This is a genomic window from Limnothrix sp. HT2024, from assembly GCF_059138625.1.
This window is the reverse complement of record NZ_CM181121.1, coordinates 1,268,772-2,152,500: the sequence shown is the minus strand read 5'-3', so window position 1 is coordinate 2,152,500 and position 883,729 is coordinate 1,268,772. Positions and strand designations below refer to the sequence as shown.

Annotated in this window: 682 protein-coding genes, 6 tRNA genes, 2 other RNA genes, 6 pseudogenes, 1 CRISPR repeat array and 1 riboswitch (2 of these 698 only partly in view); of the genes and pseudogenes, 397 read left to right on the top strand and 299 right to left on the bottom strand. The window is 55.8% G+C overall.

All coding sequences use genetic code 11. The annotated features are described in order from the left end of the window. Both AC2IAX_RS08540 and AC2IAX_RS08535 read right to left on the bottom strand, forming a co-directional pair. Nucleotides 1-5, bottom strand: the beginning of a protein-coding gene (locus tag AC2IAX_RS08540) for a DUF975 family protein (protein WP_494390171.1). Its footprint begins 742 nt before the window's first position; only the first 5 of its 747 coding nucleotides appear in the window; its start codon is at nt 3-5; the stop codon falls past the left edge of the window. Nucleotides 6-196: 191 nt separating this feature from the next. Beyond that, a complete protein-coding gene (locus AC2IAX_RS08535) occupies nt 197-1,891 on the bottom strand; it encodes a CPBP family intramembrane glutamic endopeptidase (RefSeq protein ID WP_494390170.1) in 1,695 nt (564 codons plus the stop codon). 607 nt (nt 1,892-2,498) lie between these two features. Between AC2IAX_RS08535 and AC2IAX_RS08530 the strand changes: the two genes are divergently transcribed. The 3 genes from AC2IAX_RS08530 to AC2IAX_RS08520 all read left to right on the top strand — a co-directional run bounded on the left by AC2IAX_RS08530 (nt 2,499) and on the right by AC2IAX_RS08520 (nt 5,539). Continuing rightward, entirely contained in the window at nt 2,499-3,224 is a 726-nt protein-coding gene (locus tag AC2IAX_RS08530; protein WP_494390169.1) for an alternative oxidase, read from the top strand. A 200-nt stretch (nt 3,225-3,424) separates the two neighbouring features. Then, nucleotides 3,425-4,963: a 16S rRNA (cytosine(967)-C(5))-methyltransferase RsmB gene (gene rsmB / locus AC2IAX_RS08525; RefSeq protein WP_494390168.1), complete on the top strand. Its 1,539-nt coding sequence runs from the start codon at nt 3,425-3,427 to the stop codon at nt 4,961-4,963. Between the two features lie 354 nt (nt 4,964-5,317). Further along, the gene (locus AC2IAX_RS08520; RefSeq protein ID WP_494390167.1) at nt 5,318-5,539 is read left to right on the top strand and encodes a hypothetical protein; all 222 of its coding nucleotides are present in this window, start codon (nt 5,318-5,320) and stop codon (nt 5,537-5,539) included. A 487-nt stretch (nt 5,540-6,026) separates the two neighbouring features. Here the strand turns inward: AC2IAX_RS08520 and AC2IAX_RS08515 are convergent. Continuing rightward, nucleotides 6,027-6,098 (bottom strand) — tRNA-Val (locus AC2IAX_RS08515). Between the two features lie 135 nt (nt 6,099-6,233). On the opposite strand from AC2IAX_RS08515, the gene AC2IAX_RS08510 reads away from it, so the two are divergent. Continuing rightward, a complete protein-coding gene (locus tag AC2IAX_RS08510; RefSeq protein ID WP_494390166.1) occupies nt 6,234-6,734 on the top strand; it encodes a hypothetical protein in 501 nt (166 codons plus the stop codon). 235 nt (nt 6,735-6,969) lie between these two features. Here the strand turns inward: AC2IAX_RS08510 and AC2IAX_RS08505 are convergent, their stop codons facing one another. Continuing rightward, a complete protein-coding gene (locus tag AC2IAX_RS08505; protein WP_099534869.1) occupies nt 6,970-7,164 on the bottom strand; it encodes a hypothetical protein in 195 nt (64 codons plus the stop codon). Between the two features lie 268 nt (nt 7,165-7,432). Between AC2IAX_RS08505 and AC2IAX_RS08500 the strand changes: the two genes are divergently transcribed. The 3 genes from AC2IAX_RS08500 (at nt 7,433) to AC2IAX_RS08490 (ending at nt 13,868) form a co-directional block, all read left to right on the top strand. Next, nucleotides 7,433-10,090 (top strand): TIGR03960 family B12-binding radical SAM protein, encoded by a 2,658-nt coding sequence (locus tag AC2IAX_RS08500; RefSeq protein ID WP_494390165.1) that lies wholly within the window; start codon nt 7,433-7,435, stop codon nt 10,088-10,090. Between the two features lie 996 nt (nt 10,091-11,086). Next, the gene (gene rne / locus AC2IAX_RS08495; protein ID WP_494390164.1) at nt 11,087-13,168 is read left to right on the top strand and encodes a ribonuclease E; all 2,082 of its coding nucleotides are present in this window, start codon (nt 11,087-11,089) and stop codon (nt 13,166-13,168) included. Nucleotides 13,169-13,172: 4 nt separating this feature from the next. Further along, nucleotides 13,173-13,868, top strand: coding sequence for a ribonuclease HII (locus AC2IAX_RS08490; RefSeq protein ID WP_494390163.1), 696 nt, complete (start codon nt 13,173-13,175; stop codon nt 13,866-13,868). On the opposite strand, the gene AC2IAX_RS08485 is transcribed toward AC2IAX_RS08490, so the two are convergent. From AC2IAX_RS08485 to AC2IAX_RS08470, 4 genes are all read right to left on the bottom strand, one after another. Next, nucleotides 13,849-14,427, bottom strand: coding sequence for a Uma2 family endonuclease (locus AC2IAX_RS08485; RefSeq protein ID WP_494390162.1), 579 nt, complete (start codon nt 14,425-14,427; stop codon nt 13,849-13,851). The genes AC2IAX_RS08490 and AC2IAX_RS08485 overlap by 20 nt on opposite strands. A 51-nt stretch (nt 14,428-14,478) precedes the next feature. Continuing rightward, nucleotides 14,479-15,708 carry an ABC transporter ATP-binding protein gene (locus AC2IAX_RS08480; RefSeq protein WP_494390161.1) on the bottom strand — a complete coding sequence of 410 codons (1,230 nt, stop codon included), beginning with the start codon at nt 15,706-15,708 and terminating at the stop codon, nt 14,479-14,481. Between the two features lie 70 nt (nt 15,709-15,778). Next, nucleotides 15,779-16,357, bottom strand: coding sequence for a Uma2 family endonuclease (locus AC2IAX_RS08475; protein WP_494390160.1), 579 nt, complete (start codon nt 16,355-16,357; stop codon nt 15,779-15,781). A gap of 7 nt (nt 16,358-16,364) precedes the next feature. Then, nucleotides 16,365-16,988 carry a hypothetical protein gene (locus tag AC2IAX_RS08470; RefSeq protein WP_494390159.1) on the bottom strand — a complete coding sequence of 208 codons (624 nt, stop codon included), beginning with the start codon at nt 16,986-16,988 and terminating at the stop codon, nt 16,365-16,367. 336 nt (nt 16,989-17,324) lie between these two features. Between AC2IAX_RS08470 and crtD the strand changes: the two genes are divergently transcribed. Continuing rightward, nucleotides 17,325-18,878, top strand: a complete 1,554-nt coding sequence (gene crtD, locus AC2IAX_RS08465) for a C-3',4' desaturase CrtD (RefSeq protein ID WP_494390158.1) — start codon at nt 17,325-17,327, stop codon at nt 18,876-18,878. A 143-nt stretch (nt 18,879-19,021) separates the two neighbouring features. On the opposite strand, the gene AC2IAX_RS08460 is transcribed toward crtD, so the two are convergent. Continuing rightward, a complete protein-coding gene (locus tag AC2IAX_RS08460) occupies nt 19,022-23,227 on the bottom strand; it encodes an NACHT domain-containing protein (protein WP_494390157.1) in 4,206 nt (1,401 codons plus the stop codon). Nucleotides 23,228-23,791: 564 nt separating this feature from the next. On the opposite strand from AC2IAX_RS08460, the gene AC2IAX_RS08455 reads away from it, so the two are divergent. Beyond that, nucleotides 23,792-24,262: a DUF309 domain-containing protein gene (locus AC2IAX_RS08455; protein ID WP_494390330.1), complete on the top strand. Its 471-nt coding sequence runs from the start codon at nt 23,792-23,794 to the stop codon at nt 24,260-24,262. Between the two features lie 234 nt (nt 24,263-24,496). After that, nucleotides 24,497-27,211: a chloride channel protein gene (locus AC2IAX_RS08450; protein WP_494390156.1), complete on the top strand. Its 2,715-nt coding sequence runs from the start codon at nt 24,497-24,499 to the stop codon at nt 27,209-27,211. Nucleotides 27,212-27,226: 15 nt separating this feature from the next. Here AC2IAX_RS08450 and AC2IAX_RS08445 read toward each other — a convergent pair whose 3' ends face one another. From AC2IAX_RS08445 to coaE, 3 genes are read right to left on the bottom strand one after another with little or no spacing between them, the layout of a single operon-like run. After that, complete coding sequence (locus AC2IAX_RS08445; RefSeq protein WP_494390155.1) at nt 27,227-27,676, bottom strand: DUF3531 family protein; 450 nt, start codon at nt 27,674-27,676, stop codon at nt 27,227-27,229. Between the two features lie 54 nt (nt 27,677-27,730). Continuing rightward, nucleotides 27,731-28,735 (bottom strand): arsenosugar biosynthesis radical SAM (seleno)protein ArsS, encoded by a 1,005-nt coding sequence (gene arsS, locus AC2IAX_RS08440; RefSeq protein ID WP_494390154.1) that lies wholly within the window; start codon nt 28,733-28,735, stop codon nt 27,731-27,733. 54 nt (nt 28,736-28,789) lie between these two features. Next, a complete protein-coding gene (gene coaE, locus AC2IAX_RS08435; RefSeq protein ID WP_494390153.1) occupies nt 28,790-29,377 on the bottom strand; it encodes a dephospho-CoA kinase in 588 nt (195 codons plus the stop codon). A 124-nt stretch (nt 29,378-29,501) separates the two neighbouring features. Between coaE and AC2IAX_RS08430 the strand changes: the two genes are divergently transcribed. Further along, entirely contained in the window at nt 29,502-30,035 is a 534-nt protein-coding gene (locus AC2IAX_RS08430) for a pentapeptide repeat-containing protein (protein WP_494390152.1), read from the top strand. 84 nt (nt 30,036-30,119) lie between these two features. Here AC2IAX_RS08430 and AC2IAX_RS08425 read toward each other — a convergent pair whose 3' ends face one another. The 3 genes from AC2IAX_RS08425 to AC2IAX_RS08415 form a co-directional block, all read right to left on the bottom strand. Next, nucleotides 30,120-30,461 carry a hypothetical protein gene (locus AC2IAX_RS08425; protein ID WP_494390151.1) on the bottom strand — a complete coding sequence of 114 codons (342 nt, stop codon included), beginning with the start codon at nt 30,459-30,461 and terminating at the stop codon, nt 30,120-30,122. 501 nt (nt 30,462-30,962) lie between these two features. After that, a complete protein-coding gene (locus AC2IAX_RS08420; protein WP_494390150.1) occupies nt 30,963-32,243 on the bottom strand; it encodes an HhoA/HhoB/HtrA family serine endopeptidase in 1,281 nt (426 codons plus the stop codon). A 282-nt stretch (nt 32,244-32,525) separates the two neighbouring features. Continuing rightward, complete coding sequence (locus AC2IAX_RS08415) at nt 32,526-33,092, bottom strand: DUF2808 domain-containing protein (RefSeq protein WP_494390149.1); 567 nt, start codon at nt 33,090-33,092, stop codon at nt 32,526-32,528. Between the two features lie 299 nt (nt 33,093-33,391). Between AC2IAX_RS08415 and AC2IAX_RS08410 the strand changes: the two genes are divergently transcribed. From AC2IAX_RS08410 to AC2IAX_RS08380, 7 genes are all read left to right on the top strand, one after another. Further along, nucleotides 33,392-33,535: a hypothetical protein gene (locus AC2IAX_RS08410; RefSeq protein WP_494390148.1), complete on the top strand. Its 144-nt coding sequence runs from the start codon at nt 33,392-33,394 to the stop codon at nt 33,533-33,535. 139 nt (nt 33,536-33,674) lie between these two features. Then, nucleotides 33,675-34,154 carry a CRR6 family NdhI maturation factor gene (locus AC2IAX_RS08405; protein WP_494390147.1) on the top strand — a complete coding sequence of 160 codons (480 nt, stop codon included), beginning with the start codon at nt 33,675-33,677 and terminating at the stop codon, nt 34,152-34,154. A 209-nt stretch (nt 34,155-34,363) separates the two neighbouring features. Continuing rightward, nucleotides 34,364-35,374: a DNA-methyltransferase gene (locus AC2IAX_RS08400; RefSeq protein ID WP_494390146.1), complete on the top strand. Its 1,011-nt coding sequence runs from the start codon at nt 34,364-34,366 to the stop codon at nt 35,372-35,374. 33 nt (nt 35,375-35,407) lie between these two features. After that, nucleotides 35,408-36,094 carry a PaeR7I family type II restriction endonuclease gene (locus tag AC2IAX_RS08395; protein ID WP_494390145.1) on the top strand — a complete coding sequence of 229 codons (687 nt, stop codon included), beginning with the start codon at nt 35,408-35,410 and terminating at the stop codon, nt 36,092-36,094. Nucleotides 36,095-36,144: 50 nt separating this feature from the next. Then, complete coding sequence (gene dtd / locus AC2IAX_RS08390; protein ID WP_494390144.1) at nt 36,145-36,591, top strand: D-aminoacyl-tRNA deacylase; 447 nt, start codon at nt 36,145-36,147, stop codon at nt 36,589-36,591. 172 nt (nt 36,592-36,763) lie between these two features. Then, on the top strand, nt 36,764-37,567 hold the full coding sequence (trhO, locus tag AC2IAX_RS08385) for an oxygen-dependent tRNA uridine(34) hydroxylase TrhO (RefSeq protein WP_494390143.1): 804 nt from the start codon (nt 36,764-36,766) through the stop codon (nt 37,565-37,567). Beyond that, complete coding sequence (locus tag AC2IAX_RS08380; protein WP_494390142.1) at nt 37,564-38,058, top strand: MEKHLA domain-containing protein; 495 nt, start codon at nt 37,564-37,566, stop codon at nt 38,056-38,058. Before trhO ends, AC2IAX_RS08380 begins: the two co-directional genes overlap by 4 nt. Nucleotides 38,059-38,289: 231 nt before the next feature. Here AC2IAX_RS08380 and AC2IAX_RS08375 read toward each other — a convergent pair whose 3' ends face one another. The 3 genes from AC2IAX_RS08375 to AC2IAX_RS08365 are packed head-to-tail and all read right to left on the bottom strand — an operon-like array spanning nt 38,290 to nt 39,352. Beyond that, nucleotides 38,290-38,649 (bottom strand): nuclear transport factor 2 family protein, encoded by a 360-nt coding sequence (locus tag AC2IAX_RS08375; RefSeq protein WP_494390141.1) that lies wholly within the window; start codon nt 38,647-38,649, stop codon nt 38,290-38,292. 45 nt (nt 38,650-38,694) lie between these two features. After that, on the bottom strand, nt 38,695-39,165 hold the full coding sequence (locus AC2IAX_RS08370; RefSeq protein WP_494390140.1) for a cupin domain-containing protein: 471 nt from the start codon (nt 39,163-39,165) through the stop codon (nt 38,695-38,697). A 58-nt stretch (nt 39,166-39,223) separates the two neighbouring features. Then, nucleotides 39,224-39,352, bottom strand: a complete 129-nt coding sequence (locus tag AC2IAX_RS08365; RefSeq protein ID WP_494390139.1) for a hypothetical protein — start codon at nt 39,350-39,352, stop codon at nt 39,224-39,226. 1 nt (nt 39,353) lies between these two features. On the opposite strand from AC2IAX_RS08365, the gene AC2IAX_RS08360 reads away from it, so the two are divergent. The 4 genes from AC2IAX_RS08360 to AC2IAX_RS08345 all read left to right on the top strand — a co-directional run bounded on the left by AC2IAX_RS08360 (nt 39,354) and on the right by AC2IAX_RS08345 (nt 42,972). Then, nucleotides 39,354-40,304: a lipid kinase gene (locus AC2IAX_RS08360; RefSeq protein WP_494390138.1), complete on the top strand. Its 951-nt coding sequence runs from the start codon at nt 39,354-39,356 to the stop codon at nt 40,302-40,304. Nucleotides 40,305-40,331: 27 nt separating this feature from the next. Next, complete coding sequence (locus AC2IAX_RS08355) at nt 40,332-40,988, top strand: HAD-IA family hydrolase (RefSeq protein WP_494390137.1); 657 nt, start codon at nt 40,332-40,334, stop codon at nt 40,986-40,988. Nucleotides 40,989-41,056: 68 nt separating this feature from the next. After that, nucleotides 41,057-41,971 (top strand): homoserine kinase, encoded by a 915-nt coding sequence (thrB, locus tag AC2IAX_RS08350; RefSeq protein WP_494390329.1) that lies wholly within the window; start codon nt 41,057-41,059, stop codon nt 41,969-41,971. A 62-nt stretch (nt 41,972-42,033) separates the two neighbouring features. Then, complete coding sequence (locus AC2IAX_RS08345) at nt 42,034-42,972, top strand: ribokinase (protein ID WP_494390136.1); 939 nt, start codon at nt 42,034-42,036, stop codon at nt 42,970-42,972. 395 nt (nt 42,973-43,367) lie between these two features. On the opposite strand, the pseudogene AC2IAX_RS08340 reads toward AC2IAX_RS08345, so the two are convergent. Beyond that, a pseudogene (locus AC2IAX_RS08340) lies at nt 43,368-43,739 on the bottom strand (Fur family transcriptional regulator); the annotation flags it as partial. A gap of 256 nt (nt 43,740-43,995) precedes the next feature. Here AC2IAX_RS08340 and purS point away from each other — a divergent pair. The 3 genes from purS to AC2IAX_RS08325 all read left to right on the top strand — a co-directional run bounded on the left by purS (nt 43,996) and on the right by AC2IAX_RS08325 (nt 48,032). Continuing rightward, nucleotides 43,996-44,250, top strand: coding sequence for a phosphoribosylformylglycinamidine synthase subunit PurS (gene purS, locus AC2IAX_RS08335; protein WP_494390135.1), 255 nt, complete (start codon nt 43,996-43,998; stop codon nt 44,248-44,250). A gap of 24 nt (nt 44,251-44,274) precedes the next feature. Beyond that, a complete protein-coding gene (locus tag AC2IAX_RS08330; protein ID WP_494390134.1) occupies nt 44,275-45,150 on the top strand; it encodes a 4-hydroxybenzoate solanesyltransferase in 876 nt (291 codons plus the stop codon). 83 nt (nt 45,151-45,233) lie between these two features. Next, nucleotides 45,234-48,032, top strand: a complete 2,799-nt coding sequence (locus AC2IAX_RS08325; protein ID WP_494390133.1) for a CHAT domain-containing protein — start codon at nt 45,234-45,236, stop codon at nt 48,030-48,032. 20 nt (nt 48,033-48,052) lie between these two features. Here AC2IAX_RS08325 and AC2IAX_RS08320 read toward each other — a convergent pair whose 3' ends face one another. Together AC2IAX_RS08320 and lepA are read right to left on the bottom strand one after the other, a co-directional pair. Beyond that, nucleotides 48,053-51,484, bottom strand: coding sequence for a response regulator (locus AC2IAX_RS08320; RefSeq protein ID WP_494390328.1), 3,432 nt, complete (start codon nt 51,482-51,484; stop codon nt 48,053-48,055). A gap of 612 nt (nt 51,485-52,096) precedes the next feature. Then, a complete protein-coding gene (gene lepA, locus AC2IAX_RS08315; RefSeq protein WP_494390327.1) occupies nt 52,097-53,908 on the bottom strand; it encodes a translation elongation factor 4 in 1,812 nt (603 codons plus the stop codon). 78 nt (nt 53,909-53,986) lie between these two features. On the opposite strand from lepA, the gene AC2IAX_RS08310 reads away from it, so the two are divergent. The 14 genes from AC2IAX_RS08310 to AC2IAX_RS08245 all read left to right on the top strand — a co-directional run bounded on the left by AC2IAX_RS08310 (nt 53,987) and on the right by AC2IAX_RS08245 (nt 120,603). Continuing rightward, nucleotides 53,987-54,121, top strand: coding sequence for a hypothetical protein (locus AC2IAX_RS08310; protein WP_494390132.1), 135 nt, complete (start codon nt 53,987-53,989; stop codon nt 54,119-54,121). 192 nt (nt 54,122-54,313) lie between these two features. Beyond that, a CRISPR array of direct repeats spans nt 54,314-55,293; the repeat unit is 36 nt; unit sequence GTGATCAAACCTCTGATGCCGTAAGGCGTTGAGCAC. A gap of 761 nt (nt 55,294-56,054) precedes the next feature. Beyond that, entirely contained in the window at nt 56,055-56,261 is a 207-nt protein-coding gene (locus AC2IAX_RS08305; RefSeq protein ID WP_099532229.1) for a DUF6200 domain-containing protein, read from the top strand. Between the two features lie 116 nt (nt 56,262-56,377). Next, complete coding sequence (locus AC2IAX_RS08300) at nt 56,378-58,102, top strand: ABC1 kinase family protein (protein ID WP_494390131.1); 1,725 nt, start codon at nt 56,378-56,380, stop codon at nt 58,100-58,102. Between the two features lie 239 nt (nt 58,103-58,341). Next, nucleotides 58,342-59,280, top strand: coding sequence for a LamG domain-containing protein (locus tag AC2IAX_RS08295; RefSeq protein WP_494390130.1), 939 nt, complete (start codon nt 58,342-58,344; stop codon nt 59,278-59,280). A gap of 166 nt (nt 59,281-59,446) precedes the next feature. Then, nucleotides 59,447-60,340 (top strand): patatin-like phospholipase family protein, encoded by an 894-nt coding sequence (locus tag AC2IAX_RS08290; RefSeq protein ID WP_494390129.1) that lies wholly within the window; start codon nt 59,447-59,449, stop codon nt 60,338-60,340. Between the two features lie 842 nt (nt 60,341-61,182). Then, nucleotides 61,183-61,488, top strand: a complete 306-nt coding sequence (locus AC2IAX_RS08285; protein ID WP_099532233.1) for a hypothetical protein — start codon at nt 61,183-61,185, stop codon at nt 61,486-61,488. Between the two features lie 348 nt (nt 61,489-61,836). Beyond that, on the top strand, nt 61,837-63,135 hold the full coding sequence (locus AC2IAX_RS08280; protein ID WP_494390128.1) for a condensation domain-containing protein: 1,299 nt from the start codon (nt 61,837-61,839) through the stop codon (nt 63,133-63,135). 257 nt (nt 63,136-63,392) lie between these two features. Beyond that, nucleotides 63,393-64,265, top strand: coding sequence for an ACP S-malonyltransferase (gene fabD, locus AC2IAX_RS08275; protein WP_494390127.1), 873 nt, complete (start codon nt 63,393-63,395; stop codon nt 64,263-64,265). 54 nt (nt 64,266-64,319) lie between these two features. After that, a complete protein-coding gene (locus AC2IAX_RS08270) occupies nt 64,320-65,309 on the top strand; it encodes an acyltransferase domain-containing protein (RefSeq protein ID WP_494390126.1) in 990 nt (329 codons plus the stop codon). Between the two features lie 617 nt (nt 65,310-65,926). After that, a complete protein-coding gene (locus tag AC2IAX_RS08265; RefSeq protein ID WP_494390125.1) occupies nt 65,927-66,646 on the top strand; it encodes a 4'-phosphopantetheinyl transferase family protein in 720 nt (239 codons plus the stop codon). A gap of 84 nt (nt 66,647-66,730) precedes the next feature. Beyond that, on the top strand, nt 66,731-75,388 hold the full coding sequence (locus tag AC2IAX_RS08260) for an SDR family NAD(P)-dependent oxidoreductase (RefSeq protein ID WP_494390124.1): 8,658 nt from the start codon (nt 66,731-66,733) through the stop codon (nt 75,386-75,388). Between the two features lie 1,664 nt (nt 75,389-77,052). Further along, entirely contained in the window at nt 77,053-90,765 is a 13,713-nt protein-coding gene (locus tag AC2IAX_RS08255) for an SDR family NAD(P)-dependent oxidoreductase (protein ID WP_494390123.1), read from the top strand. Between the two features lie 2 nt (nt 90,766-90,767). Next, nucleotides 90,768-119,558 (top strand): SAM-dependent methyltransferase, encoded by a 28,791-nt coding sequence (locus AC2IAX_RS08250; RefSeq protein WP_494390122.1) that lies wholly within the window; start codon nt 90,768-90,770, stop codon nt 119,556-119,558. 202 nt (nt 119,559-119,760) lie between these two features. Beyond that, nucleotides 119,761-120,603: an FkbM family methyltransferase gene (locus AC2IAX_RS08245; RefSeq protein ID WP_494390121.1), complete on the top strand. Its 843-nt coding sequence runs from the start codon at nt 119,761-119,763 to the stop codon at nt 120,601-120,603. On the opposite strand, the pseudogene cbiT (AC2IAX_RS08240) reads toward AC2IAX_RS08245, so the two are convergent. The 3 genes and pseudogenes from cbiT (AC2IAX_RS08240) to AC2IAX_RS08230 all read right to left on the bottom strand — a co-directional run. After that, nucleotides 120,590-121,102 (bottom strand): annotated as a pseudogene (gene cbiT / locus AC2IAX_RS08240) (precorrin-6Y C5,15-methyltransferase (decarboxylating) subunit CbiT); the annotation flags it as partial. The gene AC2IAX_RS08245 and the pseudogene cbiT (AC2IAX_RS08240) sit on opposite strands and share 14 nt — an antisense overlap. 21 nt (nt 121,103-121,123) lie before the next feature. Beyond that, a complete protein-coding gene (locus AC2IAX_RS08235) occupies nt 121,124-122,044 on the bottom strand; it encodes an SWIM zinc finger family protein (RefSeq protein ID WP_494390326.1) in 921 nt (306 codons plus the stop codon). A gap of 92 nt (nt 122,045-122,136) precedes the next feature. Beyond that, nucleotides 122,137-122,949: a Uma2 family endonuclease gene (locus AC2IAX_RS08230; RefSeq protein ID WP_494390120.1), complete on the bottom strand. Its 813-nt coding sequence runs from the start codon at nt 122,947-122,949 to the stop codon at nt 122,137-122,139. 107 nt (nt 122,950-123,056) lie between these two features. Here AC2IAX_RS08230 and AC2IAX_RS08225 point away from each other — a divergent pair, with 107 nt between their 5' ends. The 4 genes from AC2IAX_RS08225 (at nt 123,057) to AC2IAX_RS08210 (ending at nt 125,395) form a co-directional block, all read left to right on the top strand. Further along, nucleotides 123,057-123,788, top strand: a complete 732-nt coding sequence (locus tag AC2IAX_RS08225; protein ID WP_494390119.1) for a TrmH family RNA methyltransferase — start codon at nt 123,057-123,059, stop codon at nt 123,786-123,788. 133 nt (nt 123,789-123,921) lie between these two features. Next, on the top strand, nt 123,922-124,098 hold the full coding sequence (locus tag AC2IAX_RS08220) for a DUF3285 domain-containing protein (protein WP_494390325.1): 177 nt from the start codon (nt 123,922-123,924) through the stop codon (nt 124,096-124,098). Between the two features lie 26 nt (nt 124,099-124,124). Then, nucleotides 124,125-124,760 carry an rRNA maturation RNase YbeY gene (gene ybeY / locus AC2IAX_RS08215; protein ID WP_494390118.1) on the top strand — a complete coding sequence of 212 codons (636 nt, stop codon included), beginning with the start codon at nt 124,125-124,127 and terminating at the stop codon, nt 124,758-124,760. Nucleotides 124,761-124,951: 191 nt separating this feature from the next. After that, entirely contained in the window at nt 124,952-125,395 is a 444-nt protein-coding gene (locus AC2IAX_RS08210) for a diacylglycerol kinase family protein (RefSeq protein ID WP_494390117.1), read from the top strand. 135 nt (nt 125,396-125,530) lie between these two features. Here AC2IAX_RS08210 and AC2IAX_RS08205 read toward each other — a convergent pair whose 3' ends face one another. The 4 genes from AC2IAX_RS08205 to AC2IAX_RS08190 all read right to left on the bottom strand — a co-directional run bounded on the left by AC2IAX_RS08205 (nt 125,531) and on the right by AC2IAX_RS08190 (nt 129,385). After that, complete coding sequence (locus tag AC2IAX_RS08205) at nt 125,531-125,824, bottom strand: DUF7734 family protein (RefSeq protein ID WP_099534049.1); 294 nt, start codon at nt 125,822-125,824, stop codon at nt 125,531-125,533. Nucleotides 125,825-125,963: 139 nt separating this feature from the next. After that, nucleotides 125,964-127,475 carry a site-2 protease family protein gene (locus tag AC2IAX_RS08200; RefSeq protein ID WP_494390116.1) on the bottom strand — a complete coding sequence of 504 codons (1,512 nt, stop codon included), beginning with the start codon at nt 127,473-127,475 and terminating at the stop codon, nt 125,964-125,966. A gap of 85 nt (nt 127,476-127,560) precedes the next feature. After that, complete coding sequence (murQ, locus tag AC2IAX_RS08195) at nt 127,561-128,502, bottom strand: N-acetylmuramic acid 6-phosphate etherase (RefSeq protein WP_494390115.1); 942 nt, start codon at nt 128,500-128,502, stop codon at nt 127,561-127,563. 73 nt (nt 128,503-128,575) lie between these two features. Continuing rightward, nucleotides 128,576-129,385 (bottom strand): 16S rRNA (uracil(1498)-N(3))-methyltransferase, encoded by an 810-nt coding sequence (locus AC2IAX_RS08190; protein ID WP_494390114.1) that lies wholly within the window; start codon nt 129,383-129,385, stop codon nt 128,576-128,578. A 322-nt stretch (nt 129,386-129,707) separates the two neighbouring features. Here AC2IAX_RS08190 and glmS point away from each other — a divergent pair, with 322 nt between their 5' ends. From glmS to AC2IAX_RS08175, 3 genes are all read left to right on the top strand, one after another. Next, nucleotides 129,708-131,621, top strand: a complete 1,914-nt coding sequence (glmS, locus tag AC2IAX_RS08185; protein WP_494390113.1) for a glutamine--fructose-6-phosphate transaminase (isomerizing) — start codon at nt 129,708-129,710, stop codon at nt 131,619-131,621. Nucleotides 131,622-132,156: 535 nt separating this feature from the next. Continuing rightward, nucleotides 132,157-134,937, top strand: coding sequence for a response regulator (locus AC2IAX_RS08180; protein ID WP_494390112.1), 2,781 nt, complete (start codon nt 132,157-132,159; stop codon nt 134,935-134,937). 335 nt (nt 134,938-135,272) lie between these two features. Beyond that, nucleotides 135,273-136,553 (top strand): sensor histidine kinase, encoded by a 1,281-nt coding sequence (locus AC2IAX_RS08175; protein WP_494390111.1) that lies wholly within the window; start codon nt 135,273-135,275, stop codon nt 136,551-136,553. 90 nt (nt 136,554-136,643) lie between these two features. Here the strand turns inward: AC2IAX_RS08175 and AC2IAX_RS08170 are convergent, their stop codons facing one another. The 7 genes from AC2IAX_RS08170 to AC2IAX_RS08140 all read right to left on the bottom strand — a co-directional run bounded on the left by AC2IAX_RS08170 (nt 136,644) and on the right by AC2IAX_RS08140 (nt 142,859). Next, nucleotides 136,644-137,336, bottom strand: a complete 693-nt coding sequence (locus AC2IAX_RS08170) for a response regulator transcription factor (RefSeq protein WP_494390110.1) — start codon at nt 137,334-137,336, stop codon at nt 136,644-136,646. Nucleotides 137,337-137,432: 96 nt separating this feature from the next. Then, nucleotides 137,433-138,356, bottom strand: coding sequence for a peptidoglycan-binding protein (locus AC2IAX_RS08165; protein WP_494390109.1), 924 nt, complete (start codon nt 138,354-138,356; stop codon nt 137,433-137,435). Between the two features lie 36 nt (nt 138,357-138,392). Further along, nucleotides 138,393-139,358 carry an NAD-dependent epimerase/dehydratase family protein gene (locus tag AC2IAX_RS08160; RefSeq protein ID WP_494390108.1) on the bottom strand — a complete coding sequence of 322 codons (966 nt, stop codon included), beginning with the start codon at nt 139,356-139,358 and terminating at the stop codon, nt 138,393-138,395. Between the two features lie 102 nt (nt 139,359-139,460). Next, nucleotides 139,461-140,084 (bottom strand): ferritin-like domain-containing protein, encoded by a 624-nt coding sequence (locus tag AC2IAX_RS08155; RefSeq protein ID WP_494390107.1) that lies wholly within the window; start codon nt 140,082-140,084, stop codon nt 139,461-139,463. A 126-nt stretch (nt 140,085-140,210) separates the two neighbouring features. After that, nucleotides 140,211-140,441, bottom strand: a complete 231-nt coding sequence (locus AC2IAX_RS08150; RefSeq protein ID WP_494390106.1) for a FeoA family protein — start codon at nt 140,439-140,441, stop codon at nt 140,211-140,213. A 265-nt stretch (nt 140,442-140,706) separates the two neighbouring features. Further along, nucleotides 140,707-142,161 (bottom strand): nucleoside recognition domain-containing protein, encoded by a 1,455-nt coding sequence (locus tag AC2IAX_RS08145; RefSeq protein ID WP_494390105.1) that lies wholly within the window; start codon nt 142,159-142,161, stop codon nt 140,707-140,709. A 68-nt stretch (nt 142,162-142,229) separates the two neighbouring features. Further along, nucleotides 142,230-142,859: a FeoB small GTPase domain-containing protein gene (locus AC2IAX_RS08140; RefSeq protein ID WP_494390104.1), complete on the bottom strand. Its 630-nt coding sequence runs from the start codon at nt 142,857-142,859 to the stop codon at nt 142,230-142,232. Nucleotides 142,860-143,545: 686 nt separating this feature from the next. Between AC2IAX_RS08140 and AC2IAX_RS08135 the strand changes: the two genes are divergently transcribed. From AC2IAX_RS08135 to AC2IAX_RS08125, 3 genes are all read left to right on the top strand, one after another. Further along, on the top strand, nt 143,546-144,418 hold the full coding sequence (locus AC2IAX_RS08135) for an HMA2 domain-containing protein (protein WP_494390103.1): 873 nt from the start codon (nt 143,546-143,548) through the stop codon (nt 144,416-144,418). 28 nt (nt 144,419-144,446) lie between these two features. Then, a complete protein-coding gene (locus AC2IAX_RS08130; protein WP_494390102.1) occupies nt 144,447-146,723 on the top strand; it encodes a heavy metal translocating P-type ATPase in 2,277 nt (758 codons plus the stop codon). A gap of 95 nt (nt 146,724-146,818) precedes the next feature. Next, nucleotides 146,819-147,151 (top strand): hypothetical protein, encoded by a 333-nt coding sequence (locus AC2IAX_RS08125; RefSeq protein WP_494390101.1) that lies wholly within the window; start codon nt 146,819-146,821, stop codon nt 147,149-147,151. 169 nt (nt 147,152-147,320) lie between these two features. On the opposite strand, the gene AC2IAX_RS08120 is transcribed toward AC2IAX_RS08125, so the two are convergent. After that, nucleotides 147,321-147,629, bottom strand: a complete 309-nt coding sequence (locus AC2IAX_RS08120) for a DUF5132 domain-containing protein (protein WP_494390100.1) — start codon at nt 147,627-147,629, stop codon at nt 147,321-147,323. A gap of 466 nt (nt 147,630-148,095) precedes the next feature. Continuing rightward, the gene (hemE, locus tag AC2IAX_RS08115; RefSeq protein ID WP_494390099.1) at nt 148,096-149,160 is read right to left on the bottom strand and encodes a uroporphyrinogen decarboxylase; all 1,065 of its coding nucleotides are present in this window, start codon (nt 149,158-149,160) and stop codon (nt 148,096-148,098) included. Nucleotides 149,161-149,737: 577 nt separating this feature from the next. On the opposite strand from hemE, the gene AC2IAX_RS08110 reads away from it, so the two are divergent. Next, nucleotides 149,738-149,968 carry a hypothetical protein gene (locus tag AC2IAX_RS08110; RefSeq protein WP_099532358.1) on the top strand — a complete coding sequence of 77 codons (231 nt, stop codon included), beginning with the start codon at nt 149,738-149,740 and terminating at the stop codon, nt 149,966-149,968. A 487-nt stretch (nt 149,969-150,455) separates the two neighbouring features. Beyond that, nucleotides 150,456-152,243 carry a GAF domain-containing sensor histidine kinase gene (locus tag AC2IAX_RS08105; protein ID WP_494390324.1) on the top strand — a complete coding sequence of 596 codons (1,788 nt, stop codon included), beginning with the start codon at nt 150,456-150,458 and terminating at the stop codon, nt 152,241-152,243. Nucleotides 152,244-152,256: 13 nt separating this feature from the next. On the opposite strand, the gene AC2IAX_RS08100 is transcribed toward AC2IAX_RS08105, so the two are convergent. Continuing rightward, nucleotides 152,257-153,780, bottom strand: a complete 1,524-nt coding sequence (locus AC2IAX_RS08100; RefSeq protein ID WP_494390098.1) for a SagB/ThcOx family dehydrogenase — start codon at nt 153,778-153,780, stop codon at nt 152,257-152,259. Between the two features lie 1,063 nt (nt 153,781-154,843). On the opposite strand from AC2IAX_RS08100, the gene AC2IAX_RS08095 reads away from it, so the two are divergent. Beyond that, nucleotides 154,844-155,278, top strand: coding sequence for a pentapeptide repeat-containing protein (locus AC2IAX_RS08095; RefSeq protein ID WP_494390097.1), 435 nt, complete (start codon nt 154,844-154,846; stop codon nt 155,276-155,278). A gap of 86 nt (nt 155,279-155,364) precedes the next feature. Next, on the top strand, nt 155,365-155,853 hold the full coding sequence (locus AC2IAX_RS08090; protein ID WP_494390096.1) for a DUF4168 domain-containing protein: 489 nt from the start codon (nt 155,365-155,367) through the stop codon (nt 155,851-155,853). A gap of 222 nt (nt 155,854-156,075) precedes the next feature. Here AC2IAX_RS08090 and AC2IAX_RS08085 read toward each other — a convergent pair whose 3' ends face one another. Continuing rightward, nucleotides 156,076-157,662, bottom strand: coding sequence for an iron uptake porin (locus tag AC2IAX_RS08085; RefSeq protein ID WP_494390095.1), 1,587 nt, complete (start codon nt 157,660-157,662; stop codon nt 156,076-156,078). A gap of 396 nt (nt 157,663-158,058) precedes the next feature. Here AC2IAX_RS08085 and urtA point away from each other — a divergent pair, with 396 nt between their 5' ends. The 6 genes from urtA (at nt 158,059) to trmB (ending at nt 164,353) form a co-directional block, all read left to right on the top strand. Continuing rightward, nucleotides 158,059-159,381 (top strand): urea ABC transporter substrate-binding protein, encoded by a 1,323-nt coding sequence (gene urtA, locus AC2IAX_RS08080; protein ID WP_494390094.1) that lies wholly within the window; start codon nt 158,059-158,061, stop codon nt 159,379-159,381. A 170-nt stretch (nt 159,382-159,551) separates the two neighbouring features. Then, the gene (locus AC2IAX_RS08075) at nt 159,552-160,700 is read left to right on the top strand and encodes an ABC transporter permease subunit (protein WP_494390093.1); all 1,149 of its coding nucleotides are present in this window, start codon (nt 159,552-159,554) and stop codon (nt 160,698-160,700) included. A gap of 145 nt (nt 160,701-160,845) precedes the next feature. After that, nucleotides 160,846-162,015, top strand: coding sequence for an urea ABC transporter permease subunit UrtC (gene urtC / locus AC2IAX_RS08070; protein WP_494390092.1), 1,170 nt, complete (start codon nt 160,846-160,848; stop codon nt 162,013-162,015). Then, nucleotides 162,012-162,791: an urea ABC transporter ATP-binding protein UrtD gene (gene urtD / locus AC2IAX_RS08065; protein WP_099532335.1), complete on the top strand. Its 780-nt coding sequence runs from the start codon at nt 162,012-162,014 to the stop codon at nt 162,789-162,791. Before urtC ends, urtD begins: the two co-directional genes overlap by 4 nt. Nucleotides 162,792-162,846: 55 nt before the next feature. Beyond that, nucleotides 162,847-163,563 carry an urea ABC transporter ATP-binding subunit UrtE gene (gene urtE / locus AC2IAX_RS08060; RefSeq protein WP_494390091.1) on the top strand — a complete coding sequence of 239 codons (717 nt, stop codon included), beginning with the start codon at nt 162,847-162,849 and terminating at the stop codon, nt 163,561-163,563. A gap of 154 nt (nt 163,564-163,717) precedes the next feature. Further along, a complete protein-coding gene (trmB, locus tag AC2IAX_RS08055; protein WP_494390323.1) occupies nt 163,718-164,353 on the top strand; it encodes a tRNA (guanosine(46)-N7)-methyltransferase TrmB in 636 nt (211 codons plus the stop codon). A 161-nt stretch (nt 164,354-164,514) separates the two neighbouring features. On the opposite strand, the gene fabF is transcribed toward trmB, so the two are convergent. Then, nucleotides 164,515-165,825 carry a beta-ketoacyl-ACP synthase II gene (fabF, locus tag AC2IAX_RS08050; RefSeq protein WP_494390090.1) on the bottom strand — a complete coding sequence of 437 codons (1,311 nt, stop codon included), beginning with the start codon at nt 165,823-165,825 and terminating at the stop codon, nt 164,515-164,517. A 77-nt stretch (nt 165,826-165,902) separates the two neighbouring features. Further along, on the bottom strand, nt 165,903-166,145 hold the full coding sequence (gene acpP / locus AC2IAX_RS08045) for an acyl carrier protein (protein ID WP_494390322.1): 243 nt from the start codon (nt 166,143-166,145) through the stop codon (nt 165,903-165,905). Nucleotides 166,146-166,843: 698 nt separating this feature from the next. On the opposite strand from acpP, the gene AC2IAX_RS08040 reads away from it, so the two are divergent. The 4 genes from AC2IAX_RS08040 to AC2IAX_RS08025 all read left to right on the top strand — a co-directional run bounded on the left by AC2IAX_RS08040 (nt 166,844) and on the right by AC2IAX_RS08025 (nt 172,621). After that, the gene (locus AC2IAX_RS08040) at nt 166,844-167,827 is read left to right on the top strand and encodes a CoB--CoM heterodisulfide reductase iron-sulfur subunit B family protein (RefSeq protein ID WP_494390089.1); all 984 of its coding nucleotides are present in this window, start codon (nt 166,844-166,846) and stop codon (nt 167,825-167,827) included. A 224-nt stretch (nt 167,828-168,051) separates the two neighbouring features. Next, the gene (gene psaC / locus AC2IAX_RS08035; protein WP_190354628.1) at nt 168,052-168,297 is read left to right on the top strand and encodes a photosystem I iron-sulfur center protein PsaC; all 246 of its coding nucleotides are present in this window, start codon (nt 168,052-168,054) and stop codon (nt 168,295-168,297) included. Between the two features lie 326 nt (nt 168,298-168,623). After that, entirely contained in the window at nt 168,624-172,310 is a 3,687-nt protein-coding gene (locus AC2IAX_RS08030) for a HEAT repeat domain-containing protein (RefSeq protein WP_494390088.1), read from the top strand. Further along, complete coding sequence (locus tag AC2IAX_RS08025; RefSeq protein ID WP_494390321.1) at nt 172,307-172,621, top strand: HigA family addiction module antitoxin; 315 nt, start codon at nt 172,307-172,309, stop codon at nt 172,619-172,621. The genes AC2IAX_RS08030 and AC2IAX_RS08025 overlap by 4 nt, the downstream gene beginning before the upstream one ends. A 52-nt stretch (nt 172,622-172,673) precedes the next feature. On the opposite strand, the gene AC2IAX_RS08020 is transcribed toward AC2IAX_RS08025, so the two are convergent. The 4 genes from AC2IAX_RS08020 to AC2IAX_RS08005 all read right to left on the bottom strand — a co-directional run bounded on the left by AC2IAX_RS08020 (nt 172,674) and on the right by AC2IAX_RS08005 (nt 175,971). Further along, nucleotides 172,674-172,991, bottom strand: a complete 318-nt coding sequence (locus AC2IAX_RS08020; RefSeq protein WP_494390087.1) for an RNA-binding protein — start codon at nt 172,989-172,991, stop codon at nt 172,674-172,676. A 5-nt stretch (nt 172,992-172,996) separates the two neighbouring features. Then, on the bottom strand, nt 172,997-173,371 hold the full coding sequence (locus AC2IAX_RS08015; RefSeq protein WP_494390086.1) for a hypothetical protein: 375 nt from the start codon (nt 173,369-173,371) through the stop codon (nt 172,997-172,999). Between the two features lie 219 nt (nt 173,372-173,590). Beyond that, nucleotides 173,591-174,784: an aspartate aminotransferase gene (locus tag AC2IAX_RS08010; protein ID WP_494390085.1), complete on the bottom strand. Its 1,194-nt coding sequence runs from the start codon at nt 174,782-174,784 to the stop codon at nt 173,591-173,593. Then, nucleotides 174,781-175,971, bottom strand: coding sequence for an iron-containing alcohol dehydrogenase family protein (locus tag AC2IAX_RS08005; RefSeq protein ID WP_494390084.1), 1,191 nt, complete (start codon nt 175,969-175,971; stop codon nt 174,781-174,783). Before AC2IAX_RS08005 ends, AC2IAX_RS08010 begins: the two co-directional genes overlap by 4 nt. 130 nt (nt 175,972-176,101) lie before the next feature. Here AC2IAX_RS08005 and AC2IAX_RS08000 point away from each other — a divergent pair, with 130 nt between their 5' ends. Beyond that, nucleotides 176,102-177,319: a hypothetical protein gene (locus AC2IAX_RS08000; RefSeq protein WP_494390083.1), complete on the top strand. Its 1,218-nt coding sequence runs from the start codon at nt 176,102-176,104 to the stop codon at nt 177,317-177,319. Nucleotides 177,320-177,466: 147 nt separating this feature from the next. Further along, nucleotides 177,467-180,820, top strand: a complete 3,354-nt coding sequence (locus AC2IAX_RS07995) for an alpha-mannosidase (protein ID WP_494390082.1) — start codon at nt 177,467-177,469, stop codon at nt 180,818-180,820. 59 nt (nt 180,821-180,879) lie between these two features. Here AC2IAX_RS07995 and patR read toward each other — a convergent pair whose 3' ends face one another. After that, nucleotides 180,880-181,950, bottom strand: a complete 1,071-nt coding sequence (patR, locus tag AC2IAX_RS07990) for a heterocyst master regulator PatR (protein WP_494390081.1) — start codon at nt 181,948-181,950, stop codon at nt 180,880-180,882. Nucleotides 181,951-182,669: 719 nt separating this feature from the next. Here patR and AC2IAX_RS07985 point away from each other — a divergent pair. Further along, on the top strand, nt 182,670-183,521 hold the full coding sequence (locus AC2IAX_RS07985) for a tetratricopeptide repeat protein (RefSeq protein WP_494390080.1): 852 nt from the start codon (nt 182,670-182,672) through the stop codon (nt 183,519-183,521). Nucleotides 183,522-183,921: 400 nt separating this feature from the next. Here AC2IAX_RS07985 and AC2IAX_RS07980 read toward each other — a convergent pair whose 3' ends face one another. The 7 genes from AC2IAX_RS07980 to AC2IAX_RS07950 all read right to left on the bottom strand — a co-directional run bounded on the left by AC2IAX_RS07980 (nt 183,922) and on the right by AC2IAX_RS07950 (nt 193,480). Beyond that, nucleotides 183,922-184,845, bottom strand: a complete 924-nt coding sequence (locus AC2IAX_RS07980; RefSeq protein ID WP_494390079.1) for an SPFH domain-containing protein — start codon at nt 184,843-184,845, stop codon at nt 183,922-183,924. A gap of 265 nt (nt 184,846-185,110) precedes the next feature. Beyond that, nucleotides 185,111-185,638 (bottom strand): transcriptional regulator NrdR, encoded by a 528-nt coding sequence (nrdR, locus tag AC2IAX_RS07975; RefSeq protein ID WP_494390078.1) that lies wholly within the window; start codon nt 185,636-185,638, stop codon nt 185,111-185,113. A gap of 283 nt (nt 185,639-185,921) precedes the next feature. After that, nucleotides 185,922-186,017, bottom strand: a complete 96-nt coding sequence (locus AC2IAX_RS07970) for a photosystem II reaction center protein T (RefSeq protein WP_037216787.1) — start codon at nt 186,015-186,017, stop codon at nt 185,922-185,924. Nucleotides 186,018-186,330: 313 nt separating this feature from the next. Then, nucleotides 186,331-187,851, bottom strand: coding sequence for a photosystem II chlorophyll-binding protein CP47 (gene psbB, locus AC2IAX_RS07965; RefSeq protein ID WP_190532308.1), 1,521 nt, complete (start codon nt 187,849-187,851; stop codon nt 186,331-186,333). A 252-nt stretch (nt 187,852-188,103) separates the two neighbouring features. Next, the gene (locus tag AC2IAX_RS07960) at nt 188,104-188,454 is read right to left on the bottom strand and encodes a hypothetical protein (protein ID WP_494390077.1); all 351 of its coding nucleotides are present in this window, start codon (nt 188,452-188,454) and stop codon (nt 188,104-188,106) included. Between the two features lie 50 nt (nt 188,455-188,504). After that, complete coding sequence (locus tag AC2IAX_RS07955) at nt 188,505-190,880, bottom strand: protein phosphatase 2C domain-containing protein (protein ID WP_494390076.1); 2,376 nt, start codon at nt 190,878-190,880, stop codon at nt 188,505-188,507. Nucleotides 190,881-190,900: 20 nt separating this feature from the next. Further along, the gene (locus tag AC2IAX_RS07950) at nt 190,901-193,480 is read right to left on the bottom strand and encodes a GH116 family glycosyl hydrolase (RefSeq protein WP_494390075.1); all 2,580 of its coding nucleotides are present in this window, start codon (nt 193,478-193,480) and stop codon (nt 190,901-190,903) included. 329 nt (nt 193,481-193,809) lie between these two features. Between AC2IAX_RS07950 and AC2IAX_RS07945 the strand changes: the two genes are divergently transcribed. Together AC2IAX_RS07945 and AC2IAX_RS07940 are read left to right on the top strand one after the other, a co-directional pair. Beyond that, nucleotides 193,810-195,009 (top strand): peptidoglycan-binding domain-containing protein, encoded by a 1,200-nt coding sequence (locus tag AC2IAX_RS07945; protein ID WP_494390074.1) that lies wholly within the window; start codon nt 193,810-193,812, stop codon nt 195,007-195,009. A gap of 96 nt (nt 195,010-195,105) precedes the next feature. Next, entirely contained in the window at nt 195,106-195,711 is a 606-nt protein-coding gene (locus AC2IAX_RS07940) for a peptidoglycan-binding domain-containing protein (RefSeq protein WP_494390073.1), read from the top strand. A gap of 14 nt (nt 195,712-195,725) precedes the next feature. On the opposite strand, the gene AC2IAX_RS07935 is transcribed toward AC2IAX_RS07940, so the two are convergent. From AC2IAX_RS07935 to AC2IAX_RS07920, 4 genes are all read right to left on the bottom strand, one after another. Continuing rightward, the gene (locus tag AC2IAX_RS07935) at nt 195,726-196,136 is read right to left on the bottom strand and encodes a hypothetical protein (protein WP_494390072.1); all 411 of its coding nucleotides are present in this window, start codon (nt 196,134-196,136) and stop codon (nt 195,726-195,728) included. Nucleotides 196,137-196,352: 216 nt separating this feature from the next. Next, a complete protein-coding gene (locus AC2IAX_RS07930) occupies nt 196,353-197,183 on the bottom strand; it encodes an MOSC domain-containing protein (protein ID WP_494390071.1) in 831 nt (276 codons plus the stop codon). Between the two features lie 36 nt (nt 197,184-197,219). Further along, nucleotides 197,220-197,597: a Fur family transcriptional regulator gene (locus AC2IAX_RS07925; protein WP_494390320.1), complete on the bottom strand. Its 378-nt coding sequence runs from the start codon at nt 197,595-197,597 to the stop codon at nt 197,220-197,222. A gap of 566 nt (nt 197,598-198,163) precedes the next feature. Then, nucleotides 198,164-199,411, bottom strand: a complete 1,248-nt coding sequence (locus tag AC2IAX_RS07920; RefSeq protein ID WP_494390319.1) for a methionine gamma-lyase family protein — start codon at nt 199,409-199,411, stop codon at nt 198,164-198,166. 515 nt (nt 199,412-199,926) lie between these two features. On the opposite strand from AC2IAX_RS07920, the gene AC2IAX_RS07915 reads away from it, so the two are divergent. Then, nucleotides 199,927-200,751, top strand: coding sequence for an acyl-CoA desaturase (locus tag AC2IAX_RS07915; protein WP_494390070.1), 825 nt, complete (start codon nt 199,927-199,929; stop codon nt 200,749-200,751). A gap of 829 nt (nt 200,752-201,580) precedes the next feature. Here AC2IAX_RS07915 and groL (AC2IAX_RS07910) read toward each other — a convergent pair. Together groL (AC2IAX_RS07910) and groES are read right to left on the bottom strand one after the other, a co-directional pair. Next, nucleotides 201,581-203,221 (bottom strand): chaperonin GroEL, encoded by a 1,641-nt coding sequence (gene groL / locus AC2IAX_RS07910; RefSeq protein WP_099533724.1) that lies wholly within the window; start codon nt 203,219-203,221, stop codon nt 201,581-201,583. Nucleotides 203,222-203,388: 167 nt separating this feature from the next. Continuing rightward, on the bottom strand, nt 203,389-203,700 hold the full coding sequence (gene groES, locus AC2IAX_RS07905) for a co-chaperone GroES (RefSeq protein WP_099533722.1): 312 nt from the start codon (nt 203,698-203,700) through the stop codon (nt 203,389-203,391). A gap of 307 nt (nt 203,701-204,007) precedes the next feature. Here groES and AC2IAX_RS07900 point away from each other — a divergent pair, with 307 nt between their 5' ends. Both AC2IAX_RS07900 and AC2IAX_RS07895 read left to right on the top strand, forming a co-directional pair. Continuing rightward, nucleotides 204,008-204,526 carry a (2Fe-2S) ferredoxin domain-containing protein gene (locus tag AC2IAX_RS07900; protein ID WP_494390069.1) on the top strand — a complete coding sequence of 173 codons (519 nt, stop codon included), beginning with the start codon at nt 204,008-204,010 and terminating at the stop codon, nt 204,524-204,526. Between the two features lie 469 nt (nt 204,527-204,995). Next, the gene (locus tag AC2IAX_RS07895) at nt 204,996-205,643 is read left to right on the top strand and encodes a response regulator transcription factor (protein ID WP_099533721.1); all 648 of its coding nucleotides are present in this window, start codon (nt 204,996-204,998) and stop codon (nt 205,641-205,643) included. Nucleotides 205,644-206,075: 432 nt separating this feature from the next. On the opposite strand, the gene rpe is transcribed toward AC2IAX_RS07895, so the two are convergent. Then, nucleotides 206,076-206,774 carry a ribulose-phosphate 3-epimerase gene (rpe, locus tag AC2IAX_RS07890; RefSeq protein WP_099533719.1) on the bottom strand — a complete coding sequence of 233 codons (699 nt, stop codon included), beginning with the start codon at nt 206,772-206,774 and terminating at the stop codon, nt 206,076-206,078. 259 nt (nt 206,775-207,033) lie between these two features. Here rpe and AC2IAX_RS07885 point away from each other — a divergent pair, with 259 nt between their 5' ends. The 3 genes from AC2IAX_RS07885 (at nt 207,034) to AC2IAX_RS07875 (ending at nt 210,397) form a co-directional block, all read left to right on the top strand. Beyond that, nucleotides 207,034-208,710, top strand: coding sequence for a S8 family serine peptidase (locus AC2IAX_RS07885; RefSeq protein WP_494390068.1), 1,677 nt, complete (start codon nt 207,034-207,036; stop codon nt 208,708-208,710). Further along, a complete protein-coding gene (locus AC2IAX_RS07880; RefSeq protein ID WP_494390067.1) occupies nt 208,670-209,788 on the top strand; it encodes a glycosyltransferase family 2 protein in 1,119 nt (372 codons plus the stop codon). Before AC2IAX_RS07885 ends, AC2IAX_RS07880 begins: the two co-directional genes overlap by 41 nt. Nucleotides 209,789-209,986: 198 nt before the next feature. Beyond that, nucleotides 209,987-210,397 (top strand): hypothetical protein, encoded by a 411-nt coding sequence (locus AC2IAX_RS07875; RefSeq protein WP_494390066.1) that lies wholly within the window; start codon nt 209,987-209,989, stop codon nt 210,395-210,397. Nucleotides 210,398-210,401: 4 nt separating this feature from the next. Here AC2IAX_RS07875 and AC2IAX_RS07870 read toward each other — a convergent pair whose 3' ends face one another. The 5 genes from AC2IAX_RS07870 to AC2IAX_RS07850 all read right to left on the bottom strand — a co-directional run bounded on the left by AC2IAX_RS07870 (nt 210,402) and on the right by AC2IAX_RS07850 (nt 216,825). Next, nucleotides 210,402-211,466: a hypothetical protein gene (locus AC2IAX_RS07870; RefSeq protein WP_494390065.1), complete on the bottom strand. Its 1,065-nt coding sequence runs from the start codon at nt 211,464-211,466 to the stop codon at nt 210,402-210,404. Between the two features lie 180 nt (nt 211,467-211,646). Continuing rightward, entirely contained in the window at nt 211,647-212,438 is a 792-nt protein-coding gene (locus AC2IAX_RS07865) for a hypothetical protein (RefSeq protein ID WP_494390064.1), read from the bottom strand. 15 nt (nt 212,439-212,453) lie between these two features. Further along, the gene (locus AC2IAX_RS07860; RefSeq protein ID WP_494390063.1) at nt 212,454-214,193 is read right to left on the bottom strand and encodes a tetratricopeptide repeat protein; all 1,740 of its coding nucleotides are present in this window, start codon (nt 214,191-214,193) and stop codon (nt 212,454-212,456) included. A gap of 193 nt (nt 214,194-214,386) precedes the next feature. Further along, a complete protein-coding gene (locus tag AC2IAX_RS07855) occupies nt 214,387-215,163 on the bottom strand; it encodes a hypothetical protein (protein WP_494390062.1) in 777 nt (258 codons plus the stop codon). Nucleotides 215,164-215,178: 15 nt separating this feature from the next. Continuing rightward, nucleotides 215,179-216,825 carry a tetratricopeptide repeat protein gene (locus AC2IAX_RS07850; protein ID WP_494390061.1) on the bottom strand — a complete coding sequence of 549 codons (1,647 nt, stop codon included), beginning with the start codon at nt 216,823-216,825 and terminating at the stop codon, nt 215,179-215,181. 20 nt (nt 216,826-216,845) lie between these two features. On the opposite strand from AC2IAX_RS07850, the gene AC2IAX_RS07845 reads away from it, so the two are divergent. The 7 genes from AC2IAX_RS07845 (at nt 216,846) to AC2IAX_RS07815 (ending at nt 222,247) form a co-directional block, all read left to right on the top strand. Next, entirely contained in the window at nt 216,846-217,544 is a 699-nt protein-coding gene (locus AC2IAX_RS07845) for a response regulator transcription factor (RefSeq protein WP_494390060.1), read from the top strand. A gap of 199 nt (nt 217,545-217,743) precedes the next feature. Further along, on the top strand, nt 217,744-219,411 hold the full coding sequence (locus AC2IAX_RS07840) for a sensor histidine kinase (RefSeq protein WP_494390059.1): 1,668 nt from the start codon (nt 217,744-217,746) through the stop codon (nt 219,409-219,411). 416 nt (nt 219,412-219,827) lie between these two features. Continuing rightward, nucleotides 219,828-220,334 carry a hypothetical protein gene (locus tag AC2IAX_RS07835; protein ID WP_494390058.1) on the top strand — a complete coding sequence of 169 codons (507 nt, stop codon included), beginning with the start codon at nt 219,828-219,830 and terminating at the stop codon, nt 220,332-220,334. A 145-nt stretch (nt 220,335-220,479) separates the two neighbouring features. Next, nucleotides 220,480-220,950 carry a DUF4363 domain-containing protein gene (locus tag AC2IAX_RS07830; RefSeq protein ID WP_494390057.1) on the top strand — a complete coding sequence of 157 codons (471 nt, stop codon included), beginning with the start codon at nt 220,480-220,482 and terminating at the stop codon, nt 220,948-220,950. A gap of 267 nt (nt 220,951-221,217) precedes the next feature. Then, nucleotides 221,218-221,520 (top strand): peptidase, encoded by a 303-nt coding sequence (locus tag AC2IAX_RS07825; protein WP_494390056.1) that lies wholly within the window; start codon nt 221,218-221,220, stop codon nt 221,518-221,520. A 4-nt stretch (nt 221,521-221,524) separates the two neighbouring features. After that, nucleotides 221,525-221,737: a hypothetical protein gene (locus AC2IAX_RS07820; RefSeq protein ID WP_494390055.1), complete on the top strand. Its 213-nt coding sequence runs from the start codon at nt 221,525-221,527 to the stop codon at nt 221,735-221,737. A 126-nt stretch (nt 221,738-221,863) separates the two neighbouring features. Continuing rightward, a complete protein-coding gene (locus AC2IAX_RS07815) occupies nt 221,864-222,247 on the top strand; it encodes a hypothetical protein (protein WP_494390054.1) in 384 nt (127 codons plus the stop codon). A 26-nt stretch (nt 222,248-222,273) separates the two neighbouring features. Here the strand turns inward: AC2IAX_RS07815 and AC2IAX_RS07810 are convergent, their stop codons facing one another. The 4 genes from AC2IAX_RS07810 to bchL form a co-directional block, all read right to left on the bottom strand. After that, a complete protein-coding gene (locus tag AC2IAX_RS07810; RefSeq protein WP_494390053.1) occupies nt 222,274-223,521 on the bottom strand; it encodes an FIST signal transduction protein in 1,248 nt (415 codons plus the stop codon). Nucleotides 223,522-223,710: 189 nt separating this feature from the next. Further along, nucleotides 223,711-225,120, bottom strand: a complete 1,410-nt coding sequence (locus tag AC2IAX_RS07805) for a ferredoxin:protochlorophyllide reductase (ATP-dependent) subunit N (RefSeq protein ID WP_494390052.1) — start codon at nt 225,118-225,120, stop codon at nt 223,711-223,713. A 122-nt stretch (nt 225,121-225,242) separates the two neighbouring features. Further along, nucleotides 225,243-225,689, bottom strand: coding sequence for a DUF5331 domain-containing protein (locus tag AC2IAX_RS07800; RefSeq protein WP_190354603.1), 447 nt, complete (start codon nt 225,687-225,689; stop codon nt 225,243-225,245). A gap of 304 nt (nt 225,690-225,993) precedes the next feature. Further along, entirely contained in the window at nt 225,994-226,854 is an 861-nt protein-coding gene (bchL, locus tag AC2IAX_RS07795; protein WP_494390051.1) for a ferredoxin:protochlorophyllide reductase (ATP-dependent) iron-sulfur ATP-binding protein, read from the bottom strand. 633 nt (nt 226,855-227,487) lie between these two features. Between bchL and AC2IAX_RS07790 the strand changes: the two genes are divergently transcribed. The 3 genes from AC2IAX_RS07790 to AC2IAX_RS07780 all read left to right on the top strand — a co-directional run bounded on the left by AC2IAX_RS07790 (nt 227,488) and on the right by AC2IAX_RS07780 (nt 229,016). After that, a complete protein-coding gene (locus AC2IAX_RS07790) occupies nt 227,488-227,766 on the top strand; it encodes a hypothetical protein (RefSeq protein WP_494390050.1) in 279 nt (92 codons plus the stop codon). A 61-nt stretch (nt 227,767-227,827) separates the two neighbouring features. Further along, nucleotides 227,828-228,259: a hypothetical protein gene (locus AC2IAX_RS07785; protein WP_494390049.1), complete on the top strand. Its 432-nt coding sequence runs from the start codon at nt 227,828-227,830 to the stop codon at nt 228,257-228,259. 286 nt (nt 228,260-228,545) lie between these two features. After that, nucleotides 228,546-229,016, top strand: coding sequence for a hypothetical protein (locus AC2IAX_RS07780; RefSeq protein WP_494390048.1), 471 nt, complete (start codon nt 228,546-228,548; stop codon nt 229,014-229,016). A gap of 122 nt (nt 229,017-229,138) precedes the next feature. Here AC2IAX_RS07780 and dnaK read toward each other — a convergent pair whose 3' ends face one another. Then, a complete protein-coding gene (gene dnaK, locus AC2IAX_RS07775; protein WP_494390047.1) occupies nt 229,139-231,394 on the bottom strand; it encodes a molecular chaperone DnaK in 2,256 nt (751 codons plus the stop codon). A gap of 18 nt (nt 231,395-231,412) precedes the next feature. Here dnaK and AC2IAX_RS07770 point away from each other — a divergent pair, with 18 nt between their 5' ends. After that, nucleotides 231,413-231,694, top strand: a complete 282-nt coding sequence (locus AC2IAX_RS07770) for a hypothetical protein (RefSeq protein WP_494390046.1) — start codon at nt 231,413-231,415, stop codon at nt 231,692-231,694. Between the two features lie 112 nt (nt 231,695-231,806). On the opposite strand, the gene AC2IAX_RS07765 is transcribed toward AC2IAX_RS07770, so the two are convergent. After that, nucleotides 231,807-232,412: a hypothetical protein gene (locus AC2IAX_RS07765; RefSeq protein ID WP_494390045.1), complete on the bottom strand. Its 606-nt coding sequence runs from the start codon at nt 232,410-232,412 to the stop codon at nt 231,807-231,809. Between the two features lie 338 nt (nt 232,413-232,750). After that, nucleotides 232,751-234,664 carry an SUMF1/EgtB/PvdO family nonheme iron enzyme gene (locus AC2IAX_RS07760; protein WP_494390044.1) on the bottom strand — a complete coding sequence of 638 codons (1,914 nt, stop codon included), beginning with the start codon at nt 234,662-234,664 and terminating at the stop codon, nt 232,751-232,753. A gap of 350 nt (nt 234,665-235,014) precedes the next feature. On the opposite strand from AC2IAX_RS07760, the gene AC2IAX_RS07755 reads away from it, so the two are divergent. Next, the gene (locus AC2IAX_RS07755) at nt 235,015-235,764 is read left to right on the top strand and encodes a Uma2 family endonuclease (RefSeq protein WP_494390043.1); all 750 of its coding nucleotides are present in this window, start codon (nt 235,015-235,017) and stop codon (nt 235,762-235,764) included. 91 nt (nt 235,765-235,855) lie between these two features. Then, complete coding sequence (locus AC2IAX_RS07750; protein WP_494390042.1) at nt 235,856-236,422, top strand: hypothetical protein; 567 nt, start codon at nt 235,856-235,858, stop codon at nt 236,420-236,422. Nucleotides 236,423-236,553: 131 nt separating this feature from the next. Here the strand turns inward: AC2IAX_RS07750 and gshA are convergent, their stop codons facing one another. Next, nucleotides 236,554-237,708 (bottom strand): glutamate--cysteine ligase, encoded by a 1,155-nt coding sequence (gshA, locus tag AC2IAX_RS07745; protein ID WP_494390041.1) that lies wholly within the window; start codon nt 237,706-237,708, stop codon nt 236,554-236,556. A gap of 54 nt (nt 237,709-237,762) precedes the next feature. On the opposite strand from gshA, the gene AC2IAX_RS07740 reads away from it, so the two are divergent. Next, entirely contained in the window at nt 237,763-237,972 is a 210-nt protein-coding gene (locus tag AC2IAX_RS07740) for a hypothetical protein (protein ID WP_494390040.1), read from the top strand. On the opposite strand, the gene AC2IAX_RS07735 is transcribed toward AC2IAX_RS07740, so the two are convergent. Continuing rightward, nucleotides 237,960-238,877, bottom strand: a complete 918-nt coding sequence (locus tag AC2IAX_RS07735) for a histone deacetylase family protein (RefSeq protein WP_494390039.1) — start codon at nt 238,875-238,877, stop codon at nt 237,960-237,962. The genes AC2IAX_RS07740 and AC2IAX_RS07735 overlap by 13 nt on opposite strands. A gap of 352 nt (nt 238,878-239,229) precedes the next feature. On the opposite strand from AC2IAX_RS07735, the gene AC2IAX_RS07730 reads away from it, so the two are divergent. The 8 genes from AC2IAX_RS07730 to rph all read left to right on the top strand — a co-directional run bounded on the left by AC2IAX_RS07730 (nt 239,230) and on the right by rph (nt 245,184). After that, nucleotides 239,230-239,748: a hypothetical protein gene (locus tag AC2IAX_RS07730; protein WP_494390038.1), complete on the top strand. Its 519-nt coding sequence runs from the start codon at nt 239,230-239,232 to the stop codon at nt 239,746-239,748. Between the two features lie 39 nt (nt 239,749-239,787). Beyond that, nucleotides 239,788-240,327 carry a TolB family protein gene (locus AC2IAX_RS07725; RefSeq protein ID WP_494390037.1) on the top strand — a complete coding sequence of 180 codons (540 nt, stop codon included), beginning with the start codon at nt 239,788-239,790 and terminating at the stop codon, nt 240,325-240,327. Between the two features lie 661 nt (nt 240,328-240,988). Further along, complete coding sequence (locus AC2IAX_RS07720; RefSeq protein ID WP_494390036.1) at nt 240,989-241,522, top strand: phage tail protein; 534 nt, start codon at nt 240,989-240,991, stop codon at nt 241,520-241,522. Nucleotides 241,523-241,574: 52 nt separating this feature from the next. Beyond that, complete coding sequence (locus tag AC2IAX_RS07715; RefSeq protein WP_494390035.1) at nt 241,575-242,102, top strand: phage tail protein; 528 nt, start codon at nt 241,575-241,577, stop codon at nt 242,100-242,102. A 183-nt stretch (nt 242,103-242,285) separates the two neighbouring features. After that, nucleotides 242,286-242,804 carry a phage tail protein gene (locus AC2IAX_RS07710; RefSeq protein WP_494390034.1) on the top strand — a complete coding sequence of 173 codons (519 nt, stop codon included), beginning with the start codon at nt 242,286-242,288 and terminating at the stop codon, nt 242,802-242,804. Between the two features lie 48 nt (nt 242,805-242,852). Then, the gene (locus AC2IAX_RS07705) at nt 242,853-243,080 is read left to right on the top strand and encodes an MbtH family protein (RefSeq protein WP_494390033.1); all 228 of its coding nucleotides are present in this window, start codon (nt 242,853-242,855) and stop codon (nt 243,078-243,080) included. A gap of 252 nt (nt 243,081-243,332) precedes the next feature. Further along, entirely contained in the window at nt 243,333-244,427 is a 1,095-nt protein-coding gene (gene prfA / locus AC2IAX_RS07700) for a peptide chain release factor 1 (RefSeq protein WP_494390032.1), read from the top strand. Nucleotides 244,428-244,455: 28 nt separating this feature from the next. Continuing rightward, nucleotides 244,456-245,184, top strand: coding sequence for a ribonuclease PH (rph, locus tag AC2IAX_RS07695; RefSeq protein ID WP_494390031.1), 729 nt, complete (start codon nt 244,456-244,458; stop codon nt 245,182-245,184). 12 nt (nt 245,185-245,196) lie between these two features. On the opposite strand, the gene AC2IAX_RS07690 is transcribed toward rph, so the two are convergent. Both AC2IAX_RS07690 and AC2IAX_RS07685 read right to left on the bottom strand, forming a co-directional pair. Beyond that, nucleotides 245,197-245,553, bottom strand: a complete 357-nt coding sequence (locus AC2IAX_RS07690) for a XisI protein (protein WP_494390030.1) — start codon at nt 245,551-245,553, stop codon at nt 245,197-245,199. Nucleotides 245,554-245,614: 61 nt separating this feature from the next. Beyond that, the gene (locus AC2IAX_RS07685) at nt 245,615-245,950 is read right to left on the bottom strand and encodes a XisI protein (protein WP_494390029.1); all 336 of its coding nucleotides are present in this window, start codon (nt 245,948-245,950) and stop codon (nt 245,615-245,617) included. Nucleotides 245,951-246,131: 181 nt separating this feature from the next. Here AC2IAX_RS07685 and surE point away from each other — a divergent pair, with 181 nt between their 5' ends. Then, nucleotides 246,132-246,824 (top strand): 5'/3'-nucleotidase SurE, encoded by a 693-nt coding sequence (surE, locus tag AC2IAX_RS07680; protein WP_494390028.1) that lies wholly within the window; start codon nt 246,132-246,134, stop codon nt 246,822-246,824. A 60-nt stretch (nt 246,825-246,884) separates the two neighbouring features. Continuing rightward, nucleotides 246,885-247,454 (top strand): Uma2 family endonuclease, encoded by a 570-nt coding sequence (locus tag AC2IAX_RS07675; RefSeq protein WP_494390027.1) that lies wholly within the window; start codon nt 246,885-246,887, stop codon nt 247,452-247,454. Between the two features lie 94 nt (nt 247,455-247,548). On the opposite strand, the gene AC2IAX_RS07670 is transcribed toward AC2IAX_RS07675, so the two are convergent. After that, nucleotides 247,549-247,875 (bottom strand): DUF1825 family protein, encoded by a 327-nt coding sequence (locus AC2IAX_RS07670; RefSeq protein ID WP_393010755.1) that lies wholly within the window; start codon nt 247,873-247,875, stop codon nt 247,549-247,551. A 454-nt stretch (nt 247,876-248,329) separates the two neighbouring features. Here AC2IAX_RS07670 and AC2IAX_RS07665 point away from each other — a divergent pair, with 454 nt between their 5' ends. The 3 genes from AC2IAX_RS07665 (at nt 248,330) to nfi (ending at nt 250,699) form a co-directional block, all read left to right on the top strand. Further along, nucleotides 248,330-248,734 carry an NINE protein gene (locus AC2IAX_RS07665; RefSeq protein ID WP_494390026.1) on the top strand — a complete coding sequence of 135 codons (405 nt, stop codon included), beginning with the start codon at nt 248,330-248,332 and terminating at the stop codon, nt 248,732-248,734. A 649-nt stretch (nt 248,735-249,383) separates the two neighbouring features. Continuing rightward, nucleotides 249,384-249,812: a ComEA family DNA-binding protein gene (locus tag AC2IAX_RS07660; protein ID WP_494390025.1), complete on the top strand. Its 429-nt coding sequence runs from the start codon at nt 249,384-249,386 to the stop codon at nt 249,810-249,812. Between the two features lie 170 nt (nt 249,813-249,982). After that, entirely contained in the window at nt 249,983-250,699 is a 717-nt protein-coding gene (gene nfi / locus AC2IAX_RS07655; protein ID WP_494390024.1) for a deoxyribonuclease V, read from the top strand. 141 nt (nt 250,700-250,840) lie between these two features. On the opposite strand, the gene AC2IAX_RS07650 is transcribed toward nfi, so the two are convergent. Further along, nucleotides 250,841-252,037, bottom strand: a complete 1,197-nt coding sequence (locus tag AC2IAX_RS07650) for a glycosyltransferase family 2 protein (RefSeq protein ID WP_494390023.1) — start codon at nt 252,035-252,037, stop codon at nt 250,841-250,843. Nucleotides 252,038-252,361: 324 nt separating this feature from the next. On the opposite strand from AC2IAX_RS07650, the gene AC2IAX_RS07645 reads away from it, so the two are divergent. The 5 genes from AC2IAX_RS07645 to AC2IAX_RS07625 all read left to right on the top strand — a co-directional run bounded on the left by AC2IAX_RS07645 (nt 252,362) and on the right by AC2IAX_RS07625 (nt 259,565). After that, nucleotides 252,362-254,140, top strand: a complete 1,779-nt coding sequence (locus AC2IAX_RS07645; protein WP_494390022.1) for a helicase HerA domain-containing protein — start codon at nt 252,362-252,364, stop codon at nt 254,138-254,140. A gap of 1,129 nt (nt 254,141-255,269) precedes the next feature. Continuing rightward, nucleotides 255,270-256,262, top strand: a complete 993-nt coding sequence (locus AC2IAX_RS07640) for an RNA polymerase sigma factor, RpoD/SigA family (RefSeq protein WP_494390021.1) — start codon at nt 255,270-255,272, stop codon at nt 256,260-256,262. 381 nt (nt 256,263-256,643) lie between these two features. Continuing rightward, a complete protein-coding gene (locus AC2IAX_RS07635; RefSeq protein ID WP_494390020.1) occupies nt 256,644-257,213 on the top strand; it encodes a M67 family metallopeptidase in 570 nt (189 codons plus the stop codon). Nucleotides 257,214-257,385: 172 nt separating this feature from the next. Continuing rightward, the gene (gene moeB / locus AC2IAX_RS07630) at nt 257,386-258,549 is read left to right on the top strand and encodes a molybdopterin-synthase adenylyltransferase MoeB (RefSeq protein ID WP_494390019.1); all 1,164 of its coding nucleotides are present in this window, start codon (nt 257,386-257,388) and stop codon (nt 258,547-258,549) included. A 446-nt stretch (nt 258,550-258,995) separates the two neighbouring features. Beyond that, nucleotides 258,996-259,565: an ATP-binding protein gene (locus tag AC2IAX_RS07625; RefSeq protein ID WP_494390018.1), complete on the top strand. Its 570-nt coding sequence runs from the start codon at nt 258,996-258,998 to the stop codon at nt 259,563-259,565. On the opposite strand, the gene AC2IAX_RS07620 is transcribed toward AC2IAX_RS07625, so the two are convergent. The 3 genes from AC2IAX_RS07620 to AC2IAX_RS07610 all read right to left on the bottom strand — a co-directional run bounded on the left by AC2IAX_RS07620 (nt 259,562) and on the right by AC2IAX_RS07610 (nt 262,860). Next, the gene (locus AC2IAX_RS07620) at nt 259,562-259,858 is read right to left on the bottom strand and encodes a DUF6439 family protein (protein WP_494390017.1); all 297 of its coding nucleotides are present in this window, start codon (nt 259,856-259,858) and stop codon (nt 259,562-259,564) included. The two genes, AC2IAX_RS07625 and AC2IAX_RS07620, sit on opposite strands and share 4 nt — an antisense overlap. 592 nt (nt 259,859-260,450) lie before the next feature. Continuing rightward, on the bottom strand, nt 260,451-260,678 hold the full coding sequence (locus AC2IAX_RS07615) for a ferredoxin-thioredoxin reductase variable chain (protein ID WP_099535277.1): 228 nt from the start codon (nt 260,676-260,678) through the stop codon (nt 260,451-260,453). Nucleotides 260,679-260,865: 187 nt separating this feature from the next. Further along, nucleotides 260,866-262,860, bottom strand: coding sequence for a PP2C family protein-serine/threonine phosphatase (locus AC2IAX_RS07610; RefSeq protein ID WP_494390016.1), 1,995 nt, complete (start codon nt 262,858-262,860; stop codon nt 260,866-260,868). Nucleotides 262,861-263,108: 248 nt separating this feature from the next. Here AC2IAX_RS07610 and AC2IAX_RS07605 point away from each other — a divergent pair, with 248 nt between their 5' ends. The 3 genes from AC2IAX_RS07605 (at nt 263,109) to AC2IAX_RS07595 (ending at nt 265,742) form a co-directional block, all read left to right on the top strand. Then, the gene (locus AC2IAX_RS07605) at nt 263,109-263,552 is read left to right on the top strand and encodes an NfeD family protein (RefSeq protein WP_494390015.1); all 444 of its coding nucleotides are present in this window, start codon (nt 263,109-263,111) and stop codon (nt 263,550-263,552) included. Further along, nucleotides 263,553-264,491 (top strand): SPFH domain-containing protein, encoded by a 939-nt coding sequence (locus AC2IAX_RS07600; protein ID WP_199291484.1) that lies wholly within the window; start codon nt 263,553-263,555, stop codon nt 264,489-264,491. 312 nt (nt 264,492-264,803) lie between these two features. Next, complete coding sequence (locus AC2IAX_RS07595) at nt 264,804-265,742, top strand: N-acetylmuramoyl-L-alanine amidase (protein ID WP_494390014.1); 939 nt, start codon at nt 264,804-264,806, stop codon at nt 265,740-265,742. A gap of 564 nt (nt 265,743-266,306) precedes the next feature. Here AC2IAX_RS07595 and map read toward each other — a convergent pair. Then, nucleotides 266,307-267,149: a type I methionyl aminopeptidase gene (map, locus tag AC2IAX_RS07590; RefSeq protein WP_494390013.1), complete on the bottom strand. Its 843-nt coding sequence runs from the start codon at nt 267,147-267,149 to the stop codon at nt 266,307-266,309. 981 nt (nt 267,150-268,130) lie between these two features. On the opposite strand from map, the gene AC2IAX_RS07585 reads away from it, so the two are divergent. Continuing rightward, nucleotides 268,131-269,090 (top strand): histone H3 family protein, encoded by a 960-nt coding sequence (locus AC2IAX_RS07585; RefSeq protein ID WP_494390012.1) that lies wholly within the window; start codon nt 268,131-268,133, stop codon nt 269,088-269,090. A 95-nt stretch (nt 269,091-269,185) separates the two neighbouring features. Next, nucleotides 269,186-270,190, top strand: coding sequence for a pentapeptide repeat-containing protein (locus tag AC2IAX_RS07580; RefSeq protein ID WP_099535257.1), 1,005 nt, complete (start codon nt 269,186-269,188; stop codon nt 270,188-270,190). Nucleotides 270,191-270,541: 351 nt separating this feature from the next. Here the strand turns inward: AC2IAX_RS07580 and hisG are convergent, their stop codons facing one another. The 4 genes from hisG to AC2IAX_RS07560 form a co-directional block, all read right to left on the bottom strand. Further along, nucleotides 270,542-271,186, bottom strand: a complete 645-nt coding sequence (gene hisG, locus AC2IAX_RS07575; RefSeq protein WP_494390011.1) for an ATP phosphoribosyltransferase — start codon at nt 271,184-271,186, stop codon at nt 270,542-270,544. Between the two features lie 125 nt (nt 271,187-271,311). After that, a complete protein-coding gene (locus AC2IAX_RS07570) occupies nt 271,312-271,539 on the bottom strand; it encodes a DUF1049 domain-containing protein (protein ID WP_494390010.1) in 228 nt (75 codons plus the stop codon). Between the two features lie 111 nt (nt 271,540-271,650). Continuing rightward, entirely contained in the window at nt 271,651-272,118 is a 468-nt protein-coding gene (locus AC2IAX_RS07565) for a CYTH domain-containing protein (RefSeq protein ID WP_494390009.1), read from the bottom strand. Nucleotides 272,119-272,317: 199 nt separating this feature from the next. Next, nucleotides 272,318-272,390: transfer RNA gene (locus tag AC2IAX_RS07560), tRNA-Ala, on the bottom strand. Nucleotides 272,391-272,640: 250 nt separating this feature from the next. Between AC2IAX_RS07560 and AC2IAX_RS07555 the strand changes: the two genes are divergently transcribed. From AC2IAX_RS07555 to AC2IAX_RS07545, 3 genes are read left to right on the top strand one after another with little or no spacing between them, the layout of a single operon-like run. After that, a complete protein-coding gene (locus AC2IAX_RS07555; RefSeq protein ID WP_494390008.1) occupies nt 272,641-274,191 on the top strand; it encodes an efflux RND transporter periplasmic adaptor subunit in 1,551 nt (516 codons plus the stop codon). A gap of 5 nt (nt 274,192-274,196) precedes the next feature. Beyond that, entirely contained in the window at nt 274,197-277,493 is a 3,297-nt protein-coding gene (locus tag AC2IAX_RS07550; RefSeq protein WP_494390007.1) for an efflux RND transporter permease subunit, read from the top strand. Nucleotides 277,494-277,542: 49 nt separating this feature from the next. Continuing rightward, the gene (locus AC2IAX_RS07545; RefSeq protein WP_494390006.1) at nt 277,543-279,303 is read left to right on the top strand and encodes a SpoIIE family protein phosphatase; all 1,761 of its coding nucleotides are present in this window, start codon (nt 277,543-277,545) and stop codon (nt 279,301-279,303) included. Between the two features lie 35 nt (nt 279,304-279,338). Here AC2IAX_RS07545 and AC2IAX_RS07540 read toward each other — a convergent pair whose 3' ends face one another. Beyond that, the gene (locus AC2IAX_RS07540; RefSeq protein WP_099535242.1) at nt 279,339-280,484 is read right to left on the bottom strand and encodes a cob(I)yrinic acid a,c-diamide adenosyltransferase; all 1,146 of its coding nucleotides are present in this window, start codon (nt 280,482-280,484) and stop codon (nt 279,339-279,341) included. 486 nt (nt 280,485-280,970) lie between these two features. Here AC2IAX_RS07540 and fraC point away from each other — a divergent pair, with 486 nt between their 5' ends. From fraC to cysW, 5 genes are all read left to right on the top strand, one after another. Continuing rightward, entirely contained in the window at nt 280,971-281,552 is a 582-nt protein-coding gene (gene fraC / locus AC2IAX_RS07535) for a filament integrity protein FraC (protein WP_494390005.1), read from the top strand. Between the two features lie 63 nt (nt 281,553-281,615). Next, a complete protein-coding gene (locus tag AC2IAX_RS07530; RefSeq protein ID WP_494390004.1) occupies nt 281,616-282,212 on the top strand; it encodes a DUF5357 family protein in 597 nt (198 codons plus the stop codon). Nucleotides 282,213-282,468: 256 nt separating this feature from the next. Then, nucleotides 282,469-283,287 (top strand): ABC transporter permease, encoded by an 819-nt coding sequence (locus AC2IAX_RS07525; protein WP_494390003.1) that lies wholly within the window; start codon nt 282,469-282,471, stop codon nt 283,285-283,287. A 316-nt stretch (nt 283,288-283,603) separates the two neighbouring features. Next, nucleotides 283,604-284,449, top strand: a complete 846-nt coding sequence (cysT, locus tag AC2IAX_RS07520; protein ID WP_494390002.1) for a sulfate ABC transporter permease subunit CysT — start codon at nt 283,604-283,606, stop codon at nt 284,447-284,449. A 146-nt stretch (nt 284,450-284,595) separates the two neighbouring features. Further along, nucleotides 284,596-285,462, top strand: coding sequence for a sulfate ABC transporter permease subunit CysW (cysW, locus tag AC2IAX_RS07515; protein ID WP_494390001.1), 867 nt, complete (start codon nt 284,596-284,598; stop codon nt 285,460-285,462). Between the two features lie 53 nt (nt 285,463-285,515). On the opposite strand, the gene AC2IAX_RS07510 is transcribed toward cysW, so the two are convergent. Together AC2IAX_RS07510 and AC2IAX_RS07505 are read right to left on the bottom strand one after the other, a co-directional pair. Next, the gene (locus tag AC2IAX_RS07510; RefSeq protein WP_099535229.1) at nt 285,516-285,671 is read right to left on the bottom strand and encodes a PCP reductase family protein; all 156 of its coding nucleotides are present in this window, start codon (nt 285,669-285,671) and stop codon (nt 285,516-285,518) included. Between the two features lie 139 nt (nt 285,672-285,810). Continuing rightward, nucleotides 285,811-287,022 (bottom strand): site-2 protease family protein, encoded by a 1,212-nt coding sequence (locus AC2IAX_RS07505; protein WP_494390000.1) that lies wholly within the window; start codon nt 287,020-287,022, stop codon nt 285,811-285,813. Nucleotides 287,023-287,170: 148 nt separating this feature from the next. On the opposite strand from AC2IAX_RS07505, the pseudogene AC2IAX_RS07500 reads away from it, so the two are divergent. Continuing rightward, nucleotides 287,171-288,058, top strand: a pseudogene (locus AC2IAX_RS07500) (alpha/beta fold hydrolase); the annotation flags it as partial. A gap of 430 nt (nt 288,059-288,488) precedes the next feature. Beyond that, a complete protein-coding gene (locus AC2IAX_RS07495; protein WP_494390318.1) occupies nt 288,489-289,700 on the top strand; it encodes a 4-hydroxy-3-methylbut-2-enyl diphosphate reductase in 1,212 nt (403 codons plus the stop codon). 531 nt (nt 289,701-290,231) lie between these two features. Here the strand turns inward: AC2IAX_RS07495 and AC2IAX_RS07490 are convergent. Next, complete coding sequence (locus AC2IAX_RS07490) at nt 290,232-290,531, bottom strand: hypothetical protein (RefSeq protein ID WP_494389999.1); 300 nt, start codon at nt 290,529-290,531, stop codon at nt 290,232-290,234. 679 nt (nt 290,532-291,210) lie between these two features. On the opposite strand from AC2IAX_RS07490, the gene sds reads away from it, so the two are divergent. After that, nucleotides 291,211-292,182 (top strand): solanesyl diphosphate synthase, encoded by a 972-nt coding sequence (gene sds, locus AC2IAX_RS07485; RefSeq protein ID WP_099535223.1) that lies wholly within the window; start codon nt 291,211-291,213, stop codon nt 292,180-292,182. Nucleotides 292,183-292,353: 171 nt separating this feature from the next. On the opposite strand, the gene AC2IAX_RS07480 is transcribed toward sds, so the two are convergent. The 5 genes from AC2IAX_RS07480 to pilM all read right to left on the bottom strand — a co-directional run bounded on the left by AC2IAX_RS07480 (nt 292,354) and on the right by pilM (nt 299,034). Next, complete coding sequence (locus AC2IAX_RS07480; protein ID WP_494389998.1) at nt 292,354-293,286, bottom strand: Npun_R2821/Npun_R2822 family protein; 933 nt, start codon at nt 293,284-293,286, stop codon at nt 292,354-292,356. Between the two features lie 319 nt (nt 293,287-293,605). Next, nucleotides 293,606-295,810, bottom strand: coding sequence for a secretin GspD/PilQ domain-containing protein (locus tag AC2IAX_RS07475; RefSeq protein WP_494389997.1), 2,205 nt, complete (start codon nt 295,808-295,810; stop codon nt 293,606-293,608). A gap of 128 nt (nt 295,811-295,938) precedes the next feature. Then, nucleotides 295,939-296,715, bottom strand: coding sequence for a hypothetical protein (locus tag AC2IAX_RS07470; protein WP_494389996.1), 777 nt, complete (start codon nt 296,713-296,715; stop codon nt 295,939-295,941). Continuing rightward, the gene (locus AC2IAX_RS07465; protein WP_494389995.1) at nt 296,705-297,661 is read right to left on the bottom strand and encodes a PilN domain-containing protein; all 957 of its coding nucleotides are present in this window, start codon (nt 297,659-297,661) and stop codon (nt 296,705-296,707) included. The genes AC2IAX_RS07470 and AC2IAX_RS07465 overlap by 11 nt, the downstream gene beginning before the upstream one ends. A gap of 221 nt (nt 297,662-297,882) precedes the next feature. Beyond that, nucleotides 297,883-299,034, bottom strand: a complete 1,152-nt coding sequence (gene pilM, locus AC2IAX_RS07460; RefSeq protein WP_494389994.1) for a type IV pilus assembly protein PilM — start codon at nt 299,032-299,034, stop codon at nt 297,883-297,885. A gap of 299 nt (nt 299,035-299,333) precedes the next feature. Here pilM and AC2IAX_RS07455 point away from each other — a divergent pair, with 299 nt between their 5' ends. After that, nucleotides 299,334-300,647 (top strand): ABC transporter substrate-binding protein, encoded by a 1,314-nt coding sequence (locus AC2IAX_RS07455; RefSeq protein WP_494389993.1) that lies wholly within the window; start codon nt 299,334-299,336, stop codon nt 300,645-300,647. Nucleotides 300,648-300,663: 16 nt separating this feature from the next. Here AC2IAX_RS07455 and AC2IAX_RS07450 read toward each other — a convergent pair whose 3' ends face one another. Both AC2IAX_RS07450 and AC2IAX_RS07445 read right to left on the bottom strand, forming a co-directional pair. Further along, on the bottom strand, nt 300,664-300,825 hold the full coding sequence (locus AC2IAX_RS07450) for a hypothetical protein (protein WP_494389992.1): 162 nt from the start codon (nt 300,823-300,825) through the stop codon (nt 300,664-300,666). Nucleotides 300,826-300,839: 14 nt separating this feature from the next. Further along, complete coding sequence (locus AC2IAX_RS07445; protein ID WP_494389991.1) at nt 300,840-301,259, bottom strand: CAAD domain-containing protein; 420 nt, start codon at nt 301,257-301,259, stop codon at nt 300,840-300,842. Nucleotides 301,260-301,333: 74 nt separating this feature from the next. On the opposite strand from AC2IAX_RS07445, the gene AC2IAX_RS07440 reads away from it, so the two are divergent. The 8 genes from AC2IAX_RS07440 (at nt 301,334) to AC2IAX_RS07405 (ending at nt 309,545) form a co-directional block, all read left to right on the top strand. Continuing rightward, the gene (locus AC2IAX_RS07440; RefSeq protein ID WP_255508950.1) at nt 301,334-301,459 is read left to right on the top strand and encodes a hypothetical protein; all 126 of its coding nucleotides are present in this window, start codon (nt 301,334-301,336) and stop codon (nt 301,457-301,459) included. A 131-nt stretch (nt 301,460-301,590) separates the two neighbouring features. Next, on the top strand, nt 301,591-302,640 hold the full coding sequence (locus tag AC2IAX_RS07435) for a thiamine phosphate synthase (protein ID WP_494390317.1): 1,050 nt from the start codon (nt 301,591-301,593) through the stop codon (nt 302,638-302,640). Nucleotides 302,641-302,793: 153 nt separating this feature from the next. After that, nucleotides 302,794-303,018, top strand: a complete 225-nt coding sequence (gene thiS, locus AC2IAX_RS07430; RefSeq protein WP_494389990.1) for a sulfur carrier protein ThiS — start codon at nt 302,794-302,796, stop codon at nt 303,016-303,018. Nucleotides 303,019-303,560: 542 nt separating this feature from the next. Beyond that, on the top strand, nt 303,561-305,894 hold the full coding sequence (locus AC2IAX_RS07425; protein WP_494389989.1) for a CHAT domain-containing protein: 2,334 nt from the start codon (nt 303,561-303,563) through the stop codon (nt 305,892-305,894). A 526-nt stretch (nt 305,895-306,420) separates the two neighbouring features. Then, nucleotides 306,421-307,845, top strand: coding sequence for a form I ribulose bisphosphate carboxylase large subunit (locus AC2IAX_RS07420; protein ID WP_099534321.1), 1,425 nt, complete (start codon nt 306,421-306,423; stop codon nt 307,843-307,845). 134 nt (nt 307,846-307,979) lie between these two features. Then, nucleotides 307,980-308,387 (top strand): RuBisCO chaperone RbcX, encoded by a 408-nt coding sequence (gene rcbX, locus AC2IAX_RS07415; RefSeq protein WP_494389988.1) that lies wholly within the window; start codon nt 307,980-307,982, stop codon nt 308,385-308,387. A gap of 94 nt (nt 308,388-308,481) precedes the next feature. Further along, nucleotides 308,482-308,817, top strand: a complete 336-nt coding sequence (locus AC2IAX_RS07410) for a ribulose bisphosphate carboxylase small subunit (RefSeq protein WP_099534326.1) — start codon at nt 308,482-308,484, stop codon at nt 308,815-308,817. A 206-nt stretch (nt 308,818-309,023) separates the two neighbouring features. Then, entirely contained in the window at nt 309,024-309,545 is a 522-nt protein-coding gene (locus AC2IAX_RS07405; protein WP_494390316.1) for a bifunctional nuclease family protein, read from the top strand. Here the strand turns inward: AC2IAX_RS07405 and AC2IAX_RS07400 are convergent. After that, nucleotides 309,526-310,701, bottom strand: a complete 1,176-nt coding sequence (locus AC2IAX_RS07400; protein ID WP_494389987.1) for a tetratricopeptide repeat protein — start codon at nt 310,699-310,701, stop codon at nt 309,526-309,528. The genes AC2IAX_RS07405 and AC2IAX_RS07400 overlap by 20 nt on opposite strands. Before the next feature lie 172 nt (nt 310,702-310,873). On the opposite strand from AC2IAX_RS07400, the gene AC2IAX_RS07395 reads away from it, so the two are divergent. Continuing rightward, on the top strand, nt 310,874-311,476 hold the full coding sequence (locus tag AC2IAX_RS07395) for a Cif family virulence factor (RefSeq protein ID WP_494389986.1): 603 nt from the start codon (nt 310,874-310,876) through the stop codon (nt 311,474-311,476). A 99-nt stretch (nt 311,477-311,575) separates the two neighbouring features. Here AC2IAX_RS07395 and AC2IAX_RS07390 read toward each other — a convergent pair whose 3' ends face one another. Together AC2IAX_RS07390 and AC2IAX_RS07385 are read right to left on the bottom strand one after the other, a co-directional pair. Continuing rightward, nucleotides 311,576-312,691, bottom strand: a complete 1,116-nt coding sequence (locus AC2IAX_RS07390; protein ID WP_494389985.1) for a universal stress protein — start codon at nt 312,689-312,691, stop codon at nt 311,576-311,578. Nucleotides 312,692-312,742: 51 nt separating this feature from the next. Beyond that, complete coding sequence (locus tag AC2IAX_RS07385; protein WP_494389984.1) at nt 312,743-314,242, bottom strand: HlyD family secretion protein; 1,500 nt, start codon at nt 314,240-314,242, stop codon at nt 312,743-312,745. Nucleotides 314,243-314,501: 259 nt separating this feature from the next. Between AC2IAX_RS07385 and AC2IAX_RS07380 the strand changes: the two genes are divergently transcribed. From AC2IAX_RS07380 to AC2IAX_RS07365, 4 genes are all read left to right on the top strand, one after another. Beyond that, nucleotides 314,502-314,586: transfer RNA gene (locus AC2IAX_RS07380), tRNA-Tyr, on the top strand. A 4-nt stretch (nt 314,587-314,590) separates the two neighbouring features. Next, nucleotides 314,591-314,662 (top strand) — tRNA-Thr (locus AC2IAX_RS07375). Nucleotides 314,663-314,743: 81 nt separating this feature from the next. Continuing rightward, on the top strand, nt 314,744-315,952 hold the full coding sequence (gene tyrS, locus AC2IAX_RS07370) for a tyrosine--tRNA ligase (RefSeq protein ID WP_494389983.1): 1,209 nt from the start codon (nt 314,744-314,746) through the stop codon (nt 315,950-315,952). A 491-nt stretch (nt 315,953-316,443) separates the two neighbouring features. Then, a complete protein-coding gene (locus AC2IAX_RS07365) occupies nt 316,444-317,055 on the top strand; it encodes a PH domain-containing protein (RefSeq protein WP_494389982.1) in 612 nt (203 codons plus the stop codon). Nucleotides 317,056-317,219: 164 nt separating this feature from the next. Here AC2IAX_RS07365 and era read toward each other — a convergent pair whose 3' ends face one another. Further along, nucleotides 317,220-318,149, bottom strand: coding sequence for a GTPase Era (era, locus tag AC2IAX_RS07360; RefSeq protein WP_494390315.1), 930 nt, complete (start codon nt 318,147-318,149; stop codon nt 317,220-317,222). A 437-nt stretch (nt 318,150-318,586) separates the two neighbouring features. Here era and AC2IAX_RS07355 point away from each other — a divergent pair, with 437 nt between their 5' ends. The 3 genes from AC2IAX_RS07355 (at nt 318,587) to AC2IAX_RS07345 (ending at nt 322,472) form a co-directional block, all read left to right on the top strand. After that, nucleotides 318,587-319,942 (top strand): class I SAM-dependent methyltransferase, encoded by a 1,356-nt coding sequence (locus AC2IAX_RS07355; RefSeq protein ID WP_494389981.1) that lies wholly within the window; start codon nt 318,587-318,589, stop codon nt 319,940-319,942. 212 nt (nt 319,943-320,154) lie between these two features. Next, complete coding sequence (locus AC2IAX_RS07350; protein WP_494389980.1) at nt 320,155-321,501, top strand: class I SAM-dependent methyltransferase; 1,347 nt, start codon at nt 320,155-320,157, stop codon at nt 321,499-321,501. A gap of 482 nt (nt 321,502-321,983) precedes the next feature. Continuing rightward, nucleotides 321,984-322,472, top strand: a complete 489-nt coding sequence (locus AC2IAX_RS07345) for a type IV pilin-like G/H family protein (protein WP_190354557.1) — start codon at nt 321,984-321,986, stop codon at nt 322,470-322,472. A 115-nt stretch (nt 322,473-322,587) separates the two neighbouring features. Here AC2IAX_RS07345 and AC2IAX_RS07340 read toward each other — a convergent pair whose 3' ends face one another. After that, nucleotides 322,588-324,078 carry an aminotransferase class I/II-fold pyridoxal phosphate-dependent enzyme gene (locus AC2IAX_RS07340; protein WP_494389979.1) on the bottom strand — a complete coding sequence of 497 codons (1,491 nt, stop codon included), beginning with the start codon at nt 324,076-324,078 and terminating at the stop codon, nt 322,588-322,590. Nucleotides 324,079-324,146: 68 nt separating this feature from the next. On the opposite strand from AC2IAX_RS07340, the gene AC2IAX_RS07335 reads away from it, so the two are divergent. From AC2IAX_RS07335 to AC2IAX_RS07325, 3 genes are all read left to right on the top strand, one after another. Next, on the top strand, nt 324,147-324,398 hold the full coding sequence (locus AC2IAX_RS07335; protein WP_494389978.1) for a YiaA/YiaB family inner membrane protein: 252 nt from the start codon (nt 324,147-324,149) through the stop codon (nt 324,396-324,398). 423 nt (nt 324,399-324,821) lie between these two features. After that, entirely contained in the window at nt 324,822-325,856 is a 1,035-nt protein-coding gene (pdhA, locus tag AC2IAX_RS07330) for a pyruvate dehydrogenase (acetyl-transferring) E1 component subunit alpha (RefSeq protein WP_494390314.1), read from the top strand. A 510-nt stretch (nt 325,857-326,366) separates the two neighbouring features. After that, nucleotides 326,367-327,896 carry an ABC transporter substrate-binding protein gene (locus AC2IAX_RS07325; RefSeq protein ID WP_494389977.1) on the top strand — a complete coding sequence of 510 codons (1,530 nt, stop codon included), beginning with the start codon at nt 326,367-326,369 and terminating at the stop codon, nt 327,894-327,896. Nucleotides 327,897-327,906: 10 nt separating this feature from the next. On the opposite strand, the gene AC2IAX_RS07320 is transcribed toward AC2IAX_RS07325, so the two are convergent. Together AC2IAX_RS07320 and AC2IAX_RS07315 are read right to left on the bottom strand one after the other, a co-directional pair. After that, nucleotides 327,907-328,818 carry a metal ABC transporter permease gene (locus AC2IAX_RS07320; RefSeq protein WP_494390313.1) on the bottom strand — a complete coding sequence of 304 codons (912 nt, stop codon included), beginning with the start codon at nt 328,816-328,818 and terminating at the stop codon, nt 327,907-327,909. Nucleotides 328,819-328,826: 8 nt separating this feature from the next. Further along, nucleotides 328,827-329,585, bottom strand: coding sequence for a metal ABC transporter ATP-binding protein (locus AC2IAX_RS07315; protein WP_494389976.1), 759 nt, complete (start codon nt 329,583-329,585; stop codon nt 328,827-328,829). A 263-nt stretch (nt 329,586-329,848) separates the two neighbouring features. Here AC2IAX_RS07315 and AC2IAX_RS07310 point away from each other — a divergent pair, with 263 nt between their 5' ends. Further along, nucleotides 329,849-330,964 carry a metal ABC transporter solute-binding protein, Zn/Mn family gene (locus AC2IAX_RS07310; protein WP_494390312.1) on the top strand — a complete coding sequence of 372 codons (1,116 nt, stop codon included), beginning with the start codon at nt 329,849-329,851 and terminating at the stop codon, nt 330,962-330,964. A 40-nt stretch (nt 330,965-331,004) separates the two neighbouring features. Here AC2IAX_RS07310 and AC2IAX_RS07305 read toward each other — a convergent pair whose 3' ends face one another. Together AC2IAX_RS07305 and AC2IAX_RS07300 are read right to left on the bottom strand one after the other, a co-directional pair. Further along, nucleotides 331,005-333,473 carry an ATP-binding protein gene (locus tag AC2IAX_RS07305; protein WP_494389975.1) on the bottom strand — a complete coding sequence of 823 codons (2,469 nt, stop codon included), beginning with the start codon at nt 333,471-333,473 and terminating at the stop codon, nt 331,005-331,007. A gap of 657 nt (nt 333,474-334,130) precedes the next feature. Further along, a complete protein-coding gene (locus AC2IAX_RS07300; protein ID WP_494389974.1) occupies nt 334,131-336,416 on the bottom strand; it encodes an HAD-IIB family hydrolase in 2,286 nt (761 codons plus the stop codon). A gap of 267 nt (nt 336,417-336,683) precedes the next feature. Between AC2IAX_RS07300 and AC2IAX_RS07295 the strand changes: the two genes are divergently transcribed. The 5 genes from AC2IAX_RS07295 (at nt 336,684) to AC2IAX_RS07275 (ending at nt 341,998) form a co-directional block, all read left to right on the top strand. Further along, nucleotides 336,684-338,219, top strand: coding sequence for a glycoside hydrolase 100 family protein (locus AC2IAX_RS07295; protein ID WP_494389973.1), 1,536 nt, complete (start codon nt 336,684-336,686; stop codon nt 338,217-338,219). Nucleotides 338,220-338,246: 27 nt separating this feature from the next. Further along, the gene (locus tag AC2IAX_RS07290; RefSeq protein ID WP_494389972.1) at nt 338,247-338,399 is read left to right on the top strand and encodes a hypothetical protein; all 153 of its coding nucleotides are present in this window, start codon (nt 338,247-338,249) and stop codon (nt 338,397-338,399) included. Nucleotides 338,400-338,531: 132 nt separating this feature from the next. Beyond that, nucleotides 338,532-339,590, top strand: coding sequence for a photosystem II D2 protein (photosystem q(a) protein) (gene psbD / locus AC2IAX_RS07285; RefSeq protein ID WP_463182408.1), 1,059 nt, complete (start codon nt 338,532-338,534; stop codon nt 339,588-339,590). Nucleotides 339,591-339,951: 361 nt separating this feature from the next. Then, nucleotides 339,952-340,650 carry a rubrerythrin family protein gene (locus tag AC2IAX_RS07280; protein ID WP_190530170.1) on the top strand — a complete coding sequence of 233 codons (699 nt, stop codon included), beginning with the start codon at nt 339,952-339,954 and terminating at the stop codon, nt 340,648-340,650. A 319-nt stretch (nt 340,651-340,969) separates the two neighbouring features. After that, nucleotides 340,970-341,998, top strand: coding sequence for a sulfate/molybdate ABC transporter ATP-binding protein (locus AC2IAX_RS07275; protein ID WP_494389971.1), 1,029 nt, complete (start codon nt 340,970-340,972; stop codon nt 341,996-341,998). Nucleotides 341,999-342,250: 252 nt separating this feature from the next. Here AC2IAX_RS07275 and AC2IAX_RS07270 read toward each other — a convergent pair whose 3' ends face one another. From AC2IAX_RS07270 to AC2IAX_RS07240, 7 genes are all read right to left on the bottom strand, one after another. Next, nucleotides 342,251-342,739 (bottom strand): DUF1634 domain-containing protein, encoded by a 489-nt coding sequence (locus AC2IAX_RS07270; RefSeq protein WP_494389970.1) that lies wholly within the window; start codon nt 342,737-342,739, stop codon nt 342,251-342,253. Nucleotides 342,740-342,821: 82 nt separating this feature from the next. Continuing rightward, complete coding sequence (locus tag AC2IAX_RS07265; RefSeq protein ID WP_494389969.1) at nt 342,822-343,658, bottom strand: sulfite exporter TauE/SafE family protein; 837 nt, start codon at nt 343,656-343,658, stop codon at nt 342,822-342,824. Between the two features lie 289 nt (nt 343,659-343,947). Further along, complete coding sequence (locus AC2IAX_RS07260; RefSeq protein WP_494389968.1) at nt 343,948-344,691, bottom strand: phosphatase PAP2 family protein; 744 nt, start codon at nt 344,689-344,691, stop codon at nt 343,948-343,950. A 14-nt stretch (nt 344,692-344,705) separates the two neighbouring features. Continuing rightward, the gene (locus tag AC2IAX_RS07255) at nt 344,706-345,455 is read right to left on the bottom strand and encodes a hypothetical protein (RefSeq protein ID WP_494389967.1); all 750 of its coding nucleotides are present in this window, start codon (nt 345,453-345,455) and stop codon (nt 344,706-344,708) included. 566 nt (nt 345,456-346,021) lie between these two features. Next, nucleotides 346,022-346,750 (bottom strand): cadmium resistance transporter, encoded by a 729-nt coding sequence (locus AC2IAX_RS07250; RefSeq protein ID WP_494389966.1) that lies wholly within the window; start codon nt 346,748-346,750, stop codon nt 346,022-346,024. A 65-nt stretch (nt 346,751-346,815) separates the two neighbouring features. Continuing rightward, on the bottom strand, nt 346,816-347,532 hold the full coding sequence (locus AC2IAX_RS07245; RefSeq protein WP_494389965.1) for a cadmium resistance transporter: 717 nt from the start codon (nt 347,530-347,532) through the stop codon (nt 346,816-346,818). Nucleotides 347,533-347,600: 68 nt separating this feature from the next. Further along, nucleotides 347,601-349,061, bottom strand: coding sequence for an APC family permease (locus tag AC2IAX_RS07240; protein WP_494389964.1), 1,461 nt, complete (start codon nt 349,059-349,061; stop codon nt 347,601-347,603). A gap of 377 nt (nt 349,062-349,438) precedes the next feature. Between AC2IAX_RS07240 and AC2IAX_RS07235 the strand changes: the two genes are divergently transcribed. From AC2IAX_RS07235 to AC2IAX_RS07220, 4 genes are all read left to right on the top strand, one after another. Beyond that, nucleotides 349,439-350,362, top strand: a complete 924-nt coding sequence (locus tag AC2IAX_RS07235) for a LysR substrate-binding domain-containing protein (RefSeq protein WP_494389963.1) — start codon at nt 349,439-349,441, stop codon at nt 350,360-350,362. 198 nt (nt 350,363-350,560) lie between these two features. Then, nucleotides 350,561-351,517 (top strand): ParB/RepB/Spo0J family partition protein, encoded by a 957-nt coding sequence (locus tag AC2IAX_RS07230; protein WP_494389962.1) that lies wholly within the window; start codon nt 350,561-350,563, stop codon nt 351,515-351,517. A 288-nt stretch (nt 351,518-351,805) separates the two neighbouring features. Next, nucleotides 351,806-353,587: an SLC13 family permease gene (locus AC2IAX_RS07225; protein ID WP_494389961.1), complete on the top strand. Its 1,782-nt coding sequence runs from the start codon at nt 351,806-351,808 to the stop codon at nt 353,585-353,587. Nucleotides 353,588-353,697: 110 nt separating this feature from the next. Further along, nucleotides 353,698-354,231, top strand: coding sequence for a DUF7980 family protein (locus tag AC2IAX_RS07220; RefSeq protein ID WP_494389960.1), 534 nt, complete (start codon nt 353,698-353,700; stop codon nt 354,229-354,231). An 11-nt stretch (nt 354,232-354,242) separates the two neighbouring features. Here AC2IAX_RS07220 and AC2IAX_RS07215 read toward each other — a convergent pair whose 3' ends face one another. The 3 genes from AC2IAX_RS07215 to AC2IAX_RS07205 all read right to left on the bottom strand — a co-directional run bounded on the left by AC2IAX_RS07215 (nt 354,243) and on the right by AC2IAX_RS07205 (nt 358,877). Continuing rightward, complete coding sequence (locus tag AC2IAX_RS07215) at nt 354,243-355,079, bottom strand: prohibitin family protein (protein WP_494389959.1); 837 nt, start codon at nt 355,077-355,079, stop codon at nt 354,243-354,245. A gap of 244 nt (nt 355,080-355,323) precedes the next feature. Beyond that, nucleotides 355,324-357,054: a DNA mismatch repair endonuclease MutL gene (gene mutL, locus AC2IAX_RS07210; RefSeq protein WP_494389958.1), complete on the bottom strand. Its 1,731-nt coding sequence runs from the start codon at nt 357,052-357,054 to the stop codon at nt 355,324-355,326. A 404-nt stretch (nt 357,055-357,458) separates the two neighbouring features. Beyond that, nucleotides 357,459-358,877 (bottom strand): hypothetical protein, encoded by a 1,419-nt coding sequence (locus tag AC2IAX_RS07205; RefSeq protein ID WP_494389957.1) that lies wholly within the window; start codon nt 358,875-358,877, stop codon nt 357,459-357,461. Nucleotides 358,878-358,993: 116 nt separating this feature from the next. On the opposite strand from AC2IAX_RS07205, the gene AC2IAX_RS07200 reads away from it, so the two are divergent. Then, nucleotides 358,994-360,295 carry an acyltransferase family protein gene (locus AC2IAX_RS07200; RefSeq protein ID WP_494389956.1) on the top strand — a complete coding sequence of 434 codons (1,302 nt, stop codon included), beginning with the start codon at nt 358,994-358,996 and terminating at the stop codon, nt 360,293-360,295. On the opposite strand, the gene AC2IAX_RS07195 is transcribed toward AC2IAX_RS07200, so the two are convergent. After that, entirely contained in the window at nt 360,276-362,792 is a 2,517-nt protein-coding gene (locus AC2IAX_RS07195) for an HAD-IC family P-type ATPase (RefSeq protein WP_494389955.1), read from the bottom strand. The two genes, AC2IAX_RS07200 and AC2IAX_RS07195, sit on opposite strands and share 20 nt — an antisense overlap. Before the next feature lie 273 nt (nt 362,793-363,065). Between AC2IAX_RS07195 and AC2IAX_RS07190 the strand changes: the two genes are divergently transcribed. From AC2IAX_RS07190 to gyrA, 3 genes are all read left to right on the top strand, one after another. Then, a complete protein-coding gene (locus AC2IAX_RS07190; RefSeq protein ID WP_494389954.1) occupies nt 363,066-364,085 on the top strand; it encodes a HEAT repeat domain-containing protein in 1,020 nt (339 codons plus the stop codon). A 1,100-nt stretch (nt 364,086-365,185) separates the two neighbouring features. Continuing rightward, a complete protein-coding gene (locus AC2IAX_RS07185; RefSeq protein ID WP_494389953.1) occupies nt 365,186-366,763 on the top strand; it encodes a M10 family metallopeptidase in 1,578 nt (525 codons plus the stop codon). Between the two features lie 496 nt (nt 366,764-367,259). Beyond that, the gene (gene gyrA, locus AC2IAX_RS07180) at nt 367,260-369,881 is read left to right on the top strand and encodes a DNA topoisomerase (ATP-hydrolyzing) subunit A (RefSeq protein ID WP_494389952.1); all 2,622 of its coding nucleotides are present in this window, start codon (nt 367,260-367,262) and stop codon (nt 369,879-369,881) included. A gap of 613 nt (nt 369,882-370,494) precedes the next feature. Here gyrA and AC2IAX_RS07175 read toward each other — a convergent pair. Further along, nucleotides 370,495-370,977 carry a hypothetical protein gene (locus AC2IAX_RS07175; protein WP_190355651.1) on the bottom strand — a complete coding sequence of 161 codons (483 nt, stop codon included), beginning with the start codon at nt 370,975-370,977 and terminating at the stop codon, nt 370,495-370,497. 629 nt (nt 370,978-371,606) lie between these two features. On the opposite strand from AC2IAX_RS07175, the gene uvrB reads away from it, so the two are divergent. Further along, entirely contained in the window at nt 371,607-373,610 is a 2,004-nt protein-coding gene (gene uvrB / locus AC2IAX_RS07170; protein ID WP_494389951.1) for an excinuclease ABC subunit UvrB, read from the top strand. Nucleotides 373,611-373,619: 9 nt separating this feature from the next. On the opposite strand, the gene AC2IAX_RS07165 is transcribed toward uvrB, so the two are convergent. From AC2IAX_RS07165 to AC2IAX_RS07155, 3 genes are read right to left on the bottom strand one after another with little or no spacing between them, the layout of a single operon-like run. Next, entirely contained in the window at nt 373,620-374,825 is a 1,206-nt protein-coding gene (locus tag AC2IAX_RS07165) for a 5-(carboxyamino)imidazole ribonucleotide synthase (RefSeq protein WP_494389950.1), read from the bottom strand. Between the two features lie 47 nt (nt 374,826-374,872). Beyond that, the gene (locus AC2IAX_RS07160) at nt 374,873-375,517 is read right to left on the bottom strand and encodes a pentapeptide repeat-containing protein (protein WP_494389949.1); all 645 of its coding nucleotides are present in this window, start codon (nt 375,515-375,517) and stop codon (nt 374,873-374,875) included. A 41-nt stretch (nt 375,518-375,558) separates the two neighbouring features. Next, nucleotides 375,559-375,708, bottom strand: coding sequence for a hypothetical protein (locus AC2IAX_RS07155; protein ID WP_494389948.1), 150 nt, complete (start codon nt 375,706-375,708; stop codon nt 375,559-375,561). A gap of 3 nt (nt 375,709-375,711) precedes the next feature. Here AC2IAX_RS07155 and AC2IAX_RS07150 point away from each other — a divergent pair, with 3 nt between their 5' ends. Together AC2IAX_RS07150 and AC2IAX_RS07145 are read left to right on the top strand one after the other, a co-directional pair. Continuing rightward, complete coding sequence (locus AC2IAX_RS07150; RefSeq protein WP_099532886.1) at nt 375,712-376,077, top strand: phage holin family protein; 366 nt, start codon at nt 375,712-375,714, stop codon at nt 376,075-376,077. A 450-nt stretch (nt 376,078-376,527) separates the two neighbouring features. Continuing rightward, complete coding sequence (locus AC2IAX_RS07145) at nt 376,528-378,198, top strand: diguanylate cyclase domain-containing protein (RefSeq protein ID WP_494389947.1); 1,671 nt, start codon at nt 376,528-376,530, stop codon at nt 378,196-378,198. 98 nt (nt 378,199-378,296) lie between these two features. On the opposite strand, the gene csaB is transcribed toward AC2IAX_RS07145, so the two are convergent. Continuing rightward, nucleotides 378,297-379,406, bottom strand: coding sequence for a polysaccharide pyruvyl transferase CsaB (csaB, locus tag AC2IAX_RS07140; protein ID WP_494389946.1), 1,110 nt, complete (start codon nt 379,404-379,406; stop codon nt 378,297-378,299). Between the two features lie 664 nt (nt 379,407-380,070). Here csaB and AC2IAX_RS07135 point away from each other — a divergent pair. From AC2IAX_RS07135 to rimP, 4 genes are all read left to right on the top strand, one after another. Then, nucleotides 380,071-380,970, top strand: coding sequence for an XDD3 family exosortase-dependent surface protein (locus AC2IAX_RS07135; protein ID WP_494389945.1), 900 nt, complete (start codon nt 380,071-380,073; stop codon nt 380,968-380,970). A gap of 431 nt (nt 380,971-381,401) precedes the next feature. After that, nucleotides 381,402-382,310 (top strand): XDD3 family exosortase-dependent surface protein, encoded by a 909-nt coding sequence (locus tag AC2IAX_RS07130; RefSeq protein WP_494389944.1) that lies wholly within the window; start codon nt 381,402-381,404, stop codon nt 382,308-382,310. A gap of 304 nt (nt 382,311-382,614) precedes the next feature. Beyond that, nucleotides 382,615-384,144 carry an anthranilate synthase component I gene (locus AC2IAX_RS07125; RefSeq protein ID WP_494389943.1) on the top strand — a complete coding sequence of 510 codons (1,530 nt, stop codon included), beginning with the start codon at nt 382,615-382,617 and terminating at the stop codon, nt 384,142-384,144. 706 nt (nt 384,145-384,850) lie between these two features. Beyond that, complete coding sequence (gene rimP / locus AC2IAX_RS07120; RefSeq protein WP_099532892.1) at nt 384,851-385,315, top strand: ribosome maturation factor RimP; 465 nt, start codon at nt 384,851-384,853, stop codon at nt 385,313-385,315. A 1-nt stretch (nt 385,316) separates the two neighbouring features. Here rimP and AC2IAX_RS07115 read toward each other — a convergent pair whose 3' ends face one another. Beyond that, nucleotides 385,317-385,439 carry a hypothetical protein gene (locus AC2IAX_RS07115; RefSeq protein WP_494389942.1) on the bottom strand — a complete coding sequence of 41 codons (123 nt, stop codon included), beginning with the start codon at nt 385,437-385,439 and terminating at the stop codon, nt 385,317-385,319. Between AC2IAX_RS07115 and nusA the strand changes: the two genes are divergently transcribed. From nusA to AC2IAX_RS07090, 5 genes are all read left to right on the top strand, one after another. After that, nucleotides 385,432-386,961, top strand: coding sequence for a transcription termination factor NusA (gene nusA / locus AC2IAX_RS07110; protein ID WP_494389941.1), 1,530 nt, complete (start codon nt 385,432-385,434; stop codon nt 386,959-386,961). The genes AC2IAX_RS07115 and nusA overlap by 8 nt on opposite strands. 4 nt (nt 386,962-386,965) lie before the next feature. Beyond that, the gene (locus AC2IAX_RS07105; protein WP_494389940.1) at nt 386,966-387,259 is read left to right on the top strand and encodes a YlxR family protein; all 294 of its coding nucleotides are present in this window, start codon (nt 386,966-386,968) and stop codon (nt 387,257-387,259) included. A 109-nt stretch (nt 387,260-387,368) separates the two neighbouring features. Beyond that, nucleotides 387,369-390,524: a translation initiation factor IF-2 gene (infB, locus tag AC2IAX_RS07100; RefSeq protein WP_494389939.1), complete on the top strand. Its 3,156-nt coding sequence runs from the start codon at nt 387,369-387,371 to the stop codon at nt 390,522-390,524. A gap of 305 nt (nt 390,525-390,829) precedes the next feature. Beyond that, nucleotides 390,830-391,657, top strand: a complete 828-nt coding sequence (locus tag AC2IAX_RS07095; RefSeq protein WP_494389938.1) for a glutathione S-transferase family protein — start codon at nt 390,830-390,832, stop codon at nt 391,655-391,657. A 136-nt stretch (nt 391,658-391,793) separates the two neighbouring features. Continuing rightward, on the top strand, nt 391,794-392,846 hold the full coding sequence (locus tag AC2IAX_RS07090) for a low-complexity tail membrane protein (protein ID WP_494389937.1): 1,053 nt from the start codon (nt 391,794-391,796) through the stop codon (nt 392,844-392,846). Nucleotides 392,847-393,131: 285 nt separating this feature from the next. Here AC2IAX_RS07090 and ssrA read toward each other — a convergent pair. From ssrA to AC2IAX_RS07070, 4 genes are all read right to left on the bottom strand, one after another. Then, nucleotides 393,132-393,530: a transfer-messenger RNA gene (ssrA, locus tag AC2IAX_RS07085) on the bottom strand. A gap of 277 nt (nt 393,531-393,807) precedes the next feature. Then, complete coding sequence (locus AC2IAX_RS07080) at nt 393,808-394,194, bottom strand: DUF423 domain-containing protein (RefSeq protein WP_494389936.1); 387 nt, start codon at nt 394,192-394,194, stop codon at nt 393,808-393,810. Between the two features lie 68 nt (nt 394,195-394,262). Beyond that, nucleotides 394,263-394,625 (bottom strand): putative quinol monooxygenase, encoded by a 363-nt coding sequence (locus AC2IAX_RS07075; protein ID WP_494389935.1) that lies wholly within the window; start codon nt 394,623-394,625, stop codon nt 394,263-394,265. Between the two features lie 108 nt (nt 394,626-394,733). Beyond that, on the bottom strand, nt 394,734-396,206 hold the full coding sequence (locus AC2IAX_RS07070) for a flavin monoamine oxidase family protein (protein ID WP_494389934.1): 1,473 nt from the start codon (nt 396,204-396,206) through the stop codon (nt 394,734-394,736). A 211-nt stretch (nt 396,207-396,417) separates the two neighbouring features. On the opposite strand from AC2IAX_RS07070, the gene AC2IAX_RS07065 reads away from it, so the two are divergent. After that, nucleotides 396,418-397,254 carry a 5-formyltetrahydrofolate cyclo-ligase gene (locus AC2IAX_RS07065; RefSeq protein WP_494389933.1) on the top strand — a complete coding sequence of 279 codons (837 nt, stop codon included), beginning with the start codon at nt 396,418-396,420 and terminating at the stop codon, nt 397,252-397,254. Between the two features lie 283 nt (nt 397,255-397,537). On the opposite strand, the gene AC2IAX_RS07060 is transcribed toward AC2IAX_RS07065, so the two are convergent. The 3 genes from AC2IAX_RS07060 to cobN all read right to left on the bottom strand — a co-directional run bounded on the left by AC2IAX_RS07060 (nt 397,538) and on the right by cobN (nt 404,087). Continuing rightward, nucleotides 397,538-398,392: an MBL fold metallo-hydrolase gene (locus tag AC2IAX_RS07060; protein WP_494389932.1), complete on the bottom strand. Its 855-nt coding sequence runs from the start codon at nt 398,390-398,392 to the stop codon at nt 397,538-397,540. A 560-nt stretch (nt 398,393-398,952) separates the two neighbouring features. Beyond that, complete coding sequence (locus AC2IAX_RS07055; protein ID WP_494389931.1) at nt 398,953-399,474, bottom strand: universal stress protein; 522 nt, start codon at nt 399,472-399,474, stop codon at nt 398,953-398,955. Between the two features lie 707 nt (nt 399,475-400,181). Next, a complete protein-coding gene (gene cobN / locus AC2IAX_RS07050) occupies nt 400,182-404,087 on the bottom strand; it encodes a cobaltochelatase subunit CobN (RefSeq protein ID WP_494389930.1) in 3,906 nt (1,301 codons plus the stop codon). A gap of 201 nt (nt 404,088-404,288) precedes the next feature. Here cobN and AC2IAX_RS07045 point away from each other — a divergent pair, with 201 nt between their 5' ends. Next, nucleotides 404,289-405,071, top strand: a complete 783-nt coding sequence (locus tag AC2IAX_RS07045; protein ID WP_494389929.1) for a YebC/PmpR family DNA-binding transcriptional regulator — start codon at nt 404,289-404,291, stop codon at nt 405,069-405,071. A gap of 148 nt (nt 405,072-405,219) precedes the next feature. Here the strand turns inward: AC2IAX_RS07045 and AC2IAX_RS07040 are convergent, their stop codons facing one another. From AC2IAX_RS07040 to rsmH, 3 genes are all read right to left on the bottom strand, one after another. Next, complete coding sequence (locus tag AC2IAX_RS07040; RefSeq protein WP_494389928.1) at nt 405,220-405,660, bottom strand: ATP-binding protein; 441 nt, start codon at nt 405,658-405,660, stop codon at nt 405,220-405,222. A 4-nt stretch (nt 405,661-405,664) separates the two neighbouring features. Beyond that, nucleotides 405,665-407,389 carry a SpoIIE family protein phosphatase gene (locus tag AC2IAX_RS07035; RefSeq protein ID WP_494389927.1) on the bottom strand — a complete coding sequence of 575 codons (1,725 nt, stop codon included), beginning with the start codon at nt 407,387-407,389 and terminating at the stop codon, nt 405,665-405,667. A 593-nt stretch (nt 407,390-407,982) separates the two neighbouring features. Next, nucleotides 407,983-408,891 carry a 16S rRNA (cytosine(1402)-N(4))-methyltransferase RsmH gene (gene rsmH / locus AC2IAX_RS07030; protein ID WP_494390311.1) on the bottom strand — a complete coding sequence of 303 codons (909 nt, stop codon included), beginning with the start codon at nt 408,889-408,891 and terminating at the stop codon, nt 407,983-407,985. Nucleotides 408,892-409,301: 410 nt separating this feature from the next. On the opposite strand from rsmH, the gene AC2IAX_RS07025 reads away from it, so the two are divergent. The 4 genes from AC2IAX_RS07025 (at nt 409,302) to AC2IAX_RS07010 (ending at nt 412,566) form a co-directional block, all read left to right on the top strand. After that, nucleotides 409,302-410,567: an aspartate aminotransferase family protein gene (locus AC2IAX_RS07025; protein WP_494389926.1), complete on the top strand. Its 1,266-nt coding sequence runs from the start codon at nt 409,302-409,304 to the stop codon at nt 410,565-410,567. A 458-nt stretch (nt 410,568-411,025) separates the two neighbouring features. Continuing rightward, nucleotides 411,026-411,481, top strand: a complete 456-nt coding sequence (locus AC2IAX_RS07020) for a hypothetical protein (protein WP_099534553.1) — start codon at nt 411,026-411,028, stop codon at nt 411,479-411,481. Between the two features lie 316 nt (nt 411,482-411,797). After that, on the top strand, nt 411,798-412,133 hold the full coding sequence (cutA, locus tag AC2IAX_RS07015; protein WP_494389925.1) for a divalent-cation tolerance protein CutA: 336 nt from the start codon (nt 411,798-411,800) through the stop codon (nt 412,131-412,133). 88 nt (nt 412,134-412,221) lie between these two features. Beyond that, nucleotides 412,222-412,566 carry an SH3 domain-containing protein gene (locus tag AC2IAX_RS07010; RefSeq protein ID WP_494389924.1) on the top strand — a complete coding sequence of 115 codons (345 nt, stop codon included), beginning with the start codon at nt 412,222-412,224 and terminating at the stop codon, nt 412,564-412,566. On the opposite strand, the gene AC2IAX_RS07005 is transcribed toward AC2IAX_RS07010, so the two are convergent. After that, nucleotides 412,563-414,407: a penicillin-binding transpeptidase domain-containing protein gene (locus tag AC2IAX_RS07005; RefSeq protein WP_494389923.1), complete on the bottom strand. Its 1,845-nt coding sequence runs from the start codon at nt 414,405-414,407 to the stop codon at nt 412,563-412,565. The genes AC2IAX_RS07010 and AC2IAX_RS07005 overlap by 4 nt on opposite strands. A 330-nt stretch (nt 414,408-414,737) precedes the next feature. On the opposite strand from AC2IAX_RS07005, the gene AC2IAX_RS07000 reads away from it, so the two are divergent. The 5 genes from AC2IAX_RS07000 to AC2IAX_RS06980 all read left to right on the top strand — a co-directional run bounded on the left by AC2IAX_RS07000 (nt 414,738) and on the right by AC2IAX_RS06980 (nt 420,010). Next, complete coding sequence (locus AC2IAX_RS07000; RefSeq protein ID WP_494389922.1) at nt 414,738-415,868, top strand: ABC transporter ATP-binding protein; 1,131 nt, start codon at nt 414,738-414,740, stop codon at nt 415,866-415,868. 105 nt (nt 415,869-415,973) lie between these two features. Then, nucleotides 415,974-417,089 carry a polyamine ABC transporter substrate-binding protein gene (locus tag AC2IAX_RS06995; protein WP_494389921.1) on the top strand — a complete coding sequence of 372 codons (1,116 nt, stop codon included), beginning with the start codon at nt 415,974-415,976 and terminating at the stop codon, nt 417,087-417,089. A 105-nt stretch (nt 417,090-417,194) separates the two neighbouring features. Continuing rightward, the gene (locus AC2IAX_RS06990; RefSeq protein ID WP_494389920.1) at nt 417,195-418,088 is read left to right on the top strand and encodes an ABC transporter permease; all 894 of its coding nucleotides are present in this window, start codon (nt 417,195-417,197) and stop codon (nt 418,086-418,088) included. 133 nt (nt 418,089-418,221) lie between these two features. Continuing rightward, the gene (locus AC2IAX_RS06985) at nt 418,222-419,019 is read left to right on the top strand and encodes an ABC transporter permease (protein ID WP_494390310.1); all 798 of its coding nucleotides are present in this window, start codon (nt 418,222-418,224) and stop codon (nt 419,017-419,019) included. Between the two features lie 388 nt (nt 419,020-419,407). After that, the gene (locus tag AC2IAX_RS06980; protein WP_494389919.1) at nt 419,408-420,010 is read left to right on the top strand and encodes an IS110 family transposase; all 603 of its coding nucleotides are present in this window, start codon (nt 419,408-419,410) and stop codon (nt 420,008-420,010) included. Nucleotides 420,011-420,048: 38 nt separating this feature from the next. Here the strand turns inward: AC2IAX_RS06980 and AC2IAX_RS06975 are convergent. Further along, nucleotides 420,049-420,949 (bottom strand): IS630 family transposase gene (locus tag AC2IAX_RS06975; protein ID WP_494389918.1). Its coding sequence is split into 2 segments (ribosomal slippage): nt 420,049-420,610 and nt 420,609-420,949, totalling 903 coding nucleotides; the frame shifts between segments, so codons are not numbered across the junction. Between the two features lie 111 nt (nt 420,950-421,060). Here AC2IAX_RS06975 and AC2IAX_RS06970 point away from each other — a divergent pair. From AC2IAX_RS06970 to AC2IAX_RS06950, 5 genes are all read left to right on the top strand, one after another. Continuing rightward, nucleotides 421,061-421,783 (top strand): IS1 family transposase, encoded by a 723-nt coding sequence (locus AC2IAX_RS06970; RefSeq protein ID WP_494390309.1) that lies wholly within the window; start codon nt 421,061-421,063, stop codon nt 421,781-421,783. Between the two features lie 108 nt (nt 421,784-421,891). Continuing rightward, on the top strand, nt 421,892-422,974 hold the full coding sequence (locus AC2IAX_RS06965) for a formylglycine-generating enzyme family protein (protein ID WP_494389917.1): 1,083 nt from the start codon (nt 421,892-421,894) through the stop codon (nt 422,972-422,974). A 151-nt stretch (nt 422,975-423,125) separates the two neighbouring features. After that, on the top strand, nt 423,126-424,019 hold the full coding sequence (locus tag AC2IAX_RS06960; RefSeq protein ID WP_494389916.1) for a formylglycine-generating enzyme family protein: 894 nt from the start codon (nt 423,126-423,128) through the stop codon (nt 424,017-424,019). 175 nt (nt 424,020-424,194) lie between these two features. Continuing rightward, nucleotides 424,195-424,608, top strand: coding sequence for a transposase family protein (locus tag AC2IAX_RS06955; protein ID WP_494387685.1), 414 nt, complete (start codon nt 424,195-424,197; stop codon nt 424,606-424,608). Beyond that, nucleotides 424,568-425,023, top strand: coding sequence for a transposase family protein (locus AC2IAX_RS06950; protein WP_494389915.1), 456 nt, complete (start codon nt 424,568-424,570; stop codon nt 425,021-425,023). Before AC2IAX_RS06955 ends, AC2IAX_RS06950 begins: the two co-directional genes overlap by 41 nt. Nucleotides 425,024-425,110: 87 nt before the next feature. Here the strand turns inward: AC2IAX_RS06950 and AC2IAX_RS06945 are convergent, their stop codons facing one another. The 3 genes from AC2IAX_RS06945 to AC2IAX_RS06935 form a co-directional block, all read right to left on the bottom strand. Then, nucleotides 425,111-427,075, bottom strand: coding sequence for a GAF domain-containing sensor histidine kinase (locus AC2IAX_RS06945; protein ID WP_494389914.1), 1,965 nt, complete (start codon nt 427,073-427,075; stop codon nt 425,111-425,113). A gap of 612 nt (nt 427,076-427,687) precedes the next feature. Continuing rightward, a complete protein-coding gene (locus AC2IAX_RS06940; RefSeq protein WP_494389913.1) occupies nt 427,688-431,419 on the bottom strand; it encodes a GAF domain-containing protein in 3,732 nt (1,243 codons plus the stop codon). Nucleotides 431,420-432,182: 763 nt separating this feature from the next. Beyond that, nucleotides 432,183-432,920, bottom strand: a complete 738-nt coding sequence (locus AC2IAX_RS06935) for a DUF554 domain-containing protein (RefSeq protein ID WP_494389912.1) — start codon at nt 432,918-432,920, stop codon at nt 432,183-432,185. Nucleotides 432,921-433,407: 487 nt separating this feature from the next. On the opposite strand from AC2IAX_RS06935, the gene psb32 reads away from it, so the two are divergent. From psb32 to AC2IAX_RS06890, 9 genes are all read left to right on the top strand, one after another. After that, nucleotides 433,408-434,136 carry a photosystem II repair protein Psb32 gene (psb32, locus tag AC2IAX_RS06930; RefSeq protein ID WP_494389911.1) on the top strand — a complete coding sequence of 243 codons (729 nt, stop codon included), beginning with the start codon at nt 433,408-433,410 and terminating at the stop codon, nt 434,134-434,136. 655 nt (nt 434,137-434,791) lie between these two features. After that, a complete protein-coding gene (locus AC2IAX_RS06925) occupies nt 434,792-435,493 on the top strand; it encodes an aldehyde oxygenase (deformylating) (protein ID WP_494389910.1) in 702 nt (233 codons plus the stop codon). Between the two features lie 386 nt (nt 435,494-435,879). Beyond that, a complete protein-coding gene (locus AC2IAX_RS06920) occupies nt 435,880-436,911 on the top strand; it encodes a long-chain acyl-[acyl-carrier-protein] reductase (RefSeq protein WP_494389909.1) in 1,032 nt (343 codons plus the stop codon). Between the two features lie 97 nt (nt 436,912-437,008). After that, nucleotides 437,009-438,013: an acetyl-CoA carboxylase carboxyltransferase subunit alpha gene (locus tag AC2IAX_RS06915; RefSeq protein ID WP_494389908.1), complete on the top strand. Its 1,005-nt coding sequence runs from the start codon at nt 437,009-437,011 to the stop codon at nt 438,011-438,013. Between the two features lie 131 nt (nt 438,014-438,144). After that, nucleotides 438,145-438,540, top strand: a complete 396-nt coding sequence (gene psb28, locus AC2IAX_RS06910; RefSeq protein ID WP_494389907.1) for a photosystem II reaction center protein Psb28 — start codon at nt 438,145-438,147, stop codon at nt 438,538-438,540. Nucleotides 438,541-438,771: 231 nt separating this feature from the next. After that, a complete protein-coding gene (thyD, locus tag AC2IAX_RS06905) occupies nt 438,772-439,689 on the top strand; it encodes a thylakoid membrane protein ThyD (RefSeq protein ID WP_494389906.1) in 918 nt (305 codons plus the stop codon). 86 nt (nt 439,690-439,775) lie between these two features. Further along, nucleotides 439,776-440,459, top strand: coding sequence for a class I SAM-dependent methyltransferase (locus tag AC2IAX_RS06900; RefSeq protein ID WP_494389905.1), 684 nt, complete (start codon nt 439,776-439,778; stop codon nt 440,457-440,459). 84 nt (nt 440,460-440,543) lie between these two features. Next, complete coding sequence (locus AC2IAX_RS06895) at nt 440,544-441,536, top strand: methyltransferase domain-containing protein (protein ID WP_494389904.1); 993 nt, start codon at nt 440,544-440,546, stop codon at nt 441,534-441,536. Between the two features lie 89 nt (nt 441,537-441,625). Next, nucleotides 441,626-443,059 (top strand): cytochrome P450, encoded by a 1,434-nt coding sequence (locus tag AC2IAX_RS06890; RefSeq protein WP_494389903.1) that lies wholly within the window; start codon nt 441,626-441,628, stop codon nt 443,057-443,059. Here the strand turns inward: AC2IAX_RS06890 and AC2IAX_RS06885 are convergent. Next, nucleotides 443,056-444,453, bottom strand: a complete 1,398-nt coding sequence (locus AC2IAX_RS06885) for an FGGY-family carbohydrate kinase (RefSeq protein WP_494389902.1) — start codon at nt 444,451-444,453, stop codon at nt 443,056-443,058. The genes AC2IAX_RS06890 and AC2IAX_RS06885 overlap by 4 nt on opposite strands. A 77-nt stretch (nt 444,454-444,530) precedes the next feature. Between AC2IAX_RS06885 and AC2IAX_RS06880 the strand changes: the two genes are divergently transcribed. The 7 genes from AC2IAX_RS06880 to AC2IAX_RS06850 all read left to right on the top strand — a co-directional run bounded on the left by AC2IAX_RS06880 (nt 444,531) and on the right by AC2IAX_RS06850 (nt 455,273). After that, complete coding sequence (locus AC2IAX_RS06880; RefSeq protein ID WP_494389901.1) at nt 444,531-445,931, top strand: aldehyde dehydrogenase family protein; 1,401 nt, start codon at nt 444,531-444,533, stop codon at nt 445,929-445,931. A gap of 219 nt (nt 445,932-446,150) precedes the next feature. Next, the gene (gene serA, locus AC2IAX_RS06875) at nt 446,151-447,731 is read left to right on the top strand and encodes a phosphoglycerate dehydrogenase (RefSeq protein ID WP_494389900.1); all 1,581 of its coding nucleotides are present in this window, start codon (nt 446,151-446,153) and stop codon (nt 447,729-447,731) included. Between the two features lie 827 nt (nt 447,732-448,558). After that, on the top strand, nt 448,559-450,289 hold the full coding sequence (locus AC2IAX_RS06870; RefSeq protein ID WP_494389899.1) for an ABC transporter ATP-binding protein: 1,731 nt from the start codon (nt 448,559-448,561) through the stop codon (nt 450,287-450,289). Nucleotides 450,290-450,396: 107 nt separating this feature from the next. Next, nucleotides 450,397-451,995 carry a 2,3-bisphosphoglycerate-independent phosphoglycerate mutase gene (gpmI, locus tag AC2IAX_RS06865; protein ID WP_494389898.1) on the top strand — a complete coding sequence of 533 codons (1,599 nt, stop codon included), beginning with the start codon at nt 450,397-450,399 and terminating at the stop codon, nt 451,993-451,995. Between the two features lie 81 nt (nt 451,996-452,076). Beyond that, nucleotides 452,077-452,307 carry a preprotein translocase subunit SecG gene (gene secG / locus AC2IAX_RS06860; RefSeq protein WP_099534985.1) on the top strand — a complete coding sequence of 77 codons (231 nt, stop codon included), beginning with the start codon at nt 452,077-452,079 and terminating at the stop codon, nt 452,305-452,307. 13 nt (nt 452,308-452,320) lie between these two features. Then, nucleotides 452,321-453,181, top strand: coding sequence for a matrixin family metalloprotease (locus AC2IAX_RS06855; RefSeq protein WP_494389897.1), 861 nt, complete (start codon nt 452,321-452,323; stop codon nt 453,179-453,181). A 4-nt stretch (nt 453,182-453,185) separates the two neighbouring features. Then, entirely contained in the window at nt 453,186-455,273 is a 2,088-nt protein-coding gene (locus tag AC2IAX_RS06850) for a thioredoxin domain-containing protein (RefSeq protein WP_494389896.1), read from the top strand. Nucleotides 455,274-455,547: 274 nt separating this feature from the next. On the opposite strand, the gene AC2IAX_RS06845 is transcribed toward AC2IAX_RS06850, so the two are convergent. The 5 genes from AC2IAX_RS06845 to AC2IAX_RS06825 all read right to left on the bottom strand — a co-directional run bounded on the left by AC2IAX_RS06845 (nt 455,548) and on the right by AC2IAX_RS06825 (nt 458,064). Continuing rightward, nucleotides 455,548-456,045 (bottom strand): hypothetical protein, encoded by a 498-nt coding sequence (locus tag AC2IAX_RS06845; protein WP_494389895.1) that lies wholly within the window; start codon nt 456,043-456,045, stop codon nt 455,548-455,550. A 160-nt stretch (nt 456,046-456,205) separates the two neighbouring features. Further along, nucleotides 456,206-456,724 (bottom strand): tetratricopeptide repeat protein, encoded by a 519-nt coding sequence (locus AC2IAX_RS06840; protein WP_099534981.1) that lies wholly within the window; start codon nt 456,722-456,724, stop codon nt 456,206-456,208. Between the two features lie 265 nt (nt 456,725-456,989). Beyond that, complete coding sequence (gene rplT, locus AC2IAX_RS06835) at nt 456,990-457,349, bottom strand: 50S ribosomal protein L20 (RefSeq protein WP_099534980.1); 360 nt, start codon at nt 457,347-457,349, stop codon at nt 456,990-456,992. 126 nt (nt 457,350-457,475) lie between these two features. Then, entirely contained in the window at nt 457,476-457,673 is a 198-nt protein-coding gene (gene rpmI, locus AC2IAX_RS06830) for a 50S ribosomal protein L35 (RefSeq protein ID WP_494389894.1), read from the bottom strand. Nucleotides 457,674-457,830: 157 nt separating this feature from the next. Beyond that, complete coding sequence (locus AC2IAX_RS06825; RefSeq protein ID WP_234407086.1) at nt 457,831-458,064, bottom strand: DUF3134 domain-containing protein; 234 nt, start codon at nt 458,062-458,064, stop codon at nt 457,831-457,833. 152 nt (nt 458,065-458,216) lie between these two features. On the opposite strand from AC2IAX_RS06825, the gene AC2IAX_RS06820 reads away from it, so the two are divergent. After that, the gene (locus AC2IAX_RS06820; protein WP_494390308.1) at nt 458,217-458,804 is read left to right on the top strand and encodes a PAP/fibrillin family protein; all 588 of its coding nucleotides are present in this window, start codon (nt 458,217-458,219) and stop codon (nt 458,802-458,804) included. A 28-nt stretch (nt 458,805-458,832) separates the two neighbouring features. Here the strand turns inward: AC2IAX_RS06820 and AC2IAX_RS06815 are convergent, their stop codons facing one another. Further along, a complete protein-coding gene (locus AC2IAX_RS06815) occupies nt 458,833-459,918 on the bottom strand; it encodes an ABC transporter permease (RefSeq protein ID WP_494389893.1) in 1,086 nt (361 codons plus the stop codon). Nucleotides 459,919-460,054: 136 nt separating this feature from the next. On the opposite strand from AC2IAX_RS06815, the gene tatC reads away from it, so the two are divergent. Further along, nucleotides 460,055-460,852 (top strand): twin-arginine translocase subunit TatC, encoded by a 798-nt coding sequence (gene tatC, locus AC2IAX_RS06810; protein ID WP_494389892.1) that lies wholly within the window; start codon nt 460,055-460,057, stop codon nt 460,850-460,852. A gap of 120 nt (nt 460,853-460,972) precedes the next feature. On the opposite strand, the gene AC2IAX_RS06805 is transcribed toward tatC, so the two are convergent. From AC2IAX_RS06805 to AC2IAX_RS06790, 4 genes are all read right to left on the bottom strand, one after another. After that, nucleotides 460,973-461,512, bottom strand: a complete 540-nt coding sequence (locus tag AC2IAX_RS06805) for a COP23 domain-containing protein (protein ID WP_099534975.1) — start codon at nt 461,510-461,512, stop codon at nt 460,973-460,975. Nucleotides 461,513-462,085: 573 nt separating this feature from the next. Then, complete coding sequence (locus AC2IAX_RS06800; RefSeq protein WP_190355620.1) at nt 462,086-462,733, bottom strand: anti-sigma factor family protein; 648 nt, start codon at nt 462,731-462,733, stop codon at nt 462,086-462,088. A gap of 384 nt (nt 462,734-463,117) precedes the next feature. After that, complete coding sequence (locus tag AC2IAX_RS06795) at nt 463,118-463,774, bottom strand: sigma-70 family RNA polymerase sigma factor (RefSeq protein WP_099534973.1); 657 nt, start codon at nt 463,772-463,774, stop codon at nt 463,118-463,120. A 193-nt stretch (nt 463,775-463,967) separates the two neighbouring features. Further along, complete coding sequence (locus AC2IAX_RS06790; RefSeq protein WP_099534972.1) at nt 463,968-464,522, bottom strand: late competence development ComFB family protein; 555 nt, start codon at nt 464,520-464,522, stop codon at nt 463,968-463,970. Nucleotides 464,523-465,130: 608 nt separating this feature from the next. On the opposite strand from AC2IAX_RS06790, the gene ftsH2 reads away from it, so the two are divergent. Beyond that, nucleotides 465,131-467,023 (top strand): ATP-dependent zinc metalloprotease FtsH2, encoded by a 1,893-nt coding sequence (ftsH2, locus tag AC2IAX_RS06785; RefSeq protein WP_494389891.1) that lies wholly within the window; start codon nt 465,131-465,133, stop codon nt 467,021-467,023. Here ftsH2 and AC2IAX_RS06780 read toward each other — a convergent pair. Beyond that, entirely contained in the window at nt 467,020-467,163 is a 144-nt protein-coding gene (locus AC2IAX_RS06780; RefSeq protein WP_494389890.1) for a hypothetical protein, read from the bottom strand. The two genes, ftsH2 and AC2IAX_RS06780, sit on opposite strands and share 4 nt — an antisense overlap. Before the next feature lie 440 nt (nt 467,164-467,603). Here AC2IAX_RS06780 and mraY point away from each other — a divergent pair, with 440 nt between their 5' ends. Continuing rightward, nucleotides 467,604-468,719, top strand: a complete 1,116-nt coding sequence (gene mraY / locus AC2IAX_RS06775; RefSeq protein WP_494389889.1) for a phospho-N-acetylmuramoyl-pentapeptide-transferase — start codon at nt 467,604-467,606, stop codon at nt 468,717-468,719. 350 nt (nt 468,720-469,069) lie between these two features. Beyond that, complete coding sequence (locus AC2IAX_RS06770) at nt 469,070-470,032, top strand: glycosyltransferase family 2 protein (RefSeq protein ID WP_494390307.1); 963 nt, start codon at nt 469,070-469,072, stop codon at nt 470,030-470,032. A 298-nt stretch (nt 470,033-470,330) separates the two neighbouring features. Here AC2IAX_RS06770 and argS read toward each other — a convergent pair whose 3' ends face one another. Both argS and AC2IAX_RS06760 read right to left on the bottom strand, forming a co-directional pair. Continuing rightward, nucleotides 470,331-472,085 carry an arginine--tRNA ligase gene (gene argS, locus AC2IAX_RS06765; RefSeq protein ID WP_494389888.1) on the bottom strand — a complete coding sequence of 585 codons (1,755 nt, stop codon included), beginning with the start codon at nt 472,083-472,085 and terminating at the stop codon, nt 470,331-470,333. Between the two features lie 219 nt (nt 472,086-472,304). Continuing rightward, nucleotides 472,305-472,835: a pentapeptide repeat-containing protein gene (locus AC2IAX_RS06760; RefSeq protein WP_494389887.1), complete on the bottom strand. Its 531-nt coding sequence runs from the start codon at nt 472,833-472,835 to the stop codon at nt 472,305-472,307. 460 nt (nt 472,836-473,295) lie between these two features. Here AC2IAX_RS06760 and AC2IAX_RS06755 point away from each other — a divergent pair, with 460 nt between their 5' ends. After that, entirely contained in the window at nt 473,296-474,102 is an 807-nt protein-coding gene (locus AC2IAX_RS06755; RefSeq protein ID WP_494389886.1) for a tetratricopeptide repeat protein, read from the top strand. A 222-nt stretch (nt 474,103-474,324) separates the two neighbouring features. Here the strand turns inward: AC2IAX_RS06755 and AC2IAX_RS06750 are convergent, their stop codons facing one another. The 5 genes from AC2IAX_RS06750 to AC2IAX_RS06730 form a co-directional block, all read right to left on the bottom strand. Continuing rightward, entirely contained in the window at nt 474,325-475,221 is an 897-nt protein-coding gene (locus AC2IAX_RS06750) for a tetratricopeptide repeat protein (RefSeq protein WP_494389885.1), read from the bottom strand. A 220-nt stretch (nt 475,222-475,441) separates the two neighbouring features. Beyond that, entirely contained in the window at nt 475,442-475,804 is a 363-nt protein-coding gene (locus AC2IAX_RS06745; protein ID WP_099534967.1) for a response regulator transcription factor, read from the bottom strand. A 59-nt stretch (nt 475,805-475,863) separates the two neighbouring features. Beyond that, nucleotides 475,864-476,343 carry a secondary thiamine-phosphate synthase enzyme YjbQ gene (locus AC2IAX_RS06740; protein ID WP_494389884.1) on the bottom strand — a complete coding sequence of 160 codons (480 nt, stop codon included), beginning with the start codon at nt 476,341-476,343 and terminating at the stop codon, nt 475,864-475,866. Nucleotides 476,344-476,890: 547 nt separating this feature from the next. Then, nucleotides 476,891-478,576, bottom strand: a complete 1,686-nt coding sequence (locus AC2IAX_RS06735) for a ShlB/FhaC/HecB family hemolysin secretion/activation protein (protein ID WP_494389883.1) — start codon at nt 478,574-478,576, stop codon at nt 476,891-476,893. Between the two features lie 385 nt (nt 478,577-478,961). Continuing rightward, nucleotides 478,962-479,423: a hypothetical protein gene (locus AC2IAX_RS06730; RefSeq protein WP_494389882.1), complete on the bottom strand. Its 462-nt coding sequence runs from the start codon at nt 479,421-479,423 to the stop codon at nt 478,962-478,964. Between the two features lie 292 nt (nt 479,424-479,715). Here AC2IAX_RS06730 and AC2IAX_RS06725 point away from each other — a divergent pair, with 292 nt between their 5' ends. The 5 genes and pseudogenes from AC2IAX_RS06725 to miaA all read left to right on the top strand — a co-directional run bounded on the left by AC2IAX_RS06725 (nt 479,716) and on the right by miaA (nt 485,607). Then, nucleotides 479,716-480,804, top strand: a complete 1,089-nt coding sequence (locus AC2IAX_RS06725) for an isochorismatase (protein ID WP_494389881.1) — start codon at nt 479,716-479,718, stop codon at nt 480,802-480,804. 152 nt (nt 480,805-480,956) lie between these two features. Next, nucleotides 480,957-481,385 (top strand): annotated as a pseudogene (locus tag AC2IAX_RS06720) (SufE family protein); the annotation flags it as partial. A gap of 192 nt (nt 481,386-481,577) precedes the next feature. Next, nucleotides 481,578-482,906, top strand: coding sequence for a recombinase family protein (locus tag AC2IAX_RS06715; protein ID WP_494389880.1), 1,329 nt, complete (start codon nt 481,578-481,580; stop codon nt 482,904-482,906). Between the two features lie 478 nt (nt 482,907-483,384). After that, a complete protein-coding gene (locus AC2IAX_RS06710) occupies nt 483,385-484,266 on the top strand; it encodes a prohibitin family protein (RefSeq protein ID WP_494389879.1) in 882 nt (293 codons plus the stop codon). A 186-nt stretch (nt 484,267-484,452) separates the two neighbouring features. Then, nucleotides 484,453-485,607, top strand: a complete 1,155-nt coding sequence (miaA, locus tag AC2IAX_RS06705) for a tRNA (adenosine(37)-N6)-dimethylallyltransferase MiaA (protein WP_494390306.1) — start codon at nt 484,453-484,455, stop codon at nt 485,605-485,607. 130 nt (nt 485,608-485,737) lie between these two features. Here miaA and AC2IAX_RS06700 read toward each other — a convergent pair whose 3' ends face one another. After that, complete coding sequence (locus AC2IAX_RS06700; RefSeq protein ID WP_494389878.1) at nt 485,738-487,468, bottom strand: sensor histidine kinase; 1,731 nt, start codon at nt 487,466-487,468, stop codon at nt 485,738-485,740. A gap of 1,447 nt (nt 487,469-488,915) precedes the next feature. Between AC2IAX_RS06700 and AC2IAX_RS06695 the strand changes: the two genes are divergently transcribed. The 6 genes from AC2IAX_RS06695 to AC2IAX_RS06670 all read left to right on the top strand — a co-directional run bounded on the left by AC2IAX_RS06695 (nt 488,916) and on the right by AC2IAX_RS06670 (nt 497,443). Beyond that, the gene (locus AC2IAX_RS06695; RefSeq protein ID WP_494389877.1) at nt 488,916-490,148 is read left to right on the top strand and encodes a putative bifunctional diguanylate cyclase/phosphodiesterase; all 1,233 of its coding nucleotides are present in this window, start codon (nt 488,916-488,918) and stop codon (nt 490,146-490,148) included. Between the two features lie 1,056 nt (nt 490,149-491,204). Then, nucleotides 491,205-492,488, top strand: a complete 1,284-nt coding sequence (locus tag AC2IAX_RS06690) for a response regulator (RefSeq protein WP_494389876.1) — start codon at nt 491,205-491,207, stop codon at nt 492,486-492,488. Nucleotides 492,489-492,780: 292 nt separating this feature from the next. Continuing rightward, nucleotides 492,781-493,083, top strand: coding sequence for a glutaredoxin family protein (locus AC2IAX_RS06685; RefSeq protein ID WP_494389875.1), 303 nt, complete (start codon nt 492,781-492,783; stop codon nt 493,081-493,083). Between the two features lie 24 nt (nt 493,084-493,107). Beyond that, nucleotides 493,108-494,634 (top strand): UDP-N-acetylmuramoyl-L-alanyl-D-glutamate--2,6-diaminopimelate ligase, encoded by a 1,527-nt coding sequence (locus AC2IAX_RS06680; protein WP_494390305.1) that lies wholly within the window; start codon nt 493,108-493,110, stop codon nt 494,632-494,634. Between the two features lie 208 nt (nt 494,635-494,842). Then, on the top strand, nt 494,843-496,768 hold the full coding sequence (locus AC2IAX_RS06675) for a response regulator (RefSeq protein ID WP_494389874.1): 1,926 nt from the start codon (nt 494,843-494,845) through the stop codon (nt 496,766-496,768). A 297-nt stretch (nt 496,769-497,065) separates the two neighbouring features. Continuing rightward, the gene (locus AC2IAX_RS06670; protein ID WP_494389873.1) at nt 497,066-497,443 is read left to right on the top strand and encodes a response regulator; all 378 of its coding nucleotides are present in this window, start codon (nt 497,066-497,068) and stop codon (nt 497,441-497,443) included. Nucleotides 497,444-497,554: 111 nt separating this feature from the next. Here AC2IAX_RS06670 and AC2IAX_RS06665 read toward each other — a convergent pair whose 3' ends face one another. The 3 genes from AC2IAX_RS06665 to AC2IAX_RS06655 all read right to left on the bottom strand — a co-directional run bounded on the left by AC2IAX_RS06665 (nt 497,555) and on the right by AC2IAX_RS06655 (nt 500,960). Then, nucleotides 497,555-498,424: a transglutaminase family protein gene (locus tag AC2IAX_RS06665; protein ID WP_494389872.1), complete on the bottom strand. Its 870-nt coding sequence runs from the start codon at nt 498,422-498,424 to the stop codon at nt 497,555-497,557. 78 nt (nt 498,425-498,502) lie between these two features. After that, complete coding sequence (locus tag AC2IAX_RS06660) at nt 498,503-499,171, bottom strand: pseudouridine synthase (protein ID WP_494389871.1); 669 nt, start codon at nt 499,169-499,171, stop codon at nt 498,503-498,505. A 52-nt stretch (nt 499,172-499,223) separates the two neighbouring features. Further along, on the bottom strand, nt 499,224-500,960 hold the full coding sequence (locus AC2IAX_RS06655) for a diflavin flavoprotein (protein ID WP_494389870.1): 1,737 nt from the start codon (nt 500,958-500,960) through the stop codon (nt 499,224-499,226). Nucleotides 500,961-501,212: 252 nt separating this feature from the next. Between AC2IAX_RS06655 and AC2IAX_RS06650 the strand changes: the two genes are divergently transcribed. Then, nucleotides 501,213-501,536 (top strand): YnfA family protein, encoded by a 324-nt coding sequence (locus tag AC2IAX_RS06650; protein ID WP_494389869.1) that lies wholly within the window; start codon nt 501,213-501,215, stop codon nt 501,534-501,536. Nucleotides 501,537-501,752: 216 nt separating this feature from the next. Here the strand turns inward: AC2IAX_RS06650 and AC2IAX_RS06645 are convergent, their stop codons facing one another. The 4 genes from AC2IAX_RS06645 to AC2IAX_RS06630 form a co-directional block, all read right to left on the bottom strand. Next, the gene (locus AC2IAX_RS06645; RefSeq protein ID WP_494389868.1) at nt 501,753-503,168 is read right to left on the bottom strand and encodes an aldehyde dehydrogenase; all 1,416 of its coding nucleotides are present in this window, start codon (nt 503,166-503,168) and stop codon (nt 501,753-501,755) included. Nucleotides 503,169-503,607: 439 nt separating this feature from the next. After that, the gene (locus tag AC2IAX_RS06640) at nt 503,608-504,654 is read right to left on the bottom strand and encodes an ABC transporter substrate-binding protein (protein WP_494389867.1); all 1,047 of its coding nucleotides are present in this window, start codon (nt 504,652-504,654) and stop codon (nt 503,608-503,610) included. A gap of 374 nt (nt 504,655-505,028) precedes the next feature. Further along, nucleotides 505,029-505,577 (bottom strand): DUF4214 domain-containing protein, encoded by a 549-nt coding sequence (locus AC2IAX_RS06635; protein WP_494389866.1) that lies wholly within the window; start codon nt 505,575-505,577, stop codon nt 505,029-505,031. A gap of 259 nt (nt 505,578-505,836) precedes the next feature. Next, entirely contained in the window at nt 505,837-508,995 is a 3,159-nt protein-coding gene (locus tag AC2IAX_RS06630; RefSeq protein ID WP_494389865.1) for an AAA family ATPase, read from the bottom strand. A 282-nt stretch (nt 508,996-509,277) separates the two neighbouring features. On the opposite strand from AC2IAX_RS06630, the gene AC2IAX_RS06625 reads away from it, so the two are divergent. Further along, nucleotides 509,278-510,408: a C1 family peptidase gene (locus tag AC2IAX_RS06625; protein ID WP_494389864.1), complete on the top strand. Its 1,131-nt coding sequence runs from the start codon at nt 509,278-509,280 to the stop codon at nt 510,406-510,408. A 61-nt stretch (nt 510,409-510,469) separates the two neighbouring features. Here AC2IAX_RS06625 and AC2IAX_RS06620 read toward each other — a convergent pair whose 3' ends face one another. After that, nucleotides 510,470-510,652, bottom strand: coding sequence for a hypothetical protein (locus AC2IAX_RS06620; RefSeq protein WP_494389863.1), 183 nt, complete (start codon nt 510,650-510,652; stop codon nt 510,470-510,472). Between the two features lie 27 nt (nt 510,653-510,679). Here AC2IAX_RS06620 and fni point away from each other — a divergent pair, with 27 nt between their 5' ends. The 5 genes from fni (at nt 510,680) to AC2IAX_RS06595 (ending at nt 515,353) form a co-directional block, all read left to right on the top strand. Continuing rightward, nucleotides 510,680-511,759, top strand: a complete 1,080-nt coding sequence (fni, locus tag AC2IAX_RS06615; RefSeq protein ID WP_494389862.1) for a type 2 isopentenyl-diphosphate Delta-isomerase — start codon at nt 510,680-510,682, stop codon at nt 511,757-511,759. 570 nt (nt 511,760-512,329) lie between these two features. After that, nucleotides 512,330-513,379: a diguanylate cyclase gene (locus tag AC2IAX_RS06610; RefSeq protein ID WP_494389861.1), complete on the top strand. Its 1,050-nt coding sequence runs from the start codon at nt 512,330-512,332 to the stop codon at nt 513,377-513,379. Between the two features lie 111 nt (nt 513,380-513,490). Continuing rightward, nucleotides 513,491-513,661, top strand: a complete 171-nt coding sequence (locus AC2IAX_RS06605; protein WP_099534942.1) for a chlorophyll a/b-binding protein — start codon at nt 513,491-513,493, stop codon at nt 513,659-513,661. Between the two features lie 342 nt (nt 513,662-514,003). After that, on the top strand, nt 514,004-514,357 hold the full coding sequence (locus AC2IAX_RS06600; RefSeq protein ID WP_494389860.1) for a hypothetical protein: 354 nt from the start codon (nt 514,004-514,006) through the stop codon (nt 514,355-514,357). Nucleotides 514,358-514,444: 87 nt separating this feature from the next. Then, on the top strand, nt 514,445-515,353 hold the full coding sequence (locus AC2IAX_RS06595; protein WP_494389859.1) for a 6-carboxytetrahydropterin synthase: 909 nt from the start codon (nt 514,445-514,447) through the stop codon (nt 515,351-515,353). Between the two features lie 15 nt (nt 515,354-515,368). Here AC2IAX_RS06595 and AC2IAX_RS06590 read toward each other — a convergent pair whose 3' ends face one another. After that, nucleotides 515,369-515,695 carry a heavy metal-binding domain-containing protein gene (locus AC2IAX_RS06590; RefSeq protein ID WP_494389858.1) on the bottom strand — a complete coding sequence of 109 codons (327 nt, stop codon included), beginning with the start codon at nt 515,693-515,695 and terminating at the stop codon, nt 515,369-515,371. A gap of 228 nt (nt 515,696-515,923) precedes the next feature. On the opposite strand from AC2IAX_RS06590, the gene AC2IAX_RS06585 reads away from it, so the two are divergent. The 8 genes from AC2IAX_RS06585 to AC2IAX_RS06550 all read left to right on the top strand — a co-directional run bounded on the left by AC2IAX_RS06585 (nt 515,924) and on the right by AC2IAX_RS06550 (nt 523,983). Then, on the top strand, nt 515,924-516,295 hold the full coding sequence (locus AC2IAX_RS06585) for a cupin domain-containing protein (RefSeq protein WP_494389857.1): 372 nt from the start codon (nt 515,924-515,926) through the stop codon (nt 516,293-516,295). Between the two features lie 571 nt (nt 516,296-516,866). After that, nucleotides 516,867-518,252: a nicotinate phosphoribosyltransferase gene (locus AC2IAX_RS06580; RefSeq protein WP_494389856.1), complete on the top strand. Its 1,386-nt coding sequence runs from the start codon at nt 516,867-516,869 to the stop codon at nt 518,250-518,252. 127 nt (nt 518,253-518,379) lie between these two features. After that, entirely contained in the window at nt 518,380-518,958 is a 579-nt protein-coding gene (locus AC2IAX_RS06575) for a nicotinate-nucleotide adenylyltransferase (RefSeq protein WP_494389855.1), read from the top strand. Continuing rightward, nucleotides 518,940-519,779: an NUDIX hydrolase gene (locus AC2IAX_RS06570; protein ID WP_494389854.1), complete on the top strand. Its 840-nt coding sequence runs from the start codon at nt 518,940-518,942 to the stop codon at nt 519,777-519,779. The genes AC2IAX_RS06575 and AC2IAX_RS06570 overlap by 19 nt, the downstream gene beginning before the upstream one ends. A gap of 75 nt (nt 519,780-519,854) precedes the next feature. Then, nucleotides 519,855-520,556 carry a DUF2834 domain-containing protein gene (locus AC2IAX_RS06565; RefSeq protein WP_494389853.1) on the top strand — a complete coding sequence of 234 codons (702 nt, stop codon included), beginning with the start codon at nt 519,855-519,857 and terminating at the stop codon, nt 520,554-520,556. A 293-nt stretch (nt 520,557-520,849) separates the two neighbouring features. Then, nucleotides 520,850-521,956, top strand: a complete 1,107-nt coding sequence (locus tag AC2IAX_RS06560; RefSeq protein ID WP_494389852.1) for a TRAP transporter substrate-binding protein — start codon at nt 520,850-520,852, stop codon at nt 521,954-521,956. A gap of 42 nt (nt 521,957-521,998) precedes the next feature. Further along, nucleotides 521,999-522,640: a TRAP transporter small permease subunit gene (locus AC2IAX_RS06555; protein WP_494389851.1), complete on the top strand. Its 642-nt coding sequence runs from the start codon at nt 521,999-522,001 to the stop codon at nt 522,638-522,640. Then, entirely contained in the window at nt 522,640-523,983 is a 1,344-nt protein-coding gene (locus AC2IAX_RS06550; RefSeq protein ID WP_494389850.1) for a TRAP transporter large permease, read from the top strand. The genes AC2IAX_RS06555 and AC2IAX_RS06550 overlap by 1 nt, the downstream gene beginning before the upstream one ends. A gap of 202 nt (nt 523,984-524,185) precedes the next feature. Here the strand turns inward: AC2IAX_RS06550 and hpsN are convergent, their stop codons facing one another. Continuing rightward, nucleotides 524,186-525,199, bottom strand: coding sequence for a hormogonium polysaccharide biosynthesis glycosyltransferase HpsN (gene hpsN, locus AC2IAX_RS06545; RefSeq protein ID WP_494389849.1), 1,014 nt, complete (start codon nt 525,197-525,199; stop codon nt 524,186-524,188). A 98-nt stretch (nt 525,200-525,297) separates the two neighbouring features. After that, entirely contained in the window at nt 525,298-525,855 is a 558-nt protein-coding gene (locus AC2IAX_RS06540) for a rhomboid family intramembrane serine protease (RefSeq protein ID WP_494389848.1), read from the bottom strand. 943 nt (nt 525,856-526,798) lie between these two features. Between AC2IAX_RS06540 and AC2IAX_RS06535 the strand changes: the two are divergent. The 7 genes and pseudogenes from AC2IAX_RS06535 to AC2IAX_RS06505 all read left to right on the top strand — a co-directional run. Further along, nucleotides 526,799-527,164 (top strand): annotated as a pseudogene (locus AC2IAX_RS06535) (L,D-transpeptidase); the annotation flags it as partial. Between the two features lie 424 nt (nt 527,165-527,588). Then, on the top strand, nt 527,589-529,100 hold the full coding sequence (locus AC2IAX_RS06530) for a UbiD family decarboxylase (RefSeq protein WP_494389847.1): 1,512 nt from the start codon (nt 527,589-527,591) through the stop codon (nt 529,098-529,100). Nucleotides 529,101-529,106: 6 nt separating this feature from the next. Next, entirely contained in the window at nt 529,107-529,466 is a 360-nt protein-coding gene (locus AC2IAX_RS06525) for a VOC family protein (RefSeq protein WP_494389846.1), read from the top strand. A 134-nt stretch (nt 529,467-529,600) separates the two neighbouring features. After that, entirely contained in the window at nt 529,601-529,957 is a 357-nt protein-coding gene (locus AC2IAX_RS06520; RefSeq protein WP_494389845.1) for a nucleotidyltransferase family protein, read from the top strand. Continuing rightward, nucleotides 529,944-530,300, top strand: coding sequence for a HepT-like ribonuclease domain-containing protein (locus tag AC2IAX_RS06515; RefSeq protein ID WP_494389844.1), 357 nt, complete (start codon nt 529,944-529,946; stop codon nt 530,298-530,300). The genes AC2IAX_RS06520 and AC2IAX_RS06515 overlap by 14 nt, the downstream gene beginning before the upstream one ends. A gap of 59 nt (nt 530,301-530,359) precedes the next feature. Next, nucleotides 530,360-530,716 (top strand): nucleotidyltransferase family protein, encoded by a 357-nt coding sequence (locus tag AC2IAX_RS06510; protein WP_494389843.1) that lies wholly within the window; start codon nt 530,360-530,362, stop codon nt 530,714-530,716. Next, nucleotides 530,703-531,041: a HepT-like ribonuclease domain-containing protein gene (locus AC2IAX_RS06505; protein WP_494389842.1), complete on the top strand. Its 339-nt coding sequence runs from the start codon at nt 530,703-530,705 to the stop codon at nt 531,039-531,041. The genes AC2IAX_RS06510 and AC2IAX_RS06505 overlap by 14 nt, the downstream gene beginning before the upstream one ends. A 256-nt stretch (nt 531,042-531,297) precedes the next feature. Here the strand turns inward: AC2IAX_RS06505 and AC2IAX_RS06500 are convergent, their stop codons facing one another. Continuing rightward, nucleotides 531,298-532,659, bottom strand: coding sequence for an ArsB/NhaD family transporter (locus AC2IAX_RS06500; protein ID WP_494389841.1), 1,362 nt, complete (start codon nt 532,657-532,659; stop codon nt 531,298-531,300). A 3-nt stretch (nt 532,660-532,662) separates the two neighbouring features. Next, nucleotides 532,663-532,801: riboswitch (cyclic di-AMP (ydaO/yuaA leader) on the bottom strand. Nucleotides 532,802-533,496: 695 nt separating this feature from the next. Here AC2IAX_RS06500 and AC2IAX_RS06495 point away from each other — a divergent pair. The 4 genes from AC2IAX_RS06495 (at nt 533,497) to recJ (AC2IAX_RS06480) (ending at nt 538,496) form a co-directional block, all read left to right on the top strand. After that, on the top strand, nt 533,497-534,474 hold the full coding sequence (locus tag AC2IAX_RS06495) for a cysteine synthase A (RefSeq protein WP_494389840.1): 978 nt from the start codon (nt 533,497-533,499) through the stop codon (nt 534,472-534,474). Nucleotides 534,475-534,650: 176 nt separating this feature from the next. Next, on the top strand, nt 534,651-535,253 hold the full coding sequence (gene pyrE, locus AC2IAX_RS06490; RefSeq protein ID WP_494389839.1) for an orotate phosphoribosyltransferase: 603 nt from the start codon (nt 534,651-534,653) through the stop codon (nt 535,251-535,253). A 204-nt stretch (nt 535,254-535,457) separates the two neighbouring features. Then, a complete protein-coding gene (fabG, locus tag AC2IAX_RS06485) occupies nt 535,458-536,207 on the top strand; it encodes a 3-oxoacyl-[acyl-carrier-protein] reductase (RefSeq protein WP_494389838.1) in 750 nt (249 codons plus the stop codon). A 105-nt stretch (nt 536,208-536,312) separates the two neighbouring features. Continuing rightward, entirely contained in the window at nt 536,313-538,496 is a 2,184-nt protein-coding gene (gene recJ / locus AC2IAX_RS06480; RefSeq protein ID WP_494389837.1) for a single-stranded-DNA-specific exonuclease RecJ, read from the top strand. Here recJ (AC2IAX_RS06480) and AC2IAX_RS06475 read toward each other — a convergent pair. Next, nucleotides 538,468-541,491, bottom strand: a complete 3,024-nt coding sequence (locus tag AC2IAX_RS06475) for a putative bifunctional diguanylate cyclase/phosphodiesterase (protein ID WP_494389836.1) — start codon at nt 541,489-541,491, stop codon at nt 538,468-538,470. The genes recJ (AC2IAX_RS06480) and AC2IAX_RS06475 overlap by 29 nt on opposite strands. 506 nt (nt 541,492-541,997) lie before the next feature. Between AC2IAX_RS06475 and AC2IAX_RS06470 the strand changes: the two genes are divergently transcribed. Then, complete coding sequence (locus tag AC2IAX_RS06470) at nt 541,998-542,240, top strand: hypothetical protein (RefSeq protein WP_494389835.1); 243 nt, start codon at nt 541,998-542,000, stop codon at nt 542,238-542,240. Nucleotides 542,241-542,562: 322 nt separating this feature from the next. Here the strand turns inward: AC2IAX_RS06470 and AC2IAX_RS06465 are convergent, their stop codons facing one another. Further along, nucleotides 542,563-544,569 carry a CHASE2 domain-containing protein gene (locus tag AC2IAX_RS06465; RefSeq protein ID WP_494389834.1) on the bottom strand — a complete coding sequence of 669 codons (2,007 nt, stop codon included), beginning with the start codon at nt 544,567-544,569 and terminating at the stop codon, nt 542,563-542,565. Between the two features lie 573 nt (nt 544,570-545,142). On the opposite strand from AC2IAX_RS06465, the gene AC2IAX_RS06460 reads away from it, so the two are divergent. Beyond that, entirely contained in the window at nt 545,143-546,117 is a 975-nt protein-coding gene (locus AC2IAX_RS06460; protein ID WP_494389833.1) for an isoaspartyl peptidase/L-asparaginase, read from the top strand. 217 nt (nt 546,118-546,334) lie between these two features. On the opposite strand, the gene mnmE is transcribed toward AC2IAX_RS06460, so the two are convergent. The 9 genes from mnmE to AC2IAX_RS06415 form a co-directional block, all read right to left on the bottom strand. After that, nucleotides 546,335-547,744 carry a tRNA uridine-5-carboxymethylaminomethyl(34) synthesis GTPase MnmE gene (mnmE, locus tag AC2IAX_RS06455; RefSeq protein WP_494389832.1) on the bottom strand — a complete coding sequence of 470 codons (1,410 nt, stop codon included), beginning with the start codon at nt 547,742-547,744 and terminating at the stop codon, nt 546,335-546,337. Nucleotides 547,745-548,181: 437 nt separating this feature from the next. Continuing rightward, nucleotides 548,182-548,823, bottom strand: coding sequence for a DUF1499 domain-containing protein (locus AC2IAX_RS06450; protein WP_494389831.1), 642 nt, complete (start codon nt 548,821-548,823; stop codon nt 548,182-548,184). A gap of 412 nt (nt 548,824-549,235) precedes the next feature. After that, on the bottom strand, nt 549,236-549,574 hold the full coding sequence (gene rpsF, locus AC2IAX_RS06445) for a 30S ribosomal protein S6 (protein ID WP_099532772.1): 339 nt from the start codon (nt 549,572-549,574) through the stop codon (nt 549,236-549,238). Nucleotides 549,575-549,747: 173 nt separating this feature from the next. Then, the gene (locus AC2IAX_RS06440) at nt 549,748-550,230 is read right to left on the bottom strand and encodes a Tic20 family protein (protein WP_494389830.1); all 483 of its coding nucleotides are present in this window, start codon (nt 550,228-550,230) and stop codon (nt 549,748-549,750) included. Nucleotides 550,231-550,496: 266 nt separating this feature from the next. After that, on the bottom strand, nt 550,497-551,648 hold the full coding sequence (gene tgt / locus AC2IAX_RS06435; RefSeq protein WP_494389829.1) for a tRNA guanosine(34) transglycosylase Tgt: 1,152 nt from the start codon (nt 551,646-551,648) through the stop codon (nt 550,497-550,499). A 288-nt stretch (nt 551,649-551,936) separates the two neighbouring features. Beyond that, nucleotides 551,937-553,058, bottom strand: coding sequence for an LptF/LptG family permease (locus AC2IAX_RS06430; protein ID WP_494390304.1), 1,122 nt, complete (start codon nt 553,056-553,058; stop codon nt 551,937-551,939). 153 nt (nt 553,059-553,211) lie between these two features. Beyond that, the gene (gene lptB, locus AC2IAX_RS06425) at nt 553,212-553,940 is read right to left on the bottom strand and encodes an LPS export ABC transporter ATP-binding protein (RefSeq protein WP_099532773.1); all 729 of its coding nucleotides are present in this window, start codon (nt 553,938-553,940) and stop codon (nt 553,212-553,214) included. A 58-nt stretch (nt 553,941-553,998) separates the two neighbouring features. Further along, entirely contained in the window at nt 553,999-554,484 is a 486-nt protein-coding gene (locus AC2IAX_RS06420; protein WP_494390303.1) for an LptA/OstA family protein, read from the bottom strand. Nucleotides 554,485-555,389: 905 nt separating this feature from the next. Beyond that, on the bottom strand, nt 555,390-555,617 hold the full coding sequence (locus tag AC2IAX_RS06415; protein WP_494389828.1) for a DUF3493 domain-containing protein: 228 nt from the start codon (nt 555,615-555,617) through the stop codon (nt 555,390-555,392). Between the two features lie 1,047 nt (nt 555,618-556,664). On the opposite strand from AC2IAX_RS06415, the gene AC2IAX_RS06410 reads away from it, so the two are divergent. Together AC2IAX_RS06410 and AC2IAX_RS06405 are read left to right on the top strand one after the other, a co-directional pair. Beyond that, the gene (locus AC2IAX_RS06410; RefSeq protein WP_494389827.1) at nt 556,665-557,180 is read left to right on the top strand and encodes a pentapeptide repeat-containing protein; all 516 of its coding nucleotides are present in this window, start codon (nt 556,665-556,667) and stop codon (nt 557,178-557,180) included. Next, nucleotides 557,177-558,184, top strand: coding sequence for a hypothetical protein (locus tag AC2IAX_RS06405; protein ID WP_494389826.1), 1,008 nt, complete (start codon nt 557,177-557,179; stop codon nt 558,182-558,184). The genes AC2IAX_RS06410 and AC2IAX_RS06405 overlap by 4 nt, the downstream gene beginning before the upstream one ends. A 478-nt stretch (nt 558,185-558,662) precedes the next feature. Here AC2IAX_RS06405 and AC2IAX_RS06400 read toward each other — a convergent pair whose 3' ends face one another. From AC2IAX_RS06400 to AC2IAX_RS06380, 5 genes are all read right to left on the bottom strand, one after another. Continuing rightward, entirely contained in the window at nt 558,663-559,721 is a 1,059-nt protein-coding gene (locus tag AC2IAX_RS06400; protein WP_494389825.1) for a Fe(3+) ABC transporter substrate-binding protein, read from the bottom strand. Between the two features lie 317 nt (nt 559,722-560,038). Next, nucleotides 560,039-562,084 (bottom strand): elongation factor G, encoded by a 2,046-nt coding sequence (locus AC2IAX_RS06395; protein ID WP_494389824.1) that lies wholly within the window; start codon nt 562,082-562,084, stop codon nt 560,039-560,041. Nucleotides 562,085-562,926: 842 nt separating this feature from the next. Further along, a complete protein-coding gene (locus AC2IAX_RS06390; protein ID WP_494389823.1) occupies nt 562,927-564,468 on the bottom strand; it encodes a TAXI family TRAP transporter solute-binding subunit in 1,542 nt (513 codons plus the stop codon). Nucleotides 564,469-564,673: 205 nt separating this feature from the next. After that, the gene (locus AC2IAX_RS06385) at nt 564,674-565,552 is read right to left on the bottom strand and encodes a hypothetical protein (protein ID WP_494389822.1); all 879 of its coding nucleotides are present in this window, start codon (nt 565,550-565,552) and stop codon (nt 564,674-564,676) included. Nucleotides 565,553-565,834: 282 nt separating this feature from the next. Then, nucleotides 565,835-566,419: a hypothetical protein gene (locus tag AC2IAX_RS06380; protein ID WP_494389821.1), complete on the bottom strand. Its 585-nt coding sequence runs from the start codon at nt 566,417-566,419 to the stop codon at nt 565,835-565,837. A gap of 502 nt (nt 566,420-566,921) precedes the next feature. Here AC2IAX_RS06380 and AC2IAX_RS06375 point away from each other — a divergent pair. The 4 genes from AC2IAX_RS06375 (at nt 566,922) to AC2IAX_RS06360 (ending at nt 572,734) form a co-directional block, all read left to right on the top strand. Next, nucleotides 566,922-568,220, top strand: coding sequence for an FAD-binding oxidoreductase (locus AC2IAX_RS06375; RefSeq protein ID WP_494390302.1), 1,299 nt, complete (start codon nt 566,922-566,924; stop codon nt 568,218-568,220). Between the two features lie 158 nt (nt 568,221-568,378). Then, complete coding sequence (locus AC2IAX_RS06370) at nt 568,379-569,782, top strand: (Fe-S)-binding protein (protein ID WP_494389820.1); 1,404 nt, start codon at nt 568,379-568,381, stop codon at nt 569,780-569,782. 201 nt (nt 569,783-569,983) lie between these two features. Next, nucleotides 569,984-570,619 carry a Uma2 family endonuclease gene (locus tag AC2IAX_RS06365; RefSeq protein ID WP_494389819.1) on the top strand — a complete coding sequence of 212 codons (636 nt, stop codon included), beginning with the start codon at nt 569,984-569,986 and terminating at the stop codon, nt 570,617-570,619. 48 nt (nt 570,620-570,667) lie between these two features. Continuing rightward, nucleotides 570,668-572,734 carry an NAD-binding protein gene (locus AC2IAX_RS06360; protein WP_494389818.1) on the top strand — a complete coding sequence of 689 codons (2,067 nt, stop codon included), beginning with the start codon at nt 570,668-570,670 and terminating at the stop codon, nt 572,732-572,734. A gap of 22 nt (nt 572,735-572,756) precedes the next feature. On the opposite strand, the gene AC2IAX_RS06355 is transcribed toward AC2IAX_RS06360, so the two are convergent. The 6 genes from AC2IAX_RS06355 to AC2IAX_RS06330 form a co-directional block, all read right to left on the bottom strand. Continuing rightward, on the bottom strand, nt 572,757-573,377 hold the full coding sequence (locus AC2IAX_RS06355) for a Uma2 family endonuclease (protein WP_494389817.1): 621 nt from the start codon (nt 573,375-573,377) through the stop codon (nt 572,757-572,759). A 138-nt stretch (nt 573,378-573,515) separates the two neighbouring features. Next, entirely contained in the window at nt 573,516-575,957 is a 2,442-nt protein-coding gene (locus AC2IAX_RS06350) for a hypothetical protein (RefSeq protein WP_494389816.1), read from the bottom strand. Then, nucleotides 575,935-576,321, bottom strand: coding sequence for a DUF4346 domain-containing protein (locus AC2IAX_RS06345; protein WP_494389815.1), 387 nt, complete (start codon nt 576,319-576,321; stop codon nt 575,935-575,937). Before AC2IAX_RS06345 ends, AC2IAX_RS06350 begins: the two co-directional genes overlap by 23 nt. A 57-nt stretch (nt 576,322-576,378) precedes the next feature. Further along, nucleotides 576,379-577,503: a CO2 hydration protein gene (locus AC2IAX_RS06340; protein ID WP_494389814.1), complete on the bottom strand. Its 1,125-nt coding sequence runs from the start codon at nt 577,501-577,503 to the stop codon at nt 576,379-576,381. Between the two features lie 353 nt (nt 577,504-577,856). Further along, on the bottom strand, nt 577,857-579,368 hold the full coding sequence (locus AC2IAX_RS06335; RefSeq protein WP_494390301.1) for an NADH-quinone oxidoreductase subunit M: 1,512 nt from the start codon (nt 579,366-579,368) through the stop codon (nt 577,857-577,859). A 104-nt stretch (nt 579,369-579,472) separates the two neighbouring features. Beyond that, the gene (locus tag AC2IAX_RS06330; protein ID WP_494390300.1) at nt 579,473-581,326 is read right to left on the bottom strand and encodes an NAD(P)H-quinone oxidoreductase subunit F; all 1,854 of its coding nucleotides are present in this window, start codon (nt 581,324-581,326) and stop codon (nt 579,473-579,475) included. Nucleotides 581,327-582,437: 1,111 nt separating this feature from the next. Here AC2IAX_RS06330 and AC2IAX_RS06325 point away from each other — a divergent pair. The 5 genes from AC2IAX_RS06325 (at nt 582,438) to ccmO (ending at nt 587,750) form a co-directional block, all read left to right on the top strand. Beyond that, nucleotides 582,438-582,746 (top strand): carbon dioxide-concentrating mechanism protein CcmK, encoded by a 309-nt coding sequence (locus AC2IAX_RS06325; protein WP_099533298.1) that lies wholly within the window; start codon nt 582,438-582,440, stop codon nt 582,744-582,746. Between the two features lie 469 nt (nt 582,747-583,215). After that, the gene (gene ccmL, locus AC2IAX_RS06320; RefSeq protein ID WP_099533297.1) at nt 583,216-583,551 is read left to right on the top strand and encodes a beta-carboxysome shell vertex protein CcmL; all 336 of its coding nucleotides are present in this window, start codon (nt 583,216-583,218) and stop codon (nt 583,549-583,551) included. A 329-nt stretch (nt 583,552-583,880) separates the two neighbouring features. After that, on the top strand, nt 583,881-585,803 hold the full coding sequence (locus tag AC2IAX_RS06315; RefSeq protein ID WP_494389813.1) for a RuBisCO small subunit-like domain-containing protein: 1,923 nt from the start codon (nt 583,881-583,883) through the stop codon (nt 585,801-585,803). 36 nt (nt 585,804-585,839) lie between these two features. After that, on the top strand, nt 585,840-586,853 hold the full coding sequence (gene ccmN, locus AC2IAX_RS06310) for a beta-carboxysome scaffolding protein CcmN (RefSeq protein ID WP_494389812.1): 1,014 nt from the start codon (nt 585,840-585,842) through the stop codon (nt 586,851-586,853). 120 nt (nt 586,854-586,973) lie between these two features. Further along, complete coding sequence (ccmO, locus tag AC2IAX_RS06305) at nt 586,974-587,750, top strand: beta-carboxysome assembly protein CcmO (protein WP_494389811.1); 777 nt, start codon at nt 586,974-586,976, stop codon at nt 587,748-587,750. Between the two features lie 119 nt (nt 587,751-587,869). Here the strand turns inward: ccmO and ctpA are convergent, their stop codons facing one another. Next, nucleotides 587,870-589,150, bottom strand: a complete 1,281-nt coding sequence (gene ctpA / locus AC2IAX_RS06300; RefSeq protein WP_494390299.1) for a carboxyl-terminal processing protease CtpA — start codon at nt 589,148-589,150, stop codon at nt 587,870-587,872. Between the two features lie 314 nt (nt 589,151-589,464). Here ctpA and petB point away from each other — a divergent pair, with 314 nt between their 5' ends. The 7 genes from petB (at nt 589,465) to AC2IAX_RS06265 (ending at nt 595,957) form a co-directional block, all read left to right on the top strand. After that, a complete protein-coding gene (gene petB / locus AC2IAX_RS06295) occupies nt 589,465-590,112 on the top strand; it encodes a cytochrome b6 (protein ID WP_393010422.1) in 648 nt (215 codons plus the stop codon). A 203-nt stretch (nt 590,113-590,315) separates the two neighbouring features. After that, complete coding sequence (gene petD, locus AC2IAX_RS06290; RefSeq protein ID WP_099533292.1) at nt 590,316-590,798, top strand: cytochrome b6-f complex subunit IV; 483 nt, start codon at nt 590,316-590,318, stop codon at nt 590,796-590,798. 429 nt (nt 590,799-591,227) lie between these two features. Continuing rightward, nucleotides 591,228-592,382 carry a sulfate ABC transporter substrate-binding protein gene (locus tag AC2IAX_RS06285; RefSeq protein WP_494389810.1) on the top strand — a complete coding sequence of 385 codons (1,155 nt, stop codon included), beginning with the start codon at nt 591,228-591,230 and terminating at the stop codon, nt 592,380-592,382. Nucleotides 592,383-592,653: 271 nt separating this feature from the next. Further along, nucleotides 592,654-593,838: a hypothetical protein gene (locus AC2IAX_RS06280; RefSeq protein WP_494389809.1), complete on the top strand. Its 1,185-nt coding sequence runs from the start codon at nt 592,654-592,656 to the stop codon at nt 593,836-593,838. A gap of 129 nt (nt 593,839-593,967) precedes the next feature. Continuing rightward, a complete protein-coding gene (locus AC2IAX_RS06275; protein ID WP_494389808.1) occupies nt 593,968-594,696 on the top strand; it encodes a MotA/TolQ/ExbB proton channel family protein in 729 nt (242 codons plus the stop codon). 73 nt (nt 594,697-594,769) lie between these two features. Continuing rightward, a complete protein-coding gene (locus AC2IAX_RS06270; protein ID WP_494389807.1) occupies nt 594,770-595,195 on the top strand; it encodes an ExbD/TolR family protein in 426 nt (141 codons plus the stop codon). A 66-nt stretch (nt 595,196-595,261) separates the two neighbouring features. Next, entirely contained in the window at nt 595,262-595,957 is a 696-nt protein-coding gene (locus AC2IAX_RS06265) for a DUF4333 domain-containing protein (protein WP_494389806.1), read from the top strand. 33 nt (nt 595,958-595,990) lie between these two features. Here AC2IAX_RS06265 and obgE read toward each other — a convergent pair whose 3' ends face one another. From obgE to AC2IAX_RS06250, 3 genes are all read right to left on the bottom strand, one after another. Next, complete coding sequence (gene obgE / locus AC2IAX_RS06260; protein WP_494389805.1) at nt 595,991-597,127, bottom strand: GTPase ObgE; 1,137 nt, start codon at nt 597,125-597,127, stop codon at nt 595,991-595,993. A 152-nt stretch (nt 597,128-597,279) separates the two neighbouring features. Then, nucleotides 597,280-597,930 (bottom strand): Mo-dependent nitrogenase C-terminal domain-containing protein, encoded by a 651-nt coding sequence (locus AC2IAX_RS06255; protein WP_494389804.1) that lies wholly within the window; start codon nt 597,928-597,930, stop codon nt 597,280-597,282. 197 nt (nt 597,931-598,127) lie between these two features. Beyond that, the gene (locus AC2IAX_RS06250; RefSeq protein WP_494389803.1) at nt 598,128-599,225 is read right to left on the bottom strand and encodes a DUF389 domain-containing protein; all 1,098 of its coding nucleotides are present in this window, start codon (nt 599,223-599,225) and stop codon (nt 598,128-598,130) included. Nucleotides 599,226-599,603: 378 nt separating this feature from the next. Here AC2IAX_RS06250 and AC2IAX_RS06245 point away from each other — a divergent pair, with 378 nt between their 5' ends. From AC2IAX_RS06245 to AC2IAX_RS06235, 3 genes are all read left to right on the top strand, one after another. Then, nucleotides 599,604-601,079 carry an efflux RND transporter periplasmic adaptor subunit gene (locus tag AC2IAX_RS06245; RefSeq protein ID WP_494389802.1) on the top strand — a complete coding sequence of 492 codons (1,476 nt, stop codon included), beginning with the start codon at nt 599,604-599,606 and terminating at the stop codon, nt 601,077-601,079. A 132-nt stretch (nt 601,080-601,211) separates the two neighbouring features. Then, nucleotides 601,212-604,298 carry an efflux RND transporter permease subunit gene (locus tag AC2IAX_RS06240; protein ID WP_494389801.1) on the top strand — a complete coding sequence of 1,029 codons (3,087 nt, stop codon included), beginning with the start codon at nt 601,212-601,214 and terminating at the stop codon, nt 604,296-604,298. A gap of 78 nt (nt 604,299-604,376) precedes the next feature. After that, nucleotides 604,377-604,586, top strand: a complete 210-nt coding sequence (locus AC2IAX_RS06235; protein WP_494389800.1) for a hypothetical protein — start codon at nt 604,377-604,379, stop codon at nt 604,584-604,586. Nucleotides 604,587-604,962: 376 nt separating this feature from the next. On the opposite strand, the gene AC2IAX_RS06230 is transcribed toward AC2IAX_RS06235, so the two are convergent. Further along, entirely contained in the window at nt 604,963-605,145 is a 183-nt protein-coding gene (locus tag AC2IAX_RS06230; protein ID WP_494389799.1) for a hypothetical protein, read from the bottom strand. Between the two features lie 805 nt (nt 605,146-605,950). Here AC2IAX_RS06230 and hoxE point away from each other — a divergent pair. The 9 genes from hoxE to AC2IAX_RS06185 all read left to right on the top strand — a co-directional run bounded on the left by hoxE (nt 605,951) and on the right by AC2IAX_RS06185 (nt 617,410). Further along, entirely contained in the window at nt 605,951-606,508 is a 558-nt protein-coding gene (gene hoxE, locus AC2IAX_RS06225) for a bidirectional hydrogenase complex protein HoxE (protein ID WP_494389798.1), read from the top strand. Between the two features lie 169 nt (nt 606,509-606,677). After that, nucleotides 606,678-608,309 (top strand): NuoF family protein, encoded by a 1,632-nt coding sequence (locus tag AC2IAX_RS06220; RefSeq protein ID WP_494389797.1) that lies wholly within the window; start codon nt 606,678-606,680, stop codon nt 608,307-608,309. 127 nt (nt 608,310-608,436) lie between these two features. After that, the gene (gene hoxU, locus AC2IAX_RS06215; RefSeq protein ID WP_190355508.1) at nt 608,437-609,153 is read left to right on the top strand and encodes a bidirectional hydrogenase complex protein HoxU; all 717 of its coding nucleotides are present in this window, start codon (nt 608,437-608,439) and stop codon (nt 609,151-609,153) included. Beyond that, nucleotides 609,141-609,737, top strand: coding sequence for an NADH-quinone oxidoreductase subunit B family protein (locus AC2IAX_RS06210; RefSeq protein ID WP_494389796.1), 597 nt, complete (start codon nt 609,141-609,143; stop codon nt 609,735-609,737). The genes hoxU and AC2IAX_RS06210 overlap by 13 nt, the downstream gene beginning before the upstream one ends. A gap of 15 nt (nt 609,738-609,752) precedes the next feature. Continuing rightward, nucleotides 609,753-610,115, top strand: coding sequence for a 7(1) septoil knot domain-containing protein (locus tag AC2IAX_RS06205; protein ID WP_494389795.1), 363 nt, complete (start codon nt 609,753-609,755; stop codon nt 610,113-610,115). A 297-nt stretch (nt 610,116-610,412) separates the two neighbouring features. Next, the gene (locus tag AC2IAX_RS06200; RefSeq protein ID WP_494389794.1) at nt 610,413-611,852 is read left to right on the top strand and encodes a Ni/Fe hydrogenase subunit alpha; all 1,440 of its coding nucleotides are present in this window, start codon (nt 610,413-610,415) and stop codon (nt 611,850-611,852) included. 156 nt (nt 611,853-612,008) lie between these two features. Continuing rightward, nucleotides 612,009-612,593: a hydrogenase maturation protease gene (locus AC2IAX_RS06195; RefSeq protein ID WP_494389793.1), complete on the top strand. Its 585-nt coding sequence runs from the start codon at nt 612,009-612,011 to the stop codon at nt 612,591-612,593. A gap of 48 nt (nt 612,594-612,641) precedes the next feature. Then, on the top strand, nt 612,642-616,259 hold the full coding sequence (gene nifJ / locus AC2IAX_RS06190) for a pyruvate:ferredoxin (flavodoxin) oxidoreductase (protein ID WP_494390298.1): 3,618 nt from the start codon (nt 612,642-612,644) through the stop codon (nt 616,257-616,259). A gap of 98 nt (nt 616,260-616,357) precedes the next feature. After that, nucleotides 616,358-617,410, top strand: coding sequence for a dihydroorotate dehydrogenase-like protein (locus AC2IAX_RS06185; RefSeq protein WP_494389792.1), 1,053 nt, complete (start codon nt 616,358-616,360; stop codon nt 617,408-617,410). A gap of 72 nt (nt 617,411-617,482) precedes the next feature. Here the strand turns inward: AC2IAX_RS06185 and hemH are convergent, their stop codons facing one another. Continuing rightward, the gene (gene hemH / locus AC2IAX_RS06180; protein ID WP_494389791.1) at nt 617,483-618,646 is read right to left on the bottom strand and encodes a ferrochelatase; all 1,164 of its coding nucleotides are present in this window, start codon (nt 618,644-618,646) and stop codon (nt 617,483-617,485) included. A gap of 245 nt (nt 618,647-618,891) precedes the next feature. Between hemH and AC2IAX_RS06175 the strand changes: the two genes are divergently transcribed. After that, nucleotides 618,892-619,521, top strand: a complete 630-nt coding sequence (locus tag AC2IAX_RS06175; protein ID WP_494389790.1) for a class I SAM-dependent methyltransferase — start codon at nt 618,892-618,894, stop codon at nt 619,519-619,521. A gap of 184 nt (nt 619,522-619,705) precedes the next feature. Here the strand turns inward: AC2IAX_RS06175 and AC2IAX_RS06170 are convergent, their stop codons facing one another. Then, nucleotides 619,706-620,776: a YdcF family protein gene (locus tag AC2IAX_RS06170; protein WP_494389789.1), complete on the bottom strand. Its 1,071-nt coding sequence runs from the start codon at nt 620,774-620,776 to the stop codon at nt 619,706-619,708. Between the two features lie 198 nt (nt 620,777-620,974). Here AC2IAX_RS06170 and AC2IAX_RS06165 point away from each other — a divergent pair, with 198 nt between their 5' ends. The 3 genes from AC2IAX_RS06165 to AC2IAX_RS06155 all read left to right on the top strand — a co-directional run bounded on the left by AC2IAX_RS06165 (nt 620,975) and on the right by AC2IAX_RS06155 (nt 623,589). Then, on the top strand, nt 620,975-621,172 hold the full coding sequence (locus AC2IAX_RS06165) for a hypothetical protein (RefSeq protein WP_494389788.1): 198 nt from the start codon (nt 620,975-620,977) through the stop codon (nt 621,170-621,172). A gap of 556 nt (nt 621,173-621,728) precedes the next feature. Further along, nucleotides 621,729-621,968, top strand: a complete 240-nt coding sequence (locus tag AC2IAX_RS06160) for a hypothetical protein (RefSeq protein ID WP_099535049.1) — start codon at nt 621,729-621,731, stop codon at nt 621,966-621,968. 535 nt (nt 621,969-622,503) lie between these two features. Then, complete coding sequence (locus AC2IAX_RS06155) at nt 622,504-623,589, top strand: DUF8738 domain-containing protein (RefSeq protein ID WP_494389787.1); 1,086 nt, start codon at nt 622,504-622,506, stop codon at nt 623,587-623,589. 32 nt (nt 623,590-623,621) lie between these two features. On the opposite strand, the gene AC2IAX_RS06150 is transcribed toward AC2IAX_RS06155, so the two are convergent. Then, nucleotides 623,622-625,184 (bottom strand): serine/threonine-protein kinase, encoded by a 1,563-nt coding sequence (locus AC2IAX_RS06150; protein ID WP_494389786.1) that lies wholly within the window; start codon nt 625,182-625,184, stop codon nt 623,622-623,624. Between the two features lie 1,050 nt (nt 625,185-626,234). Between AC2IAX_RS06150 and AC2IAX_RS06145 the strand changes: the two genes are divergently transcribed. The 5 genes from AC2IAX_RS06145 to AC2IAX_RS06125 all read left to right on the top strand — a co-directional run bounded on the left by AC2IAX_RS06145 (nt 626,235) and on the right by AC2IAX_RS06125 (nt 632,358). Further along, nucleotides 626,235-627,308 (top strand): mannose-1-phosphate guanylyltransferase, encoded by a 1,074-nt coding sequence (locus tag AC2IAX_RS06145; protein WP_494389785.1) that lies wholly within the window; start codon nt 626,235-626,237, stop codon nt 627,306-627,308. Nucleotides 627,309-627,594: 286 nt separating this feature from the next. Continuing rightward, nucleotides 627,595-628,086, top strand: a complete 492-nt coding sequence (locus AC2IAX_RS06140; protein ID WP_494389784.1) for an EVE domain-containing protein — start codon at nt 627,595-627,597, stop codon at nt 628,084-628,086. Nucleotides 628,087-628,278: 192 nt separating this feature from the next. Further along, the gene (locus AC2IAX_RS06135; RefSeq protein WP_099535054.1) at nt 628,279-628,512 is read left to right on the top strand and encodes a hypothetical protein; all 234 of its coding nucleotides are present in this window, start codon (nt 628,279-628,281) and stop codon (nt 628,510-628,512) included. Further along, the gene (gene ppk1 / locus AC2IAX_RS06130) at nt 628,512-630,740 is read left to right on the top strand and encodes a polyphosphate kinase 1 (RefSeq protein WP_494389783.1); all 2,229 of its coding nucleotides are present in this window, start codon (nt 628,512-628,514) and stop codon (nt 630,738-630,740) included. Before AC2IAX_RS06135 ends, ppk1 begins: the two co-directional genes overlap by 1 nt. 34 nt (nt 630,741-630,774) lie before the next feature. Then, nucleotides 630,775-632,358, top strand: coding sequence for a glycosyltransferase family 61 protein (locus AC2IAX_RS06125; protein ID WP_494389782.1), 1,584 nt, complete (start codon nt 630,775-630,777; stop codon nt 632,356-632,358). A gap of 39 nt (nt 632,359-632,397) precedes the next feature. On the opposite strand, the gene AC2IAX_RS06120 is transcribed toward AC2IAX_RS06125, so the two are convergent. The 3 genes from AC2IAX_RS06120 to AC2IAX_RS06110 form a co-directional block, all read right to left on the bottom strand. Then, on the bottom strand, nt 632,398-635,454 hold the full coding sequence (locus AC2IAX_RS06120; RefSeq protein WP_494389781.1) for a DUF4347 domain-containing protein: 3,057 nt from the start codon (nt 635,452-635,454) through the stop codon (nt 632,398-632,400). 676 nt (nt 635,455-636,130) lie between these two features. Then, nucleotides 636,131-638,212 (bottom strand): calcium-binding protein, encoded by a 2,082-nt coding sequence (locus AC2IAX_RS06115; protein ID WP_494389780.1) that lies wholly within the window; start codon nt 638,210-638,212, stop codon nt 636,131-636,133. A gap of 400 nt (nt 638,213-638,612) precedes the next feature. Then, nucleotides 638,613-641,330 carry a phycobilisome rod-core linker polypeptide gene (locus AC2IAX_RS06110; RefSeq protein ID WP_494389779.1) on the bottom strand — a complete coding sequence of 906 codons (2,718 nt, stop codon included), beginning with the start codon at nt 641,328-641,330 and terminating at the stop codon, nt 638,613-638,615. A 373-nt stretch (nt 641,331-641,703) separates the two neighbouring features. Here AC2IAX_RS06110 and AC2IAX_RS06105 point away from each other — a divergent pair, with 373 nt between their 5' ends. The 15 genes from AC2IAX_RS06105 (at nt 641,704) to AC2IAX_RS06035 (ending at nt 657,083) form a co-directional block, all read left to right on the top strand. Further along, complete coding sequence (locus AC2IAX_RS06105) at nt 641,704-642,948, top strand: class I SAM-dependent methyltransferase (RefSeq protein WP_494389778.1); 1,245 nt, start codon at nt 641,704-641,706, stop codon at nt 642,946-642,948. A gap of 163 nt (nt 642,949-643,111) precedes the next feature. Continuing rightward, nucleotides 643,112-643,549: an ATP synthase subunit I gene (locus tag AC2IAX_RS06100; protein WP_494389777.1), complete on the top strand. Its 438-nt coding sequence runs from the start codon at nt 643,112-643,114 to the stop codon at nt 643,547-643,549. A gap of 32 nt (nt 643,550-643,581) precedes the next feature. After that, entirely contained in the window at nt 643,582-644,349 is a 768-nt protein-coding gene (gene atpB, locus AC2IAX_RS06095) for a F0F1 ATP synthase subunit A (protein ID WP_234406579.1), read from the top strand. 108 nt (nt 644,350-644,457) lie between these two features. Continuing rightward, nucleotides 644,458-644,706 (top strand): ATP synthase F0 subunit C, encoded by a 249-nt coding sequence (gene atpE, locus AC2IAX_RS06090; protein ID WP_099532136.1) that lies wholly within the window; start codon nt 644,458-644,460, stop codon nt 644,704-644,706. Between the two features lie 128 nt (nt 644,707-644,834). Then, nucleotides 644,835-645,314 carry a F0F1 ATP synthase subunit B' gene (locus AC2IAX_RS06085; protein WP_494389776.1) on the top strand — a complete coding sequence of 160 codons (480 nt, stop codon included), beginning with the start codon at nt 644,835-644,837 and terminating at the stop codon, nt 645,312-645,314. Between the two features lie 7 nt (nt 645,315-645,321). Beyond that, complete coding sequence (locus AC2IAX_RS06080; protein WP_494389775.1) at nt 645,322-645,864, top strand: F0F1 ATP synthase subunit B; 543 nt, start codon at nt 645,322-645,324, stop codon at nt 645,862-645,864. Nucleotides 645,865-645,866: 2 nt separating this feature from the next. After that, the gene (gene atpH / locus AC2IAX_RS06075) at nt 645,867-646,421 is read left to right on the top strand and encodes an ATP synthase F1 subunit delta (RefSeq protein WP_494389774.1); all 555 of its coding nucleotides are present in this window, start codon (nt 645,867-645,869) and stop codon (nt 646,419-646,421) included. 88 nt (nt 646,422-646,509) lie between these two features. Continuing rightward, nucleotides 646,510-648,027 carry a F0F1 ATP synthase subunit alpha gene (gene atpA / locus AC2IAX_RS06070; protein ID WP_494389773.1) on the top strand — a complete coding sequence of 506 codons (1,518 nt, stop codon included), beginning with the start codon at nt 646,510-646,512 and terminating at the stop codon, nt 648,025-648,027. 89 nt (nt 648,028-648,116) lie between these two features. Then, a complete protein-coding gene (locus tag AC2IAX_RS06065; RefSeq protein ID WP_494389772.1) occupies nt 648,117-649,067 on the top strand; it encodes a F0F1 ATP synthase subunit gamma in 951 nt (316 codons plus the stop codon). Nucleotides 649,068-649,096: 29 nt separating this feature from the next. Then, nucleotides 649,097-649,420, top strand: coding sequence for a 2Fe-2S iron-sulfur cluster-binding protein (locus AC2IAX_RS06060; RefSeq protein ID WP_099532141.1), 324 nt, complete (start codon nt 649,097-649,099; stop codon nt 649,418-649,420). Nucleotides 649,421-649,871: 451 nt separating this feature from the next. Next, nucleotides 649,872-650,357, top strand: coding sequence for an allophycocyanin subunit alpha (apcA, locus tag AC2IAX_RS06055; RefSeq protein WP_099532201.1), 486 nt, complete (start codon nt 649,872-649,874; stop codon nt 650,355-650,357). 86 nt (nt 650,358-650,443) lie between these two features. Then, nucleotides 650,444-650,929, top strand: a complete 486-nt coding sequence (apcB, locus tag AC2IAX_RS06050) for an allophycocyanin subunit beta (protein WP_099532143.1) — start codon at nt 650,444-650,446, stop codon at nt 650,927-650,929. Between the two features lie 239 nt (nt 650,930-651,168). Beyond that, entirely contained in the window at nt 651,169-651,372 is a 204-nt protein-coding gene (locus AC2IAX_RS06045; protein WP_099532144.1) for a phycobilisome linker polypeptide, read from the top strand. 292 nt (nt 651,373-651,664) lie between these two features. Further along, a complete protein-coding gene (locus AC2IAX_RS06040; protein WP_494389771.1) occupies nt 651,665-652,864 on the top strand; it encodes an FtsW/RodA/SpoVE family cell cycle protein in 1,200 nt (399 codons plus the stop codon). A 571-nt stretch (nt 652,865-653,435) separates the two neighbouring features. Then, nucleotides 653,436-657,083 (top strand): response regulator, encoded by a 3,648-nt coding sequence (locus AC2IAX_RS06035; protein ID WP_494389770.1) that lies wholly within the window; start codon nt 653,436-653,438, stop codon nt 657,081-657,083. Nucleotides 657,084-657,171: 88 nt separating this feature from the next. Here AC2IAX_RS06035 and AC2IAX_RS06030 read toward each other — a convergent pair whose 3' ends face one another. The 8 genes from AC2IAX_RS06030 to AC2IAX_RS05995 form a co-directional block, all read right to left on the bottom strand. Next, nucleotides 657,172-657,903 (bottom strand): SIMPL domain-containing protein, encoded by a 732-nt coding sequence (locus AC2IAX_RS06030; RefSeq protein ID WP_494389769.1) that lies wholly within the window; start codon nt 657,901-657,903, stop codon nt 657,172-657,174. An 18-nt stretch (nt 657,904-657,921) separates the two neighbouring features. After that, nucleotides 657,922-658,419, bottom strand: coding sequence for a pentapeptide repeat-containing protein (locus AC2IAX_RS06025; protein WP_494389768.1), 498 nt, complete (start codon nt 658,417-658,419; stop codon nt 657,922-657,924). Between the two features lie 169 nt (nt 658,420-658,588). Continuing rightward, a complete protein-coding gene (locus AC2IAX_RS06020; protein ID WP_494389767.1) occupies nt 658,589-660,007 on the bottom strand; it encodes a cytochrome c biogenesis protein in 1,419 nt (472 codons plus the stop codon). Between the two features lie 149 nt (nt 660,008-660,156). After that, nucleotides 660,157-660,918: a cytochrome c biogenesis protein CcdA gene (locus tag AC2IAX_RS06015; RefSeq protein WP_494390297.1), complete on the bottom strand. Its 762-nt coding sequence runs from the start codon at nt 660,916-660,918 to the stop codon at nt 660,157-660,159. Nucleotides 660,919-661,068: 150 nt separating this feature from the next. Then, nucleotides 661,069-661,512 carry a hypothetical protein gene (locus AC2IAX_RS06010; RefSeq protein ID WP_494389766.1) on the bottom strand — a complete coding sequence of 148 codons (444 nt, stop codon included), beginning with the start codon at nt 661,510-661,512 and terminating at the stop codon, nt 661,069-661,071. 183 nt (nt 661,513-661,695) lie between these two features. Beyond that, nucleotides 661,696-662,046 (bottom strand): DUF1257 domain-containing protein, encoded by a 351-nt coding sequence (locus AC2IAX_RS06005; RefSeq protein ID WP_099532151.1) that lies wholly within the window; start codon nt 662,044-662,046, stop codon nt 661,696-661,698. A 187-nt stretch (nt 662,047-662,233) separates the two neighbouring features. Next, complete coding sequence (gene ycf46, locus AC2IAX_RS06000; protein WP_099532152.1) at nt 662,234-663,745, bottom strand: stress-responsive protein Ycf46; 1,512 nt, start codon at nt 663,743-663,745, stop codon at nt 662,234-662,236. Between the two features lie 178 nt (nt 663,746-663,923). Next, nucleotides 663,924-664,322 (bottom strand): slr0373 family blue light stress response protein, encoded by a 399-nt coding sequence (locus tag AC2IAX_RS05995; protein ID WP_494389765.1) that lies wholly within the window; start codon nt 664,320-664,322, stop codon nt 663,924-663,926. Nucleotides 664,323-664,597: 275 nt separating this feature from the next. Between AC2IAX_RS05995 and AC2IAX_RS05990 the strand changes: the two genes are divergently transcribed. Both AC2IAX_RS05990 and recJ (AC2IAX_RS05985) read left to right on the top strand, forming a co-directional pair. Beyond that, nucleotides 664,598-665,086 carry a flavin reductase family protein gene (locus AC2IAX_RS05990; protein ID WP_494389764.1) on the top strand — a complete coding sequence of 163 codons (489 nt, stop codon included), beginning with the start codon at nt 664,598-664,600 and terminating at the stop codon, nt 665,084-665,086. Nucleotides 665,087-665,176: 90 nt separating this feature from the next. Next, nucleotides 665,177-667,546, top strand: a complete 2,370-nt coding sequence (gene recJ / locus AC2IAX_RS05985) for a single-stranded-DNA-specific exonuclease RecJ (RefSeq protein WP_494389763.1) — start codon at nt 665,177-665,179, stop codon at nt 667,544-667,546. Nucleotides 667,547-667,741: 195 nt separating this feature from the next. Here the strand turns inward: recJ (AC2IAX_RS05985) and AC2IAX_RS05980 are convergent, their stop codons facing one another. Together AC2IAX_RS05980 and AC2IAX_RS05975 are read right to left on the bottom strand one after the other, a co-directional pair. Beyond that, nucleotides 667,742-669,265, bottom strand: coding sequence for a DnaJ domain-containing protein (locus tag AC2IAX_RS05980; protein WP_494389762.1), 1,524 nt, complete (start codon nt 669,263-669,265; stop codon nt 667,742-667,744). Between the two features lie 462 nt (nt 669,266-669,727). Then, nucleotides 669,728-670,987: a sensor histidine kinase gene (locus tag AC2IAX_RS05975; protein WP_494389761.1), complete on the bottom strand. Its 1,260-nt coding sequence runs from the start codon at nt 670,985-670,987 to the stop codon at nt 669,728-669,730. A gap of 151 nt (nt 670,988-671,138) precedes the next feature. Here AC2IAX_RS05975 and AC2IAX_RS05970 point away from each other — a divergent pair, with 151 nt between their 5' ends. Continuing rightward, a complete protein-coding gene (locus AC2IAX_RS05970) occupies nt 671,139-671,333 on the top strand; it encodes a hypothetical protein (protein WP_494389760.1) in 195 nt (64 codons plus the stop codon). A 237-nt stretch (nt 671,334-671,570) separates the two neighbouring features. Here the strand turns inward: AC2IAX_RS05970 and AC2IAX_RS05965 are convergent, their stop codons facing one another. From AC2IAX_RS05965 to AC2IAX_RS05955, 3 genes are all read right to left on the bottom strand, one after another. After that, on the bottom strand, nt 671,571-672,230 hold the full coding sequence (locus AC2IAX_RS05965) for a Maf family protein (RefSeq protein ID WP_494389759.1): 660 nt from the start codon (nt 672,228-672,230) through the stop codon (nt 671,571-671,573). Nucleotides 672,231-672,649: 419 nt separating this feature from the next. Further along, complete coding sequence (gene psbP, locus AC2IAX_RS05960) at nt 672,650-673,216, bottom strand: photosystem II reaction center PsbP (protein ID WP_190356022.1); 567 nt, start codon at nt 673,214-673,216, stop codon at nt 672,650-672,652. 187 nt (nt 673,217-673,403) lie between these two features. Next, on the bottom strand, nt 673,404-673,574 hold the full coding sequence (locus AC2IAX_RS05955; RefSeq protein ID WP_494389758.1) for a hypothetical protein: 171 nt from the start codon (nt 673,572-673,574) through the stop codon (nt 673,404-673,406). Nucleotides 673,575-673,860: 286 nt separating this feature from the next. Between AC2IAX_RS05955 and cphA the strand changes: the two genes are divergently transcribed. Both cphA and AC2IAX_RS05945 read left to right on the top strand, forming a co-directional pair. Further along, the gene (cphA, locus tag AC2IAX_RS05950; RefSeq protein WP_494389757.1) at nt 673,861-676,584 is read left to right on the top strand and encodes a cyanophycin synthetase; all 2,724 of its coding nucleotides are present in this window, start codon (nt 673,861-673,863) and stop codon (nt 676,582-676,584) included. Nucleotides 676,585-676,630: 46 nt separating this feature from the next. Then, nucleotides 676,631-677,950, top strand: coding sequence for a M16 family metallopeptidase (locus tag AC2IAX_RS05945; protein ID WP_494389756.1), 1,320 nt, complete (start codon nt 676,631-676,633; stop codon nt 677,948-677,950). A gap of 100 nt (nt 677,951-678,050) precedes the next feature. Here AC2IAX_RS05945 and hisA read toward each other — a convergent pair whose 3' ends face one another. Both hisA and AC2IAX_RS05935 read right to left on the bottom strand, forming a co-directional pair. Beyond that, nucleotides 678,051-678,833, bottom strand: coding sequence for a 1-(5-phosphoribosyl)-5-[(5-phosphoribosylamino)methylideneamino]imidazole-4-carboxamide isomerase (gene hisA / locus AC2IAX_RS05940; RefSeq protein WP_494389755.1), 783 nt, complete (start codon nt 678,831-678,833; stop codon nt 678,051-678,053). A 436-nt stretch (nt 678,834-679,269) separates the two neighbouring features. Beyond that, a complete protein-coding gene (locus AC2IAX_RS05935; RefSeq protein ID WP_190356020.1) occupies nt 679,270-680,292 on the bottom strand; it encodes a ribose-phosphate pyrophosphokinase in 1,023 nt (340 codons plus the stop codon). Nucleotides 680,293-681,184: 892 nt separating this feature from the next. On the opposite strand from AC2IAX_RS05935, the gene AC2IAX_RS05930 reads away from it, so the two are divergent. From AC2IAX_RS05930 to bioD, 8 genes are all read left to right on the top strand, one after another. Then, nucleotides 681,185-683,122, top strand: a complete 1,938-nt coding sequence (locus AC2IAX_RS05930) for a protein kinase domain-containing protein (protein ID WP_494389754.1) — start codon at nt 681,185-681,187, stop codon at nt 683,120-683,122. Between the two features lie 188 nt (nt 683,123-683,310). Further along, on the top strand, nt 683,311-685,731 hold the full coding sequence (locus AC2IAX_RS05925; RefSeq protein ID WP_494389753.1) for a type I restriction-modification system subunit M: 2,421 nt from the start codon (nt 683,311-683,313) through the stop codon (nt 685,729-685,731). A 94-nt stretch (nt 685,732-685,825) separates the two neighbouring features. After that, complete coding sequence (locus tag AC2IAX_RS05920; RefSeq protein ID WP_494389752.1) at nt 685,826-687,097, top strand: restriction endonuclease subunit S; 1,272 nt, start codon at nt 685,826-685,828, stop codon at nt 687,095-687,097. A 79-nt stretch (nt 687,098-687,176) separates the two neighbouring features. Next, nucleotides 687,177-687,377 carry a type II toxin-antitoxin system VapB family antitoxin gene (locus AC2IAX_RS05915; protein WP_494389751.1) on the top strand — a complete coding sequence of 67 codons (201 nt, stop codon included), beginning with the start codon at nt 687,177-687,179 and terminating at the stop codon, nt 687,375-687,377. Between the two features lie 28 nt (nt 687,378-687,405). Further along, nucleotides 687,406-687,807, top strand: coding sequence for a type II toxin-antitoxin system VapC family toxin (gene vapC / locus AC2IAX_RS05910; RefSeq protein ID WP_494389750.1), 402 nt, complete (start codon nt 687,406-687,408; stop codon nt 687,805-687,807). A gap of 36 nt (nt 687,808-687,843) precedes the next feature. After that, the gene (locus AC2IAX_RS05905; RefSeq protein WP_494389749.1) at nt 687,844-691,011 is read left to right on the top strand and encodes a type I restriction endonuclease subunit R; all 3,168 of its coding nucleotides are present in this window, start codon (nt 687,844-687,846) and stop codon (nt 691,009-691,011) included. A 5-nt stretch (nt 691,012-691,016) separates the two neighbouring features. Further along, nucleotides 691,017-691,742 carry a M48 family metallopeptidase gene (locus AC2IAX_RS05900; protein WP_494390296.1) on the top strand — a complete coding sequence of 242 codons (726 nt, stop codon included), beginning with the start codon at nt 691,017-691,019 and terminating at the stop codon, nt 691,740-691,742. A 148-nt stretch (nt 691,743-691,890) separates the two neighbouring features. Further along, nucleotides 691,891-692,598 (top strand): dethiobiotin synthase, encoded by a 708-nt coding sequence (bioD, locus tag AC2IAX_RS05895; protein WP_494389748.1) that lies wholly within the window; start codon nt 691,891-691,893, stop codon nt 692,596-692,598. A 13-nt stretch (nt 692,599-692,611) separates the two neighbouring features. Here bioD and AC2IAX_RS05890 read toward each other — a convergent pair whose 3' ends face one another. Then, entirely contained in the window at nt 692,612-694,579 is a 1,968-nt protein-coding gene (locus tag AC2IAX_RS05890; protein WP_494389747.1) for a sensor histidine kinase, read from the bottom strand. Between the two features lie 694 nt (nt 694,580-695,273). On the opposite strand from AC2IAX_RS05890, the gene AC2IAX_RS05885 reads away from it, so the two are divergent. Next, the gene (locus tag AC2IAX_RS05885) at nt 695,274-695,963 is read left to right on the top strand and encodes a metal-binding protein (RefSeq protein ID WP_494389746.1); all 690 of its coding nucleotides are present in this window, start codon (nt 695,274-695,276) and stop codon (nt 695,961-695,963) included. 25 nt (nt 695,964-695,988) lie between these two features. Here the strand turns inward: AC2IAX_RS05885 and AC2IAX_RS05880 are convergent, their stop codons facing one another. Continuing rightward, nucleotides 695,989-697,236 (bottom strand): competence/damage-inducible protein A, encoded by a 1,248-nt coding sequence (locus AC2IAX_RS05880; RefSeq protein WP_494389745.1) that lies wholly within the window; start codon nt 697,234-697,236, stop codon nt 695,989-695,991. Between the two features lie 757 nt (nt 697,237-697,993). Here AC2IAX_RS05880 and trxA point away from each other — a divergent pair. The 9 genes from trxA to AC2IAX_RS05835 all read left to right on the top strand — a co-directional run bounded on the left by trxA (nt 697,994) and on the right by AC2IAX_RS05835 (nt 708,185). Next, on the top strand, nt 697,994-698,314 hold the full coding sequence (trxA, locus tag AC2IAX_RS05875; RefSeq protein ID WP_494389744.1) for a thioredoxin: 321 nt from the start codon (nt 697,994-697,996) through the stop codon (nt 698,312-698,314). A 55-nt stretch (nt 698,315-698,369) separates the two neighbouring features. After that, nucleotides 698,370-701,180: a CBS domain-containing protein gene (locus AC2IAX_RS05870; protein ID WP_494389743.1), complete on the top strand. Its 2,811-nt coding sequence runs from the start codon at nt 698,370-698,372 to the stop codon at nt 701,178-701,180. A gap of 129 nt (nt 701,181-701,309) precedes the next feature. Beyond that, complete coding sequence (locus AC2IAX_RS05865) at nt 701,310-702,146, top strand: hypothetical protein (RefSeq protein ID WP_494389742.1); 837 nt, start codon at nt 701,310-701,312, stop codon at nt 702,144-702,146. Nucleotides 702,147-702,412: 266 nt separating this feature from the next. After that, nucleotides 702,413-702,733 (top strand): DUF6825 family protein, encoded by a 321-nt coding sequence (locus AC2IAX_RS05860; RefSeq protein WP_494389741.1) that lies wholly within the window; start codon nt 702,413-702,415, stop codon nt 702,731-702,733. Further along, nucleotides 702,660-704,444 (top strand): ABC1 kinase family protein, encoded by a 1,785-nt coding sequence (locus AC2IAX_RS05855; RefSeq protein ID WP_494390295.1) that lies wholly within the window; start codon nt 702,660-702,662, stop codon nt 704,442-704,444. Before AC2IAX_RS05860 ends, AC2IAX_RS05855 begins: the two co-directional genes overlap by 74 nt. 152 nt (nt 704,445-704,596) lie before the next feature. Next, nucleotides 704,597-705,472, top strand: coding sequence for a PP2C family protein-serine/threonine phosphatase (locus tag AC2IAX_RS05850; RefSeq protein ID WP_494389740.1), 876 nt, complete (start codon nt 704,597-704,599; stop codon nt 705,470-705,472). A 687-nt stretch (nt 705,473-706,159) separates the two neighbouring features. Further along, nucleotides 706,160-706,636: a pentapeptide repeat-containing protein gene (locus AC2IAX_RS05845; protein WP_494390294.1), complete on the top strand. Its 477-nt coding sequence runs from the start codon at nt 706,160-706,162 to the stop codon at nt 706,634-706,636. 83 nt (nt 706,637-706,719) lie between these two features. Then, on the top strand, nt 706,720-706,959 hold the full coding sequence (locus AC2IAX_RS05840; RefSeq protein ID WP_099532175.1) for a Nif11-like leader peptide family natural product precursor: 240 nt from the start codon (nt 706,720-706,722) through the stop codon (nt 706,957-706,959). Nucleotides 706,960-707,072: 113 nt separating this feature from the next. Beyond that, on the top strand, nt 707,073-708,185 hold the full coding sequence (locus AC2IAX_RS05835; RefSeq protein ID WP_494389739.1) for an N-acetyltransferase DgcN family protein: 1,113 nt from the start codon (nt 707,073-707,075) through the stop codon (nt 708,183-708,185). Between the two features lie 78 nt (nt 708,186-708,263). Here AC2IAX_RS05835 and hpsU read toward each other — a convergent pair whose 3' ends face one another. The 7 genes from hpsU to kaiC form a co-directional block, all read right to left on the bottom strand. Further along, on the bottom strand, nt 708,264-708,929 hold the full coding sequence (gene hpsU, locus AC2IAX_RS05830) for a hormogonium polysaccharide biosynthesis acetyltransferase HpsU (protein ID WP_494389738.1): 666 nt from the start codon (nt 708,927-708,929) through the stop codon (nt 708,264-708,266). Nucleotides 708,930-708,939: 10 nt separating this feature from the next. Then, nucleotides 708,940-709,905, bottom strand: a complete 966-nt coding sequence (locus AC2IAX_RS05825) for a glycosyltransferase family 2 protein (RefSeq protein ID WP_494389737.1) — start codon at nt 709,903-709,905, stop codon at nt 708,940-708,942. Between the two features lie 128 nt (nt 709,906-710,033). After that, complete coding sequence (locus AC2IAX_RS05820; RefSeq protein WP_494389736.1) at nt 710,034-711,116, bottom strand: glycosyltransferase family 2 protein; 1,083 nt, start codon at nt 711,114-711,116, stop codon at nt 710,034-710,036. 182 nt (nt 711,117-711,298) lie between these two features. After that, a complete protein-coding gene (locus tag AC2IAX_RS05815) occupies nt 711,299-712,504 on the bottom strand; it encodes a glycosyltransferase (protein WP_494389735.1) in 1,206 nt (401 codons plus the stop codon). Nucleotides 712,505-712,994: 490 nt separating this feature from the next. Next, nucleotides 712,995-714,749, bottom strand: coding sequence for an iron uptake porin (locus tag AC2IAX_RS05810; RefSeq protein WP_494389734.1), 1,755 nt, complete (start codon nt 714,747-714,749; stop codon nt 712,995-712,997). A gap of 148 nt (nt 714,750-714,897) precedes the next feature. Then, the gene (locus AC2IAX_RS05805) at nt 714,898-715,983 is read right to left on the bottom strand and encodes a S1 family peptidase (RefSeq protein ID WP_494389733.1); all 1,086 of its coding nucleotides are present in this window, start codon (nt 715,981-715,983) and stop codon (nt 714,898-714,900) included. Between the two features lie 98 nt (nt 715,984-716,081). Continuing rightward, nucleotides 716,082-717,596, bottom strand: coding sequence for a circadian clock protein KaiC (kaiC, locus tag AC2IAX_RS05800; protein ID WP_099532182.1), 1,515 nt, complete (start codon nt 717,594-717,596; stop codon nt 716,082-716,084). Between the two features lie 263 nt (nt 717,597-717,859). On the opposite strand from kaiC, the gene AC2IAX_RS05795 reads away from it, so the two are divergent. Continuing rightward, nucleotides 717,860-717,997, top strand: coding sequence for a hypothetical protein (locus AC2IAX_RS05795; RefSeq protein WP_494389732.1), 138 nt, complete (start codon nt 717,860-717,862; stop codon nt 717,995-717,997). 37 nt (nt 717,998-718,034) lie between these two features. Here AC2IAX_RS05795 and kaiB read toward each other — a convergent pair whose 3' ends face one another. The 4 genes from kaiB to AC2IAX_RS05775 all read right to left on the bottom strand — a co-directional run bounded on the left by kaiB (nt 718,035) and on the right by AC2IAX_RS05775 (nt 723,066). After that, complete coding sequence (gene kaiB / locus AC2IAX_RS05790; protein ID WP_099532183.1) at nt 718,035-718,349, bottom strand: circadian clock protein KaiB; 315 nt, start codon at nt 718,347-718,349, stop codon at nt 718,035-718,037. An 871-nt stretch (nt 718,350-719,220) separates the two neighbouring features. Further along, nucleotides 719,221-720,072, bottom strand: a complete 852-nt coding sequence (locus AC2IAX_RS05785; RefSeq protein ID WP_494389731.1) for a circadian clock protein KaiA — start codon at nt 720,070-720,072, stop codon at nt 719,221-719,223. Between the two features lie 671 nt (nt 720,073-720,743). Continuing rightward, a tRNA-Pro gene (locus AC2IAX_RS05780) sits at nt 720,744-720,817 on the bottom strand. Nucleotides 720,818-721,035: 218 nt separating this feature from the next. Beyond that, a complete protein-coding gene (locus AC2IAX_RS05775) occupies nt 721,036-723,066 on the bottom strand; it encodes a ribonuclease catalytic domain-containing protein (protein ID WP_494389730.1) in 2,031 nt (676 codons plus the stop codon). A gap of 254 nt (nt 723,067-723,320) precedes the next feature. Here AC2IAX_RS05775 and AC2IAX_RS05770 point away from each other — a divergent pair, with 254 nt between their 5' ends. From AC2IAX_RS05770 to AC2IAX_RS05750, 5 genes are all read left to right on the top strand, one after another. Further along, nucleotides 723,321-724,154, top strand: a complete 834-nt coding sequence (locus AC2IAX_RS05770; protein WP_494389729.1) for a class I SAM-dependent methyltransferase — start codon at nt 723,321-723,323, stop codon at nt 724,152-724,154. Between the two features lie 170 nt (nt 724,155-724,324). Next, nucleotides 724,325-725,206 (top strand): shikimate dehydrogenase, encoded by an 882-nt coding sequence (locus tag AC2IAX_RS05765; RefSeq protein WP_494390293.1) that lies wholly within the window; start codon nt 724,325-724,327, stop codon nt 725,204-725,206. Nucleotides 725,207-725,433: 227 nt separating this feature from the next. Next, nucleotides 725,434-727,341 (top strand): ATP-binding protein, encoded by a 1,908-nt coding sequence (locus tag AC2IAX_RS05760; protein WP_494389728.1) that lies wholly within the window; start codon nt 725,434-725,436, stop codon nt 727,339-727,341. 476 nt (nt 727,342-727,817) lie between these two features. Then, nucleotides 727,818-730,070: a GAF domain-containing protein gene (locus AC2IAX_RS05755; protein WP_494389727.1), complete on the top strand. Its 2,253-nt coding sequence runs from the start codon at nt 727,818-727,820 to the stop codon at nt 730,068-730,070. 278 nt (nt 730,071-730,348) lie between these two features. After that, entirely contained in the window at nt 730,349-731,869 is a 1,521-nt protein-coding gene (locus AC2IAX_RS05750; protein ID WP_494389726.1) for a class I SAM-dependent methyltransferase, read from the top strand. 168 nt (nt 731,870-732,037) lie between these two features. Here AC2IAX_RS05750 and AC2IAX_RS05745 read toward each other — a convergent pair whose 3' ends face one another. From AC2IAX_RS05745 to AC2IAX_RS05730, 4 genes are all read right to left on the bottom strand, one after another. Beyond that, complete coding sequence (locus tag AC2IAX_RS05745; protein ID WP_494389725.1) at nt 732,038-732,913, bottom strand: DUF4230 domain-containing protein; 876 nt, start codon at nt 732,911-732,913, stop codon at nt 732,038-732,040. A 133-nt stretch (nt 732,914-733,046) separates the two neighbouring features. Continuing rightward, nucleotides 733,047-735,137 carry an NAD-dependent DNA ligase LigA gene (gene ligA / locus AC2IAX_RS05740; RefSeq protein ID WP_494389724.1) on the bottom strand — a complete coding sequence of 697 codons (2,091 nt, stop codon included), beginning with the start codon at nt 735,135-735,137 and terminating at the stop codon, nt 733,047-733,049. Between the two features lie 177 nt (nt 735,138-735,314). Continuing rightward, nucleotides 735,315-736,436 carry a DNA methyltransferase gene (locus tag AC2IAX_RS05735; RefSeq protein ID WP_494389723.1) on the bottom strand — a complete coding sequence of 374 codons (1,122 nt, stop codon included), beginning with the start codon at nt 736,434-736,436 and terminating at the stop codon, nt 735,315-735,317. Continuing rightward, a complete protein-coding gene (locus AC2IAX_RS05730; RefSeq protein ID WP_494389722.1) occupies nt 736,436-737,383 on the bottom strand; it encodes a DNA adenine methylase in 948 nt (315 codons plus the stop codon). Before AC2IAX_RS05730 ends, AC2IAX_RS05735 begins: the two co-directional genes overlap by 1 nt. Nucleotides 737,384-737,502: 119 nt before the next feature. Between AC2IAX_RS05730 and AC2IAX_RS05725 the strand changes: the two genes are divergently transcribed. Then, entirely contained in the window at nt 737,503-737,682 is a 180-nt protein-coding gene (locus AC2IAX_RS05725; protein WP_494389721.1) for a DUF29 family protein, read from the top strand. A gap of 40 nt (nt 737,683-737,722) precedes the next feature. Here AC2IAX_RS05725 and rsmG read toward each other — a convergent pair whose 3' ends face one another. Further along, nucleotides 737,723-738,427, bottom strand: coding sequence for a 16S rRNA (guanine(527)-N(7))-methyltransferase RsmG (gene rsmG, locus AC2IAX_RS05720; protein WP_494389720.1), 705 nt, complete (start codon nt 738,425-738,427; stop codon nt 737,723-737,725). Between the two features lie 78 nt (nt 738,428-738,505). Between rsmG and AC2IAX_RS05715 the strand changes: the two genes are divergently transcribed. Beyond that, nucleotides 738,506-739,885, top strand: coding sequence for a cobyrinic acid a,c-diamide synthase CobB (locus AC2IAX_RS05715; RefSeq protein ID WP_494389719.1), 1,380 nt, complete (start codon nt 738,506-738,508; stop codon nt 739,883-739,885). A 403-nt stretch (nt 739,886-740,288) separates the two neighbouring features. On the opposite strand, the gene AC2IAX_RS05710 is transcribed toward AC2IAX_RS05715, so the two are convergent. The 5 genes from AC2IAX_RS05710 to nagA form a co-directional block, all read right to left on the bottom strand. Then, nucleotides 740,289-740,777: a hypothetical protein gene (locus AC2IAX_RS05710; protein WP_494389718.1), complete on the bottom strand. Its 489-nt coding sequence runs from the start codon at nt 740,775-740,777 to the stop codon at nt 740,289-740,291. A 634-nt stretch (nt 740,778-741,411) separates the two neighbouring features. Next, on the bottom strand, nt 741,412-742,512 hold the full coding sequence (locus tag AC2IAX_RS05705; protein ID WP_494389717.1) for a GUN4 domain-containing protein: 1,101 nt from the start codon (nt 742,510-742,512) through the stop codon (nt 741,412-741,414). Nucleotides 742,513-742,624: 112 nt separating this feature from the next. Beyond that, on the bottom strand, nt 742,625-743,899 hold the full coding sequence (locus AC2IAX_RS05700; RefSeq protein ID WP_494389716.1) for a serine hydrolase: 1,275 nt from the start codon (nt 743,897-743,899) through the stop codon (nt 742,625-742,627). 35 nt (nt 743,900-743,934) lie between these two features. Continuing rightward, nucleotides 743,935-744,672 carry an RNA methyltransferase gene (locus AC2IAX_RS05695; protein ID WP_494389715.1) on the bottom strand — a complete coding sequence of 246 codons (738 nt, stop codon included), beginning with the start codon at nt 744,670-744,672 and terminating at the stop codon, nt 743,935-743,937. Between the two features lie 103 nt (nt 744,673-744,775). Beyond that, complete coding sequence (gene nagA / locus AC2IAX_RS05690) at nt 744,776-745,987, bottom strand: N-acetylglucosamine-6-phosphate deacetylase (protein WP_494389714.1); 1,212 nt, start codon at nt 745,985-745,987, stop codon at nt 744,776-744,778. A 360-nt stretch (nt 745,988-746,347) separates the two neighbouring features. Between nagA and purE the strand changes: the two genes are divergently transcribed. Further along, nucleotides 746,348-746,875 (top strand): 5-(carboxyamino)imidazole ribonucleotide mutase, encoded by a 528-nt coding sequence (purE, locus tag AC2IAX_RS05685; RefSeq protein ID WP_494389713.1) that lies wholly within the window; start codon nt 746,348-746,350, stop codon nt 746,873-746,875. 1,510 nt (nt 746,876-748,385) lie between these two features. Beyond that, nucleotides 748,386-753,500 carry a WD40 repeat domain-containing protein gene (locus AC2IAX_RS05680; RefSeq protein WP_494389712.1) on the top strand — a complete coding sequence of 1,705 codons (5,115 nt, stop codon included), beginning with the start codon at nt 748,386-748,388 and terminating at the stop codon, nt 753,498-753,500. Between the two features lie 126 nt (nt 753,501-753,626). Here the strand turns inward: AC2IAX_RS05680 and AC2IAX_RS05675 are convergent, their stop codons facing one another. Both AC2IAX_RS05675 and psb30 read right to left on the bottom strand, forming a co-directional pair. After that, a complete protein-coding gene (locus AC2IAX_RS05675; RefSeq protein ID WP_494389711.1) occupies nt 753,627-754,508 on the bottom strand; it encodes a sigma-70 family RNA polymerase sigma factor in 882 nt (293 codons plus the stop codon). A gap of 671 nt (nt 754,509-755,179) precedes the next feature. Next, nucleotides 755,180-755,311 (bottom strand): photosystem II reaction center protein Ycf12/Psb30, encoded by a 132-nt coding sequence (gene psb30, locus AC2IAX_RS05670; protein ID WP_099532928.1) that lies wholly within the window; start codon nt 755,309-755,311, stop codon nt 755,180-755,182. Between the two features lie 420 nt (nt 755,312-755,731). Here psb30 and psbZ point away from each other — a divergent pair, with 420 nt between their 5' ends. Together psbZ and ribH are read left to right on the top strand one after the other, a co-directional pair. Beyond that, nucleotides 755,732-755,920, top strand: coding sequence for a photosystem II reaction center protein PsbZ (gene psbZ, locus AC2IAX_RS05665; protein ID WP_099532929.1), 189 nt, complete (start codon nt 755,732-755,734; stop codon nt 755,918-755,920). A 187-nt stretch (nt 755,921-756,107) separates the two neighbouring features. After that, nucleotides 756,108-756,653, top strand: coding sequence for a 6,7-dimethyl-8-ribityllumazine synthase (ribH, locus tag AC2IAX_RS05660; RefSeq protein ID WP_494389710.1), 546 nt, complete (start codon nt 756,108-756,110; stop codon nt 756,651-756,653). A 351-nt stretch (nt 756,654-757,004) separates the two neighbouring features. On the opposite strand, the gene AC2IAX_RS05655 is transcribed toward ribH, so the two are convergent. The 4 genes from AC2IAX_RS05655 to AC2IAX_RS05640 form a co-directional block, all read right to left on the bottom strand. Continuing rightward, nucleotides 757,005-757,274, bottom strand: a complete 270-nt coding sequence (locus tag AC2IAX_RS05655; RefSeq protein ID WP_242027903.1) for a DUF2103 domain-containing protein — start codon at nt 757,272-757,274, stop codon at nt 757,005-757,007. Nucleotides 757,275-757,417: 143 nt separating this feature from the next. Then, nucleotides 757,418-757,750: an ATP-dependent Clp protease adapter ClpS gene (clpS, locus tag AC2IAX_RS05650; protein WP_494389709.1), complete on the bottom strand. Its 333-nt coding sequence runs from the start codon at nt 757,748-757,750 to the stop codon at nt 757,418-757,420. A 122-nt stretch (nt 757,751-757,872) separates the two neighbouring features. Then, complete coding sequence (locus tag AC2IAX_RS05645) at nt 757,873-759,117, bottom strand: lipid-A-disaccharide synthase-related protein (RefSeq protein ID WP_494389708.1); 1,245 nt, start codon at nt 759,115-759,117, stop codon at nt 757,873-757,875. 108 nt (nt 759,118-759,225) lie between these two features. Continuing rightward, a tRNA-Gly gene (locus AC2IAX_RS05640) sits at nt 759,226-759,296 on the bottom strand. 242 nt (nt 759,297-759,538) lie between these two features. On the opposite strand from AC2IAX_RS05640, the gene AC2IAX_RS05635 reads away from it, so the two are divergent. Next, nucleotides 759,539-760,843, top strand: coding sequence for a hypothetical protein (locus AC2IAX_RS05635; RefSeq protein WP_494389707.1), 1,305 nt, complete (start codon nt 759,539-759,541; stop codon nt 760,841-760,843). A gap of 155 nt (nt 760,844-760,998) precedes the next feature. After that, a complete protein-coding gene (locus tag AC2IAX_RS05630) occupies nt 760,999-762,117 on the top strand; it encodes a hypothetical protein (RefSeq protein ID WP_494389706.1) in 1,119 nt (372 codons plus the stop codon). Here AC2IAX_RS05630 and AC2IAX_RS05625 read toward each other — a convergent pair. Both AC2IAX_RS05625 and AC2IAX_RS05620 read right to left on the bottom strand, forming a co-directional pair. Beyond that, a complete protein-coding gene (locus AC2IAX_RS05625) occupies nt 762,114-762,485 on the bottom strand; it encodes a nucleotidyltransferase family protein (RefSeq protein WP_494389705.1) in 372 nt (123 codons plus the stop codon). The two genes, AC2IAX_RS05630 and AC2IAX_RS05625, sit on opposite strands and share 4 nt — an antisense overlap. Nucleotides 762,486-762,535: 50 nt before the next feature. Further along, a complete protein-coding gene (locus AC2IAX_RS05620) occupies nt 762,536-762,829 on the bottom strand; it encodes a nucleotidyltransferase family protein (protein WP_494389704.1) in 294 nt (97 codons plus the stop codon). A 93-nt stretch (nt 762,830-762,922) separates the two neighbouring features. On the opposite strand from AC2IAX_RS05620, the gene AC2IAX_RS05615 reads away from it, so the two are divergent. The 4 genes from AC2IAX_RS05615 to AC2IAX_RS05600 all read left to right on the top strand — a co-directional run bounded on the left by AC2IAX_RS05615 (nt 762,923) and on the right by AC2IAX_RS05600 (nt 764,840). Continuing rightward, nucleotides 762,923-763,741: a Uma2 family endonuclease gene (locus AC2IAX_RS05615; RefSeq protein ID WP_494389703.1), complete on the top strand. Its 819-nt coding sequence runs from the start codon at nt 762,923-762,925 to the stop codon at nt 763,739-763,741. A gap of 42 nt (nt 763,742-763,783) precedes the next feature. Then, on the top strand, nt 763,784-764,032 hold the full coding sequence (locus tag AC2IAX_RS05610) for a hypothetical protein (protein ID WP_494389702.1): 249 nt from the start codon (nt 763,784-763,786) through the stop codon (nt 764,030-764,032). After that, nucleotides 764,029-764,484, top strand: coding sequence for a type II toxin-antitoxin system VapC family toxin (locus AC2IAX_RS05605; protein ID WP_494389701.1), 456 nt, complete (start codon nt 764,029-764,031; stop codon nt 764,482-764,484). Before AC2IAX_RS05610 ends, AC2IAX_RS05605 begins: the two co-directional genes overlap by 4 nt. 110 nt (nt 764,485-764,594) lie before the next feature. Continuing rightward, a complete protein-coding gene (locus AC2IAX_RS05600; RefSeq protein ID WP_494389700.1) occupies nt 764,595-764,840 on the top strand; it encodes a CHAT domain-containing protein in 246 nt (81 codons plus the stop codon). Nucleotides 764,841-764,857: 17 nt separating this feature from the next. Here AC2IAX_RS05600 and AC2IAX_RS05595 read toward each other — a convergent pair whose 3' ends face one another. Then, the gene (locus AC2IAX_RS05595; protein ID WP_494389699.1) at nt 764,858-765,847 is read right to left on the bottom strand and encodes an aldo/keto reductase; all 990 of its coding nucleotides are present in this window, start codon (nt 765,845-765,847) and stop codon (nt 764,858-764,860) included. Nucleotides 765,848-766,868: 1,021 nt separating this feature from the next. Between AC2IAX_RS05595 and AC2IAX_RS05590 the strand changes: the two genes are divergently transcribed. The 4 genes from AC2IAX_RS05590 to AC2IAX_RS05575 all read left to right on the top strand — a co-directional run bounded on the left by AC2IAX_RS05590 (nt 766,869) and on the right by AC2IAX_RS05575 (nt 775,387). Next, nucleotides 766,869-770,633, top strand: coding sequence for a GAF domain-containing protein (locus AC2IAX_RS05590; protein WP_494389698.1), 3,765 nt, complete (start codon nt 766,869-766,871; stop codon nt 770,631-770,633). A gap of 51 nt (nt 770,634-770,684) precedes the next feature. Next, complete coding sequence (locus tag AC2IAX_RS05585) at nt 770,685-771,881, top strand: hybrid sensor histidine kinase/response regulator (RefSeq protein WP_494389697.1); 1,197 nt, start codon at nt 770,685-770,687, stop codon at nt 771,879-771,881. 135 nt (nt 771,882-772,016) lie between these two features. Continuing rightward, the gene (locus tag AC2IAX_RS05580; protein ID WP_494389696.1) at nt 772,017-774,791 is read left to right on the top strand and encodes an EAL domain-containing protein; all 2,775 of its coding nucleotides are present in this window, start codon (nt 772,017-772,019) and stop codon (nt 774,789-774,791) included. Nucleotides 774,792-774,979: 188 nt separating this feature from the next. Further along, nucleotides 774,980-775,387, top strand: a complete 408-nt coding sequence (locus AC2IAX_RS05575) for a DUF3110 domain-containing protein (protein ID WP_494389695.1) — start codon at nt 774,980-774,982, stop codon at nt 775,385-775,387. 46 nt (nt 775,388-775,433) lie between these two features. Here the strand turns inward: AC2IAX_RS05575 and cobT are convergent, their stop codons facing one another. The 4 genes from cobT to AC2IAX_RS05555 form a co-directional block, all read right to left on the bottom strand. After that, nucleotides 775,434-776,609, bottom strand: coding sequence for a nicotinate mononucleotide-dependent phosphoribosyltransferase CobT (gene cobT / locus AC2IAX_RS05570; protein ID WP_494390292.1), 1,176 nt, complete (start codon nt 776,607-776,609; stop codon nt 775,434-775,436). Between the two features lie 99 nt (nt 776,610-776,708). Beyond that, nucleotides 776,709-777,407, bottom strand: coding sequence for a DUF2232 domain-containing protein (locus AC2IAX_RS05565; protein WP_494389694.1), 699 nt, complete (start codon nt 777,405-777,407; stop codon nt 776,709-776,711). Nucleotides 777,408-777,450: 43 nt separating this feature from the next. Next, a complete protein-coding gene (locus tag AC2IAX_RS05560) occupies nt 777,451-778,803 on the bottom strand; it encodes a hypothetical protein (RefSeq protein ID WP_494389693.1) in 1,353 nt (450 codons plus the stop codon). After that, nucleotides 778,800-783,911, bottom strand: coding sequence for a hypothetical protein (locus AC2IAX_RS05555; protein ID WP_494389692.1), 5,112 nt, complete (start codon nt 783,909-783,911; stop codon nt 778,800-778,802). The genes AC2IAX_RS05560 and AC2IAX_RS05555 overlap by 4 nt, the downstream gene beginning before the upstream one ends. Before the next feature lie 779 nt (nt 783,912-784,690). Between AC2IAX_RS05555 and AC2IAX_RS05550 the strand changes: the two genes are divergently transcribed. Next, the gene (locus AC2IAX_RS05550; RefSeq protein ID WP_494389691.1) at nt 784,691-785,152 is read left to right on the top strand and encodes a single-stranded DNA-binding protein; all 462 of its coding nucleotides are present in this window, start codon (nt 784,691-784,693) and stop codon (nt 785,150-785,152) included. A 41-nt stretch (nt 785,153-785,193) separates the two neighbouring features. Here the strand turns inward: AC2IAX_RS05550 and recF are convergent, their stop codons facing one another. The 5 genes from recF to cbiT (AC2IAX_RS05525) form a co-directional block, all read right to left on the bottom strand. After that, nucleotides 785,194-786,348, bottom strand: coding sequence for a DNA replication/repair protein RecF (gene recF / locus AC2IAX_RS05545; RefSeq protein ID WP_494390291.1), 1,155 nt, complete (start codon nt 786,346-786,348; stop codon nt 785,194-785,196). 189 nt (nt 786,349-786,537) lie between these two features. Beyond that, nucleotides 786,538-787,062 carry a hypothetical protein gene (locus AC2IAX_RS05540; protein ID WP_494389690.1) on the bottom strand — a complete coding sequence of 175 codons (525 nt, stop codon included), beginning with the start codon at nt 787,060-787,062 and terminating at the stop codon, nt 786,538-786,540. A gap of 9 nt (nt 787,063-787,071) precedes the next feature. Further along, the gene (locus AC2IAX_RS05535) at nt 787,072-787,686 is read right to left on the bottom strand and encodes a GNAT family N-acetyltransferase (RefSeq protein WP_494389689.1); all 615 of its coding nucleotides are present in this window, start codon (nt 787,684-787,686) and stop codon (nt 787,072-787,074) included. Between the two features lie 1,072 nt (nt 787,687-788,758). Continuing rightward, nucleotides 788,759-790,597 (bottom strand): glycoside hydrolase family 10-like protein, encoded by a 1,839-nt coding sequence (locus AC2IAX_RS05530; protein ID WP_494389688.1) that lies wholly within the window; start codon nt 790,595-790,597, stop codon nt 788,759-788,761. A gap of 131 nt (nt 790,598-790,728) precedes the next feature. Next, nucleotides 790,729-791,334, bottom strand: a complete 606-nt coding sequence (gene cbiT / locus AC2IAX_RS05525) for a precorrin-6Y C5,15-methyltransferase subunit CbiT (protein WP_494389687.1) — start codon at nt 791,332-791,334, stop codon at nt 790,729-790,731. 897 nt (nt 791,335-792,231) lie between these two features. Here cbiT (AC2IAX_RS05525) and psbA point away from each other — a divergent pair. Beyond that, nucleotides 792,232-793,359, top strand: coding sequence for a photosystem II q(b) protein (gene psbA / locus AC2IAX_RS05520; protein ID WP_494389686.1), 1,128 nt, complete (start codon nt 792,232-792,234; stop codon nt 793,357-793,359). A gap of 236 nt (nt 793,360-793,595) precedes the next feature. Further along, on the top strand, nt 793,596-794,447 hold the full coding sequence (locus AC2IAX_RS05515; protein ID WP_494389685.1) for an acyl-CoA desaturase: 852 nt from the start codon (nt 793,596-793,598) through the stop codon (nt 794,445-794,447). A gap of 398 nt (nt 794,448-794,845) precedes the next feature. Here AC2IAX_RS05515 and AC2IAX_RS05510 read toward each other — a convergent pair whose 3' ends face one another. Beyond that, the gene (locus AC2IAX_RS05510; protein WP_255508960.1) at nt 794,846-794,977 is read right to left on the bottom strand and encodes a hypothetical protein; all 132 of its coding nucleotides are present in this window, start codon (nt 794,975-794,977) and stop codon (nt 794,846-794,848) included. Here AC2IAX_RS05510 and AC2IAX_RS05505 point away from each other — a divergent pair. The 14 genes and pseudogenes from AC2IAX_RS05505 to purU all read left to right on the top strand — a co-directional run bounded on the left by AC2IAX_RS05505 (nt 794,976) and on the right by purU (nt 806,442). Further along, nucleotides 794,976-796,085: an ABC transporter ATP-binding protein gene (locus AC2IAX_RS05505; protein ID WP_494389684.1), complete on the top strand. Its 1,110-nt coding sequence runs from the start codon at nt 794,976-794,978 to the stop codon at nt 796,083-796,085. The two genes, AC2IAX_RS05510 and AC2IAX_RS05505, sit on opposite strands and share 2 nt — an antisense overlap. Nucleotides 796,086-796,367: 282 nt before the next feature. Continuing rightward, nucleotides 796,368-797,204, top strand: coding sequence for an ABC transporter permease (locus tag AC2IAX_RS05500; protein WP_494389683.1), 837 nt, complete (start codon nt 796,368-796,370; stop codon nt 797,202-797,204). Nucleotides 797,205-797,410: 206 nt separating this feature from the next. Continuing rightward, entirely contained in the window at nt 797,411-799,174 is a 1,764-nt protein-coding gene (locus tag AC2IAX_RS05495) for a GldG family protein (protein WP_494389682.1), read from the top strand. A 13-nt stretch (nt 799,175-799,187) separates the two neighbouring features. Then, the gene (locus AC2IAX_RS05490; RefSeq protein WP_494389681.1) at nt 799,188-799,868 is read left to right on the top strand and encodes a DUF4340 domain-containing protein; all 681 of its coding nucleotides are present in this window, start codon (nt 799,188-799,190) and stop codon (nt 799,866-799,868) included. 24 nt (nt 799,869-799,892) lie between these two features. Then, nucleotides 799,893-800,015 carry a hypothetical protein gene (locus tag AC2IAX_RS05485; protein ID WP_494389680.1) on the top strand — a complete coding sequence of 41 codons (123 nt, stop codon included), beginning with the start codon at nt 799,893-799,895 and terminating at the stop codon, nt 800,013-800,015. Nucleotides 800,016-800,086: 71 nt separating this feature from the next. Next, nucleotides 800,087-800,494 (top strand): hypothetical protein, encoded by a 408-nt coding sequence (locus AC2IAX_RS05480; RefSeq protein WP_494389679.1) that lies wholly within the window; start codon nt 800,087-800,089, stop codon nt 800,492-800,494. 19 nt (nt 800,495-800,513) lie between these two features. Further along, complete coding sequence (locus AC2IAX_RS05475; protein WP_494389678.1) at nt 800,514-800,972, top strand: DUF29 domain-containing protein; 459 nt, start codon at nt 800,514-800,516, stop codon at nt 800,970-800,972. Next, on the top strand, nt 800,969-803,722 hold the full coding sequence (locus AC2IAX_RS05470) for a tetratricopeptide repeat protein (RefSeq protein ID WP_494389677.1): 2,754 nt from the start codon (nt 800,969-800,971) through the stop codon (nt 803,720-803,722). The genes AC2IAX_RS05475 and AC2IAX_RS05470 overlap by 4 nt, the downstream gene beginning before the upstream one ends. Before the next feature lie 18 nt (nt 803,723-803,740). Continuing rightward, a complete protein-coding gene (locus AC2IAX_RS05465; protein ID WP_494389676.1) occupies nt 803,741-804,067 on the top strand; it encodes a hypothetical protein in 327 nt (108 codons plus the stop codon). Then, on the top strand, nt 804,052-804,291 hold the full coding sequence (locus AC2IAX_RS05460) for a DUF2283 domain-containing protein (protein ID WP_494389675.1): 240 nt from the start codon (nt 804,052-804,054) through the stop codon (nt 804,289-804,291). Before AC2IAX_RS05465 ends, AC2IAX_RS05460 begins: the two co-directional genes overlap by 16 nt. Nucleotides 804,292-804,386: 95 nt before the next feature. Continuing rightward, nucleotides 804,387-804,611 (top strand): DUF2283 domain-containing protein, encoded by a 225-nt coding sequence (locus AC2IAX_RS05455; protein WP_494389674.1) that lies wholly within the window; start codon nt 804,387-804,389, stop codon nt 804,609-804,611. Nucleotides 804,612-804,754: 143 nt separating this feature from the next. Further along, nucleotides 804,755-804,895: pseudogene (locus AC2IAX_RS05450) on the top strand (element excision factor XisH family protein); the annotation flags it as partial. A gap of 32 nt (nt 804,896-804,927) precedes the next feature. Beyond that, complete coding sequence (locus AC2IAX_RS05445; protein WP_494389673.1) at nt 804,928-805,266, top strand: element excision factor XisI family protein; 339 nt, start codon at nt 804,928-804,930, stop codon at nt 805,264-805,266. 321 nt (nt 805,267-805,587) lie between these two features. Beyond that, nucleotides 805,588-806,442: a formyltetrahydrofolate deformylase gene (gene purU / locus AC2IAX_RS05440; protein ID WP_494390290.1), complete on the top strand. Its 855-nt coding sequence runs from the start codon at nt 805,588-805,590 to the stop codon at nt 806,440-806,442. A gap of 87 nt (nt 806,443-806,529) precedes the next feature. On the opposite strand, the gene folK is transcribed toward purU, so the two are convergent. From folK to pheS, 4 genes are all read right to left on the bottom strand, one after another. Next, complete coding sequence (gene folK, locus AC2IAX_RS05435; protein ID WP_494389672.1) at nt 806,530-806,940, bottom strand: 2-amino-4-hydroxy-6-hydroxymethyldihydropteridine diphosphokinase; 411 nt, start codon at nt 806,938-806,940, stop codon at nt 806,530-806,532. A gap of 96 nt (nt 806,941-807,036) precedes the next feature. Beyond that, nucleotides 807,037-807,810 (bottom strand): SDR family oxidoreductase, encoded by a 774-nt coding sequence (locus AC2IAX_RS05430; protein WP_494389671.1) that lies wholly within the window; start codon nt 807,808-807,810, stop codon nt 807,037-807,039. 373 nt (nt 807,811-808,183) lie between these two features. Beyond that, entirely contained in the window at nt 808,184-808,921 is a 738-nt protein-coding gene (locus tag AC2IAX_RS05425) for a pantothenate kinase (RefSeq protein ID WP_494389670.1), read from the bottom strand. Between the two features lie 36 nt (nt 808,922-808,957). Further along, complete coding sequence (gene pheS, locus AC2IAX_RS05420; RefSeq protein ID WP_494389669.1) at nt 808,958-809,962, bottom strand: phenylalanine--tRNA ligase subunit alpha; 1,005 nt, start codon at nt 809,960-809,962, stop codon at nt 808,958-808,960. A 178-nt stretch (nt 809,963-810,140) separates the two neighbouring features. Between pheS and AC2IAX_RS05415 the strand changes: the two genes are divergently transcribed. Continuing rightward, nucleotides 810,141-810,749, top strand: a complete 609-nt coding sequence (locus AC2IAX_RS05415; RefSeq protein ID WP_494389668.1) for a hypothetical protein — start codon at nt 810,141-810,143, stop codon at nt 810,747-810,749. Nucleotides 810,750-811,014: 265 nt separating this feature from the next. Here AC2IAX_RS05415 and AC2IAX_RS05410 read toward each other — a convergent pair whose 3' ends face one another. Beyond that, nucleotides 811,015-811,488, bottom strand: coding sequence for a VOC family protein (locus AC2IAX_RS05410; RefSeq protein ID WP_494389667.1), 474 nt, complete (start codon nt 811,486-811,488; stop codon nt 811,015-811,017). A gap of 175 nt (nt 811,489-811,663) precedes the next feature. On the opposite strand from AC2IAX_RS05410, the gene AC2IAX_RS05405 reads away from it, so the two are divergent. Then, the gene (locus AC2IAX_RS05405) at nt 811,664-812,440 is read left to right on the top strand and encodes a TIGR00297 family protein (RefSeq protein WP_494390289.1); all 777 of its coding nucleotides are present in this window, start codon (nt 811,664-811,666) and stop codon (nt 812,438-812,440) included. Next, nucleotides 812,350-813,375 (top strand): CHAD domain-containing protein, encoded by a 1,026-nt coding sequence (locus AC2IAX_RS05400; protein ID WP_494389666.1) that lies wholly within the window; start codon nt 812,350-812,352, stop codon nt 813,373-813,375. The genes AC2IAX_RS05405 and AC2IAX_RS05400 overlap by 91 nt, the downstream gene beginning before the upstream one ends. A gap of 175 nt (nt 813,376-813,550) precedes the next feature. On the opposite strand, the gene AC2IAX_RS05395 is transcribed toward AC2IAX_RS05400, so the two are convergent. Further along, nucleotides 813,551-814,090 carry a hypothetical protein gene (locus AC2IAX_RS05395; RefSeq protein WP_494389665.1) on the bottom strand — a complete coding sequence of 180 codons (540 nt, stop codon included), beginning with the start codon at nt 814,088-814,090 and terminating at the stop codon, nt 813,551-813,553. Between the two features lie 398 nt (nt 814,091-814,488). Here AC2IAX_RS05395 and AC2IAX_RS05390 point away from each other — a divergent pair, with 398 nt between their 5' ends. After that, nucleotides 814,489-815,739, top strand: coding sequence for a ferrochelatase (locus tag AC2IAX_RS05390; RefSeq protein WP_494390288.1), 1,251 nt, complete (start codon nt 814,489-814,491; stop codon nt 815,737-815,739). A gap of 10 nt (nt 815,740-815,749) precedes the next feature. On the opposite strand, the gene AC2IAX_RS05385 is transcribed toward AC2IAX_RS05390, so the two are convergent. After that, nucleotides 815,750-816,553 (bottom strand): RecB family exonuclease, encoded by an 804-nt coding sequence (locus AC2IAX_RS05385; RefSeq protein WP_494389664.1) that lies wholly within the window; start codon nt 816,551-816,553, stop codon nt 815,750-815,752. A gap of 150 nt (nt 816,554-816,703) precedes the next feature. Here AC2IAX_RS05385 and AC2IAX_RS05380 point away from each other — a divergent pair, with 150 nt between their 5' ends. From AC2IAX_RS05380 to AC2IAX_RS05360, 5 genes are all read left to right on the top strand, one after another. Then, the gene (locus tag AC2IAX_RS05380; protein WP_494389663.1) at nt 816,704-817,894 is read left to right on the top strand and encodes an anhydro-N-acetylmuramic acid kinase; all 1,191 of its coding nucleotides are present in this window, start codon (nt 816,704-816,706) and stop codon (nt 817,892-817,894) included. A gap of 62 nt (nt 817,895-817,956) precedes the next feature. Further along, nucleotides 817,957-818,397 (top strand): HHL1-like protein, encoded by a 441-nt coding sequence (locus AC2IAX_RS05375; RefSeq protein WP_494389662.1) that lies wholly within the window; start codon nt 817,957-817,959, stop codon nt 818,395-818,397. A gap of 406 nt (nt 818,398-818,803) precedes the next feature. After that, nucleotides 818,804-819,160, top strand: coding sequence for a DUF8822 family protein (locus tag AC2IAX_RS05370; RefSeq protein ID WP_494389661.1), 357 nt, complete (start codon nt 818,804-818,806; stop codon nt 819,158-819,160). 138 nt (nt 819,161-819,298) lie between these two features. Beyond that, on the top strand, nt 819,299-819,862 hold the full coding sequence (gene def, locus AC2IAX_RS05365; RefSeq protein ID WP_099532536.1) for a peptide deformylase: 564 nt from the start codon (nt 819,299-819,301) through the stop codon (nt 819,860-819,862). A gap of 214 nt (nt 819,863-820,076) precedes the next feature. After that, the gene (locus AC2IAX_RS05360) at nt 820,077-820,271 is read left to right on the top strand and encodes a hypothetical protein (protein WP_099532535.1); all 195 of its coding nucleotides are present in this window, start codon (nt 820,077-820,079) and stop codon (nt 820,269-820,271) included. A gap of 33 nt (nt 820,272-820,304) precedes the next feature. On the opposite strand, the gene AC2IAX_RS05355 is transcribed toward AC2IAX_RS05360, so the two are convergent. Further along, nucleotides 820,305-821,042: an HAD family hydrolase gene (locus AC2IAX_RS05355; protein ID WP_494389660.1), complete on the bottom strand. Its 738-nt coding sequence runs from the start codon at nt 821,040-821,042 to the stop codon at nt 820,305-820,307. 1,174 nt (nt 821,043-822,216) lie between these two features. Here AC2IAX_RS05355 and AC2IAX_RS05350 point away from each other — a divergent pair. Then, the gene (locus AC2IAX_RS05350) at nt 822,217-822,477 is read left to right on the top strand and encodes a Mo-dependent nitrogenase C-terminal domain-containing protein (RefSeq protein ID WP_099532533.1); all 261 of its coding nucleotides are present in this window, start codon (nt 822,217-822,219) and stop codon (nt 822,475-822,477) included. A 46-nt stretch (nt 822,478-822,523) separates the two neighbouring features. On the opposite strand, the gene AC2IAX_RS05345 is transcribed toward AC2IAX_RS05350, so the two are convergent. The 4 genes from AC2IAX_RS05345 to glgA form a co-directional block, all read right to left on the bottom strand. Then, complete coding sequence (locus AC2IAX_RS05345) at nt 822,524-823,225, bottom strand: diacylglycerol/polyprenol kinase family protein (protein WP_494389659.1); 702 nt, start codon at nt 823,223-823,225, stop codon at nt 822,524-822,526. A gap of 117 nt (nt 823,226-823,342) precedes the next feature. Next, nucleotides 823,343-824,347, bottom strand: coding sequence for a hypothetical protein (locus AC2IAX_RS05340; protein ID WP_494389658.1), 1,005 nt, complete (start codon nt 824,345-824,347; stop codon nt 823,343-823,345). Between the two features lie 276 nt (nt 824,348-824,623). Beyond that, complete coding sequence (locus AC2IAX_RS05335) at nt 824,624-824,860, bottom strand: photosystem II protein, Psb35-related (protein WP_494389657.1); 237 nt, start codon at nt 824,858-824,860, stop codon at nt 824,624-824,626. Nucleotides 824,861-825,195: 335 nt separating this feature from the next. Beyond that, on the bottom strand, nt 825,196-826,647 hold the full coding sequence (gene glgA, locus AC2IAX_RS05330; protein WP_494389656.1) for a glycogen synthase GlgA: 1,452 nt from the start codon (nt 826,645-826,647) through the stop codon (nt 825,196-825,198). A gap of 477 nt (nt 826,648-827,124) precedes the next feature. Here glgA and AC2IAX_RS05325 point away from each other — a divergent pair, with 477 nt between their 5' ends. The 9 genes from AC2IAX_RS05325 to AC2IAX_RS05285 all read left to right on the top strand — a co-directional run bounded on the left by AC2IAX_RS05325 (nt 827,125) and on the right by AC2IAX_RS05285 (nt 835,307). Further along, on the top strand, nt 827,125-828,081 hold the full coding sequence (locus AC2IAX_RS05325) for an RNA polymerase sigma factor, RpoD/SigA family (RefSeq protein ID WP_393014011.1): 957 nt from the start codon (nt 827,125-827,127) through the stop codon (nt 828,079-828,081). 326 nt (nt 828,082-828,407) lie between these two features. Beyond that, nucleotides 828,408-829,370, top strand: a complete 963-nt coding sequence (locus AC2IAX_RS05320) for a glycosyltransferase family 2 protein (RefSeq protein ID WP_494389655.1) — start codon at nt 828,408-828,410, stop codon at nt 829,368-829,370. Between the two features lie 764 nt (nt 829,371-830,134). Beyond that, nucleotides 830,135-831,016, top strand: coding sequence for a CPBP family intramembrane glutamic endopeptidase (locus AC2IAX_RS05315; protein WP_494390287.1), 882 nt, complete (start codon nt 830,135-830,137; stop codon nt 831,014-831,016). A 163-nt stretch (nt 831,017-831,179) separates the two neighbouring features. Next, nucleotides 831,180-833,111: a tRNA uridine-5-carboxymethylaminomethyl(34) synthesis enzyme MnmG gene (gene mnmG, locus AC2IAX_RS05310; protein ID WP_494389654.1), complete on the top strand. Its 1,932-nt coding sequence runs from the start codon at nt 831,180-831,182 to the stop codon at nt 833,109-833,111. A gap of 258 nt (nt 833,112-833,369) precedes the next feature. Further along, nucleotides 833,370-833,711 carry a hypothetical protein gene (locus tag AC2IAX_RS05305; RefSeq protein ID WP_494389653.1) on the top strand — a complete coding sequence of 114 codons (342 nt, stop codon included), beginning with the start codon at nt 833,370-833,372 and terminating at the stop codon, nt 833,709-833,711. Nucleotides 833,712-833,883: 172 nt separating this feature from the next. Next, the gene (locus AC2IAX_RS05300; RefSeq protein ID WP_494389652.1) at nt 833,884-834,300 is read left to right on the top strand and encodes an element excision factor XisH family protein; all 417 of its coding nucleotides are present in this window, start codon (nt 833,884-833,886) and stop codon (nt 834,298-834,300) included. Then, entirely contained in the window at nt 834,288-834,641 is a 354-nt protein-coding gene (locus AC2IAX_RS05295) for a XisI protein (protein WP_494389651.1), read from the top strand. The genes AC2IAX_RS05300 and AC2IAX_RS05295 overlap by 13 nt, the downstream gene beginning before the upstream one ends. 58 nt (nt 834,642-834,699) lie before the next feature. Next, nucleotides 834,700-835,035 (top strand): nucleotidyltransferase family protein, encoded by a 336-nt coding sequence (locus AC2IAX_RS05290; RefSeq protein ID WP_494389650.1) that lies wholly within the window; start codon nt 834,700-834,702, stop codon nt 835,033-835,035. 77 nt (nt 835,036-835,112) lie between these two features. Next, nucleotides 835,113-835,307 carry a HepT-like ribonuclease domain-containing protein gene (locus tag AC2IAX_RS05285; protein ID WP_494389649.1) on the top strand — a complete coding sequence of 65 codons (195 nt, stop codon included), beginning with the start codon at nt 835,113-835,115 and terminating at the stop codon, nt 835,305-835,307. 94 nt (nt 835,308-835,401) lie between these two features. Here the strand turns inward: AC2IAX_RS05285 and AC2IAX_RS05280 are convergent, their stop codons facing one another. Continuing rightward, nucleotides 835,402-835,659, bottom strand: coding sequence for a hypothetical protein (locus AC2IAX_RS05280; RefSeq protein ID WP_494389648.1), 258 nt, complete (start codon nt 835,657-835,659; stop codon nt 835,402-835,404). A gap of 114 nt (nt 835,660-835,773) precedes the next feature. On the opposite strand from AC2IAX_RS05280, the gene AC2IAX_RS05275 reads away from it, so the two are divergent. Next, nucleotides 835,774-836,292, top strand: coding sequence for a DUF2199 domain-containing protein (locus AC2IAX_RS05275; RefSeq protein ID WP_494389647.1), 519 nt, complete (start codon nt 835,774-835,776; stop codon nt 836,290-836,292). Nucleotides 836,293-836,333: 41 nt separating this feature from the next. Here the strand turns inward: AC2IAX_RS05275 and AC2IAX_RS05270 are convergent, their stop codons facing one another. The 7 genes from AC2IAX_RS05270 to AC2IAX_RS05240 form a co-directional block, all read right to left on the bottom strand. Beyond that, entirely contained in the window at nt 836,334-837,002 is a 669-nt protein-coding gene (locus tag AC2IAX_RS05270; RefSeq protein ID WP_494389646.1) for a Uma2 family endonuclease, read from the bottom strand. A gap of 90 nt (nt 837,003-837,092) precedes the next feature. Continuing rightward, nucleotides 837,093-837,704: a PIN domain-containing protein gene (locus tag AC2IAX_RS05265; RefSeq protein WP_494389645.1), complete on the bottom strand. Its 612-nt coding sequence runs from the start codon at nt 837,702-837,704 to the stop codon at nt 837,093-837,095. Next, nucleotides 837,701-838,156 (bottom strand): hypothetical protein, encoded by a 456-nt coding sequence (locus tag AC2IAX_RS05260; RefSeq protein ID WP_494389644.1) that lies wholly within the window; start codon nt 838,154-838,156, stop codon nt 837,701-837,703. The genes AC2IAX_RS05265 and AC2IAX_RS05260 overlap by 4 nt, the downstream gene beginning before the upstream one ends. Before the next feature lie 157 nt (nt 838,157-838,313). Further along, nucleotides 838,314-840,950: an alanine--tRNA ligase gene (gene alaS, locus AC2IAX_RS05255; RefSeq protein ID WP_494389643.1), complete on the bottom strand. Its 2,637-nt coding sequence runs from the start codon at nt 840,948-840,950 to the stop codon at nt 838,314-838,316. A 65-nt stretch (nt 840,951-841,015) separates the two neighbouring features. Continuing rightward, on the bottom strand, nt 841,016-841,969 hold the full coding sequence (locus AC2IAX_RS05250; RefSeq protein WP_494389642.1) for a glycosyltransferase family protein: 954 nt from the start codon (nt 841,967-841,969) through the stop codon (nt 841,016-841,018). Between the two features lie 64 nt (nt 841,970-842,033). Further along, the gene (locus AC2IAX_RS05245) at nt 842,034-844,172 is read right to left on the bottom strand and encodes an alpha/beta hydrolase (RefSeq protein ID WP_494389641.1); all 2,139 of its coding nucleotides are present in this window, start codon (nt 844,170-844,172) and stop codon (nt 842,034-842,036) included. Between the two features lie 157 nt (nt 844,173-844,329). Next, entirely contained in the window at nt 844,330-845,475 is a 1,146-nt protein-coding gene (locus tag AC2IAX_RS05240; protein WP_494389640.1) for a pyridoxal-phosphate-dependent aminotransferase family protein, read from the bottom strand. 8 nt (nt 845,476-845,483) lie between these two features. Here AC2IAX_RS05240 and AC2IAX_RS05235 point away from each other — a divergent pair, with 8 nt between their 5' ends. Then, nucleotides 845,484-845,654: a hypothetical protein gene (locus AC2IAX_RS05235; RefSeq protein WP_494389639.1), complete on the top strand. Its 171-nt coding sequence runs from the start codon at nt 845,484-845,486 to the stop codon at nt 845,652-845,654. 432 nt (nt 845,655-846,086) lie between these two features. Here AC2IAX_RS05235 and psbM read toward each other — a convergent pair whose 3' ends face one another. Together psbM and AC2IAX_RS05225 are read right to left on the bottom strand one after the other, a co-directional pair. After that, the gene (gene psbM, locus AC2IAX_RS05230; RefSeq protein WP_099532510.1) at nt 846,087-846,200 is read right to left on the bottom strand and encodes a photosystem II reaction center protein PsbM; all 114 of its coding nucleotides are present in this window, start codon (nt 846,198-846,200) and stop codon (nt 846,087-846,089) included. A gap of 96 nt (nt 846,201-846,296) precedes the next feature. Then, entirely contained in the window at nt 846,297-846,518 is a 222-nt protein-coding gene (locus AC2IAX_RS05225; protein WP_494389638.1) for a hypothetical protein, read from the bottom strand. A 1,305-nt stretch (nt 846,519-847,823) separates the two neighbouring features. Here AC2IAX_RS05225 and AC2IAX_RS05220 point away from each other — a divergent pair. The 4 genes from AC2IAX_RS05220 to AC2IAX_RS05205 all read left to right on the top strand — a co-directional run bounded on the left by AC2IAX_RS05220 (nt 847,824) and on the right by AC2IAX_RS05205 (nt 850,573). Beyond that, the gene (locus AC2IAX_RS05220) at nt 847,824-848,237 is read left to right on the top strand and encodes a slr1601 family putative cell division protein (RefSeq protein WP_494389637.1); all 414 of its coding nucleotides are present in this window, start codon (nt 847,824-847,826) and stop codon (nt 848,235-848,237) included. Between the two features lie 118 nt (nt 848,238-848,355). After that, nucleotides 848,356-848,811 (top strand): peroxiredoxin, encoded by a 456-nt coding sequence (locus AC2IAX_RS05215; RefSeq protein WP_494389636.1) that lies wholly within the window; start codon nt 848,356-848,358, stop codon nt 848,809-848,811. Between the two features lie 85 nt (nt 848,812-848,896). After that, nucleotides 848,897-849,382 carry a glutathione peroxidase gene (locus AC2IAX_RS05210; protein WP_494390286.1) on the top strand — a complete coding sequence of 162 codons (486 nt, stop codon included), beginning with the start codon at nt 848,897-848,899 and terminating at the stop codon, nt 849,380-849,382. 531 nt (nt 849,383-849,913) lie between these two features. Further along, nucleotides 849,914-850,573, top strand: a complete 660-nt coding sequence (locus AC2IAX_RS05205) for a DUF3747 domain-containing protein (protein WP_494389635.1) — start codon at nt 849,914-849,916, stop codon at nt 850,571-850,573. A gap of 78 nt (nt 850,574-850,651) precedes the next feature. Here AC2IAX_RS05205 and AC2IAX_RS05200 read toward each other — a convergent pair whose 3' ends face one another. Together AC2IAX_RS05200 and AC2IAX_RS05195 are read right to left on the bottom strand one after the other, a co-directional pair. Further along, the gene (locus AC2IAX_RS05200) at nt 850,652-851,032 is read right to left on the bottom strand and encodes a hypothetical protein (RefSeq protein ID WP_494389634.1); all 381 of its coding nucleotides are present in this window, start codon (nt 851,030-851,032) and stop codon (nt 850,652-850,654) included. A 186-nt stretch (nt 851,033-851,218) separates the two neighbouring features. Next, on the bottom strand, nt 851,219-852,796 hold the full coding sequence (locus tag AC2IAX_RS05195; RefSeq protein ID WP_494390285.1) for a photosystem II high light acclimation radical SAM protein: 1,578 nt from the start codon (nt 852,794-852,796) through the stop codon (nt 851,219-851,221). 680 nt (nt 852,797-853,476) lie between these two features. Here AC2IAX_RS05195 and AC2IAX_RS05190 point away from each other — a divergent pair. Beyond that, the gene (locus AC2IAX_RS05190) at nt 853,477-853,836 is read left to right on the top strand and encodes a DUF1830 domain-containing protein (protein ID WP_494389633.1); all 360 of its coding nucleotides are present in this window, start codon (nt 853,477-853,479) and stop codon (nt 853,834-853,836) included. A 298-nt stretch (nt 853,837-854,134) separates the two neighbouring features. Continuing rightward, nucleotides 854,135-854,602 carry a DUF4079 domain-containing protein gene (locus AC2IAX_RS05185; protein ID WP_494389632.1) on the top strand — a complete coding sequence of 156 codons (468 nt, stop codon included), beginning with the start codon at nt 854,135-854,137 and terminating at the stop codon, nt 854,600-854,602. 7 nt (nt 854,603-854,609) lie between these two features. Here AC2IAX_RS05185 and argH read toward each other — a convergent pair whose 3' ends face one another. The 8 genes from argH to pgl all read right to left on the bottom strand — a co-directional run bounded on the left by argH (nt 854,610) and on the right by pgl (nt 863,635). Next, entirely contained in the window at nt 854,610-856,025 is a 1,416-nt protein-coding gene (gene argH / locus AC2IAX_RS05180) for an argininosuccinate lyase (protein ID WP_494389631.1), read from the bottom strand. 145 nt (nt 856,026-856,170) lie between these two features. Then, nucleotides 856,171-856,350: a hypothetical protein gene (locus AC2IAX_RS05175; protein WP_494390284.1), complete on the bottom strand. Its 180-nt coding sequence runs from the start codon at nt 856,348-856,350 to the stop codon at nt 856,171-856,173. A gap of 249 nt (nt 856,351-856,599) precedes the next feature. Further along, nucleotides 856,600-858,108 (bottom strand): PP2C family protein-serine/threonine phosphatase, encoded by a 1,509-nt coding sequence (locus AC2IAX_RS05170; protein ID WP_494389630.1) that lies wholly within the window; start codon nt 858,106-858,108, stop codon nt 856,600-856,602. 173 nt (nt 858,109-858,281) lie between these two features. After that, entirely contained in the window at nt 858,282-860,006 is a 1,725-nt protein-coding gene (gene ftsY / locus AC2IAX_RS05165) for a signal recognition particle-docking protein FtsY (RefSeq protein WP_494389629.1), read from the bottom strand. A 75-nt stretch (nt 860,007-860,081) separates the two neighbouring features. Further along, complete coding sequence (nusB, locus tag AC2IAX_RS05160; protein WP_190355305.1) at nt 860,082-860,720, bottom strand: transcription antitermination factor NusB; 639 nt, start codon at nt 860,718-860,720, stop codon at nt 860,082-860,084. 287 nt (nt 860,721-861,007) lie between these two features. Beyond that, nucleotides 861,008-861,385 carry a single-stranded DNA-binding protein gene (locus AC2IAX_RS05155; protein WP_494389628.1) on the bottom strand — a complete coding sequence of 126 codons (378 nt, stop codon included), beginning with the start codon at nt 861,383-861,385 and terminating at the stop codon, nt 861,008-861,010. 484 nt (nt 861,386-861,869) lie between these two features. After that, nucleotides 861,870-862,616: a double zinc ribbon and FHA domain-containing protein gene (locus AC2IAX_RS05150; protein WP_494389627.1), complete on the bottom strand. Its 747-nt coding sequence runs from the start codon at nt 862,614-862,616 to the stop codon at nt 861,870-861,872. A 137-nt stretch (nt 862,617-862,753) separates the two neighbouring features. Beyond that, complete coding sequence (gene pgl / locus AC2IAX_RS05145; RefSeq protein WP_494389626.1) at nt 862,754-863,635, bottom strand: 6-phosphogluconolactonase; 882 nt, start codon at nt 863,633-863,635, stop codon at nt 862,754-862,756. Between the two features lie 445 nt (nt 863,636-864,080). Between pgl and AC2IAX_RS05140 the strand changes: the two genes are divergently transcribed. The 3 genes from AC2IAX_RS05140 (at nt 864,081) to AC2IAX_RS05130 (ending at nt 866,984) form a co-directional block, all read left to right on the top strand. Continuing rightward, nucleotides 864,081-864,893 (top strand): HpsJ family protein, encoded by an 813-nt coding sequence (locus tag AC2IAX_RS05140; RefSeq protein WP_494389625.1) that lies wholly within the window; start codon nt 864,081-864,083, stop codon nt 864,891-864,893. A gap of 132 nt (nt 864,894-865,025) precedes the next feature. Then, the gene (locus AC2IAX_RS05135; RefSeq protein ID WP_494389624.1) at nt 865,026-865,799 is read left to right on the top strand and encodes an HpsJ family protein; all 774 of its coding nucleotides are present in this window, start codon (nt 865,026-865,028) and stop codon (nt 865,797-865,799) included. A 321-nt stretch (nt 865,800-866,120) separates the two neighbouring features. Next, entirely contained in the window at nt 866,121-866,984 is an 864-nt protein-coding gene (locus AC2IAX_RS05130; RefSeq protein WP_494390283.1) for a glycosyltransferase family 2 protein, read from the top strand. A 91-nt stretch (nt 866,985-867,075) separates the two neighbouring features. Here the strand turns inward: AC2IAX_RS05130 and AC2IAX_RS05125 are convergent, their stop codons facing one another. After that, nucleotides 867,076-867,201 carry a hypothetical protein gene (locus AC2IAX_RS05125; RefSeq protein ID WP_393013964.1) on the bottom strand — a complete coding sequence of 42 codons (126 nt, stop codon included), beginning with the start codon at nt 867,199-867,201 and terminating at the stop codon, nt 867,076-867,078. Nucleotides 867,202-867,283: 82 nt separating this feature from the next. Between AC2IAX_RS05125 and AC2IAX_RS05120 the strand changes: the two genes are divergently transcribed. Then, nucleotides 867,284-869,248 (top strand): DICT sensory domain-containing protein, encoded by a 1,965-nt coding sequence (locus AC2IAX_RS05120; RefSeq protein ID WP_494390282.1) that lies wholly within the window; start codon nt 867,284-867,286, stop codon nt 869,246-869,248. A 230-nt stretch (nt 869,249-869,478) separates the two neighbouring features. Here AC2IAX_RS05120 and AC2IAX_RS05115 read toward each other — a convergent pair whose 3' ends face one another. Next, nucleotides 869,479-870,867, bottom strand: coding sequence for an LCP family protein (locus tag AC2IAX_RS05115; RefSeq protein WP_494389623.1), 1,389 nt, complete (start codon nt 870,865-870,867; stop codon nt 869,479-869,481). Between the two features lie 273 nt (nt 870,868-871,140). Then, on the bottom strand, nt 871,141-872,184 hold the full coding sequence (locus AC2IAX_RS05110) for a hypothetical protein (protein ID WP_494389622.1): 1,044 nt from the start codon (nt 872,182-872,184) through the stop codon (nt 871,141-871,143). 305 nt (nt 872,185-872,489) lie between these two features. On the opposite strand from AC2IAX_RS05110, the gene AC2IAX_RS05105 reads away from it, so the two are divergent. Together AC2IAX_RS05105 and AC2IAX_RS05100 are read left to right on the top strand one after the other, a co-directional pair. Further along, nucleotides 872,490-873,107: a phycobiliprotein lyase gene (locus tag AC2IAX_RS05105; RefSeq protein ID WP_494389621.1), complete on the top strand. Its 618-nt coding sequence runs from the start codon at nt 872,490-872,492 to the stop codon at nt 873,105-873,107. Between the two features lie 453 nt (nt 873,108-873,560). After that, entirely contained in the window at nt 873,561-874,322 is a 762-nt protein-coding gene (locus tag AC2IAX_RS05100) for a phycobilisome rod-core linker polypeptide (protein ID WP_494389620.1), read from the top strand. A gap of 455 nt (nt 874,323-874,777) precedes the next feature. Here AC2IAX_RS05100 and groL (AC2IAX_RS05095) read toward each other — a convergent pair whose 3' ends face one another. Beyond that, complete coding sequence (groL, locus tag AC2IAX_RS05095) at nt 874,778-876,493, bottom strand: chaperonin GroEL (protein ID WP_494389619.1); 1,716 nt, start codon at nt 876,491-876,493, stop codon at nt 874,778-874,780. A gap of 440 nt (nt 876,494-876,933) precedes the next feature. On the opposite strand from groL (AC2IAX_RS05095), the gene ftsH reads away from it, so the two are divergent. Continuing rightward, on the top strand, nt 876,934-879,027 hold the full coding sequence (gene ftsH / locus AC2IAX_RS05090) for an ATP-dependent zinc metalloprotease FtsH (protein WP_494389618.1): 2,094 nt from the start codon (nt 876,934-876,936) through the stop codon (nt 879,025-879,027). A 256-nt stretch (nt 879,028-879,283) separates the two neighbouring features. After that, nucleotides 879,284-879,598, top strand: coding sequence for a hypothetical protein (locus AC2IAX_RS05085; RefSeq protein ID WP_494389617.1), 315 nt, complete (start codon nt 879,284-879,286; stop codon nt 879,596-879,598). A 27-nt stretch (nt 879,599-879,625) separates the two neighbouring features. On the opposite strand, the gene AC2IAX_RS05080 is transcribed toward AC2IAX_RS05085, so the two are convergent. The 3 genes from AC2IAX_RS05080 to AC2IAX_RS05070 all read right to left on the bottom strand — a co-directional run bounded on the left by AC2IAX_RS05080 (nt 879,626) and on the right by AC2IAX_RS05070 (nt 882,484). Then, nucleotides 879,626-880,132 carry a hypothetical protein gene (locus AC2IAX_RS05080; protein WP_494389616.1) on the bottom strand — a complete coding sequence of 169 codons (507 nt, stop codon included), beginning with the start codon at nt 880,130-880,132 and terminating at the stop codon, nt 879,626-879,628. Nucleotides 880,133-880,516: 384 nt separating this feature from the next. Further along, an RNA gene (gene ffs, locus AC2IAX_RS05075) (signal recognition particle sRNA small type) lies at nt 880,517-880,613 on the bottom strand. 83 nt (nt 880,614-880,696) lie between these two features. Further along, nucleotides 880,697-882,484 carry a peptide ABC transporter substrate-binding protein gene (locus AC2IAX_RS05070; RefSeq protein WP_494389615.1) on the bottom strand — a complete coding sequence of 596 codons (1,788 nt, stop codon included), beginning with the start codon at nt 882,482-882,484 and terminating at the stop codon, nt 880,697-880,699. Nucleotides 882,485-883,004: 520 nt separating this feature from the next. On the opposite strand from AC2IAX_RS05070, the gene AC2IAX_RS05065 reads away from it, so the two are divergent. Beyond that, on the top strand, nt 883,005-883,729 hold the 5' portion of the coding sequence (locus AC2IAX_RS05065) for a sensor histidine kinase (protein ID WP_494389614.1). The gene runs 1,294 nt beyond the window's last position; 725 of the gene's 2,019 nt are visible here — the first part of the coding sequence; the start codon lies at nt 883,005-883,007; its stop codon lies beyond the right edge, outside the window.

Below are 883,729 nucleotides of genomic sequence, written 5' to 3'. Positions count from 1 at the left end.
TGCATGGTGATAGACTCCACGACGTTGAAACCAAGCACCCTGAGCCGTCGCTAGATCTTGTAAATCTTGATGACACAAGGGTTTGGCCACAAGCTAGCACCGGACTCCTCAGGGGTCGTCCGATTGAATGAATTTTTAATGAATGGTTGAGAGCCTGAAGACTAGGGCTGGAGGCTAGATTGGCCGAGGGCCGTGGTTAACGACTGGAGAGCAGAATCAGGCTGGCGAGAGTGCCGCTGTTCCATAAACCGTGCAGCAGGATTGAGGACAGAAGATTGCGCGATCGGGCATAGACCACGCCAAGAACAATGCCCAAGGTTGTGAGCGGCAGGACTTCCGAGAGACTGAGGTGGGCGAGGGCAAAGATCAAGCTGCTGAGGCCAATGGCTCCCCATGGGGGTAGGTAGCGAGTCAGGGAAGGTAGCAGGAAGCCACGAAAGAGGGTTTCTTCAAACAGGGGAGCCGCGATCGAGGCGGTTAGGAAAAAGCAGGTGATGGCGACGGGGTCGCGGTTTTCGAGGACGATCGAGAGGATGGGATTGCTGCCCCCTTGTCCTTGCCAAATCTGCTGATTCGCCAGGGAAACAAGAATCACGATCGGGAGTGCAACACAGTAACCACCGATGCCCCAGGCCAGCCAGCGGCCATTTTGCCAGTTGAACTGAAACCAGCCTTCCGGTAGCGGGAGATAGGATTTGACGGCGTAGCGCAGGGTTAGAACGCTCCCGGCGGCCATGAGTCCGTAGCTGAAGAGGATGATGCCGGCTTGGGTTCCGCCCGTGAGGGTGTTGGGCTGGATGCCAAGGAGTTGCAGCCCGATCGAGCGGATCAAGGGAACAACAATCTGTCCGATCGCGAAAAAGCCAAGAATGAACACTTCCCAGATGGTTTCCCCCGTCCAGGGAACTGTCCATTGAACGGAGGCGAGGGACAGCAGTGAGTTAGATCCCTTCAGGAAGCGTTGCACCAGCAAGACGATCAGGCTAATGATGCCGCAAAGAAGGGCTAGGCTGGGGATGAGGTTAACGGCGGCCAGTTTCAACAGCAGAGACTCGGCTTGCAGGTTGGTTTCGGCAGCCAGGAGGCTGAGTTCAGCTGGTCGCTGTTGCAGGCGGTACAGTCTGGCCAAGCTGGCATTACGGAACCACCCCCCCAAAAATTGTCGAATATTGTCTTCAATGCCTTGGGCGATGGCGGGTGGCAACGCTGGGGCATTTGGGTTGGTGACTTGGTTGGTGATTTGGTTGCGATTTCCCCACAGCAAAGCCAGATTTTCCCGAATTTTGTCAAAATCACTCAGGAAGCTTTGGGGATCGATCGAGTCGGGCAAGGAAGATGAGAGGCGGGCAAGCTGCTGCCAAGTGGTCAATGCGGCGGCGGACTCTCCCAACCGGGCCTGGAGCAGGCCCAATCGCAGGTCTACGGCGGCCAGCTCGCGCAATTGTTGGGCTAGCCGATCGAAGTCAGAGTCTGGCCCCGCTGTGGCTAAATCACTGGCCTCAGAACTCACTTCAGAATTTGCCGATCGAGTGTTCGCCGGAGTGGTTAATTCGCGGATGAACTTTTCTGCATTTAAGGCTGCTTTTTCGCGAAAGGCTTGGTATTGCTGGCGAGCATCGGCAAAGGTGCGATCGCCCAACAGTTGCTGTCGCAGGACGGCGATCGGGTCGTCGGTCTCGGCCGGGCGATCGGGCGGTAAGTCCAGTTCTCCCGTGGCCCGCAACATCAGATTGATTTGATATAGCTCTAGACGGCTTTGGATCTGGGTTTGGGTGAAGCTGCCCACCAAGGACAACCCAGAAACCGACAAGGCCAACACGGTCAGCACCACTAAAACCAATCGCTTGAAATTTCCGCTTCCAGTTATTCCCGTCACAATGTTGCTGCCCACCGTTCAAATGCTGCTTTAAAGGCTGGCCAACTCGATCAATTCGACAAATTCGATGGCTTTGATCGCTCGATCGCCCGATCGAGACGATCCATGCAGAACTGCATAGCCAAATGTCATGGAATTTGGGAAATAATCAAAATTGTCCAGCCAAAGGTAATGAAACCCTTAACAGCTTACCTGGCCCTTACAAACTTATAAACCACGTTGCGGAAGCTAGTAATCCGATAAGTTCTGATAAATTCCGAAATCTTACTGAATTTATTTGTATCAGTTTTGTAATTTGTTAGGGTTTTTCGGAATTTCTTTAGCAATGCTCGATCGGGTGACTTGACAACTCTTTGGCCGGGGCGAGATTGCCTGAGTTTGCCTAACTCAGCCCTTTCATCCCTTCACCGCTCAGCTATTTCCCACAGCGGTCGTTAGGATCAAACCAGCTTAGGTCAAAGGCTGGCACGGCGTGACCATGGTGAGCGATCGAAACCCAAAACCAGCACTCAAAAATAGCACTGGTTCCTGAACAAGGTTGCTCGATCAAAATCTTCAACCACAGCTTCCTAATTCTCCCGTGCCGTAGCGCCTTGGCCTGCAACCTTCCTGGAGCAGCACCATGATTCGTTTGCTAGTTGGCATTCTTGTTTGGGTGATCAATGTTTTGTATAAAGATCGCCCCTATCCCCGGTTTTACGTGTTGGAAACCGTGGCCCGCGTTCCCTACTTTGCTTACATGTCCGTGTTGCACCTTTACGAAACCCTGGGTTGGTGGCGCAAGGCGGACTGGCTGAAGGTGCATTTCGCGGAATCTTGGAATGAATTGCACCACCTGCTGATCATGGAAGCCTTGGGGGGAAATCGGGTTTGGAGCGATCGCCTGATCGCTAAGTCTGCGGCCCTGGTTTACTACTGGATCATTGTGGGGGTGTATTTGGTGTCTCCCCAATCTGCCTACCATTTCATGGAACTGGTGGAAAAACACGCCTACGCGTCCTACAACAAGTTTTTGCATCAAGCGGAAGCCATGCTGAAGGCGGAACCTGCGCCGGAAATTGCCCAGCGCTACTACCGCGATGGAGATTTGTATCTGTTTGATGAGTTCCAAACGGCCCAAGTGCCCGAAAGTCGCCGCCCAATCATTGACAACCTCTACGATGTGTTTGTGGCCATCCGCGATGACGAAATGGAGCATGTGAAAACGATGCTGGCCTGTCAGCAGCCCCAAGATCAGGCCTGCTTGAGTCCCCATGAGGCGGGGAGTTTGACTGGCAAGGCCGCTGATTCGGTTGATTCGATCGCGTCGTCTTTGGAGATGACTCCCGATCGCCCGCAAATGGGTTAGTCATGGGTCAATCAGCGGTTATCGAATCGCGAATCATTGTGGGCTTGTGGGCCCGAACTATGACTGATCGCCACCGGTCGCCATTGGCTACTCATTAAATTCCCATCAACTTTCCCAGGCGGATCGGGTTTGCCCGGTTCGCCTGTATTCTGGACAATTCCCCTGTTCTCTACCTTTGCTCCCGTTGTTGGGTGTTTGTCATGGCTATGCAAGGTGCAACGCTTCCTAAAAATCGCGCCCTGGTGGCTCGCCACGCGGCTTTCACGGCCTTGGGGATGATTGAAGCGGGGGCCTATGCAGATGCGGCGCTCGATCGGGTCATGCGTCAGTATGGGGATTTGGACGGGCGCGATCGCCGGTTGGTGACAGAGTTGGTCTATGGTTGCACCCGACAGTTGCGGGCCCTGGACGGCTGGATCGATTGCCTGGCCACCCGTTCCGCCCAGGAACAGCCACCAACCCTCCGTAATTTGTTGCGATTGGGGTTATATCAGCTTATTTATCTCGATCGAATCCCAGATTCGGCCGCCGTGGACACCACCGTGGAATTGGCAAAATTCTGCGGTTTAAAGGGGTTGAGTGGGTTTGTCAATGGCTTGCTGCGGGGATACTTACGCCAAAAAGCTAAAAACCCGAACCCGCTGACCTCGGTGGCGGGTCTTGAGCCGGTGGAGCGGTTGGCCCAAACCTACAGTTATCCAAACTGGATTGTGCAAACCTGGCTTGATCGCCTGGGGGAAGCGGAAACGGAACAGTTATGCCAATGGTTTGACCAGCCCCCAACGATCGACTTGCGGGTTAACACCTTGGTGACCGATCGAGAAACGGTGATGGCGGCCTTAACGGCGGCCGGTGTGGCCGTCACCCCGATCGACCACCTGCCCAATGCTCTGCGGTTAACGGCCCAACGGGGTCATGGGGATGACCCTCTTGCAGAGACCAGCGGCACCGAGCCAGATTCCCGATCGGCCAATGCGCCGGACAATGGCCGGGCCTGGATCGCCACCCTTCCGGGCTATGGAGCCGGTTGGTGGACGGTGCAGGATGCCAGCGCCCAGTTAGTGGCTCTGTTGTTGGATCCGCAACCGGGCGAAACGGTGATTGATGCCTGTGCTGCGCCGGGCGGAAAAACAGCCCATATTGCGGCTCTGATGCGAGATCAGGGTCAAATTTGGGCGATCGATCGCGCTGGATCTCGCCTGCGGAAGGTGCAGGACACGGTACGGCGGTTGGGATTGCGATCGATTCGGACGGTGGAAGCGGACAGCACCGGAGGCAAAGCGCCCCTGGTCACCGCTGCCCGCAAGCGCGATCGATCTCGATCGAAATCGGAACAGCTCAGCGGTTTAGAGGAAGTGCCCACCCAGTGCGATCGCCTCTTGCTTGATGTGCCCTGTTCTGGCTTGGGGACGTTGCATCGTCGGGCCGATGCCCGTTGGCGACAGACTCCGGAAACCGTGGCCCAGTTGGTGCAAATTCAGCGAGATTTGCTCGATCGGGCCGAGGCTTGGGTGCGGCCCGGCGGCGTAGCCGTTTATGCCACCTGCACCGTGCATGAGCCGGAAAACGGAGCCATTGTCCGCGACTTTTTGCAGCGCCATCCCCACTGGGCGATCGAACCGCCCACCCCTGACTCCCCCTTGGCTCCCTTTGTGACCGCCGCCGGTTGGCTGGAACTGTGGCCCCACCATTGGCAAATGGACGGCTTTTTCATGGCCAAACTCCGGCGACAGCCATGAGATCCGTGAGATTTGCGAGCGGCGGCCACTATGTTTCAATGGATAGACGAACAAAATGATGGTCGCCGAAATTACTCATTATTAATTTTTGATTATTAATGGCAATTGTTGCGTTTTAGACGGGAATTTTAAGAATTGACTACTGATGAATTGACTGCAATTCCAGAACCAGTCAGGCTTTGAGCCAAAATTAGGGTGTCAGAGAGATCAGGGCAGGATCGAGCCAAGTGTAACGCTGTGAATCGATTTGTTGCATGACCTCGCGCAACAGCTATCGTCTTGTATCATTCCCTGCGGTTGGCGACTGTGCCGGTTATCTTATCAACATAAAGAAAACCTTAAGGAGGGTCTCTCATGAAACCTCTACTGATGCGGCAACTGTGGTCGGTGGTTGAATCGATCCAAACCAGCACCCTTTTGTCCTTGGATGATGACGGTCTGGTGAACTTTTTGGCCGATCGCCTCATGACCGGTTGCCCCGGAATCGATCGCAGCGATCGGGCCGAGCTGGATGGTTACCTGCAAGCCAAAGTTTCCCTAATTCGCGATTTAGCCAACGGGCGCTCAGTGGCTTAGGTGGCTTGCTCGATCGTGGTTCCTGAATCCATCACCCAGCATCTGCTCAAACTAAGCACATGCTCAGCAATCGAACAGCCGAACAATCGGCACAGCGATCGCTCCATGAACCAATCGCTCAATCATTGCTCAATCAATCTCTAACCTGCCAAGGTAGTGTTCAGGGCAGCGTTCAGAGTGGTCTGTGAATCTGGCTAAAACTGAATCTAGCTAAAACTGGCTCAAGCCTAGTCTGGTTCAGCATTAACTTGACTTAGCGGAATGGGGTATGACGCAATTACGAATTTCCAACAGCCGCCCATCAGCAATCATGCTCCAATGATGGACGGCTCAAGTACGGGGCTGGCAGTAACAGTACCGATCTTGAGTATAAAAATCTAAAGTCAGAATTTCCTAGAAAGCGCGACTGAGCAGCGCCATTCAACCTAGTGCTAGTGAATTAACTAAAGCACTGGTCTGAATAGCTGTTTTAAAGGTCTAAGAAAAATGGGCGGTATAGGATTTGAACCTATGACAGCCTGCTTGTAAGGCAGGAGCTCTACCGCTGAGCTAACCGCCCCTGAGGGGTTTGAGTCATTGTCAAGAACTTTGACCTCTGACCGGATAACAATATACCAGAGATTTGGAATTTTGCTACGGTTTAGATCGCTGAGATTGCAAAATTGTCCTTTCTGATTGATTCTGCCTGGCTCCAATGGATGGTCTGCCATTGCCCGCTTTGCCCGCTGCGCCGTTGCTTGCCCCGATCGCGATCGAGATTGAATCGGAACCTGGGCCGACGGTGGATAATTCTGGGAACTCACCGACCCCGCCCCTGACTGCAAGGCCGGTGCTCTGTTTGGAGCACGATCGGTGGCAATTGTTGGCGGAGGCGATCGACCAAAATTTGGAACGTCAAACCACCTGGGTGCGACCGATCGTGCTGGCGGAATACGCCGATCAACTAGCCCGGGAAGCTAGCGATCGTCCCCAAACGATCTATTCAGAAGAATATGCTGTGGATTTGGTGTTGCCGAGTGCCCTGTTCCGGGCGGCATTCGATCTGGAACTGCTGAACTTGCTGGCCCTGAAGCCCCATTGCTTGCCCAGCATTGAACCGGCGGCGGGCCGCATGGTTTTCCAAAAATTTGTGCGACTACTGTTCGCCCGCAAGCTCCCACCGATGCGGATCAGTGGGCCCCCGGAAGTCCGTTGATTAACCCTCACTGAGGTGTTGGACAAGGGGCGATCGGGCCCAAGGGTCAAGAATCGTATCGCGGTGGCTTTGATCAAGCTTGATCAAGATCGACGATCAAGGGCCTTTGAGATCCAAGAACTTGATCAACTCAATCCAGCGGATCGGTTCGACCAGAGATCCGATCAAAAAGTTTTGATCAGGTAGTTGCCATGAAGCTTAAGAGGAGCTTAAGATTTAGGCATCAATCTTTTGACTAAACGCTTGGAACCAGTTGGATGCGACCTTCATCCATCTCGCTCATGAGAAGTTCCAGCGCTTCATAGTCCGCATCTGAAACATAACCCTGGCGGGTTAACTCATAATTGATCTCGTTCTCGATATCGGGAGTCAGTTGGCGGAGATAGAGGGCCTTTTCCACCAACCGCCGGATTGCATGGGTTGCTTTCACGGTCAGCTCCTGTTAATTACGAACAGTTGGCTATTGGTTATTGTCGGTTGTTGGTGCGGGAGCTGATGCGATCGCGCCGCTTTTGTCTGCGTGATCTTTATCACCATCGCACGGATGCCCACTGACGATTGGAATTAGCCTATTCAACAAGCGACTTCCTTGGAATTGATCGCTGTGCCACTGTTTTGTCCGGATTGAGTTTGGCTGAATTTTGCCGAATTTGGAAATTTGCTCGGTACGATCAAACTGAGTCCACTGGAGAATGCCTGTGACCGTTGCTGTAGACCAACTGATCACGACTGAGATTAATCGCCCTGCCCGCTATCTGGGGAACGAACTGGGATCTGTCCACAAACCCTGGGAGTCGGCGACGGTGCGTTGGGTGCTGACCTACCCGGAAATTTATGAGGTGGGCGCGTCGAATCTGGGCCATGTGATCCTCTACAACATCATCAACGCCCAGCCCCGCCAACTGTGCGATCGGGCCTATTTGCCCGCCCAGGACTTGGCCGACAAGCTGCGAGCCAGCCAAACGCCGCTGTTTGCCGTCGAAAGTCGCCGGCCCCTGAGTGATTACGACATTTTGGGCTTTAGCCTCAGCTACGAGCTAGGCGCGACCAATATTTTGGAAATGCTGGACTTAGCCGGGTTGCCCCTGACTTGGGCCGATCGAGCCGATCGCCCGATCGCCGACTGTCCCTTAATCTTCGCGGGTGGGCAAACGGCTACCTCCAACCCGGAACCCTACGCGGATTTCTTCGATTTTGTGGCCCTGGGCGACGGTGAAGAACTGCTGCCGGAAATTGGCCTAGTAATTCAAGAGGGTAAAGACGCGGGCCTGAGTCGTCAGGAAATCTTGCTGGACTTGGCCCAAGTACCGGGGGTCTATGTGCCCCAGTTTTACGACATGGCGGCCGATGGGTCGGTGCATCCAGCCCGGTCCGATGTGCCGGCCCGGGTGTTGCGACGGGTCGCCACCCCCATGCCCCACTACTCGATCGGGCTGGTTCCCTACGTGGAAACGGTGCACGATCGGCTCACGGTGGAAATTCGCCGGGGCTGCACGCGGGGCTGTCGGTTCTGCCAACCGGGAATGCTGACCCGCCCGGCCCGCGATGTGGATCCCGAAGAAGTGATCGACGCGGTGGCCGACGGGATGCGAGCCACGGGCTTCAACGAGTTTTCCTTGCTGTCCCTCAGTTGCTCCGACTATTTGGCTTTGCCGGCCGTGGGCTTGGAGATTAAAAACCGGCTCCAGGGCGAAAATATTACCCTATCGTTGCCTAGCCAACGGGTCGATCGCTTTGATGAAAACATCGCCAACATCCTCGGCGGCACACGCCAAAGCAGCTTGACCTTTGCCCCGGAAGCGGGAACCCAGCGGCTGCGGGACATCATTAATAAGGGCTTGACCAATGAGGAACTGCTGCGAGGCGTAAAAACCGCATGGGAACAGGGTTGGGACAAAATCAAGCTCTATTTCATGATTGGGTTGCCGGGGGAAACCGATGCGGATGTGTTGGGGATTGCGGAAACCGTGCGCTGGCTCCAACGGGAATGCGGCAACCGGGGCCGTAAACGAATTCAGTTCACCCTGACGATCTCGAACTTCACACCCAAGCCCCACACGCCGTTCCAGTGGCATACGGTGTCAACAGCGGAGTTTTTACGCAAACAGGATCTCTTACGCCAGGAATTTCGGACGATTCGCGGCCTGAAGGCGAATTTCACCGATGTGCGCATTTCGGCCATGGAGGATTTTGTGGGCCGGGGCGATCGCCGGTTGGGGCCGGTGGTGCGCCGGGCTTGGGAGTTGGGTGCGGGGATGGATTCCTGGTGGGAAAGCCTCGATCGGGCCTTTGGGGCTTGGCAACAGGCGATCGAGGAAGCGGGCCTGCATTGGAAATATCGTCAGGTGGAAGCGGGCGAGTGGAACGCCTTTGGGGCAGGGGACGCGGCATCGGAGGCGATCGACCCGGCCACCCTGCTCGATCGCCCCTTGCCTTGGGATCACCTGGACAGCGGCGTGGATAAAAAATGGCTGAAAGAGGACTTGCAACGGGCCTTGGAAGCGGCCACGGTTCCCGACTGCTCCTTTGAGGGCTGTTCCCATTGCGGCGTTTGTGGCTATGACTTTGGTAATAACGTGGTGGTGCCGCCGCCCGTGATTCCCCAGTTTCAGGGGCACTTCAAACCCAACCAAACCCGTGCTCAACGGGTACGGCTGCGGTTTGCCAAGCGGGGAGAAATGGCCCTGCTGAGTCATTTGGATTTGATGCGCCTGCTCGATCGGGCGGTACGTCGGGCGGCGATTCCGGTGTCCTTTACGGGGGGGTTCCATCCCTCGCCCCGGATTGTGCCGGCCCATGCGCTCTCCTTGGGGGTGACCAGTGAGGGAGAAATTCTCGATCTGGAGCTAACCGAAGTGCGATCGTTAGCCCAGATCCAAGGGGAACTGGCGGCCCAGCTCCCGGCGGATTTGCCCCTGCTGGCGATCGAGGAAGTGCCCCTGAAAGATCCAGCGGCCAACCAACTGCTCGATCGCGCGGAATACGAAATCACCGTCACTGCCACCGATGGCGGGGCGATCGACTGGGCCGCAGCCTTGACCACCGTGCTCGATCGGGCCGAATGGCTCTGGGAAAAAACCACCAAATCCGGCAAAACCACCCAAGTGAACCTGCGCGATTGGCTCGATCAGGTGCAACTCATCGACCCCACCGAGCAACCCAAGGGCGAATCCGTCACCCTGCAATTTCGGGGCCTCTGCCGCAACGATGGGCAACAACTGCGGCCCGAGCATCTGGTCTGGCTACTGGAGCAGGCCACGGGCCAGGCCATTAGCCTAGTGCGATCGCACCGGTTGCAACTGCTGCTGGCGGCGACGGTGCGATCGGCCGAAGCCCCCGATTTGGCACTGGTTTAGGGCGGGGGCCCATCCATCGGGAGCCTTGTCCCCGGATGGCCGATTTACGCCAAAACCATCAACAAGTCTCGCAAATCATTGCAATTCGTAACAATTTGCGAGAAGAGTCGCATGATTCTAGTGAACCCCCCAGTTCTGTGCTAGCCACCTGCTACACTGGAGGGGACTGCTAGGCCATTGTCCCGGTGCGCGACACCACCAAAGACAAAGCCTCAGCAGCCGATCGCCTTCAAAATCAATCGAGCCAGGCATTTACCCAGAACGCGCTTAGTGCCCGTCCTCGATCGAGCGCCTGTGCAGCAGCGAAAATATCCCGAGCCACCGCCAATCCTCAGGAATTGCCTCGGCGATTGAATGCCGCCCACGAATCTAACCCTTTGCGGGCAACCACACCTCGGAGCCAAATTTGCTCTTGATGATGTCGGAAACTCGCAAGATGCAGGGTCAAGCTCGTAACATCTGCTCTGGCCAATCCCTGTTAACAAGTCGCCGGTTCCAGACTGAGTGAGAGTTGCTCAAGCTGTGCTGGATAGGGGGTTTTTAACAGGCCAACACATCCAACGTGCTTTGATCGAATTGTGTCTGGATCAAGTTGTCGATCGTCATTCAGTCGCAACCCTTTTGGGTCACAGGTCTCGATCAAAGCCCCATACCGGGGTCTCTTTGATTGATCGCGAGTTTGTTCGTTGGTTGGGTCATTCGCAGTTTGCCTCAGCCTTGACTCCTGCTTCTGGGCAATTCCCCGGTCGAGGTGAATGTCTCCGGTATTTTGAGCTGCTCGATTGAACCGAGAAATCAATCGATGCTGTGCTGCTCCTTGATGGATGCAGCCGCACCCCCTGTTTGCTTTTCTCGATCGAACCTGCATGAAGCGGTTGGTCAGCGAGCCTTCGATTAATTACTGTCTTATCCCCGGCGACGGTCGCCCCCTGCATCCTCTCGGCGGTGCAGTAGACCGCATGTGGCGATCGCCCGTGAGTTCCCAGAGGAATCTGCATGCCCAAACAAATCATCATCGCCGAACAGCACCGCATTGCTGCCGTTTTTAGCGAAGATCGCGTTCAAGAACTGATCGTGGCCACCGGCAGTCACCAGGTGGGCGACATTTACCTCGGGGTGGTGGAGAACGTGCTGCCCGGCATTGACGCGGCCTTTGTCAATATTGGGGACTCCGAACGCAACGGGTTCATCCACGTTTCCGACTTGGGCCCACTGCGGTTGCGTAAAACCGCCGGTTCGATTACTGAACTCCTCGCGCCGCAGCAAAAAGTCTTGGTGCAGGTGATGAAAGAACCGACGGGCAATAAGGGCCCTCGGTTGACCGGCAAAGTTAGTTTGCCCGGTCGCTATTTAGTGCTGATGCCCTTTGGGTCGGGGGTGAACCTGTCCCGACGGATTGAGCGCGAGAACGAGCGCCACCGACTCCGGGCCTTGGCAATTTTGATCAAGCCTGCGGGCATGGGGTTGTTGGTGCGCACGGAGGCCGAGGGCGTGGCCGAAGAGGCGATCATGGAAGATCTTGAAGCCCTGCAACGCCGTTGGGAATCGATCCAACAGGAGGCGGCTTCAACCCGTGCGCCGGCCCTGTTGGAGCGGGACGATGATTTTATTCAACGGGTGTTGCGAGAAGCTTATACCCAAGAAGTGAACCGGGTGGTGGTGGATTCCCACTCGGGGATGAAGCGGATTAAGCAGCAGGTGACCCTCTGGGCGGGCAGCAAAACCCTACCGGGCGTGTCGATCGACCATCACCGGGAGCGATCGTCAATTCTGGAATATTTCCGGGTGAATGCGGCGATTCGCGAAGCCCTGAAACCACGGGTCGATTTACCCTCGGGTGGCTACATCATCATTGAACCCACCGAAGCCCTGACGGTGATTGATGTGAACTCCGGGTCGTTTACCCGATCGGCTACGGCGCGGGAAACGGTGCTTTGGACGAACTGCGAGGCGGCCACGGAAATTGCCCGTCAGTTACGCCTGCGAAATTTGGCGGGGGTGATTGTGGTGGACTTCATTGATATGGAATCCCACCGCGATCGCCTGCAAGTGTTGGAGCATTTCAGCAAGGCCCTGAAGTCCGACAAGGCCCGCCCCCAAATTGCCCAGCTTTCCGAGTTGGGTTTGGTGGAACTGACCCGGAAGCGCCAGGGCCAAAACATCTACGAGTTGTTTGGTCGCGCTTGCCCCACCTGTGGCGGTTTGGGCATGTTGGCCCACCTGCCCGATGAGGCGGAGGATGCGGAACCGGTCAGCCTGTTGCCCAATGTGGAGAGTGGCGATCGCCGCAGTATTCCGATGCTGCAAAAGAGTCGATCGAGTGTTGGTAGCCGTCGCTCGGTTTCCCGATCGCGCGAACTCCCCCCGGCCGCTGCGATCGTCAGCCTCCCCAGCTTGGAAGATCCCTTACCTAACTTGCAAGATTTGGATCTGAGCAACCACCCCAACTATCAAGAGTCCCTGAATGGCAGCAACAGCCGTCGCCGTCGCCGCCGTCGTGGAGGGAATGATGAGCCGGTGAGTCGGCGTGGGGCGGCCAGTTTGCCGGTGGCGGCCGAACCGGAGGTGGATGAAGCACCTTTAGATCCGCCCACGGTGACCGCCGCTGCTGCCCAACCCAGCCCAGCCCCCGCCGCCCAAGGCCGCAATGGCCGACCGGAACGGAGCCGAGGGCGTAGTGCTCGGACTGCGGAACCTCGGGAAGCGGTGGCCGTGACCATGACTTCGGAGGAGCAAGAAGTTTATGCCTGGATGGGGGTGTCGCCGCTGCTGTTGAGTGATCGGCAGCCGGAAAACCCGGAAAGCGCGATCGTCTCGGTGCTGTTGCCAGGTCAAACGGCTCCGCCCGTTCCGGCTCCACAACCGGTGGCTGACTCGATCGAGCTGGCCGAAAAGGATAGCCCTGCCCCAGCCGCTGCGGAACCGGTTCCCACGGAATCGCTGCCTTTGAATATCTCCAATGGGCACGGGGCAGAGGATCCGCCCAGTGGCTTGCCGGAAATTGTGTCCGTCACGCCCGGCGGGGATGCCAACGGCCGACCGCGCCGCCGTCGCCGCCGATCGAGCACTCGCGCTTAGCCCCATGGGGAGTAAAGCGGTGCGGTCTAGGGATGAGGCGATCGGGACGGAATCGTTGCCCGATCGCCCCCTGACCGACTCCATTCCTCCGGCTCCCGATCAATCCCCATGGACTGCGGGGGTGGATGAGGTGGGCCGCGGAGCACTGTTTGGGCCCGTGGTAGCGGCGGCTGTGATTTTGACAGCCGAGGCGGAAAGCGACTTGCGGACTTTGGGCGTGCGGGATAGCAAGCAACTCTCGGCTCGCCAACGCCAAGCCCTGGTGGAACCGATTCGCGATCGGGCGGTGGCCTGGGCGATCGCGGAAGCCTCCGTGGCCGAAATTGATCAACTCAACATTTTGCAAGCCACTTTGCTGGCCATGCGGCGGGCCCTGGAGCAATTGCATCCTCGCCCCGATCGCTGCCTAGTGGACGGCAATCGACCCATTCCCAACTTGTTTTGCCCCCAAGAAACGCTCATTCAGGGCGATCGACAATCGATCGCGATCGCCGCCGCCAGCATTTTGGCGAAAGTTCACCGCGATCAACAGATCATTGACTGCGCGGCACAATACCCGGGCTATGACCTAGCTGCCAACAAGGGCTATGGCACGGCGGCCCATCGGGCAGCCTTACAAACCCTTGGCCCCACGCCGCTCCATCGACGTTCTTTCGCACCCTGTCAGTTGACCCTAAATCTCAGTGAGCTTCCGAGATAGGGTCAGGATCTGCAAAAGCAATCTGGCGATAAATCGTTTTCACGGATAGGGTTAGATCGATCGCCCCTAGATTGATCGCGTCGTCTAGGCCATAGTCCGACAATACCCACTGGCCCCGATCGTTCCGTTCAAACACTTCAATGGCCGGGCGATCGACCTGCACCAAAACGTAGGTTTGCAGGGTGTCTAAACGGCGGTAGGCGGCAAACTTTGCCCCGCGATCGAAGGATTCCGTAGAGGGTGATAGGACTTCGACAATCAAGGATGGAAATTGGATGAAGCGCTCATCTTGGTCGCGATCGTCGCAGGTCACCACCAGATCGGGATAGAAATACTTGCGCCCTGGAACTGCCTGCACTTTGATATCGGAAATATAGACCTCACAGGGGCGATCGGCGAGGGCTGCGAAAATGTTACCGGCGATGCGATTGTGCGATCGGGTGCTGCCGCTCATGGCGATCGGTTCGCCGTCCCAAAATTCGTGGCGTTCCGCTTGGATGGTTTCCCAGGCAAAGTATTCCTCAGCCGTCAGTAGCGGGCGATCGGGTAAGGCAACCATGGGCAGCGATCGGGCGCGATCAGACCAACATCTAACTTCAGGATACAAAACCTAGGGATAGAGAGCCGTACCAGTGCTGGGGTCGAATAGATAGAGTTGGTCGCTGGGAATCGATAGCCACAATTCATCACCCAGGGCGATCGGCCGATCGGGCGGCAGGCGCACCTGCAACGGTTTGGCCGGGGCCTCTTCCAAGGTGCGCACTAATCCCCGGTCGATCGGTTCCACCAGCGCATAGGTTTCCGACCCCAGCGCCTCCACCTGCAACACGCGCACCGGCAAATTCTTCGGCGCAGGCAAACCGTCGCTCCAGTGCTCTGGCCGCACTCCCAGCCACAACGCCCGGCCGTCGTAGGGTTCTAGGGTTTTGTCCCAAATTTCCGGCAGGGTCATCCGAAATTCGCCATTGGTCAGCAGCGCTGGCCGCTTCACCCACACGGGCAAAAAATTCATGGTAGGTGAGCCGATGAACTCCGCCACAAACCGATTAGCCGGCTGGCGATAGAGTTCCAGCGGGGCGGCGATTTGCTGAATTTGCCCACCGTTGAGCACCGCAATTCGATCGCCCATGGTCATCGCTTCCACCTGGTCGTGGGTGACATAGACCGTAGTGGTTTTCAGCTTGCGTTGGAGTTGCACAATTTGCGATCGGGTCTCCGTGCGCAACTTCGCATCCAAATTACTCAGCGGCTCATCCATCAAAAACACTTGCGGGTTCCGAGCGATCGCCCGACCCAGAGCCACCCGCTGCTTTTGGCCGCCGGACAATTCCTTGGGCAGGCGATCAAGCAAATGATCAATTTGCAGCATTTCCGCCACGTGCCGCACCTGCTGGGCGATCGATCGCTCCTGCTCCGACTCGTAGCGCCACGGTTTGGGGAGTCGCCGCGTCAGCCCCACCGCCAGCGGTTCCCATTTTTGCCAACCTTCGGCGGCGGGAGGATTCAACCGCCGTAGACCGAAAGCGATGTTGTCATAGACATTCAGGTGTGGATAGAGCGCATAGCTTTGGAACACCATGGCCACGTCTCGCGCCTTGGGGGGCAAGGGATCGACGCGCCGATCGCCCACCCAAATTTCGCCGCCCGTCACAGCTTCCAGACCCGCAATCGATCGCAGCAGGGTGCTTTTGCCGCAACCGGACGGCCCCACCAGCACCAAAAATTCACCGTCCTCGATCGTCAGGCTAATCCGCCGCAGCACGGCCGTGGGACTGCCACCGGGCGCGCGATCGCGGGGCGGATAGCTTTTGTAGACGTTATCCAAAACGACACGAGCCACGGCAATTCAACTAGAGCGCAGGTCTCGACCATTATATGGATTGGGATATGGATTGATCTGTGGGGATTGGTTATTGGGATTCGCTAAACACGACGCGGCGATAAATTTGGGCGATCGGCAGGGTGACGGGCAAGGTTTTGAGGGCGATCGCACCCAGGCGATCGCTGTAGTCACAAAATTGCCAATTCGAGTCATCCAGCTTCCAAAAATGGGTGATGAAGGATTCATCTTGCCGAACCAACAGATATTCCGCAAACTCAGGAATCGATCGATAAAATCGAAACTTGTCAGCACGATCAAACAGTTCCGTAGAGGGCGACAACACCTCAACTAAAAAACAGGGATTCAGCACCTCATCATCCCGATCGTCATGCCGTTGCGGTGGCCCAGCAATCACCATCACATCGGGATAAGTTCCCCGTTGATAGGTCGGAATCCAGAGCCGTAGATCGCTGTTAAAAACCTCAAATTGGGTTTGATCCAGTTGGCTAATCAATAAACTGCAAATCTCCGTTGCAATTCGGCTGTGATTAATTGACCCTCCCGGCATTTCCCAGATGACTCCATTGGCATATTCGTGACGTTGTTCTGACCTTTCCTCAAGCGATCGATACTCAGCCAAGGAGTAGCGCTGTTCAACCGCTAGCATGATGTTTTTACCCCTCTAGATGATCGATAGTCTTCAAGATCACTTGAAAAATCCCTAGAATCGTTTGGATTTCTTTGAAATAATATTCATCTCGATCAATATAAACCGTGCGATCGCACAGCTTCAGAAACTTCCAAGTTGTACCCGTGGTCACTACCCCATAAACCCAAGGCAGAGGACGATTTTCCCGTTCATTAAATAACCAAGCGGCGTACATTGTGGCGATGCATTGACCTAAACCCGCGACGATATCTTCTTTTTTCGCTTCCACAATGGCGATCGCGGGAGCAGCAATATACAGTTGCTCAGGACTCAGGCTCAAGAGGTAGTCACACTGACCGTATAGACCTCGCTTGCGATCGACCGTGAAACTCCGTCCTGAAAACAAGCTGACTTGGGCATCAACTTGCTTACGTACCTCGGTCAAAATAGGCGCAATGATCCATTCTGATCGGGATTTTTCAGTATTAATGGCTAGCGCGATCGATGTTCCTTCCGCCAAGGTTAGTTCCAAGTAGGGACTGATGGTCACGGATGGAATTTGGCTGAGATCAAAGAGCGATTGATCTTCAACTAAGGTGATGCCAAATGTTTCCTTAACGGTCTTAAGAGAAAACCTGCTGTAGACCATTTTGAAACGCTGGCTGTCCGCAATTTTGTTGAAGATTGGGCAAGTTCAGACGTACTGAGAAAATCCTGCTCCACCCAAGCTGCGACACAGTGACTGAGGCTAGGGGCTGTCCCCTAATTCTTGTGTTGCGAGATCTCGGGGGCAAGGGGCTTAAGCCCCTTGTCTAGAGCGGTTGCAATCAGCACATTAGTTATCCAGTGTTGATCGATCCAATTTGATGGCGTGTCCTAACCCTGGCTAAACCTGATTATGGCACTCCCGGACGATCGGCTCGGAGATGAGTGATAATTTACAAAAGTTTACAAATTTATAATTCATCCCTGATCGCTCTGTCCTATGACCCAAACCACCGCAACCGATGCAAACCGCCCGATCGTGGTGATTGGGGCGGGAATTGGCGGCCTGACCACGGCGGCCCTGCTGGCGCGACGGGGGCGATCGGTCAAGGTGTTTGATTTGGCGATCGTGCCGGGGGGCTGTGCATCCACCTTTCGGCGGCGGGGCTTCACCTTTGAGGTGGGCGCGACCCAGGTGGCGGGGTTGGAACCGGGCGGCATCCATCACCGGATTTTTGGCGAATTGGGCATCGAGCTGCCGGCCGCACAGCCCTGCGATCCGGCCTGTGCGGTGTTTTTGCCGGGGGAAACGGAGCCGATTTCCGTGTGGCGCGACCCCGATCGCTGGCGGGCAGAGCGATCGCGGCAATTTCCCGGGAGCGAACCCTTTTGGCGGCTGTTGGCGGATTTATTTCGCTATAGCTGGGAGTTTCAGGCGGGCGATCCGGTATTGCCGCCGGGCAATGCTTGGGATGTGGCGCAACTGCTAAAGGCGGTGAAACCTAGCACCCTGCTGACGGCTCCCCATGCTTTTTCGACGGTGGGCGACCTGTTGCGGCGGCTGGGCTTGGCGGGCGATCGCCGCTTGAAAACCTTTTTGGATATGCAACTGAAGCTCTATTCCCAGGTGGGGGCGGACGAAACGGCCCTGCTCTACGCGGCGACGGCGTTGGGGTTGTCCCAGGAACCCTTTGGGCTGTACCACCTGGAGGGCAGTATGCAGGTATTGAGCGATCGCCTGTTGGAATCGTTAACCCGGGACGGCGGCCAGCTCCAGATGCGCCATCGAGTTGAGCGGATCATCACTGAAAACGGCCAAACGACGGGTGTACTGGTTCGGAACCTGAAAACCGATGAGACTTGGATTGAACCGGCGGCGGCGGTGGTGGCCAATGTGCCGATCCAGAACTTGACGGAGATGGTCGATTGGCCGAGCGATCGCCCCTGGTTTGATCGCCTGACCACGGATTTCTATCGATCGCGCGCCGAGAAACTGCCGGAACCCTCGGGCGCATTCGTGGTCTATTTGGGGGTCGATCGCGCCGCCCTACCCGCCGACTGCCCACCTCACCTGCAATTCCTCTACGACTGGGACGGCCCCGTGGGCGAAAACAACTCGCTGTTTGTGTCTGTCAGCCGCGAGGGCGATGGACGTGCCCCGGCCGGGATGGCGACGATCACGGCTTCTTCCTTTGTGGATCCGCAGCCTTGGTATCGTTGCCGCGATCGGGCGGAGTACGAAGCCCTGAAAACCCGCTACACCGAAGAGGCGATCGAGAAGCTGGGCCGTTATTTCCAGCTTGATGCCGGGGCGATCGTCCATTGCGAAGCCGCCACCCCCCGCACCTTTGAAGACTTCACGGGCCGCAAGTTCGGCTACGTGGGCGGCGTGGGAATGCGCGTTTCGACCTTTGGCCCCTTCGCGATCGGGAATCGCACGCCGGTTCCGGGTCTTTGGCTGGTGGGCGACTCCACTCACCCGGGCGAAGGCACAGCGGGCACGAGCTATTCCGCCCTCACCACCGTCCGCCAAATGACCGCCGCCGGGTTTTGAGAACCAACGCCCTAGAATCGGACATTTTCGTATAAATCAGACAGGGCACATTCCACGGGAATTGATGAGAGCACCAGGCGATCGTGCGGACTTTCGTAATGCGATCTTCGTAGCTTATGCTAGACATTGATTTTGAAAGTTAATCATCTTAGTGCTGCATTCAAAACAAATGCGCGAACTCTTGAATTTTCTGAAATCAAGTCTTGAGCTTGATCATGAAGTCTTGCTTTTACTGTATCTAAATTGAACTTTTTTGATTGTTGGTATCTTGAATCCTTAGAATCCCATTGCTGACAGTTGAACCAGCCTACTAAATATAATCCATATGCATGAGGATTATCGGACAGGTAACGCCCAACTAGTTGAGATTGCATGGCGCTAAAGAGTTCTTTATGCCAACAGCCTTTAACCTCAATGATCACAGTTGCTGAACCAATTTTAGTGCCATCTTCATTTTGCAAGACAGCGTTAACATGAATATCCGTGCGTTCTCCCAAATTGCCTCCTAAATTACTACGTATTTCAACTTCACGATTGACAACAATTGCTCGATGCCTTAAGTCATCTTCCAAAAAGCGCTTGATGTAATCAGATAGGCCATTTTCGCTGCGAGGTCTATAAATCTTCTTATCAACTTCATTCCATAGATCTTGCACAGCAGAGGTTTCTCCTTGCAATTTAGATTCAAGGCGACCTAGGGATTCAAGCAATATATCCAGCAAATGATTGCTATCTTGAATTAGTCTCTTTTCTGTGCTGGCAATGAGTTGCTTAATATGCTCTAATTCAAGAGGTCGCCATGTCTTGCGACGCATATTGGCTTGGGTATCAACCAAAACTCTCTTAAGCCAGCCTAGGTTCGGCAGTTCTTGAACAAGCCTCTGAATTGCTATACAGGCTTCTTGCGTCCCTCGATTGATGAGTTGATCTATTATTTTTCTTCTTAACTCATTGATATAGTCTTTGGGTCTTATAAGCATAAGAATTGTTTCTTTTTTTTCTTCATAAGGGTATTGATTGATTAGCCAAATATAAAAATCAGCTAATTGCATCTCAGTTAAGTTTAACTGAATTCCGTCAAAATATCTTTTGGTTGCCGTTTCAATGACCTCGCGACCAAATAATTCATCCCTTTGAAAGAGTGACCATATAAGCGACCAGCTAATTGGATCGCAGTCTCTTAGCAAAACAGCCGAAACTATTAGAGTTTTTTCTCGCTGCTCCTGATCTAAACTAACCGATAAAGATAGTATATCTCTAGCGATTTTTCTGGCTTCATTCGATCCCTTTTCAATCAGTTCTTTGAGTAGGCCTCCATAAAGTTTTGGTGTTAGTTTTGGATCTTTTAGCTTTTCTAAAATTGTCAACTCTAGACTAGAGTCCCAACATTGGTCAAAAAGTCTAATTACGAGTATGGAATCATATTTTTGAATCTCTTGCTCAAGAACAATCAAGAACGTATCAACACACTCTTGAGGAGCATGGGTATAGGCATGAGCAACTAAGACTTGATATGAACTGCCATACACATCGTTACCAGGCATTGCAACCATGACCGATGCCCATCGCTTCCATATATCTGATGACAAAGACTGTATAAAATCCGGTTCTTGCTTGAGTAGCAACAGTAGGGCACGGCAACCTGCTATTGATTGACGGTCATAGCTATCAGTGCCAATCCATCCACTGACTGAATCTTGTTGGTGCTGGATGTAGTATCTAGCACCTTGAACAATACGGTTACGGATATTTTCGGTAGAATCTTGCCAGCCTGGAAGAGCTGTTAAGTCCAATCCAAAATCACTGCCATAAAATTTGCTATCAGGCCGCAGCGTCATTTCTAAATTGAGCTGCAACCAAGCATCTATTTCTCCCGACTCTAGTTGATTGAGGCACTGAAAAATTCTATCTTGGGGTGATGGATCTAAAGGTTTCGGCTTGAACTGATATTTCTGGCATTCCATGTACTCTTGGTATGTGCTTCGTTGATTTTTTTCCTCATCTGAATTGAAAGCGACTGACTTAAAGTAATCGACAAAGATCTTGCTTAAAATATTGTTGAATTGACACTTAACAAGAATTGCATCTATTTGTCTTGCATCTTGACGATCAAAGCTGCGTTCAATCATCTTAGACCAAAGATTCTGAATTTTTGCAGAATTTGATTGCTCAAGATTGTCTAGCATCCAATAAATATCTTCAGATATTAAGATGTTTTTATCCAAAAAAGTTTGCAGAAAATACGTCTCAACTCCCAATTCTGCCATGATTGGTATTGCTGATTGAATTAGAAAGCGCCTTTTTGAGAAATCACTTAGAAGTTGTGAAGCCATTTCATCTTCTATTTCACGGTTGCTGACAACACGTTGGTATTCTTGGTGCTGTAGCAGGGCAACCCTTATAAAGCTCTCTACCATTCCTGGATATTCAAAATTTTCCCATGCTTTCTTGAGAAAACTATCTCCCACTCGTTCAAAAGGATGCCCGAGGTATCTAATTCCTTGTTGATATAGCCAGTTAAGAGCAATGACTAGATCGCAAGGTTGAATTTCCTGAACTAGGTGAAAGTCCACAAATCGCCAATATGATCCATGCCAATTTGGACTTTTGGGTGATGTAAGAGCCTTAAACAACTCATCGCTTGATATTAATTTTGGCCAGAGTGTATGCAGCGCGTAACCTTTGAGTTGATCTTGCTGATCTTCCGGTAGAAATTCCGTAGCTAAAGGCTTTAATTTTAGTTTGGTACTGTCATCTGCGATTGCAGATAAGCAATCAACTGCTTCTTCCCTCAAATCAATTGACTGTGAAGAATCTAAAGCAAGGTTCAGTAAGTCTTCTTGAAGATCAGATAAATCACAAGCTTTAGCGATAAAAATTGCCAGCCCCCTTGCTTCAACTTGTTGATTAGTGTTTTGAATGTATGACCGAAGTTGGGAAGCAAGGCTCGGATGCTTGAGCTTCTTGTAATTGTTGATTTCGACTAATGAGTAAGAATATAATTCACCTTTTTCATATTTAAGCAATAGCTTGCCTACAATTTCCTTCCGTAGACATTCATCCATGGGAATATCGCTCTTTAGGACTATATCTGGATCACTTTTAATAACTTCTTGAAGAACGTCTAATCTCATGCTTGCCAGCCATGCCACAGTTCCATGAAGCTGAGGAACAACTCGATTTTCACACTCGTTAGAGATAAAAATGAGTTCCTTGATCTGAGCCAGCGGCAAACTATGTTGAACTAAGTACCAAGCTGCTAAAAATTCAGCATAAGTTTTGTGTGCCCATCCTATTTGGTGCGGCCCATAAGCTGAAAACAACCCTGTTTCTAAAACATCTCTAAGAGCTTTTTGAGTGACCTCAAACTTTCTACTACTAGCTATTTCATAACCATAAGATAGCTTGGTTAATTTAATATCCTCGGATGGCATATCTCCTTGATCTAAGCTCGTCCATATAGATGAGCGATTGGTAAAAATAGTGACGGCTGCAATCCGAGCTGCTATGATTAATCGCTGCTCACTCTCTAGTTCATATTCATGAGAAATCCGATTGACTTCTATGCAAAGTTGCTCGCAGCCATCACGATACAATTCATGCACTTTTTCGTGATAGCATAATTTCCTGTTATTTTTTGAATAAGTATTCAACAGAAAATTTAAGGTAAGAGGGTTTAGTGCCAATGAAACTAGGTCATTGCGACTAACTTCTTCTAAAAAAAGATCAGCAGAGAGGTTCTTTTGATTTGCTGCTTCAGCAACATCTACTCGACGAAGTGGAGCTAGCTCATAAATACCTATAGAATTTTGAGACCAAAGATTCTGTAGATCTTTTTCTGAAATTGCTGGCCAAGCTCCTGTTCGGCAAGCAATGCGCAAATATAAGCGGTGAAGCTGATTCTTATGAATCTTGAATTCATCAATCAAAATAGCTGCGAGTTTCTTAATATTAAGTAGACACTCATCAAAACTATCGAGAAAAATATGAAGCTTATGGCTTCCAGCTTGCCAAGAGCGGAATTTACTACTCTCAAATAAATTACGGACTAGTCTACTTTCATCACCATATGATCGAAGATTGAGAAAATATTCTTCATCTCCGTTACTTCTAATTTGATTAGAAATTCTTTCGTACCCTGTTTCTAGAACTTTAGATTTGCCAATTCCCGCTTCACCTAAAAGGATTAAGCACGGGAAAGAGAGTATTTCGTCAAGAGATACTAGATTAGGGTTATATGCTTTACCATACTTCTCATCTGGATCGTATAGATATCCACCATCGGCCAAGCTAATGCGCTCGGCACGAGGATACCAAAATCGTTTCCAACGGTAAACTGGCTCTGACACTCTAGATAGCGGGAGTGATACTGCTTCTTCTCAGCATAACTTGCTGAGACAAAATTTGTGTTCTGAAACTCACTGGACAGGATACAGCCTTTACCTAAAATTCTAGGCACATTATAACGAGGGACACCTAAAGACTGTAACTGGTTTACCAAGTGCGGTAACTGTACTTAATAAACGAGGTAAAAGCTGTATGTCTAATGATTCAGAACAATATTATTTGTACAAGCTCACTTGAGAATTGCTGCCCCTTGACGCTCCCAGAACGATCAATGTTTAGTTCCTTGTACTCGTCACTATGCCCTGTAATACCCCAATGGTTGATGCTGGCCCGGTCTACGGTGGGATAGTGGCTATGAATGAGTAAGGTGTGGAACCGGGTCGGCCAAGCTAGATCTGCGCTGCTCTTAGGAACTATCTTTTAAATGGAAAAAATTTGTGCAATTCTCGTTGGGGAAGCTGGCGAACTTGCGGCATCCAAAGATCAGCCTGAAACGATCCTGAGACGATGACGATCGCCCTGTGGATCGATCGCGCCTTTTTAACCCTGAACCGTTACCCAGCGCCATGATTGAGGAATCACAACCCAACACTCCGTTTTGGCAAGGAATTGAGCAATTTAACCGTGGGGAGTTTTATGCTTGCCATGACACGATCGAGGCGTTGTGGGTGGTGGCAAATGAGCCGGAGCGCACGTTTTATCAAGGGGTTTTGCAAGTGGCGGTGGCGCTCCATCACCTCAGCAATTTGAATTGGCGCGGAGCGGCTATTTTGTTGGGTGAAGGGTTAAGCCGCTTGAATAAATATGACGACCACTACAGTGGAATTGATGTAAACCAGTTCATTGCTCAGGTGGCGGATGTTTTGCACTTCGTGCAAGTGATGGGGCCCGATCGGGTAGAAACTGCCGCGATCGCCTTGGGATTACGAACTGGGTCGCTTCCTGTGGAGTTGGGAAGTTTGGAATCATTTCCTCAGCAATCTTTGCCGCGTATCCTGCCGGCCGCCCAAGCCTGCTCGGGAGAAGAAACCCCGTAAGAAAAGGGCCGGGGCAGCAAGATTCTGTCCACAATTCTCTAAATTTGTCCGATTGATCGGTAAGATTCAAAAACATCCCCATTGAATTTCAATCGGGCGAAATAGCAATTCAGTAGGACTTGAATAGCCCTTAAATGATCGTCGGCTGGCAGTGAGGCCATTGGCACCCGCCTTCTGACTGATCGGATCGTTCGGCGCGATCATGCTGCGTGATCGTTTTCAGGAAGCGCGTTTGTGGCAAACGATTGGTATCGCCGCTATAACCCCTTTGGCGAGCAATGGCATCCCCTGCGGTGGGTACGGCCATTCATGCGTCCCAAGACCTTGGCCCTGCTGGAGTCTTGCACGATCGGGCTAATTGCTGGGCTGGCTGCTGTGTTGATGAAGTGGGGGGCGGCTTGGGTGGGAACCCAGCGGATCGCGATCGCCACCCGTAGCCCTGTGCCGGCCCTGGCGTTGGCGGCGGTGGGGGTGGTGGGCTGTTGGCTGGCTGGCTGGTTGGTGCAGCGCTTTTCGCCGGATGCTGGGGGCAGCGGCATTCCGCAGGTCAAGGCCAAGCTAGCCTTTGGGCCGATCCTGCTGGATTGGCGGGCTGTCTGGGTCAAGTTATTGGCCACCACGCTCACCTTGGGGTCTGGGTTAACCCTGGGTCGCCAGGGGCCCACGGTGCATGTGGGCGCTTCCATTGCGGCCCAACTCAGTCGCTGGATTCCCACTTCACCGGCCTATCGCCGCCAAACGATTGCCGCCGGGGCTGCCGCTGGTTTGGCGGCTGGGTTTAATGCCCCGATCGCGGGTGTGCTGTTTGCGGTGGAAGAGCTGCTGCATGATGTGTCGGGTTTGACCCTGGGACCGGCTCTGTTGGCGGCCTTTGTGGGCGCGGTGGTGGCGCAGTCCTTGGGCGGTGATATTTTGCCCGTCAGCTTGAACCTATCGCGGGTGGCCACGGAATTTACGGCACGGGATATTCCGGCCTATCTGTTGTTGGGGTTGCTGGCCGGTTGGTTAGGAGCCAATTTCAATCGGGGGGTGATTGCCAGTTTGGGTCTCTATCGCCGGTTGCAGTGGGGGTTGCCGGAGCGGATGGCCCTGGCCGGTGGGATTACGGGACTGGGCATGGCCATGCTACCGCCAGCGTTTTGGAACTATAGCTGGCTGCGGGAAGATTTGGTGTTGGGGGGAACGGCTTGGCAAGGGGCCGCGATCGCCTTTGGGGCCCATTTCCTGTTGACCTTGGTGGCCTTTGGTTCCGGTGCGCCGGGGGGCTTGTTTGGCCCTTCGCTGATTTTGGGGGCCGCCTTGGGCAGTGTGGTGGGGGCCTTGGTGGGGGCCCCCTCGATCGCCACCTACGCTCTAGCCGGGATGGGGGCATTTTTTGCGGCGGTGTCACGGGTGCCAATCACCGCGATCGCGATTGTGTTTGAAATGGCGGCAGATTTTAACTTGGTGTTGCCGCTCACCATTGGCTCCACGGTGGCCTATTTGGTGGCCGATCGCCTGGATTCTGGTTCCTTATACGATCGACTGTTGGCCCTCAAGGGATTGGAATCGGAACCGATTCCCGATGTGGATTTGCTAGCGGATTTAACGGCCAAGGATGTGATGAATCATCCGGTGGAAACCCTGCGGGCCAGCCAAACCCTGGAAACGGCCCGCCAACGGTTTGCCGATTCCCACCATCGCGGCTTTCCGGTGGTGGACGATCGGGGAAATTTGGTGGGCATTTTGACCCAATCGGACATCACGGACTTGGATGCCCAGGATTTGGCCGCTACCGATCGGGTGACGGCGGCCATGACTCCCCAGCCGATCGCGGTGCAAATTGACGATCGGCTGTCGGATATTCGCTTTTTGCTCAGTCGCTACAAACTGGGACGACTGCCCGTTTTGGAAGGACAACGGCTGGTGGGCATTGTCACACGCAGCGATCTGTTGCGGGTTGAATCTAAACGGCTGGGGGGAGAAATTAATCCCCAGCAGCCGCGCCGGCCCGCCTATGCCATCTATAAAACTCGGGGCCCCAACACGGGGCGATCGCGCATTTTGGTGCCGATCGCCAATCCAGCGGCGGCCTTGGGGCTGTTGCGGCTGGCGCTGGCCATCGCGCGCGATCGACAGGCGGAGGTGGAATGCTTGCATGTGATGTTGGTTCCTGTGGGGCAGTCTCCGGCGGAAACCTCGATCGATCCGGCGCTGGTGGCCCCCATGCGCAAACTGTTTGAACGGGCAACCCGTGCCGGTCGCCAATGGCGCATCCCCATCCATAGCCAAATTTGCTTGGCCCGGGATCCGGCCGAGGCCATTTTGGAAGTGATTCAACGGCGGCGAATCGACTTGGTGATTATGGGCTGGCAAGGGGCGATCGCCCGGCCGGGATTGCCGGTTTTTGGCGACTCGATCGCGCGGCTGTTGAACGATGCCCCCTGCGAAATCATGTTGGTGAAATGGGGAGAAGACCTGTTCAAACGGCCGCGAATCCGTCAGCAGGAGGCGGTGCAAGCCATGCTCAGTCTTGATCGCTGGTTAGTGCCGATTAGTGGTGGGCCCAATGTGGAGCGGGCCCTAAACCTGTTGCCGCCGCTGTTGGGCCTGACCCGATCGGCCGCCGTCACCCTCTGCCAAGTCGTGCCCAAGGTGGCCACCAGCGAGGAACCGGACTTCAACGAATCGGCGGCGCAACCCTGGACAACCGATCTGTTGGATCAGGCCACCGCTCGCCTCATAAAAACCAGCCCCACTTCAGTCACGGCGCTGGCTCTCTGTGCAGATCAGGTGGCTGAGACCATTTTGCACTTGGCCGAAAGTCTAGATAGCCAAGTAATTGTGTTAGGAGCTAGCCGAGAAAGCCTACTCAAACAGGTAATTCATGGCAATTTGCCGGCCACGATCGCCCAGCAATTTCAAGGCACAATCCTAGTGGTTCGCGGCCCATTGGCTGGTAATGATTAAGGACTCGATCTGGAACTAGTTAAAATCTGCGCTGGTTTGGCGTTTGCTTTCGTCAATGGGCCAATCTTCATCTTCACCACCGACGCTAATTCGACGAATTGATAGAAATTCTCGACTTAGTTGAGCAAAGGCATTAATCAACACATCCAGGGCGATCGCATCACTGGTTCCTAAATCAAACCAACAACGGGCGCGGGTTCCTTCAAACTCTACTTCGCCCATGTTGTGCATCAAAGCCATCATCGATTGATCCAGCACTTCGCTGTCATATTCCATATAGCTCAAGTCCAAGCCCACTTCTTGAACCTGTGCATTTTCGGCATTGAATCCGCCCAATTTCCCCAGAAAAAACCAGGAATCAAAAACCTCTTCAATATATTGCTGTTCCATGCGTCCCGGAACGGTTTCCAGTTCTAGCCAAATCCAAACATTAAAGGGGTCAAACTCGCGAAACTGGATGTCCATGAAGAAGAGATGGGAAAGGAATGAATCACAAATTACTGAATCAGGGAAGGCGACCTAAAGCAACGCGCCGCCACAACTGGAACCAGCCCCGGCCGTGCATCCGTAGCAGTGGCGATCGGTCTGAACCGTTTGGATTAAATCCAGAGAACCGGCTGCCAACAGATCCGCCAGGGTCAGCATTTTACCATCGGGCGATCGGGCTGGGATCTCTTCCATTTGGTTAAAATCGCAGTCGTAGAGATAGCCTCGATAGTCCACCGATAGCTGATCGCGACACATCAACCCTTCCACGGTGTCGGCATTGAAATTTTGAGCTAAAAACTGACAATAATCGGCTTCCAGTTGGCGAGCTTGCAGGGCTAATTTAGTCCGCCCGATCGGGAGATTGGTAATGGTCAGCAAATGATTGAAATCAATGTTGTGATCGGCTTTTAGACGCTGACGATAGGCCACTTCCAGGCCCGCTTGGGCCGGCGGCAGTGAAAAATTAGCTCCCGTGGGAACCGGTGGATTATAAACCAAATCGATTTGCAGTTTTGGATCTCGCCCGTAGCCCCGCTGATTTAAGAGCTTGAGAGCGGCAATGGAGCGATCGAACACACCGCGTCCCCGTTGCCGATCGACATTTTCTGACAAATAACAAGGCAACGAAGCCACAACCCGTACATGATAGTTTTGGAAAAAGTCCGGCAAATCTTCAAATCCATCCTCAAAAAAGATGGTTAAATTTGAACGAACAATCACTTCCTTTTTGGCAGCGGCTGCCGCTTGCACCAAAATCCGAAAGCCGTCGTGCATTTCTGGTGCGCCACCCGTTAAATCCACCGTTTGAATCTGTGGAAATTGCCGAATGACAGCAATTAACTGTTCGCAGACCTCTGGGCTAATGGCTTCAGTGCGTTTTGGCCCCGCTTCCACATGGCAATGGGTGCAAGCCAGGTTGCAACGTTTGCCAAGGTTGATTTGCAACACACGAATGGTGCGCTTGGTTAAGCCAGTGCCAAGGGCTTCGGAAAAAGGACGCGGAGAATCAACGGCGGCAATCACAGGACTATGCATGAAATCTCTAGAACTTCCTAGCGATAAAACTTGAACCTTCAACCTTGAAACTGGTCAATAATTTTCCCAGGCGTGATCCACTTGCTGAAATAGCTCTGGTACAGTTCCCTTGTTGTGCAAAACCACGTCGGCCCGTGCCACTTTTTGCGCCAATGGCCATTGGCTGTTGATGCGAGCTTGGGCCTGCTCAACTGTCAAATGATTGCGGGCCATTAGCCGGTGCAATTGCTGGGTGGGTTCACAGCTAACCACCCAAATTTCCGTGACTAAATCGGTCATTTGGGCTTCAAACAGCAGAGGAATAGCTAAGACAATGCTGTTCGATCGCCCTTGATGGGCCGCAATTCCAGCCAGCAGTTGGGCCCGCACGATCGGGTGGATTTGCGCTTCTAGCCATTGGCGCTCGGCCGGTTGCTGAAACACAATTTCGCCTAAACGGGGTCGATCGAGCGAACCATCAGTCCCAATCACATCAGCACCGAAGCGCTGGGCGATCGCCGGCAAAAGGGGTGACCCCGGTTCCACAGCCGATCGCGCCAACTGATCCGCATCCAGCACCGGCAATCCATAGCTTGCTGCTAAATAGTCTGACACCGTGGTTTTGCCCGTGGCAATGCCGCCCGTAAGTCCAATGATGCGCACCTGGGCCCCCTGATTGATTCCGGGACTGAACTCCTACAATAATCGTAGGCATGGCATCCCGGTTCTTTGGGGACTGTCGGCTTTGTCCCCTGTCTTCATCCCTTGCCCTATTTTTTGCACCCCCATGTTGAAGGTTCACCGCGCGATCGGCATTGTTCTTGTGGGCGCTTGGTTGAGTAGCCTGGCCCTGCCGGTGCGGGCCTTCTCGGAAAATGACCTGCTGCGATTGCGGCGCACCAATGAGTGCAGCGGTTGCGACCTCAGTGAAGCCGACCTGTCGGGCAACAGCTTCATTGGGGCGCGGTTGGTGGGGGTGAATCTCTCGAAAGCGAAGTTGGCGAATACGGATTGGTCGGGGGCTGACTTCACTGGCGCAAATTTGGAAGGGGTTGACCTGTCGGGGGCTCGGTTGTTTGAGGCCAAGTTTCAGGCGACGAATCTGATTGGTGCAACCCTTTCCGGGGCTGATTTGACCAATGCCAATCTATTCCAGGCGTTTTTGCGTGGGGCCAAGCTCGATCGCGCCGTGTTGTTTTATGCCAACCTCAGCAACGCTGACCTGACCAACGCGGACTTAACCGGCGCAGATTTGACCCTGGCGGAACTGAACGGGGCCAAGTTGAGCGGGGCCCAACTGCCACCGGGTTTTCGACTTTAGGCCTGGGGTGAGCCAAGGCCCCGAGGCTGCCTTGGAACCTTGGCACAAGCTGACCAGCTTTGGCTCCAGTTAGCTCCAGTTGGCTTAACTCAGCAGTGCCTCAAATTCCTGGCGCAACCCATCCGCATTGCCCAACCGCGACACCATTAAGCTGCCTTGGCCTGCATCCGCAAGGCGATGTTTCCAAAAGGCGATCGCCTCAGCATTTTGCATCCAAAAATCCACCACCGTGGCGGAAATATCGTCCCAAGACCAGTCATGCCGCCAAATCACCGGTTCGATCGATTCCAAGGTGGCATCCAGCGTGCATTGAAAACTGCCGATATATTCCACAGGGGGAGCGGGCGATCGCTCAATTAACTGTTGTTGCTCATGAAAAAAGTGCAGCATTGGAGACACACCCACAATTTCAAATGTGTAATCCATGGCAAACTCCCACAAATTTCAAAGGGCACTTCTGAACAATGGATCCGCAATCTTCTCCGAGAGCATGTCTGAAAGACTGAGAGTGTGATTGCAGGTAATGAACGTCATGAAATTGAATGAAAAGGAATTTGTTCTGATTCGTTCTGAGTTATGAATGGGGTTGTGAATTGATTCTTGACTTTATGTATTAGCGCAACTCTTTTGTTCCTGGCAATGATTTTGGAGATTTTTGGGTAAATGCAACAACCTTGTAAAAATCTCAAGTTATAAAAGACTCAATTGATACAAAAAAATCGTTTCACTGACTGCAATCTATTAGCACTCTCGGCTTTTTAGTGCTAATTTCTGACGGCTGATGGGATGTTTGTTCGCTTGCCAGCTTGTCGAAAACTGGGAGCCATAAAAAGCCAGGGATCGATCGACCCCTGGCAATTCGTTTCTTGAATTGGAACGGACAATCAATTGGTGCAGAAGATGGATGGCAACAATTGGGTTTGCATCCTAGCGATCGTCCGCAAAATCCTGCATTTGTCCAGTGCGTACCGAGAGCTGTTGATTGCCACCCCGATCGCCCCGTCGCACGGTCATGGCCAGGGCTTGACCCACGCGGCTGCGTTCCACCAGTCCTTGCAATTGTTCCGCGCTGGTGACCACCGCGCCATCAATTTGCACAATCACATCACCCCGCCGCAGGCCACCCCGGGCCGCAGGCGAATCGGGAATCACATTCACCACCAACACTCCCGACACTTCCGGCAGCATGATGGCGGCGTTGGGGTCACTGTTGTTTTTGCGGGCCAAGTCGGGAGTCAAGGTGCGCATCTGAATGCCCAGGAACGGATGGGGCACGGCCTGACCCTTTGACAGCAGGGGCAAAATGCTCTTCACCTTGTTGATGGGAATGGCGAACCCAATCCCCATCGCGTCGGCGCGGATGGCGGTGTTGATGCCAATTACCTCGCCCCGATCGTTCAGCAGCGGGCCGCCGGAGTTTCCGGGGTTGATGGCCGCGTCGGTTTGGATGAAGTCTAGGCGCTTGTCGGGAATGCCCACCTGCACGCTCGATCGCTTCAGAGTGCTGACAATGCCCAGGGTGACCGTGTTGTCCAGCCCCAAGGGGTTCCCCACCGCGATCGCCCAGTCGCCCACTTGCACCAAATCCGAATCGCCCAGGGGAGCCACCGGCAACCGTTCATTGCCGGGGCTGATTTTCACCACTGCCAAATCGGTGACCTCATCGGCCCCCAGCACGCGCCCATCAAACTCCCGCCCATCCTTGAGGGTCACGGTTACCCGATCGGCCCGATTCACCACATGGGCATTGGTCAACAACAGACCGTCACTTTCAATGATGAAGCCGGAGCCTTGACCCGCAATCCGTTGGCGCTGTTCCCGGGGCATTTGTCGAAAAAACTCATCCCCAAAGAAACGTTCAAACAGCGGATCGTTAAAAAACGGGTCAACCCGCCGGGTCACGGTGCGTTCCGTGTCAATGCGCACCACAGCCGCGCCCACCCGGTTCACGGCCGCCGTCACAAAACTGTTGCTGCGGGGAGCCGCCACCTCCGCCGGGCGCTGAGCCGTGGCGTTGTCCTCCACCAGGGCAACGGCGGGGGCCATTGGGCCCACCAGGGCGATCGCCCAGAGCAGCACCGCCAGCCCGATCGCCCCGATCGTCCGTTGCCATGACGAGGGTTGCGTTGCCGGTTTCAAGTCTTTCAGTGGTTGTTTCAGTGGGTTTTGTTGATGATTGGCCCCAAGTCCCATAACGCTAAATTCCATTGCGGTTGTTTGGTTCCAAATGTTCCAGATTTTCCAGACGTTCCAAAGGTTCTGGACGCTTTGGGCGTTCCAGGTTTCTTGGCTTCCGGGTTTCTAGGGGTTTTGAGCACAAGCCCCTTGCGAACTGAATGCCAGCCCATACTGAATGCCAGCCCATATAGACATCAAGACATCAGGGGAGCCAGAAAGCGAAATCCGAAACAGACTCGCGCCCGCTTCGGATTCAAAATGGCTGGCAAGGGCGGGGCGCTTGGTTCCCCAGAACCATACCGGAGCCGAACGTTAGGTAATTTGAATCAGCCAGGTGCCGATGTAACGCAGCAAGGGCGTGTCACCGGGGGTCAAAATCCGGCAGTTGAAGTAATACATGCCGCCCATGTCCGGGTTGCGCACATTGCTGAGCACCACCTCAAGCTGCTTACCCGAGGGAATCGGTTCCTTAGGATAAATCTCGATCGTGTAGTTTTCTGGATTCCAAACCACCCGATCTAGCTCAATCTTCTCGCCACCGTTCTTGTACCGCACATCAATGCGATCGGTGTCAAACCGTCCCTTGTAATAGTCGGGATAGTCGATCGCGATTTGGGCGATCGCCAGGTTCTGAGCCGGAATCCGCAGCCGGTAGCGATCCCAGGAGCTTTCACGGCCCCGATCGAGCCGGAAGCTCAGTTGACTTTCGCGACGGGGGCCACCAAAGAGCGTGAATCCCGGCAACTCCTGCGCCACCACCGCCGGCACAACTGCCAGACTGCAACTCAGTGCGGCCAAGGCTGCCAAACCGCGCCGCACCCAACGCTGCGACGGGGTGCGCGGCTGACTCGAAGCCAGGGCAAAAGACTTAAAGGGCATGGATGGTGTCTCCCAATTGGAGCCAAACAAATGGAGCAATGAAGCGGCGATAAACCTTGGACATCGGGAGCCTTCACCGTGAAAAGCTCACCGAGGCAACTCATCGAAAGTCTTCAATCCGGAAGACTCACCGCAGAGGTTGGCCGAGGGAATTGACCGGTGAAACGCTGTCGATCGCTGATGGTGATTGGGACTTGGGCCCCATTTCCACGGGCATCGTTGATGATCACTAAGGCAGCACAAAAATGGCCAAGATTTACCAATTTTCTAAACAAAGCGTATCAAAACTTTGACTGATTGTGGGAGGCGCGATCGCCCTAACCCAGACAGCCCATCAACTGCCCACCATGCCGCCCACCCCCAGTTTTCACTGCCGCCCCGCCGCTGCCCCACCGCTGCCCGCCAGCCCATGGGCCATCAGCTTCTGTTGGGCCAACGATTAGCAGTCCTGTCGCTCCGGTTTGCCAAAAGGGCCCACCCCCACGCGACACTAACGAAAGGCAAATTGCACCAGGGTTGGGCCTCAGTCCGCAACGCTTGCTGTGATTTGACCCCCAGAATTTGCACCGGGAGCCAGATGACATGACCATCACCATTTCGATCGCAGCGGATCATCTCCAAAATCTAGACCTCAGCCCCATCCAACGGGCGATCGAGCCGTTCTTGGCCAGTGGCATTGCCGCCGCCGAACAACAAGTGCAACTCACCATTGATCTGCCCCGCGACCCCACCGATCCCCGCGAGCTGTCGGAAATTCCCGAAGTGCGGCTTTGGTTCCTGCGCACCGATGCGGTTTATCCTTGGTTGCCCTTTGTTTTGGACTGGAAAGCAGGCGAACTGGGTCGCTATGCCGCCATGCTGGTTCCCCACCAATTCCATCCCACCGATGGCATTCAGTTCAACCCCGAAGCCTTGGAACTGTTTGTGATGGGCAAGATTTTTGTATTAGCCGATTGGCTGAAAACCCAAGGAATTGGCACGCGATCGCGGCTTCAGGGCATGGCGCAAATGCTGGGTTATGACCTAGACGAGTCCTTCTTCGACTTGCTGGAATTGAGCTAGGTGTCAATGATGAAAGACCCTAAATTCCTATCCAGACTTCACTGATGAATGAATTAACCAACCCATTCATCATCGAGAAGTAAAGAGTTGAGATTCGTTGAGGTTCATGGAAGCTAATAACAGCCAAATTGAATCCTCATCGAACCCATCTATGCTGTAGCTATTCCGATCGGTTGGATGCCCTTTCATGCCTCATACCCAATTCAGCCATGATCTCTGCTTTGGTCACCAGTCCCTTTAACGCTTTACAAGAGCAACCAGAATTAAATAGCACCTTGCTATCAGCCCTTGGAGACCTGAGTAATATTCAAACTGCTGTTCCCAGAATTGCCAAAAATGCTAGGCTCATGAATCTCATTCAGGAGCAGGTTGCTGACTTGCCCAGCGAGCATCATCTTCATCTGGGTGATGCCAGAACAAGCCTGAACCTTTTACCTGAAAGTGTCCACTTAATCCTAACTTCTCCTCCCTATTGGAACCTAAAGTCCTACAACTCAATTCAAGGACAAATGGGAGAAATCGACGACTATGATCAATTTATTCATGAACTCAATTTAGTTTGGAAACAGTGCTTTCAACTACTCGCCCCCGGGGGGCGATTAATTTGTGTTGTGGGTGATGTTTGCTTATCCCGACGGAAAAATAATGGCCGCCATTCTGTATTTCCTCTTCATGCTTCTATTCAAGAAAGTTGCAGAGCGATTGGCTTCGATAATCTTTCTCCAATTATTTGGCATAAAATTGCTAATGCTTCCCTAGAATCAAAAGGAAACGGCGCGGTTTTTATGGGTAAGCCCTATGAACCTAACGGAATTATCAAGAATGATATTGAATTTATTTTGATGCAGCGTAAGCCAGGGGGATATCGAAAAGTGAACTTAACAACTAAATTGCTGAGTATTATTCCAGAAACAGATCACCGCACTTGGTTTCAACAGATCTGGAGTGACATTCCAGGTGCATCAACACGTCATCATCCTGCTCCCTATCCCCTAGAATTAGCCACAAGACTAATTAAAATGTTCTCGTTTGTGGGTGATGTGGTGCTTGATCCTTTCTCCGGTACAGGAACAACGTCCCTCGCAGCGGCCCAGTGTGGACGCAATAGCATTGGCTATGAAATTGACCCCACATACTTACAACTGTCCTATGACCGTTTAACCCAGCAGTTAACGAGTCTGTTTAGCAAAACTACAGTCATGATGCATTCCGATAGTTAATTACTGAAATCTGAGTGCTCAAAAATAATTGAAATGCAAAATGTACTCGAAGGTCTGGATACCAAACTGGCTGCTGCTGTTCAACGATTCTGGCAAATACGCTCTGAGTCTGCTCAGGCAGTTCGGTCAGGAAAGCACCTTGATGATTTTCGTGAATTAGTTGCTGGCCTTTTAATTGAGGCTGGGGTGGATCAAAGTTGCATTTACTGGAAACAAGATACTGAGCTGCCAGGGTGGTTTCGGGCTGAAAAAAGTTGGGACTTATTAGTGATTATTAATCATCGGCTAGTTGCTGCAATTGAATTTAAATCCCAGGTTGGGTCTTTGGGTAATAACTTTAATAACCGAGCTGAAGAAGCCTTGGGTAGTGCAACTGACCTATGGAATGCTTACGAAAAAGGGGCATTCTATCCTTCACCCCGTCCCTGGTTAGGCTATTTTCTCTTGCTTGAAGATGCTGAAGCTGCGCATCGGAAAATCTCAATCAAGGAACCGCATTTTTCAGTTTTTGAGGAATTTCAAAATGCTTCCTATATTACTCGATATCAGCAACTACTCATCAAGCTGATTCGTTCTCGATTGTATGATTCCGCTTGCTTTTTAACTGCTTCTCAAATGGGAGCAGAAGCAAAAATCTATGATCAGCCAGAGCCTGAATTGACGTTTCGAGGGTTTATGGTTTCGCTACTGGGACGAGTCATTGCAGCACTGGAAACTTAATTTTCATAAGTTTTCAATTCCAGATTTATGAGTTTTGAGATGTGGGCACAATGCGGGTTGTAATTCAGCGGGTGACGGCTTCTAGGGTGGCGATCGGGGGGGAAACCGTTGGGCAAATTGGCCGAGGTTTGAACTTGTTGGTGGCGATCGCCGCGACCGATACGGAGGCGGAGTTGCAGTGGATGGCGCGTAAATGTTTGGATTTGCGGTTGTTTCCCGATCCGGCGGCGGCCAATCCTCGGTTTGATTTGTCGGTCACTGAGATTGGCGGCGAACTGCTGGTGATCAGTCAGTTCACCCTCTATGGCGATGGGCGCAAGGGGCGGCGACCCAGTTTCGATCGCTCTGCTGCGCCCGATCGGGCCGAGGCCCTGTACGATCGCTTTGTGGAATTGTTGCGGGCCAGTGGATTGCGCGTGGAAACCGGCCGGTTTGGCGCAATGATGCAAGTCCACATCGAGAACGATGGCCCGGTGACCTTGATTTTGGATGCTTAGGGGATGTTGTCAAATCGCATGAAGCCCTGATTTTCCCGTTACGTGATCGTTGGGCAGCAAGGGGCTTAAGCCCCTTGTTACAACGGTTGAGGGATGAACAATCAACCATTTCAGCTTCACGCTAGGTAATGACAACAGGTATTAGATCCTGGATTCCTGACGGAGAGAGAAGATGACGGTGGTGGTAGCCGCGCTCTATCAGTTTGTGGCGGTGGATGATTGGGCCGATTGGCGATCGCAGTGGCTCGATCGGGCCGAAACCCTGGGCATTCGCGGCACGTTGCTGCTGGCCCAAGAGGGAATTAACGGCACGATCGCGGGTACTCGCGAGGCGATCGACCAAATGTTGGCGACCCTGCGATCGCACCCGGCCCTCACGGATTTGAGCGCCCGCGAGTCGATCGCTCCGGCCATGCCTTTCCAGCGGCTGAAAATCAAACTGAAGCGGGAAATCGTCACCTTCAACCAACCGGTGGCCCCCACGGAGCGGACGGGAACCCGCGTGGCTCCGAGCGACTGGAACGCGCTGATCGCCGATCCAGAGGTGAAGCTGATCGATACGCGCAACCAGTTTGAAGTGGCGATCGGTTCGTTTCAGGGGGCGATCGACCCGGAAACCCAGACCTTCACGGAATTTCCCGAGGCGGTGGAACGGCTGCTGGATCCCCAGCGCGATCGCAAGGTGGCTATGTTCTGCACGGGCGGCATCCGCTGCGAAAAGGCTTCGGCTTACCTGTTGGCCCAAGGGTTCGAGCAGGTTTATCAACTGGAGGGTGGCATTCTCAATTACTTAGCCACCGTTGACCCGGCGGAAAGCGCCTGGCAGGGCGAATGCTTCGTATTTGACGAGCGGGTGGCGCTGCAACATGGCTTGCAACCGGGGACGTATCAAATGTGCCGCGCTTGTGGTCGGCCGGTCGATCGCGATCTCGACACCTGCCCCCACTGCCAATCCAGTTTGGGAGCGGCCTCGTGAGCGATCGGGCGACTGAAATGATTGAAATTTGGCAAGATCCGGCGGTGGTGCGCCATGTCGATCGCCTCTCGGTGAGTTTTCAGCAGGTAATGGGGCGATCGCTGGGGGATTTACCGGCGGATCTCGACCCGATCGAGCGATCGCGCCGGATTTTTCATGCACCTTTTGTGGTGGTGTCCCACGGCACGGAAGCTGACCCGATTTTTAACTATGCCAACCAACGGGCGATCGAGTTGTGGGAGCTGAGTTGGGCTGAGTTTGTGCAGTTGCCTTCTCGGTTGAGCGCTGAGCCGATCGCCCGAGAAGAGCGCGCCAAAATGTTAGCAGAAGCAGCCGATCGGGGTTACATCAGTAACTATCAAGGGGTGCGAATTTCTAAAACGGGTCGCCGGTTTCGGATCCTCGATGGGCTGATTTGGAACCTAGTCGATGAGGCCGGTCAACCCTACGGTCAAGCTGCCACCTTTGAACAAATTACCCCGATCAATTAATCCAATTTGATCATTCACCATCATGCGAACATTGTAAGGGCAGGTTTCAAGCTATTGGCTCCAACTTAAGACCAAGAGAATATCCGGGTAGGGGCGTACGGCCGTACGCCCCTACAGGGTTGACGGGTTTCAATCGACATTGACTGGGATGATTTTGAACATACTAACTGTTAAGTTGAGGCACATGGTTTGAAACCTACCTCTACCGGGATTATTGATAGTTAGGATGATTCAATTGTTGTAATGGGCGATCACTTGGGTAACTTTGCCCCTGTTATTGAGCTTCATAAACTCGCCCGACTGCGTGCCCTGTTGGTTGATGTAGTAAAGCACCAGGCTTTCAATGCCCCACATCACATCCAACAGCTCAAACTGGAGATTGGGATAGACCTCTAATCCCTTTTGGAAATAGCGACGAAGGGCCGCTTTTCCTTGCACCGTTCCCGTCGGGTCACCCAAGAGCCGAGCCGCGATCGGGGAAATCAACACCACCTCTTCCGCGTAGTGGCTCAAAATGCGATCGAGATCGTGGCTATTCCAAGCCGCCACCCACTCTTGCGCAAATTCCTGGGCCTGGGATTGAGTCAGCATCGGGTTTTTCCTCATTGAGTCGATCGCCTGGAATTTTAGGGGATCTCAATAGGGTTGACCATCTCGATGATAGATAGCCCAAGCACCATCTGCTTGTTGACAAACTTTCAAATCATCGTTCGGATAGGTCACCTCATCACCCGCCGTGCGATCGCCCACTTCCAAATAAACTGCGTCCTCAGTCGATCGATTAATCAGTTGATGGGCGATGCCAGTTCCAGCCTTGAAGCCATAGCAATCGCCAGAATGCAATTCAAATTCCCGATCGCCCACAATCAGGGTGAGCGTTCCCGCCAAAACAAAAATAAATTCATCTTGTTTGGAGTGACAATGGGCAAGAGCCGACGCGGAACCGGGCGCAAGTTCGGTTAAATTCACCCCAAAGTTTGACAATTGAAAATAATCGCCCAATTTTCGCTTTAATCGACCCTTAACCACCGCGTCATAGGGTGATGGATAGATGGTTTGGCCGCGCTGGGCGGGCACATTGTTGGCCGTAATCGGGTTAGGTTCCATGAAGTTGCTGGGCGCGATCGCGCAAGGGATGTGAATCGATCGATTCTCCAGTTTTAGCCTAGAAGTTTAGCGGCCCTTGCTTCACAAAAAATGCCCGATCGCGATCGCCCGGCCCAAACAGTGGGGGCGGCAATGGCACAATAGAAACCGTTAGAAACCGTTTTCCTTTTTTAGATCGCGGGTGCATTATGGACTCCGTTGCTCCTCAGCGGGCCTTGCTGCTAGTGAATTCCAAATCGCGCCGAGGGCGGCAACTGCTCGGCCGGGCGATCGCCATTTTGGATGAAATGGGGTTTGAGCTAATTTTTCGCAGCACTAAGCGATCGAGCGATTTTCGCGATCTAATTCGGCAATATGCCAGCCGGATCGATTGTGTGATTATTGGCGGCGGTGACGGAACCCTGAATGCAGCGCTGCCCGCCTTGATCGAAACCCGGTTGCCCCTCGGCATTTTGCCCCTGGGAACCGCCAACGACCTGGCGCGCACGTTGGCGATTCCGGCAGATTTGAAACAGGCCTGCGCGGTGGTCGCCCAAGGCGTAACCAAGGCGATCGACGTGGGGCAAGTGAACGATCGCTATTTTTTCAATGTGGCCAGTCTGGGGCTAAGTGTCAGCATCACGCGCCAATTGAGCGGGGAAATCAAAAAGCGGTGGGGTGTGTTGGCCTACGCGATCACGGCAATCCAAGCCCTTTGGAAATCGCGTCCTTTTACCGCGAAAATTGAAGTAAACGGCGAACTGCTGACGGTCAAAACCGTGCAAATTGCTGTGGGGAATGGACGCTATTATGGCGGTGGTTTGAGCGTGGCTTGGGATGCATCTATTGATGATCAACGGTTGGATTTATACAGCCTGGAAATTGCCCATTGGTGGCAAATGTTGCCGCTTTTACCTGCGATGCACGCCGGTCGCCTCAATGATTGTGTGAATGTGCGAACGATTGAGGCCACATCCTTAAAAATCACCACCAGTCGCCCCCGATCCATCAACACCGACGGTGAGCTATCGACCACCACACCCGCTGAATTTCGAGTGCTGCCCGCTCAACTGAAGGTTTTTGTGCCAGCGGCGCGATCGAGCAGTACCCAGGCGAATAGTACCCAATCGAATAATGCCCGATCGAACAACTTAGAATGAGAATTCATTCAAGCTGGAGTGAAGCTCATGAATCAAAAAAACTATCCTCGGGTGATTTTTCTCGATGCCGTGGGCACACTATTTGGCGTGGCGGAAAGCGTGGGTCAGCAATATGCCCAAATGGCGAGTCAGCTCTTTGGGTTGCAGTTAGATGATCAAGTCTTAGATCAAGCTTTTTATGATTGCTTTAAGGCAGCGGATCCTTGTGTTTTTCCAGGGGTTGATCGCGATCAATTACCCCACCTGGAATATCAATGGTGGGAAAATCTAGCAGAACAAACGTTTACGCAGGCTGGATTATTTTCCGAAATTCCGGATTTCGCGACCTATTTCGCAGCCCTTTATGATCGCTTTGCCACGGCGGCCCCTTGGTCTGTGTATCCGGAAGTGCATGACACCTTAGCCAATTGGCAGCGGCTGGGCATTGAGCTGGGAATTCTCTCAAATTTCGATACGCGGCTTTATCGCGTGTTGGATGTGTTGGATTTGACGCGCTATTTCAAGAGTTTTACCCTTTCGACGGAAGTGGGAGCCGCCAAGCCCGATCGCGCTGTGTTTGCCGCAGCCTTGGCCCAGCATGGCTGTGAACCGGCGGCCGCTTGGCACATTGGCGACAGCCTGGAGGATGACTACCAAGGGGCCACAGCGGCGGGGCTGCGGGCCCTGTGGCTAAACCGGCGGTAAAGTGTAGTGGCTCTGGGCGCGATCGACCGCAGCCGCGATCGTCGCCCGCCGATTGCCATTCTTTAGCCATGACCTCCTTGAACGCCGTTACCGTCACCGTTCCTGCCACCACCGCCAACTTGGGCCCCGGCTTCGACTGTTTGGGGGCTTCGTTGGCGTTGTACAACGAATTTCGCTTCACCCGAATTGAGTCGGGCCTAGAAATTATCCCCACCGGCACGGAGGCGGATCGCGTCTCGCGGGATGAAACCAACCTGGTTTACCGTTCCTATGCCAAGGTGTTTGAACTGGCGCAGGAAACGCCCTATCCGGTGCGGATTGAGATTGGCTTGGGTGTGCCCTTGGCCCGGGGACTGGGCAGCTCGGCCACGGCAATCGCGGCGGGCATTGCTGGCGCAAACTATTTGTTAGGGGGGGCGCTGTCACCGGCCCAGGTGTTGGCCCTGGCGATCGAAACGGAGGGCCATCCCGATAACATTGTGCCGGCCCTGTTGGGGGGCTGTCGCTTGGCGGCCGATCGCGAAGGGATTTGGACCCAATGCGAAGTGCCCTGGCATTCCTCAATTCAACCGGTGATCGCGGTTCCCAACTTTGAGCTATCCACCGAAGCGGCTCGCAGCGTGTTGCCCCCCAGCTATTCCCGGGCCGATGCCATTTTCAATGCGGCTCACTTAGGTCTCTTGTTGCGGGGCATCAACGAAGGGCGCGGCGATTGGCTGACCACCGCCATGCAGGATCGGATCCACCAACCCTATCGGATGACCCTGATTCCCGGTTTTGAGGCGGTACGGCAGGCGGCGATCGAGGCGGGAGCCTATGAATTAGTGATTAGTGGTGCGGGGCCAACCCTGCTGGCCCTGGCCCACCGAGACAAGGCGGCGGCCGTGGGTGAAGCCATGCAAACGGCTTGGACGGCGACGGGCATTGGAGCCGTAGCGGGGCCGGTGGAGTTGGATGTGTATGGAACCCGAGTCCAGCCGTAAACTGGCCCCAAATCGGGGGAATTTGCCCATGGAATTTCCCGGTTATCCATCAGGGGCAGACTATGGCACAGGTTTGGGTTTTGGGGAGCATCAATGCCGATCGCACGGTGACAGTGGCCCAGTTGCCACGGCCGGGAGAAACGGTGCTGGCGGGGGCGATCGGGGAGGCCAGCGGCGGCAAAGGGGCAAATCAGGCCGTTGCGGCGGCCAAGTTGGGGGTGGCCACGGCCCTGATTGGCCGCGTGGGTGAAGACGCGATCGGGGAAATCCTGTTACAAGATCTGCAAACCAGCGGGGTTGATATCAGTCGGGTGGCGATCGACTCCTTGGCCCCCACAGGCCAGGCCTGGATTGCGGTGGATGGCCGGGGCCAAAACCAAATCATCGTGCTGCCCGGGGCGAACCAGGCGGTGGGCGGCGCTGAGGTCGATCGCCTCCAACGCTCCTTGGGCAGTGCCCCACGCCCGATCGCCCTGTTGCTGCAACTGGAAGTGCCCTTGGCGGCCGTGGTGGCCGCGGCCCAAGCGGGCCAAGCGGCCGGGGCGATCGTCCTTTTGGATCCGGCCCCGGCTCCCGAGCACCTCCCCCCGGAACTGTGGGCCGCGATCGATTGGATCACCCCCAACGCCACGGAAGCGGCCCAACTGGTGGGCTTCCCGGTGCAAACCCCCGAGGATGCGGCCCGCGCGGCTACCAGGCTCCAGGAGTTGGGAGCCAAGGGGGCCATTGTGACCTTGGGCGAGCAGGGGGCTTGGGTGGCTGGGCCGACGGATTGTTTTTGGCAACCGGCCTTCCCGGTCAGGGCGATCGACGCTGTGGCGGCGGGGGATGGGTTCAATGGAGCGCTGGCGGCGGCGTTGGTGGCGGGGCAACCCCTCCCGGAGGCCGTGCGGCGGGCGGCGGCGGCGGGCGCACTCACAACCACCCGATCGGGGGCCCAATCCGCCCTGCCCAATGCCGGAGAGCTGACGGCTTTTCTGGCCCAAAACGCATCAAATTAATTCCGGTTAATTCCGAGCATCTAGACCTGAGAAGCTGTCTCCACGACCAAAACTGCTATGCAACTGGCCCGATCGATCCACGAAGCCAAGGGGCTTCAGCCCCTTGCCCCAACGACGATGGGTGCTTGACCTGTGCCAAAAAGTCCTTTTTCGGCATCCGCTCAGCCCCGCGCTTAGCCGGCCCCAAGATCGAAGCGATCGCCCAAAGAACTGAGTCGCACCGAGCTAGGTTCGTCTGTCAAGGAAGTGGGATGGCAGGCACAATCCACCGTGGGCAAGTTTGGTTCTGGGTGACTTTCTGGGTGACCTTCTGGGCGATTCTCTGGGTGATTGGTGCGATCGCCATGGGCCGAATCACCACTAACTCGATCGCCCGTTCCCTCCTCCCGCGCACTACAGCGATCGCACAGGCCGTAAAACTCCAACGTGTGATAAAACACCCGAAACCGATGCTCCCTGCTCAATCGCTGGGTCAAATCCTGCACGGGACATTCATGGATCGGTTGCGATCGCCCACATTGGATGCAGTTCAAGTGGTGGCGATCTTTTTTGATAAAGCTGTAGAGCGATTCACCGCTGGCCAACATCCGCACCTGCACCGCCCCATTCAGCTTCAGGGTTTCCAGGGCCCGATAAACCGTGGCTAGCCCCATGCCTTGCCCCACATCGCGCAGTTTGATGTAGAGCGCCTGGGCGGAAATTTCGCCTTCAATGGTTTGCAGCACCTGCAAAACACGCTCTTGGTTTCGGGTCAGGGGTCGTTTCATGGCGATCTCAGACCCCGAAGAATGCTGGCTCGATCGGGGTGGTTCTGTTCCTATTCAATCAGGTTTTTCAGCCGGTTCCTGGCGGAATCTGGCTCCCGGGGGAACTCCCAGCGCCGGGCCGCTGGAACCGGCCCCCCTCGCCTTAAGATAGTGTCTTGATCGTTGGATTGCCGTGGTTGCTCAATCCCAACCCAAACGTTAGCATCACCCTTGGTTCCCCAACTCGATCGTCGCCATCCCAGAGGTTTCTAGCCCCGTGAGTACCCAGCAATATCGCGCCAAAATCCACGTTACCTTGCGTCCCTCGGTGCTCGATCCGGCCGGTGTGGCGGTGCAGTCCGGCCTGAAGCAGTTGGGCTATGAAGGGGTGGATTCCGTGCGCATTGGCAAATACATTGAGCTGACCGTGGCGGCGACGGATCCAGATGCGGCCCGCAGCCAAGTGGATGAAATGTGCGATCGCCTGTTGGCCAACCCCACCATCGAAAACTACTCGATCGAAATTGCCTAAACGCACCCATCCCCACATTCACCCATGGGCAACCTTCAGCAAACAGGGCGGGCGATCGTGCGGTTGCTGCGCTGGGACAAACCGGCGGGGCGGCTGATTCTGCTGATTCCGGCCCTGTGGGCTTTGGTGTTGGCCAGTGATGGCCGGCCCCATCCCCTGTTGGTGCTGGTGGTGGTGGTGGGTACGATCGCCACCAGTGCCGCCGGTTGTGTGGTGAATGACCTGTGGGATCGCAACATTGACCCCAAGGTGGAACGCACCAAACAACGGCCCCTGGCCGCCCGATCGCTCTCGGTGAAAGTGGGTGTGGGGGTGATGTTGGTGGCGGCCCTCTGTGCGGCCGGGCTGTTGCCCTTTTTGAATGGTTTAAGCGTGCTGCTTTGCGTGGCGGCCGTGCCGGTAATTGCGCTCTATCCGGCGGCCAAGCGGGTGTTTCCGGTTCCGCAACTGGTGCTGGCGATCGCCTGGGGGTTTGCGGTGCTGATTCCTTGGAGCGCGGCGATCAACCCGCCCAGTTTGGACTTGCCGGCCTGGTTGCTCTGGGGCGCGGTGGTGCTCTGGACGCTGGGCTTTGATACGGTCTATGCCTTGGCCGATCGGGAGGATGATCGCCGGTTGGGCATCCATTCCAGCGCCCTCTTCTTTGGCGATTTGGCTCCCCAGGCGATCGGGGCATTTTATGCGGGCACGGCTCTGTTGTTGGCCTACACGGCTTTGGCTCTGGAGCTAAACATTGGGTTTTGGCTCACCCTGTTCGGGGCGATCGGCCTTTGGGTGCGGCAATACCTGCGCCTGAGCGATCGACAACTATCCCGGGCGGCCTACGGCAAAATGTTCGCGGAAAACGTGACGATCGGCTTTGTGCTGTTGGCCGGAATGCTGGTCGGCTGCTGGTTCTAAACATTTCCCGTCGTTTACAGGCTGGGTGGGATGTCAAACAGCCCTGCCGGATGGCGTTCCAGACGAGGCGATCTAGATTGGAAATGCTGGTTGGGAAAAACACCATGGGCGATCGCGCGAGATGGGGACTGCTGGCGGTGCTGGTGGGCTGCGGGCTGGGGATGGCGATCGAACCGGCGATCGCCCAGGACTATCGATCTTCCCAAGGGCTAGTGAATTTTGCCGATTGGTGTCGGCAGCGCGATCGACTGGATCCGGCGGCGCGGCATACGGTGGGAGCTTTGTTGCGGGTGGCTAAAACCCAGGATTGTGAGCAGGCTTGGCGAAATTTGGCGGCCCTGCCGGTGTTGGATTTGTCCAACCAAAATATTCAGGATGTCAGCCCGATCGCGGCCTTCAACCATTGGCGGGCCCTGTCGCTGCCGGGGAACCAAATTCGGGATTTGCGACCCTTGGCGGGGATGTCGTCCTTGCGCCAATTGATTTTGGGGTTTAACCAGGTGCAGGATCTCTCGCCCCTGAAAGACCTGAACCAGTTGGAAATGTTGGATCTGACCCGCAATCAGATCACCGCTTTGCCCCAGGAGCCGGGGTTGGCGCGGTTGCGATCGCTGATTTTGTTGGGTAACCCCCTGCGGCAACATACCTGCCCCTTTCGGCCGATTACGATTTGTCTGTTTGATGATCCGGGGGCCCCGTTGACGGCGCGGGCCCAGGCGGCGATCGACCAGGGCAATTGGCCCGAGGCGATCGCCCAGCTACAGCAGGCCCGCGACCAATATCAGGCACTGGGCGATCGCTCGCGGCTCGCCAAAACCCAAGTGCAGTTGGGCAATGTGTATTTGCAATTGGGGGAATTTGCCCGGGCTTTGGAGGTGCAGCAGGCGGCCCATGGGGTGATTGCGGAAACGGGCGATCGGCCCACGATCGGGCTGGTGATGGCGAGTTTGACGGAAACCTATGAGCGTTTGGGCCAATATCACCAGGCGGAGGCTTGGCTCGATCGGGCGATCGCCAATGCGGCTGAACAGGCCACCGCCGCGATTCCCCTGGATGGGGGGCTGTATGAACTGCCCAAACAACAGGGCTATTTAGCGGCTTGGTTATCCCAAGTGCAGTTGCGCCAGGGCAAGGCGGCCCAAGCGGTGGTTATCGCCCAGCAAGGGGTGCAATTTTATAACCTGCTACCGGAGGATTATCCCGGCAAAGCAGTGGGGATGACCAAGGCTCAGTTGATGTTGGGAGAGGCGTTGCGGGCGGTGGGTCGCCGCGCGGAGGCCCGCAACGCCCTGGAGCAGGTGCGACAGTTGGCCCAAACCCACGGCGATCGGCCCGGTGAGGCCCAGGCTTGGGAACAGTTGGCCCTGTTGGCCAATGATGCGGGCGATCGCGAGCAAGCAAGGGCTAATTTCGAGGCCGCCTTGGCCATCCATCGCGCCACGGGGGCCCGGGCCGAGGAGGGGCGGTTGTTAACCCGTTTGGGAGAGTTTTATTTGGGGCAGGGGGCGGCTCCTCGGGCGATCGACCATCTGTTTCAGGCGATCGAGCGGTGGGAATCGGTGCGGCCAGGCCTGAGCGATGACAACAAAATTGCCCTCGCCGACACCCAAGCCCAAACCTATCGCCTGTTGCAAGAGGCCTTGATTGCCCAAGGTCAGGCGGGGCAAGCCTTGGAGGTGGCGGAACGGGCCCGGGCCCGGGCCTTTGTGGAGCTGTTGGCTGCCCGATCGGGCCATTTGGCGAACCAACCCAACCCAGCGGCTAGCCCACCGCCCACCCTCAGCCAAATTCAGCAGTTAGCGCGCGATCGCCGCTTAACCTTGGTGGAATACACGATCGGCCAGCGATCGCTCCACATTTGGGTGGTGAATCCCCAAGGAGATGTGACCCTCCGCACGGTGTCTGTGGCGGGAGCCTCGGCCGAAGCCACCCTGGCCGCCCAAATTCAAGAGCTGCGGCGAACCCTGCCCCAAGGGCAACTGTTGGCGGCAGAGTTGCGCCGTCAACTGAACGGGTTGCATCGGCAATTGATCGCCCCGATCGCGGACTTGTTGCCCACGGATCCCCAGGAACCGGTGGCGATCGTGCCCCAAGGGCTGCTGTTTTTAGTGCCCTTTGCCGCCCTGCAAGCGGACGATGGGCAGATGCTCATCGATCGCCACAGTTTGTTTCTCACCCCCGCGATCGATGTGTTGCGGTTGCAATTTGCGGAAAATCCGCCCGATCGCCCCCTAGTTTCCGATGTGGTGGTGGGGATCGATCGCGCGGCCCTGGTGGTGGGCAATCCGGTGATGCCCGCCGTGCCCCCCGTTTGGGGAGCGGCCCCCAGCCCCCTGAGCAACTTACCCGGGGCCGAATCGGAAGCGCGCCAAGTGGCCCAACTGCTTCAGGTCAAGCCGCTGTTGGGGGCCCAGGCCACCAAGGGCGAGATTCTGAATCGAATTACCCAGGCGCGTCGAATTCACCTAGCCACCCATGGGTTATTAGATGACTTGGGTAATTCGGGAATGCCGGGGGCGATCGCCCTTGCACCGGCTGCCGGTGATGACGGCCTGCTCAGTGCCGGTGAAATTATGGAATTGCGGTTGGCGGCGGAGCTGGTGGTGCTCAGTGCCTGTGATACGGGCCGCGGCCGGATTACCGGTGATGGGGTGTTGGGGTTGTCCCGTTCTTTCTTGGCGGCGGGAGCTGATCGGGTGGTGGTGACCCTTTGGAAAATTCCTGATCAACCCACCGCGATCCTGATGGGCTATTTTTACGCAGCCCTTCAGCAGGGTCGTTCGCCCGTGGCGGCCCTGCGCCAAGCCATGATCCAAACCCGCGATCGCTACCCCAACCCGTTCCAGTGGGCTGCTTTCACGGCCGTGGGTCGGCCCGACTGAGGATTGAGAATGGGCCCGCCCTAGCCTTCCAGGTTGAGATTGACCGAGAAGGTCAACACCGTTTCATCAACGCCCTTCAGTTCCAGGGGCCCCACTTTTTCGATGTCGTTTTCATCCAAATAGTCCGCCACGGCCGCCGACACCAAAACCGTGCCCGGTCGGGCCGCCTGCTGAATTCGGGAAGCGATGTTCACGCAGGGGCCAATGGCCGTGTAGTCCGATCGCTCCGCACTGCCGAACATGCCCACCACGGCCGTGCCCTGATGAATGCCGCAGCGGAACCGAACGGGGGGAATGGCCTGCTCGCCCCAAACCTGATTCAGTTGGTGCAGTCGTTCGGACATTTGGCGCGCGGTACGCACGGCCCGCTGCACCTGCTCGTTGGGGGTGGCTTCCTCGGGCGCACCGAACAGCACCAAAATCGCATCGCCCATGAACTTGTCGATCGTGCCGCCGTTGGCAAAGGCAATGTGGGTCATTTCCGACAGGTATTCATTCAGCAGCTCGGCCACCTTGCGCGATCGCACCGTGTTCGAGAGCTGCGTGAAGCCCACAATATCGCTGAACAGCACCGTAATCAGCCGAGGCTCCGGTTGCAGATCCAACATCAACTCGCCCGCGGCCGCCTTGGTAACCAACGATCCCGGCAAAAAGCGCCGCAACACCGATTCGGTCAGGTAGGCGTTGAGTTCCGAAACCTTGCGCTCATTGGCCTTCAAGGCGATCAGATTATGGACTTCCGCCAACAATTCCCGATCGTCAAAGGGCTTGGCCAGATAAGCATCTGCGCCGATTTCCACCCCTTCAACCCGGGTGTCGGCATCGGCTTTGGCCGTCAACAAGATAATGGGCGTGCCTTGGAGGGCTTTGTCTTGGCGGACTTGCCGAATTAGGTCTAACCCGGAAACCCCCGGCATCATCAGATCGGTCAGGATCAGATGGGGCTGGTATTGTTCGGCGGCGGCGATCCCTTCGGCTCCGTTGCGGGCCACAATCACCCCGTATTGATTCCGGCGCAAAATGCTGCTGACATAGCTCCGCAGATCGGGGTTGTCGTCCACCACCAGCACCAACGGTCGATCGCCCAAGTCCTGCGGTTCTGGATCCGGCAAGGGATCGTTGGCGTGGGTGGCGGCATCATGCTCCAGCAATTCGGCGGCCAGGTCTGCCAGCTCGATCGCGGCGCGGCTGCCTTCGATCGCCACCGGTTGCTCGATCGTCCGATCGGGCGGCAAGTGGGTGGAACCCCGGTCTAACCAAACGGAGAACGTTGCCCCCTGGCCATAGTCCGACTCCACCGTCACCCGCCCGCCATGGAGTTCCACCAACTCCTTCACCAGGGCCAGGCCCAGACCCGTGCCCTCGTAACCCCGACTCACGGAACCTTCGGCCTGGCGGAACCGTTCAAAGAGGTGGGGAATTTGGTCGGCCCGAATCCCGATTCCCGTGTCGCTCACTTGCAGCAGATAATGCTGCCCCGTGGCTTCCACCGTGACCGTAATCGTTCCGCCGCGCGGCGTGAACTTCATGGCATTGGAGAGCAGGTTATAGAGCACCTTATCGAAGCGCTCGCTGTCCAAATAGGTATCGGGGCAGGGGGTGAGGTTGGCCACCAGGGCGATCCCCTTGCGATCGCAGTAGGGGCGGAAGGATTCCAAAATGTAGCGGGCAAACTCCGCCAAATCGCAGGGGCGGAAGGTGGGCTGCATTCGGCCCGCATCCACCCGCTGCAAGTCCAGCAGTTGATTCACCAACCGCAACAGCCGCCGCGAGTTCCGTAGGGCCACATCGGCCTGCTCGTAGGGCAAGCCTTGTTTTTGATTCACCGCCGCTTCCAGGGGCCCAATCATCAGGGTCAGGGGCGTGCGGAACTCGTGGGAGATGTTTTGGAAAAATTCGGTCTTTTGCCGATCGAGCGCCAGCAGTTGTTCCGCCTGTTGGCGAGTGGTTTGGTATAGGCGCGACTGTTGCACCGCGATCGCCGCTTGGACGGCCACCGCCTGCACCAGCTTGATTTCCGTCCGTTTCCAGGGGCGGGGGCTGGCCTGGCGCAGGGAAATGCTGCCGATGATGTTCCCTTCTGAGAGCAGGGGAACCACCAACAGGGCCCGGGCCTGCTGTTTCAGGGGCAAGCTGGCGGAGAGGCTGCTTTCGTGCAGATCATCAAGGGCGATCGGCTGTTGGGTGTCGATCAGTTGTTGCAGAACGGGGTTGCTGACGATCGGGGCGATCGAGCGGGGCAGGGGTTCATGTTGCCGGGCCGCCGCCACCGGATCCACCTGCTGGGGACTCCAGGACCAATCGTGATGATCGCCGCCCAAGGGCGAGGCCTCATCAAACCCCACACACTGCACATACTCATCGTCCTTGGTCCAAAGGGAGAGGGCGCAACCGTCGGATTTCAGGGCCTGGCGTAGCTGCTGGGTGATGGTGGCAAAGATGGTTTTCGGTTCCAGGCTTGATCGAATGGCCGTGGCGATCGCGTTCACCAGGGCTTCGCGATCGGCCAGGGCCCGCACCCGATCGTAGGCCCGCGCCTGGGCCAGGGCCAAAGCCGCCTGATCCGCCACGGCCACGGCCAACTGCAGATCTTCCTCGCTCCAGGGCTGCACCGTTTCGCAGCGATGGAGGGCCATCACGGCCAGGGCTTCCCCGCGATAGACCATGGGCACGATCGCGCTCGATCGAATGCCCAACCGCTCAAAGGCCGATTGCCGCCCTTGCCAAACCGGTTCCGAAGTTTGCAGCCGCTGATCCGTGGCCGCATCGTCCACCGACGTGGCCGACTCCACCAGCCAAACCGTTTCCCGCAAACTTTCAAAAATCGTTTCGATCGACTGCTGAGTCACCACCGTGGGATCGCTCGACCAATGGACAAACTGTTCATGGGTCAGGTGGCCATCTTCCACGGGCCGCAACAAACAGCAGTTTGACTGCAAGGCCTGGCCCACCGCCTCCACGATCGTTTGCAGCATTGTGCGCGAGTCCAGGACACTGCGCACCGTGGTGGAGACCTCGTTCAGCAACGACTCCCGCCGCAGGGCCTGGCGCAACTCCCAGGTGCGCGATCGCAACACATTGTGGGTTTCCACCGCCTTGCGCACCGAGGCTTTCAAATCCTCGTCGTCCCAAGGCTTCGTGACGTACTTGAACACCTTGCCGGAGTTGATGGCCTCCACCAGGTCATCCACATCCGTGTAGCCGGTGACAATAATCCGCATCACGTCCGGATATTGCTCGGCCGTCAAACTCAAAAATTCCGTCCCACTCATCAGCGGCATTCGCTGATCCGAGATGATGACGGCCACGTTGGGATCTTTGGCTAAGATGTCCAGGGCTTCTGGGCCATTGTTGGCCCGCAAAACCTGGAACTCTCGATGCAGTGTTCGGTAGAGCAAATCGAGAATATCGGCTTCGTCGTCAATGACCAGAACTGTGGGCTTGGTCATCATGGGGCTTGCCCCCCAGCCCCGATCGGGTTGCAACCCAGGCTGTGGTGCTGGAGAAACTGCGGGCCAAGTTGCCGTTGGGAGTGAAGAAGCATCCATTGTGGGAGCAAAGAGCCGGCCATAGCGCCCTAGCGCGGGATGATGGGGAGTTGAAATGCCAAAGGGCAACGAACAACTGGTCGATCGCTTCAGCCAACGAATGGTAAGGGTTTAGGGCATTGGCGACTGCGAATTTTCAGAACAGGTTACCCAGGGACTGATGCCGGATGGAGTAGGACTCAGACCACCGATCAGGCCCTTGGCGAATTTTGATGACCTATTGTAGTTCGGAGCGCCGCTGACTGGCTTCCTTCCCACTCGGCCTCGATCGGCTTTGTTCCGTTACCCAGTAAGGACTCAATGTTCCTTACGCCCTTTGCGGAACGAACTCCGGATGCGACTGTGGGAGGTTCACCGGGCGCAGGGAGATGGTGAGTCCCGATCGCCCTTCAAAAGTCCCCGAAAACAGCCCTTAACCCCCACTGATCCGAAAGTTACGCCGGAATGCACCCTAAATTCTCAAGCTTTGAACCATCTTGCAAGGGGTTGGCTCCCATGGGCCCCGGGTCGATCGCCCTATTCCCGATCGATTTTTAACACGGCCATGAACGCCGACTGGGGCACATCCACCGTGCCGATCGCCTTCATCCGCTTTTTCCCTTCCGCTTGCTTCTTCAGCAATTTCTTCTTCCGGGAAATATCACCGCCATAGCACTTGGCCAACACATCCTTGCGCAGGGCAGGGATCGCTTCACTGGCCACGACCCGTGAGCCGATCGTAGCTTGAATCGGCACTTTGAACTGATGGCGCGGGATCAGCTCCTTCAGCTTTTCCACCAGGGCCCGGCCCACGTAGTAGGCCTTATCCCGGTGGACGATCGCGGAGAGGGAATCCACCCGATCGCCATTAATCAGCACATCCAGCCGCACCAGCGGATTTTCCCGGTAGCCAATCAGCGAATATTCCATGCTGGCATAACCGCGCGATCGGGACTTCATTTGATCAAAAAAGTCTGTTACTACCTCCGCCAGCGGAATTTCATAGATCAACGTTGTCCGGCCCTGGGTCAGGTAGCGCATATCCACAAACACCCCGCGCCGCGTTTGCGATAGCTCCATCAACGTCCCGACAAAGCTTTCGGGCGTGATCATCTCCACCTTTACGTAGGGTTCTTCGATGGTTTCGCGATATTGCGGCTCCGGCAACTCGCTGGGATTGTCAATCATCACCACCTCACCATCAATCTTGGTGACGCGGTAAACCACCGAAGGCGCGGTGGCGATCAAGTCCAGGTTATATTCCCGCTCCAGCCGCTCTTGCACAATTTCCATGTGCAGCAGCCCCAGGAAGCCACAGCGGAAGCCAAACCCCATGGCGCTGGAGGTTTCTGGCTCGTAGCTGAGGGCCGCATCGTTCAAACGCAGGCGATCGAGCGCTTCTCGCAGTTCCCCAAACTGGTCGGAATCCGTCGGAAACAGCCCACAAAACACCATCGGCTTGGCTTCCGTGTAGCCGGGCCAAGGTTCCGTCGCCGGTTTGCTGACCAGGGTGATCGTGTCGCCGACCCGCGCATCGCCCACGGCCTTAATCGAAGCGGCCAAGTAGCCCACTTCGCCCGCGTGCAGCTCACCGATCGGGCATTGATTGGGAGCCAACACGCCCAATTCATCAATTTCGTACTCTTTCCCGGAGGCCATCAGGCGCACTTTGTCGCCTTTTTTCACCCGGCCATCCATGACGCGGAAATACACAATCACACCCCGATAGCTGTCGTAATAGCTATCAAAAATCAACGCCCGCAGGGGTTTGTCTACGGTGTCCGCTGGCGGGGGCACTTTTTGGACGATCGCTTCCAAAATCTCGCGGATGCCGATCCCTTCCTTGGCTGAAGCGTGAATCGCATCGCTGCAATCGAGGCCGATCGTGTCTTCAATTTCGCCGGCCACCCGATCGGGTTCTGCGCCGGGCAGGTCGATCTTGTTCAAGACCGGCACAATTTCCAAATTATTTTCCAAGGCCAAATAAACGTTGGCCAAGGTTTGGGCTTCCACCCCTTGGGACGCATCCACCACCAGCAGGGCCCCTTCGCAAGCGGCCAAGCTGCGGGACACTTCATAGGAAAAGTCCACGTGACCGGGTGTATCGATCAGGTTGATCACGTAGTCGTTGCCGTCTTTGGCCCGGTAGTTCATCCGCGCCGCTTGCAATTTGATGGTGATTCCCCGTTCCCGTTCTAGTTCCATGTTGTCGAGGAACTGTTCTTTCATGTCGCGCGCGGCCACTGTGCCCGTATCTTGCAGCAGGCGATCGGCCAGGGTCGATTTACCGTGGTCAATGTGCGCCACGATCGAGAAGTTACGGATGCGCGAAACGGGAACGTCGGTCATAGGAGCGGAACGGTAGGGCAAACGGGGAAAGGAAGCCAACCGCATTGTAACGAATTCCATAGCGCCTAATTCGCCTGGGTGCTCTGGATTGTTTGGGGCCAATGGGGCGATCGCCTTTTGGGGATGGGTGGCGATCGGGTGGGGGCGTTGCCCAAAAACAAGCACCTGGGGCGGGGGCGGCGGGGCGAGGGTCTGCAAGGGCGAAAAGGCTGATGGGGGCTTGGTTTGGTGATTTTTGGGGGATTTGGAGATGCTTGTAAGTGGCTGAAAGGGAGATGGGGCAAGGGTTGGGCGATCGGCAAACGGTTGATCGGGGGTGATTTTTTGGCAGATGCGGGGCGATCGGCTAAGATGCTTGTAAGGTTCCATTTCGGCGCTTGTCCCGTAAGGGTTTCAGGCGGCGGGGTGATCAAACCTCTGATGCCGTAAGGCGTTGAGCACAACGCAGAGCAGATCCGAGCAACGTTGTTGCGGGCCGGTGATCAAACCTCTGATGCCGTAAGGCGTTGAGCACTTAAGGGATTCAGTCAGGAAGATCAGGACATCCTATTAGTGATCAAACCTCTGATGCCGTAAGGCGTTGAGCACAATGGAGGCAGCAAATCCCCGCCGTGCATCTAAAGTGATCAAACCTCTGATGCCGTAAGGCGTTGAGCACATCCAGGTAGAACTTGTTTAATTTCTCGATGTCAAGTGATCAAACCTCTGATGCCGTAAGGCGTTGAGCACGCGTAACCGTCCCAACAATCCCAACAATCCCCATGTGATCAAACCTCTGATGCCGTAAGGCGTTGAGCACGCGGGCCCGTCGTAGGGGCTTTCCGAAACCACAAGTGATCAAACCTCTGATGCCGTAAGGCGTTGAGCACGGTTAAAACGGTTGGCTGTCCAGCACCACCAACTACACGTGATCAAACCTCTGATGCCGTAAGGCGTTGAGCACTTTGTTGCCAACGGGGGCAATTGGATCGCGCAAGGGTGATCAAACCTCTGATGCCGTAAGGCGTTGAGCACCAGGGCGTGATTCCGCTGTTGCAGGCGGCGGGCGTGGTGATGTGATCAAACCTCTGATGCCGTAAGGCGTTGAGCACCGTTTACGGCGCGATCTCAAATGCGATCGCCCTAGTCAGTGATCAAACCTCTGATGCCGTAAGGCGTTGAGCACGAATTTATTCGGGCTTGTGCAACCGACCTGTTGAATGTGATCAAACCTCTGATGCCGTAAGGCGTTGAGCACGGTCACCGTGACTGGCAATTGCTCCAGGCTCAACAGCGGTGATCAAACCTCTGATGCCGTAAGGCGTTGAGCACGACGTGTCCAGCCCCTCGTCGGGCAAATCAGCCGCCCAGTGATCAAACCTCTGATGCCGTAAGGCGTTGAGCACAGCACAGCAAAACACTCGTTTCAGTCCTGTTCCAAACCTTCCAATCCCGTGAGGTGGTGAGTCTGTCATCAGATTCGCCACCTCACCTTTTTAATTGCCTCCACCTCCTTCAAATCCTTTCGCATCAGTAGAAACCCGTACTCCCCAAAATCGGAGCTTTAACCCGCCGATTCATACCTGGCTTACTCTCCGCCGCTCTCCGCCTCCGCTTCGTCACCCCCCGATCGCCTGTGATCTGTCACCACGTCACCAATTGACTCAGAGAACGCCCATCTTTCGCGTTCATTAGAGAGCGGAAATCAGCCGAAAGATTATCTTTGTATTTTTGTCTATTCCTCAATTCTGAAGCCTATTCCGTAACCTTCATCTGGAAAGCCTTGTCCCAATCGATCGACGGCGGTTGGCTGTCTCTTGGGTTTAATGAAACTAATTAGGAAAGCTTGCGGCAATCATAGGTTGCTGAAATATTTGATTGCTTTGCATTCATATTGTTTTTATGTGCTTAACGATACCTAAAGACAGGAAAATCGAGATTTTTCAAGTATAAAAACATTCATCAAACGCTAAGAACGATCAAATGTGCAAAGACTGAAAAATTGTATATTTGAATACGGTTTAAGATAAAATTAAAGAATTTCAAAAACTTGTAAAAAAATAATTCATGGTGACTTTTCCAAAAAAATTGGAGTACACTACCTGGGGAGTGCAGGCGTGCAAATACAGAGCGTCGCCGACCGTTAGCAACGTAAACAGTGACAGTCATGGGAAATAGCACAAAGTCCTCGAAATTTCCGATTGTTATTGAAATGGAGCCACAGGCAAACTCTGACATCGAAGAATTGGTGAACTCCGGCAAAGGTCTCATTTGTGACAACGTGTCCGTTGCCCTAGAACAACTGAAAGCCCAAGGAATTTTGCCCGAAAGCGTCATCCCCGTATTTGTTGTTGTTGCATCCTCCGACGACTAGTGAAGAACTGATGTGCAATCATCCCCAAAGGCCGCTGAGCTGAAGCTTGAGCTGAAGTTTTGGGGACAGATTTCGCAAGTGTCCGATCGTCCCGTGTAAGCATCAGCACAAATTTAATGATTCAGCCCGATCTGATCCCGATCCCACTGGAATTGCCGCCAGAGCAAAGACTGCTCCCGGTTAATGACTTAAGCTTCCTGAAGAACCGAATCGTTTTGGTGTTGTACGAGGTTTCTCGGCTAACCCTCAAGTACTCCCTCAAGAGCGCGATGGGGGCGGCCAACCTTAAAACAGAGCTGGCTCGGGATATTCGGTTCTCCATCGAAAAGCTGGGGGGATTGCTGATTAAGGTGGGTCAGCTCCTGTCGCTTCGTCTGGATCTCTTCCCCGCCGAAATTTGTCAAGAACTCTCCAAGCTTCAGGATCGATCCTATGGGTTTTCCCTGGACTATGTTCGGCAAATTATCCAAGAGGAATTAGGTCTCCCTCTGGAAAGGATATTCGTTGAGTTTGAAGAGCGGCCCTTTGCGGCTGCGTCAATCTCGCAAGTCCACAGGGCCCGAATCCCGTCCTTTCCTGGTGTGGTTGCCGTTAAGGTTCAGCGCCCGGATGTCGAAGAAAAGTTTGGTCAAGATCTACAACTCATCCGCTTCTTGCTCTCCCTCATCAAGAAGCTGAAGCTACAGAGCTATGTGGATTGGGACAACATCAGCCTAGAGCTTGATCAAATGATTCAGGAGGAAATTGATTATCGCTACGAAGCATCCAATCTGGAGCGGATGACGGTGACACTTAGGGAACACAACATCTATGTTCCCGCTGTGATTGGTGAATACAGCACCAAAAAAGTCCTGACCATGGAATATATTCCCGGCATCTTGATGTCAGATTATATCCGTGCCGCCAGCACTGATCCCGAATATCTGGAAAAGATTCTTCGCCTCAACAATATTGACCCGAAGTTGGTGGGAAAGCGCCTTTTTGAAAGTTTCTTCCGCCAAATGCTGGAAGATAACCTGTTCCATGGGGACTTGCATCCTGGCAACGTCATGCTGTTGCGAGATAGCCACATTTGCCTCATTGATTTGGGGGCGATCGGCAGTCTCGATTCCCACTTTCTGCGCTACTACCGGCGCAGTATGCAGGCCCTTGGAGAACGGGACTACGATCGCGCACTGGATTACAGCTTGATGTTGTGCGATTCCCTGCCCACAGGAGACATTGAAAACGTCAAAGCGCAACTGATCCAGTGCTATCGCCAGTGGGATGCCAAAATGAGCATCCGCAGCCTCTCATACCATGAGAAATCGATCAGCTCGATCGGTGTTCAAATTGGATCGGTCATGCGCAGAAACCGCGTTTCCTCCAGTTGGCAACTGCTGCGAGTTTTCCGCACCTGGGGATTGATGGATGCATCCTTGAACTACCTAATTCCCAACGCAGATTATATGAGTCTCGTTGGTGGATATTTTCGAGGGGCCGTTAAGCGCAGTCAGCTTCAGCTTAAGCAACTCGGCATCACTGAAATTGTGATGCAACTCACAGAGAAAGTTGCCGAATTTTCCGATCTGACAACGATCGAGCTTCGTGGTAAGGCAGTTCGTAAGAGAATCGTTGCTGAGCAAAAAACCTCGTCAAAGCTCGCTGACAAAGCCAAAAAACTACTCTGGCTTGGGATCATCGTTCTGGCTTGGATTTTTCTGCACCAACACCTCGAAACGGCCGTGAGCTGGCTACCACCGAATCAATACTCAGCTTGGGCTAAGAGTGTCCCAAATCTTGCCATTGAAGTTTGGGCCGGGATCCTAATTTTCTGGATCTACTTACTCAAAATTCTCTAGCTTTGATGACATTTTTTCTGGAGGTTAATTGGGTTCATGTAGAATATTAAGAAAGCCGAATATGCCTATTCGGTTATCAGGAAATATTCTAGAATTTGCGAGAGATGGTTGTTTTGTGAATTAAATTCAGGCTGATGTTGATACTTCAGTATTTGATACTCCAGTATTAATAAGCACGTCTGTTTTTATTCAATAGTTTGGTTTGGAAATGACACCAATCATCCAAGGTTCTAATCACCATGACTTCAGTACTTCATTTTGATGGCCAGTCGAATTACATCCGAATTCCCCATCAAGAGTCCCTCTCCCCCGTTAATAACTTCACCTTTGAAGCTTGGCTGAATGCTGGGCAAATTGGTGGCTACCTACGCTTATTTTCTAAATTTCCAGGCTTTGGCTTTGGCCTCATCAACGAAGCGCTACTTTTTACGGAATATTGGATTGTTGACTATTCAGCCTCTGTTTCGATCGAGGCGGGATCTTGGTATCACGTCGCCATTGTCTTCAACGCTGACAACGATGTGTTTTTCTACCTCGATGGAGAGCTAGTTCAAACCATCCTGGGCGACACCCCCGCCTCCATCAGTCAAGGCCCCCTCGAAATTGGCCGCAAAGCAGAGGGCCATGGCGAATATTTCCAAGGCGATTTGACCGAAGTTCGGTTCTGGGGCACTGCGCGCACTCAAGAGCAAATTCAAGCCTACAAGTCCTATCGACTGCTCGGATCCGAAGAGAATCTGTTGGGCTATTGGCCTTTGAACGAAGGCAGCGGAGATGTCATCCACGACAAGAGCACCGCTGCTAACCATGGCACCTTGCAAGGCTCCCCCATTTGGAAGAGTGCTGCACTGGAACTCCCAGAAATTCTCCCCAACATCCCGCTGCCCGCTGAGGTTCAAGAAGCCGAAGCCGCCGCCGCCGAAGCCGCCGCCGCAACCGACACCATCCCCAGCCCTGGTTCCTTCCCCATCATTGTTGAACTGGAATCCGATGAAGCAACGCCCGATGGTTGCTTTGAAGAGTTGCTGACCAGAGGAGATGGCGCGATTTACGACGGAGTCACCCAAACCCTCTTTGCCATGCGGGAACAGGGGCAAATCACCCAAGCAACAACCCCCGTTTTTGTCATTGTTCGGCGCACTCCTGAATCTAAGAGCCTGCTGCCATTTGCTCTGTAGCATTCCCGAGAGCCAAGGCTAGTGATCCAAGCAAAGGGCCGAATAGTTCAAAAGCCCTGAGTCTACGTTTCTATGCCGCTCATTGCCTCGCCCCAGAGCTTTTCGGAACGAGTTTCACAGGTCAACCCATTCCAGTCACAAGTTTTACCTACAAGGAGTTTGATTCATGAGCAGCGGTAACTACAAAAACCTGGCACTGCAAGCAGGAGGCGTGTTAGGAACAGCCTATGTAGGGGTTGTGCAATCCCTGAACGAGCGCGGCCTCCTCTCCAAATTTGAGCGCGTTGCTGGGTCTTCTGCGGGAGCCATCATGGGAACCTTAATTGCTCTGAGGTTTTCAGCAGCAGAGATCGAAGACATCATGATGAACCTGAACATGGGGGAGTTCACCGATCCCACCAGCCCGATTAACCTCGTCCAGAATTATGGTTATTATGCCGGGGATGTTTTCTATCAGTGGATCCAAGACATCATCGCGCGCAAACTAACGAAGAATGCCACCTTTGAAGATCTCTTAGATGCTGGATTTGCAGATCTTTATGTCTTCGGGACAGACTTAACCGCTCGAGGATTGCGGGAGTTTTCCTGCCGTGCGACTCCTGACGCGCCAATTGCAGGCGCAGTGCGCGCTTCCATGTCCATTCCTTTCTTCTTCCAAGCTTGGCGATTCCCCGGCGGCATTCCCGACAATCACTACTATGTTGATGGTGGCTTGATCTTGCCCTACCCCCTGTGGACTTTCGATTATGCGCCCTTCACCAGCGAAGAGGGCTACAACGAAGAAACCTTGGGCGTGAGCTTAAGAACCGGTTTCAGCCCCTCTGGTCTAGAGAAAGGCTTTGATCTGAAGGAGTATTTTGAAAGCCTATTTGAGGCTACGTCCTCCATTCGGATTAGCGCCAGAAACAAGGCGCGGACGATCACCATTGACACCTTGAAGCTCTCGCCCACTGATTTCAACATGAGCCACGAGGACAAGCTGCGGCTGGTGAAGAGTGGTTATGAGGCCACGACGGAGTTCTTTAAACTCAAGGACGAATTAGCAACGATTGCTGCTTAAGCAAATCATGAATTCATGGGAGCAACGTCATTTTCCTACCTGAGTTGGCCATGGCATGGTGTTGACTAATTCGCACATCCATTCCCAATTCTGGCAAGCGTAATCAGTGCTAACAAGGGCGATCTGTGCTGAACCTTTTCTTAATTGGTCAGTTAGCTCTTCTCTGACTTGCGAAAAAGAAATGATTGCTCCCGTGAAGTTTTGAATTATCTGCTCTTTTGTCCCAAAACATTTCTACGGGATGATGAGCATTGGCAGGAACCAGAAAGGCCTAGCCACTCCGTTTATCCCTTAGGAATCGGACATCTTGAACCCTACACTCAAACAGGAGGGAGTGGTCTAATTCAGATTGGGAAAGAACAGTTTTCCACTGGATCTTGAGACCAATATCGCGACCTCATTCACAATGTGGCAGCGTTAATATACTTGAATCAGTCTTTAACCTCCCCTTGATTTCTGCTTTTCGTTAATCAGAGATAAACTGAAGCAATAAGCTCAATTAACTAGTAGAAAATAATTCAGTTGGGCTAAATCGACTGATAATTGCAGACCAATTTCTTCGCTATAGTTTTCTCGACATCACCATCTTCTAATTACTTCAATTTATTCATTAATCAGTTATTTTCGAGAAAAATAACTCCATTTAAAGTCATTGTTCAAATAATTTCTGTCTTGAAAAGGCAATCTTTTGATGGTTAAACTTGGTCTTTGATTTTTCAAAAAATGACCTTTTAAAAGATTTTTAGAAAATCATTTAATACTTCAATTTGACTTGACATTCAATGAGAGAATACATTAATCTGAATGAGGATTGAGTTTGATTTTGAGGAATACCAAAAGCCATGCGAACCCCTATCCAGGTTGGATCAGAAATCAAGCGAATCATCACATTTGAGGCTAACTCAATTGGTGAAGCCATGCCGGTTGTGATTTACAAGAAGAAGGTTGTTGACCCTGCTGCTCAACCAGGCGCGATCGAGGCTGCTCCAGTTTCTGCCAAGGGAATTTTGGAAAAGATTGTCGATTCGCAAATCCAGGCTGCCAGTGAATTCAAGACTCTCAATGAGCAATCAGGGGAGAAGTGGCTCAAAGACCTGGCCAAGAATATCTCACTTGCCCTTGTTAAAGGCGGAGATGCACTTACTTAAACAGCGATTTCGGAGTTGGATTAAGCAAGGGTGCTGGCTTGTTTGGCATCCTTGTTTGACCGTAACTTCGACCTTTAGAAAACTCAAATTGACAAGAAATCTAGACATTGCGCCAAATTGCTTCGGCCTTTTGTCTTAAGAGAGAGTCTTTTTGAAAAAATTTTCCTGAGAGGTTTTGATTGAAAGACCAGCTCAGGAACTAAGAGTATTTTTGTCGAAAATTTGTCGAAGTTTGTCAAAAAAAGATTGTTGACAAAATTGTTGATCAGTCAATTCAAAAAATTCCTAAGGCTAGCAATAGCTATGGTTAGCGCTTGAAGCGGCAAAGGACAAAGTAAGGATAAGGCTATGTTTTCATCTTCAGAATTTCCTGCCTCGGCCCAAGATAAAATTCAATACATTAGTTTGGCAACCTGCAATGGTGTTGTTCAATGCGTTTTTACGCTCGATAGTTGCCTGAATGAAGATCTATTTTTTAAGAGCTTCGACTTGGTTTTAGATTCAGAGGTGATTCTGCAATGTCAGTGGGTGAACAATAGTGTATCGCCCTACTGGTTGCGATCTGAAGAAAAACATAAAGACCGATTCAAGTTGCTTGAAGTCGTCGATGTGCAACAGGCTGTTGAAGAATTTATATCTAGCTCGATCGATCCAACAGTAGATAGTTTGGTGCAACTGAGAATTTTTCGACATCAAGGCGAAAACACACTTCAAGATACGTTTTGCCTCAAGATGTCGCACGTTGTTTCTGATGGCAGTGGACTGCGATGTTTTCTTCAGTCCCTTGCTGAAACCTATGGGGTACTGCAAAACGGTCAGGAGCATACCCCGGGTTCTGTAACCGTTCGGCGTGATGGATGGCAAGTTCTTGACAAGTTGCCTGCCAAAAAGAGATGGCAATTGCTGCAAAAGGGCAAGAAAAACTTTTTGAAGCCAGGTCAATTAAAAGTTCCATTTAACAATTGCACTCATGAAAATCAAATATACATAACCTATAAATTGGATCGAGAGCAGATTGAGAATTTAATGCAGTACGCGAAAGATCGCGGAGCAACGCTAAATCAAGTGATGTTGACCGGGTTTGCCCGCGCTCTGCGTCGGTTCACGAATGCGGGGCCTGATGTATTACTTCCGATTATCAACACCCTCGATGTTCGCCATTATCTCCGACATGGAGACATGCCTAAAATTTGCAATCTTTCGGTTCCATTGATTTCTAACATTCATGTTAATCAAGAAGACTCCTTTGCAGACACCTTGTCTTTCGTAAAATCTGATTTAATCAGTCAAAAAAGAGCCATGCCTGGTGTTTTGCCAGCGATCGCTATGGAAATTCTTTTTCTCATTCCCTTCGCTTGGGTAGACTGGCTACTGACCCAGGCTTTTGACCAAGCTGCTGAATCAGGAATTGGCACACCCCTGTTTTCAGATGTTGGCAATACTGACATTCCCATCCCAGGGCATCAAGTGGTTTATTCCTACGGCGTGGGTCCCGTTGCTTATGCCCCAGCTTTTATGATGACGGCTTCTACTTTTAGGAACACTGTCACGCTTGCTGTGGGCTTCTGCGAGTCTTCAATTAGCCGTAGCGACATGGGCAAAATGTTTGATCTGATGGTTGAGGAATTTTCAAACTGCACTGCCTGATTGCAACTTTCAATCCTAAAAACTTGAATTTAAAAATCAATGCTGTTGGTGGTTGAGTTGAGTCTCAATTCTGTGATTTTGACAGGATGAGAATGGCTGAGTTTTTTTAATTCCCAACTTTAGGGGCTTGTTGTTAAAGACTTGTTTCTTGAAGATGATCGCTAAAAGCCTGTTTTGAAGTTCACGCTGCTAAATTGGCTTTGCTGAATTTCCTCCATATTATTTAAACACCCTGCTTAGCGCACCGAAGGAGCGGCATGATGAATTTAAATGTTGTTCTCTTTCCGGGTCAAGGATCCCAATTTTGCGGAATGGGGAGTGAACTATTTCCTCATTATCCGCAGCTTTTGCAGCAGGCAGACAATGTTCTTGGCTTTTCAGTGAAAGAGTTGTGCTTGCATGATCCCGATGGTGATTTGAGCCGGACAGAATTTACCCAAATTGCTTTATTTGTTGTGAATGCCTTGGCTTGGCAGTTTCATATTGATTCGGGTGGATTTTGGCCTAGCGCGGCTTGCGGGCATTCTCTGGGCGAATATAATGCATTGTTTGCGGCGGGAGTGTTTGATTTTGAAACGGGGCTAAATTTAATTCGATATCGAGGGCAATTGATGGGCCGTCAGCAGGGCGGTGGCATGGCGGCAGTGATTGGCAGCAATGCGGAGAAAATTCGCAAAATTCTAGATGATTTTGCATTTGATACGGTTGATATTGCGAACTATAATTCGCCTCGGCAAGTGGTCATTTCAGGGCCCAAGCGCGATATTGATGATTTGGCGGCTGTGTTTGAGGAAATCCCAGACACGAGATATGTGGTGTTGAATGTTAGCGGGGCTTTTCACTCGCGTTACATGCAAGAAGCGGCGCGGGAGTTTGGAGAATTTATCCGAACCATGAATTTTCGTGCTCCGCGATTTTCGGTGATTGCTAACACTTCAGCGCAGCCGTATACGCTGGAGAATGTGGTTGAGAATTTAACGCAACAAATTGCGAGTCCGGTGCGCTGGACAGAGACGATCGCCCATTTGTGCGATCGGGGAAAATGCACGTTTCAAGAATTAGGAGTGGGCAACACACTAACCCGATTGCTATATCAAATCTCTCCAGATTTGGTTCCCGAAAAGGTTTAAGAGAAATTTAAAAGCGCAAGTTGCAAGCTCAGTTGAAGACTAGGAGTTGAAGCCATGGCTGCGAAGGTTGTCTTCATGTTTCCTGGTCAAGGATCGCAGTATATGGAAATGGGACAGGAGCTATATCGCTGTAATCCTGTTTTTCGGAACTGCATGAATGAATTTTCTGAAGCAGCGTTGCCGCTTTTGGGCATTCATTTGGCTACTGAGCTGTTTGCTGACTCGCAAACGGCGCTGACAGAAGATTCAAAACTACTTTTGTATACGCGATACAGTAATCCCCTGCTATTTACGTTTAACTATGCGGTGGCAGCGACGATCGAGTCGATGGGTGTCATTCCTGACTTGGTTTTGGGATATAGCCTCGGAGAGTTGACGGCAGCAGCCTACAGTGGTGCGGTGGATCGCTTTCAATTGTTGGTTACTTTAATTCGCGCGTCCTTCGCCTTTGAATCCTACACACCGGTTGGGGGAATGCTAGCCATTTTGGATGGGTTAAATCTCTGGCATCAACATCCCGATTGGTTTCAAGATACTGCTTTGGCCAGTATTAATTGCAGCCAAAGTTTTGTGGTCAGCGGTCGATCGAGCAGCCTCGATCGGCTAGAGCAAATTTTGCAGAGTCAATCGGTGTTGTTTCAGCGCTTGCCGGTGATCCAAGCATTTCATTCCCCTTGGATTGATTCAGCCCAAGAGATTATTTCTCGAGAGTTCGATCGCTTACCCCAGCTCCAAACCGGTCGCTTTTGGCGTTATGGGTGTGGCGATCGCGCTGATGATCCGCAACCAGCTCAGTCGGTGCGTACTTTCTGGGAGGCATTCCGTAATCCCATTAACTTTGAAAAGGCGTTGCGAGGCTTGGAATCAATGGGAACCAATCTTTATCTAGATGTGGGATCAAATGGCACTTTGGCTGGGTTTGTGCGGGTAATTTTGAACTCATCTTCTCCCTCAAAAGGTGTTGCAGTGATGGATCGCTTTGGACAAAATGTGCAATCGCTTGAGCGAGCCATAAATTTAGCGAAAAAATGGCATTCAGATTAAGTGCTCAATTGGTCTTTAATTAGGCTTTGAAATTCAGGACTCTAAATCCAACATCAAATTCAGCACCTCGATCAAGCTCTCCGGTTCAATCAAATTCTCAAGTTGATTGTTCTAAGTTAAGCTTCCAAGTTGAACTACCAAATTAGGTTTCTAATTTCAAATTAAATCAATGGGCAAACGGAATCCAGAAATCAGGTTAGAGAATGTCTAAAAAGCGAGAACTACTGACTTTTGGGTTACACCGATCAACAAAGACAAGGGGCTTAGGGCTTGTCGTCGTTGAACCCGAAACCCTAGATCTGCCGTTAGCGGATCGTGGGGGACAAGGGGCTTGAGCATCTTGTTACGACGATTAGGGTACGGAAGATCAGCCGTTTCAGTATCACCTCGAAAAATGACGACACCCCCTAAGCCCCTCGCCCCTAAGCCTCTCGCCCCTAAGGCTACTAGCACCTTTTCAACTAGCCCAAGTTACTTTTTAAGTATCTTCTTAGGTCAATCAAATTAGATCAATCGAAATAATTTCATGAAAATTCTGGGCAAACGAAACGCTGAATCAAAGCCGAATTAAAACAGGGGCTGACACTATGCGATCGATTACTTGCCGATTTGAGTGTGTGAACATTGCCAACTACGTTGACGTTGCACCCTATCGATCGCAACTGCTCTCGCCTGCGGAGTTGGACTATTTTGAAAAGCTGCCTGTTTTGAGGCGGCGGATGTCGTACTTGATGGGGCGAATGGCGGCCAAAGGGGCTTTGGTTCAATTAATTGGGGATTGTGACTATCGATCGATCTCCATCGAACCAGGTAGCTTTGGGCAGCCGGTGGTGCGGTATGGAGGGCAGGAGCCGTTTGAAGTGAGCATCGCCCACGATTCTGGCCAGGCCGTCGCGGTGGCTTTTGAGGCGGGCTACCCCGTGGGCATTGATGTGGAGACCTTTAATCCCGCGCTTTATCAAACTTTGATTGATGCGGTTCCAGATTCCGAAAAAAGCTGGTGTGACAGAACCTTTCATCAATATCCTCAATATCCCCAGCGGCTATTGGCCCTTTGGACTTTAAAAGAAGCCCTATCAAAAGTGTTGCGCTGCGGCATGACTGTGCCGATGGAGCTGTTGTCGATCGCGGATTTGCAATGCATTTTCCCCAATCACTATCGAGCCAGCTTTCGGCACTTTGCCCAATATCAAGCTCACCTGTGGATTGCTGATCAAACCGTGCTTTCGGTGGTCTTTCCGCGACAAACGGAAATTAATTTTGATCCTTTTCAACAATCATGGTTTAGCCAAAATGCTCTCCATCCAATGGTTGACTCATTCGACTTGGCGGGATGAGTTGGCAGCCTCATCCCAATCGCCCTAATCGCTTCAGTAATGACTGCCTCACGAAAAATTAAAGCTGATTTGAGATACCCCACCATGACTCAAGATATCGCTGTAATTGGCTTAGCTGGTCGCTTTCCTGGGGCGGCGGATATTGATGAATTTTGGGGCAATTTGGCGGCGGGTGTGAACTCGATCGGGGAAATTCCGCCCGATCGCTGGGATCACCAAGCCTACCGCGAACAAACGGGCAATAAATGGGGCGGTTTCCTAAAGGATTGGCGATCGTTTGATGCGGGATTTTTTGCCATTTCCCCCCGAGAAGCCAAGTATATGGATCCTCAACAGCGGTTGCTATTGGAGGTGGCTTGGCATTGCGTGGAAGAAGCCGGCCTGTCCTTAGCCTCGCTCCGTCAGCAGCCAACAGGGGTCTATCTGGGCGCGATGACCATGGACTATTGGCAAGTCACGACGGATCCCCAGGTGGAAATTGATGGGTTTTCGGGGCTAGGCAGCTACAGTTGCATTCTGTCGAATCGGCTGTCCCATGTGTTGGGTCTCAGCGGCCCGAGCTTGACCCTGGACACGGCCTGTTCTTCGTCTTTGGTGGCCATCCATTTGGCTCGGCAGGCGTTGCTATCGGGTGAATGTGAATTGGCCTTTGCGGGTGGGGTGACCCTCAACCATCGTCCTTGGAAGCATCTGTCATTTTCCCGCGCAAGGATGCTGAGTCCAACGGGTCAATGCCGCACGTTTGATGCTCAGGCCGATGGCTATGTGCCCGGCGAAGGCTGTGGGGTGCTGTTGCTTCAGCCCCTGGAGCAGGCGATCGCCCAGAATCGGCGGATCTTTGGGGTGATTCGGGGCAGCGCCGTGAACCATTCGGCGGTGGGTGAGTCGATCACAGCCCCCAATGTGGGACGACAGGCCCGACTGTTGAAGGCGGCCTATGCCGATGCCCAGGTGGATCCGGCCACGGTGACCTATGTGGAAGCCCATGGCACGGGAACTTCCCTGGGTGACCCGATCGAGATGGAGGCCCTGTCCCAGGCCTTCCGCACCACGGCCAAGGCGATCGGCTATTGCCAGGTGGGTTCCGTGAAAACCAACATCGGCCATTTGGAAGCGGCGGCGGGAATTGCCGGGGTGATCAAGGTCTTGATGATGTTGCAGCATCGTCAGATTCCCGCCAGCTTGAACTTAACGACTCCCAACCCGCTCATTGACTTCACCACCTCTCCCTTTGTGCCAGCGGTGGCGCTTGGTTCCTGGGAACCGGCGGCGGCGGATTTGCCGTTGCGAGCGGGGGTGAGTTCCTTTGGCTTTGGGGGCAGCAATGCCCATTTGGTGTTGGAAGAGCCGCCCCGGTTGCCCGTCGTTGCCGAGGGAGTTGGATCGCCGTTGGCGTTGGCGACAGGGGATCCGGGTCAAGGGGCCCCGGAGCAGGGCGATCGGGCAACGGCCGTGATTCCCTTCCTGTTGTCTGCCAAATCAGCACGTAGCTTGGCCGCCTTGGTGGCTCAGTGGGGCCAGGAAGGGGCGCAACGGGTGGCCGCAGCCGACTTGGGGACGATCGCGGCGAACCTGGCCCTGGGGCGCGAGAGTTTGCCTTGGCGATTTGGTTGTTTGGCCAGCAGTTGGGCCGATGTGCAGCGGGCTTTGGCGCAATTTGAGCTGCCTTCGCAACCCGTGGCGGCGACGGTGGAAACGCCTTCGGAGGCGCGATCGACCTTGGGCCGGCTGGTGCAAGATCCCGAGGCGTTCAAGGCCCTTTGGGCATCGGTGGCGTTGCCGGAGGCCGATTGGGAATCGGTTTTGCAGGTGGCCCGCACCCTGTGGCGACGGCAAATGACCTTTACGCGCTTTGTGGAAACCTGGCGGCAACCGTTGGCGCAGGCGGGCATTGACCTTGATTCAGTGTTGCAAGCTCCATTGCAATCAGAATCCTCATCCCCATTGCGATCGGCGGTACTGCAATCGGACTCACTGCGATCGAACGCACCTCACCCAGAGCATCGAATTTTGGTGTTTGTGGCAATTCGCAGCAGCTTGGCTCGCCTGTGCCAAAAGTGGGATTTGACCGATCGCTATCCCACGGGGTCGGCGGCCTTGGCGGAATTGGTGCGGGCCTTCACGGTGGGGGTGCTGGATCCGGCCATGGATTGGCCGGTTTTGCTGTCGGGATTGCTGCCCGATCGCCCGCGTCCGGCGGCCGAACTGCCCGAGGTGCTGGCTTCCGAGGATGGGGGAAGTTCGGTGCAGTCGTCCCTGGCGGCCTGGCTGGCGGGCCGCCAGGTGGATTGGTCAGCCCATTTCCCGGCCACCTATCCCAAATTGTCCCTGCCGCGCTATCCCTTCGATCGCCAGTTGTATTGGCTCTTTCCCAAAACATCCGAGGGCGATCGGCCGGCTCCGTTGCCCGCTGCCACGGCGGCCCGTGAGGTGCTGCCCTCCTCCGGGGCCTCGTCGGAGCGCTGGGAACAGGTGTTTCCCGAAACAGATTTGGTGCTGCGATCGCACTTTTTAAATGGGCGCTGGATTTTGCCCGCCGCCAGCTTCATTGGCTTGGCCTGGGATGCGGTGACCCGATCGCTGGGGCGATTGCCCGGATTGCTAACAGAGATTACCTTGCACCAGGCGGTGGCCTTGGGGGTGGGGGATGCGGAGGCCGTGACCTTGGGGGCCCAGGTGGAGTTGCCGAATCGGGTTCAGGTTTGGCAGCGCGATCGACTGATTTTGAGCGCCACCTTTACGGATTCATCCTCAGGGTCACCCCTCGATCAAGTGGCCGGGCGATCGCCGGATTCCCACGCGGTGGGCCGTGATGGGGTGGGCGAGATTTCGGGAACGGCCATTTATGCCGCCTTGCGATCGCGCGGCTATCAGTATGGAAGAGCCTTGCAGGTGATCCATCAGGCCCAAATCACCGATGAAGTAGCTACCTTCCAACTGCAAGCCCCCAATCGCACCGCCTTCTTGGATGGGATTTTGCAAGCGGCCGTGTATTTACACCAGCAATGGTTTGCGGAACGGGGCGGCGATCCTCGAGATTTTGTTGTGCCGGGGCAAGTGGCGGGCTGTTGGTGGGGATCCCAGTTGCAAGCCCAGTGGGAATCGTCATCCGCTTCAGCAATTTCCCCCACAGCATCGCCCGATCGATCCGCCGATCTGGAGACTGGCGAGCCTTCATCCTGGGTCACCGTGCGGTTTGAGCGCCAACAATGCCGGGCCCAGGCCACCGAAAGCCAGTTTTCGGCGATCGCGATCGGGACGGATGGCCGCCCCCTGGCCATGATTCGGGAGTTAACCCTGGCGGCGGCCCCCTTGCTTGCGCCGGAGGTGTCCTACTTTGAAACCGACTGGACTGTTTTGCCCGCCGCCACTGCATCCCCAACTCAGGCCACCGCCGCGCCGACGATCATCTTTGCCCAGGGGGCTGCTTGGGGCTTGGCCTTACGCCAACGGCTGCGATCGCAGGGAATTGAGGCTCAGTTGTGCCTAGCCGGTTCAACCTTTGAGGTTTTGGGCGATCGGGTTTGCCAGTGGGATTGGACGGATCCAGACCAAGTGCGCCAGGGCCTGACGCATCTGTTGGCTCCCGAGCAATTCCGGGCGATCGCAGGGGCCGACGCGATCGGCTCGCCTCTTTCTCCAACCCTGGTCTATTGGGTCACGGCTCCCCCGGCGGCGGGGTCAGGCCATGGGCCCCGGGGCGATCGGGATTGGGTCACCCAAGCCGAAGCCGATTTGAACCAGGGTGTGCGTGGTTGTTTTCTGGTCTTGCAGCAGTGGGCGAAAGTGCGCCCCGCCGATCCGCTCCAGCTTTTGGCCGTGACCTTTGATGCCCAAGCTGTGACCCCGAGCGATCGGGTTTTGGGATTTGCCACGGCGGGGATTGATGCCTTGGGGCGCACGGTGGCCCTGGAGTTGCCCCAAATCCGCCTGAAATCCGTGGACTTGGCGTTGGGACTAACCGTTGGGGAAGCCAGCGCCATGATCGCGGCGGAAGCGGCGACCCCTTGGGAGCACGATCGCGTGGCCTATCGCGGGGGCGATCGCTATGGGGCCGAGTTGCGGGCAGTGGCCCCCGGATCTGCGCCGCCCTTGCCGGTTTCAGTCCTGGAGCCGGGATCTTGCATTTTGATCACTGGTGGGAGTGGGGCCTTGGCCGCAGAGGTGGCCGAGGCGATCGCGCTGCAAACGGCCGTTCATTTTCTGCTGGTGGGTCGATCGCCCCGCCGGGCCCAAACCGACCAACTGATCGCCCTGCTGGAATCCTTGGGATCCACGGCGGATTATTTGCAAGTAGACCTGTGCCAAGAAGCCGACCTCGATCGACTCACAGAGACCCTGAAAACCACCCACCGCGCCATTCACGGCGTAATTCATACGGCTGGGCAATTAGACGATCGGCTGTTCCATGCCCAAACCCTCGCCTCCCTCGATCGGCTGATTGCTCCCAAGTTCCTTGGGGCCTTGCGCTTGGAACAACAGTTGCAGGATCAGCCCGTGGCCTTTTGGTTGGGATTTTCCTCAATCACCGTGGCGGCCGGCAACCCTGGACAGGCGAACTACGTGGTGGCGAATCGGCTGCTGGAAGCCTTTTGTGATTACCGCGATCGCCATTGGCCCGGACGCGCCGGGGCGATTCAGTGGGGCCTGTGGCGATCGCGCGGCATGGGAGCCACCGACATGCTGGCCGAGCGGTTCCAGCGATCGGGCATGGAACCCTTTAGCGCGGCGGCCGGTCGGTTTGCCTTCCTTGATGTGCTGACCAGCGATCGCCCTCAGCCCGTCCTGGTCACCGGTAAAGGCACGGACGCAACCATCTTTGAGCGCTTCTCCCGATCGCGCCCCGCTCCGAATGTGGCCCCAGCCTTGCCTGCTCCCCTGACCCCGGCGGCGATCGCCCCATCTGCTCCGCCGCCCCAGCCCACCCCCTCGATCGCCACCATCGAGCAAGAATTGGCCGCCCTGGTTGCCCGCACCCTGAACACCGATCCCCAATCCGTGCCCCGTCAGGAAGGGTTTTTCAGCCTGGGTCTGGAGTCCTTGATGATTGAGGAAATTGTGGCAACCCTCGAAAAGCAATATTCCGGCCTGCGGCCCACCGTCCTGTTTGACTATCCGAACATCAAAGTGCTGGCCACCCACCTGGCCCAGCTAACCGCACCTGCTGGATCCACCACCGCGCCGGCCACTCCATCTCCGGCGGCCCCATCTCCATTGGCCTCAGTTCCTAGCCCGGTCGCGCCAGCCCCAACCCAGGTCACCCGATCGCCCAATCCTGTACCCTTCCCGGGGCCGCAAGCTTTGGCCGCCAAAGCTCCCGATCTCAAGACTTCCGATATTCAAGCTCCTGAGGTGAAGGCCCCTGAGGCGAAGGTTCCTGACACCGGAGCCACCAACACTCAGGCCCCCATCCCCCAAACCCAGAGCCTGGAGTTGCCCGATCGGCAGCGGCCCCCCGGTGGCTATGACATCGCGATTATTGGGATCGATGGTTGCTATCCCCAGTCTCCTGACCTGGAGACCTTTTGGCAAAACCTGTATCAAGGGCGATCGTGCGTCACGGAAGTGCCCGCCAACCGTTGGGATTACCAGCCGTACTTTGCGGAAACCAAACAGCCCAATCGCACCTATGGCAAGTGGGGCGGCTTTATCCCGGGGGTTGAAGAATTTGACCCGCTGTTTTTTAACATTGCGCCCAAGGAAGCCAAGCAAATTGACCCCCAAGCGCGGCTGTTTCTCCAGTCGGTTTGGCACACGATGGAAAATGCGGGCTATGGCAGCCGTCAATCGCGCCGGGGAGAACGGGTTGGCCTCTTTGTTGGGGCCATGTGGCACGACTATTCCCATGTGGCGCGGGATTTAAGTTGGAGTGCCGATCAGCCCAGTGGTGCTGGGGCCTTGTTTTGGATCATTGCCAACCGGGTTTCCCATTTCCTGGATTTCACGGGGCCCAGTTTGGCGATCGATACCGCTTGTTCTTCTTCCCTGACGGCGATTCACCTGGCTTGCCAAAGTCTGCTGGCCGGCGACTGCACGATGGCGGTGGCCGGGGGCGTGAGCCTCACCTTGCACCCATTCCGCTATCTCTACCTCAGTCAATGGGGCTTTTTATCCCGCGATGGCCGTTGCCGCAGTTTTGGGGAGGGAGGCGATGGCTATGTGCCGGGTGAGGGCGTGGGGGCCGTGTTGCTCAAGCCCTTGGCCCAGGCCCGGGCAGATGGTGACTTCATTTGGGGCGTAATCCGGGGCAGTGGCATTAACCACGGCGGCCGGGTGAATGGCTTTACGGTTCCCAGCGGGCCGGCCCAAACGGAGTCGATCGAGCGATCGCTGGCGGCGGCGGGCATCCAGTTTGGGGACTTGCAGTATGTGGAATGTCACGGCACGGGCACGGCCCTGGGCGATCCGATCGAAGTGGGTGGGCTGGCCACCGTGGCTCAACGGCAGGGATATCAGGGCGATCAAATTCCCCTGGGTTCCGTCAAGTCCAACATTGGGCATTTGGAAGCCGCGTCGGGTATCGCGGGCCTAACCAAGGTTTTGCTGGCCATGCGCCATGACACCATCCCCGGCACGCTGCACTGCAACCCGCCGAATCCCAATATTGCCTTTTCGGAACTGCCTTTTCGGGTTCTGGCCCAAGCACAACCTTGGCCCAAGGGCGATCGCCCCCGGTTTTCCTGCGTGAATAGCTTTGGAGCCGGTGGATCCAATGCCCATTTAATTGTGGAAGATTGGCCAACCCTACAGCCAAAACCCAGCAGCGCCGGCCCCTGGTTAATTGTCCTGAGTGCCCGCACGGCCAATCAACTCACGCAACAGGCCAGCCAACTGCATCGCCATCTGCGCACCGAGCGGCCGAACCTGGATGATGTGGCTTGGACGCTGCAAGGGGGGCGCGAACCCCTCGCGGAACGCCTGGCCCTGGTGGCCGATCGGCTGGACACCCTGTTAGAGCAGCTTGCAACGTTTCGCCAAGGCCAGCTCCCCGCTGGCGGATGGCGAGGCCAGGTGCTGGCGGGGGCCGACCCCATTCCCGCGCCCGTCCTGCCCGAATCTGGGATGCCCACGGCTGCCACGCTGGCATTGCTCGCCCAGGCCTGGACTCAGGGGGCTGAAATTGACTGGCAACGGCTGCGATCGCCTGGGAGTCAACGGATTCCCCTGCCGGGCTATCCCTTTGCCAAGGATGCCTATTGGCTCACCAGCGCCGCGCCGCCGCCGTTCCCCCCGCAAGGGTCATCCCCAGTTCAATCCCCAGTTCAGTCCCAAGTTCAAGCCCAAACTGCGTCCCCAACCAACTCGCAGCCCATGCCCCGATCGGCAGCGCTTTCGCCTACCGGGCGATCGACCGTTTCCGGCGATGATGGGGCGATCGCGATTATTGGCATGGGCTGCCACTTTCCCAACGCCCAAAACCCCGCCGAATTTTGGGCCAACCTGCTAGCGGGCCGCAGCAGCATTGAGGAATTGCCGCCCGATTTTTGGCATCGGCCCGCATCATCAGAAATGTCATCGTTTTCTGACTTGCAAGGCGCGATCGATCCCAACGCCACCGGCACGCCCCCGCGCTGGGCGGGCCGGATCACCCCCCGTTCCCCTTCTCAGTTTTCGGATCTCTGGCCCGATGGTATGACCCAGACTTTGGATCCGGGCAGCGCGGAGCTGCTCAGTATTTTTGCGGAGACGCTCCAGGATGCTGGCTATGGCGTGGGAGATTGGCGGGGCGAGTCCGTGGGTTTATTTGTGAGCACAGGGGTCACTTTTGCTCCCGGTTTGACCGCCCAATTGTTGGGTTGGCGCGGCCCCAGTCTGGTATTGAACGCTACGGATTCCGCATCCCTTGGGGCCTTGCATCTCGCCTGTCAAAGCCTGCGCAGCGGAGAATGCCACGTCGCCATGGTGGCCGGTTTGCATCTGCTGGAATCGGGCCAGCTCCCTGCCAGTTGGGCGGCGGCCAAGCTTCTGTCCCTTGATGGCCAACATCGGGCCTTTGATGCAGCGGCCAAGGGCGCGGTGCTCGGAGAAGGAGGCGGGGCCCTGTTGCTCCGGCCCCTGAGCCAGGCGATCGCGGAGGGCGATCGAATCTATGCGGTCATTGAAAGTTCTGCGATCGCCCAAGATAGCCCTCCCTTTGGACTGCCCCTGCCCACTGTCACCGGCCAGCAACGGGTGATTGAACAGGCTTGGGCCCGATCGGGTCTGGATCCGGCCGCCTTGGGTTATCTCGAAGCGCACGGTTTGGCCACCCCCCTAAGCGACCCCGTGGAACTGAAGGCCCTTTCCCAGGCTATTCGCCAACACACCGCCGCTACCCAGTTCTGTGCGGTCGGCTGCGTGAAAAGCAATATTGGCCATCTGCTCAGCGCGGCGGGTATTGCCAGCCTGATCAAAACCGCCCTGATTTTGCATCACGGCCAAATTCCACCCACCTTGCACTGTGACCAACCTCACCCGCGCCTGAACCTGGAACAATCTCCATTCTTTTTGGCGCGTCAGGCTCAGCCCTGGCCATCTCAGCACCCCATCCGTCGAGCAGCGGTTAGCTCCTTTGGCCTGGATGGCAGCAATAGCCACGCCATCCTGCGGGACTTTTCCCCCATGGCCGCCATGGCTTCCGAATTCCGAACTCCCCAGGAATCCCAGTCCCGATCGGCCCCAGTGGCCGCCGGGCGATCGGCCGCCTCGCCTTCCTATCCTGCCCTGCTGAGTTTTCAGGAACTAACCGTCAGCAAGGCTTGAGCGATCGGGACAGCATCTCCGGCCATGCCGATCTGATCGTGGGGCGATGTTTAACCGCAGATCGGTAGGGGCCAGAATTCGCCAGCAGCGGGCCCGCATCTCCGGCCATGCCGATCCGATCGTGCTCGCCAGGCCGCAGCCATTCAAGTTGGGGCTTGGAAGATGGCTATTCAGACCCTCCAAAGGTCTCCATTCAAACAGGATCACAAATAGCCCTCCACTTTTTCCTCCTTTAAACATTCTTGCGATCGCAAAATTAGGCCCCAAGAAATCCGGTGAGCCTCCCTTGAACCTCCTTGCCATCTTGGAGCCATCCAGATTCTGAAGGAGATTGTATTGAAATTAACAAATCAAGGAACCCCAACGCCCAATGAAAATATTTGAGACTCATCCTATGTAACTTTCAATACTTGCTATTTCCTTGGAGTTGCTCTTTAAAAATTCAAGTTAAGAACCGTAAACAAAACTAAGTTTTAGAGATGCTGAAATCCTGTAAAGCGAGCAATGCTTAGGTTTTGTCCTTTACTTCCGCATAGTCAACCAAGGAGTATCATCTCCATAAACCGATCCATAAACATAATTTTATTATTGGATATTTTGTTGCCAGGATTTCCTTGGCAACCCTATCATCGGAATTAGGGGCTGATGATATACTCGACAAAGGGGGTAACCACAGGTTAACGTTTGAAGTGCCACCAAGCTTTTACCGAAATTTCGTCCGATAGGTTCCTCATCGAAAATTTCGGTTATAGAACGTCTTAACCTTTTGTGGAAAATGCATTTTGGTTCTCAGGTGAACTAATTTGGTATTCACTACTAATGACCAATCAAGGGCAATCAATCTTGATCCAGAAAAGTTCGCTGCCGAAAAACTGTATAACATCGAACCAAATTCAAAAATTCTACCCAAAGAATCAAAATTGCTTTTGCTTATCTGTCAAAAACTAACATCAATTAAGTTTTGATTGATTTGCTCTTTTTCTCAAAAATTAATAATCTTTCATCGTTTTCAGGCGTTTTTCGTGCTTTCAAGCTCTGCTTTTGGCAGGATGAGTTTGCTTTAACTTGATTTTGACTAGCGAATTGATTCCGAATTGGCACAATTTCCGCTACTTGTACGATTGCCGATCAATTGTGACCCAGTTGTTAAAACTAGCCGATGTCAGAGCTTCTATAACGATCTTGGGCCTGGTCAATATTCCTGAAAGATTGAGATTCAAAATCCTTCATGACCAATGAATGACCTTAATCAAAGTGCTGAACAAAGTTATCAAGTTGATGTTCAGCTCCAAGACCCTGTTATTCGTGACTATTGCGTTTTTGAGCAACCAACACTGCCGTTTAGTTGCTTACTAGATCTGATCCTTCGGATTGCAATGAGTCGCAATGCAAGACTAAACGAGGATCAAACAGAATTAGTCATTAATCATTTGCACTATATTCGTCCAATCGTTTTCAGGGGGTCTCAGAAGCATCATTTACGAGTGGTATTTCAGCCCATGGAATCGGAGGCGCGAATTACCAGAACTCGAATCACAGTGGCAGGCGCTGAGGCGGCTCAAGGTTCGGGAGACCAAGGCCACTGGCAACTTTATTTGCATTGCCAACTTGAAACAAAAAAGTTAGCAACAGAGGGGCCTGCTCGATCGCCTCTGCCTTTATCTTTGCTGCGTCATTTAGATAGCCATGAGCCTAGTGATGGTTGGCCGCATCGGATCGCAGAATTGCAAGAATTGGGCTTGCAGTTAGGCGAGTTTTATCAAGGCCAAGGCGCTTTGTGGCGAACTGAAGAATGGCTTGTGACCCGGTGGCAACTCAGCTCACTGGCAGCGGGATATGGTCACAGTTTTCTGCTGCACCCGGCTTGGCTCACGGCGGCGTTGCTGATGCCGGTAGGCGAGGCGGCGATGGTGCGGCGCGGGATTCCGCTGGTGTCGGAGGTGGCTTCCTGTCGGGTTTGGCGGCCGGGGGTGGCGATCGACTATGCGGCAATACCGTTGCCCGGGTCGCAAGACCGTTTCGATCTGCTGTTGTTGGCGGCTGATGGTCAATTGGTGGCATCGCTGGAGGGGTGTGTTGTGTCTTGGGTGCAGAATGGGGCTGATTTCCTGGGCCGATCGGGGCCGGCGGCGGTGGGGCCCGGCCTCGATCGGCTGTCTGACTCACTGGGGGCTGGCTTCTCGCGGCCGGTCACCTTCACTTCGGCGGATCCGATGCTGCGAGATCATCGGGTGCGATCGCTTGGGGTGGTTCCGGGGGGCTATTTCTTAACGATGTTGTTGGCGGCTGGGGCCGCCGGAGCGCCTGCCAGATCCCGATCGCAGTGGCGCGATGTGCGGTTTTTGGCCCCGGCGGTGGTCGATCGCGACCCACTGACCGTAATGTTGCAGACCGGCGGCCAAGGGGCCGAAGGGGAAATTTTCCAAATTGTGGACTCGGCGGGACAGGTGTTTTGTCGGGCCACCCACGGTGACCCGGCCAAGCCAGCTCCGGCCCTGTTGGAGCAAGCACCGGAGTTAACCGCCCAGACAATGGCGGCGGCAACGGTTTACGACGCGATCGCCCTGCGGCAATTTTTCCTGGCCCGGGGTTTGGACTATGGCTTCAGTTGCCAATGCCTAACCCAAGTGACGGTTTTGCAGGACTGGGCTTGGGGAGAGGTTCGGGAAACGGGGGGCGAAGACTGGGCGATCGTGGATGCGGCATTTCAGGTGGCGGCCGCGTTGCTGGCGAATGGGGCTAACCCGGTGGGTGCATTACCCCAACCGGCCGATTCCTTGAATTCCCGTGACCTCCAACGGGAACCAAAACCCGAGCCGCCCTTGGAGCCGTTATTAGTGCCCTACGGCATTGATGCCTGCTGGTTAGATGGCTCGCTGGTGGCTGTGCGGCGGATTGGGGTGCGCTGTACCCATCGCCGATCGCGCGGTGGGCAATTTGATCTGATGGGCTTGGATCGCCACGGCAATCGAGTGTTTCTGATTCAAGGGGGGCGGTTGCAAATGGCCCAATGGCAACCCGCGCAAGGGCAGCAACCGGCTGCACCCGAGTCTGCTAAGCCCGATCGGGAACCCCCCTCAGAGCCGATCGACCAGGAGCCGTTGCGATGGTTCCAGCCCCAATGGCAACCGTGCCCCGCCCCGAACCTGGCCAGCGAAACGGTGTTGGAAGAGGCGGGTTGGGGGTTGCTTTGCTCCGCTCAGGGGCCGATTCCGGCGGTGATTCGTGAGGCGGCGATGCTGGCCCACCGGGGACAGGTGCTTGAGCAATGGCCCGATCGCCCTGACTCTGCCCCAACCATCACCACGGTTTGGTATTGGCCCGCGATCGGGGAGGAAGGGCCGATCTTGCTATGGCGGTTCTTGAAGAGGCTTCAGGAGCGATTCCCCTCCCCAACGCCCTTAGCGCTACGGGTGATCACAACGGGGGCGGCGGCGGTGGAACCCACCGAAACCCCGCAACCGGATGCGGCGGCGATCGTGGGCTTGCTGCACAGCTTGGCGGCGGAGTCTCCCCATTGGCAGGTGGGCCGTGTGGATGTGGATGAGACCTGGCTGGCTAACGGCCAAGCGTCCTCCCTGCTGGCAGCTTTGACGATTAATCTGTCGGCGACCTCCCAGCGTTGTGAGCTGGCACTGCGATCGAGCGGTCTCTATCGGCGTGACCTGGTTGCCATCCCAGTTCCCCCCACGCCTGCAACCCCATCGCCCTTGCCCCTCAGACCCGGCGGGGTTTACGTCATTGCGGGTGGCGCAGGAGGCATTGGAGCCGCCCTGGCCCAGCGATGGGCCGCCAGGATCCCGGGGCTGCAGCTGGTGTTGTTGGGGCGGCGGCCGTTGGACGCAGCGATTCAAGAACTCCTGCAAGCCTTGACCACAGCCGGAGCCACGGCCATCTATGAGGCGGTGGATATTACAGATGCGGCCGCGATCGAGTCCCTGTTTGCCACCCTGCGATCGCGCTATGGCGCAATCCATGGCGTGATTCATTCCGCCCTGGTGCTGCGGGATGGCCTGTTGGCACAAATGAGCGAGGCCGACTTTCAGGTGGCTTTTGGGGTCAAGGCCGCAGGCATCCGGGCCTTGGCCCAAGCCACGGTTCTCGATCGGCTGGACTTTTTCGCCTGTTTTTCGTCCTTGAATTCCTTCCTTGGCAATGCGGGCCAGGGGAATTACGTGGCCGGCTGTGCCTACCAAGATGCCTACATGACCCAGATGCAGCGGCAACGCCCGGCGGTTCACTGGGTGGTCTGTAACTGGGGCTATTGGGGCGAAAGCGGCCGAGTCACTGCGCCCATGTATCGCAAGCGGCTTCAGCGGCTAGGGATTGGGGCCATTGGCACGGAAGAAGGCCTGGCCGCCTTTGAACAACTCCTGGCCAGCCATGCGACCCAAGTGGCCATCTTCCGAGGCACTGATGCCCTCTGCGATCGGCTCGGTTGTATTGCCCGATCGCCTGAGACCAGCGAGTCAGACCCGCCCGTCACCATGGCAGCACCCCCAGCTCCCGATCGCCCGGAGATTGCTAGCGCCTTGAGTTCCCCGATCGCACCATCCACCGCCAATCCCGTCACCCAACCCGCTGTCAACATCAGCGCTTTGGAAGTCCAAATTCGGGGCTTGGTGGCGGATTGTTTGGAAGTTGCCCCCGAGGAAATTGAAGCGGAAGGGCGGTTTGCGGACTATGGCTTGGACTCGATCAGCGCTGTGGATCTGATTCGATCGGTCAATCAGGCCTTTGGGTTAGAGTTGCGCACCACCGTGCTGTTTGACTATCCCACGGCCCGCAGCTTGGCCCAACACTTGCAAACCCTGCCCAACTTGCAGGCTCCGTTGGAGTTGCCTCCCGCCGCCGTTGCGCCACCGAATTTGGCAATCTCCAACCCCCTCGCCGCTCCCACGGCTTCGGTTTCCCCTGTGGCCCCCACTCTCCCCAGCCTGGATGGGTTGGAAACCCAGGTGCGGGGCTTGGTGGCGGATTGTTTGGAAATTGCCCCCGAGGAAATTGAAGCGGAGGGGCGGTTTGCGGACTATGGACTGGACTCGATCAGCGCTGTGGATCTGATTCGATCGGTCAATCAAGCCTTTGGGTTAGAGTTGCGCACCACCGTGCTGTTTGACTATCCCACGGTGCGCAGCTTAGCCCAGCACTTGCAAGCGTTGCTGCCAATGGCTGTTGCGCCAACGGCTGATCCGGTTGCTAGTCAGTCCAATTTCACTCAGTCCAATTTCACGCAGCCTAATCCAGAGACTCGCCCGGCCGCTGGTTCCCCGATCGCCCCGCCCCGCCCTGACAACGGCCCGCCGATCAGCGTTCCCAGCCCCACCCCCGATCGGCCCCGAACTGCCCGATCGACCGCAGCAGCCATTCCCGACGTTGATTTCTCATCCCTGACCTTCCCCAGAGCCGTTTGGTTAACGCAACCCGGCTCCGTGGCCCAAGTGCAGTGGCGATCGCAGCCCATCACCCCTCCGGCGGCGGATCAGGTGCAAATTGCCGTGCGAGCCGCCGCCCTCAACTTTGGTGATTTGCTTTGCATCAAAGGTCTCTATCCCACGATGCCGTCCTATCCCATGACTCCGGGGTTTGAGGTGTCGGGGGAAATCATTGCCCTGGGGGCCAATGTCCAAAACTTCCAAGTGGGCGACCAGGTGATGGCGCTGCTGGGGGAATCCTTGGGCGGACTGGCGGAAATTGTGAACGCCGATGCGGTGCTGGCGGTGCGCAAACCCGCCACCGTCAGCCACGAAACCGCTGCGGCCTTCCCCGTCACTTGGCTGACGGCCCACCAAGCCATTGAGCGGGCCCGGCTCCAACCGGGAGAGCGCATTTTGATCCAAACGGCGGCGGGGGCCACGGGGCTTCATGCGGTGCGTATGGCCTTGGCGATCGGGGCGGAAGTGTTTGCCACCGCTGGCAGTGCCCATAAGCTGGACTATTTGCGCCAAATCGGGGTGCATCACGCCATTGCCTATCGGGAATTGGACTTTCAGACGGAAGTCATGCGCCTGAGCGAAGGGCGCGGGGTGGATGTGGTGATTAACACCCTGGCGGGGGATGCGATTCCCAAGGGCTTGCGGTGTTTGGCTCCCGGTGGGCGCTATGTGGAACTGGCCATGACGGCCTGGAAAACGTCGGCCGCCCTGGATCTGTCCACGTTGGTAGATAACCAATCGGTTTTGAGCTTGGACTTGCGGCGGTGGTTCCTGCGCCGATCGCCCGAAGTGCCCTTGGCTTTGGAGGACATGGCCCAGGCCTTGGCCCAAGGGGCCGGCGAAGGCATGGTCGATCGCACCTTTTCGCTGGCGGAGGTGCGATCGGCCCTCGCCTACCTGGAAAGTCGGCAAAGCATCGGCAAGGTGGTGATTACGATGCCAACACCCCCGGCCCCCAGCACCCGCAACCCGCGCCGAGGTGCTGAAAGTGCCGCCCTGGCAGGGGTGATTGAGGGGGCCGATCGCGCTATTCCCGAGCCGATCGCGATCGTGGGCATGAGCGGCCGTTTTCCCGATGCGCCGACCCTCAACGACTTTTGGCAAAACCTGCAACGGGGGGTCGGATCCTGCGGCCCGGTTCCGCCCGATCGTTGGGATCCCGAAGCCTTAGCCACCCAAACGGGCGATCCGGACTACCGGCACTATTGCCGATTCGGAGCCTTCTTGGATCGGGTTCACGATTGGGATCCGCTCTTTTTCCGGATCACCGGGGTGGAAGCGCAACTCATGAGTCCCGAGCAGCGGTTGTTCTTGACCGAAGCTTGGCAGGCCTTGGAGGATGCGGGCATTCCCGATCGACAGCTCAACGGCAGTGATTGCGGCATCTTTGTGGCCGCCGGAACCGGGGACTATGACCGCTGGTTGGAACAGGGGGGCGTGAACCCCGATGGCCATGTGTTGATTGGCAACAATGTGGCCATTTTGGGTGCTCGACTCGCTTACTTCTTGAACTTGCAGGGGCCCTGCTTAACGGTGAATACGGCCTGCTCCTCGTCCCTGGTGGCGATCGATCTAGCCTGTCAGTCCCTGCGATCGGGCCGCTGCCAAACCGCGATCGCCGGGGGAACCTTCATCATGCACACCCCCCAAATCCATCTGCTGTGTGGTAAGGCGGGAATGGTGTCGCCCTCGGGGCAGTTGCGGGCCTTTGCGGCCGGAGCCGATGGCTTTGTGCCCGGCGAAGGAGTGGCCGTGGTGGTGCTGAAACGGTTGCGGGATGCCTTGGCCGAGGGCGATCGAATTCATGGGGTGATTCGGAGCATTAGTGTCAACCAAGATGGCTTAAGCAATGGCATCACCGCCCCCAACAGCCAAAGCCAAAGCGCCCTGCAACGTCGGGTCTATGCGGCAGCCGACATTGACCCGACCACCATTACCTATGTGGAAGCCCATGGCACGGGCACAGCCCTGGGGGATTCCATTGAGTTTGAAGCCATCACGCGCGCCTTTCGAGACAAGACGGCAGCCAACGAGTTTTGCGCCCTTGGCTTCGGCAAAACCAACATCGGTCACACCATCTATACCGCCGGTCTCGCGAGCTTGCTGAAAGTGCTGTTGGCCTTCAAACACCAGCAAATTCCCCCGTCCTTAAACTTCGAGACCCCCAACCCGGACATTCGCTTGGCGGACAGTCCGTTCTATGTGAACCGGGAACTGCGCCCCTGGCAACCGCCGGCCGGAATTCCGCGCCGAGCCGCCGTCAGTTCCTTTGGCTTCAGTGGCACGAATTGCCATCTGGTGTTGGATGAGCCGCCGGCCGTGGCCCCGGCCCGCCTCAATCCGGCCGGGCACGCCCCGATCGCGGAGTTGTTTCTGGTTTCGGCCAAGTCAGAAGCTGCCCTGCAACGGCGGTGTCAGGACTTGGCGGATTTCCTGGCGGCTAACCCGCAATTGTCGCTCCGGCGGTTGGCGGCCAATTTGGCCACGCGCCGCAGCCACTTCCGCTACCGCGTGGCTTGGGTTGCCGATCAACCGGCCACGCTTCAGACCTATCTTCTGGCCCAGGCGACGGCCCCTTGCGCAGACATTGAAGTGTTGGCGGCCCCCAGCACGGCGGCGAGTCTGTTGGCAGGAGCCGCGATCGCCACGGGAGCCGGCCGCTGGGAAGCATTGGAGTCCTTGGGCGAACTCTATCGATCGGGCCATGACCTGGATTGGGAACGGCTCTATTCCAAGGCGGTGGCCTATCCCCTGGATTTGCCAGCCTATCCCTGGCTACCGGTGCGCTGTTCGCCGCAATTGGCCCAGGCCAGTTCCTTGCCGGTGGCCCCTGGAGCTGAGGATGGGACAAGCGATCGATCGCCCGATCGCCCCGTCGATCCGCCAATTAATCCAGCGGTTCATCAACCAGTTGCTCAACTCGTCGATCCGCCAGCGAATTCGCCCACCAATTCGCCAGTCGATCGCCCCTCCCCAGAACAAGACACCGCCTACATTGCAGCCCTGGCTCAAGTGCGGCAATTGCTCGCCACAACCTTGGCCATTCCTCCCGATCGCCTCACCCGCTTTGAGCCTTGGAATCGCTTTGGTCTGGACTCGCTGCTGATCAAAAAACTCAACGCCCGGTTGAGCCAAGTCTTTGGCCCAGTGCCCCCGAGCCTGTTTTTTGAGCAGCGGAATCTGCACGAACTCACCCTGTTTTTGCAGCAGACCTATCCTGAACACTTTGCCGAATCCGTGGCCGAGTCTGGGTTGCCCGATTTAACTGAATCATCGGAACTGCCCAAGAACCAGGAACCCCGGAACCCGTCCCAGGCGACCCAAGGCATGGGAATACAGACCAAGGGTGCGCAGGAGGCCAATGGAACCCATACCAACGGACTGCCCGAGACCAACGGAACCCATACCAACGGAATCCATGAAACCAATGGGACTCACGCCCCGGCGATCGATCCCACCGGAATCAAACCCCAAGTGGAACCCGCCCCCCGATCGCTAGAGATTGCTGTGATTGGCATGGCGGGGCGCTATCCCGGCGCGTCAACGATCCAGGATTTTTGGCAACAGTTGGCGGCGGGCCAAGAAGCGATCCAAGAAGTGCCGTCCGATCGCTGGAACCATGACCTCATCTACGACCCGGATCCCCACAACCCCACCACCAGCTACACCCGTTGGGGCAGTTTTTTGGATCAGGTCGATCGCTTCGATGCCCTGTTCTTCGGCATTTCCCCCAAGGAAGCCGAGGCCATGGATCCCCAAGAGCGACTGTTCCTGGAAGTCTGTTGGCATGCCTTGGAAGATGCGGCCTACGCGCCCTCTCGATTGATGGACAGCCAAGGCCAGGGGCCCAAGGGCGGGGTCTTTGCGGGGGTGATTTGGGGCAGCTATCAACTGCTGGCCGCAGAAGCTTGGGCCCAAGGGCGGGTGGTTGCCGTTGGCCCTTCCCACTGGGGCGTGGCCAATCGTGTTTCCCATGTGCTGAACTGGCATGGCCCGAGCTTGACCGTCGATACGGCTTGTTCGTCGTCCTTGGTGGCGGTGCATTTGGCCTGTGAAGCCATCCGACGCGGGGAATGCGACTTGGCCTTGGCGGGGGGCGTGAATCTTTATTTGCACCCTTCCAAGTTTGTGGCCATGAGCCAACTGCAGTTTGCCTCCCGAGATGGCCGCTGCCACAGCTTTGGAGCCGGGGGTGATGGCTACGGGGCCGGCGAAGGGGTCGGGGCGGTGGTTTTGAAGCCGTTGGCCCAGGCGCGAGCGGATGGCGATCGAATCTACGGCATCATTCAGGGTTCCAGCGTCACCCACGGGGGGCGCACCCATGGCTACACCGTGCCCAACCCACTGGCCCAGTCGGCGGCGATCGCCCAAGCGCTGGATCAATCGGGGTTTGCTCCCGAAACCGTCAGCTACATCGAGGCCCATGGCACGGGCACGGAATTGGGCGATCCGGTGGAAATGGCGGCCCTCAGTCGCGTGTTGGGGGGCAACCGACCCACCCCCTGCGCGATCGGCTCTGTGAAGTCCAACATTGGCCATTCGGAATCCGCTGCGGGCATTGCGGGTCTGATCAAGGTGCTGTTGCAGATGCAGCATGGGCAGTTGGTTCCGTCCCTCCATGCGGATCCTCCCAATCCCGCGATCGCCTTTGCGGAGATGGGTTTTCGGGTGCAGCGGCAACTTGCGCCTTGGACTCCCGTGGCCGGTGTGCGGCGGGCGGGCGTGAGTTCTTTTGGCGCAGGTGGAGTCAATGCCCATCTGCTCTTGGAATCGGTGACGGATGTCCAAGGCCAGCCCTCGGGCCCAGCCCCGACGGATCAGACTGCCCCAGTGCTAATTCCCCTGTCGGCGGCTAATCCTGATCGATTGCGAGTTTTGGTGACAGATCTGGAAGCGGACTTGGCGGCCCATCCCGATCGACCCCTGAGGGCGATCGCGGCCACCCTGCAACGGGGTCGTGAACCCTTGGGAACGCGCTTGGCCGTTGTGGCCGATTCCGTCGAACGGTTACGGCAATCCCTGCGATCGTGGTTAGCTGGTCAACCCGATCAATGGACGTTTAGTGGACAACTACCCAGTCAGCGGATTCAGGCTCCTCCCGCTTTGATGCACGATCACTGTTCCGTGACGCAAACGTTGCTGGAGCAGGGGAATTGGCTGGCCGTTGCGCCCCGATGGGTGGCCGGAAACGAGGTGTTCTGGCCGGCCATGGGCGAAATCATTTCCCTTCCTGGTTACCCATTCGCCCCGGAGCGGCACTGGTTGTCCGCCGGGGAGCCAATGCGCCGCCCCCAACGACCGGAGTCACCGCCCGTGGAAGGGGCTGTCCTGGCCCAACGGGTTTGGCGCAATGATGTTGATGCTCTAGGGAGCGCTGGCCGAGGAGCGATCGTCCCCTCCGAGCCAATCACCCTGGTGCTGAGTTGCCCCGAGGAGCAGGCGGCGGCTTGGGCCCAAACCCTGCGGCAGCGGTATCCCGCCGCGATCGTCATCCAAAATCCAGCGCCCAGCCAGCCCCTGCCCCCGGGCCCCCTCCAGGGCTGGTATGTGGGGAATGGTGATGAAACCGAGAGCCTGTTGGGCCTCCTGCGGTTCAGCCAGACCTTCAGCCAAAAATTAATGGACGATCGCCCCTTGACCCTGGTGGCGATCGCCCCTAACCCTACCGCCGCCATGCAGGCCGCCTTCTTGCGCACCCTGGTGGCGGAATATCCCCACTGGGCTGCGGCCTCCCTGGCGATCGCGCAACTGCCCACCGAGCCGGCCTTGGCTTGGCCCCTGGAAGTTGCCCTGCCCCTGCCCCATCCCGGCCAGGCGCGGGAACTGGCTTTGCGCAACGGTCACTGGCAAGAATGCCGGCTGGTGGAAATTACCCTTGATCCTTCGGCCCCATCAGACAGCCGATCGCCCGGGCCCGGTTGGCGCAAAGGGGGTGTTTATTTGATCACCGGAGGCTTTGGCGGTCTGGGTCAGCTCCTGGCGCGATATTTGGCTCGGGAGTTTCAAGCTCACTTGATCCTGCTGGGTCGCCATCGGCTCGATCGGGAACGGGTGCGCTTCATCCAAGAGATCCAATCCTTGGGGGGCGAGGCCATTTACCTGAGTGCTGACCTCACCTGTTCCGAGTCCCTGGATGAAGCCCTGCGCCGGGCCCGCCAACGCTTTGGCCCCCTGCAAGGGGTGATTCATGGAGCCGGGGTTTTGGCCGATCAGGCCATTGCCCTGAAGGATGAAGCCTCATTCCGACAGGTGTTGGCTCCCAAGGTGATGGGAACGCGTCTGTTGGCGGCGGCTACCGCCACGGATCCCCTGGACTTTTTCTTACTGTTTTCATCGTTGGTCAGCGTTTTGGGCAACCCCGGCCAGGGAGACTACGCGGCAGCCAATGCATTTTTGAATGAGTTTGCGGCCCAGGATCCGCGCCGCTGGGTGATTGGGTTGCCCTTGTGGCAGGACGGCGGAATGCAGATTCCCGCCGAGCACCTGCATCACCTGCGGCAAACCACGGGGCTGGCTCCGATGCCGACGGAGGCGGGGTTGGCGCTGTTGACGGACTGGCTGGCGGCGGGCCCAGCGGCGTTGGTGGCGGCCTGGGGCGATCGGGCGTTGTTGCGCCGGTTTTTGGGTCTGGAATCGCAACCGGAATCGCCATCAGCACTGCAATCCACGGCTCGATCGGGTCTGGCAGCCAGCCCTCAGCCAGTCCAAACCCCAAATCATGCCCCAAACCATAGCTTGGGATCCCATCTGGAGATGGTGGCAGCCCAAGAGCAATTGCAAACGGAGCTACGAACCCTGTTTGGTCGGGAGCTGAAAATCGCCCCCGATCGGCTGGATCCGGAAGCGGGGTTGGATATCTACGGGCTGGATTCCGTGGCGGTGCGGCGATTAACGGCGCAGCTTGAAACGCGCTTTGGCCCCCTGCCCAAAACCTTGCTCTTTCATCACAGAACCCTCCGATCGCTGGCGGAACACCTACAAACACGATCGCCCCAACCCGCGATCGCCCCGGCGGACTCCAGTGCCAACCCCGACCCGCTGACCTTGGCGGCCGCTCCCGTTGATCGGGAAGCCACCCCGGAGCCGATCGCCATCATTGGTTGCCATGGCCGTTTTCCCGGTGCAGAAACCCTTGATCACCTTTGGACATTGCTGGCCCAAGGGGGCGAGTCCATTACGGATGTGCCGCCCGATCGCTGGGATCACGCCCTGTTTTATGACCCCCAACCGGGACAACTGGGCAAAACCTATGCCCGCTGGGGAGGCTTTTTGGAGCAGGTGGATCAATTTGACCCGCTCTTTTTTGGCATCACCCCTAAGGATGCTGAGTTGATCGATCCCCAGGAGCGACTGTTCCTCGAATCCGCCTGGTTAGCCCTCGAAAATGCCGGTTATCGCCCGGATGCCCTCGATTCGGACGATCCCGATCGCCCCCATGCCACAGGCGTTTTTGCCGGGGTGACCTGGGGCAGCTATCACCTGTTGGCCTTGGATGCTTGGCGGGCGGGGGTGCCCAGTTTCCCCAACTCATCCTTTTGGTCGGTGGCGAATCGGGTGTCCTATACCCTGAACCTGCAAGGGCCCAGTATGCCCGTGGATACCGCTTGCTCTGCGTCCCTCAGCGCGATTCATTTGGCCTGTGAAAGCTTGCGGCGGGGGGAATGTCAACTGGCGATCGCTGGAGGCGTGAATCTCTATCTCCACCCCGTGAAATATGTGCAAATGGCCCATCTGCGGTTTGCCTCCACCGATGGGAAATGCCGCAGCTTTGGGGCCGGTGGCGATGGCTATGTGCCCGGCGAAGGGGTGGGCACGGTGATTCTGAAGCCTTTGGCGGCGGCCCTGCGCGATCGAGACCCGATCCAAGCCGTGATTCGGGGCAGCGCCATGAATCACGGGGGCAAAACCAACGGCTACACCGTTCCCAATCCCCAAGCCCAAGCCCAAGTGGTGCGCCTGGCGTTGGAGCGGGCCCAGCTCGCGGCCCATGACCTGTCCTACCTGGAAGCCCATGGCACAGGCACTTCCCTGGGCGACCCAATTGAAATGGACGGCTTGCAACTGACCTTTGCGCGGGATCCCCAGGTGCAGCCCGGCCATTGCGCGATCGGGTCGATCAAATCCAACATTGGCCACCTGGAATCGGCGGCGGGCATTGCGGGGCTGTGCAAAATCCTGCTGCAACTGAAGCATCGCCAATTGGTGCCCAGTTTGCATTCCGATCGGCCCAATCCGGCGATCGACTTTGAGCACAGTGCTTTCCGGTTGCAGAGAACCCGATCGCCTTGGGCAGGGCCCGCCCCGCTTCGTGCGGGTCTCAGCAGCTTTGGTGCAGGTGGAAGCAATGCCCATGTGATTGTGGAGGAAGCCCCCTCCCATGTTCGATCGGGGCCAGAGTTGCCGCGATTGACACAGCCGGAACTGATCATTCTGTCGGCCCGCACGCCGCAACTGTTGCGGATCACGGCCCGGAACCTTGCGAACTTCCTCCAGAACGATTCCACGGCCAACCTGGCCGATCTGGCCTTCACCTTACAGGTGGGCCGGCGACCCGCGGCCCAGCGGTTGGCGGTCGTGGTTGATTCGATCGCCCAATTGCAGCGGGTTTTAACAGCCTATGGTCAAGGTCAAAACCCGGGCGATGGGACAAGCAACCTGTGGTTGGGTGAAGTGCAGCCCGGTCAACCCGTTCCGCCCCCGCTAGCTGCCGCTGATCTCGCGGATCGATCCGCCCTATCCGCCCTATCCACCCTTGCCCAGCATTGGATCCAAGGCGGCTCCGTGGATTGGACTGCCCTGCCGCGGCCCGTTCCGCCTGTGCGCCTGGCCCTGCCTGGATCGCCGTTCGATCGACGACGCTGCTGGATTCCCCTCCCCGAGACGGTTGCGCCGCCATTGGCCCCCGAGTCGCTCCCGGTGTCGTCCGCGACCACGAATGGGGAAACAGCCCCCGCGCCCGATCGCCCCTGGAGCGTGAGCTACACCATTGACTCCCATAACCCGATCGCCCAAGAGCACCAGGTGAGCGGCCGCCCCACCTTGCCGGGATCTGCCTTGCTGGATCTGGTGGCCGAGACCATTCGCCAAGGGAACGGAGCCGCCACTTGGGGAACCGTCGGCGGGTTTGCGGAGGTTACCTGGATGCGCCGGGCCGAAGTGCCAAACCAGGGCCTGACGCTGCGAGTTGCCTTGACCGCCAGCGCCGACCGGATCCGCTTCACCGTGGAGAATGCCCAAGGAATCGCCTATGCCTCGGGTCAGGCCCTCCGGGCGATCGAGCGGCCCCCTGCCCTCCCCGCCGAGTTTGTGGATTTGTTGGGAGCCAAGGGGCAACCGCTATCGATTCAGGCGTTCTACGAAATCTTTGACCAAACGGGTGTGGCCTATGGGGCCAACTTCCGGGGTGTTCAGCAAGTTGAGTGGCTCCCGGGCGGCACGCGGGCCCAACTGGCGATCCCGCCGCTGACCGCGCCGGTTTTCAGCCCCATGGGTCAACGGCTGGATATGGTTTGGCAAACGGTACAGGCGGAATTGCAACGCCAGACCGCTCACCATCAGCTCTGGCTGCCGTTCATGGTCGAGTCGGTGCAGTGGTTTGGCCCTTGGCCCGCTGCGGGCACGGTGCTGGTTCGATCGAGTCCCCTCGGCTCAGCTTCGGCCACGGCGGCCGATGAACAGGCCCTACGGCGATTCCACTTGGCCCTGCTGGATCCCCAAGGGCAGTTAGTGGCGATCATCCGCAACTTCTGTGTCAAGGCCGTGAAGGCCAGCAGTGCCGTTCAGCCGGTGCAAGCGGTGGTTCCGTCGGCCCTGCCACCCCCCAACCTGGAGCGGGAATTGCTCACGGTGCTAGCGGAACTGGCCCAAGGAGAGCAATCCCTAGAAGAAACCGATCGCCAACTGGCAACCCTTTTGAGTCGTGCAGTCAAGATAGAGCCGTAACCATGAACCGGGTTGAGATTTTAAGACAAGTCCAAATGGGACAACTGTCCCCCCAGGAGGCAGCTCGTCGCCTGGCTGTTGGGGAGACGCAGGCTGAGGTTCAACCCCAGGGCGCTCCGCAATTACCCTTGACGGATTGTGATCTAACCGGTGTGCTCTATCGTCCGGCTTGGCATTTGCTTCCGGCTCCGACGATGCCGCCGGCCACCGCAACGGCTACCCCGGTCTGGATCTATGGAACGACGGTTGAGGCGGCTCAGGGGAGTTCGGGCGATCGCCCCTCGATCAACGGGGCCAAGCCGGATGCCCAGCGCTCCGACCCCAATTCCCGCGACCTACAGCACCAATGGATTCAGCAGCTCGCGACGGTGCTGGGCCCCTCGGCTCAGTTGCGATCGTGGGCCACTGATTCAGCGTCAGAAGCGGCCTTGATGGCGGATCTGCAAGGGGCGATCGAGCCGCTCACCATTCTTTGGGTTGATCGTGAGCCGAGCACCGATTGGCAGTCACCCGCTCCGGCTTTGGCAACCCTCCAAACGGAAACCATTCCCGCCCTGCTGCGCCTCATTCGGGCCATCCATCACCAGGGCAAAGCCGCCAACCTCACCCTGAAGCTGATCACCTTCAAAACCCACCGGGTGCTGGATTCGGAACAGGCCTCGCCCCCCACCTTGCCCATGGGAGCCGTCCTGGCGGGGATCGTCAAAGTCCTGCGGCGGGAATATCCCAAACTGCGGGTCGCCGGTTTTGACCTTGATCTTCACGATCCCCATTGGCAGGATGCCACCACGGCCGCCGCTGGCTTCCAGCAACTGCTGGCGGATCCGGGGGATCCCTGGGGCCGTGCGATCGCCTGGCGACGGGGCCGGCGGTTTGTGCAAACTCTGATCCAACTCGCTGGCCCCAGCCCCACCCAGGACGGCTCCCAGCCCAGCCCCATGCTGATTCCTCGGGGGGTGGTGGTCATTGCGGGCGGCACGGGCGGCATTGGTCGCACTGTGGGCCACTGGTTGGCGAAACAGTGCCAATCCCGGTTGGTGTTGCTGGGACGGCGGGCCCCGGACGAGGCCATTCAACAGCAACTCACCCAAATTCAACAGGCGGGCGGCGAGGCGATCTATCTCCAAGCGGATATGACCGATCCGCAGCAACTGCATCAGGCTTTTCAAACTGCGTTCGATCGCTTTGGCCAAATCGATGCGGTCATCCACTCAGCTCTGATTCTGGAAGATAGCGCTCTCCATCGGTTGACGGAGGCGGCTATGGCCCGTGTGTTGGCTCCCAAGGTGGCGGGATCCCTGTATTTGTCTCAGGCGGCGATCGACTTCGGGGCCAGGCTGTTGGTTTTCTTCTCCTCGGCCAATGTGTTCTATGGCACGCCGGGCCAAGCCAACTACGTGGCCGGTGGCACGTTCAAGGATGCCTGGGCGGGTCAGTTGGCCGGCTCCGGTTTGATTCAAGTGCAGTGCCTGAATTGGGGGTTTTGGGAAGAGGTGGGCATTGTGGCCTCCCCCGACTACCGGGCCCGGATGGCGCAACTGGAAGTGGCAGGCATTGACTGCGCCCTTGGGTTAGCGGGGTTTGCTTGGATGCTGGGCAGTGGTCTGCGTCAGGCCCTGGTTTTGCGCTGTGGGGCGGCGATGCAACGGGAGTTGGGGTTAGTGGGCGATCGCCCTGTGCAATGTCAACTGCCCGGTGAAGGAGCTTACCTATCGGCGGCCCTGACCCGCATGGGCGATCGGACGGATCCGGTGGTGGATCAGTCCCTGGCCGAATCCTTGGCGGTTTTGGAGGAAGTAAGTCAGTTGGCGTTGTTGGCGGCTTTTCCCCAGCGCTCTGACCTGGCCACCACCCACGAAGGGGCCCGGGCCCTCAGTTTGGCCCTGTTTCCCCTGTGGGAAGCGGCGGCGGCCCGACCCGGGTGGCGCGAACGGGCCTCGCAGTGGGAATCGGTGCGCGATCGGGTGGCCCAGCAGTTCCCCGAACTGACTCCCCATCTCCAGTTGCTGTCCGCCTGTGTGGCGCAATATCCCCGGCTGTGGCGGGGTGAAGTGGCGGGCCATGAAATTCTGTTTCCCCAGGGTTCCAGTGAGCTGGTGGCTCCGGTCTATGCCAGTGGGTCTTTGGCCGAGCGAATGAATGCCACGGTGGTGGCGGTGTTGGCGGCCTGGCAAGCGGAACGGGGCCCCGATCGCCCCCTGCGGATTCTGGAAATTGGAGCAGGCACGGGAGCCACGGCCGCCGTCGTGTTGGCGGCCCTCCAAGATCACCCGCAACTCAGCTATGTTTTCACCGATATTTCTCCCGCCTTGGTGCGCCGAGCCACCGATCGCCTGGGTCACTATCGCGGCTGCCAGTTCCAAACCTTGAACATTGAACAGGATCCGATCGCCCAGGGATTCACCCCGGGGAGTTTCGATGTGGTCTTGGCGGCCAATGTGCTCCATGCCACGGCCAATATGGATGCCACCCTGAGTCGGGCGAAGTTGCTGCTGGGCAGCCATGGCCTGCTGATCTTGGCGGAAGCCACCTCCAGCCAGCTTTTCTCCACCATGACCTTTGGGGTCACCAAGGGCTGGTGGGCCCATGACCCGGATCAACAACGCCTGCCCGGGGGCCCCCTGTTGGATCCCCAAGGTTGGGAAGCCCATTTGGTTAGCACAGGGTTTCAGGGGGTTCGAGCGATCGCCCTCGGATCCCCGGCGGCCAGCGCGATCGGCCCGGTCAGTGCGCCCTATCACGTGATTGTGGCGGAAAGTGACGGTTGGATCCCCGAAACGGCCTTGCTCCCGATCGCTCCCGGGGTGACTGCCCATCGGGGGGCAAACTCGCGCAGCCATGCAGAGAGCGCCAGCACCAACACAGATGCCCCGTCTGGCCGAGAACCCGGGCGATCGCCCCAACCGGTCACCAGCCATCGGGCAACCCTGAAGGGAATTTTTGCCCAAGTTTTGAAAATGGATCCCGCCGAGCTGGCCACCGAGGCCACCTTTGAGGCGATGGGGGTGGATTCGCTGACGGTGTTGCAGTTAACCGAAGCCCTGGAGCGTCACTACGGGGCCCTGTCCAAAACCTTGCTCTATGAATACCCCACCCTCAGCCGTTTAGGGGCTTATTTCGATCAAAACCATGCCAGTTCCTTGCCCTCGACCCCCAGTCCCGCGTTAACAAGTCCAACGCACCCTCACTCACCGTCCAGCCATTCGGTGCCAACCCCTTCGATCGCGATCGACTCCCCGGCGACTGGTTTCCCGGTGTCCGAAACGCCCGCGATCGACCCGGTGGCTCCCGATGCTCCCAGCGCGGCCCCCTTCACCCCTGAGGAACCCGATCGCCCTCCGGTGGCCCCCGAGGCAGCGGCCCTTTTGTCCCTGAATTCCCTACCCGCCGACGGTGACCAACCCTTGGCGATCGTGGGGCTGGCGGGTCGCTATCCCCAGGGCGAAACCTTGGCAGCCTTTTGGCAAACCCTGGCCGAAGGTCGCAGCGCCATTCAAGAAGTGCCCGCCGATCGCTTCGATTGGCAGCAGATTTTTGACCCCGAGGGGGGCGATCGCCAGAGCTACAGCCGCTGGGGTGGGTTCATTCAGGATGCGGATAAATTTGACGCGGCCTTCTTTGGCATCTCCCCCCGGGAAGCGCGGGATATGGATCCCCAAGAACGGGTGTTTTTGGAAACCGTTTGGGCCTGTTTGGAAGATGCGGGCTATCCGCCCCAGCGCCTGAAAGCGGCTGTTCGCCGGGCCAAGGCCGAGGGCGATCGGGCGGCGGGTCGGCGGTTGCCGGGGAATCGCAATGATGTGGGGGTCTTTGCGGGAATTACCTACAGCAACTACCAGCTCTACGCGATCGAGCAGTGGCAACGGGGGCAACGGGCCGGGGCCCATGCGGCCTTTTGGTCTGTTGCCAATCGCACCTCCTGGCTGTTTGACTTTCAAGGGCCCAGCGTGAGTGTGGATACGGCCTGCTCTTCCTCGTTGGCGGCGATTCACTTGGCCTGTGAAAGCATTCGGCGGGGGGAATGTCGAGCCGCGATCGCGGGAGGGGTGAACCTGATTTTGCATCCCCTGCATCTGGTGAACCTTAGCCAGTTGCGAATGCTGTCGCCCGATGACCAATGCCGGGCCTTTGGGGCGGGGGCTAACGGGTTTGTGGATGGTGAAGGGGCGGGGGCAATTCTGATTCGTCCCTTGGCCGATGCCCTGGCGGCGGGCGATCGAATCCGGGGCGTAATTTTGGGATCGGCCATGAACTCCGCCGGCCGCACCCAGGGCTATACCGTGCCCAATCCCCTGGCCCAAGCGGATTTGATTTTGGATGCCTTGGAACGGGCGAAGGTTGATCCCGCCACGATTCAATATGTGGAAGCCCATGGCACAGGAACCGCCCTCGGGGATCCGATCGAGATTCGGGGCCTAACGGAGGCCTGGCGCAAACACACCGAAGCCAACCAAATTTGTGCGATCGGCTCTGTCAAGTCCAACATTGGCCACCTGGAATCGGCGGCGGGCATTGCCGGTTTAACCAAAATTCTCTTGCAGTTCCAGCACCGCGAACTGGTGCCTTCTCGCCACAGCGAAACGCCGAACCCACTGATTCCGTTTGCGGAAACTCCGTTCTACTTGCAAACCGATCGCACCCCTTGGCCCACCGAAACTCACCGCCCAAGGCGGGCGGCCCTCAGCAGCTTTGGGGCTGGGGGAGCCAATGTGCATCTGATTGTGCAAGAGGGGCCGGAGTCTGTCCGGCGGGAGCTGTCGCCGGCCACCGGTTCAGCAGCTCCTATCCCCGCAGGCGATCGAGCCGTTGACGGGGCAACCGATGCCGGAACAGACGCAACCAAAACAACCGAGGAAATCGCTGAGGAAATCATCGTTGTTTCAGCCAAATCCGCCGCCGCCTTGCGGGCCCAGGTGGAGCAATTGCTGCAATATCTGCGGGATTTATCCCCCGATGGCGATGCTTGGCGCGATTTTGCTTGGACGTTGCAGGTGGGCCGGGCCGCCATGCCCCATCGCTTGGCCCTGGTGGCGGCCTCGGCGGCGGACTGCTGTGAACAGTGGCGGGCCTTTTTAGCCGAAGCGGCCCTGCCTCAGGGGTGGGTGAACCGTGTCACGCCCCAAAGCCAGGAGGCCGCCGAGGCCGAGGCTCCCACCTTGCCCGACCTTTGGGCCGCGCGGCGCTACGCCAAAATTGCCCGGTGGTGGGTTCAAGGGGGAGATCCCGATTGGGAAGCCTTGCCCCGATCGCAGCCCCGCCGTCTGTTGACCCTGCCCACCTATCCCTTTGAACGAGTGCGCTACTGGCCCGTGGAGGCGGATGAAGAGTTGATGTTTTCTCCCTCTGGATCGTCTGCTGGATCGTCCGCTGCCCCTCAGCCGATCGATCAGTTTATTGAACAGCCCACAGATCAAGAAGACTTTCGCCTGTTGGTGCCGCGTTGGTTTGCGGCTCCTCTTCCCGTGGCCCCGTCCCAACGTTCAGGGCTGCATTTGATTGTTCAGCGATCGCCCTCCCCTTGGGCAGAAGCCCTAGCCCAGCACTATCGCAGCTTGGGGGAAACCAGCCAGGTGCTGACCCTCAATCCCTTGGCGGGAGAAACCCTGTGGCGCAATTGGCTGGCCCAGACGACCCCGATCGCCAGCATTGACTTTTTGGGGATGATTGATGCCTGCGACTGGCAGGACGCGGTGGATGATTCCTGGGCGTTCTTGCAAGGCATTCAAGTCTTGGCTCACCGTCACGATCCGCTGCCCCTGTTGCGAATTGTGACCCAAAGGGCCCAATCGGTGGTTCCGGGCGATCGACTCATGCAGCCTTGGGCCGCACCGGCGATCGGGTTAGGCCGGGCCTGCCGCGCTGAATGTCCCAGCCTGCCCGTGGTTTGCGTTGATTTAGAGGCAACGGATCCCGCCCAAGCGGCGGCCCAAATTGTCGGGGAACTGGGGAGCGATGGGGCCCTGGAGGTGGCCTGGCGATCGGGTGAGCGTTGGGTGCGAGGCATGGCCGAGGCGGAACCGACCCCGGCAACTGCGAATCCCGAGCCGACCCTGCGGGATCGGGGTGTTTACCTGATTGTGGGCGGTGCATCCGGGGTCGGGCTGGAGGTGGCCCAATGGCTGGCGGATCAGGTGCGGGCCCGGTTGGTGTTGCTCGGGCGATCGCCCCAAGGAGAGCGCCAAACCCAGGCGATCGCCCAAATTCGCCAACGGGGCGGCGATGCCCTGTATCTACAGGCGGATGTGAGCGATCGGGCGGCGTTGCGGGCGGCCCTGACCCAGGCCCGACAACAGTTTGGCCCCATCACCGGGGCGATCCATTCCGCCATGGTTTTGGATAATCATCCCCTGACCGCCATGCCGGCCAAGGCCTATCGCACTGTGCTCGCCCCCAAGGTGGCCGGCAGCGTGGCCCTGATCGAAGCCCTGCGCGAAGATCCCCTCGACTTCGTTCTATTCTTCTCCTCCCTGGCTTCCTTTGCGCCCACGCCGGGCAGCGCCAACTATGTGGCCGCCTGTGCCTTTGAAGATGCCTTTGCAACCTATCTCCAAGACGTGCAAGGCCTATCCTCCTCGGTAATCAATTGGGGATTTTGGGGAGATGTGGGCCAATTGTCCACGGAAGTCGGCCGGGCCCGCCTCGCCCAATGGGGGGTGCAGGCCATGGGGCGCGCCCTGGGCCTGCGATCGTTCGCCATGGTTTGGCAACGGGGCCTGCGTCAGGCCCTTCCCCTGCGGGCTTCCGCCAAGGTGCTGGATCTGCTGGGATTCCGCCCGGTGGATGTTTTGGCGACCGCCGGGGCCGACTCGGGGCCGACGGCGGCCGATCCGGGCCGATCGGCCTGGGTGGCGGCCCAGGACTACGCGGCGCGATCGACCCTGGATGTGCCCCGCTATATCCAATCCCTTGAGGAACTCGACGACCTCAGCCGCTGGTATCTGATTCGGGTTTGGGTGGAGTTTGATCTGTTTCCGGCCCCGGGAGAGTGGCGGACGCTGGAGCAGTTGCGACAACGGCTCTATCGATCGCCCAAATACGATCGCCTCCTGAAGGCCCACTGCAACTTGCTAGCGGCCCAGCAAGTGCTGGAAATGCGGAGCGATGGGGAAGCGGTTCGATCGGGCCCAGCCCTGCCGGCCATCCGGGCCGCCCTCACGACCTTGACCGATCGCCACCGGGATTTTGTGCAGCGCTACCCGGATATGGTGGGCTTCACTCGGGTGCTGGAGGCCTGTTTGACCGTGGCGGACTACGGGGCCGTTTTGCAGGGGCAGAAATTGGCCACGGAAGTCCTGTTCCCAGGCTCATCTCTGGATTTGGTGACGGGGATGTATCGCAATAATCCCTGGGTGGATCACTTTAACCAGGTGCTGGCGGCGGCCTTGGGCGGCGGGCTGGCGGCCCAACCGGGGCGGCCCCTGCGGGTCTTGGAAGTGGGCGCGGGAACCGGTTCCACCACGCAATTTACGCTACCGGCCGTGGCCGCCTTGGCCGATCGGCTGGTGTATGACTTCACCGACGTATCCCAAAGCTTTTTGCAAGCGGGTAAGGCGGCCTTTGGCCAGACCTATCCTTTCATGCAGTTCCGGCTGTTTGATCTCGATCAGCCCCCCGAAACCCAAGGCTTTGAATTGGGGGTCTACGATGCGATCGTTGCGACCAATGTGGTTCACGCCACATGCCAAATTCAGCGATCGCTCAGTCACCTGGCCAAATTGCTCAAACCCGGTGGCCTGCTGCTGCTGAATGAGTTAACCCGCAAATCGGACTGCCAAACCATCACCGTTGCGCTGCTGGATGGGTGGTGGGCCTTTGAGGATCCGGCGGTGCGTTGGGAACATTCCCCCCTGCTGCCTCCCCAAAACTGGGTGCAACTGCTGGCGGCGGCCGGACTAGTGGTTGGCTCCTCATCCGGCGCACCGGCAGCATCGGGCCTGGGCAATGCCTATCAACAGCTCTTTATTGCGGCCCGAACTGCGGCGGCCAGCCCTCCGGCGGCGGCTCCTGTCCCGGTTGGCCCCGCCGCCGATTCCCCCGCCCCGATCGCCCCTGACGATCGCCCCTCTCCCGCGCGCATTTTGGCCATTAGTCAGGAGTTGGGGCAAATGATCGCGGCGGTGCTGGAGATGGATCGCCAGCCGGATCCTGAGCAAACGTTTTCGGATTTGGGGGTGGACTCGATCCTGTCTTCCCAAATTGCCCGGCGCATCAATGCCCGGTTTGGCAGCGAGATCGCCCCCACGGATTTTTATCGCTATGCCACGCCCCTGGAGATGGCCACCTATTTGGAATCCCAGGGGGCGGCAACCCCGGCCCCGGCAGCACCGGCCCCGCCGCCAGTGGTGGATCCGGTGATCAGTCCAGCCCGGATCAATCCATCGCTGGGTTCAGGGGCGGCGGCGGAACTGACTTCAGCCGCTCCGGTGAGTATGGCTTCCGGGACTCCCCAGGTCGCCACGCCGCAAACCCCGGCCGGAACCGCTCCCGATCGCACCGGGACGGAGGCGATCGCCGTGATTGGCCTCTCCTGCCGGTTCCCCGGGGCCCGCAATGCGGATGAATTTTGGGACGTGCTGCGATCGGGACAAACTCCCTTCTCAGATCTGGCCGAGCGGTGGGGAATTGCAAGCGATCGGCCCCTGCAAGGGGGGTTACTGCCCGATGCCCTGGCCTTTGATCCGCTCTTTTTCCGGCTGTCTCCTCGGGAAGCGGCCCAAATGGATCCCCAACAGCGGGTGTTCCTAGAAGAGGCTTGGAAGGCGATCGAGGATGCCGGGTATGCTCCCGAATCCCTCGCAGACACACGCTGTGGCGTTTACGTGGGGGCCGCCCACAACTTCTATGGCCTCGATAGCCAGGACACCAGCGACCAGCATGGCTCCGCCAACCACCAACCCAACGCCATGGCCGCCTTGGGGGCATCCATGGCCATTTTGCCTGCGCGGATTGCCTATCATCTGAACCTCAAGGGCCCGGCAATTCCCGTTGATACCGCCTGTTCTTCCTCCCTGGTGGCCTTGCATTTGGCCTGTCAGGGATTGCTGCAAGGGGATTGTGATTTGGCCCTGGCGGGCGGGGTGGCCCTGCTGTTGCTTTCGCCCAGGGTGCATCAATTTTTGGACTACAGCGGAATGCTGTCGGCCACGAATCAATGTCGGCCCTTTGACCAGTCTGCCAATGGGTTTGTGCCGGCCGAAGGTTGCGGGGTGGTGATGTTGAAGCGCCTCAGCGAGGCCCAGCGGGACGGCGACGCAATCTATGGGGTAATTCGGGCTTCGGGCATGAACCAGGATGGGCGCTCCAATGGGATTACGGCTCCCAATGTCCAAGCCCAATCCGAACTGGAACAGGCCCTCTACACCAAGGGGCAAATTGACCCCAGCACCCTGAGCTATGTGGAAGCCCATGGTACGGGCACAAAACTGGGCGACCCGATCGAGCTGCAAGCCCTGACGAAGGCGTTTCGGCATTGGACCGATGCTAAGCAGTTCTGTGCGATCGGCTCGGTGAAGGGCAACATTGGCCATGCCATGGCGGCGGCAGGGATGGCGGGCTTCATCAAAGTGCTCCTCAGCTTGAAGCATGAGGCCTTGCCCGCTTCGTTACATGTGCAAACACCCAATCCGGCCTTTGATTGGGATCAATCTCCGTTTTATGTGCCCACGCAGCCTCAGCCCTGGCCGCGCCAGGGGGATCATCCCCGGCGGGCGGCCTTGAGTGCCTTTGGCTTCAGCGGCACGAATGCCCATTTGGTGATTGAGGAAGGCCCCGCCCGGGAACCCTTGCCCACCAGCTCGTTTAGCTTGCCTTGGCGGGTGATTCCGGTGTCGGCCCAATCTCGATCGGCCCTGGAGCGTAATTTGGCCCAGTTGGCCGCCTGGGCCGATCGCCATTCGGCTGCTTCCTTGGCGGATGTGGCCTGGACGTTGACCTTTGGCCGGCAGCATTTCGACTGTCGGGCGGTGTTGGTGGTGCAGTGGACGGCGGATTTGGTGACGGCCTCGCCCCTGCGGGATCCGGCCGCCGTGCCCGCGTCCTTGCCCCATGCGACCCAGATCCGGGAGTTTCTGTCGGGGGCGGCGATCGCCTGGTCTGAAGTTTGGGAGGGGCCGCCCGGTCGGCGAATTTCCTTGCCGACCTATGCCTTTGAGCGAGATATTTGCGCCCTCACGCCCCCGGTGGCTCCGGCCCTGGCCACCCCAGTAACCCCAGCGGCCCCGATCGAACCCACGGAGCCGGCCCCCCTTGCGCCAGCGCCACCGATTGAGGATTGGCTCGATCGCACCTTGCACCGGGTGGAGGCCCAAGCCAGTCAGCAGGGAGACCCGCTCGCCGGTTGGGAAATGGTGTTTGAGCGTCTGGATAATTTGGGTGCGTTGGGGGTGTTGGCCACCTTCCAACAGGCGGGGGCCCTGCGAGAAGCCCACCGCCCGATCGCCCCCGCAGCCTTGCAAACCTTAATTCAGCTCTCCCCAGACCATCAAGCGCTGTTTGCGGGCCTGTTGGCGATTCTCCAAAACACCGGATGGCTGGTGGCGGTGGCGGGGGAACTGGCGCTGAATCCCGATCGCCCCGAAGGCGGCGCTTCCCAGTTGGCCGCCACGCGATCGCGCCTGGAAGCGGAGCTGCGCAGCCAATGCCCCGCCTGCCGCCCCTATCTCGATCTGCTGCAACTGTGCCTGAATCATTACCCGGATTTGTTGGCCGGGCGCTTGGCCGTCACGGATTTGCTCTACACCCCCGAGGTTTTGCCCTGGGTGGAAGCGATTAACCGTGAAACTCCCCTCGCGACTCACTTCAATGGGTTGGTGGCGACGGCGGTGGCCACGGCCGTGCGCGATCGGGTGGCCCAGCCCGGATCAGCACCGATCCAAATTCTGGAAATTGGTGCGGGAACCGGAGCCACCACCGCTGCGGTGTTGCAAGCCTTGGCTCCCCTCGGTTCCCAGGTGACCTATCACTTTACGGATTTGTCGCCGGCCTTTGTCCAACGGGGGCGCAATCGCTGGGGCGAGCAGTTTCCCTTCACCCGCTATGCTCCGCTGGACATTGAAGCGGATTTGGCCAGCCAAGGATTTACCGCCGGCCAATTTGCCATTATTTGCGCGGCCAACGTGCTCCATGCCACACGCCGCATTGATCACACCCTGGCCCAAGTGCATCAGCTCCTGGCCCCTGGCGGGTTGGTGATTCTCAGTGAAGTTTGTCACTTCGAGGTGTTTGCGACCCTCACCTTTGGCTTAACCCGGGGCTGGTGGTTGTTTGAGGATGCCCCCAACCGCATTCCCCACTCGCCGTTGTTGACCTCGTTGAATTGGCGGCGTTGCCTGGCGGCCCAAGGCTTTCCCCGGGTGCGCACCTTGGGGGTGCGCCATCCCCAATCGCCCGAGACTTACCTGCAAAGTTTGATTGTGGCCCAGCGCAGTCCGCAGTCTGCGTCCCATAGGGTTTCCCCTTCGCCCGATCGAGTGACTCATCAGGTGTCGGATCCATTACCCAGCCCAGCACCTGACCAACTTCCCAATCAATTGCCTCAGCCATCCTTCCAGCCTGCACCTGCGGTGATGACTCCGCCGATCGCCCCGCCCGTGCCCGCCGTGCCTGTTTCGGCCCAGGGTGGCCCCGATCGCTGTGAGCAACGGGTTGTGGCATTGTTGGCAAATTATTTGAACGTGCCAGCCGATCGCCTGGATCCCAAGCGTCCCTTTTCCGATTTGGGGGTTGATTCGATCGTGGCGATCGAGCTAGCCAAGTTGCTCAATGCTGAACTGGCCATTGAGTTGCGATCGACGGATCTGTTCAACTACTCCACCGGGCAGCAATTGGCCCGCCACATTGAGCAAGCCTTTCCCCATTGGCGACGGCCCGCCGCACCGCCGATCGTGACGGCTCCCGCTCCGGAGGCCGCGCCTCCGGTGTCGTCACCTGTGACCAAGCCCCCCGGTCGTCAAATCGCGATCATTGGCATGGCCGGCCAGTTCCCCGGGGCCCGGAATTTGGCGGAATTTTGGCAGGTGATCCAGCGAGGGCAGCCGGTGGTGAGCGAAGTGCCGCCCGATCGCTGGGATTGGCGGGCCATCTATGACCCCGATCGACTGGCTCCCCACAAAACCCCCAGCCGCCACGGGGGCTTCCTCGACGATGTGGGGGCGTTTGATCCGGCCCTGTTCCAAATTTCGCCCCGGGAAGCGGAGTTTATGGATCCGCAGCAGCGCCTGTTGCTGATGGAAACCTGGGCCGCCCTGGAGGATGCGGGCTATCCGCAGCAGCGCTTGGATGGCAGCCGCACGGGCGTGTTCGTGGGCGCATCGAGCGGCGACTATTGGGAACTGTTGCTGGAATCGGGGCTGCCGGTGGATGGCTATACCTTCACGGGTAACGCGGGGGCCATGTTGCCAGCACGCATTGCCTACTGGTTGAACCTGAAGGGGCCCACCCTGGCGATCGACTCGGCCTGTTCTTCGTCCCTGATTGCGGTGCATACCGCCTGCGAAAGTATCGAGCAGGGCCATTGCGACTTGGCGATCGCGGGCGGGGTGAGCGTGTTGGCCACACCTCGGTTGCACCTGCTGCTGGGCAAGGTGGGAATGCTGTCGCCCACGGGAACCTGCAAACCCTTTGACCACAGTGCCGATGGCATTGTGATCAGCGAAGGGGTGGGGGTTGTGATTTTGAAGCCCCTGGATCGAGCCTTAGCCGATGGCGATCGGATCCATGCGGTGATTCAAGGATCAGGCACCAATCAGGATGGCAAAACCAGCAGCCTCACGGCCCCCAGCGGCCCGGCCCAAACCACCCTCATTCAGGAGGTCTATCAGCGGTTTGGCCTGGATCCCCGATCGATCGGCTATGTGGAAACCCATGGCACGGGCACGCCCCTGGGCGATCCGATCGAACTCCATGCCCTGAGCGATGCCCTCCGCGCCGCTGCCCTGCCCCCCGCTTCGATCCCGATCGGCTCCGTGAAAGGGGTGATTGGTCATTCCCTGACCGCCGCCGGGATTGCTTCCCTGTTGAAGGTGGTGTTGGCCCTGAAGCATCGATCGCTACCCCCTTGCCCCCTCTCCACCGGTCTGAATGGCCATATCCAATTGGATGCCAGCCCCCTGCGGTTGGATCCCTACGGCAGCCCTTGGACTCAGACCCCGCGCCTAGCCGCCATCAGCTCCTTTGGGGCGAATGGGGCGAACTGCCACATGGTTTTGGCGGCGGCTCCCGAGGTGGCCGCGCCGGCCCCGCCCGCCCGCCCGGAATATCTGTTGGTGCTGTCGGCGCGCGATCGGGCCCAATTGCGACAACGGGTGGCGGATTTGCTCCAGCACCTGACCAGCCAAGCGCCGCTGCCCCTGGCTGATTTGGCCGTGACCCTGGCCACCAAGCGCAGCCATTTGGCGGTGCGGGCGGCTTGGGTGGCCAGCAGTTGGGATGAACAACTGGCCAACCTGCGGCAGATTCACCAGTCCCTGTTGGTGATCACGCCTCGGGCGATCGCCCCGGAAGCCACCCCGGCTCAGTCCTGGTTGATCACCCCGTCGGACGATCCGATCCTCACCCCCGATGGTGCAATGGGCGACACCCAGCGGGCCCAGGTGGCTCAACTGCTCCAAAGTGGCCGGAGCGATCGCCCCTTCCTGTTGTCTTTGGCGGCGGATTTTGTGGCGGGAACCCTGTCGGATTTGACGGCGCTTTACCCGGAACCGGGCCGGTTGGTGGATCTGCCGCGCTATCCGTTCGATCGCACCCGCTATTGGGTGCAACGGTCGCCCCAGCTCACACCCCCGCCCCTATCCCCCACCCCCGCCCGAGATCTCACCTTTTGGATGAGTCAGCATCATGTGCAGGGCACAGCCGTCTTACCCGGTGCGGCGATTTTGCAACAGATGCTGGAAGCCGGCCAGGCGGCGGGCCACCCGATCGGGGAACTGCGAGATATCGGTTGGTTGCACCCGGTGCAGACGGGCATGGCCTTGGTTCCCCAATGGCAAACCCAGGATTCGCGGTTGCTGCTGCAATTGCAAGCCAGGATGGAGCCGGATCCCAGCGGGGCCACGGCATCGCTCGATCGCCCCTGTGCCACCGCCGTTTGGATCTCTACCCCCAGCGCTCGATCGTCCTCGGAAACTCCCAACTTCGATCCGGTCGCCGTGCAACGACGCTGTGGCAGCACCTGGACGCAAAAGGCGTTCTACGACCTGGTGGATGGCCGCGATGTGGTTCATGGCCCGCTGTATCGCACCGTTGAGCAATTGTGGGCCGGCCCCTTTGAGGCCCTGGGCAAACTGAAAGCGCCCGCCTCAGAATTGGCCTGGCTGCCTCGGATGGCGCTGCACCCCTCGTTGCTGGATGGGGCTTTGCAATGCGTGATGGGCCTGCTGGCTCCTCGGGCGGCCGATTTGCCCCTGCTGCTGCCGGCCTCGATCGCCACCTTGCAGATCCTGCAACCCCTCACGGAGGATTGCTGGGTTTATGTGCGGCCTTCGCAAGCGCCGATCTCGGAATATTCCTTTGATTTGCGGATCACGAACCTGGCGGGTGAGGACTTGATCCGCATCAACACCTTTACCCTCCGCCCCTTGCGCACGGAAGGCAGTCTGCTGGGCACGTCGCCCAATGGCCATCCTGGAATTCCGCCTTTGGTTCCGGGGGGCAATGGTCAGGGCCTGTCCCGATCGGGGCTGCCCGTGGGGGCTGGGCCGGTTCCTGCCCACAACGGCGCACCTGTGGCCCTCGGCTCAGAGGGGGCGATCGCCCCGACCGGTTTTTCGGCGGCGGCCCCAGCCAGTGCCATTGAAGCCGTGCCCTGCTACCGGCCCGTTTGGCAAGAAACCCCTTGGCCAGAGCCGATCGCTCCCGAATCCGGGGCGGTGTTAATGGTTTATGCACCGGGCGATCGGCCCTTAGCAGCGGCCCTGCAAGCACAGCACCCTTCGGCTCCGATCTATCAAGTGCAGCTTGCGGGATCCCGCCAATCCCTGGGCCCAAACCATTGGCAAGTGGGCGCAGCGGCCAGCGATTGGGAGCCGATTTGGTCACAACTCCCCCCCTTGGAAACCATCTATTTTCTGGCGGCGGGGAGTCGGAGCGCGCCCGCCAGCCTGGCGGAACTGACGGCGCTGCAAGATCAAGGGGTGGTCAGCCTGTTTCACCTGATCCAAGGCCTCGATCGGCATCGACTGTGGCGATCGGGAGCGCGGCTGCGGGTCATCACCCAAGAGGCCCAAGCCGTGGGAGTCGGGCCGATTCAGCCCTGGCAAGCCACGGTGATTGGCTTCACCAAGGCCCTGTCCCGGGAATTCACGGATTTGGCAGTGACCTGCTTGGATCTCAGCCGGGTGGATCTGGAACTGGTTGAGCCAATCGATCGCCTTGATCTCACTGATCTAACCAACCCATTCGCCCACCTGGCCCGCCGAATTGCCACGGAACCAGCGGCGGAACCGGGGTTGGAACTGGCCTATCGGGGAACACGTCGGTTGCGGCGGGCCATTCAGCCCATGGCCTTGCCGCCGGATCCGCGGCCCCTACCGATTGATCCCGATGGCTGCTACCTAATCGTGGGTGGCATGACCGGCATTGGCTACGAAGCGGCCAAATGTCTGGCGGCGATTACCGGGGTCAAATTGATTTTGACGGGCCGCCGCCCCCTCACTGAAGTGCGAGCCGCCCAACTGCGGGAACTCACGGCTTTGGGGGCGATCGCCCAATACCGAGCGATCGATGTGGCGGATCCCGTCGCCATGGCCGGTCTGATCCAAGAAATTCAGCAAACTTGGGGGCCCCTGCGAGGGGTGATTCATTCCGCCCTGGTGCTGCAAGATGCCAGCCTGCGCACCATGACCCTGGCGGCCCTGCAAGCGGCCCTGGCTCCCAAGGTGGCGGGCAGTTGGCTGCTGGTGGAACTGACTCGCCAACAACCCCTGGATTTTCTGATCTTCTTCTCGTCGGCCAATGCCTTGATGGGCAATGCGGGGCAAAGTAACTACGCGGCCGGTTGCACCTTCCAGGATGCCTTTGCCTTGGCGTTGCCTCCCACGGGGCCTCGGATCCAGATCATTAACTGGGGCTACTGGCGCGAAACGGGCATTGTGGCCACCGAGTTCTATAGTCGACGCATTGAAAAGCAGGGCATTTTGGGCATCAACACCGCCGAAGGGGTGGAAACCCTGGAACGGCTGTTGCGCTGGGAAGTGCGCCAATGTTTGCCCATGCTGGTCGCGCCGGAAATTTTGGCCCAGTTGCAGCTAACGGGCTGGACCACGGAACCGGCAGGGGCGATCGCCTCGCCCATGCTCCCGGCGGCGGCGGCCCAGGCCATGGCTCGGTTTGTGCAGGAACGCCCGATCGCGCCTGAGTCGATCGAGGCTTTCCAACAGCTTGAGGCCTATGCCCATGGGCGACTGCTGGCCACCCTGCGCCAACTGGGGTTGCTGCGATCGTCCGCCGATCGCTGGTCCGTGCGATCGGTGATGACGCAACTGGCGGTGCAGCCCCGTTATGAGCGCCTGATTTGGGCCTTGGGTGATTTGCTGACCCGAGCCGGATTCTTGGCGGAACAGGGCGATGGGCTGGGGTTAACGCCCCTGTGCCTCACGCCGGAAATGGATCGCCGGATTGCCAACAGCCCCGCCGAGGCCGATCGACTGCGATCACGCTATGTAGGCATTGATCCTTGCTTAACCCTGCTCGATCGCTGCTTAGAACGCTATGGCGATATTTTGCGCGGGGCCTGCGATCCCCTAGAGATTCTCTTTCCTCGGGGATCCGCCGCCCAAGTGGAAGGGATCTATCGTGGCAATCCCCTGATGGATTACTACAACGACTTGACCGCCGCCACGGTGGCCGCAGCGGTGGTGGCCGCCCAACCCACACCCCAACAGCCCTTCCGAATTTTGGAGATTGGTGGCGGCACGGGGGGAACCAGTTTTGCGGTGCTGAAAGCCTTGGATGCCTATGCAGCCAGTGTTCATTACACCTTCACTGATATTTCGCCCACCCTGGTATACCAAGCCCAGCAGACCTTGGATCAAGGCCGCTCCTTCTGTGAATTTCGGGTGTTGAACATTGCCCAAGATGTGGCGGCCCAGTCCTTTGCGCCCGGTAGCTATGACCTGGTGTTGGCGGCCAATGTGCTCCATGCCACGGAGAGTGTGACCGCTTCCGTGCGCGAGGCGAAACGGCTCTTGAAGCGCCACGGCCTGTTGGTGCTCAACGAAGGAACCCGGGTTCAGGACTTTGCCACCCTGACCTTTGGACTCACGGAGGGATGGTGGCTGTTTGGGGATGGGGATTGGCGCTTGCCCCATGCGCCGCTCCTGAGTCCCGCCCAGTGGGAAGCTCTGTTCCGGGCGGCCGGGTTCCAATCCATTCACCTGGCGAGTCCTGCCCGGCCAGATGCGGGATTCCCGATCGAGACGATCATTCTGGGGGCGAGCGATGGTTGGATTGAGTGCCCCACGGCGGCGGCTCCCCAAGGGGCCCCTGTTGTGCCCGATCGTCCGGTTTCTCCATCGGCTCCGTCCGCTGCATCCTCATCGTCGGCGGCTCCGGCCCTGGCTGAAGGGGATTCCCGAGCGGTGGTACTGGCCCATTTACGGCAGGTGTTTGGGCAAGTGTTGCGCCTGGAGGGAACAACCCTATCGCGCCAAGCCAACTTCGAGACCTACGGGGTGGACTCGTTGGTGACCTTGGAATTGATTCGCGCCTTGGAGCAAACCTTTGGCCTGCTGCCCCAAACGCTGCTGTTCCAATGCCCTTCGCTGGATGCGCTGACCCAATGGCTGGAGGCGAATAAGCCTGAGGCGATCGCTGCTTTGGTGGCGGCGGCTCGTTCGGCGGTTCCGTCGACTGTGGTTGCCCCTGCGTCTTCTGGGGAGCTGTCACCGCCCTCCCCGGGGTTGCCGCCCGCACCGGTTCCCGCACCGCTCCCAGCACCGCTGACATCTGCGCCCCGATCGACCACTTCAGCCTCAGCCTCAATAACCTCAGCCCCAACAACCTCGCTTACGCCCACAACGCCCGCACCGGAATTGGCGGGCGGTGGCCAGCCGGTTGCGGAGCCGATCGCCCCAGTTCCCACGGGCCGATCGAGCCAGGGCCCCAGCCAAGCTCGATCGATCCCCTCGACGAGCCGGGCTGTGGAGGATGGGGCGATCGCCATTGTGGGGTTAGCGGGTCGCTACCCGGGCGGTGCGGACTTGGCGGCCTTTTGGGAAACCCTGATCACCGGGCGTGATGTGATTAGTGAACCGCCGTCCGGTCGTCAATTTGAGTCCCCTGAATTTGAATTGGCCGAGCATCCCACGGCGCGGCGGGCGGGCTGGTTAGGGGCGATCGATACCTTTGACCCACGCTTTTTCGGCATTTCGCCCGTGGAAGCAACGGGGATTGATCCCCAAGAGCGGCTGTTTATGGAAGTGGCCTGGGCCGCGCTGGAAGACGCGGGCTTAACCCCCAATACCCTGGTGCGATCGCCCGATCCAGCCGCCAAGCGAGCCGTTGGGGTGTTTGCAGGGGTGATGTATGGCGAATATCAGCTCCTGGCCGCCGAGGCTGCGTTGCAAGGCGATTTTGTGCTGACCGGTGCTTCTCCTTCCTCGATCGCCAATCGCTTGTCCTATTTTTGCAACTTCCAAGGCCCTAGCTTGGCGGTGGATACGGCTTGCTCTTCCTCCCTGGTGGCCATTCATCTGGCGGTGCAAAGTCTGCGGCGGGGAGAATGTCGAGCGGCCTTGGCCGGTGGGGTGAATCTGATTTTGCATCCTCGGCATTTGCTGGCCCTGCATCGGCTGAAGATGTTGGCGAACGATGGGGTTTGCCGGCCCTTTGGGGCCGGGGCCTCGGGTATGGTTCCCGGCGAAGGGGTGGGCGTGGTGGTGCTCAAACCCTTGGCCGACGCAGAGCGGGATGGCGATCGGATCTGGGGAGTCATTCGCGGTTCGGCGGTCAACAGTGGCGGCAAGGTGTCGGGCTACACCGTGCCCAACCCCACGGCCCAGGCGGCGGTGATTCGATCGGCCCTTCAGGATGCGATGGTGGATCCGCACAGCTTGTCCTACATCGAAGCCCACGGCACGGGCACGACGTTGGGAGACCCGATCGAGGTGGCGGGGCTAACCGAAGCCCTCGGTGTCCATGACCAGCCCTACTGTGCGATCGGGTCGTTGAAGGCCAACATCGGCCACCTGGAGGCGGCGGCGGGCATTGCGGGACTCACCAAAGTGCTCCTGCAAATGCGCCATGGCCAGTTGGCTCCCTCGTTGTATGCCGCCGATCCCAATCCGCACATTGCCTTTGACCAAGCCCCGGTGCGGGTGCAAACCCAGGCCATGCCCTGGCAAACCCAGCCCGGCGTGCCTCGGCGGGCGGGCATCAGCTCCTTTGGGGCGGGCGGGGTGAATGCGCACCTGATTGTGGAGGAATATCGATCGGAGTCGGGGCGATCGGGACTTGATCCCGACCCGGCCAGGGCCCAAACCCCGTGGGATCGCCCAGGGATTGATCGCAACGGATCGAGTGCGGGAGACCTACATCCCGGGGGGACTGAACGCAACGGCTTCGATCGCCTCGTGCTTGATCCGGCGGCAGCCCCGGTCACTGTGAGCGGGCTGATGGTGCCAGAGGGGGAATACGTAGTGCCGGTTTCGGCCCTTGATCGGGAACGACTCCAAGTTTGGGTGCGCCAACTGCGATCGGTGCTGATCCAACCCCAAAATTCCTCCCAGTCAGGCTTTATCACCGACCCAGCCCCAGGAACCCCCGCAACGGAAGCCCCGATCGATTGGGTGGCACTGGTTTGGACATTGCAAACCGGGCGCGTTGCCCTCCCCTATCGCTTGGCCGTGGTGGCCAAAAATCTCAATGACCTGTTGAGCCAATGGGAGGCCTTTTTAGCCGACGGGCCGATCGCCCAAGGATTGGTGGGGCGTTGTGGGCCAGACGATCGGGTGATTCGCACCCGGCCCGATTCCCCCCTTGCCCTGGCCACCGCCTGGGTTCAAGGGGCCGAGGTGGATTGGGAAGCCCTGTGGCTGGGGCCCAAACCATCCCGCGTCACCCTGCCGTCCTATCCGTTTGAGTTGCGCCCCTGTTGGTTTCCCCGGCCGGCTCAACCCGTGACCGCCTGGATCAACACCGGCCGAGCGGAGCCGCTCCCGGCGAGTTCCCCAGCCAGTTCTCCCGATTTACCCTCGGCAAAAAAGCCGCCCTCGTCCCCGGGAGCGGTAGGGGTTTTGATTCCCGATTGGCAAGCGATCGCCCCTGAAGCCGCTTCGGGAGCTGCGGTCGATCCTGTGGTAGGTGAGGTGCTCCTCTGGATTGGCCCCGAAGCCGAGGGAGCGGCCATGGCCGCAGCGGTGCAAGCCCATCCCGATTGCTGCCGGTTCCGGCGGGTGATTCAGGTGATTCCGGGCCTGGCCTTTGAACCGCTACCGGGCGATCGCTACCGATTGAACAGCTCGCGGGAATCGGATTTTGGCGAACTGCTGGCTCACCTCGCTGATCAAGGCCTCGCACCCACCCATGTGCTCTTTCGGAGCCTGGCAACGGCGGCCCCGGATGATGCACCGCCGCAGGCGATCCGCCAGGGCCTGACCCAAACGCTCTATCCCCTGTTCTATGGATTGCGGGCCCTGTTGCGATCGCCCGCCATCAGCCCTAGCCCGGTGTCCTGGATTTATTTGGGAGAGGATCCGGCTGCTCCCTGGACGGCGGCGGCGGCGGCCTTCTGTACCGCCGTGGGCCAGGAGAGCACCCGATTGCGGCCGGCGGTGCTGTCGGGGGTGACGGAGCTGAACCAACCTTCCCGAGAGCTGTTGCGGGCGATCGCCCTGCTGTGGCAGCGTCCAGAGCTGAACCATCTTCAGTTCCAAGCAACGGGATCCCGGGTGCGTACCTGGCAGTTGTTGGATCCCGCGATCGACCCAGGAAACCCGGCCCCGTCCGGTCTCTGGCAAGGGGGCGGTTGCTATATCCTCACCGGCGGTTTGGGGGCTATTGGTCAACAGTTGGTGGAAAACGCGATCGGCTCGGCTCCGGTGTCGTTGGTGCTGGTGGGTCGATCGCCCCTAGATGATCGCAAAACCGCGCGTCTGGAAGCCTGGCGGGCCCAAGGGGCCCAAATCACCTACGTGGCGGCCGATGTGGGCGACTGGGACGGGGCGATCGCCGTGGTCAACGCCGCCCGCCAAACGGGCCGGCCCCTGCGCGGCGTGATCCATGCCGCCGGCCTGATTGAAGACGCGCTGCTGATCCACAAAGACCGGCCCACCTTCGGGCGAGTCTTGCGGCCCAAGGTGCAAGGAACCGTTTATCTCGATTACCTCACGCGCCAGGATCCGCTGGACTTTTTCCTGTGCCTGTCTTCCCTCAGTGCCCTGATGGGGGCCCCGGGCCAGGGCGATTATGCCGCCGCCAATGCTTTCTTGGATGCTTGGATTCAGCAACGGGAAACCCAGCGGCAATTACAGCAGCGATCGGGTGTGAGCCGCACCCTGAATTTGCCCTTCTGGCAAGGGGGCGGCATGGCCTTGACGGAGGTTTCCCAGGCTTGGATGGCGGACATGGCGGGACTGCAACCCCTAACCCCCGCCCAGGGTCTGGAACTGATCCATTGGGCCATTCGCCAACCCCATCCCCAAGTGGCGATCGCCCCGGGAGAGCCGGAAAAATTCCAAGCATTTCTTCAGGGCCGCTTTCAAGGCCACTCCGCAACGCCCGCTCAGTCGGATCGACCCTTGGCCGCCAATCCGATGCCTGCGGCTCCTGTGGCTGCTCAGGCCACGGCTTCGGATACCTTGCCCGTTTTGCGATCGATCATTTCCGACCTGCTGGGTTTGCGGCCCGAAGAAATTGACCCCCAAGCCCGACTGGGAGAATTAGGGTTTGATTCGCTGCAATTGGCGCGCCTGGGTGAAGCCATTCAAAAACAGCCCTCGGATCGGGCTTTCAACTCAGCCCTGCTGTTTGAAAATCCCACCGTGGCCGCCCTGACTCCGTATTTGCGATCGGATCAACCGGCGGAACCCCCAGAACCGGCCCCCCAGCCAATCGGTTCTCCGGTGTCCCCCTTGGGGCTGACGGCAGTTCCCGAAGGGCAATCCCCCCGAGCTGAAACCTCGACGGGGGAACCAACCTTCGCCCCATCCATGCCCGATCGCCCGGGAGAGTTAGCCCAAACCACCCGATCGCGCCGTTTCAACCCCCAGGAACCGATCGCCATCATTGGCATGGCCGGACGCTTCCCCGGAGCCAACACCCTGGAGGACTTTTGGGACAACCTGGCGGCGGGCGCAGATTGCATTACCGAAGTGCCCGCCAGCCGCTGGAATCCTGACCAATACGCCAGCCAATGCGTCTGCCGTTGGGGGGGCTTTCTGGATGGGGTTGATCAATTTGATCCCCTGTTTTTCCGGATTTCCCCCCGGGAAGCGGTTTCCATGGATCCCCAAGAGCGGCTGTTTCTGCAAACCGCCTGGCACACCCTGGAAAATGCGGGCTACACCCCCGATCGCCTGCGTCAAGCGGCCGATGGCTCCCCGCGTCGGGTGGGCGTTTTTGTGGGCATCACCTGGGGCAGTTATCAGTTGCTCTCGGCCCAAGAATGGTTGCGGAGTAACCAAATTCTCGGATCCTCATCCTATTGGTCCGTGGCCAACCGGGTGTCCTGGTTTTTAGACTGCAAGGGCCCCAGTTTGGCGGTGGATACGGCCTGCTCCTCGTCCTTGGCGGCCATTCACTTGGCTGTGCAGTCCTTGCGGCGGGGTGAATGTGCCGTTGCGATCGCGGGCGGAGTGAACCTGCTGTTGCATCCTTGCAAATACGTCGCCCTGAGCGGTTTGGGCTTCTTGGCGGCCGATGGTCGCTGCCATAGCTTTGGCCAGGGGGCCAATGGGTTTGTGCCCGGTGAAGGGGTGGGCGCGGTGTTGCTGAAGCCCCTGTCGTTGGCGGAGGCCGACGGCGATCGAATTGAGGCGGTGATCCTCGGCAGCGCCATCAATCAAGATGGCCTGACCACGGGCTACACGGTTCCCAATCCCGAGGCCCAAGCGGAGCTGATTGAGCTGGCCCTCCAGGACGCGGGCATTTCTCCCGCCACCTTGAGCTATGTGGAAGCCCATGGTACGGGAACGACCGTGGGAGATCCGTTGGAATTGCGGGGGCTAGACAAGGCCTTTCGCCGCTACACGGATCAATCGCATTTCTGTGCGCTGGGATCGGTGAAGTCCAACATTGGTCATTTGGAAGCCGCTGCGGGGGTGGCGGGGGTGATCAAAGTGGCGTTGCAGATGCGTCACCAAACCCTCGTGCCCACGCTCCATTGCACACCGCCTAACCCAGTTTTGGATTTCAGCCACAGTCCCTTTGTGTTGCAAACGGCGCGATCGCCCTGGGTGGGCGAGCGTCGGGCGGGGATCAGTTCCTTTGGAGCGGGGGGCACGAATGTGCATGTGATTTTGGCCAGTTACGAGCCAACCCCCGCCACCGTGGTTCCTGCCTCGGGCGATCGGCCCCAGGTTCCCTTGCTGTTGCCCCTGTCGGCTCGTCATCCTGCCGCCTTGGAACGGCAAGTGCGGAACCTGGCTCAGTATCTGGAAACCCATGGCGCAACGTTGGCCTTGGCGGATGTGGCGGCCACGCTCCACCGGGGTCGTGTGCCCATGGAGTGCCGAGCGGCGGTCATGGCCGATTCGGTGCCAGCGGCAATCCAGGCCCTGAAGCGCTGGTCGATCGGTGCGCTGGCCAATGCCCTGCCCGCCGCTGCCCAAGCTTGGTTGGCGGGCGGCCCGCTGCCCCCTTGGGCGGGATCTGGATCCCCCGTTCCCTTACCGGGCTATGCCTTCGAGCCGGAGCGCTACTGGTTGGCTCTCACGTCGGAGCCGACCACCGCGCCCTTGCCCCCGCTGCCCCCCCGGTTCTATCCCATTTGGCGATCGGCTCCCCTGGAACGTTGTGTCTCGGCGGCGGCGGTGCTGTTCTTTGCCCCCAATCCAGAGGTGTTGCAGACGGTGCGCGATCGCCTGGCTCCCCGACTGGTGATTGGGGTGTTGCCAGGGACAGGATCTTTTGAGCTGTTGGCTGCCGACCCATTGCCCATGGATTTTCGGATCGATCCCCATGCGGCCGAGCACTATAGCCGGCTGTTGGCGGCCTGTCCGCCCGTGCAATGCCTGATCCAAGCCTGGGATCTAACGGAGTTGGCTGCGGACTCCCGATCGAACCGGGATTTACAGCACACGCCGTTGCACCGCATGTTTTTGCTCAGTCAGGCCCTGCTGCAAACCCAATCTGAACCCTTGGATATTCACTATGTGTTTTCCGGGTCGGGGGGCGATGTGCCGGGCCGCGTGGCGGTGGCTGGTTTCCGGCGATCGCTCACGGCCGCCTGTGCTCGCCTGCGGTTGCGCACCATTCGGGTGGAAGCGGAGGCCAAGGCTTGGGCCGGGATTCTGACCGATGAGGTGCAGACCCCCTGGATGGATGCGGATATTCTCTATCGCCTGGGAAAACGCTACGGCGAAGACTGGGTGGCCTGGGAGGCTGCCGCTGTGCCTGCGGTGACTTTGCGCCCTCGCAGCGTCATTTTGGTGACCGGCGGGGCCGGGGCCTTGGGATCTCAGGTGGCGCTGTATTTAGCCAGACACCATCAGGCGCGGTTGGTGCTGACCGGGCGATCGCCCCTGTCTCCGGCGATCGAGGCGCAGTTGGCCGCCATTCGTCGAACCGGCGGTGAAGCACGCTACTACGCGGTGGATCTCACGGATCGGATCAGCATGGAAGTGATGGTGGCCCATGTGACCACGGAATGGGGGGCGATCGAGGGCTTAGTTCACTGTGCGGGTCTTCAGGGGCAGGCGGCCTTGGGATCCCTCAGTTGGTCGGAGTTTGCGGCGGTGCTGCGTCCCAAAATTCTGGGTGTTCAGGTGCTCCAGACCGTTCTGGATTGGTCGTCGCTTTCGTTGCGAATCCTGTTTTCATCTTTGGCAGCCGTAGCGGGAGACTTGGGCAGTTGTAACTATGCCTGTGCCAATCGCTATCTTGATGCAGTCGCCGAGGCCAGCGGCGGCGTGGCGATCGCCTGGCCCCTTTGGGCCGAAGGGGGCATGTCTCTGGATGCCCAGGCCCAAGATCTTTACCTCGCGGCCACGGGGCTGCGGCTCCTGCAAACATCCGCTGCCCTGCAAGTCTTGGCGGGGTTATTTGCCTCGGAACATGCCCGGGTGGTGATTTGCGATGGGGAGCCGCCCGCCCTGGAACGGTTGTTGCGCCCTTGGCTGTCCGGAGCGGTTCCGGCGGCCACTACCCCGCCCCCGATCGCGGCGACGATCCCCGAGCAGACCGCCCCGGCGATCGCTCCACCCATCGCCGCCCGGCTCACCCGTGATTTGACCGATCCATTAACCACCGACCCATTAACCAACGAATTGGCCGAGATGGCGGGAGCCGTGTTGGCGATCGCCCCCCACAAACTCCAGCCCCAGACTCCCTTCAGTGAATACGGGTTTGACTCGATGTTGCTGCGCGAATTTGCCACGCGCATTAACCGGCGCTATGCGATCGATCTGAGTCCTGCCCTCTTCTTCCGGGTGGGAACCTTGGCTGCCTTGGCTGAACATCTGCAAACGGACTATGCCAGCGCGATCGCGGCGGTGTTGGTTCCCCCTGCGGTCGATGGGGCGGAGCTGAATGATGGAACCGTGGTCGCCATGCCCCAATCGCCCACCTTGCCCTTGGCTCCGGTCTGGCCCGATCAAGATTCCGGCGTGGCGATCATTGGCATCAGTGGCCTGTTTCCCGGTTCTCCCAGCCTGCAAGACTTTTGGCAAAACCTGGTAGCGGGAACGGATTTGATTGTGGAAACCCCGCCGGAGCGGTGGGATTGGCGGGACTGCGCTGCCCAACTGGCCGGCACGGGTCGGGAAGAGGCCGCCCGCTGGGGTGGGTTCCTAACGGAGGTGGCCACCTTCGACCCGCTATTTTTCGGGATTTCCCCTCGGGAAGCGGAGCAGATGGATCCCCAACATCGGCTGTTTTTGCAGCAGGCCTGGCACGCCTTGGAAGATGCGGGCATTCGGCCCTCTTCCCTGGCCGGCAGCCGCACCGCCGTGTTTGTGGGGGTGCAGATGAATGAATACGTGGAGCGCTTTGGCCCCGACGCGGGCCCCCAGGTGGCCACGGGCAACGCCCACGCCATGATTGCCAACCGGCTGTCCTACCTGCTCGATCTGCGTGGCCCCAGCGAAATTATTGACACCGCTTGCTCTAGCTCCTTGGTGGCCGTCCATCGGGCAGCGCAGGCCATCCGCTCCGGTGAGGCCACCTTGGCGATCGCGGGGGGTGTGCATTTGCTCCTGTCTCCCACGGCTGTGATGATGGCGGCGCGGATGGGGGTTTTGTCGCCGGATGGCCGCTGCTACACTTTTGACGCACGGGCCAATGGTTATGTGAAGGGCGAAGGCGTGGGCGTGGTTTGCCTCAAATCCTTAGCCCAGGCCCGGGCCGATCGCGACCATATTTATGGCGTGATTCGGGCTTCTGGGGTGAACCATGGTGGCCATGGCATGTCCCTGACGGCTCCCAACCCTCAGGCCCAGGCTGACTTGATTGCCCAGGTGTATCAGCAAGCGGCGGTGGATCCGGCTTCCATTACCTTGATTGAAACCCACGGCACGGGGACGGCCCTTGGAGACCCGATCGAGGTGGATGCTCTTACGGAGGCCTTTGGTCGGCTGACGGGCCCGGCCACGCCCGAGGGAGCCGATCGACCCGCGCCCCGCCGTTGGTTGGGATCGGTCAAGACCAATATTGGCCACCTGGAGCCGGCTTCCGGCATTGCAGGTTTGCTGAAAGTGTTGCTGGCGATGCAACACCGCCAAATTCCGCCCACGCTCCATCAACAATCCCTGAATCCGTTGCTGCACCTGGAACGGGGCGGGTTCCAAATTGCGACCACCCCGCAGCCCTGGGAACCGGCGATCGACCCCTCCGGGCAAGCGGTGTTGCGGGCTGGGGTCAGTAGCTTCGGCTTTGGCGGCGCAAATTGCCATCTGTTGCTAGAGCGCGTCTTGGATTCGGCGGCCACCCCCCCGCCGGCCTTGGCCAAGCCGCAGCCGGAAGTGATTCCCCTGTCTGCCAAAACGCCCCAAGCCCTGCGCAGCGCCGTGGTGGCCCTGCGCGATGCCTTGCAAACCGAAGGCGATCGCCCTGCTTTGGCGGATGTTGCCCATACGCTGCAAACCGGCCGGGAAGCGTTGACCCAGCGAGTTGCCTTTGTGGCCCCCGATTACCCGACCCTGTTTCAGCAGATGCAAACCTGGCTGGAACAGGGGCAATGGCCGATCGGGGAGCTGATTGAAACATCGCCTCTCGCGCAATTGGCCCAAGCCTGGCAAGCCGGTCAGGTGGAACTCAGCGCGATTGCCCAGGCCAGCGATCGCCCCATTCCTCCCCAAAAAGTCCCCCTGCCCGGTTATCCCTTTAGCCAAACCCGCCATTGGATTCCCCGATCGACCAGTGTGGTCGCGGCAACGGGGCCTGAGGCAGTTTCCGAGGCAGTTTCCGAGATGGTCTCAGCAGCGGTTTCCACGGCGGTTTCCGCTGGACTGGTGACCCCTGCCGGTTTGGCCACGCCCGATCCTACTGCTTCCACTGCCATGGCCACCCTTCGATCGCTCCTCAGCCAAACCCTGGGCCTAGATTCAGCGTTGCTCACCGAAGACACCGATCTGAGCACCGTGGGGGTCGATTCCTTGGTGCAAGCGGATTTGCGGCGATCCCTCGAACGGCTATGGGGGCGATCGCTGCCCGCCAATTTGTTCTTGGCGCACCCCACCCTGGCGCAACTGCAAGGGGCCCTTGGCCCCCTACCTGCGCCGGCCGCGCCCGCCGGAACCAGTCCCCTAATGGTGTTCCACGACCAAGGATCCCAGCCCGCTTCCTTCTGGATTCACGGTGCGCCGGGAGATACCAACTGGCTTCAGTCCCTCAGCCAATACCTGGGGCCAGACTTCCCCCTGATGGGCATTGAAGCCAATGAATCCGTTGCCCAAGACAGCATCACGGCGCTGGCTGAACATTACCTGTCGCTGGTTGAAACCTTTCACCCCGCGATCGACTATCGCTTGGGGGGATACTCCTTCGGTGGAACGGTGGCCGTGGAAATGTGTCGCCTGCTGGAGCAGCGGGGCCAATCCGTGACCGATCTGATCCTGCTGGATACCTATGCGCCCGGTTCCGAAGACTTGCGATCGATCAAGGAGCACCCCGCGATCACCGATCCGGCCTTTGCTCCCCTGCTGATCACCAACCTGCTGGTTTACCGTTGGCGCGGTTCTCGCCCCCTGAGTCTCGACGATTTCCAAACTGTCGCCCCGGCGGACTACGCCAGCCTGATGACCGATCACCTGGCGGCCTGTTCCCCCCTGCGCCCAGAGCAACTGCGGCGACTTTTGGATAAAAATCTGCAATTGGCCGCTCGGCACGATCGCCTACTCAGCGCCTATCACCCGGAACCCTTTGCCTGTCGTGCTCGGGTCACCCTGTTCCGCAGCACCTTGGGGTTCACAGCGGCCGACAATCCCCTCGCCTTGCCGGCCATTCAGGTAGACCTGGCCGACTCCCCCGCCACCTGGCAAACCCTGCTCCAAACCCCCATCACCACCCACAACATCGCCAGCGATCACTTCGGGTTGCTCGCGGGTGCGGCTGGGCAATCGGTGGCTAATCAGCTTAAAACCCTGCTCGTCCACCGCTCGATCTCCACGGGTTTTGCGGAAACCGCGCTGCCAAAATCCAGCTAAAACATCAACACTGAAAAACAACCACTGAAAAACAAACTGAAATGCTTGTCATCCGTGAAACCGGCAATTAGCGCTTAACTCGCCAGGTTCCTATCTCCCGATCGCCCGATCGCATTGCAGTGACGAAGGTAGGGATCGTGATTGGCTAGATTGGGCAACACTTGCAACCAAATGAATCCATAAACCCGTTGATCAACCAGCCATGACAGCAGTGATGAAAATCGCGACGGCGACCCTGCCAAATCAGGTGCAATTGCAGTGTCCGAATGCGGCAGAAGCCCTGGCTATTTATGAAGATTGCCAATGGTATTTCAAGCATGGAATTAAGCTAGAACCGGGTTCAACGGTGGTGGATGTTGGCGCACATGTGGGCATTTTTACGAGCATTGCCGCTGAACTTTGCCAACGAAATATGACTGCCTATGTCTTTGAACCCATTCCGCAAATTGCCGCATTACTGGAGCAAAATATGGCTCAGTTGGAGCCAGTGAAGGTGCATGTTTATAACTGCGCTTTGGGAAATGTGGCAGGAACGGCGGAATTTGCCTTTCATCCCGAAACGCCCATGTTGTCCAGTGCTTTTCCTGACGAAACCGATCGGGAATATCTCGACTTTCGGGAAACCTTGATTCGTAATTCCAGCGGTTCCGATGTACCGGAGCGATTGCAGGCACTCAGCAAAATTCCTCGGTTCCTGCGGGGCTTTTTGCTCGACCAAACGCTTAAAAAGCATTTCCGCCATGAACGCTTAAGTTGTTCTGTTGATCGCCTAGATCAAATTCCTGAAATGCAGTCCATTCCTAGGATTGACCTCCTCAAAATCAATGCGGAAAAGTCAGAGGAACTGATTTTTCAGGGGTTGGAGCAACTTTGGAGTGTGATTCAACAGGTGGTGGTGGAAGTGCATGATTTGGACGGGCGACTAGACCGACTGCGCGACCACCTCACATCCCAGGGGTTTGCGCATGTTGATTGTGATCAGATGGATATCCTGAAAGGGTCTCGGGTTCACCTGCTTTACGCGACTCGATCTAGCGCGGCGTAATGGTGGCCAAGATCACCGGGTTCAGGGGCGACCAGCGACAGAGCGGCCCGATCGGGACGGCTTGGGCGAGGCTGACCAAAAGCCAGCGCACTTGCCAACCGGTTTGGTGCGACACCCAATCGAGGAGGGTGGCTTGGTTGTCGAGGGTGGCCAGGGCCACCACCATGCGCCCGTTAACGGCCATGCGGGGAGCGCACCAGTCCAGAATTGAACCAAGGCGGCCGTCGCTGCCCCCGATGAAGACCCGATCGGGATCGGGCAGGGGCCGCAGGGCTTCCGGGGCTTTGCCTTTGATGGCGGTGAGGTTGCTGGTTTGGAACCGTTCAATGTTGCGCTCAATGAGGCTGATGCCGGCGGGGGTTTACTCGATCGCGTAGATGCGGGAGTTGGGGCAAAGCCGCGCCATTTCGATCGACACGGAACCGGTTCCCGCGCCGATGTCCCAAACGGTTTGGTTCGGTTGCAGGGCCAATTCCGCCAAAATTTGCACCCGCACTTCTCGCTTGGCGAGGGCAGAGGGTTAGGACAGGGCCGCCACGGTGGCCGCCTGGCCTGCCGTCCGATACACATCTTCCAGGTATTGGGTCACCACTTTTTGGGTCGATCGATTGTCCGTGGTGCCGTCCGTCGGTAAGGGCAAGGGCCCCAAGAGGCTGAGGGGGGTGTCACCGTCGGCCGGCGGCGTAATTACCACCAGGGAGGGTTCCAAAGGTTGGTCATAGTCCCAAAACTGCTGGAGGTTCACGGGGACGGTGGCCGGGGCGATCGGGGTTTGCGGGTCGATCGGCTCCAGGGCGATCGGCTCACTGGCGACAACGGGTTCCGGCAGTTCCGCCACCAGGCGCGATCGCGCCTCCCGCAATGCTTCGAGCAACTGTTGCTGAGTGCGGCCCCGCAATTGAAACAACACAAAGGGATCATCACTGAACCGATCGCCCAGCAGGTAATACACCGCGCCGATGTGTTTGCAGGGGTTCGCCTTGTCTGGACAGGTGCATTGGCTGTGAATGTCGCCCAAGGCAAAGGGAAACAGGGACAGGCCGTTGGTGGCAAAGGCCCGCTCGATCGACTGGGGCATTTCACCCGCCAGCAGCTTGGCCGCAAAACCCGCCTGTTGGGCTAGGGTTTCCGCCACCGCCGCCCAATCCTCATCGGTGAATGGGTCGATCGACAGGGACACGCGATAGGGTTCCGGTTCCGTGCCCTGAACGCGGGCAATCACCTTGGCATTTTTAAAATCAATACTCAGCACATGGCCTTGGCGAGCATAGTCCCGGGCCCGTTCCAGCCGCTTCTTGAAGCGATAGCCATTGAGCAGATCCAGCCAACGTTCCACCCACCATTCCCGGGCGATCGAGGAGTCCGCCTCGGTGGTGAGGCTGGCCGGCGCAGCGCTGAAGTGACGGCCGGCTGAGTCGCGCTCAAAATCCTTCAAGGGCATAGCAAACAAGGAGCAAGGAAGGCTGTCCGATGGTATCACCATCGGCCCATATATCCTTTGAGAATGCCCGTCGATTTATCACGGGGGGTATGTCAAAGCTGGTCGGGGTCGATTCCTTGGACCCTCAGCAGGGCCGCCAGGCGATCGGCCCGCTGGCGTTCCTGTTCTGCCCGCTGGCGTTCCTGTTCTGCCCGTTGGCGCTCCTGTTCTGCCCGTTGGCGCTCTTGGCTGGCCAAGTCCACCGCCGCCTGTCGCTCCTGGTCAAGTTCCACAAAACTCAAAAAGGGTCGGCCATCGGGGCGAATCAAAGCCAATTGATCGGCGCTCAGGTGGAATTGCACCGCAGTGCGGGGACTCGTCCAGGTTTGCCCAAACTCCACTTCCGCCAGTTGGCTGGTTTCGGGCGATCGCACCCAAACGGTTAACTCATTGCGGCCATAGTCGTAGAGGTAATATTCCTCAACGCCAAAGCGATCGTAAAACTGAAATTTCTTGAGCATTTCGCCAAACCGATTGCCCGGCGACAGAATTTCCACCACCACCTGCGGCGCAATTCCCTCTTCTCGCCATTGCAAATAGGAACCGCGCGGGCCCTTGGGCCGCCCAAACACAACCATGGTGTCGGGGGCTTGGCGCTGTTTGGGGTCGCCTTCCACGGGATACCAGAGCAAGTCGCCGGCCACAAACACCTGTGGATCTTGCGCAAACAGCAGTTCTAGGTTGGCTTTGAACTTGGCAATCCAGTCAAAATGCTCCGTGTTTTCGGCCATAGGCTGTCCATCGCAGGAAGGGTACTGCTGTTCGATCGCTCGGTGCTCGGCGGAGCTTGGGTTGAAGGGTGGATCTGGGCGATCGCCCGGCCGATGAGCGGGAGAAGCCTGGGAAACCTCAGTGCTGATAACCATGCTGATGGCAACCTCTGGGAGATAGGCACAGATTGACTTCATTTTAGCGAGGGGCGAAGCCAGGGGCGATCGCCTTATGATGGGCAGGTTCTGCCGATCGCTTGCCCATGCCCGCTGCTGCCATTGATCTTGACCGTTTGACCCCGACCGATCGCCAGGCTTTGGTCGATCATCTTTGCACCTTTGTCACGCCCGATCGCTGGGGGCGAATTCAGTCGGTCATTGCCCAGCGCACCCGCCAAATTACCGTGGTGCTGGAGGATCTTTATCAACCTCACAACGCCAGCGCCGTGCTGCGCAGTTGCGATGGCTTTGGCATTCAAGACGTGCATGTGATTGAAACGCGCAATCAGTTTGCACCGAACCGGGGGGTGAGCATTGGGGCCGATCGCTGGTTAACCCTGCGGCACTACCGAGAAGCCGCGCCAACGCCTGGCCCCTCGAACACAGCCCGCTGTTTACAGGATCTCAAAGCCAGGGGCTATACCCTGGTGGCCACCACACCCCACGAACGCAGCACCACCATTCAGGCCGTGCCCATCGATCGCCCCCTGGCCATTTTGTTTGGCACAGAGCTAACGGGCCTCACGCCGGAAGCCTTGGAACTGGCGGATCACTACGCGGTGATTCCGATGTTTGGCTTCAGCGAAAGTTTCAATATTTCCGTGAGTGTGGCCCTGTGCCTCTATGACCTGACCACACGGTTGCGGGCCGATCGCCCTGATTGGTCCTTGGATGCGGCAGCCCAGGCCCAATTACAACTGGATTGGCTCGTGAAGTCCCTGAAGGCGGGCGATCAATTGGTGATGCAATTTGGGCGCGATCGGGGATGGATTTAGGGGAGGTCGATCGGTTGTGGCCAATCTTGCTCCTGTACCATTGACGATCGAGCGGGGCGGTGACCCCAAGACCACCCGCAACGCCACTCGATTCAATATTTTCCCAATCCGCAAGCTTTTCCAGAGTTTTTCCATGGCTCCCGAAACCGAAACGCCCCCCAACCTTTCCCCCTCAGAACCACCGCCCAGCTACGTGAAGTTGGCCATGCGGAACATGGTGCGCAAGGGGAGCAAATCTCTCCAGCACTTTGCCCTCACCACGATCGTCCTGCTGGGGGCGTTGGTGGGCTTGGCTTATCTCACCCGTTAGGATCCGCTCTCCCGAGGCCCAAAACCATGCGCGAATTTGAAATGGAGCTGGCGGAAGTGGACGAGGACACACCGATTTATGTCTGTGTGCAGGATCAGCCAACGGGCTACAGTCCCCTAACCGTGGCGATCGCGGACAGCACTTGGCAAGGTTGGTTTGAAACCTGGTTGGCTCAGTTGGATGCCCGATCGCCCCAGGACATGCCCTATCTGGCGGATCAGGCGGATGAGGCAGGCCAACTGCCGCCGCTGGAACTGAGCTTGCGGCTAACGGGAGATCGGGAAATCCATCAACTGAATTCCGAGTTTCGCCAGGTCGATCGGCCCACGGATGTGCTGGCCTTTGCGGCCCTGGAGTGGGAAGCGCCCGAAGTGGATTTCGCCGATCTCGAAGAGGTAGACGACGCGGAATTGGGAGACTGGGCGATCGAGCTGGGCGATGTGGTGATTTCCGTGGAAACGGCCCAACGCCAAGCCACCGAAGCGGGCCATGACCTGACCACGGAGTTAGCCTGGTTGGCGGCCCATGGATTCTTGCACCTGTTGGGTTGGGATCACCCCACGGAAACGGAACTCAACCAAATGCTCGATCGGCAAACGGCCCTGCTCCAGGCGGTTGGATTGACCCCACAGGTCGATCGCGCCAAGCTATTGGCCGGATAAAAACCTATGCGTCGAGGCCCGGACGGATTGTGCCGCCGGATTGGCCGCTGGGTTGATCACCGCCCGGTTGAGCTTTTTAATTTTTGATGTTGTTGAGATTCCGCCGACTCCTGTTGTCTGTCTTCCGCCGCGCCGCCTTGGATGTTCCGCCGCGTGCCCGTCGGTTTCCCCGTCATCCGTCGTCAGCCTTGATGAACGATTCACAGAAACCCCAAAAACCTTCACCATCCGCCACCCGTCGCGACCAAGCTTGGAAAATTGCCCCCAATTTGCTGATTAGCTTTCGCTATGCCGGTGCGGGGTTGGTGCATACGTTTTTGACCCAACGCAATTTCCGCCTCCATACGGTGGTGGCGGTGGTGGTGATCGGGCTGGGAGTGGGGTTGCAGCGGCCCCCGGTTGAGCTGGCCTTGGTGGGTTTAACGATCGGGCTGGTGTTGGCGCTGGAGTTGTTGAATACGGCGATCGAGTCGGTGGTGGATCTGACGGTGGGCAAGAACTACCACGACCTGGCCAAGGTCGCCAAGGACTGTGCAGCGGCGGCCGTGTTGATGGCGGCGATTGTGGCGGTGTTGGTGGGAGTGGTGTTGCTGGTGCCGCCGCTGCTGGTCACCTTGGGCTGGTGGGGAGTCTGAGGGGAGTCTGAAAACAAGTCTCACGCTCAAAGCGCCACGATCAGACTATGAAATTCAGAGTCTGAATTTCATAGTCTGAATTTCCAAAACCAGTAATTCCCACAATCAGCGGCTAACCAATCGCTGGCCGAACAACTAACAATCGGCCGCCGCCAGCAGTGCATCCACATGGTCGATCGAGAGGCCCTGGTCAAGATAGCGCGGCTCCGTGGGCTTGAAAGGGGCCATGGCCCGATCGACCGCTGTAATCGTGGCATCGGGCGGCAAAACCGGCACATCCGGATCAAAGGCCGTGGGACGCATCAGCGAGCTGGAAAAGCCCTTAAACACCATCACCTGATCCGGCTCGCCATCCACGATCGCATGGACAATCCAAACTTCGGTCGATCGCCCTTGGGTGTAGCGTTCCAGTCGTTGCAACAGGGTCATAGGGGGGTCTCCTGGGGATGGATCTTCTGGAGAAGCATTTCGAGACCGGCAACCAGTATCAGCAATCAGCAATCAATGAATTGCTTGTGAAGTGCTCGAACCCATGAAGTCTTGAGATTGGGAAGTTTTGAGACTGGCCCTAGCCGCCAATGCCCAACCGCCCGGCCAGGCTGGGGGTGAGGGGCAACAGGGTCGCCACCATCAAAAACAACATCAACAGCCCCAACGCCGCGCGGGCATCGTCCGGCTCCGACAGTTCTTCCAAGGCGGGCCGCTCCAAGTCGCGCACCAAAAAGGCAATCACCAAAGCCCAATAGAGCGCCAACGGTGTGGCCAACGAAGCCAAAGCCAACACCACCACTGTCCCGATCGTGGTGCGGCGGGCGGTTTTGCGGCCGTAGATCGCTTGGACAATGCGGCCCCCGTCCAATTGACCGGCGGGCATCAGGTTAATGGCCGTAATCACCAACCCTAACCACCCGATCGCCACGAGGGGGTGAATATCCACCAAGGAAGCCTGGAGCTTGGTGCCCAGCACCAATTTGGCCAGGGTTCCCACCAAAATGGAGCCTTGGAAAAATTCCGAGGGAATTTGGAAGGGGCTGCCCGGCCCCGACAGCTCCAACCCCACCAACAACAGCAACAGGGACAGGGCCCCACCCGCCACTGGCCCCGCCAAGGCAATATCACAAAGGCTTTGGCGGTTGGGCAGCAAAGATTCAAACCGGTTAAAGGCCCCAAAGGAGCCAATCTGCCAAACGGGGAGAAAGTAGGGCAAGCTGAGTTTGACGTTTAGTTTGCGGGCCAGGATTTGGTGACCCAGTTCATGAACGCCCAAAATTGACAGCAGCCCCAGGGCGATCGGGAGGCTATCCATCACCCGATCGGGCGTAGAGAACAGGTCAAATCCTTGCAGCAACCCGGCCGATTCCAAACAGGTGGCGATCGTGGCGATCATCAGGGCCACCGCAAACAGCTTTTGCCCCAGGGAAGCGGGTTTGGGATCCGTGCTGCTGGGCAACACAACGAAGGTGGGTCGCTCGTCGGGCCCTTCCACTAAAAACAGCCGGTAGCGATCGCCCAGGCGCTCTTCCAGTTTTTGGCGCAAGTTGGCATGGACTTTCGCCGGTTCCCCGCGTAGGTTGCCCTTCAGGATTGCGCCTTCCTGGTAGGGCACGGTTTCGGTGATGAAAAATGTGTCAATGCCAAAGATGCCTTGAATGGTTTTCAGGTCTTCGGCGGGAATGGGAACCACCTCCGGCATTCCGGGCAGGGGTGGTGCGGGTGGTTTGGGGGCGGCGGCCCCTTCGATCGCAGCCGATTCCGCATCGGGGGTGGTTTCCGGATGGGCCAAGGCCGATCGGTTCGGGGGCGGCAACTCCTTCGCCGCGGCCCGCAGTCGGTTGCCCAGGAAGATATATAACCCCGTGGACAGGGCCAACACCAGCAAAATGCCCGCCAGGTTGAGATAAACGCCGGCCGCAAACAACGCAAAGAAGGCCAACCAGGGCAACATCAGCGCCACCGATTGCAGCCAAGCCAGAATGCCCAGTTTGCCGAAGGGGCGGGCCCGGTAAAGCCCCCAGCCGAGAATGACAAGGGCGGCGAGGGCGATCGCGCTGGTTGCCAAATTTTCGGAGGCAAGGGGCATGGCGGTTTCCGGTCTCAGTTCAGGAATGCAGTACGCCCCATCCTATCGCAGTTGCTTGGCCGGGGCGATCGGGATTGCCGAACCGTTACGCGGGGCTGCTGGCGCTTTGGGCTAAGGTCAAGGCCTGCCGCAGTTGGCCGCCCCCTTGGGCTAGGAGCTGTTCTGCCTGGGGGCGATCGACTTCGGCCCAATGCATCAACAGGGCGGTTTTGACGCGGTTGCCCGATCGATCCAGCAGGTCTTCTGCTTCGGTGCGGCTCAAGTTCGCCAAGTCGCGCACCATGCGCACCGCCCGATCGCGGAGCTTGCTGTTGGTGACGGATACATCCACCATCCGATTGCCATAGACCTTGCCCAGCTTGACCATCACTCCGGTAGAGAGGATATTCAGGGCCATTTTGGTTACGGTTCCCGATTTCAGCCGGGTGGAGCCGGCCAAGATTTCTGGCCCCACCAGCAATCGCAAATCCACATCCACCGAACCACCGGGCGGCGGCACTTGGTCGATCGGGACGCAGGCTAAAAAGACTGTTTTCGCCCCTCGGCGGGCCGCCTCGATCAACGCGCCTTGGACGTAGGGGGTTGTGCCGCCGGCCGTGATGCCCACCACCAAATCCCGATCGCCCACCAATCGCTCGGCCATGGCCGCGGCTCCATCTTCTGCCCGATCTTCCAAGGCTTCGGAACTGCGCAACAGGGCTGGCGGCCCCCCGGCAATGATGCCCTGCACCAATTCAGGATCTGTGCAAAAGGTGGGCGGACATTCCGACGCATCCAGCACTCCCAGACGGCCGCTGGTGCCTGCGCCGATATAAAACAGTCGCCCGCCCTGGGCCAAGGCCGCTGCCGCGAGGTCGATCGCCCGGGCCAGGGGTTCCCGCGCTTGGGCGATCGCTGCCAGGGTTTTGGCATCTTCCTGATTAAACAAATCCACCAGTTCCAGGGAAGACAGTTGATCCAGTGCCTCGCTGTTGGGGTTGGCCTGTTCCGTCAGCAAATGGCCTCGGTCGATCGCAGCAGCACACATGGCAAATTTCCACCCAAGTCTAGATATCCCGCAATGATATGAAGCGAGCGACCCAGCGGGGAATGATCAGGGGTTAATCAACGGCTGAGGGGGCCAGCTCATGGGCGATCGTTTCGCCCCAAGCATTCACAATCGCCAGGGCCGCCAACGGAGCCGTCACGGCCCGCAAAACCCGCCCACCCAAGGAAACCACCTGCCAACCGGCCGCTAAGGCCTGGTCTACCTCCGCTGGAGTCCAGCCCCCTTCTGGCCCCACCGCCAGGGCGATCGCCCGTGGAGACTGGGATTGAGCTGAAGTGGAGGCTGAAGTTGGGCTGGGCACAGAATCAGCCAGCAATTGCAAAGCCTGCCAAAGGTGCGGAGCCGATTGCCTGGCCACACAAATAAACCGCCCGTCATGGCCGGCCACCTGGGCGATCGCGGCGGGCCAAGCCAGTGGATCGGTCACCGTGGGGATGGTGGCCCGTTCGGATTGCTCGGCGGCTTCCCGGGCAATGCGTCGCCACCGCTCCAGCCGGTTGCCATTGGGCTGCATCAGGGTACGATCGCTCAACACTGGCACAATCTCCGTTACGCCCAACTCCGTCGCCTGTCGCACCACCTCATCAAACCCCGATCCCTTGGGCAAAGCTGCCAACAGCGTGAGGGTTTGGATCGGCTCGATCGGCTCCGGCAAGGGTTTCAGGGCCGTCGCTCCCGTGGGCCCAAGACCAACCAACCACCAGCGGCTTTCCCCGATCGGCTCCGGCAGCAGGGCCACCAGTCGATCGCCCGGTTCCAACCGCAACACCCGCCGCAGATAGCGGTCTTGGTCGGCGGTGAACTGAATTTCGCCCTCATGCCATTGGGCCGGGTTGATCGCCAAGCGTTGGAGTTCCTTCATGCTGAAAAGGGGTTGATTGGGCGTTGATTGGGTGTTGGTTGAACGTTGATTGTGCGTCGGTTGGATCTTGGTTGTCAGGGAATTGAAAAGAGATTGAATTACCAGAAAATGCTTGAAAAGGAGTTCATTAAAAAGGGATCGATCAAAAAGGGATTGAAAATGATTTGCGACGCAACCCTGGCCTGACCCCAGCGGCCGATCGGGGAACGGTTATGGCTCAACTCGTCGCGCTATTATGCCCAACATCGCCTCAACCCACTGTCTGATCCAGCTAGAACTGTCCCGCTAAGATTTCCTGTTGGTCTTTTAAGGAGTAGCAACCGTGTGCGGTATTGTCGGCTATATCGGAACCCAACCTGCGGTCAGCATTCTGCTTGAAGGGCTGCGCAAACTGGAATATCGCGGCTACGATTCGGCGGGAATTGCCACCGTTTGGGAAGGGCAACTACACACCGTTCGGGCCCAGGGCAAACTCTACAACCTCCAGGCCAAGCTTGAGGGCTGGGAAATGCCCGCCCGCTTGGGCATTGGGCACACGCGCTGGGCCACCCATGGCAAGCCCGAAGAGCGCAACGCCCATCCGCACATGGATCCGACCCAAACCATTGCGGTGGTGCAGAACGGAATTATTGAAAACTACCGTGAACTGCAAGAGTTGCTGATTGCTGAAGGGGCCAGCTTCAGTTCCGAGACGGACACGGAAGTGGTTCCCCATCTGATCGCCCGTTGTTGGCGGGAGTTGGCCCAGGAGTCGGCCAGTGGTTGGTTGAGTGGGTCGCGCCTGATGGAGGCCACGCGCCGGGCGATCGGGCAGTTGAAAGGGGCTTTTGCGCTGGCGATTGTGGCGGCCGATGCGCCCGATGAGTTGATTGTGGTGCGGCAACAGGCTCCCATCTCGATCGGGTTTGGCCAGGGGGAATTTTTCTGTGCATCGGATACCCCGGCGATCGTGCCCTACACCCGCGCTGTGTTGCATTTGGACAATGGCGAAATTGCCCGTTTGACTCCGCTAGGGGTTGAAATTTACGGCTTTGAGGGCGATCGCCGGGTGAAATATCCCCATTTGCTCAACTGGAGTTCCACCCAAGTCGAAAAAGGCGGCTATCGCCACTACATGCTCAAGGAAATCTTTGAGCAACCGGGCGTGGTCCGCGATTGTCTCGCAGCTTATTTTGGCGGTATTACTCCCACCCCGAACTGTTCCGCCGATGGATCGCCGGTCACCTTGGGGCTGCCCGCAGAATGGCTGCAGGATGTGCAGCAAATTCAAATCCTGGCCTGTGGCACCAGTTGGCACGCCAGCTTGGTGGGTAAGTATCTGTTGGAAGGGTTGGCCGGTGTGCCCACCTCGGTGCAATATGCCTCGGAGTTTCGATCGGCCCCATCCCCAGCGGGCCCTTGCACCCTGACGATCGGGGTGACCCAATCGGGCGAAACGGCCGACACCTTGGCAGCCCTGGAGGTCGATCGCGAGCGTCGGGCCCCGTTGGCCCCAGAATTCCAGGCGCGATTGATTGGGATCAGCAACCGACCGGAAAACACGATCGGGCGGATTGCCGATTACGTAATCCCAACCCACGCGGGCATTGAAATCGGTGTGGCCGCCACCAAAACCTTTGTTACGCAGTTGCTCGCCTTCTATGCCCTGGCCATTGATTTAGGCGTTCGGCGAGGAACCCTGACCCTCGATCGCGCCAATACCCTCATCGAAGGACTGCACCAACTGCCCCGCCATATTGAGCATATCCTGGACAAACAAAACGCCAAAATTGAAGCCCTGGCCCACGAATTCAGCGAAACCCGCGACTTTATCTTCATTGGGCGCGGTCTCAACTTCCCGATCGCCCTGGAAGGGGCCCTCAAGCTCAAGGAAATCAGCTATATCCACGCGGAAGGCTACCCGGCCGGCGAGCTGAAACACGGCCCGATCGCCCTGTTGGATGACAAAGTGCCCGTCGTGGCGATCGCCACCCCTGGCAAGGTTTACGACAAAGTGATATCCAACGCCCAAGAGGCCCGGGCCCGCGATGCTCGGCTCATTGGCGTAGTGGCGGAGGGGGATGCCCTCGGGGCCGATCTGTTCAACCCAGCCATCTCAGTTCCCGTCACCGATGAGTGGCTGTTCCCGGTCTTAAACGTTGTGCCCCTGCAACTGTTGTCCTACTACATCGCCGCCCGTCGGGGGTTGGATGTGGATCAACCGCGCAATTTGGCCAAATCCGTCACCGTGGAATAGTCCCGATCGCCTCGTTGCCCGCCCGATCGACTAATTAGCCCCCAAATCCCATCAGGGCGCATCGCCATGCGCCCTCCGGCAAGCGAGACCTCCGCAAACCAATTAATTCATGCCCAGCGATCGACCCTGGCAGAGGGTGTCCAGCGGTCATGTGCTTCAACTTAACGGTTAACGTGTTCAAAATCATCCCAGTCAACATTGATCGAAACCCATCAACTCTTGTAGGGGCGTACGGCCGTACGCCCCTACCCGGATCTTCTCGGTCTTAAGTTGAAGCCAATAGTAGCGGTGCGCTCCTACCCAATTACCTGTGATGCAGATCGATGGTGCATGGAAAACAAACCAAGTGACACTCATCGAATGTAAAAACAGTCCTACAAAAAATCCTACAATTTCTGACTGATCTAAACTTCCAAATTGTTATTACGAGTTTTTACTCATTTTTCTGCATTATATCTTCCTACATGACTAGGACTGAAGGATCAAAAACTTGAGCTTGCGATTGCCACTGCGAGTCATTTTAGTTGTGCCATTTGTGCTGCAAATTCTGACGGCCGTGGGACTCGTTGCTTTCTTTTCCTTTAAAAATGGTCAGCAAGCAGTACGAAACTTAGCCAGTCAGCTCATGGATAGCACCACCCAGCGAGTTGACTCAGAACTCAAGTCTTATCTGAAACTGCCTAAGCAATTGTTGGATGCCACTGCCAAAGCCGTCCTGACCAATCAATTAGATCTGTCTAATCCACGAGCAAGGGAACTCTATTTTTGGCGGCAGTCCTCCGCATTTGAATCTATTAGCTATATTGGCTACTTGTTGCCAGACGGTTCAGCGGCTGGGGCTGGAAGATGGATTAATCCCAAGGAGGTTACTCTGTATGAGTATCATGCCAAAAACAATCTATCTCAAGAATATAGTAGCGATCAGTATGGTCGCCGTTCTCAAGAATTGCAGCGTTATTTTGCCGACCCTCTTGATATTAATCAATCTTATGCAGAAGTTAAATATAGACGGGGATTCTCTTGGGGAACAGTTTATGAATATGCAGGAAAAAACTTGACTATTAATCCGAATTTATCTTCTGAGGCTGCTCAGGCGATCACTGATTCTAATTATTACGTTGCTCTTGGTGCAATTTATCCACTATTTGATAAAAACAATAAAATCTCAGGAATGTTGTCAGTTGACCTGCAATTAGATCATATCAGTAAATTTTTGCAGAATCTAAAAATCAGTCCATCTGGTTATATTTTCATTGTTGAACGCAATGGCCAATTAATTGCTAGCTCTGGTCGGCAACTGGTCTTTGCAAAATTAGGCGATCAAAAAACACTTCGCTATAGCGTTAACAATATCCCTGACGCAACAATTCAGAACACGGCTCGAAAAGTTCAACAACAACTCGGCAACTTCCAAGAAATTCATCAGGGTCATACATTCATGACCTCAATTAATCAGCGCCAGCAATTTGTGCAAGTAACCCCCTGGCAGGATCCGGATGGCATCGATTGGCTCATCATTATCACAGTGCCAGAGTCAGATTTTATGGAGGCCATTGATGCCAACACACGCATGAGCCTATGGCTCTGTTTTGGGACGGCTGTAATCGTCACGGTCTTGAGCATCTGCACGGCAAATTGGATCACCAATCCTGTTTTTAGCTTGCAGAGGGCAAGTAACGCGATCGCTAGTGGCAATCTTAATTTACTGATTAAGGAGAGTAATATTGTTGAGCTTCAAGGCTTGGCGAAATCTTTTAATCAAATGGCAACTCAGCTAAAGCATTCCTTTGAAGTTTTAGAGGATCGCGTGGCGGAAAGAACTGCGGAATTAGAAGCTGCAAAAATTGCGGCCGATGCAGCCAATCATGCCAAGAGTGAATTTCTGGCAAATATGAGCCATGAACTGCGAACGCCACTGAATGGCATCTTAGGCTATGCCCAAATTTTGGCGCGATCAAAAGTGCTCACTGATAAAGATCTACATGGCATTGATGTTATTTATCAATGTGGTTCTCATTTGCTGACTCTCATTGAGGACATTCTGGATCTGGCTAAAATTGAAGCTCGAAAGCTAGAACTTGACCCAAAACCAGTTCACCTGGAAACTTTCCTCCAGGGGGTGATTGAAATTTGTCGCGTTCGTGCAGATCAAAAAAATATCGAATTTTACTATCAACCAGACCCTAATCTACCAATAGGAATTTTAGTAGATGAAAAACGCTTAAGACAGGTACTCATTAATCTAATTGGTAATGCTATTAAATTTACTGATCATGGTTCCGTTACCTTAATGATTAATCGAGTGGTTTCTGACTCATCCCATCAGTCTCAGCTTGATTTAATCACTCAAGATCACTGCTGTTTGGAATTTAAGATTATTGATACAGGAATTGGTATTGCACCAAAAGATATCCAGAAATTATTCCGATCCTTTGAGCAAGTGGGTGAATCAGGGCGAAAAACAGCAGGCACCGGTTTGGGCCTGGCGATTAGCCAAAAAATCGTCTCCCTGATGGGTGGAATGATTCAAATTAAGAGCCAACTGGGCGCAGGAAGTCAGTTTTTCTTTCAACTGAATGTTCCCCTGGCGACAGATTGGTTGCAGGAGTCGGTGCAATCCATGGGTGAAGTGGTGGGTTATCAAGGTCTGCAACGCTCCATTTTGATTGTTGATGACATTCCAGACAATCGAGCTGTTTTGCGGAATTTGTTGGAGCCAGTTGGCTTTGTAATCATAGAAGCGGATCAAGGACAACAGGCTTTACAGGAATTGGAACGTCAACCACCCGATTTGATCATTACGGATTTGTCAATGCCTGTAATGGATGGGTTTGAACTGATTCGACAGATCCGTCGTCATCAACAATGGGCTAGCTTAAAGGTCATTGTTTCGTCGGCCTCCGTGTCCCAGCTCGATCGACAAATGAGTTTAGATGTTGGTGGTGATGATTTTCTGGAAAAGCCCGTCAAGGCCGATCGCCTCTTTAGTCTTCTGGCTCAACATTTGGATGTGATTTGGCAACTGAAAAAGCAGGATTCAGCGCAGCCTGTGCCACTCGATAGCTCACAAGACCGAATCGCGCCCCCTCTCACGGAATTACAATCCTGGTTGTATTTGGTGCAGGTCGGTCGTCTTCAAAAGTTGGTCACGGCGGTGGAATCACTGCTGCAAAAATCTACCACAACCCAAGATGAGCACCTGAATTCCGGTTCCTATGAGCCTTTTGCGCGAGATGTGCTGCATTTAGCTGAGCGGTTTAAATTAGAAGAGCTTGAGGAAATGATTCAGAATGCGATTGTTAATGCCCAGGATTGATCCCCCGATCGCTACTATTCATAGGGACTAATGGGAATTTTGAACCAAGGCTTTGAAAGCCTCAAAATATCATTGATGAGTAACAATCCGTTAATTGATCAAAAGCTTCGAGGAATTGAAGCTATGATCAATGAGCCAAAAATCCATGCATTGACATTTGATGTATCAAAGATAACGTTCAATGTCAAAAATTATACCTGGCTAAATGTGAGTTTGATCAAATTAAAACTTAATTAAAGAAATATAAATTGTAAATTAGGCGCAAATTGACGCTTTGATTAATTATTTTTGATTGAAAGATCACTGTTGACTGGCTGGGTTGCCTGATGCTAACTATGACGGATCTTGTGTTGATTGTTGATGACACCCCTACTAATTTAGATGTGTTGTCTTTGACCTTGAGTAATTCAGGATTTGAGGTGGCGATCGCAACGAGTGGTGAACGTGCTTTGCAGCAAGTTGCCAGGTGTTTGCCCAGCCTGATTCTGTTAGATGTCATGATGCCGGGACTGGATGGATTTGAAACCTGTCTGCGGTTAAAAGAAAATCCTGAAACTGCTCAAGTGCCGGTTATTTTTATGACCGCGCTCACGGATATTAAAAGCAAGATGCGTGGGCTGGAAGTTGGAGCCGTTGACTATATTACAAAACCGTTTCACACCAAAGAAGTACTGGCTCGAATTAGAACCCATTTAAGGCTTTATCATTTAACAGAAAAGTTAGCCCAAGAAGTTGAAAACGCGACCGCTGAGCTACGAGCCTCGCAGATGCAGCTTGTGCAGAGTGAGAAAATGTCTGCACTGGGAAGCCTCATTGCTGGTGTGGCCCATGAAATCAATAATCCTGTGGGCTGCATTCTCGGAAATATTCAGTTGGCAGAAGATGCGCTAAATGATTTATTCAAAGTGATTAGAGGCTATCAACAGGAGCTGAAGGAACCGAGTCTTGAGCTATCGAAATTGCTGGCTCAGATCGATTTGGATTATTTACAGGAAGATTTGCCAAAGTTGCTGAATTCGATTAAAGGCAGTGGTGAAAGAATTACGACAATTAGTCGTAGTCTGCGAACTTTTTCTAGAATGGGAAGCGATCGCCCGCAGCTTTTCAATGTGCATGATGGTATTGACAGTACATTGATGATTTTGCGCCATCGACTAATTTATAAGAAAGGCCGTCCGGTCATCGAAGTGGTGACAGATTATGGCGAAATCCCAGATATTTTGTGTTTTCCAGATCAGTTAAATCAAGTTTTTATGAATATTTTAGCGAATGCCATTGACGCGCTGGATGAAATGGTCAGTGATTGGCAAGAGGCTAATTCGCTACCAGATGTACTGAAAATTACAATTAGGACTCGGGTTGATGGCGAGTTTTTGTCTATTAAGATTAGTGATAACGGCAAGGGAATTCCGGAGAAAATTAAGCCCCGAATCTTTGAGCATTTGTTTACGACGAAGCAAATTGGCAAAGGAACGGGTTTGGGACTGGCGATCGCCCATCAAATTGTGACCGAAAAGCACCTGGGCACTTTGACGGTGGAGTCTCAAGTGGGGCAAGGTACTGAGTTTGAAATTCGCTTGCCCACTCAGCTAGACGTTGAACCTGAGCCTGCTTAATGGCTGGGCTGCTGGGAATTTTAGGAATTGTTGAGCACCAGATGCGTGGCTTGGGTGGTTCCCTCATGCATAGGCAGCCGGTGCTCAGATTTAGCTTTTGGTGAGACCATGCTCCAGGGCAAAGCGAACTAATTCGGTGCGGCTGTTAGTGCCGGTTTTGCTGAATAGGCGGCTGACGTACTTTTCCACATTGCGCACGCTGGTATCTAACCGGCGGGCAATTTCCTTGTTCATTAGCCCCTCGGCTACCAAATTCAAAACGCTTTGTTCCCGAGGGGTCAAGTCCACGGCGATCGGGGGCGGGGTGGGGGTGATGCCGCCGCGTTGGGTCAAGATGGCTTTGATTTCCGCAATTTGCCGAGCCAAATCAGCAATGTCATGCTCACCATCGCCGGTTGGGGCGGTCACTTCGTCCCGTCGGCGCAGCAGGTTTTCGACGATCGCCACCAGTTCATCGGGGTCAAAGGGTTTGGATAAATAGGCATCGCAACCGGCGCTATAGCCTTGGATGCGATCGCCCGTCATCCCCTTGGCGGTCAAGAAAACCACGGGAATCGATCGAAACCGGGCATCATCCCGCAACTGCTGCAAAAACTGGTAGCCATCCACCTTGGGCATCATCACATCGGAAATGACGAGATCCGGGGCAAATTGCTGCACCATTTCCCATCCTTCGGTGGCATCGCGGGCAACGCGCACCGTGAAACCACTGTCCTCTAGGTAGGCTTGCACCGCTTCCCGGAGGCTGGGTTCATCATCAACTAACAGCAATTGAGCAGACATGGGACTGAGAAAAAAGGAAGGAGGAACGGAAAAAGCGGGACAACGGGGACAACCACTAGCCCAGGGGCCGATCGAGTCGGTTGGGAATCCTGAATCCTAGCCTAGCGGTTGTGGGTGCAGGGCTATCGATCGCGTGGTGGCGTTCGTGGCTGGGTTGCGCTGGGCCAGGGCGGCCCAGGTGGGCGCATCTGCCAGTCCGGTGGGGGCCAAACCCCGATCGCCCTGGAACTGATGCAGGGCGGTGGCGGTGGTTGCGTCAAAGTGGCCTGTGATGCGGTGGTCAAAGTAGCCTCGGCAGCGGAGGCGGGCTTGCAGTTCGGCCACCCAAGGCCCCCGATCGCCCGTTTGCAGGGGCCGATCGGGCCGGATCGGCGCAACAGTTGGTCTGGGGGGTGGGCTGGGCCGTTGGGGGTTGCCTTCCACCCAACGCCAAACCCTGGCATCGGCAATGCCGGTGATCGACACACCCCAGGCCCGCTGTAACTTGCGAACGGCTCGATCGGTCAAGGGGCCGTAATAACCCGGTTGATAGGGCGCGCGCAACAGGCCCTGGCGCTGGAGGGCGGCTTGCAGAATGGCCACGCGATCGCCCCGCTGACCGGGATAGAGGGTCGATCGGCTGGGGGGCGCTTGTCCTTGGGGCCAAGGGTCGGCCGGCAAAGGACGCGCGGGAGTTGCTTGCCGATCGCGGCTAATAGTTTTGGCCAGGCGATCGACGGCGTGATTGGCGCTGGTGGGTGTTGTGTCCGGTGGCAAGGGGCGATCGTAGCCGGGCCCGTAGGCCAAGCCGCGATATTTCAGCACCACCGATCGGGGCCAGGGCCAAGCCGCCAACCCTGCCGCCAGCATTGAGCGCCCCGCTTGCAGCACAAACTCACAGCCTCGGTATTTGCCGAAATATTGGCCGATCGTCGCGGAATCACTGACCCTAGATGGCAGTATCGAGGGGCGATCGGGTTTGTCCGGGGCAATGCTGGGGGCCGGGCGTTGATAGGCCAGACCGCGATATTTCAACTCCATGCCTTGATTTAATCCGATGGCGAAACGGGATGCCAATTACCGATTGGCTCCGCTGATTCCTGGCCGGCCGTACTGGCGCAAAATATCCGCCAGGGTGGGATAGGCCGTTTCCAGGCCAAAGCTGGCCGGCGACCAAACTTGGTCATAGGTAAAGTGCCGGTAGGCCATGCAGAACCGATCCCAAGGGCCCATCTGAATGTTGAACCAGTCAATTAGCCGATCGGCCAAGCCCACCGACAGGGGAATTTTTAGCCTTGCCGGTCGCCCCTTCAGCACCGTGGAGGCAATGTCCACCAGTTCATTGGCGGTCAGGGCCGGCTGACCCAAAACAAAATGGCGCGGCCCCGGTTCCGTCGGTGGATTGAGGGCCAAATGGGCCACCACCCGGGCAATATCCGCCGCATGGACAAAGTGAAAACTACCGTCCACCTGTAGCCGCCGGATTAAGCTGATGTAGCGCAGGGCTTCCGGCAGGCCTTTGGTGGGTTCCGAGTAGGGTTTATCGCGATCGCCCCCGAGCACGATCGTCGGATAAACGGCGGTGATTCGATCGGCCAGCGCGCGATCGGTCAATTGCTGGGTGCATTCCGCCTTGCTGCGAATGTAGTCCGTGCCGAGTTGCAGGGCTTCCGAGAGCAAATGCCCGTCGCGCCCAAGCACGCTAGCCGTGGAGAAATACAAAACCTGATCGCAGCGATCGGGATCCAGCCCATCCATCAGCGCTTGGTTTTGACCCACGTTCACCGCAAAGGTTTCGGGCCCGCCCCAGCAGGTGGCCGCCAGGATTGCCGTTTGCACCTGTTTCAGGCGATCGGCAAAGCGATCAAGCTCCCGCAAATCCCCTGCCAGCACCTCAATTTGTGGGTGATTTTGCCAATCAAATTGCAACTTTTCGGGACTGCGCACCAACAACCACAGGGGGCGATCGGTCAATTGCAACAGGCGATCAACCAAGTAATGGCCCACACAGCCGCTCGCCCCCGTGATCAAAATCGGCCCCATATGGCTTGGTTGCTCCCCGCCCCGATCGGCTTGTGCTGAATCAGATCAAGCAATCTTAACAGACCGCTGTAAATCCCTCACAATCGCGACGACACAAGGGCTTCAGCAGCCGCAGCGATCGCCCCGCTGGCCCCACCGTTGCCCCCGCCCGGAACCGTGACCCCGGCGATAGCGACCTTGGCCACAGCCGCCACCCGCAACGGCCACCATTTCCGCCGATTCTGGCCAATGTTCGGCAGGGCTGGAAGGGGCTAGGTCGATCGTGATCCAGGCGGTTTCTGGGGTAACGGCGATCGATGGGGATGATTGAACCGGCCCACCCGAAGCCGAGCGATCGGCACAACGCTGGAAAGCTCGCAGGTGATTTTGTTGGGAAGCCCGCTGCAAATTCAAAAACACCCGCTGCACGTCGGGATAGTTGCACGTGGCCGCCAGCAACCGCCGATACATTTCAGCATTTTCAATTTCGCCCGCAACCCCCGCTTGGCAGGCCGCCGCGATCGATTCTGGGGAAGTGACCCGTTGGGGCCATTCATCCACAGGAACAGGAATGTTGTATTTCCAGAACAACGGCAGTAGGGCCCGAATATGTCGTTCTTCGGAAGCCAAAATGTTAACAAAAGGACGGATCGGGCCAAATTTCTGAATGACCAGTCGATAGGTGGCTCGGGCCTTAAATTCATCATTCAAAGCTTCAATTAATGCCGCAGCCAATACCGCTTGCATTGCAATCTCCATTGATAAAAATTGTTAAATGAATCACCGACATTTTGTAGAAACAAACCTACCCAGAAACTGGGCAGGTTCAGAGGAAGGCGAATAGGAGTGGGTGCTAAAAATTAGCGATGGGAGTTAAGCAGTTTGTTCTGGCGTGACAAAAATGCATTGCACCGTTTCCCGATCGAGGGCGGCCCGGGTGCGACCAATGCTGACGATATAGGACGGAAACCGCTGCTCGATCGCAATTTGATTTCCCGGCAAAATGCCCAGCGCTGTGAGTTTGCGGAGCATGGCATCATCCTGGGTTTCCAAATGGGCAATCCAATGGGGATCGCTCGATCGAATCGTGGACAAAGCATTCATGGCAATCAGTCTCCAGAGGTGAAAAACAGGTTAGGACGAATAGGATTGCTCAGGGTTGAAAAGGTTGATTTTCCCTAGACTAATCGTCCCAGACAAGGGGCTTAAGCCCCTTGCTTCCCACGAGCCGCTAACGGCAGATCCAGGGCTTCGGTCTATAACGACGACAGGCCCTAAGCCCCTTGCCCCCCGAGATCTTGCAATGGCAAGATGCAAGCCTCGGGGATTGGATCATAACCCCTACACCCAGCGTTCAAACATCACTGCCCTAGAGCGCAATATGAAATAGGTTTAAACCCCAATTCAAAACATAGCCAACCGCCAAAGCGAAGGGGAAAATAAACAACACCATGAGCGTTGCAGTTTTGACTCCTCGCTCCTTGATGATCATCTGCAATTGGGCAATGCAGGGCAAAAACAGCGTCAGCACCACCGCCGAAATCAGCAGTTGATCGCCCGTGAGCTGGCCGCCTTGCTGCAAATCAAACAAACCCGCAGCACCATAATCCCGCCGGAAGAATCCATAGAGCAAAATGGGTGCGGTTTCTTTAGGCAAACCCAAGCCTAGGGCGATCGGTTCAATGCCGCTAATCAGCCAATCAAAAATCCCCGTTAAGCGACCCACCCAAATAATGGCCGAAGCCCAAATAAACAGCGGCAGAACTTCCCAGAAATACCACTTCATCCGCACCCAGGTTTTGGTGATCACGTTGCGGATTTTGGGCAAGCGCAAAGGGGGCAGTTCAATATAAAACTGAGCGGCAGAACCGGGCAGGAATTTATCAATTAAAAAGCCGGCCAGCAGGAAAATACCCACAATCAACCCAGCCCAGGCGACCAAGGCCGCCGGGCGCTGGGCCAATAGTCCCAAAATCACGCCCCATTGGGCTGCGCAGGGAATAGCCAAGGACAGCAAGAAGGTGGCGATCAGTCGTTCCCGCTTGGTTTCCAGGGTGCGGGTGACGATCGTGGCCATGGTGTCGCACCCCAGCCCCAGCACGATCGGGATCACGGCTCGGCCCGAGAGACCGATCGCCTTAAATAGTCGATCGAGCATCAGGGATAAACGAGGCAAATAGCCGCTATCTTCCAGCAAGGAAAACATTAGGAAATAGGTCGCCACCACCGGCAACACGATCGCCGTGGCATAGCGAATCCCGAGGGTAATAATCCCGTACTCATGGGCAAAGAGATCCTGCAACGCAGTCCAGGGAATCACTTGCTCCGTGACATGGTTCACAACGGGGTTGATTTGTTCCTCAAAGAAGGTTTCGATCCGATCGACCAGTTCCCCGGCTCCGAATTCCCCAACGAATTTATAAACCCCCCAATAGAGCACCAACACCAAAATGGGGAAGCCCGAAATGGGGTTCACCGTTAGCTTGTGAATCCATTCGCCCCAACGGCGCTGGCTGGGGTTCGGTTCTGCTAAGGTGTTTTGTTCGATTACCTGGGCAAATCCTTGGCGGGTCTGGGCAATTTCCAGCGAAAGCGGTCGGTTGAGTTGGGCTTGGGTTGTGGCGATTAATTGCTCTAGATCCTGTTGTCGATCGCCCGGTAATTGCTCCCACAAATTGGGGTCTTTTTGCAGCAACAACAGGGCAAAGCTGCGGGATGACAAATGGCGATCGGCAAAGTCTTGGCCCCAGCCCGATCGCCACCAAGTTTCAATTTGGGCGATCGCCGCTTCGATCGGCTCTAAATATTGGATTGTTAGACTCATTTCTGTTTTCTATTGGCCTGCTCCTGGGCGGCCTTGATAGTTCAGCAATCGTTCAGCGATGGCATGTCCTAGCCCACCGCGGCCAAAACTGGAGCTGGGGCGCTGGCTAGGCGATCGGCCAGGGCTTCTCGCAATTGATCCACGCCCCAATTGCGGGCCGCCGCCATTAGCACCACCGGCACGCCCAACTTTTCGATTAGGGCTTCCCGATCGATGGTCAGGCCCCAACGCTGGGCCTCGTCCATCATGTTCACCGCCACAATCACGGGCAGCTCTGCTTCTAGCAACTGCACCGTTAGCGCCAACATCCGCCCTAAATTCTTGGCATCCAGCACATGGACGATCGCCCCAAAGGGTTCCGACATCAGTAAGTCCCGCGCTACCCGTTCCTCTTCACTGATCGGCAGCAGGGAATACATCCCCGGCGTATCAATCACGCTGACGGCGCGATCGTCCAGGGTCATGGCCCCGCGAGTCACTTCCACCGTTGTGCCGGGATAGTTAGACACCGTGACGTAAGTGCCAGTCAGGGCGTGGAACAGGACGGATTTGCCCACATTCGGCATTCCCACCAGGGCAATTTGTGGCCCGCTTGGTTCGATCGGGGGCCGGTTGAAGTTTTCACCAAAAGGCAACCACCGTAGCGATCGCTGAGATCCACAACTTCCGTTGTTTTGATGGCACTGATGACAATCCATGACCCAACTCTCCCTGGCAATCTTGCCGGGCAACGTAATTTCAAGACGCTCTTTCAAGACGCTATCCCAAAGTGCTCAAACCCAAGTGCTCAAACACCTGCAAGCAGCCAATGCCAACGCCAGCCCCGGCCTGAGAGCATTCTGAGACGGTCGCTCTCATTTTAGGAGTGGCAGGATAGCTTACTGGAAATCTGCAAGACTTTCTCAATAATCCTGATTGTAGTTCTTGAGCGATTTAGAGTCTAGAGAACTGGTGCTGGGGTGGGCCGATCTGCCCTGATCTGTGCTGAAATTTGGGGAGCGGCCGGGCCAATCTGGAAAGTGCAAGCCGGAATCGACAAGCTCAAGAAATTCAGAATTTTCAATAATTGCAGCGATTGGGTGGGTATTGGAAATAGTGGAAATTTCACCCGTTGCAAACAAACCATGGGGGGGTAAATTCTGTGATTTTGGCAATTAGCCTCTGGGGAGCAATGCCACTCTATTAAGAAAAATCAGCAATTTTATTGAAAATATCCGTCTATTGCACTTACACTGCTAATGAGTTTGGACAATTCTGTCCCTCCAAAAGCTTTTCCCCTAAGATCCTTGAAGCCGCTGCGCCCCTGGGGGCTTGTCCCGCTGGGTCGTGGGCCACTGGCTGGGATTGTTTGTGCCCCCCATCCTTGTTATGGGGAACTAAAGCCATGAGTCATTCCTCAAACCCCAATCGCGAGCCATCCGCAACCCCTGAGCCACAACCATTGGCTAATTCAGGGTTGGACTCGGCCGCTGAGGTCTCTCCAATCGCCCCAGCCTTCCAGGAGCAGCCCCCCGAGTCCGATCGACTGGCGATCAATACTTCCTCTGCCCCTCCTCAATCCCAACCTGTGAACTCTGATTCTGATCTGGCCGAAACGGCAACGGGTGCTTTAGCGCAATCCACCCCATCCGGCGCGATCGAGCCGGGCCCTGACTCTGCGTTAAGCAACCTCACCCTGTCCGCCCAACTGGGGCAATGGTTGCAGGAATACGGGGAAATTACGACGATTCTGCCGGTGTTGGCGGGCCTGTTTGTCACAACCCGGTTTCAACTGCGCGGTTCGCGGGCCCTGTTGACCAACCTGGCGATCGCGGCGGTGGTGCGCCAAGTCATTCTGTACTTCAAACAGCAGGCCAATAGCTCGGCGGGAACGTTGGCGATGGTGACTGCGGGGGCGGCTTTGGCTACGGTGGCCACAACGTCGGCCCCCAACAACCAATCCGCAGCTTCTGCCCAAACAAGTCCCATTTCCCTCACTGAACTGGGCAGTAATTTGGGCATTGGTTTGGGTTGCGAAGATTGCACGATCGTCCATTCCGTGCCAGGGCGGATCCGGTTGCGGATCGATCGCCTCCGCACCGATCGCGCCTATGGCAAGCGGCTGGAAACCTTGCTGAAGGATGAACCGATCGTGTTGGGCACGCGAATTAATCAGGCGGCGGCCTCCTTGGCGATTCAATACGACTCCACGGGCCTCTCGGATCTGGAGTTGGGGCTGCGATTGTTGCAGGTGTTGAATCGCGCCAACCAGGATTAGCCACCATCAGGATTTCAGCGAAAAGGGCATGGCAATGGCAAACATGGGGCAGACCGTGGCGGACGATCGCACCTGGCGCTGGGAACGACCGGCGGCCTGGACCCATTGGGAATTGATCCATTGGCAGCCAGGCCGGGTGCGGGTGCGTTGGTGGCCGGCGCGGTCTTCGGCCTTGGCGGTGGAACGGTTAGAAGCGGCCCTAGCGGCGCGATCGGACGTGGCGGCGGTGCGGGTGGTGCGGGCGGCCGCTTCGGTGACGATTGTGTATCACGATCGCCAATTACCGATGGCCGGCCTGCGATTGCGCTTGGATGACTGGTTGGCCCTGGCTTGGCCCGATCGGGCCCTGCTGTTGCAACCGGCCCCAGACCTGCCAGCTCCTGCCACGGTCGGGGCCCCGGCGGAAACGGCGGAGGACGAGGATGAGGACGAGGAAGAAGCCTCCTTGCCCCAAACCCTAACGGCCTTGGCCTTGGCGGGCTTGGCCCGGTGGCGGCCCCTGTTGCCGTTGCGGGTGTTGGCGACGGTGGCCCTGTTGCGGGCCGTTTGGCCCGTGGCCCAGCGGGCCTGGCAAAGCGTGACGGTCGATCGCCGCTTGAATATTGACTGCATGGATCTGTTGGCGATCGGCCTCAGCAGCAGCGGCGGATCCTTGGTGGTTCCGTCCATGGTGTTGACCCTGCACGCCTTGGGGGATGCGATTCGCGATCGCACCGCTCGGGCCACGGCTCTGCGAACGGCTAACCTGTCCGACGCGATCGGGCGGTTTGCTTGGGTAAAAATGAACGACGGGCCGCCCCAACGAATTCCCAGTGACCAGCTCCAGGTGGGCGATTTGGTGGTGGTTTATCCCGGTGAGCAAATTCCCGCCGATGGGCCGGTGCTGTCTGGGGAAGCCACGATCGATGAAAAAAGCCTGACCGGGGAACCCTTGCCGGTGGCCGCCAGTGCGGGCCGTTGGGTTCATGCTTCAACCTTGGTGCGATCGGGGCAAATTTACCTGCGTGCGGAACGGGTGGGCAACCAAACTCGCGCCGCCGCCAGCTTGGCCCTGTTGGAACAGGCCCCGGTCTATGACACCCGGATGGCCAACTATGCCGAACGGCTGGCCGACCGGGCGATCGGCCCGGCCTTGATTTTGGCCCTGGTGGTGCTGATTGCCACCCGCGATCCGGCCCGGGCGGCGGCGATTCTGACCCTGGACTTTGTGACCGGCATTCGGCTATCGATTCCCACGGCGTTCCTGGGAGCCTTGAACCACACCACCCGTCACGGCGTGTTGGTGCGCAGTGGGCGAACCCTGGAACAGTTGGCGGCGATCGATACGGTGGTGTTCGACAAAACGGGCACCCTGACCCAGGGCGACATCGTTTTAGAGCAGGTGTTGCCGGCCCAACCGGACATCACCCCCGATCAGCTCCTGCAATTGGCCGCTTCGGCGGAGCAGCGGCTCACCCATCCGGTGGCCGAGGCGATCGTGCGGGCAGCGGCCGATCGGGGCCTGACCCTGAGCGATCGGGGCGAATGGAACTATGAAGTGGGCTTGGGGGTGCGGGCCCAAGTGGCGGCCAGCGATGTGCTGGTGGGCAGTGCGCGGTTTTTGATCCAACAGGGTGTGACGGGGCTGGGCGAATGGCTGACCACCCTGGATCAACAGGCCAGCAGCCAACCCTCGATCGCCCAGCCTTCAATCTATGTGGCCGTGGATGGCCGGTTCATGGGGGAACTGCGCTACACCGACCCCCTGCGACCCGAAAGCGCCGCCCTGGTGCAAACCCTGCAAACGGAATTGGGGCTGGATGTGCGGCTGTTGACCGGCGACACGCCCGCCCGCGCGGCCCAGGTGGCGCGGGCCCTGGAAATTCCCACCGATCGGGTCTATGCGGAAGCCTTTCCCGATCGCAAAGCCACGATCATTCGCGACCTGCGGCGATCGGGGCGCACCGTGGCCTTTGTGGGCGATGGCCTCAACGACTCCGTGGCCCTGGCCTATGCGGATGTGTCCATTTCCTTTGAGCAGGGATCGGAAATTGCCCGCGAAACCGCCGATGTGGTGTTGATGAATAACCATTTGCTGGATCTGCTGGAGGTGTTAACCATCGCCCGCCAAACCCAAGGATTGATTGAACAAAATACCGCTTTGGTGGTGTTGCCAAACTTGATTGCTTTGGGCCTGGCCACCACCCGCGGCCTCAGCCCCCCGATCGCCACCGCCATCCACAACGGCTCCGCGATCGCCGCCGGCCTCAACAGTTTGCGCCCCCTGATTCAGCACCACTTTTTTGAGCGGCCCCGCGATCGCTAGCCTTCCCTGGCTGCCCACCGCTCGCCCCTGTTCACCCCGCCGTTCACCCCGTTTTCACTGCCTCGATTTGCAAACCCCTCACCCCCTTCAGACCCATGGCTTGGATTCATCTGGATAAATCCGTTGTCACCTTTCACATCAAGGAAATGATTGAGGATGGCTGTCAGCAGGATTTGCTCTCGCTGGTGGGCTTGGGAGCCGTGCTGGTGGGGCCCGTGGTGGTGCGATCGCTCCTGCAATCCTTGCACCAGCGCCAACGCCCGATCTCCCTGAGCGATTGGATTACCCAAGCCCAACAAACGGCCCCCGCTCCCACCTTGCGCCTGGCTCCCGCGGCCCAAAACCAACGCCCCAACCGCGCAATGGCAATTGGGGCTTCTCAGCAGGATTCAGTTCAGGGCACAGCACAAACCAACAACGCCGCTTAGGAGAGCGTTAACCGCTCGATCGGACTCGGCAGGAACACCAAGGAGCTTATTTCCGGGTGTTGTATTTCTGAGCGCTCATTGAAAGTGCTCATTCTCTGATGACATCGGGACGGAATTGGGCAGTGAGTGGATCGGCTGGCGCATCCAGCCCGATCGCTCACCCTTCCCATTAGACCAGCCGGTGTTCTTCTTCCGGCGAAGTTGCATTCAACGCCGGGGGCACTTCCGATCCGGGCGCGCTGGCCGTTAAACCCAACGGCACCCGGGCCTCCGCGAGGGCTTCAGCACGGGCCTCCGCCGCAATATCCGCGATCATTTCGCCGGTTTCCGCGATCGCGGCTTTTGTCTTTTCAAACAACACAACCCCAGTTTTCAACCCTGCCTTGAGCGCTGGTTTCAACAGAGGCAAAATAATCGGGGCAACCACCACCGTTGCCACACCGGCCAAGGCCACCTTAGCCGCAGGTTCTTGAGCCAAACCGATAATGCGCGATCTCAGACGAAGTTCGCCAAGATTCATCATGGGAGTTACTCGCCACCGACGATACATGCCCTAATTCTATCAAGTCTTTCCAAAAGGATTGGATTAAAACAATCTAGATTTCAGGACAACATCAGTCAGCTTGTTGAATATTTTTTAGAGGATTGTGATCGGAATTTTCAGCTTCAAAATAATTGAAAAATTACCCAAAGCAGCCCTGGGATTCGTTTATGAATCCAGATTCCTATAGAGAATTTCTGTCAATTTTCATCCCAACTGATATCCCAATTGTGCTCAGAGAACCAAATTTTTTGGCTCCGAGGAGGTTTGCAAAGCCGCAGTTTGCGTGATCAATCAATGGGTCTTGTTGGCTCCCGCTCGTTCTGATCGTGAAAAAACGAGGGTGATCGATTCCCGATCGCCCTCGTTATAGCTATGCCGAATGAATGGCTGTGCCGAAGTCTTACCGTGCGCCCACCAGCAACTTGTCAGCATTCTTCGCCGTTTCAAAGAAGAAGGCGGCGTTTTCTTCCGGCGTGGTGGACAGGATGCCGTGACCCAGGTTCAGGACGTGGCCCTTGCGGCCGGCCTTGTTGATCGTGTCGATGATGCGATCGCGGATGAATGCCTTGGAGCCAAACAGCACACCGGGATCAATGTTCCCTTGCACCATGATGTCCGGGCCCAGGCGGCGACGCGCATCGGCCATATCCACCGTCCAATCCACACTGACCACATTCGCGCCCGATTGGCCCATCCGCTCCAGGATGCCAGCGCTGCCGCTGATGTAGAGCACCAGGGGCACATCAGGGTAGCGATCGCGCACCTTCTTAAAGGCCCGTTGTTGGTAGGGCAGGGCAAAGGTGTCGTAATCCTGGGGCGACAGTTGACCCGCCCAGGAGTCGAACATTTGCACCATTTGCGCGCCGCATTCGATTTGGTGACACATGTAATCTGCCACCATGTCCGACAGCTTTTCGAGGAAAGCGTGCAGCACGGCTGGCTCCGAGAAGGCCATCCGCTTAATCACGGCGTATTCCTTGGAGCTTTTGCCCTCGATCGCGTAGGCCGCCAATGTCCAGGGCGCGCCCACAAATCCCAATACGGCCGCTTTGTTGCCCACTTCCTGGCGAAGGGTGGTCAAGATGGTGCGGATGTAGGGCATGGCCGCATCGGGATCCAGGCGAGTCAGGGCCTGAACTTGCTCCATCGTCCGAATCGGCGACTCAATCACGGGGCCGCGGCTTTCGATGATGTCGAAGGGGATGCCGATCCCGGTCAGGGGTGTGAGAATGTCCGAAAACATGATCACGCCATCGGGTTGGAAGGCGCGGAAGGGTTGCAGGGAAATTTCGATCGCTAAGTCAGCAATTTCCGAGCGATCGCGGAAGGACGGATATTTTTCGCGCAAATCCCGATAAACCTTCATGTAACGCCCTGCTTGGCGCATCATCCACACGGGCGGGCGAGGCAGTTCTTCGCCCCGCAGCGCTCGCAACAAGTAAGGCGTATCGTTTGCGCTGGTCATCGTCGCCGCTTCCTTCTTACAAAAACCGGTTTGTTAAATCGAGTGCCTTGACAGCTTACCACCCGTGCGAGCAAGGGCGACTCTCTTACTTCGTAACGGTTTGCAACGATTTTCGAGCAGCAATTTGGGCAGCAATTTAAGCAGTCATGGGACGGAGATTTGAGCCAGGAAAAATTTCGAGACCCAAATTTCGAGACCACTCGCATCGGATTGCTTCAAGAGTCACGCCCCACTCAAGCAATTCTCGCAATTGTGCCAATAACCTAGCCAAACTACATCCGCCCCGGTCAAATCTCAACCGGGTAAAATAAAGATAAAACTCATTGAGCTATCTGCATGGATGGCGATCCCTTCTGGGAGGATTCTTAATCCGGATCATCGATGAACCGTGGGCAATGGGGCAAAGGCACAGGTGCATCTGCCACCAAGCCGGAAAATCTAGCGCTGAGAAAATCCAGCGCTCAAAAATGCTAGGACGGCGGGTAATCAATCCGCTATGCTGCTGGCAATTCCCCCTCCATGCCGAGTCTGACCGTTAGCCTTATCTAACCCCCCCAAACACATGGAACCCTCCACCATGGGCGATCGCGCCGCCAGCCCCCGCCCGGAACGCGAAAAAGTTGAGCTTTCGATTCGTCTCGATCCGGACTTGCTCGATCGAGTCAATCACCTGACCGACGACCCGAGCAAAATTATCGAAGCCGCCGTGCGCCAATGGTTGCGGGGTGGCCCGGCCCGCGAGGATGATCTCTCGCGGTTGTTGCCGCGCAATCCCGTTGTGCCGCCCCGTGGGGAATGGAACGATTAGCCGAGCGGCCTTGGATGGCGTTGCCAGTTGTGTTGAATCGCGGAAATTGTGGTGAACTGGGCCTCAGGATTGAAGCTCAGAGATGTTACCACTGAGGTTATTGAGCGGTTATGGCCCTGTAAGCGAGCGCGTAATGTCTGGATCCCCTTCGTCTTCGGATTTTTCGCCATCTACGTTGACCTCCCCGGACAACTCCGCAATGGATCCGACTGTCTTCCCGCATCGCCCTGGTGATCATCGGGATCTGACGACATATCCAGCGCCGCTTGGGTCTCTTGGTGTGGGTTCATCTTCAGTTAGTGTTCCCCCAGAATCGATCGCCTCGGGATCGATCGCGCCGGGAGCCGTCGTGTCTGGTTCTGTGCCATCTGATTCTGGGTCGCCAGGAGTGGTTGCGCCCGGATCTGGTGCGCCTGAATCTAGCCTGTCGGAGGCAACCGCGAACCCCAAGCCACCGACCGCCCCCCCCTCGCCAGGGCGATCGGGCATGACCATTGATGAACCCCTCGCGTTGCAACACTTGGGCGCTGAGTTGGCCTATATCCAAGACAACGACGGTCATTATCGGGCTTTCCACTGGCGAGAAGCCGCCGCTCTGGGCCTCGATCCCCAACTGATTTGCGCGGCTCCGCCCGAAGAACCCCTCTTTGGGCCAATCAGTTTGCCTGAGTATTTTGAGATTTTGAATCGGGTCATCTTGCAGGGTGCTCCAGAACGTTTAACTTGTCGCCTGGCCTGGGCGAATCAGTCGCGTACTTTTGATTTAGTGCTCAGTCCGATGCTGGGGGACGATGGGCGGGCCGATCGGGTGTTGGTCATGGGGCGATCGATTTCAACGCGATCGCACGAGCCAATGACTCCGGCAAATCTCCCTTCTGCCCTGGATGCTCATCAAAAGCTCCTGAGCAAAATTGCCACCAGCATTCGGCGCACCCTGCCCCTCAGTTCGGCTCTCTATCAAATTCTCTTGACCAAGATTGCGCGCAACATTCGCAAAACGCTTGATCTCGACACCATTTGGCAACAAACGGTCTGTGGCCTCGTCCAAGCCCTCAGTGTTTGTCGGGCCGTTGTTTGTGCCTACCCGGGCCCCCAGGAGGGGGTGGTGCGAGTTGTGGCGGAACATACCCGCAGCCCTAGCCCCCATCCGATGCTGGGCGCTGATCTTTCCGTGGCCCATGACACACCCATGGGGGAGGCGCTGATTAGCCTGGAACCCGTGGTGATGGATCGGCTGAATCAGGATCCCTTTGGGAATCAGTCGGCAATTATTGTGGCGGCTCGTCACCAGGGCAAGGTGAATGGGTTGATTGCGCTCTATCAGTACGATCGCACCCGTCACTGGACGACGGCCGAAGCGGAACTGATGCGAGAGTTGGCCGACCAAGTGGGCACGGCGATCGCCCATGCCACCCTCTTTGCGGAAAGCCAAGCCCTGACCCACGAGCTGCAAGAGAAAAACATTCACCTGATTCAAAAACAGCAGGAATTAGAGGAAGCCCGCGAACAGGCGGAAGAAGTCTCGCGGCTCAAGAGTGAATTCTTGGCCAACACGTCCCACGAAATTCGCACGCCCCTGAACGGGGTGATTGGCTTTCTGAAGCTGATTTTGGATGGGATGGTGGACGATCCCGAAGAGCAGCAGGACTTTTTGCAGGAGGCTTACAACAGCGCCGTTCACCTGCTGAATATCCTGAACGACATTTTGGATATTGCCCGCATTGAGGCCGATCGCCTGGAATTGCATCTGGTGCCGGTGAACCTGCGGGAACTCTGTCGCCATGCTTCGGATTTCACCCTAGCCCAAATGCAGCAAAAGGGCTTGCGCTATGACTTGCAGCTCCCGGATACCCATGACGATGTGTTGATGTATGGGGACGATCAACGGTTGCTTCAGGTGTTGCTGAATCTGATTGGCAATGCCATCAAATTCACCCACGAAGGCGGCATCACCGTCAGTGCCGATCTGATTTGGCAACCGGTGGTGGTGCAAAATCGTGAGCTACCGGGGTTGGTGCGAATTCGGGTGGCGGATACGGGCATTGGGGTCTCGTTGGATAAACAAGACCGGCTGTTCCAATCCTTCAGCCAGGTGGATGGGGCCCGCACCCGACGCTATGGGGGCACGGGGTTGGGTCTAGTGATTTCCCGGCGATTGGTGGAAGCGATGGGGGGGGATATGAACTTCTACAGCCTGGGTGAAGGGTTGGGTTCCACGGTGACCTTCACGGTTCCCCTCTATCAGGAACCGGTGATGCGATTGGTGGAAACTTAGGGGCGATCGCCCGCTAGCGACGACGGATCCGACCGAGGGTGGTGATATACAAAACCGCTTCGGCCGGGGGAATACCCAACACCTCGTTCACCTGGTTGTCAAAGAATCCGGCGATGCCGCTGGCCCCTAAACCGAGGCGGATGGCCGCCAAATTCAGCCGCTGGCCCAGGTGGCCGCTGTCTAGATGTAAGTAGCGATAGGCGCGATCGCCATAGCGCTCGATCGCCGCGTCTAGGTCTGCCGTTTGGAACACCACCGCCGCCGCATCTCGCCCCAGTTCCTGGCCCAAGCAGAGGAAGTGCAACTCTTCTCGGAAATTCTTGAAGCGAATTTGCCGCAACTCGTTGGCCTGGGGCGCGTAGTAGTAGCAACCGGCTTCGAGACCTTCCACATCGGACACGGCCACAAAACTGTTGATCAAGTAGGGGTCGAAGTAGTCTGGGTTCGGATCGAGACCCTGCTCGGTGTAGTTGCGGGGTTGGTAAGCAAAGGTCAGGATGCTGGATAGGTCACTGAGGCTGAGGCTATCACCGCTGTAGGCCCGGGTTGAGCGGCGGTGCAAGATCGTGCGCTCCAACTCCTGAAGTTGCTGACCCCAATGGATTGGCGGTGCGGCGATCGGGACTTTGAGACCAAAGGGCAGATTGTACTTGTCGGCGGCGACCAAGCGGTTGTCCTGGGTGAGCAAGCTGGGATCGATCGCGGCGGATTGGGAGGTGATCCGCGTGGCCTGGTGCAGATAGCGCAGCAGTTGACCATCGGGTAAGTCGGGATAGGCGCGATCGGCCCGCGAAGGCAGGGCGCTGGGGGCTGGTAGGTGGGGGCGATCGGGCCCCGTTCCTTCGGTGAGGGCCACCACCGCCGTCACACCCTCCTGTTCTGGTTCCAGAAACAGCAGCCGCTCCAGTTGTTCATCGTCAAACCCACCGATCAGCGTGGCTTGATAGTCCACCAGGGAACAGGCCAGCGTGGCATTGGCCAACAAATGCCCCGTATCCAGACAAATGCGGCGATAGGCGCGATCGCCATAACGCCAGGCCGAGCGCTGAAAAACCGCCGTGGTCACCAAGGCCAAGGAAGCGTCGGTTAACGCAGGGTGCTGAAAGCAGGCCGCTTGCAGATCGGGCCAAAGGGCGCTATCCCACACCTGAACCAAACCATGGGTTTTCACTTGGTAGTGATACAGCCCCGCCGCCAAGGGGCCATTGCCCGGCGACAACAGATAAACCTCCGCTGGGTACAGCCCCCCCGCCGAAGGAGCCGAACGGAGCGCCACGCCCATTTGCGGCAACCGAGCCGTGATCCCATAGGCGCAATAGAGCAATTTGGACAGTCGCCGCCACCAGGTCGCGATCGGGCTGTCTAAAACATCGATCGCGCTGGGCTTGAGATCCAGCACTGTGCCAAATCGATAATCCTTGTATAGTTCCGGGCGATCGTCCCAATTCAGCGGTCGAGATTGACGCTCGATCGTTTCAGGATCATACTTAGTGCGCTCGTGATAGTACTGAGCGATAGACAACTCTACCTCGGGCATGGCTTCCAATTGAACGAGGAACGATCGCGCAATCAATATCCAACAACAACGGGGACAAATCAATCCACTCGCGGTAAACATCATCCCCTAATCACACCCCCGATCGTCCCACCCCGGGAGCAAGATCAAACATCAGCGCCGTGGGTTACATCGCCCCATTCCGAATCAACGACGTGGCAACCTGGGAGAACTTTTGAAAATGGCTTAATGATGATTTTTTTAAATCAACTGATAATTATTATTGATTAATAAATTTGCCCTCCATCCAATTCTGAATCGGCTGCTGATCCCGCTTCCATCGCGAGCCTATGCAGACGCTCCTGCTCCTGGGGGCGTGAATTTGGCCGGTGGCTCCAGCTCGCAATTTACACCACTGCCGGAGTTGGGATCTCTCAGAAAGCCTAGGGGTCTTCAAAGCGATCAGGGGATCGTGATGTCTATGAATTTAATTATTTTTTGGCAATTTTAAATATGTTTTCCTGGTTTGTGATTCTCTCGGTTATTTTCTGATGCAACCTCCCGATCGCCGCTGGGATTGCTGAAGAAGCAAATTCACAAACTGACAAAATTGATACCTAATCACGGACTGGAAAGACAGTAACCCCAGAAATTGAATCTAAAAAAAATCTTAGGTCTGCAAAAATATCCGAAAAATTCTGATAGAAAACGATTGAATTTTAGAAAAATTCTGACTTCTTCCTGAGACCTACAGTCAGCCAATATTCAGCCAATATTAGTTAATTAAGCTTTCGTCGATGGTTTAGGAATGCAGCCCAAAATTTGCCCAGTCAGTCATCACCCCAAGGGTTTACCCCGGCAGTAGAATAAGCTCCCGCCACCACTTTGGGCAGAAATTGAGCCGAAACTGACCTGTCACCGTCGCTCCCGCCGTCGCCCGGGAGCCTGTTGTATCGTCGTCGATGGTATGCAAAAACTGACCGTAGCAGAGCTTCAAGCTGCATATCAGCAAGGTCAACGCAATTTTCAAAAAAGTGATCTTCAGGGAGTGGATCTGTTCGCAGCCTCATTACCAGACATTGACCTGCAACAGAGTTGTTTGGTCATGGCCTATCTGCCCTATGCCAACTTGAGCCAAGCGCAACTGACACAAGTTCAAGGACAACGGATGGAACTGGGGAACGCCCAGCTCTACCAGGCCAACTTGGCGGGTGCGAATTTGCAGGAGTCCCAATGTGTGCGCAGCAACTTTCGCTATGCCAATCTGCGATCGGCCGATTTGCGTCATGCCAACCTCTGTGGGGCAGATCTATATAGTGCAGATCTGCGGGAGGCGGATTTGCGAGGGGCCGATTTGACCAGTGCCAACCTGAAGTCAGCGCACTTGGAAGGGGCTAAACTCCAGCGGGCTAATCTGTTTCGGGCGAAGGATCCGGATCTTTCCCAAGCATTTTATGACCATACAACGCTGCTCCCCGATGGCTACCGAGCCATGGAAAACGATCGCCAATCGCCAACCGGTCAGCAGTCTTTGGATTAGTTAGATTAGACAGTGCTCTGGATTGACGGGGCAATTCAACTCGCCCCTACAATGGCGGTTGATGCTCGGAAAGCGTAGATGGGGTCATGGCACAGGAACAGCGCATTGATGGAAAAGTCACGGTGACCCCAAAAGAGGGCCGATCGCCCCGAAAGCCAGCGTTGCAGTCCTGGGGCTGGCTGTCTTTGGGGGTGTTGGGCTTGGGGATGTTCGGGGCTTGGCAAGCGCAGGCCCAAACTCAGCCGTCGGGCGCTGCGGCGATCGCCCAATATGCCGATGCGGTGTTGGCGATCGAGCCGGTGCGTCAGGCTGCGGCGAGCCAACTGAAAACCGTGATGGGCGATCGGCCCTTGCCGGTGGTGATTTGCTCTCAGGGCGATACGGTGAAATCGCTGTCGCGGGAGGCGCGGGAAATTGCCGTTTCCTTCTGCAACCAAACCAAGGGCATTATTGAGGGAACGGGCCTCTCGATCGCCCAGTTTAATCAAATGACTCAAACCCACGCGATCGATCCTGCCCTGCGCCAACGGATCCAAGAGGAGTTGGTGAAGCTACAGGCTCCCTCGCAGCCCTAATTTTTTGCAGCACTCAGGACAACAAAAAGCACCCCAGCGTTCATATCGCGGGGTGCTCAATTTGGTATCGGATTGAGAAAACGCTTGCAGTTGAGACTTGGCATCAAGGCAACCCATCCATATAGACCGATTGCCTTGAACTTCCCAGCCTGTTCGGATTGCAACCACGCCTGATCACGCCATCGGCAGAGCTGGCAGTGGCAGCAACGATTCCGGCCAGTTCTAGAACTTGAACTCGGTGCGCAGTACACCCATCACAGCCGTATCACCGTTGTCGTTGGCATCAAACACAGCCACCACACCCGGAGTCAGGTAGATGTTGTCATTGAGCGCGAACTTGTACATGGCTTCCACCAGAATCGGCGTGTTGTCGTCTTCTTCAACGCCGTCGGCATTCACCACCGTCGGCGGTTGACCCACCGTCAGTGCGCCCATGCTGCCTTCCTTGCCCAGGTCGGGGAAGGTGAAGCCCACACCCCAGGTCAGAATGTCAGCATTTGCATCATCGTTGTTCAGGCTGTCGGCCCAGGTGTAGCCAAAGAAGCCATGCATCCCGAAGTGCTCCGAGAAGCGGTATTGGGTTTGGAAGCCAATGTTGTCGCTGTCGAAGGAGTCGCCGTTAAACAGGTTGAAGGTGTTCTTCGTGCCCGAGCCGCCCAGGACGTTGAAGGGGCGATCGACCCGAGAGTAGTAGGAGTGGGCGTAAAGCAGACCGGCCGAGAAGCGATCGTCCGAGCTGGAGTAGTTCAAGCTGACGCTGGCGCTGTAGCTGCCGTCAAACAAACCGCGACCTTCATCGGGGCTGGCGGAGTTGCCGGCCGAGTAGAGCGCGGCCACCGTGAAGTTGTCGCTGGGTTTCCAACGAATCCCCGCACCGCCGTAGCTGGGCTGACGGAAGATCGGGTTCAGGTCGGCAAAGCTAGTGATTGCGCCGTTCCCGTTGCCGTAGATCGGGTTATGCACCGGGTGGGCATCTTCCAGGATCAAATCTTGACCCACGATCGCCGTGGCGCGATCGCTCAGGGGGAACTCATAGGCCAAGAAGGTCAGGCGGAAGTTCGTATCGGAACCGTTGCCGTAGCTGAGGTTGGTTAGCCCCGTCACATCGTTCAGCGGGCTGCGAACGCTGTTGGATTCCAAACGGGTGAACAGCTTGTCCTTGCCGGTGAAGCTTGTGACCAACAGCAACCGCGTCCGTTGGCTGAAGGTAACGTTTTCTGCGCCGCTGTCGTCGCTGTCGTCGCCCGTGAGCGTGCCACCCTGCATTCCGAAGATCACCTGACCGGACAGCTTGGTGGTGGTTGAAAACTGGTTGGCTTCCAGTTCCGAAGTGCGTGCTTCCAGGGAATCAACCCGGCCGCGCAGGGCTGCCAACTCAGCGGCAAATTCTTCTTGCAGCTTTTGCAGCTTCCGCAAATCTTCCTTGGTGGCCAGCGGGTCGGTGGCGGCCTTGATCAGGTCATTGATCCGATCGAGGCAAGCATTCAAACCAGCGGCGAACTCGTAGCGGCTGAGGGGGCGGTTGCCCTTGAAGGTGCCATCGGGATAGCCCGCAATACAGCCGTAGCGCTCCACCAGGGACTGCAATGCCTGGAAGGCCCAATCGGTGGGCTGCACATCAGACAGTTGCGAGACGGAAGTTACTTGATCCAGCGCCATTTCCGAGTCGATCGACCCGAGCAGCGTCGCTTCCGTGGAGGCGTTCACCCCAACCGGACTTTCAGCAGCCGCGCGATCGGCCGTGCCCAACATTGCCCCACCCGAAATAGCCAAGGCGGCCATCAGGATTCCATAGCGACTTTTCAACACGATCTATCCTCACACCAAAACTTTAGAAAATCCTCGTTCAGCTCATCACCCTTGCAAACAACGGCGAACAAGCTAATCCTGATAGTAAATAATCAGTAAGGATTTGGTTAAGTATCGGTTATAACTTTTTTTTCAAAACAGCACAACACCCAAGTTATCGAATAGCGACAATCAGAATCTGTAATGGTGGCCACCGTTGAAACTCGTCCCCATCAGGACTTTCAGAAAAACGGGAAAATTTTTTTCTGTATCCTCAGATACAACGACCTATATTTCAGCGCCCTAGGATGACGCTAAAATCGGGACAAGCCAGGGCTTTTTTGAGTCCTTTATCCAGGCAATAAGCGGGGTTTGTAACTGATTTTTACGCAAAGCTGAGGAGTGTAAAACAATACAATGTCCGGTCAATTTAATCGCCGTAAATTTCTGTTTTACGGCTCCGCTGCCCTGAGTGCCAGTGTTTTACTCAAGGCCTGTGGCCAAGCCCCGGAAAGCGCTCCATCGCCGGGTAGCCCTAGCCCCGGGGCTAGTCCCGCCGGATCTCCCGCTGCTAGTGGTGACACGATCAAAGTCGGTGTTCTGCATTCCCAGAGCGGCACGATGGCGATCAGCGAAAAGAGCGTGATCGATGCTGAACTGCTGGCGATCGAGGAGATCAACAAGGCCGGCGGTGTCCTGGGCAAGCAAATCGAGCCGGTTGTGGAAGATGGAGCCTCTGACTGGCCCACCTTCGCAGAAAAGGCGAAAAAGCTGATCGACCAAGACAAGGTGGTCACCATTTTTGGTTGCTGGACCTCTGCCAGCCGCAAAGCAGTGCTGCCGGTCTTCGAGGAGAAGAAGCACATGCTTTGGTATCCCGTGCAGTATGAGGGGCAGGAATGTTCCCAAAACATCTTCTACACGGGCGCTGCGCCGAACCAACAGATTGAACCGGCCGTTGAGTGGCTGTTCAAAAACAAAGGTAAAGAATTCTTCCTGGTCGGTTCTGACTACGTTTTCCCGAGAACGGCCAACACGATCATCAAAGCCCAAGTGGAGAAGCTGGGCGGCAAAATCGTTGGTGAAGACTACATTCCCCTGGGCGGCACGGAAGTTACGCCCATCATCACCAAGATTCGCAGCGCTCTGCCGAACGGTGGCGTAATCTTCAACTCCTTGAACGGCGACAGTAACGTTGCTTTCTTCAAGCAGTTGCAAGGGGCTGGTTTGGGCCCTGATAAATATCCTTCGATGTCCGTGAGTATTGCGGAAGAAGAAGTGAAGGCGATCGGGGTGGAATACCTGGAAGGTCACTACGCCGCTTGGAACTACTTCATGTCGGTGGATTCTCCGGCGAACAAGAAATTCGTGGATGCGTTCAAGGCGAAATATGGCCCCGATCGCGTGACGAATGACCCCATGGAAGCGGCCTACATTGCCGTTTATCTGTGGAAGCAAGCCGTTGAAAAGGCGAAGACCGCCGATGATCTGGAGAAAGTGCGGGCGGCTGCCTATGGCCAAACCTTCGATGCCCCAGAAGGAATGGTGACCATGAATGCGAACCATCACCTGTCGAAGGTGGTGCGGATTGGCGAAATCGAAAAGAGCGGTCAATTCAAGGTCGTGTTTTCAACGGATAAGGCGATCGAGCCGGTGCCCTGGAACCAATTTGTGGCTGAAACCAAGGGCTTCGCTTGCGACTGGTCGGATCCGAAGAAGGGCGGCAAGTACAAGATCTAAGCCATTTGATCTTTGTAACCCTGATGATGCTTGGCGGGCAATAGCCACTGCATAGGCATCGGTTCTACAGCAGCCAAGGGGCAGTCGGCCAAGTCGTCACTGCCCCTTTGTTGTTGAAGGGCCATGGTAACGAGGTTTATTTCACCCGCACACTCAACCCAGTTCTTGAGATGCTTGATGCCATTTTTAGCGGAATTAGCATTGGCTCCGTGTTGCTGATTGCAGCATTAGGCCTGGCGATTGTGTTTGGGCTAATGGGTGTGATTAATATGGCCCACGGCGAGCTGATGATGCTCGGAGCCTACACAACGTTTTTGGTTCAGAATCTGTTCAAATCCTTCGGTGAGGGGGCGTTTGAAATTTATATTTTCCCAGCGCTGATTGCTGCTTTCATTGTCACAGCGATCGCGGGGGTGATTTTGGAGCGAGGGGTGGTGCGATTTCTCTACGGTCGCCCCCTGGAAACCCTGTTGGCCACCTGGGGGGTGAGCCTGATGTTGCAGCAATTTGTCCGCAGCATTAATTGGGTGATGGCGATCGGGCTGGTGCTGTTTTGCGCCCTCTTTTTTGGGGCTTGGGGGTTGTTGGGGAAACGGGCCAATTGGGTGGCGATCAAAACTCAGGCCCTGAGCATTTTGTTGCCGGTGTCGGCGGGGATTTCGATCGCTGTGGGCAGCCTGTTAGCTCAACAATTCAAGTTAACGGTCACCAAGCCCTGGTTCGGGGCCCAAAACGTGGATGTGACGGCTCCCCGCTGGCTGCGGGGTGGAATTCCGATCGGGGATTCGCAACTCCCGTCCACCCGCTTGTTCATCATTGCCCTGACGATTCTGTGCCTCTTTGGTCTGTATTGGTTCCTGAATCGATCGCTCTGGGGCCTGCGCATCCGTGCCGTCACCCAAAATCGCAGCATGAGCGCCTGCTTGGGCATTGCCACCAACACCGTGGATTCTTTGACCTTTGCACTGGGTTCCGGACTGGCAGGAATTGCGGGCAGCGCGATCGCCCTGTTGGGTTCCGTGGGCCCCAACACTGGCCAAAACTACATCGTTGATACCTTCATGGTGGTAGTGGTGGGCGGCGTTGGCAAACTGGTTGGCTCGATCGTCGCCGCATTGGCCATTGGGACTGCGAGTTTCCTGATTGGTTCCGGTACTTTGGCCGCCGTGTTTGCAACGGTTCCGCCCCTGGCGGAGTTCTTTAACTTCTTTGCCACCGCCAGCATGGCCAAGGTGATGGTTTTTGCCGCCATCATCGTCTTTTTGCAAGTGCGTCCGGGCGGTCTTTTTCCCCAAAAGGGACGGACGGTTGAGTCCTAAACCGTGATCTGGAAGCCTTGTTCTATCGTTCCGATCGCTCTAAATTGCACATCTTTCCAGTTTCGATGCTTCAGTTTCGATTCTCAAATTCCAATTCGAGAATTGCAGCAATTGCTAACGACAATCCTCATTGCGGGATGTGAGTATGGGATCTTTACCTTCAACCCGAAAACAGCGATCAATTCCCCTCAGTTCGGAGGATTGGGCAGCCATTGTTCTCCTCATTGTGGCGCTTCTGATCCCACTGTTGCTGTCGGATTTTCGCTTGAATCTTCTGGGGCGCTATCTATCCCTGGCGATCGTGGCCCTAGGTATTGATTTAATCTGGGGCTACACGGGTCTGCTCAGTTTGGGTCATGGGGTGTTTTTTACCCTGGGTGGCTATGCCTTGGCTATGCACCTGAAGCTGGTGCAAATTCCGCCCGATGCCACGGTGAAATTGCCGGAATTCATGTCTTTGTATGGGGTGACAGAACTGCCTTGGTTTTGGCAACCGTTTTATAACTTTCCGGTGACCTTGGTGGGCATGGTTGCTGTGCCCATGGTTGCCGCCAGTATTCTCGGTTACCTGGTGTTTCGGAACCGGATTCGAGGTGTGTATTTCTCTATCCTGACCCAAGCGGCGACCATTGTTTTCTTCAACTTTTTCAATGGCCAGCAAAAGTTAATTAACGGTACTAATGGGCTAACCAATTTTGGGCAATTTTTGGGCTTTGATATTTCATCCCCAGGAACCCAAAAAATCATCTATTTCATCACGCTTGGTGGATTAGTGGTTGCCTATTTGGTTTGTCGCTGGCTCATTTCTGGCCGCTTTGGGCGACTCCTGATCGCCATTCGGGATGATGAACCTCGGGTTCGTTTTTCGGGCTATAACCCCACGGGTTTTAAGGTGGTGGTGTTTGCGGTTTCAGCGGCCCTAGCGGGCTTGGCCGGGGCATTATTTACCCTGCAATCGGGAATTGTGTCGCCCAAAACCATGGATATTCCCTTCTCGATCGAGATGGTGATTTGGGTGGCCGTTGGCGGGCGTGCCACGCTCCTGGGCGCAATTGTGGGCGCGGTGTTGGTGAACTTTGCCAAGAGCCTTTTGAGCGAACAATTCTCGGCGATTTGGCTCTTTTTCCAAGGGGGCTTGTTCCTGCTGGTGGTGATGGTGTTGCCCGACGGCATTGTTGGTTGGCTCAAGACCTCCGGTATGGATTTAATCAATCGACTGATCGGTCGATCGCCCCAGCCGGTTGCCACCTATCCCAGCTTGGAAACCGATCCCGAAGTTCAATTTGAGCGCGAAGAATTGCAGGATAAATCATGACCCATTCTTTGGATCTGCCGACGGCGGCGGCTCAGCCCATCCTCGCCATTCAAAACCTGACCGTCAACTTTGATGGATTCAAGGCCCTGAATAACCTAACCTTCAGCATGGCCCCCGGTGAATTGCGGGTGGTGATTGGCCCCAATGGTGCAGGGAAAACCACGTTTTTGGACACGATCACGGGCAAAGTGAAACCCACCCAAGGGGATGTGTTGTTCAAGGGCCGCAGCCTGAAAGGGCGTAGTGAATACGAAATTGCGCGCTTAGGCATTGGTCGCAAATTCCAAACGCCTCGGGTTTATCAAAACCTGACCGTGGCCCAAAATTTGGAACTGTCGGGCAATCCCCAAAAAGGCGTGCTCCATAGTTTGTTTCGGAAACCCCTGCGATCGGAACGACAGTCCGTGGCCCAGCTATTGGAAACTCTGGGACTCACAAGCAAAGCCCAACTACCGGCGGCCCTGCTCTCCCATGGAGAAAAGCAACGACTAGAAATTGGCATGTTGGTGGCTCAATCGCCGGATTTGTTATTGGTGGATGAACCGGCGGCCGGCTTAACCGATGAAGAAACTTACCAACTGGGGGAATTGTTGATTTCTTTGGCGGAAGTGCATTCCATCATTGTGATTGAGCATGATATGGAATTTGTCCGGCAAATTGCCCGCACCGTGACGGTTTTGCATGAGGGATCATTGCTGTTTGAAGGCACGATGGATGAAGTGCAAAGCGATGAACGGGTGATCGAAGTCTATTTGGGCAAAGAAGACGAGGACTAGGGATTTGGAAATTGCCCCTAGAAAAGACCCAAGTAATTGAGATGGAGGACTAGGGATGTTGAAGGTTTCGGGCTTAAATGTTTATTACGGCGAAAGTCATATTCTGCGCGATGTGGATATGACTGTTCGCGAAGGGGAAATGACTTGCTTAATTGGTCGAAATGGGGTCGGAAAAACGACGCTCCTGAAAACTATTGTCGGCCTGTTGCCACCTCGTAGCGGGGCGATCGCCCTGGCCGATTCCCCGATCGCCCATTTGTCTCCCGATCGCCGGGCTAAGTTGGGCATTGGCTATGTGCCCCAAGGTCGCGATATCATTCCCCGGCTGACGGTGCGAGAAAACCTACTGTTGGGTTTGGAAGCTTGCCGAGGAACCGATCGCGCCGGAGCCAATGCGAAGGATTTGACGATTCCCGAAGAAATTTTTGACCTCTTCCCGGTGTTGAAAACCATGCTGAATCGGATGGGGGGCGACCTGTCCGGTGGTCAACAACAGCAACTGGCGATCGGGCGGGCTTTGATGGGCAAACCGAAGCTTTTGGTGTTGGATGAACCCACGGAAGGGATTCAACCCTCGATCGTGTTGCAGATTGAAGAAGCGGTGCAACATATTATTCGATCGACCGGGATTGCGGTGTTGTTGGTGGAACAGCACTTGCACTTTGTGCGCAAGGCGAATCACTACTACGCCATGCAAAAGGGTTCAATGGTGGCCTCTGGCAACACGAGCGAACTCAGCAATGAAACGATTCAACAATTCCTGGCGGTTTAGGGAATTGGCTTAGGGCGTGAACGCTGGTTTTCGCCAGTCCCATTGCGTTCTCATGGCGGGGACTTCCCTCAACTTTCCAAAATCTTGCTCCCGATCGCGATCGCATTCAATTGAAGCGGTAGGATCGGGAGGTTTTGAGTTGAGGAACCCTCCCGTGGCCTTGGTGCGTGTTCGTGAGCATGTTAATCCCCTCAGTCGCCATTATGATCGGGCGATCGAACCCCCCAATTGGTCGCAACTGTTTCACCAACTCGATCGACCCCTTCATCTCGATATCGGCTGTGCCAAGGGGCATTTCATCTTAGCCATGGGGGCCCAAGAGCCAACCTGGAACTTTTTGGGCCTCGAAATTCGTGAACCCTTGGTGCATCAAGCCAACCGCTGGGCCGAAGAGCGCGGCCTTGAGAACGTGCGGTATTTGCCTTGCAATGCCAATCGATCAATCCGCCCGCTGTTGGCATCCTTACCCCCAGGAATCGTGCAGCGGGTAACGATTCAATTTCCCGATCCTTGGTTCAAAAAACGCCACCAAAAGCGCCGGGTCGTGCAACCCAGCTTGGTCAAGGATTTGGCAGAATTTTTACCCTTGGGGGCGCAGGTTTTTGTGCAATCAGACATCGAAGAAGTGGCGATCGAAATGCGCGATCGCTTCTGCGAACATGCGGCTTTTCGGCTCACCCATGCCCTGCCTTGGTTGGTGCAAAACCCGTTACCGATCCCCACCGAACGGGAAAAATCAGTTTTGGATCAAGGCTTCCCGGTTTATCGGGCCCTGTTCGATCGAATTTGACAGAATGAATTGATAGCTACTGTCGCCAAATCCACAGGCTCACCGCCCCCTAATCAATAGGGGCAGGTTCCCAGAACCCACCCCTACGGATTTCACCTCATTCAGCGCCAAGTTGAGTTTTAACTCTCTTGAATGCCAGTCGATCGCAATTTCAAGAAATCCTAGCCGCGATATTTACGGAAGGCGAGCGTCACATTGTGGCCGCCAAACCCAAAGGAATTCGACAGGGCCACTTCCACCGGCATTTCCCGCGCTTCATTGGGCACATAGTCCAAATCACAAGCCGGATCCGGATCTTCCAGGTTAATGGTCGGTGGCACCTTGTCATGGACGAGCGCCATCACTGTCGCTACTGCTTCAATGCCACCGGAACCACCCAATAGGTGTCCCGTCATGGACTTGGTGGAGCTAATGGCCACCCTGGGAGCCACATCTTCACCCAAAGCCGCCTTGATGGCCGCTGTTTCAGTGGAATCGTTGGCGGGGGTGCTGGTTCCGTGGGCGTTGATGTAGTTCACTTGGTTAGGAGTGATACCTGCATCCTTCATGGCCAAGCGAATGGCTCGGGCTGCGCCTTCCCCGCCAGGAACCGGAGCCGTCATGTGGTGTGCATCGCAGGTCATCCCGTAGCCAATGATTTCTGCGTAAATTTTGGCTCCCCGGCTAAGGGCGTGATCCAGTTCTTCAAGCAACAGAATCCCGGCTCCTTCGCCCATGACGAAGCCGTCGCGTCCTTGGTCAAAGGGACGGCTGGCGCGGGCGGGATCATCATTGCGGGTGGACATGGCCTTCATGGCTGCGAAGCCGGCCATCCCCAGCGGTGTGATGGCTGCTTCTGAGCCGCCGCACACGATCGCCTGGGCATAGCCTCGCTGCACGAGCCGGAATGCGTCCCCGATTGAGTTGGATCCCGCCGCGCAAGCTGTCACCGTGCAAGAATTTGGTCCCTTGGCCCCCAGTTGGATTGCCGTCAGGCCAGCGGCCATGTTGGCAATCATGGTGGGGATCATGAAGGGGCTGCATCGATCGGGCCCACGATGGAGTAGCACTTCCACCTGGTCTTCGAGAACCTTCAGTCCCCCAATACCGGTTCCGATTAACACCCCAACCTGCTCAGCGTTCAGGTCGTTGATCACGAACTGGGCATCTGCAACGGCTTGCTTACTAGCACAAACCGCGATTTGCGTGAACCGATCCATTCGCTTGGCATCTTTGCGATCGATGTATTGCAGTGGATCAAAGTCCTTCAGTTCGCCGGCAATTCGGCAGTCGTGGCGTGAGGCATCAAACAGCGTAACCGGCCCAATGCCGTTACGCCCCGCCATTAGCCCATCCCAATATTCACTGAGGGTGTTGCCAATGGGGGTAATTGCGCCCAGACCGGTGACGACAACGCGCCGACGGGGTTCGTCAGCGGGGGCCGCACCGGCAGCGCTTGCCACAGGGGTGTCAACGCGGTTGGAACTGGTCATGGTGATAACAGTCTGGAGGTCTGCAAACCCAGCACGAGAGGTCTACGAGCCGTCAGTGGGCGATCGGGCTGCAATAACTAAGATTGTTGAGCAAGAATATAGTCAACCGCTTCTTGCACGGTGGTGATTTTCTCAGCCGCTTCGTCAGGAATTTCGATATCAAATTCTTCTTCGAGGGCCATGACTAACTCAACGGTGTCCAGGGAGTCTGCACCCAGGTCGTTGCTAAAGCTAGCTGCCGGTACGACTTTCTCAACTTCAACGCTGAGCTGATCGGCTACGATTTTTTTAACTTTTTCGAAAATTTGATCCTGCATGATGACTCCTATTGGACAGCCCCCCAAGCCGCCCAGGTTCTAGTCTGACGGGGTGAGGGTTATCGTCGCACAACGGGGGTGCAATGATCGATCCGACAACAGATCTGAGCTATTGAAAACTCTAAAAATGCTGCGATCGAGAAGGTGAGCGGGCGGGCCGTGCATCCGGCTCAGTCGGCTTGCGTCTGAATAGACCGCAGCAAGGCAGTCGGCTGGCTCGAAGATGACGATAACCAGACCGCGACCAAGGGTCATCGAGACGGGTCACCGATGAGGGCGCATCTAAGCATTCCTTCATCTTATCGGAAAGCGGCCGTTGCGGGTGAGATTCTACGGGCGATTGCTCCCCACAGCTCAATGCGAGGCGGTGGGCGGCCTGGATTGACTTGGCGGGGCAGGAGTTCTGGAGCGGGATCAAGGCGCAGATGCTGAAACCAAGCGACTGGCTCAGAATGGAACAGAATCCAAAAGATTTGCCCAAAATCCCAGTCGCGCCCTTTAAACTCAGAACCATCAACGCCATAACAGCGCCATGACTTAGTTGCCACGATTCGGTTGCCATGCCTTAGTTGCCACGATTCGGTTGCCACGATTCGGTTGCCACGCATCGATGGCTCATGATTCGGCAGTGGACATGATCGGCAATGACCACGATTGGCAATGAATGGGCGCTTGATTAACCCTTGGGAGTAATTTGAACGATGGTTGTTGCCCAAAGTGGAACACCGACGACATCGCGATCGACCGGTTCTTTTCCCGATCGCCAGCCGCTACAGGGTCGATCGGGCAAGTTGAAATACGCCTACTACCCGGGCTGTGTGGCCAAGGGGGCCTGTGGCGAACTGCACCAATCCACCACCGCGATCGCCCGTGCTTTGGGCATTGAACTGGTGGAATTGACGGCGGCCGCCTGTTGTGGGTCAGGCACGTTCAAGGAAGAATCCCAACTGCTCGAAGATACGGTCAATGCCCGCAACATTGCCCTGGCCGAGGCCTTGGACTTACCGATGCTGACCCATTGCAGCACCTGCCAAGGGGTGATCGGTCATGTGGATGAGCGACTCAAAACCGCCCGCGATCGACAACCGGACTATTTCCAGCAGGTGAATGGCCTGCTGTCGGATCAGGGCTGCTTGCCCTACCGAGGTTCCACGGAGGTGAAGCATTTGCTCTGGGCCCTGGTGGCCGATTACGGCATTGAGGCGATCGCCCAGCGCGTGACCCGCCGCCTGGCCGGCCTCAACTGCGCCGCCTTCTATGGTTGCTATCTGCTGCGGGCCCAGTCGTTTAATCGTTACGACAATGCCGACAACCCCCGATCGATGGAGCAAATTTTTGCGGCCCTGGGCGCAGGGGCGATCGACTACCGTGGGCGCACCCAATGCTGCGGTTGGCCCCTGGCCAGCTATGCCACCGATGCGTCCTTCCAGTTGGCGGGAACCCACCTTGCAGAGGCGATCGCCGCAGGAGCTGACTGCCTGGTCACGCCCTGTCCCCTGTGTCATCTCAACCTCGATTCCCGACAACCGGAAGTGGCAAAAGTGACCGGGCGATCGCTCAACATCCCCGTGCTGCATCTGCCGCAACTAATTGGCCTGGCATTGGGTCTGGCCCCGCGTGATTTGGGCCTCGATCGCCACATTGTTTCCACGCGCCCAATGCTCCAAAAGCTGGGTCTGGCTTAGGCATCAGCCCCCTGAGACGAGCGATCGACCCCGGCGGGAACCGCCCCCCAAACGACCCACAATGACCGGCCCCCGCCGTCAAGCTTGGTTTACTAACTTTAAATTTTTGCAACCTTCAAGGAAGCCACCAAAACTCGCAAGATACACTGAACGGTGATTTCAACGGATTCTCGGCACGATCGCCGTTTACTTCAAACCAAGGAATCGAAGGGAGTATTGCTTCAATGTCTCATTCGGTAAAAATTTACGATACCTGCATTGGCTGCACCCAATGCGTGCGCGCTTGCCCCACCGACGTGCTGGAGATGGTTCCCTGGGATGGCTGCAAAGCCGCTCAGATTGCTTCCTCGCCCCGCACTGAGGATTGCGTGGGTTGCAAGCGTTGCGAAACCGCTTGCCCCACCGACTTCTTGAGCATCCGTGTTTATCTGGGCGGCGAAACCACCCGCAGCATGGGCTTGGGTTACTAAGCCAGGGCTACTGATGTTGGTTGAAGTTGGCTTGGTTCAATTGGCGTTTCTTTGCTGGTTGGCTAAGTCGTCTTGCCGGGAGTCTCGATCGCATCTCCCCTTTGGGTGGTGAATTTGGGACAACGTTGCAGGAATTTTTGAGATGATTTTAAGAGTACGCACCCTTTGCGTGCTCTTTATTTTGATGATTTTTATTGATGACTTTCATTTTGATAATTGCTAGTGCTTTGCTAATTTTGAGCCATAGCCAACCGAATCGGCCGTGGCGGAGGTGAGAGGGTTGGCCAGGTCATTCAACCACCCATAATCGAGCAAGGCAGTGAGCCATGATGATTGAGCTGTGGGGATTGGTTCATGTAGTCACCAGTCCGGCCATGAAGCCTTTGTGGGAATGGCTCGGCAGCTTTTCCCAAGACATTGCTCAAGATCTGCTGAAGGATTTCGTCAAGGATGACTTGATCATCAGCAATTGGCAGCGGTTGCCGTTCACCGCTCAAGGGCGCACCGTGATCCGATCGCTCAAGTCTTTTGTGGCGGCCATGGAGCAAGAATTTGATCGCCTGGGTTGTGCTCCCGATGCTTACGTTAATCCCCTTAAAACCTTCATCAGAAGTCGCGAGGGGTCGGCCCTGCTGGGAACGGCGCTGAACTTGCGGCAGGAAACCCCCGACCCGATCGCCCTGGCGGAGTTGTGGGATGAGCTGGGGGTGCGATCGCTGCCGGAGGGGTTCGACTGGTCGGCGGTGGCGGCGGCATATCGATCGGCGGTGCAAGCGATCGTCCGCGAGTCGGCTGAGTTGCGGGCGATCGCTCAATTTGAGCTGACGGCCCAACTGCTGGAGGGGCAACAGGCCACGGCGGATTTGCTGGCCGATCGACTCGGGCCGGCGGTGGGCTGCGACTTGGCCGCCTATGCCGAGCGACTGCGCGATCGCTACAGCCATCTGAACCTGACTTCCCTGGACGATCGGGCCTATGAGGACGATCGGTTGCGGCTCTGGTCGGTGTTTGTGGAGCCGTCGGCGCGGGAATGTCGGGACTATTTGCCCCAGCAGGCGGAGCTACCCAAGGAATGGCTGGCGGCCCTGGGTGAGGAGGAACCCGATCGCGATCTCCAGCGCCTCGAACGCTTGCGCCAGAGCTATTTAGACCAAACGCCGCGCCCGGTTCTGGAACGGATTCGCAGCGATCGCCCGGACGATCGGCATTTGGTGATTTTGGGCGATCCGGGGGCGGGCAAGTCTACCCTGTTGCGTTACCTGGCGTTGGATTGGGCTGAAGAAGAGGTCTTTGAGCAGGGCTTCACCCGATCGCCCGCTGAGTTGGACGGGGCGATCGTGCCGTTATTGGTGGAGTTGCAGCAATATGCCAGCGATCGGCAGGATGGCCGCTGCGGCACGTTGTTGGACTTCATGGAAACCGGCAGTTTTTGTGCCCATTTGTCGCGATCGGCGATCGATCAGCGGCTGAAAACGGGCCGTGCTTGGCTGTTTTTGGATGGTTTGGATGAGGTTTTTGAACCGGCTGAACGACAGGCGATCACGGTGGAAATTGCTCGCCTCGCGGAACAATATCCCCAAGCCAAAATCGTCGTTACTTCCCGCGTGATCGGCTACAAACCCTACGATCTCAGCGGTGCAGAATTTCGCCATTTCTTGTTGCAAGATTTGGACGAAACCCAAATCAATCAATTCATTGGCCAGTGGCATCAACTGGTGAAACGCAAGGACGAGCAATTTTTGCAATTGCGGCGCGATCGCCTGACTCGTGCGGTTCAACAATCGAAGCAAATCCGCGAGTTAGCCGGGAATCCATTGTTGCTGACGATGATGGCGATCTTGAATTTGCATCAGGAATTGCCGCGCGATCGCTTTTTGTTATATGAGCAAGCGGCGCGGGTTTTGTTGCATCAATGGGATGTGGAACGGGCGCTCGAAAGCGATCCCGAACTGGCGACGGCGGCCCTAGATTTTCGGGATAAGCAAGCGATGTTGCGGCGGGTGGCGCGGGTGATGCAAGACAGCCCGGATGGATTGCGCGGCAACCTGATTCGCGAGGAAGATTTGGAGCGGGAATTTCGCGATTATTTGAAAACTAATGATCGGGACAATGCGGGGGCGATCGCCAAGCGCCTGATCCGCCAACTGCGGGAGCGCAATTTCATTCTTTGTTTGGTGGGGCCGGGTCTCTATGCCTTTGTGCATCGCACCTTTTTGGAATATTTCTGTGCGGCTTCGTTTCTTTGGGATTTTAAGGAAACACAAACTCTGACGATTGAGGCGTTAATTGCGGAGACGTTTGGCAAGCATTGGGCGGAGGAGTCGTGGCATGAGGTGTTACGGCTGATTGCGTCGGAGTTAGATCAAAAATTTGTGGAGCAAATCATCGAGTTTTTGCTGTCTGTAAAGGTTGATCGGCAGCAATGCTTAAAAGATGAGCGCTTAACCAAAGAAGCCATTGTCAACCTACTGTTGGCTGCTGATTGCTTAATCGAAATTCGCAAACCAAATCTCAATGAGCCTGTTTTTGTAAATCTGTTGCACTGCTTGCAAGCCGAAACGAACGAACGAAATGATCAACGCTTTCAGCGGGAAGCAGCCGAAGGTTTACTGAGTCGAATTGCAGAAGGTTGGCAACATACTGATGATCTCCGACCTTGGTTTGAATCGCTCATAGAGTTAACCAATCGATCCTATTTTCCTATCTTTGCAGTGGTGATCGTTGCCCAGAGATGGAAAGACGACCCCGACACCTTGCCCATGCTCAAAGACCGCGCGCGATCGGATGAGAACTGGGCTGTGCGGGTAGCAGCGGTGGCGGCGTTGGCACAGGGCTGGAAAGACGACCCCGACACCTTGCCCATGCTCAAAGACCGCGCGCGATCGGATGAGAACTGGGCTGTGCGGGTAGCAGCGGTGGAGGCGTTAGCACAGGGCTGGAAAGACGACCCCGACACCTTGCCCATGCTCAAAGACCGCGCGCGATCGGATGAGGACAATGATGTGCGGCGAGCAGCGGTGGAGGCGTTGGCACAGGGCTGGAAAGACGACCCGGCCACCTTGCCCTTGCTCAAAGACCGCGCGCGATCGGATGAGGACGGGGCTGTGCGGCGAGCAGTGGTGTGGGCGTTGGCTCAGGGCTGGAAAGACGACCCTGACACCTTGCCCTGGCTCAAAGACCGCGCGCGATCGGATGAGAACTTGTTTGTACGGCAAGCAGCGGTGGAGGCGTTGGCTCAGGGCTGGAAAGACGACCCCGACACCTTGCCCTGGCTCAAAGACCGCGCGCGATCGGATGAGGACAATGATGTGCGGCAAGCAGCGGTGGAGGCGTTGGCTCAGGGCTGGAAAGACCACCCCGACACCTTGCCCTGGCTCAAAGACCGCGCGCGATCGGATGAGGACAATGATGTGCGGCGAGCAGCGGCGGAGGCGTTGGCTCAGGGCTGGAAAGACGACCCCGACACCTTGCCCTTGCTCAAAGACCGCGCGCGATCGGATGAGAACTGGGCTGTGCGGCAAGCAGCGGTGGAGGCGTTGGCTCAGGGCTGGAAAGACGACCCCGACACCTTGCCCTTGCTCAAAGACCGCGCGCGATCGGATGAGGACAATGATGTGCGGCAAGCAGCGGTGGAGGCGTTGGCTCAGGGCTGGAAAGACGACCCCGACACCTTGCCCTTGCTCAAAGACCGCGCGCGATCAGATGAGAGCGAGTATGTGCGGCAAGCAGCGGTGCAGGCGTTGGCTCAGGGCTGGAAAGACGACCCGGACACATTCAACTTGCTTTGCGAAATCACCACCCAAGATCCGTTTCAGCGTTCAGATAGCGAACATCGGAAATATGAAAGAAACCCGCGTCAAACAGCCCTTGAAGGATTGTTAGAAATTGCGCCTAAGAATCCGCAGGTGATTGATCTGTTACGCGATCGTGCTGCCAACGACCCCGACGATCTCTTGCGCGAATGGGCAACCGAACAGCTCGCCAAAATTGATTCGCAGTCGCACGAGACCTGATGGAAATTGATCAACAAAGCCCCATTCATCCCGGCGAAATTTTGCTAGCGGAATTTTTGCGACCACTGAAGATTTCCTATACCAAGCTGGCTGCGGAAACGGGGATTTCGGTGCGGATGATTGGGGCGATCGTACGGGGGAAGCGATCGATTTCGCCCGAAGTGGGTCTGCGATTGTCGCGCTACTTTGGTCTTTCCGAACGGTTTTGGCTGAACCTCCAAATTCACTACGATCTGGAGATCCTGAAACAAACCCTACGCGATCGCCTCGAAACCGAAGTGAAAAGATTCGCTCCAATTTCCGGAAGCTAGCCATCTCATCATTCCCATGCTCTGCGTGGGAATGATGGTTGCGATTGCCTCGCTACTTTAGATTGAGCGGGACAAGGGCTTGATGGAGCACTGTAGGGCGAGCACTTAGATAAACTTCACGTTGGTTGCTCTCGTTGTAGCCTACGACGATCGCTCCAACTTTTGCGCCAATGGGTGGATACATGGCGGGCTTCATGATGCCTTGATCGAGAAAATCAGGCAGTTTAATTAAGCCTTTAGCAGTAGGATGATTAATGTTTAGAAAAATACCGAAGGGAGCGTGGTGCTCAACAGTACCAATGACCAGTTGACCTAGGGGGTAGCGATCGCTGAGGGCTTCTGATGGCTCGATCGAGGTAGTGGTAGTCATGAAACTTACTCCGGCTTTAACTGACGTGGAAATTGGTTCAGCCAAGGGAATAATCGCTGAGGAACAACAACTTCGATGCGATCCTGTCCCTCTATTTCATCGTATCGACACTCTAGCGGTTTGAGGGTTTGTTGATAACTCTGTTCGTCGAGTGTGACTTCTAAAATACCTTCCTGGTAGCTTTGGTGAAATTCTTCAGCAATGCTGCGATCGTTCGGCCCAGCAAAGTAGCAACAACCATCTGCATAAGGGGGATTCTCTGGGAAATCAATATCAGTGAAGCCAATCTTGAGGAGGCGATCGCCCTTTCCTGGTTGTGGGGCTTTGTAAATTGTGATATCAGCTACCATATTGACGGTTTGATGGATCGAAAAACTCATACCCGGCGATAGTGCAGCGCCAGATTCAGCTGATCGCCTCGTGAACTACGGTTTTTCCCATCGTTCCCACATTCAACGTGGGAACGATAAAAACTGGTCAGTGCAGTATCTACTAGCACTCGCCATTCCCCAATCGTCGTAACAAGGGGCTTAAGCCCCTTGCTGCCCAACGATCTGCTAACAGTGGGATCCGGGTTTCCGGTGATTAGACGATCGCCCCTAGACCGTCGCGGCCGCCATGTCGTAGTGGATACCAGCCGCAGCCAGGCGATCGAGCGCTTCACCCAACCGGGGCAAATCACAAATCAAGCTCACCCGCACATAGCCCTCACCCCCGGGGCCGAAGGCATTCCCCGGCGTAAACACCACGCCCGTTTGCTCCAACACCGACAGCGCAAAATCCGTGGAAGTCAATCCCGGCGGGCAGGGAACCCACAAATACATCGTGGCGCGGGTGGGTTTGAGCGACCAACCCAACTGGTTAAACCGCTCCACCAGGAAATCCCGGCGCGATCGATAGCGGGTTTGCACCTCCGTCAGGTAGCTGTCGGGCATCGACAGGGCCGTTTCCGCCGCCTTTTGCAGCGCCGCAAAGATGCCGTAGTCCAGGTTGGTTTTCAGGGTGCGTAGACCCTGCACAATCTCCGAGTTGCCCACCACAAAGCCGACCCGCCAGCCCGCCATGTTGTAGGTCTTCGAGAGGGTGTGGAATTCCACGCCAATCTCCTTCGCGCCGGGAATTTCCAGCAGGCTGGTGGGCTGGTAGCCATCGAAGGCCAGTTCCGCATAACAGAGATCGTGAACTAGCAAAATCTCGTGCTTGCGGGCAAAGGCCACCGCCTCTTCGTAAAACTCGCGCGGAGCCGTGGCGGCGGTGGGGTTGCTGGGATAGTTGAAGTAGAGGATCTTGGCGCGATCGGCCACGTCTTCGGGAATCGAACCAAAGTCAATCAGCCAGTCTTGCTCGGCCTTCAGGACGATCGTGTGTAGGTTCGCTCCGGCCAGCAGCGGCCCCCGGAAGTGGGGCGGATAGGCGGGGCTGGGCACGAGGATCGTATCGCCGGGGTTGATGTAGGCCAGCGCCAAGTGGGTGAGTCCTTCTTTGGAACCCAGCAGGGGCAGAGCTTCGCTGTCGGAACTGAGCTTCACGCCATAGCGCCGCTCATACCAAGTCGTGATCGCTTCCCGAAAGCTGGCTTTGCCCTCAAAGGGTGGGTAGCCGTGGCCGTTGGGATCGTCGAGGGCTTCCTTGGCGGCGGCAATCACCGGGGCGGGGGCGGGCCCGTCGGGGTTGCCCATGCCCAGATCGATCAGGTCGAGGCCCTGTTGGCGGGCGTTGGCTTTCAGTTCGTCCAGGCGGGCAAAAACGTATTGCGGCAAAACACGCAGGCGATCGGCGGGTTGAATTTTCATGGCTGAGTGACCTCCTCTCCGTGGTAGATGGGGGCCGCGGCGATCGGCCCGCCATCGGGGCTGAAGCTGCTGCGGCAGGGGGCGAGGGTTGACACCAGGGCCGCCATCACTTGGTCGGCACTCACGGGGAAGGGCAGGTGATGAATATCCGATCGCTCATGGCAGGCCAGCTCTGCGGCCTGTTTCAAATCCTGAAGCGTCATTTGTCCAAGGCCCAGGTCTTCCAGGCAACGCGGCAACCCGATCGCCTCATAAAAACTCAGCAACTGGGCCCGGGCAGCGGCGGCCAGTTGGCTGCCTTGGATCATTTCTTCGAGCCGCAGTTGGGCCAAAATCCCGAGGGCGACCTTTTCGCCATGCAGCGTGCCGTGACTGGCGTGAATGTGGGTGAGGCCGTTGTGGATCGCGTGGGCGGCCACGGTGCGACATTGGGCCCCGCCCAAACCGCCAATCACGCCGGCCATCAGCACGGACGCATCGACGACCTCTTGCCAGAGGGGGCCACCGGGTTGGGCGATCGCCTCAGCGGATTTTTGCAGCAACAAATCCCGCAGCACTCGGGCCGATTGGACGGCGGCGACGATCGTGGTTTGCTCGGAGCGACCGCTGCTGATGGCGGCTTCGTACCACTTGGCGATCGCGTCACCAATACCCGCCACCAGGGTGCGAGTCGGGGCCGTCAGCACCAGTTGATAATCCAAAATCAGCAAATCGGGGCAGCGATCAAGCGTCACATCGTAGAGAAACGCCCCCGTTTCCGAATAAACATTGGAGAGGGCTGTCCAGGCGGCGCAAGTGGCCCCGGAACTGGGAATCGTGGCGATCGGGATTTTCAGTTGGTGGGCCACCAGTTTGGCCGCATCCAGGGCCTTGCCGCCGCCGGTGCCGATGATGTAGTCCGCTCGATGGGCCTTGGCCGCCACACGCAGGCGTTCCAGGCTGCTTTCACAGCAATCGGGCAAATAATTGGCGCTGGTCGATTTGGCCCCGATTTGCTCCAGGATCGGTTGCAAAGGGGGGAGCAGGGCCGCAAGGGAGCGATCGCCCCCGATGATCAGGGGGCGCTTGCCCAACCGGGCCAGTTCTGCTCCTGCCTGGGCGATCGCACCCCAACCGCGTGTCACCCTGGCCGGGGCGATCGTTAAGGCTGGAATTGGCACGGTCACGGCAATAGGAGCAGTCGGCATGGCAGTCACCCACTACGATTAGGAATTGACCAGAAAGTACACTTTACTCTATGGCGGGAATAGACAGCGCACGATCATTTTGGAGCTGTCGTTGGCTGTTGTTGGCTGTCGCCAATGGTGACCTTATCGAATGTTGTTGCGATCCAATTTTCAACTCTGGCGGTGGCGGGCGATCGCGGCGCGCTGCTCAAGCCTTGGCCTGCTCTCTCTACTCTTAGGTTGCGCCAGTGACTTGCCCAAGGCACAGTTACCGAGCGTTACAGAACTGCCCAACGATCGGGACACCCTGATCGTGACCACGGACATTAACAATCAAGGCCCCGACCCATCACGGTTGGCGTTTTATACGGCCGATTTACAAACGGGTGTGGTGGCTCGCTGGCTGCTGCAAAACGACGTGGAGATTGAGCAGCCCAATAAAAATCAAGCCCTCATTGAAAATGGCCCGCCCGTTTTGTTGCGCGATGGCAGCGGGTTGATCTATCAAGGCGTATTTTCCGGGCGATCGAGTCCCTTTGTGATTACGCCCCAAGGGGGAGTGCGATCGCTCACCGTTCCCCCCGCTGCCCAAAGCTCCAATGGGCGGCGGGCCTGGAGTGCCGATGGCCGTTGGTTGGCCTATGAACGAATTGAGCCGCGTGGTGAAGCCACCTTTTCGGAAATTTACTTACTCGATCGGCAAACGGGCCAACAGCGCCTCTGGCTCGCGAATGATGATGCCGATCGGGAAATTCGTTGGATGAGCTGGTCTCCCGATAGTCAGCGCCTGGCCGTTGCCCGCTATCAATTGGGACAAGAAGCGGTGGATCTGACCCTGCTGGATCTGCAAAAGCCGCCCCAGGTGCTGATTCGGGAAGGGGAAACCACGCCTTTTCAAGTGCCCGAAGTCGCCATGTATGACTTCCAGTGGTTACCGGATAGTCAGCGGCTGAGTTTTTTAAATCACCGCAACCCGGCCGTGCGCGGCAACGACGATCCGCTTGATGAATTCTTGAGTTTTCAGTGGCTTTTTCCCCAATCATCCGGGGTGAAATCCCAGTCCTCGATTTGGATTTTAGATATCCGAACGCGCCAATTTCAGGAATTGCCGCTGCTGACCCAAGGGGAGCGCCTGGGGGACTTGTCGGCCTACACCTGGTCACCGGATGGCCAACAACTGGCTCTGGTGGCCGGCTTTGCGGGCCCCTGTCGGCGGCTGGTGACCGCTGGTCAGATCACCTGCAGTGACCATATCTATGTGGCGAGTGCGGATGGTCGGCGGCTGCGGCAGTTAACCCAGGTGGAGCAGTGGCCGAGCTATCGGGTGTTGTGGTTTTCTCCCCAACGTCCTGCGGGGCCATCATTCTGACGGCAACTGATTGGAGCCTGATTGGAGCTTGAGTTGTGTCTTAGTGGCCTCAAATTCCACGGGAGTGAACGAGCCAGCGAAAGAGCGACGGGAGAATGGCCTTTAAATTGGAGAAAGTATACATACACCGAGCGAGCCTAGCTTCCCGTGACTCCGCAGAATTCTGAGCCTTGGCAGTTCTCGATTGATCGGCTGCGTTCCCTCACTCGATATCGCTGCCAAACCGCTTGGCAGGGGTGGCGAGGTGAATTGCGTCTAGATTGGGCCTTGGATCCCGATCGGTGGTCGCGTTGGCCGCAAATGGCGGCGAATGACAAGGGCCACATCCCCGTGGTGGCGGGCCGATCGACCCTGTGGTTAGCCCAACGGATTGTGATTCCGGAATATTTGGCAGAACCCTACCCGATCGCGGGGCTGACATTGCGGCTGGCCTTGGGGTGGTGGGCGGAAGTGGCGGAAATTTATCTGAATGGGCAATTTGTCCAGGCGGGAGATCTCTTCGATCCGGCCTGTCGGCGGTTGCTGAGCACGGCGGCGGAGCCGGGCATGGCGTTTGATTTGGCGATTCGATTGGTGTCACCCGGCCATGATCAAGGGGCGTTGGTGAAGGCGGAGCTGATTTTTGAGGCGGCTTCTTTGGTCGATCGCCTGGATCCGGGAACGCTGGCCGATGAGTTGGCGGTGGTGGCTCAGTTTGCCACGTTGGAATCGCCCGATCGCCCCGATCGCACCAGTTTGGATCAGGCGATCGGGCAAATTCACTGGGCGGCCATCGCCGATCGGGTGGCCTTTGAAGCCTCCCTGCAACGGGCCCGCCAAACCCTGGTGGCTGCCGGTTGGGCCGATTGGCTCAAGCGGCGGCAAATCCACGCCGTGGGCCATGCTCACTTGGACATGGCTTGGCTCTGGCCCGTGGCGGATACCTGGGATGCGGCCGATCGCACCTTTCGATCGGTCTTGCAGTTGCAAACGGAATTTCCTGACCTGACCTTCACCCATTCCAGCCCGGCCCTGTTTGAGTGGCTGGCAACCGATCGCCCGGCCCTGATGGCCCAAGTGCGCGATCGCGCCGTGGAAGGGCGGTGGGAACTGGCGGCGGGCCTCTGGATTGAGCCGGACTTGAACTGCATCAGCGGCGAATCGATCGCCCGCCAAATTCTCTACGGTCAACAATTTGCCCTCAACCATCAAGGCCAGTGGGTGGCGGATCAACCGGCCCGAATTGCCTGGTTGCCCGATACCTTTGGGTTTTGCTGGCAATTGCCGCAACTGTTGCGGTTAGGGGGCATTGATATTTTTGCCACCCAAAAACTGCGCTGGAACGACACCACCCGCTTTCCCCACGAGGCCATCACCTGGGAAAGTCCCGATGGGTCGCAAGTGTTGGGTTGGATGTTGCCGCCCATTGGCACGGACGCGGATCCCCTGGCGATCGCTCGGTATGCCGTCGATTGGGAACAGGCCACCGGCCAAACCACCAGCCTTTGGTTACCGGGGCTGGGCGATCGAGGCGGCGGCCCCACCCGGGAAATGCTGGAGCAGTGGCAGCGCTGGTCAGCCTCTCCCCTGTTCCCGAAGCTAGGGTTTGGACGGGTGACCGATTTGGGCGCAAAACTCGCCGCGATCGACACCTGGCCCCGCTGGCGCGATGAACTGTATCTGGAGTTCCATCGCGGTTGCTACACCACCCACTTGGATCAAAAGCTGGCCAACCGCCGCTGTGAGGGACTGTTGTATGAAGCGGAACTTTGGTGGTCTTTGGCGGAAATGGCGGGGTTGGTGACTCCCGAGTTGGCCACCGCCACTTTCGCAGACCTGGAGCAGGCCTGGAAACGGGTGCTGTTTAACCAGTTCCATGACATTTTGCCCGGCACTTCGATTCCAGAAGTCTATGAAACGGTGAATGGGGATTGGCAGGTGGCGGAAGCCGGAGCCTTGGCCGGGCGCGATCGCGCATTAAGTCATTGGTGCGCGGCGATCGACCTATCCCAACCACCTGTAGCCGGAGCTTCCCCCGTGGCGATTTTTAACAGCCTCAGTTGGGAGCGATCGGGCGTGGTGGAACTGGGGCTGCCCCCGGGATCTTGGCGGGCGGTGAGTGGCGATGGGCAACCGTTGTTAACTCAGCGATCGGGGCCCCGGGGCGATCGGCTGCTGGTGCAGGTGAATGACTGCCCCGGTGTGGGTTATCAATGCCTGTGGTTAGTGCCCGATGCCGAACCCACGATGGTGGATTTGCAACATTTACCCAGCGAGCCGCCGATTCTGCAAAATCCCTGGTTACGGGTCACGATCGATCCGATCACCGGCAACATCAGCAGTTTGTTTGACATCATCCAAAATTGTGAAATCCTGTCCGGCCCCGGCAACGAGCTGCAAGCCTTTCGGGACGCGGGGCAATATTGGGATGCTTGGAATATTGATCCCGCCTACGAAACCAATGCGCTGCCCCCAGCTCAACTGTTGGATTGGCGGTGGGAAGAGTCGGGCCCCGTGCGCCAAGTGCTGCGAGTGCGGCGACAGGTGGGGCAATCGGTGATCACTCAAGATTACGTGCTGGAGTCCCGATCGCCCCTGTTGCAAATTCGCACCACCGCCCAATGGCAAGAAACCCAAGTCCTGTTAAAAGCCGCTTTTCCTCTCAGCGATGAGCCGGATCTCGCCACCTACGAAATGCCTTGCGGGGCAATTGTCCGCCCCACCCGACCCAGCACCGCCGCCGAACAAGCCAAGTGGGAAGTGCCCGCCCTGCGCTGGGCTGACTTGGCCGCCCGCTTAATTGCGGATCATCCTGGGCCTGGGCGATCGACCCCCGATGCGGCCATCGATGCGACCCCCGATACGACCCCCGATACGACCCCCGATCGAACTCCCCAAATTGCGGATCCCACCCCGCAGGATGTGGCGGCCTGGGGGGTGAGTTTGTTAACCACGGGGCCCCATGGGTTTGATGCCAAGCCGGGTCAGTTGCGTTTGAGTTTGTTGCGATCGCCCTGTTGGCCCGATCCCCACAGCGATCGGGGTACCTGGGAATTCACCTACGCGATCTATCCCCACTTGGGCGGCTGGCAAGGGGCCCAGACGGTGCAGCGATCGGCCGAGTTGCAATCACCACTCTTAGCCTGCTGGGTTCCTGTGCCCGCCACTGAGGATCCGCCATTAGCCAAAGTTGCGGCCGATTCGGCGATCGCGCCCCAGTTGCCCACCCAAGCCACCTTGCTCAACTTGGACTGTGACCATGCCCAACTGATGGCCCTCACCCGCCATCCCCAACGGGCCGATCGCTGGGTGTTGCGGCTTTATGAAAGTGTCGGCCGATCGGGGCAGTTGCACCTAACCAGTGATTTGCCCTTGACCTGGGGCGATCGGGTCAACTTGTTGGGCGATCCCCTGCCGGATTCTGCCCCAACGCCCACAGCACCAACCCCAGCAGACCCCGCCAGCACAAAGGCGATCAAGCCCTGGCAAATTTGTTGCCTGGAACTTGATCGCCTCAACTAATCGCTCCCAATTGAACTTATTTCCCAGACTGGCTGGAAACCACGGTCTCCGTTAGCTGCCTAGGATTCCCTTGAAGATTCGTGAGCCTCGCCCTCCGGAGCCGCGCTGCGTGGCCGCGGTTTCGATGGCTTTTGGTCTCCGTTTCGTTGGGGCCGTGGTGTGGCGGGCCGAGTCCCTTCGGGCCGATCCCCGGGCGGGCGATCGTTCCGATTAAACCGGCGACCGCCGCCGCCGCCCCGAGGCTTGTGGTTACCCGTCGGTTTGCGAGGCTTGCGGGGGGGCATTCGTCGAATGGATGTGCCCTTCACGATCGTCAGCACATCCCCTTCCCGCTTCACCTCCACATCCCAGAAATGGCCCACGGCTCGCTCACCCAGCACGCCCTTCAAGTGAATCTTGAACGCCTTCGCCTTGTCATCGGGGCGACGCGGCGCTTGCTGGATGCGCATGGTTACCGCTTCTTGGTCGGCCCGATGGAACATCACCTCGCCTCGGATCGAGAAAAATTCTTGATCTACCACGGCTGGTTCTAAAACCGGCTCATCGGATCCTTCCGGCGGCTTGCGGTGCAGGGTTTCCGGTTCCCAAACGCCCACCACTTGCAAATGCAGGTGATTTTCGCGGGTGCGCGGATAAACCACCCACAGATGTTCCGTTTCAAGATCGATGTGGTTTTTGACAAGGCTCATGACCCGGCCCAGCAACACCGCATCGATCTGGATATCGTTTTCCACCACCAAAGCACCCTTGGTTAGGCGCTCTTCGGAAGGCAGATAGCGGCCTCGCACCAGCCCGATCGCCCGGTATTGCATCGGGTCACTCGGCGGCGGAATGGGATGCAGTCGCAAACCCAGGGTGCTGTCCTCTTCCGGGGCGGGATCGGGTTCCTCCGTGGCCACGGGTTCCGGCGCTGCGGTCGGTTCGGGGGTGGCGGGTGGGTCTCGCCGCACGGGCTTGGAAATACTAACGATTTTGGCGGACTCTTTTTCCGATTTAGCGGCTTCCTTACGAGGGGCTTCTTCGGATTGAGCGGCGGGTGGATTGGGACGGACGGGGGGCGGGTTTGGCCGCTTGGGCCCGTTGTTCGGTGTGGATGACTCGGCCGCAGGCGGCTCAGACGGGGGACACATAAGACCTCCTTGCAGGGGACGGAGACAGGAGCGAGGAACAGAGATCAGTTCGGCGATCGGTCAGCCCGGCGATCGGTGCATCACGGTGCGCATGACGATGTGTATGACACTGCATCAGCGCGAATCAGAAATGCAAATCAGAAATGTAAATCAGGGCGATCGCCTCACAGCCATTGAAGATCATTTGGCAAAGATCATTCAGGGCCGGGTTTAAGCCAGTTTCCCGAGCTGAGCCGAGAAATGGGCCAAGAGACCTGAGGCAAAACCGATTCGGAACTGATATTGAACGAGGACGGACATTGACGGGGCCAGCCCAGGACTCACCCACCTCCCTGGAATGGCATTTTCCAGAGACCAATCACCCCCTGGGCCCACGGGGAAACTGGAGGTGACGGCTCAAGGGCCAAGACCTGGGGGCTGTCAATCTGCCTATTCTACTGAATGCATGGATAGCCCAAGGGAGTCAGAAGATTTTTCTGATTTTTTGGGAGTTCGGGGAAGTGCTGCCGATTTGGACTTAACCTCAAACCCTGATGTCATCATCATTTGAGCGACATTAGGGATCGATCGCCGCATGGGGTTCGCTCGGTTGCCGGAGGGATCGGATCCAAGAATTTCTGTTGGTTTAGAGCGCGTGGATGTCAAAATGTCGGGTTACGGCCCCCAAGAGACTTCCCCGCATGGGGCTGCTCTTCCGTCAGGCAAACGAGGCAAAAACTGTGACGAATCAGAAGCAAAACCGTTGGCTCACGAGCGCTGTGCTGTTTTTGGCGCTACTCGCTTTTGTTGGACTGTCGGTGTTGCCCCTGTTGGGAGGACTGCGCCAAACCCCCAATTCTGCCGCCAGCCCGGGGGCCAGCCCGGCCAGCTCGGAGCGCGATCGACTCATGAACGAGGCCAAGGGCTATGAGTTGGTTCTGCAACGGGAACCGGACAATCAAACGGCCCTGCGGGGGCTGTTGGAAGCCAAGCTGAAAATGGGCGATCGCAAGGGGGCGATCGCGCCGTTGGCCAAACTGGCGGAGCTGAACCCTTCCGAACCGGACTACGGCATTCTGTTAGCCCAAGCCCAAAAAGAGGCGGGAGACTTGGAAGCGGCGGCAGCCACCTACCGCACCCTGCTCGATCGCCAGCCCAACAGCCTCAAGGCCCTGCAAGGATTGGCCACCCTGTTGGTGGAACAGCAGCGCCCCCAAGCGGCCGTGGGTTTGGTGCAGGAGTCATTGGATCAGGCGATCGCGGCCAATAAAAGCAAGCCCAACAGCGCCGATGTGGTGTCGATTCGGCTGCTCTTGGGCGAGGTTTACGTCAAGTTGGAGCGGTATGACGATGCGATCGCTGCGTTTGACAAGGCCCTAGAGGGCAATCCCAAGGATTTTCGACCGGTTTTGGCCAAGGCGATCGTGTTGCGAAATCAGGGCAAGACTCAACAGGCTGAGGAATTGTTTGCAACGGCTGCGGGGTTAGCGCCCGATCGATTCAAGGATCAAATCCGCAAGCTGGCGGCCACAGAACCCGGCGCTGAGCCAACCCCCGCCGCCAGCCCCAGTCCATCGCCCGCACAGCCCTAGGCTCTGGTCGTCATTGCCTGGAGTCCAGTGAAGATGGTCGATCAGCCATACCCTAACCGCCCCAGACAAGGGGCTTAAGCCCCTTGTCCCCCACGATCCGCTAACGGCAGATCTAGGGTTTCGTGCTCAACGACGACAGACTCTAGGGCCTGTCGTCAAATCATCTGAAACCCTGATGACCTCGTTCTTCAAACCAATCAATCGTAGGGGCGGGGTCTCCCCGCCCAGTTCCCGCGATCCTTGGGTGTTCCCAAGGGTGGACAGGGTTGTAGCGATCTCCCAGGTTAGGGTTGGGAGACCCAACCCCTACGGCGATGGAAATGACGACAGACCCTAAGCCCCTTGCCTACGTCGATCCCTGAGGCGTACAGATTAGCAATTTTGGCTTTTCAGACATCCTCTAAGCGCCGCCGGGGCCATCCAAGTCGGCAAAGTCAACCTTGCCATGTACGTGGTGATGGCGAGCGGGGGTTGATTCATCGCCTTCCATGATGCCGTTGACGGTTTCCGTGAGCGCTTTGGGATCCATAAAGATCACCTTGGAGTTGGGGCTTTCGCTAATGCGCTGGCTGGCATCCACATAGCGCTGAGCCACCAGGAATTTCACCATTTGCTCCAAAACCCCCTTGTTTTGGGGACGATCCTGCATGGCGGCCGAAATGAGCTGCACCGCTTGCACAATCCCTTCAGCCTCAGAAACGGCGGCCCGCTTGCGCCCTTCCGCTTCGGCAATGGCTGCGTCGCGCTTGCCTTCAGCCTCAGAAACGGCGGCTTGGCGTTCCCGTTCAGCAATTCGGGTTCGCTCCATGGCGCGATCGATCTCTTCCGGGCGCTTGACGTTTTGGATCGCCACCCGCAACACCTTAATGCCCCACTCAGTGGTGATGGTATCGAGGCGCTCCAGCAGATAATTATTCAGTTCTTCAATTTTGGAGAAGGTTTCTTCTAGATCAATTTGACCGAATCGGGCGCGTAATTCCGTCAAAACCAAGTTTCTGAGGGAATCATCCAGATTATCAACGTTGTAGTAGGCGGCCTTCAAGTTAACGATGCGCCAAGAAACGAGGGCATCCACCTCGATCGCCAAGCCGTCTTTGGTGATGACTTGCTGGGGGGCGATATCCAGGTCGCGTTCCCGCATGGTTTCGACAATCAGCGAATCCACGAACGGAATCACAAAGTTCAATCCCGGATCGAGCGTGCGTTGATAGCGACCGAGGCGCTCAACCAATGCTTTATTTCCCTGTTCAATCACCCGAGCGGAGCTGGCAAAGTAGCCCAAGCCCACGGCGAGAGAAACGAGTAGCCCCAACACTGCATCCACTTTGATTCACTCCATGCTTAGGTGCGACTGTTGGTTGACGCTGCAACCAATGCCGATATTTGGTCTTGCCACTTTGGTTTTGCCACTCTTAGGAGCATTTGACAAGCGGCCGGGCCCCCTGTGTGGTTGAGGGATGACAGCGATCGCCCCAGAAATGTCCTGGGAGGATCAAAAAATGAATGCAAGATAACCCAAAAAAGATAGCCCAAACAAGAGGGTTAAAAAATAATCAAAATCGTTGACTGTATGGCTTTTCAATCCTTTCTCAGGGATTGTGATCACTGCCAAGAGCAATATCCTCCAGGAGAGGGGCAGTCGCTGGCCAAATATGCGCTTCAGCCCGCTCGGCTCGCAATCGATCGAGGGTTTCCACAAAATCCCGAATGCCCTGAAACTGCTGATACACCGAGGCAAAGCGCACGTAGGCCACTTCGCTGAGCAATCGCAACCGATCGAGCACCAGTTCGCCTAATTCATTGGTTTTCACTTCCCGAATCGATCGCTGTTGGACTTCCGCTTCAATTTCGTCCACGATCGATTCCAACTGCTCCACGCCAATGCCAGTTTTTTCACAGGCGCGGATTAACCCCCGCAGCAGCTTGGAGCGATCGAACGATTCCCGCCGCCCGTCTCGCTTGACCACCGCGATCGGCACAAATTCCACCCGTTCGTAGGTTGTGAAGCGCCGCAAACAAGCCAAACACTCGCGCCGCCGCCGAATGCTTTGTCCGCCTTCCGCCGCCCGCGATTCAAGCACCCGACTATCCGTGTGATGGCAGAACGGACACCGCACAGGCATCACCCCTCATAACAGAACCCGAGTGACAAACCGTGCGATCGAGTTGCCCCACAGACCCTCCATCCAAACGATTCATCACTCGGGTTGAACGGCGATCATGGTCGATCGAGCCACCGAAGGGCTAGCTCCCAACCCTAGATTGGGCGATCGGGCCAACGATCCAAATATCAATACAGCCAATGGAGCCAATGGAGCCAATGGAGCCAATGGAGCCAATGCAGACAAGCTCAATCTAATTAAGCTCAGTTGGATCAAGCTCAATCTGTCCAAGCCTTGCCTACTTGCCAATCCGAGGAGGCTCGCGGAAGGCAATTGCAAAAAACAACGTCCCGATCGCCAACGCCAAAATCAAAATGTAGGCAACGCTTTCCATCGTTCATTTCCTAACAACTTTTCCTCAGTCTATCAAGCCAGGGTCGAAAACGTTCAGTTTCCAAAATCCCGTCAAGTCAGGATTTACAACCTGCAACAATCTTCTGAAAAGGAACTTCCGAAAAAGAACTTCCAAAAAAATATTGAGCTGGCACTGAAGACAGTCTGCTCAGGGCGATCGGCCCCACCGCCCAACACCCCCAAAACACAGCGGGAGAGCCTGGAATTCCAGACTCTCCCGTTAATTTGTGGGCTACCAAGGGGTCAGAGTCTGACCCTTAGCACCCCAAAGCTAGAGTGACCAAAGCCAAGCCCTAGACCGACTCCTTGCGGGTGGTCAAGTCGCCCAGTTTTTGGAACGCACCAAACTCGATTTGTTCGCCCAGGTCAGCTTCAATCCCAGCAAACACGTCGCGGAACAGCGTCCGAGCACCGTGCCAGATGTGACCAAAGAAGAACAGCAGCGCAAACGAAGCATGGGCGAATGTGAACCAACCGCGAGGGCTGGTGCGGAACACGCCATCTGCATCGGTGGTGTCGAACTCAAACGGTTCGCCCAACTGCGAACGGCGAGCCAGCCGCTTCACATCCGCCGGGTTGGTGAAGGTTTGGCCGCCCAGCGCACCGCCGTAGACCTTAGCCGTGACACCGCTTTGCTCAACACTCAGCCTCGATTCTGCACGACGGAACGGAATGTCCGCACGCACCACACCATCCGCATCGGTCATCACAACCGGGAAGGTCTCGAAGAAGTTCGGCAGACGACGCACGTTCAGCTCGCGCCCTTCAGCATCGGTGAACACTGCGTGGCCCAGCCACTTCTTGGCCATGCCGTCGCCGCTGTTCATCTTGCCCACGCGGAACAGACCGCCCTTGGCGGGGCTGTTGCCCACATAGTCATAGAAAGCCAGCTTTTCGGGAATTGCCGACCAAGCTTCATCCAAGCTCTTGCCAGCCGCCACATCGGTTTGAACGCGACGTTGAATTTCCTGTTGGAAATAGCCGCTATCCCACTGATAACGGGTGGGGCCAAACAGTTCGATCGGGGTGGTGGCGTTGCCGTACCACATGGTGCCAGCAACCACGAAAGCCGAGAAGAACACCGCAGCGATACTGCTCGACAGCACGGTTTCGATGTTCCCCATCCGCAGGGCCTTGTACAGGCGCTCGGGCGGACGGACGCTCAGGTGGAACAGACCGGCAATAATCCCGACAATCCCCGCAGCGATGTGGTGGGCCACAATCCCGCCGGGGTTAAAGGGGTTAAAGCCATCGGGCCCCCACTCGGGCGCAACGGGCTGGACATGGCCAGTGATGCCATAGGGGTCAGACACCCACATCCCTGGTCCAAACAGACCCGTGAGGTGGAATGCACCGAAACCAAAGCAGAGAAGACCAGACAAGAACAGGTGGATGCCGAACATCTTCGGCAGGTCGAGGGCGGGTTCGCCCGTGCGGGGATCGGTGAACAGTTCCAAATCCCAGAACACCCAGTGCCAAACGGCTGCCAAGAACAGCAGACCCGAAAGGACGATGTGGGCGGTTGCTACGCCTTCAAAGCTCCAGAAGCCGACGTTGGTGGCAGTTTCACCCGTGACGCTCCAGCCGCCCCACGATTCGGTCACGCCCAAACGCGCCATGAAGGGCAGCACAAACATGCCTTGCCGCCACATGGGGTTCAGAACGGGATCGCTCGGATCGAAGTTGGATAGCTCAAACAGCGCCATGGAACCGGCCCAGCCGGCCACGAGCGCTGTGTGCATTAGGTGTACGGCAATCAGTCGGCCTGGGTCATTCAGGACGACTGTATGCACTCGATACCAGGGTAGTCCCATTGACTACGGCCTCCTCAATCGTTGGTGATACAGCAGTGCAGTAAATCGATCGCCTGTTATGGAAGTCGCGATGCAGTTTCTCGAAAGAATCCGTTAAGGCAGTTATCTAAAAAAGTGTATAGAGTCCACATACCGATCGCAAGCAAACGGGGAGGCCGATCGCCCTGTGATGGCGGCAATGGGTCATCGGCAGGGGAATGCGCCGGCCGCCGTTGACGGTTGGGGATCGAGACCGTGATGATCGGGGCAACCCTAGAACTGGCCGGCTTTTTGGGTTTGAAAGTGGGCTTGGGCCAGGCTCAGACGCTCGATCACCTGGTCGGCGCTGATTAAACGGGTCAGCAGCACTTGCCCGATCGGCTGATTGAAGTTGCCGTCACCGGTGGTGGTCGGTTCGGGCTTAACCTCGATGGTGACGATGCTGGACTCGACCCGATACAGCCAGAGCACTTCGTCCTGCTGGGTGATGGAGAGGTGGGTGCGTTCAATGCGGGGCCCGCGTCGCCAAGCGATGGTGCTCCAGGGGCCATCGGTGCTCCAAACGCGCCCAACAACCCACCCGTCCGCAAGAAAGAAATATTTCCAAGATTCAGTGCTGTTCATGGCTGTCCCCGGGGAGGCGATCGCAAGTCCGCGCTCAACTTATCACCAATTCACGGCGGGTTGTTGACGGCATCGGGAGTGATTGTCGCGGTCTGGCAGCCGTTGGGCAAGGGGAGGGGAGCGGCGGCCACAACGCGATCGCCCAAGTCCGCTTGGCGGGCCCAAAGAGTTGCGCCGCTGGCGAGAGAACTGTTCGGATTGCTGCGGCCCAGGGTACAGATTTTGAGTTCCACCCAGGTTAGGCCAGGTGGCGGCCCAGAGGGGCGATCGCCGGTTGGTGGATTGGCGATCGGGGTGGCCGTTGGGGTGGCGGGGGCGATCGGCAAGGAAATGCGCAGAATTTGAATGGTGCTGTTGGGGGGCAACCAACCAACCAGCGTGGTTCGATCGGGCCCGTATAACCCCAGGGCGGCAGCTTGGGGCTTGATTTGCAGCACCTCGCCCACATTCAGAGCCATCAGGCTGGGTACGGGGCTGGGTGTGGCGTTGATCCCACTGGGTGAGGCGATCGGGGAGGGGCTAGGAGCCGGGGGATTGGGAGCATTGGCATCGACTAGTTGCCGCACCAGGGGCATGATCACCAGGGCCAACAGCCCACCGCCAAAAATGACCAGGGCCAACAGACTGAACCAGCGGCCAACCCAAGGCGATCGAGCCAGGGGCGATCGCCCTTCCGGGGGAATTGGCGAGGGTTCCGCCGAAGGGGTCACCAGTTCCGTTTGGGGCATTTTGGCCACCACCGAGGGCAACAGGTCATCCCCTTGGAAACTATTGGGGTTATTGGGGTTGGCAGCGGGCGAAACCTCCAATTCCCGATCGAGCGGTGGACTCGGAACCATTACGGGGCGGCGCAGGCGGGCTGGATCCGGCAAGAGCTGGCGCGTGGCTCCAATTTGCACCAGGCTAATGGTGGCGTTGTCGTGGCCATTGTGCTGATTGGCGAGGGCAATCATTTGGGCCACGGTTTGGCCGGGATCCCCTTGGCCCCAACGCACCGGGAACTGGTCACGCCACGATCGCTCGATCAGGTCAAAATCGCTCACCCCATCGGAGCAGAGGACGATCGCGCAATCCTCGTCCAACACCATTCGGCGCACACTGGGATAAAGTTGCTCAGAATTGCCCATGCCCAAGGCCTGTACCAGGGCCCCGGCGGCGCTGATTTGCAACAAATCCCGATAGAACCCGAGACCCAAACGGGTTTCGCGGGTAGCCAGGTCATCATCCAAGGTCAAGGCATAGCAGCCCGTGGGTGTGATTTGGTAGGCGCGGCTATCACCCACATGGGCAATATAAAGCCATCGATCGATCACCAGGGCCAAAACCACCGTGGTGCCCATCCGTTGGCGCTCGGATCGCCCCTCTTGCACATTGCGCTGGGTAATGACGGCATTGGCCAGCCCGATCGCCCGCAGCAGGGTGGCATTCACCAACTCAGGGCTAGGGGGGGCTTGGGCGGCGGCCTCGACAAAGGGCACTAACTCGGTGGTGAGCTGGTCGATCGCCCAACGGGAAGCCACATCCCCGCCCTCATGGCCCCCCAACCCATCGCAGACGATCGCCAAGCTCAACCGTTGCCCTCGGGTCTGATCTTGGCTGAAGGGATAGCAAGCATCTTCATTGCGCGATCGGCTCGGCCCCGGATCGCTCAGGCTGGCCACGGCCAGATCCACGGGCGCATCCTGGGCCGCCACTTGGGTGATGAGCTGCTCCAAATTTGCCACCAGCGTCGGCGGATCGCAATTACCCAACGCCACCTGCTGCAAGAGGGGCGACACCAAAGATTCCAAGGCCGGATGGGGCCGCAACCGTTGCACCCACCAGCGCCCCCACTCGGTCCAACTGGGCGATCGCCCCGCATTGTCCTTCAGGGCCAGTAACCGCACCCAGCCGCTCCCCACCCGCAACCGCTCCGGCTCCAACAGGGTGGCCGTGACCCCCGCGTCTTGCAAGGGTTCCCAGAGCCGCGCCACCTGCCACAGCCAATTCAGTTGGCGCAGGGGTGTGGCCTTGGCCCATTGGTCAACCAACTTTGGCAGCAGGGATCCATCGGGGCCGATCGGGGCCCCTTCAAGCAACAAAATGGCTTCCCGGCTAAAGTTCGACTGCTTGACAACGCCGTAAATTTGGGGCACTTGGGGCCGATGTTCCACCAGCCGCAAATAGCTAAGAAGCAGGCGAGTGACTTCCCCAGGTACTTCGGGCACTTGGCCTGGCTTGCTGTCCAAAAAGCACCGATCGCCCAAATAGTAGTAGCGATTGGCGAGCCAAGTGCCGGGAGCCAGCGATCGCAGGTCAGATCCAATCCCGTAGAGGTATAGATGCAGCAGCGGAGCACCACAGGCAGCACAAATCCTGGCCGAGGCGGGATTCCCGTGACCGCAGTGAGAATTACTGCATTCGATCGACCCGATCGGCACCGTCATAGCTCCTAAATTGCTGCTCCCTAACGGGCCGTCAAGGGCGCAAACTCCGTCAGAATGCCATACATTGCCCAAATGGCCATCGGTCGCAAGTAGGTACTGGCCCGGAAGGTGTTTTGAGCGGTGATAGCCTCCGGCGTTCGGAATTGCAAGCCCCCGCCATAGATTTGATGCACAACGGCGGCGGCCACTTCCATAGCTTCCTGCTGATAGCCCATTTGCAACCAAAAGGCCGCTAGCCCAAAGTTAATCCCTGTCCAGACTTCCAGGGGATGGGTGGCCTTCGGGTTTTCCGGGGAACCATCGGGCAACACACCGTTGGCCACCCCCAGGTTGGGCAGGTCGTGAGGGATGTTCCACCCCAGTTCCCGGGCCCGATCACTCCGACAGAAGGCGTTGAACTTGACGAAACAGGAATCATAAATCGTTTCGATCGTCCTGCGAACGGCGGCACTGTCCACCACATCCGGCAGTCCCAGCAACCGAGCATAGAACTGTCCGCAAAGTTGATCCGCCATCACCACGTCAGAACCGCTGCCGGTGTCGAGGCGATAGGATTGCCCGTTCCAGAGGGCCAGGTGATAAACCGATCGGGCTTGGGTGAGCCAGTCCTGGTAGGTGGCCAGGGTGGCCGCCAAGCTGGAACGATCGAGAGCGGCGCGGGCCCGGTCTGATTCATAGGTTAAATCATCCAAATCCGCTGCCAACAGCACTTGCCCGATCGCGATCGCCGCCTCCAGGGCCGCAATCCACAGGCCACCACAATAGGCACTCACGCCCACCAAGCACCAGTCATCAAAGGTTTGATCCGGTGCGCCGGAGTTTTCGGGAATGCCGTCGCCGTCTTGGTCAAAGGTTTTTAGGTAAGCGAGCGATCGCTCCACCGAATCCCAGCAGTCCACCAAGAATTGTTGATCGTTCGCTCCCGTAAGCTGATAGTCCCGGTAGACCTGCAACACGAAATCGCAGGGTAAATCCTTCCACAGGTTGCAGTCTTGATAGCTGGTGTAGTTGGTGGCTTCCCAGGGATGTTCGTTCGGCGCGCCCAAATCGTGAGGGGTGGCATCGGCAATTTTCCGAACCGCCGCCGCCCGGTTATAGCCAATGATCCGAGGGGTGGCATCGGCCGTGGGAATTGCCCGCGCAAAGGCCCGCATCACGGCTTTTTCCAGCTCGGGCCACAGCAACAGCAGCCCAAAGGAACCATAGAGCCGCACATCTAAACTTTCATACCAGCGGTAATCCAGACATTCGGCCACGGCGAACTGGCCCTTGGGATCTCGCTCATCGGCGGCACTCCAAACGGTGGCCCCGGCCGTCAGGTCATATAGCTCATTGAGGAGACCCATTTTGAACCAGTCGGGCCAATCCGGGCGATCGAGCACGGGTTTTTGCCAGGCCATGATCCCCTCGCGCCAGGCATCGTAATGCTTCAGGGCGGTGCGGGCGATCGACCAAGCCCCCTGGCCATTGCGCCCGAAAAAGTCCGTGTAGCGCCGGTAATAGGTCACACCCGCTTTAAATTCTGTGGTGGGAAAGTCCCAAGCCAGGATGAAGGGAATTTTGCGGGTTTTGCCGGGTCGGAGGGTGAAGCGAACGGCGATCGCCGCGCCGATTCGTTCACCGGCCTTGGCGGGTCGATCGTCGCTCTCGTCGGATAGGTCACCCGATCGGGAAAAATCGTGCCACAGATCCGACCCATCGCCGGCCGGGTTCCAGCGGGTGTGGTGAAACACCTCCACCGCCGGGTTTTGCACCGTCATTAGGGCCCATTGGCCCATGCCTTCGGCCAAGGGGCGATCGCCCGGATCAATCAAGCCTTCCAAGTTCAGGAGCGTGCAGCCCACCCGCGAGAAATCTTCAATCCAGCGGTTAAAGTTCCCCTCGCTTTCGCCCCAACGGGGTTGATATTCATACTCGGGGCTGCCGTCGTCCCGTACCGTAATTTCGGGATTCTTGAGGGCGTTGGTGAACCAGCCCACCGTGTTTTCCCAACTGAGCAGAATGCTGACCGTGATTGGGCGATCGGTGGGGTTGTGGGCCGTCCACTCAAACACCGCCACCGGGTAGCTGGTTTCCTGGTAGTTGCCCGCCAAAATCGGTGAAAACTGTTCGCAGGTGAGGTGGGTCTGCAACACGTTTTCATAGGTGAACCAACTGCGCGGGTAGAGCGCTGAGTAAGTGCCCGTTGAGCGCTCGGCCGTGGAAGCGGGATACCAATCCCAATTGCCCAGGCTGCCATCGGCGGGTGGTTCAGTGCTGAGGGCATAGGCCAGGGGCGAGTCGCCGTCCGCTTGCTCAAAAACCGCAAACTGACAGCCGGGCAGGTTCGCAAACACATGCTCCCCGCCGTCCATGTGCCAAAAGTTAAATTCACCCCGGGGCGATCGACCCAAGGAGCCGGCCCCAAACCCACCCAAGGGCGCACCATGCCAGGGGCCATCATCCAAATTGCTGGCATAGCGGACGGTGTAAGGATGGTCCCAACCCAGGCCGATCGGGCGGCTCCAAGCGCATGAAGGGATTGAGCCGGCGGAGGGGTGACCGGCGAGGGGCGCGATCGGGGTCGCGGGGGAATTGTTTGTGGGATTTGCCTGAACCATGCCCAGAATTCTAAGGTCTTTTGTTCGATCGCGCCTAGAACTTTAGCTGGAGATTCGAGGGTTAATCAGCGTCTGAAGAGAAGATCACCCCGATCCCCACCATAATGCCCGATCGCCCGGTGGCTCCCACCTTGTGTCTGAGGTCTGTTCTCCAGTACAACGGGGATGGATGATTCTGAAACCAACGTTCACCCATTCCCGATCGCCGTTCAACCAATCGCTGTTCAACCGATCGCCGTTGAATGACAAGAAAAATTCGAGTCGTTTAGCACTCCAGTCAGAGTCAAGAATTCAGTTTAGGAACTCAATCCACTTTTGATGGGCTTGTTATGGAAAGCTGGGCCTATTTGCACTATGCCCTGGCGTTAGAGGCGCTGGATGCCCCGGAACACCCGGAAGACCAAGAGCAGGGAACTGATCCGGTGACCGATCGGGCAACGGGGCAGCTTAATCGAATCACCTCGGGCCGAATGCTCTTGGGGGCGATCGCCCTTGGGGTGTTGTCTTGGCCGCTGCTGGCCGAAGGGGCCCAGGCCTATAACAGCTTGCGATTCGGCGATCGGGGCTTAGCGGTTCAAAATCTCCAGCAACTGCTCAAGGGGGCCGGGCTGGAAGTGCCGATTACCGCTGAGTTTGACAGCGCCACGGAATTGGCCCTGCGCAATTACCAACGGCGCACCGGCAAGCTCACTCCCACGGGCGTGCTCGATCGCACCAGCACCATGATGTTGATGGCGGCCAACGGCGCGCCCGCCCGCCAAGCACCCACCCCCTATTTGGTGCGTGGAGACCAGGGCCCTTCGGTGCAAGTCCTGCAATGGCGGCTGCGACAGGCCAGCACCTTTAATCTGCCCCTGTTGGTGACCGGAACCTTTGACGAAGCTACCCGTACCGCCCTGTTGACCTATCAGGCTCAGCACCGATTGCCGAGAACCGGTGTGTTGGATTTGGAAACCCAAGCCAAACTCGATGCGGAAACGGTGGAGCCGCGCAATCCTTGGCGATCGGACGGCCGAGGCGACACGGGCAACACGAACGATCGGGGAAATCAGCCGGGCGGTTGGCAGCCGGTGATTAACCGGCCGCGCCCCGTGGCTCCGGTGGTGTTGCCGCCAAGCGCTCGCCCCAGTTCCGAGGTGAACACAGGAAGTTATGGAACCCTGACCGCGCCGATCTATGGGGGCGAAACGAGCGATCGCGTGGCCACCCTCCAAGGCAAACTCCGCACCCTGGGTTTCCAAAAATCGCGCACCAATACGGGCCACTTCGGCAAAGTCACCCAAACGGCCCTGGTTGCCTTCCAGCGATCGCGCCGGCTTCCCGCCACCGGTTATGTGGATGCAACCACGGTCAATGCCTTGGCCACCGTGCCCGTTTCCGGCCGCCGAGGGTCACCCTACCTGCCCGTGAAACGCCATGTGCGCCGGGCCCGAAACTGGGTACGGCCCGCGACCGATTCCAGTTGGCAGCCTGTTTATAATCCCTGTTGCGTGCGGATCTGTGGCCCTGGCTCCGGTGGCTGGCAGTGATTGAGTTTGCAAATGAGCCTGTAATTGGCTCTGTGCCCCCGGTTGCGGATGTTTTGGATTTTTTAGGTTTGGATTCTTAGGTTTGGCAAATTATCTATGGAAAGTCTTGGCTATCCCCACCTGGCAGCGGCCTACCGGTCTGATGTTTTGGAACTCCCGTCCCTAGAAGCGGCCCTCAGTCGGGCGATCGCCTGGGAGCGCCTGTCGTCCCAAGGTTGGTTGCGCTTTTTGTCATTGTTGTTGACCGTCAGTATTTTGGGCGCGGCGATCGGCCCGGCCTTGGCTGCCGAGCGGGCGGGCGAAACCCTCCGCAGTGGCGGCGGCGGTGGCGGCGTGGGCGATGGCCCCGCCTTCGTCAATCCCGATCGGCCGGTCACCAAGCCCCTGCCCCCTATCACCGTTCGTCCCTGCCCCACCTTCAAAACCATCAGCAGCTACGTTTACCGCCCCCCTTATCTCCGCAATAACGGTGGATGGGGCGCGGGAGCCGGCCCCTGCTATAGCTGCGTGGGCGGTCGCAATGTCAACACCAGTCGTTTGCAACAGCGGCTGAAAGATTTGGGCTATTTCCGTTTCCGGGTCACGGGGTATTACGGCCCGATCACGGAAGCGGCGGTCAAGCGCTTCCAACGGGACTCTGGCTTAGTTCCTGATGGGGTGGCCGGGCCGCGCACCAAGGCCGCTCTCGGTTTACTGGGTTAATGAACCCGATCGCCCTAACCCAAATCCCGCTCTAGGGCGATCGCCCATTGGGCTGCGATGTCAATTTGGGTGAAGGGAATTTTCATCGGTGGGCCGCTGTCTTTGCGCACCAACTCCAAAATCACCTGCTTGGCTTGAGTGGGATATTTCTCGGGGTTGATCGCCTGGCCATCGGCCATGAGCACCACGCCTTGCACTTGCTCTAGGGAAAGCCGTTGCACCTCGATCGGACCCTTGCGGTTGGGAATGCCCCAAACCAATTCACGACCCTTTTGGCCCAGGACAGCGTAAATGTCGTATTTGGCGCGATCGAACCCTTTTGCCCAAATTTTGTAAGCCTCTAGCCGTTGATATTCATTCCAACCGGCATAGGCGAGACCGATAAACAGCCCCAGAAGGGGCAGCCACATCAAACCATGTTCCATAGGGCCGTTGCGGGGGTGGGACTTGGATAATTGGGGAGAAGATCTTGCTGATTTTACGGGTCTTGTGGGTCTTGCAGATCACCTAGGGTTGAGCACCTCATGATTTCGATTCAAGATTGGGTAGCGCCTGTGAGGTGATGATTTTTGTTGAAAGATTACTGATGTAGCAAGGCTTTCACCTGTTCATCATTACTGAATTACGGCACGACCCCACCATCAATCAATGGAGTCCGATGCGAGCGTTAACCGATCGCCCACCTGCAACATCCTAGATTCGTCGTTGGCGGCGGGAGAATTGGGGTCGATCGCCGGAACTTGGGTATTGATGGCCAATCGGTAAAAGTGATTAAAACGCGATCGCTCGGCCCAAGGTGGCAGGGTCGTTTGGCGCTGGGCCATGAAAGTTTTTTGAAACTGCGCTGTGGGTTCGCCGGTTTGACTGTTGCGGGTGGGGACAATGCAGCGTTGACAGGGATTGGTGCCCAGAAACGGCACTGCGCCAATTTGAAACGTGACCCCGCTGCTAGCGGTGCTGTAGAGCCGCTCTTCCCAAAAAGGCTCCACTTCATCAATTTCCAGGTTGGTTCGCAGCCGATCGCGCAGTTCCGCCACGGTCAAATCGGGAAACCAACTGGCCACCGTTGCGATCGACCCTGTGCTAATCAGGGTGGGGCCCCAGGCGGCCGGATCATCGGGAAAGCCAGCCTCGCGGTTTTGGGCAATGGTGACCGGTTGCTGAAAATAGTCACTGAACCAGGCGGTCAATGCTGCCCGATCGTGATCTAAATGGAAGGTGGTGGCGGGCTGGGAATCTGCCTGTAAACGCAGGGTGACGAAGCGTTGGGCTAAGTCAAAGGTTGCGCGAATTTTGTGAATGGCGGCGTTGCGCTTGCCGTTAATGAACTTGCCTTGGGCATCCAGCAGGGCAAATTCCCGATCGCCTGCCAAGGATCCCGCTGCCGTCAGGGCGGCTCGATCGACCGCCACACCATCCAAGGACTTAATCGGAAACAGGGTGATGCGGGCCAGCCTCGGATGGGTGGACATGGGGGAGTAGAGAGGTGATCGATGGGGAAACCGGCACTAGCTGGCCTGGGCAGACTGTTGATCGTAGCCGTAAAAATCGATCCGATAGTCCGCGATCTTGACCCCCGTTTGGGCCTCGATTTGGGCAATCAACTCCGGCGGCAGGGTCACATGCACATCCACAATTCGGCCGCTGTCGAGGCAGTTGATGTGGCTGTGGGGGTCGCTAATGTTGCCGTACAGACGACCATCAGCCCGATCGATACATTCCACAATGCCGTTACGGGCCAGAGCTTCCAGGTTTTGATAAACCGAGGTGTGGCCAATATCTTTGCCCCGCCGATTCAAACGGTCATAAATTTCCCGTGCGGATAGGTGTTCCCGATCGTCCCATAGCAGTTCCAAGATGAAGCGGCGCTGGCGACTGACGCGCATTCCCAGGGTTTGGCAGCGTTCTAGGGCATCATCAAGCGATCGAATGGGTTTCACGGGCAGCTTCTCAGCAGAACGGGTTAGACAATTGGGTTAGCGGGCAGGTTTGGGGACGGGCTAGAGAGCAGACGGTTTCTTGACAGCGGCGGGCCATTCGGTGCGGGTGGTTGACCGTGGGGATTGTAAACCGCTGGGGGATGGGCGATCGGGGCTTGCGTTATTGCAGTCCTCTACCACATCAGGGGGCTATCTCATACCCGGACTGATTTGATTTTAGCGCACCTCTTGGAAACAATGGTTTGGCGCGAATGGAACGACCCCATGAACACCGATTTCGTTGTTGCGAATATTGACTTTTGCTGACTTTGTGGGTGATTTGATCGTGCTACCGATCTAAATCGCCCATTGAGTCAAGTCACTGGTGGCTAGGGCCTGTCGTCATTTCCTGAGATCAGACAACAACGGTTGATTTTCCATGCCCCAATCGTCGTAACAAGGGGCTTAAGCCCCTTGTTACCCACGATCTGCTAACGGTGGAATCAGGGTTTCAGGCGATTTGACAACACGCCCTAAGACTCCAGGGCACTGCCTGCGGGCCCGATCGCCGCCACGGCCGTTTCCAGGGCGATCGCCGCGTGGGTCCAGTGGGTTCCCCCTTGGAAATAGGCCACATAGGGCGCGCGCAGGGGCCCATCGGCCGACAGCTCCGAGGTGCTGCCTTCAATGAACGTGCCCCCCGCCATCACCACTTGATCCTCATAGCCGGGCATCACGGCCGGTACAGGATCGACATAGGAATCGATCGGGGAAGCCTGTTGCACCGCCCGGCAAAGGGCGATTACCTTTTCGGCGCTGCCCAACTTAATGGCCTGGATGATGTCGCTTTGGGATGCGTCGGGTGCTGGATTCACCGGATAGCCCAGGTTGGAAAACACCCGCGCCGCCAAATAATTACACTTGAGCGCTTCCCCCACCATTTGGGGAGCCAAGAACAGACCCTGATAGAGCAGTCGGTGTTGGTCGAAGGCTGCACCGCCCTCGGAACCAATGCCGGGAGCCGTTAACCGACAGGCCGCTTGCTCCACGAGGTCAGCCCGGCCGGCCACATAGCCGCCAGCGGTGACGATCGTGCCGCCGGGGTTTTTGATTAAGGAACCGGCCATCAGATCCGCGCCCACGGCGGTCGGCTCGTTGTCCTCCACAAATTCGCCGTAGCAATTGTCTACAAAGCAGATTGTGTTGGGGTTTTGAGCCTTAACCAGCGCCACAATTCGGCCAATGTCAGCAATGGACAGGCTGGGTCGCCAATCATAACCACACGATCGCTGAATCGTGACCATCTTGGTTTCCGGGCGAATTGCTTGGGCCAGGGCTTCCCAATCGATCGTCCCGGCCGGAGTCAAATCCAATTCTCGGTAGGTGACCCCAAAATCCATCAGGGATCCCTGACCGCTACCCCGTTTGCCAATCACCTCTTCTAGGGTGTCGTAGGGTTTGCCGGCCACGGACAGCAACTCATCGCCGGGCCGCAGCACCCCAAAGAGGGCACAGGCGATCGCGTGGGTTCCTGAAACGATTTGCACCCGCACGATCGCGGCTTCGGCCTGAAGGGCCCGGGCCATGACCCGATCGAGCGTGTCTCGGCCCAAATCATCATGGCCATAGCCCGAAACCCCTGCGAAATGGTGGGCCCCCACCCGTTCCGCCCGAAACGCATCCAGCACGCGCTTCAGCTTGGCCTGCACCGCGCGATCGATTTGCCCGAATCGGGGGCCCAACTCTTCCACCGCTTGTTGCACCACCGCCGCTGCATCCACCGCGACATTGCCCAAGGTGGCCTGATCCATCTGAATCCCCATAACCGAACTAACCCCAAACGGCTTGAATTTTCGTAATTACGCCCAAAAAATTGCCAAAATTAGGCAAGTTTTCCAAAATACCGCCCCATTGCTCGATCAAGATCACCAATAACCCAGCATCGAGGGGCAAAGATGCGCTGATTAAGGTCAAAACACATCCAAATCTGAGCGGGATCTGAGCGGGTCGATCGACTTTGATCCCCAACTTCTGCAATGTCTTCAGGGATCCCTGACTAATGCTAGTGTTGATCCCCAGGGCGATCATGATCAAAAGGTCTCGCGATCCCAAAAATTCCCTAAACCCCCGATCGCGATCAATCTGCCCTTCTGCTCCTGCTGCCAATTCCTTAATTTCGCAGCGCCAACCCACACCACCGCTGAATTTCGGTCAAACTGGATGCTCAGTCCATTGTGAAGAAATTCAAATAGGAAATGATACGCTGATTTAGCGCATCGATGACATAGGTAATTGAATGACTGCCGCAACGTCCGCACAGAACTTGCGCCCAGACTGGGGCGTAATTATCTTTATGACGGCGATGCACATCGCAGCCGTCGTGGCATTTCTGCCGCAAAACTTTAGCTGGGCAGCCGTTGGCCTGATGATCTTCCTCCACTGGGTGACGGGCGGCCTCGGAATTACCCTTGGGTGGCATCGCCTCGTCACCCACCGCAGTTTCGAGGTTCCCAAGTGGTTGGAGTACTTCTTTGTGTTCTGTGGAACACTCTCTTGCCAAGGCGGCCCCATCTGGTGGGTTGGTTTGCACCGCCACCACCACCTGCATTCGGACACCGACCCGGATCATCATGATTCGACCAAGGGTTTCCTCTGGAGCCACATCGGTTGGATGATGTACGAAGTGCCCGCCGAAAGCGAAATTCCCCGCTTCACCAAAGATATCGGCGACGATCCTTTCTATAAATTCCTCGATCGCTACTTCCTGCTGCTGCAAATCCCCCTCGCCGCTATCCTTTACCTGATGGGTGGATGGTCGTTCGTGCTCTGGGGCATCTGTGTGCGGATGGTTTCCCTGTGGCATTGCACTTGGCTGGTGAACAGCGCCACCCACAAGTTTGGTTATCGCACCTTTGAAGACTCGGGCGATCGCTCCACCAACTGCTGGTGGGTGGCTCTCCTGACCTATGGCGAAGGTTGGCACAACAACCACCACGCTCACCAATACTCAGCGCGCCATGGTCTGCAATGGTGGGAAATTGATGCCACTTGGATGACGATCCAACTGTTGCAGCTCTTGGGTTTGGCGAAGAACGTCAAGTTGGTGAAGGCGGAATCGTAACTGGGGGTGAGCGGCCGTTCAGCCCCGATCGCTTGACAACGGTTTGAGGAAAATTCTGATTCAATCCCAGCTTTGCCAAAAAAGCCTCAAAGCTTGATTCAAGGATTGTCTTTAGTCGTTTCAATGCAACGATCTTTAAAACCAGTTGATTAGCTCTCTTTCGCTGTACGGTTGAAAATCCCTACCATTCAATTGCAAATTGATCGACGGGTTAGCTCAGGTCTGGCTTGAGCACTTTGAATGTTCCGAATGTCCTGAATATCTTGTAGATTTCGGTTGTTCTGGGCTGGTTAGTGCCTTGAGCCATTCTTGAAAGTCCAACCCGCGATTAAGCTTTCAGTCTTAAAGCAGTGCCCATGGGAGTGCTGCTTTTTTTGTTGCCCATTATTTGTTGCCCATTAATTGGGTTGATCGGTTGTTCGATCGATGGGTTGATCGGTTGTTCGATCGATGGGTTGATCGGTTGTTCGATCGATGGGTTGATCGGTTGTTATGGGCGAGACTCCATTTCCTAGTCCAAATCGGGCGAGCCAAGCCCACTGCTTCCGACCCATGAACCAAGGCCCATGAACCAAGGCCCAAAAGCTCCTTGGATGGTTGCCGGAGGGCGACTGCTGGCGAATTGGGTGTCATGACCATGCAGATGTCATGACTTGCTGACCAAGGGATTGGTAATCACCGTTAACGAAAAATCGGCTGGAAACTGCCTTGGGCATAGCTTCCAACCGATCGGGTTTTGAGTTTGCTTGAGTGATCAAGGGATCGCTACACCCGCAGTCGGGGTAACGATTCCCTCAACAATGCCCGGGGCAAGGGTTTTGGGCGAGACTTAGTAGTCGAAGTCGCCGCCGCCCATGCCAGCGCCAGCGCCAGCAGCTTCCTTGGGTTCGGGCTTGTCAACCACAATGCACTCGGTGGTCAGCACCATTGCCGCGATCGAGGCAGCGTTTTGCAGGGCCGAACGGGTCACCTTAGCGGGGTCAACGATCCCAGCTTCAAACATGTCTACGTATTCGCCGCTCGAAGCGTTGTAGCCCACGTTGAAGTCTTTTTCCATCACGCGCTCAGCGATCACTGCGCCGTTTTGGCCAGCGTTTTCAGCAATCCGCTTCAGGGGAGCCGTCAGGGCGCGAGCCACGATCAGCGCGCCGGTCAGCTCTTCGTCCTTCAGGTTGGCATTTGCCCAGTCGGTCAGGCTAGGAGCCAAGTGTGCCAGGGTCGTACCACCGCCGGGAACGATACCTTCTTCAACGGCCGCCTTGGTGGCGTTGATGGCATCTTCCAGGCGCAGCTTGCGATCCTTCATTTCGGTTTCGGTGGCCGCGCCAACCTTCACCACTGCCACACCGCCAGCCAGCTTGGCCAGACGCTCTTGCAGCTTTTCCTTGTCGTAGGACGACTCGGTTTCTTCCATCTGACGACGGATTTGCTCGCAACGGGCCTTCACTTCGGCTTCGTTGCCATCGGCGACGATCGTGGTGGTGTCCTTGGTGATCGTGATCCGGCGGGCTTGACCCAGTTGCTCCAGCTTGGTGCTGTCGATCTTCAGACCGGCATCTTCGGTGATCAGTTGACCGCCGGTGAGGATGGCGATGTCTTCGAGCATGGCCTTGCGGCGATCGCCAAAGCCAGGAGCCTTCACAGCGGCCACGTTCAGCACGCCGCGCAGACGGTTCACCACCAAGGTCGCCAGGGCTTCCTTCTCGATGTCTTCAGCGATGATCAGCAGGGGCTTGCCAGCGCGAGCGGCTTGCTCCAGGATCGGCACCAGGTCTTGCACCAGGGTGATCTTCTTGTCGGTCAGCAGGATGAAGGGGTTATCCAACACTGCTTCCATCCGCTCGGTGTCGGTGGCGAAGTAGGGCGAGATATAACCCTTGTCGAAGCGCATCCCTTCGGTGACTTCCAGCTCAGTCGTCATCGACTTGCCTTCTTCCAGGGAGATCACGCCTTCTTTGCCAACCTTGCTCATGGCATCGGCAATCATTTGGCCGACTTCTTCGTCGTTACCAGCGGAGATGGCTGCCACTTGCGAGATAGCCTTGGAGTCGTTTTCGGGCACTTGGCGAGCGTGGGCCTTGATTTGATCCACCAAGTAAGCCACGGCTTTTTCAGTACCGCGCTTCAGGGTGATGGCGTTAGCGCCAGCGGCCACGTTGCGCAGACCTTCTTTAACGATCGCATGGGCCAACACGGTGGCGGTGGTGGTGCCGTCGCCCGCTGCGTCGTTGGTTTTGGAAGCGGCTTGGCGAATCAGGGCCACGCCGGTGTTTTCCACGTGATCTTCCAGTTCAATTTCTTTGGCGATCGTCACACCATCGTTGATGATTTGGGGTGCGCCAAATTTCTTTTCGAGCACCACGTTGCGACCCTTGGGGCCCAAGGTGACGGCGACGGCTTCCGCCAGGATGTCCATACCGCGCTCGAGGGCACGACGGGCGTTTTCGTTGTAGATAATCTTCTTAGCCATGATCTGCCTGTGAGGATTGAGAATGGGGTTAAAAGGGTTGCGGCACGCCAGAGTTGCATGTCGGGGCCGCGGGCGATCGAGCCGTGCTGGGCGAATCGACTCCCGACAAACCGTTTAGAAGCGTCGGTTCAATCGGGGTTCGATCGAGACGGCTCCGGTGGGGCTAATTAGCCAACAACCGCCAGGATGTCTTTTTCAGAGAGCAGGACGTAATCTTCGCCACCCAGCTTGATATCCGTGCCAGCGTACTTGGAATAGAGCACTTTGTTGCCCGTGCTGACTTCGGGAGCTTGGCGGCTACCATCATCGTTGCGCTTGCCAGGGCCCACAGCGACGACTTCGCCAACTTGGGGCTTTTCTTTGGCGTTATCGGGCAGGAGAATACCGCCAGCGGTCTTTTCTTCAGCGGCGGCGACTTTGACCAATACGCGATCGCCCAAAGGAGTCACGGTCGATACGCTCAACGATACGGCTGCCATACAGAGTCTGTCTCCAGAGGTTTGAAGTGAAAAGCTAGACCAATGGTGAAGCGGATAGGCGAAAGGCTGAAAATTCGTTGTTACGCAGTGTTGACTGCGCGGTGCTGACAGGGTGTCTGTCGCAGCCTGACCAACGGCTTTTAGCACTCTCTCCATCCGAGTGCTAATTTACTGGAGACCATGGGGCCTGACAACAGACCCCTCTGTACGGGTTTCCGAACTGGCAACCAGGGCGTAACTTGGAAAGATCTCGATCGCCCCGCCCGGCATACCCCGCCAACCACCCTCAGCCCCACTGCATTGCCCCATGGCAACCCCATTGCATTCTTCCCTTCCGAACCCAGAGGCCGATCGACCCGATCCCGATGCCTCAACCCCTGGCCCCGTCGATGCCCAAACCAATTCCCCAGCCGAGGAGGCGCGATCGCTTCTCCCCGTGGTGCGAACCTTGGGAATCGATCGCATTGAACGTCACGTTTTCATTTGCGCCGACCAAACCAAGCCCCTTTGCTGCCCCAAGGAGGCCAGCCTGGAATCCTGGGACTATCTGAAGCGGCGATTGCGAGAATTGGGTCTTGATGGAACCGGCCCAGGCCACCCCTCCGGTTCAGAATCCCCCCTGCCCTCCGTGGTTTTTCGGACAAAAGCCAACTGTCTCCGGGTTTGTACGGAAGGGCCAATTCTGCTGGTTTATCCCGAAGGCGTGTGGTATCGACGCGCCACCCCGGAAGCGATTGAGCAGATTATTCAGGAACATCTCATAGGTGGGCGCGTTGTGCAGTCCCTGGCTTTCTTTGAGCGATCTTTGCCCCAAATGGCTCCCTGAGCGCTGGAACTGGGCAGCCTCTGCGCTTGGGAATTAGGACTGCCTAGCAAAATTACTGGTAGCACTCAACACCAGCATTGCCCTAAACTAGGAGACAGGTTAAAAAAATACCCATCAATCCTGTCCGTAGCTGGTTAACTTGCCCAGCCGTGGTTGGTTTTTCGGATTTCCTGCCCGTGGCCCAGCGACCACGAACCTAAGTTCATCCTAGTCGTATGATTGCGGCGCATTCCTGCGGCGGATTGCGACAAAGTTTCGGTGCAGTGGCAGTGAAGTGGTCGTGAACAATTGCGGTGAATTTAATTTCCCCCTTAAATTCCCGAACCGTAGGCTATGCAGTTCCTTGGGCTATGCAGCTCCTTGAGCAGCTCATTCAACGGGACTGAAATTAACCTGAGTGATTAAAAAGGTAGGCGATCGCATTCGATCGCGCTAGCTTCTGCTCTTCCTAAAGATCTTTTCGCTTCCTATGAGAAGAAGCAATCTTGGTATTCAAAAACGAATCTTACTCATCGATGACGATCCAAATCTGATTTTGCTCGTCAAAGATTATTTGGAATTTCACGGATATGTGGTGATTCCGGCTAGTAACGGTCGCGAGGCCCTAGAACAGCTTGAGCAAGATTTGCCGGATATGATCATCTGCGATGTGATGATGCCGGAAATGGATGGCTACAGCCTGGTGAAATCCGTGCGCCAAGACCCACGAACGAACTGGATTCCAGTGTTGTTGCTGTCGGCAAAGGGCCAAAGTCAGGATCGTATTAAGGGGCTGACCACGGGGGCTGATATCTACATGACCAAGCCCTTTGAACCGGAAGAATTGGTGGCCCAAGTCGAGTCTTCTTTGAAACAGGCTTCCCGGTTAATTCGTTACCAAGCGAAGGGAGATCGATCGCCCAAATTCAAAGTACCCAAAGACGTGGAACTGACCCCCACGGAGTCGCGGGTGGTGCAGTTGGTGGCGCGGGGTATGGCGAATCGGGAAATTGCAGAATTGATGAGCGTCAGTCAACGGACGATCGAAAGCCACGTTAGCAATATGCTAGGCAAAACGGGACTCAGCAACCGCACAGAACTGGCACGCTGGGCGATCGAAACTCGAATGGCGTTGTAACCAAAAACTTCAGGAAAAAACTAAGCAAAAAATAAATCAGCGATAGACAAAATGCTTAAGCAAAAAATAAGTGAACAGCTTAAGCAAACAACTCAAAAGCAAAACCTCAAACAAAACCTCAATAAAAAAATGAGCGATCGCCTGAATTGGCTAAGATCGCTCATCGAAATTGATATTGATTGAGTGGTGAGTGATGGTCTAGCTACTAGCTCGACAGGCTTAATGCATTGGGTCAAAGTTGCGGAGCCAGTCGTGGTAACAAGGGGCTTGAGCATCTTGCTGCTTAACGATCAGGTGACGGTAACAGCCATGTCATTTAACCCAGCGGATTAAGGCAGCCACGCTACTACAGCAATCTTGATCGGCTGCTTTGGGCGGGCGGTCAATCTGCAATGATCGAAAATCGCCAGCCCGTTGACCACCCGAAAAATCCTAGACCGCAGCCAGCTCGCGAGTGGCGGGGTTTTTGCTGTTGCGAATTCCTTCGATCGCGGTGGCATAATCCGGCGCGTTGAACACCGCCGAACCGGCCACAATCGCGTTCGCACCCGCTTCGAGCACTTGCCAGGTGTTATCCACCTTCAGGCCACCATCCACCTCAATCCAAGGATCCAGACCGCGCTCATCGCACATTTGACGCAGCTTGCGAATCTTCGGCAACACACCGGGGATGAACTTCTGGCCGCCAAAACCGGGGTTGACGCTCATGATCAACACCAGGTCGCACAGTTCCAGTGTGTATTCAATCAATTCCAGCGGGGTCGAAGGATTCAACACCACACCAGCCTTGGCACCGGCTTCCTTGATTTGGGCGAGGGTGCGGTGCAGGTGGGGCGAGGCGTTGTGCTCTGCGTGGACGGTGATGTGGTCAGCGCCGGCCTTGGCGAACGCATCCACATATTTTTCCGGCTCGACGATCATCAGGTGGACATCGAGGGGCTTTTGGGTGTGAGGACGCACGGCTTCAACGATCAGCGGGCCGATCGTGATGTTCGGCACGAAGCGACCATCCATGACATCAACGTGGATCCAATCAGCACCGGCAGCATCCACGGCCCGAATTTCTTCACCCAGGCGGCTGAAATCGGCAGATAGAATGGAAGGGGCGACGACGATGGGCTTTTGGCTCATGGTGGGTGCGTCCTCTGGGGGCGGGCAAGGGTAGAAATTGTATTTGTTTTAACAGAATATGAACAATATTTGTTAAAACTTGCAGGTTTTTCAGGGTTTCTTGACGAGCGATCGCGCTACAACCCAAACAGCATCCACGATTTATCCACGATCAAGACAGGATCAGGATCTGTTCGCCCAAGATTTGCCCAAGATCTGTTCATCGCCCCAATTGAGTGAGTAATTCGGTCAGCTTTCAATAGCTATTCAGTGAGGAGTTATGGGTCGATCGCGCCATTTGTTTTCCCTCCGATTCGATCGCCTCGGCCAAGCCCTGATTCGGACTGGGCGCTTGGTGTTGTTAGGGGCGATCAGCTGCTCGATCGCCACGACCGCCAGCGCCACTTTGCCCGCCGTGCTGTTGCCGCTGTCCACAGGGCCCGATGGCATCGATTCCGATCGACTGCATCAAGCGCCCTACAACATCACCGGCCGCAAAATTGGCATTGGCCAAGTGGAAATTGGTCGGCCCGGCCGCTTTGGTTATGACAAGCAGGCGGGGAACGCGGACGATTTTCGGCCCGCTGGCCTGTTGGTGATCGAAGAGCGACCAGGCCCCGATGAATATGTGGATGGCCATGCCCACAGCGTGGCGGGGGTGATGATTGGGCGATCGGGAAAATTGGCTCGGGGCGTGGCTCCTGGGGCCATGCTCTATTCCGCAGCCACGGGCCCATCCGAAGGCAATGGCCAAATTGGAGAATGTTTAGCCAGCCAGTCCGTGGCCCTGCAAAACCATGGCGATGTGCGGGCCATTAACTTCAGTTTTGGCGAACCCCTCAGCCAGGATCAGCGACTGAACGCCATGTTGGATGGCAATTCCCTGCTCACCCTTTGCGTGGATTGGTCGGCGCGGGCCCATGAGGTGCTGTACCTAATTGCGGGCAACCAGGGCGACGGGGGCATTTCCATTCCCACGGACACCTTTAACGGCATCAATGTGGCCTTTACCCGGCGGTTCCGGGGGCAGTTTTCTAAGTTGGATTTTGCCAACCTGGGGAATGTGGTGACCGGGGTGGGTCGGCATTTGGTGGGCTTAGAAAGTAATGCGGGGTTGCGGCGGTCGATCGGGCTGGTGGCTCCGGGGGCCGATGTGGGGCTGTATGAACTGGGCGGCCAGGTGATTTATGCCAGTGGCACGAGCTTCGCCACCCCCCATGTCACGGCCACGGTGGCCCTGCTTCAGGAATGGGCTGAACGGCAAATTTCTGGAAACCAAGCCCGCTGGAGTAAAGATGCCCGTCGCCACCAGGTGATGAAAGCCGTGTTGATGAATTCCGCAGACAAGGCCAAAGATGCAGGAGATGGCAACCGGCTGGGGATGACGCGGGATGTGTGGCGCGAAGACGAAAAAACCTGGCTGGATTCTGATGCCTTGAGCGATCCGACAATTCCGCTCGATGAACAAATCGGTGCGGGGCAACTGAACGCCTACCGGGCCTATCAACAGTTTGCGCCGGGTCAATGGCAGCCGGGCGAGGCTGTGCCCTTGGTGGGCTGGGCGTTCCAGTCCTTAGCCTTGAAGGATGACCAACCCGCCGTTCACGACTACCCGATCGCCCAACCGCTCCAGGGCGGCAGTTTTGCGGCCCTGACCCTGACTTGGAGCCGCCATGTGGAATTGCTCGATCGCAATAACAATGGCCGGTTCGATCGGGGCGAAGGTTTTGTGAATAAAGGTCTGAGCGATTTTGATCTGTACCTGATTCCGGAAGGGGAAACCGTAGCCACCACCACTAATCCCTGTCGATCGATCAGTTCTGCGGACAGCGTGGAGCATGTGTTCTGCGAAGTGCCCAAAACCGGTCGCTATCGGGTGCGCGTGGCCCTGAAGGAAGCGGCCGTGGGCCAAAGCGATGAGTATGCCCTCGCTTGGTGGACGAAGGGAGCTAAATAGCGCGATCGCCCCCATCCTCAATTCAGCAGCATCCCGGTCTGATCTGGTCACGTCCGCTGCTGAATTGCTCAACTACCCAATTCGCTGCTTCAGTTCACGAATTGCTACCCTGCGCATGAACGATCGCCCTTTTTTATCAATCGTTACGGCTACGACGGGTAAATTTAGTCAGGCTTGGCTGACTCGCCTCCTGACTGTGCAGGGGCCGGTCGAATTTGTGATGGTTTATCCACCAGGGGTACAGCCCCGTGCAACCGATGACCGGCGCGTGCGCGCCTTAATCAGTCCATTTCGAGGGGAGGTTTTACAGCGGTTCACAGGGCTTTTGAATGCAACCGGAAACTACACCATTGCGCTGGATGATGATGATTTTATTCATCCAGATATCTGTGCTTTAGTTCAGCAATTTTCTCAACTATTTCCTGATGACTGGGTATTACGGCTATCGATTCAAAATATTCCACGCCAACACCAATCAGAAATCGAAGCACCTTGGCTTCCTATACCCAATCTAGAGACGATCACCCACACTTCTAACCACCAATCATCTGAACAGCACTCAACAGCTCATTCCTTGCGACCAATCCCAATTGCCCCTCTTCAGAATCCAATTAACTGGATGTTAGCCATTTTTCCCTTTGCACAGCGTCGAGATCATTATGGACGACATATAGAAAACTTTAACAATAGGGTTTGGAAAACAGACCTTTTAAAAGTCCCGCTGAGTGATTGGTCTCGTGTTATGAAAATATATGGCAACTTGTATTGGTTGCCCTCTTGGAGCCTTGATCGAGCGCTAGGGTTATTCGTACAAGCGTTTCATTTTAACCCGAATATCAGGTGGATTGGTTATAGCATTCAAGGCCCAGAGCAAGTTCGATATATCGTCGGTAATACTAATCCTGAAACTCAAGTCAAAAAGATTAACTATCGCTTTCATTTTTCTGCGGATTTATTACTGGCAAAACGATTCCCGAAATATGGATATTTTTGGAATCTATTCTTTAATGGTTTCTACACAGCCATTAAGCAATACATCAAGTTATTGTATGCAAAGTTGCTATCACTCAGGCGCTAAAACTTGATCATCAAATCGTTCAATACCAACAACTCAGCACTGGCCATAGACTGCTAGGGTCTGTCGTTGTTTTCTGAGTTCAGCAAACCCATACATGGAAACTCCAGACTGATCGATATATTGCTTTTCTGCATCGCCTGACAGATTACTCGCCACAATAACCGTCCATTTTTTGCCCGGCATCCTGAACCTCGGTCTATGGATAAGCGCAACGCTGACTTGCTGCCACAAGAGCTTGATCGCCCCGAGTTGGGATTGCGAGATCGGGACATTGACCCGATCGGCTCCCGGCTGCGGCTGTATCTCTACTACGCGCCGATCATCGGTTGGCTTCCGGCCCTGTTGGCGCTGGGGCGATCGCACTCGTTGGATGAGCGGGAATTTGTGGCGGCCAAGCGATCGGTGCAGTTGGCGATCGGCTGGGCGATCGGGTTGGCCTTGGGCAGCGCGGTGGGCGAGCGATTGCCCGATCCGACCCTGACCTTTTTGCTGTTGCAAAGTGCCTGGACGAGCACCTATTGCCTGATTTGTGTGGGGTTGATGGTGTCGGTGTGGCGGCGGCGCTCCTGGGCGATCGGGCCGGGCCGGGGGCGATCGAACTCCGGTTAACGGGCTAGTCATCATCCTCCAACAGGCGACCGAACAGCGTTGCAAAAACGCCGGAACACAACCCAATGAGTAAGTTAATCACCTCATCGGACATGATGCCTTGGAGCAATTTTGGGTCGATCGTTTGGGTGGGAACTTTGGGATTGAGACCGGCGGACAGTTCCTTCGCCTCGCCAGAGACAAAGAGTTGCAGTCCAGTCCTTTTGAGCGCAATTTGCAAGCGTTCTAGACGCTGAATACCCGGGGAGTTGTCGCCAAATCCCAAGTATTGGCCAGCTTGGAGTTTGAGGGTTTTGTCTTTAAGGCGTGCTTCACCCTCAATCAGGGTGGATTGGGTGTAGCGATCGCGGGCGTTTTGACCCAGATCGGCCTGGCGATCGAGCTGCACATCGCGGATCGTCAAGCCGCCGCTGAAAAGGTCGCGGGCGGCTTCGGCAGTGGCAGGCAGGTCAAGGCTCAGAGTTTTGAGTGCGCTGAAGGTTAAGACCTGCTCGGAATTGCCAGCGGGGATGAATTCCAGGTTTGGTCGCCGCAGGTTAGGGAGTTCGGTAATGGCGATCGCGCTGCCGTTGAGCTTGAGAGGACTGCTTCCCAACCGGAAGCGAATTTGGCAGGGGCGATTTTGGTTAGGCGTGCAGTGACTCAGCTTGAGGTCAAGGCGGGCGGGCCGATCCTTCTCAGCGGGATCATAGGCCAGGCGATCGAGGCGGGTGTTGGGCTGGAGCAGCAAGCCACTGAAGGCGATCGCGCCCTTGGGGTTGGTGGCAAATTCCAGCAGACTGTCGCGATCGGCGAGGGACAAGGTGAGGCTTTGGGGCTTGAGTTGGTCGAGTTGGGCTTGCTGGTTGCGATCGGGGCTGGTGAAGCGGCCGCGCAGGATCAGGGTTTGGGTGGTTGCGCCCGTTGGAGCTTGGTGGCCGCCGAGGACAAGACGGGGCGTGTTGATCGCGTTCAGGAAGGTGCGCTCGTCGTTGTTGGCATAGGTGAAGCGCAGTTCGCTGACTTCCAGGGTGGCATCAAAGCCAAATTGACCAGGAGCAAAATAGGCCGACCACACCAATGCTCCCAACCCCGCACCTGAGATGAGAAAGAGGCCGCGATCGCCCAGTCTGAATTTTTTCCATTTTTGCCATCGCCGTTGTAGCCATCCCCCTGCCTTGGTGTTTACCACGCGCTGTTTCAACCACGCGAGACTGTTGGCGGGTTGTTCTGAAGGAGAGGACGGTGGCGAAGGAGACATCAAAAACCTTTACTGAAACCAGGCGGGATCGTACTGGAAATCAAACTGCATGGGGTCGCCACTCGCGAGGGTAATCACTAAGGAATAGGTTCCGGCGGGGTCGGCTGCCTGGGGAGTCCAGGTGTGTTCTAGCAGTTGATCGGGGGTGATTTCCAGGGTGGGGCCGGGGATGCTTTGCAAGGGTGTGTTCTGGCCTTGGCGGCGGATTTCCTGGCGCTTGACGGTGACGGAGTTGCCCAATTTGATTTTGAACTGGTAGGTGCGATCGCGCGGCTGACCGAGGATCACGGGCAAATTGACCGGTTGGTTTTGGATCTCTTGTTCGGCGCGGGCGGTGAGGTCGGCGGGTTCCACGCCCGAGGCTTGGGCTTTTTTGAGCCAGGTGGTGGGTTGGGCAAACCGCAGGCCATCGGGGCCAAAGCCAGTGGCAAAGCGATCGATCAGGTAACCACTGCTGGGAAACTCCAGCTCAATGCGATCGCTCGGTTTCGCTTGGGGAACGTGCAGAGCAATGGAGTCCCCTGGCCAGTCTGGCGGCAGGTTGCCAACGATCAGGGATTTGAGTTGCGCCCCGGCAGCGCTGACGTTGCCCGGTTCTAGTCCTTCGCAGCGGTTGCCATCGCGTTGTTGATAGCTGGTAAGTGTGGGAGCCTTCCCAGGTTCAGGGCAGGTCAGAGTAACAGTCGAGCTGCTAGTTGGGCTAGCACTCGGACTAACCGGCGGTGCAGTCGGGCTGCCACAACCGGTTAAGAGCAGGGGCAACAAAAGAGCGTAGGCAATTTGGCGGTTGTGACTGAGCATGGCTTGGGGGAAGTGCTACAAAATGCCCCACTGTTTGAGTTGGGTTTGCACGGTGTTCAAATCATAGGCGTAGCCAATGTTGCGAGCACCTTGGCTTTGGAGAACGATGCCAATTACTTGGTTGGTGTCTTTGTGCAAGAGAGGCCCGCCGGAGTTGCCTTGGGAAATGGTCATGTTGAGACCGATGCGATCGCCATTTCGCCCCGCCACTTCCCCAGAAAGCGCTTGCCAGGGGCCGGCCTGGGCCAGGATGTCGGGATGGCCGATGGTGTAGACCGGCGCGAGCAGGGGAATTGAGCCAGGCCCCATCGCCAGTGGGCGAATATCGGCGGGGGCATTTTCTACTTTCAACACAGCCAAGTCTAGGCCGCCGCTAGGGGCCAGTTGCACCACGGTGGCGGCTCGGGAGGCGCGTTTTTCTGCGGGCAGGTTAGGGTTGGGGTTGTAAAACTGGACTTGGATGGCTTGGGACTGCTCATTACGTTCATTGCGAAACAGGTGAGCGCAAGTAACCAACCAGAGAGTTGATCCTTGACGCTTCACGACCCAAGCTGCGCCACGTTCGGTATCTTCAGGCTGTGAGAACTGGGCAATGGCCAGCACCGTGGCCCGCAGCAGGGGCAAGCGAGGTTCATCCTTGGGCAACTGCTGGGAATCATCGATATTTTCTAAAGCCGCTAGCTTACTCTTAGCTGCAACCAAGTTATTTTGGGCAAAGACCTGGTTGGGGTTGATTTGCAGCGCCAGTTCATATTCAGCAATTGCTTCTTTGAGTTGCCCCTTTTTTTCGAGAGCTTGGCCCAAACTGCCCTGAGCAAGAGCATGAGTGCTAGCCAAAACACCAATTCTTGCGTCTCTATTATCAGGCAGGGAAAGAGATTTTTGGTATTTGGTAATCGCTCCGTCCCAATCGCCTTTACTAGCAAGCGCTAGACCCCAATTGTAATAAGCATTGCCACTAGTGTCATTGTCAGGATTCAGTTTGATCACTTGTTTATATTTGGCAATCGCCCCGTCTAGGTCACCTTTGGCAAACAGCGCTACACCCCAATTGTGGTAAGCACTAGCAGAAAGAGGACTCAGTTCGATCGCCTGTTTATATTTGGCAATCGCCCCGTCTAGGTCACCTTTGTTATACAGTGCTAGACCCCAGTCGAGGTAAGGAAGGGGAGCAAGAGGATCCAGTTCGATTGCCCGTTGAAATTTGGCGACTGCCCCATCCCAATCGCCTTTGTCAGCCAGCACTCGACCCCAATTACAGAAAGAAAGATTATCAGGCTTTATTTTGATCGCTTGTTGATATTTGGTGATCGCCCCGTCTAAGTCACCTTTACGATACAGCGCCAATCCCCACTCATTGTAAATATCAGGATAGTTAGGATGCAGTTCGACCACCCGCTGGAACTTGGTGATTGCCTTATCCCAGTCGCCTTTATGAGCCAGCGCTATACCCCAAAGGAAGTAAGCATCCGGATCATCAGGCTTCAGTTCAGTCCACCGTTGGAACTTGGTGATTGCCCCATCCCAGTCATCTTGGGCTGTTAGCGCTAGACCCCAACCAAAGTAAGCGTCAGTATTATTTGGGTCGAGTTCCAAGGCCTTTGAGTAAAGCGCACATGCTTCTTCGGTTTTTTCCCGACTGATAGTATTCGCTTGGTCCACCAATGCAGCCGCTTCCTTGCTGCGGTTTGGGAGCGGCAACGCACAAGCCGCAACCCCCACCGCAAGGATCAGCGCCACTGCTCCTTGCTTCACACGCTGCCTCACAAGCTTCGCCCCACGAGTCTTCGCACAAAAAACTAGCGCCATTCTAGCCGATTGCCCCTCAGCCACCGCCGCAAGCGCGATCGCCTCGATTTGCGGTTCGATCGCCGGTTTAATTGGTAATAATTGCCCTAGTGCAATCACGGCGATCGGTCACAGGCGAAGGAGACATCAAAAAACCTTGCTAGAACCAGGCGGAATCGTACTGGAAATCGAACTGTATGGGATTACCATTCGCCAGGACAATCACTAGGGCATAGGTTCCGGCTGGGTCAGTTGCCTGGGGAGTCCAGGTGTGTTCTAGCAGTTGATCGGGGGTGATTTTCACGGTGGGACCCGGGATACTTTGCAAGGGTATGCTCTGGCCTTGGCGGCGGATTTCCTGGCGCTTGACGGTGACGGAGTTACCCAATTTGATTTTGAACTGGTAGGTGCGATCGCGCGGCTGACCGAGGATCACGGGCAAATAGACCGGTTGGTTTTGAATCTGTTGTTCGGCGCGGGCGGTGAGGTCGGCGGGTTCCACGCCCGAGGCTTGGGCTTTTTTGAGCCAGGTGGTGGGCTGGGCAAATCGCAGGCCATCGCGGCCAAAGCCAGTGGCAAAGCGATCGATCAAATAACCACTGCTGGGAAATTCCAGTTCGATGCGATCGCTCGGTTTTGCTCGGGGAACGTGCAGAGCAATGGAGTCCTCTGACCAGTCTTGCGGCAGGTTGCCAACGATCAGGGATTTGAGTTGCGCTCCGGCGGCGCTGACGTTGCCCGGTTCCAATCCTTCGCAGCGGTTGCGATCGCGTTGTTGATAGCTGGTAAGTGTGGGAGCCTTCCCAGGTTCAGGGCAGGTCAGAGTAATAGTCGGGCTACCACTCGGACTAACCGGCGGTGCAGTCGGGCTGCCACAACCGGTTAAGAGCAGGGGCAACAAAAGAGTGTAGGCAATTTGGCGGTTGTGACTGAGCATGGATTGGGGGAAGTGCTACAAAATGCCCCACTGTTTGAGCTGAGTTTGCACGGTTTGGATGTCGTAGGCATAGCCAACACGATCGCCTTGACGCTGAAACACAATGCCAATCACTTGGTTAGTCTCTTTGTGTAAGAGGGGGCCACCGGAGTTGCCTTGGGAAATGGTGATGTTGAGACCGACGCGATTGCCATCTCGCCCTGCCACTTCCCCAGAAAGCGCTTGCCAGGGGCCGGCCTGGGCCAGGATGTTGGGATGGCCGATGGTGTAGACCGGCGCGAGCAGGGGAATTGAGCCAGGCCCCATCGCCAGTGGGCGAATGTCGGCGGGGGCATTTTCTACTTTCAACACAGCCAAGTCTAGGCCGCCGCTAGGGGCCAGTTGCACCACGGTGGCGGCTCGGGAGGCGCGTTTTTCTGCGGGCAGGTTAGGGTTGGGGTTGTAAAACTGGACTTGGATGGCTTGGGACTGCTCATTGCGTTCATTGCGAAACAGGTGAGCGCAAGTAACCAACCAGAGAGTTGATCCTTGACGCTTCACGACCCAAGCTGCGCCACGTTCGGTATCTTCAGGCTGTGAGAACTGGGCAATGGCCAGCACCGTGGCCCGCAGCAGGGGCAAGCGAGGTTCATCCTTGGGCAACTGCTGGGAATCATCGATTTCAGCAATTGCTTCTTTTGGGGCAATGATATGAAATTTGCTCAAGAGTCTCTGGGCCAGAAAACGGGCATAGTCAGGCTGCAGTTGAATCGCCCGTTTATATTTGGCACTCGCCCCGTCCTGGTCACCTTTGTCAGACAGCGCATTGCCCCAATCGTGGTAAGCCAAGACATAGTCAGGCTTCAGTTCGATTGCCCTTTGGTATTTGGTGATTGCCCCATCCTTATCGCCTTTTTTAGCCAGCACCACACCCCAATTTTGGTAAGCCGTGGCAAAGTCAGGCTTCAGTTTGATCGCCCTTTGGTATTTGGCGATTGCCCCATCCCAGTCGCCTTTGTCAACCAGCGCTACACCCCAATTGCTGTAAGCAGCAGCAAAGTCAGGCTTCAGTTCGATCGCCCTTTGGTATTTGGCGATTGCCCCATCCCAGTCGCCTTTGTCAACCAGCGCTACACCCCAATTGCTATAGGCAAAAGCATAATCAGGTTGGAGAGCAAGGGCTTTTTGATGCTGTTCAATGGCGCGATCAGGCTGTCCGTTGTTTTGCCAAAGAATGCCTAAGATCACTCTCAAGGTTGCATCGTTAGGACTAGCTTCCACCAACGGCATATAGCGATCAATAACTGCTTGCAACTTGCCGCGCCGATCCAACATATCGCCGAAGTTGAGGTAAGCATCTTGCGAGTTGGGGTTCTGGCGAATTGTGGAGATCGCTTGGTCAATTTGTCGATCTAGATCTTGGACACTGATGGGCGACTGGGTTGGCTGCATCCCACTAATGGGCGGCTGAAGTCCCTGGCAGGCCGACAATCCCACCGCCACGATCAGCGCCACCGCCCCTTGCTTCACCCGCTGCCTCACAAGCCCCGCCCCACGAGTCTTCGCACAGAAAACTAGCGCCATTCTAGCCGATCGCCCCTCAGCCACCGCCGCAAGCGCGATCGCCTCGATTTGCGGTTTGAGCGCCGCTTCAATCGGTAATAATCGCCATACTGCAATCACGGCGATCGGGCTGATATGTCATGCGGATTTTGCTGGTGGAAGATGACGATCGCATCTTGCAGCCCCTCGCGGAGGCCCTGCGCGATCGCCGCTACACCGTAGACCTGGCCAGCGATGGGCAATCGGGGCTGGAGTTAGCCCAGTCCCTAGACTATGACTTGCTGATTTTGGATTGGATGTTGCCCCAACTCAGCGGGGTAGAACTCTGTCGGCAACTGCGGGCCGCCGGGCAAACCGTGCCGATCGTGCTGCTGACCGGGCGCGACACCAGCCACGACAAGGTGGATGGCCTCGATGCGGGGGCCGATGATTATGTCGTCAAGCCCTTTGACTTGTCGGAATTTTTGGCGCGGGTGCGGGCCCTGTTGCGGCGCGGAACCCTAGCCACCAATCCGGTGCTGAGTTGGGGCGCGTTGGAACTGGATCCGCGATCGTGCGAAGTCACCTACCGCCACCAGCCGATCGCCCTGTCACCGAAGGAATACGCCCTGTTGGAGCTGTTCTTGCGCCATCCGGGCCGCACGTTCGATCGCGCCAGCATTCTCGATAATCTGTGGAATTTTGACGAGCCACCCACCGAAGAAGCGATCACCGCTCACATTCGCCGCCTGCGCCAAAAACTGACCGAAGCGGGCGCACCCAAAACAGCAATCGAAACGCGCTATGGCATGGGCTATCGACTTCATCCACAACTGCCGGAACTGGACGCGGGGCCCTAGGGGATGTCTAAAAAGGCAAAATTGATACGCAGCTTGCCTGAGCGATCAATGCAGACAAGGGGCTTAAGCCCCTTGCCCCCACGACTATCTTCATCCACAACTGCCGGAACTGGACGCGGGGCCCTAGGGGATGTCTAAAAAGGCAAAATTGATATGCAGCTTGCCTGAGCGATCAATGCAGACAAGGGGCTTAAGCCCCTTGCCCCCACGACTGCTGGCGCTCGGCAGTTGCTTCAAGACACTTTTCAGACGATCGCGCTCTGGAGCTGCCCTGGCTGCCACCGAAGCCGCCCAGTTTCGGGCCCTGCGGCGGCGGTTGTTGTTGTCGTTTTTGGCAGTGATGACCGCAGTTGTGGGGCTGGGTTCGATCGTGGCGATCGAGTTTTTGATCTATAGCCTCTATCAGCAGGTCGATCGACAGCTTTTGGTATTGGCTCAAGCGGCCGGCCACAGTTTGGAAGCGATCGAGGAAGCCCACGAAGCGGAATTTGACGACGACGACGAACAAGATCGACAGCAAGCAAAGGAGCGCGAGAGAAGGGAGAAGAAAGCGCAAAAAGAGCAAGCAAAGCAAGCGAAAAAAGAGCGAGAAAGGGAACAAGAATCAGACGATGAAGACGAAGATAAAGACGAATATGAAGATCAAGATGAGTATGAAGATAAAGCAAATCAAAATCAGGCAAGAACCCTCAACCACGATCGTCCCAATGCTCCCAACTTTTTAGACGATCGCTTCTTTGAAAAACGGGAAGACTTGCGGCCGCGCCTGGATAACGATGGAGATTTGGATATTCCTTGGCAAAGTTTGCAGCAACTGGATCAGGGGGTGGAGTGGTTTGATGCGCGGGGGCAGTTGTTGGCTCGCCAAGGGCGGATGTTTCCCGCCTGGCCCCTGACCCCGATCGCCCAACCCCAGGGCGCGATCGCCCAAGATCAACAACTTCGCAGCCTGACCACGCCGTTCTATGACGGGGAGAAGCAGCCCCCCAGACTCCGGGGCTATGTGCGGGTGACGGAATCGATCGACCCGATCAACAGCGCCATCCAACAGCTCGCGACGGGCCTGGCGATCGGCTCGGGCCTGGCGATCGGGCTGAGCACGATCGGGGGCCTGTGGTTGACGCGGCAATCCTTGCGACCGATCGAAGCCAGCTTTCGGAAGTTGCGGCAATTCACCGCCGATGCCTCCCATGAGTTGCGTGGGCCGCTCACGGCGATTCGCACCTCCGTGGAAGTGATGCAATCCCATCCTGAGCGGATTGACCCGGCCGATGTGGCCAAGTTGGCGGCGATCCACAACGCCACCAGCCAGATGACTCAACTGGTGGAAGACCTGTTGCTGTTGGCGCGTCAAGACACGCCCGGAGCCGCTGCCCACCCGCTCCAATCGATCGACCTGCCGGAGTTGCTGGAATCCTTGATCGAAACCTACGCCGATCGGGCCGCCGTGCAGCAAATCGAACTGACCAGCGAACTACCGCCCGCCAGCGTTTTGGGCGAGCCGCTGTTGCTGTGGCGGCTGTTTGGCAACTTGCTAGACAACGCCCTCAAATACACCCCAGCGGGCGGCCGGGTGCGGGTGGTGATTCTCCCGATCGGGCGCGATCGGCAAGTGCGGGTGGAAATTCACGACACGGGCATCGGCATCGCCCCGGCGGACTTGCCCCAGGTGTTCGATCGACTCTGGCGGGCCGATCGGGTGCGATCGCACCGGGAAGGCGGCTCGGGGCTGGGCCTGTCGATCGCCCAGGCGATCGCCCGATCGCACCAGGGCCAAATCACTGTTTACAGCCAACTGAACCAAGGCAGTTGCTTCACCGTCACCTTGCCGGTTGTTGCACCGAGCAGCAACGCCTCCACCCCGTGAGTGAATGCTTGAAACGGGCCGATCGTGCCTTGTCGAAGACCGATCCAATTCACCGATCGCGGCGGGTGGGACAAGGGGTTTGGGACAAGGGGGTTGAGACAAGGGGGTTGAGACAAGGGGGTTGAGACAAGGGGGTTGAGACAAGGGGGTTGAGACAAGGGGGTTGGGACAAGGGGTTTAAACCCCTTGCCTGGGTTGATCGGTGAAGTCATTGAATCCGTTGGGGCTGTTCAAAATATTCGCCGCAAAAAGTCGATCGCCGTTGTGTGAATCCAGTGGACAGATTTTCAAGCGGTCGCTGGATGGTTCATCGTCATTTTTTTGTCATTTTTCCTACCTAGTCTGAAAGGGGCAATGCTTCAGCAACTTCAGCCCCCAAAGGGGTTTGTCATTTTTGAAATTCCTTGAGCATGGTGATGAATACCCTCAAACAACTCCAGTTTTTTGCCGTTGGTGCGCTCACAACCTTGATGGTTTTGCCAGAAGCGGCCCTAGCTCGATCGCTGGCGGAATCTTCCATAGATCAGTTGCAATCATCCAAAAATTCAGCCATCAGTCAACGATCTGCTGAGCGCTTAAACCGTTGGCAAGATCGAGCTAAAGATGATGACGATGACGACTGGGATGATGACGATGATGATGAACCCATCATTCGCATTTCGGGCCGGGTGATTCGTTTTGGTGAGCGAGACGAAAATGAGTGGATTGTGGAAGCCAATGGCCGGCGATATCGCGTGGATGCGGGGCCCCGTTGGTGGCGCAACTTGCCTGTTTCTGTGGGCGATCAGCTCACCGTTGAAGGGGAGTTGGATGATGGCGAATTGGATGCATTTTGGGTGCAATTAGCCAACGGAGAAACGGTGCAATTACGAGGGCGATCGGGCCCGCCGCCTTGGTCGGGTGGTCGCCGTCGATCGCGCTAATAACCTTCTTCAAGAGAGACCCACAATCCTGAACCTGCGGTTGTCATGAGTTTGTCATTTTTGTTGGTTACGGTTTAGGCGATCGCTGACAACGCGAGTTTTGCAGTCCCGATCGCCCGGCCGCTATCTCTCTTGGAGAATGTTCATGTCCTTGCTTCCCTTGGCTCGCTCATCTTCTGCACCGGTAAGAGTCCTGACCCGGGGGCGTTTGGCCCTGGCTTTGGTTGCCGCCCTCAGCATTGTGGCCAGCGCCGGTTGCAGTTCTCAAACTACGGCTAGCTCAGCTCCTGCGGCCAGCCCGGTGGAGCAACCCGCCGCCAGCCCCGTTGTGAGTCCGGCGGCTGAGGGTGACCTCAGCGCATTGACCGCCGTGGTGACCAAAACCCGGGCGGCGGTGGAAGCGGGAGACGAAGCCAAGGCCAAAACAGAATTTGAGCAATTTGAAGCCGCTTGGAAACCCGTTGAAGATGGGATTAAGGAAAAAAATCCCAAGGCCTATGAGGCGATCGAGGAAGCCATGGACGGTGTGAGCGGGCAACTGAGCGGCAATTTGGATAAGGCCAAAGCTCTGGCCGCTCTCAGCAGTTTGGAAGGGGCGATCGGGCAGGCAAAGTAGGGAAATATCAGCCGATTGTTTCGATTCCCCTTGCTTGTTTTGTTGCTTGCTAATCCTGCCGGAACCGATCGCGTGACTTGCTGGTAGCACGGCTGCCTTAATTGATTGGGTCAAAGTTGCAGAGCCAGTCGTAGTAACAAGGGGCTTAAGCCCCTTGCTGTCTAACGATTTGGTAACGGCAACAGTCATTTAACTTGACCTATGAAAATAAGCTTGCCACGCCACTAGGTTCAGGCATTTTCTTTATTTCTGGAGGCTCGATCGCCCATGTTTAAAAATTTTCAGACTTTCCAAAAATACCAACGCAAATATCATCGATTTTTGGCTCCGATTTTGCTGTTGCCTCTGACCCTAACGGTGATTACGGGTATGTTGGCGACTTTGGTGGAAGAATGGCATTTGCCAGGACTTAAACGCAGCCTCTTGATGGATATTCACACGGGCGAAATTTTTCATCTGGAAGCAATTTATCCGCTCTTGGATGGTCTGGGCCTGTTGGCTTTGATCCTGACGGGGCTGTCGATGTTGGGATGGTTTAAACCAAAGCGCACGCCCAGACCCTTGGAATAGGTCTATGGATCATCGGGTTGCTTCTTGTATCAGCACCCATCACCTGCAATTTATGACCGATCGCTCTCCTCAACAGCTTCCTAGCCTCAACCTAGATCACCTGCTAAACCGTCGATTTCATGGCACACCCTGGCAAGCTTTTTGGCAGGAATTTTTGGGCAATAGTGGCCATTTCCTGATTCTGAAAATTTTGTCAGATATTGCCAAAGATGGCTAGTATACCTCCATCAATGATATTGCAGATTGGTCTTTGATCGGGGCTTTTACTGGGCAATCTTGGTCTCTCAGTCAACGAAAAATTCATCCGTTTTGGGGCAATTTAATTGGCCCTAGTTGCTACACGTTGGTTGATTTGCCGTTGGATGGTTGGGAATTTTTTGAAAATCCCAGTCATTGGATGCTTTGGGGCTTTTGTTCATTGGTGGCCGTTGCCCAGGGACTCAGGTTGGCCTGGAAGTCCGCTTTAACCCGATATTTATTGCCCTTGGAAAGCATTGCCCGCACGGTGATGGTGTGGGTTGCCTATTTGATTACGACGGCGGCGTTGCACCAAGAGCCGGTGACGTTGACTTATATTCAAATCTTTTGTGCAGGCGCAAGCCACGAGTTTTTATTTTCGGCGTTGGTGTTTTTGGGGGTGCTGTTGGGGTTGCAATCGCTGCAACTGACGCAGCAACAGCAGCAAACCCAAGAAACTGCGGCCATTTTGCGTAATTTGGCCCAATAGGGTGATCGGAGCCAGGCGGTGATTCCCTAGGTTCGAGGGCGAAACAGGGCAAAAACGGAGGTGTAACCGTGAATAAAAGTTGTGCCACCCACGGGGCCAATTTCACCGTTGCAGAAAAAGCCCGCCACCGGCATCAGACCCAGATATTTTTGCAACAGGCAGGAGTCAAAGTTGGCTTTGTTATAAAGCCCTTGGCCACGGCCCACGCAGGCAAACATCAAGGCCCCGATCGGGTCGGGTTGCTCCGATGGGCGATCGCGCAAATATCGTTCCAACAGGGCGCGGAGGTCTTCGGCGGAGGTGTCCGCATCTCGCAGATGAAACTGAATCCGCTGGCCCCGGCGGATTCGATCGCCGATCGCGATCGCGCCGCCGCTGGGATCCACCCCCAACAGGTTGCGAATCAGGAAATCACCGGGTTCCAGGGTTTGGCGAAAGGCATCGCGGGCCAAACCCACAAAGAGAGAATATTGCGCCAGTTCGCGATCTTTGTCGCTGAGTTCTTCAATCAGTTGCCGCAGGGCCTTGAGGGGCGCTTGGGGTTTGTCGGCGATCGTGTCTGGGTCTAACTGAATCGACACTTGCATCACGATGTTGCGTTCGCATTCCGTGACCCACAGGGGCTGACCGATCGGGCGGCAACCCTGGGCCACAATTGGCTCAATCACCACATCGCCGCTGAGGGCCACCCCCACCGCGCCCGATCGATAGGCCTGATAGTCCACAAAGAGTTGCTTGCTTTCCCGAAAGGAGTCCCCGCTGGCCAAGCCGCCGACGGTCACGGAGCCGGGATAGGCATAGTCCAGCCCTTGCAGCAGGTCGTTCATTTGCACCAACCCCGGATCCGCAAAGACCAAAAAGCTGGGGTTCATCGTGGGATCCGCCCCGATCGCCTCAATCCAGGGTTGGGGTGGCCCGTCCAAATCGGGCAGGGCCTCGCGATCGATGTGAAAAGTTGTGATGGTGACGTTGGGTAACCGCGCGGCCATCACACAGAGGGCCGGATCGTCTTCCACCTCTTCCACCTGTTGCGAATCCAGGTTGCCCACAACGCCGCTGCCCCCACAGCCCACCATGGCCCGAGCAGGCAGGCGATCGCGCAGCAGGGGCATCAGCCGCATATATTCGCTGCTGAAGGCCGATGAGATGAAAACCAGCAACAAATCTGGCGGTTGCCCCAAAGTGGCCAAAACACGCTGGCTGACCTCATCAATGGCCGCTTCTAGGGATGGTTGCTTGGAAACGGCGCTGACCCATTTCATTTGGTCACTCATGGGGGTAGTCCTCCTGCGGGCGCGGGGCGATCGCTCGGATCAAGTCGGATCAAGATCCTAACCCGGGAGCCTCTGGCCAAGGGCGATCGTGCAGCGAACTGTTGCAAACAGGACTTTCGCCAAGGAACGGAAGGTTTGTGGCCGGCAAACCTCAAGCGGTTGATTAACCCATTGAAGAGTCGTTCGGATTTAAACAGAGGTGGTTTCTCGGACTAATTTATCCCAGCCCAATTCCTTCAGTGCGCCGTTACGACGGAGAGGGCGCGTCACCAATTCCAAAATGTCGCGGGTGCTGCCAAAACCGTGGATTTGGGCAAAGGTGAATTCTACTGACCACTTGGTATTAATGCCGCGTGCTTCCAGGGGATTGGCGTGGGCCATGCCGGTGATCACCAAATCCGGCTGCAAATCATAGATCCGCTGAATTTGGTTGTAGTTGTCGGGTTTTTCGACAATTCGGGGCAATTCCACCCCCATTTCCTGACAGGTTTTGGTTAGCAAATCCAGCTCGGCTCCTTGGTAGCGCTTGTCCATGTAAGGAATGCCAATTTCTGGCACAGTTGCCCCACAACGAATCAAGAACCGGGCCATGGAAATTTCGAGCAAATTGTCACCCATGAAGAAAATGGACTTGCCGCGAATCAGTTGCACATAGTCTTCCACGCTCTGCCAAATTTGTGCTTCCCGCTCCGCGAGTCCTTGGGGTTCAATGCCCAACACAGCACAGATTTTTTCGATCCAAGCGCGAGTGCCATCGGGGCCGATCGGGAAGGGTGCGCCAATCAATTTGCACTTGCGCCGCCGCATGAAGGCCGTGGCCGTGCGCGAGAGGAACGGATTCACCCCGGATGCATAGTAACCTTCGGCCAATGCGGGCAACTCCGTGTAGCGTTTGGCGGGCAACCAACCGGCTAATTTAATTCCTTGGCGCTTCAGTTCGAGGGTCAATTGCGTGACGATCGGGTCAGGCACTGAGCCAAATAACACCAGCGGTTGATGATTCACATAGCCCGCTTCGTCCTCTTGGATTTCTTCTTTCTTTTTGCCAAAGTTCAGCAACTTTTGAATGGCGTTGCGATCGTCTGCGGCGGCGGGGGTTTGTTGGGTGGCATCGGGGCAGCGCTGCACCATGGCCGCCAGCACCGTATCTTCCCCTTGGGTAAAGGCATAATCCAACCCATTGGCGCGGGCCACCACGATCGGGATGCCGATTTCTGCTTCTAGTTTGGGGGCGATCCCTTCGAGATCCATCTTGATGATTTCGGTGGTGCAAGTGCCAATCCAAACAATCACCGACGGGTTGCGATCGCGCTTGATATCTTCACAGAGTCGCTTCAGCTCTGCGTAATCATTCAACTGGGCAGAAATATCCCCTTCTTCGAGTTCGGCCATGGCATAGCGTGGCTCGGCAAAAATCATTACGCCCATGGCATTTTGCAGGAAATAGCCACAGGTTTTGGTGCCAATCACCAGGAAGAAACTATCTTCAATTTTTTGATAAAGCCAGGCGACGCAACTGATGGGGCAAAAGGTGTGATAGTTGCCCGTTTCGCAATCAAACTGAAGGGCGGGGGCGTTGGGTTCGATCGTGGCGGTCATGGGGGTTCCTCACAGGTAAAACGGTTGGCTTTGGGGGGGGCGGATGGTTGATCGTAGGGGCGTACGGCCGTACGCCCCTACCCGGATGTTTGCGCGCGATCGAACCCTGAATTTCGCTGAACTTAAAAGGTCGATCGCTCCCAAATCGGGATCAGCTCAGCATCACGGGTGCGGCCATTGCAGTCGGTTTCCTCAAGCTGTTCGATCGGGGGTTGGGCAAACTCGATCGGCGCAGGATCGCTGGCGGGTAACAGGATGGCGGGACGGTTGCGGCGCTCGCGGGCGGCGGCCTTGGCGGCGAGTTCCAATTCCCGATCGGGGTCAAAGTCCAGCCCCAGCGCTTCAATCACCCGATCGGGATCGCTGCTGAGATCCACCAACAGCGGCATCAACTCCGTCACTCGTGGTTCCAGCACCGTCGCTGTCGCCAACAAAAAACTCGACAGGGGGCGGCGGTGACCCAACTCGCTTTCCGTCCAAATGGCCATGCGGGCCAGCCAGGAGCGGTTATCGCGGTAATAGTCCAGCCACTTTTGACGGAGCGATCGGCGCAACTGTTCAACGTTCATAGGGCGGGAGATCGGTGGACTTTGGAGATATCAAACCTCGATCGAGCCTACTCGATCGTCCAACTCTCCTCGCGCGATCACTGGGGAGTAAGGGTAAGGCCCTGACGGAGGGCGCACAGCGGTGCGCCCCTACATTTCGCCCTGTTTTTGTCGATCGCCTACCCGATCGTCCATCGTGGGAGCAAGGGGCTTAAGCCCCTTGTCTGGACTCGGATCCAGCCCTTACACCATCATCAATCAACCATCCTCGCGCTCCCCTTGGGAGCAAGGGGCTTAAGCCCCTTGTCTGGACTTGGGTTCAGCCCTAAACCATCATCAATTCCGGCTCGGATTCCGCTGCTTTTGGTTCTTGTGGGTTCAGATAGAAGTCCGACAGCATTGAGAACAACTCCCGATCGGGTGATCCATTGGGAACCACGCCCTCTGGCATCGCCAACAGTTGGTCGGCAATGTTCAGGTAATAGTCACAAACCGGCAGCAACGACGGGTCAGACTCCGCCATCTCAAACAGCGTTTTGCCCTTCACCCGCGAGACGCGAATATCTTCAATCAGCGGCAAAATCTCCAGCACCGGCATCGGTACCGCACTGACATATTTATCAATCAGATCCCGCTTGGAAGTCCGGTTGCCAATCAAGCCCGCCAGCCGTAGCTTGTGGGTTCGGGCCTTTTCACGCACCGAAGCCGCAATCCGATTGGCCGCAAACAGCGCATCAAAGCCGTTGTCCGTGACGATCACGCAGTAGTCCGCATAGTTCAAGGGAGCCGCAAAGCCGCCGCAAACCACATCGCCCAGCACGTCGAACAAAATCACGTCGTACTCATCAAAGGCGTTCAGCTCCCGCAGCAGCTTCACCGTCTCGCCCACCACGTAGCCCCCGCAACCCGCGCCGGCCGGCGGCCCGCCCGCTTCCACGCAATGCACGCCGCCATAGCCCTTGTGGATCACGTCATCGGGCCAAACGTCTTCGTAGTGATAGCTCTTGGCTTGCAGGGTGTCGATGATCGTGGGGATCAGGTAGCCCGTGAGCGTGAAGGTGCTGTCGTGTTTCGGATCGCAGCCAATTTGCAGCACTTTTTTGCCACGACGGGCGAGGGCCACGGAGATGTTGCAACTGGTGGTGGATTTGCCAATGCCACCTTTGCCATAGACAGCGAGTTTCACGGGGGGAGTCCTCTGGGGAAATCTGGTTGGAACAGGACTGGAGCAGGAATGCAACGGGGATTTAGCCTCGATCAAGCTCAATCAATCTCAATCAAGCTCGGTCAGTCTCAATCAAGCTCAGTTAGGCAGGGGCGATCTCGCTTAGTCTTCGCCAATCTCGGTGAACTGCCCGAGGCCTGAACCGGCAGACCGAGCGCGATCGAGCCGAGCGAGATGGCGAAACTCAAAACCGGAGCATTGAAGCCTGAGCAGAGGGGCCGATCGGGAATGGGATTGATCGGGAATGAAGCCAAGTGGTAGCGGAAATCGGGAATGCAGCCAAAAAACTGAGTTGGGGGTGGGCAGCCCTGGAGCGATCGCGGTTGGTTGCCCCACCGATGGCATTATCAGCAGATTTTTCCCGAAAGGGAAGCAAGGCTAATTTTGTCCGGCCGCGCCAGCAGTCTTGAGACTGATTCTGAATTTAAAAATTGGTCTTAAAGCTTTTCAAAATCAAGAAAATGCAGTTTTAAGTCAAATTAATCAAATTTAGGGTCTTCTTTATATAAAAATAAAAACAAAACCAAAACATAAATTCCGAGACCAGCCCAATCCTTAATTCAGAGCCTGCTCGACTCCCCTGTCGATTTGGGGTTGTTCGGATGGGTGCGTGAGGGCGATCGCAACCCAAAACAGCCGGGCGATCGGGAAATTTGGCGCTGTTTGTTAAGAATTCAATCAAAGCGGGGAGGGTTGGCAGGAAACCGGGCGACGGGATCGATCAACAACCTCACCCTTGGCAGCGATCCCCGATCGGGAGTTGCGCCCACTCGTCAGGGAAGCCAGAATCGATCGGCCGCTGGCGAGTGGTTTGTGGCAAATTGGTGGCAGCATCGAGCCGGTTGTGTTACGCCATCTGGTGTTGCCCAATAGTGCAACGGCCCAAAACGCTTGCTGTTTTTGAAGTCTCTCCGAGTCCTGTTGTTGCCGAGGGTTGCCCGTTATGTCTTTTGAGGTGTTGTTGATCCTGATCCTGGCGCTGATTTTTCTGTTGCAGTGGCTTGATGGACTCGATCGCGATCGACGCAAGGCAATTGAAGCGCGCCAAAAGGCTGAAGCGGATCTCCTCAATATGTTGATGCTGCGTAAATCCTTGGCAGATTTGTTGAAAAAATTGGCGGCGAACCCTGGCGACATGGGCTTGCAACAGCAGATTTTGGCCTCGATGCGAGTGCAGGAGGATGCCAAAGGAACCGGCCTGGGTTATGGCTCCCTGTTGGCGCTTTTTGAGGCGAACTCCGGTGATAAAACCCTGCGCAAAACGGTGCTAGAGGCGGGCCGGATTCACTACGGCAAGATTGCGGGCGGGGTGGCCTCTTTGGACGATGAGCGCCGGGTCATGAACGATATTGCGGTGCGATCGTAGGGATAATCGCACGGGTGCTGAAGGTTGCTCCTCCGGGCGATCGCGGGGTGATTTGTCCCCTTGGAGGTCAAGGCTTTTGGCAGTAATGTTTTTAAAGTTTGTTTTTAGGATTCGCCCAGCACGCTGCACAGTCTGACTCGAAATTTTCCGGGAATTGGCGCTGGGACCATACTGGAAATGATGCCCGAACGCATTCTTGGAATTGCTTTGGGAATTAGCTTTGAAAGTCTTGTTTGGGAAACTGTTTCTTCGATTCGCAAGCCGGGAAACCTGGTCTGAGCTGTTTATGGTTTTGTCAAACCCTGCCCTTAAATTGCCCGCTGCGATCGCCCTTGTCTGCGTCTTGACCGGTTGCGCCCAAAGCAAAGTTGCCCAATGCAAACAATTGGTGACCATTGCCAACTTGGCCAACGAAACGGCCCGGGAAGCCGCCACAGGCAAACCGGAGGCCATGCACCGCGCTGCTGAATCGTTCGATCGAGCTGCCCAGGATTTGGGCAAGTTGCCGCTCAGTGACACGCAGCTAAAAGACCATCGATCGCGCTTGGCGGATATCTACACCGACACCAGCCGCAGCACCCGTGAATTTTTGACCGCCATTCAGCAAAAGGATCGCAACCTGGCTGAAATTGCAGTGCAATCGCTGGAGCAGTCCGCCAACAATGAACGCAACCTGATCCAAACCATTAATCAAACCTGTCAGGTGGCTGAATCTGCTGCCAGCAACCCGACCCAGCCAAATCCCCCAGCGCCGTGAGATCCAGTCACCGCTGATTACTTTCACCGCTGATTACTACTGATTACCGCTCAGACGACCCACAGAGCGCGGGTTTCTAGAGGTCGATCGCGAGACGGATGGCCCCGCGATCGCCCCTTGGATTAAAACCAGTCGTCCTCATCGTCCCAATTGTCGTTGTAGGTCGATCGCCGATCGCGCGGTTGGCTGCTGCCGCCAATGTTGTTGTTGCGGGCTTCCCGTCGATCGCCCGATCGCCCTGACCCATCCCGAGGGGCGGGCCGGCTGGGGCGATCGCTGGGGCCGCCGTAACCGCCGCCATAGCCCAAGTCGTAGGGATCGCGCGGTGCGGGGCGGCTGGGTTCCCGACGGCGATCGCCCTGGCCGTTCGGTTCATTCCAACCCCGATCGCCACGGCCCAGGTCACCGCCTCGGCCATAGTCATTGCGGCCATAGTCGTTACGACCGTAATCATTGCGCCCGTAGTCCCGATCGAAGCGATCGCCCCCACCCAGCACCGCATCGCGCCCATCCTGGAAGGTGCGCCGAATCGAGCCGAAGAAGTTGTCGTCATCTTCTTCCGCATAGCGATCGCGCACGTCCCGATTCAGGTTGTAGATCGCGTCTTGCAAGTCGGCCTGGGTGCGATCAATCTCAATGTCATCGCTGGCGGCGATCGCCTCGCGCAGGGCCTTGACGGATTTTTCGATCGCCCGTCGATGCACCTCCACAAACTGCATCCCAAAATCAAGGGTCGCCTCCCGCAGTTGCCGTTCCGCTTGGAAAGTGAGGGCTTCGGCGCGGTTGCGTTTGTCCACCCGATCGCGCTGCGATCGATCCTGGTCGGCGAATTGTTGGGCCTCCTCGATCGCCTGGCGCACCTCCACCTCGTTCAGGGTCGAAGCATCTTGGATAATCACGCTTTGCTCACGGCCCGTGGTCATATCCAGCGCCGTCACCTGCAAAATGCCGTTCGCGTCGATGTCAAAAGCAACGCGCACTTGGGGCACACCGCGCGGCGCAGGCGGCAAGCCCTTCAGGATAAATTTCCCGAGGGATTTGTTGTTGGCGGCCATTTCCCGCTCCCCTTGCAGGATATGGATTTCCACTTGGGTTTGGTTGTTTTCGCTGGTGGAAAACATGTCCGATCGCCGCACGGGAATCGTCGTGTTGCGCGGAATCAGCTTTTTCATCACGCCGCCGGAGGTTTCCAAACCCAGCGAAAGGGGAGTCACATCCAGCAGCAAAATATCTTTCACCTCGCCGCCCAGGATGCCCGCCTGGATCGCCGCGCCCACGGCCACCACCTCATCGGGGTTGACGTTTTGGCTGGGTTCCTTGCCCACGAGCGATCGCACCACGTCCTGCACAAAGGGAATTCGGGTGGAGCCGCCCACCAACACCACCTCATCAATTTGCGAGGGCCGCAAGCCCGCATCCACAAAGGCCCGCTTCAGGGGCGCGCGAATCCGTTCGATCAAGTCGGTGCAGAGGCCTTCAAACTGCGATCGAGTCAGGCGGGTTTCCAAATGCTTCGGCCCATCCTCCGTGGCGGTGATGAAGGGCAGGTTAATTTCCGTTGCGCCCACGCCGGATAGCTCGATCTTGGCCTTTTCCGCCGCTTCCGTCAGCCGTTGTAGGGATTGGCGATCGCGCCGCAAGTCCAGCCCCTCGGTTTCTAGGAACTGCTCCGCCAACCAATCAACAATTTTGCGATCGAAATCATTCCCACCCAACTGCGTGTCGCCGCTGGTGGCCTTCACTTCAAACACCCCATCGCCCACCTCCAGCAGGGACACATCAAACGTGCCGCCCCCGAGGTCAAACACCAACACCGTTTGGCTACTGGCGCGATCGAGACCGTAGGCTAAGGCCGCCGCCGTCGGTTCATTAATAATCCGCTTCACCTCCAACCCGGCAATCCGCCCCGCATCGCGCGTGGCCTGCCGTTGGGAATCGTTGAAATAGGCCGGAACCGTAATCACCGCGCCGGTCACGGGCTGGCCCAAATAGCGCTCGGCTTCATCGGCCAGCTTCCGCAAAATCATCGCCGACAGTTCTTCCGCCGGAAAGTCGCGCTGCAACTTGGGGCACACCACCCGCACATTGCCCTCCTCATTGCGCCGAATCGTGTAGGGCACGCGCTTGGAGGACGGCGACAGCTCATCATATTTGCGGCCAATAAACCGCTTCAGACCATAAAAGGTATTTTGCGGATTCAACACCGTTTGGCGGCGAGCCAACTGCCCCACCACCTTTTCGCCATCTTTGTTGAACCCAACGACGGATGGGGTGGTTCTCATCCCTTCGGCATTGGCAATAACGACGGGTTTCCCGCCTTCCATGACGGCCACGACGGAGTTGGTCGTACCGAGATCGATGCCAACGACTTTTCCCATTGCTTGGTTGTTTGTCTCTTGTTGCGGCTGCGAGGGGCTGAGGGCGATCGGGAAGGCCGTTCAGCCGAGTTGGATGGTCTGGCCAGTAGCGGGGTGGTGCATCGGCCAGCGCTTGGGGCAAGGGGCTTAAGCCCCTTGTCTGACGTGGCGGGGCCAGACTTTGGGCGGACAGATTCCGCGCCCGATCGCGCGTTAAGAATCTTGTCGGCTTCATTCTATCCTGTGGCTTCCCATCCACCGAACCAAGGAGCGATCGAAACCGAGGTCAGCGAGTCGGGGCCATTGCCCACCACGACCTAGCCAAAACTTCCCGCCGGGCGATCGGGTTGCCTGGGCGATAGTACATAAGTTAGGTGGTCTTTAGGTGGCATTGCCCACCCTACAGGTTCCTGTTGTGGCTCATGATTTGGGGTTAAAGCGTTGAGCGGCTGGCGCGATCGCATTGCTGCAAGAGGTGGTGCAACGCGCCCAATAATTCAGCCGGGTTGCGATTGGAATATAGGCCGGTTTCATAAACCTGGCCCGACCGATCGAGCCGATAAAATCGCCAACCATCGCCGTTGGTGACAATTCCCAACACCTCAATGGGTCGATCGCCGTTGCAATCTTGGCAGGCTTTCATTTCCACTAAGCATTGGGCTAATCCTTGCTCAAAGTCATCTTTTTTGGCTTCGACAATACACAGGAAGGGAGCCGCCACATAGTCTCGGCGCTCTGTAATTAAGTAATCGACATTGCCGGTGACTTGTGCGGTTTCTAGCTTGACTCCTTTCCAGATTTTGAGATGTGTTAGGTCGGTGATTGCTTCTTCGCAAAAGGCATCAATCACCAGTTCTTTCGATTTTTCGCAGTAGCGCAGGTCAAAGTGCGCTTGGAGGCGGCGCAGGCGTTCCTGAAAAAAGGGGCTAGGCGATCGGGGTTGGCTTTCCAGTTCCCACAATTTCAGTTCGGTTAGGTTGAGATATTGATAAGCTTCTGACAGGGCAAAGCTGGAGAAATTTTTGCGTTTTTTGATCATTGACCAAAATCTCTGAATTTCAGAAGTCCTTACCATTATCAATCATCCCGTAGGGTGCATGGGAGCAATCTTAAATCGCCACGAAACGGTTTATTCGTTCTCCCATGCACCGTGAATTGTGGCTACCCAACCGATCATTGTCGTTGAATGCGACATGGGTTGCGGTGCATGGGAGAGGTGGGGAAATGGTCGTTTTACGCCACACGTTCTCCCATGCACCCTACGAATTTTCGTGAAAACATTAAGACCAATTTTTGAAAAAAAATCGACCGCGCACAGCGCGGGGGAAAAAAGAAGGGAAAAGAGGGAAAGAAGAGAAGAAGGGAAAAGAGTGCTGGCTAGGGCCAAACAAAGACCCGGAAGCCGACGTCGTCGTCGATGCTATCAGCCCTCCTCCTGTAGCGAGCCGCAGAACGGCAGCACCTCGGATCGTCGAACCAAGAACCACCACGCAGGAGTTTGGGTTGTTCATTGTCAACCTTCACCATTTCCTGAAAAAATCGCTCCTGGTAATTGTTAAGTTTTATTGCTGAATTAAAGACGTGAGAATGATTATCATTCTGAAATCTCGCCTCTGATGTACTCGGCGCATTGGCATAGCTGCCATACCAATCATCCATACACCATTCCCACACGTTCCCGTGCATATCCTGCAATCCAAATCCGTTCGGTGGAAATTGACCCACAGGGGTCGTGCGTTGCCGATATTCCCCTTTAAATCCATCGGCATAGGTGTAGTTCCCGTCATAGTTCGCTAGCTCCGGGGTCAGCGTTTCCCCAAAGGCAAAAGGTGTTTGCGTTCCCCCTCGGCAGGCATATTCCCACTCCGCTTCCGTGGGCAATCGATATAGCCGATTCGTGGCCTTCGACAGCCGCGCACAAAACTCCATCGCATCAAACCAGTTCACTTTCTCCACTGGCCCTTTTGCGTCTTTCCATCGCGAGGGATCAGCTTTGAGCTGCGGGTTCAGCACCGCTGGGAAGCTACCCGCTACCCGTCTCCATTGCTCCACCGTCACCGGATACCGACTCACCAACAACGGCGGCACGGTTACAGTTCTCACCGGCCCTTCCGAATCCTTTCGTTCTAGTTCAGTCTCCGGTGATCCCATTTGGAACTGGCCACCGGGGATGGCCACCAGTTCCAGCCACACCCCTTCACCCAAATCCACAAAGTGCGACTTGGCCGTTTTCTTCGATCGCTTCACAATGCGCCCAGCACGATCGACCCGCACCGTCTCAAACGACCATTCCTGTAAATTCCAGCCCGCAAACGGATCAACTTCTGATCCAAGCAGCCAGCGCCCCAGCCGCGTTCGCAACCCCTCCCGAGGCGGCACGATCGGCAACGGTGGCGGCGGCGAGCCAATCCGCACCGTCGGCGCTGCGGAACTGAAAAACAACGACTCGATCGCCTCCAAAGCTGCCTGCCCATCTGAATAGCGCTGTTGCCAATCGTGATTGGTCAGTTTTTGCAACAACTGCCGCAGTCGATCGCCCATCGGCATCAACCGCTGAATCTGCTCCCAATCAAAAACGCCCCGCGCCAGATTACCGGGAATTTGCCCCGGCCCACGGCCCAGCAACGCTTGCAGGCCAATCACCCCCACCGAATAGAGATCGCTTTGATATTGCGCCTCACCCAAAGCCTGTTCGGGAGCCAAATAGCCCGGCGTGCCAATCCAAAACGTCGGCGGTGTCGGCACAAGTCGCGCTTGGCTATATTGGGCCGTGGCCACCTCCTTCACGCCGCCAAAGTCGATCAACACCAATCGATCGTCCCTGCGCCGTCGCATCACATTCGCCGGTTTAACATCCCGGTGAATCAGTTGATTGCTGTGAACCACCGACAGCGGCTCCAACAGCCCCCGAATCAACTCCACCACCGCCGCTTCACTCCAAGGCGCTCCCGGCGTTAGCTCAAAGCTCAGGGGCCGCCCTTCCACATAGTCCATCACAATAAAAAACTCACCGCCTTCCTCAAATCGCTCAATCAGTCGAGGAATTTGGTCGCAGTGATCGAGCTTGGCGAGCTTGGCTGCTTCCCGGTCAAAGTATTCCTTGGCGATCAACAAATCAGCCGGGTTGATTTCCTGGTCTTGGCGCTCAAACTTGGGACGCAAATGCTTCACCGCCAGCGATCGCGGTTCCGGCCAGTTCAAATCCTGCGCCAGGTAAGTGTTACCAAACGTCCCTTCACCCAGTTTTTGAACAAGACGATATCGGTCTCGGAGGATGCGATCGGTCATCATGAGCAGTGAGCAGCGCGAGTGAGCTGGGCAGTGGCGATCGCTTCTAATTTAACGCCTGTCTCCCCACCACAAGCCAGCGCCAGCCTTTGCCAGAATGGAGGGTGTTAGAGGATGTCTGAAAAGCCAAAATCGATACTCTGCACGCCCCATCGATCAACGAAGACAAGGGGCTTAAGCCCCTTGCCCCCACGACTATTGGTGCATTGCCCGTGCCGAAAGATACTTTTGAGACATCCTCTTAGGCCGCAATGCCAGGATCGATACTCTGCACGCCCCATCGATCAACGAAGACAAGGGGCTTAAGCCCCTTGCCCCCACGACTTAGGCCGCAATGCCAGGAGCGCCGCGCCATGCTGCCATCGTCTTTGGAACTCTCTGCCGAGTTATTAAAGTCCCTGCCCCCCGTTGACGAGCTACCCGACTCCGACGACACGCCCGTGGATAACGAAGAACAGAATCTGCTTCCCAATCTCCTTCTGTTCTTGCTGGAATATATTTGGAAACAGCGGGAAGACTGGTTTTTTGCGGTGGATATGGGGATTTATCACACCACGGGTTCTAATTCGCGAGTCCCCGTGATTCCCGATGCCTTTTTGAGCCTTGGGGTCGATCGCCGCAAGGACGGGAAATCGCGTCGTAGCTACATTACTTGGACAGAAAACAACATCCCGCCGATTTTGACCCTGGAGATGGTGTCCCACAAGCCGGGCGGGGAATATGACAGCAAAATGGCGATTTATGCCCGTTTAGGCGTGTTGTATTACGTGATCTATAACCCCGAATTTTGGCAGCGGGACGGTCATGATCCCTTTGAGGTTTACAAGTTGGTTGATGGGGCTTATCAACGGCAAAGTGGTGAACCCTGTTGGATGCCGGAAATTAGCTTAGGGATTGGGCGCGATCGCCTCATCGATGACCCGTTCGATCGAGAAATTCTCACTTGGTATGACGCGCGGGGCCAACGCTATCGCAGCGAGGCGGAGGTGGAGCGCGATCGAGCGGCCGCCGAACGCCAACGGGCCGCAACCGAGCGCCAACGAGCCGATCTCCTGGCGGCCCGGCTGCGGGAGTTGGGGATTGATCCTGAGGCGATCGGGTAGGACAGCGGGCGTGAATTTTCTTAAGGGATGGGAAATTCGCGGGGGCAACTGGCTAGACTGAGCGAGAACGGTTTCGAGAGCCAGGGGCACCATGAGTGCGTTTGATTTTCAGCGATCGGGCGATCGCCCCCCCAGATTCAGCAAAGCGCCTAAGCCTCGGGAGTTGGGGTGGTCAGTGTTGGCTCCCTTGGACGATCGCGATCAGCACCCCTGTCCCATTTGTCGCCACGGACAAATCCAGCCGATGCCGATGATGGAGGATGCCTGGGCCTGCGATTTTTGTCGGCATCTGTTCACGCTGGATTTGCAATCCCGGATTTTGCGAGTGGAAGACAGCACCCAGCCCTTGCAGTGGCGTTGGTTGGGGCGATCGTGGCAACCGGTGCGCCACAGCAATGAAGCACTCACACCGACCATCTGGCTGCTGGCGGTGATTTTGGCGATCGGGCCGGTGGGGTTGATTGGTTTGTCGCAATACCTCTTTCCCCCGTTGCCCGGCTCCCGATCGGTGGGATTTGGCCAAGGGTGGTTAATTTCAGCGGCGATCGGGCATTTCATTTTGGCCGCCTGGTTGGTGCTGGAGCATTACCAGTGGCCGCTCTATGTGTCGTTAAAGTTGCGCTGGCAAGATTGGCGATCGAACCGTCGATTATCCTGACTGGCCATCTTGATCTGACTCGATCTGAATGGATCTGAATCATGCGGATTGAATCGGCGCGATCGACCGAAGCGCGATGCATAGGAGCGCAATGTATGGGGGCGATTAACCAGGCTGGCCCCATGGGCAACCTAGGCCACCAATGAACCTTGACAGGTCTGGTCTGCCAAGTCCCGTTCCCACTGCTGGGCCTCTTGAATCGCTTGGGCCACCACCGCTTGGCAACTGTGGCCCGTTTCCACCTGTTGGAGCCACTGTTGGGCGGCGTTGCCTTCCCGCAAAATGCGCTGCAAGGGTGACAGGAAGCAGCTAAACCCGCGCTCTTTGGCGATCGGGCGTAATTCCGCGTAGAGCTGGGCGATCCAATCCCTGGCCTTGATGGTGCGGCCATCCTGCCAATGGCGTAGGGATGCATCCAAGCTGTGGCGAGCGACGGCCATTTCGTTGGCCAGGGTCAACGACAGTAAATCGTCATTGCGGGTGGCGGTTGGCAACAGGCTCGCAGTGAGTGGATCTAAGCTGGGATCGTCCATCAGTTGGCACAGCCGAGCCTCCAGTAGGGCCGTGATCGCCAGCAGGGCCAAGGGGTCAATCACCGGGTCACAAATCCGCAGTTCCAATCGATTGAGGTTATAGGGCCGGCAATCGCCGTTGGGCCGCACGGAACTCCAAAGGTGGCGGACATTTTGCATGGTTCCCAGTTCCAATTGTTCTTCAGTCCAGCGAATGAAGTGCGCGTGGCTTTCAAACAGGGGCACTCGATCGGGCGTTTGGGGGAACAGGTGCCAGCGGGTGGAATGGAATCCGGTTGGTTCGCCATCCAAGAAGGGAGAGGAAGCGCTCAGGGCCAAGTAGAGCGGTGCTTCCACCCGCACCAGCCGACAAGCCCGCATCAACAGTTCTGGATCGGCAATGCCAATGTTGATATGAACGCTGGCGGTGACGACTTTGGTTCCGTAGGTGCGTTCAATGTAGGCGTGGTAGGGGTTGGCTGGGTCAGATCGGTAGAAGCGATCGCTCCCGCCCAGGGCTAATGTGCCGCCGGGAACCAGGGTGTAGGGGCCCAGGGTTTTCAGGTATTGGCGCAGGCGCAACCGAGGAACCAGTAAATCGCACAGCAATCGCTCATAGCTGCACAGGGGAGCGGTGGTGTATTCCACATTGCGGCTGTCGGGTTCGCGCACAAAGCCGTCTAGGTTGGCGGTAATGCGATCGGACAGGCCCACAATTTGCCCATCGTGGGTTCCGGTATAGATTTCAATTTCAAAGCCTTTGGACAGCATCATAGGGAGTTGTGAAGCAATTGGGCGCGTCGGTCTGCTCTGCCAGCCCGATTTCTATTGTCGCCTGCGGCGCGATCGCCCGAGGGCTGTTCTGCCGTTGCCGGGATTTTTTGTGTCTTGAAAGGGGCGATCGCCCGGCGGCTGTTCTGTCGGGTTCTGGCCTGGTTTTGTTGGATCGGGTTTTGCCCGGCCGGTGGGCAATATGTTGCGCGATCGCCCTTGCAGAGCATCAGTGGTTCAGAGGCCGTAGCAGCTCAGAGACCGTAACACTGGGCGACCTGAGCCGCTGCCCGGTGGATGAGGGCGTGGCGATCGACCAAGGCCGCCAAATCATCGCAGTAGCCGCCACCGATCGTGCAGGCCACCGGATAGCCCGCCGCCACACAGGTGGTCAGCACCTGCATATCCCGCCGAAACAAACCGGAATCGGTGAGGGCGAGCTTGCCCAACCGATCGCCCCCATGGGGATCCACCCCCGCATCGTAAATCACCAGATCGGGCCGCACTTGGGCGAGCAAATCGGGCAGGAAGCGATCGAGCGTTTGTAAATAGTCATCATCTTCCATGCCTTCTGGCAATGCCACATCCAAATCGCTGGCCTGTTTGCGGGCGGGAAAATTTGCCTCGCAATGCATAGAAAAGGTGAAGACCTGCGGTTCGTTGCGAAAAATCCAGGCGGTTCCATCCCCTTGATGCACATCCAAGTCCACGATCAAGACCCGATCGACCAAGCCTTCGGCCTGCAAAACCCGGGTGGCGATCGCCAAGTCGTTAAAGATGCAAAATCCGGAGCCAAAATCGGGGAAGGCGTGGTGGGTGCCGCCCGCCAAATTGCAAGCCAGACCATGGCGCAGGGCCAGCCGCGCCGTCAGCACCGTGCCACCGACCGCCACACAGGTGCGATTGGCCAAGGCCGGCGACCAGGGCAACCCAATTCGGCGTTGGGCTTTTGGATCCAAAGTGCCTTGGCAATAGGCTTCCACATAGGCGCGATCGTGCACCAGCTCAATCCAGTCCTGGGGCGGTCGATCGGGCTGGTGAAACTGTTCGGGGGTTGCCGTGCCATCGCTGCGCAACCGGTCGTAGAGCCTGGCAAACTTTTGCATCGGGAACCGGTGGCCGGGGGGCAACGGCGCGACATAATCGGGGTGATAAACTAGCGGCACATTCATCGCAATCTTGGCTCCGCAATCTTGGCTCCTGGGGCCGACCTGCGGTGGGTCGCCGGTTCATCGCTGGTTCAAGGTTGGTCAACAAGCCGGGGATGGCGGGGCGATCGACCCGGTTTCATCCCAGAGCTGTGGGGCGAATCAACGGTTGATTGCTCCGGTTGATTATTCCCCAAGGATTGTCCCCAAACGCCTTCCTAGGGTAACGCTCTCGCCTTCAAGGTGCGATTTGGTCGATTTGGGTAATCTGGGCGATCGCCCCCCAAGGTTTAATTAACTGAAACTAATGAATTGAAAATAATTGAAAAATTAATTGTTCAATTAGTTCATGGGATTTTGAAACGGGATTTTGTCCGTGCAACCTTTCAGCGCAACTTGGCTTTACGGCAGCAACGATCCAGAGAATGCCGTTCATTTTGAGACCATTCGCCAATGGTGGGTGAGCTTGACGGGAAAATCCGTGACTTGGCGGCAGCGCTTGCTCGATCGCGCCACGGATCCCCAGACCCTTGATTGGGATGCGGAGCGCTTCGACGATGAATTCACCATCCAAGGGCCGGAAGTTCGGGGCATCACGTTCTATTACAAAAAGCTGGGCAGCGACCTGGAGCGCAACACCACGCCCCAGTCCCTGAAGCTGTCAGCCAATGGGCAATATCTCTACATTTATCCCCAATCTCAAAATGATGTGGTGATTCGGGTGGGCCAGCCGGAAGCCCGCTTGGACACGATCGCCCTCACCAATCCCACCGCCACCGTCAAAACCGGTGGCGGCCAATGCATTCTCACGCTGATCGATCGCCCAGCGGGCCAGGCTGTGGAAGTGACGCTGAATGCAGAATCCCTGCTGGCTCTCAAAAAGCTGTTGCCCTAGATCTTGCACCGAGATCTTGATCAGCGAGGGGCCGATGCCATGAGCCAATCCCGCCGAGGGCGATCGCCCCTGCAACAGCTCTGGATCGCCAGTTGGGCGATCGGGTTGGTGGGTTGCGCCAGTGGTCGCACCCTCAGCTTTCCTTTCGATGCGGCCGGAGCCAACCCCAACAGCCTCAACAGCGCTTTTTCGGAAACCAGCCCGGCCGTGGCGGGGCGCTTTTTGGTGTTTGTGTCCGATCGCCGGGGCAGCCAGGATGTGTTGCTCTATGACCTTCAAGAACGACGGGCGATCGAGCTGCCAGAGCTAAACGCCTTTGACACGATCGCCGCCAGCCCCAGCATTTCCAGCGATGGTCGTTGGATTGCCTTTTCCGCCAGTCGCCAGGGCCGCACCGATATTTACCTTTACGATCGCACCACCAATCAATTGCGCAACCTGACCCAAGCCCTGCAACTGGAAACCCGCAACCCGCAACTGAGCGCCGACGGCAGCCGCATCGCCTTTGAAATTGAACGGAGTGGCCAGTGGGACATCGCAATTTATACCCGCGATGGCCAGCCCATTAATATTCCCTAAGCTAACGCCAGCGCACGTCAAGCCAGCTTTTTCGGCTGAACTTGAATGAGTAGAGTGCCCAGACAGCCACAGAATTTGGGTTTCAGCCTATCCCGAACCGAGATCAAACAACCGAGATCAAGCAACCGAGATCAAACAACCGAGATCAAACAACCGAGATCAAACAACCGAGATCAAACAAAGGATCCACCCGATCATCACTCCCAACCAGCCAATGGTCTTGGGGATGAATTGTGGTTGATCTCGAATTTTTGGTTCTTAATCAAGATTTGAAATGGAACGGCACAAATTGCAAAGAAAAATTAGCAAGCTCGCTCATTTTCGATGGAATTCCATAAATAAAGATCACGAAAAATATCGAAGAGAGTCATGATTCTAAAGACAATCTTCTAGTTTATTGGGGATGAAGATTGTTTGGCAAAAATGATAATTGATTTGGCAAAAATGATGATTGCCTCAGGTTTTGAGTCGTGGGTTAATCATTGCCAGCAAGACTTCTGAGCGGTTTTCATAGCAATCAGCGATCGCCCCAAATAGGCGCACAGTTACCGAAGCATTCCGCGTCGAGTGACATTTTTGCATGTCTCGGCAATGCCTATTTTCGGAGGGCTGGTGCTGACGATGACCGACTCATTCACTCCTCAATTACCCTTAAATAAATATGCTCGAACCCTTCATTGGACAGCTCGAACTATATCCCTACAATTTCGCGCCCGAAGGCTGGTTGCCCTGCGACGGGCGATCGCTCCCCATCCGAGAGAATGAAGCCCTCTTCAGCTTGCTTGGCACCACTTACGGCGGAGATGGCTATACGGTCTTCAACTTGCCAGATCTCCGAGGCCGTGTCCCGATCGGCCAGGGATCAGCACCCGGCCAAGGTCGAACCTATGACATCGGCAGAACCGGCGGCCAAGCCCAAGTTACCCTGACGGTTGCCAACCTGCCCGCCCACACCCACACCCTCGCCACCGCCGACAGTTCCACCACCAACAGCCCCAGCGGCAATTTTCTCGGCCCCCTCACCACCGCCGATGGAACACCCGCCAACGCCTATGACTCTACCCCCGAAGCCAGCCTAGCCCCGGGGGTGATTGCCAATACGGGCGGTGGCCAGCCTCACGAAAACATGCCCCCCTACCTCGCCCTGCAATGGTGCATTGCGACAATCGGCGAATATCCCACCCGCGATTGGTAATGGCGCGTTTTTGCTGAATCTCGTTTTGTTGTCCTCTTCCTTCCCTACAGCCATGGATCCATTTATTGGACAGATTCAAGCCTTTGCCTTTCCCTTTGCGCCTCGGGGGTGGGCCTTGTGCCAAGGGCAACTATTGCCGATTGCGCAAAATCAAGCGCTCTTCGCCCTGCTCGGAACGACCTACGGTGGTGATGGCAGAACGACCTTTGGCCTGCCGGATTTGCGCGGTCGCACCAATATTTCGCAAGGGCTGCCCTCGAATGGGTCACCGTACCTCATGGGGCAATTGGGCGGTGCGCCGGAAGTCAGTCTGCTGACGACTCAAATTCCTGCCCACACCCACGAAGTCAAAGTTTCCTCAGATGCCGCTGCTGTTTTTCCGCAAGATCGCTATTTCGGAACGCTTACGGCCAATGCCGGTGATGCGCCCAAGGGCTACGGCACGACGGCGGGCAAAGCCACTATTTCTCCAACAGCAATCTCAGCCACGGGCAGTGGCGCGCCCCATGACAATATGCCGCCCTTTTTGGTGGTGAATTGGTGCATTGCCACAACGGGAATTTTCCCGAGTCGGTGGTAGATCGCAGGGCGGTTTGCATTCATTTTATGGACGATCGACCGGGTTCTTGTCCTCAGTTCTTGCTCTCAGTTCTTGCCCTAAACCATTGGGTCACCATGGGGCTGACTGTGATCGACAAATCTGGTTGATCAAGGCTCTTTTGCCAGATCGATTACTACCCAAAACCGATTACCGAGGTGTTTCATGATCGATGCCTATATTGGACAGATTAAATCCTTTGGCTATAACTTTGCGCCAACAGACTGGATGCTTTGCGATGGACGGACATTGCAAATTGCTCAGTACACAGCGCTTTTTAGTCTGTTAAGTACGACGTTTGGGGGCGACGGCATAAACACGTTTAACTTGCCGGATTTGCGGGGACGCATCGCGATCGGCCCTGGCCAAGGCCCCGGATTGCCCAACTATCCACAGGGGCAGCGAGGGGGGAGCGAACAGGTGACGCTCACCGTTGCTCATTTACCCACCCACAATCACGCGATTAAAGCGTCTTCGGATTCGTCGGTTTCCACTCCGGCGAATAACTTCATTGGCCCGGTGGACGATCGCTTCAAGGGTTTTGATCTCACGCCGGAAACTTCCTTGAATGCGGCTGCCCTATCGAAGGTGGGTGGTGGCCAACCCCACAACAATATGCCGCCCTATTTGGTCACCAATTGGTGTATTTGCGTCCAAGGCGTATATCCGAGTCGCCCCTACTAGGACACGATCGCATCATGTTTTGATTGCTATCTCTTGAGGATTTGTTCTATGTCATCAGAAACGGAAGATTGGGTAATTTACAAGGTTGTGATTAACCACGAGGAACAGTACTCGATTTGGCCAGTCGATCGAGAAAATCCGTTGGGTTGGAACGATGTGGGCAAGCAAGGCCCCAAATCGGAGTGCTTGGATTACATCAAGGAAGTGTGGACGGATATGCGTCCCCTGTCCCTCCGTCGCCGGATGGAAGAGGCCGCGCGTCTTTCGGGGGCATAGGGCGTGTCGTCAAATCACCTGAAGCCCTGATGCCATCATTAGCAGATCGTGGGAAGGGGCTTAAGCCCCTTGTTACGACGACTGGGACATGGAAAATCAATCGTTTCCGCCTGATCCTAGGAAATGACGACAGGCCCTAGTCCCATTGTGATCGGCGGGTTAGGCGGAATCGGTCGCGAGGGGACGATCCTTGATAGCATGACGGTAGTATTTTGCTCCCTTCATTCGATTTCACGATCGCCCCGCGACCCGATGGCTGAACAATATTTGCTCGATAAGCTGCAATCCGTTGAGCAAACCTTTAATGAGTTAACCCGCCGCCTTGCGGATCCTGACGTTGCCACGGATCCGACAGAATTTCAGCGAGTGGCCAAGGCGCGATCGTCTTTGGAAGAGACGGTGGCAACCTATGACGCATGGAAAACGGCCGTCAGCGATTTGGAAGGGGCCCGCGAGATCCTGAAGGAGTCGGGCGATGACCCGGAGTTGCGGGAAATGGCGCAACTGGAAGTGGAAGATTTGAACGATCGGGTTGCCCAGTTGGAATATCAACTGAAAATTTTGCTGTTGCCCCGTGACCCCAATGATGACAAAAACATCATGTTGGAAATTCGGGCCGGTACGGGTGGCGATGAGGCCTGTATCTGGGCGGGCGATTTGCTGCGAATGTATTCCCGCTATGCCACAACCCAAGGCTGGAAGGTGGCCTTGGTGAGCGAGTCGCTGTCGGAGGCGGGCGGCTTCAAGGAAGTGATCCTGGAAGTGCAGGGCGATCGGGTTTACAGCAAGCTGAAGTATGAAGCGGGTGTTCACCGGGTGCAGCGCGTGCCGGCCACGGAAGCGGGCGGCCGGGTGCATACTTCCACAGCCACGGTGGCAATTATGCCGGAGGTGGACGAAGTGGAAGTTCACATCGACCCGAAGGACATTGAGCTAACCACGGCCCGATCGGGCGGGGCCGGTGGCCAAAACGTGAACAAGGTGGAAACCGCCGCCGACCTGTACCACAAACCGACGGGCATTCGGGTGTTTTGTACGGAGGAGCGATCGCAGCTCAAGAACAAGGAGCGGGCCATGCAAATCCTGCGGGCTAAGCTCTACGAAATGAAGATGCGAGAACAACAGGAGGCGGTGACCTCTGCCCGGCGATTGCAGGTGGGCAGCGGTTCCCGATCGGAAAAAATTCGCACCTACAACTACAAAGACAATCGCGTGACCGATCACCGTCTGGGCCAAAACTTCACCCTCACGGCGGCCCTGGAAGGTGACATTGACGAGATGGTTCAGTCTTGCATCACCCAAGATCAACAGGCCCAATTGGAAGAGCTGGCAGCCCAGGTTGGTTAACGTTATTGAGTTGTTTGCACCCGTAACCATGTCCTGGCAACGTCCCGACGGTCGATCGCCCGACCAGCTCCGCCCCGTTCGATTCCAGCGCAATTTCACCAAATATGCTGCCGGGTCTGTGTTGGCTTGCTGTGGTGACACGCAGGTGATTTGCACCGTGTCTGTGCAGTCCGGTGTGCCACGCTGGCTGGCGGATTCAGGCCAGGGTTGGCTGACGGCGGAATATCGAATGATGCCGGGGGCCACGCCCGATCGGCAGTCGCGGGAAACCTTCAAGCTGTCCGGGCGCACCCAAGAAATTCAGCGGCTAATTGGCCGGAGTTTGCGGGCGGCGGTGGATTTGCGGGGTTTGGGGGAGCGCACGCTGGCGATCGATGCGGACGTGTTGCAGGCCGATGCGGGCACACGCACCACGGCGATCACGGGCTGCTATGTGGCGCTGGTGGATGCGTTGCGATCGCTGGTGGATGCTGGGGAGTTGGCAATGCTGCCGATCTTCTCGCCGGTCGCTGCCGTTTCCGTGGGGTTGATTGAGGGAGCCGCCTATCTGGATTTGAACTACCCGGAAGATGTGGCCGCCGATGTGGACTTCAACGTGGTGATGAACGGCGAGGGTAATTTAATTGAAGTGCAGGGCACGGCGGAATCGGGTAGCTACAGCCGATCGCAACTGAATGCACTGCTGGATTTGGCCGAAAAGGGCATCGGTAAATTGATGGCGGTCCAAGCGGCTGCCCTTGCCGACTCAAATGGTTAAGAATTAAAGTTTTTAGGCGATCGCATAGCCTGAAAATTGGCGGAAATGAGGTGGATGAAACCCAATCACAATATCTTCTTTGGGAATACCTCGTTCAACCAAATTCTGAGCAATATCCAGCTCGGTGTTATTGGCCTGGATCCAGATCTTGCCTTGTTTTAGATCCAGGTGGATTGAGCAACCATAAATTCTTTGTTTGTTGTACCAGCCGATCGCCAAAACCTGGTAGTGATCATGCTCGCTGTCAAACAGGGTTTGAATTTCGATGTCGCCATAGGATGGCTTATAGGCTGCATAGTCTGTCAGAAGCTGCTTAATAACCGTGCGGTAGGCTTGCTGTTTCTCTGTTTCCGAATTTGAGGTTGTCATCGGGTAATTAACCTCACTCAAAATGATTTAGATTTCATGGCAGATCACTTAGAAGCCAGAATTAATTAACGGCAAATCCGTTATATTGACGCATAAATGGCGAGTGATAAGCCAATACAATATCTGTTTTGGGAACTCCTTTTTCTAGGAGTTCATTAGCCACGCCCACTTCTGTTCCATCATATTGGATCCAAATCTTTTCGCCCTTGAGATCAATATGAATTAGAACGCCGTAGACTCGTTGTTTCTGAAGCCAACCTGACCGCATGACTTGATAGTGATCGCGTTCATGGTCGAATATCACTGCCATTTCAATTTCGCCATAGGCTGGCTGAATTTGGCTGTGCTCAAGCAAAATTTCTTGAATAACCTGGCGATATTGATTTAACTTTTCCATGACAGCCACTCTCTCATCTTTAACATTTTAGATCCTCCAATACTGGTACTAATGATCGCCCGGTGGTGGGGGCAAGGGGTTTAAACCCCTTGTCTGTTGATGGTGTCGCGGGGCGTGGGTGGATGCTGTGGCTGGCTGGTCAGTGGAACAATAGAAACCTGTTCGCGATCGCTGAGGAATTATGGCGCAGGTTTTGGTGCTGACGAATGATGACGGGTACGATGCGCCGGGGATTGCCGCGCTCGATCGCGCTGTTACGGAGTTGCAGTTAGGGTCAGTACGGTGGGTTGCCCCTGCTAATGAACAGTCGGGCTGTGGTCACCAGATTAATAACCATCGCCTGCTGGCGGTACAGGAGCGCGATCGCGGGTTCTCCGTGGCGGGCACACCGGCCGACTGTGTGCGGTTAGCAGTGAGCGAACTGGTTCCCGAGGTGGGCCTGGTGCTATCGGGCATTAACGCGGGCGGCAACCTGGGCACGGATGTTTATAACTCGGGTACGGTGGCGGCCGCTCGGGAAGCAACGCTGCAAGGCCGGCGGGCGATCGCCCTGTCGCACTGGATCCGGCGGCCCCTGGAAATCGATTGGGACTGGGCGGCTCAGCAGGCGGTGCGGGTGTTGCCGTTGCTGCTCGATCGGCCCTGGGAGCCTGGCAGTTTCTGGAATGTGAATTTCCCGCATCTCGACCCCGGTGCTCCCGATCCCGAAATCGTGTTTTGTGAGCCTTCCCGTGACCCGGTTCCACCGATTTATCGGCGCACAGGAGAGGGCTATCAGTACAGCGGCACCTATGGTGGTCGCCCCCAAACGCCGGGAACCGACGTAGCTGTTTGCTTTGGCGGCGCGATCGCCATTACGCAGTTGCGGGTTTAGGGAGTCGATCGCGGGCGATCGCTAAAATTGAAACAGCTCATCCCCCATGCGAGGCTGGTTATGGTGCTTGCTGTCTCCCGCGATCGGGCCCTGTCGCTGGCTGAGTTTCTCGCATTGCCCGAAACTCAACCGGCCAGCGAATACATCAACGGCCAGGTTCATCAGAAGCCAATGCCACAAGGTCAGCACAGCTACTTGCAATCAGAACTTACTGCGGTGCTGAACAGTGTTTTGCGCAAAGCACGCATTGCTAGAGCCGGTGCAGAATTGCGTTGCACCTTCGGGGGGCGTGTGCTTGTGCCCGATATCGTGGTGGTCAAATGGGATCGAATTCCTCGCCAATCCGATGGCCGAGTCGCCAACAGTTTCGATTTTGCACCCGATTGGATTGTGGAGATTGCGTCACCACAACAGCCCTTGATTCGGCTGATCGAAAAGATGCAGTTTTGTTTGGATCAGGGCACAGAAATGGCTTGGTTGATTGACCCGGAGGATCTGTCGGTGTTGGTCTATCAAGCAGGGCGATCGCCTCGGGCTTTCGTAGACTTGGGCGATCGCCTGCCCGTGCCTGATTTTGCCCAAGGGGTGGCACTGATGATTGAGGATCTACAGAGCTTTTTGCTGGATTAGCCCAATTAAAGATGGTTCAGTTTTCCTGAATTTGACCTGCCATTTTGAGTTGAAATGGCTCAGGTGATCCATTGGAGATTAATAGGAAACTGACCTAATTCTTGGATGCTTCTAATTCTGCTTTCATGCGCTCCAAGGTGATGTGCATTTGATCAAACATCATTTGAGGAGTCATACCAAATTGCGAGAGGTGGGTTTTTAGTTGTTCCACTTGCATTTTGGCCATGAAGTCATCTGATAATTCAAATCGCTTCATGAAAATCCGATAGCGATCGAGCACGGTTTCCATCTGTTCGATGTAAAGTCGCTTTCCTTCGCGATCGAACTTGCCGTAGTCGCCCCCAAGCTGCACTAGGGATTGATAAGTGCCAAAAATTTCCCTAGCTTCCTGTTGGACAATTTCAGAATCAAAAATGCTCATGTTTTATGCCTGGGTCATTGTTAACACCCATTTGTCTTTGATCTTAGCCGATTCTCCTCTGAGGCAAAACGCCCACCCAGTCGAGAGATCCGAACTTGAACGATCGGACTTTGCGTAGAGAAATTAGGGCAGTGAACAGGGGCGATCGATGGCTGGTTTGCTCGGTCTGCGGTTTCAATGGGTGTTCAATGGGGGTAACCGATGTTGCTTTGGCGCGCGCCGCCCCTCGACCCGCCAATTTGCCAACTATGATGAACAATGTGCGCAACATCGCTGTCACCAACTCAGCCAAGGGAGTTCAAGACCGGTGCTTAGTCCCCAGAGTGGCTTAGGCTTGGAAACGTCCAGCACTCTATTGTTGCCCTGTTTTTCCTTGCTTTTTCTGCGTTTCGTTGCTGAATCCGTTGTCTAACGAGTAACTTCCATTGCCAGCCAGTTAACTGAGGAGAGAACCATGACGGAAGTGGCAGGAACCTTAACCCGACCCCGCAAGCGGACAATGGCCGTGGCCCTGGCCCTCACTTGTTTTGTGGTTCCCTTTGCATCAGGGTTGCACAAGTTCTATTTGCGGCAACGATGGTGGGGCGTGGCCTATTTTCTGTTTTTTTGGACGATGATTCCGCAAATTGCCAGCGCGATCGAGGCCATTTGGTATCTTTCCCAAGACCAAGAAGAGTTCGATCGCAACTTTAATAAAGGGCTACCGGCTGCCCAACGAACTGTTACGGTTACTGTGCAACCGGAGCGGGTAAATGCGGTGGGGGATGCCCTGCGAGAGTTGGATCGACTTCGCCAAGAAGGATTAATTTCTGAGGCAGAGTTTGAACAAAAACGCCGTCTGCTGCTCGATCAAATTTAGACTGACTGTCATCAATCTTGCTTGAATCTAGACCCAATTTTGAGCATTAAGTTTTGGGCATCCGTTCCATCATGATTCAATCTCAATTTAACAGTAACTTGGTCTTGGGTTTGACTTTGATCATAAGCTAGTAGCAACTCAGTTTCAGAGGATGTCTGAAAAGCCAGAACTGATACTCTAGTATGCCCGATCGATCACCGGAAATAAGGGGCTTAGGGCCTGTTGTCAAATCGCCTGAGACCCTGATTCCACTGTTGGCGGATCGTGGGGGCAAGGGGCTTAAGCCCCTTGTCTAGGGTGGCCAGAGTATGGAAGATCAACCGTTTTCACTGAATCACAGAAAATAACGACAGGCCCTTCAGCCCCTTGCTGCCACGACTATTGGTGCTTAGTTCGGGCCGAAAGATACTTTTCAGACATCCTCTTAGATTGTTCAAAATCTCAGTAGCTCGAATTTAGCAAGATCACTTAATTACCATAATTTCTGTTGACTGCTGTGCCTCAATTTTCTTCTCAAAATCCGATACTGAATTGGCTGACAGCACCCTTTCAGCCTGCGAACCCAGCCCTGAAGGCAGCTCGCAGCAAAATTGCACATGATCCGTTTTGCCGATTAAATTCTGCATTGGAAGTGGCTGTGGCGGCCGAGATGGGCATTGCAATTGATGCTAATCGTGCCAGTATTGACGATTGGTTACGATTACCGGGGCTGTCGATTCGGCAAGCCACCTTGCTGACTCAATTGAGTGCGAGTGGAGTGGTGTTTTATGGATTAGAAGACCTGGCTGCTGCTTTGGGGGTAACGGTGGCGCAGTTAGAGCCTTGGACACCGGTTCTGCGGTTTTATTTTTACGATCCGGAGGCGGCTTCTTTTCAACGAACCTTGGATGCTAATCATGCTACGGTTGATGAATTGGAGCGGCTGCCGGGTGTTGATCGCGCCTTGGCAGAATGGATGATTCGCGATCGCCAAGAGCGGGGTGCTTTTCGCAGCTTAATTGACTTAAAACGCCGCTTGAATTTATCTGGTGAACTGCTCGGAGAATTAATGCACTATTTGCGGTTTCCAACGTCTTAGATGATGTTTATTTTAAGAAAATAAATTGAAAAATGTGATTTAAAAATCCTGATCGAACAATAATTGTGAATAACAATTAATCGAAAATATTTTTATGAAAATGTTGTTGATACAAAATCTTTAAAATAACATTTACTTTAAAATAACATTTATCAGATGAGATTGATGAGATGAACTTAATTGATAATTGGCCAAAAACGACAGAAGCCGCCAAAGAAATTCAAAATCAACTGCGCGATCGAGTGATTTTGCAAGATCAATTCTCTGCCCCAAAATTGATTGGGGGCGCTGATGTGGGATTTGAAGAAAATGGCGCGATCGCCCGTGCAGCCGTTGTGGTTTTGAGCTTTCCTGGCTTGGATCGCATCGAATTTGCGATCGCTCGAATTCCCACGCCTTTTCCCTATGTGCCGGGATTTTTATCCTTTCGAGAAGTGCCAGTGATTTTGCAAGCTTTTGATCAGCTTCAGCAAAAGCCAGATCTGATTTTGTGTGATGGTCAAGGCTATGCTCACCCGCGCCGGTTTGGGTTAGCTTGTCACTTGGGATTGTTGTTGAATCTGCCAACCATCGGTGTCGCAAAATCCCACTTGATTGGAACCCACGAGCCGCTAGATTTGGCGAAGGGAAGTTGGCAACCTTTGATCGATCGCGAAGAAACCATTGGCGCAATTGTCCGATCGCGCCAAAATTGTCGGCCGCTTTATGTTTCCTCGGGGCATCGAGTGAGTTTGCCCACCGCGATCGAGTTGGTTTTGAATTGTACCCCGCGCTATCGACTGCCAGAAACCACCCGCTGGGCCGACGCGATCGCCTCTCAACGGGGGTCTTTCAAAAATCCTGGATCCGATACAACCCATAGCCAAGTGATTGTCAATCAACCCTGATTCGATCCTGATTCAAAATATTGCTGCGATATTAATTTATTGTTTTAGGTGTTGTTTTAGGCAATTTTTGCAGTGATGAACTGGCGATGAACTCAAGGGGCTTGCTGAGCGCTTTCTGAACTTCTGGGCCTAAATTTCAAACTAAATTTCAAACTTCAGTTCTCGCAAAGTTTGGCGAATTCTATCCGCTTCTGGTGACTGCTGTTGATCATATAATTCAACGGCTGTCTTGAAGGCTTTCAGGCTTTCGGGTACATTGCCCCCTTTTAAGAAAGCCGCGCCTAAATTTTGGTGAAACTCAGGTTTTTTGGGATCAAGCTCAATCGCTTTTTGATAATGCTCGATCGCCTCCATAGTACGGTTCATTGCTCGCAGGTTTGAACCCAAATTGTAATGGGCGATCGCAAAGTTGGGGTCAATGATAACTGCTTTGCGATAGCTCTCATAGGCCGCCTGTAGGTTTCCTTTTTGGCGGTAAAGATTGCCTAAATTGATCAAAGAACCTAATTTCAAAATTGGTAATACTGGTTGGCGCAAAGCCGCGCGGTAATGGGCTTGGGCTAGATCGAGATTCTGTTGTTGATTATAAAAAATTGCCAGGTGATAGTGCAGCTCATATAAAACTTCGGACATTTTCTCTTGTTCTGCCCGCTTGAGACCGGTTTTTAAGAGCGCAATTCCCTGCTCAGGTTCCCCTAAGTCGATGAGCAGGGCCCCCAACTTGCTACAAACATAGGGATCCTCTGGATTTGCTTTCCAAAAAACTTCCATGGCAGCCTTGGCCCGATCGGCTTTGGAAGCACTGGCAATGCGATCGAGCCGATAACCATCATGATCGATGGCCGGCATCGAAAGGGACACAATTTTCCAGTGGGGTTCCTGTTGCAAAAGTCGCACCACACTGTCATCAATAATGGCGTGGTAGGGGCGATCGAACTGAATTTCAGGATGCCGCCGAAACAAACGCGAGACCAGAGAATAGGGCGATTGCACTGCGCCCAATTCTCGACGCACCAAATTCACCACCAAATGCTCGGGATAGCTAACCGCTTCGCGAATCGGTTCGATCGCTTCCGGCAGCAACCACTCATCCGCGTCCAACACCAACACCCAATCGCTCTCGATTTGTGCCAAAGCTGCATTTCGAGCGGCCGCAAAATCATTGCACCAATCGAAAAAAGCCACCCGCGCCCCATGCGATCGGGCCCGCTCAACGGTGTCATCGGTGGAACCCGTATCTAACACTAAAATTTCATCCACACAGTCGCGCACACTGTTGAGGCAGCGATCGATCTGATGGGCTTCATTTTTGACAATGAGCGATAAACAGATACTCATGGCCGAAACACCGCGTGTAAATCTGAAGGGTAGATACAGCCTTTACCTCGCTTACTAAGTACAGTTACCGCACTTGGTAAACCAGTTACAGTCTTTAGGTGTCCCTCGTCATAATGTGCCTAGAATTTTAGGTAAAGGCTGTAATGCCGTTAAAATAACGAGATGATCGTTTGATCTTCGTCAATCTGGTCACTGATCTGATGCTGATCGATTCCAGATCGAACCAGATCTTAATCAGTCCTTAAATTGCAGTTTGCGCGCAATTTCCAATCACAACCTCCCGCTTTCATACTGGCTAAATCGTTTTCTAAATTGTCTCATCCTATGCCCCAAGACGTTCCACTCGGCTCAGTCATTCAAGGTTCCCTTAGCGAAGGGCTGGAGGTGCGGCTCCATGCCGATGTTTCCGTGGAAGAGATGCGAGTGGGCAAATTTTTGGTGGTGCGGGGGCGACGATCGCACTTTTTTTGCATGTTAACCGATGTGGCGTTGGGAACCTCCAGCCAACGAATTACGATCGATCCGCCCCATCCCGATGATGATTTTTTGCGCGATGTGCTGGCCGGTAGTGGCACGTTTGGGACGATCGAACTCGCGCCCATGCTGATGTTTGTGCCCCAAGCAGAGATGGATTGGGAAAATTTGCCCCTACCCGATCGCTTGGCTCCGGAACCTGCCCGATCGTCCCGTAAAAACGGCAAAGCTAAGGACAAAAACGGCAACCAAGCATCCAGTAATTTAGCCTCCTTTGCGGCTAACCGCGATGCCAATTTGGAATTGTTGCCCGTGAAAACCATTCCTAGTCACTTCTCGCAGGTCTATGAAGCGAGCGATCGGGACTTTCGGATTGTGTTTGGTTGGGAAGACGATGCCCAGCGCCGAAACTTTGCGATTGGTATGCCGATCGATACTGATGTGCCCGTTTGCATCGACCTCGATCGGTTTGTGGAGCGCAGTAACGGCGTTTTTGGGAAATCAGGAACCGGGAAATCATTCCTCACCCGTTTGCTGTTGGCGGGCACAATTCGCAAGCAAGTGGCGGTGAACCTCATCTTTGATATGCATTCGGAATATGGCTGGGAAGCCATGCGCGAAGGCAAAGGCATCAATACTGTCAAAGGCTTGCGCCAACTTTTCCCCGGGCAAGTGGAAATTTATACCCTTGATCCGGAATCTACCAAGCGCCGAGGCGTGCGCGATGCCCGAGAACTTTACATCAGCTATGACCAAATTGATGTGGAAGATTTGATGCTGGTGAGTGCGGAACTGAATCTTTCCGAAGCCAGCGTTGAAAATGCAATTATTCTGCAAAATGAATTTGGCAAATCTTGGATTTCACGGCTCCTGAGCATGACCAATGAGGAAATTCAGGATTTTTGCGAAACCAAAATGGGCAGCAAGTCTTCGATTATGGCGCTGCAACGGAAGTTGAACCGCCTTGATCAGATCAAATATATGAGAAATGCTGGCTCGGATTATATCAAGCAAATTTTAGATTCTCTGGAAGCCGGAAAGCACGTCATTATCGAATTTGGTTCCCAATCAAATATGTTGGCTTATATGCTAGCCACCAATATTATTTCTCGCCGGATTCATGGTATCTACGTGCGAAAAGCTGAGCGATTTTTGCAAACCAAGGATCCCAATGACAAGCCCCGCCAACTGATGATCACCATTGAGGAAGCACACCGATTCCTTGACCCCGCCACCGCCAAGCAAACTATTTTCGGCACGATCGCCCGTGAAATGCGGAAATATTTTGTCACCTTGCTGGTGGTTGATCAGCGACCTTCGGGGATTGATAACGAGGTAATGTCGCAAATTGGAACCAGAATCACGGCTCTGTTGAATGACGAAAAAGATATTGAAGCGATCTTTACCGGTGTGGCAGGAGGGCAAAGCCTGCGATCGGTTTTGGCCAAACTGGATTCTAAACAACAGGCCCTAGTTTTGGGCCATGCCGTGCCCATGCCCGTGGTGGTTAGAACTCGTCCCTATGATGAGAAGTTCTATGCTGAAATTGGCGATACTTTTTGGGAAGAACTGCCCGATGAAATCGCGATCGCGGAAGGGGACAAAGCCAAGGCTGATTTGGGATTTTAAAACATGCTAGTGGGACGTTAATTGGGATGTGAATGATTGAGGTTATGGGACGGGCGCTTGATGGGGCGATCGCCCGCAGGATCTTGAGCACCTGAAACTTGAGTGTCCGAACTCTCTACAACAGCCATGATTTTTCCTCAACCCCCAAGCGACCAGTTATGGCCGCGTCCATGGCTGCGGCCACCGCTATCAGGGGCGATCGCGCGGGCCTGCAAGGCTTAACAGTGGTGTGACAAAAACTTCGTATGACTGCCATGGCAATGTCGCACCCGCTGGCTATACCTAGACCATGATGCTGATCCTAGGAAGCGGCTGAAGGGGTTTCCAAAACCCCAACCCAGTGCAGGGCGGGATACCAATCTTTCAGGTTCGGTTATTGCTCCCCGGTCTGTTGTACCCAATTCCAACTTTTGCGATCACTATGGAAAAAGAGTCGCGCTCAGAAACCTGAAAAAGCCTGATTCTTCATTCAAGTTTGTGGAGTGAATGACAGCAAAACTTCAGTGCCTCGGTATTTGTTTTGACCCTTAACGTTACCGATCGAGCTGAGATCTTGCTTCTGGGAGATTCACTAATGAACTTCAAGGAAACTGAATGCCCATACCTCCCTTCGTGATCACACTCCAGTCTTTCTTGAATGGCTGATTTCTAGTTCATTTCTGGCTGATTTTGAGCTGGTTTTGATGAATTCTGACTAATTTTTGGTTGATTTTCGATTGATTTCTAGCTGATTGCTGAATTTTCGGTTGTGGCCGACTTTGGCTAACTGAGTTTTGGCTGGCTTTGGTTGCGTTTTTCGTGGTTTTGCGAAATTGTCGCCTAATGGCTCGCCATAACTCTGCTGAGAACTGTTGCCCAAGGTTAATTTAATGAACTTTTTGCAATCCAAGACCGTCTAATTCTTTGTCCCTTTGAGTGTTGCCAGGTGGGTTTTGGCCGCTCTTGGTTTGTGGACTCTTGACCTTTGGATCTTCAGTGTAGATCCGAATTTGGAATTTGTGGGACTCGTTCCCCAGGGCGTTTTTTGAAACAGATTTGCTCGTCAATGAACGCCGATAACGCTGACGAATAACGCCGACTCGCAAGCTCTTGTGCTCGCGTCTTTGTGATTGAAAATAGGATGCTGACCATGCCGACCGCTATGACTCGCCCCCAAACGCAGCGATCCAAGTCGCGAGAAGGTGACAGTGCCGATTTGGTTCGCGCCTATTTGCACGAAATTGGCCGAGTTCCGTTGCTGACTGATGAACAGGAAATTATTCTGGGCAAACAAGTGCAGCAAATGATGCGGCTCTTGGACATCCAAGAGAAGCTGGCGGGCGAGTTGGATCGATCGCCCACGGAGCAGGAATTGGCCACCGCTGCCCAGGTTTCGGTGGAAGATCTGCGCCAGCAATTGCGGATGGGCGATCGGGCTAAGAAGAAAATGATCGAAGCCAATTTGCGCCTTGTGGTTTCGATCGCCAAGAAATACCAAAAACGCAACCTAGAACTCTTAGACCTGATCCAAGAAGGCAGCTTGGGTTTGGAGCGCGGGGTGGAAAAGTTTGATCCCATGATGGGCTACAAATTTTCAACCTATGCCTACTGGTGGATTCGTCAAGCGATTACGCGGGCGATCGCCCAACAATCACGCGCCATCCGCCTGCCGATTCACATCACCGAAAAGCTGAATAAGGTGAAGCGGGTGCAACGGGAGTTAACCCAAAAACTGGGTCGATCGCCCAAGCTTTCGGAAGTGGCGGCTGAGCTGGAGTTGGAGCCGGCCCAAGTGCGGGAATTCATGTTGATTTCGCGACAACCGGTTTCCCTGGAATTGCGAGTGGGTGACAACCAAGATACGGAACTTCAGGACTTGCTGGAAGATGAAGGCGATCTGCCGGAAGATTACGCCAGCCGCGAGGCCCTACGCTTGGATTTGCAAGCCCTGTTGGCGGAGCTGACTCCTCAACAACGGGATGTGATTACCCTGCGTTTTGGCCTCGAAGATGGTCGGGAACTGTCTTTGGCCAAGGTGGGCGATCGACTCAACATCAGCCGTGAGCGGGTGCGTCAGTTGGAACACCAAGCCCTGAAGCAACTCCGCCGTCGCACCGATGTGCGGGAATATTTGGCGAGCTAACGGCCGCCTCAATCCGCCTGCAACAAACCGATTGCGACCGACTGATTTCGACAAACGAATTGCAACAAAAAGCGGCGTTCCCGATCGGGTCGCCGCTTTCCAGTTCTAGTTGCGTCGTTTTAGTGCATCCGAGGAAACGAAAAATCTGTCGTGAGGCAAGCCGCGTCTCCCAAAACGCGATTGCATCAGGAATTCAATCTTCGCAGTGTGCTATCCGGTCGGATTTGCTTCGACCTGATTGTAGCTGAAGATACGAAAAATTTTGTAACATTTTTTTGCAAAATCTGGCCAAGATTCTGTAAAGAATTTGCAAAATCTCAAAACACCTGCTGCATCCCTCGCTTCTCCCAAAGCACCGGTAACGGCGATGGCTCTTGAACGATGACTCTCAAACTTTCCCGATCGCTCCTGGAGCAACTTTGCCAAGCAGCGGAAGCAGCTTTGCCCTATGAATGTTGCGGCCTGTTGCTGGGCCGGCAAGTGCGCGCCCCAGTTGAATCACTGGTTAAATTACCGGTTGAGTTACCGGTCGGCCTAAGAGATCCAGCCCCCGAAGGTTCCATGGGGCCGATCGAGCCGATCGAGGTGATTGTCCATGAGCTGTGGCCCGCCAATAACGACTGGGAACAGCTCACCGATGAACCCTTTCGCACTTTGGATCCGATCCCCGCTGGCGAAACCAGCCCCGAGCGGCGCTACGCGATCGCCCCGACCACGATGTTGGCGGCTATGCGGGCCGGCCGTGCCCGTAACCTTGATATCATTGGGGTTTATCATTCACACCCGCAACATCCGGCCGTTCCATCCGAGTTCGATCGCGCCTGTGCTTGGCCTGACTACTCGTACCTGATCCTGTCGGTAAAAGGCGATCAAACCGTGGACTGGCAAAGCTGGCGACTCGATCCCGATCGCCAGTTTCAGCCCGAGCCGATCGTCCTCTGTGGATCCTGATTGTTGATCTCAACTGCCCCTGGCGCGCCCGGTTGCTTGCCACTGCGATTCGTTGATTTTCCCCCAGGTCAATTGCCCCCAAGGTGATGCCTGGATCGGAAACCCCTCACAGCGATCGAGGGCGCGATCGCCCCCCGCGATCGGGCATCGAACCCAAACCACCTCGCAACCTATGCTGAATATCGATACCAGCAACACACAACTCCTAAAAGAAGAGTACGAACGCTACTCTCGACACCTCATCCTGCCCGAAGTGGGACTGGAAGGCCAAAAGCGCCTGAAAGCCGCCAGCGTGCTCTGCATTGGCAGCGGCGGTTTGGGTTCGCCCCTGCTGCTCTACCTCGCCGCCGCCGGTATCGGCCGGATTGGCTTGGTGGACTTTGACGTGGTGGACTATTCCAACCTGCAACGCCAAGTCATCCACGGCACATCCTGGGTTGGCAAACCCAAAATCGAATCCGCCAAAAATCGGATCCTCGAAATTAACCCCTACTGCCAAGTGGATCTGTACGAGGCGCGGCTCAGTTCTGAAAACGCCCTCGACATCTTCCGCCCCTACGACATCGTGGTAGACGGAACGGACAACTTCCCCACCCGCTACCTGGTGAACGACGCTTGTGTTCTGCTCGACAAGCCCAACGTTTACGGCTCCATCTTCCGGTTCGAGGGCCAAGCCACCGTCTTTAACTACGAAGGCGGCCCCAACTACCGCGATCTCTACCCCGAACCCCCGCCGCCGGGCATGGTTCCCTCCTGCGCCGAAGGCGGTGTGTTGGGAATTTTGCCGGGGATCATTGGCGTAATCCAAGCCACGGAAACCGTCAAAATCATTTTGGGCAAGGGCACGACCCTGAATGGTCGTCTGTTGCTGTATAACGCCTTGGATATGAAGTTCCGGGAACTGAAGTTGCGGCCCAACCCTGAACGTCCCGTCATTGAAAAGTTGATTGACTATCAACAATTCTGTGGGTTACCGCCTGTGGGCCAAGCCGAAGAAAAGCCCGACGTGGCCGAAATGAGCGTCACGGACTTGAAATCGTTGATCGACAGCGGCGAAGACTTCCTGCTCTTGGATGTGCGCAACCCCAATGAGTTTGAAATTGGCCGCATTCCGGGATCGGTGTTGGTGCCGTTGCCCGACATCGAAAGCGGCAATGGGGTTGGGAAGGTGAAAGACCTGCTCAAGGGCCGCAAGTTGGTGGTTCACTGCAAGATGGGTGGTCGATCGGCCAAGGCCCTCGGGATCCTGCAAAAATCTGGCATTGATGGCATCAACGTCAAGGGCGGGATCAATGCTTGGAGCCAAGAGGTGGATCCTTCGGTTCCCCAATACTAGTTCTTGATCCCAGCTTGCAATCCCAGCTTGCAATCCCAGCTTGCAATCCCAGCTTGCAATCCCACTGAGTTGTGCGGATCTGGTTGGTGCAAATCTGGTTGGTACAAATCTGGTTGGTGCAAAGCGGCGGTTCATCTTCATGAAGAGGACCGCCGCTTTTGCATGGTTCGATTTCCTGAGCATCCTTGGGCAGAGGGCGATCGCCCCTTAGGGGTGATCGGGCTACCTAGACTTTTCAACCCCTTTCGATAAAATGGAAATTGAACGGTTCAGTAAAAACTCCTAGCCTCCATCGCTCGATTCGTCCATCGAGGGTGCGATCGTTCGGCGCTTTGGCCCTCCGGTCAGCATTACCCAATCCCTTAACTTTCTTGGGTTAATTGGCTGTCCCTGCCTCAGTTCCGCTCGGTATTTCTGGTCGTCCAAATGCTCTGTCTCCAGTTGTGATGGCCCCCACAGTTCGCCAAGAAAAACATCAGTGGCGCAAGCTGAGTTTCCCTTCAACGCTGCATTTGTGCCCTGTTCTGGATTTGTTAGTGGAAGATGTCCCGGAGCCTTGGCGCTTTGAAGTGCGCCTTGGGTTGCAGGAGGCTTTGGTCAATGCGGTGAAGCATGGTAATGGCCTTGACCCGGGAAAACGAGTGTGTGTTCACTTTTCCGCTCGCAGCCACCGCTACTGGTGGATGATTTCCGATCGGGGGGCAGGATTTAAGCCCCCCTGTTGTTGCCATGCGCCGCCGTTGCCACCTGTGGCCATGGATGCGGATCTGGATGATGTGACCATGGATTTGGATGCGGTGGAAGATCTGTTGCCGGGTAACGAGGGGGAATGCGGCCGCGGCTTATTCATCCTGCATCAAGTGTTTAATCGGGTGGAGTGGCAAGAAGACGGCCGCGTGTTGCATCTGTACAAGGAAACGGATCCGATCCGAATCTCGAAGCGGCAGCGATTGGCCCAAGCGGCCCAAGGTTTGCGGGCCAGTTTGCGAGAACGCTATGTGGCGTTCGTGCGTTAGCGATCATGATCCGGGCAGGGCGGGGCGCTCACGGTGCGATCGAGCCATCCCGTCGCCTGCTGCAAATGCTCAAGGGCCATTTGGGGTTGGTCGCGCAACAGGGCCACCAAGGCTGCGGCCGCCTGCTCCCGGGCCCGGATCGATCGATTCCCCTTTTGTCGATGCCAATCCCCGTTGCTCAGCGCCAACCGAGACGCGAGCACCTGGGCCAACTCCAAATCGGTCAGCTCCTGACAGGGTTTCGTTTCCAGGGGATTGGTAATTGGCTGATGGGCAAAAAGGGAAGGTTTCATAGGTTGTTCGATCGCCCCGTCGAAGCTAAGGAGCAGGAAGTCACGAAATATTGCCTTCAGTGTGGCGACCTTTCCCGGAAAAATCAAATCTAATTACTAATTCAAACCATCGGATCCAAACCATCAGTCCAAACCACTAGAGACAAGGGGCTTGGGGTCTGTCGTCGTTTAGCCTGAAACCCTAGATCTGCCGTTGGCGGATCGTGGGGGACAAGGGGCTTAGGGCCTGTCGTCGTTGAGCACGAAACCCTAGATCTGCCGGGATCGTGGGGGACAAGGGGCTTAAGCCCCTTGTTACGACCATTAGGGCACGGAAGATCAACCGGTTCGGCCGCCTGATTGAGCGCGTTAACCTCCCACCCTTGTTACGACCATTAGGGCACGGAAGATCAACCGTTTCAGCATCACCTCGATCAATGACGACACCCCCTAAGCCCTTTGCCCCCTCTGATCGCGCAATGGTCAGGGTTTTGGGGATCTGATGGCTGCTCTGAAGTCTCGTACCCCGTTGATCGCTGATTGCGCAGCGATCGGCAAGTTCGAGGTAGCTCAATTTCGAGGTCACGATCGGCTCAGATTGATGGTTGCGCAATTACGATTCCACGATCGTTAATTCACCATCCCGAAAATGGCCGCGAAACTTCCCTTCAAATTGCACCAAAAAGGGAAAGTTGGCGCTGACGGGGCGGCCCTGGTGCTCAGTGACGATCGCAATGATTTCCCCTTCCTTGCCTTCCAGGTTGTAGGGTTTGCCCCGATGCTCCGGGTAGTGGTAGACCTCTACGGTGGTGCTGACACGCACGCGATCGCCGACTTTCATAACCTCTGACAGCTCGCTAATAAACTTGGGTGGTTGAGCACGATCTGGAATGCCCAGAACGCAGAATTACCTACGTGGCGTTCGGTTCCAGTCGCGATTTTGGTCGTGATTCTGGATTTTCCCACACAAACCGCAGCGGAAACGGGTGATTAAGAGATCAATAACTAGCCATCAAAAAATTCACTGACTAGGGGCCGGGAACGGGTAGTTCTTCGGTGGTGGTGCTGGGCGCAGGCTTGCCCGGCTGTGTGGGGCGGCTGGGGGAGGAGGGTGTACGGTTGGGATCGGGTCGATCGCCCCCGGAGGGACGCAGGGCGATGGCCAGGGCGATCACCCCCAAAATGACCAAGGCGATCGCGCCCAGACCCATCCACTGGGGTTTGCTCAGGCCCGGGTGCGATCGGCGGCGACGCTGGGAACGGGGAGGACGGCTGGTGGTTTGCAACAGGGCTTGGGACGCTTCGGACATTTCCGATTCCCAGGTGGCCGGAGCCAGGGCCACGGCTTCGGGGGCCGCAGTCCAGGGATCGGGAATGCCCACGTTCAGGGGACTGAGACGACAAAGCAGGGCCACGGCGGTGGTGTTGTCGCTGCCATTGGTGGCGACGGCGGCGGCCACCCAGGCTTTGAGGGTCTCGTTGAGCGATCGCGTGCCGGTCACAATCCCCAATCCGTATTCCCGCCAGGTTTGTTCCACCCAACCCCGATCGCTGAACCCATCGGAACAAAGCAACAGCAGCCCATCCTCATCCACAATCCAGCGTTGAACATGGGGGTGCAAATTCTCTGCTTCCTTGGCTCCCAGGGCTTGGGCGATCGCGCTGCCATTGGGTTGGTTCAGGGCTTCGCGATAGGCACGGAAACCGGTTTCTGCCTCGCGGCCCGCCAGGTCGTCATCCACCGTCAAGGGAATGCAGCCGCCCATGGAAATCCAATAGGCTCGACAGTCGCCCACGTGAGCAATGTAGAGATCGCGGGCAATGGTGGCTTGTTCCACGAAGGGGGGCCGCAGGGGTTGGGGCAGGGCGATCGCCAGGGCGGTGGTGGTGGCCATCCGCTGGCGGGCTTCCCGGCCTTGACTGTCGTTTTGGGTGGCAATCAGATTGTTGGCTACCCGCAGCATGGCCCGAATCTGTTCCGTGGCGATCGGGGCTTCGATCGATTCGCCGCTTGTAATCGCCTCAGAAATCAGAGCTTGGGCCTGCAATTGCAATGACTGCATGGCCATTTGGCTGGCCACTTCGCCCCGTTCGCGCCCACCCAACCCATCGCAAACAATCGCCACGCCGGGATCAATCGCCCCCACGGGCGGCAAGGGCGAAAAGGTGTCGGGATAGCAGGTGTCTTCGTTGTTCGATCGCTGGCGACCCGGATCCGTGAGGCCCGCTGCGGTCACCGTCAAATCGTATTGAGCTTGGGTTTCTTGGATCAGGCGATCGAGCAGGCTGGCCGCTCCGGCCGCATTCAACGCGCCTTGGCGAATTTGGGTACACCAATCCTGAAGCCGCACTCCCAGCAGGGCATCGGTTTCCGTCGAGACCTGTGGCAACCAACCGGTTAGCCAAGCAAACCACAAATCCCCCAACCGCCGAAAATTCCCTTCCCGATCGGCCTCATCGGCCATCAACTCCCGCAGCCACAAACGCCCCCCCTGAATCCGCACGTTTTGTAACGAAAGCAGGCTGGCGGTCACGCCTTCCGCCGCCAGGGCGGGCCATAGGTCTAACAGTTGTCGCAACCAATGGAGCCGCCGCAGATTTCGGGCCCCACCCCAAGCTTCATTAATGCTCGGGTAGGGTTGACCCTGATCGTTCAGGGGCGCGTTTTCCAGCAGGATTGTATCGGGTGACTGATCACCCATTAGGCAAAGACCATAAAACTGAGGCACGTGGCGGGCCCAGCGATGGAGCCGCAGATAGGGCAGGGATCGATCGGGCAGTTGGGGCGGCACATCGGGCGATCGGGCCGGTTCCGTCTCCAGCCACACAGACGGCGCTTGCACGTAATAGCGCCCGGCCACCATGCTGCCCACCGGAATCGCTGCCGCCACTTCTCCCACGGCCCACAGGTAGCGATAGAGCAGCGGTGTTTGACACTCGCTACAGCGCTCCCGCCCGATCGCATTGCGAGGTTGGGCACAATTTGGATTTACGCAGTAGATGGGCGGCTCAAGTCCGTTCATGGCTGGCAAGCACAGTAGCGGATACCGCTCGATTGTATCCCTGGAATCTTCCGGATCCCGCCGATCCACGGATCCCATTGATGGATCAAGTTGAATCAACTGGATTACTTCATCGATTCAACAGTGTTCACCGTTCACCGGAAACGAATCAACGGGCCCCATCAACAGGACAGCCCAAAACCCGAAAGCTAGAATGGCCTCAGACCGGTCGGCTCTTGCCACCCCTCCCTTCTGAACAGCCGGTTCCTATGTCCTTAACCACCCTTTGGATCCTGCTCGGTGCAGGGTTGTGTTTAGCAGAACTGTTTGTGCCCACGGCCTTTGTGGCGGCGGTGATGGGAGTCAGTGCGCTGGTGGTGGCTCTGGTGTCGGTGGTGTTGCCCAGTGCGCCCCTGCAAGTGGGGCTGTGGTTGGGGTTGTCGGTGGTGATGATTCGGGCGGCCCGGCAATGGCTCGATCGCCCCGCCCCGAAGCAACATTGGGACGCGATCGAGGGGCAAACCCTCACCGCAATTGCCCCCGGCCAACCCGGCCGCGTCCTCTATGAAGGACAATCCTGGGCCGCCCGTTGCCAAGACACCAGCCAGGCGATCGCCCCGCAAACCCCTGTGTATATCGTTGGCCGCCAGGGAACAACCCTGTGGGTGCTACCGATCGAGCATTGGCCAGACAACCTAGAAACAGAGGCATAAATGAGCACTTTCTTGATCCTTGCCCTCGCCCTGGGCGGCACAGCCCTCTCGGGCATCAAAATCATCAACCAGGGTGATGAAGCCTTGGTGGAGCAGTTGGGAAAATACAAGGGAAAACGCCTGGAACCGGGTATTAACTACGTGATTCCCGTGCTGGAGCGTGTGGCCTATCGGCAAACCTTGCGGGAGCGGGTGATTGATATTCCGCCCCAGCAATGCATCACCCGGGACAATGTGAGCATTACGGCCGATGCCGTGGTCTATTGGCGAGTGGTGGATCTCGAAAAATCTTTTTATAAGGTTGAAAATCTGCAAATGGCCATGACGAATTTGGTGTTGACCCAGATTCGATCGGAAATGGGCAAGTTGGAACTGGATGAAACCTTTACGGCCCGGGAACGGGTGAACGAAGTTCTGCTTCAGGATTTGGACATTGCCACGGATCCTTGGGGTGTGAAGGTGACCCGGGTGGAACTGCGCGACATCATCCCCTCCAAGGCCGTGCAGGAATCGATGGAACTGCAAATGTCCGCCGAGCGACGCAAACGGGCGGCCATTCTCACCTCGGAAGGGGAGCGGGAATCGGCGGTGAACTCCGCCCGTGGCCAAGCGGAGGCCCAAGTGCTGGAGGCGGAAGCTCGGCAAAAGGCGGCAATTTTGGCGGCGGAGGGGGAACGTCAGGCGATCGTCCTGAAGGCCCGGGCTGACCAAGAGCGACAGGTGCTGCAAGCCCAGGCTACGGCGCAGGCCCTGAAAATTGTGGCCCAGTCACTTCAGCAAGATCCCAAAGCGGCGGAGGCCCTGCAATTTCTGATCGCCCAAAGCTATTTGGCGACGGGCCAGGCGATCGGCAGCAGCAACAGCAGCAAGGTGATGTTCATGGATCCGCGCAATATTTTGTCCACCCTCGAAAGTCTAAAGACATTGACGGGCGATTAAGCCTAGGGGGCGATCGGGCAGCGGCTCCAATGCGCGATCAAGCCAATCCCTCAGCCCTTATCACTCATCAACAGTTCATTAACTTGCGCCAGTGGTCTCAGGCGCTTGGGCAATCTTCCGGCCCTGCGCTTAAATGGGGGCGGGACTTGCGGCGCTCGGCCTTGGATCGATCGGGATGGATCGGGATCGGTCAGGATCGATCGGGACTGGATGGATTCTGGGTTTGGATCTGGACTCGGATCGAGTCGATCGAGCCGTGGCGACCATTTCCCAATCAGCTTCCCCGGGACTCAGCGAGGCATTAACCAAATCATGAAATATGGAATCGACATGGGCCACAACGCCCCTCCCGACACTGGGGCGCGCGGCATCCGGTTTGAAGACGAGCTAACTATCGCCGTTGGCACAAGGGTGATTAACAAGCTGCGAGCCTTGGGACACACGGTGGTCAATTGCACCCCCCGTAGCGCCTCCAGCGTCACCAACTCCCTTTGGCAGCGCTGTAACGTGGCGAATCTCAACCGGGTTGATGCGTTTGTGTCGATTCACTTCAACTCCTTCAACACGGTGGTGAATGGTACGGAAGTTTTTGCGGCCAGCACCACGGGCGAACGGTTGGCGGCTCCCGTGCTGCGTGAAATTGTAGCCCTGGGGTTCAACAGCCGTGGGGTCAAAAATGGCGCGCATTTATACGTGATTCGCAACACGTCTGCACCGGCCATTTTGGTGGAATGCTGTTTTTGCGATTCTCGTCGGGATATGGATTTGTTTGATCCCGAAAAGATGGCTAACGCGATCGTGAAGGGATTAACGGGACAATTACCCAAGCCCGAAGCCACCCCAACGCCAACCCCGGCGCAGTCCAGCGCCCAGGTCTTGGAATTGCAGCGCACCTTGAACCGGCTCCGAATTTTAGATCGCAACAACCAGCGCCTAGCTGAAGATGGGTTCGTTGGCCCGTCCACCACATCGGCCACCCAGCGATTGCAGGCGATTTTGGGTTTGGTAACGGATGGAGTGGCGGGCGATCGCACCTGGGTGAACATTCGGCAAATTTTGGCCAAGCCGATTTTGCGGCCCAACCAAAGCTCCGGCCCCGCCGTGCGCTACTTGCAATTTCGGGTGGGCGTGGCGATCGATGGCATCTATGGCCCCGGAACCCTGGAGGCGGTGCGCCGTTTCCAAACCCAAAACCGCCTGACGGTGGATGGCATTGTGGGGCCACAAGTTTGGGCCGCCCTGATTGGCTAGCGGAATGGGCCTCAAGGCCTGAGCAATTACGATCGCCCGCTCATTCGCTAGAAAATATAAAAAGGCCGATCGATTGCGATTCATGGGCAATCGATCGGCCTACCTAAGGGCTTGGGTTTCCCAACCTTTGCTCGGTTATTGAGCAGTCGCCGAGACTGAATCCCAGCATTCAAGCCCGAAACTTTAAAATTGCAACTTCAAGGCCGGCTGCTGAATCGAGGGTGTCTTGAGGGTCTGCCGTCATTGCTTGAAATCAGGTGAAAACGGCTGATTCACCATGCCTCCAGCGCCCTAACAAGGGGCTTAAGCCCCTTGCTGCCCACGATCCGCTAACGGTGGAATTAGGGTTTCAGGCGACATCCCCCCAGTGCCGTAACAAGGAGCTTAAGCCCCTTGCTGCCCACGATCCGCTAACGGTGGAATCAGGGTTTCAGGCGACATCCCCCCAGTGCCGTAACAAGGAGCTTAAGCCCCTTGCTGCCCACGATCCGCTAACGGTGGAATTAGGGTTTCAGGCAATTTGACGGCAAGCCCTCGACTCTGGTGTAAAGCTCTTGGCGCGATTTAAACCTTAGTGCGATCGGTCAAAATTTCAAAGCCATCCTCCGTCACCAGCACCGTATGCTCCCATTGGGCTGACCAGGAGCGATCGACCGTTACGGCCGTCCACTTGTCACTCAAAATCTTGGTTTTCTTGGAACCCGCATTCAAAATCGGCTCGATCGCCAGGGTCATCCCCGCCCGCAGCCGCACATTCGGCAGCTCACGGGTTCGGAAATTAAACACCGCCGGTTCTTCGTGCAGATTGCGCCCCACGCCGTGACCGGTGAAATCTTCCACCACCGAGTAGCCATTGGCCTTCACCACGTCCTCGATCGCCCCGGCAATGTCCAGCAGCGTTGCCCCCGGCTTCACCTGATAAATTCCCGCCATCAGGGACTCTTCCGCCACCCGTGCCAGGCGATCGGCCTCCGGAGAGACCTGCCCCACCCGCACCGTCACACAGGAATCGCCATGGAACCCGTTGAAATAGGCTCCCGTGTCTACCTTCACAAGGTCGCCACTTTGGATCGTCTTTTTCGAGTTGGGAATTCCATGCACCACTTCATTATTAATGGAGGCGCAAATGGAAGCTGGGAAACCGTGATAGCCCTTGAAGCTGGGCACGGCTCCCAGTTCACGAATTCGCTTTTCCGCATGGCGATCGAGGTCGGCCGTGGTCATGCCCGGTTCTGCCAACTCCAGAATTTCCTTCAGCACCGTTGCCACGATCGCCGAAGCCTGCCGCATGATCTCGATCTCGCGCTTCGATTTAATTTCAATACCCCGGCGATTTTTTTGAATGCGCGGGCCCGTTTGCGAGTCGGCAGGCTTGGACTTGGGCAGCAGGTCGGCAAAAACGTTCATGGTGTTAGCAGGTGGTGTTAGCGATCGAAGCGACAGTGGGGAAGGCAATGTCCCTCTAGAGCTTATCAAAAAACTTTACAAGCCTGGGGGACTCTGGCCGGGGCTGGGTAACAGCCGGGTGCTTGCTGACTTAAGGCCCTGGCCGGCGCTGCCCAAGCCGGGGCGCACCCAATTCCCGTCAGCCACAGCCCAGCAATCAGCAATGGCATCAGGATCGATATCAGGATCGATCGCCCGATCGCTCGTTTGGCTGTTTTGAACCCCAGTTGCGTCTTAGCAAATAAGGTTGCCATTATTGGCGCATTGGAATCGACCAAACAAATGTCAATTTCCGTAAGTTCTGAATTTTCATGATCCTAATTTCCCGATTCTCGAAAAAGTGATTCAATCAAACTGGGTTACCCCGTCATTTTCTTGATCTTTGATTAATCAACAAATCAATAACCCATTCAATGCTTGAAAAACAGTCAAAAACATCTTTCAAAACAAGATAAAAAAGCCTGAAGCTCGATTTTGGTAATGAATTGGATCGATTACCCTACTGCCCTAATTGTCCTAAATCTAGTGTAGGACGGGCTGGTGGCTTCACAAATGGTAAATCACTGGACAGGAGCACGGTTACTGACTAAAAAACAAGATTGGAAAACCGCGTGCGAGATCGATATTGGTGGATCGATCTCGCCAGGGTAAGGCATACTCAAAGTGACCCTTGACCATGCCACTTCTCCCGAACAGCCTCCCTGTGCTCTGAACAGTCTGCAAGAGCACAGCGTTTGTTGTCTAATTCCTGATGTAATGGAGAAGATCTGCATGATTGGCGGTAATCGACGGACTGTTGCGCTCATTGCCCTGGATGATGCTGATGCTGCCAAAAGCGACTGGTAAGCTCCCGCTATCGCCCTGGTTCGACTGCGATCGACTCAATTTGGGTGCAGCCCGATTTCCTCTCCCTGGACTCTCGCGTTTTGACCCCTTGGCCCTATGAGCGATATTCCCTCCATCCTCCAAGACCTCGCACGGGAGTTAGAACGCGACCCAGAAATTGTTCGCATTAAAAAACTGCTGCTGTTGGCCTGTACGGGGCACTGGGAAGGCGATAACCAGAAAATTGCCCTGCTCGATACGGGGCGGTTGCTGCAACGGCTGCAATCCTTATCGCCCACGATGAATCATCTAACGACTCGGTTAAACCGAGCAGCAGCTCACCTGAATAAGCCTCAGGTGTATGGGGTAATTGCCAGTCGCATTAGCCAGCGATTGGGGAATCTTTGTCATGATCCGGACGGGGAAGCCACCCTCACCAGCACGGAACCGCGTTTGCCGGTGGAGTCTGGAGACGAGCGGACGGTGCTGTCTTTCCAAGGCCCCAGCCACAGTGCAGAACCGGCGATTGTGGCTCGGGATCCATCCCAGGACACCATGACCAATCGGCCGGTGATGAATTTGGCGGCCTACGATTGGTTTGCGGTGCGATTTGAATTATTGCGGGCTACAAACCCGTTGCGGGTGAAAATTCTCAGCTTTTTCACGCTGGATCCCCAAACCAGTTTTAATGCCTATACTTGGGCTTCTATTAAGTCGGAATTGCTCGATCGCCTGTTGTATCGGCTTTGCGAAGCTTGTCCAACCCTGGATGATTTGGAAGAACGCTTGCAAAGCACGGTGAATCGCTTCCCGGAAGTGGAAGAATATGCCCAGGCTGCGGAGTCAATGATTCGCGTGCTCGATCGAGCCATCTATTCAGCGGATCCGGAACCGAAACCCCTGGCCCAAGAATCCTTTGGCGCAACGGGACGTTTTCCGGGCTTTGAAATGTTTGGCGAGGCGGCGGAAAAAACGCAACTTAGCTCTGGCTTACCCATGGAAGCTGAGGATGAGGACGATGAGACAGAACGATCGATGTTTGCGATCGAAAATGTCTTTACCCGATCGCATCCCTAGGCACACTGAGGCTGACCTGAGCGATCGCCCTTGGCCCAGCTCCGCGCGCGGCCTGCCACATTCCCTGTCTTCTTTCCTGGAAGCCCAACAGACCCATGGACGCACAAGCCATCTTGCAACGCTACAAAGCAGGTGAGACCAACTTCAGTGGCCTCAACCTGAGCGGCTGCAAACTGATTCGCGCGGATCTCGTGGGTGTGAATTTCACCGGAGCCGACCTCAGCCACGCCAATTTGATTTTGTCTTATCTCAATCGGGCGGTGCTGCGAGGGGCCAACTTAACCCACATCAAACTGAGCGGGGCCAACCTCGATCGCGCCAACCTGAGTGCGGCGAACTTGCGGGATGCGGACTTGCACGGGGCCCGGCTGGAAGCGGCCGACCTGCGCAATGTGAATCTTTCCCTGTCGATTTTGACCGATGCCAACCTGGTGGAGGCGGACTTGCGCAACGCCAACCTCAGCGGCATCAATGCCCGAGGGGCCTGCCTGCGGGGGGCCAATCTGCGCGAAGAAAAGCGGGTCTATCAAGGGGCCAACCTCCGGGGAGCCGATTTAAGCTTTGCAGATCTGCAAGGGGCGGATTTGTCTGGGGCGGATCTGACCCGTGCGAATTTGACGGGGGCCAATTTGCGGGAAACCGTTCTGCGCGGGGTGAACTTGATGGAAGCCAACCTGAGCGGGGCCATTTTGTGTAATGCGGCCCTCAGCGACAGCAACTTGGAGCGGGCCACACTGCTTCAGGCAAATCTCACGAGTGTGCGGGCTGAGCGAACCATTTTCAATGAATGTAATCTCAACGGCAGTGTGTGTCAGATGGCGCTGTTTGCGGATGCTAAATTTGCCCACGCCAAGATGTTGCAGTCGGATTTTTCCTATGCGCGCTTAACTCGGGCTGATTTGCGCCGGGCGGATATGACCCGATCGAACCTGTCCCAGGCGGATTTGGTGGATTCGTTCTTGACGCGCACCAACTTGCGAGATGCCAACATGACCAAGGTGCTGTTAAATCGGGCGGAAATGAGCAGTGCAAACCTCAACGGCGCAAACTTGACCAACGCCACCATGCCCGACGGTCAAATTTATTATCAAAATTACTGAACCACTGAAATAACCAACTGAAATAACCAGTTCTGAAGTAACCCAAAATAACCAACCCTAAAATGGCTGACTCCGCCTGGACGAGGGCCTGTTGTCATCAAGTCAAAACGGCTGATCTTCCGTGCCCTAATCGTCGTAACAAGGGGCTTAAGCCCCTTGTCCCCCACGATCCGCCAACGACAGATCTAGGGTTTCGTGCTCAACGACGACATGCCCTCAGCCCCTTGTCCCCCACGATCCGCCAACGACAGATCTAGGGTTTCGTGCTCAACGACGACATGCCCTCAGCCCCTTGTCCCCCACGACCTGCCCAGGGTGGAATCAGGGTTTCAGGTAATTTGACGACGGGCCCTAGGCCGCCTGAGCCAGGGCCGATCGCAGCGCGTCCAAATAGCCCCCCACGTTGTAGGTGTTTAGGCGGTAGCTGACCGGGTGGACAATGAGTCGGGCTGTGCTTTCAAACAACACCTCAATTTCCACCAAGCCGTTCTCCTTGAGGGTGCGCCCCGTGGCCACCAAGTCCACGATCGCCTCAGACATGCCCGTGATCGGCCCCAATTCCACGGAGCCGTAAAGGGGCACAATCTCCACCGGTAGATCCAACGATTGGAAATATTCGCGGGCACAGCGCACAAATTTGGAAGCGATGCGGCTATGGGCCGGCAGGTCGATCGCCCGTTGATAGGGCCCATCCGCCTGGACTGCCACCGACATGCGACAGCCCCCAAAGCCCAAATCCAGCACGTTGGCAACGTTGGGCGCTTTTTCCCGCAGCACGTCGTAGCCCACAATGCCCAACTGCGCTTGGCCACATTCCACATAAACCGGCACATCACCATTGCGCACCAGCATGGCCCGCGCCGTACCGGTGGGGTCGGTCACTTGTAGTTGGCGGTTGCTTTTGTCGAGCAGGACGCTGAAGTCTAGGCCCGCAGCGGCTAGCAATTGCACGCTATCGGCCAGGAGGGAGCCTTTGGGAATGGCGATGGTCAGCACAGGGCGATCGGGGGGTGGGATGGGGCAAGGTTTCGCCCGCCTATTGTATAGATCTATTTCCCGCGTGGCGCATCTTTTGTTTGGGTGCTCGTGTCCTTTGGGCTGAATTGCGGCCCAAGCTTGCGTTAACGTCGCTGACTCGATCGACCGCTGGGCAACAGGGGAAACAGGCCCGCCGCCACCACGCCCGCCCCAAAGCCCGTGGCCAACAGGAAACCAAATGGCATTTGCACGGTGCGAGATCCAAACCACTGCACGGAAACAAGGGTGGCGTTTTGGACGGAGATGAGGGCGATTCCGATCGTTCCTGTGGCCACAATCAGAGCGATCGCCAGGTTGACTAGTTTGCCCATTTTTTACCTAATTTTTGACCTATTGTTTCGACTGAACTCGGTATTGTCCATCGAGTAATTCAACAATTGCTTGAAAACGTTGCCTGGAAAGCTACCAATCTGCCTTAAAAATTACCAAGTGCTGAAGGGGCGATCGGCTAAGGCAGAATTACGATAGCGGGGATCGTGAGACACTTCTTCACCAATCCAGTCTGGTAACTGCACCGGTTGATCGGGGCGATCGAGTTCAATTTCTGCCACGATCAGTCCCGCATTGCTGCCAAAAAATTCATCGATTTCCCAGCAACCTTCCGCACAAGGCAACCGATAGCGAATTTTGTCGATCGGGGGCGAAACACAGAGCGTCGCCAACATTTCCGTGGCATCAATGACGGGAATTTCGTATTCGTATTCCGATCGTGCCAGGCCGTCGGTTTGGCCTTTGATGGTTAGAAATGCCCGATCGCCCGCAATGCGTGCCCGCACGGTGCGTAAGGGATCTGACCACAGATAGCCCTGTTGGTAGCGTTTGCCCGGCTGGACAAGATCGCGCCAACGGTTCGATCGCACCAGAAATTTCCGCTCAATCTCGATCGCCATGGGAAGTCGCTGTTGATCAGGATATTGAGTCTGAATGTTCAGGTTTGAATATTCGAGCTTGAATATTCGGGTTTGAATATCTCGCTTTGAATATCCAGGACTGAGGCTTCAGATTTTCCCTAAATTTTCAGGGATCTCTTCAACCGTTTGGGTTTATTTTTAAGTTTATTGTTAGTTTGCTGTTCCTTGGGGAACGGGATGGAGCTAAGCGGATTCGAACCGCTGACCCCTTCAATGCCATTGAAGTGCTCTACCAACTGAGCTATAGCCCCGTTCAGCGAAGTCAATAATCGCCTAAAAGTTTGGATTCGTCAACCCAATCGACCAAATTCTTTTTCGGCGGAATTGGGATCAGGTGCGCTAAGGTAGCACTGCTTCTGTAAAGAACCATTACGAAATTAATCCTCCCGCCGATCGCGCCAGTCCGACTAGCCAATGGCACGAGCCATCGAGTCTTGCGGGGCGATCGGCTCCGGCAGAACTGCTCCACAGCTTTAACTGCTCCCATCAACTGATCGACCCATGAATAACCCTTCAGTTCCTCCAACGGTGTCCCTTGGGTTGCCGATCGGCTTGGATCGATCGCCCCAAAGGCGGTTTCGATCGGGTCCCTGTGGTGACCGCCCTGGCCCCTCGGCAAAGCTTGGGTTTGCAACCGATTCTGAAACGAATCCCCGCGTCAGGCTCGGTTTCATGCCCGTGACGCGGGGGCAACGGCAATTTGGCCCACGATCGATTCGTCGGCGGTGGCTCAGTGGCCTCTGTGGCTTGGCCCTGTTGGCCAGCGGTTGCCAAAACGCCATTCCCCCCAGCGATGCCCAACCGGCCCCGCCGGGAGCCGCCGATCGCGCGGGGCCGCCTTCGGTGGACGTGGCCTTGGCCAAAACCGCCACTCAGCAAACCACCCAGGACTATAGCGGGACGACTCAGCCCGTTCGGGAAGTGGCCGTGCGATCGCGGGTGGAAGGCTACGTGCTGGATATGCGATCGGATGTGGGCCAAGCGGTGCGCCAAGGGCAACTGTTGGCGCGGGTGGATGCGCGGTTGCTGACCTCCGAGGCTGTGGAAGCCCAAGCGGAGGTTTCCGCCCGGGAGTTGGAAGTGGCCAGCAACCAAGCCCAAATTGGCGAAGCTCAGGCCCGCGTTGGCGAAGCAGAATTGCAATTGCAACAGGCTAAGTCTGATCTCGATCGCCTAGAGCGCCTGTTTCGGGAAGGGGCGATCGCGGAGCAAAACGTGGAAAACGCCCGCACGGCCGTGGGAACCGCCGCCAAAGCTCTCCAGGCTGCCCGACAACAGGTGAAAACCCGCCAACAGACCGTGGCCGTGGCCCGGCGCAGGGTGGCCGCCCAACAGGCAATCGCCGATCAGGCTCGCCAACGCCAAGATTTTGCACTGGTGCGATCGCCCCTCAGCGGTCTTGTGTTGGCCAAGCTGTTGGAACCCGGCAGCCTGGCCCAACCGGGCAGCGAAATTATTCGCATTGGCGACTTCAGCCAACTCAAAATTCTGGTGCGTCTGTCCGATCGATCCCTGGCGGGCGTTCGGCTGGGGCAAGGGGCCCGGGTGCGGCTGGATGCCTTGCCGGGTCAAGAATTTACCGGGCGGGTCACGGCCATTTCTCCCTTGGGCGATGCGGTGGCTCGGCAAGTGCCCGTAGAAATCACTCTTCCCAACCCCGACGGGCGCTTGGGGAGTGGTCTATTGGCTCGGGTGAGCTTTGCCCAGGCGGCCGCCGCTCGGGTCACCATTCCCGAGCGGGCCTTGGCGGTGGCCGATATGACCGATCGCGCTCCCGGTGGGGCAAGTGGTCGCGGGGGACGTTCTGCCGGAACTGGGCAACCCGCCGCCAATGCGCCTGCTCTCACCCAAGGCACGGTGTTTGTGGTGCAGGGGGAAGGAGAAGCCGTAACCGTTGCGCCCAGGTTGGTGCAGTTGGGATCCCGGTTTGATGGCCAGGTGCAAGTGCTCTCGGGTCTGCAACCGGGCGATCGCTACGTCCTGCGCAGTAGCGGCCCCCTGGCTGCGGGCGATCGGGTGCGACTGAGTGCAATTTCTGAACCCGCGAGGTAAGGCAAATGTTTGATTCGCGGCCCACGGGCTTTAGTCTCAGCGCCCTATCGATCCGTCGTCACATTGCCACCTTGATGTTGGCGGTGGCGGCGATCGTCCTCGGGGGCTTTTTTGTCAGCACCATGCAAGTGGACTTGCTGCCCTCCATCACCTATCCCCGGATTGGCCTGCGGGCCGATGCGCCGGGCGTGTCGCCGGAAGTGGCGATCGATGAAATCACCCGTCCCCTGGAGGAGGCCCTGTCAGCCACCGAAGGCGTGGTGCAGGTTTATTCCCAAACGCGAGAGGGCAGCATCAGCCTGGATTTATATTTCCAGCCGGGCGGCAACCTAGACCAGGCCCTGAATGATGCAACGGCGGCCTTTAACCGGGCCCGGGGCCGGCTGCCGGATGCGGTGGAAAATGCGCGGCTGTTCAAGTTTGACCCCTCTCAGTTGCCGGTGTATGAGCTGGCGGTGACCTCGCCCACCCAATCCCCTGCCCAGTTGCGGGTGTTTGCCGATGAAGAACTCTCGCGCGAGCTGAATGTGGTGGATGGGGTGGCCTCGGTGGATGTGTCCGGCGGGGTGGAAGAGGAAGTGCGAATCACGCTGGATCTGCAACGGCTCCAGGCGATCGGGCTAGATCTGCAAACGGTGTTGGATGGCTTGAGCGATCGCAACCAAGATATTTCCGGCGGCCGGATTTATGCCCCCGATGGGGAACCCCTGACTCGGGCCACGGGCCGGTTTCGCAGTGCGGCCGAGTTAGCCCAATTGCCCTTTGTGGTGCGGAATGGCAACGGCAGCGCCCCCACCCAAACGGTGACCCTCAGCGACTTTGCCACGGTGGTGGATGGCACGGCGGAGCAACGGGTGGAAGTGCGCCTGAATGGTCAGCCGTCGGTGAAGCTGAGTGTGCAAAAGCAGCCCGATGCCAACTCGATCGCCGTGGTGGCCGCCGTCAAACAGCGGCTTCAGGAACTGGCGGCCAATGGCACAATTCCGGGGGATGTGACCCTGTTGCCCACCTTGGACGAGTCGGTGTTCATTCAAAATGCCGTCTCCAACGTGATGTCCTCGGGCTTGATGGGGACGGGGCTGGCGGCCTTTGCGGTCTTTATCTTTTTGGGATCCCTGCGCCAAACCCTGATTGTGTCGATCTCGATTCCGCTGGCCACCTTGGCGGCGGTGATTTTGATGCGGTTTTGGGGCCTGACGATCAATGTTTTCAGCTTGGGGGGTTTGGCCCTCGGGGTGGGGATTGTGGTCGATAACTCGATCGTGATGATGGAAGCGATCGTGGAAGGAACCCGCACCAATGGCCGAGAGGTGGAGCCAGCGGAAGTGGTCGATCGGGCGATCGCCAGCAGCCAAGCGGTGGAGTCGGCCCTGTTGGCTTCCACAAGCACCAACCTGGTGGCCGTGTTGCCCTTTTTGTTCATCGGCGGGTTCATTGCCCTGCTGTTTAATGAACTGATTTTGACCATCAGCTTTGCGGTGGCGGCCTCGATTTTGGTGGCGGCCACGGTGGTGCCGTCCATGGCGGCGCGGTTGCTGGCGGTGCGTTGGTCGAGCGGGGTGGGCCGTTGGTGGCCCCTGCGGGCGTTCGATCGCTGGATGGATGGGGTGATGGTCAACTATGGCCGGCTGCTAGGCGGGCTAATGCGGGTGCGGCTGTTGGTGGTGTTGGTCATCGCCACGGCCCTCACGGTTAGCAGCCTGTCGGTGATTGGTTACATTCCCCAAGAAATCCTGCCGCGCATTGCCACGGGCCAAGCGCAATTGGTGGCCATCTTTCCACCCAGCACCACCCTGGAAACCAATCGCCAGGTGATGGAACGGGTTGACCAAATTCTGCGCCAACAGCCAGAAACGGAATACGCCTTCACCACGATCGGGGGATCCCTCTTTGGCAGCAACACCAACGAAAACCCCCTGCGCAGCACCAGCACCATCACCCTGAAACCGGGTGCCGATGTGGAAGCCTATGTGGAGCGGGTGAATGGGCAACTCCGGAAGCTGAATTTGGTGGATATTCGTCTGCGGTTGCGTCCCGGGGAAGTGCGGGGCTTGATTTTGAATAACTCGCCCGTGCGGGGGGCGGAGTTGGATGTGATTTTGCAAGGGAACGATCCGGCGGCCCTGGCGCGGGCCGGGCGGCAGGTGCTGACGGCCCTCGATGAGCAGGCCACGCTGGCGGCCTTTCGACCCGACGGCGATCGCCCGCAGCCGGAGGTGCAAATTCGCCCGGATCCCGCCCGTTTGGCCGATCTCGATCTGGACATTACCGACATTGGCCAGGCGATCGAAACGGCGATCCAAGGTTCCGTGCCCACCCAATTGCAGCGGGGGAACCGGTTGGTTGATGTGCGCGTGCGGCTTGATCGCGCCGCCATCAGCAATCCCTCCCAACTGCTAGAAATTCCCCTGTTTGCCGGGGCCGATCGGCTCGTGCGCTTGGGCGAAGTGGCCAGCCTCGACAACGCCCAAGCCCCCAGCGAAATTCAGCGAATTAATCAGCGATCGGTGTTTTTGGTGGCCGGGAACCTGAATCCCGGAGCCAGCCTCAGCGATGCCCTCGCGGAAGTGGATCAAATCCTCAGCAAGCTGGAGTTGCCTGCGGGGGTAACCCGGTTGCCCAGTCCCGCCGCCGAAAGCAATCGCCAAATCCAAGGAGCCTTGCCCCTGTTGGGTGGTTTGGCGGCCTTCCTGGTGTTTGTGGTGATGGCGGTGCAATATAACTCCCTAATTGACCCGCTGGTGATCATGTTTGCGATTCCCCTGGCCGTGGCCGGCGGGATTCTGGGTCTCTATTGGACGCAAACGGCGATCGGGGCCACGGTGGTGGTGGGTGCGGTGCTGCTGGTGGGGATTGTGGTGAACAACGCCATCATCATGGTGGAGTTGGCGAACCAACTGCGTGAACAATACCAACTCACCCGCAAAGCCGCGATCGTCCAGGCCGCACCCCAGCGACTCCGCCCGATCCTGATGACCACGATCACCACGGTTTTGGGAATGTTGCCCATGGCCCTAGGGATGGGAGCCGGGGGAGAATTTCTGCAACCCTTGGGGATTGTGGTGTTTTCGGGGTTGTCCCTGGCCACGTTGCTCACCCTATTCTTGATCCCCTGCCTCTATGTGTTGATGCATGAGTGGGTCACCTGGCCAGCAGCCTGGCTGAGCCGCCGACCCCGGGCGATCGCCCCGGTGATGGAAGGGCCCCTTGATGGCGAGCCAGAATTGGATCCGGTGACGGTTTCGATCGAACCGTCCGAGGCCGCCACAGCCGGAGACCGGCCGCCGGACTATACCCGTTAAACTCAGAGATCAACGGCGATTGCAACAGCATTCTCTGGAGATCTCGTCTATGCCCACTTCCCTGCGCCGATCGCCCCCACTGCGATTTGGCCAGGCCCAGTCGATCGGGGCCGCTGCCACTGCGGCCCTGATTGTGCTTGTGGCAACCAGCGTGCTGGTCGGTTCCGAAAACCGCCAATTTCGCAGCCAGGAACGGGCCGCGGTACTCAGCAAACTCAGCACGGTTCGCGCCAAGCTTGAAGGCTATATCAACTCCCAACTGCTGCTGGCCGAGTCCTTGGCGGCCTATGTGGCCGCCAACCCCCAAGTAACCCAGGCGGAATTTGCCCGCATGGGTACGGTGCTGCTGGAAAAAAACAGCGGCATCCGCAGTGTCAACTTGGCTAAAAACTCTGTCATTAGCCATATTTACCCCTTACGGGGGAATGAGTTGGCCTTGGGATTGAACTTGGTGGCCAAACCGGAGCAACGGGCCGCCGTGGAACGCGCCATTCAACAAAAGCGCTCCACCATTGCCGGCCCCGTGAAGTTGGTGCAAGGGGGAGTCGCTTTCATTAACCGCACCCCGGCTTTTGTGGTGGATCAACCGGGCTTGAACCCGTCGCCGACCTACTGGGGGCTAGCCAGTGTGGTGGTGGATGAAATGGCGATCTATGAAGCGGCGGATTTGCCGAAAGTGAGCCAAGATTTGGCGCTTACCATTCGGGGCAAGGACGGCCTGGGAGAGCGGGGCGATGTGTTTTGGGGGCAGGCTCAGGTTTTTCAGCAGGATCCGGTGTTGGTGGGGGTGGCGATTCCCAATGGCACTTGGCAGTTGGCGGCAACTCCCCGATCGGGCTGGCGCGATCGATCCCCGATTGCGGGGGTGATTTGGCTGCTGGGCGGTGCGCTGTCGATCGGGGTGGGGGCGGTGGTTTGGAAGCTGATGGGCGAGCCGACCCGCCTGCAACGGGCCGTTGACCAAGCCACGGCGGAGTTGCAAACGGCCCTACAGGATTTGCGCCAGGAAATGGACAACCGCCAGCAGGTGGAAGCGGCCTTGAGCAACAGCCAATTAGCCCTAACCAAAACCCAAGCGGAGTTAGAAATTGCCCATCGCTTACACAAAATGCTGCTGCCGCCCAAGAGCGAATTGGCGGCGATCGAACCGTTAGAAATTGCCAGCTTCACGGCGGCAGCGGCGGAAGTGAGCGGTGATTATTACGATGTGATTTGTCAGGGCGATCACATCAAAATTGGCATCGGTGATGTGACGGGCCATGGCCTAGAAAGCGGCCTCTTAATGCTGATGATTCAAATGGCAGCTCGCACCCTGCTGGCAGCCTGCGAGCACAACTCAGCCCGCTTTTTAAACACGATTAACCGTGCAATTTATGAAAATTTACAACGCATGAATTTGCACAAACATGCCACCTTGGCGCTGCTGGATTATCAAGGGGGGCGGCTGTGTTTAACGGGGCAACATGAGGAGGTGATTGTGGTTCGATCGAGCGGCACGATCGAACGATTTGACACGATGGATTTGGGCTTCCCGATCGGGATTGAGCCGGATATTGCCCATTGGGTGCAGAAGGCCACCCTGGAACTTCAAGCGGGTGATGTGGTGGTGCTTTACACGGATGGCATCACGGAAGCCCAGGGCGATCGACAGACAGCCTACGGATTAGAGCGGCTTTGTTGGGTGGCTTGTCAGCAGCGCGATCGCCCAGCGGCCGAGATTTTGGAGGCGATTGTTGCTGATTTACGAAGTCACCTCAATCACCAACAGCCTGAGGATGATATGACCCTGTTGGTGCTGAAGCAACGTTAGGATTCCTGTTACCAATCCAAACCCAAAATTCAGTCCTAAAAATCTACACCACGCTTCAGATCCATGCCTTTTTCCGCATAGTGCTTGTGGCAAATCATCTCAGAATAAACGCTGGCTAGATTGAAATAGGCCGGTGGATTCAGGCAACGCCCCGTGATGATAATTTCAGTGTCTTTGGGTTTGCGTAATAGGTCACGGGCGATCGCCTCCCCATCGAGCAATTCCAAATCAACGGTGGGGTTGAGTTCATCCAGGACGATCGTTTTATATAACCCCGAGGCGATCGCCGCGCGGGCCAGTTCCCAACCGCGTTCTGCTTCGATGTAGTCCAGTTCCTGTTGCTGACCGCGCCAGACGATCGCATCGCGCCCAAACCGCAGATGATCCACCAGGCTGGGATAGCTCTGTTGCAGAGCGGCGATCGCGGCATCTTCGGTGTAGCCGCTGCCCCCTTTCAGCCATTGGGCAATCAGCACCCGGTGAGAGCTGTCCCGGCCAATGCCCCGTCCGATCGCCTGGAGCGCTTTGCCGAGGGCGCTGGTGGATTTGCCCTTGCCCGCGCCCGTGTAAATTTCAATGCCTTCAATGCCTTCCAAGTTCAGGTTGGGATCCAATTCCCGAGGGCGCATTTCCGAGTGCAAATCGGCAATGTCTAGCAGGGCTGTGGGGGCACTGCGGCCCGTGGCAATAATTTCCAACTCCGATGGCTTGTTTTTCAGGGTGCTGATCACCTCGTCAAGATCCAGTAACCCCAAGTCCAAAACGGGGTTAATTTCATCCAACACAACGACGGAATATAGCCCCGAGGCGATCGCCCCTTTGGCCACGTCCCAACCCCGCTGGGCTTCCAGGCGATCGAACTTGGTCACACCTTCGGGCCCGAAATATTCCGATCTCCCTGTGCGTACCTGGTCAATCAGGTGGGGAAAGCCCCGCTGCAAGGCCGCGATCGCCGCGTCTTCGTCGTAGGGGCGATCGGGCCCCTTCAAAAACCGCAACAGTAAAACTCGGGTTTGCCAGTCGCTGTGGATGCCCAAGCCAATCGATCGCAACACAACGCCCAAGGCCGCTTGCGATTTGCCTTTACCCGCGCCATCGTAGACGTGGATTTGCCCCAATTCCCGATCGTCGCGGGTCTGGGCTGTGCGAATACCAATGCCGTTTCGTGGTGCGGTTCTCATGCCGATGCTACAAACGTTGCTGAAGGTTACTGAAAAACCGGAATCTGAGCCATTGCTCAGGGGCCTGTGTCTGGTGCCGCTCGGGTCGTCAACGGGATAGGGAACAAGGCATCGCCCTAGGGCCTGTCGTCATTTCCTAGGATCAGGCGGAAACGATTGATTTTCCATGTCCCAGTCGTCGTAACAAGGGGCTTAAGCCCCTTCCCACGATCTGCTAACGGTGGCATCAGGGCTTCAGGTGATTTGACGACACGCCCTAGGCTCCGGCTGCCGCTTTTCCCGCAGCGCCAGCGATGCAAACTGCCAGGTCATAATCCCAATGCCGCGCCCTCAGGATCTTAGACCGAAGCGCCCAGACCCGATCGCCCCGATCAGTTCGATCGGGATCCAACCACCCCCGATCGCTGAGAAGCTAGCCCGGTAAAATCAGCATTAACCGACCCCAACTCCCATCCTGCAAACCCTGACAACCCCCCGATCGCCCCTATGCCTCTGATCTTGCCTTTGCCCACCGTTATTTTTCAGATTCTGTTTCTGTTCATCGCGATCGCCAGTGAAGCGGTGATCTTCAATCGACTGGCGGGCATGAACCAGCGCCGCAGTGTGGAATATGCCGCCGCCATGGAACTGCTGGTGCTGTGCATGGGATGGGCTTGTTTCTTCACGGCCTATGAATTGTTTCCGCCTGCGATTCAAAACGATTTACAAGCGCTGATCTTGCAAGGCGTTTGGTCGAGTGAGCTAAATAATTGGTTATTAATTGTTGTCCCGATCGTCTTTTTCCTGATCTTTGAACTGAAGTCGATCGCCGTTCAATTCCTAGACTTAATCTTGAAATATCCTGCCCCCGGTGCTGATTTAGGCATTCCGGAAGAGCCGGAAACCGAAACAACCCCCACCCTCACCATCACCATGCGCAAGCAGCTTCAGAGCTTTTTTCAGCGCTACCAATCCATTCAAAGTGAATTGGCCAAGAAAACAATTTTTTGGGGACATATTGCCAGCACCGGCATTGGCGCTTTGGTGATTGCCATTCAAAGTATTCTCTTCGCCCTTCGTCAGGCTTAGGGTAATTCATCGAGTTCAAAGACAACCGTAAGTCCACCGTAATTTATAGGAAATTGACAGACAATGCTCAAAGAAATCAGCAGTGATTTTTGGAAAATTGTCCAACCCAGAAAAGCCTTTTCCTGGCAAACCTTGCTCTGGGTTAGCATTGGCTTTTTAATCTTGTCTGTGATGGCCCGCTTGGGAGCGAATAACCTGGAGTTGCAGCGTACCTTTTCGGGGTTTAGTGCCTTGATGTTGGCCCTGTCTGGGGTGGTTTGGTCGATCGAACAAAAGCCAATTCAAATTCGAGGCGTTTCCCTCGGCCCTTGGATGGCCGGAGCCTTGTGCTCCCTGTTGCTCTATCGGTTCTTGGCGGATCCCAGCAGCGATCGCACCGATGCCCTGTACCTAGCTTGCTTAACCTTTCCGCTCAGTTCAATTACCATCAAAATTGTCCAAGACTTTCTCAGCAAGCCCACGGATTCTCGCTACAAAGTGCCAATCAAAGAGCGCATTCCTTTGGCCATGTGGTTGCTGGGACACTTTTTGCTAGCCTTTTGGATTCGGTTTGCTTTCATGATCCAATCCTGGATTGATCAGCATCCGGCCCTGAATAACAATGATGTCCGAGCCTATGCGGCGAGTATGTTTGTTTGGCCAGTCGATCTGTTCCAATAGCTCTGCTCCAATAGTGTTGATGGGGCTAATGAGCATTACTAATGATCATTAACAGGATCAAGGGTCAAGCGGTTTGGAATTAATCAGCATTGGATTGATCAAGGTCAAGTTTGTTAGCCTTGAATCTTCGTCTTGAATTAATTGGCGCTGGATTAGTTGGTGTTGGATTAGTTGATGTTGAATTAGTTGATGTTGGATTAATCGGCTTTGCCCTTTCTATCTTGTAGTCACGTTGCGTTCAGAATTCGTCAGGAACATGGGTCAATTAACAGGTTGGCGAGCATTCTTGGCTGGGTTCAGTGGCCAGCGAATTTGGGCGATCGCCCACAATGCTTTTTTGGAGGCTTGGCGCGCCAAAATCGGCTATTTACTTTTGGTCTATGCCGTAGCCTTGGTGCTGGCGATCGCCCTAGTGCCCTTAATTTCCGCTGGTGATTCCGCTGGCAAAATCGTGCTCGATGGCTGTTTGGCCGCCACCAGTCTGCTGGGACTGTTGGTGACAATTTTGGTGGGCACAAGGCTGATCGATCGCGAAATTGAACGCCGCACCATTCTGCTCGCGATCGCCAAACCCCTCAGCCGCACAGAATTCATGCTGGGCAAGCACTTGGGTCTGTCGATGTTGTTGGCGGCCTGGGTCACGGGGGCCACGCTGGTGCAAACGGTGGGCCTGTGGTTGTGGGGACGGGCCAGCTTTGAACTCAGCGCCATGGTGTTGACGGCCCTGTTTGCGTGGCTGGAACTGGTGTTGATTGCGGCGGTGACCCTGTTGCTGGGATCCTTCACCAGCCCCCTGCTGGCGGTTGTGCTGACCCTGGCGATTTACCTGATGGGCCACATCAGCCGTAATCTGCTGACGATCGGGATTCAGCTTCAAGATCCCCTGATGCAGCGGCTAACAGAAATTCTCTATCTAATCCTGCCGGATTTGGAGCGGTTTAACCTCAAAAACCTCGCCGTGTATGGCCTGATTCCCGAAGGGCATCTGTTGATCGGTGATGCGGTGTATGGAGTTTTATACGCTGTGCTGCTGTTGTGTGGGGCAATTTTTGCCTTTTCACGCCGAGAGTTTTAAGAGGATGTCTGAGCAGTGGCTGGGGGAGCTTGCAAAGGTGCTAGTAGCCTTAGGAACAAGGGGCTTAAGCCCCTTGTCTGCGTTGATCAATCCAACTCACAAGGCGACAATTCTAGCTTTTCAGATATCCTCTAGCGGCCATCCTCCAACTCAGGAGGCGATCGCCTATTCAACACATCCCCACGCGAATCGCCAATATACGCATACAGGACGAGAGACCTCGAGTTTTTCAAGAATCTCCCCTAAATCGATTGGAAATGTGTACTTTCGGGAACCCTTTGGCTTATCCTGAAAACGACTTCGTTGCAAAATCCCTATGACCGCCAACGCAACTTCCCGCCGTCCGCATCGCCGCTGGGCCTGGCCCCAGAACCTCTCCATTCCCTGGCAGGTGACGATCGGCTACATGTTGCTGCTGTTGCTGTTGCCCTTTGCGGCCATGTTCAGCAAAGCCAGCACCCTCCCGATCGAGAGCTTCTGGGAAACGGCCACCGCCCCGATCGCCCTGGCCACCTACCAAGCCACCTTTTTAACGGCTTTTTTGGCCGCTGCGGTCAATGGTCTGGCGGGGTTTATCGTTGCCTGGGTGCTGGAGCGCTACCAATTTCCCGGTAAGCGGCTGCTGGATGCGGCGATCGACCTGCCCTTCGCCCTGCCCACCGCCGTCGCTGGCCTGACCCTGGCGACGGTTTACAGCGAAACGGGTTGGCTTGGCTCCCTGTTGGCTCCCTTCAAAATCCGAGTTTCCTTCACTATCACTGGGGTTTGGGTAGCTATGCTCTTCATTTCCCTGCCCTTTGTGGTGCGCACTTTGCAGCCCGTAATTCGGGAAATTGAATCGGAACTGGAAGAAGCGGCCTGGAGCTTGGGGGCTTCCCCTTGGCAAACCTTCACCCGAGTGCTGTTGCCGCCCCTGTTGCCCGCCACCATCACGGGAGTGGCCCTGGGATTTGCCCGATCGGTGGGGGAGTTCGGCTCAGTAGTGCTGATTGCCAGCAACGTGCCTTTCCAAGATTTGGTCGCTTCCGTCTTGATTTTCCAAAAGCTGGAACAGTACGACATCGAAGGAGCCACCGTCATTGGCACCACCATGCTGCTAATTTCCCTGGTCATGTTGTTGATCATTAACTTGCTGCAAGCTTGGGGTCGCCGCTACGACTAGTTTTTTCCCCAATGGAAGCGACCGCCGCAACCATCGCTCGCAGCCCTTCCACGATTAATCGTTAAAAGTGCGTCGCGCCTGCTGCCACCAGCCGCACGCCACTCCTTCGTCAATCCACCTTTGCGAACTTTTCCCCGTCGGTCACCATGGCTTCGACCCCTCTGAATCCCCCCAACGCTCCCCAGTCCTTGCCCCAAAAAAAACTCAAAGTTGATTGGGTGAAACTAGCTCTCATTTTGGGAGTTGCCGCCTATCTGCTGTTGGTGCTGGTGATTCCCCTGTTGAATGTGATTTACCAAGCACTCGCGGGCGGTTTCCCGGGGTTTTGGGCTGCCCTGCAAGAGAGCGACTTTCAAAAAGCCGTTCTGCTGACGTTGTTGATTGCGGTGATTGTGGTTCCTTTGAACACGGTTTTTGGGCTTTGTGCAGCTTGGGCCTTGACTCGGCGTAACTTTCCCGGCCGGGCCTTTTTGTTAAGCGTGATTGACCTGCCCTTTTCCGTGCCGTCGGTGGTGGCGGGGTTAATGTTAGTGCTGCTCTATGGGCGGGAAGGTTGGTTTGGCCCCTTGCTCCAAGAGTGGGATGTCAAGATCATCTTTGCGGTTCCGGGAATCGTTTTGGCTTCGGCCTTTGTGACCATGCCCTTTGTGGTGCGGGAAGTGTTGCCGGTGCTGGAGGACTTGGGCAAAGACCAAGAGGAAGCCGCCCGCACCTTGGGCGCGAATGAGTGGCAAATCTTTTGGCGAGTGACGCTGCCATCCATTCGCTGGAGCGTGATGTATGGGGTAATTTTGACCAATGCTCGCACCATGGGCGAGTTTGGGGCGGTGGCGGTGGTTTCCGGCAGCATTGCGGGCAAAACGCAGACTTTGCCGCTGTATGTGGAGGAAGCCTATAAGCAATATCAGACCCAAGCGTCCTATACGGCGGCGTTGCTGTTGGCTTGCTTGGCGTTGGTGACGTTGGTGCTGAAAACGGTGCTGGAGCGGCAAACTCAAACGGGGGATGAGTAGCCGATCGAGCCGATCGCCCCGAGCCGCCATGGGAGAACAGCCTTGAGCCATCCCTAGCCGAATTTTTTCTTGGCGGCTTCGTAAACTTCAACGGTGATGGTGGTTTCACCGGCTTCTTGGGCAAATTTCTCGATCTTTTTGCGGGCGGCGGGCCGGACAAAAAACGGAATTTCTTTGAGCTTGGCTTCGGCTTCGGGAGTCCAGTTCATAACTAAGCAAATCAGTAAGCAAATCAAGACCAGCAGATTAACGAGATTACCCTGAGGGCAAGGGGATTCACGGCCGGCCAAGCGATCGCCACCCAAAACAGCGGCAACTGAGGGCGGTGGCAACCGGGCCAGTTGGCTCCTAGGCCATCTCTTCAGCCAGGGTGCGGGCGATCGCCCCGAGGTTAAAGCCCGATGGGTAGCAATGTTCGGCTTTGCACCGCTTCAGTTCCGTTTCATTAATCACGATTTTGAGCCGCTGCATGATTTGGCGGGTGAGGTCGGCGCGATCGAGCGTGCCCACCACGGAGCCGATCGGACTCAAAACCACCAACCGTTGCACCTGCCGTTCTTCCATCAGCAGGGCTGCTTCGGCCAGGGTGGCGCTGTCCGCGATCGAGGTGAGGCGGTCAATGGGTTCAATGGCATCCACCACCCGAATCCAGGGCCAGCGCTCATGGTCAATGGCTTTGAGGCTTTCGGGATCAATCCGGCCCCGATCGCGCCCATCCATGGCCACAAAGTATTCCGGGCGATCGGCCGTCAGCAGGTAGTTATCCACAAAATCCCGCAGGCTCAGGTGACCATCCACGATCCGGAATTCCCGAGATTGGGCATCGGCCACCCGTTCATTCACCAGAGCTTCCTGCACGGTGGTCAGGCGTTCGTAACTGGCGGCATTGCGCAAACAGAACCAGCCAATTAACCCAATCCACCAGCCCTGGAGACCACCGGGCACAAACAGGATCAGGAAGGCAGCCAAGCTGATGCCCAACCAGCCGATCGCCTGGCCGGCTTTGGCGGCCCAACGCACGCCCGTAAACCGGCTGCCGGTGGCTTTCCAAACCAGTGCCTTCAGCACCTGGCCGCCATCGAGGGGCAAACCGGGAATTAGGTTAAACACCGCCAGCACTAAATTAATCCGCGCCAAATTCAAGCAAAGGATGGTGAGCGGGCTGGTGGGAGCCAACCGCCCGATCGCGGACAGCAAAATAAACAGGCTCAAGCTGACGAGGGGCCCCGCGATCGCCACTTGCATCGCGCCGCCGGGGGTTTTGGATTCCCGGTCGATCGCGGCCACACCGCCAAACATGAACAGGGTGATCGAATTCACGGCGATGCCTTGCGATCGGGCCGCCAAGCTGTGGCCCAACTCATGCACCAGCACGGAGCCAAAGAGCAACAAAGCGGTCAGCAAACCCAACAGCCAGGTCAGCCCCGCGCCCCAATCGGGATAGCGGTTCGCCCACTCAACACTGTTGGCGGCCGAAAACCAAACCAAAATTAAAAACCACGATGGATCGACTAGTAGCGGAATGTTAAAGATCGACCCCACGCGCCAACCGCTTTGCATGGTAACCGCCTCAATCGATCGAACTCTTTCTTCCAGGGTAACGCGCTTCCTTGGATCGACTGAATCGACGCACGGAAATTGATAATTATCAGCTTTACAATCTCGTTAGGCTCCATTTTCCAATTCCTTTTCCCCTACCGTGACTGCGATCGCCCCTGAACTCACCCAGTTTTCCGCCACCGATGCTTGTCCCTATGTTTGGACTTGGCAAGGCCATCGCATTTGCTATCAGCATTCGGGTGATGCTGGCCCCGCTGTGGTTTTAATCCACGGGTTCGGGGCTTCCTGGCGGCATTGGCGTAAAAATATTCCCTTTTTGGCGCAACATTGCCGCGTGTTTGCCCTGGATCTAATTGGTTTTGGGGGATCGGCCAAGCCCACGCCCGATCGGGAAATTCACTACACCTTCGAGACTTGGGGGCAGTTGGTGGCGGACTTTTGCCGCGAGGTGGTTGGGGAAGCGGCGTTTTTGGTGGGCAACTCGATCGGCTGCGTGGTGGCCATGCAGGCGGCCGTGAACCATCCCGAGCTGGCGCGGGCGGTGGTGTTGCTGAACTGTTCCTTGCGCCTGTTGCACGATCGCCGCCGGGCCGAGCTGCCCTGGTTTAAGCGGGTTGGCTCCGGCTATTTGCAAAAAATCTTGGGTTGGCCTTGGTTAGGCCGGACTTTTTTCCAACAAATTGCCCAGCCGGCCACCGTGCGCAAAATTCTTTGCCAAGCCTACCGAGACACCAGCGCGGTGACGGATGAGCTGGTGGAGATCCTGATGGAACCAGCACGCGATCCGGGGGCAGCCGATGTGTTTTTGGCCTTCACGCGCTATTCCCAAGGGCCGTTGCCGGAGGACTTGTTCCCGAAGCTGCCTTGTCCGGCCATGATTCTGTGGGGCGCGGCGGATCCTTGGGAGCCGATCGAGCGCGGGTTGGCCTTCGAGCAATACCCAGCCGTTGAGCGGTTTGTGAACTTGGAAGGGGTCGGCCACTGCCCCCAAGACGAGGCTCCCAAGCAGGTGAATTATTTGCTGCGGGATTGGATTCTTTGGAAAGCGGCAGCCAAGCAACAGCATTCACCCTTGTCGATCGGGGATTGGGTGGAAATTGCAGTGGTGCGGCCCGATGGAGATCCAATTTGGAACGGCTTGCGCGGCCAGGTGGAACAGGTGGGCGATCGGGCGGTGACGGTGCGAGTGGAACAGGGCCAAGGCATCCGGCACTTCTATCGAGAAGATGTGAGGGCGATCGAACCGCCGACGGACTTGGAGTGGGAAAAGGACGGGGAATAGGTTGCGCAGGGGGCCCATCAACGCTGCCGGATCCGGCCCATCACTGCCCGATCGCCCCTGATACAATGGGGCCGAGCCGCTTAAACAAAACTTGATTTAAATCCCGAGAGCGATCGCTATGGAAACGCCCGTCACCGACCTGGCCCCCGAGACCCAAGACAGCGCTGCCCAAACCGCCGCCCCTCTGGATACCAAAGCATTTCGGCGATCGCTGAATCATTCCGATAATTATTTTCGGCGCGGGTTTGGTCACGGAGCAGCGGTGGCTGAAACCATGGCCACCTCTTACCAAAGCGGTTTAATTCAAGAATTGCGGGCTAATGGCAATGTGTTGACCCGGGGCGATGTGACCATTCGCCTAGCCCAAGCATTCGGGTTTTGTTGGGGAGTTGAACGGGCGGTGGCCATGGCCTATGAAGCCCGCAAACAATTCCCCACGGAGCGGATTTGGATCACCAATGAAATCATCCACAATCCATCGGTGAATGACCATTTGCGACAGATGGGCGTGTTGTTCATTGAAGTGAACCATGGCCAAAAAGACTTCTCGGTGGTGAAACGAGGAGACGTGGTGATTCTGCCGGCCTTTGGGGCCAGTGTGCAGGAAATGCAACTGTTGAACGATCGTGGTTGCATCATCGTAGACACCACCTGTCCTTGGGTAGCAAAGGTGTGGAACAGCGTTGAAAAACACAAAAAAAGCGATTACACCTCGATCGTTCATGGGAAATACAACCATGAGGAAACGATCGCCACCAGTTCCTTTGCCAATAAATATTTGGTTGTGCTGAATATGGAGCAGGCGGAATACGTCAGCAACTATATTCTGCAAGGTGGAGATAAGACAGAATTCCTCGCCAAATTTGCCAAGGCCTGTTCGCAGGGGTTCGATCCCGATCGGGATCTCGATCGGGTGGGTGTGGCGAACCAAACCACCATGCTCAAGAGCGAAACCGAAGAGATCGGGAAGCTGTTTGAGCGCACCATGATGCAGCGGTTTGGCCCCGACAAACTGAACGATCACTTCATGAGTTTCAACACCATTTGTGATGCTACCCAAGAACGGCAAGATGCCATGTTTGAGTTGGTGGATGCGCCGATGGATTTGATGATTGTGATTGGTGGGTTTAACTCTTCCAACACCACTCATTTGCAGGAAATTGCCATCGAACGGAACATCCCTTCCTATCACATTGACAGCGCCGATCGAATTTTGGATGAGCGGGCGATCGAGCACAAACCCCTCCACGGCGACATCGAACGTGCCGAAAACTGGTTACCCGCCGGGCCGATTACTGTGGGCATCACTTCCGGTGCGTCCACACCGGATAAGGCCGTTGAGGAAACGATCGAGCGAATTTTTGCCTGCAAAGAGCGCCTCGCTCAATTAGGTTAGCCAGAATCTTGATCCTGAGAGACTGTCGAAAAGCCAAACTTGCTACTCTGTATGCCCTAGGGATCGGCCCAGACAAGGAGCTTCAGCCCCTTGCCCCATGACAGTTGATGGGCGATCGTGATAGGCAACTTTGCTAGCCGCCGATAAAAGCCCCATCAAAAATGCCATAAAAACGGGGTACCGGTTAAGAGCCAGTACCCCGTTTTTTGTGGCAAAAGCTTAGAGGATGTCTGAGCAGTAACGACTTGCAAAGCACTAGCAGTCGTGGGGGCAAGGGGCTTAAGCCCCTTGTCTCTATCGGTCAAATTGATCGATAAGACCCACAAGGTAGCATTTTGATTGTTGAGACATCCCCTCACAGCAACTTGAGTTGACTAGGGAATTTAGATCCCTATGTTTGAACCCAATAGCTAGATCCAATCTTCGTTGACCTCAATCATTTCATCAGAGAAATGCTGCTAGAGAGAACCTGTTGGATATTGCGTCCTTTGCCTTCTTTGCTTGACCTTTATTGAACCTTTGCTCGTGGAGCTAAAAGCGTCTGGTGGCCAGATCGCGACCATCCGATAACCCCAACGATTCCACCCGATCGCCTCTGGATTCCGTAACTCGTTCAGCTACTTCTTGGTAGCGGTTTTTGTATCGTTGCTGTGCGATCGACAGCAGCAAATAAACCACCGCCAAATAGACCACCGATGCACCCAAAATGGTCCAAGACGTTTGCTGCGGAAATACCAAATGCGCCACATTATGAATCGGCAATGAATACCGATTTGCGATCACCAATCCTTGGTAGAGGGCCAATCCCACCAACAGTCCCAGCGCGTTCATAGCAGTAACTGTACATGAATATAGTTTTTGTGAGCTGAAAATATGGTCGCGCTGAAGCCAGCACTGAAATATGGTTCAGAACGCGATCGACATCCCCCGGTCGCCGTTCCAAAGCAATGACAGCACTCACCATGGCGCACACCAAGGCCGAACCCTGACTCAAGGCAATTGAGAATCGGAGTCCAACCTAGTGCTTAACCCCTATCTGGGTCTGGGCCTCACTGAATAGAACCATCCCATCGGGAACCGAAACACCCTTAAGGGTGCTGATTCGCGATCGCTACCGGATTGGTTCGGGTCAGCAGACCTGATAGCGGCTTGGATCTGGTCGTCTTTGTGTGAGAATGCTCGTGCAATTCACATTTCGGAGTCCAGTCCTATTCAATTCGGCAAAGCTTGCAGCGGGCAGCTTTCCCATGAAGTTTTTAGAAACCCCTGACCTATAGAATAACACCTGATTTCTCAGGGTTGACAGTGAATTTTTGGTGGTTTTTACAAATCTTTAGAAATCCCCAAAAGCCCGTATTGATGGGCATTCGTGCAACAGCGATCCCCGATCAATCACCGTAATCTTGACAAATCCCGATCCCACTCATCTACGCGGATTGGTCTGGGGTTAGCTTAAAATAATCACAGAATGCGTAAAATTTCGTAACCTGATGCTGCACCGGGCCAATCCATGACCTCGACGATTTCCCTGCTTTCTCCGGTTGAAGCCGATCTTGATGCCATGACGATGAACCTGCGCAAGCTGGTTGGCGCAAAGCATCCGATCCTCTATGCAGCGGCAGAGCACTTGTTTAGTGCAGGCGGCAAGCGTTTGCGACCGGCGATTGTGTTGTTGGTGGCCCGGGCCACGATGGGGTCAGCGGAAATTACGGCCCGACATCGACGGTTGGCAGAAATTACGGAAATGATCCACACGGCCAGCTTGGTTCACGATGATGTGGTGGATGAAGCCGGAACGCGACGGGGTGTGCCCACGGTACACAGTCGTTTCAATAACCGGGTGGCGGTGCTGGCGGGCGATTTCCTCTTTGCCCAGTCCTCTTGGTATTTGGCAAATTTGGACAATCTGGAAGTGGTGAAGCTGCTTTCGGAAGTGATTATGAATTTGGCGGAGGGCGAAATTGACCAGGGCCTCAATCGCTTTGACACCAGCCTGACCCTGGAAGCCTATCTACAAAAGAGTTACTACAAAACCGCATCGCTGGTGGCCAACAGTTCCAAGGCGGCGGCGATTTTGAGCGATGTGGAGCGATCGGTGGCCGAGCGGCTCTATAGCTACGGTCGCCATGTGGGGTTGGCGTTCCAGGTGGTGGATGACATTTTGGATTTCACCAGTTCCGATGAAGTGCTCGGGAAGCCGGCGGGGTCGGATTTGCGCAGCGGCAACCTGACGGCTCCGGTTTTGTATGCGCTGGAGGAGTTCCCCCAACTGGAGGGGCCGATCGAGCGGGAGTTTTCAGAGGAGGGCGATATTGAAACGGCCCTGGAGTTGGTGCGATCGAGCCAGGGCATTGAGCGGTCTCGTGCTTTGGCGAAACATCATGTGGAGCAGGCGATCGAGGATGTGATGGTGTTGGCTCCGTCGGCGGCGCGGGAGGCCTTGGTGGGGCTGGCACATTACGCGATTGAACGGATTTACTAAGGCTGACTGGGTTTCCAGGGGGTCGATCGGGTGATGATCGCCAACGGGTGATCATCCCAGATCAATCACGATCTCAAACCAGCAACCACTCCAGACAAGGCGCTCAAGCACCTTGCCCCCCAGGATCCTGCGATGTAAGAACCGAGGGTTTGCGAATCCGAGCGATCGGCCCTAGCGTTTGGGATGGGGCTTCAGGATGCGTTTGGCCTTGGTCAGGGCCCGTTGCCAGATCGATCGTGATGGTGGCGGAGCCAAAGGAGAAACGGTCGGCTTCGGTTCGTGTAAATACCGATATTTCTCCCACAGTTCCCAGTAGGGACAACCGGGCTGAAGTCGAATGCCCGCCCAATGCAGATAGGGAACGGGTTTGTTGACTTTCGGATCGATCAAGCGATCGCCCTGCCAAACAAAATGTTTGCTACCGGCCCAGCTTCCGGGCCCCTTTTCGGGCCGCTGTGTCCAATTCCAGCGCTTAGGAAATCGCCGCAAAACCATGTAGTTAATAATGGGTTGGTCGGACGTTTTCTTAGAAAAATCAAAATATTCTGGGTGAGCGGCACATTCAGCGAAGGTGTCGTACAAATCTTGTTCGGTGATTAATCCTTTGCGAGATCCCCACAAACCACCGTTAAAAGTTCCCCGCAGATCTTCTTCTGTAAAAACACCCTGGTCTAGAACGGTTGATGTGAAAACGTCCTTCATGCCGCCAGCATGTTGATAGTCATAGCAAACAAAGTCTGCTTCGGACAGCGCATCAAGGCATTGAATAATCGGCTCAAAAACAATCAGGTCTGTGTCAATGTAGAGAAATTCATCAAAGGGGCCAAACCAGCAAGCTTGTTTACGAAACTGATTCGGACGAGCGAAAAATTCTTGACCAAAGATGCTTTGAAGCTGAACAGAAAGGCGTTGAATAAACTCTAAATCTTCAAATAATAAAACACCGAAGCGATCGCTCAGAATTTTGGCAACCTTTTGGTAGTGATCATCATAGGGAATGAGCATAACGGGTGTTTCGGAATCAGTTGCCCGAATACTTTCGAGCAGCGCGATCGCATGTTCCGTTACTTTGTCATTGGCGATGATATAAAATCCACGACTCATAGCCGATCGATCCTTTGCAATTCAGTTCAGCCGATCCATTGCCATTTCAGCATAGGCCTGAACCTTTATTCTTGCCATCGGTTGCCAAATCCCCATAAATCGGAGCCATCTTGGATTGTGCTCAAAGATGGTGTGCTCAAAGATGATGGGCCCAAGAATGATGCGCCCAGGGATGATCGGCTGGGAAAAATTGAGCGATGAGATTGATCAAAAATAATCGGCTCAGAAATTCAAAGGGGCGATCGAACCCGCTCGATCGCCCCCCAATTTGCTCGATGGATGCCGTGAATCCCTGAAAACAGCAACCGCCAGTGTTTTTCTATCGCATGTTGGTGCGTTGAATTAACTCTTGGGCTTCCCGGCTAGGCGTATAGCTGTAGCCAGCGGTTGAAGCGTTCGAGTCGTCCAGCAATTGCGGTGTGAGCAACACCACCAACTCCTTGCGCTCGTTGCGGCGATCGGTACGGCGGAACAAAGACCCCAACAGCGGCAAGTCACCCAAAATCGGAATCTTGCGCACTTCGCTGCGATCTGTGTCTTGAATAATGCCTGCCAGGACTAGGGTTTGGCCATCCCGAATCCGAATCGTGCCGGATGATAGCTTCCGCTCAGACAGTAAAGTGGCAAAGGCATTATCTTCAAGGGCCCCAAACCGATCAACCGGGACTTTCAGCGAGGGCGAAACCGACAGGGTAACAAAACCATTGTCATCAATTCGATCGACTTGAATCCCCAAAACGAGACCAGCTTTTTCCTTTTCAATGGTGAAAGTCGTGTTGCTCACACCATTGGAAACTTCCGTTTCCGCCTCCACGGTTCCCACCACTTCTTCAGTGAGTTCCACATTGGCCACTTGCCCTTCCTGCACCACCAAGGTTGGATCGGTCAGAATTTTGGCATTTCCGTTAATCACAGAAGCTTGGAGCTGAGCTAGGAAATCGTTGGCGATGTTAAAGCCATTGGGATTTTGGCCATTCACATCGCCCGAAATTGAAAGGGGAACCGAAACGGGCCCAAACCCAACGGACTCGGGAGCCAGGCTGGTGGAGTAGGGCGCGCCCCGATCGCTCCAGTTAATCACCCCAATGCCGCCCGTGTTGACGATGCGAGTGCCACCCACCCCAAAGGAGAAACTCGTACCCAGGCGATCATTTTGCAGCAGGTTGATGTCAATTACCCGCACATTCACCACCACCTGACGCAGGCGGCTATCAATCCGCGACAACTGCTCGGAAGCCAGGGCGACCAAATCCCGCTGCCCCACCAAGGTGATGGTGTTGGTGCGCTGATCTACCGCAATTTGCAAGCCGCGAAGAATCGGCACCGAATCTTTCGGGTCATAGCGAAGCGGGTTAATGACCGTGCGCTCACTGGTGCGGGTTTGGGTCAAGGGAGCCGCTTGAACCTGCGCATCACCACCGCCCTGCTGCTGTTGCTCTGCCCCGATCCGCACAACCTCCGTGGTTCGCTCCGTGGCCGCCGTGGCACTTTCGGCCCCCAAAATCACCAAATAACCGGCCGCTTCGTTGGCCCGCACTTGGTTGAGGCGCACGGAACGCATGGCCACATCCCGGGCCGCGTTGGGCAAACTCCGGCCCACAAAAATGGTGCGACCATTGCGGCTGGCCTGAAGACCACTAATCCGCAAGACGTAGTTGAAAACGTCCTGGGCCGATTCGTTTTCAATGTCGAGGCTAATGCGAGCATCGGCTCCGGTGGTGGGAGGCGTGCCGGGAGCGGTGGGGCTGCCGGGGGTGGGGCCAGCCGCGTTGTCCGCAAAGGCAATGTTCACGCCGCTGGCCCGGGCTAGCAGCGACAACACTTCACGCACGGGGGCTTCTCGCAACACCAAACGGGGGATGATTTGGCTGCTGCCCAGGTTGATGGTGTAGGGCTGGATCGGTAGATCGGAAATGGCAATGTCGCCAACGGGTGGGGCGATCGCCCGGGGCATGGTGGGAGGAGCCACCGCCGGACTGAGCACGGCCGGTTGACCGTCGATGGTGATGGTGGGGTTGGGAACCAGGACGTTGGGTGCGCCGTTACCAACCGGCGAGCCGGTGTTGGCCGGTGTTTGGGCCACGGGGCTACCGGTATTGCTGGGGGTGCTGGGGGTGGCCGTGCCGGCATAGCTCAGCAGAACGGCATTGTTGTTGCTGGGGCGAATGCGACCGGTGGGGCGAGCCGTGGTGCCGCGCACCGTTACCTGGACGGTGCTCCCATCCAGTTGGGTCACTTCCACGGCCGCAATTCCGGGGGCGGGGTTGGCTCGGGTTACATTGCCGCCGGGAACCACCAACCGCGCGCCGGCCACATGGGCAATCAGGCTGGTTCCTTGGGGAGGCAACAGGAACACCTGTGGTCGATCGACCGAATCGGTCACCAATTCCACATCCACACCGCTGCCGCTGCCGCTGATCCGCACATCCAGCACGTTGGTTTCGGCCAAGGCGGGCTGCACGATCGCCACCGTTGCCAACCCACCCATCAGCGCTGCATTGCCCAAAATCCGCTCGTAGTTCACCGTTCGCTCCTCACTGCTGTTTTGTCGATCGTGGTTGTTGGGGTTAGGGAAAGGAAAATGGGTGTTCGCCAGGGCGATCGAGTCAGAACATCATGATGCTGCGGATCCCTCGGCCCCCAATCTGGCGATTACTTGGGTGCTTCGCCCTCCGGTTTATCTGCGTTTTCGCCTGCTTTGTTGGCTTCGGCGGCGGCCTGTTGGGCCAACTCCCGAGCCGAGAGTGGTAGGAGCACCTTTAACGAAAAATTGGTTTGAATCCGAACCTGGGGCGCGCCTTGGGCGACAAATTGCCCAGTTTTGTCATCAAACCGCACCGCCTGCTTGGAGAGTTTTAGCTCGGAGGTCAAATCATCGATCGCCAGCATCGACTGATAGCGCTCAAGGTTGCGTAGGATGTTGCCGGTGCGATCATAGTCCGCCTCGAATCCCACCTTCAGCACCAGTTGCCGAATTTTGCTGTTGACCGCATCGCCCCAAGAACCATCGGTGACCATCTCTTCCGATGGACTTTTGACCGGAACAGGTTCCAGCTTGGTGATTTGGCCAAACTGTTCGGAAACAATCCGGTTGAGATCCAACGGCAGCACCGAAACCGTGGTGGGGGCGGGAAACAACGCCAGTACTTGCTCTTGGGTGGCGCGGGCCCGCTGTAAGTTGTCGAGGGTTTGCTGCACCTTGCGTTTTTCTTCGGCCACCTGTTCCAGGCGTTCTCGTTTGGTGGCCACATCCTCTTCAAGCTTTTTGTACTCTTCGTATTGGGGCATCACCACCTGAATCAGGAGCGCCACGCCGCCAATGACACCGGCGGCGGCCACAACACCGCCCAGGATGGTGGGTGTGAAGGTAATCCCAAAAACAACGGGATCGCTGGGTTCCGTGACCGCTTGCTGTGCGCTAAACGCCATTGTTGGTATTCTCCTTAGGCTCGCTGTCGCCGGCCGGTGGGGTGAGGCCGGTGTTGGGGGTTTTGCCTTGTTCAGCCAAAATGCGGCGAATGGTTTCGATGCGCACCACAAGGCCGGAGGCTCCGTTGCGATCGAGCACCGGCAGCAACTCTTCGGCGGGCTTGGTCGTGTAAGCCGACTGAATCGTGTACTTAATGACCTTCGGCGCAACGATTCTAACTTGGCCGCCGGCGGCCGCCGCAGTGGGCGGGGGTGCGGCTAGCACATAGGCAATGCCATCTTGCACCTCTTGGTTGGCCTGGACGATCTGGGCGGGGTTATCGATCGCCTGGCTGCCCACTAACTGGGTTTTGGCCGCATCCAAGAAAGGTGACTTTTGCAGCAGCAGCAAAAACTCGCCCACCCCTTCCAGGGAGTTGGCATAACCCTCGATGGTCAGGGTTTTCGGGGGGCGAATGGATTTGCTCGCGCTGGCGGCGGCCGCACCGGGGCTGGGCTTGGGGGTGCTGGCGGCGGCGGCGGTGGCAGCGTTCTTGTCTTCGACCTCGCGGATGGCCGTCATCTGCACGCCCACCGGCAGTCGATCGCGCAAATCACCCAGCAGGGCAGACCAAGACTTCACGCGACTGAACACCCCCACCAAACCTTGGGTGAGCTGGTCGATCGCCTTCATCTCTGCTTCGGCTTGGGCCGCTTTGGCCAGCTCCGCTTCCAGATCTTGTAAGTCTTTATTGAGTTCGGCTTGGCTCTGTTCCAGGGCGGCTTTTTGGAGTTGGAGATAGCCCCAGAATCCGCCGATGGCCGCCGGAACCGCCAAACCCACCATCATACCCAAAATCAGCGGCAACTTACTCGCCTGGGCGACAGCAGCACCCGCTGTTTTGCCGGCCCCGGCGGTTTGGTACTCGGGGCGATCCTTCAGGAAGTTGATGTTGAGACTATACATAGCGAGGGCAACAGTCGGGTGGCTCGGGGTTTGCAGTCTCGGGATTCAGCTCGGTCATCACCCGGGGCAGAAGGGCGGACGATCGACAAGGGGCGATCGGGCAGGGAGGCGATGGGTCAACTCAGAGGGTGAGCGGTTGAACCGACATTAACCAACAGGGGTAACAGCAATAACCCTTGCGAGTCAATGGCGGCGTGTCAGTGGTTCTGTGCGAGGGCCCCCTATTCCCGGTCATCAAGCGCATTCCGCAGCCCCAACCCTAACACGACTCCCAAGCTGGCGCGTTGGGCTTCGGTGATGTCGCTGTCGGCCTCCAAACCCAAGGATTCGATCGGATCAACCCGCATCACGGGCACGTTTAACCGTTGGGTAAAAAACTCATCAATTTCCCCGATCGCCGCGCCGGGCCCCGCCAACATCAACTGGGCAATTTCCAAATTTTCGCTTTGGTTGAGATAGAAATCGACCGATCGCCGCAACTCATCGGCCAACTCGCCCATCATTTTCACGATCGCCACCGAGCCGGGACTCATGCCCGTCGTGCCCGAAGCGGTTCCCACGGCCTCAATTTGTGAAATGGGAATGGTCATTTCCATCAGCATGTCCGTGCTGCGGCTGGGGGGCGTGTTCATCGCCCGATTCAGGGCCTCTTGCATTTGCAAAGTCCCGATCGGGACTGTCCGCGAAAACTGCGGCACGCCATCCACCACAATCGCAATTTCACTGCTATCAAACTGGATATCCACCAGCACCACGGCCTGATTAGAAGCGTAGCCCCGGAGTTGTTCGCGGATGGTGCGAATGAGGGCAAAGCTGCTAATTTCTAAGGTCTTGATTCGTAGCCCCGCCTGCTCAAAGGTGTCCAGATAAGCATCCGTCACCTCTCGACGTGTGGCCACCAGCAACACTTGCACCTTCTCGATGCCATCTTCATCGGTGAAGTAGCCGAGTTTTTGATAGTCAACATCCGCTTCTTCTCGAGGAAAAGGGAGATAAAGACCCGCTTCCTGGTTCATGTATTGCCGCAGCTCATCATCATTGAGTTCCGCTGGCACAGGAATCAAACGAATCACGGTTTCACGCCCAGGAATCGCCGTGGCCACTTCCTTCACCTTGACGCGGCTATCTTGAATCACCGCCTGAATGAGTTCGGCGGCGGCGGGGGGATCCACAATCGCGCCCTCCTCAATCACGCCTTCAGGAACTTCCACGGAAGAAAGAATATTCAGCTTGAATTTCTGTCCCTTTTTTTGGAGTTGAACCAGGTTAATTCGTTCGGGTGAAATTTCGATGCCGATGCCTTTTTTACCGCCTCCTAAGAGACTGCCGATCGCGTTGGCTAAGGGGGCAAACAAGTTTCCAGCAGCGTTCATAGTTGGGGACGGTTAGGAGACCCGAAAATGGCAGTCAAGGGGCCGATGGGCAACCATCAGGGATCCACAAACAGGGAAATTGTTTGGCCCCCAATGGGTTGGCAGTCAGGGAAGGGATGGCTCAAAAAGCCGAAAACGCCGATGGTTTCAGCACTACCATGGACTACGACGCATGGTATCCAATTTCGTTTAAGATCGCCATACCCGAGGGTAAAGAAATCTTGCTGGCCGTAGGTTTTCACGATTGACGGCGATCGGGAAATCGCTTCAAAATTCCGTGTAAATTCGGAGAGAGCACCATGGGGATGGCCAAGATGCAGCGGAGAGGGCCGCACGGAGGGTGGAGCCGTCGATCGTTTTTGCAGTTGGCTGGCGGCACGGCGATCGGGCTGGCGGCCTGTGGCCGATCGAGTTCGTCATCGGCGCTGCAATTTTGGACGATGCAACTCCAGCCCAAATTCACGGACTATTTCCAACAGGCGATCGGGGAGTTTGAGTCGGCCCGATCGGGCCTGCGGGTGAATTGGCTCGATGTGCCCTGGGCCGCCATGGAAAGCAAAATTCTGACGGCGGTGGCGGCCCGCCAGGCTCCGGATGTGGTGAATTTAAACCCCAGCTTTGCCTCCCGGCTGGCGGCACGCGGGGCTTGGCTGACCTTGGGCGATCGGGTTCCCGCTGCCGTTCAAAGGCGCTATTTGCCCAATATTTGGCAAGCCAACGTGATCGGGGGCGAACCCTTCGGCGTGCCTTGGTATTTGACCACCAAGGTGACGATTTATAACCGATCGCTCCTGGAACAGGCCGGGATCGATCGGCCGCCCGCCACCTACGAAGACTTGGCGGAGCTGGCCCAACGGGTGCGCGAAAAAACTGGTAAATACGGCTTTTTCATCACCTTTGCCCCCAATGATTCCGCCGAGGTGCTGGAAGCTTTGGTGCAAATGGGGGTGACCTTGGTGGACGATCGGGGGCGGGCCGCCTTTGAGTCGGCCGCCGGGCGAGCCGCCGTGAACTACTGGGTGAACTTGTTTCGGCGGGGCTGGTTACCCCAAGAAGCCCTCACCCAAGGCCACCGTCGCGGCATTGAGCTATATCAGGCGGGAGAATCGGCCCTGGTGGGTTCCAGTCCTGAATTTTTGAATGCGATCGCGACTAATGCCCCCTCGATCGCGGCCCTGTCGGCGGCGGCTCCCCAAGTGGTCGGTTCCTCTGGGGTGCGCAGCGTGGCCGTGATGAACCTCACCATTCCCAAAAAATCGCCCCGGGCCGAAGCGGCCGTCGATTTTGCCCTGTTTTTAACGGACGATCGCCACCAGCTCAGCTTTGCCCAGGCCGCCAACGTGTTGCCCTCCACCCAAGGTGCTCTGGCCAGCTTGCGGGCTAGCCTGGCCCAGGCAACGCGCCCGGGCAACGCCAGCGCGATCGACCAAGCCCGCAAAATTGCCGCCGACCAACTCACCAGCGCCCGCGTGTTGCTGCCCCCAATTAAAAACCTGAAGGATCTTCAGCAAATTTTGTATGAAAACATCCAAGGCGCATTGCTAGAGGAAAAAAGCGTTGATCAAGCCCTGCGGGATGCGGCGATCGAGTGGAATCACCTAGCGCCCGGTTAGGTGGGGTTTTCAACAATCAAAAGGGACAGCACCACACGGAGCTGTCCCTTCCATCGGTCTTCGTCGAAAATTGGGGTTGCGATCGATACCGCACCGGTTTGCGATCAAACACCTCACCCGTGGCGAGGGGCGATCGAGCGACAGGAACTGGCGCGGCCTGAGATTGCCCAATCTCCATAGCCAACCAGGAAACTACTTTTGACCCAACACCTGACCCTTCAGGGTTGCAATCTTGCTGGAGAGTTCCTGACGGTTTTCGGCTCGCAGCAGGTAGCGATAAATGAACCAACCGGTGTAGGTGGCCCCAATCAGCTCGAACGTGGGCGACAGCAGCGGGATCTCGTTGATGGCACCCAGCAGGGCCAACAGGATCTTCACTGAAATCAGCGCGAAAACAATCAGAGCGACGGTGACCACGGGCTGACGGTATTCGCCATAGAACTTGCCGACGTATTCCGGCAGTTTGGCCAAAAAGTCAGAAACTTGGTCAAGGATTTGCTGAAACTCAGCGTTGTTTGCTTCTTCGCTACTGGCCGGGGCTAGCGAACCGCCTTTTTCGGCACTTACGGAGCCAGCGTCGGCATAGTCAGATTTTTGCAGTTCGGGTTCCATTGTTCACGACCGATATACAGCGTTTCGATAGTAGACTGCTGCCGCAAAGGGGGACTGTCCGATCAAAACATCCGATGGGAACCGTTGTTTTGGGAGGACAGCTCACGGTTTATGCAGTCAGTCCGGTGTGTGGTGGGTTGGGCTGGAGCGAGGGGCATTCCCGATCGAGCGATCGTGGTTTAGCTAGGAAAATACCCTAGACTCTTCAGAACTGCAATCCTGGGACGATCGCCCGGCAGGGGGCCTGCCGAAAGTCTAACCAAGCTAGCACGGCCGATGAATGTCGGTGGATGGAAGTTTTGTTGAGCAGGGCGAAACCATGAGTGAACCAATGGAACAACGGGGACTGGCTTCTCAATCCCGATCGACCCGATCGGCCGTTTTGCGAATTTTGGATGCCAACCTCGATCGGGCCCGGGAGGGGCTGCGAATTGTGGAGGAATGGTGTCGGTTTGGGCTGGAAAGCGCCGAACTCACCGAACAGTGCAAAGCCATGCGCCACGAATTAGCCCAATGGCACAGCGATGAAATGCGATCAGCCCGCAACACCCCCGCCGATCCCGGCACAACCCTGACCCACAGCAACGAAGAGACCCGATCGAGCATTCAGGCCGTTTTGCAGGCTAACCTGTGCCGAGTGCAGGAAGCCCTCCGTTCGATCGAGGAATATGGCAAGCTGCTGTCCCCCGAGCTATCCCAAGCTTGCAAGCAACTGCGCTACCAAACCTATAGCCTAGAGAGCCGTTTGCAGGGACGAAACCGCCACCAACAATTGGCGGCCGCCCGGCTTTATCTGGTGACCTCCCCCCATGAATACCTCTTTGAAGTGGTGGAAGAGGCCCTCAAGGGAGGGCTATCCCTCGTGCAATATCGCGATAAAAATGAGGACGATGGACGGCGCTTGGCCAATGCCCAACGACTTTGCGACTTGTGCCATCACTACGGGGCGCTGTTTTTGGTGAACGATCGGGTTGATGTGGCGATCGCCGTCGGGGCCGATGGGGTTCACTTGGGTCAGCAGGATTTTCCCCTGGAAGCGGCCCGGCAGATTTTGGGGCCCGAATATCTCATTGGCTGCTCCACCACCAACCCGGCTGAAATGGAGCGGGCCCTGCGGGGCGGTGCTGATTACATCGGCGTGGGCCCCGTCTATGAAACCCCCACCAAAGCGGGCAAGGCGGCTGCTGGGTTGGAGTATGTGGCCTTTGCGGCGGAAAAGTCGCCGGTTCCCTGGTTTGCGATCGGGGGCATTGATGCCCAAAACTTGCCGGCCGTTTTGGAAGCCGGTGCGCAACGGGTGGCCGTCGTGCGGGCCCTGATGGCCGCAGAGCAACCCAAACAAGTCACCCAATATTTACTGTCCCAACTTCACGTCCTGTAACTTCGCGCCCTTCTAACTTCACGTCCTTTAACTCCAAGCCCTTGAGTCCTTTGGGCAGGACGGGGGGCACAACCCGATCGCCGGGACTGTTGCCCCAATTGCCGCAAACTTTCCACACATCCAGACCCTTTGAGCCGTTTTGGAGGATCCTTCATGAGTGAGCTATCCAGTTCAACCATTGCCTTGCAGGTGAATGGCGAAGCCCGCCACTGTGCTCCTGGCACGCAGCTCCCGGATTTTTTGACACAATTGGGACTAAATCCGCGTTTGGTGGCCGTGGAATATAACGGTGAAATCTTGCATCGGCAGTTCTGGGAACGCACCACGTTGCAGGAAGGCGATCGGCTGGAGATTGTCACGATCGTGGGTGGCGGCTAAGGGTGGGGCTAGGGGTTTAAGCCCCTTGTCTGTCGGGTCGGCGGGCGGACAATCTGGAGTTGAAGTCATCGGAATTGCCCGATCGGGCCCGATCGGGATGGATTGCCCACCGATGCCCAGACCATCAAAGGCTGATGATTTTTAAGCGGATGATTTTGAAGGATTGCGATTCGGGAAATTGCAATTCAGAAAATTGCGATCCAAGGTAATAACGATCCAGGTTGATCGCCCAGTGATCGCCACCGATTGCCCAGTGATCACCCACCAATCATCTGAATCGATCGTCCAATGGGGCGTGATCGCAAAAAAAAGCTCCCCACCCGAAGGCGGAGAGCTGAGATATCGTCAGGGTGCATCTACCTGTCTTTTCCCTTCGCAGAACCGTACGGGTTGTCCGGATAAGCTGACGAAAAAAGTTTTAGCTAGTTTGGTTTTGGACTGTTCTTATTCACTTTCCTCTTGTTCGTTTTCTTCCATTGCCACCCTATGGCTGTCTGATTTTTGGCTGTCTGATTGTTCGCCCGCTGTAGCGCCCTTGTCCTATGCCGACTTCCGTGATCGCCAAAGCCGTCTTGGAATTTCACCTGTCGATTACGCCGTTGGGTGGGGACGATCGGGTGTTGATTCGCACGGAACGAGCGCCCAAGGGAGTGATGTTGGCGGAAGAACAAGCCATTTGGCCGATTGGGGAATGGTTGGTGCAGGCCGAACGGTTGATGGCGGATCCGCTGTGGGATCTGTTTCGCACGGAGCCAGCAACCGATGAGCGCCTGGCCAGCCTGGTGGCCTTGGGAGAACAGCTATACAGCGCGTTATTTCAAGGTTCCATTCGCGATCGATGGATTTCTGCCCAAAGCGTGGCCGATAGCCAAGATGCGGCGCTGCATTTGCGGTTGGGACTGCGGGGCGATCGATTGCTGCAACTGCCCTGGGAAGCGCTCTATGGCGATGGGCGACTGTTGACCACGGGCACGGACATCACCTTTTCTCGCTATCGATCGCAGTTTGGCCGCTCCGGTAGCTTTGATGCGCGGCGGTTGACCCTGCGCCGTTCAGATTCATTGCGAATTTTGGTGGCCCTGGCGGCTCCCGACGACCAAGCGGCCTTAGCCGTGGAGCAAGAGGTGGGGCGGTTGCGCCAAGAGCTGCAACAAACCACCGCCCACATGGAAATCGATGTGCTGGATCAGCCCGATCGGGAACAACTCACCCATGCCCTCGAACAGGGGCAATACCATGTGTTTCACTACGCCGGCCACAGCGACCCGGGCCCCGATGGGGGCAGTTTGCACTTGGTGAATCGGCGCACGGGCCTGGCGGAACCCTTGGCGGGCAACGACTTGGCGGGGCTGCTGGTGAATAACGGCGTGTGGCTGGCTTTTTTGAATTCCTGTCGGGGCAGCGACTCGCCGGTTTATCGATCGGATGCGCCGGAAACCGATGCGGACACGTTGGCGGCGGCCCTGATGCGACGCGGTGTGCCGGGGGTTCTGGCCATGTCGGAGCAAATTCCCGATGATGTGGCGATTACTCTGATGCAGTTGTTTTATCGCAACCTGCGTCCGGACTATTCCCTGGATTTAGCCACCAGCCGAATGCGTCAGGGGTTGGTTTCCACCTATGGTTCGGCGCAGTTCTATTGGGCCTTGCCCATTTTGTATTTGCATCCCGATTTTGACGGGCTGCTATTTGCGGCGGGTGTACCCATCTCGCTGCCGGGGCGATCGCCCTTAATTCCCAACGGTGAGCCACTGCCCACCACTCCGCGATCGCCCGATGAGTCGGGGTTGCGGCCCCCAATGCCCCTCAAGGGTCTGGCCGATGAGCAGCTAGCGGATGATCAGTGGGCCGATCAAACCATGGCGGTGAATCTGGAGGAGCTAGTGGCGCGATCGCCCTCGGATGCCGTAGGGAGCGATCGCCCGGACACAAGCCGCAGCCAGCATGGCTCCAATGGCCAAAGTGGCCAGAACGAGCAGGGCAACTTACCGGCGGCCGCAGCCACGGCGTGGGCGGATCGATCGCGCCCTCGGTTTGACCTGGGATCCGCCGACGCGGACAATGCTGCCCGATCGGGGGCTGCCAAGGCCGTCACCGTGCCCCAATCTTGGTTAGTGGCTGGAGCCTTGGCCGTGCTGTTGGGGGCGGGTGGGTTGTGGTGGACGGGGGCCCGGTCAGGAACCCGATCGCAGCCAATGCCCCAACCCACCGCCCCGATCGCCCAATCCCTGAATCCGCCAAACGATTGGAACAGCACCGACACGGAAACGGTGCAGGCGATCGCCCTGCAAGCCTTGCGCCAAAAGCAACTCCCCACCGCTGTGCAGGCGATCGAAGCCCTGCTGGCCCCCAACCGCAACGCCGCCGCCATTGCCCGGGACGTGCTGCAAACCCTCCCCAACAGCCAAGACACCGCCGAAACCCTCTTCTTGCGCGGGCGGGTGACCTGGCAACTGGCACGCCAACAGCAACCGGACTACAGCTTCAACGATGCCCAACGGTTTTGGGAGTTGGCCATTCAACAGAACCCCAATGATCCGCGCTATCACCTGGCCTTAGGGTTTGCGCATTTTCAGACCCAAACCCTCGATCGGGCTGAGCAAGCCTTTGCCGAATCCCTGAACCTCACCCAAACCGCTGACGGAGCCATCCTCAGCGATAATCTGGCCCTCACCGCCCAAGCGGGCCTGGCGCTGGTGGCCCAGGCCCGGGCCCAACAAAACAACGACTCCGCAGCCCTGCAACAGGCCATTCGCTACCGCGATCAGGTGCAAGCCAACGCTGGCAGCCAGTTTCAGCCCCCCGTTTTGGCGCAGAATTGGCTCTGGACAGAGTTGGCCCTCAGTCAATGGCAGCAACTACTCAGCCGATCGTAATCTTTTGACATCTCGCCATTTGCCCCGATCGATCGCCCCCAAGACCGGGGCCAGATCTCCCCTTTGTTGGCCAGAGTTTGGCTCCGTTGGCTTGCGCTGTGCCCCTTTGCCCCGTTTTCTCAATCCCAACGCTCGATCGCCTTTGCTACGAACCGTAACGTTAATTACGAAAATTCATAAGATCCCAAAGTATTTGCAAAGTTCTAGCTATACCTTTCCTGATATATTTTTTTTGGGCAATTCGGCTACAACTTCGCGAGAGTGCAGCCCGTTGGCGGTATCGTCTCGACCGTCACCTTTGAAGAAACTGCTTCTCTCGGATTTCTAGCTGCTTGATCGCTCGTCTAAGCGCCGATTCATCCAAAATAATGCCATTTGCATAATGCGATTCGCATTCCTCGGTTTGCGAAGCTCCAAGATCTAAGGGGCTTCGCAAGATTCTGCTGTGAAGACGCTGCTGATCTCTCAATCGCCCACCACTTTCGCCGACCCTCGATCGACGAAGCAGTTCTTAGGAAGGGACGTTATGGCTTACGCACAGACGCAATCAAAAGCTGGCTACGACGCTGGCGTAAAAGACTACAAGCTGACCTATTACACGCCGGACTACACGCCGAAAGATACTGATATTTTGGCTGCGTTCCGCATGACCCCGCAACCGGGCGTTCCCCCGGAAGAAGCTGGGGCAGCCGTGGCCGCTGAGTCCTCGACCGGGACTTGGACCACTGTGTGGACTGACCTGCTGACCGACCTCGATCGCTACAAGGGTCGTTGCTACGATCTAGAGCCGGTTCCCGGTGAAGACAACCAATACATTGCCTACATCGCCTATCCGCTGGATCTGTTTGAAGAAGGCTCCGTTACCAACCTGCTGACCTCGCTGGTGGGTAACGTTTTCGGCTTTAAGGCCCTGAAAGCGCTGCGTCTGGAAGACCTGCGGATTCCCGTCGCTTACCTGAAGACCTTCCAAGGCCCCCCGCACGGGATTCAAGTAGAACGCGATCGGATCAACAAGTACGGTCGTCCCCTGCTGGGTTGCACCATCAAACCCAAGCTGGGTCTGTCGGCGAAGAACTACGGTCGTGCCGTTTACGAATGTCTGCGCGGCGGCTTGGACTTCACCAAGGACGACGAAAACATCAACTCGCAGCCCTTCCAACGCTGGCGCGATCGCTTCTTGTTTGTGGCTGATGCCATTCACAAGGCCCAAGCGGAAACCGGCGAAATCAAGGGTCACTACCTGAACGTGACCGCTGCCACCTGCGAAGAAATGCTGAAGCGGGCCGAGTACGCCAAAGAACTCGAAATGCCCATCATCATGCATGACTTCTTGACGGCTGGCTTTACCGCCAACACCACCCTGTCGCACTGGTGCCGTAACAACGGCGTGCTGCTGCACATCCACCGCGCCATGCACGCGGTCATCGACCGTCAGAAGAACCACGGGATCCACTTCCGCGTGCTGTCGAAGTGCTTGCGGATGTCCGGTGGTGACCACATCCACACCGGTACGGTGGTGGGCAAGCTGGAAGGCGACCAAGCCGTAACCCTGGGCTTTGTGGACTTGCTGCGCGAAAACTACATCGAGCAAGACCGCAGCCGTGGGATCTACTTCACCCAAGACTGGGCTTCGATGCCGGGCGTGATGGCCGTGGCTTCGGGTGGGATCCACGTGTGGCACATGCCCGCACTGGTTGACATCTTCGGCGATGACGCAGTGCTGCAATTCGGCGGTGGTACGCTGGGTCACCCCTGGGGTAACGCTCCGGGTGCAACGGCGAACCGCGTGGCTTTGGAAGCTTGCGTCCAAGCCCGTAACGAAGGCCGCAACCTGCTGCGCGAAGGTGGCGACATCCTGCGTGAGGCTGCTCGCTGGTCTCCTGACCTAGCTGTGGCCCTGGAACTGTGGAAGGAAATCAAGTTCGAGTTCGAGGCGGTTGATACCGTCTGATGATGCGGCGAGCCGGTTGATTGGCCGATCGAGGGGGAAGCCGCGCACCGATGGAAATCGGTAAGCCGGTAGCGGTTTCTGGATCTGCGATCGTCTAGCATCGTGAAAACGTTGGGCGATCGCGGAGGCTGCGTATGGATCTCAAGCAAATTGCCAAGGATACGGCCAAGATGCTGCAAAGCTATTTGACCTACCAGGCAATGCGGACTGTCCTCGCGCAACTACATGAAACTAATCCCCCCAAGGCGGTTTGGCTGCATCGGTTTTCGGCGGAGAGCAATTTGCAGGATGGGGAAGCCTATTTGCAATCACTGCTGAACGTTGATCCGGATTTGGCCTTTCGTCTGATGACGGTGCGTGATGAGTTGGTCAGTGATGTGACTGACTATTTGCCGGAGATGGTGCGTGAAGGGGTTCAAAAGTCCAATGGCCATCTCCGCCGCCAGCACCTCGAACGGCTAACACAACTGGTTTTGGCTGAGGAACCCGATCGACTCCTGGAATCGGAGCGGCGATCGGGTGACCACTCGATCGATGATTAATTCCACTCCTGGAATTAGCCACGGGATGAGTGAATCGCATTCAAATTGCATTCGTTGAAGTTTTTTCTCTTCGCCCCGTTTGGAGACAACTGGCATGAAGACTCTGCCCAAAGAGCGTCGTTTTGAGACCTTCTCGTATTTGCCTCCCCTCAGCGACCAACAGATCGCCAAGCAAATTCAGTACATGATTGACCAGGGCTACATCCCCGGCGTTGAGTTCAACGAGAACTCGGATCCCGAGGTGTACTACTGGACGATGTGGAAGTTGCCCCTGTTCAACGCGCGTTCGGTGCAAGAAGTGTTGACCGAAGTGCAAGCTTGCCGCTCGGAATATGGCAACTGCTACATCCGCGTTGTGGGCTTCGACAACATCAAGCAGTGCCAATCGGTGGGCTTCATTGTGCACCGTCCTAACCTGAGCCGCTACTAAGTCGCGGTGGGAGCTAGCTAGCGCGATCGAGATCGTTAGCGGCTAAAGTGGTCATTTTGAATGAGCAGCAGGGGTGAGGTTGACTCGCCCCTGTTTGTTTTTCTGCGGGTTTTTTCCGTAATCCCGCCGATTGGCAGGGCATACTGAGAACAGGCTTGAAGGCGAATACCGGTCAATCGCTCACGGATGCTACGGATGCTGGGTCTATGGTGGAAATGAAGGTTGCGGGAATTGCATTGGATGCGGCGAGCCGCACGCCGATCGTGTTGCTTCGAGATACGGCCGATCGGCGTGCCCTCCCGATCTACATTGGGCCGGATCAAGCCAAGGCGATCATCAGTGCCATGGAGGATCGGCCACCGCCGCGCCCGCTCACCCACGATTTGATGGCGAATCTGCTCCAGACTTGGGAAATGACCCTGGAGAAGGTGATTGTCCATTCGCTGCAAGATGGCACGTTCTATGCGGTGCTCTGTGTGCGGCAAGGGGATGTGCAAAAGGATATTGATGCGCGCCCAAGCGACGCGATCGCCCTGGCCCTGCGCACCGATAGCCCCATTTGGGTGATGGAGGAGGTAATTGCCGATGCTTCGGTGCCGGTTGATCGGGACGCGGACGAGGCCGAGCAAGCCGCTTTTCGGGACTTTCTCGCTAATTTACGCCCGGAGGATTTCTCGGAGCGGGGCAATCGTTTCCAAGGTGAGCCGACTAGCGAATCGGAGAGTTAGGACGGCAGAAGCTGACGCGGCTGTAAAGGGCGAAGGCGGCATCTTCGCGCATGGGCTGGGCGTTGCGGCGAGGAACAGGGATTTGGGGATTGAGCCGATCGAGTAATTCTCGGTAATCCAAGGCTGTTTCCGCAAAGCCGGTGAACCGATCGAAAACCCGGGCGATCGGGGTTTGTTGAGCCACAAAGGTCACGAGGGCGTTCCATTGGGTGCGCCGGGTGGGGCGACCGTCATCCAATTCCTGCACAAAGGAGTTGGGCGAAAATCCCATGGGCGCAAAGGCCACGCCCCGATCGAACTGATAGGCACTTTCGCAAAGGCGCAAAATGCAGCCCCGATCGGGTAAATGCAAATCCACAAGAGGAACCCAATCTTGGGTTTGATCTCGGCGCACAATTTGGCCGCGCGCATTCAAATCAATCACCGATTCCACCACGGGCACGGCTCCTAACACCCGTTGGCTCACCTCCGCCCACCGAAAGGCCAAGGTTCCCAACTGGTGTCGATCGTTTTCGCAAATCACGATCGGGTCTGGATCAACGGATTGGAAATGTTTGATGGTGAAAGTTTTGACGGCTTGTACCGCTTTTTCATCCACACAGAAGCAGGGAATTTGGTGTGATTGGAGGGCTTCCGCATAGACTTGCAGTTCTCCTAACAGGCCGGTGCGATAGAGTCGCCAATCGCGGCTGGGCAACTGCATTCGGGCGGTGTAGGGATCTAAGTCAAAAATGCGGGCAAATTGTTTCGCCGCTTCCGGGCGATCGTCCGGGGCGATCGGCTCCAAAATTAAAATGCCGTGGGCGGGTTTTTGGGTGCGATCGCCCTGGTTGGCGGCTTGATGGGCGGTGGCTCGGGCTTGGGTAATGGCGGCTTGGCGCTGGGTGCGATCGGCCGTTTCCAAGCGCTGCAACCCCTGACGAGCTTGGGCCAAAATCTTGGGATTGGGGTTGGTGGTGTTTCTCAGCAACTCTCGATAAATGGGTTCCGCCACCGCTGGCCGCCCCGCCAGCTCATGGAGCCGCGCCGCATAGAGTTGCACCCAAGGATCGCGCGGGTGGCTCGTGAGCAGTGGATTCAGCAACCGGGCGGCGGTGCGATAGTCCTTGTTTTTAAAGGCTTCGATCACGCGATCGATTTCGGGGGGACGACTCATGGGCGATCGAACCTACGATGGCCGTTGCAGCAAGGGATGGGGGAACTAAACTCAACTCAATTCAACCAAACCCAAAAATCTAGATCCCAAACGACTAGCTCCCAAGCCGCTAGCTCCCAAACAGACGCTAACAACGATTCAAGGGGAAGGAATTTTGATTATGGATCCAAGCATGGCACAGGTATGGCGGCGGTTGCGAGTGACGATCCTTGGCGCGGTAATGGGCGCGATCGGAACCGGAGCAATAGCTTGCCCGCAGTCGGTGGCCGCCACCCTCACTCAGCCCCACCGGGCCGAGACCCAACCGGAGCGCCCCCAAATGCCACCCCAAATGCCACCCCGGATGCGTTCACCAGTGGAGTTGACCGAAAATCAGGTTCGATCGCGCTTGGAAGGGCTGCTGGCCGCCATCAAAAACCAAGACATTGAGGCGATCGTCAGCTTCTATGCACCCAATGCGGCAATTCGGGCAACGGTGAACCTTGCCGGAGGATCCCAAATTATTCGGCTTGACGGTCGCCAACAAATTCGAGATTTGCTGGAGCTAGCCTATCCCCAAATGCGCATGACCGCCGTTCGCTACGAAGATTTGGTGATTGAAATTGCGCCCGATCGCTCCCAAGCGGTGGTGACCTGCACCCTGTTTCAGTCCGCGATGGCTCGCGATCAGCCCCTGAACAGTGTGGCCAATCAGCGGTTGGTGTTTCGAGTCATTGATCAAGAAATTTTGATCACCGAAGATATTTCTGAGGAAAGGAGTCGGAGTTTTCCCTAAAATTAGCCCCAACCTAGCGGCCCTGTGGGAAATTCGTGACCGGGAAAATTGCCCAAAGATTCCCACGCTGAAAACCGGAAACCCCGTGGAAAATATTGATCAAGACTCAGCAGAATTCTGAGAGCGTGGGGCGCGGCCGTCATGACTCATGATGTGCAAATCCACTGACTGCTCCGTTAGGAGATTCATCAATCGGTAGGTTAAAGAGCCGCGCAGCAACAATTGCCACCGCGATCGACGAGTTTCGCCCAGCACAATTTGTGTAATTCGATAATCTCGGGCCACTTTGGCGATCGCCTGGGGAATATTTGACGCTTGAATTTGCAGAAATTCGCCTCCAAACTCCTCGCAAAGTCGTTGACAGCCCTCAATTTGTAACGCTTCGTCTTTGCTTAAAAATCGATCGGGTGGACAAACAAATAAGCTATATAAGGGCGCATTCATGTAATTCGCCAACCGCGCTGCCCGTCGTAATAGGCGCATTGATCCCTCGTAGGTCGAAACACAGACCAACACTCGCTCGTGAATGTTACAAAACGGGGTGCTGGAATCCTGATCGATCGCCTGTTCTTCAACATTGTCGGCCACCTCTCGTAACGCCAATTCTCGCAGAGCAATCAGGTGGCGACGCTGAAAGAAATTGGTCAATGCCTGGGGAATTTTATCCAGGGCATAAACCTTCCCATCCTGTAGGCGCTCTTCTAAGGTTTCAGGGGTGACATCAATCACCACCACCTCATTCGCTTCCTCAAGGATTCGATCGGGCACGCGCTCTCGAATCACAACGCCGGTAATTTGAGTCACGAGATCATTGAGGCTTTCTAAATGCTGAATATTCAGCGTGGAAAACACATCAATTCCCGCCGCTAAAATCAGCTCCACATCTTGATAGCGTTTGGGGCGATCGCTCGTGGGCACATTCGTATGGGCCAGCTCATCAATTAACACCAACTGGGGCTGGCGATTGCAAATGGCGGCCACATCCATTTCCGGTAGCAATCGATTTTGGTAAGCAATTTGAGCAGGGGGAACCACCTCCAGCCCGATCGCTTTGTCGGCGGTTTCTTTGCGGCCATGGGTTTCCAATAACCCAATCACCACATCCATGCCCTCTGCTTTTAATTGCTGGCCCTCTTCCAACATGCGGTAAGTTTTGCCGACACCGGGAGCCATGCCGATGAAGACTTTATGTTTACCGCGTTTGGGAATATGCATTGACTGATCACCCTAAGCAAACGTCAAACGGTGTGGCTAGGAATTAGCCGATCATCGCCCATCGCCGGGTTTCGCCTTGTTGTTCAAGATGCTGTCGAGGGTCTGCCCCGGGGGCAAATCTGTGAAGACCCGATCGCCCGGTTTGATGCCTTGGAGCACCTGCACCTGATTGCCCAAGGTGGGGCCCAAAACCACCGCTCGAAACTCGGGTTTTTGGGTGGCATTGGGAACTAAAACGCCCGTGCGACCGCGATTGGTCACCACGGCCACCGTCGGTACAACCACCGCTTGGGGCAGGCGATCGCCCAAAAAGACCAAATCCACATTCATGCCCGATCGCAGCGCCTCCTGCCCCGACAGAATCGCCACACGCACTTCAAAGGAGGTGACATCGCGCTCCCGAATCGCTTCCGGAGCCACCAGCTTCACCCGTCCCCGAAAGACTCGATCGGGATAGGCATCGGCCGTAATTTCCACCGTTTGCCCCAACTTGATTTGCCCAATGTCCACTTCCGGAACTCGGGCCAACACCTCCAAACCACTGGCCAGCGCCGCGATCGAGGTGGAAGTTGCCCCACTGCCGGAGGAAGCGGACGTGGTGGGAGTCACGAAGGAACCGGGTTCCGCATACTTTTGGGAAATGAATCCGGCAAAGGGCGCACGCACCACGGTGTCATTCAATTGCGTTTGGATCAGGGCCATTTGGGCCCGGGCTTCGGCCACATCGGCCCGGGCGGCGGCAATATCTTCAATCCGGGAACCGTTCCGAATTCGATCGCGCCCCTTTTGGGATTCCAGCAACGCCGCCTTCGCCCGATCGACATCCGCCTTGGCGCTGCGGGCCTCTTGCTCAAACCCATCCAGGCGATCGCGCTCAATCACCCCTGCTTCTGCCAACGATCGGTTGCGCTCCAGCCGTTCCCGGGCCAAATCAAGCCGCGCCTGGGCACTCACCACATCCGCGCGCGATCGGTTCACCCGGGCTTCCGCCTCTGCAATTTCTTCCGGTCGATTGCCCGTTTGGGCCTCCGCCAGTCGTGCTTGGGCCCGCGCCAAGCCGGCCTGGGCCCGCGCCAGTTGCGCCCGCATTTCCGAATCATCCATTCGGGCAATCACTTGGCCCTTTTGCACCGCATCCCCCTGCTCCACATACAACTCCACCAAGCGCCCGGAGGTTTTGGGACTCAGGTTCACGGTTTGGATCGGGCGAATGGTGCCGCTCGCATCGATCTTGACTGTCAAATCAGCGGAGGTGACCGGAACGGTCAGCTTGGCCAAGGGATCAACCGCCGGATCCGCCGGCTTGCGCAATTGCCACAGACCCCAACCGGTGGCTCCCAAGATCGCCGTGGCCGCCACCCCCAGCAAGGGCCAAAACAAACGGCGCGATCGCTGCTCCCATTGGTTCAGCTCCTGGAGTGCCGGGGGTGAGGTCTGAAGGACAGATCCAGAGTCCGAATCAGCAGCCGGGGCACTTGATGGGGATTGCTGGGCCGTGCCCGATCGACCTGCATTCGATCGCTGGGTATCAGGCTGAGACTCAAGTTGCACAGGTTGCTACTCAGAACGCGCTAACTATGTTCATTATGAAAGGGATTTGGCGAACTGCGGGAGCCGCCGCCCGGTGAAATCTCCACACCCGGCGATCGCCCCAGCGGTCTCCCGATCGTCCCCAGTTTTTGACCCCCGCGTTGCCCAAGATCCCGCCCTAGCCAGGCCAATCGCTTCCTCAAAAAAATTCAAAAAATTTTTGGGCTGCCTATTGGGAATTTTCGATCCTTGTGCTATTGTTATCTCCCGTGGTGGAAGCGGGTCGATGCCCGAGTGGTTAATGGGGACGGACTGTAAATCCGTTGGCTATGCCTACGCTGGTTCAAATCCAGCTCGGCCCACCACCCCGCCTCTGTAGCTCAGTGGTAGAGCGCACCCTTGGTAAGGGTGAGGTCACGAGTTCAATCCTCGTCAGAGGCTCTTTTGACAAGCTCATTGCAATCTTTGAGCCTCTATTGCCAACCCCTATTCAATCTCTATAGTGAATTGAGCGCACCAGTTATGGCAGCGTCTAACTTCGATTGGCTCCATCGCGGAACCGCCGATATTTTTCCCAACCAACCCGACTCAACGGATCCGGCCCAGAACCTAGAGCGATTGTTGGCCACGACCGATCGCCCCTTGCGTGTCAAGCTCGGCATTGACCCCACCGGCAGCGATATTCACCTGGGCCACAGCATTCCCGTTCGGAAATTGCGAGCCTTCCAGGATGCGGGCCACATCGCCGTCCTGATTATTGGCGATTTCACCGCTCGCATTGGCGACCCCACCGGTAAATCGGAAGTGCGCAAGCAACTGACCGAAGCGCAAGTGCAAGCCAACGCGGAAACCTATTTGGATCAGGTGCGATCGATCCTGGATTTTGAAACGCCTGGCCGCCTGGAGGTGCGCTACAACTCCGAGTGGTTAGCCAAGCTGGACTTGGGCAAAATCCTGGAACTCCTCAGCACCATGACCGTTGGCCAAATGTTGGCTAAGGAAGGATTTGCAGAGCGCTATCAGCAGGAAAGTCCCATCTTTTTGCATGAATTTCTCTATCCGTTGATGCAGGGCTATGACTCCGTGGCCGTGCGGGCGGATGTGGAACTGGGCGGCACAGATCAAAAATTCAACCTAGCCGTAGGGCGAGATTTGCAGCGCCACTTTGGTCAAAAACCGCAGTTTGGATTGCTCACGCCCATCTTGATTGGGACTGATGGGGTGCAGAAAATGTCCAAATCCCTGGGTAACTATGTGGCCCTGCGAGAAGACCCGCTCACCATGTATTCCAAGCTGGAAAAGGTGGCCGATGCGCAACTGGAAACCTACTTTGAACTGATGACGGATTTACCGTTGGATCAGTTACCCGAAAATCCCCGCGATCGCCAGAAATTGTTGGCCCTGGAAATTACCCAACAAATCCATGGCGAGGCGATCGCCCTGCAAGCCCAAAAGGATGCCATGAATTTGGTGTCGGGCGGTGGCGGTGCGGAAAATGTGCCGGAGTTTTCCTTGGCTCAGGTGGAATTTCCGGCTCCAATTTTCTATCTGTTGAGTGCCACAAAGTTATGCACTACCAGTAGCGAAGCCCGCCGCCAAATTCAAGGGGGCGGTGTAAAACTGGATGGCGAAAAGCTAGCGGATGTGAACCAAAAGTTTGAATCGGCGGCGGATTTGTTGGGCAAAGTGCTGCAAGTGGGAAAAAAGAAATTTGTGCGATTAGTGGCCTAGGAACAACCCAAAGCCCAGTAGCGCGACAGGCTTAATATATTGGGTCAAAGTTGCGGAGCCAGTCGTGGTAACAAGGGGCTTGAGCATCTTGCTGCTTAACGATCGGGTGGCGGTAACAGCCATATCATTTAACCCAGCGAATTAAGGCAGCCACGCTACTAGCCTGAGAGGATGTCTGAAAAGCCAAAATCGATACTCTGCACGCCTCATCGATCGACGAAGACAAGGGGCTTAAGCCCCTTGCCCCCACGACTATTGGTGCATTGCCCGTGCCAAAAGACACTTTTCAGACATCCTCTGAGAGTTGATCGCCCCTGGCAACCGACAAAACTCGGTTGTTATACTGGCTGGTCGGGCTAGCCTCTCCTGCGTGGTGCGGTGTCTATGGTGGTTGAGTGTTTCCAGCTTTCAACCAAGCTTGGCCATGTTGGGCTAAGCAACATTGGGCTGGGCAAGGCTTGGCTAGGGTTAATCAACAATTGGTGATTCCCATGTTTAAGAATTTGGCTTCGGATGCCTTGGGCCTCAGTGACATTGGAGTGGTGATTCGTCCCCAGGATTACGGCAAAGTTGACGCGGACGACTACATCATCAATGAAGAAGGTGAGAAAATCTATTTTTTGATTAAGTCCAAGATGGATGAATATTGCTTCACCAACTTGGCGCTGATCCATGTGGATGGCACATCGGCTGTCAGCAAAAAACGCACTTTGCGGCGCTTTAACTATGCCCACCATGCCATTTCCCATGTGACTTTGGAAACAGCGGGAACGCTCGATCGGGATGTGGAAATTAAGTTTTCCATGGGCAGCCAGCATTACTCGATCGATGTGGCCAAAGTCCATATTCATGAACTCAAGGACTTGTATAAAGCCCTGCTGAAAATTGCTTTGATTCAGCAGGAAAATACTGCGTTTCATGGCTATGCACAAACCAGCTTGAACACGGCGGCCACCACCATTAGTCGATCGACCAGCACTTCAACGGCCGAAGAGCAATTCAAGGCCATTAACCAATACGCATTCAATTGGTTAAAGCTGGCCCATGAGTCCTATGTGCGCAAAGATTTTGGGGAAGTTTTCGAGAAGTTTATTAATAACTAACTGCTGGCGGGCTTGGGGCTGAGGGTCTGTCATCAAATCGCCTGAAAACCTGATGCTACCGTTACCGAATCGCTAGACAGCAAGGGGCTTAAGCCCCTTGTTACGATGACGGGAACCGGGGAAAGCAACTGGGTCGGCTGGCCCCCAGGAAATGATGGCGCTCCCTAATCTTCCTCAATGCGGTAACCCAAATCGGCCAGGCGAGCGGGCGATCGCCGCCACTTGGGTTGCAGTTTCACATACAACTCCAGGTAAACCTTGCCATCAATTAACTTTTGAATTTGTTCGCGGGCTGCTGTGCCGATCGCCTTCAGCATGGAACCGCCTTTGCCGATGAGAATTGCTTTTTGGCTGGCCCGTTCAATGTGAATTGTGGCCAAGACGCGGGTAATTTTCGGGGTTTCCTCCACCCGATCGATTTCCACCGCCACGGAATGGGGAATTTCATCCCGGGCATGGAGCAAAATTTGCTCGCGGATTAGCTCACCCATGATGAATCGTTCGGGGCGATCGGTCACCAATTCCGGGGGGTAATAAAACGGGCCCGGCGGCAGTCGATCGATCAGCGCCTGCAATAACTCCTCCGTGCCCTCGCCCTGGAGTGCCGAAAACCGCACGATCGGCCAACCCCGATCGGTCGCCAAGGCCGCGTAGGACTCTTCCACCGTCGGATCCGTTTGCAGATCAATTTTGTTCAGCCCCAAAACCACCGGCACGGGCGCTTGGGCCAACCATTCGGCCACGAAGCGATCGCCCCCGCCTGCTTCCACTGACCCATCCACCACAAACAGCAGCAAATCCGCCGAATGGATGGCCATGCGTGCATTGGCCACCAACACTTTGCCCAATTCGTGGTGAGGCTTATGAATTCCGGGCGTGTCTACAAACACAATTTGCGCATCATCCCGGGTCAGGATGCCCCGCAGTCGGTTGCGAGTGGTTTGGGCGATCGGGGAGACAATGGCCACTTTTTGCCCCACCAAACCATTCATCAGCGTGGACTTGCCCACATTGGGCCGCCCCACAATTCCCACAAAGCCCGATCGAAAATCGTCGGGAGCCGTCGGAATTCCCAAATTCAGCGCCTCTAGCATTTCATCCAACGAGTTGGCCACAGCGGCGCGATCGTCCGTTGGCTGGGAATGCTGTTCAATGCTCATAGGGTTGGGACTGACGATGTGGGAAATGGTGTTGGAGAAGATGGCAGGACAAGCCGTTCAAAAGTTTTCAGCCCACGGTGAAATCCATGGTGAAACCGATTGCTGAGCCGATTGTGCAGCCAATCGCTAAACAACTTGTTAAACAGCTTGTTAAACAAATTGTGAAACCAACTGTTAAAACGGATCGGCGATCGGGTGGCAGGTAGCGGATTTGGGGCGATCGCTTCGGGATCGAAATGGGGCAATATGGCCAAGGTAGCCTCGGCAACCGCTTGACCATGGCCAATCCATGGCCTCGTCAAGATTCTAACCCGCCCTTGCCGTTGGGTCTTCCCACCCTTGCGTTAGGACAACTATTCGTCAACCCCCGCATGACCGAGCCATCTCTTTTGCCCTCTCCCATCAACCCCGCTGACGATCCGCTTGAGGATCCCCTTGCCAAGGTGCGGGCCCAGTTCGATCGCGCCCCCTATCCCCGCATTCCGCTCGATCGCTTACCGGCCGAAACCCATACCTACTGGCACGATTTCCGCACCGCCTACTATCGTCGCAACCAAAAAATTGCCAACACCGAAGGGCGGTTGATGCTGGATGTGGGCTGTGGCAGTGGATATGGCGTGTTGAGCATGGCTTTGGCCAACCCCGGCGCGCGCATTGTGGGGGTGGACTTGTCGCCCGCTTCCGTGGACTTGGCCCAAAAACGCTTGGAGCACCATGGCTTGGGCGATCGCGTGGAATTTCATGCATTGGCAATGGAAGAGTTGCCGCAATTAGGCATGGAATTTGACTACATTAACTGCGATGAATTGCTATATCTGCAACCGGATCCCGCCGATGGGCTGGCGGCTATGAAAGCCGTCTTAAAACCCGATGGGATTATTCGTTCTAATCTCCATAGTCTTTATCAGCGATTTGACTATTTCAAGGCCCAAAGCTTGGCTCACCTGATTGGGTTGATGGATGACAACCCGGGTGAGCTGGAAATGGGAATTTTGACCGAATTGATGGAGTCTTTGAAAGATACAACACTCCTGAAAATGCGGGTTTGGGACTCTGAAAAAATGCAAAATGAGCAGCGGGTGATGATGAATCTGCTGTTCCAGCGCGATCGGGGATTCACCATCCCTCAGCTTTTTGACTATATCGATCGCTCCGGTCTGGAATTCATCAGCATGACCGATTGGCAGTCTTGGGAAGTGACGGATCTGTTCAAAGACCCAGAAAACATGCCCATTTCGATCGCCTTTGGCTTGTCGGAAGCGCCCATTTCCGATCAACTCCACTTTTTTGATTTGATTCGATCGAACCATCGACTTTTAGATTTCTGGTGTGGTCATCCCGACGCGGCACAACCCTGGACAGCCCTCAGCGACTGGGAACCAGAAGATTGGCATCAGTCCCGAGCAGCACTTCACCCGCAATTGGATACACCAGAATTTGCCGCAGACCTCAAAAATGTGGTCTTACAGGGCACTGATTTAAAGTTGGATCAGCACTTATCCCTGAAATGGGGCTGGGAATCGGTCAGCAGCGCGATCGCCCTTGGGTTGCTGCCCCTGTTGGAAGGGATGAAAACCTTTACGGAACTCGCAGATTCGCTGCAACAATTGCGCCCTGTGGATCCAGTAACTTTGGAGCCGATCGCACGCTCAGAAGTGGAAGCAGCCTTGCGTTATTTGCTCTCAGAGTTGGGTCAGGCAGGTTATCTGTTGGTTGAACTCGCTTGAGTTGAACTGAGCTAACAACTTGAGTTAGCAACTTGAGTTGGCAAATTGAGTTAGCAACTTGAATTGCTGAATTGAGTTGGTGAAGTGAATTCACCTGGCAGACATTCAGCAAAAATTCCCCAGAACTCAGATTGAGTGCAGCCGAATTAAGTCGAATCAAACTAAATCGACTTGATTGATTTTGAAGCCCTGATTGGAAGCCCTAATTTGCCATGAATTTTGAATCTTCCGCTGAACGAGAAGCCTGGATTCAGCGACAGTTTGATCAAACGCCCTACCCTCGCGAACCGATCGAAACGGCTCCCGATAGTCAACCCGATGAATTTCACGCCCATTCATTGGCCACCGCATTCTATGCCCGCGATCACCGATGCGTGAACTCCGACGGAATGCAGATTCTGGATGTGGGCTGCGGCAGTGGCTTCAAAGGTTTGATGTTGGCTCATCTGAACCCGGGAACAACCATCACCGGCATTGATCTTTCTCCGGCTTCGATCGATGTGGCGATCGAGCGGTTTCGGCGGTTTGATTTGCTCAATCGGGCCAAATTTTTAACCCTCAATATCGATCAGCTTCCTAGCCTTGATCAGCAATTTGACTACATCAATTGTGATGAGGTGTTGTACCTGCTGGAAGACCCCCTCGCCAGCCTGCAGTTAATGGCCAGCGTGCTGAAACCGACGGGTATTTTGCGAGTGAATCTGCATAGCTTCAACACTCGAATTCCCGTGCTTTGTGCCCAGGAATTTTTGCGCGATGTGGGAGCGATTACCCCCGATCGGGATGAAAAAACCACCATGGCCCTGGTGGAATCCATTGTTTTGTCCCTGAATCCGCGCAATGTGGATGTGCGGAAAATGTGGGATCGCAATGACACCGATAATCCTGATGTTCGCGAGCGAATCTTGGCCTTTAATTTCATGCTCCACGGCGATCGGGGATTTTCGGTGCCGGAGGTGTTTGACCTAATTGAGGGTGCGAATTTGCAGCTTATTGCCCCGGTGGAACCCCAGGATTGGGCGGTGAAAACCATGCTGGATCTGGAGCAATTTCCCGAGGAACTGCGATCGCGGCTTGAGCAAATCAGTTGGCGTGAACAAATGTATTGGCACGATCTGTTGGTCAGCCGCAACCGGTTGATCGACATATTCTGTACGCCAAAACCCATGGCAGAACCGCCGAAGTCGCCCACGGTTGAACAGTTGGCCCAGCAGCCCGATCGCACCCAAGCGGTGCTGCACCCCCTGCTGAATAATCCAGACTTTGAAGCGGCCCTCGTGGAATCCTGCCGCTACCTCAAGCCCCTGAACTTCGCGAAATTTTTGCGGCGGCCGGAAGGCATCGCGGCGGCCAGTGCCAGCCTAGTGCCCGTCTTGGTTCCGCTGTTGACGGGCCCCCAACCGATTACGCAACTGATCGATCGGTTCATGCGAGTGCGCCCCCTGAACCCAGTCGATCGCTCACCGGCCGATCGCGCCAGTGCCACCCAAGCGGTCTGCACCTTCTTGCGAGACCTCGAAACCTTCGGCTACATCTTCCTAGAGGCCATTGAGGCCTAGAGCCTGTCGTCAAATCGCCTGAAACCCTGATCCCACCGTCAACAGATCGTGGAAGACAAGGGGCTGAAGCCCCTTGCTACTGAACGGTTTGGCAACGGTAGCAATCATTTGAACGGTAGCAATCATTTGAGCTGACCTACCGAAATAAGCTTGCCGCAGTACTGGAGTTGACCTAGAGTTCAGCATCTCCCAAAAGGCATTCCTTGGGCATCCCGAAAAATGGTGCTGATCAGGTGCTACGCCAGTCCGTTAACATCGCAAGAATCCTGATCCTGATCCAAAAGCCACCCCAAAAATCCTGGGGGTTGACTCTCGAACATGCTTGCTTGGTCAGGGTTTTCAGGCTTTTTCCCTTGACCCCAAAAAAATTCTGCTGCGGTTGATATGAATCCCCAGTAACCTGGGTAAGTTGCAAGCATGAGGGGAACAAAATCCCCACCTTCCCAACCTTCCTCCCCCGACTCTCGAGGAGACTATCCCAGATGAAAGCTGAATTCAAAGCCAAGCTGATCCAACACCTCGCCCAGCGCCGCAACAGCGAAGAAGGCTTCACCCTGATTGAACTGCTGGTTGTAATCATCATCATCGGTATTCTGGCAGCAATTGCTCTGCCTTCCTTCCTCAACCAAGCCGCTAAGGCTCGTCAGTCGGAAGGTAGCACCTATGTTGGTTCGCTCAACCGTGCTCAACAGGCTTACTACGTGGAGCAAGGCAAGTTCGCGGCTGACCTGAAGACCCTGAACGCTGGTATCAAGGAAAAAACCGATAACTTCGAGTACAAGACCGTTGGTACTGACACGGAAGCAACCAGCACCGCTGATAAGCTGCAAGCTTCTCTGAAGAGCTTCAAGGGCGTGGTGAAGTTGGAAGACCAACAAGCCAAGGCTATCTTGTGCATCACGGCTAAGGAAAATGAAGCTGCTAGTGCCGCTACCAAGTTGGCTAGCGACTCTACCAAGGATTGCAACTAATCAAGGCTAGCGCAGTCCATTGCGAAGATGGATAGCCTTGGGTGGAGCCAGTGTTGTCGCTGGCTCCACCTTGTTTTTGGGGGTTAATCAACAGAATTTTCCGTAACCTGGTCGCTTAGCGATCGGCTGGGATGAGGACAAGACATTGTTGAACGCTGGGGTCAGCACAGCCGGTGCAGTCGCCGCCGAGGGCCAGGGTTTGCTGAATTTGGCCGATCGCCTCGGAAGTGATGATTTCCCCAGGCACAATCACAGGAATTCCCGGTGGATAGGGACAGATCCACTCAGCGGCAATGCGCCCGATCGCCCGGTTAAGGTCGATCGGCTCGGTGGGAAGCTGGCTGGCCTGGCGCGGAGTCAGCGGGGCCGGACTGGGGGGCGCAAGCAATCCGGCGACCGCATCCAGCCCCCGATCGAGAGCCATTTGGGGCGATCGCGCCAGGGCCGCCAAAGCCGCCACCAAGCGATCGGCTTCTTGGTCGGTGTTGGCCGGTGTCCAAACAAAGGTTAAGTGTTGAGGGCTGCTGAGTTCGGCGGTGATGCCCCAATCTTGGTCTAACGCTTCATCGGCCTGGTAACCATTCCAGCCAGCCAAGTGAACGGTCAAGCGCGATCGATCCAGATTGGGCCCCGCAAGGACTCGAATCGCTCGATCGCCCGCCAACTGCGATCGCACCCGATCGACCCGCGCCAGCGTTTCGCCCCAATCAACTTGACCCCGCAGCGCCACCCGTCGCCGGGCCGCATCCAAGCTGGCCATCAGCAAGTAGCTGGGGCTGCTGGAGGTGACCCATCGCAGCACTTGATTCAACCGATCGCGATCGATCAAAGCCTGGGGGTGTAAATGAAGCAGCGCCGATTGGGTTAAGGAACCAAGGGTTTTGTGAGCCGAAGCCACCACCAGATCCGCGCCGGCCGCCAAGGGAGCGATCGGGAGTTCTGGATGCAACCCAAAGTGGGCCCCGTGGGCCGCATCGATCATTAAGGGAATGCCGTGCGATCGCGTTAGTTGGGCGATCGCGGGCAAATCCGAAACCCAACCGTGATAGGTCGGTGACACCAGCAGCACCGCCTTCGCTTGGGGATAGGTCGCCAGGGCTTGGGCGATCGCCTCGGGAGTCACCACCGTGGGCATTTGCCATTCCCGATCGACCGCTGGCCAAACCCAGCAGGGCCGTGCCCCCGCAAGAATCAAACCGGACAAAACCGATTGATGGGCATTGCGAGCCACAATCAGCGAGTCGCCATCCTGGCAAACGGCCCCGATCGCCGCCACCAGTCCGCTCGTGGCCCCATTCACCAAAAATCGAGTGAGGCCCGCCCCAAAGCAATCGGCCGCCAACGCTTCGGCCGCCGCGATCGCGCCCTGGGGAGCCGCCCAATTATCCAATCCCTCCAGTTCTGTCAAATCCCAGGCCCAGCAGTCGCCCCAAGCATCCGCCAACAGCGGGTCGATCGCCTGGCCCTTATGACCCGGCACATGAAACCGCCCCGCTCGGCGGCCTGCGCGATCGGCCAGCGCCTCGATCAGGGGTGCGGCTTGCTGACACTCAGCGTGATGACCCGTGATTGCATTCGAGATCGCAAACTGTCCCCCCAATTCCATTCATCCTCATCCTGTATTTCACAATCAATTCATTCAAGCCATTCCTTCCACCCCAAACACCCTCTACCATGCGCCACACCACCGCCTGGATCGTCCAAGTTTGGCTATCGTTTCTGTTTTCAACCGGTGGTACAGCCCTCTGCATCTATTACCTTCCGGTCGATGCCTGGATGAAATTTGCCATGTCCATGGGCTTGGGTTTCACCATCAGCTCAACCCTAACGCTGGCCAAAACCACCCGCGACCAATACGAAGTTAAACAATTGGTGGCTAAGGTCGAAGAAGCCAAGGTTGAAAAACTGCTGGCCCAACATCACTAACAAAAGGGGACTGAGCAATCTTTTGAGGTGCTCGCAAATCACCAATCACCCTGGGGTAAGGGGCTGAGGGCTAGTTGTCAAGCCGCCTAAAACCCTGATTCCACCGTGACAAGATCGTGGGGGACAAGGGGCCGAAACCCCTGAGCTAGAGCAGTTAGGACATCGTGGGGGGCAAGGGGCTTAAGCCCCTTGTCTAGGGCAGTTAGGACACGAAAACCTGACTCGCCGCCCCTGCGCCCAACTAGCGCCGCGATCGCCCAACCGCGCGGGGACTGCCAAAGTCCGGTACTATGTTGAACTGGATTTCTCAAAAAATTAGCCGCGCAACCGGTGGGATAGCGCAATCGATCGCCGCCACCCTTGCCCAGCCAATCCGAACCCTCTGAATTGACCGACTCAGCCCGCAACCCCAGCACCAGCGAAATGGTACAAGAACGCGTACTTCCCGCAACCCCGACCACCCGCGCCACCGTCACCCGCGAAGAAGGGCTTATGCTCTACGAAGACATGGTGCTGGGTCGCCTTTTTGAAGACAAGTGCGCCGAGATGTACTATCGCGGCAAAATGTTTGGCTTCGTTCACCTCTACAACGGCCAAGAAGCCGTTTCGACGGGGGTGATTCGGGCTTTGCGCCGCGATGCCAATGATTATGTGGCTAGTACCTATCGTGATCACGTTCATGCCCTGAGTGCTGGTGTGCCCGCCCGGGAAGTGATGTCAGAGCTGTTTGGTAAGGTGACGGGTTGCAGCAAGGGCCGTGGCGGTTCCATGCACTTGTTCTCGGAGCCGCATCGACTGCTGGGGGGCTATGCCTTTGTGTCGGAAGGAATTCCGGTGGCGACGGGGGTGGCCTTCCAAAGCAAGTATCGACGCGAAGCCATGAATGACCCCAGTTCTGACGGGGTGACCGTTTGCTTCTTTGGGGATGGAGCCGCGAACAATGGCCAGTTCTTTGAATGCTTGAACATGGCGGCCCTCTGGAAGCTGCCGGTGATCTATGTCATTGAGAACAATAAGTGGGCGATCGGGATGGCCCACGAGCGTGCCACCTCCGTGCCCGAAATCTACAAAAAAGGCCCCGCGTTCGGGATGCCCGGCGTAGAAGTGGACGGGATGGATGTGTTGGCGGTGCGTGGTGTTGCCCAAGAGGCGATCGCCCGGGCCCGCGCTGGCGAAGGCCCCACGGTCATTGAAGCCCTGACCTATCGTTTCCGGGGTCACTCCTTGGCCGATCCGGATGAACTGCGAGCAAAGGAAGAAAAGGAAGTTTGGAGTAAGCGCGATCCGATTACTCGCTTGGCCGATCACCTGCTGGGTGAAGGATTGGTGAAGGCGGAAGAACTGAAGGAGATCGATCGCCGAATTCAAGAGCATGTGAACGACGCGGTGAAATTTGCCCTCGACAGCCCTGAACCGGATCCCAAGGATCTGTACAAGTACATTTTTGCGGAAGATTAGGGCCTGTCGTTACTTCCTGGGATCCAGTGAAAACGGTTGATCTGTCATACCCTAACCACCCTAGACAAGGGGCTTAAGCCCCTTGCCCCCCACGATCCGCCAACAGTCAGTGGAATCAGGGTTTCCAGCGATTTGACAACATGGACTAGACCAGCCAACGCCCGAAAAAACCGTAGGGTTGAGCTAATCGAAAGCTAAGGCGATCGTCCGTCAGAAACCGCCAAACTCCGCATAAACTGGGGCGAAGGGTCATCCTTCCTGCCCCAGTTTTTGATCGGACAAATCGGACAAACAGATCGCACAGACTTTCCGATCGAGCGATTGGCGCGAATGATTGAGCGAACCCATCGATCAGATACTGGCAACAGCAATGGTTGAAGCAGGTCGAAATGATCAAAACGGAAATGATCAAAATAAAGGACTGCCGTATCGGGTCATTGTTGATCGGGTCATTGTTTTGACGGATTGGCTGTGGGGTGACCTGTTGATCCAGCCATCGCGGTTTTGCCCATGAGTCGTCGCTCCCAAGATGCCCCATTACTGATTACGGCCCTGTTCATGTCCTTGGCCCTGTTGGGTGGGGGCTATTGGTTGGTGCGATCGAACGGGCTTTTGGGCAGCGAGAGTCCAACCCCATCGACCACCCATAATCCCCAAGGGGGGCCGGCCCCGTCCTTGAGCAGTGGCGAGCAGGTTTTGTTGGCAGATTCGCCCGATAAGTTGGCGGCGGCAGCGGCGGGGCAAGCTGGGGATTCAATCCAGGCGATCGCCCTGTTGCGCAAAAGTTTGCAGCAGCGGCCCAACGATCCGGAAGCCCTGATTTATTTGAATAATTGGCTGGCGCGGGAGGCTCCGCAGCGGACGATCGCCGTGGTTGTGCCGGCGGCTAATTTGCCCGATGTGGCCAAGGAGTTGCTGCGGGGAGTGGCGCAGGCCCAAGCCCAGTGGAATCAGGGCGATCGGGAGCGATCCGGCCCGAAGCCTGCCTGGCGATTGCGAGTGGTGATTGCGGATGACAGCAACAACCCGGTCACCGCCAAAGCCGTGGCCGAAACCCTCGCGGCAGATCCTCGGGTGTTGGGGGTGGTGGGCCATTTCAGCTCCACCACTTCGCTGGCGGCGGCTGGGGTTTATCAACGGGCTGGGCTGCCGATGATTTCCCCTTCCAGCACGGCGGTGACCCTTAGTGGGTTGGGGGATGCGGTGTTGCGAACGGTTCCGAGCGATCGACAGGCGGGACAAGCCCTAGCGATGGTGGCCCGTCAGCAGTTGAAACTGGCGCGTGTCTCGGTGTTTTACAACACCAAAAGCGCCTATAGCCAATCCCTGAAAACGGAATTTGTGCAACAGTTCATGGCCGACGGCCAGGGCCAGGTGCAGTTGCAGGAAATGGGTTCCGATCCGATCGATGCGCAACGGGCGATCGGTCAGGCCCAATCGTTCAAAACGGAGGGCTTGGTGCTGTTTGGGGAACGCCAAAGCCAGGGTAGCGAGGGGTTAGTGCTCTTGGGCGATCGCTCAACGCTGCCCTCAGCTCTGGCCATCGTGGAAGCCAATCAAGGGCGGCTGCCGGTGTTGGGGGGCGATTCCATTTATTCACTGGATTTGCTGAAGTTGGGAGCCAGTGCCCAGGGCACTATTCTGGCGATTCCCTGGCATTCGGATTTGCCCCAATCGCTGGATTTTGCCAAGGCCATGCGTCGTCGTTGGGGTGGGGATGTGAATTGGCGAACGGCGATGGCCTACGATGCGGCCCAGGCTTTAATTCAAGCGATTGATCAGGAAATTACTCAAAAACCTGATCAAAAACCAAATCAAAAACCGGTTTCCAGCAGCAATCTGAACGAGGCCCAAGACCCCACGCGATCGGCTGTAAAGGCTGCGTTGCATCGGGCCGACTTCCAAGCGGCGGGGGCTTCCGCTGCCGTGCGCTTTGCCACCACGGGCGATCGCTCATTACCCCTCGTGCTAATTACGGTACGGGAGGGCAATCGATCGGGCACGGGGTTTGATTTCCGGTTGTTGAATCCTGGCCCCTAAGTGCCCACTTCTAGGAATCGGTTCCATCAGTCGATTCGGAATTGATCGCATGGGAATCGATCGGGCTATGGCCCACGGCCTTGGCCCGCCAGCCTTGGAACAAAACCCCCTGACGCGGGCTAAACAACAGCGACAACACAAAGAACCCGGAAGCCACCAGCACGATCGCCGGCCCCGAAGGCAAATTGAAAAAATAACTGAGATACAGCCCCGCCACACTGGAGCAACAACCCAACAAGGCCCCCAGCCCCATCATTTGGTGCAGCCGAGGCACGAGCAAATAGGCCGTGGCCGGCGGCGTAATCAACAGGGCCAACACCAACACCACCCCCACCGCCTTCATGCTGGCCACAATCGTGATGGCGATCGCGGTGGTTAGGCCCCAATCGAGCCAACGGACAGGTAAGCCCGCCGCCTGGGCCCCGAGGCGATCGAACGTATAAAAGTGCAGTTCCTTATAGCAAAGGGCGATCGCCCCAAGCACTAGCGCCGCCGCCAATCCCGTATCCCACAGGTCGCCGCTGGTCACCGCCAAGAGATTGCCGAATAGGAAATGATTGAGATCGATTTTGTTGTCTTTTTGGATCGTGGTGATCAACACAATTCCCAGGGCGAAAAAGGCCGAAAGGACAATGCCCATGGCCGCATCTTCCTTGAGGGGCGATCGATTGCGGATAAAGTCAATGGCTGCCGCGCTCACCAACCCAGCCACCAGGGCCCCTAGGAACAAGCTGCCACCCATGGCAAAGGCGATCGCCAAGCCCACCAACAGAGAATGGCTGATGGCATCGCCCAATAGGGCCATGCGCTGCACCAAAAGATAGCTGCCCGTGCAGGCACAAAGCAGGCCCACCACCACCGCCGCCACCAACGATCGCTGAAAAAAGGTGTATTGCAGCGGCTCCGCCAGGGCTTGCAGCAGCCCGTCCACTAGGCGGCCTCCTGAAAAAATTTCACCCGGCTGCCATAGGCCCGTTGCAAATTCAGGTCATTCAACACCGCCGCCCGATCGCCTGCGGCCACCAATTGGCGATTGAGCAGCACCAAATCATCGAAATGGGTAATCGACTCGCCCAAATCATGATTCACCACCATCACCACCTTGCCGTCTTGGGCCAGTTCCCGAAACAGGTCAAACAAGATGGCCTCATTGCGCCGATCGACCCCCACGAAGGGTTCATCAAAACAAAACACGTCCGCTTCTTGGGCGATCGAGCGGGCTAAAAACACCCGCTGCTGTTGCCCTCCCGATAGCTGAGCGATCGGGCGATCGCGCAATTCCCACAGGCCCACCCGCTCCAGGGCCGCCCGGGCCGCTTGGCGGCTGGTGTTGGAAAAGGGCCGCAGCCAGCCCGTTTTGCGTGTTCGCCCCATCAACACCACATCCCAAACCGTGGCCGGGTAATCCAAATCCACCTGCGATCGTTGGGCCACATAGGCCACGCGATCGAGCTGTTGTTGCAAAGGGCGATCGCCATAGACCACCCGCCCCGCCGCGATCGGCACCAGACCCAGCATGGCCTTCATCAGGGTGCTTTTGCCCGCCCCATTGGGCCCCACCACGCCCGTCAGCCGCCCGGGCTGGATGCGCAAACTCACATCCAGAAGCGCCTGCACACCGTGATAGGCAGCATTTAAGTGGTCAATTTCGATCGCATGAGTGCTCATCATCATTGGAGTTGGGCCCATGGGCAAAAAAAGTCCAGATCAAATCGTGCGAAATGACCTGAACCCGATCTAGCAGCTACCTGCCTCTCACGATATCAAACCGAGAAAGATCATGAAAAGATTATGAATAAAATTATGAAATAATAATGAAAGTTACGTCAAGCCCTCCCAGCGCTCTGATTGGGGCCCAGGCTACGGGCCCTTGGGCAAAACACCGCGATCGGGCTGGGGTTGGCCCCGGTCTTGCTGGCGGTGGCTTGATGATGGCAATGGAGAAATGGCACATGATTCGACCCTTAGAACCCCGAAAACCACGGCAGCAATTACGCCAGCAATTACGCCAAAAATCACCACTGGCATCACCGCGAAAACACCACACAACCGGCCAGCCCTCGATCGGGCAGCGGGGCCCCGGTTTTGCCTGGGGGCGATGGCTGGGCAGCTTGGGGATTGGGGTCTTGCTGGTGAGCTGTGGGTTAGGAGAACGACCCAGCGGGCCCGATCGGCCCATGGTGGTGGTCACCAGCACGATTTTGACGGACTTAACCCAACGGGTGGCGGGTGATGAAGTGATCGTGAAAGGCTTGCTCAGACCCGGTGACGATCCCCACCTCTATGAACCCGTGCCGCGCGATACGGTGGCGATCGAGCGGGCAGACCGCATTTTTTACAACGGCTATAACCTGGAGCCGGGGATTATTAAGCTGATTCAATCTTCGGGGCAGACGGCCAAGGCTGTGGCGATCGGGGAGCGAGTGCCGGCCCTCACCCTACCCAAAGAGGGCGCAACGGTTCCGGATCCCCATGTGTGGGGCAGCGCCCGCAATGGCATGGTGATGGTGATGGCGATTCGGGATGAATTAAGCAAGCTTTCCCCGGACGATCGGGCGGCGTTTGTGGCCAATGCCGATCGGTTGTTGGGGGAACTCCAGCAGCTTGATCAATGGATCGGTAACCAAATTCAAACCATTCCCACCGCCCAGCGACGACTGGTGACCACCCACGATGCCTTTCAGTACTATGCCCAAGCCTACAAAATTCCGGTGCTCGGAACCCTGATTGGCATTAGCACCGAGGAGCAGCCCAGCGCCCAAACCATGGCCCGAATGGCGGCGGCCATTCGCCAAGCCAAAGTGCCGGCAATTTTTGCAGAAACGACCATTAACCCGGCTTTGATTGAGACGGTGGCGGCGGAAAGTGGTGCCACCCTGGCTCCCGACAAGCTCTATGCGGATTCGATCGGGGTGGCTGGGGGGCCGGCCGAGAGCTACGTGAAGATGTTGGCGCAAAATACGCGGTCGATCGTGCGGGCCTTGGGTGGGCACGATCGACCCTTTGCGCCGAGCCTTGCGCCCGCCAGTGCGCCCACTCCCTCAAGCGCTCCAGCCACGCCGCGTTAGGCTGGCTGAAGGGGTTAATCAACAGCCAAACTGCAACCGCTCAGGTGCGGCAACTGGGCGGCAGGGGCAGCAACACCGGCAGCCGAATCACGAATTCTGTGCCCCATTCCGGGTCGGAAGTCCAGTCGATCGTGCCGCCGTGATTTTCGACCACAATTTGATAGGTGATGGACAGGCCCAAGCCCGTGCCGCGACCCACGGGCTTGGTGGTGAAGAAGGGATTAAACAGATGGGGGCGAATGTCGTCAGAAATCCCATAGCCCGAATCACGAATGGCAATTTCCGCGATCGATTGGGGGCCGTTGCTCAACAGGCGAGTGCTGATTTTCAAGATGGCGGGCCGATCGATCGACTCCATCGCATCGATGGCATTGCCAATCAGGTTCATCAACACCTGGGCCATTTGCCCTCCATGGCAAGTCACTAGGGGCAATTCTCCCCGATCGATCTCCAATTGAATGCCCCCAAACCGCCCATTGGGTTCCAGCCGGTGGCGCAGGAGGGTGAGGGTTTCGTCCAAACATTCGTGGAGATTGGTGGGTTTCATCCCTGCCCGATCGAGCCGAGCAAAGTTGCGCAGGGAAAGGACAATTTGCCGAATGCGCTCCGCTGCCAACCCCATGGCTTCCAGGAGTTTGGTGAAGTCTTGGCGAACAAAGGTTAAATCAATGTCCCGCAACAGTTGGTCGATCGCCTCGTGGGCTTCGGGATAGGTCGATCGATAGGTGTCAATCACCCTCAGCAATTCCGCCAAATATTGCCGGGCATATTTCAAATTGCCATGGACAACGGCGATCGGGTTGTTGATTTCGTGGGCAATGCCGGCCACCATTTGCCCCAGGCTGGACATCTTTTCGCTTTGGAACAGTTGCATTTGGGTGGACTGCAACTCATCCAGGGCTTGGGCCAGGCGATTGGCCTGGTCGCGGGCTTGGCGGGCCTTGTCTTGGGCATCGGTGTAGAGGGCCGCTTGATCCAGGGCGATCGCCAATTGGTCGCACACCCCCCGCAACAGGCCCACCTCGCTTTCGCTCCAAATCCGATCGCCCCGATGCTCCACACAGGCCACCGCCCCCAAAAAGGTGGTGCGGCTGCCCTGAACCGGCAAAATCAGCGCGGCCCCCGCCGACAGTTGCGCCAAAAATTCCTGCACCGTAATCGCCGCCGGCCGCACCACCTCATCGGTGCAAACAATTTCCCACTGCAACAGCAACGGCGCGACTCCCGCCGCCAAGCCATGTAACTGCTTGCCCACAAAGCTCGGTAGACTGCCCTGGGCCGACTCGGCCGCCACTTCCCAATAGGATTGCTCCAGGAAGGTCACATCCTTGTTCACCGGCCGGGGGCAATAGTTCAAAAACAAGCAGCGATCGACATGCAGGAGCGATCGAATCTCCTGCACCGCCGCTTGCAAAACCACTTCCACATCCAGGGATTGGCGAATTTGCCCCGCCAACCGAAACAGCAGCGCCTCTCGCCGCGACATCAAGGCCTCGCGGGCCCAAGCCCGGTCAATGGCCATGGCCAAGACGCTGGCAATCCAACCCAGGGCCCCATGCTCCGCCGACACCATGGGCCGCCGCCCAAACAGGGCCATTACCCCCACCAGTTGGTCATCTACAATCAGGGGATAGCCCGCAAAGGCCACAACCTGCTCACTGTCGAGCCAATCGCGGGCCTCAAAGTTGGGGTCGGTGGCGGTGCAGTTGGTCAGGTAGGGTTGGCGACTCTGGGCGATCGCCCCCACCAGGGAAGCCCCGATCGGGATATAGGTGGGAAATTCCGCCACCAGGGAATGTTGGCCGGCTGAGGCCCGCAACTCCAGCAACCGCGCCTCCCGGTTATAGGTCCAAACCCGCACAAAGGGCACTTGCAGGGCCCCGGCGATCGTTTGGGTGCAGCGTTGCAACACTTCCGACAACGATCCCCCAGACGCAAGGGCCGCCCCCACTTCCGCCTCCAGCTTGGACAGCCGGGCCCGCTCAATCAACACTCGATCGGCCAAGCGCCGTTCCGTGATGTCGTGGCAGTTCACCACAATGCCGCGCACGGCCGAATCGTCCAGCAGATTGGTGGTGACCGCATCAAAAAAACGCCAAGAGCCGTCCCCATGGCGCACGCGATAATCCGACAGCCGTTGACTCACGCCGGGTTGGGCCAGGGCCGCCGCGATCGTGCCTTGGACGGCGGGCAAATCTGCCGGATGCACGAAGTTCTCGACCGGTTGCCCCACGGTTTCAGCGGAGGTGTAGCCTAAAATGCCCTCGGTGGAGGGGCTGACGTAGCGAAAAATTCCGCAACTGTCCAAAATCACTACAATATCCGTGGCTTTCTCAATCAGAGATTGAAAATTGACCTGATGCTCATCAAAGCTAGCGGCCCGGTAGGGGGGAGCCGAATCGGCCTCCGGGTGCAGAGCAATGCTCGCGTCAGGTTCTGACCGAGACGGTGGGGTCGATGGTGAGGTCGATCCAGCAGGAGATGAGGCGGTGCTGAACGGGTCGGTCATGGGGCTAGGCAACAGGACTTCTCGAAGGCAGGATGACGGATCCCCAGGGGCGATCGCACGGGGCGATCAACGCTTCCCATACGTTAACAACAGTCTGAAAGGACGGCCTGAATTATTTTGGGAAGAATTGCTTTGGGAAGAATGACTTTGGGAAGTCTGTCGGGAATGATTGGGGGACTGGGCTGAAGCTGAGGAGACTGGGGCCAGCGGCTTGCGGGCATGACTCCAGGGCAATAGAGGCACAGGCGAATGGGGCAGGGCAGCACGCGATCGGCCATGGTGCAAGAGGCTTGGTTTGGGCAAGCAACAATTCCCTCAGCACAGACTAACTGAGATTACCCGGACGCTGCCGCCGAAAGTCCCGATTTCAGGGTTTTGATTAACCCACTGAATTAGAGATGCGAACAGAGATGCAAGCTGATATCTAAACCGATCCACGAACAGAAAACCGATGCGGGTTGAGCAGTCCCATCCTGGTGAGGCTGCTCAACCCGCATGGATGTTGTTGGAGTTGCCCGATCCCCCATGATTTGAGCATGAGACCCTGCTAGCTTCCGTCGCAACGATCACGCTTCGGAGGCGAACCAGCGGCCGATCGAGCAATGGATTATGGGGAGGAGCGGTTTGGGGGCTTTGGTGGGTGGCCGTTAATCAGGCTCAAGACAAGGCCTGTTGCAGAGGCGGATGTTTAGGGCCACCGGAGCGATCGCCCGTGATGTGGTTGCCACCGAATCGGGCGATCGGGTTGGGATGCGCCAACGGGGACGAGAGCTGATCGCCAAAACCGGGAATTTGGTAATGGGCCAACCCTTCCAAAATGCCCCAGGCGTAGTGTCCTTCGGCAAAGTAGATGTTGGGATGGGTTCGCAGTCGGTCGAGTTCACGGCTGTGGTTCCCCACCACCACGGCCCGGGTGTTGCCCCGCAGCATCGAGACATCATTGCCCGAATCGCCCGCCACCAGCAGGTTGTTAATCAGGAACCCCCACTTCAGGGCACAGTAGCGAAGGGCATCGCCCTTGGAGGCACGCCAGGGCAAAATGTCTAGATATTGCCCGTGGGAGCTAATCAGCCGAACATTTAGCCCTTGACGGCGCAGATATTGGCGAATTTGGCGAATTTGGGGCGCAATCTGCGGATCAATCCAATAGCTGATTTTGTGCGATCGCTGGTTGGCCTCGGGTTGCAACACCAGGCCTTCCATATCGTTCAAGGCGGTGCGGATGGCGTTGGGTTGCCAATTGTGGCTGATGTATTGTCGCCAACGGGTGTCGGGAACCAGGTCGGGGCCATAGTGAATTTCGCTGCCAACGGCCGTGATCAACACATCCGGGAGCGGAACTTGCCAATCTTGCAGGGTTTCGAGGGCGCTGGGCAGGGTGCGCCCGGTGGCCACGCCAAACCCGATCGCCCGATCGCCCACCAGCAACTGGGCCAAGAGCTGATCGAGTCCTTCGCGATCGCCAATCAGGGTGTTGTCAATGTCGGAAATGAAGAGATGTTCTGCCTGAATCAGCGGATTCGTGGAAACCTCCCGTCGCTCGCGATGGGCCGGGGTGGTGACACTGAGGGCGCTGCCCACACGCAATGCCTTGGGTTGCAACAGTTGGCGAACCTGTTGCAGATATTTTTCCGTGTGAGCTTCCCAGGAAAAGGTGCGCCGCACGCCCGCCAAACCTTGCTCAGACCACTGTTGCCAACGATTGGGCTGGGTCAAGGCTTGGTAAAGAGCCGATCGAATTTGGTCAAGATCCAACGGATCCACCAACTGCCCATTGGCACAGGCCGCTAGAATATCGCGCGGGCCGCCATCATTGGTGGCCACCACGGGCAAACCGCTGGCCGCCGCCTCAATCAGCGTTAAGCCAAAGGGTTCCGTTAGGGCTGGATTAATGAACACGCCCCGAGTTTGGGTGGCCAGGCGATATAAATCCGCCACATCGGTGCTGTGGTGTTGTTTGGGATAGGCCACCTTGCCGTAGAGATCGTAGCGATCGATCAACAGCATCAGTTCCGTCATCACCTGCCTGGGGCCCGGCTCCATGGCGGCAATGTCCGTGCGGCTGCCCAGCACCAACACCAGGTTGGCCAAGGATTGCAATTCCGGCGACTCGCCATAGGCCTGCACCAAACTGGCCACATTCTTGCGCCGTTCCGCCCGCGACAGGGCCAAGATGATCGGCTTCTGTGGATTGGTAAGGAATCGATCGAGCTGGGCCTGGATCGGTGGGGTGGGCCATTGGGCCGGTGGTGGATAAAACTGCTGAAGCTCCGTGCCCGGCGGAATCACCACCATTCGATCGGGCTGGTAATTGTCATAAACCTGATATTGCTCCTGCACTTCCTGTTGCGTGCTGGCCACAATCAAGCTGGCACTGGCCAGGGTGACTTCCTCCGCTTCAATGCGGGTGTTGAAGTGAAACTGCTCCTCCAGGGCGGCCGGTTTGCTGCCCTGCTCCAACATCCGCTGCAACTTCACCCGTCCCAGTGAATGGCCCGTGTGTACCAGGGGCACCCCCAGCCACCCGGCCACCCGGGATCCCACATAGCCCGCATCGGCGTAGTGGCTGTGAATCAAATCTGGCGTGCGGCCCACCGTCCGCAGGTAGCGCAAGACTTCATCGGCAAAGATATCGAGATGGGGCCAAAGTACCTCCTTGCGCAGATAGCGACGCGGCCCGGCCGACAGCCGAACGATTTGCGATTTGGGGCTGAGGGGTTCAATGGGCTGGGCATAGTCGGCGCTCACTTTCGGGTCTTGGATACGGCGAGTGATGAGATCGACCCGATCGATTTCTGGGCGCTGGGCGAGCGATCGCGCCAGCTCCACCACGTACTTGGTTTGACCACCCGTATCAGCATCGCGGCCCAGTTCCAAATTGCTGCCCCGCAGCAAGCCGTGAATGCTAATGGTGACGATATACAGGTTTTTCAAGTCAGTCATGGTTCTGTTGGAATCCTCCATGAGCAGCTCGTTCTTCAGCGGTGGGTGATAGTAAATGCCCCCTGAGCGCTGAATCGGGCCTTGAGTAACTCGGCAACTGACAGTGCAACGACTGGTTGAACGACCGGCCGAAACATGCCGTTCGGCCTCTCCAGCATAACCAGCGAATTTTGAGTAGCTTGGAGGGGTTACCCGAACCTCAAATTGCCCAGCGATCGGTTAAGCACCGGCCACAGGGCGATAAGTTTCCGCTAAGGATTTGCATTTATGGCTCGATTTGACAGCGTTCAAAGTATTCATCACGCGCGGCATTTGCTCTATGACAAATCAATCGTTTACTGTCGCGATCGCCCCGTGGGAACCTTTGCCGCCTTGCCACAACCTCGGCGCGATCGACCCGATGCCCCGCCGGATCCTGACCTGAATTACAACGAAGTTTTCATCCGGGATAACGTACCCGTGATGATTTATTTTTTGTTGGATGGACGAGCGGATTTACTGCGAGATTTCCTGGATATTTGCCTGGACTTGCAAAGCACCGATCCCCAAACGGAAGGCATTTTTCCCAGCAGCTTCTATGTGGAACCCAATAGCCAAACCCTGGTGGCTGACTATGGTCAACGGGCGATCGGGCGGGTTTCCTCCGTTGATGCCAGCCTTTGGTGGCCGATTTTGGCCCATGTTTATGTGCAACGAACGGGCGATTGGAGTTGGAGCCAACAACCTAAAGTCCAAGAGGGTATTCAGCGGTTTCTGCGGCTGATTTTGCATCCTTGGTTTCGGCACGCCCCAACCCTTTACGTGCCCGATGGAGCCTTCATGATTGATCGCCCCTTGGATGTGTGGGGCGCACCCTTAGAAATTCAAACCTTGCTGTATGGAGCCTTGCTCAGTTCCGTCGTTTTAATTCATAGCGATCTGAAGGAAAAAGTAATTGGCAGCACTGCCGGATCAGCAGCCCTCACCGATCCCTTTATTCGGCAACAAATTTGGCAATTACGATACGCCACTGCCCTGGCCCGTCGCCTGCGTCGCTATCTGCTTCAGCACTATTGGATTAATGGCAAAACCATTCAAATCCTGCGCCGCCGGCCCACTGACCAATACGGTGAGCGCGTCTCCAATGAATATAATATTCGCACCGAAACGATTCCCCACTGGTTGCAAACCTGGCTGGGCGATCAAGGGGGATATCTGATTGGTAATATCCGCACAGGTCGCCCTGATTTTCGCTTTTTCTCCTTGGGAAATTGCTTAGGCGCTATTTTTGATGTGCTCACCTTTTCCCAGCAGCGCGCCCTCTTTCAATTGGTGCTGAATAATCAGGCTGATTTGTTTGGAGAAATGCCCTTGCGCATTTGCCATCCCCCTTTGGATGCCAGTGATTGGCGTAATAAAACGGGATATGACTCCAAAAACCGCCCCTGGTGCTATCACAATGGCGGTCATTGGCCCTGCTTGCTTTGGTATTTTGTGGTGGCCGTTTTGCGACATCAGCAAACGTCAACCACGCCCTACTATCGCTTTGGCCATTTGCATGAGTCGCTTTGGGATTGCTTGCAAGATGCCTATCAGGTGTTGTTGAAGCGGTTACCGGAACAGAAATGGCCGGAATATTTTGATGGGCCCACGGGGGTTTGGTTGGGGCAAGAGGCGCGTCTTTACCAAACCTGGACTTTTACGGGCCTGCTGTTGGTTCACCATTTTTTGAATAAGCCGGCCGATGCCACGGTGTTGGATATGCCGGGATTGCGATCGATCCTGTCGATCGAGGCGCAATATCAGGATTTGCGATGGGATTGAGGGCGCTGGCAGCCAACGCGATCGCCCATGGCGAGCCAGTCAGACCCCGCAGCGGGCGATCGCGTGAGTTGCCGGTTGTGGGCCCGGCGATCGCCCCAGGGCCCCGACCTGAGCATTGACCCGCAAAATGCCGGGGAACCCCCGGCCGAATTCCTGGGACGATCCCCTAGCCGGATTTAGGTAAAGAAAGTTAAACTTTTCTGAGAGTGATTGTGGCGATTCGATCGCTTTGTGCTTAGTCGCCCTCGGCCATCGATCGCCCCTGACCTCTCATTTTTGTCATTTATTTCCCTTCTTACTCGGAGTTCTTCCATGACCATCGCAGTTGGACGCGTGGGCACGGAACGCGGGTGGTTCGACGTAGTGGACGACTGGCTGAAGCGAGATCGCTTCGTCTTCGTCGGCTGGTCGGGTCTGCTGTTGTTCCCCTGCGCATACCTCGCCCTCGGAGGCTGGCTGACCGGCACCACCTTCGTCACCTCGTGGTACACCCACGGATTGGCCTCGTCGTACCTGGAAGGATGCAACTTCCTGACCGTCGCCGTGTCCACCCCGGCGAATAGCTTGGGTCACTCGCTGCTGCTGCTGTGGGGTCCCGAAGCACAGGGGGACTTCGTGCGCTGGTGCCAGTTGGGCGGTTTGTGGAACTTTGTGGCGTTGCATGGGGCATTTGGACTGATTGGCTTCATGCTGCGTCAGTTTGAGATTGCCCGCTTGGTGGGGATTCGTCCTTACAACGCGATCGCCTTCTCGGGGCCGATCGCGGTGTTCGTGTCGGTATTCCTGATGTACCCGTTGGGTCAATCGGGCTGGTTCTTTGCGCCCAGCTTTGGAGTGGCATCAATCTTCCGGTTCCTGCTGTTCCTGCAAGGGTTCCACAACTGGACGCTGAATCCGTTCCACATGATGGGTGTCGCCGGGATTCTCGGCGGTGCGCTGCTGTGCGCCATCCACGGTGCAACGGTAGAAAACACCCTGTTCCAAGATGGGGAAAAGGCGAACACCTTTGGTGCATTTGAGCCGACCCAAGCCGAAGAAACCTACTCGATGGTGACGGCGAACCGATTCTGGTCGCAAATCTTCGGGATTGCGTTCTCGAACAAGCGTTGGCTGCACTTCTTCATGCTGTTCGTGCCCGTGATGGGTCTGTGGACGAGTTCGATCGGGATTGTGGGATTGGGCTTGAACCTGCGGGCATACGACTTCGTGTCGCAAGAGCTGCGGGCGGCTGAAGACCCCGAATTCGAGACGTTCTACACGAAGAACATCCTGTTGAACGAAGGCATCCGCGCTTGGATGGCTCCGCAAGACCAACCCCACGAAAACTTCATCTTCCCCGAAGAAGTGCTGCCTCGCGGTAACGCACTGTAAGGGTTGAGCGAAGCCTGAGTCTAAGCGATGAATCTACGCGATCGTGCGTTTCTTCGTCAGAACGTTGCGATCGCCTATTGCTCAAATTAACCAGAGACAGATCATGAATAGAGGGTGCGATCGACGCGATCGCGCCCTTTTTTTGGTCTCCTGCGGGACTTGCGGGACTTGTGGGCACGGTGATCGGCCCGATCGGGGGTTTGGGTTTTGGGCCATTCCCAGAAAGTTGTGTTAGTTTATTCATAGTCATAATGATTATGACTTAGAGAAGAGTTCACGCTGCCACCACCTCGCCAGCCTTCCGCACTGGGGCTGACCGGGATGGTGCACACAACTAACCCCACCCGTTTTCTTGCGTCTTATGGATCTTTCAAACTCCAACACCGCCAAAAACTTGGCCGATGCCTTCGCTGGCGAATCGATGGCGAATCGGAAATATCTGTTCTTCTCGGAAGTGGTGAAAAAGCTGGGTCTGGGCGACTTGGCCAAGCTGTTTCGGGAAACGGCCAACCAAGAAACGGAACATGCGTTCGCCCACTTTCGGCTGATGCATCCGGAGTTGGTGGTGGACGATCCGGCCAGCCTCAGCGACGAACAAAAGAAGGCGATCGCGGCCCGCTGTTTGGAGCTGGCGATCGAGGGTGAAACCTACGAGTATCAGACCATGTACCCCAACTTTGCTGCCGAAGCCCGGGTCGATCGGGATGGGGAAGCGGAGCGGGAATTCCAAGAACAGGCCGATGAGTCGCGGGAACATGCGGGAATTTTCCGCACGGCTGCCCGTAACTTTGGACTGTTGACCGCGATCGAACATCACCACGCCGACCAATACAGCGAAGCCTTGCGCGGTTTGGATGGTGTGGCTCCGGCAAACAAGGCCGCGGGCAGCAAGTGGATTTGTCGCCAGTGCTCCATGATCTATGACCCCGCCGAGGGCGATCCCGACTCGGGCATTGCTCCGGGGACTCCCTTTGAAGCCATTCCTGATGATTGGGAATGCCCAATTTGCGGCGCGAAAAAGGCTCTGTTCGTACCCTATCAAGAGTCGATCGCTGCCTAGGCTGGGTCATTGGTCATTAATTTAGATCTGCTCAGATCTGCAATCAGCCCTGAAATCAACTCTGAAATTAGCTCTAGAAAACGAAAAAGTAGCTGATTTTCAGTAATTGAACAGCATAATCGAGTGCGCCATTCACCAACCTGGAATGGCGCATTTTTTTTGGTTTTGTGAGAATCAAGTTGGGTTCAACTAAAAACGATCGCGCGAAAATTTCGCTAAAAAAACCAGCCTAGTTGAGATGAATGGGCTATATGCTATCTGTATATTACAGTATTCCGATCGGGTAACTGTAGTTAAAGAAAACTGGGAGTCACAAGAAATGGGAATCGCGGTTGAGCATGTCTCCAAGTCCTATGGCGATTTTCGAGCAGTTGATGATGTTTCGTTAGACATTCAATCGGGTTCTTTGGTTGCGTTGTTGGGGCCATCCGGCTCAGGAAAGTCCACACTCCTCAGAATTATTGCGGGGCTGGAATCCACTGATGCGGGGACAATTTCACTGATTGGACGGGATGCAACCTATCAAAGCGTCCAAGAGCGAAAAATTGGGTTTGTGTTTCAGCACTATGCGCTGTTTAAGCACATGACCGTTCGGCAAAATATTGCTTTTCCGTTGGAGTTGCGCAAGACTCCGCCGGCTGAAATTCAAGAGCGCGTGAACCGATTGTTGGACTTGATTCAACTGGCGGGCTATGGCAATCGCTATCCTGCGCAGTTGTCCGGTGGGCAACGGCAGCGAGTGGCCTTGGCGCGGGCCCTGTCCGTGGAACCCCAAATTTTGCTGCTGGATGAACCGTTTGGTGCTTTGGATGCCAAGGTGCGCAAGGAATTGCGAACATGGCTGCATAACCTGCATCGCACTATGAATGTGACCACGGTTTTTGTGACCCACGACCAAGAAGAGGCGATGGAAGTTGCCGATCGAATTGTGGTGATGAACCAAGGCAAAATTGAACAAGTCGGCACGCCTGCGGAAATTTATGACAACCCTGCCTCGCCCTTTGTGATGAGTTTTGTGGGGCCTGTGAATGTGTTGTCTATTTTTCCAGGATCTGTGTCGCGCTGGGCGGGCGATCGGGTGTGGGAAGACAGTGATAATTGGCGACTCTTTTTGCGACCCCATGATGTGGAAATTGTGACCGATCCTGTGGATGACAAGGCCTTACCTGCAACGGTCGATCGGATCATGCATTTGGGATGGGAAGTGCAAGTGCATTTAAAACTGGAGGATGGCCCATCCTTGACAGCTTCTGTGAACCGAGATCACTATCACCGACTCCACATTGAACGAGAGCAACAAGTCTATGCACGGCCCCGATCGGTGCGTGTTTTTCCCTTGGCAACCTAAAGAATATGTACTTAAGAGATGCCTGAGCAGTAACTGTGGGTACTAGTAAAACTCTAGTAGTCGTGGAACTGGTAAAACACGAGTAGTTGTGGAGGCAAGGGGCTTAAGCCCCTTGTCTTTGTCGATTGGTACGCCTTTGTCGATTGGTGCGATCCGCAAGATCGCAGTTTTGGCTGTTTCGGTAAAGGCTGTAATTTAAGAATTTAAACTAATTAAAGATTGATTAGCAGTTGACAAATCTGATCTTGAAAACTACTGAAAGTAAGCACCCGCAAAACTGTAGATCAGTCCGCCAAAAACAATCGAAGTGATTGCAAAATAGAGCCAATCTTGGCGACGTAAAAAAGTGAACCAAGACAGAGCAACACGAATAATGGGTGTTGCAACCAACAGCATAATGCCCACTTGAATCCACCCGCGACCGTGACCCGAAAGGGCAGATTTCGCAGCACCCCAAGGAGAGCAAAGTTCTCGAGGTTCTCCCACAAAGACCCGGAAGCTGGCTGGCTCACCTCCATGACGAAAAATATAAATGCAGCCGCCTGCAAAGACGATCGAACTCGCAATGATCATTCCCCACCACAACACATGACTAACGGCTAATTCAAGGCTGTGGTCGGTGCTTTTTCGGGTTTCTAAATCAACTGGCGAAGATTCCAAAGGAGAAATGGGACTATTCGCTGCAGTCATGGCGATCGCCTGATCGGAAGACTTACCCTTTATCATTGATGCAATCTCCATTGTTACTTGGGCTGCTGTGAATTACGAGCGTTAAAATTCTGTTTGGTCTCAACTTTGAAATTGAGCGAAAAGTGTGTGATTTCTAGGTAATTAATCCGTTATAAATCATTTTGATTGCTAAGAGTACCAACACAATTGAAAAGAGCCAGCGTAACCATTCTGGCCTGGCTCCAATCAGAACTCTTGCGCCGGTCATGGCTCCCATCAAAACCCCTAGCATCACGGGCATTGAGAGTCCGGGATCCACATAGCCTCGGGATAAATAAACGCCGGCCGACATGGCAGCGGTGACCCCGATCGTGAAGTTGCTGGTGGTGGTGGAAACCTTAAACGGTAAGCCCATGACGCGATCCATCGCCAAGACTTTCAAGGAGCCAGAACCGATGCCGAGCAATCCTGAAAGCAGACCGGCCACGGCCATTAAGCTAAAGCCAGTGGGAACCGAACGAACGGTATAGGCGATCGTTCCTTCTCCGTTGGGGGCGGGATAGCAGTTATCAAGTTGCAATCGCTCAGCCAAGGAACCTGGCTCGGTTAATTCCGCTTCCTTGGGGGTGGATTGTTGCGCAAAAAAAGCGGAATAAAGCAGGACGGTTCCTAACACAACGGTCAAGGCTTTGACGGGAACAATGGTGGCTAAGGTGGCTCCGACGAAAGATCCAAGAGTTGTTGCCACTTCTAAAAACATCCCGAGACGTAAGTTGGCAAATCCCGATCGAATGTAGGTTGCGGCGGAACCGGCGGAGGTGGCAATGACAGAAATTAACGAAGCCCCGATCGCGTAGCGAATATCGACCCCAAAAACCGAGGTGAGCAAAGGCACAATCACCACGCCGCCCCCAAGACCGGTCAAGGCTCCTAAGAATCCGGCGGCGAATGAACCGGCCCAAACTAAGAATGAAAACTCAAAAATATTCACCCCGCTCCATCCTGATGACTAGTAATTAAAGAAAATCCATAGGGAATGGCTGGAAAATGACTGGAGCAATCCGGCTCCTGGTGCTTGATCACACTAAGAAATCCAGCCACTGTGCTTGGTTGCTGAGTTGAGAAAGTTGGAAGCTAGAAACCAGGTTAATGATGGTGTCTGTGCGAGCAAATTTTCAGACTGCTGGTGAATTGTTCACAATCATTGTTCGCAGTCAATGCTCCAGAGTGATGGATCGCTGTTGAGCATTCATCACGGATTACGGATCATGGAGCACGAATCAGCGACGAGTAAGCAAGCTTGAAGGGGTTGATGGTAGCTGAACTGGATCCGTGGGGCTGAGGATCAATCGATTGGCCACTTGCGTGATCAGGTAGGCGATCGACCAACCGCCAATGATGTCGCTGGGGAAGTGAACCCCGAGATAGAGCCTTGTCCAGGCAATGAGCAGTACAAAGCCACCACCCAGCCCCGCGATCGACCAACGCCAGACCCGCCCATAGGGGCGATCGAGCGGTTGTTGGCTGGAATACAAAGCACCAAGGGCCAAAACCAACGAGAGGCTAGCGGCCGCGTGGGTGCTGGGAAAGGCCCAATCAGCAGGGTAATGGTCTGGGGCCAGCAGCGAGGGCCAAAGGCTGGGCCTGGCTCGGTGCCAAACCACCTTCAGCAGGGTTGCTATGACTGTTGTACCGCCAATCGCACTCATCCAGTAGAGCAACTTACGCCATTGCCGTTGGTTCGCTAGGGACAAAAGACCCATGATGAACAGCGGAAACGTTCCCCAGCGGGTTCCCAGTGGTGTGAGCCAAAGGGCGAGGCGATCGAGCCAAGGGGTGGTCTGTTGGTGCAATATTTCTAAAAACTGCACATCCCAGAGCGCTGGTTGCTGGAGATGGCGGATTAGGTATAGCGCACAGAGTCCTTGAATTGTGACCGCCCCACCGATTCCCAGCAGGCTGGGTTGGGATGATGAATGCTTGCCCAAAGTGCTGATCCCCGTGGTGTTTAGCCCATCAGTCATGCTTGGCCGGCTCATCAGTCATTGCTGGTCAGGGTTGGGGCATCCAAAGGGCGCTGATTAATCACCTTCTGGGACAGGCTCGGAAGCGGCCATTTTGCTTTGTTGGTGTTAACTGCTGCCGTGGGTGCTGTGCTGAGGGTTAATTGGCCATCGGGATCTTGGCTGATGGTGACGCGCGTGCCGTCAGCAACTTTGAGCGCGGCCAAACCGGTAAATTCCTGATTGGTTCCGTCGGGAAGGGTGGCGATCGCCTTGGTTCCCTTGGGAATCAAAACCCCTTCGCAGTCCCACTCGATCGCGGTGGTTTCCCCATTGGCCAAAAAGTAAAGACCAGTGTTGTAGCGATAGTCGTCCGTATCATCCGGCTCTGGCCCGTAAACTCCAACCACCTGGCCGCTGGTGTTTTCGCATTGGCCCCAGGTCTCGCCGGACTCCAACGCAAAGGTTTGGGCTGTTAGTTGTTCAATTTGCGATTCCAAGGGTTCGGGAATGGCTTCCCCTGCTTTCTGTTTCTTTTCGCGTTCGGCTGTTAATTGGCTCAAAGCTTGGCTGGCTGCCAAATAATCAGAATTTTCACTTAAGGGGCGATCGGCTAAGGCCGGGGGAGCGCAAAGCAAATTAACCGCAAAAACCAACAGGCAACCCCCGATCGTCATCCAGCGGCTGAAGGATCCCAAAATCGCCGTTCTCAGTCCTTGCAAGCTTAGAAAATTTTGGACAATCCCTGGGACAAAACTCTTAGAGAAACCTTGGATAACGTTCATGCTCTTTCCTCTTGATGACTGTTTGATGACTGTAAATTCTGCCAACTTCGCAATGCTCTACGTTTCAAACCAATCCCAGCCATGGTGGATGGCTGAACATTAATGTCTGTAAAAAACTGCTCATAATCCCTCGCTTTGGTTTCCCAATCTAAGAAAAATTAAACAACCTGAAAAGGCGCAAAGAATACAAAAATCACGAAATTGCTAACATTAGTCTTAATGATGAAGGTTTCTGCTTGATGCCCAAAATTTTGTTTTGTTGCTACAAAATCTTGCAGTCAATCAAACTGAATTGTCTGGTTTAGGATCACTGCATGGCAGTAATTAAAAATCCGCGTACCAAGGTATTGGTTTTAATGTATTCTCGAACGATGAAATGAGGTGAAGGTTTGAGAAGAAAATTGCTGATTTGGGTTGCTTCGACTGGGTTAACTCAAAAATGAGCAATTCTGCTTATTGAAGCCTTGAAAAACCTGAACTGAAGCAACTGAATAAACGAGCTAGATATAGCCTTTCGTGACTCAAAAAGTCTAACAAAGTCCCCTGATTTTGCCAAGATCTTGAGCTTAAGGAAGCATGAAGGAAAATAGCAATTGTGGAAGGTTACTTTCCCAGAAAATTCCTATCCCTAGAGCAATGAAAATCCAGGGCACAAATTGATGGCCAAATCGGCTAATCCATTGAGTAATCATGTGATAGCGACTAAACCGGCGCGTTAGCCAACAAAGCAATCCTACGCCTGCAAAGAAAACCCAGAGGATAATGCTGAGTTCCAGCCAGTTGCAGGAAGCAAACAGAGGAATATAAATTCCAATGTTGTCAGCACCGCAGGCAAGCGTAATCATTGTCACTTGGATGACTTGCGGGGATAGCCAAGGCAGCCATTGACGTAGTTTCTTGACTCGATGTCGAAAGGCTAAATTGGTCGATCGCCCGTTTAACGCTTGATCCCCAGATCCGAAAGCTTCTAGTTGAGAATCGGGAGATTCTGACTCCTGAGATTGAGAAGCACGCAGTTGCGAAATACCGATCCCGATCGGAAGAAAGCCCAATAGCCCAATGGCCCAGGGAGGGAGCAGTAATCCTCCCCAAAACCCCACCAAACTGGCTAACACAATCAGACCAAACCCGAGATAGCGTCCGATCAGGATTTGTCGATCGCGGAAGAGCCGATCGGGGCGACCAAACAACACCATCAGCACCACCACATCATCGATATTTGTGGCAATGAAGGAACTGGTTCCCGCCACAAAAGCACTAATCGCTAGCTCAGCTAAGGGACGCTGATCAATCATGGTGCTCAGACATGATGTTTAGGGCAAAACACATTACAAGAGTCGTAAGAATTGCAGCGATTGTCTCAAGAATCACCCTTTTCGGGAACTTCACTCAGTTGCTGGGGTCGCCAAGTTAAGGCCACTAAACAAGTGCAACTAGCAACCAGCAAACCCGGACTCATGGCTCCACTATCAAGGATGATATAAATCCCGAGCGCGATGAGTACTAGAGGAACCATGGTTTGACCCCGATGGGCTAGCCAATCTGCAATTTGGGCTTGATGGGTGAGTCGATGAGCAATGTAACACCAAACAGGAACCAAAACTAAGAAAACTAGAATGGTTAGAATTAGCTCTGGAACTGAGCTACGAGAAAACAAGGGTGTGTAAATGCCCACATTGTCGCTCCCGTTGGCGATCGTGATGGCTGCGACGCTGAGACTTTGGGGCCCCACTAAATTCGTCCAATGGGGTGATATTCCATCGCCATCAATTGCTAGGCTTAGCTCTTCATCAGTGGCATCTTCTCCCCGGTCAAATAATCTGCCCAGTCCCATGCCGATCGGGATTAGACCCAGCAAACCTAACCAGTGGTGTGGCAAAACCATGCCCCCAAAGAAACCCAACAAACTTGCGCCCACCAGAGCTGAAAACCCTAGATATTGCCCAGCAACCACGTGGTAATGACGAAAATTGGCATTGACCTGAGAAAAGAGCAACATCAAGATTGCAATATCGTCAATGTTTGTGGCTGCAAAGGCAGCAACACTCGTAGGGATTACGGTCAGTAAGTTGTCCATAGGAAAGGGTTTCAGAAGAAGGGACTAGAAGTGAAGTGGAGCCGATCAAAATTGAACCAAGTAATCGATTAGCAGTCAGCATCTTCGGGTTCTTCAAACCGGACATAGATCGCTTCGATCGAGTGCTGCATTCGCCGAATCATTTTGGGAGAGCGCGATCGCTGCCAGAAAAACCAGCCACAACCCAAACCTAGGTAAAGCAGAAAGAGTTTAGGAAATGCATCGTAAGGCGCTTCCGGCACAGGAAACCAAGCACTGCCAGGAATTCCGACCATGCCCAAAATTGGCAACACCATGAAACCAGCGCCCAGCAGACCAATGACTCCATCGATGGGTTTTAGTTTGCCAATTCGATAGAGATAAACCGGTGCGGCGATCGATACCAAAATGTAAGTCACCAAAAATCCATAGGTACACATCGTGCCCAAATAAGCCATGGATTCAAAGGCCTTGAGACCAAAAATGGTCATTGAAGCAGGTACTAAAAAGAGCAGAACGGAGATAAAAGAAACAGCAATGTGGGGCGTGCTATTGGTGTCGTGGGCTTCACCAAAAGCTGAGTGGAAAAGACCATGCCGCGCCATGGTGAAAAAGACGCGAGCAGCAGGATTAATGCTGCCTAAAACACAAGCGAAAAAGCTAGCCAATGCACAAATCCCGATCGCTTGGCCCAGGAATCCAACACCAGCCCAGGTGGCTAAGAAACTGAGAGGCTCTTCATGACCTGCCAAATTTCCTCCGGCATGATTGAACCCGACCACGCCGATATAGGCCATAACCAAGAAAAACAACCCCGAAAGCACTGTGCTGCCTAGGACAGCCTTCGGAATACTTGATAGGGGTTTTTGTGCTTCATCCCCAAGAGTCGTAGCGCTTTCAAACCCAGAAAAACCAAAAACCACTAACACTAATCCCATGGCAACACCGCTGGGTGTTGCACCGGCTAAGGTCAACTGTTGGGGATCAAGGGCAAAGCCAGTTTTAGCCCAAACAAGTCCTCCCAAGATCAAAATAAACAGGACAGAAACGCCTTCCAAAATCAGCAATGTTCTGGCTGATAATTCAATATCTCGGTAGGCGGCATACCAAGCAACCACGGTTCCTAGCGCAAGCAGGGTGAGTACGTGGGTGTGAATGCCCAAACTGCCTAAAAAGATTTGACCGAAATTGGCAAATCCACAAAGAACGGCCATCCCTGTGAGCAAATAGCCCAGCAGGAGACCCCAGCCACAGATAACACCGGCCGTGGGGCCAAGGCCTTTGGAAATGTAGGTGTAGAGTGATCCAGGGGAAGCGGAACGGCGGGCAAATTGATTAATGTTGATGCTGACAAAAATCAGCCCGATCGTTCCCAACAAAAAGCTAAGACAAGTGCCATTTCCCGCCAGGGCAAAGACTAATCCTAAGTTAGCGGCAGGGGTTGTAATTGGAGCAATTACCGCGATGGATTGGCCAAGAACTTTACCAAAGGGTAAACATTCTGCCTTGAGACCGTGAACACTACGGTTCACTGCAAGTTCTGTAGTCATGCGATCCCTCAATGAGACCAGAATACTGAGCGATGAACTGATCTGAAGCCTGAAAGTTATCTGAAGTAAAGGGAATAACTCTCTATGATTGGTGACTAGGCATTCATGACTCGTTCAGTCTGTGAATTCTGTTGCTGTTCGTGTTGCATATCGATGTTGCTTTGACAAGTGTTTTGAAGCACATCGATCAAATTAACTACAGATTAAGGACTTGGTTGAGTTTAAGCAAATACTGTTTTTTCTCAAAACCATCAATAAAATTGATGAGAACCTCAAAAAGCTCAAAATCTTGGTTGCAAGGAGCCAAAAATTCTCGCAATGAACGGAAGTTTTGAAAATAGATCGAGATTTTAATTGAAATTTTTAAGTTTGGTGAAATGTCTGGAATAACTCTTGATCGGTTGCAAATTTTCTTGGCGGTTGCGGAATATTTGCACTTCACGCGAGCCGCAGAGTCCCTCTATCTAACGCAGCCTGCGGTGAGTGCTGCAATTCAGTCCCTAGAAGACAGTTATGGTTTGCGTCTGTTTCATCGCATTGGACGGCGCGTGGAACTGACGGATGCTGGGCGATTGTTGCAAGCGGAAGCTAGGGATATTCTCGATCGGGTGGCTTTGACAGAGCGAGGCTTGCGTGAACTCAATGAAATGCAGCGAGGGGAATTGCATTTGGGGTCTAGCCTAACGATCGGGAACTATTGGCTACCGCGCAAAATTGGAGAATTTAAGCGTCGTCATCCGGGCATTGTGGTGAATTGCACCCTCGCTAATACTGAGGAAATTTGCACAGGAACGGCGACGGGCGCATTTGATTTGGGGTTAATTGAAGGGGAAGTTTTGCCCTCAACCCAACGGCATTTAGAAAAGGCAATTGTTGGGGGCGATCGCCTAGTGATTGTGGTGGGCCCTTCGCACCCTTGGTTTGAGCTGCCATTTGTGGAAACCCATCAATTGGCAGAAACGGCTTGGTTAATGCGCGAACCCGGATCGGGTACTCAACAGCGGTTTGAGGAAGCATTATTAAGTTGGCAGGTGGATCCTTCAAGCTTGCCGATCGCCCTGGTGCTAACCACCGGAGAAATGGTGAAAGTTCTGGTGGAAGAAGGCGTGGGAGCGGCAGCTATTTCAGAACTGATCGTTGAAAAAGAGTTACAGCTTCGGACAATGTGCGCGGTTCCGATTATTGATCCCGAGCAGTCATCGGTTTTGGAAATTCGTCGCCCCTTTTTGAAATTGCGCCATCGACAGCGCTTTCAGACCAAAATTTCTCGAGTTTTTGAGCAATTACTAGTCAGTTATTAGTTAGGAATAGACCATGAATCAGCTAATGATGTGTCACTGCTGAGCCGGTGCTAAGCCAGTCGTGCGCCAATGATGGGCGAGACCCGTTGGGCAATTTTCGGATAAAGTACGGTTTTTTGATCGGGATATAGTATTTTAGGTCAAAAGCAACTGCAAAACGCCATTTGCAACTGCGCTAAACCTGGAATTGCTAACCCAATGAGCGCTGTCAATCCCCAACTTCGCCCCCTAGAACTTAAAGAATTGTCCCAGGAATCTTCTGTGGTGCCTCTTCATAGCCAGGCTCAGTACCCCACGACCTTGGCCCTCAGCGACATACAGCTTCCAAGCAGCCAGCCAAGACGATACTTTGACCCAATCGCCCTCCATAGCCTTGCTCAATCGATTGCCCAATATGGAATTTTGGAGCCGCTGTTAGTTCGTCCCATTGATGAGCGGCGCTATGAATTAGTGGCTGGTGAGCGGCGATATCGCGCGGCCCAAAAGGTTGGCTTATCGCAAGTACCTGTAATTATTCGGGCTTTAAGCGATCGGGAAGCCCTGCGAATTGCCCTTCTGGAGAATTTGCAGCGTGAAGATCTCAACCCGATCGAGGAAACCGAAAGTATTTTAAAATTGCTGTCCCTGGAGCTTCAGCAACCTGCTGAGTCGATCATTTTGCTGTTGCACCGCTTGCGAAACCAAGCCAAGGGCAAAAAAACTCATAACGTTATGGGTAATGCAGAACGAGAGACGATTCGCGCCATTTTTCAGTCGATCGGAACCATGACTTGGGAGTCCTTTGTCAGTAATCGTCTGCCCCTGCTGAAGCTGCCAGAAGCCATCCTCAATGCATTGCGCCAAGGTCAGTTGTCCTACACCAAAGCTTTGGCCATTTCCAGAGTTCGGCAACCCAATCAGCAAAATCATCTACTACAGGAAGCAATTTCACGAGATTTATCACTCTCCGAAATTCGTAAACAGGTGGCCAGCCTTAACAGTCCTGAGGCGACTCCCAACTTACCTAGTTCTCTGCGAGATCGTTGGAGTTATACCTATCGTCGGTTGCAGCAGTCGGGAGTTTTGAATGATCCCCTAAAACGGCAGAGGGTAGAATCCTTGATGGCTGAATTAATCACCATTGCAGAGTTAGATGAATCTCAAGAGATTGAGTGATAGTTTACCGACAAACCGTTTTTTTGTCCATAAACTACGGTTTGTCGGTCGATTTAGTCAAGATTAATGAATGAACTATCTAAAGCCCTGCTTAAGGTGCTTTGATCTGATCTCTGAATGATTTTCTGGGTGCAGTTAGGTGCTCTACTAAATGATTGAATGCCTGAAAAAAAATTCTGCCTTGTAATGATCATGAAATTTTAAGTTGTTGTTTTCAAGAACCATAGAAATTTCATGACGATTAAATCTCTTCGCTTCTAACGGTTTTTCTTAAAACCGTAGCTAACCATGTCTATTGCGCTTACTCTTGGTGTTTTGGCGATCACATTCTTCCTATTTATTGTGGAATGGTTGCCCGTTGATATCACAGCGATTGGAATTGCTGTTTTGCTAATTCTTCTGGGACTCATTACTCCCGAGGAGGGAATTGCTGGATTTAGTAATTCAGCAACAATCACGGTTATGGCAATGTTTGTGCTGAGTGCCGCGATCGAGCGTACAGGCGCGATTCAAGTTGTTAGTGAATTTCTGCAACAAAAAGGTGGCAAGAATCCAACTCGCCAAATTTTTGTACTGGGGTCAATTGTGGGGCCGATTACAGCATTTTTGAATAACACAGCCGTGGTGGCGGTGTTTATTCCCATTGTGGAAAATTGGTGCCGAAAACAGAATATCTCTACCTCGAAGCTATTAATTCCGCTGTCCTATGCCACTGTGCTTGGGGGCACTATCACAGTCATTGGCACTTCAACCAATGTGGTAGCCAGTGGACTATCTAAGCAACTGGGCTATGGAGAATTTGGCCTATTCGAGTTTGCACCCATGGGCCTCATTGTCTTTGTGATTGGCCTGTGCTACTTGGCCCTGGCAGCCCCCAATCTTCTGCCCGATCGACGCAAGCCCGGTGAAATCTCAACCGTTGAAACTTATGGGCTGCGTGATTATTTCAGCGAAATTATTGTGACCCATCAATCATCTTTGATTGGAAAATCATTGCCAGCCAGTGACTTCCATCATCGATATGACCTTGATGTTTTGGAAGTGATTCGTGATGGCATTATTTATAGACCTACAAGCCATGACTGGTTGCTAATGGCAGGGGATATCTTACTGGTTCGCTGCAACCGCGATCGCCTGCTGACCCTGAAAGATGAACGGGGGCTAGAAATCCTACCCGATGCCAAATTTTCCCTAGAATCTAACGAGCGATCGATTGCGGAAGCCTTAATTATTTCAAACTCTAGTCTCATCGGTTCTAGCTTACAAGAACTGCGATTTCGGCAACGATATAACTCCACGGTTTTAGCCATTCGCCGTGGTCAAGATTGCTTGTGCGAACGGTTGCGGGATGTTCGTTTGCGATTTGGTGATGTTCTATTGGTGCAAGGGCCGCATGACAGTTTACGCGGTCTGCAATCCAGCCCCGAATTATTAGTGGTGGAACCGCGAGAACTGGAACCCTTAAAGCGAGATAAGGCTGGTTTGGCCCTGACGATCGCCCTAGGAACCGTGCTGGCTGCTGCCACGGAAACGGTTCCCATTTTGGTTAGCGCTCTGGCCGGTGTCGTCTTGGTAATTGCGACGGGAATTTTGCGACCCCGAGAAATTTACCGAGTCATTCGCTGGGATATTATCTTTCTTCTGGCGGGCCTGATGCCCCTAGGAACCGCTATGGAAAAGTCAGGGGCCACCGACTGGTTAGCATCACAATTAACGCAAGTGGGAGGACATCTTTCGGGCTTTTGGCTGTTAGTTCTGTTCTATGGTGTGACAACCCTATTGACTGAAGCCCTGTCGAATAATGCGGCGGTTTTATTGATGCTGCCCATTGCGGTGAAGGTGGCAGAAACCCTGGAATTCTATACTTTACCGTTCATGCTGGTAGTGATGTTTGCGGCTTCAAATAGCTACCTAACCCCGATCGGCTACCAAACCAATACAATGGTTTATGGGCCAGGAGGCTACAAATTTCTAGACTTCACCAGGGTGGGAATTCCATTGAACTTAATTCTGACCTTCCTTGTGCCGCTGATGTCAATTTGGTTTTATGGACTAAACTTAAGTCATTAAAAAATGACCTTGATTCTTGCTGAAAAAACGACGTTGGCTAAATTTTCATCAAGCAAGGCCAAGTTATTGTGCTTCTCTACCGCAATCATTTGATCACAACTATGGAATCCATGACTTCCCAACCTTCACCCACCCATCCGTTACCCATTGACGAATCCCTTGAAATAGCTACGAATACAGCAGACGCGACCAACAGGGCAACCAATCAGGATGCCCAATCGGTTGCTCAGTTCCAGCAAGAAATCGAAGCGACAGAATCCCAAACGCTGGGATTCAAACTCTTGAAAAAATTGAAGGGTGGGCTGCTGGTTGTTGTGGGCTATCTGCTCTCGCCACTGTGCTGGTGGAATGATTTGATTTTTAATCTGCCGATCGCCTACGCCTTTGGTGCGCTTTGCAACTGGCTAATTCCACACAGTTTTTTCGGGGGAGCGATCGTGGGCTATTGGCTCTCGAATGTGGTGGGAATTCTGATGATGCAATTTGGGGCAACGGAAATGGTTCAAAAGGAGGACCAAAATAAAAGCTTCCGGAAAACTCTGGTCACAGGACTGCTGTCCTCTACGGCCTATACAATTTTGGTGGTGGCGTTAGTGCAGTTTGGAATCCTAACCTTGCCGGATGGTTTGAGCTTTCAAGAGTAGCAATCCCTCTCTCAGCGATTCATGGTGGAATTTGTGGTCTTGGACGGAGATTCTAGGTTAAATAGCTTTAATCCTTCGCTACCAATGATGGTCGGTAATTGACCATTCCACCGCTCGATCGCCTGACGTTGAATTAACTCTGGGGTCAGGTGTTCTTTGAGAAGTCGTTGTGCTTCGGCTTCACCCCTGGCCCAGTTAACTCTTGCTTCGGCTTCTCGGGCGGCTTTCAGGGTCAAAAATTCCGCTCGCTTGGCTTCCTGTTCCGCAATTTGCTTGGCTTCAACGGCTTCGCTGAACCGATCGGAAAAATTGACATGAACCAGCGAAATATCATCAACAAAAATATGATATCCCCGTAGCCGATTGCTCAATAGTTGGTCTACGGCCCCTTTCACTTCTTCCCGGCGGGTGATAATTTCTTCCGCTGTGTATTTAGCCATAACGGCTTTTAAAACTTCCTCAACGGCAGGATCAATGGCTCGATCGACCACAGCCAGTTCATCCCCGAGCTGTTGGAAAGCTAAGTTAACTTCATCGGGAACTAGATGCCAATTCAAGACCACATCGGTTTCAATTTCTTGTAAATCCTTCGAGGATGCTTCGGCTGAAATTTCACGCTTTTGAACACGAACGGTTAATTTTTTAACGGCTTCTGCGATCGGGATGATCGGATGTAGACCTTCATTGAAAATTTGAGGTTGCACTTGACCAAAACGGAGCACCACGCCTCGCTCCCCGGCTGAGATAATGACTAATGGTTGTAAGATAATTAGGGTTAACAAAATAGCTGCCAACGGTCGAATAATTTTTAATTGAAAAATATGCTTCAGGGAACTAATGAAAATCATTAATTGTGACTAAGATCGTGATTTTTCTGAGGGCTTTTTTATTTTAACCCTGATCTTGGAAGTTCCTGAATTTGAAAATCTATCTGAGAGGATGTCTCAAAAGTATCTTTCGGCACGGGCAATGCACCAATAGTCGTGGGGGCAAGGGGCTTAAGCCCCTTGTCTTCGTCGATCGATGGGGCGTGCAGAGTATCGATTTTGGCTTTTCAGACATCCTCTGAGTAATGACTTACTTACATAAGGGCTAAATCCCGTGACTTTTGCCAATGACCCAATGGCGACGAAAAAAACGCGCCAAACTCGATTCATCGAGGGGTAAATAAATCGGTCGCCCATGGGGACAGGTGCGAGGATTGTGGGTACGTTGCCATCGATCGAGCAAATCTTGCATTTCCACAAGCGTCAGGGGTGTGCCGTTGCGGATGGCGGTGCGGCAGGCGACGGCCACTTGGGCCGCTTCCAGGTTGTTGCTGTGGGCCAGCTCGCCCAAGGCGGCGGCCAAGTCAGGGCGATCGAGCAAGGGATCCGGGGCGCTGCGCACAATCCAGCAGCGATCGCCAAAGGGTTCAATTTCAATGCCCAAGTTCACCAGTCCCTCCCGTTCCGCCTCGCTCAGCTCATTCAGGACGATCGGTTGCGTCAGGGCGGAAATTTGCCAACGATCGCGCAAATATTCAAACAAAACCCGCTCATGGGCAATGTGCTGCTCCACTAGCCATAGACCGCCGGGATGCTCCGCCACAATGTAGGTGTTGTGAACTTGGGCGATCGCCCGCAGTTGTCCCCCCAAGGGATCTTCAAGGGGTTCGGGCGATCGGGGCTGCCCCAGGGCTTGGGGATCATCGGGCGACGCGTTGGGATCAGCAGCGGTGCGCACACGATAGGTCGATCGCCCTTCGGCGGCCCGAATGAGCTTGGCCGTTCGCCCGATCGCGTAGGTGTTTGTTTGGGGTTCGTCGATCGCCTCGCGAAAGGAAAGGGCCTGTTGGAGCGCCGCCTGTACTTGGGCTTGCCAATGGTCGATCGACTGGAGATAAAGCTTGTGTTTGTCGGGAGTGCGATTCCAGTCAATGCATTGGGGCGGCAACCGGAGATGCACTAGGGCGATCGGGTGGCGGCCGCGCGGCAGGGTGCGCCCCAAAGTCGCAAAAATTGTGTTTTCTAGTTCCGGCACTTCTGCCATTCGCCCGTTCACGGCAATCCGCACCCAGTCAGGGCGGGCCCGATGGATCCGATCGGGCAGACCCAAGGTGACGGTGATTTGGGCGGATCCTTCCTGGTCGTCGGGCAAGGGAGCGATCCACTGCACGTCCCGCAAATCGCCCGATCGCACCGGTTTCAAGATTTGGGGCAACAGGTGACGAGCCGAATCCCCCGGTGACAGGGCGAACCAGAGCCGATCGTTGCGATAGACCGTCCAGGCCACGGCGGGATGGCAAAGGGCCGCTTGCTGAATCGCCTGCTGAATCGATCGCAACTGTTGAGCCAAAGACGGCAAACTATCGCGCCGCGACGGCCAAGCCTCAAACAAATCCTCCACCAAGACAATGGTTCCCGGCGCGATCGGGGCCGCTTCACAGCTCACAGCCTGGCCCGTGGCATCATACACCGCTCGCCAACCCTCCCCGCCAACCGGCCGGCTGCTGAGGCTCAGGCGGCTCAGTTGGGCCAAACTGTGCAATGCTTCTCCCCGAAATCCCAGGCTGCGGATGTTGAACAAATCGGGGCGATCGTGAATTTTGCTGGTGCTGTGGGGAGCGGCAGCCCGCAACAGATCCGCTCGGCCCATGCCGCAGCCGTTGTCCGTGAGCCGAATTTGGCCCCGATCGAGCCAAAGGGACAGGGCCAGCCGCGTGGCTCCCGCATCGATCGCGTTGTCCACCAACTCGCGCACCACCGCCGCCGGAGAGTCAATCACCTCCCCCGCCGCAATTAAATTCACCACCTCGATCGGCAGCGGTTGAATGGATCTCATTCCTTCCTCAGTTGCCAGACGGCGGCGATGGCTCCTCCCGGAATCGAGAGACTGCGAAAAATCGGTTGAAAGCTAAAGCACTAGTGGTCGTGGGGGAAAGGGGCTGAGGGCCTGTCGTCATTTCACCCAAAACCCTAAATCTGCCGTTAGCTGATCGTGGGGGACAAGGGGCTTGAGCATCTTGTTACGATGATTAGGGCGCAGAAGATCAACCGTTTCAGCATCACCTCGAAAAATGACAACACCCCCTAAGCCCCTTGTCCCCACGGTCATTGATCCTTAGCCCATACTAAAAGATATTTCTCAGACATCCTCTGAGGAGAGTTTTCTGTGCTCAACACCTTCAAAAATTCGCAAATTTATGGGATTGGAAACTTTCAAGTGCAACCTAGGAAACCCAGCCATTACGGTTGGTTGAAGGGGGCGGGGGCGGGGCCCAGGTCTTGGAGCTTGCGGGCGAAATAACTTTCGCGGTGTTGCAACTGCTTCGCCAAAATCGCCGCCTGTTCGTAGGCAATGCGGGCCCGATCGCGCTGGTTCAAACTCACAAACAAATCACCCAATTTTTCATAGGTGTCCATCATCCCGTAGCCGTCCGCCGCCTCGCGGGCCAGCTCCAACAGGCTGATGTAAAGACTGGCCAGCAGATCGGGCTTGTCGGCAAAGGCAGGGCGGCTGCGATAGAGAGTGGCCAGGCGATCGAGCGCTTCTCGGGCAATACCCAACTGCTTGATGGAGCGGGCAGCGGCGGCCGTTTCGCGATATTGCAACACCGCTTCTTCCACCCGATCGGCCCGGTCAAAATTGGCGGCCAACTCGCTCATCAAGGGCGGAATTAGCCGCACAATCCCCAATTCCTGATAGACCCCCAACAAATCGCGCTGGGCGGCGATCGCCTCATCCCACTGGCGCGATCGATTCAGCAACATCACCAATTCCCGCGCATAGCGCACCTCGGCCTGGCGATGGAGCGGAATCGTGGGTTCTGTGCCCGGCGGCACGGGCACCACCACCCAACGACCGGCGGCAATTTTGGCCCGCTCGATCGCCAGCAGTTCCCGGTAGGCATCCACAGCGGCCGCATCCTCAAACAGGCTGGCCCGCAATTGACCGATCGCCACCAGATATTTTTCAATTTCCGTAGAATCATCGGCCGTTCTGGCCATCAACAGGCGCGGTTCCAACACCGCCAAGGCCAACTTGGGCGCACGCACTTGGTAATAGGCCAAGCCAAGGGCCTCCAGCAGGGCCGGATCTTCAGGGATGGGCAACGGTTGTTCGTCGGGCAAAACCGGTTTGGGGCCCGTTTGCCCCGCTTGGATCGCCTTGATGCGATCGGTCACCACCCTTGTTTCTTCCACGGCCCCTTCCCGCCAAGCCAGCTCGCCCACCCGCCCCAGGGCCGGCAATTCTTCAAACACTCCCAAAAACCGCCGCAATCGCAGTTCTCGATTCCAAAGGGCGAAGGCCTCTAGGGTTTTGCCGGCCCTCAGGGTGGCCGCCGCTTGCAGGTTCAACTCATCGAGGGCCAAACGCAGCCGATCGCGCTCCGTGGGCGACAGTTCTCGCTTCATCGGAAACTCCGGCAGCAGCGGATCCGCCTCTAACAATTCCAACGGACTGGGCGGAAATTCATCCTTGACCGGCCGGGAAAAGATATCAAAAATCGGCAGGTTATCCAGAAACGGTAACTGGGCGCGAGCCACTTCTCCGGCGCTGGCCAAGACCAGGGCGATCGCCCCCGCTGACATTGCCCACCGCAGCGATCGCAGCAGTCCATTCAGGGAAAATTCAGCACGGGAAGGAACGCAACGGGCAGGCATGGGTGAATTGTCCCCGGAAAAACTGAATGAAAAGGAGACTGAACAGAGCGCGACGGGCGAGCAGCGGTGAACCGTAGTGTTACTTTACCGTAGTGTTTTGCTGGCGGCACTTGGCCATGGTTGCTGATGGTTCTGGTTTGCGCCCGCCCAACCGTTGGGACGCATTGCTGACCTTGCGGGGGGTGGCTTGCTGTTTGGTGATTGTGGCCCACTGCGGCCCGCCGGCCCAAAGCTTGGTCTGGGCTGGACAGGATTGGAGTTGGGTACTGTTTGCGCCGGGGGGCGTGGCGGTGCGGGTGTTTTTTTGCCTGTCAGGCTATTTGATCGGCAAGGGATTTTATACCGAACGCTATCGGCTCGATCGCCCTGGCATCATTCGATATTTTCAGAATCGTGCCACTCGAATTTTGCCGCTTTATTATGCCTGTATTTTGATATCGGCAGCGGTGTTTTATCCCCACAGTTGGCAACCCAATCATTGGGGCCATTTGCTGCGGTTGCTGACTTTTACCTATGAGCATTCTTTGCCCTTTGAGTTTAATGCACCCCTATGGTCGCTTTCCACGGAAGTGCAATTTTACGCGATCGCCCCTTGCGTTTTTTGGGCGAGTCGGCGGTGGCTGAAAACCGGGCCGTCCTTGTTGGTGGCCATGGCGACGGTGATCAGTGGATTAATGCTCTATCGGTTCGGGGTTTTTGAGTTAATTGAACAATTATTGGGTAGCACAGAGGGGAATCCCTATTTTATTCGCTATATCTATACTTTTTTGCCGGCCAATTTAGATGCCTTTCTGGTGGGTTTTTGGCTGAATCCGCTGATGCAAAAGCTACACCAAAACCGACTCCCAACGATCGACCTAGCGGAAGGCAAAACAGACCCGATCGAGCCAGGGCAACGGTTGCCGGTTCGGCCCTGGGTGACCCTGGCTTGGAGCCGATCGATTCTGGGGTTGCCCTGGAAAGGCTGGGCGATCGGGGCGATGGGGCTGCTTTATGGGTTGGCCGCCTGGTGGAAATATCAAGGGAGCGATCGGGTGTTGTTGGTGGCTCCGGGGCTGACGGTGTTGGCGACGGGGCTGTTTATTTTTGCCTTTGAACGACGGGTTTATTTCAGCTCTGGACGCAACCGGCCCCTTTCCCGATCGGCCATGGCAGCTAATCCGTTCAGGGCTTGGGAATTGCTCGGGTTGTTATCTTTTGGGCTTTATGTTTGGCACTATCCCTTGCTGAAGGTGATCGGCCCGTTGATCACGAATCGATCGCCCTTGGTGGCCTATGGCGAACGGTTGGGGTTGGTGTTTTTGGGATCGATCGCCCTGGCCAGCTTCACCTACTGGGCGATTGAAATTCCGGCAATCCGTTGGCGCAAAACAGCCCAGCGATCGCCCGCACGATCCCTTAATGATTCCAATCGCTGAGTTTGAACCCTAAGAATCGATCGAACAATCCCGATCGCCAGATATATCGCAACAGCAAACACCAACTCAGGGCGATCGCCCCAATCAGCAAATAGTCCACCGGTTGCAACAGCGCCAACTCAAAAAACTCGCGCGTTCCCGGCAGGGCCACCAAACCGGCATAGACCCCCAACAGTCCCAAGGCCAGCAGGGAATAGCGGCGATCGCCACAGAGGGGTTCCGCCGCCACCCAAGGCCCCGCTGGCGGCTTCAAAAACGGCACGAGCAACAGGCCGCAACTCACCAACAGGGTCACCAGGGCGCTGCGGGGCACGGCCAAGAGCGCATCGTTCAAGGCCACCAACTCCTCGCCCGTTTGGGTGGCGCTCCAAATGGTGGTGACCAAATAGCCCAAGTAAACCGCCACCGCGATCGGGGTGAGGGTCAAGGTCGCGGGCAAGGTGAAATTCAGCATGGACTTGAGGACGCTCTTTTGGCGCGGTTTCCCCGGCCGGGCCCACAGGGGAAATCCAAAGGTGGGCAGCCCCACCGCCACGATCGTCACCACGGCGCTGTGTTTGTTCAGCAGCGGAAAGGTTCCCAGCACTTGCCCCGTGCAAAGAATCAACAGGGTGACGCAAAACACCCGCACCATAAACAGCTTCAGCACATCGCGGATGCCGTTGCCAATCCGTTGCCCCTCCAAGAAGGTATAGGGCAGGGTCTCGAAGGAGTCACCCAGCAACACAATGTCGGCGGCACTGCGGGTGGCTTTGCTGCCACTTTCCATGGCAATGCCCAGGTTGGCTTGCTTGAGGGACAACACATCGTTTACGCCATCGCCAATCATGGCCACATAGTTGCCCGCACGCCGCAGGGCCGTGACTAAGCGGGCTTTTTGTTCCGGGACAATCCGCCCAAAAATTTGATGCTCGATCGCGGCTTGGGCAAATTCCGCCTCGGTCATGGCGGCCAGGTCGGCTCCGGACACGGCCGACAGATTTTCGCCCAAGCCCACCCGGGCCGCGATCGCCCGCACGGTGTCGGGGTTGTCGCCGGAAATAATCTTCAGCCGAATGCCTGCTTCGGCAAATCCCTGGAGCGTTTCCGTCACGCTGGGGCGCAGCTCGTCGCTAAACACCAACAGGCCCATAGGTTGCAAATCCTGGGGCAGGGGGGCGCTGTCCCGTTTGGCGGGCTTGGGCGGAATGGCGGGGCTGAAGGCAAACAGCAACACCCGGAATCCCTGGCGGGCCAGGGTCTGGGCCCGATCGCACCATTCCGGGGGCAACGGTTCCGCCAGGCCCACGCTCACCATTTCCGGCGCACCGAGGACGTAATACCCTGACACAATCCCTGTGGCTGGTGGGGCGATCGGGTCGGATCCAAAGGCGATCGCACTCCACTTGCGGGCCGACGAAAAGGGAATTTCATAGAGCGGTTCTTGGGCCGGGGCGGGGCAACCAAGGGCGATCGCCTCGCTGGTGGCGTTGCCGGAACGGGTGCTGGCGGCATAGGTTCCCACCAGGTCGGTCAGGGTGGCCAAGGTCTGGCCGGGGGCGATCGGCCACAGTTCCGTGAGCTGGATGCGGTTCGCCGTCAAGGTTCCGGTCTTATCCACACAGAGCACATCCACATTGCTCAGGGATTCCACGGCGTTGGCCTGTTGAATCAGCACCCGCTTGCCCACCATCCGCACCGCTGCTAGGGCATAGGACAGGGTGATGGTTAAGTACAAACCACTGGGAACCAGGCCGGCAATCACCGCCGATCGCTGCACCGTTTCATTAAAGGAAATAGCTTTGGCAATAAACCCGATCGCCACCAGGGCCCAAAAAAAGCAGGCGATGATCATAAAAATCCGAATCACCAAATTCACTTCCGATTGCAAGGGCGTGAGCATTTGGCGAAAGGTGCGGGCGCTTTCGGTCAGTTGGTGGGCCAAGCTGTTGCGGCCCACTTTTTGGGCTAAATAATAGCCACTGCCGCTTAAACAGATGGTTCCTGAAAAAACAGGGCTGCTGGTTTCCTTTTCAATGGGATCTGATTCGCCGGTTAAGAGCGATTCATCGGCGGCGATTTCCCCAGCCATCAGCTCCCCATCCACCAGAATTTGATCGCCCGATCGCAACACTAAAACATCGCCCGCCACAATTTCGCTCGGGTCAATATCCTGTTCCCGTCCTTCACGCACCACGGTGGCCTTGGGCCGGGTTAAAAGGGCAATTTCATCGAGTTTGCGCTTGGCCGCCACTTCTTGAATGGCATTAATCACCACGCTGCTTAAAATGACCGCCGCCACCAGGATGGCATCACTAAAGCTGCCTAAAAATAAGAAAACAACACTAATGGCAACGAAAACAAAATTAATAAAGGTAAAAATGTTTTCCCGGAGAATTTGCGCATAGGAACGACTGGTTTTCAGGGGGGCATCATTACCCTGGCCGGCGGCCCGGCGCTCCAGCACTTCGCTGCGGGTCAGACCTTGAAGATGGGGCGGAAGATTCGGCTGATTCACGGGTGGCAGGCAATGGACGGGCGATCGAACTAGCAGGCCATCATACCCGGCCCGATTGGGTCTGGCTCGATCAGGCAGTGGGGAGTTGTTTTGCGGGTCTAGGAGCGGGTCTAGGACTTGTTGTCAAATCGTCTGAAACCCCGATTCCACCGTAAGCGGATCGTAGGGGACAAGATGCTCAAGCCCTTTGTTACGATCATTTGGGCAGGGCAGATCAACCATCTTCGCTGAATTTCAGGAAAGAGCGACCGGCCCTAATTCCCCCGATCGGGATTGGCTAATCAGCCTACGGACGAGAATCCTTGGTTAAATGGTCTCGAACTGTTTGGCAGCGAGAACCAAGTCATGATCTTTGTTGGGTTGATTTTGGGTGTCGTGATCGGCGGTGCGATCGCCTGGTATTTGATGCAGCAGCGGGTGGCCGACCTGGAGCGCCAGCAAAAGCAATATCTCGATCGGCAACGGCAAACCCTGGAGCAAGATTTTGAGGTGCAAAAGCAGACGGCTCGCAAAAATTTCGATCGCGAATTGCAAGCCCTGCAAACGGAAATTGCCCAACTGAAAGCACAAGCCGCTTCCACCGCCGCCCCGCCCGCTCCCGATCCTGCACGCTCTGCTCCGCGTCCGGCGGCAACCGGTCAACCGGCGGCCCAACTCCCGGATCCTTGGGGTGGAACCGGTGCGCCCGCGCCAACGCCTGCCCCGGAACCCGTCGCGGAGCCAGTTGCAGAACCCACGCCGGAACCTGCCCCGGAACCCACACCGGAGCCGATCGCCGAACCGGAGCCAACGGCGGCCTCAGTGGAACCCGCCTCGGAACCCACGCCGGAACCCATGGCCGAACCGATCGCGGAGCCAGAACCCACGCCGGAACCCGTGGCCGAACCGACCGTCGAACAAGCTGTTGAACCGGTCACTGAACCGGTCACGACTCCTGAGCCGATCGCCCCAATTGCTCCCAGCAACCAACCCAGCCCGATCGAGCAAGTGGCCCAACTCGCCACCAAAGTTCGGGCGATCGGACAGCGAACTGAGGGCCAAAAACTGATCAACGACCTGTTGACCTTCGCCAGCAGCCCCGATCCCACCGTGCGCGCCGCCGCGATCGAGGCTCTCAGCGCCGTCCACAGCCCTGAAGTGGTGAGCTGCCTCGAAAAAGCCCTCCATGATGCGGCCCCGAGCGTGGTGCGGGCGGCTGCCAAAGGGTTGGAGCGCTTCAAAAGCCAAGCCCCGATCGCCCAACCGGTTGAAGAATCACCACTGCCTCCCAACGGCGGCCCCAAACAGCCCTAGGTCTGTCGATCCGGAAGCCAGCGCATGATTTCCCTGCAGTGCGATCGCTCCTCGTGGGTCAAACCCCTCAATAACTGAGGACTGAAAAATAGGGAAATTAACTGTAAAGAATTTCCCAAAAATCCGGATTCATTCCAGAACTAACTGAACTCACAGGGCGGAAAGTTTCTCCTTCTGCCTTGTGTTTTATTTCATACATTATTTTGAAATGAATGTTTGATTTCGCACTTCATTGCCTGAAAGCCTTCAAATTGCGTTCATTCATGTCGCATTCTGTACATCTTTATCCATTGCTTCGCTCATTATTAAAAAAGTTGTTGTAACTTAAATTCAAGCTTGCCAATTTTATGCAGAATCCTTTAAACTAATTGTAAGGATTTCAAAAAGTCCTCTACAAAAAGTCTTAACGTCTTTTGGGGCTGCTCTAGTTAGATCGCTTCCATTGGCTCATTCAAGCAATTTGATTAGCCTTAATTGAGCGCATAAGTTTCTTCCAAGCACCGAAGAACAGCCCTCAACGATCGACCCAAATTCAAAATTCATCAGATTCGTCAGAGCTAATTCATCAGAACCAAGGCAGATTTACAAGATCTGCATGATCCAATCACTCGGATCGATCGATTCAAGTCTATCAATCCAGATCTATCGATCCAAATCCATCCATTTAACAGACTCAACAGGATCAACCCTGTCCTCCGCTTCACAGCGTTGCAGGACAATGCACTGAGGGAATGCTGAGGGAAGAACCACCACAAGGCGTGACTCCTTTCAACGCCCCAACTAGTTTTACGTCTGCCGGGATCGCTCCGATCAATTGAGACTTGATTGCCCCTAACCATTGAGCCTCCATTAATCGCCAGGTTGTCTTCGTTGGGAACGAAGCATAGCCTTCGCATCACTTTGCATTTTGTGCCCGATCGCGCCGCTAAGTCTTGCGTGCCAGTGGCGCATTCAAATTCTTGAATTCCAGTTGCATTGCGCAACCCCGATTGAGGTCATCAACCAATGGTTGACCTCCAAAGTCTGGTGCTGAAAACCGCCGTAGCCGTGATGCAGGGTGGCTGCCTTTCTTTGACCTATCAGCGTTGGACAGAATTCCTATGGCTCTTCAGATGTCCCTGGCCGGGATCGACCAAAACAGCGCGATCGCTCCGGAAGTTTCCACCCTCCGTTGGCGAACCGCTGCCAGCACCAAAGCCATTCCCCTCAGCGGCAACAACAACATTGATGCTTTGCTGACGGTGCGTATTAATAATCCAACAATCACCCAATCGTGGAATGTGCCCCATGGTGGGGTGATTACCTACAGTTTTCCCAATGCCAACACGGTCAATAATTTGACATCGGTTGCCCAAGGAGCCATCACCAACCCGGCAGAAATTCCCGAGCCGGTGAAACAGGCCGTGCGGCAAGTGTTGCAAAACTACTCCCAAGTGATTCCGGTTCAGTTTCAAGAAGTGCCGGACGAAGTGGGCGGAACACTGCGCGTTACCTTGGGCAAGAGTCCGCAATTGCCCGATGCCTTGGCCTGTGCCTATGTCCCAGGAAGCGCCTATGGGGGACAGGTGTTTTTGTCAGCCAATGGCATGTTTGACCCCAACTTTTTTACGAAGGGGCCCGGCAGCGCTGGCTATGGCACTTTAATTCATGAATTGGGCCATGCCATGGGACTGAAACATCCTCGGGAGTATGGCAGCGAAGCGGGGGATTTGCCCGGTAAAGTGCCTTCCAATGTGGCGGTTTTGGCTCCGGAATTGGATCATCGCCACAACACGGTGATGTCCTACAACGGGCGGGACTTTGGCAGTTTTCAAAACGCCCGCACCCTGATGAATTACGATATCCAATCGCTGCAATATCTCTACGGGGCTAATACCAGTTGGCGATCGGGCAATGATTTGTACAACTGGAATGCCACTTCGTTTTTAGGGGTGGAAGCCATTTGGGATGGGGGCGGAACCGACACCTTGGAAATGGGATCGTTGCCAGCCTCCGATCGCTACTATTTCGATTTGAAACCCGGCGGTTTGTTAACCACCCAAACGGGGCGTAAGGGTCGCTTTTTTGATATTTATCCCAGTTACCAACCCCTCTATCCCATGTTCGATCGGGGCAAGTCGATCGCCTTTGGGGTCACTCTGGAAAACCTCAATGGCACTGATGGAGCCGACGAGGTGCTTGGCAACGATGCCGACAACGTGATTTTGGGGCGCGGGGGCAACGACAGCCTCAGCGGCGGTCTGGGCCAAGACACCCTCTGGGGCGGGCTGGATGATGATTGGTTGAGTGGCGAGGCGGGCAACGACCAACTGCAAGGCAATGCGGGCCTCGATACCATGATTGGCGGTTTGGGCAACGACCAGCTCAACGGCGGCCGCGATGCCGACTGGCTCCATGGGGACGCGGGCGATGATGTGCTGTTTGGTGAATTTGGGGATGACCTGTTGCTTGGGGGCGACGGAGCCGATCGATTCGTGTTGGGTACGGGCATGGGCCAAGACACGATTCAGGATTTTCAGTCAGGCATTGATGGCATTTATCTGGTCAATGGGTTGACCCCCGGCGCGATCGCCCTGCGGCCCCAGGGAACGAACATGTTGGTGCAAGTGGCCGGCAGCAATGAGACTTTGGCGATCGTCACCGGCCCACTCTCGATCGCTGACTTTCACCTAGCCTGAGCGCCTTGGGAGGATATCTGAGCAGTTACTTGGGGCAATGACAAAGCGCCGGTCGTCGTCGGAGCAAGGGGCTGAAGCCCCTTGTCTGTGTCGGTTGAGGAGACCCCCAGGTAACGGTTTTGGCTTTGGGTTGGGCTTTGGTTTTAGCTTGCTCAGACATCCACTGAGGCGGCTTCCGATCCCGGCCCGGGGCCCATGCCACAGTTCCTCTGGCTGCCCGTGGTAAAATAGGAGGCTGAAATCTCGATTTCACGGCAATTTCGCCCAACCGAAGCCGTTCTAAATGAGGCTTGCCGTCGGTCTGTCCTTTGGGGCTTTTGCGCCACCACGATGCGAACGATTTGCTAGCCCTTGATGTGTACTAGCCCTGATGTGTATCTGATCCCGAACGAAAGCCGGGTCATTGGCCCCTGAAGTTTTTCGTTTGGGGTCGTGCCGTTTTTAGGCACTTGTTTTTAGGCCATAAATTTTCAGGCACTTTCTGCACCAGAGACCTATGAGTACTGCCGAAGACCGGATTGTCGCGACCGACCTACGCCAGGAAATGTCGCGATCGTACCTGGAATACGCCATGAGCGTGATCGTGGGGCGGGCGCTGCCGGATGCCCGCGACGGTCTGAAGCCGGTACACCGCCGGATTCTCTACGCCATGCATGAGTTGGGGTTGGCAGCCGATCGCCCCTTCCGGAAATGCGCCCGGGTGGTGGGGGAAGTGCTGGGGAAATATCACCCCCACGGCGACACGGCGGTCTATGACGCGCTGGTGCGGATGGCCCAAGATTTTTCGATGCGTCACCCGTTGATCAATGGTCACGGGAACTTCGGTTCGATCGACAACGATCCACCCGCTGCCATGCGGTACACGGAATGTCGGCTGCAAGCCCTGACCAGTGAATCGCTGCTGCAAGATATTGAGTCGGAAACCGTTGATTTTATCGACAACTTCGACGGCTCCCAGCAAGAACCGACGGTGATGCCCGCGCGGCTGCCGCAACTGTTGCTGAACGGCTCCTCGGGGATTGCGGTGGGCATGGCCACCAACATTCCCCCCCACAACTTGGGGGAATTGGTCGATGGGCTGTGCGCCCTGATTCATAACCCTGAAATCACCAACCAAGAGTTGATGCGCTGGATTCCGGGGCCGGATTTCCCCACGGGGGCGCAGATTTTTGGTACGTCGGGGATTCGGGAAGCCTATTTAACCGGCCGTGGCTCAATCACGATGCGCGGTGTGGCCAGTGTGGAGACGATCGAGCGGCGCGGCGCACCCGATCGCGAGGCGATCATCATCACGGAACTGCCTTACCAAACCAACAAGGCGGCCCTGATTGAGCGGATCGCCGAGCTGGTGAACGACAAGAAACTAGAAGGCATCTCGGACATTCGCGACGAGAGCGATCGCGACGGGATGCGAATCGTGATTGAGCTGAAGCGCGATGCCCGGGCGCAGGTGGTGCTGAACAACCTCTACAAGCACACGCCGATTCAAGCGAACTTTGGGGCCAACATGTTGGCGCTGGTGAACGGTGAGCCGCGCACCCTAACCCTGAAGGACTTTTTGCAGGTCTTTTTGGATTTCCGGGTGGAGGCGATCGAACGGCGCACCCGCTACGAACTGCGGAAAGCTGAGGAGCGCGATCACATCCTGCAAGGCTACCTGATCGCCCTCAGCAACATGGATACGATCATCGCCCTAATTCGTCATGCGGCGGACACCCCCACCGCCAAACAGGGGCTAATGAGCGATTACAGCCTCTCGGAAGCCCAAGCCGACGCAATTTTGCAGATGCAACTGCGCCGCCTGACGGCCTTGGAAGCGGACAAGATTGAGCAAGAACACCAGGAATTGCAAGCCAAAATTACCGATTTGCAAGACATCCTGGCCCGGCGCGATCGGGTGCTGACAATCATTGAAGAGGAAGTGAGCAACCTGAAGGCCCGGTTCGCTACGCCGCGCCGCACCACAATTTCCCGCGACAGTGCCCAACTGGAAGAAATTGACCTGATTGCCAATGATCGCGCCACGATCGTGATTACGGAGCAGGGCTATATCAAACGAATGCCCGTCAGCACCTTCGAGACCCAAAACCGCGCCACCCGGGGCAAAACCGGCGCGAAGATGAAGGATGACGACGAGGTACAGCATTTCCTCACCTGCTGCGATCGCGATCGGGTCTTGTTCTTCAGCGATCGGGGCGTGGTCTATGCCCTCAGTGCTTACCAAATTCCCGCCAGCTCCCGCGCTGCCCGGGGCACGGCGATCGTTCAACTACTACCGATTCCCCACGACGAAAAAATCACCTCGGTGATCGCCGTCTCGGAATTCTCGGAAGATCTCTACCTGGTGATGTTGACCCAGCAGGGCTACATCAAAAAAACCGTGCTCTCGGCCTTTGGCAACATCCGCGCCAACGGTCTGATTGCCATTTCCCTGGAAGAGGGCGACCAACTGCGCTGGGTGCGCCTGACCCGCGACGAAGACAGCATTTTGATCGGCTCCCGATCGGGCATGGCGATTCACTTCCGAGCCGATCGCGATCAACTGCGACCCCTAGGGCGGACGGCGCGGGGCGTGCGGGCCATGAGCCTTCGCAGCGGTGATGAGTTGGTGGCGCTGGATATTTTGCCCGCCGCGATCGCCTCGCGGGTGGGTCAGGCCGGGGATGATGCGGCCGACGATAATGAGCCGATCGAGGAAACCAGCGACGACAGCACCGAAACCAGCAGCCCCGGCCCTTGGGTGTTGGTGATCACCGCTCGTGGCTACGGCAAGCGCGTCCCCGTGGAGCAATTCAAGCTCTATAACCGCGCCACCAAAGGCAAAATCGCCACCAAGTTCAAATCCGCCAAGGGCATTGATGATTCTCTCGCTGGCCTGTTGGTGGTGAATGACTCCGACGAAATCACGATCGCCACGAAGCGGGCCACGATCGTGCGGCAGTCGGTGAATGCGATCCCGATTCAATCGCGGGGGGCAACGGGCGTGATGGTGCAGCGGATTGTGGATGACTCGATCGCCGCCGTGGCCCTCGTGCCGCCGGAAGACACCAGCGGCGACAGCCTCGATAGCAACACCGACTCTGAGGATCAAGCGGCTCAACCGGACGAAAATTCCTAGGCAATTGCTGCTGGGCGAATGCGCCTAGGGCAACCTAGGCCAAATTTGATCCCCAATTGATCCCATAGATCCCATCAACAAATCCCATTAACAAGTTCCATCAACAAAATGGGGGTATGGCCGAAAACCACACCCCCATTTCACTTTGAAGAACAGTTGCTCAACGGCTTAGGGCCCGTCGTCATTTCCTAGGATCAGGTGAAAACGATTGATTTTCCATGTCCCAGTCGTTGTAACAAGGGGCTTAAGCCCCTTGTCCCCCACGATCCAGCAACGGTGGAATCAGGGTTTCAGGCGATTTGACGACAGGCCCTAAGCCCCTTGTCCCCCACGATCCAGCAACGGTGGAATCAGGGTTTCAGGCGATTTGACGACAGGCCCTAGGGCCCGTCGCCATTTCCATCGCCGTAGAGGTTGGGTCTCCCAACCCTAGCCTGGGCGATCACTACAACCCTGTCCATCCCTGGAAACACCCAAGGATCACGGGGATGGGCGAGGAGACCCCGCCCCTGCGATTGATTGGTTTGAAGAACGAGGTCATCAGGGTTTCAGGCAATTTGACGACATGGCTTAGGGCCCGTCGCTCTTTCCTGGGATCAGGCAAAAACAATACCTAGTCGAGATAGCCCATCAGATTGGAATCTTCGCCCAAATCGTTAGAAGCCATCGGCCGGTTGCTGGGCAGCCAATCACTGGTCGTAATGTCCAGCGTATTCGCCGTCACAGGGCGATGGCCCGACAGGGTAATGGTTTCCACCACTTCCAAGTTGCTGGCCGACACCGGGCGCGCACCGTAGGCGGCCACCGTGCCCACCACCTTCAGCTCGCTCGTTTCCACGGGGCGATGCTTCGGTAGATTGCTTTGAACCAAGGACAGGTGACTGACTTCAACGGGGCGATTGTTGGGCAGGTCGCTTTCGATGAACTTAACAGTATCTTCGCCGACGGGACGGTGGCCATAGGTGGGGGCGAGGGGGCGCTTGCGGACAACCGCAGGCAGGGCCCGTTGCTCGCGATCGTCGCGATCGTCGAGGCGCACTTCATCGCGATCGTCGCGGGCGCGGTTGTTGGTGTCGGTGACGTTGCGGTTGCTCATGAAAACGTACCTCAGATGCCGATACTAGTGCCGTTGGAAGGGGCTGATAGGAGCCGAAGCCCAGTTTGATAACCAGTTTTATAAATTGAACTGTCAAACCCAGGTCATCCTATCAAATGCGCGTGGATCGCGGTGGTTTCGATCGACAGGGGCGATCGAGCAAGGGAGACAGGGCTGGCGAACGGACGGCGCGAACTGGCCCAATGCAAAAATGCCGCGCTGCCAATTCGAGCGCGTTCGGGCGGGTAGATTGCGTTGTCTCTACAGTTATATTTTAGCGGAGCTATAAAAAGATTATTAAAAAAATCATTGCTCTTATAAGCAGTTTTAAAGCAAAGCACCGCCCTTGTCCTCCAAAACCATGGCCATTCATGGGATTTGGGAGCCACTGTGCGATTCAGCGTCCGAAGGTGCAGGGCGATCGCCCCTGGATTGGTGCTGGCGGCTTCGAGGTTGAGCAGCCTCTGCCTTGCACCGAAACGATTTGATCGCAATCATGAAAGATGCTGGCATCAAGACTTGGGAACGATTGAACACCGTTCGTGCGGCGCGATTGGCCCGAATGCTCCCGAATCTCCCCATTGGCTCCCGAAACCAGATCCCGATCTGCTGTTAGCGAAGAACAAACCATGACCACCTTTGAACTGCAAGCACCGTTTGAACCCACGGGTGACCAACCGAAGGCGATCGCCCGTTTGGTGGAAACCGTGCGATCGGGTCAGCGATACCAAACCCTGCTGGGGGCCACCGGTACCGGCAAAACCTTCACCATCGCCAGCACCATTGCCCAGCTCGATCGCCCGGCCCTGGTTTTGGCCCACAACAAAACCCTCGCGGCCCAGTTGTGCAACGAATTGCGGGAATTTTTCCCAAATAATGCCGTTGAATATTTCATTTCCTACTACGACTATTACCAACCGGAAGCCTATATTCCCGTCACCGATACTTACATTCAAAAAACCGCTTCCATTAACGAAGAAATTGACATGTTGCGGCACTCAGCCACCCGATCGCTCTTTGAACGACGGGATGTGATTGTGGTTGCCTCCATTAGCTGCATTTACGGGTTGGGAATTCCCACGGAATATTTAAATGCGGCCATTCCCTTTCGGGTGGGCCATGAATTAAATTTGCGGCAAACGTTGCGAGATTTGGCCTCGGTGCAATATGAACGAAATGATGTGGAAATTGGCCGAGGAAAATTCCGTGTCAAGGGCGATGTGCTAGAAATTGGCCCCGCCTATGAAGATCGAATTATTCGGATTGAGTTCTTTGGCGATGAAGTGGAAGCCATTCGCTATGTTGATCCCTTGACCGGGGAAATTTTGCAAAGCCTAGAAGCGGTGAATCTTTATCCCGCTCGCCACTTTGTGACCCCCGAGGATCGTCTGGAAGAAGCGATTCAAGCCATTACCCAGGAATTGGCTGCGCAAAAAGTTGCCTTAGAGGCGGAAGGAAAACTCCTAGAAGCCCAACGGATTGACCAACGCACGCGATACGATTTGGAAATGCTGGCACAGGTGGGCTACTGCAACGGCGTAGAAAACTATTCACGTCACTTAGCCGGGCGGCAAGCGGGCGAACCGCCTGAATGCTTAATTGATTATTTTCCCGAAGATTGGTTGTTGATTATTGATGAGTCCCATGTGACCGTTCCCCAACTAAGGGGAATGTATAACGGTGATCAGGCTCGTAAGAAAGTGCTGATTGATCATGGGTTTCGCTTGCCCAGTGCGGCCGACAATCGCCCCCTCAAGGCCGAAGAATTTTGGAACAAGGTGAATCAATGCATCTTTGTTTCTGCCACGCCGGGAGATTGGGAATTGGAAATTTCCCAAGGACAAATTGTGGAGCAAGTCATTCGCCCCACGGGCGTGATTGATCCGGAGATTTTTGTGCGGCCGACGGAAGGGCAGGTGGATGATTTGTTGGCGGAAATTGTCCAGCGGGTCGATCGCCAAGAACGCACCCTGATCACCACCCTAACCAAGCGGATGGCGGAGGATTTGGCGGAATATTTCCAAGAGCGCAGGGTGCGGGTGCAATATCTCCATTCGGAAATTCAGTCGATCGAACGCATCGAAATTTTGCAAGCTTTGCGAGCGGGTAAGTTTGATGTGTTAATTGGGGTGAATTTGTTGCGGGAAGGGTTGGATCTACCGGAAGTTTCCCTGGTCGCTATTTTGGATGCGGACAAGGAAGGGTTTTTGCGGGCCGAGCGATCGCTGATTCAAACCATTGGCCGGGCGGCGCGTCATGTGCGAGGCCAAGCGATTCTTTATGCCGATCGGCTGACGGACAGCATGGACAAGGCGATTTCCGAAACGGAGCGGCGACGCAACATTCAAATCGCCTACAACCAAAAACACGGCATTACGCCCCAACCGATCGTCAAGAAATCCGGTAATTCAATTCTGGAATTCCTGGATTTGTCCCGGCGACTCAGTGCCAAGGATTTGGAGCAAGCCTACGAACATTCGGCGGATTTGTCCTTGGATGATGTGCCGATGTTGATTGAAAAGTTGGAGGCCCAAATGAAGGAGGCGGCCAAGAATTTGGAGTTTGAAGAGGCCGCCAAATATCGCGATCGAATCAAGCATTTGCGCGATCGACTGTTGGGACAACGGCATTAAGCGGGTTGCTTAATGGTCTGATCCATACCAAATTGATTCCAGGCGATCGATCGCCCGTTGCAATTCCGCGAGGTTATCCGCCAACACAGTCACATGGCCAAGCTTGCGGCCCGGGGTGGCGCTGGTTTTGCCATACCAATGCACGCGGCTGCGGGGAACCGTTGCCAAGCGATCGCGCCGCTCCCGATAGTCACTGGTGGCCACCTCAAAACCCAACAAATTCACCATCGCCGCACAGGCACAGTGCAACTCCACGGGCCCAAGGGGTAACCCCGCCACGGCCCGCAAATGCTGCTCGAATTGGGAGGTGTGACAGGCATCGATCGAGAAGTGGCCGGAATTGTGCGTGCGGGGAGCCACTTCATTCACCGATACCTGACCCTCGGCGGTCACAAACAGCTCAATTCCAAAAATCCCGATCGCCCCAATTTGCGATAACAGGCGATGGGCAATTTCCTGGCAGTGGGTGGCCACAGTTGGCGGAATGGGGGCCGGCGCAATCACCCGCCGACAAACCTGGTTCACCTGCTGGGTTTCCACGATCGGGTAAATGGCCACCTCTCCCGTGACCGATCGGGCTGCAACCGCCGCCAATTCTCGCTCAAAGGGCACAAAGGCTTCCAAAATTAACGGCTGCCATCGCCACTGATCCCCAACCGCCAGCAGTTCTGCCCGATCAGCCACCACCCGAGTGCCTTGGCCGTCATAGCCATGGCGACGGGTTTTCAGCACGGCCGGAAAGGTCAGGGGCTGGCCGTTTTCCCAGCGATCGATCTGCATCGCCTGCGCCCGATCGGTAATGGCCGCAAAGGCCGGAACCGGCAAGCCAATTTGCTGTAAAAAACAGCGCTGATCATACTTATCCAGCAAGGGTTCTAAACTGTTGAGGCTGGGGCGAAAACAGGCTCCCGATCGGGCTAATTCCCCCAACGCCGCCAAATCCACAAACTCGTTTTCAAAGGTGACCAAATCCACCCGATCGAGCAATTGGCGCGTCACGGCCGCATCTCCCACCGCCCCTTGCACCACCGCCGCCGATCCCACCCGTGCCACCGCCGGATCATCCAATTTCGGAGTTTGCACCACCAGCGACAAGCCCAACTTTGGGGCCGCTTCCGCCATCATCCAAGCCAATTGGCCACCGCCAATCACACCAATTGTCCGCACCGGCCGCTGGATTGGTTCCGCCGCTGCTGCAACCTCTACGAGGGTCATTTTTCTACTCCCAAGGGAACATATCGATCAGGCGCTTCAGCAATCCTTCAAGGACAACCGAGCGATTCTTTGGTGTCGATGCCCGTGCGAGGATTCGTCCCCCGGGCGATCGCGCAGAGCTGTTTTACCTGTGCCCCATCCAACAGGGCCAGCTCAAAATCGGCCCCCTCAATATTCACATCCTGAAAACTGGATCCCAACAAAATGGCTTCAACCAAAATGGCATCGCTCAAATCGGTACCAATGAACTTCACGGAATCCATGAAGGCATTGGTTAAATCGACTCCGTGCAAGTTCGTGTCTTTGAGGAAGGATCCACTAAAGGATGCACCGGGCATTTCCGCATTTTCAAAGGTCACATCCGTTAGGTTGGCGTTGGAAAATTCCGCCGATTGCAACCGTTGATTGGAAAAATCTTGCCCAGACAATTCCGCATTGCTGTAGGACACGGGCGGCGCATATTCCTTAAATTGGGCCCAGGCCGCGGACGGGGCGATCGCTAAGCCTATCACCCAAGTCCCAATCAACAACACCACCGCCCACAGGCCCAGACCCCGCCCGCCCAATTGCCTCCGACCATCCGGTTTGGTCGCCGCTGGTGAGCCGACAGCGGCACCGATCTTGGCCCGCAGCCCAGCGGGAACCAACCGAGCGATCGACGGGACGATCGGCAATTTGTTCAGAACAATCATGGCTTCCAGGCCCTGCCCATGGCGGGATTCTCCCTATTAGATTAGCGGTCTTTGCGACCAATCCCAACGCTCACCAACGCCAACCAAGCCACTAGGATGGAAGCACAAACGGCCGGCCCCGATCGCCCCGCCAGTGCTGCCATGGCCTCGCTCAGGGTCGCCCCGGAGACCGCAGAGGAGTTAAAACTCACATCATGCAACGCTTCATCATCACTTGGATCATTTCGGCCCTGGCCCTGGCCCTGACGGCACAACTCGTCCCCGGCATTCATTTGGCAGGCTGGACCACCGCCGCGATCGCCGCTCTGATTTTTGGGCTAATTAACGCCACCGTGCGCCCCATTCTGTTCTTGTTCACCTTGCCGCTGAACATTCTGTCCTTGGGCCTCTTTTCCTTGGTGATTAATGCCTTTTGCCTAATGCTGGTGGCCTATTTCAGCCCCACTGGTTTTGCGATCGAGGGCTTCATTCCCGCCCTGATTGGTTCAATCGTCCTCGCGATCGCCTCCAGTGGCTTGCACAGCCTCTTTGGCATTTTGGGGCTGGAACCTGAATCCTGAAGCGGGACTCAATTAGGTTGGGTCTTTCAGATTGCGCTTTCCAGACATACCCTGAAGGCCCAACAGCCAAAGAGACGGTTATCTTAGAACTTCAGCGGATCGATTTTCGTCGATTCCTGATCAATCCCAACATTAATCCCGATGGATCAAGCCGTTGGGTGACTCATCGGGATTAATTGCTATTTTGAAGATCCGCCGGGCGATCGCCCTTTCTTAGTTAACAGGCGCATCGCTTCAACCCAGGATTTTAGGCATTTTTTCGGGAGATTTTCGGCGTTTGCTCGATATTTTCTTGGAGCTGGCTCAGGGTTTTCTCGGTTTTTTCGGCGTTTCACTCGGTTTTCGAGATTTTGTTTGAACTCAGAGGATCACTTGGCCTGCTGAGTTTTCTCCATATTTTGTTGCAATTTCCCGATTCTGCCTTCCTCAACCCACCGTTGTAATGAGCCAATGTCGTTTTGTTCTGGGCTGTCGGCGGAAATTTGGATTGTTGATGAGCATCCGGAACCCCTCCGGGAGCTGTGCCAAACCCTGACCCACCGAGGCTATCAGGTGAGGTTCCAGACCGGACAATTAGCCCTGTCCAGCGTTTTACACAACGGTTCGCAACATCCCCAGTTCCAACCCTTGGATCTGTTAGTGATTGGGCCCGGCCTTTGGCCCGACCTAACCACGGGAATTTGGGGCCCCTCGCTCCAGCGCTTGGGTAGCCTGGGCTGTCCTTGGGTGGCGATCGGGCAAATGAGCCAACCCGAGCAGCGAATTGCGCTCTTTCGGCTAGGTGGTGCGGACTATTTGGAATGTCCACTCCACTTGCACGAGGCGATCATTCGGCTAGAGCGACAACTCATCCTTCAGCGACAACGCACAGAACTGCAAACACAAATCCAACAGCTCCAGCGGGATATGCGGGACTACCATCGCGTTGAGATGGAGATGCAGCTTTTGTTGGCCTTGACCCAGGCAATTACGGAAGCCACGGAGATTGAAGGGGCATTCCATGCGGTGCTGGACTGTGTTTATCACACGATCGGGTGGGACTATGGCGAAATTTGGATGCCCGACCCCAACCGCAACCACCTGGCGATGACGCGATCGCACTATGCCATCTCAGACCTGGCCCTCAGCGAATTTGATGACGCGAGCCAATCCTTCGTCTTTGAGCGCGATCGCGGCGTGGTGGGTCGTGTATGGCAAACGGGCCGCCCCCTCTGGATTGAGGATGCCACCAAAATTCAAGATGCCTTTTTTGTGCGACAAGAACTGGTGCTGCGGGCGGGGTTGCGCACCAACTTGAGCGTGCCGATCATTGCCAATGGACAAATTTTGGCGGTGCTCTGTTTGTTTCACCGCGTGGCCATGCCCTGTGATGGTCGCCTGATTAAGCTCATGGGAGCCGTCGCGGCCCAAATGGGGGTTTTGCTTCAGCGCAAAAAAGCGGAACTGGAATTACGACGGGCCAACCTGCAACTGGAAGTGCTGGCCAAGCTGGATGGGCTGACGCAAATCCCCAACCGCCGCTGCTTTGATCACTACCTGTTGCGCGAGTGGCAACGCCTAGCCCAAAATCGCTGCCTGATTGGGGTGGGGCTGTGCGATGTGGATCACTTCAAGCAATACAACGATGCCTATGGCCACCAAGCGGGAGATGAATGTTTGGTGCAGGTGGCCCGAGCCTTGAGCCACGCGGTCTCAGAATCAGCCAACTTGGTGGCCCGTTATGGGGGCGAGGAGTTTGCGATCGTTTTTTCGGACACTAACTTAGAGCAGGTCAAGGCGATCGCCCAAACGATCCAACAGGCGATCGCCCGGTTAGCCCTGGATCATCCCCAATCCTCCGTCAGCGAGCACATCACCCTGAGCATGGGTTTTGCGATCGCCTCGCCCCATTTGCCCGACAGTTCCCCTGATGAGCTATTGCGCTGGGCTGATCAGGCTCTTTATCAAGCAAAATATGCCGGCCGCAATCAGTTTCGGGTTGCGGCCCTGTCCCGGGCCGTCTGCGAAAGTTGCGAGGAAGTGGGCAACGAAATCGATCAAGACACCGGTCAAGCAACCGATCCAGACAGATGCAAAGAAGTTTGTCCAGGCGTTTGCGAACTCAAAATCAGCGCCAGTTAATGGCCCATCCCTGGCGAGTTTCTTGCCAACCAACAATCCAGCAAAAACTTGCAAAGACACTTGCAAAGACACTTGCAAATTAACTATTCAGAAATTAACTAATCGCGCAGAACGCGGGCCAACATTAGCCCGTGGAGTTGGGCCCGATCGCGCAACTGAGCCACCTGGGCCGGGGCGATCGGGTTGGGTTGTTCATAGGCCGCCAGCCAAGCAGCGGCGATCGCTTCGGGATTCGTCGGCAAGGATGCAAGCGATGGTTGTGGTGTTGCGCCAACTTGCGTGTTCACTTCAATGCCATCGATCGATTCGTCGCAGAGAGTCCACCCGGGCGCACCCACCGACTCCAGCAACACCCGCACCTTAGGGTCATAGCTGAGACCCCAACAGCGAGACCCCTCGGCCGCCGCCATGATTAAGGCATGGAGCCGCATCCCGATCGTGAGGGTCATTTGCTGAAACAAACCTTTCAGTTCTCGGGGATCGCTGTAGCTAACAATGCACGATCGCTCGGGCCCGAGATGTTGGGACAGGCGCTGGGCAATTGCGCCATCGGAGACCGGCTGGAAGGGCACAAACACAATCAGAGCACCGGTTTGGCTCTGGAAGCGATCGAGCGCCAGGGCTAATTTTTCCAGGCGATCGGGCGTGAGGCTGGGGTGCGATCGCAGGGCCACCGCCACCTTGGGGCCCGGCGCAACCTCCGGCACCGGCACGCCAGCCAAGGCCCAAACCGGATCCGGGGCTAATTCAAATCCCTTGACTTGCCAGGTTTTGAGCAACTGGGCCGACTCTCGATCGCGCACCGTCACCCCATCGCAAGCCCGAAAGGTCGATCGCGCAATGCCCTTCACCCACCCACGCCGCAACGGGCCAATTCCCTGGGCCCAAGCCACCCGCCGCAGTCCCCAATGGCGCGCCGCCCCCATCAACCCCGCGTAATAGAGCGGGCTAGCCCAACTGGTGGCATCTTGCATCAGGCTGCCACCGCCCCAAACCAGCGCCTGACTCGATCGCAACGCACCCCAGAGGGCCGATCGATCCATCCGATCCACCGCCATCACCCCATAGCGATCGCGGGTTTCCACAGGGTTCCCCGACAGCACCAGCGGCTCCACCCCGATCGGCAGCAATTGCAACAGCGTCGCCAACAACGCCTCATCGCCCCCATTCCCTTGACCGTAGTAGCCACACAAAACAACTCGCTGCACAGACCCCATCCCTTCGATCGCGTCGAGCTTAAAATACCGAGATTCCAGCCCCCAACGTCAAGACAAAACCACAGTTTTTCTATCTCCAGTCTCCACATCCGGCAAAAGCTATTTAAATTTAATGAAATCTAGTCAATTTTTTCCATTCGTCAATTTGCAAGAGTGATGTAATAAAAATTCCGAATCATTCCAAGAATAATTATCTTTACAAGTTTAAAATTATCCTAGGAGTTTCTTTGCAATTTAGGGCAATAATCCTGGCCATTGACTGGCTTTTATAATTCATCACAATAGCTCGAATGGTTCCATATTAGTAATTTGTCTCAATAAACCTCTTTGAAGCTTATTCATTATCACAAAATGAATCATTCCAGAATTATCCTAACCTTAGCTTTTTCAGAAGAAGTTACATTTTTTACACCGCTTCTTCAAATCTTTAATTATTTAGCGTGCTCCTGCCAAACTCCTTGTTTTTCAAGGGTTTGCGAGTTTTTATCGTAGCTTCATCAAGAACAGCCGCAATTCATTTAATCTTCAACGTCAAACCAAGAGATTACCTCTTTAATAAAACTAGATTGATGAAAAAGTTACCCAGCCAGTAACCAGGGTGCAACCTCAATAAATCAACGCCGCTTCATCAACCGCTTCTTAGGAGTGAGACCCCATGAAACCTCAACAACTTTTAGCCAGTATCGCAACCGCCACCCTCTGCACCCTAGGCGTTGGTTTGCAAGCAGCCCATGCAGGCACGGTTTACAACGGCTGGAATTACGGCATTGATTCCTTCAAAGACGGCGTGAGCGGCTCTTTGGGTGGAATGTTTGAAATGTATGGCTTCGGAATTAAGCAAGACGGCGAAACCATCTACGTCGGTATCGATGCACGGTTACCCATTACCGGTCAGCTCGATAACGGCGCACTCAACAAGTCCATCACCTGGGGCGACATGTTCTTTAACTTCAGTGGCAACCCGCTGCTGAATGCCCAAGGAAATCTGTTCGGCGTTCGCTTCGCCAGCACCAACGATTCAACGGTGAAGCCCTTGGGTCTTTACAGCCAAGTCAGCGGCAAGAACGTTGCCAGCCAAAACCGTGGGTTTGCATCCTATGCGGATCAGTCAAAATACGTGACCGGTGCTAAGGGCATCGCTGGCATGGGCGAACTGACCGACGCGGAAGCCAAGGTTTATTTCAAAGACGCATCGCTGAACGTGATCAGCAAAGGACAACAGGTGGTGGAATCGGTGTTTGAATCCCTCGACAGCGCCACCCTGTCGGCCTTGGGCTTTAACCTGAATGGCGCGTTGAATGGTGCCAAGCCCCCGGAAAGCAATGCCAACGGTGCAAAACGGCAAACCTTTGGCTTTAAGTTCACCCGGGGCGAAGGGATGGTGGGTGACTTTGTGGCCCACGTCTTCGCAGAATGTTTGAACGATGGGATGGCTGTGCGGGGCAACTTTGCACCGAAGCCGGAACCCACGCCGGAACCCGTTTCCCTGTTGGGTCTGGCGGCTGTGGGCGCTGTGGTGGCCACTCGTCGCTACCGTGCGGCCAAGGTTGGTTAATTGAACCGGCTGATTTAACTGGCTGATCTTGGCAACCTTGGCTGAGTTTTCGCCTGAGCCATACCCGACGAAATTCAGCAATCCATCAACTCGGGGCGATCGAGCGGCAGTTTCCCAAAAGCCAGCTCATCGCCCCGGTTGTTTTGAGCTGAGAGTTTGGCATTCTTGAAAAATCATTAAAATTTTGATCCCGCAGGGAATTGAGGAACTGTCCGATAGCTAAACGGAACTTTTCATCGCAGCTTCATTAAGTAAAAGTTGAATTCACAGAATCTTTAAAATTTTTTCTGGAAGTTATGACTTTAATGAACGTAACAAGCACATCCGATGTTGACCATCCAACCAGCAAAAAGCAGGCTCAAAATTCAGTTGAGCAGGATGATTAACCGTATTTCACTCCACTACAACGTCTTTTGGGAGCGTTAAAGACCATGAAAATTCAGCAAATCTTTGCCGGTGTTGCCACTGCCACCCTCTGCACTTTCGGAATGGGACTACAAGCAGCCAACGCAGGCACGGTCTATAACGGCTGGAATTATGGGATCGACTCCTTCAAAGATGGCGTGAGCAACGGCAACGTCGGCGGCCTGTTTGAAATGTATGGTCTGGGGATCAAGCAAGATGGCGAGACCATCTATGTGGGAATTGATGCCCGCCTGCCGCTGACGGGGATGGCAACCGGCGGAGTCACCAACGGTTCGATCGCCTGGGGCGACTTGTTCTTTAACTTCACCGGTAACCCGCTGCTGAACGCTCAAGGCAGCCTGTTTGGGGTGCGCTTCGCTAGCAATAATGACGCAGCGGTGACACCTTTGGGTCTGTACAGTGCCGTTTCGGGCAAAAACGTTGGTACGAGTAACCAAGGGTTCGGTTCCTACGCCGAGCAGTCGAAGCATGTGAGCGATCGCGGTGGTTTGCCCAGTGCGGGTGAGCTGACCGATGCGGAAGCCAAGACCTACTTCAAAGACGCTTCTTTGGGTGTGATTACCCAAGGACAACAGGTGGTAGGGTCAGTGTTTGAAGCACTTGATGGCGCGGCCTTGTCGGCTTTGGGCTTTAACCTGAATGGTGCGCTGGGTGGTGCAACGCCGGTCCAAAGCGATGCGGGTGGCGCAACTCGCCAGACATTTGGCTTTAAGTTCACCCGGGGCGAAGGGATGGTGGGTGACTTTGTGGCCCACGTTTTCGCAGAATGCCTGAACGATGGGATGGCTGTGCGGGGCAACTTGGCTCCGAAGAAGGAAGCATCCACGCCGGAACCGATTTCCCTGTTGGGTTTGGCGGCTGTGGGCGCTGCGGTGGCCAGCCGTCGGCAACGGGCCACGGTGAAAGTCGGCTAAAGAACGGTTCAACGGTTGATCACGGATCCATCGCTAAATTCTGCCCGTTGACTGGGCCGAGTCCTGTTTGGAAGTTTTAGCTGAGTTGATTCGGTGAGCTGAACCAACTCAAAACGGAGGGTTTCCCTGGAGGAATCCTCCGTTTTTGTTTGGGCCAGCATGGTCTCGATCGGGACAGGTTCTGGGGCGATCGGGGCAGAGCGTCGCAGGAACTGGGGAATGGCGAGCCGAAAAATTGCCGAAAAGTATCGGTAAAGTCTTTCAGAATAGAGCGATTCCACAAAAATCGACAGGTATCAACTGGATGAATTCGGCGGCTTCAGTGATCGCAACGGTGAATTCTGGCTTGGCGGAATTAGCGGCCCGGCCGTTAGCTCCCTGGCACTGGCGATCGCTCCCGCTGGCCGATCGCTCGGGGGCGGCGGTATTTGCGGCCCTGTTTGCGGAGGAGCTAGCCCGGGGGGAAATTGCAGTTTTGTTGGAAAGTCCCCCTGCGCCGGAGCGGTGGTGTGCGGCGGCCCAGGAGTTGGCTCGCTATTCGATTTGTGCGGGTCGTCCCCGATCGGGACGGGTTTGGACTCCGACAGTGGGGGACATTTTGCCCATGTTGGGCGATCGACTGGCGGAAGGCGGGGCAGCGGAGCGGCTGAATGCTTCTCCGGATGAACCGGGGCCAGCGTTGCCGTTTCGGGGAGGCTGGCTGGGTTGGCTGGGCTATGACCTGGCTTGGGAGGTGGAGCAGTTGCCCCAATTGCGATCGGATGAGTTGCCGTTTCCCGTGGCCTTTTGGTATGAGCCAGATTGCTTTGCGGTGTTGGATCACGGGGGCGATCGGCTGTGGCTGGCGGCGACGGTGGCGGCGGATCTCGATCGGCTCGCGGCCCGGTTAGACAAAGCGGCCACAACGCCCCCGATGGCGGAACCAACCGGGGCGATCGCGCCAACCAACAGCCTCAATCCTCAGTTCACCAGCGACCAGACCGCCTATACTGCCGCCGTTCGCCAGGCCCAAGAGCACATCCGCGCGGGGGATATTTTCCAGGCTAATTTGTCCCTGCGGTTTTCGGTTCCTTGCCCCGCCAGCGGTTGGACGCTTTATCAGGCCCTGCGCCAAATTAATCCCTCTCCCTTCGCCAGCTATTGGCAAACCCCTTGGGGTGAGGTGGTGAGCTGTTCACCGGAGCGGTTGGTGCAATTGCGCGATCGCCAGGCCAGCACTCGCCCGATCGCGGGAACCCGCCCCCGGGGGATCGATCGCCCCGCTGATTTGGCCAACGAGGTGGAATTGCTGAATCACCCCAAGGAACGGGCTGAACATGCCATGTTGGTGGATTTGGAGCGCAATGACCTGGGGCGGGTTTGCGATTGGGGCACTGTACAGGTAGATGAGTTCTTGACCGTGGAGCGCTACAGCCACGTGATGCACTTGGTGAGCAACGTGGTGGGGCAACTTGCACCCGATCGCACGGCGATCGACCTGATTCGGGCGACCTTCCCCGGCGGCACAATCACCGGTTGTCCGAAGGTGCGCTGCATGGAAATCATTGAAGCCCTGGAGCCGGTGCGCCGCAGTCTGTTCTATGGCTCCTGTGGTTACCTAGACGCGAGCGGGAATTTGGATTTGAATATTCTGATTCGGACGCTGTTGATTCCCCGCACGGAACGATCAGGGGATTCGCCATTGGGCGATCGACTGGTTTGGGGCCAGGTGGGCGCGGGGATTGTGGCCGACTCCGACCCCGATCGGGAGTGGTGGGAATCGCTCTCGAAAGCCCATGCCCAATTGGCGGCCCTGCGACGGGTGTTGGGGGTAGATGGAGCCAGCCAAGCCTAGCTGTTCCCGCTCCCTGATCCGAATCAACCCAATTCATGCAGGCTAATTGGGTTTAGTTCGGTCAATCCAGCTCAACGAATCCAGTTCAGCGAATTGAGCACGCCTAAAAAGGCGGGGCTTGAGGCCCAAATTCTTCCGTAATTCTTCCGTGATAGACTGAGGCAAGCGCTGCCTAGCTATTCCCCAATCCCCCGGCTTTGAGCCTTGGCTTCCCGCTTCGGGCTTGGGGCAACAGTGCGGCAACCGCAAACGCTTGGGCCCCAGGCCCCACCACAGCAGCATCTCAACCTCCCTTGCGTTCGGTTGCGGCTGCTGTGCGGGTGTCTAGACCCATCGCCTCCAGCCTTTGCCCACCAGCCTTTCCCGGCCAGCGGCAAGGAAAGGTCAATTGGCGCGTTGCAAGTCGGTACAGTGAACCGGCTTTTTTTATGGCCCAATGGGGATCAGCTCCCTCCATGGGTTGTGATCAGCATGGCTCTGCACTTTGATGCTTGGTGCTCTGTCTGACCACGCCCCATGCCCTCACTCAAGGGCAATTTCCCCAACGGTGATCTTGCCGGATTCATCTCAGAGCGTCGTTACTTAGGCACGATACTTAGGCACGATTCTGGGGACAGATCCGCAAGCGCGATCGGCCCCATTTCCCTTCGGGCCAGATCACTGATCATGCGGTTGGGGCCGATTGCCCGCTCTATCGTTTGGTTTCATGGCTCATCCCGCAATTCCCCGCATTTTGGAACTGGCCACCCCGATCGCCACCGATTTGGGACTGGAGATCGTGGGGGCAACCTTCCACACCAACGAAAGCCCCCCTGTTTTGCGCCTCGAACTTCGCAACCCGATCGCCGATACCAGTCTGGACGACTGCGAACGGTTGAGCCGGGCCTTGGAGCCGGTGCTCGATGAGGCGGATGCCATCCCCGGAGCCTACGTGCTGGAAGTGTCTAGCCCTGGCCTGTCGGAATTTTTGGAGACCGATCGGGAGTTCACCTCCTTCAAGGGGTTTGAAGTCACCGTCACCACCCGCGAGCCACACAAGGGCAAATCCCTTTGGCAGGGCAGCTTGCTCGATCGCGACGCGGAAACCCTGCGCATCAATCAAAAAGGCCGAGTGATCAGCATTCCGCGCGATTTGGTGGAACGGGTGCGCCTGGCCGACGGGGCCGAGTAGCTCAGCGGCCGGCCACCCTGCGCGATCGCCCCCTTGCCCATCCCCACACCCGCGATCGCGCCGAATGCTTCACCACTCCCCATTCACCTTTACGAATTTTTAGGAACCCCACACCCATGTCCATGGTTCGCCTAACCGGCCTGCAAGAAATGATCGACGGCATCAGCCGCGAACGCAACTTGCCGAAAACCGCCGTTGAAGCCGCCCTGCGTGAGGCCCTGCTCAAGGGCTATGAGCGTTATCGCCGCACCCAAAGCTTGGATGTGCGCAATATTTTTGACGAAACCTACTTCGATAACTTCGATGTGGAACTGGACACGGAAGAAGAGGGCTTCCGGGTTTTGGCCACCAAGAGCATTGTGGAAGAAGTGGCCGACCCAGACCACGAAATCGCCCTCAGCGATGTGCAAGAAGTGGCTGCCGAAGCGCAACTGGGCGACACGGTGATTTTGGATGTCACTCCCGATCGGGATGACTTTGGGCGCATGGCCGCCATCCAAACCAAGCAAGTGTTGGCCCAAAAGCTACGCGACCAACAGCGCAAGCTGATCCAAGAGGAATTCCAAGAGCTAGAAAGCACGGTGCTCCAAGGGCGAATCCTGCGGTTCGAGCGCCAATCGGTGATTGTGGCCGTCACCAGCGGCTATGGCCAACCGGAAGTGGAAGCGGAGCTGCCCAAACGAGAACAGTTGCCCAACGACACCTACCGCGCCAACGGAACCATCAAGGTCTACCTCAAGAAAGTTTGCGAAGGATCCCAGCGGGGGCCGCAACTCTTGGTTTCCCGGGCCGATGCGGGGTTGGTGGTTTATCTGTTCGCCAACGAAGTGCCGGAAATTGAAGATGACATTGTGCGAATTGTGGCCGTGGCTCGGGAAGCCAACCCGCCCTCGCGCCATGTGGGCCCGCGCACCAAGATTGCTGTGGACACGGTGGAGCGAGATGTGGATCCCGTGGGGGCTTGCATTGGGGCCCGGGGGTCGCGAATTCAGGTGGTTGTGAACGAACTGCGGGGCGAAAAAATCGATGTAATTCGGTGGTCACCGGATCCGGCCACCTACATTGCCAATGCCCTCAGCCCGGCCCGGGTGGTGGAAGTGCGTCTGATGAATCCGGAGGAACGCCAAGCCCATGTGCTGGTGGGTGATGATCAGCTCAGTTTGGCGATCGGGAAAGAAGGTCAAAACGTGCGCCTGGCCGCTCGACTCACGGGCTGGAAAATCGATATTCGCGATGTGGCTAAGTACGATCGCGACGAAGAAGATGCCAAGATGGCCAGCTATCTGGCGGAACGGGAGGCAGCCCTCGCCCTGGCAGCGGCCGAAGCAGCCGACGATTTTGCAGACGAGGAACCGGAAACCGACGACTTTGCAGACGAGGACGCTGAGTTCAGCCATGGAGAGATTGACCCATCGGCAGCCGCAAACGATGCAACAGACGATGAGTTTGATGGCGATGATCTTGAGGACGATCAAGAGCAGGCTCCCCTAGACTCGGCGGCGGACGCTGACGAGGATGATCAAGAGGAAGAGGATCAAGACAGCGATGATTCAGACCCTGATGATCTAGCCGAGAACGACTCCGCAGACGAAGACTTCGACGGTGACGATCCGGATCGCGAGGCGCTGGATCAGGAGGCCAATTGATCCCTTGCCGCCCAATTATCGCCGTTGTTTGATTTGTCGTCGGGTGGCCCATCGATCGGAGTTTTGGCGCATCGTGCGGGTGGCCGACTCCGGCTCGGTGCAACTCGACCAAGGCATGGGGCGATCGGCCTATCTTTGCCCCTGTGCGGACTGCCTACGAGCAGCCCAGCGCAAGGATCGAATCGGGCGATCGCTCAAGGCTCCTGTCCCCAACCACCTTTATGACCTGCTTTGGCAACGGTTAACCCCCCTGGTTCCCGATCCGGACTCTCCGGGAAATCCAACCCCACCAGAGTGAACCGCCCCCATCGCACGTCATAATAGGAGGGGACTAGACGGCTCGATCGAAATGTTTCAAATGACGGTGGGCTATGATGTCGTGACGCAATAGGATTCGAGGAAACTGGATGAGCACAGGCCGCGTGAGAATTTACGATTTAGCGAGAGAACTACATCTGGAAAATCGCGAGATCTTGGTGATCTGCGAGCAACTAAACATTCCCTTCAAAAGCCACAGCAGCACCATCACCGAATCTGAAGCCGCTCAAATCCGCGCAGCCGCTCGTCAACAGTTTGCGAATCGTCCTGCGCCCTCCAGTCCTGGCCAATCCTCTGCACCCTCGGTGAATCCAGCCTCCTCCAACCCTCCTGATTTGTCCCCCTCCGATACGCCCACAGAAGGGCGCGATTCAGCACCGGCTATGCAAAAAAAGCAGCAAATTCTCGAGATTCGCAAACCAAAGCTACGCCCCAACACCGAAGGAGCAGCCCCCGAAGCCACGCCCCCCGTCAGCCGTCCTGCACCCCCGAAACTCGTTTCGCCCAAGCGGGCCGAACCCGCTCGCCCCGAAGCAGCCAAACCTGAGGCGGCCAAGCTCGAAACCGTTGCTCCTGTGAATGCACCCGCCCAGCCGTCCGCTCCGCCCGCAGCGCCCCCTGAGGCCTCGGTTGACCTAGCCCCGGCTGAACCCAGTGCCCCCCGCCGCCCCGCCGCCTCGGGCGATCATCCCGCCGCCTCGGGCGATCATCCCGTCGCCTCGGCAACACCGGAACCCATTGCCGAAAAGAAAGCCGATCTGAAAACCCCGCCCCGGCCCGGCAGTGCCGCCACGCCACGCCCGGTCAAGAAGCCCGAGCTGGTGGGGCCGCCATCGCGGCCGGCAAAGCCCGCCGAAAGTAAACCCGCTGAACCCCGCGCGGGTGCGCCCAGCCGCCCATCCCGTCCCACCCGCCCCGGCGAGGCCAAAGGCCCCGTGGCCGGTGGGCCTGGCAAAGGGGGCCCACCGACAATTGTGGAATTGCGCCGGCCGAAACCCGTGCGCCCCACCGAAGCCACAGCCGACGGTAGCGCTGACGGCACGGCCGCAGCCCCTGCGGCCAAACTGCTGGAAAAACCCACACGTCCGGCCAGCAGCGGCGAAGATTATGAAAACAAGCTGAATCGACCGACCCTGAATCGCCCCACCAAGAAGGGCAAAGATTGGGAAGCGGAAGAGGAAGAGCGGGCCAGAATTGCCAAGGACAAGGCTGGCAAGAACAAGCGCCGTAATCAGGTGGAATTTGAAGACGAAGACGACTTCGAGGAAGATGATGAACTGATGATGGAAGGGGTGGACGGTCAGCCGGCTCCCTTCCAAGTCAGCCTCTCGATCGCCCGGCCGCCGAAGCCCAAGGGTGTTACTCCGCCGAAGCCAGCTCCGCAACCCAAACCGGTTACCAAGAAAGGGGCCTCACGCCCGCCTCAACGGGAGCGTCGGGAACAACAGGTCAAGAAGGAACGACCGGAGCTGATTACCCTCACGGAAGGGCTGACGGTGGCCGAGTTGGCCGAAAAACTGGCCGTTCCAGAAACGGAAGTGGTGAAGCGCCTATTCCTGAAAGGGATGGCCGTCAGCATTACCCAAACCCTCGATGTGCCGACGGCCACCATGGTGGCCGAGGAGTTGGGGGTGATGGTGGAAACCGCCGAGAAGGAATCGGAAGCCCGCAAGGTGACCGAAATGCTCGATGTGGCCGACCTGGAAAGCCTCCAGCGCCGTCCGCCGGTTGTTACCATCATGGGTCACGTAGACCACGGGAAAACCACCCTGCTCGACTCGATCCGCAAAACCAAGGTGGCCCAAGGGGAAGCCGGTGGCATCACCCAGCACATTGGGGCTTACCACGTGGAGGTAGACCAAGAGGGCGGCAGCAAGAAGGTGGTCTTCTTGGATACGCCGGGTCACGAAGCCTTTACGGCCATGCGTGCTCGGGGGGCGCGGGTCACGGACATTGCCATTTTGGTGGTGGCGGCCGATGACGGGGTGCAACCCCAAACGATCGAGGCGCTCAGCCATGCCCGCGCGGCGGAAGTGCCGATCGTGGTGGCCATTAACAAGATTGACAAGGAAGGCGCAAATCCCGATCGGGTGAAGCAGGAACTGGCCGAGCGCGGCCTAGTGGCAGAAGAGTGGGGCGGGGACACGATTATGGTTCCCGTGAGCGCCCTCAAGGGTCTCTACTTGGATGACCTGCTGGAGAACCTGCTGTTGGTGGCAGAAGTGGAAGACTTGATGGCCAATCCCGATCGCCTGGCGCGCGGGACGGTCATTGAAGCCCACCTCGATCGGGCCCGTGGTCCGGTGGCCACCCTGCTGGTACAAAACGGAACCCTGCGAGTTGGTGACATCCTCCTCGCCGGCCCAGCCCTGGGTAAGGTGCGGGCGATGATTGACGATCGCGGTCATCGCGTTGATGCCGCCACCCCTTCCTTCGCCGTTGAGGTGTTGGGTCTGAGCGAAGTCCCGGCCGCTGGGGAAGAATTTGAAGTCTTCTCCAACGAAAAGGATGCCCGGGCGATCGCCTCTCAGCGCAGCGACCAACAGCGCCAAAGCCGTCTGCAACAGGCCATGGCTTCCCGTCGCGTCAGCCTCACCAGCATCTCTGGCCAAGCCCAAGAGGGCGAGCTGAAGGAACTGAACCTCGTGCTCAAGGCCGATGTGCAAGGCTCCCTGGAAGCCATTCTGGGATCTTTGCAACAACTGCCCCAAAACGAAGTGCAAGTGCGTGTGTTGTTGGCTGCACCGGGCGAAATCTCCGAAACGGATATTGACTTGGCTGCCGCCAGTAGCGCCGTGGTTGTGGGCTTCAACACCACCCTCGCGCCCGGTGCTCGTCGCTCTGCCGACGAAGCGGGTATTGATGTCCGCGAATACAGCGTGATCTACAAACTGCTGGACGACATCCAAGCCGCCATGGAAGGGATGCTCGATCCGGAAGAGGTGGAAGAACCCCTGGGTCAAGCGGAAGTTCGGGGTGTGTTCCCGGTGGGTCGCGGCACGGTGGCCGGTTGCTATGTGCAGTCGGGCAAGCTGATTCGCGATTGTCTGCTGCGGGTGCGCCGAGGCAAGGAACTGGTGTTCCAAGGTCGCATGGATTCGCTGAAGCGGTTCAAGGAAGACACCAAGGAAGTGAACAGCGGCTACGAGTGCGGTGTGAACTCCTCGGGCTTCAACGACTGGCAAATGGGCGACATCATCGAGGCTTACCGCCTGGTGGCCAAGCGTCGCACCCTGTCCCTGTAGGGCTTTTTGCGGAAGCCTAATCAGCTCATCAATCGATTGCTTCGTGAAGGGAGATCGCGTTCACAGCCCGATCGATCCCGATTCGATCGCCCATCACCCTTAATCTGGGTTTTCATCAGCCCCGACTAGTCACCAACCATGTGCTAATCGGGGCTGATTCTTTTGTCTAGCATCACAGCCCGATCGCCTCTGGTCTGTTAAAACTGACGGAGTGCGGCGGGGAAACCGAAACCCAAGATGGCTCTGGATCGTCATTGAGCCATTCTGAGCCTGCTGATTATTTTTGCTGTTTTTGATTGCTTTGAATGATTACGCTCTACACTGCTCCGTCCCGTTGGGGGCTGGCTAGCGTCAGTCCAGCTTGCATGGAATTGGAAACTTGGTTGCGCATCGCCGAGTTGCCCTACCAAAAGGCCTTAGCCACTGTCCAAGATCTGGCTCGGGCCCCCTATGGCAAAATTCCTTTTATTGAAGAAGCAGGACAACAATGGGGCGATACGACGTTAATTATTGAGCGCTTTCGCCAAACCCAAGGTATTGATTTAGAGGCCGAGTTGAGCCAGGCCGAACGTGCGATCGCCCTGGCTTTTCGTCGCCTGATTAAGGAACATCTCTACTGGGGTGGGATTGCGATTCGCTACCGCGATCAAGAAAACTGGCAAGACTATCAAAACTTAGTCTTGAGCTTGGTTCCCAGTCATTGGAACAAGTCCCAGAGTGTGGCCTTTGCGGAAAAATTTCGCCAAAGTATTCTGCAACAGATGACGCAACAGGGACTGGGCCGACTGAGTGACGCGGATTTATATCAACTCATTACGGCGGATTTGCAGGCCCTTTCGGATTTTCTGGCGGATAAGCCCTTTTTCATGGGCGATCGCCCAACTACGCTGGATGCCACCGCCTACGGTCACATCGGGAATTTTATTGAGCCACCCTATGCCAGCCCGATCGTGGACTTTGCCCGCCAAAAAACCAACCTCTGCGATCATTGCCAGCGCATGTCAGCACGCTTTTTTGCCGACCGGGAGACCGAGCAGAAAGCGTCTATGCTGGTTACGAAGCCTGCCCAGCCATCGGATGCCGACTTGGCCCAAGAGGCAGGGCCGATCGGGTTGTCAAGAAATGAGCTTTGATCGCACAAGCCGTGACTCAACAGGCCATAGCCCAATCAATTTTGTTTGGACTAGCCTTGATTGAGCCGGCCTGGATTAAACCGGCTGAGCAACGAACACACAGAACGAACCAGACAGAGAGGGAAGGAGGTCGATCGTGCAGGGGCCAAAACGCGATCCGTATCTTTGGGTGCATTTGGCGGGGTTGGCAGCGCTGCCCCTCTGTGCGGAGTTGTGTTTGCTGGGGTTGGCGGCGGGGGATCCGTTGCTGCCGGGTGGCTGGGACTGGCTGTTGGTGGGGCTGTTGGGAACTGCTCCGATTGTGGCCATGCAGTGGTTGCGCCCGTTTTATCCCTTTTCGGTTTTGCTGGTGAGTCTGCGGGCCGATCGCCTCAACGAAACGCAGCAACGAATTTTGCAACGCTGGGCCGGCTGGGAAACCAAGGCGATCGCGCTGGTTGCGTCCCTCTTGGTGCTTTGGGCTTTGCAACGGCTCGATCAACTCTCCCCCTTGGCGGCGGAAATTGCCCCCCTGGATCAACGGGCGATCGGGCTGTTGGTGGTGTGGTTGGGAGCGCTTTTGGGCAGCCTGCTGCTCACCGTTGCCCTTGTGTCCCTTTGGGTGTTGCTCACCCCGCCGACCGCCTTCAGCGCGATCGAGCCATTTCCCGTTGGCAACGTTCCCAGCAGTTTCCTGCGCCTCAGTGTCCGGCTCACCAAAGTCTTACCGGATTTGGAAAATGCCCCAGTGGCCGCGCCCGCCAAGGTTCCTGAGCCAGAGTCAGCAACCCCCCCGGCCCCCCCAGAAACCACCAATGCACCCCAGGAAGAGGCCGCCGCGATCGACCCAAATCATCTCCCGATTCCTAGGGATCCCGAGCCACTGGATGCCACCGCGTCAGTGAATACGGCTGAGCCACTGGGTATCCCTGAATTAGTGACGGATTCGGCGGCTGTTGAGGAGAGTGAGTCTCCTGAGGCGATCGAGTCTACGGAGCCTGAATCGATCGCAAGCGCCTCTAATGAGTCTGAGGCGATCGAGTCTAATGAGCCTGAGGCGATCGAACCAGACTCCACCGAACCAACACCCACCGAAGCGACCAGCAATCCCGACACACCAGACCAAGCCGCCGATGATGACGATTGGGGCGATATGGTCAGTGATAGTGACAGCCCCAGCGATGGCGGTCATGATGGCGACGACAACTAGGGTCTGTCATCGTTTAGCCCGCAACCCTAGATCTGCCGGGATCGTGGGGGACAAGGGGCTTAAGCCCCTTGTTACGACGACTAGGGTACGGAAGATCAACCGTTTCAGCATTACCTCGAAAAATAATGACGACACCCCCTAGGCTCAGAGCATCGACCTAAACGATTGGGGCAAACAAAAGCAAAACCCGACTTAGCGCAATGCCAGATCGGGTTTTGAGTTAGTTCGTTAGCTTGCTAATCAGATAACTAGCTTTTAGTTAGCAATCAGTGATTAACCGCAACGGAGTGGAGCTGGAGGGAGTCGAACCCATCGTCCGCACCAAGTAGTTATACCTTGTTCATTCACAGGCTTAGTCTCGCTGACCCTTGAGACGGGAACCGCTACTTAATCCCTAGCGGTAGGATGCCTCGATTAAAGTCTTTGCTAGCAGGCCAACCGAAGAAGACCGGACAGCGCATCCGTTGGGGTTAAACTCGATGACCTTAACGGAGTCGGACAGCGAGTGCTCAACCGTCTAGTTAGAGGTGTTACAAAACTTAGGCAACAGCCACAGTCTTGCGAGCGAAAGGAACGATGTTGTTCGCATCTACTTTTTTGAGCCATTGATTTACGAGAGTTAGCCCGCTCTCGGCCTGCATCACTCAGTACCTGTTCCCAGCACGTCGAAACCGTGACAGCCCCGTGGTGTTAGCAGTGTTTTCCAGCGTTCTTAGGGTTGCGATCGCCCCGAGCCAGGTTTGGCAGTAGCCATTCCAGTAAGGCAACAGCAGACTAAGTTGAGCTTTCAGGAATCAATAGATTAATCAGTGCATTCCCAATTAATTGATTCTTAGGCGCTCTTGAGCTGGCTGCTATGGGAGTAGATAACCATCGTTGAATGCTTCTGTATTCTATCGCGATTGGCGGGCAATCGGGCAAGGACAATCGGGCGATCGGGGCGAAATTTCCCTACTTGTGGCTACGGTTTTGCGCCTTGAAAGGCCGCTAGACCGAACGCTAGCCAACTGACAATGAGACCCACGCCCCCGATCGGGGTAATGACACCCAAAATTTTGGGCGCGCCGAAACTGAGGGCGTAAAGGCTGCCGCTGAACAGCACCATCCCCAACAGGGCCGCCACCCCCGCGATCGGGAGGCTCGGGGCCACAGGTTTGGGCATCGTGCCCATGGCCACCGCCACCAACCCCAACAGCAGCGCATGGATGAGTTGATAGCGAGCAGCCGTTTCAAAAATCGCCAAGGCGCGATCGCTCAGTTTTTCCGCTAACACATGGCTGCCGAAGGCCCCAGCCGCCACCGCCAGTGCTCCTAAAAATCCAGCCCCCCCTAAAAACCAGCGTTCCATTTGATTCACACCAGAATTATTGACACTAGATTTTCTTGACACCGAATTTTAATGAATTTGACCTTCCCTTAATTCCGAAAGCCATACTCAAGCATAAAGAAATCGGGATTAAAACCAGCCAAAGGCTCTCGCAATTTAGCCAACTCAGATTCGGGGCCGTGAATTTCCAGTTTGACCAATTCTGCCAACTGGAGCGCCTCTGTCAACAGATCCCCAACGTTGTCCAAGTGGGCCAACAGTCCTTCTCCATCCACATAGGCCTCACGGCAGTGGGCAATATTTTCATGGAAACTAAAGCCGTAATAAAGGCACTTTTCTTCCGTTTGTGACTTGGCCACCAACTGTTCGCAGATAGATTTGAAAGCAGTCAGGTTTTCTGAGGAAACTTGGAAGTAGGGCGCGATCGAACAAGTTTTGTCTGAAGTAGCCATGGCGGTTAGGGTTGATTGTGCAAGTTTTGTGATTCTGAAATTCTGGGATCTTGAAATGCTGGAGTTTTATATTTTCTGATTTTGAAGATATTGCAGCCAAGGCGGAACCTAGGCAGAACCGTCATGAATTGCCATGATCTGATCCGCAGCCCGTTGACCCGATCGGTAGGCTCCGTGAACCGTGGCTGCGTGATTGCGGGAGGTGGCTTCTCCGGCAAAAAACAGGCGATCATCCACGGGTTTGGTCAGTTGACCGCGATCGCTCAAGGTGGCCCCCACTCGCAGGAAGGAATAGGAGCCGCCCGCAAAGGGATCACGCCCCCAACGGGTCACCCAAACCGCCGTCGGGTCAGGAATTTTGGAGCCAAACATCCGTCGCAGGGCTTTGAGGGCACTGGCGGCCTGTTGCCCATCGTTGAGGGCTTCCAGCTCTCGACCCTGTTGAGCCGCATTAAACCCCAACAAAATGGGGCGATCGCTGACTCGCTGGAAATTCACCCATTCATTCCACAGACCTGGCGGATCGGAGACAAACCCGATCCAATCTGGCTCTGAGGGCCAAAAGGAGCGAGGAAATTCTAAATAGATTTTGTTCAGAATGCCCATTCCCAATCGATTGATGGCGCTTTGGTGGGTCTCGGGCAGGGCCGGGGCAAAGGTCACTTGACCCGATTGCAACACCCCGATCGGCAAGGTCACCACGGCCGCAATCCCAACCCAGTCACCGCGATCGGTGGTGATTTTGACTCCCTGTTGACCATGCTCAATTCGGCGCACCACCTGGTTGAGTTGCAACGTCAACCCACTGGCCAAACGACGGGCGATCGAGTCGTAGCCGGTGGGAAACAATACATCCGCTCCATCAAAGCCATCGCCCGCGTCCCACTCATTGGCCGATAGCTCCGCCATTGAGCCGGCATATTCATGCTCGATCGACCCCTTCAGCAACATCCAAACCGCCCGTTCATCGTCGGCCGTGAGGTTAGCCCGCTGAACCAAGGCTTGCAAGTCCGCTAGCAGTGGGCGATCGGTGGAACGTTTTTCCCGCAACCGGTTCTGTTGAGCCAACAACTGCCCTAACACCTGCTCTAGGCGATCGTGCCGGGCATCATCAACTAACCGACCATCCCAGTCGTAAAGCCACTGATTTTCCACATCCGTGGCCACGGTGGGAATTTGCCACTGCTGAGCCAAGACGGCGATCGGGTTGCCCTGGATGCCATGGATCCAACTGGCTCCCAAGTCCAACGCCACCCCCTTCAAGGCCGAGGGTCGCAAAGACCACAAACGCCCCCCGACCCGATCGCGCCCCTCCAGCACCACCGGATCCCACCCGCGCGATCGCAATTGACGGGCAGCGGCCAACCCGGCAATTCCCGCTCCAATAATCAAGACTCGGCGGGACGAGTCAGTCTGCGTTGGCCCTGTCATTGATGAGGATTGGGTTGATGGGGATTGGGTTGATGGGACTTGTTTGGATGGCGATTGGCGAGCATTCAGCCCCCATCCCTGACCGCAACCCACCAAACCAGCACCGGCCACACCACCCAGCATTAACCGCAAGAATCGATCGCGCCTCATGGCCAACGCGCCACCCTTTACCGCTCGTTTTTTCCAGGATAGGCCGCCAACTCCAGCCCTTGATTAACCCCTCCAAATTGACCAGGGGTAATCAACGGTGGCTTCTAGCCATCTCCGTTAATCTTCCTGAATTGCCCACGGATTCCCATGATTCGGGCCCGGTAATTGAGTTACCATCGAAGACCCGCGCTTGCATTGGGTCCGCTCTGCCATGTATCGTCCCAATCCAGAAAAAAAGCCGCTACGTAGAGCGCTGTTACTGCAACGCCAGGTTATGCCGCAAAACAAATGGCACAACCTCAGCACAGCCCTGCGCGATCGGATCCAGTCCCTCCCAGAGTGGCAAACGGCACAGGTGATTTTTGCCTATGTGAGCCATCGTTTGGAGCCGGATATTTTGCCCTTGGCGCAAACGGAGTTGGGACGCAACAAAATCTGGGTGTTGCCCCGTTGCCAAGGGGAATTGCTGATTTGGCATCGCTGGCAACCGGGTGAGCCGCTGGAACCGGGAGCCTACGGGGTTCAGGAACCCGCTAGCGATGCGCCTGTGATGGAACCAACGGCGGCGGATTTGGTTTTGGCCCCCTGCGTTGGGGCCGATCGCCTGGGCTATCGGCTAGGCTACGGGGGAGGATACTACGATCGACTGTTGGCGGAGGTGCGCTCCAATACCCACACGATCGGCGTATGTTTCGACTTTGCCCTATTAGACGCGCTACCCACGGATCCTTGGGATCGTCAATTTGAAGCCTTTTGCACCGAAAGCCAGGTGATTCACCCCCAATCCCACGGCCCCACCCAAATTCGGATCACGATCAAACTCTTTGCCGTCTATCAAGAAACCTTCGGCAAATCAGAGCTGATTTGGGAATTGCCCGCCGGCATCACGGCCGGTGAAGTTTGTGACCTGATGATCCAAAAACATCCCAACCTGAAACATTGGCGAAACATGACCCGCTTCGGCATTAACTTTCAGTTTGTGCCCGATAGTACCCTGCTGCGGGATGGGGATGAACTGGTTTTAATTCCACCGGTTAGCGGCGGTTAATGTTTCAGTTGTAATTTCCAAGTTAGATTGCGTGCGATTTGATCCGGCTTGATCAGGCGCAGTGTTGATGCGGATAGCTTGTGGGATGTATGACCAGTAACCTAGGGTAATTGCTATGCACTAATCGTCAATCGTCATCGGGGCAAGGGGCTTAAGCCCCTTGTCTTCATGGGTTGATGAGACCTACAAGGTAGCGGCTTTGGCTTTCCAGACACCCTTGCTATTGGGATCTTTGGGATCTTTGGGATCTCTGAGACTTCTGAAATTCTTGGTCTGCTTCGAGTTAGGGAATTTTGAATTCCATGCCTTCGCGAGCCAGGAAAGAATCGGGCGATCGCTCCTTCAGTTGCCGTTCCACTTCATCTAGAAAATCATCACTGTGGTTTGGCTCGTGGTGAAAAACCGCCAGATGCTTTACGCCCGCCACTTCCGCCAACTTGACTCCCTCTTGCCAAGTGGAGTGACCCCAACCCACCTTGGACGATCGGGGGTTGTTGTATTCCTCATCGGTGTACATGGCATCGTAAATCAGCACGTCTGCCTCACGAGACAGTTGCACCACGTGCTCATCCATTCGATCGGGCAAATGCTCCGTATCCGTGGCATAGACCACCGTTTTTCCATTCCAGGTAATCCGGTAGCCCATGGCTCCGTTGGGATGGTTGAGCAGCCCCGTCTCAATTTCAATATCCCCATCCACCACAAACTGATCCCCAGCCGTTAGGTCATAGAAATCGACCTCCGCCTTGATTTGTCCCACGGGAATGGGGGAATGGGGGTTCAGAATTCGATCGCAAAAATGATGTTTCAGCGGCTCGCCCGTATTCGTTTGACACCCATACACCGTCAGCCGATTACCCGGCGTGAACAGGGGCGCAAAAAACGGCACACCCTGAATATGATCCCAGTGGTAATGCGTGAAGAACAGAAAGGCATCCAGGGCTTCGCCAGGAGCCATTGACTCAGCCAAAGACCGCAGGCCCGTACCGCCATCAAAGATTAAGCGCCGCCCGCCCACACACAACTCCACGCAGGACGTGTTGCCGCCATACCGCACGGTGGACTTGCCCGGTGCAGGAATGCTGCCTCGCACGCCCCAGAAACGGACTAGAAAATCGGGTGAAAGCGCAATCTCCATATTGCCTACATCAAACAAGACCGGAGCAAGCAGATCCGGATTGGACGGGCTAGGTGATCGCAATTCTCTTAGTGAGTGCAGCACCGAGGCACTGACCCAATCGAGCAATTGAGTATTCTCTAGCCAGGGTTATCGAGCTGCGCGATCGGTTGAAAAGCCTAATCGCTGCGGATCTGAGTTGATCACTAAGTTGATCACTAAGCTGATCGTGACTGATCGTGCGGATCGAGGGTTTGCCGAGAATGCTTAACGCAAATTGCCCGATGCTATGAGGCAAACTTATGGCCCCAGAACACCTCCTGTTGAGCCTAGCATAGACCGCGAGGATGGGCACTAACTACCTAGTTCCATTCCCGATCGGGCTGTTCCGTGCAAATTATCGGGAGCCGGCCAAAATCTAGCGCATGTTTGCACCAAGGCTCAGATTTTGGCCATCCCACCCTAACCTTCAACCCAAAATTGGCTCGATCGCAGGAGTCGAAAATTCAAGCCCCTGAGACAACTAAACCCTAATGTTCCGATCGGGCGATGGTTCCGTGCTGCTCTGGCGCTGCAACCGCCTACGGATTAGCCACCGGTTCGCTGGGGTTTGCTTCCTCCGACACCTCCTGGGTCACCAAAACCGCACAGGGACAATGGTGCAGCACATAGTTACTGACACTGCCCATGAATAGCTCACTCAGCGTCGATTGACGACGATGCCCCACCACCACCAAATCCGCTTCCCAGGTATGGGCAAGCTGACAAATGACCTTACCGGGCGAACCGTGGTTTTGAGACCACTCGGTAGGAATTTGGCGTTCTGCGGCCACATCGGCCAAAACTTTGAGCTGTTTCAGGTTTTCGTCAATATAGGACTGCCAAGCTTCGTGATAGCGCTGCAGCAAAGCATCATCAGGCAGAAAAGCCGGCACAAAAAATAAATCGTCGCCGGGGGGCATGGGGGCATTGCCTTCGCCGGGAAACAGCACATGCAGCAACATGACCGATGCGCCTAGTTTTTCAGCCAGGTCAATCCCCTGGCGAAAAGGAGCATGGTCAACGGAAGGATCTTCAATGGCAATCAAAATTTTGTGGTACATGGCTAGGCTCCTTGAGGGCTGGCTGGGATCAAAAAAGCAGGCCGCGTCAGCCAGAGTTAACGAGGGATCGCTGAAAATCAAAGTAGGGGCCGCCCCAGAATGATCAGCAATCACCGAATTTAGTCATACCAAAAAATAGTTAAGTGCTTGTTAAGTTTCATGCTGAATTAGAAACCATCTCTAGTGTCTCTGATTCTCAATTCAATGTCTAGAAGTTGCCATATTTGTTGATAATTTTATGAGCAGAAGGTTCTATTATTTTGTGGTCGATTAAATTTGCCAATAATTTCATTATTTGCGTTATTGCTTATTTTTGAATTAATGGGATGCATTTTATTTTTACATTGGCTATTTTTGAATCAGCATTTACATCTATATTCAAATCAAAATTTTCTACAAGAATACAGTTTGGCGAGAGTTTCTGACCCCATTGAATGTCCGATTCAATAAAAAACACGGTCTTCCATGAAGATTGATGGCGATTAGAAACTTCTAAGAGGATGTTTGGAAAGTATCTTTCGTCCCGTGCCAAGCACCAATAGTTGTGGGGGCAAGGGGCTTAAGCCCCTTGTCTACGTCGATCACTGAAGTCGATCACTGAAGCGGACAGAGTAGCAATTTTGGATTTTCAGACATCCTCGAAAACAGTAGGGATCAGCAAGAATGATGGAAATTCTTGAGCTGTGAAATAGCCGATCGCCCTCGTACTATGACCGAGCTTCTAGGTCGGCTTCCGCTTCTAGGGCGATCGCTTGTAGTTGATCCAATCGTTGGGGATCAGCAGGGATCCATAAACCACGCTGATGGGCTTCTAGCAAACGCTCTGCCATATCCCGCAGGGCCCAGGGATTTTTCTGGCGCACAAAGTCCTGAACAGTGCGATCGAGCAGATAGGCCTCTGCCACGCCGTCATACATGAAGTCTTCGACACAGCGGGCCGTGGCATCGTAGGCAAAGAGATAATCGAGGGTGGCGGCCATTTCAAAGGCTCCCTTGTAACCGTGGCGCATGGCGGAGGCGATCCATTTGGGGTTCACCACGCGCGATCGATAGACTCGGGCAATTTCTTCCGTCAGCGATCGGGTACGGGGGCGATCGGGTTGCGAATTGTCTCCAAAATAAACGGTGGGTTGTTGCCCAGAAATGACGCGCACGGCGGCCGTTAAGCCCCCTTGAAATTGATAGTAATCATCGGAATCTAAAAGGTCATGTTCACGGTTATCTTGGTTCTGCAAAACCACTTGCATTTCCCGTAATCGCTGCTCAAAGACTTCCGGGGCCGATCGCCCGATTGGGGCCGCCAGTCCATTGCTGGGTGCATCCCCGCTGACCGGGCCAGAACGACCCGCGCAACTGTAGGCATAGCTGCTCCAGTTCAGATAGGCCCGGGCTAAGTCCTGGTCGCTTTGCCAGTTTTGAGCCTCAATCAGGCCCTGAAGACCTGCACCGTAGGCTCCGGGCTTGGAGCCAAAGATTCGGTAATGGGCACGGGTGCTGGCCTGCTCCCGGGTCAGGCCGCTGGCCTGCCATTGGGCGGTTTCCTGGCACACGCGCTGGGCGATCGGGTTGTCGGCGGCGGCTTCGTCCAAACCGGCCACCAGGTAAACCGCCCGATCGAACAGCTCAATCAGGTTGGGGAAGGCATCCCGAAAAAACCCAGAGATTCGCAGGGTCACATCCACCCTGGGCCGCCCGATCGCGGACAGGGGCAACACCTCCACCCCCACCACCCGCCGCGCCGCCCCATCCCAACGGGGCCGCACCCCCAACAGCGCCAACGCTTGCGCTAAGTCATCGCCCCCAGTGCGCATGGTGGAAGTGCCCCAAACCGACAGCCCGAGAGTGGTTGGATAATCGCCATTTTCCTGAACATAGCGTTCGATCAGGGTGTCGGCGGCCTTGCGCCCCACTTCCCAAGCACTTTCCGTGGGCAGGGATCGCAAATCCACCGAGTAGAAATTGCGGCCGGTGGGCAACACGTCCGCGCGGCCCCGGCTGGGGGCCCCCGATGGCCCCGGCGGCACAAATTCGCCATTGAGTCCCTGCAAGAGCCGATCGATTTCCTGGGGGGTTTGGCGCAGGGCGGGCAGGAGCCGATCGCGCACCCAAGCCAAAGCCTGATCCGTGTGGGATCCCACGGACGGCCAGGGGCGATCGGCAATCAGGGCCGCCACGGCTTCGCTGGCCTGGGTTTCCAAGGCGGCGATCGCGTCTCCCAAGGTGCGGCAGGTGGCTAAGTGGGGGCAGCGATCAACCTCCGGCAACGGATCGCCCCAATCGGCCGTGAGGGGATCGAAGCTCAGTTGCCAATCTTGGGCGATCGCCCGCGTCAGCCCCCCTTGGCCCCCTTGGGCAGAACGGGCGATCGCCACGGTCAAATCACGCAATTGATCGCCCGTGGGACAGCACCCAAAAACATGCAAGCCATCTCGAATTTGGGCTTCCTTCAGTTCGCAAAGATAGCCATCCAGGGCAGCGATCAGATCTTCAACCGCCGATTGATTGTCAATAGCAACCTGAGCTGAGTTTGATCCCTGAGCCAGAGATTGGTTAGCGACTCTTAACTTGAGTTTTAAATCTCGATCGAGCTGGTTATCTTCAATTAGTTTCAGCAACTTGGGAACAATCACCCGAGTTCGCTTGGGATCGAGACTTTGAGCCTCATAATATTCATCAATCAGTCCCTCAATCAAACTCAAATCACCATACAGTTCTGCTCTGGTTAGCGGTGGCGTTAGGTGATCTAAAATCACCGCTTGGGCCCGTCGTTTAGCTTGCGAGCCTTCACCGGGATCATTCACAATAAATGGATAGAAATGAGGAACCGGGCCAAGGGCAATTTCCGGGAAGCAATCCTCTGAGAGAGCAATTCCTTTTCCGGGCAACCATTCTAAATTGCCATGCTTCCCAAAATGGATGATTGCTTGAGCAGCAAATTGCGATCGCAACCATTCATAAAAAGCTAAATATTCATGGGTGGGTTCCAAGTCTGGCGCGTGATAGTTCAAGCTGGGGTCTCGATCGTATCCTCGGGCCGGTTGAATGCCCACAAAAACCTTGCCCCATTGCAACCCTGAAATAGGAATAACCGGTTCTTTTTCAATCAAAGTTTTGGGAAAACATTGCTCATGATCCGGCTTCGGGTTAGTCAGGGATCCCCAGCGTTGATTGATTGCCCTTTGCACCTCGATCGGCAAGGTTTCAAACCAAGTTTGATAGTTCGTAAACGATAAATATTGATGAATGGATCGACCCATCCAGCCCTCAGGATCATTGGTTGTTCCTTGGGTCAGTTGCTGAATGAGTTGATCGCCGGTTGTTGGCAATTGTTCTAAATCACCCAAGTCATAGCCCGATCGCGCCAAAGCCCACAGAAAATCAACACAACTTTGGGGCGTATCTAAGCCAACACCATTGGCCAAGCGCCCATCCCGATTTGGATAGTTGGCCAACACAATGGCGATCGGGCGATCCCTGGGAGCCGATCGCCGCAACTTCACCCAATTAGCCGCCAGTTGTGCCACAAAATCCAAGCGATCGGGCATGGGTTCAAGCGCGATCGTTTCTGTTTCTAAATCTCGATCGCGCTGTTGCACCGATTTGCAAGCCACCAGCCGAGTTGCCACCCGGCCATCCACCTCCGGCAGTGCCACTTGCATGGCCATATCCCGAGGGGATAACCCTTGCTGATTGGCGAGCCATTGCTCTTGGGTTCCACTGCTCAAAATAATTTGCAAAACAGGCACATTTAACCGCTGCCAAAGGGAATGGGGTTGCGCCTGGCCAAGGGTCGATTGAGCCTTGGTGATTGCAAATCCCGTTGAAGCCAATAACAGGTCGATCGCCTGAGATTTCAGAGCGGAACCCACCTCTTCCTGAATATCCAAATCTTGCAACGAAGCCACGTAGATGGGCACGGGTTGCAAATTCACTGCCAACAGGGCATGGCATAGTTGATCGATCGCTACTAAATTTCCCGCTTGATAATAGGCTCGATAAAATAAAATCCCAACGGTTCCAATGGGTTCAGAGACTGGGGCACTTTCAGGGGCGTTATTTTGAGGATATTGGTAAAATCCCCAACGTTCGATCGGCTGAGGACTGGGAGGCTGATATTGCGTTTGAAAATAGGTATCTGATAATTTCAAGAGCGCATTTTGAACATTCTCCACGCCTCCTTCATTCAAGTAGCGCCAAATCTGGTCACACAAACTCAAGGAAGCCGTTGAATGGGAAACCAAGTCAGGATCTGGGCGATCGTCTCCGGGCAAAACCAACAGCCCAATGCCCGATCGTTCGGCTAGATCTCGCACCACCTCTAGCCCATAGCTCCAATAGGCACGGCCCCCCAACAAGCGCAACACAATCACCTGCGCTTGCGACAAAACTTCCTCAGCATAGGTATCAATCGTCAGTTGCTGCTGAAGTTGTAAAAGGTTGGTGGCGCGGATGGCTGGGAAATTTTCCGGCAGCGATCGACGGGCGATCGATAGCGTTTGAATATCCGTATCTTTGGCCGTCAAAATAATGATCGGAGCCGGGGTTTGCTCCACAAAAATAACGCCTTCTGTATTCGGTTCCCAGCCACCGGGCAACGCAGCAATCCTATGCATTGGTCTTTTGATCGTCGTGAGCGTTAGTGAAATAATGAGCAGCGTTTAGACAAGAGCGTTTAGAAAATTGGGCAACTTAATCCCGTTCGATCGCATCGGCCCTTAAAATTTCAAAGCGATCAAGGCAAACTTTGATTCGTCTCGCCAAAGACCGATCTTAGTCCTGGGTTTGTTCAATCTTTCATCGATTTAGTTGGAGCCATGGCCGGACATAGTAAATGGGCAAACATTAAGCGCCAAAAGGCCCGGGTGGATGCGGTGCGCGGCAGTGTCTTTACCAAGCTGTCGCGGGAAATTATCGTGGCGGCGCGCAGCGGTGCGGATCCTACCGGTAATTTCCAACTGCGGACAGCGATCGACAAAGCCAAAGCGGCCGGCGTGCCCAATGCCAACATCGATCGGGCGATCGCCAAGGGGGCCGGTCGGCTGGCGGGGGAAGGGGCCGAGCTGGAAGCCATTCGCTATGAGGGCTATGGCCCCGGTGGCGTGGCCGTGCTGATTGAAGCCCTCACGGACAACCGCAACCGCACCGCTGCTGACCTGCGCGTGGCCTTCAGCAAAAACGGCGGCAACCTGGGGGAAACCGGCTGCGTGGGTTGGATGTTTGAAAACAAGGGCGTGGTCACCATCGTGGGCGAGGCGATCGAGGAAGATGCGCTGCTGGAAGCCTCGATCGAGGGGGAAGGGGAATCCTATGATCTCTTTTCTGGTCAAGATCAAAAGGGGTTTGATCTCGTGGGGTTTGAAGTCAAAACAGCCCCCGATAACTTGGAAAATTTGGAATCGGTGCTGAAGGCGCGTGGATTTCGGGTGTGGCAATCGGAAACCCGTTGGTTTCCCACCAACACGGTCGCCGTGACCGATCACGATCAGGCCAAAGCCCTGATCAAAATGATGGACACGATCGAAGACCTAGACGACGTGCAAAGTGTCGCCACCAACTTTGAAATGACCGACGACCTGATGGCGGAAGTGATGGCTTAGGCGATCGGCCCCAGCATCGGGGCGATCGCAGGCGAGCATGGGCGATCGCAGGCGAGCATGGGCAATCGCTCAGGAGCTGGACTAGCCCCCATAGCCGACCCGATCGAACTGTTCGATCCACTAGCCCGTAGCCCTAAAGCCTCTAGTCCTAGTTTTTCATTTGGGACTCTTCCCGAGGGGGCAACGTCGCCAACAGCACCAGGCAGTTTTTGCCATCCACCTGCAACCGATATTCCACCCGATCCATCAGCCGGTTCAAAATCAACCAGCCATAGCCATTTTCCTGCTTGGCTTCCGGCACTGGTGGCAGGTAATTATCCAAACTGAAGCCCTGGCCACGATCCCAAATCTCGATCGCCAGCTCCCGATCCTGCACCTCCACCGACATTTCCACCGGCAGGTGGGGGCGATCCTTGTGGGCATGGCGCACCACATTGGAATAGGCCTCCGCCAACACCAACCGCAGACGGTTCGACTGGCGGGCCCAATCCACTCGATCGCCTAGCTCAATTTCCAGGGAACCGAGTAACCACTGCTCAACAATGGTTAGAAACTTCAAGTTGCTTGGGACTTGGATTTCAGTTCTCATCGGTTTACAGAACCTCCAGCAGCAGTAGGGTCTGGTCGTCTTCTTGCTCGTCGGGCGCAACCTGTTGCAAGGTCGCCAACAAGCGCTTGAGATCAAACGGGCTTCCTTGTTGCTTCAACAGTTCCCACAGGCCCTCCTGTTGCAACATTGAACCGTTCACCAAACTTGTTCCCGGGAGTTGTATGTTCGCCACTGTTGCTTCCGTAATTCCGTCACTGGCCATCAGCAGAGCCTCCCCTGGCTCTAGAGTCTGTTCCCCCCCCGTACCTTTCCACTCCGGCAAGATACCCAGCGGCACTCCCCGCGCCTTGAGATAGGTTGGCTCAATTTCCTTGAGATCGCCACCGGCCAGGACTTTTTCCTGAACCACCTGGGGCGACCAAACCACGGGGTAGACGTGACCCGCGTTGGCATAGCTCAAGCGTCTTGTGCTGGGAGTGTAGCGTGCTAGGGCAATCGTAATGAATCGATTGCTATTAAACAAATTTTCAAACAGGGCCCGATTCAGCCGCCGAATCGCTTCATCCGGCTCCGGAGACTCCGCCCGAGCCAGTTCTTGGCGTAAAACAGAGATCGAACTGGCCATAAATAGGGCCGCCGGAACCCCCTTTCCGGACACATCCCCAACCGCTAACCACACATCCCCCTGAGGATGGATAAAGACTTCAAAAAAGTCGCCCCCCACCTCGCGCGCGGGCTGACATTCCGCCTGCACACGCACCCCGAGTACTTCTGGCCAATGTTGGCGCAACAAGTCCGCTTGCACCTGCCGCGCCACTTCCAACTCCATGCGGAACTGCTGGGTTTGGGCTTCGGTGCGCTGATACAGGCGGGCTTGGGAAAGGGCCAAGGCCGCCTGTTCCGTCAGCTCCGAAATCAACGCCACTTCATCGGTTTGCCAGCCGGGTTGTCCTTGGCGCACCAGGGACAACAGGGCCAAACATTCCTGTTGATAGACCAAGGGGATGAGCAACTCATCGATGGCTCCCCCTGGGCTATCGCTGCCATCGGTGTTGACTTGGGTTTGCTGAATGGTCAGGTGCTCCAGGGCCGCTTGCACCGGATCCCGCAATTGCCCGTCTTCGTGGGTCAGGCTCCAGTCATCCCGATCGAGTGGGTAGCGCCGGGGTTCCCCCTTGGCTTGCCCCCCTTCCACGGGCTGCAACAAGGCGCAATGGGCGTTCAGGGTGGTGGTGATGGTCTGGGCAATGGTGGGCAACATGCTGTCGTAATTCAGGGATTCCCGAATTGCGCTCATCATGGCGTTAAACAGAGATTCGCGGCGTAGGGCCCGGTTTAACTCGTTCGTGCGGCGCTTAACCACACGATAGGTTTCGGCCGCTTGGTTCACGACGGATTTGAGTTCGTCGGGACTCCAGGGCTTTGTAAGATATCGGAAAACTTTACCGGAGTTGATGGCTCCTACGAGGTCTTCTACGTCGGTGTAGCCGGTCAGAATAATGCGGATCGTGTCGGGGAATCGATCGACGGTTTTGCTCAAAAACTCAGTGCCGTTCATGCCCGGCATCCGCTGGTCTGAGACGATTACGGCCATTTCCCCGTCGCGATCGAGCACTTCCAAGGCATTGAAACCACTGTCAGCCTTATAAACCGCGAAGTCGCGACGGAAGGTTCGATACAACAAATCGAGGTTATCCGGTTCGTCATCAACCACCATCAATTTGAGTTTTGTTTCTGCTCTTGGTGTGGTTTGGACGACTAAGCTCATCGCGTGCTCCACTTGCACTGCTGGACAGGGTTGGCGAGGGTCGTGGGGGTGACCCCAGGGATGGGGATGGGCATCGGGTTAGGTTTTTGCAAACAAGGTTACCCGATCAACAAAGGGAGCTAGTTTTTATTAATTAGCCCTTTCGATTCTGGCGACCATGATCCGGTTGATCGCACCATCCCTGAGTGAGGAATGGGCCCCTTCCAAGCTGGGAAGAGAATTGATCCTCGGGACTGGTGTAGCGATCGATACAAGTGGGCCAAGGCTCACTCGGGACAAGGGGGGAATTCCCACGTTCTACCCTAGCCTACCTGATGTGCTGAAACACTGGGCGTGAAATCCTAGACACAAACCGACTGATTCAGCCCATGCCCTAGCCGTTGACCAGCCCATGGCCAAATGCGCTGGCTAAGCAACTGGCTGCGTGACTGGCTAGTTTTTACCCAATTTGGGCTGGAGGAATCATTTGGCTGGAGGAATCACTGAGTTTTGAATAATCCTGTTCAACAATCCTTTGGTTGCCGAGAAATTCCAGCAGCCTCCAAAGAAAAATACAGAAAAAGTCCAAAAGAAATCCATTGGCATTGATTAGGCTAGATTCTTTCCGCGATTCGCAATTTTGCGGATCGAGATCGAGCATTTTGGCCAATTTCAGCATCGCTGGGGCAAATGGGCTTTTTGGTGATCACTTTGAGTTGGGTTGATTCTCGCAGCCGGTGCTTCACAATTCGATCCTCAAGGCTGTGGAAGCTGATGACGGCAAGGCGGCCCTGGGGAGCGAGCCAATGGGAAGCCCGATCGAGCAGGGTTTCCAAAACCGCCAACTCTTGGTTCACCACAATCCGCAGGGCCTGAAAGGTGCGGGTGGCGGGATGAATTCGTCCATGGCGATATTTGCCAGGCACGCAGCGGGCGATCGCGTCGGCTAGTTCGAGGGTGGTTTGGAAGGGTTGCGTTTGTCGTTGCTCCACGATCGCCCGAGCAATCCGCCGAGATAATCGTTCTTCACCATAGGTATAGATCGCATTGGCCAGGGGCACTTCTTGCCAATGGTTCACCACGTCGGCGGCGGATTCCGTGAGCCGATCGTCCATGCGCATGTCCAAGGGGCCGTCGTGGCGAAAGCTGAAACCCCGATCGGGCTGGTCAAACTGCATGGAGCTAACGCCCAAGTCTGCCAAAATGCCGTCAAATTGCTGATGACCAGGGTTGAACTGTGCAAAATTGCTGCGCACGAAGGTAACCCGATCGCCCCAAGGGGCCAACCGTTCCCGCGCGATCGCTAAGGCGCGATCATCACAATCAAGGCCCACCACCCGCACCGCTGGATCGGCCGCCAGCAGGGCCGCCGTATGGCCCCCAGCACCCAGCGTGGCATCCAGATAGCAGCCGCCCGATCGGGGTTGCAGACCCGCGATACATTCGTCTCGGAGCACGGACAGGTGGCCCCAGTCGATCGACTCAGCGGGGAGCGCCTCTGCCCCCGATCGGCTCCCGTGCATTGATTTATCAGGGCCAGGCTCCACAGAATCAGACTCCACAGGGCCAGGCTCCACAGGGTCAGACGCAACGGGACTAGGCTCAGGGGCAGAACTCGCGGAACTCATAGCAAACATCGGCAAGGCAAACATCGGCAAGGTGCAACATTGGCGGCCACCGGGCTGAGGCCAAGGCAACCAACGGAGTTCCATTATCCGCCCGGGTGGGAACTCGCCGATCGCGGGTCGATCGCGCCTAGTCAACCGCTGCCGGGCGTAAGTCAAGATTTCCAGACCGATCGGCCCTCAGGCTCCCAATCAGATCTAGCAAGCCCTTGGTTTCCTCCTCTACAATCAACCCAACCTTTAACGGCGATCCCTACCATTCCCTTCATTGGATTTGCCGTTAAAGCCATTGTTTAGGAGCAACCACCGTGAGTCCCCAAGCCCTCGCTGATCCCACCTCGATCGCCCCAGTTGCCTTCTCCACCGAGGCCTTTGACGCAGCCGTCATGAAAACCTACGGCCGCTTTGCGATCGCCCTTGAGCGCGGCGAAGGTAGCCGTGTTTGGGACACCGAGGGCCGCAGCTATCTGGACTTTGTGGCGGGCATTGCCACCTGCACCCTGGGCCATGCCCACCCGGTGATGACCAACGCCGTGAGCCAGCAGATTCAAAAACTGCATCACGTTTCCAATCTTTACTACATCCCGGAGCAAGGGGCGTTGGCGGCCTGGTTGGTGGAACATTCTTGCGCCGATCGGGCTTTTTTCTGTAACTCCGGAGCCGAAGCCAACGAGGGCGCAATCAAACTGGCCCGCAAATATGCCCACACGGTGTTGGGCATTGATGAGCCGGTGATCCTCACGGCCCACGCCAGCTTCCACGGGCGCACCCTGGCCACCATCACCGCCACCGGCCAGCCCAAATATCAAAAGAACTTCAGCCCCCTGGTTCCGGGGTTTGAATATATTCCCTACAACGACATTGCGGCCTTGGAAGCGACGATCGCCCGCTTGGAAACCAACGGCCCCCGCGTTGCTGCCATCATGCTGGAAGCGCTCCAGGGAGAAGGGGGCGTGCGTCCGGGCGATCGGGCTTATTTCCAACGGGTTCGGGAAATTTGCGACGATCGGGGCATCTTGTTGATTCTTGATGAAGTGCAAGTGGGCGTTGGCCGCACGGGGCAACTGTGGGGCTACGAAAACCTGGGCATTGAGCCGGATATTTTCACTTCCGCCAAGGGTTTAGGCGGCGGCATCCCGATCGGGGCCCTGCTGTGCAAGGCCAAGTGCAATGTGTTTGAACCGGGTGACCACGCCAGCACCTACGGCGGCAATCCCTTTGCCTGTGGGGTGGCGATGGCCGTTTGCCAAACGGTTGGCGCACCGGGCTTTTTGGACAATGTGCGCGATCGGGGCGAGCAATTGCGGGCGGGTCTGAAGGCCCTGGCGGTTCAATATCCCAACTTGATTGCGGAAGTGCGCGGTTGGGGTCTAATCAACGGCCTGGTGCTGAAGGAAGATGCGGGCCTCAGCTCGATCGATTTGGTCAAAACCGCCATGGCCGCCAGTCTGTTGCTGGTGCCGGCCGGGCCGCAGGTGGTGCGATTTGTGCCGCCCCTGATTGTCACTGCTGCCGAAATTGATGAAGCGCTGGCCGCCATCACCCAAGCGATCGCCACCTTGCAAGCGGCCTAGGGCGATCGGGCTGGCTATGCCGATTGCGCGAATTGCGTCAATTTGATGAGTTGATTTGATTAATCGATTGGATTCAACAGGGCGATCGGGCAACAAGCTTGCTTCGTCCATACCCAATGATCCAAATGATCTAATCTGGCGGGATAGGCATGGCTTATCCCGTTTTTGTTTTTTTGATTGAACGAACCCAGAGCCTGATCAGTAACTCAAGTTGGTGGCTAAAGTGGCTAGAACCGACCGCCAAAATTTGCTAACAAGCCTGTCGCCAAATTTGCCGATGAAATCTGCCAATAAAATTTGCTAACACGGTGTGGAGGCTCAAGCAGCCCCTGACTCAGTGGCCCATCATCCAACAGCCGAAATTCAGCGGTAGCCCCTCGGCCGAGGCCTTTTAGCCGTCGTGATTTGCCTTTGCCAGCAGGCCAGCCCCTCCGCGATCGCATCTTGCAAAAATTCCCATGAAAATCATTAAGAAAATTCTGGCGGGCAGCTTTCTCACCCTGGGCGGCTTCTTTTGGCTGGTCGCTCTTTTGGTTCCGTTGTCGCCCTTGGAACCGGGACAAACCGTTGCCGATCGGGAGCGCGAAAACCAAAGCGCTATTTTGGGATGTGTTGTCTTTGGTGCGCCCTTTGTGGCGGGTGGTGGCTGGCTGCTTTGGGATCTTAAAAAACAACATCAAACACAACAAAAAAATCAAGAGCGCCAACAACAGGAACAGCTACGCCAATGCCTGATGGAGTTGTTAGCTGAAGGACAAGGCCAGGTCACCCTATTTGAATTTGCCATGCGATCGGGCTTGGAGGCCGATCGGGCCCGCGCCTATCTCGATCGCATGTCGATTGAATTTGGGGCAGAATATCAAATTGGGCAGCAGGGAGAAACGCGGTACTTTTTCCCGACCAGTCACCATTAATTTCAGAATTGCAGAATTAACCTTAAATTCCAGATTTCAGATCGCAAATTCCAGATCGCAAATTCAAATCATAAATCCAGTTCCAAATTCAATTTCCGGAGATGTCTAAAAAGCACCATTAATCTTTTGCCAGCTCCCGAGATCGCCGAAGGCAAGGGACTTAAGCCCCTTGTTTCAAAGATTACCGATTCTTGATTTTGTTGTCTCTAGGATTGCTGGTTTTTATTATTCCCAAGATTGCTGGTTTTTAGCTCGGTACTGGGAAGCACTGTTCAGCTTGTTCAAATTGGCAAGATTGTTCAAATATTCTCTCAAAATGGTTTTCTACTACATCACGCTCAACAAGGATGAGGAAGCTCGCCAAATCAGTCGAGACCTCTTTGCCCAAAAATTAGCAGTCTGTGCCAACTGGTTCCCAATCACTTGTGCCTATGTTTGGGAAGGTGAAATTTGTGAAGAGCCGGAAATTGTTCTAATTGTAAAAACCCAAGCGGGCTATCGATCGCAAATTGAATCCGTGATTCAGTCTCATATTACGTATACTAATTGCATTGCTGAATGGGTTCCCAATGGGGTGAATTCAGAATTCCAAAATTGGCTCAATTCCGTTGTGCCTTTTGCCAGTTCCTCAGAGCCTGATTCCTTAGATTAGGCCTTTAAAAATTTCAGAAATTAAAGATTCAAACCAAGATCAGGTCATGAAATTGCTTGTTCAATCACTTCCCCTTTTGCCGACCGCAATGGGCATTGCCACAATTTTGAGTCTTGCGATCGCCCCGCCGAGTTCAGGGCAATCCCTTGGAGCCAATTGTTTTGGCACAATTCGCGGTAATTCAGCGGTGAATTTGCGATCGGGCCCGGGCACTCAATTCCCGATCGTAGATCGAGTCAATCCGAGCAGTACGGTGATTTTGCTCAACGACGCGAGTGAGCGGTGGGAACCCAATCCCCTGACCCGCACCGATGGCCAGGGCAATCAGTGGCACATGGTCACCAAGTCCCGATCGGGTCAAGGCGAGATCGTGCCGCCTCATCGCCGGGCCTGGATCCGCGAAGACCTGATGAGCATTAGCTGTCCGCCCTAGGGAAGCCAGCGATCGAGCGATTGCACATAGTTAACCACCGTTGCTCCGGCAATTTGTTCGGCGGCTTGGGCAGCGGGGGCGCTGGGTTCTTGGCTCGCCGCACCGTTGGATGGAGCTGCGGCGGAATCGGCGGGAACCGAGGGGCGATCGCTCGGCGGCTCCACAAAGGTAACCACGACAATTTTGGGATCGTTGGCGGGGCCCGCAGCCACGGCCCAAGCGCCGATCGGTTGGTCGCTTTGCCGCACCAGGCTGTGGGTGGCCAACCAGCCGATCGCGGCGTTGGGTTGGGGTGGGCGATCGGGAGGCTGGCTCGCCTCGGGGGCGGGGAGGCTGCTGGTGCGCGGTTGCAGGGCCGATCGCAACAACTCCAAGGTGCTGGGCTGCAATCCCAAAAACTCCCGGCTGACCTGGGCCGATCGATCCTTGACCAAATGGGGTTGCACCCGATAGCCACCATTCACCGCCACGGCGGCCATCACGGCAATTTGCAGGGGGGAGGCGGCCATTTCGCCCCGGCCCAAGGCCAGATTCACCCCCTCGCCCAAATACCAGCGGGCTTGCACCGATTCCCGTTTCCAAAGGGCTTCCAAGCTGGGGCCCGGATCCTCATCCTCGGCCAGTTCAATGCCCGATCGCTGGCCAAACCCAAACCGACGGGCCCAGGCGATCGTGTTGGTGCTATCCAGCCGGAGCGCCACTTGCTCAAAAAATGCATCACTGTCTTGGGTGTCTAACTTGCCCAAGGCCTCTCGAAAGTTGAGGGTGACAATGCTCGGCCAGGTGACCTTGGTAAATTCCGCCCAGGGCAACCCACCGGGACGACTGCGGCGATCAATCCGCCACCGTTGATGAAGGGCCATTTGCCCCGACTCCAGCGCCGCCACAGCGGTAATCCATTTGAACAACGCACCCGGACGAATGGCTTTCAGGGCCCGGTTGCCCCCTTGACCCGGGTTGGGCCATTGGCCGGCCATGGCCAAGACCGCGCCATTGTCCGGATCCAGGGCAACTGCGGCCCCGCTGACTCCGTTAATCAGCCCCTCCAGGGTTTGTTGCAGCGGTAAATCTAGGGTCAGGCGAACCGGCGTGGGTGGTTCCGTGGGCTTGCGGGCCAACACGCGCACGGGCAGACCGTTGCGATCGAGTTCCACTTGCTCGCCCCCGGACTGGCCCCGCAGTTGGGCCTCCAGGGCCGATTCCAAGCCCGATCGCCCAATCAGATCGCCCGATCGGTAATCTTGCAGCGGCTCCAGGCGATCGACCTCCGCCGCGTTCACCTCCCCCACCTTGCCCAAAATGGTCTGGGCGAGCTGTCCATGGGGATAGTCGCGCTCCGCCTCGGGCTGGATTGCCAGACCGCGCACTTGGGTGGCCAACTCCGCCACCGTGGTCATTTGCGAAGGGGGCAACCCCCGGGCCAAGCGCACCAATACGGGCGATCGCCAACCGGCCTGCTCCAGTCGTGCCAGCAGTTCCGACTCCGGCCGCCCCAACACTCGGGCCAACTCCGGCAAAATGGCCCGCCACTCTTGCGGCGATTGGGCCACGGGCCAAGCCATGGCCGAAATTGAGGGGCGATTATCCACCAACACCCGCCCCGATCGATCCAGCAGGGCAGCCCGGGTTGGCAGGGTTGGCATCAGTCGAATTCGGCTGGCCGCCGCCAATTGTCGATAGCGCTGTCCTTCCACCAGTTGCAGATAGGCCAACCGGCTGCCAATGCCCCCCAACAACACCACGGCCACAATCAAACACCCCAACGGCTGGTAGCGCCGCCCGATCGTCCGTTCCGGCTGCTGATCCAATTTGGGCGAGTTGGGGGGAGGCGATGCGACCATGGAACGACAACAGCCCAGCGCGGGCGCAGCGAAGAGGGCTAATTGATGAGGACTAATAAGGGCGATTTAATCAGCTTGCCACAGACTGCTCCCGCAGACCGCCGCCGATGGAGTTCATCGCAAAACCCGAAATAGTCGGCATAGAATAGGGCAAGATTTGTTCAATTCCCGTTGTCCAGTTCCCGTTGTTCAGTTCCCGTTGTTCAGTGACGAAGCTCAAACCTGAGGTTCGATCACCCATGAACCGCCAGGTTTGAACAACTGCCCCAGAACAACCACCCTGGAACAATTGCCTCGATGGTCTTTCAATCCCCGGCAGCATCACCGGCCATGTCCCAAACCGCAATCCGAGCCAGCCAGGCGATCGAAACCGATACCCAACTGGATGTCGAGTTACGAAAAGTCTTCAAAGTCTATAACGGCGAAACCGCTGTGCGCGGCGTGGATCTCCACATCGGGCGGGGTGAGTTTTTCAGTATTTTGGGTCCCTCCGGTTGCGGCAAAACCACCACCCTGCGCCTCGTGGCTGGCTTTGAGCAACCTTCGGCCGGCGAGGTGCTGGTTAGGGGGCAATCGATGCTGAATGTGCCTCCTTACCAGCGCCCCGTCAACACCGTGTTTCAAAGCTATGCGCTCTTTGGACACATGACCATTTGGGACAATGTGGCCTTTGGTTTGCGGATCAAGCGCTGTGGCAAGGCGGAAACCGAGGAGCGGGTAAACGAGGCCTTGGCTCTGGTGAAGATGGAGAAATTCGCCCGGCGCTACCCCAACCAGCTATCGGGCGGTCAACAACAGCGGGTGGCCCTGGCGCGGGCCCTGGTGAACCGACCGGCGGTGCTGCTGTTGGATGAACCCTTGGGCGCGCTGGACTTGAAACTGCGAAAGGAAATGCAGATGGAATTATCCACCCTGCATCGGGAACTGGGGTTGACCTTTGTGATGGTGACCCATGACCAAGAGGAAGCCCTCAGCCTGTCCGATCGAATCGCGGTGATGAATGAAGGCCGCGTGGAACAGGTGGGCAGTCCCAGCGAGATTTATGAGTCGCCGCGCACGCCGTTTGTGGCGGACTTCATTGGGGATACGAATCTGTTTCGAGGCCGGGTAGCGGAGTTCGATCGCACCGGCAGCGCAATTGTGACCGACAGCGGCATGAAGCTGGTGGCGGCCCCCAGCGGCGATTGGGCGGGCAGCGCGGGCGAGGCGGCGGCCGTGAGCGTGCGCCCCGAGAAAATTCAAGTTAGTCTTTACCCGCCCGATCTAGCGGTGAACTGCTTTGAGGGCTGGTTGCAGAACGTGATGTACCTGGGAACCCATGTGCATTACGTGGTAGAACTGCGATCGGGCGATCGGTTAACGGTCATGCAGGTGAATACGGGCGGCGAATTGCCCGCCCTCAAAACCCCCATTTACGCCTATTGGTCAACGGCCGATGCCCTGGCCATGCCGGCAGCCTAGGGCAAAGGGGGGCTAATCAACCATTCCCAAGGTACTCACTCTCAAAGTACTGATTCCCAAAGCATGGCCTAGCCAGCGCTCTAACCAACCTTGCTTTGATTATTCATGGCTTCCGTTGCCCCTTCTCGTCGTGCCCTTTCCCGTCGTGACTTCTTGCGCCGCACTTCGGTGGCGGCCGCTGGCCTGGCCATGACGGGCTGTGGCTGGCGCTTGGCCCAGGTGCGGCCATCGCCGGGCGCAGTCGGGGATCCTTCCAAGCTTTATATCTACACCTGGGCTGGCTACACCGATGAGCTACTGATCGCTCGGTTCCAAAAGGAAACGGGCCTCTCGGTGGTGGTGGATATTTTTGATTCCAATGAGGTGATGTTGGCCAAGCTGCAAGCGGGCGGCGGCAGTCAGTACAGCATCATCTACCCCTCCGATTACATGGTGCGGCAGATGCGAGAGCGTAATCTGTTGCGGGAGTTGGATCACGATCGCCTGCTTGGGTTGCAGGATTTGCTGGAAACCTACCAAAATCCCAGCTATGACCCCAACAATGGCCACAGCGTCCCGGCCGCTTGGGGCACAACGGGCTTGATTTATAACCGGCAACGGGTCGATCGCCCGCCAACGGATTGGGAATTTCTGTGGGCCAATCGGGCCCGCCTCCAGCGCCAGGTGACGCTGTTTAATGATCAGCGGGAAACCATGGGCTTGGCTTTGCGCCGGTTGGGCCATTCCTACAACTCCCAGGATCCCGATCAAATTCGCCAGGCCTACGAGGCGTTGCGGGAACTGCGACCGGCGATCGCCCAATTCACCACGGATGGTTGGAAAGACCGGATTTTGGCGGGGGATTTAACGATCGCCATGGGGTTTTCCTCCGATGCGATCGAGGCGATCGAGGAAAACGACCAGTTGGGCTATGTGATTCCCGCTAGCGGTTCCTCCCTCTGGACGGACACGATGGCGATCCCGATCAGTGCGCCCAATGTGGAAGCGGCCTATGCTTGGATGAATTTCACGTTGCAGCCGGAGGTGGCCGCAGGCATGACCCAGCGCCTGAAGTTTGCCACCGCCAGCCGCCGGGCGATCGAACAGTTGCCGCCGGATTTAGTGCAAAATCCCAGCCTGTTCCCGTCGCAATCGGTGCTCGATCGCTGCGAAGGCATTGCCCCCGTGGGCGCGGCCACCTCCCTTTACGATCGCTACTGGACTCAGCTAACCAGCGGCTAGGGCCGAGCAAGCCTTAATGACTGTTAATTGAATGTTAATTGAAGCTGTTCACGCCAACTGCCCTAACCCTTGAACTATTTTTGCTGATTAGCCCTAACAAGCCCTATGACCCCCGCTAGCCCCGCTAACCCGATCGTTGAGGCTCCCGCCCCCAAACCCCGCCGTTGGGTTGGCCCTTGGGCGCTGTTGGGGCCGCCGGGCCTGTGGCTGTTGCTGCTGTTGGTTTTGCCGGTGCTGGTGATTTTTGAACTCAGCCTGGTTCCCGGCATCAAACCCGGCGACTTGGTGAACCCCTCGGGGATTGACAACTACCTGACGGTGTTTCAGCCCATCTATCTCCAAGTGATTGGGCGCACCCTGTTCTACGCGATCGGGACAACGGCGGTTTGTTTGCTGTTGGGGTTTCCGGTGGCCTACTGGTTGGCGCTGATGTCGCCCAAGCGGTGGCAAAACCTGCTGTTGGTGGCCTTTACGCTGCCCCTGTGGACTTCTTCGCTGCTGCGTTCCTACGCTTGGATTACGATTTTGCGACCCACAGGCGTGTTGAACTCCCTGTTGGGACTGGTGGGGCTGCCGGGTCTGGATATTTTGAACCAAACGCCCGCCGTGCTCCTGGGGATGGCCTACAGCTTTTTGCCCTATATGGTGCTGATTCTGTACTCCTCTCTGGAAAAGCTCGATCGCCGATTGTTAGAAGCAGCGGCAGATCTGGGGGCCACCCCGATCGAGGCCTTCTGGAAAGTGACCGTTCCCCAAAGCTTACAAGGCATTGCCGCCGGTTCGTTGTTGGTGCTGATCACCAGTTTGGGCGACTTTGTGAACCCGGAATTGCTCGGCGGGGCCTCCAGCATGACGGCTTCCCGGCTAATCTATAACCAGTTTCTGGGTGCGACCCAAAATTGGGGCTTTGGTTCGGCTTTGAGTATGCTGATGATCCTGGCTGTCAGTTTGGGGATTGCGTTGCTCATTCGCTACGGTGATGGCCGCCCCGCTGCCTAGGATGTTTGGGGATGCATGATGGTGCAGTGGTTCGTTTGTCTTTGCTCGATTCCCTTTGATTGCTCTTCCCGATCGCCCCATGCTCGATCTCGATCCTGCTTCAACGGATTCCCAGGAGGCCCTCGCAGACGCTATGGCTCGATCGCGTAAGCCTCGCCTGACCTGGCAGGGCGCATTTACCTCGGTCATGTTCTTCCTGATGTACCTGCCGATTCTGGTACTGACGGTCTATAGCTTCAATCAGTCGCCCTACAGCGCCGGTTGGACAGGGTTCACCCTGGAGTGGTATGCCAAGCTGCTGCGGGATGGGCGGATTTTGGGAGCCTTGCAGACCAGCCTGGCAGTAGGACTGGGGGCTGTGGTGGTGTCGGCTGTGCTGGGAACCACGATGGCCGTTGGCTTGGCCCGCTATCGATTTTGGGGCAAGGGACTATATCTAGGCATGTCCTATTTGCCCCTGATCGTGCCGGACATTGCGATCGCGGTGGCCACATTGGTGTTCTTGGCAGCCCTGACGATTCCCCTCAGCTTCTGGACAATTGTGGCGGCTCATATTGTCTTTTGCCTGGCCTATATTGCCCTGGCGGTTTCCACGCGATTGGCGGATCTCAATCCCTATTTGGAAGAAGCGGCCCAAGATTTGGGCGCAACGCCGATTCAATCCTTCTTTCAGGTGCTGTTGCCGCAACTGGTGCCGGGAATTATGTCGGGCTGTTTGTTGGCCTTTGTGCTCAGTTTGGATGACTTTTTAATTGCCAGTTTCACGGCCGGTGGCGGTGCAACGACACTCCCAATGGAAATTTTCAGCCGAATTCGCACGGGGGTTAAGCCGGATGTGAATGCCTTGAGTGTGCTGTTGCTGTTGGGTTCCGGGGCGATCGCCTTTGCGGCTGAATGGCTCCGTTTCCAAAGCGAGAAAAAGCCTTCTTAGGGGATGCCTGAACAGCCAAAACAGCTACCGTGCGGTTCTCACCGACCGACAAAGACAAGGGGCTTAAGCCCCTTGCTCCCCACGATCCGCTAGCGGCAGAATCAGGGTTTCAGGCGATTTGACGACAGGCCCTTGTATGTGGAAGGCGGTGGAGCAGGAAGGTTAAGCTCAGGCATAATCGACCCTCTCCCATCCGGTAGAGACTCTGGACAGGCCCTGAAGCTCCGAAGCTTGAGGCTTAGATTGAAGAGCCGACCGGAACCCGCCTTCCCGGACACTGCCAGTAGACTGAACAGTATTCAGAGTGACCGCTTGAGCGCTGTCACCTCGGATCAAGCAAGGGTAGCACTGGGTCAGTGACCGTCCCTCTTTCTTGTCCACCCCAACCATGACTAATCCAATCTATATTCCCCTGGGCATCGACATCAGCAAACACCACTTCGATGTTGCCCTCTGCAAAGCACCCTCGACCGCTCGCAGCAAAAGTGCCTTTCACACCAGCCAGTTTGCCAACAACGAAACCGGATTTCACGAATTACTCGCTTGGCTCGAACAACACCAAGTCCACCACATTCATGCTTGCCTAGAAGCAACTAACATTTATGGTCATGAGTTGGCAGCCTTCCTGTATCAACGGGAGCAGCGGGTCAGCATTGTGAATCCTTCCCAAGTCAAGGGCTATGGGCAAAGTCGCCTGAAGCGCACCAAGAGTGACCAGGCGGATGCGGGAGTGATTGCCCAATTCTGTCGTGACCTGACTCCTCCCCTGTGGGAACCGTTACCGGAAGCCCTAGAGCAATTGCAGCAGCTTTCCCGCCGCGTGGAAGCGCTGATCTCGATGCGGACTGAGGAGAAAAATCGGTTGGACTCTTGCCGTAATCCCCACTTACAGACTGATCTACAAGCCCATATTGCCTATCTGTCGGAGCGGATTGATGACCTAAAAAAGCTGAGAGCTTCAAGTAGATACAGCCTTTACCGTAATCACTAGGTACAATAGCAACATTTGGTAAACCAGTTTTTCAGGCACTATAAATCCACCAGTCGGGCTGCTAATCTAGTTAATTGTTCCAACACTTCTATGGTTTCTGTTCTAAATTTCCACAAAAAGATTTTTAACTGTGACCACATCATTTCTATAGGGTTAAAGTCTGGTGAATACACTGACAGATATTCTACTGTTGCTCCTACTGCTTCTATCATTTCTTTCACCTCTGGACGATGATGAGAGTTTAAGTTGTCCATGATAACCACATCACCCGCTTTTAACTGCGGTGCCAAGTTTACTTTAACAAACTCTAGAAAATCTTCCTTTTTCATTGAGCCTTTCAATCCTTTTATTGTGACAACTCCTGATCGCCTGATCGCACTAATGACTGTCATCTTTTTACCGTAATAGGGCTTCTGGGTTTCATAAGCCTTCATTCCTTTTTTAGCTCTGGCCATGGGGCGATTCATCCCAACCCAAAAACCGCTTTCGTCAATGAAGACAAGCTTTTCAGCTTCCACTTTCAAAATTCTCTGCCAGTAGCTCACGCGCTCGGCTTGTACTTCCGCCGTGATTACTTTTTCGCTCCTGTATGTTTTTTTTGAGGCTGATGTCATGTTGCTTTAAAAATCGATCCATCATGCTTGTGTTAGAACTGACACCCAATTTTTCTTGCACTGCTTCGCAATACTCTCGCAATGTAAAATCAGGATTGGTCTCTACAATTTCTAAGATGGCTTCTTCATGCTGAGATAAGATGCTCACTCGCTTCGTGCCACACTTCTTAGGTACTAAGCTTCCAGTTGAACGATATAGGTTTAGAAGCCGCCTGACGGTATCTGGACTAATCGAAAACTGTTTTGCCACTTTCCGAATTGAAGTGTCTCCCTTTTCGTAGGCTTCTACAATCTTTCGGCGCAAGTCCAGAGAATAACGACCCATGAGTTTTCCTGACGATAACTCAACTACACTTATAATTATGCCGTGCCAATCGTTCTAGGTAAAGGCTGTAATGTTATGACAAAATGGGGTGAGTCGCTTTTCAGCCTGGCCATGACAATGCACTGTCCCCATTGTGATTCTCAAAACATCATTAAGAGTGGTTTAGTCAAAGGTCGTCAACGATTTAAGTGCAAAGACTGTAGCTACCAGTTTACCAACCTGTCTAAAGAGCGGGGCAAGCCTCTCTGGATGAAATTGGAGGCTGTTTTGATGTACCTCAGCGGTATGTCCATGAATGCAACAGGCAAGCTACTGGGTGTCTCAGCTCAATCAGTCCTGAATTGGGTCAGAGATTTCGGCGAAGTCAATTATGAAAAGCCAGTTCCAGAATCCGCAATCGTGATTGAATTAGATGAATTATGGCATTTTGTCCAGGCAAAAAACAAATTATGGGTCTGGAAGGCATATGACCGTAATACTGGGCAACTCATCGACTGGGAATTGGGAAATCGTGATAGTCAAACTTTAGGTCGTTTGCTGAAGCGATTATCGAAGTGGCGGGTGACGGTATATTGCACCGATGATTGGAAACCTTATCAACAGCTCTTGGACAATCATCCTGAGGCTTTTCATGTGATTAGTAAGAAGGAGACCGTAGCCCTTGAGAGAAACAATTCAGACAATCGTCACTGGTTTGCTCGATTCCATCGAAGAACAAAGGTTGTCTCTAAATCAGTACACATGGTTGACCTGACCATGGCATTATTTGCCAAATTTAGGGTGAATGGCACGATTGATCTGCTACGCGATTGGCGCTTGGCATTACTGTCTTGAAACTCTCGGCGAACACAGTATCTCAGCCCCTTGTCTACGTCGATCCCTGGAGCGTACAGAGTAGCAATCTTGGCTTTTTAGACATCCTCTCAGAAGTGCTAGACCTCCATGCCAACCAGTTCCCAGCCAACTGATGATGCCGAGCAAACCCAAGCTGTCAGTTTTCCGCCGCTCACGGAAATTACGTTTGAGGAAGGCTATCTCGAAGCCGAGGAAATCCCATTTGCAGAATTGGCCCAACAGCAAGCTCAGAGCGAGGAACTATCAAGCCCAAAACCTCCCCAGATTCAGACCCTGCCTCTGGAGCCATTTACCTTTGAAACCGCTGCCCGATCGCCTGATCTGGAAATCCAGCGTTCTACAGGGAAAGCCCAGCAGTTCATTGAGCAATTGCCCAATGGGTTGACCCTAGCGATGGTGTTGATTCCCAGCGGCACGTTTCTGATGGGATCACCTGAAGCAGAACCCCAATCTCGCGATAGCGAGCGCCCCCAGCATCTGGTGACAGTCCCTGAGTTTTTGATGGGGAGATATCCAATGACCCAAGCTCAATGGTGGGCGATCGCCGAGTTGCCCAAGGTCAACATTGACCTCAACCCCAATCCCGCAAAGTTCACAGAACATGACCGGGGCGATCGGGCTGAAAACCGCCCGGTGGAATGTGTCACTTGGCACGAAGCGATCGAAGCTTGCGATCGGCTCTCCCAAGCCACTGGCCGCCCCTATGGTTTGCCCAGCGAAGCCCAGTGGGAATATGCTTGCCGCGCTGGAGCCACCAAGCCCACACCTTTTTGCTTTGGTGAACCAATCACGCCCGAACTGGCGAACTACGACGGCAACTACACCTACGCCAATGGCCCCAAGGGAGCCTCTCGCCAGCGCACTACCGCCGTTGGCAGCTTTCCAGCCAATGCCTGGGGCCTGCATGATATGCACGGCAATGTTTGGGAATGGTGCGCTGATCTTTGGCACTCCAATTATCAGGGTGCGCCCACCGATGGCAGCGCCTGGACATCAGATTCGACAAAAGATTCGCGGCCTTTGCGAGGCGGTTCCTGGAGCAGCAATCCCAGCAATTGTCGCTCTGCGGTTCGTGTCAAAAATTCACCGGACAGCCGCTTTAACTATGTCGGTTTTCGAGTTTGTTGTGCCGTTGCGCAGGCTCCCGAAGCGGGCTTGGTTGAAGAGTGATGTAGGTATCTGGGCGCACGATCGGGAGGTAAGACCAATCTCCATATTCAACGACGACGATCGACTGGGTAGCCGCAATCCACGAATCATTGCGACTCGTTTTCCAAGCTTCCATCATCCCAAAAAGTGCAAGAGATCTTAATTTGTTGCCATGTCCAGTGTTGCTAACCCTGCCGTGCGATTTGTGTTGCGCTACCGTTCGCGCAATGCCTTGCAATATGTCGAAGACTTAGGTAACGGCATCACCCTGGAAATGCTAAAAATTCCCGGTGGCACATTTCTGATGGGATCGCCTGCTCATGAACTAGGGCGTTATGAGGATGTGGGAGAAGAGCTGCACGCCGTCACCGTACCGGATTTTTTCCTAGGTAAATATCCAATCACCCAAGCCCAATGGCGAGCGATTTGTGCGCTGCCACCCGCTAATGCTGACTTAGTGCTGAATCCCGATCCTGCACAGTGTCTCAACGACTTTCAGGATGGAGAAACGGTGATTGGTGCCGATCAGCGCCCCGTAGAGTACGTTAGTTGGCACGAAGCCACCGAAGCTTGCGCCCGCCTGGCCCAAGCCACTGGCCGCCCCTATTGTTTGCCCAGTGAAGCCCAGTGGGAATATGCCTGTCGTGCTGGGACAACCACGCCCTTTCACTTTGGCGAAACCCTCACTAGTGAAGTGGCGAATTACGATGCAAACGATGCCTACGACCGTGGCTCCCAAGGGGAATATCGGCAAGAGACTACTCCGGTTGGCTACTTTCCGCCCAATGCCTGGGGCCTGCATGATATGCACGGCAATGTCTGGGAATGGTGCGCTGATCTTTGGCACTCTCACTATCAAGGTGCGCCCACCGACGGCAGCGCTTGGATCGTAGACGCGGAAAGCGATGCACGGCTTTTGCGGGGCGGTTCATGGTACTACAGCCCTGGGAATTGTCGCTCTGCGGTTCGTAGCTACTTTTCGCCGGAGAGCCTCAGCGCTGTTGTCGGTTTTCGAGTTTGTTGTGCCGTTGTGCGGACTCGCGAAGTGGGCTTGGTTGAAGAGTGATGTAGGCTTGCATGGGAGCACAGTATCTACGGTTTTTCGTGGAATTGCTGCATGGAGCGCATACCAATCAAACGAAAATTGATGGGTTGATTGGTATGCGCCCTGTGGTGATCCATTAGACCTCTTGCACGAATAAAGCAGTAGTGTAGAAAGTCGTCGTCACCCTGATCGGGAGATGCTCTACGAAAGCCTCGCCTCGCTGCCCCCATCACAGTTTCGCCGTGCCTGTGGCTTCAGTCGCTCCACCTTCCAAGCCATGCTGGAAGTCCTCCGCCCCGCCCTAGACCGGAGTGGCAAACGCGGGGGCCAAAATAGTCTGAGTGTTGAGAATCAGCTTCTGCTAACCCTGCAATACTGGCGCGAGTATCGCACCCAATTCCACATCGGTCTCGATTTCGGGGTCTCAGAAGCCACCGTCTGTCGGATCATCAACCGTGTTGAGACCGTCTTGGTCAAAAGTGGTCGGTTTGCCTTGCCCGGCAAACGCCGTCTCTTAGACCCCGAAACCGACGAGTCAGTGGTGGTGATTGATGTGACCGAAGTCGCCATTGAACGCCCAAAAAAAACAGCGAGCTTACTACAGCGGTAAGCAAAAGCGGCATCCGTTGAAAGGGCAATTGGTGATTGATTGGCGCTCCGGTCAATTCCTAGCGGTGGCAATCGGTCGAGGTCGCACCCATGACCTGCGACTTTGGCGTGAGAGCGCGTTTCGCCTAGCCCCAGACCGGCTGTGTCTAGCGGATAGTGGGTATCAAGGGCTAGCTCGTCACCATGAAGCCACGATCGTTCCGAAACGGAAACCACCTCGAAAGTGCCTGCCTGACGAGGAAAAAGCCTGCAATCAGGCGTTAGCGGCGGTGCGCATTCGGATTGAGCACGCCATTCGTCGCTTGAAGCGATTTCGGATCTTCTCAGAACGCTATCGCAATCGTCGTCGCCGTTTTGGCTTGAGGCTCCATCTGTTAGCTGGGTTGCTCAACTACCAAGCGGCACATCCAATTTGATTCGTGCAAGAGGTCTATTGACCGTTGCGTGATGCTTGGGTCATGCTCCCACAGGCTCCCCATTGCACCGTACCGCAACCCGTGAGCCTAGATCGGAATTTCGATCGTGAACGTGGTTCCCTCCTGGGCCGTTGAATGGCAACGGAGCGATCCTTGGTGCTGTTCCTGCACAATTTGGTAGCTGATGGCCAAACCCAGCCCCGTGCCCTGGCCGATCGGCTTGGTGGTGTAAAACGGCTCAAAAATCTTCGATTGCAGCGCTTCGGGAATGCCCAAGCCGTTGTCCTGGATGGCAATTTGCACCCGATCGGGCTGGCTGAGGCGCGTGGTGATTTGCAATTGGGGCGCAAATCCGGCTCCCTCCTGGGCCCAGCGATCGCCCAAGGCATCGATCGCATTGCTCAACAGATTCATCAACACCTGATTGAGCTGATTGGCGTGGCAAGTGACTGGGGGCAAATTGCCATAATCCTTAGTCACTTGAATGGCCGGGCGATCGCCCTGATCAATCAATCGGTGATTCAAAATCATCAATGTGTTGTCTAGCCCCTCATGCAAATTCACCGCCTTCATGCTGGACTCATCCAAGCGGGAAAAATTCCGCAGTCCCAGGACAATATTGGTGATTCGTTGGCAACCGGATTGCAACGAGCCGAGCACTTGCGGTAAATCGGCGATCAGGAAGTCGAAATCCAGATCCTCCAGGCGATCGCGCATGGCCGGCGAAAGATTGGGATATTCCGTTTGATAGGCCTGAACAATGCTCACCAAATCCTGGAAATAGGTTTCCATGTGGTACAAATTCCCCGCAATGAACGCCGTGGGGTTATTGATTTCATGGGCAATTCCGGCCACCATTTGCCCCAAGCTCGACATCTTTTCCGCCTGGATGAGTTGGGCTTGGGTTTGGCGCAACCGCTGGAGTGTTTCTTGGAGTTTGGCGGTGCGTTCTTCCACCTTTTGTTCCAAGGAAAGATTGGCCGCTTGCAAGGCTTCGGCCCGGCGGTGGGCTTCCATGGCAATGCTGGCCAAGCTGGCGGCGGTGTTGATCACCTCTCGGTGATAGGCCGTGGGCTGGCAGGGAAACCGGTGCGACAGGGCAAAGGTTCCCAGCACTTCGCCATTGGCCGCCAAAAAGGGTGACGACCAACAGGCGCGGATCCCATGGCTGAGGGCAAAGTCCCGAAAGGGCGACCAAAGGGGGTTGGTGGCAATGTCCGTGGCAAAGACCGGCTCGCCGCGATAGGCCGCCGTGCCGCAGGATCCGGCACATTCGCCAATCATCAACCCATCAACCCCTTGGGCAAATTCCGTGGGCAGGCTGGGGGCGGCTCCGGCTCGCAGGCATTTCTGCTCGGGATCCAAGACCAAGATTGAGCAATAGGCTCCGGGCAGTTCCTGTTCCAGCAGTTCACAGAGTTGATTGAAGACGAATTGCAGCTTGCTCCCCTTAGCGATCGAACCGAGGACGCGGCTTTGGGTGTCGATCAATGCTTCCGATCGCCGCCGTTCGATCGCCCCCGCCAGCACATTGGTCACGGCTTGCAGGAAGTAAACGTCATCTTCCGAGAACGATCGGGGCTGTTCGTGATGAACTTCCAGCAGCCCCAGCAGTTGATCGCGACCCACCACGCCCAGCAGCAACCCGCTTTGGCTGTTGGCGGGCAAGGGCAGGGGAAAGTTTTGTAAATCGTGACCTAAGGGCACATTCGCCGCCAGCAATTGCGATTCCACGCTGAAGAGCGATTGCACCAAGGGCACATTCGCCACGCTGACTTCCATGGGTTCGTTGGCGGCGGCGGGAATGGTGGCCACACGCCGCAGGGACTGGCGATCGGACAACACGCGCCAAATGCTGCTGTAGGAAATTTTCAGCACCTCTGTCACCGCTTGCACAGCCCGCTCAAACAGGCGATCGAGCTGATTTTCCAGCAAGGCCCACTGGCTTAAGGCTGTGATCACCATTTGTGAATTGCGATCGCTCAAGCAAGAGTAGGTCGCGCGATCGGGAGCCGTCAACGGAGAGTGGATAGCAGGATTAGCAAAGCTCATAGGGATTAAATGCGGTGGAGTTTCGATCAGAGTGCTAATGAAAATCTGTATTCACGAAAACGCCATTCACGAAAACGCCACTGACAAAAATGCCTAGGAAACTCGTTAGCAACCTCAAGCATCCTGAAATTGTCCCAAGACTTTAATTGTCCCAAGACTTTTAGGCGTTGGTAGGCGGCATCGGATGCTGCGCAGGCATCCTCCCATGCGGCAGCGGTTTCGGTTGCAGTAGAACTCTTGCGCGAATCCGCCCTCATCCCCCAACCCCTTCTGCTCAAGGGGGGACGAAGAGGATTGAGACATGGTGAGTCAGAGCGATCCCGTTTTTGGTGATCTAGTCCCTTTGCTGATTGGGGAGAGAGGTTTGGGTGCGGGTCTTGATTGGTGCAAGAGGTCTAATGGCGATCGTTCGCAAATCATGTGGTTTGCAAACAAAGGGTACGGACTGCCCTGATGAGGGCTTACGGTAGCGGCTAAAGGCGAAAAACTCGGGAATAAGCTCTCAAAGGCAAAAAATTCTTAAAAATAGGGAATATTCGTGAAAAATTGGTTACGAAGGCTACCCAATGCGGCCTAGCTGGCGCACGATCGCCGACCTGATCAGTGCGAACCCTAGCGGTTGAGCAGCCATTTTTGGATTAATTCCATCAGGTGCTTCAGGCGCATGGGCTTGCTGAGGTAATCGTTGGCCCCCGCTTGCAGACAACGCTCCTGATCGCCCGGCATGGTCAGGGCCGTGAGGGCAATAATTGGCACATTTGCCAGTCCCTCATCCTTGCGAATTTGCCGCATCGCTTCAATGCCATCAACCCCAGGCATTTGGATATCCATCACAATCAGGTCAGGGTGCTCCAGGGTGGCCAGGGTCACGGCGGCCGCCCCGTCCCGAGCCACCAACAGTCGATAGCCCTTCGTATCCAAGTAAGACGACACGGTGACAATGTTCGCTTCATTGTCTTCCACCAGCAAAATCAGGGGCGCGGATTCGGGCCCCTCCAGCAGCGAAGTGGTTTCTGTTACCTCAGCCCCTTGGCCGCTCACCGCTGACGCTGACACGGCCTGCGTGAGGGGCAACGTAAAGGAAAAACAACTGCCCTGGCCCAGGGTGCTGGTGACGTTCACCATGCCCCCATGGAGATTCACAATTCGTTTGACCAGGGCCAGGCCCAAGCCGGTTCCCTCGTATTGCCGGTTCAAGGCACTATCCACCTGAATGAAGGGCTGAAAGAGCCGTTTCAGGTTTTCTTCGCTGATGCCGATGCCGGTGTCGGTGACGCTGAATCGCAGGGCTTCGTAGAGGGTTTGGCTGTCGGGGTCGGGCTGGGCGATCGCGCCTTCTAGGTTGGAATAGCCCACCTCCAGCAAGATTGAGCCGCCTTCGGAGGTGAACTTCACCGCATTATTTAACAGATTGATCAACACCTGTCGCACCCGTCGCTCATCAATGCGGATGGGCGGAAAGTCTCGGGGTAATTTGGTGCTCAGGCGAATTCGTTTTTCCAAGGCCTGTTGTTTCACAAAGGCCAAACTGGACTCGCAAAGGGGGTGAATTTCCACATCGTTGTAGGCCAATTCCACTCGCCCGGCTTCAATTTTAGCCAAATCCAAAATGTCGTTAATCAGGGACAGCAAATGATTGCCGCTGCGTTCAATGATTTGCAGCACTTTGATTTGTTGCTCGGAAACGGAGCCAAACACATTCTCTTGCAGCCCTTCCACAATGCCCAAAATGGCGTTGAGCGGGGTTCGTAATTCATGGCTCATGTTGGCCAAGAATTCATCCTTGAGGCGGGTGGCTCGAGCTAGCTCTTCGTTGTTGAGGGCAAGCTGTTGGTTGCGCTCGGTGAGTTGCGCTTGGGCGGCTTGCCGCTGGGTCAGTTCCTGTTGCAGTCGATCGACCAAGGTGGCTTGCTGAATTGCGATCGCCAATTGGTTGGCAATTTGTTGCAGTAACTGAGCCTCAGATTCTTGCCAAACCCGCTTTTGATGGCAGGCATGAACCACCAAAACGCCCCAGAGTTTATTGGGCACAGTGGGAGCAACCCAACGGTGATCTTCGTGGGCAAAGGCTTCCTGCAAAATCGGAGCCACAATTTTGGATTGGATCTGACCTTCTTGAGAATATTCTCGTAGGCAATCGGTCCAGCGATCGTCCATCACATCGGCTACAATTCGGGACTTGCCTTGCCAGTACCACTCCAAGATTTCCGAAGACCAAACTTCATCTTCCCAATGGCGATCCTTGAGGTGAACTAATCCTTCAAGGACGGTTTCTTCAACGATCGCGCTGCGGCCATCATCAAATAGTTGAAACACAATCACCCGATCGCACTGCATCACCGCCTGCACCTGTTGGGTGACGGTGTGCAAAATATGATTGAGGTTTAAAGATTGCCGAATGCGTTCGGTAATTTGTGCCAGAACAGTTTGTTCCTGTAACTGGCGGCTGATGCGTAATTCGGCCTGTTGGCGCACCTCCAGTTCCTGCTGCACTTGGTGATAGAGACTGGACTGTTGAATGGCGATCGCCAATTGATTTGAAAGCCGATGGGCTAATTCCACCTCATCCGGCAACCAATGACGCGGGCGATCGCACTGATGAATGCACAGCAATCCCCACAGCTCCGAACCACAAAGCAGCGGCATCACCAAATTAGCCCGCACCTCAAACTGGGCCAAAATATCGCTGTGGCATTTGGTGAGACCATTGCTGTAAATGTCATCCACCACAAAGTAGCGACCATTGGCATAAAGCTGGGAATAATTATCCCCAAAACAGTGATCATGAATGCGAAGACTGAGGGCAGAAGAATAGGGCGCAATCACCGACTCCGCCACAAAACAACCGTCGTCGTAGTCTGCTTGGGGATAAAATTGAAAAATTCCAACTCGATCGGATTGCAGCACGGCTCGAATTTCATTACAAGCCACATCAAAAATGGTTTGTAAATCCAAAGATTGCCGAATTCGTTCAGCAATCATGAGCGCCAAATGCTCACTTTCGGCTTGTTTTTTTAAGGTAGCCTCGGCCTGCTTCCGCCTTGTAATTTCCTGGGCGGTTCCTAAGATACCTAAAACTTGGCCGTGAGCATCTTTGAGTGGAATTTTGTTGGTTTCTAACCAAATCGTCGAGCCATCCACCAAGCCATATTCCCGTTCGCAGCGGAGGGTCGCTTCCCCCGATCTCAAAACTTGTCGATCTTCTTCTTGAATCTGTGCCAAGGTTTCCAAATCCCAAGGCAGTTGATCATCTCCAACCCCAACTAATTCCTCGGCAGAACTTAAGCCAATGGTTGTGGCGCTGTAGTTATTAATGCCTTGATATTTCAGGTGCTGATCTTTCCAGAAAACAGCGATCGGAACCGTATCCAAAATCCCTTGCAGGAGTTGTTGGGATGCATGGCACTCGCGCTCAGCCTGTTTTTGGGCGCTGATATCACGACAAACGCAAATTAACAATCCATCGTCTGTGACGGTGAGGGATAACCCCTCATCAAAACTACTCCCATCTGGCCGTTGGGCAATGGCTTCCCCTTGCCAAGCCCGATCGCGGATCAAAATTGGAAAAACTTCCCGTTTAAAGCGGTCTAATTCTGCCTCGCCGTAGAGACTGCGCCAAGACTTTCCCAGGAGCTGTTCTGGGCTGTCATACCCAAACATGTCCAAATGGGATTGATTGAGGTAAACGTAAGTATCTTCCTTGAGAATGGCGATCCCATCTTTGGCGCATTCAATAGCGGCCAATTGCTGCTTCAAAATTGTGTTCAGGTGTTGTCGATCACTAACATCCAGGGATGGATGGGAATGCTGATTAGCAGATAATGTAGAGAACGGAGATAGTTGAGAGAGTTCAGTCTCTGGTTTGGGTTCTAGCTCGATTTTTTGCTCGATTACCTGTTTGGCCAAGTTGTGATGCAAGAGCACAGCGGCCACTGTTTTGCGAAGGGCTAAGCCGGTTAGATGCTCTTTAACTAAATAATCCATGGCCCCCAGTTTCAGGGCCTGTTCCGCCAAGGATTCTTGGTGGGCTTGAATCAACACAATTACCGGCAGTGGCAATTGACGTTTGATGCCCTCATGGAGACTTTCAAGCACGTGAATGCCCGTGCGATCGATCAAATCTAACAGCACCACATCGGGCCGGTGCGATCGCCACCACTCAACACCCTGCTCGCGACTTGGCGGAACCAGAATTTCATATTGCCGATGAAAATCACTCTGCAAGATCGCTTGCAAATAACTAGTATAAACTTTTACTTCGCTCTTGGAGGCCCCAATTAATAAAACTTTTGTCGGTGATTGCATCGGCGGAATGACAGCGGTATTGAGGCGTAGTTGGCTCATGGATCAAGATAGCGCGGTAATTTAAAGAGAGCGAGTTGATTGCGCTGAGGTCTGCGAAAGCTACACAGAGCAAAACTTTCTCACCCCAACCGAATCAGGCGAGCATGGTGAAATTCCAAAAGACGTGGAAAAATTGAAAAAAGAGTGAAAATTGTTCAAAATTAGTCTTAATTCGCCATTTACTATCCCCAAAGTCTGTTCTCCTTATTTCTAGGATAGATGAATTTTGATGAGTGATGATCCGAGAACCAGAGAGAACTAGGGTTTAATTAGGTATTAATTTACACAAGCGCAGTTTTCTTGAATTTTTGTTAAAAACTTAATTTTGAAGAGTCTGATCGCGACTGAAAGGCCGATGCTTCCAAATTTTTCTTGATCAATTCCCATGATCAGGGTTTTGAAAGTCCTAATCACAAAAAACTTAATGAGTGAAACGAATCACTCAGTTCCCATATTTTTAATAATCCCTGATTTCTAGGCTAACAGGGCTAAAAGGCATTGTCTACCGTGATGAAGATGTTATAAATTTTCAAAAACGCCTGTTTAAAACAATTAGAACTTAAAAAAAGTTGAAATACTTGAAAAAAGCTGAAATTATAGGCCATCTGATTTCTATTCCTGGCTCTGGCTGCCGCTGACGGTGAGTATTGATACCTCTCGGGAATCGCTGATGCAACCAAAATGGCCCAGCCCTGGAAGGCTCGTTTTGGAAGCATGATTGAAAAGCATTTCCCAGCCCCTGCTACGACGGTTTTCAGGTCAGTTAGCCGATCGCCCGGAGCAGGGCATACATAGCCGGCGCGATCGCCAGGGCTGGCAAAAACGAACCGACCCGAATTTGAGTTACTGCCAATAGGTTCAACCCGATCGCCACAATGGCCAAGCCGCCCACACCAGTGAGGGCCAATACCTGGGGATCGGTGGCTGGGTTGGGCACAAATTGGCTCAGCAAGCCCGCCGCCAGGGACAAGGCCCCTTGATAGATCCCCAGGGGCAACACCGAAAAGGCCACCCCCAACCCGGAGCTACCGGCCAGGGCGATCGCTGCCAGGCCGTCCATGGTGGCCTTGAGAATTAAGATTCGATCGTCGCCCGTGAGACCGTTGTTCAGGCAGCCCACCAGGGCCATGGGCCCCACGCAGAACAACAAACTAGCCGCCACAAAGCCTTCGGTGAATTGACCATCGCCCTTGACTTTGCTCTTGAGCCAGTCGCCCCACTGTTGCAAGCGGCGCTCGATCGCCAGGGCTTCTCCCACCAGGCCGCCCACCACCAGCGCCACCAGCCCCAACACAATCCCATCGATCGCAATGCCCTGAAGCCGACTCAGGCTTTGGGCCATTTGCAACCCCACCAAAATCACAATCAGCGCCACGCCTTGGGTGACGATTTGCAGCATGTTGGCAGACCAGTAGTTGCGCAACAGCAAACCCAGGCCGCTGCCAGCCAAGATGGTGGCAATGTTAATGATCGTTCCGCTAAGGGGATTAAAGGGGGCCATGGGGCAACTCGGGAAAGGTTAATCGGGCAGGTTGAGAAAACGGAGGCACGAACGCAGCGATCGAAAAAACCGATTGGGGGTTAGGGCCGGTCGTCGTTTAACCCGAAACCCTAGATCTGCCGTTAGCGGATCGCGAGGGACAAGGGGCTTAAGCCCCTTGTTACGACGGTTAGGACACAGAAGATCAGCCGTTCTAGCGTCACCTCGAAAAATGACGACACCCCCTAGGGCCGGTCGTCATTTCCTAGAATCAGGCGGAAACGATTGATTTTCCATGTCCCAGTCGTTGTGACAAGATGCTCAATCTCCTTGTCCCTCACGATCGTCTAAAGGTGGAATCAGGGTTTCAGGCAATTTGACCACAGCCCCTAGTCCCTGGATTAGTTTGCGAGCAATTTGGCCGCGCCAGTGGAAACACCGGCTTTTAAAATGGGCCAGGGAGCCAACTATCAGCGCTGCCAATTCTTGTCATAAATTCTGATCATCCATGACCCCACTCAGCTCCTTCAATGCCCCACCCCGCCGCTCACAGCATCCCTTGGGCCGCCGTTTGTGGGCCCTGACCCTGGCGTTGGTGGCCGCCGTTGGCCTTTGGTTGAGTGCCAGCGCGCCCGCCGCCGCGACGGGGGTGTATGACATGCCGCCTTTTGACCCGCAAACTTGGGTGCTCGATCGCGCCGATTTGTTCAGCCGCCTCACCAAAGGCAGTCTTGAAAAGTCCCTGCGCGACGTGGCTCAGTCCACGGGGTCAGAGGTTCGGTTTGTGACGTTCCGCCGCTTGGACTATGGCGAAACGATCGATAGCTTTGCCCAAGAATTATTTGAAACCTGGTTTCCGGAAGCTGAAGATCAAGCCAACCAGGTGTTGATGGCGTTTGATGCGGTCACCAACGATGCGGCGATCAAGGTGGGCAGCAACGCCCAAGCAACCCTCACCGCCGACATTGCCACCAGCGTGGCCCAAGAAACCCTGCTGGTGCCAATCCGCGATGGCAACTACAACGAAGCGTTCATCGAGGCCAAGGATCGGCTGGCGACGGTTTTGGCTGGCGAACCGGATCCCGGCCCGCCGGTTGTCGTCAGCAAAATTTCCGTAGAAAGCACCTTCAAAAAGGCTGAAGAGACCGATCGCAATGGTTCCACCATCCTGGTGGTGGTGCTGTTGATTTTGGCCACCGTGATCCCCATGGTCACCTACTTCGCCTACGTGCGCTGAGGTCGATTGCGCTGAGGCCAATATTTTGGGGCCTGGGCTGGCGGAGATGTCTTCAGACCTAGACCTGAGGTTGGCTGAGTGCTTCCCAGTTGCCAGAGTCTTTGGGGCGAGGGCGAAAGCCATAACCTTGGCTATGGTCGTCTTTCAAGTCCTCTCGCGTTGCGGGGGCTGGCCTGGGGCGGTCTAATGGGAGGGGCAAAGATTTCTGGCCCTTCCCTGAATCAAGACCAATTTCGCTGAAATTCAGGCGCAATTACGGGCACAATTAATAAAATCATTAACACTCTTGATAGTAGTAATTCCTTCCGGTTAGTTCTGCTCATCTTTAGGCTCAGTTCTAGGACGCTTCCTGACCAATTCAAGGGGCACGGATCCATAGCCCGCCATCAGCCCGAATCAGCACAGACCGGCTCGATCGGCTCCTACCCTGGGCCAGATGCTTGCCAAATTCAATCGCTGATTACCCCCCATCCTGACTGCTCTCCCCCCCTGGGAACCTATGGCTAGGGTGATAGAATTTCAAATATTTGTTCGGGACAGCGCCGGAAAGCAGCCGCGCGTAGGTGTTGCAGCTCTCAGTGCAGCCCTCCAGTGATGAGCAACCCGATCTCAGTCAACGTTTTCCGACCGTTACCCACGAGGAGAAAAACTACCTATGCCGCAACTCGAGGCACCCGCTGCGATCGACTACCAAAGTGAAACCTACAAAGATGCCTACAGCCGCATCAATGCGATCGTGATTGAAGGCGAAGACGAAGCTGCCAGCAACTACGTGCGTCTAGCCGAGCTGATGCCCACCCATGCCGAAGAATTGGCTGACCTGGCCAAGATGGAGGCCCGCCACAAAAAAGGCTTCACCGCCTGCGGCAAAAACCTGAACGTGACTCCCGACATGGACTTCGCCAAGAAGTTCTTTTCGGATTTGCACGGCAACTTCCAACAGGCTGCGGCCGGCGGCAACATTGTCACCTGCCTGCTGATCCAAGCGCTGATCATTGAAGCCTTTGCGATCTCGGCTTACAACGTCTACATCCCCCACGCCGATGATTTTGCTCGCAAAATCACGGAAAACGTGGTCAAGGATGAATATCTGCACCTGAACTTTGGCGAGCAATGGCTTAAGGCGAACTTTGAAAGCGCTAAGGCTGAGCTAGAGCGTGCCAATCGCGAAAACCTGGCGATCGTCTGGCGTATGTTGGACGAAGTGGCCGCTGACGCACTGGTGCTGGGTATGGAGAAGGAAGCCTTGATGGAAGACTTCACGATCGCCTATCAAGAAGCGCTGCAAAACATCGGTTTCACCACCCGTGAAACCCTGCGGATGCTGACGGCCGGTTTGGCAGCCGCTGCCGCCTAAGGCGGAGGGCAGGCTTGTGGGGTTCCAGTTTGCACTGGGGCCCCCAGCCCAACTCCCACCGCCTGACCGCCGTGGATTTGCGCCCATCGTGGGGCCATGATTTTCCAAGACTGTTGCTGTGCAGTCTCCGACCTCGATCGTGATGATTTGGCGATCGGGGTCATGTTCTTGAACGCAGTCACCCCAGCCCACAGGCCGATCCTTAGCAGGGCTTGTCAGAGGGCAGGACGCGTGGACGGTCAAAATCAGTAGCCAAAGCGGCTGATTCTGGCCCAAACCGCTGCTTTGATGGCTCTGTGATGGGTTGGTGCAGTGGGTTGGATTCCTGCGCTTCCCTGTTCGTTCCCTTCGTTTCCTTATCCCCCTTCAACCCGTTTAGCAAAGAGATGTTTGGTCTTATCGGTCACTCCCCCAGCTTAGAAAGAACGCACGAAATCGCGCGCGAGTTGGGTCTTCCCGAATGTGCCGATCGGGATTTGGAGTTTTGGTGCAGTGCGCCGCCCCAAGCGGTCGATACCGTGCGGGTGAAGAGCGCCACTGGACAAGAAATCGAAGGTCAGTATATTGACTCGGGATTTTTGCCGGAAATGCTCACCAGCAATCGCGGGAAAACCGCTGTGCGCAAGGTGCTGAACGCAATGGCCCATGCTCAAAAACTGGGGCTGTCGGTGACGGCGCTGGGGGGCTTTTCCTCGATCGTGTTTGAAAATTTCAATTTGTCTCAAACCCGTTTGGTGCGAAATGTGGAGCTAGATTTTGCTCGCTTCACCACCGGCAACACCCACACGGCTTACATCATCTGCCGCCAAGTGGAAGAGATGGCCAAGCGGTTGAACCTGGAACTGTCCCGAGCGACCGTGGCCGTTTGCGGAGCCACAGGCGATATCGGCAGCGCCGTTTGTCAGTGGCTCAATGCCCGCACAAATATCCAAGATTTGCTGTTAATTGCACGCCAGGAAGATCGCCTGCAAGCCCTGCGGGATGATCTGGGACGCGGCAAAATCCTGTCCTTGGAAGAATCTTTGCCCCTGGCGGACATTATCGTTTGGGTGGCCAGTATGCCCAAGGGCGTGGAAATTGATCCGGCGATGCTGAAAAAACCTTGCCTGATCATCGATGGTGGCTATCCAAAAAACATGGGCACCAAAATCCAAGCGCCGGGTGTGCATGTGTTGAGCGGTGGTATTGTGGAGCACACCCTGGACATTGACTCGCGAATCATGCGGGCGATCGGGATGGTGAATCCAAAGCGCCATATCTTTGCCTGCTTTGGAGAATCGATGCTGTTGGAATTTGAGAAGTGGTACACGAACTTTTCGTGGAACCGCAACCAAATCACCATTGAGAAGATGCTGCAAATCGGAGAAGCTTCGATTAAGCACGGTTTCAAACCCTTGTTGCTCGATCCTGTCGGCTAAAGACCCCATGCGCCAGCTTTGGGGCCCCGTTGCCCACCGAGGCCCCTACTGAAGTTGGCAACCACGACCGTTGCGCGATCGCGCCTGTGTTTGACCTATGGCTACTGCAAATCGAAAACCCCTGTATCTGGACTTTGAAAAACCGCTCGTGGATCTGCAAGAGCGCATTGAGCGGATCCGTCGCCTCGCGGAGGAGAACGGGGTGGATGTGAGCGATCAAATCCAGCAGTTGGAGGAGCGATCGCACCAGTTGCGCCAGGAGGTCTACGGCGGTTTGTCGGCGGTGCAGCGGTTGCAAGTGGCTCGCCATCCCCGCCGCCCCAGCACCTTGGACTACATCAACGCCATGACCGATGATTGGCTGGAGCTGCATGGCGATCGGCGTGGGGGAGATGACCCGGCGATCGTGGGCGGTGTGGCCAGTTTGGACGGAATGCCCGTGGTGATTTTGGGCCACCAAAAAGGCCGCGATACCAAAGACAATGTGGCTCGGAATTTTGGCATGGCAACCCCCGGCGGCTATCGCAAGGCCATGCGCCTGATGGAACATGCCGATCGATTCGGAATGCCGATTATTACCTTTATTGACACGCCCGGTGCTTGGGCGGGGGTCGATGCCGAGCGGCTCGGCCAAGGCGAGGCGATCGCCTATAACCTGCGGGAAATGTTCCGGCTCAATGTGCCCATTCTTTGCACCATCATTGGCGAAGGCGGCTCCGGCGGGGCCCTGGGAATTGGCGTTGGCGACTGGCTGATGATGTTTGAGCACTCGGTCTACACCGTGGCTTCGCCGGAAGCTTGCGCCTCAATTTTGTGGCGAGATGCGGGCAAAGCAGCCCAAGCCGCCGAAGCCTTGAAGATTACGGCGCGTGATCTAAAGGATTTGGGGATCTTGGATGAAATTTTGGCAGAACCCCTGGGCGGGGCCCACTCCAACCCGCTGGAAACGGCCGAAACCCTGAAGCAGGGGATCGTGCGGGCCCTGGAACAACTCCTGAGCCTCTCGCCCCAGGCCCGGCGCGATCGCCGCTATCAGAAATTCCGCAAGATTGGTCAATTCACCGAAGGGCCGATCGAATCGCTGGCGACCTCCGCTTCGTAGCCGTTGCCTTGGGCAGATCCAGCATTGAAATGACGACGGGCCCTAAATGCCTTGTCTGTATCGGATCATAGAAATCAGCACCCTGTATTTTTCCTGTGGGGATCAGTCTCGCAGGGGCCTTGGAGGTATCTATGAGCGATGCGACCAGCGGCGTGATCGACAGTGCGATCGCCCCATCCATGGAGTTTTTTGATGGGGTGGTTGAAGATCCCAGCAACGTGAGCCTGCGACGGGATCCGGCCACGGGTGCAAAGATCGTGATGATGGTTTTTGAGCAACTGAACTGCATTGAACGCTTCCGGGCCGTGACCAATCGGTTTTCCGGGAGTCTGCGCCTGCGAGATGAGGAAGGCGACATTTTGGTAGAACCTTCCAGCGTGCGGTTCATCTTCGGCGGGCCCGAAGGGGATGATTTCGAGCGGTTTGAATGTCAATTTCGGATTGAAATCCCAGAGCAGTGGGATCGGTTCATGCGGTTCATGAATCGCTATGCCGATGCCAATGGGATGGGTTATGCCCCGCGCTAGGAGATCGCCATGGCCGGCGATCGGGTGGGTGAATCAACGGCTAATTCATGGGGGCTGATCGACAAATCGACAATGGATCGACAATAGGATGAGTCGATCTTTAGGCATGGATGATGCGTTCTCGGGATCTGAGTCATTCAAAGCTACTCAGCCAAAATCAACCAGATCCGTTGCGCCAATCCATTCAATACAGATCCCTCGTTTCTACCGTTTTTCTGGCGAAGAGTCCCCATGAAAGTTGCAATCACTGGAGCAACCGGTTTCATTGGCCGTGCCTTGGTGCAGCGGTTGAATCAGCAAGGGGATTCCCTGGTGCTTTTCAGTCGCGATCGGGCAAGGGCGGAGCGCTGTTTTCCCCGATCGGCCTTTCCCAACCTGTCGATTGTGGGCTATGAACCCACGGCCGCTGGCGATTGGCAACAGGCGATCGCGGGGTGCGATGGGGTGGTGAACCTGGCCGGTGCGCCGATCGCGGAAGGTCGCTGGACTACGGCCCGCAAGCAGGAAATTTTGGACAGTCGCCAACTGGGAACTCGGCGGATTGTGGAGGCGATCGCGGCGGCCAATCCCAAACCCACCGTTTTGGTGAACTCCTCCGCGATCGGGTTTTATGGCCCCAGCGAAACCGCCACCTTCACCGAGGCCAGCAATGCCGGCCAGGGCTTTTTGGCCCAGGTTTGCCAAGCTTGGGAAGCGGAAGCCCAGTCCATCACGGCCCAGCAAACCCGGTTGGTGATTTTGCGCACGGGCATTGTGCTGGGAGATGGGGGTGCGCTGGGAAAAATGCTGCCGGTGTTTCGGGCCTTTGCGGGCGGCCCCTTAGGCACGGGTGAACAGTGGTTTTCCTGGATTCATTTGATGGACATGGTGAACCTGATTGAGCGATCGCTCAAGGATCCCAGCTTTAGCGGGGTTTATAACGCCACGGCTCCCAAGCCGGTGCGGATGGGTGAACTGTGCCAGGTGCTCGGCAATTTGCTGAATCGCCCCTCTTGGCTGCCGGTACCTGCCTTTGCGCTGGATCTATTGCTGGGGGAAGCAGCTCAAGTGGTGCTGGAAGGTCAATGTGTACTGCCCGATCGGGCCCAACAGGCGGGTTTCCAGTTTGACTATGGGGACTTGTCGGCGGCCTTACGCGCGATCGTCTAGGACATGCCAGGGCCGGGGGAACCAGAATCGCAACTGCCCCCGCTGCCCGGTGGCGTTTGCTGTTGATTAACCCTATCCCCTCCGCCATGTCTCCTCGCACGCTGGATCTGAGCGATCGCCTCTATGACTATTTGTTGGCCGTGTCCCTGCGGGAAGCGCCAATTTTGCAGGAACTGCGCCAGGTGACCGCTCGCCACCCCGCCGCCCAAATGCAAATTGCGCCGGAACAGGGCCAGTTCATGGCCCTGTTGGTGCAGCTAATTGGGGCTGAGCGGGCGATCGAGGTGGGCACCTTCACGGGCTACAGCACCCTTTCGGTCGCCTTAGCCATGCCCGATCGGGGGCGGATTGTGGCCTGCGATGTGAGCGCCAACGACACCGCGATCGCCCAGGAATTTTGGCAGCGGGCCGGCGTTGCCCACAAAATCGATCTGCGAATTGCGCCGGCCCTCGAAACGCTCGATCGATTGTTGGCGGACGGTCAGGCCGATCTCTTCGACTTCGCCTTCATTGACGCGGACAAAAAAAATTACCCCAACTATCTCGATCGCTGTTTAGCCCTGGTGCGACCCGGCGGCCTGATCGCCATTGACAATGTGCTGTGGGCCGGGCGCGTGGTCGATCCCACCAACCAGGAAAACAACACGGAAGCGATTCGCGAATTCAACGCTCGGCTGCACCAAGACCCTCGGGTGGATTTAAGCCTCGTCCCGATCGGGGATGGGATGACCCTCGCTCGCCGCCGTCCCTGCCCAAATCTGGCAAGCTAGACATGGGCCGCCCCTTTTGGGGAAATCAATTGCCCAACTCGATGATCCTGTCCATTGCTGAATGACCGCTTGGTTGCCTTTGCCATGACCCTGCCCCTATCCCTCCCGATCGCCCTTGGCCTGTTCGTTGGTTTGCCCCTTTTGGGTCTGGCGTTGTATTTGTGGTCTCCCCGGAAGTACCAGTCCGCCAACTCCGTCGCCAACGCCTATGACGAATGGACCACAGACGGCATTTTGGAATTTTATTGGGGTGAGCATATCCATTTGGGTCACTATGGCTCCCCTCCGCGCCGCAAGGACTTTCTGGTGGCGAAAGCGGATTTTGTCCATGAAATGGTGCGTTGGGGCCAGCTCGATCGCCTGCCAGCCGGCACAACCCTGCTGGATGTGGGCTGCGGCATTGGCGGCAGCAGTCGCATTTTGGCCAAGGACTACGGCTTTCAAGTCACAGGCATTACGATCAGTCCCCAGCAAGTAGCCCGGGCCCAATCCTTGACCCCGCCCGATGTGACGGCGCAATTCGCGGTGGATGATGCCATGGCCCTGTCGTTCCCCGATGCCAGCTTTGATGTGGTTTGGTCGATCGAAGCGGGGCCCCACATGCCCGACAAGGCCGTTTTTGCCAAGGAATTGCTGCGAGTGCTCAAGCCCGGCGGAATTCTGGTGGTGGCTGACTGGAACCAGCGGGACGATCGACAAGTGCCCCTCAATGGCTGGGAGCGCCCCGTGATGAAACAACTGCTGGAGCAATGGGCCCACCCGGCCTTCGCCAGCATTGAAGGCTTTGCCGAAGCCCTGGCCGCCACGGGTCTCACGGACGGCGATGTGGTGACGGCTGATTGGACTCCTGAAACCTTGCCCTCTTGGCTCGACTCCATCTGGCAAGGGGTAGCCAGACCCGCCGGCCTGATCAAGTTTGGCATTCCCGGCCTGGTGAAATCCTTGCGGGAAGTGCCCACCTTGCTGCTGATGCGCTTGGCTTTTGGGGCCGGGCTTTGTCGGTTTGGCATGTTCCGAGCGGTGCGGGCGGCGGCTCCGGTTTCGGTTGAACTGGCCAAGGCTGCCACCACTCGTTAGGGCAAAAGGCTCGCTCAAGTCGATCGCCCAAATCGATCGCCCAAATCGATTGCCCAATCTCATGCCCAATCCGACGCTCCTTGCAAGTCATGCTTTTTCCCAATCCTGTGCCGAGTCCCGCCGGGTGGCAACTGTTCCGCTGGCTGTTTGATCCGCTGACTTTTTTGGATCAATGCACCGATCGGTGGGGATCCACGTTTTCCCTGGGGCTGGTCACCGGGTTGCGCATGACCCTCGTGGCTGATCCAGAGGCGATCGCGGATGTGTTTGCCCTGGATCCCAACCGGATTGAAAGTGGTTCCATGAATTATCTGCTGGAGCCGTTGGTGGGTCTCAATTCCCTGTTGTTATTGGATGGCAATCCCCACCGTCGTCACCGCAAGTTGCTGTTGCCACCGTTCCATGGCGAACGGATGACAGCCTATGGGCGGCTGATTTGTGACTTGACCCGCCAACAGGCGGCGGATTGGGGATCGCAAAAGGTGATTGCCGGGCGCAAGGTAACCCAAGTCATTACGCTGAAAACCATCCTGAAAGCGGTGTTTGGGCTAGTGGATGGCGATCGCTATGGCCAAATTCAAGTTTTGGCTACCAAAATTCTGGACTTGTTGGGATCGCCCCTCACCTCTAGCCTATTGTTTTTGCCGTCCCTGCAACGGGATTGGGGCCCCTGGAGTCCTTGGGGCTATTTTCTGAAGTTGCGGCATCAGCTTGATGCGCTGCTCTATGGGGAAATTACCGATCGCCGCGCTGAACAGAGCCATGCTCAACAGGATGCTGCTCAACCGGGCCAATCCCCCAATCGGGGGCCGAGCGATCGCACCGATATTTTGAGTTTGTTGTTGGCGGCTCGGGATGAGGCGGGCCAGCCCATGAGCGATGAGGAAATTCGCGACGAATTAATGACCCTGTTGCTGGCGGGCCATGAAACCACCGCCACCTCCTTGGCTTGGGCCCTGTGGTGGGTGACGCAGTTTCCGGCCATGGGCGATCGAATTCGGGCGGAAATTGCCGAACTGGGGCCGGATCCGGAACCGATGGCGATCGCCAAACTGCCCTACCTGAACGCCTTTTGCCAGGAAACCTTACGCATTTATCCCGTGGCCCTGATTGGCAGTCCGCGCCGCCTGCTAAAGCCCACGACGATCGGGGGACATGACTATCCCGCTGGGGCCATTGTCTCGCCCAACATTTACAGCGCTCACCGCCGGCCGGATTTGTATCCCAACCCAACCCAGTTCCAACCCGAACGATTTTTGGAGCGATCGTTCAGCAATTCGGAATTTTTGACCTTTGGCGGCGGCAACCGAAGTTGCATTGGCATGGCCTTTGCCCAGTTTGAAATGAAGTTGGTGTTGGCAACGCTGCTGATGGATTGGTCGGTGGCCTATGCCGGGGTGGTTCCGCCCCGCCCGGCCCGCCGAGGGGTGACCGTGGGACCCAATGGGCCGCTGCGATTGCGGATGACCCGGCGTGATCGGGTGACTCCTGCCCCAGTGCTCCTGCCCCAAACGGTGGCCTAGGACTGATCATCAGGGGATGAATTGTGGGGCCGCGACCCGAGCAAGCCGGCCCAAGCAAGCCTGGCTGTGCCATAGGCCGCCTCCGTCTGCCTGGCCGATCGCACGGGGCAACCCAAATGGCGCGATCGAATGGCCGTCCAAACATCGTTTTTTGCCCCACCGCCGGCCGTCTGCACTGATTGCAGCGGGCTGGCTCCCAACTGCTGCAATAGCTGATAGCCTTCGGCCTCAATTCGGGCTAAACCCTCCAAAATGCCTTGCAAAAAGGCGGTGGGATCCGTCGGTCGGGGCGTGAGACGCGGGGGCAGGTGGGGATCGCAAATGGGGAAGCGATCGCCCGGCTCCAGTAGGGGGTAATAGTCGAGGGGGCTGGGCTGCTGGGGATCAATTTGGGCACTGAGCCGTTGTAAATCTTGGTCAGAAAAGAAGTGCCGCAACACTCGGCCGCCCGCATTGGAAGCCCCGCCCACCAACCAGCGATCGGCTGAAGGGGGGCGAGAGGTCTTGCTACCACCCACAGGGGCCAAGCGGGCCATTAACGATCGCCCCAGAAAGTGGCTATAGACCCCATGAGCGCGATCGGCCACGGGCTGCTCGCTCAGTAATTTAATTGCCAGGGTCGATCCCAAGGAAGTGACTGCCTGGCCAGGTTCCTGGACTTCGCTGGCCAAAAATGCCGCAATACTATCGGTCGTACCGGTGCAAATTTGGCAATCGATCGGGAAATCCCAGCGATCGGCCCACTGGGGCAAAATGGTTCCGATCGCCTGGCCCGGTTGGGCAATTTGGGGCAGTGATGGCGCAATATCCAAATCGCACAACCATTGGGGATAGGTTTGGCGGATGGGGTTGCCCCCCAATTTCAGCGCGTTGTGATAGTCCGTAATCCCGAATTGGCCGTGCAGTTGGGCCCCGAGCCAATCCGCTTGATGTAGCAATTGGGGCGGATCTGCCGTGGGCCATTGACCGTCGAATCGCGTTGCTCGCCACCAGAGCAGCTTGGCCAGGCTGGAGGTGGCACTGTGGGTGACGTGATCTGCTGGGGCGATCGCGGCAATCTGGGGCAAAACGGATTGGCCCCGATCGTCATCGTAGGCGAGGGGATCGGTCAGAGGGTGACCCTGGCGATCGCACAGCAGCACCGTTCCCGATGTGCCATTAATGGCGATCGCCCCCGTTTGTTGCCGCACCGATCGGGGCAAATCCGCCAGCAGGGCCGTCAATTGCGCCAACCAATCGGCTGCATTCCCCAATCCCGTCCCCGATGCGCTCACCTGTGCCTGAGCCACCACCGATCCCCATCGATCGACCACCATGGCCCGGGCCCCGGAGGTTCCAAAATCAATGCCCATCGCCAACCGGTTGGCCCATCGTTCATCGAGGTTCCAATCCATACCCATGGTTCCTAGTGGGTTCACTGCCAGTGCGTTAAGTTGAAGCTTGATTGCTGCCTTTGCCCAATTTTGCTCCTATGCCTCAGCCGATCGCGCCTTCTGCCACCTCGCCTCAGGAATTGGTGAAAACCCAGCACGACTTTTTCAAGTTGGGCTACACCCGCGATGTGGATTATCGGCTGCGACGGCTTCAGGATCTGCGCCGGGCCATTGAAGAACAGCAGGATCAGCTCCTACGGGCCTTGCAGATGGATTTGGGCAAACCTCCCTTTGAAGCGGTGCTGGCGGAGTTGGAATTTTGCCTATTGGAAATTGACCAGGCCCTCAAGCATCTGCGGAGCTGGGTTAAGCCTCGATCGGTCGGGTTGCCTGTCACCCTCTGGCCCGGTCGGGCCAAGGTGCAGCGGGAGCCGTTGGGGGTGGTGTTGATTATGGGGGCTTGGAACTATCCCGTGCAGTTGACCTTGGGGCCGCTGGTGGGGGCGATCGCGGCGGGCAACTGCGCGGTGATTAAGCCCTCGGAGGTTGCTCCCCAGAGTTCTCGGGCGATCGCGGATTTAATTCGCCGGGCCTTTGACCCAATGTATGTGGCGGTGGCGGAAGGGGGAATTCAAATCAGCCAAGCTCTGCTGGAGGAACCCTTCGATCATATTTTTTATACGGGTGGCCCCACGGTGGCGAAGGTGGTGATGGCCTACGCGGCCCAGCGACTCACACCGGTCACCCTGGAGCTGGGGGGCAAAAATCCCTGCATTCTCGATCGCTCGGCCGATTTCCCGATCGCGGCCCGGCGAATTGTTTGGGGCAAGTTTTTCAATGCAGGACAAAGCTGCTTGGCCCCTGACTATGTGTTGGTGCCGCGCGATCGGGAAGCGGAGTTTCTGGCGTTGGCCCAAGGGGCCATCACCGACTTTTTTGGCCCTACTCCCAGCCTCAGCCCCGATTTTGCCCGCATCGCCAATGACTATCACCTAGAACGGCTATTGCGGCTGATTCCCGGCTCGGGCCAGAGGGTGGTGGGCGGGGATGCGGATCCGGTGCAGCGCTACTTGGCCCCAACCCTGTTGGCGGCGGTGCAGTGGAACGATCCCGTGATGCAAGAGGAGATTTTTGGGCCCATTTTGCCGGTGTTGGCCTACGACCACTTGGACGGGGCGATCGCCCAAATCAATGCCCGACCCCATCCTTTGGCCTGCTATGTGTTTGCCAATGATCGCACCATCAGCCAAGCGATCGGCCGGGAAACCACCTCGGGATCCCTTTGTGTGAATGATTTGTTGGTGCAAGCCACCGTGCCCGATTTGCCCTTCGGCGGCGTGGGAGCCAGCGGCATGGGTCGCTATCACGGCCGGGCTGGGTTTGAGCTATTTTCCTATCAGCGCAGCCACCTGTGGCGATCGGCCAAACCGGAATTTCCGATGCGCTATCCGCCCTACGACGACAACAAATTAGCTTGGCTGTCGCGATTGCGGTCTTAACCGTCCCTTAAGCCCAAGGAAATATTAGGGGCGATCGTGATCGTGATCACCCCCTGTAGAATAGGATGCTGCAAGTTAGCCCAGCCCACTCCTAAATCACCCAATCGCAGATCCTCAGTGATTTGTCGCGATTTTGGCTGGCAACTTTGGGCCAAACCCTCGCTTCGTCAACCCGCAGCGAACTAGACCTTTCCTATCTGCCAACCGCACACTCGCCCCATGCCGAAGGTACTTGTCTCCGACCCGATCGACAAAGCCGGCCTCGACATTCTGTCGCAAGTGGCCCAAGTCGATGTCCGCACCGGCCTGCCCGAAGATGAGCTGGTGCAAATCATCGGTGAATATGACGCGCTCATGATTCGATCGGGTACCCGCGTCACTGCCCGTGTAATCGAAGCCGGCCAAAGCCTGAAAATCATTGGCCGCGCTGGGGTCGGAGTCGATAACGTGGATGTGCCCGCCGCCACCCGCCAAGGGGTTGTGGTTGTGAACTCGCCGGAAGGCAACACGATCGCCGCCGCTGAGCACGCCCTGGCCATGATGCTGTCCATGTCGCGCTACATCCCTGCCGCCAACGAGTCCACCAAGGCCGGCAACTGGGATCGCAAAAACTTCACGGGCGTGGAAGTTTACAAAAAGACCCTCGGGGTTTTGGGGTTGGGCAAAATTGGCTCCCATGTGGCCTCCTGCGCCAAGGCCATGGGCATGAAGCTGCTGGCCTATGACCCCTTCATTTCCAAGGAGCGCGCCGAGCAGTTGGGTTGTCGCTTGGTGGATTTGGACTTGCTGTTCCGTGAGTCGGATTTCATCACCCTGCACATGCCGAAAACGCCGGAAACGGCCAACCTGATCAATGCTGAAGCGTTGGCCAAGATGAAGCCGACGGTGCGGATCGTCAACTGCGCCCGGGGCGGCATCATCGATGAGCAAGCGCTCTATGAAGCCCTGAAGGAAAATCGAATTGGCGGCGCGGCCCTTGATGTGTTTGTGGATGAGCCGCTGGGAGATTCACCCCTCAAGAGCTTGGGTAAAGAAGTGGTGCTGACTCCGCACTTGGGCGCTTCCACGGAAGAGGCTCAGGTGAATGTGGCGATCGACGTGGCGGAGCAAATCCGCGATGTGCTGCTGGGTCTGCCGGCGCGATCGGCTGTGAACATTCCGGGTCTTTATCCCGATGTGATGGAGCAACTGCGGCCTTACCTGAAGTTGGCGGAAACCCTGGGCACTTTGGTGAGCCAACTGGCTGGCGGCCGGGTGGAATCCCTGACGGTGCGTCTGCAAGGGGAATTGGCGGAAAAAGACAGCAAACCGATCACGATCGCGGCCCTGAAAGGCCTGCTGTCCCAGGCCCTGCGGGAACGGGTGAACTACGTCAACGCCAGCATTGAAGCCAAGGAGCGGGGCATCCGGGTGATTGAAACCCGCGATTCCTCCGTCCGGGACTACACCGGCTCGCTGCACCTGTCGGCGGTGGGTTCGCTGGGTGAACATTCGGCCACGGCCACCCTGCTGAGTGACGGCGAAATCCACATCACCGGAATTGATGATTTCCCGATTAACGTCACTCCCACCCGCTACATGCTGCTGACCAAGCACCGGGATATGCCGGGGATCATTGGGAAAATCGGCTCGCTGCTGGGGAGCTTCAATGTGAATATCGCCAGTATGCAGGTGGGCCGCAAGATTGTGCGCGGCGATGCGGTGATGGTGCTGAGCATTGATGATCTGTTGCCCGATGGTCTGCTCGAAGAGATTGTGAAGGTTCCGGGCATCCGCGATGCTTTCACGGTGGTGCTTTAGCGATCGCTCAAATTAGGGTTGGGAAACCCAACCCCTACGGCGGTGGAAATGATGACGGATCCTAGGGCCTGTCGTCAAATCGCCCAAAATCTTGATTCCACCGTTGGCAGATCGTGGGGGACAAGGGGCTTAAGCCCCTTGTTACGACGACTGGGACATGGAAAATCAACCGTTTAACCGCTTTTGCTGGATTCTAGGAAATGACGACAAACCCTAGGCTTCTTTGCTGAAAAACATCCGGAGCTAATGACTGGAGGGCTGAAAACCACTCCATGTAGATGCACCCCGATTGAAACCTCGATTGCTGGCTGGCCCAGCTCGAGGTTTTTTCTTGAGCAAAAATCGACTGATCAGTAGGCCGATGGGCTAACCCATGAGCAAGCCTATGAGCAAAATTAATGGTCACTCCCTGACAAAAAAACTAGGCGATCGGGCCTGACCCTGCTACCATACGGCCTAAGTTTTGTTACAAAGACAACAGTTTGCTGGTCGCATCTTTATTGATGCTGCTCACCGAGTCTGGCTGAGTCTAGCTGGATAAAACCTAAAAGGGGTCGGCAATTGGTCGGAGCAACGGCAAAACCGGATAACCGATTAAGCGCGATCCGTAACGTTGGCAGGCTGTCCTATACCCATTTGGCTTCGATCGCCCGATCGATCCCAATCATTTCACTGTGGTGTGAGTCTCAAGCCAGAACCACTGCCGAAGGGAGTTTCACGCTCAAAGCTTTTACGCTTTCGTGCATTGGTCTAAGATTCCCTTCAGTTTGAAGCTCAACCAGTTCAACCACGTTAACGACCAGCAAACCTGAAACCGGGAGGCAAACGTGCTGCGTTTGGAACGCATCCAAAAAATTTACCCAACGGGCCAAGTCCTGCGGGATGTGAGCTGGGAGGTCAAGCCCGGCGATCGGGTTGGGTTAGTTGGTGTGAATGGGGCAGGTAAATCCACCCAACTCAAAATCATCATGGGTGAGATTGAGCCAACGGCCGGGCAAATTATTCGCCCGGCTGATTTGCGCATTGGTTATCTCAACCAAGAGTTTGATGTGGATCCTTGCCGCACGGTGCGCGAAGAACTGTTCTCGGCTTTCACGGAAGCTTGCGAGGTGCAGGATCAAATGCACCAAGTGCAAAACGAGATGGGTGTGGCGGATCCCGATCGCCTAGAAGCGTTGCTGCGCGATCTTGATCGTTTGCAACGCCGGTTTGAAGCCCTTGATGGCTATGGTCTAGAAGCCCGGGTCGATCGATTGTTGCCGGAACTGGGATTTGAGCCGGACGATGGCGATCGGCTGGTCAGTTCCTTCAGTGGCGGCTGGCAAATGCGGATCTGCTTGGGCAAGGTGATGCTGCAAGAGCCGGATCTGTTGCTATTGGACGAGCCGACCAACCACTTGGATCTCGAGTCGATCGAGTGGCTCGAAGGCTACCTAAAGCAACTGGGTAAACCGCTGGTCTTGATTTCCCATGACCGAGAATTTCTCGATCGGCTCTGTACCACCGTTGTGGAAACCGAGCGCGGTGTGTCCACCACCTATCTGGGTAACTATTCCCAATACCTGGCCCAAAAAGAAGAAAATCGCAGCGCCCTCCAAGCGGCCTACGATCGCCAACAAAAGGAGCTAGACAAGCAGCAAGCCTTCGTCGATCGGTTCCGGGCCAGCGCCACCCGCAGCACCCAGGCCAAGAGCCGCGAAAAACAACTAGAAAAAGTGGAGCGCCTCGAAGCTCCCGTGGCCGACGTGCGCACCCTGCGGTTTCGGTTTCCGCCCGCCCCGCGCAGTGGTCGCGAGGTGGTCAAAATTGAAGACCTGACCCACGCTTGGGCCGATAAAATCCTGTTCCTGGGTGCAAACTTAACCGTGGAACGGGGCGATCGGATCGCCTTCTTGGGTCCCAATGGTTGCGGTAAATCCACCCTGTTGCGCATGATCATGGGTCGGGAAACCCCCACCGAGGGAACCGCCCAAATTGGTCAACACAACGTGATCCCCGGGTATTTTGAGCAAAACCAAGCCGAAGCCCTGGATTTACACAAAACCGTCATTGACACCCTGCGGGACGAAGCCCCAGACTGGAAAGAGGAAGAGGTGCGCAGCCTCTTGGGCCGTTTCCTGTTCAGTGGCGAAGCGGTGCTCAAGAAAGTTGAATCCTTGAGTGGGGGCGAAAAGGCGCGTTTAGCCCTCGCCAAAATGCTCGTTCAGCCCGTTAATCTGCTGATTTTGGACGAGCCAACCAACCACTTGGACATTCCTGCAAAAGAAACCCTCGAATCAGCCCTGACGCAATTTGATGGCACTGCCTTGATCGTGTCGCACGATCGATACTTTATTTCGCAAGTTGCCAACAAAATTGTGGAAGTTCGTGAAGGCGAACTGCGCGTTTATCAGGGCAACTATCGCTACTATCTCGACAAGATTGCCGAGGAACAAGAGCAAGCAAAGTTGGCAGCCATTGCCCAAGAGAAAACGGACAAAGCGGCCGCCAAGCGAGAGAAAGAGCGCGAAAAGCAACGGGCCAAGCAGGACGCGAAAAAAGCAAACACCGGTTTGTAAATACCTTGTAACGTCTGGGATGCGCCACAAACCATCCCAGGCTTATAGGTTAAATCTCGGTGCTATTATGGCGGGAAAATTAAGCAAATATGAAGAGCAATCAGAGTATGGTGGAGTCAACTGTCTCCCCTGTCGTGCTGATCATTCTTGACGGCTGGGGCTACCGCGAAGATCGCAACGGTAATGCAATTGCTGAAGCGAAAACCCCGATCGTTGATAGCCTTTGGGCAGCCTATCCCCACACACTGATCCGCACATCAGGCAAGGCGGTTGGACTACCCGAGGGACAAATGGGTAACTCCGAGGTGGGCCACCTGAACATTGGTGCAGGTCGGATTGTGCCCCAAGAGTTGGTTCGCATTTCCGATGCCGTTGAAGACGATTCGATTTTGAACAATCCTGCCTTGGTGGCCACCTGCCAACAGGTGAAGGCCAGTGGCGGCAAGCTCCATCTGATTGGTCTTTGCTCCGATGGGGGTGTGCATTCCCATCTGGATCATGTGGCTGGGTTACTGAAGCTGGCGAAGCAACAGGGAATTACCGAAGTTTGTATTCATGCCATCACCGATGGCCGCGATACTCAGCCCAACAGTGGCATTGAGTTCCTGACGCGACTGCAAGGGCTGCTTGATGACGCGGGGGTGGGGCAAATCACAACGGTTTCCGGGCGCTACTACGCGATGGATCGCGATCGCCGCTGGGATCGGGTGCAAAAAGCCTACCAGGTGATGGCCACGGAGGGCGAGGTGGATGGGCGATCGCCCGTGCAGATCCTTCGGGACTCCTACGCGGAAAAGGTTTTTGATGAGTTCATTCTGCCGGTGCGGGTGGCTCCTGGAGCCGTGGCGGCCCAAGACGGTGTAATTTTCTTCAATTTCCGTCCCGATCGGGCGCGGCAGCTCACCCAAGCGTTCATGGATCCTCAGTTTGATGGGTTTGAGCGTGAATTGGTGCAGCCGATCCATTTCGTCACCTTCACCCAATATGATCCCGAGCTGCCCGTGGCCGTGGCCTTTGCGCCGCAGGATCTGAAAAACATTTTGGGTGAGGTGTTGGCGAATCATCGCCTCCGCCAGTTTCGAGCCGCTGAAACGGAAAAATATGCCCATGTCACCTACTTCTTCAATGGTGGCTTGGAAGATCCCTTTGAAGGGGAAGATCGGGTGTTGATCCCCAGCCCGATGGTGCCAACTTACGATCGCGCGCCGGCCATGTCTGCGGACGCGGTGACCGATGCGGTAGTTTCCGCCATTCAAAAGGAGGTCTACTCCCTGGTGGTGGTGAACTATGCCAATCCGGACATGGTGGGCCACACCGGACAGATGGAAGCAGCCATTCAGGCCATTGAAACGGTTGATCGCTGTTTGGGCCGGGTGTTAACGGCGGTCTCCAAGGTGGGCGGCACGGTGCTGATCACCGCTGACCACGGCAATGCGGAATATATGTTTGATGAAGCGGGTAATCCCTGGACGGCTCACACCACCAACCGTGTCCCGTTTATCGTGGTCGAAGGGGAGCGCCGAAAGGTGGTCGGCCATGGCGGCGATGTTCAGTTGCGGGATGATGGTTGCTTGGCGGATATTGCGCCAACGATTCTGCAATTGCTGAATTTGCCGCAGCCCTCTGAAATGACGGGCAAGTCGATCGTGGCTCCGGCGGCCTATGAAGCCAAGTTGAATCGCACGCCAGTGACAGTGGGCGTTTAGACGCATGGAGGGCCGCTCGGGGTCTCCATCCGGCCGTAAAATGTTGATTCCGCTATTGCTGGGTACAATCCTGCGTTCCCTATGTTGACCACGATTTTGGAAATAATCTGGGCCCTGTCTGCCCTCGGTTTGGTGGTGTTTGTGCTGTTGCACAGCCCCAAGGGCGACGGTCTCGGCGGCATTGGCGGCCAAGCTCAACTGTTTTCGAGCACCAAGAGCGCGGAAGCCACGCTAAATCGCATTACCTGGACGCTGGCTTTGGTGTTCATGGGTTTGGCGGTGGTGCTGAGTGCTGGCTGGCTGAAGGGTTAGGGGCGATCGCCCAATGGGTGGGATGTCCCGCAACCGACAACGATGGCAGAGCGCGATGGTCTACGGGGCGATCGCGCTCTGTTGTGTTTTGGGCTGCCTGGCTTGGAGCGGTTTGGGGCTAGCCGATCGAGGGGGTGACTCGATCGCCCAAGCAACGGAACCACCGCCGGCCCTGCTCTCCCAACTGCCGCCGCCCCAGGTACACCCGCTGCCAACCCGTTTGCAACAGTGGCGCGATCGCCCTGCGGCCCAATCAAGACTTGTTCCGCCGCGTAACGGGGCCAGGGATGACTTCGACCCAGATTCCTTTGGTTCAGATTATTTCGACCAAATTGAACCCTCGATCGTGGGTCACCTGATCTGGTCGCAGTTTCCGATCACCGTTGCCCTGGCCCCCACCCCGCCCCGAGCGGCAGCTTGGCGCAAGGCCGTGACCCAGGCGATCGCTGATTGGCAACCTTATTTATCGCTGCAACTGCTGGATGCGGCGGATTCAACCCCGGCCGACATCACGATCGCCCTGGGCAATCCCACCCTGCGCACGGCGGCCGGCTTGCCCCGAGCCGCCAACGCCCGCACCACCTATGAGTTCTATTGGGATCTGCGGGGCGATCGCCCCCGACTGGCCCACCGATTTACGATCGAGCTGCGGGGCGATCGTGCGTTTGCTCAACTGCTGGGCACAGCTCGCCACGAGTTGGGTCATGCCCTGGGGATTTGGGGCCATAGCCAAAATTCGCGCGATGTTTTATATGCTGCCGCCGTGGCAGACCCGCCCCTCATTTCCGATCGAGATCTGAACACCTTGGTCAAAGTTTATGAACAACCAACGCGCCTCGGTTGGTCTCTAAATTCCTATCAAATTCCCGATTAAAACCATGCCTAATCGTCTGGCCCAAAGTCAAAGTCTTTATCTTCAAAAACACGCCCATAACCCGATCGACTGGTGGCCTTGGTGTGAGGAAGCCCTGGCCCAGGCGAAACAGGAAAATAAACCGATTTTTCTGTCCATCGGCTATTCAAGTTGCCATTGGTGCACGGTGATGGAAGGTGAGGCCTTTTCAGATCCGGCGATCGCGGATTACCTGAATGCCAATTTCTTGCCCATTAAGGTCGATCGGGAAGAGCGCCCCGACATCGACAGTATCTATATGCAAGCGCTGCAAATGATGATTGCTCAGGGGGGCTGGCCGCTGAATATTTGGCTGGATCCCTACGATTTAGTGCCGTTTTATGGGGGAACCTATTTTCCGGTGGAGCCGCGCTACGGCCGGCCAGGATTTTTGCAATTGTTGCAGGCGCTGCGCGATCACTACGACCAACAGCCGGAGCAAGTGGCGCAAATTAAAGGGCAAATTCTGGCAGCCCTGCAACCCACGGTGGATTTGGCCACGGGGGCTAATTTGTTCGATCGCACCCTAGTGGAGCAAGGTTGGCAGGAAAATGCAGCGGTTTTGGCCGAAGGGCGATCGAGCAATCGGTTTCCAATGATTCCCTATGCAGATTTTGTGTTGCGGGGCTATCGGGTCACCAGTCCCGAGCCTTGGAGCGACCAAATTCCAGAAGCCCTGCGTCCCAGTTTGCAACGGGGGGTGGCCCTGGCCCTGGGCGGCATCAACGACCATGTGGGCGGCGGCTTTCATCGCTACACCGTTGATCCCACCTGGACAGTGCCCCATTTTGAAAAAATGCTCTACGACAATGGGCAAATCGTGGCGTTTTTGGCGAACCTGTGGAGCGCGGGGGCCCAAGATCCTTCCCTGCGATCGGGAATTTTTGGGGCGATCGACTGGCTTCGCCGCGAAATGACCAATCCCGACGGCGGCTTCTATGCGGCCCAAGATGCCGACAGCTTCACCGATCCCGCAGCGGCGGAACCGGAAGAAGGGGCATTTTATGTTTGGGGCTGGGATGAACTGGAATCCCTGTTGGAACCGGAAACCCTCTCGGCATTGGTGGAACAGTTCACAGTTTCCGTGCCGGGCAACTTTGAGGGTGTGAATGTGTTGCAGCGGCGATCGGGCGGAACCTTGCCGGATGGGGTGACAGCGGCGCTCGATCGCCTGTTCACGGTGCGTTACGGCCAGCCCCGCGCCCAGTTGGCCCAATTTCCGCCCGCCCGCAACGCCAGCGAGGCTAAAACCGTTGCTTGGCCCGGTCGCATTCCCGCTGTCACCGACACCAAGGCGATCGCCGCTTGGAATGGCCTGATGATTGCCGGGCTGGCCCGGGCGGCCGCTGTGTTTCAGGACTTGCCCGCCTACCAATTAGCGGCCCGAGCGGCCCGCTTTTTGCAGACTCATCACAACTCGGGCGATCGCTTCTATCGGCTGAACTACGACGGGCAACCGGCGATCGGGGCCCAAGCGGAAGACTATGCCGAAGTGATTCGCGGCTTGCTGGAACTGCACCAGGCCGCAACGGCCCTGATCGCCACGGGGCAAATTTCCCCCTCAGAAGCGGATCAGTGGCTGGACTGGGCGACCCAATTACAAACGGAATTTGATCAGTACCTGTGGGATGCCGACCAGGGTGGATATTTCAACGCGGACGATCGCCCGGATTTAATCATTCGCGAGCGGAGCATCATCGACAACGCCACCCCCGCCGCCAACGGCACAGCCCTGGGCAACTTGGTACGCCTGGCCCTGCTCACGGAGAATCTGACCTATCTTGATCGCGCTGAACAGGGCTTTCGCAGTTTCCATCGTTTCTTAAGCGAGCACCCTCGCGCTTGTCCCAGTTTGCTGGCAGCCTTGGATCAGTTCCAGCGGCCCGTGCTGGTGCGGGCCAAGGCGGAAACCCTGGCCCTCTTGGCCCAGCAATATTTGCCGACTACGGTTTTGCGGTTGGATGAGCAATTACCGCAAGGGGCGATCGCCCTGGTGTGCAAAGGGCTAACCTGCTTGCCTGCCGCCACGGATCAAGCTCAACTCTGGTCTCTGTTGAAACAATGCCAGGGGTAGGCTCATGGCGGCTGATCCCAGCTCGCCGGGCTGATGGCCGGTTGCCAAATCGCCCGAAACTCGGATTCCACTTCTAGCGAGTCGTGAGGAGCAAGGGGCTTAGGGCCTGTCGTCAAATCGCCTGAAACCCTAGATCTGCCGTTAGCGGATCGTGGGGGACAAGGGGCTTAAGCCCCTTGTCTAGGTCAGTTAGGGGCTGGAAGATCAACGGTTTTTGCTTGATCCCAGCTTGTGACGACAGATCTTGGGGGCCATGCTTGCGATCGAACCAGTCCTAGCGATTCAGGTATTTCATTGCCAAGCCCATCAAATCCGACATATCAATATCCCCATCCCCGTCGCCATCTAAATAGCCACTGAGCAGCGAATTGCCTTGCTCGTTGGACTTTAAAAAGTTCAGCATCAGGGGTACAGCCATCGGCAAAACCGGTTCGATCGACCCGGCGGGCAGCCCCGTGCGGGCCTCGATTTCCCCTAGCATTTGTTCCACTTGGGGTTGATCCAAAAACGCCGCGATCGCCGCCGCATTCGGTTCTGTGCCGCCCAATTGATCAACCAATGCCTGGGTTTGCTCAAAACCATTGGCCGCCTGGTTAGCCTGCAAGCCCCCTTTCAAATATTTCGCCACAATTCCCATCACCGCTTGGGTGTTGGCCAAGTCCAACCCCCCTTGGCTGCTGATCGCTTGGAAGGTTTGCAACATGGCTCCCAAATCCCCGGAACCACCGGCCAGGGCAGGGTTTTTCAGCAGGGAAGACAACATATCCAACATAGTCGAATCCTCAAGTTTTCCAATCAAGATCGCAAGCAGGCTTTAATTCCCAGGCTTTAATTCCCAGGCTTTGATTTCCATCAACAGCCGTTGATTAACCCCATCGCGACACAAACAAACAAGGGCAAGGTCTGTGGAATCCTTGCCCCTGCTGTTGATTTTATGCGCGCTTTTGCAATGACTCCAGACGGCGCTTAGCCACATCATTTTTGGGATCGGCCGCCAAGGCTGCTTCATAGGCTTCCAGGGCTTGCTTCACCAGTTGTTTTTTCTCGTAGGCAAATCCCAAGTTATTCCAGGCGGTCACGTAGCCGCCGTTGAGTTTGACGGCTTCTTTGTATTGCCGAATGGCCAAATCAAACTGCTCTTGGGCCACGTAGGCAAATCCCAAAGCGTTGTAAACAATGGCCAAGTTATCGGTGGATTCTTCTTCACCTTTCTTGAGCGATCGCTGGAATTGCTCGATCGCCTGGCCATACATTTTTTTATCCATGTAAATACTGCCCAGTTCATAAAACGCCTGAGCACCTGCTTCCCCGCTGCTGGCGGCTTTTTGCAAGCGGCTGAGGGTATTTTCTAGGCGACGAGTTTTGAACACCTGACGCAGTACAAAAAAGGCCACGATCGACAGCAGCCCCACCAAAATTGAAATATAGACAATACCAACTGAGCCTTCCATAGGGATTAAAGCAAGAGAATTGAAAGGGGGACTCGTTAATTAAAAAAATTGAAATTGCTAGGGCTTTTCGTTGACCAGCGGCTGCATCAATAGCACTACATCAATAGCAAAGGGCGCGATCGCCCGCGCCCTCACTATCCAGAAGGATCGATGTTGCTATCACGCCTGAGCACCACTGGCCATCGCCATCATTTTGCTGAACAAAGTGCTGAATTAAGCTGCGCCCATCGGCTGGATTGATTCGCAAAATCAAGCGATCGCACCCTTAGCCCGCAGCTTTTGCCTTGGCGGCTTCGGCCACCTTGCCAAACACTTCAGGATCCAGAACGGCCAACTGGGCCAGCATTTTCCGGTTCAACAGAATATCAGCCTTCTTCAGGTTGCCCACCAATTGGCTGTAGCTCGTGCCATTGATCCGAGCAGCGGCGTTGATCCGTGCAATCCACAGGCGACGGAAATCGCGCTTGCGGCGGCGGCGATCGCGATAGGCGCTCCGCAGAGCCTTCATCACCTGCTGGTTAGCGGTGCGGAACAGACGCGAGTGGGAACCACGGAAGCCCTTGGCGAGCTTCAGAATCTTTTTGCGGCGTTTGCGAGCAACATTGCCGCGCTTAACACGTGCCATAGGGGTTAACTTTGCTTGAAACTAAAGCAATACAGAAAAACAAGGGAAAAGCGAGGAAACGCTAATCAAGATAGCGGCGACCAGCGGTGACATCCTCCCCAGGCGAGAGCTGCGGGGATGTTGTGCTTAGAGATAAGGCAACATGAGTTGCACGTTTTCTGCATCGCGCTCGTGCACCAGGGCTGCACCGGCCAAACGACGCTTACGAACAGCGCTCTTCTTTTCTAGAAGGTGGCTACGCAGGGCGCTCCGGCGGGCAAATTTACCGCTACCGGTCTTGCGAAAGCGCTTGGCGGCAGCTTTGCGAGTTTTGAGTTTAGGCATGGACTTACCTCGGGGTTGGGCGCGTGGTTGGCGCGATTTCAAATCCTATCACTGCTAGCCCCATTGCGTAAATGATCAACCTATGCGGTCAAGGGGGCGCTGGGGGCGATGAAGCCTCCGAGGTCGATCGCGCTAATTGGTTGAAGGGTAACAGGGTCTAGGGTTCGTCGCTGGCCATGTCGTCGTCATCATCCAGCTCGTAGCCCGTTTCTTCGCCCACGAGCATATCGGCGATTTCTTCGTCGCGCTCGTTGTACTCAAAGTCCCGTTCATCGCGATCGCGCAGCCGACCTGATGATTCCAGCCAGTCCAAAATCGAAGCGTTGGTTTGGGCCGGGATCACGCCCGCACGAGCACGGCGCGGTTCTTCACGCAAAGCAGGAGTGTTCATCAATAGTTTAGGGATAGGTTGCTAGCGATATGGTTGAGAGGGGATTGGGCCGGTTGGGCTGGAAGCGGATCCTAGTGTTTCCACAAGAGGCCTCCCCTGTCAAGTGTGCCACGATCGCTCCGCCGCGTCCTAACTGGATTGTTGAATTCATCATGCTGGGAAAATCAGATTTGCTTGCGGCCCTGGTGGGTCAAAACTTGGGTTTAAAAACCACGACCTCTGACAAGGCGGCTATTTTGGCGCTGATCACGCGGCTGGAGGAACGCAACCCAACTCCATACCCGATCGAGCAGCCGGCGAAGCTCGCAGGCGATTGGCAATTGCTTTACACCACCAGTCGAGAACTCTTGGGCATTGATCGCCCTCCGATCGCCAACTTGGGCGCGATTTATCAATGCATTCGCCCCGATCGACAAACGATCTATAACTTGGCGGAACTCAACAACAACTTCCCTTGGCTGGAGGGCTATGTGGCGGTGGCGGCCCGGTTTGAGGCCCTGTCGGCAGCGCGGGTGGCGGTGCGGTTTCAGCGCATTGTGGTGGGTTCCCAGCGCCTAGCGAACTATCGCCAAATTACCGATTGGGTCGATCGGGCTGAACAGGGCGATCAGTTTCGATCGCTGAATTTCACCCTCAACCCCGTCCAGCAACAGGGCTGGTTAGACGTGACCTATCTGGATGATGATTTGCGAATTGGTCGGGGCAATGAAGGGAGTGTGTTTGTGTTGCGGCGAGTCTAGGTTTTTTGCCCCAAGAGTTAAGCAACAGCTATTCACTCAAGCGGCTCGATCGCTCCGTGCTGCGCGGATCCAATGCATCCCGTAGCCCATCGCCCAACAGGTTAAAGGACAGCACCGTCAGCACCACCGCGATCGCCGGGGGCCAAACCAACCAAGGCTGCAAGGTCAAAATCGAAGCATTGGTTCCCAACGACAGCAGATTACCCCAGGAAGGATCCGGCTGCTGAATCCCCAGGCCCACCAAGCTCAACACCGATTCCGCCACAATAAAACTCGGCACGGCCAGAGTTGCGGAAATGATTGTGTAGGTGGCGGTTTGAGGCAACACATGCAACACCACAATGCGTAGGGTTCCTGCTCCCATGGCTCGGGCCGCCTGCACGAAGGGCCGCTCCTTGATGGACAACACCTGGCCGCGAATTACCCGTGCCAGCCCCGACCAACTGATGAAGGATGTGATCGCCACAATCAGGAAGAACCGCTGGGCACTGCTGAGACCGGGGGGCAAAACGGCGGCCAAAGCCACCAGCAGGTAAATGCCCGGAATGGTCATCAGCACTTCCGTGAGCCGCATGATTGTGCTGTCAATCCAGCCGCCAAAGTAGCCGGAAATGCCGCCAACCAACAGCCCGATCGGGAAGGAAATCGCAATTCCCACCAGCCCAATGCTGAGGCTGATGCGGCTGCCATAGACCAAGCGACTGAACTGATCGCGCCCTTGCTCATCGGTTCCCAGCAAATTCCAGCGCCCGGGCCCATCGGTGCCAAATAGATGCCGTCGAGCGGGAATTAGTCCCCAAAGGTGGTATTCAGGGCCCGTCGTCAGCAGGCGCAATCGGGAAGGCTGCGATCGATCCACAAGCAAGGGGCGATCGCCCGTCTGCAAATCCGTCGCCCCCAACGTCGTGGGATAAACATGGGGCCCCAAAAACTGCCCAGCCTGATCCTGCCAATGAATCACCGTGGGTGGCAGCAGGGCCCCCTGCGCTTGGACGCTGTAGGGGTCATAGGGAGCCACAAACTCCGCAAACAGGGCAACGGTGTAAAGCAATCCGAGCACGATCGCGCCCCAGCGTGCCAGCGGACTTCCCCTCAGCTTTTGCCACCATTTCATCGTTACGGAGGCCCCTTAGAATGTTAAGAAATGAATCTGTGCTGACCAATTTTAACTGACCAGCCCCAGCGGGTTTTCCCGGCCGTCCGGCGCTGCCCAGCCTCACCGCCTTGATCGCCCCATTTTTCCTTCCCCTATGACCGCTTCCTCTGACCTCGACCAGCCCCACATCACCCCGCCGGCCATGCCGTTGCCCGAGCCGATCGACCCGATCGACCCCAATGATGAGCTGCCCGATGAAGTGGAAATGTCCCTTTTTGAGCACCTAGAGGAGTTGCGATCGCGCCTCTTTGCGGCCTTGGGGGTGGTGGCGTTGGCGATGGGCGTTTGCTTCGTCTTTGTCCGGCCGATCGTGCGGCTGTTGGAAGCGCCGGCCAATGGGGTGAAGTTCCTGCAACTGACACCCGGTGAATTTTTCTTTGTTTCGATCGAGGTCACTGGCTATTCGGGCTTGCTGCTGGCAACCCCCTATATCCTTTACCAGATCATTCAGTTCGTTCTGCCCGGCCTCACCCGGCGCGAGCGACGGTTGGTGCTGCCCGCCGTTGTTGGCTCCAGCGTCCTGTTCATCATGGGGCTAGTGTTTGGTTACCAAGCCCTTGTGCCAGCGGCCCTCAACTTCTTCGTGAGCTATGGCGGCGATGTGGTCGAACAGGCCTGGTCGATCGAGAAATACTTTAAATTTGTGCTGCTTTTGCTCTTCAGCACGGCCCTCACCTTCCAAATACCCGTTTTGCAAGTGATGCTGGGTTTATTGGGCGTGGTTTCCTCCGGGCAAATGCTGGCGGGGTGGCGCTACGTGTTGTTGGGCGCGGTGATCCTGGGCGCGGTGCTGACTCCCTCCACCGATCCCCTGACCCAGGGACTCTTGAGTGGTGCAGTCCTTGGCTTGTACTTCAGTGGTGTTGGGGTGTTGCGCTTGCTGGGTCGTTAATTGGGTCGTGAATTGGGTCGTGAATTGGGTCGTGAATTGGGGTCTTGATTCTGTCGGGGTATTTCCCCTGCGCTCCACGTTGAGGGCCGCCCATCTTGCGAGGAGCCTAAAAAAAGCGACCTAAAAAAGCTGATTCACCAAACTTTCCAAGTTCACGTAGGGTTGGCCACCCGATTCCTGTACCGGGTTGCCGCTGCTTAGAACGCGCGTGTTAAACAGTCGCTCCAACACTTCACGGGGATCGTTCGATCGGCGGTTGGTTTGGCTGAGGGTAAAAAGCACGTTGTTGCGATTGCAGCCCGATCGCATGTTGCCCACACTACAAACCACCGTGTGACTATTCACCCGGCCCACGGTTAAGTAGATATTACTGAGGCGATTACCGTTCTCTCGCAGTACACCGTTTAACCGGCTGGTGACTTCGCCGCAACGGCGCTGGGGGGTGTAGCCCGCATCGCTAAATTCTTCACTGGTCCAGGCAATGACCGGAGCTGTGCGCCCGTTGCGCTGAACGGCCACGGTGGCGTAATAGCCATTGACCTGTTGGCATTGGAAGGAGGCTAAGGATTTAATTGCACCGGCTCTGGCGGTTTCGGCGGTCATCCAAGGCAGGTTGAGGGCCACTAAACCTGCGATCGCCCATTTCATAGCTGACTTCATCGAAAACTCCTGGGTCTAAAACCCCGTACTGTGAGGATGACTTGGCGTTAAGTTTGACTGTATACCGAGGAATATTCGGGCATTCAAGTCTGTGGAGCGAACAGCAAACCGTAGCTCTTTGGGATCAGGTCAGAACATTGGACGGCTTACGAAGCGCCATGACTGAGGGGTATTGGCTGAGAGCAGCGGGGTTCGGCACTGCATGAGCAGCACCGCATGAACGGCATGTCGTTGATAGTTCTTCCGACGTGCTAAAACCCCAAAAAGCTCCCAGGGATCTTAAAACTGGGGCCTCAAAATCCAAAGGACAGCGGCTTATGGTCACAGATCCCTAAGAGGATGTCTGAAAAGCCAAAATTGCTACTCTGTCCGCTCCAGTGCTCGACTTAGACAAGGGGCTTGAGCATCTTGCCCCCACAACTATGGGTGTTTGGCACAGGCCAAAAGATACTTTTCAAACATCCTCTAACGTGATCGACTCTTGAGTAAAGCGAGGAAGCAACTTAATCAAAAGAATCGGCAAAACACCACAGGGGCGCAATGCCGATCCGAGGGCTGTTCAGTTGGGGCCGCCTATTCGATGATCAGAGCGCGATCGACCACCGATCGCGGCGTTTGACCAGTGGGCGAAGCGGCCGGCTCCGTGGGGGCCAGCGTTGGCGATTGGCTAGACAAGGCCAAGGACTGCTCAGGAGTCGATCGGTAGCTCGCCATTTGCCAGCTTGGTTCCTGCCAGCCCGTGCTGATGGAAGCCAAGGCCGCCGTCACCACCGCCGCGATCGCGGAGCCACCAACCCATTGCAGGCGCTGTTTCCGGCGATCGAGCTTGGCCAACACGCCTTGCACCGTTTGCTCGATCGGGGCCGCAGCGGGCACTGGGATCTGAGTGATCGATCGACTCAAACCACCCATCGTTCTAAAAACCTGTTGCACCGCTGAATCCGTAGCCAACCAGGCTTCAACCTGTTGCCGCTCTTCAGGGGTGACTTCATCATCGAGATAAGCACTGAGCAACTCAAACTGCTCAAGGCCAATGGGGGAACCCGAACCCCAAGATTCCGTAATCGCAGGGTCAGAGTTTGGATCGAGGTAATCCTGCTCTAGGCGATCGCCGTCTAGGTCTTGGTTGAGGCTGCGATCAGAATCCGATGCCGCAACCCGAGACCAGAACGCTTCGGACCAATCAGGGTCTTGTCCATGGGGACGCATTTCAGAAGTCATAGCAGCACCACAGCCCTTAACAAACCAATCACAACAGCACTCGCGACACACCGTTCAATCACACACGACCCGGGAACCTGCTAATTGGTTCCAGCTTTAGTCTAAATCTTTAGGAACCGAGATTTCTACCCTGAAACTCTTTCAATGATCAGCATTCGATCGCTGATTTCCTGATGACTTCGCTCGGTTTTTTCTTGGGTATTTGGCAAGTTCTGATGTGAACATCCAAGCAACCGGAACTTTACCGATTCAAACCGATTTTTGAGTATACGGAGTAGCGAATATAACCGCAAACTTCTCCGCAATTCAAACCCCCAATTTAAATCCCAATTCAAGTCCCCACTCAAACCACTGGCTTAGTCCATTGGGATCAATGGCTCAGCACTAGTGATTGAGGTAATTTTGCAGTTGCGTTTGCAAGCGGGCCCGGGCCCGAGCAATTCGCGATTTCACTGTGCCCAATGAAACCCCGGTCATTTCCGCAATTTGCTCGTAGGGCAAATCTTCAATTTCCCGCAGAATGATCGTGGTGCGGAAGGCTTCAGGCAAATCGGCGATCGCCTCTCGCAGCTTCTCATAGAACTCTTGCGAGGACAGGTTCTCTTCGGGGCTGGGGTCAGGGGAGGCAATTTCCCAATCCAGTTCGCCATCGTCCAGTTGCCGCGTGGCATCTAAGGAGACGGGGGCCCGATCGCGCTTCCGTTTGCGCAATTCGTCATAGAACAAATTGGTGGCAATGCGGCTTAACCAGCCCCGGAACTTTTCTGGCTCCTTGAGGCGGTGGAGGTGGCGATAGACCCGCAACCACACCTCCTGCGCGAGGTCTGCCCGATCGGACCAGTCCGGCGCAAGGTGATACAGCACGCGATCCACATGGGGCTGGTAGCGCCGCAGCAGTTCTGAAAAAGCAGCCCGATCGGGCTGCAAGCCTGCTTGGCAACGCAGCACCAAATCAGCGCTTGATAATTTCTGAGGCGGCACAGGCGTTTGGGGCAAGGCGGCCTCGATCTTGGACCAGGGCACGGGCGGGGAGTAGCTCATACGCGCATCTGGGTTGATGGATATCCCATGCTTTCCAGACGCGGGGGTGGTCTTCAGAGTTCCTGGCTTAAGGATTTTGCGATCGCTCGGGTCTAAAATCACCCGTTCTGGCGCAAGCTTTGGCGGCTAGTGACAACCCGTCGCTGGACTGAGAACCAGCAGCGACGGGCAAAACGAATTGAATAACCGGGGCCTAGCGTTTGGTACTACCGGGCACATCGGCCTCGAAGGCCGGGGCCGAAGATTGCAACAGGGCGCTAACTTGCGAGAGCACATCGCCGCTGGGCTTGCCAAGGGGTTGCCGTTCCGGGAAGAATTCCGGCTTGGATTGGCTGTGAACAATGGCTTCGTTCACCTGGCTGGCAATCAGGTCTTGGAGCTGTTCCTTGGCCCGTTGGCGTTGGTAGTTGGCTCCCTCCTCGGTGGTGGCATAGAGGGGCGGCAAGCGATTGAGGGCATAGGCAGCAATATCGCCCACATCCAAAGCCCGATCGCTGGTGGTTTCAATTTCCGCGACTCGGGTAATGGCCTCCGTGAGCACCAACTCTTCCATGACGTTGATAAATTGCTTGCGCGGCAGCACAACCACTTCACCAGTCAGCAATGCACCCATCAATCGATCGAGAGCCATATACTCCTCGATCGATAACTCGGAAGCTGTATCGCAAATCCGCCCCACTTCCGCTTCCATGGCCGGAGTCAAATAGCCATCGCGTAACGCTTGTTCAACAATTTTTTCGATGCTCATAACTCTGCGTGATACCAGGATTCGAGGTCAGTCGGGGTCAGATTGACGGGACTTATAAACAGGGTAAAGTATGCGCGGAAAGCCAGCGGCCTAATCCCTCCCTCAAGACGTAATGATGATTTGGAGGTGCGGTGTGATGTTTTGCCGTAGCCACTCACGCCGGTCTAGAAACGATTTGATCTAGAAATCTAATCTAGAGGCAAATGTTGTCCGTCACCATTTTTTTAATCACCTTTTTTAATCACCATTTTGGGGTGGCCATTCTTTCACAATTTTCCGCTGCTCATTTGACGTTTGCCAACTTAACCCTACGGCCGATGGCTACCTCGCTCCCATTTAACCTTGCTGGTTTCCCCCTCAATCTCAGGGAACGGCAGGACGGCGATCGCCCGCTAAGTAATTGTCACTCGCTCCTCAAGGCATCAAACCCAGTCATGGCAGTGGTTTTGGAGCAAGTTCCCCGATCGCCACGGGCCACCACCGGAACCGAACCAAACTGAGTTCGGTTGCTGGCTGCTTAACAGTAAGTTACATTTGGTTAAGACTCGGGATCGCCCGAGCCGCATAACAGGCACATAACAGGCATTGATTGAGGGGCAACTCATCAGATGAAATTCTCTTGGAGAGTCGCGCTGCTGTGGACGTTGCCCGTCCTGATCGTAGGGTTTTTCCTATGGCAGGGCGCAGTTTCGGGCCCCACAGCAGACATGGGTAAAAACGCGGCGAATACCCGGATGACCTACGGCCGCTTTTTAGAATATTTGGACGCGGGCCGGATTGTTGAAGTTGACCTGTATGAGGGCGGCCGCACGGCGATTGTCGAGGCTGTCGATCCCGAACTGGATGGTCGTCTTCAGCGTTTGCGGGTTGACTTGCCCGTGGCCGCGCCAGACTTGATTGCCAAGCTGCGCGAAGCCGGGGTGAACCTGGATTCGCACCCGATGCGCAACGATGGGGCCCTGTGGGGTCTCCTGGGGAATTTGGTGTTCCCGATTTTGTTGCTGTCGGGGTTGTTTTTCCTGTTCCGGCGATCGAACAACGTTCCCGGTGGCCCTGGCCAAGCCATGCAATTTGGCAAGTCGCGGGCCCGGTTCCAGATGGAAGCCAAAACCGGCGTGATGTTTGATGACGTGGCCGGCGTGGACGAGGCCAAGGAAGAACTGCAAGAGGTTGTGACCTTCCTGAAGAAGCCGGAACGCTTTACGGCGGTGGGCGCACGAATTCCGAAAGGCGTGCTGTTGGTGGGCCCTCCGGGAACCGGTAAAACCCTGCTGGCCAAGGCGATCGCTGGAGAAGCTGGTGTGCCGTTCTTCAGCATCTCCGGTTCGGAATTTGTGGAAATGTTCGTGGGCGTGGGTGCTTCCCGCGTGCGCGACCTGTTCAAAAAAGCTAAGGAAAACGCTCCCTGCATCATCTTCATTGATGAAATTGATGCGGTGGGTCGCCAACGGGGCGCAGGCATCGGCGGCGGTAACGATGAGCGTGAACAAACCCTGAACCAAATGCTGACCGAAATGGACGGCTTTGAGGGCAACACGGGGATCATCGTGATCGCAGCGACCAACCGCCCGGATGTGTTGGATTCGGCCCTGCTGCGACCGGGCCGGTTCGATCGCCAGGTGACGGTGGATGCGCCGGATGTGAAGGGCCGGGTGGAAATCCTGAACGTTCATGCCCGCAACAAAAAGCTGGCGGATGAAATTTCCCTGGAAGTGATCGCCCGTCGGACTCCTGGCTTTACGGGGGCTGACCTGTCGAACCTGCTGAACGAAGCAGCGATCTTGACGGCGCGTCGCCGCAAGGACGCAATCACGATGCAGGAAATCGATGATGCGGTCGATCGGGTGATTGCCGGGATGGAAGGCACGCCCCTGGTGGATAGTAAGAGCAAGCGCCTGATCGCTTACCACGAAATTGGCCATGCGATCGTCGGGACTCTGCTCAAGAACCATGACCCTGTTCAGAAGGTGACCTTGATCCCCCGTGGTCAAGCGCGCGGTCTGACCTGGTTCACCCCCAGCGAAGATCAGATGCTGATTTCGCGATCGCAAATCATGGCTCGGATCTCCGGTGCTTTGGGCGGTCGTGCGGCGGAAGACGTGATCTTCGGTGACGCGGAAGTGACGACCGGGGCCGGCGGCGACCTGCAACAGGTGGCCAACATGGCTCGCCAAATGGTGACGCGCTTTGGGATGTCGGACATTGGCCCGATTTCCCTGGAGACCCAATCGTCTGAGGTGTTCTTAGGGCGTGATTGGCTGACCCGATCGGACTATTCCGAAGAGATCGCAGCCCGGGTGGATGCCCAAGTGCGTTCCATCGTGGATCACTGTTATCTGGAAGCCAAGCGGATCGTGCGCGAAAACCGGACGGCGATCGATCGCCTGGTGGATCTGCTGGTGGAAAAGGAAACGATCGATGGTGATGAGTTCCGCCAAATTCTGGCTGAATACACCACGATTCCGGACAAGGAACAGGCCTCAACCCAGTTGGTGTTTTAGGCTGAGCCAACCTTGAGGACGTAAGCCACAATCTCAGTGAAATGACCGGGAGCGATTGACCCATGGGGCGATCGCTCTCGGCTTTTTTGCAGGATCACTTGCCCGATCGCCCCGAGCAACACCTTGGCGTGATTGGCCAACAGGAGTGATCGACTGGGTTTTTCGAGCAGTCGGGATCAGCCGTTCAGGATCCAAATCCAGTATTGGCAATTGGTCGATCCTGTGCCACAACAATTCTTAATGGATTTTTGATGAGGATTTTGCCAGTCGATCCGGGTTCGGAATTCCAAGGAGCGGATCGCCGATCATCAGGATTCGTGCTTTAATGAGCGCCTAAGGTTGCCCATCCCGTATCTAATCAAACGGGTCATGGTTTTAGCCCCTCAGCGCGGTTTCCTAACATCGTTATCGCCCCTGCTGCAACACCGTTAACACCCATCCATTCACGCGATACCCAGGGTCTACCTCCGGGGAGTCAGGGAATGATGAAAAAAGTTAAATCGGGAATGCGGCACAGATAGAAGCGATGCTTGGACAGATGGTGTGTGTGTGGTGTGACGAGTGAGTTACTGGTTTTGTCGTGGATGCTAAATTTCCAGTTCAAAAATCCTTTGCACTAACCGGCACGCAGCTATTTTTGCTGCTGACGGGTTGCCTGAGCGCTGCCGCAGTGACAATCGACGGCCTGTCTGGGCGATCGCCCTATGGCCTCGAATCGCTCACCTTGCCGCTGGTGACAGCCGCCGCTGTGACCGCCGCGATCGGGTCTTGGGTAGTGCCCCTGTTGCGCCGTCTCAAAACCGGCCAGGTGATTCGAGAAGATGGCCCCCAATCCCACTTTGTGAAAGCGGGAACCCCCACCATGGGCGGCATCTTCTTTGTGCCCACGGCCGTGATTCTGACCCTACTTCTAGGAATAGGTTGTGGTTGGTCTGGTTCCCAGTGGGCCGATGCACTGGCGGTGGGAGCCTTGACCCTGGCCTATGGTTTCATTGGTTGGATTGACGATTGGCAGGTCTTGCGTCGTAAATCGAATAAAGGCATTACCCCGCGCCAAAAGCTGGCGCTGCAAGTGCTGTTTGGTGGGTTGTTTTGCCTCTGGTTGGGGCTGACAAAATCCTGGGATTTAACCACTGTGGCCTTGCCCTTGGGGTTTGTGCTGCCCTTGGGAATTTTGTTTTTCCCGATCGGCTGGTTCACCCTGGTGGCGGAAAGCAACGCTACGAACCTCACCGACGGCTTGGATGGACTGGCGGGCGGCACCGGGGCGATCGCCCTCTTGAGCTTGGGCGCGATTGTTTACCCCACTTCTCCGGCGCTGGGTCTTTTCTGCGCTTGCCTGTCTGGAGCCTGCCTGGGTTTTTTGGCCTATAACCGCAATCCAGCTCGCGTGTTTATGGGCGATACGGGATCTTTGGCCCTTGGCGGTGCGTTGGCTGCCGTGGCCCTGTTGACCCACTCGCTTTGGAGTTTGGCCATTGTTGGCGGGGTGTTCTTGGCGGAAACCCTCTCGGTGGTGTTGCAGGTGAGCTATTACAAAGCCACCAAAGGCCCGGACGGCAAGGGCAAGCGGCTCTTCAAGATGGCTCCGCTGCACCACCATTTTGAACTTTCCGGCTGGTCAGAATTGCAAGTAGTTTCCACGTTTTATCTGGTGGCGGCTGCCCTCGGCACGCTGGGACTTTGGTGGCGATAACGATTATTGGTTGCGGCTGATTCAGTCCCTGGTAATTCCCCGCCATCTAAGACCTAAACCCTCAGAAACGCCTGAAATTGCGGGGCCCATGGCCCCGTTTTTTCTTGGGCAATCATCCCGTGGAATGGCAAACTCAACAGTATCCTGAAGGGGGCAAGCTGCCGGGGCTGTGGTGATCGCCTGACCGATGGGGCCGATGGATTGATGAGCCAGCGGAGTGAGTCAGAGGATCAAGCCAACTGAGTAAGCCGCATGATTTTTGGATGTTCCTTGGCGTTCTAGCAAGCATGGACGATTCTGATCTGGATTCGAGGAAACCGGTGAGTGCAACGGAGCGATCGACCGTTGCCATGGAGCCGGAGTCTTGGCCCATGGTGTCCGTGATTGTGCCGATCTACAACGGTGAGGCGGACTTGCCTCCCTTGGTCGATTGCCTGTTGGCTCAGGACTATCCCCCCAAACAGGTGGAATTTATTCTGGTGGACAATCGCAGCGGCGATCGCTCCTGGGACTGGCTGCAGCGGGCCCAGCAAATGGCTAGCGATCGGGGATGGGCACTGCACCCCCTCCAGGAATTGACGATTCAGTCGTCCTATGCGGCGCGGAACCGGGGGATTCGAGCAGCGCGGGGGGAAATTCTGGTGTTTACGGATGCGGACTGTCGCCCTCGACCGCAATGGCTGCGATCGCTGATTGGAGATTTTGCCGATTCCGCGATCGGGATGGTGGCTGGCGAAATCACGGCCCTGCCGGGCCATACCCTGCTAGAACGCTATGCCGATCGCCAAGAAACCCTCTCGCAAAAACACACGATCGACCATCCCTTCTTGCCCTATGGCCAAACGGCGAACCTGGCGGTGCGGCGAGCAGTTTTCCAGGCGATCGGACTGTTTCGTCCTTACCTGACCACCGGAGGCGATGCGGATTTGTGTTGGCGGATGCAACAGGCCACGGAGTGGGCGATCGCCTTTGCGCCGGGGGCCATTGTGGAACATCGCCATCGGGCCACCTGGCAGGAATTTGCCAGTCAATGGCGACGCTATGGCCGCTCTAATCGCTACCTACACCAGTTGCATGGTGTGCCCCTGATGCGTCGTCGATCGGCTCGCCAGGAATTGCGTCGTTGGGTGCGCTGGAGCCTGCGGGAGTTGCCCATTGCCATTGGGCGCTGGCTGTTTAAAAAAAGCTCCCTGCTCGATGTCCTGTCAACGCCGATTGAACTGTTAGGCAGTCGCGAGCGTTGGCGTGGGCAAGCTCAGGCCCAATTGCCCGATCGGGCGGACTGGATTGAGCCATTTGAGGCGTTGAAATGAGCTGTTGTTTAACCTTTTGGGTTGGCTTCTGAGACAACCCATCTCATTAGCTCCGAGGATTTTTGGGGAGTGCCTTGGATAATTGCTAAGCACCGAATCGCCACGGGGCAAGGGGCTTAAGCCCCTTGTCTTCACCGAATCGCCACGGGGTAAGGGGCCTAAGCCCCTTGTCTTCACCGAATCGCCACGGGGCAAGGGGCTTAAGCCCCTTGTCTTCATTGGTTCATGAGATTCAGGTTAATGCAGTTCAAAAGACAGCAGTGATCGCCTTTTAAATATCCTCTTAGGCTTGATCGAGTTAGATTCGATCGAGCACTGCAATCCCCAACAAATTCAATCCCAGTTTCAGGGTGCGTGCCGTGGCATCACAGAGCACTAAGCGGGAGGTGCGATCGGGTTCTGTGGCATTCAAAACCGGGCAGCGATCATAGAATTTGTTGAACTTTTTGCTCAATTCAAAAAGATATTCACAGAGACGATTGGGCATGAGTTCCGCCGCGATCGCCTCTAGAACTTCATCCAGTCGCAAAATATGTTTCAGCAATGCCCATTCACTCTCATCACTGAGGGTTAATTCGGCACTGTCCAAGTTTTGAAAATCGATTTCACCCTTGCGACTAATGCTTTGGATCCGGGCATAGGCATAGAGCATATAGGGTGCTGTGTTGCCCTGCAGCGCCAACATTTTGTCGTAGCTAAAGGCATAGCTACTGGTGCGGTTTTGGGACAAGTCCGCGTACTTCACCGCGCTGAGTCCGACAATTTGCGCCACCTGCTCAATGAACTCGGGGGATTCACTGCGATCTTCCGACTGCAACCGCTGCGCCAAATCGGCCCGCGATCGCTCGATCGCCTCCGTCAACAAATCCTTCAGCTTGGGTGTATCCCCCGATCGAGTCTTCAGCTTTTTGCCGTCCTCGCCCAACACCAAACCAAAGGGCACATGCACCAGCTCGACTCCCGCCGGAACCCAGCCCGCCCGCTCGGCCACCTGAAACACCTGGGCAAAGTGGTTTGCTTGCCCCGAATCGGTGACGTAAATAACGCGATCGGCCTGGTCTTGGGTGGTGCGATAACGAATGGCGGCCAAATCCGTTGTGGCGTAGTTGTAGCCCCCGTCAGACTTTTGAACAATTAGGGGCAGCGGGTTTCCGTCCTTATTCACAAAACCGTCCAAGAACACGCAGCGGGCCCCCGCATCTTCCACCAGCAGGCCCGCCGCTTCCAAGGCGCTCACCACCTCCGACAACAGGGGGTTATAGAACGATTCCCCCCGTTCCGTGAGTTGAATATCAAGCAGATCGTAGATTTTTTGGAACTCTCGCCGGGATTGATCGCAGAGTAATTGCCAGGCGCGGCGACTGTCGGGATCGCCGCCCTGCAAGCGCACAACCTCTTGGCGCGATCGCTCTTTGAAATCCTCGTCTTCATCAAATCGCTTTTTCGCTTTTTGATAGAACGCCACCAGGTCTCCCAGGTCGATCGCGTTGGCATTGGTGAGGGCTTCCGGAGCCACTTCCCGCAGGTGGGTGATTAACATCCCAAACTGCGTGCCCCAATCGCCCACATGGTTCAGCCGCAACACATCGTGGCCCAAAAACTCCAAAACCCGGGCCAGCACATCGCCAATGATCGTGGAGCGCAAATGGCCCACATGCATTTCCTTGGCAATGTTGGGGCTGGAAAAGTCCACCAAAATGCGCTGCGGTTGCGCTACGGGGTCAATGCCCAGTCGATCGCTCCCTTGGCTCGATCGCAATTGCCCCAACAGGTAATCGGCCTTGAGGGTCAGATTAATGAAGCCCGGCCCCGCAATGGTGGGGGGGGCGCAGAAATCCTCGATCGCCAAGGCCGCCACGATCGCGCTGGCTACCTCGCGCGGCGGCTTGCCCCACTGTTTTGCTAAGGACAGGGCCACATTGGCTTGGTAATCCCCAAATTTGGGATTGCTGGCCGGAACCAGCATCGGATCCGTGCCAACCAACTCCGGGCCAAAGGCTTGGACCAGGGCGGTTTCCAGGGCTGAACGAAGGCGGGCGATCGCGTCTTTCACCGGCAAAAAGGGGAACGGTTTCCAGAAAAAAAATCTCGCCCACAAGATAAGGCGCGGGGCGTTCGGCCGCGGCCAAACGTGGAGTTCCCCGCGCGCGAAGAGCAAAGGGCAATAGAAGATTTTACTGGAATTGGGGAGGGCCAGGCCGCCTTCTCGTCGGATTCTGTTGGCTAGGGGCCCTGGAGATGGGGTTAGTTCCTGTTGCTTAGGCGATGGGATCTAGCGATTCCGGCAGCGCACCCGCTCCAGATCGCCTTCAACGTTGCGAGGAATCCGCCGTAAATCGACACCGGAGCGATAGAGGGTTGCAGAATCCCAAAGCTTGGCCCCTTCAAGGTTGGCCCCTTCAAAGTTGGTATTTTCGTCCACGATCGCCCCGCCCAAGTCCACATTGCGCAGATCTGCGCCACGCAGATCGGTTCCGCTGAGATTGGCATCCACAAAATTGGCAAATCGCAGCTTGGTGTTGCGCAGGTTGGCGCTGGTCAAGTTGGCGCAGGTGAAGTAGCTGCCCTCGAAGTTGCTGTCGGCAAGATTGGCCAGTTGCAGTTGGGCCTGACGCAGCCGCGCATTAACCCGACTGATGCCGCTGAGGTTGGCTTCCTGAAGATCGCAACCTTGGCAACTGCGGGCGCTGCCGCTGATGAACTGCTGGGGATCGGTGGTGTTTTGGGCCCAGGCCACGCTGGCCAAGCTGCCTGCCAGTAGGAAGGTGATCGCGGCAGTCCAAGTTTTGTGGGACGTTTTCATGGGTTGACCTCTCGGCAAATCGGCAAGGATGGACAAGGTGCGCGCCTTAGGCAGACATCGGTGAAACGGCTGTAATGGCAGGGAACGATCGCGCTAGGATGCTTATCGGTGTCCCCCAGAGTTCCAACCCATGCGAGTTTTACGCTTGTTCCAATTGTTGTTGGCCCTGGCTGGCTCGATCGTGACCGGTCATCAATGCGATCAAGGTCATCAATGGGGTTTCGGTCAAGGGCAACACAGGGATCACCACAGGGAACCACAGGGGCGATCGGCGGCGACCGCGACGGGCAACCAGGTGAGTCGTTCTGGGTCAATACAACTCGATCGCCAGTTCGCCCGGATCGCTTGCGGGACAGTATTCAAACCGATATCTCAATTCGTAACCGTCCATTGGCTCCAAGTCCAGGGGGGGCTTGAGTCAAGAAGGGCTGAACGCTTTCAATGGCAGTGCTTGCAGGCAATGGGGCGAAGTTTGGCGATCGGGCTGATGGGATTGGTGATTTGTGCCAGTTGGGCAATTGTGCCAAGGCCAAGTTTGGCCGATGAGTTGCCCCTTGAAGCCCGTGTTCAGGCCGCGCGATCGCTCTTTGACCAAGCCTTTGAGGCCACCAATGGCGGGCAATTTGCCCAGGCCGAGCGTTATTGGACACAAATTTTAGAACTTTTTCCCGACAATGCGGAAATTTGGAGCAATCGGGGCAATGCCCGCGCCAGCCAAAATCGGCTTCAGGAGGCGATCTCGGACTATAACGAAGCGATTAGCCGTGCTCCCAATGCGCCGGATCCCTACCTGAATCGGGGGGCGGCTCGGGAGAATGCGGGTGATCTGACGGGGGCGATCGCGGACTATGACCATGTGTTGGAACTGGATCCCAATGATGCGGCCGCCTACAACAACCGGGGCAATGCGGAGGCGGGCCTTGGTCAATGGGCGATCGCGGTTGAAGACTATGCCCAGGCGGAGCGCTTGGCTCCCGATTTTGCGATCGCCCGGGTGAACCATGCCCTGGCCCTGTTCCAGGTGGGCGATCGGGCGGAGGCCTTGCGCCTGTTGCGGAATTTGGTGCGGAAATATCCCACCTTTGCCGATGCGCGGGCGGCCCTGACGGCGGCCCTGTGGGATGCGGGCGATCGGGGTGAGGCCGAGAGCCAGTGGGTCTCGGTGGTGGGTCTCGATCGACGCTACAAGGATTTGGAATGGGTGGCGAAGGTACGCCGTTGGCCGCCCGCTATGGTGGCCGCCCTAGAAAAATTCCTCAAGCTTTAGGGCCTGTCGTCATTTTCTAGGATCAGGCAGAGACGATTGATTTTCCATGTCCCAGTCGTCGTAACAAGGGGCTTAAGCCCCTTGTCCCCCACGATTTGCCAACGGTTGAATCAGGGTTTCAGGGGATTTGACGACGCGCCCTAAACTCTATGGCCATCCAGTAGGCGAGAACCGGCATTGTCCATCCCGGCTGGATTGAGTTGAAGTTGAGCGAACTGGCAGTTAGCGCGCTGCTGAGCGATCGCGTTTGAGGCGATCGAGCAACACTTGGGCATCCTTCAACAGTTGAGTGCCCCAAAGGTTGTCCTTCAGGTACTGCAAATCCGCATAGCGCTCATCGGTGTCCAAAGCTTCCTGGGCCAGGGCTAACCCCTTCAGGCAGTTGGGATCTCGGGCTTGGCTTTGGCAACCGGCAGCGGTATAGGTGGCCGTGGCGATCGCCAGTTTGGGTTCTGCGGCGGTTGGATCCACGGCCAAAGCCGCTTCCCACTCCTTGAGGGCATTTTCCCGATCGCCCAACTCATACAGCGCCAATCCGATATTGTTCACCGCCGGCCACATCCGTGCTTCCAGGGTCACCGCTTGCCGAAACTGCTCGATCGCCTGCTGAAACCGGCCCATGGTCAGGTAAACATTCCCCAAATCAAACCGGCCCGTGGGCGAGTCCTGAAGCTTAAGGCCCGCCTGCAACGTGGTCAGCGCCTCATCCCAGCGCTTCTGTTGCCCGTAGGCCGACCCTAACGCCAACAATACCGATGGATCTTCCGGAGCCAAGGCCCGGGCCGATTCCAGTACCTGAATGCCCCGATCGACCTGTTGAGATTGGAGATATAAACCGCCCATCAATCGCAAAACCTGCGGATTTTTGGGAGCAAGATAGGCCGCCACTCGAATGCGGGCCAGGGCCTCATCGTATTGCTCAAACTGCACCAATCGCGCCGCATCTTGGGCTAGATCCAAAGCCTGCTCAGACCATTGGGGATCAATCGGTGGTGCATAGGGCAGCAACACTTCTGCCCGGGCTGGCATGGATATCCCCATGCAACCCCAAAGCACAGCCAGAACCTGAAGCGCTCGAATGCTCTGTTTTTTCAAGCTCAGTTTGCCCAGTTTGCTCACAGTCCTGTTTATCCAATGCTGCTGACAACGATCACAAGGCCATCTTAGCAACCTGAATTAATCCGGCGGGCAATTAATCCGGCTTGGCGGCTGGACAGGGGCCCAAAACTGGGTTGGGTTCAAGACCCGATCGCCCAATATCCCTGGAATCCCGCGCGATCCCAGGTGCTGCCAGGGGGAAATTGGCCCGACTTCGAGATTCCAGACGCTCCTTCAGGTGCTACTTCAACAGTTGCCGCACCGTGTCAATCAGCTCTTCCGGTTGGAAGGGCTTGGCGATGTAAGCATCGGCCCCTTGTTTCATGCCCCAGTAGCGATCGAACTCTTCGCTCTTGCTGGTGCAAAGCACCACGGGCACATCCTTTCGGTTGTTATCCGACTTCATCCAACGACAAAATTCATAGCCATTCATCCGGGGCATCACAATGTCTGTGATCACCAAATCCGGAGCACTGGCCTCAAATTGCACCTGTGCCTCTACCCCATCGCCCGCCAAAACCGTCGTCATGCCGTGTTTTTGGAGGAGTGCGGCAATCATCTCGCGCATCGTTGCGCTGTCATCGACAATTAGCACCTTACTCACGACATCCTCCTTCGCAGTTGGCGGCGGTTGCTGACCGCCATCCCTCGCAATCGGGCGAGTTAACCACCCATGATATGTACCACAACTTCGCGCGTGCGACCGTGCTGTCGATGTTCCCAGAGATAGATTCCCTGCCAAATCCCCAGTCCCAGTTGACCATGCACGATCGGAATTTGTTCAGAAGTGTGGGTCAAGGCGGTGCGAATGTGGGCCGGCATGTCGTCGGGCCCTTCGGCACTGTGTTGGTAGGGAGCCGATTCGGGGACGAGGCCGGCGAGGAAGGTTTCCAGGTCTTGCAACACGTCAGAATCGGCGTTTTCCTGGATCACCAGACTGGCGGAGGTATGCTGCACAAACAGCGTACAGAGGCCGGTGGTCACTCCCGATCGCGCCACCAGTTCCGCGATCGCGCTGGTGATGTTGTGCAACCGTTTGCCTTGGGTTGAAAGGCGCAGCACCTGTTGCACATGGGTCGTTTGCGATCGCTGGTCGATCGCCCCAACCGAAATGACAGTGGCGGAGGCGCTAGAACGACTCATGGAAACTGGAATAGGGACTGAAAAAGTTCTGCATGGAGCGATCGAAATATTTCAAAAAGCAATTCTTCACAAACAACCACGAACAATCACAAACAATTATTCATGGATCCGGATCGGTCGCTCTATTCCGATGCAAGACCGCCATCAAAAATAGGGTTGACATCCTCCCCACCGCAAGCGAACGGGGATTTCCAAACCTCACGATTTGGGTTTCTGCTTCATCATGCCAGCCCTCTGAGATTGGCTCTCTTCGGGTCTTGCGGTTGCTCCACAGACTGAAACCGCTAGCCCAGCGGCCACCTGTAATTTAGCATGCCCTGAAAGGGCGGGGTTTTAGACCCAAATTTTTCTATAAACCAATTTTTGGCGAGATTTATGGACAGGATTTCCGCCATTGACAGCTTCGGTTCACCAATTTTAGGTGAAGGCTGAGGGCTGGTTGGACGGTGGTTGGGCGGTGGCTTTAGGTGGTTATTTGGGACGATCGCTCCCAATCGTTCCAAGCGGCAACGGGGCAATGGAAGCCATGAATTTTTGGGATCCATAATCAAAAAGCTCGCCACCGCACGGAAAAATAGAGGCCATTTTCCTGCCAGGTGTCTTGGTCTGGGTTGTCCACCTCCACCAGGGGAATGGCATAGTCCAGGCGTGCTGTGAATCGATCGCCCTGTTGCCATCGGAGGCCCAACCCGAGACCAACGAGGGTTTGGGGATCGGGATCGGGCCGATCGCCCCGGTTCCAGCCGGTTCCCACATCCAGAAAGGGCACAATTTGCATCACCCCTTTAATTTTGGGCGCGCGAAACAGGGGCAGGCGCAATTCAGCCGATCCAAACAGCCCGCCATCGGTCAGCAGCAAGTCTTGGCGATAGCCCCGAACGCTTTCCAATCCCCCTAGGCCAAACTGCTCCACGGGCAGGAGCGGGCGATCGGCCCATTGGGCCTCACCCCGCACCAACAGCAGCGTATCGGGTGCAAATTGGCGCACCCATTGGGCTTGGCCACGCCAGGCCAAGAATTGACTATCGGGCGACTCGCGATTGATGGTGGAGTCAAGGGCATCCAGTCCCAAACTCAGTTGCGATCGCAAGGCCAAAACGTAGCTTTCGCTGCGACTGGTCCACTCGTGAAACCACCGCAGGGCAGTGACGCTGGTTTGTCCTTGGTCATCGGCTCCCGGGGAAAGGGGAAAGTCAATGCCGAGCAGGCTGGTTTGGCTGTCCAGGTGCGAGAGGGTCAAGCCCGTGACGACTTCATAGTTGGGCTGCTGCACCAGGGGGCGGCGATAGGTCAGTTCGTATTGGTAGGAGTCGGCTTGGATGTCGAGGGGGCCGAAGGGATCTTCAACAATGCTGCTGCCGGCCCATTGGAAGCGGGCCCCGATCGTGCTGTTGCGACTGTCGATCGGGATGGTGTAACTGGCTTCGATCGAGTCGCTGCCGTCGGTGTTGGTGTAGCTGAGGCTAATGCCATCGCCTAGCCCCAGTAAGTTGGCTTGGGTGATGGTGGCACGTCGCCGGACTGTGCCTACGCTGGGCGATCGCCCATTATCCACCGATAGATCGCCATGGAGGCTGTCGGCTTCCGTGAGGGTGACCCGCAGCAGGTTCGTGCCCGGCTCGGTTCCCGCCGAAAGCTCTGCGGAAACGGTTTCAATGAGCGGATCGACCTGCAACAGTTGCAGAGCGGTCAGCAGGCGATCGACCTGGAGCGGCGGTTGGGTGGCCCGCTCAATGCGCCGTTGTACGTAGCTGGGGCGCAGTCGCCGTAACCCCTGCACCTCGATCGCCTCTAGCCGACCTTCCAGCACCCGAATTTCTACAATGCCCTGGATCGGATCAATTTCCTGGGGCGGCAAAAAGGCTCCAGAGGTCTTGTAACCTTTGCTGACATATTGCTGTGTCACCGCCGATCGCGCTTCCAGCAACTCCGCAAAAGTGAGGGGGCGATTGGTGTAGGGCTGAAGCAGGGTCGCAAATTCACTATCTGTGAAAATCGTACTGCCCGTGACCCGAAAGGCCTTCACGACAATTTGACCGGGAATCGGCGGCAGGTCAGAAGGGGAGGCGGGCTGCTCGATCGGGGGCGGCTGCAAAGTGGGCGGGGGCTGGCCTGGCTCCGGAATGGTGATCGGATCCGGGAGGCGATCGGGACGGGGCAACGGGGGAGTTTGGGCGATGGCCGTCACGGCCCCACCGCCCAAACAGCCCAAGCTCGCCAGCGATCCCAGCAACCACCGCCGATGGAGATCCGCGCAATGCCTGAAAGGAGGCTTCAAGTCACGGTTCTTCTGGTTCAATTTTGACTTCAATAGGAGGGCGCTAAAGACTAAAGATCTGAAGACTTGGGATCTCAAAGCTAGAGATCTCAAGGCTGAAGATCTAAGCACTGGCAATCTAAGCGCTGGAAATTGCAAAGCTAGATATCGCAAAGCTAGATATCGCAAGGCCATAGGTTAAGAGACTGATCGACCAAACGATCGCACCAACCGTAACAGATCAGTCAATCGGGGTCGAGTCATCTGCAATCCTTGGCCACAACCCGTTTGTGCTCAAAAGTGGGTAACGGGGTTGCTCCAAAACCGTCCAGCGCAATCATGCTTGGCAGAAGGTGTCGATCTAGCGCTTGCATTGCTCAAAACGGGCGATCGCCAGGACTGTCAGGTCGGCCAATCCCGGGCCTTGGTGGGTGCTGGCCGCATTGGGTAGGCTGCCGGGCGGAGGCAGGGGCGCGGGAGCCTCCTGGGCTGCCCACTCCTGGGCTAGGCTCATGGGGGCGGCCATGGTGGCCAGACGAGATTGGGTGCGCAATCCCAACTGACCATCGCTATAGTCACTCCAAAGGCGATCGACCTCCAGCAACAAATCACAGTCCGTCTGCATCAGGCTGTCCACCTGAGCGTTAGGAGCCAAAATTTGCCAAGTCAAGGCATTGGCCGTTTGCCATTGGCCGCTGGCCAACTGCTCCGCAAGACGGCTGAGGGTCTCGTTGCGAGGCCGCATGACCACCAAGGCCGCAGCCCCAGCCCAAAGCAGAATCGCAAGGACTGATAAACGCTTGAAATTCACGGCCGATGTCATGACTGTTCCCGGTTGCCCCTCCATTGCGCCAGGACAATTGGCTGCCTCAGCGGTTGTTAGTGTAGTGGCCGCTGGACTTGGGTAAGTTGACACGAGTGAACGATGCTGGGGGCTGTTTAACAACATAAGAAGCTCGTCTGCGAGAGAGCCTTGAGCGATCGCTGCTGCTGAGGCTAAGCAACCAATCCCTTCTGTTTATTCATTCTGAGGAAAAATCAGACTATCCGAATAATCTGGCATTCATTTTTGAACCATTTGAATACAGACTTTTCACATTGGAGAAAATTGCTTGATGTCCTTATCATTACCGATTCCTGACTGGTTTGAGGGCGATCGCGTTGGCGAAGTTTGGCGTGTACCCTATGCCCAACTGGCCACCAAGGCTCAACAATGGGCGAAGGCAAACCAAATTACACCGGCACAGGAGGATTCGCAACGGATTGCCCTGTTAATGATTGATGTGCAAAATACGTTCTGCATCCCTGACTTTGAGTTATTTGTGGGCGGGCGATCGGGACAAGGTGCAGTCGAAGATAATGTTCGCCTATGTCAATTTATTTACCGAAATTTGAGCCTACTCACGGAACTCATTCCCACCTTGGATACCCATGGAGTTGCTCAAATTTTCCATCCGATCTTTTGGGTAGATGCTGAAGGGAACCATCCTGAACCCCTGACTAACATTGATTGGGAAGCAGTCAAAACCGGCCGTTGGCGACCCAACCCCCAATTACAAGCCAATTTCCTGCCTTCTGCTGACTCCATCAGCCAAAGTGCATTCCCCGATCGCTCGGCACAAACCGAGGGAATGCGTTGCGACTTGGCCGCCTATGCCGCTCATTACACCCAAACCCTGGAAGCTTTAGGAAAATATCCGCTGACCATTTGGCCCTACCATTCTTTGCTGGGCGGAATTGGCCATGCGCTAGTTTCGGCCGTTGAAGCTGCCTGTTTTACCCATGCCATTGCTCGACAAGTCCCAACCCGATTTGAGCTTAAGGGTAGCCATCCCTTAACGGAAAATTATTCCATTCTCAGTCCTGAAATTCTCAGTGATGAACATCAACAACCGATCGCCCAAAAGAATCAGGCCCTGATTCAGCATCTTTTTAATTTTGATGCGGTGATTATTGCTGGGCAAGCTAAGAGCCACTGCGTTGCTTGGACAGTGGCTGATTTTTTAAAGGAAATTCAAACCCAAAAACCGGAGTTTGTCGATCGAGTCTATCTACTCGAAGATTGCATGTCGCCCGTGGTGGTTCCCGGGGTAGTTGATTTCACGGAATTGGCCGAGCAAACTTTCCAAAACTTTGCTTTAGCGGGAATGCATTTGGTACGGTCTACGGACTCGATCGAGCAATGGCCCCTTTTCAATCACTAGTCACTCCAGACGAGTCATCCAAGGCGAATCCCCTCAGGCCAATCATCCAATTCTGGAACCAGTGCTGAAGTCGTTTCAACAGTCATTTCAGCAAAATGGTAAACTCAACATGGCTTCCCAAAAAATAGCTCATTCAACTTCCGCTTCTGCCCATGACTGTTCCCACCTCTGCCCTGCCGGAATCCTTGGCTAAGTTAGTTCAGCGATTTTCCCGAGTTACCAATCCTAAGCAAGGTTACGAGCAACTTATCTGGTTTTCAAAACGGCTTCCTGAGCTAGATGAAGCGGATCGTAGCCCTGAGAATAAGGTTCATGGCTGCACTTCTCAGGTGTATGTGGCTTCAGCACTGACCGATGGCAAAGTTTGGTATCGGGGGGATTCTGATTCACAACTGGTGAAAGGCTTGGTGGCATTTTTAGTTGAGGGATTGAATGGCTTAACACCGGATGTGATCATTGCTTTGAAGCCGGATTTCATTCAGCAAACAAAGCTCAATGCTAGCCTGACTCCTTCGCGGGCTAATGGGTTTTTCAATATTTTCAAAAAGATGCAAGATCAGGCGCGATCGCTTCAGTCAGAGTCCCATGCGGATTTGAGTGCTTTGGGTTCATTGTCCTCCCCACCGAACCTTGAACCTAATCATGAAGCTCCTGAAAAAGTGACTGATTGAGCTGTTAATGAATACTCAATGATCCAAACGTGGTGATGCAAACACGGTAACGCAAACGCAATGAACCAAGTGTGATGAACCAAGTGCGATGAACCAAGTGCGATGACTCAAACGGTTGCCTATATTTATCATGACCCCATTTTGGAGTCGGTCACAGAGCCGATCGATTGGGAAGTTGATGTGCAAAATCTATATGTGGACTTGGGCGATCGGCAAGCGTTGGGGCAGCTCATGCAGTTGGTGAAGCAGGGAGTAATTCACACGCTTCTCATTCGACAAATTCGCGACCTAGGCGACTCGATCGAGTCCATTCTCCACGTTTTGAATCAGTTAGAACATGCTAAGGTGGCGCTGCGGGTGATGCAGGGTGACCTCCCCAAGGGAACCGATTCTAACTGGATTCAACAGTTGCAATGGCTTCAGGAACTGAATCAAGACCAGCACCGACAGGCCATTCAAAAAGGCCATGCTCGTAATCGGTTAGCAGCCTTGCCGCCGCCGGGTCGCGCTCCCTTTGGCTATCGACGGGGTAAGGATCGGTATGTCATCGATCGCGCGGCGGCCAGTATCGTGAAAGATTTTTTTGAGAACTTTTTACTCTACGGTTCCTTGCGGGGAGCGGTGCGGTTTATTAACCAAAAACATCAAAAGAAAATTTCAATTTCGACGGGTCGTAATTGGCTAACCAATCCTGCCTATCGAGGTGATCTAGCCTATAAAAATGGTGATGTAATTTTGAATACGCATCCCCCGCTGGTGTCTCGCGAAGAAGCGGCCCAGGTCGATCGACTCTTGCGACGTAATCAGACCTTGGCTCCTAAAACGGCCAGCGCTGCGCGTTCCTTGGCGGGGTTGGTGAGTTGTGCCCAATGCCAAGCAAAATTAGCCGTAACTTCCACTCGATCGCGGGGATCCAAAACCCCTAACTATCTTTACTTGCGCCCCAATCCCTGCGGAAAAGGCCAATCAGCTCCCGATCGATGCCCTCTCGCGGACTATGACCAGGTTTTGAAGAAAACAATTCAGCGCATTTGTCGAGAATTGCCACAACGAGTGAGTCAGGCGCAGTTACCCAATATTGAGCAATTAAAGTCCCAAATTCAACAACAACTTCAAGCCCAGGAAGCGCGCCTAACCCAGCTCATTCAGCTTAAGGAAAATGGAATTTTGGATGAAAATACATTGCAAATTCGTTCCTATCAAATTCGAGTCGAAATGGGAACTTTGCAAGATCGACTCTCGCAATTGCCCCCTGCCAGCTTATCGATGATTTCCCGATCGGTTTCAATTCCAGAATTTTGGCAAGATCTATCCGAAGCTGAACGGCGTTTTTACTTTCGCGAATTCCTGAAAGGTATCTGGCTAACTTATTCAGCAAAGGGAAAGGGGCAACCAACTTGGCGTGTGCAATCTTTGGACTTTGTTTTTTAAAATCTTTTAAAAGTATTTTAAAAATACTTAAAATCCGAATTGACAATTAAGAAAATTTCTAAAGATCAAATATTGATATTTTTCTGGTTTCATTGATGAGTGAAAGCCAGGAAATTTAGTCTTTTGTTTCCATGACTGACTTTGAATAAACTCTGTCGATCTGAAATAGATTTTGAATAATCTTAGGGTTTTCGGTGACTACTAATTGATAGATTTTGAATAATCTTAGGGTTTTCGGTGACTACTAATTGGGTGTTTACGCTGCTATTTAAACTGACCTCAAAATCAAATCTTAAACAAATTTTGCGTATTTTTACTTTCTCGTAAAATAAATTGCCTATCTCCACAACTTATAAACCGCTGTCTATAATGTCGCTTGTGGGGCGGCTTGATCGTAGGTTAAAAGCTGATTGTTTAGGCTTTTGATTAGGCTTAAACTTCGATATTCAATGACAGTACTAGCGCTTTAGGTAGATCTATGTTTACGTTTTTTCTAATGCTATTGATTGGTGGTGGCGCAGCCTTTGCCGCCTTGAAAAGTGATGATTTACCCGCACCATTACCTATTCGATGGGCCGTACGGGGCGGCGGCGGCTTTGTGGCAGTTTTTGTGGCGCTCTATGTCATTAGTCGTTTCGTTGCGAATGTACCGACGGGAAGTGTTGGTGTGCGCGATTCCTTGGGCAATGTGGAAGAGAGTCCATTGTTGCCCGGGTTGCATTTCAACACTCCTTTTTCGCGAGTGGTGATGTTTTCAACACGCTTAAAAAATATTCAAGAAGGTATTGAAGCAACATCCCAAGAGGGTTTGATTTTTGATTTGAATGTTAGCTTGCAATATCGGATTGATCCGCGAAAAGTATCCCAAGTTTATCGAACTATTGGCACAAGTGAGTCAGAAATTGTTGTGTCTCGATTTCGGGCAATTGTTCGCTCAATTACGGCATTACATCCAGCCGAGTCTATTTATTCAACCAAGCGGACAATGATTGCTGAAGAAATGCGCCGACAGTTGGCACAACAACTGGAGCCTTTGGGATTTGTGGTGGAAGCGGCTCTGTTGCGAGAAGTGAAACTGCCGGAAACTGTCCAAGCAGCGATTCAACAGAAACTAAAAATTGAACAAGAAAGCAAGCAAATGGAATTTGTGCTGTCAAAAACCCGTCAAGAGGCTCAACGAAAACAAATTGAGGCCCAGGCGATCGCCAACTATAATCGAACGGTCGCTCAGGGCTTGACCAATCAAGTCATTCAATTGAAGCAAATTGAAGCCATGCAAAGTCTAGCGGAATCCAAAAATACAAAGGTAATCATCACCAATGGCAATTCACCGATTTTGGTTTCTCCAGGTGGTAATTAGTGCAAGGCCAAGAGACCTGTAATTGATTGCTGTCGAGTTAGATCGGTTCGATCGAGCAATCTATTGAATTGAGTTATGACTTGTGCTAAATCAATTTGCTGAGAAGCTGTGACCCGAAATTACCTATAATCTTGAGACTCTATTGATTAAGCATCTGAATTGGCGACACAAATGTCGGAACCCACCATGGCAGCGGATGAGCGCCACCTCGATCGCCCATTGAATTCAGCTTCAGAAGGTGCGAATTTTACGCCTAAGCTGATTGTGATTGTGGGGCCAACAGCTTCGGGCAAGTCTGCCTTAGCGATCGAGCTAGCACGGTCTCTGAATTCCGTCATTTTGGGAGCAGATTCTCGTCAGATTTATCGCAATTTTGATATTGGAACTGCCAAGCCGTCATTGAGCGATCGCGCGGTGGTTGTCCACGAGTTAATTGACATTTGTGATCCGGTTGAGGTCTTCACAGTTGCTGAGTTTCAGTCTCAAGCAAATCAACTGATTAATCATTATCATCAACGTCAAATAATTCCTCTTTTGGTTGGAGGAACCGGACTTTATATTAAGTCTGTGGTTCGAGGGCTGCGTATTCCCCAAGTGCCGCCCCAGCCAACCTTGCGATCGCAATTGGAGCAACTGACTCGTCTCGATCGCCGCCAACTTTTGTTGGCTGTTGATCCTGTTTCTGCCCAGCAAATTCATGAGCGTGATGATGTGCGAACCATCCGGGCACTGGAGGTTTTTTATGCCACAGGTCAGCCTATTTCTAGCCTGCAAGGGGAAGCTCCTCCCGCTTATCCAATTTTGCAGATTGGCCTAGACTGCCTCGGTGCTAAGAGTTTGAATGGACTGATTGCTAGCTTGCGATCAACTACCGATTCAATCGGTTCAAAGATGTCGATCGAGCAACTCGATCGTTCCCAAATCCATTCTCAAAATTCTTCGCGCAAGCGACCTAAAAATCATAGAAAAGAAAAGTCAGCCCCAGATGAAAATGATCGGCTATGGCAGCGAATTCAACAACGCACTCACTCGATGTTTGAGCAAGGGTTTGTGGATGAAGTTCATCAGTTAGTGAAACTTTATGGTCAAGATTTGCCCCTATTTCAAACCCTGGGCTATCGCGAAGTCTTGCAAGCAATGAATGGCGAAATAACCTGGATAGAAGCAGAACAGTTAACCGCTGTTCATACTCGCCAATTTGCAAAACGGCAGCGCACTTGGTTTCGAGCAGATCCTAACATTTATTGGTTGGATGCAGATCACCCAAGGCTCTTGGAAATGGCTATGGGGTTGGTGCAAAACTTCTTGAGTGACAGTAAAAAAATCGATCAAAATTCTTGATTGAGTTGATGCAAAAAAGTAGATCAAAAAAATGACAAACGCTAATCAAATTAACCAAAAGTCAACTAGAGATTAATCAAAACTCAATTAGAAATCATAATCAATAACTAGTCAAATTTCTGAATCTTCCTTAAGAAGACGACAACCTTGGTTCTTGAGAAATAGTGTAGGTGGTTTGGATAATTCCTTCCATGTTGTTACTTCGATCCAGGCTATTACAATCAAGAGAACCCGGCGCAAGATGATTAGCTTCTGGATTTTGAAATTCCGGAAGTTCGCTCCAATTTTGAGGTAAAGAAATATGAAAAGTGCTACCTTTTCCTAGTTCACTGGTAACCCAAATTTGTCCGCCATGTTGCTCCACAATCCGACGACAAAGGGTTAGGCTAACACCCAGTCCGCCACGCGATCGGGAGTCGGAGGAGTCTACTTGATAGAAGGGTTCAAAGATTTGCTCTAGGTCTGTGGGGGGAATGCCGCAGCCATGGTCAGTGATATGAAAAATCACATCCTGCGGCGAAACGGTGACCGCAAATCCTAAGACTGAGCCAGGCGATGAAAACTTGATGGCATTATCTAAAATGCGATCGAACAAATCTAAAATGGCATCGGGATCCGCCCAAACGGTTAGATCATCGGGAATTGAATAGGTAATGGATAAATTTTGAGCTTGTAATCGATTGACCACGCGATCGTAGGCTCGATTGGCCAAGTCTTGAACCCAACAGCGTTGTTTGGCCAGGCTTTCGGTAGAGGCTAAATCGGCCAATCGCAACACCACATCAATCGCTTGCCCCAGCCGTTCTGCACTGCGCAGGGCCACCGCAATTAATTGTTGTCCTTGCATGGATTGCAAATCACAACGCCCCGTGGCCAAAAGCTTAATTGCACCCTGCAAAGAACTGAAGGGGGTGCGTAACTCGTGGCTCACGATCGAGACAAATTCATCCTTCATCCGCTCGATCGCCTTGTATTGGGTAATGTTGCGACACATCAGCCGCACACCATCACCCAACTTGCAGGCATCCACCCGAAACCAACTGTTCAGTCGCCGATCGAACACCTCGCGCGATTGGTTCGCCTCCTCCGCCACCACCGGCAGTAACCAGGTGAATAACTCTTGGCTGGCCCTTGCCGCCTGCTCCACCTCCGACTCGCCCATCACCACCGGCTCCGCACTAAACGGCACGGCCGCCCGTGCTCCCGGATCCGTGCCATGGGCCAGCAAACTACGCTGGGCCAGCACCGCCGCCGAGCAGCCCGTTGCCCGCTCCGCCGCCGGATTCACCAACCGCCACTGGAAATTCACCACCCGATCGCGGTCATCACGCACCACCTGCAACACCGCGATCGCGTCCGGCGACAGGTTCAACACATCCATCAAAAACGATTGGGAATCCGCCAGCCGCAACTCCGCCTGTTTCCGTTCGATCGCATAGCGCATCGATCGCACCAGCAGCGTGGGCGAAATTTCCCCCTTAATTAAATAGTCTTGGGCTCCCAACCGCAGGGCATCAACCCCCGCCTGCTCATCACCCGTTGCCGTCAACACCACCACGGGAATCGTGGGTTGGGCGGCCTGAAGTTGGCGCAGCGTCCCCAGCCCCACTGAATCCGGCAACGATAAATCCAGCAACGTCACATCAAAACGCTGCTGTCGAATGCAAACCAGCGCCTCTGCCAAGGTGCTCACCGCCACCAGATCAACCCCCGACAGCAAAAACTCCGCCTTCCGCAGCATGAGTTGCACAAGGCGAACGTCGATCGGGCTGTCTTCAACCAGCAACACCCGTGGCGAAAACAGCGAGGTCGATTGGTTGAGCAAGGGATTGCCCTGAGATGCAGAATCAGAAAACGTCATACGCCCGACTGTTTGGGCCTGGTACAGCACTTGCAGAGCCACATAAGTTGCACAGAAGCAGCAGACAACATCGCTACCCGAAAAACTTTTGAATTTTAACTGTGATCGACAGGCTCCCTAGTTCATCTTATGCGTTCCCCTGAATTGTCCCCATCGTTTATTGCCTGACCCGCAATCCGATTCGTGATGGGAGCCACCCGATTCGCAATCGCCAAACCCTGGTTTCACCTTTCTTTCAGATTCAATTTTATTTGCACAGGGAGATGAGATGCACCTGATCAGAGACAAATTTGAGCGTCTCCTGTCATCCAGCCACAGAGAATTGATTCGGTATTAACAGAGGATTTAACAAAAATCTGATGAATGAAGCAGTTAAATCAAGTACTTTGGTCTGGAGGATAGAGGTAGCTCCAAATAACAAATCGCTCCATGGCAATGTTTGAATTGCAACGGGATCGCGACATAATCATCAAGCCTTCAACTACACCCGCAATTACGACAGTGCAACCGCCATCGTTTATACCATCATTACGCGAAGTTCCGTATTAGTCATCAGGGAAATACTGCACGCGGGGCCATGGTCGCTACTGGTTGTGGGCAGGTCACCCTCACTCAGTTTCCCCAAGCAACGGGCGGCTGGTAGAAATTGTCCAGTCTTCCCCTCCATTACAGCATTTGAACCCTCCCGCCGCTCGGGATCCGCTCGATCGCCCTGAAGTGCGCCATCATCTGCCCCGATCGCTAATTCAGTGACCATCAGTCCATCCCAAAATAGTTCGATCTTAAAAGTTCTTTCAATAAATCACTTATGATAATTCTTATTGGGTATCTAATTGGATGTTTGACGAATTCTGATCCATCAGGATCTTGTCTGTATGTTGCTCGTGCTTGGGTTGCAAAATTTGCTCAACAGCCTTGGAAACCATCTCGAAAACTATTTGTCATGGAAATTGATCATTATTAAAAGAACTTAACTGAAATTTTGATTCAAAGCATCAATTTAAATTTGCAATATCAGATTGCAATTTTTGATTTGTATCAGCTTCTGGCTTATTCTTGTCAGCAAACTTGTTGTCAGCAAGCTTGCCAAAGATCAAAACTTGATGCAGCGCTATCAATTCATGATTGACTAATTTTGAATGTGTTTGTTTTTGTGAGCTTTTTCAAAAAGATGAAAAATCGCATCTTTTCAAGAAATTCTTGACAATCAATATCAAAACAAAATTTAAAAAATTGCAAAAATATTCAAAATAATTTCATATTCTAAATTGAACATTGCTCGAAATTGCTTGATAAAGCTGAAGAGAGCTTGAGGTGTTCAGCTAATCTCAAAAATGCCTCATATACCTATGGAATTTCGCGCAATTCTCGACTTTTTCACCTTTTCTGCCTAGTCTGGCATTGAACAGCGGTGGATCCACGATACCTATTAGAGCGAGTTTGGATAATGTTTCTCATTTCTGACTCAGAGTTATTACCCAGGGCGATCGACTTACCCGAACCAAACCCATCCGACTCCCCTTCCCCCGCTCTTGCAACAGCCTCTTTGCCCGCCCACGCACCTGCTAACCTACCCGCTAATTTGTCTGCAAATCTGCCCCCAAATTTGCCCCAAAGTTTACCCACAAGCAACCACCTCAATGTCAAAGATCATCTGAAAAATACCGCCAACACAAACAGCAATACCAACATCAACACCAACACCAGCGTTTCTCTGGGGTACGAATTGCGGGCCTCCCTCGCCTCAATTCACGGGGCCCTGCGACTGCTCACCAGGGATCAAGACTTGGTGACCGATCCCAACGCGCGGCGGCTGTTGCGAATTGCCATGTCTAATACGCATCGGTTGCTGAGTTTGGCCGTTGCGATCGAGGGCGAAACCCAACAACCCAACGTCCTTACAACCGCCGCGATCGAACGCCTCAGGCTGGCCAACGAACTGCAAGGGGCGGCTGAGCGGGGAGAATTTGTGCTGGTTTACCAACCCGTGATTTGCTTAGGCAGCGGGCGCACCGTGGGCTTGGAAGCGTTGGTGCGCTGGGAACATCCCTCCCGAGGATTGATGCAGCCCAATAGTTTCATCGCGATCGCCGAAAGTAGCGGTTTCATTGCTGAATTGGGCCTGTGGGTCATTCGGGAAGCCTGCACCCAGCTTCGTCACTGGCAACTAACGGGGATGATTGACTCAAATTTGTGGGTTAGCGTGAACCTCTCCCCCTGCCAATTGTTGGAACCGAACCTGCTGGGGCAGTGTGAAGCCATCTTGCGCGAAACAGAATTACCCCCCCACTGTTTACACCTGGAGCTAACGGAATCCGTTGCTTTGGACTTGGGCATGGATGTGCTGGCAATTTTGCGAGGATTCCGGCAACTGGGCATTGCGATCTATGTGGATGACTTCGGCACGGGCTATTCCTCCTTGGCCCGACTCCATGAGTTCCCGATCGATGCGCTAAAGATCGATCGCTCATTTATCCTGCGGGAGCAGTGGGAAATTGTGCGGATGATTGCGCTTTTGGCCGATCACCTGGGGATTCAAATTGTGGCCGAGGGGATTGAGTCGGTACACCATCTGCACACACTCCAAGGCTTGGGGTGTCAGATGGCCCAAGGATTTTTAATTTCGCGCCCTTTGGATGCGGCGGCGGTGATTGACTTCATTCAAGATCTGGACTCCTAGGGAATCGCAACTTGATGAATCGAGTCACTCATTAGCCAACTTAACGATCAACGCATATAGCTAGATTTGTCTAAAAACCGAATAGCCAGCAGCGGCTAATTGTCCAGGGGGTCGTTCTTTAGCCGTTGCTGGCAAGTTCACCAGTTACAAATTTACGGATTATGAGTCCATCATTCAAGGCTGTCGGTTTGGAAGCATAAACACAGCTCCAGCAGCTATTACAAGCCCAATTATTGAAACTGTGCACTAGATCACATCCATGATCGTCACTTAGCTCCTAATATAGCTACCGTTTATGGAATTGCTGTTCAGCCCTGTTGCAATCACGAAGGCAAAACCACTGCCTAACCTAGCGATCTTTGAACTTGCGAATTGAGTGCTGTTCCCCTTCCAAATTTTCACTACTGGGCTATTTGCCAACCCCTTAAGCGTCTTGCATCAAGTCTGAACACCAACCTACTCACTGCTCAGCCTAAAGATTAATCCAGAATTCAAACCGAAAACCCTATTGGACAAGAGTCAAAATTGGTTTGAATTCAGTATTAACGCTTAATGATCGAGAGTTGAAATGATCGCTCTTGGCATAACCTTGACTGAGTAATAGGCTCCGTAGCTGACGGGTGCTAATTGTCACATGCTAGCAACCAATTAGTTGAACGATCGATCATCCTTTCCGAGTTTTTCACGATTTTTTCCTAAAATCCTGTGCGCAACTTGGGAGTGTTTCTGCAAAATCGACAATGCTTCTAATCAACTCTAAATGAGGAAAAAGGCTGATCAACGGATGCCTGAAAATGCTTGAAAATCATGTAATTATTTACCAAATCTTAAAGAACCAGAATGCAAATCGACTACTGAGTTAGTTTCAAGATTGATCATAAGAGTAAATTCATGGGCTGTAAATAAGCTCTGAAAAACCCTGAGAAATTCTGAGATTGCTCTGGCGATCGATAGGTCAAGAGGGATGCACATTACTGAAGTCACCTAAGATTTTCAGTGGCCGTCCCCCGGATGCAAGTCACTCCTATGAACACAGGCGCAGTTGCGAGGCACGCTATGTCAAACCAAGTTGTCGGTCTGCTATCCCTCGCGCGGGCCATCGCCCAGGTGAACCACAATCAGGTGTCTGGAACGTTGATGGTTCGGCAGGGGCAAATCCATTGGCGGCTGGAGTTTCATCAGGGCAAGTTGGTTTGCACTACGGGCAGTGATCATCGGGTGCGGCGTTGGCGACGCGCTCTGATGGGGCAACAGATTGAGCCGGCGGAATTAACGGCGGGGCAGCCTCCGACTTCTTACGATCCTTGGGAATATGCGCTGGTGAGTCGGGCGGTGATGACAGGCCAGCTAGATAGCGGCAAGGCGGAGCATGTGTTGGCGGCGCTGACGCTGGAGGCGCTGACGCAAATTGCGACCGATGCAACGATCCGGATGACTTGGGAGGCGCGATCGAACCGATTGCTAGACTGTGCGGCGGTCAGTTCGGGACTGCATTTGCCGGGCGATCGGCTGCAACAGTTGCTGAAGGATGCGCGGGACTTGAGCCAATTGTTGCCGAGTGACCGACCAGTCCACGCTTGGATCGATCGGGGGCTGTCGCTGGATGCCGGCATTGAGCTGGATGATAGCCGTCAGCACACTGCCCTGAGCCTGCAACCGCTGTTTAATGGTCGGCGCACCTTTTGGGATTTGGCCCTGAAGTTAAACCAATCCCCTGCCATGACGGCTCGGATGCTGGGTTACTTTTTTCGGCAGCAGTTGCTGACCTTTCAGGTGTTGCCAGATTTGGAGTTTCACCCCATGCTCTCATCCACGGGTTACGCCACCCCAGCCACCAAAACTGAACCACCCCTAGTGGTTTGCATTGATGACAGCATGGTGGTGCTGCAACGGCTGGAACGAATTGTGACCCAGGCGGGCTATCGGTTCTGTGGAATGCGGGATTCGGTGCAGGCGCTGACGCAGTTGATTGAGCTGAAGCCGGATTTGATCCTGCTGGATGTGGTGATGCCGGTGGTGAATGGCTATGAAATTTGTGCGCAAATTCGGCGGGTGAAGGCTCTGGAGCATACCCCGATCGTGATTTTGACCGGGCATGATGGCACGATCGATCGGGTGCGGGCCAAGTTGGCGCGGGCTTCCGAGTTTCTCTCGAAGGTTTCGGATAGCGGGCGAATTCTGGCGACGTTGGAGCGGCACTTGCCGAGCCACAATTCCACCCGCCCACATCCACCACATCCAGATCCGGCCCTGCCCGGTCGCACTGCCAATGGGCAAGATCAGGGGGCTGGCTTCAATCTGAATTCATCCCCCAGCGCGTTCAAGTCTGCTTTGGCCTGAGAGGATCTTGAAGAGGATGGCGAAAAAGCCAAACTTGGATCAGCCCCATAGCCCAATACTCATTCCAGATTCATTCCAGATCCATCCCAGTATGAATCCGGCGGGTGAACGGTTTCTGTTGCGCCCGAATTTGCCAAGATGCGCCCAAAGTGGTTCCCCGATTTGGTTGCTGGGGGTATGATTCCGGCATCGGTGGCCGTCAGGATGAGTGATCAGTGAGCGATCGACTCGCCATTCATGAGATCTCATGAGCCATCAGCCGTCATTCAACGCGTCATTCAACGCCCGTCCCTTGTCTCATCCTCTGCCCCATCATTTGATTTTGTATAGCAAGCCCGGTTGCCATCTCTGTGAGGGATTGCAGGAAAAGTTGGAAATGGTGAACCTGTCGAGCGATCTGCGCCTCACGATCGAGCTGCGGGACATCACCACCAACGATCGCTGGTTTGCCGCGTTTCAATCCGAAATTCCGGTGTTGCGTTGGCTGGCGGATGGGGAATCTGAATTGCCGATTCCGCGGCCGTCGCCCCGCTGTTCGGTGGTTCAGCTCGAACAACACCTCCGGAAAGCCTTTGCCACAATTGAGCCATCCTAGGAGAGGCAACCGCCCATGGAACCCATGACTTTGCGCGAACTGCTGGCCAGCGTCTCCACAGAACTGGTGATTCCCGACCATCTGGCACTCGATCGCCCAGTGAAGGGGCTGACGACCAATTCCCAAGCTTGCCAACCGGGCGACCTGTTCATTGGTCTGCCGGGGACTCGGGTTGATGGCGGTGAATTTTGGCCCAACGCGATCGAGTCAGGGGCGATCGCGGCGGTGGTGTCGTCGGCCATTGCCGCCGCCCAGCCAACCCAGCCGGCCGGGCCTTGCCTGATTGGGGCGATGGATGTGGTGGGGGCCTGTGCAGATTTGGCGGCGGCGTTCCATGGCCACCCAACCCAGCAGTTGCAATTGGTGGGGGTGACGGGCACCAATGGCAAAACCACCACCACGCAATTGATTGAGTTTTTGTTGAAGACAGCCGATCGCCCCACGGCGCTGCTGGGCACGTTGGTGGTGCGTTGGCCGGGCTTTGAGCAAACGGCCGTCCATACCACGCCCTTTGCGGTGGAGTTGCAAGAGCAGTTGGCCAATGCTCGATCGGCCGGGGCGGACTATGCCGTGATGGAAGTTAGCTCCCATGCCCTGGCCCAACGACGGGTGCAAGGTTGTGAATTTCAGGTGGCGGTTTTCACCAACCTGACGCAGGATCACCTGGACTTCCACAACACGATGGAAGATTATTTTGCGGCGAAGGCCCTGCTCTTCCAGCCCAATTACCTGCGGGGCCGGGCGATCGTCAACCTTGATGATCCCTATGGGGCGGCCCTCGCAGCTCAGCTCGATACCGATCGCTGCTGGTGCTATAGCATTGACGATTCCGCAGCCGATTTTTATCTGAGTGATTTGAGCTACGGCCTCGATGGGGTCAGCGGCACGCTGCACACACCGGCCGGCGCGATCGCGTTTCGATCGCCCCTGGTGGGTCAATTCAACTTGCAAAACTGGCTGGCCGCCGCTGCTGCCGGGTTGCACTTGGGCTTGGATCTTTCGGCCATGGTGCAGGCCCTGGCTCAATTCCCCGGTGTGCCAGGTCGAATGCAGCTAGTCCAAGTGACCGATACGCCCTTGCCCCAGGACATTAGCGCGATCGTGGACTATGCCCACACGCCCGACAGCTTGGACAATGCCCTGCGGGCGGCCCGTCCGTTTGTGCAAGGGCGCTTGATTTGTGTGTTTGGTTGTGGGGGCGATCGCGATCGCACCAAACGGCCCATCATGGGCGGCATTGCGGCCCAGGAGTCCGACTGGGCGATCGTCACTTCCGACAACCCCCGCACCGAAAATCCCCAGCGAATTTTGAACGATGTGGTGGCCGGAATTCCCGCCGCTGCGAACTACACCGTGGAGGGCGATCGCGCCAAGGCGATCCAACGGGCCATCCTGGAAGCCCAACCCGGCGATTGTGTCCTAATTGCGGGCAAAGGCCACGAAGACTACCAAATCCTAGGCACTGAAAAGGTGCATTTTGACGATCGGGAACAGGCCGAGGCGGCCCTGCGCCTGCGATTGCAAGCAACCATCGCCACTAATGCAAATTAATGCAAACTGAAGCAGGCTGAAGCATCTGGATCGGACTTCATGGGGTTCAGCGATCGAAAAATCAGGGGTCGCATCCCAAGCTCCGACCCCGCCCGCCCGCGATCCATGGGTCAGGTCTGTTAAAAACTGTTAAATCTCATCCCTGAGCGCCCCCGTTTGGATTTGCCCGTGATTCTGTGGAAGATTGATACCGTTTCTGCGAAATTGCGTGAGATTCCTGCTAGTTGAAGATGACCCAGCCATTTCCCACACGCTCGGCGCGGCCCTGGCGGAGCAGTTCTACGTGGTGGATGTGGCTGAGGATGGGCAAGAGGGATTGGACTATACCCGATCGTTTACCTACGACTTGATTATTCTGGATGTGACCCTGCCCCGACTGGATGGCCTGAGTCTTTGTCGCCATCTGCGGCGAGAAAAATATACGGGTCCCATTTTGCTATTGACCGCCAAGGGCGAAACCGAAGACAAGGTAAAGGGTCTGGATGCCGGGGCCGATGATTATGTGGTCAAGCCTTGCACCGTCCAAGAACTGATGGCACGGGTGCGGGCCCTGTTGCGCCGCCAGCGATCGACCGATGCGCCCGTGTTGGAATGGGGGCCCCTGCGTTTGGATCCGAGCGCCGGTCAAGTGACCTATAGCAATCGCCCCATCAACCTCAGCCCCAAGGAATACAGCCTCCTGGAATTGTTTTTGCGCCATCCCCGGCGGCTGTTTTCCCGCAACGCCATCCTCGAACACCTGTGGTCTGTGGGCGATTTTCCCGGTGAAGAAACCGTCAAAGCCCACATCAAAGGCGTGCGACGCAAGTTGGCCCTGGTGGGAGCGCGGGATCTGATTGAAACGGTTTATGGCATGGGCTATCGGCTGCGGCCCGGGAGCGCTCAGGTGCCGGAACCCCAGGATGGGGATGTGTCTCTACGGTTGCGATCGGCCCTCGATCGGGCATGGGAACGCTTTGAGGGAATGATCTATGAGCGGTTGGAGTCCTTGGAGCGAGTAACGGCCGGCATCGGAGCCGATCGACTCTGCGAGGTCGATCGGCTCCGGGCCCTGGAAGATGCCCACAAACTGATCGGCTCCTTGGGGCCATTTGGATTGGTGCGCGGCTCCCAACTGGCCCGCGCCATTGAAGAACAACTGCAACAACTGCAACCCTACGCCCAAGATCCCTATAGCCCCAGTGGTTTCGACCCCGCCGCCAATCCAGTCGCTACCCATCCAACGGCCACCAATCGCCACAGCATCCTGCAACTGGCCCACCAAACCCTGATTTCCCTGGTGGGCGATCTGCGTCGCGAAATCCAAAGCCGCCAGCAGATCGAACACAATCGCCTACGGCTGGTTTATTTGGGCAACAACAGCCGCTGGTCTCAGGCCCTGGCCGCCGCCATTGCCCAAGAGGGGGCCCTGATTGACCTGGCGCTGCCCAGTTCTCCTACCACTTGGCTCACGCAACCTGCCACCGCCTTGCCCAGTGTGGTAATTATGGATTGGAGCGATCCGGAGCGGGCCGATTTTCTGGCGGTATTACCCAGCTTGCGCCAGCGCCAACCATCCCTGATCGCGATCGCCCTGATGGAGCAGTCTGACCCCAACGATCTACTGCAATTTGCGAATGAAGGCTGGGATACCGATTGGGCAGTCGATCGCCCCATCACGCCCCTGATCCAAGCCCTCAGTCAATACCAAACCGAACAACGCATTGGGGGCAATCTGCGAATTCTGGCCATTGGCCTGTCTAACAACGCCAACAACCTGGTAAGGCGCTGTTGCCAGCAACAACAATGGACACTGGCCGCCGTTTCCCAACCCCAACGAGTCAGCGCCAGCATGGCCGCCAGTCGGCCGGATCTCATTTTGCTGGCGGCCGATAGCAGTCCCTGGGAAGGCGTTTTATGGACGAGGGCCCTCCGCAGCGAGGGATTTGGCGGGCGACGCATCCCGGTGATTGTGTTTGCCTCCGAAGCCTCGCCCCAAACCCTCGATCAGCTCTACCAGGCCGGGGCAACTGCCTGTATCCTAGAGCTTCCGAGTGCTGAGGAATTGGCGGATAGTTTGCGACATCAGCTCATCCGAGCCAGCCGATCGGAATTGTTCAATGGCCGAGCTACTAAACCAGCCAGTAAATATTAGTTAAATCAACGAATTTAGCTGAATTTAGCTGAATTTAACTAATTTGCTCAACTGATTAATGTAATGGATCAGTTGAATTGATTGGCTGAACGAGTTGGCTGGATTAATTGGCTGAACTAACGGCACTGCTGGAACTCCCCAAGTCAGTTAAATTGCTTGATTGAAACTGTCTGATTGAATCCGATGGCACTCGGTTGAACTTGCAGAGTGGGCATGGCTCCTCAAGTCATACGGAGAAGACCCACAATTCATATTTTCCTCAATTTTCCTCAATTCATATTTTCCTCTCCATCTCCTATGACTAAACAAGTGCTTGTTATTGATGATGAACCAGACATGCGAGAAATTGCGCGCATTGGTCTGGAGGTTTGTAACGGTTGGCAGGTGTTGTTGGCTGCTTCCGGTGCTGAAGGAATTGCCATGGCCGCAGCCCAACAACCCGATGCGATTTTGTTGGATGTGATGATGCCCCAAATGGATGGCACGGCGACCTTGGAAGCATTGCAAAAAAATCCCTCCACCAGTCATATTCCTGTCATTTTGTTGACCGCCAAGGTGCAAGCGGCCGATCGCCAACGCTATGCCCACTTGAAGGCGGCAGCGGTGGTTACGAAGCCGTTTGATCCTTTGGTGTTAGGAGATTCCATTTGTCAGATTTTGGGCTGGTCTGCCTAATCATGCGATCGAGATCCATCGGCTGATCGGTTTGGCAATGGGGCGATCGAGTCCAATTCAGCCCAATTTAGCCCAATTTAGCCCGATCAAATTCCATTGCACTGGAGCAGGTTACACCGAGTCCAGAGGCTCAATGGCTAATTCAAAGGTCATGTGGGCCGAGGCCGATCGCCCGCGAAATGTGCCCGGCATGGGGGCCGTGTTTTGGGGGAACGCGCTGGCGGCCAGGGGAATATGTCGATCGGCCGTGACCAGCCCTTGGGTGGGGTCATAGCCTCGCCATCCGGCCCCCGGCAAGAACACTTCAACCCAGGCGTGCAGGTACTTTTCGGGCTGCTTGGGGTCGCCAGCCTCGTAGCCGCTGACAAACCGCACCGCCAAGCCCACCACTCGGCAAACTTCCATAAACAAAACCGACAAATCACGACAGGAGCCGGTTTTGCGCCGCCAAGTCATGCCTGGCGGCATCGGGTCGCCAGTTTCTCGCGGCTGATAGAAGCAGTGGTTATAGACCGTTTGGTTCAAGTCGCCCAAAAAGTCCAGGGTGTTGCCATGGTTTTTGTAAAGCAACCCTTGGGCCAACTCCCAAATGGCGGGATCGAGCCGCTCGCCCCCCAACCGTTGATCGCTCAGATAAGGCCGCACCTGGGCCAGCGTTGAAGCGGGATAGTCGAAGGGGAGCGACAGGGCCCAAGGTTCCAACAGAAAGTGAAACGGGTTCGATCGCAAGGTTTCCACGACGCTGGTGGCCTTCACCTGCAAGGATTCCACCAGATCCCGGTTAAACCAACTTTGAATGACTGTGTTGCCTTCTAGGTCAAAAATATCGGCTAAACCCAGGGGGGGCGGCGATACCTGAAGCTGAAAATCGTGCAAGACCTGAGATCCATCGCAGCGGGGCCGCAATCGCAGGGTATGGGGGCCAAGTTCGACGGGTTGGCTATAGGTGTAATGGATTGCGTGATGGATGCGATAGCGCATGGCCCGGCCTAACGAACAATGGGGATTCCATGGCCATTTTAAGGAAGTCGCCCTTGGAAGTGGTTTTTACAAGGTGGCTTACGATCGCGCTGATCGCCCCCGACGTTTGGCCGGACGACTTCGGGGCGATCGAACCGCCTGTTCGCCCCTAGTCGCTGAGGCTGGCTGGGAGGATTGGGCGATCGCCCGCAAACTGGCGAGTTCCGTTGCGCTCAGGAAGCGCCACTGGCCCGGCTCCAACCCCGCCAAGGTGAGCGACCCGATCGCCACCCGCACCAAGCGCAGGGTGGGATGGCCCACGGCCGCCGTCATCCGTCGCACCTGGCGATTGCGGCCTTCGGTGAGGGTTAATTCTAGCCAGGCGGTGGGCACGGATTTCCGAAACCGAATCGGCGGATTGCGAGGCGGCAGGGGTGGCTCCTCGGGCAACAGACGCACCTGAGCGGGGCGGGTTCGGTAGTCTTGAATGGTCACGCCCCGTTGCAGTTGGGCGATCGCCGGATCCGGGGGAATCTGTTCCACCTGGGCCCAGTAGGTGCGGGGATGACCCCAGCGGGGATCGCTTAACCGGTGTTGCAGCGGCCCATCGTCCGACAGCAGCATTAACCCTTCGCTGTCCCAATCCAACCGCCCGATCGGGTAGATCTCAGGTACATCAATAAAGTCCTTCAGGGTGGCCTTGCCCTCGGAGGGGCTAAATTGGCTCATCACCTGAAAGGGCTTATAAAACACGACGTAGCGGGCCATGGTCGGGCGGGGAATAGGGGGAAGGGGCAGTACTGTGTTGCAGTGCTGTGTTTTAGTATTGGCTGCCCGATCGCCGGTGATGAACCGCTGTGACCCCTGTGGTGTCGAGCACTTTGCCGCTGTTGGCAGTGGCATACACCACCCAGTGATCGCCACATTCCATGCGACTGCGCACGGTGCATTCTAGAAAAGCCAGGGCATCGGTCAACAAAGGACAACCGTTGCTGGCGGTTTCCACTTGTAACCCCTCGAATCGATCGGCCCCTGGCGGAAAGTTTTTCATGAAGTGCCGCCGTAGTTGTTTGCCTTCCGCCAACACGTTCAGGACAAACTGCGAACCCTCATGCATCAGGGACTCGATCGCCCGTTCTTTGGCCACGGCGATCGTCACCCCCGGTGGCTTGAAGGTGGCTTGGGAAACCCAAGAGGCGAGCATTGCTGTGTTTACGTCATCTTGGCTGGCGGTGACCACGCACAGGGAACCCACCACGCGCCCCACGGCCTGGGCTGTGCGATCGGCCGTCCCGGCGGCCGGTTTGGGGGAGCGGCGTTTGTTGGCCCGTTGCAGGGCCTGGGCAAAGTCCGTGCCCGCCTCTTCGCACTGTTGCAGAACTGCTTGAGTGGGGGCAAATTTGACCCGGATCGTGGGCATGGCGAATTGGTAACCCCCGTCCTGGAGTTTGTTTTCCAGCAGGTCGATCGCCTCGCCGCTCCAACCAAAGGAACCAAACACCCCGGCGGGTTTGCTCTTGTCAGCGCTGTTTAGAACAATGCCCAGGGCCGTTTGAATTTGGGTGGGAGCATGGCCGCCCAAGGTGGGGGAGCCGATGATGAAACCGGCGCATTTCTCGATCGCCCCTTTAATTTCCTCTGGATCCAGATATTCGCAGTTGATGGACTCCACCGCCACGCCGGCCTTGGTGATGCCTCGGGCAATGCTTTGGGCCACGGCGGCCGTGTTGCCATAGGCCGAGGCGAAAATCAGGGCCACGGAAAGTTCCTTTTCCGTTTGCTGTTGCGTCCAGTGGCGATAGGCGTGGCGCAGTTCCGCAAAGCCATAGCGCACGATCGGCCCGTGGCCCGGCGCATAGGTGACGGCGGGCAGGTCGTCTAGCTTGTCCAGGGCGGTGCTGACCTGTTTGGACTGGGAAGCGTGCAGGCAGTCGTAATAAAACCGTCGATCGTCCTCATAGATCTGCCAGCCCTCATCAAAAATCTGATCGCCGCAAACATGGGCCCCGTAAAGCTTGTCAGTGAAGGCAATCTGGCTGGCGGGGTCGTAGGTAACCATGCCATCGGGCCAACGGGGAGTCGGAATCGGGATGAATTTCAGCAGGTGGCCTTGGCCCAGGTCAAGGGTTTCTTCGCCACGCACCACCTCGATCGCCAAGTCCCGATCGGGAAAGAGCGATCGCAGGGTGATGGCCGCCGGATTCGAGCAAATGAAACGCGGAGGCTGGCTGGCTTCCAGGAGTTTTTCAATGGTGGCGGCCCGGTTGGCGTTCAGGTGGCCCAAAATTACGTAGTCGATCGCCCGATCGCCCAACTGCTGCGCCAATTTGTTCAAAAACACATCGGTGAAGGTTTGCCCCGGCGGGTCAATCAGGGCCACCTGATCGCCTTGAATCAGATAGGCATTGGCGGTCGTGCCTTTTTTGAGGGAATATTCAATCTCAAATTTCAGGCGTTCCCAGGTGCGCGATCGCAACACGGTGGTGCCAGGGCCGATCGGCATCACTTGCACGTCGCGGGGTTTGGCCGTTGGGGGGGTTGCTGTGGCGATCGTCATTGCTGTGGCTCCGTGGTTCAAGCCTGATCCCTATTGTTGCCATCCTAGCGGGATCGTGGGCGCAATCAACGGGCGATCGCTTTGCGAAATGTAATCGGCTGGTTAATTAAATCTGAGTCTTGGGTCACCATTGCAGCGAAAATTCAAATTCAAATTGTATTTCTTGAATGACGATTGATCGATGACTTGATAACAGTCTATTGCTATGTTTCTGAAAACTAAAATCAAGTGAGTATTGGCATTCTTTGAGCTATGATTCAATCTTTAATTCTCTTCGTGATCTCTGGGCTATTTGAAATTGGTGGTGGATATTTAGTATGGCTGACCCTTCGGGAAGGAAAAACAGCTTGGTTTGCAGTAATTGGGGTCATCCTGCTTGGCTTCTATGGTGCTGTGCCGACGTTGCAACCAACCAATTTTGGACGCGCTTATGCTGCCTATGGTGGGGTTTTTGTTGTTCTATCAATTTTCTGGGGTTGGTTTGTTGATCGAGTAGTACCCGATAAATTTGACTATTTTGGAGGATGGATGATTATTTTGGGTGTCTTAGTCATGATGTATGCGCCTAGAAGCTAATTTTTAAAATAAAAGTTGGTACTGATTTTCCTACAACAGAATTAGTTGAGAAATTGATGATCAATACCAACTCATGAAGGTGCAACAAACTAGCCTGGCTACAGCTTGGATAGTATTTCAACTGACCTAACTTCCCTACCAAAACGTTTCGCTCGATCGGCAACGCGCTTGGCAAAAAGTGGAGCTAGGAGTCATGAACCCGTGGAGTGAAGTTGGCTAGCCCATGCCCAGCAGTCTTTTAATCGTGCCGACCTTTTGGGCATAGGGGGCATAGCGCCAATCTAAATCGAGCCAAGTGGCCTTCTTCAAAACACTGCGATAGTGCGAGAAGGTGTCGAAGCTGGCCTTGCCGTGATAGCTACCGATGCCGCTGTCGCCCACCCCACCAAAGGGCAGCGACGGACAACCCACATGCATCACCGTTTCATTGATGCAAGCGCCGCCGGAACTGGTGCGATCGAGCAAGTAGCGTTGGGTTTGGGTATTTTCTGAAAACACATAGAGCGCCAGGGGTTTGGGGCGGCTGTTCACTTGGGCGATCGCCTGATCCAGTTGGTCGTAGGGCAACACCGGCAGAATGGGCCCAAAGATTTCATCGGCCATCACGGGGCTGTCCCAATCCACATCGGTGAGAATCGTGGGGGCAATGTAGCGATCGGCTCGATTGTGTTGACCGCCCAAGAACGGTTTCCCGGACTCCAGCAAAGCAGCCAATCGATCGAACTGGCGATCATTAATAATTCGCCCAAAATCCCCGCTCTGGGCCGGATCAGTTCCATAAAACGCCGTAACCGCCTCGCGCAATTGGGCCAGCAACTCCGGCATCACCGCCCGATCGACCAGCAGATAATCCGGTGCGATGCAAGTTTGGCCCGCATTCAGGAATTTGCCCCAAGCGATCCGCTTCGCCGCGATCGCCAGATTCGCATCCGCCGTCACAAAGCAAGGACTCTTGCCCCCCAGCTCCAGGGTGACCGGCGTGAGGTGCTTGGCCGCCGCCGCCATCACCACACGCCCAATGGTTGTCCCACCCGTGAAGAAGATATGGTCAAACTTATTGGCCAACAGGGCTTGGCTGGTGGCAGCATCCCCTTCAAACACCGCCACAAAAGCCGGGTCAAAGGTTTCCCGAATCAGGGTTGCCACCACGGCCGCACTGGCCGGGGCCACTTCCGAGGGCTTGATGATCGCGCAATTTCCCGCCGCGATCGCCCCCACCAACGGAGAAATCGCCAAAGAAAAGGGATAGTTCCAGGGGCCAATAATCAGCGCCACCCCCAGGGGTTGCGGTTCAATCCAAGCGGAACCGGGCCATTGATCGATCGACAACTTGGCCTTTTGGGGCTTGGCCCATTGGGCTAAATTTTTCAGGGCCCCGTCAATTTCTGTAATCGAAGCCAACTCAAAATAGGCCTCATATTCCGGTCGGCCCAAATCCTGTTGTACTGCCGCCACGATCTCCGCCTGTTTGGCCTGAATCGCTTGGCGCAGCTTGGTTAATTGGGTGCGCCGAAAATCCAAGTCACGGGTGCGGCCGGTGGCAAAAAACTGTCGTTGGCGATCGAGGGTTTCCCGAATTTGGGCTTCAAGATCCCGATGAGCCGAATTGGTCGGTTGCGTGGCGATCACCATAGCTGTTGATTAACCCTTGAATTAACCCTTGAATGACTCGAAAGGGAATTGTCCCGCAAGTGTGTGCTGATTACTAATCTACTGAAAAATTCCGGTTCCAGCTTCAGAACGGTAACCAGGATCTAGCATCCGTCCAGTTAAGCTCAATGGGCACTGGAAGGCTATTTTTTCAACCGATCTGCCTCAGGCAAGGGGATTAGGGAGTGTTGTCATTTTTCGAGGTGATGCTGAAACGATTGATCTTCCATGCCCCAGTCGTTGTAACAAGGGGCTTAAGCCCCTTGTCCCCCACGATCTGTCAACTGTGGAATCAGCGTTTCAGGCGATTTGATGACAGGCCCTAAGCACCTTGGCTCCAATCCCCAGGCAAGGGGATCAAGCACCTTGCCTTCGATCGCGTAACGATGGAATTAGGCGCTTGGACAGATGCTCACCAGCATTAGGCCGAGGTGGGCAAATCTTGTACAAAATCGAGGGTGAAAGCCTTGCGATAATCAAGTGTTTTGGGATAGACCCCATACTCAACCATATTTTCAAAAAATTCCTTCCAGCGGGCTTCGGTCATGTAGCCAATACCGTTAGTAATTGCATCGCCCGAAAGCACAATGCCGTATTCCTTCAGCTTCCCGAGACCATAGATTAGGCGATCGTCCGTCATCTCCGGATAGTCTTTTTTAATCAATGCATTGCCGGGCGCTGGATCGGCTAAATAGCTATACCAACCTTTGGCAGAAGCCTGCACAAACCGTTTCACCACATCGGGCTTATCGGCAATCATTTGGGATGTGGTGTCAATGGTGGTGGCGTAGGGTTTATAGCCCACATCAGCCAGCAGGAAAACGCTGGGCTTGAAGCCGCCCTCTTTTTCGATGGTGTAGGGTTCTGAGGTGACAAATCCCTGCTGGGCGGAAGTTTTATCAGCCAAAAAGGGGGCGGGGTTAAAGTTATAAACCCGGCGCTGACTGTCCGTAAATCCATATTTTTTAGCCAACAGTCCCCAAAAATCTGAAACCGCTTGGGGCGTGACAAACAGGGGCTTTCCCTTCAATTCCGACAAATCTTTCACGCCGGGATGGGCCACAATGCAGCGGGGATCCTTTTGGAAATAGGCGGCGACGGTGATTTTGGGAACGCCTTCTGCGACGGCATTGAGGGCGATCGTGCTGTTGCTCATGGCAAAGTCCACCACTTTCCCAAACAGCAGTTGTGTGCCCGTGGCCGCCTGGGGGCCGCCCATCCGAATTTTTACATCCAGGCCATATTCCTTGTAAATACCGGTGGCCAGGGCTTGGTAAAAGCCGCCATGCTCCGCCTGGGCAACCCAGTCTGTGGCGAGGGTGACCCGATCGAGGCCCTTTTCACCGGTTGGGCTAGGTTCGCTGCTGGTGCTGTTGCCGCAGGCGGTGACCAAGCCGGAACTCAGGGCGATCGCCCCGTATTGCAGCAACCGACGACGGGTGAAGGCGGAATCGTTCAACGGAGACATAGGGTTAATTCACGAGAAACTTGAGGATTTTGAGTGCAACGGTTCGATCGGCCAGTCCTGGTCAGCCCTGCCCCTTGAATTCTAAACTTCCCATGCTTTACGCGGGATCCCAGCAGTTTTTAAAGCTGCGAGATCACAGCAAGCCCACGCTGCCATCGAGAGCAAGCGTGGGCTTTTGGAATCAGTTTTGTAAGATTCTTGGGGGGATGATTGGTTGCAGGGTTTGGATATCGTGGGAGCAAGGGGCTTAAGCCCCTTGTCTTTGTTGAGCACTGGAGCTGAGAGCACTGGAGCTGAGAGCACTGGGGCTGGCAGATTACAGATTTGGTGCTGATTCAAGCTATCCAGAGCCAGACTCGGGGTAACCACCCGGCCTAGCTGGTGAGGCTGCGGCGGCGGGATTGGGCTTCGTAGCTGGAGCCGATGTCGGTGCGAACGCGGCTCAGTTCCCAGCCTCGTTCCAGGCGATCGCGATAGGTATCCAAGCCTTCGTCGTCGGCCGCGCGATCGAGCACTTCCCGATAAATGCGGTGGATCGCCACTTGTGCTTCAGCGCTGTTGGCAATGGCCCAGCGCACCTTGCGCACTGACCAGCCCTGCTCCAGAGCGCGAACATAGGTACGCAAACCGGCCAGATCCGCCGGACGGCCCAGGACAGATTGATAGAGGCGATCGACCTCGGCCGCATGGCCAGGATCAATGCCCGTTGCCAACAGCGACTCATCCCAAGCACCGGCCACACTCACGTACTGAGCACCGGAATCCAGACAGAGGGACTGCTGGCGATTGCCCACGCAAAGGCTGCTGGCCTGGCTGGGCAAGGCGATCGCGCTGGCGGCGAGGGTGGTGGCCAGCACGGTACTGAGCGATCGACGGGGCGATCGGATCGGGAGCATTTGGAGCATCTCGTTGAGCTTCAGCATCAGATGCCAACCTAGGTTGCAAAGTCGGGTAGCAACGGCAAAGTCGTCCCCCCATTCTAAGGGGAAAGTTCCGAACCTCAAAAGGGATCCGGCACTTGTTCACGAAACTTTCACAGAGGTTCAATGAGGTTCAATGACGGGAATTGGATTGCCCAAAGACTCCGCGACGGAAACCCGATTTGAGCTGGGTGGGAGGTGTGTCCGCGCTGAATGTGGGCGCTAGGTCAAAAGACTTAGAGAAAACCCTAGAGAAGAAACATTAGAGAAAAACGGCTAATTTGGAACCTTCAGCGGTCTTTTGCACTTCAATGCGGGCGGTGAATGCCTCCTTGAGTTGGGGAATGTGGGTGACCGTGAGGATGCAACCAAAATCTGGGGCGATCGCATTAATGGCCGCTACCAATCGATCGCGCCCTGCATCATCCTGGGTGCCAAATCCTTCATCAATGATCAGGAGTTGCAGCGCCGTTCCCGATCGCTGGGCCAATAGTCGCGACAGGGCAAGCCGAATCGCAAAGTTAATCCGAAAGGATTCGCCACCGGAATAGGTTTCGTAGGGGCGAGTGCCTTGGGCATCGGCAATTTGAATTTCTAGGGTTTCGATGGTGGCGCTGGCTAAATCGGTTGCTTTCTGTCGCTTGGTTGCGGTTTTTTTGAGGCGTTGAGTCACAAAATTAATGTGCAGTTGGTTGGCACTTAATTGGGACAAAATTCGATTGGCTTCCGCTTCCAGTTGAGGCAAAAGGGTTTCGATCGCCAAGGCTTGAATTCCATTTTTGCCAAAGGCCTTGGCCAATTCGTCATAAACGCGCTGTTGATGATGTTTTTGTTGAAGCTGTTGTCGATCGCGCCCGATCTGCTCCGCTAATTGTTGTAGAAATTCCTGCCGTTGAGAAAGTTGGGCTTGCTTGGCCACCGTTGATTCGATCGCCCGTTGCAGATCATTGAGTTGCACATCAAGCTGTTGTAAGTCCTGGCTGGGATCCGGTTGGCTGGTCAGTTGCGCTTGCACCTCTGCCCACTGTTTTGCGAGTTGATTTTGGGTTTCGGTTTGGGTCTGTTGGGCTTGGGTAAGCTGCCGTTGTCGATCGAGCAGTTGGGGCGCTTCCTGTTGGCATTGACGCAGGGTTTCTGCTCGGGCTAACCACCCCTGAGCCGATCGCAATTTTGCCCGTACCTGTTCATGGTGATCGGGTTGATAATTCAGCGCTGCCAGTTGTTCCTTAATCAGGGCCAATTGGGCAGTTAATGAAGTAGGTTCAGCCGGGTCTAAATGACTGGCCAGGGTTTTTTGAAGTCGATCGCGCTCTGCCAATAACGCCGGTCGCCGCTGTTGCAATTGTTCTAGCTTTCGTTGGGCTTGGTTCAATTCATGCTGCTTCAGTTCGACCCACCGCCAGCGATCGACCTCAGCCCGCGCCAAGGCCAGGTTTCGATCGTCAAAATTCAAGGCTGTTAGGCGATCGTCTAACTCGGCTAGCTCATGGCGCAAATCTGGGAGCGATCGCCCCAATTCTGGTAACGGTTCGGGTACTGATCCACCCCGATCAAACCAATCCAAAGTCGCTGTCAGTTGGGCGATTGTGGCTTCCTGAGCCGCCAAGGAAATTTGCTCTTGCTCCAGGGTTTGCAGTTGTTCTTGCAGCTTGCCCCGTTCTTCAATCAAACTATTCAGGGGCTGCAATTCCTGTTTGAGGTCTCGATATTCCTGGCGCAAGATCTGAATTTCGCGTTCTGTCAAAGCCAACTGCTCCTGAAGCACCCACAGGCGATCGCGCAGTTCCGTTTCTTCGAGTTTTTGCTTGGCTTGCACTCGCTCCAGGTGATGTTGATCTAGGGGTTGATCGCACAGGGGACAAGCGCCATAGTCCTCTGATATTTCGTGAATTTCCTGATTTTGACTCTTCTGAATCGCCGGTTGCTCTGCCAGCAGGGTCATTTTTTCAGTCAGCTTTGCAAGCTGATTCTGTAAATCCACCTGCATTCCTGTTAAGCGATCAATAAACCCTTTTCGTTCAGTGCCTTTCTCTTGAACCCGATCTTGATAAACTTTGCGATTCTCAAGAGTTTGAATCCGTTGATCAATCTGTTCCCATTGCTGAACCAGTTGAGGACGACGCGCCACAGAAGCCATCGCTCGTTGCTGCAAATTCTGTAACTCTTCCAAACGAGCCACCAAGCGCGATCGCACCCGATCGCCCTCTTGAAAAAGCTGTTGCCGCCGTTGAACCAAGGGAGCTGCCTGGGTTTGCATTTGCTCCAATTGGTTTAAATGGTGGCGTGCGGTTTGCCACTGAGTTGCCGCCGCCTCCACCTCCGATCGCTGATTCAGAATGCTCTGTAATTCCTGTTCCTGTTGTGCCAAATCCTGCAAGCGACTATGCAACGTGCGCTGCTCATTTTCCAGTCGGTTCACTTCCCGATCGAGCGCTTGTTGTCGCTGGTTTTGCTCCGTTATCCATTGATGATACTGCTGGGATTTTTGACCCAATATTTCATCTTCCCGTTGCCATTGCTGAAGCTGCTGAATTCCCGCTTCAATTTCCGTTTGGGCGGCCAAGGTGCGATCAATTTCTGCTTGTCGGTGGGCCAGTCGTTGACCTTCCTGGGCCAACCGTTCCAGCTCTTGGCGAATGGTTTGTTGCTGCTGCTGAATCCATTGCAATTGTTGTTGCTGGGTTTGGCGTTGCGCTGCAATCGATCGCAACTGCTCCAGTCGGGCTTCTGCCTTTTGCCGATCGCCCCGTAGCGCTTTGAGCTGTTGTTCAACGGTGGCCAACTCTTGGGACAAACTAGCTCGATCGGCTAGCTTTTGCTCCTGGGATTGAATCGACTCCTCCAGTTGCTTGGTTTCACCCTTCAACAGCTTTGAGCGTTCCCTCGCCTGTTCTGCCAAATCATCGTATTGCCCCAGCTTCAACAAATCCGCCAAAATGTCCTTGCGATCGGCCGGTGTTTTCAACATGAATTCATCGGCTCGTCCCTGACGCAAATAGGCCGAATTAACAAAGGTGTCATAGTCCAGCCGCAAGCGCTGCAAAATAGCTGCTTGGGTCGCCCTTGCCCCCCGTTCCGTTAAGCTGCGAAAGGCCCATTGATCGGGATCGCCCTCATCGATCGCCATCTGAAATTCCAAAGCAGTGGTTTGGCCCAATCGGCGTGTTCGGATTACCCGATAAACCTCATGACCAAACCGAAAGGTAAAGTTAACGGTCGCTTCCGTTTCGCCCGCGAAAATTACATCATCTTCGGTGGAAGCGCGACTTTTACCCCAAATTGACCAAGCCATGGCTTCCAGTAGTGATGACTTCCCTGCACCATTGGCTCCACAAATACAAGCCGTTTGCAGCCCCCCAAAGTGTAGGGTTGCTTCTCGATAACTGAGGAAATTTTTGAGGATGAGCTGTTCGGGGATCACGGTTAACCTCTGCCCTGCCTCTCCCAACCCATTGCTGATGAATGAGCTGGATTAATCTTGCTGAATGAGTTACTTTTCAGGCTCATTTTGACATTTTTGGCACTCCTTTTGGGTGCTCATTCAAAAACAGGCTATAACCAGAAACGGCAGCCCCCGCATGGGGGGCGATCGCCCAAGCCCTGGCTCCGGGGCGACCTGGGCAACTGTCCAGCCCCCTTCAACACCTACCCTTCTCAACCACTGATCGTCTATTGATCGTCTATTTTTTAGGCTCTCTGAACCATGGCAAAAGTTGGCTATTTGGTTAACCGCCGCAGCGGCAAAAAGATTCGGGTTGGCGCTTGTGTCAAATCCACAAGCAAGCCGCCGAGATTTAGCCTGTTTCAGTCAAAACTTGGTGCTGATCAGTTGCCTAGCCGCGTTGATTTGCGTCAATATCTGACTCCCGTTGAAGATCAATCCACCGTCGGCAGTTGCACCGCCAACGCGATCGCCGGAGCTTATGAATATTTAGCGCAGCGGGCCAACGGAGAAGCGGGCGACATCAGCCGCCTGTTTATCTACTACAACACTCGACGCGCGGAAGGAACTGTGGGCGACGGTGGCAGTTCCATCAGCGGCAGCATCCAAGTGCTTGAAGAAGTGGGCGCTTGCACCGAAGAAACGTGGCCCTATGTTCCTGAAGAATTTGACACGGAACCCTCCCCAGAGGCTTACGAAGAAGCCCAGAATTTTTTGGTAGATGAAGCGCGTGAAATTCCCATTGATTTAGCAGCCATGAAAAGCTGTTTGGCGGAGGGTTATCCCTTTGCCTTTGGTTTGATTCTCTACGATTCTTTTAATCAAGCGGGAAAAGGCGGCCGCGTTCCGTTGCCCAGCCGCAATGAACAAGTTCGCGAAACCCACGGGGCCCATGCCATGCTCTGTGTGGGTTATTCCGATCGCAATGAAGCCTTTATTGTGCGCAATTCTTGGGGATCGGATTGGGGCGATCAAGGCTATTGCTATATCCCCTATGACTACATGATCAACACGGATTTGTGTTTCGATTGTTGGGCAATTCAGCAAGTTTCGGATCTGGATTTTTCGGCTGGCATCTACAGCGATGATGACGAAGAATTTGCCAGTGACTACAACTCTGAGGATGATGAGAGTGATTATGATTACTCAGAGGAAGAAGACGAAGGAATCAGCATCTCGGTAGACTACGACGGCGAAGAAGGCGACGAGGAAGAAGAATACGACGAAGAAGATTACGGAGATTCGGAGGAGGAAGAAGAAGATTACGAGGAAGAAGAAGAGGAGGAAGAAGATTACGAAGAAGAAGTAGAAGAGGACTACGAAGAAGAAGAGGAGGATTACGAGGAGGAGGAAGAAGATTACGAGGAAGAGGAGGAGGAAGAAGAAGAGTAAGTTGCTGATTGGGCATTCGCTCGATCGACCCTTTGGCTGTTCTCGGTTCTTCAGTGATTAATCAACGGATCGGCCGATCGAGAATTGACCGATCGACCGATCGGCTGTCTTGGGCAAGGGGCTTCAGCCCCTTGTCTGAAGTGGTTTCAAGGTTTTTCTCATGGGCTTTGCCATAGCCACTGGCCAGCCTCAATGTTGCAAAAGTTGGCGGGGACTCATGCAGGGCGATCGGGCCACGCGACACTAAGGGATGGTTCTTGTTCCCAGCGCCATGCAATCCACCGAGTTTTTGCCCCAACCCGCCACCAGCACCGCGCCCGAGGCCGCCCAAGCGACCCAAAATCGCAAGGCTGACCACCTGCGAGCCTGCTTGCAAGATGATGTGCAGTTCCGGCAGGTGGGTAGCGGCTTGGATCGCTACCGATTCGAGCATTGCTGTTTGCCGGAACTGGATCGATCGACCATTGATCCCAGCACTCAATTTTTGGGCAAACCGCTGCGGGCCCCGTTGCTGATTTCCTCCATGACCGGCGGCACAGACCAGGCAGAACAAATCAATCTGCGGTTGGCGGCGGCGGCCCAGCGCTGGGGCTTGGCCATGGGGGTTGGCTCACAGCGGGTGGCGGTGGAGCGGCCGGAGGTGCGCCGAACCTTTGCGGTGCGATCGGTTGCCCCAGACATTCCGCTGTTTGCCAACCTGGGGGCGGTGCAGCTTAACTATCGCTATGGTTTGGCTGAGTGCCAGTCCTTGGTGGATTGGTTGGAAGCAGATGCGTTGATTTTGCATCTGAACCCCTTGCAGGAGGCGGTGCAAACCAAGGGCGATCGCAACTTTGCGGGGTTGCTCGATCGAATCGCAGACCTTTGTGTCCAATTGCCCGTGCCTGTGATTGCCAAGGAGGTGGGCAACGGCATTTCGCGCACCATGGCTGAAAAGTTGATGGCGGCCGGTGTCCAGGCGATCGATGTGGCCGGAGCGGGGGGCACGTCTTGGGCCAAGGTGGAGAGCGTGCGGGCTTTGGATCCTAAACAGCGCCGCTTGGGCGAAACCTTCGGTGATTGGGGCATTCCCACGGCTGAATGCATCACTGCAATTCGGCAGGTGGCTCCAACGATTCCGCTCATTGCGTCCGGCGGTCTGCGCAATGGTTTGGATGCGGCTAAGGCGATCGCCCTCGGGGCAAATTTGGCGGGGTTCGCCATGCCCTTTTTACATGCGGCTAATGAGTCCGACAGTGCTTTGGATTTTCTGTGTGATGTGCTGATTGCGGAACTGGAAACCGCCATGTTTTGCACCGGCAATCGCACGATCGAGGATCTACAAACTCGCGGCCGACTGCAACTTCAGTAGGCAACTGTGCCTGATGGCAATTGCTTCTTGGGAGCTGAGGGGATGATCCCTTCAGCGATTCCTCAAGATGGGGTCAAATTGGATCGCTGCTTGAGCCAGACTTTAAAAATAGTAGAATTTTGAGTGATCACAATCACAATCAAAATGTAATTTGCAGTTTCCCGAGTTAGGGACGCGGCCCACTTTCCTTGGGCTAGGGATTAAGATCAAGATAGCAAGATAAAGATAGAATAAGTATAAGCTTCTGACGATTCATTGTAACCACTTCATCAGTGGCTTTTCTTTGCTTTTTTTGCTCTTGAAGAATGCGCCTCAAAAGGTGGCATTACTTTTTTCATGGCCTTTTTCAGGGCTGTTGGGATGGCTGTTGGGATGGCCTTGATGGGTGAGTCCTGAGTTCCTGGTGTTGAGTAGTTTGGCAAACGTTGCTCAACCCGATCGCCCCGAAGCTGCGACCAATGCCCTGTTCAAAATCACTGCCCGATCGTTGCTCTGGTGACCCAATGGGGAAGAGCGATCAGGCTTGAAATTCATCTTTTCCCGATCAATCTTCTCTCTAGCGTTAGGTTCATGACCAATTCCCAGGCGATTGCAGCCAACTCAGAACCCATTCGACGATTGGCGACGGGCAAGGCAGAATCCCCATCCCGGCCGTTTGATCCCGGATCGTTTCTAATTTTGGTGGTTGATGATGTCAGCCAAAATGTGCGCCTGTCGATCGAAATGCTAGATCAGGCGGGCTATGAAACCACATTTGCCATGACGGGAGCCGAAGCGTTGATGAGGGTGCAATCGGCCCAGCCGGATCTGATTTTGCTGGATTTGATGATGCCGGGAATGAGCGGTTTGCAACTGTGCGATCGCCTGAAAGACGATCCGACCCTGCGGGATATTCCCGTGTTGTTTGTCACGGCCAGCAACGAAGAGACCCACATGCTAGAAGCCTTTCAGCTTGGCGCTGTGGACTACATCACCAAGCCCTTTCGCTCGGCGGAACTCTTGGCTCGGGTGCGGGTGCATTTGGAACTCAAGCAAGCACGCGATCGCCTCAGTCAGGCCCTGAATGCCTTGCAACGAACCCACGCCCAACTGCAAAGCGCCTACACCGAATTGGGCCGCTTGGCCACCACCGATCCCCTGACCGGTTTGGCCAATCGTCGGCATTGGATGACCCTGGCCAAAAAGGAATTTCAGCGCAGTTGTCGCTACCAACATCCCCTTTCGGTGTTGATGTTGGATTTGGATCACTTCAAGGCCGTGAACGATACTTATGGCCATGCCGTGGGCGATTTGGCCTTGGCCACGGCCACCCAAGCCGCCAGCAGCATTTTGCGAACTCAGGATTGTCTGGGGCGCTATGGGGGTGAGGAATTTGTGATGCTGTTGCCGGAGACCGATGCGGCGGCCGCTGCGATCGTGGCGGAACGGATTCGCAAGGCGATCGCCGATCCGACCATCACCAGTTTGCCCAGCGCCCCGGGCTTAACCCTAACGGTCAGCATTGGCGGCACTAGTTGCCAGTCCACCGACACCTCGATCGAGGCGGCCTTAAACCGGGCCGATCGGGCCCTCTACCAAGCCAAAAACCGGGGCCGCAATCGAGTGATGATGGTGCTGTAGCGGCCGATTGTTTACGGTTGATTAACCCTCGGCAAGGGCCCACTGCTGGCCGAGGTGCGATAAACTGTTACGAAATGTAAAACTCAAAACGTAACAATTCAGGAACAAACCATGACTCAACCACAACCGACCACCACCCCCAACCTCGAAGAACCCAAATTTGGCTTCAATGACTATGCCGAGCGCCTGAATGGCCGCGCCGCCATGGTGGGTTTCCTGCTGGCTTTGGCGATCGAGGCGGTGACGGGTCAAGGGCTGTTGGCTTGGTTGGGCCTGCTGTAGGGGCCTGCTGTTGTCCGTTGCTTGGCAACCCGCTGCAACGGGTTGAGCTTGTTGAGCGGGATTTGCCAAGCCTAATCCTTTGCGAAATTAAGGGCGCAGCCCCTGCCCGATCGCTCGGCCCAAGAAGCGGGTGGGTGTGGCTGCGTCTCTTTTGTGGGCCGCGGATGGGCCGCTTCAAAAGCCGACAATGTTGAAGGCATTGATGCTGAAGATATTGACAGCAGCAGAAAAAATTTCTAGCAGCAGAAAGGTTTATACAATCAGAGTTAGGGGTGACGTGGCTAGGAATCAGCCATCGTGTGGGGACGACCCTGGGGATCAAAACCGCTGAGGACTAAACCGATGGGTAAGCGTTGGCCGCGGCTGTTGCAACAACGATATCGACGAGAGCCGATCGCCGCCTTCGTGCTAACCATGGGCCTGGTGCAGGTGACGATCGGGGGTGCAGATAGTGACGCAGGCTTGGCCGCTTTGGGGCTAATCTTTTTGGGCACGGCCGCTGCTCTCTATTGGCTGAAATATTCTGCGCGCGTGATTGACGCAGCCCGATCGCCCCGCATCACCTACCGCAGTTCCCGCCCCGATCGCTTGCCCGTTTTGCCCGCAGCCCCCCAGCTAACCCCGGTCTATTCAGATCGATCACGATCGCCCCTGCCGCCCTTGCGCCTCCGCGATCGCCCCAATTCCGCCGACTAGCCCTTGTCGCCAGCCTCCGCGATTCCCAGCCTTCTCGAATGAATCCAGAATTCTGAGCGAATCATCGTCCCGATCGAGCCGCATTGCATGAGCGATCTTTGCACCATCAGCCGTCGTGTCCAGTTTTCCGCAAGCTACCGTTACTGGTTGCCGGAACTGACGGAGGCGGAAAATCATCGACGGTTCGGGATCGCCGCTCGATCGCCCGGCAGCACCTTCACGCTTTGGGTGCAAGTCCAAGGGCCGATCGATCCCTTTGGCATGGTGGCCAACCTGTCCACCACCATCAAACGCGCCCTGCAACGGGAAGTGCTCGAACCCTTGCACGGAGCCAACCTCAACCAGATTTGGCCAGAATTTGCCAACACCCTACCCACCAGCGAGTGGCTGGCCCAGGTGCTGTGGCAGCGATTGGGCCAATGTTGGCAGCGGCAGGGTTTGCAACTGCGACAAGTGCAACTGTCGCCCGATCCCGGTTTAGTTGTGGAATATCGAGGGCAAGCTATGGAAGCTCATCTAACGGTTCATACGCACTTCAGCGCCGCCCATCGTTTGGCTTTGCCAACCCTAACTTTGGCTCAAAATAGCGAAATTTATGGCAAATGTTCCCGCCCCAGTGGCCATGGCCACAACTACCAATTGTGGGTGACGGTGCGCGGTCAAATTGACCCTAGAACGGGGATGGTTGTTGAACTCAACCGGCTCCATGATCTCATTGAAATGCAAGTGGTGGAGCCGCTTGATCACACCTTTTTAAATCAGGACATTGGCTACTTTCAAGACATTGTGCCCACGGCGGAAAATATTGCCGTTTATATTCGCGATCAACTGCTGGAACCAGTGCGAGAGTTGGGAGTGCAGTTGGTAAAAATTCGGCTGGATGAAACCGAAAATAATTCCTGCGAAGTGTATGTGCAAACGGAAGCCCCGTGGGTCGATCGCCCCGTGATCAGCGCGATCGACCAAGGAAAACCGGTGAGCGTAAGTGCAAACTAGGGCAGTCTGTGCGAGCTATTCAAACCGCACCGCCGTGCCACTCACCGCCACCATCAACATGCCGCCGCCGTTGGACAGGCTAATGGTTTCGTAATCAATATCAATGCCAATGATGCCGTTTGCCCCCAATTCGGTGGCAGCAGCTTTCATTTCATTCATGGCGATGTCTTTGGCCTTGCGCAGTTCTTTTTCGTAGGAACCCGATCGCCCGCCAATCACGTCTCGGATGCCAGCGAAAAAGTCCTTGAAGATGTTTGCCCCCAAGATCGCTTCGCCACTGACCACGCCGTAATAGAAAATGATGCGCTTGCCTTCGAGGCTGGAGGTTGTGGTTAGCAACATTTGGTAACTCCGGTAATCGGTTCCTTGATTGGGTTTCGCTTGATCTGATCTCTGTTGTAGCAAGGTGGATGGGCGATCGACCGAGGGGTTGTGGGGGAACGTTCACGAGTTTTGGTGGTTTTCACAGAAAAGACCCAGCTCCCCGATCGGGTCAATGGCCACTCAATCGCCACGAATGGCGGCAAACTTTGCTTGAATGGCCCGCAAATATTGCACGGGGTCTCAACCATGCTGGTACGAAAGTTGGGCGATTGCGAAGAATTTGTGGCGGGCGACAATTCGATTTTGCGAGAGCTGCTGCATCCCGACAAACAGCCGATCGACCTGCGCTATAGCTTGGCCCATGCCATTTTGCCCGTGGGCGAAACCTCGCTGCCCCACTCCCTGACCACCTCTGAGGTCTACTACATCATGGCGGGGCGGGGAGAAATGCACATCGATGGCGAGGTGCAAATCATTGAGCCGGGGGATGCGGTTTATATTCCGCCCAACGCTAAACAATTCGTGCGCAGCTTGGGGCCCGAGCCGCTGACCTTCATCTGTTTGGTGGATCCGGCCTGGCGTAAAGAGGATGAAACGGTTTACGAGAGCGAACCCTAGAGCTTGTCGCCAAATCGCCTGAAACCCTGATTCCACCGTTGACAGACCGAGAGGGACAAGGGGCTTAGGGCTTGTCGCCAAATCGCCTGAAACCCTGATTCCACCGTTGACAGACCGAGAAGGACAAGGGGCTTAGGGCTTGTCGCCAAATCGCCTGAAACCCTGATTTCACCGTTGACAGACCGAGAGGGACAAGGGGCTTAGGACTTGTCGCCAAATTGCCTGAAACCCTGATTCCACCGTTGACAGACCGAGAGGGACAAGGGGCTTAGGACTTGTCGCCAAATTGCCTGAAACCCTGATTCCACCGTTGACAGACCGAGAGGGACAAGGGGCTTAAGCCCCTTGTTACAGCGCTTGGGGCATGAAAAATCAACCGTTTTCGTCGCATCCCAAAAAATGACGATAGACCCTGACAACCTGTGCCAGTTGCAGGGGCGATCGAGTGTAGGTGGGTTGCTATTTTTGGTAAAAATTACTATAAATAAATTGACCGGCCACCCGTCAACGGCCGAAGCGGTGTGACTGCCTCAAGATCCCTCCTGGCGATCGCCCGATCGCTCCCCCAGTTATGTTGACCCTCACCACGCCCGACTTGGGGCCTGCAACCCTGGACGCTCAAGTGGGCAACAGCGCCCTGCTGACGGATCTGTATCAGTTGACGATGATCGCTTGCTATTGCGATCGGGCGGTGGAGCAACAAACCGCCAGTTTCGAGCTGTTTACGCGCCGGTTGCCCGATGGGTTTGGCTATTTGGTGGCCATGGGGTTGGAACAGGCTCTGCAATACCTGGAGCAGTTTCAGGTCAGCTCGTCCCAACAGGCCCAACTGCGGGCCACGGGGCTGTTTGACCATGCGCCCGATCGGTTTTGGGATTTGTTGGCAACGGCTCGGTTTACGGGAGACCTGTGGGCCGTGCCCGAAGGAACCGTGGTGTTTGCCCATGAACCGCTGCTGCGAATTGAGGCTCCCCTCTGGCAAGCCCAGTGGGTGGAAACCTATTTGTTAAATGTGCTGAACTATCAAACCCTGGTAGCTACGCGATCGGCCCGGCTGCGGGATGTGGCGGGCGATCGGGCGCAAATTTTGGAGTTTGGCACGCGGCGGGCCTTCAGTCCCCAGGCGGCCCTGTGGGGGGCGCGGGCGGCTTTGGCGGCCGGCTTGGATGCCACTTCCAATGTGGAGGCGGCGTTGCAGTTGGGGCGACAACCGGCGGGCACGATGGCCCATGCCCTGGTGATGGCCCTGGGGGCCTCCATGGGGTCGGAGCTGGCGGCGTTTGAGGCTTTTCAGGGCCTGTTTCCCAAGGGGGCGCTGCTGGTGGATACCTTTGACCCGGTGCGGGCGATCGAACAGTTGGCGGAGCGGGTGCGGGCCGGTGGGGCCCCCGTGCCGGCCATCCGGTTGGATTCGGGAGACTTGGTGAGCCTGTCACAGCTAGCGCGCGATCGATTGCCGGGAACGCAAATTTTGGTCAGCGGTGATTTGGATGAGGCAGAAATCGATCGCCTACGGGTGGCCGGCGCTGAGATTGATGGCTATGGCGTGGGCACCAAGTTGGTGACGGGCCAGCCGGTGAATGGGGTTTATAAGTTAGTGGAGTTGGCGGGGCAACCGGTGGCCAAGGGTTCCAGCGGCAAGGCCACCTATCCGGGCCGGAAACAGGTGCTGCGCGATCGGGATGAGGCGGGCCGCTGGTTGGGCGATCGGCTGGTGTTGGCCGATGAAGTGCCCCTGTCAGAATCGGGATTGTTGCGGCCCGTGATGCTTGCGGGACAACGGTTGACGGATCCAGAATCCCTGCTGACCATTGCCCAACGCACCCGATCGCAGGTTCAAAGCCTCCCGGAGGCGGTGCGATCGATCCATGACCCAACCCCAGTGCGGCCGGAACTGTCGCCTGCGCTACAATCGCTCACGACTCGGGTGCATCAGTCGATCCAAGCGGCTTCCTAAGCGGCTTCCCACGCTCCTTCCCAAACAGTCCCAAGGCCAGCACCCCAGTGATTGCCAATTCCGCTCCATCAACCCGTCATTGTCCATAAACCTGTATTCCTGCCGTTGTTTTGGCGGCCAGAATCCCATGATGTCGATCGCGTTGTTTGGAACCAGTGCAGATCCCCCAACCTACGGCCATCAGGCGATCGTTGCTTGGTTGGCCCAACGGTTCGATCGGGTTGCGGTTTGGGCTGCGGACAATCCCTTCAAAAGCCATCGTGCTCCCCTCGACTGTCGCACGGCCATGTTGCGGGTGTTGATCGAGTCGATCGAACCGCGGCCCGCCCATGTGCAGGTTTGTCCAGACCTGAGCCATCCGCGCACGGTGGTGGTGTTGGAACGGGCCCGGGAACGCTGGCCCAATGCCCAGTTCAGCCTCGTGATTGGGTCAGATTTGGTGGCCCAACTGCCCCGTTGGTATCGCTCGGCGGACATTCTGCAATTTGCCCAGTTGCTGGTGGTTCCCCGGCCGGGCTATCCCTTAGAAACGGCCGCGATCGAACATTTAGCCGACCTGGGAGCCAGGGTGCAGGTGGCTGACCTCAGCAGCCCCGCCAGCTCTTCCACCGCCTATCGGGAAGCGGGCGATCGCAACAGTATCCCCCCCGAAATTGAAGCCTATATTCGGGGTGAGCAGCTTTACCTATGGCAGAACGTCGGCTAGGTTCCCATCGCCTGAACGCAAAACTCAGCGCCAAGCTTAGTGCCCAACAGAGTGCTAAACACAGCCCTAAACAGAGTGCCAGACAGTCGCCCGCTCCCTTAGCTGGCGACTCCCTGGCCGATTTCAAAGTAGGGGTTGATAACGTCATTTTTTCCGTGGACAGCGACAAGCGCCGACTGTTGGTGTTGTTGGTGATGCGGCAACACGAACCCTTCGCCGGTTGTTGGAGCTTGCCCGGAACCCTGGTGCGCCAGGGCGAGACCCTGGAAGCGGCGGCCTATCGCGTCTTGGCGGAAAAAATTCGCGTTCGGCATCTATACCTAGAGCAGCTTTATACCTTTGGCGGGCCCGGCCGCGATCCCCGGGAAGCCGCCGACAGTTTCGGGGTGCGATACTTGTCCGTCAGCTACTTTGCCTTGGTGCGCTATGCGGAGGTGGAGGCGATCGCGGACTTTGCCACCGATGGGGCGATCGGGATTGCTTGGTATCCGTTCGATCGCCTGCCGGAACTGGCGTTTGATCACGATCGAATTGTGCAATATGGCTATCAACGATTGCGCAACAAATTGGAATACAGCCCGATCGCCTTTGATGTGTTGCCGGAATCCTTCACCCTCAGCGATCTCTATCAGCTTTACACCATTGTTTTAGGCGAAAACTTTTCGGACTATTCCAACTTCCGCAGCCGCTTGCTGAAGCTGGGAATTCTGTTGGATACGGGCGTGAAGGTGTCGCGCGGCGCGGGTCGCCCGGCCAGTCTTTATCAATTTGATGCGATCGCCTTTCAACAGTTGGAAAATAAGCCCCTAGTGTTTGTCTAAATCTTTGTCTAAATCTTGGGCAAAATCTTGGTCTAATAGTCCAAGTTGCCTGCAAAAACTCTGCAAAAAACTCCGATGACTGCGCCCAGTAACTCCCCCGAGCTTGACCAGTTGCCGGCCGATCGAGCCGGAAAACCAGCCCAGCCTTGGTTTTGGCTCCTGTGGGCCGGCTTTACGCTCTATGCCTTTCTGTTGGCTCCGCCCGATCGCCCGGATACCTTAGATCTGATCATTCGCCTTTCGACGGGGCAAATATCCGGCGAAAATCCGCTGATTGTGGCTCTGTTTAACCTGATGGGCATTTGGCCGTTGGTTTACTGCTGCTTGCTGTTTGCCGATGGGCGTGGGCAGCCAGTGCGCGCTTGGCCCTTCGCGATCGGGTCGATGGCGTTGGGGGCCTTTGCCCTGTTGCCGTACTTGGCCCTGCGGCGATCGAACCCACAGTTCACGGGCGAGCGATCGCGCCTGATTCGGTTCTGGGATTCCCGTTGGCTGGCCCTGGGTCTCGGTGTTGGGGCGATCGGGCTGCTGGGTTGGGGCCTGTTCCAAGGCAACTGGTCAGATTTTGGGCAACAGTGGCAAACCAGCCGATTCATCCATGTGATGAGCCTTGATTTTCTGATGCTTTCCCTGCTGTTTCCTGCCCTTGTGGGTGATGATTTGGCCCGACGCGGCTGGCATCAACAAACCCTGTGGAAGTGGCTAACATTTTTGCCGTTACTGGGGCCTTTGGCTTACCTTTGTTTTCGCCCACCGATTCAGGTAACAAATGAATAACTAGCAATTATTGGGGGAGTGAACTTGGTTGGCTTTTAGCAAATTTTCGGAATCTTTTTAGTCTTGCAGTCTTGTAGGTTGGGTTGAGGCACGAAACCCAACAACAGCAAGGTTGATGGTAGTCAAGTTGGGTTTCACAAAGCTCAACCCAATCTACCGACTTTTAGCGAATTTTTGAAGTCTCTTTAGAGCTTTTCAGAGTTTTCTTGAATTTTGCAAACTTTTCAAATCCTTTTGAAAATCTCAATCCCTTTTGGGCTGTTCAAGCATCTTTTGTAAGAGTGTTTTAACCCATGAAACGTCGCCATTTAATGCAGTCGATCGGGCTGGGTTCCGTGACGGCCACCGCTGCGGCCTGTGCCTCCAAACCCAGCGGCGGCCCGCCCGTTGCCGCCGATTTGCCCAGAATTCAATGGCGGGCGATCGCCAGTTGGCCCAAAGCCCTCGACACCATTTTTGGGGGCTTAGTCAGCATCTGCGATCGGGTCAAAGAACTCAGCGAGGGTCGATTCATCATCACGCCCCACACCGCTGGCGAAATCGTCGGCGCACTGGAAGTGATGGATGCAGTGCAATTAGGCGCTGCCGAATGTGGCCACAGTTCCAGCTATTACTATTTGGGCAAACATCGAGGACTTGCTTTTGGTACTTCAGTGCCCTTTGGCCTCACGGCCCAACAACAAAATGCTTGGCTCTATGCCGGAGGCGGCTTAACAGCGCTGCAAGCCATTTATCGCAGCTTTAACATCATCAATTTTCCCGCTGGCAACACGGGAACCCAAATGGGGGGCTGGTTTAAACGCGAAATTCAAACCCTCAGTGATTTGCAGGGTTTAAAAATGCGAATTCCCGGCCTCGGCGGCGAGGTAATGTCGCGATTGGGGGTGAATGTGCAGGTGTTGCCCGGTAGCGAAGTATTCTTAGCGCTCGATCGGGGAACCATTGACGCGGCCGAGTGGGTTGGTCCCTATGATGATGCGAAATTGGGACTGAACCGCGCCGCCCGTTTCTATTACTATCCCGGTTGGTGGGAACCTGGTAGCACGCTCGATTTCTTCGTCAATTTAGAAGCCTGGAATCGGTTGCCGAAAGCCTACCAACAGATGATTCAACTGGCAGCCCAAGAAGCCAACTATGCCATGTTGTCAAAATACGAAGCCCTTAATGCAGAAAGTCTCAAAACCCTCATTGCTAGCGGCACACAACTACGGCCCTATTCCACAGAAATTTTGAAAAAAGCCAAGACAGAAACAGAAGCGCTGTTTGCGGATTTGGCCCAGCGAGATACAAACTTCAAGGCCCTGTATGAGCCTTGGAAAAGCTTCCAACAATCGGTTATTCACTGGAACAACACCAATGAATGGGTTTTCGCAGAAGCAGTTAAACCTGAAACCCTCTAATTTTCCTTTCAATTTTCTCTTCCAATTTCCCCGTTTAAATCTATGCAGAATTGGCAACGGTGGCTTCAACAGCAACTCCCTCCCTGGTTGCGACTGGCTCGACAGATTGATCGCTGGAATTTTCGCTTGGGCCAAGCCATGGGCTGGTTGGTGGTGGCCATGCTGGCGATCGGGTCTTGGAATGTGATCGGTCGCTATTTGGGCCGGGCGATCGGGCGAAACCTCACCTCCAACACCAGCATTGAGTTGCAGTGGTATCTCTTTAGCGGTGTGTTCCTGCTTGGTGCTGCCTACACCATGCAGCGAAATGGCCATGTGCGGGTAGATGTGTTCTATAAAAATTGGTCGCCCCGCACCCAGGCGATCGCCAATTTAGCCGGAACCATCCTATTTTTAATTCCCTTTTCAATGCTGATTTTAGTGGCTTCTTGGCAATGGACTGCCAATGCTTGGATTGTTCAAGAACTCTCGCCCGATCCCGGTGGCCTGCCGCGTTATCCCATCAAAGGATTGATTTTAATTAGTTTTGTGGTTTTGATCATTCAAGGAATTTCAGAAATCATTAAAAACCTGGCAATTATTGCCGGGTTGGGTACAGATCACTTGCCGCAACCGATCGCCCACTCGATCGCCCCCCATCAACCCAGTCAACCATTGGAGAACCCATCGGAGGGCGATCGCTAATGGAAACCCTTGGATTTGACTGGCTGGGGCCCCTCATGTTTTTGGGGGCGCTGCTCTTTTTATCCCTCGGCTATCCCGTCGCCTTTTCCTTGGGTGGGGTTGCCATTGTTTTTGCCCTGATTGGGATCAATGTCGATGCGTTTGAGCCAAGCTTTTTAGCTGCCTTGCCCAGCCGCATTTTTGACATTATGAAAAACTACACGTTGTTGGCCATTCCTTATTTTATTTTTCTAGGATCCGTTCTGGAAAAGTCAGGAATTGCCGAGCAACTGTTAGAAACCGTCGGAATTTTATTTGGCCGCTTGCGGGGGGGCTTGGCCCTGGCGGTGGTGGTGGTGGGGGCAATGCTGGCGGCCACAACGGGAGTCGTGGCGGCAACGGTTGTGGCCATGGGTCTCATTTCTCTGCCCATCATGCTGCGCTATGGCTACAATCGCGAGCTGGCCACGGGGGTGATTGCTGCTTCCGGAACCTTGGGGCAAATCATTCCGCCCAGTGTGGTGCTGGTGGTGCTGGGAGACCAATTGGGCGTTTCGGTGGGCAATTTGTTCTTGGGGGCAGTGATTCCCGGACTGATGATGGCGGGGGCCTTTGCCTTGCATGTGTTGCTGGTGGCCTTTTTGAAGCCGGAGGCCGCGCCGGCCCTGCCGCCGGAGGTTTGCCAAATACCGCGCCGAGAATTGCGACAACGGGTGGTGCAGTCCATGCTGCCCCCCTTGGTGCTGATTTTGTTGGTGTTGGGGAGCATTTTCTTTGGCATTGCCACCCCCACGGAGGCGGGCGCGGTGGGTTCCTTGGGGGCGATCGCCCTGGCCCTGTTGAACCGCCAATTCAGTTGGGCTGCCCTGCGGGACTGCTGCGAGGCTACCCTGCGCATTTCCAGCATGGCCCTATTTATTTTGATTGGTTCAACGGCCTTCAGCCTGGTGTTTCGGGGTCTCCACGGCGATCGGTTCATGTTTGAAATTTTGTCGAACTTGCCGGGTGAGGGAGTCGGCTTCCTGGCGCTCAATATGTTGGTGGTTTTCCTGCTGGGGTTCTTTATTGACTTCTTTGAAATCGCCTTTATTGTGGTTCCGATTTTTGCTCCCGTTGCTAAAGCCCTTGGGTTCAATATGATTTGGTACGGGGTAATTTTGGGGGCAAATTTGCAAACTTCCTTCCTCACACCACCCTTTGGATTTGCCCTGTTTTATCTACGGGGTGTTGCTCCTGCCATTGTCAAAACGGAGGAGCTATATCGAGGGGTAATTCCCTTTATTGCTCTGCAACTGCTGGTGTTGCTGATGATTATTCTGTTTCCGGATTTGGTGATGTGGTTACCGTCTCTCAGCTTTGATTAGATCTCTTTCGCAAATCAGTAAAAAGCCTTCATTCTCTTCTCAAAATCCGCTGATCAACGCTCATTTTGTAGGATCGCGGCTGCCTTAATTCTCTGGGTCAAAGCCGCAGAGACAGTCGTCATAACAAGGGGCTTAAGCCCCTTGCTGTCTAACGAGTTGCTAACATTAGTAGTCATTCGACGGGAAAACCAGGCAAAGAAAGTTAGGAATTTAGAGCCGGGCGATCGCGCTGTTGATCTTGGCGAGAATACACTTGGCCATCATCCCAAAGACCAACCAAAGCCGTGATTAAAGCTTTGGCAAAACCCATGCAATAGCAGCCAAAGCGCACCAGAACTTTCAGAGGTGAGCCGCTCTTGTAGCAGGGGGGATGGCCCAGAACATGACAGTCAAATAACTTGGCGAAAAAGCGAATTTGTTGCCCAAGGCTGAGGTGTTTGAATCCGAGCCAAAAATGGTTGTGGTAAAAGGTGGTTTGATAGCCGATCGAACGGGTGCTGATGTCATGGCAACCGCCGGTTTCTTCGCCCAAATGCACCAAATGGGCGGCGGGGTCGTACCAAATTTTGAAGCCGGTTTTGCGCAGGCTTAAGCAAAAATCGGACTCTTCACGGACAGCGCTGCCCCGATAGCGTTCATCAAATCGCAGGCCGTGCTGCACAAACAGGTTGCGCCGAAAGGACATGTTGCAGCCTCGGGCCGTGATCACCGGTTGGGGCTGGGTGGCCCGCACCAGGTCAATGTGATACCAGGCGATCGCGGGGTCGGAGGCTTCCGGCACTTGGTAATCAAATTCGCCCACATGCTTGGTGCATTCTTGCTCCAATTTCATGCGATCGAATACGCGCCCGGCCACCGCTCCAATGTGGGGATCGCCATAGTTGGCCACATGGGCCGCAATAAAACCCGGCTCCAGGCGCACATCGTCATCAATAAAAATCAGAATTTCACCGCTCGATCGCCGGGCCGCAAAGTTTCGGGCCCCTGGCAAGCTCGCCCACCGCAGGCGATGCCATTGAATTTTGCCCCCGTCGGCCCATTGGGCCAGTTTTGCTTCGGTTTCGGGCAGGTGCTGCGGGGTCTGGTCAACGACGATCACTTCAAAATCAGGATAGTCCTGGGCTAGAACATCCTCGATCGAGGTGCAAAGCACTTGTTCGCGCCCGTAGGTGGGCACAATGACTGAAACCTTTGGCAACTGAGAAACCTGACTCATGTCCGCAACCGTGGGGGATGGCTAGGATGGCTGGAGCGATTCGATCGAACCGTAAATCTTAATCCAAGAGCATCCGAGCGTTGTCCGGTGAAGGGCCGCTAGGGGCGGGGGCGGTTAACATACCGCGCCGCGATCGCCCCGCCAATGAACCCGAAAAGATGCATTTGCCAGGACACGCCCGAGCGCAACGGTAGCACCCCAAAGATCAAACTGCCATAGAGGCTGAAGATAAAAATCGAAAGCAAAATACCGCTGGCACTGCGTTCAAACCAACCCCGAAACAGCACGTAGCTGAGATAGCCAAACACCAAACCACTTGCGCCAATGTGGATGGAGTTGCTGGGGCCAATTAACCAGGTTCCCAAACCGCTAAGCAGGGCGATCGCGCCGGTCACTTTCCAAAAGGTTTCGCGCCCACGCACCAACACCAACCAACCCAGCACCCCTAGGGGCACGGTGTTGGCCATCAAATGGGCCAAGTCGCCATGGAGCAAGGGGGCAAAGACAATCCCCCGCAGGCCGATGATATTGCGGGGAACAATGCCTAATACATCGAGATAGCCCCGAAAAACGAACTGATCAACAATTTCCAGCAGCCACAGGAGGCCAATCAGCGATGCCAAAAATCGCCCTTGGGATTTGAGTTCTTCGGTCACATGCTCAAGGAGTGATTACTGAAATTGACGATTGGAAATGATTCCCAGGGGGATGCAATTTGCAAGGAGGACGATATTCGTTTTCCACTATAGCCAGGATAGCGAACGGAATCGTTGGCGGGGGCGGCCCTGGACTGCGGGCTTGGGCGGACGATCGGGCGAGTGGGGTGGGGGTGTTGCATACGAGGCGATCGGGCGATCGACCGTTTTGGAAATCTGTCCCGCAAAATCACTAGTGAGATAGAAATGTTGGCTAGGCTGAAGACAGCCAGGCTTTTGATTCCCTGCATTCCAATGCCTTGGCCGTCCACTGCCGCTTTTCAATGATCGATCGCCCATGGGTTCCCGGACTGAGTTCAAAATCTTAGAACCTGGGTTCAGGGTCTGCGTTGAGCTGGCCAGTTTGGGCAAGTTTCCCCTGCGCTTACCCCCTGGCCAGCCGGACTCCGTAACCAGGGAGGATGGCCAGCGATCGCTGAAGACTTATTCGGGCCCCGTCGCCATGTTTCCTAATCGTTCTCCTCGTTTGGCTGCTCAGTTGCCCCCTGCCGGGCGATCGGGCCCTGCTGCTGCGCGTCGGTGGCGGGGACTTTGGGGCGGGGCGATCGCCCTGTGGTTGGGTTGGCCCGGCGTTGCGTTGGCCTATCTCCAGTCGATCGACCCGGTTCCCAGTCCCAGCCGCCCTGTGACACCCACGCCAACGCCAACGCGCCCACCGACTCCCACTCCCACCCTGACTCCCAGCCCAATTCCCACCCGTCCCCCGACTCCGACACCAACGCCAACGCGCCCTCCAACGCCGACCCCAACCCCAACCCGTCCCCCAACGCCAACGCCGACCCCAACCCGCACACCAACGCCGACCCCAACGCCAACGCGCCCGCCCGATCGCGCTGCTCCCTGCTTGAATGAGGGCGATCGCTACCGGGCCCGCATGTGCGAGCTACGGGCCTCAGACGAGCGCTGGATTGAAATTCACCTCAGCAATCAGCGGCTGATCGCCTGGGAAGGAAATAAACCCGTTTATGCGGTGATTGTTTCCACGGGCAAACCAGGCACACCCACTTGGCCAGGAATTTTCCGAATTCAGCGCAAATTGCCCGTCGATCGAATGCGTGGTGAAGATTACGACGTACCCAACGTGCCCCATGTGATGTACTACCACCGGGGCTATGCGATTCACGGGGCTTACTGGCATCAGCGTTTTGGCACACCGGTCAGCCACGGCTGCACCAACGTGGCCCCGGATCATGCGCGCTGGCTGTTCAACTGGGCCGATGTGGGCACCCCGATCGTGATTCGGCCCTAGGGATTGTCGTCAAATCACCTGGAACCCTTACTCCACCTCGGATTGATCGCGAGAGACAAGGGGCTTAGGGCGTGTCGTCAAATCGTCTGAAACCCTTATTCCACCGTTGTCAGATCGTGGGGGACAAGGGGCTTAAGCCCCTTGTTACAACGACTGGGACATGGAAAGTCAATCGTTTTCACCTGATCCTAGGAAATAATGACGACAGGCCCTAAGCCCCTTGCTACGACGATTGGGGTATGGAAAATCCACCATTTTGGTTTCAGCCCAGTCCATAACGATGGGGCCCAGGTCAATCAGTACCGATTCGCATCGTGCCTTCGCGGGCGATACCAACGGCGCGGCAGGTCAGTGCCGAATTTCGGGATAATGGGGATCGTTACGGTTCGTTACATCACCCTTCGACACCTCACGCGATCGCCCCATGCCCCGAGATCTACGCGGCTTCTTGAAGCTTTTGGATGAGCGCGGTCAACTGCGCCGAATTACGGTTCCCGTTGATCCCAACCTGGAAATCGCCGAAATTGCCAATCGGATGCTGGCGGCGGGCGGGCCGGCCCTGCTGTTTGAAAACGTCAAGGGCAGCAGCAGCCCCGTGGCCGTGAACCTGCTGGGCACGGTGGAGCGCACCTGCTGGGCCATGAATATGGAGTCGCCCGAGGAGCTGGAAACCCTGGGCCACAAGCTTTCCATGTTGCAGCAACCAAAGCCGCCCAAGAAAATTTCCCAGGCGATCGAGTTTGGCAAAGTGCTGTTTGATGTGTTGCGCGCCAAGCCGGACACCGACCTGTTTCCCGCTTGCCATCAGGTGGTGAAACGGGGTGATGAGGTGGATCTCAACGAAATCCCGATGATTCGCCCCTATCCCGACGATGCGGGCCATGTGGTCACCTTCGGGCTGGTGATTACGAAGGATTGCGAAACCAAGATCCCGAATGTGGGGGTTTACCGGCTGCAACGGCAATCGAACAACACGATGACCGTGCAGTGGCTGTCGGTGCGGGGCGGCGCGCGCCACCTGCGGAAGGCGGCGGAACGGGGCCAAAAACTGGAAGTGGCGATCGCCCTGGGTGCTGACCCGTTGTTGCTGATGGCGGCGGCCACACCGATCCCCGTGGACTTGTCTGAGTGGCTGTTTGCCGGTCTCTACGGCGGTTCCGGGGTGCATCTGACCAAGTGCAAAACCCTGGATTTGGAAGTGCCGGCCAACTGCGAAATGATTTTGGAAGGGACGATCGACCCCTCGGAAACGGCGATCGACGGCCCCTTTGGCGACCACATGGGCTACTACGGCCCGGCAGCTCCTGGCCCCCTGCTGCGGGTTCATGTCGTCACCCACCGCAAAGACCCGATTTATCTCACCACCTTCAGCGGCCGGCCGCCCAAGGAAGAGGCGATGATGGCGATCGCCCTCAACCGGATTTATACGCCGATTTTGCGGACGCAAGTGCCAGAAATCACGGACTTTTTCCTACCGATGGAAGGGTTGAGTTACAAGGCGGCGATTATCTCGATCGACAAAGCCTATCCGGGTCAAGCCCGCCGGGCCGCCTTGGCCTTTTGGAGCGCCCTGCCCCAGTTCACCTACACCAAATTTGTGGTCGTGGTGGACAAGTCCATTAATATTCGCGATCCGCGTCAGGTGATGTGGGCAATTTGCTCGAAAGTTGACCCCGATCGGGATGTGTTTATCCTGCCGGAAAATCCCCTAGATTCGTTGGATTTTGCCACCGAAAAATCGGGTCTTGGCAGTCGAATGGGCATCGATGCCACCGATAAGATCTACCCCGAAATCGATCGAGAATGGGGCAAGGTTTTGGAATCCGATCCAGAAGTGGCCGCCACGGTTGATCGGCGCTGGGCAGAGTACGGCTTGGCGGATATTAATCTGATGGAAGTGGATGCTAATTTGTTTGGTTACGACATTCGGAGGTAGGCGATCGTGGCGGTAATCCGGGGGCTGCATGTGGCGTTGAATGTGACCGATCTTGATCGCGCCGCTGACTTTTACGGGGGATTATTGGGGCTGGAATTGATCGATCGCCCCCTGAAATTTCCCGGGCTTTGGTATGCGATCGGGGATTGGCAAATTCACCTGATTGTTGCGCCCCAGGTGGTGAACACCATTCAGGACGATCGGTGGGGTCGCAATGCCCACTTGGCGATCGCGGTGGATGACCTAGAAACCCTGAAAGCTCAACTCACCAAAGCCGGTATTTCCTGGCAAGCCAGCGCCTCCGGCCGCGCCGCCATCTTCGCTCCCGATCCCGACGGCAATTTATTAGAATTCCAGCAATCCTAAACCCCTCTTGATCCATTGCCTATCACGCAACCCATCGTCTGGACTGAAACGTCATAGTACGCACATCTCTGACAATCAGCGCGGCTAAAATAGTGGACAGCCCTCGCAATCATGATCATCAGTGGAGCAGGAGTATGGCAACTGATGCAATCTCAATCCAGAAAATTTACGATCGTCTAACTATCACACCCGAACAGCTCAGAGATTTCTGCATTCGGTGGCAGATTGCTGAATTAGCTGTGTTCGGTTCAATTTTGCGAGATGATTTCCGCGATCGTGGAGATTGCATTAGCGACATTGATTTACTTTACAGCCTAGACCAGTCTTCCAGTCATAACCTTTTCGATATCATGCAGATGCGCGAAGAGCTAGAACATCTTTGCCACCGAAGAATTGACTTGATTAGCAAACAAGGAATTAAAAATAGTCGCAACTGGCTGCGCCGCCAGGAAATTTTAAATTCAGAGATTATTCTATATGTTCAGAAATAATGAATCCAGAGATGATCAATCTTTACTGGATATTGCCGACTCTATTCAGTTAATCATGGAATACATTCCTAACTGGGATGAGTTCCTAGAATCTATCAAAAATCAAGATGCTGTTATTCGTCGTCTGATTGTTATTGGCGAGGCGACCAAACGATTATCAATGACGTTTCGCAACGCTCACCCTGATGTTCCTTGGAAAGAGATGGCAGGTTTAAGAGATGTGATCGTCCATGATTATGATGGTATTGATTTTGAACGACTGAAGCCCATCATTGAGGTCAAGTTACCTGACGTTTTGCAACAGATTGAGCCATTACTACCAACGCCCCCTCAAAATTCATAGCCGATTAATGATCTACGTTAGTGTCCCAGTGATCGTCACTAATTCAGAGAGCAAATGACATGAAAACTGACACAATCTCAATTCAAGAAGTTTACAATCGCCTAACTATCACGCCCGAACAGCTCAAAGAGTTCTGCATTCGGTGGCAGATTGCTGAATTAGCCGTGTTCGGTTCAATTTTGCGAGACGATTTTCGTTTGAATGACGAAATTCCCAGTGATATTGACTTGTTGTTTTCTGATCAAGAAAATGCTCGAAAAAATCTAATCCTTCAAGTCAAGATGATGTTTGAGCTTGAGGAAATGCTGCATCGAAAAGTGGATCTAATCAGTAAAAAAGCAGTTTTAGATGATCCTAATGCTATTCGCCGTCAACATATCCTAGAGTCCGCAAAGGTTATCTATGTCGAGGGATAGGGAATCGGTATTCGATATTATTGATTCAATCAATAAAATCCTGACCTATACATCAGGAATGAAAATGGCTGACTTTATGGCCAACGATGAAAAGCAAGACGCGGTTCTCAGACGTATCCTAGTGATTGGTGAAGCAACAAAGCGGTTGTCATCTGAATTTTGTCAACGTTATCCAGAAATTCCTTGGAAAGAAATTGCAGGAGCTCGAGACATCATTGTTCACGACTATCATCGTGTTGACGCTGAAAGAATCTGGGATGTCGTGCAAAGTGACTTGCCGAATTTGCTGAATGTTTTGACTTCAGTAGATCAAAAGCTGCAATGAATAGACTGGTCTTAGGGGCTGTCATCAAACTCCCGAAACTCTGATCCTTGCGTTACGGGATCGTAGGGGGCAAGGGGCTTAAGCCCCTTGTCTAGGGTAGTTGAGCTGTGACAATTAGTCATTTCAGCTTCAACCAACTTCATTGGATGATACACCCTAAGATTTCAGACTATTCATACTTGGAAACTGGCATAAAAAATGGGCTGGCAATTGCCAGCCCGTATTCTACTCATGACTTTGAAGTTGGTAGACAAACTTAGGACTGACCCGGTAGCAAAAACCGAATCATCATATACAAAGAAGCCGCAACGAGTTGGGCTAGCATCACCGGAATTCCATACTTCAAAAAGCGGTGAAAGGAAATACTTTTGCCGTGTAATTCAGCAATTCCAGCCGCCACAATGTTAGAAGAAGCACCAACGAGGGTTCCATTTCCTCCCAGGGTTGCGCCATACATCATGGCGTAGAACAGGGGCAAAACTTGTGGCGGAAAGCTGCCGGAATAATCCTGCGCCAAAATTTCTGGCCCAGCCATCCCTACATTCACCACATATTCCTTGAGCAGGGGAACCATTGCCACGACTAAAGGAATATTGGGAACAACGCTGGACACCAAGCCCACAAAGAAAATGAGGGCGATCGAACCCAAGAAAATATTGGTTCCGAGGATGGCTGACAAGGCTCCTGACAAGAGACTGACCACACCGGTCTTTTGCAGACCACCGATCAGCACAAAAATGGACATGAAAAACAGCAATGTGCTCCAATCCACATCTCGCAAAATGTTGTTGACGGTGTCAATTTTGCTGTGATGAGCGAGCAGCAGGGCTAGGGCAGCACCGAGGAGGGCAACGGCGGCGGGAGAAACCGGAATGGGCAATGACTCACCAATCACAAAAAAGACCAACACAAGCAGCACGATCAGACCACCAAAGGCTAATGTGCGCGGATGATTAATTTTGGGGTGGGGCAGGTCATTCAAATTTTTCAGCTCTTTCTTCCAAGTGGTTCGGAACAAAATAGGAAGCAGCAAAATAATCACCCCGATCGCCATAGCTCCCCCTAGGCTGAGGCGAGTTAGGTATTCGGTGAAGGTTAAATTCACCGCGTCCCCAACAATGTAGGTGGCTGGATCACCCACAATGGTTAAAAGGCCAGCACTGTTAGCCACAAAAACCATCAGAATCAGAAGGGGCACGAAATCTACGCCCACTTCTTCTGCCAACGGGGGAATTAAAGGAGCCAACAACATGACTGTGGTGGCGTTTGGCAAAACAGCACAAATGGGCGTTGTGATGCCCACAATTCCTAACAGCAGATTTTTGCCTTTTCCTTGGGCTAAAATCACCATTTGGGTGGCTAAGTAGTCAAAAACTTTGGTGGGTTCAAAGGCTCGCACCAAAATCATCACCCCTAAGAATAGGGCGAGGGTTCCGTGGCTTTGGCTGATGTACCCGATCGCCTCTTTCAAGGTCATCACGTGGGCAAACACCAACACCAGTGCTCCCAAAAAGGCTGCAACCGTGAGGTGAATCCATTCCGTCATGATTACCACGATGACGGTGATGAAGACAATTCCAGCAATCCAAGCGTCTAGGTTTCCGATTTGCTCTAGCATGTTCGATTCTCCTTCCATTGGCTGACGAGGTTAGCTGACGGGCTAGGCTTGGAAGTAGCCTTCTTGCAGCACAAGATTCGCCCCAAAGTTTAGGCTGGTTCCCCCGCTCGATCGCCCTGCTTCAATTGAACTTAAAGACCAGAGCCGATCGATTAAGCGTTGACTACGAGATAGTGAAAGTTACAATTTGTCCATGTCATTTATCAATGACATAAACCGACTTAATCCAATCAAGTGTCTACTCAAAAAAATCCAACCTTGGTCTAATTGCCCTTCAGCTCAAAAACGCCTGCCTTAGAGGATGTTTAAAAAGTATTCTTTGGCACAGGCAAGCACCAATAGTCGTGGGGACAAGGGGCTTGAGCATCTTGTCTAAGTCGATCACTGGGGCGTACAGAGTAGCAATTTGGGCTTTTCAGACATCCTCTTAAGGTTGGCTAGCCATGACTGATGAATTTTCTTGACGGATTGCCAAAAAATTCCTTCATTTTGCTATTGATTTTGCAGTCACCAAAACCAATAGCTCTAGGCACGTCATTCTAGGCATGAAGGCAATGCATGAAGACTCAGGTGAAATCAGCCTAAAGACTTTGGGCAACTGATAGATTTTGATGAATTTCTTTTGAGTTGGCTCGATGGATTCAACCCTGTGTCATGGATCACAGGTTGTTTGGACAGACTGCCGTTTGACGCTAGCATGGATAACTTGGGTGGGTCAATCAAGGGGCGATCGCCTAGGATTTGGCTCTAGGTACAATTCCCAAGTTCCGGTACTGTGAATAAACGAGTCAAACTCACCGCAAATTGAGTCACCAAATCGCCGTTAGACCCTGAGCAATGGATATCAAAAATGGATTCGTCGGGACAGTTGGTAATACTCCGCTGATCCGGCTCAACAGCTTTAGTGAAGCAACCGGCTGCGAAATCCTGGGTAAAGCGGAATTTTTGAACCCTGGTGGGTCGGTTAAAGATCGGGCGGCCCTTTACATTATTGAAGATGCGGAACGGCGCGGGTTGTTGCAACCCGGTGGCACGGTGGTGGAAGGCACGGCGGGCAATACGGGCATTGGCTTGGCCCACATCTGCAACGCCAAGGGCTACAAGTGCCTGATCGTGATTCCAGATACCCAGTCCCAGGAAAAAATCGACCTGCTGCGGACGCTGGGGGCGGAGGTGAAGACTGTGCCCGCCGTGCCCTACCGCGATCCGAATAACTATGTGAAGCTGTCGGGTCGGCTAGCGGCGGAAATTCCGAACGCCATTTGGGCCAATCAGTTCGACAATTTGGCGAATCGCCAGTCCCACTACGAAACGACGGGGCCAGAAATTTGGGCTCAAACCGATGGCACGGTGGATGCTTGGGTGGCGGCCACGGGCACGGGCGGCACCTATGCCGGGGTCGCAATGTTCCTCAAGGAAAAAAATCCCCAGGCGCAAATGGTGCTGGCAGACCCGATGGGCAGTGCACTTTATAGCTATGCGAAAACCGGGGAGCTGACGATGGAAGGCAGCTCGATCACCGAAGGCATCGGCAATTCGCGGGTGACGGCAAATATGGAGGGCGTGCCGATCGATGATGCGATGCGGGTGACGGATCCGGAGGCGTTGGCGGTGCTGGCTCAGTTGATGAAGCAGGAGGGGCTGTTTATGGGTGGCTCCGTGGGCATCAATGTGGGGGCGGCGGTGAAGCTGGCGGAAAAACTGGGGCCGGGCCACACGATCGTCACGGTGCTGTGCGATGGCGGGTCGCGCTATCAGTCGCGGCTGTATAACGCGGAATGGTTGGCCAGCAAGGGGCTGGTGATGCCGGATTGATGCGGGTTAGATCTCTGAAGCCGGAGTCGATCGAACCGGAGGGCGCACGGCGGTGCGCCCCTACGGGGGATGGGGGCGATCGCGGGATCTAAGGGTGCGTACCCAGCGCGGTAGGATAGGGAGTCGCAATTTTTGTTGCTATCCGTTTGCTTCGTCCTGTCGCTCCATCCGCCGCCATGACCGTTACCGCTGGGAACTGGGCCGCCACTGCCGGTGAGGCTGAACTGCGCGATCGCCTGTTGGATTTGCTGTGCGATCGCGCCTATCGGGAAGGGGATTTCACCCTGTCTTCGGGCCAAAAAAGCACCTACTACATCAACTGCAAACCAGTGACGCTGCATCCCGAGGGGGCGCTGGCCCTGGGGCGGTTGCTGTTGGGGCAAGTGCCGATCGGGGCGGCGGCGGTGGCCGGGTTGACCCTGGGAGCGGATCCGTTGGTGTCGGCGGTGAGTGTGGTGTCGGCGCTGGAAAACCGCCCGATCGCTGCTCTGATTATCCGCAAGGAAGCCAAGGGTCACGGCACGATGGCCTACATCGAAGGGCCGGCCCTGGAGCCGGGTTCCGAGGTGGTGGTGCTCGAAGATGTGGTGACGACGGGTGGTTCGGCCCTGAAGGCGGTCGATCGCCTGCGGGAAGCGGGCTACCAGGTCGATCGGGTTTTGGCCGTGGTCGATCGGCAGCAGGGCGGCGCGGAACTCTACGCGCAACATGGTTTGGCCTTTGAGGCGCTGTTCTCGATCGCCGATGTGCAGGCCCACTACGCAGCGCGATCGGCTTAACCTTAACCGTCATTACATTGCCGCTTGGATCGATCGACCCATAGGGGCGCACCGCGTGCGCCCAGGCCTGTCCAAGTCGATCGAACCGGAGGGCGCAAGGCGTTGTGTCTCGCCCAAATCGATCGAACCGGAGGGCGCAAGGCGTTGCGCCCCTACGATGTCCAAAATTTATTGTCTTAAATCTGTTTTTGGGAGTTTGTAACCGTGACTGGAACCCGCCTGCAAAACCAAGTGGCTGTTGTGACCGGGGCTTCTCGGGGGATTGGCCGCGCCTCGGCCTTGGCGCTGGCCGCCGAAGGGGCCAAGGTGGTGGTGAACTATGCGGCTTCCAGCGGGGCTGCCGAAAGCTTGGTGGCGGAAATTGCCGGGAACGGGGGCGAGGCGATCGCCGTGAAAGCCGACATGTCCAAGCCCGACGAGGTGGACGCGCTGTTGCAAGCCACCTTGGATCAATGGGGCCGGGTCGATGTGTGGGTGAACAATGCCGGGATCACCCGCGACACGCTGTTGCTGCGGATGAAGCTGGAAGACTGGCAGGCGGTGATTGACCTGAACCTGACCGGCGTGTTTTTGGGCACGAAGGCGGTCAGCAAGGTGATGCTGAAGCAAAAGTCCGGCCGGATCATCAACATCGCTTCCGTGGCGGGGCAAATGGGCAACCCGGGCCAAGCCAACTACAGCGCGGCCAAAGCGGGCGTGATTGGCTTCACGAAGACGGTGGCGAAGGAACTGGCGGCGCGGGGGATTACGGTGAATGCGATCGCCCCGGGGTTCATTGCCACGGACATGACCGAAGGCCTGGACAGCGATGGCATCCTGAAGGCGATTCCGTTGGGTCGCTACGGCAAACCCGAGGAAATCGCGGGTACGGTGGCCTTTTTGGCGGCTGACCCGGCGGCGGCCTACATCACGGGCCAGACGATCAACGTCGATGGCGGCATGGTGATGGCCTAGGGGCGATCGCCTACCAGCCATTGCAGACAAGGGGCTTAAGCCCCTTGCCCCCCGACGACTGCGATTCAGCAGCTAACGAGTCGGGCAGTCAGCTTTGGAGCACCTATGGTCATGAGAGCCACGCGCTGGGCGATCGCCCCGGAAGATGCCGATCGCGCCGCTGAGATTGCAGCGGCCACGGGCCTGTCACCGTTGTTGGCCCAGGTGCTGATCAACCGGGGCATCGATACGCCGGAGCTGGCCGAGCTGTTTCTCGATCCGGATTTGGCGGAACTACCCAGCCCGATCGATGAGTTTCCCGACCTGGCCCCGGCGCTGGATCTGTTGGCGGAGGCGATCGAACGGGGCGATCGGCTCGGGATTTGCGGCGACTACGACGCGGACGGCATGACCAGCACCGCCCTGCTGATCCGCGCCTTTCGCCATTTGGGAGCCGATGTGACCGCCTCGATTCCCAGCCGGATGACCGATGGCTACGGGATTAACCAGCGGATTGTGGAGGAATTTCACCAAAATGGGATCCGCCTGATCCTGACGGTGGACAACGGGATCGCCGCCTACGAGCCGATCGCCCGGGCCCGAGAGCTGGGGCTAACCGTGATCCTCACCGATCACCACGACGTGCCGCCCCGGATTCCGCCCGCCAACGCGATCCTGAACCCGAAATTAATCGATCCGGCCTCGCCCTACGCCGGATTGGCTGGGGTCGGTGTGGCCTACGTGTTGGCCGTGGCGTTGGCCCAGCGGATGGGGCGATCGGCCCCGTGGAAATCCCTGTTGCAACTGTTCACCCTCGGGACGATCGCCGATCTTGCGCCCCTGACCGGCGTGAATCGGCGCTGGGTGAAGCGGGGCCTCAGTTTGCTGCCCTTTTCCACGGTTCCCGGCATCCGCGCCCTGCAACAGGTGGCGGGAATTAACGTGGCCGGCGATGGGCAACCGGACGGCAACGCCACCGCCAGCACCAGCAAAGGCCCCCTGAAACCAGAGGCGATCGGCTTTCGACTCGGGCCGCGGATCAACGCCGTCGGCCGCATCCATCAGCCGGACGTGGTGATCGACCTGCTGACCACCGATGACGACGGTGAGGCCCTGGAGCGGGCCATGCAGTGCGAGGAAATCAACCACAAGCGCCAGCAAATTTGTAACCAAATTGAGCAGGAAGCCCACGCCTGGTATCAAACCAGCGATTTGGATCTGAAGGCGGCGCGGGTGATGCTGGTGGTGCAACCGGATTGGCACCACGGGACGATCGGGATTGTCGCCTCGCGGTTGGTGGAACGCTACGGCGCGCCCGTGTTCATCGGCACTTACGAGGAGGACAACCCCGAGCAGGTGCGCGGTTCCGCCCGCAGCATCCCGGAATTCAACGTGTTTGAAGCCCTGGAATTTTGCAAAGACCTGCTGACCAAGCATGGCGGCCACCGGGCGGCGGGCGGTTTCTCGCTCCCGGCGGCCAATTTGCCCGCTTTTGAGGCCCGGTTGCGGGAATTCGCCCAAACCTGCCTTAAACCGGAGCATATTTGCCCGCTGGTGCAGCCCGATGTGCGGGCCAGCCTGAGCGAGCTGGATGGGGAACTGTACGAACAAATCGATATGCTGCACCCCTGCGGCATCGGCAACCCGGATCCGGTGTTTTGGTCGCCGGGATTGCAGGTTCTGGGCCAGCGGCAGTTGGGCCAAGATCGCAAGCACTTGCGGATCACGGTGTCCGATGGGACGGCCCAAATCGAGGCGATCGCCTGGCGCTGGGGCGATGCGTTTCCGTTGCCGCCCGTGGTGGATCTGGCCTATCAGCTCAAGGAAAACCACTGGAACGGCGCGGTGAATTTGGAATTGGACGTGGTGGCGATTCGGCCCGCTGTAGCTGGCAGTGCCCCGGTGCGATCGCCCGTCGCCGCCGATCGCGCCGCCACCTACGATTCAGCCAGCCTTGTAGACAAGGGGCTTAAGCCCCTTGCCCCCAATAGCCGCCAGCCCCTTGCCCCCAATAGCCGCCAGCCCCTTGCCCCCAGCACCCCCAAACGGGCTAGTTTTACCTTCCGCGATCGCCCCTACAATTGCGCCTGGGGCGATCGGGATGGCCAACCGGAACTCCGGATCCGCAACCCCGAGGGCAAAGTACTGGCCCTCGTCGATGGCGAATCCACCGGACTGCTCGGCCCCAGTCGGGAAACCGCCGAGCTGGTGGATCTGAATCATCCCTTCTTTCGATCGCTGATTGCCGCCGCTAAAGGGGCCCTAGCTGGGGCTGATCTCGCTAATTCAGGCCTAACTGGGGCCGAATGACCGACAGCACCCGATCGCCCCTTAACAATTCCTCCGCCGCGGCCGCCTGCATGGGTTTGGCAAACAAAAAGCCCTGGCCATAGTCACAGCCCAACTGTTCTAGACATTGCAACTGCTCCGGGGTTTCAATGCCCTCGGCCACCGTGTGAATGTTCAAACTGCGGGCTAAATTGACGATCGTCCGCACAATGGCGGCGCTGTCGTCTGAGTAGGGCAGATCCTTCACGAAGGAGCGATCGACCTTCAGGGCATTGATCGGGAACTGCTGCAATCGGCTGAGGGAAGAATAGCCCGTGCCGAAGTCATCAATGCAGGATTGCACCCCCAACGCTTTGAGCCGTGCCAGCTTATCCACCACCGAATCGACCCGCTCGGCGATCACACTTTCGGTCACCTCAATGCGCAAACAGGCCGGCGGCAAGCCCGTTTCCATCAGGGTTCGCTCAATCTGCTGCACCAAATTCGCTTGGGCAAACTGTCGCCCCGCAATGTTGACGCTAATGGAGAGGGGGAGATGGCTATGATCCCGATGCCAGCGCGATCGCCACTGTTGCAGTTGGGCGCAGGCCGCCGCCAACACCCATTCCCCCAAATGCACAATCAAATCCGTTTCTTCTGCGGCCGCCACCATCACGGACGGCGAGATCCAACCCTGTTGGGGGTGGTTCCAGCGCACCAGGGCCTCAAAGCCCACCAACCGTAGATCTTGAATGCGGACGATCGGTTGGAAATAAACCTCTAAACCGTTGTTGCTGAGGGCTTGGCGCAAATCGCTTTCAATTTGCAACTGCGTGAGGGTGCTGTGGTGCAACATTGGCTCAAAGACTTGGGAACAGGCCTTGCCGTTGGCCTTGGCGCGATACATGGCAATATCCGCATCACGCATGAGGTTTTGCCAGTTGGCGTAGGGCTGTTGGGTGGCGGGATCCTGGCTGAGGGCCACGCCAATGCTGGCGCTGGTGTAGAAGTCATGGCCATGGATATGAAAGGGCTGTTTCAGGTGTTCCTGCACCCGATCGGCCACCCAAAGGGCCTCCTCACTCGTGCCCACATCGTCCAAAATGACGGCAAACTCATCGCCCCCCAGCCGGGCCACGGTGTCGTTGCACCGCAGACAACTTTGCAGGCGGCGGCCAATTTGCACCAATAGTTCATCGCCCGCATGGTGTCCCAGACTGTCGTTGACCACTTTGAACCGATCGAGATCCACATACAACACCCCAAACATCCGATTGGCGTGGCGTTGGGATTGGCTGAGGCAAACTTTCAGCCGATCGACAAATAAGTTTCGATTGGGCAGCCCCGTCAAGGCATCGTAGAACGCGTTGTAGGTTAACTGTTCTTCCGCCTGCTTGCGGGCGCTGATGTCTTCAACCAAGGCCAGGGTGTAGGGTTGTGCGTCGCTCGCCGATTGCACCAGGGAAACGGTCACATTCACCCACTGGAGCTGACCATCCTTGCGCAGGTAGCGTTTTTCCAGAGAAAAGGAGGAAATATCGCCTCGCCACAGTCGCTGGGATTGTTTGAGGTTTTCGGCCAAGTCGCCGGGATAGGTCAAATCCTGGAAGGTTTGCTGCAACAGTTCTGCTTCCTCGTAGCCCAGGAGGTTGCAGAACCGTTGATTGACATGTAAATAGCGACCATTGGGATCAATTTGGCAAATCCCGATCGCTGCCTGTTCCACAATGGCCCGAAACCGTTCTTCGCTTTCTCGGAGGGCTGCTTCTGAGCGCTTACGTTTGTCAATGTCGGTAATGGATCCCACCATCCTTTGCACTTGTCCCCGACGATCCCACTGGGCTTGGCCCCGGGCCGAAATCCATTTGTATTGACCATCGCGACATCGCAACCGATATTCCATGGAATATTCGTCGGTTTTGCGGTTGACATAATCGTCAAAGCTCCGCAGAACCCGACCCAAATCATCGGGATGCACTCTGGAAATCCATTCCGCTCGACGGTTACCAATTTCATCGGCTTGATAGCCCAACATGGATTTCCAGCGGCTGGAGTAGACCACCTCATCGGACTTGGGGTTCCAATCCCAAATGCCGTCATTGTTGCCCTGGAGCACCAGTTGCCAACGGTCTTCGCTGGATTGTGCCCGATCGGCCAAGCGGGCGGGCAACTGCATCCAACGATGGATTTGCACACCGGCAATGATCGCCAAGCCACAGCCGGTTAACCAAGTCCAGAGCGATCGACGGGAGTACAGCACCCAACCATCCCGGGGCAGGGCCGCCAATTCCCAATGGCTGTTGCCCACTTGCAGGAACGATCGCACCGGTTGCTGGCGAGCCAAAATTAGTTCCCCAAATTGCCGCTCCAGTGCTTGGCCCCGCACCCACACGGCCAGATGCACCGACGATTGGCGATTGGCGCGCAAATCTTCCACCACTTGATTGACCTTGATCGCCACTTGCACCTGGATGGGGGGTTGACTCGAGGGGGTCAACTGGTGAATGGGCATGGTGGTGTTAATGAGCAGCAGAGGCCGGGGGCGATCGAACTGGAGACGGGGAAGACAAACGGGATTTAAATCCCAGGGTAAATCCGTGGCTAATGTCCAAGAGGGGGCCCGCGATCGACCCGCCGCGATCGGCTGGGGCGGACAATCGACTGAAGCGGGAACTCGGGGGCTAATTTCGGTGGGGGGCAACGGGGGGTAGCGGTATACAACCCGCGGCCCCTGCACCACCTGCACCGCTTGGATGGCCGGGTCATCGGCAATGATTGACCCGGCAAAGGCGTTGAATGCGGCGGTGTTGAGCCGCCCTTCGGTGGCAATGTAGGTGGCGAGGCTGTAGCCCAGCATGGCCCGCACCTTCAGGTTGCTTTGAATTTGGGTTTCCAGGGCCGTCAGTTCCGCCGAAATGCGCGATCGCCGATCGTATAAACGGCGATCGCGATCGGCCTGATCAAATAGCCAAGTGCCGGCCAAAATCGCAACAACAGTTCCGCTCGCAACGATCGTGGGTAGCCAAGGCATCTTCATAGACAAAACCAAATAAGCACAAAGCGACTGGGCCGCCGCGTGATTGTTGGGGCTTCGGGGTGGGTGGTGACCTCCCGACAGACAGTTGGCAGGTGAGCGATCAACTGGGCGATCGATGGCAATCAACGGAGATCGCCATTCGATCGACGAGCAATTGACAGGCAATCAACGGGGAATTGATAGGCATCAATGGGGGATCAACAGGTGATTGACCGGTCGTCAACAGGTCATGAACAGGCAATTAACACACAGGCAACTAACACACAGGCAATGGGCGATTAACAGGCCATTAAGAGGCAGTCAATAGGCAACCCATCGGCAACCCATCGGCAATCAACAGAAGAAATCTGGGCTATTCATCACCGAGGCAGATCGGATGCCATGCTGTGATCAAAGTGATGGAATAACCAAGATCTTTGGAGGAATATCTTTGCTCAAGGGTATTCATTCAAAGATATTTGCCCCTTCATGCCTGGTGTTGAACAAGGTCACATTTTAGGTGATGAATGAGAATTGCACCCTTTCATATCTCGCCTGAGGTCTGGATCAAGGGGCTGGCGGCCGCTGGGCCGACGGTCGATCGAGCCGGTTTGGCTCCGTGGCCCCTGCGATCGGTGCTCGGGCAAGCTAATCAATCAGTGGCTGAGTGGGCGATCGGGATTGGGCCATTGCCACGGGATGCGGTTAGGAAGTTGGTTTTGAAGGGGATTGGAAAAGGAATTTTGAAAAAAGCAACAAAATGCCTTTAAAAAATGACTGAAGAAAATGACTAGAAAAAATGACCCAAGAGCCGGTCAGCAAAATCACTTGAAAAGTGGTTCTAAAATACTTCAGAAATGGCTAAACAATGCTGGTGCTTGTCCAAAAGTTCCATGGGAGACTGGGATAGCTTGAGCTAAGAGAGCCTGAACGGGATGGATCGAGATTGACCGATCCCACACCACTTTTACCCGCACCATTTTCAAAACCTGCCGACCGAGTGATGCGAGCCTTTTTCCATTTTTGGGCTGATGGGGCCGGTTCAACCTTGCTCTCCCAGACCTGGAGAAAGCAGGGGTTGCAGCGAGCATTCTAAGGGGTTTTGTTGAGATCATCTGGCTGCAAAGGTAACAGCACTTGATAGATATTTGTGGCCCGTTCTCGCCCCTTAAGGGTAACTGGGCCAATGAAGCGGGTGGGAAAGCGGTCGCGCACATGGCGATAGGTTTCTTCTTCAATGAAAATGCGACAAAGCCCCCCATCAAAGGATTTGTCATAACTTTCCAATCGGGCGGCTATGTTCACCGTGTCCCCAATCACGGTGTATTCCAACCGGCGGACATTGCCAATGCAACCACTCATGACGGGGCCCGAGGCGATGCCAATCCGGATGGCGGCGGTGGGGCGGCCCCGATCGCGCCACTGTTGGTTTAAGCGCTGGAGCCGTTGACCCATCTCCACGGCACAGGTGACGGCGGCGATCGCATCGTCCCCCACTTGGTGATCGCGCGACTGGGGAACCGGTACGCCAAACAGGGCCATGATTGCGTCGCCAATGAACTTGTTCACGATGCCGTTGCGATCGAGCACGCTTTGGGTCATGGACTGCATATATTCATTCAGCCAGGGAAAGATAATTTCCGGTGGGTTGGATTCCGCGATCGACGTGAACCCCACCAAATCCGCAAACATGACCGTGGCTGGCAAAATTTGCCCAATGAATTCCCCGCGCCGCACAATTTGGTGGCGGCTTTGCCAAATCACCTGGGCCACCTGCGGTGTAACGTAGCGCTCAAACAGCTCGGTGATGGTTTGTCGATCGCGCCGTTCCTTGGCCGCCAACCCCAATGAGGCCCCAAAAGAACCGCCCACCAGCCCCAAAACCGGCGGCACGAGGGGAATCCAAACCATCCACTGCAACGCTTGCCAAGCGGCCGCCAGAATGGCCACGATGCCCAAAGCGGTCATGGCAAACAGCAGCAACGGTTGGCGCAGGGTCCAGCCCAGCAATGTGCCCCCCACAGTCCAAAGCACAATCCAGCCCATTTCCCAGGAGTCGCTCCAAACCTGAAGGAGGGGCCAGCCATCGATCGCCGCCGACAGCAGTTGACTGGCGATCGTGGCATGAATTTCCACGCCGGAGGTGAGTTGTGGGCCCTGATCGGTGTCGCTGTAGGGGGTATAGAACCGATCGCCCAAGCTTTCCGCCGTGACTCCCACCAACACCAGTCGATCGTAGAGCGCATCCAAGGGCACGCGTCGATTCAACACGTCATTGGCGGAATAGATCTGGAACCCGCAATTGAGCTGGCTGTCGGTGGGACAGGCCAAGCCGCGATAGTCCAACAGCAGTTGATAGCCATCATCGATCGCCCCCACATAGGCCCCGTCATTGCCCTGAAAGGGGGTGATGGTGGCGCGACCCAGTTGATAGATACCCGCTTCTTCATCGAGGGCCTCCAACGTGATCGGGTTGGGTTGGCGCTCCAGATAGTTCAGCGCCAATTGGGTTCCCAAACCAAAGACCGCTTGATCCTGCTGGTCAGCCAAAGACAAGATGGCCCGCCGGACTTTGCGATCGGGATCCAGCAGCAAATCCGATGCGGCGATCGCCCCTGGTTTGTCAACCAGGGCCGGTGGCGGCGCGATGCCCTCGCCACTGACCTTGCGGATCCCCACCAGGCGATCGGACTGGCGCAGCAACTTTTCCAGGCGATCGTTGCCCGGAGGCATGGGAAAATCCCGAACCAAGTCCAGCCCAATCATCCGGGGTTCATACTCTTCCAGGGTTTCTAGCAAGTCTGCCAACTTTTCATCGGAAAGGGGCCATTGCCGAAACAGTCGCAAGTCCGTTTCCGTCACCACCACTAACGCCACCCGTTGCTCCAAACGGGCCGGCCGCCACCGCACCAGCAAATCAAACGCGGCCCACTCTGTCCCCTGCATCCAGCCCAACCCCCGCACCGTCACCACCACCACCGCCACCAACAGGGCGATCGCTGTCCCATCGCGCCAAGACAACAACACTGACCCGGCCCATAACCGATTCAGGAGGCGAATCCATTTCGTAATGGTTTTAAGCAAGGGTTGAGCCAACATGGAACGCAGGCGACGGTGGGCGGATGGTCATTGAGGATGGCCGGGCCAGTCAGGTGCTAAATCATTGCCTCGTTGATCCGCTTAGATCTCCTTGAAGCTTCTCGGATCTCCTCGAATCTCTTTGAATCTCCTTGAATCTCCTTAGATCTACTCAGATCGCTGGATTGCTATGAATTGATGATGCTTGAGATCGGGAATTGAGTGAGAGTCGCCGCGATCACCCCCTACCTTAGCCTTGAATCCTCAGAATCGCTGATTCTGGAACATTTGTAGCCTGCTGGGCTGGAGAATGAGCAAGATCCCCGAATCAGAACAAAGAGGCGTTGCGGGCCAAGGCGGCGGCTGGCTCGTCAAAATTGATACTTGAATTGTCCCCTCTTCACCCCCTGGCCTTGTCACGATCGGGATCAGGTCGATGTTTGGTTGGCCTCGGGTTAAGGCTTAGCAAATTCCGATCGACCCGTTTCAGGCATTCTCTAAGGCTTTCGCCCTCTTCCTAACCCTGGACAAGCCTCCCCCAAAGCCGGACAATCTGAGGCGGTCTTTTTGCGATCGCCCTTCCGATCACCCGCCATGAGTCAAGCATCTACCCAACCCAACACCCAACCCAAATTGATCATCCACGGCGGTGCGGGCAGCTCGCTCCAGGGCAAAGGGGGCGTGGCTGCTGTGCGCGCGCTGCTGTCCGGCATTGTGGAACAGGTCTATCAGCGCCTGTTGGCTGGGGCCAGTGCCCAGGAGGCGGTGGTGCTGGGTTGTCGGTTGCTAGAAGACGAGCCGCGCTTCAATGCGGGTACGGGGTCGGTGTTGCAGTCCGATGGGCAAATTCGCATGAGCGCATCGCTGATGGATGGCAGTGCCCAACGGTTCAGTGGCACGATCAATGTGTCGCGGATCCAAAACCCGATCGAGCTGGCGGCCTTTTTGCAAACCCAGAGCGATCGGGTGTTGTCGGATGTGGGGTCGGCGGAGTTGGCGCGAGAACTGGCCCTGCCGATTTATAACCCGCTAACGGATTTGCGGCTGAACGAGTGGATTGAGGAGCGCAAGGACAATTTCAGCAAGCGATCGATGGCTTCCACGGTTGCCGAGGTTGAGGCCGGTTCCCGATCGGACTCGGCGGGCCGCGGCACGATCGGGGTGGTAGCGCTGGATCAGCAAGGGCGCGTGGCCGCCGGCACTTCCACCGGGGGCAAAGGCTTTGAGCGCATTGGCCGGGTCAGCGACTCCGCCACCCCAGCGGGTAACTATGCCACGGCCCGCGCGGGTGTGAGCTGCACCGGCATTGGGGAAGACATTTTGGACGAATGCTTGGCGGCCAAGATTGTGATCCGGGTGGATGACGGCTTGGGCTTGGCGGCGGCCTTTGAGAAGTCGATGGCGGAGGCGGCCGGCCGGGGTCGCGATTTGGGGGCGATCGGGCTGGATGCCACCGGGGCGATCGCCTGGGGCAAAACCAGTGAAGTCTTGCTGGCGGCCTACCACAACGGCACGACCTTGGGCGATACGCTGGAGTTGCCCGACGGGTTGCAAGTGGGCAGTTGCTAGGGGCGATCGGCGGATCAAAGTCTGGGTAGGGGCGTACCGCCGTACGCCCTCAAAGGGTTGACCGGTTTTGATCCATTCCGATTGGCATAATTTTTACCCGGCCAACCGTCAAAGGGTGATCGATAAAAGCGCAAGGTCGGGTAGGGGCGTACGGCCGTACGCCCCTACGGGGTTGACCGGTTTTGATCGACTGCCCCTAGGGGTTTCTGTGGGTTGATTATTTACCGATGCAAAAACGGCTGAAGATGCGATCGAGCACGGATTCTGTGACCTCTTCGCCAGTGATTTCCCCCAGGGCTTGAATCGCGTCCCGCAGGTCGATCGTCCAGAAGTCTAGGGGCAATTGTTGGGCCATGGTTTCGCAGACTCGCCCGATCGCCTGTTGGGCCCGCAGCAGGGCCGCCGCCTGCCGCTGATTAATTGCCACATCCAAATCCGCCGCCTGCACCCGGCCCGATCGGGCAATTTGCAAAATCGCCTGCTCCAAATCGTCAATGCCGCGCCCTTCCGCCGCCGCCGTGTAAACCACCTGGGCAAAATCCTGGGGCAACAGAGACGAAATCGTTTCCGGAGCCACCAGATCAATTTTGTTCACCACCAAAATGGTTGGCGGCAAGGGCCGATCGGGATTGGTGGCGCGGATTTGTTCATAGATGGCTCGATCGCCCCCCGTCCAGCCCCGGGGTGCTTCGATCACCAACAGCAGCAGGTCTGCCGATCGGGCTGCGGCCCGCGATCGCTCCACCCCAATTTTTTCCACCAGGTCATCGGTTTCCCGAATTCCCGCCGTATCCAGCACTTGGATCGGGATGCCGCCCACCACCAGCCGCGATTCCACCACGTCCCGCGTGGTTCCCGGCAACTCCGTGACGATCGCCCGATCGCTCCGGCTCCAGGCATTCAACAGGCTCGATTTGCCCGCATTCGGCCGCCCGACGATCGCCACCTTCAACCCACTGCGCAACAGTTCACCCCGATCGGCCGTGGCCAACCAGCGATCGATCTGGGTAGCGATGGTTTGCAGGGCTGTCGTCACGGCGGGCAAATCCAGCGGCGGCAGATCATCTTCAAAATCAATGCGGGCTTCAATTTCCGCCAACCAGTCCATGCAGCTCGATCGCAAATCGCGGATCGGTCGGGCCAGCTTCCCTTGCACCCCCGCCAAGGCCGCCTGGGCCGCCTGGGGCGACTGGGCCCCCACCAAGTCCGCGACGCTTTCCGCCTGGGTCAGGTCAATCCGCCCATTCAAAAACGCCCGCAGGGTAAATTCCCCCGGTTGCCCCAGACGCGCCCCCTGCTGCAAACAGAGCTGTAGCGTTTGTTGCACCACCATCATTCCCCCGTGGCAGTGGAGTTCCACCACGTCCTCGCGGGTGTAGGTGCGCGGAGCCGCCATCAACAACAGCAGTGCTTCGTCAACGGTTTCGCCCGTTTGGGGATTGTGCAAATAGCCATACAAAATTCGGTGGCTTTCCCAGGGTTGGGAGCCGGGGGCCCGAAAAATTCGCCGGGCGATCGCCCAGGCCTCGGGCCCCGACATCCGCACAATGCCAACGCTGCCCTGTTGCGGCACAATCGCCGTGGCGATCGCGGCGATCGTGTCTTGCTTTGTGGCCGATGCACCCATAGGTTTGGTCTGTTGCAATCCTCTGCAATGGTTCTGTTTTCAGGAATCAGGGGACTGATCTCGGGCATCGATTAGCCCAAATTAGCCCATGGGTTTAGAGGATGTCTGAGGAGTAACTCGGGATCCTGGCAAAGCACTTGTAGTCCCGGGGGCAAGGGGCTTAAGCCCCTTGTCTTTGTTGATCGGTGAGACGTTTTTCAGGAATCAGGGGACTGATCTCGGGCATCGATTAGCCCAAATTAGCCCATGGGTTTAGAGGATGTCTGAGGAGTAACTTGGGATCCTGGCAAAGCACTCGTAGTCCCGGGGGCAAGGGGCTTAAGCCCCTTGTCTTTGTTGATCGGTGAGACGTTGATCGGTGAGACCTGAAAGGTAGCAGTTTGGGCTTGGCAGGCATCCTCTCAGAAAACTCATTCAGGGGCTGAATGATGAAGAAATTAACTCTCAGGAGTTGAATTCTCAGGAGTTGAATTTGAGGGCGTGGGGATCACTGCTGCCTGTTCCAAAGCCAGCTTTTGGGTCAATTGGGCCCGCAGGGTTTCGATTCGCTGGCGATTGAGTCCCAAGTCTGATTCTCCCAATCGCGAAGCCGATCGTACCTGAATTTGATTCGTTTCTCCATCTAGCAAAAATTCCACATCATCCACAAACCCCAGCAATGGCGTGGCGAATTCCGCGTAGAGATAATCGGGCGATTCAGTAATGATGGTGGTGCGTTCCGTCGCTTTCACCAACTCGGTCAGGGCCGCAAAAACGTGATCAGCGTCGCCCATCACCGGAAGCGGGGCGATCGTATGTTGCAAATCCGTGATTGGGGTTTGGCTACTCACGCAATTGGGACGGTTGGGACAGGGGCGAAGTTGACCCGCCACCGGGCCCAAGTTTTCGGGGCGATTGCCCGCAAACAAATTGCCAAAAACAGAACCCATGACCGGCCCGGGCGCGGCCCAGGCCGTGGTTGCCGGGAGCCACAGCAGCAGGGCCGCCACCCAAGCCAACCAGCCGGGGGCGTTACCGTTGCCCGATCGCAGCGAATGGCTTTGGGTTCTGAACTGAGTTTGATCTTGTGGTTTCCCCATCACCCCACCCATAGGTTGCATCCGCCGTTTGTTAATTTTGGTTTTTGAATTGAATGACCTGAATTGAATGACCTGAATTGAATGACCTGAATTGGACGAACTGAGCTAGATCGGCTCAATCTTCAGTCTAGTTGAGCTGAATTTGGGTCAAGTCAATTGGGCAAATCTTCAGACCAGCACTGTTGCAAAATCAGGGATGCATCTTCACGGAGCCAGCCCGACGCTGCGGAACGGATGCGTTCGATTGATTTCCCTGGCCCTAGAGTAACGATTTCCCAAAAAGTTGGCTGGCTGGGTTCAGGGTTTGGGCAAAACCACGAGCGCAAAAAAGGGCGCGGTAGCTCCCACGCCCTGGCCCTTAAGTTGTCTTGGCTTGAATGGAATTCAAGTCCCGCTCGATCGAGCTGGGGATTTAAGCGGCCGATTCCGCTTCAGCGGCGGCCTTCACCTTGCGGGGATCGAGCTTAATCGTCAGGTAGCGAATTACGTCTTCGCTGAGGCGCATGGCCTTTTCCATGGGGGCGATGTGGCTGCCGGTGGCGTGCTCGTAGTTCATTTGGATGTACACGCCTTCGCGGCAACGGTTGATTTCATAGGACAACCGGCGCTTGCCACGGTGTTGGATTTCAAGGCCGGTGGCTCCTTGCTCCGTCAGCATCGTCCGATATTTGTTGATGTTGGCATCCACGGCCTCTTCGTTGAGGTCGGGGCGCAGGATGTACATCGTTTCGTAGAGGCGATTTGCAGACATGGATGGGTAGTTCCTTGCGGACAATAGAATGGTCGATCGGGCTGACTGGGGGGCAATGCTGAGGGCCCCGCTGTTGCCGATCGACAAGGATTCACGGGCTGTATATCATACCCCACCGAGGGGCTGCCCGATCGCCCCAATTCTCCCGATCGCCCCGATGCGATGGACAGCGATTAGCGCACCTGCATATGCACCGCTTCCGAGAGGCTGGGAATTTCCGCCAAGCGCCCCAAGGCTGATTGGACGATCGAGTAAATGGCCGCCACCACAACCCCCAAGAACACGGTGCTGGCTAGGGTTTGTACCACAAAACCCCCGATCGGCTGGAAAACATACTGAATCACCAGCCCACAAAGGGACACCAAAATCGAAATCAGAATCGATTGCATGGTGTTGAAGCGAATGAAATAGCTGATGTTGCTGTTGCGAACCACCAACAGGAACAGCACCAAAAAGATGATGAAGCTCATGAAGGGAATTTGGTAAAGCTGAATCAGGGGCAGCAGCGGCACATACAACACCGTCAAAAACGGTAGTTCCCGGAAGATGGAGCCACCAAAGCCCACCACATCCACCAGCGGCAGGGCATAGACCAAAGCACCAAACAGGCGATCGCGCCAAGTTGTCGTCGTTCCGCGCCAGTTCACGATCGGCATCTCCCGAGAGCATTGAATTGATCTATTTTAGACGCTGGTTTAGGTTGGCTCCTGGGGCGATCGCCGCACCCGATCGCCCCGGATCATCCCCGGCTGGGTCTAGGGCTTGTCATCCAATGAAGTTGCTTGAAGCTGAAATGACTAATTGTCGCAGCTCAACCGCCCTTTGTCGCAGCTCAACCGCCCTAGACAAGGGGCTTAAGCCCCTTGCCCCCCCACGATCTCGTAACGCAAGGATCAAGGTTTTAGGGATTTGATGACGGCCCCTAATCATCGAGGCGGGCGGCGGCGGCCAGGTCGTCAGCCGGGCGCAACCAGTGGGCAAATTCATCGGCAAAATTGCCCGCCAAAATGGCCGATCGAATCCGTTGCGTGAATCGAACTAGCTCCGTCACGTTGTGGATTGCCAGCAGCGTGTAGCCCAAAATTTCCTTGGCCCGGATCAGGTGACTGATGTAGGCGCGGCTGAAGTTCTGGCAGGTGTAGCAAGGGCAAGTTTCATCCAGCGGCCGGAAATCTTCCCGGAATTGGGCGTTTTTCAGGTTCCAACGCTCGCCCTGCACCAGGGCCGCCCCGTGCCGCGCCAGCCTGGTAGGAATTACGCAATCAAACACATCAATCCCGGCGGCGATCGCCTGGGCCATCTCCCGATAAGTCCCCACCCCCATCAAGTAGCGCAGTTTGTGGGGCGGCAACAGGGGCGTGGTGGCTTTCACGATGTGCTCAATCAGTTCTGGCGGTTCCCCCACGCTCACCCCCCCGATCGCGTAGCCGGGCAGATCCAGAGCCGCCAAATCCGCTGCCGCCTTGGCCCGCAAATCCGCGTAGGTTCCCCCTTGGACAATGCCGAATAGGGCTTGATCAGAACGCTGGTGAGCTTCGATGCACCGCAGCAGCCATTGATAGGTGCGATCGGTCGCCTTTTCCACCTGTTCGCGGGTGGCCGGGTAGGGCGGGCATTCATCAAACGCCATGATCACGTCGGATCCGAGGGCGTTTTGAATTTGAATGGATTTTTCGGGGGTGAAATCAATGATGCTGCCATCGTGGGGCGATCGAAACGTCACGCCCTGATCGCTAATTTGCCGCATTTCACTGAGGCTAAACACCTGGAATCCGCCCGAGTCCGTCAGAATTGGCCCCTGCCAGTTCATAAACTTGTGTAGCCCGCCCGCCGCCTGCACAATGCCTTCACCCGGTTGCAGATGCAGGTGATAGGTATTCGACAAAATCATCTGGGCCCCCGTGGCGGCCACTTGATCCGGCGACAGGGTTTTAACGTTGGCTAATGTGCCCACGGGCATAAAGCGGGGGGTTTCCACAATGCCGTGGGGCGTGTGAAAAACACCAACGCGGGCCGATGTTTGGGAACATTCAGCCACTAACTCAAACCGAAAATCGGGGGCAATAGCACTCATGAACGGGGGCAAAATTTTTCGGACTGTTGAGCGAATTTCTGAAAACCCAAAACGGATCCTTTGCTAACTTCAGCAACCTCAGCGACCAACCAAGACAAGGGGCTTAAGCCCCTTGCTCCCCACGACGATTGGGGCTTGATCAGGGCTTCAAGATACTTTTCAAATATCCTCTAAGTCCCTTATCCCTAAAATCTGGGTAGGTTGCTGAACTGAATTTTGGATTTAGCTTTGGATGAATGGTTGGATGGAATTGAATTGAATTGGGAAAATTGAATTGAACTGGGGAATTTAGCGTGCCGCCCGCACCAGCAGCCCCGTCCCCAACGCCCCAACCACCAGCAAAGGTAACCAGGCCGCCACCACTGGAGACAAAAACTCCGTTCGGGCCAAGGCATCCGCCAGGAAAGCCAACAAATAATAGGCGAAAATGACCACCACGCTCACACCAAAACTGGTGGCGCGGCCGAGCCGTTGATGGCGACGATTGGCCAGCGCTGAACCCACCAAACCAAAGCCTACGCAAATGAAGGGAAATGCGTATTTTTGCTGAATTCGTAGCTCTAGCTTGGTGATTTCTGCTCGCTCGCCGCTCTGGCGCAAAATGGCCAAACGCTCTTGCGCTTCAGCAATGTTCAGCTCATTGGAGAAACGATCGCGCACGGCCAAATCGAGGGGCGTTCGGGGTAGCTGCAACCGTTGTTGTTCAAAACGCAAAATGTCGCGGTAGGAACCATCGGGAGCCACCAAATAAATGGTGCCATCTCGGAAATCCCAGGCCCGTTCTTTGGGGTTCCAAACGGCAGATTTGGCGGTGACAATTTGACTGATGCCCGCTTGGGAGCGATCGATAATCGTCAGGGACAGCATTTGCTTGCCGTCATAGCGTTCGGCATAAAACACACGGCTGAGAATGCTTTTTTTCTCGCCATCCGGTTTTTCAACTTCGCTGAATTCCCGATAGAAAATATTTTCTTCCCGGAAAGAGGGTTGGTTATCGTCGGTTCCAAGGGCCCGCTCCAAGATGGTCGTGGCTTGGTAGTTGGCGGCGGGCACTAATGCTTCGTTAAAAACGAAAGTTAGACCCGTGACAAACAGGCTGAGCACCAAGGCCGGCGCAACAATTCGATAAACCCCAATGCCGCAACTGCGCAGGGCCACCAATTCGCTGTCGTTGGACAACCGCCCAAAGGCCATCATGGAGGCCAACAGGGTGGACATGGGGAAAGACAGCACGATGAAGTAGGGCATTTGCAGCAACATCACCTGCATGGCCAGGTGAATGGGCAATCCTTCTTCTACGACTTTGCGCACGAGGTCAAAAACCGTGCCTACGGAAACCCCGATCGAGGAGAATGCACCAACCCCAAACAGAAAGGGCATGGCCAATTCCTTGGCCAGGTAACGATCCATCACGCTGATTTGCGGCAGCCAGTTTTGCCAAGGGGGGGCGGAGGATGGCTGGGGTACGGTGTTGGAGGTCATAGGGTGTCTGGTCGGGAATAGCGGCTGAGGGGCCCGCGAGAAGGCGAGGGTTGGAGTGGGGGCTGAGGCAGGAGCGGAACGTTAGGGCTGAAATTTGTCACCCAAGTAATATTGCCGCACCAAGGGGTTGCCATACAGCTCGGTGGCGTTTCCGGAGGCGAGGATCTGGCCTTCCCGCAAAATATAGGCGCGATCGACAATTTCCAGGGTTTCCCGCACGTTGTGATCGGTAATCAGGATCCCCATGCCCCGATCGCGCAGGCCGGCCACGATGCGTTGAATTTCGGCTACCGCGATCGGGTCAATACCCGCAAAGGGTTCATCCAGCAACAGGAACTGGGGCCCCTCCAATCCCACGGCTAAGGCGCGGGCAATTTCCGTTCGGCGGCGCTCACCCCCGGAAACCTGAATGCCCGGCGTGTGGGCCACTTTCTCCAGCCCAAAATCTTGCACCAACTGCTGGAGACGACGCTCCTGCATCTCTCGGGGAAGCTTGGCTTGCTGCAACACCAGGCGCAAGTTATCCGCCACACTCAGGTGGCGAAACACGCTCGGTTCTTGGGCCAGGTAGCCAATGCCGAGGCGGGCCCGTTGGTGAATGGGTTGTTCGGTAATGTCTTGGTCATCAAGCCACACATGGCCGCTGTCGGGCCGTTCCAACCCTGTGGCCATATAAAAAACGGTGGTTTTGCCAGCGCCGTTTGGCCCCAACAGCCCAACCACCTCCCCCCGTTCCACCGTGAGGCTAACGCGGTTGACAATTAGACGCTCACCGTAGGCTTTCTGGACGTTTTCAAGAACAATCTTCAACGGTGTACCCCCACGAAAGGATGCAAGCCGGCCAGCGGCGATCGAACAGCGGTAAATTTTAGGGCGCGGTGGGGGCAAACAGCGAAGGCACGGCCGGCGCGGCAGGCAGTCCCCCCGCCGGCCCCGAAGACGAAGGCAAGACCGTGGGCGTGGTGGTGTCCAACACTAAGTAGACCGATTCCACTTGGCGGTTGGGCAAGGGCAGCGCGATCGATCGCCCCTCATCGACATAGTAGGTGACCGTTTCGGCCCGCAGGCTATTGCCGTCTTGCAGCACAAACACATCACCCGACATCACCAAACGGCGTTCGTTGCTGAAATATTGTGCCTGGGCGGAGGTGGCTTTAAGCATCCGAGCGGGATAGTCCACCTGAACGTTGCCCCGCGCCGTCACAATCCCTGCGATCGAGTTGGCCTCTTGCACGTCGGAAATGACCGTCATTGGCTGGCGCACTGGAACCGGTTCCGTGGGGGGCGCTGGCTGGGCGATCGCCTGGGACACCTGCCCAAGTCCTATCGCCGTCGCCATCAGACTGGCTCCCATGGCCCGGCGGGCCAGCTTGGCTGCGGCCCTTTGGCTCGATCGAGTTGTGCCCACTGGTTGACCCACCATAGTCATTGGTTCAAAAACGAAGGTTTAAAGGCAAAGAAGAGACGGCTAATGCTAAAGATGGCTCACTCAACGATCGCCCAGTAGCCCACGGAGCAACTGATGAGTGCGATGGAGTTCGATCGCTCGATCGAAGTTTCAGGGCGCTTTAGGGGGCTGCTGCTTCAGTGGTCTATTGAATTTGGCAACAGACCAGAGACAACCCACATTAACCTAAGAGGGGAGATCACCCGACGGCGATCGCGCAGCATTGAGGTTCGCGGCGTTGAGATTAATCGAGATCATAGGATCGCCCCAGATAGTTTAGCGAACGCTTGCAACGTCAACCGTTCGTCATTGCCCATTTGCCAAACGGTGGTGGCGGCCCATGCCTTAAAGGGTTGTGCTGTCGTTCATTTCGCCCTTGCCTCCCTGCCTCAGAACTCTAAAGATTCAGAATCGATCGCCCCGGTTCCCACTGAAGGCTGAATACGTCCGGCGATCGTTGTCTGTGGTTGTTGCTGGTGGTTCTGGGGAATTTGCTGTTGATTACCCTGAGAGGGTGTCTAAAAAGTATCTTTTGGCACGGGTCAAGCACCAATAGTTGTGGGGGCAAGGGGCTTAAACCCCTTGTCTATGTCGATCACTAGGGCCTACTGAGTAGCAATTTTGGCTTTTCAAACGGACTCTGACAGATAATCAGTGAATGACCTGAAAATTATCTGCGCGTTATCTATGAGTTGTTGTCTACGAATTGCTATTTATAGATTGCGATTTGTAGGTTGTTTTCTGTTGTTTTCTGATGATCGTTTTTTAAGTTTTCTAATGGATTTTTCTAAGTACTAAATAATTGATGATGCTTATTGATTTCGCTCTCGTCCCCGATCGATCCGAAATAACCAAACCATCAGCGCCACCACACCCACTTGCAGTGCCAAATTAGGCAACACGTCCGCCGGGTTTTCGCCTGCTAGCAGTTTCAGCAAAAAAATGAACCCACCCAGCGCTCCCGAAGCAGCAAAAGCACCATAGAACAAGCGCCGAAGACCTCGATAGGGAGCGGCGGCTTCTGCTCGCAGTCGAGCCATGGTTTCTGCATCTAGTGGGCGAGGACGATTGGCCATGTTGGGGAATTGCCTGATGAAATTGGTGTCAGTCTGGAGCGTTTGAGCGGCTTTGGGCAGCCGTTCGATTATTTTATCACCAGGTCACTCGATCGCCTGATGGAATGGCTTGCAGGATTGCGTGGGCTAGAAATTTTTCTAATCATTAGCTTGATCTGTTAAGGATCACCTGGTGAAGGATCCTTCATCAAAGTATCTCTTGATCAATCTTGATGGTTGATTCTTTCGATTAACCTCTGAGGCTGATCTTATAGTTGATTCTGTGTTCGACTAATTAAAATCAAACTTGATTAATCATTGACCGATGATCGCGATTCCAGGAATTGATCTGGAGTATCTAACTCTATTTTTTGATGCTTAGTTTAAGGCGATCGGGTTAACCCGGTTCTGATGAATTATCTAGGCTGTCATGATTTGGTGAATATTGCCCGGTGGCTATAACTCCACGCAAATCATCAGGAACAGGAATGGGTTGACGGGTTCATCCAGCCCAGGACGAAAACGACTAGCTGCGATCGCGTTGTTGGAGTTTGGCGATCGGTTGGGGTTCAGATGATCCAAAACAGTCAGCGCCCAAGATAGCCAGCGCCGTTCAATCCAGGGAATCGGCCATCGGTTGCGAGGGTATCTGAACAGCCTAGATTTCTACCTTGCGGGTCTTACCAACCGATGAAGACAAGGGGCTTAAGCCCCTTGCCCTAACGACGATTAGTGCTTGATCGGTGTCAAAAAATACTGTTCAGACAGTCTCTGAGAGAAATTTCAATCCCTTGGCGAAGTTACCTGGAAAAGGCTTTCAGAAAGCACTTCAGTAAGAATATGCTATGCTTACTGAAACTAATTCTCAAAGATCTAAATACTCCTCAACCTTAAAGCAGTTCGCTTATTGAGAAATCTTTGAGTTAAAACGGTTTTGGGAACACTTTCACGACTTCGGGTTTGGGCATGGGGCTTGGCATCAGAGGGGCGATTGTGGGCGATCGCGCGGCAACCGGTAAGAGGGAGCGCTCATTGAAATGGGAACTTAGGGGCGCGATCGGGCGCGGAATGTTGCTCACGGTTTCGATCGCCCTTGGGCTGACCCTGAGCGGTTGCCCCACCCAGCCCACGGCCCAGCGCTCGCCCGGAAACCCCAAGGACTGCCCGAGGTGTGATTTTGCGGGCAAGGATCTGAGCAATCAGGACTTTGCCGGGGCGAACCTGAATGGAGCCAACTTTCAAAAGGCCAATTTGACCGGAGCGAACCTGAGCCAGGCCAAGTTGGACGGGGCCAATTTTCAGCAAGCGAATTTAACCGGGGCCGACCTGAGCCAGGCGGGCATGAACCAGGCCAAGCTGACGGGGGCCAACCTCAGCGAAGCCCGGCTCACCAAAACCTATCTCCGGGGGGCCGACTTGACCCAAGCCAAGCTGATGGGGGCTGACTTGAGCGGTGCAGATTTGCTGAACGCCAGCCCCTCCAAGCTTGATCTCAACGGGGTCAAAACCCTGGGCACAACCTTGCCGGATGGGAGCCAAGGAAAATGAGCAGTAACCTTCCGGTTTCCGATCAGGCCTTGGTGACTGTGCGTTCAGAAGAAGTTCCCAGGACTGCTCGATCGGCGATCGCGGAGAACCAGGGGCCCGACGCAGGGGCGATCGACCCGATGGAGGAATCCCCGCCTAGCCATTCCCCAACCAGAAACCCATTACCCAGCAGCACATCACAACAAAACGCACCCCCAAGGCGAGGGCCCGAGTTAGGGGACTGGTCTCCCAGTGCCAAAATCAGCCTTTGGGGGGCCATGGGCCTGGGCGTGGTGGTGTCCGTGGTGCTCCATGGGGCGGTGTTGTTGCTGCCAATGCCCAAGGAGTCGGACAAGGTGGCTTTGCCCCTGAGCGCCCAAGAGGCCCCCATTCGGGTCACCAATTTACCGAAAACCACCCCGACGCGGCCGACCCCTTCCCCCAGCCCCGCGCGATCGACCCCGGCCCAACGCCGGGCCGATCGGGCCGCAACCCCAAAACCGAAACCGAAAGTGAATCAGCCCAATCGGGTGGTGGTTCCCAAGCCCCAAACCGCCAAACCATCCCCGGCTCCGTCGGCAGCACCCAGCCCAACCCCTAATCCCACGCCTAGCCCCACGCCCAGCCCCAGTCCTAGCCCCGAACCTAGCCCCACGCCCCAAGGTTTACCGGCTTTGGCGGGGTTGAATGCCGGCGGGGCCGCTTGTGCCCCCGATCGCCCCGATGGGTGCTATTCCCTGCCGGAAAATCTCAGTATTCACAGCGTCACACCAGAGGTGATCCAAAATTCCCTGGGGCCCGATGTGACGGTGGCCGAAATTCCCACCATCTACGAAAACACGGAACAGGCTCGGGAATTTGTGGTGTCGGATCCCCGTCGCGATTCAGCCGATCAAGTGGTGGGCTATTACTACGTGATTTCCACTCAGGTGCGCGGTCAGGTGGGGGCCATCGTTGTCGGCAGCCGCGATCGACTGCTATCCCTGGACGCTATCCAAGCGGCGGCAGGTGCGGAAATTAATTAAAACGAGATGCTTGAAAAGAGACTCCTTAGAGGATGTCTGAGAAGTATCTTTCAGTACGGGCTAAAGACTAATTGTCGTAGGAACAAGGGGCTTAAGCCCCTTGTCTACATCGATCTCTGGGGCGTACAGCGTAGCAATTTTGGCTTTTCAGACATCCTCTTAGACCTCCTGTCCGAATCAGCTAACAGCCCTCATCCCCCAACCCCTTCTCCCAAGGAGGGCGAAGGGGAGCCAGAAATAGGAAGTTACGGCAATTTTTTTGTTAGTCGTCAAGTCCCTCTCCCGACTTGGGAGAGGGATTTAGGGTGAGGGTCTTGATTGATGCAAGAGGTCTATTGAATAATCCCTATCCATCCAAAATTGCCATGAAAAATTCCCAAGTCGAGATGTAACCTCGCTTGGGATAGATGCTTGCTGAACATAGACAGTGGAACACCGTGGGCCGATCGCACAATCAGCCCCCGCTTGCCAATTGGCCCTAGCGCCAACCGGCCCGATCCATCAGTCGGAGGGCGCGATCGTTGTTGCCCCCAAACTCATTGGCACTGGCGCTAGAAGACTTGAACTGTCCAAAGCTAGACAGGGTGGGATCCAGGGCCACGCCGGACAACACCGGATATTCGTAGCCACTGCGGGCAAAGAGTTCCTGGGCCTTTTGGGTTGCCAAAAAGTCAAGGAACTTCGCGGCTGCTTCCGGGTTCTTGGCGGTTTTAATCACCCCGCCACCGCTGATGTTGACGTGAGTGCCGCGCCCCTGTTGATTAGGGAAGAACACGCCCACTTTGGCAGCGATTTCCCGTTCAGCGGCATCTTTGGAATTGACCAAACGGGGCAGGTAATAGGTATTGGCGATCGCGATCGACCCTTGACCCGCTGCACAGGCCTTGATCTGAGCCGTATCGTTGCCTTCCGGGGGCCGAGCGAAGTTCGCCACCAGGCCGCGCACCCAGGTTTCCGTGGTGGGTTCGCCCAACGCGCCCACCAGCTCACCGACTAGGGATTGGTTATAGACATGGCTCGAAGTCCGCACCAAAATCTTGCCGCGCCAACGGCTATCGGCCAAAGCTTCGTAGGTGGAGAGGTCTGCGGGGTTCACCAGGTCTTTGTTGTACATGATCACGCGGGCCCGCTTAGACAGGGCGAACCAGTGACCATTGGGGTGACGCAGGTTGCTGGGAACCGCCCGATAGAGGTTGGGGGCGGCGCTTTGGGACAGAGGACGGAACAGGCCGGCCTTGTCGGCTAACCAAAGGCGACCGGCATCTACGGTAATCAGAACATCGGCGGGACTGTTGACCCCTTCCGATTGGATGCGCTCGATTAGGGCATCGGCGCTGCCTTCCACTAGGTTGACTTTGATGCCGGTGGCTTGGGTAAAGGCTTCATACAGTTGGCGATCGCTGTCGTAGTGGCGACCGGAGTACAGGTTCACTTCCCCTGCACCTTGGGCGTTGGCCCGATTCACGCCGCTCAGGGCCACGGTGGCTAGGGCTGATCCCCCTGCCAAGAACACCCGCCGAGTCAGTTTACTCGTCATTTTTCGCTCTTAGGAATGCAGTAATTGAATTTTGGGTGGCGAAAGCAGTATATCAATATTGAGAAATCTTCTCAAAATTCTCTGGAATTTTTCCCAAGGACTCTCCGAATGGCTTGAACAGTCTTGAGGTGGCTTTTGGGACTGTCCTCGGTGGCGGGCGCGGTGTTTGGGGGGAGAGCCAGTGGGGAAGTGGCGGGCGATCGAGCCGGGGTTGCATAAGGAAACGCCCGGCCCATCGAAAAGATGGCCAGGCGCTTTTAAGGTTTCAAAAGGATCGATCGAAGTTTTGGGGACTGGGTGGAAATGCGCGACCGTCTCTAGCCTTTGCCGGTTTGGGCCAAGACCCGATCGGCGAGTTTGTCGGGCACTTCCTGCAAGTGGTCATGCTGCCAAGAGAAGGTTCCCACGCCCAAGGTGAGCGATCGCAATTCCAAAATCAGGCTCTGCATTTCCGCATGGGGCAGATAGGCCTGCATGGTGTCCCAGCCGCTCCAGCCGTCCTTGGGCCCGTAGCCCATCAGTTGGCCCCGTCGCCCGGTCACTAACTGCATGACCTTGGCGGTGAACTCACTGGGCATGGCAACTTCCACCAGGTCGATCGGCTCCAGCAGCACCGGTTGGGCCGCCGGAATGCCCGTCTTCATGGCCACGTGGGCCGCCATCTTGAAGGCTTGCTCGGAGCTGTCAACGGAGTGGTAGGAACCATCGGTGAGGGTCACGGCCACATCAACGATCGGGAAACCCAGGGGCCCGCGATCGAGCGCTTCCCGCACCCCCGATTCCACACCGGGGATATATTGCTTGGGCACAACGCCGCCCACAATCCTTTGTTGGAAGTCGTAGCCTGCGCCGCGTGGTTGGGGCTGAATGTCCAAATACACATCCCCAAACTGACCATGGCCGCCGGTTTGGTGCTTGTAGCGCCCATGGATCCGGGAAACGGGTTTGCGAATGGTTTCCTTGTAAGGCACTTGGGGCAGGTGGGGAGCCATGGGCAGGTTGTACTTGCGCCGCAGTCGATCGATGGCGATTTGCAGGTGAATCTCCCCTTGGCCCCAAAGGATGATTTCGTGGGTGTCGCCATGTTGTTCCCAGCGGACGGCGGGGTCTTCGTCCGTGAGCTTGGCCAGAGCGGCGGTGAGCTTCACTTCGTCGCTGCGGTTTTCGGGGACGATCGCCCAAGCAAAAACCGGTGGCGGTAATTCCGCCTTGGGCAACTCATCCCGCCCGATCGCCCGATCGAGCGCCAGCACCTTTCCGGTGGCCACCCCGTCCAGCCGACCCAGGGCCACAATGTCGCCCACTTCGGCCCGGGTCAGAGATTTTTGTTGGCTGCCCATCAGGCGATAGAGGCCACCAATGCGAACACCATTGAGGCTCATGCCATCTTCGATCGCGCCATTCCAGACCCGGGCGATCGATAGCTTGCCCCCTTGGCTGGCATATATGGTTTTCAGCACCTGCACGATCGGGCTGTCGGCATCGGGGGCGATCGCGTCTACCCCGCGCTCAGTGGCCGTCACCGTTGCGTCTGGGGCTTCCCGCAGCAGGGCATTCAACAGTGGCCGCACGCCCAGGTGCTGTTCCGCCATGCCCACAAACACCGGCACAATCTGATCGGCTCCCAACTCCAGCCTCAGATCCACCAAAATTTCTTCTTCGCTGGGTTGAATATCCTCCAGCAATTTTTCCAGCAGCACATCGTCATGGTCGGCCAAGCTTTCCAGCATTTCATGGCGAGCCGCTTGCTCTTCATCCCGCAAATGTTCGGGCAGCGGCACGGGGTCATCGCCTTCCGCGTCAGGGTGGTAATGATAGGCCGTTTCGCTGACTAAATCGATGTAGCCGATCGGGCTGTTGCCTTGGCGAATCGGGTATTGGTGCAGCACGATCGGGCGGCTGGAAACGGGCCGCAACACCGACAAAATATCGGCAATGGGACTGGATGCCCGATCCATCTTGTTAATGAACAACACATGGGGAATTTTCCAGGTGTCCAAAAACTGAAACAAAGGAGCCAACACAATGGCGCGATCGATCATGGGTTCGCAAACCACCACGGCCGCATCAACCCCCACCAACGCGTTGTAGGTTTCTGCGGCCAATTCCACGGAACCGGGGCAATCAATCCAATTAAATTGCACATCCTTATAAACGGCACTGGCCACATTTAGCTCCAGCCCCATGCCCCGATCGCGTGCTTCCGGGGAGCCGTCACCCACCGTATTGTTATCTTTAATGCTGCCCTTGCGCGTGGTTGCGCCCGACAAAAACAAAATACTTTCCAAAAGCGTCGTTTTGCCACTGGAGTAGGGACCCACAATGGCAATATTTCTGATGCGGGGGGTACGGTCACCTTTCATGAAAACCTCCATGGGAATGAAAATTCCCAGTAAAAAACTGATGTCAGCTCAATGCAAACTGAAGTGATTGCAGGCTCAGAAAATAGAACTAGGGAAAATAGGACTAGGGATGAAGTGCAGAGTTGATCAGTGAGATGTCTGATCAATATCCAATTCAAAATCTTGCAAAATTTGATGAGAAATCAGATCAAGATCAAACTCATGCCTCAAAGATCCCCGATCCCCAATGAGCAAAAACAAGAGAAAAATGCTCGACTAATGCTCGGCTAATACTCAGCTAATGTTCGTCAAATGCTCAGCAAATATTCAATGAACGCCGTAATGGAGCGTTTCCAGGGGCGAGCGTCGTAGGCTCAGTGCTCAAAGCCGCTGGATGAAATTTGCAAAGATGAAATTCGCAAAATTGAGTTGACTAGATTGAACAGATCAACTGAATGGATCAGAGGATTGGCGAGTAGAAATAGTCATGGTGCGATCGCCCATTGACAGGGAAAAGGAGGAGCGATCGGGACGGTCTACAAGGAATCTAATTGGGTTCTGATTTGGCTCTGATTTGATTATGGGTGCTCGCAGAATTTTTTAGGTCAGTTACTCAATGGTTGTTTATAAATTCGCGCAGTTTAGCAACTGTTTTTGGTTTTTTGTTAGGGATTGTAAATAAAAATCAACTCGTATTTGAATCGCTGCCGATTCAAGCTAGGTCAATTCCTCTAGTTAAAAATTTACCGATCGATCGGGTGGCGCTTGGGGTTGGGATTTTGATCCAGCGATCGATCCGCCATCCGCGATCCTCAATTTTGATGACCCAGAAGCCAGCGAGCTTGGCCGCTGGCTCCCGAAACCTATGACATGGCTGGGGTTTCCGGTTCATGGGACTTGGCTTGCAAAACCGCCAACGCCCATTGCCGAAATTGCAGATAGGTCATCAGTTCGATCGTGCCGGAGAGCAACATTTGCGAGTAGCGATCTTCCAACTCCTGCAACCGCTGAACCGCCACCGACAGCGGCATATTCAGCAAGGCTTCGGAATCGTCCAGCAGGTTCACCGTTTCGCTGAGGGTTTGGCGGTCTTCCTGCTCAATCAGCGCCTGGCAACTTTGGAGATAGAGCTGAACGGGGCGATCGATCTCCTCGTAGGTTTCCGGCGACAGATTGCCATCGATGAACATCAACCGATAGCGCTCGGCCAAATCTTGGGCCGCCGCCAGGGCTGCCTTGGTTTTGTTGCCATGAACTTCCTTAATTTCGGTCAAGGCTTGGCGACTGCTTTTCACCAACTGGCGCGATCGGCGCGATCGCAACCAAGTGACCAGCAGCCCCGCCGCACTGCTCAAGCCCAAAACCAGCAAATATTCCTGAACAACCTGGTTTTCTTCAATGAAGCGTAGCCAGGCCGATCGGGGATCCCCTTTTTCATAGGTTTCTGTCGCGTCCGGAGCCATATAAACCCCACCCCGTTGCAACAGGCCAGCCGGATCACCATCGGCCAATTCTGGATAAAAGCTGGCATATTGACGCGCCGTGGCCAAAATTGACCAAGCCATTAAGCCCACTTGGTCGGCGGGGGCATCGCCTCGGGCCATCAAGCCAATGCCCGTGGACAAAACCGGCAAATCCTGGGACGGCTCGGGGCGCAGGGGGTCATAGGTTCCGGCGGGAATCACCGAAGAGCGATAGGACTCAGGGAAGCGCACCGCCAAGTGGTTGGTAATGGAGGGGGGAATTTCCAGCAAACGCAGGGGCGGATCGCTGGTAATGGCATTTTGAATGATGCTGCTGGATCCCAAGGGGCCCACGTAGGCCACCATGTCCAGCTCTCCGGCCTTCAGTTTGGCCAGGCCTTCCTTCAGGGGAGGTGCGCTGGTGATCACTCGCAAACCGCTGCGGGTCAAGATTTGGGTGGTGGTGAAGTTGGTGCCGCTGCCCTGAATCCCGATCGCCACCCGCTTGCCGTTGATGTCGGTCAGGGTTTTGAAGGGAGAGTCGGCCCGTACCAACAAATGCAGATATTCATGGCCCAAAATGGCGACGGTTTCCACCTGGCCACTGCGCAGCAGATCGCGAGAAACGTCTAGTTGGGCGAGGGCAAAATCAACCCGACCTTGCACCAGGCGATCGAGGTTATCGCGGGAACCATTGGAGTTTTTGTCGTCGGTCAGCTTCAGGTTCACGATTCGATCGGTCGATCGCCCCAATTGCTCGCTAATGAGGTCATAGCCCACACCGGCCTTGCCCGCAGAAATCGAGACCGTGTTTTTGGACTGGCCGCAACCGCCAACCCCAATCACCCCCACAATCACCAGCGACACCAAGCCCCAGCCCCGTTGTTTGAGCTTCACCATCAAAAATCCCCCGGAAAATTCCCAAAATACTAAACCATGCATCCCAAAAATGCGTTTAACCCATGTATCTCAATAGTTCGATCTAAAAATATTCAATCAAAATACAAACAAAAAGCGGGGCCGTTCTGAGTTATGTCATGAATAAGATCATGACTTCAGATCAACAACCCCGTTGTTTGAATGTTGTTTTTTGGCTGTATCTAGAGAAATCAATCGTTGTTTGAATTCAGCCAGTCCAGTTCAAGCGCTAAATTTCAGCATAGGCGCGATCGATCAAGCGCTTGGCAACCGTTTGGACACCCGTGTGATAGTAATAATTGGTGCTCATGTCCAAAAATGCACCAACATAATCCAGCTTGTCATCGGCAATGTCCACAAACCCTTGCAGGTGTTGCAAAACGATTTGGGGGTTGAGACTGTGATCGCTCACGAAGTTCCCCATCCAGCTCGAAACTGAGCTGAACGCTTGGCCAACAAACGCTACCTTGTCAGTGCCCGGAATCATCTTCTGGATGTTCCGAAACGCCTCGTTTTCTTCCATGCTTGATTGGGTAGCGCTGCCGATCCAATCGCCGGCCGCTTTGATGAAGTTCGGGCCCAAAGGCACTAATCCATCCAAGCAAACCATGGCTGCCATTCGCATTTTGGATTCTCCGCCGTAGTCGGCCAAGGAACCCAAAAAGTCGCCAATGCTGTCGCCGGGAATGCCATTAATTTGGCAATAGGCCAGCAATTCCACCACAATTTTCATTCCCAAATCGATCGCTTGGGCCTTCTCGGGCTTGGGAGTCAAATTCTGCAAAAAGCCCAAAAACGAAATATCTTGCCCCACCTTGTTGGCCATGGCAGCCGTGCCCAAGGCGCTTGCGGCGGTGTCCACGGTTTGATAGAGCCAAACGGCGCGTTGATAGCCCTCGCCTTCGTCGTTATACAGCTCGATCGCCCGGTCTTTGATTTGGGAAATTAAACCCGGATCGTCTTCGCCCGTGACGGTTTTGATCGTGCGATCGAACCCAATCAAGTTATCCCACTCGCCGGGAACCACAAAATCCAACGCATTCAGAACCGTGATGGTCATGCCGCTGGTGGGCAGTTCATCAACCAATTGCACAATGGATTTACCCATGAATTTTGATCCTCACTAAGACACAGGGTTTCCAAACAAGAAACAGACAAAAAGCTCAACCGAAACTAGGCAAGGGCTAGGCGAAAGCTAATAGCGTGACTGTTTTAGATCGTGGGGGCAACGTTTTGGAATCAGTCGTCATCACAAGGGACTCAAGCCCCTTGCTGCCTAACAATTAGGCAACTAGGCAACGGTGATAGCTGTTTGACCTGACCGATCAAAATAAGCTTGCCATGCTACTTAGTTCACACTAAGCGCCAATTCGGAAAATAGAAAAGTCAACTACTTCAAACGGGCCAAGCCGGAGAGATTAAACTTCTCAATCCAGTCTTCCCGATCGCTGGGTTTGAGGGTCGTAGACTGCACTTTCACCTGATAGCGATCGCCCACCAAGACAGCCGTTTGGTTTTTGCCCACTTGAACGGCAGGATAGCCGTCAATGTCATCATCGCTGCTTTGGAATTTGCTGAGACCGCTTGCATTGTTCGCCAAGTCATTAATCGACAACTTGGCCACTTCTTCGCCCGACTTCTTCAGCTTGGCTTCCGCAAATCCTTTCTTTTCCTGTTGGAAAACCAGGCTGTAGCCATCGCTAGTTTTCGGGAAATACTTATTCAGCTTGCCGCCCGCCACTGGCTTTTTATCAATGGGCGAGGGGCTGACACTGGGGCTGGGTTTGGGCGATCGACGATCGGAACCGCGATCGGTGGACTGATCAACAGAGCGATCGACCACGGTGGTTGGCGTGGGGTTGGGAGCCGGGCCGCGATCGCTGCGATCGTTGAGGGCCACACAACCACCCACCACCAGCAACAGGGTCAAAACAGCACCCGCCAGCCAACGGCCGGCCTTAGACGGCGCATTCATGGGCAAATTTCCTTATCATGAGGGTTTGGTCACTTGTTTTCCAGTCTAGGCAGCGTTTTTCATCACCGAACAGATGTGCCCACCGCCCGAGAAGATGGGTTCACCACACTTGGCAGCGATCGGCGCAAGCAGGGGAACTGAATTCGGATCGAGTTGGCCTCGGGATTCATCTAACTAGTCCAATTAGTCCAATTAATCCAATCGATTACATTCGATCAATCCAGTGAATGATTTAAGAATTGGTTAATGATCGATGGGTGCTTGATGGACGATCAACCCGATCGCTCCGGTGCGGAATGGTTGCTGGGAACAGCAAAACGACAATCTTGAAGAATGATGGATTTTGCTCCATCGTCCCTGACCTTTTGGAAATTTCGGCGTTTTTTAAGGCTAAATTTAACCCGTTGCCTGGGACGAATTCGAGAAAACCTGATCAAAGCATTTTCAATGCATTTCAAGGTATTTCAAATCAATTGCTGATTGTCTTGAGGTTGGGCCCGTGATGCGTGCGATCGATCCAAACGATCTGAATGATCCCAATGATTTAAATGATTTATTAGATCCATCGATCGATCAGTTAATTGATCGGTCGATCGGTCAGTTAGCTCGCCCGGCGGTGATGCCCGAGTCGATCGACCAACTCACCCAAATTGTCGCGGCCTGTGCCGATCGCCGTCAGCCGATCGTCCCCTTCGGCAGCGGCAGCAAGCTGGCCTGGGGCGATCGTCCCAAAGCTGCGGTGTTGCCCGTGGGATTGGGCCGGCTCGATCGGCTGGTGATGCATGACGAAGCGGACTTGGTGGCCACCGTGGAAGCGGGGATGAAGCTGCGGGATTTGCAAGCGGCCTTGGCCCCGTCGGGTCAGTGGCTGCCGATCGATCCGGCCTTTGCCGACACGGCCACCCTGGGCGGGATTGTGGCCACGGCCGATACGGGTTCCCTGCGCCAACGCTACGGCGGCATTCGGGATTTATTGCTAGGGATTTCGATCGTCCGGTGGGATGGGCAAATTGCGAAAGCTGGCGGCCGCGTGGTCAAAAACGTCGCGGGCTATGACCTGATGAAGCTGTTCACCGGTTCCTTTGGCACGCTGGGCCTGCTGGCGACCTTGACCGTGCGGACGTACCCGATTCCGGAGCAGTGCCAAACCCTGCTGCTGTGGGGCGATCGCCCGGCCCTGGCCCAAGCGGCCCAAGGCTTACGGAATTCCACCCTCACCCCGATCGCCCTGGATTGGGTTTGGGGCAACCCGGCCCTGCCGGACGCGGCGGTGGGCTTGGCCCTGCGGTTTGGCAGCGTCGCCCCCAGCGTGGCGGAACAGATGCGCCGCTCGATCGCCCTGGCCCAAGACTTGAGCTTGCAATCGATGGTGTTGAGCGAACCAGATGAAGCCGATTTTTGGCACCAGCTCCGCGCCGCCAGCACCCAGCCCACGAGCGATCGCCCCATTACGCTCAAATTTGGCGCATTGCCCACGGCGGCCCCGACCCTGCTCGATCGCCTGGCCAGCGGCCCGATCAGCCAAGGTCAAATCCACGCCAGCAGCGGCCTGGGTTGGGCCAGCCTCGGGGCGATCGAGGGCGATTGGCTGCGAACTTCCCGCTGGATTCGGCAATTGCGCACGGTCTGCGAAGCGGAGCAGGGATTTTTGACGTTGTTGCAAGTGCCCGCTGAACTGACCCATCAGTTTAAGCAATCCGATCGCTGGGGCGATCGCGGTTCGGGTCTGGCCCTAATGGGGAAAATAAAACAGCAGTTCGATCCGCACCAGCTCCTGAATCCCGGCCGCTTCTTGGTTTAGCGCCACGAGAGCGACCCCTGCCTCTCTCAGACAAGGGGCTTAAGCCCCTTGCCCCCCGACGATAGCGCCAGGGTTTCGGGAGGGGCGATCGATCAGTCCCAGCCGATCGACAGTTGCCAGATCATTGCCATCGCCTATTGGTTTCAACCCACCGACCCATGCAAACGAGCGATCGCCCGATTCCCGCCAAAGAGAGCAACTTTCTGGCCCAAAACCCCCATTTGGGTGAGTTGGCAGCCGGTCAGCGATCGGGCTTTGACCCCGACTCGCCGCCTGACCCGAAGCTGCTTGATTCCTGTGTCCATTGCGGGTTTTGTCTTTCGACCTGCCCCAGCTACCGCGTTTTGGGCAAGGAAACCGACTCGCCCCGCGGCCGCATCTATTTGATGGATGCGATCAACGAAGGAACCGCCGAACTCGATCGCACCACCGCCCAGCATTTCGACACCTGCTTGGGTTGCCTGGCCTGCGTCACCACCTGCCCGTCCGGCGTGAAGTATGACCAACTGATCAGCGCCACCCGGCCGCAGGTGGAGCGCAACGTGCCCCGATCGCTCCCGGAACAGGCTCTACGGACGCTGATTTTCCAGTTGTTTCCCTATCCCGATCGGCTGAAACTGCTGATGCCGTTCCTGTTGCTTTACCAGCAATCGGGCTTGCAAACCCTGGTGCGATCGACTGGCCTGCTCAAAAAATGGCTGCCCAACTTGGCGGCCATGGAAGAAATTTTGCCGCGCCTGAGCTGGGACAACCTCAACAACGAATTTCCCGAAACCATTCCCGCCCAAGGAACCCAGCGCTATCGGGTGGGCGCAATTCTCGGTTGTGTGCAGCGCACCCTGTTTAGCGGGGTGAACGCCGCCACCATGCGCGCCCTGACGGCCAACGGCTGCGAGGTGGTGATTCCGCCCAGTCAGGGTTGCTGCTCGGCCCTGCCATCGCACCAGGGCCAAACCAACCAGGCCCAGGCGATCGCCCGCCAGATGATCGATGCCTTCGCCGATACGAATGTGGACTACATCATCATCAACGCCGCCGGTTGTGGGCACACGCTCAAAGAATACGGGCACATGCTGCACGACGACCCGGAATACCGCGATCGCGCCGTCGCCTTCGTTGAAAAAGTGCGCGACATCCACGAATTCTTTGCGGAAGTGGGCTGGATTGCGCCGCTCCAGCCGATCGCCCCGGAACCGGTGACGCTGGTTTATCACGACGCTTGCCACCTGTTACATGGCCAAAAAATCAGCGCCCCACCGCGCGACCTGTTGCGGCAAATTCCGGGCGTGACCCTGCGCGAGCCGATCGATTCGCAACTCTGCTGTGGTAGCGCCGGGATCTACAACTTGTTGCAACCGGAAATTGCCGATGAGCTGGGCGAGCTGAAGGTGCAAAACCTGACCAACACGGGAGCCGATGCGATCGCCTCACCGAATCCAGGTTGTTCGCTGCAAATCCAAAAACATCTTGGTTTGCAAAATAAACCTGTGCCCGTGTTCCACCCGATCGAACTACTCGATCGATCCATGCGAGGTGAAGCATTGCCGAAGGGCGATCGCTAGACTGGTTCTAGGGGCTGTCGTCAAAATCCCCAAAACCCTGATCTTGGGTTGCCTAATCGTGAGGGGCAAGGGGCTTAAGCCCCTTGTCTGGGGCGCTTGATCCAGGAAGATCAACCATTTCGGCCTCAATCAATCGCATCTGATGACGCGCCCTAACCCTATCCAACCATTCAGTATGTCGGCACGGCCATGGTTGATGTCATGGATTCCCGCTATCTTTCTCCCGCAGAGTTTCTTGCTTGGGAAGCACAACAACCATGGCGGCATGAATACCTCAACGGTCGAGTCTATGCCCGCGCTGACAGCACGCTAGATCACAACACGATCGCTACGAATTTCGTGATTGCGCTGAAGCTTCATCTACGTCATCTGCGTGGTAAATCCTGCGGAGTGTTCATCAGTGAAGTGCAGGTGCATGTTTCAGAAAAAGGGCCCTATTTCTATCCCGATGTTGTGGTGAGTTGCGATCCTCGGGACTTGCGATCGCACCAGTTCATTCAATATCCCTGCTTGATTACAGAAGTGTTGTCGCCCGGAACTGCTGAGTTCGATCGCGCCCAAAAGTTTCAGCAATATGCCCGCATGGAATCCCTCAAGGAATATGTGTTGATTAGCAGCGATCGCCCGGCCCTCGATCGCTACTATCGGCCCGAGGGTGCGGCCCCAAATTGTTGGGAGTTAACCCGTTACGGGGCGATCGACTTTAATCCCAAAATCCTGACCCCCGATGAGCAACAGCGCTCACTGTCGGAAATGTCGTTTGAGCTAAAAAGTTTGGGATTTTCAGACACATTGGCCATGATCTATGAAGCGGTGCAATGGGGGACAGGGGAGTAATCTCCTGTTGCACCGTTTTGGCGGATTTGGCGGATACGACATTGGCAGATGCAAAATTCGCAGATGCAAACGGTGCTGTCTGACGGTTTCTTGGTTTGTGGGCTAGGCAATTTAGGACAACATTGTGTTGCGGCCTTGGCAAATTTTGGGGTGCGCGTCCGGGCGATCGAGCAAACCATTCCGAGTGGGTGGGATGTGCCGGATTTACCGGCCATGCTGGAACAGGTGATTGAGGGGGATTTTTGTCGATCGAGCATTTTGCAGCAAGCGGGGATTGCCGATTGTCGAGCCATTTTGCTGTTGGCGGGGGACGATCGCATCAACCTGAAGGCGGCCCTGGCGGCGCGCTTGCTGAATCCGGCGGTGCGGCTGGTGGTGCGCTCCAACCGTCCCCACTTGAATGACTTGCTGGCACGGCAGTTCGGCAACTTTGTGGCCTTCGAGCCTTCGCGGTTGTCGGCTATGGCCTTTGCCCTGGCCGCGTTGCAGGATCAGACGATCGGGGCGTTTGAAATTAACGGCGTGGCCTACCGGGTGCGCCAGCGATCGCTCCAGGCGGATGATCCTTGGTTGGGGGACATTCCCGCAAACCTCAACAATCGATCGCGCTTGATTTTGGGTCACTGGAGTGGTTCGCTGCCCCTGCCTCCCGATCCGCTGTTCTACGGGTCTGGCATTATGGATCCCTTCCAACTCGGTGATTGGGTGGCCTATGTGGAAATGCGGCGCGGGGGCCGTTGGCATGAGTGGGAGGCGGCCGCGGCGCTGCACTCGTCCCGGCGATCTCTGACTCCTGCACCGCGATCAACACCGCGTTGGCAACTGCTGCGATCGCTTCAGCAGGCTGCGCGATCGCTTCTCCATCGCAGTCGGCTGTTGCAGATCGCCCTGATCTATGCCGGAGCCGTGCTGGGCTTGCTGCTGCTGGGAACCGTCATTTTGCGGCACTACTCGCCCTACCGCGATTGGTTTGATGCCTTTTGCAACACGGCTTTGTTGCTGCTGGGGGGCTATGCCGATTTGTTTGGCGATCCTGCCCAGGCCAGTGCCGTGCCTCGCTGGCTGCGTTTGTTTGGGTTTAGCCTGACGGTGGTGGGCACAGGTCTGGTGGGCGTGCTCTACGCGCTACTGACGGAGCGGCTGTTGTCGTTGCGGTTGCGGTTTTCTCCCAGTCGCCCCCGCCTGCCGGACAAGGATCATGTGCTGGTGGTGGGGATGGGACAGGTGGGCCAGCAAATTGCCCGTTTGCTGTTGCAGTCTGGGCAGTCGGTGGCGGGGCTGACGCGCCAGGGCTTGGATGACAATACCTTGGGTGATTTGCCGCTGATGGTGGGGAAGTTGCCGGATACGCTGGATCGGGTGGAGCTAGAACGGGCTAAGTCGATCGTCTTTGCCACCGATGATGAAATTGCCAATTTGGAAATGGCGTTAATGGTGCGCCAAGCGTCGCTCTCCACGGGCTTGGTGATTCGTACGTTCGATCGCGCCTTTAGTGACACCTTGGTGGGGCTGTTGCCCGATGCGCAGGTGCTTTGTGCCTATGCCTTGGCGGCGGAAGCCTTTGCGGGGGCGGCCTTTGGTGAAAATATTCTCAGTCTCTACCGCTGGGGACGCACCACGATGCTGGTGGCGGAATATCGGATTGAGCCGGGCGATACGTTGGTGGATTTGCTGTTGGCGGAGTTTGCCTGTGGCTACGGTGCTGTGCCGCTGTTGCATGAGCGGGTGAGTCGCAAGGCGTTGGAGGATGGGGAACTGGACTTTCCGCGCCTTGATCGCCACTTGCGATCGGGCGATCGCCTGGTGGTGTTGGCTTCCATTGAAGGTTTGCGGCGGATTGAGCGGGGCGAGCTGGCTCCTCGATCGTGGTGTGTGCGGTTGCATTCCGCCAGTCCCCAAGCGGACTTTGAAGGGGCCAACGCGATCGCCCGCATCACCGGGTGCAGCTTGGCCCATGCGCGATCGCTGTTTCAGCGGTTGCCTACCTTGGTGGAAGTGGGCGAGCCACCCATGGTTTGTGCGATGTATGAATATCAGGCGCGATCGCTGGTGGCCAGTTTGCGACAGCGCTTAGTGGATGCAGAAGCCCTTTGCTGGGCGACGGATTTGGGGTAATGCTCGCGATCGCTTGGAAACTCTACGCAGGATCTGGAGCCAGATGAGCTGCTTGCCAGATTTGCTCGATCGTAATCGCTGGCTGCTGATCGGCCGATTGCTGGCCCATGGTTGAAAGAATAGGCGACTGAATTAAGCCGGATGGATCTTGGGGAATTTCGTCATATAACCCTTCTTGTAATTGCAGAATAGTCAAGCGATTTTCGAGGGGATCCACAATCCAATATTCAGGAATTCCCGCAGCGGCATATTCCGATCGCTTGTAGCGGTAATCCCGCCCGATCGAATCCAAGCTGACAATTTCCACAGCGAGCAAGGGCGGCGTTTCAAAAACCGCCGATCGCCCCGCTAATTCCTGCACCTGCTCCCGCTGCACCACGCATAGATCCACCACGCGCGATCGCCTAAATCCCGTCCTGACTCCGATTTCAGAAAATACCAGCCAAGGCAGATTAGCCTGCTGAATCGCCTGTTCAAAGTAATGGGTTAGAAACTTGGCAATCAAAAAGTGCTCGATTTTGGGTGGATTCATGGGAATTAGTTCACCATCCACAAATTCATAACGAACATCACTGGCTGCGTCATCGGTTTGATAATTGAGATAGTCCTCAAAGGTCAAGAGGCGATCGCGAGTTATAACCATCGAGTTCTGTCCTGATGTTGGCTATTTTGGTTCTTGCTTGAAATCTTGATTTCATTGAAATTTGAGATGGTTTGGAACTCTGGCTGATTGTGATTTTGGTTGGTGATTATTGTGATTTTAAGTAACTTGAATTGACAGTTATTCAATTGCTAAATGCTGGAAGGTTAGCGCGATCGGGCGGTTGCCAGCCGCAGGAATTTGATCGCGCAGAGTGATGGATTGTTCATAAACCAAGCATAGCTGACTCCTGCCGGCTGGTAAGGTGATCGGTAAGTTCAAATCCAGGGTTTGGTTACGGGATAAAAGTTCACTGCGCCACAGGAGTTCATCATCTAAAAAGATGCTGAGTCGCTGACTGGTCACAGGCACTGTCGCTTGAATTTTGAGCTGTCGAGTTTGAGACCGATCGCTCTGCAAATCCAGGACGGTCATGGGGGCCAAACCCCAGCGTTGACCTCGGCGATTGCGATCTAACCCGCCGCGAATTTCCACACCGCGCACGGTTCCGAACTGCACGAGGTCTAGCTCCGGCATGGTGGTTTTCAGGGGGGCGGCTTCCGGATCCAGGCGATCGCGATTGGCAGGATCTGGGCTGACGGGAGCTGGGTCAAGGAAGGGCGAGAAACGCAACAGTCGCGCCTGATCCAAATCGACGAGGCCTTGCCAGGGGGCTGGCTTGGGAATAAACACCACACGCCCCATGCCCGGCACGGTGGTTTTGGCGATCGGGTGGCCCAATTGAGCATAAAACTCCCTTTCGCATCCCCGAGCCAGGCGATCGACATAGAGATTAATGCCCGCAAAATCGCCCAATTGAAAGAATCGCCGAAAAAACTCCCACTCATCCCTGCGAAAACAGCGGCGCTGGCGTTGGGTTTGGTTTAAATCTGGATGATCGGGCAGGGCCAAATATTGCCAACCGGCTTCGAGGTAGGGGGTGAGCTGGCTGGGATGCAATCGCCCCAAATATTGCCCCACGGTGGCTTTGTGGTGAAACCGTCTAAGGGCGTGGGTGCTGGGATTATGGGCAAAAAAAGGGCAGGTGCCATCGCCACTGCCCACGCCGTTTCCCCCTGTTACGCAAAAGGGCCAGTCCAAAACAGCCGTGCCCGGCTGCTGGGCCACCAGGGCCATGTAAGGCTGAAAGCTGGGGGCTAGGGGTTGTTCGCGAGGTTTGAGGCCATAACCGCCGATCAAATCCAGCAAGCAGATTCCTGCCACGGCCCAGGCGGCCCAGCGGTTCCATTGCCGCGATCGGGCCGATCGACCCGCATCCGGCTGCCAACCCAGGCTGCATAGGGCCAAGGCGATCGGGAAGACCACCGTACCCCGTCCGGCCACGCGATTAAACGAAAACCAGGGAAACCATTGCAAAATCGGTAAATCCCAGGGGCGATAGGCCATTAAACAGCCCATCAACAAACCCAGGGGCACAAACGCCGCCCACCAGCGCCGCCGTTGCCAGCAGCCGATCGCCCCCGCCAGCAACAGCCCCCAACCAACCACCCCATCAAAGTCTGTTTCCAGGGGGCTGGGCAGCACAGCTCGCCACCAGCCAGCCGCCGCGATCGGGTTGATTTGAGGCCAATAGGGAGCCAGAAGGCGCAAGGGATGGGCAAACCAAGCCCGATCGAAGCTGTTGCTCCAGTCCAATTCCTTGGCTAACTGCACGATGGGAATCACCGGCAGCAGATATAACCAAGCGGCCCAAATGATCAGGGCGATCAATCCCCACTCGATCGGGCGGAAGGGCGGCCAGCCATAAATCCAATAGCCAAGCCGGAGCTGCCAATCTGGGTTCTTTTCGCTTTGGTTGGCATCGGCAGCCCGCTCAATCGCTGGGGTTCGCCACCGCCACCACCTCACCGCCAACATCCATCCTCCCGACAGCACCAGCGACAGCAGCCCAAACCCCGCCACATAGCCCAAGTCTTGGCCCAAACTGAGGAGCACCAACGCCACGCGCCCCAGCCACCAAGCCCGCCCGATCGCCCGGCCCCGCACAAATCGCCACACCAACACAAAATCCGTGGCCAGACTCAGGCCCAGCCAATGGACGATCGCCATGTTGCTATGGAACGGAAACTTACAAATCAGGGCATAGATGTTCAAAAACACCGCCCCGATCGCCGTCAAAATTGCCCGCCGTTCCCCAAAGTCCGGTTGCAAAATCCGCGCGATGCCAAAGAGGGCGATCGCCACCGACAGCAGAAAATATAGTTTTAGCCAAGGGCCCGCTCCACCCAGGCTGAAGAGCAAGGCATAGAACAAATCCCGCTCCAGACCCCAGGCCTGGAGAGCCACTTGCCCCCCGTAGGGATAAAACGCCCGATCGCTGACTAAATCGATGTGCGGCAGAGGCCACCAGTGCCAATGCTCCCGCACATAAAATCCCATCGCTTCCCAGAGATCCGTGTCCCCCGCTCCCACCACCGGGAGCCAAGGCTGGGGCCCCAAAATCAACCCCCCCAGCAGACCATACAACAGCGCCGCCAACCACCACCCCTGAGGATGTCGTGTGCGGGCGCTGCGCCAGGCCGCTGCCAGGGCCTTGGTCTTAGTCTTGAATATATTCCGCACCGGTGGCCAAAGCCTGTTCTGCACGCATGAACTCTCGGCCTAAATAAGCTGCATGATCCAGCATTGAAACCGGTATCGGCTGGGTTTGTTCGAGCAATTTCACACAGAGTTCCTTGGCGGTGCGTCCGGTATAGAGGGCCTCGGCCGTGCGCGGAACAGAACCCTTCGCCGGAATCACCTTGCCGGTGACCGGATCCGTGGCCAAGCCCCGATCGTTAATCACGGTGCTGTAGTGTTTGGCGCAAATTAAGGCCTGTTCCCGATCGAGGTAGATCACGAAATAGCCAGCCGGGTCAAGGTCTAAAGGCCGTTGGGATAATTCATCGTCGATCGCTTGGCGTGTTTCCACAGAATTGAGGGTCATATCAACTGACATATTGACGGGTAGATGAATGGATCAATTATCAGATGAATTTGATGCCTAATCACGATTCACATTGCCAAGCTGCGACGAAATAAACCGATCCATCCAACCATTCAAGTAGGCAATATTAGCCGATTGATGGGCCGGGTCAACCGACTCCAGGGGATGGGGAGCCAAGCCACGCAGCGCCGCCGTGGTGACACAATACATGGACTTTTGAAATGATTGGCAAATTTTCACCAATAAATCGTCTTCATGGCGCAGGCTATTTTCATAGAATTGATGCAAATAATCGGGCACAAAATGCCGCATGTCCTGCATCAGAAGGGTCGGCGGAATGCCTGCGCCACCCACGGGCAATGGGTCAGCGTAGAGCGCACCATAGGCGAAATCTCCCTGTTCGGTGGGGATGCGGGCCGCTTGGGCATTGTAGGAAATCGTGCCACTGAAGGGGGTTCCCCGGAAAAAGACCGCCTCCACGTAGGGCACAGCCGCATCCATCAGGAAGGTCATCTTGGCCGATCGGGGCACAATGTCATAGGTCACCCCGCCCAATTCCACGGCATATTCGATCGGGGAATTGGCCCCCGCCACCAGACCATCTTGGATATGTTGAACCACCTGGGGAATGGTGGTGATTTTGCGGCGATCGTACTGATCTGAAAGGCTCATGAACATGTCGCTCATGATTCGCCAAAATTGCCCCAAGGCTCGGTAATAGGCTAATTGCCGCACTTGCTCTAGCAGAAATTCAGGAAAGAGCTGATCCATTCCCAGGACGATCGGGTTTTTGGCGAAACGGGCCCGAATGGCTTTTTGAGCAAGGGCAATAAATTCTGGTGAATCCAAATAGCTATCGTAGCGGCCGCCCCCATGCCAGAACATGGCTTTCATGCAATATTCGGCATATTCAAAATTGATTCGATCGTGCTGCCAATGTTTCAGTAACTTTGGCAGCGAAATTTCGCCATTAAAGTATTTAAAAAACGGGAAGAATCGCAAAAATTGATGTAGAGCAATATAGTTTAGGTTATTAGAATAGGCATCTAAAACAATGCCGTAGCTATGCAAAATGCCCACCACTTCCAGCACGTTGCTGGGGCTGTCTTTCAGCAGTGCTTCCCCTTGCAAGAGCTGCTCGATCGTGCTGTTCAGGGGATGGGTGGCAGTCATAGAGAGCATGGGTTAAAAACCTTAAGCTGGGGCAAGGGTATTGAAATTTGCAGTTTGAATTCGTGGCTTGAATTCGTGGCTTGGGAACTGGTAATTCTAAGAGGATGTCTGAAGAGCCAAAACTGTTACCTTCCGGGTCTCACCAACCGGCAAAGACAAGGGGCTTAAGCCCCTCGCCCCCACGATCACGACTAGTGCCTTGCAAGTACCCCAAGTCACTGCTCAGACATCCTCTAGCCATCTGATTATATGAGGATGCCAAAGGAGCAATCAGAATCGGCCTGCGGTTGGTGACGTTCGTGCCCGATCGCGGAGTGATGACCGGGGTGATCGGGTGGCAAAAAAACCAGAGCGGTGATTACTTAGGGGCTGTGATGGGCCGCTAGGGCGATCGCGGTGGTGACTGGCTCGCTCCAGTAGGCTAACCAACTGGGTTGCAAACCAAACAGGGCGATCGGGACGGCCAAAGCAATCGCCGGGGCCCGATCGAGCCAACTCACTGAAGGCAAATTGGCCACCCGCTCCGTCAGCCGCCCAAAAAACGACTGATTCAGCAAAATCAGGAAATAGACCGCCGTTAGCCCCGTGCCAACCATGCAGAGCAACGTGTAGATCGGATAGGTGGGGAAACTGCCTCGGAAGATCAAAAACTCCGCAATGAAGCCCGCCATCCCGGGAATGCCGCTACTGGCCATCACCCCCAACACCATCAGCGACCCCACCACCGGCAAACCCCGCTGGGGATTAAACAACCCACTGAGGTCACTCAGTTGGCGAGTGCCCACCTTTTTATAAACAATCCCCACCAGCAGAAACAACAGGCCAGAAATCAAGCCATGGGCCACCATCTGAAACTCTGCACCCATGAGGCTGACGGGGGTGGCCGCCGCCGTCGCCAGCAAAATAAAGCCCATGTGACCCACGGAACTGTAGGCCACCAGGCGTTTCATATCCCCGTTGGCGATGCCTTCGGAAATGGCGGCAAAGGAACCATAGAGCACACTCACCACGGCCCAGGCGGCCATCCAAGGCGCAATTTGGCTCCAGGCTTCGGGGAACATGCCCAACCCAAACCGGATTAAGCCATAGGTTCCCAATTTCAGCAGCACGCCGGCCAGCAAAACGGAGATGGGCGTGGAGGCTTCCACGTGGGCATCGGGCAGCCAGGTATGGAGGGGAACCAGGGGAATTTTGATGCCAAAGCCGACCACAAGCAGCGCCAACAGCAAGAGTTGAGAAGCGGCGGGCAAGAGGGAGTCGGGGGCGGTTGCTTGGGCGATCGCAAATTCCCGCAGGGGTTCATAGCCAAAGGTGCTGAAACCGGCGGCGCTGGCTAATCCTAGGAAGGCGGCCAAGATCAAAATTCCAGAAACGGCTGTGTAGATCAAAAATTTGGTGGCCGCATAGCCGCGCCGGGCCCCGCCCCAAATAGCAATCAGGAAATAGAGGGGAATGAGTTCTAGCTCATAGAACAGGAAGAACAGCAGCAGGTCTTGGGCGAGAAAGGCTCCGTAGACACCGCTGGTGAGCAACAACAGCAGGCTGTAGTAAAACCGGGGGCGGTTGATGGCTTCGTTGGTGCTGAAGATGGCGATGCCGACCAGCAAGGTGTTGAGTACCACCAGCGGGAAGGACAGGCCATCAATGGCGAGGCTGTAGCTGAGGCCGAGCCGATCGATCCAGGGGAAGGACTCGATCAGCGCTAGGCGATCGGTTCTGGGGTCAAACTGGGTCACGATCACGCCGGTAACGATCGTCAGGCCAATCCAGTTCAAGATGGCCGCTTGGCGGGCCTGGGTGGCGTTGACTTTGCCGGGCCAAAGGGCGATCGCGATCGCCCCGACAATGGGAATCCAAACCAACAAACTCAGCAGCACAGTTTTTTCCTCTTTGTCTCAGCAATCACGCGGCCGTTGATCATGCAGCCGTCTCTTTGCCGGTTATTTCCCTGATCTCCTGTTCCCTGGGCGCTCGGTTGCTAGAACCACAGTTGCGCCAAGGACCATCCAGCCAAAACCACCATCATGCTGATGCTGATCAGCACCACCAGAACGTAGCCTTGGGATTGGCCAGAGGTGCTGTATTTCAAGCCTTCGCCACCAAACAGGGCCGCCACTCCGACCAAGTTCACCAAGCCGTCAATGATGTAGCGATCGACCCAGGCCGTGAACCGGGCCGCCGCCCCCACCACGAGGGCGATGGTGATCCGATAAATTCGATCGATATAAAAGTCATAGGCCAACAGGTCTTGCAGGGCCGGAACCGGCAACTGCACCGGCCGCGCCACTGCCCCAAAGCTATAGATGGCAATTCCGATCGCCGCGCCCAGGGCCGCCGAAGTCACCAGGGCGATCGTTTCCGTGATCGGAAATTGCAGCATTCCCACCCGGGTTAAGAGTAGTTGCCACCGCTCCAACATCAAGGGAACCAACAGGGTCAGCACGATCGAGGACACGATCGGCACGGCCATCGTCCAGCCCACCTCCGGGGCCCGGCGAGTTTTGGGTTGTGTGGAGCCGCCAAACACCAGCCCAAACACTCGGGCCAAATTCAGCGCCGTCAAACCATTCACCAACAAAACCACCGCGATCGACCAACTGGGCATGGCTGGCTCGCTGAGCCACCGCTCCATGGCCCAAAAGGATCCCAAGGGCAACAGGGCGACCATCCCCATGGAACCAGCCACAAAAGCCATAGTAGAAACGGGCATTTTTGACCACAAACCGCCCATTTGGGTCATGTCCTGGGTGCTGGTGTTCAGAATGACACCGCCAATGCTGGTAAAAAGGGCCGCCTTCGCGATCGCATGGGTCAGCAGCAACAGCAACGCCACATCCGTTTGTTGCAACCCCACCGCAATAAACACCAACCCCAGATAGGCGCTGGTGGTGTGGGACAGGGCCCGCTTCAGGTCAATTTGGGCAATTCCCACCAACGAGGCCCCGATCGCCGTCATGGTTCCCAAGGCAATGGGAATCGCCGACCCCAAGGGCGACAGGGCCAACACCGGAGCCAGCTTAATCAGCACATAGGCTCCACAGGCCACCACGATCGAGTTGCGCATCAGGGAAGCCGGATTGGGCCCCTCCATGGCTTCGTCCAGCCACAGGTGCAGCGGAAATTGGGCACATTTGCCCGTGGGCCCCGCAATTAGGGCGATCGCCAGCAAACCCGCTTGCCAGTCCGTTAACTGGGCCGTTTGGGCCCAGTCCGCCAAATCCGAAAAATTCAAACTGCCGCTGAGGGTCGAAAGGGCCAACGTCCCCATCAGCAGCAAAATATCCCCCACCCGCTTGGTCAGAAAGGCATCCCGGGCCCCCGTAACGGCCAAGGGTTGTGCGTACCAATAGCCCACGATCAGATAGGTGGAAAGGGTCAGCATCTCTAGCAGGCAGTAGCTCAACAGCAACGAATCGCTGATCGCTAAGCCGCTCATGGCCCCTTCAAAAAAGCCCATCATGGCGAAGAATCGCGCCAAGCCCCAGTCTTTTTCCAGGTAACCCAGAGAGTAGACCTGTGCCACCAAACTCAGCCCCGTGACCAGTTCCATGGCCCCCAAGCTGACCGGAGAAACCTCCAAGACAAAGGAGAGCTTGAAATCCGCTACCTCCAGCCAATTGAAGCTGAGGTATTGCGCCTCCTGACCCCAAAATTCCCGAAACAGCCAACCGCCGTGGATGGCGGCCAAAATTGTCATCAATAGGTTGATGTAGGCGGCGGGCCGGGGCCCCGTGCGGCGGATGGTTCCCGTGGCCCAAGGCAGGGTCATCAACGCCCCAATCAAGCCATAGGCCGGCACAAGCCAGACGGTTTGCACCAGCCATTGAGTCAGGGGGGGTAAGGCGGTCATGGGCGATCGCGCTCAAGGTAAGGGTGAACAGGAAAATTTAAAAAGGCCCAAGATGGCGCAATGAGGCAACAACGATCACGAACGATCGAAAACAGCGATCGAAAAGACCGAAAAGGATGATCGGAGGTTCACGATCGGCAGCGATGACCAAGAACAGTGATCAGCGGCCGCCAAAGGCAGGATCTCGCAACCGGAGCGAGCAAATGGTTTAGCCGACGGCCCCGCCAGGGTGGGTTGCAAGGGGTGAGCCGCGATCGGGCTACAGCAAATGGGCCGCTGAATGGGTCAACATCCAGCGGTGATGCGGTCAATGGGCGATCGCGCCCTTGGGGAGGTCTGCCCTGGCCCGATCGGCCGCGAGACAGACGGCGAGTTGGCCGGCCATCGTTAAGCCTAGCAAGTGATTGGATCGGTTTTGATCCTCTGCGATCCTCAGTTTGGCATCCCCCTGAACTGGGTTCGCGCCACTGCTAAGGGAATCCTGGGGCGATCGAGTGTTTTGACCGCTGAGGATGCGGATCCCATGCGGTTGCTTTTGATCATTTTCAGATCATTCCATGCCAAGTGTTGATGGGATACCTGGGGAAATCGCGATCAACTTTGCAATTCCTTTGTGGGGGGATTAATTTTTCTGATTTTCTGATAAGCGAACGGGGGCTTAACCGCAAGTTATCAAAACGATTGAGATTAAAAAAGCTGATTGGGGACGCTTTTCACTACACTAGGGAATAGGCAAACTAGTTAGTAAAGCGTTCATTCCTGCCCAGGTAGCAATCCGTAACGAATCGTTGCGGGGCGAATTGCCTTAGGTGCTGTCCCCTGTAGCCTAATGCGTAGGGAGCCGTAACTAGGCTTGGGAAGTTCGTCAACGCTATTCTGCGGGGGAATCGCGGGTTCAGTGGGTTTTTTTACGAAAACCCGCGTTCTATCGTGCGTATTATTTCCAATTCTTGAGAAATAATGGCTAGCGCCAGATCCCCAAGGGGGGTACGATAAATGCCGCGATCGCACTAGCGCAGGGACGATCGTCCTTGGAAATAACCAAGGCGTTCTACAACATTCGCGTTTACGACACAACATAAGGAGTTCGGCAATGCCTATTGCAGTCGGAATGATTGAAACCCGTGGTTTTCCCGCCGTTGTGGAAGCCGCTGATGCGATGGTGAAGGCCGCTCGGGTGACCCTGGTGGGCTACGAGAAAATCGGTAGCGCCCGCGTGACCGTGATCGTCCGTGGCGATGTGTCGGAAGTGCAAGCTTCCGTGGCCGCTGGCGTGGAATCCGTGCGCCGTGTGAACGGTGGTGAAGTGGTTTCGACCCACATCATTGCCCGTCCCCACGAAAACCTGGAGTATGTGCTGCCGATCCGCTACACCGAGGCAGTGCAACAGTTCTCGGAATAGTCATCCAAGCGCGAAGTTGGCTGCGTTAGGCTTTGACGCAATTTCAGCGGGCAGCAGTTTTTAAGCGATCGAGCATGAGAATCAGTCGTCTCCATCAGAGGTCTAATCCCGGTCATCGGGCAATTTAAACCATTGGTGTTGAGATCAAGGTTCTGAGTGCGCTGGCATGACGCGATCGCCCTATCGAAATTGGTTAAGACCTAACTTCATCCAACGGGCTAAAAATTTTTGTTTAGGTCTGATAACGACTCGATCGCACTGTCGGTTAGTCAGTGCGCATCCCGATATTCCGAAACAATGCAATTTATTGAATTGCAAAGCGTTTTTAGAACTTTCTGATCGAGGCGATCGCTTCGATCAAGTCAGTGGCTAAAACGGATAGGAGTGTTGAGGGTGAGTCCTCGTAAAAAAGCTTCAAAGTGCCTGTTGTTTTCGCGATCGTTCACAGTGCTGGTTTGAATCAGTTGCTATGCAAATTGCACGGGTCTGCGGCACGGTGGTTAGCACCCAAAAGGAACCCAGCCTACGGGGTGTGAAGTTTCTGTTGGTGCAGTTGGTCGATGCGGCCGGTCAGCTCACGCCGAAATATGAGGTGGTGGCTGACGGGGTGGGGGCTGGCATGGATGAATGGGTGCTGGTGGCCCGGGGCAGTGCTGCTCGTCAAGTGGAGGGGGGCGAAGGTCGTCCAATTGACGCGGCGGCCATTGCGATCATCGATACCGTGAGCGCTGAAAACATGCGCTTGTACAGCAAGAGCGATGAAGACCGGCTGTTGTTGCCCAATAATGCCCGGTTGCCCAATTAAGCTCACCAGTGCGGGATGGCCAGGAAAGGTCTAGGGATCCCCTAGGTCTGTTCCAGGTGTTTTCATCAACGGCAACCTGAACATGGCGATCCGGCGATCGAATCAATTTTCAGATTCCAAATCACTTGCCGGATCCAATGTATGGAAGGCAGCCAGTTTGTCCCTGCTGACCTGGGTTGTGGATGAAGCCAACTTCACCGCGATGGAGTAAGAAGCTTCCTGGTTGCGGCATTCGTTAGCGAATCGCAGCAATTGTTAGTGAAGTCGTGACGGAGGTTTTTAGCATGGGATCGCGAGGGGCAAATGGAACGGTTCTTGATCGGAAGTCAGTGGCTTCCGATCAATCCGTGCGGCCCGCCATCCATCCCACGGCTCAAGTTCATCCGTTCGCCAATGTGGTTGGTCAAGTAACGATCGCCGCTGGGGCAAGGGTGGGGCCGGGCACATCGGTGCGAGCCGATCGGGGCGCAGCGTTCCACATCGGTGCGGGGGCATCGGTGGAAGACGGAGCGCTGATCCATGGATTGGCCGACGGCTGTGTGTTGGGGGATGACGGCCAAGATTATGCGGTTTGGATTGGTGAATCGGCGACGGTATCACACCTGGCGCTGATTCACGGCCCCGCCTACATTGGCAGCAATTGCTTCATTGGCTTTCGATCGACCGTGTTTAATGCGCGGGTCGGCGATGGCTGTATTGTGATGATGCATGTGCTGATTCAAGACGTGGAAATTCCGTCGGGGCGTTACGTGCCGTCGGGTTCGACGATTCTGACGCAGGAACAGGCCGATGCGTTGCCGGTGGCTCGGGAGCGCGATCGGGAGTTTGTGCGCCAGTTGGCCGGGTTGGATCATTGGCCTGAGGGGGCGATCGCCAACCCGACGGGCAATTGGCCCGCCAACGGTTCTGCTGTTCAAGATTATCGTTCTGAAGGTTCTGGGGGTTCCGTGGTTACGACGACGTTGAGCGCCGAGTTGGTGCAACAGGTTCGCCAATTGCTGGCTCAGGGATACCAAGTCAGCGCTGAATATGCCGACGCACGCCGCTTCCGGGCCAATGCCTGGACAAGCTGCGCCCTGCCGCGATCGGCCTATGAAAGCGACGTGCTGACGGCCCTAGAAGGCTGCCTGCGTGATCACGCGGGTGAATATGTGCGGGTAATCGGGATCGATCCTGCGGTTAAGAAACGGGTTTATGAATCGGTTGTCCACCGCCCGGGCGACAAGGTGGGTCAAGGTACGGTCACCGGTGCCAAAGCCAGCCAACCGAGCAGCAACGGCAACGGCTCCAAAGCTCCGACCAGCAATGGTGCGGTTGGTGGTGACTTGGCCACCCAGGTGCGCCAACTGCTAGCCCAGGGCTACCAAATTGGTACTGAACATGCGGATCCGCGCCGGTTCCGGGCGAATGCTTGGACGAGCTGCAAGCCGATCGACTCCACCAGCGAGTCCCAAGTGTTGAGCCTGCTGCAAGGCTGCTTGGCTGACCACGCGGGGGACTATGTGCGCTTGATTGGCATTGACAAGCGGGCGAAGAAGCGCGTTTTTGAATCCGTGATTCAACGGCCCGACGGTTCCGGAGCCAAAGCCGTGACCGGCGCTTCGGCAGCCGCTGCCAGCAACGGTGCAGCGGTGGCTACGGGTGGCATTTCGGCGGAAGTGGCAGCCCAAATTCGGCAACTGGTGGGCCGGGGTTGCAAGATCACGGCGGAATTTGCCGATGTGCGTCGTTTCCGCGCCAATGCCTGGACGACTTGCGGTTCGGTGCAAGCCACTTCGGAACGGGAGGCGATCGCGTCCTTGAGCGCCTGCATGGCCGATCATGCCACCGCCTATGTGCGACTGGTGGCCGTGGAACCCGGCAGCAAGCGCCGCGCCGCTGAAATCATTGTTCAGCGTCCCGGTGTGCAAGCAGCTAATAATGCGGTGAGCTTCAGTGCCCCTGCGGCGGCCAGCACCAATGGTTCTGCCCCGGTGAGTGCTGGAAATGTGCCCGCTGCCGTTGCCCAGCAAATCCAAAAGCTCCTGAGCCAAGGCTACCGAATTGGTGCTGAATATGCCGATGTGCGTCGGTTCCGGGCTAATGCTTGGACGAGCTGCGGCGGTCTGGAAGGTTCCTCGACTAACCAAGTGCTGGCGGCCCTGACGGCTTGCTTGGCAAATAACCCCACGAGCTACGTGCGTGTGATTGGCATCGACCCGACGGCCAAGAAGCGCGTTTACGAAGAAGTGGTTCAGCGTCCCGGTCGCTAAGACCTGGAGGCCCCCATCCCCCTACTCGGCTGCCGCATGACGACCCTGCAACCGCTACATCCGGTGGACGATCGCCAGTCCTGGATTTCCGGCGAAGTAACGCTTGATCCAACGGCGACGATCGCCCCCGGGGTGCTGTTGCAGGCGGATCCGGGCAGCCGAATTACGATCGGCCCCCACGTGACGATCGGCATGGGCGCAGTGGTTCACGCCTGTCAAGGGGGGCAAATTGTGCTGGAGGCCTCGGCCCATCTGGGGGCCGCTGTGTTGCTGATTGGCGCGGTACGGGTGGGCCGATCGGCCTGTATTGGCCCCAGCACAACTGTTTTGAACCAGTCGATCGCCCCTGGACAGCGAATTGCCCCGGGTCAATACCTCGGAGGTTCAGACCTAGGAGATTCAGAAACTCAAAATTCAAATACGGGAAATGCAGGGGCTGAAAATTCAGGGGCTAAGAATTTAAGCACGGGAAATTTGAGGGCTGAAGATTTACCGGCCGCCGCTCCGTTCAAACAAACCCCGATCGCCCCTAGCCCGCAACCAATTGCCCCGGTGACCGACGACCCGCCCGATCCGTTGCCCTGTCCTTGGGACGAGGACGACGAAGAACGCCAGGATCGGAGTGGCCGTTTCTATCGCCAGGGATTTTCCGGGAGTCCTTTTCCGCCTGCACCGCCCGCCGCGCCGCCCTTGCCGGAACCCGTGCCCTACCAAGCACCACCGGGCTTGGCTCCCGGTGTCAGCCCCATCCAACCGCGCCCGATCGCCACACCAGCTATTCTTCCCGGCACTTCAGCAACCTCAACCACTTCAGAACCGCCGACCTCAACACCAACCGTGGCCGAGCCGCCGCCTACTCCAAGCGCGATCATTACCCAAACCACTGAGCATCAAATCGTGGAGCAAAAGGTGGAAGTCTATGGACGCAGCCATGTGAATCGATTGCTGTCCATGATGTTTCCCTATCAGCAAACCCTGAACGGAACCCATGGGACTGGCCAACTGCCCCCTGCCAACTCGTCAGGCGCGGATGATCGGGATGAACCCTAAGCCCGCGTTCCCGATCGCGCCAATCTTTGTGGCAGGCCGAACCTGTGGCAGGCCTAAGATAGAGGCAGCAATGTTCTGAATTGCCCCGATCGTTCCCCTTGCGTCCCTCCCTTCTCTCCGATGACCGCTGCCACTCCCGCAAATCAATCTGCCCTCGGCATGGTCTCAACCCGCAGTTTTCCGGCAATTGTCGGCACTGCGGACATGATGCTGAAATCCTCGGGGGTGACCCTGGTGGGTTTCGAGAAAACCGGTAGTGGCCATTGCACCGCGATCGTGCGGGGTAACGTTGCCGATGTGCGAATTGCCGTGGAAGCTGGCGCAGAAACCGCCGAGCAATTTGGGCAACTGGTAGGCAAAACCGTGATTCCGCGACCGCTGCCTAACTTGGATGCGGTGTTGCCGATTCGACCACCCAGTTGGGAAGCCCTGGCAGAAATGCCCCGCAGCCCGTTTGCTAATCAAGCGGTGGGCCTATTAGAAACCGTCGGATTCCCGGCCATGGTGGGAGCTGCCGATGCCATGCTCAAGGGAGCCGATGTGCGGCTGGCCGCCTATGAGACGATCGGGGATGGCCTTTGCACCGCCATCATTCGCGGCTCCGTGGCGGATGTGGGGATGGCAATTCAAATTGGCATGGCTGAAGCAGAACGGATTGGCCAACTCCATGCGGTGATGGTGATTCCCCGAGCCTTAGAAGACTTGGAACGGGCCTTGCCCTTGGCGGAACATTGGCAAGCGACAGTGGAAACTCGCCGGGCGATCCCGATCGAGCTGCATCAAGTGGAGCGGCGGGTGATGCAACCGGTGGCCCTGCCGGAGCTGCAACGCTTAGAACCGGTGGAACTACCGATGCGTGAGCCTCAGCAGTTGGAACGATTTGAGGAGCGCCTTTAGGACGCACTTGGTTTTCGTAACGGTTGCCTGAATCTAGCCAATCTGCATCCAGCCAAAACCTGCAAATTAAATAGCCAGTTAATAGCCCCTGAGCATGGTGATTGCGCCAGGGGCTGATTTTATCGGCGGGCCGTGACCGTGCCCGTCAAACTGGCCAACAGGGTTTCCACCGCCGCATCGTATTGGGGATCAACCCGATCGGGGGCGGATCGATCGCCAATCGGCAGCGGAGGCGGGCCATCAATGGAACGGTTCGGCTCAATGCCCGCTTGGTTGATATCCCGGTGGGATGGGGTTTCGTATTTAGCGATCGTCACCGCCAATCCGGAGCCATCGGCCAAATCAAACAGGGATTGAATTAACCCCTTGCCAAAGGTGCGCTCGCCCACCAACTGGGCCCGGCCGCTATCTTGCAGCGCACCGGCCAAAATCTCGCTGGCGCTGGCGGTTCCTCGATTCACCAACACCACTAACGGTGCATCCGTAAGCGCATTGCCGTTGGCCTCGAAGGAGTCGAACACCCCTTGGCGATTCACCGTATAAACGATCGGCCCGCTATCAATCCATTGTCGGGCGATCGCAATGCCCGCCTGCAGCAGTCCACCGGGATTATTCCGCAAATCCAGCACAAACCCGTCAGCCCCTTGCCGCGACAGTTGCTTGATGGCGGTGGCCATTTCCGCCGCTGCGTTGCCATTGAACTGGCTCAGGCGCAGGTAACCGATCTTGCGATCCCGATCCCGATCGCGCCGCAACTCCGCCACTACCGGATTAATCGCAATGCGATCGCGCACCAAATCGTAATCCTTGGGTTCCGGTTCCCCCGATCGCTGAATTTGCAACCGCACCTGACTGCCCGAGGGGCCGCGCATCCGCTCCGCCGCCTCATCCAAACTCATGGCCTTGGTGGGGATTCCGTTAATGCTCAGAATTTGATCCTGGGGCAAAATTCCCGCTCGATCGGCCGGTGAACCCGCCAAGGGAGCCACCACCGTCAAAGCGCCCGTTTCGGGATCGAGCGCAATTTGTAATCCCACCCCGGTCAGTTCCCCGGAGGTGTTGGTTTGCAAACTGCGATATTGCTCCGGCGACAGGAATCGGGTGAAGGGATCCCCCAACACGGCCAGCATTTCCTGAATCGCCCCATAGGTTTCCGTTCGATCGCGCAAGGGCTTCTTCAGCGCCTTTTCCCGAATCCACCACCAGTTTTGATGATTAAACGTGTCGTCTATATAAGCGCGGTTAACAATTCGCCATGCTTCACTCAGCAGCTTTTGCTCCTGAGTCATGGCCCAAGCCCGATCGGTGGGCCCGCCCAGCCACAACAGCAGCACCCACAACCCTAGGAGGAGTCCAACCCTAAATGGTTTTTGAATCAGATTCTTAAGCATGAAACCGATCCTAACTGCTGAAAGGGGCTTCCTCAAACCCTACCCAAAATTGTTTAACCTGCGAGGTCGAGTTACGACCCAGCCCGGCTCGATCGCCCCCTTAGCTCTCCCGTTCCTGAGAACGGCTCAGGGGGCCTCAGGCATGGTAACCCCATGACCAGGTACTCCCGAAGGCGAAGTAAATCCCCTCCTCCGCGCGATCGCACCACCGATCGGTTCTCCGTATCAGGTTGGGAGGATTTCCAGTGTGTTAAATTTTTTAAAAAGCGCCATGCATTTTTAAGTTTCAGCCTCATCCGTTTCCAGCAAGGGACTCCGCAGCTATGTCGAAACTGTACGAATGGTTCGACGAGCGTTTGGAAATCCAAGCACTCGCCGACGACGTGACGGACAAGTACGTTCCGCCCCACGTCAACATCTTCTACTGCCTGGGCGGTGTCACGCTGGTCTGCTTCCTGATCCAGTTTGCCACCGGCTTCGCCATGACCTTCTACTACAAGCCCACCGTGGCAGAAGCGTTCTCGTCGGTGCAATACATCATGACCGACGTGAGCTTTGGCTGGCTGATCCGCTCCATCCACCGCTGGTCTGCCAGCATGATGGTGCTGATGATGATCCTGCACGTCTTCCGCGTGTACCTGACCGGTGGTTTCAAAAAGCCCCGCGAACTGACCTGGGTAACGGGTGTGGTGTTGGCCGTGTTGACCGTTTCCTTCGGTGTGACCGGCTACTCGCTGCCCTGGGACCAAGTGGGCTACTGGGCTGTGAAGATCGTGTCCGGTGTGCCTGAGGCGATCCCGGTCGTCGGTTCGACCATTGTTGAACTGCTGCGCGGTGGCGAAAGCGTTGGCCAAGGCACCCTCACTCGCTACTACAGCCTGCACACCTTCGTCCTGCCCTGGATGATCGCCGTGTTCATGCTGATGCACTTCCTGATGATCCGCAAGCAAGGGATCTCGGGCCCCCTCTAAAGATGCGCTACCGGGTGTGGCTGGCTTGGTGCTTATTAGCCGGTTGTTGAATTGTGTATCGCCGTCTTGAACTCCCTCGGGAGCTTTTCTTAGGATTAGTCCTCAGGATCGTTCAGGATCGAAATAAAGAACACAGGGAGCAACCGGCTCCACCCTTGTCCCACCTGCCGTTTTAAATTCCCTTCACGGAGAAGCGTTTAGCGATGTCCATCCTCAAAAAGCCGGATCTGAGCGATCCGAACTTGCGCCTGAAGCTGGCCAAGGGCATGGGTCACAACTACTACGGTGAACCCGCTTGGCCGAACGATTTGCTCTATGTGTTCCCGGTGGTGATCCTGGGAACCTTCGCCCTGATGGTGGGTCTGGCTGTGCTGGATCCGGCGATCGTGGGTGAACCGGCGGATCCGTTTGCCACGCCGCTGGAAATTCTGCCGGAGTGGTACCTGTATCCGGTGTTCCAAATCCTGCGGATTCTGCCGAACAAGCTGTTGGGAATCGCCTGCATGGGCGGCATTCCCCTGGGCTTGATGTTGGTTCCGTTCATTGAGAACGTGAACAAGTTCCAAAACCCCTTCCGTCGTCCGGTGGCCATGGCTTCGTTCCTGTTTGGAACTGCCTTTGCCATCTGGTTGGGTATCGGCGCAATCATGCCGATCGATAAGTCCCTGACCTTGGGCCTGTTCTAAGGCAGCGGGTTTGCTGGACAACTGCTGAAACTGATTGCGGCGACTAGTTGCTATCAGTTGCCATTGATATCAAACGGGGCGATCGATTCAGTTCGATCGCCCCGTTTTGATTTGGCTTTTGATTCCTTTGGGCTTTCTGTTTATTTTCATCTTTATTACTGCTGGCTCAAGCTAAAACGCCGAATTGCCTATTTTGGTTTTTGTATTCCGTTTTTGTATTCCAAAGATCTTGTCTTGCGCTTAGCAAACTGATAGGCGGCTTTCGTTTTGCGGAACTAATTGAGAATTTCCTGATTTTTAGACCGTTTTTGAGCAAATTCGATTGACTTTCCCTGGGGGCATGAGTATCATCTTGCTCAATAAATCCTAAAAGCCGATCGGAATACCGGGGTTTATAAAAAACAGCCTGCCCCCTTTCAGCCAAGCACCATGCGATTGTCTCTCCTCCAATCCCTGCAAGCTCTCCGCTCACAGCTCAATCCCCTGAACTCAAAGGCCCACCGCCTTGGTCGCCGCACAGCCCTGCGATCGATCGCCCTAGCCGTGGCCAGCGGACTCAGCGTTTTGGCGCTGTCGCCCACCAGCACCAATGCAGCAAGCGCACGCCTAGGCAATCCGTCTCCCCAAAATCAGCCGTTACAAATCAGCCAGAACAAGCCTGTAGAAATTACCCTGGTGACCTATGCCGTTACCAGAGCTGCCTACGACAAAATCATTCCGTTGTTTGTGGAGAAGTGGAAACGCGAACAGGGACAGGATGTTGTTATTAATGCCAGCTATGGTGGTTCTGGATCCCAGACGCGCGCCGTTTTGGATGGTCTAGAAGCGGACGTGGTGGCGTTGGCCTTGGCCGCAGATACCAAGCGCATTGAAAAGGGCGGTTTGATTAACCCCGGTTGGGAAAGCGAATCGCCTAATAATGGGATTGTGACGCGATCGGTGATTGCGTTCGTCACCCGTCAGGGCAATCCCAAAGGCGTGCGAAATTGGCCAGACTTGCTGAAGCCTGAGGTCAGCATCATTACCGCCAATCCCAAAACTTCCGGGGTGGCTCGTTGGAACTTCTTGGGCCTTTGGGGATCGATTTCCCATACCGGCGGCAACGAAGAACAGGCCTTGGACTACGTGCGGCAAATTTATCGCAAGGTGCCAGTGCTGCCTAAGGATGCCCGTGAGTCATCGGATGTATTTTTCCGAGCCAACCAAGGCGATGTGTTGCTGAACTATGAAAACGAAGTGATTTTGGCTGGGCTACAAGGCCAACAATCCCTGTTTTATGTGGTTCCGCAAACCAACATTTCGATCGAGGGGCCCGTTGCTGTAGTTGACAAAAATGTTGACCGCCATGGAACTCGGGCAGTGTCGGAAGCCTTCGTGAAATTCCTATTCACGCCAGAAGCCCAGCGCGAGTTTGCCAAAGTCGGCTTCCGCCCCGTTGATCCCACTGTTGCCCGCGAGTTTGAAAACAAATTTCCCAAGGTGAACAAACTCTACACGGTTAATGACTTTGGTGGATGGGATGCTGTCAACAAAAAGTTCTTTGATGAGGGTGCAATCTTCGACCAAATCTATACCAACCGCTAATGAAGGATGCTTTTGATCAATATCAGAAGTAATCAATTTTCTGGAGTGGCTTGACTGGTTTGTTGAAGAATGTCGAGGTTAATTCAAAGGCAGTTTTTGCAAGTTTACAGAAATGAGTGAATTTGCAAAGACAGCCTTTCCTTGTGAGCAAAGATACTGATCCCGAATGACTTGATTTTTCTAGTGATGTTTGTGTAGTTTTGTTTGCATTTATTGCTTGTCTCTCGTGATCTATAAGTTACTTTGATGCTTACTTCCTCGCTCCCTAATCGTGGCTTTACCTAAACTGTTTCCTTCATTACCGAATCTGGATTCTCTGGCTTTTGAACGAAAGACCGGAGCGTTTCAGCCCTCGATCGAGGTCGATTTGGCGGCGACTCCTGACGATGACGATTCGCCCGAGGCGATCGCCTGGTTGCATGTTTTAGAAAGTCCGGTTCCACAATCGAAGAAATTGTTTTGGGGCACGATGGCTTTGGCCTTGGGTCTGCATCTGGTGCTCGGTTTCATCTCAACGGGAGACGAGGCAAAAGCACCGCCGACTAATCCTCAAGAAAAAAAGGTGCGCATCGTGCAATTGCCCATGCCGGGACAGCCGATCGCGAAGGCAGCCCCACTAACACCAGTACGGCCCACACCACCCGCGCGATCGCCCATCCAACGACCGGCTATTAGTCGCCCCGCCGCGCGGCCAGCCCAGCGCCCGATTGTGCAGCGCCCTCGCCAAACTCCGCCACCCGCGACGACCCCGCCTGCCACCACGCCACCCGCGACCAGCGCACCCACGACCACCACGCCACCCGCGACGGGAGCCAATCCCTGGCAGGATTTTCCGCAATACCCAGGGGCAAAACCAGGGTGCTTTAATTTGCAGTCTTGCCTCAGCACGGGCAAATCTTTAGCAGAAGTTTCGCAGTTTTTCCAGAAGGAATTGGCGGCTCGCAAGTATGCTGTGCAACCAGCTAATGGCAGTGCTAACGGTGGGATTGTTTTGCAGGTTTCCCGTGATGGGCTAACGCAATTTCTGAGCATTTTGAATGCGGAAGAATTGGGAGCAATTTATGTTTTGTCAGAGCAGCCCGTTGGCTTGGGAGACTTGACCAAGGCGATCGAAGTTCCGAATGAAATCTACAGCGTGTTGAGTGGTTTGGCGGCAGAGGATGCGAGTGCTGCTCAGTTTGCTCAACCCAATGATTTCTTCCCGGCTGGCACAGTTCGATCGGAAATTGCGGCCATGAAGTTTGTGGCCGGTGAAGATCCCGCGACGTTCTTTGATGCCTATTTCCGTACCAACCTGGTTAACAACGGTTTTGATCCCCAAGAAACCAATCAGCAATATGGCGGTGGTTTTGTTTATCGCGTGAAAAAGGCAAGCTTGGTACTTTACCTCAACCTAGTACCCACGTCCGACAACAGCGGCACGATTGTAGTTGTTTGGCGGGTTGCACCCCAATAAAGTATCAACCCAGGATGACTCTAGGCGATCGCTTGCTCAATTTCTAATGATCAATTCTCAAAGGATATGAATTAATTGATTGCCCTATCGTAGCCATTGTTCAGGAACCCCAATAGGAGCTAAGAATCGATGTCCAATTTGTTTCAGTTGATTGCAGTTGGTGGGCCGGTGATGATTCCCATTGTGGGAATGTCGATCGCCACAGTGGGTTGCGGACTAGAGCGATCGTGGTTTTGGTATCAACTATTGAGCCGCGAAGATCGAATTGTACGGGAAGTCTTAGAAGCCGCCCACTACGATTTGGCAGATGCAGCAGCGATCGCCCGCCAAGCCAAGGAATTGCCGATCGGGCGGTTTTTATTAGCCCCTTTGCGGCTACAAGATCCCACCCCAGAAACCTTTCGCCTCGCCCTGGAAACAGCAGCCGATCGCGAGTTTATTGAAATGCATCGCGGGGACAAACTCCTCGAAAGCGTTGTGGGCATTGCCCCACTCTTGGGGCTGTTGGGAACAGTAACCGGCTTGATTGCCACCTTTGCCAACCTCAACATCGGCGGATCTGGAGGGGCTGAAGAAGCCAGTAAAGCAGCAGCCGGGATTGGGGAAGCCCTGACCACAACGGCCGGAGGAATGATCGCGGCGATTTTAGCCTTAAGTATTCTCAGAATCTTAGTAACTTTCCAAACTAAGCAAATGCAGTACTTCTCCCAGGTAGGCGCTGCCCTCGAACTGATTTATCGGCAGGTTTGGTATGAAGCCAGCCGAGACAATTCAAATGTGAATGCATCAGAAACAGAATCCGACTCAAGCTTGAATGGTGTCAATCTAAGATCTGAAAAAGCTGCAACAACTAACTAGCTCATGCCAAGTTAAGTCATGAATAAAGCTTGATCGATGCAGAGCAAAAAGCAGTTTTCTAGGAGCACATGCTATGTATTCTCGCAATCGCCGTAATCAGCCTTCTTCGCAAATTCCTGAGGTTAACTTGGTACCCATGATGGATGTAATCATGACCATTTTGACCTTTTTTATCATTGTCTCCATGACCTTGACGGGGAATAATAGCGCCCTAAAAATTAACCTGCCCAAGGCGGATGCGCCCCCAGCCAGCAAAGAAAAAACGCCCGATCCGTTGATGGTGAGCCTGTCCAATACTGGGCAAATTTCGGTGGGTAGCCAACTGGTTTCCGAAGCAGACTTGATCTCGCAAGTGCAAACCTATTTGAGCAAAAGCCCCGAAGGTGCTGTTTTATTAAAAGCCGATAACAAAGTTGCCTATGAGCAACTCGCCAAACTCTTGGGTAAGTTGCAGAAAGCTGGGGGCGATCGCGTGTCATTGGCGATCGAGTCACCCTAGATAGTCATGAATTTTTAAAAACTTTAATTTGACTAAAATCTCGCTCTATTTCACTACTTATTGATCATGCTCATTAGCGCTCGACTGGCGATCGCCTTGGCTGGTTTGGGGCTGCTTCTAGGAGGCTGCTCCAAGCTCGATACGGAAAAAATTTCCGCTCAAATTCAGCAGGAATTACTCAACGCCAAAGTGCCGGTCAATCAGTTGCGTTGCCCAGCGAATTTAACTCCTCGGACGGGGCAAACCTTTGAATGTGTGGGCAAGCTGGAGCCGGAGGGCAATTTCTTTGTGGCCGTGACCCAAGTGGACGATCGGGCCACGATTCGTTGGGAAGTGATTAATTCTTGGCGACTGTTGGATTTAGGTTCCTTGCAGTCGGATTTGCAAACAGCGTTGGCGGCCCAAGAGGCAATTAGTGGCCCTGCCAACAGCCTAAAAATTGACTGTGGACAACCCTATCGAGTGGTTTCACCGGGCGATCGCTTTGAATGCCAAGTGATCGGAGCAGGACAGGTGCGATCGATTACGGTCGATGTGCGTGATGAGGGGCAAATCACCTGGCAAACACCCCCACCTGCTTTGACGGCCCAACGGCCCAGCAATCCACCAGCCCAGGCGATCGCCCCCGACACCAGTCCCAACCCCGCCAGCACCGATCCCGCTACCGCCAACACACCGGCTGACCCGCGCCCTGCTCCAGCGGCCGCCCCAGCTCGGGGCCCGGCCAAGGATGCGACCGGCTGGACAGAATTAGCCGACTAACCGAGCTGCGTTGACCTCGGAGAACTCAGGCACTTAATGGCCAACCCAAATCACTTCGGGGCCGTCTTCGTCGTCTTCCCAGTCTTCGTCGTCTTCCCAGTCCTCATCATCACTCAACTCAGTCCCATCACCGCGCAGGGGGCGATCGAGCAGGGTGGGCAACTCCAAAACAACGGGGCCTAACTCGTCGAGCCAATCCCAAACCCGCTGCAACAAGCCATCCAAGTTATGGCGGGTGGCGGCGGACACCTTCAGGATCGGTTCCGGGTGGTGGGGTTGCAGCTCTTCAATCAGGGTGTTGACCCAATCGGGATCCACCGCGTCCACTTTGTTAATGGCCAGGATTTGCGGGCGATCGGTCAGGCCGCGCCCATAGGCCTGTAGCTCGTTTTGAATTGTGTGATAGGCCGCGATCGGGTCTTCTCCTGTGGCATCCACCAAGTGCAACAGCAGCCTTGTCCGTTCAATGTGCCGCAGAAACTCATGACCCAACCCTAGGCCCTCATGGGCCCCTTCAATTAAACCGGGAATGTCCGCAAACACCGTGCCATCGCCCGTGGGCCGGCGCACCACCCCCAAGTTCGGCACGAGGGTTGTGAAGGGATAGTCAGCAATTTTCGGCTTGGCCGCCGAGAGCGCGGAGATCATCGTGGACTTGCCCGCATTGGGCAGCCCCACGATCCCCACCTCCGCCAGCAGCTTTAGTTCCAAATACAGCCGAAATTCTTCGCCGGGTAACCCAGGTAGGGCCAATTCCGGGGCCCGGTTTCGGTTGCTCAGGAAATGGGCATTCCCGAGGCCACCCTTGCCCCCTTTGGCAATGCAAATCCGCTGGCCGGGTTGCACCAAATCGGCCACCAAAACTCGGGTGTTGGCATCATAAACCGCTGTTCCGCAGGGCACTTCCACCACCAAATCTTCGCCGCTGCGGCCGGTGCAATTGTTGGGGCCGCCGCGCATCCCGTCTTGGGCCTTGAAGCGGGCGTTGTAGCGAAAGTCCAGGAGAGTTTGCAGGCGATCGGTGGCGACGAAGTAGACGGAGCCGCCCCGCCCCCCGTTACCACCAGCGGGGCCCCCGGCGGGCACATATTTTTCCCGGCGAAAAGCGACGATGCCGTCGCCCCCGTTGCCAGCCTGGACGACGATTTCTGAGTGATCAATAAATTGCATGAAATAGTGGCGCGAAATGACGGGAAAGCAGCATTGGGGAAGTCCAGCAGCCCTGGCCGGGGATCGCAGATGATCCGGGAGATGAAGGCTCGCGATCGAACTAGCGGTGGCTTTGGGTTGGGCGGAGATCCCCGATCGCCCCCAGAACCCACCTAGCAGTAGGGGGTGATGTCTTCACCACAGTCGTCTGCCAAGTAGGAGAGAGCACGGAATCGCAACCCCATGAGCTGGTCGTAGAGTGGGTTGAGCTTGCACATGGGGGGAATGTGGGCCAGCTTGCGCCCAAAAACGATCACATCCCGCTCGAAGGGGCATTGGGAGGGGATCATTTTACAGAGAAAGTGCGCAACTTTGGGATTGTGAATTTCCAAACCATCGAGCCAATGGCGCACGGGGTTGAGCACGTCGCCCCGGTGTGGGTCGGGGTGGGGCTGAATCGGCTCGGCACAATTGAGGGTTTGCTGAAGGGCTTCAAAGGCGGGAATTTTGCGGCCAAGGGCGGCGCTGAATTGCCGAATGAGCTGATCTTCGGAGTCGGAGTAAATGCCGTCAGCGATCGCCACCATCACGGCGGTGCGCAGGAAGTTGTCTGCGTGGTGGGGGTCGTCTCCGAGTTCGGCGGCTAGTTCTTCGGGGGTGAGGGGTTCGAGGATGGCTTCGGGCTCGAGGGTTTCGTGGGTGAGGGAGGTGATGATTTCCCGTTCTTCATCATCCAGATGCCCATCGGCCCAAGCAACGGTGGTCAAGCCGCGCAACCACAGCAGGGTACGAACGCGATCGGATGGTTCTGCCACAAGAGTCATAAAAACTGACACCGTAATCGCAACTTTGTGTCTCAATCCCTTTGCGTCTTGATCAATATCCTAAGAGGGGCGATCGCGCCCTGGCCCGCAGTACCCACTTCTTTTAACAACTGATCTTTGAACAACGGATCACAACTGTTTTAACAACTGAATCCTGCTGGTGAATCTGGTCAAGGAATTGGGCTGATCGGTTGAAACTATTGGGGGGCTGGCGGAGGTGGCTCCGGCTCAGTGCGCGAATCTGAGTGAATTTCTGAAACTTTGCTGACCAGAAATATGAGCCGGAACGGTTGACCCATGGCTTTTTCCAGAAATTCTTCGAGTAATTGGGCTTGAAAGGACGAGATGCTCTCGGCCGATTGAACGGTGAGGCGAACTTCTGGCGGGCTGGCCAGCCAGTTAACGCTGCTGTCAATGAGCTTCACGCGTCGGAAAGTGAGGGTGCGATCGAGCAGGGCTTGGCGCAAGCTGGCTTCTAGCCGGGCCTGGCGCACCAGCTCTGAAAAGCTGTAGGTTAGCGGCACGGCCAAGAGTAGGGTCATGCCCACGATTGCGGTGATGCCGTGGCGGCCGGTTCTCAGGGGCAGTTCCCCCAAAATCCAGAAGGTTAGGGCCGCTGCCAAGGCAATGCCACAGAGGTTGGTCAACAGCAGCAGGGCGGCCCCTTGGGCCAACAGACCATAGCCCTGGGAAATGGCGAGACCAACGGTGCAGGCGGGCGGCATCAGGGCCACGGCGATCGCGGTTCCTGCCACGGTTCCCGAAACCTTGGGTTGCACCATGGCGTAGGCGCTGACCGCTCCGGCCACGAGGGCCACGCCTAAATCCAACAGGTTGGGATTGCCCCGGGCCAGCACTTCACTGCCAAAGGCGGGAATGCCTGCCAACCAACCAACCAAAGCGGACAGCCCGATCGCTGGCAGCACGCCACAACTGAGACATCCAACACCCCGCCGAAACAGAGACCAATCGCCCGCCACAACACTCCAGGCGATCGCCCGAATGGGCAACATCAAGGGAGCGATGATCATGGCCCCGATGATGACGGCGACGCTGTTGGCCAAGAGACCAAAGGAGGCAATCAGACAGGCGGCGATGACCTGGGTGAGGTAGGGGCGATCGATCCGAGAATCTTCCCAGAGCATGTGATTGAGCTGGGCCGATCGCTCCGGTGACAGGCGCTGCCACTGAATCAGCCGTTGACTGGCGGCTGTTCCCCGTTGCCAGAGACCCGATCGACCAGCCTGCCACCACCATTGCCTGATCCACCCCGACTTGCGCTGCTTTTGCGCCATGGACTGGCTCCTGATTGCTGGATTGCTGTGGGCTTGGCCGGCTCCATTATCGATCGTGCTTGGGGGAACTGACGGCGAGCCAGGATAGCACCAGGGGGGAGGATTTGGGGTCCCAATCCGCGCCAGTTGTTGATTGGGAGCGATTGGGGGAATGGGAGGGCGATCGGAACTGCCAATCGATCCCAAGCTCAGGGCATGGTTGGGGTAATCTTTAAAGAGGATGCAAAAAAATTTCATGTTTCTTTAGCTTCCAGGGATTACGATTCAGGTTTGGATTCCTTAACCTGTGGAATTGACCCGCTGGAGTTGGACGAGCAGACCACCTAACGCCGCCGTCGCCAGTTGCCTCTTAATTTGCCACCCGCCTGGGGTTAAACCATGGCCCTCGACCTGCCCGATCGCACCACCACAGACGCTTCACCTGCGCCCATGCCACCGACCCCGATCGATGACGAGATCCTTGATCTGGATGACGAAGCTCTTGACCCTGGGGATGACCTGTGGCTCCCGGGAACCGCTTGGCTGAGCGGCCCCCGGGGGCTGTTGGTGGGTCTGGGGGCGGGGGTGTTGGTTAGCTTGGGGGTGAGCTTTGCTCTGGGGGGGCGCAATCCCCAGGCGCAACCCGCCGTGGCCCAACAGCCCGCGACGGCCACCGCGCCCCCGGCGACCGGCAGCGAACAGCCGGTGACCATTGCCACCGTGGAAGCTGCCCAAGTGAGCCGGACGATCGAAGCCAGCGGCACGATCGAGGCCCGTGAGCTAGTGCCAGTGCAACCGCCGGGCACCGGGCTAAAGGTGCTGCAAATTTTGGCCGATGAGGGGCAAGTGGTGCAGCAGGGGCAAACCCTGGCCATTGTGGATGATTCCTTGTTGCGCACCCAGTTAGGTCAAGCCCGCGCCCAGGCCTTGGAAGAGGAAGCGGCCCTGGCAAAGTTGCGCAGTGGGTTCCGGCCGGAGGAAATTGCCCAGGCCCGCGAGGCGGCCCGCCAGGCCGCAGCGGGGGTCGATCGCGCCAGGGCTGACCTGGCCCTTTCAAAGTTGCGGGTCGATCGCAACCAGTCCCTGGCTAACGAGGGGGCAATCTCGCGCGATCGACTGGATGAAGTGATTACCCGGGCCCGGGGCGACGAGGCAGCCCTCGAACAGGCCCAAGCCCGCTTTGCGGAAACCCAACAGCGCTACCGCCAGTTAGCCACCGGTAACCGCCGAGAAGACATCACCCAAGCAGAAGCCCGCTTTTTGCAAGCACGCGGCCGGGTGCGCCAAATCATGGAGCAGCTCAAAAACTCGCGCGTGTTGGCTCCCGCGCCGGGGGTGATTGTGAAGCGCGAAACCACCGTGGGTAATGTGACGGCTAATACACCCCTCTTCCAAATTGCAGCGGTGGGCAAGCTGGAACTGCATTTAAAAGTTCCCGAAACCCAACTGCGGGGCATCCAGCCGGGGCAACCGGTGCAGGCGATCGTGGATGCCACCCGGCAGGTGATTAATGGTCGGGTGCGCGAAATTGACCCCACGATCGACCCCCAATCTCGCCTGGCCACGGTCAAGGTGGAACTGCAACCCTCGCCGGGACTGCGCACGGGGATGTTTTTGCGGGCCGCCGTGGGGGTTTCCATGGGTCGCGGCTTGGCGATTCCGGCCAAGGCGGTGTTGCCGCAGCCCGATGGCACGGCGATCGCCTATCGTTTGAACCCCGACAACACCGTCAGTGCCCAGCGCGTTGAAGTGGGCAAGGTGCTCCCCGATGGGCGGGTGGAAGTGCGCAGCGGGTTGCAAGCGGGCCAAGGAGTCGTGGTCAAGGGTGGACCCTACCTCAAAGATGGCGATCGCGTGCGTGTAATGCCCAATTAAATACCCGCTGATGCTTGTTGATTAGTTGATCAAATGCCCGTTGATGCCCGCTAATTAATTGCTCAAATGCCCGTTGGATTGACGTTTCCAGATGCCTAATGCCGTCACTTCGGACGAACGGATTTTTAACCGATGAGTAGCTTCAACCTGTCCGCTGGTTCGATTCGGAAACCGATCCCCACGATTTTGGCCTGTTTGGTGGCGGCCATTTTGGGGGTTGCCTCCTTCTTGAATTTGGGCATTGACCAAAGCCCAAATATCGATGTACCGGCGGTGTCCGTCACGGTGATTCAACCCGGCGCGGGGCCCGTGGAACTGGAAACGGAGGTGACCAAAAAGGTTGAAGATGCGATCGCGGCTTTGGGCAACATCGACCAAATGACCTCCACGGTGACCGATGGGCGATCGTTCACGTTGGTCAACTTTGTGCTGGGAACCGATGCCAACCAGGCCACCAATGATGTGCGCAATGCCATCTCCCAGATTCGATCGAGCTTGCCCGCTTCGGTGGATGAGCCATTGGTCGATCGGGTGGAATTCAGCGGCGGGGCGATCATGACCTACGCCTTGTCGGGTGAAGGAAAATCCGTTGAAGAACTGAGCGATTTGGTCGATCGCACCATTGCCCGGGAATTGCTGTCCGTTTCGGGCGTGGCTCAGGTGGAGCGATTGGGGGGCGTGAGCCGGGCCATTCGGATTGATTTGGATCCGGGGCGACTGTCGGCCTATGGGATCACGGCCACCCAGGTGAATGACCAAGTGCGATCACTCAATGCCAACTTCCCCGGTGGCCAGGTGGATGTGGGCGGCAGCCAGCAAACCATCCGCACCTTGGGCAGCGCCCGCAGCCTCAGCCAACTGCAAAACTACCGCATTACCCTGGCCAATGGCGGCACAATTCCCCTCGCGAGCCTGGGCCGTGTCAGCGACAGTTTCACAGAACCCAAGGAAGCAGCTTTTTTAAACGGGGAACCAGCGGTGGCCTTTTCCGTGCTCCGCAGCACCGGCAGCACCCTGGTGACCGTGGAAGAAAATGTCACCAAGGCGGTGGCGGAACTGCAAAAGCGCTTGCCTAATCTCAAATTCGATTTGATTTTTAGCGATGCGGATCCAATTCGGCAGACCTATCGATCGACCGTTGAGGAGCTAATTTCTTCCTGCATCCTGACCACGATCGTGGTGGGAATCTTTCTGCGCAATGTTCGCTACACGCTGATTGCGGGGGCGGCCCTGCCGTTGTCGATCATTCCCACCTTTGCGGTGATGCAAATGCTGGGCTATACGCTCAACAGCATGACCCTGCTGGCCTTGGCCCTGGCGATCGGGAACTTGATTGATGACGCGGTGTGCGTGGTGGAGGATGTCGATCGCCACTTAAACATGGGCAAATCGCCCCGACAGGCGGCCTTGGATGCATCGTCGGAATTGGGCTTTTCCCTGCTGGCCACCGCTGGCACTCTGATCGGGGTGTTCTTGCCGGTGGCCTTCATGGGCGGCATTCCGGGGCAATTTTTCCAGCCCTTTGGGGTCACGGTGGCCGTGTCCACGGTCTTTTCCACCACCGTTGCCTGTACCGTCACGCCGATGATGAGCGCTTACCTACTGAAACCCAAGGCCAACCTGGAACTGGTGGCAGAGGCGCGATCGACCGAAGCTCAACCGGGCCCCTATCGCCGGGTGCTGGTTTGGGCCCTGCGGCATCGGGTCGCCACCTTGATGATTGCGATCGCCTTTTTCATCGCCAGCTTGCAGTTAGTGCCCTTCATTCCCAAGGGCTTGTTTAGCAGCGGTGACACGGGTCTCAGCACCGTGGAAATTGAACTGCCACCGGGCACGCCCCTCGAAGAAACCGTGGAAGTTATGAGCCGTACCTACGGCCTGCTGAAGGCCAATCCAGCGGTCGATCGGGTGTTGTTTGCCGCTCGCCAAAACAACCTGGCCACCGGCTATGTGAACCTGAAACCCGAAGACCAACGCAGCGTCACCCAGCGGCAATTTGAGCAACAAATGCGGGAGCAGTTCAAGTCGATCGCCGGGGCCCGGGTCACCTTCCAAAGCCTGCAAAGCCGGGGCGGCACCAGCAAAGATCTGCGAATTGTGCTGAAGAGCGAAAACCCGGAACTGCTGACCAAAACCGCCGCTGACTTGGAGCGACAAATGCGCGGCCTGTCTGGCTTGGTGGAAGTCACCTCCAGCGCCAGCCTGGTGAAGCCAGAAGTGGCGATCATCCCCGATGTGCAACGGGCAACGGACTTGGGCGTTTCGGTTCAGGCCATTTCCCGCACCGCCACCCTGGCCACGATCGGGGATAACGAATCGAGCTTGGCCAAATTCAACCTGAGCGATCGGCAAATTCCGATTTGGGTGAAAATTGCCCCTCAGTTCCGCAGCAACATCGAAACCCTCGAAAATCTGCGGGTTCCCGGTCGCAATGGAGCCATGATTCCCCTCACCAGCGTGGCGGATATTCAACTGATCAGCGGGCCCGCCCAAATTAACCGCTACAACCGATCGCGCCAGGTCACCCTAGATGCCAACTTGCAAGGCATCTCCCTGGGCACGGCCCTGGAACAGATTCGCGCCCTGCCGGCCATGAACCCCCTGCCCCCCGGCATTGAGGAAGAACCGGCCGGCGATGCCAAAATCATGCGCGACATCTTCAGCCGCTTTCTGTCCGCCCTGGGCTTAGGGGTGCTCGCAATCTACGGGGTGTTGGTGTTGCTCTACAACAGCTTTCTCTACCCGATCGGGATTCTGGCGGCCCTGCCCTTGGCCACGGGAGGCACTTTCCTAGGCCTGTTGGTGATGCAAAAGGAATTGGGCCTCTTCGCCCTGATCGGGATTGTGCTGCTGATGGGGCTGGTCACCAAAAATGCGATCCTGCTGGTGGATTTTGCCCTCGAAGCGGAACGCCACGGACTTCCCCAATCGAAAGCCGTGATTGAATCCGGCGTGGCCCGCCTGCGCCCGATTTTGATGACCTCCGTGTCAACGGTGGTGGGTTTGTTCCCCCTGGCCTTGGGCTTGGGAGCCGGAGCCGAAGAGCGTAGCCCCATGGCCGTCGCCGTGATTGGTGGATTCACCACCTCAACCCTCCTGACGTTGCTGGTGGTGCCTGTGCTGTTTACCTATGTGGACAATATCCAGCATTGGTTCAAGCAACTGGTGGGGATTGAGCCGCGCCGCCGTCGAGCCGTCCGCAAAGTGCTGGAGTCGTGATCTCCGCCATAGGGATGCTCCCCAAGAACGGCATACAATCAGGTTAGAACTGGCGAATCTAAGCCTGGGGGTGTCCCGATGTTGGTCATGCTCCTGAACAGTGGCTTGTTGACCCCAAAAGATGTTTGCCAAGGTTGCCTGTGGGCCGATCGCACGGGTAACCCACGTTGGCGGAATGGTCATCTCTCCTGTGCCCATGCGGTGCGGCCTGCCGCCGACAACCAACCCGCTTGCTATGAATGTGAGATGGGTTTTCTCTTAGCGGATGTTTGCAGCCACTCTGGTTAAGCCTTTCGTTGCGTGATTTTCAGTGACCTGTGGATGGCGGGTGTGGCAATTAGGTTGGCCATGCCCGCCTCTTGCTATCAAATTTCCTATCAAATTTCCAGAGCAATTTTAACCAATAGCCCAATCATGCCGCTCAATTGATCAACTGAATTGGGTGACTGCATGAGGCGGTTGAACTGAGATCAAAATCTCCATTAAACCAGGATACTTTGATTGAGTGAGGTCTCCATTCGCCTTGATGGAAATGATGCGACTTGCTGGCGAATTCCCTGGCGAATTCCGTTCAGATATTTCGTCAAGATAAGTTAAGAAGCCATGATTTAAACTTGGGTTAAACTTCAGATCTCGATCGAGTCCAAGCGGCTGGTTGCTCAGCTTAATCGATGATTTCCTGATTGGCCAGCAATTGACCGAGGGCGCGCTGATCGCTCCAAAGCACCACGGTGAAAATAGGAAGGAACCGGTTAAGAATCGATCGATGCAAGAAATTAAGTAATTTTTGATCGCTTTTTGTTGTTTTAATGACTTTTTCAAAAACGCATCGATCAACACTTTTCATCGGAAATTTTTGCTGATTTGGGAAAATTCGGCAGCTAAACAACCAAAGAGAATTTGTTTAGCCTTCCGTTGCCCAAGCCAGTCTTTACAAACTTTACAAAAATCGCACTATTTTGCTCGGCATTCCTTAAGAAAACCGATCGCTCCCTCAATTCATCTAGGAACTGACGCTAGGCTAGATTTGTGATTCGATCTTGTCCCTGCTGTGGCCATCCATTCTCGACCCCCACGGGCGATCGGGGATGGAGATCACAGAGCGGCGATCGGGTCATTATTTTCCCTTCTCTTTTGGCATGAATTCCCCGAAGGATTGATGCTTTGGTCTAACCCTTCCGTGAATTCTGCAACGAATCTAGCGCTACCAGCTCACGACTTGATTGCTTTCCTTTGCCTTGACCAACCCATTAGCCGCATCAAGCTAGTTAGCCGCATCAAGCTAGCCTAATCAAATTCAACCGCGCCCAATGAAGTTGGCTGTTTTGAATTGGCTGCCCTGAATGAATTCCTTTGAATTGGCTGTCCTGAATCTATCCGAATCAGCTCAATGCTTCTGAGGTTCAGTCTTTGCCAAAGGAAGCTCGCCTGATCCAGTTTTTTGAACATTTGAGATAACCAATCACCCGCTTGATCGCTGCAAGGTTGTTGCCATGGCAGCGTTGTCAGGGGTTGCTTTGTGCTGCCTTGGCGCAACGGCACAACATTGGTTGAGAGTCATGAAAGTGAGTGGAACTATGGCTATTGCAACGAAGCCTGATCAAAATCAGCCGGTCAGTCAACCCGCTGGTGCTGTCTCTGCGAATGCCCCAATGAGTCAATCTGGATCGGCTGGGTCGGCTGAATCAAAGGCTTCTGGATCGAAGGGTTCTAAACCTGCAAAGGCAACTGATTCCTCGGTGCTTGACAAGCGATTCAAGGCGTTGGATTTGGTGATGAAACGCCAACAATATCGCCAGGATGCTTTGATTGAAGTTCTGCACCGGGCCCAAGAAATTTTTGGTTATTTAGAGGAAAAAACGCTGTTGCATGTGGCTCGATCGCTCCAATTGCCTGCGAGTCATGTGTTGGGTGTCGCCACGTTTTATCACCTCTTTTCCCTGAAACCCAGCGGTGAGCATACCTGCGTGGTTTGTTTGGGAACCGCTTGCTATGTCAAGGGCAGCGGCGATGTGCTGAATGCGTTGGAAAAACACACCGGCATTCAGTCGGGAGCCACCACCAGCGACGGTAAAGTTTCGCTGGTGACAGCCCGTTGCATTGGAGCCTGTGGCATTGCGCCAGCGGTGGTGTTTGACGGGCAGGTGGCGGCCCAGGTGACCACAGAACAGGCGATCGCCCGCATTGATCAATGGCGTGGTGATGCATGAATCGTTGGGTTGCGAATCGTGGTTGCCTGCGGCCGACCCATGATTCGCCCTGAATAACCTGCCCAAAATGACGTGCCTTATTCGTTAATTTGCTGCCCCATTTGTCGCCTCGTTTGTCGCCCCGTTTGCCCCCAATCTGCTGACCAAGCTGCCTGAGGAGTCCGAATCCATGGATGGTCATGAACTGCTCGATCTCGCGGAACAATGTGCCCAGGCGAAAAAGCCCATTCGCGTACATTGCTGCACTTCCACGGGCTGCCAAGCGGCTCGATCGCTCGAAGTTAAAAAAGCCCTCGAAAAACGGGTTCAGGATTGCCAACTAGCCGATCGGGTGGAAGTGGTTGGCGTGGGTTGCATGGGGTTTTGTGGCCAGGGGCCAATGGTGGAATTAGACTCCACCGATCCCCAGGTCACAACGACCCATTACGAAAAGGTGACCCCGGAACAGGCCCCCTCAATTATTGACACCATTCAAGGGGGCCAAACCGATGCCCTACAGGGCAATTCGCAACACCCATTTTTTGCGAAGCAGTTGCTGATTGTGCGGAACCACAGCGGCAAAGTTGACCCAGAACGAATTGAAGAATCGATCGCCCTTGGTGCTTATCAAGCCCTCCACCATGCCCTATTTGAACTCACCCCGGAAGCGGTGGTTCAAGAAATCTCGAAATCGGGCCTGCGGGGCCGAGGTGGTGCGGGCTATCCCACAGGGTTGAAGTGGGCCACGGTGGCCAAAATGCCCCCCGGCCAAAAGTATGTGATCTGTAATGGAGACGAAGGGGATCCAGGCGCATTCATGGATCGCAGCGTTCTGGAGAGCGATCCCCACCGAATCCTAGAAGGGATGGCGATCGCGGGCTATGCCGTGGGAGCTGACCAAGGGTTTATCTATGTGCGAGCGGAATATCCCCTCGCCATTCATCGCCTGCAAAAGGCCATTCAACAGGCCAAACAAAAGGGATTTTTAGGGAGCCAAATTTTTGGATCGGGCTTTGATTTCAAGGTGGACATTCGGGTGGGGGCTGGGGCCTTTGTTTGTGGCGAAGAAACGGCCCTGATTGCTTCCGTGGAAGGCAAGCGCGGCACTCCCCGCCCCCGGCCGCCCTACCCGGCCATTTCGGGACTCTGGCAAGCGCCCACCCTGATCAACAACGTGGAGACCTTCGCCAACATTGCCCCCATTGTTCGCAAGGGCGCGGATTGGTTTGCGGGCATTGGCACGGAAACCAGCAAGGGCACCAAAATCTTTTCCCTGACCGGCAAGGTTTGCAACACCGGCCTGATTGAAGTGCCGATGGGCATTAGCCTACGAACGATCGTGGAAGAAATGGGCGGCGGCGTTGCCGAAGGGCAGGTGAAAGCAGTCCAGACGGGCGGCCCCTCAGGCGGCTGCATCCCCAGCAGCTATCTGGACACGCCGGTGGATTACGAGTCCTTGGCGGCTTTGGGGTCAATGATGGGATCCGGCGGCATGGTGGTGATGGATGACAAAACCAGCATGGTGGAGGTGGCGCGGTTCTATATGGAATTTTGCCGCAGTGAGTCCTGTGGGCGCTGTGTGCCTTGCCGGACGGGCACGGTGCAACTCCATGATTTGCTGACCAAGTTGGTGGAAGGTCGGGGAACGGCCTTTGATTTGGCGCAAATGGAAAGCCTCTGTCAGGTGGTGCGCCACACCAGCCTTTGCGGGTTGGGCATGTCGGCTCCGAATCCGATCGTGAGCACGTTGCGCTATTTCCCGGAGGAATATCAAGCCCTGTTGCAGCCCGATCGCTGGCGAATTCCGGCGACGGTTTCTTGAGGGGGATACTACATCCGGTTGAACCTAATCATTAAACCCAATGGTTGAACCTAATAGTTAATTCTTTTGCTGATCTTCTTTGGCTGATCGAAGCAAGCAATTTCACGGGACTGAAGGGATTTAACGTATGGCTGTCGTAACGCTGACAATTGATGGGGTGGCGGTCGCCGCTGAAGCAAAAGCCAGTATTTTGCAGGCGGCGCGATCGGCCGGCATTGCGATTCCCACCCTGTGCCATTTGGAAGGGGTTTCCGATGTGGGAGGCTGTCGGCTTTGTGTGGTGGAAGTGGCGGGAATCAATAAGCTATTGCCTGCCTGCGTGACCCAAGTGGCTGAGGGGATGGCGGTGCAAACCAACACACCCACCTTGCAATCCTACCGTCGAACTTTGGTGGAATTGCTCTTTGCGGAAGGCAACCATGTTTGTTCCGTTTGCGTGGCCAATAATCACTGCGAATTGCAGGATATGGCCACCACGGTGGGGATGGATCATAGCCATTTTGCCTACCAATTTCCCAAGCGGGATGTGGATGTTTCCCATGAAAAATTCGGACTCGATCGCAACCGTTGTATCTATTGCACCCGCTGCATTCGAGTTTGTGACGAAATCGAGGGAGCCAGGGTTTGGGATATTGCATTCCGGGGCGAACGGGTCAAATTAATTGCCGGTTTGGATCAGCCTTGGGGTGATGTGGAAGCTTGCACCTCCTGTGGTAAATGCGTGGATGCTTGCCCCACGGGTGCTTTGTTTAAGAAAGGATCAACGGTTGCGGAAATGACGCGCGATCGCGATCGCCTGCAATTTTTGCAATCCGCCAGGGAGGAACACCAATGGACACGCTAACCAATCCCGCTCAAGGGGCTGTTGTCGAAACCGAAGGAGCCGATCGCCCCAAAAAATTGCGCTTTGCAACCGTTTGGTTAGGGGGCTGTTCCGGTTGTCATATGTCCTTTTTGGACTTAGATGAATGGCTGTTTGAGCTGGCGAAATATGCGGAGGTGGTATTTAGCCCCGTGGGCAGCGATGCCAAGATTTTTCCCGATCAGGTGGATATTTGCCTGGCAGAAGGAGCCGTTGCCAACGAGGAAAATTTGGAATTCATCCAAAAGGTGCGATCGCGCAGCAAGCTGTTAATTTCCTTTGGTGATTGTGCGGTGAATGGCAACGTAACGGCCATGCGCAATCCGAGTGCCACCGTCGAAGAAATTTTCGATCGTTGCTATCTGGAATTGGCAGATCGATCGCCGCAACATCCTCGAGAACCGGGCATTGTGCCCCCCTTGATTAAACAGGTTCTACCTGTCCATCAAGTGGTTCCGGTGGATGTGTTTTTGCCCGGTTGTCCGCCCTCGGCTGCCCAAATTCAAAGCGCCCTGGAGTCACTTTTTACCGGCGAAGCCCAAACCGCCAAGCTGAAATTTGGTTAGGGAGAGGGGGCAACCATGGCAGGCGATCGACGGCGGCAACCCTGGCAACTTTCGCTTTCGAGGGGACTCTTGATTGGGGCGATCGGGCTGATCTTATCCCTCTGGAGCTTAGGAGCCAGGGCAGCCCGCCCCAGCAACTGTGAATACAAAGAGCGCCCTTTATTTGGCAAGGTGCAAATTGTTGAATCCTTTCCCGATTTTACGGTGCAGGTTGTTGAAGCATTCCCCGATTTGAAAGTGCAGATTGTCAACGCATTTCCCGATCGGTGTGGTGAGTGGCAATTTGTCAATGCTTTCCCCGACTTCAAAATCAAATTTGTGACGGCATTTCCTGACCTTAAGATTCAGTTTGTCACCAGCTTTCCTGGCTTGACTTAAGAGGATGTTGGAAAAGCCAAAATGGTCACTTTGCATCTCTCATGGATTGACGAAGACATTAACAAAGATAAAGGGCTTAAGCCCCTTGCTCCCACACAAAAAATAAGGAGCCTAAACAAGACAAGAGGCTTAAGTCCCTTGCTCCCACGATGACTAGCGCTTTGCAAGTACCCTAAGGCACTGCTCAGACACCTTCTAAGTTGAACCGTAAGTTAAACAGGACTTGGGTTAGCAGAAATCAGCAATTGAAAATAGACCCATTGGGCTGCGGTAATCCTCTGAAATTATGCGAGTATTATGAGTTCTAAACTGGTTATTGATCCGGTCACCCGCATTGAAGGTCATGCCAAAATCTCCCTGTTTTTGGATGATGCGGGAAAGGTTGAAGATGCCCACTTTCATGTGGTTGAATTTCGCGGGTTTGAAAAATTCTGCGAAGGCCGGCCCATGTGGGAAATGGCGGGCATTACCTCCCGCATCTGTGGCATTTGCCCCGTGAGTCACTTGTTGGCTTCTGCAAAAACCGGCGACAAAATCTTAGCCGTGCGTGTCCCGATCGCGGGTGAAAAGTTGCGGCGGATGATGAACCTGGGGCAGATTTTGCAATCCCACGCCCTCAGCTTTTTCCATCTCAGCAGTCCCGATTTTCTGCTGGGTTGGGACAGCGATCCGGGTCAGCGCAATGTTTTTGGATTAATGGCGGCAAACCCGGACTTGGCGCGGGCGGGAATTCGGCTGCGGCAGTTTGGGCAAACGGTGATTGAACTGTTGGGAGCGCGCAAAATCCATGCGGCTTGGCCGGTTCCTGGCGGGGTTCGCTATCCCCTATCTGATGAAGGAAAAGCTTGGATTCAAGACCGCTTGCCAGAATCACGAGCCACAATTTTAAGCGCGATCGAACTGTTTGAATCGTGGCTGGATGCCCACCCAGTGGAAGTTGATGTGTTTGGTAAATTTCCGTCGCTCTTCATGAGTTTGGTGGGTGATGATGGACGCTGGGAGCATTACGGCGGTCATCTCCGCATCATTGACAGTGAAGGGCAAATTGTCGCCGATCGCCTCTCGGAAGATGACTATCAATCCTTCATTGGTGAAGCCGTTGAACCCTGGTCTTATCTGAAGTTTCCCTACTACAAACCCTTGGGCTATCCCGATGGGGTGTATCGCGTCGGGCCCCTGGCTCGGTTAAATATTTGTGACTTCATTGGCACACCAGAAGCCGATCGGGCCCTGGAGCGATTTAGACAGCGGGCCGGCGGGCGCGTAGCCACTTCTTCGTTTTTCTATCACTACGCTCGATTGATTGAAATTTTGGCCTGTGTTGAGGCGATCGAACAGTTAGTGAATGACCCTGATGTGCAGTCGTCTCGGGTGCGGGCGGAAGCCGGTATTAATGAGCTGAATGGCGTTGGTGTGAGTGAAGCACCTCGGGGCACATTGTTTCACCATTACCAAGTGGATGAAAACGGCTTAATTCAATCGGTGAATTTGATCATTGCCACGGGTCAAAATAACTTGGCAATGAATCGCACCATTAAACAAATTGCGCAACATTATGTGGAAGGCAGCAGCGATGGATCGATTCCAGAAGGAATCTTGAATCGGGTTGAAGCAGGGATTCGGGCCTTTGACCCTTGCTTGAGTTGTTCAACCCATGCGGTGGGTCAAATGCCGCTGAAACTAGATGTGTTCAATGCCGATCGGGTACTGATTCAGACCTTGGAGCGGTCTTCCTAGGAGTTGCAGGTGAAAAATTGAGTTCTGACTGATGGTATCAACTCCCGATCAATAGGTGATTAACCTCTTGAACTCAATGATTCAATCAATGACTCAGTTGAAACAGTTCAGTGGCATTGGCCGGAATCTCGCTAGTTTTTGAGGTGCGATCGCCCTATGGTTACCCATCTTCCATCCCCAATCTTGGTGATTGGTTATGGCAATACCCTCCGCAGTGATGACGGTGTGGGGCCAGCGGTTGTGCAAGCCATTTCCCAATGGCAGAACTCACAACTTCAAACCCTCATTTGCCACCAACTAACCCCGGAGTTAGCCGATACGATCGCGGGAGCTGGCTTGGTAATTTTTGTTGATGCCTTAGACTGCAACGCGCTGAAGATGTCCTTTCCCAAAACCCAACTGCGATCACTGGATTTGGGGATGCGCCCACCCACCCCAGCTTCCGCAACGGTCGCCGCTGAAAATCCAGAAATTCCCAGTCTTTTGGGTCATTTCTATCAACCTGAAAGCCTGTTGCACATGACGAAATGGCTCTATGGCCATGTGCCCCCGGCTTGGTTAATTGCAGTGCCTGCGGTGTCCTTTGAGTTGGGCTGCGAATTTTCTGAAATTGCCATTCAAGGAATGCAACGGGCGCTGGTTGTCATTCAAACCCTGATTGATGAGTTACAAGGCATGACGACTAATTTTCCCTCACTTCATCTGCCCAGTGAATCGCTGAAATTACCCGTCCGAATCTAAATCAATGACTCGCTGTTCTTCCCTGTGCCTTTTGCCGGAGTGATGACCATGAAACGCCACCAAACCATGACTCTCGATGGTAACGAAGCCGTTGCCAAAATTGCCTACAGCCTCAGTGAACTAATTGTTATTTACCCCATTACGCCCGCTTCACCCATGGGGGAATGGTCTGATGCTTGGGCGGCCCAAAACAGGCCCAATCTTTGGGGATCCGTGCCGAGTGTGGTTGAAATGCAGAGCGAAGCCGGGGCGGCGGGCACGCTCCATGGGGCGCTCCAGGCGGGATCCTTGGCCACCACGTTCACGGCTTCCCAAGGGTTGCTGTTGATGATTCCCAACATGTACAAAATTGCCGGGGAATTGACCGGTGCGACCTTGCATGTGGCTGCCCGATCGCTCGCGGCCCAAGGGTTGTCAATTTTTGGGGATCACAGCGATGTGATGGCCACGCGGGGCACGGGTTGGGCGCTGTTGTGTTCGGCTTCGGTGCAAGAAGCCCATGATTTTGCTGCCATTTCCCACATTGCGGCCTTGAAATCTCGAGTGCCATTTCTGCACTTTTTTGATGGCTTTCGGACTTCCCACGAAATCCAAAAAATTGTTCCCGTGGATGAAGATCATTTGCGAGCCATGATCCCGGAAACAGCAATTTTGGAACACCGCGATCGGGCCCTAACACCCGATCGCCCGGTGATGCGTGGCACGGCCCAAAACCCCGATGTTTATTTCCAAGGTCGGGAAACCGTTAACCCGTTTTATTGCGCTTGTTCAGAAATTGTGAAATCCGTGATGGCGGAATTTGGCAACCTGACGGGACGGGTTTATCAGCCCTTTGAATATGTGGGTGATCCAGAAGCAGAATCCGTGGTGATTCTGATGGGTTCCGGTTGCGAAACCGTTGAAGAAACGGTGCAGGCTCTGAATCAACAGGGTCAGAAATTGGGAGTCTTGAAAGTTCGTTTATATCGTCCCTGGAATGCGGCGGATTTCCTCGCAGTATTGCCCATCAGTACCCAACGCATTGCCGTGCTCGATCGCACCAAGGAACCCGGTGCATTGGGCGAACCGCTTTATCTAGACGTGGTGGCAACGGTTCAACAATCGGCGCAACACTCAGCGATCAAAACGATGATCGGTGGGCGCTATGGATTGTCTTCCAAGGAATTCACCCCGGCCATGGTGAAGGCGGTGTTTGAAAATCTGCAATCACCGGAACCTAAAAATGGATTCACGGTGGGGATTGTGGACGATGTGAGCTTCACATCCTTGGACTTTGACCCCAACTTTGCTTTGCCGGGCGATCGCACCTTTGCGGCCATTTTCTATGGCTTGGGGGCCGATGGAACCGTGGGAGCTAACAAAAACACGATCGAAATTATTGGCGACAGCACCGATCAATATGCCCAAGGCTATTTTGTCTATGACTCCAAGAAATCGGGAGCGATGACCGTTTCCCATCTACGTTTTGGGGCTGACCCAATTCGGGCCCCTTACCTGATTGAAGGTGCGAATTTTATTGGCTGCCACCAGTGGATGTTCCTGGAACGCTATGAAATTTTGGACAAGGCCCTTGATGGCGCAACGGTGCTGATCAATGCCTCCTATCCGGCGGCGGAACTTTGGGATCATTTGCCGCTAGAAGCCCAAGAAATCATCATTCGGAAGCAACTGAAACTTTGGGCCATTGATGCCTATAAAGTGGCGCGTGAGAGTGGTACGGGCGGCCATATTAATATTCCGATGCAGGTTTGTTTCTTCACCTTGACGGGAGTGTTGCCCCAGGAAGAAGCCCTCAATCAAATTCGGGCGGCGATTCAAAAAACCTACGGCAAAAAAGGTAGCGCCGTGGTGAATATGAACCTGCGGGCGGTGGATAACACCCTGTCGAATTTGCAAGAGGTGCCGATTCGATCGGCCCAATCCACCTTGCATCGGTTGCCCATGGTGTCCGATCGCGCGCCGGATTTTGTGCGCAACGTGCAGGCGGCGATGATGGCTCGGGAGGGCGATCGACTGCCGGTGAGCGCCTTACCCTGCGATGGCACCTATCCCACCGGCACGTCCCAATGGGAAAAACGCAACATTGCCCAGCAACTGCCTGAATGGGATCCAGCGGTTTGCGTGCAGTGTGGCAAGTGCATCGCCATTTGTCCCCATGCCACCATTCGCGGCAAGTCCTACGATCCGTCCGCTTTGGGAGATGCGCCGGCCGGGTTCCGAGTGGCCGACACGCGCGATCCAGACTTCAAGGGCGAAAAATTCACCATTCAGGTGGCTCCGGAGGATTGCACTGGCTGCGGTCTTTGCGTGGAAATTTGTCCCGCGAAGGATCGCAAGCGTCCCTCTCGCAAGGCGCTGAATTGGGTGGATCCTAACGAGGTGCGCGATGCAGAACGGACGAATTGGGACTTTTTCTTGGGGCTGCCGAATCCCGATCGCGCCAAGTTACATCCCGATCGGCTGCGTCAACAGCAATGGCAAGAGCCGCTCTTTGAATTCTCAGGGGCCTGTGCCGGTTGCGGCGAAACACCCTACCTGAAGTTGGTGTCCCAATTGTTTGGCGATCGGGCATTGATTGCCAACGCCACCGGTTGCTCCTCGATCTATGGCGGCAACCTGCCTACCACCCCTTGGACTAAAAATGCCGACGGCCGCGGCCCCGCCTGGGCAAACAGCCTGTTTGAGGACAATGCAGAATTTGGCCTCGGGTTCCGCCTGTCCGTGAATCAGCAAGCCACCTTCGCCAGCGAGCTGCTGAAGCGATTGGCCGGGGAACTGGGTGACAGCACGGTTCAAGATCTGTTGCAGGCGGAACAGCGCACCGAAGCGGACATTTGGGAACAGCGCGATCGGGTGGCCAGCCTGAAAACGCGCCTCCCCGAGATCAATCACCCCGATGCTCGGCGGTTGTTGGCCGTGGCAGACTACCTCGTCAAGAAATCCGTTTGGATTGTGGGGGGCGACGGTTGGGCCTATGACATTGGCTTTGGCGGCTTAGATCACGTCCTGGCCAGCGGTCAAAACGTGAATGTGTTGGTTTTGGATACGGAAGTCTATTCCAACACGGGGGGGCAAGCTTCCAAATCAACCCCCCGGGGCGCGGTGGCCAAGTTTGCCGCTGGCGGGAAACCCGCTGCCAAGAAAGATCTCGGGGCGATCGCCATGACCTACGGCAATATCTACGTGGCCAGCGTGGCCATGGGGGCCCGTGATGAACATACGCTGCGGGCTTTTCTGGAAGCCGAAGCCTACGACGGCCCCTCGCTGATTTTGGCCTATAGCCACTGCATCGCCCATGGCATTGATATGAGCAAGGGAGCAGCCCACCAGAAAGCGGCGGTGGATAGCGGTCGTTGGTTCCTTTATCGCTATAACCCGGATTTGGTAACCCAGGGCAAAAATCCGCTGCATTTGGATTCACCTGCGCCGAAGATGCCCGTGGCGGCAGCGATGGACATGGAAACCCGCTTCAAGATGCTGAGCAAGACCAACCCGGCCGCCGCGCAACAGTTAGCCCAGCAGGCCCAGGCGGACATTAACCACCGTTGGCAGTTCTATCAATACCTGGCGGCCCAGTCGATCGGGCAGCCTCAGGGGGCCGATCGCTCCAGCCCAGCTTCACCGGGAGCGGCCGCGTCTTCCTCGGAACCCAAGCCGGTGTCTTAAATCCCATTCCTGAAAGCCCATTCCTGAAACCTTGGGTATGCCGATCGCCCGATCGGCTTGCCCTGTCCCAGTCCTCTTAGCCCCTAGCGTCCCTACCTATGGATCTGCATACCACCTATCTGGGTCTCACCCTGCGATCGCCCCTGGTGCCCTCGGCCGCTGCCCCCCTCACCAGTTCTCTCGATCACCTGCGTCGTTTAGAAGATGCCGGAGCGGGGGCGATCGTCTTGCCCTCCCTGTTTGAAGAGCAACTGGTGCAAGACAGCTTTGAGCTGCACCACCATCTCAGCCATGGGCGCGACAGCTATCCCGAAGCCCTCACCTACTTTCCTGAGCCGGAAGCCTTCCGCCTTGGCCCCGAGCATTATCTCGACCACATTCGCACCGCCAAAGCCGCCCTCAGCATCCCAATCATTGCCAGCCTCAATGGCTATTCCCCCGGCGGTTGGGTGGAATATGCCCGATCGATCCAGGAAGCCGGGGCCGACGCGATCGAGCTGAACCTTTACTTTGTCCCCAGCGACCCGGACATTTCCGGCCTGGATATTGAGCAATCGTTCCTCACCACCCTGCGGGCCGTCAAAGCCGAAGTGAGCATTCCCGTCGCGGTCAAAATCAGCCCCTACTTCAGCAGCCTGGCCAACATGGCCCAGCGCTTTGACGAAGCCGGAGCCGATGCCTTGGTGCTGTTCAATCGGTTTATGCAGCCCGACATCGACCCGATCGAGCTGGAGGTGCGCCCCGTTCCCTATCTCAGTTCCGCCAATGATTTGCGGTTGCCCCTGCGCTGGATTGCCCTGCTCTACGGCCGGTTAGATACGGATCTGGCGGCCACGGGCGGGGTGCAACATGGGGCCGATGTGGTGAAACTGCTGATGGCTGGGGCCAAAATTACCCAGGTCTGTTCCGTGCTGCTGCGCCATGGCCTGGAGCATTTGCGCGTTTTGGAGCGGGAACTGGTGGCCTGGCTAGAGGCCCAGGACTATAGCTCCGTTGAAGAATTGCGAGGGGTAATGAGCCAAGTCCATTGCCCTGACCCCAGCGCCTACGAACGGGCCCAATACCTGAAGACCCTGCAATCCTTCCGAGTGGATGCGGGCCACGGGTTGATTCTCGATCCACCGATTCACAGTGGTCTGTTGCCTTCCTGAACCTGGACAAGCCTGGGGTCGGGAATTGGGAACCCGGCCCCAGGCACACCGAGTCTCGGGCCGATCGCCCCGCTAGAGCAACCCAGCCAAGTGCAGCGGCCCACGGCCGCTGATCAACTCCAACGCCAGCGCCAGAAAGCCCAGCATGGCCAAGCGACCATTCCACACTTCCGCCGCCGTGGTCAGCCCCCATTCCCAACGCTCTTGGGGATAGATCTTGGCTTTGTCGGGCGGGTGCAAGGTTTGGGCTAGGGTCATGCCCTTGCCGTCTAGGGTTTCGATCGCCAAGTTAGCCAAATCCTCAATGAAACCCGGATGGACATTCAGGGCGGGCACGCGGTGGAAATTATGAATTCCCGCTTCTTCGGCCACTTCCCGATATTCCATGTCGATTTCTTCAAGGGTTTCGATGTGCTCAGACACGAAACTAATCGGCACGACCACCAGGGTTTTCACCCCTTGGGCGGCCAGTTCCTTGATCGCATCGTCCGTGTAGGGCTGCAACCACTCGATCGGCCCCACCCGGCTTTGATAGGCCAGGGTATGTTGGTTGGGTCGATTCAGGGTGCGAATAATCCGCGCTACGCAGTCTTCAATTTCTTGTTGGTAGGGATCGCCCGCCTCGGTCACGTAGCTGACGGGCACACCGTGGGCACTGAAGAAAATGTGGGCGCTGTTGGGATCTTCACAGCGATCGAGTTCCGTGGCAATCAAATCCGCCATGGCCCGGAGATAACCGGGGCGATCGTACCAAGACTGCACCACACGATGGTCAATTCTTTGCAGGGTTTGATCCTTTTCCATCAGCCGTTCAATCAGCCGGAAGCTGGAACCGCTGGTGCTAATTGAAAACTGGGGATAGAGCGGCAAAATCGCCAGGTTGTCTACGCCATCCCGCTTGATCTGATCGAGTGCTTCTTCGGTGAAGGGATACCAATAGCGCATTCCGATGTAGATCTTGGCATCGCGGCCCCGCTCCCGCAGCCTGCCTTCCAGGGCGCGGGCCTGGTCTTCGGTGATTTGCCGCAGGGGCGAGCCGCCACCAATTTGCTTGTAGCCCTCTTGGGATTTGGAGGCCCGCAGGGTGGAGATCAGCCAGGCCAGGGGCTTTTGCAGAATTGGGCTGGGCAACCGGATAATTTCGGGATCGGAAAATAGGTTAAACAGGAAGGGCCGCACGTCTTCCAGTTTTTCCGGCCCCCCTAGGTTGAGCAATAAGACCCCATCTCGACCCATAACCTTTTGCTTCCCGTTCCGCTGTTGGTGTTTCTTTTCAGATTCTTAACTGATATTAACAATATCTTGAGGTTTGCGCTGACAGGCGATCGCCCCATCATCTGAACCCGGCAAGGGAACCCGGCAAGGGACTTCGCAACGGTCTGAAACACAGAACTCTCAAGGCGTTCCGTCATCGACCCTAATTTGATTAAGAGCCGTCTGACGGACGATTGCTATTGTCAATAATGTTTTAAGGATGCTTTGTGGCTACGATTCTACGGGATTTGAGTTATCGCTACCAGTGGCTATACGACAACATTTCGCGGGTGGCGGCCCTGGCGGTGGGCGGTGAGGGGCGCTTTCGTCAACTAGCGTTACAAAACTTCGACTGGCAACCGGAAACCCGGGTGCTGGATCTCTGTTGCGGTTGGGGGCAAACAACGGCGCTGTTGGTGGAGCGATCGAACCGCGTGACCGGGTTGGATGCTTCGCCCAAAGCCTTGGCCCGGGCCCGCCTCGCCGTGCCCCAAGCTACCTACGTGGAAGCTTTTGCGGAAGCCATGCCCTTCCCGGACGGTAGCTTTGAGGTGGTTCACAGCAGCGCCGCCATGCATGAAATGGAGGCTGAGCAGCTCCGACAGATTTTTCAGGAAGTCCATCGGGTGCTGGTTCCGGGGGGCTGGTTTCTGTTTTCTGATTTCCATGCCCCCACCAACCCGCTGTTCTGGCCGGGGGTGGCCGCGTTCTTCTGGCTGTTTGAAACGGAAACGGCTTGGGAATTTGTGCAGACGGATGTGCCGGGCTTGCTGGAGTCGATCGGGTTTTGTGATGTGTCCCCAGCGTTTTATGCGGGGGGATCGGTGCAAGTGCTGCGGGCTAAGCGTCCCGATTAGGCTGAACCTTACGAATGCTCATACAATCAATCCCCACACCGGCTGGCCCAGCATGGGGATTGATGAGCAATGGGTTTGTTTAGGTCGCCAAACGGTAGCCCGATCGCCGATCAAGCCCTTGAGATTCTGTTTCCTTCGGCTTGTTTAAAAGCCGGAAATTAGAGCTTGAAATGAGAGCCGGAAATTAGAGCCTAAACGGTGAAATCCAACCACGGAGGAAGTAGAACACGCTTTGCAGGTATTCCGTCACCACCTTGGTGCTGACGGTGAGGCCTTCGGAGTTGGGAACCAGATCCGGAATGGAGAAATAGCGCCAGGGGATGGGGGTGATGTCCGGGGCATCGTAGGGCAGGGTGTAAAAGTCTGCCGGCTGCGGCACAACCCGGAAACCAACGGACTCGAACGCCAGGGTCGATCGCCGCATTTCGATCGCGGAGGTGACCAGGGCAATTCGGGCCCCTTGGGGATTGGAACCAAACTCATCGCGCACATCCAGGGCGCTGTTGCGCACGTTCACCACTTCCCGCTTTTGGGCAATTTCGCTGCGGGGAATCACGATCGCGCTGGCCGGCACGCCCATTTCCTGTAACAACACGCTGATGTCAGACGATTCCGCCGCCCGGCAGCGCGTGGCCGTGCCGTCTGGGTTCCGACAGTCGCTGCTTACCGATCGCCAGTAAGCATTCAGCTCCGGCCGGAAACCCGCGCTCACAATAATTCGATTCGCCCGGCCAGCTCGATACAGTTGTGCCGCCAGGGTGATGCGATCACCGCTTTCGGTCAGTTCAATGCGCTGTTGGCCAATCCCCGCCACACGGGTTGTGCCATTGCCCAGCAGCACGATCGCTTCAACAGATCCGCGATCGCCATAGCCCTGCATAGACACCGCCTCGCGCTCCAGTTGCCCCGCCAGCAAAAACCCGATCGCCGGGGTGCTAAACAGTAGCAACACCGAAAAAGCCCAAGCCGCCACCCCATTGGCCGTGAACTTGCCCGGCCCTTCGCGCAACACCCAGCGCGAGAGCAACAGCAGCGACAGACCCAGAGGAGTCAGAAGCAGGGACAGAAGGCTGCCCACCGATTCTGAGGTGCGGCCACCGGGGTTCATAAACGCGATCGTCAGCAATGCCGCGATCGTGACAATGCCAAAGCCGGTGTAGTAGGCCACCGGGATGAACTTGACCTGGAACAGGAAGTACCAGAGCAGCCAGCCGATAAACAGCCAAATTAAGATAAAGGTCAGGGTCTCAAACATTCCAAATCACCCACGTCGGCGATCGACCTACCGGTTAGTTTTAACCGCAAGTTTTAGGGCAATGGTAGAGGAATTTTGCCGCTTTGAAACCAGAAGCCTAACCCCCAGCGCTTTTTGAGCGATCGACTGCTGACCGTAAACGCCCCTCACCCATTGCTAACTTTAGAAATTCCTTAACAATTTCCTGGATCCAACGGATTGCCCCGATCGCCCCGTGGCCCCGTCCGGTTGCCGCCTGGTGAGCCGATCAACGACGGGCGCAACCCCAAGTTGGGGCCTGCGGCTGGGTCTGCGTCGTTTTGCCCGGGGCTGTTGTCTTCCTCCTGCGTGCCTGTTGCTCAGCACCTCAAACCGGTGAACGGTTCGATCGACCAGCGCCAATCATGCTTAACCTGAATTTCCACACCCAATTTCTGTGCTCAGCCCATGAAGCAAATGCATCAATGTAATTAATGAACTTAGCAATCAATGAACTTAACGCACTGATCATGAGCTAAATTGTGAACCCTCTAGAGGCTGGATGGTGGTTAAATTTCGATTTGTTCTAGAATTCAATAAATCTTTAAAAGACTCCGCTTAATCTATTCTTGACGCTGCCGAATCGTGGTGTTATACCAAATTCGGCTGGGTTAATTTCTTGATCAATTAAGCAGATGATCTGAGTTAGCCGTCGAATTGTTGCTTGCTCTTCAAAAAACGGATCCTGTGAATTGGTTCATTCATGAAGCAAGATTTCTGAGCCATCTCTGAATGAAAACAACGAGCTACTCTGAATTTTGATTGAGCTACAATAACTTGATGGAACCTTCATCTTGGTTGATTTAAAGTCAACTTACAGTCAGTCACAATTTGCAAACTGGTTGCTCGCAAATTAATTTGCAAACTGGTTGCTCGCAAACTGTTGATGCCTTGTGATTACCCTTGATCAAATCATTCTCCACCGAGAAAAAATATGTCTGGAATTCGCGATGTTGACGGCGACCCCAGTGGCACTTGGGCAGACTTGAGCTGGTCTGATCTCAGCAGCGAAGAGCAGTCCCTCTGGGGTGAGTTGGGATGGGATGAGTCGAGCTGGGAAGAAGACACGGATCCCCCAGCCAGTGATGATGAATATTGGGAAGATTTGAGCGCTGGTCAGCAAGCTGCCTTGACGAAGCTCGGCTACACCCAGGCCCTTTGGGACGAGGAATAAAGACCGTCTGAAGTTTGCTTTCCCCAAGCTTTTTCCCTGATAACGCACTGAATATTACGAAAACAAGGGGTTAACGCTCCTTGTTTTTGTTTTATTTTTATCCCTATTTCTTGTTTTGCGATTTTGTTTTGTCTATTAATCGCTTGTTTTATCTATTGATTTATTGATCTTCTGATCTTTTGGTTTTTGCTTTCTCTTTACTGTTTGCTGTCGAGGCTGGCTGGGTTTCTCAGGGGCAGGGCCTGTTGAGGTTGGTTAACTGGCCCGATCGGGGAAACCAATTAGCAAACAGCAGTTCAAGTTGCAATCAATTGCAGTTGCTGGATTGGCGCGACAACCCATGGGAAGTATTGCTAAGGAAAAACTCGCCCATGAGGTGACATCCCAAAGACCGGCTCATGGTGACTTTTCCTGAGCAAGGTCTGGCCGATGCTGAATGAATAGTGATCGAAGACGGTGATTGAAGACAGCAATTTAGGGCTTCAAGATCGCTGCTTTTTGATTTCTCACAGCTAATGACCGATCGAGTTTGTCTATGTCTACTGCTTCTTTGCGTTGGCGTTTGGGTTGGGTTTTGCCCTTGGGATTGGGTCTGTTAATGGGCATGGTGGGGGAGCTGGGGCAGCCGTCGATCGCCCGGGCCAATCCCCGATCGACCCCCGTGCTCAACACCAGCAGTCAGTTACCCCCGTCGGTGCGATCGCGCATCTTGGCAGTGGCGGCCCGGGATTTGGGCCAAGCTCCGGCGAACCTGACCATTCGCGAAGCCACCCGCGTCACTTGGGCCGACAGTTGCTTGGGTCTGGGTGGGCCAGCGGAACTCTGTGCCCAAATGCAAGTCCCGGGTTGGGCCATTGAAGTGAGTGAGCGTCAATCTTGGGGGCCGCCCAGTTGGTTTTATCGCGCCGATCAAGGGGGTCAGATCATTCGCCAGGCGGTGGGTTCCCGATCGCTCACGCCAGAGGTGGAACAGCGGTTGCTGCGACAGGCGGAACGATTGCTAAAGCTCCCATCGCGATCGCTCACGGTCACGGCCCTGAAGCGCAGAACCTGGGATGGCTGCATGGGGGTTTATGATGCACCGCTCACGGCCTGTACCATGATTGCGATCGATGGTTGGCAAGCCATTTTGAACCAGGGCGATCGTGCCTTTGTGTTTCACCTCGATCGCGCGGCCAACCTCGTTCGCTATAACCAAGCCGCCAGCAACGGCACAACCGCCATTGTTCCCATGACCAGCGACCTCCCAACCCTCGGCAATGGGGAGCGATTCCAGATGCACATCACTGGCGGGATTGCCGGTCGTCAGGAACGTTGGATTTTGATGGAGGATGGGCGAGTCTTCCGGCGCATCAACGATCAAGCGCCGGAGTTGGTGGGCAAACTGTCCGCGAGCCAGCAAACCGACTTGGAACAGGCCATGGAGAATAGTGTTTTGTCCAATCTCTCTGGCCTCAGCTATTTGCCCACGCTGGGAGCTGCCGACTATCAAACGGTGACCCTGACCGATCGGGGGGTGTCGGTGCAATATGCCGATCTGATGCGCGATCAACTGCCCCAATCCATCCAGCGAGTGATTGATGCTTGGGAACAGGCGATCGCCCGCCTGCAAACTCCCTAGTTGATTGCCTCGGTCTTGGATGGCTTGGCCCCTCAAGGCCGACGCAATCGCTGCTCAATTTGCTGCAAAATTTGGGGCTTGGCGCGATCCAACTCCTTGCGTAAATATCCCTTGCCTACCTGTGGATCCGCTGCGGGCATCTGTGAGCTTTGGTCAGCCCACTGACGCAGCATTTGGCAATTGGCCGCCGTCAGATGGATTTTGGCCACATATTGGCAACTGTGGGGATCCTCAAGGGCAAAAAACAGCAATCGATAGCAACTTTGCTTGGCCAACTGCCGAGCCAATTCCAAATTTCGGGGCTGTTTCAAATCCAAATAGGACGGTAGCCATTTTGCCCGCCGCGTGCCATCCCCGATCGACACATAGAGCACCGTCAGCCACAGCACCATCGGATGGGGAGACATCATGCCCATAAACCGGCTGTAACAACTACTGCCCTCTTCGCTGGATTGAATGGCGCGGATCATGGGGCGTGGCAACATAATCCAAACCGTCACCAGCGGATCGCCACTGGTGGGCAACAGGTGAGGAAACACGATTTCCGCGACCGGCTTGCCCTTGGGCCAGGACTGCAACCGACAGAGCACATCAGGATCCGCATTGCTCGATCGCCCCCGCGATTCAGTCCCTCCCTCGTTGCCGAGAGAAGCGCCGGGCAAAGTGGCCCGCTGGAGCGTGCTTTCAATGCGACGACTAATCAGCCGGCCAGGACTGTAGCGGTGCTCCATCGGCTCCAAAGCTTGCAAAATATCGCTCACGGATGCGGGGCGATCGTCCGGCTTTTTCGCCAAGCATTGCAGAATCAGTGACTCCAGCGGCTTGGGCACTTTCAGCCCTGGCCGCGCCTCCGCAAAGGTCATGGGCGGGGTGTCCCGATGTACCTTATACCAACTGCCAAAGGAATGGGTTTCCGCCCGCAGGGGCATCTTCCCCGAGAGCATTTCAAACATCACCACGCCCAGGCTATAGATATCAGCCCGGCCGTCCAACTCCTTGCCTTCCATCTGCTCTGGTGAAGAGTAGGCCAGGGTGCCCATGAAGTGGCTGGTTTGGGCCGCATCCCCCTGCATGAGTTTGGCAATTCCAAAATCCAAAATCTTGACCGACTCACCCATGTCCGGATCTTGCACCACCAGCAGGTTGCTGGGCTTGATGTCTCGGTGGACGATCGGGCAAAGGCGATCCTCTAGCAAAATGCCCTGGTGAGCCGCCTGAAGTCCCAGGCAAATTTGATGGGCCAGATTGAGAAAACGCGGCAGGGGCATGGTTTCCCGTTTGACGATCGCCCCTAGGTCTCGGCCTTCGAGATATTCCATCACATAGAACGGAACCTCATCCTCGCTGACCCCGTAGTCCAATACCTGGACAATGTGCTTGCTTTTTTGCCCTAACAAAAAACAGGAGCGGGCTTCCCGTTTGAAGCGATCGCGCATTTTCTGGTTCAGCAAGGTTTGAGACAAAAATTTCACGGCCACGGGCGCATCCAGCAGGATGTGCTTGGCTCGATAAACGCGACCCATAGCACCGCGCCCGATCAACTCATCGAGTCGATATCGGTCGGCTAGCACTCGGCCAAGATTCGGGTCGCTCATAGCGTCTGCGCTCTTCTGCTGGGCTGATCGCAAAAATTAGAAATCGTCAAATCAAACCAAGAATGCAACAAATCCGGTGAATCCTATCAGTATCCACGATGCCCAGGCGGCGATGCCCAGGTGGCGATCGTCAATCCTGGGTATGCAGTCTTGGGTACTCAGTCGGCGGGGCCAGACCGTGAGATCAAGCGTTGAAATTCTGCGGATTCGGTTGCACCCAGACTAACTGGTCTATTTCCTCGTCATGATCCTTGCCAAAGAAACTCGATCAACTCGATCGAGCAGATGCCCGAGTGAGCAGATGCGTGATGAAACGGATGCTTGATGGAACGGATGCAACAGATCTAACTGATCCAATAGCCATATCTGACCTGATCAGAGTCATCAGGAGCTGTTCCCGAAGACTTGTCTAGAAGGCTAGGGCAAGCAAACCAACCAAAATTAAAGCAAAAAGTTGATGAACAATGCGATTGGCGGCGGGAGACCTTAAGGGCGATCGCCCGCCAGGAGTAGGGAAAAAATGGAGCGGCGGGGTTGGTTGAGGAGCGCTGGCAGGGAGGGGAATCGTTGGGCCTGGTTCCCCAATCATTGTCGCCTACTCCCAACTGATGGAGCAAAGGGGTCGATCGCGCCCTTGTGCAGAATTGGGCCCTTTGGCGGCTCAGTTTTGTGGCCCCGATGCGAGTGGAGGGCGAATCGATAACGTAGCGGTCGCAACCGTGAAAACGGTAAAAATCGTGCCGATCGCCTTGGGCCAAGCCAGAATTGGGGAAATCCCGTTTGCAGGTATCCGTGGAATACGCGGAATGTGCGGAATTTATTGAATTGGTGCAATTTGCGGAACTTGCGAAATTTCTATCAATTCTGGGAATTGGTCGCATCCATCGTTAAGTTTGTGTTGAGTTTTGCACCGAGAGTTTGCGTCTAGAGCTTGCGTCTAGAGCTTGCACCTAGAGCTTTGATCGCGAGTCTGCACCTGAATTTGTGTCCGGTTGGGGGACTGCCGTCTCCGCATTGGTTTTCCAGTTAAGTCTGATGGTCTTTGAACAAATGGTTGCTTCCTCAACTCCCCAGTTAATCCCGATCGTCTTGGCCGGTGGCAAGGGTGAGCGGTTTTGGCCCCTCAGTCGCCGTCAGTTTCCCAAGCAGTTTCTCTGTTTGGATGGCAGCGGCCGCAGTTTGTTGCAAGCGACGATCGATCGCCTGATTCCGTTGGCGGGGGCGGCGGAGCATGTTTGGGTTGTGACGGGCCAACATCTGGAAGCCACGGCCCGCGAACAGTTGCCAGAATTACCGGCGGCGAATTTTGCAATTGAACCGGAAGGGCGCGACACGGCCCCGGCCTTGGCTTGGGCAACTCTGGAGGCGGCCAAGCAATATGGCGATGAGGCAGTGTTGGGCTTTTTCCCGGCGGATCACTGGATTGGGGATGGGGAAGCGTTTGCCCAAACCCTGGCGGCGGCGGCGACCCTGGCCCGCACGGAGGGGGCGATCGTCACCTTGGGCATTACGCCAACCCAGCCGGCCACGGGCTATGGCTACATCGAACAGGGCGAGGCCTTAGGAGACTTTGCGGGACTGCCGGGCTATCGCGTCAGCCGATTCACGGAAAAGCCCGATCGCGATCGAGCGGAACAGTTCCTCGCCAGCGGTCGCTATAGCTGGAATAGCGGCATGTTTGTGTTTCAGGCCAAGACGGTGATTGCGGAATTAGAGCGGCACGCTCCGGAAATTATCGAACCGCTGCGGGCGGAAGGGGTGGCGGCCTATGGCCAGGTTCCCAAGTTGAGCGTGGACTATGCGTTGATGGAAAAGACCGATCGCGCCTGTATTGTTCCGGCGGCCTTTGCTTGGGATGACTTGGGTGATTGGAACGCGATCGAGCGGCTGTTAAAGGGCGATCGGACCAATGTGGATTTGGCTCAACATTTGGCTTTGGAGACAACCGGGGCGATCGTTTACAGCAGTGATCCCGAAGAGTTGGTGGTCACCATTGGCCTGGAGGATGTGGTGGTGGTGCGCGATGGGAATGTGACCTTGATTGTGGCGAAGGATCGCACCCAAGATATTAAGGCGGCGGTGAAGGCGGTGCAGGATCATCCTGAATGGCTCGATCGGCTCTAACGCGATCGCCTGAGTAACTGACGGAAACAAGGGGCCTAGGGACTGTCGTCAAATCGCCTGAAACCCTGATTCCACCGTTGGCAGCTCGTGGGGGGCAAGGGGCTTAAGCCCCTTGTTACAACGACTGGGATATGGAAAATCAATCGTTTCCACCTGATCTTAGGAAATGACGACAGGCCCTAAGTCCCTTGCCTGGCGCTCAGGATTCTGATTTTTGATGTCGGTAGAGATTTTGAGTTGTGCTCTAATCAAAGATCTTTGACGGTGCTCGTTTTCCTACCTTCCTATGGCTTTGCCCCCCTTGCCGGCCGCTTGCTGGCTGATTAAATCTGAACCCACGACTTACTCGATCGCCCATCTAGAGCGCGATCGACAGACCCTGTGGGATGGCGTGCGGAACTATCAAGCGCGTAACTTTCTGCAAGCGATGCAGCCGGGAGATTGGGCGTTTTTTTATCACTCCAATACGGAGCCACCGGGAATTGCGGGTCTGGCGCAGGTGGCCGCAGCCAATGTAGTGGATCCAACCCAATTTGACCCCAACAGCAAATATTTTGACCCCAAGGCCAGTCCCGATCGCCCCCGTTGGTTCACGGTGGAAGTGGCCCATCTGCAAACCTTCGATCGGTTCTTATCGTTGGAATGGTTGCGATCGCAATTCACGGCCGATGAGTTGCTGATTTTGCGACGGGGAAATCGCCTTTCCGTTACGCCGGTCGATCGCCCCGTGGCTGAGCGATTGCTAACCTTGGCCAGTTCGCCTCAAACCTCGCCTTAAACCTAAAGAGAGCCAAAATAGCGCCAAATTTAAAATTGGGTCACTCAACTCCATCGAACTTCAGCAGGCCGGGGGCTGGAGCGCCTTGCTCCGGCTTTGGAAAATTGCGCTTTAACCAAATTTTAAAGATAGGTTAAGCTGAGGCAACTGCCATTTTTGCTACGGTCGAGAGCGCGTCCGCCCCCAATCCCCATGATTAGCCAAGCCATTGCCCGCTACATCGAAGGTACCGACAGTTCCCACAAACCTTGGTTGCTGGTGCAGCTTCGCCTTGCCAAATTGGAAGAGCAGCGAGATCGCCTTTCACCAGCGGAATATTCCCAAGCCCTAGCGGACATTCACCAAGACTTGATGAATTTGGGTGAATGGTGGGTCGGTCGCGAACAGGAAATGTTTCGACCTCATGGGCCAGGCGGCAACGAGTAATGACTAGGGCGCAACGAGCTACCACGGAAAATCCCGATCGACCGGAATCGCAATCGATCGACCTGCAAGATCCGCAGTACTACTTCAACCGGGAACTGAGTTGGATTCAGTTCAACCGGCGGGTGCTGCACGAATCCATGGACGATCGCAACCCCCTGTTGGAGCGGTTGAAGTTCTCTGCAATCTTCAGCTCCAACTTGGATGAATTTTTCATGGTGCGCGTGGCTGCCCTCAAAAAGCAGGTGGAAGCGGGCGTGGCCAAGCGGCCCCCCGACGGGCGATCGCCCCAACAGCAACTGATTGAAATTGCCGAACACCTGCGCCCGATCGTGGCCGATCAACACCAACACTACGCCAAGGTGTTGCGCCCCCTGCTGGCCGAACAGGGCATTTACCTGCTGGATTACGTTGACCTGAACCAAGAGCAGCGGGCCTATCTCCATCAGCTCTTTGAGGCGGAGATTTTCCCGGTGCTCACGCCCCTGGCGGTGGATCCGGGCCATCCCTTTCCTCATATTTCCAACCTCAGCCTGAACCTGGCGGTAGTGGTGCAGGATCCGGAAACTCAGGAAGATCACTTTGGGCGGGTGAAGGTTCCCGAAAGCTTGCCCCGTTTTTTGCCCTTGGCGGCCGATAGTCTGGATCCGGCCACCCTCAGTGCCGATTGGGTGGGGGCCAATCCCGGTAAGCCGGTTTGGGTTTGCGTGGCGATCGAGCAGGTGATTGCTCACAACCTGGAAAGCCTGTTTCCGGGTATGAATATCCTGGAATATCAGCCCTTTCGGGTCACCCGCAACGCGGACATCGCCGTGGCGGAAGACGAGGCCGATGATCTGCTGCTGGCGATCGAACAGGAATTGCGAAAACGGCGCTTGGGCGGTTCCGTGGTGCGGCTGGAGGTGCTGGACACCATGCCCACGGAAATTAGCGATCGACTGCTCGAAGAGTTGGAAATTACCGCCGAGAGCGTCTATCCCGTCACCGGTCTGCTGGGGCTGCGGGACTTCATGGCCTTTTTGGGCTTGCCTTTGCCTCACTTGAAGGATCCGTCCTGGAACCCAGTGATTCCTAAGCGGGTGCAGCGCCTGCCGGAACCTTCAGAAAGTGTGCAATCCCCAGAGGAAGAGGAAGTCAGCGACTTTTTCACAGAAATTCGCCGTCAAGACTTGTTGTTGCACCATCCCTATCACTCCTTTTCGGCCACGGTGCAGCGGTTTATCACGGAAGCGGCCCGCGATCCGAATGTGCTGACGATCAAGATGACCCTGTATCGCACCTCTGGCGACTCCCCGATCGTCCATGCCCTAATTGATGCGGCGGAAAACGGCAAACAGGTGGTGGTGTTGGTGGAACTCAAGGCTCGGTTTGATGAAGAAAACAACATCAACTGGGCCCGCAAGCTGGAAAGCGCCGGGGTGCATGTGGTTTATGGCTTGGTGGGCCTGAAAACCCACACCAAGATTGTGCTGGTGGTGCGCAAGGAGCCGGAGGGCCTGCGCCGCTACGTCCATATTGGAACCGGAAACTACAACCCCAAAACTGCCAAGCTCTACACCGATGTGGGGCTGCTCAGTTGCCGGCCGGAGCTGGGGGCTGACTTGACCGATTTGTTCAATTACCTAACGGGTTATTCTCGCCAACGCGCCTATCGCAAGCTGTTGGTGGCCCCGGTGAACATGCGCGATCGGATGGTGGCCTTGATTCAACGGGAGCGCGACTGGGCCCGCCAGGGTCAACAGGGGCGGGTTGTGGCCAAAATGAACGCCCTGGTGGATCCGGTGGTGATTCGGGCGCTGTATGAGGCCTCCCAAGCGGGGGTGCAGGTGGATTTGATTGTGCGGGGAATTTGTTGTTTGCGGCCAGGTTTGCCGGGCCTGAGCGACCATATCCGCGTGGTCAGCATTGTGGGCCGCTTTTTGGAACATTCCCGCATTTTCTATTTCCACAATGGCGGCCAAGATGAGCTGTATATTGGCAGTGCCGATTGGATGCCCCGCAATTTGACGCGACGGGTGGAGGCGGTCACCCCGATCGAGGATCCGGACTTGGTGCAAGAGTTGCAAGCAATTTTGGGCGTAATGTTGGCCGACACCCGCAACGCTTGGGAACTGCAATCGGATGGGATCTATAACCAACGACAACCCCTTGGTAAATCAGATCCGCAAGCTTCCCAGGTGGTGTTGATGCAGTTGGCGGAACAGGAAGCGGTGTTGAAGGATGACGATTAGTTGTCGCTAGTGGTGGATTGATTGATCAATTGCGGTGGCGGATACGGTGGCAGCGTTGCCTGATGCCCAAGGCCTGGGGGCCAAAAGTTCTGTAGCCGAAAACCCTGTGGCCGAAAACAAGGAGCCGATCGCCCCTGAATTGCTTCGGCAACGGCTGCGATCGGCCATTTGCGATCGGCCCCAGGACTCGGATTTGTACGTGCAGTTCGCCCAGGTTCTAGCCCAACTGCAACGCTGGCCGGCGGCGGCCCTGGCCCTGTGGCGGGCGGCGGAGTTGGCTCCTGCTAACTGGCGGTTGTGGCTGCAAGGGGCCCAGGTGGCGGAAGGGCTGGGCGATCACCCGATGGCGATTCGGGCCTACTTGCGATCGCTCCAGGCCAATGGCAACGGGGCCACCTGCTGTTTTCGAGTAGCGCGGCTGCTGCGGGAATTGGGGCGCGATCGGGAAGCGGCCGACTGTGAGCGCTGGCAACTGCCCCCCGCGATCGTCCAGGAATTCGCGCGGTTGGACTATCCCTTGCATTGGTGTTCCGTCGCCGATTTACCCGCAGCACAAACCCGCTGGCTGGAGCCGATCGCGCCCTATCCTCCCCTCAAAGCTGCTCAGATGTTGGGGCCCGTGCATCCACACCTGGATCCAGACACCGCCCCCCAACTGCCGCCCTGGCCACGCCCCGGGGTGGTGGCCCTTCCCCAGGGGCGGGCCCAAATTTCCCAGTTGGGGATCTGCATCACCACGGCCGATCATCAAACCATTCAGGAACTGTCCTCGGGAATTGCACCCTTGCAGGCGGTGAGCCAGCCACCCCCCGTTCGGAAGTTGCCGGGTACGGCAGCCTTTCTGTCTGTGCGGTTTCGGCCCAACTATTGGCATTGGATGGTGGACTGTTTGCCCCGGTTGGCTTGGTTGGCGGAGGCGGGGTTTGAGCGATCGGCGATCGATTGGTGGGTGTTCGATCGCCTCGACTATCCCTTTCAATTCGCCACCCTGGAGCGCTTGGGCATTGACCCCGATCGCGTCGTTTCCAGTGATTGTCATCCCCACCTTCAAGCCGATCGGCTCTTGGCCCTACCATCTTTGGGCCGCTGCACCCCCATTGCTGATAACACCTTCACTCCCCAGACCCGCGAATTTTTGCGCCGGGAATTTTTACCGCTGGCAACGGCGATCGACCCGGCCCACTGTCCCGATCGGCTCTACATCACAAGGCGCAACAATGTGCAGCATCGCCGGTTTTTAAACGAAGCGGAAATTTTGCCCCTGTTGACCCAACGAGGGTTTCAGGCGGTGGATCTCGATGGTCTCAGCCTGGGTCACCAGGCCGCCCTGTTCCAGCGGGCCCGAGCCATTGTGGCTCCCCATGGGGCAGGTTTGACCAATTTGGCCTACGCCGAACCGGGCGCAACGGTGATTGAGCTATTTCCACCACGCTACGTGGCGAACTTCTTTTGGTTGGTGGCCAACTGTAGCCATTTGAATTACTGGGCCCTGTTGGGGCGCGAAACGTTGCCACCCTTGCCGATCGGGGACTGGATGGCCCAGGCCCAAGCCTATCGAGATGACTTGGAAATCGATCCTCAGGCCTTGGCAACCATTCTCGATCGGGCAAATTTATAAGAATCAGACAACGCTTGAAATTCCAGTTGCTGATCAGACCTAGACCAAAGCCGGAGCCAAATCTGCTGCGGTCAGTTGGTTCGGCGTGAGGTTGGCAATTTTGGCGAGCAGCGTTGTGCCGTTGCTAAGGTTCAAGAAGCCATCACTTACCGCAAGGCTGAGAGACTCGAAGTTAATTCCAGTGGGCAAAACGAGGCGATCGATCCCATCTTCAAAATCAAGAATCGTCTCCGTGCCTTCACCAATCACAAAGCGATCGCTCCCTGTGCCACCGATTAGAGTGTCATCGCCCCGATCGCCCGAGAGAACGTCATCCCCCAAATTGCCAAACAGCACATCAGCACCGCGCCCACCAAAGAGCAGATCGTTGCCAATGCCGCCGCAGAGCGTATCCGCCTGTTGGTTGCCAAAGAGCGTGTCGTTGCCTTCACCACCACAGAGCAGATCCGCGCCTGACTCAGATGTTTCCCCTGGCGTAGTGCGATCGCCAAAGATCAGATCATTACCACCGCCCCCCAGAACCGTATCTGCGCCCAGGTCACCCGAGAGGAAATCATTACCCGCCTCACCATTGAGCCAATCGGAGTCACGACCGCCAAACAGGAAATCATCGCCCTCGCCACCGAACAGATAATCCTGTCCCTGCCGTCCGCTCAGTAGATCATTACCCGCCAGCCCGACGAGATGGTCACTGCTAGGAATGCCGGTCAAGGAGTCATTGCCCTCGCTGCCCGTTGTTTGGGTTGCGGATTGGGGAATTGAAGGGTCTGCCAAAGTTTCGCAAGGACAAGTGGGCAGCGTCCGATCCGAAAGCGGCGTTGAATCTGCGAGCAGTTTGCCAACCAGCGGGAAACGATAGGATTGTGGGTCGCCATCGGTTTTGAGGAGAAACTGCCCCGAATAGTCACCCGCTTTGCCACTGAGCTTGAGGGTAATGGGAACAGCCTGACCCGGCAGCACAACTTCTGGCAGTGGGTTAACCAAGCTAAAGCCGTTGGGCAATTCCAGACCCAAAACTTTGAGGGGATAGGGGCTGAGGCTGGTGATGGTCAGAGTTTGGAGAGTGCTGGCATTGTCCTGACTGTCTCCGAAGCGAAGGGGAACATCCGTTGCGTTGAGCAGGGTGGGTCCGTTGTTGTCGAGGTTGATGGAGAAGTAGGCCGGCGGCGGGGGAGTAGCAACAATAGGGGCAGAGGGAGTGGGAGTCGGCGTGGGAGAGGGGGTGGGAGTCGGCGTGGGAGTGGAAACGACAGGCGGCGCGTCGTTGTCGGTGATCGTCAAAGTTGCTGTGCTTTGCGTGCCAATCGTTGCATTGGTCACACCGCTGACACTGAAGGTGATGGTTTCGGCGGCTTCAACCAAGCTGTCATCAATAATTGGGAGTGGGACGGTTTTGCTGGTCTCATTGGCAGCAAAGGTAACTGTGAGCGGGAAGCTTGTATCGGTATAGTCTGTGCCCCCTCCAGTTGCTGTGCCGCCGGTAAGGGTGACCTGAACGCTAGAAGGGCTAGTGAGAATCCCACTGCGGGTGAGGGTGACCGCGTTGCTGGTGCCCCCATTCTCTGGGGTGGAGAAGGTGGCAGCACTAAAGGCAATAGTGGGGGCCTCAGCGAGCTGGCGGATGCGATTGTTGATGGCATCTGCAACAAAGAGGGTACCCGTACTGTCGGCGGTGATGCCTCGCGGACCATTGAATTGTGCCGCGGTGCCCGTGCCATCGGCGAAGCCAGATGTGCTACCTGCGAGGGTGGAGACCACGCCCGCAGGGGTGATCTTGCGGATGCGATCATTGTTGCTATCTGCAACGTAGAGGTTGCCCGCACTGTCGATGGTGATGCCGAATGGACGGTTAAATTGTGCTGCGGTGCTCGTGCCATCGGCGAAGCCAGCCGTGCCATCCCCAGCTAGGGTGGAGACCACGCCCGCAGGTGTGATCTGGCGGATGCGATCGTTGAAGGCATCGGCAACATAGAGGTTGCCCGCACTATCGGTAGTGATGCTGTATGGAGCGTTAAATTGTGCCGCAGTGCCCGTGCCATCGGCAAAGCCAGATGTGCTACCCGCCAAGGTAGTGACAACGCCCGCAGGGGTGATCTTGCGGATGCGATCATTGTTGCTATCTGCAACGTAGAGGTTGCCCGCACTGTCGATGGTGATGCCAAATGGACGGTTAAATTGTGCTGCGGTGCCCGTGCCATCGGCGGAGCCAGATGTGCCGCTACCCGCCCAGGTGGTAACAACGCCCGCAGGTGTGATCTTGCGGATGCGATTGTTGAAGGTATCGGCAACATAGAGGTTGCCCGCACTGTCGATGGTGATGCCGTATGGAGTGTTAAATTTTGCCGCCGTGCCCGTGCCATCGGCGAAGCCAATTGTGCTACCCGCGAGGGTGGAGACAACGCCCGTAGGTGTGATCTTACGGATACGATTGGTGGCGGTATCTGCAACATAGAGGTTGCCCGCGCTGTCGATGGTGATGCCGGATGGATTCCTAAATCTTGCTGCCGTGCCCGTGCCATCGGCGAAGCCAGGTGTACCGCTACCTGCCAAGGTGCTGACAACCCAAGCCAGGATATGGGCATAGTCGGCGCGGACAATTTCACTGAGGGCAGGCAACGCTTCGATTTGCCCTGTGGTCACCTCCAAATCCCAGTCGCCGCCCAGGCTGGCCGCCCCCGTCAGGTCTTCGCTGACCGCCACGTCTGCTCCCGTCAGGTGCGCCAACACCTGCGGCAAACTAGCGGTGGCACCTGCGCCCACATTGCAGCCATAGAGCAACAAATCGGCCCCCGGCGCAAGTGCTTTTCGCCAACCCGCCAGTTCCTCGCTGTGGGTCGTGGCCGCACTGACCACATCCAAGGCCGAGTTACCCAAAAAGACCCGATTCGGCTCACCGTGGGAAATGATGTGAACGGAAGCTAGGTTTTGTTGATGGGCCAACGCCTCGCTAATTTGTTCAACCCCATCGCGGTTGGGATCGAGAACCAGCACCTGAGTGCCGGGAACCAAGCCATCACGCAGTTGCTCCCAATTGGGGACTTGCGAATCGAAGACGACGAGAGTTTGGGAGGGAGCAGAGGCCTGTTGATAATCCATGGTGGTTAGCTCAGAGTGGTGAGCGAAGGGAGATAATGTGTCGGATCCAGTCAGTAGTAGTGCTATCTAGTTAGGTTATTTAAGTGATAATCTTGATCAAGAATACTGAGACATCCAGGAAGCGAGGCAAGCTTCCTTTTTCGGATCCTGTATAAATTAGTTCTTAAGAAGCGTCAAGCTCAGATTACAGCCTTGCTGAGTTGCCTAAAGTGTCTCTTTATATACGCTCAACTTCAAGAAGTTTACGGATCAAAAAACTCGAAAAAGTCCTAAAAATGGGAATTTTTAGAGAAAATAACATTAAAGTGCCGCACGGTTCGATGTTTGGATTCTAGGAAAGCTAGATTGAGTCAAAAAAGAGTCTGTTTTCTATGAAAATGAATATTCTCTGATAAAAAAGATTTTTAATAGATACTTAAATAAAGCAGCACTATAAACCTTGAGTTTTCGATGCTGGATAATCAGCAAGAGTTTGCAAAGCCAGCCCAAAGTATTACTCTGCCTAGAGTTGAGGTTTTATATCGGCTTGGTGTCGATTGTTCAACCCCCAGAGGTCTTCTCCGTAGATTTCAGAAATTCCACGGAGAAGATAATTTCAGTTTGTGATGATGCAAAAGGAACCTAAGCTGCTTAGCGGGCTACTTGGTAGATAGATGACCTGACGGCAAACTTAGCCTCAGACCAAAGCCGGAGCCAAATCTGCTGCGGTCAGTTGGTTGGGTGTGAGGTTGGCAATTTTGGCGAGCAGCGTTGTGCCGTTGCTAAGGTTCAAGAAGCCATCACTTACCGCGAGGCTGAGGGACTCGAAGGTAATTCCAGTGGGCAAAACGAGTCGATCAATCCCATCTTCAAAATCAAGAATTGTCTCCGTACCTTCACCAATCACAAAGCGATCGCTCCCTGCACCACCGATCAGAGTGTCATCGCCCCGATCGCCGCTGAGCAGATCATCGCCATCGCTGCCAAACAACCAATCAGCTCCCCGGCCACCAAAGAGCAGATCGTTGCCAGTGCCGCCGCAGAGCGTATCCGCCTGTTGGTTGCCAAAAAGGGTGTCGTCGCCTTCTGCACCCGCCAGCCAATCGGCTCCTGCGCCACCCCACAGCCAATCAGAGTCACCCAGCCCCAAAAGTTGGTTGCTTTCGGCATTGCCCCACAGGGTATCTGCGCGATCGGAGCCGGTTTGGGTGCGATCGGGCATCAGCAAGGGCGGTTGACACCCATTACCGCTGTCCCCGATCGGGAAAGCGCTGAAGCTGGGGAGAACCTGACCGACAACCGGGAAATCGTAAACCGCTGGTTCGCCATTGGTGCGCAGCACAAAACGCCCGTCATAGGTTCCCGGTTGCTCCGTGAGGGCCAAGGTCACTTTAAGGGTGGCACTGGGCAGGACGACGGGCGGCAGGGTTTCCAGAATGGAAAAGCCCTTGGGTAATTGCAAATCCAAGAGCTTCAGGGGTTCTGATCCAATATTGGTGATGCTGATGATCTGTTGAGGCCAGGTTGCGCGGTTCGCATCCGTTGAGGGCTGGGTGAGTTGTACGGGGGCGGCGGTGTCGTCGAGGATGATTGGCCCGCCTCGATCGAGGGTCACAATCAGTCGAGGGGGCAGGGGTGGCGGTGGGGCGATCGGGCTGCTGGGGGGAATTTCTGGGCTAGGGGCGATCGGGGCCGGAGCGACAAAAGCTGGAGCAATAGGAGCCGGAGCCAAACCACCGCCCGAACTCAGGGGGCTGGGGGAGCTGACGGCCCCGTCGTTATCTTCGATCTCGATCGTTTGTACCAGGCTGCTGCCCAGGGTCAAGCCACTGGTAGTTGTTTTCAGGGTAATGGTGGCGGTTTCGGTTCCTTCCACCATCGCGTCATCCATCACCGTGAAGGTGACTGAGCCGGTTGTGTTGCCGTTGGTGATGCTGATTTGGGGTTGGCTGAGCTGATAGTCTTCCGGGGTGATGTTCGTCCCGCTGACTTGGAGTTCAACGGTTTGGTCGCCGATAACAGCCTGGGAAGCGGTGGCCGTGACGGTGATGATGGTTCGATCGGTTTCGGTTCCGTTGTTGCGGCTGACCGAGAGATTGACGGTGGGGTTGGGTGTGCCGGTGAGGGAGAAGTCATCGATCGCCAAACCATGATCATCGTCCGTGTCATTTCGCTCCACCCAACGGAGCCAGAGGGTGTCATTGTGGGCCCAGCTCAATCCGGACAGCGTTCCTCCAACGCCCGCAACCCGCCCCGCAGCATTCCCGTCAACCATGCCAGCCGTCGTAGTTGCCACAGGCGAAGTCCAATTGAACCCACTACCCGGCGCTGTCCAGGTTGGAACGGTTGTGAAACTGCTACCGAAGCCATATTCCAACACCATGGTTTGCGCAGTGGCGTTTCCCCCATTCCGCCACTGTTCACCTGCAAAGGAAATTGTGAGGTGATTGATCGTCGTGCTAGTGGTGTTTTTGGCCGCAAACGCAATCCATCCGGCAATCTTTCCGCTGTCAGGATTCTCGAAATAATCACCGCCGGAGCCGATACCGCCTAAGGCTCGATCGCTATTTTCAGTGAGGCCAAAGCTATAAAAATTGCCTGTAGTGGTGTTGCCCTGGCTCGATCGATAAATGGCTAAAGCTTGACCAGGAGCGGGCTGGCGAAACAAATACCAGCCGGACAGCGTAGTGTTATTAGTCCAAGCTAGATCACTGTTAGAACCGCTCGAATTGAGAGTGTTGAAGTTCTGACTATAGGAACCGCTAAATGAAATAGCCATTGATGCACCCTGGCTTCAAATCTTTCTAATGACGGGTTGTTTAAGTTATGAAATCGGTATTAATTTTATCTTGAATAGGATGATAATTGGTATCACAAAGAACGGACTCTAGGCGAGCCATGATTATCAGTCCTATGAGTAGCCATTACCATAGCGACCATCAACAGCGCCAAAAACGCAAAAACAAGGAGCGGAGGCCCCTTGTTTTCAGCAGTCTTACAAAACTGGCTTAAAAGGTATGTTTCATTGGGCTAATTTGAGCGTCAGCCACTCAACCAGGCTTGAAATTGAGAAGCCTACACCCGATCGCCCAGCCTTAGCGAGCGATCGAATGTAGGAGCATTCACAACCTCAAATTCAACAGAATCACCTGTCAGGAAAGACCCACAGAATCCGCGTTTTAGGCACGGCTCAGGGGCGTTGCTGGCACAAAGCTCGGCACCACCACATCACTGTTCTGTTTGGTCAGTTGGTCATACAACCGGTTGGTATTCGGGAAGTTCGCAGCCGGCAGCGTCGGGAACCGGCGATAGGGAACCGTATCCTCACCGAAGCACTCCGCATATTCCGGCGTGTTCAGCATGGCCGACACAAAGCCCTTCAGACCTTCCGTCGCCAGAATTTGGTTGTACTTGCGAATTTCCACCTGGTTCAAAGGTGCCCGGCCCAAGAAATGTTTCAGACCCAGTTCGATCACCTTCGTGTTCGGATAGGGAGCATAGAACTCCTTGGTGTACAAGCGAGAGCCGCCCAACGATTCGATGAATTCCTTCATCGTGATTTCGCCGTTGCCCAGCTTGCTTTCCAGCGCCGTGAACTCAGCCCGCACCACATAGGGATCCAAGTCACGTTCAAAGACCTGACGATAGGCCGCCGCGATCGCCGTTTTCAGGGCCACCTTATCGGTCGTGGTCGTCAGCTTGAAGGTCTTGGTTTGCTCGCGACGACGGCTCACCCCTTGGCCAGCACGGTTGCTCGCATCCCCTTCCGTGCGGATCGAGAGCGGTTGCCCCAGCTCCACAAAGCGCGGTGCTTCCGGTTCCGGCTTGGTCAGCACACCCTTGAAGCCCAGGTTACCTGGACGGGTTGTGCGCAAGGCTTGGCCGCCTGCTGTCAGATAGCGCTCGTAGGGAACCGTATCTTCCCCAAAGGCTTCCGCGTATTCCGCCGTATCGAGAATTGCATCAATCAAGGCGTAGAACCCTTGCTTGGCGCAGATGTCGAAGTACTTGTTGGTTTCGTTGCGACCGTAGGTGGGGCGGCCCAGCAGGCGACGGTGAATGTATTCCACCGCCTTCATCACGTACAACGAACTCCAGTAGGTCTTGCGGAACAGATCCGACTTGGCCAACTGACGGATGAATTCCTTAACCGTGATGTTGCCGTTTTCCAGCTTGATTTCGGCCACCGTCAGGCGCTGGCCTTCATACACATCGCGGCCAAACACTTGCAGGTAGGCAGCGCGAATTACGGCTTGGGTGGTGCTTTCCGAGAAGCGAATGCTGGCGGTCTTCACCGATTTGCCAATCCCGGGCAACTGATCCAGCTTGAACACCTTGGGCCCCATGGAGCCAGGAGCCTTGCCCACTGCACCCGGGTTGCTCAGTTGGTTCTCAATCCCGGCACCGCGCTTGATCAAGATCCGGCGGGTGTCCTTTCCAAAAGGCGCAGGCCGGTTCTTGGGATTGCGGGTTTCTTTCGGGAAGATCGCCCCAAACTGAATTTCCAGCGGATCATTGCCAACCCCGTAAGGGTGCTGATCGCGTAGAGGTTGTACGTAGTCCCCAAAGGTGGTGATGAACTGAGGAACCTTGCGGAAGGGAGCGCTGTAGTTGAACAGGTCGATCTGCGGGCCCCAGTTGCGGCACTCTTGGGCTTCTTGACCCAGACCACGCAGGTAAGGCACGGTTTCTTCGCCAAAGTAATCCGCATATTCTTGCGAATCGACCAGGGCATCGACCAGGGCCGCCAAGCCGCCACTCGAGACGATCGAGAAGTACTTTTGCACTTCTTCGCGGGACGAGGGGCCACGACCCAGGATGTGGCGGAACGCCAGCTCGAGAGCGCGGCTGTTGATGAACGGCTCGAAGAACTGCTTACGGTATAGGGGCGACTTGGCCAAGCGGCGGACGAATTCCTTCATGGAAATTTCGCCGTTTTTGACCTTCGATTCCAGGTCGGAAATCCCCAAGGAGTAGGCGCGGGTGATGTCGCGCTCAAACACTTGGCGATAGGCCGCCTTCACCGCATCGTTCTTTTCGGTGGCCGACAGGCCGGGCTTCATTGCGTACTTCACGCGCTTTTCAGCGGCGTTGGCGTAGATCTGCGGCAGGGCCAGACCCTGTTGATCCGCCGAAGGACGCTGACGCACCTTGTTGGACGGCGTGGGGGCCTTGAACTCCGTTAGCAATACGTCAAAGTATTGCTTGACGATTTCCGTGGCGTTGGCATCATCGCGGAAGTAGGTGAGGGCCGCTTGTTTCATGCCTTCGATCGCCACGATCGTGGCCGCCGTGGAACAGGCGTTTTCGATGATTTCGCGCAGACCACGGGTGTTCACGGCGATGATCGTCGGGTCACCGGCCACGATCGCGTAGGTCACATAGCGCAGGAACCAGCTCATGTCCCGCAAGGACTTTTGCATGTTCCGGGGGCCATAGCGGGCAACGCTAATGGGCCGGAAGCCAGCGGGAATGGGCGCGGAGGGGGTCAAGAAAAAGTCGCGCAGACCACTGAACAGGCCACCGCCACTGCTCTTGGCTTCCACGTAGGTAACGGTGCCGAAGGTCATGCCCTCTTGCACCGTCTTAGCCACGGGGTTGGTGGTGGTCGCCATCACCGGCTCATCCGTTGGCGGCTTTTCCAAGAAAGCCAGGGGCGAACCACCGGTAAAGATCTTGTTGGCCGCTCGCGAGACGATGATTTCGGCGTTAACCGTCAGGACTTGAGCAATGGCCAGTCGTTGAGCACCGGAGCTAAAGAAAGTTTTAAGTTCGCTGAGTTCCGCTGGGGCTAGGTAGCGATCTTGTTGTTCTGCTTGGGAAATTTTAGATACGGGAACAGTGCTGTAGAGCTGCGGACGGGCAACCGAGCTTCCACCACTTGCTTTAACGCTCATGAGATTCTAATGGTCCTTTTCTAAGTCAGGTGAACGACCGTACCGGGTTCTGTGACATTGGACAGAACCTTTAGCCCTTAGCCTCAGGTTGGCTCGACGCTGGCAACCCTCAACGGCTGTCGGCGAACATGGAAGGGACGATCTCAACTCAATATGGTTGTGAATCCACCCATTAGACTAAAACGATTCTGTGCGTGGGGCGGCCTTTGTTAAGAAGTATGTATGCTTCTCAGGCGGGCGATCGCAGGCATTGGAAGGGCAGGGGGTGCGATAGACTCGATCGCGGTGATGACCCTTGCGAGTCTTCGTTTCAGCCTCTTTTCAGCAATTCCTATATAAACAATCAACCCAATCAACCCCCTATTCAATTCCGATGGAAGCACAGCGCACCGCCCAAACCCTGGCCGCCGTTCAAAAGCTTTACGATACCTATCCGTTTCCGCCGGAACCTCTGTTGGATGAACCCCCGCCGGGCTATAACTGGCGCTGGAATTGGCAGGCGGCGCATCAATTTTGCACAGGCAGAAAGGCGGAACGGGCTGATATTCGGATTTTGGATGCGGGTTGCGGCACGGGTGTGGGCACTGAGTATTTAATGCACCTGAACCCGGAAGCCAAGATCACGGCGATCGACCTGAGTTCAGAGGCGCTGGGTGTGGCTCGGGAACGGTGTCGGCGGACGGGCGATCGGGTTCGCGGGGGCGATCGCGTGGAATTTCGCCACCTGAGTCTTTACGATGCCCAGGAAATTGCCGGCAAATTTGATTGGATCAACTGCGTTGGTGTGCTGCACCACCTACCTGATCCGATGCGAGGCATTCAATCCCTGGCCGCCAAGCTGGCTCCCGGCGGTCTCATGCATATCTTCGTGTATGGAGAGTTGGGCCGTTGGGAAATTCAACTGATGCAGCGAGCGATCCGCCTGCTCCGTGAAAGCCCCACGGGCCCGGCAGACTCCAATCCCTATCGCGATGGTGTTCAGATTGGGCGATCGTTGTTTGCGGCCTTGCCCGAAACGAACCGACTGGTGCGACGAGAGCAGGAGCGCTGGTCGATGGAAAACCAGCGGGATGAGTGTTTTGCAGATATGTATGTCCATCCCCAGGAAGTGGACTACAACATCGACACCCTCTTTGAATTAGTTGAGGCCTCGGGCTTGGAATTCCTGGGTTTTTCCAACCCTGATTACTGGCAGCTCGATCGCCTCTTGGGTAGCAATCCGGAACTGATGGCGCGAGCCGAGGGCTTGAGCGATCGACAGCGCTATCGCCTGGTGGAGCTACTGGATCCCGAAGGGGCCACCCATTACGAATTTTGGTTAGGTTGCCCGCCGGTCAATCGCCTCACGTGGGAAGATCCCAACGCCCTGGCCGCGGCCCTACCGACCCTGAATCCCTGCATGGATGGCTGGCCCAGCCGTTGTCTATTTAATCAGGACTATCGGATTGTCAGCTTGGACGATGCCACGTTCCAGTTTCTGAGTGCCGTGGCCGCCAACGAAACCACTGACCAACCCCAGTCGATCGCCCAACTCCTGAGCCAGCAGCCGGGCTTCACCCTCGAAAACGTGCGATCGCTGCTTGATCAGCGCCTGTTATTGCTGACTCCCCAACGCTAATTCAATCCCTAGCCAACCACCCGCCAAATCCGGGCACAGTCAAAATCGCTCCCCTCAGCAACCTCGCCCATTTCCCGTGAAAAACGCGCAACACCTGCGTGGTACAATCGCACCTGGCTTAGGGCCGCCGGGTCAGCATTCAACAGCCAGGAGTTTGCAACCGATGGACTCTCCAACGGTCGAACCAATCACCGCCACGCCGGAAGTTTCTCCCGAAGCGATCGAGGGCCCTTCCGAAAACGGCGCAGCCATGGAGGAATACTACAAACTCCAACGGGAGCTGTTAATCGGCTCTTTGGCTGTATCTCTGGTGATCTTTCTGTCTGTTTGGGCCACCTACAGTCTCAACACCGCCCTGAGCTATTTGCTGGGAGCGCTGGTGGGCATTGTATACCTGCGAATGCTGGCCAAAGATGTCGCCACCCTGGGTAATGGCAAACAGCAATTGAGTAAAACTCGGCTAGCACTTTTTGTAGCCATTTTCCTCATTGGTGCTCGAGTTCAGCAACTTGAACTGTTGCCAATCATCCTTGGGTTTTTGACCTATAAGGCTGCTCTAATTTTCCACACGTTGCGCGCGATCGCAAAGCCCAACCCTTAGGCTAATTGCGAGAGCAATCTCGTCAAATGCCTATGCAAAACAGCGTTGCTATGTTCGATCTTTTTTCAAACATTCCGTTCTCTCCGCTAGCAGAACTGGAAGTTGGTCAACACTTCTATTGGCACATTGGCAACTTCAAGGTACATGGGCAAGTTTTTCTTGCTTCTTGGATTGTCCTGGGGCTACTGATCGTTACTTGCATCTTGGCAACTCGTAACATTCAGCGAGTACCGTCGGGATTGCAAAACTTCATGGAATATGCCTTGGAGTTTATCCGCGACCTTACCAAAACCCAAGTGGGCGAAAAAGAATATCGAGCATGGGTTCCCTTCGTTGGCACCTTGTTCCTATTCATTTTCGTGTCGAATTGGGGTGGTGCACTCATTCCTTGGAAACTCGTTGAGTTACCGTCTGGTGAATTGGCTGCTCCTACCAACGACATCAACACAACGGTTGCCCTGGCACTGACCACATCGGTCGCCTATTTCTATGCAGGATTGAGCCGAAAAGGGTTGGGTTACTTCGCCGATTACGCGCAGCCGACCCCGATCATGGTTCCCTTCAAAATCATTGAAGACTTTACCAAGCCGCTGTCGTTAAGCTTCCGTTTGTTTGGTAATATCCTAGCGGATGAACTTGTGGTGGCTGTACTGGTCTTCCTGGTTCCCTTGTTCGTGCCCATTCCGCTGATGGTTTTGGGGCTGTTCACGAGTGCAATTCAAGCCCTGATTTTTGCAACTCTGGCGGCATCCTACATTGGTGAAGCAATGGAAGATCACCACGGCGAGCATCACGACTAACTGCCCTATTTTTGGGGTTATGAAACAGAGTCGTGAACGCATCAATTGGGGATTGTTTCCCTTCTAATTACAAGACTCTCAACAACAATTCAAGGACGGACTACGACAATGAATCCTACGATTGCTGCTGCTTCGGTTCTGGCTGCTGCTCTGGCTGTGGGTTTGGGTGCAATTGGCCCCGGTATCGGTCAAGGTAATGCGGCTGGTCAAGCTGTGGAAGGGATTGCTCGTCAACCGGAAGCAGAAGGCAAAATCCGTGGCACCTTGCTGTTGAGCTTGGCGTTCATGGAAGCTCTGACGATTTACGGTCTGGTGGTGGCACTGGTGCTGCTGTTCGCTAACCCCTTCGCTTCGTAAATATTGGTTTTCGGCTTTTGCGAACGAGTTCTACCTGAGGCAGCGAAAGGCGCTTGCTTGATGCGAAAGCCTTTTGCTGCCCCAACTCGCGAAAAGGGGCTGTCAACCATCTGCTGGGAGTAAGCGAAATGCTATACGCACTCGTACCAACGCTGTTGGCAGCGGAGGCAGAAGGGGGTCTGTTTGACCTTGATGCCACCCTGCCCCTGATGGCAGCGCAGTTTCTAATTTTGGCTTTGATTTTGAATGCGGTTTTGTACAAGCCCCTGGGACAAGCCATTGACCAACGGGCCGACTACATCCGCAGCAAGCACCTGGACGCACAAGAGCGCCTGGAGAAGGTGAAGTCGCTGACGGCGGAATATGAACAGGCTTTGGCGGAGGCCCGCCGTAAGTCTCAGTCCATCGTAGCGGATGCCCAAGCGGAGGCGCAAAAGTTGGCGGCTCAGACGGTGGCAGATGCACAGCGACAGGCCCAATCGGAGCGGGAAGCGGCTCAACAGGAAATTGATGGTCAACGGCAGACGGCTTTAGCTGCTCTGGACGGTCAAGTGGCGGTGTTGAGCCGTCAGATTGTGCAGAAGTTGTTGGGTTTTGAGTTGGGATGAGGTTGTGATGACGAACATGTTTTTGGGTTCGATCGCCCCTCATTTGTTGGCCCATGGATCGTTCGGAATTAACACCGACATCCTGGAAACCAATGTGATCAACCTGGCGATCGTGTTGGGGGTTTTGGTCTACTTTGGTCGCGGCTTCTTGGGTAACCTGCTGGGAACTCGGAAAGCGGCGATCGAAGAGGCAATCACCGAAGCGGAAAAGGCTCAAGCGGAAGCCGTGAAAGCCTTGGAAGAGCAGCAGCGCAAGCTGGCCCAAGCCCAAGCGGAAGCAGAGCGCATTACTGCCGAAGCGAAGGTTGCGGCTGAGCGGACGAAGGAGGCCATTTTGGCCAAGTCTACTCAGGACGTGCAACGGATGCGTGAAGCCGCGTCCAATGACTTGGCGGCTGAGCAAGAGCGTGTGATTGCGCAATTGCGTCAACGGGCTGTGTCTGCAGCTTTGGAGCAGGTCAACGACCAACTGCGCTCGCGCTTGAATTCTGATCAACAGCGAGATTTGGTTGATCGGAGCTTGTCCCTGATTCAAGGGGGAGGAAACTAACGATGCAAAGCAGTTCAATGATCGCCAGCATCGCCGAGCCTTACGCACAAGCTTTGATGACCTTGGCTCAGAAGGAAAGCTTGGTGGCGCGTTTTGGCGAGGATGTGACCTACCTGCGAGGTTTACTAGCAACCTCTGAAGAGTTGGGTGCTCTGTTGTCTAATCCGTTTGTCAAGGCGGACGATAAAAAGTCTGTACTCGATCGCCTGGCGGGTGAAACGCTGCACCCGTTGATGGCGAACTTTTTGAAACTCTTGGTCGATCGCAAGCGGATTGCGCTGCTGGATGTGATCGCCCAGAAATATCAAGACCTGCTGCGCCAGTTTACGAACACGGCCTTGGCGGAAGTGACTTCTGCGGTGGAACTGACGGAAGAACAACGCCAAAGCGCCATTGAGCGGGTTAAACAGCTCACCGGGGCCGCCAGCGTGGAACTGGTGACGAAGGTTGATACCGATTTGATCGGCGGTGTGATTATCAAAGTCGGCTCGCAAGTGGTCGATGCCAGCCTGCGTGGTCAATTACGACGCATGGCGCTGACTTTGGGCGCAATCTAGCTCTGTTGGTGAGCAAATCCCGAGAGCCGCAACCAAGATAGGCACCCCAAACGCTGGAAACAACGTTGAAAACTAGGAGTCGCAGACCGTGATTGCAATCAGACCGGACGAAATCAGCAGCATTATTCAGCAGCAGATCGAGCAGTACGACAAGGATGTCAAGGTGGCCGACGTGGGCACCGTGCTGCAAGTGGGTGACGGGATCGCTCGTATCTATGGCCTGCAAAATGCCATGGCTGGTGAGCTGCTGGAGTTCGAGGACGGTACTGTGGGTATCGCACTGAACCTCGAAGAGAACGATGTGGGTGCCGTGTTGATGGGTGACGGCCTCAACATCCAAGAAGGCAGTACTGTCCGTGCCACCGGCAAGATCGCGGCGATTCCGGTGGGTGACGCGGTTGTGGGCCGGGTTGTGGATGCGCTGGCTCGTCCGATCGATGGCAAGGGTGAAATTGCTTCGACGGAAACGCGCTTGATCGAATCCATGGCCCCTGGGATTATTGCCCGGAAGTCCGTGTGCGAACCGATGCAGACGGGGATTACGGCAATTGACTCGATGATTCCGATCGGGCGTGGCCAACGGGAGCTGATCATTGGTGACCGGCAAACGGGTAAGACCTCGATCGCGATCGACACGATCATCAACCAAAAGTCCGAAGATGTGATTTGCATCTACGTGGCGATCGGGCAAAAGGCCTCCTCCGTGGCCCAGGTGATTGATGTGCTGAAGGAAGCGGGCGCACTCGACTACACCATCATTGTGGCCGCCAACGCCAACGCCCCCGCTACCCTGCAATACCTGGCTCCCTACACCGGTGCTGCCATTGCTGAGTACTTCATGTACAAGGGCAAGGCCACCCTGGTGGTTTACGATGACTTGTCTAAGCAAGCCCAGGCCTATCGCCAAATGTCCTTGCTGCTGCGTCGTCCGCCCGGTCGGGAAGCCTACCCCGGCGACGTGTTCTATCTCCACAGCCGCTTGCTGGAGCGCGCCGCCAAGCTGAGCGATGAACTGGGTGGTGGCAGCATGACGGCCCTGCCGATCATCGAAACCCAAGCCGGTGACGTGTCGGCCTACATTCCGACCAACGTGATTTCGATTACCGACGGTCAAATCTTCTTGTCCGCTGACCTGTTCAACTCGGGTCTGCGTCCGGCGGTGAACGCCGGTATCTCGGTATCCCGCGTGGGTTCAGCGGCCCAAACCAAGGCCATGAAGAAGGTGGCCGGTAAGGTGAAACTGGAACTGGCCCAATACGATGACTTGGCTGCCTTCGCCCAGTTCGCTTCCGATTTGGATAAGGCGACCCAAGACCAGTTGGCCCGTGGTCAGCGCTTGCGGGAACTGCTGAAGCAACCCCAATACTCCCCTCTGGGTGTGGAAGAGCAAGTGGCGGTCATTTACGCCGGGATTAACGGCTATTTGGATGAAATTCCGGTGAACCTGATCACTAAGTTTGTGTTGGGTCTGCGGGATTACCTGAAGAATAACAAGGCTGCCTATGGTGAAGCTGTGCGCAGCACCAAGCAACTGACGGAAGAGGCGGAAACCCTGCTGAAGGAAGCGTTGACTGAGTACAAGCAAACCTTTTTGGTTGCTCAGTAATCATCGCGAATCAAGCGATCGCCTAGGGGCCTCTACCCCGGGCGATCGCGCCCCCTAGCGACTCAGGCGACTCAAAGGACTCCACAGCTATGGCAAACCTCAAGGCAATTCGCGACCGAATTCAGTCCGTTAAAAACACTAAAAAAATTACTGAAGCCATGCGCTTGGTTGCCGCCGCGAAGGTGCGCCGGGCCCAAGAGCAGGTAAACAACACCCGCCCCTTCGCCGATCGCTTAGCCCAAGTGCTCTACGGCTTGCAATCGCGTCTCAAATTTGAAGATGTAGATCTGCCACTCCTGCGGCAACGAAGCATTAAAACCGTAGGTATTTTGGTGGTTTCGGGCGATCGGGGCCTGTGTGGTGGCTACAACGGTAATGTGATCCGTCGGGCCGAGCAGCGCAGCAAAGAACTGCTTGCTGAAGGGGTCAACGTCAAAATGATCGTGGTGGGTCGTAAGGCAAACCAATACTTCAGCCGTCGGGGTCATGACATCGCGGCTGTTTATGACGGTCTAGAGCAAATCCCTAGCGCGTCGGAAGCATCGCAAATTGCAGACGAGCTGCTGTCGCTGTTCCTCTCGGAAACGGTCGATCGCGTTGAACTGGTCTACACCAAATTTGTATCGCTGATTAGCTCCCGTCCCGTAGTCCAAACCCTGCTGCCGTTGGATCCGCAAGGCTTGGAAGCGTCGGATGATGAGATCTTCCGGCTGACAACCCGTGGCGGACAATTCCAAGTGGAGCGCGAGCGGGTCGATTTGCCCACCGCACCCTTGCCGCGCGACACCATCTTTGAGCAGGATCCGGTACAAATCCTGAACGCGCTCTTGCCGTTGTACCTGAACAATCAACTCCTGCGGGCCCTGCAAGAGTCCGCCGCCAGCGAGTTGGCTGCTCGGATGACTGCCATGAGCAACGCCAGCGAGAACGCCAAGACCTTGATTGGCACTTTGACCTTGACCTATAACAAGGCACGGCAGGCCGCTATTACCCAAGAAATCCTGGAAGTGTGCGGTGGTGCTGAGGCGCAGCGCTCCTAGGGATTGGCTAGGGATTTGAGAGAAGAACCATGAGCACGACCTATCAGGTTGAAATTCAGCACGAAGGGCAAACCCACGTCCTGCAAGTGGCGGATGATACGCCCATTTTGACGGCGGCGGCCGCGGCGGGGCTGACGCTTCCCAGCTCTTGCAATGCGGGGGTTTGCACGACCTGTGCTGCCCGCGTAGTGGAAGGGACGATCGAGCCAGGCGACAGCATGGGCTTGAGTCCGGATTTGCGCACGAAGGGGTTTGCGCTCCTTTGTACCGCTAAGCCCCGTTCTAACCTCAAAATCCAAACTGGTTGTGAGGATGAGGTTTACGAACTGCAATTTGGTCAATTCCAAAAATAAATTTGGACTGGGGGAAACCTGGCTGTTGGGCGATCGCTGGATCGCTCGATCCAAACCGAAATCTGCAAAACATCAGGCGCAAAATCTTGACCCTAGATTTTGATTCGTCTGGTGTTTTGTCTTTTGGGCGGTTGAACGATCGAGACAAAAATCACAGACTCGGAACGGCCCTCAAAGATTAGCTGTCTGAGGAAGGATGTTAAAAACTGTTAATCCAAGCGAGGGTCAACGGGCTTCATGCCTGAGAATAAGTGTTGATTTGCCGGGGAGGACACCGAGTTGCGGTCTCAGGACTGTCGCTGGTGGATTTCGAGCCAAGAGTTAAACGGCCTGGCTTAGAAAATTTCTCGTTGCTCCCGCTGCCTGAGCAATCGCAGCGATGCTAGTCGTTTCCTCGGTGGAAGCCCCAATCTCCAGTCAAAACTTTTTTCCTTTCGGAGGAGTTTATTCAATGAGTATCGTCACGAAGTCAATCGTGAATGCCGACGCTGAGGCCCGCTATCTCAGCCCCGGCGAACTGGATCGCATCAAGGCTTTCGTGTCCACCGGCGCTCAACGCCTGCGCATTGCCCAAATCCTGACCGATGCTCGTGAGCGCATCGTTAAGCAAGCCGGCGAACAACTGTTCCAAAAGCGCCCCGATGTGGTTTCGCCCGGTGGTAACGCTTACGGCGAAGAAATGACCGCAACCTGCCTGCGCGACCTGGACTACTACCTGCGTCTGGTGACCTACGGCATCGTGGCTGGCGACGTGACCCCGATCGAAGAAATCGGTTTGGTGGGTGTGCGCGAAATGTACCGCTCGCTGGGTACCCCGATCGACGGCGTGGCTGAAGGTGTGCGCGGCATGAAGGCTGCTGCTGCTGGTCTGCTGAGCGGCGAAGATGCAGCTGAAGCTTCGGCTTACTTCGATTACGTGATTGGCGGCTTGAGCTAAGACCTGGGTTCTCCCTCGCTAGCTTGACTTGCTTCGGCTTTAATGAAAGCCATTTCCTTGCAAAACCGACTTATTCAAAAACGATCATGCAAGACGCAATTACCTCCGTCATCAACTCCTCCGACGTTCAGGGCAAGTACCTCGACTCCAGCGCTCTGGATAAGCTGAAGAACTACTTCGCGACCGGCGAACTGCGCGTGCGCGCTGCTAACGCGATCGGCGCTAATGCTGCCACGATCGTGAAGGAAGCTGTTGCTAAGTCGCTGCTGTACTCCGATGTGACCCGTCCCGGCGGCAACATGTACACCACCCGTCGCTATGCTGCCTGCATCCGCGACCTGGACTACTACCTCCGCTATGCCACCTACGCAATGCTGGCTGGCGATCCTTCGATCCTCGATGAGCGCGTGCTCAACGGTCTGAAGGAAACCTACAACTCCTTGGGCGTGCCCATCGGCACCACCGTGCAAGCGATCCAAGCCATGAAGGAAGTGACCGCCGGTTTGGTGGGCTCTGACGCTGGTAAGGAAATGGGCGTGTACTTCGACTACATCTCCTCGGGCTTGAGCTAAACAACAAATGGCTTGGCTGAATTTCGACTCACCGGGTTGATGGTTGTGGTTTCCCCTGTTGGGTTGAAATGAGTGAAGCCACGGGGTCTGGGATAGTTGCTGAACGCTCAAAGTTGCATAGGCTCCGCGATCGCGTTGTCTGGTTAGCTTTGGGGGCAGCACGGCTCAGACCTCGTTGTTTAAGGACTTGGTCTGAATTTTGGTCAGATTTGTCGTTGAAGTCACAAAGGTTTCTCGCCATGCGGATGTTTAAAATTACGGCTTGCGTGCCGAGCCAAACGCGAATTCGGACGCAGCGCGAGCTGCAAAACACCTTCTTCACGAAGTTGGTTTCCTACGACAACTGGTTCAAGGAACAGCAACGCATCCAAAAAATGGGTGGCAAAATCGTGAAGGTCGAGCTGGCTACGGGCCGCCCGGGCACGAATACGGGTTTGCTGTAGATTGGCAAACTGTGAACCGCCTGATCGGCCTCTTCTGCCCTTTTGGGGCCAGGTGGATCGATCGAGTCGGTGACCCAACCCTCAGTCATTTTTGGAATTGGAACACCAATTCTGAATTCAGCCGATCGCGAGTGACAAGTGAGCCTGCCTACGGGTAGCTGAAACTTGTGGCTCGCGATATTGTTTTGAATAGGCATTTTGCATCAGCATTGTTTGAAGTCAGCAGCGCTTGGCCTCCGCTGGTGGGGTTGCTTTCTGGTCTGTCTTTGCCCCTTGAGGTTGACTGCGATCCATGGCCCAACGTCGCCCCCTTGTTTGGAGTGATTGGCTCACACAGTTCCGAACCTCCGTGGGGTGGTCGGCAGTGGGCTGGGCCGACGAAGCCCGCTGGTTGCGTTGGCTCACCTTCTTTTGGCTGTTTGTGGGTTTTCTGATTTTGCTATCTGCCTCCTACGCCAGTGCGGAAGCCACGGAAGGAGACGGTTGGTACTATTGCAAACGGCAACTGCTGTGGATTGCGGCGGGGCTGGTGGGATTCCAAACGGCCGTTTCCTTGCCCCTGCGCTACGTGTTGGCGATCGCCCACTGGGGGTTGCTGGTCACCCTGATGCTGATGTGGGCGCTGCTGGTTCCTGGCCTTGGGCGATCGGCCAACGGAGCCGTTCGCTGGATTGAAATTGGGGTCTTGCCGATTCAACCCTCGGAACTTTTAAAGCCCTTTTTGGTGCTGCAAAGTGCCCGTATTTTGGGTCAGTGGGAACGGTTGACCGATCGCCATCGCTGGTTTTGGCTGGGAACCATCGGTGCAGTGTTGTTGGGGATCTTGTTGCAACCCAATCTCAGCACCGCAGCGGTTTGTGGGATGACCGTTTGGCTACTGGCACTGACGGCGGGCTTGCCCTATGCCTATCTGCTCAGCGCGGCGGGAGGTGGGCTGGTTTTAGGGCTAATTAGCATTAGCCTGCGCACTTACCAACAGCGGCGAATTGCATCCTTTCTCAATCCTTGGGATGACCCCCTAGGCATTGGCTATCAATTGGTGCAAAGTCTCCTGGCGATCGGGTCGGGGGGCTGGTGGGGGACGGGGTTTGGCCTCTCGCAACAAAAACTAGCCAGCCTGCCCATTCAGTTCACGGACTTTATTTTTTCAGTGTTTGCGGAGGAGTTTGGCTTTGTCGGTTCCCTGCTGTTGTTGACTCTATTAGTCGTTTATGGTGTATTGGGCCTGCGAGTGGCTGCCAATGCGAGCGATCGCTCCCTGCGACTGGTGGCCGTCGGTGCTGTATTGCTGCTGGTGGGCCAGGCCCTGGTGAACATTGGCGTGGCAACCGGTGTGCTGCCAACGACGGGACTGCCTTTTCCCCTCATGAGCTATGGCGGTAGCTCGATTATTGCCAGTCTGTTTCTAGCGGGGTTGCTGATTCGGGTGGCCCGCGAAAGCAGCGCGGCCACGGTTGTTCCCCTCGATCGCCGTCGGCCCCGTCGGCCTTAAAGACGCACCGCAATTTTGACTATCCCCGTAAAGGAAGACGGGTGATCGTATCAAAAAATACTCGTGTTCTACCGATAGTTAACAGCCATGACCATGTTGCATGATTGTTGAATGGCGTACAGACTGAAGCCACCAAAAGTTCAGAGCTGCTCTGACTTTAGGCGATCGTTGACTTGATAGTCACTGACCTCACGAAAGAGTGAGCTGAACTCAAAAATTCATGAAAAATTTAACGATTTTGGGTAACCGCAAAGCACCTTGAGTGGAAACTGTTCACTAGTTTTGAGTCAGACAATTTTCACTGAATGGGCATAGTTGCGACTCAATAGCTAGCTAAAAGCAGCTTGAATGCCGTTTAAAGCAACTAAACGCTAATAGGCTCAAATCTCAAATCTCAAATCATCAATCGCCCCAATCATCGCAATTAGTCAAACATCAATAGAAATAGCACAGCACTCATCAGCCATAAGCCAAATAACCTGAATGAAATGAACCGTCTTGAATAACAGTTTCTAGATACTTTTTTGACGTTTGATCACTGATTTCATCCTTTCTCTCTGGATTGCTGTCGATGTTATCTTCTTCTAGGCATCCCGCCAAAGCTGATATCTTAATTGTGGATGATTTGCCAGACAATCTCCGTCTGCTGTCTTCCATGCTGGAGACCCATGGCTATCGTGTTAGAAAAGCAATTAGTGGTCGATTGGCATTAAGCGCTGCTCGATTGGCTGCACCAAATTTAATCCTTCTGGATGCTTGTATGCCAGATTTGGACGGATATGAAGTTTGTCGTTATTTAAAAGATGATCCTCAAACTCGTCATATTCCTGTTATTTTTATTAGCGCTTTAGATCGCCCAACCGATAAGGTTCATGCCTTTGAAGCCGGTGGAGTTGACTATATTACTAAACCTTTTCAGGTTCAAGAGATTCTGTCGCGAATTGAGAGCCAACTGCGGCTATATGCCCTTCAGGAAGAGTTGCGATCGGCGAATCGTCGCCTGACTGAGCAGAATGAACTGCTACACAAACAAATTGTTCAGCGCCAGAAAGTTGAAATTGAAATTCGGCTGTTGCTGGCGGCTTCCCAGGCGATCGGGCGAGCCTCGGATTTTGATGCATCCCTTGAAGCCATTTTGCGGCTGACTTGCCAAACCATTAAGTGGGATTGTGCAGAAGCCTGGGTGCCCAATGCCCACGGGACGGCGCTGGAGTGCAGCCCCAGTTGGTATGCCAGCGACCCATCTTTTCAAGCCTTTCGCCAAGCCAGTTTGCAGCTTCAGTATCGATCGGGAGAAGGAATGCCCGGCCGGGTTTGGGCCCAGCGCCAGGCGGAATGGCTGGAGGATTTAAGCCAACCGGGAATTTTTGCCCGTTCAGAGCTGGCCGCTAGTGTGGGTTTGCGATCGGCCTTTGCGGTTCCTATTTTGGACGGCTCCCAGGTTCTGGCGGTCTTGATGTTCCTGCGACGACAGGCCTCGACCCTCGATAACAAAATCTTGCATCTGTTGGAGGCAGTGGGAACCCAGGCCGGAGCCTTGATGCAACGGAAGCAGGCAGAACAGGCCCTGCGGGACTTGGCCCGACGCGAAACCGCGATCGCCCGAATCATCACCCGAATGCGGCAATCCCTGGATCTGGATGAAATTTTTCTGGATACAACCGATGAGCTACGGCGGGCCCTCCTGTGCCATCGAGTGGTGATTTATCGGTTTAATCCAGACTGGAGTGGTCAATTTTTGGTGGAGTCTGTGGCCGATGGTGTGCAGCCCTTGGTTAGTCCGAGCGGAGTCACCAAGGATGTGGATCACCTCAATCCGGCCCTGTGCCACAAAACTTGGCAACTGACCCAAGGCGGCCCCTTCAACTTGGGAGCCAGTTATGTCAGTGCCAGCGATGTGGATCAGGCAGATTTAGCCGATACCTGTTTGGAATTGCTCGATCGATTGGCGGCCAAAGCCTTTGTTTGCGTGCCCATTCATTGTGGCCGGGAACTGTGGGGAGTCCTGGGAGCCTATCAAAATGAACGCCCCCGCACCTGGAGCGAATCAGACATCAAAATTTTGGTGCAAATTGGGGCACAACTGGGCATTGCTGTTCAACAAACCCAATTGGTGCAACGTCTTCAACACCAGTCCACGGAACTGCAACTGGCAAAGGAATTAGCCGATTCTGCCAACCGAGCCAAAAGCCAATTTCTGGCCAACATGAGTCACGAAATTCGGACTCCTTTGAATGCGGCTTTAGGCACAACCGATCTGCTGCTGCAAACACCCCTGAACCTAGAACAGCAAGACTTAGCCCGAATCTTAAAAACCAGCGGCGAGCACCTATTGTCGTTGATTAATGACATTTTGGATTGGGCCAAAATTGAAGCTCGGGAAGTTCAGCTAGAGTCCATTCCCTTTGACCTAAATCAATGTATTGAAACCGTCGATCACCTCCTGCGGCCCCAAGCCCAAGCGAAAGGATTAACGCTTTTGACGCTGTTGGATAGTAATGTGCCTTGGACGGTGGTGGGTGACCCCACGCGACTGCATCAAATTTGCATCAACTTAGTGGGTAATGCCATTAAATTTACGGATCAAGGACAGGTGGTTTTTCAAATGTCTTTGGAATCCCAATCGAACAAGATGGTGGTGATTCACTGTGAGGTGCGAGACTCGGGGGTGGGGGTCTTGCCGGAGCATCGCCACAAGCTGTTTCAGTCGTTTTCGCAGGTGGACGCTTCCACAACCCGTCGCTATGGGGGCACTGGGTTGGGTCTGGCCATTTGTCGGCAGTTGGTGGAACTGATGGGGGGCGAAATTGGCTATGAGGCCAATATGGGCGGGGGCAGTACGTTTTGGTTTTCAGTGCCCTTGCAGCGCCAGGCGTTGACGGATGAAGCGGAGCAATGGTCATTTTTGCGCCAGGAACGGTTGCTGTTGGTGGATACGGATCCCCGTCAGCAATTGTTGATTGGTTCCCAGGTGCGGGCTTGGGGTGGGCGCTTGGATCGCGTGCCGGCGGATCAGGTGTTTGGGGCGATCGAAACGGCCAGCCACAGCGAAAATCCCTACACGATCGCCCTGGTCAATTTGGCAGATTTGGATTTGACCTGGGAACCGCTCCAGTGCCAAATTCAGCAACAACCGGCCCTGGCCGCTTTGCACTGGATTCTGTTGCTGAAGCCCGAAGCGCGATCGCTGGGCCATCAACTGGTGAGCCAGGGGGTAATTAAGCATTATCTGACGATGCCGATTTTGGTTTCGCAACTGCTGGATGCGTTAACAGCGGCGGTGCGCCACGAGTCACCGACCTTACCGGCGGTGCTGGAACCGCTAACGGCGGCTGAGGGCAATGGACAATCGGCGGCGCGATCGCTCCATCCCCTGGTGCGGCCGGTGCATTGCAAGATTTTGGTGGTGGAAGACACCCCCCTGAATCAACAAATTGTCTTGCGGCAGCTCAAGAGTTTGGGTTGGGAGAATGTGACCTGTGCTGACAATGGCCAACAGGCGCTCGATCGACTGTTGCGCGAGCCGTTTGATTTGGTGTTGATGGATTGCTTGATGCCGGTGATGGATGGCTATCAGGCCGTGCAGCGGTTACGGGCGGAAGTGGGCCCCAACCAGGATGTGACGGTGATTGCCATGACGGCTAATGCTCTGGCTGGGGCCCGGGAGGAATGTTTGGCGGTGGGCATGAATGACTACATCAGCAAACCGATTAGCTTGGCGGGCCTGGCGGCCGTGCTCGATCGCTGGGTGATTCCCATGAGTCGCAATTCGCAAGCGGAAGAAGACTTGCTCCCAACGGCATCAAATTCCATGCCGATGCTAGTTGCTGGGAATTCGGCTACTGAGTCACCACCACCGATCGATCGGGAACGGTTGATGGAGATTTCCATGGGTGATCTGGAGATCGCCCGTGAAATTCTCAGTATTTTTGTGGAAGGCATTCCGGAATATTTGGAAGCGCTGGATCGGGCGATCGCAAGCCAAAACATCAAGGAAGTCTATCGGCGGGCCCACCAAATTAAAGGTGCGGCAGCCAATGCTGGCGTTTTGGAAATGCCGGATTTGGCTTGCCAACTGGAAACCAATGCCCTGGCCGATCGGCTTGATCGGGCTGAAATTTTGTCAGCTCAACTACGGGATGTGATGAATCGCGTTTGTGCCTACACTCAGCAGCTTGATCAAATCGATCAAATTCAGGTCACCCCATCCCGACGTTGAACCCCGATGTTAAGCCTCGACGTTGGCAACTGAAAACGAACAAAGCGTTAATTCAGCCCTCGGTGGCGAGTGCCGAACTAGTACCGAACTAGTACCGAATGTGCAAAGTGACCGTGGCTTGGATCGTCTGTTCACCGGCCACCACGGGGGTGCTGGCGGCGGAGTCGGCCACGCCTCGCAGCATGGGGCTGGGGATCGACATCATCGCCCCCTCTACCTGAATGCCCATCACTTCCTGCCGAGTTAGCCCCAAGGTCGCCAAAACTGCATCGGCCTGGGCCTGGGCATCACGGGTTGCTGCGGCCAAGGCCCGATTGCGTGCCGCGTTGTTGGTGGCATCGTCGATCGTGAATTGCACCCCATCTACTCGGGTCGCTCCCGCTTTCACGGCCGCATCCATGAGCGCTCCGGATTCGGTGGCGGCAATTTCAAAGCTGACCGTGTTGGTGGCCACAAAGCCCACGGGTTTGCTGTTGTTGTCGTAGTAGGGGCTGAGATAAACGCCCGTGGTTTGCAGCTTTTGGACATTGCGACCCCGCAGCAGCGCCACCACCGCGCTCGATCGCTTGGCCATTTCCGCTTGGGCCGCTTCGGCGGTGGCGGCCCGGGCTTCCACCCCCAGGCTCACACGGGCAGTGCTGGCGCTGACCAGTTCACTGCCTCGGCCCGTAACCGACAGGATCCGATTGAGCCGTTCTTGGGCCTGGGCGGGCAGAGCAGCGGCGATCGCCACAATCATGCCCAGCCCGATCGCCCCCAAGCGCAAACCAACGGCTGTTTTAAGGCGGGGAGATCTGTGGGAATTCAGCAAGCGCATCATGGCAAGGATTAGCCATCCCTAGGGATGGGGTTCAATGGGTTCGTCGCCGCCAACCCCGATCGCCGTGTCCTGAATCGTCGCGCCTGTGAGGGTTAAGTCCAGCATCGACGCGCCGGTCACGTCCACATCGTTGAGGGTGGCGGCTGTGAGATTTACCCGATCGAGCCTCGCTTGGGTCAGGATGGCATTGGTTAAGAATGTGCCGGTTAAATTAGCGTCCGTTAGGTCAGCCCCGGTCAGATCGGCCCCTTCCAAGTTGGCGTTGGTTAAATTAGCCCCCCGCAAATTGGCATGGCGCAAGTCAGCCCCAATCAGGTGTGCTCCTTGCAGGTTTTGCCCCGCCAAGTTGGCTGCCGCCAAATTACAACCGCCACAGAGGCCCGTTTCCAAAAGTTCTTTCAGGTCAGTGGGAGCCGTGGTGGCAGCGGGTTCCGCCGCCGCCCGCGAACCTACCGCACCGAGGAGCGCCGCTGCCAAGACTACACCACTAAGCCAACGCAGATGCTGATGGGTCATCACTCCTCCTGCTTGCCCCGTGGAATGGGTTCTGGCAATGGTGGCCGGGGGCAAGAACCTTTGCTCTGAGCCTAGCGCGATCGCCCTGATCCCTCCGTGATCGGAGACGAATCTTAGGATTTAGCCATGGATAGCAATCTGCGAATGTTGTGAACTTAAAGACGATCGTTTAGGTTTCCGTAGCAGCGGGCGTTGGGGATGAGGCGATCGGGACAGTGGCTTGCAATTGCGCGATCGCCTCCAGCATTTCCCGCTCAAAGGTCACCTGGGCCCGATTGGTGCGGCCACCCACATAGAGCGATCGCCCCTCTTGCAACAGCCAAATTTGTGAGTGGGAAAAATAGCTCATCACCACGCCCACCATCAACAATCCAAAGCCCAAGTAGACGATCGGGATGCTGGGATCCGCCTTGATTTGTAGCCCCGTGCTGCCAATCAGATCATCCACAGCCAAGGTGAGGGTGCGATCGCCCAGGGTAATTGGGGTCGATCGGCCCACCCGCGTGGTGGCGATCGGGCGGCCCGTTGCGTCATAGATCAGCACCGCCCCTTGTAAATCTCGCGCCAGCAGCGAAACCCCCTCGCTCAAGTCCGGTTTGGTGGGAACCCAAGTGCCCCAAATCCGGCCCGCCCCCGGCAAATTCAGCTTGCCCATGGGTAACTGAATTGATGGACTGTTGTTGATTCGTACCTTCACCGCCGCGATGCCCCAGTCGGTTTGGTACATAGTCACCCCTCGGTAGCGCAGGGGCTGATTCACAAAAATAGTTTGTCGATCGCGCTCTTGACCCGCTTGATCCAACACCGACAAATCAGAATAAAACTGGTCGATGTTGCCGTCTGGTAAATATTCAATCCAAAAGCGATTGACCTTCACAGACCAATCTCGGGGCACATTACCCGCCGCCAAAGGGCCACCGTCAATAATATTGGTGACCTGAAACGTTTGACCGCTGGGAATCATTTCTTGGGCAATGAAACCGGTGAGCGCACCAATGATGCCCCCCAACAACACAATCAGCATTCCCGCATGGACAATGATCGGCCCAATGCGGCCCACAATGCCCTTGCGTGCATACAGGCTGCTGCCTTCCGCAAAAACCCGATAGCCTTTGGCTTGCAATAGGGGAGCCACTGGGGCGATCGCGCTGGTTTCTTCCCCTAAGTTCAACCGGGCGCTGAGGGCCAATTTCTCAAACTGTCTTGGGGCCCGGTAATAACTCCAATGCCGGGCAGCTTTCAGGGCCGGCCATTGGCGCAGGGCAGTACAGGCGGCCAAGCTCGTGCCAAACAGCACCAACAGCCCCAAATACCACCAGGTGCGATAGACGGTGTTCAACCCCAAGGCCAGCAACACTTTCCAGCTCAGGAAGCCAAACAGGGCCGGATCCTCTGGATAGTTTGCTTGATAGAACTCCAAACCCTGGCCCTGCTCAATGACTGTGCCGGTGATGCTGGCCACTGCAATCACCAATAACAGGACGATCGCCAACCGTAAGTCAGCAATGATGCGCAACCCTTCGCGCCACCAGCTCCGCCCGATCGCCCCGCTCAGGGGAGTTTGCTGCAATCCGTCATTCGCATCCATGATTTTTGCCCTGCCCCCAGTACTTTAGTCTTTCCTTAATCCGCCCTAGTGTGTTGACCCTGGCTATTGGCCCTGTGTTTTTAGCCCTGATTTCCTAGCGTCTCATGGGTCTGGCAATCCGTTGACTAGCAGTACGTTGGCCATTCACCCTAGCCGATCGGCAACCGACTGAGCAGCGAAAATACGCCGAATCCCACCAATAACGCGCCACTGGTGGGCACAATCCAGCCCGATCGGCTGCGCAGCGCCAAAACACTCTTCAAAGAGGCGGCAAACGTACCCACCAACACCAACGGCGACACATAGCCGATCGCATAGGCCAACAGCAGACCCCCACCCGCGATCGGGTCGCGTGTGGCCGACACCCATGCTAACAGTGCTGCCAAAACGGGCGTGCTGCAAGGGGAAGCCGCCAGCCCAAACGTTAGCCCCACCAAATAGGATCGCAGCGATCGGGGAACCCCCGTCGGCACGGGAATCCATTGCCCCAGAGATGGGAACTGAAAGGGCAACACCTCCAGCAGATTTAACCCCATCACGATCGCCACCCCGCTCACCAGCAACGGCAAGCCCCAGCCCACCTGGCCGTAAACCCGACCAAACCAGGCCGCCGCCACCCCCATCACTGCCAGGGTGGTGGCCAAACCCAGGGCAAACCAAAGGGATTGCACCGCCGCTGCCCAGCGCGATCGCCCATTGGCGGGTTCCGACTCACCGGAGGTGTCATAGCCTCCGAGATAGCCCACCGCGATCGGCAGCATCGACAACATACAGGGGGTCAGGCTGGTGAGCAGGCCCGCCCCAAACGTCACCAGCACACTCCCCAAACTGGGATGAGCCAACTGTGCTTCCACCAACGCCGTGGCCCACTGTGCCAGGTGATATAAACCCGTTTGTACTGATTCCCACACCTGCGATCGCCCTACTTGTTCAGGAACTGGCTGATTTGCCCTGGCCCAATGGCATGGCCCCATGGCCCACAGGATTAATTTTAGGGGGTGGATGGAAATTGCCGATCGCCCCAGTTGCCCGCTGCACGGATTAATCAACGGTGCTGCTCACTAGTCCAGCAACCAATCTATCAATCCCACTGGCTCCCAAATCAACACCACCCAGCTCAGCAAATACAGCCCGATCGGCAAAAACCGGTAGCCCACCGCTCCTCTGGACTCTGTTTTGGCCCAATAGCGCCAATGGGCCAAAATCGCCACCGCCGTCAGCACAAACCAAGGAATCAGGCTCAGAACTGTAAACCCCAGGGCCAAGCTTGCCGCCTGCAACCAAGCTTGATAAGCCGCGTCGTTGTGACCGAACAAATAAGGGTCATTGACCCAAGGCTGTGGCACTTTTCCTAAAATTCGGGTGGCTTGGAGGCAAGCCCCCGCTCCGGTGATCAGTAAGCTGATCGGGGCGATCGCCAAAATCCAATGAGCCACCGTCAGCCCCCGCCGCGCGATCGGGTGCATCATCACGGGCCGCAAATTCAGCCGAGGAAAAGATCGCATCCACTAAGACCCAAAAAACAAGTAATCAACTAATCAACAGCAACTGATAGCAATTAATCCAAAAACCAAATAGCACCCAATAACAAAAATCAGCGATCAATTAATAACAATCAACCAACAAAATAGGCTGGCCGGGTAACCCGACCAGCCAGCAAGCTTAGGAACGCGCAGACAAAGCGGTTGCTACTGAACCACCAATTTCACATTGGCATTTTGCAGCCCAGGACGCTTCACCTCCGCCAGCGTCTTATTCACCGCATATTTTTGGTTGATCGAATTGATCAACTCCGTTTGGTTGTGCTTCTTTGCCACACCCCACAGATCCGCAATCAGATCGTAGGAGCCGTCAGCATTGCGCGACCAGCCCAGGTCATATTCCCCTTCCAGGATCGCCACCAGGTCAGCGCGAACCCGTTGGCCGTTATAGCCACGCACATCGGCGCTGGTTTTGGTTTGAATGCCCAGGTCGCACAGGGATTGGCGCAGGATTTCCACATCAGTAATCTTGGTGCGCAGGGTGCTGAAGTGAGACATGAGGGTTTCCTCCTGTGGATGGAAATTGCGTGAACGACAACAACTAGGGGTTCAATGGCAAGCACGAAGTTGGGAGGCTTCGATGCTTGGTTTCAATGCGCTAGCCAACCGGGGTTCCAGATGCTGAACGGGTTGGAACTGGGGGGCTAGCCCTCCTCCCGTTGGGAGACGGGAGAAAGCTTGGGGGTCACCACTCCTGGCGGATGTAGTCCGCAACAGCAGCGGCGGCAGGACGGGCGCGCTGGCGGGCCCAGTCGCGTAATGCCGTTACCTGCTCGGTCATGGTTCTCGACAGCGGCAGGGTTGCCTTGATCGCTGCGATGATGTCGAGTTGGGTAAACTCGCGATCTTGGGCAAAGGCTTCGTACATGGCCGCGAAGATGGCCTGTTCGATTTCTGCGCCGGAGAAACCATCGGAAACTTTGGCGAGCTGATCCAAATCAAAGCGGGAGATTTCAGAGCGCCGCTTTTCAAGGTGGATTTGGAAGATTTCGCTCCGTTCGTCCTGGGTGGGCAAATCGACGAAGAAGATTTCGTCAAACCGGCCTTTGCGCAGGAACTCGCCGGGGAGTCGATCGACCCGGTTGGCCGTCGCCATTACGAACACCGGGGACGTTTTTTCCTGCATCCAGGTGAGAAAGGAGCCAAAGATGCGGCTGGAGGTTCCTCCATCGGAGTCGGCGGAACCGGCGGAACCGGCGAAGGCCTTGTCCAGTTCATCAATGAACAGGATGACGGGGGAAATCGACTCGGCGGTTTTGAGCACCATCCGCAGGTTCTTTTCCGATCGCCCCACGGTGGAGCCGTCGTAGATGCGCCCCATATCCAACCGCAGCAGGGGCAAACCCCACAGCCGGGAGGTGGTTTTGGCAATCAGAGACTTACCGCAACCGGGCACACCCAAAATCAGCATTCCCTTCGGTTGGGGCAAGCCGTATTCCCGGGCCCGCTCGGTGAAGGCGTTGGAGCGTTGGGTGAGCCACCGTTTCAGCTCTTCGAGACCGCCGACCGATTCGATCGTCTCGTCTTCGTCCATGTATTCCAAAATGCCGTTGCGACGAATCAACTGCTGCTTTTCGGACAGGACAATTTCGACTTCCGATTCGGTGAGCTTGCCGGTGCTCACATGGGCTTTGCGGTAGACCTTTTCGGCTTCGTCACGGGTGAGACCGAGGGCTGCTTTGAGCAGTTTCTCACGGGCGATCGGGCTGAGAGGGCGCGATCGGGTCTCTTCGAGTTGTTCACCCAACACCTGATCCAGTTCGTTCAGGGTGGGCAAGGGGAAATCCAACACCACGACTTCTTTTTCAAGCTCGATCGGAATTTCCTGAACCGGCGACATCAACACGATCGTTTTTTGCATCCCCTTGAATTGGGCGATCGCGTCTCGCAGCCAGCGCTTCACCCCCGGTGAGTCGATGTAGGGATGGAAGTCTTTGAGGATGTAGATGCCGGGGTCGCGTTGGCGCACAATCCACTCGATCGCGGCTTCCGGCGAAACGGTGTTGTGTTGCGTCACCGTGCGGGGTTGACCATATTCCACCACCCCATGGGTCACCGTCCAAACAAACAGGCGGCGGGGTTGCGTTTTGGATTGGGCAAGGCGGGCGATCGCCTGTTCAGCGCGTTCCTCTTCATAGGTTAGGAGGTAAACCAGCGGATATTGCGCTCTGACCAGGACGCTTAGTTGCTCTTGCATAACCCTCGACCCATTCCGCTTGAGTTGGACATGCGATGGACTAGCTTAGAGACTGAAAATTGCTCTTTATCTAGCCCAACGTGATTAGCCAAAGTGATTAGTAAGTATCTAGCGAGTCCTGAGCGAAATCCTTAAGGGGCTAACCCGCAACCGGCACTGAAGCCATTTGGCAGTTGCTTCAGCAAGGTACAAGGTTTTCGCTGTTGGAGTCGTCCGTGTCGCCACTGGGAGCTTCCTCCTCGGCGGACTCCGGAGCACCAGCCCGAACCGTCAAGGCCCGTTCGATCGACAGTGTATCTTCGGCAAGAATGCCAGGCTGGCTTCCAAGACCAACCAATTCACCATCGCGCAGGACTGTGGAGGTTTGACAGACAGGGCAGCTATAGACCCGGTGGGTACGCCCGTAGGGTTCGCTGTGCTCGTCAATGACCTCAGGATGTTCGAGGTAAAAGGCCACGGCCCGTTCGACAATTGCGGACATCGGTTCCGACTCAACTGCCGCCCGGATTTTGAGTTGACGATGCAACTGTTGGGGGAAGTAGAGCGTGACTTTTTGCTTGTCCTGTTTGTCTTGCATATAACTACAAATGAATTACCCGGGTATGAATGTTAAGGTATCGGGGCAACGCTAGTCTGTCAAGACAGAAAGCCGTCTTGCTGTCTTTTTCGCAATCTTTCTTTACAAAAGATCCCGGACTTCACGGCTCAGTTCATGGCGCGAAAACGGGTTAATCGGTGATTGGGTGGAACTTTGAGGGCGATCGGCTGCGATACACTCAGCAAGGGATCAGTCAACAGCGATGTGATCGATGATTGACTTTCCCCTACCCACCCGATCGAGGAGTTAGCACCATGCTCGATGAACAAGCCAAAAAGACCATGCTCCGGAAAATTCCCCACGGCATCTATGTCTGTGGTGTGCGGGATCAGGCGGGCGAAGACGTGAACGCCTTTACGGCTAGTTGGGTCATGCAAGGCTCGTTTAAGCCGCCGTTGGTGGTGAACTGTGTGAATCGGGAATCTGGTTCCCACGCCATGATTGAAGCGAGCGGCGTGTTTGCGCTGACGGTGTTGGAAGCGGGCCAAAAGGATTTGGCGGCTCAATTTTTCAAGCCCCGTCGCCGGGTGGGCAACAAGTTTGAAGACATCGAGTTCTATTTGGGCGAGGCCACGGGCTGCCCAATTTTGCCGGACTCACTGGGCTATGTGGAATGCAAGGTGGTTGGCTCGATCGCCCATGGTGATCACACGGTTTTTGTGGGCGAGGTGATTGGCGCAGGCATCCACCGGGAAGGAGAAGCGCTGACCCTGGAAAGCACCGGCTGGAACTACGGCGGCTAGGTATGGCTGGGTTGACTCCCTGGCTGAAATTGGCTGGTTTGGTCAGCTCGTTTCAGTTGGCCCGTTGTAGTTGACCCATGGATTTTGCCCATGGATATTGAAGCGGCTTGGCAATTTTCGATCGAACCGCCCCCGGCGGACTGGGTGGCGGCGGTGCGATCAATTCTTGATCGCCTGGATCCGGTGAAGGTAGACAACCCAAAGGCGGCGGATCCGAAAAGCGGTCGTTCACCGCAAGGCGATCGGGCCCAGTGGCTGGCCCAAGTGTTGTGGGAACGGGGTTGGCGTGATCCAAGCACCTTAGCCGGGTGGCTCTCGGCGGCGTACTATCAACCCACGGGGCCAGAGGGGTTTGGCTCCGAAATGGCCAAGGCGATCGCGCGGCTGGTGTTGGCCCATGAACGGGGCGATCGGGTGGCCATTTGGGGGGATTTTGATGCGGATGGCGTGACGGCCACGGCGGTGCTGTGGGATGGGTTGGGGCAGTTTTTTCCCCAGGGCGATCGGCTCACTTACTTTGTGCCCGATCGCCTCAAAGAGTCCCATGGCCTATCCCGATCGGGTCTGGAGGCCCTGGCGGCGGCCGGTTGGCAACTGATCGTGACCTGCGATACGGGCAGCACCAACCTGGCGGAGTTGGCGATCGCGCGGGATTTGGGCTTGGAGGTGATTGTGACCGATCACCACAGCTTGCCCGACCAACGGCCGGATTTGGTAGCGTTGGTGAACCCCCGCACCCTCCCGGCCGATTCGCCCTTGGCCAGCCTTTCCGGCGTGGCGGTGGCTTACAAATTGGTAGAAGCCCTTTACCAAGCCTTGCCCAGGGTTCCCCAACAGCCCCTCACGGCCCTGCTGGATCTGGTGGCGATCGGGCTAATTGCGGATTTGGTGGAACTGCGGGGGGATGCTCGGTACTTGGCCCAAGTGGGGTTGCAGCATCTCCAAAAAACCGATCGCCCCGGATTGCAACTGCTGCTAGAGCGATGCAAGAAAACGGGCGATCGCCCCTCCGATATTGCCTTTGGCCTGGGCCCGCGCATCAATGCCGCCAGTCGCATCTATGGCGATGCTCACTTTTGCATTGAACTGCTAACCAGTCGCGATCGCGATCGGTGTCGCCAATTAGCTGACCAAGTGGAAGCGGCCAACAGTCGCCGCAAAGCCCTGCAAAATGACGTGCTCTGGCGGGCCCGATCGCGCCTGGCCGCCGCCGATTGGTCCACCACCGCTGTGATTGTGTTGGCGGAAGCGGGTTGGCCCTTGGGTGTTTTGGGGTTAGTGGCGGGTCAACTGGTGCAGGAATTTAACCGCCCCGTGGTGTTGCTGACCCTGGAAGGCGACATGGCGAAGGGATCCGCCCGATCGCTCCCGGGCCTGGATTTTTACGAAGTCCTGAAGCAACAAACCCATTTGCTCGATCGATTTGGGGGCCATCCCCTGGCGGCGGGGTTGGCCTTGCCGGCGGCCAATTTGGATTTGTTTACCCAAGCCCTGGAACGGGAAGTGCGTCAACGTTGCCCCGCCCGATCGCCCCAGCCCATCACGGCCGATTTGACCGTAACCGTGGCAGACTTGCTGCTCGATCGAGGACGGGCCCTGTTTCAAGCCCTGAAGTGGCTGGAACCTTGCGGCATGGGGAACCCGGCCCCGCGTTTGCTGATTCGGCAAGTTCGGTTCCAAAATCTGCAAGTCCGCCGCCTGCACCTGGGATCCCAAAAATTGCGGTATCTCTACACCCGCTTTGAAATTCAGGATGACTCGGCCACCGAACCTTTCCCGGGCATTTGGTGGGACTGTTTACCGGAAGCCATTCCCAAGGGATCCTGTGACTTGGTGGCGGAGTTGGATTTCAATGCCCGCGATAAGTGCTATCAATTGCGGCCCTTGGCAGTGCGCCCAGCCGATCGCCCCTTGGTGCGCGATCTCGCTGGTACGATTCCCGTTTGGGATTATCGGCAAGGGTTACCTGCCGCCGACTTGCCATCGCCCGCCGAGATGTTGTGGGTTGATCAATGCCCGACCCGTTGGGAAGACTGGCAGCAAATCGCCCGCCAAGCCCTGGACGATCAACGCCCGATCGCCCTGACTTATCAGCCGACTTTGGAACCCAGCCCCGATCGCACCTGGCAAACCCTGTTGGGGATGGCGAAATATCTGAGCCGCACTGGCCAAACCGTCGATCGAGCATTGCTCGCAGAGCGATTAGCCCTCAGCTCCAGGGCAATTGAACTCGGCCTGGATGCCCTAGCGGCGATCGGCCTGAACCCAATTGAGCAGGATGGCCACCTGAGGTTTCAACCCCAAGCTCCGGACGGCATGGAAACCGAAGCGACCAGCCGATCACGGGCGATCGCACAATTTTGGGCGATCGTCCAAGAAGAGCGCTTTCACCATCAATATTTTGCCACCATGTCTCCAGCAGCACTCCAGGATCTGGATCCGCGCCTCCAAGCCCGTTGATCACCGTTGATCGCAAAGTGAAAAAGATGGGAGTTCAGCCAGTTGCAAACCCTACTAGCGCGACTGCCTTAACGTGATATGCCAAGTCAACTGACTGTTATCGCCACCAAATCGTTAGGCAGCAAGGGGCTTAAGCCCCTTGTTACCACGACTGCCTTTGCCGTTTTGACCCAATAAATTAAGCCTGCTGTGCTACTACTCTCCAATCAGCATGACAGCTCCTGTTTCCAGGCCACAGAAGATCCGTTTGCCATCGGTGACCACCGCCCGGCCAGGCGCTGGCAGGCTCAGGGTTTTTAGCGGGCGATCGGTCGATAGGTTCCAAAACTGAAGTGTGCAATCATCCCCCGTGCTGAGGAACCAAGTGCTGTGGGGAGCAAACGCGATCGCTCGCACTGGCCCTTGATGGCCCTGTAACAATCGGGTAGTGGGTTTGGGGGAGGCCAGGGATAGTTGAATCGTCGCTCCTTGGGCTAGGGCGATCGCCCGTCGATCGGGACTCCAGGCCAAAGCATTCACCGGTTGTGAGAGTGACCATCGCCGCTGAATTTTGGACTGTTGTAAATCCAGCAACTGTAGCCCGCAGGACTGCCCGCCCAATAATGCCGCTCGACCGCAGGCACTAATTACAGCGTTCAAGTCAGATCCCTGTGGTGCGGGTACTTCCGAAGATCGCTGTAGCTCGATGGCTGACCATCGCAAGGTTGATCGCCCCGCTTTCAAGTCCCAATGGCAAATTGTTCCTTGGGTATCAACACTCCACAATCCAAACCCGTCAGGTGCAAACCTCAAAGCGTTAATCCCGGCCCCAAAGTTTAACCACCGTTCATCCAGTGTTGCCCCCACCCGTTGCCGCCGACCATCCCAAATCCAAATCACACCATTGGCGGAGCCGATCGCCCACAGATACCCATCCCGACTCACCGCCAGTGCCGTTAGTTCTGCCTCAAATTGCCGTGATTGTGACCCGTTTGCCGCAGCATCAAGGCCCTGTACTTGCAGCCATCGATCATGGCCGATCGTTCCTAGCCGTAATCCCGAAGCTTCCAAGTCCATGGCGATAACTGGGCCCTGATGGGTCAAGATTGGCCCACGAACGGTGCTGAAGCGATCCACCATGGATTCGGGGGTGTTGGTGGCCGGTGGTGCAGGAGGGCGAGCACTAGATTTTTGGCGTGCCTTTTGATTTCGTTGCAGTTCCTGAATTTTTTGCCAATCTTGTCGAGCCAGATAATCAGACCCCTTGCGTTTGGCCACCTCATAGCGCAACTCATAGGCTGCTAAATAGTCCGGCTCTAGGCGAATGGCATCGTTCAAATAGTTCTGGGCCGCCGTGTAGCTCCCTCGGGCCATGCAGTCGATCGCATAGCCATAAAAAATTTGAGCAGGCGATCGCGCAGGCCCAGGCCGGGATGAGACCCGAACACGATTAGCCCTGGCTGTTGTGCCTTGGGCTGTGGCGGGTGATGGCGCTTGTGGAGGCTGGTTGGTTACGGGTTGAGTGCCGATTTGGGTCAGGTGCTCCCTAATTTGCTGATAAGCCGCATTAATTTGCTTGAGCTTTGCTTCTGCGATCTTGCATAGCTCCGGATCCTCAACAAATCGATCGGGATGCCAAACTTTGGCTAATTGGCGATAGGCTAACTTAACTGCTTCGATTGATGCATCAGCCTGAACTTCTAGCAATTGATAGCACTGAGTTAGAGTCAGTTGAGACACGCAGTGATCACCTCATCTGGTGTTGATGATCGTAAGGCGATTATCAATCAACTTCAAGTATTCAAGGAACTTCCATCAACTGGCCTGAATGCCTAACCTGATCAGCTAGTAAAGATTCAGTGAAATCATGGTACTGATCAATTAAATTCGATTAATTTTCGATCAAGCCAATCATTAAAACTGTCAATATATTGCTACCTAATTATGGTTGAACTGGCTTATAATCTTGACCATACTTCTTCTCGAACTATCCTCTAAAGTCGTTGCCTTTGAACTTGATTTTGAAAATTCTCTGGCTTGTAAGAGCTTGAATAATCAACCAGAGAAAATGTAGTTAAAAGGCAACAACTTTTGGGATTTGGATACTGGTGCTAATGACTTGCATTCATCAAGCATTGGCAAAATTGAAAACGAGCACTTGCAAAATTTACAACGAACTTGGGTTGAAACGGAAAGCGTGGGCTAGCCATCCGCAAAGCCAGAAGCAGCGTGATGATTGGTGGAACCTAGTGCAATCATGGGTAGCCAAACGGTGAACATGCTGCCTTGCTGTAACTCGCTATCGAGTTCAATTTTGCCGTGATGCAATTGAACGCATTGGGAAATGATGGCTAAACCCAATCCAGTGCCGGGGATGTCAGCGACGTTGGATCCTCTAGTAAATTGTTGAAAAATCCGTTCCTGATCGGCGCTGCAAATGCCGATGCCATGGTCGCGAACCTGCAAGAGTAGGAAGTTACTTTGTTGCGATAGAAAGACCTCGATCGCGCCGCCATCCGGTGAATATTTGACGGCATTGTCCAAGAGGTTATTGGTAATCAGCCGAAATAGGCGAGCATCGGCCCAAATTTGAGAATGATCTAGGCGATCGTGGATTGTGATGTGGCACAGGGCGGGTGCAATTTGTTGGCAACGATCGACCACTTCCCTCAGCAAGGCAGAGACATCTAGCCAAGCAGGTTCAAACCGCAATCGACCGGAATCAGCCTCAATTAAGACCGTGAGATCGTTAAATTCCGAAAGGGTTTTTTCCGCTAAACAGCCGATCCGTTTCAGGTAGGCTCGCTGTTGTTCGGCGGGCCAATGATCCCAAAACCGATCCATGAGTTGGGCATAGGATTGAATGGCTCCGATCGCGCTGCGGGAGTCGTGGAGGGCGATCGCGGCCAGTTGGTTGCGATCGATCAATTGCTGCTCCAACGACACCTGACAGCGCCGGGCTTCGCGATCGGCTAAGCATCGGCTGCTCACCGCATCGAGCATGGCCCGCCCTTGCTCGGGAGTCCAAGGCAAGTCCACCACGCCCCAAATGCCGCCATGGGTGAGGGCTGAAACCAACGGCGCGATCGAGGAGGGCAGGGGACGCATCACCACCACCAAAGAGGGCAGCCCCGATTGGCGATATAGCCAATCCACTAGTGCCAGCATCGGTTTCACCGTTTCCGGCATCACCAACAGCACCAACAGCTCCACCTTAGCCAGCTCACGCAGGGGTGGATCCGTTTGGGAGCGCAATTGAGCTAAAGAGTCGATCGTCCAGTGATCGAACAACACATGGCCAGACTCCTGAATCAGAGATTCCCAAATCGGGCGCTCTGAAGTTTCATGGCCTCCAACCAGCGCCACAATCAGAGACTGTGACTCGGAAGGAACCGATTCGTGGTTGGAGCCGGAAGCCGTGGGTGGGCGATTGGGCACACTGGCCGAATTGGAAAAATTCATGAACACATGCTTAAACCTCGTCGGCGGCGATCGATGGCTGGCGATGCAACCCCATCCACCTAAACATCGAAACTTCGCTTCCGTAAATGCCAGATTTTAATTATCAACTTGCTGGGGGGATTCAGACCAGTTGAAGCGCTGCAAAACAGTCGTGAAAATCCCGATCGCAACGCTGGCAGAAACTCCCGCACCATTAAACAAAATGACCAATCCGGCTCTGTTTGCTTTGCACGAAGTTGGTTTGGATAGGTCGCGATTTTTCCGTTTTGATCGCCGGCCGGTGATGTCGATCAAAACGGAAAAGTTGATGCTTGTTGCCCCTAAATTCCAATCGTACCGCCCTTAGCTCCCGTGTCACCAGGGGATTGAGCAACAGAAAGGCTAAAAATGCGCCTGAATACCAAGATCCACCACTGAGGCTGAATTTCAGGCTGAAATTCTGGAGCGGGTTGCTGGAATGGATGAAAATTGACTGGGTATGGACTGGATCTGGATTGGATATGAATCTGGCACAACAGGCCCCAGACCCAAGCCGACCCCCATTTCAGGGGCCGGCGCAGCCGCCAGTGATTCCAGTTTGTCTTTAGAAGGCTGGGGTTTGCCAAAGTTGCGTTATGTCGTATCCCAACTCCCCTAACATGCGGCGCAAGAGCGGCAGGCTGAGGCCAATTACATTCATGTGGCAGCCTTCGATTTTCTCCACAAACAGACCGCCGCGCCCTTCGAGGGCAAAACACCCGGCGCATTGCATGGGTTCGCCCGTGGCGATGTAGGCCGCAATTTCGGCATCGGTGGGGGTTGCGAAATGAACACGGGTGGTGGCGGACTGGATCAACTCCCGATCGCTCGCCAAATCAATCAGCACATGGCCCGTGTACAGATCACCAATTTTTCCCCGCATTTGTTGCCAGCGCTCCATGGCCTCGGCCGGTGAGTCGGGTTTGCCATAGACTTCCCCATTCACCAACAGCACGGAATCGCAACCCAAAACCACGATCGAGCTGCCCAGTTCAGGGGATCCCAACAGGGACTGCCGCAGGGCCGGTTCCTGCCGCAGCCGATTGACAATCACCCGTGCCTTGCCCTGGGCCAGCACTTGCACCAGTTGTCCTGGATCAAAAACGGTGACGGAATCTTCATCGAAATCGCTGGGACAAACGATCGGAGAAATGCCCGCCATTTGGAGGAGTTTGCGGCGAGCAGGAGAGGCGGAAGCTAACACCAATTGCAAGGGGTTAGGCATAGTCTTGGTCAGTTAGTAATCGAAAGGTTAGGAGATGGGGTTGACGAGGGTGAATCAGGGGTTAATCCACGGATGAGGAAGCGGCGCAAGTTCGGGTGAAAGGGTGGCGGTTGGGCTTGGTCAGGATTGCCCAGACCCTACCAAGGAAACAGGGCAACAGCCTTGCCATTGCCCTGTCTAAATGATTGACGCGGTAGTGATCGATCGGTCGTTATTCAGTTGACTGCCATTGATTTGACTGCCATTGAGATCGATCGCCACTTCGCCACCGATACTGATCGCCACTATCGCCACTGATGATCACCATGAATGACCTGATCACCATGAAATTACTGTGAAATTACTGTCAAACTGATTGCCACTGAGTGTGGTCGATCGCCCGTTGGTTGTTGTTGTCGCCCCGGCTGAGGCCAAGTTGCCTAGTCCACGGAGAACGATCGAACGACCGTTTCAAACATGTCTTTTACCTTGTCCCAACGCCCTTCGGAGGCGGAAATGTTCAAGGTGTAGAGCTGGCCACGGCTGACGGCAACGCTGGCCAGGTTGTGGCGTTCCTGGTTAGGCAGCTTCACGGCATATTCCAGCAAGTAGTAGGTTTTGCCGTTGGCTTCTCGGGACTCGGCGTTCACCAGTTCGGCGGTGCGTCCGGAGCCGGGCGGGGCGATCGCGCTCTTGGAGAGGCGATAACCCACTTCGCTGGGGGTTCCCAAATCGGGCAGGGCTTTGCCGCTTGGAACGGGGTTGATCACGACGCTGACGTTTTCGGTTTCTTGGATCAGGTCATGGAAGACCACATCGGGCCCGCCGGCCACTTTGACGGCCACCCACCCGATCGGGTACAGGAATCGATAGCCTTTGGTGGCATCAATGTAGGCCTTCAAGCCGCTGGCCGGAGCGGCGCAGGCTTGCAGCGCCACCACAACCGTCAGCAACAACGCGATCGCGAGGCGTTTCCAAGTGGAGCGGTTCAGGGACGAAAATTGCATGGGTTTCGAGTTCGATCGGGCGTTGCAAAACGGAGCATGAAGGACTGCTGTGTCCTCAATCACGAGGGATGACACGCGGGATGATTAATTGTTGGTGAAATTGTTGATGATCGACAACATCGTTATGATCGCGACAATCACAACGATCCGCATCACTAATCATTTCAACTGCCGTCTAGCGGGGTGGCTAGCGAGCAATCCAACGCGATTTCATCTTAAACCGCCCCGGCCCCGGCCGATCCAGACCCAGCTCGGGAACCGGCGAATCCGGATCACGCCGCCCATTCTTCCAGATTTCTTTTGATCCCCACTCGGAGACCCGCTCGATCGCCAACATGGCTCGCAAGGGCGTGATCACAGGGCGGCCCCAAGGCTTTGCCGATCGGGTCTATGTCCCACTAGATAACGCCTTGGTCATTTGGGGCGATCAATCCCCGTCCATTCCCCCTGGCCTCTGTTGCTGTTTGTGAACCAAGCGGCTAACCTGACAGCTAAGAATTCTGAAAAAATTGTTCCTCAGGAACAGTTCAGTATCATCGTCAGCACTGAGACTAAGCTAATCCTTCGGTGTCGCTGACTCGTTAGATGACGGTTGGGTCACGCATCTCCCCGTTCTTTTTGAACCTTCCTCAACACTGCCTCCGATGAAGATCCTGAAAGTCCAGACGCTCCGCGGCCCCAATTATTGGAGCATTCGCCGCCATAAGCTTGTCGTTTTGCGTTTGGATTTGGCGGACTTGGCTGATCGCCCCTCCAACGAGATTCCGGGGTTCTACGAAGGACTGGTGGAAGCCCTGCCCAGCTTAATGGAGCATCACTGCTCGCGGGGCAAGCGGGGTGGTTTTCTGGAGCGGGTGCGCGAAGGCACGATGATGGGGCACATCGTGGAGCATGTGGCCTTGGAACTTCAGGAATTGACGCAGATGCCCGTGGGGTTTGGGCGCACGCGGGAAACCTCGGAGCCGGGGGTTTATTTGGTGGCGATCGAGTATGAAAACGAGCGGGCCGGGCGGTATGCGGCCCGAGCAGCCGTGCGTCTGTGCCGCAGCATTGTGGACTCGGGCAGCTATCCCCTGGCCGAACTGGAGCAAGACTTGCAGGATCTGGAGGAAATTCGGGCAGAGGAAGCCCTTGGCCCCAGTACGGAATCCCTGGTGCGCGAGGCAGAGCGGCGGGGAATCCCTTGGCGGCAGTTGGCGGCACGCTCCCTGATTCAGTTGGGGTATGGGGTTCGCCAAAAGCGGGTGCAAGCGACCCTGAGCGATCGCACGGGGATCTTGGCGGTGGAGCTGGCCTGTGACAAGGACGGCACCAAGCGGGTTTTGGCCGATGCGGGCGTACCGGTTCCTCGGGGGACAACGGTTCGATACCTCGACGAGCTACAGGACGCGATCGAGGAGGTCGGTGGCTATCCGATCGCGATTAAGCCCTTGGACGGTAACCATGGCCGGGGGATCACCCTGGATATTGAATCTTGGGAAGCGGCGGAAGAGGCCTATGAAATGGCCATGGCCGACTCCAAGTCCCAGACGATTTTGGTGGAGCGGTTTTATAAGGGGAATGATCACCGGGTGTTGGTGGTCAATGGTCAGGTGGTGGCCGTGGCGGAGCGCGTACCGGCTCGGGTGATTGGGGATGGGCGATCGACCATTCAGGCGTTGATTGACGAAACCAATCGCGATCCGCGTCGGGGCAGTGGCCACGATAATGTGCTCACCAAAATCACGATCGATCGCCCTTTGGAGCAAATGCTGGAACGGCAAAGCTTGACCCTCGATACTGTGCTCGATCGGGGTGAAATTTGCTATTTGCGAGGGACGGCAAACCTGAGTACCGGCGGCATTGCGATCGATCGCACCGACGAAATTCACCCGGAAAACGTCTGGTTAGCCCAACGGGTGGTCAAGATCATTGGCTTGGATATTGCCGGGATTGATATTGTTACGCCCGATATTTCCCGCCCCCTGCGCGAAAACGGAGGTGTGGTGATTGAAGTGAACGCTGCGCCGGGCTTCCGGATGCATGTGCAGCCCAGCGAAGGCATTCCCCGCAACGTGGCGGAACCGGTGCTGGATATGCTGTTTCCGCCCGGGTCGCCGGCCCATGTGCCGATCGTGTCGGTGACCGGCACTAACGGCAAAACCACCACCACCCGCCTGATTGCCCATATCTATCGCCAAACGGGACAAGTGGTGGGCTACACGACCACGGACGGCACTTATATCGGGGAATACATGGTGGAACCCGGGGACAACACCGGCCCCCAAAGTGCCAATTTGATTCTGCAAGATCCGACCGTGGAAGTGGCCATTCTGGAAACGGCTCGGGGGGGGATTTTGCGATCGGGCTTGGCGTTCGATCGCTGCGATGTGGGTGTGGTGCTGAATGTGGCCGCTGACCATTTGGGCTTGGGGGACATTGACACAATCGAGCAAATGGCCCGCGTGAAAGCGGTGGTGGCGGAAGCCGCGGCCCCCGATGGCTATGCGGTATTAAATGCGGATGATCCCCTGGTGGCGGCCATGGCGGAGCATGTGTTGGCCCAGGTCACCTATTTCTCCATGAACCCGGAGAACCCGATCGTGCGGGAACATGCCCGACAGGGAGGCTTGGCCGCTGTTTATGAAAACGGCTACCTCTCGATTCTCAAAGGCGATTGGACCCTGCGGATCGATCGAGCCGAAAACATTCCCCTCACCCTGGGCGGAAAGGCCGCCTTCCAAATTGCCAATGCCCTGGCCGCCAGTTTGGCCGCCTTTGCCCAAGGGGTGCGCATTGAGGCGATTCGTCAGGCCCTGATGACCTTTACCTCCAGTGCCAAGCAAACTCCGGGGCGGATGAATCTGTTTGATCTGGGTCGCTACCATGCCCTAGTGGACTACGCTCACAATCCCGCTGGTTATGAAGCGGTGGGCGTGTTTGTCCAAAACTGGCCCGGTACCAAGGTGGGCGTGGTCGGTGGCCCGGGCGATCGCCGTGATGAGGACTTTCAATTGCTGGGCAAGCTGGCGGCCCAAATGTTCGATGAAATTCTGATCAAGGAAGATGACGACAATCGCGGCCGGGCCCGGGGCAGCGCCGCTCGCCAAATCGAAGCGGGCATCACCGCCGCTCGTCAGGAAGGGATGGCGCGGGTTCGCCGGTTTGAAACCATCTTGGATGAAACGACGGCGGTGAATACGGCCCTCGATCGGGCGGTGGATGGTGGGTTAGTGGTGGTTTTCCCGGAAAGTGTCAGCCGCGCCATTGACCTGATTGAGGCCCGCGGCCCCCTGGAGACCACGAAAACAACGCCCACCCCCAAAAACCCGATCGCCGATCCCGCTAGTAACCGCACCAGCCAGCACAGTGAGGTGAAATCGGTCTAGGCTAATAGCGGTCTAACTAAATCCTACCTTTCCGCGAGCTGAGCCAATGATGTCGCCAAGCTTGTTTGCCCCGGCCCTGCCGCCGATCGAAACCGTCCGTACTGGGCCGTTAATTCGGCGGTTAGACTGTGGTGCACTCGCGATTGTGGAGCAGATGCCCGTTGAGGCGGTCAATCTCAGTTTGTGGGTCAATGCTGGTTCAGTGATCGAACCGGAATCCATTAATGGCATGGCCCACTTTTTGGAGCACATGGTGTTTAAAGGGAGCGATCGGCTCGCCCTCGGAGAATTTGAACAGCGGATTGAAGCCTGCGGAGCGGTCACCAACGCTGCCACCAGCCAAGACTACACCCAGTTTTATCTGACCGCTGCTCCCCAGGATTTTGCGGCCTTGGCTCCTTTGCAATTTGACGTGGCCTTGCGGCCCCAGTTGCCGGCCGCGGAATTTGACCGGGAGCGCCATGTGGTGCTCGAAGAAATCCGCCGCAGCCAAGACAATCCCCGCCGTCGCACCTTCCAAGCGGTGATGAATCTGGCCTTTGAGACCTTGCCCTATAACCGGCCGGTGTTGGGCCCCACGGAAGTGATTACCCACTTGGATGTGCAGCAGATGCGCGACTTCCATGATCGCCACTATCGCCCTCAGTCGGTGACAGCGGTGGCGGTGGGCAATTTACCGCCGGAGCAGTTATTTGAAATTTTGGAAACTGGCTTCAACGAGGCCTGGCGCGATCGGGATTGGTCTGATTTGCCCGTGGCCCCGCCATCGTTGATTCCGGAGTTGCCGTTCGATCGCGTTGAACGCCGGGAAATTATTGACCCATCGTTGCAACAGGCCCGCCTGATCATGCTCTGGCGCGTTCCGGGGCTACAGGACTTGCGGGAAACCTATCCGCTGGATGTGTTGGCGGCGGTGTTGGGCCATGGCCGCACCTCGCGCCTGGTGCGGGACTTGCGGGAAGAGCGGCGATTGGTGTCCAAGGTTTCGGCCACCAATTTGACCTACCGTGCTCAAGGCACGTTTTATTTGGCGGCCCATTGTGAGCCGGAGCATTTGCCAGAGCTGGAAGCCCGCTTGCAAGATCACATGGCGCGTATCGGCTCGGAACCGGTGAGCATGGCGGAGGTCGATCGGGTGCGGGCGCGGGTGGCTAATGGGTTTGTGTTTGGCAATGAAACCCCCGCGAATCGATCGAACCTCTATGGCTACTACCAAACCTTGGTTGGCAATGTGGATGCGGCCCTGCGATATCCCGATGCCGTCCGTTGCCTGACCCCAGAAGACTTGCAGCGGGCAGCCCAGCAATATTTGAATCCCCAAGCCTATGGGTTGGTGATTCTGCGTCCCGCTGCTGCTCAGGGTTAGGACTGAGAATTGGGCGACTGCTGGGCGATGGTTGGGCGATCGCTAGCCCGGATTGGGGCCCTCGATCGCTGTGGATTCCGAAGCCGGCCGGGCGACTGAGTTACCCGATCGCCTCCTGACCAAAATTCAGGGGGATGTCTTGAATCCGCCCCGGGCCCACAGCTTGGATGGCCTCCTTGAGATCCACGTTGCCGGTGTAGAGGGCACGACCCACAATCGCCCCCGTGACTCCCACCGGCTCCAGGGCCAGCAACCCCAATAAATCGGTGACGGAACTGATGCCCCCGGAGGCAATTACGGGAATGGAAACCCCTTCCGCCAGTTCGCGCAGGGCTTCCTTGTTGGGACCCGCCAAAGTGCCGTCCCGGTGAATATCCGTGTAAACAATGGCCGCCGCGCCCCAGTCCTGAACGCGCTGGGCCAATTCCACCGCCCGCACTTCGGAGGTTTCTAGCCAACCCCGAGTTGCAACCCAGCCATTGCGGGCATCAATGCCAATCACGATCCGTCCAGGAAATTCAGCGCACCAGGCGGCTACTTCCTCCGGCTGCTCCACGGCTACGGTTCCCACAATTGCTCTGGTGATCCCCAGCTCAAACAGACGGGCCGCGCGATCGCGGGTGCGGATGCCGCCCCCCACTTGGATTTGAATCGGGTGATCGCCCAGTTGTTGGGTAATGGCCGCGATCGCCTGGAGATTCACGGGTTCTCCCGTTTTGGCCCCATCCAAGTCAACCAGGTGCAACCAACTGGCCCCCGCCGTCATCCACCGCTGGGCAACCATCACCGGATCATCACCAAAGGTTTCCGCGCGATCATAGTCACCTTGAAAGAGCCGGACACAACGTCCACCCAACAGATCGATCGCCGGAAAAATATCCATGGCTAATCCTCATCCTTCAGAAAATACAAAATCAGAAACCCCAATCAATCTACCTGAAGGCTGTAATTCGCAACATAGGGCATTAACCAGGTTTTGGATGGCCCCCTGCATCGAAATGGGTTAATCAACATGGGTTAATCAACAGTTTCAGGTGGTCAAGATCGCACCCAATTACGCTTAACTGCGCTCGATCGCCCCAAATGGCAATTCCGAAAAACCAGCGAAAACAAACGATCGACCGTGAACGCCCCCGTTGGGTTTCTCGGTCGATCGTCCGTCACCCTTGAGTTTTAGGACAATGTTTAGGAATTTTGTCCTTGCAGGAGCCATGGCCAGAAGTCGCCTTCTGAACGAACTCGCTCCCTCCACCATCCATCAATGAGCCTGACTCGCCCCAATCGGCTAGCTCCGCAGGCGCATCCTTGAATCATGGATATTAGTCATTGATAAACATGCTGCTAACTGACGTGTCTTCGTGGATGCGCCAAATGGTTTCGCCCAGCACATTCGCCACCGATAAAACCGTGAGCTGGTCAAAATGGTGGTGATCCATCATGGGAATCGTGTTGGTGACAATCACCTCTTCAAATAACCCACTGGACAAGCGCTCGATCGCCGGAGGAGACAACACCGCATGGGTGGCACAGGCATAAACCTGGCGTGCCCCTTCCCGACGCAGCATCCGGGCCCCTTCCGTGAGCGTGCCGCCTGTGTCGATGATGTCATCTACCAAAACGGCCGTTTTGCCCTTCACATCACCAATGACATTCAGCACTTCCGCCACATTGTGCATTTGGCGGCGCTTGTCAATGATCGCCAGGGGCGCATCGTTCAGGCGCTTCGCAAAGGCCCGGGCCCGCGCCACCCCGCCCACATCGGGCGACACCACGACAATATCCGACAGGTTCTTGCTTTCAAGGTAGTCGATCAGGACTGGCGCACCAAAAACATGATCGAGCGGAATATCGAAATAGCCTTGAATTTGCGCTGAATGCAAGTCCATGGCCAACACCCGATCGGCTCCGGATTTCACCACCAGGTTCGCCACCAGCTTGGCCGTAATTGATTCCCGGCCGGCCGTCTTGCGATCGGCCCTGGCGTAGCCGTAGTAGGGAATCACAGCGGTGACTTGGCGCGCCGAAGCCCGGCGGCAAGCATCCACCATGATCAACAATTCCATTAGATGGTCATTCACAGGGCGACAAACCGGTTGGATCAGATAAACATCACAACCCCGGATTGACTCCTGAATTTGAACATAAAGCTCACCGTCGGCGAACCGTTTGCGAACCATTGGTCCTAACGGTAACCCCAGGTATGCAGCAACTTCTTCGGCCAAGGCGACATTTGCCGATCCTGAGAAGATGCGAAGTCGGCTCTTTTCCGTCACTTCGCGATGCGAAGTCGGCAGCGGAGAAGTCGCAGAGCAAATCACGGCAGACCCTCGAAGCGCGTTCATGGCAATCTTAGCATTTCCTTCCAATTTTCTTTGGATTTGCGTCCCCGCATTCAATGACATGGGTGGTTGTGAGCCGATCGCCAAGGGTAGTCGCCAAGGCTTGACCAGACGGCTGATCAGGCTCTGTGACGACAGGAATCAGATAACATCCGTGAGCAATTGCTGCTGCAGGAATCTGGTCAGGAACAATCAGAGACCTTTGCACGATCGGGCGGCAATTGTGACAGAAAACGGGGGCAGTTTAACGAGTTCAATGGGGCGATCGACCATCCCCTAGCCCGATCGGCTAGGATGAGTCCCGAGGGTTGCCCAAACGGGCAATTCAACACCCAACCCAACCCCAGACAGGGACAAGACCCTAACTGGTGGTGCGGGCCACAGCGAGTTCCGGCCAGTTCCCGAGTCGATCGCCACGGGATAAGCCCAGGCTGCATCTGGCGGCAGATGCGGCTCAACTTGCTACCCCCAAGAAAGCGGCTAGGGACTCAGCGGAATCGCTAGCCAATGGAGATCCAACCCAATGGATCTTCAACCAACAACCGCCGCCCAGTTTCTTGGGCGGTTGTGCCGGGCGATTGATCGCAGACCTGGGATAATCAGGGGAAATGGGGGTTGGGTGACAACGATGCCGCTAATCGCCCCAAGTCTGATCGGTTCATTCAGCCCTATAAATTGGTTTTAGCGCCGGTTGCGTCTGAACAATCAAAATCACCCGAGTCCTTTAATGGTTCGATCAAACGATTGATCGGTCAAATAGAGCGCTGTAAGTCACGGAATAAATTGGTTTTTTCTGAATTTCACCTGAGTTTCGCCTGAGTTTTTGCTCGATCATCGCCTGACTATTGCCTGACTGAATTGCTGTCTCAACTGTTCTTCGATCGCCCCGAGTCCCATGCAACCGTCCCTGCCCCCCGGAACTGTTCTCCAAAATCGCTATCGCCTTGTGGAAGTGTTGGGACAGGGTGGCTTTGGGCGCACCTACCTGGCGGAGGATCTGGGTCGATTTGGCGAACGCTGTGCCCTCAAGGAATTCACGCCGCCCGTGGGCGATGCCTACGCCCTCGAAAAATCCAATGAACTGTTCCGGCGCGAGGCAGCGGTTCTCTACCAAATCAATCATCCTCAAATTCCCAAGTTTCAAGCCACCTTTGAGGCGGAAGGTCGCTTATTTTTGGTGCAGGACTACGTACAGGGCAATACCTATCGATCGCTCCTGGATAGCCGCCTGCACCATGGCCAGCTTTTTGCAGAAGGGGAAGTGTTTTACCTCCTGCAACAGTTGCTGCCCGTGTTGAGTTACCTGCACAATTTGGGGATCATTCACCGGGATATCTCGCCGGAAAACATTATTCTGCGGGAGCACGATCGACTGCCCGTGTTGATTGACTTTGGGGCCATCAAAGAAATGGCCACCCGCTTTCAACAACCGGGAGCCACGGCCGTGCAGGCCACCACCGTCGGCAAAAGTGGCTATGCCCCCAGTGAGCAAATTCAAACCGGCCGCGCTTACCCCAGCAGCGATCTTTATGCCCTGGCGGCCACGGTGTTGGTGTTGCTGACGGGGCGGGAACCCCAGGATTTGCTAGACGATCGCACCCTGACCTGGCATTGGGATCAGTATGTGCCCCTCACGCCGGCTTTGGGGGATGTGTTGCGGCGGATGCTGGCCTATCAACCCACGGAGCGCTATCCTTCCGCTTCTTTGGTGCTTCAGGCCTTGCAGGAGGTGACGTTGGAGGCGACGGCTCGCCCCGTGACCCCTCTGCCCTCCACTTCATCCCCAACCCCGGCCGCTCCGGCTCCAGTCGCTAATCCCACGGGGCCTGTCCCTTCAACCATGGCCACAGTGGTGGTGGGTCGGGCTGCGCCGCCGCCAGTCGCCCCGCGATCGCCCGCACCGGCCCCGGCTCCCGGCCCCGATTGGAGCGTGGAACCCCGAGGATCCTTGATGGATAACCCTTGGGCCGTGACGGTGTTGGGCGTGTTATTGGTGGTGGGGACGGGAGTGGGTTCCTGGTCGCTGGTGAATCAATTCCTGAGCCGATCGCCCAACAACAGCAACCCCACACCCACCGAGACGGCTTCCGAAAGTCCGGCGCTGCCTAGCCCATCCCCTACGCCATCCCCCACGCCATCCCCTAGCCCGATCGCCTCGCCTGTGGTCTCCACCCAGCGGTTGAACCTTCAGCCCGCCGGAGACTTTGAAGATTCCCGCACCCTGGGCGAAAACGAAACCCTGATCTATCGTTTTCAGGCCGGTGCTGAGCAACCCCTCAGCATTTCCGTGGCAGGCAATAACGTGATTGCGAGTCTCCTGGCTCCCGATGGTGATCCGGCGGATCGATCGAGCCGGGATTTGCGCCAGTGGAGTGGCATCATTGCGGTGGCCGGTGAATATGCCCTGCAAGTACGCGTGGCCCCCGGCGCTCCTAGGGGCGACTATCGTCTACGTTTACGGCTGGATGCGGCTCCCGCTTCCCCCAGCCCAGAGCCAAGCCCCACGCCAACGCCCACCCCGACTCCCGCACCGGAGCCAACTCCCAGCCCCAGCCCGGAGCCAACTCGCCAACCCACGTCGCGCAACTTCCGAGGCGTGACTCAACCCCAGGTTCCCCAAACCTTCGGCTTTGAAGCCCAGGCGGGTCAGCAGATTTCAATCAGCATCCCTTCCGGTTTGCGAGCCACGGTGTTTGGCCCCAACGGCCCGATTCCAGACATGGAAGGACTGGAAGGATCCGTCAGTTTTGAAGCGCCCGTGGGCGGCAACTACGGTATTGAAGTGTCTTCGGATTTGGAAATGCCCTTTGAGATCGCCGTGCGGGTTCGGTAGAAACTGTTCTTTGGGCAGTATCGAGTCAATTAGTGATTGATTAACAAACTTGACTTATTAGTTCAAAGGTAATGCTTCAAGCTGGCAGGACATGACCGTTAATCCTCGGTTGCCTATGTCTTGCCTAAAAATGCTGTAAGTATAATCAGGCGAAAATTTCGTGAGTTAAGGCGGCAATTGGTTTAGAAATGGCGATCAAAAAATCAGATTTATATTCTTCCCTGTGGGCTTCCTGCGATGAACTGCGGGGCGGCATGGATGCCAGCCAGTATAAAGACTATGTGCTGTTCATGCTGTTCATCAAATACATTTCTGACAAGTACGGGGATTCTGATGATTATGCGCCGCCTGTGGTCATTCCCCCTGGAGCCAGCTTCAAGGACATGATCGCCCTGAAGGGAAAAAGCGACATCGGCGAAAAGATCAATACTCAGATTATTCAACCCCTGATTGATGCTAATGATCGGTTAGCCCGCACCGACTTTCCTGACTTTAACGATACCAACAAGCTAGGAGAGGGGGCGGCAATGGTCGAGCGCCTCAGCAACCTGATCGGAATCTTTCAGAAGCCAGAACTAGACTTTTCCAAAAATCGGGCCGAGCATGACGATATTTTGGGGGATGCCTATGAGTATTTGATGCGGCACTTTGCCACCGAAAGCGGCAAGAGCAAAGGGCAATTTTACACGCCGTCGGAAGTCAGCCGGGTGATTGCAAAAGTGATCGGAATTTCGCCCCAAAACACGATCGCCTCCACAACGGCTTATGACCCCACCTGTGGTTCTGGTTCACTGTTGCTGAAGGTGGCGGCGGAGGCGGGCAAAGCGATCACCCTGGAAGGGCAAGAAAAGGACGTGACCACCGCTGGTTTGGCGCGGATGAACATGATCTTGCATGATTTTCCGACTGCCCAAATTTTGTCGGGGAATACCTTGGCTGCGCCAAAATTCAAGGATGGTGAGCAGCTTCGTACCTATGATTATGTGGTGGCGAATCCACCTTTTTCGGACAAAACCTGGAGCACCGGGCTGAAGCCGGATAGCGATCCCTTTCAGCGTTTTGTGTGGGGAGAACCGCCCGCCAAGCAGGGCGACTATGCCTATCTTTTACACATTATTCGATCGCTCAAAAGTACTGGCAAAGCGGCTTGTATTTTGCCCCATGGGGTGTTGTTTCGGGGAAATGCAGAGGCAGTCATTCGTAAGCAATTGGTGAAATCGGGCTATCTCAAGGGCATCATTGGTTTACCGGCTAACTTGTTCTATGGAACGGGAATTCCGGCTTGCATTTTGGTGCTGGATAAGGAAAATGCCACGGCTCGGAAAGGCATTTTTATGATTGATGCCTCAAAGGGTTTCAAGAAAGACGGTAATAAAAATCGGTTGAGAGAACAAGACATCCATCGAATTGTGGACACGTTTAATAAACAGATTGATATCCCACGTTATGGGCGGATGGTGCCATTTGAAGAAATTGCCGATCCGAAGAATGACTACAATCTAAATTTGCCGCGCTACATTGACAGCACTGAACCGGAAGATCTCCAGGATATTGACGGACATTTGCGGGGTGGAATTCCTCAGCGGGATCTGGATGCTTTGGCAGATTATTGGCAAGTGATCCCTGGGGTGCGATCGACCCTATTTGAGTCTGCTGGTCGCCCTGGTTATCAGCAGTTGCGGCTGCCGATCGCGGAGGTGAAGTCGGCGATTTTGAGTCACCCGGAATTTACGGCGTTTAATGCGACGGTGACGCGAATTTTTGAGCAGTGGCAGCGGGACAATCGGCCACGACTAACCAATTTTGGCCAAAATGGACATCCCAAGGCGCTAATCGAAACGATTGCGGAGGATTTGCTGGCGCGGTTCAAGGTTGCGCCGCTGTTGGATGCCTATGATCTTTACCAACATCTGATGGATTATTGGGCGGAGACGATGCAAGACGATTGCTATCTGCTGGCGGCGGATGGTTGGGTGGCGCAAACTTACCGCATTTTGGAAGAGGACAAAAAGGGCAAGGTCAAAGACAAGGGTTGGGCCTGTGATCTGGTGCCGAAGCCATTAATTGTGGCGCGTTATTTTGCGGCGGAACAGGCGGCGATCGAGGCGAAACAATCGGAGTTGGAAGCGATTGCGGCGAGCCTGGCGGAACTGGAGGAGGAACAGGGGGGCGAGGAGGGTTATTTGGGGGCGTTGGAGAAGGTGAACAAGGCGGAGGTGAATGCCAGGCTGAAGGAACTCAAGGGCGACAGGGAGGCTCTGGAGGAGGTGGCGGTGCTGAAGGAATGGCTGAGGCTGAATGCGGAGGAGGCGGATTATAAGAAGGCGATTAAGACTGCGGAGGCGGCGTTGGATCAACGGGTCTATGAAAAATATCCTCAGTTGACGGCGGCGGAAATCAAAACGCTGGTGGTTGAGGATAAGTGGTTGGCGGCGTTGGCGGCAGCAGTGCAGGGGGAGCTGGAGCGGGTGTCGCAGGGGCTGACGGGACGGGTGCGGGTGTTGGCGGAGCGCTATGCTGTGCCGTTGCCGAGGTTGGTGGAGGAGGTGGAGATGTTGTCGGCTAGGGTGGCGGAACATCTCAAGCAAATGGGGGCGGAATGGAACTGATCAAAGACTTAGCAAGGATTGACTAATTAAGGGTTTTGCTGAAGATTTGATCGCCAGCTTTATCAGGAAATTTGAGGAACGATGGGGGAAATTGATGAATATTGATCAGATTCCTAAGGGCTATAAGCTGACTGAGGCTGGTGTGATTCCTGAAGATTGGAAGGTAGAACATCTATGTACGCTTGCAGAAATTAGAACTGGCATAGCTAAAAATTCAAACATTGCTGTCAATAACCCTATTCTTGTTCATTACCTACGAGTTGCAAATGTCCAAGACGATCATTTGGATTTAACTGAAATAAATAACATTGCAGTATCAAAAAATGACCTTACTCGTTATTCTGTACTTCCTGGCGATGTATTAATGAACGAGGGAGGCGATCTTGATAAATTGGGGCGAGGCAGTATATGGCGTGGACAGCTTAATCCTTGCGTTCACCAAAATCATGTATTCGTTGTTCGATGTCGCCAACTGCTATCTCCTGAATATTTGAATATTTGGTCTAGTGGCTCTGTATCCCGTCATTACTTTCTTGTTGCAGGTAAGCAAACAACAAATTTAGCAACTATAAATAAAACAGCACTTGGACAACTACCTATTGCCCTACCATCTTTACCAGAGCAAATTGCGATCGCCACTGCCCTTTCTGATGTTGATGAACTGCTGCAATCGCTCGATCGCCTCATCGCCAAAAAGCGCGACATCAAGCAAGCCACCATGCAACAACTCCTCACAGGTAAAACCCGCCTACCAGGATTTGAGAATGAATGGGAAGTCAAGCAATTAGGAGATATTGCAGATGTAATTGACCCACACCCTAGTCACAGAGCACCTGCTGAATTTACTAACGGGATTCCTTTTGTTGGAATTGGTGACCTGAATGAAAATGGAGAGATTATTGGAAATAAAATTCGCTTAGTAAACCAATTAGTACTAGAAGAACACTTAATGAGATACAACTTAAAGGATGAACTCATTGGACTTGGCAGAGTCGCATCAATTGGAAAAGTGGTTAGCTTAAAAGAATTTCCAAACTCTTATGTCATTTCGCCTACCTTAGGTCTTATTCGTAGCAATAAAGTAAATCGAAATTATCTTTTGTATGCACTCAAATCGAAATTTGTCGCAGAGCAGTTTTTAAAAATCATGAGTGGTTCAACACGCTCCTCTATAGGAATGGAAGTGTTGCGTGAGTTACAAATCAATGTGCCGTCTACCATTCCCGAACAAACGGCGATCGCCCAAATTCTTTCGGATATGGACACCGAAATCGCCACCCTCGAACAACGCCGCGACAAAACCCGCGCCCTCAAACAAGGCATGATGCAACAACTATTAACCGGAAGAATACGCCTTAAACATTGAAAAATTCACATCGCAATCAAGAAAGAACTGCATGATTGACTAGAATAGGGCTGATTAATCAAACAACATCACACCTGCCATGCAAATTACCATCAACCTAGACGATGCCCTCATTCAAGATGCAATGAGCCTCAATCCTGAGTTGACCATTGAGAAAGCGATCGAGTCAGCATTAGCATTTTATGTTAAGCAACAACAACGATTGAAGATTGTTGAATTGTTTGGCGCGATCGATTATGAACCAAGCTATGACTATAAAGAACAGCGTAAAATACTATAGCAATTGATTAGTGATTCAGACTAATGAGATGAACGTTATTGTAGATACAGCAGTCTGGTCATTAGCTCTCAGACGGCATTCGCCTGACCAGAATCAGGAGATTATTAGACAGCTTCAAGACCTGATCCAGAGCGATCAGATTTTAATGTTAGGCGTAATTCGCCAAGAAATTTTGTCAGGGATCAAAAATATAGACCAGTTTAATCGCCTCCGCAATACGCTCAGATCCTTTCCCGACTTTGATGTTCATTCTGAAGATTATGAAAAAGCCGCAGAATTCTTTAATATCTGTCGGCAGAAAGGTATTCAAGGATCGAATACTGACTTTTTAATTTGCGCTGTTGCCCATCGTTGTCAAAGCCTAATTTTCACAACCGATCGAGATTTTCACAACTTCCAGCCTCATATTCCTGTCCGTCTTTACGCTTGAACAGCATTGCCTAGAGAGTAACTAGAGACCTGCTCCATGCCAGCCCAGCCTCGCTCCGAACGCACCACCCAAAACCGCGTCATTCGCCTGTTTTGCCCCGACTCAGACACAAACCCATCCCCAAAAACCGCCCCAAAAACGACCAGCGCCCGCGAACCAGCACCCCGCTACAACACCGCGCCATCCCTCACCGCCCTCGGCTACCGCTACCTCGGCGATTGGAGCAAACGCCCCAACAACCGCCCCATTGAAACCGACCTGCTGCGGGCCAACCTCCAAGCACGCGGTTATTCCGACCAACAGATCGCCGCCGCCCTCCAAAAACTCGAAACCGCCGCCGATGTCACGGGCGTTACGCTCTATGAGGCCAACCGCCGCACCTACCAACTACTGCGCTATGGCATATCGGTGCAGGTTGCCGTTGGTCAACGTTATGAAACCGTCCATTTAATTGATTGGAACAACCCTGAAAAAAATGACTTCGCGATCGCCCAAGAAGTCACCCTCAAACAAGGCGGACACGAACGCCGTCCCGACTTGGTGATTTATTTAAATGGGCTAGCTATTGGTGTGATTGAACTCAAACGCAGCTCCAAAAATATTAATGAAGGCATCCGCCAACTGATTAGTAATCAAGAAAAAATTTTTAATCCTGGATTTTTTAGCACCGTTCAACTCGTCTTTGCAGGCAATGACTCGCAGGGACTCTACTACAGCACCATTGGCGACGACGAAAAACTCTTTGTGCGGTGGAAACCCCAAAGCGAAACCCCCGCAACAACGCCAGGCTTTTTGCTCGATCAACCCCTCGGGGAAATGTGCGAGAAAACCCGCCTGCTTGACCTGATTCGCAACTTTATTCTTTTTGATGGTGGCCGTAAAAAGGTTCCCCGCCCCCATCAGTTCGCCGCCGTGAAAGCTGCCCAAGAACGCATTCGCCGCCGGGAAGGTGGGGTGATTTGGCATACCCAAGGCAGCGGCAAAAGCATTCTGATGGTGTTGATTGCTCAGTGGTTGCTCGAATATGATCCGAACGGCCGAATTTTGATCATCACCGATCGCGATGAACTCGACAAACAAATCGAAAATGTCCTGAGAAATGCTGGCGTGGTTGGCGAGTCTTCCCCTTCACCTCGGATCACGTCGCGCTCCGAATTTGCCCAAAAACTAGCAACTCCTAATCCTCGCGTTCTTTGCGCCCTAATTCACAAGTTTGATCTCAATCTCAAGAGCGATCCCCCTCCCGTTTACGGGCGCTTTTATGTGTTTGTGGATGAATGCCACCGCACCCAAGGCGGCGACCTCAACAAACAAATGAAGCGATGGCTCGATAATGCCCTCTTCATTGGTTTTACGGGCACACCATTGCTCCGGAAAGATAAACAAACCACCCGCGATGTCTTTGGAACTTATATTCACACTTATAAATTCTACGAAGCCGTTCAGGATCAAGTGGTTCTGGATTTGCGATATGAAGCCCGCACCGTTCCCCAACGGTTGACTTCCCAAAAGGCGATCGATCAATGGTTTGACAAAAAGACCCAAGGGCTAAATAACTACCAGCGAGCAGCTTTGCGCAAACGTTGGGCTAACCTCGAAGAACTGATGAGTTCCGGGGAGCGAAAACAACGGATTATTGCTGATATCATCCACGACTTTGGCACGGTTCCTCGGCTCGATCGCGATCGGGGCACGGCCATCCTGGTCGCCGCTTCGATTTACGATGCTTGCCACTATTTTCGCCTTTTTCAGAACACACCTTTTGGCAAGTTTTGTGGCATTGTCACCTCCTATGAACCCAACGCCACCGTCATTTCAAAGGAACCAGCCAACAGCGATGAACGCTACAAGTACGACACCTACAGCCAATATGTCCTAAAGGACGGTCAAAGCACCCAAAAATACGAGGATGCGATTAAGGAGCGCTTCAAAAAAGAACCGGCTAACTGCAAATTACTGATCGTAGTAAGCAAGCTGCTCACGGGTTTTGATGCGCCTTCTTGCACCTACATTTATTTGGATAACGAGATGCGAGATCACACTCTTTTCCAAGCCATCTGCCGCACCAATCGGCTAGATGGGGAAGACAAGGATTTTGGTTACATCGTCGATTACAAAGAACTCTTCGAGAAACTCCAAGACTCGATCGCGGTCTACAGCTCCGATCAGCTCGATCTCGACAACGGCAGCAACGCCAACGTGATCGTCAAAGATTATCTAGAAGCAGGCAAAAATCAGCTTGAGCAAACCCGAGAAGCGCTGCATTATCTTTGCGCACCCGTGGCCCAGCCCCGTGAAGTTGAGCAATATCTGCATTATTTCTGCGGCACAGTTGACGATCCCGAGGCCCTCACCGCCACGGAGCCGCTACGAATTGAGTTCTACAAGGCTGTGGCGATGTTCCTGCGAGCCTACGCCGCGATCGCGCGGAACTTGGAATCCGCCGGTTACTCAACGGCTGAAATTGCCAAACTCCAGCAGGACGCTAAGTTCTATACCGATCTGCGTGAAGCCATTAAACAGTTCTCCGGTGAGGAACTCGACCTGAAGCCCTATGAGGGCGAAATGCGCTATCTGATTAATACCTATATCCTGGCTGATCCCGCTGAAAATATCGGCGACTTGAGCGATCTTTCCCTCACCGAAGCGATCATCGAAACTGGCATTCACGATGCAATTGCCAAAAAGCTAAATCAAAAGGGAAATCTTTCTGACAACGCGATCGCAGAAGGCATCATCAATAATGTCCGTAAGACCATTATCCGTAATCGGTTGACTGATCCCAAATTCTACGATCAAATGTCGAAGCTGCTTGATGATCTGCTTCAACAAAAGCGGGACGATACCGCCTCCTATGAGCAATTTCTGAAAGCTGCGGAAGCCTTGATCCAGCAGCTTGGACGCAAACAAAGCAGCGCTCAGGTTCCAGCCACACTCAACGGCAACTCAGAGGCGATCGTCCTGTTCAATAACTTGCCGTCTTTGCCCTGCAAAACCTTCCAATGCCCCACCGATGATGACGCAAGGGCAGAACTCGCCTTAACACTCGATCGCGCCGTCAGAGAAAATGCCCCAGCCGGCTGGAAAGGCGACGAAACGCGACAAAAGCAAGTGCTAAATGCCATTTTTCCAATCATGAAACGCGATCGCCCGGCCACGGAAGCGATCTTTGAAATCATTAAAAGTCAGGATGGCTACTCATGACATTAATGACTGAAACTATCCGAATTGGAGAGATTCCGATTACTGTGACCCTGAAAGAGGTTCGGAATGTTCACCTTTCTGTTCACCCACCCGATGGGCACGTCACCCTCGTGGCTCCAGCTTCCACCCGGCTCGATGTGGCCCGCGCCTATGCCATCAGCAAACTCGGCTGGATTCGGAAACAGCAACAGACCCTCGCCAGCCAGGCCAGAGAAACACCCCGACAGTTTATTGGTCGCGAAAGTCATTACCTTTGGGGTCGCCGCTATTTGCTAACGGTGGTTTATCAAGAAACCAAACCTAGTGTCATTCTTGACCACAAACGGATTACCCTCACCGTCCGTCCGGGCAGCAATACTGAAGCGCGGGCGAGAGTGTTTCACGCCTGGCATCGATCACTCCTACATGCGGTGATTCCCCCATTTATTCAAAAATGGGAAACAAAACTAGGAGTGAAAGTCTCGAACTATTATCTTCAGCGTATGAAGACCAAATGGGGCAGTTGCAACCCTTCCGCCAGACACATTCGGTTAAATACAGAACTGGTGAAGAAACCCAAAGATCTCCTCGAATACGTCATTGTTCATGAAATGGCACATCTCCGAGAACCGACGCACAGCGATTGCTTTGTCAGGCTGCTCGACCAGCATTATCCCAATTGGCGCGAAGCACGTGCTGAACTGAATGAACTACCCTTAGCAGCGGAAGGCTGGCCGCATCACGAATATTAATTCTGCCCTATTTTTCAAAGCCTTTAGAGTGGAAGGCTGGGAAACTGGGCCAAGTGGTCTTAATAAAAGTCAATAAAGCCCGTATATTCAGAGCGTTTGATCGCCAAAAAAGATCGGTTTTAGCGTGCTGAACAACAGGAGAATGGGGATGGGCGAAGGACAACCGCAACAACTGGCGATCGCGGGGAGCGATACGGAAGTGGGCAAAACGGTCTTTGTGCTGGCATTGGCGGCCTATTGGCAACAGCATTGTCAGAAACAAGGGGCCTTGGGCCTGTTAAAGCCGGTGCAGTCTGGGGAGGGCGATCGGGAAATTTATGGGGAACTGTTTGCGGACTTGAACCAAAGCCCCGAATCCTTTAATCCCATTCGGCTTCAGGCTCCCTTGGCTCCCCCAATTGCGGCGGAACGTGAAGGCAAAACGATCGACCTGGCCTTGGCCTGGCAAGCTTTGCAAACCCTCCAGCGCGATCGCTCCTTCATTTTGATCGAAGGGGCCGGGGGCTTGGGGTCGCCGGTCACTTGGGAGTTGACCTTTGCGGATGTGGTGGCCGCTTGGCGGTTGCCGTTGGTGTTGGTAGTGCCGGTTAAGTTGGGGGCGATCGCCCAAACGGTGGCGAATGTGGCCCTGGCTCGCCAATACCAAATTCCGCTGCGGGGCATTGTGCTGAATGAAGTGACAGCCGTGAGCGTGGCCGATCGAGAAGCTTTGGCCCCCATCGGTCTGATTGAAAGCCTGACCCATGTGCCCGTGCTGGGCTATTTACCCCACGTGGACAATTGGCGCGATCGCGCGGCCCTGGCTGCTGCGGCGGCGCACCTGAACCTGGAGCCATTAGGCATCAGTCCCTACTGAAGTGGCTGATCAATCAGGCAGAAGTGGCGGCGCTGGCGATGTCTCGGGTGATGGGCAATTTAATTTCAAAGGTTGTGCCGTGGTGGGGAATCGATCGACAGTCGATCGAGCCGTAGTGGCGCTCCACAATAATTTGATAGGCGATCGCCATGCCCAATCCGGTGCCTTTGCCAACGGGCTTGGTGGTATAGAACGGGTCAAATAATTTGGCACGAGTCGCATCATTCATGCCAATGCCATTGTCAGTAATTTCGATTTTGACCCAAGACAAATTGAGGGTTTGGGTTGTGATGGTAATGGTGGGCAATTCTTGGGCCGGCGGCGCTGCTTGCCACCGTTCCTCGATCGCATCAATGGCATTGACCAGCAGGTTAATTAAAACCTGATCAATTTGTCCAATGGTGCAATCAACGGCAGGTAAAGAGCCGCTTTGGCGAATGATATTGAGATCGGGTTTTAGCTCCTGAATTCGATGACTCAAGATCATCAACACCCGATCGATGGACTCGTGAAGGCTGGCCGGTTCCTTGGCTTCGGTGGTGACGTGGGAATAGATTCGGAGGGATTTTACAATTTCCCGAATGCGATTGGTTCCCACGCGCATGGAGGTGAGCAGCTTGGGAAAATCATCGGCAATGTAATCTAAATCAAGGGTCTCGGGATGGGAGATCGGGACGAAATGAGGAGTTTTGGCATATTGCTGGTTGTGGCGATCGATGGTGTCTTGGTAAGCAATCACGGCTTCTAAAAGTTCCGTGGCATATTCTGAAGCGTGATGCAAATTACCATGTACGAAGCTCACGGGATTGTTGATTTCGTGGGCGATTCCGGCCACCAATTGCCCTAAGCTTGATAATTTTTCGCTTTGAATCAGGTGTGTTTGGGCTTCCTGAAGTTCCTGAAGGGCCGTTTCTAAATCTTCAGTGCGATCTTGCAGGGCCAAGCGAGATTCCTGAAGCTGTTGGTTGCTGTAAATCACTTGGTTAAGGAGTGATTCTTGCACCACGACTCGCCGAATATTGTTGAAAAGATAGGCGGCAATGCTGGCGGTGAGGCTTAGTCCCACGAGAAAGGCTGCGATGCTATTGGGAAATAGAAAGGGCGAAAAAATTTGATGGGGCAACACGAGCAGGGACATTTCCCGATCGCCCACGTTAATGGATTGGGTGCAAATGTCCCAAGGGCCTTTCCAAGGACAACGCAAGGCCTGCTGGGCCCCAACAGTCCAAGGGGCTGTACTGGCAGTCGGCAGGATGCGATCGAAGCTACTGGGGTTGGCTAACTGGGATTGCAAATAATCCACCGGGCGATCGAACAGGAAAATATCCAAATCCAACACGCCCGTCTGTCCACGGGTTAGGTGGAGCGATCGGGTAATTTCCGTTTGGGTCACAAACCAGCCCTGGTCGGTTCCCTGCACCGTCAGCAGCCGAGGATCTGGATTGGACACAATCATCGTTAGGGGCCGCTGAAAGGACTGGGCCCGCTTCAGCCAACTGTTGAGGGCTGGGGGGATTGTTGTTCGCTGACCGGATTGCCGACCGCTAAGGGACTGGATACCTTGCCCCAGTTGAAATTGAACATAGGGCCCCGTTTGGGGATCGGCCTGAATCCAGGCCGTATCGGCCGTGTTGGCCACGTCGGACAGGAGGTTTTGGCTGATGGATTGAAATTCGGCGGCCGAGGCGGGGCGACGGCGATCGAACATCAAGGCCCCGGCGCGGGTGGTGCGGGTAATTTGTTCTAAATCATCACGAAGATTGTTACCCAATTGTTGGGTTTGCTGTTGCAGTTGGGCGCGGGCTTGGGCTAAGTCCCGATCGGCCGCCCAGTTGGCCGCCCAGGCCGACAGTCCCACTCCCACCAACAAGGCAATGGCAACGGGCCCATAACGACGATAGGGAACAGGCGTTAGCGATGGGGCGGGGGGTGGGGGTGGCGCAGATCCCGGCCGATCGGTTCGACGAGCAGCGACAGGCATGATTAAGCAAGAGGGTGTCAAGGGAGTGGTGTTGAGGTGGGTGTTGAGGTGGGTATTTTGAAACGGGAGATGGGCTGGAGTAACGGTCAACCATTCGGTGGCTGGTGTGGGCCCATGGCTCCAGCGATCGATTGGCTCCGAGGTGGAAGGAGCGGGGGTTGGACGGAGGTGGAACAGCCTCCAGAAACACTCTGGCCAGCGCGTGGCACTTGACGGTAACTTCTTCACGATCAAAAACTTGCTGATTGGATCCATCCCGATAGGGGATGATCGCGGGTGGGGGGTAGTGGGGCCAACGGTCAAAAATTGGCGATGGGGCCATGGTTTGGGGGCAACGAATCAGGTCACCGCCCCGAGAGCCAGTGAGTGACCCGCTGGCGGCTGTAGCGATTGACACCCTGACCTTCATCCTAATTGAGAATAAGTTTTAATAAATAATTGACTTGATTACAATTTTCAAATTTCAGATGCCGAATTCATAAGCACAGCGTAATTCTGTGCTGAGTTTTAATCGCGTTTAATGGCAAGAAGCGTGCTCCGCTGCCCGATCGCTTGCCAGGGCTGCCTCCTCTGGCTCAAGATGGGCCTAGTTTCGACTCTTCAACTGGTTTGATGGTTGGTGTGGATCAGCCTGGTTTTGGTTGATCAGCTTCTTGGATATTGCTCTCGTTATCAGCATTTGTGCCCCGCCCCTATGGCTGCCGGATTGGTTCACGATCGAATCACGATGAACACGGCCGGGATTTGGTTCTTGGCGGCATTGGGGGTGACGGCGGATCTGGGGCTGGCCGCTGCGAGTGCGATCGGCTGTGTGGTGGGCGGCTACTGGCTCAGCCCAGATCTCGATATTCGATCGCACCCATTCCAGCGCTGGGGCCCCCTACGCATCATTTGGATTCCTTACCAAAAACTGATTCGCCACCGCTCCACCTGGTCTCACGGGCCGCTGATTGGCACGACCTTGCGGGTGTTGTATTTGGCGATCGCCCTGGGGATGGGATGGTTGCTGATGTTGGGATTGGCGGCGATCGGGTTTTCCCTGTGGGGCGGGGCTGATCGCTATGCCAACTTTGAGGCGGCCACCTTGGCCCAAACCCGGGCGATCGGCCAATGGCTGTGGGTTGATCAATTCCCGTTTTTGGTGGCGGGGTTTGTGGGGCTGGAGGTGGGGGCCCTGTCGCATATCGTGACGGATCATCTCAGCTCTTGGCAAAAGCGACGCGCCCGCCGGGCCAAGCGATCGACCAGCCAAGCCCGAGGTCGATCGCCCGGTGCTCGAACCTCATCCCGCAAACCGGCCCGCAACCGTCGATCGCGCAGTGGTCAAGCCCGCAACCCTCAACCTAAGCAGACTAAACGCACAAAAAACCGGTCAAACTCATAGCCAGCGGCGACGCAAGAAATCCAACTCATAGCCAGCGGCGACGCAAGAAATCCAACGCGGTGCAGGCGCTGACGTGGCGGATCCATTCCCGATCGCGCTGGAGCCCGAGGCGCATTTCATGGGTGGTGACCCCATCGGGGCCAGCAATGCCCGCATAGACCAGACCCACCGGCTTGGCCTCGCTGCCACCGCCGGGCCCGGCCACCCCGGTGATGCTGATGGCCCAAGTGCTGCCGAGCCGATCGCGTGCCCCGATCGCCATTTCCTTTGCTGTTTCGTGGCTGACGGCTCCGAAGCGATCTAATGTTTCCGCCGAAACCCCCAACAGGGCTGTTTTGATCCGGTTGTCGTAGGCAATGATGCCACCGAGAAAATAGGCGGAACTGCCCGCCACCGCCGTCAGCAACTGTCCCAAACCGCCACCTGTGCAGGACTCCGCCACCGCCAGGGTTTCGCCTCGATCTTGGAGCGATCGGCCCACCACGATCGGCAACGTATCCTCATCCAATCCATAGCAATCGGGCCCCACCCGATCGCGAATTTGCGCCACCATCGGCTCAATTTTGGCCAGGGCTTCGGTTGCCGTTGCCCCACAGGCCGACACCCGCAACTTCACCGATCCTCGGTTGGCGTAGGGGGCCACCGTCGGATCCGGACTGGCTAAATAGTCCGCCACCCGTTCCGCCAGGGCCGATTCGGAAATGCCCCAAAACTTCAAGGTTTGCGAGACGATCGTTTGGCGCGACCACCCGTGATCTCGCAGGTAAGGCACGGCCACTTCCGCCCACATGGTGCGCATTTCGCTGGGCACACCGGGAAAGGTCATCAACAACAACTCCGGAACCGGTTGCCAAATCATGCCCGGAGCCGTGCCCACCCGGTTGGTCAAAATGGCTGCCCCAGCCGGCAACAGGGCCTGCTTGCGATTACTGGGAACCATGGTGCGGCCGCGCTGGGCAAATTTTTGTTCAATATCGGCAATGACGGCCGGATGTTCCACCAGGGGCGCATCAAAAAACTGGGCGATCGTTTCGGTGGTTAAGTCATCGGGCGTGGGGCCCAGGCCGCCCGTAAACAGCAAAATGCGCGATCGTTGGCAAGCGGTGGCGATCGCCCGTTGCAGTCGTTGGGGATTGTCGCCAACCACCGTTTGGTAATAGTGGGGAATGCCCAATGCCGCCAGTTGTTGTGCCAAAAACTGAGCATTACCATTGAGAATGTCGCCAAGCAACAGCTCAGTGCCGACACAAATAATTTCAGCGCTGGGGGTCATTGTGCCAAGCTCCGCACAGGATCAAACGGGAATCACCGAACCATTCAACCATCAAGGCGACACTGATCAAGCCCAACTGATCAGACCTAATTGATTAGACCCATCAGTCAATCATCATCATCTCGGATTTTGCCCTTAACGGATCGTGGGACAAGGGGTAGGACAAGGGATGGAACAACTGGTGAGACAAGGGGTAGGACAAGGGGTTTAGGGCCTGTCGTCGTTGAGCGCGAAACCCTAGATCTGCCGTTAGCGGATCGTGGGGGACAAGATGCTCAAGCCCCTTGTTGCGACGACTAGGGCATGGAAGATCAACTGTTTCAGCATCACCTCGAAATAATGACGACAGGCCCTAAACCCCTTGCCTGATCATGGGCCTGATCACGATTGAAGCAAGACGGTCAAATGCTTTGGCCCTCGGCGTTGCTCTCAAACTTTCGCCTTAATTGATTGCGAACGGATCGCGTGAAGGACTAATTCTCAGTCTAAGCTTGATTAGCCCTAAATCAATAGGGGCAAATCGGTTCCATTGTAGCGTTGAAATTTTCAGGCTCCAAGCCATTTCAAGCCGCTGTTTTCGCGATTTTTTCGCGGTTTCATCTTAAATGAGAAATTGAGGATCCCTCGATCGATCTTGACCAACTTGGCCAAAAGATGGGGCTACGATCGGCTGAGTTTGCTTGAGACTTGCGAGCACGAATCATTGCGATCATTGCGATTTTCTCGAAATAATTACCCCTGCCTAAGGAGGAGAGCCATGGCGACATCGAAAGAATTCACGAGTTTTGATGCCATGATTCGGGAAGCTGAAAAACCCGTTCTTGTGGACTTTTATGCCACTTGGTGTGGCCCTTGCCAAATGTTGTCGCCAGTGTTGGAGGAGGTGAGTGTGCGGCTGCATGATCACCTGCAAGTGGTGAAGATTGATGCCGATCGCTACCCGGATTTGGCAACTCAACACCAGGTGACAGCCCTGCCGACGCTGATTTTGTTTAAGGACGGCCAGGCGATCGATCGAATCGAAGGGTTTATGAAGGCGGAGCATCTCATCGCCCACCTAGAGCGCAAATTGAGTTAAAGGGGACAATATCCAACGAACCAATAACGGTTTGTTGCGGGATGGGCTGCGATCGATGGATCTTGTGTTGTGCCACATGACGGTGGATTTTGATGCCCTAGGCGCGGCGGTGGGCTGGGCCTGCCTGCATCCGGGGGCCAAAATTGTGCTGGCGGGCGGGGCGCATCCGGGAGTGCAGGCGTTTTTGGCGCTCCACCGCGATGAGTATCCCTTGATTGAGCGGCGATCGGTGGATCCAAAACGGATTCGATCGCTCGTGGTGGTGGATACGCAACAGCGCGATCGCCTGGGGAAGTTGGCGGAATGGCTGGACTTGCCGCAGTTGGACTCGATCGCCCTCTATGACCATCACTTGGGGTCTGTGGGGGACATTCCCGCCACCCGACAACAAATCGAAGCGGTGGGGGCCACCACCACCCTGATGGTGGAGCAATTGCAACGGGCGGGCGATTTGCAGCGGCCCCTCACACCGGCCGAGGCAACGGTGATGGCCTTGGGGATCCATGTGGATTCTGGATCCTTGACCTATGAAACCGCCACGGCGCGGGATGCGGCGGCCCTGGCTTGGTTAATGGCCCAAGGGGCCAGCGTCAGTGCCATTGCCACCTATTTGGATCCGAGTTTGTCGCCCCTGTTGCAGCGGCTGTTGGCGGAGGCGATCGACCAGGTGCATGGCCACCCGGAACAGACCCAAGTGGTGGCCGGGGCCCGCTTAACCTGGGTGTTGCTGACGGCGGATCATTACGTACCGGGTCTTTCGACGGTGGCTTCGCGGTTGGTGGACACGATCGGGGCGGATAGTTTGTTGCTGGGAATGCTCTATGGCACGCGGGAGGGGCCTCGCGGTTGGCGGCTATCGTTGGTGGGGCGATCGCGGTTGGTGGGCCCGGACTGGGGAGCGTTGTTGGCTCCTTGGGGAGGTGGCCATGCCCAGGCGGCGGCGGGCACGGTGCATTGGGATTCAGAGCCAGCAGCACCGATCGAACCGGCGGCAATGTTGCTGAAATCCCTGATGGCGGCCTTTGCGGCGCAGTTACCCCATCCCCCGATCGCGCGGGATTTGATGTCGTCACCCGTGCGGACGATTTTGCCGGAAACCTCGATCGACGAAGCCCAGCGAATTTTGTTGCGCTATGGCCATTCTGGCCTGTCCGTGGTTGATCGAGGTGGGCAGTTGGTGGGGATTGTGTCCCGGCGAGATTTGGATATTGCACTCCACCACGGGTTTCACCATGCCCCCGTCAAGGGCTACATGACCACCCAGCTCAAAACCATCACCCCGGAAACAACCCTAGCGGCCATCGAAGCCCTGATGGTGACCTACGACATTGGCCGGCTCCCGGTGCTCGATCGGGGACAACTGGTGGGGATTGTGACCCGTACCGATGTGTTGCGCCGATTCCATCGTGATCGACAGCAACAGCCCACCCCTGCCCTCCCAGACCCGATCGCCGCGATCGGGAATTTTTGCCCCCTGCTGTCGCGGCTCACTCCGCCCTTGCGACAACTGCTCGATCGGGCGGCGGCTTTGGCCCAGACCAGGGGCTGGCAACTGTACCTGGTGGGGGGTGGGGTGCGCGATTTGCTCCTGAGTGACGCGGCCCAGGCGCTGTACCTGTCGGATTTGGACTTGGTGGTGGATGGTTGCCATCAACCTCGGGCGAATCCTCCAGAGGCCTCAGAAGCCATCGCGCCAGACACCGGAGCCGCTGTGAGTTTGGCCCAAGCCCTGGCCCAGGACTATCCCGGGGTGCGTTTACAAGTCCATGGGCAATTTCAAACGGCTGCCCTGTTGTGGCATCGAGATCCGCTATTCGATTCCCTGTGGGTGGACATTGCCACGGCGCGCACGGAGTTTTATCCCTATCCAGCGGCCAATCCGGAGGTGGAAGCCAGTTCCATTCAACAGGATTTGTATCGGCGCGATTTTACGGTGAATGCGTTGGCGGTGCGGCTGACGGAACCCAATCCCGGTGAGGTGCTGGACTTTTTTGGGGGCATGGTGGATTTGGGCGATCGACTGGTGCGGGTGCTCCATGCCAACAGTTTTATTGAGGACCCCACGCGGATCTATCGAGCGGTGCGGTTTGCGGTCAAGTTGGAATTCACGATCGAAACCCAAACGGAGCGCTACATCCGCTATGCCATGGCCCAACTGTCGCCCTTGGGAGGGCAGCGCCGCCAACCCGCCTTGGAAACCCGTTTGAAGGCCGAGCTGAAATACATTTTGCAGACGGATTTTTGGTTGCCGGCCCTGGATTTGCTCGATCGCCTGGAGGCCCTGCGTTGCATCCACCCCACGTTGAAACTGACCCGATCGCTGCGGCAGGCGGTGCGCTGGGTGGCCTGGGTTTGGGCAGCGGGGGTGTTGGCTTGGGGGGACGATCGGGCGGTGGCCGGTCTCCATCGTTGGGAACTGTTGCTGGAAACCTTGCTGGCCAGCTTGGCCCCGGGCGATCGCGCCGAGGTGGCACGCCGCCTACAGCTCACCGAAGCCAGCATTCAACGGCTGGAACAACTGGCGATCGCGGAAACCACCTTGCCCGCAGAATTGGCCCGATGCGATCGCCCCAGCGACCAAGTGCGGGTCTTGGAATCCTGGAGCCGACCGCTGCTGTTGTTGGTCAGCCTCCACAGCGATCGGGTGACAAGGCGACAAATTTGGCACTATCTCACCCGCTTGAGCCAAGTGACCAGCCCTTTGAATGGCAAAGATCTACAACAGTTGGGCTATGCACCGGGTAAGCAATTTCGAGAAATTTTGGGTCAGTTGCGAGGGGCTTGTTTGGATCGGCTGGTGGGCGATCGCACCGAAGCGATCACTTGGGTGAAAACCCACTATCCGCCACAAAGTCCGGTGGGCTGAGGCTTCGGGGGCGATCGCAACCCAGGGCCAGGGTCGCAATTATTGCGAATCTTTACGAAAGAAAAACTCTTGACTTATTCTTAAGAGTTGAAGCGGCATCCACCCCTCTCCGATGCCCCGAGGTTTGCTTTGAACCCTTCTTCTCCCCAACCGCAACGAAGCCGCTGGATTGCTCCCTTGTTTTTGGTTACCGCTGCCTGCGCTTCCATGCTTGGCGCGGGAGCGGTGGCCGTTGTGCGATCTGGCGAAATGAACCTCTTCGGCATTCGGTTCGAGTCCCCCCCCATCCTGAACTGGTTGGCGGGAGAAGAGCAGTCTTTCCCACCGCGTGAAGGTTGGCCGGTGTCCAAAACCGCTGAACAGGAGTTGGATCCAGCCGATCCCAGCATTCCCGATCTCGTGCTTCAGCAAATTCGCAGCCATCCTCACCGGGATAGCTCGTCGGTGATTCGCAGCCAACGCATTGCCCCGATCGAGCGGCCCGTGCGCAACAGCCCTCAGCCAGCGGAGTCCACCACCGATCGCGTGCCCCTGGCTAGTCCCAGTCCCTTGGGTAATCCTGACGACAACGCGCCACCGACTGACAGCACACCGCTGGTGGATCCCTCCGGTAGCAATTCGGGAACGGCCAACCCAGCGATCGAGCGCCCCGATCGATCTAACTCGGGCGATCGCGGTTCAACGGTCGATCGATCTCCGTCCGGTATCAGCGCCCCAGAGCCGGCCGCCAACTCAGCTCCCTCGGAAACCCGCTCCGCGCCCGATCGCCCCGCTAACCCCGAGCCACGTCCCGTCACAGAGCGCCGCCCGACCACGGAGCGCCGCCCTGCCCCCGAACCAGCCGCCGTTGAGCGTCGCCCCAGCGGCGGCAGTTCCAGTGCTCCAGCCAGCGGCGGGTCATCCGGTGCTAGCAACGGGGGTAGTGCTGGCAGTGGTTCCGCCCCGGACAGCAGCAGCACACCCTAAGGGCATACCCTGGCCCCCAGTTCTGCGCCCTTGATCCTGATCCCTGATCTTGATCCCTGACTAAGCCGCAGGTGCGAATCCCCAGCCAGCCCTAAACTGCTCATGCCAAACCTGCCAGCCCAAAACCACCACGCTATAATTCAGAGCGGTCGCGGTAACCCGCTCCGGCCCTGCCTAAAAGCGATTATGCGCGCACCCTAGCTCTCAACTAGCGCTTGACCTTCCGATTCCCGATCGCCTTCCAAGTACTTTCACCCGCGAGTTTCATGAGTAACCCGCTTGTCCATGCCTTCTTTGTTGGTCGCGCGATCGCTGAAGTGGTAAACGAACAAATCGAGCGAACTGCCACCGATTGGTTGAGCGAGCTTGGGAAATTCGATGCCGAACAGCGGGAAAACCTACGCCAACTCGTCGAAGAAGCCCTGGCCAGGGCCCAACAGGCCGAAGCCGCCGCCACCAACGGCCGCGCCACCAGTAGCGCTCCCGGTGGCGACGATGTGCAAGCTGAACTCGATGATCTGCGAGCCGAGATTGCTCGCCTCCGGTCAGAGATTAAGCAATACCGCAGCGAAGCCAACCCAAGCTAGAGTCGAGACGCACCGCACGGAGTCGAGGGTGAAAACGTACGACAGCAAAGCTTACCGATGGAACCGCGAGCGGTACTCCCGCCCCCGCCGCTTTATTGATATCTGGACTTTTGTCACCCTTTGGTTGCTGTGGCTTTGGATTGACACCAAGCCCTGGAGCTATCGCGGAGGCATGACGGAGGCCAAACAGAAAGCCCGCCGCCGCCAACAGGCCGTTTGGGTGCGCGATACGCTGCTCCAGTTGGGGCCGACTTTCATCAAAGTGGGTCAACTATTTTCGACGCGCGCTGACCTGTTCCCGGCGGAATATGTGGAGGAGCTGTCGAAGCTGCAAGACCGCGTACCGGCCTTTGGCTATGACCAGGTGGAAGCGATCATTCGCCAAGACTTGGGCAAGCCGGTGCAGGAACTGTTCCAAAGCTTTGACCCCATTCCCTTGGCGGCCGCCAGTTTGGGCCAGGTTCATAAGGCTCAGTTGCGATCGGGCGAAGAAGTGGTGGTGAAGGTGCAGCGCCCGGGCCTGAAAAAGCTGTTTCAAATTGATTTGGCCATTCTGAAGGGCATTGCTCGCTATTTCCAAAACCATCCCCGCTGGGGCCCCGGTCGGGATTGGTTGGGCATTTACGAAGAATGCTGCCGGATTTTATACGAGGAAATTGATTATCTAAACGAAGGACGCAATGCCGATCGCTTCCGGCGGAACTTTCGCCATGCGGATTGGGTGCGTGTACCCAAGGTTTTTTGGCGCTATTGCTCACCTCGGACGATTGTTTTGGAATATGTCCCCGGCATCAAAATCAGTCACTATGAGGCGATTGAAGCGGCAGGACTTGATCGATCGACCCTGGCCGAGTTGGGAGCCAGGGCCTACCTGGAGCAAATCCTAGAAGGGGGCTTTTTCCACGCGGATCCCCACCCGGGCAACTTGGCGGTGAGTCCAGATGGGGCGCTGATTTTCTATGACTTCGGGATGATGGGGCAGATTAATGCCAATGTGCGCACGGGGTTGATGGAAACCTTCTTTGGCATTGCCCAAAAGAATGGTGAGCGGGTGATGAACTCCCTGATTTCGCTGGGGGCGCTGCAACCGACCGGAGACACGGGGCCCGTCCGCCGATCGATCCAGTACATGCTGGACAACTTCATGGACAAACCCTTTGAAACCCAGTCCGTGACCGCCATCAGCGATGATCTGTATGAAATCGCCTACGGCCAGCCTTTTCGGTTCCCGGCGACATTTACCTTCGTGATGCGGGCATTTTCAACCTTAGAAGGGGTAGGCAAGGGCCTAGATCCTGAGTTTAATTTTATGGAGGTCGCTAAACCCTACGCGATGCAACTGATGAATGGAAATCAACCGGAGGCTGCCGGAGACTTGCTGGGCGAGTTAGGTCGCCAGGCAGCGCAAATGAGTTCAACGGCTTTGGGTTTGCCGCGTCGCATTGATGACACGATCGAAAAGCTCGATCGGGGTGATCTGCGCTTGCGAGTGCGGGCCACGGAAACCGATCGCGTACTGCGTCGTCTGAGCAACGCCCAAGTGGCCACCAACTACTCAATCCTGACTGGTAGCTTTGCCCTCTGTAGTGCCATCTTGGTGGGCACAGGATACGGATGGTTTGCAGTGATTCCCGGTGGTATCGGCCTCCTCCCCGCGATCGCCCTCTTGCGCTTGCTGCGGCGGATGGATCGCTATGAGAAGATGTTCTAAAGTCCTGGGAATTTAAGGGGTGATACCCCTCATTTTCCGACGCACCCCATGACAAACCAAGCTCGATAGACCGCGATCGCTGCCACCCGCGCTCAGCGTTCGGTTGGCTGCCAATCCTGATTGCCCCTGTTCTACCCCCGTCCCGTTCGCCCATGAAGTTTCGAGCCTCGGGATTGACCGATCGCGGAATGCTGCGAAGTGTCAATCAAGATAATTTGTTTGTCGATCCTGAAGGTCGGTTATTCATCGTTGCGGATGGAATGGGCGGCCACGCGGGCGGACAGGAAGCTAGCCGCATTGCGATCGAAGTGGTTAGCCAAGTGATCCTGCAAGCTTGGGATTCAGAGGCTTCCTCACCGGCCCTGTTGGAAGTGGCGATCGAGAAAGCCAACGATGCCATTTTGGATGACCAAGTTCGCCATCCGGAACGGGCCGAAATGGGCACGACGATCGTGGCGATTATGCATCGCGATGATCAGTGGTGGCAGGTGCATGTGGGTGACTCGCGCCTCTATCGATCGCGGGAGCAACACCTGCTGCAACTGACTAAAGATCACACCTGGGTGGCCCGGGCCGTTGAAAGCGGCGACCTGAGCCAAGAACAGGCCCGATCGCACCCCTGGCGACATGTGTTGATGCAATGCCTGGGGCGGCGAGAGCTGGAGCTAGTGGAAATTTATCCCCTTGAGTTTCGATTGGGGGATCAACTGCTGCTCTGTAGTGACGGTCTCACGGAGGAATTATCCGACTCCGAAATCTTGCACCATCTTTGCCAAATGCCTTTGGCCCACCAGCTCGATCAGTTGGTGGAGCGTTTGGTGCAGTCCGCCAAAGATCGCGGCGGTCGCGACAACATCACCGTTGTGCTTGTGACCAGCGAAAGCACTGAAGAAGACGAAGAAGAGGAGTTTATTCCCCTTGGCCCCGTGGACGATGAACCGTCCGAGGGCATGATTGATGAAACCCTGCCTTTCCCAACGGATGATGATTTTCCACCGGAGCTTGCGCCCCTAAGTGAATCGCCCTGAGTTGCTGACCTTCGGCTCATGAACCTGAGTGAATTGCTCTCAAGTGAATTGCTCTCCAGTAAATTGCTCTCAAGTGAATTTCTCTCAAGTAAATTGCTCTCAATAGATGACCGTCAGATTGATTAGCCTGGGTGAATGATCCTGAGTTGATTCTGAGTCGATCGTTATTGATCGTTATTGATCGTTACTGGTCACTGTTGTGTGAATCACCCTCGGTTTGCAGCCTAGCGATCGGGTGTCTTCAAGTAAGGATTGGTGGCGATGAGTCGCTGACCTGGGATTGAGACCGTTTAGTTTCTCTTTAGTTTCCCTTGGCATGTTGAGGGCGATCGGGTCACAATCCTTCGATTAATTGAAGCTTGGTTTCTGATCCCTAGGTTTGATAATCTCCTAGAAGCTGCCTGCACAGTGCAAACCAAATCTAGGTTGGTATTTCATAGCTCAAATCTCCGATTCGAGATTAATGCTTGAAACCCTTGATCTTGGTAACTGTGAGTGATTCATGAAAAGCAGAATCTTGTACATAGAGATTGAACTTGGGAGTTTTCAGTGATGTTAAAAATTCCTGTGCAAATGACGCAAGCCGACAGAACTCAGCCTAAAAATCTTGATGCTTACCCTGATCGAGTCAGCGCGATCGAGTTGAGCAACCATTTAATTCGTCATCCTTGGCGGCGATGGGTTGTGATGCCGCTGCTGGTGTTTGGGTTGGGGCTAATCTTTCTAGCTGGTTGGTGTGGATGGGCGGAACCAGCTTGGGCAGAAAATTACAACCGCTTCTCGTTGGTGGGTGCAGACTTTTCCAATCAGGATCTGCGAGATGATGATTTCACCAAAGCTAATCTGCGGGAAGCAAATTTTCATAACGCTAATCTTGAAGGAGTTCGCTTCTTTGCCGCAAACTTAGAATCAGCAAATTTGAGCGGTGCAAACTTACGAAATTCCACCCTTGATTCAGCCCGGTTAGTCAATGCAGATTTGACCAACGCGGTGTTAGAAGGAGCCTTCGCCGCCAGCATTAATATTCCCGGTGTCAAAATTACGGGAGCGGACTTTACCGATGTGTTGTTGCGATCGGACACCCTAGACAAGCTTTGTGCGGTGGCGGATGGGGTGAACCCGGTGACGGGCCGGGCCACGCGCGACACGTTGCTTTGTCCCTAAGGTATTTCTCTTGAGTGTTTCCCAAGGGTGCTTTCCAGGAACCTCCAGGGTCATCCATTTTGGTGTCTTTTCGGTGCTGAGTTATGTCTATCGATAATGCCGATCGCTTCTTAATTGCTGCTGCCCAGAGCGAACAGATCCGACAATATTTCAAGTCTGTGAAAACGCCCCAAGAATTTGCCGATGTGGCCTGTCGGTTGGGCTATGAATTTAGTCCTGAGGATTTGAAAATGGCCGTTGCAGAACATAGCCAAAATGTGACCCAGCGAAGACATACGGGCGTGTGGGAATGGTTGCGCACTGTGCCCTGGATTGAACGCTAGCGATCGACCTAAGTTGCAGCCCAAATTCAGCGAACTGAACATGCCGATTCAGCCAGCAAATCCAGCAAACTAGTTCAGTAAATCAGCCCAAGCATCCGTAGTTGAGAGAATCGATGGACTTTCTGAATCCGCGCTTGGCGGGGCGACGGGTAGGGGTTTTGTTGCATGAGGGACTGCGAGGTCCACGGGGCAAAACGGGTCTCGCCTTCTTGCGCTATAGCGCGGCGGAGGTGGTGGCGGTGATCGATCGCGATGCGGCCGGTGCTAGCCTGGTTGCCCTAACGGGGATCGATCGCCCGGTTCCCGTGGTGGCCAGTGCGCAGGAGGCGATCGCCCTGGGGGTCGATACCTTGCTGATTGGGATTGCGCCTTCGGGGGGAATTTTGCCGGCGGAGTGGGAAACGGAACTGAAGGAGGCGCTGCGGGTGGGGGTTTCCCTGGTGAATGGCCTGCATCGCCCCCTCAGTCAAGCGCCCGATTGGGTGGCTTGCCAACAGCCGGGGCAGTGGATTTGGGATGTGCGGGTGGAACCAACGGGCCTGACGATCGGGTCGGGGTTGGCGCGGTTGCTGCCGGGGGGGCGGGTGTTGGCCGTGGGCACAGATATGGCGATCGGGAAGATGTCCACCACTCTGGAACTCTGCCGAGCGGCCCACCGCCAGGGCCGACAAGCGCATTTTGTGGGTACGGGCCAGGCGGGGCTGATGATTGCCGGACAAGGGGTGGCCCTGGATGCGGTGCGGGTGGATTTTGCGGCGGGGGCAGTGGAGCGGGCCCTGCTCCAAGTTGCCCAGGATGTGGGGCCAGAGGGATTAGGAGATCAGGATTTGTTGGCGATCGAGGGCCAAGGATCGTTGCTGCATCCAGGATCCACAGCCACCTTGCCGTTGCTGCGGGGATCGCAGCCCACCCATTTGATTTTGGTGCATCGGGCTGGTCAAATTCATTTGCGAGATTTGCCCCATTGCCCGATTCCGCCATTGCCGGACGTGGTGGCCCTTTACGAAGCAGTGGCACGAGCGGCCGGAACCTATGCAGCAGCGCCCGTGGCAGCGATCGCCCTGAACACGGCTCACCTGTCAGACACGGAAGCAAGGGCCGAGTGCGATCGGGTGGCGGCCTTGACCGATCGCCCCTGCACGGATCCGGTGCGTTACGGGGCAGAATTATTGCTGACTTCGATCGGCGTTGGTTCGTTTGATCAACAAACTCAATTCGCTGGGTAATTGGGTGTCGATTGATATTGATTAATCAGTGCTAATAATTGGTGCTAATCAGCGCCAATTATCAGTGCTAATCAGGGTCTATGGGGATGAAATTGTGGAGGATGACTGATCTCGATCGAGCGATCGCGATCGTTGAGGTTTGCAAGGGTTTCCCCAAGCGATCGAGCGAGCGGGAATATTCATCAGTACCGTGCTTCTTGCGCCGATGATGCTGTTTGCACCAATGCTCACGCCGGGAGCCACAAAACAATCCGTCGCAACCCAAGTGCCATTACCAATCACCACCGGTTCTACTAACAACCCAAAGGCTCGATCGCGAATATCATGACTGCCGGTACAAAGATAACTGCCTTGGGAAATGACGCAGTGGGAACCCACTTCAATGCGATCAAGACTGTAAAACGTGACATGATCTCCAACCCAAGACCAATCACCAATTTGCACTTTCCAAGGATAGGTAAATCGAGCGCTCGATCGAATCACCACTCGCTTACCAATCTTTGCCCCAAAACAGCGCAATAACCAACAGCGAAACCCATTGGCCGGGTGGGGAGAGAGGGGAAACAAAGTGCCTTGAATGAACCACCACAACAAAATAAACCAGCCGGGCCGCCCCCGATCGAACCAGGATTGATCATAGCGACTGAGATCAAACCAAGCTGGCTCATCGGTCACCACAGGGTTCACCCGATCGTGGTGGGTATAGGATTGGGTTACTCGCTCAAAATCATGGGGCACAGTCATAGGCGACGCTTTAGGAATGGATTGACGACGAAGCCGATCGGGGACTGGATTTGGGTTGTTGCTGTTGGTTCAACTGCCCGCCCGACTTGCGCAATTCGTAGAGCTTAACCCCAATTTGAAACTCATACTGACTCAGCAACCGACCATACACATAACCGGGATAACCATCCAAAAATCCCAGCCGAATAATATAAAACAGCACAAACCGAATGAAGGGTTTCATGGGCAACCGCACCCACAGCCGCTTCAGGGCCCGCTTCCGTTCCACAGCATTTCCAAACAGATTGCCCTTCAAGGTTCCGTCTTTGCCGCGCCCTTCTAATAGATTTAAATAGACTTGGGCTTCCCAATTGGAATAGCGATTGTGGCGCGCTAGCCATTGATAGATATCCCGGAAGTCAATATGCAACATGTCTTCCTTGAGATAGCCCACTTGGCCCTGGCTTGGGTTGATCAGAACATGCTCATGAACCTCGTTGTCTCCCGTATTGCGAATTTCTTCGGTTCCCAGGTTTTCGTAGCGACCCGATTGATGCTTAAACAAGCGCAGATTCCAATCGGGATATTTACCCCCATAGCGAATCCATTTCCCTAGGAAAAAGACGCGGCGGTTGAGATAGTAGCCTGCGAAACCGGGACGGGCGATCGCCTCAGCAATTTCATCCCACAGCTCCGGGGTAATTCGCTCATCACAATCCACAATCAAAACCCATTCATTCCGAAAGGGCAGATTTTCCAGCGACCAATTTTTCTTTTTGGGCCAACGGCCGTTGAACTGAAATTGCACGACGGTTGCGCCGTAGCTTTCGCAAATTTCAACGCTGCGATCGTCGCTGTGGGAATCCACCACAAAAATTTCGTCGGCCCGAGCCACGCTTTCGAGACAGGCGGGCAGGTTGGCCTCTTCATTTTTGGCCGGAATGAGCACGGAAACGGGAACCGTGTTGCTGGTGATTTGTTGCGGATGAATGGTCATGCTGAAGGGGGGTGAGACAGCAGCGGATGGCAGAAACAGGGGCAATTTAGCGAAAAACGAAGCCGAATCGAGCGAATTCTAGGGGTAATTGGGAACGGGGACATCGACGATGATCACGAGGGCCAAGCCTATAATGCCCGACGACCCATGAGGGCGCGGAGGATGGCCCACAGGTAGCCCAACTGACCATAGGCATAGACCAGGTTGTCAAAACGAATGGCAGGATCCCGCCAGTGGCGGAGGGCTTTCCAAAGGCCCCGCAGGAACCGATCGCCCGCCAAGCCAAACTGGCGCAAGCCCGCCCGTCCAGCCAGTTGCTCGCGATAGCACTCACTGATGCCTTGCCACCAGGCGCGATTTAAAAACCATCGGGGATTCAATCGCTCTGGGGCAACGTTGTGGGCGGCATGGGCGGCGGGAATGTAGCCCACCTGCCAGTTCAGTTCGATCGCCCGCTCGGTCATCATTAGTTCTTCGTTCGACAGCAATTTTTTCCCCACGCGCCCTAGGCTGGGGTCAAAACCGCCCACCCGATCGAGAAAAGACCGGCGAATTGCATAATTCAAGCCGCGCGGTGTTTGTCCCGGATTGTGAATGATGACCGGTTGCTCGCCCAAGTCATAGGCTCCCAAGGGTTCAGTCATGCCATCGGAAAGCCAGCGCGGGCGCGATCGCCCCGGGGGCCACAGCAGGGTAACGCGCCCCCCAGCAATGGCCAGGCGATCGTTCTGGGCAAATGCCTCGTAGAGCATCCGTAACCATTGGGGGCTGGCTTCTGCGTCGTCGTCCAAATAGGCGAGCAAATGACTGCGGGCGGCTTTGGCTCCGGCATTGCGGGCCACAGACAAGCCTGTGATCGACTCATACACATAGCGCAAACGGGGGTGAATCAGGCGCGCTTCCACCACTTCCCGTGTGCGATCGGTGGAAGCATTGTCCACCACCACAATTTCGTAGGGGATGGTTGCCCCGCAATCTTGGCTCAGGAGGCTATCGATCGCCCCGCCCAGATATTCCGCTCGATTGTGGGTGCAAATGATCGCAGAAATTAGGGGTTCCCGCGCGTTGGTTTCTGGGCCTGGGAACTCCGAAGTTTGGGCGTTTGGAGTGGGTGAGTCTGGGGTTACTGAGTTTGGAGTTTGGCTGGCTGGAGTTGGGGTTTCTGAAGCTGGCGACTCAGTGGGGAGAGGTTCCGGGGATAAAGCGCCCATAACACAACATTGGGGAATCGAAAGATTGGGGAAATCGAGGGCTTGAAGATCGAAAAATTGGGCGAATCCAGGGGGCGAAAATCGAGAGATTGGGCGATTGAAATTGAGCGATTGAGGGATTGCGAGATTGAAAATTGGGCGATCGAAAATTGCGAGACCGAGGGTTCGAGGATTCCCTGAACCTAGGGTTTTCGAGGGCCGCGTTGTGGGCTGCGGTTCAGGAGCTGGTGCAGGCGATCGCGAAAGGCATCCACCCCAAACAGTCCAAGGGCCTCTTGCCGCAGCCATGCCCCATCACAACGGCGATCGCCCCTGGTCGTCAAGGCAGCAATGGCGGCGCGGGCCACAGCTTCCGAATCCCGGTGGGGCACACGCCACCCTAATCGACCATCCTGCAAGGGGTCGGCGGAACCGTCGTCATCACCGGAAATGACCGGTACGCCCGTGGCCATGGCTTCCAGGTAGGCAATGCCAAATCCCTCTTGGGAGGGCATGACGTAGAGGTCGGCGGCTCGATAGAAGTCCGGCAGGGCTTCCGTGGCCACAAACCCCGCAAACACAACCCGATCGCCCACTCCCATCTCACAGGCCAGGGCCTCCAAACGGGGGCGATCTTCGCCGCGACCAATCACCAGATATTTCACGTTGGGCACGGCTCGGGCAATCAGCGGCAGGGCCCGAATGGTCACATCCACTCCTTTATAGCGATCGCCCGGCCAGAGCCGCGCCACGGTCATCAGCACTTTGCAATCGGCCAAGCCATACTGCGCCAACAGTTCCGGCGGTTTGGGCCCTGGCCGAAACACCGTGCCATCCACCGGACAGGGCATCAGATCCACCCGATCGGGATTGAGCTGATTGGCCTGACTGGCGCGATCGCGGGAATAGCGACTAACAATCCAGAGGGCATCGGCCCGCTGCAAGGCCCGGCGGGCTGGGGGCGAGAGGGGATCCCAAACTTCCTTGCCGTGGGTCAGTACCGTGTAGGGAATGCGTCGCACCTGGCAAATCCAAGCGATCGCCTGAACAAGATTGATGTGGCCACAAAACACCTGGCGCGGTGGCGCAATCCACAGGCTCCAGGCCAGGCTGGCCAGCATTTGCAACCGCCCGATCGCCCGGGACTTGGCCCCACCAAAACAGTTAAATTCCAAGCGCCCTTCCCCGATCGGGGGTTTAGCCATGGGGCGATCGCGCAGAATCCAGACCCGGCCGCGACGGTTCGGTTCCGCCACACAGGCGTAGGCTGTCAACAAATTTTGGTTATAGGTTTGGATGCCGCCCTCGTTGTCGAACACCTCAAGAAAAACGAATGCATCCCACTGACTGCCCCGCGCCGATCGAGACCGTGGCTTAGCCGAAATGGGTTTTGATGGAACGTGCTGCATGACGAATCAACCACCCAGAATCCTACTCACGACTCGATCACTCAATTGCATCGCTAATTCAGAACGAAACAATGCATGGCCCCACAATGCACGCCTCACCTCATGGTGTGGCTTAAATCATGCATGACTGAGAATGCACGACTGAGAATGCACAGCTAAACGACGGAACTGGATGGGTAGCCCCGGTCACTGAACCTGTTAACGGTAGTCTGCATTTCCAATGTCTCCGATTCCGCTCGGGACTGCCACTGCTACTGGTGTTGTTTGTGGTTCTGTGGGCCTGTGCTAGGGAAACTGAATCGGGATTGCACCTGAATGAATCTGCCGATCTCAACTGTCCCCTATCAATTTACCCAGGGTTTTTCAGTCGGAATCCGGTTAATTTGCATACCTATACGCAGGCCCGTAACCGAAGGCTGGGCGGTTGCCCGGTTCTGAGGTGATGCTTGAACGGGCCTGCTCAAGATGATTTACAAGACGACTTAAATAATCAGAATCGAAATGTGGTGCGGATAGTTCCCACCACGATCGCCCCGCGATCGGCCTCATGCTCTGCTTGGGTGACCACAAAAACACCGGGTGTGATGGAAATTCGATCGCCCACCTTAAACCGATAGAAGGTTTCCAGGTGCATTCCCTGGCCCGAATCATCTTCCACATCGCCCGTGCCTTTCACCAAGCGCAGGGGCTGACCCACCAAAAAGGCCCAAAGATCGCCCTCGCGGCCAAAGGGATCTGACCAGGCCAAGGACACCGCATAGGTGTTGGACAGGGCCGTGGCTTCCCGATCGATGTAATTGGTCCAAACCCAGCCTCCCCAGGCCGCCAGGGTGAGGGCTTCCGATAACCGCCATTGCAATGTGCCGCTGAGACCGTGGATTTGGGCCGGGGAATCGAGCTTGCCGGACAGGTCGGCGTTGAGGCTGCCGGTGAAGGTGTTGAGATAGCCCCGATCGTCATAGGCATTGATGTAGGCGATGCCCGTCAGCAAAGTGGCCGCCGGTTTGGTCAGCAGTTGCACCCCCCAAGCGCTGCGATCGCTCCCAAAGATGCCCTGATCCGATCGGGCGCTGTTGCCCGCGCCATAGGCAAATTGCAGCCGCCCCCGCTCCCATAGCAGCCAATCTGCCCCCACGCCCCCATCCAGGGCCGCCAGCTTAAACAGGGGGCTGCCTTCGGCGAACCGAGAAATGGCCCCGCGGCCGGTGTCAAAAAAGGGCGAGTTGGCCGTGAGGACGCTGCTGAGGTCAAAGCCGACGGGCCGCAGGGTCAAAACCACCCGATCGCCCCAGGCCGCAAATCGATAATCCAACAGGTCTAACTGAATGTTGTTGTCCAAATCCGTTTGGAACGAGAGGCGGGCCATGTCCGTGCCCAAAGATTGGCGACTGGCATAGCCGTTGTTGCCCAGGTTGCCCGTGGCCAGTTGCAACCGCAGCCGATCCTTCCCCGTGAAGGAGGTGACGAATTGCAAGCGGGTCAAGTGGGCAAAGGTGGCGGGATTTTCGTTATCACCGGGCGGATTGTCACCCGCGGCCGCCGACAAACCGAAAATCGTTTCGCCCCCCATCAACAGGGTGGGGCTAAAGCGCTGACTTTCCAAGCGGGCGGTGGTGGCTTCCAGGCGGTTGACTCGTCCCGTGAGCTGTTCCAGTTCCGATCGAAATTCCGTTTGTAGGCGGCTCAGGGCGGCCAGGTCGTCCCGTTGAACTGCGGCATCGGTGGCGCGATCGAGCTGCGTTTGGATCGCCTCCAGGCAAGCGGCTAAACCGGCGGCAAACTCAAACCGGCCCAGGGGCCGATCGCCCCGAAACAGTCCGTCGGGATAGCCCGCCAAACAGCCATAGCGCTCCACCAGGGATTGCAGAGCCTGGAATGCCCAATCGGTGGGCTGCACATCGCTGAGGGCAGAAACGGAGGTGACCTGGGCTTGGGCGGGGATCGCGGTTTCGGGGTCGATCGGGTCAGTCCCCGCAGGTTCGACCATTTCCAAAGTTTGGGCCACAACTCCGCTGGTTCCTGCCAGCAGCCCCACCAGCGCTCCCAATAGGGATCCCAAAACCGATCGCACCATGGCCCTTGATCGGAACCCACCGGCCCACCGGCTCCCGTCCACCCGCCGCGATCGCCCTGAAGCGGTGATGGCCCCGATCGGGGGTTGATGCATTTTGGGCTGCGGAATGGCCGTTGCCGCCTTGGTTTCTGAATCGGTTTCTGAATCGGTTTCTAATGCTGCTGCCGTCATCCTGCCCAGACTCCCTTTGCACACCACAGGCAGATCGCCCTTGCTTCAATCCCTAACCAACCGCAGGGGCTGGCGCTCGGGTTATGGATTTCGGATCGAAACTATCACATGCCCATTCCCTCAGGACGATTTCGCGCGGAAGTTGCGCCTAGAAAGGCCGATCGCAAGGATCACCCAACAACACGCTGCCACACCCCCCCGAAGGTTGATCGCGCAGGAGCGATCGCACGTCAAAGGTAAACGCTGCGTAGATATCCTCCACCGTGTCTGCCTTGGGCTTTTGGGCCAAACCGCGTGCAATTAACTGCTCATCCACAGGCGGATCCTCATAGGCCAATAGGATGCGGGCCGCCTCCGCCGCACTCAAAAAATGCACCGTTTGCATTCCACAGCTTGCATCGGTGTTTCCTTCCAAGGCCTGACCGAGCGATCGCCCCAAATCATTCCCCGAAGCATCAACCCCCAGCAAACCTTGGTTGCAACCATTGGAGTCACCCCGACCGCGGCCGTGAATGCCCACCAACTCCCCATCCCCATTCAGCACCGGGCCGCCGCTCATCCCCCGCCGAGTTAGGTTGTCGTAGAGCACGCTGTAGCCCCCATCACTTAAGGGATTGGGGGAAATGGCCACCAAAGCCCCTGAGCTAGAAATCCGTTCACGGCGGGCGCTGTCGTCCTCGGGATTGGGCCAGCCAGACACCACCACCCGATCGCCCCGCCCCATCCGCCGGGAATTGCCCATCACTGCCACGGGATAATCCAGATTGCTGGTGAAACGCACCAGGGCCAAATCCATTCCCGTGATCGCGGAACCCATTTCATCCTGTTCATTGCCCAGGGGAATGATATTGCTCGGATCGCTTTCGTCATCAATGAAATGCACCTCACCATCGCTGGTGCGCACCCCATAGACCGTGCCCCGCGTCCGCACCACATGCAGCGCCGTTAGGGCGTAGTAGGTTTGCCCCTCCCGAGCCACCAGCACCCCAGACCCCGGATTCCATTCCTGGCGCTGTTCAATGTCGCCCTTTTGCAGCCCCTGGGCAATTACCACCGTGACTTGCGAGGCGATCGCATCCACCTGATCCAGCGTCAGCGCCTGCACGGCCCAAGCGGGGATCGTCGCCACAATCATCGCCGCCCCTACCCACAACCACCAGCGAACACAGCGATGGTGAAACCATCGCCGTCCTTGGGTCAGCGTGACAAACAGTGATGTGATAAAGCAGCCCATAATTCGGCTCAATCATCTAGAGCCTCTTTCCCCCCTAGGCTACAGGAGTCAGGAGTCTGGCAAAAAGTTTCGGGTTGCTGAATTTATTCCTGAATTGCTTAGTCCGTGGACTTTTCCTGAACCCCGCGCATAATTCGCGACAGTTCCGTTTTTTCGTCCACGCTGACCCGCGAAGGGGAACCGCTGATGATTTTTTCGTAGTTGCGGAACGAGTCGCGAATTTCCGGGCCATTGCGACTAATGGTGTATTCGCGAATGCCCTTATCGTGTTCCGATCCTCGCATTTTGAACACGTTAATGGCTCGGCACATTTCCCCACGAATTTCCACATACTGCAACATCAAAATGGTGTCGGTGATGGTGGAAATATGGGAATCGGTGATGGCATGGGATCCCATGAACTGGTCGGTGGTGTTTGTGAAGAAACCGGTAATTTCTTCTTGCTTGGCAAACCCCGTCACCCCAATCACGAATTGGCGGAAAGCGTTGTTGCTGACCCCTCGTGCCAGGGCCGAAAGGGAGTCGATCGCGATGCGTGAGGGTTTAAACTCAGCAATCTCAGACTTGATGATCTGCAAGTGATCTTCCAAGCCCGCTGACTCCGGATAGGCGCAGAGAATTTTGAGCAACCCACGGCTTTCCAAGTCCTCAAAGTCAATGCCCCAGGAATAGGCATTTCGAGAGAGTTGGGCCCGCGATTCTTCGTAGGCAAAGAGGATGGCGCGTTCGCCATTTTGGCAAGCGTCCTCAATGAATTTACTGACCAACAGGGTTTTGCCCGTACCGGTTGCGCCCGTGGCCAAAATAATCGAATCCTTGAAGAAGCCGCCGCCACACATGGAGTCGAGGGTGAGCACCCCGGACGATACCCGAGCATTGGACGATCGCTGAGTGAGGCGCATGGCTCCCAGCGGGAAAATGCTGATTCCTTGGTTGGTGATGGTGAAGGGATATTCTCCCTTCATGTGGGTTGTGCCCCGTAGCTTCAGGATTTCGATTGTCCGGCGACGGCGTTCACCCTCCAGCACGTTACGGACGATCGCCACGTTATCCGACACAAATTCCTCAACCCCAAACCGAGCCACGGGGCCATATTCCCGTTCCCGCTCCGTGGTCATGATGGTGGTCACGCCCACTTGCTTCAGGCGGGCCACCAATCGGAAGATCTCCCGACGCACCACCGAAGCCGCGTCATATTGCTGAAAAACAGCGGTGATTGAGTCGATCGAAACTCGCTTGGCCTTGTATTTCCGAATGGCGTATTGAATGCGCTCAATCAGGGCCGATAGGTCAAAATTGCCAACAATATCTTGTCCTTCCGGATCCGGGGAAGCATCCAAAATGAACAGCTTTCCTGAATCTACCAACTGTTGCAAATTCCAACCAAAGCTGCCCGCGTTTTTAATAATATCAGCGGGCGATTCCTCAAAGGTGACAAAGATGCCCGGCTCATCAAAATAAACAATTCCGTTATAAAGAAACTGGATCGCAATTAGCGTTTTCCCAGTACCAGATGTTCCGCTTACGAGTGTTGCTCGGCCGACAGGTAGCCCGCCATGGCTAATGTCGTCAAAGCCCTCAATCATCGTCCGAATTTTTTGAACACCGGTCATAGTGATATCTGTTTATATCTGTTTCCTAAGGAATCAACGCTATCGGAGTAGCCCGTCATCCAACCATCGAATGTCAGGGAAATGCCAGGGACTGGAAATGGTGTCTGGGAGTTGGGGCCTTTAACCCGATCGGGCATGGCCCCTGGGGGTTAACCGTGGCCAAGGGGCAGATCCAGATTGCCAAATGGAGAGGCTCAATTGCCGAGCACCATACCGAGCACCATACCGAGCACAAGGCTAAACACAACAGGGATCGAACCTGATTGGGGCTAGATGGGGCAGTCGATCGGGGTACGGGGCCCGCGATCGCGGCACACCGACGCAACCAATGCACCGGAACGAACCCACCCGCCGGGCATTTGGGGGCTGGTTTTGCCGTTCCCGATCGCCTCGGAGCCTAAACAGCATCCCACGATCCATCGCAAAACCCTACTGATTCTAGTATTCAGCCTCATCATCCGCCAATTCTTCATAGAGCAGATCGAGGCCAATCAACACCCGCTCGCGATCGGACAAATCGCCAATAATTTTCCGCACTGGTGGAGGCAGAATTTTTGCGAGGGTTGGGGTGGCTAAAATCTTATCCTCCTCAGCAAGTTGGGGATTTTTTAGCACATCAATGACCTTCAGTGCATAAACCCCTTGAAACTCATCTTCCAAAATATTCTTCAGAGTTTTCAGGGCGCGGACGGAATGGGGAGTATTCCCTGCTACGTATAACTTGAGAACGTAGGTTTTTTTGAGGGGACTCATAAGCAATACAACGAGTTGAGTTTAGGAAGTTCTGTCCACGGGAATTTGGGTAAATACAAGACCCGTTGAGAATGCAAGGTCACCGGAGTCCCTAAAACCGGAATCAGATCCATGCCAATCACAGGACTCTCCCCAGGGGCTGGGGAAAACTTACTCCCAATCTGTTATCGAGCAGACCAAGCTCCAGTCATCATCCTCAAAATTCAATCCATCAATGGCAGCTTGATGGCAGCTTGGTTGAAATATGCCGAAATCTTCTGTTGACAGCTTGTACTGACTTGTCAAATTGACTCTTGAACCGGATAGGGTCACCTGCACTCAGAACGAGAGAAGGAACTTGGAAATGGCTTGATGCCGACTGCGACGACAACGATTGACAGGGAGAAACAAGAAAAATCAAAGCGTTAATCCTAGAGCTTCTGGCGCGGCCTGCGGCTAACCTGTAAATGAACAATACGCCAAAGAGCATGGAATTTGATTTTATTTAATATAATAACCCGATTGTCAGATGGTAATCAGAAAAGATTCTTAAGTTTCCTGGTTTAAATCAATTCATCTATGAAACTTTCATTCTTAACGAGAATCAATGATGATTTGACTGAAAAATGACGTAAAAGTAATTTCTGAATGTGATCTAATACCAATTTCTTGAATTGACGATACTCACGATTCTTGCCTGGTAGGAATTTCAGCGCAAGATTTGTAGCGTTGATAATCAAGATTGGTATAAAAGAAACTATTTAAAGATGAATTGCAAGAATGATTGCAATGGGCCAGTCGCACTTTCGCACTTGGAACGAAATTATTCCATGCGCAGATCTGATCTATTAATTTACAAGCACTGTGTTGTTAGACAATGAATTAGGGCACATCACTCGCGAGGGATGGAGCGTCGATACATCTCGCACAGGTGGGCAATGATATCAATGAGTGTGAGTCGATAGTCTAGGAGAATTTCTTCGCTGCGTCCTTCCAGCTTGAGTTGAGTGGCAAGAGCATCCATCAACTCCATGTGAATTTCTACGATTTGAGAAACAGACATATCCGCAAAGAAAGCCTGCTCCACAAAGCGATCGACTCGCATGTTGACGGTGCCATCTCCTGAAAAGTAGGCCAGGACAATTTCGCGATATTCGCTTCTCAATTCCTGTAGGAGGGCGTGCCTGTCTTCGGCGGGCAGGTTTCTGAGAAACAGCTTGGGTTCGCGCTTGTAATACACACCTAAATATCCTAAGCGCTCTTTGAGTTTGTCTGTCAGTCGTTTCTGTTGCTCAAGCAGGTTCACTGCATTGGTGGGAACGGCAGAGGCAGGGGCAACATTTGCCTGACCAAGGTTCGGGCCGATTGGTGTTAGGTATAGAAAATTGTTGATGGCACGATCGATCGATCGGCGAAAAATTTCGAGGTCTTGCTCGGAGGCGATCACTTCAGCCGCATGATAAATCCAGGGTTTTTTGGGTAAATTCTGCGATCGGGAACACCAAATAACCGCTGGAAGAACGATGTTGGCGGCAGCAAGCTGCTCAATGGTTTGCTCAAGCAGTGGATCCTCTTGAATAATGAGACAATCAATTTCCTGTTGGTTTTGCTGAATGGCAGTCAGGAATGATTCTAAAGTTTCATGGTATTGGGTTTGATAGCGAGCAGTATCAAGGATTTTGCATAGGACTTCGGTGCTCTCTGATGAGTTTGTGAGCGCAGTAATTTCTAAGTAATATCGCACGATTTTCGCAGAATGGGGTTAAACAAAAAGGGGTTTGGCTATGTTGAGCTTGAAGTGGCTCTATCGTAGTGGGTTTTGCCAATTAATGGCGATCTCGAGGGCCAGTGGGGGTGTGGTTAGGAATGATTTTTAATAATTTTTTGTTGTTATCAATATAAGAAATCAAAATAGACCATCAAATAATCGGGATCAGGGCAGATCATAGGGGCATTATCCAAACCATTGCCAGCCATGCTCCAACAGGGAGCCAGTGGTTGACTCTGGAAGATTGCTCGGGGTAGCCCTGGGTTTCTTGCCTCGGGTTTCTTGCCAGGGTGATACGTAGGGTAATACAGGGATAATTTAACTCAATCGCCTGGTAATGGTTGGTGACCCCGTTGGCGAAGGGCGGTGATGATTTGGGGGTTCACTGGGGCGATCGCCTTGCAGAACCGGTGTTGCAACCTCTAGGGAGCGGGCGATCGGGCAGGGGCGACCCACAGCGAAGGACAGCCAACACCAGAGATCCCAGATCCCCTCAGAAAGTTGAAACCATATAGATTTTTGAAACCATAGAAGAACTAGGGCGATCGGCCATTTGGCCGCCGAAAGCACCGGAAAGTCCTATGGAGGCAGAGTCGGGAAGAACCCAGCGTTGCGAACCCTGGATAACAGAAAATTGGGAAATACAATCGGGATGACTGGATTCGAACCAGCGGCCCCCTCGACCCGAACGAGGTGCGCTACCAAGCTGCGCTACATCCCGAGACAGATTCCGCGATCGAGCCAGTGATTTGACCGGCGCGAAATTTGACCTTCAGAATTATAGGGGATGGTAAGCCATTTGCACGCAACTGGACGAGGAATTTTTTTATTTTTCTCGCGCCATTTTCTTATGCGCCATTTTCTTGCGCGCCGGGTTTGACCAGCCCCCTCTTGCCAGACCTGTTTTTATCACTCGTCTCGCTCAGCCCAGCCCTCGGCCTACAAAACCGATTCAGCCAGCGCCCCATCCACCGCCGTTTCCCGAAACTGGATCGAATCCTGGCGTGGATCCGCGTGGCTCACTTCCAACCAGAGGCGATCGCCCGGTGATAGATCGCGATGGAACCGCGTTGCCAGCTCCACCCCCAAATCCTCCAGCAGCACCGCCGCCAGACCGTCATCTTCGCGCAACCATCGCAACATCAAGGTTTGCCAGGGGCCGCGGTTGCGCCGTAAATATTCCAAGATCCAATAGCGCGTGGTTTGACGTTCCACCAAAGTGGCCTCGTAGGCCGTGGAACTCACCCCTTGCACCAACTCCTGCATTTCATTAATCGAAAAGGGTAGGGTTTCGCCCCGCAGGTGCGCCTTAATTTGAAAGTGACCCAATAAATCGGTATAGCGGCGAATGGGTGAGGTGATTTGGGTGTAGGTATCCAGGGCGAGGCTGGAGTGGCGGGCGGGCGTGGTGCTCATTTCGCTGCGGGGCATACAGCGGCGGATAGCACAGGCGCGCACGGGGCCCGCTGGTAACAACATCAGCTCTTCTGCTGGGGGAAGTTCCGGTTGGGGTTGGCTGCGGAAGGGCATTGGCAGGCTATTTTCTTGGCCGTAGCGGGCGGCCACTTCCCCGGCCAGGATCATCATTTCCGCCACCAGTCCCCGTGCGGCAGAATCGCCCAGGACTCGGATTTCAATTTCGTCATCCTTGACGGCGATCGAGGTTTCGGGCATTTCAATGCGGATTGCCCCTTGGCTGGCCCGCCAGCTTTCGCGGCGCTTGGCCCACTTGGCCAGGGCTGTGAGTTGTGGCTCGTCGGTGATGCCCAAATCGAGCATTTCGTCCACGTCGTCGTAGGTGAGGCGATAGGTGGGTTTGACGTGACTGGCGCGAATTTGGTAGTCCGCGACGGAGCCATCTTCGTTGAGAACGATGCCGAAGCTGAGGGCACAGCACTGCCGACCTTGTACGAGGCTCATGGGGCCGGTGGCCAGTTCGTGCGGAAACATGGGCACGGGGCCCGTGGGTAAATAGACGGTGGTGGCGCGGCGGCGGGCTTCGAGGTCTAGCTCGTTTCCGGGTTCTAGCCAGCGGGTGGGATCGGCAATATGTACCCAAATGCGCTCGGTGCCATCGCTGAGGAATTCTAGGCTGAGGCCGTCGTCAATTTCGCGGGTGCTTTCGTCGTCGATCGTGTAGGTTTTGAGGTGAACGAGGTCGAGCCGATCGCGATCCAGATCGGGGGGTGGGGATTCGAGGTACGCACGGGCCACATCAAGCACCTTGGCAGAAAAACGGGTGGGCAGTTGCGATCGCCGCAAGTGCAAATTTTCGTGGGGACTCCACAGGCCCAGGGCCACAAGCAGATCAAATGCACCGCGTTCGGTGGTCGGGCGATCGAGCTTTGCGAGTAAGTCTAACGCAGCCGATCGATTGGTCATTTCATCGCCTTGAACGGCATACCGTTCCAGTAATTCAAGGCGCTGACGAAATGGCGAATCGTCGGGAATTTCGGGGCGATCGCCCGGGTTGCTGATGGCCGATTGAACCCACTCGCAAAAGGCCTGCTGTTCCTGTTCTCGCTGCCGGGTCAGCTCCTGTTGACGGCGCATTTCTGAGACTTGGCTAGCGGGTCGAGGTTCGTAGCGATCGCCCTTCTGCTTAAAAAATAGCTTATCCTCGCTCAGCATCCGGTGAGCAGCGTAACAAGTGACCGGCGAAGCTTCCGAAAAAAGAATTAGGCTCAATTCCTTGGCATCCACGGCGCGGTTGTCTTCCTCGCACAGCAGTTCCCAAGCCACTTCCAAACTGTCGGGGTCAAAGTAAGGCGCTGTGGCGGCTCGAAAGGCAGCAATGTCGGCGGGCTGAAACCCACCCCCAACGGTGTAGGTCACATCCTGGGGACGAATCTTATAGCTCTTGCCCTGCTCGCCGATCGCGATGAAGAGTTTTTTGCCTTCCGGGCGATCGATTGTGGCCAACACCCGCTCGTCATCGAGTCGCAATTCAACCAGCGTTCCTTTGTCCATAGACTCGACACCAAGCCTGCACAGTTCGGCTCTTAGTGTAGGGGATTGGCTGGGCCCGCGAACCGATCGTCTGGGAGAGGTTGTCGGCCGGAATTCGGAGGGTTAATCAACCGGTGGGTTAGGTTGAATGGACACATACAATTGCTTTCAATTGCCTTCAATCGCTTGTGGCTCCAACGTTGAGTTTCAATGTTGAGTTTTGCCATTGCTGTCAACCTCGCTGTAATCACCTCGCGGTCAGTCGCTGAAAATCTATGGCTCCCTCAACGGTTAATCTGCCCTACTTCGATGCTTTGTTGGGCTTGCTGGATCGATCGCCCGCTGTGCAAACGGCCTTCCGCCGCCATGTCCATTGGGGCTATTGGGCCGATCCCGATCGGGCCCAAATCAGTCCTGCCGCCTTTGATGAAGCGGCCGAGCAGCTCACCCGTGAGGTGTATGGCACAACGCGGATTCAAAATGGGGCCAAGGTGCTGGATGTGGGCTGCGGGTTTGGCGGCACGATCGCCAGCCTGAACCAACAATTTTCAAACCTGCAACTGACGGGGGTGAACATTGACCCGCGCCAGCTTGATCGGGCGAAACAGTGGGTGACTCCGCAAAATAACAACACCATTGAATGGGTGGAGGCTAACGCGATCGAGCTGCCTTTTCCGGATGCGTCTTTTGATGTGGTGTTGGCGGTGGAATGTATTTTTCACTTTCCCGATCGACAGCGGTTTTTCCAAGAGGTGCGCCGGGTTCTGAAGCCGAGTGGTCAACTGGCCATTTCAGACTTTTTGCCCAGTGATTTGTTAGCACTGTTGCCCAATCTCAAATCTCCCCTTGATAGCGCTGGCTTTTATGGCGGATTTGATGTGACCTATACCCTCAATTCCTATCGAAATTTGGCCCAAGAAACAGGATTTCGGCTCACCCAGGCTCGGGATATCACGGCGGAAACTTTGCCAACCTATAGTTGTTTTCGATCGATGGCGGTTGATAATCAATGGTTCGATCCGTCAGCAATGGTGCAAACTTTGGCGATTGAGCTGGCTAGCCGTCTGCGGGCGCTCAACTATTGGATTTTGCAGTTCGATCGTTGGTAAATCTTGGGTGCGCAGCTCTGAAGCCTTGAAGCTTGCAAGTGTTTAAGCCTGCCAGTGGATTTTTCAGTTCATGAATGTTTCAGCTCGTCAATCCATTAGTTCATCTAGTTCATTAATCCATTAGTTCATCAGTCCTTGAGACAGGAGATCTTGAAAACGTGTCTTCAAATATGAATCGATCGCCCATTACCGGTAAAACGCGATTGCTCGGCGTGATTGGGGATCCCATTGGCCATTCCCTCTCGCCAGTGATGCATAACCAGGCGATCGCCAGTTTGGGGGCCGATGCGGTTTATGTGGCTTTTCCGGTCAAGCCCGCAGACTTGACTAGGGCGATGGATGGCTTTGCGGCGGTGGAGGTGTTGGGTCTGAGCGTCACCATTCCCCATAAGCAGGCGGTGATGCCCCTGTTGGCCGAAATTTCTGACGTGGCCCGATCGGTCGGGGCCGTGAACACCCTGTGGCGAACCGATCGGGGCTGGGCCGGCACCAACACCGACGTGGACGGCTTCGTGGCCCCGCTCAAGGTGTTGCGTGCCCATTGGCAAGGGGCCACGGCCCTGGTGTTGGGCACGGGGGGCGCGGCCCGAGCCGTGATTGCCGGAGCCAAACTTCTGGGGTGCGATCGGGTGGTGGTGGCCGGGCGCGACTCCCAAAAACTGGCGGCCCTGCAACAGCACTTTGGGCCCCCAAACCCCCTGTCGATCGCCCTAGAAACGCTGTTGTGGTCAGACCTCGATCGGGTGCTTCCGGCCGCCGATTTGCTGGTGAACTCCACTCCTGTGGGAATGCATCCCTTGGCGGCCGACTCGCCCCTTTCGATCGGCCAATTGGCCCTGCTACCCCCCAGCAGCATTGCCTACGATTTGATTTACACGCCGCGTCCCACTTGCTTGCTGCAAATGGCGGGCGATCGGGGCTTGCAGACGATTGATGGGTTGGAAATGTTGGTGCAACAAGGGGCGGTGGCCCTGTCCCGCTGGTTGGGGCAGCCGGCTCCGGTGGCCGTGATGCGATCGGCCGTGGAGGCGTTTTTGGCCCCCGGATCCTGACCGATGCTGTGATGGCTGGATGGTCTGGATCAATTCCAGATGAATTCCAAATGAATTTTTAGATGTGTTTTAGATCGGTTCCGGATGGATTCTGGATAGCGCCTGCCAGTGATTTTCTGGATGATGGTTCATCCGAGTTCATCCCGAATTGATCTGAACGATTGACTAGCTGTTGATGATGTTGACTAGCCCTTTTTGAGACCTCCCCCGAGAGTCTGAAATCTCGAATGAATCGATCGACGATCGTGCCCGCATTGGCCGCTGCTGCCTTTACCCTGCTGTCCTCCGTTGCGGCTTGGGTGGTGGATGATATCGCCCGTGATCGATTCGTTGGAGAAGCCCGATCCAGCCTCTTGGCCCGCCTGAGCGCCAAGCGGGCCCGGCTGGAATCGGCCCTGAACGCTCGCATTCAAACGGCCCAAGGGATTATTCCCTACGAGCTGAACGCGGGGCCCCTGTCCCAAGGCCAGTTCAGCGCCTTTGTGCGATCGCTCATGCAGCAGCAACAGGGGGTGATTGCGGTGTTGTTGGTGCGATCGGCCCAGCCCGGTCAACCGCCGCCCCTGAACGATCCCCAAGCACTGCAAATCTTGGCCTATCCACCAAACACGGAAACCCAAGCCGTTTTGGATGATTACCGCCAACAACAACAGCGGTTTAAACGTCTGATTCCCAGTGGTCTTATTTCCCGCCTGCCCCAGCCCTACACCAACCGGGCACGCTACTTGGGCTACATCCCCGTTTGCGACGGGCGCTGCTCCAGTCGATCGCCCCTTTTGGGCATGGTGGTTGTGATTTTTGATGAGCTGGCCCTGCTGGCAGATGCGGACTTGCTCAACAACGACAACAGCACGGAATACGCCATCTATGAGCATGGGGCCAATGGGGTGGGACGGTTGCTGTTTGGGTCGGCCACGGTGTTCGATCGCGATCCGGTGATTCTGGAAATTCCGTTGCTTACGGGGCGCTGGCAACTGGCCGCCGTGCCCACCCAAGGTTGGACAGTGGTTTCCACTTCCATGCTCTGGTTGCGGGTGGGCGAAGTGGTGGCGATCGTCCTGGGCACGGTGTTGACCTTCCTGCTGGTGCGCCAACCGATGCGGCTGCGGGTGGCGATCGCCCAAACCCGCGAAACTAACCGCCTGCTGCGAGAAGAAATTCTCGATCGACAACTGGCCGAAGCCAAATTGCAAAGCCTGGCGGAACAACTGGAGCAACGGGTGTTGGAGCGTACCGCCGAACTGTCCAAAGCCCTAGAACAGGTGCAAAAAGCGCAGGTGCAGGTTGTTCAGTCCGAAAAAATGTCCAGCCTGGGGCAGTTGGTGGCCGGCGTGGCCCACGAAATCAATAACCCGATCAACTTCATCTACGGCAATTTGGGCCATGCAAAGGAGTATATCCACGGCCTGTTGGGTTTTCTGGAGCTATTGCACCAGGAACAGCCGGAACTGTCCCCCACCTTAGCGGCCTATGCCGAGGCGATCGACCTGGAATTTCTGGAGGACGACTTGCCACAACTCCTGAAATCCATGGAAATTGGTTCCGAGCGCATTTGCGGCATTGTGCAATCGTTGCGAATTTTTTCCCGATTGGATGAATCGGATCTGAAGCGGGTGGACATCCACGAGGGCATTGACAGCACCCTGACAATCTTGAACCATCGCTTGAAAGGCAGCGAAACCCAACCGGCCATCATCATCCACCGCGAATACGATCCGGCCATGCCTTCGGTGGAATGCTATGCGGGTCAGCTCAACCAGGTGTTTATGAACCTGTTGGTGAACGCGATCGATGCCTTGGAAGAGTTTGGCACGTTGGATCCACAGATTACGATCGTCACGACCCTGCTGGATCCCAATCAGCTCCAAATCCGAATTACCGACAACGGCCCAGGCATTGCCACGGCGGCCCAATCCAAGATTTTTGATGCTTTTTTCACAACGAAGCCGGTGGGCAAAGGAACGGGGATGGGGCTGTCCATCTCCTATCAGGTGGTGGCCGATCGGCACAAGGGATCGCTGGAATGCGTGACGGAGCCGGGCCAGGGAGCCACGTTTGTAATCACCATCCCGATCGAGCAACGGCCCGTCCCTGCGGCCTCTGCGGCAATTGACCCGGTCTCCTTAACAACCTAGGGGCGATCGCAAAACTCATCAAAACGCAAGAAAAGACTCCCCAGTCCAGAACCCTGAAAGCTAGGATCGAATCGCCAGGAATCTTTTCTTGGGCCGAAGCAAGTCTGATGGGTTGATTGCTGATGATGATCAGCAGCGGGCTTGCGCAATCAGGGTTGGTGCATCGCCTGGGTTAAATCACGGTTCATGGATGAGTTGGCGATCGGCGATTGGTGATTAAGATGGGCGACTCATGATTAGCCACCCGCGATCGGCGATTCATCACCCGGGATCAGTCAATTTGGTGACTGAGGCAACGTTCTTGGCCAATGGGCGAACGCGGGCCGGGTTTCCACAGCAGCGCCCCTTGCCCCAGCATGTTGATCAGTCCTGTTGGTTCCATTGATTCAGTTGATTCGGTCTTGGCCGTCCTTAACCCAGTCTTTCAAAACCGTTTATTTGTCGGGGATGTTTCGGAGAGTTAGGGTTAATCAACAATGTCAGAATCCAGTACCCCTTCAGCAACCACCCTCAGAATCCTTGAGGCGGGCCAATCCATTCTGCCGATCGAAGTGCAACCCCCTGCGGACTTAGACAGCACCACGGCCGATGCTGCCGCCACGGACTCCGCCATGGATTCCGCCATTGATCAAAATTCCCCCATTGAGCGCCTGTTATCGACTGCCAGCGAAACGATGGTGGATGTTGTGACCCATAGCCAAGTGTTGCTTGCGGTGGTGCAGCCGGACAGCTTTGAAGTGGACATGGCCAATGCGGCGTTTTGTCAGGCGGTGAAGCTGGCCGGTCGCCAGGAGTCGGTGCGTGGTTTGGTGGCCGTTGGCCGATCGCTCGCGGATTTGTTGCCGGGATTAGAAACCGAAGTCTTGCGCGATTGGCTGCGACGACAGGTGGCCTACCGCCTGTTGCTCGATCGCCATCCCAAGGACAGCCGAATTCGGCGGCTGTTGAATGCGCCGAAGTTGGTGCAAGTGGCCGATCGCTGGTTGGAATTGTGGATGCGGCCGGGGGCCTTGGTGTTTGAGTCGATCGCCCCCGATGTGCAAACCCTGATGGAAGCCTCCACTTCCTTACCCTCCTTTGAAAGCGCGTTTCAGTTGGAATGGTGCCAATTTAAGGGGCAACTGTTGTTGGAAGGGTGGGATGTGACCGCGCGGGAGCAACTACGCCGGTTGGGTCGCCTGTTGCTGAATGGCCATTCCATCCTGCAGCCGGAGAAGTTCCGGGAGGTGGGGCAATCCATGCGATCGCTCTTTTCCGGCGATGCCACCTTTGTGTTGCGCACCGATGGCGATCGGCTGCAATTAACCCTGGGGAATGAGGCGCGGCTACGCACCGTCCGGGGCTACGACCTGGGAGATTTGCGCGAGTCGCCCTGCTTAGCGGCCATGCAGTTGGAGCGGGTGACGATCGTTCGGGATTTGGCCACCCAGGCCGTCACGCCCCTCGAGCAGGATTTGCGCGATCGCGGGGCCCGATCGCTGTTGTTGATTCCCCTGTTGCTGCGAGATAAGGCGGGCGATCGGCCCCCCTTGTTGATGGGGTTAGTGGGGGTGGCCAGTCGCCTGCCCGATAACTTTGACCTGCTGGACATCAATCGAGCGGAACTGCTGCAACCTTCCTTAGCTGTGGCCCTGCGCCAGGCCGGCCAGTCCCACTTCAGCAACATTCACCCGGCCGTGGAATGGAAATTTTTGCAGGAGGCAGAGCGGCGCAGTTGGGGCCTGCCACCCCAGCCGATCGCCTTTGAGAATGTTTATCCGCTCTATGGCATCTCCGACATTCGCGGTTCATCTCTCGCGCGCGATCGGGCCATTCAAACGGATTTGCTGTCCCAGTTTCGCCAAGCCCTGGCCATTCTTGACTGTGCTTGCGCGGCCAAAGATCTGCCCCTGTTGCGGCAACTGCGCTTGGACTTGCAGGAATATATCCACAACCTTGAAGGCGGCGTGACCGTGGAAGCGGAAGTGCGCGGGGCCCAATACCTGCGGGAAAACATTGAAGACGACTTGGACTATCTGGCAGGGCTAGATCCGGCCACCGCCGCCGCCGTCACCGCCTATCGCCAAGCTTGCGACAATCCCCATGGAGCCGTCTACGAAGCCCGCGCTGAATATGACCATTTGGTGAGCGAAATTAATCGTCGGATGCGGGAAACCTGGGATCGCTGCCAAAGCAAAATGCAGTCGATCGCCCCCCACTACTGCGACATTGAATCCACCGACGGTATTGATCACATGATCTATGCCGGTGGCTCCATCTATCCCGACTTCACCAGCTTTCACCTCCGCAGCCTGCGGTACGAGCAACTGCGGGCCGTCTGTGCCTGCGCGCGGATGGGCTTTGAGATTGAGCGCACCCTCAGCGACCAATTACGCCTGACCCATCTCGTGTTGGTTCAGGGTTCCACGGTGGATATTCTGCATGATGAAAACACCGAGAAACTCTTTGATGTGCGAGGAACCCGCGACACGCGCTATGAAATTGTCAAAAAGCGGATCGACAAGGCCCGCGACGCGATCACAGGGGAACGAATTACCCAGCCCGGCTGCCTCACGGTGGTTTATGCCACGGAGGATGAGGGCCACGAATATCAAGAATATTTGCGCTACTTGGAACGCGAGGGCATGATTGGTTCCAAGCGCGAGAGCGGCGAGGTGGAATCGCTCCAGGGAGCCAATGGGTTGCGGTTTATCCGGGTGGCCGTGTTGCCACCAGAACCCGATCGCTAACTTCAGGTCGATCGCCCTGGTGATGACGTGGTGATTAATGACGTGGTGATTGATTCAGAACGGTTGAGGATTGGCCCGGTGGATTATTAGTCGGGATTGCTGGTTGAGATCACTCGTTGGGATCACTGGGCGATCGAACCGTTCGTAACCGGTGTAATTGTCCGGAATTGCGGGCTGCTTTGAGGATGGCCAGGGATAGGAAGTGGGCCCCGCAACCCAACTGTTGGGAAGCAGCCCCCCGATCGCTGTTGATTACTGTGGGGACGAAATAGGCGACTATGCAAAGTTGGACAGAGGGTTATGTGGCCGAAGTGGACTACACCCATGGGTTTTATCGGGAACTGGCCCCCACACACCTGAATTATGTGTTGTTGTGCAAGGGGCTTCAGGCTCCCCCGCTCGATCGCGCCTTCACCTACTGCGAATTGGGCTGTGGGCAGGGCAATACAACCAATTTGCTAGCGGCCGCCAATCCACAAGGGGATTTTTATGCCACGGATTTTAACCCCAGCCACATTGTTCATGCTCAAACCTTAGCCCGCGAAATTGGCCTCAAAAACATCCATTTTTTTGATGACTCTTTTCAGGATTTTGCCGATCGGGCAGAGTTGCCGGACTTTGATTTCATCACGCTCCATGGCGTTTTCTCTTGGATTTCGCCCGAAAATCGGCAGCAAATCATTAACTTTATTCGCAAAAAATTAAAAGTCGGTGGCGTTGTTTATCTCAGCTACAACGCCATGCCCGGTTGGTCTGCCTTTTTGGGAATGCGAGAGCTAATTCAAGCGCAGGTGCTCTCCCAATCGGGTCAAATTACCAAACGATTTGATCAGGCTTTGAACTTTGCCAAAACCATTGCTGAACAGGAGGCCATTTATTTCAAATCCCAGCCAGCGGCGCTCGATCGGCTCCAGCAAATTTCCACCATGTCTCGTAACTACTTGGTGCATGAATATTGCAATCGCCACTTCACCCCGCTGTTCCATCGAGAAGTGGTGGAACTGCTGGATGAAGCCAAGGCCAGCTTTTTGGTTTCGGCCCACTTGGGCGACCAAATGGAACACTTTCGATTGCAGCCCAACCAGTTGCAAACCCTGCAAACCATTGAGGATCCCGTGCTGCGGGAAACCTTGCGGGATGTGTATACCAACCAATCATTTCGACGGGATATTTTTGGGCGCGGAACTGTGCCCCTTGCCTCTTTGGCCCAGCGCGATCGCTTGGATCAGCAAACCTTCGCCCTTACGCTGCGATCGCCCCAAATTCCCAAGGAATATCCCTGCCCGGTGGCAACGGTGCATCTGGATGCGGAACCCTTCAAAACCATCATTGCTGGCTTGAGCGATCGCCCCCACACCATGGCCGAGCTGGCTCAACAATTACCCAACCTGGCCTGGCGCGACTTGCACCTTTCCTTGGCGATCGCGGTGGATGGGGGGTGGGCGATGCCCGTGGTTCCCCAAGCTGCCGTCAAAGCGACCCGCGAGACCTGTCATCGGTTCAACCGGGCCATTGCTCGGCGTGCTCTCACGGAAAACAAAATCCAACTCTTGGCTGCGCCGCTGGTTGGCAGTGGCATTGCGGTTGATCAAACCATTTTGTTGTTTTTAGAGTCCATTTGGCGCAAAACACCGGGGCCCGAATTAGCCTTTGAAACCTACAAACGGATGGGGCTAAAGCTTCAGAAAAACGGCGAAACCGTTGAGAGCGATGCAGAAAATTTGCAGCTTCTGAAAACTTCTTGGGAGCAATTTCAATCCCAAACTGGCCCCTGGCTAAAATCCCTCCAAATTTTGTAGATCTCTTGTTCCTCCAATCAAACATCCTCTAGTCGTGCGACAGGCTTAATTCGTGGGGTCAAAGTTGCGGAGTCAGTGACAACAACAAGGGGCTTAAGCCCCTTGCTGCCTAACGATTAGGTAACAGTGACAGTCGAATTGACCGACTAGAACAAGCTTGTCGCGCTACTAGGATTGGGCCGGAGCGGCGGGTGCATCGGCGGCCCCGTTGGGGTCGGTGGCCGGAGGATTAGTCGCGGGCGGGGTGATCGCGGGTGGGTTGATGGGTTTGGCGATCGGGCAGGCGGCTGGATCCGGCTCCTGGGGAATGATCGTCACCGGTTTGGCCCCTTTGGGCAAGCCCGCTTGGGTTGGGGCCAACATTTGGCTCACCACCATCACAGCGCGTTTGTTGGCTTCATTGAGCAAGCCCCGTTGGCAGGCGGATTCCGTGACCCGATCGAGCGCTGCCTCTTGGGCCCGGGCCATCAGTTCGGGGCCCGAGTCGGGGCCAAGACCCAAAAAGCCCCGATCGTAGTCATAAACGCGCGATCGACCCACATCGATTTTGCGATCGAGAATTTCCGGGGCCGGCAACCGAATTTCCAGCTTGCCATCGGCTCCTTGGCGCACGTCTTCCGGTTTCAGTTTGTTGAAGTCAATGCCGGCGCTGATTTCCCCGTAGGCGATATAGAGCAGCTTGGTGGAACCGACGACGAATTGCCCCAACACCCGATCGCGCTGGGCCGGGACGATCGCCTCCATCGAAAACACGGTGGTGGTCAGTTCGCTGGCCCCGCGAATTTGGTCGATCGTCAGCGATCGCACATCGGCCTTGGCCGGCGGCTGCGGTGTGTTGAAGGGAGCCGCCACAAACTCGCTAATCCCCTTGCCCCAGTTGCCAATCCCCGCCGCCGAAGTGGCCACGATCGCCACCAGTCCCCCGGTCGCCATCAGGGCGAAATTATTGCTGAGTTGCCGCCATAACCCCGGTTGCCGCGACGGGGCGATCGGCTGGGGAGCTTGGGTGGGCTGAGGGCTGGGGGGGCGTTGATCGACCTTCATAAACAAAGCCTGGGGAAGGGAATCGGACGAAGACGTTTGGGGAGCCAGGGGCCACAGCAATCGCTGGGGGCAAGGGGCTTAAGCCCCTTGTCTGGTGCGGTGGACTGGTGCGGTGAAAGCTTGAAATGTTGGCCTAGGCCGTTGCCAGCAATTCTAGCAACTCCGCTTCTGAAATACAGACCAATCCCAGGGATTGCGCCTTGTCCAGTTTGGAGCCGGCTTCCTCGCCCACCACCACATAATCGGTTTTCTTACTGACGGAGCCGGTCACTTTGCCGCCCGATCGCTCGATCAGCGCCTTCGCTTCTGGACGAGTCAACGTGGGGAGAGTTCCGGTCAGCACAAAAGTCTTACCGCTGATGGCCGCGTTGGTTGGCTGGGCGATCGACTGATCCGGATCCGGGTCTGCTGCCGCCAAGGGCAACCCCGCCGATCGCAACCGATCGACCAGTGATCGATTGGCCGCTGACCCGAACCACTCGCGAATCGACTTGGCAATTTCTAGGCCAATCCCGTTCACCGCCGTCAACTCTTCTTCAGTGGCGGCGGCCAGGGCCTCGACCGATCGAAACTGGGCCGCCAGCAGCTTGGCATTGCTCGATCCGATATGCCGAATCCCCAAGCCATAGAGCACCCGTGACCAGGGCTGACCGGTCGATCGGGCGATCGCGCTCACCAGTTTTTCCGCCGACTTTTGCCCCATCCGCTCCAGGGTTAGCAACGGCTCGATCTCCAGGCCATACAAATCCGCCACAGACTTGACCAACCCCGCCTCGTTCAACTGCTCCACCAACTTTTCCCCCAGCCCATCAATATCCAACGCATCCCGTCCGGCCCAATGGCGCAGGCTACCCCGGACGATCGCCGGACAAGACGTATTAATGCAGCGGGTCACGGCCTCATCGGCCGGCTGCACCACCGCCTCGCCACAGGCCGGGCAATGGCTGGGCATTTGCACCGGTTCGGCTCCCTCGGGCCGCAGCTCCGGCAGCACCCGCAACACCTCGGGAATAATTTCCCCCGCCTTGCGAATCACCACCGTATCGCCCAGGTGCAAATCCAGTTCCAACAGCCGATCGCGGTTGTGCAGCGTCGCCCGCGCCACGGTAGTTCCCGCTAGCTGCACCGGCTCCAGTTCCGCCACCGGGGTAATCGCCCCCGTGCGCCCCACCTGGAACGTCACCGCCAACAACCGCGAAGGCGCTTCCTCCGCCGGGTATTTGTAGGCGATCGCCCAACGCGGAAACTTATTCGTAAAGCCCACCGCCGTTTGCAGGGCCAAATCATCGAGCTTAATCACCGCCCCATCGGTCATGTAGGGCAAATCATGCCGCGCTTGATCCCAGCGTTGGCAATAGTCCCAAACGGCCGCCAAGTCAGCACAGCGATCGCGGTTGGGATTCACCCGAAACCCCCAAGCCGCCAACTGTTCCAACGATTCCCAATGGGTCCGAGGGCGATCGGGCCAGTCCAGCTCCTCCGGCCATTGGAGCGTGTAGGCAAAAAAGTCCAGCTTCCGTTCCGCCACAATCCGCGAATCCAGTTGCCGCAACGTGCCCGCCGCCGCATTCCGGGGATTCGCAAACAGGGCCTCGCCCGCCACCGCCCGATCGCGATTGATCTGCTCAAAGCTGCTGAGGGGTAAAAACGCCTCCCCGCGAATCTCCAACCGGGCCGGCGGATTAGCCGCCTTCAACCGCAACGGGATCGATCGAATCGTTTTGATGTTTTGGGTAATGTCCTCGCCCGCGATCCCGTCGCCCCGCGTCGCCCCGCGCACCAACAGCCCATCCTCATAGGTCAGGGCGATCGCCGAGCCGTCGATTTTTAGCTCACAAACATAGCGGGCGGGACTCGCCGCCTGAAACAGGGGCAATTCTTCCAAAACGGGCGATCGCTCCCCGGTTCCCGCCACCTTTTGCCAGCGATCTTCCCAGGTGCGCAACTCCGCCAAGTCAAAGGCGTTTTCCAGGCTGTAGAGGGCGATCGCATGTTGCACCGTTTGGAACCGCTCGGCCGGGCGATCGCCCACGCGCTGGGTGGGGCTGTCGGGCGAAACCAGCTCGGGATATTGGGTTTCCAGTTGCTCCAGTTCCCGGTAGAGGCGATCGTACACCGCGTCTTCCATCACGGGATTGTCCAGCACATAGTAGGCGTAGCTGGCTTCCTGGAGTTTTTGGCGCAGTTGGTCGGCGCGGCGGGCCAAGTCAGCGGGGGCAGGCATGGGACGGCAAGGGGGCGATCGATTTCGATGCCATTGTCCCTATTCCGGCTGGGAATGCAAGAACGTTCCGGATCGGGCACGGGGCGATCGCTAGTAATGGTCAGGTAGATGCACCCTGACGATGTTCCCCCGGCCCCGGCTGGGGGATTTTTGTTGGGCTAGAGCTATGAGTAGAAGCTACTCATCACTTTCTGCTGCCTGACGAAGCGCCAAGAATGCTTCCTTGAGGGCTTGACTAACCGCTGAATTCGGCTCATTCAAGACCAGTTCTTGGTAAGCATCTAAATAATTCTGGCGAATTCGATGAAACAGATGCAAAAAATGTCGTAAAAAACTTAAGCAGTCCAAAACAGCAATTTCTACGCCATCTGTCTTCTCATACCAGGTTGCTGCATAATCGATTACCTGTTGTTCAACTGGCTCTGTCGTAATAAAAATGTAATTCTGAATTTTTGATCTTGCTTTCAAAATCTTGGAAATTGCAGAGTCAATATCACTCGCGGTAACTGCCCGCATTTTCATTTCATAGGCTGTGACAACCGAAGATTCATTCTGGAGCGTGATTTCTAAATCACCGAGAGATCCTGTTTGCGAATCAGCAGCATTATGAGACTGCAACGATAGAATTCGTTCTCCTAAATGGTGTTTTGCTACCTGATATGCAGCCGCCACGATTAGCACTGGCAAACGGCTAGAATTTTTACAAGCCAAATGCTGAGTAATTAGTTTAATAATGGCTTCTGTTGCTAAGGGTAAAGATCCTTGAGATCGTTCTAGACTAGATAATAATGAATTAATTCGATGTAGTTGTTCATCACGAATCTCTAGAAGCACTCTTATAAATTCAGTCAATAGACTTTCAGCAGAAACGCGATTCTCTGCCACATTCTCTAGAAGAACTAGGACTGATCGATATAACTCAGTCGGTCTGCCTACTAATTCACGATCCGTAGTCAGGGGTTGATCATGGTTTCGGAAAGTAGGCGTAAGAAATGCAGTTGTTGAATTAACAGGCAGTTGATATTGATTAATAAACGGTGTCAAATAATCTTCATCATACTTGCGACCTGAGAAGCTATCTGAGCCACCAATTTTAGTGTATGGCTTTCGGGGATCAACTTCTGGGCGATCAAGCTTACCCAATAAGCAAGCCATCAAAAATCTTACGCCTGAACGGTTACTCGTGCATTGGCCAACTCGGTTGATATGTTCTGTCAACCTGGAGTCCTGAATTAAGGGATCATTGCCCGCGATGAGTGCCGATTGGTAAATCTGTTCAAGGATTTGATCAGGTGTCATCAGAATAACTCCCGTTGAACAGAGTTGGAATCTGACTGAGACTCAGGCGATGAATAATTGATCCAAAGCACTTCTTGTCTCGTATCTTTGGTGGAATGAATAGTTTTTTGCGGGCCAAGAATCTTTTGCCATTTTGATTCAGGAAATAGATCTTGCATAACTGGATGATCGTAGCCCGAAACTGCAACCATTCCCTGACATTGATTCAGAGTCAGGGCTAATTCCTGATGCTCTTGCTCAGTCATTTCAAAACCGTAGGATTTTGTATCGCCTCGGGTTTCGTGGAGGTAGGGCGGATCGCAATAAAAAAACGTATTGGGGCCGTCGTAGAGACGAATAACGTCCAAAGCAGGCCGATTTTCAATCTGTACCCGCAGGAGGCGAAGGGCGATCGCGTCTAGTGCTTCAACGCCACCTAGCCATCGAGACACAACTCCCGACATCCCCGATCGGCTGGTATCCTTGCAATTTGCCCATCGTCCTAATGATGCTGTTTGTGCTAGACCAGTTCTGGTTTGTCGAGCACGAATATAAAAGCGCCGAGCACGCTCAACATCATCAAGATTGTCTGAATTCTCGTAGATTGCTTGATAATATTCTTCGCGTGAAAAGGGTGTAAGGGCGATCGCTCGAATCAGTTTGTCTGAATGATCCCGTAAAACTCGGAAGAAATTAACAACTTCCCCATCAATATCATTGTAGGTTTCAACAGGGGATGGCTCTCGGTTGAGTAAAACAGCACCTGATCCAGAAAAGGGTTCACAATAATGGTGACACTGAGGTAAAAGAGGCAAGAGCCAATCTAAGTGGGAAAACTTGCCACCATACCAGCCAAAGGCGATTTTACGCCGACTGCGAGGATGAACAAGAGCATGATTCTGCTCAATAGAATTGCTGGATTCCGAATCTAAAAAAATAGGAGAAGTTCGCTTAGAGCTTGAACCCATAACAGTGGCTACTTATAAAATATTTGATGAAATCATCATCAATGTATCGAACTTATACTGTAGCTGATTTTTGGAAGGAAGTTACGATTAAGCTGCCTGTACTAGTGGAGCGATCGCCCATGTCTCTCAAAACGGCTATTGCCTACGAAACGGACTATTACGGTTGGGTGCAAGAACAGGTCGAACTGTTGGAGTCAGGCCAGCTCGATCGCCTCGATGTCGCCAACCTCATTGAGGAAATTAAAAGCTTGGGAGCTGCGGTTCGTGGTTTTCGGATCAGTTGCCCGATCGCGAGTTAACCCATTAGTCAAAAATTGATCCGCGATCGGGTGAGGGAAACTAGTCAATCTTTTGTAAATAAATGCAGTGCCGATCGCCCTCAGTAATGGGAGTTTTAAAGGCATCTATACCCAAAATTTTTGCCCCCCAATGGTTCAGGGGATCTTGCAGGCTGGCTTCTTCTTCCGCGCTCCAGTGACCTCGGTACAAAACCGCAACGCCTCGCGGGGCCAACATCGGCAGGGCATAGCTGGCGCAAAGATCCGCTGCGCCCACGGCCCGCAAGGTCACCAGGTGAAAATTCGGTTTGGGGCCCGGTCGCCGCACAAACTGTTCTGCTCGATCGCAAGCGGTTTGCACATTGCCCAACCCCAATTCCGTGATCGCCTCCGCCACAAATTGAATCTTTTTGCGCGTGCTATCCATCAGCAACCATTGCCATTCTGGAAAAGCGATCGCGCCCGGTAGCCCTGGAAAGCCGCCGCCGGTTCCCAAATCGGCCACGGTGAGGGTCTGCGAGGCCCGCTGGGTCAGTACTGGTTGCAAAATCGGTGAAAATAGACCTCGCAGCGAATCCCAAAGATGCTTTTCCCAAAAGTCCAATGGTTCCGTAATGCGGGTTAAGTTCATCCGCTGGTTACCCGCCAAGATCACCTCGTAGAGTTGCTGAAATTGGGCTTGGGTGGCTGTGTCGGGCTGCCATTGCAGGGTTGACTGCCAAAGGTCGATCGGGTTTGGCAAGGTGGGCGCTGTGGGAAGGGTCATGGCCATGGGGAGCAAGCTGCTAGGCAATTTAAGCGCAATCTGGCCCCGTTAACGTAATTCCTTGAGTCCAATCGCAGCATGATTCCAACGGTAGTGGTGGCGGGAACCCACAGCGGAGTGGGCAAAACTTCAGTGGCGATCGCCCTGATGCGAGCCTGGACGCGGCGCGGATGGGTGGTGCAGCCGTTCAAAGTGGGGCCCGATTTCATTGACCCGGGCCATCACCGCCGGGCCACGGGTCGCCCGTCCCATAATTTGGATGGTTGGATGCTCTCTAAAGCAACAAACCGAGCGCTGTTCGATCGCGCCGTGGCCGGAGCCGATGTGGCGGTGATTGAAGGAGCCATGGGATTGTTCGATGGTTATGGCGACCAAGAGGCGGGCAGCACGGCTGAGCTGGCCAAGTGGCTGAACGCGCCTGTGGTGTTGGTGTTGGATAGTCGGGGCCTGTCTCGCAGCGGGGCGGCCCTAATTTGCGGCTATGAAACCTTTGATCCGGATTTGCGGTTTTTGGGCGCAATTTGCAACCGGGTGGGCAGCGGAACACATTTGGATCGGATTGTGGGGGCTGCTCGCGATCGCGTGCGGATGCCCATTTTGGGCGGTGTGCCCCGGGATGAGGCCGCATTGATCGATAGCCGCCACTTGGGCTTAAAAATGGCCGATGAGGATCAGTTGGGGGAGGGATATATCGATCGGCTGGCGGACTTGCTGGAAACCCATCTGGACTTGGATCAGCTCTGGCAACGGTTGCAGCGGGAGCAACCCACCCACGACCCTGCACCACCCACGCCGATCGCCCCAATTTCTGTCAGTCGTCGATCGCCTCGCAAAATCGGAATCGCACGCGATCGGGCCTTTTGTTTTTATTACGAAGCCAATTTAGATTTTCTGCGCGATCGAGGGGCGGAGTTGGTGGAATTTTCGCCCTTGGTCGATCGGCCGCCCGCTGATTGTGATGCGCTCTACCTTGGGGGTGGCTACCCGGAGCTATACCTGGATCAGCTTGCCAATAACACCGATTGTTTAACGGCTATTCGCCAAATGGCCGCGGCCGGCAAACCAATCTATGGGGAATGTGGCGGTTTCATCTACCTGTGCGATCGCCTGACCCTGGCCGATGGCACGGGGCGATCGCTCTTGGGTTTATTACCGCTGCAAATCCAAATGACCCGCCGCCCCAAGCTGGGTTACGTGGAAACGACGATCGCTCCTGGCGGCCCTTTGCCCTCAGGAGAAACCATTCGTGGTCATCGGTTTCACTACTCGGAAGTGGCAAACCCCGAAGCGGCCGGGACGATCGCCCAATGCTATGACCTCTTGACCTCTCGGGGCGATCGGCTCACGGAAGGATATTGTGTCGGTTCCGTCCTGGGTAGCTATGTACATTTGCATTTCGCCAGTAATCCCCAAGTGATGACCGCCTGGCTCGATCGCGTCCCTGCTGCTATGAGTTGAAAGGCAAGTTTGCAGACCCAAAAGCCCGATCGAACCCTTGAGAGTCGATCGGGCTAATCGTCATTGAATTGATAGTGGGCTAGGGGTTGTCGTCATTTCCTAGGGTCAAGCGAAAACAGTTGATTTTCCTTACCTCAATCATCGTCATAAGAGGATGTCTAAAAAGCCAAAATTGCTACTCTGTACGCCCCAGGAATCGACGTAGGCAAGGGGCTTAAGCCCCTTGTCCCCACGGTCATTGATCCTTAGCCCATACTAAAAGATATTTCTCAGACATCCTCTAAGATGCTCAAGCCCCTTGTCCCCCACGATTTCGTCATGACGGAATCAAGGTTTCAGGCAATTTGACGACATGCCCTAGACCCTAAAAGCTAACCCCAATCTGAGCACCCATTGACGATGACTAATCACTGATAGAAACCAAGAATGTTGCTTCCCCGTTGGCGCGGCGACCAGCAATGACCAATCCTGAAATTGCTTCTCCATCGCCCATCTTATGAATTGTCAGCTCGATGATCTTTGGGTCATCAAAAGTGGCAACCAAGGCCCGCTGACCTGCTTCTGCCTCATCAATGTTGTCCAAAATCAGAGAAGCAGAGAGTCGAGCCTCAGAATCATTTAACGATCGCAGTTCTGAAATAATCGCCCGGGGTGCATCCATTGATCGTCCATAGACCATTTTCCATGAATCTCGATAGGCTTTTCTCCTCGATTTCTGGCCTATAAAACGCTTGTATTTCTTCAGTGCTGCTTGACTGAGATCATCTTCAGGCTTCAAAACCTCATAGAAAACAGCGCTGCCAGGAATCGACTCAATAGGGCCACCATAAATTGTCTCCAAGTCGGTCACATACTGAGGTGATTTTTTGAGTGATGTTTTGCGCTCAGTCATGAACTTTTGCTCCGCAACTAATAAAGAGGGAAATTGCAACACTAAGTGAACCAACCTCATGAATCAATTTGCATTCCCCCCGGTTCTTGCCTTCTTGAAATTCAGATTCAATACTGATTGCTTTGCGAAGACCAATAACCATGCTGATTCATGATTTCTTGATAGTGTATTTTGTTGCTTCGACGAAATTATCAAGAAAAATCGATTTTTGCAATCCCTGCCATTATTTCAAGACTGAATTGATTTGTTAGAAGTATGACTGCTGTGATCAATTGATACCAGATTAGATCGTTTGCTTGTATAAACAATAACTCTGAAAAATAATTCAAAATAAATTGGGGAAAAATTTAAGCTGAAATTCGGCTTTGAATCCATATCGATAAAAATCAAGCAATTGATCGATGATTGGATGAATTTGAACACCTGAACATATGTCTTTAAATAAAATTTTGATGGCTGAAATGGCAAATCTCGATCGAAGTCAACGTCCGTTGAGGTCAAGGCTTGCTATTGATAGGGCTGTCATTAAGACGACTCGCTTTCGCCGCAAGGACTCACTGATCCCAAGCTGCGATCGATCCTGAAGGGACGTTGACTAGATCGCTGAACTGAACAGGAACTGACGGTCTGAGGATTAGCCCAAGGCCAGCTTTAAACGCATCATCAGGCGAGGGATGTAGGTATAAAACCGATCATGGCGAAGCTGAATCGCATCAATGCTGCAACTGCCGCAATGGACTCCTGGCGGCGGAACGGCAATTCGCTGCACCACTTGATCGGAAACGCCGGCCCAGGGCAAGTGACCCACGGGACTTTGCAGGGAGCGGTTTAATTCCGACTCGTTGCGCCAATCGCTGCTGATGAAGTCCTGTTCGGCGCGGGGGGCGGCGATTTTCCAACCGACGCGATCGCGGAAGTTGTTCACGGCCGCTTCCAGGTTGGTGGGATGGGCAATGGTGGCCGCTTGCCAGAGCCGCAACTGCACGCTGAGGCCGAAGCGGCCGTTGCTGGCCGCGAGCCAGGCTTGGTCAATTTCGCGAATCAGGGCCGGATCAGTCAAGGCGGGGCTGGCCGGTGGCATGGTGGCAGATTCGGGGGCCAACAGGCGGCGAGTGAGGCGATCGGCCTCAACCCAGTTTTGGGCTTGCAGGTGGGTTTGGAGTTGGGCAATCAGTTGGCGGGCCGCTGCGTCGGTGGCTGGGGTTTCGGTTTGGCAAGCCCCAATGGTCGATCGGGCAAATTTGCCAGCTCCGAAGTAATGCACAATCTGGATTTGTTTGGGCTGGCCGGCGATGGGTCGCAAACTGACGTAAAGACCATGGGCCGAGGCGGGCGTGCCATAGAGCCGATCGCCGTTATTGGGTTGAGCGCGAAACTCGCCATCAAAGGGCAAGCGGGAAAAGTCCGCATCGGGAGCCAATTGCCGGTAATCCTGAACTACGGCGTTTCGGATCAGGGTTTGCAGATGCCCGTTGCGGGTTTGCGTCAATACCGTGAGGGTGAGGGGGGTTGTGCCGGAAGATTCGGGCCCCGCTACTGGCCCCGCCACTTGATAGGTCAAGGTGGTGTTGGATCCCCAAGTGGCCATGGTTTCGCAGGTAAGGCGGGTTGTGCTGGCTTGGGGCGTACTAGCTGGGGCTGTGTTGGCCTGAGCCGCGATCGGGTGGGTGGCAGCGGCCATGAGCGCCAGGGTGAAAGCTTGGCCCCATCGCTGGAAAAGCGCGAGTTTCAACATAACGGAATCACAAAATGACGGAGTGGCGAGTGATTGGGTTCGCTATCCGTGTTATCCGTTCCGTTGGGCGTTGACTCGGGAGTTAATGGACGCTTCCTGAAGTTGATCGCCATTAGCGAGCGATCGGGGGCAGGTTGCTGAAGTGGTTGTAAGCGGCGCGGGAATAGTCGCGGATGGCTTCGGCGGCCTTGGGATCGTTGGGGGCCCGTTCTGCCAACACGGCAATTCCGTAGCGGCGGCCGTTGGGGGTATCTACCAAGCCCGTGTCTGCCAACAGCTTGGCCAATGTGCCGGTTTTGTGGGCCAACTCGCCACCTTTGCCAATGCCCTTCGGTAGCAGGCTGTTGGCCACCGTGCCGCGCATGATGCTCAACAGCCGATCGCGCGATCGCATGGAAACCAATTCGCCCCGGTTAATCAGCGCCGTTAATTGCACCAAGTCCCGGGCGGTGGTGCGGTTCAAGCCAGTAATGTCCGGCAGCAAGTCGCGGATATTGGTGCCCTGTAGCCCCCAGGATTGAAACCGCTGGTTCAGGGGGCCCGAGCCGCCCGTGCGGGCCATGATCATGTTGGTGGCGGTGTTGTCGCTGATCACGATCATTTGGCGGGCGGTGTCGATCGCGGAGAATTTTTGGCCCGGCTTTTGATATTGCATCGTGCCCGCTTCGGGGGCCACAAACCGCGCCTCCATGGTCAGCATTTCATCAAGGCGAATTTTGCCCGCATCCACATCCTGAAAAAAGGCTACGAGGATCGGCACTTTGATTGTGCTGGCGGCGGCGACCGATCGGGTATCGTTCCAGGCGGCAAAATCTCCCGTATCCAAATCCAAGGCAGCCGCATGAAGAATCAGGCTGGGATAGCGAGCGGCAATTTTTTGGAACTGATCGCTCAAGGGGGCGATCGGCTGGCGAAAGGCGGATCCCGGCGGCGGCAACGCGGGGCTGGCCAGTTGTTTTTGGCCTTGGCGCACCACTTGGTTAATTTGTGTGCCAGCGGGGGAAGCGGTTTGGCGCATGGCCGGGTCAAAGGCCATCAACACCGTGCCCACGATCGCCCCTAAACCGGCCCCGACAATCAGGGTGCGCAAAGCTTGTAACCACAGAGGATCGCCCTTGCTGCGGCGTGTGGGCGGCCGGTCTGGGGCCGTTGGGCGGGGCCGGGCCGATCGCCCGTTGGCCTGGCCCGGTTCCGGGGCGGTGGGCCGGGTCAGCCGATCGACCGTACTTTGCAACCAATTTTGGTGAGCGGGAGGCCGAGAACGGGAACGACGCGCACCGGGCGGCGGGGGCACAGCAGCCAGGGGCCGAGGGGCGGGCAAAGGGCGGGGGCGATCGGGCGGTTGGGGCATGGCAAGTTCGGTTTCAGCCCAAAATTTGGCGGCCATCCCGAGCCAATCTCAAGATCGGGATGGCTGGCATTTTACTGGCCAGAGTTGGGGCGCGGCAAATGGTCGATCGCCCAATTCAGTTGCTTAATGGCTCCCCACAACAGCGCCATATCATTTTGGGAAGGATTTGCCCGCTGCAAGATCCGCCGCAATTTTTCCATGCGACTGCTGGCCGTGTGGGGATATAAAAAGCCCGATCGCAACAACAGATCTGCCAAGTCTTGATGGAAATGCTCCACTTGCTCGAACGGGGCCAGGGCGATCGGCTCGGGGGCAACTTCGGGGCCAGGGCTGGCTTCTGGGGCTGGCCGGGCCCACTCATAGGCACAAACCGCCACCGCTTGGGCCAGGTTCATGGAGGGATAGTCATCGCTGGTGGGAATGCGGATTAATTGTTGGGCATATTTCAGCTCGTCGTTGGTTAAGCCCCGATCTTCCCGCCCAAAGACCAACGCGGCCGATCGCCCAGCCCGCAACCAGGGCAAGGCCGCCGCTGGTTCCCGCACCGGCACAGGAGAATCCCAATCTCGCCCGATCGTGGCTCCAACCCGATCGCACCCGGCCAAGGCCTCGGGCAAAGTGGCCACCTCGATCGCCTCTTCCAGCAAATCCCTTGCGTGGATCGCCATTTGCAGGGCTTCACGCCCCAGCCGATCGCATTGGGGATTCACCAATACCAACCGCCGCAACCCAAAATTCTTCATCACCCGCGCGACGGAACCCACATTCAGCGGCCCGGCCGGTTCCACCAGCACGATCGTTAACGACATGGTTCAAAAAAGGTAAAAATCAGAAGGCAAAAGGCAAAAAATACAGAGAAATAGAACGGCTAGCCCAAATTTTCCTTTTTCCTTCTTCCTTTTTCTCCGCACCCTAGGGGCCCTGTAGCCGTCGCCAAGTCCATTGGCCATCCGGCTGCCGATGCCAACGCAGCAGTTGGGCCGGCGACTCGCCCCCGTAGGGATCCGCCGACTCGGGCAACCGACCCAAGGCCCGACGCGGCGCAATGGTGGCCAGGGCGATCGCCTGTTCCGGGGTGCAAAGTTGCCAACGAATCAGGTTCAAAACCCCTTCCAACAGGCTAAGGGTTGTGCCCGACAAGGTGCCATCGGACAGGCGAGCTGTGCCGTTTTTCACCTCAATGGTGCGTTCATCCCAAGGATAAATTCCATCGGGCAATCCCAAGGGAGCTAGGGCATCGCTCACCATAAACAGCCCTCTAGGGCCCTCGCTGGCCCGCAACAGCACTTGCAACATGGTGGGGCACACATGCACCCCATCGGCAATGAAGCCGCAGCGCACGCCCGATCGAACAATGGCCGCACCCAAAAGGCCCGGTTCCCGATGGTGCAGCGGTGGCATGGCATTAAACGCATGGGTGACCATGGTGGCTCCCCGATCGAACGCAGCCATGGCTTCCGCTGCCGTGGCCTGGGAATGGCCAAGGCTGACGGCAATCCTGCGCGATCGCAGCCAATCGATCGCCTCACCCGTGGGATCCAATTCCGGTGCGAGGGTCATCTTGGCCACCTGGGCCGCGTGGGAACCAACCACCGCCACCACCCGATCGACCGTCAGGGGCAACAGGAATTGCTGTGGATGGGCCCCGCGCTTTTGTGGATTCAGGAACGGCCCCTCAAGATGTGCGCCCCAAATTTCCGCCCGATCGCCCGCTGGGTATTGGGTTCGATAGTCCTGATAGGCCGCCAATGTGGCCAGGCTTTGGTGAACTTTCTCGATCGCCGTGGTCACAATCGTGGGCAAAAAAGCCTGCACCCCTTGCCGCCACAGCAATTGGCAAATGCGATCCACTTGGGGCAAATCGGCCAAGGTCAGGTCTGGAAAGGCCAAACCCAAGGCTCCGTTAATTTGCAGGTCTACCCCACCGGGCGAGAGCCAATCGCCATGCAGGTCGATCGCGTCGGCATTCAGTAGCGTGTCTGCCCGATCGCCCACCCCAAAAATTTTGGGATCATGGGGGTCAATTTCCGCCACCAGCCCCCGATCGTCGCAGGTCAGGTCATAGAGTCCCGGTCGATCGATCAGTCGGGCGCGGTGGATGCGTCGATTTTGCCAATGGGTCATCGATCGATCATGATTAGGTGGCTTTGGCGGAGACAGACTCGGTGGATCTAGTGGATCTAAATAGATCTAATAGATCTAGTGGATCTGAATCTGAATGGATCTATGGCTCTTCTAAGTGGATCTATGTGGATCCATATAGATCCATACAGATCTAAATAGATTTTGAACCTAAATAGATTCTGAACCTAGAATTCTGAACCGAAGATTCTGAACCTAAAAAACGGCAGCTCAGAAACTAAGGCTTAAAAATCGGGTCTAAATCGAGTCTGAATCGGGTTGATCACACCAGTGTGGTGCTGTGCGATCGCGCCAACGCCTTAAATTTGAACAGGTTAACCGACTCTTTCCCCCTGCACAACCATGGCCACCACCGCCTCCCCCCTGATTGGCATCATCATGGGCAGCGATTCCGACTTGCCCACCATGGAAGCCGCGATCGCCGTTTGCGAAGAATTCGGCATTTCCACCGAAGTGGCCATCGTCTCTGCCCACCGCACACCCGATCGGATGGTGAATTATGCCAAAACCGCCGTTGATCGGGGACTGAAAGTGATTATTGCAGGCGCAGGCGGCGCAGCTCACCTACCCGGCATGGTTGCCGCCCTGACGGTGTTACCGGTGATTGGCGTGCCCGTGAGCACCCGCCAACTCAGTGGCGTGGATTCCCTGTATTCGATCGTGCAAATGCCGGGGGGAATTCCCGTGGCCACCGTGGCGATCGGGAATGCCAAAAACGCCGGCCTGTTGGCGGTGCAAATGTTGGCGGCCCATGACCCGGAACTGCTAGCCAAGGTGCAAGCCTATCGGGACGGCTTGCGGCAAATGGTGGAAGACAAACAAACCCAGCTCGATCGCCTTGGTTACCGGGCCTACCTGCAACAGAGCTGAAAAACAGAACTGAAAAACAGCGTTGAAAATACATGGCTCGATCGCCCCGGAGGCATGGGCGAAGCACGGAAGCGCTTCACTGCCTCCGTGGTCGCGACAAAATTAGTATCAAATTTGACTTCTGAAATTTCCTTAAAAACGTAAAACCTGAGTCTCTCTTGTGCCGGTTAATCAGCGGTGAACTCGTGCCCCATGGACTGAGTTAGCGATCGACCTTTGAGAGATTTGCATGATTTCAGGGGCGATCGGGTCTGGTATGGCCGATCAACCATCCCCTTTAGATTCCTTGACTCCTCGCATTGATCGCGATCACCAACGCCAACTGATATTTTGATGGCAGCGACGTGATTGGGATCATGCCCAATTAATCAGTTTAAAAATTTGATAAAGTTTCGTCTGATCTTGAGCGTTTCCTAAATTTTTCATAAACAACCGTTCGCTCATCGTCGAACTGGTGTGCTCAAGGGACAACCACGAACTCCACACTCTCCATCGCCCTGCTCTCCACAGCCCTCTTTCCCTGCGAAAGGATTGTCACGCTCTCCCTATCTAGCCAGTACTGACCATTTCAAAATCAGACTCTGAACGCATTGACTGGGTTCCTCGTCTACCAATCCATTAGCCCCATTCAATGCGCTGCCTGGTCGGGGTTTTGAGAACTTGGGTCACTGCTCTTCATGACTTCAATTAGTTTGGTCGATCGCAAGATTTCCGCGATCAATTCCGCGATCAATAGCCTGTGGGGGGGAAGCCCCTTGAGTGGTTCAACTCCCTCTCAAATCGATGGTTTAACCCCCGATTGCTGAGACCCACGATGAAGCCGCTTGGCCCGTTTGGCAACGGTAGATCAGTGACTTCTGACTGCTCGTGACTTATAGATTTGTTCTGTTTTTATCATTTTCAATTGTTTTTTTGTCAAATCATGTTCGCTTTGATACGCAAGATTTCTGTTTTTTTGATGATCTGTGCCAGGATCCGTTTAGAGGGTTTCGTGATTTTTAATCAACTCCGCTACTCGCAGATTTTTGACACATTTCTCAATCAATTCCATCGAATCACTCAATTGCGGACTCGGTTTGATGATGGATAGACTTCCAGCCCGATTCTGGCGTTGGTGCTGGCTAACTCTTAACTCTATCGGAGATGAATTACAGGTCAATTACAGACAGGTTGCAAATCATCAATGCATTGCCCCGATTCATCGTAGTTTTCTTTTGAGATCAGTGATTTCAAGTCCCATAAAAACGGGAATAATCATCTAGGAGAACTTGAATTCAGCAATGATTTTGGTCTTCGATTTATGCCTGGCAATCGAACTGAATTTCAGGCGCTCCAAGGGCTTGACCGTGAGGTATTTATGGGAAATCTAAAGGGCCAGTGCAGGATCTGACTTGGTGGCGTTGATTGCCGATTCTGTTGTTGCCATGCTGGTAATAATTATGACGGAGTTTGAGGGGGGAAAGGGGGATGCAAGGACTGTTGGCGGAGAGATGGAAAGGGTGCAGAGGCTATGGAGCGATTGTCGGAGGTCAAGCCGTTTACGACTGGTTTGCAACCGCAGGGAGTGCAGTTGGTAATGGATCAAGAAACTGCTCAAGCGAATGAGCGGGCCCTGCGAACCTTAGAGCGGGCAATTGTGTTGTCAGAGGGCCAGTTTTCCCTGGTGTTGGTGCGTTGTAGTTATGAGCGCTTACGCCGGAGTGTGTTGGATTGGGTGGCCGATCGCTCGGGAGAGGGGCAGCCGTTCGATCGGGTGACTTGCCTGGTGGTTCCGCCCACCATCAAGACGCTCTATCCATTGGTGGCGGCGATTTCGGATCCCTGTCCGCCCCGGGCGGTGATGGTGCTGGGGCTGGAGATGGCGGAGTCGCTGGATACGGTGTTTGCGCTGGCGAACCAGATGCGCGATCGCTTCAAGCAGTTGCCGTTCCCGATCGTGTTGTGGTTGACGGATGAAAGCCTGGACAAGCTGAAGCGGGTGGCTCCGGATCTCAAGAGCTGGGCCGCTACGCCGGTTCGGTTGGAGATGGACACGCAGGGGGTGATTGACTTTCTGCGGGAGCGGGCCAGTCAGGCGTTCGATCGGGCCTTTGCGGCTTCGGCGGGCTATTCAATCTATCAACTGCCGCCGGCCTTGGCGGAGGCCCGTCACCGGCAGGAGCTGGCGGCGGCGCGGGCGGACTTGGCCAAGCGGGGCGTGCAGTTGGATGTGGATTTGCTGGCTAGTGTGGAGTTCCTGGAAGGGTGGACGGCCATGGGCCGGGGGGACTATGAGCTAGCGCTGAAGATGTTTGGCAATGCGCTGGACAGTTGGCAAACCTTGGCCCAAGCTTTGCCACCGGAGGCGGGGAGTTCGTTGGTGTCGGCCACGGCGGAAACAGAGGGGGCGATCGCCCCGCCCCGGTTGCCCATTTCCCCGATCGAAGCCCAAGTGCGTTCAGGCCTGTTGCGGTTTTATGTGGGGTTTTGCCATGCACGCTTGGCCCTGGGCAACAGCAATCCCGTGGAATTGCCGGAAAGCCAGTCGGCCCGGGTTCAGCGCTGGCGACTGGCTCGGGAATCGCTACAGGCCTGTGCGGATTGTTTCGCAGCGCTCGATCGCCCCGATCTCACGGCCAAGTTCATTGGTGCGTTGGGGGAAGTGCTCCAAGAACTCCACGACTGGTTGGGGTTGGAGCAGTTGGCCCAGGTGGCCACGGCGCTCCATGGCGCACCGGACCATCCGGGGAATCGGGCTGAGTTGGCTCGGGACTGTTGCTTTTTGGCGGAAGTGGCCCTGGTGCAAACCCGCTGGGAACAGGCCTGCGAGTGGGCGGAGCGGGCCTTGAACCATCTGTCCCATGCCAGTACCCATGACCCAACGGCCCTGGGGCCCGATCTGCTGCGGGCGGTGCGGTTGCGCCAAAGCCAAGCTTGGTTTCTGTTGGGGGAAGCCAATTGGCATTTGGGGCGCTCTGGTTTGGCCATCAGTCATTTGGAGCGGGCCCGAGCCACGGTTTGGAACTTCGAGCAACCCCAGTTGACGGTGCGGTTGTTGTCGCGGTTGCGGGAGGTTTATTTTCAGCAAACCCGCTACCTGGATGCGTTCCGAACGAAGCAGGAACTGCGGCGCGTGGAACACCAATGCAGTTGGTTGGCGTTTATTGGTGCGGGCCAACTGCAACCGCAACCGGCGGCCCTGGTGGACGATGGCATGGTGCTGCCGGTGGCGGCCCCGGAAATTGCCGCCTCTGGCCGACAAAAAGATGTAGAAAATTTGATCGCCCGCTTGGCCCGGGCGGATCTAAAGCTCACGGTGGTGCATGGCCATTCGGGGGCGGGCAAGAGTTCGCTGCTGAAGGCGGGTTTAGTGCCGGAGTTGCATCGGCGGGCCTTGGGCGATCGGGATGTGTTGCCGGTGACGATCGAGGTTTACACGGACTGGATCGCAGCCACGGAAAATGCCCTTGATCGAGCGGCTGCCCAAAAGGGTCTCGACAGCGATCGCACCCTCACCACTTGGGACGACTTGGCGATCGAGGCGAATATTGCTTTACCCAGTTTGGATTTGTCGGTCAACAGTCAAGCACTGCGGTTGCGGGCCTTGCTCGATCGGCTCCAGCAGTTGAGCCAGCAAAACTTCGCCATCATTCTGATTTTTGACCAGTTTGAGGAATTGTTTTTCCACTGGCCCACGGTGGTCGATCGCCAGCCCTTTTTTGAATTCCTGCGCGATTGCCTGAATGTGCCCTACGTCAAGCTAATCATTTCCATGCGGGAAGATTACCTGCATTTCCTGCTGGAGTGGGAACGGGCCACGGACTTGTCAATCATTGATGACAACGTGTTGGCACGTCAGGTTCGCTATTACGTGGGAGACTTTTCCCCCGCCGATGCCCGTGCCACCATCCAAAGCCTCACGGAGCGATCGCGCCTGGGCCTGGAGCCTGACCTGATTGATGCCCTGGTGGGTGAGTTGGCCCGCGAAACCGGTGAAGTCAACCCGATCGAGCTGCAAGTGGTGGGGGCCCAACTCCAGGCCGATCGAATCGTCACCCTGGCCGAATACCAACGGGAATATGGCTCCAAGGAAGTGCTCGTGGAGCGCTACTTGGAAAACACCATTCGCGACTGCGGCCCCGAAGGCGAAAACATCGCTCGCCAAGTGTTATTCCTGCTCACCGCCGAAAATGGCACTCGCCCCCTCAAAACCCGCACCGAGCTAGCCGTTGAACTGGGAGCCAGCGATGGGCAACTGGAACTGGTGTTGAACATTCTGTCGGGAGCCGGTTTGGTGGTCATGTTCCGGGAGTCCACCGCCGACTTCTATCAACTGGTGCATGACTACCTCGTCACCTTCATTCGCCAACAGCGCCAAGCCGACGAACGGGCCCGCTATCGTCTCACCCAGTCCCAACTAAACGCCATCCTCAAAAAACGAATTCAGGAACTCTATGCCGCTGGCGCAGTGCTCGGGATTCTGTTTTTGTCCTCCTCTAGCTTTGCGGTGTTGTTGGGGGCCGATGAAATCAGCGCCCAAATTGATGCCAGCACCGCCGTTTCTGAGGCCCTGATTGGTTCCAACCAGCCCTTTGAGGCCCTGCTCTCGGGTCTGCAGGCCTGGCAGCAACGGAGCCAACGTCAATGGCTGCTGTGGGCCAAACCCAACGCCCGCTTAGCCACGGAACTGAAGGTGGGCGCCAGTTTGCAGCAGGCCCTCAAGCATGTGCGGGAGGTGAACCGAATTGAAGGGCGCTTGGGCCATGTGGAAACGGTTTGGGACGTGAGTTTCAGTCCCGATGGGCAATTTTTGGCCACGGCCAGCAGCGATCGCACCGTGCGGTTGTGGCAGCGCAGTGGGGAACCCCTGGCGGACAACCAAGGGCGACCGATCGTGCTGAACCATGAAGGGGCAGTGACCAACGTGGTGTTCAGTCCCGATGGGGAATTGTTGGCCACCAGCACCGGCAAACGGGGAACTGCCGGCAAATTGCGGCTCTGGAACAAGGCGGGCAAGTTGGTGCGGGAATTGGGTGAACATCCGGCCCGCATCAACAGCACCGCCTTCAGTCCCGATGGGCAACTGATCGCCACCGCCAGCGACGATCGCACCGTGCGTCTGTGGAACCTTCAGGGCCAAGTGGTGCGCCAACTGACCACCCACGGTGGCCCCGTGCAATGGGCCAGCTTCAGCCCCGATGGGCAACTGATCGCCACCGCCAGTGACGATCGAACGATCAAGCTCTGGAGCCTGGACGGCCAAGAACTGGCCACCCTCCGCGGCCATGGCAACAGCGTCATGAATGTGACCTTCAGCCCCGATGGTCAATTCCTTGCCTCCGCCAGCTTGGACAAGACCATCCGCATTTGGACTCGATCGGGCAAACCCGTGCGCATGTTATCGGGACACCGGGATGGTGTCTTAAGCGTGGCCTTCAGTCCCGATGGGCGCTATCTGGCTTCCACCAGTGAAGACAAGACCATTAAATATTGGACGTTCTGGGGCAATTTAGAGCAAAACTTCGCCGGCCACACCGATCGGGTCACCAGCGTAGCCTTCAGTCCCGATGGATCCACCCTGGTTACCAGCAGCTACGATCGCACCGTTCGGTTTTGGCGCTTGCAACCGGAATCGATCACCCAAATTACGGCCCACACCGATCGAATCTATGGCGTAGACATCAGCCGCGATGGGCAAACCATTCTGTCCGCCAGCCGTGATCAGCAGGTGAAGCTTTGGGATCGCAACACCTACCGCCCCACTCATTTCCAGGATCCCGGTGGTGGCGTGCGGGTGGCGGCCTTCAGCCCCGACAGCCGTTGGATTTTGGTGGGCAGCAACGATGGGCGGGCGCGGCTTTGGTCGCGATCGGGCCAACTGCAACGGGTCTTTGCCGATGAACTGGTGCTGCAAAACAACCCGATCGAATCGAACAACATTTCCAGCGTGGCCTTCAGTCCCGATGGCAAACTGATCGCCGCCACCTATCGCAGTGGTCGCGGTTACCTGTGGCAACCGGACGGCAAACAGGTGGCCGCCTTCAAGCTCACCTCCAGCGACGATCGGGCCAAACGACTCAACAGCATCACCTTCAGTCCCGATGGCCGCATCCTGGCCACGGGTGGAGATGATGCCCTGATTCGGCTTTGGACTTTGCAAGGGGAACCCATCCGCACCCTCGCGGGCCACAGCAGTTTCGTGAATGATGTCACCTTCAGTCCCGATGGGCGTTACATCGCCTCCGCCGGGGACGATAGCACCGTTCGCCTGTGGAGTGCCAACGGTTCCCTACTGCAAGTGTTGGGCCATGGGGATGCGGTCAACAGCGTGCGGTTTAGCCCCAATGGTCAGTTTTTGGCCGCTGCCAGTTGGGATGGTTCCGTCACCCTTTGGAGCCTGGATGGCAAGATGATCAAGGTTTTTCGGGAGCACAAATCCGGCGTGGGCGGCGTGCGGTTCAGCCCCGATGGCAAGCTGCTGGTCTCGGGGGGGTTTGATCAGCAGTTGGTGATTCGCGATTTGGACTTGGAAAACTTGCTCGATCGCAGTTGTCGTTGGCTCCAGGATTACCTGAGACCCAAGGGCGAAGCGGCGGGCAACTTGACGCAACTGGCGCGGGCCTGCCGCAATCGCTTTCGCCCCTAGTCGATCGATCCCATCAAACTAATCGATCCACTGGCAAATCCAGCCCTTTTTATTGAATCAACTTTATTGAATCAACTGAATCGACGGCTGATCAAACGCCAAATCCCGCGTATGCCCGCGCCTTCCCTAGGACAGCATCGTGGCGGCGGCGGCGCGCATCTTGGAAAGGGCAGTCCGTTCAATTTGGCGAATCCGTTCGCGGGTGAGGTTCAAATCTGCCCCGATCGCCGCCAGTCGGGCATCCCCTTGAATTAAGCCAAACCGCCGCATCACCACCAGTCGCTCCCGTTGATCCAACAGGCCCAACAGGGTCACCAAAGCGGCGCGATCGTCCACCGCATCCAACACCTGATCCAGATTCACACTGGCATCAGGAATCAGGTCGATCGCATGGTCAGAATCGCAGTGATTCGTCAGCGGCGCATCCAAACTCTTGGGCGGCCGACCGTAGGCCAGCAACGTCTGCAATTCCGTAACCGTCAGCTCCATCGCCGCCGCCACCTGTGCCGTGGTGGGCGGGTGGCCCAACTGCCCCGACAGTTGAGCTGTCACCTTCCGCACCTTCCGCAGACGATCGTTCACCTGAATCGGTAGCCGAATCGTCCGGCTTTGGTTGGCCAGGGCCCGGGCCACCGCTTGCCGAATCCACCAAGTGGCATAGGTGCTGAACTTGTAGCCCAAGCGCTCATCAAATTTTTCGGCGGCGCGATCCAGCCCCAAGCTGCCCTCCTGAATCAGATCCAGCAAATCCAGGCCCCGACCGGTGTAGTGCTTAGCAATGGACACCACCAGCCGCAAATTAGCCGCCACCAGCCGCGCTTTGGCCTGGCGACCTCGCCGGGCGATCGCCTTGGCCCGCGCAGACTGGGGCTGATCTCGATCGCGCAGGGATTGCCAGGCCCGAATGGCCGCACCCAATTCTCGCTCCTGTTCTGTGGTGAGGAGGGGAATTCGCCCAATTTCCTGCAAATAGACGCGCACCGTGTCAAAGTCAAGGGTTTTACGCATGATCGTGAGTGCTTCTTGCTTGCGACTTGCCGAAAAAGACTGCTAGCAATCCTCAGTCATCCCCAAAGGCAGCTCCAGAGATTGCCCCACAGACAGCCCCGCGAGAACGGTCACTGAGGGACGAGTTTGTAACGACAGCTTGGTTAATAGCGTTCGCTCTGGAGGCGACTTTGATTGGCGACCTCGATTGGCGACTTTGATTAATGTACAATATTCGTACAGATATCACAAGGCTAAAATCTGCGCAAAAAATCCTCAACGAAAAACCCTCAGCCCAGAACTCTCAGCCCAGAATCCTCAACGAAGCCGATCGCCCTTGGGGAGAGGGTAGTCATGACTTTGATCGTGGATTCGAGTATGGACGTGCCCTCAGAGGATGTCTGAAAAGTGTCTTTTGGCACGGGCAATACACCAATAGTCGTGGGGGCAAGGGGCTTGAGCATCTTGTCTTCGTCGATCGATGAGGCGTGCAGAGTATCGATTTTGGCTTTTCAGACATCCTCTCAGCGAGAAGGTGGTGAGCCTCGATCGCCCTACTCACTGCTTGAGCTAGCTAGTCACCAAATAAAAAGCGGGAGCCATCATTTACTGGCTCCCGCTCCGTCATCTCTACCAATATTTTTTTTTGCAACAAAAAACTGAGGGGATAGACCATCCCCGCTAGCAAGCTTTTACAGGTTGCCGCCCCGGAAGGCCAAAATAAACACAATCACCGGGCCAGCAATCACTAGAAGTGCCAACGTGGTCAGTTGCCCCACCACCAACCAGTTAATGCCGCCGATCGCATCCGTCAGTGCTTCCATAGTCTTCCCAGTCCCTTTAGGTCTTGAAATCGGTTTTGAGTTGTTTTTGAGTCATTAATGATCTGAGATGCTCTGAATCATGAATGACTCGTTGATTCTCTGATCAGGGTCTGATCATGGGCCGAGTGGCTGGGCCAAGCTGGTTTTTGAACCAGATGTTGCCACCCATGATTGCAAAAAATCGATTCAATTATCCTACGGTTGGCGACTCGGTAGATTTAAGAAAGTTTACAAAAATCCATCTCAGCTCCCATCTCGCTTCCAGGGTTACCCGTGGGCTGACCGTTGGGCGGCGAAGTTGACCCGATCGCCCAATCCCCATCGAGTCTGAACGCATCCGTTTGATAGAATATCTCCGTTCGGGCGCTCGCTCGGTGGCATGGCCTGAGCGCGCTGTGTTGGAAAATACGGAAAAATCCTATGACGATCGCCTTTCAACTCGTTCTTTTTGCGCTGGTTGCGTTGTCGTTGGTCTTGGTTGTGGGTGTGCCAGTGGCCTATGCGCTGCCCCAAAGCTGGGATCGTTCCAAGCCTCTGCTGTACCTGGGTTCTGGTGTTTGGTTCCTGTTGGTGATTGCGGTGGCCGTTCTGAATTTCTTCGTGGCTTAGGGTTCGATCGCAGCCGCTACCACAAGTCAAACCAATACCAAATCGCAAGCCAAAGCAGTGGCCCTGAGCTGCTGTGCAAGGTTAAAAGCAAGGTTGATGGGGGCGATCGCTTGCCCCTAATTTGTTTTGGCCAAATTTCTTGGCAGATTGAGTTTCTTGGCCAATTGAGTCCAGTTTTGAGTGCAACATGGCTGTTTTTGAAGGAAGTTTCGATCGCGCTGGATCACAACGATTTGCCATCGTTATTGGCCGCTTTAACGACCTGATCACCAGCAAATTACTGGCCGGTTGCCAAGATTGCCTCAAGCGCCACGGGGTGGATATTGACCCCCAAGGCCGTCAGGTGGACTATGTTTGGGTTCCCGGTAGCTTTGAAATCCCCACCGTTGCCCGCCAATTGGCCCTGAGTCAGCGCTACGATGCCGTGATTTGCCTGGGTGCAGTGATTCGCGGTCAAACGCCCCATTTCGATTACGTTTGCGCGGAAGTTTCCAAGGGAATTGCCGCCGCCAGCTTCCAAACCGGTGTGCCAGTTGTGTTCGGCATTGTCACCACGGACACGATGCAACAGGCTCTGGAACGGGCGGGGATTAAGAGCAATTTGGGTTGGAACTATGCCATGAGCGCCCTCGAAATGGCGAGTTTGATGGCACAGGTGCGGGCGGTGGCTCCGGCGGTTGATGCGCCCCCGATCGCCTTAGGATCTTTGCCTCCCACCCTCACGGAAGCCTAAAACCCCCAAACCCGAATGGTTGCGCGATCAATCGTAGGGGCGGGGTCTCCCTGCCCAGTCTCCCCGCCCAGCCCCTGCAATTCCTGACACTTCCGGTGGTGGAGTGGACAGGTTGGGAGCGATCGCTCGGGTCAGGGTTGGGAGACCCAACCCCTACGGCGGCGGAATTGATGACACGCCTTAAGCCCCTTGTTTGGGTTGATCGATAGGACTTGCAAAGTGGCAACCTGGACTTTTCAGACATTTCCTAAGCACTGATCGCCAGACCTGTTTTGCGAGGAATCTCTCGTCCGATGGCGGCATTGAACAAGCCATGATCAACCAATCATGATTAACGAGCATTAACGGGTATTAACGAGTAACAATTTGTTCGATCGCCTGCTTCAGTTCTTCGGCACTGAGATCCGTGATCACAAAGACTTCTTGAATGGTTTTCCCCTTGCGTGCAATTAACTTATAGCCGCCTCGGATCGGTACGGAAACTTTTAATTGTAATTGGGGGCTGTTGCTGCGGCCATGGGAGAGCACGGCCGGTGTGATGGTGCTGATGCCCGTCACTTGGGTTAGCTTTTCCAAAATCGGAATCAGTCCATCCAAATGAGTGGAATGATTCCAAACCAGTCGCCCTGAAGTGGGGGTGGTTTTGGCTTTTTTGGAGTTTTTTGGGGACTGGTCTGGCTCGGGCGATCGGGTGTTGGCTTGGGGGGCGGGAAGGGCGGCGGTGGGTTGTTTTTTGGATTTTGCCATGACGTGGGGCGCTGAATTTAGGCGCTTTCTAGGGGAGCCATGGTTAGTCCTTCGCGGCTCAGTTGTTGGTGATAGAGTTCTGCTTGTTCTTGGGGGCCAACCCAAACGATGGCCTGCCCTTCGTTATGAATTTGATAGGTTAATTTCCAGGCCCGATCGGTTGTCATATTTGGAATATATTTCGACAAGCAATTCGCGACGTGATTGAAGGTGTTCACGTCATCGTTCAAGACAATTACTTTATAGTTTGGATAGGTTTTGCGGACGGTTTGATCGGCGCGTTCGGGAGTCTTGACCGGGGCTGTGGTGGCAGCCCGATGCAACGGTTGAGGAGCGAGCACAGCAGTCATAGGGGCGATCGAGCGGTAGTTTTGCGGGGACAGAAAGCAGCGATCGGTTGAGCCAAATACGCAATGATCAGACTGATGCAAATTGTAACAAAATGATTTGGATTCGCGGCTCGATCGCACCACTAGCGATCGCCCGCCCGATTCAATGCCAGATTCAACAACTGCTCGGCAATGCGGCGAGCGGCTCCGGGCGGGCCCAACCGTTGCCGGCCATTGTCGATTTTGGCCTGCCATGGGGTTGGATCTCGAAGTAATTGTTCGATCGCCCCCGGGAGTTCCGTTGGCTCCTGAATCCAAGTGACGGAGGGGCCCAACAGGCGGGTTTGGGCTTCCGCAAAGGCGGGGGTGAATTGGGGCCCGTTGCCCGACAGGGTAATGGCCGGCTTACCCAAGCCCACTACCTGTTCCGTGGCTGTGCCGGCCGTGGCGATCGCGAAGTGGGCCGCCTTGGCCCAGTCCCAAAATCGATCGCTAGCCAGCTCCAACTGGGCTAACCCGCAATGCCATTGTTCCCCGGTGCTCGATCGCCAGCCGGCCTGCTGAAGGGCCTGCTGAAGAGGCGCACGATCGATTCCAGGGGCGATCGCCGCCTGCAACATCACCACCCGTTGGGTCAAATCGGGCCAGGCTTGCAACGCCGTCAGCATTCGTTGCCAATTGTTCAGCGCCTCTGGAAAACGCGACCCCGGCAACAGCAGCACGCGCAAGGGTGATCCCGGCTCTGGCCAAGTGCAATCGGGCAAATCTCCCGTGAAGCCGTCCATCATTGGATTGCCGCAGTCAAAGGTGCGATCGGGCAGCCAACGCCGCAAAATCTGAGCCGTCAGGGTGTCGCGCGGGAACAAACCCCGACAGCGCGATCGCCCCATCAGCCACCGCTCCCAAGGTAGATAAACCGAACCCGACCAGCCCTCCCAACGCCGGGCCCCCAAAAACTGCCCTTGACTATCCCGCAGGTAATATTCCGATTTGGCCGTGCCCACAAAGCCATAGGGCGCACCGCTGGCCCAAGCAAACAACAGGGGCACAATGTCACCCACCGCCAACACCAACAGCGGTTCCGCGCTGGTTGCCCGGTGTGTTTGCACCCATTGCCGCACCGATCGCCACTGTTGCCAAGTCAGGCCCACCAGCCCCCCGCGCATGTCCCGCAGCAGTTGGCCCGCATCCATATAGACAAAGCCACCCGACGGCAGGGTTTTCACTTCGCCAATAATCGGGATTCCGGCGCGGCGGTAGGCGTTTCCTTCCCCCACCAATGGCAAAGCAAATCGATCGGGCTGGGTGGGTAACTGTGCAAAGGCTTGCAGAATTTGCACCGCGATCGCGTCTTCACCATGGCCATTGCTGATGCACAGAAGCTTCATGGCACAAACCGATCGATCAGCTCGGTCAGCCGTTTAGGCACAACAAAATCCATGGGGATTATTCAGCTCAAAAGACTAGTTAGCTCAAAAAACGAAGCTCAGAATCAAAGCGGGCGGCGGGAATCGAACCCGCAACGACAGTTTGGAAGACTGTAGTTTTACCACTAAACTACGCCCGCGAAGGCTGGTGGTTGGGTTTTTGGCAACCCGGGCAATCATTCTATCAGAGCCAAGGCCGATCGCACCGCCTGCGGCCAATTTAATTTCGGTCTGGCTTTGGCCACCCGATCGGGGGTTGGGTTGCGGTGGATTTCTGACGACGGAGAAGCCAACAGGATGGAAAAGCCCTTGCGAAGATGAGGGGTGCGATCGCCCCAAACCAGCGGCTAGATTGTGGCCAGGTGTTCTGCAATCTTGGTTTATGAAGTCCTGGCCGCTGTTGACCAACTATCGCCGCGCCTTGGAGCGGTTGCCGATCGACCGGCCCTTGACCCCAGAAGAGGCGATCGAGCTGCTGGAACTGCGCGATCGGGTGGCGGTGGAACTGGCCCAGACTCCCGATCGACTCACTCCGGAAGTGGGGCAACCATTGCAGCGGCTCGATCGGCAACTGCGGGGCTGGAGCGATCGGCTCCTGGCCGCCCTGGAATCCGTTCCCGCTCATCGCCAACCCGAGGTCGATCGCCTGATTCGTGAGCGATCGCTAACCCCCAGTTCCCAGCGGTGGGAACGGTTCGACCCGATCGCCAACGTTCTGAGCAGCATCTTTTTGACCGGCTCGGCGGGCTTGATTGTGGATATTGCCGCCAAGTTTTTTGTGCCGGGGGTGGATTTATTTGGGTCGTTGGCCGTGGCGGGCCAAAGCGCGATCGCCCTGGTCACGGGCCGCACCCTGGTGACGGAAACGGGCCAAGCCTGGCTGAAACGCTGGCTGATTGCCCGAGGCATTGGCGATCGCTACTGGCAAGAGGCGGGCTGCTTGGGTTCCTTGGCGCTGTTGGGGTTTCTCATCGCGGTGCGTCAGGTAGGATTTCCGCTGCTGGCGGAACAATACACCCGCTGGGGCGAAAAAGCCTACAAAGACAACCGCCTAGCCACGGCGGGGGAATGTTATGAGCGGGCGCTGCTGTTTCAGTCGGAGGCGATCGAGCCGCGTTACCTGGCGGGTCGTTTGGCCGACGAGGTGAGCGAGCCAGATCAGGCACAAACTCACTATCGATTAGTCCTGAAAAATCCGCCGGAAAAAACCGCTAGCTCCCAAGATTGGCAATTTTATTTGCAAGCGGCGAGCAATCTTTCACGGCTGTATCTGTTGAAAAAAGACCCGGAACAGGCGGCGGTGATTGCCCAGTTGGCGCTGCGGGCGAGTGAACCCATGCCCAAGGATCCCGCCTTGGATGATGGGCTTTACGGTCTCTATAAAAATCTTGGTTGGGCCCGGTTGGCCCGGGGGCGCTACGTGGAGGCGGAATCCTGGCTGGAGAAGGCGATCGCCCTGGAACCAATCGTCAAACGGGCCGATCGCGCCGCTGCGGCCCATTGCTTGATGGCCAAAACCTTGGATGGGTTGCAGGACTATCGATCGGCCTTGCCCCACTGGGAACGGTGCGCCAACGACGCGGCCCAACTGGGCACTCCCGAGGGCGATGCTTGGCAAGGACAAGCGCGCGATCGGCTCGAAAATCCCAACGCCAAGCCGCCGAAGTCTGCTAATCCTGCTTACTAACCTTAGGACCTGTCGTCATTTCCTGAAGCGAGGTTGAAATGGTTGATCTTTCGTACACCAACCGTCGTAACAAGGGGCTTAAGCCCCTTGCTGCTACACGATCCGCTAACGGTGGAATTAGGACTTTGGGCGGTTTGACGACAGCCCCTGCGCTCATGATTCGACCTTGCCTGTTGCTGCTGACTGGTTGCCTGCTGAGTGCGATCGCCGCGATCGCCCCGATCCAGCCCGCGATCGCCCAAACCAGCTACAGCCTGGAGAGCTGGCAAGGGGATGTGAGATTAACCCGATCGGGTGGGCGCGAACAACGACTGACGCGCCAAACCGGGCGACGGTTGGACGCTCCGGATCAGCTACGGCTGCAAGGGCGGCGCAGTTGGGCCAATGTGCGCTGTCCGCAGGGCTTGGTGCGTTGGGATGAGGTGCGCCAATCGCGATCGGTGGCGGAAATCTGCAATCCGTCCCGTTCGCCCAGCCCAGGCACGGGAAGCCGCGACAGCGTAGCAGAACTGGTGGCGATCGCCAATTGTGAGTTTGTGCCCAAGACCTACTTTGCGCCCCAGACTGAGCAATTCTCCTGGCCCATGGAACCCACCGCCCGCCGCTATCGGGTGGAGTGGGTCGATTTCGATCGGCGGGTCACGATCTGGAACGGAGAAACCACCGCGACCCAACTGGCCTACCGTGGCCCCCGCTTAACCGGTCGGCGCTATGGCTTGCAGGTAACGGCGATCGGCGCGAACAATCGGCCCATCAGCACCTACGCCTTGAATCATGTTTTGTCTCTGCCCAGTGAGTCAGCCCAAACATTTGCGAGCGATTGGGCGGAAATTACGGGCGATCGCACCCTGATGCCCGATAGTCTGCGTTGGGCCCGGGCGGATTTGGCCCTGTCGGTCAGTCGGGCAGAGGACGATCCGGAGCTGTGGTGGACGGTGGTGGCGCAACTGTCGCCGGAAGCCGACACCAAAAGTCCCATGGCTCACTTGCGTTTGGCCTTGGCTTATTTGTACCTGAACCGGGGAACGGAAGCGCAACGGATGGCGCGGCGGGCCTTGGCTGCGATCGGGCAATCGCCTTCAGTGGAGCGGGCGGAGGCATTGCTGATGTTGGCGACGGCTTCGATGGTGATTAACGACTATCCCGAAGCGACAAGGGCGCTCACAGAGGCGCGATCGATCTATCAAGGTTTGTTAGAAACTAGCCAAGTACAGGCGATCGACTTTGTGTTCAACCAGCTCGATCTCCGTTCTAATCAACCCTGCTCTAATTAGAGCATCAGCAAGCATGATTGATGTTGATAAATAACTTTAGCTGAGTTGAGAATTGCTTGGCGACGTAGGGGATTGCGGCTCATTTCAATGCCCTTTTTGCTAATCAAATCAACCTTGCGTTGCAGCAGTGTTTCTAGCTCTGCTTGTAAGTCGAAAAATTTGAATCCATAGTGCGCTTCTGGGGCACTTTGATAAAGCAAATCAATATCGCTGGGGTCGGCTCCGGTGGCCCGAAAGTCTGAGCGCAAAACCGACCCAAACAGTGCTAATTCCACGATCGCCCATTTTTCGCAGAACTGAGCGATCGCTTGGGGGCTGGTTTGCAAGCGTTGATAGAGTTCTGTTGCTGAGAGATCGGAGGGCGGCATGGGGCGATCGAGCGGGGTGGCTGTGGTCTAGTGTATTGGGTGAAAAATAGTTAGTTTGCGTCGTAGATGATCTTTAGTTCGCTCAGGATATTGTCGCGGAGATAGGGGGAAATTGCGCCTTCGGTGAGTAGGTCAATGGGACGATCGAGGGCGGTGGTGAGGGCTTGTTCGAGGGCAATGCAAGCTAACAGGCTAGTGGGGCGATCGAAGGTCACCACTAAGTCAATGTCGCTGTTGTCGGTGGCTTCGCCTCGGGCCATGGAACCAAACAGACCAATTTTGCAAACGTGGTGCGCTTGGCAAAGGGAAATCAGGCGATCGACATCGAAGGGCAAGGGCGGCATGGGGCGATCGAGCGGGGTGGTTGTGGTCTAGTGTATCGGGCGGGAAATGGCAGCGGCTAGACTGGGGGTGAGCAGCATTTGCGGAGGATGCCTATGTCTGTTTCGCCTGCGATCGGCGCGTCGTCTGAGCCGGTGATGGATGCGGGGGCGGGGGCGGCTACTGCTGAAAGTCGCCATCCGGCTTCCCCTTGGTTTGATCCGTCGGATCAAATTGTTTGGCCGTCTGCTGATTTAGACAGTTGTGAGCTGCCCTTGGAATCTGATCTGCATCTGTTTCAAATTATTTTGCTGTTGCAATCTTTGCAGTGGGCTTGGCGCGATCGCTCTGATTTCTATGCGGCAGGCAACCTGACGATTTATTACAGCCCGAATCAAAAGAAGAGTGAATATTTTCGGGGGCCGGACTTTTTTGTGGTGTTGGGGGTTGAGCCGCATCCACGCAAAAGTTGGGTGGTGTGGAACGAAAATGGTCAATATCCCCATGTGATTATTGAGTTGTTGTCTCCTTCGACGGCGGCGACCGATCGCGGTGAGAAAAAGCAAATTTATCAAGATATTTTCCGCACACCCAATTATTTTTGGTTTGATCCGCAGGGGGGCGAGGAACTGGCGGGGTTTCAGTTAATTAATGGGCGGTATGAGGCGATCGCCCCGAATGATCGCGGGTGGCTGTGGAGCGAGCCGTTGGGGTTGTATTTGGGCTGTCATCAGGGGCGGTTGCGCTTTTTTGGTACGGATGGGGAGTTATTGCCCACACCGGAGGAGTCGGCGTTGCAATCTGAGGCGGAGTTGGTGCGGGTGCAAGCGGAGGCGCGATCGGCTCAGGAGCGTTGGCAATTGGAGCAGGCAAAGAATCAGCAGCTTGCGGATAAGTTACGGGAATTGGGCATTGATCCCGATGCGTTGGGATGAGTGAAATCGGGGTTAGATGTTTTACGAATTGGGAGTGAGCTGATGACGGTACGAGAACGATTGATAGCTGAAATTGGGGATTTACCTAATGGTTTGGTCGTGCAGGCGTTGGCGCTGATTCAATTTTTAAAGGTGGATTATCTGCGTCGCCAAACAGCATTGGCATCAGGGGGATTTTATCGACCGCGATCGGGGCGATCGCCGTTGCGTCATGCGGGAAAATGGGCGGGGGATGATTTGTTGGATTGTCTAGATTTAGTTCACAACAATCGAGGGGAGGCAGAATTTTGACTTACCTCCTTGATACGAATCACTGTAGCTATATTTTGGCGAATGATCGTTCTGTAATTGATCAGATTGAATTGGTTGGGGTTGAGAGTATCGGTATTTCTGCGATCACTGAAGGAGAATTGATCTACATGGCAGAAAATTCTGCGAAGCCTGTCGATAATCTTTCAATTGTTGAAGATCTTATTGATGACTTAGATGTTTATCCTATCGATAGCGTTACAAGTCGAGTTTATGGAAAATTGAAAGCCACTATTTTTGATTGCTTTGGCCCAAAAGATCGTTCTAAGCGAAGACGTACAAGGTTAGAAAGTTTGGGAATTGGTGAAAATGATCTATGGATTGCTGCTACAGCTATACAACATGATTTTACTGTGGTGTCTGGTGACCGTGATTTTCTGAGAATTCAAGAAGCATTTCCTCTGAAGTTAGAAAATTGGCATCTTTTTGCTTAATCTGGATTGTAGAAATACTTTTATTTGATTGCGAGCGGTGAAACCATGGTGCAGCAAAGTTGATTGCCCCGATCTCCAAGGTGGTTTTTATCCCGGCTCCAGCTACTTGAATGACGGCTTTGCACGTGATCGACTGGACCGTTCACGTTTGGAACGTGAACGATCGCTCCACTAGCCTGCTGATGCGGGAGTTCTATCGCCGCCTCGCCGCTGACCCCAAGCTGACTAAAGCTGAAGCCTTGCGCCAAGCCCAACTCGCCTTTTTGCAAGGGAAACTGACCCGATCGGGCGAGGTGGCCAATCCCGCCCATCCGTTCTATTGGTCGCCCTTTGTGCTCACGGGCAATAGCTGGTGAGGATTGAACAGCAACCACTATCGCGACTGGAAAATGTTTTGCACCATCACCCGATCGAGGCCCGCCGCCACCCGATCGAGTTCGGCCACCTCGCCCGCATCCAGCAACCAGCCGATCGCCCCCGTGTTTTCCTTGGCCTGAATCAGGGATTTGGCCCCGGGAATCGGGATCGCGCCCTTGGCGATGCACCAGTTCAGCGCCACTTGGGCGATGGTTTTGGAACGTGCCTGGGCGATCGCCCCCAAACAGTCGAGCAAGGGTTGCAGCCCCGGTAATAGTTGCCGAAACAGCACCCCGCGAATTCCCTTCGGGAGGGTCGTTTGGGGGTTGTATTTACCCGTGAGCAAACCCAACCCCAGGGGGCTGTAGGCAATCAGTTTGATCCCCAATTCATCGCAAGTTTCTTTCAGGCCTAATTCCGTGACCGGGTAGGTGGACAGCAGGGAATATTGCACTTGCAACGTGGCGATCGGGATGCCGCGTTCTTGGAATCGGCGGTGAACCTGTCGTAGCCGCTGGGGGCCAAAGTTCGAGAGGCCCACACCGCGCACCAGCCCTTGTTCGTAAAGGTCGCACAGCCCATCCAGCAGGGCCCATTCTTGCCAGGGGGCATAGTTGGCCGTGGACCAGTGCAGTTGGGCCAAGTCCACTCGCCCCAGGCGCTTGGCTGAAGCTGCACAGGCCCTGACCATGGATCCCCGAGTCAGTCGCCAGGGATAGGCCGCGAGTTTGGTGGCCAAACAGAGGCGATCGCCCTGCGGGCCCCGGTAGTCCCGGGCAAATTGCCCCAAAAGTTGCTCACTGCGGCCGTTTAGCCGTCCCGTGCCGTAGGAATCGCCCGTGTCAAACAGTGTCACGCCGGCCGCCATGCAGTGGTTAAACACCTGCTGCAACTCGCTGTCCATGGTTTCGTCATAACCCCAGAGCAGCCGGTTGCCCCAAGCCCAAGTGCCGCAACCCATCACGGGCAGGGCGATCGCCGAATTCTGCATCAGTCCGAGTTTCATCAACGGGTTGCACCAACGGTTTCCTAGTCTAGTGGAAGGATGGGGCATCGGTGCTGCTGGGGGGCGACTTGGGGTACAACCGGATTTAATCCGACTCAGCACCCTCCAAGGTCTGGCTCAGTCATTACCTCCGGTGAGCCGTTCCCGAGGCAATTTCTTGGCCCCCGTTTGGGCACATTAAAAAGTAGGGAGCAACGCGGAATGGGACTCCTTGGGGGAAGAAACTGGGTTCGATCGGGCGATCCCCGTCAGGAGCCGGTTTTGTGAATCTTCCTGGTTGGGCCCGGGCGCTGGATCTGCCGACTCGATCGGTTGGTCTGGAGGATGATCCAGTCATCTGACTGAAAATGCTCAGTGTTTTCAGGGATTTCAGCGGGGTTAATTAAGCTTGAGCGTCCTAGCTGAGCCTATCGATGGTTGAACCATTTCGCCCCCAGTGAATTGATGGTTGAGTGATGAAAACCAAAGTTCTTGAATGTATAAAATGCGTCTCGAAACTCAATTGGGTTTAAGATTTTCGTCAATTTTCTGATCTAAACTATAAATTTTCGATTGCGGGTTTCAGTTCCCTAAAATGCCCTTTGGTTCTGATCGAAAATATTAATGTAATTTAACAAGAAAATAATTGCTAATTTTTGTGGCGAGGATGGTCATCAAGGTTTGCTAATTTTTGTTTAAAAGGATAATAAGATAATCTCGGCATTTCTGGGATTTAGGGCTTATCGCTAAGATTATGGCTACTAACTTGCTCGTGGACGCAGAAGCAGATCAAGCCATTATGCGACATCCAATTCAGGTTGAATTGGATACGAGCCTTTGGGATGCCATTGGGCAAATGTATCAAAATTGCCAATCCTGCTCTCTGAATGCACAAGATCATGATCATCATCGCCCTATTATCTATCTCGAATTTTCTAATCAAGACCTAGCTACTAATTCTGTTCATTCAAAGAACAGTTTGTCAGCGGATGACACTTTAGGAACAGATGTTTCAGGTTCCTTGCTAAGTGGGTCTGCTGCAATGACAGCGAGCGATCAAACTCAAGCAGTTGCTGAACCGAATTTGTCCTTGGGCGATCGGTTAGAGGTGAGTCACTCACCATTGAATTCTGAGTTGAATTCCGAAGCGGCGATGGTTGATTTGCCGGTTGCGGAGTTTCGCTGTGTGGTGGTGGTCGATCGGGGTCAGCTCTGTGGAATTTTGAGCGATCGGACGGTGGTTCGGCTGCTGGCTAAAGGGGTGGATTTTCATCAGGTTAAAGTGGGCGAAGTGATGTCGCCGATTCCTTGTGTCTTAAGGCAATCGGAATTTAAAAATGCGCTGATTGCCATTAATTTAATGGATCAGTTTGGTCTGGAATATCTGCCTTTAGTGGACGATCAAGGGCAGTTAGTTGGGTTGTTGAATGATGAAGGATTGCGACGAATTACCAACCCGGTGGACTGGTTACGATCGCGCTCTGTGGCGGATGCTTTGGTGACTGAAGTAGCCTGCGAAACCGCCAGAGCCAGCGTCACTCAGATCATTCGTTTGATGGCGGAACAGGATACGGATTGTGTGGTGCTGATGCAGCCCCAGGAGCCGGATATCTTAGCGGCTGACTATCCACCAGTTCCAAAACCAGTGGGTGTGATTACTGAGTCGGATTTGGTTCAGTTTCAGACCCTCGGTTTGTCGGCGGAGCGAGTGATTGCTGAGGATGTCATGCAGGCGATCGAAAAGCCGGTTCGGCTTCAGGATTCGCTGTTGTTGACGCAACAATTTATGACCCGCCAGGATATTCAGCAGGTGGTGGTGGTGCGTGATGATGGATCGCTCTTGGGTTTGGTGACTCAACGGAGCATTTTGAAACTGCTGAATTCCTCCGAGCTATATCAATGGGGCATTAGCCTAGAGCATAAGATTTCTCAGTTGGAAGCAGAAAAATTGGCCCTTTTGGAGCAGCGAACGTCTGAGCTGGAGCAACAAATTATTGATCGCACGGCTTCTTTGCAACGGCAAGCGGAGCGCGATCGATTAATTGCCAATGTGGCTTCTCAAATTCGATCGTCTTTAAATTTATCGGAAATTTTAAATTCTACAGTTCAAGAACTGCGAAACCTGGTTCAGTCCGATCGCGCCGAAATTTGGCAATTCCAAGCCGATCAAACGATGGTGATTGCGGCGGTGGCTTTGCTAGATCCCAGCTTGGCCGTGCCCAGTAACTCCGTGAAAGACTGCTGCTTCGTGGAAGGACTCAGCCCCCTGACTAAGCAAGGCCATGTGCGCGTCGTGAATGATATCTATGCCGCCCAAATGACCCCTTGTCATCGTCAATTGCTCGAACGGTTGCAAGTCCGTGCCAAGATTTTGATTCCCCTGTTTCAGCAGGAAAATTTTTGGGGACTGTTGGCCGTTGTGGAAAGCAATCATCCGCGCTATTGGCGATCGGAAGATATTCAACTGGTGCAGCATTTGGCCATGCATTTGGAAATTGCCATTCAGCAGGCAACGGCCTATGAACAACTACAAACGGAACTCCATGAACGACGACAAACCGAAGAAAAATTACGAGCGAGCGAGCGTCGCTATGTCAGCTTAGCCAAAGCAATTCCCGTAGGAATTATTCGAACCAATTTAAAGGGCAAAAGCCTTTACGTTAATCAACGATTCTGCGACATTTTGGGACTGTCAGCGAGGGTTATTCATCAAATTGGCTGGGAGCGTTCAATTCATCCGGACGATCGCGCCTGGGTGATTGAAGAAATGCGTCATTACCGCAAACAACAACAGCCCTTTTCGCTGGAATACCGAATTCAGCGTTATCAAGCTGGTGTTTGTTGGGTGTTGGCCCAATCCGTGCCCGAATATTCCGACCATGAAGAAGTGGTGGGCTACATTACTACGATCACGGATATTACCAACCAGAAAAAATCGGAAACCGCACTGCAACAACTCAACCAAGATTTGGAAGCGAAAGTGCTGGAGCGAACAACAGCTCTCAAAAGTAGTGAGGAGCAGTTTCGGCGGCTATTTGAAAAAGAAAAAGTGCTCAGTTCCGTGATCCGACGAATTCGCCAATCCTTGGAATTGGAATCTGTTTTGTTCAATACGGCGGAAGAGGCTCGACAAATCTTATTTGCCGATCGAGTCGTCATTTACAAAGTCTATGAACAAAGTAGCGGCAAAATTGTTGCTGAATCTCGGATTGACCATTGCCCTAGCCTCTTGGGCATGGAATTTAGTGCAGAAGTGTTCCCGGATAGTTGCTATCAGAAATATATGAATGGTTATGTTTGCACCATTACCGATCGGGATCACGAGCATTTAGCTAACTGTCTGGCTAGCTTCATGCAAACCCTGCAAATTCGAGCTAAGCTTGCCGTGCCAATTATTGAGCAAAAATCGAATCAACTGTGGGGGCTGTTAATTGCCCATCAGTGCAGTTCCCAGCGCTATTGGTGTACTGGGGAAGTGGAATTTATGCAACGGCTGGCCGAACAATGCTCGATCGCTATTCAGCAATCAGAACTCTATGCCCAACTGCAAGAAAGCAATTTGCAACTGGCCAGGGCCACGAAGCTCAAGGATGAATTTTTGGCTAATATGAGCCACGAATTGCGTACCCCTTTGAATGCAATTTTGGGCATGGCTGAGGTCATTCAGGACGGAATTTATGGAGAAATTAATAACCGCCAAGGGCAAGCCCTGAAAACGATCGAGCGCAGTGGCACGCATTTGTTGGAGCTAATTAACGACATTCTAGATTTGGCCAAAATTGAATCCGGTCAAATTCTTCTGAATCGAGAACCTACTCAAATCAATCAACTCTGTCAAGCAACCATTACCTTTGTTAAGCAACAGGCGTTGAAAAAACAAATTCAGCTTGGGGTGACCATTCAGCCCACCCTCCCGGATATTTTTGTGGATGAGCGCCGTGTGCGTCAGGTATTAATTAATTTGTTGAGCAATGCCATTAAATTCACGGCTGATGGAGGCCAAGTGACCTTAACGGTTTCGCAAATTTTTGAACGACCCACTAACACCTTAAAGTACTTTACTAATTCTGATGCTCAGTCTACGGAAATTCAAGATGCGCACGCCCAAAATACCAAGCGCTCCCCATCGTTTATTTCCTTCAAGGTGACAGATACCGGGATTGGAATTTCTGCTGTTGATCTTGAAAAACTCTTTAAACCTTTTATCCAGATTGATAGCTCGCTCAGTCGTCAATATGCTGGAACGGGGCTGGGCTTATCGCTCGTGAAGCGCATGGTGGAAATGCACCAAGGGCTGGTGTCCGTGACCAGTGAAGTTGGGGTTGGGAGTTGCTTTGAAGTTTGTTTTCCGGTGATGGAATTGGCGAATGCGCCAGTCACTGTCCCTGCGCCCCAACTGGAGACCTTCCCAGCCACAATTGCGATGGATCAACCCCGCCCAACCGTGATTTTGCTGGTGGAGGATAATGAAGCCAATGTTAATACCATTTCCAGTTACTTAAAGGCTAAGAACTATCAAATTCTGCTAGCAAAGGATGGTGTGCAAGCGATCGAGATGGCAAAACTGCATCACCCCGATCTCATCCTCATGGATATTCAAATGCCCAATCTGGATGGCTTAACGGCAATGCGGCAAATTAGACAAACCCCAGAACTGGCGAGTACAATGATCATTGCTCTCACAGCGTTGGCGATGCCAGGCGATCGAGAACGCTGTCTCAGCGCGGGTGCAAATGACTACTTCACAAAGCCAATCAAGCTCAAGCAACTAGCAGTCAAGATCCAAGAGCTATTAGCTGCTAAATAGCGGAGCATGACGCTGAAATCTCTTGGAAAAGCACAGAATAGCAGGAGACAAATGATGACCATTCCTTCCATTTTAGTTGTTGATGATGAGCCGGATAACTTTGATGTTATTGAAGCTTTCTTGAGCGACCAGGATTATCAACTCCACTATGCCTGGAATGGTCTAGAGGCGCTGAAATCTCTACATGTTTTCCAGCCCGATGTGATTTTGTTGGATGTGATGATGCCCGAGCTGGATGGGATCACCACCTGCCAAAAAATTAAGGCGATGCCCGAATGGAAATCAGTGCCAATTATTATGGTCACTGCTCTCAGTGATAAGGAGGATCTGGCTCGCTGCATCCAAGCAGGAGCCGATGACTTTATCAGCAAGCCGGTTAACAGTACAGAACTGAGGGCGCGAGTGCAATCGATGCTGCGCATTCGGCAGCAGTATCAAAGCATCCAAGAACTATCCCAATTACAAGAAAGAACGATCGATATTCTTCAGGGTAGTCTTGATGAATTGCGAGGCAGTTTGTCGATGAGTTTGCCTCACGAATTAAATACCCCTTTAAATGGAATTTTTGGTGTTCTGGGAATTCTCATTGAGGAACATGAGGATATGGATCATGAGGAAATCGCAGAGCTATTGCAGCTTGCTAAAACCTCAACCATGCGTCTGGAGCGGGTCAGCCGCCGCTACCTGAACTACATTCAGCTCGTCCGTGATAGCAGCCTGAAATTAGTGAATAATTCAGCGATGGCAGTCAAGGCCGAAGGGGCAATTCCTGAGATTGCGCTGGAAACCATTGACAGCGCTGAGTGGATTGCCAACGCTTCAGGCTCTCAGGCGAACTCGGTTAAGCGATCGGCTGATTTGGTTTTGGATTTGGCTACTGCGCAACTGTGCATGTCGATCAAGCATTTGCAAACCATTATTGAGGAATTGCTGGACAATGCCATCAAGTTTTCCCAGGCAGGTACGCCGATCACGATTAAAACGGAGCCGATGGATTCCTGGTTGTACTTATCCATTACGAATCAAGGGCGCGGCATGACTGAATTGCAAATTGCCCAAATTGGAGCGTTTATTCAATTTGAGCGCCGCAGTTATGAACAACAGGGGCTCGGGTTGGGGTTGGCGATCGTTCAAAAATTGATCGATCGCTATGGTGGCTCACTCCTGATCCAAAGTGTTGTAGATCAAGAAACCACGGTGACGGTAAAATTACCCCTCGCAGTTCAACCTCAAATGGCCATGGTTTAGGGTTGGTGCTTGTTCATGACTAGACAGTTAACTTTCAATGACAGGCACGAGATCACAGGGACAAGATGGGAAACAGGCTAAGATAGGGAAAATCTCTGCTTCCGTTGTCTTTTCCTCATTTATGATTACGCAGTCATGGCTTACAGTTCAGTTCTGGTAGTTGACGATGAGCCGGATAATTTCGATGTCATTGAATCGTTACTGAGCGATCGCCCCTACCAGTTACACTACGTTTCCAACGGCATTGATGCCCTTGAGTCCCTAGACCTTTTTCAACCGGATGTGATCCTGTTGGATGTGATGATGCCTGGGTTGGATGGGATTGAGGTTTGCGCTCGCATCAAAGCCATGCCCAATTGGCACACCGTCCCGATCGTCATTGTCACGGCGCTAACGGAAAAAAAAGACCTGGCCCGCTGTATGGCGGCTGGGGCCGATGACTTCATTACTAAGCCCATTAACGGCATTGAACTGCGAGCGCGCGTGCAGTCAATGTTGCGAATTAAACAAACCTATATTGATCTTGAACAGCAAGTCCAAACCCGCACCGCAGCGCTCCAAGCAAAGGCCGAGCGCGATCGGGTTTTATCAATTATTGCTACTCAGATTTGTGCGTCCTTTGATTTCAACGAAATTGTTGAAACCACGGTTCAGGAAGTGCAACAACTCTTCCAGTGCCGTGCGGTTGCCATTTGGCAACTACAATCCTCAATTGCGGATCACAACAGCGAAGTGGCCACGGTGGTGGCCGCGGCCCAGGATCCGACCATGGCTCCGCTCTTGAAAGATCGTGACCAAATCCACCTGAGCCGCGTCAAACTGCAAGCCTATCAGCTTGAAAAAGGCGATGATGCCACGGTTCATTTTCAGGACTTGATGACCGATTGTCCTGAAAAATTTCCACGAACCGCTCACTGTCAACAGCTTGCCGTGCCCATCTTGCAAAATGAAAAGCTCTGGGGATTTTTAAGCGTCCTTAACTGTCAAAGCTCAGAGCATTGGCCCACGGAAGAACAGGAATTTTTAAAACAGCTTTCAACACAATTGGCGATCGCCCTTCAGCAGGCCCAGGCCTATCATCAATTGCAAACGGAGCTAAACGAACGACGACAAACGGAAGTGCGGCTGCGGGAAAGCGAACAGCGCTATATCAACCTGGCCAATGCAGTGCCCGTTGGAATTTTCCGCACGGATGCCAATCATCAATGTCTTTACGTGAATCAACGATGGTCGCAGATTACGGGTTACTCCACCCGAGCGGCCATGGGGATGGGTTGGCTAGATTACATTCACCCGGATGATCAGGTGAAATTCCAAGACGAATGGCAGCGATTTGTGAACGAACAGCGGCCCTTTCAGTTGGAATATCGCTTGCGCAGTGATTGTCACGAAGAACCTTGGGTTTTTGGACAAGTGGTGGCGGAATACGATGCCCAAGATCAGGTGGTGGGCTATGTGGGCACGGTGACGGATATCAGCGCCCTGAAGCGAGCCGAAGCCCAAATTCTGCACAATGCCCTACATGATTTGCTGACGAATCTGCCCAACCGATCGCTCTTAACGGAGCGCTTGGAGTTGGCCATTAACCGTTCAAAGCGGGTTAGCAGTTATCGCTATGCGGTGCTGTTTTTAGATTTAGATCAGTTCAAGGTGATTAATGATAGCTTGGGGCACTTAATTGGCGATCGGCTGCTAGTGCAAATGGCCCAAAACCTCAAAAGCTATTTGCGCTTCAGCGACTTTCTCGCCCGAGTGGGGGGAGATGAGTTTGTGATTCTTTTAGAAGATTTGGAAAGCTTGGATGCGGCGGTGCGCATGGCGGAGGGAATTCTCAGCAGCTTTGAAAAGCCGATCGCCATTAATGATTATGAAATTGTGATTACTGCCAGCATTGGCATTGTGTTGGGCAGCGCCGACTACGATCACCCCTCGAATTTGTTGCGGGATGCGGATATTGCGATGTACCGCGCCAAGTCATCGGGGCGCAGCACCTACAAGATTTTTGGAGCAGAAATGCACCACCAGGCGATCAATCGCCTGACCTTGGAAACCGATTTGCGCAAGGCCCTAACCCAAGAAGAATTCCGGGTTTACTATCAACCGGTGATTAATTTAGCCAAAGGCCAATTGGTGGGTTTCGAGGCTTTGGCCCGTTGGCATCATGCAACGCGGGGCTGGATTTCTCCGGCAGAATTTATTCCCGTGGCGGAAGAAACGGGCGTGATTCAACAACTGAGTCGGTGGATTTTGCGCCAGGCCTGCCAACAATTGCTGCATTGGCAACGGTCTTTCCCGGAGTTTGCACCCTTGAAGATGAGTGTGAATCTTTCGGCGCAGGAGTTGCGAAAACCAACGATGGTTTCAGAAATCTTGCAAACGTTGGATGAAGTGGGTTTGGAGCCGCATTATCTGACCCTGGAAATTACGGAGAGTATGTTAATTGAAGATATTAATCAGACGATCGAGCTGTTGACGGAGCTAAAACGTCACCATATTCAAATCAGCATTGATGACTTTGGAACAGGCTACTCATCCTTAAGCTACTTGCACCGATTGCCCGCTGACTATTTAAAAATTGATCGATCGTTTGTGGGGCAAATGGAAAAAGGAAATCGCAATTTCCAAGTGGTCAGCACGATCGTGGCCCTCAGTAATCAGTTGGGTTTGGATGTGGTGGCGGAGGGGGTGGAAACCCAGCAGCAATTGCGGTGGCTGGAGCAGTTGGGCTGTGAATTGGGCCAGGGCTATTTGTTTGCGAAGCCGCTTCCCCCGCAGGAAATTGAGCGCCAGTTTTTTGCCCAGGGATCAAATCCCGAATTGATCGAAGAGGAGCGACGAAGTGTGATCAATCAAAGCTTGATGAGCCATGACCAGTCCCGATCGGGGTCTTGTCCCGGTTCGTCGGTTTAGGGGATGGGGCAAATGGATGGCGATTGGAAATTGGGTTTGCGGAAGCTGGGTGTGCATAATGTCGCTGTTCGCAAATTCCACCATCAAACCCCTTAAGATGATAGGCGCTAACCGCCCGATCGCCCGTTGGCTGGCTGCGACCCTTGCGGGCGATCGGGTTGTGTCCTTGGTCAATTTCACGATTCACTATGCGCGTCTTCGTTCTACTCTTCAACGCCCGCACCGAAAATGAAGGAATCTACAGCATTTGGCTGCGAGATGGGGAAGGTGTGGAACGTAACTGTGTCCTGATGTTTGAGGACGAGGACGATGCCACTCGCTATGCGGGCTTGCTAGAGGCTCAGGATTTTCCCTTGGCCACCGTGGAGCCGATTGAGGATGACGAAGTGCGGGAGTTTTGCAAAGAAGCGGGCTACGAGTGCCAGTTGGTGGCCCAAGGGGAATTGGCGATCCCGATGGAAACCAATCGATCGACCGATGACATGAGTTGGCAAGTGGAGGGTGAAGCGCCGCCCACGCCCAGTGAAGAGGATGCCGGATCCATGAGTGCTGCCGAGCTGGAGCGGATCCGACGGCGATTGGAGGGATTGCTCTAGAGATGCCTGCCCTCGATATCCAATCGGGCGACAGTCATTGGAAATTTTAGGGATTATGCAGCACCGTGGACCAGCGACTGAGCAACCCTTCAGTTGCCTGAAGACAGCGCTCACTATCCCAACCGGCGGCACAACTGGCCGCGATCGCCGCCCCGCCGGCCCCAACTCCTTCCTTCACAAATCCAGCTTCATAGGCTCGTAACTGCGTCCAGGTGGATTGGGCAAAATTCAGCAAAGTTGTGAGCAGGATGGGTTCCTCCTCCGGTGGGGCGATCGCCTTGGCCAGGCCAATGGTGTCGCCGCTGGCATCATAGGCCACCCAACGGGTTGTACCAACGGCGATCGCCTCCGGTTTCCAGGGCAACTGTCGGCGTTGGGCGATCGCCCGGGCCAGGGCATAGACCGCCAACATTTGGGTTCCCCCCGCCAACAGCACACCGCTGGTTTGGCTGGCCGCGAGGGCCATGCCCGCCGCCACCGGCTGCATGGGGTCGCCCACCGCCGCCACCACGGCCAGCGGATCTTGGTCGAGGGATCCTTGCACGCAGTGGTGATCGGGATGCCACTCGCCCAGACCCGATCGCCGCAAGCCCGTAAGAGCCAAGTCCAATTTCTGGGCATGATTACAGAAAATATGGCTGCTGTTGACCCGGTTGGTGGCATCAATCCCCAGTCCCAACAGGACTGCCAGGGCCGTGCTGGTGCCGCCCACAACGCATTCAGAAATCAGCAAATAGTCCGGCGGCAGGGGGGTGCCCTCGGTGGCGAGCTGTTGTCCCAAACGATAGCCCGCCGCAAAGAGCTGCTCCACCACGGCCCGATCGAGCGCATAGCCCGTACTTAAACAGCGGGCCGGCAGTCCGCCCATGCGGATGTGGGGAATGGAGGGTGAATCCTGTAGCCCCGCATTGATCACGCGCAATCGCCAGTGAAGTGATTCCAAAATGGCCCGAGAAATCAAAACCGGCGAAGCCCCACCCGCTAAGGGCGGCAGTGGATAAGCTGGATTGCCTCTGGGCCCATTCACCAAAAATTCCGCATCGGCCAGGGCCGTGTAGCGGCGATCGGCCGGAGTGGCCCCGGCCGCAGAGATGCCCGGAATCAACCCCGTTTCCGTGAACCCCAACACACAGCTAAACAGCGGTTGTTGGCCGCGTCGTGATTGCACCCAAGCGCGTGCTCGATCGCCCCCCGCCAGAATTTGCAACGACGGGGGCAGCATCGAGTCGCAGTTATCCGCTGGCAATGGATCGATCGACAATGGCTGAATATCCTGTGGCTGCATCATTGCCATAGCGCAGATCGCCTGATCAAGCGTTACCTAGTCTATCTCGAGTAAGGTTTGAACCCAGCGCGGCGGCGGTGGCAACCGCAGGCCCAACCGCTCAAAGACGGCCCAGGAGACCAAATGCACCGCGAACACATACACGGCTGCGTTGACCAGGATCATCAAAACCGTTGCCCCTTGAACTGCTCCCAGTTCCGGCCGCCAAAGCAGACCCAACCGGGTGGCTCCCCACTCCAGCAAGCCGGTGACCTGTACGGTGACATAAGTCCACAGATCATCCCCGAGCAGGGTGGAAACCAACGCAATTCGGAAAAATAGCCCCGTGGCGCTCAGGAGCGTTCCCAGGGCAATGGAACGGCCCCAACCCACACCACGCCGCCATAAACAGCCTAGCAAGACCCCCAGAAGTCCATAGGGCATCACGTATTGGATGCTGCGAGGCGGGCCCATCAGCACCGATAGCAAGAGTCCGGACACAATGGCCGCCATCCAAGCCGATCGGGATCCCCATCGGAGGTATACCAAGGCGATCGGGAGGGAAAAAAAGACCCGCAGCGCCGGCCCAAGGGGGAAATAAAAATTGACTAACCAGATGAGGCTGGCGGCGCTGGCTAAGAAGGCCGTTTCCACCAGGGCTAGCGGGGCGATCGTGTCTTGGCGGGGAGGCTGAAGCGGGCGGTTCTCCGGCTCGGGGGGTAAATCGGCGGGCGATCGGGGAGGGGAAACAGTCATGGGCTGAATCGATTGATGAAGATGGGTGTGTGATCAAGCGGCCCTAGATCGCCCCGATCGGTTCCAAAGCTACCGTGCTCGATCGCCCCCACACCAGGCCTAAATAGCGTCGCCAACGGGTTCCAGCCACGGCATCGAGAGCATACCACCCACTAGCCAAGCATTGAAATGGCGATTGGGCGGCCAGTGCTTGATAGTCCGGATCTGCTAGGGAATTGGGAGCCAAACTCGGGTGGGGCAACAGACCGGGCGGAATTTCCCCCGCCAACAGTTGTTGAATCGATCGACGGCAGGTGCGGCCATGGATGCCATCCTGGGCCAAGGCTTCCAAGAGTCGGTCGATCGGTTGGGGTTCCGGGGTCAAATGGCGCAACAGGGCCGCAAACAGAAAGTAGTCATCATAGGGTTTGGCATCGTCCCAGGGCGGACAGTCCACCAGCCGACTCAACCCCATGGCCAGTCGTCCCAGGGGTTGGGAGGGGGGTTCCCAATGGAGTGTGGCGCTGGGGCATTTTTGACGAAGGTAATCCTGAATCATCCGGGTCGGTTCGCCTGATCGGGGTTCCTGGGCGATCGCGCCACGCAACAAAACCCGTTCCACCTTTTGGGGCGCAATGCCCGACTGGGCCACCAAATGATTGAGGGCTGAATTCAGGGTCTCAATCCATTGGGGCCAACTGTGCCATGGGCCAGTTAAGCCGTGGGTTTGGCCCAGTTGTCGGCCAAAGTCCCGATCGAGCAAGGTGATTTGGGTTAGGTGGGATGGGGTTACGGGAGCTTGGGTGGGCGATGGGTGAAGTGGCAGGTGATCTTGCAGCGCCAGATCAATCACCCAACAGCAGCCCCAACCTTGTAGCCCATCCCATCCCAAGGCCGCCCCCAATCCTTCGGCCGCCGTCATCACCCGTTGACCATGGGTGACTAAACCGGCCTTCAGCACCAGTTCTCGACTGTTGAACCGAAAGGCCTCCCCGGAGGGCACAGGATAGCCCACCACCACATCCTCAACCGATCGCAGCACCTGGCTTGGTACAGGTTTTCCGGTGGCGGTAACCCAGGCGATCGCCGGATCCTGCAATCTTGCTAGGGACTCGGCTAGCGTCTCTAGCAATTGTGGCAAGGGCCGCAATTCACCGGCCCAGGAGACCAGGGGATGCGCTTGGCCCGTTTGGGGACTGCGGTAGGGCAATCCTGCATCTAACAGCAACCGAGAGCCGCCGGATCCCGGTGACTCCCAATCCAACAAACTCCAGGGTTGAGCGAAGGTTGCGCCACTGGCTTGGACTCGACCGAGCAGCCCAACCCGATCGGACTGGCGATCGCGCAGGGCCGCTGCCCAGAGGCCGTCTCCTAAGCTGAGGCCCAAACACCAGCGCCCATCAGTCGATCGGCTCATTCCTTCTTGGTTTCGTCCAGGTCTGTATCCGCCAGCAGGGATTCCGCCAGCAGCGCATCCAGCTCTGGATCCAGTTCGCCCAAGGGGGAAACCGCTGACTCACCAAATTCCGTTAGGGCCGCATCGAAGGCCGTCGGGTCAAAATCAGTCCCACTGGTCAAATCTAGGGCGATCGGATCCAAAGAGCCATCCGTTGACGCATTGGGCAGCTCAAAGGCCGCCATTCCCATGTCAAGGGCTTGATCCAGGCTGCTGATTTCCAGGGGATTCGCCGTCACATCATCCAGCGACAGCGGCTCACCCATGGCCTCATCAAAGGAAGGTAGATCCAAATCCAGCGGATCCAAACCGGCCAGCGGCTCTGCGTTGGTTGTGGCCCCGTCGCCAAAGCCGAGATCCTCAGCCTCAGCATTGAGATCTAGAAGGGAAGGGGCGATCGCCCCATCATCCGTGGCCTCCCCCATCTCCAACAGCAGGTTATCCATCTCCAGCGGTGCAGCATCTCCTTCCGGGGCGATCGGGGGCGTGGAATCCGCGGCCCAATCAAAATCGTCTGCGCTGGCCTCTGCGGCCAGGTTGAGATCCGAGCCGAGATCCAGATCGGTAGCGAAGTCCGATTCATCCTCAGCGACAAGTTCCGGCAGTTCCAAACCTGAGTCATTGGCAAACTCCAGCAGTGGATCGCCATTGGCTTCACCAACCGCCGCCAAGAAATCAGGATCCACATCGGTTTCCAGATTGGTCTCCAAGTCCGCCAAGGGGTTGAACTCCGTGGATCCCAAATCGGCCCCTAGACCCGGGTTGAAGTCAGCGCTGAAATCTGGCTCTAAACCCAAATCATCACCCACCTCATCGCTCAGCCCCTCGATGCCGAACGCCGTCCCGGGATCGTCGCCCAAATCCTCGATCGGGGCATCCAGGTCATCGCCAAAGTCTAGAGACTCCAGGGATGCTGGTTGCTCTTCAGCTTCAGCGGCCGTTGACGGTTGATCGCTGAACTCCACGAAATAGGCAGCAAGATCACTGGACTCCTCTGGATCAGCGACATTGGAATCGCTGGCGTTGTCTAAGTCAGTCCATGCGTCAGTCATGAATTGACCTAACTCCATGGGAACGCTGATGCTTGGATTGTCGGCGTTGCCTAGATCGGTCCATGCGTCAGTGGTTGCCGTCTCCGTGGCCAAGTCCTCGGCGGTCAAATTCTGCTCAACGGCCGGTTCCGCCAAGGCCGCTTCCCAATCCACCTGCTCAGGAAGATTGAGGGCTGCGTCGGTTTCCAGTTCCGGTGACTCTGCTGTGGCCTCGAAATCCAGGGCATTGCCAAAAGCGTTGCTGATGTCACCAAAACTCAGGTCATCGCGCAACCCCGCGATCGCCTCTAAACCGGCATCAAAGGGATCACTTTGGGTTTGTTCATCCGCTGGCAAGGACAGATCCAAACCCAAGTCGCCCACAGCAGCCGATTCGGCCGGGAATGCCTCTGCAAATTCGTTCGGCAACGAGGGTTCCGATGAGTCCAGCGGATCGGAAGACCAGTCCAGATCTGGGGTTTCCAGAGACTCAAGGGCTGCATCCCCGGAGCTGGCGATCGCAAAATCGGTTGCTTCCGAGGTCAAATCGATCGCGGAACCGATGGCCGCGTCGGTTATGAAATCATTGGGTTCCTCGATCGCCTCATCCACCGGCAAATCCAAACCCGGCAGCAGATCATCGCCAAAGTCTGCGCCAAAATCAGCCCCGGAACCGTCGTCCGGCAATACCAAATCGCCTACATCCGACCCTTCGAGGCCCGGCTCGATCGCCCCTTCGGATGCCAACTCGGGTTCCAAGGCTGGCTGATTCGCCTCGCCATCCCAGAAATCAAACGTTACTTCCGCTTCGGTCTCTTCGATCGGTTGCCCCTGGTCGGAGGTCAACAAGCTACCGATGGGGGCGGCCAAGAATGCCAGGTTCTCGAAATCTGGGGTGTTGGGTTCGTCGGCCGGAGTGGACAGATCGAGATCCGCGCCCAAGTCTGTGCCCAAGGCTGCTGCCAGATCCGATCCTGAGTCGTCAGCCAGATCAGCGGCCAAGTCCAAATCATTCAGATCACCACCCAGCTCACTCGCTCCATCGCCCTCCAGTTCGATGGCCCCCAGGTCAGCGACTCCAAAGTCTGCCAAGTCGCCCTTGTCCGGGTCAGACTCCAAGCCCAGGGGGAGCGCTTCAATATTGCCGGATAGGTCGATCGCCCCGAGGTCGCTGTCACTGGCCACATCTAGCGTGAGGTCAAGGCCGAGGTCATCATCCGCCGCGCCTCCCAGGAGTTCTGCTGGGGCCGCCGATTCCGCGGCCAGCAGATCTGAAGGCTCATCGGACCAGGATCCTTCAAACCCGGGCGTTTCTTCTGCCACGAAGCGGGTGTCGGGTGTGCCGTCGAAGGCAGACATCAACTCCGGCTCTAGTTCGATCGCTGGGTCGATGCCTGGGTCAAGATCTTGCGCGAAAAGATCATTTTCTGACTGATCTAGCGACGGTTCAGGCAGTTGATCAAAAGATTGGTCAAACTGATTGAGCGGATCAAAGGTGGCAACGGCTTCCGGCGGGGGCAATTCCAAAGTACTGGGAGCGATCGAGCTTTCGATCGGCTGTTCCTCTTCCTCCACCTGCCAGAAGGAATCCTCGACGGACGGGGCGATCGACTCCAGATCATCACTGACCCCAGCATCACTGGGTTGCTGCCAAGCGGCCAGCTCCGCCCGCAAATCACCGCCCAAATCTTCCGACTCGGAAGCCAATTCGGCGGCCAGCGGCGGTAACTCCGGCTCCGGATCCAGCCCAAGACCGAAATCCAGCCCAGCGCTGGGGTCAGGCTCGGAGGGGAATGCTTGAGCAAACTCTGAATCCTCGGCATCGGGTTCCAGGGATGGAACGTCATTCCCCAAATCCCAAGCATCGGTCGGCTCAAGGGGCGAGCTACCCGCATCCGGGGCTTCCACCGCAATTTGATCCCACTGGCTCACATCCTCGGCCAGGTCTGCATCACCCGTGAGTTCCGAGTCCAGCCAAGGCTCCGGCAAAACGCTATCGGCGGGGGCGGCTGCTTCCAAATCCGGCTCCACCGACCAATCCTCAAGCCCTGCGAGGGGGCTAAATTCACGGGCGGCAGCCGCTTCGATCGCCTCCGGTGCAGCAGTTGGCTCCCCGATCGCCTCAAAATTCACCTCTGAAGGGAGGTCTAACCCCAGTGCCGGGCTTGGCCCATCCAGATCCAAGCCGTCGGCCGTTGCGAACGAACCTCCACCGCCGCTAAAGCTGCTCAAATCTGCCGTAGCGGTGGATTCCGCTTGCCAAGGCAGATCCAGGTTGGTGACCTCGCTGGCAATATCCACCGCGTCGATGATGTCCGCCGGGGATTGGCCCTCGGGCAAGGAGGGGCTGTCGCTGAGATCCGGCTCTGCGCCGTAATCGAGAGAGGGGGGCGGGGCGATCGCATCCAGGGCGATCGGCAGGTCTGCGGGCGGGAGGGCGGCTTCGACTGAAGCGGCCACACCCAGCAAGCCAACGCCGGCCACGGTTGTCCCCGTCACGGCGGCCAGGGGATCCCAATCGCTTGGGTCGGCATCATCTGAGGCTGAATCGCTCGGGGCGGTGGTTTCCGGCTCCACGGGGTCATCAAATCGGAAGATAGCATCCACATCCGAAAAAATATCTTCCTCGGAGCCGATCCAGGTGGGATCGCTGGTTTCCAGGTCGTCGCTGGCGGCTGGGGCGGGCGCTTCGGTGGCGATCGCTGGTTCCGTGGTGGGCGAGTCGATCGCCTCGTCCAGTCCGGCTACTGAATCTCCCGTTGCGATCGACTCCGTTGTTAAGGGCGGCAGATCCAGGGCATTGAAATCAATGTCGCCATCGGGAGCGAGCATGGGATCCGGTTCGGTGCCCAAAGTGGCCGCTGAGTCAGGGTGGCCCTCAACTGGGGCGATCGTGCTCAGATCTGCCGTGGGGTCATGGGCCGTGGAGTCGATCGCCAGGTCTAGATCCAAATCCAGCGCATCCGGCGCTTGGCCAACCTCAGCCGTGGCCAGCTCGCCCCCCTGTTCAGCGGCCTCAGGTTCACCGAAACCCGAACTCCCCGCCCAGTCCGACGCGGCATCGGCGGGTAAGTCATAGTTCAGATCCAAATCGAGGGGCGCTGCTTCCGTAGCGTCGGCGGGGTCTGCGGTGGCCGCAGCCGTGGCCGCGATCGCCCCACCCCCCAGGGCCGACAGGGCCAAACTGGTGGCGATCGCCGATGAGCGCTCGTCGGCCGCGTTCGTCGCCTCGGAACGGCCCTCGATCGCGGCCTCGTCGGCCGGCAAATCGCGGCCCAGGGCCGAAGCCAATCGACTGAGCCAATGGTCGAGCACTGCCTCGCTCTCTTCGCCCAGCACATGCATCCGCTCCAGGGCCGCATTCAGGGCCTCTTCGTAGCGCTGCGAATTGGATTGCAGGGTGCTGGTGATGGCGTTCAGGGTTGTTTGCAAATGCTCCAGAATGTTGCTGGCGGAGCTATCCAGTTCCGTGAGGTCTTGGTCACTAGGGGCCGCTTCCTTGCGGGCCACAAGCTGCGAAACTTGGTCAGTGATGCTGGTTTGCAGGCGATCGCGCACTTGCTGCAAAAAGTCACCAATGATCTGTTCTTGGTTCGCCTGCTGCTGGGCCAAGGATTGGTAATACTGGCGCTGGTTTTCCAGTTGGGCAATTTCTTCGCTCAGGATTTGGCGCTGTTGACGCAGAGACTCCAAATCCGACTGGATTGGGGCGATCGCCCCTTGGCGCAGTTGGTCAATCTCCTGCTGCATCGATCGCAGCAGCCCTTGGGCCAAGGCTTGCACGGTGGTGGTGGCCGGTGGTTCCGTTTGCAAGTCCGGCGCGAGCGCATCCCAAGACTGCTGAACCCACAGGGCCTCATCGATCGCTACCTCACCGGCATCCGTGGTCGGAGTCGCCAATTGGGTTAAACGACTTCGCACCTGCTCGATTAAGGCTCGGGGCGCTTGAACCTGCGTTGTATCGTTACCAGCCGCAGCAAGAGCCGCGTCTAGGTCGGCCAAAAGGCTTTTAATTTCCAAGTCTTGATCGAGCGTCACGACGACAAACCCTTACCCAAACGTTTTGGTTACAGCGCTGTTGACATCTTCTCCACCCCTGATGGGCGGCGATTCCCGAGCCTCGCGAGTCGGGTTCCTGCTTCTTTCCGTTACGGCTTCTCTAAATCATGGCTGCGACTCGCCAGCGAACGCGGCAATCAGGAGGCTTCCTGCTTTATTGCGGCGAAGTCGGCTTCATCCGCTCAATCACCGTTGATTAACCCTTACGTTCTAACAGCTACAACCCCAGACATCAACCAACGCGCCGGTCAGCCGCTGCCTTTGTCCCTTTTGGGTCTTGTTAAATATCCCTGGGCGCGGGTGCGATCGCCCTGCCCATTGATGAGCGATCGCGCTGGGTCGCTTGAAGGGGGGATAGTACCGTTGATTAACCCCAAAAAGGGTCAGAGAACCACTCAGAGAACCACGATGGCCCCAAAGGAGGTCATGGTCACCGCCAGGCGCGGTTGTCCTTGCGCTCAATTCACGCCTACTTTGCTGGTGGTTTTGCGATTTTTTAACTATCTTTAACAACTGGCCGGTGGCCGATCGGCGGTCAATCTTAACCTCTAACTGGGTCTCTCATGCAATTCCGATGGGGTGGCGATTTCGTTGGGCTGTAATTCGTCCTGATCAACCCAATCATTTGCTTTTGGCGGCGAGGGCCTCGAAACTAGAGACCAAGGCTTGGCATGAGGGAGAGAGAAAGTGCTAGGTCTAAAGGTTAGGCGTAAGGTTAGGTATTGATTAATGTTCGTAATTTTGGAGACGATCGCGTCATGAATAGCTGTGTGTTGATGGCAGAGGTGGTGAAGGATCCCGAACTGCGCTACACGCCGGATAACTTGGCGATCGCGGAGATGTTGGTGCAATTTCCGGGGCAGCGCCCTGAAGATCCGTCCGCGACGATTAAGGCGGTGGGGTTTGGCAATTTGGCCAATGAAATTCAGCAGTCTTGCCATCAGGGCGATCGGGTGATTTTGGAAGGCCGACTCACCATGACCACGATCGATCGTCCCGAAGGGTTTAAGGAAAAACGGGCCGAGTTGCGGGTGGGCCGTGTTCACAGCCTGGGATCGCTGGCCAGCTCAGCCATGGCCGCCCCCGTGGCCCCGCCCACCAATGCCAGCTATCGATCGGCTCCGCCGCCGGCCGCCACCGTGCCGCCCCGTTCGGCCCCGGCTCCGACCCCGGCTCCGGCTCCGAGTGATGACCTGGATTATGATGAAATTCCCTTTTAAAGGTTCAAAATTCCAGGGTTTAACTCCTGATCACTCAGCTATCAAGCCACGATCTCGCCCGATCGCACCGTCAGCACCTGGGCCGAATCCAGCCAGCGAGCATCAAAGGCTCCCAGGTGCGTGGTGGTGACAATGGTTTGAAACCGATCGGCGATCGCCCCCAATAATTGGTTTTGGCGGGCTAAGTCCAGTTCCGCCAACACGTCATCTAACAGCAACAACGGCGGTTCCCCCACCACGGCCTCGATCGCGCAAAGTTCCGCCAGCTTCAGCGCCAAAACGAGAGTGCGTTGTTGCCCTTGGGAGCCGTACTGTTTGGCCGGGGCATCATCCACCGCCAGGGTCACTTCGTCTCGGTGGGGGCCCACCAGGGATGTGCCTTGGTATTGCTCAATTTCTGCCCGATCGCGCATTTGGGCCAGCAAGGTGGCTTTAATGGCCCGCGCTTCTTCCAGGGCCGGCAACTGCCACACATCCGGCACGATCACCACATTTGGCGCGTAGGTAATCGTCAGGGTTTCCACACGGCCGCTAATGGCCCCATGCCAACGACTGGCCAAAGGGGCTAACCGGGCGATCGCCCTGGCTCGCCGTCGAATTAGTCGGGTTCCCGTAGCCGCCAATTGCGCATCCCAAACGGCCAACTCCGCCGCCCGATCGCTCAGGGCTTGCCCCTGGCGGCGTTGCTTGGCCCAATCCCGCAGCAGGGCATTCCGTTGGCGCAACACCCGCTCGTATTGGCGCAGCAGGTGCGCATAGATTGGCTCCAGTTGCATCACCAAGCCATCTAACCAACGGCGGCGCTGTTCCGGCCCGCCCCGCACCAAATCCAGATCCAGACTGGAAAATTCCACCGCATTCAGGGATCCCAGCCCGTCCAATTGTCGCCGCAGGGTTTCGCCACTCCGTACCAGGGTGCGTCTGCCCACCCGTCGCAGACTCAAGCTCAGTTCCAGGGGCCCCGCTGCCCGATCGATCCAACCGGTAATTTGGGCGCAGTCTTGGGCCGATCGCACCAAGTCTCCATCTCGGCTGGTGCGGTGCGATCGCAGGGTCGCCAACAACTCCACCGCCTCCAAGAGGTTGGATTTGCCCTGGGCATTGTCCCCCACCAAAATCGTCTTGGGTGCAACAAATTCAACCCACTGCTCGGCATAATTCCGAAACTGGCGCAGATGTAGACGCTGGAGATACACGACGGCGACCGGGGCGATCGAAAAGAACCCAACCATCAAAACACCAAACGTCCTCTCCCACGCGCCGCAAGTTCGTTGTGCCGGTGCAAACCCGTTCGCTCGGGGGACTGAAGCCTACGCTGCTAACGAATACTCCAATGAGCACTCACTCCAATGAGCACTTATTAGATATCTAGATATCTCCTAGGATCACTTGTGGCGGGCCGCACGAATTACATGGGGCAATACACCGACGGCCGCCGCTAAGACTTGATCGGGTAACTTGTCAATATCAGGGCGATCGAAAAATTCTTCAAACTGATCCAGCAGCTTGCGGGCCCGCTGCTTAGCATCACCCCGTGCCGTGAATCGTTCCACCAACTTCAGCCATTGCAACCGAATTCGATAGCCTGTTTCCTGCTCCTTCAGAGACTTGGGCAGCAACAGCTCAAAATCTCCCAATGGAATCACCGCCTGACAGTCTTGATCCACCAGACCGCCCACCGCCGCCCCGGGCCCCGCAAATTCAGCATAAAATTCCTTGATCAACAACAGGCCATTGCGACGGCGGTTGTTGACAATCCAAACCTGACCACTCAGAACACGGCCGAGGGGCGATTCGGGGTTGATCGGATCGAGGGGGGGTGGGTCAAGCTGAAACACAGAGGCGGCGTGGGACGAGTCTCGGTGGGCGGCGACTGAAAAACGATCGGGAGAGAGAGAGAGGCGAATCACGGTCGTAGCTTACCCCAATGGCTTTTGCAACAACAGACGTGTGGGACGTTGCCAACTGGGTCGAGAACCACCGCCCGATCGCCCGCTGGGCAAAAAGCCAGCTCGATCGTATAACCGCCTCGCCGCACAATTATCGGCCAGGACATGAAGATACAGGGCGGAACTATCCCAGTGACGTGCCACTTCTTCGCAAGCGGACAGGAGCTGGGTGGCAACTCCCCGCCGACGATAATCGGTGTGTACCGCCAGATTGGAAATGTAGGGATAGTGATGTTGGTTCAATCGCCAAGGCAGATTGGAGCGTGCTGCAATCTCGATCGTGCCGATCAGCTCAGGATGATGAACCCGACCCGTCGCCGCCGTGGGAGCCGTGAGAGCCACCAAACACAGACAGCGATCGCGTTGGGATTGCAGTCGCGTTCGCAAATCTTCGTAGATGCCAGCCCGCAACAGGGGAAACAGCCAACGCCACCAGCCTTGTCGTCGGTGAAAGCTGTCCGCCAACAAATCGGCTAACTCGGCTAAGTCTCGAAACTCCGCCGGTCGGATTTGCAAGGGCAGATCAGCGCATGGATAACGCGATCGAACCAAGTTTTGGGGAATCAGCATGAGCAACGGGGCCACAATCTTAGGAACACCAACCACCCATCAACAGCAGCGAACTGCCTTGATGCTAACCATCTTCACACCTGTGCCGACTGTTGATTAGCCTCCTCAGTCTCGGGCATTTTCTGGGGTGCGTTTGGGGCCCCCGATGGGGACTCTTTTTGGGGTCTTTGGGGGATGGGGTGTCTGGCCACCTAGCGATCGATCAACACTCAACACCATGGTTGATAACAATCGATAGGGAAAATTGCGGGAAGGTTAACTGAATTTCGCCTACCTACCAATCAAATCCCTGTCAATGTCGATACCATGAAATCTCATTGCCCCAATGCCACATTGGCAATCTCCTAGAACTCATTTATCTCCGCTTAGAACCAGCAGTCCGGTGGTTTCTGAGCGGTTTTTTGAATCATCTTCTTGGGGGAAGAGCAAAGTTTGTGTTTGATCATATCCCGCTCTGCCCAAAACCAAATCAGGGTCTGATCCTAGGCGATCGGGTATTGATTGACACATGGAGATCCTGGAAAGCCGAGATCTGCAAAAAAGAGGAGCGATCGCCTCAGTCCAGCATTCAATTAGGTGCTCAGAAAGCAGGTCTCAACAATCCGCTAGGTATGAAACTTAACCTGAATTTGATTAATTCAGGCTCTGTTGCGATCATAAAGCAACAGGAACTGAATTGAATTTAGAGAAAACACCATCCAAACTTCAGCTTAATTTAGACCCCAAATGTTGACAAATGGGTATGGCTACAGCTTCCTGACAGACTTTCTTGAATTGTGCCGCGCACTATCCTCACAGCACCCATACAACCCATCTTGAGTTGATTCTAGGGTTGTCGTTAAATTACGATTCATCCATTATTTGGCGAAATCCATAAAAACTCAATCTATCTCTCCAATCTTCAAGCAATCTTTAAATAAGATCGACAAAATCAGGTTGCTCATCCATCACTTTTACTAAAGGGAGAAGTCAGGTTTTCGGAGGGGTAGAGACGGATTTTGGCAGCAACCAATCCCCATAGGACGCAATGGGGCTGGTTGCTGAAGGGGCTGATGCAGCCCATCGATCGGCCGCTCGTGGGCGATGACTAGCGATTGGAACGGAAGGCGGGATTGAAAAAGAGTCGGCGGATGGTTTGTTGGCGGCGCTCTCGGTTCTCAGAGGTCAAATTCCAGAGGCTTTCATAGAAAAAGAAGGACACGCCGGCCAGTTGCTTTTGGCGCACCAGTTGCACTTGGGTGGCCACGCGATCGATCGGCATGGGCTTGACCTTCAGCCCCGTGAGAATGCCGACGCTGACGGGAATTTTGTAACTGGCAATTTGTAAATCCCGATCGAGCAGTTCTGCCTCAAAGAGGGCCGGATCTTCCCGGTAAATTTGCACAATCAGTTCATCAATCCAGCCACGCCCCACCCAGTCTGACCAAGATTGCAAGGAAGTGCTGTAGGCAAAGGGTTGGGGATTGGGCGAAAGGGACATGATCGCGGTCGATCGCTTGGCCTTGAGGGTTTGTTGAATTTGCCCCATCAGTTGCGTTAGTCGCCCCGATCGCCAGCGCATCCAGTCTGGATCGGTGGCTAAATCCGGCGGGGTTTGGCCATCTCGCTCCAGGGCGTATTGGGCCAAGGTGGTGGGGTCATAGCCCAACTCCACCGGATAGGCGAAATGATCGTCAAATTGAATCCCATCCACCGGGTAGCGAGCAGCCAGCTCATCCACCAAATCGGTCATAAATTTCTGCACATCCGGGTGGCCAGGATTCAGCCAAACTCGGGTATCGCGTCCGTATTGAAACCGGTTGGAGCCGTCACGGCGCTGGGCAATCCAGCCCGGATTTCGTCGAGCTAACTCGGAGTTGGCCGGAGCCATTAACCCAAATTCCAGCCAGGGCACAACGGCCAAACCCAAACGACGACCTTCGGCGATCGCCTCGGCGAGGATGTCTCGCCCTTGCAGGCCGGGGTGGGGGTCAATGCGTTGACCGCTGGCCCGTTCAGCCACTTCGCTGGGGTAGAGGGTGTAGCCACCGTTCCAAACGGTGATGTAAACGGTGTTGAAGTTGGCGGCCTTCAGGTTTTCGAGGGCCTGGCGCAGGCGATCGCGATCGAACAGAATATCGCTGTCGATGTTGGTTAACCAAGCGCCGCGTGTTTCCGGCGGCCGGGCCACGAAGGGCGTGAAGGCATCGGTGGCGGGGGTTTCCAACCGATCATTCAGGGACTGGCAGAGGAAAGCGGCGGCTTCCCCTCGGGTGACCGATCGCTCCGGTTCCAAGCGGCGGGGGTTGGGATAGCTCACCACCTTGCCAGCCCGGACGGCGGCGGCTACGGCCGATCGCACCGGCAATTCCACCCGTTCACCATCTTCAAAGGTTTGACGCAGCAGGGTTCTAGCCCGAGGGTCGGCCGCGTTATCCGTCCAGCCCAAGCGGGTCATGATGATGGCAATGGCCCGATCGCGGCGTAGGGGTTCGTTGTCTTTGCCGGTGCGAGCGATCGGGGGGCCTTCCGGCACGGCCTGATTCAACAGGTGGGCCAAATCTCCCGGGGTGGCTGGTTCATCGGGCTGAAATTGTCCGGTGCTGTTCAGGGGTAACCATCGCCGCTCAGCCAAGGCCGCCAAGCAACTGCGCGACCAATGATCGCCGCCATCGGTGGGGGCTGCGATCGCCCCCAGCGCCAGGGGCCCCGCCACGATCGCGCCCGAGAGTAATGCGCCCGAGAGTAATTGGCTGGGGCGTAATCGGCCCGACAATAACCCGCCCGAAAGTAATTTGCCCGGGCGTAATCTGTCCGGGCGTAATCTGCCCAAGAATAGTTTGGTGAAGGTCTTCGTGAATAACTGGGTTGAGCGCTGAGTAAATGGCTTGGCTAATGCTTGGGAGTTGGCCAAAACGCCGGATGGGGGCGCTGGAGGGTTGGTCATGGTGTTTGCTGCCCGTTCGATCGCATGTTCACCGCAGGGGCGGAAATGCCCAAGGATATAGCGCAATACGAACCATTGCGGACGGGGCCGGCATAGATTGCCTAAAAATCTCCGCCTATCCGCCTATTTCCCTAACCTTCACCCTTCTCGCCGCAGAGAATGAACAACGGATCGATCGCCGCCAAAACCTGGCTGTTGGCCCGCCGCTCCAAGCGATTGCCCGCCGCTTGCACCACCTCAATGTTCAGCGCTTGCACCTCCGCCAGGGCTTCCGAAAGGGCGTAGAGGCCCTCCAGGCTGGTAGACAGGGCCACCACCCGCCCCCCCAAGGGCAGCCGTTCCCACACCGTTTCCAGCAATTCCTTCAGGGGCCGCCCACCACCGATGCAGACCCGATCGGGCGGTTGCTTCAGCAGACCAAAACAGTCCGGCGCACTGCCTTCCACCACCCGCACATTCTTGACCCCAAAGCGATCGCAGTTGGTGCGAATCAGTTGCACCACGTCGGAATCTCGCTCGATCGCCACCACTTGCCCTTGCGGAATCATCAAAGCCGCTTCCACCGAAATCGTCCCCGTTCCTGCGCCGATATCCCACAGCACGGAATTGGCCGACAACCGCAGCATCGACAAAATCGCCAGCCGGGTTTCGCGCTTGGTCATCGGAATGCCCGGCAACCGCTCAAACAAGTCGTCGGGAATACCAGGTGTGACGTAGGGCCAAAGAGGTGTGGTCATAAGAACTCAACGATATCAAGGTTTCGAGAACTGGGGTTTCGAGAACTGGAGTTTCGAGAACTGGTCGTCATTGTCTGGAATCAAGCGGAAACGGTTAATTTTTCATGCCCTAACCGCCCTAGACAAGGGGCTTAAGCCCCTTGTCCCCCCGATCCACCAACGCCCTTGCCCCCCCGATCCGCCAACGCCCTTGCCCCCCCGATCCGCCAACGCCCTTGCCCCCCCGATCCGCCAACGCCCTTGCCCCCCCGATTCGCCAACGCCCTTGCCCCCCCGATCCGCCAACGCCCTTGCCCCCCCGATTCGCCAACGCCCTTGCCACCCCGATCCACCAACGCCCTTGCCCCCCCGATCCGCCAACGGTGGAATCAGGATTGTGGGCGACTTGACAGCAATCACTCAGCCCCTGCCCCGATTCACTCAGGGTGGAATCAGGGTTTCGATCGACTGGCCGATCGCCCCGGAATGGGCTGATTTATAAATTAATAATTCTGATTAATCAAGATTTGTTTCATTAGTTGATTGGATGACGCTTGATTCTTCAATCGCTTTATAGTTATAAAACGAATACAGGTTCGGGCTGGGGTCACTCAATTCCTGGGAGATTGAGCGTCCCATCTCAATGGGCAATGTCCTCAGGTCAGGGGCTGAAGGCTGACTGGGCGATCGCTTGCGGGTTGCTCAACGCATTAGCTCTCTGAATCTAAGACATTGCCCGTCACTGGAGTGCTAGTCCCATAGGGGCATAGGGAATCGCTTTCGACTTGTTCGATCGCCCCTGTGCCCCCATTTAATTCCTGCTTACCCGGCCTCCAGTGGCCACAACCCCAAGTCTGGTGAACTTTCTGAGTCCCCAGAATACCAACCTTGACCAAGGTTTGACAGAGGTATTACCCCATGACCATTTCTTTGCGATCAACCCCCGCGCCTAGTCGCTGGGATCGGTTCTGTAACTGGATCACCAGCACCGAAAACCGCCTGTATGTGGGCTGGTTTGGTGTGTTGATGATCCCCACCATGCTGACGGCTGCGATCGTCTTTATCCTGGCATTCATTGCCGCGCCGCCCGTAGACATTGACGGCATCCGCGAACCCGTTGCCGGTTCCCTGCTCTATGGCAACAACCTGATTTCCGCCACCGTTATTCCCCCGTCCGCCGCGATCGGGTTGCACTTTTACCCCATTTGGGAAGCCGCCTCACTGGATGAATGGCTCTACAACGGCGGCCCCTACGAGCTGATCGTTTTCCACTTCCTGATTGCGATCTACAGCTACCTGGGTCGCCAATGGGAACTGAGCTACCGATTGGGAATGCGCCCTTGGATTCCCGTGGCCTTCTCGGCTCCTGTGGCTGCTGCCACCGCTGTTTTGTTGATCTACCCGATCGGGCAAGGTAGCTTTTCCGATGGCATGATGCTCGGCATTTCCGGCACTTTTAACTTCATGATTGTGTTCTCGCCGGAGCACAACATCCTGATGCACCCCTTCCACATGTTGGGCGTGGCCGGTGTTTTTGGGGGCGCACTGTTTTCCGCCATGCATGGCTCGTTGGTGACCTCTTCCTTGGTGCGGGAAACCAACATGAGCGAATCGCCTAATCATGGCTACAAGTTCGGCCAAGAAACGGAAACCTACAACATTGTGGCTGCCCACGGTTACTTTGGCCGGCTGATTTTTCAATACGCCAGCTTCAACAATTCCCGTTCGTTGCACTTCTTCCTAGCCGCTTGGCCCGTAATTGGCATTTGGTTCGCCGCCTTGGGCGTTTCCACCATGTCTTTTAACCTGAATGGATTTAACTTCAATAACTCCATTTTGGATAGCCAAGGGCATCCGATTAACACCTGGGCTGACGTGCTGAACCGAGCCAACTTGGGCATCGAAGTGATGCATGAACGGAATGCGCACCAGTTTCCTTTGGATTTGGCAAGTTCGGCGGACTTTCAACCCGTTGCGGCCTTGCAATCGGACTTTCAAGCGGACTTTCAACCCGCTAGCCTGACGGCTCCCGCAATTGCAGGCTAACTGAAAGTTGGTGGTGTTGAAATTGGTCTTGAGGCTGATAAAAATGGCGAATTAATGTCATGGTTGGCATGAATTCATTACCCAGTAGAAGCGCAACAGATTAACTTCTCAGATTCGTCATTCTCAGCACTCAACGAATGGGGGAGACTGCGCGATCGCACCTCCCCCTTTTTGTTTGACCAAACCACCTCAGCCGAAATCACCGGTTTATTTGTGGCTCTTGAGGAGTTGTGTTCATGACCGTTATTTGGAAACAGCTATCAGCCGATCGTCCGCCGGTTAAATTAAATCTGTTGGCCGTAGGTTTCTTTGCTGTCTTTCATCTTGTTGCCCTCTCTGCCCCCTGGTTTTTCTCTTGGTCAGCTTTGGGAGTTTGTCTCCTGTTGCACTGGCTATTTGGCAGCATTGGCATCTGTCTGGGCTTTCACCGCCTCCTCAGCCATCGCAGTTTCCAGGTTCCCAAGCCCCTAGAGTATCTGATTGCCCTCATTGGCTCCATGGCTCTGCAAGGGGGGCCGATTTTTTGGGTTGCGGGTCACCGACTGCACCACGCTTTCACTGAAGATGAAGACAAGGATCCCTATTCCTCTCGGCGCGGTTTTTGGTGGAGCCATATGCTCTGGATGTTGTATCCGCGGCCGGAGTTTTTTGAATACGATCAATACCAACGCTACGCGCCAGATTTGGCCCGCGACCCCGTTTATCGGTGGTTAAATCAAAACTTCCTGTGGCTGCAACTCCCGATCTCGATCGGGCTGTATTTCTGGGGTGGTTGGTCTTTCGTGATTTACGGCATTTTCTTGCGAGCCGTTTTGCTTTGGCATTCTACCTGGTTCATCAATTCCGTAACCCATTTGTACGGGGGCTATCGTCCCTTTGCGACTGAAGACACCACTCGCAATCTCTGGTGGGCGGCCATTTTGACCTATGGCGAAGGTTGGCATAACAATCACCATGCCTACCCCCATGTGGCGAAATGTGGTTGGCGTTGGTGGGAAATTGATATGACCTGGTGGGCAATTTGGGTATTGTCTATTTTGGGTTTGGCTCGCAATATTCATCAGCCACCGGAGTTGCTGGAATCATAAGCCTTTGATCCGGAAGCTTGAAATAGAATCCGTGATTCAATAACCAAAAAATCGAACTGAAAACCATCGGAGCAAGGGGCTTAAGCCCCTTGTCTTCGTTTGTGAATTTATTTTGATAGGATCTGTGATTCAATAACCGAAAAATCGAGCTGGAAGCTATTGGGGCAAGGGGCTTAAGCCCCTTGTCTTCGTTTGTGAATTTATTTTGATGGAATCTGTGATTCAATAACCGAAAAATTGAACTAAAAACTATCGGAGCGAAGGGCTTAAGCCCCTTGTCTTTGTTGGTGAATTTATCTTAAATTGAAGAGCTTTATTAAAACTAAATCTTAAAACTAAACCTTAAAACCAAATCTTAAAACCTATGAATTGGTCGATCGATTGGATGGGTCTGACCATTAACCATTATTGAAACGATCGAAACGGTTGACGATCGGGTCATGTCGTTCGGGAAGCCGTGCGGCATAATGGGGCGTGGTCTCGGCTTTGGGGCCGATCGACTGGGATTTTTGACCGAGATCGCTCGCCATGATTGAAGTGGAACAGTTGCGGAAGGTCTACGGCAGCACCGTAGCCATTCGCGAGGTGACGTTTTCTGTGGAGCCGGGAGAGATTTTGGGGTTTCTGGGCCCCAACGGTGCAGGCAAAACCACCACAATGCGGATTTTGACCGGCTATTTACCGGCCACCAGTGGCACGGCGCGGGTGGCGGGGTTTGATGTACATGACGATTCGATGGCGGTGCGCGAACGGATTGGCTATTTGCCAGAAACGCCGCCCCTCTACCCGGACATGACGGTGGAAGGATTTTTGAACTTTGTGGCGCGGATTAAGGGCGTTTCGGCGGGCGATCGGGCGGAGCGGGTGCGCTGGTCGATCGAGCGCTGTGGGTTGAGCGATCGCCGCAAAACCATCATTAATAAATTGTCGAAGGGCTATCGCCAGCGGGTAGGGATTGCCCAGGCGATCGTGCATGATCCCCCGGCGATTGTGTTGGATGAGCCAACGGTGGGGTTAGATCCGCGCCAAATTGCGGAAGTCCGCAACCTGATCAAAAGTTTGGCGGGTGACCATACGGTGATTTTGTCCACCCACATCCTGCCGGAAGTGAGCATGACTTGCAGCCGGGTGGCGATCGTGAACGGTGGGCGGGTGGTGGCCACCGACACCCCCGATAACCTGATGGCGGGTCGTGTGGGCGGCGCGGCCTACGATTTGGAAATCGATGGTGCTGAATCGGCGTTGGTGACCCTGACGGAAGGAGAACCGCCGCAATTGCTCGATCGGGCGTTGCAGTTGGTGGAGCGGCTACAAACGTTGGCGGGAGTGCGATCGGTCACGCCCCAAGGATCTCCAGGCGATCGACCCGATCGCTTGCGGTTGAAGGTGGCGATCGCGCGAGATACGGAACCGGCCCAGGAAATTGCCCGCGCCGTCATTGCCGCTGATTTGGGGCTATGTGAATTGCGCCGCAGCCAAGCCACCTTGGAAGATGTGTTCTTGGATTTGACCACCGAGGAACCGACGACCCCAACGGAGACAACTGGGGCGATCGCCTCGCAGGATGTGGCAGTTTCGGATCCCGCACCGATCGAGGTTGAAACCTCCCCGGAATCGCCCCCGGAGACTGCTGAATAATGGTCGCTAGTTTGGACTTGCCAGCTTTGATTTGCCAGCTTTGATTTGCCAGCTTTTCTGAACATGAACTACGGCTTCAAAATAGGTAACCGGCTAGTCAACAAATCGCATGATCCAAAAGCGTTTTTTCTGACTTTTGCCTAACCTTTTCCTGCTTTAATTCCCACGACTAACTTGTCTGATTGCTCAACTTCCGATTCTCAACCCTTGCTGCTCAATTCTGTTTGCTGATCTTCCACGGCTTACTTTTATATTTTCCTCAAGGATGGTTGAAACTGAGGCATGGCTGTTAACTTAGGACATCGATTACGAGTGATTTTGGCCAATATTGTGGCCATCTATCAACGAGAATTACAGAGCTATTTTGTTTCTCCCTTGGCCTATGGTGTGGCTAGTATTTTTTGGTTAATTGCAGGCATTTTCTTTGTGGCGGTGCTGCTGGGGCCGGCGGGCATCATTGCCCAATCGGCCATGCGTGATATGCAGGGCCAGCAAATGGGCATTCCTGTGCCGCCGATCGATGTTCCCTACGAGTTTCTGAAAATTTACTTGGGGAGTTTGGGGTCACTATCCCTCTTCATTTTGCCGATTTTGTCCATGAGTCTCTACACGGAAGAGCGCAAACGCGGCACGATCGAACTCTTAGCCACATCCCCAATCACGAACTGGGCCGTAGCCCTGGGCAAGCTCTTGGGGGTGCTCACCTTTTTTGCCAGCATTCTGGCTCCAATTCTGTTGCTGGAGCTGATTGTTTTGGCGGCCTCCAATCCGCCCATTTCCCCTTGGGTGGCGGTATCGGGACACTTGGGGTTGTTGCTGATGGGGGGTGGTGTTTTGTCTCTGGGAATGTTCCTGTCATCCCTAACGGCCAGCACGGTTTTGGCGGCGATGATGACCTTTGCCCTTAATCTGTCCCTCTGGATTATTGATCTGTTGGCTAACGCGATCGGGGGGGATTTGGGTCAGGCGATCGGGCATTTATCTTTGTTGAAGCATTACGAAGCGGCGGTGCGTGGCGTGCCCGAAACGGGCAGTGTAATTTTGTTTTTGAGCTATATCCTACTCGGCATTTTTCTGACGGCTCAATCGGTGGAAACCTTCCGTTTTCAGCGCTCTTAGGCATATCCTCACAGGCTGAATTCTGGAGCGATCGCCTGAGTTTCATCGCCTAGATTCAATTGCCTGAATTCAAGCACCGGAGTGTGATTAGGAAAATGCAATTCAGTCACTGCAATTGAGTAAACGAAATTGCAGCAATGAAATTAAGTGGGTTCAGTATTCATTTTGGCGTTTTTGCCATTTAGTGGGGAACTGATTCAGTGGCTATGAAACCGGCATCCGTGCGGCAACTGTTGCCTCGTTATCTCAAATCTGGGCTGAAATATCTCGTTAAATATCTAATTTTTGTAGGTCTGTTCCTGATGGCGGCGGGCCTGTCTGCGGGCTTTGTGGGTGGCTGGGGCCCCTTGGCTGGGGGGCTGATGGTCGCTGGCATTGTGGCGATCGGGATTTGGCTGGTCACCCAAGGGAATTTGCGCCGCACTTGGAGCCAGCGATCAACCCAATCCAATACCAATGCGCTGTTGGCAACCTTGGCGGCTTTGCTAATTTTTGGGGCGATCAATTTCTTGGGATCTCGCTACAGCACCAAGTTTGACTTAACCGAAACCCAACTGTTTACGCTGGCCCCTGAAACCCAGGAAACAGTGCGCAATTTGGGTCAAAAAATCAAAATCTTGGTTTTTGATCGATCGCTCTCTGATACCGATCGAGAACTGCTAAATAATTACGCCAAATTAAATCCCAACTTCACCTATGAATTAGTGGATCCACAGGTGGATTTTGGCCGGGCCCAAAGTTTCAAGGTCAAATCCTTTGGGGAAGTGTATTTGGAATCGGGCGACCAAAAACGTTTGGTGACCACCTTGGGGCCCGAAAGTCGCCTGAAGGAAACGGAGTTAACCAACGCGATCGCCCAGCTTTCCAGCACCACCCAAGCAACGGTTTATTTCCTGCAAGGTCACGGGGAACGCCCAATTGAAGGGGAACAGGGCGGTTTGACGGAAGCGGTGACGGGCCTCAAGGCCAAGAACTTCATCGCCAAACCCTTGAACCTGATTCGCGAGGGCAAAATTCCCGAGGATGGCCTTGCTTTAGCCATCATCGGCCCCCAACGTCCCTTGCTCGATCGGGAACTGGTGCTGTTGGAAACCTATTTGCAGCGGGGTGGGCGGCTGTTGGCGCTGCTGGATCCCGCGTCCGATGGCGGTCTTAGCCAACTGTTAACCCGTTGGGGGGTGAAGTTGGATAACCGCCTGGTGGTGGATGCGTCGGGAACGGGTCAGTTGGCCGGCTTAGGCCCCGATGCCCCGATCGTCACCCAATATGGCGACCATCCCATCACCCAGGATTTCAAAGGCGGGGTTTCGATTTACCCGGTGGCGCGATCGCTCGAAATCGTCAACACCAGCGGCATCACGGCCACGCCTCTGATCAAAACCGACGAAAAGAGCTGGGCTGAAAGTCAACCCACCGCCCAACAACTCACCTTCACGCCCCCGCAAGATCGCCAAGGGCCGTTGGTTTTGGGGGTAGCCTTGGAACGGGCGATCGCCCCTGAACCGGCCGTGAGTCCCTCTCCGTCTCCCAGCCCTAGCCCAACGACCAGCCCGATCGCTAGCCCCAGTCCGACCGTCTCTCCAACTGGATCCCCAACTGCTAGCCCCAGTCCGACCGTCTCTCCAACCGCATCCCCGACGGCTAGCCCCAGCCCGGCCCCGAGTCCTTCGCCGAGTCCCTCCCCCAGCCCGGCCCCTCCGAAAGCCGCTCGGTTGGTGGTGATTGGGAACTCGTCGTTTATGGCGGATGGGCTATTTAGCCAGCAGCTCAATGGCGATGTGTTTCTGAATTCCGTGGGTTGGTTGGGCGATCGCGCCGCCAGCAGCCTTTCCATTCGGCCACGCGAACCCAATAATCGCCGTTTCACGATCACGAATCAGCAGTCCGCGCTGTTGCTGTTGTTGGCGCTGGGGGTGTTCCCGATCGGGGGGCTGACCTTGGCGGGTGTGATGTGGTGGAAGCGACGCTAGGGAGCGAACAACCATGAAGCTCAAATCTTCGACCCTTTGGATTTTGGCGATCGCCCTGGGGGTGGCCGGTGGCGTGGCTTTGTTTGAGACGCAATCCACCCAAAAACAAGCCCAACAACAGCAACAGGCCAAGCTGTTTAGCGTTGCGGAAGCGGATATTCAACAGTTGACCCTGAAGCTGGGCGATCGAACCGTGCAGCTCGATCGCCGGGCCAACTTCCAACCGGGGCAAACCCTGTGGGAACTGCGGTTGAATGGAGGCACAGCGGAACCGGCCAGCGATGGAGCGGTGGCCTTTTTGACCAGTTTGCTGGCCTCGTCTCAGCGCGATCGCACCATTGAGCGATCGCCCGCCCAGCTTGCGGAATTGGGACTCGATCGCCCCCGGGCCGAAATCACAATGCGTCTGAAAACCGGCCAGCAACATCGACTGGCGATCGGGCAAGCGGGCTTTGATGATTCGTTTCTCTACGCGCTGGTCGATCCGCCCAATCCCTTGCCGGATCAGGTGTCCGTTGCCCTGATTCCCAAGGATTTTCAGCTCGCCACGGTCGATCGACCCTTGGCCGAGTGGAAGCAACCGCCGCCGCTCCCGAGTCCCAGCCCCAGCGCCAGCCCGAGTGAATCGGTCTCGCCCAGCCCGACGGCTAGCCCGACAGTCAGCCCAAGTCCCAGCCCAACAGCCTCGCCGTAGGGGCTTACGGCCGCACGCCCTCCGGTGTCTGCTATGCCCGATCGCCCCGATCGGGTTGGTTTAGTGGGTTGCATTGTGCCCAATCAATGGGGCGAGGCCGGTTCGGCGATCCGCAAGTGGCTTCAGTACAATTGCAAGAAAATGTGAGGTGCGATCGCCCATGGCCCGCAACCAGCAGGGGTTGATCGCCCCAAGATCGCCCCAATCTAGGCAAGACGATGGAACCCACCACATTGGCATTGGCAGGTATCGCGGTTTTGATGGCCAAGAAGTCCGCAGAAACCGTCAGCGAGGTTGTAACTAAGGAGGCACTGGAGGCGACATTACCAGCCCTGAAGGCCGTCGCGGGACAGTTGGCGGCTCCGCTGCGCGATCGGGTGGCGGCCTTGGGCGATCGGGTGGCGGCGCGGCTCCCGGCGGCCAATCTGGAAAATCCGTTCAACGATTTGGCGCTGTTGGAGGCGATCGTGGTGGAAGAGGCGGCTGATCCGGCAATGGCAGCCACGGTTGATGAGGTGGTGGCGGCGGTGGCTCCGATCATGCCTGCGATCACGATCGAAAACTGGAAAGGCATCAACGTCAAAGGCGGTCAGAATACGATCTCGGGCAACACCTTCCAATTTTGAAGCGGCGAGGGCGATGGAGATGAGTGATCGAGCCATTACCTACGACAGCGACTTCTATGGCTGGGTGCAGCAACAAACGGCGCTGATTCGCCAAGGCCAATGGAGCGAGCTGGACGCGCAGAATCTTTTGGAGGAGCTGGAAAGCTTGGGGCGATCGGAAAAGCGGGCGTTGGTTAGCCAAGTGGCGCGGCTCTGTGCCTATCTGCTGAAGTGGCGCTATCAGCCGGCCAAGCGCAGTCGATCGTGGGTGTTGAGTATTCGCAGTGCTCGCCAGGAAATTGCGGCGATTTTGCGCGATAACCCCAGTTTGCGTGCCAAGTTGCCGGAGGTGTTTGCGGATGGCTACGATCGCGGTCGGTTGATGGCCCTCGAAGAAACGGGCCTGGCCGATCGCGAGATTCCCGAGGTTGCGCCCTTTGATTGGCAAACGGCGATCGAACAGCCGATCGACCTGAACTCCCCCACCGATGCCCCATGAGTGACCCGCAACAACCGCAGGAAAATTGGCAAGGGTTGAATATCAAGGGCGGTACGAATGATATTCACGACAATGCGTTTAATCAAAACCATAGCGGCCCAGGCGATAACGTTGCGGGCGATAAGAATGTCACCGTCCAGCCCACAACCCAGCAAGGCAATGTCTTCGATGGCCAGTCGCAGGGGCATTTCTATGGCCCGGTGAATCAATATTTTGTGCCGCCGCCGCTGGAGCCGACGATCGATGGGCCGCCCAACAATCTGACGAAGTATGGTTTGTCGCCCGATCTCTTTGTGGGGCGGGCTGAGGACTTGGCCGCCATCCATGACCACTTTGCCCAGGAGCCTCGGTTGGTCATTGCGGGGTTGGGGGGCTTGGGTAAAAGTGCCCTGGCTCTGGAATATGGCTTGCGCCACTTAGCAGCGGACTATCGGGGCGGCGCGGGCTGGTTTGAGGCGGGCAACTTGGCGGCCCAGCTTTCGGCTTGGATGCAGGACAACTTTGGGCTGAACTTTGAGCGCGACGATCGCCGCCAAATTGCTGAGGGCTGGCGCAAGTGGCAAGAATTTTGTGGGCCGCAACGGCAAGCGCTGGTGATTATTGATGGCGTTGACCCGGCTCGCTATGCCGAAACGATCGCCCCCTATTTGCCCCCAGAGACGGACGATTCGCCGTTTCGGTTGTTGGTGACGGCGCGATCGACCCTGGGTTGGCCTCAGCAAGCCACCCGATCGCTGGCTCCCCTCGGTTTGGCGGAGATGGGCGATTGGCTGGCGGCGGCGCTCCCGGCCGATCGACTAGCTGCCGACCCCCAGGCCACGGCTGCGTTGCTCGATCGCCTCGGTGGCTGGCCCCTGGCTCTGAAAATTGCGATCGCTACGCTGCAACTTGATCCGCACCTGATGATCGCCCAACTGTTGGCAGAAATTGACGCAGCCTTGACCGAACCGCCGCCAACGGCCGCCGCACCTCGCGGCCTGTGGGCCAGCCTGCAAGCCAGTTGGGATCGACTGGATGCCGACAGCCAAGCCCTGGCCAGGCTGCTCAGTTTGTTTGGCCCCACGGCGATTCCTTGGGATTGGGTAGCGGATTTGATCGCCCAAGGGCCGGCCCCGCTGCCGGCCAGCCCACCGCCCCCACGCCGCAAGCGCGATCGCCTCTGGTCTATGTTGACCGGGCAGCCAACGGCCCCAACGGCTCCGGCTCCCGCGCCCCCGCCCCCGATCGCCCACCCCTTAATGGCGCGGGGACGGCTGTTGGATGCCTGTGTGATCGCCCCGGCCAATCTGTCCAACCACTACCAGATCCATAGCCTGGTGCAGGAATTTGCGGGGCGCGACTGGCCTGCCGCCGAGCGCGATCGCTGGGCCGCAACCCTAGGCACTGTGGCCGCCAACTGGGCCGCCACCATCCCCAAGCAGCCCGATTGGGAGCAGGTGCAGGCTTTGCGCCTTTGTCTGCCCCATGCCCAAGCAGCCACCGCCCATCTGGAGCGGTTGTTAGCCAACCAAGCCGACAGCGCCATTCAGCAGCAACTGAAAGCTACCCAAAAGGCCATTAACTATCCGCTGGTGCGCTTGAGCTTGCTGCCGGCCTTTGAAGCCACCTTCCGCAAAGCCCGCCAAACCCACGACCAAGCCCGAAAAACGGGCAATCTCGACACGTTCAAAGATGCCCTGGCTGGCTATCGTCGTGCTCTCGACCAGTTGCGGGAAGCCTTGCCCGCCGACAGCCGCCAACGCGCGGGCTATCTGCATGAGCTGGCAAACTGCTTAAAGGATATGGGAGACTATCGAACCGGCGTGATCGCTGCTGCCGAAGCGGTGGCGATTGTTGACCACCCCGACAGCAATCGATCGCTGGTCGCCCGCTATCTCAACACCCTCGGTACGTTGCATTACCACAGCGGAGAACTGGCCCAAGCGGAACCCCTCTTGCGGCGATCGCTGGAAATCCGTGAGCAAGTGCTGGGAGCCGACCATCCCAACACCGCCGCCAGCCTCAACAACTTGGCAGCACTCTACAAATCCCAGGGACGGTACGAGGCAGCGGAACCCCTCTACCGGCGATCGCTGGAAATCAAAGAGAAAGTGCTGGGAGCCGACCATCCCGCCACCGCCACCAGCCTCAACAACTTGGCAGCACTCTACCAATCCCAGGGACGGTACGAGGCAGCGGAACCCCTCTACCGGCGATCGCTGGAAATCCGTGAGCGATTGCTGGGAGCCGACCATCCCGACACCGCCACCAGCCTCAACAACTTGGCAGAACTCTACCAATCCCAGGGACGATACGAGGCAGCGGAACCCCTCTACCGGCGATCGCTGGAAATCGATGAGAAAGTCTACGGGCCAGACCATCCCGAAGTCGCCACCGACCTCAACAACTTGGCAGGACTCTATCGATCCCAGGGACGGTACGAGGCAGCGGAACCCCTCTACAGGCGATCGCTGGAAATCGATGAGAAAGTCTACGGGCCAGACCATCCCGAAGTCGCCACCGACCTCAACAACTTGGCAGGACTCTATCGATCCCAGGGACGGTACGAGGCAGCGGAACCCCTCTACAGGCGCTGCTTGGAGATTTTTCTAGAAAAACTCGGTCAAGACCATCCCAACACCCAAACCGGTTTGGGAAATTTCATCGCCTTCGTGCAAGCCGTGATCAAAGCCGATCGCGCCGCCGACCTCTCCGACCACCCCCTCACCCAATCGATCTTGACAGCCCTACAAACCAACCCAGACCAATAAGCCTCCTCAAATTGCAAGATGGCCCAGCACTTTCCCTGTCCGTATCTCAATGCTGACGTGGAACTCAGGGATGACCGAATTGAGCACATCCAAGCCCGACATCCTGGAACCTGGCCCAACTTCGAGAGCGAAATTGCCCAAACCCTTGCCCGTCCAGACCTCGTGCGCCGTAGCGATTACGATCCGCAAACCCGACTGTTCTCAAAATGGTTTGAAACCATTCGCACTGGCCGGCATTTGGTCATCATTACTGTCAGCGAAACTGACCCGCCTCACCACTGGATCATCACCGCCTATACCGCTCGTAAAATCACCGGAGGAACCGTCGAATGGCCCCAACCCTAAGCCTCAGCTACGATCGCGCCAGCGACAGCCTCCTGATTGCTATTTGCCCGCCCTATCCTGAACAGGAAACCGAAGAACTCGGCGACGGCCTACTCGCCCGCTTCAACCCCAACACCAACGACATCGAAGCGATCGAAATCTTCGGCTTCTCAAAACGCCTCCAAACCGATCGCCCCCTGCAATTGCCCCTCTGGGCTGATCTCCGCCTCGCGATCGCCCCATAGCCACCCTTCCCGCCAAAAACCGGATCACGATCCCGAGGGGCGATCACCGCATTTTTGACCTCAAAACCCCACAAAATCACCCAGCGAGGAATCCAATGGCAACGCCCGCAATCCTAAACGCCATCCCCCATCTGCTCCAGGCTCCCTCCAACCAAATTTGGAGTAGCTACGACCCGATCGCCGATGTGCTCTATCTCAGCTTTCGCAAACCCCAAAACGCCAACGACAGCACCCTCGAAGACAACATCATCTACCACTATCACAACGAAATCTTGGTCGGTTTAACCATCCTGAACGCCAGCCAAAACCGGGCCGCATAACCCGATCGCCCTACCCGCCAAAAACCGGATCGGGATCCCGAGGGGTGATCAACGGTGCGTGGGAGACAACCCAACCCAACCGTTACCCCAAAAGCGTTCTCCCACTCACCCTACGCGATCCACTCAACGCCTAATCCCGCCTGATGCCCGCCAAAGACCTCTACCACAACGCCATTAAAAACGCCCTGATCACCGACGGCTGGACAATCCTCGCCGATCCCTATCGCATCGAATACCAAGACGATCTCCTACTCGCTGACCTCGCCGCCGCCCGCCCGATCGCCCCCGTAAATCCAGACACCCCGGAGATCGTTTTATGGACACCGCAGCGTACCTAAACATCCTCGAAGCCACCGTACAGGACTACCACGACTGGGCAAACCGAGCCGCCAGCGACACCGATGAAAACTGCCTGATCATCGATCGCGATCGGGGTTACTGCCTGTGGCTATGCGTTGGCTGGAAAAACCGCAAACGCATCGAAAAAATCATGATTTTTGCTCGCCTCAAAAACGGCAAAATCTGGATCGAAACCGACGAAACCACCGACGGCATCGCCACCGACCTGATGCGAGCTGGCATTCCCAACACCGATATCGTCCTTGGTTTCCTTGCTCCCGAAGAGCGCCCCCTCTCCGAATTCGCGGTGGCATGAGCCGAGCCATATCGCGCCGCCGACCTCCCCCGACCACCGCCCCACCCGAAACCCCGTAGGGGCGCATAGCGATGCGCCCTCCGATAAGCGAGATCTGCAATGACCCATTCGTGGCAACCGATCGACCCTGGCGGAGGGCGTACAGCGGTACGCCCCTACCCGATCGCCCTTCCCGCCAAAAACCGGATCGGGATCCCGAGGGCCGATCGCCCCATTGCCTCGCCCATGGGCCACGCAAAACCCGTGGGGTCATCCGTGCGGGCCGCCGTCGGGGTTTCGCTTAAAATTCAAAGGTTCGATCGCTCCCCGTCAGCGCCTGCCATGTCTTCGCCCACCGCCACCCTCCTGATCAACTGCCCCGACCAGCGCGGCCTAGTCGCCAAAATTGCCAGCTTCATTGATGCCAACGGCGGCAACATTCTGCACGCCGACCAACACCAAGACCCCACCGCCAATTTGTTCCTCAGCCGCGTGGAGTGGCAGCTCGACGGCTTTAACTTGCCCCGCGATCTGATTAACCCAGCCTTCGGGGCGATCGCCAAACCCCTCGGCGCAACTTGGCAACTGCACTTTTCCGATGAAATTCCCCGCATGGCCATTTGGGTCAGCCGCCAAGACCACTGCCTGCTCGACCTGTTGTGGCGCAACAAAGCTGGTGAAATCCCCGCTAACATCGTGCTGATTATTAGCAATCACCCTGATTTGGCCCCGATCGCCCAACAATTTGGCATCGACTATCACCACGTCCCGATCAGCAAAGACACCAAAGCCGAAGCCGAAGCCACCCAATTAGCACTACTCGATCGCTACCAAATTGATTTGGTCGTGCTGGCGAAATACATGCAAATCCTCACGCCGGGATTTGTTGCCGCCTTCCCCAATGCGATTAACATTCACCATTCCTTTTTGCCCGCCTTTCCCGGCGCAAATCCTTACCAACGCGCCCACGATCGCGGCGTGAAAGTGATTGGCGCAACGGCCCACTACGTCACCCAAGATCTGGACGAGGGGCCAATCATTGAACAGGATGTTTCGCGAGTTAGCCACCGCGACACCGTGGAAGATTTGATCCGCAAAGGCAAGGACTTAGAACGAGTGGTGCTGGCCCGCGCCGTGCGCCTGCATTTGCAACACCGCGTTTTGGTTTACGGCAACCGTACCGTGGTGTTTGAGTAGGTTTCTGAACCGGGAATTCACTTGAAATTTGGTGATGAAAGGGGCAGTTGATCGGTTGCCAGGGGTGATGCGATCGCTGCGGGAAACCTAGCCGATCGCCTGGGATGCTTCCAGTTGAATTCCGTGGCGATCGAGCAGCTCTTGCACCGGAATTTTGGTGTAGTCTTTGCTATAAAAATCATCATGCACCACTTGCCCGTCCCAAATGATGATGTCTAGGTCGATCGTCCGGGGGCCAGATTTAATTGGCCCCTTGACACGCCCTAAGCGCTTTTCTAAATCCTTCAAATATTGATTAAATTCCAAATAGCTTAAATTTGTGGATACCCAATAGGCTCCATTCAAGAAATCATCCTGATCCTGATAGCCAACGGGGGCGGTCACAATGTAAGCGGATTTATCAACCAGTTGATGTTCCTGGGCTAAAATTTGCTCCGCTTGCTGGCAGTGGTGCTGGGGTTCAATGTTGGAACCAACGGACAAAATCGCTTGATACATGGAATTGAGCCTCAGAAGCGGGGTCAGAAGTTGGTTAAACGGGAACCGGCTATGGCCGTAAAAAAGGGCGATCGCCGGTTGGGATCGCCCTTGTGCTTATTGCTTAATTTGGGTGGTCTGCTCGTAGGTCACGGCGTTTTGCCCCACATTGGTTAGGGACTCTCCCCCATCCACAAACAAAATTTGCCCATTCACGAAAGGATTATTCAGGATATAGCTCACCGCTTGGGAAATGTTTTCCGTGGAGCCTTGTTGCTTTACGGGAATGCCCTGAACTCGCCACTGAATATAGTCACTGGTGCGGCTCCCGGCGGGCAAAATGACACCCGGAGCAATGCCATTGACGCGCACTTGGGGAGCTAGCTCGATCGCCGCCAATTTCGTAAATTCTGCCAAGGCTTTTTTGGAGAGCAAATAGGCTGAATATTGATATTGATTGAAGGCTACCTTGTTGTCGATGATGTTAATCACACAGCCGGTTCCGCCGTTTTTGGCAAAGGCTTGGGTGAGGAAATAGGGGGCCTCAAAGTTCACCTTAAATTGCTTGGCAAACAGGTCAGGCGTTGTGTCTGCGATCGGGGCTGCGTCATACACGGAAGCGCTGTTAACCAACAGGTTTAAATCGCCAAAACGCGATCGCACGCGATCGATCAACGGCTGCATATCCGGCTCGTGGAGCAAGTCAAAGGGAAACAGCTCGCATTCCACTCCCAAGGCGCGAAATTCCGCCGCCGTTTCCTGGGCTGCATCGTGGGAGGAACCATAGTGCAATGCAATGTTGTAGCCTGCTTTGGCTAAACCGAGGGCGATCGCCTTGCCAAGTCGAATGGCGGAACCCGTAACCAGTGCCGTACCTTGAGTTTGGGTCATGATTGGGGGAAATAAAGTCTCAGAATGTCCTGGGCAATCGCGACCCAACGAGTTCAAAACAACGCAATTAAGCAGTTTAAACCGATTATTAATATTCTGTTACGTTCTGGCTCATCTGGGGTTGATCTGTCGCGGATGAGTGCTCAAGGGCTTTGGAAAAGTTCTGGTTTGTTCTGAGAGGATGTCCGAAAAGCCCAAACTACTCCCTTGTGGGTTGTATTGATTGACGAAGACAAGGGGCTTAAGCCCCTTGCCCCTGCGGCTACTAGCATCTTTAGTGGCTACTAGCATCTTTAGTTCCTTGCCCCTGCGGCTACTAGCATCTTTAGTTCCTTGCCCCTGCGGCTACTAGCATCTTTACAAGTACCCCAAGTTACTTCTCAGATACCCTTTCAGAACGAACGGCTTGAATGCCCGCAAAGATAACGGAAGGATCCTGGTGTAAATCAACCGTGAGGGTTGGGTTCATGGCCCGGAGATATTGCGCGATCGCGGGGCCATCGCCGCCGGTCATCACCGCCGTGCCGTGGGGATAGCGCGATCGCCAGGCTTGCAACCAAGTTTGCACCAGGGCCGCCACGCCCCAGGCTGCCCCGCTGGCGATCGCCCCGATCGAATCCTTGGCCCAGAGGGGTGGGAGTTGGGTGGGTGGCAACACGGACGGCAGGGCGGCGGTTTTTTCCGTGAGGCTACGCAATTGCAACCCCAATCCCGGCGCGATCGCCCCGCCGATCAGGTGTCGGTTTGGATCCACAGCCGTCACGGTCAAGGCCGTGCCTCCATCAATCACCAGGGCCGGGAAGCCGTAGCGCTGACCCGCGCCCAGCACGGCCAAGGCGCGATCGACTCCCAAGGTGGAATATAACCCCCCGATCGGGATATCGGCCAACGTGATGATGTGCCAGTCAGCCCGATCGCTCCATCGATCGAGTGCCCCCGGAACCACTGAGGCGGCCCAAACGGGTCGCCCTTGGGCTAAATCATCCGTGGGCGGCTGCGCATCATCCCAGGCCCGATCGAGCCGATCACCCATCCAATCGCCCCAATGCCAGCGCGAATTCCCCACCATCAGAGATCGCCAGCGATCGGCCCCAGCGTTGCTCGTCGCCATCGGGAGCACAGTTAAACCTGATGGAGTGAGACCTGCTTAGAACTGGCGCAAAAACCGCAGATCGCTGGCGTAAACCCGGCGAATATCATCGATTTGGTGCAGAACCATGGCGAAACGCTCCACCCCAAAGCCCGCCGCAAAGCCTGAGTAGACCTCCGGATCCAGCCCAGCGGACTTCATCACGTTCGGATCCACCATGCCGCAACCCAGCACCTCTAACCAGCGCCCTTTCCACTTCACATCCACCTCCGCCGAGGGTTCCGTGAAGGGGAAGTAGCTGGCGCGGAACCGCACTTCCACTTCCCCAAAAATTTCGCCCAGGAGGGTTTCGATCGTGCCTTTCATGTCCGTGAAGGTCAGGCCCTCATCGATCGCCAGCAGTTCAATTTGATGGAACACGGCCGCATGGGTTGCATCCACCTGGTCGCGTCGATAGACCCGGCCGGGAGCCACAACGCGGATGGGCGGTTCGCGCTCTTCCATGTAGCGAAGCTGCACGGCGGAAGTGTGGGTGCGCAGCAGGTTGCCATCGGGCAAATAGAAGGTGTCGGCCATGTCGCGGGCCGGGTGGTCGGCGGGCGTGTTCAGGGCCTCGAAGTTGTAATAGTCCGTTTCCATTTCGGGGCCATCGGCCACCGTGTAACCCAAGCCAACGCAGATATCGACTACCCGGTCGATCGTGCTGGCGAGGGGATGCTTGCGGCCCAGGGGGCGATAGGTTCCCGGCGCGGTCACATCCAAGGTTTCCGCATCCAGCCGGGCCCGAATGGCGGCCGCTTGCAGGTCTGCTCGGCGGCGATCGAGCAGGTCTTGCACCGCGTCTTTCACTTCGTTGGCCTTGGCTCCAATCCGTGGCCGATCTTCGGCGGGCAGCTTGCCCATGCCCCCCAGCACGGCGGAGATTTTGCCTTTTTTGCCCAGGAAGGCAACGCGCAACTGCTCGATCGCGTCGAGGTCAGGGGCTTGGCCGATCGCGCCTTGGGCTTCGGCTTGCAGTTGGCTCAGTTGGGCTTCGAGGTCGCTGACCTGGGTGGCAGTCATGGCTGAAAACAATTGAGAAAGGCGGCATGGAGTGGGTTTAATGAATTCGCCGAATGCGCCAAAAAATCGCAAAGCAATCGGCTGAAATCATCACCCATTCCATCAAAGGATAGAGCATCGGGCGATCGCCCGCTTGTTTTCTGGCCTAAGATCCTGGCCTTAGGATTTGGTTAATTTAATGATGAGCGAACCTCAAACGGTTGAGACCAGCTATCTGAGCCAGACAAGCCAGCGCCAAACCCCGAATTCTCCGGCGAATCCCCTGGCGATCGGGCTGTTGGGTTTGTTGGTGACCGGTGGACTGCTCGGTGGGGCGATCGGGATTTTGAACTTAGCCGCCCCCCAGGCGATCGCCCAAACCCGCCCCAGCCAGCCCAGCGCCCCCAACGTCCTCAATATTTTGCGCGGGTTGCCCCAACCAACCACTGCCCCCGCCAACCGGCCCGCCATCTTTGCGGCCAATGCCTACGGCCAGCAAAGCCTGAACTTCCAGAGCAAATCCAACGCGGAAGCCGCCATCCAGTTCTATCGCCAAGCCCTTGGCCGCCTGGGCTACACCGAACGCACCATCAACACCACGATCGGGCAATGGGGGTTCAGCATTGTTTTTGACCCGCCGGCCAGCTTGGGCCTCAAACCCAGCAGCACCGCCCCGCGCAACACCCTGGAAGTGGGTGACCAAGTGACGGTTCAAGGCAGTGGCAGCCCCTCGGTGGTCTTGGTGTTGCAGGGAACCATGCTCTCTCCTGACACCATGAACACCAACATTCGCTTTGAGGAAATTTAGAGGGCGATCGGCCCTGTCAACAAGCGCAGTCTGCATTGATAGGGATCAGGGCTGACCGCCTTGGAGCCAGGGTCGCCAAGCGCAACGCCCAAACGTCAACGCCCGAAAATTAACCCAAGAAAATTAGGGCGCGCCGCCATTTTGCGAGGTGGTGCTGAAACGGTTGATCTTCCGCGCCCTAATCGTTGTCACAAGGGGTAAGTCCCTTGTCTGCGTCGATCACCGGGGCGTACAGAGTAGCCATTTTGGCTTTTCAGGCATCCTCTTAGTGATCGCCCACCCGTTGGTCATCCACGGCCCCAAAAATCGCCTCAGGATGAACATAGTGCTTAAATTCCAGCAAATTATGGAACGGATCGGCTAAAAATGCCGTGTAATGCTCCAATTGCTCCCCAGGAAACCGACGGCGCGGGGGCTGCTCAAAGGTGAGTTGTTTGGCCTCGGCTCGATCGATCAAGGTCTGCCAGTCGGCCAAGGCCGCAAACACCAACCCAAAATGGCGTGGATAGATCCCCTTTTGCGGTTGGCAGGCCCCAGGACTCACGTGGGCCACGATTTGGTTGCCATAGCAATTCAAAATCAGCGAGTTGGGCCCCTCTCGTCCAGCGGTGCAACCCAGTCCATCAATATAAAAGGCCTTGGTTTGGGCCAGGTCGGCCACCGGAAAGGCCAAGTGAAACAGGGCGATCGCCCGGGGACTTTCGGAACCGAAGGGTTGACCCGTGGGAGTTACTTCCAAATTTGCGGGAATCGCTACAGTCCCGGTTGCTGAAGTTATTGCTGTTGAAGTGATCATGATGAGAACGGTTTAGAGAAATGGCCAAAGCCAGAGGGAACCACCATCCACCTGATAGCATGGCAGGAGAGGTCTGAAGGAAAAGGCTGCCGTGGATTTCAGCGCGATCGCAACGCCAATCACCCAGCAAGCAACCCAACACCCTTGGCTCACGGCCGCGGTGCTGAACACGCTGCTGCTCACCCTAGTGGCGATCGCCCCCAAAAAACTGCTCACACCGGCCGGCATTGTCCATGCTTGGATTTTGGGTGTGTTGGTGTGGGGTTGCATGGGCTGGCCGGGCTATGCCGTGGTGGGGTTCTATTTTTTGGCGGGGTCGGCCGTCACTCGGGTGGGTTTGGCCCGCAAGGAAGCCGCTGGCATTGCCGAGAAACGATCGGGCGCAAGGGGCCCGGAAAACGTTTGGGGATCGGCCCTTGGCGGGGCCCTTTGTGCCGGGGCGATCGGGCTGTTGTCATTGATGCCAGATCGGGCGATCGCCCAAACCTGGCTCCCCCTTCTGAGTTTGGCCTATGCCGCCAGCTTCAGCGCCAAACTCTCCGACACCTGCGCCAGTGAAATTGGCAAAGCCTATGGCCGGCGAACCTTTTCGGTGATTTCCTTTCAGCCCGTGCCGCCGGGAACCGAAGGAGCCGTCAGCCTGGAAGGAACCCTGGCCGGTTTGGCCGCCTCGATCGCCCAAGCCCTTGTGGCCTGGGGAGTGGGCTTAATTTCTCCCTTCGGAATTTTGGGATGCGCGATCGCTGCATTCCTGGCTACAACAGTGGAAAGTATTGTGGGCGCGACTTGGCAGGAGCAGCAGCCATGGTTAACAAACGAAGTCGTGAACGGTCTGCAAACCCTGCTGGCGGCCCTGCTGGCGATCGCGATCGGGTGGCCGACGATCAGCCCCTAGACTCGCCCGCCGACCCCAACCCCCGCAGCCTTGGGGCCACGGCCCAAGCCGCGATCGAAAAGCATTGGGCCAAGGCCGGCCGCCACGAAGCCGCCGTCCTCAAAGATCAGGATCCCGAAGAGTTGCATCAAATGCGTGTGGCCCTGCGACGGCTGCGATCGGCCATGGTGGGTTTTGCCTCGGCCATTGAGCTGCCCAAACGGGCCAGCGAGCGGGCCGTGGGTCAAGTGGCCAGAATTTTGGGGGAACTGCGCGATTTGGACGTGATGGACGAAACCTTGCGCGATCGCTACCTCCAAAACCTCCCCCCGGAAGAACAGCCCCTTTTGCAAACGGTTCGCGAAGAGCTGGCCGGCCAGCGCCAAAAAGCCTTCGGTCGCGTCAGCAAAACCCTACAAAAACGCGAATGGCCCGCCATCAACACGGCCCTTGGGCGTTGGATTGCCCAGCCGCGCCTGCGGCCCGCCGCCGATTGGCCCGCCGTGGTAGTGGTTCCCGATTTGCTGTTGCCCATTTTGTCCCACTGGTTAATGCATCCCGGCTGGTTGGTGCAAACCGAGGGGCGATCGGTCACGGATCTTTCGTTGTTGGAGTGGGCGGTGATCCATGACCTGCGCAAGGTGGCCAAACGGGTGCGCTATCAAATGGCCCTTTTCACCGATTTCTATGGCAGTGAATACGAGCGATTGCTCGACGCGATTGGCGATATCCAAACCGTGTTAGGCGATTTGCAAGATATCGCCGTGCTGGAAAACTTTTTGGTAAAAACGATCGGGATTCAGTGGGCCACCGATGCGCCCGCCTGGGCTGGTTTGCTGGAGCAACAGCGCGATCGGGCTTGGGAAAACTGGCTGAAGCTCCAGGAGCAGTTCGATCGCCCCAATCAACGGGAACGGATCCGAGACGTGGTGAATCGCCCCCACCTCAACTCCTAGAGGATGTCTGAGCAGTCACTTGGGGCCCTAGCAAAATTACGAGTCGTCGTGGGGGGAAGGGGCTGAAGCCCCTTGTCTTCGCTGATCGGTGAAACCTGCAAGGTAGCAGTTTTGGCTTTTCAGAAACCCTACTTATTTCAAACATCCTGCTTAACAGTTCCAAGGAATTGATCAATCAGGCTGCGCCATCCTCGCCCAGACCATACCAACCTTGGAGATAGGTTTGCAGCATGGCGGCGGCCGTCGTGCGGCTGGGGGCCCGATCGGGCACAGACCACCACCCCCAAGCGCGATCGGGCGATCGCCAAAAGGCCTGATGGGACAGGGGTGGATCGGCCCAAAACTGCGCCCGCCCGGCCCCCAACCAAGCGGAACTGTGGTGCGTCCATCGATCGTGGCTGAACCGATAAATTGGCAGTCCTCCCGGCAGCGCCACCCCCCAACCATCCCAGGCAAACACCGCCCGCACTCGCCCACCGCGCCGCTGCCAAGCCTGAGCGGCTCCCAAGGCTGCCACCACCCCCGCACTGAAGCCAATTAGCCCGATCGCCCGTTGGGGATCGATCGCCCGCAGCGCCTCCAGCACCCGATCGCCCCGATAGGTGGCCTCCCAAATCACCAAAGGTTGCGGCCAGGCGGGTTTCCAGGTGGCTGCTAAAAACTGTTCCGTCGCCGATCGATCCGCAAAGCCGGGACAAATGCAACAAATCGGCATGGCGGCCTTGGTTCGTTGGGTCTGATCCCTCTGGATTGGAAGATCGTGAGCGAGTTGACCGTTATTTTGAGGGTCATGAATTTGAGAACCAGGGGCTTGATTTTCCCCATGGAGACAATTCCAAGAATCCCAATATTTTGCAGACCTATTTAAATTTTTCATTGAAATTGTTACCCAATTTTTGATTAATCTTTGCGTTTAGTGACCAAGCATTACAAAAAGATAAAAGTCCTGATCAAGATCTCCAAAGAAATTTGTCTTCTTCTCAAGAATTTCCCTTAACTGATGCCGATTGACCAACTGAAATCTGATTCCGCTTTCATAATAGAAATGAATCCCCCCATGAGGCATTTGCTGTGGCTGCGTCTTCCCAAAAGGCTGAAGGTCAATCCCCCCTGATGGCAACCCAAATCAGCGCGATCGACCCATCGGAAGCCGAAACTGGGCCCGGTGATGATCGGGTGGCGGTTTTGCTGATGGGCTATGGCGAGGTGGAATCCTATGCGGATTTTGCCAATTACAACGAACAGGCTTTGAACCTGTTAACTGCCAAGTTTGCTCCGGTTCCTCAATGGGTTTATCCGCCTTTGGCAAAATTATTGGCGGCTTTTGATTTGCATGAGTGGAGTCACCAGCACGGTCAGTTTATTTCCCCCCACAATGCCATTTTTGAGCGCCAACGATCGGGCATTGAGCAAGCACTCAAGCAACGTTGGGGCGATCGCGTCTCGGTGTTTAAGGCGTTTAACTTTTGTCGTCCCCATTTGCCAGAGCAAGTTTTGGCAGAAATTCGCGATCGGGGATTTAGCAAGTTACTGATTTATCCCTTACTGGTGGTGGACTCGATTTTCACCAGTGGAATTGCCATTGAGCAGGTCAACCGGGCCTTGAGTCAGTTAACCGATGGCGACACCCATTGGGTGCGATCAATGCGCTATTTCCCGTCGTTTTATGACCAGGCTAGCTATATTCAACTGCTGGCGAAGTTGGTGAGCGAAAAAATTGATCGGGACTGGCGATCGCACTTTTTGCCGTCGCAAATTGGCATTGTGCTACTGAATCATGGTTGTCCCCACGAAGCCAAGGGGTTTGTGTCAGGAATTGCTGAAAGCCAAGCCCTGTATGAATCGGTGCGTCGGGAGCTGATCACTCGCTATCCCCTGATTTCGATCGGCTGGCTCAATCACGATACGCCCATGATCGATTGGACACAGCCCAATGCTCAATTGGCGGCTCGCAATTTAATTGAACTGGGAGCCAAAGCAATTTTGATGGCCCCGATCGGGTTTGCCACCGAAAACCATGAAACCTTACTGGATGTGGACCATATTTTCCTAGCGCTCCAGCGTCAATATCCTGAGGTGGTTTATCAACAATTGCCCTGCGTAAATGATCACCCTGAGTTTTTGGCCATGGCGGCGGATTGGGCTGATCCGCTGATTACGGAGTTATTGGCAGAAACCAGCGCTGTAATTCACTTCGCCGGGTTCGATCGCTCCAGCCTTGATTCCGCGCATCATCACCACCAAAGCCATAGCCATGATCATGGTCATGATCACAGTCACGATCACGGTCATGCTCATGGTGACAATCATAGCCATCACGGCCATTCCCATGATCACGCTCATCATCAACATTCCCATCATTAAGGTTTCAAATTCAAGGTTTCAAATTCAGCGATAGTTGCAGAATTGAAGCGGGATGATTCGGTGTGGGAATTGGCTCGGGACTGGTGGTTTGGGCTGGGCAATATTGTTTGTAATGACACTGATCGCAATGGGTTCCGGGATTGGGTTCCCAGGCGCGATCGGTTCGTAATCGCTGGGCCAAGTCTGCAATCACCGCCTGGGCTGCGATCAACCGTTCTTCAGTGACGGGAATTCGCACCGATTCCCCGGGCCGCAAAAAAATGAGGTTGATGTATTTCAGCTCCCGTTCCCATTGTTGATTGATGGCGATCGCGTAGAGGCCCACTTGCATCGTGAGCTGATCAAAATCTGGCTCCACAAATTGCCGTGAGGTTTTGTACTCAATTAATTCGAGGGAGTCTAAATCAAACCAATCGAGGCGATCGAGCCGACCCGTGAGGGCAAATTCCAAGTCATTGATTTGTAATCGACCTTGAATTTTGGCCTCCGTGGCCAGGGGTTTGAGGAAGCGATCGCTCGGTTCAATCCAGTGATGGAAATAGCGCACCAAAATATCATAGCCCTCGGCAATTTGGCGCTCCGTGAGACCAGTGGTTTCTTGAGTCCAGCAAGCATCAATCCAACTGAGTCCTGGTTTTTGGGGATAGCTATAGTCCCAATCGCGGTAAATTCGCGTGAGTGCCCCATGGAGCGATCGCCCTAGGGCCGCGCCGCCAAAACCCGCCGTCGGAATTTTATATTCATAGCGAAATTGATATCGAGCGGGACAGGTTTGGTAGGTGGTTAATTTGGCCGGCGAGAGTCGATAGGACATTTGGCTTCAGAGGGCTTCAGAAAAACCGGAAATTTGTGACCGCAGAATCTACCGCAGAATCTATAGACTAAAAAGAATTGGGAGCCGATGCTTAATTTCGGTTAGATTTGCTTAGATTTAAGACATAACTTCAATTTTAAGTCCTCCAAAATGGCCATGGGAATGCGAGCGATCGGGTTAATGAGCGGCACCTCCGTTGATGGAATCGATGCGGCATTGGTGGAACTGTCGGGAACGGAAACAGACTTGGAAGTGAAGCTGTTGCGGTCTGAAACCTTTGACTATCCAGCGGCCTTGCGATCACAAATTTTGGCGGTTTGTGCCGGTGAATCCCTATCCATGGCGGCCATGGCTCAGTTGGACGACGCGATCGCCCGGGAATTTGCGGCGGCCGCCAAAACGATCCAAACGGCACAACCGGATCCAGAACCCATCCGCTTCATTGGTTCCCACGGCCAAACGGTGTTCCATCGCCCACCCCAAACGGCCAACGAGCAACCCCTGGGCTACAGCTTGCAGTTGGGTCGCGGCAGCGCGATCGCCCACTGGAGCGGCATCACCACCGTCAGCAACTTTCGGGTGGGTGACTTGGCCATGGGCGGCCAGGGTGCGCCGTTGGTGCCTCGGGTGGATGCTTACCTGTTGGGTGATGAACAGGAATGTCGCTGTGTGCAAAATATTGGCGGCATTGGCAATGTGACCTATTTACCGGCTCGGCGGGGTTTTGCCAGTTTGACGGACTGGGAGGGGGCCGTTTGGGGTTGGGATACGGGGCCGGGCAATGTGTTGGTGGATTTGGCGGTCCAACACCTGACGAACGGGGCCCAAATGTTCGATCACGATGGAGCCTGGGCGGCCCAAGGACAGATTTCAGATCCCCTGGTGACCCAGTGGCTGGCGGATCCCTTCTTTAGTCAGGAACCACCCAAGTCAACCGGACGCGAGCACTTTGGCCCGGACTGGTTGGCCCGCAGCCGCCAAGCGGCGATCGCCCTGGATCTGTCCGATGCCGATTGGTTAGCCAGCCTCACGGAACTGACGGCCCGTTCCATTGCCGACAGTTACCGCAACCACTTGCCCCAACTGCCCGATCGGGTCTTGGTCTGCGGGGGTGGCAGTCGCAATCGCACCCTCTGGGCCCGTCTGCAACATCATTTGGGAGCGATCCCACTGGAAACCACGGATCAATGGGGACTCTGTGCCAGCAGCAAGGAGGCGATCGCCTTTGCCGTTTTGGGCTACTGGCGACTGCTCGATCGCCCCGGCAACCTGCCCGCCGCCACGGGAGCACGGCAATCCGTACCCCTCGGCGAGGTGTGGCCCGCCCCCAGCGCAGGGTAAACTCGATGGCAGGTTCGTAACAAAACATTTCAAATCTGAGTTTTCCCCTGGAGGCCCCACCCTTGGCAACCCCCACCGGATTCGGCAAGCCCAAAGCCCAACCCAAAGCAAAATCGAACGATCGCCGCGCCGCCGCCGCCAGTCAGCTTGATGAGATGCGATCGAAGGGAATGCCGGAATTTGAAGTTTACGTGCGGGTCAAAGACCAGAAACCCTGGTACCCGGTTGGGGCCCTGGCGGTGAACCGCAGTAATCAAATTAACCAGGCCATCTTTGCCAATGAAAATGACCTGCGCCAAGGGGCGTTCCGGCTTTTTCCGCGCCTGAAAAAACAGCAGGGCAATTTGGAATATGGCTATCGGGTTAAGGCCTACAAGGACGATCCAATCACCCTTGCGGTTCAACCCACGTCGGTGTTGCCTGGGCCACTGCAAGGGGCGATCGACCAAGTGCGGGAAGGTCTGGGCAGTTTGGTCAGTCGGTTCACGGCTCGCCGCTCCTAGTGCCTCATTTCCTAACTTCCTAACCTAAGAAGTTAAGAGGATGTTTAAAAAGGATCTTGAGACGCTTGCCAATCCCCAATAGTCGTGGGGCAAGGGGCTTAAGCCCCTTGTCTACGTTGATCGCTGGGGCCTATGGATTTGAGAAGGATCTTGAGACGCTTGCTAATCCCCAATAGTCGTGGGGGCAAGGGTCTTAAGCCCCTTGTCTACGTCGATCGCTGGGGTCTATGGAGTCGCAATTTTGGCTTTTCAAACAGCCTCTACGACCCAAGTTCGAGTCTCACGACCTGGGGCGATCGGGCAGTAACCATTACTGGGATCGCCCCCAAGATCGACCATCAGCGCAATTTGGCTAAGATGGTGACCTACAGAAGCATTGGACTCTTTCACCAGGAGAGCGATCGGCATGGCCCAACCCGTTCCGCCCGTCATTTTGGCCCCCGTTGAAGATTTGGACCGCGAACGCCAATGGCTGGAGCAGTCCCTCGCAAACCTCCTCGACTCGGAATATATTCCCGAGGCCGTGAACAGCCAAATTGCCCGCGTAGCCACCAATGCCTATATCCGTCAGCGCATGGAAGGCGAGGATGATATTGATGGCATTGCGATCGCGATTTTGACGGAAATGCAGGGGTTTGACTTTTCCAAGAGCTTTTTCAGTGAATTTGCGATCGCCAATGCGGTGAGTGAGCTACTGCTCGATCGGATGGGCATTGAACCCTGTTGTGGTCGCGGCCGCTTTGATCCGCCGGCCGCCGCTTAGGAAGCTACCGGGGTTAATCAACAGCTACTTGGGTGTTGCTGCCATCCAGCCACAACCCTGAGCACCAGTCCACGGAAAAAACCAATCTTTCGATAGGATGGGAAGGCAGAAAGGTAACCGCCAAAGACCGCCCCACCCATGACCGCGAAAGTATTGGTTGAGAAGAAAAAGCTCAAGAATCCGCCCCTTGAAATCCACACCCTGGGCGATCGGGTGCTGCGTCGTCCGGCCAAGCGCGTGGCCAAAGTGGATGCTGAAGTGCGCAAAATCGCTGAAGACATGTTGAAAACCATGTACAGCGCTGACGGCATCGGCCTTGCGGCTCCCCAAGTGGCGATCGACAAGCAAATTATTGTGATTGACATCGAGCCAGACAAGGCCGATGTGGAACCCCTTATTTTGATCAACCCCGTGGTGAAGTCCGCAGGCGGCCCCCTGGAATGCGACCAAGAAGGTTGCCTCAGCATCCCGGGAGTCTATTTGGATGTGGAACGCCCCACCCAAATTGAAGTGGCCTACAAAGACGAAACGGGCCGCCCCCGCACCCTCAAGGCCGATGGGCTGTTGGCCCGCGCCATCCAGCACGAAATGGATCACCTGAATGGGGTGATGTTTGTCGATCGGGTCGAAAACGAGCTGGCCTTGACCACCGCCCTCAAGGAAAAAGGCTTTGTCTATGGCGATGTGCGTCCTGTGCGCTAATGCTCGGGAGCCGCGCCAACCGATTTCACACCGTGGCCTAGTCGAGCAACTTCGGTTGCTGGGCTAGGGCCGGAATCCCCAGACCTTCAGGCTGGAGAAGATATCAGCAAGGCGATTTCAAGAAAGCGATTTCAAGAAAGCGATTTCAAGAAAGCAACTTCAGGTCAATTCAGACCAAGATTTTTCAGCAAAAATTCGGAGCAAATCAAAACCCATGCTGACTCCTAAGAGTGGCTTATTTTTGGCGATCGCCTGCGTTGCCGCGATCGCGGCGGTGGGCTGTGTGTTTGAACTCACGTCCGGCGAGCCAGAGTTGGGAACCGTCACCACGGGGACGATTCTGGGTCTGAGCATTCCCGTCACGATCGCCAGTTTCTTTGGGGCCATCAAAAACGCCCAACAGGATTAGGGCTAGCCGCCTAATCGCCCGCAACCCTAGCCCCTAGGAGCCAGCTCTCGGCAGGCTGCCTTCGCGCGGGACGATTGTTTTGGTAGCCCGGTTCGTTTTCGCAATGATGTAGTCGATCGCTCCGGCCAAATTCGGGGCGATCGCGTCGGGTTCGTATCCTTCCAGGCGATCCCGATCGCGAATTCCGCTGAGTACACCCACGATCGGGATTTGAGCCGATCGAGCCGCCGCAATATCCGCTTCCGTATCTCCCACCATCCAGGTCAGGGCTGCGGGTGGCAGCTCGACCATGGCTTTGGCCATGAGCTTGGGCTTATCTTCCACGTCGCGGGTTTTCACATAATCATTTGGTAGGCAATAGCGGCGATCGGGCGTAAAGAACCGAGCCAAGCCACACCGCTCCAGGGCTTCATCCAATTCCCGCACCCGGCGCATCGTCATCACCACCAGTTCCCAGCCCATGCCTTGGGCCCGCTCCAGCGCTTGGATTGCACCGGGAACCGGTTGATCCAGCGGCATATATTCCATGCGGTGAACTGTGTCCCGCCGCAGTTGGGCAAATTGATCCGCCTGGGTTCCATCCAAGCCCGATCGCAACCCAATTTCAGCCTCTTTGACTTGGGCCCGTTTCAGGTTCCAAAATTCCTGCTTGGACAAACGGTGGATTTCCTGACCCGATCGAGCAATTTCCCGCAAACAGTATTGATAGACCTGGTAATACCGTTCTGAAACATCCGCGATCGGGCCGTCGAAATCCGTAATTAGTCTCATATGTCACCAGTTGCCTAACCATGGACAAGCGAATTTCGCAATTAGTTTGCAAACTGATTGCCTTGGCTCGCCCTTAGGTTTGTTAAGAGTTGTAATGAAATCTATCTAATGACAATTCACCCCGTTCGTCAATTGAAAGGGTCGTTATAATCACCGATCGTTCATCGAAATATGCAATGACTTGATCCAAGATTGCTTATTTTCATTCTCAATAACCCTAATTTTTAAGCAGTTCCCGACAGCATTTCTGGGCCCTGGACTGGCGCTGATTCCCGATCGTCGCTGCCGATCATCACTGCAATCACTTGCAGCCATTCCCCATTGCCCTAACTCAGCGGCACGGTCGGCGACGGTCATGCATCGTCCAAAGTCACAATCATCATTCATCACTAAAATTCATATCGAGTTTGAGTTATCAAAACCGGTTAAAAATTTGGCACAAGTTCGCGCTCAATGAAGCGGCAATTTGGCAGTAATTCCCCCAGAGTTTAGTGCTGATTTGCCCAAGTACACCTGTTGAGCCAGTCATGAGCGGTCGAATATTGCGAGTTTGGCCATGATCGATCGGGGGGCTGCTCCTACGATGTGATCCCCTGAATTGGCGGCTCAGCCCCGATCGGGCGGCCGATGGTCGTTTGAGCCATGGCAGAGACTGTTACGAAATATTTCAGAAATAATGCTAATATGAAGTTGCCCTTAACAAGTTCCAAGGCAACCCCCCCAAAGTCACGCTTTTAGACCCCCACTTCACCAAGTCTTTACGCAAAAACGGCAAATTTTATACGTTTCTTTAACTGGGTCTGGCTTAGACTTTTTAAGCTGAAATCGAGGCAAGGGGAGTGTATCTTGCAATGAGCCTTGAAGTATGGCCTGCTCTCACGTCAAATCTCGATCGCACGAAGCGAAATTACCCCAAAGCCTCATCGGTTTTCGCAACAAATCGGTTGTTTTTGTGCCCAGTCAAACAGGATCTTGGTTTGCAGCTTGTCCGCTGTACCTGTTGAGACATCACCTGAGTCTCTGAAGCATTGCTCAACCTGACTTGAACGCTTTTTCCAAAACGGCTATCCCCATTGATCAATTTTGGTCGGTAGCCGCGGCATCCAAACTCGGTGTGCCTCCTCTGCAATCACGACGCTTCAGCGTCATTTGTTAGCTTTCTTCAACTTCCCAGATGTTCCAACTTCTCCAATTCCTTCGTGACAGCATCGATCGCATTGAAATCCGCGATCGGGAAATGGCCCTTTTGATCTATCGCCTCATCCCCAGCCAATGCCCCTTCGCTCGGGACGTAAAGTTGTTTGGGCGCTTGTTGTTTCGGATTCCGCCCCTGTGCAAGCTGAATCCGCTCTATGAACAGTTGATGGGCCTGCGATTCCGCGCCACTTGCTATTTGGTTGACCAATGCGGCATGGATCTGCTGGCTTTGGGTTAAACAACGCTGGGCTAACCAACTAACCAGCTCACCAACTAACCAACAATCACAGCCATAGCCGATCGCCCAACAGGGCCATCACGCTGCTCGCAATGGGCACGGTGAGGTTGTCGATTCCCCACTTGGAGAAGGCTTCCAACCCCGCTGCCACCCCGGCAATTCCCAGGGCGATCGCCCCAGCCGGCCAACTGAACCCTTGGGTACTAAACAAAATACTGGCGGCCACCAGAAAACTAACGATGGCCATGGTGGCACTGCCTTCCCAACTTTTGGTGATGCCGCCCAATTGATATGGATGGCGGCCAAACCGCTGCCCCACCAAGGCCGCCAACCCATCACCCCAGGCCATCACCAAAATGCCCAGCGCTGCGTATTGGGGGCGATCGGCTGGCCAGCAAAGGGCAATGACAAGACCAATGCTGACGGCATAAAACAGCGTGCCCAAACTCCGGCGACCCACGCCGTTCACGCTGGGAAGCAGGGGCAGGTGATAGGACAACCAGGCCCCCAAGGCGGCCAACAGAGAAGCCGTGATCCCCACCCAGGCAGGAATTTGCAACCACCAGGCCAAGAGCAACACATGGCCGGTGCTGATATGAACCACTTTGCGCCCCACTTCGGGCCCCGCAACTTGGCGGCGATAGAGCCATTCGGCGGTGAAGATGGTGGCTCCCAACCAAGCGGCCACTAGGGCGATCGACCCCAGCAAAGAGGGTGTGAGGTTGAGGTGAGGATCAAGGAAAGACATGGGAGTTGCAACGCAGCCGAACCCGATCCACTCTAGCCTGGATTGCGGCGCTCCCGAGTTCCCAGACTGGGGGCTACCAATTTGGCGGCCGCCCGGTCAGCTTCGTTCACCATCCAATTAGCGGCGACGGCCACTACTGCCAAAACCACTGCGCCGACTGGAAGATCCCGAGCTACGCGATCGCTCCCGCGAGGAAGAACCGGACGATCGAAAGGTGCTGCTACCAAAGCCGGCCCCGGTCGATCGGCTGCGATCACGGCTTGGGGAACGAGTGGCGCTGGACGGTGTGGCGGTTGTGGTGGAGTCAGGGGCTGCGCTGGGCGTTGCGGCCGGAGATGAACCACTGGTGTTGGAGCCAAAGCCACTCGATCGGGAAGTGGGGCTGGGGCTAGGGCTGCGGGTTGGGCTGTTTGCTGGCGAAGGTCGCAAATTCTGGGTGGTGCGGAAGTTGCGATTTTGCACAGGCGCTGGAGGAGTGTTGTAGCGCTGTTGATATTGCCCGGCGGCCTGCTCATAGGTTCCGCCATAGCCCCCAAATCCCGTCAGTACCGATCCCGATCGATAGGGCGGCGGCACGTAATAGTAGGGCTGATAGAAATCCAGGTCAATTTCCAACTCCCCACCGCGCTGCATCGGTTGCCAGTAGGTGGGTTGCACTCCCGCCTGTTGCACTTGGGTCGGTTCACCGCTCAACATTTCAATCTTGAAAGTCGGCAACAGATGCAACACCGGAGAACTCGTGGGGCTGCTGACGGCCAGATAGCTGGTTTTGCCCGCTTTGGCTTCCGCTTCCGGAATCTGAGCCATTTGCAAGTTGCTGACTCGGTAGGGACTCATACCCGGCGGCGCATTCAGCAACATGAGGGTATATTCCCCGGTGCTGTTGTTGTAGCTGGCCTGTTGCACGGGATAGTTACCCGCCACCACGGGCGCAGCGGCCCTTTGGCTGACGGTGCCATTGTTCGTCGGGCTGTTGGCATTGTTGGCGGAACCGCCGCAGGCCGCCAAGCCACCCCCCAGGGCGATCGCCAGGGTTAATGCGGTGACTCTGCTGAGGGCTAGATATCGAGATCGAGACCACACAGAACCTAACGAGTCTACCCACAGTGAATGAGAAGCCATGGCAGCTACAGGATTTCAGAGAGATTGAGAAGGTTATGGATCAATCCCCATGACTCTACAAAACTTGCGGGATGGCTTGCAATGGCTGAAATCAGCGATGAACTATGACCGGTAATTCCTCCAGGGCAGATCCTGATCGCCCCAAGATTGCAAATAGCAAAACGACGGCTCAGTCCAAAAACTGAGGCCGTCGAGAGAGGAGAAAAGAAATGAGACGATTAACGCGGTTGAAATTCAGCTCAGGGTTTTGACGGTTCAAAACCTCTGCTGGGGCCCTTACTGTTGGGTCACCTGCTTGCTGGTGTACGCATCCATGGCGTAGGCATAGGCGGGGCGGCGCTTACCGTAGTCGATCGAGGAACCCGTGATCGCTTCGGCCAGGGTTTCAAATTCTTGGGAATTCCAGTTGCGCGAGTGGATCGGTTTGGTCTGCTCGCCCAGGAAATAGGCTTGGGTTCCGAGGACGACGGCTGCGAGCCAGCCGATCGCGAACAGTGCGATGAGTAAAACCATGACAACCTCTCGGGGTGATCGCAACGTTTCGTTGCCTTATGTAAATAAATGTAACAAGATATTTACAATCTGTCAAGGCGATCGCCCAATCCGGTTTTCCCAGGGGTGCTTTGCCCTTCCCAAAACCGCCAAATTTAGACAATTCAAGGGTTTCTGTGGATGATGTCTACCGGCTTGGTTCTTTCAACCATCCGGTTTTTCACCCCGAACCCCCGAATGCAGCCCATCAAAAAGCGATCGGCCATGACCGATCGCTGAGGAACAGAAGCCTCGATTCTGAGAATCTGGCTCAAATTGTTAAAGAACGTTGCAAGACTGGAAAACGAAATTAGCCCCTAGGACAAGGCTGCTTCTAGGCGATCGTGGGCTGCCGGCTCCGCCACGGGCGTTAGAATCCCCAGTTCCGAGTCTGGAATTCCCAGCAGGTTGCCGTAAAGCTTCACGTATTCGATCGCGGATTTTTCCCAACTGAAATCTTGGCCCATGGCCCGCTGCTGCAACTTGAGCCATTCCGCCTTGAACCGGAAGGCCTCCGAAGCCCGCACCATGCAGGTAAACAGATCCAGCGGCTCATAGCGATCGAAACAATAGCCCGTGCCCGCTTGGCCCACGGGATCGTTATGTTGCACCGTGTCCACCAGGCCGCCTGTCCGCCGCACGATCGGGATGCAACCATAGCGCATGGCTAGCATTTGACTGATTCCGCAAGGTTCAAACCGTGACGGCATCAGGAACGCATCGCACCCGGCATAAATCCGGCGGGAAAGGGCATCGTTGTATAGCAGAAAGACTGAAACGCGGCCAGGATGGCGAGCCGCCAGTTCCCACATCTGGGTTTCATAGTAGCGATCGCCCGTTCCCAGCAGCACAAACTGCGAATCGGTGTAGGCCAAGAAGCGATCGATCGTCTGCATGATCAGATCCACCCCTTTTTGTTCCACCAACCGCGACACCATCCCCACCAGGAACGTGCTGGCGTTGATCTCTAGACCCATTTCCTCTTGCAGGGCCACCTTGTTCAAGCGGCGATTCTCGATCGTCTCGGCCGTGAACGGTTTGACCAAAGCGCGATCGGTCGCTGGGTCGTAAACCTCCGTATCAATCCCATTCACAATTCCCGACAGCTTGCCGCTAATCCAAGACATCAACCCCTCCAACTGCTCGCCATAGGTGGGGGTTTGGATTTGGTGGGCATAGGTGGGTGACACCGTGGTGACCCGATCGGCATATTGCACCGCCGCCGCCAAGGTGTTGTGGCCCTGCATATACCAAGGACACCAGGTCATTTGCTCCAATTTCCAGCGCCAAGGCCCCTGGTAAGCCAGGTTGTGAATCGTAAAGACCGTCGAGATGTCCGGCGATTGGTGCATCCAAACCGGAATCATGCCCGTATGCCAATCATGGCAATGAATAATCTGAGGTTTCCAATAGTTCCAAGCGAATTCCGAGGCAGCATTGGCAAACAGGGTAAACCGCCAATCCTCGTCATCCCCAGAATAGATACGCCGCGGCCAAAACGCCGGATGCCCCATTAGGTATAGGGGAACATCGGTTCCCGGCAAAGTTGTTTCATAGACGGCAAACCGCTGAAACATGGCATCGCTCCACCAGATTGGCTCCTTGGGCGCGTCCACTAACTTGTCAGCGATGAAGCCATAGAACGGCATAAAGATCCGCACATCGTGGCCCATGGCCCGCAACACCTTGGGCAACGCACCAACCACATCGCCCATGCCACCCACCTTGGCCAGGGGAGCTACTTCAGCGGAAACAAACAGGATTCTCATGGGGCGATCGCTTCTATATAGAGATCAGATGCTATGCAGGGCTGTAACTGTTTTACCAGCGGTTCGGTGTTTTGGGAGTGCTTATTGCTGCCGATCCCCACCGATCCCCTGAAGCCGGTCGGCCCATGGGGCCCCATCGGACAGTTACGAATTTTGCAAAACGGGTTTTGTGCGCCCATCCATCCTGCTTATTGCGAAAATCAGCGCATTTTTGCCCGATCTCAGCCGCTGGTTTCCCTGATTGTCCTGGTTTTGTCAAACCCTGGCCAGCCGCGCAATAGCGGGCAACTGAGGATTTTGTGATTCAAGATGCAGACCACCTCGCCAAAGGTGGGTATCCTAAAATTAGAGAACGCAATGATTTCGAGTTTTGATATTTCTTTACTAATTTGCCGTCAAAACCGCAAAACGACTTCAAAATTCGTTACTATAGAGTTTCCTCAGTTGCCCAGCGGTCGTTCGCGGAGCCGAACTGCCATGAAAAAAGACCCCACAGCTACGGATCTCGTTCGCGCCTACCTTCGTGAAATTGGTCGCGTTCCCCTGCTCACCCACGAGCAAGAAATCGTCTTGGGCAAGCAGGTACAACGCCTCAACGTTCTGCAAGAGGAAAAAGACAAGCTGACCATGCGCCTGGGCTATGAACCCGGCCTGGCGGAATGGGCAGCGGCCACCGGTTTGAGCCTAGATGAGCTGAAAGCCGCCATTCGCGAGGGCGATCGCGCCAAACGCAAGATGGTGGAAGCTAACTTGCGCCTCGTGGTGTCCGTTGCCAAGAAATACATCAAGCGAAATGTAGACCTTCTGGATCTGATCCAGGAAGGCACGATCGGGATGCAGCGCGGCGTTGAGAAGTTTGACCCCACCAAGGGCTATCGGTTTAGTACCTATGCCTATTGGTGGATTCGTCAGGCCATCACTCGGGCGATCGCGGAAAAGGGGCGCACCATCCGCCTCCCAATCCACATCACCGAGAAACTGAACAAAATCAAAAAAGCCCAGCGCACTCTGTCGCAACAACTGGGCCGCAGCGCCACCATTGCCGAGTTGGGCGACGAAATTGGCCTCTCTCCCAAGCAAATTCGGGATTACCTGGAACGGGCCCGCCAGCCCCTGTCGTTGGATTTGCGAGTGGGCGACAACCAAGATACGGAACTCGGCGAGCTGCTCGAAGACGAAGGGCCCTCCCCGGAGGAATTTGCCACCCAGTCTTCTCTGCGCGGCGACATTGAAACCATCATGGCCGACTTGACCCCCCAACAGCGGGAAGTGCTTTCCCTTCGCTTTGGGTTAAGTGACGGACAAGCCCTCACGTTGGCCAAAATTGGCGATCGCCTGCAAATTAGCCGTGAGCGTGTCCGCCAAATCGAGCGCGAAGCCCTCACCAAGCTCCGCAAGCATAAGGCGGATATCCGTGAATACCTGGCCAGTTAATTAGCCTGGGTTCGTCTGTCACTGATCTTAAGTCTGTTTCTTAGGCGACCATTCATATAACCCCTGCACGCTGGATCTGATTGATCCAGCGTGTTTTTTGGCTTCAAGGGAGCAGGGCGATCGACTCCCTCGGGGCCTCTTTTCATGGGGGTTGAACCCGGAAGCAGCATGAAGATTTCATGAAGACTTCATGTGTTCTTCATAGATTAAATCGACATTATGAAGTGTTGATGAAGAGACTAGGCGAAAAAGGTCTCAAAACCTATGATTGGGATCAAGCGGTACTTAACCAAATGTTCTTCTACGTCTTCATTTGGTGATTCTTCATGAAATTCTCAGTTGTTATCCCCTGTTATAACGCCGAACAATGGATTGATCAAGCTCTGCAAAGCATTGCCGAACAAACCATTCCAGCTAGTGAAGTCATTGTGGTTGACGATGGTTCTACCGATCGCTCGATCGAGTACCTGCATCGCAGCCCAGTACCTACTAAAATTTTGCGCACACCCAATCTGGGCCCCGGAGGAGCCAGAAACGCAGGCATTGCTGCCGCCACTGGCGATTGGGTTGCCTTTTTAGATGCCGATGATTGGTGGAAACCAAACCACTTGGAGCGCATTCAAAGCCTAGTTGAAAACTCGGAAGATGTGCTTTATTTAGCCGCCGCCGAACACTATTCCATCAGTACCGATCGGGTAGTTTCCATGTCCGATACAGGGCCATTTTCAGAGCCAACTGGACAACTGGATCACGCCACCTATTTTCAGCTTTATCGCAAGCATGGCATCTTAGAACTGTCGAGTTTAGCCGCTCGTCGATCGCACCTACAAGCCGTTGGCGGGTTTGACGAAAAAGCATCCGGTGCGGAAGATTTAGAACTAGTGTTGCGAGTCATTCATGGCCAAACCTGGGCCTATGATCCAGTGCCTTCAAGCCTGTATCGGTGTAGCAATCCTGCCAGCTACTCCCGCACTGCCCATGCCAATGAACAGCGCTTAACCGCCAAGTTTCGAGTCTTTCTGAAACACCGCGACCATTATCAAATCAGCCAATCAATCTTCATGGAGCTGGGCAAAACCATGATGAGCAAGGCAATTATGAGCGGTGATTGGCGAATGCAACAGCAGGTTAAGGAGTTGGTTTATTACTACCTATCGACTCCCCAAAAAGCTGTTTTCTTGATCGCTGGACAATTGCCCACGTTCTATAGCCTATTGAATCAACTGCGCAATCAACTGAAAGGAGAACAGTACCGACCTCGCAAGGTGTTGAACCCGGTCAGTGCTTAATCTTTTCAACGTTGCTGCCTAGGCTTTCATACCATTGCATTGTTCTTGATTGGGGTCACTCCATTTCAGCCCCAATTTCAGAGCCTGCTAAAAGCGGTTCACAGCTAGCTGTCAATCGAGTTCTGTACTTTCATCTTTAATAGAACCGGAGCATTCAATTTGTTCTGGTTCTATTTTATTTTTTCTTTTATTCTTCGATTTTTTATATGCTTGATTGATTTCTATATTCTGAAAATGAATAGTAGCTCCGTTGAAGTTGACTTTCTGGCGATCCAGATGATCATGCTACAGATAGGCCACTTAAGCATTATTAGATTTTGTTTGATCAGTCCAGATCACAAAGAAACTACCTAATTTTACTGATTGGTGGCGTGAGAAATCGAGCAAACTGCCACATGATCGATCTCCGTCAAATCCGGTGAGGTCGTCTTGGCCTCGCCCTGGCTAGGAGGAAGTCTGAAAAACCAAAACTGCTACCCTGTGGATCTCCTCGATCGACGCAGACCGGGGGCTGAAGCTCCTTGAAACCGGGACTACTAGCGCTTTGCCAATCCCCCAAGTGACTTCTCGGGCATCTTCTTTAGGTCTAAATTGACCTGTTGATGAACCCTGAGTTGACCCTGATTTGGCTCTCAGTTAGTTCTGAGTTAGCTCTAAACTGACCAATTGGAACCGCCGCCCTCCGCTTCAGCCGCTCGCACCGCCTTGGTGCGCTGGGCTGCTGAATGTGTTAGTCCCGCCACGACGGAGAAACCGTAGTGCTCATGTTCGATCGCCTCTTGGCCCAAGCCCCCAAACTCGCTGCCTATCCCCTGCCCTTGCGGATCGCTAGCTTCATCGGTGTGTTGTTGGTGTTGTGGTTGCCGGTGGCGGCCCTCACCTGCTGGCCACTGGTGCTGTCCCTGGGTTGGAGCCACAACCTCACCAATCTGATGGCGGTGTTGACTTTATATTTGGCAATCCTGACCACCCTATGGCTGTGGGGGCGACGGGTGCGCGGTCAGCAACGGCCCCTCTCTGCCTATGGTTGGTCTTGGAACCGGGGCATGGTGCAGGATGTGGCGATGGGCGTGACGATCGCGATCGGGAGTTTTGCCCTGCTCCATGGTCTTTATTACCTGTTGGGTTGGTTTTGGTGGGAAATGCCGCCCAATCAGTCTTGGTTAACCATTTGGCTGAATGGCATCCTCAACGGCGTGGGGATTGCATTCCTCGAGGAACTGTTTTTTCGAGGTTGGTTTTTGGCAGAATTTCGCCACTCCATGCCCCAAAAGCAAGCGGCCGTTTGGACGAGCGCGATTTTTGCGACCCTGCATTTTCTGAAACCTTTAGATGCTGTTCTGGCCACCTGGCCCCAATGGCCGGGCCTGTGGCTGCTGGGAATGACCATGGTGCAGGCGCGGGCCTTGGGGCGGGCCCAACCGGGCAGTTTGGGTTGGTCGATCGGGATGCATGGCGGTTGGGTTTGCACCATTACTGTTCTGAGCCTCAGCGGCATGGGACACTACAGCCCGACCGTGCCCGCTTGGCTCACGGGCATTGGTGGCAACCCCTTGGCCAGCGTGTCGGGGTTGGCCTTCATGGCGATCGTGTTCGGGCTGTTGCGCTGGCGATCGCACCGGCAATCCATGCCCCCCATCCACTAAAAATTGCTTAGAAAATCCTTGGGAAAGCGCCTGGAAATCTCATCAAGATTTGATCACCATCTGATCTCCTGAATGATCCTCTGATCAGCCCCATGGCGAATCCAAGACCTCGGCCAGATGTGTCAAAATTCCTGTACGCCTTGATTTGCGCCCCAAATTTCCCATGACTGTTGCTGCTGTCGATCGCCCCGTCCAACCCGATTTCCAAGACGACTTTGATGTGATTGTCGTGGGAGCCGGCCATGCGGGCTGCGAGGCGGCCTTGGCGGCGGCCCGACTCGGCTGCAAAACCCTGCTGATCACCCTGAATTTGGACAAAATCGCCTGGCAGCCCTGCAACCCGGCCGTGGGCGGCCCGGCCAAGTCGCAGCTTGTCCATGAGGCCGATGCCCTGGGCGGCGAAATTGGCAAAATCGCCGATCGCACTTATCTGCAAAAGCGGGTGTTGAATGCGTCGCGCGGGCCGGCGGTCTGGGCGTTGCGGGCCCAAACGGACAAGCGCGAATATGCGGCAGAAATGAAGCTGATTGTGGAAAATCAGCCGAACCTGACGATCCGCGAAGGGATGGTCACAGATCTGATTTTGGGCAACAACGACGAGATCATCGGCGTAGAAACCTACTTTGGCGTGGCGTTTCGCTGTCGATCGGTCGTGTTGACCACCGGTACGTTTTTGGGCGGGATCATCTGGGTCGGTAACAAATCGATGCCCGCCGGTCGCGCCGGGGAATTCGCCGCCGTGGGGCTGACGGACACCCTGAAGCGGCTGGGTTTCGAGACCGATCGCCTGAAAACCGGCACGCCGGCCCGGGTCGATCGGCGATCGGTGGACTTCAGCAAAATGGAACCCCAACCGCCCGACCCTGACAACCGTTGGTTTAGCTTCGACCCAGCGGCGCACATTGAGCGGGATCAGATGAATTGCTATCTCACTCGCACCACCGCCGAAACCCATCGCCTGATCCAGGAAAATCTACATCTATCACCGGTCTATGGCGGCTGGGTTGATGCCAAAGGGCCGCGCTATTGCCCCAGCATTGAAGACAAAATCGTGCGATTTGCCGACAAGGAATCGCACCAAATTTTCATTGAACCGGAAGGACGCGAAATTCCTGAACTCTACATTCAAGGCTTTTCAACGGGCTTGCCGGAACGCTTGCAAATTGCCATGTTGCGATCGCTCCCGGGCCTAGAAAACTGCACGATGTTGCGCCCGGCCTACGCGGTGGAATATGACTATTTGCCCGCCACCCAGTGCTATCCCACGATGATGACCAAAACTGTGGAAGGACTGTTCTGTGCGGGGCAAATTAATGGCACTACGGGTTACGAAGAAGCGGCAGCCCAAGGATTGGTCGCAGGCATCAACGCAGCTCGGTTGGCCCAACAAAAACTGCCGATTATTTTGCCGCGTGAAAGCAGCTATATTGGCACGTTGCTTGATGATTTGTGCACGAAGGAATTGCGCGAACCCTATCGAATGCTCACCTCGCGATCGGAATATCGGCTGTTGTTGCGATCGGACAATGCTGATCGCCGGTTAACGCCCTTGGGTCGCGAAATTGGCTTGATTGACGATCGCCGCTGGGATCTCTTCCAAACCAAGCAGGCGAATATTGCCGCCGAACAGGAACGGCTGCAAACTTCGCGGGTCAAGGAAAACGACCCAGCAGCTCCGGCGATCGTGGCGGCGACGGGCGGCCCGATCAAAGGCTCCGTGACCCTGGCGGAACTGCTGAAGCGGCCGGGATTCCACTACGAACAATTGGCGGAGTTTGGGCTAGGAAATCCCGACCTCGATCGCGCGGAAACTGAAGGGGCGGAAATCGAAATCAAATATTCCGGTTACATCCAACGCCAACAGCGACAAATCGAGGCGATCGCCCGCCAAGAAAATCGCCGCCTACCGGAAAATTTGGATTACCAGGCGATCGAAACTCTCTCGAAGGAATCGCGCGAAAAGCTGGCGAAGGTGCGGCCCCTAACGGTGGGCCAAGCCTCCCGAATCGGCGGCGTGAACCCGGCGGATATCAATGCGCTGCTGATCTACCTGGAACTGCGCGATCGACAACCAGTCGCCACGATCACGGCTTAGCGATCAGAGTAAACTTAAAAGGCTGATGTTGGGTTGAGGAACGCAACCCAACCTACTGACTACTGCTGATGACTAGTAGGGCTGATTCATGATAGTCGATTGGATACAAAAAATTGCATCATGGATTCAAAGTTTTTGGAATCAGTTAGACGAATCAACCAAGCGCAAAATCATTGATGCGATCGTGAAAGAGCTTGGGTTGCTACTGCGTGCATTTTATCGAAACTGGAAAAGTCAATCCAAAGGACAAGGTTAAGTATGAAGACGTTCAAAGAATTCATGCAAGAGCTTAAAAACTCATCTGCAACAGCCTTACCATCCGCAGACTCACTGGTATCGACTGTTGAAAGTGCCATGAACCTAGCAGTGAGTGCTTCATTGTCTCCAGTGCCAAGTAGTGACGAAGACAAGGAAAACCTAGCAAAAAAACAAGAATTTGTGGAGAAGGTAACTAACTTTATCCATGACGATCAATTTATCTCGGATTTGAGTGACCGAATTGGATTACCATCTCCAGCCGAAACTGAAGATGAGTTTGTGGCACGAGGTAGTGACGCTCTTAAAAAAATGTTGTATGCCCGATTTGGCATCAAAGAATAACTTCATGACTAGCAGCCTGTAGGGTGGAAAGTAGTAGTAGCGCGGTTGCCTTAATTCATCGGGTCTGCCAATTTCTGAGTCAGATTCGCCAAGCTTGTAAGCTTTGACAGCTCAATATTTTGAGTTTGCCGCGCTACTACTCAACTTAAAAAGTCAACATTGAGAATTGGCAGTGCCTAAACTAGATATTATTCACCATGCAGTGAAGCGCGCACTCATTAAAGACGGCTGGCTGATCACGGATGATCCGTATATCATCCAGTACCAAAAGACGGTTCTCTATGCAGATCTTGGGGCTGAACGCCCGATCGCAGCCGAGCGAGCCGATCAGAAGCTGGTTGTAGAAGTTAAAAGCTTTATTGGTCAATCCAAAATTCAAGATCTGAAAGAAGCCCTTGGCCAATACGATATTTATCGTTATCTTTTAGAAGAAACAGCACCAGAGCGAAAACTATATATTGCCGTTAGCGAAGTGTCTTATAGATCCTTTTTTATTCAAGATATTGCCCAGCTCATTATCAAAAAACATCCGCTATCCATGATTATTGTTGATCTTGAAATGGAGGAAATTACACAGTGGATAAATTAGTTGAATACTCCAAGCTGATTAAGGAAATTTTGGCGAATTACGTTGAACTTTGTCGCCAGAAAAACAATGACAGCTTAGAGACTTTCTTGATTGCTGATGATGTTAATCATCACTATCTCTGGATGAATTTAGGTTGGCAAAAGGGTGATCGCGTCAATGGCCCAACCGTCTATGTACGTATTCGAGAGGGGAAATTTTGGATTGAAGAGGACTGGACAGAAGAAGGAATCGCCACCGACCTCATGCGAGCAGGCGTACCCAAAACAGATATTGTTTTGGCATTTCATGAACCCAAAATCCGAGAACTGACGGGTTTTGCTGTCGCCAACTCGTTGCCATAACTTATCTCAGCGATCTTCGCGATTGACTTTCATCTCAGTCATGCATAGAGGTTTGATCATGCAAAATTTTCAAGTGATCACCTCAAGGGTTGCGATCGATGAGAACCAAATCTTAGCATTTTGCCAGCGTTGGAAAATCACAGAGTTTTCGTTATTTGGGTCAGTCCTAAGAGACAATTTCCAACCTGAAAACAGTGATATTGATGTGCTTATTTCGTTTTCCCCAGATGCGCATTGGACACTGTTTGACTGGGCAGAGATAGAAGACGAAATTCAACAAATTTTCCAACGAAAAGTTGATCTAATCAGTCGCCGAGGACTGGAGCGCAGCCGCAATGAGCAGCGCCGCCAAGCCATCCTAGATTCTGCCCAAGTGATTTATGCAGCTTCGTGAACCAAACTACCTACGAGATATGCTGAACGCCGCACAATTGGCGCAAAGCTTTGTGCAGGGTATTACTTGGGAAGTATTTGAGCAAGATTTTTGAGCAAGATTTAATGTGTCAGGCTGCGGTTATTCGTCAGTTTGAAATCATTGGCGAAGCTGCTCGTAGAATTTCTATTGAAACACAAGCAAGCATCCCGAGCATTCCTTGGGCTAAAGTGATTGGAATGCGAAATCGCCTGATTCATGAATATGATGCGATCGATCTTGCAGTTATTTAGGACACTATTCATCTGGCATTGCCGGGGCTAATCACTGCCATAGAGCAAGTCATTACCTGATTTCCAGGGGTTAACTTGATCACGTTGATTTTGCTCAACCGGGTAGCGAATCCAGCAAAGCAGTCAACATTCGGCGCGGATCGGCTTTTAACTTCACTGCCACCAAACCCAACAAACCACTAGCCGCTAAGCCCAGAAACCAACCGCCCACCGGCCAAGGCACATCGGCCACGCCATAGCAGTAGAGCGCAGCGAAAGCCAGTCCCAAAAGCCCCAGGACAGTGCCGCCCCAAAATCGCTGCCAAGTCGTCAAATTCTGGTCTGGGTTGAGATTATCAGGTTGCGTCTTCATCAATTCACCGAACAATGATAGGTGGACGATCGGAAGTTAAATCATGATCTGCTTCTCCAATGTAGCGAAACTCAGCTCAGGATTGTGTCCCCAAGTTCAAGGTTTATAGATCAAATGAACTTTTTGTTTCAATGTACCTATTGCCACGAAGTGCATGAAGGATCGCCAAGCTTTGGGTTTACAGCGCCCGATCCCTACGTGGCACTTAGCGAGGAACAGAAGCAGTCGATCGCCTCGCTAACTGATGATTTGTGCGTGATTCACTATGAAAATGGCACGGTCGATCGCTTTGTCCGAGTAGTGCTGGAAGTGCCGATTCATGGCATCGATCGCCCCTTTCTCTGGGGTATTTGGGTCTCAGCGAGCGAACAAAGTTTTGATCGCTATGTTGCCATGTTTGATGACCCGATCGAGGGTGATGGCTTCTTTGGGTGGGTCTCAAATCGTATTCCTGAATATCCCGTGGAGTCGATGCGATCGGGCGATGTTTACATCCAAATGGGTCAGAAGCGCCCCAAGGTTTTGCTCCATCAACCCAAGCAAGGAATCGATCAACTATTCATCGATCAGCAGCAGGGAATTTCAGTCGATCGTGCTCAATTACTGACCGAAAAACTCTTACACGGCCTCTAGGGCATCACGAATAAACTTCACCAATCATCCGGTTTATTCTTTTATTCCGCCTGAGTCCATTGTTGCATTAGCCATTGCAGCGTTTCCCCTTGGCTTTCCTGTTGGCTTCGTTGCAAGGCCGCAGAAACCAGGGCGATCGACAAGTTGGGTAAGACTGCGGACGTTTCAATCATGCCGCTGCGCCCTTGATCAATCCCAAATGCCACGATCTGGGATTGCACCGAATCCACCACCCAATATTCCTGAATTCCTAACTGTTCATACAACAGTCGCTTAAATCCCAAATCTGAATTGAGGGAACTGGCGGCAATTTCAATCACCAATGTGGGTGACTCATACTGATCCAAATTGACAATCGCATTATTAGCTGGTGGCAAGCGGCGATCGCTCCCCAAATAAAATGCAATATCCGGTTGAGCTTCCCGCTCTCCTGTTTTTTGGAAGCTTGTGTTTGTGTAGCCATGAACTCGTATGCCTTGCTGCATGGCATACAACAAAATGATTGCACTCAGCAGTGTGTTATCTCGTCCGTGCAGCGGCCCAACTGGTGACATATCAATCAAAAACCAACCATCGTGATAAAAACATCGAGCCGCTGCGGATTCGGGGCGATCGGCTTGCTGGCGAAAATCTGTCCAAGAGCCAGCCAACCAGCCTTCATCCAAGGGTGCAACGGTTGAGTTCGGTGCGATCGTTGCAATGTCGTTCATGGATTGTTGGCCTCCGTGCGATCGCCTCTTTTGAGTATGACTCAAGGGCTTAGTGCATCTAAGCTGAATTTTTTGACCCAGCGTAAAGCTCTAAGCTGATAGCTGTGAATTTATAAACTGAAGACCATGATCAAATCGGGGAATCATTCGACAATTCAGATTTTGTAGAGATTCCACAATATCAGGGCGATCAAAGTCCTTAGAGTTTCGATTCAGAAAACAAGCTTTCTGTGGTTTTTTCTCTTCCAAATGATTTATGACTGAAGCATACACAACTGAGTCTTGGGCACTTAAGCCATATTCAGACTCGCAAGTAGCTGCATAACTCAAAATTTTCTGGGAGAGCGTGATGATTTCGGCCACATCAAGCAACCGATTCCGATAAAGAGAGAATCTTGATCTCTCCTCTTGAGTACTCGCAATGATTAAGTTGGCAGTATCTTGTAGATTCTGAACGCGGTTTCGATAAACTTCTGACCGTTGTAACTGACTCAACTCTTGATTGAGTTCTTCTTGAAGCTTTTTGCGCTTTTGAGCTTGCCGATATAGCTTGTCGTTGGGTTCAACTAATGAGTAAGCAGGTATTACTAGCTTCAATTGGTGTGACTGACACAGCGCCAGAATTGCTTCACAAGATTTATATTCTTCTTGCTGAAAAACCAACTCTAGAAAAAAGTTAGTCTCAACATAGACACTGATCATGCAACCAGAACCTCATGCTCAATTTTTCCTCCTTGAATCGCTGAATAAAGCCCCGACTCCAGAATCCAGCTTTGAGACTCATCCAAGTCACTTGGCTCTGGATTGGCATAGATCAGTGTAGCTAACCAAGTGGAAACAATTAAAACCAGACTTTGCCCAGCAACTTGATCTTTAGAAATACTGGCGCGATCAAAGTAGGGCTGAAGAATTGACTCTGCATTAATGATGTAGTCAGGTTCTCGGAGCAATGGAGCAGATTCCACATCACACCAAAGATAAAAATGATCTAAGAATGCAAATAGGAAATAAGGTACGTTGGGCTGATGGCCATGGGCTAAAAGATTCCGGCGAAATTGAGCAACCCAACTGGGTGATTTTTGGCGGTAGCGTTTGACTTCAACCATCAGCACCACACGCCCATCAGCGCCGCGCACAACTAAATCTGCTTGCATTTGAGGAGTTCCAGTTAACAGTCCAAGCACAATTCTCACCAGAAGTGCCTAGCTCCAGTATCGCTGATCCCATTGAGTCAGCATAAAAGTACAGATGCCGACCTAGGAGCGATCGGCATCTGCTGGTTAACAAGTTTTGAGGCAAGTCGAGATCGCGTTAGCCGATCGCCCCTTTCAATTGGGTTTTCGCGGCGGAGATCGCCTCGTCTAGTTTGCTGGCATCGCGACCGCCCGCTTGGGCTAGGTTGGGTTTGCCGCCGCCGCCGCCGCCGCAGAGCTTGGCGATCGCCCCGATAAATTTGCCCGCTTGCAGACCCTTGGCGATCGTCGCTTTGCCAAAGGCCGCCACCAGGCTCACTTTGCCATCATCGGTGGCCGAAGCCAGCACCACCGCCGCGCCGTCGCCCAGCTTTTGGGCCAACCGATCGCCCGCTGTGGTCAGGGAAGCCGCATCGACCCCATCGATCCGCGCCACCAAAATTCGGAAGTCGCCGATCGCCTCGGCCTGGCTGGCCAAACTGTCGGACTTGGCGATCGCCAGTTCCGCTTTCAAGGCATCCAGTTGTTTTTGGCTGGTTTTCAGCTCCTCTTGCAGGGTGCTGACCCGATCGAGCACTTCCTCGGGCTTCACCTTGAACCGATCGCTTAGGTCGCGCACCACCCGATCGCGCAGGTTCAAATAGTCCAAAATTGCCGGGCCCGACACCGCCTCAATCCGCCGGATCCCGGAAGCCACGCCCGCTTCGGAAATAATCTTGAATGCGCCAATTTCCGCCGTATTGCTCACGTGAGTCCCGCCGCACAACTCCATGGACACGCCGGGGAAATCGACCACCCGCACCACATCACCGTATTTCTCGCCAAACATCGCTGTCGCGCCCTTGGCCTTGGCATCGGCGATCGGCATTTCCGCCACCACCGCGCCGTGGGCTTCCGCAATCCAGGTGTTCACTTGGCTTTCCACCTGGGCCACCTCGTCGGCGCTCAGGGGGCGGGGGCAATTGAAGTCAAACCGCAGCCGATCGAAGTCCACCAGCGAACCGGCTTGGGAAATGCTGGGATCGATCAGCGTTTTCAGGGCCGCTTGCAACAGGTGGGTGGCGCTGTGGTTGGCTTGGGCCCGGCGGCGACAGGCTTGGTCAATTGTGGCCGAGAGGGTTTGGCCAGCTTTTAAAGTGCCGCGCTCGACCCGCCCAAAGTGTACGAAAAAGTCCGATTCTTTTTTGACATCGGTAATTCGTACCAGCAAATCATCGCCACTGAAATAGCCCCGATCGCCAATTTGTCCGCCCGATTCCGCATAGAATGGCGTGCGATCGAGCAGGATTTGCACCTCATCTCCGGCGCTGGCGGTTTCTACCACTTTGCCCGCCACCAACAGCGCTTCTACTTGGGCGGTGCTGGCGCTATTTTGGTAGCCCAAAAATTCGGTTTTTTGGACTTTTTCCGCCAGGGAATCGATCGAGCCTTGGACGGTCAAATCGATCGTTTCGTGGGCGGCGCGGGCCCGTTCCCGCTGCTTGTCCATCTCCACTTCAAACCCATCCACGTCCACAGAAATGCCCTGCTCTTCGGCAATTTCCTGGGTCAATTCCAGCGGAAAACCAAAGGTGTCGTAAAGAACAAACGCATCAGCTCCGGAAATTTGTTGGGGATTTTTCGCGAGGATTTCTGCAAGCAGTTTCTCGCCCCGTTCCAGGGTTTTCAGAAATTGGGCTTCTTCCCGTTGCAATTCCGACTTGATGTAGTTAGCTCGATCGCGCACATTTGAATAAATCGCTTCCGACAGGGCGATCGCGGTTTCAGCCACTTTTGTGGTGAATTCACCGGAAATCCCGATCAAGCGACCATGGCGCACCACCCGCCGAATCAACCGCCGCAAAATGTAGCCCCGACCCAGGTTAGAAGCTGTCACCCCATCGGCAATCAGATGCACCACAGCCCGCACATGGTCGCCGATAACCTTGAGGGAAACCTTGGTTTTTTCGTCGGCTTTGGCGTAGTCCACCTGGGCAATATCAGCGGCCGTTTTGATGATCGGAAAAATCAGATCCGTTTCATAGTTATTCGGCACTTTTTGCAGGATTTGGGCCATCCGTTCCAAGCCCATCCCCGTGTCGATATTTTGGTTTTGCAGGGGCGTGAGGTAGCCGTCTGCGTCTCGGTTATATTGCATGAACACCAAGTTATAGAACTCGATGAACCGCTCATCGTCTTCTAGATCAACTTCACCGGCTTGGTCGGGAAAAAAGTCGTAATACAGTTCCGAACAAGGGCCGCAAGGGCCAGTGGGGCCAGACACCCAAAAGTTATCAGCCTCGCCCATCCGCTTAATCCGATGCTCGGGCACACCGACTTGATCGCGCCAGATTGCAAAGGCTTCGTCGTCGCTTTCAAACACACTAACGGCGATGTTTTTGGGATCTAAACCAAAGCCCACTTCAGGATCGGTGGAGAGTTTCCAGGCCCAGGCGATCGCCTCTTTTTTGAAATAGTCCCCGAAGCTAAAATTACCCAACATTTCAAAGAAGGTGTGGTGGCGCTTGGTGCGGCCCACGTTTTCAATGTCGTTGGTGCGAATGCATTTTTGGGAGGTGGTGGCGCGTGGCGTGGCGGGCGCTTGCTGGCCCAAAAAGATCGGCTTGAAGGGCAACATCCCGGCGATCGTCAGCAACACCGTCGGATCTTCCGGCACCAGGGAGGCACTGGGCAGGCGCTTGTGGGCCTGGGCCTCGAAGAAAGCCAGGAATTTTTCGCGAATTTGGGAACCGCTGAGGGGAGCTGGCGACGGCATAGGTTGGCGGGGTGGGACGGGACGATCGGAAGAAACTGTTGCTAAAACCAGTCTATGAGTTTAACTCAAGTCGGGCCGGCGCTGATTAACTCCCGGACTTGTTGATAAAACCAGTGGTTACGATCGCGCGTTTCCTGCAAACTTTCGGGATAGGTGCGGCATTGTTTCAAAAAGCGCTGCCAGCCAGTCACATCGCAGGTAAATTGATCGTACCGACGGCGATCGATCCAGGTTTTTCCCAGTAGTTTTAGTTGCCAACCGGCAGGCCGCCACCGCTCGATCGGGAAAATGCCCGGTTGATGTTTCAGGGTATAGGTTTTGCTGGTGAACGGAAAGGCTAAAACCCTACGGCCTAACAGTGTTCCCCAATAGGCTCCATGGTAGGAACTGGTGAGAATGGTTTCACCGGATCCGAGGAAGTTGAGAACCGTTTCAAAATCCGTTTCCTCGTTGGTCATGCGGGGAAAATCGGGGAAATCAATCTGGAATTTTTTATGGGAAAAAACCACAAATTCATGACGAATTAGCCTTGGCTGGTCAAAGGCGGGATGTAGGCAACTGGCACAGGGCAGCCAATGGTAATCCAATCCTAAATTCTCCACATGGGCATCCCGCAGCCCCACCAAATCAAACCCATCCAAATAGGGTCGATAGTCGAAGTTTTGAATTTGTTGGGGTGTAAATTTGCCGTAGATCTGTTGACCCGGGCCCCAGGCAATTAGCTTGGTTCGATCGGGCGATTGTTGTCGTTGCTGAACCAAGGTTTGGATCGCCGGTTTAAAGCGATCGAACAAGAGACCGCCGCCACCCACCACATGGGTGATCGAGCGATCGCCTAACAACAATTCCGCTTGGGTTTGGTCGCGGGCTTCCGGATCCAACCGGCGCAGGTCGATCGCTTTTTGATCGGCGGCTAATGTCAAATAACGACTAGGAGCCGCAAGCAAATCACCAATATTTTTGGGGTCAATGACATGCCAATTGAGTAACTGCCAAGCATCAGCAACAGAGGTATCCATAGGCTCCGGGCGACTCCCACAACTTCACGAAGGGATGATTCCCATTTTCCAAAGCGGCCCCCACCTAGCGGGACTGAATTCGGAAATTACTGAGCACCCCTTCCAAAACTGCATCCCGATGCCATAGGGAATCGCTGTCGATTGCCACCACGTAGGTTTTGCCCTGGCGCGTGTACAGGGCCACGATCGAGGCCAGAGATGGATTATCGATCGTGTATAGTTGCCAGCGCCGGTTCCGATAGCGCCGTTCTCCGAGCGATCGGGTGGGGTAAGGGAGCGATCGCAGCACTTCCGCCGTGGACTGCTGGGCCACCGACACCGCCAACACCCGCCCCGTGGCAAACCCGCTGCCATCCACCTCACTCCAAACCGGAGCCAATCCCTGCATACTCAAGCGCCAACCCGCTGGAATCACCATACTGATCCCGAGATTGTTGGCCGTGGCAGGTGTGAACCGCAGGGGCTTGGGTACTTCAAATTGCGTCCGCATTTGCGACACACAGGCCGCGTTGGGGGCGCGATCGGGCGCTTGCAAAAACCCTCCCATAATTTGGCTCACGCAATCGGAACTGCCAAACACCGCGTGGCTCAGACCCGGCAGCACGTAGCGATAGTGGCGATCCAAGCCCCGAGCCACCCGTTCCGCAAACTCCGGCGGCGTAACCTGATCCAATTCCCCAGACAACAGCAACGAGGGCACAGGGCTACGCACCGGTTGATTCGCCTTAGGAGCCAGGGCCGGCACTTGCCAGGTTTGGCAGGTGCGCAACAGTTCCTCAGGCGCTTGGAGCAGGGCCGGGGCAATTTCCGGATACACGCCGCTAGCATCTACCTCCGCCAAGGTAAACCCGCCATCTTCCGAACACATCACGGAGTTATAGACCCCATCGGCCTGGCTTTTGCTAAACAGCAGCAGCGGCAACACGCGCAAAATCCCTGCATAGCTGTTTTGGCGAGTTTCCCGCAAAGCCTGGGGCAACTTGGGAATGCTGGCGGAGGAATAAAACGCGGTGCTGACGGCGGAGATGAACCCATCCCCATCCAACAACACGGGAACCGCCAACCGATTCGGATCCAAATTCTCGATCGAGAGGCGGCCTTCCAACAAATCCTGAAGTTCCCCATAGTTGGGCAACTGAATCACTTGGGGCCGAGCACGCAACTTGGCCACGGCTCCCAAAAAGTCCTGCTCAAGGGTGGTGTAGGTGGAACCACAGAGGCGATCGCGCCGACAGGCCTCGAAAAACCGCCGCAGGGCCCGATCGGTGTTGCGCGGCAAATGCACAATGAAGCTGGTATCCAGGGGCGCAACGGAATCCAAGATCACCGATCGCAGGCGATCGGGAAAATCGCGCATCAGGTGCTGGGCCAACATTGTCCCGTAGGACACCCCATAGAAATTGAACGGGCCGCCATACCCCGCCGCTTGCACCACCAAGGGCACATCCGCTGCACTTTCTAGGCTGTTATAGGCCGCCAAATCCACGCCGGAACTTTTGAGCCGATCGCGACAGCCCGCCACCGCCGCTTGATAGCGATCGCGCAGGGCCGGTGAGTCGGGAAACCGCGCATTTTGCACCTTGAAATCATAGATTTCTTGGCAAAACAAAAAGGGTTCTGAATAGCGCGTGCCCCGTTGATCAAACAAAATAATGTCCCGATCGCGCATTCCCGCCAACGAGGGCAAAAAGGCCGGCAGCAACTCCAACATCGATCCGCCCGGCCCCCCTTGGGCCATCACCAGCGGATCCGGTTGCGGGTTGGCGCTCTTGCTTTTTAAGATTGCCACCCCCAGACGAATGGTTTTTCCGGTGGGATTGCTGTGGCGCTCGGGCACGGTCACCATGCCGCAGCGCACCGTTTCCCGGGCAAATTCTGGCGGCAGGGTAAAGGGACAATTTTTCGGCTCGAAAGTTGGTGCGAAGCTGGAATTGGCGCTGGCGTTTGGAACGGAATTTGGGGTGGAATTGGGAGCGGAATCCAGATTTGGACTGACGAGATCTTCTGGCGCGATCGGGGGTGCAGCCGGAGCATTGGGTTGCGGCAGCGGCTCGATCGCCTGCATTGCTTGACCCGCCTCTTGGGCCAAGGCCCGAGGAACCGAGGGCAAGGTTGTGAGGGCTGTGGCACAGGTGGCCAACACCATTCCCAACCGCCGATGCCAATCGTGCGATCGCCGCGTTCTCGCCCCTGAAGTCGTCATGTTTTTGTATTGACTCCGCAACGTTGACCCCATGAATTCAGGCAACCGCGCTACTACTGTAGAAATTTGGTTTAGGGATTTTTCTGTTTGGGGGCGCGAATCCTGTAGGGGTGTACGGCCGTACACCCCGATCCAGAATTGCACTAACCCGTTGGAATTAGCCGATCAAATGCTTGGCCGCCGCCGCCACCCCAGCACCGGAGGTCACCTCAGCCCCCAGCTCGATCAAAGTGGCTTCCAGAGCAGCGATCGCCGTCAGCACATCCCGATCGCTCACAAAACCCAAGTGACCAATGCGGAAGATCTTGCCCTTCAGCGCATCCTGACCACCGGCCAAGGCGATGTCGTACTTCTTGCGCATCACCGATCGTACCTGTTCCGCGTCCACCGACTGGGGCATCACCGCCGTAATCGCCGGGCTGGCACAATCATCGGGTGCGTAGAGCGGCAAATTCAGGGCCGCCACTGCTGCCCGAGTTGCCGCCCGCAACCGAGCGTGCCGCGCAAAGATGTTGTCTAGCCCTTCCTTCTTCATCAACCGCAAGGCCTCTTGCAGCGCGTAGAACAGATTCACGGGCGGCGTGAAGGGCGTGCTGTTTTTGGCCGCATCCTTACGATATTTGCCCAAATCCAAATAGTACTTAGGCAAAGTTGCGGTCTTGTAAGCTTCCCAAGCCTTGGGACTAACGGCCACAAAGCCCAAACCGGGCGGAATCATGTAGCCCTTTTGGGAACCGGAAGCCACCACGTCCAAGCCCCACTCATCGATCGGGACGCTGGTTGCACCCAAGCTGGTGACCGCATCCACCATCATCAGCGCACCGTGCGCCTTCACATGGCCGTTGATCGTTTGCAGGTCGTTGATCACCCCGGTGGAGGTTTCGCTGTGGGTGACAATCACCGCCTTGATGCTCTTGTCGGTGTCGGCACTCAGGCGATCGGCAAAGGCTTGGGGATCCAAGGGCTTGCCCCAATCCGCCGTCAGGGTTTCTACGGTCAACCCATAGGCCTCGGCCACTTCGGCCCAGCGTTCGCCAAACTTACCGTTCGTGCCCACCAACACGCGATCGCCCGCGCTCAGGAAGTTGATGATGCCGGCTTCCATGGCCCCCGTGCCGCTCGAAGCCAAGATCAGCACATCATTTTGGGTTTGGTGCAGCCATTTCAGGTTTTCGGTTACTTCGGCCATAATCTTGCCAAAGTCGCCGCTCCGGTGGCCGATCGGGTGTTTGGCTTGGGCCAGCAGCACGGGTTCCGGAACCGGGGTGGGCCCCGGAATCATCAGCATCAATTTGTTATCCATCAGCCGGATTGATTCGCTACAAAAAAGGGGTGGTTACTCAGTTGGCCGGGTTGCCAATGGCCGGGTTGCCGACCGGTCGCGGCTCATCAGTCACGGTTCATAGCCGGGCGATCGGCTGGGGGCGAGATCGCCCGGTTGCCATTGCCTTGTCGCCTGTGTCATCGCCACGTCGTGAATAATTGGGATCCACGCGAGAGACCATCCGAGAGACCATTAGTGTAGAGCCGGAGTGGGAACTTGCGATCAAACAGTGCCAATAAGTCAGCTTTTGCTTACGGATTTGATCGATCGAGCATGGCATCATCCCATCCTTATCCCATCCTTCCCACCCACCGATCGCACGCAAACAACCATTGCCAATCGATTCGCAACGACGCGATCGACCCTCCAAAAGCAATCCCAGGCAATCCCGATCAACCACTCCACTCAACTAACCCCACAACCTCCATAAAGAAAGGGCCCGGCAGCACCAGACCCTCTCCCAAACGGATTTTAAAAAACTTTCCTTGCTCACCGCCCCAACGCCACTTCCGATCGCAACAGATCAGAACTGGCGAGTTGAAAACGATCACAGCTCAACTGTTGATTAGCCCCAAGCGAGCCTTGGCCAATTAGCCCTTGCTGTTTTCGCGGCTGGCGGTTTGGATGTAGAGAATCAACAAAAAGGCGGCAGGAATTGCCACAAACAGAATGCTGGCAATGAAGCCGAGATCATTAACTTGCATGGAATGATGCCTCTAGGTGTCTTTTGAAGTGTTGGTTGACCCCGCGCTAGGGCAGGGAGCTGAGACCCAAGCCGTCGAATTGATGACTGGGGGCCCTCAGTGGATGGATGCTGTCCAGTCTACCAAAGGCTGCTCGCTCCATTGGCTGGAAGTGGCCGGATTGGCCCAGGGCGATCGGGCAGCGGTTTCCCGGGCGCATTCCTGCATATTCTTTAGGATACACCGGGCTAATTTGCGGCAATTGATGGCGCTTGATAGAGATTGATGGCGCTTTGCGGTGCTCGACCCGATCGCGGGATGATCACGAATCGGGGTCACTCCCGCAAGAACACGAAGCAAGTGCTGATTGGGTGACTGCGAATCGACGGTCAATCAACAAGAAATTGCCGATCAATCAACGGCTGTGCGAGTACCGAATAATACCCCACTAACCCCGCCCAACACGGAACCACCCATGATTCAGCCCGATCGCCTTGCTTCGGAGGCGATCGCGTGCTAGGACTAGGCGGGGTGGTTGCGGACAATCCGCCATTAACCAAGACTTAACCCCTCCGGGTGCTCTCTTCATGCGGTGTTTGGGCATTTTAGCGGTAACATCCTGAAGGCTCTGACCCAAAGTCTCAACCCCCAGCCGATGGTTTTAAAGCTGTCAGCTTAGGGTTAGTTACTTCGTCAAAGTCTTTTGATTTCACAGCGTTTGTTCAGGAAGATCAACCACTCAAATTCGAGTGAAGTCTTCTGAACTGATACTGCCATTGTTGCTGATCATTATTAACCATGCCCAAATCTAGAATCTGAATTCTTTGAATCATTCTCCAATTAGCTTCCAAAGTCTTCTTCAAAAATTCTCAAAGGATTTTCCCAGCGCCAAATGCCATCTTGATCAAGTCCTTCCGCAGGATTGATAACGCTTCCAAAAGCTTAAGAATCATAGACTTTCGCTTGCTTTGACTGCGTTGCAATTGCATTGATTCCAAAGAGCCAGGAATTTCAACGGGATCAAACAGCCCTCTAGAGGGACTTAGAGACATTGATGCAAAAATGCTGCTCAAAATGTCGCATTCAATCGGTTGATTGCCTGTTGCCAAGGATTTCAAGATAGATTTGCATCGGTTTCAAGATAGGTGGGCTTGCGGTAGGCTCACTTACCTCTAGGGCCACCCATGAACCATTCAAGGGTGATTCAATTCAAGAGCAATTAATGAATTGATTAATAGTCTGGCTAACGAGCTGGTCTAATTAATCTGTCTGATTACTCAATTCATTGATTTATGAGTCGTTATGAATCCATCCGGATCTCATACCCCATTCTGGATGAACTAACTATGGGCAGTCACCAGACTCAACGATCGATTGCTGCTGAATTTTTCTGATTTTTAGGGTCACGAATTTCAGTTCTGTCATCGTTAAAAAAGTCACCCCCATTGCACCAGTTTTACGGAGAGGGGTAATCCTCCCTACTGCCCCTAGCACATTGCCGAATCACAAGCAAATTGCTAGAACCTTGGGGGATTTGGGTTTCTTGCAACCCAGACCATGCTGGGGGATCACATCGTGTATCAGGGTGCAGCCCACTAGCTCAACTATCCATTTCTGCTTAACTGCGCTCACTCACTGGTTTTGATGAACGCTTTCCAGCCCCAGCATCGTCCTGATCCACCGGTACAACGCCGACCCAGGTTGCGCCCCAAGCAACTGCCGAAGTCTGCGTCCTATCGCTCGATCGCGCTGGAAAGCCTGTTCAAGCTGTCCGTTAACAGCTTGTTGGCGCTCATTGCGATCGTGGCGCTGGTGCAGTGGATTCCGCTCTATGCCACCCGTCGGGCAGAATTGCGACAACTGCAAGCGGAGGTGCGCCTGGTGGAAACCCGCGTGCAGACCTTGCGATCGGAAATGACCCAAAATTTTGACCCCGCGCGCAATCGAGCCACCGTTGAAGCGGAAACGGGCCGCGTGCCCCTCAATCAGCGGCCGGTGCGATGGCAGCCCGATCGCCCCAGTCAGCCCGACTTTGAAGAAGGGGACGGCCTCCCTTAGGCAATCCTGAAAATCGCCCCGCCGCCCGTTGCTTCCTGGGGCCGATTGGCCAGCCACCATGGGCCCTGCGGTAGCATTAGCCATGGTTCACAAATCGCAGTGATTTCCTTAGGTTCCTATGGCTATTCAAGTGGGCGATCGCGCGCCGGATTTTTCCCTGCCAACTCAAACGGGTGAAACCATTACCCTGAGCCAGTTTTCGGGTAAACAACCCGTCGTGCTCTACTTTTACCCCAAGGACGACACGCCCGGCTGCACGATCGAAGCCTGCGCTTTCCGCGATAGCTACGAAGCCTTTCAAGGGGCCGGTGCAGCAGTGATTGGCGTGAGCAGCGACTCCGTGGATTCCCACAAAACGTTCGCGGAAAAATATAGTCTGCCCTTCGCCCTCGTGAGCGATCGCGATGGGGCCCTGCGCAAGGCCTATGGTGTCCCGAACACGCTGTTTGTGGTTCCGGGCCGGGTTACCTACGTCATCGACAAAGCGGGCATTGTGCGCCACCAGTTCAACGATCTGTTGAATGCCAAGGGCCACGTGACCGAAGCGCTCAAAATTGTGCAAGGGTTGGGCTAGCCCCCCGAAGGGTCACCCCCAGGATCATTTCCATCCCAAACCGCTATCCTAGACAACCATCACTGGCGACACGACAAGCACATTCATCATGGCAACCATCACCGATCTCTCAGTCAAAACCATTGACGGCGAAGACCGTGCCCTCAGCAGCTATCAAGGGCAGGTGCTTTTGATTGTGAACGTGGCTTCCTATTGTGGCTACACGCCGCAATATCAAGGACTTCAGGCCTTGCATGAAAAATATAGTGCCCAAGGTCTGCGGATTTTGGCCTTTCCTTGCAACGATTTTGGTTCCCAAGAACCCGGAACCAATGACCAAATTAAGACCTTCTGCTCAACGCGCTACAGCGTGACCTTTGAGCTGTTTGACAAGGTACATGCCAAGGGAGCCGAGCAACACCCGCTCTATGCCCGCCTGACCTCGGGATCCGAACCAACTGGGGATGTGGCTTGGAACTTTGAAAAGTTTCTGATTGGTAAAAATGGCGAAATCCTGGGTCGTTTCCCCAGCCGCATTGCCCCGGATTCGGCTGAATTGATCGGCGCGATCGAGCAGGCCCTTTCTGCCTAAATTCGGTCTGGATTGAGCACGGCATTCAAGCCTAGTGATCGCTTGGTTCCTAGGGTCTATCGTCACTTCCTGGGATCCAGTGAAAACGGTTGATCTTCCATACCCGAACCACCCTAGACAAGGGGCTTAAGCCCCTTGCCCCCCACGATCCGCCAACGCTGGAACCAGGGCTTCAGGCGTTTTGACGACATCCTCTAATGACTCATCCCTGATCTGGCTTCTGGATTGCTACGGTTTGATTTTTGATGTGGATTGCAGTGAGGATAGGAACTTTTTAGAGAGTCCCTATCCTTCTCTGTAACTTCTCGATCGTCCGTTGAGCTGCTCCTGATTTAGCCATTCTTTAGCCATTGATCGCCATCCCTCGGAACTAATTCAATCGCCACCAGCTTCTTCAGCATTCTCCAAAACCATCTCTAAGCGTTTGTTTGCACTTCTCCCGATCGCCTTCTGAGCATTCTAGCCAGCCCTACTCTGCTTGATGACTGTTTGCACTGGTCGTTGATGATTGGTCAATCCAAGGACAATCCTATGGCTCCAAATTCTCGGAACTACGCCCTTAGTAAACCCGGGCTAGGGATCCTCTCGCTGGTTTTGGGTTTTGGTTTGGGAACGATGGGAGCATTGGCCGCAATACCCACCCCAGCCACGCCTAAATCCACCACGTTTGATCAACAGGAAGTTGACCAATCACGCTTTATTGCCATTGCCCAACCCCTCGGCACGGATTCTTTCAAGCTGTTAGTTCTAGAACAAGTCTCTAATCAGCGGCTTTGCTGGGCCGAAAGTGGCAGCTATCCCGTAGTGGTTGATCCGTTGCTGGTTAATTTCAATTTCACGGGTATTTGTGGACGCAGTATTGATAGCAATGGCTTTTCAGTTCGAGTAGCCAAACGTGATTTAGGGTTGCAATATTCCCTACGTCTCAGCCGTCGATTTAATTCAGTGGTGTTGCAAGGCGTGCCTTTCGGTGCCAATGGTGGCCCGGTGATGGACATTGCCAGCACCCGAGGATTCACTTCTGGATTTTTGAAGCTGCAACTTTTTCCCGGATGGCGATTCACCAAACGCTCCTATCAAGGCCGCCCCTTGGGCCATGTTTACTTCACCAATGATTCCTTTGATTCGGCGGTGACTCCCAAGGAAAACTCGGAGCGATCGCCCAGAAAGCTCCAGCCAACTACCAATTAAACTGAAGCACAGCTTAACCCTGGTCATGGGCGATCGCTGTCAATCTCGATCGCCTCAGCGGTGAGTGTAATGGTGCAATTATGGTGCGATTTCGGGTTCTATTCCCGATTGGCCGATTCCTGGTGGCCCGATTTCTGATTCCGATTGGGTTGCCAACTCAGGCTCAAAAACCTGGGAAATTTGCGACCCAGACCAATCCGCAATCAGGGATTCTGCCCGATCGGGATTGGTGTAAATCAGTTCCAGCAAGGCCCAAGGATCTTGGCCGATCGCCCGAGCATAGAACCCCACTTCGGCCATAATTCGCCCTTCCGACTGCCGCAAATACATCGATAGGCAGTGATGCGCCTGATTGTTGCGGCTGCGCTGGGTTCGGAAAAAGGCCAACGCCGACAGCAACCGATCCTCATAGGGGGCCAAAGGACGCAGGGCGATCGGCTCGGGGGGTAAAGGCTCCATGGCTCGGGGGGGTGAAGTGGAAAAGCAACCGCTCAAACGTCCCTAGTGGCATGACAGGCTTAATACATTGGGTCAAAGTTGCGAAGCCAGCCGTGGTAACAAGGGGCTTGAGCATCTTGCTGCTTAACGATCAGGTGACGGTAACAGCCATGTAATTTAGCCCAACGAATTGAGGCAGCCACGCTACTAGGGTATTTTGATCAGCTCGCGGCTCGGGGTTTTTGGGGCGATCGGGGCTGAAAGAGCCGCCTCCAAAGAGCTGCGGCCCAACCGACGCTCCAAAATTCGCATCACTTCCCGGCCGAAGTCATTGCTGTTGCTGCGCCAGGCTTCCAGGCACACTTCCCCAAAAAACGACCCCAACGGTTCCGGATTCCAGAGCAGCTTCCGCGCCGTCCAAGGCATCAGGCTCATGGGGTCATACCCGGGTTTCAGAATTTCCTTCTTGAGGGCATATTCTTCCAAGTGAGTATGGGGTTGCAAGCCAATGAAGAAAATTGCTGGCTCCACCTTGTCAGCCCCAAAAATTTCCTCCAGGGCCCGATGATAGGCAATGGTTTGGCGAATGGTTTCATGGGTCTCATCAATCACATTGAAGGAGTAATTAACCGAAACCACATCCTCAAAACCAGCCGCTTTTAGGTCACGACAATTTTGCAGAACCGTGCGCAAGTTATAGCCCATGCGCATTTTGCGAACCAGTTCTTGGGATCCGCTCGTAATCCCAATTTCAAAATAGTTCATGCCCGTTTTCACCATCAGATCACAGAGTTCTGGATCGAGGTTGTCGGCGCGGATATAGGCAGCCCAATGAATATCCGTCATGCCAGCCGCCAGGACTTTTCTGAGCAGTTCTTTGGCATCTTCAATGAAGCGCCGAGCCGGAATAAATTGGGCATCGGTGAACCAAAAGTTGCGAACACCCAATTGGTAAAGCTGCTGCATTTCTGCAACCACTTCAACGGCTGGGTTAATCCGAACTTGCTTACCCTCAATGACGGTATAGACGCAATAGCAGCAGTTATGGGGGCAACCACGCTTGGTTTGCACACCGATATAAAAGTCCCGATCGCGAAAATAGTAGCTAAAGGCCGGCCAGATCGTTTGAATGTAGGCGTAGTTACAGGCGGTTTTTTCCAAGGGCGCAGGTGGTTCATGCACCAGGCCCGCCCGGGGCTTCGTTTCCCCAGCAATGTAACAACGTTCCTGGTCTAAGGACTCGCCTCGCAGCAGTTTTTCCAGCAGGGTTTCCCCTTCCCCAACGGAGACGATCGTGCCCTTGGGGAGCGATCGCTGCAACTGTTCATAGAACACACTGACGGCCCCACCGCCCACCACCGCCCGGGCGCTGGAATTGTAGCGTCGGGCCCGGCGCAATCCCCGCCGAATCAGGCCCTGATTGCGCCAGAGTTCCGCATAGTAAGCACTGGTGACCCGCAAACCACCCAAGGCTCCCCGAAGCTTGATCAGGGGGTTTTTGGCGTAATAAAACTCGAAGGCATTTTGCAGCGGATTGCCACCACGGCCGCCCACGGGTGCATAGATCTGAATATCGCGCCACGAAAAAACCAGCAGGGTGGGCCGGAAGGCATCGATTTCCGCATCAAGGGCCGCTTTGAAGTCCAAGGGCGGCACGGTTCCCAAGTCAAAGAGCCGCTGCTCGATCGCGGGGAACTGCTTGTGTACGTGGTCAGCGAGATAAACCACCCCGATCGGGAAGATGGGGTTACAGGGCAGTCGGACGTACAAAATGCGATCGGCCATCATCCACTTCCCTAACTGTCGCAACGGATCATTAAGGCTTGTTCATATAAGTTAACGATAACATCAGACCTTGGCCGGATTTCACCCGAGCCACCCTTTCAGGCTAATTTTCTTCAAAAATTGGGCCCATACGAGTCGTCCCTGGGGTCTCCAGATCGTAGCGGGTGGGCCTTGTCCGTTAGCAAATGGTGACGATTCCACGCCTTGAATCGTCAAGCTCCCACGATTTCGGGAGCCTTGAGCTAGCATGAAAGAATAGATCAACTGGCAACTGAACCGATTGGTAAGCGTTGATCAAATTCATAGAATTTGCAGAGAGCTTCACCAGAAATTCGAGGAAGTTTGAGGGAGGTTTTATTTGAATTTTCCAGAAAATCAGGCCCTTTTCAAAGCTTGTGATCAATAGAGCTTAGGTTGTGGGAGATTGCAATTGAGCCGCTACTTTCAGCTCAGTTGAGACCCATTTTAGTTGAGATTTGGTTGATCCTTAATCGAGCCTTGGCTGAGTTTTGTCAGGATCTTGATTTGGAAAATTGATATTCGTTAGATTTTCTTAAAGATTTGAAAATTGAAAAGCTACTCGTTGGTAATCGGGTTTACAGCTTGTTGGCAAAGGGGGTGTTAGCGTAGCGAAATCGTTCTATTCCCTTGATCTACCCTTGGCTCCTATCCCTGCAACCATGGCACAAATTATCGATCCCATTCCCAATGACGATCGGCAAAAGCTCCTTTGCTGCTACGTCAATGCCACGAGCAAGATTCAGGTTGCTCGGATCACGAACATTGCGAATTGGTATTTTGAACGGGTGGTTTTTCCGGGGCAGCGCTTGGTTTTTGAAGCCCTGCCAGAAGCCCAACTGGAAATTCACACGGGCATGATGGCTAGCTCAATTCTTTCTGATCGCATTCCCTGTTTAGAATTGTCTTTTGAGGAAGACATGGAGAGTCTCATTGACTCGCCCGATCGTGCGAATGAATCCGTTAATCGGGAAACCGAAACCCGTTCCGATCCGGAACCGGCCGTTTCGGTTGGGGCCTAGTGACCCATTAGTTGCTGGTCCAAAGACCGCCCAGAGGAGTAATGAGGCGGTCAGGGGGGACAGCTCGGGTCGGGCTTGGTGTGATGGATACGACGCTGAAGGTAGTGCTGAATTCTGAGGCCATGGCACTAGATGAGCAGCGCGAGACAGGCAGCGTAGATGTTAGGCTCGATGGAAGCGCTGCTATGGATCTCCGATGGTTAAGAAATGCTGTGACATTTTGTTAACTGATTGTTAATTCATCGGGTGCTCCATCTCATCTTGCCATTTCAGTTTTGAGCAACTTGAGCGAATTGATTTGAACCTGCCGGATTTTTTGTGGCTGTGGCGAATTGCCGCATGGTCAATGGGCCTGACGCTGACGGCCTATAGTTTGCTGGGTGTGACGGGAGTGGTGTTGAGGCGCGATCGCTTAAGGTCTAGCGATCGCGCCTTAGCTATGGCAACTATGGCAACCATTCCAAGCTGGCTGCGGCCGTTGCACATCACCCTGGGCATTGGGTTGGTGGCGTTGGTGTTGCTGTTGCTGGGGGTGGGAATTGTCGGCACGCTGGGGCATTTTGGCCGCTTGGGCCAATCGCCCCACCTGCTGGCGGGGTTGACCGTGGTGGGGTTGGTGGGCTTGTCGGCTTGGAGTGCGAGCCGGATTGCGATCGAGCGCCCCTGGGCCCGATCGCTCCATTGGCGCACCAATTTGGTTTTGTGCTTGGCCTTGCTGTGGGTATTGGGAACGGGTTGGACTGTGGTGCAGAAGTACCTGCCCTAGCCGTTGATTAACCCTGTTGAGCAGCGATCGCGGTCTGATGTCGATCGCGGGCGGCGGCCAAGGCCTCTCGCACCTGCGCAAACCCCGTTCCCCCAAAGCTATTGCGGGCGGCAATCACCTGCTGAGGCGCGATCGCCCCATAGATATCGGCCTCAAATGCCGGGTGCAGCGCCTGCCATTCTTCGAGGGTCAGATCCTTCAGCAGCTTGCCCGCCTCCAAGCAGGTGCGCACCACCTTGCCCACCAGGTTATAGGCTTCCCGGAAGGGCACGCCCTTCGCGGCCAAATAATCGGCCACGTCCGTCGCATTCGAGAAATCTTCGCTGACGGCCGCTTCCAACCGAGCTGTGCGGAAGCTCAATCCTTCGGAGAACAGAATGGTCATGGCTTCCAAGCAGCCTTGAACCGTCTTCACCGTGTCAAAGAGCGCTTCTTTATCCTCTTGCAGGTCTTTGTTGTAGGCCAGGGGCAACCCCTTCATCAGCACCAACAGGGCTTGCAGATGGCCAAATACGCGCCCGGTTTTGCCGCGCACCAACTCCGGCACGTCAGGGTTTTTCTTTTGGGGCATGATGCTGGAACCGGTGGAACAGGTGTCGCCCAGTTTCACAAACCCAAATTCCTCAGAACACCAGAGGATCACTTCCTCCGAGAGGCGCGACAGGTGAACCATGATCAAGCTGGCGGCGCAGAGGAACTCCACGGCAAAATCCCGATCGCTCACCCCATCGAGGCTGTTGGCGTAGGGGCGATCGAACCCCAGCAGTTGGGCGGTGTAGTGGCGGTCGATCGGGAACGTTGTGCCCGCCAGGGCCCCGCTGCCCAAGGGACAAAGATTGGTACGGCGGCGAATTTCGCCCAACCGCTCCCAGTCGCGAGCCGTCATCTCCACATAGGCCAGCAGGTGATGGGCCAGGCTCACCGGTTGGGCCCGTTGCAGGTGGGTGTAGCCCGGAATTGGCGTTTCCACATAGGTTTCCGCCAAAGTTAGCAGGGCCCCTTGGAACTCAAGCAATTGCTGGCGAATTTGGTCAATTTGGTCTCGCAAATACAGGCGCGTATCGGTTCCCACCTGATCATTGCGCGATCGAGCCGTGTGCAGCTTTTTGCCCGCATCGCCAATCAGTTCCGTGAGCCGTCGTTCCACCGCAAAGTGGACATCCTCCGCTTCCACACCCGGGTTGAACTGACCGGCACGATATTCCTGGCGAATTTGCTCTAAACCCGCCACAATCTGCTCGGCTTCCTCGGGGGCAATAATCCCCTGGTGACCCAACATCCGGGCATGGGCCTGGGAACCGGTCAAATCATATTCAATTAGTTCAATATCAAACCCGATACTGGCATTAAAACGGGCGATCGCCGGATGCAACGCGCTTTCAAAACGTTGACTCCAGGTTTGGGTTTGGCTGGAATTGCTCATGGTGGGCAAGGGATCGACCGCCGCTCACGACAGTCAAAAGTGGCAATCAGGAACGGCAATCAGTATCCCATGCCAACGTTAAGGAAATGTGCTTATTGCGACGACAATCCCCAGCTTGCTGCCCACCATCGAAGCGGCATCTTCCTTAACCGTAGGTGGTGGCTTGGCGAATGATATATCCCAACACCAGACCGATCAGCATGGCCCAGATTTGCCCTGTTTGCACAAAATGAGACCAAAATCGCTGAATCTGACCCATAAAATCGGGAGTTTCAAACTGAGCCGCAAAAAGCGTGGGATGGGCCAGGCTGGGGCCGCCGGCCATCGCCCCTTGGGCCAAGCTGCCCAACAGGCACACCCCTAAGCAGCCAATCACAGCCCAAAGCAAGGCATTGACCCAGCTCGATCGTCGATCGACCCGCAGCCAGCGCCGTCGCCCAGTGGAATTAGCGGGCGGTTGGGAAGATGTTTCAGAATCCATGGAATGACGCATGATCAATAACCGATTAGATGAGCCAATTGGATTAAAGGTTAGACAATGAATGAATTCCCAACCAATGCTCCTGATCTAGCTTCAGGCTAACTGCATGGCAGCCGATCGCGGTAGATCCGGTAATTGTGGTTCCTGGGTAATGCGCAGAACAATGCCGGTCATATCGTCGGAGTTGCGATTTTCGGAGCCGATGAACTCCTGCACCCGATCGAACAAGTGATTCAGAATTCCTTGGGCGTTGTCGTAGTTGTGGCAAGCCCAGTAAAACCCATCCCGCAGGCGATCTTCCTCAAACCGTTGGCCACGGGGATCAGCCGCATCGGTGAATCCATCGGTGAAAAACATGATCGTGTCGCCCGGATAAAGCTGAATTTGGGCATCGTTGAATTCACTGTTGGCATCTAGGCCAATCAACATGCCTTCGGTGTCTAAGGCCACGATCTGATCCGATCGCGATTGCCAAAGCAGCGGTGGGTTATGGGCCGCGTTGCTGTAGGACAGAATGCGCGTTTTCGGGTCATATTCCGAATAGAACAGGGTGACGAACCGGTGGGAATTTTCCAAGTCCGCATACATCACCCGATTCAGATGGTGCAAAATTCGTGCGGGGGAATGGCCGTTCAGCACCTCAGCCCGCAACATGCCCCGGGTCATGGTCATGATCAGGCCAGCGGGCACGCCTTTGCCCATCACATCCCCGATCGCGATGCTCCAGGGGGTGGTTTCCGTGCCGCCGAGTTTTGTTTGGGCGTTGCGGCCCAGGCTGGGGGATCCATTGCGACAAACGGGAATGAAGTCGTAATAGTCGCCACCCACCCGATCGGCCGTTTCGCAACGGGCCGCCAGATCAACACCTTGGATTTTGGGATATTGGCGCGGCAGTAACCGCAGTTGAATTTCGGCCCCAATTTCCAACTCCCGATCGAGCCGTTCCTTTTTCCGTAGCTCGACGGTTAAATCGGCATTGTCAATGGCCACGGCCGTTTGATCCGCCACCAATCGCACCAGTTTTTGGCGCTTGGAAGTCCAGGCAAAATCCGGTGCACAACAAAAGGCATAGAGCCGGCCCCGCTCCACCTCATTCACCAAAATGGATGCCCCAAAGACCCGCACACCGGTTCCCAAGGAATCGGCCACGGTTTGATCCAACAGGGCGATCGCCCCGGGATCAAATTCCACCTTGTGATCCTTCGCAGCATTGGCCGTCAGCACCCCCGTCACCTTGCGCGTGGCCAACTCCAGGGCCCGTCGGATCGGCCGCACCTGACAGCGGTGATCTCCTAATTCCTGACAGTGCAACTGTTCTAGGCGTACTTGCCCATTGGGCCGAAACAGCACCAAAGCCCCGCCATCCGCATCGGCCACTCGGGTGGCAATCAGGGGAATCAGCTCTAGGAACTGATTCAAATTTTTGAAGCTGCGGAGGGCAAACCCCAGGGAACTGAGCAGGTCTTGAACTTTGTATTGTTCGCGGTTGAGACGGGCAACCAGTTCCTTGAGGGCAAAAACAGGCGTATTGTCGCCCGCCGCTAACAGATCAGCCGGGTCAGGAGGTTGCGATGAGGTGTGAGGGGCAGGGGCAGCGGACATTTCAAGGATCGATGAGCGATCGTGCCAGAGCGCCCAGTTTTGAGTTAGCTATGGTAGCGCCAAATCACTGGACTGCCAACAAAACAACAGAATTCAGGGAGGGCTTGCCAGTAGGGCCGTTCGATCGGGCGTTGGGTTTGGTTGGCCAATCCCAGTACCCCGATTGCCACTGCCTAACCGTTGAGCAGCGCCTCCACAAATTCGTAGCTAGAGAAGGGGCGCAGGGCTTCAATGCTTTCCCCCGCGCCAATGAACCGAATGGGTAAGTTGAGCTGTTGGGCGATCGCCAGGGCAATCCCTCCCTTGGCGGTGCTGTCAAGCTTCGTGAGGACTACGCCGCTCAGTTTAGCGGTTTCTGCAAAGACCTTAGCTTGCTGGAGGCCGTTTTGTCCTTGGGTGGCATCCAAAACCAACAGCGACTCCACGATCGCGCCGGGGGCTTGCTTGTCGATGATCCGGCGAATTTTCGCCAGCTCATCCATCAGGTTCTTTTTGTTTTGCAGACGGCCAGCGGTGTCCACCAACAGCAATTCCGTTTCGCGGGCAGTCGCGGCGGTAATCGCATCGAAGACCACGGCGGCGGGATCGGTGTTTTTGCCGGGGTTGGCGATCGTTTCCACACCGGCTCGATCGCCCCACACTTTCACCTGCTCCACGGCGGCGGCCCGGAAGGTGTCCCCCGCCGCAATCAGACAGCGATAACCGGACTTGCTGCCCAGGCGGGCCAACTTCCCGATCGTGGTGGTTTTGCCTGCGCCATTGACCCCCACAATCAGCCAAATATTCAGCCTGCCTTTTTCGGGAGCCAACAGGGGCAAGGTATCTTCGCCCGCCTCACGGATGGGGCGATCGAGCAAATCTCGCAAAATCTGTTTCAAATAGGCGATCGCCGCCTCGGGGGGCAGGGCTTCTTCGCGCACCTTGTCTTGCAAAGCGCCAATGATCGCATCCGTGGCTTCCACGCCCGCATCGGCCTGGAGCAGCAGGGCTTCGATTTCCTCAACCGCATCCGAATTCAGCGGCCCCTGACCAACCAAGGACTTGAGCTGATTCACCAGGCCGCGGCGGGTTTTGTCTAGCCCTTGGCGCAAACGGGTAAGCCACTCAATTTCCTCGGCGGAAATATCTTCCGGGCGACGACCCTGGGCCGCCAAAATTTCCGCAGACCACAGGAAGTTTTCATCAAAAACAATTGCCCCCGGTGGCAGGGCTGCCGGTTCCGCTTCGGCCAAGGGTTCCGGCTCCGGTTCCGGTTCCACAATCGCCTCAGCCTTGACTCGTTCCAGCCGTTCCGCGCGATCGGCCTCGGCCCGCTCCAGCAAGGAAGCCGACTCTGAAAAAGTTGGGCTAGCTGCCGCGATCGGCTCCGTTGGCTCAGCGGGTTCCGGTTCCGGCTCCGGCGTAACCGGCGGTTGCTGAAGGTTTTGGTAAGCCGCTTTGGCCCACTGCAACAACTCATCCGCATTGGAAGGAGCCGTTATCACTGGTTCCGGCTCTGGGGCGGGTTCCGGCGCTTCAGCCACCAGCACAGGAGCAGCCACGGGAGCAACCGGTGCGGCGATCGGTTCCGGCGTTAGTTCTGGTTCGGTTGGTTCTGGTAATTCCGGTTCGGTTACTTCTGGCGCTGGGGCGATCGACTCCGGCTCCGGTGCTGGCTCCGGTTCCAAAGCAGCGATCGGCTCCGGTTCCGGCTCCGGGGTCAACTCCACCGTCAGTTCCTCAACCGCGGCCGGCTCCAATTCCGGTTCAGGCTGAGACTCAGGTTCAGGTTCCGCTTCTCCCTCTGGGGTCGTTTCCGGGGCTGTTTCCGTGGGCTGTTCATCCGTGGGTTTGTCGGAGTCAAACTCAACGTAAAACTTCTCTTGGGAAAACTGACGTTGGAACCAGTTAAAAACCATCGATCGCGACCTTAGCAGTGACAGGAAGGCAAAGGAGCCAAGAAACAAAACTTAAAGACAAGGGTAGCGCGGCCCCTAGGCTCGGGTGGCCTTCATTTGGTCGATCGCCCGGCGCAACACACCGTTAATAAATCGGTAGCTGTCGGCCTCACTGTAGCGCTTGGCCAGCTCCACCGCTTCGTTCACTGCCACCTGCGGCGGTGTTTTCAGATAGCAAATTTCCGCGATCGCCATGCGCAAAATGTCCCGATCGATCCGTGCCAATCGGCTTAATTGCCAATCCACCATGCTGTCCGTCAAGGTTTGGTCAATCTCCGCCTGGTAGCGAGCCACCTTCGTCACCAAATCCAAGGCGTAATCTTGCACGTTCAGTTGTCCCGCCGCTTGCAGCATTTCCGGCAGTTCAACAGCCATGCCCAAGCGATTGATTGCTGACTGAGTAAACTCGATCGCCTCCTTCACCATGGCCACCGATCGCTGGGCATCGCTGGCCCGAATTTCCTCCCGCAACAGTTCCGTTTTCAGCAAACGCTCATTGCCCCGTTGCAATTCTGCGCTGGCCATCTCCAGGGTTTCTCGCACCTCAGCCATCAGGGTACGCACGGCCGCCTGCAACAGATCCTTTAGATCTCGGTCTTGAAGTTTTTCAGGTTTATTGGGGAGCTGGCTAATGCTGAGGAGAGCCAGTTCACGGGCAATTCGGCGAGCTTGCATGGGGTTGAAGGGAAAATGCAGGGTGAAAGAAGCGCGATCGCCCAGGATAGCGCTCTTTGCCGCACAGCGATCCGTCACGCGGCCAGCACCATCAAGGGCGGCTAATTGCCCTCAAGTGTTGCACCGGTCGGAACCGCCGACAAGGTGCGGAATTTACCCACCCAGCAATCACAAGCTCTAACGGGTTTTGGGGCTGCTCAGGTTGCCCATTCAGATCACTGGTTTCGATCGCCTGTTCAGGGGCCGTTTACCAAGTCTTTGAGAAATCCCAAAACGATATTTTCAGATCAAAATTCTTCGTAGTCGCTATAGCCGCCGCCATTGCCGCCCCCTTCGCTGGTATCCCGCTTGGAACCCAAAAGCTGAAGATCTCGCACCACCACCACGGGACTGGTGCGTTGGGCCCCAGACTGGCGGTCGGTCCAGGTATCAATTTTGAGGCTACCTTGCACTGCAATTTCCTTGCCCTTGCGCACATAGTTGGCGGCTACCTCGGCGGTTTTGCCCCAAATTTCCAAGTTGAACCAATCGGGCCCATCATCGCGATTGCGTGAAGGACGGTTCACCGCAAGGGTCAGACGACATTTCACCGATCCAGACTCGAAATAACGCACATCGGGATCACTGCCAGCACGCCCCACCAGATTGACGACATTGATGCTCATGGTAACTACCGATGATGAACTGAAATTGGTTAATCGACTAATTAATTAGTGGGCTAATTTGGACTAGCCCGACTCAAGCTGGGCCATTAGATTTAACCAGTTTGATGCAACTAAGTTAATGCAGCCAAATTTCAGTGGACTAACTTGATTCAAGCAATCTCAAGCAACTTTATTCAAGCAACTTGCGGCAGCCAATTCAACTGAATACTCAGCAAATGCTAGGCAAATCCTAGAGGGTGTCGTCATTTTTCGAGGTGAGGCTGAAACGGTTGATCTTCCATGCCCCAATCGTCGTAACAAGGGGCTTAAGCCCCTTGTCTCCCACGATCCGCTAACGGCAGATCTAGGGTTTCGTGCTCAACGACGACAGTCCCTAGGCCCCTTGTCCCCCACGGTCCGCTAACGGCAGATCTAGGGTTTTGTGCTCAATGACGACAGACCCTAGGCAATTTGTAGGGCTAACCGAGAAAGATTAATCGCAGGTTTAACTACCCAGTTGGAACCAAAACGATACCAAATCATGTTTACCCAAGGCGATCCGATCGCCCGGCCGCAGCCGATGACGATTGCCCGGAGCCAAAAATAGCCCATTTACATAGGTTCCGTTGGCGCTGCCCGTGTCCTCCAAGTAATGGGCATCGCCCTCCACTCGAATGTCCGCATGGATTCGAGACACCACTTCCGCATGGGGAAATCCCGAAACATCAATGTCCGGCGGTACGCGATCGTTGGGTTTGCCCAAGTGAATGAGACTGATCTGCTCCGGCAACATCACAACCGCGCCGCTGTGGACATGCACCAATCGGGCGATCGTCCGTTGCAATTGCGTCACGGCTCCCGGGATGGGCGCTGCTTCTGGGGTGGTTCCCATCAAGGCCGTGGGCGGCTCGGCGGGATCGCCCAAAGACCCGATCGGCTCCATCTCGGGACTGGCTGAAAACAGCGATGCCCCGATCGGCTGTGTGAGATCGGTGATCTCTTCATCACTGTCGGGGTGCGCTGGTGGCGCAGGCAAGGGGGACGGCGCAGCAGCGGGGACGGGAGCCGGTAAAGGGGCGATCGAGGGGGCCGCCTGCAGGTTGTGGCCACATTGCCCGCAGAAGTTGGCATCACTCAGAACCGGCGCACCGCAACGGGGACAGCTTTGCAGGGTGGGAAGGGCCGTGAAGCAGGCTTCGCAAGTTACTGCATCATCGGGGTTGGCGTGATTGCAATTAGGACAATTAACCATGGAGCCGATCGCGCCTGGGCGCTTGCAAAGGAGCAAAGGAACCAAAATTCAGTCGTTCAGTCAATTTCGGACAAGTTCGGATGATTTCGGACTCCAGACCACCGGGCTTGAGCGCTGATGAACCGATCAGCCAGCGCCTAGAACTCCAGTCGCTCTCCGGCCGATTGGTCAAACAGCCACCACAATTCCCCCGACACCGGGCGCACCAAGCGGGCTGGATAGGTTTGGTCTAGCAAAGCTGCCAAGGTGGGATCGTCACAAGGTGCAAACACCTGGGCGATCGCGGGTTGCTTGCTTTCCCCCGAGACCAAGAAAATCGTACAGCTTGCCTGGTTCAACACCGGCACGGTCAGGGTAATCCGGGGATCGTCACCCCGATTGCCCACCGTCACCCATCGATCGCGCACGGCCAAGGCAGTGGTGTTGGGAAACAAGGAAGCCGTATGTCCATCATCTCCCAGACCCAGCAGCACCAGATCCAGGCTGGGAAAGTCCTCCTGTAGCCCCCACTGGTCGCAGAATAGGGCCCGTAACTGAGCCTCATACCGCGCCGCATCCTCCGCTGGGTTGGCCCCGTCGGTGGGCATGGGCCAACAGTTGGCAGCGGGAATCGGCACCCGATCGAGCCAAGCCTCGCGGGCCATCCGCTGGTTACTGTCTGGGCTGGTGGGCGGCACATAGCGCTCATCTCCCCAAAAGATAAAGAGCTTTGACCAATCCAAATCCGCCTGAGCCAACTGTTCATAGAGCGGCTTAGGGGTGCTGCCGCCGGCCAGGGCCATGGTGCAACGGCCCGATCGTTTCAGGGCATGGTCAATTTGACTCAAAACCACTTCCACAGCCCGCTCAATTAGCTCAGGGCGATCGGGCCAAATTTCCACCGTCGGCAGTTGGGAAGGAAGCGATTCAGCAGGAAATGGGAATGATGGACTAGACGAATTCACCGACTCCGATCGGGCATCGGCCCCGGAAGCCGCATCCGTTGCCCCGCTGGCAGGATCTGGGAACGCTGAGGTCATGATCGAAAAAATGCTAAAGACCCGAGCCGCCACCCGGCCCGGTCAACTCCCCTAGCCTAACCGATGGATCGGAAATTCAATAACAGCTGAATCAAAAGACCCACCCAAGATCCACCAAAATTCAGATCCACCGAAGTTGAAAGCCAAAATTGGGAGCCAAAATTGGAAGTGTAAAATTTCATCGAAATCAGCGGGCGATTATCCTAAGTTGCTGAAACAATAGGGCACGGGAAAAGCCATGAAACGCTGACTTCAAATTTTGACCGCAAACCTTGGCCGACCTTGGCTCAAAAACTTTGGCTGCAATTTTTGATCTCAATCGTGGCTCGCAACCCATTGCGATCGCCCGTTGGCCTGACGCAATGGTAGCCGGTTCGATCGCCTCCTGATTTGGCTGCCGGCCCTTGTAATCCCCTTCAGTAACAGCGCTTCCTAAGGACGCTCCATGACGACTAGTACACATTCCTCCCAGACTTCCGCCCCCATAGCGGCCGTCGTGCTGCAAATCGGGGGCGCAGTGGCGATCGCCCTTGGATTAATTGATTTCCTTGCTGTTGCCGTTCCGTTCGATTTTGCCAACCGAGGCTGGGTGATTGACACCACCCGCCAATTGATCGATCGGGGCATCGTGCCCGCCATGGGTGTCAGCCTGCTGTTTTGGGGCTTCTGGATTGAAATCAAATCCGGTGTCAGCCGGTCTTGGCGTAGGGGTGTGGGCGTTGCGACCCTGGCGTTTTCGGCGCTGATGGGACTGTTGTTTTTGGTGATGGCCCCCACGCACCTGCTGTCTGTGCGGGCCGAAGCCCAATCCACCCTCGCCGCCATTACCCGACAATCGCGGGAAGCCGAAAAACAAATTGATACACCCGAATTTAAAAACAGTTTGCAGCGCCAGCAACAGGTTTTTCGGGAGCAGATGCAGTTTTTGCTGCAAGACGATGCTCGGTTTAATGAATTTATTAACAGCCCACAATTTGATGAACGCCAGAAGGAGTTCATGCGGCGGCTGAAGGCGAATCCGGCTGACTTGGAAACAGTCATTCGCCAGCGGGTGAATGATTTTCCCCTGCAATTGCTGGCCCGCATTCGATCGCGGCGGCAGGAGCTAGAAACCCGCGCCAGAACCACGGCCCTGCGGTTGGGCGTGCAAACAGGAACCAGCGGCATTGCCCTCTCGGTGGCCTACCTGGCGATCGCTTGGCTCGGGTTGGGGGGATCGGGTGGTCGCCCTGCCCCGCGTCGCCGTCGATCGGCCTAAGTTCGACCTCAATTCGCCCCATGGTCGATGCCAATCCCAATATTTTGGCCATTGTTTTGACCCTTTTTAGCCCTTCTTGACCATTTCGATCCAGACGTTCTGAGCAACCCGAGAGTTTGAGAGTTTAAGACTATGACGAAAGCTGGTAAACGCCCCTCGCCCCCCTTGGCCGCCCTGATCGCCATTGTGGTTGGCACCGTGTTGGTCATTTCCTCGTTGCTGGACTATTTAATCCTGATCTTCCCGCCGGATTTGCAAAATCCTCAATGGTTGCTCAACACCATTTCTGAAATTGTGGGTCGCGGCATTGTGCCCATGGTTGGCATTTGCTTCCTGTTTGCAGGGCTGTGGATGAATTCCCGATCGGGCTTGCCCTCCGCCAAGAAAACATCGTTGATGAACCCTCGGCTTTGGGTTTTGATTTTGTCGAGTGCGTTGGGTGTGTTGTTCCTGGTGTTGTCGCCGATTTACATCAATGGCGTGAACAAGGCCAGCGCCAAGGAAGTGGAAAACATCGAAGCCCAAGCCAAGGCGGCCATGGATCAATTGGGAGAACCGGCAGAGCAATTCCGCGATCGGCTCAAGACCCTGCTGAAAAATCCCCAAGAACTCGATCGGTTGATTAAGAGCGGTCAAGTGCCGCCGCAAGTGGTGCAACAACTGGAACAGGCGCGATCGAACCCGGCCGTTCTGGACTCTCAATTCAATCAATTCAAGCAAGAGCGGCAACAGGAAATTGACAAGCGGAAGACCGAGCTTGTGCAGCGCACCAAAACCGGCTCCATGAAAACCACCCTCCGCACCGGTCTCAGCAGCCTGGTTTTGGGTGTGGGTTATTTGTTCATGAGCTGGATGGGCTACACGAAACGCGGCTCCCGCGCACGTTCGGCCAGCCGAGCCAGTTAGGGCAATCATTTGACCGGCTCAACCGGCTCTCATTGGATTCAGGTTGAATTCAGGTTGAATTCAGTTTGGGTTGATTTTGAATTGGAGATTAGGGATTGATCGCGATGTTCAAGTCGCGGTCAATCTTCTAAAAGCGGCCAGCCCGATCCTGATCCGCCCCAATTCCAGATGCAGCCGACTTCGCCACGACATAACAGGAAGCATCCTGATCGCAGTACTCGTTAGCGAATTACAGCAATTGTTGGGAAAGTCATAACGGAATTAACGGTGCATCGACTCGATCGGCCGTCACCGCTCGATCGCCCACCGATTCAAATCACCATGTTTTCGATCTATATCCTCACCCACAACGAAGAAATCGATATTGCAGATTGCATCGAGTCTGCATTGCTGTCCGACGACATCATTGTCGTTGACTCCCTCAGCACCGATCGCACTGTGGAAATCGCGCAAGACTACGCCCAGCGATCGCCCGTGCGCTTGGTGCAACACGCCTTTGAAAGCCACGGCAAACAGCGCACCTGGATGTTAGATCACGTTCCCACGCGGCATGATTGGGTTTACATCCTGGAAGCCGACGAACGGATGACCCCCGAACTTTTTCAGGAATGTTGCCAAACCATCCAACGGGCCCAGCATGAGGCCTACTACGTGGCTGAACGGGTGATGTTCATGGGGCAATGGATTCGCCGCAGCACCCAATATCCCCGCTACCAACTGCGACTTTTTCGGAAAGATGCCGTCCGGTTTGATGACTACGGCCACACGGAGCGGGAGGTGGTGCAGGGAACCACAGGTTTTTTGCAAGAAACCTATCCCCACTTCACTTGCAGCAAGGGTCTGAGCCGCTGGCTGGATAAACACAACCGCTACTCCACCGATGAGGCCCAGGAAACCTTGGCCCAACTGTCGCGGGGCAACGTGTCTTGGCGTGATTTATTTTTTGGCAAGACGGAGGTGGCGCGGCGGCGGGCCCTCAAAAATTTATCCCTGCGGTTGCCTTGTCGTCCCTTAGTGCGATTTGTCTATATGTATTTCGTGCTGGGGGGCTGTTTGGATGGCCGCGGGGGATTTGCCTGGTGTGTGCTCCAGAGCTTTTATGAGTACCTGATTGTGCTGAAGGCTTGGGAGATGCGCTATGGCACAACCACATCCCGATCGACCCCGCGCCTACGCAAGGACTAGGGTTTTCAGCGGCCTGTCACTCCACATCCTGTGATTCAGCAGCGGACTTGGGGCCGATCGACTCCGAATCAGCACCCAACTGCTGTCGAATTCAATTCCCGGCAAATTCCCAAAAATCACGAATCCAGCGCTCGGGCAATGGCAGAATGGTGAAACGGCGGTTGCGGCCCCCTTGCCCCTGCCCAAGTCCTAAAGCAATGCCTGAAACGGATCGCATGGAAGGCGCTCCTCCTGTGGGTTCTTCAACCAATCGTGCCCGCCGTTCCAGATCCTCGAAGCGGGCGGGTGGGCCCCAGCGGTTGGCTGGGGTCAAAACCGCGTCAATTCTGGATCTGTTGTTGGGCCAATTGCCGCAACTGCGCACCCAAAGCTATTTCAAAGCGTCCCTGACGGCCCTTTCCCACGCGATCGAGGATTTGGTGTTGGCGGGGCCGGGCGATCGCCCCTTAGTGATTGCCAGCTTTCAACGAGAACGGTTCTATCGCCAAGAGGCCCGCCGCTACCATCGGATTGCGCACCAGAGCGATCGGGTCTATGTGCTCTCGGCCCCGGAGGCGGAGTTTCGCAGTGCTTCGGGGGAATACGAAACGGTGGCCTTTGAACCCACCGATGCGTTGGCCAACGAGTGGCACTTGGTGGTGCTGGGCGATCGGTATGCGGCCTGTTTGATCTGTGCGGAACGCCAGGGCGGTGAATCCCAGGCCGATCGGGCGGGCAGCTTTGGGGCAGACGATCGAGTACGGCGGTTTGAGGGGGTTTGGACGTTCGATCGCCAGGCCACCCAAATGGCCGCCAGCCTCTTGCTGGAGCGCATTCGCACCTACCGCCCCGAGTTGGGCGACAAAATCGATCGCACCCTGGCCGAGTTTTCCGACGGGGGCGGCCCCACCCTGCCCGAAATTGACCCGGAACCCTTTGCCCATCGCCTTGTGACCTATTTGCAAGCGGGGCAATATAAGCTGCTGAAAGCCTACCGCTCCATTTCCACCCAAGAGCGCAAGGAGCGGCTGGTTAACCTGATTACCTCGGCCATCCGCCAATCTTTGGATCCTTCAGAGGTGATGGGGGTGGCCGTGCGCCAATTGGGGCAAGCCCTCCGCTCCTGTCGCTGCATTGCCTACCGTTGCAAGGACGGCGATGCCACGGCCACGGTGCAGTATGAAATGTTGGGAGCCGCCGTGCCCTCCCTGTTGGGACAATCCTGGCCGCTGATTAGTCAAGACTGTTTTCAATCGGCCCTTCAGAACCATGGTGGGGTTTGCGTTCTGGATCTGAATGAGGAACCCCAACCGGGCTTGGTGCAGGCAATTGCAGAACAGTATGCGATCGCCTCTTGGTCGATCGTGCCCGTGTGCTATCGAGACAAACTGTTAGGGGCGATCGAGCTGCATCACTGCGGGAGTTTACCGCGCCTTTGGTCTGCCGATGAAACGGGGTTGATGGATGCCGTGGCCACTCAGTTGGGTGCGGCCCTGATGCAGGCCCAAACCTATGCCGACCTTGAGGATCTCAATCAGCAACTGGAAGCGCTCGATCGCACCCGTAGCAACCTAATTGCGATCACCGGCCACGAACTGCGCACGCCCCTTTCCACCATCCAGGTCTGCCTTGAAAGCTTGGCCTCGGAACCGGATATGCCCCTGGAATTGCGCCAAGTGATGCTGGATACGGCCTTGGGTGATGCGGAACGAATGCGCGTGCTGGTGCAGGACTTTCTCACTTTGTCTCACCTGGAAAGCGGGCGCGTTAATTGGAACCTGGAACCCTTGCCGCTCACGGAATGTGTGGAACTGGCCCTCAGCAGTGTTCGGGCCCGCGTGCCCCGCGATCGACTGCCCCACATTGCCTCGCAAGTGTCCGAAGCGTTGCCCCCCGTGCGGGCCGATGGGGAATGGTTGGTGGAAGTGCTGTCCAAGCTGCTTGACAATGCCTGTAAGTTCACCCAGCCCGAAGGAGCCGTGACCATTGAGGCGGGCCCCACCCCGGACGGGGCGATCGAGGTGGTGATTACCGACACGGGCCGGGGCATTGAACCCAACCGTCTGGAAACCGTGTTCGATCGGTTCTATCAAGAGGAAGGATCCCTCCGGCGCACCGTGGGCGGAACTGGCCTGGGTTTGGCGATCTGTCGGCAAATTATCCTTGGTCTGGGCGGGCAAATTTGGGCCGAGTCAGACGGCAAGGATCGCGGCAGCCAATTCCACTTCACAATTCCGGTTTTTGAGGGCGATCGACCCAGTTCCCTCAGCGACTTGATCGGCTAAATCTTAGGACTTTGAAATTCTGAAACTCAAGAAACTTAAGTAATATCATTTTAAGGCGTTTCTTTATTTGGTTCAAAAACATAGATCTGCCGTTAGCGAATTTTGTGAGACAAGGGGCTTAAGCCCCTTGTTACGACGATTAGGGCATAGAAGATCAACCGTTTCAGCATCACCTCGAAAAATGACGACACCCCCTAAGCCCTTAAAAGTTTGAGCAATCTACTCCAACCTTAAGGCGCGGCATCACTGCCCAGGCGCACCGTGATATCGGAACCTAAATCGCCCGTCGCCGATCGATCCAAGGAACCGTAGCCTAGCCGCCGTTGCACCAACTCAGCCAAATCCAGATCGCCACCCTGGACAATGATTTGGGTGTCCCGTTGCACTTGGGGCCAAGCATCGATCGCCCGCACCTGTTGGAACCCCGCCCGCCGCAATTGGGCGATCGCCGCCTCCAACCGGGCCGGATCGCCGCTGGCATTTTGCACAGAAATGCGGCTGAAGGTTTGGCCATATTGATCACGGGCGCTGGCGCTGAGGAGTTTGGTGCGCCGACCAACGCCGGGTCGATCGGGCGGAAAGTAGCTTTCCAACAGGCGGGCAACGGCCTTGGGATCGGGGTTCCAAAAGTTACTGGCATCCATCTGACCCGGCAACAGCAACAGACGCACCTGCTCCGGCTCCTGCTGAATCAACAGATGAACCAGCGCCAACACTTCTGGGCGAGCCAGATCCGTGCGCAGGTACTTGTGAACCCGTTGGGCAATTTGGGGCAACTGGGGCAACACACTGGGACTGAGGGCCCGATCGCGCAGGGCTCGTAACAGCAATTGTAACCGCTGCACCCGATCGAGTTCGCCCCAAGCACTATCCACACGGTAGCGGGCGAACTGTTCAGCCGCACTGCCATCCAAGCTTTGCCAGCCGCTATCTAGTTGAATTTTGAGCTGTCCCGCCCGATCGCGATAGCGCATCGCCTGGGGCACAGAGAGTTCCACCCCGCCCAACAGATCGACCAGTTCTCGCAAGCCTTCGGGATTCAGCCGCACGGTGCGATCGATCCGCAACCCGCCCAGGGTGTTGCTTACGGACTGCTGCACCAGGGCCGTGCCGCCGATGGTGTCCGCTTCGTGCAATGCGCCCACAGCTCCGTTGGGGAACGCCACCCGTGTATCCCGAGGCAACGACATCACCGTCACAGTGCCATCGGTGGGATCAAACCGAGCCAGCCAAATAGCATCCGCATGGCCATTCAAGGCTTCCGGCGCACCCAGGGGAATTCCGGGGGAAGGTTCCACCCCCAAAACCAAAATCGTGAGCGGTTGCAGGAGGCGATATTGCAACCCGCTGCGCCACAGTTGCTCTAGGGTTTCATGGCGCATGAGGGGCACAACGGCCGGATCGAGGGGCATAAACAGGGCGGCGGCGGCTCCCAAGGTGGCCGAAATGGTGCCAATCGCCACGCCAGCCATCCCCCAAAACAGCAGGCGGGCTAACCAACCCGATCGCGGTTGTTGCCAATCGGCAGCCACCCACCGGCCCACCCGATCGGGATAGGGAGTGGCAGGCGGCTGAACCGGTTGATCCGTGGGGGAGGAAAAGGGAGAAAGCTGACTCAACGCTGACCTTAGACCTAATTACGAATTGAAATTTACGAAATGGGATTTGAGATTTGAGATTTAGGATTTGGGACTAGGGCGTGTCGTCAAATCGTCTGAAACCTTGATTCGGCCGTTGGCAGATCGTGGGGGGCAAGGGGCTTAAGCCCCTTGTCTAGGGCGGCTAGGGGATTGAAGATCAACCGTTTTTACTGGATCCCAGGGCATGACGACAGGCCCTAATGAGAAAATGCGATTTCTTGTTGTTTGGATGAGTTCTCTAGCCGATCGCGCTCATGCCTTGGGCGACAAGCGCATTGTAAGCCGTAAATAGATGGCGATCGGCTGACCTGTGGCAGTGAGGGCCGGCAAAAAGCGCAGTTGGGCGGCGCGGGCTTCGAGGGCCTGTTGGGTTGTCGCACTTAAGCCCGGGGTCAGCAATCCCGCAAAGCCAACGGAGCCATCGGCCATCACGGCTAACCGCAAATCCACCGCCCGATCGGCCCAATTGGCTAACTCTGGATAGTCTCGCAAGTTCAAACTCGGCGGCGCGGATTGCAACTGGGGCAAGCGGCTCAGGTCGGCCGCTTGGACGATCGGGCTGCCATCGCCCGGTGTGGTTAGTTCTAACCCAACAATCGCCAGGCCGAATGCTTGGTTTCCCCCCTGGCCTGGGTTGGGGTTGGTGCTGGGGCCGCCGGAATTCCCGGCATTGGGAGCGGGCGGGCTATTGGGATTCGGCCCCGTGCTATTGGGAGCAGGATTCGGGGCGATCGGGCGATTTGGGGGCGCATTTTGCCAACCGGGAGCGGCATAGTCCGGGGGCAGGTTCGGATCGATCGGGTCGGGGTTGAAGGGTCGATCGGGAACCGGGGCCCCACCAGTCGGCTCACCGGGCCAGCGGGGTTGGCTGGCCGCGCCGGGCCCCGAGCCTTGCAGTTGCCCCGGATCCACTTGCCGCAACGGAGCCAGCGGCCGCAACGGTTGCCCCGCAGCGGGATTAGCCGGAGGAGCACCAGGAGCCGCCGGATTAGCCGCCGCACTCGCGGGATTGCCTGCAACAGGGTTAGCGGGGTTATTAGGGGAGTTCGGCCCCGTTGCGGTTGCTGAACTCCCCGCCGCTGGCAAGGTCACCCGCACCACCGGCAAGGGCCCCGCCGCCGGCCCCGCTTGGGCCCCCGATCGCCCCAAACTCCAGAGGGCCAACCCGTGAAGGGCGATCGCGCCCAAGACCGCTCCCCACCAAAACCGGCGCGATCGGGTTGCCGGTTGGTAGTGAATGGGCAAGCCTTCCGGAGCAACGGCATGGGTCGATCGAGCAACGGGGCGATCGGGCATGGTCTTTCACTAAATGTCCAACTTGATTCCAAATTCGTCCGATGATTCAGAAAACCATTCGGACAATCATCCCGAGATTCAGCCCAAGATTTCCCGCAAAATCCAAAGTGGGGTTTCCTGCTGGTCGCCACCTGTTTCAAAATTAACGATTAATCAAACCATTCATCAGCCCATTCGCCAGCCGATTCATTCATCCGAAATTCTGCCACCGCGCTTTCGCGCCTTCAAGAATCCCACTTTGGCCCACTGCCCAAGCGACTTCAAACCGGCCCCAACCTGTTAATTAACCTTTGCAAACCAATCCTATGACCGCCACCAGCACCGCACCTCAGCTCACCAGCGCCCTCGACTATTTCCGCCAAAGCGCCGGCCAATGGCAATCCCAGCGAGTAACCCACCACTTGGCCTTTCGGCGGTCCGAAGTGGGCGAGTCGGAAATTCAGGTGGAAATGCTAGAGGTCACCGATCCGCGTTTGGCCGAAATTTGCCAGATGTATGACATTGACCCTGCCGCTGCGGCCGGTGGGGCCCTGGTGACCTGGAAAAGCTTGATGGCTTGGGATGCTTCTGAGGAAGACAACCACGAGGGGCAAACGGTGATGGTGATTGTGCCGGATGCCACGGACGATCGCCGGGGCAAGCTGCTGCGGGAACGGGGCTATGCAGAAACGGCTCCCGTGGCCGGTGAATATCACCTGGACGAGGAAGGGGGCATGGTTTTAACCACGGAATACGAAACCATGAGTTCCGTGGAGCGCTTTTGGTTTCCCAATCCGGATTTGCGGATGCGCACCAGTGTGCTGAAGCGGTTTGGCGGTTTCAACACGGCCACGTTCTGCACGGAAGTACGGGTGGGCTGCAATCAATCGGCGGTGGCGGCCGGGGGCGATCGGGAGCAGGCAATCTCGGCCCTGGGTTGGTAATGCCTGAGTGGGTCGCGATCGGGTTAGCAAATCCCGGGTTGGCTATCGAGGGGCGATCGACCGCCGAATTCCTCAGAATCCGACTTGGTTCGTGAAGAAACACCAGCGACGCGAAACGCTTTGGTACAATTTGCGGTAGCTAGCAATGCTTTTAAACAGTGGAGTGCTTCGGCGCTTCCGCTGACTGGGCGATCAACGCCTGGCCCCATCCGGCCAACACAGGCGCGATCGCACCATTCCCACAGCGAACCATGCGCGGCTCCCCGTGCATGTCAAGCTTTATTAAGCGTTTTTCAGGAACCGTGCTTGCCCTCACAGCAATCTCGTAACCTGAAAAATGGCAAATTTGGCAGCGTCACCTTGTTGGTTCCTGCCAGCCGATGTGCCTTTAACAAGCGCACGTTAACAAAGCCCGTGACTTTTTGAGACTACCGAGACTACGGAGATTCTGACGTGGCTATTCCTGTATTGAGCTTCTCCCCTTCTTCGCAAAACCAACGTGTGGCTGGTTACGAAGTGGGCAGTGAAGAGCAACCGAAAATTTACGCAATCGAAAACGTCTTCTCTGGCGGTGACATGGACGAGCTGATCTGGGCGGCCTATCGCCAGGTCTTCAGCGAGCACCAAAACATCGCGAACAACCGCCAAACTTTCCTGGAATCGCAACTCCGCTACGGTCAAATCACCGTTAAGGATTTCATCCGGGGCTTGGCCACGTCGGACAGCTTCCGCCGCTTGAACCTGGATACCAACAGCAACTATCGCTTCGTGGAAATCTGCGTTCAGCGGATTTTGGGCCGCGACGTGTATAGCGAGCGGGAAAAGATTGCTTGGTCGATCCTGCTGCCCACCAAGGGTCTGCAAGGTTTCATCGATGCGCTGGTGGATAGTGAAGAATACGCCGCCAACTTCGGTGACAACACGGTTCCTTTCCAGCGTCGTCGTGTGCTGCCCCAGCGCACCGGAGGCGAAACCCCCTTCAACCTGAAGACTCCTCGCTACGAGGCTTACCACCGCAGCCAACTGGGCTTCCCGCAAGTGGTGTGGCAAAACTCGGTGCGTCGCTTCACTCCCCAAGAGAAGAAAATTGGCGCTGGCAGCCCCGCCGGTTTCCTTGGCATGGCTCGTTCGGTAACTCCCTCGCTGCCGGTGGTGTCCCGCACGCCTCTGGCCAACATCAACATCGCCACCGCCGTGCCCTATCGCAAGCGCTAAGTGGGACGATCGGGCGATGACTGTCAGGGGCTTGGGCCCCGGTCATTGCTCGGTTTCTGGGTTTTGCAGGACGAAACTCAACAACTCATCACAACGCAACAGAGGGCCGGGAATTATCCCGGCCCTCTGTGTTTGTTTTTGCCTCAGTCGCTGATTCAGGTTTTAGACCTCTTGCATCAATCAAGACCCTCACCCTAAATCCCTCTCCCAAGTCGGGAGAGGGACTTGAAAATCAACAACGAAATCGCCGTTATTCCCGATTTCTGGCTCCCCTTCGCCCCCCTTGGGAGAAGGGGTTGGGGGATGAGGGCTGTTAGCTGATTCGTGCAGGAGGTCTTTTGATTCAGGTTTTGAGCTGGGGTGCTGACAGGCTGTTGAGATGATGGGAGCTGCGGCGGGCCCGATGGGGGCCCAATCGCAGCTAGGCAAACTGGAGCGGGCGATCGATCCGGGAATTACATCCCGAAGCCGCCCATACCCATACCACCCATGCCCATACCACCCATACCCATACCGCCCATACCGCCCATACCACCCATACCGCCCATGCCACCCATGGGATCACCACCGGCGGGAGCTGCGGGTTTCGGTTCGGGTTTGTCAACCACGATCGCCTCGGTGGTCAGCACCAAACCGGCGATCGAGGCAGCATTTTGCAGGGCTGTCCGCAACACCTTAGCCGGGTCAATGATTCCCATCGCTTGGGTGTCTTCGTAGGTTCCGGTCAGCGCGTTGAAGCCGATGTTGTCGCCTTGGTTGCGTACCTTCTCAACCACCACGGAGCCTTCATAACCGGCGTTTTCGGCAATTTGGCTGAGGGGGGCGGTCAAGGCTTTCGCCACAATGCTGGCCCCGATCGCCTCTTCCTCGTTCAGGGTGGTCTTGAAGCTTTCGGCCAGTTTGGCCAGGCGCATCAGAGTTGCTCCACCACCGGCCACCACCCCTTCCGCGATCGCGGACTTGGTGGCGTTCACGGCATCTTCAATTCGCAGCTTCCGTTCCTTCAGTTCGGTTTCGGTGGCCGCGCCCACTTTAATCACAGCCACACCGCCGATCAAGCGAGCGATCCGCTCTTGCAGCTTTTCGGTGTCGTAGTCGCTGTCAGTGGCAGCCAGTTCATCCTTGAGCTGTTGCACTCGGGCGGTAATGGCGGCCTGATCAGCCCGATCGCCCGCCACGATCGTGGTCGAATCCTTGGTGATCGTCACCTTTTGGGCATATCCCAAAACGCTGGTATCACAGGATTCCAGCTTCGTGCCCGTCTCTTCGCTAACCACCTGGCCGCCAACCACGAGGGCAATATCTTCGAGCATGAACTTGCGGCGCTCGCCAAAGCCCGGAGCTTTCACGGCGGCCACGTTCAGCACGCCCCGCAGTTTGTTGATCACCAGGGTTGAAAGCGCATCGCCTTCAATATCTTGGGCAATGATCAACAGCGATTTGCCATCGCGCACCACCCCTTCCAGAATGCTCACAATTTCCGTGAGGCTATTGATTTTGCCGTCCGTCAGCAGCACAGCCACATTGTGCAACTCCGTGATCATCCGTTCGGAATCGGTCACGAAGTAGGGAGAAGTGTAGCCGCGATCGAACTGCATCCCTTCCACCACGTCCATTTCGGTGGTCAAGGACTTCGATTCTTCCACGGTGATCACGCCGTTTTGGGTGACCCGATCGAAGGCATTGGCGATCGTGCTGCCGATTTCCGGGTCGCTACCGGCGGCCACGGCGGCAATTTGGGCGATCGCCTCGTTGCCGCTAATCGGTTGCGCCAGCTCGTTAATTTCCGCCACCAACCGGGCAACGGTCTTGTCAATCCCGCGCCGCAGGGCCACGGGGTTGGTACCGGCGGTCACATTTTTCATGCCCTCGCGCACTAGGGCTTGGGCCAATACGGTGGCTGTCGTGGTTCCGTCACCCGCAATATCTTTGGTCTTGATGGCCACTTCGCGCACCAAGCGAGCACCCGTATTCTCCAGGGGGCTTTCCAATTCAATTTCTTTCGCGATCGTGATGCCGTCATTCACGATGCTGGGAATACCAAATTTCTTTTCCAGCAAAACGTTTCGGCCTTTGGGGCCCAGCGTGACGCGCACGGCATCGGCCAAGGCGTTAACACCGTTTTCGAGGGCGCGGCGCGATTCGTCGCTGAAGGAGACGATCTTAACCATAGGGGTGTGGGGTCGCTATCCGTGATTTACCAATGGTTCACCCCAAGACTGTATGCAAATTTGGCACTCTCGGAAAGGGAGTGCTAACCGAACCTATGGAATTTTCCCGGACTAATTTTCCCCGGTTAGGGCCTGTCGTCGTTGAGCACGAAACCCTAGATCTGTCGTTAGCGGATTGCATGGGACAAGGGGCTTAAACCCTTGCCCCCACGACAATTGATGACTAATGCCTAGCCTGTACTGAAAGATACTTCTCAGACATCCTCTAAGCGGTTGGAGATCGTGCCGATCTGTCGATCCGAAGATTGTGCTGGTCAGAAATTGCGCCGATCGGGAGATCAACCGCTGACCCGGCGATCGAACCGGGCTGTGCTAACCGCCAAGGGCCTAGACGGAGCAAGCTAGACTAGAAACAGTCCACACCGCCAGCAGCTTTCAGCATGATGCGCTTTTTTGGAATGGGATCTCCCTCGGAATCATCGCACCACACCGCTAACCGATCGCAGGCCGATCGAACCGGTGGGGGGCATCCCGGTTCATGGATCCTACCCACCCGATCGCGCCATCGTCGGCGACGGGCGATCGCCTCGGCCCTGCTGCTGTTTAACCTGTTGACGGTGACCGCGCCCGCTTTGGCCCAGAGTCAACCGAGTGATCGCTCTTCCTCGGAATCGACCCCCACGGTTGGCCAACCTGCCAATCAGCCTGCCAACCAACGCCGCGGCCGCACCCTCACCTACGGCGACCTGATGGAAAAGTTGGAGGCGGGCCAGGTCAAGCGAATTGATCTGTTTCCCGCAGAACAACTGGCCCGGGTCTTTTTGGATCAAAACGGTCGCGCCAGCTCGCCCTACGAAGTGACCCTGTTTGAGCGCAACCCGGAGCTGATCGAAATTGCCCGGGCGAAGGGGGTGGAACTCTCGGTGCAAGAGTCGGTCGATCGCACCGCGGCCCTGAGCCTGATTGCCAATTTGTTGTTTGTGGGGTTGGTGATTGCCCTGCTGGTGAACATTGTGCGCCGCACGGCCAACGCTTCGGGCCAGGCCATGAACTTTGGCAAATCCCGCGCCAAGTTCCAGATGGAAGCCAAAACCGGCGTGACCTTTGATGACGTGGCCGGCGTGGAAGAAGCCAAGGAGGAGCTACAGGAAGTGGTGACCTTCCTGAAGCAGCCGGAACGCTTCACGGCCGTGGGGGCCAAGATTCCGCGCGGGGTGTTGCTGGTGGGGCCACCGGGAACGGGTAAAACCCTGTTGGCCAAGGCGATCGCCGGGGAAGCGGGCGTGCCCTTCTTCAGCATGTCCGGTTCGGAATTTGTGGAAATGTTTGTGGGGGTGGGCGCATCTCGGGTGCGAGACCTGTTCCGCAAGGCGAAGGAAAGCGCTCCCTGCATTGTGTTCATTGATGAAATTGATGCGGTGGGTCGCCAACGGGGCGCGGGCATTGGCGGCGGCAACGATGAACGGGAACAAACCCTCAACCAACTGCTGACCGAGATGGACGGGTTTGAGGGCAACTCCGGGGTGATTATTATTGCCGCCACGAACCGCCCCGATGTGCTGGACTCGGCCCTGATGCGACCGGGCCGGTTCGATCGCCAAATTACCGTTGATTTGCCCAGTTACACGGGGCGGCTGGCGATTTTGCAAGTCCATGCCCGCACCAAAAAGATTGAAGAAGGGGTGTCGATCGAGGCGATCGCCCGGCGCACTCCCGGTTTTGCGGGGGCTGATTTGGCGAATTTGCTCAACGAGGCGGCGATTTTGACGGCCCGGCGACGGAAGCCGGCCATCAGCCTGGAGGAAATTGACGATGCGATCGACCGGATCACCATTGGCCTGAAGTTGGCTCCCCTGCTGGATAGCAAGAAAAAACGCCTGATTGCCTATCACGAGGTGGGCCATGCCCTGTTGATGACGCTGCTGGAGCATTCTGACCCGCTGAACAAGGTGACGATCGTGCCCCGATCGGGCGGTATTGGCGGGTTTGCCCAACAGGTTTTCAATGAGGAAATGGTGGATAGCGGTCTCTATACCCGTGCTTGGATTCTCGATCGAATTGTGATGACCCTGGGGGGCCGGGCGGCCGAACAGGAAGTGTTTGGCGATTCCGAAATCACCGTCGGAGCCAGCAACGATCTGAAGGTAGTCAGCACCTTGGCCCGCGAAATGGTCACTCGCTATGGCATGTCGGATCTGGGTACGTTGGCCCTGGAAAGCCAATCGGGTGAAGTGTTTTTGGGACGGGGTTGGATGTCTCAGCCGGAATATTCCGAAGAGGTGGCCGCCAAGATCGATCGCACCGTGCGGGAAATTGCCGTCAACTGCTACGAAAAAGCCTGTCAGATCCTCCGTGAGCATCGAGAACTGGTCGATCGATTGGTCGATCAACTGCTCGATGAAGAAATGATCGAAGGGGATGAATTCCGCAAAATTGTGCGTTCCTACGTCCCAATTCCCGAGAAGGATTACCCCGAGGATCGACAAATGCGTCAAGCCAGCAACGCCGGTAGCCCGGCTGCGGCAAGGGTTTAGGACTGCGATCGCCCGATCGCTCTGGATCGATCGCCCTGAATTAATCTGGATTGCTTTGGGTCGATCGCTTTGGGTTGATTGCTCTAGATCGGTTCATCAAAATCGATTGCTTTGGGCCGATCGCTTTGGGTTGATCTCGATTAACCGTCCTGAATTGCTCAATTCAATTAGCCCGAATGGATTGATTGAAATCCAATCCGATCGCTGCCCAAGGTGATCGCCTCCCATCGCCCCCAATTCCCCATTGCCTGGAACCATGCCGATCGAACAGCCCGCCCCGTCCCCGCAAGCGTCCGTGCAAATTGGCCCCTACCAAGCCATCACCCAGCCAGGAGGGTTTCAACTGCAATCCTTTTCCACCGATCAGGTCTATCGATTTGCCGGAGCGGGAATGCCCACCAACAGCATCAGTGAACCGATGGTGGATTTAGTGACCAGCTACATTGCCCAATGGGAACATCTTGTGTCGCCCAACGACCGATCGGGAGCCATGTCATTTCGGGAAGTGTGGCAAGAGGCCGCAGACTATTTTGAGGCGATCGAGGGCATCGAAGAGGGGCGGCGCGGCTAAAGGCTCACCAACCGTTGAAGGAACCACTCAATGGGTTTCCCCTGAGCGCCGCCGATCGGGGGGCGTAGGCGGTGGCGCGGGAGCGGTTTTTTGCTCCAGTCCCAACAGAATTTCCGCCCAGAGCGCGTTGGGGTCTGCGAGATCGGGTGTTTCGTCCGCTGGTTCCATCCCTTGATCCAAGGGGCGATCGGGGTTGTTTGCCTCGCCCTGTGCCGCCTTGGAATTCTCGGAACTCTCGACATTTTCGGGATCTTCAGGATTTGCGGGAGCCTGGGGGTCTTCATCCTCTTGATGCTGGCTGCCCATATAGCGCTCAATATCCTCGATCGCCGCTTCTAAATCTTCCAGGGTAATTTCCTGGCTGGCGGGAGGTGCGGTTTCGGCTGCGGCCTGGGGGCTGGGGGCTGCTTCGGTTTCCACCGTGTCAAGGGCGGCCGCATCTTCAGGATCGGTCAGATTTTCCCGTAGGCGTTCGAGGGCCTCTAAGAAGGCCTGTTGGGCCGCCTGCCTGGCCCCATGATGCCGCTCCATCATTGTTAATTACGCTCCTAGTGGCTGTGCGATCGCGAATCCCCGCGCCCTGACCCTGGTGATTGAACTGGGCTGCCGCTGAGACGCTCCCGATCGATCGGCTGCCAAAACCAGTACCTCAGCCTTCGCTAGGACTTGCTTGGTTTCAGTTCAACAGGCTGAATACTTCAATCCTATGCAATTCAGGTCTGTGGTTGTTGGATTCATCAACAACTCAGGAAATTCGCCCGTTGATTTATGTATCCCGCGATGTGCCCCGCAACGCATCCCGCGATATATCTGGCGATACATCCCGCGATCGATCAGGGTACTTTACAGATTCAATACGAACAAAAAATAAGCAAAAGCAATAAACAGAAGCAATAAGCAAAAGCAATAAGCAAAAAAAGAGACCCGGAGACCGCGCCTATCTCAAGCATCCCTTAGTGCTGCTGCCTTCCGGCTCTGACACGGTTCGGGCGTTGGGATTGCGCGGGTCCAGGTCGCCATAACCATACCATGAACAGCCCCCGTTAACGCAAGGGCGAGCAACCCGACTGTTTCTGAACCCGATTGATCGATGGGGGGTTAGGGGCGCTTCCAGGTGGCAATGTTCCAGGTGTCGCTGTCCCAAGGGGTGAGATCCACGCCCTGCAATTGATCGCTGACGGCTCCCACTTTGGCCCGGGCAATGAGGGGAATCAGGGCCACATCCTGAATCAGTTGGTCATTGAGGGCAATCATGGCCGCCTGCCGTTTGATGGGATCTAATTCCTGGTCGGCTTTGGCCCAAGCTTGGTCATAGGCTGAGTTGCAATAGCGGGTGTAGTTATTGCGGTTCCAGTCGTTGGCTTTGCTGGCAATTTCGGAGCAAGTCCACCATTTCAGGTGTGCGCTGGGATCCGGGGAGGTGTTGCCGGTGGTGTAGAGCTGCAAATCGGCTTGGAAGCGGTTTACCGTGTCGGCGTTGGCTGGGTCGCCGGAGAAGAAGGCTCCGGCATCCACGGACTTCAGTTCCACGCCAATCCCGATCGACTCCCAAGCTTGCTTCACAATCTCCTGGGTTTTCTGGCGTAGGGGATTCACCGAAGTGACAAACAGCACCCGCATTTCCACACCGTTTTTGTCCCGAATTTGGTTGCCGTTGGTGTCTTTCCAACCCGCTTGATCCAACAGTTGGGCTGCTTTTTGCAGGTTGAATTCCATTTGGTTGTTGGGTGAGGCAAACTGCTGGGGAGCGATGATCAGATTGGCCGTGGGATTGCCGGTGGGGCCATAGAGCTGCTGGGCGATGGTGGCGCGATCAACCGCGAGGGCAAAGGCCTGGCGCACAGTTTTATCCGTGAAGAAGGGGTGGGGAAACTGCACGCTCGATCGCTCCCCGTCGGCGGTGGCCCGGTTGGGGTCAGTGAAGTTAAAGTGAATCCGCTCCGATTGGGCCCCGGTCACGGCCAACAGTTTGCCCTTGCCACCGCTTTCCAGTTGCCTCAAAATTGGCGCTTCCACCTGCGGATTGTAGGCGTAGTCCGCATCGCCGGTTTGCAACACGGCCCGGGCGGCCGAGGTGGCATCGCCGCCGCCTTTGATTTCCACCTGCTCGAAGGCAAGGCTGGCCCGATCGCGGTAGTTGGGGTTGGGTTTATAGACGATCGAATCACCCGGTTTAAAGGACTCCACCTGATAGGGACCCGTCCCGATCGGCTTCAGGTTGGCCGGTGCTTCCTTGGCCCTGGCTCCCACATAGTCCTTAAAAACGTGTTTCGGCAAAATCATGCCGTTGTAGCCAGTGAAGGGCTGAGACCAACTGGCCGTGGGCGCTGTGAATTCAATCCGCACCGTTTGCGGGTCGATCGCCCGCACCGATTTCACCATGGCGTAGTCCGTGAGGGTGGCCGCGCCGGTTTTGGGATCGCTCAAAAACTCATAGGTAAAAACCACATCCTCAGCGGTGAAGGGTTTGCCGTCGGCCCACGTCACGCCGGATTTCAGCTTCCAAGTGACCGATCGCCCGTCCTTGGCCACGCCACCATTGGCCAGGGTGGGTTCTTCCGCCGCCAAAAATAAAACCAATTTGCCCGTTTTGTCGTAGCTGGCCAGGGGTTCATAGACCACCCGCGCCCCGTCAAAATCCTTATTTCCCGTGGCCAGGTGGGGATTCAAAATGGTGGGAGCTTGCCAATAGAGCAACTTCAGGGTTTTATCCGCCGGGCCACTGGCGCTGGGACGGTTGGCGGAGTTGGTGGATGCGCCGCCGCCACAGCCCCCCACCAGCAAACTGGCCACCAGCCCGATCGCCCCTAACGACTGACGCAACTGGGGCGATCGAGCCGGAGCGATCGTTCTTGTCCATTTCCGAGGCCAAAACAGGTTAGGCATGAATCGCCACCAGACACCACAACATCAATCGAAAACCACAATAACAGCCAACAATAATCCGTCTGCCTTAGTCTGTCTCGTGCGATCGATCAATGTTCCTGCAACGTTCCCGCAACGCCCCCACAGTTCTCCCGCAACACTCCCACTGCTCCCATCGCTCCATGGCCGGCAGCCGCTGCCGACCCAATCAATTCCTGAAATCACTTATAGAATGAGATTAGGGAAATAAAATTCAGCGAAAACCAATCCTAATCAACAGCATTTGTATCGCGAGATTTTTTAACCAAGCTCTTGATCACCGTGGACTGACCCGGAACAATGAAGGATTCGGGATCCACCAGGGATCGACCTTGAACGCTGTTTGTCGTTGCAGGGTGCGGCGGAAAACACCATGAATGCCCAGTCATCCGAGAGGGTGTCTGAAGATTCAACAGCACTGTTGGATGTTTCTGAATGTTTGGCCGGATGGCAAACCACAAACCAATCAGAGGACGCGTCAGATCCTGAAGCTTGGAGGCTTATGGAAAATCAAGCGAGTCCAGGGTTATTGCCGGTGACCCTGGAGTTGTATGAACGGGCGATGGCTTCGGCCAGTTGCGGCATCGCGATCGCCGATATGAGCCGGCCCGATCGCCCCCTGATCTATTGCAATGAAGCCTTCGAGACCATGACAGGCTACCGCCGGGAAGAGGTGTTGGGGCGTAACTGTCGGTTTATGCAGGGGCCGGACACGGATCCGGTGGCGGTGGAGCAACTCAGCCAGGCCATTCGCCGGGGTGAGGCCTGTGAGGTGGTGTTGCTCAATTACCGCAAGGATGGCCGGCCCTTTTGGAATCGCCTTTCGATCGGCCCCGTGCATGATGCGGCGGGCCATTTGACCCACTACATTGGCGTACAAACGGACGTGACCGAAGCGGTGGAAGCCCGCAAGCGCCAAAACCGGCAATTGCAAGAGGAACAACTCCTGAGCGGTGTGACCCAGCGCATTCGCCAGGACTTGGACTTGACGGCGGTGTTGAGCACGGCGGTGAATGAGGTGCGCCAACTGCTGCAGACCGATCGGGTGGTGGTCTATCGCTTTAACCCCGACTGGAGCGGCATGGTGGTGGCCGAATCCGTGGGTGAGGATTGGGATGCGTCGTTGGATGTGACGATTGAGGACACCTGTTTTCAGGTCAGCCGCGCCCAGGATTACCAACAGGGACGCATTAGCGCCATCAGTGACATTGAAACGGCCCCTCTGAG

Coding starts and splice junctions, on each gene's coding strand:
- AC2IAX_RS08530 (WP_494390169.1), top strand. CDS start 2,499: ATGATTCGTTTGCTAGTTGGCATTCTTGTTTGGGTGATCAATGTTTTG.
- rsmB (WP_494390168.1), top strand. CDS start 3,425: ATGGCTATGCAAGGTGCAACGCTTCCTAAAAATCGCGCCCTGGTGGCT.
- AC2IAX_RS08520 (WP_494390167.1), top strand. CDS start 5,318: ATGAAACCTCTACTGATGCGGCAACTGTGGTCGGTGGTTGAATCGATC.
- AC2IAX_RS08510 (WP_494390166.1), top strand. CDS start 6,234: ATGGATGGTCTGCCATTGCCCGCTTTGCCCGCTGCGCCGTTGCTTGCC.
- rne (WP_494390164.1), top strand. CDS start 11,087: ATGCCCAAACAAATCATCATCGCCGAACAGCACCGCATTGCTGCCGTT.
- AC2IAX_RS08490 (WP_494390163.1), top strand. CDS start 13,173: ATGGGGAGTAAAGCGGTGCGGTCTAGGGATGAGGCGATCGGGACGGAA.
- AC2IAX_RS08485 (WP_494390162.1), bottom strand. CDS start 14,427: ATGGTTGCCTTACCCGATCGCCCGCTACTGACGGCTGAGGAATACTTT.
- AC2IAX_RS08475 (WP_494390160.1), bottom strand. CDS start 16,357: ATGCTAGCGGTTGAACAGCGCTACTCCTTGGCTGAGTATCGATCGCTT.
- AC2IAX_RS08470 (WP_494390159.1), bottom strand. CDS start 16,988: ATGGTCTACAGCAGGTTTTCTCTTAAGACCGTTAAGGAAACATTTGGC.
- crtD (WP_494390158.1), top strand. CDS start 17,325: ATGACCCAAACCACCGCAACCGATGCAAACCGCCCGATCGTGGTGATT.
- AC2IAX_RS08455 (WP_494390330.1), top strand. CDS start 23,792: ATGATTGAGGAATCACAACCCAACACTCCGTTTTGGCAAGGAATTGAG.
- AC2IAX_RS08445 (WP_494390155.1), bottom strand. CDS start 27,676: ATGGACATCCAGTTTCGCGAGTTTGACCCCTTTAATGTTTGGATTTGG.
- arsS (WP_494390154.1), bottom strand. CDS start 28,735: ATGCATAGTCCTGTGATTGCCGCCGTTGATTCTCCGCGTCCTTTTTCC.
- AC2IAX_RS08430 (WP_494390152.1), top strand. CDS start 29,502: ATGTTGAAGGTTCACCGCGCGATCGGCATTGTTCTTGTGGGCGCTTGG.
- AC2IAX_RS08425 (WP_494390151.1), bottom strand. CDS start 30,461: ATGGATTACACATTTGAAATTGTGGGTGTGTCTCCAATGCTGCACTTT.
- AC2IAX_RS08420 (WP_494390150.1), bottom strand. CDS start 32,243: ATGGAATTTAGCGTTATGGGACTTGGGGCCAATCATCAACAAAACCCA.
- AC2IAX_RS08415 (WP_494390149.1), bottom strand. CDS start 33,092: ATGCCCTTTAAGTCTTTTGCCCTGGCTTCGAGTCAGCCGCGCACCCCG.
- AC2IAX_RS08405 (WP_494390147.1), top strand. CDS start 33,675: ATGACCATCACCATTTCGATCGCAGCGGATCATCTCCAAAATCTAGAC.
- AC2IAX_RS08400 (WP_494390146.1), top strand. CDS start 34,364: ATGATCTCTGCTTTGGTCACCAGTCCCTTTAACGCTTTACAAGAGCAA.
- AC2IAX_RS08395 (WP_494390145.1), top strand. CDS start 35,408: ATGCAAAATGTACTCGAAGGTCTGGATACCAAACTGGCTGCTGCTGTT.
- dtd (WP_494390144.1), top strand. CDS start 36,145: ATGCGGGTTGTAATTCAGCGGGTGACGGCTTCTAGGGTGGCGATCGGG.
- trhO (WP_494390143.1), top strand. CDS start 36,764: ATGACGGTGGTGGTAGCCGCGCTCTATCAGTTTGTGGCGGTGGATGAT.
- AC2IAX_RS08375 (WP_494390141.1), bottom strand. CDS start 38,649: ATGCTGACTCAATCCCAGGCCCAGGAATTTGCGCAAGAGTGGGTGGCG.
- AC2IAX_RS08370 (WP_494390140.1), bottom strand. CDS start 39,165: ATGGAACCTAACCCGATTACGGCCAACAATGTGCCCGCCCAGCGCGGC.
- AC2IAX_RS08365 (WP_494390139.1), bottom strand. CDS start 39,352: ATGCACCCGCGATCTAAAAAAGGAAAACGGTTTCTAACGGTTTCTATT.
- AC2IAX_RS08360 (WP_494390138.1), top strand. CDS start 39,354: ATGGACTCCGTTGCTCCTCAGCGGGCCTTGCTGCTAGTGAATTCCAAA.
- AC2IAX_RS08355 (WP_494390137.1), top strand. CDS start 40,332: ATGAATCAAAAAAACTATCCTCGGGTGATTTTTCTCGATGCCGTGGGC.
- thrB (WP_494390329.1), top strand. CDS start 41,057: ATGACCTCCTTGAACGCCGTTACCGTCACCGTTCCTGCCACCACCGCC.
- AC2IAX_RS08345 (WP_494390136.1), top strand. CDS start 42,034: ATGGCACAGGTTTGGGTTTTGGGGAGCATCAATGCCGATCGCACGGTG.
- AC2IAX_RS08330 (WP_494390134.1), top strand. CDS start 44,275: ATGGGCAACCTTCAGCAAACAGGGCGGGCGATCGTGCGGTTGCTGCGC.
- AC2IAX_RS08325 (WP_494390133.1), top strand. CDS start 45,234: ATGCTGGTTGGGAAAAACACCATGGGCGATCGCGCGAGATGGGGACTG.
- AC2IAX_RS08320 (WP_494390328.1), bottom strand. CDS start 51,484: ATGATGACCAAGCCCACAGTTCTGGTCATTGACGACGAAGCCGATATT.
- lepA (WP_494390327.1), bottom strand. CDS start 53,908: ATGACCGACGTTCCCGTTTCGCGCATCCGTAACTTCTCGATCGTGGCG.
- AC2IAX_RS08305 (WP_099532229.1), top strand. CDS start 56,055: ATGGGAAATAGCACAAAGTCCTCGAAATTTCCGATTGTTATTGAAATG.
- AC2IAX_RS08300 (WP_494390131.1), top strand. CDS start 56,378: ATGATTCAGCCCGATCTGATCCCGATCCCACTGGAATTGCCGCCAGAG.
- AC2IAX_RS08295 (WP_494390130.1), top strand. CDS start 58,342: ATGACTTCAGTACTTCATTTTGATGGCCAGTCGAATTACATCCGAATT.
- AC2IAX_RS08290 (WP_494390129.1), top strand. CDS start 59,447: ATGAGCAGCGGTAACTACAAAAACCTGGCACTGCAAGCAGGAGGCGTG.
- AC2IAX_RS08285 (WP_099532233.1), top strand. CDS start 61,183: ATGCGAACCCCTATCCAGGTTGGATCAGAAATCAAGCGAATCATCACA.
- AC2IAX_RS08280 (WP_494390128.1), top strand. CDS start 61,837: ATGTTTTCATCTTCAGAATTTCCTGCCTCGGCCCAAGATAAAATTCAA.
- fabD (WP_494390127.1), top strand. CDS start 63,393: ATGATGAATTTAAATGTTGTTCTCTTTCCGGGTCAAGGATCCCAATTT.
- AC2IAX_RS08270 (WP_494390126.1), top strand. CDS start 64,320: ATGGCTGCGAAGGTTGTCTTCATGTTTCCTGGTCAAGGATCGCAGTAT.
- AC2IAX_RS08260 (WP_494390124.1), top strand. CDS start 66,731: ATGACTCAAGATATCGCTGTAATTGGCTTAGCTGGTCGCTTTCCTGGG.
- AC2IAX_RS08250 (WP_494390122.1), top strand. CDS start 90,768: ATGAACCGGGTTGAGATTTTAAGACAAGTCCAAATGGGACAACTGTCC.
- AC2IAX_RS08245 (WP_494390121.1), top strand. CDS start 119,761: ATGACAGCAGTGATGAAAATCGCGACGGCGACCCTGCCAAATCAGGTG.
- AC2IAX_RS08235 (WP_494390326.1), bottom strand. CDS start 122,044: ATGCCCTTGAAGGATTTTGAGCGCGACTCAGCCGGCCGTCACTTCAGC.
- AC2IAX_RS08230 (WP_494390120.1), bottom strand. CDS start 122,949: ATGGTTATCAGCACTGAGGTTTCCCAGGCTTCTCCCGCTCATCGGCCG.
- AC2IAX_RS08225 (WP_494390119.1), top strand. CDS start 123,057: ATGCCCGCTGCTGCCATTGATCTTGACCGTTTGACCCCGACCGATCGC.
- AC2IAX_RS08220 (WP_494390325.1), top strand. CDS start 123,922: ATGGCTCCCGAAACCGAAACGCCCCCCAACCTTTCCCCCTCAGAACCA.
- ybeY (WP_494390118.1), top strand. CDS start 124,125: ATGCGCGAATTTGAAATGGAGCTGGCGGAAGTGGACGAGGACACACCG.
- AC2IAX_RS08210 (WP_494390117.1), top strand. CDS start 124,952: ATGAACGATTCACAGAAACCCCAAAAACCTTCACCATCCGCCACCCGT.
- AC2IAX_RS08205 (WP_099534049.1), bottom strand. CDS start 125,824: ATGACCCTGTTGCAACGACTGGAACGCTACACCCAAGGGCGATCGACC.
- AC2IAX_RS08200 (WP_494390116.1), bottom strand. CDS start 127,475: ATGCCCCTTGCCTCCGAAAATTTGGCAACCAGCGCGATCGCCCTCGCC.
- murQ (WP_494390115.1), bottom strand. CDS start 128,502: ATGTGTGCTGCTGCGATCGACCGAGGCCATTTGCTGACGGAACAGGCC.
- AC2IAX_RS08190 (WP_494390114.1), bottom strand. CDS start 129,385: ATGAAGGAACTCCAACGCTTGGCGATCAACCCGGCCCAATGGCATGAG.
- AC2IAX_RS08175 (WP_494390111.1), top strand. CDS start 135,273: ATGACGGATCTTGTGTTGATTGTTGATGACACCCCTACTAATTTAGAT.
- AC2IAX_RS08170 (WP_494390110.1), bottom strand. CDS start 137,336: ATGTCTGCTCAATTGCTGTTAGTTGATGATGAACCCAGCCTCCGGGAA.
- AC2IAX_RS08165 (WP_494390109.1), bottom strand. CDS start 138,356: ATGGAGTTGAAATATCGCGGTCTGGCCTATCAACGCCCGGCCCCCAGC.
- AC2IAX_RS08160 (WP_494390108.1), bottom strand. CDS start 139,358: ATGGGGCCGATTTTGATCACGGGGGCGAGCGGCTGTGTGGGCCATTAC.
- AC2IAX_RS08155 (WP_494390107.1), bottom strand. CDS start 140,084: ATGCAAGCGGTATTGGCTGCGGCATTAATTGAAGCTTTGAATGATGAA.
- AC2IAX_RS08150 (WP_494390106.1), bottom strand. CDS start 140,441: ATGAATGCTTTGTCCACGATTCGATCGAGCGATCCCCATTGGATTGCC.
- AC2IAX_RS08145 (WP_494390105.1), bottom strand. CDS start 142,161: ATGAGTCTAACAATCCAATATTTAGAGCCGATCGAAGCGGCGATCGCC.
- AC2IAX_RS08140 (WP_494390104.1), bottom strand. CDS start 142,859: ATGGATTGTCATCAGTGCCATCAAAACAACGGAAGTTGTGGATCTCAG.
- AC2IAX_RS08135 (WP_494390103.1), top strand. CDS start 143,546: ATGAGTCATTCCTCAAACCCCAATCGCGAGCCATCCGCAACCCCTGAG.
- AC2IAX_RS08130 (WP_494390102.1), top strand. CDS start 144,447: ATGGCAATGGCAAACATGGGGCAGACCGTGGCGGACGATCGCACCTGG.
- AC2IAX_RS08125 (WP_494390101.1), top strand. CDS start 146,819: ATGGCTTGGATTCATCTGGATAAATCCGTTGTCACCTTTCACATCAAG.
- hemE (WP_494390099.1), bottom strand. CDS start 149,160: ATGACCAGCGCAAACGATACGCCTTACTTGTTGCGAGCGCTGCGGGGC.
- AC2IAX_RS08110 (WP_099532358.1), top strand. CDS start 149,738: ATGGGCGATCGCGCCGCCAGCCCCCGCCCGGAACGCGAAAAAGTTGAG.
- AC2IAX_RS08105 (WP_494390324.1), top strand. CDS start 150,456: ATGACCATTGATGAACCCCTCGCGTTGCAACACTTGGGCGCTGAGTTG.
- AC2IAX_RS08100 (WP_494390098.1), bottom strand. CDS start 153,780: ATGCCCGAGGTAGAGTTGTCTATCGCTCAGTACTATCACGAGCGCACT.
- AC2IAX_RS08095 (WP_494390097.1), top strand. CDS start 154,844: ATGGCCTATCTGCCCTATGCCAACTTGAGCCAAGCGCAACTGACACAA.
- AC2IAX_RS08090 (WP_494390096.1), top strand. CDS start 155,365: ATGGCACAGGAACAGCGCATTGATGGAAAAGTCACGGTGACCCCAAAA.
- urtA (WP_494390094.1), top strand. CDS start 158,059: ATGTCCGGTCAATTTAATCGCCGTAAATTTCTGTTTTACGGCTCCGCT.
- AC2IAX_RS08075 (WP_494390093.1), top strand. CDS start 159,552: ATGCTTGATGCCATTTTTAGCGGAATTAGCATTGGCTCCGTGTTGCTG.
- urtC (WP_494390092.1), top strand. CDS start 160,846: ATGGGATCTTTACCTTCAACCCGAAAACAGCGATCAATTCCCCTCAGT.
- urtD (WP_099532335.1), top strand. CDS start 162,012: ATGACCCATTCTTTGGATCTGCCGACGGCGGCGGCTCAGCCCATCCTC.
- urtE (WP_494390091.1), top strand. CDS start 162,847: ATGTTGAAGGTTTCGGGCTTAAATGTTTATTACGGCGAAAGTCATATT.
- fabF (WP_494390090.1), bottom strand. CDS start 165,825: ATGACCAGTTCCAACCGCGTTGACACCCCTGTGGCAAGCGCTGCCGGT.
- AC2IAX_RS08040 (WP_494390089.1), top strand. CDS start 166,844: ATGGTTGTTGCCCAAAGTGGAACACCGACGACATCGCGATCGACCGGT.
- psaC (WP_190354628.1), top strand. CDS start 168,052: ATGTCTCATTCGGTAAAAATTTACGATACCTGCATTGGCTGCACCCAA.
- AC2IAX_RS08030 (WP_494390088.1), top strand. CDS start 168,624: ATGATGATTGAGCTGTGGGGATTGGTTCATGTAGTCACCAGTCCGGCC.
- AC2IAX_RS08020 (WP_494390087.1), bottom strand. CDS start 172,991: ATGACTACCACTACCTCGATCGAGCCATCAGAAGCCCTCAGCGATCGC.
- AC2IAX_RS08015 (WP_494390086.1), bottom strand. CDS start 173,371: ATGAGTTTTTCGATCCATCAAACCGTCAATATGGTAGCTGATATCACA.
- AC2IAX_RS08010 (WP_494390085.1), bottom strand. CDS start 174,784: ATGAAAATTCAACCCGCCGATCGCCTGCGTGTTTTGCCGCAATACGTT.
- AC2IAX_RS08005 (WP_494390084.1), bottom strand. CDS start 175,971: ATGCCGACTGCTCCTATTGCCGTGACCGTGCCAATTCCAGCCTTAACG.
- AC2IAX_RS08000 (WP_494390083.1), top strand. CDS start 176,102: ATGTTGTTGCGATCCAATTTTCAACTCTGGCGGTGGCGGGCGATCGCG.
- patR (WP_494390081.1), bottom strand. CDS start 181,950: ATGTGTCCCCCGTCTGAGCCGCCTGCGGCCGAGTCATCCACACCGAAC.
- AC2IAX_RS07970 (WP_037216787.1), bottom strand. CDS start 186,017: ATGGAAAGCGTTGCCTACATTTTGATTTTGGCGTTGGCGATCGGGACG.
- psbB (WP_190532308.1), bottom strand. CDS start 187,851: ATGGGACTACCCTGGTATCGAGTGCATACAGTCGTCCTGAATGACCCA.
- AC2IAX_RS07960 (WP_494390077.1), bottom strand. CDS start 188,454: ATGAACAGCACTGAATCTTGGAAATATTTCTTTCTTGCGGACGGGTGG.
- AC2IAX_RS07955 (WP_494390076.1), bottom strand. CDS start 190,880: ATGACGGTGCCGATCGGGTCGATCGAATGCAGTAATTCTCACTGCGGT.
- AC2IAX_RS07950 (WP_494390075.1), bottom strand. CDS start 193,480: ATGGTTCAGGCAAATCCCACAAACAATTCCCCCGCGACCCCGATCGCG.
- AC2IAX_RS07945 (WP_494390074.1), top strand. CDS start 193,810: ATGGAAAGCTGGGCCTATTTGCACTATGCCCTGGCGTTAGAGGCGCTG.
- AC2IAX_RS07940 (WP_494390073.1), top strand. CDS start 195,106: ATGGAAAGTCTTGGCTATCCCCACCTGGCAGCGGCCTACCGGTCTGAT.
- AC2IAX_RS07935 (WP_494390072.1), bottom strand. CDS start 196,136: ATGGAACATGGTTTGATGTGGCTGCCCCTTCTGGGGCTGTTTATCGGT.
- AC2IAX_RS07930 (WP_494390071.1), bottom strand. CDS start 197,183: ATGTCCACCCATCCGAGGCTGGCCCGCATCACCCTGTTTCCGATTAAG.
- AC2IAX_RS07925 (WP_494390320.1), bottom strand. CDS start 197,597: ATGCGCGTCAGTCGCCAGCGCCGCTTCATCTTGGAACTGCTATGGGAC.
- AC2IAX_RS07915 (WP_494390070.1), top strand. CDS start 199,927: ATGACTGCCGCAACGTCCGCACAGAACTTGCGCCCAGACTGGGGCGTA.
- groL (WP_099533724.1), bottom strand. CDS start 203,221: ATGGCTAAGAAGATTATCTACAACGAAAACGCCCGTCGTGCCCTCGAG.
- groES (WP_099533722.1), bottom strand. CDS start 203,700: ATGGCAGCCGTATCGTTGAGCGTATCGACCGTGACTCCTTTGGGCGAT.
- AC2IAX_RS07900 (WP_494390069.1), top strand. CDS start 204,008: ATGGCAACCCCATTGCATTCTTCCCTTCCGAACCCAGAGGCCGATCGA.
- AC2IAX_RS07895 (WP_099533721.1), top strand. CDS start 204,996: ATGAGAAGAAGCAATCTTGGTATTCAAAAACGAATCTTACTCATCGAT.
- rpe (WP_099533719.1), bottom strand. CDS start 206,774: ATGAGCCAAAAGCCCATCGTCGTCGCCCCTTCCATTCTATCTGCCGAT.
- AC2IAX_RS07885 (WP_494390068.1), top strand. CDS start 207,034: ATGGGTCGATCGCGCCATTTGTTTTCCCTCCGATTCGATCGCCTCGGC.
- AC2IAX_RS07880 (WP_494390067.1), top strand. CDS start 208,670: ATGAGTATGCCCTCGCTTGGTGGACGAAGGGAGCTAAATAGCGCGATC.
- AC2IAX_RS07875 (WP_494390066.1), top strand. CDS start 209,987: ATGGATAAGCGCAACGCTGACTTGCTGCCACAAGAGCTTGATCGCCCC.
- AC2IAX_RS07865 (WP_494390064.1), bottom strand. CDS start 212,438: ATGCTCAGTCACAACCGCCAAATTGCCTACGCTCTTTTGTTGCCCCTG.
- AC2IAX_RS07855 (WP_494390062.1), bottom strand. CDS start 215,163: ATGCTCAGTCACAACCGCCAAATTGCCTACACTCTTTTGTTGCCCCTG.
- AC2IAX_RS07845 (WP_494390060.1), top strand. CDS start 216,846: ATGCGGATTTTGCTGGTGGAAGATGACGATCGCATCTTGCAGCCCCTC.
- AC2IAX_RS07835 (WP_494390058.1), top strand. CDS start 219,828: ATGAATACCCTCAAACAACTCCAGTTTTTTGCCGTTGGTGCGCTCACA.
- AC2IAX_RS07830 (WP_494390057.1), top strand. CDS start 220,480: ATGTCCTTGCTTCCCTTGGCTCGCTCATCTTCTGCACCGGTAAGAGTC.
- AC2IAX_RS07825 (WP_494390056.1), top strand. CDS start 221,218: ATGTTTAAAAATTTTCAGACTTTCCAAAAATACCAACGCAAATATCAT.
- AC2IAX_RS07820 (WP_494390055.1), top strand. CDS start 221,525: ATGGATCATCGGGTTGCTTCTTGTATCAGCACCCATCACCTGCAATTT.
- AC2IAX_RS07810 (WP_494390053.1), bottom strand. CDS start 223,521: ATGAGTGACCAAATGAAATGGGTCAGCGCCGTTTCCAAGCAACCATCC.
- AC2IAX_RS07805 (WP_494390052.1), bottom strand. CDS start 225,120: ATGACCGCCACGATCGAACCCAACGCCCCCGCCCTTCAGTTTGATTGC.
- AC2IAX_RS07800 (WP_190354603.1), bottom strand. CDS start 225,689: ATGAACGTTGAACAGTTGCGCCGATCGCTCCGTCAAAAGTGGCTGGAC.
- AC2IAX_RS07780 (WP_494390048.1), top strand. CDS start 228,546: ATGGTTTTGTCAAACCCTGCCCTTAAATTGCCCGCTGCGATCGCCCTT.
- dnaK (WP_494390047.1), bottom strand. CDS start 231,394: ATGGGAAAAGTCGTTGGCATCGATCTCGGTACGACCAACTCCGTCGTG.
- AC2IAX_RS07765 (WP_494390045.1), bottom strand. CDS start 232,412: ATGATCAAAAAACGCAAAAATTTCTCCAGCTTTGCCCTGTCAGAAGCT.
- AC2IAX_RS07760 (WP_494390044.1), bottom strand. CDS start 234,664: ATGATGACCGATCGCATCCTCCGAGACCGATATCGTCTTGTTCAAAAA.
- AC2IAX_RS07755 (WP_494390043.1), top strand. CDS start 235,015: ATGCTGCCATCGTCTTTGGAACTCTCTGCCGAGTTATTAAAGTCCCTG.
- AC2IAX_RS07750 (WP_494390042.1), top strand. CDS start 235,856: ATGAGTGCGTTTGATTTTCAGCGATCGGGCGATCGCCCCCCCAGATTC.
- gshA (WP_494390041.1), bottom strand. CDS start 237,708: ATGATGCTGTCCAAAGGCTTTGAAATTGAAATCTATACCGGAACCCAC.
- AC2IAX_RS07735 (WP_494390039.1), bottom strand. CDS start 238,877: ATGAATGTGCCGCTAGTTTATCACCCCGATTATGTCGCGCCGTTGCCC.
- AC2IAX_RS07725 (WP_494390037.1), top strand. CDS start 239,788: ATGAGCCAATCCCGCCGAGGGCGATCGCCCCTGCAACAGCTCTGGATC.
- AC2IAX_RS07720 (WP_494390036.1), top strand. CDS start 240,989: ATGCTCGAACCCTTCATTGGACAGCTCGAACTATATCCCTACAATTTC.
- AC2IAX_RS07715 (WP_494390035.1), top strand. CDS start 241,575: ATGGATCCATTTATTGGACAGATTCAAGCCTTTGCCTTTCCCTTTGCG.
- AC2IAX_RS07710 (WP_494390034.1), top strand. CDS start 242,286: ATGATCGATGCCTATATTGGACAGATTAAATCCTTTGGCTATAACTTT.
- AC2IAX_RS07705 (WP_494390033.1), top strand. CDS start 242,853: ATGTCATCAGAAACGGAAGATTGGGTAATTTACAAGGTTGTGATTAAC.
- prfA (WP_494390032.1), top strand. CDS start 243,333: ATGGCTGAACAATATTTGCTCGATAAGCTGCAATCCGTTGAGCAAACC.
- rph (WP_494390031.1), top strand. CDS start 244,456: ATGTCCTGGCAACGTCCCGACGGTCGATCGCCCGACCAGCTCCGCCCC.
- AC2IAX_RS07690 (WP_494390030.1), bottom strand. CDS start 245,553: ATGACAACCTCAAATTCGGAAACAGAGAAACAGCAAGCCTACCGCACG.
- AC2IAX_RS07685 (WP_494390029.1), bottom strand. CDS start 245,950: ATGGAAAAGTTAAATCAATATCGCCAGGTTATTCAAGAAATTTTGCTT.
- surE (WP_494390028.1), top strand. CDS start 246,132: ATGGCGCAGGTTTTGGTGCTGACGAATGATGACGGGTACGATGCGCCG.
- AC2IAX_RS07675 (WP_494390027.1), top strand. CDS start 246,885: ATGGTGCTTGCTGTCTCCCGCGATCGGGCCCTGTCGCTGGCTGAGTTT.
- AC2IAX_RS07670 (WP_393010755.1), bottom strand. CDS start 247,875: ATGAGCATTTTTGATTCTGAAATTGTCCAACAGGAAGCTAGGGAAATT.
- AC2IAX_RS07665 (WP_494390026.1), top strand. CDS start 248,330: ATGACGGAAGTGGCAGGAACCTTAACCCGACCCCGCAAGCGGACAATG.
- AC2IAX_RS07660 (WP_494390025.1), top strand. CDS start 249,384: ATGGGCATTGCAATTGATGCTAATCGTGCCAGTATTGACGATTGGTTA.
- nfi (WP_494390024.1), top strand. CDS start 249,983: ATGAACTTAATTGATAATTGGCCAAAAACGACAGAAGCCGCCAAAGAA.
- AC2IAX_RS07650 (WP_494390023.1), bottom strand. CDS start 252,037: ATGAGTATCTGTTTATCGCTCATTGTCAAAAATGAAGCCCATCAGATC.
- AC2IAX_RS07645 (WP_494390022.1), top strand. CDS start 252,362: ATGCCCCAAGACGTTCCACTCGGCTCAGTCATTCAAGGTTCCCTTAGC.
- AC2IAX_RS07640 (WP_494390021.1), top strand. CDS start 255,270: ATGCCGACCGCTATGACTCGCCCCCAAACGCAGCGATCCAAGTCGCGA.
- AC2IAX_RS07635 (WP_494390020.1), top strand. CDS start 256,644: ATGACTCTCAAACTTTCCCGATCGCTCCTGGAGCAACTTTGCCAAGCA.
- moeB (WP_494390019.1), top strand. CDS start 257,386: ATGCTGAATATCGATACCAGCAACACACAACTCCTAAAAGAAGAGTAC.
- AC2IAX_RS07625 (WP_494390018.1), top strand. CDS start 258,996: ATGGCCCCCACAGTTCGCCAAGAAAAACATCAGTGGCGCAAGCTGAGT.
- AC2IAX_RS07620 (WP_494390017.1), bottom strand. CDS start 259,858: ATGAAACCTTCCCTTTTTGCCCATCAGCCAATTACCAATCCCCTGGAA.
- AC2IAX_RS07615 (WP_099535277.1), bottom strand. CDS start 260,678: ATGAAAGTCGGCGATCGCGTGCGTGTCAGCACCACCGTAGAGGTCTAC.
- AC2IAX_RS07610 (WP_494390016.1), bottom strand. CDS start 262,860: ATGAACGGACTTGAGCCGCCCATCTACTGCGTAAATCCAAATTGTGCC.
- AC2IAX_RS07605 (WP_494390015.1), top strand. CDS start 263,109: ATGTCCTTAACCACCCTTTGGATCCTGCTCGGTGCAGGGTTGTGTTTA.
- AC2IAX_RS07600 (WP_199291484.1), top strand. CDS start 263,553: ATGAGCACTTTCTTGATCCTTGCCCTCGCCCTGGGCGGCACAGCCCTC.
- AC2IAX_RS07595 (WP_494390014.1), top strand. CDS start 264,804: ATGAAATATGGAATCGACATGGGCCACAACGCCCCTCCCGACACTGGG.
- map (WP_494390013.1), bottom strand. CDS start 267,149: ATGAACGTTTTTGCCGACCTGCTGCCCAAGTCCAAGCCTGCCGACTCG.
- AC2IAX_RS07585 (WP_494390012.1), top strand. CDS start 268,131: ATGAGCGATATTCCCTCCATCCTCCAAGACCTCGCACGGGAGTTAGAA.
- AC2IAX_RS07580 (WP_099535257.1), top strand. CDS start 269,186: ATGGACGCACAAGCCATCTTGCAACGCTACAAAGCAGGTGAGACCAAC.
- AC2IAX_RS07570 (WP_494390010.1), bottom strand. CDS start 271,539: ATGGGCAAACTAGTCAACCTGGCGATCGCTCTGATTGTGGCCACAGGA.
- AC2IAX_RS07565 (WP_494390009.1), bottom strand. CDS start 272,118: ATGGCGATCGAGATTGAGCGGAAATTTCTGGTGCGATCGAACCGTTGG.
- AC2IAX_RS07555 (WP_494390008.1), top strand. CDS start 272,641: ATGAATAACCCTTCAGTTCCTCCAACGGTGTCCCTTGGGTTGCCGATC.
- AC2IAX_RS07550 (WP_494390007.1), top strand. CDS start 274,197: ATGTTTGATTCGCGGCCCACGGGCTTTAGTCTCAGCGCCCTATCGATC.
- AC2IAX_RS07545 (WP_494390006.1), top strand. CDS start 277,543: ATGCCCACTTCCCTGCGCCGATCGCCCCCACTGCGATTTGGCCAGGCC.
- AC2IAX_RS07540 (WP_099535242.1), bottom strand. CDS start 280,484: ATGAGAACCGCACCACGAAACGGCATTGGTATTCGCACAGCCCAGACC.
- fraC (WP_494390005.1), top strand. CDS start 280,971: ATGCCTCTGATCTTGCCTTTGCCCACCGTTATTTTTCAGATTCTGTTT.
- AC2IAX_RS07530 (WP_494390004.1), top strand. CDS start 281,616: ATGCTCAAAGAAATCAGCAGTGATTTTTGGAAAATTGTCCAACCCAGA.
- AC2IAX_RS07525 (WP_494390003.1), top strand. CDS start 282,469: ATGGGTCAATTAACAGGTTGGCGAGCATTCTTGGCTGGGTTCAGTGGC.
- cysT (WP_494390002.1), top strand. CDS start 283,604: ATGACCGCCAACGCAACTTCCCGCCGTCCGCATCGCCGCTGGGCCTGG.
- cysW (WP_494390001.1), top strand. CDS start 284,596: ATGGCTTCGACCCCTCTGAATCCCCCCAACGCTCCCCAGTCCTTGCCC.
- AC2IAX_RS07510 (WP_099535229.1), bottom strand. CDS start 285,671: ATGAACTGGACTCCCGAAGCCGAAGCCAAGCTCAAAGAAATTCCGTTT.
- AC2IAX_RS07505 (WP_494390000.1), bottom strand. CDS start 287,022: ATGCAAAGCGGTTGGCGCGTGGGGTCGATCTTTAACATTCCGCTACTA.
- AC2IAX_RS07490 (WP_494389999.1), bottom strand. CDS start 290,531: ATGAACGCGCTGGGACTGTTGGTGGGATTGGCCCTCTACCAAGGATTG.
- sds (WP_099535223.1), top strand. CDS start 291,211: ATGACCTCGACGATTTCCCTGCTTTCTCCGGTTGAAGCCGATCTTGAT.
- AC2IAX_RS07480 (WP_494389998.1), bottom strand. CDS start 293,286: ATGAGTCGTGGATTTTATATCATCGCCAATGACAAAGTAACGGAACAT.
- AC2IAX_RS07470 (WP_494389996.1), bottom strand. CDS start 296,715: ATGGCGTTTAGCGCACAGCAAGCGGTCACGGAACCCAGCGATCCCGTT.
- AC2IAX_RS07465 (WP_494389995.1), bottom strand. CDS start 297,661: ATGTATAGTCTCAACATCAACTTCCTGAAGGATCGCCCCGAGTACCAA.
- pilM (WP_494389994.1), bottom strand. CDS start 299,034: ATGAACGCTGCTGGAAACTTGTTTGCCCCCTTAGCCAACGCGATCGGC.
- AC2IAX_RS07455 (WP_494389993.1), top strand. CDS start 299,334: ATGGGGATGGCCAAGATGCAGCGGAGAGGGCCGCACGGAGGGTGGAGC.
- AC2IAX_RS07450 (WP_494389992.1), bottom strand. CDS start 300,825: ATGGAGATTGGGCAATCTCAGGCCGCGCCAGTTCCTGTCGCTCGATCG.
- AC2IAX_RS07445 (WP_494389991.1), bottom strand. CDS start 301,259: ATGGAACCCGAACTGCAAAAATCTGACTATGCCGACGCTGGCTCCGTA.
- AC2IAX_RS07440 (WP_255508950.1), top strand. CDS start 301,334: ATGGGAACCGTTGTTTTGGGAGGACAGCTCACGGTTTATGCAGTCAGT.
- AC2IAX_RS07435 (WP_494390317.1), top strand. CDS start 301,591: ATGGAACAACGGGGACTGGCTTCTCAATCCCGATCGACCCGATCGGCC.
- thiS (WP_494389990.1), top strand. CDS start 302,794: ATGAGTGAGCTATCCAGTTCAACCATTGCCTTGCAGGTGAATGGCGAA.
- AC2IAX_RS07425 (WP_494389989.1), top strand. CDS start 303,561: ATGCCGACTTCCGTGATCGCCAAAGCCGTCTTGGAATTTCACCTGTCG.
- AC2IAX_RS07420 (WP_099534321.1), top strand. CDS start 306,421: ATGGCTTACGCACAGACGCAATCAAAAGCTGGCTACGACGCTGGCGTA.
- rcbX (WP_494389988.1), top strand. CDS start 307,980: ATGGATCTCAAGCAAATTGCCAAGGATACGGCCAAGATGCTGCAAAGC.
- AC2IAX_RS07410 (WP_099534326.1), top strand. CDS start 308,482: ATGAAGACTCTGCCCAAAGAGCGTCGTTTTGAGACCTTCTCGTATTTG.
- AC2IAX_RS07405 (WP_494390316.1), top strand. CDS start 309,024: ATGGTGGAAATGAAGGTTGCGGGAATTGCATTGGATGCGGCGAGCCGC.
- AC2IAX_RS07400 (WP_494389987.1), bottom strand. CDS start 310,701: ATGAGTCGTCCCCCCGAAATCGATCGCGTGATCGAAGCCTTTAAAAAC.
- AC2IAX_RS07395 (WP_494389986.1), top strand. CDS start 310,874: ATGGCACAGGTATGGCGGCGGTTGCGAGTGACGATCCTTGGCGCGGTA.
- AC2IAX_RS07390 (WP_494389985.1), bottom strand. CDS start 312,691: ATGCATATTCCCAAACGCGGTAAACATAAAGTCTTCATCGGCATGGCT.
- tyrS (WP_494389983.1), top strand. CDS start 314,744: ATGGCAGCGTCTAACTTCGATTGGCTCCATCGCGGAACCGCCGATATT.
- AC2IAX_RS07365 (WP_494389982.1), top strand. CDS start 316,444: ATGTTTAAGAATTTGGCTTCGGATGCCTTGGGCCTCAGTGACATTGGA.
- era (WP_494390315.1), bottom strand. CDS start 318,149: ATGCTAGAGGCGCTGAATTTGGGAATTCCGACGGCTCCCGACGATTTT.
- AC2IAX_RS07355 (WP_494389981.1), top strand. CDS start 318,587: ATGACCGAGCCATCTCTTTTGCCCTCTCCCATCAACCCCGCTGACGAT.
- AC2IAX_RS07350 (WP_494389980.1), top strand. CDS start 320,155: ATGAATTTTGAATCTTCCGCTGAACGAGAAGCCTGGATTCAGCGACAG.
- AC2IAX_RS07345 (WP_190354557.1), top strand. CDS start 321,984: ATGAAAGCTGAATTCAAAGCCAAGCTGATCCAACACCTCGCCCAGCGC.
- AC2IAX_RS07340 (WP_494389979.1), bottom strand. CDS start 324,078: ATGGAATTGGGGGGACAGTTTGCGATCTCGAATGCAATCACGGGTCAT.
- AC2IAX_RS07335 (WP_494389978.1), top strand. CDS start 324,147: ATGCGCCACACCACCGCCTGGATCGTCCAAGTTTGGCTATCGTTTCTG.
- pdhA (WP_494390314.1), top strand. CDS start 324,822: ATGGTACAAGAACGCGTACTTCCCGCAACCCCGACCACCCGCGCCACC.
- AC2IAX_RS07325 (WP_494389977.1), top strand. CDS start 326,367: ATGAGTCGTCGCTCCCAAGATGCCCCATTACTGATTACGGCCCTGTTC.
- AC2IAX_RS07315 (WP_494389976.1), bottom strand. CDS start 329,585: ATGGGCCCAACTCCAATGATGATGAGCACTCATGCGATCGAAATTGAC.
- AC2IAX_RS07310 (WP_494390312.1), top strand. CDS start 329,849: ATGATTCGACCCTTAGAACCCCGAAAACCACGGCAGCAATTACGCCAG.
- AC2IAX_RS07305 (WP_494389975.1), bottom strand. CDS start 333,473: ATGACCGACCCGTTCAGCACCGCCTCATCTCCTGCTGGATCGACCTCA.
- AC2IAX_RS07300 (WP_494389974.1), bottom strand. CDS start 336,416: ATGACTGACTTGAAAAACCTGTATATCGTCACCATTAGCATTCACGGC.
- AC2IAX_RS07295 (WP_494389973.1), top strand. CDS start 336,684: ATGGCTCGATTTGACAGCGTTCAAAGTATTCATCACGCGCGGCATTTG.
- AC2IAX_RS07290 (WP_494389972.1), top strand. CDS start 338,247: ATGGCGAGCCAGTCAGACCCCGCAGCGGGCGATCGCGTGAGTTGCCGG.
- psbD (WP_463182408.1), top strand. CDS start 338,532: ATGACCATCGCAGTTGGACGCGTGGGCACGGAACGCGGGTGGTTCGAC.
- AC2IAX_RS07280 (WP_190530170.1), top strand. CDS start 339,952: ATGGATCTTTCAAACTCCAACACCGCCAAAAACTTGGCCGATGCCTTC.
- AC2IAX_RS07275 (WP_494389971.1), top strand. CDS start 340,970: ATGGGAATCGCGGTTGAGCATGTCTCCAAGTCCTATGGCGATTTTCGA.
- AC2IAX_RS07270 (WP_494389970.1), bottom strand. CDS start 342,739: ATGGAGATTGCATCAATGATAAAGGGTAAGTCTTCCGATCAGGCGATC.
- AC2IAX_RS07260 (WP_494389968.1), bottom strand. CDS start 344,691: ATGACTGATGGGCTAAACACCACGGGGATCAGCACTTTGGGCAAGCAT.
- AC2IAX_RS07255 (WP_494389967.1), bottom strand. CDS start 345,455: ATGAACGTTATCCAAGGTTTCTCTAAGAGTTTTGTCCCAGGGATTGTC.
- AC2IAX_RS07250 (WP_494389966.1), bottom strand. CDS start 346,750: ATGATTGATCAGCGTCCCTTAGCTGAGCTAGCGATTAGTGCTTTTGTG.
- AC2IAX_RS07245 (WP_494389965.1), bottom strand. CDS start 347,532: ATGGACAACTTACTGACCGTAATCCCTACGAGTGTTGCTGCCTTTGCA.
- AC2IAX_RS07240 (WP_494389964.1), bottom strand. CDS start 349,061: ATGACTACAGAACTTGCAGTGAACCGTAGTGTTCACGGTCTCAAGGCA.
- AC2IAX_RS07235 (WP_494389963.1), top strand. CDS start 349,439: ATGTCTGGAATAACTCTTGATCGGTTGCAAATTTTCTTGGCGGTTGCG.
- AC2IAX_RS07230 (WP_494389962.1), top strand. CDS start 350,561: ATGAGCGCTGTCAATCCCCAACTTCGCCCCCTAGAACTTAAAGAATTG.
- AC2IAX_RS07225 (WP_494389961.1), top strand. CDS start 351,806: ATGTCTATTGCGCTTACTCTTGGTGTTTTGGCGATCACATTCTTCCTA.
- AC2IAX_RS07220 (WP_494389960.1), top strand. CDS start 353,698: ATGACTTCCCAACCTTCACCCACCCATCCGTTACCCATTGACGAATCC.
- AC2IAX_RS07215 (WP_494389959.1), bottom strand. CDS start 355,079: ATGATTTTCATTAGTTCCCTGAAGCATATTTTTCAATTAAAAATTATT.
- mutL (WP_494389958.1), bottom strand. CDS start 357,054: ATGAGATCCATTCAACCGCTGCCGATCGAGGTGGTGAATTTAATTGCG.
- AC2IAX_RS07205 (WP_494389957.1), bottom strand. CDS start 358,877: ATGCCTGCCCGTTGCGTTCCTTCCCGTGCTGAATTTTCCCTGAATGGA.
- AC2IAX_RS07200 (WP_494389956.1), top strand. CDS start 358,994: ATGGTTGCTGATGGTTCTGGTTTGCGCCCGCCCAACCGTTGGGACGCA.
- AC2IAX_RS07185 (WP_494389953.1), top strand. CDS start 365,186: ATGGCTCTTCAGATGTCCCTGGCCGGGATCGACCAAAACAGCGCGATC.
- gyrA (WP_494389952.1), top strand. CDS start 367,260: ATGAGTACTGCCGAAGACCGGATTGTCGCGACCGACCTACGCCAGGAA.
- AC2IAX_RS07175 (WP_190355651.1), bottom strand. CDS start 370,977: ATGAGCAACCGCAACGTCACCGACACCAACAACCGCGCCCGCGACGAT.
- uvrB (WP_494389951.1), top strand. CDS start 371,607: ATGACCACCTTTGAACTGCAAGCACCGTTTGAACCCACGGGTGACCAA.
- AC2IAX_RS07165 (WP_494389950.1), bottom strand. CDS start 374,825: ATGACCCTCGTAGAGGTTGCAGCAGCGGCGGAACCAATCCAGCGGCCG.
- AC2IAX_RS07160 (WP_494389949.1), bottom strand. CDS start 375,517: ATGATTGTTCTGAACAAATTGCCGATCGTCCCGTCGATCGCTCGGTTG.
- AC2IAX_RS07150 (WP_099532886.1), top strand. CDS start 375,712: ATGCAACGCTTCATCATCACTTGGATCATTTCGGCCCTGGCCCTGGCC.
- AC2IAX_RS07145 (WP_494389947.1), top strand. CDS start 376,528: ATGTCGTTTTGTTCTGGGCTGTCGGCGGAAATTTGGATTGTTGATGAG.
- AC2IAX_RS07135 (WP_494389945.1), top strand. CDS start 380,071: ATGAAACCTCAACAACTTTTAGCCAGTATCGCAACCGCCACCCTCTGC.
- AC2IAX_RS07130 (WP_494389944.1), top strand. CDS start 381,402: ATGAAAATTCAGCAAATCTTTGCCGGTGTTGCCACTGCCACCCTCTGC.
- AC2IAX_RS07125 (WP_494389943.1), top strand. CDS start 382,615: ATGAATTCGGCGGCTTCAGTGATCGCAACGGTGAATTCTGGCTTGGCG.
- rimP (WP_099532892.1), top strand. CDS start 384,851: ATGGCTCATCCCGCAATTCCCCGCATTTTGGAACTGGCCACCCCGATC.
- nusA (WP_494389941.1), top strand. CDS start 385,432: ATGTCCATGGTTCGCCTAACCGGCCTGCAAGAAATGATCGACGGCATC.
- AC2IAX_RS07115 (WP_494389942.1), bottom strand. CDS start 385,439: ATGGACATGGGTGTGGGGTTCCTAAAAATTCGTAAAGGTGAATGGGGA.
- infB (WP_494389939.1), top strand. CDS start 387,369: ATGAGCACAGGCCGCGTGAGAATTTACGATTTAGCGAGAGAACTACAT.
- AC2IAX_RS07095 (WP_494389938.1), top strand. CDS start 390,830: ATGATTACGCTCTACACTGCTCCGTCCCGTTGGGGGCTGGCTAGCGTC.
- AC2IAX_RS07080 (WP_494389936.1), bottom strand. CDS start 394,194: ATGGAACGCTGGTTTTTAGGGGGGGCTGGATTTTTAGGAGCACTGGCG.
- AC2IAX_RS07075 (WP_494389935.1), bottom strand. CDS start 394,625: ATGGCTACTTCAGACAAAACTTGTTCGATCGCGCCCTACTTCCAAGTT.
- AC2IAX_RS07070 (WP_494389934.1), bottom strand. CDS start 396,206: ATGAGGCGCGATCGATTCTTGCGGTTAATGCTGGGTGGTGTGGCCGGT.
- AC2IAX_RS07065 (WP_494389933.1), top strand. CDS start 396,418: ATGTATCGTCCCAATCCAGAAAAAAAGCCGCTACGTAGAGCGCTGTTA.
- AC2IAX_RS07060 (WP_494389932.1), bottom strand. CDS start 398,392: ATGGAGATTGCGCTTTCACCCGATTTTCTAGTCCGTTTCTGGGGCGTG.
- AC2IAX_RS07055 (WP_494389931.1), bottom strand. CDS start 399,474: ATGTACCACAAAATTTTGATTGCCATTGAAGATCCTTCCGTTGACCAT.
- cobN (WP_494389930.1), bottom strand. CDS start 404,087: ATGCATAGGATTGCTGCGTTGCCCGGTGGCTGGGAACCGAATACAGAA.
- AC2IAX_RS07045 (WP_494389929.1), top strand. CDS start 404,289: ATGGCCGGACATAGTAAATGGGCAAACATTAAGCGCCAAAAGGCCCGG.
- AC2IAX_RS07040 (WP_494389928.1), bottom strand. CDS start 405,660: ATGAGAACTGAAATCCAAGTCCCAAGCAACTTGAAGTTTCTAACCATT.
- AC2IAX_RS07035 (WP_494389927.1), bottom strand. CDS start 407,389: ATGAGCTTAGTCGTCCAAACCACACCAAGAGCAGAAACAAAACTCAAA.
- rsmH (WP_494390311.1), bottom strand. CDS start 408,891: ATGCACGGGAGCCGATCGGGGGCAGAGGCGCTCCCCGCTGAGTCGATC.
- AC2IAX_RS07020 (WP_099534553.1), top strand. CDS start 411,026: ATGAAAATCATTAAGAAAATTCTGGCGGGCAGCTTTCTCACCCTGGGC.
- cutA (WP_494389925.1), top strand. CDS start 411,798: ATGGTTTTCTACTACATCACGCTCAACAAGGATGAGGAAGCTCGCCAA.
- AC2IAX_RS07010 (WP_494389924.1), top strand. CDS start 412,222: ATGGGCATTGCCACAATTTTGAGTCTTGCGATCGCCCCGCCGAGTTCA.
- AC2IAX_RS07005 (WP_494389923.1), bottom strand. CDS start 414,407: ATGGTCGCATCGCCTCCCCCCAACTCGCCCAAATTGGATCAGCAGCCG.
- AC2IAX_RS07000 (WP_494389922.1), top strand. CDS start 414,738: ATGTCCCAAACCGCAATCCGAGCCAGCCAGGCGATCGAAACCGATACC.
- AC2IAX_RS06995 (WP_494389921.1), top strand. CDS start 415,974: ATGGCTTCCGTTGCCCCTTCTCGTCGTGCCCTTTCCCGTCGTGACTTC.
- AC2IAX_RS06990 (WP_494389920.1), top strand. CDS start 417,195: ATGACCCCCGCTAGCCCCGCTAACCCGATCGTTGAGGCTCCCGCCCCC.
- AC2IAX_RS06985 (WP_494390310.1), top strand. CDS start 418,222: ATGGCTCGATCGCGTAAGCCTCGCCTGACCTGGCAGGGCGCATTTACC.
- AC2IAX_RS06980 (WP_494389919.1), top strand. CDS start 419,408: ATGACTAATCCAATCTATATTCCCCTGGGCATCGACATCAGCAAACAC.
- AC2IAX_RS06970 (WP_494390309.1), top strand. CDS start 421,061: ATGACAATGCACTGTCCCCATTGTGATTCTCAAAACATCATTAAGAGT.
- AC2IAX_RS06965 (WP_494389917.1), top strand. CDS start 421,892: ATGCCAACCAGTTCCCAGCCAACTGATGATGCCGAGCAAACCCAAGCT.
- AC2IAX_RS06960 (WP_494389916.1), top strand. CDS start 423,126: ATGTCCAGTGTTGCTAACCCTGCCGTGCGATTTGTGTTGCGCTACCGT.
- AC2IAX_RS06955 (WP_494387685.1), top strand. CDS start 424,195: ATGCTCTACGAAAGCCTCGCCTCGCTGCCCCCATCACAGTTTCGCCGT.
- AC2IAX_RS06945 (WP_494389914.1), bottom strand. CDS start 427,075: ATGAGCTTTGCTAATCCTGCTATCCACTCTCCGTTGACGGCTCCCGAT.
- AC2IAX_RS06940 (WP_494389913.1), bottom strand. CDS start 431,419: ATGAGCCAACTACGCCTCAATACCGCTGTCATTCCGCCGATGCAATCA.
- AC2IAX_RS06935 (WP_494389912.1), bottom strand. CDS start 432,920: ATGGCCCCCTTTAATCCCCTTAGCGGAACGATCATTAACATTGCCACC.
- psb32 (WP_494389911.1), top strand. CDS start 433,408: ATGACCCCACTCAGCTCCTTCAATGCCCCACCCCGCCGCTCACAGCAT.
- AC2IAX_RS06925 (WP_494389910.1), top strand. CDS start 434,792: ATGCCGCAACTCGAGGCACCCGCTGCGATCGACTACCAAAGTGAAACC.
- AC2IAX_RS06920 (WP_494389909.1), top strand. CDS start 435,880: ATGTTTGGTCTTATCGGTCACTCCCCCAGCTTAGAAAGAACGCACGAA.
- AC2IAX_RS06915 (WP_494389908.1), top strand. CDS start 437,009: ATGGCTACTGCAAATCGAAAACCCCTGTATCTGGACTTTGAAAAACCG.
- psb28 (WP_494389907.1), top strand. CDS start 438,145: ATGAGCGATGCGACCAGCGGCGTGATCGACAGTGCGATCGCCCCATCC.
- thyD (WP_494389906.1), top strand. CDS start 438,772: ATGAAAGTTGCAATCACTGGAGCAACCGGTTTCATTGGCCGTGCCTTG.
- AC2IAX_RS06900 (WP_494389905.1), top strand. CDS start 439,776: ATGTCTCCTCGCACGCTGGATCTGAGCGATCGCCTCTATGACTATTTG.
- AC2IAX_RS06895 (WP_494389904.1), top strand. CDS start 440,544: ATGACCCTGCCCCTATCCCTCCCGATCGCCCTTGGCCTGTTCGTTGGT.
- AC2IAX_RS06890 (WP_494389903.1), top strand. CDS start 441,626: ATGCTTTTTCCCAATCCTGTGCCGAGTCCCGCCGGGTGGCAACTGTTC.
- AC2IAX_RS06885 (WP_494389902.1), bottom strand. CDS start 444,453: ATGGATTGGAACCTCGATGAACGATGGGCCAACCGGTTGGCGATGGGC.
- AC2IAX_RS06880 (WP_494389901.1), top strand. CDS start 444,531: ATGCCTCAGCCGATCGCGCCTTCTGCCACCTCGCCTCAGGAATTGGTG.
- serA (WP_494389900.1), top strand. CDS start 446,151: ATGCCGAAGGTACTTGTCTCCGACCCGATCGACAAAGCCGGCCTCGAC.
- gpmI (WP_494389898.1), top strand. CDS start 450,397: ATGGTGGAGTCAACTGTCTCCCCTGTCGTGCTGATCATTCTTGACGGC.
- secG (WP_099534985.1), top strand. CDS start 452,077: ATGTTGACCACGATTTTGGAAATAATCTGGGCCCTGTCTGCCCTCGGT.
- AC2IAX_RS06855 (WP_494389897.1), top strand. CDS start 452,321: ATGGGTGGGATGTCCCGCAACCGACAACGATGGCAGAGCGCGATGGTC.
- AC2IAX_RS06850 (WP_494389896.1), top strand. CDS start 453,186: ATGCCTAATCGTCTGGCCCAAAGTCAAAGTCTTTATCTTCAAAAACAC.
- AC2IAX_RS06845 (WP_494389895.1), bottom strand. CDS start 456,045: ATGTTGGATATGTTGTCTTCCCTGCTGAAAAACCCTGCCCTGGCCGGT.
- AC2IAX_RS06840 (WP_099534981.1), bottom strand. CDS start 456,724: ATGGAAGGCTCAGTTGGTATTGTCTATATTTCAATTTTGGTGGGGCTG.
- rplT (WP_099534980.1), bottom strand. CDS start 457,349: ATGGCACGTGTTAAGCGCGGCAATGTTGCTCGCAAACGCCGCAAAAAG.
- rpmI (WP_494389894.1), bottom strand. CDS start 457,673: ATGCCTAAACTCAAAACTCGCAAAGCTGCCGCCAAGCGCTTTCGCAAG.
- AC2IAX_RS06825 (WP_234407086.1), bottom strand. CDS start 458,064: ATGAACACTCCTGCTTTGCGTGAAGAACCGCGCCGTGCTCGTGCGGGC.
- AC2IAX_RS06820 (WP_494390308.1), top strand. CDS start 458,217: ATGCTGGGAAAATCAGATTTGCTTGCGGCCCTGGTGGGTCAAAACTTG.
- AC2IAX_RS06815 (WP_494389893.1), bottom strand. CDS start 459,918: ATGAAATGGTGGCAAAAGCTGAGGGGAAGTCCGCTGGCACGCTGGGGC.
- tatC (WP_494389892.1), top strand. CDS start 460,055: ATGACCGCTTCCTCTGACCTCGACCAGCCCCACATCACCCCGCCGGCC.
- AC2IAX_RS06805 (WP_099534975.1), bottom strand. CDS start 461,512: ATGAAGTCAGCTATGAAATGGGCGATCGCAGGTTTAGTGGCCCTCAAC.
- AC2IAX_RS06800 (WP_190355620.1), bottom strand. CDS start 462,733: ATGACTTCTGAAATGCGTCCCCATGGACAAGACCCTGATTGGTCCGAA.
- AC2IAX_RS06795 (WP_099534973.1), bottom strand. CDS start 463,774: ATGAGCTACTCCCCGCCCGTGCCCTGGTCCAAGATCGAGGCCGCCTTG.
- AC2IAX_RS06790 (WP_099534972.1), bottom strand. CDS start 464,522: ATGAGCATCGAAAAAATTGTTGAACAAGCGTTACGCGATGGCTATTTG.
- ftsH2 (WP_494389891.1), top strand. CDS start 465,131: ATGAAATTCTCTTGGAGAGTCGCGCTGCTGTGGACGTTGCCCGTCCTG.
- AC2IAX_RS06770 (WP_494390307.1), top strand. CDS start 469,070: ATGGAGCCGGAGTCTTGGCCCATGGTGTCCGTGATTGTGCCGATCTAC.
- AC2IAX_RS06760 (WP_494389887.1), bottom strand. CDS start 472,835: ATGAAAACGTCCCACAAAACTTGGACTGCCGCGATCACCTTCCTACTG.
- AC2IAX_RS06755 (WP_494389886.1), top strand. CDS start 473,296: ATGGGGCGAAGTTTGGCGATCGGGCTGATGGGATTGGTGATTTGTGCC.
- AC2IAX_RS06740 (WP_494389884.1), bottom strand. CDS start 476,343: ATGAGTCGTTCTAGCGCCTCCGCCACTGTCATTTCGGTTGGGGCGATC.
- AC2IAX_RS06730 (WP_494389882.1), bottom strand. CDS start 479,423: ATGACATCGGCCGTGAATTTCAAGCGTTTATCAGTCCTTGCGATTCTG.
- AC2IAX_RS06725 (WP_494389881.1), top strand. CDS start 479,716: ATGTCCTTATCATTACCGATTCCTGACTGGTTTGAGGGCGATCGCGTT.
- AC2IAX_RS06715 (WP_494389880.1), top strand. CDS start 481,578: ATGACTCAAACGGTTGCCTATATTTATCATGACCCCATTTTGGAGTCG.
- AC2IAX_RS06710 (WP_494389879.1), top strand. CDS start 483,385: ATGTTTACGTTTTTTCTAATGCTATTGATTGGTGGTGGCGCAGCCTTT.
- miaA (WP_494390306.1), top strand. CDS start 484,453: ATGGCAGCGGATGAGCGCCACCTCGATCGCCCATTGAATTCAGCTTCA.
- AC2IAX_RS06700 (WP_494389878.1), bottom strand. CDS start 487,468: ATGACGTTTTCTGATTCTGCATCTCAGGGCAATCCCTTGCTCAACCAA.
- AC2IAX_RS06695 (WP_494389877.1), top strand. CDS start 488,916: ATGTTTCTCATTTCTGACTCAGAGTTATTACCCAGGGCGATCGACTTA.
- AC2IAX_RS06690 (WP_494389876.1), top strand. CDS start 491,205: ATGTCAAACCAAGTTGTCGGTCTGCTATCCCTCGCGCGGGCCATCGCC.
- AC2IAX_RS06680 (WP_494390305.1), top strand. CDS start 493,108: ATGACTTTGCGCGAACTGCTGGCCAGCGTCTCCACAGAACTGGTGATT.
- AC2IAX_RS06670 (WP_494389873.1), top strand. CDS start 497,066: ATGACTAAACAAGTGCTTGTTATTGATGATGAACCAGACATGCGAGAA.
- AC2IAX_RS06665 (WP_494389872.1), bottom strand. CDS start 498,424: ATGCGCTATCGCATCCATCACGCAATCCATTACACCTATAGCCAACCC.
- AC2IAX_RS06660 (WP_494389871.1), bottom strand. CDS start 499,171: ATGGCCCGCTACGTCGTGTTTTATAAGCCCTTTCAGGTGATGAGCCAA.
- AC2IAX_RS06655 (WP_494389870.1), bottom strand. CDS start 500,960: ATGACGATCGCCACAGCAACCCCCCCAACGGCCAAACCCCGCGACGTG.
- AC2IAX_RS06650 (WP_494389869.1), top strand. CDS start 501,213: ATGATTCAATCTTTAATTCTCTTCGTGATCTCTGGGCTATTTGAAATT.
- AC2IAX_RS06645 (WP_494389868.1), bottom strand. CDS start 503,168: ATGGTGATCGCCACGCAACCGACCAATTCGGCTCATCGGGATCTTGAA.
- AC2IAX_RS06640 (WP_494389867.1), bottom strand. CDS start 504,654: ATGTCTCCGTTGAACGATTCCGCCTTCACCCGTCGTCGGTTGCTGCAA.
- AC2IAX_RS06635 (WP_494389866.1), bottom strand. CDS start 505,577: ATGCTGAAGCTCAACGAGATGCTCCAAATGCTCCCGATCCGATCGCCC.
- AC2IAX_RS06625 (WP_494389864.1), top strand. CDS start 509,278: ATGGCAAAAGTTGGCTATTTGGTTAACCGCCGCAGCGGCAAAAAGATT.
- fni (WP_494389862.1), top strand. CDS start 510,680: ATGCAATCCACCGAGTTTTTGCCCCAACCCGCCACCAGCACCGCGCCC.
- AC2IAX_RS06610 (WP_494389861.1), top strand. CDS start 512,330: ATGACCAATTCCCAGGCGATTGCAGCCAACTCAGAACCCATTCGACGA.
- AC2IAX_RS06605 (WP_099534942.1), top strand. CDS start 513,491: ATGACTCAACCACAACCGACCACCACCCCCAACCTCGAAGAACCCAAA.
- AC2IAX_RS06600 (WP_494389860.1), top strand. CDS start 514,004: ATGGGTAAGCGTTGGCCGCGGCTGTTGCAACAACGATATCGACGAGAG.
- AC2IAX_RS06595 (WP_494389859.1), top strand. CDS start 514,445: ATGAGCGATCTTTGCACCATCAGCCGTCGTGTCCAGTTTTCCGCAAGC.
- AC2IAX_RS06590 (WP_494389858.1), bottom strand. CDS start 515,695: ATGTTGCTAACCACAACCTCCAGCCTCGAAGGCAAGCGCATCATTTTC.
- AC2IAX_RS06585 (WP_494389857.1), top strand. CDS start 515,924: ATGCTGGTACGAAAGTTGGGCGATTGCGAAGAATTTGTGGCGGGCGAC.
- AC2IAX_RS06580 (WP_494389856.1), top strand. CDS start 516,867: ATGTTGACCCTCACCACGCCCGACTTGGGGCCTGCAACCCTGGACGCT.
- AC2IAX_RS06575 (WP_494389855.1), top strand. CDS start 518,380: ATGATGTCGATCGCGTTGTTTGGAACCAGTGCAGATCCCCCAACCTAC.
- AC2IAX_RS06570 (WP_494389854.1), top strand. CDS start 518,940: ATGGCAGAACGTCGGCTAGGTTCCCATCGCCTGAACGCAAAACTCAGC.
- AC2IAX_RS06565 (WP_494389853.1), top strand. CDS start 519,855: ATGACTGCGCCCAGTAACTCCCCCGAGCTTGACCAGTTGCCGGCCGAT.
- AC2IAX_RS06560 (WP_494389852.1), top strand. CDS start 520,850: ATGAAACGTCGCCATTTAATGCAGTCGATCGGGCTGGGTTCCGTGACG.
- AC2IAX_RS06555 (WP_494389851.1), top strand. CDS start 521,999: ATGCAGAATTGGCAACGGTGGCTTCAACAGCAACTCCCTCCCTGGTTG.
- AC2IAX_RS06550 (WP_494389850.1), top strand. CDS start 522,640: ATGGAAACCCTTGGATTTGACTGGCTGGGGCCCCTCATGTTTTTGGGG.
- hpsN (WP_494389849.1), bottom strand. CDS start 525,199: ATGAGTCAGGTTTCTCAGTTGCCAAAGGTTTCAGTCATTGTGCCCACC.
- AC2IAX_RS06530 (WP_494389847.1), top strand. CDS start 527,589: ATGCCCCGAGATCTACGCGGCTTCTTGAAGCTTTTGGATGAGCGCGGT.
- AC2IAX_RS06520 (WP_494389845.1), top strand. CDS start 529,601: ATGGCAACTGATGCAATCTCAATCCAGAAAATTTACGATCGTCTAACT.
- AC2IAX_RS06515 (WP_494389844.1), top strand. CDS start 529,944: ATGTTCAGAAATAATGAATCCAGAGATGATCAATCTTTACTGGATATT.
- AC2IAX_RS06510 (WP_494389843.1), top strand. CDS start 530,360: ATGAAAACTGACACAATCTCAATTCAAGAAGTTTACAATCGCCTAACT.
- AC2IAX_RS06505 (WP_494389842.1), top strand. CDS start 530,703: ATGTCGAGGGATAGGGAATCGGTATTCGATATTATTGATTCAATCAAT.
- AC2IAX_RS06500 (WP_494389841.1), bottom strand. CDS start 532,659: ATGCTAGAGCAAATCGGAAACCTAGACGCTTGGATTGCTGGAATTGTC.
- AC2IAX_RS06495 (WP_494389840.1), top strand. CDS start 533,497: ATGGATATCAAAAATGGATTCGTCGGGACAGTTGGTAATACTCCGCTG.
- pyrE (WP_494389839.1), top strand. CDS start 534,651: ATGACCGTTACCGCTGGGAACTGGGCCGCCACTGCCGGTGAGGCTGAA.
- recJ (WP_494389837.1), top strand. CDS start 536,313: ATGGTCATGAGAGCCACGCGCTGGGCGATCGCCCCGGAAGATGCCGAT.
- AC2IAX_RS06475 (WP_494389836.1), bottom strand. CDS start 541,491: ATGAAGATGCCTTGGCTACCCACGATCGTTGCGAGCGGAACTGTTGTT.
- AC2IAX_RS06470 (WP_494389835.1), top strand. CDS start 541,998: ATGAGAATTGCACCCTTTCATATCTCGCCTGAGGTCTGGATCAAGGGG.
- AC2IAX_RS06465 (WP_494389834.1), bottom strand. CDS start 544,569: ATGTTGGCTCAACCCTTGCTTAAAACCATTACGAAATGGATTCGCCTC.
- AC2IAX_RS06460 (WP_494389833.1), top strand. CDS start 545,143: ATGAGTCAAGCATCTACCCAACCCAACACCCAACCCAAATTGATCATC.
- mnmE (WP_494389832.1), bottom strand. CDS start 547,744: ATGGGTGCATCGGCCACAAAGCAAGACACGATCGCCGCGATCGCCACG.
- AC2IAX_RS06450 (WP_494389831.1), bottom strand. CDS start 548,823: ATGGGGAAACCACAAGATCAAACTCAGTTCAGAACCCAAAGCCATTCG.
- rpsF (WP_099532772.1), bottom strand. CDS start 549,574: ATGTCTGCAAATCGCCTCTACGAAACGATGTACATCCTGCGCCCCGAC.
- AC2IAX_RS06440 (WP_494389830.1), bottom strand. CDS start 550,230: ATGCCGATCGTGAACTGGCGCGGAACGACGACAACTTGGCGCGATCGC.
- tgt (WP_494389829.1), bottom strand. CDS start 551,648: ATGAGTGCTATTGCCCCCGATTTTCGGTTTGAGTTAGTGGCTGAATGT.
- AC2IAX_RS06430 (WP_494390304.1), bottom strand. CDS start 553,058: ATGGATCGTTACCTGGCCAAGGAATTGGCCATGCCCTTTCTGTTTGGG.
- AC2IAX_RS06420 (WP_494390303.1), bottom strand. CDS start 554,484: ATGGGAGCCAGTCTGATGGCGACGGCGATAGGACTTGGGCAGGTGTCC.
- AC2IAX_RS06415 (WP_494389828.1), bottom strand. CDS start 555,617: ATGGCTCGACTGCGAGCAGAAGCCGCCGCTCCCTATCGAGGTCTTCGG.
- AC2IAX_RS06405 (WP_494389826.1), top strand. CDS start 557,177: ATGAGCAGTAACCTTCCGGTTTCCGATCAGGCCTTGGTGACTGTGCGT.
- AC2IAX_RS06400 (WP_494389825.1), bottom strand. CDS start 559,721: ATGACGAGTAAACTGACTCGGCGGGTGTTCTTGGCAGGGGGATCAGCC.
- AC2IAX_RS06395 (WP_494389824.1), bottom strand. CDS start 562,084: ATGAAAGGTGACCGTACCCCCCGCATCAGAAATATTGCCATTGTGGGT.
- AC2IAX_RS06390 (WP_494389823.1), bottom strand. CDS start 564,468: ATGCATGGTTTAGTATTTTGGGAATTTTCCGGGGGATTTTTGATGGTG.
- AC2IAX_RS06385 (WP_494389822.1), bottom strand. CDS start 565,552: ATGGGTAAATCCATTGTGCAATTGGTTGATGAACTGCCCACCAGCGGC.
- AC2IAX_RS06380 (WP_494389821.1), bottom strand. CDS start 566,419: ATGAATGCGCCGTCTAAGGCCGGCCGTTGGCTGGCGGGTGCTGTTTTG.
- AC2IAX_RS06375 (WP_494390302.1), top strand. CDS start 566,922: ATGCGTGCGATCGATCCAAACGATCTGAATGATCCCAATGATTTAAAT.
- AC2IAX_RS06370 (WP_494389820.1), top strand. CDS start 568,379: ATGCAAACGAGCGATCGCCCGATTCCCGCCAAAGAGAGCAACTTTCTG.
- AC2IAX_RS06365 (WP_494389819.1), top strand. CDS start 569,984: ATGGATTCCCGCTATCTTTCTCCCGCAGAGTTTCTTGCTTGGGAAGCA.
- AC2IAX_RS06360 (WP_494389818.1), top strand. CDS start 570,668: ATGCAAAATTCGCAGATGCAAACGGTGCTGTCTGACGGTTTCTTGGTT.
- AC2IAX_RS06355 (WP_494389817.1), bottom strand. CDS start 573,377: ATGGTTATAACTCGCGATCGCCTCTTGACCTTTGAGGACTATCTCAAT.
- AC2IAX_RS06345 (WP_494389815.1), bottom strand. CDS start 576,321: ATGACCCTCAATTCTGTGGAAACACGCCAAGCGATCGACGATGAATTA.
- AC2IAX_RS06340 (WP_494389814.1), bottom strand. CDS start 577,503: ATGCTCTCTATGACTGCCACCCATCCCCTGAACAGCACGATCGAGCAG.
- AC2IAX_RS06325 (WP_099533298.1), top strand. CDS start 582,438: ATGCCTATTGCAGTCGGAATGATTGAAACCCGTGGTTTTCCCGCCGTT.
- ccmL (WP_099533297.1), top strand. CDS start 583,216: ATGCAAATTGCACGGGTCTGCGGCACGGTGGTTAGCACCCAAAAGGAA.
- ccmN (WP_494389812.1), top strand. CDS start 585,840: ATGACGACCCTGCAACCGCTACATCCGGTGGACGATCGCCAGTCCTGG.
- ccmO (WP_494389811.1), top strand. CDS start 586,974: ATGACCGCTGCCACTCCCGCAAATCAATCTGCCCTCGGCATGGTCTCA.
- petB (WP_393010422.1), top strand. CDS start 589,465: ATGTCGAAACTGTACGAATGGTTCGACGAGCGTTTGGAAATCCAAGCA.
- petD (WP_099533292.1), top strand. CDS start 590,316: ATGTCCATCCTCAAAAAGCCGGATCTGAGCGATCCGAACTTGCGCCTG.
- AC2IAX_RS06285 (WP_494389810.1), top strand. CDS start 591,228: ATGCGATTGTCTCTCCTCCAATCCCTGCAAGCTCTCCGCTCACAGCTC.
- AC2IAX_RS06275 (WP_494389808.1), top strand. CDS start 593,968: ATGTCCAATTTGTTTCAGTTGATTGCAGTTGGTGGGCCGGTGATGATT.
- AC2IAX_RS06270 (WP_494389807.1), top strand. CDS start 594,770: ATGTATTCTCGCAATCGCCGTAATCAGCCTTCTTCGCAAATTCCTGAG.
- AC2IAX_RS06265 (WP_494389806.1), top strand. CDS start 595,262: ATGCTCATTAGCGCTCGACTGGCGATCGCCTTGGCTGGTTTGGGGCTG.
- obgE (WP_494389805.1), bottom strand. CDS start 597,127: ATGCAATTTATTGATCACTCAGAAATCGTCGTCCAGGCTGGCAACGGG.
- AC2IAX_RS06255 (WP_494389804.1), bottom strand. CDS start 597,930: ATGACTCTTGTGGCAGAACCATCCGATCGCGTTCGTACCCTGCTGTGG.
- AC2IAX_RS06250 (WP_494389803.1), bottom strand. CDS start 599,225: ATGGCGCAAAAGCAGCGCAAGTCGGGGTGGATCAGGCAATGGTGGTGG.
- AC2IAX_RS06245 (WP_494389802.1), top strand. CDS start 599,604: ATGGCCCTCGACCTGCCCGATCGCACCACCACAGACGCTTCACCTGCG.
- AC2IAX_RS06240 (WP_494389801.1), top strand. CDS start 601,212: ATGAGTAGCTTCAACCTGTCCGCTGGTTCGATTCGGAAACCGATCCCC.
- AC2IAX_RS06235 (WP_494389800.1), top strand. CDS start 604,377: ATGTTGGTCATGCTCCTGAACAGTGGCTTGTTGACCCCAAAAGATGTT.
- AC2IAX_RS06230 (WP_494389799.1), bottom strand. CDS start 605,145: ATGAAAAGTGTTGATCGATGCGTTTTTGAAAAAGTCATTAAAACAACA.
- hoxE (WP_494389798.1), top strand. CDS start 605,951: ATGAGTCAATCTGGATCGGCTGGGTCGGCTGAATCAAAGGCTTCTGGA.
- AC2IAX_RS06220 (WP_494389797.1), top strand. CDS start 606,678: ATGGATGGTCATGAACTGCTCGATCTCGCGGAACAATGTGCCCAGGCG.
- hoxU (WP_190355508.1), top strand. CDS start 608,437: ATGGCTGTCGTAACGCTGACAATTGATGGGGTGGCGGTCGCCGCTGAA.
- AC2IAX_RS06210 (WP_494389796.1), top strand. CDS start 609,141: ATGGACACGCTAACCAATCCCGCTCAAGGGGCTGTTGTCGAAACCGAA.
- AC2IAX_RS06205 (WP_494389795.1), top strand. CDS start 609,753: ATGGCAGGCGATCGACGGCGGCAACCCTGGCAACTTTCGCTTTCGAGG.
- AC2IAX_RS06200 (WP_494389794.1), top strand. CDS start 610,413: ATGAGTTCTAAACTGGTTATTGATCCGGTCACCCGCATTGAAGGTCAT.
- AC2IAX_RS06195 (WP_494389793.1), top strand. CDS start 612,009: ATGGTTACCCATCTTCCATCCCCAATCTTGGTGATTGGTTATGGCAAT.
- nifJ (WP_494390298.1), top strand. CDS start 612,642: ATGAAACGCCACCAAACCATGACTCTCGATGGTAACGAAGCCGTTGCC.
- AC2IAX_RS06185 (WP_494389792.1), top strand. CDS start 616,358: ATGGATCTGCATACCACCTATCTGGGTCTCACCCTGCGATCGCCCCTG.
- hemH (WP_494389791.1), bottom strand. CDS start 618,646: ATGGGTCGAGATGGGGTCTTATTGCTCAACCTAGGGGGGCCGGAAAAA.
- AC2IAX_RS06170 (WP_494389789.1), bottom strand. CDS start 620,776: ATGTTTGAGACCCTGACCTTTATCTTAATTTGGCTGTTTATCGGCTGG.
- AC2IAX_RS06160 (WP_099535049.1), top strand. CDS start 621,729: ATGTCTGGAATTCGCGATGTTGACGGCGACCCCAGTGGCACTTGGGCA.
- AC2IAX_RS06155 (WP_494389787.1), top strand. CDS start 622,504: ATGTCTACTGCTTCTTTGCGTTGGCGTTTGGGTTGGGTTTTGCCCTTG.
- AC2IAX_RS06150 (WP_494389786.1), bottom strand. CDS start 625,184: ATGAGCGACCCGAATCTTGGCCGAGTGCTAGCCGACCGATATCGACTC.
- AC2IAX_RS06145 (WP_494389785.1), top strand. CDS start 626,235: ATGGTTGCTTCCTCAACTCCCCAGTTAATCCCGATCGTCTTGGCCGGT.
- AC2IAX_RS06140 (WP_494389784.1), top strand. CDS start 627,595: ATGGCTTTGCCCCCCTTGCCGGCCGCTTGCTGGCTGATTAAATCTGAA.
- AC2IAX_RS06135 (WP_099535054.1), top strand. CDS start 628,279: ATGATTAGCCAAGCCATTGCCCGCTACATCGAAGGTACCGACAGTTCC.
- ppk1 (WP_494389783.1), top strand. CDS start 628,512: ATGACTAGGGCGCAACGAGCTACCACGGAAAATCCCGATCGACCGGAA.
- AC2IAX_RS06120 (WP_494389781.1), bottom strand. CDS start 635,454: ATGGATTATCAACAGGCCTCTGCTCCCTCCCAAACTCTCGTCGTCTTC.
- AC2IAX_RS06115 (WP_494389780.1), bottom strand. CDS start 638,212: ATGGCTATTTCATTTAGCGGTTCCTATAGTCAGAACTTCAACACTCTC.
- AC2IAX_RS06110 (WP_494389779.1), bottom strand. CDS start 641,330: ATGAGCGTTAAAGCAAGTGGTGGAAGCTCGGTTGCCCGTCCGCAGCTC.
- AC2IAX_RS06105 (WP_494389778.1), top strand. CDS start 641,704: ATGGAAGCACAGCGCACCGCCCAAACCCTGGCCGCCGTTCAAAAGCTT.
- AC2IAX_RS06100 (WP_494389777.1), top strand. CDS start 643,112: ATGGACTCTCCAACGGTCGAACCAATCACCGCCACGCCGGAAGTTTCT.
- atpB (WP_234406579.1), top strand. CDS start 643,582: ATGCAAAACAGCGTTGCTATGTTCGATCTTTTTTCAAACATTCCGTTC.
- atpE (WP_099532136.1), top strand. CDS start 644,458: ATGAATCCTACGATTGCTGCTGCTTCGGTTCTGGCTGCTGCTCTGGCT.
- AC2IAX_RS06085 (WP_494389776.1), top strand. CDS start 644,835: ATGCTATACGCACTCGTACCAACGCTGTTGGCAGCGGAGGCAGAAGGG.
- AC2IAX_RS06080 (WP_494389775.1), top strand. CDS start 645,322: ATGACGAACATGTTTTTGGGTTCGATCGCCCCTCATTTGTTGGCCCAT.
- atpH (WP_494389774.1), top strand. CDS start 645,867: ATGCAAAGCAGTTCAATGATCGCCAGCATCGCCGAGCCTTACGCACAA.
- AC2IAX_RS06065 (WP_494389772.1), top strand. CDS start 648,117: ATGGCAAACCTCAAGGCAATTCGCGACCGAATTCAGTCCGTTAAAAAC.
- AC2IAX_RS06060 (WP_099532141.1), top strand. CDS start 649,097: ATGAGCACGACCTATCAGGTTGAAATTCAGCACGAAGGGCAAACCCAC.
- apcA (WP_099532201.1), top strand. CDS start 649,872: ATGAGTATCGTCACGAAGTCAATCGTGAATGCCGACGCTGAGGCCCGC.
- apcB (WP_099532143.1), top strand. CDS start 650,444: ATGCAAGACGCAATTACCTCCGTCATCAACTCCTCCGACGTTCAGGGC.
- AC2IAX_RS06045 (WP_099532144.1), top strand. CDS start 651,169: ATGCGGATGTTTAAAATTACGGCTTGCGTGCCGAGCCAAACGCGAATT.
- AC2IAX_RS06040 (WP_494389771.1), top strand. CDS start 651,665: ATGGCCCAACGTCGCCCCCTTGTTTGGAGTGATTGGCTCACACAGTTC.
- AC2IAX_RS06035 (WP_494389770.1), top strand. CDS start 653,436: ATGTTATCTTCTTCTAGGCATCCCGCCAAAGCTGATATCTTAATTGTG.
- AC2IAX_RS06030 (WP_494389769.1), bottom strand. CDS start 657,903: ATGATGCGCTTGCTGAATTCCCACAGATCTCCCCGCCTTAAAACAGCC.
- AC2IAX_RS06025 (WP_494389768.1), bottom strand. CDS start 658,419: ATGACCCATCAGCATCTGCGTTGGCTTAGTGGTGTAGTCTTGGCAGCG.
- AC2IAX_RS06020 (WP_494389767.1), bottom strand. CDS start 660,007: ATGGATGCGAATGACGGATTGCAGCAAACTCCCCTGAGCGGGGCGATC.
- AC2IAX_RS06010 (WP_494389766.1), bottom strand. CDS start 661,512: ATGCGATCTTTTCCTCGGCTGAATTTGCGGCCCGTGATGATGCACCCG.
- AC2IAX_RS06005 (WP_099532151.1), bottom strand. CDS start 662,046: ATGTCTCACTTCAGCACCCTGCGCACCAAGATTACTGATGTGGAAATC.
- ycf46 (WP_099532152.1), bottom strand. CDS start 663,745: ATGCAAGAGCAACTAAGCGTCCTGGTCAGAGCGCAATATCCGCTGGTT.
- AC2IAX_RS05995 (WP_494389765.1), bottom strand. CDS start 664,322: ATGCAAGACAAACAGGACAAGCAAAAAGTCACGCTCTACTTCCCCCAA.
- AC2IAX_RS05990 (WP_494389764.1), top strand. CDS start 664,598: ATGCTCGATGAACAAGCCAAAAAGACCATGCTCCGGAAAATTCCCCAC.
- recJ (WP_494389763.1), top strand. CDS start 665,177: ATGGATATTGAAGCGGCTTGGCAATTTTCGATCGAACCGCCCCCGGCG.
- AC2IAX_RS05975 (WP_494389761.1), bottom strand. CDS start 670,987: ATGAATTTTTCCAATTCGGCCAGTGTGCCCAATCGCCCACCCACGGCT.
- AC2IAX_RS05965 (WP_494389759.1), bottom strand. CDS start 672,230: ATGCCTAACCCCTTGCAATTGGTGTTAGCTTCCGCCTCTCCTGCTCGC.
- psbP (WP_190356022.1), bottom strand. CDS start 673,216: ATGCAATTTTCGTCCCTGAACCGCTCCACTTGGAAACGCCTCGCGATC.
- cphA (WP_494389757.1), top strand. CDS start 673,861: ATGAAGATCCTGAAAGTCCAGACGCTCCGCGGCCCCAATTATTGGAGC.
- AC2IAX_RS05945 (WP_494389756.1), top strand. CDS start 676,631: ATGATGTCGCCAAGCTTGTTTGCCCCGGCCCTGCCGCCGATCGAAACC.
- hisA (WP_494389755.1), bottom strand. CDS start 678,833: ATGGATATTTTTCCGGCGATCGATCTGTTGGGTGGACGTTGTGTCCGG.
- AC2IAX_RS05935 (WP_190356020.1), bottom strand. CDS start 680,292: ATGAACGCGCTTCGAGGGTCTGCCGTGATTTGCTCTGCGACTTCTCCG.
- AC2IAX_RS05930 (WP_494389754.1), top strand. CDS start 681,185: ATGCAACCGTCCCTGCCCCCCGGAACTGTTCTCCAAAATCGCTATCGC.
- AC2IAX_RS05925 (WP_494389753.1), top strand. CDS start 683,311: ATGGCGATCAAAAAATCAGATTTATATTCTTCCCTGTGGGCTTCCTGC.
- AC2IAX_RS05920 (WP_494389752.1), top strand. CDS start 685,826: ATGAATATTGATCAGATTCCTAAGGGCTATAAGCTGACTGAGGCTGGT.
- AC2IAX_RS05915 (WP_494389751.1), top strand. CDS start 687,177: ATGCAAATTACCATCAACCTAGACGATGCCCTCATTCAAGATGCAATG.
- vapC (WP_494389750.1), top strand. CDS start 687,406: ATGAACGTTATTGTAGATACAGCAGTCTGGTCATTAGCTCTCAGACGG.
- AC2IAX_RS05905 (WP_494389749.1), top strand. CDS start 687,844: ATGCCAGCCCAGCCTCGCTCCGAACGCACCACCCAAAACCGCGTCATT.
- AC2IAX_RS05900 (WP_494390296.1), top strand. CDS start 691,017: ATGACTGAAACTATCCGAATTGGAGAGATTCCGATTACTGTGACCCTG.
- bioD (WP_494389748.1), top strand. CDS start 691,891: ATGGGCGAAGGACAACCGCAACAACTGGCGATCGCGGGGAGCGATACG.
- AC2IAX_RS05890 (WP_494389747.1), bottom strand. CDS start 694,579: ATGCCTGTCGCTGCTCGTCGAACCGATCGGCCGGGATCTGCGCCACCC.
- AC2IAX_RS05885 (WP_494389746.1), top strand. CDS start 695,274: ATGGCTGCCGGATTGGTTCACGATCGAATCACGATGAACACGGCCGGG.
- AC2IAX_RS05880 (WP_494389745.1), bottom strand. CDS start 697,236: ATGACCCCCAGCGCTGAAATTATTTGTGTCGGCACTGAGCTGTTGCTT.
- trxA (WP_494389744.1), top strand. CDS start 697,994: ATGGCGACATCGAAAGAATTCACGAGTTTTGATGCCATGATTCGGGAA.
- AC2IAX_RS05870 (WP_494389743.1), top strand. CDS start 698,370: ATGGATCTTGTGTTGTGCCACATGACGGTGGATTTTGATGCCCTAGGC.
- AC2IAX_RS05860 (WP_494389741.1), top strand. CDS start 702,413: ATGAGTAACCCGCTTGTCCATGCCTTCTTTGTTGGTCGCGCGATCGCT.
- AC2IAX_RS05855 (WP_494390295.1), top strand. CDS start 702,660: ATGATCTGCGAGCCGAGATTGCTCGCCTCCGGTCAGAGATTAAGCAAT.
- AC2IAX_RS05850 (WP_494389740.1), top strand. CDS start 704,597: ATGAAGTTTCGAGCCTCGGGATTGACCGATCGCGGAATGCTGCGAAGT.
- AC2IAX_RS05845 (WP_494390294.1), top strand. CDS start 706,160: ATGCCGCTGCTGGTGTTTGGGTTGGGGCTAATCTTTCTAGCTGGTTGG.
- AC2IAX_RS05840 (WP_099532175.1), top strand. CDS start 706,720: ATGTCTATCGATAATGCCGATCGCTTCTTAATTGCTGCTGCCCAGAGC.
- AC2IAX_RS05835 (WP_494389739.1), top strand. CDS start 707,073: ATGGACTTTCTGAATCCGCGCTTGGCGGGGCGACGGGTAGGGGTTTTG.
- hpsU (WP_494389738.1), bottom strand. CDS start 708,929: ATGACTGTGCCCCATGATTTTGAGCGAGTAACCCAATCCTATACCCAC.
- AC2IAX_RS05825 (WP_494389737.1), bottom strand. CDS start 709,905: ATGACCATTCATCCGCAACAAATCACCAGCAACACGGTTCCCGTTTCC.
- AC2IAX_RS05820 (WP_494389736.1), bottom strand. CDS start 711,116: ATGGGCGCTTTATCCCCGGAACCTCTCCCCACTGAGTCGCCAGCTTCA.
- AC2IAX_RS05815 (WP_494389735.1), bottom strand. CDS start 712,504: ATGCAGCACGTTCCATCAAAACCCATTTCGGCTAAGCCACGGTCTCGA.
- AC2IAX_RS05810 (WP_494389734.1), bottom strand. CDS start 714,749: ATGACGGCAGCAGCATTAGAAACCGATTCAGAAACCGATTCAGAAACC.
- AC2IAX_RS05805 (WP_494389733.1), bottom strand. CDS start 715,983: ATGGGCTGCTTTATCACATCACTGTTTGTCACGCTGACCCAAGGACGG.
- kaiC (WP_099532182.1), bottom strand. CDS start 717,596: ATGACCGGTGTTCAAAAAATTCGGACGATGATTGAGGGCTTTGACGAC.
- kaiB (WP_099532183.1), bottom strand. CDS start 718,349: ATGAGTCCCCTCAAAAAAACCTACGTTCTCAAGTTATACGTAGCAGGG.
- AC2IAX_RS05775 (WP_494389730.1), bottom strand. CDS start 723,066: ATGGACAAAGGAACGCTGGTTGAATTGCGACTCGATGACGAGCGGGTG.
- AC2IAX_RS05770 (WP_494389729.1), top strand. CDS start 723,321: ATGGCTCCCTCAACGGTTAATCTGCCCTACTTCGATGCTTTGTTGGGC.
- AC2IAX_RS05765 (WP_494390293.1), top strand. CDS start 724,325: ATGAATCGATCGCCCATTACCGGTAAAACGCGATTGCTCGGCGTGATT.
- AC2IAX_RS05760 (WP_494389728.1), top strand. CDS start 725,434: ATGAATCGATCGACGATCGTGCCCGCATTGGCCGCTGCTGCCTTTACC.
- AC2IAX_RS05755 (WP_494389727.1), top strand. CDS start 727,818: ATGTCAGAATCCAGTACCCCTTCAGCAACCACCCTCAGAATCCTTGAG.
- AC2IAX_RS05750 (WP_494389726.1), top strand. CDS start 730,349: ATGCAAAGTTGGACAGAGGGTTATGTGGCCGAAGTGGACTACACCCAT.
- AC2IAX_RS05745 (WP_494389725.1), bottom strand. CDS start 732,913: ATGAAGGTCGATCAACGCCCCCCCAGCCCTCAGCCCACCCAAGCTCCC.
- ligA (WP_494389724.1), bottom strand. CDS start 735,137: ATGCCTGCCCCCGCTGACTTGGCCCGCCGCGCCGACCAACTGCGCCAA.
- AC2IAX_RS05735 (WP_494389723.1), bottom strand. CDS start 736,436: ATGACACCTGATCAAATCCTTGAACAGATTTACCAATCGGCACTCATC.
- AC2IAX_RS05730 (WP_494389722.1), bottom strand. CDS start 737,383: ATGGGTTCAAGCTCTAAGCGAACTTCTCCTATTTTTTTAGATTCGGAA.
- AC2IAX_RS05725 (WP_494389721.1), top strand. CDS start 737,503: ATGTCTCTCAAAACGGCTATTGCCTACGAAACGGACTATTACGGTTGG.
- rsmG (WP_494389720.1), bottom strand. CDS start 738,427: ATGACCCTTCCCACAGCGCCCACCTTGCCAAACCCGATCGACCTTTGG.
- AC2IAX_RS05715 (WP_494389719.1), top strand. CDS start 738,506: ATGATTCCAACGGTAGTGGTGGCGGGAACCCACAGCGGAGTGGGCAAA.
- AC2IAX_RS05710 (WP_494389718.1), bottom strand. CDS start 740,777: ATGACTGAGCGCAAAACATCACTCAAAAAATCACCTCAGTATGTGACC.
- AC2IAX_RS05705 (WP_494389717.1), bottom strand. CDS start 742,512: ATGTTGAAACTCGCGCTTTTCCAGCGATGGGGCCAAGCTTTCACCCTG.
- AC2IAX_RS05700 (WP_494389716.1), bottom strand. CDS start 743,899: ATGGCCGCCAAATTTTGGGCTGAAACCGAACTTGCCATGCCCCAACCG.
- AC2IAX_RS05695 (WP_494389715.1), bottom strand. CDS start 744,672: ATGTCGTTAACGATCGTGCTGGTGGAACCGGCCGGGCCGCTGAATGTG.
- nagA (WP_494389714.1), bottom strand. CDS start 745,987: ATGACCCATTGGCAAAATCGACGCATCCACCGCGCCCGACTGATCGAT.
- purE (WP_494389713.1), top strand. CDS start 746,348: ATGGCCACCACCGCCTCCCCCCTGATTGGCATCATCATGGGCAGCGAT.
- AC2IAX_RS05680 (WP_494389712.1), top strand. CDS start 748,386: ATGGAGCGATTGTCGGAGGTCAAGCCGTTTACGACTGGTTTGCAACCG.
- AC2IAX_RS05675 (WP_494389711.1), bottom strand. CDS start 754,508: ATGCGTAAAACCCTTGACTTTGACACGGTGCGCGTCTATTTGCAGGAA.
- psb30 (WP_099532928.1), bottom strand. CDS start 755,311: ATGGAAGCACTGACGGATGCGATCGGCGGCATTAACTGGTTGGTGGTG.
- psbZ (WP_099532929.1), top strand. CDS start 755,732: ATGACGATCGCCTTTCAACTCGTTCTTTTTGCGCTGGTTGCGTTGTCG.
- ribH (WP_494389710.1), top strand. CDS start 756,108: ATGGCTGTTTTTGAAGGAAGTTTCGATCGCGCTGGATCACAACGATTT.
- clpS (WP_494389709.1), bottom strand. CDS start 757,750: ATGACTGCTGTGCTCGCTCCTCAACCGTTGCATCGGGCTGCCACCACA.
- AC2IAX_RS05645 (WP_494389708.1), bottom strand. CDS start 759,117: ATGAAGCTTCTGTGCATCAGCAATGGCCATGGTGAAGACGCGATCGCG.
- AC2IAX_RS05635 (WP_494389707.1), top strand. CDS start 759,539: ATGAAGTCCTGGCCGCTGTTGACCAACTATCGCCGCGCCTTGGAGCGG.
- AC2IAX_RS05630 (WP_494389706.1), top strand. CDS start 760,999: ATGATTCGACCTTGCCTGTTGCTGCTGACTGGTTGCCTGCTGAGTGCG.
- AC2IAX_RS05625 (WP_494389705.1), bottom strand. CDS start 762,485: ATGCCGCCCTCCGATCTCTCAGCAACAGAACTCTATCAACGCTTGCAA.
- AC2IAX_RS05620 (WP_494389704.1), bottom strand. CDS start 762,829: ATGCCGCCCTTGCCCTTCGATGTCGATCGCCTGATTTCCCTTTGCCAA.
- AC2IAX_RS05615 (WP_494389703.1), top strand. CDS start 762,923: ATGTCTGTTTCGCCTGCGATCGGCGCGTCGTCTGAGCCGGTGATGGAT.
- AC2IAX_RS05610 (WP_494389702.1), top strand. CDS start 763,784: ATGACGGTACGAGAACGATTGATAGCTGAAATTGGGGATTTACCTAAT.
- AC2IAX_RS05600 (WP_494389700.1), top strand. CDS start 764,595: ATGACGGCTTTGCACGTGATCGACTGGACCGTTCACGTTTGGAACGTG.
- AC2IAX_RS05595 (WP_494389699.1), bottom strand. CDS start 765,847: ATGAAACTCGGACTGATGCAGAATTCGGCGATCGCCCTGCCCGTGATG.
- AC2IAX_RS05590 (WP_494389698.1), top strand. CDS start 766,869: ATGACAGCGAGCGATCAAACTCAAGCAGTTGCTGAACCGAATTTGTCC.
- AC2IAX_RS05585 (WP_494389697.1), top strand. CDS start 770,685: ATGATGACCATTCCTTCCATTTTAGTTGTTGATGATGAGCCGGATAAC.
- AC2IAX_RS05580 (WP_494389696.1), top strand. CDS start 772,017: ATGGCTTACAGTTCAGTTCTGGTAGTTGACGATGAGCCGGATAATTTC.
- AC2IAX_RS05575 (WP_494389695.1), top strand. CDS start 774,980: ATGCGCGTCTTCGTTCTACTCTTCAACGCCCGCACCGAAAATGAAGGA.
- cobT (WP_494390292.1), bottom strand. CDS start 776,609: ATGCTGCCCCCGTCGTTGCAAATTCTGGCGGGGGGCGATCGAGCACGC.
- AC2IAX_RS05565 (WP_494389694.1), bottom strand. CDS start 777,407: ATGACTGTTTCCCCTCCCCGATCGCCCGCCGATTTACCCCCCGAGCCG.
- AC2IAX_RS05560 (WP_494389693.1), bottom strand. CDS start 778,803: ATGAGCCGATCGACTGATGGGCGCTGGTGTTTGGGCCTCAGCTTAGGA.
- AC2IAX_RS05550 (WP_494389691.1), top strand. CDS start 784,691: ATGAATAGCTGTGTGTTGATGGCAGAGGTGGTGAAGGATCCCGAACTG.
- AC2IAX_RS05530 (WP_494389688.1), bottom strand. CDS start 790,597: ATGACCAACCCTCCAGCGCCCCCATCCGGCGTTTTGGCCAACTCCCAA.
- cbiT (WP_494389687.1), bottom strand. CDS start 791,334: ATGACCACACCTCTTTGGCCCTACGTCACACCTGGTATTCCCGACGAC.
- psbA (WP_494389686.1), top strand. CDS start 792,232: ATGACCATTTCTTTGCGATCAACCCCCGCGCCTAGTCGCTGGGATCGG.
- AC2IAX_RS05515 (WP_494389685.1), top strand. CDS start 793,596: ATGACCGTTATTTGGAAACAGCTATCAGCCGATCGTCCGCCGGTTAAA.
- AC2IAX_RS05505 (WP_494389684.1), top strand. CDS start 794,976: ATGATTGAAGTGGAACAGTTGCGGAAGGTCTACGGCAGCACCGTAGCC.
- AC2IAX_RS05510 (WP_255508960.1), bottom strand. CDS start 794,977: ATGGCGAGCGATCTCGGTCAAAAATCCCAGTCGATCGGCCCCAAAGCC.
- AC2IAX_RS05500 (WP_494389683.1), top strand. CDS start 796,368: ATGGCTGTTAACTTAGGACATCGATTACGAGTGATTTTGGCCAATATT.
- AC2IAX_RS05495 (WP_494389682.1), top strand. CDS start 797,411: ATGAAACCGGCATCCGTGCGGCAACTGTTGCCTCGTTATCTCAAATCT.
- AC2IAX_RS05490 (WP_494389681.1), top strand. CDS start 799,188: ATGAAGCTCAAATCTTCGACCCTTTGGATTTTGGCGATCGCCCTGGGG.
- AC2IAX_RS05480 (WP_494389679.1), top strand. CDS start 800,087: ATGGAACCCACCACATTGGCATTGGCAGGTATCGCGGTTTTGATGGCC.
- AC2IAX_RS05475 (WP_494389678.1), top strand. CDS start 800,514: ATGAGTGATCGAGCCATTACCTACGACAGCGACTTCTATGGCTGGGTG.
- AC2IAX_RS05470 (WP_494389677.1), top strand. CDS start 800,969: ATGAGTGACCCGCAACAACCGCAGGAAAATTGGCAAGGGTTGAATATC.
- AC2IAX_RS05465 (WP_494389676.1), top strand. CDS start 803,741: ATGGCCCAGCACTTTCCCTGTCCGTATCTCAATGCTGACGTGGAACTC.
- AC2IAX_RS05460 (WP_494389675.1), top strand. CDS start 804,052: ATGGCCCCAACCCTAAGCCTCAGCTACGATCGCGCCAGCGACAGCCTC.
- AC2IAX_RS05455 (WP_494389674.1), top strand. CDS start 804,387: ATGGCAACGCCCGCAATCCTAAACGCCATCCCCCATCTGCTCCAGGCT.
- AC2IAX_RS05445 (WP_494389673.1), top strand. CDS start 804,928: ATGGACACCGCAGCGTACCTAAACATCCTCGAAGCCACCGTACAGGAC.
- purU (WP_494390290.1), top strand. CDS start 805,588: ATGTCTTCGCCCACCGCCACCCTCCTGATCAACTGCCCCGACCAGCGC.
- folK (WP_494389672.1), bottom strand. CDS start 806,940: ATGTATCAAGCGATTTTGTCCGTTGGTTCCAACATTGAACCCCAGCAC.
- AC2IAX_RS05430 (WP_494389671.1), bottom strand. CDS start 807,810: ATGACCCAAACTCAAGGTACGGCACTGGTTACGGGTTCCGCCATTCGA.
- AC2IAX_RS05425 (WP_494389670.1), bottom strand. CDS start 808,921: ATGGCGACGAGCAACGCTGGGGCCGATCGCTGGCGATCTCTGATGGTG.
- pheS (WP_494389669.1), bottom strand. CDS start 809,962: ATGACTGCCACCCAGGTCAGCGACCTCGAAGCCCAACTGAGCCAACTG.
- AC2IAX_RS05415 (WP_494389668.1), top strand. CDS start 810,141: ATGATGAGCGAACCTCAAACGGTTGAGACCAGCTATCTGAGCCAGACA.
- AC2IAX_RS05400 (WP_494389666.1), top strand. CDS start 812,350: ATGGTTAACAAACGAAGTCGTGAACGGTCTGCAAACCCTGCTGGCGGC.
- AC2IAX_RS05395 (WP_494389665.1), bottom strand. CDS start 814,090: ATGCCGATTTGTTGCATTTGTCCCGGCTTTGCGGATCGATCGGCGACG.
- AC2IAX_RS05390 (WP_494390288.1), top strand. CDS start 814,489: ATGGCAACCCAAATCAGCGCGATCGACCCATCGGAAGCCGAAACTGGG.
- AC2IAX_RS05385 (WP_494389664.1), bottom strand. CDS start 816,553: ATGTCCTATCGACTCTCGCCGGCCAAATTAACCACCTACCAAACCTGT.
- AC2IAX_RS05380 (WP_494389663.1), top strand. CDS start 816,704: ATGGCCATGGGAATGCGAGCGATCGGGTTAATGAGCGGCACCTCCGTT.
- AC2IAX_RS05370 (WP_494389661.1), top strand. CDS start 818,804: ATGGCCCAACCCGTTCCGCCCGTCATTTTGGCCCCCGTTGAAGATTTG.
- def (WP_099532536.1), top strand. CDS start 819,299: ATGACCGCGAAAGTATTGGTTGAGAAGAAAAAGCTCAAGAATCCGCCC.
- AC2IAX_RS05360 (WP_099532535.1), top strand. CDS start 820,077: ATGCTGACTCCTAAGAGTGGCTTATTTTTGGCGATCGCCTGCGTTGCC.
- AC2IAX_RS05355 (WP_494389660.1), bottom strand. CDS start 821,042: ATGAGACTAATTACGGATTTCGACGGCCCGATCGCGGATGTTTCAGAA.
- AC2IAX_RS05350 (WP_099532533.1), top strand. CDS start 822,217: ATGTTCCAACTTCTCCAATTCCTTCGTGACAGCATCGATCGCATTGAA.
- AC2IAX_RS05345 (WP_494389659.1), bottom strand. CDS start 823,225: ATGTCTTTCCTTGATCCTCACCTCAACCTCACACCCTCTTTGCTGGGG.
- AC2IAX_RS05340 (WP_494389658.1), bottom strand. CDS start 824,347: ATGGCTTCTCATTCACTGTGGGTAGACTCGTTAGGTTCTGTGTGGTCT.
- AC2IAX_RS05335 (WP_494389657.1), bottom strand. CDS start 824,860: ATGGTTTTACTCATCGCACTGTTCGCGATCGGCTGGCTCGCAGCCGTC.
- glgA (WP_494389656.1), bottom strand. CDS start 826,647: ATGAGAATCCTGTTTGTTTCCGCTGAAGTAGCTCCCCTGGCCAAGGTG.
- AC2IAX_RS05325 (WP_393014011.1), top strand. CDS start 827,125: ATGAAAAAAGACCCCACAGCTACGGATCTCGTTCGCGCCTACCTTCGT.
- AC2IAX_RS05320 (WP_494389655.1), top strand. CDS start 828,408: ATGAAATTCTCAGTTGTTATCCCCTGTTATAACGCCGAACAATGGATT.
- AC2IAX_RS05315 (WP_494390287.1), top strand. CDS start 830,135: ATGTTCGATCGCCTCTTGGCCCAAGCCCCCAAACTCGCTGCCTATCCC.
- mnmG (WP_494389654.1), top strand. CDS start 831,180: ATGACTGTTGCTGCTGTCGATCGCCCCGTCCAACCCGATTTCCAAGAC.
- AC2IAX_RS05305 (WP_494389653.1), top strand. CDS start 833,370: ATGAAGACGTTCAAAGAATTCATGCAAGAGCTTAAAAACTCATCTGCA.
- AC2IAX_RS05290 (WP_494389650.1), top strand. CDS start 834,700: ATGCAAAATTTTCAAGTGATCACCTCAAGGGTTGCGATCGATGAGAAC.
- AC2IAX_RS05280 (WP_494389648.1), bottom strand. CDS start 835,659: ATGAAGACGCAACCTGATAATCTCAACCCAGACCAGAATTTGACGACT.
- AC2IAX_RS05275 (WP_494389647.1), top strand. CDS start 835,774: ATGAACTTTTTGTTTCAATGTACCTATTGCCACGAAGTGCATGAAGGA.
- AC2IAX_RS05270 (WP_494389646.1), bottom strand. CDS start 837,002: ATGAACGACATTGCAACGATCGCACCGAACTCAACCGTTGCACCCTTG.
- AC2IAX_RS05265 (WP_494389645.1), bottom strand. CDS start 837,704: ATGATCAGTGTCTATGTTGAGACTAACTTTTTTCTAGAGTTGGTTTTT.
- AC2IAX_RS05260 (WP_494389644.1), bottom strand. CDS start 838,156: ATGCAAGCAGATTTAGTTGTGCGCGGCGCTGATGGGCGTGTGGTGCTG.
- alaS (WP_494389643.1), bottom strand. CDS start 840,950: ATGCCGTCGCCAGCTCCCCTCAGCGGTTCCCAAATTCGCGAAAAATTC.
- AC2IAX_RS05250 (WP_494389642.1), bottom strand. CDS start 841,969: ATGGATACCTCTGTTGCTGATGCTTGGCAGTTACTCAATTGGCATGTC.
- AC2IAX_RS05245 (WP_494389641.1), bottom strand. CDS start 844,172: ATGACGACTTCAGGGGCGAGAACGCGGCGATCGCACGATTGGCATCGG.
- AC2IAX_RS05240 (WP_494389640.1), bottom strand. CDS start 845,475: ATGGATAACAAATTGATGCTGATGATTCCGGGGCCCACCCCGGTTCCG.
- psbM (WP_099532510.1), bottom strand. CDS start 846,200: ATGCAAGTTAATGATCTCGGCTTCATTGCCAGCATTCTGTTTGTGGCA.
- AC2IAX_RS05220 (WP_494389637.1), top strand. CDS start 847,824: ATGAACGCTTTCCAGCCCCAGCATCGTCCTGATCCACCGGTACAACGC.
- AC2IAX_RS05215 (WP_494389636.1), top strand. CDS start 848,356: ATGGCTATTCAAGTGGGCGATCGCGCGCCGGATTTTTCCCTGCCAACT.
- AC2IAX_RS05205 (WP_494389635.1), top strand. CDS start 849,914: ATGGCTCCAAATTCTCGGAACTACGCCCTTAGTAAACCCGGGCTAGGG.
- AC2IAX_RS05200 (WP_494389634.1), bottom strand. CDS start 851,032: ATGGAGCCTTTACCCCCCGAGCCGATCGCCCTGCGTCCTTTGGCCCCC.
- AC2IAX_RS05195 (WP_494390285.1), bottom strand. CDS start 852,796: ATGGCCGATCGCATTTTGTACGTCCGACTGCCCTGTAACCCCATCTTC.
- AC2IAX_RS05190 (WP_494389633.1), top strand. CDS start 853,477: ATGGCACAAATTATCGATCCCATTCCCAATGACGATCGGCAAAAGCTC.
- argH (WP_494389631.1), bottom strand. CDS start 856,025: ATGAGCAATTCCAGCCAAACCCAAACCTGGAGTCAACGTTTTGAAAGC.
- AC2IAX_RS05175 (WP_494390284.1), bottom strand. CDS start 856,350: ATGGCCGGCGGCCCCAGCCTGGCCCATCCCACGCTTTTTGCGGCTCAG.
- AC2IAX_RS05170 (WP_494389630.1), bottom strand. CDS start 858,108: ATGTCCGCTGCCCCTGCCCCTCACACCTCATCGCAACCTCCTGACCCG.
- ftsY (WP_494389629.1), bottom strand. CDS start 860,006: ATGGTTTTTAACTGGTTCCAACGTCAGTTTTCCCAAGAGAAGTTTTAC.
- nusB (WP_190355305.1), bottom strand. CDS start 860,720: ATGCAAGCTCGCCGAATTGCCCGTGAACTGGCTCTCCTCAGCATTAGC.
- AC2IAX_RS05155 (WP_494389628.1), bottom strand. CDS start 861,385: ATGAGCATCAATGTCGTCAATCTGGTGGGGCGTGCTGGCAGTGATCCC.
- AC2IAX_RS05150 (WP_494389627.1), bottom strand. CDS start 862,616: ATGGTTAATTGTCCTAATTGCAATCACGCCAACCCCGATGATGCAGTA.
- pgl (WP_494389626.1), bottom strand. CDS start 863,635: ATGACCTCAGCGTTCCCAGATCCTGCCAGCGGGGCAACGGATGCGGCT.
- AC2IAX_RS05140 (WP_494389625.1), top strand. CDS start 864,081: ATGACGACTAGTACACATTCCTCCCAGACTTCCGCCCCCATAGCGGCC.
- AC2IAX_RS05135 (WP_494389624.1), top strand. CDS start 865,026: ATGACGAAAGCTGGTAAACGCCCCTCGCCCCCCTTGGCCGCCCTGATC.
- AC2IAX_RS05130 (WP_494390283.1), top strand. CDS start 866,121: ATGTTTTCGATCTATATCCTCACCCACAACGAAGAAATCGATATTGCA.
- AC2IAX_RS05125 (WP_393013964.1), bottom strand. CDS start 867,201: ATGCGATCCGTTTCAGGCATTGCTTTAGGACTTGGGCAGGGGCAAGGG.
- AC2IAX_RS05110 (WP_494389622.1), bottom strand. CDS start 872,184: ATGCCCGATCGCCCCGTTGCTCGATCGACCCATGCCGTTGCTCCGGAA.
- AC2IAX_RS05105 (WP_494389621.1), top strand. CDS start 872,490: ATGACCGCCACCAGCACCGCACCTCAGCTCACCAGCGCCCTCGACTAT.
- groL (WP_494389619.1), bottom strand. CDS start 876,493: ATGGTTAAGATCGTCTCCTTCAGCGACGAATCGCGCCGCGCCCTCGAA.
- ftsH (WP_494389618.1), top strand. CDS start 876,934: ATGATGCGCTTTTTTGGAATGGGATCTCCCTCGGAATCATCGCACCAC.
- AC2IAX_RS05085 (WP_494389617.1), top strand. CDS start 879,284: ATGCCGATCGAACAGCCCGCCCCGTCCCCGCAAGCGTCCGTGCAAATT.
- AC2IAX_RS05080 (WP_494389616.1), bottom strand. CDS start 880,132: ATGATGGAGCGGCATCATGGGGCCAGGCAGGCGGCCCAACAGGCCTTC.
- AC2IAX_RS05070 (WP_494389615.1), bottom strand. CDS start 882,484: ATGCCTAACCTGTTTTGGCCTCGGAAATGGACAAGAACGATCGCTCCG.